Source organism: Chryseobacterium sp. FW101-FHT12H09 (genome assembly GCF_058790395.1).
The window spans coordinates 351596-1008589 of the sequence record NZ_JBYTCP010000003.1 but is presented as its reverse complement, the minus strand read 5'-3'; the positions used below and the strand labels follow the sequence as shown (position 1 = coordinate 1008589).

The window sequence follows — 656994 nt, the reverse complement described above, 5'->3', positions numbered from 1 at the left end:
TGATCCGGTAGTTCAGCTGGTTAGAATGCCGCCCTGTCACGGCGGAGGTCGCGGGTTCGAGTCCCGTCCGGATCGCATATCAAATTTGATTGAAAACTTCAGGACTACTGATCCGGTAGTTCAGCTGGTTAGAATGCCGCCCTGTCACGGCGGAGGTCGCGGGTTCGAGTCCCGTCCGGATCGCAATCAAAATTAAACCTTCAACATTTGTTGAAGGTTTTTTTATTTATAAATTAGCTTAGACATTTGCATACTTTACTTATTGCTCGATCCATTTTTTAAACTCAGCTACCTTATTTTTACTGATAAGGATGGTGTCATTAGTCTCGGGTTTCATTACTAATTTCAATTGATTTTTTCCATATACAAGAATACTGTCGATCGCTTTGATGTTGACGATAAACTGCCGGTTAGCCCGGTAAAACATCTTATTATCCACAGCTTTAATAAGATCATCGAGGCTTGAATTGATCGAATATTGGCTTCCCATAAAAGTATGCAGGTAAACAATATTATTTTCCAGAAAGAAATAAGCTATTTCCGATGTTTCTAAAGAAATTAATTCATCCTTATGGTAAGTGATTAGCCTTTTCCTGGAGTTTTCGAAAGTATCCTCATTAGAACGGAAATTGGTGGTCTCATGAAATTTTTCCTGTAGGGTAGTAAGCTGCTTATTTAAAATGGTAAGATTGTTAACCTCAATATTAAGGGTATTGATCTCTTGATTTTTCTGTGTCTCATACTTTTTATAAATCCATCGTATTAAAGTAAAGCATGTTATTAAAATAACTAAACTTGTAATAATAAATACAAGTAGAAACTTCTGATACAAATCAGTTACCTGTTGTTCTATACTATTGATATTAGCATGAGAGGCTACCATCCAATCACTTCCTGCTACTGGATATACACTTACAATTTCCGAACTGCGGTTACTGTTCTTAGGAAAACTTCGGACTCCTGCATTGATCTGTCCGGAGTTTAGAATAGTTGAAAAGTCTGATTGGTTTTTGGTATCCGAAGTAAATTGAGAGTTGCTTTTATCGATTTTATGACCAATTAGCGCTGGATTTGGATGACAAAGCTCAATTCCATTTTTATTATACATACAGATGAATCCACTTTGGGTATCTGTGTTTACAATACTACTTTGTAAATTTTGAATAACTATATCTTTGGAAAGGCCTTGCTTTAATTGTAATTCCAATAATTTGCCAATCTCCCGAGATTCTCTTTTTCCCGCTTCGATCCTATTATTGAAAATATCATTCTTGGATGATGAATATAAATAACGGAAAGAAAAAAAACTGATCAGTAAGATAACAATACTTACTGCAAAAAAAGTAATGGTATAGAGATTGATCTTTTTCATTCGCTAAATGAGATATTCTTTCTCAAAAGTACTCATTATTCAGAAGAATATATTCGCTTTCAGCGGCCTATTTTTCCCTTTTATTCATAAATCGAACCCACAAGGTGTTGTTTGATAGTATCTTTGATCTGTAATTTTTTAACTATAAAGAGATATGCAATGAAAAGAAATACTAAAATACTTGTGGTTCTATTAATCGTATTTGTTTTGATTCAGTTTTTCCGTCCTGAAAAAATAAATTACGGAAAACCTGCTCAAGACCTGTCTAATGTACCTGAAGAGGTAAATGCTATTATAAGAAATTCCTGTTTCGATTGTCATTCATCTGAAGCGCGTTTAAATTGGTATGACAATATAACGCCGGCTAATTTTTTTGTGACTTCTCATATTAAAGATGGGCGTAAAGCTTTGGATTTTTCGAAATGGAATACCTGGCCTAAGGCTCAGCAAAATTCTACACTATTTTTTGCCATAAATAAAGTGCTGTCTGGAGAGATGCCATTGCCAAGTTATGCAGCTGTACATTCTTCAACAAAGCTCAATGATAAACAGGTTGATATTTTAAAAAATTATGCTTTATCACTTACCTCAAGAAAAGTGACAGATACTGCTCAAGTGAATAAAGTTGAAAAACAATACAACGCATGGATGAATGAAGGCAGGAAAAATACTACTGTCAAACCTTCACCTAACGGATTACAATATATTCCTGACTATAGGGATTGGAAGGCAATCAGTACTACAGATCGTTTTGATAATGGTTCAATACGTATTATTTTCGGAAATGAAATTGCTGTAAAAGCGATTCAAGAGCATCATACAAATCCTTGGCCTGATGGAACGGTTTTCGCAAAAACAGCTTGGAAACAGGAAGTTCATGCGGATGGGAGTATATCGACAGGAGAGTTTATCCAAGTGGAATTTATGGTAAAAGATAGTAAGAAATACACTAAAACAAAAGGTTGGGGATGGGGAAGATGGAAAGGGAATGATCTGAAACCTTACGGTGATCGTCCTGACTTTGATAAAGAATGTGTTGAGTGTCACCAACCGATGAAAAGCAGAGATTATGTTTTCACCTCTCCTTTATATCTTATTTCACAACTTAAAAAAGTAGAATAAAAATGAAAAAGAATGTTATTTATTTAGTCTTGAGTTTTCTATTCATCTTATCATGTCATTCGGAAGAAAAAGAAAATCTTAATAGAAATGCTTCTGTTAAACAGAGTGATGAATTGCTAGAAAACCCACTGTTAATGACTCCAATTACATCATCTGTTCAGCCAAAAGATAGTACAATGTCTACATTGTATGGAAATAAAGCAGCTGCTGCTTATGCAAAAATGAATTCTGATTCCAAATATCCTGAAGGTGCTGTACTTTACGAAGTAACATGGAAGCAAAAGCCAGATGAATTATGGTTTGGAGCCAATATACCTAAAGAAATTTTTTCTGTTGAAAAGGTTATTTTCCAAAATAGAGATTTACATAAATATGAGATTTATATGGGAAAACCACTTAAAAAGAAAAGTCTTTTCAAAGACGAGGAACTTTCCAGAATATCGTTTATTACATCACAGAAAATGGCAGTTTCTCCATAAGTGATTTTTAATTTTTTTTTGGTCCTCCGTATTTTTACGATATTTTTCTTTGGTACTATGATTATTCGGTTTTTAGGTCTGATATTTGTATTGACTAGAAAAACTAAGCGACCTGTCAAATTTTATGAATAACATAATTGTGAAAAAATCTCTTTTATATAGTCTTGTACTGGCATTATTTTTAGTTTCATGTAAAAAAGAAATTGAAAAAATAAATGATACTTTAGGCAACGATACAGCCAATACCGAATCTCCAATGGCGAAAACAGATTCTATAATGAAAGACTCTGTAGTAAAAAAAGAATCTGTTCCCCCTGCAATGCAGGAAACCGGTTTCTATAATGCTTTTATACTTCCGAAAGATAAAAAAATGAGAGACTCCATATATTCTGTATTTAGTAAAAAATATACAGAAAAGGAGCGGTATGCTATTTTAGCATTAAACAGATTAGACTCTAAAAATAAATGGAACTCAGATACCCTGGTTGTTCCGGCTAAAATAGACACTACATTGATGGCCTATTCGCCATTTCCAATGCAATTGGATGTATTGAGTAATGTGAAAAAATTTGTTGTTTTCTCATATCCTATTCAAGCGTATGGTGTGTATTCCAATGGGAGCCTTGTAAAATGGGGTCCTACAAGTATGGGAAAAAAAGCAGCACAGACAACAAGGGGATTAACTTTTGCAAACTGGAAAAAGAAATTATCAATTTCAACAGTAAGTAGCGAATGGAAATTACCTTATAACTTCAATATCTTTAATTCAGGTGGAATAGGATGGCACCAATATGATTTACCCGGATATCCTGCATCGCATTCATGCTTAAGATTATTGAGGAAAGATGCTCAATGGCTATACTCTTATGCCGATACATGGATCTTAAACCCTGGAGGAGCGACCACAAAGGCCAAAGGAACAGCAGTAATGGTTTTTGGGGATTATAAATGGGGGCACAGAAAACCATGGCGGAATCTCTTGGAGGATCCTAATGCCAATAATATTTCTGTAGAAGAAATGAATAAGCTTATTGAACCTAATGTTGAAAGGATTTTAAGAGAACAGGAGAATAGAGAAAAGGTGGCAGATTCCATAAGAGCGGCGAAGGCTGTTGAAATTCAGGAACCTGCACAAAAACCAGAAGTTCTTGCACCTTAAGCTTTCTTTTCAAATTGTAAAGTAGATTCTTCTGCAAATTTTCTGAGCTTTAACATTTCTTCTTTGGCTTTACTCTGTCCAAACCTTGCTGCTCCATAGGTTGCAGCAATACAAATTAACATTGCAAATGAAGCATTTAAAGCCCAAGGGAATTCGTAACTTTTAATTTGTCTTTCAACATAATACATGGTGAAAAAAGTCATCCATAATATTGAAAACGAAAAATAGAGAAACATAAAGAATGTCCATACTGCTGAACTGGGACCAAATACACCTCGTATAACGATGTCGTCATCTTCTTCTTCAGTACGTAGGGATAATCTTGGTTTCCAGTAGTTATCATATTCTGTTTCTACCCAAATAGTAGCGACTTCCTTATTTACATTACCAGAAAATTCATCTTTATGTTCTTTAAGATATGTACTCAGATTTTTAGCGTACTCTTCTTTTGTAAGGTGAGTAAACATTTTAAATCTCGGTCGTGTTCTTATTTTATCCAAAGTGGTTTCTTCCGTTTTCATATTATTCTTGATAGGGGATTGGGTCTTCCAGTGTAAAGCTTAAGGTAAGTTCCTGGCCTTTTCTTTTTATCAGCATTGTAATCGTTTTTCCTTCATCAGACTTCATTAACTCTATGATATGTTCTAAAGTCATATCCAACGTTTTTCTACCATTAATTGTAATGATCTTATCATCTTTTTTTAAACCAGCTTTGTCCGCCGGAGAATCTTTTCGAACTCCGGCAATAGAGAATAAAGGCTTTAAAACAAATTTATATTGTAGATTATTGTTGATTACTTCTACACCACTGCTGGCATTATTTGCATTTTTGGTCTCAAGAGAAAATGAATCTTTTTCCCATTGCAGTCCATCCTGCTGGAAATCCAGGCCACTCATATTGAAATGAAAAGGATCATCATAATTTTTGTTTTTTCGCAGATACAACTTTTGATTGGGATAATCAAAAACTACAGTAAAACGGCGCATAATCTCTCCTCCAATAGAGCCTCTTCTATTTTCGACGAGGTTTACATGCTGAATAGAATACTCATCTGGCATGGCAGTAAGTGGTTTCTCAAATTTAAAATTGCCAAGATAAAAATTATGAATACGGCTTCTTTTCCCATATACATCACCATTAAAACCCCGACCCAAAAAGTCATCAATATTAGGACGGTTGTAAACAAAGTTCTTAATAAGGGTAGGGAAAAGCCATATAGGATCGCTGTTTCCTAAATCTATAAGCAACTTTGAGCTTTTCTTTTCGGTAGTCATCTCTACATCTGCCTCCATATAGGGTTTACTCTTTTCAATGGATATGGAGAACTCATCAAATTTCTTTACTTTTTTTCTGAATAAATCCATATCATTATAAATAGTGATCTTTTTAGAAATATAATCTATTGATATAGGATGGTCTTTAAAAAAATGATAGCCGATAATTCCATTAACAGGAATTCCGACATGAGAAGAAATATTGAAGTCCTGATTAACAATGATAAACAAACTTAAAGAATTGTTGATGTAATTTTTTCCTATTTTACCAATGTTATTGTCAGAGCGGAATCCATCTATACTTGCGTTTCCTCCTAATCCTGAAAACTTAATTTTCTCCAAGCTTGTAAGCTTTACCTCTTTATTTTCAAGGCTGAAAATTGAAGTTTCAGCAACACCCGTATCCAATAAAAAGGTGAGCTCGGCCCCATTAATATTAACCGGAATAAAAATCAGGTTATTAATTAATTTAAAAGGAATAACGACTTTTTTAGCATCTTTAATTTCAAACGAGTTTTGAGCATTTACGAAAATGCTTATAAATAAAATCCATATAAAATGCCTAAATTTCATTTACTGAATATAGTCAATTTATTGGGAGTTGAAATAAAAAACATTCTCAAATTTGAGAATGTTTATGTATTTTACAATGAATTAATGTAATTGTTTAGTTTTTCGTAAATTATTTAGAAAAGAAATCCATAAGATCCATATAATTTTTTTGATTTACCCCGTGGCCACTCATATACTCTCTAAAGGTAAAATAACATCCTAAATCGTATAATAGATCTGCGGCTTTTCGTCCCCATTCTAATGGGATAACAGCATCATCTGTTCCATGGGATACAAAAAATCTGAGTTTTTCCAGTTTCTTTTTATCTTTAACGATATCACCTAATATCTTTTCCTCCGGATAACTGCTTAAACAGGCTACATAATTGAAAAGATCTGGATGTTTTAATGCCAAAGCATAACATAAAATCCCCCCTTGACTAAATCCACATAAATGCGCTTTACTTTCCGTTAATCCGTAATGATTGATTATTTTTAAAATATTTTCTAAAACATTGTTCAATGATTCTTTTGCCTGATCCGTATCTATAAAATTCTCGGGATTATTAAAATCAATATCATACCATGAATAGCCTTCAAACTGAGTATCCTTTGGAGCCCTGAAGCTTACAAGAAGCCAATCATTGGGAAGTGTTTCTCTAAAACTGAAAAGGTCTTGTTCATTACTTCCATAACCATGAAGCATAAAAAGTATGGGAGTACTGGATGTAATATTTTCGGGTTCTCTTACTAAATAATCTAAATTCATAGTGCAAAGATAATTAATAAATCAATTTCCTAAATCTTTAGGTATCGAATATTTACAGCTTTAGTAATAACTGTAATATGGCGACAACAGATGAAATTTGGAAGTAATTATCCTTTTGTCGATTTGATATTGTTTGGAAATCTTTATTGGAAATTTTTCATAAAAGTTATTTTTATATTGATAAAAAACCTATATTTGAAACATTAAAAAATCTATTTGGAGAAATGAAGCAATTTTACAAATCAAAAAGTTTATTTAAACTTTCTTTCTTATTTATCGTATTATTTTCGGCAATTTCAGTTCTTAACTCTTGTAAGAAAGATGATGACGATGAAGAATTTAAGGACCATATTGTACAGTTTGAGGTAAAAGGTAGTACAGGTGTCATTTCAAAAACTATAGTTACACAGGTGGGAACTACTTCTACCACAATGTATAATACAGTGTTAACTCCTATTACTTTACCTTGGACGAGTGGAGAGTTTTTTGTTAACTCTAGTCAGGCTCAGTTAAATCTTTCGGCCAATGCAACAATGCCAAATGACGATTCTACACTGACTGTTACAATCTGGATCGATGGAGAGGTTACAGAAACTAAAACCGTTACTGGTAAAGGAGATTTAGATGTAGCTGTATTTCACAGTTTCTTAGAATTATAAAAAATCAGATTTTACAGATAAAGAAGACCGCTTTTATAAGCGGTTTTCTTGTTTCATTCAATCATATTTTGTTGCAAAGCAAGACTGATAAGTTCCGTTGAGTTTTTAGCATGAAATTTTTGAAGTAGATTTTTCCGATGGGTATCAACAGTTAGAGGACTTAAAAACAATTCATCAGCGATCATACCACTGGTTTTCCCCTGGGCTACTAATTTTAAAATTTGTTTTTCACGTTTTGTCAATCTGGGAACTGTCAATTCACTTTGGGATGGTTTGCTAATGATTTGTTTGATCTCATTACAGAAAACAATTTCCCCTGAAAGTGCTCCTTTAATACAAGTTACTAATTCATCAATAGAAGTGTTTTTTAATAAATAACCGCTGGCTCCGTTTTGAACACATTGCATAACAATACTTCTTTCAGATCGGTTACTGAACATAATTACAGAGACATCTGATGATAATTTTTTGATCTCTTTACAAAGATTGATACCATTGGCATCCGGCAAAGCAATATCCAAAAGAATAATATCAATATCATTGGTTTTAATAAAATCTATTGCTTCATTTCCTGATGTAAAACTCTTGGAAATAGATAGCAGAGGCTCATTTTTTAGCATCATTTTTAATCCTTCAATAACAATAGGATGGTCGTCCACAATGACGATATTTATGGTATCAGATTTCATAGGTGTTGAGTTCTATATTAATGGTTGTTCCCTCCGTATCTGAGTTGATTTCCATTTTTCCTTGCAGATAATCTACCCTGTTTTTAAGATTTAAAATTCCCATACTTTTGGAAGGGTCTGTAGTATCTTTTTTAAATCCTCTTCCATTGTCTTCAATAGTAATGAAGAAGTGATCTTGCGAGTGAGAGCATTGTAATAGTATATTAGTAGCGCCGGAATGCTTAACTGCATTGGCCAGCAATTCCTGTACAATCCTATAAATAGTGAGCTGTGTTGATAGTAACAGATCTTTATGAATATTGATAGGTTGGAAATCTATTTCCAGATCTTTTCTTATATAAAACTGGCACAGGTCATGAAGTGCTGTTTCCAAACCAAAATTTAATAATGATTCGGGCATTAAATTCCGGGCTATATGTCTCAGTTCACTGACCGACCTATCCAGCTGACTCAAAATTTTGAAAAATTCTTCATGTTTCTCATTATTTAAATGTTCGGAAGCCCACGTCGAAAAATTAATTTTTACACCTGCTAACATTCCTCCAAGCCCGTCATGGAGATCTCTTGCAATACGTTCCCTTTCTCTTTCCTCACCTTCAAGGATGGCTTTGGTAAGAATCAACTCCTCCTTTTGCTTAATATCATTTAATTTTTGCTGCAGATTGATCTCCTTTTGTTCAGATAACTTTCTGTTATTTCCATAGAGTATAAACAAGAAAATGGCAAGACTTATAAACAGGATCAAAACCAGGCTTAGTGCCCATAAATAAGAATTTTTTTTACTTACCTCCAGTTCTTTTTGTTTTTTTTCAGCATTAAGATTGGCAATACTTCTTTCTTTTTCAGCTGTATTATATTTTGTTTCTAACTTATTTATTTCCAGTTTTATATTTGCTGAATTTAAGCTGTCACTCAACTTTGAATGATTTCTCTGCCAAATCAAAGCTTCTTTGGTATTTCCCATTTCTTCATTGATACTAGATAATTGGAGATAGATCATTTTTCTATTATTGGCATCTATAACAAGAGTTCTTTCTGTTAGAATACTTTTTAATAAATCTCTGGCTTCAGTATATTTTTTTTGTCTTTTCAAAATGTCATACTTATTAAGATAAAACATCTGAGTAAGCAAATTCTGTTTAAATTTTTTAGTATAATAAAGTCCTTTTTCAATTGCAGATAGGGTTTCTTCATGTTTTTGTTTCGTAATAAAGTATAAAGCTTTATCATAAAAGTAAAATGAATTTGACGAAGATTCAGGATAAGGTTGAATGAGCTTTTCAGCCTTATCCAGAAAAGACTTACCAATGTCTCCTTTTGCCTGGTAAAAAAAATTGGTGGCAGTATTTAGATAAGCAAAAAATAATTCTGAGGAGTTTGGGGCTGCCTTTTCAAGAATTTCAAGGGCTTTGCTGTTATAATTTTCAGCTTTTTTAAATTCAGCATTATAGGTAAGCATCAGAGCTAGCTGAGTATATTCAAATCCTAAATTTTTACTATTCCCATTCTTTTCTATAAGCGGAATACTCTTTTCAAGCATTATCTTAATTAGAAATGGATATCCTTCTTTGTTTTTCTGAGCTATTCCATAACCGAACCAACACCAGGATTGTAAAAGATCGGATTCCTTGGATTTAAATTTAGATAATAGTTTAATGGCTTTTAAATAAGATACAGCTGCTTTTTCTTTATTACGGTCTGCATAATACTGACCCTCATAATAAAAATATTGGGCAGACGTAAAAGGATCAGATTTAGCCAATATTCGTCCTGTCTCAAGTTGTTTTTTGCTGAGAAGACTGTCTGCATTTCGATAATAATTGGATAGCATGAAAGAAGCAACTGCCTTTGATGGATAGCCACTGCTATTTTTCATAACACCTTGCAAACTGTCTAAGTAAGACTTTTCGTTAAGAGGGGGAATCTGTTGGGATTGGGCCCTAAAAGAAAGTAAAATACCTAATATAAGCGCTAATCTTTTCAACTTTATGAATTTTTGATATAAATCAGTATTTTTTATTATAAGACCTACAATTTAGCTAAAATTTCTAGCACTAAAAATACCTAAGATTAAGTAGAAATAATTACTGTTTTTCAAGGATTGGTAATCTCTTTATACTAGAATAGTTTTGTAGTAATCAAATCAACTCATCATAGAATTAAAAATAATAGTAGAAAATTTAAACAAGAGAACTTATGAAAAAAATGAAATTAAACCAAGTATTAAAAGGAAGCTTTGTTATGCTGATAATGGCTTTGCTTTTAGGATTTGTTACATCTTGCAATAATGATGATGACGATGACAATAACGGAGGAGGTGGCTCTGGAACCAGTCATAAAGTGGTTTTTAAAGCACAAGCGTCTCCAGGAAGTAGTATAGCTAATGCAGCGTACGGATATGATGCTAATAATACACAAGTAACCGGACTTAGTGGAACCAGCTGGACCAGTCCTGAATTTACTGCTCCTGCAGGAGCAGTTATTGTAAACGGTGGAGTAGTGGGTACTGGTGCTAACGCAAATTCTACTTTAAAAGTACAGGTCTATATAGATGGTGAATTGAAAAAAGAAGCAACAGGAAGTGGAACCACTCTTTCCGCAACGGCTAGTTACAGTTTCTAATCATAAATTATATAATAAAAAAAGCAACTGTTTTATAACAGTTGCTTTTTTTATTAAATTACTTTTACAATAAAGTAGCTTTTCTTTCCTTTTTGTAATAAAAGAAACTTACCATCAATAAGATCACTTTCATTAGCTGTAAAAGTATCATTTACTTTTTCCTTATTGATTGAAATCGCATTGCCTTTGATTTCTCTCTGAGCTTCACTTTTAGATTTTAAAAATCCTGATTTTTCAGAAAGCAGATCAACAATATTTATTCCTAAGACATCATCTTTTGCCACTTCTTTTTGTGGAACTCCATCGAAAACCTCAAGAAATATTTCTTCGTCAAGGCTTATCAAATCTTCGGCAGTAGAACGTCCAAAAAGAATTTCAGAAGCTTTTACAGATTTTTCATATTCTTCTCTTCCATGTACCCAAACCGTAACCTCTTCGGCTAATTTCTTTTGCAGTTTTCTCTCATGTGGAGCTGTTTTGTGTTCTTCAATTAAACCATCGATTTCCTCTTTGCTTAGGAATGTGTAAAATTTAATAAACCTTTCAGCATCTGCATCTGTAGCATTCAGCCAAAACTGGTAGAATTTATATGGTGATGTTTTCTTTTTATCTAACCAGTAATTTTCACCACTTTCAGATTTTCCAAATTTGGAACCGTCCGCTTTTGTGATCAAAGGAACTGTTAGGGCAAAAGCCTCACCCTGAGCTTTTCTGCGGATCAATTCTGTTCCTGTAGTGATATTTCCCCACTGGTCAGAACCTCCCATTTGTAGCTTTACATTGTTATTTTGGTATAAATGAAGGAAATCGTATCCTTGAATAAGCTGGTAAGTGAATTCTGTGAAACTCATTCCGTCAGCTCCTGCTTCTCCAGAAAATCTTTTCTTTACAGAATCCTTTGCCATCATATAATTAACGGTAATATTCTTACCAACGTTCTTAGCAAAATCTAAAAACGAGATGTTTTTCATCCAATCATAATTGTTGACCAATTCTGCTTTATTAGCTCCGTCTCCGTCAAAATCTAAAAACTTTGAAAGCTGATTTTTTAAACAATCAACATAGTGAAGAAGGGTTTCTTCATCCAAAAGATTTCTTTCAGATGATTTTCCTGATGGATCACCGATCATGCCTGTAGCACCACCAACCAGAGCAATTGGCTTATGGCCGTGCTGCTGAAAATGAGCCAGAATTTTGATCTGAATAAGACTTCCAATATGTAAAGAATCAGCCGTTGGATCAAAACCAATATATGCCGTAGTTACCTCTTTATTCAGTTGTTCATCGGTTCCTGGCATCATATCAGCAAAAAGACCACGCCATTTTAATTCTTCAATAAAGGAATTCATATTATAATTTTCTTTAAAATTTAACCGTGCAAAGATAAGGAATTCAAGGTTAAGAAATGTTAATTTGTAAAGGGGTAAAATAGTAAAAGTGTGAAAAAGAAATTCAAACTTACGATTTCACAATGATCAGATTTTGGTTTTTTGTAATTTAACAATCACGCTATTTAGTGTTTTTGCGATTTTACTTAAAATAAATTATATTTGTTAATAATGAACGACGAACAGTTATTTTTACTTATTCAAAAGGCAAAAGAAAAAGATCAGAAAGCCCAGACAAAACTCATTAATGTTTTTTGGGTTGATGTTTTTTCTTTTGTAATGAAAAAAGTACGGGATGAAAATGACACGGATGAGATCACAGTAAATGTTTTCTCTAAAGTATTGTCAAAATTGGATATGTACGATCCTCATTTTCAATTTAAAACCTGGATATTAACAATTGCTCAGAATACGGTTATTGATTTCTGGAGAAAAAGAAGTCGCGAAAATCAGGATCCTACTGAAAATCTTGACGAGGTAAAAAATCAATTTGCAAAATCACCCGAAGAATTAATGATTTCCAAAGAAGAACAAAAGAAAATCATTAAAACAATAGAATCTTTAGACGCCAATTATCAGGATATTATAAAATTAAGATTCTTTGAAGAAAAAAGCATCAAAGAAATTGCAGAAGAATTAGGTATTTCTATTGCGAATACCAAAGTAAGAGTAATGCGTGCTAAAAAAGTATTAGCTGAGCTTCTGAAAAATAATGAGTTTGATGAGGATTAATTACAAATGAAACTCAGCTTTTGTTTTTGGAAATATAAAGCTTCTTTCTTTCGTTTCTCTATTTGTGTTTCTATTTTGTAAATTAATCTTCCAATCCTTTTTAATAACGGTTTCTTTTTCGGACTTTCCATTATCAGGATTGGTCGTATCTTCTACTTCTTTAGAATACATAAGTTTTCCCGTAGAAAGATTATAATCCATATCAGCCCAATAATTTCCCGGTCTTCCATAGCTTAGCGAATGACCTATCAATTCAAAATGGCCATTCTGAAACCTGTATTTATCCGTATATCCCCATTTCCAGCTGCTTCCGCCAGCTTGAGTAATTTCTAAAATACCATTTTTTATGATGGTACCCTGATAAGGATCACCTTCCATTCCGCCATGTTTACTTTCCAGTAAGGCGTTTTTTGACTTTTCCAGGACAGCCCACTTTCCATTAGTCTTTTTCAAGATTTGAATTTCACGTACATTACCCATATCCGTCGTGTCCTTTGTATTATATACAATTACTTTTTCAGGAATTTTATCTCCATCAAGATCTCCATCTACTGTTTCAATCATTTCAGAATCTTTCGGTTGAAATTCTTTTTGTGCAAAAGAGATCGTGCTGAAAAGCAGTGATAATAGGCAAAATATCGTTTTCATACAGGGGATTTTGTGGGTTCAATTTACAATTATATTTTTAATTATATGTTCCATCAATTTCTCTGTTAGATGGTTTCCATTAAAAATTCCTTAACTTTGAACTTCAATTTTAGAAATGGAAAATTTAGTTCAAGACACTACCGTTCAAAAACCAAAGTGGATTCGTGTAAAACTTCCTACCGGAAAGAATTACAGAGAACTTAGAAGCTTGGTTGATAAATATAAATTAAATACAATTTGCCAAAGTGGAAGCTGCCCGAATATGGGTGAATGTTGGGGTGAAGGAACTGCAACTTTCATGATATTAGGAAACATCTGTACAAGAAGCTGTGGATTTTGTGGAGTTAAAACCGGAAAACCCATGGATGTAAACTGGGATGAACCTGAAAAAGTAGCACGTTCTATCAAATTAATGAAGATCAAACATGCTGTACTTACTTCTGTAGATCGTGATGATCTGAAAGATATGGGTTCTATTCTTTGGGGTGAAACTGTAAATGCTGTAAGAAGAATTTCTCCAGGTACTACAATGGAAACTCTTATACCGGACTTTCAAGGTCTGACAAAACACCTTGACAGAATGGTAGATGTAGCTCCTGAAGTGATCTCCCATAACATGGAAACGGTAAAACGTTTAACAAGAGAAGTGAGAATTCAGGCTAAATATGAAAGAAGTCTTGAAGTATTAAGATATCTGAAAGAAGCAGGTCAAAGAAGAACAAAAACAGGTCTTATGCTAGGGCTGGGAGAGGAAAAAGACGAAGTTTTTCAAACAATCGAAGACATCAGGAATGCAAATGTTGATATCATCACCATGGGACAATATTTACAGCCTACTAAAAAACATTTGCCTGTGAAAAAATTCATTACACCTGAAGAGTTTGATGAATTTGGAGACTTTGCAAGAAGTTTAGGTTTCAGACATGTTGAAAGTTCACCTCTTGTAAGAAGTTCTTACCACGCTGAAAAACATATTCATTAAAAAATATAATCGCTCCAAAACTGGAGCGATTTTTTTATTTGAAAGTTTAATTAAATCAGTAACAACATGGAAGTGAAAGATTACACTTGATACTTCGTAGCTCAACTTTCAACCTTATCCAAATGCCTTTTCCTGAACTCTGATGGTGTTTCTCCAACGTGCTGTTTGAATAATTTATTAAAATAGGAAAGACTCTCAAAACCTACCTGAAAACAAACTTCTGTTATGGATGAATCTTTCAGTAAAAATATTTTGGCCTGATTAATCCTGTAGTTATTTACGAAATCAGTAAAGGTCATATTCGTTTGCTTTTTAAAATATCGGCAAAAAGCAGGAGTACTTAGACTTACGATCTCAGCAATCTGATTAACGTTCGTTTTTTTGTCGTAGTTCTCGTGAATGTAATCGTAGATCGTTCCCATTCTTATTTTATCATTCAGGAACCATTTGATCCGGGTGTCATCCCTGTTTAATTCTTTTACTTCTTTTGAATTAGCCAGGATCTGTAGAATCTCTATTAAACCTATTAAAGAATCAAAAGAGCCGGAGTCTTTGATGATGTGCATTTTTTCTACTACCTGTCTTTTAGCTTCTCCAGAAAAAGAAAGCCCTAAATAAGAACGCTCCAGGAGATGTTTTATATTTTCAAATTCCGGAACTGGAATGATAATATCCTGAAGGAAATTTTCTCTCATCTGAAGAACCAATTGTTTGCATTCCGTTTGAATTCTATAGTCAAAATTAAGATGTGGAACATTAGAGCCGATTAAAAGCAAATCACTGTCTGTAAAATCAGAAATATCTTTTCCTACATGACGAATACCATTAATAGCCTCAACATAAACCAGTTCGATTTCAGGGTGATAATGCCAGAAAAAACAATTTTTTAAGGAAGGGGCAAAAAGTTTAAATGATTTTCCTTTTTCAAATTCAATAATTTCCTTTTGGATTTTCATTGGTTCTATCTTGATTATTTCTTAATTCAAAATTAAGTAAAAAGGTTAATATAGAGCAAATTTTTATCATTTGAGTAGAAGTGGAAATAAATATTTCTGCCGATTTTTGCACTTTCAAAAACAAAGGGTTGTAGACGGTGTTTAGAAAAGCAGCAATCCAAAGATTTTTTTTAATGATATGGGAATGATAGATAAGAGGATAATACCACTTGCAATTGGTGGTTTGGGGATTGGAACTACAGAGTTTACCATTATGGGTTTATTACCTGATATTGCCAAGACACTTCATGTAAGTATTCCGGAAGCCGGACATTTAATTTCGGCTTATGCACTAGGAGTGGTTATTGGTGCTCCGATATTGATCGGTTATTCAGTGAAATTTCCACCTAAGAAAGTACTGATCGTCTTAATGATGATTTTTACATTGTTTAATGGTTTATCAGCGATAGCCCCAGATTATTCATCAATGTTGATCATCAGGTTTTTGTCTGGTTTACCGCACGGAGCCTTCTTCGGAGTAGGAACAGTAGTGGCTTCGCGATTAGCCGGGAAAGGCAGGGAAGCATTTTATATTTCATTAATGTTCACGGGACTTACTGTAGCAAATCTTGCAATGGTTCCCTTGGTAACTTATATCGGACATGCTTTCCATTGGAAATGGTATTTTGTTATTGTTGCTGTAATCGGATTGTTTGCCTTATTGTTTTTAAAATTCTGGCTGCCTGCTATGGAAACCAAACAAGATACCCACTTTCTGGAAGAATTAAAATTTCTTAAACATAAACAATCCTGGTTGGTACTTTTGATTACAGCAATCGGATTTGGTGGACTTTTTACATGGTTCAGTTATATAACTCCACTAATGACGATCATTGCTGGAATTAAAAGCAGTCAAATGGCTTATGTAATGGTTCTTGCTGGAGCAGGAATGGTAGTGGGAAATTTGGCTGGAGGCTTTTTATCAGATAAATTAGGTCCTGAAAAGACGTGTTCACTTTTATTATTTCTTATGATGACCTCTTTAGCTGGGGTATTTTTCTTTTCTGAAAACAGAACAATCGCTTTAGTATTGACATTCATATGTGGAGCATTATCGATGTCTGTGGCTGCACCAATTAATATAATGATGATGAAAGCGGCTCCGAGAAGCGAAATGATGGCTGCTGCTTTTATGCAGGCTGCATTTAATATAGCTAATGCAATGGGAGCATTCTTAGGCGGAATTCCTTTAGAACATGGTTTTTCATTTAAATATCCTTCTCTCGTTGGAGTAGGAATGACATTTATAGGGCTATTAATTAGTATTAGATATATGTATTTATACAGAGCTTCAAAACTTCTGAAAGAGGAGGCTTTAGTTTAATCTATTTCATATTATCAATAAAAAAGAGGCTAACTGCCTCTTTTTTTATCCCTTTTATGCCTCAACTTCATTACCGTTCTTACACCAGTAAAGGGCATTGTATAAATTTTCTTTAGGGAATGACTTGAATTCACCGGGCAATAGAACACTGAAAATGTCTGTAAAATTTTGAACTCCCGCATTATCAGTGACAATAGCAGTTCGATTCCAGTTGGCCAGATTTTTTAATCCTAACAGAGCATCTTGTAGCCATGCGCCCATAGTGAAATTATCCAGATCGGTATCTAAATACAATAAATAATTGAGCTCATCAAATTGATCTACTTTCTTTTTTACATGAGGAATAACAAGGTTTTCAAAATCTTCTCTCGTTACTTCTCCTGTTGCATTAAATGCTGCAACATTTTCCGGTGCTTCTGGAATGATAGTTATCATAATATTAATATTTAGTGTGGTTTGATTCTATCTCAACCAACAATAATTACACCATTAATACAGGGGAAAGCGTTAAAAACTCATAAAAATCATTACATTTATTGTAAAATATTAATATGGATCTAAAGTCTAATGAACCATTTTGGTTGGTAAAAAACGGGTTGATAGCTTCTTATCCGTCATTAAAATCAGATGAAGAATGTGATGTACTGGTAATAGGAGGTGGAATAACAGGGAGTTTAATTGCTCATCAAATGCGACAAGATGGATATCAGACAATTCTTATAGATAAGCGGGAAATCTGTAATGGAAGTACCTCAGCAACCACATCCATGTTGCAATACGAAATTGATGTTCCACTTTATGAACTTATAAATCTGATAGGAGAAAAAGGTGCTGTTGAAAGTTACAAGGCTTGTTCAGGTTCAATTGACACTATAGAAAAACTAACTAAAGAAATAAAAACAGAAGCTGGGTTTAAGAGAAAAAGGTCTCTGTATTTTGCTTCGAAAAAGAAAGATGTATCCTGGTTAAAAAAAGAATTTGAAGCCAGAAAAAAATATGGATTTGAAGTAAAATGGTTGGAAGCTGAAGAAATTCAGAAGGAATTTGGGTTTCAAAATACCTATGGCGGGATTGTATCCAAACAGGGAGCCAGTATCGATGCTTTTAAATTTGCTCACGAATTATTGGAATTCAATAGAAAAAAGGGGCTTGCTATATTTGATAAAACAGAAATGAAATCTGTAAAATATTATAAAGGATATAATTTAGTCACAACAACTAACGGTCCTCAAATTAAAGCTAAAAAGATCATCTATTGCATAGGGTATGAGAGTAAAAATTTACTTAAAGAGAATTTTGTAGATCTAAAAAGTACCTATGCTATCGTTTCTGAAATTGATCATGACAAATTTAAGAATATAACAAATACACTTGTTTGGAATACCGATGAACCATATATGTACATGAGAACTACAGATGATGGCCGATTATTGATCGGAGGTGGAGATGAGGATTTCTATGATGCCGGAAAGCGTGATGCTTTGCTCAATAAAAAAGAAAAGGAAATTATAAAGACCTTAAAAAAAATTAAACCCGATTATCATTTTTATACCGACTTTGTCTGGGCTGGTACTTTTGGTGAAACAAAAGATGGATTACCTTATATCGGGGAGCATAAAAACTTTAAAAACTCTTATTTTGTACTTGGTTTTGGTGGAAATGGGATTGCTTTTTCTGTGACGGGAATGGAAATGAGCTCTAAGTTTATGAAAAATAAAAAACATCCCTTATCGAGATATTTTAAATTTGGACGATAAAAAAAACGGTGGCTGTGGGAACCTCAGCCACCAGTTTTAAAACTATGAAAAGGAGGTGAAAATTTTTATGTTATGAACTATATCCATTTTTCTTAGCCAATTCTAAAATAGATTTTTCAATCGCTTTTCCAAGATCATCAGAATCTGCATTGCCACGTTTTTTCATTTCTTTATCAATATAATCTTGTCTTTTTTTAGATAGCTCTTCAATCTCTCGTTGAATTTTTCCTCTTTCTGCTGACTTTTGACCCACTACTTTTTTTACCTCTTCTTTACTTTTACCCTTTAATTCAGTGGGAAGCTCACTCTCTTTAACCGTTGTGATAAAGTTTACATCTTTTTCAGCTTTATCCACAAGATCCCAATGGTCATTTTTATAAGCATTCTTCTTACTTTTAGCAACAGTTCTTTCTACAGCATTGGAAACTGATTGAACCTCGGCATTTTTATCCTGCATCATTTGTTTACTTTTATATTCAGATCCATGACTTCCATAATAGATATAAGTATCATTAAGTTTTGTATTGCATTCCGAAATTCTTATATCATAAGGTGTTTCAATATAAATTACTTTTAGGTCGCTATCGATATTGAAATATTTTCCATCGCCAGAAACAGCTCCATTCTGCCAAAAGGATTGGATTCCCTCATTTCTATCCCCACAGAAAATAGTGTTGGTATATATTTTTTTAGCTTTCGCAGAGGAGATAACTTCCTTATAATTAATTCTTCCCTGATCAAAAGGTTCATTACCCGCGATATAGATTAGTTTCATGCTTTTGTCATTTTTATCCCAGTTCAGATTCAATGTTGCATCGCGGATAACAGCACCACAATATTCATTTCCACCATTGGTTCTTAAAGCAAATAATTTTTCTGAAACCAAATCCAGATCTTGTGTTAATGGAGTTACCTGTCTGATGAAATTTTCATCTGAGATTCCATCATTTCCATATTCATAAAGAGCGATCTCTATCTGGGGAGCTTTTCCATCGTATTTCAATGTCGTTAATGTATTAACAATATTCCACAACCTGGATTTTGCCTGATCGATCAGTCCATCCATACTGTTTGAAGTGTCCAATAAAAGAGCGACCTGAATCTTATTTTCTTTGCCTGCATGATTTACCGGAGTTAAAGAAGCATTTCGTGTCGGTATATTCTCATTTGTTTCAGTATTTTTTTTACTTGCACAACGAATATCAGTCAGGCTGTTTGAGCTTAAAAAAGCAGCGCCTATTGCTAATGTTAAAATTTTAAAAGTTGTCATTATTTATATTTTTAATAAGGTTATCTGCTGTAATATTGAATTTGCATGTCTTTAGGATATTTCACTTCAAAAGAAAAGTTGATGGTGTCTGAGCCACCGCTGGTGATCTTTCTGTTCCAAAGGATGGTTCCCGTTTTCCCGTCAAAATCTCCATTGCCTATTTCTAAAGCTTTTACTGATACTTTGGAGTTTTCACTTATAGGAAGCTGGTCAAGAATCTCCAGGTCAATGTTTTCTTTCGTATTGTTTCTGATATGTATTTGATAAGACTCTGTTTCCCATTTATTTGAACTCAGGGTTTTTTGAGAAGTTTTATCTTCCTGTTTTACTCTTTTTACAGTAATTCTTTCATCAACACCAAGAGATATTGGAAACTCATCTTTGATATAGTTACTGGCAATATTGGTTTTTCCGATATAGTTATCTTCAAAGTAGATATTGGCTTCACCAGATATCAGGTTGAGGTTTTGCCAGTTTTTCACAAATGCCATCAGGAATACCTGATTATTAAGCTTTGGTACGGTGTGGTACTTGTAAGTAGCATTGACCTCTTTTTTATCCAGAATTACATACTGTTCCTTTTCCTGACTTACAATGGTCTGATTGAATTTTAATTCATACATCACATTCATCTGATTATCAGAAACGGTTGCTACTGGGATTTGGCTGGGTGCTGCAATCTCTTCTGCACGCATTTGATAGGCATTCGTCAATTCAGCTTTAGCTTTTATCGAATAGGCTGCAAGTTCTTTTTGAGAATCATAAGGAGTGTACTCGGTTACGTAGAGTGGTGATAAAATAGGGCGGTTTTGGTTATAAGAGGGCCTGTAGGTTGAAACAAATAATTTTACATTATTCCAGTTCTGACCTGTTTTCTGATAGATTTTTCCTTTATAAACGATCTCAAGAGGTTTTTTTGTAGATTCAGCACGTAGATCATAAGATGGAATCCAGCCAGCATTAGAAACAATATAGCTGACACCAAGATTTACATTCATTTCATGATCAGCAAGAATTTCAAGGAGAAGTTCTTTTTTGTTTTTATTCTTGTGAGTCTGCTCTTCGGTAAATTGTTTATTGATCTTGGCTATACTTTCATCAAATCCACTTTTCTGTTCATTCAGTAAAAATACCTGGTTATCAATTTCAAGCATTCTTTTTCTATAAAACTCTGTTAATTTTATCAACTGATCCTGTGGAGTAGATTTATCATTCGTAGAAACTTTAAGATTATCATTAATGATATTCTGCTCACCCGTAAGGTTTTTAATTTGAATATTCAATAAACTTACCTGTCGTTGAAGTTTTTTTCTTTCATTCTCCAGTTTTTTCTCGCCTTCAGACATTTCGTCATTTTGTAAATAATTATTTTGTGGCGTGATAGATAGGAGCGTGGTATTTTTTTCAAGGTTAATTTTATAGGTATTTTCGTCGATATCATTTGGAAGATTGATAATTCGTACGGTATTTTTTCCTTTCTGCAAAGAGACATTTGTGCTGCCAAAAACTTTTGCGCCTTGCAAGAATAGGGTAGCTTGCTTTACATCTATTTCTTTTTTCAGTTCTTGAGATTTGAATAAAGAAACTGAAAGAGTGAATAGTATTAATAAGTATTTCATAGTATATTATTTAAAATTCTAAAGTAAAATTATCTGAATCTCAGGCTGAAAATCTGAAGACTTGGTGAGTAGGAGATTTGACTTGGTGAATAGTTATTTTAGAAAAAAAGCAGCTCTTATGAACTGCCTTTATATCGTTTTAAAGTATTTCATATCTTGTTTTGATACTGTACTTCAATTTGATGTTTTCGATATTGTCGAAAGAATAATCTACACCTGCATCTGCTTCCATTTGTACAGTGTTGGATTTTCTTGCATAAGCTCCAATTGGAAGAACGGTATCACTTGTGTAGTCTTCTATTTCTACAATTTCTAAAGGAGCACCCGTTTTTTTACCCATACTTTCCAATAGATAATCAGCTTTTTCTTTAGCTGCTTTTAGAGCATTTATTTTTACTGTTTTTCTGAATTCAGCAATCTTAGTGTTTTTTACCTCCGAAATATTAAGGTTGCTTACCCACTTTTGATTAAGTCCCTCAAATACTTTACTTAGGTTAGTTTTTGCATTTACTTTAAACTGAAAGCTTTTGGTAAACTTGGCTGTTTTTGAATATATATTCTGATACATGGATTTGAAGGTGATATCTTCATTTTTTACTCCATTGCTTTTTAATGTTTCGAATAATTTCTTTTCATTATCCGCCAGTTCATTTTTATTGTCAGCTTTTATTCCGATGTTAAAAATAATTTCATCCGGTTCTACTTCCATTTCAGCAACACCTGTTACTTCAATTGCGTTTTTCTTTACTTCCTGTGCGCTGATTAAACTTCCTGCTGTAAGGAATCCGATTAATAAAAAATGTCTCAATTTCATAATTTTTTGTTTTAAATTCTGAAGTAAAATTAGTCCGATTCAAAACCGGAAATGGAGAGACTTGGTGAAATAGAGTTTTCACTTGGTGAAGTATAAAAAAAAGACAGCCCGAAGGAACTGTCTTTTATTTGTAAGTATTTGAAGCTATATTAAGGTAAGAAATAGACCTTTGAAATTTTATTATCTTTTATCTCATAAATAGCAGTCGCTTCCACTTTTCCATTTTTTCGCATTCCTGAAACACTTTCTTTATCCACAATGAAATTACCATTAATGATTCTGCTTTTGATTTCACAATGCAGATCAGGCATTTTCTCAAACATGGCACTGTAGCTTTTCTTCATAGCTTCCTTCCCTTTGCTTATTAATTTACCAGGGAAAACATAAAGTTCAACATCTTCAGAATATGGATCCATAAAAGCATCGATATTTCTTGCATTGTAGCCATTTAATTGTTGCTGTACAAGAATTTCAGGAGTTACTTTTATGATCTTACTCGGTAACATGGATTGTCCGTTTTTAAACACCATTTCTATTTGAGTAAGATGATCTAAACTTTCAGTCGGATCTGAATTGAGAAGTACCATATCTGCAATTTTACCTTTTGTTATACTTCCGGAAACATTTTCTTTGTTAAATATTTTGGCAGGACTAATAGTTGCCGACTCAAGGACCTGCCAGTTGTTCATTCCACTTTCTTTCATTGCTTTGAGTTCCATAATAAAAGAGGACGCGTGTTGGGTGGCTATATTTCCTGCATCAGTACCTGCAGCAATTGTTACACCGCCGTCTGAAAGCTTCTTTAAATTTACCATCCTGATAGAGTCTTTTTTTCCTGCAGAGATATCTATTTGTGGAAGATTGAAACGCTTTTTTACTGCACTGACTAATATTGAGTCTGAAGAACCAGATAAATGTTTAAGATCATAGATAGATCCTATTGTTTGTGGGTTTGCATTTTCCAATTCATAAGTACTGTAATTCTTTTTCTGTGCGAAAGTCTTATAGTAATTATCCATCACAGTAAGAGTGGGGCTTAAAACAACTTTTTTAGATTTTAAGAGTTTTACAAAATCATCAGGAACAATTTCATCTTCTATATCGTGTACCAAAAAGTCTGCACCATTCTGTACCGCAATTTGAGCAGTTATTCTTTCAGTAGCATGAACCGCAACTTTTAAATTATTTTTATGAGCCTCGTCAATAATAGTTTTTATAATAGGTTCATACTTTTTTGCAGCAGCTTCCATCTCTTTTGGATTGGCCATTACGATATACCATATTTTAATGAAATCCGGCTTATAGGGAAGTTGCTCCAGAACCATTTTTTTTGCTTCTTCAGCTGAAGCTACCAATTTGAAGGGTTCATTTTTATCAAGGTTTTTAAATACCTCAGGTTCATATGTTGTAATAAGTGGACCTGTCATATAAACAGAAGGTAAAGTTGTGTTTTTTGAGAATGAATCCCGAAGTCCCAGAAAATTGTAAGAAGCTCCAGCATCTATTACAGAAGTGATCCCATTTTTAAGATATCTTAATAGAAAGTCTTCCATATTATGATGTACCCAGTCAATTTCTTTTTCATAAGAAACCTGCTTTCTGAGATCTAAAGCATCCGGTCTTGTATATAAACCTCCGCTTTGAAAAAAATGAACGTGGGCATCAGTCATTCCGGGCATCAGAAACTTTCCTTTTCCATCTATAACATTTGCACCCTGAGGAACTTTTATTTTATTGATAGGTTTTATTTCAGAAATGAGGTTTTTAGTAATGACAACGGTTTGATTAGGAACCAGTTTTTTATTGACAACATCCACAACAGTTACATTCTGGATATACGTCTGTGCATGAATCTTACTGGTCAGAAAACAGAGTATACATAATAGATAAAAATACGTTTTCATGAATTTCGTTTATATGTTTTTATAATTCACAAATATATGAAAACGGCTGTATCGATTGCTATTTCTTTGAAACTTGGTGAAATATGGTTTTGACTTGGTGAAGGATAAGATAGTATAAGTAAAGTTTTAGTTACTTTGCAATATAGATTGGAAACAAGTGAAGTTACTTTTTAAAATAATATTAATCATCACATTAGCGATAGGAAATTTTTCTTTCGCCCAGGATTCTACAAGGATTTCCAAAGCTCTAAAATCAGCATCAAAATTAAAAAAAGCAGTCGACAATAACGATAATAAAACAGTCGCTGAAACTTATGTTGGAATGGCCAACGATTATTATAGTCAAGGAAATTATGCCAAAAGCGAAGAGTATCTGATAAAGGCCAGAAATGTATATCAGAACCTGAACGATAAAAAGAATCTGGAATCTGTAACCCGAAAACTAGCGCAATCCCAGGAGAAGCAAAATAAAATAAGTCCTGCCATAAGCAATTATAGCCGGGCTGCAGAAATAAGTTACTCAAAAGAAAACAGGAGTGTTAACTCAAATGATGTTACTCGACTTTCTTCGCCTTCCCAGGAGGCAAAAGCTGAAGCAATTCAGAGTAATATTGATCTCAGTAGAAAAGAAAATGAAAAAGGAGATTTGGCAGCAAGTTACAGTCAGTTGGCTGATGTAAATATTCAGCAAAATGATATTCCTAAAGCTGAAGAAAATCTGAAAAGTGCTTATAAGCTTTCTAAAAAGCAACAGGAACCACAACAGGCTTTAGAAATTAATCAAAAACTGACGAATTTTTATGTTGATAATAAAGATTTTGATAAAGCGATTGAAGCCAAGAAAAAAGTTCTTAAAGAAGATTTTGTAAAAGACGATTCTCAGAAAAAAGTTGAACAGATCCAGGAACTAGCTGATATCTATATTAAGAAAAACGATACGAAAAGTGCTATTGAAACATTAAAAAACGCTTATGGAATTGCCTTGGAGAAAGGACATACCTTAGAAGCTCAAAAAAGTGTAAAGAGATTAGACAGTCTATACAGTGTTTCTGAAAATACAGACGCTTCGGTAAAATTATACAGGGATTTTCTGGGAAAGCTTCCTGATCTTGTTTCAAAAGACAGAAGCCTTGTGGATAACAAAATCCTGGAGGATACGGAGCAAAGAATCTCACAATTAGAAAAGGAAAGAGAACTGAAAGATGAATTGATCAGAAAGAAAAATGTCTTCAACTACGGTTTGATCGGAGCGTTGATCTTATTATTGGGATTGGTTGGTTTTATTTTCTGGACCCTAAAAAAGGTTCAGATTAAAAATAAAAAAATTGCTTTGCAGTCTCTTCGCCGTGAGATGAATCCTCATTTTATTTTTAACAGTTTAAATAGCGTTAATCAATTCATCGCAACAAATAACGAATTGGAAGCCAATCAATATTTAACCAAATTTTCAAAGCTGATGCGGGGAGTCATGGAAAATTCGACTGAAGATTTTATTCCCTTCCAGCAGGAGCTTGATCTGTTACAGAATTATCTTGCATTGGAAAAAACACGCTTTGCAGATAAGTTTGACTATGAAATTATTGTTGACGAGAATTTAAATTTACAGACCCTACAGATTCCCGGAATGCTCGTTCAGCCATTTTTAGAAAATGCAATCTGGCACGGGTTACGATATCGGAAAGAAAAGGGATTTTTAAAATTGAACTTTGAAAAAAGTAATGAGCATTTAAAAATCATTATTGAAGACAATGGAATTGGAATTGAAGAAAGTAAAAAACTGAAAACCCAACATCAAAAAGCGAGAGAAGGACGAGGTATGAAAAATACCATTGAAAGGATTGGACTGCTTAATGATTTATATAAAAAGGAGATCCATTGTAAAGTAACAGATAAAAAGAATGAACAAGGGGTTCTAGTGGAAATACAGTATAAGCTATAAAGAACCATTGACAAACATTTTCTATTATCGTGTAACTATTTGTGAAATATTATTGTCTTTAAGTTGTAAACCTAAAGGTTCAAAAAAACTAAACTCAATAATTTATTGCTATGAAAACCAATGACCCTCAAAAACTGGAAGATATCCCGGTAAATATTAAAATAAAACTGGCTGGACTTTGGACTTCGGTAACATTATGCTATCTATATGGTGATTATTTTGAACTGTATATTCCCGGCAAAGCACAAGGTCTTGTTGATGGAACGAATTTGCTGGATACTCCCATTAAATTGTTTTTAGCATCACTGTTATTATCAATTCCGGCAGTAATGGTCTTCCTTTCTTTAATATTAAAAGCCACCATCAATAGAATTTTCAATATTATCTTCGGAATATTTTTTACTGGAATCATGCTATTGATAGCAGTAACTTCATTTTCAGCCTGGCAAACGTTTTATGTTTTTTTGGCTATTTTAGAAAGTATCATCACTTTATTGATCGTATGGTATGCCTGGAAATGGAAGAGGGTTCAGTAAATAATGACGCAGAGCCATTAAGTTGTATAAAAAGCGAAATATTCATATTTTTACAATAAAACGGAAATACATCCGGATTGTTTAAATGAAAATAAAAGCTGTTATAATAGACGATGAGGTCATTGCGAGAGAGGTTCTCAGGAATTATCTCACAAAATACTGTCCTCAGGTAGAGATCCTGGGAGAAGCCGAAAATATCAAAGATGCCGTTCCCCTTATTGCAGAGAAGCAACCTCAACTTGTTTTTCTGGATGTAGAAATGCCCTATGGGAACGCTTTCGATGTTCTGGAGGCTACAAAAGACTACATCTATGAAACGATCTTTATCACTGCTTTTTCCCAATATTCATTACAGGCACTTAATAAATCAGCGAGTTACTATATTTTAAAACCTATTGATATTCAGGAGCTCATTCTTGCTGTGAATAAAGTAGCAGAAAGTCTTGAGAAAAAAGAAGAACTGAACCGGAATAAAATACTACTTGAAAACTTAAAATTAAAACCCGAAAAGCAACAGCTTATTCTACCAACTTTGCAGGGATTTGATGTCGTAAAAACAGAAGATATTGTCAGACTTCAAGCGGATGGTAATTTTACTCAGGTTTATCTTATGGACGGATCCAAAAAAATGGTCTGCAGATTTTTGAAACATTTCGACGATCTGTTGGAAGCACCATTTGTTAGGGTTCATCGTTCTCATATCATCAATACTGGTTTTGTAAAATCCTATCATAAAAGTGGAACTGTAACATTACTGGATGAAGCTGAAATTGAAGTTTCAGGTACTTTTAAAGATGCTTTTCTAAAAGTTTTCTCTTAGAATTATTGTTTATTAACAGCCCAAAGGCATTATTTTTGGACTTTTTCATACTCACCACATAACTGTATTATTATGAAAAATATTCAGAAAATTGGAATTCCCGTCACGGTTGGCATCTTGGGGTTGTTAATTTTTAATCACTATTCGGTAAGACTTCCGAAAGGTGCTGTTGCAGTGACTCATTTTGATGCCGAAAAATATTTGGGGAAATGGTATGAAATCGCAAGATTCGATTATAAGTTTGAGAAAGGAATGGATAATGTAACAGCAACTTATTCTCAGAATTCTGATGGAAGCATTCGTGTCAATAATAAAGGGTATAATTATCTAAAAAAAGTATGGGAAGAATCTATAGGTGAAGCAAAGTTTGTAAAAGATAAAACAGAGGGTCGTTTAAAAGTTTCTTTTTTTAAACCAATCTGGGCAGGTTATAATGTGATTGATATCGATGAAAATTATCAGTATGCCCTAGTTGCCGGAAACAGCTTAAAGTATCTTTGGATATTGTCCCGTACCACTGAAATCCCTGAAAGTATAAGACTGCGTTTTTTAGAAAAAGCAAAAAGAATAGGATATAATACAGAAGAACTGATCTGGGTGAGACATAATGATTAAGATTAAATTATTTAAATTTCCTTTTAGATTACTTTATCTTACTAATCAACCTTGTCATTTCGCAGGAATCTAAACTTTGTGCTAATCACAGCAGTAGAGAAATCACACCATAATGCCAAAAGGCATCATCATATTTTGCCATTATTTTTTATTATAGTTATAAACAGTTCAAATCAAAGATAGAAAAAATGATTTTATATTGCCTCAACCGCAGATTTTTCCGTCATTTGTACTAGATTTTTTTCAAAAATTACAATATGGAAAACGCTGTTCTGATTACTATTGGAGACGAAATCCTTTCCGGGAATACAATAGATACCAATTCTAACTTTATTGCTACTGAACTTAAAAATATAGGTATAAAAGTTTCGCAGATCTTTACAATCTCTGATGAAATTGAAACCATCAAAAAGACCTTGCAAACTGCCTTTGAGATGGGTGATTTGGTTATTACAACGGGTGGATTAGGGCCAACAAGAGACGATAAAACTAAGAAAGCCCTTGCTGAGTTTTTTAATGACGAGATTGCTCTAAATGAAGCTACTTTTGAACATTTAAGAAACTATATGGAAAAAAGGGGGCGATCTGAAATACTGGAAAGAAATAGAGAACAGGCCTTTGTTCCTACAAAATCCATAGTTTTTCAAAATCAATACGGAACTGCTCCTTGCATGATGATGAGGTATAATGATAAACTAAGTTTTAGTCTTCCTGGTGTTCCTTATGAAGTAAAACCATTGATCAAAGATCAGATTGTTCCTTATTTAAAAGATACATTCAGTTTACATTATATTACAACCAGAATTGTTTCCGTAGTTGGAATTGCCGAAAGTATCCTGGCAGATATCATTGAGGACTGGGAACTTTCATTGCCTGAAAATTTAGCACTGTCTTATTTGCCTGTTGGAACCCGGGTGAAATTGAGGCTGACGGCATCTGGAGATGATGAAAGTATTTTAAACCAGCAATTGGAAGAAGAAATACAAAAGTTATTTCCTCTGATTGGCGACAGCATTATAGCAACAACAGAAGATAAAATTGAGAAAATTTTAGGTGAGCTTTTGAATGAAAAGAAATTGACACTTTCTACTGCAGAAAGCTGTACAGGTGGTGAGCTTGCAAAAATGATTACCTCAAACTCTGGAAGTTCAAACTATTTTATAGGGGGAATCGTTCCTTATGCGACAGAAAAAAAAGTTAAGATTTTACAAGTTGCCCAAGAGACAGTGAATGAGTTTACCGTAGTAAGTGAGCAGGTAGCTCAGGAAATGGCTAGAGGATGTCAGCAATTATTTGGTACTCATATTTCAATTTCTACAACAGGAGTTGCGGGACCTGGCAAAGGGGAAGATGGAAAAGAAGTAGGGACTGTTTATTATTCGATCAGGATCAATGACAGAGAGGAGAGTTTCAAATTATATATGCCACATCTGGATAGACTGGATTTTATGAACTTTGTTTCTCAGAAAATTATTCAGGACTTAGTAGGATTACTTATAAATGATTAATCATATTTCCTATTTTTTAATTTTATTTTAATTAAAATTGATATGGTTTTTCACGCTTTTTGAGACGTATTCAGAAAAATAACAAAACGTGGAAAATTCAAAACAGGTTTTTCAAACAACTAATAAAAAACGATGGAGAAATGTCCAATGGGGATCCCGTGTTTTTATCTTCATTGGGATATTACTTTTTTTAGCATTGGCATTAATGATGAAGCTGGACAAAAGTCCAAAAATTCCCTTCCATGAAGACTATAAAACAATAATTACTGCCGGAAAACCTTACCTTCAAGAAAATAGAATTTCGAAAGAATATAAAGGATTCAGAAGTTTTATCTCAGAAAAAACAATCCATACCAGTCTTTCTAAAATTGAAAAAGCAAAAGCTGAAAGACTCAAAAATCAAAATAAGAACTGGTCTCAGTTTCCCGGAGGAATTCGCTCGGCTTTCTATGTAGCCTGGGATCCTCAATCTCTAATGTCCCTGAAAAGAAATATTAAACACATCAATTTAGTTTTCCCCGAATGGTTCTTCCTTGATCCTAAAACAGGAGATCTGAAAACAAATATTGATCCTGAAGGTTATAAAGTTATTAAAAGAACCGGTATTGCTGCAATGCCTATTTTAAGTAACAATTCAGATAGAGAGTTCCGTGCTGAGGGTTTAACTAAAGTGTTGAATGATCCTTTAAAAAGAACAAAGCTTATTCGAAAACTAACTGAAGAATGTGTGAAATTTCATTTTAAAGGAATTAACATTGACTTTGAGGATATGAATCTGGATTCCGATGAGAATCTTATTGCTTTTATGAAAGAGCTTTCAGATACTTTTAAGCAAAATAAGCTATTGGTAACCATGGATATTATGACTGATAATGATGATTATAATATCCAAAGCCTAAACCCTTATGTAGATTATTTTGTGCTGATGGCTTATGATGAATATTCTGCTTCAGGAGATGCGGGTCCAATTTCGTCTCAAAAATGGATCGAGGCCCAGACAGGAAAAATTTTAAAGAAAACAACAGCTAATAAAATTATTTTAGGTCTTGGAGCTTATGGATATGACTGGAGCTCGAATCCCGATGATAATGTCTCAGTTTCCTATATGCAGGCAATTACCAAAGCCAGTGCCAGTAAATCGGTTATGAATTTTGATGACAATACTTTTAATCTTAATTATTCATACACAGATTTTAAAAATAATACACATACTGTATTTTTCAATGATGCTGCTTCTATTTTCAATACGATGCGTTTTTCATCAGAATATCCATTAGCAGGAACAGCACTTTGGAGATTAGGAAGCGAAGACAGCAGAGTATGGAATTTTTATGATAAAGATCTCACTTTTGCAGGTTTGTCAAAACTTGATCTAAAGAAATTTGAGAATGTGAAAGGTCAGACGATGGTAGACTATATCGGAGATGGTGAAGTTTTGGATGTTTTAAATACTCCACATGATGGAAAAATTGCAGTGGAGATAGATCCGAAAGAAAAAATAATTACGGATGAAAATTATGTAACCTATCCGAGTTCTTATGAAGTGAAAAAATATGGCTCAGCACCACAGAAAGAGCTGGTTCTAACATTTGATGATGGGCCGGATGAAACATACACACCACAGGTTCTCGATGTATTGTCAAAATATCATGTTCCTGCAGCATTCTTTTTAATAGGTTTAAATGCTGAGAGAAACTTACCACTTGTAAAAAGAATCTATAGGGAAGGTCACGAAATAGGAAATCATACATTCACCCATGAAAATGTGGCGAAAGTAAGTCCGGAAAGAGCATTGCTGGAACTAAAGCTGACAAGGTTGTTATTTGAATGTATAACAGGTCACAGTACGATCTTATTCAGAGCACCTTATAATGCGGACTCGGAACCTACGACTTCTGAAGAGATCATTCCGGTGGCCTTGGCAAGACAGCAAAATTATCTGGATATTGGTGAAAGTATAGACCCTGAAGACTGGCAGCCTGGTGTAAAATCGGATGAAATTGTAAAGCGCGTATTACAAGGAATAAAACAAGAAAGAGGAAATATTATCCTCCTTCACGATGCGGGCGGAGATACAAGAGAAGAGACTGTTAAGGCTCTTAAAATATTAATTCCTACATTACAAAAACAGGGGTATCATTTTACCACTTTAGCAAGTATTTTACATAAAAGCAAAAATGAGCTAATGCCCGAAGTTCCAAAGACAAAATCCTATTATATTATGCAGTTGAATCTGGTATTGGCAACTGTGATTTATGGGATTAGTCATTTCCTGGTAGCTCTTTTTACAATCTTTATTATATTAGGATTGATACGATTACTGTTGATGGCTTATTGGGCAATCAAAGAGAGAAAAAAAGAAAAAGTACTTTCACAGTTTCCTGTATTGGAAAGCTACCCTAAAGTATCTATTATCGTTCCCGCCTATAATGAAGAAGTAAATATTATATCTTCTCTAACCAATTTGCTGAATCAGTCTTATCCAAATTTTGATGTCATTATGGTAGATGATGGAAGTAAAGATCTAACCTATGAAAGAGCAAGAGAAGCATTTTCTGAACATCCAAAGTTGAAAATCTTCACAAAATCAAATGGTGGAAAAGCAACAGCCTTGAATTTTGGAATCTCTCAAACCGATGCAGAATATGTAGTTTGTATTGATGCAGATACTAAGCTTCAGCAAGATGCTGTAAAATATTTGATAGCCAGGTTTTTAAATGCAAGTCCTGAAGAAAAAATTGCTGCAGTAGCGGGTAATGTAAAAGTGGGAAATCAAGTCAACTGGCTTACGAGATGGCAGGCTATAGAATATACTACGAGCCAGAACTTTGATAGATTAGCGTATGCAAATATCAATGCGATTACAGTAATCCCGGGAGCAATAGGAGCATTTAAAAAATCAGTAATCGATGAGGTTGGCGGATATTCTTCAGATACGCTGGCGGAAGATTGTGATATTACTGTGAAAATCTTAAAAGAAGGATATACAGTAGCCAATGAAAACAGAGCCATTGCAGTAACTGAAGCACCAGAAACGGTGAGACAGTTTTTAAAACAACGTTTCCGATGGACATATGGTATCATGCAGATGTTCTGGAAACAGAAACAGACTTTCTTAAATCCGAAATATAAAGGTTTAGGACTTTGGGCGATGCCTAATATTTTATTATTTCAATATATTATTCCATTTTTCTCGCCTTTTGCAGATGTAATTATGTTTTTTGGAATATTATTTGGAAACGGAGAAAAGATATTCACATACTATTTACTGTTTCTTCTGGTAGATGCTTCACTGGCGATTGTCGCTTTTTTGATGCAGAGAGAGAAACTGGTCAATTTATTGTATGTAATCCCGCAAAGATTCGGGTATAGATGGCTCATGTACATTGTCTTATTCAGAAGCTTAAGAAAGGCATTAAAAGGAGAAATACAAGCCTGGGGATTTCTAAAAAGAACAGGGAATGTAAAAGAGGTAACAACTTCTTAATATTTGTTTAAATTTGTTTTCATTAAACGTAACGAATGTTAAAATAAACATACATATTATATAAATTGTTATCATAATGAAAAAACTAACGCTTTCTTTGTTTTTATTAGCGGGAATTTGCTCACAAAATACAGTGAGTGCTCAGGCTAAAACAACTAAAACAGTAATGAGTACAACAGATAAAGGTTTAGACCTTAGCTTGATGGACAAATCTGTACGTCCACAGGATGATTTTTATAACTACGTGAGTGGAACGTGGATGAAAACAGCCAAAATTCCTTCTGATAAACCAACTTGGGGAAGTTTTAATAAATTGGCAGATGATACTGACAATAATTCAATGACGATTTTGAACTCTCTTCTGAAAGATAAATTTGCTGACGGAAGTGAGGGGAAAAAGATTCAGGATCTGTATGCTACCTATATGAACATGCAGAAGAGAAATGCTGACGGGATTAAACCTATTCAAGGCAATCTGACTAAAATCGATGCGATCAAGAACCTTACAGATTTACAGAATTATTTGACTGCTGTAACTAAAGAAGGAGAAAATACTTTCTACGGATGGGGTGTAGACGCTGATCTTAAGGACTCGAAGATGAATGCTATTTATCTTGGAGATGCATCTTTAGGTTTAGGAAGAGATTATTATCAGAAAGTTAATGATAAAAATACAGAAGCACTTGCTGAATATCAGAAATATGTAGCTTCTATGCTAAAAGAATTAGGCTACAAAAATGCTGATGAAGCTGCAAAAGGAATTGTTGAATATGAAAAAAGCATTGCTAAAACTTATTTGACAAACGAGCAGATCCGTGATTCAAACCTTCAGTATAACCCTAAGACTATGGCAGAACTTTCTGCTTTGGTAAAAAATGTAGACCTTCCTGCTTACCTGAAAAAAGTAGGTGTAAATTCAGATAAGGTGATCATCGGAGAAATAGGATATTATAAAAACTTCGACCAATTAGTGAATGCTCAGAATCTTTCTGTTATTAAAGATTACCTTAAATTCCATTTGATTAATGGAAGCGCTTCTTATTTGAGCGAAAACCTGGGAAATATGAGATTTGCTTTCTATGGTAAATACCTTAGAGGTCAGCAGGAACAAAGAGCACTTAACAAAAGAGGATATGAGTTGATCAATGGTTCTTTAGGAGAAGCTTTCGGTAAATTATATGTTGAAAAATATTTCCCTGCTGAAGCGAAAGCTCAGATGGTTGAATTAATCGATTATTTAAAGAAAAGCTTTGTTGTTCATATCAATAACCTTTCTTGGATGTCTTCTACAACGAAAGAAAAAGCATTGAACAAGCTTAATAAATTTACGGTAAAAGTTGCTTATCCAGACAAATGGAAAGATTATTCTAAATTAATGATCACTCCAGAATCTAAAGGAGGTACTTTATATCAGAATCTTCAGAATGTTTCAGAATGGCAGTATAACAAAGATTTAGCTAAAATCGGAAAACCTGTTGATAAAACAGAATGGGGAATGACTCCACAAACTGTAAATGCTTATTATAACCCGGTAAATAACGAGATCGTATTCCCAGCTGCTATTCTTCAGCCACCATTCTTTAATCCTAAAGCGGATGCTGCTGTAAATTTCGGTGGAATTGGAGCTGTTATCGGTCACGAAATGAGCCACGGATTTGATGATTCAGGAGCTCAGTTTGATGCAGATGGTAACTTGGTAGACTGGTGGACTCCGGAAGATAAAACGAATTTCGAGAAAGCAACAAAAGCTCTTGCTGCTCAATATGATAAGTATGAGCCTGTAAAAGGAACTTTCGTAAACGGAACTTTCACAAACGGGGAAAATATTGCTGATTTAGGAGGGGTAAATATCGCTTACGATGCATTACAGATGTATTTAAAAGATAAAGGAAATCCTGGAGTGATCAGTGGATTTACACAAGACCAGAGATTCTTCTTAAGCTGGGCTACAGTTTGGAGAACATTGTCTAGTGAAAAATATATGACCAATCAGGTGAAAACAGATCCACATTCTCCTGGATACTTCAGAAGTTTCGGTCCGTTAACGAACGTTGATGCATTCTATAAAGCATTTGATGTAAAACAAGGAGATAAATTATATAAAGCTCCTCAGGACAGAATCAAAATCTGGTAATATACATAATATATAGGCCGCTCAGAAATGAGCGGTTTTTTTGTAGGTAGCAGGTAAATGGATAAGAGTTGTTGGGTTTGATTGAAATTATTATAAATAAATTATTTCTCTAACTACCAAATCCTTCTGCATCAGATACCTCAAATTCCACAACCCATAACTTGTAACATCTTCTCAAATTACCTATTTCCACATTACGAAAATTCGTATATTTGGTAAGTTTGTGTAAAATAAAAAACGATTTTTAATGAAAAAGCTAAATATTGGTATACTTGCCTTTTCGGGTATGGTATTTTTAAACTCATGTGGTACAGCTAAGACCGCAGAAAAAACAACTAAGACAGAGACTGCGGTTGCCACTACACAACCAGTAAAAGAAGAAATGAAAGAAGAGGGAATTAATTTATCATACATGGATAAAAGTGTTCGTCCACAAGATGATTTTTTCAACTATGTAAATGGAAATTGGGTAAAAACAACTCAGATTCCTTCTGATAAAGCAAGCTGGGGATCTTTCAATGCTTTGAGAGAGAATGTAGATGATGCTTCTTTGGATATTTTAAATAAAATATTATCTGAAAAATATTCTGATGGATCTGAAGGACAAAAAATTCAGAATCTATATGCGTCTTTCATGGATACCAGTAAAAGAAATACAGATGGTATTGCTCCTATAAAAGGAGATCTTGCTAAAATTGATGCAATCAAAAACCTTAACGATTTACAGAAGTATCTTTTAGATGCTACTAAACTGGGTGATAATTCTTTTTATGGCTGGAGAGTAGGTGCAGATATGAAGAACTCTAAAATGAATGCGGTATATCTTGGTGGGCCGGATCTTGGTTTGGGAAGAGATTACTATCAGAAAGTAAATGAAGCCAATACAAAAACGTTAGGTGAGTATACAAACTACGTAGGTAAACTATTCGGAGTATTAGGATATAAAAATTCGACTCAATCTGCTGAAAATGTAGTTGCTTTTGAGAAACAATTAGCCAACTATCTTTTAACTCTGGAGCAGAATAGAGATGCTAATTTAAGATATAATCCAAAAAATGTATCTGAGTTATCAGGATTAGTTAAAAATATTAACCTTGCTAAGTATTTAACCGATGCAGGTGTAAATACAGATAAAGTAATTGTTGGTGAATTGAAGTATTACCAGAATATGGATCAATTCCTGACTCAAAAGAACCTTCCTCTATTAAAAGATTATCTGAAATATCATGTAATAAATGGTAATGCAAGTAATCTTGATGAGAGCCTTGAGCAGATCCGTTTTGATTTCTACTCAAAATATCTTCAGGGACAAAAGGAACAACGCCCAATGAATAAAAGAGGGTTGGGTCTTGTAAATGGTGTTCTTGGTGAAGCTTTTGGGAAATTATATGTTGAAAAGTATTTTACTCCTGAAGCAAAACAGCAGATGGAAACCTATATCGACTATATTTTAAAGTCGTTTAAAACCCATATTAATGATATGGACTGGATGTCTCCGGAAACGAAAGTAAAAGCTCAGGAGAAATTATCTAAATTCACAGTAAAAATTGCTTATCCTGACAAATGGAAAGATTATACTGAACTAAAAGTAGGTTCTCCGAATCAGGGCTCAACGTTATATTCAAACTTACAAAATGTAGCTGCTTGGCAATATCAGAGAAGTTTGGAAAAAGTTGGAAAGCCAGTTGATAAAACAGAGTGGGGAATGACACCACAAACTGTGAATGCTTACTACAGTGGTTCAAATAATGAGATCGTTTTCCCAGCGGCAATCCTTCAGCCACCTTTCTATAATCCTAAAGCGGATGCAGCAGTAAACTTCGGTGGGATTGGTGCAGTAATCGGTCACGAAATTTCTCATGGTTTTGATGATAGTGGTTCCCGTTTCGATGGTGATGGAAACCTTAATAATTGGTGGACAGATACAGATCGTAAGAACTTTGATGCTAAAGTAGCCCAGTTAGCAGCACAATATAACGGCTACGAACCGGTGAAAGGAAGCTTTGTAAACGGGAAATTTACAAGTGGTGAAAATATTGGTGATCTGGGAGGCGTAGCTGTAGCGTATGATGCATTACAGATGTATCTTAAAGACCACGGAAATCCAGGATCTATCAGCGGATTTAATCAGGATCAAAGATTCTTTATGAGTTGGGCAACGGTTTGGAGAACAAAGTCTACAGACCAATATATGGTGAATCAGGTAAAAACAGATCCACATTCTCCTGGATATTTCAGAGCATTTGGACCATTAGTAAATCAGGATGCTTTTATCAAAGCATTTGATATAAAGCCTGGAGATAAGCTGTATAAAGCTCCTCAGGACAGAATAAAAATTTGGTAACATTGCCAAAAATTGTTAGAAATAAAAAACACATCATCTTTGATGTGTTTTTTTATTTATTTTTCATAGTTTAGTGAAGTGAAAATGACATATTTATGTCTGATAAAATAGGTATAATTAAATAATTCAAGAAAAATCTTAACAAAATTTTGTATGTTAGAGTTTTTTTTTAAATTTAAGCATTGGATTGGGGACTTATTCGACTCGTCGGATAAAAACAATTCTAACCAAAATCAAAAATCTCAAAATAATAATAATATGGCAATGTTTAATTATGGTGTTGGCGGAAACGAGATAAAAGTAGACGCTAATGAAGCTATTCAAGAAATACAGGAAAATAAGTCATTAATTGTAAGCCAGCTTACTACTGATGAATCTTATAACCCTGAAATCGTAACAGGATTAAAGACTGTGGAAGACGTCTTCAAGCATTTTCAACCTTCTATAAGTGTACAACATGAAACAGAAGATGGTAGTGTGGTAGACGAAGAATTCCGTTTTCAAAATCTTGGGGACTTCACTCCTAAGAGTCTTACACAGAAATCAAATTATTTGCAGCAACTTAGCATGGAGCAGGAACAATATAACAAAATTGTACGTCAGCTAAAAACAAATAAAATTCTGCGTAACATGCTGGAAAACGAACAGACAAGATCTGCTTTTGTGGAAGTATTAAAAGAAGTGGCACAAGAACTTGAAAAATAATCTAAAGACTTTACATTAAATCATGGATAGTAAATTACAGGCATCAGAAAGTCAGCAACAAGGTCAACAGCAACATTCGGGACAACCGAAAGGTAATCCTCTTGCCGAGCTCAACAAAATTGGTGGGTTTGGTTTTGTAGAATCTGTTGTAGATGGCATCGCCAACATGAATCCGACTAGAAAAGCAAGGAAAGAAATATTCCTTACTGATAATAATAAAGGAGACGAAAGAAAAGAATTACTTCAAAAGATCAACCTTTGGGTAAGTCTTTTGGAGGGTAATGAATCTGCAGATAAAATGGCAGAGACCTGCAAAAATAAAGCGCAGCAGGCAGAACAAAATTTAAAAACAAACTTAAAAAATACTTTAGATACTGTTCGCCAGTTGGAAACTTCATACAGAACAGTAGCTCAATTCTATAAAAATACAGAACTTGATAAAGTTGATAATGTAAGTATTGTAAATGCAAGCTTAGATCAGCTTTCAGATTTAGATAATCCACTTTTTATCGATGCTATTGCTGAGGAGTTCAAAAGCTATTATGATCGTTTAGATCTAAGAGATAATTATTCTCTTTTAGCAATTCCTGGATATTTAGGATCTAATAAAGTGATTGAAAAATGGGCGAAGATCTGTAACGAGAATAAAGTAATGATGGTTACGGATTTTGCTAATCTCGATAAACCGGATGATGTGGTGGATTTATTCCATTCTGCAAACCTTACAGGAGGAGAGCTTCATAGAAGTAATGTAATCATGACTTGTAACTGGCTTGTAGGTCGTGGAAGAGCAGAAGAAGTGGGTGAAGAAGAAAACGTGGAATTACCACCATCTACTTCATTGGCAGGAAAAATTCATAAGACACTAATGTCTCAGGTAGCAGCGGGTAAAAAACATGGTAATATCAACGAGGTTGATGCCGTAAAATTCGAATTGAAGAAAAGTGAAATTTCTCAGTTGGAAAAAATGGGGCTAGTACCGATGGTTAATGAATATGGAAAAATCATGGCTTTCTCTGCTAAAACATTATTTACAGGAGATAATATTGGACTTCAGACTTATTCAGTGGTTCGTGTATTTGATTATGTAACTAAAGTTTTATTGGATTTCTTAAACAGAAGAGCATTTGAAAACTGGACTGCAAAAAATGAAGATGATTTAAGAAGACAGATCGTAACCTTCCTAGATGGAATCAAAGGAGCTGATAAGCTTATTGAAAAGTTCAAAATTGTTCGTTTTGAGCAAGATAAAGTAAATAAAGACAGAGTATGGCTGGATATCCGTTTAACGCCTTATTTCCCAACAAAAAGTTTCGTTATTAAATTGGACGGACACAAAGGAGATGATGGTAACGAATGGGAGTCACAATATACTCAGGACTAATATATCCTATTTTAATAATAAAAACCGATGCAATTTTACATCGGTTTTTTTCTACCAATTCACATAAAAATTAATATGCTTAAATTCAGATTTATTTACTGCATACCAATCCTTCTTATATTTTTTGTTATAAGTTGCGAAAAGAAATTTCAAAGCCCTACTCATTATAAACGAGATCTTTTTGCAGATGAAAGGCAGGAAGGTAAAGCTTATATCATGAATGTTGACGAGTGTTTTGATGCTAGTGATATGGTTCTTGCTACTTCTGATATAAAGCTTGTAGATAGCTCTTCGGGTCGCGGAAAATCAATATTTATTTACAGACTCAAATCAGGTGTAATAGAAAAGACAACAAGAGATTCTGTGATCAACTATCCATTTCAGTTCCTTTCCAACCAAAGGCTAAAACTGAAAAAAGACTCGGTGTACATTTTTCTTAAAAAGCTTAATGGATATCGCTTTATAGCAGATGATAAGAAGCTAAAATATCAATGGCTTAAATCCGCTCCGATATACTCTGTAGGTACAGAAAGTAAATAGTTCTATCTTTGCAGATACTTTGATCTGGTTTTAGAATAATAGATCTAAAACTAATAATTGATCAGAGCAATTGAACTACTTAACAGACTTATTTTTTGGAAAAGAATTTTAGAGATTCAGGTTTTCTTCACTTAGGAAGTAAATTACTGAATTGGTATAAAGAAAATGCCAGAGATTTACCTTTTAGAAAAACAAAAGATCCTTATAAAATATGGATTTGCGAAATTGTTTTTCAGCAAACAAGAATCAGTCAGGGACTCAATCATTACAATAACTTTATCAAAAGATTTCCCGATGTAGAAACTTTAGCTGAAGCTGAAGAGGATGAGGTTTTGCTCCATTGGAAGGGTTTGGGATATTATTCCAGAGCAATTAACATTCATAAAGCTTCAAAACAGATCATAGCTGATCATAATGGTTTTTTTCCATCTCGCTATGAGGATATTCTACTGTTGAAAGGAGTAGGGAAATACACAGCGGCGGCAGTTTCCAGTATTTGTTTTGGTGGTAAAATACCGGCTGTAGATGGAAATTTTTATAGGGTATTGAGTAGGGTTTTTGCAGATGATTTTGATATTTCCAATTCGCGGGCATTTACTTATTTTTCTGAATTGGCAACATTGATCATGCCGGAAAATGTAGGCGATTTTAATCAGGCGATGATGGATCTTGGTTCAGAAATTTGCAAGCCTAAGAATCCACTTTGTGATGAATGTCCTTTGGAAGATGACTGTTTAGCATATTCTTTAAATAAAGTTTCTGATTTCCCTGTTAAAACAAAAAAAACAAAAACAGAGGATCTTCATTTAAAATATTATTTTGTTCACATTAAAGGGCAATTTGTAGTTCAGCAGCGAAAAGATGACTTTATCTGGAAAAAACTTTTTGAATTTCCAACTTCCATTACAGGAGAGCTGGAACCATTTATAAAAGGTCTTAAAACGCTCCATCATAAACTCACTCATAAGAATCTGACCATTGATATTTATGATGTTGACGTAAGTTCGAAAGTGGTTTGGAACAATTTCATTGAACAAAATGAATACATCATTACAGACTTTAAAGGATCACAAAAGAAATCTTTTCCCAAACCTTTGGAAAACTATATTCAAAACTCATTGAAAGACTGAAATTTGTCTTCTTAAATCTGAAATCTAATTTGTACTTTTGCAAAATGATTAAAAAAGTCATTTTTATATTTGCTTCATTGCTTTTAATTTCATGTGGAAAAGATCCAATTCCAAAACCTTACGGAGAATTACGTTTGGAGTATCCCACACCAAAATATCAAAAATTTGAATCTAACTGTGCTTACAGCTTTGAGTATTCAGATTTTGCGACAATGACAGATGCTAAAAAGCCTTGCTGGTATTATTTGAATTATCCTAAAATGAAGGCTAAGATCTTCGTTACCTATTATCCGATTCAAAATGATTTTGCAGATCATATTAAAGAAGCTGAAAAAATGGTATATGAACATACCATTAAAGCAAGTGCTATTGATACGAAGTCTTTCGAATATCCTGAAAAAAAGGTATATGGAAACTTTTACGAATTAAAAGGACAGAGTGCTTCTAACCTTCAATTTTACATTACGGACAGTACAAAACATTTTGTGACTGCCTATCTATACTTTAATACAAGACCGAAACCGGATTCATTAGCTCCTGCTGTGGATTATATCAAAAAAGATATGAAACACCTGCTAGATACTTTTGAATGGAAAAAATAAATCAGTTTAAAATACATTGAAAAATATATGAAACTTTTAGTTGTTGGGAGTGTTGCATTTGATGCAATTGAAACACCATTTGGTAAGACAGATAAAATTTTAGGCGGAGCCGCCACTTATATTGCAATCACTTCATCTATATTAGGAGTGAAATCAGGAATTGTTTCTGTTGTAGGAGGAGATTTCCCACAAGAACACCTAGACATGTTTACAGACAGAAATGTAAATATTGAAGGACTTGAAATTGTAAAAGAAGGAAAAACTTTTTTCTGGTCAGGTAAATATCATAATGATTTAAATACTAGAGATACTTTAGCTACGGAGGTGAATGTTTTGGAAAATTTTGATCCTAAAATTCCAGACTCTATGCAGGATTCTGAGATTTTATTATTAGGAAATCTACATCCTGGAGTTCAGTTATCAGTTCTTGAAAAAATGAACAAACGTCCTAAACTTGTTGTTCTTGATACAATGAATTTCTGGATGGATACAGCTTTAGATATTTTAATGAATATGATCGCTAAAACTGATGTGATCACTATTAATGACGAAGAAGCAAGACAGTTGTCAGGAGAGTATTCTCTTGTAAAAGCAGCAAAAAAGATCCTTACAATGGGGCCTAAATATGTTATCATTAAAAAAGGTGAGCATGGAGCATTACTTTTCCACGATAATAAGGTTTTTGCTGTTCCGGCACTTCCATTAGAAGATGTCTTTGATCCAACAGGAGCTGGAGATACTTTTGCAGGTGGTTTTGCAGCTTATTTAGCTAAAAAAGGGAAGATCGATTTCGAAACAATGAAATCTGCTTTGATCGTTGGTTCTGCTATGGCATCCTTTACTGTTGAAAAATTTGGAACGGAAAGAATTGAGGAAGTAAGCGAGTCTGATATGTTCAGCAGACTGAGACAATTCAAAGAATTAACAACATTTGATGTTGAACTACAATAAATAGGTGTTTTTAAGAAATATTTATAATAAAAAATTTAGTGTAATTCATTAAGAATTCTAAATTTGCAACTTGTTTAAAATACTAAAATGATAAATAAACTAAAGATCACTTTTCTTTTTGGAGTTTTTGTGATGCTATTTGCTACCAACATGAAAGCTCAGATAAAACAAGGAGACCTAGTGGATGGTATTGCTGCTGTAATTGGAGATGAAATTGTATTGGAGTCTGATGTAAATGAACAGATGAATTATGCAAAACAGCAGGGAGCTTCCAATACGGATAAGTGTGAGTTTTTGGAGAATCTGATCAACAACAAACTTCTTGTATACGAAGCTAAGAAAGATACATTAATTGAAAACAGATCTGCAGCTATAAAAAGCCAGGCAAATGCTAAGTACTCTCAATTACTTTCTCAGTTCCCAGACGAAAAAGCAATGTTGGCAGCTTATAAGTTCAGAAATGGGTATGAAATGAAAAATGCTATTGAAAAAATAGATACTGATACATATTATGGACAGGCAAAATACCAAAGAGTTACTGATAAAGCAGATGTTACTCCTAATGAAGTAACCGATTTTTATAACCTTTATAAAGCTCAGTTGCCTGAGATCAAGGATGAAGTTTCTTTAGCCCAGGTCATGATGTACCCTAAGCTTACGGAAGCGCACAAAGACGAACTGATCAATAAATTAAAAAAGATCAAACAGGATATTGCAGGTGGAGAATCATTTGAAAGCCAGGCTAGAATTTATTCTGAAGATCCAGGTTCCGCATCTACAGGTGGCTTGATGAAAAATATCTCTAAAGGTCAGATGGTAAAGCCATTTGAAGCTGCCGCACTTAATTTACAGGAAGGAGAAATTTCAGATCCTATAGAATCAGAATTTGGTTACCATATTATTCAACTGGTGAAAAAATCTGGAAAGATCTATGATGCAAGACATATTCTTTTAATGGCTACACCTACAGATGATGAGATTAAAACAGCAAAAAAGAAATTAGATAGTATCAAAACTTTAATTGTTGAAGGAAAGATCACATTTAAAGATGCTGCTTTTAAATATTCTGACGATAAGAAAACTAAGTTCAATGGTGGGGTAATTGCCGGAGCTGATGGTTCTAATAAAATTGAAAGAGAAAGTATTCCAGGAACAATTAGCTACGAATTGGCAGGTCTTAACAAAGATGATCTAACAAATGCTTTTGATGATGAAGATGAAAGAAAAAGAAAAGTGGTTAAGATTGTAAAGATCGAAGAGGTAATTCCTGCTCACCAGATCACTTTAGAGACTGACTATGACAGAATAAAGCAGATGGCTCTTAATAAGAAAAGAAATGAAATGGTTGAAAAATTTGTGAATTCAAAATTACCAACGACTTTCATATCAATAGATAGCCGTTACGATTCTTGTAAGTTCAAAGGAAACTGGAAGAAAGAGGCATTAAAGAAATAAATTAAAAGCCTTCAGTTAGTCTGAAGGTTTTTTTTGTAAACAATAGGCTAAAAGTAATTACTTTTAGCCTATTGTTTTTAATACCATAAATATTTTATTTTAAAACAAATAGAAATGGATTATAATTTTTACCAAAATAAATTTCAATCGGCAATTTCAACAATTTTAAAAAAAGAATTGGATGATTTGAAATTGAAAGTGTCTATAGGTAGTGTTATGGAATCTTTAGCATTGAAAGTGTATAAATCTGAGTGGTCTAGCAATCCACAATCACCATTAATTGCCAATGGAAGAATTTTTTTTTCTGTCTGGGTTAATGATAAAGCGATTCAGGAAAACAAAATATACTATAATATTCACGCTTTGAAGTTAAGGGAATTAAAAGGATATAAAATTTTGAGCCGAAATTTTGCAGAACGATTTAGAGAGCAGTTTATCAATAACAGCGATAATTGGCCTAATGTGAGTGTACAATATGGTCCGTTAACATTAATGGAAGGATGGATTGAGTTGAAACCTGACAGTATTGAAAAGGATACTTCTCAACTGGTTCAAAAATTTTTAGATATCAGTTTTATAATTGATGAAACCCTGGATCATTACAAAATTTGATAAGAATCAGAGTGAATATTCTTAAAAACGGAATGCCTGAAATCTTTGTTTTTAGTATTTTTACAGCATGAGCAATTTTATAGATTTTACGACAGCCAAAAAGCTTCGTGATATGGAATCGGAACAAAATAGGGTTACAAAACTTTTTAATATAAAATATCCAATTATCCAGGCTGGGATGATCTGGCATTCAGGATGGAGACTTGCCTCAGCAGTTTCCAATTGTGGCGGGTTAGGCTTGATCGGCGCAGGAAGTATGTATCCTGATATATTAAGAGAGAATATTCAAAAGTGTAAAGCGGCTACAGATAAGCCTTTTGGAGTTAATGTTCCTATGCTTTACCCAAATATTGAAGAAATTATCCAGATTATTTTAGAGGAAGGAGTGAAGATTGTTTTCACTTCTGCCGGAAATCCAAAAACTTACACGGAAACGTTGCAAAAGGAAGGAATAAAAGTAGCACATGTTGTTTCTTCTACAAAATTTGCTGTAAAATGTGAAGAAGCAGGGGTAGATGCTATTGTAGCTGAAGGCTTTGAAGCAGGAGGCCATAATGGGAGAGATGAAACAACAACTTTCTGTTTGATTCCCAATGTAAGACAGCACATTTCTAAACCTTTAATAGCTGCAGGTGGAATTGCTTTAGGTTCTCAAATGAAAGCAGCAATGATTCTGGGTGCAGATGGGGTACAAATTGGCTCCCGTTTTGCGGCTACTAACGAAGCTAGTGCTCATGAAAATTGGAAAAAGAAGATTACAGAACTTAAGGAAGGAGATACCCATCTTACTCTAAAAGAATTAGCACCCGTAAGAATGGTTAAAAATAAGTTCTTTAATGAATTGGAAAATATTTATCAGTTAGGACGAGATGCAGAAGCTTTAGCCGCATCTTTAGGAAGAGCCAGGGCAAAAAAGGGAATGTTCGAAGGTGATATGGAAGATGGAGAATTAGAAATAGGACAGGTTTCTGCTTTAATTAATGATATACTGCCAGCTGAAACAGTCTTTAAAAATTTACTGAAAGAGTTTGAAGAGGTGAAAATGCCTAAGTTTTAATGACGTTGTGAATTTTATGCCAACTAATTTAATAGAAGTAAAAGAAAAAAAACTCTATATAGAATATAATCATTCACTTGAAGAGAGGCCTACCTTGATTTTTCTCCATGACTCTCTTGGATGTACTCAATTATGGCGGGATTTTCCTATGAAACTTTCAGAAGGTTCCCAATGTAATGTTCTGGTTTATGACCGGCTTGGTTATGGTAAGTCTGATCCAATGCTGACAGATGAAAGACCGAATAACTATATGGAAATCGAAGCGGATTTACTAAAAGATCTTTTAACAGAACTGAATATCACAGATGCCATTTTGTTTGGACATAGTGATGGCGGAACAATCGCTTTGATAACCGCTAGCAAATACCCTAAAAACGTAAAGGCAGTTATTTGTGAAGCTGGGCATATATTTGTTGAAGAAGTTACTCTAAAAGGTGTATATGATGCCTGGGAAGCTTATAAGACCACCAACCTTCCTGAACGTTTACAAAAATACCACGGAGATAAAGTTGAAAGGCTTTTTAAAGTATGGACGGAAACCTGGACCAGAGAAAGTTATAGAAATTGGAATATTGAATACTTATTAAAAGATATTACTTGTCCCTTACTATTTATTCAGGGAGATGCAGATGAGTATGGAACTTTAGATCAGGTGGAGAAAACAATAGAACAGGTAAGTGGGATTTCAGATAAATACATCATTCCAAATGTCGGACACACACCTCATAAGGAGGTGCCGGATTTGGTGTTAAAAAAAGCAACAGAGTTTATTCAAAACCTTTGAAATTTTAGCCGGAACTTATAAGTTATCAAGCTCGTGTTCAATATTTATCCGCGCCTGTTTTTCATATCGATCCTTAAAATAATCGGTTTTAAAAATGTTTTCTAATTCCAGGAAATGTTTCAGTACTTTTTTCCTGCCAGGTTTATACAAAAGATCAGGATAAATAGAATATTCTTTTCTGATTTTTTTAGTATAATCAAGATAGGTTTCGATGTCTTTTTCCCAAAATTGATAAATCAGCATCTAAAAGATAATTAGTGTCACTGTCATTAGATCGTTGATGAGCCTTGGTTGCTAAAATCTGCTCAGAAATCTGTTCGATAGACTTTTGATCAACATTGAACCTTTGAAGTCTGAATGTAGCTAGCTCTGCACTTTTTTCCTCATTAGCTTTAGAAGAGGCATCGTAAATGACATCATGATAAAACACTGAAAAGCTAATATTAGAGAAATGTGAAATATTAATTTTTACCATTTCAAGCTCTGAAAACATAGTATTCAGATGTTCCAGATTATGATAATGTCTTCCTTTTTGCGAATATTGAGTTTCAATTTCCTTCCATAGGATATCAAGTGTATTTTGATCCTGAGTGTAGGAGAATAGGTTTTGTTTAAATCTTTCTTGCAAATTCATATCATTAAACCATATAAAAAAAGGAACTTAAAAAGTTCCTTGATTTGCTTCGATTGTTGCTTTCAGGTCTGCCCAGCCTCCGCCGTTATAACCGTCTTTTAAGCCTTGAGAATTAAGATATTCCAATGCCTTTCCACTTCTGTTTCCACTTCTGCAGAATATAACAACTGGTTTTTCAATAGATAGAATTTCTTCTTTTCTATCTTCTACTTCACCCAGTGGAATATTTTGAGCACCTTCTATATTACCGTCCATTTCCAGTTCCATTGGTTCACGAACGTCTATTAATTGATAATTTCCTGATTTTAATACTTCTGTTAAAGGCATAGCTGTTGGGTTTTAATCATTAAAATAATAACGAAAATACGTATTTTTTTTCTTAAAAAACTTTCTTGTTGAAACTTAATTCTTAGAAAAGTGTATATCCAAAAATTAATGACATATTATTATAATTGGAGTCCCACATAACATAATTTCTTAGGAGGTTTCTTGTGGTATGTACCCTAAGCTCAACACTGAATTTGTCATTATATTTATATCCAGCACCGAATGCAATATTGTTGGCAGATTTTATTTTCATTTCAGTATTTCCTTCTTTGAAAGAAGAATTAAGACCAATACCGATGATGAATGCAGCATTAATAAATATCTTGGACTTATCATTCAGGAACATATAATGTCTTGCCCCAATAGGTACATCTAATGCTTTATAGTCTATATTTTGGGTGATTTTTCTTTCAAAATAAGTTCCAACATTAACTACTGTTTCAGAATCTGTTTTGTAATATTGATAAGTAGGCTCTATAAAAACTGACCATTTATTTTTGTTATAAGGTAAAATAAACTCGAGCTCAGCTCCAATCCTAAAGGAAAATTTCCTGTCAAAATCTGTTTTTCCAGCTGGATCATAAGAATTAAATGTAGTCTGAAGTTTTGAGCTGCTAATTCCTGGTCGGATATTTAAATTAATAAAGTCTCTTTTTTCTTTATTTTGAGTATAATTAACAGAACCGCCATTTGAACAATTATTATATTTTACGAAAATTCTTGTCAAAGCATTCGTTTTATAATCTGCTCTTTCAATTTCTTTATTTTCGATATCACATGTAAGATTTTCTGCGATCTGCTTTTTATATTCATTATTATAGCGGATCAAACTTTCATTAACGTAATATGGCTTATAAATAAGCTGCTTTATATCAGATTGATCAATATTGTAGAAAAATCTTTTGGTGTCATTATTTTGATAATAATATAAATTTGCCTTTCCTTCAACAACATATTTTAGAAACAGTGTTTCTTCTTTGAAATCTGGTGTTTTATTCTTTGAAATATAGGCAATAATATCAGAAGAGTGATCTATCATTACTGTCTTCCGTACATATTTTTCAGAATTATCAATAGCAAATTCAGCAATATTTTTTACACTTTCTTTTATTGGCGCAGAAGAATCATTAAGTTTATATTCAAAATCGGTGGGATTGTTTTTCCAATCTACATCTTTGATCAATACTTCGGTTCTTTCGCCTGAATTATTAATGATATATCCTTTTTCAAATTTGATTTGTGCATAGTTCATGCTCAAAGTAAAAAGTCCAATTAACAGACCTATTTTCTTCATGGTTTAGATTTTTCGGGTTTAGGTTTTTATACGTATTTAGTAAAAAAGTATAAAGGCGGCAAATTTATAAAATAATCTTAGTTTTGCAATAAGAAATCATGAATTCAACTGCCGAAAAATATTCTGAACTGATAAAGTCCAAAGCTCAACGTTTTGGATTTCAGAATTGTGGTATTTCCAAAGCAGATTTTCTTGAGGAAGATGCTCGGAATCTAGAACTGTGGCTTAAGAATAACTTCCATGGAGAAATGAAATATATGGAAAATCATTTTGATAAAAGACTGGATCCGAGGTTATTGGTAGAAGGTTCTAGATCTGTGATTTCATTATCTTACAATTATTTTCCTGAAGAAAAGATTTCGACCCTCGAAAACTATAAGATTTCAAAATATGCCTATGCCGAAGATTATCATGAAGTAATCAAAGAGATCCTTCGAGAAATGGTAATGGAGCTGCAAGAAGAGATCGGCGAGTTTGGATTCAGGGTCTTTGTAGATTCTGCACCCATACTTGAGAGAAGCTGGGCAAGAAAATCAGGAATTGGTTGGGTGGGTAAAAATGCTAACCTTATTACAAAGCAAAACGGTTCTTTTTATTTTTTAGCAGAAATTATCTGCGACCTGGAACTTATTGCCGACCATGAAACAACTAATCATTGTGGAACATGCAGAAAGTGTATAGATGCATGTCCAACAGATGCTATTGTTTCAGATAAGCTTATTGATGGAAGTAAATGTATTTCTTATGCAACAATAGAATTGAAAACTGAGATTCCTGACTATTTTAAAGATAAGATGCAGGATTGGATGTTTGGTTGTGATATTTGCCAGGATGTCTGCCCATGGAATAGGTTTTCAGCACCAAACCTTCAAAGCAGGTTCAGACCTAATGAAATGCTTAAAAATTTCAAAAAAGGTGAATGGAAGGAACTTACACAAGAATTATTCTCTGATATTTTTAGAAAATCTCCTGTTAAAAGAACAAAATTTGCGGGCTTAAAAAGAAATATTGAATTCTTAGAATCATCTTCAGACAAACTTTAAGTCAGATATTTGGTGATAAATCCTCTTTTGAAAATTTTACATTCCAAATTTAAAGAGGGTTGTTGATCATGCCTTGTCCTTTAAGGGATAAGGAGATGAAGATTTTTAGTGATAAGAATTCGTTAAAAAGCCTTTCCTAAAAAAGAAAAATTGACTTTCAAAAAGATAAAATCTCTTAGAAAATCAACGTTTTTTTTGTATTCTTTTTGGAGCTATTTTTACTCTTACTTTAAATCTTTTTTGGGATTTAGTGTTTTTACGCATATTTGTAACTATTTCATACCTAAATATACTTATTTTTCCGATTAAAACAAATAGTTTTGTGATAAATTAAAAATTAAGTTTTATTAATCTTTACAAAAACATACTTGTGAAAAAAATATTGATCATATTCTTAAAAGCTTTGGGGATCATTCTTGGGATTGTTGCTTTATATGTCGTACTGGGCCTTCTAATTCCTTTTATTGAAGTTTCAGCAAAAGATGATGGTGAGACAAAAGAGGTTCCAATTTATATTTATACCAATGGAGTACATACGGATATTGTAATGCCTGTAAAAAATGATTTGCAGGACTGGAGTGTAAAAGTCCCTTTTTCCAATATTGCTTCAAAAAGAACCGACTATCAATATATAGGAATCGGTTGGGGTGATAAAGGCTTTTATCTGGATACTCCAACCTGGTCCGATTTAAAATTTTCAACAGCTTTTAAAGCGGCTTTCTGGTTAAGTGAATCTGCAATGCACTGTACCTACTATAATACAATGAAGGAAGGCGATGATTGTAAGATGATCATGATCAGCAGATCACAATACAAAAAATTGGTACAATTTGTAGAAGATAAATTTGACAAGGATAAAAATGGAAATTTCATTCTGATTCCTACCAATGCTGTGTATAGTGATAATGATGCGTTTTATGATGCCAATGGAAGTTATAATTTCTTATACACATGCAATACATGGACAAACAATGCATTAAAAGCAGCCGGACAAAAAGCAGCTTTGTGGACACCTACAGATTTTGGTATATTTCGGCATTATAAATAATTAGACACCTTTTTTCAAATGTAAATTAATTAATAATTTTAATTTACACTAATAGATTTAAAAAGATATACTCTGGCAAAGTCAAGAGATAACAAGATTCTTAAATACAGCTTCGGATTTTAACTCTGTTTCTCCCCATTCCTTTTTAGGGTTACTTTGTGCTGTAATTCCGCCACCAACAAATAAATGCACTGCGTCTTTATAGAGTTTTGCACATCGCAGATTCACAAAATACTGAACAGTTTCTTCTGTCTCAATTTTGATATATCCAGCATAGAATTCACGTGGGAATTTTTCAATCCATTGAATTTTTTCCTTACAGAAATCCTTAGGTATTCCGCAAACAGCGGGAGTAGGGTGCAGCTCTGTAATAATTTTGTCAATATCTTCAGGTTTTATATTTGCTTTAAAGTCCGTTCTTAGATGTTTGATATTTCCTGAAATATGATCATACGTTGGAGATTTCTCAATATGACCTGAGGTAGCGTATTTTTCAAAAACATTTTCAATATAAGTAGATACTGGTTTTTGCTCTTCAATTTCTTTCTGTGACCAATCTTCAGAGACCGGTAGGGTGCCTGCCAGGCTCATCGTTTCAAATGTGTGAGTAACCTTATCGAATTTTCCTAAAACCTCTGAAAAGGCACCCATCCAGCAGTTTTCATCATTAATAAAAATGTACCTGAAAGCATTAGGATAAGAATTACATAGACGTTTGAAACTCTCCTTTAAATCAATTGTATTGAAATTTCTGATTATTTTTCTTCGTGATAAAACGAGCTTAGGAAGATTATTTTCTTTGATGATTTCAATTACACCATTGAGTTTACGGATATATTCATCCTCCGTTTCAGCGATAAAATGATTATTCTCTTTGGGCAAAGATTGACTTGTTATCTCTTTTTTTTCGAAATCTCCAGATTGTATTTCTATAATATTTCCTTTGAAATATAATTGTTCAGAATTATCAAATGAATGAAAAGTAACTGATATTTTAGAAGAATCTTCTCCGGTGGTATACAGTTTTTCGTTAAAGGGAAGTTTAAAGTAAATCATTAGGCCAATGCTTTTAGAAAAAATTACTTAGAAATAATATAAGATAAGCCTAAGTTGATCTTTCTTTCTGCAAAGGTATTATTACTGTCAAAAATGTCAAAATCAAATGAAGAGTTTTTTAATGATATATTCTTCATTTTGTATCGTTGATAATCTATAGATAGCAAAAATCTCCGCATAAAACGATATTCTATCCCCAGGGTGAAACCATAATTATTTTGAGTGTTTTTAAAATCATCCAATTTGTCCAGAACATTGTTTTCAGGAACTAAAAATTGCATTTTATAGATATTCCTATTGGCTAAAAACCCCACAAATGGTCGGATATTGTTCCATTCGTAAAATATTTTTAATTGAAGTGCATATTCAAAATGTTTATTATTAAATCTTTGGAAAAGCAGGGGTTGTTGATCATTGGAAAAATAGAATCCATTTAAGTAGGTGTCTTCTTTATTAGCATCCAGATCAAATGTTGAATTCCAATAATAAACACTTGCCGAAAGCATCAGTGATAATCTTGGAGTAATAATATTTTTTGATACCCAGACTCCGATACTCTCCCCAAACTGTTGTTTTTTATTTGAAAGCTCCTTTGCCCAATTGCTGTTTTTTAGCCCAACTCCAGCAGTAATACCATATTGGAAGTTTGTTGGTAATGAATCTTGTTTTCGTGAATTGGTTTCATTTTCTACAATATTTTCTCGAATGATATCTTTAATTTCCGTTTTATTTATATTTAATTGAGGAACAGAGATGCTGTTCAATTTTGCTTTTATAGGTTTTTCTAAATAAATGGTATCATATACAATTACTTTTTCATAAACATAAACCGTATCATTTTTCTTTTTTTGAGCTTTTGAAAAGTGAAACAATATAATTGGAAATAAGAGAAGCAGTCTTCTGAGAAACATAGTTTTGGATTATTAGTTTTTATCTTTCTATAAATATTGTATCCCTTTGGATAATTTTCTTTACCACAATAATTTTTTTTGGAGCATTCTGAATGGAATCTTTCAAAATGACTTTCTTTGATTTTTCTTTGCTGTCTATACTTTTTTCTTCAGATGTAGATTGAGATTCTACAATTGGAATTTGAGAATTGTCCCCATTTAAAGCTTTTTCCGAAGGTTGATCAACTGAAATTGAACTTTTTTTAAGATTTTGAGAAGTTATTTCTACTGTTTTATGTTCGTTGTCTGGGGTTTTATCAGATGTAATTATTGAGGTTTCTTTTGAATGAAGATTTTTATTTGATTTTATTATAAAGATAGAGACTACAATAATTAATAAAGTCATAGAACTTATGATCACTTTCTTTTTCCATACCAGCGATGAGATTATCGGAGGGGAAGTTACCTTAATAGAAATGTTTTCAGAAATATCAAATACTTTAGAAGGCGCAATACTATAATCCAAAAATTTACTTCTGAAAGTTTGTGCCCATAATAAACCGCCAAATCCAAAGAGGACAAGCAATTGCGTAATTTTCTTTTTATTTTTTGGTGTATGATGATCCACATTGCCAAGCAAATAGTTTTGAATAGACTTTTTTGCTCTTAATAAATGAGATTTTGAGGTATTAACAGTTATTCCTAACATACCTGAAATTTCCATGTGTGAGTGATTTTCAATAAAAAATAAATTGAAAACAGATTTGTGATGCTCTGGTAAATTATCTATTGAAGACAGAAGTTGATCTCTTGTGAAGTCATATTTAAAAAATATTTTTTCGTCTAAAGAAGGGTGATTCATCTCTGAAAGTATATCTGGGATTTCTGAAAGCTCCGTTGTAATGAAACTTTCTTTACTGCTCTTTCTTATATATTGCAGGGCATTATTCACTACAATTGTTTTTAACCATGCAAAGAGTAATTTTTCATCTCTGAGCTGGTTCTTATTTTGTATGGCTGTTATAAAACTATCTTGCACAATATCTTCAGCGGCATAAATATCCTGTATATATCTACGGCAAATCCCCAAGAGTTTTGGGGAGTAGTTGATGTATATAGTTTGCCAATCGTATGTCTGCATTAATATTAATCGATAAAAATTGATAAAATTCCACCAACATTAGGATCTGAAACACCTATTATAGGTTGGCTTTGAACTTCAGTGTCATTGATGAAAACTTTTGCAAAAGGTGATGGATTTGAACCATCTTTATACCTTATTGTATAGATTTGATTATTTTTAATGTTAAACCTAGCAATCTTATTATATCCATTTGGATCATTTAATTGAATTAAAGTACTGTTTTTGTAATAAAAATTGTCCCCAATATAATATTTGTCATTATTGTCCCATACAACGAGTGTAATTTCTCCTGGAGGATTTGAAGGAAGTGATAAGATAGCATTGGTTTGTATATTTTTGAAATACTTTTCACCTGTCAAAATGTTTCTTATGTAAGCATATATTCCAGTACTATCCTTGTAAAAATCCAAAATATGTGAGTCATTTGTTAGAGGAAAATAAGTGGAGTTTTTGTAGAATCCGGTTTCCCATGTAATTGGATTGTACTGCTGGTTCTTCCTTATACTTAAGTAAATGTCATTATTAATTAATGCGTAAGTTCCGGAAATTAAACCTTCATTACTATCTGAAATCATTGTTTTTATACCGTTTTTCCATGAATAAAAAGTGTTCGGCCCTTGATTGGGTAAAGGATTAGGGTTTCTAAGAGAACCACAGAAGTAAATGTTTCCATTCTCAACAACCATCTTTGAAGAAATATCAAAATAATTATTTGGATCCGGATCTGGTACATCTTGTAAATATTCATCCAAATTATATCTCGTTCCGTTTTTCCATAAGTACAAATGTTTTGATGGAGGGATATTTGCAAATTCAGAAGTCATTCCTCCGTACACATATACATTGTTATTTTCAACGATAATCTGCATAGCATATAGTCCCGTTCCATTAGGAAGAATTATCTTTTGACCGTTTTTCCAATAACAAGCTTGGTTATTTTCAACTCCTGCTACATATAAATCAACAGATGTTGTATTCTTTTCTAAAAGCTCATCATTATCTTGTTTGCAGGAAACTATGGATATTAATAAAAATAAGAAAGGTAAAATGAAAGTTTTCATGGATGCTTAATTTTCTTATAAGATGATAAAAAATAAAAAGGTTGCAGCAAGTATATAAAAAAAGACTCAAAAAATTTGAGTCTTATATTTATTATTAATCATCGAGTTACTTGTTAATGATATTATTGGTCATTGTTGTATGGTTGATCAGCTGGCCTTTTTCATCACGGATTTCGATTTCAGAAACATGCATCGTTCTTCCTTTTCTTATAAATCGTGCAGTTCCCGTTATGATTCCATCTTTTTTGCTTCTCAGGTGGTTGGAGTTAATATTAGTTCCTACACCATAATATTTTTCACCATCTATGAATATATTAGATAGGCTAGAGCCTAAAGTTTCGGCTAAAACACAGCTTGCACCACCATGTAATATGCCGAATGGCTGATGAACCCTTGGTAAAACCGGCATTGTAGCAGTAAGTGTTTCGTTGGTCTGATCGATATCAATGAATCTTATTTCAAGTGCTTTGGCCATTGTTTCTTCACCCCAGTTGTTAAGGAAGTTTAATAGCTCATCTTTGGTCATGTCTTTCATATAGTATCAGTATGGTTTTATTAAAAAGTAATGTAATAAATAATGAGGAGTTACTCATCATTATCTATTAATTCACTGTTTATGATTGCTGTTCGTTCTCTGTTCCCATGATATTCGGATTCCAATTAGCAGGAACTTTTGGTGTAATATCGTTTTTAATGTAGTAATTTTTAATTTCGTCCATGATCTCTGAAAAAGGAACGGAAGCTATTCTTTCATAGGGAATAGTATATCCTAGATAAACGATTTTTTTCTTAAAATCTCCGGCAGCCAGTACGATGGGCACTTTTGCTGCCAATGCCATATGGTAAAAACCTTTTCTCCATTTTGGCACCCAGCTTCTTGTTCCTTCGGGCGTGATCACCAAGCTGAAATCTTCTTTAGCGAATTCTTTGGCAACGAAATTTACCAGATCATTTTTCTGACTTCTGTCGATTCCGATTCCGCCAAGATTTTTTACGATCCCGCCATACCATCCTTTGGTATGAGCATCTTTGATAATTATTTTTAATGGTTTTTGTAACGACCAATAGGCGAAATTCCCCAATATGTATTCCATATTATGAGTATGTGGTGCTACTACAAGAATACACCTGTTCAGGCTGTTGACATCGCCCTGAAGAACGACCTTCCAACCCATGAGTTTCAACATTAATTTGCCGATTAGTTTTTTCATATATTTTCTATTAAAAACAAAAAAAGTATAACCAAATAAGTTATACTTTACAAATATATTGAAATATTATCGCTCTTAAAATAAACCGCTGATTAAATCTACGATTTTCATTACAATTTCTAGTGCTACTTGTACCATGGTTTAGGTGTGTTTTTAATGATTTGGTTATTATTAATATAACTGTACGAAGGTAAGATAATTTTTTAATATAAAGAACTAATTAATAATGTTTTTTGTTGCTAATGAGAGAAGAAGAGTGTGAATTTCAAACTGTTGCCTTCCATTCACACCTTCCGCCACTCTCTGCAGTTTATTATTTGGTTTTTATAGAAATTTCGTCTTTTCCATCCTTTATCTGGATGTCTACTTTGCCTTTCATCTTTTTAATGTCAGACTTTACTGAATCCATTATTTTTTCTGCTTTTGAATTTGGAACTTTCTTTCCGTTGATAATGATACTGTCTTTATCATCAGAGTTGTATTCGATTGTAGAACCATTTACAGAAATTTTATTTTTTTCAATTCTGATATTTCCATGATCGTCATCATTATTTTCATCATCGTCATCTACTCCGTCACCATTCAAATCCCCATCAAAATCAATTCCGTCTTTCTTTACAGGGATTACGATTGCGTTCTGTGGAATTACCAATTCATAATCTACATTGTAGTCTCTGAAACGGTGATCATATGGATATTTAACATAATTAGGAAGGATCACTTTGTTATTTAATACTTCTACGGGAACACTTACATTAAGGGGGATGTTATAACCTTTTGCTTCTTTTTTAATAATTAAATAAGGTGTTTTTATGTCAGCTTTTCTTGTTACCTGAACATGAATCCAATCTCTTTTAAAAACAGATACTTTGTCAGAATAAAGATCATCATCATATCCCATAAAGTTTTGAGGAATAACGATTTGTTTTAAGTCAACATAGATACTGTCCGATGTTGTATTGATAGAAACTTCTTCTGTATCTTCTTTGTGGCCTTTTAAGAACATATCTTTTCTCGCCATGCTAACTCCGAAATAAGTGGATACTGCAATTAAACCAAGAACCAAAGCTCCTAAAACCCATCCTGTATTTCTTAATTTTGTTTTAGGGGAAATTAATTTAATACTTAATAATGCGAACAACATTGCAGGAATCAAACTTCCTAATATGATCATCGCCATTAGTACATACCTCATTCCATCGTTGTCAAAGTAGAAATTCATTTCGTTGATTGGAGGAAAATCATTGCTTCCCATAAATCCAAAAACTACGAATACTCCAATCAAACATCCAAATGCCATCAATCCGAAGATTCCTCCTAAAACATATCTTACAACGTTCCAAATTCCACTTCCTGCATTGTTGATATAAGGTTTGTTTTCGATATATATTTCTCCGACTCTCTGTGTAGATTCATTGGCAAACTGTACCAGTTTATTAGATTCGCTTTTAAGATTGTCGAAGTTCATAGGCTTTCCCTTCATTTTCAAAAAATCGGCTGCCGTCTCTGCTTTTGGAAGTACGATCCAAAGAATGATATAAAGCAATGCTATTAATGAAGAAGAAATAGCTGCTGTAAATATTCCTAAGATAAATACACCTAACCAGATCGCTCTCATGGCAGTGATATCCATTCCTACATAATGAGCTAAACCTGCGCAAACACCTGCGATTTTTTGTCTTTCAGGGTCACGGAATAATTGCTTTTTATCAGAATATTCAGCACCTGAATGGCCAGTTCTTTTAGAATTCTTTTCAGAATAATAAGCTTCTTCCTGTTCTTCGATCTTTTCAGGGGTTCCGATTTGTGCAATAACTCCTTCTACATCTGTATCGTTGATTACTTCTCGTTTTCCTAATGAATCTCTGAAGATTTCAACCATTCTTATTTCTATGTCATGCATTACCTCGTCTACTTCTGAAGCGTCCAATGTACTTCTTAGAGCATTAAGGTAATCGCTAAGCTTTATATATGCGTGTTCCTCTATTGTAAAAGAAAAACCTGCGAGTCCTATGGAGAGTGTCTTGTTCATAGCTTTGTTTTTTAATTTTTTTGAGTGATTTGGTTTACTGAATTGGTTAATTCGTTCCAGGTGTTTAAAAGTTCACTTAAAAACAGTTTACCTTTTTCTGTAATCTGGTAGTACTTTCTCGGAGGTCCTCCGGTTGATTCTTCCCATCTGTATGAAAGAAACTCTCCATTTTTTAATCTTGTTAAAAGAGGGTAGAGTGTGCCTTCTACAACATCCAGTTTTCCTTTTTTTAGTTCATCTATAAGGTCGGAAACATACATTTCACGATGATTGATAAGACTTAAAATACAGAATTCCAGAATCCCTTTTCGCATCTGCGCTTTGGTATTTTCAGTATTCATCTTAATAAGGTTTTTAATTAGTTATATTTAGAATTCAGTTCCTAGCTAGTTGAACCTATTCTTATTTTACATTACAAAGATATGTAATTAAAATGGTATTATGCAATACAAAGTAGTGAAATTTTTATTATTTATTATTTAAAATACTGATAATCAGTTTAATAAATTTTATCAAGTCTTTAAAATAAAATTATATTTAATTAAATTAGAGGATAAATGATCCAGATTTTGACAGCTATTCATACTTTTGTTATGAAATTTCAGTCGTATTTGTACTGAATAAAATCTATATATTGAATAAGTATAATACATTGACCAGTTTTATCTTTTTGGGATTTCTATGTTCCGGACAGCATCATTTTGAACTTAAAACGGGATCAAATCACTATGATGCAGTGATTACGGTGAATGATTGTGACGCAGAAAAATGTAGTGGAAGTGGGATAGTAGAACTAAAAGATAAAAAAACATTACGTACTATTCAGACTTTAACCTCTGATGATCTTTACTTTTATTTGAATAAAGACCAGCAACCAAGTGTCAATGTTATTCAATTATATGATGAGCAAAGTCCATTGATTTTTGAAGATTTTAATTTTGATGGTTCAGAAGATATTGCAATACGAAATGGGAATGAAAGCAGTTATGGTGGTCCATCCTATGATGTATATGTCTACAATTCTACAAAAAAACAATTCGTTATCAGTGATGAATTAACTACTCTTGCTTTTGAAAATCTGGGAATGTTTCAAACAGATCCTAAAAGAAAGAGATTAATTACATTTTCTAAATCCGGGTGTTGCTGGCATTTAACAACAGAGTATCAGGTAATTCCGAAAAAAGGACTAGATAAAGTTTACGAGCTGGAAGAAGATGCAATGGGTGGTGAAGAATTCGTAAAAGTAACAAAGCGACAAAAGATCAATAACAAGTGGATCGTAAAATCAAAAAAATATCCGATCAAACAGTACTATAAAGAAGATTAAAATGAAAATACAAAAAGAGATCGATTTTATTTTAGCAGTAGATGCTTTAAAAAATGTGCAGAGAAGAAATTATAATGCAGATGATTCAAGACGGGAAAATACTGCTGAACACTCTTGGCAGATAATAATACTGGCACAGGTACTTTTTCCATATGCTAAAAACAGGACAGATATCGATTTGTTAAGAGTTATAAGGATGCTTTCTATCCATGATCTGGTAGAAATTGAAGCTGGTGATACATTCTTATTTGATGAGAAAGCAATGGTTGGCAAATTTGAAAGAGAGAAATTATCAGCTCAGAATATTTTTGGAATTTTAGATGAACCTTTACGTTCAGAGTTTTTCAATCTATGGTTGGAGTTTGAAGAAGAGCAGACTGCGGATGCTATTTTTGCCTGTGCAATAGACCGTATTATGCCATTTATTCTTAACTCACATACTTCGGGGAAAAGCTGGACCGAAGCAAAAGTAACCGAGAGTCAAATCAGAAATATGCTGGAAAATGCAATAAGCAGAGCTTCTGATGAAATGGGTGAAGCTTTCCAGCTTCTGCTTAATAGAAGTTTAGAGACCGAAAAAGTTTTAAAATAAAGAAAACGCAAGTCAATTTGACTTGCGTTTCTCATCTAATTATAGTATTTGAACAGGCTTTTTAAATTCATCGATAGCCACAAAAGTAAAGTCTCCCACAATAGCTCTTTCTCTTTCATAAGAATACATTTGTTCCGTGTAGATCTCTACATTTACTTTCATACTTGTTGTTCCAACATGAGAAACCGTTCCTATCAGCTCGACAATAGTTCCGGCAGGAATAGGTTTCTTAAAGTCAATTTTGTCGCTGCTTACAGTTACCACTCTTTTTCTTGCAAAACGTGTAGCAGTAATAAATGCCACTTCATCCATCAATTGCATCGCTGTACCTCCAAAAAGAGTATCATAATGATTGGTTGTGTTAGGGAAAACCGCTTTAAAGATTCTGGTTTCGGATGCTTGAATTCTTTCTTCTGTAGTCATATTTCATTATTAAATTAAAGCGAAATGAAATATATTGAAGCAAACAGAATAATAACAGGAAAGGTGAAATTCCTGAAACAATCCATCAGATCAATAAACTTCAAGCCGCGAAAGTTTCTTGTTTATAGAAAGTGGCAGGTCTCCTGACTTGTAACATCCTTATCCCTTCCCATGCTTTTGCACAGTGGTTTATTATAAAGACTTTAGTTACTTACAGTTGCGCGACAGTTCGTGATTTTCACACGATTCCCTATTAATCTGTGATTAAACAGAACCAATTCCTGTGATGAATAAGCGTTAAAACTTTTTCAATGACAAAAATAAGGATAATACAGAGAAGTATAATGAATTATTCAGGATTTTTAAAAATAATCTGGTGAGCAACCTTTCCCTGTCTGATCGTCCAGAGCGTGGTATATCTGTTTTCCCCGGAACCGTTGATCATATAAAGAAAAATGTTATCATTGTCAATAGCAGCAACACTAATGTTATTGAAATCCATAGTCGGCTGGAACATATTTTTAATAGCTTCTCTTACAAAAACGGAACCTCTTCCAACCTGTTGTACACGGATAGACTTGATTTCTGTCATCCCTTCAGGAAGTTCTTTACTGATACCCCAAGGTTTTACTTTATCAATAGTAAGGATTGTTCCATCCGCATCTTTTTCCTGTTTCCTATAACTGGCATTGGAAGGATAGACATCAATGATAACCTTATTTCTTTGGGCAGTAGGTATTTTAGGATTGTTATTGTCAGTGAAAATAAGGGATCTTCCGTTTTTGGATTTGGACGGTGTGTATTGAGGAAGCTGATCAATAAAAGCTACACGTTCTTTATTCACCATACCTTCTTTGTCAAGATTCTCATATCTCACAAAAGGTTTTTCAGTGTCTTGCTTTTCGGGATATTTGATCCATAACCATTCCGTTTCTCCCGGAGCCGGTTTTACATAAAGAAAGACGTCCCCTTTACGCATTCTGATCTTATCAACAATTTTTCTATAATTATCCTTGGCAACCCTAACATTCGCGTAACCCTCTTCAGCCTTTACCACTCCAAAAGGAATTTTTTGCTGGCCTTTTACAAAAGCTAATGAGAATAAACTGATGGCTGATAAATAGACTGCTTTATTTACGGAAATCATTATGAAAAATTTTTGATGCATCAAATATATAAATTAAATACTTTTCGGAAGATAATTATATAACTCTAAATCCTTAATATTAGTTATTGGTTTTAGATGACCTGTAAAAAGGTTGAACTTTGTTTGAAATATTTAAAAAGACGGTTCAATATGCAGGACATTATCTTCTAATCCTATTAAAATCCAAAGTATAAAAATCGTTCAATAAAATTTTATCCAGCACGAACCCAGGATCTTTATAAATGTTCTTTTTATCAGCTTCTTCTATCAGAAAATTATTGGTTTCAATGATATTTTCGGTCTGTTCCTTCGCTTTTTTGTTTGCAACTATAAAGAATATAGATTTGAATCCCTTACCTGCAGGAAACATAGGGCCATCGCTGCTGATTCCTTTGTTTTCGGAAATTTTAGCATTTTCAAAAAGGGTTTTTCTGCCTTGTCCTTTTGAATCATCCATCAATAATAAGTCTTGATGTTTACTCACAAAGTCCCGTGGAAAAAGAAAGCTTAAAAATGGACTGGAGATTAGTTTACTAAAGAAAATACTTCCAAAAAATCTGGGTTCTGTTTCGGGATAAAACATGAAAACTTTCACATAAGTTAAATCTGCCCAGTTGTATGCTTTTAAGCCCAATAAACCGGCACAACCATTCGTAACAATACGAACTTCTTCAAGGTGTTGGCCTTCATTCTTTAAAATCTCTTTAGGCATGACAGAAGTTACATAGTCTAAATCTTCCCCAAACTCTTTTTGATCTTCACTTTCAGATTTTATAAAATGAGATTTCCCAAAACCAATCCTATCCACTGCGATGATATGAAATATTTTATTGATTTCTTTATTCTTAAAATAGTCTAAAAAATATCCGGAATTCTTTCCACTGTCATGTATCAAGAAGAGGTAGGGCTTTTTCTTTCGCGTTTCCTGATTAGTGATTACATCATCATTGGCTTTATTAGTGAGATAATGAATACTGTATCCGCGTATGTTTATAGAGTCATAAACGGGAGCTTTCAGATTTTCTTTTTTAAAAATAGTATTGATATCTTCCTGTGAATAAGATGGATAGAAAAAATAGTATTTTCCCCATATAAACAGGATCCATACTAACAGAAAAGCAATTATTCCAAAGATGATTTTCTTAAACATTTTCTTTTAAAGATATAAAAAGTTGAATGAATATTGCTTTTGTTTTTCTTTATTGCAAAAATAAAGGGAATTTTAATTTTATAAAATTTCCTTGATATCCTATAATGATGATTCAATATATTAGTATAATTTTCATTAAAATATTAAAAACTAATAAAATGTGCCAACCAATGTTCAGGTCTCAAGTATTACAGCAACTTCAGCCTAAAGGAGTGTATTTTATTGAATTCAAAGGAAAAGAAAATAATAATATCAGGTTAAAATTTATTAAGAAGTGAGAGAAAAGAGAAAAGAGAGTGCTTGAAGTACTCTCTTTTGTTTTTTATTAAATTTAATTTGTTGCTAAATAAGCTTTAAATTCTCTCTAATTCATCGGCATTAATTGTGGTCTTAAAGGTTCCATAATTAACGATCACTTTATTTCTGGAAATTTTTTCAATAGTACCGACGCTTGTACTTCCCGGAATACGGACCCGTTGTCCTATTTTCATCCATACGGCGCGGTCTACTTTACGTTTCTCCTCTATCTTTTCATTCGTTTCAGCGATCTTTTCAATAACATCTTCTTTTTTGAGCTGCTGGGTAATTTTTCTTTTTACCACTTGAAGACGTTTTGTTTCATCTTTATCAGCACCCACTTTTCGAAACTTTTCCTGCTCCAGGATCTTTACGAAATCTTTCACAACATCCTTTCGGGATTTACCTTTTACGTAACTATCAACAAAGGCCTCAATTTTATTTCCGAATTGAAGTTTGCGGTGTTCATCTTCATATAATTTTTGGAAATTGAAAAGCTTTTGCTGGAGCTGTTCGTTTAGTTTTTGCAGATTGTCACGCTTATCTTCAACTGATTCTTTTCTTTCCGCAAGGTCTGTTTTAAGTTTTTCAACCTCAAATTTTTCCTGCTGCAGTTTTACAATCGTCTTATCAAGATTTACAATATCATGTTCTACTTTTTTCTTTGCAGAATGAATGATAAATCTAGGGATCTTATTTTTTTCAGCAACCTCAAAAGTGAATGAGCTTCCCGCTTGTCCGACTTCTAATTTATACATTGGTTCCAGCGTTTCCTCATTAAACAACATCGCTGCATTTTCAGCATTGGGAAGCTGCTCTATAACCAATTTGATATTGGTATAGTGTGTTGTTATAATGGCAAAACTCTTTTTATCATAGAAAAACTCAAGGAAACTTTCTGCTAAAGCACCACCTAATTCCGGGTCAGAACCGGTTCCGAACTCATCGATCAATAAAAGAGTATTGGCATCAGACTCACGAATGATACCACCCATTTTCTTTAATCGGGATGAATACGTAGAAAGGTGATTTTCAATCGACTGATTATCTCCAATATCCGTCATGATCTTATCAAAGAAAAACATTTCAGATTTCGGATGAACAGGAACTAAAATTCCACTCTGAATCATTAATTGGAGTAATCCGACCGTTTTCAGCGTAATCGACTTTCCTCCCGCATTCGGTCCTGAAATACATATGATTCTGTTGTGTTCCGTTAAACTTAATGTCTGCGAGTGGATTGTTTTGTTTTCTGCCTTATTTCTCAACCATAGCAAAGGATGGAAGGCCTCTCTTAATCTGAGTGTTTTATGGCGGTTGATCTTAGGTAAAACACCATTAATCATTTCTGAAAACTTAGCCTTCGCCCTCGTTAAGTCGAGATCAAAGATATATTTCTGATATCGCCAAAGCTGAGGTTGGAATTCTGCTAATTCAGCAGTCAGCTTTCTAAGGATCTTATCAATTTCTTTCTTCTCTTCCTCCTCATTTTCTTTAAGCTTAAAATAATGGGTTACCACACTATCCGGTTGAATATATGTGATAGAACCGGTTTTTGAAAGTCCTAAAACTCTTCCGGGAACTCTTTTTTTGTATGCTGATTTTACAGCTAAAACCCTTTGGTCTTCAATAATACTTTCTCGGATATCATCTAAAAAATCACTTTGGCCATAATTGAACAATACACGATTGAAATTTTCCTGAATTGCTTTTTTAGCTTGCTGAATTTCTGTTCGTAACGTTTTTAAAATAGGTGAAGCTTCACTTTTCACTTCCCCAAAACGATTGAAAACTTTATCAACCTTATCAATGATCTCTTTTTTAAATTCCAGAACAGAAGCATCTTCCATAAGATTAGGGAAGGTATCAGGCATGGTTGGAAAGAATTTTTGTAGCTTTCCTATTTGTTCCGTTAAAGTTTTTATTTTGATGAAAGCGCTGTTTTCCAGACGGTAATTTTCGATCAGCATTAATTTAAGCTCTGCTTCAATATCTTCATATTCATCGAACGGAATAGCATTTGAACTTTCAAAACTAGAAAGATATTCTGAAGTTTTTTTCAAAGAAAGTTCTGCTTCGTCAATTTCCATCGGACGAAGGTGAAGGATTTTTTCTCTTGTTTTCGGAGAATACGCAAAAGGAGAAATTTCCGCGAGCAATTGCGGAAACTCTAATTCGTTTAAATCTTCTTTATTTATATACACACTGCAAATTTAGTGAGAAATTTGATTATTATGTATATTTGATTATTAAAGAGACCATTAATAATTTAAATACAAGACAGTGACAAAACTAATTATTAACCGTTCATCTGAATTTTCGAATGCTTTAAGATCTATAGGAATCTTTTTGGGAGATAAGAAAATAGGTGAGATTAAAGACGGAGAATCTAAAGAATTTGAAGTAATGCCAGGTATATATCAATTAAGAGCGCAAATCGATTGGTGCAGATCTAATGTAATCAACTTAGAAATCAATCAGGATGAGGTACTTCGATATAATTTAAGTGGTCGTAATCCTTTCTTATCTCTATTTTATGTTACGTTAGGGAAAGATCATTATTTAAAATTGAAGTCTATAAATTAAGCTGAGATGACCCTAGAAACCCAACGATTAATTTTAAAGGAGATTGATGAAACCTATGCTGAAGATATTCTAAAGATCAGAAGTAACGAGGTGATCAATAAATATGTTTTGAGAAATTCGCCCAAAACGAATTATGATGCATTGAATTTTATTTTAACGATTAAAAAAAATACTGAAAATAAGCAAACCCTTTATTTAGGTATTTCTTATAAAGATAAATCCAATCTTATCGGAACAATTTGCCTGTGGAATTTTTCTGAAGACCGAAAAGTAGCGGAAGTGGGTTATGAATTATTACCCGACTATCACAGAAAAGGAATAATGTCCGAAGCATTAGAAGCGGTTTTAGATTACGGTTTTAATGAATTAAATTTGCAGGAAATTTTAGCTATTACAAATAAGGATAATGAAAATTCAATTGGACTTCTTCTAAAACATCACTTTATTTTGGAGAGAGATAAGAAGGATGAAGGTTTTCCGGATAATATTATTTTTAACTTAAAGAAATAGTTAATCTATCATTTAGTATATACACCAGATGAAAATTGATTGTCAAATTAGTCCCTTTTCAAATTATTAAATCCAAACCATGACCTGGACAGAAATTTTAGCACCTATAAAAAGCACAGAATATTTTACTAATCTTTGGGGAAAAGTAAAGCAGGAGTATGCAACTACCAAAGTATTTCCACCTAAAAATCAAATTTTCAGGGCATTAGAAATCACACCTTTTGATGACATCGAAGTGGTGATTATCGGGCAGGATCCTTACCATAATGATCATCAGGCAAATGGTTTATGTTTTTCTGTTTCAGAACAGGTTACAGCTCCACCATCTCTTAAGAATATCTTTATCGAACTGAAGGATGATCTGGGAATAGTAAGAACTTCAAAAGAATTAGATGATTGGGGGAAACAGGGCGTTTTGTTATTGAATGCAACATTAACCGTTCGCGCTCATACTCCCAATTCCCATAAAGATCTGGGTTGGGAGACCTTTACCAATTATATCATTAAAGAAATTTCTGATAAAAAAGAAAATGTGGTTTTTGTTTTGTGGGGAGCCTTTGCACAAAAAAAAGCCGAACTCATAGATCCGGCTAAGCATTTTATTTTGAAATCGGCACATCCATCGCCATTTTCTGTATACAGAGGATTTTTCGGAAGCAAACCTTTTTCAAAAATTAATGAATATCTTGTTTCGAAAGGTAAGAAGCCTATCTCATGGTAGGTTTTTCACCAGTCTTTTTAATCGTAATTCCTATTTTATATTTTCCCGGAAGTGCTTTTGCTCCACTTTGTGAAGTAGGATAAGGGGCAACATCATTTAATGAAATCGTATATCCGTTAAACTCCGCAGATTTAAAATAATTTCTTCCCGGATTTTCTGTTGTAGCTAAAGTCAAAGTAACCGGTCTTGTTGTAGTTCCCATTACCGTAATATTGGCGACTGCCACACCCGCCCAGATACAATTGACACCCTCTGGACAACGACTGTCTTCAGAAATATTAGTAAAAGTAACATTCATTTGGTATTCTTTAAGAAATCTGTTCTCTCCCTCATTGAAATAAATAATGTCTCCTTCTTTGTTCATCGTTTTTTCTTTTGTGCTGGTTGTACCAGACGATTTTGTAGGTGATTTAGTCTCTTTTTGAGCATTACAGTTCGTAAGAGCCAACATACCTAAACTGAATAAAATGGTTTTATATAACATGGTAATCTATTTTAAATGTAATCGAGCATATCTAATACTACTACCAAAAACATTGCCACACCTACAACAAAACTAAATCCCGTACCATATATAAATCCAATGAAAGCTCCTTTTGTGGATTTAAGGGCTTTATCCATATCTTTGCTGTCGTGAAGTAATTCCCCTATAAATACTCCGGCAAACATCCCTATTAAAAATCCCAATGGAATAGGAATAAACATCCCTACAATGGTACCAACTACTGAACCTATACTTCCCCATTTTGTTCCACCATATTTTTTATTGGTTTTAGCGGGAATTACATAGTTTAAAACCGCGGAGGCAGCAGTAAGGATTCCAAAAACCCAAATATAAAGCATTGGTAAATCGGCATCCGTTCCAAACTTATAAATCAACAAACCGCAAAGGCTTAATAAAAGGCCTGGTAAAATAGGGAGGAAAGTTCCCAGCATTCCTAATATTAATAAAACAAGACAGAGAATATTAATTAACGTTGTATCCATTCTTTAAAATTATATATGCAAGATAAAAAAAGGTGGCCTTAAAAAAGCCACCTTTTAATATAAGTTTAAGATTTTCTATAAGTTTAAGATTACATATTGTAGAATTACGCCGGCGTTTCCAATGTTACCTGAAGCATGATTATGGAAAGTTGTGTAATAAATATACCCACTTGTTGAAGATCCTGAGCATGGTCCTATTGTAGCACCTAATGCAACCAAATAAGGAACTAATACCTGAGGAACTGAAATACTGATCTGGATGTTTCCAGGAAGAGTAATACAAACCGTTACAAATGTTGAATTCGGAGCATTTCCTATCGGAGTAGTTGGTATTCCTGTTGCTGTAAAATGATTGGTTCTGATCATTAAAGCGTCATTTGATGAAGTTTCTTTAACTAAAACTTCCCAATAAGCAGGATCATAATTAGTTATTTTTTGCCACGCACCTAAGTCATAATCGATATTAAGTGTATTGAACCCCAAAGCTGTTGTAAGTCCCGTATTAGTTACCGTAGCGCCTAGTGTACCTGAACTTCCGATATTTTTAGAGCATAATTTTGTATCAGGAACAAATCCTCCAGGAAGAGAACAGTTATTGGTATTGGTTGTTCCACCCACTAAGTAGGCAACGTCCCAATCTGAAGCGTAGATACTTCCTCCGTTAGCAACAAAAGTTGCTAAATTAGTATCAATTACAGAATAAAGTCCCGGATTTGAAGAGTAACTATTCCTTGAACCACAGTTAAGAAATATAATATCATACTGTGCAATAGTAGTTAGGTTAGCAAGATCGGTATTGGTAATTTCGGTGGCGGTATAGCCTAAAGTCTGAATAATATCCTCGATTTTATCATACGTTCCTTTTACGTAAGCGATTTTTGCAACCTGATTCAGTTTGGTTTGACTGGCGTCGAGATTTAAAGTTTCATTATCTTTTACAGTTGTGTTAATTTCCGTACGGAAATTACTACCATTACCTGTTTGGATATGAATGGTGTGATTTCCAACCGGAGCTTCCAAGGTAAAGTTACCATCTGCATCTGAAGTAGTGTAATAGATTTTATACTTGTCATCAAAAGTAAAAACTGAAGCACCTCCAATAGGTTTTGTCCCATTTTGTGACATCACCTTTCCGGTAAGTTTTCCGGTTTTTACAGCTGTAGGGCCAACATTTTGGGGAGTCATCACAGGATCGTCTCCTCCTGCACAATTTGTTAAAAGTGTGAATACACACAATAAAATAAATAAGTAGTGTTTTCTCATATCTAATTGATTTTGATTGGGTTAGTTTTGATCAAATTTAATAAATAATTAAATATAAAATTATAAAATATGATAAATTTTCAGTATTATTTATTTTTAATTAAGTTTTTTGGTGAATTTTTTATTTATTAATCAAAGTTTAAGAGGATTTAATAATATTAAAAAAAATGATTTAAAATTTTTATTAAATATTAAAAAAGGAAATTATTTGGGATGAAAATTGATGGAAAGGTTTTAATTAAAATCAGCCTTAAATTTCATAAATTTGCTATAATGAAAGACGAGTTACAAGACACCAAAGATTTTTTACAGGATATTAGTGATCAGATCCACTATTTTGTAAGTGCTAATGTGCCCAATGACTTGGTGCTTACCTGCCAGATAATCCTTAAATTTTTATTTTTGGCCGGACTTGTTTATGTATTGGATTTTATTTTTAAAATTCTTGTTAATACTATATTTAAATATTTTTTTGACAAAGAGAAATATCCGGTTCTAAAATCAATTTATCAATCCCGAATTACCAATTCAATTGTTCACTTAGGAGCATTGAGTTTTGCAGAATATGCTTTGAAATCTGTTTTTTGGAGACATCCTAAAAGTTTTGAACTATTGGGATTGATCGTAAGTGTTTCTATTATTTTTGTCATTGCGGGAATGTTATTCAGAGCATTAACTGCCTTAAGGAATTATTTTGTGATCAAACAGGACTTTTATAAGATAATGGCTTTGAATGCTATTTCAGAGTCTGTAAAAATATTTGGTATTTTTATCCTTACTGTGGTAGGTATTTGTGTGATTTTTGGAATTAAAGGTGGGACAATATTAGGAAGTTTAGGAGCTATAACTGCTGTTTTGGTTCTCGTTTTCAGAGATACCATTTTAGGATTTGTTACAGGACTTCACGTGGCAACTTCTAAAAATATGAAAGTAGGAGATTGGATTGGTATCCCTAAATACAACATAGAAGGAAATATTGCAGATATCAGTCTCTTAACCACAAAAATCACCAATTTCGATAAGACAGTCTCTACAATTCCAACCTATGATCTGTTAACTACTGAGATAAAGAATCTTCAGATTATGTCTGAATCCAATACCCGAAGAATTAAAAAATCGATCTATTTCAATATCAATTCTTTTAAATTTTTAAGCGATGAGGAGATTGAACGGTTAAAGGATATTAATTTGATTTCTGAATATCTGGAAGGTAAAAGCGTAGAAATCAGAAAAGAAAAAGAGAAGCTTGCACATAAAGACAAAATTGTAAACGGAAGGCAATTAACCAATATTGGGGTTTTCAGATATTATGCACAAAAGTATATCGAAAATGATCCTGATATAGACAAAAAAGGAGTTATGATGGTTCGTCAGCTGGATATTACTCCGCATGGGCTTCCTCTGGAGGTTTATTGCTTCGCAAATGATTCCAAATGGGAACGTTTTGAACAGATTCAGGCAGATATCTTTGATCACCTTTTAGTCGCTTCAAAAGAATTTGATCTGCAGGTAATGCAGGTAACCGTAAAAGTTTAATTTAATAAGAGGTTAGACTTTAGATATTAGAAGCAACCTTATCTAACATCTAGGATCTGACATCTAACATCTACTTATAAAAAATGACAAAACTAAGCGTAAACATTAATAAAATTGCAACTTTAAGAAATGCAAGGGGAGGCGAAACACCAAGCGTTACAGAAGCAGCAATAAAAATTCAGGAGTTTGGAGGACAGGGAATTACCATTCATCCAAGACCAGATGAGAGACATATTACAAGAAAAGATGTTTATGATCTGAAGCCTTTAGTAACCACAGAATTTAATATTGAAGGAAATCCACACCGTTCTTTTATCGATATGGTGCTGGAGGTGAAACCTGAACAGGTTACTCTTGTTCCGGATGCGGATGATGCTATAACTTCCAATGCGGGTTGGGACACCAAAAAGCATTTAGATTTTCTAAAAGAAATAATTGCTGAGTTTAAAAATGCAGGAGTTCGTTCTTCAATTTTTCTAGATCCAAAACCTGAACTGGTGGAGTATGCTGCAAAAACAGGTGCTGACAGAATAGAGCTGTATACTGAAGCGTATGCAAAAGATTATCTTACAAATAAAGAACAAGCTATAAAGCCCTATCTTGAAACAGCAATTGCTGCTGGTGAATTCGGATTGGGTGTAAACGCAGGACACGATCTGAGTCTTGAAAATTTAAAATATTTTGCTGATACGATCCCTAATCTATTAGAAGTTTCTATCGGGCATGCTTTAGTTTCTGAAGCCCTGTATATGGGAATGGAGAATACGGTTCAGGCCTATCTGAAGAGATTAGCAAAGTGGTAAATTTAGATGTTGGATACCGGGTGTCAGATAGTAGACTTTAAATATAAAGTATACTGATCCTCTGGAATCTGTGGTCTGAAATTTAAAATCTTAAAAAAGAATTATGGAAATTTTACATTCAAAAATATTTGGCGAAGAAAAATCGTCTACACCTTTATTAGTATTCCATGGTTTGTTTGGAATGCTCGACAATTGGGGAAGTTTTGGAAAGGATCTGGGAGAATATCTTCCGGTTCATCTTTTGGATCTAAGAAATCATGGACGAAGTTTCCACTCAGAAAGTATGTCACATGATGACCTGGCAGATGATATTGCCAATTATATGGATCATTATGGAATAAAAAAAGCCCACGTTTTAGGACATTCTTTAGGTGGTAAAGCGGTAATGCAGTTTGCCATAAAATATCCGGAAAAAGTTGAAAAGTTAATTGTTGTTGATATTTCTCCAAAAGCATACCCTCCACATCATCAGGGAATTATTAAAGCTTTGGAAACTGTTGATTTCAATACAGTGGGATCAAGAAATGAAGTAGAAGCTGTATTAACTCAGTATATCCCAGAAAAATCGACCATTCAGTTTCTGGCTAAGAATCTGTATTGGGATGATAATAAAAAATTGAATTGGAGATTTAATCTTAAAACACTATCTGAAAAATATAATGAGTTTGTTTCCAATGCGATAAAATTTGGAGTTTTTGAAGGAGAGACATTGTTTATTGCCGGAGAAAAATCCAATTACATTCTTCCACAAGATGAATATGCAATTAAACAACAGTTTCCAAAGGCGAAAATTGTGACGGTTAAAAATGCAGCTCATTGGGTTCAGGCTGATAATCCTGTGGATTTTAGTGTTGTTGTTAAAAAATTTTTAGGGTTGGATTAATTTGATACTCTGTCTTTTATGTTGTTAAAATTTTCTTAAAAGAGTGATTTATTTTTTTTGAATGTGAAAATTTTGTACTTTAGATTTATCAAAAAAGTTAAAAATATTTACTTATGAAACCAAAAAAACTAAAAAAACCATTTTTTGCTTCTTTTCTAGAGAAACAAATTCAAGAGCCTGAGAAAGTAACCGGAGGCGGGGTTATTACTTCCATTAACGGAGATGTAATTACTATTCCTTCAAAAGATGACATTACTTCTGTTTTAGCAGATAATGTAACAACAGTAAGAAATGATAATGTTACATTGAAGTATCCTTCTGATAATGATGAAGGCGGACCTCTTCATCCTATAGATCCATCTTTACCGATCGATCATTTTTAATCAAATTTCAACAAAATATTAAGTCAAACCAAATTAAAACATTATGAAAAACAAGAGTTCAAAGAAAAAACCATTTTTCGCATCGTTTCTTGAGAAACAATTAAAAGATCCTCAATCTGTAACAGGCGGTGGACCAGACATTACAATTCCAGAAAGAGATGTTGTTACAAAGCCAACTTTAGATATGGCTCATACAATGAAATATCCATCTGATGGGGATGATGATGCTCCAACAGTATAATGAATTGTTTATATAATAGATAACAATATTTACAAATCATAATTAAAGGAAACTTACACTCTAAGTTTCCTTTTTTAATAAAAAGCAATAAATGATTCTTTGTATCACTCACTCCAATGATTTTTATAACATTGATATTTTCTTCGAATATCTTTCCTCTAAAAATATTCCATATTTCAGATTGAATTCAGATCATGTGAACCATCTTCAGGAAGTCAGTATTAACGAAAATTCATTTGAATTGACAGATGAGTATGGAAATACAGTCAGTTCCAATGATATTAAAGCGGTTTGGCACAGAAAAGGCTGGCGCATCAGTATTCCGGAAGAGTTGGATAATGATTATGTGAAAATTTTTGTAAATGAATATGGAAGTTTGCGATATAATCTTTACACAGCTTTAGAGCATGTCCCATGGATCAATCCCTTTGAAGAAGAAAAAAAAGTGGATGGAAATAAATTGTATCAACTGAAAATAGCAAAAAAGAATAATTTAACGGTTCCAAAAACATTGTTTTCGAATGATGAAGAAAAAATAACTGCTTTTTTCCATGAGCATTGTAATGGAAAAGCAGTCGCAAAACTTCATGGGGTCATTTCAAAATCGATGGGCGGAGAAGATTTACTTTCTACGACAATAATTGATGAAGATAATTTAGAATCAATTTCTGATATCGCTTACTGTCCTATGATTTTTCAGCCTTATATTGAAAAAGAATATGAATTAAGAATCATGTATGTGGATGGTGATTTTTTTACAGGAAAGATCAATAATAGTGAACATGCTGACTGGCGTGTCAATCAAGGAAATTATTTTTGGTCACCTTATGAATTGCCTGAAGATATTAAAGCTCATCTTTCCGGAATGATGAAAGAAATGGGACTTTATATGGGCGCCATTGATATGATAAAAGGGAGAGATGGAAATTATTATTTCCTTGAAGTAAACCCACAAGGAGAGTGGGGAATGTTACAAAAAGAATTAGATTTTCCTATTGCGGAAAGCATTGCCGATAACCTTATAAAAAGAATGAAAACCAATGAACAATAAAATTTTAATAATAACCCATACTGGAGATAATTTTTCAATTCTAAAAGTAACAGAATATATTGAAAAAAATGGCTTTGAGGTTATTCGTTTTGATGTAGATTTATATCCTCTACAAAATAAATTATCAACCACTTTCCAGGATGGAAAATGGATCAGCATTCTCGAAACTCCTACTGCTAAACATCGTTTAGATGATATTGCTGCTGTATGGTATAGAAGAGCCTATAATATGGGGGAGGGCCTGAAAGAAGAGATTGATGCTAAATTTTATGGTGCAGCAATGGGTGAAATTCGCACAACACTTTTTGGATTTTTAGAATCTATTGATGCGTACGCTTTGGGAAAACCAAGTGTCTACAGAAGATTAGACAGTAAGGAAGAACAGTTGAAAATTGCTGATAAAATCGGATTGAAAATTCCTGAAACCTGTATTACCAATAACCCTGATGAGGCAAGAAGCTTTATCCTTAAACACAAGAATGTGATAGGGAAGATGCAGGCTGGTTTTGCAATCTATGAAGATGGTGTAGAGAACGTGGTCTTTACGAATGTTATTGGAGAAGAGAAACTGGAAGAATTGGATACTTTACTCTATTGTCCGATGCAGTTTCAGACGAAAATCGAAAAGAAAAGAGAATTAAGAGTGACTGTTGTAGGCAGAGATGTATACGCTTTTGAGATCGATTCGCAACAATTTGAAGATGCAAAAGTAGACTGGAGAAAAGATGGTGTGAATCTTATCGATAAATGGGTGAGAACAGATCTTCCTAAAGATATTGAAACTAAAGTTCTCGAACTTCTGGATGTTTATAATGTTGATTACGGTGCATTGGATATTATTGTATCTCCTGATGATGAATATTATTTCATTGAAATTAATGGTGCTGGTGAGTTTTTCTGGTTGGATAATCTAACGGAAGAGAATCTTATTTCTAAAAGTATTGCTGATGTTTTGTGTGACAAGGCACCGAGAAGAAATAATATGGTTTTAGCTTAAAAAGTAAATTTTTATAAAGCCGGTTTTCCGTTACAATAACTATTCTAAGAATATATTTAAACTGATAATATTGATGAAATTAAGCTGAATTGTGCTTTAAAAATCGCAAATTTGCAAAAGTATTTTTTCACATTTTTAGGATGCAGCTGAGAATTGCTGAATCAAAAATATTATCATAATTTAGTCAACAATCAAGTAGGAATATAATTGATGGTTTTTGTAACGGGAGCAACCGGAATTTTGGGCCGCGTAATTATTTTAGAACTTCTTAAGAGAGGTAAAAATGTACGAGGCGCCAAAAGACCCACAAGTAATTTAAACGAAGTAAGACATTCGTATCAGTTTTATACTGAAAATCCAGATGATTTTTTTAACAAGATCGAATGGATAGATGTTGATTTTGACGATATCAATTCACTGGAAAATGCTTTGAAAGGAGTAGATGAAGTGTATCACTGCGCCGCAAAAGTAAGTTTTCATCCACAAGATGGAAAGGAGATGTACCATACAAATATCAAAGGTACTGAACGTCTTTTATTTGCCTGTGAAGGTTCTCAGGTAACAAAATTTCTACATGTAAGCTCTGTGGCTGTTTTAGACGGCTTCAATGAAAAAGGAGAGCTTGACGAAGATTCTGATTTTAATCCAAAAATTGATCATCCTGCATACGCCATTTCTAAGCATTTATCAGAAATGGAAGTATGGAGAGCTTCAGCGGAAGGTTTAAATACGATCATCATCAATCCGGCTATTATCATAGGCAGTGGAAACTGGACTCAAAGCAGTGGTGAGCTTTTTTCAACTTTTGAGAAAAATAATTTTACATTTTCTGGTGGTTCATCATACGTTGATGTTCGGGACGTTGCCAGGATCTCTATAGAACTTATGGAGAATAACATTTTTGGTGAACGTTTTATCTTGGTCTCTGAAAATAAAAGATATGCAGAAGTAGGTAATTATATCCGTAAAAAACTAGGATTAAAAGACGCCCGGATTTTATCCCAAGCAGAGCTTAATGCCGGAAGAACAGCCAATATACTCTTTGGTTGGTTGATTCCTAAATTAAAGATGGTTACAAAATCTAATATTGAATCTATCACTTCATTCAACACCATTTCCAGTCAAAGAATTAAAGAAAAGTTGAATTATCAATTCATTCCCGTAAAAGATAGTATTGATTTTCATCTCAATAATTACATTAACGACAAAAAGCTGAATAAATAAATGAATCTTGCAGAGGCTATTATCAGTAAAAATATAGAAAAGCATCCTTTAAAGTCAGCAATTGGTTTTAAAAGTAAAGAGGTTTGGAAAGAACTTAGCTGGAAAAAATTCAGCGAAATGATTTTTAAAACTGCCAATGCGCTTAAAAATGCAGGAATCCAGGAAAATGATAAAGTGGCTATTTATTCAGACAATTCTGCTGAATGGATGATGTTTGATCTGGCTTCATTGTCTATCGGAGCCATTACGGTACCAATTTATTCTACCAACAATGCAGAACAGGCGGAATATATTATCAGGGATTCTCAGGCTAAAGCTGTTTTAGTAGGAGATCAGGCTCAGTATGATGCTTGTTTTGAACTGTTAAGTAAAGAGGATAATGATCTTCAGACCATTGTTGTCACTAAAAAAGCAGTCTGGATAAAAAAAGAAAATGCATCTTATTTGGAAGACTTTATTGCAAAGGCGTCTCCAGAATTGGAAATCTCTAAAAAGGAATATGAAGATGTAGCTACATTGATTTATACTTCCGGAACCACTGGAACTCCTAAAGGTGTAATGCTTACACACGGTAATTTTGTAAAGGCTTTTGATGCCCACTTTGAGTTTTTTAAGTTTAAAAATTTCGAAGAAGAACTTTCACTGGCATTTTTACCATTAAGCCACGTTTTTGAAAGAAGCTGGAGCTTACTTTCATTGTATGGAGGGGCAAGGGTTTATTTTTTAGAAGATCCTAAAAATATTGCTAAAGCCCTGGTGGAAATAAAGCCAACAATGATGTGTGCGGTTCCAAGATTTTTCCAGAAGATTTATGCTGGAGTAAATGATATGGCAGCAGAAAGCTCACCATTTAAGAAAAAGATCTTTAATTGGGCTTTAGAAGTTGGTAAACAAACAGCCGAATTAAGAAGAAATGATCATCCTGCTCCATTTGGATTGAAAATTAAAGAATCCATTGCCAATATGTTGGTCTTTAGTAAGATCAAAGAGAAAATGGGTGGACGATTATGGTTTTTACCTTGTGGCGGAGCTTCTTTATCTCCTGAAGTGACCCGATTCTTTGAATCTGTAGGAATCCATGTGACAGTAGGATATGGTCTTACTGAAACTACAGCTACGTTAACTCTTTTTCCCTTAACTCATTTTGAACATGCTACCAGTGGGAAACCCTTACCCGGAGTTGAGGTTCGAATTAGCGATAATGATGAAATTCAGGCCAGAGGAAATGGGATTATGAAAGGCTACTATAATAAACCTGAAGAAACGAAAGCGGTATTTACGGAAGATGGGTGGTTTAAAACCGGGGATGCTGGAAAATTTGATGATAACGGAAATCTGATCATTACAGATAGGATCAAGGATCTCATGAAAACTTCCAATGGGAAATATATTGCCCCACAACAGATTGAGAATTTGCTGACCAATAATAATTATATCCAGCAGATTGTATTGATTGCTGAAGGAAGACAGTTTGTTTCAGCCTTAATAGTTCCTAATTTTGAATTTTTAGAAGACTATATCAAGAAAAATAATATTCCATTTACCAGTTGGGAAGAAATTGTTAAAAAAGAAGAAATTATCGATCTTTATAAAAATAAAATAAAAGAACTACAGGAGCATCTGGCAGATTTCGAGAAGGTGAAAAAATTCACCCTTATGCCTGCAGAATTTGATATTAACACGGGGGAAATCACTCCTACTTTGAAGATCAAGAGAAATGTAGTTCTGAAGAGATATGAAGATATTATTGAGAAGATGTATTAGTAGGTAGCCACCATTCGATGATTTTTATTGAAATGATATGGCACATTTAAATTAAATTATGACAACACAAGAATTTCTAGGAAAAGAAAATTATACAATTCATTCGCAGATGGTTTCAGAAAGCTGTCCATCAAATATTGCACTGATTAAATATTGGGGGAAATATGCAAATCAGATTCCTGCAAACCCAAGTATCAGCTATACTCTTAATCATTGTAAAACAAATACGACCATAGAATTTCTGGCTGATGAAGCTTTCTCTGTACAAACTTTTTTGTCGGGAATTGAAGAAGTAAAGTTTGCTGAAAAAATAGAAAAATACTTTAAAAATATAGAACAATATTTACCTTGGATTTTAAAAGGAAAATATAGTATTAAAACAGAAAATACATTTCCACACAGCTCTGGTATTGCAAGTTCAGCTTCTGGGTTTGGAGCTATTGCAAAATGTCTGATGAAGCTGGAGGAAACTTTTTCAGGAAATATTTCTCAGGAAGACTCCCTACGAAAAGCATCATTTTTGGCAAGGTTGGGAAGTGGAAGTGCATGCAGAAGTCTGTACAATGGATTAGTGGTTTGGGGAGATTCTGATGAGGTTTCAGGAAGTTCAGATTTATTTGCTGTGCAATATCCAAATACTGAAGTTCACGAGATTTTTAAGGATTTCAATGACTGGGTTTTATTGATCCATGAAGGTCAGAAAAGTGTATCCTCAACAGTAGGGCATGGTTTGATGACTACAAATCCTTATGCCGAAAGAAGATTTCAAGAGGCCAGAGAAAACTTTATTCCGATGAAGGCAATACTTAAAAGTGGTAATCTTGAAAGCTTTATTAAATTAGTAGAACATGAAGCATTAACTCTTCATGCAATGATGATGATGAGTGATCCTGCATTTATTTTGATGAAGGCAGGAACTATGGAAGTAATTAACAAGATCTGGGATTTTAGAAAAGACACGAAACTACCATTATTCTTTACTTTGGATGCAGGGGCAAATGTCCACCTTCTATTTCCAAATGATGGTTCTGAAGAAAAAATAAAAAGTTTTATTGAAGCAGAGTTATTACAGCACACTCAAAAAAATGGGGTAGTGAAAGATATAATGAAATTTTAATGACATAAAAAATAATACAAACGGGCTTTAGCCCGTTTTTTTGTGAAGTTAAAGTGTTTTTTGGTTCGAATATCTTGGTTTCCAACCATAAAAAAAGGGATAAATTCTGTTTTTTTATGGATCCTTTTTTGACACCAAAAAGTTCCGAAAATTCTTATCGTGTTTCGAATAGGTAATAATAAAATGTACGATCAATAGGAGCTGTTCACTGAAAAAGCAAATTAATCTTCTGTAACCACAGCATCACGCTCGCCATCTTCTTTTTTTCCTTCCTGAATCATTTCTTCTGCTTCCGCTTTTTCTTCTAAAGTCGCATCTTCAATTCTTTCCTCCTGCCCGTCATTATGATGATCTATAAAAAACTCACAATAGACTGGTAAATGATCTGAACCAAAATTTTCCAGGGTTTTAAGATCTTTAATAAAAATGTCTTCACTGTGAAACATTAAGTCGATCGGAAATCTTAATAAACGATATTTTGCATGAAAGGTAGAAACAAAGGCACGTCCGATTCTTGGATCGATAAGGTGACTGGTTTTTCTGAATAATATAGATGATTTTGACCAGGCAACATTATTGAAATCACCAACAACAATAACTGGAATTTTGATGTCTTTTACTCGTTTTGCAATACTTAAAAGATCACCATCTCTTTCTTTTGATGTTTCTTCTTCCGTAGGACTTGGCGGTGGTGGATGAACTCCAAAAAAGACAAAAGAAAAGCCATCTTCGGTTTCCAAGGATATTTCAATGCTTGGAATATCATCAGCAACGAAATAATGTGTTACAGCATTTTTGATTTTGATTTTAGAATAAAAATGCATCCCATAAGTGTTTTCTAAAGTCACTTTATGAGTGTAAGGATAATCTTTTTCGAGAATTCTTAATGCTTTCTCCCAACCACCATTGCTTTCCATAGTCATGAATATCTCCGGTTTGCTTTTTTCAATAAGTTCAACGAATCTATTGTAATCAGTGTTGAACTGATAAACATTGGCAGAAACAAAATGTATTTTTTGGGACGAATGATTATGTTGACGATGTTTTTTAACCTTATAGAGCGGAGTGTATTTTACAAGAATAGAACCATGATGAACAAATAGAATTAATAGGGCACTCTGAAAATACCAAAATTTTTCAGAAGACTCCAAGAAAAAGCCTAAAATGAAGGTAATAACAATAAAATATGTGATTTGAATTTTCCCAAATTCAGGAACCCGAAATATCCAATGCTGATTTTGAATTTTGGGTAATAATGTTAACAGGATCAGTAAACCAATTAAAATCAGGTAAGCACTCCACATATCTCTTAAAATAGGTTGATAAAAGTAGCTTATTTTTACAAGAATTCAAATTAAATTGGCTTTTTTTTAGTTTAAATCAGGTTTGTTTAAAAGGTATTTTTCTTATTTTTAATCAATTAAACTATGAGAAAATATGATCAATAGAATACTTGTTATTGCTTTGTTTTTTAGTTCTTTCTGTTTTGGGCAGGGATCTGAAAATAAGGAAATTGAAAAACCTATCCGGGATCTTTTTTCAGCGATGAAAAATGCGGATCCGGATTTACTAAAATCAACTTTTGCTGAAACCGCAGTTCTACAGACTATCACAAAGGGTGGGGTTGTAAAAACAGATAGTATTAATGATTTTATATCTACGATCTCTAAAGCTTCAAAAGGTGACCTTGATGAGAGGATAATTGTAAAATCTATTAATGTTGATGGAGAACTGGCGAGTGTATTCACTCCATATCAGTTTTATTATAAAGGGAAATTTTCACATTGTGGAGCCAATAGTTTTCAATTGGTAAAACAGAATGATAAGTGGAAAATTCAGTATATTATTGATACAAGAAGGAAGGAGAATTGTGAAAATATCAAATAATTTAAAAATGAAAATTCACCATATAGCTATTATCGGCTCGAATTACGATGTTTCAAAGAAATTTTATACAGAGATTTTAGGATTGAATATGATACGCGAAGTATACCGTGAAGAAAGGCAGTCTTATAAATTGGATCTTGCTATTGGAGATCATTATATCATAGAGCTTTTCTCATTTCCTGATCCGCCAAAAAGGCCATCACGCCCTGAATCATGTGGATTAAGGCATCTTGCGTTTTCTGTAGAGAACGTTAATAAGAAACGTCAGGAGCTCATTGAAAAAGGTCTCAATTGTGAGGAAATTCGTATTGATGAATTTACAGGGAAAGAATTTTTCTTTACCCAGGATCCGGACCAACTTCCTCTGGAATTTTATGAAATGTAAAATTTAGTGAGCATAACCTGTAAAGAAACTGATTGCCATAATGGCTAAAACAATAGATGAGATTACGACATAAACGTAATCTTTTTCTTTTAGATAACCTATCAATGCAAAAACAATTCTCATTAAAGGAGTGAAGATTAGCACAAGAATCCCAAGCTGGATAATAGCCATGCCTTCGCCTTTGCATAAAGAATCCCAAAGCTGACTCCATACTTTTTCTGAAGAAGATCCTGTTTCTAAAGAGGAATAGTTTTTAGGCATTTTAAAGCCTTCAAGGAATAATTTTATAAATCCTATAAGAGATATAATTACGGATAGAATAACCCCAAGTCTTAAAAGGTTTCCTACCGAACGGTTCAAATCAACATCTGTGAAATTCTTTCTCATCGGAAACTTTGATTTATACCGTTATACATCATATAAAGTGAAAGGATAGTAATTACAATAGCAAAAAATACTTTTAATTTTTTTGTTTTAGAAACCATTAATGTTTTAGATCCTATAAAACTTCCTACTACAACACCTACTAACACAGGAGCTACAATAACAGGGATAATTTCACCTCTCTGAAAATAAATTAAAGAACTGGCTACAGCAGTTACCCCAATCATAAAGTTACTGGTCGTAGTTGAAACTTTGAAAGGCAGTTTCATCATATTATCCATTGCCAATACTTTCAATGCACCTGAACCAATTCCTAAAAGCCCAGACATTGCACCGGCAAACATCATCATAAAAAATCCAGGAATAGTATTTCTCGCTGAATAATTTTTAATTACCCCTTTATCGGGGAAAGTTCCATACAACTTAAGTTTATCTTCTAAGCTTCCTTTTATCAAAGGTTCCTGATGATCAGGTTTTCCTTTAATATTAAGAATTACAGTAAGCAGAAGGATACTGGCGAAAATAATTCCGATGGTATTGGGATTAAGAATTCCTGAAACAAGAGCTCCAACGATGGCTCCGGCCGTAGTGGCAATTTCAAGGAACATTCCAATTCTCATATTGGTAAAACCTTCTTTAACGAAAGCTACAGCAGCTCCAGAGGAAGTACCGACTACAGATATTAAAGAAGCTCCGATTGCGTAATGCATAGGAACACCGAAACCCAGTGTCAACAAAGGGATAATGATAACTCCTCCTCCTAAACCGGTAAGCGAGCCTAACAGGCCGGCCGAAATTGCTCCAAGAAAGAGAATAATGATTTCTGACATGAATACAAATATAAAACTATTGCCGTTTTCTGCCAAACTTTCAAAAAGATAAATTTGACGTATTTTTGTGTGAATAAAAAAATGGAAATGAAATTATTCTATGTTATCCTTGGTGCTACACCTCCAGGAAGGAATATTGAACAGCACGATGTATTCTTTGGTATAGCAGAAAGTTTAAAAGACCTCGTTCCGGATATGAAGGATTTCTGGAAAGAGGCTGATGGTAAAATACATATTGACTGTCATCAGGAAGTGAAGTTTGCAGACGGATATGAAGTGAAAATTGTTGAAAAAAGAGACTCTGTTTCTGAAAATCAATTATACTTTATAAACCTGGGTGGATATAAAAAAGGCTTTTTCGAAGAGTTTCATGAGCAGCACCTGATGGTAGGACGATCAATGGGGGAGATTGTGAAAAGAGTAAAAGATACAGAGTTTTATAAGACAATGGGGTTTGAAGGTGCAGTAAGCCATGTTGATGATAAGCACGGAGTAGATATTGATGATATTTTTAATGTCAATGATATTCTTCCACAAAAAATGAAAGAAAAATATTCTATTGTTTTAGAGAAATCAGATACGGAAGATCAGAAAAATCCAATGGGACTGGGATATCTGAAAATAGATAAAGTATAACCTAATAAGAGGGCCGGCTTTTCAAGCCGGCCCTCTTATTTTAAAGTATATTTGAATAAAGTGAAAATTTAGGTAGTAGGATATAAAATTTTTATCTTTGCAAAGTCTTAAACAGACGAATATGTATCGTACTATTATCATTATAAATGGTGAACGATTATTAATACTTAATTGAATATATCTAATTAAAATAGAATGAAAATAGGAATTTTAGGAGGTGGACAACTCGGAAGAATGTTGATACAGAGTGCACTGAATTATGACGATGACTTTTATACTCTGGATCCTGCTTCTGATGCACCTTGTCACAATATTTCGAATTTTACACAGGGAGATTTCAATGATTATGAAACAGTCCTGAATTTTGGTAAGGATAAAGACGTTGTCACAATAGAAATTGAACATGTAAATGCTGAGGCATTGGCAGAGCTTGAAAACCAAGGGGTAAAAGTCGTTCCGAATTCTAAAATCATTAAAACCATTCAACAGAAAATTCTTCAGAAGGAATTTTATAAAGCTCACGATATTCCAAGTCCCGAATTTCAGGTGGTATGGAATAGTGATGAAAAAATTATGATGTCATTACCTTTTGTTCAGAAAATGAATACGGGTGGTTATGATGGAAAAGGTGTTCAGGTCATTAAAACAGAAGCAGATTATCAACATTTATGGAAAGAGGCATCTGTAATAGAAAGTCTTGTTGATATTGATAAAGAACTTTCTGTGATTGTTGCCAGAAATGAAAAAGGAGAGACCAAGACTTTTCCGGTTACAGAGATGGTTGCTGATCCGAAATTAAATCTGTTAGATTTTAATATTTGCCCGGTTTTTCTTAACGAGGATATTGAAAGGCAGATTAATCTGATCACTGAGAAATTTTTAAATGCTGTTAATTCTCCAGGACTTTTTGCTATAGAATTGTTCTTAGATAAGGATGGCAAAGTATGGGTAAATGAAACAGCACCAAGATTACATAATTCCGGACATCAAAGTCAGGAGGGAAATGCAAATTCACAATTTGAACAAATGTACCGGGTGGTTAAAAATTTACCTTTAGCAGATACGGATGCTTTTGGATATAGTGGGATGCTCAATCTGGTAGGAGCTGAAGGCTATGCTGGAAAAGTGATCTATGAAGGAATGGATGAGGTTTTAAAGCTTCCAAAAACCTATGTTCATCTTTATGGAAAAACAGAGACCAAATCAGGAAGGAAAATGGGACACATTAATGTGCTGGCTGACTCGAAAGAAGAACTGATGGAAAAGTTGATAATGATAAAAGGAATGGTAAAAGTGATTGCTTAACGATAAAGATAAAAGACTGCCGAAAAGCAGTCTTTTTTTATTTTAAGCTTCTTTATTTCATTCTGTCATTGATTTCATTTTGAAGCGATTCTATTTTTTCCTTCAATTCACTGCTGAGTTTGCTGGGGTAGTCTTTTATTTTCTTCAAATTGAATGCTAGGATTACGGAAGCAATTCCTACAAAAATGAAAGATAAACCAGTTAAAACAACTAGTGAGATACCAGAGAATATAGGGTTAGCCAAAAGCATAAAAGATAATATAATACCTAAAATACTAAAAATAGCCAGGTTTCCCCATTTAAGTACATGGGCATCTTTTAGGTCAAACGAAATTCCTAATAACTGAAAAGAACGGAACATAACGGTAAATCCTACTATAAAAGGAAGAACGCTCATTGAAATATGAGGATAGGAAACTAGATAGATTCCCATAATGAGGGAGAGTAGCCCTGTGACCAGATATAAGCCCCATCCATTTAAAAATTTGGCGTTATTAAGAGAGAAAAATATATCCGAAATTCCTGAGACGATAAACGATACACTGAAAAGAACGGATAATGCTAAATAAGTTTCAACGGGAGATGAAAATACATAAATTCCACAGACAATAAAGAGAATCCCTAAAATAAGTGGGATATACCAGTGTTTTACTGAGTTTCTAAATGATTTTAATAAATTGGGCATAATCTAAGTGTGTTTTTGTTGCCTACTTTGAAATACGGTGTTCGGCTGGTCCGTTTTTTAATTAGTTTAATTATTGATTCGTTGGTATAAAATGAAAGGCCAAAATTCATGATTTTCACCTGATCTAATTTAATGAAAATAAACTAAAAATAATAGCGTCAGCTGGTTGAAATTATATTATCAATATAGGTTAATTGATTGAAAATCTTCTCAATAATACATGAGAGAATAGGAATCGATAGATAGTCCCGAAAGAAAGATATCCCTTGAAAAGAACTGTAAATAAAAATCTAATTCAAGATATACTTTTCTTGTCAACTAAAATAAAGACGTCTCGACTTGGGGGAATATTCTTTAGGAATCCTGAATTTTTTGTCTTTTAAACATTTCGGGTTTATAATTGATGATAAAGACACCGAAAATAATTAAAACAGCAGCAATGATGAATTTAAAAGAAATACTCTCATTAAGAATGAGCCAGCCTAAAAATATTGCGATGATCGTATTAAAATAAGCCAGAATAGAAACCTGAACAGGTGAAACCCTGGTAAGGGCAAAATGAAAAGCAAAAAATGCGGCTACTGAACCGAAAACAGATAAATAAAGCATGGCTGAAATACTTTTGATACTCCAATTTCCAAAATTATAATCTTGTGAAAATAAAAAAGCAAAAATAATCTGAATAATTCCGGCAAAGGCAAACTGATAAAAGAGATTCAGTGAAATATTTCCACTTTGGATATTTAGTTTCTTGGTAAAAATAGTACCTGAGGCCCATCCGGAAATAGCACAGAACAGGAAGAGGATTCCCATTCTGTAATCTGGATTAGCAAGATCTTTAAGACCATCCCAAAAGATAAAAAGAATTCCGCCGAAACACATTAATACACCCAGAAAAGCTTTAAAGCTAAACTTTTGTAAGCCAATAGCGACACTGCCTAAAAAAACAAGAATAGGAGAGGAGGCACTTATTAATGAAGCAAGACTGCTAGATACCGTTTCTTCAGCTACAGTGGTCATCCCGTTAGCAATCACAAGCATTAATGTAGAGAAAATAATCTGATATTTTAGATTTTTCCATCCTATCCATTTAAATTCTTTTCTGTAAAGAAGGATCGAAAGCATGATAAGGGATGCCAAAAACTGACGTATTCCTGCTACGAACCAGGCAGGTATTGTTTGTACGGCGACCCGGATTGCCAAAAATGTTGTTCCCCAAACAATAGCAACTGTAACGATAGCAAAAAAGAGTTTATAATCTTTCAAAATATAGATGTGAAATGGAACACAAAGATATTTATTTTGAATTGAATTTCGTGCTAATCTTTTTTATTGAAATCCCTATTTAATGAATTTCAATAACCAATTTTCCTGTGTTTTTTTTATTTTCTAAATCGGTATATGCTTCATTTGCGTTTTCTAATGTATAAGCGATCGGATGAAGTATTATTTTTAGTTTTTCTTGTTCAAAAAGCTCAACAGCTTCATTTAATATTTTTCCGAAGTGTTTTCTGCTTTTACCGGATAACAATGGGTATAAAGAGAATACTCCTGAATAGGTTCCATTACGGAAAGAAAGTGGCGCGAGGTTCTGACTGCCCCAACCTAAAATACTTGCAACGTGCCCTGAATATCTTTTTACAGCTTTAAAAGAACTTTCAAGAACATTGCCCCCAACGGTGTCAAGAATAGCATCAAATCCAACTCCATTGGTATATGTTTCTACATAATCTTCTATGGATAAACTTTGGTAATCAATGGATTCAGCACCATATTTTTTTATTGATTCAACCTGATAGGGTGCAACAGTGGTATATACTTTTGCTCCTTTTGCTTTTGCAATTTGTATGGCTACATGGCCTACACCACCACTACCGCCATGAATTAAAACAGTTTGGTTCTGTTGAATATTCATCTGATCTACCAATGCTTCCCAGGCTGTGATAAATACCAAAGGTGTTGCCGCAGCTTCGTAGAATGAAATATTTTTTGGTTTTAATGCCAGCAAGTCAGCATCTGCTGCAATATATTCAGCTAAAGTTCCCTGAAGATCCGAGACCCCTCCTACCAAACCAAATACCTCATCACCTACTTTAAAATTGTGAACATCTTTTCCTACTTCCTCTACAACACCGGCCATATCCAAGCTTAATATCATAGGTAGGACAGCTTCAGCATGAGCAGCCTGTCCATTTTTTATTTTAACATCTAAGGGGTTAAGCCCACTCGCTTTTATTTTAACTAAAACTTCATGGTCTTTTGGTTCCGGTTTGTTTATTTCTTTTAATACCAAAGGTTTTCCAAATTGTTCTAATACTTGTGCTTTCATTTTTTAATGTTGATTTTTTGTTCGTTATTATCATTTAATTATAATACAAAGTTGAAAAATTCATATGGTTAAAATGTTGTATTTTTACATCATTAAAGAGTATATTGTTGCTGTGAAGAAAGATTATCTGAATGAACCTTTTGAACTTGATTTAAAAGAACCAATGGATGCTTGCCCCAGAGGAGAGCACGGGGTTAGTTTCTTTGAACTGGTTTATATTGTGTCAGGAACCGGAACTCAGAACATTAATGGAAATAAGTTTTCTTATAAGGAAGGAGATCTTTTTTTGTTAATGCCGGATGATGTCCACTATTTTAGATTTAAAGCAAAAACACAATTGTTTTTTATCAGGTTTAATCGTATTTTTTTTAGTACGAATCAGTTGGCTTCTTCTTTTTTACAGCAAATTGAACAGCGTTTTTTTAATGCAAATGGTTTTCAGGGTTGTATTATTGACCATAAAGGAGATAACCTTATGATAGAACATATTATGCAAAGTCTGTTGCTCGAAAAAGATGGGATGAGAATTTATGAACGTGAAGTAACCCATTTATTGGTACATTCCGTTTTGGTTATTGTTTCCCGTAATCTTTTGCAGAAAACAAATCTTAAGGTTGGTGAAAAAACAGATGACAAAGCTGCTCATATTATTCAATATGTCCATGAAAATATTTATCATCCTGAAAAGCTATCTGCTGATAATATCAGTAAAGTTTTTGGAATATCCGTTACTTATGTTGGACGTTACTTTAAAAATCAGACTGGAAAAGCATTCACTGAATATATTGCTCAATATAGAATGAAACTCATTGAAAATCGGTTGAAATACAGTGATATGAGGATTAATGAGATAGCAGATGAATTTGGTTTTACAGATAAGAGTCATCTTAATAGATTCTTTAAAAAATCAAATGGGATGTCACCCTCTTTATTTCGCCAGAATAACAATTAGGAAGCAGTTTGGATTTCATGGTAGCAGTAATTTTAAAAAACAGATTTTAATTTTTATCTTTGAAAATCTAATAAAATTGAAGATGGTAGGAATTATTATGGGAAGTCAAAGCGACTTGCCGATCATGGAACAAGCGGCAAATTTTCTGAAAAGCCTCAATATTCCTTATGAGCTTACAGTGGTTTCGGCTCACAGAACACCGGAAAGAATGTTCGATTATGCTAAAACAGCAAAAGAAAGAGGACTAAAAGTAATAATAGCCGGAGCTGGAGGAGCTGCTCATCTTCCCGGAATGGTTGCGAGCTGCACTACGCTTCCTGTAATCGGAGTTCCTATTCTTTCCAGCAATTCAATTGACGGATGGGATTCCGTATTGTCAATTCTTCAAATGCCAGGTGGAATTCCTGTCGCTACTGTAGCACTAAACGGTGCTTTAAATGCAGGGATTCTAGCTGCTAAAATTTTAGGTAGTGGTGATGAACAGGTTGCCCAAAGGCTACAACAATATCAAGATTCTTTAAAAGATAAAGTTTTAGGAACAGTAGATGATATTAAAGCTCAGCATCCTAATCAATACGATAAGTAAAAATTATTTAAATAAAAAGGCCTCACTTAATTAGTGAGGCTTTATGTTATTTTTTAATAAACTTAAACGATTCCGTTTTATTTTTCGTAGTAATCTGTAGTATATAATTTCCTTTTGTTAAGGAACTCACGTTGATCATATCTGTATTAAGAACATTCTGTTGTATCAGTCTGCCATTTGTATCTATTATTTTATAGCTTTTGGTGTCATGTACATGTCTGATATGCAGATTGTCTTCCGCAGGATTAGGATATATGGATGAATTCTGAACATCTGTGTGAACATCAGAGACTGATAATAAACAGTTGCCTGCTGTATCTCCCGACATGCTCCAACCCTTACCGATCAGAATATTTCTTTTACCAACGGCATTGGAGGCATACTGTAGTGGAGCTACTGAAGAGAGAGGTATATTATTTGGAGTAGTAGGATTGTCTGCCCAACCGGAAAGAGTCTTACTGTAATTGTCACAACTGAGTCCCGTATTAGTGAGCATTCCTGAAGCTTCAGATAGGGAGCTGAGATTCCAGTTTCCCAAAGATTGATTAAACAGAGTAGAGCCATTAAACATAAAATCAGTTTTGGTAACCAGTGAAGTATTCCAGTTAAGAGGCTGATTGAAGACAAGGCATCCGTGAAACATATGGGTCATAGTAGTTACAGCTGAGGTATTCCATCCGCCTATATCCTGATTAAAAACCGGAATAAAATGAAACATAAAGGACATGTCTTTTACTTTCGAAGTGTTCCAGCTATCTAATCGTTGATTGAAGTTCAGACATGCAGCAAACATCCAGCCCATATCTTCCACTTTAGAGGTATCCCAATTATTTAGAGATTGATTAAATGCATTTCTTCCCGAAAACATATTGTTCAGGTTTTTAGCTGAAGACATATTCCAGGAATTTAAATAAGGAGAATTAAAGAGGTCTATTGCCTGGGGGTAGTCATTCATTCTTGCAAACATGAATTTAAAATTTTCAATACCTGAAGTATCCCAATTTTGCATAGAACTTGCCCCTAAGAAATTATGGGCATCATAGAACATGAATGAGACATCCGTTACATTATTAAGGTTTGGACTATCGGGAGCGGTAAGCTGCAGTAATCTGCAATGTACAAATGCACTATTCATAGAAGTCCATGAAATATTTCCCCATTTTTCTATTTCTGTAATTTTATCTGAGCTGCCAAACATATTCCATATAAGAACGTAAGAATCTGTCACATTTATAATTTGACATTCACCAAATCTGATTTGCTTAAAAGTACCATTTCCATCACTTACTTTTACGCGATAAGTGGCGCTGGCGATATCAGAATTTAATGAATTTCCAAAGTCAATGAGTACCTGTTTTACAGAGGTTACATTGTTCATGACACCATTGTGCTGTGGATATCCTACTTCTTCCCAGCTTATGGTATAATTTTCACCGATCCCTGGAAACCAAATCTGATTTTGACCTGCAGGATAAGGAGCATCGATATTAATAAGTGGTGTTGTATTTGGCATGTTAGGTTGCCATATGGTGGTAAATTCGTCCTGTGCCTTTATGATGTGACCCAGAAAGAAGAATAAGCTTAAAACTAAAATCTTTTTATACATATTGATGGATTGGATTATTATTTCTTAATAAATTTAAAAGACTGTATTTTATCTTTTGAAATGATGTGTAGTATGTAATTTCCTTTAATTAAAGAAGCGATATTTATTTTCTCCTCACGTAGCAGATTTTGAAGCACAATTCTTCCACTTTTATCAAAGATTTTGTAAGTATCAAAACCTTTCATGTTTTTGATATAAATAAAGTCTGTTGCCGGATTCGGATAGATAGAGGGGTTGTTGAGATTATTTGCTGAAACACCCAATACTCTGCATTCCGATCCGGGAGTATCACCGTTGAAAACCCAGCCTTTATTAATGAGCATGTTTCTGTAAGGAATTACATCTGGTGAATAGATTAAAGGTGCTGTAGAGGCTAAATTAATATTGTTCGGGGTGCTAGGATTATTTGCCCAGCCTATAAGCGTATTGCTGTAATTTTCGCATTTTAATCCTGAATTTGCTAATATCTGCATTCCCAGAGTTAAAGAGCTTAGATCCCACGTCTGTAAAGATTGATCAAAATTTGTAGCACCATCAAACATGGCAAGCATCGTTCCTACTAAGCTGGTTTTCCAGGTATCTAAGGGCTGATTAAATGTGGAAGCACCTGAAAATAACATATCCATTGAGGTTCCTTTACTCGTATTCCAGTTATTAAGGGGTTGGTTGAAAGCGGTACAATGATGAAATATGTGGCTAAAATTGGTAACACTTGAAGTATCCCAATTGCCAATTGGCTGATTAAATTCTGGAATAAAATGAAATAGATAAGCCATATCGGTAACCTTTGAAGTATTCCAATTATCAAGAGGTTGATTGAAAGTGAAACAATTTTCAAATGTATGAGCCATTGTTGTGACATTTGAGGTATTCCAGCTGTTTAAATTTTGATTAAATGATCTTCTGTGGAAAAACATATAACTGATATCTTCTGCAGAAGACATATCCCATGAGCCAACTGGAAGGTTAAAGGTATCAACTGCTGCGGTAGCGGGAATAAAAGAAATGTGGCCAAATATATAGGTGAATTTTTGAACACCAGATGTATCCCATGTAGTCATTGAAGGATGGCCCTTAAAATCTGAATTTCCATAGAACATAAATGATACATCGTTTACGTTGGATAGATCCGGAACATCGGTTGCTGTAACCTGAAGCCTTCTGCAATTACTAAAAGCATTATTCATTGAAACCCAATTAATGTTTCCCCACTGAGCAATTTCTGTGATTTTATCGATACTTCCTACACTATGCCAGGAAATACTAAGATATGCCGACGGAAAGTTTAAGATTTCAGGGTCACTAAATCTGATTTGTTTAAAAATACCATTTCCATTACTTGCTTTTACTTTATAGGTAGCATCTGCAAGATTGGGATTTAAGGCTGTTCCGAAATCAATGAAAACCTGATTTGTGGAGGTCACATTAGAAATGGTTCCATTGTGTTGCGGGTAACCCACTTCCTCCCAGCTGATGGTGTAGTTTTCTCCAATTCCCGGAAACCATATTTGATTGTTGCCTGCAGGATGGGGGGCAATAAAGTCTATATCGGGAACAATGGCGGGAGCATTAGGCTTCCAGATTGTAATAAATTCATTTTGAGCATTTGTAATTTGAAAATAAAAAAGGATAAGGAGTAAAAATCTTTTATACATATCAATATTTTGTGAAATAAAGATAATAAAAATAGAAAACTCTCCAAATTTTTGAAGAGTTTATTGTTGTAATTGATTTATTTTATTCTTTTTTGCCTTTTATAGCCTGAATGGTAAAATATCCGGATTTTGAAATGTGATGAGTTCGTTATTCCTGAAGCATATTATCTCTTGTATTTTTCTGAACGGTAATAGCTCCGAAAAGGGCAAGTAAGAATGCAAAAGCATAAAATCCTTTTTCACTCGGAAGGATGGTTGCGTTCCAGAGGCCTATAGCTAATAATACAATAGAAGATAAAGTTGCAAACCAACAGATTCCATAATAGATATCCGTTACAGGGATATTTTCTAATTTATCACGAACGGCTTTCTGCAAAGAAACTACTGCGAATAGACCATATAAAAGGATCGTAAAATAATATCCTTTTTCATTAAGCAACATTTCGGCTCTTGCAAGACCTACGATAAAGCCTACCATTCCTGCTCCTAATGCTATCCATGACGCTGCAACGAATGCATTTGATACTCTTTGTTTTTTCATTAATTATAATGTTTTGTTTAGGGAGCCAAATATATACTTTTTTTAATTACCCTTAAACATTCCTTTTTATGGTTGAAAAGTAATAATTATTAGCCCCGATAGAAGCGGTTACCCCACAGCAGGAATGGATTAAGCATTAGAGCGAGAAGTATGAGCAGATAGCGGGAAATAGCTTCTAAAAAGAAAAACTCTCCAAAAATGGAGAGTTTCTATTATTTTGAAATCCTTTGTGAAATTCAGGATCACATTTTAGTATCTGTAATATTCCGGTTTGAACGGCCCTTTTACGTCAACACCGATGTATTCGGCCTGTTCTGGAGAAAGAGTTTCTAATTCTACACTTAGTTTTTTAAGGTGTAAAGCAGCTACTTTTTCATCTAAATGTTTTGGTAACATATATACTTCATTTCCATATGCTGCAGAGTTAGTCCAAAGTTCGATTTGAGCTAAAGTCTGGTTAGAGAAAGAATTTGACATTACAAAACTTGGGTGTCCTGTAGCACATCCTAAGTTTACCAATCTACCTTCCGCAAGGATGATAATTTCTTTACCACCTTCTAAAGTATAGATGTCAACCTGTGGCTTAACTTCTGATTTAGTATGACCATAGTTTTTGTTTAACCAAGCCATATCGATTTCATTATCGAAGTGACCGATGTTACAAACTACAGCTTTATCCTTCATTTTAAGGAAATGCTCTCCTCTTACAATGTTAAAGTTACCAGTCGTTGTGATGATGATATCTGCATTATCTACAACAGTATCTAATCTTTTAACTTCGTAACCGTCCATTGCAGCCTGTAAAGCACAGATTGGATCGATCTCTGTAACAGTAACGATAGAACCAGCGCCTCTGAAAGATGCAGCAGTACCTTTACCTACGTCTCCATAGCCACAAACTACAACTCTTTTTCCAGCCAACATAAGGTCTGTAGCTCTTCTTACAGCATCTACTGCAGATTCTTTACATCCGTATTTGTTGTCGAATTTAGATTTAGTAACGGAATCGTTTACATTGATTGCAGGCATTACTAAAGTTCCCGCTTTCATTCTTTCGTATAATCTGTGTACTCCTGTTGTTGTTTCTTCAGAAAGTCCTTTGATATCTTTTGTGAATTCAGGGTATTTATCAAAAACCATGTTTGTTAAATCTCCACCATCATCAAGAATCATATTTAACGGCTTTCTATCTTCACCAAAGAATAAAGTCTGCTCAATACACCAGTCGAATTCTTCTTCGTTTAAACCTTTCCAAGCATAAACGGGAATTCCTGCAGCAGCAATAGCAGCAGCAGCATGATCTTGTGTAGAGAAAATATTACATGAAGACCAAGTAACTTCAGCACCTAAAGCTACAAGAGTTTCGATAAGCACAGCGGTCTGGATTGTCATATGAAGACATCCTGCAATTCTTGCTCCTTTTAAAGGTTGAGATGGTCCGTATTCTTCACGAATAGACATCAAACCAGGCATTTCTGCCTCAGCAAGAGTAATTTCTTTTCTTCCCCATTCTGCTAGAGAAATATCCTTAACTTTATAAGGAATGTATTGTGTTGTAGTACTCATATGTTAATGAATAAGTTTAAATTCAATTGATAACGAACTGCAAAATTACAATTAATAATTAAGATATAAAAACAACTGATCAAGTTCGATTGATGAGATTATACATAGTTTTAAATTATCTTTATTTATTCTAAATAACCTATTTTTGCTTAAATAAATTTATACAATGAATCATACAAATACGCAGGATGAAGCTCAGAAAAAAGCAAAACCTCTGACTCCGAAAGTGAAAGAATTGATAGCAAATACTAAAAGTGTAATTTTAGCGACTGTAGATGCGGAGGGAAATCCTAATTCCAGCTATGCCCCTTTTATACAGGTGGAAAATACATTCTATATTCTTGTATCTTTTATGGCGAGACATACTAAAAATCTTGCTGAAGGAAGAAAAACATCAATGATGTTTATTGAAGATGAATCTGCAACAAAACAAATTTATGCCCGTGAACGTTTAACACTTGAAGCAACAACTTCTCAAATAGAAAGAGATTCTGATACGTGGAATAGTGTTGTTGCCAAATTAAAAGAAAATCATGGAAAAGTGGTTGATGTTATTTCCGAAATGAAAGATTTTATTCTTATCGCTTTACATCCTGTTAAAGGTTCTTATGTTAATGGATTTGGAAGTGCTTATTTTGTTGATGAGAATTTAGAAATTCTTGAGCATCGAAATGATGTTAACCACCAGTCAAAATAAAAAAAAGGCTTAATCTGAAGATTGAGCCTTTTTTATGTTGTAAAAAGTTGAACTCTAATATTTTGATTTCCGATGATTTCGAGATTCTAGAATCGTTATCTTTGCATTACTTTTACGAAATAAAAAACAATGCCCCTTTACCGAGATTTTTCAGATGATACCGCTACAATTCTTGTATGGAAATATGATGAGAGTGAAGAATTATGCATTAATGAACTTTTAGAGCCTGAAAATGCTGAGAAAGTAAAGGATTATCACCCTAAGAAACTCCTGGAGGTTTTAATGGTCCGTAAACTTTTAAAGGGATTGAAGCCCAGTTCAAAGATTTTATACAACGAAAGAGAACCTTTTCTCTCTCCTAAAGATGCAGAAATTTCTATTACCCATTCATTTCCTTTTGCTGCGATTGCAATTTCAAAAAATAAAATTGGAATTGATATTGAGAAATTTAATCCTAAAATAATGAGGGTCATTGATAAGTTTACCTATGAAAATGAAAGAGGTTTCATACCGGAAGATATAGCGGATACTTATTATACGATTATCTGGAGTGTGAAAGAAAGTATGTACAAAATACACCATTCAAAATACTGGTCTCTGAAAAAGAATTATGAAGTAAAACCTTTTGAATTAAAAAATCTTCACAAAATAAGCTGTAGGGTATATGATGATCAGTTTTCAGATGAATTCAAAGCCAAAGTAGAGTTTTTTGATGATTATTGTTTTACGATTGTGGAGGAGTAGTTTTAGATTCGTTTTTATATTTTTCTATAACTTTTCTCTGTTCTTTAGCAACATCATAAATAAGTTCCAGAACATCATGAATATTTTTCAGTTCTGTAAGATGAGATATTTTATTCGGATCATTCAAGTTTGATGGTTCATTTTCTTCAAGCTCACTTTTTCTTTTTAACATCAGATCGTCAATAGAAGAATCTTCTGGCTCAAGACGACTGTCCATTTTCAGTACTTCGTTAATTTCTTCTCCATTAAGAAGTGCAGAAGTCTGATGCATTTCTGATTCTATTTTCCGGCTCCAGCTTTCGGCATCTATTTCAGGATATTTCTCCTCATTCTTAGAATACTGAGATAGGGAAGCCGTATAAGCAGTAATAAGATGTGAAGTTGCCACAAACTGATGGACAACCTCCAGTTTCTTCTGCTGGTTTTTTGGTTCAGAGATCATCCTTTGGAAATTATCAGAAAGATTGGCCAGTGAAATGATTGCATTTTTACGTTTTACTTTATAATCTTCAAGATCAAAATCTTCCTGTAAAAATTTGGAAATGACACTTTGAAAATAGATAAGGTTGCTTTCAGCAGATTTCTTCATCAGATCAAGGTTCTGAGTGTGTTCCCAAACAGGAAGAACAACATAAGAAACCAGAAATGCTATGATACCTGCAATCATAGTATCTACAATTCTGTCTTTAAAAATGACATCTACTTTCCCGGGACTTAAAAAGTTGAAACTCATAAAAACGTAGATCGTCATAAATAGGACAGCCCAGAAATATCTCCCTTTTAATAAGCTGAAACAAAGGATCATACTCACCAAAAGTGTAGCAAATAATATGGCATTAATATGAACGAAGTGCAATATCACATAAGCAATGGTAGCACCAACGATCGTTCCATACAAACGAAGTCCGTTCCGCTGTTTTGTGATAGAGTAGGCGGGCTTTAATATTGCGGTAATTGTGATTAATATCCAATAGGTATGTCCAATCCCTAAAAATTGGAATAATGAAAAAAGATAACCAATTAATAAAGCTGTTGTAATCCGTATAGCATGCCTGAACTGAGACGATGAAAGAGAAATATTATTTCTTAATACCTTGAAATTAAGTTTCTCTTCATTAGGCATAAATTTCTTTAAATCTAGTCCGGTTGAAAGACTCTTTGCTAATTTTACATCTTGCGAAAAGACTTTATAGATCTCATTTATTTCTTTTGTAATCTCACTGATACGCATTAGAATTTGACGCAAGATCATAAAGTTTTCAAGATTCCCTGGTGTGATCTGCTTATTTCTAAGCTCAAAATATAAGGTATTCAGTTTTTTTAATTCGATATCGAGATCAAAGATGGGCTTTGCTCTTGTACCAAGCTGAAGAGAGATTCCGATATTGGTGATTTCTTCAGAAAGGAGATTGAGATAATCATGGATATTAACCAGGATCATGCTGTCTTCAAAACTTTGCTGAAGCTTTTGATAGTCACTTTCAGAAGTCATTAATTTTTCATGAAGGTCCATTGAGTTCAGGAACATCAGCATTAGCAATCGACTAGTGGTCGTAGATTCATTAACGATAGTCCTGGTTTTAAAAACGGTTTCTCTGGTTTCTTCCTGAAGATTTTTAATTCCGATCTGTTTAGCAATGACCTGTGTTGTAAGTTTATCAAAATCGGGATTCTTCTGATAATAATTAGCCTTAATTTTTAAGAACTCAGCCAGTTGAAGATAGTTTTCACCAATCATCTGGCTGGCAAGTTTATAGGGTTGTATGGTAGTAACAATAAGGAATATCAGTAAGAACCAGATACATCCCGAAGCAAAAATAAGAAGGCTTTTAAAAATATTACTTCCCGTGAGATGTCCATCAATAAAGATAGCTAACACCACCAAAGATAATGAACCAACGGCAGCCAGCCTCTGTCCATAAACTCCTATTAATGAGAAAAACATTGCAAATACAATGATCTCCAGGATAACGAGAACTTTTATATGCATCACTAAACTTGCAATAAGGGATACGAGTACAAAACAGAAAATAGCAAATGTTAATGCATTTCTTCTTCTTATAAAAGGTCCGGGTTGATCAGTAAGGGCTACGAAGCTGGTTCCAAGAGGAAAAAGGAAATATTCCTTTAAAATTCCGAAGTGGGCAAGAACTAAACAAGGCAATACAGTGGCTAATGTAATTCTGATGGCAGAATATACATATTGACTGGTTACAAATTTTTTTAGCTCCGCTGAATAGTTCATTTTACAAAAATAATTATTGGAAAACAAAAAAGCCTCATAAATATGAGACTTTTGTAAACTTATGTATTATATTTTTTTAATAATCAACATTAGAAGTTTCATCTCCGATATTCCAGGTTAAACCGAAACGAAGTGTATTATCTAAAGCTGTATTAATTTTAGACATATTGATTAAGTAAGAGATGTCAAGTCCAAAAGAACGGTATTTCAAACCAACACCTGCAGTTGCAAATTGTCTGGCTCCCTGTTCTTCGCTTTCACGGAAATATCCGGTTCTTACTGCAAAAGCATTATCATATGAATATTCTAAAGCACCACTATACATAATGCTGTTTTTATTTTTGAAAGATTTTCCGATACCTGCAATTGGACCTACGTTTGGTACAGCATACATCGGCTGTCTTGTATTTGGATCCATTCCTACAAATTCAGAACCTGGAACCAAGATCTTAGAACCTTCTACGCTTAATCCTATTTTATTGGCATCATCTAAATACATATCATATCCAACCCCTAATCTTGCCATAGTAGGAAGATAAGATCTGGATTCTTCATTTCCTGTATAGTCCAGTTTAGGACCTAGGTTCTGAATTGTGAAACCTGCATTCAATTTACCATCATAACCTCCGAAACTTGAAAATCTTGGAGAAGTATAGTATCCTGAAACGTCTACTGCAAAAGAGTTTGCAGGCTTAAGAGTAGTATCTGTATTGAAACCTCCGGCTAAATCTGAACGAATAAATCTACCAGTTACAGCCATGGAATAAGAATCTGAAAGTTTTAGTGCGTAGGCAACATCAATAGAGAATTCATTAGGTTTTGATGTTCCCATAGAAGCTACCTCAGTACCTACTAATTGAGTTAAATCCACCTGACCCATATTGAAGTAATAAATACTTGCCGAGATCGTAGATCTTTCATCCTGACCTAAAAATTTATGGAATGCTCCATATAATAAGAATACATCATTAGTCAGTTTTCCCATGTATGGGGTGTAGTTAAGGCCTACGGAAGAACTAGTTCTGCTAAAAGGGTATTTCGCTGCATTCCAGAATTGAGAAAATGCATCCGGAGAGGTAACGACACCTTGATCACCCATACCTCCAGATCTCGCATCTGGCGCAATTCTTAGAAATGGAGCTCCGGTTAATACAGGTCCTACCTTACTCAGATCTTGCGAATAGCCTAAAAAACCAGCAGTAAAACCAATTCCTAAAAGCAGTTTAGTAGTTAAATTCATATGTTGTCTTTTATATATTATCAGTTTTTTATTAATATTGTTATTTATACTTCTTTTATTTTACTTCAAAAGTACCATTTTTTCTACAGCTGTAGCACTTCCTTTGCATTTTTCTTGATTTTGACTTTTTGCAAATATCTTAAAAATATACGTTCCCTTCCCAACAGTTGAACCAAAATCATCTCTTCCGTCCCATTCAATTGCTTGTCTTGGCGTTCTAAAGCCCTGTAAGAAGGGTTCTGCAACTACTGCTTGAGATAATGTTCTTACTAATTTTCCTGTTATTGTATAGATTTGAACATTTACATTTAATATATCATCGCAATTATGTTCAAATTGAACATAGGTTTTGTTGGTAAATGGATTTGGCCAGTTAAGCGGTCTGTTAATTACCAGATGCTGATCGGCCTCATCCTTAACTTCAAAGTTTAACGTTGCAGACGTAGAATTATTGTTTATATCCCAAACTTTAAATGATAATTGATGTTGACCTACTGCTAAATTCCTGAAAGGGTAGGTTACATTTCCTTTTTGGTAATCTGCAAGACTCGGGCTCAGACATCCGTTTCCTTCTCCCGAAGCGTAAAAATCATTTAATACGATAGTGTTAATAATTTGTCCGTCCAAATATACAGTAATATCATGACCGATACCAGCACCTGTAGAATTTATTCCTGTATCATCAGTTACACAAGCTAGCAACATCGGATTTTGATCTGTAATTCCTCCGTCTGCAAAATTGGTGTTGTTCATATACAATTTTACTTTTGGCGGTTCACTATCATTAATTCCGTTTGGATTAACATCTCCAACCTGTACAGACTGGTTGTTGAAGACATCAGTAGATTTATTATCGGCATATCCTAATATCCTTCCTTCACCTACTGCATAATTGATATCTTTTGGAACATAAAACTCGACATTGAAAACTCCGTTGACAGCCATTCCTGATGCTTTTACAATAGCACTTCCTTCTTCTGTATAGTTTAATATCGGATCTAAGGCTCCACTGTTATTTAAAGTTTTTTTATTTAATCTTTTATCAAAAATGTTAATTACAACTCTTCCGTTGAATGTAGTGTTAACTGTTCCATTTGCATTATTGATATGTCCTTTCACTTTTACAAAATCTAATCCTCTGATCAGCCCTGGTACAGGGGTGTCAATATTATCAATAACTAATAATCTTTTGGGCCTGCTTAATTTCATAGCGGGATCACCAAGAAGATTTACTTTTAAATGATCAGTTTGTGGACCTTTTTGTTTTTTAGCATTTAAATGTGCCAGTCCTAATGTTTCAAAATCATCATTTACTAATTTGAAAATATCCTGAGTATATAGGTTTGTAAAATCACGGCCATAATCTACACCGATAGCACGGCTTGATGTGATCATAGCTGCAGGGCCTCCTTGTTTCATTTTAAGGAAACGTTCTCCGGCAGAAAATGTTTCCGGTTCATCCCATAATGTAAATTCACACGTTATTGTGGATACAAATGGAAATCTACTGTATACATTCGAAAAGTTATTGGCATTGTTGATTTCATCCAGAGTTAAAACTCTTTCCTGGGCCCAGCCACTGATCCCTCCATGTCCGAAATAAAAGAGATACATGGTATTTCCAATATCGTTGGAGATTGCCTGGTTTACTTGTGGATATCTACGCCCCCCCGCTGTACTTTGAGCCTGAAAGGCATCTAAATACAGTTTTCTTACATTATATTCTTTAAGATTATTTGATCCAGCCTGTTCAAAAATAGTTTCTAAGGTACTGTTCATTACATTATGAAACGGACTCCCATTATCAGTATCATCATCAACAACAAAATCAAGTTTCATACGCCATTCTCCAAATGGACTGGATTGGCCTGGTAATGAATTGTAATAAGCAAGGGTTTTATCTATCATAACTGTTGCTTCCGTAATGTTAGCCGCTGGAATTCTTCCTACTGGAAGATCCGGAAGGTTACTTGGAATAGATGCCGACGTCTGAGGTTTTGTCATGACAATATAATCATCAGTTACATAAGAGGTAATGAATTCTGAAGACTGCTCACTTTGATAACTTGACACGACATTAGAATTATTAGGAACCCTGTTTTTATAATCATATGAAGTATCTCCTAAAATAAAAACATATTTTAAAGCTCCTGATGGAGTATTTAATTTAGTTACAAAATCACGGATGGCCGTAAGATCTCTGCTTCCGCTACCAAATTCATTATAGATTTTATTAGCATCTACGATTTGAACATTAAAATTATTCTTGGTTTGATGATAGCTGGCTAACCTTTGAGCCTGTGACATCATTTCCGGAACCGTAATTATCAAATAATCTACATTTTGTAATCCGGAGAGATTTTGATTTCCAATCCTCTCTACAAATTGAGGTGAGTATGCAGCATCTGCTTTGAAGGCTACAAACTCGTTGTTGAAATTTACATCAGCAGTAACATATCCAAAGTTAAAATTCGCGCTACCCGCTGCTTTGTTTACCCTTCTGTTTGCATTGGTAATATCCGTAACATCCCAAATTTGCTCCAATCCTGAAACATTGTTTACGCTAAAGCCGTAATTGGTATTAGTTCCTGTGGTAAGAGAGAAATCTCTAAAGTTCATTTGGGAACCATTATATTTTAGGTCTTCTTTATATTGTACTTCTACATAATCAAAGTAAAATAATCCATTAGGATTGGTCGTAATGCTGGGTTTGTAATTAAAGGAGATCTGATTGCCACTTAAATTAGTGATGTCCCCAGTATAAACAAATGGTATATAATCCAGATCTGTTGGAATGGTTGAGTAGGTTTGCGCATTTTGATTGTTGATATCAAAAGAAATACTGTTACCCTGAGTTTTATACCCTATTATCTTTGTTCGGTATTTTATATTATCTGCACCCTGAATAGGTGAGGCGAGGTTGAACGTAACGGTCTTGTCAGTAGTGAAAGGTGCTTCTTCAGTCCATACTCTTCCTACTTTCATGATATTTTTTTGGTCATTATTAATAACCTGATAATTATCAAATCGCGTAATTAAAGCTGCCGGAAGATTAGCATCTATAGGCTGAACTCTTTTTCCTTCTCCTTTATCAAAGTTGATAAAATAATAAGAAAAATCATCATAAATATTTTTTGTATTCTCACTTCTGTCATTTCGTTCATCAGCTCTTTTTATACCATTACCGTTTGATTTATTGTAAAGGTTATATCCGTTTGGACCTTGAGCATAGAACAATGCATAATCTTCATCATTCCAAGTGCCATCACTTTCTCCTACTACCTGTATTGCATTTTCCTGTAAAGCGCTATATTTTACATCCTGATTAAATTCTGGAAGCATAATTCCTCCATTGCCATAGATTCTGAAATTTCTTGGATTTATAGATGAAGGATTAATGCCATTATCCCTTAAAAACTGTGTCGTGATTTTAAAAATACCTGATTTGTCAACTTTAATTTTATAAAAAGTACCACTCGACAAAGGGTTGTTATTTGTACCAACCTTAGCAGCACTCATAATTTGGTTCGAAGCACTGCCTTCTGAAATTTCAAATGATGAAAGCCTCTGGATTCTCCCTTTTACATTTTTAAATAAACCGACATTCACACCGGCATATTGTTCCCCTTCAAAATAGTAGTAAGAAACATTTGTAATGTCATAATCTGGGATTCCGTTTTTACCCAATTCAAACAAATCTCTATTTGAAACGGTTTCCCAAACTAAATTAGAAATCTTTAACTGCTTTTCTCCTATTTTTTGTTTGGTTGTTATAAAAATGTTATTTTGGCCATACGAAAAACCTGTATTTTTAAAATTAGGGAGATTGATTTTTGTATCGCCAAAATCTTGAATTTTTGATCCATCCCATTCGATGTTGATTTTTTGAGCATAAAGCGTTGATACAAAAGTCAATAAGAGTAAAAACGTAGTTAATTGTTTCATGTTTGTTTTTGAAATTTCTAAATTACAAAATAAATGAAAATTTTATAATTAAATTGCGATACAATAAAATTAATTTGTTAACGTTTTTCAAAAAAATCAAATGTTTACTTGATTTATTGAATAATTTATTTTTTCTTTGTACTTTGAAAATATTTATATCGACTATGAAAAAACTAAAGTTGTTTTCATTAATAGCATTAAGTTCTACACTTGCATTAACCAGTTGTGGTGGATCAGGTACCAACAAAGGTGGAGGTACTAAAAAATTTATCAGTAAGACGGGTTGGAAGCCAAACGAAAAACAAGGTTGGTTTTTTGCAGGAAAGCAACAAAAACAGAAAGGTTGGCCGGGGATGGTATATGTAGAAGGTGGAACTTTTACAATGGGATTAGTGAAAGATGATGTAATGCACGATTGGAATAACTCACCTCGCAGAATGCAGGTAAGTTCGTTCTTTATCGGTGAAACAGAGATTACTAACTATGAATACCGCGAATACCTGACATGGTTGAAGTATGTATTCCCACCTAGTGATCCAAGTTTTAAGGAAATCTATAATGGTGCTTTACCAGATACCTTATTATGGGATAACAAACTATCTAGAAATGATTACAACGAGACGTATTTCCGTTCTCCTGAATTTGATTACTATCCGGTAGTAGGTGTTTCTTGGACTCAAGCAAATAGATATTGTGAGTGGTTAACTGACAGAGCTAATGAAAAAGCATTAATGTCTGCAGGAATCATTGCTAAAGATTTGTATATCAATGAATCCAATAATCAAGGTGGAACTGCATTTAACATGGATAAATTCAAAGCGAATGATCCTGAAATGCAAGGGTATATCAATGAACAGAGAATGCAGCAAAAATCAGGTTTAAAAACAACAAACCAAAGATTGCTTTCTGCTAATAGAGCTCCAAACTCTGCAATGGTTCAGAAATTCAGACTTCCTACAGAAGTTGAATGGGAATATGCAGCACTTGGTATGGCTAAAAATAGAGAATATAACCAATACCTAGGTAAAAAACCGGAAATCGAAAGATTGAGAGGTACTAAAGGAAGAGACAGAGGGATGTTCCTTGAGAACTTCAAAATGGGTAGAGGTGATTATTCAGGTATTGCAGGCTGGAAAAATGATGGTTCAGCAAGAACTTCAGATGTTAGACAATATCCATCTAATGACCTTGGGGTATATGGGATGTATGGAAACGTATCTGAATGGGTTGCCGATGTTTACAGACCAGTTATTGACGAAGATTTCAGTGACTTCAACTACTACAGAGGAAATATGCCTCAGGCTGTTGTAAAGAACGGAGACGGGACTTACAAAATGGTAGATGAAGGTTCAATAAAATATGATACTTTAGCTGATGGTAGATTAGTATATAAAAGTTTACCAGGACAGTTTGAAAAACAAACTATCGCTGATTACAGAAACTACAGAGATGGTGACAGACAATCTTCTTTAGATTATTATAAAGCGGGAGACTCTGCAACAGCTTATGATATGTATAATTCTCCAAAACAGAGATTTATTGTAGACGGATCAGGAAAAGTAATTATGCAGAAGGATACTAAAGACAGAACATCTGCAATGTCTAATGATATCAGAGTAATTAAAGGAGGTTCTTGGCAAGATACAGCTTATTGGCTGGATCCGGGACAAAGAAGATATAAAGATCAAAATAGAGCTTTTGGATGGATTGGATTCCGTGTTGCTCAAGATGCTAGAGCAGCTGACAAGAGTAGAACTAGAAGATAATATTTATCAAAAAAATAATATAAAAAACCTTCCTAAATACTGGAAGGTTTTTTTATTTTTGAACTATGAATACAGAACAGTTTTATCCTTTATTTTTGAAGGCCAATAAAGTTACGATTGATAGTAGGAAAGTAGAAAATAATGATATTTTCTTTGCTTTTTCGGGAGAGAACTTCAACGCAGCGACGTTAGCGGAAAAAGCTATTTCGATGGGAGCGCTGGCTGCTATTGTTGAGCTTAAGGATTTCGAAGATATTGGTAAAAATATTTTCTATGTTCCTTCAACATTAGAATTTTTACAGGCTTTAGCTATACATCATAGAGATCAGTTAAATATACCTATTATAGGGCTTACCGGAAGTAACGGTAAGACGACTACAAAAGAGTTGATCCATGCTGTTCTGTCTGAAAAGTATAATGTTCAGTATACCTATGGTAACCTGAATAATCATATCGGAGTTCCCTTGACGATTTTATCAATTAAGCCAGATCATGAGATGGCTGTTATAGAAATGGGTGCTAATCACAAAAAGGAAATTGAACTTCTGTGTTCTATATCAAAACCTGATTATGGTTATATCACAAATTTCGGAAAGGCTCATTTAGAAGGTTTCGGAGGTTTCGAAGGTGTTATTATAGGAAAGTCTGAATTATATGATTACTTAAAAGAATCTAATAAGACGATCATCATTAATGAGAATGATGACATTCAGGTGAGTAAAAGTGAAAGCTATGAACCGAAAATAACTTTTGGAAAACCAACTTCAGATTATTATTTTGAAGCTTATTCTGAAGATCATTGTGTTGGGCTGTCTTATCAAAATACAAAAGCTCTCTCTAAACTTACTGGAAATTATAATTTTACGAACCTTTGTGCAGCAGTAAGTTTTGGACTTCATTTTGGAATTGATATCGAAATAATAAAACATGCTATTGAAAATTATACGCCTACTAATATGCGTTCTCAGATTGTAAAGAAGGAGGGGCGAACATTGGTTTTGGATACTTATAATGCCAATCCGAGTTCAATGACAGCTTCCTTACATAACTTTGTAACTTTTGAAGGAAGTAAAACCATTATTATTGGAGATATGCTTGAATTAGGAGTGGAGAGTGAAGCCGAACATCAGAATATTTTAAAACAAGCATTGGAACTAGGCTTTGATGAAATTATTACAGTAGGTGGAAACTTTAAGAAAGTAAATAGTGTAACATTATCTTTTAATAATACCCAAGAGCTAATAGAATATTTAAAACTAAATGGAATTCAATCAAAAAATATTCTATTAAAAGCATCAAGAGGCATTTCTCTGGAAAAGGCAGCAGACTTTATTTAGTCTTGCTATTCCGAAATTCTTTAACAATCAGCTGAATGTTTTTGAAGGTGTTTGGAAAAACTTCATTTTCTATCTGAGAAGCGTTTTTCCAGGCTACTTCAGTGATGCCTTCTTCGATCTGCGGCTTTGAGGTATCTTCTCCATCAAAGCTCATTTCAAACCAATGGGTACACTTCAGGATCTTATCACCATTTCTTTCTACATAGATATGGTAGGTTGTATTAATGAACTCCAGTAATTCAACATCCTTTAGTCCCGTTTCCTCTTCAATTTCCCTTACAGCAGATTCCTCTCTGGATTCTCCTTTTTCCATTTTACCTTTGGGAAGATCCCATTTTCCGAGTCTTTTGATAAAAAGAATCTCTCCCTTGCTATTATTTACCAATCCGCCAGCCGCTTCTATAATCCTGAAAAGGTTTTTAAATTCTTCCCAAATTGTATCGATATCATCTCCAAATACATTTAATTCTTTTACAGATGTATTTTCCAGAAGATCCAATGCGATTTCAAAAGTTGTGAAGTTTTCATACCTAACATTTTTTTCCAGGTTTTCAGACTGTTTAGACAGCAATAATTTTTTTTCGTTCACAAAAACTTTATACATTTGTAGGAATTTAAATACAAAAATAAAAAATGAATTTAGAAGGACGAAAAATTATTGTCAATAAATCATCTAAAGAGTTGGCGGAACTGCTAAAAACACCTGACAACTATAAAGAATTTATGCCGGACGGACTTCAAAAGTTTGAAAGCAGAGAAGATGGATTTAAATTCGGATTGCAGGGAATGCCGGAAATAGCTTTAAAGATAGATGAAGTTACAGATGAAAAAGCTGTTTTAAAATCGGCAAGTTCAAGTCTGGATTTTTCATTAACAGCCACTTTAAATCCTCTCAATGAAAACCAGACAGAAGTACAAATGCTTTTTGAAGGTAAATTCAATCCATTTATAAAAATGATGGTAGAGAAGCCTCTACAGAATTTCATTAATGCATTAACGGATAAAATAGAAGCTTATAAATAATAACTAAACCTTCAGAAATGAAGGTTTTTTTATGCGATAATCCCAGAACTGTGGTCTCTATAGCTTCCAGTAGCTGAGGAAAGTACATTAATATCATTAGTGAGCTTTAAAGCACCCATTAAGGCAAAGATTAATGCTTCTTTGTAATCAATGATCTGTTTTTCGGGGATAATAATCTCAGCGCTGGTTTTCGTTCTTATTTTTTCAATAAGAAAAGTGTTGTAAGTTCCACCGCCAGTAAAAAGAATGTTCTTCAGGGCATTATCATTAATTACATTTGAGATCTGTTGGGCAATATGTTCTGTAAAGGTTGCTAAAAGATCAATCGCCTTTATATTTTCAAAACTGTTGAAAATATGGTCATTACACCATTCAATTCCCAAAGATTTTGGGTGACCCTGTCTGTAAAAATGAAGCGAACCAAGTCGGTCAAGTAACTTTTCGTTAATTGTTCCTGTTCTTGCAAGATCACCATTTTCATCATAGTCTTTACCAAATTCCTGAACTAATTTATTGAGTACAATATTTACGGGTACAACATCAAATGCTATTCGTCTATTATTGTATTTAAATGAGATATTTGAAAACCCACCCAAATTAAGACAGGCATCATAGTGAGAAAAGAGTAGTTCATCTCCAATAGGGACGAGTGGGGCACCATTTCCACCCATTAAGACATCCTGGGTTCTGAAATCATAGATGACAGGGAGGCCTGTCTCAAGTTTTATAGCCCTTCCATCTCCAATTTGCAGCGTAATTTTTTTTTGAGGCTGATGAAAAACAGTATGACCATGAGAGGAGATGACATCAATATTTTTTAGTTGATAAGCATCAATGAAGCGACGAACTGATTTTCCCAGATAAAAACCATATTCGGCATTTAGTTCCAGTAATTCTTCAGCTGAGAGATAAATGGAATTTCTAAGTTTATCCGCCCAGTTTTTAGGATAAGGAATGGTTTCAGCTTTCAAGATCTGAAAGCTCCATTGATCCTGTTTTTCGAATTGTACAAAACAAATGTCTAATCCGTCTAAACTGGTGCCTGACATTAGACCTAACGCTCGTAGAATCATTAAAGATTTATTTTTTAGATTCTGATAGTTGTTTGGAACTGAAATCTCCGGAATTGTTGAAGAAAGTATATTCAGAGAAATCGTCTTTAGCGGTCATTCCATTGGCTCCTACAAGTGTAGAGCCATCTGCCATCGTTACAAATACTGTATCTTTGGTGTAAATGCGGTTTTTTCTTTGATCCCAATAAATGCTTTGCATGGCAAATCTCTGCCCCTCATTGGTCGTAATTCTTACATCACCTTTCGCTTCATAGAATTTTTTATATTCAAAAATTCTGGCATATTTGGCGGTGATCTTTCCAGGGACTTTTGGCTTTTTCTTATCAAAAAATTCAATGTTGATCCCTTTTCTGGCAACAACATAAGGACTGTCTATAAGCTCATATTTTTCAATAATGGGAGCTAGTGCTTTTAAAGTAACAAATCCTGAATCTCTCTGTATGATATTGGCATTATTAATGATCTGTGATGGAAAATTCTTACTTTGACTGCCATTTCGTTTTGTAAGGTCTTCTTCACAGGATATCAATATAAAAAATATAGCACAACTAAAAAGGCATGCTATATTTTTTTTATATGATAAGTTTTTAAACAGTTTCATTCTAGTTGTATAAACTCTTTCTGAACCACTTGTCAGCAAAATTGAACCCTACCCTTAGGTTGATGAAATTCTGATTAATCAGGTTGTTATCTAAAGTTCCACGTTTACCAACTTCTACACCTAATTCAAGTCCACTCATTCTTGTGATACTACTTGTTTTGAATGGAAGCATTACCCCTGCAGAAATTCCAAACTTGTTGATGTTATTACTGCCTATTTTTAAACCCCCTCTTTCATAGAAAGCTCCATATCGGTATACCACTCTGGAGAAATAGTTTCTGAAGTTATTATAGTTAGGTAAATACCATCCTCCGGCAGATATTCTGTATGTATCATCGAAATCTACTGTTTTCCCAAAATAGGAAATACTTTCACCTTTTTTATAGTCTAACTGACCAGATACGAACCATTGGTTTTCACTTCCATATCCTACCCCAAATGATGCTTGTATCGGTAAGAGATTTTTAGAACTTGTGCTTTTCTGCTCAATGATTGTTTCATAAGCCTTAGTATCCACAGCTGAATAGAAGTAAGTACTGTTTTTATAATCAGTGGTCATATTACTAGTGTTACCAAAAGTAGTAGTTGCACCAATTGTCAGTTTTTTATCAGTACGGGTATTTAGGTGTTGATAGCTCCCCCCTAATGTAAAGTTGAAATTTTTAATGCTGTTTTTGGTTTCATAAGCATTAATCAACTCAGAATAAGGAGCATTTGGGTTAGATACCTGATATGGATTTGAAAATTCATTGGTATCATAAAGGTTTCCAAAATAATAGTTAGCTCTTAAACCTAGGGCAAACTCATTGTTTACTTTATATGATACGGCAACCTGAGCAGTATTTAAAGTTCCGGTTCCTTTAAAATTATTCTGATAAATGCCACCATCAGGTCGTTTCTCTATATTTTGAATATCATAGCTCTTTGAACTGTAAGGCTGATAGGATAATCCCATTTTAACCCTCGAAGAGATAGGAAATGCTAATGAAATATTAGATAAATACGTAGAATGTTTGGTAGACTTCGTATTGTTATAATTCGTTTTGAAATAGTTGTTTTCGTTGGTTGCTTCAAGCTTAATACTCGTAAGTTCGAAATTCGTATTATTTGCTGGATTGGCAAAGTTGAAATTACTAGTGAAATCACTTATAAAAGCCGTTGAAATGCCACCCATAGAAGCTGTTTCAATCGTATTATCATATTTTACATCTCCGATTCCGTAAGTTGCATATGGTGAATTGCTTAAACTCTGCGCATTAAGGAAATACCCAACAGAAATGAATGATAGTACAAAGATTTTTTTCATTCTTTATTTTTAAAATAATGCGCAAATATCTTAAATATTAATGAATTGTAAAAATTTCATGAGGTTAAAGTTTGTTAAGGGAGATTATCTTTAAACTTAAACAGAATTTTTTATTACAAAATTAAATATATAAGGAGTGCTGCTTATTTTTGTAATTATAAAATATACTCATTAAATTGAAAGGTACATCTTTCACTAGCATAATGATTTAGACGGTTAGCTGGGGTTTTATTATAAGTTTTCTTTTTCATTAAAAGATAAAAAAAGAGACCGCTTTCATCATTGAAAACTGTCTCTTTAAATCTTATTTTATTTATAGAAATAAAGGATTTTTTATTTAACCTGCAGTACAGATCTGCTATGGCTGAAGGCATAAAAGCTAAATTTCCCATGATATTTTCCCATTCCGGAGGTTCCAACACCACCAAAAGGTAGAAAATGTGAACCAACATGAATAATAGCACTATTGATTTCAGCATCACCACTTGTTGTTCTGTTCAAAACATCATCTGCAAATTCCTGACTTTCCGAAAAGACATACAGCGCTAAAGGTTTTGGACGGCTATTGATCTCTTCCAAAACAACATTAATATCCGTATATGTCATAATGGGTAATATCGGGCCAAAGATTTCCTGTTGCATCACCTGATCATCCCAGGTTACATTATCCATTAGTGTAGCTTCAAAATGACGGTTATCAAGATTATATCTGCCACCATAAATTACTTTGTCAGGAGCTGCTTCCAAATAGCTGGCTAAATGTTTGATTTGTCCTGGATTTACAATCTTTCCTATTTTTCCCAGAGATCCATCAGGATAGGTAGCCTTTAGATAGGCTGTAAACTTGCTGATAAATGTATCTTTTACGGATTCATGGATATAAATATAATCCGGTGCTACACAGGTTTGACCACAATTGATCCATTTTCCATAAGAAATCTTAGCCACGGCTTTATCCAGATCAGCGTCCTTATGAACAATAGTTGGTGATTTGCCCCCCAATTCCAGAGTTAGTGGGATCAGTTGTTCTGCTGCTGCTTTCATTACAATCTTACCGACGTTTGGACTTCCGGTAAAGAATATGTAATCAAAAGGAAGACTTAATAATAAAGTATTTTCTTCTATTGCTCCCTGGATCACTTTTACATATGATTCATCAAAAGCTTCGTTTACAATATCTTCAATTACTTTAGCCACGTGAGGTGTATTTTCAGAGGGTTTGATAATTGCCGTATTTCCGGCGATCAATGCTCCGATCAAAGGGCTGAAAGTAAGCTGAACAGGATAATTGAAAGGACCGATAATATAATTAACACCGTAAGGTTCATACATTATTTTGCTCACGATCTCACCACCTGATGGGTGTGGTTTTGATTCTACAAAAGTAGGTTTTGCCCATTCATCAATGTTCTCTAACAGATAATCCAGTTCGCTTGATACAATTTGAATTTCTACATATTCTGCCTCTTTTCTGCTCTTACCCAAGTCAATATCTAGAGCTTCACATAAAGCATCTGTGTGACTTAGAAATACGTCACGGAATTTGCTTAATTGCGCTTTTCTAAATTCAATATCTTTAGTTTGGTTCGTCTTGAAAAATGCCTTTTGTTTTTCAAATACATTCCTGATGTGTTGGTCTAGTTCTGGTGTCATTTTTTTTCTTGTTAATATTATTGGATCCTATTTATTGTTGCTGAAAGTTTTATCTAAATTATTGATTTTTAATTAATATTTAGATTATTGCTTTATGATTAATTTTAGGATTCGGTATTTGTAACACTTAATTTTACTTCGATATTTCCCCTTGTTGCATTGGAATAAGGGCAAACCTGATGTGCTTTTTCAATCAGGGATTGTGCTTCTTCCAAAGATACTTCAGGAATGTTGGCATGTAGATCTACGGCAAGACCAAAACCACCATTTTCCAATTGACCAAGACTTACTTTGGCTGTAACCTTTGTTTCGCCTGTTTTTATTTTGCTTTGTTTAATGACCAAATTCAAAGCACTGTCAAAACACGCAGAATACCCTGCTGCAAATAACATTTCTGGATTTGTAAAATCCTCGTTAGCACCACCCAGGCCTTTTGGCATCCTTACTTCAAGATCTAAAACTCCGTTTTCACTTTTTACATGTCCATTTCTTCCTCCCGTTGCTGTAGCCGCTGTACTGTATAATACTTTCATAATGTTGAATTTATTTTTTGTTTAATTGTTAAACAAATGTATTGTTAAAAATTAAATTGTATACAATTTAATTAAATGAATTTTTTTAAATTGATTATTGATGCTGACTATAATTACATCCTTTGTTTTAAAAAATCGTATCCGGAGATTATTTTTTTAACAAATACGGTGTATTAAATTTCCGGAAATTGAAAGAAGATTTTTTATCTTTGGAGCATGAATTGGGAGAACATTGCCGGTCAAGAGAGCCTGAAAAAACTTCTTAAAGACAGTATTAAAGAAAACAGAGTAAGCCACGCCCAACTTTTTGTCGGAAAAGAGGGATATGGGACATTCCCACTTGTATTGGCTTATGCAAAAGAGATCTTACAAAGGGAAAATGAACATGCTGCTTCAAAAGTTGAACATTTAAATCACCTGGATCTCCACTTTAGTTTCCCTGTTTATACGGATAATAAAAATTCATTAAGTAAAAATAAGTTTGAGGATTTCAGAGAAATGATCCTTGCATCACCCTATGCAAGCTATGATGACTGGACGGCATTTTTAGATTCAGAGAATAAGCAGCTTTTTATTTCTGCAGATGAAGTAGATGACCAAAACCAGAAATTCTCTCTTAAGAGTTTCGAAGGTGGAACTAAAATTCTAATTGTCTGGAGGGCAGACAAAATGAACATTGCAGCGTCCAATAAGTTTTTGAAATTTTTAGAAGAACCACCTGCAAAAACCATTATCCTCCTTACGGCAGAAAGTTCTAATGATATCTTACCTACCATACTTTCCAGAACGCAGATCGTGGAAGTTCCCCGGATTAATGATGCGGATATTGAAGCATATTTAAAGAACAGTTTTTCCGTTTCAGATGATCAATCCAGAGAAATAGTCCATGAAGCCCAAGGAAATCTTAATGATGCAATAAAGCTTTTAAAGTCAGAGAATAAAAATGAAGAATTTGAAAGGCTTTTCATTCAGTGGGTGAGAGATGCTTTTCAGGTAAAAAAGAAACCTGAATTTCTTAAAAATATTATTCTTTGGGCAAGGGAAATTGCAGGATGGAATAGGGAGAAACAAAAAAACTTTTTAGACTATTGTTCTGAAATATTCAGGCTGGCTCTATTGCAAAATTACCAATCGGAAAGTCTGGTTTATAAAAAAATTAATGCAAATGGTTTCAATTGGACAGGTTTTTCCAAATTTATCAGTGGAGCAAATATTGAAAGTATCTTGGAAGAAATAAGCACTGCTGATCTGCATCTCACCCGAAACGGAAATCCTAAAATTATATGGACCGACCTTGGGATCAAGCTTTCAAGGTATATTCATAAAACAACATAGAAGTTTCACAGTGGTTAAAGGTATATAATATCAAAAACAATTTACATAATAAAGAGTCCGGTATCTTACCGGACTTTTTTATTTTTAAACGAGTCAGAATCATACACTTATTATAAAATAGTGACACTTACTAAGAATATTGCTACACTTACTTTTTTTAAGGATGTGAAAAGTTTTACATGATAGTATCTTTATTGACAAATGGATAAATCCAATCACTAAAAATTAATACTATGAAAAAAATCACAACTTCTTTATGCCTTTTATTTGTATTAGGCGCAACTTTTTCTGTTTCTGCACAGAACGTGTGGACAGGTACAGCTATACCAACTACAACTGGTGGTGCAGTAGGAATAGGTAACACAGCTCCTACGGCGAGACTGGATATTAATTCAGGAAGTACTATTTCTGCATTAAAGATCAATCATGGATACAGAGTGTTTAACGGAACTAATGTTCCTAATATCATAGAAGTCTACAACCAGGTTACGAATATAATACCTCCGGTAAATCCAGTATTAATCAACTGGCTGAGCTATGGTGGCGTTTTTGGGCTTCAGTCTTTATCGAATACCGTAAATGAAAGCAGGATGATGTACAATGATAATTTGGGTAATGTAAGGTCTTCAGGGATTGCCATGTACTCTAGTCCGAGTTTTGGTAACGGAACGATCATCAACTCAATTAGGGGAGTGGCTTATTTAAATTTCCTGAATGGGGGTAATGGTTCTCCAACCGGAGGGGTTACTGTTTTGGGAAATGGAAATAACGAACTTTATGTAGATGGACGTTTACAGGTTTCATTTGAGGCAAGAGCTCAGTCTTTTATTTCAACTTCCGACAGAAGATTAAAGGATAATATTAAACCTCTTAAAGACATTCCGGGTAATCTATTCAATCTTAATACATACTCTTATACTTTTAAACCTAAAAAAGAAGGTGAAGGTAAAGCTGATACTAAACTGCATTTTGGTCTTATTGCTCAAGAAGTTGAAAAGGAATTTCCAAACTTAGTTACTATAGATGAAAAAGGAAATTATGCACTTAATTATATTGAAATAATTCCACTATTAATCAATGAATTAAAAGATCAGAAAAATGAAATTAAAGATCTGAAGGCTAAGATGGATGCAATAGAAGCAAAGCTGAATGCTATGGGTGATAATAAAAATACTTCTCCATCTATGGTGAATACATCCACATCTTACTCTCTGGAACAAAATGCTCCTAATCCGTTTAATCAGGAAACGGTGATCAGATTTAATGCAGGTGACACAAATGCCGCGATAGGAATATATGATCTGAGTGGGAGACAAATGCAACTTATTCCTATTAAAAAAGGTGAAAAACAAATCAGTGTTACTGCACGTACGTTGACAGCAGGAACCTATATTTATAATCTTGTTGCCAATGGTAAGATCATAGATTCAAAAAAGATGATCGTAACCAATTGATCTTAAACTGATACCATTAATTATATTCAACTCCGGCTATTTGCCGGAGTTTATTATTTAATTCCTTCCCAAGTATATTTTTCTTTCTAATGAATTTTTATAATTTTCATCTTATTTAATCTTTTAGCGGAATAATTTTTTTCTTCCGACACAAGCGGACCTGCTGATTTTAGTTTAAATATTTTAAATTTAATTCACGTATTTGTAAATTAAATTTAAACCTTTTATGGAAATTTAGTATTTTTAATTAGCCAAAGTGTATTAATTTTCAGTTAGTTATATTAACTGAAATTAAAAACATATTAAAAAATCAATCAATCGTTTGATTTTGTGAAAAACTTATGTAAATTTGCGGCTTCAAAAATGAATAGTGACATGATTTCAAAAGAAGAAAATATATTATTTGCCGCAGAAAAACTTTTCGCAGAAAAGGGTTTTGAAGGAACTTCTACTAGAGAAATTTCTAAGGCAGCGAATGTAAATATTTCCATGATTTCCTATTATTTTGGTTCAAAAGAAAAACTGTACGAGAAATTGGTTGAATACAGAATGAATGAAGGCCAGTTTTTTTCGAAAGATATTCTGGAAAGAACTGACATCAATGAATGGGAGAAAATAGAGAAGATAGTAGATAAGTTTTCAGCGAAAATAAAAGATCAAAAATGTTTTTACAGAATTATGCAGCGGGAGCAATTACATGCTGAAAATCCACAGATTGTAGAATTCCTTAAACAAACAAAAATGGTCTTTATCTCTACGTATTCACAAATACTGGAAAGCGGATTGAGAAAAGGAATTTTTACAAAAAATCCACCTATTTATTTATTACATGCAACGGTAAGTGGAACATTGTTCTATGCATTTAATGGGAAGGAAATGTATAAGGAATTCTTAAATGACACGGAAGATGAAGAAGTTTTTGATAAAAAATATTACGCAGAACTTAATAAACATATTAAACATATACTAAAAGACCTTTTAGGTTATGAAGAAAATAAATAATTCCATTATTGCACTTTCTCTATTTATAGGAATTGCAAACACAAATGCTCAGGAGAAAAAACAACTCAGCCTCGATGAAGCTGTTCAGTTGGGAATCCAAAACAGCAAGAATCTTAAGATCGATGCGGCTAAGATTGAAGAGGCTACAGCAGATCTTTTGGAAGCAAAAAACAAACAACTGCCTGATTTTAAACTTTCGGGGCAGTATATGCGTTTGACAAATGCAAAAGTAGATTTGAAATTTTTAAATGAATCTGGATCTGGAGGTGGAGGTATGGCATCTCCGAAGTCTGTATTTTTAGGTCAAGCCAATTTATCAATGCCTTTGTATTCAGGAGGAAGAATAAAGTATGGAATTGAATCTGCGAAATACCTTGTAGAAGCATCAAAATTAAGCACTGAAAACGATAAAATAGCAATTGCTTATAATGTTGCACAGGCTTATAATAACCTGTTTAAAGCAAACCAATCTATTAAAGTTTTAGAGGAAAACCTTACTGCCTCAAACCAAAGGGACGAAACGTTCCTAAAAATGGAAAATAATGGTTTGATCGCAAGAAATGACCGTTTAAAGGCAAATCTTCAGACTTCAAATATTGAATTACAGTTGTTGGAGGCTAAAAATAATTACAATATTGCCAACATCAATATGGATTTACTATTGGGAATTCCGGAAGCGACAATCATTGAAGTTGATCCTAATTATATAGATGAAGCTCAGGATGCTAAACCTGTAGATTATTATTTAACTGAAGCTCAGCAAAACCGTAAAGATTTACAGGCTCTAAGTCAACAAAGAAGAGCGGCACAGCTTGGAAGCAAAGCGGCAAAAGCAGAGAACTTACCTACAATTGCATTGACAGGTGGTTATATTGCAGCAGATGCGCCTGATTTTTTAACAGTTTATAATGCGGTAAATGTTGGAGTGGGAATTCAGTATAATCTGGCTAATATCTGGAAGAAGAATTCATCATTGAGACAGTCTCAAGCCAGAGAAAAACAATTGGAAGCAAGCAATGAACTTTTAAATGATAATATTAAGCTTGATGTAAACAGAGAGTATCAAAATACAGACTATTCAAAACAAAGAATTGCTGTTTTCGAAAAATCAGCTGTTCAGGCGAATGAAAACTATAGAATTACTAAAAATAAGTTTGATAACGGTTTAGCAACAATGACAGAGCTTCTGGATGCAGATGCCGCACAGATTTCAGCAAATGTTGGGGTGATTAATGCAAAAGCAGATGCCGCATTAGCCTACAGAAAACTATTACAAACTACAGGAACTTTAACTATTAAATAAAAGAATAATACCACAATGGAAAATAATAAAACAGAACAAATCGAGAACTTAGAACCAAAAAAGAAGAAAAGTTTAGTTTTTCCTATCATTTTAGCGGTTGTATTAATTGGAGGTGGAATTTACGGATACAGAACTTATTCTTACGGGCAGATTCACGAAGAAACGGACGATGCACAAATTGCTTCCAATATGAGTCCTGTTATTTCTAAAGTTTCAGGATATGTAACAGAGGTTAAAGTAAAAGATAACCAGTTTGTAAAGAAAGGAGATACTTTGGTTATTTTAGATAGCAGAGATCAGAAAATGGCATTAGAACAAGCTGAAGCAGCATTATCTACCGCAAAAAGTAATATTTCTACTGCACAGGCTTCAACTACTGCAACTTCTAAAAATATTGGCAGTTCAGAAGCAGCTGTTGCAACAGCGAATGCTCAGATCGAAGCAGCAAAAGTAAATGTGTGGAAAACTTCTTTAGATTTAAAAAGATACGCTAATCTGGTAAAAGACCATTCTATTACGGAACAGCAATACGAGCAGGCTTTGGCTGCAAAACAATCTGCTGACAAGCAATTACAGGTTTTAGTAGAGCAAAGAAATCAGATCGCTCAGCAGACAGGGATTGCTTCTTCTCAAACAGAAGCGAGCTCTCAGCAAATAAGCGTTGCAGGTTCAGTCGCTAAACAAAGACAGGTAGACGTAGAAAATGCAAGATTAAACTTATCATACACTATAATCCTAGCTTCAGAAGATGGATATGTTGGAAAAGTTCCTATTCAGGTTGGACAATATTTACAGGCAGGAGCGCAATTATTCAGTGTCGTGAAAAATGACCAAAAGTGGGTGGTAGCGAACTTTAAAGAAACTCAGGTTGATAAAATGGTGGAAGGACAAAAAGTGAAAATTGAAATTGATGCTTTCCCTGACCAGGAGTTTGAAGGTGTAGTAAGCTCTTTTTCACCAGCAACAGGAGCTACATTCTCTATCCTGCCTCCAGATAATGCAAGTGGTAACTTCGTAAAAGTAGTACAAAGACTTCCTATAAAAATTGACTTTGTAAAACTAGATCCGAATATCGCTAAAAAACTAAGAACAGGAATGAATGTGAAAGCTGAAGTTTCGTTAAAATAAAATATGTATTAGTGTATTCATGTAAAATGTATTTATGATTTAAATGATGGCTAAAGCCATTGATTAATTGACTTTATTTTAATAATAAATCTCAATCTTTAAATCAGTCTTATTAGATTTTACATGAATACAATTGTACATCATACAAAATTACTATGCAAGATTCATTAGTAGAATATGGAGCCCGGAGAGTAATCATTACGATTACGGCTATTCTTTGTGCTCTGCTTGAAATTGTGGATTCCACGATTGTGAACGTTGCCTTGAATGAAATGAAGGGTAACCTGGGATCGACACTTTCAGAGGTAGGTTGGGTAATTACGGCTTATGCAATAGGTAACGTAATTATCGTACCAATGACCAGCTGGCTTTCACAACAGTTCGGACGTAGAAATTATTTTGCTGCTTCTATTGTTATTTTCACCATATTTTCATTTTTATGTGGAAATGCTGACAATATCTGGGAACTGGTCTTTTTTAGATTATGCCAGGGTATTGGAGGAGGAGCATTATTGGTAACCTCACAAACAATTATTACAGAATCATACCCAATTGAAAAAAGAAGTATGGCTCAGGCGATATATGGATTAGGAGTTATCATTGGTCCGACTTTGGGTCCGCCATTGGGAGGATATATTGTTGATAATTTTAGCTGGCCATATATTTTCTATATCAATATTCCAATTGGTATTGCTGCAACTTTGATGACTTTACAATTTGTAAAAAGTCCCAAATTTGCTGAGAAACGAAAAGCGTCTGATGTCGACTGGCTGGGAATTGCCCTGTTAGCTGTTACGGTAGGATCATTACAGTTTATTTTGGAAAGAGGACACGAAGAAGATTGGTTTGCAAGTGGAATGATCGTAGCCTTTACTGTATCTGCAGTATTAGGATTTATACTATTCCTTTGGCGGGAACTTACCTGTAAATATCCTATTGTAGAATTACGGGTTTTAAAGAACAGTAACCTGAGGATCGGAACCGCTATGTCCTTTGTATTAGGATTTGGTTTATATGGTTCTACGTTTATTGTACCGTTGTATACCCAGAGTATTTTAGGATGGACGGCTTTACAGTCGGGTGCGTTAATGATTCCGGCCGCTTTAACAACTGCTTTTATGATGCCTATTATTGGTAAATTGCTTTCAAAAGGAGCCAAACAGCAGATTCTGGTATCATTGGGACTATTTATATTCTTTGTTTACAGTTTCTGGGGGTATAAGATCCTTACACCGGATACCAGTAAAGAAGCATTCTTCTGGATGTTGATCGTGAGGGGAGCTGGATTAGGACTTTTATTCATACCCATTACGTCCTTGTCCTTAAGTACATTAAAAGGTCAGGAAATTGGACAGGGAGCTGCATTTACAGGGATGATGAGACAGTTAGGAGGATCTTTTGGGATTGCTGCTATTACTACCTTCATCGCTAACGCGAGTCAGAAATACAGGGTAAACCTTATTACCCATCTCGATAGTGACAGTTTTGAGGTACAGCAAAGATTAGCTGCCCTGAAAGCCAGTTTTATATCTAAAGGGATGACTCCTGATAATGCATTAAATGCTGCCTATAAAATGCTTGATCTCTCAGTAACCAAACAGGCAACGGTACTATCTTATATGGATGTTTTCCTTTATTTAGGAATCGCTTTCTTAATTTGTATACCGTTTATCTTATTTGTAAAAGAAAGAAAGAGTAAAGAAAAAATAGATTTGAGTGAAGCCATGCACTAAATTTAATCAAAAACCTCCGAAGATCTTCGGAGGTTTTTTTATTAGTAATTAAAGTTTAGATACCCATTCGATACCACTGATATCAATCAGTTTTATACTGTAGATCTTATCTTTTTGATGGAGAATATCTTCAATGCTAACGCGTAAGTCAGCTTTGGCTCCCAATGGAATGATCAAACTGTGTTTGCCTGGTTTTACTTTGGCAACATAGTGATTTTTGATGTTTTCTGATTTCAATTTCGAAAGCTCATGATGATCCAATGCTTTTAAGACAGTTCCGTTCTTATCCATAATATGAATTCCGATAAGAAATGAACCATAAACATCAGCACCCTCAGTTCGATAAATTTCAAAATTTATATCAGAGTGGATTAAATTGAGATTGGAGATTTCAATCTTTGGCTTCACTGATTTATTGTGCAAAGTTCCCCAGACCCCACCATGAAAATATTGATTGGTATAAAGAGTCATTCCAAAAATAAACAGGGAAGTAACCAATACTAAGATTTTTGGGTTTTTAATAGGAAAATTACCGGAACCAATCCATCGGAACCATTTCTTATTGGTAAAGCCAACCTTGTTCTTTAAAAAATAATGATCCACTGAGTATGGTCCACTACCAGTAAGAAACAATGTGAATCCACCGGCAATTCCCAATACACCAATCTGCCATTCATCAAGGCAGGTCGTTCCAAGCCAGCCGGAGCCCAATAAAATTCCAAAAGCCAGACCGAAGATTCCAATGCTCATTAATCTTGTGAATGATCCTAAAATAATAAATAGTCCGACAATAGCTTCAAGGATTGTAAAGGTTACCATGGAAGTATGTAAAGCATTGGGATGAGTAATCAGATATTCTATGACCGGTTTGATTCCTAAGGCATTTGGAAGAAAGTGATTGAATTTTTCTCCAATATATCCTCCTTCATCAGGATCGAGCTTATTTTCAAGAATCAGACGTCGCCAAAAGGCTGAAAAGTAAGTCCATCCGATAACCATACGGATAGATAATGTATATAAACCAGCCATATCAGCAGGCTGATTGGTATTGTTTTTCATTGAATGTATATTTTACTTAATAATTGAATTAAAAAATGATCTTTGAACTTAGTCTAAACCACGTTTAACTTCAATTGTTTAAATAGAATATATTTTGGAGGGCTACTTCCGGAAGTTGCTCCGGAATATGGGTTGCAGAATGTTTTATCCTCTTTAGAAAAGTTTAAAACAGAATTAAACTGAAAAGTAAAATCTTTTCCAGATCTGGAATTTACTTTTAAAAGTACAATTCTTTTTGATGAGGTTTCCGTTGCGCTGTCACAGCTGAAACTCTGACTCGCAGTAACTTTAACTTTATTAAAAGAGCTGATATGTTCGATGTCAAAAATACCAAGCAAATCTCTTTTAACAGAGCATGGAGATAATGAAAACATCAAAACAAGCATCATTATGATTGCTTTGGAAATCTTCTTATGTATTATTAGATCCGACATCTTTTACAAAACTAGTCTATTAAAATGCAATGAGAGAATTTTAATGCCTATGATGAACAATAAATTTCAAAAATTCATCCTGTTGATCAACAAACAGGTAGTGAGAGCAGTTATCTACGAGTTTAAAATTTTCTTTTCCTGTAATATGTATAAGATCGTTAATTTGTTTCTCGGAGAATATCCCGTCATCTTTTCCATAGATTGCAAAAATGGGAACCCCTTTCTTTTTTATGTTTTTCAACATATCTTTATTGTCTAGATTATTTTGAGCTTCATTTTTATAAAACTTTAGTGGTGAACTGGGATTGCGGAAATTATTTTTATAAAAATCGCTGGCGTTATAGTCATTCCTTAACTGCTGACTTTTTGGAGTTTGATTGGGCATCGTGAAAAAATTAAGTTCACTGGCTATATCATAACAGCTTTTTCTGTATTCGGCAGAGTTTTTATTTAAACTATCAATATCATTAATCTGCTTCAGTTTTGAAGGATCGTTTTTAAATTTTTCCTTAGCCTGATGTAGAATATGATCATAGGTTTCCTGTTGGGAAAATAAAGCACCGACAAGCATCAGTGAGCTGACTTTCTGAGGATATTGATCGGTAAATAAAGTCGCTATGATCCCCCCGAAACTATGTCCGAGGATGTTGGCTTTTTTGAGGTTATAGGTTTTATAAATCTGCAATAAGTCATCGAAACTTTCTTTAAAAGTCATGGTTGCATTGTCATCTTTAGAACGTCCTTCACCACGTCTGTCATAAACAATCACATAAAATCCTTTATTAGCCAAAGCTTCAGCGGTAGTAGCTTCAAATAATGTGGCATTGCCACTGGGGCCACCATGGATAAAGATAATAGGTGGGTTGTCTTTGTTTCCGTAATCTTTAGAATAGATATTTTGAGCTTGAACAGAGCTAAAAGGTAGAGTAAAAAGAAGGAGCAAGATCCATTTCATAAGTGGCTGATTATTTTTGCTAAACTAGTCATTTCTGATATTTCGTCAAAATAGCTACAACGATACTCAATATGGCTACTTTTAATTTTCAATTTCTGAAGACCTTTGTAGTATAAAATTATAACAATGCAAAAAACAATTTTTATCACCGGAGCATCGTCAGGTTTGGGAAAAGCTACCGCCAAGCTATTTCAAAGTCACGGATGGAATGTTATTGCCACGATGAGAGATCCTGAAAGCGAGACTGAACTTACAGCTTTGGAAAATGTGTCTGTTATCAAGTTGGATGTTACTAATAAAGAAGAGTTAGAAGAAACTATCGCACGGGTTCTTACCGAAACTCAAATCCATGTCGTTGTTAACAATGCAGGTTATGGATTAGTTGGTCCACTAGAAGCTTTTACAGACGAACAGATCAAAAAACAGATCGACACCAACCTGATGGGGGTGATTCGTATTACGAAAACTTTCACTCCTTATTTCAGAGAAAGAAAAGAGGGTGTGTTGATCAATATTACTTCCAGTTTTGGACTGATGGGATTTCCAACATGTTCTATCTATAGTGCCACCAAATTTGCTGTGGATGGTTTTTCGGAAAGCATGGGCTATGAACTGGCTCAGTTTGGGGTTCAGGTAAAAGTGGTCGCTCCAGGAGGAATTCAGACTGATTTTGCTGGCCGTTCATTAGATGCCGCTCAACATAAAGCATATCAACAATTGGCTGAAAAAGTACAGGAAGGTTACAGCCCGGAACAAATTGCCAATTATTCGAAATCAGAAGATATTGCCAGTGTTATTTATGAGGCCGCTACAGATGGTAAAGATCAGCTGAGATATGTTGCGGGTAAGGATGCTATTGCTTTATATAATGACCGGAATACAATTGGAGTCGAAAATCATGTCCAGAAAATAAAATCCGGTTTTGTATTTGATAAATTAGAGGCTAGAAATTAGAAGATGAAACATGAAAGATGAAAAGTAAATAATTCTAAGGTAATTACTCTCAATTTTCAATTCTCCACTTTCCATTTATTAAAAATTTCCTACTGACTAACAGTTGTCACAACCCAATCTTATCTTTGTATCATGAAAACGAATCATTCACCTGTTCATTTCCGTTCATTATCAGCTTTGCATGAGGCAATGGGATTATCTGCACCCCTGCATCCTCTCATTACTATTATTGATTATGATAAAGTAAGCTTTGATCCAAAAGCTTTCCAGCAGGGGACAAAATCGGATTTTTATAAAATATCTTTTAAAACAAAGTTTAACGGTAAAATTCGTTATGGACAAGGGTACTATGACTTTGAAGAGGGTGGGATGTCTTTTGTGTCACCAGGTCAGATCCTTATAATGGATCAGGAAGAAAATAGCTACAGTGGCTTGTCATTACATATTCATCCGGATTTTATAAGACCATATTCTTTAATGAAAAAAATTAAAAACTACGGTTTCTTTTCCTATGCCACCTCAGAAGCACTCTACCTTTCCGAGAAAGAGAAGAAAGCTATTCTGGATGTTTTTGAAAATATTCAGAATGAATTAAATGAAAGAATAGACCAGTTCAGTCAGGATGTTATTATTTCACAAATAGAATTGTTACTTACCTATAGCAATCGCTTTTATAACCGCCAGTTTATTACCAGAAAAGCGACGAATAATGATCTTTTATCCAAAATGGAAAATTTACTGGATGATTATTTTGATAAAGAGAAAGGAATTAAAGGTTTACCGACAGTGGAATATATAGCCTCACAACTCAATCTTACACCAAGGTATCTGAGTGATATGCTTCGACATCATACAGGGCAAAATGCACAACAGCATATCCATGAGAAGTTAATTGAAAAAGCGAAAGAGTATTTATCAGAAGCACAACTTTCAGTTTCTGAAACGGCTTATCAGCTTGGATTTGAACATCCCCAATCATTCAGTAAACTCTTTAAAAATAAAACGAGACAGACTCCTAACCAATACAGGCAATCCCTCAAAAATTAAAATAATGGACCAGAATAATTTAGATGAAATCATAAAGCGTTCTTTGAATATCAGAGAAAAGTACCACGAGTTGGAAACGAAGCAAAATGGCAGTGAATGGACGTTGGAGCAAGATACATTAGGCTACCTTACCGATGCTGGACTTATTGGAAGAGATATCATGTCATATGAAAAAACGTGGCTGAAAAAAGATTCAGCGTCAGAATTGGAACATAAATTAGGAGAAAATATCTGGTGGTTGATTATCTTAGCAGATAGAACAGGCATTGATATTAAAGATGCTTTAGAAAAATTTTTAACTAAAACAGAAAATTTATTTAAATGAGTTATTGTTCAGCCATAGAAGGGATGCAGCCGGAAAGCAGAAAAATATTGCATAAGAATTATCATGATAATCATTACGGATTTCCTATTCATGATGATAATGAATTGTTTGGAAGATTGATTATGGAAATCAATCAGGCTGGACTGAGCTGGGAAACGATCTTAAAAAAAGAAGAAAGTTTTAGAAATGCATACGATAATTTCAATATTCAAAAAGTATCAGCATACACGGAAAAGGATCGCGAGAGACTATTGAGCGATCCTGGAATTATTAGAAATAAATTAAAAGTAAATGCCGCGATTGAAAATGCAAAGACCATTATTCAGTTACAGGAAGAATTTGGTTCTTTTGAAAAATGGCTGGAACATAACCATCCCAAAACTTTAGAAGAATGGATGAAGCTATTTAAAAAAACATTCAAATTTACTGGCGGTGAAATTGTAAACGAATTTTTAATGAGTATTGGTTACCTGAAAGGAGCTCATACAGAAAATTGTTCTGTTTACAGTATCATAATAAAACATAAGCCCATGTGGCAAAAAGGATAAAGTAAAAGCCTCCCAGTTAGGGAGGCTTTTTTATGTTCTATTTTATTGAGCAGGAATGATTAATAACCATCATCTTAGCGTTTAAACAATGAAATGTTACTTCAGACTTCTTACAGAAACCTCTGGTTTTTCTCCCTGAGGAACAATGAAAATAGCATTGTCACTTATCGCATCTCCGGCATCAAAATAATAGCTGCCTATTACAGGAATCACACCATTAGTCAGCTTTCCGGATCTGTCATAAGCGGTGTAGGTCACATTGATCATCTGAGCTTTCATTTTAAGCTGGATTTTTTTTGAAGTAAGCTTTGATCCTGTTGCATTGATGCAGTCTAATTCTACAATGCCGATGTTGGTTGTAACCTGAGGATAAGAGGATAATCTGATATTGTATGATTTATCGGAAGTATTTTTAACAGTAGCTGAAACTTTGTAACGGTCAAATGGCTTTCCGCCCACTTCAATACTTTCTTTATTTAAAATATTAAAAGTTACACTCATTCCATTAAGATCAACAGATTGCCCATCAGTTATTTTTTGAGCATTAATAGAGGTACTGAGACTTATTACTGCAAACAGTAATAATAAAAGAAATTTATTTTTCATGGTATAATGGTTTTCAGATATAAGTGTCCTATGATTAAAAGTACAAAAAATGTTCATAAAAATGATACTATGTACTTTAATTATTGGCCTTGCGAACAATTTCTTTATGTTCTTCTCCCCATTGTTCCAGTCCTTTAATAATAGGCTTCAGCTTATAACCGATTGATGTAAGTTCATATTCAACGCGGGGCGGAACTTCAGCAAAAACTGTTCGCGTAATGATCTTGCTTTCCTCCAGTCTTCGAAGCTGCAGTGTAAGCATGCGTTCTGTGATATTAGGAAGGAGCTTTCTTAATTCTCCAAATCTTAATTTTCCATTCATTAGCCAGCTGCATATTGCCAGTGACCATTGTCCACCAATGACATTTGAAGCATATACTTCCGAACACTCATCTGAAAGTACTTTTTTATTGGCGAAATTTGTTGATGTTTCTTTTATTTTACCCATTACTTACCTTTTTTACAGTACCATACATTTAGTTGCTAATGTACAAAATGTAAGTTACATGAATTATTTTTGCAATAGAAATTTAATTAAAAATGAAAACATTAGTTATCGTAACCCATCCAAATATGGATGATTCTCTGATCAATAAAAGATGGATGGAAGCACTGGCTCAGTATCCGGAAAAATATACGATCCATGATTTATATAAAATATATCCTGATGAAAAAATTGATGTGATTAAGGAACAGGAATTAATAGAATCTTATGATAAAATTATTTTTCAGTTTCCTTTTTATTGGTTCAGCAGTCCGCCACTTTTGAAAAAATGGCTTGATGAGGTCCTTACGTACGGTTGGGCATATGGAAGCAAAAGTGGATATAAAGTAGGAGGGAAGAAAATAGCGTTGGCAGTCAGTGCTGGAGTAAACGAAGAAGACTATTCAGCAACAGGCGAATATAAATATACGATGGAAGAATTGACAAGGCCTTATGAGTTGAGTTTTGAATATATTAAAGCCGATTATAAAGGAATATTTACCTATTTTGGAATGGAGGTCAATACCACTCAGGAATGGGTTGAAAAAAGTGTTTCCATGTATCTGGATTTTATTGATAGCTTGTAATCTTTTTATATGATAGTACTTTCAACTCTGTTCAGTATGTACTGTGTATTCTTTTTTACCGTCTGATAAAAACAGCTAGTATTAGAAATGTCATCCTGAGTGGAGTCGAAGGGAGCTACTGTAAAGATTTATATGTTTGTAAACCTTTTTCCTTAATATTCATCAAACCTTTTTTTAATTGAATCAAATTTTTCTTCACTAATAATACCCATGATTTCTCTGATATTCCCGTTTTTATCTACAATAAAAGTCATTGGATATCGCTGAACTACAAATAGCTCCTTTAATTGTTGACCGGCATTGGTTACTTGCTGAAAATCAAAATCATGTTTTAATAAAAACTGGGTTACTTTTTCTTCAGTGTCTGGAGTGATTCCCATGAAATTTATTTTATTCCCTACAGATTTTTTTAGTTTAACCAGATCCGGTATTTCTTTTAGACATGGTTCACAGGTGGTGAACCAAAAATTGAGTAATGTTATTTTGCCTTTTAAATAATCTGCACTGTAATTTTTACCGTTCTGATCTTTAAATTTTTCGATTGGAAAGTGAGTATCCAATCTATTTTCAAGATCAGGAAATGTTCGTAAAGATTTATTCTGTGCAATTGAATATAAACTAATAATTAGAAGAAATAGGGTCGCTGTTTTTTTCATATTTGTTTATAGTATTTCTAATTGGTTTTTTCAAGTATAATATTTTGCCAATCTAAAGCTTCTAAAATACTCAAAATCTCTTACCCCACAGTCTTCGTATCTTCTTCTTTCAATATTTTTTTCTCTTTCATGGAGATCAGCATCCGTTCTGCTTTATATTTTTTCCAATCAAATTGATTAAGAAAATCTAGGGCGGCGAGAAAACCTGCGTTAAAGAGCTGTTCCTTTTCTTCTCTTTTCATGAAGAAATTAAGCCAGCTGCTGGTTCCACAATCTACAGTCTGGATACTGTAAAGTCTATAGAATGTATGTTTAGTCAGGAACGATTTATCATTAAATCCTTTCAAGGTATTAATCATATTTCCGGCATATGAAAAAGGGGTTTTCATGATCTCAGCACTTGTTTTTCCTTTTTCGGTATCGGTTTCAGATTTACTGGTCAGCTGTACTCCGAATAAAGGCATTCTGGGATAAAAAACATCATTCATGTGAAAAAGATCAATCGGAAAGTTCGAAATACTTCCACCATCAATGAAAACTCCCACAGGGTAGATATTTTCTGGTTTTGTGTTCATCCAGAATCTCCAGGCATATTTCACGGAATCATCATCCTTATCGATCCTTTTCTGTAGAGGTTCGAAAAAGAAAGGAACCGACATAGAAGCACGCACAAATTCGGCAGGGCTGCTGTGTTTCAATTCTTCTTCAGACCAATATAAATTAGCCATTGTAGGAAGTTCAACTTTTATCTTAGCATTGATATCGGTTGCTATCACCACATATTCTGATTTTAGCTGATAGAAAGGGTTGTCCTTATAATGGTTATTGTTAACAGCACTTTCATAAAATATTTTATATTGGGTTTCATCAATATGTTCCCGCATATTGGTCTTGATCTCTTCAATACTTTCGAGTGCAATTGTATAATATTCCTGATTATTTCCATAACGGTAATTCAGGTTGAGGTCACGCTCTTTTGGAGCAAATTTCAGATTAAGTTCGGTCACCGTTTTTACTCCAAAACCATCAAGAACATCTTTCATTGCATTGAGAAAAGTATTTCCTGGATTCAGTCCGCTATTTTGTTTTCGGAAATCATTGTAAAACTTTTTAATACAGAAAAAAAGTATGATTAAAGGAATAACGGGTACAAGGAAAAGAAGCTTTGCTTGCGTTATCGTTCCGGAGGGAACAGCAAAAGGAGTGATGATTAAAAGAATTAAAATAATAGCTGCAATAATGGTATTTATTTTAAGAAAGTTCTTGTTATTGAGCATCGCATGAATGGTGGTTCGTACATAAGGTTTACCATCCATAAAGTCTGCAAAATTCCAGTTGAACAAAATTTCTTTGATGGCTTCGCTTTTTGCTTCCTCTTTGGTTTTGTATGCAGCGATTAGCATGGTATTAATTGCTCCCGCACTTGTTCCTGCAACTTTCAGGAAACGAATACCAAATATTTCAAGACCATACAGATACCCAACCAGAGCACTGCCCCAGACTCCACCTCCTTCCTGTACAAATTCAACATACTGATTACCATGAGCATCCAGTAGATCAGAAAATTCTTTAGACGAAATATTCTCATGCAAAGCAATGAGCTTATCTTTAGATTCCTTTGAAAGAACATTCTCATCCAGAATTTTATTAAGAAGATCGGTTTTCATGGTGGTTTGGTGTTTGCTTAAATTGTTAAACATCTCAACTGTCATTGCGAACCATTGTTGCAAGAGATTGCTTCGTCACTTCGCTTCTCGCAATGACAATGTTCCTTGCGATTAACTGATGTTTTTAATTATGATGATATAAAAATAATAATAATTACGATCTAAAACAGAGGTGTTTTCCCCCTAATTCATCCGTGAAATTACCATTGTTTTCTTCTTGCATAAATAAAGGTTACGATGACAATTAAAGCCATTAATCCAAGAGTGAAAAAGTATCCATGCTTATGATGCAACTCAGGCATATTGTCAAAGTTCATTCCGTAAACTCCGGCGATAAAAGTGATAGGTAAGAAATAAACTGAATAGATGGCCAGTACTTTCATTACCTGATTTGCCTTTTGATCGGAAAGTGCCAGGAACATTGAAATAAGGTTGGTGATCTGGATATTCAGATGGTCAAAATCAGCAACTACATCCTTATGTTTATCTTTCAGGTCTACAAATTCAGAATCCTGCAGGTTTAAAAGCTTAAACTTATCCACAGCATCTGTAGAAATGATCAATACTCTGGAATTTAATCCCGATTTTCTTTTTAATTTATAAAGTCTGCGGATCTGTGTCGTATGATTGGTATTTTTCAGGAAGATCTCATTTTCGATATTATCCATGGTTTCCAGTAAACTGATCGATTCGTCATCAAAACTTTTCATGATCAGTAAAGCGATCATTAATGCTATTTTTACGCATGATGTGTTTTCCTGATTTTGAGATAATTGTTTTTTCGTTTCAGAGATACTTCTTGTTTTCATCCTGTGAACAGTGATAATGGTATTCTCTAAAATAAAGATTCCAATTTTGGTGCTGATATCACTTATTGTATTCAGGTTTTTTCTTTCCAATTCAGTACTTTCCCTTAATAAAAAGAATTTTACATTTCCATCCTCTTCATATTTAGGTAAGTGATTAGGATCCAGAGTATCTTCCAAAAGAAGGTTATTGATCTCATATCGTTCATGAAGAAATTGCAGATCTTCTGCAGTAGGAGCTTCTACGTCTACCCATTCGCAGTGGGAATCTCTGTATATAGTGTCAATTGGCATAAAGTAAAAATACTAATATTTTGAAATACTATGGATTAAATAAGTTTATCTTTGCCAAAATTAAAAAAACTATATGATTAAAAGTACAATAAAAGGAATAGGATTTTATGTCCCGGATAATGTTGTAACGAATGATGATCTAGCGAAATTAATGACCACTAATGATGAATGGATCACAGAAAGGACAGGCATCAAAGAAAGAAGACATAGAAAAAACAGAAACGATTCTCAGGAAACTACCGCTTATTTAGCTTTCAAAGCTTCTGAAAAAGCGCTTGAAAAAGCTGGTTTAACGGCTAAGGATATAGACTATATTGTTTTTGCTACTCTTTCTCCGGATTACTATTTTCCAGGCTGTGGGGTACTGCTTCAGGATATGTTGGGTTGTGATACCATTGGTGCCCTTGATGTAAGGAATCAATGTTCAGGGTTTGTATATGCAATGAGCGTTGCGAATGCTTTTATTAAAACAGGAGTTTATAAAAATATTTTAGTAGTAGGTGCTGAAGTTCATTCTTTTGGACTGGATTTTTCTGATGAAGGAAGAGGCGTTTCTGTGATCTTCGGAGATGGAGCAGGAGCTATTATACTTTCTGCTACTGAAGATGAGAATGCTGGAGATATTTTAGCTTTCAATATGCATTCTGAAGGGAAATATGCTGATGAATTGTGTACACAGTTTCCAGGTTCAAAATACGGATGGAGTGACAGGATGAGAAAAGAACCGGAAAATGTCACCAACAAGGAAGTGTATCCAATTATGAATGGAAATTTTGTATTTAAACATGCGGTAACAAGATTTCCTGAAACGATGCAGGAAGCATTAAACAAAGCAGGAAAGACAATTGAAGATCTTGATATGTTTATTCCACATCAGGCGAATTTAAGAATTGCACAGTTTGTACAGCAGAAATTTGGACTGCCGGATGAGAAAATTCATAACAATATCCAGAAATATGGAAATACAACCGCAGCATCTATTCCAATTGCTTTAAATGAAGCGATTGAGCTGGGTAAGATCAAAAGAGGAGATTTGGTTCTTCTTTCTGCTTTTGGAAGTGGATTTACCTGGGGAAGTGTGCTGTTCCAATATTAATTATTAAAAATAAAAAAACCGTAGAGCAATGCTACGGTTTTTTGTTTTATTAAAAGTTTAATTAAAGACTTTTTAGTAATTTTTCAGTGTCTGAAGCATCCTCACCTGAAGCTTTAGCAAGTGCTATTGCTTTTTCAGCCCAAAGTTTCGCATTTTTCTTATCACCAACTTTGTTATAAAGATTGGCTAGAGTGTCAGTATTGGCAGAATTTTCACTTTTCTTTACAGATTCCTGAGCCCAAAGAACAGCTTTTTCAAGAGATGATTTTGTGGTTACATTTTCAAAGAAATCCCATGCAATAGAGTTTAACTCCTCAGAAGATGCAGTAGAATAATCTTTGTATAATTCTAAAGTTAACGTCTCATAAGTTGGGATGTCTTTATTTTTTAAAGCCCTGCTCGCTTTTACTTTTTTAAATACTTTATCAGCTTCATCCTTACTCATGAATTTTTGAGTTTCAGTTGAAAAGTATTTCTCATCCCAGGTTTTAGTATCTGCATTATAAGATTTTTTCAGAATACTGTTTAGCTTGATGTTTTTATCAATCTTATCATACTTATCTACAGGGAGGATAGCAATGATAGAAGCTTTTTTATCCTTAAAGATTTTATATAAAGGGCTATCCGTACTTTGAATTCCAGAAAGTAACAATTGAATATCTTCCTGGTCCAAAGTTGGTTTTGCCTGGAAATAACGGTCTAAGACTTTACCAGCAAATTCGCTGTCATTATAAATGGTAAGTCCTGCAAGATTCTTTAAAAATTCAGGATCTTTTTCTCCCCCTTCAAATTTTTGCTTTAAAGCAGTCAATCTCTTGTTAGGATCTTCAGCATCTTTAGCAAATTGAATAAAATCTTTCTCTTCTACATATCCTAAAGTTCTGTGTACTTCTTCACCATTTCCATTGATAAATAAATACGTTGGAAAAGCTTTTACATTATATTTCTTAGCCAGATCGATCCCTTCACCCTTTTCCATATCAATTTTTGCATTGATGAAATGAGCATTATAGTAATCTCCAACATCTTTTAATGGGAAGATATTTTTTACCATTAGTTTACATGGTCCACACCAAGAAGCATAGGCATCGATAAAAATAAGTTTGTTTTCTTTTTTCGCTTTGGCAACAACGCTTGCGAAGCTGGTATCTTCAAATTTTATCCCTTGTCCAAATGCGACAATTCCGATAAAAATGGAAGAGAGTATAGCTAACTTTTTCATAAATACTTTTTTATTGATTGCAAATGTAATAATTATGTTAATGTGTAAGTCGCATTTAAGTGAAAATAGTTGCGATGTTTTTTTATTTTTAAAAATTATTTCTAATGATTGAGCTATTTGACTAATGATTTGATTTTTTAACCACGTCACTGAAAGCGAAAATCCGCAGAATTTCTGCGGATCTTTTATTATTTTGTTTTTGTAGAATCTGATTTCATTTTTACGGTATCTGATTTTGTGGCTGGAGCTTGATCTGAATTGGCTACCGCAGAATCTCCCATCGTATTTCGCATTGCATTTTTATCATGCTCATCTTTAAATTCTTCACGTTTTTCCTTGTTCTGAGCACAGCTACCTAAAAAAAGTAAACCTAAAACCGCTCCTATCCATAATTTTTTCATAGTATATTCTTTTAATGTTTGTATCAATCAAATATAGAAAAATATTAATATTGAATTTATCTAAAGTAAAAGAAATGATGATATGGCATTTTTCAAATAGAGATTCATTCTTTCAAAAAAAGCTGCGTTAGACAGGATATAGAAAAACTGTAATTAAATATGATAATGAGAAAATAGGCTATTTTAAGTTTGTTTAGTCAAATACAGAAAAAATTAATCCATCACATTTTTCGTATGATGGATTAGACTATATACACAAATTATTTGATGTTACTTAATTAGAGATTTTATAAATGTAAAAAGAAGAGGCGCTGGAGCCTAATAGCCCAAGATCTAAAAGAGAAGAGCCTGTAAGTCCAAAAGAGATCTTATCACCAGCTTGTAGAGGATATACTGAATTAATATTACTTTCGGATATTGTTAAGCTAAGGAGAAGTAGATTGATCCCACTAAAAACCCGTGTGTCTAAAAGAGTGACTGTTGTACCTGTCGTTTTCAATATGCCAATACCAGGCGAATTAGCTAATACAGATGCCTGCAATCCAGTGCCATAGCGAAAGGTGTAGCCTATAGCGTAAATTCCGGTTGATGGTACTGTATATGTATAGTCAGTATTAGAAAATAAAGCGATATTTCCAACTGTTCTTTCAGTTGTTGCAAAATTAACCGCTCTAAACCCAGCAGGAAATAATCCCAGACTAAGAAGACTGATACCTGAAGTTTTTTTTGCTGCATAAGCAGTGGTATTTGTATTGACAAGCGTATTGATTATCGATGGGTCCATCTTTGAGACCTCATTAGTGCTTTGATTGATTGCTAAAAGTTGATAGCCAGATATAGAGGGAACCTGTGGAACCGTTCGGATTTTTGTGTTTCCATTAATGTCTAAAGAAGCTGTTGGAGTTGGTGTATTAATCCCTATTTGGGAAAATAATGAAGTTGAGAAAGCAGCTAAAATCAGAGTGCAAGTTTTAATTTTCATCATTTTGATTTTTTTAATTGTTTTGTTATTTTTAAATTTAAAAAGCATGTTTTTTTTCAAGAAATATTTGTGATAATAATTCAAATGTAGTTGAATTATTATAATGAGTAATAGATTCAAAATTTATAAATAATGGTTATTAGAAGGTATTTGTAACTGCTTTTTTATTTATAATTTATAATTGATTGATATTGTAAATTATAAATCAATAAGTGGTGATTTTTTTTAATTTTAAAAAAATATCCCAATTTTCTTAGTAGGATAGGTAAATTATTTTTTTATCTGATTTTAGAAATCGTTGAGCTTTTTTGTATCAAAGAGGGTTAAATTCGCTGAAAATATTATTAATGCGAAGGATCATTTGTATTTTGGGCTTTCCTTTAGATAATATGGAGCCATTTTATTGAACTTCAATGTATCACCCCATCGCTTTTTACTGTATTCTAATCAGGAAACTTTAGATAAGTTAATTAAATGGGCATTAATTATAAAAAAAGAAAATAGCATGTAATTTTTAAACTATTTTTGAGACTCATTGTATATCACATTATTATATTGAAAAAAAATGGAACTGAAATTAATGAGGCCGAAGGACAAAACGCTGGCTAAGTACATGGAAGGATATTATTTCCTTAATAAAGACCGCAGTTCTAAGGATATAGAATATCTTACTTTTCCCAATAATTATAGTATATTATCTGTATCACAAAATATAGAATTGAAATTCGGTGAAAATGAGATAAAAGCAATAGGAATTAATAATGGTAGATTTTCATCCGATTTAATATGTCACTACAAAAAACCTATAAAAGTCTCTATACAAGGTCACTTCAATGAGATCACTTTTTATTTTAAGCCGTTAGGGCTTAATGCTTTTTTAATAAAACCACTTAAAGAATATACCAAAGATTTTTCCCAAGTTTTTTTACCTTATGATGATTATAAGGAATCCATGATTTCTATTTTGAATGAGAAAAATAATGAAAAGCAAATCGACATGATCGAAGAATTCTGGATGTCTAAATACGTTGGTTTTAATCATTCTTTTTTTACTGATTTGGTAGATGATGTAATGAAAGATCTGGATAAATCGCTGGAAAGCCATGCCACTCAGTATAAAACCAGTAGGCAAACGATCAATAAACTTTTTGATATTCATTTAGGTAAAAGCCCTTCAGATTTCAGAAAAATCCAACGCTTTCGTGAAACACTTATACAGAGTGTAGATAAAAAAACACTCACAGAACTAAGTTATGATCATTTGTTTTACGATCAATCTCATCTGATAAAAGATTTTAAATCATTAACCGGTTTAACGCCCAAGAATTTTTTTGCTAAAGTCTATAGTGAAGGAAAAGTGAAATGGTTATTTCTTTAGCTTACTTTACAATTTTACAATTTTTTTGTTTTCCTGATCTTTATTTTTGATACATATTTAATGACCATGAAAACTAAAATTAATATGTTATTAATGAAATAAAAAAGATCAGCCCCTTTATAAAGCCTTCATATATCAAAAAAATCCGCGGCGTTTCAACTGCGGATTTTCCATATTTAGTTTAAAAATGATTATCGAGTAGCTGGAGCTTTAACCGTATCAGTTTTCATCTTGATACTATCAGGAGTCGCCATCTTTGTTTTCATTGTATCAGTAGTAGATGGTGTTGTCGTTTTTACGGACTGATCTACTGCTGTAGAATCTTTATTTCCTGATGACATCTGTGGCTCCTTCGTTCCGCAACTCACTGCAAATATCCCTAAACCTAGGGTTAATAACACTAACTTTTTCATATTATCCTATTTTGGTGTACTAGTAAAAGTTCAATAATTGTTCCTAACTGGGTTTATAAATTATTAAAAAAATAATAAAATGATTAAAATTTTGTTAATAATGGACGGAAAGTTGGTATATGGAGGAATAGAGGACTGCTGATTGTGTCGGAAACTTACGAGCAACAATAAAAGCTGCATAACAAGAAATAGTTAGAGATTTCTTTTGGCTTGCAATGATAGGTTTCGTTCTTATCTATAGCATGTTTTTATAAATTATGTCGAACTTTGTCATTCTGTAAGAATCAAAATATACATAATACCATTTAAATTTCTATCAATGATTATCATTCTTGCAGATTATGGAGATTTCTCAGATAGAATAAACACATCAGCTTAATTCGCAAAATCTACGAAAGCATAAAAGAATATTCTTCAAAAGGACAAGCACAAAAAAGCCCCGAAAGTAAAATTCCGGGGCTTATGTTAATGATCAATGATCACTTATTATTTTATCCCAAATATGGATATTTGTAATCTTTAGGAGAAACAAAAGTTTCCTTGATACTTCTTACAGACGTCCATCTTAGAAGATTCATTTTAGAACCTGCCTTATCGTTCGTTCCTGATGCTCTACCACCACCGAAAGGTTGTTGTCCTACTACAGCACCTGTTGGCTTATCATTGATGTAGAAATTTCCTGAAGCATTTTCCAATGCTTTGAAAGCCTCGTTTACAGCATAACGATCTTGTGCAAAAACAGAACCTGTTAATGAATAAGGAGATGAAGAATCTACTAATTGTAAAGTTTCTTTCCAGTCTTTGTCTTCATATACATAAATACTTAAGATAGGACCGAAGATTTCTTCAATCATGCTCTCATACTGAGGATTTGTAGTTTCAATAACGGTAGGGCTTACAAACCAACCTTTAGAATCGTCACATTTCCCACCAATTGCTATTTTAGCTTCACTAGAGTTTTGAGCTCTGTCGATATATCCTTTGCATTTTTCAAAAGAATTTTTATCGATTACTGCATTTATAAAGTTAGAAGGATCTTCAGGGGAACCGATTTTTATAGTACTCATCTGAGCTTCCATTACTTTTTTCACATCTTCCCAAAGAGATTTAGGAACATATGCTCTCGAAGCAGCTGAACATTTCTGACCTTGATATTCGAAAGCTCCTCTTACTAAAGCTGTAGCTACAGCTTCAACATTAGCAGAAGGGTGAGCAATAACAAAGTCCTTACCACCAGTTTCTCCAACTATTCTTGGATAGGTTCTGTAGTTATGGATATTATCTCCGATCATTTTCCACATTCCCTGGAATACTTTTGTAGAACCTGTAAAATGAAGTCCTGCAAAATCACGGTGTGCCAATACTTTTTCAGCTGTATCTTTTCCATCAGTGAAGATCATATTGATAACCCCTGCAGGAAGACCCGCTTCAGTTAATACATCCATAATCACTTTAGCAGAATAAACCTGTTTATCAGAAGGCTTCCAAACCACTACGTTTCCAAGCATTGCCATACAAGTTGGCAGGTTTCCTGAAATCGCTGTAAAATTAAATGGAGTTACTGCAAAACAGAACCCTTCCAATGGTCTGTATTCTACGCGGTTCCAAATTCCATTATCAGAAATTGGCTGCTCAGAATACATTTCTGTCATAAATTCAACATTGAATCGTAGGAAATCGATAAACTCACAAGCTGCATCAATTTCAGCCTGGTGCACGTTTTTAGATTGTCCGATCATTGTTGCAGCATTGATCACGTCTCTGTATGGTCCTGCTAATAGATCAGCAGCTTTTAAGAAGATGGCAGCACGCTGTTCCCATCCAAGCTCATTCCACTCTTTTTTAGCAGCTAATGCAGCATTGATCGCATCATCCACATGTTGCATTGTTCCTTTGTAGTAAAATCCGAAATCATGAGCATGATCCTGAGGAGATTGAAGCTGAACTTTTTCGTCAGTTTTTACTTCCTTTCCGTTAATGACCATTGGGATTTCTATTTTTTCAGCCCACATTTTTTTGTATGTGGCAATAAGGCTTTTTACTTCAGCTGAACCTGGTACATAAGAGTTTACGGGCTCATTCACTGCAAGTGGAACTTGCGAAATTGCTTTTGACATATATTTAAATTGTTTTTAATTAAGTCTGTACCACAAATTTACGATAATTCGTGCAAAGAAAAAATAAACCATAGTTTTTAAAAAATATCATTTACATTAATATACTCTATAATAATTGCATTAATTCATGAATGAAAATAAATTGTTTAGGTTGTTTTTATTTCGATTTTATAATTAAATGAGAGAATGTATCTAATGTGAATAGTAATTAATATCATCTCATATAAGTTGTCCTATTTTTATAATAAAGGATAACCCTATCTATAAAAGACTTATAAGATATTTAAAAATAAACATCACTTCCATTTGTCACGATTTTGAACATTTTAAATGATCTTTTTGATAGGGCAGGAGATTTCATTAGCCTAATTTTACGTCATCAATAATGGATATGAATAAAAAGATTGTACTATTCTCTATCGTGGTTTTCTTCACGGCTTTGTGCACCTGTTTTTATGGGTACAGAGGAGAGATTCAATCGTCTTCTAATACCATTTCAAAAAATAAAATTTCACAGAAATCTGATCATCAAACTCCAGACGAAGGGTATGCATTATTAGATAATCAGGATGAGCCTGATCTCAATGATCTGGAAAAAGTGAAATTTGATTATTCAGCAATCGTACAACAGTGCATCAATCTTTTCTTTGGTACTTATTCTTATGAAACAAAGTCTCTGGTTGTTCATGAACCTGTGTACATTACAACACCAAGATATATTCTATATCATTCTTTACAGATAGACATCTGCTAATTTTTCTTTTTATTAATCGATACTTATACGATCTGTATTTCTATACAGATTCATAAGATCCGTTTTCAATTTTTTAATACTAAAAGCATTTCGATTTGCCTTTTCTAAAAGGCAGACAGGATATCGCATGTTCAATTTTAAATAACATACAATGCATTTAACACCCAGAGAAACAGAGAAACTCATGCTATACATGGCAGGTGAGCTGGCTCTAAAAAGAAAAGCCAGAGGGCTTAAGCTTAACTACCCGGAATCTATTGCTATCATCAGCCATTTCCTGTTGGAAGGAGCCAGGGATGGGAAAAAAGTAGCTCAACTGATGCAGGAAGGTGCACAAATTCTTACCAAAGATGATGTGATGCCTGGAGTATCGGAAATGATCCACGATGTTCAGATAGAAGCGACATTTCCCGATGGAACAAAACTCGTAACCGTACATAATCCAATCCGCTAATTCATACGTATGATACCAGGAGAAATTTTTGTAAAAGAAGGTACAATTATCTGCAATGAAGGCAGAGAAACTGTAAAACTAAAGGTTGTAAATACCGGAGACCGTCCTATTCAGGTGGGTTCTCACTTTCATTTTTTTGAAGTGAATAAAGCGATGAGTTTTAATAGAGAAAAAGCTTTCGGTAAGCGACTGAACATTGTAGCAAGCACAGCGGTTCGTTTTGAGCCGGGGGAAGAAAAAGAGGTAGAGCTTGTAGAAATAGGAGGAAGCAAAAAAGCAATGGGCTTCAATAATCTTGTGGATGGATCCGTAGATTCAGAACAACAGAAAGCGGAAAGCCTTACAAAAGCGATTCAGTTAAATTTTAAAAATCTGTAAGATGAGTTTACACGTAGATAGAAAACAATATGCCAATATATTAGGTCCTACCGCCGGAGATAGAATCCGCTTGGGAGATACTGAGATGATCATTGAAATTGAAAAGGACTTTACCCATTATGGAGATGAAGCCGTTTTCGGAGGCGGAAAAACCGTTCGTGATGGAATGGGACAAAATGTAACCCGTAAAAGAGATGAAGGAGTTCTGGATCTTTGTATCACGGGAGCTGTGATCATCGACCACTGGGGAATTGTAAAAGCTGATATTGGAATTAAAGACGGTAAAATTGTAGGCATTGGAAAGGCAGGAAATCCTGACACGATGGATGGAGTCGCTCCCAATATGATCATCGGAGCTTCTACGGAGGTACATGGTGGAAAAGGATATATTGTAACAGCAGGAGGAATTGACACTCACATTCATTACATCTGCCCACAACAGATTGAAACTTCTTTATATAGTGGGATTACAACTATGATTGGTGGTGGAACAGGTCCTAATGACGGAACCAACGCGACAACGGTTACACCAGGAAGATTCAATATCCAGAGAATGCTGGAGGCTGCTGAAGAATATCCTATGAACCTTGGATTCTTTGGAAAAGGAAACTGTTCGGCTGAAGAACCGATTGAAGAGCAGGTTGAAGCCGGAGCCTTGGGTGTTAAAATTCATGAGGACTGGGGTGCAACACCAGCAACGATTGATGCTGCATTAAAAGTGGCAGACAAATATGATGTTCAGGTGGCTATCCATACTGATACTTTGAATGAGGGAGGTTTTCTTGAAGATACGATGCGTGCTATTAATGGAAGAGTAATCCACACCTTCCATACTGAAGGAGCGGGAGGTGGACATGCACCGGATATCATTAAAGCCGCGATGTATCCCAATGTCCTGCCTGCATCTACTAACCCTACACGTCCTTATACCATTAATACCATCGATGAGCATTTGGATATGCTGATGGTCTGTCATCATTTAAGTAAAAATATTCCTGAAGATGTTGCATTTGCAGATTCCCGTATCCGTCCCGAAACGATTGCCGCTGAAGATATTCTTCACGATATGGGGGTGTTCAGTATTATGAGCTCGGATTCTCAGGCTATGGGAAGACCAGGAGAAGTCATTACCAGAACATGGCAGACTGCCAGTAAAATGAAAGAACAACGGGGTCAGCTTGATGAGGATAAAGGTTCCGGACATGATAACTACCGTGCTAAACGATATGTAGCAAAATATACGATCAACCCGGCTATTGCCCACGGAATTTCGGAATATGTAGGTTCTATTGAAGAAGGGAAATTGGCAGATTTAGTGATCTGGAGACCTGCATTATTTGGTGTAAAACCAGAAATGATCTACAAAGGGGGTATGGTAATCGCCAGCAAAATGGGTGATCCGAACGCTTCTATTCCAACACCGCAGCCTGTTATTTACAGAAATATGTTTGGTGCGCATGGAAGAGCAAAATACGGAACCTGTGCTACTTTTGTTTCTCAGGTTTCTATAGACAATGGTTCTATAGCAGAATTTAAGCTGGAAAAGATGATCCTACCGGTAAAAAACTGTAGAAACATCTCTAAAGCAGACCTCATCCACAACGATAAAACTCCTTTAATTGAAGTGAATCCTGAAAATTATAAAGTGACTGTTGATGGTGAATACATCACTTGTGAGCCTGCTGAAAAACTTCCTTTAACTCAGTTGTATTATCTGTTCTAAGAAAGACATTTATATAGCCCGGTGAAAATCCGGGCCTTTCAAAGAATATCAATTAAATCTAAAGATCAGATGAAATACTTTAATAAAAAAGCACTGTCAATAGCTATAGCTGGAACTTCTTTTATGTCTGTTCAGATGCATGCACAGTTTCTGGGCGGGAAAAGATTAAAAAGTGATGAAGAAGGACCCAAAGGGCAATTTATGGTGTATGGCTCTTTTGATTATTCAAAAACCAATGCGCCCTCAGGCAGTAACAGTTCTGTAGGAACAAGTGCTAATGCGGGTGTTCCTATTGGCATAGGATATTTTTTCAACAATAACGATGTAATCGGAGTTAATTATGCTTATGCCCAGAATGTTTCAGATCACCGTACAATATACAAGCAGAATGAAGCCGGGATCTGGTACAGCCCATCTGTCAGTTTGGGGAAATACTTTGCTTTGATTGGTCAGGTCGACGCTCATTATGTCTGGGGTCAGCAATTATCAGAAACTTCGGATGCTATGAATAACTTTAATGGGTACCGTCTTCGTGCTTATCCTTTATTTGCCATTTTCTTAGGTGGTGGATGGGCTCTGAAATTCAAGTTTGCAGAACTCTCAATGCTGCAGACGAAAACAAAACAGGAAGGCTGGACAAAAACGTATGTAGCAGGAATAAGTGCTTCCACTTTTGGAGTAGGAATTTCTAAGAATATCGATTTCAGAAAAAAAAATAAGAACAATGATTATTAATGAAACCTTAGGTAATATTTCTGAATATCCTTCGATGGAAAAAGAAATAGATTATCTGGATCTGGAATGGTTTGAAACCACCAAAAGAATTCAGCGTAAGAAAACCCGTGGAGGGAAGGATATTGCGATCAAATTTCTTAGAGAAGGGCAAAGACTGCGTGAAGGAGATATTCTCTATCAGGATGAAGGGAAATTGATTATCGTAAATGTTCTGGAAACCGAAGCCATTGTCATGAAGCCTGCATCAATGCTGGAGATGGGAACGGTATGTTATGAGATCGGGAATAAACATATTCCATTATTTATTCAGAATGATCAGGTATTGTTGCCCTTTGAAATGCCGATGTACAGATGGCTGGAGGTAAGTGGGTTTGCTCCTGAATTACAGAATGTAAAGCTCCTGAACCTTCTTAAATCGAATGTGGAACCTCACGGACATGGAAGTTTAGGATCTACTTTATTTACTAAAATACTTAAAATGGCAGCGCCAAAGGATGAATAATATGAACTTAAATTTTCTGGCAGGTTTGCTGCATATCGCCGATCCCACATTGCCAATAGGTGGGTATAGCCATTCTAACGGACTGGAAACGTATGTGCAGAAAAGAATTGTCAATAATCTGAAAACGGCAAAAGAGTTTGTAGAAAATATGCTGATCTATAATTTGAAATATAACGATGGAGCTTTGATGAGGTTCGCCTATGAAGCGGCTAAAAAGGAAGATTTAGAAACAATCAAAAAACTTGATCAGGAATGTAATGCATTAAAATGTCCCAAAGAAATACGTCAGGCCAGTCAGAAATTAGGACTGCGTTTGATTAAGATCTTCAAAAGAAGGGAGCATTTTTCTTTTATGGAATCATATGAAGAGGTCATCCGAAAAGGAGAAGTCAATTCTCACTACTGCATTGTATTTGGCATTTACACGGCTTTGATGAATATTCCTTTGTATGAAGCTTTGTTAGGGTTTTATTATACATCAGTAGCTGGAATGATTACCAATGCCGTAAAATTAGTACCTCTTGGACAGCTTGATGGACAGGATATTCTATTTGAGCTTTATAGTGTGATGGAACAGACTGCACAGGAGACGATGGGAATAGACAGGGAACTGGTGGGAATCTGTAATACGTCTTTTGATATTCACTGTATGCAGCATGAAAGGCTGTACTCTAGGTTGTATATGTCTTAAATGCTAAATAACAAATTTATATTTAATTAAAATTAAAAAAATGGAAAATAGAAAATATATAAAAGTAGGTGTGGCGGGTCCTGTAGGATCAGGAAAGACCGCATTACTGGAACGTTTGAGCAGAAAAATGTTTGGAACCTACGATCTTGGAGTGATCACTAATGATATTTATACCAAAGAAGATGCAGAATTTATGGCTAAAAACAGCCTTTTGCCTCACGAAAGAATTATCGGGGTAGAAACAGGAGGTTGCCCTCATACCGCTATCAGAGAAGATGCCAGTATGAATCTTGAAGCAGTAGATGAATTAACTGCCCGTTTTCCGGATATCGAATTGGTTCTAATAGAAAGTGGGGGGGATAATTTATCAGCAACCTTTAGTCCGGACCTTGCTGATGTTACTATTTTCATCATCGATGTAGCGGAAGGAGAAAAAATCCCAAGAAAAGGAGGACCTGGTATTACCCGCTCGGATCTTTTAATTATTAATAAAATTGATCTGGCACCACATGTTGGAGCAAGTCTGGAAGTAATGGAAAGGGATGCAAGAAGAATGAGAAACGGAAGTCCTTTTGTTTTTACCAATCTTAAAACCGATGAAGGATTGGATAAAGTGATTGGCTGGATCAAAAAATATGCATTGCTGGAAGAATGTGAAGAACCGAATCTTGTACGATAGATGAATAGCCGTTTAGAATTGGCTGCCGGATATAAGGAGGGGAAATCTTATGTGAAAGATCTTTATGTCTCCCTTCCGTTCAGAGTGGTATCTGTAGGGCAGCGTAAGAATGACAACAAACTCTATCAGATGATCATGAGTTCTTCGCCAGGAATTCTGGATGGAGACCGTTATCATTTGGAAATCACACTGGAAAAAGGAGCCTCATTGCAATTGCAATCACAGTCATACCAAAGATTATTCAATATGGAAGATAAGGCTGTCCAGCTTTTAAATGTTTCCATGGAGGATCATACTTCCTTCGCATATGTTCCGCATCCGATCGTTCCTCATGAAAGTTCAAATTTTAAAAGTGAAGCACAGATTCACATCGGAAAGAACAGTCAGATCATTATCAGCGAGATCATTACCTGCGGAAGAAAACATTATGGGGAAGTATTCAAGCTAAAGCGTTTTCAGAATCTGATGGAAATTTATCATGAAAACAAACTGATGATTAAAGATAATGTGCTTATTCAGCCTGATCTTATTCCAATCAATGGTATTGGTAATCTAGAACAGTTTACCCATCAGGGAACTTTGATCTTTTACAGTACAAAAGATAATGTGGATAAAGAAGCTTTAATAGAATCTATTTTAAATGCGGATGAAGCAAATCATGGCGATATGGAAATTGGGATTTCGGCAATGGAAAATAATGGGTTTATCATCAGAGCCCTTGGAAATGGAGGGGAATTGATGTATAACTTTTTTCTTTATGTACAGGAAAAGCTTTGGAGCTTACCATAAAAATTAATTAATGGATACAACGATTTGGGCACTTTTAATCAGTGCAATTTCTATAAGTTTTATACATACGGCATCCGGGCCGGATCATTACCTCCCGTTTATCGTACTTTCGAAATCAAAGGGATGGAGTGGAATGAGAACAGCTGTTTTGACAATAGTTTGTGGATTTGGGCATGTAATGAGCTCTTTAGTATTGGGTTTTATTGGCGTTTTCTTAGGCTGGCAGCTGAATAAAATTTCATGGTTTCAGGATATAAGAGGTAATTTTTCAGGCTGGGCATTGCTTATTGTAGGTGGGATTTATCTGATCTATGGGCTAATTCAGGCTGTTCGAAATAAGCCTCACAAGCATTTTGATGTGATGGGAGACGATGTCTATGTGTATGAACACAATCACACTGAAATGGTAATGCCTCAAACAAGGATTAAAGTAACTCCACTGGTCTTGTTTATGATTTTTGTAATGGGACCCAGCGAGCCTTTAATTCCACTTTTATTTTATTCAGGGGTAAAGCATTCGACTTATGAAATTTTCGCACTCGTTACCTCTTTTACCATAACAACGGTATTAACAATGCTGGGAATGGTATTACTGGGACGTTATGGATATTCCACATTATTCAATACCGAAAAATTGGAACGGTATATGGGAGCAGTAAGTGGAGCTGTGGTTACGGTTTGTGGAATTGGAATGGTATTTCTGGGATGGTAGTGGTACGAGTTGTGGGGGCAGGATCCTGGAAATATAATTCTTAGTTATGTAACCCGTAACTCTAACCTCGAACCATCAGATCTAACATCTGACATCTAATATCTAATTAAAAAACTATGAACAAATTTTTTGAGAAATTTCCTTTTATTGATCATGTATTAAAAGGAATCGGGCAGATCATGCTTCAGGAAAACAGATGGACAGGTTTGTTATTTCTGGTTGGAATTTTTATGGGAAGCTGGCAAGGCGGTGTAGCCGTTTTATTATCAACAGCTGCTGGTACATTTACAGCCATGAAGTTACGGTATCCCCAATCGGAAATTAATGCAGGATTGTATGGGTTTAGTGCAGCTTTAGTGGGTGTTGCCCTGTCTTTTGTGTTTCAGACCACCTTATTGATATGGTTTCTTATTGCTGTAGGAGGTGCATTGGCTACTGTCATTCAGCACTTTTTTATCCAAAAGAAGGTTCCTGTATTTACATTTCCTTTTATCATCGTGACATGGATCAGTATTTGTCTGCTTCATCATTTCACACAGATTCCACCATCTGAGATGATGACTGCTAAAATAGAACCTGTTGATTATGATGATTTTTTAACCTGTACCAATGGATTTGGTGAGGTAATTTTTCAGGGAGGAATACTTTCGGGAATTATTTTCTTCATCGCTGTTTTCATCAATTCTCCTGCCGCAGCATTGTATGGTTTGGCCGGTTCGGTACTTGGTGCTTATATCTCTCATATCAATGGAGAACCGATTGATAAAATTCACATGGGGTTGTTTGGCTTTAATGCTGTTCTTTCTGCCATTGCTTTTTCAGGTTTTAAAAAAGTTGATGGTATCTGGGTGCTTATTGCGGTGGTTCTTACGGTGGTTATAGATGATTTATTGATCGACTATAATGTGCTCAATGAAGTTGGGGGAGTTCTTACATTTCCATTTGTTGTGGGCACATGGATGACCTTAGTGATTCAGAAAATTTTTATAAAAAAGGCAAAAAAATAATTAAAAAAAATATCAATTTTAATCAATGAAAGTAACAAAAGTAATGATCGTCCTTTTAGGCGTGTTGGTGAATGTAGAAGTAGCAGCACAAGAGGCAGGATCACAAAAACAATTGTTAATTAAAGATTTTGATGATCATTTTCCTATTTCAGAAGCTTTAATAGCATTTGACCATGGAAACAATCATACGCATTCAGGAACCGATGGATCGGTAAGATTAAATATAGCTTCCTTTCCTGATACCCTTGTGATCAGTCATAAGGGATATGATGACGTAAAGTGGGTGATCAACAACGATGACGAAAAGAATAAAGTTGTTTTTATGCAGCATAAACCTTTTCAGATTTCAGAAGTGGCGATTAATCACAGCTCATTTTTGTCTGCGATTACCAAAGTAGATCTTAATAAATTTCCGGTTAATTCCGCACAGGATCTACTTCGTAAAGTACCTGGGCTCTTTATCGCTCAGCATGCAGGAGGTGGAAAGGCAGAACAGCTTTTCCTTAGAGGGTTCGATTCAGATCATGGGACAGATGTAAGCGTAAATGTTGACGGAATGCCAGTGAATATGGTGTCTCATGCCCATGGACAGGGTTATTCTGATTTGCATTTTGTGATTCCTGAAACGGTAAATAACATCGATTTTGGAAAAGGAGCTTATTATATGGATCGTGGAGATTTTAATACTTCAGGGTATGTAGATTTTAAAACCTACGACCGTTTAGCCAACAGTATGATCAAATTAGAGGGTGGATCTTTTAACAGTAAAAGGATTTTAGGAATGTTTAATATTCTTAATGATGCTGCCGGAAGAAAGAGTGCTTATTTAGCCGCAGAATATAATTATACAGATGGTCCTTTCGATGTAAAACAAAACTTCAACAGGGTCAATATTTTTGGTAAATACAATCAATGGTTAACAGATAAGGATTATTTTAATATTCAGTTTTCTACGTTTAATTCTTCATGGAATGCATCAGGACAAATTCCTGAGCGTACGGTAAATGAGGGGATCATCGGCAGATGGGGAAGTATTGATCCTACAGAAGGCGGAAGTACTTCCAGAACCAACCTTCAGATGAATTACAAGCATATCATCTCACCGTCTGAACAGATTGATGCAATGGCCTGGTATTCTAAATATGATTTTAACCTCTATTCAGATTTTACTTTTTATTTAAAAGATAAGGATCATGGAGATGAAATTCAGCAGACAGACGGAAGAAATATCTACGGTTCAGAAATAAAGTATACCAAGAATTTTTCATTACCAAATGGAACTTTAGATTGGATATCAGGAGTGGGATTCAGAAATGATGATATCAATACCCTTCAGCTGAATCATGTCTATCACAGGGATTTGCTTTTAGACCGATTATCTAACGTTAATGGAACGGAAACCAATCTTCACGCCTATACTGGATTGGTTTGGAAAACGGGAAAATGGACGATTAATCCTGGATTAAGGATAGATCATTTTATCTTTAATATGCATAACCTGTTGGATCCGGAACAATTGCCTTCCGGCCAGTCTTCAGAAGGAACACGGTTAAGTCCGAAACTTAATTTTTCTTATGCAGCCAGTGATAATGTGATGTGGTTTTTAAAAACCGGAATGGGATTTCATTCTAATGATATGAGGGTTGTAATCGAGCAACAGGGACAGAAGACGCTTCCTTATTCGGTCGGTGGAGATTTCGGATTACGTTTGCATCCTTTTAAATCATTGATCATTACCCCTACAGTATGGTATTTATTCTTACAGCAGGAATTTGTATATGTGGGAGATGATGCGGTAGTAGAACCTTCGGGTAAATCTCAGCGTCTTGGAGCCGATTTGGGAATTCGTTTTCAGCCATTGGAAAATTTCTATCTGAATGCGGATGTCAATTATGCACACGCGAGATTTACTGAAGAAGAAAAGGGGAAGGATTATGTGCCTTTAGCTCCGGTTATTACCAGTACAGGTTCTGTGAATTGGGACTTTTTACACGGTTTCTCATTAGGGATTCAGTACCGTTATCTGGGAGCAAGACCTGCCGTTGAAGATAACAGTATACGAACAAAAGCATATTTTGTTAATGATCTGATGCTTTCGTATAATCAGGCAAAATGGGGTGCTAATATTCAGGTAAACAATCTTTTCAATGTAAAATGGAACGAAGCACAGTTTGCAACTGAGACCCAATTGAAAAACGAAACGGAATCGACTACTGATCTTACGTACACCCCTGGAAGTCCTTTTGGGCTGAAAGTAGGGGTTTATTATAAGTTTTAAAAAGTGGAAAATTGAGAGTTGAAAGTGTTAGTGTGTATGAATTTTGGACTGTGATTGTATTGCAGTATAGTCTATAAAAGACTACTGTTTCATTATTATCACACAGTTTCATTATGACATTGTTACATTGGTACACTGTTATATTGTTACACTATGCATTATATTATTTTGTTTAATTTTAATAACCTATAATCAAGGATATGGAGGTACTATCCAATTTTCAGTATAAAAAACTTTTTCTCCCTAATATTACCGAGAAAATATTAGCTAACAATGCGGATATACAGCTTTACCGGCTTGAGAATTATCTTAAAGGGATTCTGATGCCGGTAATCCCATACCGGACGACCTTTAATTTCATTATATTCATTACCAATGGTCATATCAAACAATATCTTGAAAATAAAGAATATCAGGCTGAAAAAGGAGGTGTTATTTTTATTAAGCAGGGAACAATTACGGCAACCATAGAATTGTCAGATGATGCAGAAGGTTTTTTCCTTGCGTATGAAAACAGTATTTTATCCGAACAGGAGCTTCCCAAACATAAAACCAGTATTTTTTTCATGACGCCTTTTCTGAAATTAGATACGCTGACTTACGGAACTATTACCCAGCTTCTCCCTATCATGGAACAGGAATTATGGCTGAATAATTTCAATGTGAATGAAGTCGTCATCACGATGTTACACCTTATTCTCGTTAAAATGCTGAGTACGGATTTGGAGAGTCATCACAAACTTGCCACCCGCTCTATGGAAATTTCATTGCAGTTCCGGGATCTTTTGTTTAAATATCATGTAGGGGAAAAGAGAGTGGCTTTTTATGCCGATAAACTGTCGGTGACAGAAAACTATCTTAATAAGTGTGTGAAAAATGTAACTCAGAAATCTCCAAAAACATGGATCAATGAGATTGATATCAATTACAGCAAAGCACTGTTGCATTCCAGTAAAGATATTGCAGAAATAGCCTATGAGCTTAATTTTCATACCGCTTCGCATTTCACCCAATTATTTAAAAAAATAACAGGAATTACCCCAAAAGAATACCGGGTTCAGTTTTTACACAAAGAAAAATTGTGACCAATGTTGTAATTTATTCGTTCTAAGAATAATTATATTTAACTCATTTTCAAATTAATATCAATCAGGAAAACTGTAAAAGTATCATTAAAGGAACCTATCAGATTATGAAAGGGGCTGCAGCCACTTTTGGTAAACGTCCCTTTAAAGTTACCTACGCAACAAATCAAAAATGCATGGATAGATTAACTTTTTTCTTAGAAAGAAATCTTGATGTTTTCTTTGACAAAGAAGAATCTGTTATTGAAATTAAAGAGTATGAATTTCTACCAGCTATTTTTATGTCTAAATAGCAAATTACATTTTTTCGTTCTCGAGAATTTTTAAAACCAGTTTTTCCTCCTGAGTGAGATCAGCTTTGCCATCATTCACTTCTATATCTTCCAATTCGTCAAGGTATTTTTTAATCGTATTATTTTCGTAAAGATTAATGACCAGAGGATGAACATAATATTTTCTACATACTGTACTGGTATTGCCAAGATGTGAGGCTACGATATCAAGAGCTTCTTTTACTTTCTTTTTATATTCTGTATTACTTTCAGCATATCCTATTTCCTTAAAGGCAATTAAAGCACTCACAGTACCTGACCAGGTTCTGAAATCTTTAGCGGTAAAATCTTCACCACTGATCTCTTTGATATAATCATTTACCATTCCGGAGTCGATAGAATGTCTGTTTCCTTCATCATCATAAAACTGGAAAAGTTCCTTTCCCGGAATATCTTTACATTTCTGAACGAGTCTGGACAGTCTTTTACTTTTAAGATCCACATTGTGCATAACCCCTTTCTTTCCTTTAAAGGAAAAGGTCATTTTTTGTCCGTTTATCTTTACATGTTTATCTTTTAAAGTAGTCAGTCCAAAAGATCCATACAGTTTTTCATAAGCATTATTTCCGATACGGATATTGGTACGTTGCATGAGGCTGACGATCAGCGCAAGGATTTTTCTTTTTTCGAAATTCCTTAAAGCAAGATCCTTTTCCACCTGCAGGCGAATTTCAGGTAGAGCATACCCAAATTGAAGCATTCTGTAAAATTTGGTGTGATTTCTTAAGGCGCTCCAAAGAGAATGGTATTTATACTGTTTTCTTTTTTTTATGTCAAATCCAGTTGCCTGAAGGTGACCATTGTCCAAGGCACAGATCCATACATTTTCCCACGCCGGAGGAATGACCAGTTTATTGATCCTGGTAATTTCATCCTGATCTTTAACCTTTTCACCATCTTTAAAATATGAATATTTCTTACCCTTTCTTTTACGAATAATTCCGGCAGTTTCTGTATCAGAAGTGTAAATAAGATTCACTGCTTTTGCAGAAGCTACCGGATCTTTCATAATCTTTACAATCTTAGAAGGCCTAAGATGGGAGATCAATTCAAAATCGTCATTATCCATAATGAAAAATGGTTAAGAGTTTTTACCCTTCGAAAAAATTAATAATAGAATAACGACAACTGCCACCACCAAAAGGATTCCCCACCACATTCCAGCCTTAAAGATGGTTTCAATGGCTTCACAACTTGTTAGTAACAATAAACTGAATATGGCAATACTGTATAAGGTTAACTTTTTCATATTGATTTATTTTTGGTGTTTAGTTCTAAATTCTGTGTTGATCAGGCTTCCAGTTTTTAATAGATCTTTTAATCTGATCTCCGGAAATGTTTTCGTTTAATGCTTTATATAAAAGCTCTTTAAACTCATCATCATAAGCAAATCTCAATGCAGCCATTTGATCAAAACTTAATTTCTCACAAACTTCATCAGATCTTTTATTAAAGATCTCAAAGTATCGCTGCCTGAATTCCAGTCTCACAATGCGGTTTTGATTGCCCAATGCATAATGCTGTCTCAGCATGATCGCTAAATAGAGAATAAGAAAAATAATAATTGAAAATAATATCCAGATCAATTTATTATCAGGATCATTCCAGATGTTATAAATTCCAATACCTTCTAAAACCAATAACAATGGAAGGTAAATAAAATGATGTGGTGGATAGAATTTCCTATGATTTTTATAATTCTGCTTTCCCATGGAAAACAATATAGCAAGAATCTTTCCAAAGCTTTATATTTTTAATAATAATTGTGATTTTTGAGTTTTATAATATTTAATTTAAAGTTAAATGGTTGATTCTTTGTTCAATCATTAAAGAAGTGTGGTATCTGTTACTTAGACAAACCGGGAATATAAAAGTAGATATCGTCATTGCGAGCCGAAGGCGAAGCAATCCCTTAGCATAACGACTTCAATTTATAAGAGATTGCTTCGTCGCTTCGCTCCTCGCAATAACGCTAATCATTTTTATCTACGATAAAATCCTTGCGCCTTAAAAGCATAATGAAACTCTTGTTTTTAATTTATTTTAAAAAAGAAAAAATACCATCAATTCCTGAAAAATCAGTTAATAATTTGAATTCGAAACCTCAAATTTTTTGTAACTTTCCGTTCTTAAAAATTTAAAAAATGACTTCAAAGGAAAAAGTAGCTGCGCTTCGTGAAGAAATGCAGAAAAATAATGTTGATGCATTTATAGTATATTCTGCAGATCCGCATATGAGCGAGTATTTACCGAAAGAATGGCAGGAAAGAGCTTGGCTTTCCGGATTTTTAGGATCAGCAGGTTTTGTGGTTGTCACAAAAGATAAAGCCGGACTTTGGACTGACGGAAGATATTTTACCCAGGCTGCCATAGAGCTGGAAGGCTCTGGGATTGATCTTTTTAAAGATGGAGTTGAAGGAACTCCCAACTATATCGATTGGATTATTTCCGAAATTCCTGCAAGCGGGAAAGTAGCCGTTAATGCAGTAGCAACATCCAATGCCAACTGGGAATTACTTTCTCAAAAACTAAGCAACAAAAATATAAGTTTGGTAGATGCTCCTTTGCTGAAAGAAGTTTGGAAGGAAAGAGGAACGCCATCAAAAAATCCAATATATATCCAGCCCGTAGAAAGAGCGGGGAAATCTGTAACTGATAAACTTTCTGCTATCCGTCAGAAAATGGAAGAACAGGAAGTAACAGTTCATATCATTTCAAGTCTTGATGATGTAGCATGGACCCTTAACTTAAGAGGGAGTGATGTAGAAAGTAATCCTGTATTTTTAGGATATATCATTATCACAAAGAATGATGCGATTTTGTTTACAGATCTTGAAAAATTAGAGGTGGTTTCAAGAAGACAACTTGATGATTCTTTTGTAAAAATGATGCCTTATGAGGAGTTTTATAATCATTTAAAAATGGTTAAAAATGAAAAAGTCCTAGTTTCTCCAAACAGCAATCAGTCTATTTTTGAGACCTTAAAAGCAGATAATCAGTTTTTAAAAGCTCCGGTTCCCGGGAACTTAATGAAAGCTCAGAAAAATGAAACTGAATTGGAGGGTTTCAGAAAGGTGATGGTGAGAGATGGAGTAGCTATGGTAAAATTCCTTTACTGGCTTACTCATAATGCTGGAAAAGAAGCCATGACAGAATATTCTATTGGTGAGAAACTATTAGGATTCCGTGCAGCAGGAGAAAATTTTGTGGGTGAAAGTTTCGGAAGTATTGTTGGATACAAAGACAATGGTGCTATTATGCACTATTCAGCAAAAAGTGAAGGCAGTAAAGAAGTAACCAATGACGCGAGCATCCTGGTAGATTCAGGAGGCCAGTATTTAGAAGGAACGACAGATATCACAAGAACTTTTGCATTGGGAACAGTTTCTGAGGATTTTAAAAGAAACTCTACTTTGGTATTGCAGGGAATGATCCGTTTATCAATGGTAAAATTTCCAAAGGGAACGAAGGGAGTTCATCTGGATGCTATTGCAAGACTTCCGTTATGGATGGAAGGGAAAGACTTTAACCATGGAACAGGTCATGGAGTAGGAAGCTTTATGAATGTGCATGAAGGGCCTCATAGTATCAGAAAAGATCTGAATCCACAGGATCTTCTTCCCGGAATGGTTTGTTCTAACGAACCTGGATACTATCTGGAAGGAGATTACGGAATTCGTCATGAAAACCTTATCGCTGTAAAAGAATCAGAAAAAACAGGTTCAGGAACTTTCTATGAATTTGAAACACTTACATTCTGTCCTTTCTTTAAAGATACGATTGTAAAAGAAATTCTTTCTGATAAAGAAATAACGTGGTTAAATCAATATCACCAAACTTGTCAACAAAAATTGTCTCCATATTTAGAAGGTGACGTTAAAGAATGGTTCTTACAACTGGTAAGTCCACTGTAAAAATTTGTTAGATACATTTAAAAGCCCTGTGAGAATTTCTTACGGGGCTTTTTTTAATTTATTTGCAGAAAAATCTTTGATTTTTAAAAGAGCTTATGTGTTCTTCTTATGCAGCATGTATTAAACTTAAAAAACTTAAGTGTTTAAAAACTTTTGTGGTATAATTTTTTATCTCGCAGATTAAGCAGGTTATAAAATTCAAAGATTTCTAAAATGTATGAATTCTTAAAGTACCATATGCAATAAATCTTAAGTACTGTCATTGAGAGCCGTAGGTGAACTAATTCTTTACCATAACGACTTCAATCTGTAAGAGATTACTTCGTCGCTTCGCACCTCGCAATGACGTCAATCAGCATGATGAATTAAAAAAAATGGGTATCCGGGTTTTCCCGGATGTATTTCTAGGGATTACCCTGATGGTTCAGCTCGGGTTATATTCTACTTTTGTATCAATCAAAACAGACACCACTTCATTTTATTTATATTTTTAAAAACACAGACAGTAGAAATCGCCTCAGCAATGAGGCGATTTTTTTAATAAAAAATAATATACTTTTATCAAAATCCTAAGGTTTTAAAGGGTATCAATAATTTATTATTTTAGTGTTGATACTTAAAAAAATATTCTATACAATATTTTTTTTAATTACACTACCGTATTTTCCCGGATATATTTTTAGTGATTTCCCTGAAACATTATAAAATGATGGAAACTATCTTTGAATTAATAATAAGCACATCATTTTCATATCTTCATATTACATTTAATAAATTAAAACGGGAAATCATCGCAGCAATGGGATGATTTTTTTTGTCTATTGTTAAAAGCTTAGTTTTATTTAATTTTGAAGGAATTTTAAAGACCATAAATCGGCTCAAGATGATAAAGGACTACTTCCAAAGTTTTAATATATTTTCTGAAAAAGAAATTGAAAGCTTTTTGCAACTTTTTGAAGCAAGAACATTAAATAAGAATGATTATTTTGTACAGGAAGGAGATCAATGTAAAGAGATAGCCTTTATAGAATCCGGTATTTTCAGATCCTATTATACTTCAAGTGAGGGAAAAGATAACACCTATTGTTTTAGATTTCCCAATGGATTTATTGCCTCTTATTCTTCATTTATTTCTGGAAATCCCGGTGTTGAAACCATGCAGGCGATTTCAGAAGCTCATTTGCAGGTCTTAAGAAAGGAGAAAATTGAAAAATTAGTGAATGGAAATCCTAAGTGGATCCTATTTTTAAAAATGATTGCAGAGCAGGAATACCTCGAACTTGAAAAGCGGTTTTTTCAATTACAGAGGGATAATGCTACTCAAAGATATCTTTCCCTATTACAGAATCAGCCCAATTATATCCAGGATATTCCCTTGCAATATCTGGCTTCTTATTTAGGAATTACCCAAAGACATTTAAGCCGTATCCGAAAGGAAATTACTTTTTAGACATTTGTCCTGTTAATTGATCGCGCTGCGCTATAGTTTTGTCAAAAAATTAGAGATGCAGTCAAACATTTTAATTATCGGTGGAAATGGGATGGTCGGTAAAACTATTGCCCGAATTTTTAAATCAAGAAACCCTCAACACCCTATTTTTATTGGGGGTCGTAAGCCAGGAAAAACAGATCATGACTTAGTTATTGATGTGACAAAACCAGATACCTTTCAAACTATTCTGGATAAAAAGATTCACCTGATTATTCTGTCCGTAAATGATAAAGAAGATTATATTCTTCGTTTTGCCATTGAAAACAATATCGATTATCTGGATATCACTAAGCCTACGCCAGATTTAATGCGTGCTTATGATTTCGCTAGAACACAACCGGTGAAAAGCAGAATTGTTTTCAGCTCCGGTTGGATGGGAGGTATTGTTGGTGGATTGGTCAATACATTTTCAAATGCAGTTGATGCAGTACAGCTTTTTGTCTATTATTCCGTAAAAGATCTGGCAGGGGAAAGTTCAGCGCATTTTATGGCGGAAAATGTTTCTAAACCCTTTTCGATGTACAAGAATAACAAACCTGTTTCCGTAAAACATTTTTTAAATTCTGAACCATTTACTTATTCCTTTGGAATAGGAAAAAGAACAGCTTACAATTTTGATGTACCGGATTTATATATTTTAAATAAAATTGAAAAAATTCCTGACGTAAGTGTAAAAATGACCTATAATTCAAAATTCATAACCTGGTTGTTAGGTGCTTTTCAGCAAATAAGAATTTTTAATATTCTGTCTTTAAAAGAGAGAAGAATGATTTTTGGATCCAGTGGCAAAGGAGATCAGTCTGTTTTTGATATTGTGATCACAAGTAAAAACGGCAGTAAGACAATCAGTCTGAAAAGTGCGAAAGGACAGGCTGAACTGACGGCTTTATCTGCAGTTTTACATACTGAAGAATTACTAAACAGCCGCCATGAGAATAAAGTTTATTTTAGTCATCAGCTGCACAAACCTGAAGTATTATTAGACTCATTAAATTCTTACGAAAGCATCAATATACAGATAAGAGAATGAAAAAAATAGCAATCATCAACGGACATCCCAATAAAGATTCCTTCGGTTTCGCTCTTGCTGAAGCCTATAAAAAAGGAGCTGATAAATCAGAAGCTGAAGTTAGGGAAATTGTTATATCAGATCTACAATTCAATCCCAATCTGAAATTCGGGTATCAGAAAAGAATAGAACTTGAAGCTGATTTACTTAAAGCCTGGGAAACAATACAATGGGCGGATCACCTGGTTTGGGTTCATCCTGTTTGGTGGGGTGGTCTTCCAGCTATTACTAAAGGTTTTATAGATCGGCTTTTTCTACCAGGTATGGCTTTTAAATACCGTGAGAATTCTGTTTGGTGGGATAAACTTTTAAAAGGGAAAACTGCACATATTATAACGACTTTAGATCAGCCGGGATGGTATTACCGGTTGTTCTATGGCCGGCCCAGCGTTAATCAGCTTAAGAAATCAACTTTGGAATTTTGCGGAGTAAAGCCAGTGAAAGTTACTTATGTTGGAATCATTAAAACTTCTGATGAAAAACAACGTCTTGAATGGCTCAATAAAATACAGATGTTAGGACAGAAAAGGAAATAAATACCTAAATGGGGAAGCTTCTATAAATCATTAATAATAGTTAAAAGTGTGCTAATATTTTTTCTGAATCCTTTTTTTTATATTATTTTTACCTGATAAAACTGAAAATAATACCTTTTATTAAAGAAACTATAGCGAACAGATGGTTGAAAATAATGTTGTCATATAATACATGGGTCTAAGGAAACTTTTAATCGGCTTAATCGTACTATTATCCGGTTCATGCATTCGTGCTCAGCAAATAGATACCCTGTATATTCAGCCCTATTCTCAGAAATACAGAATATCAGGATACCTTTCTACCAGTTCCTTAGAAGTGGACGATACAGATCGGCATTATACACCAAATTATCCGTTAAATACCGGTATAGGTTTCGCGATCAAAAATACCATTGTAGGCGTACAGTTGGGTTATGGTTTTATTCCCTTAACCGATAAAAAGAAATACGGAAAAACGAAAACCCGGGATTTTCAGATCCATCACTATGGCAGAAAAATGATATTTGATATATTTTTTCAGGACTATAGGGGTTTTTATGTTGAAGAAGATAAAGATCAAAATCCGCAAATGTTCCGGAATATGTCCGTCAAACAGATTGGTATGGAAGCTACTTATCTGTTCAATGGAAAACGTTTTTCATCTAAAGCAGCTTTTGATCTTGATGAAATACAATTGCACTCAGCGGGAAGCTGGCTTGTAGGATCTGGGGGATATTATTATCAACTAAAAGGAATGGAAAGAAGTAATTCTGATGGAACATACGAATTAGAAAATTTCCAGTTGGGGGTAAATGGAGGATATGCTTATTCCTGGGTGGTGAGTGATCGTTGGATGATGACAGGAACCATTCAGGCTGGTGCTAATTTTGGAAATGCTCCGAAATTATTGAAAAAAGGAAAAGTTGAAGTTTATCCGACAGCTTTTGCCCGGATTGCCGGAAATTATCATAAAAATAACTGGGGGATTTCGTTGGCAATCATCATCAACAATAAGATGGTATATCCTGTAAAGAGAGAAGAACTTAGTCTGACTGCGATTACCATGCAGCTTTCTTACGTCAAACATCTGGATGATCTTTTTAAGTCTAAAAGAAAATAGGAGATTTACCTCTGATCTCAATCGGTGCTATAGACAATCCGTATAACCATTTACTATAAAAATTTCCATTAAAAAACGTAAATTTGCAGCATGAATAATGATACCATTTGTGCACTGGCTACGGCCAATGGAGTAGGAGCTTTAGGCATTATCAGAGTTTCGGGTAACGATGCTTTATCCGTGGTTCAGAAATCTTTTCCAGGAAAAAATCTTGAGAAGCAAAAATCCCATACCATTCATTATGGGTATTTTATGGATGGTAATGAGGCTATTGATGAGGTGATGCTATCTATTTTCTTAGCTCCTAAAAGTTTTACGACTGAAAACTCTGTGGAAATTGCTTTCCATGGATCTCCGCATATTGGAAAACGTATTCTTGAAACCCTGACTAAAAACGGAGCGAGAATGGCAAAAGCAGGAGAATTTACCCTTCGTGCTTTTATCAATGGAAGAATAGATCTTTCACAGGCTGAAGCAATTGCCGATGTAATAGCTTCTGAAAATGAAGCTTCCCGAAAAGTCGCCATCAATCAGCTGAAAGGTGGAATTACGAATGAAATATCAATTCTGAGAACTGATCTGTTAAACTTCGTTTCATTGATCGAACTTGAACTGGATTTTGCTGAAGAAGATGTAGAATTTGCAGACCGGTCAGCTTTGAATCAGTTATTGAACAAAATAGAATTAAAATTAAATTCTCTCATCGAAAGTTTCCAATATGGAAATGCCATTAAAAATGGAACTGCTGTGGCGATCATCGGCAAACCGAACGCTGGAAAATCAACTTTGCTGAATGCTTTACTAAAAGAAGAAAGAGCAATTGTAAGCAGTATAGCTGGAACGACGAGAGATACGATCGAAGAAGTTTTACATATAAAAGGTCACGCATTTCGTTTAATAGATACCGCAGGACTTCGCGAAACGATAGATGAAATTGAAGCAATTGGTGTCAAAAAAGCAAAAGAGAAAGTAGAAAACGCTAATATCCTGGTATATTTAGCAGATGCTGCCACAGAAGACTTTTCAGAAGATATTGAAATGATCCGGTCTTTAGTGAGGGATGATTTAAAACTCATCATTTGTGCAACCAAAATTGATGAGGTGATTCCAACAAAATATGAAAACGTTGAGAATATTTTCAGAAATGAAATCACCCACGAATTTGATTTTATCACCATCTCTGCAGTTGAAAATCAAAATATCCAGGATCTTAAAAATGAATTGTCTTCTTATGTAGAACAGTTACAGTCTCAGGAAAGCAATGTGGTTATCACCAATCAACGTCACTTTGAATCATTACACAAATCCTTAAGTGCTGTACACAAAGTAAACGAAGCGATCACTTTCCGGATCTCTACGGAATTATTGGCCTATGAACTTCGTAATGCGCTGGAACATCTTGGGGAGATCTCCGGAGAAGTTACGAATGATGAGGTGCTAGGGAATATTTTCTCTAAGTTTTGTATCGGAAAGTAGAAATTATGTAAATTTAATTCTAATAGGATTCAAAGTCTTTTATAAAAGTAGAGGCGAGCTATTAGCTCGCCTCTACAATATTCATATTAGCTTAAATTTCGATGCTAAAAATAAAGCAATGGGTGTGCTATATATCCGGAGTTATTCTGAAAGTTTAAAAACAAACTCATTTCTCGGGTCTTTTTTATAGGCATTTTTTTGAGTAACCGGTGAAATACCAAAAAGAGGGGAGTAGGTTTTTACTTTTACCGTTTTATTATCAGGATAGAACTCAATAATTCTGAGCCAGCCATCACCTCCATTACCATCACGATGACCACCGCCTTCACTTTGCATATCAAAAAGCATTTGATTCACGTTTTTCCCGTAACTATTGGGATCTACACGGAAGCCCTCACCGGAGATATGACCACTTAGCACGAGCTCGAGGTTTTGAGACGGCTGTATGAGCTTTTGCCATATCTGTTCGCCGTTATTGGACTCTGGAAGAATGATGGTTTTGGATTTTTGAGGGACATTGTTTATTAAAAAAGGCTCATACATGAACCATGAATTATCTTTATCCGTTCTCTTGTCTTTCTCATTAAGAAAGGCGTGGGTTATTAAAATCGATTTATGATTTTTGTATTGAGGCATATCCAACACTTTTTTAGCCCATTCCAACGTTTTGTTTCTCGGCGCAAATTCAAGGCTAAGAAATAAATAATCGATACCATTTAATCCTTTAAGTTCCAAAACAGAGTTTTCCATGCTTGGAGCACCGGCATCATTAAAAAAGTTCTGTGCTAAATATTTCTGATTTAAACGATTAAAATTAGAAGGAAAAAACTCATTATAGCGGGAAAACCTTCTGCCTTCATCATTAATACTAAAATCATGGTTTCCTGTTGCAGCTACGTAGGGTACTTTTCCATTGAGCCTTCCCAGGATTGACTGCACGGATTTCCATTGGTCATCTGCACTTTGGTCTCCGTCATATCCCTGATTAAGAATATTATTATGTTCCACCAAATCCCCAACCTGGCAAACCATTTTAATATTAAGTGGAGAGATATTGTCCTCAATCCATCTTACCATCAGATCTAAAATAGGCTGATTTTTATTCCATTTCACATAGTTTTGCGTATCTGGGATCAGAACGATACTCCATGATTTTTCATTGTCTAATTTTGGAGCTTGAAATTTTTCTTGCGCAAAAAGCACTGCAGATAGCAGTAACAGAAATAGCGATATATTCTTTTTCATATATTCTCTTTTATATAATTAATATCCAGGATTTTGTTTTAGAGAAGGATTTGCATCCATTTCCGATTGTGGTATTGGCCAGTACTCATCTTTATTTATTCTGTAAACTACTTCCTGTGTTGAAAAATATACTGAAGCTTGTGAATGATTATAAATAGGATTTGCACTTTCATCAAAGCCTGTTACTACTGATTTAGTCCAATTGTTTGCATTACGGTTTAGGTATAAATAGCCGTTCATCACATTATTGGCGATATTCCAACGTCTGATGTCATACCATCTTAATCCGTCATTTGCTAATTCTACTTTTCTTTCATATCGGAGTGCTTTTCTCAATTGAGCTTGTGACATTCCGGTATTTAAAGCGGGCATTTTTGCGCGGGCTCTAATTTGGTTAATCACGTCATAAACGGAATTATCCAACTCATTCGACTCAATTTTTGCTTCTGCATAAATCAACATTAATTCCGGTAATCTGAAAATTCCAACATTTAAATCTGAATTTCCACTTACAGAGGTCGAATTAAAGTCAGCAATATCAACCACTTTTCTCCATAGATAGCCACTGAAAGATCGATACGCATTCGTAGCGTCGGCATTGGTAACCTGTGTTGGTGCGCCAACTGACCAGTAGTTGTTTACTTTTGCGAAAGAGGTATTCGGTTCAAATTGGTATCCGAGATATCTTGAGTGTGGTCGTGCGGTATACATATCAAGACGCGGATCCCTGTTTTTAAACGGGTTCGCTTCATCATACAGCGGAGACTCAATTATTGAGAGACCATCTGTCATTTCATAAGAATCTATAAGGTTTTGAGTAGGTCCCCAGTAACAAACCCCTTTACCCAAACGGGACGCTGCATAATATTGCTGATTATGCAGGTATCCTGGTACATTCATATTGTATTCTGCCACCCAAATCCATTCTTTACTATTAGCAAAGCCACTATGCCCAAATATATTGCTGGGATCTGGCTCTCCTACGGTATGATCTTTACCGGCATAATTCACAGAAGAATTGAATGGTGTTAAACTATAAACACCTGCTCCTAGGTCTAAAGCCTGTTTTGAAGTGATCGCCGCTGCCGCGTATTGTTTAGAATAAAGTTCAACCCTGGCTTTTAACATTAAGGCGGCTATACGGGATGCGCGCACATTTCCGAACTGCGATTGTGATATCGGAAGTTGGGGTGCAACCGCTCCAAGTTCGTTAATAATAAATTGTTGAATTTCAGCAACAGGTGTTCTGGGAACATTAGCATTTTCAAGCGTAACAGCTGCTTTTATTAATGGAACATCTCCGTAAAGCTCAATAAGCTGAGAATAGCAATAAGCACGAATAAATCTCAATTCCGAACCAAGCTCCGCCTTTTGCCCTTCGGTAAGTCCTGAAATTCCATCCAATTTATCGAGTACAGCATGACATCTTGCAATGGTCTGATAATGAACTTCCCATGGTTTTATAGCCAATGCGTTGGTTGTAGTAAGAGAACTTGTGATAGGCGATGTATAATTGGTTCCAGGTCTTGCATACCCAATGTCTGTAATATTATCCATTACGTGCCACATCGGAGTACTGGCAGCATCCAAAGTACTTAAGTTTCTATAAGCTGCAAAAAGACCCATTTTTCCTTCTTCATAAGATGCGGGAAAAGTCCCGGATGTTGGTCCGTTAAGCGGTTCTAAATCCATATCAGCGCTTGTGCACGAGGTGATTATGGCTAATAAAAATATTTTTAAAAAGTTTTTCATTTTTTTTAAATTAAAATTTAACATCGATACCGAATGAGAATGTTTTTACCTGTGGATAATAGTTTCCACCTCCCAAAGCAACACCGTCAGAACTACCCAGATTGTAATTGATTTCCGGGTCATACCCCTCATAGAATTTTGTGAAAGTGAAGAGGTTTTGTCCATTGAGGTAGATATAAACACTCTGCAGGAATGTTTTGTCTATAAAAGATTTAGGTAATTCATAGCCTATCTGTACATTTTTAAGACGCATATAAGCGGCGCTTTTCATCCACTTTGTCGAGTTTTGTGTATTGTTTGTTGAGGTTAGGGAAACACGGGGAAATTGAGCATCGGTATTTTCCGGGGTCCAATAATCGAGTTGCCAAGGTTTCACAGCACTTGAGTTTACGGCAGGAATTACGTAGTGTGAATCTAAATACCCGTCAACTTTTCCAACACCCTGTATTAGTGCTGATAACCTGAAGCCTTTATAAGAAAGATCCATATTAAAACCGTATGTATATCGGGGAATTGTATTTCCGATAATGGTTCTGTCAGCATCAGTAATTTTTCCGTCACCGATTGGGTTACCATTAGCATCAAAAGCTCCGGCAATATCCTTGTATCGTATATCTCCCGGTTTTAAAGTTCCAAATTGTGTTGGACCGGCATCAATTTCTGCCTGACTTTGGTATAAGCCATCAGCGATAAAGCCGTAAATGGAGTTCACGGAAGAACCAACCTGCTGGCGAAGAAGTGTTCCGGAAGACTGACCTTTCATATCAACAATTTTATTATTGACGTCAGAAAGATTAAAGCCGATATTCATTTTAAAATCACCCCATTTTTCATTATACTGTGCACCTATTTCCCAACCTTTGTTGCTTACTGTTGCCGCGTTTTGAACGGGTGCCTGTAAACCCGTAAGCTGAGATGTGTTTAATCTTAAAAGGATACCATCGGTTTTTTTATCATAAATATCAAAAGAAAGGTCTAATTTTTTCCATAAGGATAAATCAACACCAACACCTGACATGGTGGTTTCTTCCCACTTCAAATTGGGATTGGACATAATTAATTGCTGTATGGTCTGATATACTTGTCCGTTCATAGAAGTACTTCCCAATGATAATGGTTCTGAAAACGGATAATAAGAAGAACTGATATTCTGATTTCCTAATTTACCCCAGGATCCTCTCAGTTTTAATTGGCTGATTGTTCCTCTTAAGCTTTCGAAAAAGCTTTCTCTCGAAACCACCCAACCGGCAGAAAATGATGGAAAGACTGCCCAACGGTTTTTACCAATAAACCTTGAAGTGCCATCGTATCTTACGTTAGCTTCAAATAAATATTTTTGATCGTAATTATAATTTAATCTACCAAAAGCAGAAACCAATAGCCATTCGTATTCCGAACCTCCATTATCCTTGGTTTCATTATCTGCACCGGCATCCAGCTGTTCGTAATTATCATATAGAAAGTCCCTTCTGTATCCGGATAATATTTTTTCATTATAAGTTTCTCTTGAAGTTCCGGCAAGAAGCTCAAAACTATGCTTACCAAATTCTTTTTTTGCATCGGCCTGGAATTGATATGTTCCATAAAACTGACGTCTTGCAGATTCTGTAAGCTCTGTAAAAGTGTTGGCAGAACCCGCTTCAGTTCCGTCTTCATAATAGGTGGGTACACTTTTTCTGAAAAGATGGATATTGGTAGTATGATATCGTGGAGCAACAAGACCTTTTAAGGTCAGCCAATCTGTAGGTTTGTAAGAAATATTCATATTTCCTATAAACTCTAAGTCGTTTTGGGTGCGATTTCCACCATTTTCGATAAAACCAACCGGATTGATTTTTACCCATCCGTCAGAATAGTTATTGCCATAATAAATTGGAATATTTGTAGGCATTCTTCCAAGATAATTCCAGATGGTGCCTTCATCAGCAATCTGTTTTCTGTCTTTGTTTACCACTGACATATCCAGTCTGATATTCCATTGGTCGTTAGGGGTAATATCCATATTATTACGGAAAGTAAATCTCGTAAAGTCGGTATTTTTAATAATACCTTCCTGTTTTGAATACCCGAACGATGGTGATACACTGATAATTCCGGATTTTGCGGATAACGAAAAATAATGGTCCTGCAAGAATCCACTTCCCTGAAGGATCGCTTTTTGCCAGTCATAGTTGCTGGGGTTTTTGTTGTATGCTTCTGTAAAAGCACTTATAGCCTCATCACTGTAAATCTTTGTGCCATTGTCATTCATACTGGCATCATTAAATACTTTCATGTAGGTAAGACCATCAGTAACTTTTGGTATTGCCGTTGCCATTTGCCAGCCTGTATACACTCTATATTGGGCAGATAATTTATTCCCCTTAGCTCGTTTTGTGGTTACAAGAATAACCCCACCAGCTGCTCTGGAACCATATATTGCAGCAGAAGCAGCATCTTTAAGGACGGAAATAGACTCAATCATGTTGACATCAACATCATTGATGTTTCCTGCAACACCGTCAATAATAACAAGTGGATTGCTGTCGGAGCCTCCAAAACTGTTGATCCCTCTGATTCTGATATTCCCGGCATCACCGCCAGGTGCCCCAGTTTGTGTGGTCACCGTAACACCGGGTGCAAGACCCTGTAAAGCATTTCCAGCCGAAAGTATTGGTTGTCCGTTTGCTGATGAACCTTTCACAACAGATACGGATCCTGTTATAATGGATTTCTTTTGTGTACCATATCCAACCACAACTACTTCTTCTATTTTTTTCTCCTGTTGGTTTATAGTATCGTTTTTGGGTTTTATTTCATTTTCAGTAAAAGAATTATTAGAAATTAATTTTCTAAGGATGACCGTGTTGTTCTGAATTTGATAATCCAAAGGAACATTCTTTTTCAGGTATCCTAAACTTTGCTGTAATGATGAATAGTTGATTTTGCTTTCATCTACCCAAATATTTTTAAAATCTGAGGCAGAATAAAAGAACTTAGTATGGGTAGATTTCTCTAATTTTTTAAGTATTTTGACTAATAGTACCTGTTTTTGATTGTTGGTGACAGGCATGTTAGCTTGGGTTTGTGCATAATTTAGCACAGGCAGTCCCATAGCTACGAGTAAAGCAATAGAAATTGCAGTTTTTTTCATAAATTTGAAGAGTTAATTTATTATTCTTTTGCGAGTTTTGAGTTAATTACAAGCACTGATAACGCCACATTATTGGTGCTGTTTTATTTTAATACAGAGTTATTTCATTTTCATTTTTAAAAACAGTTTTTAGGTTAAAGGGATAATTTATAATGGAAAGAATTTCTTTCAAATTTCCTGAGAATGAACCTGATACTTGGTTTTTAGCAATGTTTTTTGGATACGTAATGTTGACTCCATACGTATTTTCTATTTCAGTTATGGCATCCTCGAAAGTTGTGTTTTCAAAAGTGAAAGGCCTTACCATACTCATTGCATAATAATGAAAATCTATTTTTGTTGAAGAAGTACTCCAGTTTTCATTAGGTAAAAGATATATTAGTTTGCCATTGTGTTTTATTTTTACTTTCCCCTCAATCAGTTTTACCTTTTTTTCTTCCGACTTCTGATCAACTGAAAATTTTGTTCCCAAAACTTCAACACTGAAGCCACCTGCATCTACTATGAAAGGTCTTGATTTATCTTTTTCAATCGAGAAAAAACCTTTCCCCTGAAATTTTACATTTCTATATTTTTTGCCAAAATCTTTATTTATAGATAATTTACTGTAAGGCTCTAAGGTTATAACACTATGATCTGATAGTCTGAAAGTTTTAGAAAATTCATTGGTTTGTAATACGATTGCTGACAAATCATTTTTTGTTTCTTTTGGTGCAAAATCTTTATAAAAAAGCAGTATTCCGAATAAAGGAACCAAAATAGCTGCCGCAGCCGGCCAATAATATTTTCGCTTATTATTTTGCTTAATTCTCCTGTCTATTCCTTTCCAGATTCTGGAATCGGTTGTAGAATCCATTTCCTGTTTTTCTTCGGAGACTGTTTTCCAAATTTTTTCAAAATGTTTTTGAGAATCTTTCATACAATTATAATTACGCGGTTAAATAAAAATATCCACCCCGGAGAGATGGATTTAATAATTTGTTTATATTGGTTAATATTTAGTTAAAATAGATTTAAGTTCGCCTTTATGTATCGGACGACTTTATTGACTTGTTTTTCTACAGCCGTTTTGGAGAGATTATTTTCTTTTGCGATCTGAGAATAACTTATTTTTTCTAATTTGTTTTTATAAAAAAAAGTTTTGCTTCTTTCAGGAAGTTCTTCGAGAAGGTTTTGTATTTTTCGTAATTGTTCTTCTTTAAATTCAGTATCCGTTTTTTCAGAATCGGCTTCATCTATTATAAAACTTTCATCGGAAAAAGAGAAAAGCATTTTATTTTTTCTATAAAAATTAGAAACTTCCTGTTGGGCTGTTTTGAAGATAATGGATTCTAAAGTCTGTGGATTTTTAAGAGATGAAGAATGTTTCCAGAGATGTACAAAAATCTCCTGCACAACGTCTTCCACATCTTCAATATTTGAAATAAACTTTTTGACAAAAAAGTATACCTGATGTTTGTAATCTAAATATATTTTTTTAAAATACTCCATTATAAAGCACCAAACGGTTTCAATGCATGGCAAAAGTAATCAATTCGTGTCGGGCTAATATAAAGTATATATTAAATTTAACGTAGATTATTTAATCTGCATTTACTTTAACCAATAATATTTAAACTTCTTGCTTGAGTTTATGATAAAAAATTAAGATGGAATTATTTTTCCAGTGTTACCACCTCTGTCTCGATCTCAGATTTGCCTTTTTTTAGTTTACGTTCTGTTTTTGTTAAAATCAAGCGCTTACCATTGGTTGTTATTATATAAGGCTCTTTGTTTTTTTCAGGCTTACCTATGAACAACTTATTAGCTTGAACCCGAAGTGGCAATTTCTCAGTGTGTTTACCAAAACCCTGAGTAATTCTAACATTTGTTGAAGTAAATGTGTAGGTTTTTTCTCCGGCTTTGTAAATTTCTTTATCCTCCTCCGTTACGATGCCCTGTTTTGTTTCTGTCTCAATTTTTGAAACAGCTTTCCATGTTCCGTTCAGGGAAGGGATAACCTTTTGGGAAAAAGCTGTTGAGGAAAGTATGAGTGCAATGCAGAATAGTAGATTTTTCATATCTGTCTGATTTGTATTATAAATATACTCATTTTGAAGGTTCTAAATTCTGTATTGGGAAGTAATTACCTATAATACTACAAACAAAAATATATGGTTTATTGAAAATTAGACATTTATAAACGCAAAATGCCTTATAATGCTATCCAGTTTTTCTTATTGATTTTATTGTTGTAGTTCATGTATTTCTACAATATTAATTTATTTGGCAAGGTTCTTAGCCTACTTACTTTCAATTAAGTATTTCTACCTAGAGCTATAATTGGTCAATTGTACGCTACCACAGATTCTAACATCTTTGTTACTTTGAGATAGAAATCAAAGCTTCAGAGCAGATCCTAAAATGATGTATTCTGAAAAGCTATCGTGAACAGAAACTAATCAACCAAAAATACATTCAATATGGAAACAGCAAATGTAAACGTAAACTCTTCCGGCCAACTTCAATTGGGTGGTGGAGCTCAATTCTGGGTTTATCTTTCACCTCAGAACAATACAGCCAAAATGATTTCAACATGGCGTGTCACATTCTCGCAAGGCAGCTGGAGCGACTCTATTTCCAGTGAAGACCCAACGAAACAAATTCAGACACCTAATCTATCAGGTATCTTTGAAATTAAAGTAGAATTGCTAAGCGGATCAACGGGTACATGGCGACAGATTCCACCTCAACATGGAAGTTATAATGAAATAGGCTGTAATTCCAACTGTGCCTCAATGGTAGGCATTGTTGCAGACAGTACGAATCCTCCTCCAGGTGCTATTAATGCGCACTTTTGGACAACATGGGATGCCATGTGTAAAAGATAACGGAGTATAAAAAAATTTTAAGTAGGGCGAGCCCATACTATTCAATTGCCGGTTTTATTTTTTACAAGTTTAATTACATGATTTTAAAGTTCGTGTATTGACGTCCAGTGAAAAAATAAAACCGGTAATTGCTTTATAATTATATGGGAAAAATAAACATTTACGATTTTGCTTCCAAAATAATCCAGCCGACAGATGCACCATCATCCGTTGGGGTTATTTGTATCCAAACATTTTTATCTGCATTACGTATGAGGTAGGTATATGTAGTTGCATAACCAATGAATCCATATCCGCTCACATATTTTACCTTGTTTGCTTCATCAGTCGCTGAAATATCTGATGTCACCTTAGATTCGTTTATCTTTTTCCCACCCAGAGAAATAATTTTCTCCTGTATTCCCTTTAATAATTCGGTTTCAGAATAGGTCTTTCCATCCTTGGCCTTTATCCTGCTGAAAAAGATTTTACCAACAGGTTGTTCAAAATGATCTCCAACCCAAAAATAAGCTTTATCGCTATCAGATATTGGATTATCGCTTACATTATCATATCCTTCAGGAAGAGAAATGTATGGAAAATCACCCAATTTCTTGTCAGAAACGGGTATGCTGTTTATGTCGAATCCTACATTTTTTAAAGGTTTAGTGCCCGTTGTGGTTTCTTTTTTCTGTGGTTTAGATTCTTGTGAATTTTTCTTGCTCTGACTGCAGGCGGTGATCGCTAAGACGGTCATTGCTGAAATAAGGATTTTTGCTTTCATGATTTGATTACTATTTTTATTTGGATTAATAATCTATACGTTTTTACCCATAAAAATATAAAAATATTTGGTTCAAAGATGAGTCATGAAAATAAATTATTTGATAAGAAATGCTTTCGGCATAAAACTGATTATCAGACGTTATGGAATCTTCTAACTACTTTATGTTACCCTGATTTTTTGTCTTTTTTAGCAAAAATATAAACAGGTGGCATCAGTGAAGTAACCCAACGAATTTGCAAATCTTGTGTCAATAAAAAAATAAGTAAACTTATTTGCTAAAATCTGTACTTCTAAAAAAAATTTATACACATTAAAAAATATCCATCATTATATTTTGGAAATAAAACATAATGATGGAAATTGTTTTTTTCTATCATCAGGAAAAAGCCTTTGATCTCCTTAATTTGTAATTTTGCCCTTCTCAAAAAGAAATAATGAAGCGGGTTTTTATTTTATTCCAATTTTTACTTTTCAATTTTATTTTTTCCCAAAAAGCTGATAGTTTGGTCATTACTAACCAGTCAATAACAGATACTTTAATCATTTCTAAGAAAAATAGTATTGGTAGGCAGCTGGTAGTTGACGGTAAACAGATATTCAATAATATGGCACACAGCTATTTGAGTCCATTTTCATGGAAAAAAGATAATTGGATTGATGTGGGCGGAGTTGCATTGGGAACAGTATTATTGTATTCTGTAGACAATAATACCAGTCAGTATTTTATAGATCAAAGTGGAAAAGTGCCCAGTGTTATCAAAAAATTCGGATACTATTTTGGGAGTCCACAGAATAATTATGGCATTACAAGTGTAGTTTATCTGACAGGACTTTTTACAAAAAATGATAAAATCAGAGATACAGGAGTTCTTATGATTTCTTCTGCAACAACAGCCGGATTGATCCAGACATTATCTAAAACATTAGTGGGAAGGGCGAGACCGGGAACAGGTGAAGGAAAATCTTACTTTAAACCCTTTAGTGGACAAGCTGAATATCGATCATTCCCATCAGGACATACCGTGTTGGTTTCCACTACTATGTTTGCATTGGCCAAACAGTTTTCAAATCCATGGGTGAAAGCCGGGATCTATAGCGTAGGTTTTATAACGCCTTTATCAAGAATGTGGGAAGGTGCCCATTTTTTTTCAGATATATTTCTGAGCACTGCGATTAGCTATTTCATTGTAGATGGCACCTATCGTTATATGCAGAAGAATGAGTACCGTAAGGAAAAAAAGATTTCATGGAAGGTAAATGTGTCACCTAATATGCTTGGTTTAAATGGGACCTTTTAATAATTATTCAGCAAATGATATGCTGAGTTTTTCAGATCGATGGAATTGAGCCAGATTTTGAATACGGAAATGGTGAAAAAAATAAACCCCCAGTTTAAATTAGCTGGGGGTTTGGTACATATTTTTAATGATTTATTTTTTTGGTTTCAAAGAAAAATTATCCACATATACTGCCTGATGTATTCCATTCAGCAAAACTTTCAGGCCTAAATTTGAATCTTTTTTTAAAGAAATAGTAAAGACTTTTTTATCTCCCGTTATTTTTGAAGATTTAGCTATTGAGACATAAGATTTGGCATCAGCTGTATTGTTTATTGAGAACAGTTCCAAAGTAGTTTCTCCACCGTTGTCAGAAATATCAAGGCTAAGGGTATATGTTCCTGCTTTAATTTTTGGAGTAATCAAATACATATTTTCTCCGGGATTGGTCATCGAATAAAATACGATTCTTTTTTCATTATTGTAAAGCATTGCTTTTCCTGACTGAGCAGTCCAACATTTGTTAATATCTTTCCAGGTATCAAAATTTTCTACAAGTGTGGATACAGTTTTGCACTGTGCATTTGCTGTTAGAAATCCTCCTAAAGCCACTATTCCTGTAAATACGATTTTTCTCATGTATGATTTATATATTATCAGATAAAATTAGTTAAAAAAGGTTGTACCAGAAAGCCATTGTTTAATAATCTAAGTTAATTTATTGGTTGGTTGTTTCCTTATTTGTATTAAATAAATTAAATTTATTAGACCAACTAAAAAAGTGTATTAACTCATTTTTGTTTAGTTGCTCAAAATGAAAAATTTTATGAGGGAATGGAATAGCATTCGAATACACTCCGTTATTTGAAAAGACAAAAATTGTTTTTTTGTTCTGGCAATTTTCTAATTCAAAAAATCTAATAAACCCTTTTAGGTCTCTTTCAGAGTGAAGTTCTGAAGAAGAATTTTGAATCAGCAAAACAATATAGTTGCAATATTTTATAATGTTTTGAAAATCAATCGCTGTATTATTTCTGATAAATACCTCATTTCCTCTATTCCATAAGAAATCTGCGATGTCATCATGTAATTCATCATCATGCTGTTCTTTATTTTCTATAATTATATATTTCATTATCAAAAATGCTTAGTTTGTGTTTTAGTCTTGTTGTTAAAGACTATAACTCTAATTATAAAATCGTGTTCAAAAATAGAATTTCATCTAAATTGAGAGAAATTATTTACTCTTCATGAAGAACTTTAATAAAGATATACAGAAAGAGGAAACAGCTGATAAAACAGCTAATAAGTATCAATCCTATGATCACGATGATTAAAGTAGGTAAATCATTATTTTATGTTTTCCACCGTTTATGTGTCCATAGCCAACCGTATGGTTCTTCGTTGATATTTTCTGTCAATAAATCAACATACCTTTGCGTTATTTCTCTCTTATTTAGGATTTCCGCCTGAGAGCATATGGGGACGCAGGTTATTTTGTAATTTCCTTTTGATACTTGAACAATATGCAGGTAAACAACTGCTGATCCAGTAGTAAGCGCCAATTTTTCCATCCCTGAAAATACATAGGTATCTTGATTTAGTAGTTTGAATCTGTATCCGTTTTCTTTTATCCGGGGATATTGGTCAGCTAGAAAAAGATAAATGGCTGGAGATTGCTTTTTGGTTAAAATGTGTCGTACGGCTGATTGGTCGGGTATCAGCTTCATACCAAAACGTGACCTGAGCTTAATCATTAGCATGTTTATTATTGCCGACTTTAATGGTTTATAAACCGCATACATATCGTGTTGAATTTTATATGGCATAAAATTCAACACTTCCCAATTGCCGCAATGCCCCATACAAGAAATAACATTTCGGCCTGAGTTTACATATTGGTCTATTAATTCTAAATTTTCAAATATGATTTTCTTGTCCATTATTTCTGTCCGAACAGATACGCTTTTTATGATTTCAGCAAAATAAGCCGCAAAACAAGTATAAAACTTTTTTGCAATACGATGGAGTTCTCCATATTGCCTGTCAGGAAAAGAGCGTGCAATATTTTGAAATACAACCTCTTTTCTATAACCAATAATGTAATAAGAAAGGAAAAAAGCAAAAGAAGCCATTGCATATAGAAATGTCATAGGTAGTAAACTTAAAGTATAGACAATCATATAAAGACTCCTATATGCAAGAATTTGTACGGCTTGGTTTATTTTCATAAATTAAAATTTCATTTTTAAACCAACCGATACATATGGTGAAACGGAAAAATAATAATCATTATCCGATGCAAACACTCCTTTTAAAGTTCTGTCACTGTAGGAAGCCGGTCGATACAAATTAAGCCCAGCCATACCAGTCACAGAGAATCCGGTTGTGCCAAACTTTAGTTCAGGACGAAACCCCGTAACTATATATTGATGAGAGAAGATCACATTTTTACCGTCCTTTTCTAACAAAGCCACTTGTCCGTTCATTTCTATCGCATAGGATAGTTTGAATTTCTCATTAAAATCATAACCAGCTGATATTTCCAGACCTTCAACAAGTTCAACGTTGATATCAAATTTCCCGTCGAGTTTCCATTTAACGTAAACAGCAGGAAATACCATTGGATAGCCTAAAGAACTATTTATAGCGATACCTCCGCCGAGGTCAAGATTGGGATTAAGGTGTCGGATAAAAACAATACCTCCACTTCCGAGAATATTTTTAAAGTTGATCTTAGAAAAATCGGTAGAGGGAGTAAATATTCCTATCCCAACGCTTGCCCTCAGAGACCATTTGTCATTCAATGGACGAAGATGATAAATACCCAATTGCAAATTCATGATTTCAGATACCATGTTTTCTTTGAAGTTTTTGTTATTCAACGCAACATATGCCCCGCCAAAACCAATACCCCAGGCAGTAGGACGATTGTTTTTATTTGATTTCATAGATAATGGGATGTTGACCGCTCCCTGGTAGACCATTGCAGACCCTTTGCCATCACCAATTTTTTCCTTGGGTTTCTCGCTTGGGGGTAGATAGTAGTAACCTGAATTTCCGATGTACTCTGTTTTGAAGGATACTTCCTGCGCCTTTCCTTTTAAACATAGCAGCGTTGCTGATGCCGTTACGAATAATGCTGTTAACTTCATGTGATTTTAAATTTGTATTTGTAATATTTTGTACAAAATAACAATCAATGAAGTGGAGTAGAAAGTGGTAAGTTGCAGGCTTCAGAATCTACAGAATGAAATTTAGAATGAGTGGAATAAAATGAATTCTTTTATTTTAAAACTAAAGAAATAGAAATGAGATGATAGACAAACTATAAGCTAGACATTAGAATTTTGTATTGGATAAAGAACAGAGAATAAAGAGTGGAATATGGAATGTATGGTAGCTCATGTTATTCAATTATACCGTCCATCCATTTCAGGAAATCCGATACACGTACCCGGCTCACCAGAACTTCATGTGGGCATTCAGGTGAAAAGGAAAGTTTCAGACGGCTGTTAAAATACTTAATAACATTTTCAATAGCTTTTACATTACCAATGCAATTACGCGACACACGGAAGAATAAGCGGTTATCCAACTGTTGCTCCAATTGGTCTAATGTATAATTAATAATATGTCTTTTACCCTGAAACGTGTGCAGGAATACCACTCCTTCTTCACTATAGAAATGGGCAATATCTGTTGTTTCTATGTAATGATAGTTTTCTCCTTTCGATATGAGGAATCGGTTTTTGGTTTTTAGAGAGCTTGTTTGTTCTAAATTTTTGAGATCGGTTTTAAATGGGGAGCTATGGAAAATATTTTCAAATTTGATTAATGCAGTTTCTAATTCCTCTTCATCGAATGGTTTTAAAAGATAGTCGATGCTGTTAAGCTTAAATGCCTTGATGGCATGCTCATCATAAGCCGTAGTAAATATAACAGGAGTGGAAACCTCCACATGATTGAATATCTCAAAACAGTTACCATCAGCAAGTCGTATATCCATAAGAATCAAATCAACTTTGGATACTTTCAGAAATCCAATGGTTTCTATGGCTGTTTTAGTATGTTTTTCCAAAGAGTAACCAGGACGTAATTTCGTCATCATACGTTTCAGCTCTTCGTATGCAAACCTTTCATCTTCTACGATCAGGAATTTCATAATTGAATATATGGGATTTTAACAATAAATGTTTGCTTAGTATGTTCAACGATAACTTCTTTCTCATACAATAAATATTGCTTTGTAAGATATTTCAGTCCGATTCCACCTTTTTCTATATCAGTTGATGGCTGAATATTATTTGCTACGATGATGTAGTCAGTATTCATTGTGATTTTTATATTTAATGGCATTTCTTCTGTTGCAGTATTGTGCTTAAATACATTTTCTATAAGTAATTGTAAGGTAAGAGGAATAATGCTATTTTTTTCAAGATCAGATCTTTTATCTACAGTACAAGCAAAAGAGTTTTCAAATCTCATTTTCATTAGAAAGATATATGAGTCCAATACGTCCAGTTCTTCTGCAACAGAAATTAAAGGATGGTGATTAAGGGAAAGTACATATCGGTAAGTTTTGGAAAGAGCCTTTGTGAATTTATTGGCATTGTCGGGATTGATATATATTAATGAAGACAGAACATTTAAAGAATTAAACAAAAAATGTGGGTTTATCTGTGCTCTCAGTGTTTCGTGCTGAAATAAAAGGGCTTTACGTTTGGCTTTTTCAGAATCAGCAATCGCTTTTTGTTCAGATTGAAAATAATAGATCAGTTCAAATACCAATAGGATCGGAATATTTGCTGCCATTCCGAATGCGAACTTTATTAGGAAAGAAGGCATACCATTTTTAGAAACATGAAATACATCGTATATCAGATAATTAAATATCCCTAACAACATCATACATATTACAGTAAGTCCAGTAAGTCCAGCCAGTATACGGAGTAATATACTCTTTGAGTAGGGTAGATATTTGTTCAATAAAAGTAATAAACCATAATCAGCGATACACATGGTAAAGATTACAATATAATGGGCTGATAACTGGATGTGAAAATTATTCCATAGATCTTCCTTCATTAAAATAATGCTAAAAAGCATCTGACATAATGCATAGATCAATGTGGAAGCAAAAAAAATGAATAACCTTTTTATATCTATTTTTTTTAGTTGAATCATCCTTCAAAAATAAAATTTCCACAGGAAATTAAGTATAAATCTAGTACTTTTCTGATGAACTTCATTTTTTGAAGGATGAATTTCAAGATAGGAATATCTTAGATCTAAAAATAAAAAGACAGGTTATAATGTTGAATAATTATTCCAAAAGGATAACATTTGATAATACCTTCATAGTCTTTGATAAATCTTAGAATACCAACAATATACTCTAAAATTTTTGATGGGCTAATTAGTTATATCATAAATTAAAAAGCTTAAAGAAGTATCAATTATACCAGCAGACTCCCTCCATCAACGACTATGATCTGGCCGGTGCTGAAGGTGGCCCGCATCAGATACAGATAAGCTTCGGCAATTTCATTCGCATTACCTACCCTTCCTGTCAATAATTTATTTCCAATCTGACTATAGAAAACCTCTCTATCTGCTTCAGGTACGTTTGTCAAGAGATTGGTTCTTACTGTTCCTACGCAAACTGCATTAACTCTTATAGGGGCAAGCTCAAAAGCAAGTGCACGGGTAAGTCCTTCAATAGCGCTTGCCATTCCTGAAATTATTGCTGTCCCTTTCCTTGGCTTTCTTCCGAGTGCACCCGTTGTCAAAGTGATCGATCCTCCTTTTTTTATCAACGGAGTAGCATGCTTTACAGCCATTATTGCTCCCCAAAAGCGAAGATTAATAGACTGTTTTGCCTCTTGAATGTTCAGGTCAGTTAATTCGTTAAACTTTAGGGTGTCGCCTGCTGTAAAAATAAGGTGGTCAAATTCACCTATTTTTTTAAAAAGTAACTCGATCTGTTTTTCGTTTCCAAGATCAGCAACAAAACCTGTACTTTCCTTCGGTAATAAATGTAATGCTTCGTCTACCTTTTGTTGTGTACTTGAAACAACAATTACTATTGCACCATCCGCAGCTGTAGCCAGTGATGAAGCTAAACCGATACCGGATGTTCCGCCTAATACAACAACTTTTTTACCAGCCAGACTGTTTTCACTTTTATTTTCCATAATCTTTAGTAAATTTTATGTTTATAATAGCAAAACTATCAATCATTCATAATAATTTTACTATTCATTACCTTTAGGATAGTTACTATAATTATGGGAAAAACAAAATGTAACTCAGAACCCGACATTAACAGAAAATTAGCGCTGAATGACGCTTTGGAATTATTAAGTGGTAAATGGAAAATAGTTCTTTTGAGAAGTTTATATCTTTATGGAATTATGCGCTTTAAAGATTTACAGGAAACCATAGAGGGCATATCACCAAAAATATTGTCAAAGGAACTACAACAGTTAGAAGAAAATTTACTGATCACCCGGACAGTAAACAATACAAAACCGATAACGGTGTCTTATGAACTTACCGATCATGCTAAAGAGACTCTTCCTGTTATCAATTCTTTAATTGAATTTGGCCTGAAACATCGTGAGAAAATCAAGAATAAGTGATGATTTCATCATATCTACTACAAATGCTAATTAGGCTATAACTATATTAACTCTATTGTTTACTTTGATTAAAACTCTGGGAGCACTTTTCACAGTTGAAAAGTGCTCCCAGAGCAATTCCAGAGAATATGTATATATTTTAGAAAATTAACTTAATGAAAAAGCTGTGATTTCACCAGAAATAGGGACCTATCTATTATATTCAGATCATATACGGATTTCAAATAATTTTCTATTACAAAAAACATTTTTACAATGAAAGTACAATTTTACCTAATAAAGGCCGATCCCGTTTTGTATCCTCTATTCTTTGATGGGCTTTTTTCACCTCTTCAATGGGGTATATACTATCTATAATTGGTTTTACATGTCCAGATTCAATTAGTTGCGTAATATGATGAAGCTCATCTCTGTTTTGTCGCGTAAAAACAAAATGATAGGTAGCATTTTTTTCCCATGCGTTGATCAGGTTTTGTGGCTGGGGAATATCAACAAGCGTTACAATTTTACCATAGTTCGCTAAGGCTAGGGGACTGTCCGAAAGTGTGCTTCCTCCTACAGTATCAATAATTACATCTACACCTTTTCCCTCAGTATAGGCCAGTATTTCTTCAATATAGTTTTTTTGATGATGGTCAATGACTATATCTGCTCCAAGATTCTGAAGTTTTTCATGTAAAATACTTTGTCCTGTTGTATAAACAAAAGCACCCAATGATTTAGCGACCTGAATTGCCAATGTTCCAACACCACCTGCTCCTCCAAGGATGAGAATGGTATCTCCTTTTTTTAGTTGAGCCCGTACCACAAGCATTTCCCAAACCGTTCCTCCAATAAGCGGAACAGCAGCAGCTTCCTCGTAGCTAAGATTATCAGGCATCCTGGATAATGAGGCTTCATCTGTCAGGTGATATTCAGCATAACTGCCGGAGCCACCAAAACGCGGTGAATAATAAACTTTATCACCAGGCCGCCAATTTTTTACTGCTTCTCCTACTGCTACAACATCACCTGAGATATCGTGACCAGTTACAATTGGTAAATCAAACACTGATGTATAATCTCCCCGCCTTACCTGATAATCAAGGGGATTTACTGAGGTAGCTCTTACCTTCACTAATACCTGAGAAGGATCTGTTATGGAAGGTGTCGTCACTTCCGCTAACTGGAGAACTTCCGGTCCTCCATAATTTTTAATTACAATTGCTTTCATAATTAGATATTTCGCTTATTTTCGAAATGTTTAGTTAAAAAAATTCACAATGATTTTTGAATTAATTTGTTAAGCGTCTCAATCGCGCCTTCATTACGTTTGTAGTAGGTCCACTGACCCATCCTTGTAGCTTCGATAAGCCCACATTTTTGTAGTAAACTCAGATAGTCTGAGGTGGTAGATGGAGATAAACCAGCTTTTTTTGTAATGTCACTTACACAAACACCAAGATTGGAATCATAGTCCTTTAATTCATCAGCAGGAAAGTGGAGGTGAGGCTGCTTAAGCCAGACAAGTATGTTGATTCTAGTTTGGTTACTGAGCGCTTTAAAAACTGTAATTAATTCCATAGAACAAAGATATCGATATTTTCCGAAATACCGAAATTAAAATTTGAAGATTATATTGCCGTATTAGCACCTGTGCATTTAAAGGGATTTACCTTGCACAAACCTATTTATGCTTGGACAACACAAAAAGAATTTCCTTCAGGATCAAGCAAAACTACATAATCAGCATCCTGTTCATAATCCCAATTTTGCATTTTTACAGCGCCTATACTAAGTAACCGTTTTACTTCTTCTTTTTGGTTCTCAGTGATCAGGTCAATATGGTGTCTTCTTGGCTCCTCGGAGCTGGTGAGTTTCAACGATAACTGCATTCCCTGACCATTTTGGGGAATCAAAATGGCAAAATCCAGATCTGGATTCCGTTTTAATTTATAATTCAATGCCTTACACCAAAAGGTTATTGCTCTGTCAAGATCCTGTACTCCCCATACAATTGAAAGTATTTTTAAGTCCATATAATGTAGTTAGGATTATTAATGATAAATTTAGCAATTGTTCGATACGTTTACCCGTTCTAATGCTCAAATGTATTTTTAAAAAGCGGATCTTTCTTCTTCATTTTGACAATCTCATTAAACGTTTCTTTAGAAATTACAGAAAGTCCATGATGGCCAATAATTTTTGTAAAAGTTATTTTTTTCTGACGTAAAAAATCGCTGAATTCTTTTGTTACAGCTATTGCGGGGGTGGTGTATGAATCCGCAGGCAATGATAACAGATCTCCCTGATAGATCATTTTCTCCTGAGGCAGATATAAAAATGACATTCCTTTTGCATGACTATTAGGTATTTCAATAAATTCCAGCTTTTTATGATCATTTTCTAATACCTTTTTATTATTAAATACTTCAAAATTTACTTTTCCATTTTTATAAAGACTGCTATCGCTGTTTTGCAGCATGCTCATAACCGGCTGCTTCATGTTTTCTGCACAAATAATAGTAGCCCCTTCTTTCACAACTTCAGCAATACCGGCTATATGATCGTTATGGAAGTGAGAAAGATGAACATATTTGATAGGAATATCAGGGAGTGTGGTATGAATAACATCCAGTATAGATTTGGTCGTTGCTGATGATATGGGTGCTTCTGTAAGTACAATATAATTTCCCATATTAATAAACATGATATTGCGGTCTCCATCTACATTTTCAATCAGGTAAACATCTTTAGCGATCATTTTTGCAGAAAGTACGGGAGTGCTTTCACTAGTTGATTTATATCCTGGAGGAAAATCAAAAACGAGACTGGCGAAATTCTGATTGTATTTAAATAAGCTTAATGAATCTGAATAAATAATATTTCCATTGCGCTCCAGGCTGCTTTTCTTCGCAATCATTAATCCATCAGTCGGTATGTAATCTTCGAAACGCTGTACTATGGTGTCTTGTCCCTGTATTCTGGTGATTTTCTTCAAAAGAAAAGTGATTGTATCAAATCTGTATTCTTCAGTTCCATTTGGATTCTTTTTTAAAACAATCAAATCCTTTCCCTCTGTAAGCACGGGCTCGTTTTTAATTTCCTGAAGTAATTGTTTAAGTATAAAATAAGGGAAATTGTTCAACAGGCTATTCTTCCTTTTATCGAAAGAGGCTGAACCCAGATTCAGTAGGTCTTTTCCCGTTCTACTGCCAATACCATCATATACATAATAGGTTGAGTCCCGTCCCAATCTGTAGGTGTCAAACACATAGCCTCCAGGATAATGATTCTGCGTATGGTGTAAAAAACGGCTGCCTTTTAAGTCAACAAAAAGATGGAATGAATCTTTTTCCGGTAGAGCATGGTCGAAATCATATCCTTGCCATTTATCTATATTTATCCTGTTAGTCGCATATTCAAAATCATTCACTGTTTCCCAGTTTCCCAATGCTGATATACTTTTTTGAAGTACATTGGTAGTTGTTTGTGCAGAAATAGTAAAACTCAGGCACCATCCAATGATGAATAAAAATTTTCTTTCCATAGATCAATTTGTTTGATTTTTTTCACATGTATGTGATGAAACAAATGTAATCAATTTACATGGTAAATAATTCTATGATAAAGTATTAACAAATAACATTGCAAAGTTAGTGTGGATTATTCGTAGTAATAACAAACATGATTAAAGGTTCGTCTCCAGTGTTTTCTATAGAATGATAGCCTATGGAGCTGATGGCCGTAATGTCTCCTTTTTGAAGCGTTTTTTTACGTTCTGGTCCCTGCGTTCCGGTTCTTTCACGATATTCTCCGGTTCCATGCACTACAACATACAATTCTTCCTCGTTTCTTTCATTATGGGTGTGAAATCCCGATTCATCGCCTCTATTTAATAAGACCATATAAGCTCCCAGACGATTATTGGTTAATTCATTCTGGTCGAACATTTGTAACATGTATACTGTTCCTTTTCCACCATACATTTTTTCACGTTTATCGATTCGTGTAATGGTTCGTTCATTCTTTTCAAAGGCCATTACATACAGGTGGATATATTTTGAAACCTCTTGTATAACATGATCAAATTCTGCTCCTTCAGATAATATAACGGTATCAGCCATGTGAGTTAAATATTAATTGATAATAATAAAGATCAATGTACCAAAAATTACATTGTAACACAAGCAAAATTGCCTTCATTGAAGAGTTCTTTTTATTGTGAACAAATAGCAGCCTGGAATACCAAATAGACTCCTTAACAAATCAGAAGCAGTCGGTATTCACTATCGTTTTCAATAGGAGCTCTATGAACACAGGGTAAAACTTGTTGTTCTGGATGATCTACCGCCAGTCGCCAAAGATGTCCAGCTTTTAAACTGACAGGTTCAGCATTTGGTTTGGGCTGATAATGCAGATCGAAGAAATAGTCTTTCAGGAAGTCTTCAAATTCCTCTTCCGGACCATTGTGTAATTTTTTAAGCTTATCCCGGATTTCAGGGATCAGAATTTTTTGTTCAACCTGATCATTGGGTAAGATTTCACTTGCAGTACCATGATAGGTACACAAAAAAGTATCCGTTAAAATCGGTGATCGATCGACATGATACGAATATACATCTGTTGAAATGAAATCGAACTCCTCATCCCGTTCGTAACTTTTGAGCAGATTGAGAGAAGGTAATGCTCCAAAATCGGTTAATAACTGTATATCACTTAAGATGATTTCCCTTGCCTCATTACCTTTTTCTGATAGTTGTAGAGCTAAAAGGTCTTCAATGGAAACTTCTGTGACGTTCTCTTTTAAATGAAGCTTAGATACGATCTCGTTAAAATCTCCAACTAAATTTCTGTGCCAGCAAATAGCATTCATAGCTCCCTGAAAATGGGTGTCTACAAGTTCAGAAAAAGTTGAAACTATTCCAATTTGTTCATTGTCAGAAAATGTATTGTCCATATTTTAGGATAGATAATTTAGTTGCTTAATTCTTTACAAAAATAAGGAATAGGTTAGAAGAACATGCTAACATTGATTTTGTTTTTGTAAGTCATAACTGATTTATTGTAAAAAGTAAAAGCGAGTTATTAAACTCGCTTTTTATATGGTATATTTTAATTTTACAACGACTTAATCTTCCAAAGTAGGGGCATTCTCAATAAGCGTTTTTATGGCCTCGGGAAGAAATGGCCTTCCACCTGTAGATGGCACACATGTACCTGTAAAAGTAGCTTTTGTCGTTACCTTACCATTCAGAATAATGGATTGCTTAAAATGTATTTTAGGAGCATCACTTTTGTCGCGAAATAATTCACAGGTTACAGTGAAGGTATCTCCTTGTTTTAAAGATCTGAGAAAACTGATCGTGTACCCGGATAAAACCATATTAACGCCATTTTTTGCTTCGTTTTCCAGATTGAAGCCCAAAATTTCATCAATATACTGATGTCTGCATTCTTCCATGTAAAAAGGATAGTATAAACCATCCATAATTCCCTGTACGTCAATGTGCTCATCTTGAGTCACATATTCTTTTGAATATTTCATAATGACCATTCTATATTTAGTAGATAAATCTAATTATAAATTTTTCTAAATCAAAATTGAATCGATCTATCTTGAGTGGGGTATTATATATAAAATGTAGTCCATTTGATATCATGAAATAACAAAAACCACTGCGATTGCGGTGGTTTTTAATTATTCAATATTCAATTCAATTTTTGCTTTTATGTGATAATTATTATAAATGTTCTTTACTTACAATACTTATTTTTTAATCGTATTAAAGGTTTGTTTAGATCCGTCTTTCATATAAACAACCACTACATAGGTGCCCGACTTTAATTCTTTTAGCTGAAGAACTGAAGATGGTTTATCAATCGTTTTCAACAATCTCCCTGAAATATCCACTATAGAAACAGATTTTACATTCTTAATATCAGAAATATTTAATAGATCTATAAAAGGATTGGGATAAATATCGATGGTATTTTTGGCTTGTAAAGCTTCAGAAATACCAAGAGAAGGACCTTTGGTAATGTTGATGGTAAATATTCCGGGTGGAGCAGTACTCGACTGAACCCCACCTACGTTTATATAATAAACAGTACCAGCATTAGTCTGTATTGTGAGTATTTCAGTTTGACCTCCAGATCCGTTATTCACAGTACCTAAACATGTAAAATTTGAACAGACGCCACCATAAACACCAATTGCAGGGTCAAAAGTACTTCCAGATGGTGTTGTAACAGTAATGTTGTACAAACTACCATCGGCTATAAACCTAAACCAGGTACCATCCCTTATAAAAACAGGAGTTGCTGATGAAGAGCAGAAAGGATTACTTGTTGTTGCCTCACTTACTGCCGGACCATCCACCTGAGTATAAGAATAGGGAAAAGAGGAAGCGATCAAGGCTCCCTGACAATCATCATTAACAGGCAGGTTACGTACGCAGATATTGAAATTTACATTGTATCCGGGAATAGAAGAAGATTCATATACCCTAACATAATAAGTTTGTCCAACGATTAAACCTGATAGAATACCCTTCATTGGACAGATAGGTGGTCCGGGATCTGGGCCAGTACCAACACAAATCCCAGATACATGACAGAACAGACTTGTCATACTGCTGCCACAACTTCCGGAGAATACTTGGAAATTCATAGGCGTTGCTATCGGAACAGTATTCGATACTTCAACGAGATGTGTAGTTGCTGTTGCAACAAATTTAAACCAAACATCGTCAGTGGCTAATCCATTTCCGCCGCAGGTTGCGGGCATAGACTGAGTGGCTCCAACAGTACTTCCAAGCGTAACAGAAGTGCAGGATAGCGGAGGATTTATCGGTAGCAATACCGCACCTGAACATTCATCATTGGCAGGTGGTGGAACAATCCCAGCAGAATGAACATTCGCTGATTGGCCAATCGTTGGTGCTGTCGGGAACCGAATAGTTTCTAAATCTAAAAAGGTTCGGCTATTTGCCAGAGTGACTATTAATATAAATAGACACGTAAGTAGATTTTTTCTCATATTATTTTTTAAATAAAAGATAAATTACCCTGAACTGCTTTAGTTCACATACAATAATCTATCATAACAATAACCTATATAAATGGGTGTATTCATTACTTTAATTTCATGTAAAACGACCCCAAAAAATTAATAGCTCTAACTAAGAAAAATAATACTTCTGAAAAATAATCCGCATCGAAAACGATATCGGAAATAACTGCTGAATTACCGAAATGTAGTAAGACAGAAATAAAAGATCTTGCCAGATTGGAAAATATGAAGATCCAAAAAAGATTGGAATTGTTCCAAACTTAAACCTCAGATTCTTCCTGAATTTTAAACTTACACCCTATAATAAACGGTAACTATACTATAAATGATCAAATGTTTTCCATTTTATGGGATATATTTTTCATTTTCCAATACACTCAAAGATAGTTAATTTATAATATATTATGCATTAAATAATATAATATCATTTTAAATTTTAATCTTATTTGGATTTTTTATTTACTTCATAATAACTTATTAAAATATAAATTAATATTTTACATTCTCAATGTTTTGTCTTTTTGCAATATTAATAAAAATATATCCCTATTTATTGAAATATAATACTTTTATTCATACATTTGCTGTTTATTACTAGATGATTATAAGAATTTATAAGTCATTCTATTCAGATTTGTACCCGCTTGTTTCGAAGAATATATGATAAATTATTGCGGTAATTTGCACTATACTTTAACCTACATTGTAAGCAAAGTGAAAAAGTGAAATAGAGCTCGATAATTAAGATAGTAGTAACCAGTAAAACAGACCATTTTTAAAATAAAATAAAAAACATGAAAAAAGTAATTTTTATCATTTTGGCTTTGGGTACAATAGCTTGTGCTCCTGAAAATTCCGAAGATTCACTGTCTAAATCAGCTTACAGCTCCAAAAGTTCTGAACTGGCTATTGCTTCTAAAAGTTCGCGACCTCAAAACTGGGCTCAGAAAGTTACAGGATCACCTTTTGATAATCTGTACAAAGTCAATAATGATGTTTATAGAAGTGAACAGCCCGATAGTGATGGCTATAACTACCTTGAACAAAAGAATGTAGCCTCAATTCTTAATCTGAGGTCAGGTCACATAGACAACGTTTCAGGAACCAACTATACAGGCACTTTATACAATGTTCCTATGGTGGCTTCAGATGTTTCGGATGTAGAAATTATCCAGGCTTTAAAAATTATAAGAACAGCTCCCAAACCAATAGACATACATTGTGCACATGGGAGTGACAGGACTGGAGTTACTATGGCAATGTACCGTATTGTTTTCCAGAATTGGAGCAAGCAAGATGCTACGAAAGAGATGAAGGAGGGAGGTTATAATTTCCATTCACAATATACCAATCTGGTTAATTATATTAGGGATGTGGATGTTAATTATATTAAGACACAAGTATTTAATTAACTTGATTTTAAGGAATATGCAAAAGTCCAATATCAGAGATGTTGGGCTTTTTATTTTAATCGTAAACCAATAATGGAATAGAAACTCTCAGTTAAAATTCCGATTTGGAATCTGAATGTTCAGAATGGTGAAGAACATAAGTAAGCATCCCTTCAATATTTTCGTGGGTATGTTGGAAGGTATCATGCACCATTTTAAAATTTAGTTTTTCTAATATATTAACTGATGACGGGTTATGAGCAGAAGGAAAGGCTGTAATTGTTTCAGCGCCCATATTTTCGAATCCAAAATTGATGATTGCTCTTAAGCCTTCTCCCATGATCCCCATTTTTTGAAATTCAGGAAGCAGTTCATATCCTATTTCGACAGACTTGTTGCTCAAGTCAAAATTCCAAAAACATAAGGCACCTATTAAAGCAGATTGATCTTTATAGGAAATTGCCCAAAATATACACGAATTCTCATTGAACAGATTTTCAATTTTTTGGATATAAGCTGTTGCATCACTGATGCTATTGGCAGGTTCCCTCCCTGTTAATTTGGCTACTTCATGATCTGATCGTAGTTCATAAATTGCCTGAGCATCTTCAAGGGACAATCTTCTTAAGTTAAGACGCTCAGTTTCTAATGCTGGAAATATTGAAAAATTAACGTTCATCAGTTATCTAAAATATAATTGTTTATTTCAATGCTAATCATGCTGATGAGAACACTCAAAAAAAATTAACAAGTTGATCAGGAATTATTTTTAACCACATTGATCATATGATCAATATCAAATGGTTTTTCGATATAGTCATCAGCTTTGCAATCTTTTGCTTTTTGTGGTAAATCATGTGATGTAGAAGTGAGGACAGCAGAAACTTCTTCTGTTTGAGGATCATTCTTTAATTCTTCAATCACTTTTGCTCCTTTCTTATCTCCTTTGATGTTATCGTCTACAATGACGACATCGGGGTCAATCTCGTCAATTTTTTCAATTGGTTCGGTTGTTAATGATGAAGTGACATCAAATCCTTCATCCTGTAATACCTCATCCATGATCTCCAGGATTTCTTCATTATCCTGAATAAGGACAACCTTCTTTTTCATATATTCTTAATAAGTTATATAAATATAAGAAAACTTTATGAAGGACTAACAGTTTAGTAAAACAAAAATAGTGTCATCAGAGAACTTGTGAAAATGAGGTTTGATACCAGGTTTTTTCATAAAAAAAACAGACAGCTCCATTCTAATTTCTATATTTGCACGGGTCAGCCTTAAATAACTAATTTCCTAAAAAGCAATAAACAAAAAGAATATAGAATGGATAAAATGAATTTATTAATTATTGTAACAGTAATCTCCTTATTCATTTCATTGTTTCTTGCATTCTTTCTACTCACCGTTAAAACAAAACACAAGACCAGCAATATTCTTTTTGCGGTTTTTCTTATAATCACGGCAATTGATACAAGTGATCCAATATTAGGCCTGTTAACTGACCGTCCTTCGAATCTGGGAATGCTGAAAACGACTCTGGCTTTTCTACAAATTCCTGTTTTTTACCTCTATATACTGTCGGTTTGTTATTCAGATTTTAAGTTTAAGCCCAAATATCTCATACATCTGCTTCCATTTTTAATAGCGAATATAATTTTGTTACCTCGTTTTTACACAGTAGATATCGCTTCTAAAATTGATTTTATTATCAATCGTCAAACCAGGATAGAACTGCAGTTAACCCATATTCTATTCCATATTCAGGTACTTATCTATTTTGTAGCTATTTTTATACTGTTGAGAAAAGCAAAAAAACTATATCTTGAAAACAACGCTGGTACAAGCATTAATTCTTATAACTGGCTGTTTCAGTTTACACTTGTACTCACTATTTTATATGTGATCGTCATTTTCAAAAACATTTTCAAATTTTCAGATTATCCCTACATTTCTGAATGGATAAAAATCGGAATCCTGGTACTTCAGCTGTTTATAGTGTGTTGGTATTTGTTTAAGGCGCTCAACAATCCCGGATTATTCAGAAATATTGATTCAAAATTAAAACTCGTTTCGGATATTATTTTAGAAGAAAAGAAGAACGAGCCGGAAACGGTAAATGAAAAAGAATACAACGAAGAATTAGTGAAATTAAAGAAATACATGGTAGAAGAAAAACCATTTCTTAATCCTTCTTTAACCATTCAGGATATTTCAAATGAGATTAAAATTCCTGTTCGTGATCTGTCCCTTTTAATTAATCATCAGCTGGGTCAACATTTCTTTGACTTTATCAATACCTATCGTATAGAAAATGCAAAGACCATTTTAAAAGATCCGACAAAAAATAAAGTAACGGTTCTTGAGATCCTGTATGAAGTGGGTTTTAATTCAAAATCATCTTTTAATACGGCTTTTAAAAAACATACAGGTTTTACACCTACTGTATATCGTAAACAGTTGTAATATAGTTGTTTGTAAAAAGTCGCACTTCTGTAATACATAAATCATACGTATTTTTTTGATGAAATAGGGCCGACTTTTTTTAGTCGGTCGCACAAGGCTGATCGTTATCCCAAATTTGTATCGAAATAATTTTTTAACCCAAAAAACGATACAATGAAAAGTTCTGTTTATTTATTAATTTTAATGATCATAATGTCTAGTTGTCATACGAGCAACAAAGCATTGACCCAAAGAAAAGACTATACCATTCTTACCGACAGTTTACATATTGAGCAACAATTAGAAAAATACAAACTTGCCGGATTTAGTATGGTGGTTTTTGAAAACTATGAGATCGTTTATTCAAAACAATTTGGTGTAAAATCCATAAACTCAGGACAGAAAATAGATCAAAACACAGCTTTTTCTACAGCATCTATTTCAAAACCGATTACTGCACTTCTTTGTCATATCCTTGAGGAGAAAGGACTGATTAATTTAGATGATCCTATAGACAATTATCTAAAACGCTGGCATTTGCCAAAAAGTAAGTTTACGGAAAACAACAGTCCAAACTGGAGACAATTTCTTAATCATACGGCGGGCACAAGTCAGAGTGGATTTGAAGACTATTATCAAGGTGAAACAATTCCAAGCATACAACAAAGTCTTTTAGGTCAAATTCCAAGATATGATAAAGAAATTGAATTCTTATTTACGCCTGGAACTGACTGGCAGTACAGCGGTGGCGGTTACGTAATTGTACAAATGGCATTAGAAGATACTTTAAATAAATCTATTGCAGAGCTTGCCAACGAGTATATTTTTTCACCTCTTGGTATGAAAAATACGACAATGATTCAGCCTGATGAAAATGGATTTCCGACCAATGTTGCTCTTGTCCACGATAAAGATAAAAAAGTAATTAAAACAGGTTTACCAATTACTCCGCAGGTTGGAGCATCAGGCATGTGGTCGACACCAAGTGATCTGGCTAAGCTCTCTATTGAGATACAAAATGCCCTGCGTAACAAAAATAACAAAGTGATTTCTCATCGTATTGCAAAAAAAGTAACAGCAGTCTCTGCTTTAAAAAATGCAGTTGGTGGATGGGGTTATGGATGGCAGAAGTCTTTTGGCTATAATAACTACAGTTGGTTTTCATGTAATGGCTCTAACACTGGAGTGGGTGGGAGTACTTTCGCAACAATGACAGATGGTAATGGCTTTGTTTTTCTTGCTAATGGTGAAAAGCCAAACCGTATTCCTGTGATAACTCAGGCTCAAAGAAAGATTTTGCAACTGATGAACTGGAACAAAAAAGGAACTGATGAAGATATTCAGGAAATGCCTTTAGCCTTAAAAGAGAAACTGATCGGAACATATGACGATTTCCTTTATTCGCAAGGAGTGGAAACTAAAATAGTAGAAAAGAACAATCGCCTGTATGTTGAGTCTCCATTGTTGGAATTTTTTAAAGGAAAAAATGACAATGAGTTGGTGTATCTGAAAAATGGATTATTTAAAATAATTGATTATCCTAATGTATTAAAATTCGATTTCAGCAATGGAAAACCAAGTTCTGTAACCTTAATAAGAGATCATCTGAATACTAAAATCCAGCTCACTAACAAAAAATAAATAATGATTATAATGGGATTAAGTATACTGTAATACAGTTGTTTGTAAAAAGTCGTACTTCCGTTTGTAATCTATCAAACCTATTCTTCTAAATAAATGCGTTCGACTTTTTTCAGTCGGTCGCGGGAAGATCATTTCTTTCACACATTTGCATCAATATAAATTTAACCTAAATAAAAAACTATGAAAAACGCATTAAAAATGGTAGCCGTATTATTAATAAGCAACTTTACTTTTGGGCAGGACTATTCTAAAAAGATCGATTCCATTATTCAAAGTAACTATAAAAATAATCCGGATGTAGGGATCAGTGTTGGTTACATCAATAATAATAAAGAACATTATATCGCATATGGTAAACTGAGTAAGGGAAATCAAATGGATATTGATAAAAACTCCCTGTTTGAAATTGCTTCAATTACTAAAATTTTAACTTCAAATTTAATTGCACAGGCAGCTATTGAAAATAAAATAAAATTAGATGATTATATAGACAACTACCTTCCTAAAGAATATGTATTACAGAAGGATCTTAAAAATAAAATAAGAATATCGGATTTAGCTTCCCATCAATCTGGCTTGCCTGATGTCGATTTTGCAAAACTTGTAGAGCTGGATTCGCAACAACCTATCAATAATGTAACTGAAAAAACATTAACTGATATTGTCAATAATTGCACTGAATTAACTGATTATGGAAAATACCGTTATTCAACCCTTGGTTACACTTTATTGGGGCAAATCTTAGAAAAGGTATATGAAAATACTTATGATGAGATCATTCGTGAGAAAATACTCAAGTCATTAAAAATGAATCATACCCTAACAAAAGATTTTAATGTAAAAAATAAAACAACAGGCTACAATCCTAATGGTGGTGTTCAGGAATTTCTTAAATGGAATGTTACGGCACCTGCAGGATTAATAAAGTCCAATACTTCTGATATGATCACCTATTTGAAAGCGGTTTTGACTAAAGGAAATAAAATATCTCAGGCAGCAATGCTGACCGAAAAGATCTTCTATAAAGATAATAATAGAGAATTGGGACTGGGGACAAACATTATAGCGGATGATAAAAATACCGTATATGTAAAAACAGGTGATTCTATGGGACAATCTTCGATCATATTTTATAACAGGGTTAAAAATTGGGGCGTTATCGTACTTCTAAGTCAAAGAAACTCAAAGATGAGACAGAACTTATTTAATGAAATTTCTCAAAAAATATTGAAATAAATCTGTTCTTTAAGTAAAGTATTAACTGATCCAGGAAAATAGAATTCCTGGATTTTTTATCTTCATTAAATATCTCCTATTATTTTTCCAACAAAAGTGTATTATTGTTGGCAAATCTATTAAATTTGGTTCGCCCGCTTATCTGATTCCTTCAAGGGAATCTGTTTGTATAAGTGTTATCAATTTTAATACACAGGCCATTCATGAAAAGAAGAGACTTTTTGAAACATTGTTCAGTTGCAGCATCCGGTTTAGTTTTAGTGAATGTATTGCCGTCATATGCACATGCAATGCTGAAAGAAGGAAATTTACCCCTTAATAAGTCACTATTTGAAATATTCAGTAACCCGGAAAATCATTACCGGCCATTTGTCCGTTGGTGGTGGAACGGCGATAAAATAGAAAAATCAGAACTTGCCCGTGAACTCAGGATTTTAAAAGATGCAGGAATAGGGGGTGTAGAGATCAATCCCATATCATTTCCCTCACGAACTGATGATATGGGTAAACCCAGTGTAGACTGGCTGAGTGATGAGTGGATTGAATTATTGAAATTCACCCTTGAAGAAGCTAAATCATTAGGGATGACCTGCGATTTGCTTGTCGGTACCGGATTCCCTATGGGTGGTGATTTCCTGAAAAAGGAAGAATGTTCACAGATCGTGGTGATCGCTGTAAAAAAATTGAAAGGTCCCCTTACCACAGAGTTCTCTCTTTTTGATCTTTACAAAGAGGCTGATCCGGCCATTACAAGTCCATATAGCGGAAGAACAATGGAAATGATGGAAGTAAAGCTTGTTCCCGATCCTTTAAACAGTATGGATGAAGTAATGAACCTGTCGGATCAGATTAAAAATGGGATGATCAAAGTTTCTATACCTAAAGGTGATTATGCCATTTACGGATTGGTAAAAATACAGCGCTTTATGAGTGTGATCCAGGGTGCTCCGGGTGGTATGGGACCTGTACTGAATCATTACGATACTGAGGCAGTAAAGAAATACCTCAACAGGATGAGTGACGGCATTCAGCAAAAAATAGGACCGCTTGCTCCAAATGTCAGATCTTTCTTCGTCGACAGTCTGGAGACGGAAGGAACGAACTGGAGCAATGATATGATGAGCGAGTTTAAACGGAGAAGGGGATATGACCTGTATCCTTATCTGCCTTTTGTTTTATTTAAAATTGGTGGAATGGGAAATACGACCGGTCAGAATATCCTTTATCCCGTAAAATCAGGTCCGGAATTTAAAAAGATGATCGACCGGATGCGGTACGATTTTGAACTGACAAAAGCTGAAATATTTGAGGAAAGATTTGTACATACCTTTGTACAGTGGTGTAAAGACAATAAGATAAAATCAAGAGCACAAGCTTATGGACGCGGTTATTTTCCACTGGAAGGAAGTTTTGATATCGATATCCCTGAATGTGAGACCTGGCTGAAATATGGAATAGGAGAAGATATCAGTGAGGAAAAATTCACGCAATATCCCTGGCATCTGGGTAGGGGAAATACGATGATCAATAAATTGGTTTCCTCCGCAGCACATTTAAAGGATAAAAAGCTGATCAGCTCAGAAGAGCTTACCAATACGGATATGGTCTTTAATGAATCGCTGGAAATTTTTAAAATAGCCGGAGATCAGAGTACGATATCCGGAGTTACCCATCCTATTTTTCATGGATTTAATTATTCGCCACCAGAAGCAGCTTTTCCCGGCTGGATAACCTATGGTGGATATTTCAATGAGAAGAATACGATGTGGCCGTATTTTAAACATTATACAGATTACCGGGCAAGATTATCAGCCGTATTACAGCAGGCAAGTATGTTTGCTGATATTGCACTTTTGGCACCTTTTACAGATCAGTGGTCGGAATATGGGGCGCAGATGGAACCTTTCCCTGTTATGGTATCGCCAGCTTATCAGGCATTGATCTGGGAATCTATTCATCAGAATGGTAATGCCTGTGATTATGTCTCTGAACGCGTCATCAACGACTCGGAAGTCAAGAAAGGTTTCCTTACTTATGGAAAGAGAAAATACCATACTTTATTTTTGATCGAAGTACATAGTTTAGATACAGCTACCGCCAGTAAACTCCATGATTTTGTTAGCAGTGGTGGAAGAATCTTTTGTATTGAAGCCACACCAGACCGGTCTACAGGCTGGAATAATTATGAGAAAAGAGATCGGGAAGTAAGAGACTGGGTCACGAAAATGCAGGCTTATCCTGACCATTTTATTTTCTTAAAAAAGCCAGCGTCTGATTTCCTGGGTTGGTATAAAACTGTTCAGGAAAAGTATAATATTAAGCCTTATGTGAAGATTCGGTCCCCAAAGACGTTTGTCACCCAGGTGCGTTATCAGACAGATAAAGCGGACCTTTTCCTGTTTAATAATTCCAGCAGTAAACACAATGCGCCGTTGGATATTACATTTGAAAAAGAGGTGATCAGACACAAACGGGCCTGGTTATGGGATGCTGCAACAGGTAAACGTTTCAGACTGGAGCTGCCGGAAGGACGCCTTCATATCGATTTAGGCCCTGCCGATTCCAAGCTGATTGTTTTTGATCATGATAGAAAAGGAACAGTCTGGAAAGACAGTCCTTTAACTGGAAATAACTCAACAGAGCTTAACAGTACCTGGGATGTTGAATTCAGACACTATGATGGAACCATTAAAAAAGAAGAACTGAATAAACTGGCTGATCTTAAAGAACTGCCTGCATATGCAAATTTTGCCGGAACGGTAGTATACCGGAATAGGTTTCAATCAGGAGATAAGTCAACAATAAATTATCTGAATCTGGGAATTGTATATGGGATCTGTGAGGTTCGTATCAATGGAGTAGAAGCGGGAACACAGTGGTTTGGTAGAAGAATTTATCCTTTGGAAGGTTTAATCAGGGAAGGAATGAATGATATCGAAATTAAGGTGGTTACCGTCATGGTGAACTATATGAAAACCCTTAAAGATAATGTTGTTGCACAATACTGGACGAATCAAAAAAAGAAGGACCAGCCACTTCAATCCATGGGTTTAGCAGGTCCGGTCACTATTTATTAGAAGAATTTAAAAATAAAACAACAGCTTCAGAGAAATCTGAAGCTGTTGTTTGCATATACTTTCTGTTGTTTGTATAGTTTAGTTTCGGAAAAACTGACCTACATCTGCTGAATCAAAAGTGAAAGCAGTCTGGTTTTCAGATTTATCCAGTTTTTTACTAATGGTTAAAGCCCATAAAACCAGTTCTTTGCAAAAATTCTGATCTTCAGGGCTGAGTCCTGAAGTATTTTCTTCAACCACTGCTACCAGAGGGGTTATGCTGTTTAGTTTAGCATAGAATTCCTCATCTGAATCTGCATAATTGAGTTCAAGGTGGTTTTTGTTAAACCATTTGATCAAGTCAGTATATGGTGTTTTAATACTCTCTTTTTCCAGCTTGGATATACGTGGGAACAGCATTTCAAACTGTACCATAACCGCTTTGTCGATTAATATTTTCGCTACATAATCTGCACCTTCCTGCTCGCCTTCATACACAAGTTCTATTTTTCCTGTAATAGATGGAATGATCGACATAAAATCGAGCAAACGAATTGTCGTTTTTTCGGCACCAGACTCGATCAGACGTAATTTTGCAGCCGCCATTAAATTTTCCATAGCACTGATGGTAAGTCGCGCACTTACACCACTTTTTGCATCCACATATTCACTGTCACGTGCTGCAAAAGCAACTTCTTCCAGAAGATCTTTTGCCAGACCTGGAATTTGTATTTTTGATCGGTCTTCGGTTGAAACCCTGGCTTCCTGTTCTGTAATCTGTCTGGCAAGCGCAATCGTCTGAGGATAATGGGTAAAAATTTGCGATCCGATTCTATCTTTTAAAGGAGTTACAATACTTCCACGGTTGGTATAATCTTCAGGGTTTGCTGTAAAGATAAACTGGATATCAAGTGGCATTCTCAACTGAAATCCACGAATCTGAATATCACCTTCCTGCAAAATATTAAATAAAGAAACCTGAATCCGTGCCTGTAGATCCGGAAGTTCATTTAATACAAATATCGAACGGTTGGCACGAGGAATCATTCCATAGTGTAAAACACGCTCATCGGAATAGGGGAGTTTTAAAGTAGCCGCTTTAATAGGATCTATATCCCCAATTAAGTCAGCAACATTCACATCCGGTGTTGCCAGTTTCTCAAAGAAACGGTTGGAGCGGTGTACCCATGAAATAGGGGTTTCATCACCATGTTCAGCAATAAGATCCCGGGCAAATTTTGAGATAGGCTGAAACGGACTGTCATTGATCTCGGATCCTTTTACAATAGGCATGTATTCATCAAGAAGATTGACCATACTTCTTGCAATCCTCGTTTTTGCCTGGCCACGTAAACCCAATAAATTAATATGATGACCGGCAAGAATAGCTTTTTTCAATTGCGGAACTACCGTATCTTCATAACCTAAAAGACCTTCAAATACAGGTTCTTTAGCTTTAATTCTTGCAATTAAGTTTGCCTGAATTTCTTCATTGATCGTTTTATCAGTATAACCGGATTTTTTTAATTCTTTAAATGTAATATCGTTTTTCATTTTCTTGTAAGTAATAACAATTATTTAATGATACTTTTATCTTAATTATAGGTCTAACATCTGACATCTTATATCTAAATTCTTTTAATTCTGTTTTTTTCATAATCTTCAAAAATCATTTGCCCTAAACCTGAAAGACCCGTTAAAAAGGCTTTCCCTTTATTTTGTGCTGTAAAGGCTTCCACAAACTGACGCAGATAAGGATCCTGAGCAATCATAAAAGTAGTGATTGGAATTTTCAGTTTTCTGGCTTGTGCTGCTCTGTTGAGGCATTGGGAAACAATCATTTCGTCTAGGCCATTGCTGTTCATATAAAACTCACCTGTAGGCAGTTGAATACAACTTGGTTTTCCATCAGTGATCATAAAGATCTGCTTATTGGTATTTCTTTTTCTGCGAAGAATATCCATTGCTAACTCTAAACCGGCGACTGTATTGGTATGATAAGGGCCGACCTTTAAGTAAGGCAGATCCTTAACTTTAATAGGCCAGGCTTCATTTCCAAAAACAATAATATCAATGGAATCCTTTGGATATTTTCGGTTAATTAATTCTACCAGCGCCATGGCCACTTTTTTAGCAGGCGTGATACGGTCTTCACCATATAAGATCATGGAGTGGCTGATGTCAATCATCAATACGGTACTCATCTGCGCTTTATGTTTGGTTTCCTCTACGATGAGGTCGTCTTCCGTGAGGCGCAGGTCAGAAATTCCGTTATTGATCTGTGCGTTTTTTAGACTTTCAGTCATATTCACCAACGACAGATCATCTCCATATTGATAGGTGCGATTTTCACCATCTCTTTCATCACCAACACCCGTTTTCGATGTACGATGGTTTCCGACGCCGCTTTTTTTCAGCTTTCCAAAAATCTGATCCAAAGCATATTCCCGTAAAGCAGCCTCCAGTTTGGCAGTCAGTATATTTTTACCTTTTCCTGATCCGGAATTCCCATCTTCAGGATCATCTTCTTTTTTGATGTATCCGCGTTTTCTTAAATCCTCTTCAAAATCCTCAATGGTATATCCATCGTCGAAAATGTCATATTCTTTATTCAGCATATCGAGCCATTCAAAGGCTTCTTCGATATCTCCGGAAGTATGGGTAAGCAAATCTTTGAAAACATCAAAAACCCGGTCAAAATTTGATACTTCTTCCGGAATATGTTTGCTGAATGTAAATCCTTTGTGAAAATTAAAATCTTTATTAGTCATGAGACGTTGCTGTTTTTCTACTAATTGCTTTTAAATATTTGTTGTATTTGTCTGTAATTAAATGGATTAAAGATTATTATTGTCTTTAAATTTAAGCAAATTTATTTGTAGATTTTTTGTATTTCTTCCTTAAGTTAAAACAGACAAGTTATGAAAATATACAATCGGGAAAAATAGAAAATACTAATGACAGTGATAAGAAATGAAAATATAATATACATGACAAGAGGTAGTAAATGATTGTTTAATTCGCTTATATGTAAAGTTTATAAAACTAAAATGATTTTAGTTAATAATCCGTGATGTGTTAATTTTAGTACATTTTTCCTTTAGTAGAACAATATTTAGTAAAAATTTTATATTTATATAATAGTTTGTTGAATGGGATTTTCCTTGATAGAATTAGCAATTGTATGTATATAATAACGGAGCAGTTAAAGGATAGTGGATTTAGTATCAATCGATTAGATCTTATTATAAAAAGAAATAACAATAATAGAGAATTTAGCACGCTGGATTACTTTTGTATCTATATCATTTTAGAAGATATCAAACTAACCGTTGAGAATGTATCTTATGACATTCAGGCAGGTAATATTGCATTCGTAGGCCCTCAAAAGAAAGTGCTTTTTGGTAAAGTGATAAGATATGAAATTTTTGTTATTGCCTTTTCAGCAAGTTTCTATGAACGATCAACAAAAGACAGTTTGTTCATCAATTCCCAGCTTTTCTTCAATTATGATTCAGATGTATTTATTGCGCCCTTCACTAATATTGAACAAATGAAAGTAGTTTTTATGGAGCGGATGGAGAGTTTTCAGCGTAAAGATAAGAGCCTGTATATTTCTGCAGCTCACAATGCAATAGAAAGGCTTATCCTGGATGCATTTTTACATATACCTACCGAAGAGATAAAGAAAGATTTTAAATTCGACTATATGTACTATGTCAATAGGTTTAAAGTCATTTTACAAAGAGATTATAAAAGGGCAAAGAAGGTCTCCTATTATGCTAATGAACTGAATATTTCTGCCAGAAAATTAACAGAAATGACTGAATATGTTCTGGGAAAAACTGCCAAGCATATTATTATTGAAAAGTTGGTGAATGAATGTAAAAAAGCACTTGTTTTTTCTAACTGTACAATCTCTGAAGTCTCTTATGAACTGGGTTTCAGTAATGAAGGGAATTTTACGAACTTCATTAAAAAGCACACCGGAAAAAATCCCTCAGAATTGAGATAATTCTAGAACTTATTGTATGAAGTTATAGAATTTATTGTATATTTACCTAAGTAACCGATTGGTGAAAAATCAAGGTTTTTATTAATTGTTTTATTTTTTGCAAGTGCAAAATATTTTGCTCAGATGTCTGATGCTTTGAGGCTAAATGTCCGATTATATCCGGTGCAAGTCCTTTCAATTAATTCTGATGTATCTGATAAAAAAAGATCCCGGTCACCTGAATTCCAATCTGTGACGGTATCGAGTCCCTCAGGTTTTGAGGTTAAAGCGCACCAGGAAACTAATAACAATATAAAAGAAAACCTTGAAAACAGTTGTTATAAAGAATATAATCTGATAGATCACCAGAAAGGAGTTATTCAGAAAGTGTATAAAATAAATGAGAATATAGAAAAAGTGATAAAAAAATTAGGTTGCGAAGTTGATTTTCAATCTGATCATTTAGTGCTAACACTAATTTCTCAATAAAAAATATACAAAGCTTTATGGAAATTATCATGTATAGATTAAAATTTTCCATAATGTCTTTTTTACCGATAAACGTATAAAAGTGAATTATTTAATAATAATATAATATATCTTTTAATTTTTAACGGTATTTTTTTGTTGATATTCGATGCTTTTTATGATTTTTTCATAAAAGGCTCTTTCCGTGTGTAAATAATTCACTACATAAAATCACAAATTTTAAGTATTTTTTCACAAAAGCATAAGCTATCTTTCTATCTACATTTGCGGCAAATTCTAAAAATTAATAATTATTAATACAAGAAAACCGTTTTAAATTATGAAGAAATGTATCTTAGCTTCTTTTGCTCTATTAGGATTTGCAGCATTACAAGCTCAACAAAATGTAACACTCAATGTGAGATTGAAACCTATTCAAACTCTTGTAGTGAACAATGCTCAGAAAATCGTTAACCTTGACTATGTGACCAAGGATGACTATGTAAATGGAGTTTCTTCTGTGAATGCAGACCATTTAAGTATCTACAGTACCGGAGGATTTCAGGTAAAAGTAAAAAGTGCCAATGCAGCTTTACAAAATGGAGCTAAAAATATTCAGGCCAATACCGTACAGATCAAAGCAAGTGCAGGATCTGAAGCTGTAAATGGAGCGCAATATGCACAGAATATACAATTATCTGCCACTGAAACTACCTTGGTTACTTCTCCCAACGGAGGTGTAGATAAAAAAATCAGTATTGAGTATAAAGGTGCTGGAGCTAATGCTTACCTGGATAATTATATTGCTGGTCAGGCTCCTACAGTGTATACTACTGAATTAACGTATACTATTATTTCCCAATAAAATATTAAAATACTGTTAAAAAGATAAGGTGTTACAGGCTTTTGTTGCACTTTATCTTTTTCTGTCATATGAAGTATTTGTAATGAAAAAACTGTTTTTTCTCTCTTTATCCCTAACCTGTTGTTTACTTTCCCAAGGATATGCACAGACAGGAATTTCTGTTTCTCCACCCAGGCTGTATTTTGAATCAGATTTAGGCAATAGTAATACTCAAAAAATAACGGTTACCAATGTAAGTGCAAAAAATGCTCTGGATCTTGCTATAAGTTTAGGTGACTGGGAGTACGATGATAAAGGGGAAAATATGATGTACGGGGCAAACACACGTCCAATATCCTGTGCCGGCTGGGCATCTGTAAAAAAAGAAGATACTTACTTTACACTGGCTCCCGGAGAGAAAAAAGATATTGATGTTACCCTTACGGCTCCAACTACCCTGGCGGACAAATTATCTGCTCACTCATCTGTTTTGTTTGTAAGTCAAATGAATCCCGTGGAGGATGTAGACAATAAAGGAGCTAATATAAAAGTGAGTATACGCTCAGGAATCAAGCTTTTTCACAAATTACCTTTAGCAAAAAGTAAGAAAATTGAAATTCAGAATCTGGTGTATGAAAAATCTAAAAATATACTCAGTCTGTTTTTTGAAAATCAGGGAGATATTTGGGTAGATGGAAAGGTATATACAGATCTTGTCAATGTACAAAACGGAAAAAAAATCTCTGTTGATCCGATTGTCTTTTATACAATGCCCGGAAATAAAAGAGAAATGACTATTCAACTTCCGTCAGCACTTGAAAAAGGGAAGTATACTGCTTCTGTAATGATAGATTATGGAGATACTAACAATCTTGAATTAGGAGAATTAAGCTTCACCTATGAATAATAAAAAATTCCATTATCTGTTATTATTGATTTCCCTGAATTGTTTTTCGCAGGTTACGTACAGTTCCTGGGTCAATAGTTATTTACAGATCAATTCTTACAGTGGCAATACCAATCCTGATGCTTATACTTTTACTCTGGCAGGTAATGGTAAAATCAATATTCCCCATTGGAGATTATCTATGAGGTTGAAGCAGCCTATCACTTCCAATGATGGTAAGTATATGATGCCCGCTAACAAAATTTCTTTTCAGCCGGTCAACTCTTCGGGACAAGCTTATCCTGATCCGGTACCTACAATTCCTCAGATAGGAATGCCCCTTAATGTATTTCTTCAGGAAGGGCAAGAAGTCTTTTTGATTCCACAGTCGAATGCCTCATTAAACAATCAGCCTGCCCAGCCTAACGGTTATTATAACCTTCAGATAAAATACAGCCTGAATGTTATGGGGGGAGCTTATTTAGGTAACTATCCTTCATGGATCACTTTTATTGCACCTGTTCAATTTACGGCATACGATCAGTATAACAATATCATTGGCAAAATGGATCATAATTTCCAGTTTCAGATCGGTACCCTTTCCGGGAGTCCCACTGAAGTTCCGGAACTTTCTTTAAAGTTTTCCGCCAATGCAGTAAATGGTTCACTGGAATTTAAAAGTATAGAAGACTATATAAAAGGGGTTAGTGTTACGTATTCTAATGCCTTAATTGTAAGCAGTAATACCAATTATCAGATTAAACTAAAATCTCTTCAGGGTCAGTTTAATTCTCCAAAAGGAAATAGCATTCCTTTGGAAACCGTAAAAATGAGCTTGTCTCCGGTATCAGATAATAAAGGAAATGTGTATCCTGTTTTATTAAGTGCTTCTCCACAACTTATTGCTACCGGAAGCTCTACTGAAGGCTCCAATGTTTATTACGATATCAAATATTCCACAAATGCGGGTGATGAAAGGTTTATTAATGCCAGAACGGAAGAATATTCGACTACACTTCAATACGAGATAATTCCTCAATAACCTATGCTGTACGATCTCTTCAAAAAAGTACTTTTTATTTTTTTGATATCTGCTTTTGTTTTTATCCCCGCGCAAAACAGCGCAGGGATCAGTTTGGATATCCGCAACGAATCCAGAGCAGATAAAGGAAATATTGTAGATCTTACTTTAGTTTTAAAAAATGAAGGGAACCATTCTTTTAAGGGAAAAATTGAAATTAATACACCATCCGGTTTCAGAAGTATTTCAGGAAACAAAATTGAAGTGGCTATGAATTCCGGTGACAATCTGTTTTTACCTGTAAAAATATTGGTGAATAACAATGCCGGTGCTGGAGAATCTCAAATTATTTTTAAGCTTACGGACTCACAAAATACGATCGTTGTAAAAAAACAGATAGCTTATACGATCGCTGAAAACAATGCGATGCGGATATCCGCAGAAGTTCCTGTGGTTTACATGAACAACACTAACGATTCTATTGAAGTAAGAGCGAGAGTTTCCAATCTGGGGAATAAAAAACAGAATGTTAGTGTCGTTTTTAAAATTCCGGAAACTTCTCAGGGAAGTGTTTTCATAGAAAAAACGGGAAATATAGGGGTTCAAAAAGACTCTGTGTTTGTATTTCGCTTTTTGCCTTCTAAAATATTGATGCGGAGTTCCCAGTTTACAGTTAATATTGCAGGCTTCAGGGAACCGGATAAAGAAATATTCGGAAATACATCGGTTTCAGTTCAGAATATATCTTCGACCCAGCGTTACCAGAATATACAATCTGATATGTTTTCAAATTTCACTACGAACAGCATCACCGCAAGTTACAGACATGTCGGTGAAAATCTTGATATGTACCAGTTAATGGGATCAGGGGGATTTAACCTTCCATCAGGATACATTTTTATCAGAGGGAATATCTACACGATGAATAACCAAAGTGATCCTATTATCAATAATACCTACATTTCTTATCACCAGGAAAATAATGAATTTACCTTAGGAAATATAAGTAAATTACTGGAACTTTCCCTATTTGGAAGGGGAGCAGAATATGCTTTTACGTCCTCAGATAAAAACAAGAAAATTGAAGTTGGTTTTATTGACCAAAGTTTTAGCCTGATAGAAAAAAATTCATTTTTAAAAAATGGGTATGGCTTTTATGCTAAAGGAATCCTTGGTGCACAGAACGCATCCCATAGTATTTCGGGAACCTATATTTTTAGGAATGATCCTTATGATAAAGGGAAGCATAATTTGTTGGGAACCGATATACAGTATGCCTTTGGTAAGGACTGGAAAATGAATTCCAAAATATACAGTGGGCTCAGCGTTTACGAAGGGATCAATGTGACAAAACCTTCATTAGCTTTGGAATCTCAATATTCAGGAATGATAAAAAAAGTAAATCTGAATGGGAATTATTTTTACAGTACAGATTATTATCCTGGAAACCGGAGGGGTATGCTCCAGATTCAACAAAACTTTTCCACGAATATTTTTAAAGATCACTATGTTTATGCTAATATAACCATAGCCAACTTTTCCCCTAAATTCTATTTTTACAATAATACTTTGAAGTCTGATAACATAAGATTGGATACCGGGATTAACTTTCCTAAAAAAGGTGATTTTGGGTTAGGTATCGGATATCAATATCAGGAAGAAAGTTCCAATACCTATAACAATTTTTTTAATGTACCCGGAAACCAAGAGTCAAAACAACTGAAAGCACAAAGGCTTACAGAGTATATCACATGGTCTAGTCCCAATAAAAAGCATTCTTCTGTCATAGGAATAGAAACAGGGCTTGTTAATTACCCTAATATTATTCATCCTGAATATCAGATGAAAATCAGTGGGAATTATAATTATAAATGGCTGAATTTAAGTTGCATTTATCAGTATGGAAGTTATTTTCTTTCTGAATACGCTTTTTCAAAAATGGTAAATACAAATAATTCTTATGAAAAACTTTCCCTTTCTGCTTTCGTCAATAAGAGTTTTTTTAGTGAAAAAGTAAATTTAACTTCAGGAATCTCGTATACCAACGATGTCTTATACGGAAAATCACCTTCCGGTTTTATAAACCTTAAATATTCGAAAGAACGTTACGGCATCTATCTTAATTCTTCATGGTTTAATTATTCTTCAAACAGTTTCAATAATAATCTTCTGACAGTTGAAGTTGGTGTTAGTGTAAATTTTCAGACTACTGCACTTGATCCGGGTAAAAAAGGGGAGATAAAAGCTTTTGTATATTATGACCATAACAATAACAACCTCTATGATGAAGGAGATAAAGAGGCAAAAGATTATTTGATTATGCTTAATAATACTTCCTTCAGGACGAATAAGGAAGGAAATATTGTTTACAAATCGATTCCATTTGGAAAATATACCTTAAAACAGATTATCCAACAAGGCTGGTATTATGATGAAGCAGAATTTGAAGTCAGTAAACACCATCACTTTTTAGAAATTCCGCTTCATCAAAACGGAACTTCCAGAGGAAAAGTAATCTACGAGTTTGACACAAAAACAGCAATGGAATTCACTCCTAAAATTGGAGGGATCATTTTTAATATTTACCGTAATGATCAGTTCTTACAGCGTGTTATTACCGATGACAATGGGGAATTTGTATCCTTTTTAGAATCGGGTAATTACAAAATGGAGCTTAATGTGAATTCATTACCTGTGAATACTTACTGTGAGCGTATAAGCTCGGATTTTAAAGTGGAAGTAGGAAAAATAATCAATCTTGAACCGTTTATTATTAAAGTAAAAGAGAAAAACATTCGCGTTAAGAAGTTTGGTAACTAAATGTCTGTCAGAAAAGTGATTATTGCTCGAGAAAGTAATTGAGCTACAATATCAGCAGAAATTTTAAAATAGTCTTTTACAAAATATTATCTTTGTCCATAGTAAACAGTTAAAATGATGAAAAAAATAATATTTCTGGTTTCTGCGGTTCTTATATTAAACTCTTGCGTGGTATCTACTGCGGCCAAAGTAGTAAAAGGAGCTGTAAATGTAAGCTATAAAGCAGTAAAGGGAACTGTAAATGGAATTAGCTGGGCAGTAAGCAAAGCAAAAGGGAAAATTGATGAAGACCGTATAGATGGTACCTGGAAGGTGGTAGGAGCTTACCGTGGTTCTTTTGAAGATTTTACAAAAGATCAGAATCCTGAAAGTTCATTTACTTCAGACTGTGTCGACAGTTTCGATCAGATTATTTTTAAAGCTAAAAGATCAAAATTTAAACCGGTACATTGCAGTTCTGATAAGGATGAGGATTGGGTAAAATATTCAATGGAGTTTGGAAAAAACCCTATAACAAAAGAAAAGGAAAACTATATAGAATATAATTCCAATAATTATCTTTCGGTTATTGATGTTAATAATAAAACAATGGTTCTGGAGGGAAATCTGATGCCTAAACTGGCATTTTCAGGGGCTAAATTATATCTTTTAGAAAAAGTAAAATAGAGCTCTGTCCGATATGAAAAATAGTGGTTTGTTATCTGCAAAAGGAATTTTTATTGCAGCTTTTCTTTCTTTAAATACAGTATTTTACGCTCAGAAAACAGAAGATATTTCAACGATTTCCGAAAAAACATTAACCAGTATTCTTGATAAAAACAGGGCGTACTATTCTCAGGGTAAAGTAGCTGATTATATTCCTGAACTGGGAAAAATGGATGCCAAAGCAATTGCGTTCTCAGTGGTTGATAAAAATGGTAAAGTACTTAATAGTGGTGATGTACGCAAGAAATTTACCATGCAGAGTATTTCAAAGATCATTGCCTTAATGATTGCTGTGAATGAAAGAGGAGAAGCGAATGTTTTTGATAAAATAGGATACTTCGGATCTGAACAACCTTTTAATCATTTTTCAAACCTTGAAACAATAGGTAAACCACTTAATCCAATGATGAATGCGGGAGCCATTCTGACGACTTCTTTAATTTCAGGAGAAGGCGAAAAGCCATTTCTTAAAGTGTTGGATTTGGTAAGGTATATAACCAAAAATCAGGCAATTGATTACAGCAGATCTGTTTTTGAATCCGAAAAGTCTACTGGAAATCGTAACCGAGGTATGTTTTATCTGATGAAAAATAACGGATTGATTTCTGGAAATGAAGATCAGCTGGATAATTACTTCAAGCAGTGTTCCATTGAACTGACAGCTGAAGATCTTGCTAAAATAGGCTATTTCTTTGCTAATGAATGTACCAGGTTTGATGGAGATTCTAAATATAAAAATAAAGAAATCGCAAGATTGATAGAATCACAAATGCTTACTGCCGGAATGTATGAATTCAGCGGTGAATATTCCCGAACTGTGGGTCTCCCGAGTAAGTCTGGTGTTGGAGGTGGCATTACAGTAAGTGTTCCCGGTAAAATGGGGATTGGTGTCTTTAGTCCGGCTTTAGATCAACACGGAAATTCATTAGCGGGCTATCACATGATCCTAGACTTTGTGAAAGCATATGATTTAAGTATATTTTAAAAATATTTTAGCCAATAGGTGCTAGTTATGGGTTGTACAGATTTTATTTTTAATGCAAAGAAGGAGTTTGGTAACGCTTATTTAAGATCGCAAAGATTTTAAACACTAAGCTATTTTAAGCACCAGAATGCCGCATAAAAGATCACATCAGTTTATAAAAAATCTTTGAATTTTTATATCTACAAGCTTAATAAGCGAAGCCATCTTTGCTAGCTTAAATAAAACAGTAGAATCACAAAAACTTTGTGTTTAAAAAAGTCCTTTCTTTTAAAATATTGTTTTTCATTAGCTCGGGATTTTGATGTAAATCCAATTTACCTGTTTTCTATTTCAAGAATCTTTTTTCCGTCTTCTCCCAAGTAATGAATAATTAGTTTCTCATATATTTTTTGTCCTTCATCTACATTAGTAAATATGAGAATTCCCTTTCCGGAATTGGGCAGTAAAAAAGCAATGCATCGTGTACCGGGATCAGATCCGCTGTGCGATAAGGCATAGTTACCATTTCCTAAATCATACATTGCAAAGCCTAATCCGAAATAAAGATCGTCCTTTACTTTTACCTGTTTTTTGACCATTTCCTGAAAAATTTCAGGTTTCAGGCTTTTACCTTTCATCACACTAATCAGGAAATTTCCATAGTCTTCTACAGTAGTATGAAGGTCATCTGCAGCATTAGCTGTTTCCCTTTTTTCTGTTGGATAAGGCTGTCCTTCTTTATTATAGCCAATGGCGAATCTTGACTCATTGATATTTTGATCCCAAATGTAATTAGTGTCATTCATTTTGAGAGGTTGGAAAATCAATTCCTGAGCGAGTTGATCCAAAGATTTTTGAAATTTTTTTTCAAGTGCTTTTCTTAGGTATTCAAAGCCTTCTCCCGAATATTGACATTTTGTACCGGGATCAAACTGAAAATTCAGTTTTTTATCAGTGTTCATCCATCTCCAGTTTGGGAAACCTGTCTGATGGCTCAGGATTATTCTTGTTGTTAGTTTTTTATGTCTTGGATCATTTATAAGATCTGGATCTACCCAATACTGATCAAGGGGTTCGTCCAGTTTCCATTTTCCCAGGCTTATCAGACGTAATGCAACCATTGCTGTTACTGGTTTGGTGAGTGAAGCTACATTAAAATAGGTGTTATTGGGTGCTGAAATACCTTTTTTTATCTCACCAAAGACCTTTACCTCTTTTAGTTTGCCGTCCTCAATAATACCTAATCCCAGAGTTGGAATTTTATTTTCTTTTAGCCAATTTTCGATGGACTGGTCATTACTAAAGATCATTTCATCATTATTTGTAGCTTTTTTCTCTGATTGTGCATAGATGTTATTGATGGAAACAACTAATAATAAAAAGATGTATTGGATATACTTTGTCATTGTTAAGATTTTTGACAAAGATTATATTTTTATATATTTTCGCTTTAAAAATGAGCCCGACAAAAACCCGACAAAGTCCTGACAGGAATTATATCATATTGAATTTCAGTTTATAGTAAAGTTTTTTATATCTGTCAATTTCTGCTGCATTTCTAAGAATAATAAATACATTGGAAAGAACTATTGCGATCATAATGATCAATGTAAACTGTCTCCCCAATTTTAAAAAGATTCCCAACATAAATACAATCGGAGCGAATACGGTCCATAGAATCTGAACAGAAATGATTTGTTTGGCAATACTGTTTCTTTGCTTCATGGTGAACATGAGTATCAGTGGAACCAATACATTAATTGGTGGTACTACAATAAACAGAAGTGATGAAAGGTTGATTATTTTTATCAGGGAATAATTGATGTCAGGTTGTTCTTCTTTTAATTCTGTATTTACATCATCTTTTTCAATGATGACCTCTGTATCCTGTAATAAATCTTCCCGTATATCTAATGCTTTTGCCAGTGCTCTTAGTGTGTGTCCTTTTGGTTCAATTCCGGACTCTATTCGCTGAATAGTACGTACAGAAATTCTTGATTTTTCTGATAACTCTTCCTGTGTCAGATTTTTATTTTCTCTAAGGGCCTTTAATTTAGACATAGCGCTCGTTATTCTACTGAGGTATTTTTTAGTTGATTTTCGAGGGCTAATTTACATTTTTTTCAATAGTAAAAACAGAATCAGCAGCACGGGAAAAATATAAATATAAAAATTGATTAACATGAATAAAATAAATGTAATTTTATTCAAATGATTCATATCAAACTTTTATTAATTATTTAATTATCATTTTTTTATGAATCTACACCAATCAATATTTTTATGGAAAATACTTCAATCTCTAAACCCGAGACCAGAAAGAATGTTGCTCTTTATCTGGGACTAACTTTACTTTTTTGTCTGCCTGTTTATTATATGTGCATCCGTACCGGAAAACTCGGCGGTGGAGCCGTATCTTACGCTACAATAGTTATGTGGTGTCCTGCTATAGCAGCATTGCTTACCTGTCGTTTAAGAGGAATTCCTATTTCCTCATTGGGTTGGAAGTGGGGACTTACGAAATATCAGCTCTTAGCTTATTGTATTCCCCTTTTATATGCTCTTGTTCCTTACCTGGTTATCTGGATCAGTGGAGCCGGTGGTTTTTATAATCATGAATTTGTAGCAGAAATAGGTAAAGGAATGGGATGGGATCTACCGGATGGGATGGTCATTGTCCTTTATGTTTTACTGATGAGCAGTTTTGGGATGGTTCGCTCCGTAGGTTCAGCTTTAGGTGAGGAAATTGGATGGCGTGGTTTTCTGACACCACAATTGGCTAAGATCAATTCATATACCGGGACCTCATTGTGGATGGGAGTGGTATGGTCTCTTTACCATTATCCACTTCTTCTTTTTTCAAACTACAATACAGGTGGTCCTAAATGGTTGGCCCTTACCAGTTTTACAGTAATGATCTTTGCCTGTTGTTTCATCTTTACATGGTTCCGGTTAAAGTCCGGAAGCCTCTGGACTGCAGCGATCCTTCATGCCAGTCATAATCTCTTTATACAGTCAATATTTACACCACTTACGGTAGATAAAGGGCATACGAATTATTATATGGATGAATTTGGTATAGCGGTACCTATTGCAACGGTCATCGTTGCCTATTATTTCTGGCGAAGAAGAAAAGAGTTGCCGGAACAAAGGAATGAAACCCCTGTATCACAAACCACCATAACGACTTAAGACCATCAAGGATTTTATCGGATTTTTCCTTAATCCATAATAAAAATAAACAGCGCTCCATCACAGAGCGCTGTTTCTCATAGAAAGGTAAAAAGCATTATCTTCCTAGCAATCTATATATTGGTCCTCCTATTTTTCTTGCAAAATAAGTGAGTGATCCTCTTGTGCGTGTTGCTCCCATAATAGCATTTTGAAGGGCTAATTCAAACTCTTCATCCGTTATGGAATCTCTTCCAGCAGCTATGATTGCTATATTTTTTGCAATAAGTTCATCAATGTCCGAATGTCCCTCCCTTAAAAATTGTGAATAGAATAATCCAAAAGGAGAAAGATGGGCCCGGGCATCATCTTGTCTCTGATTCCTTAGACCATTAATTTGTCTGAATGTGTCAAGATGCTGTTCGATATTGTTGCCTGCATTATTGTCCATACCGTGAATTCCACCTCCTGTCAAAAAAGCAGCACTGTTATCTGCAAGAAGAACATAACGCTTATACCGTTGGTAAAAATCATAAATGGTAGAGGGAATGATAGTTGCCGCTGCAGTACCACCAATGGTGGCAATCCATCCCCATAAGGATGTTGGCAAATAAGCAGTGGCTGTTTCTAAAAGTTGTTTGTAATTTGGCATATGGTTATATTTTTTAATAATGATCTGTAGTATAGGATCTAACTTTTTAAATGATAGACTTGTATCACAAATTTCAAATTAAAATTTTTGGTATTACACAGGGTAAACATCCATTTTTGGAAATTGGGGGTTTACCCTTATTTTAAAAATGAAAAAGAATATGAATCATTTTTTTGAAAGAAATTTAAACAAAAAAAGTGAGCCTATTGGCTCACCTTCAAAGTATAAATGATATAATTGAAAAGGATTTTTAATTCTAAAAGCTAAGACCTGGCCACTTGCTGAGAATAGCATCGGAAGGAGAGACAAAGGCCTGATCTCCGGAAACTGTTGACCCACCAAGTATGCCTACCAATAGAGAACCATTTGTTGTAAAGACAGCTGATCCGGAATCTCCTGAATTGGAAAAACGTCCTGATCTCCCTCTTACCATGGTCAGATTGGTGGCAATTACCTCTGTTCCATCAAAATTGTCAAGTCTTAGTGACGTTGTGATGCTTGTAATATCTCCTGTGGTAACTTCTGTAGTAATCCCACTTTTATAAACTTCTTCACCGATGATAGATGCGTTGATTACTGCAAACCCTCCAATCACATTTCCTATGCCATACACTTTTCCTATAGTAGCATTTCTAAACCATCCTTTTCTTGCAATGGCACAGTCTAGCCATGCGCTGATGGTTGATGAGCCTCTTTGAAAAGAAACATTTTCGTGATAATAGCTCTTTAAAGCAGCACAATCATGGCAGTAGTCTAAAGTGGTTTCCCATTTTGACTGTTGACATACATCGGCATCCAATTTTGTGGTAGTACCTACCAGTACATGGGCACAGGTCATCATATAAGGATTGTCATCATTCTTTTTATTGACCATTACCCCTAAAGTTCCATTACCTCTTATTTCTCTTCCACCATGCATGAGTGCACCATTGGCTGAAATGCTGATTCCTCCGATCAATGGATCGGTCTTCTCATTACGGGTAGCTTCGATGACGGGATTAGGTTCAGCTAAAGTATTAGGTTGAACATCAAGCTCAATAACATCTGTCGGATATCCTGAAATGGTGGCCGGAATCGGGTTCGATACTTTTGTTAGCGGAAGTTTCTTTTTTACACCAAAAGTATAGCTCAATTGATGGGTAAGTTCATCATTAACGGTTTTCAGGGAAACGCCAACAGAAGTTATTTCAGGTCTTTTGAAGTATTCCTCAATAAGGTCAGGTAGTTTTGCAGCCATTACATCATGTAATGCCAGCTCTTCGTTACTTAGTTTCATGATTTTGGTTTTTAATTGGGTTGGTTGATGGGATGATATGACCAGTATCAAAATTCGGAACAGCTTTTTTGATGCTGTCCCGAATTTTAATGATCTTCACTAAAAGTGAGTGTTAGTTCAGTTTGATCGTTCCTGATGAAGGAGCCCCACCACCTGATGGAGGCGGACCACCGGCTGAAGCCTGATCAGCTAACATACGGTATTGTGATGTTCCTTTTTCAGTGCTGATAGATCCTGAAACGGTATATAAATAAAGGTCTCCAGAAACAGAATAGTCATTCGCAGAATTATTAACATAGAAGTCAATTTTTACTGATGACATGTTTTTTGCCTTTTCAAGGAATGCATTCATTAAAGTAGTGATCTGCGCTTCAGTAAGGCCTTTAGATTTCATTGAATCCTTTGTTTTTTCATAAGAAGCAGAAGCACCACCACCGCCAAAGAACCAGGTCCAAACGGATAGGTTGGCACTGGCCGATGTTTTCTCATATTCTTTAACTTCTTCTTGGTAAGATGCTTCCAGCATACCCAGTGCCAGGTTATTAAGATCTTTTACATCCTGACTTGATAAAGCAGATATCTGAAGCGTTGCTGTGATTCTTCCTTCAGTGTGTGCAGGAATGGTATAGGAAAGTCCTGTAAGCTGTCCCTGTCCTGATACTTCGATTGAATACGATTCTTTTGCTTCTCCTTTTAGATCTGAAACAATAGGTTCAAAAGGGTCGCTGAAACCCACTCCGGTTTTGATAATTTCAATAGTGTCCATGGTTTTGTTTTTTTGGTTAATTGTTATTCTTTTATGAAAAGGCTTTTTTGACTTGGCCTGTGTTTTACTCTGATTGAACAATTCAAAGTAACAAACAAAAAGAAGTGAATTTTAGAGTAGAAATAACCAAATAAGATGGTCCGTAGAAATACTTATGAATTATAATTATCTGAATATTAATTATTTGAATTTAATATTATGCTGCCGGGAATTTCCTTTTTGAATTCCAGTTCTGCTGCATACTGAAGGGTGATTTTTATAGACAGCATACCTCTGGAGACTATTTTTCTATAGTTATACTATACTTGTAGTATAGGCATTTTTCAGAATTATATGATAAAAGGAAAGACGTAAAGTTGTAAAATTAATTTAAGGATTAATTTTTGTGGGTAAGGTCATTGATGAGCTTCTGAACTCCGAAGCATTGGTTCCGGAATACATTTTAAAAAACCGACTAAAATGAGCCGAGCTTTCAAATCCAAGTTCATAGGCAATTTCTTTTACCGATTTATCCGAATAATGGAGATAACGTTTCGCCTCTAAAATAATTCTGCTTTGTATTACTTTTGATGGAGCAGGTTGTTTTAAAATAGCAAAAATATTACTCAGTGTTTTTGGAGATTTATTGAGTGCAGCTGCATAGAAATTAACACCATGTTCATTCTTGAAGTTTCCCTCAAGAACCAACATGAATTTTCTTACAATATCCATTTTTTCATCAGGAAACTGCTGATAGCTCTCACATTGCTGTTTCGCAATACGTGTTGTTTTAATGATAAGCTGTTTAAGTAGTGTTCGCAGCATTTCTCCCTGAAAATTATCACTTGACTTCCATTCATCATGAAATAATTTTTCAAGCTGGATCATTGCCTTTTTCTCTACTGTACCCAGTTTAATAAACATTGGGTGCTGTATTCCATAAAATAGAAAACCAACGCATCCAACTTCCGTATCATGGTCTACAATGCAATAAAATTCGCGATTAAACTGCCATGCGATAAGTTGATCCGGATGTTCAAAAACAAAATGAAGACTGGCAACTAATGGTAATATAGAAGCTTCGGGCATGGTATACTCGATTTCATCTATGGTTACCGTTTGCGCTTCACCTTTATTGTACACAAAAGTATTTATCGGAACCGGTATGCCATTCCGTAATCCAATCCCTTTTAGATCCTCATTGTTTATATGCATGATAAAACGGGCGAGGGTTGATTTTTCTTCGTATTTCCGGATCATTTTTTCCTTTGATAAATTATTTAAACTGTCATACCGATGACTTAAAATTAACTATTTTTTTGCGATCGCCTGTTGTCCCAGTTCAATCAGATTTTTACCGTCTACATATCCTATCTGCTTTAATGCCATCTTACCATCTGGTTTAAAGAAAATCAAGGAAGGGTAGGAGTTGATCATCCATTCTTTAGCAAGCGGAATACCTTCTCCTTTTTCCATATCTACGGTATAATTAATGAAGTTCTTATTAAAATATGCTGCAGCGGTTTTATCTTTAAAGGTTGTTGACTTTAATAATTTACAGGGACCACACCAACTCGTGTAGGCATCGACAAAGATATATTTGCCACTTTTCATTGCCTCAGCAGTTACTTCCTTCCAGCTGCTGTTTTTGAAACTGATTTCCTCTTTTTGTATCATGTTTTTAGCTGCTTTTTGTTGTGCCTGAACATGCAATGAAGTGAGCATCAGAAAGAATAATGAAGCAACTATGCCGGTTGTTTTTATTTGTCGTATTGGATTTTTCATCTGAATTAAATTTTTACAATTTATTAGGAGAAAATTGGACACTTTTTGAATGTCCAATTGTTAGGTATCTTTTATTAATAATCAGTTTCGTTTACTGAAGATTTACCTTTATTATATTTGAAATAGCAGGCAATGTGGTAAATGCATTTGGGTTTGGAACCTCTTGTATAGGTTTACTTTCCGTTAATGGCGTACCTGCTAAATTAAATTGAGTGATTCCGGCACCGGGAAACTGATTAAGTGCTGTTCCGTTATCGTATAGAGCGATTGAAGATGAAATATCTCCTTTCTGAGTTGCATCTATACCACTTCCTTTTGTTGCAAAAAACCAGTCATTGGAGAAACCATACATGGTGGCAATGGCAATTTTATCACCAGGTGTTACATTAAGCTGTTGGGAAACTTTACCTCCGGACTGGCCTGCAATTTTTGGTAGTAATACCGTAGAACCTGCTGCCGGAAGAACATAAACCTGTTTAACTCCCTGAACTTTCTTTAAATATTCCGCTAATATACTGGCATCTCCTTTTTGAGCCAGTTCTTTTAATCCCTGTCCTTTGTCATTTTCTCCGGTTTTATAAATCGGGTTATCGATTCCATTGTAAACGACCACCAGTATTGGAGAAAGTGGAGTGAAAATTCCTGTTTGTCCTTTGATATAATTTCCCAGATCCATAGGGTCACCGGCTTCAGCAATTTTGGTCAAACCGTTAACAGAAGGGCTTCCTTTTTTATAAAGAGGCGCTGGATTAAGAAGATTCCCACCTGCAATATATGAAATAGCCCATACTCCCGGACTGAAGGGGGTTGGATTGGAGGTATTACCCGATGTATTGGTAATGGTTAAGGTAAACATTGAATTGCCTTCGTAATGCAGATTTACTTTCATTAATGATGAGGCAGCTGCATAGGTATGACCTTGCGCATCAGTTCCCGATACTTCAGTGATATTCTGAGCCGTTGTTTCTGCTGTTCCAGGATGCATTACTGTAGATCCCGGAGTCTGGTTAATTCTTGTTCCGTTGTCCCATAATTTGATCTGAGAAGAAACATCACCTTCAATAGGGGTGCCATTATCCTGGTATAATTTTATTCCCGGATTTTCAGGAGCGAAGAAAAGGTCATTTGACCAGCCGTACATGGTTGCAAAGCTTATCGCCTGTCCTTTTGCTGCAGAAAACTGAAAAGAAGTAGATTCTCCAGGCATAATAACAGGAGAAGCTCCGTTGTGTTGAAAAACGCCCGATTCCACTAAAGGCTTAGAGTCGAGTACATTTTCTATGGTAATCGTTGACGGCATTCCGGTTTCCATAGGATTATCATCATTGTCGTCGCACGATAATAAAAAAAACGGTATGGCAGCCAGTACCAACCAGCTCGATTTTAATTTATTCATTTTCATCTGTTTAGATATTTATATTGTAGAGCAAAGGTATCGTTGTGCCCTATTATTATAAGTACCTGCATTTCCCGTTGTGTTGACGATATTTCCCGAATGTAAATGAACTCTTATAAAAGCCTGATCATAAAAAGGTGATCTGTTACAATAGAATGTAAAAATGAAAGTTGAAAGTTGAAATTGAGTGATGAAGTATTATAACTTTTTCATCATTTTTTTTAAAGCCGGTTCAATGGCTAAGATATGACCGTGCCCGAATGCTACCATCACCTTACCGTGTGTTTTCAATTCAGAAGAGATTTTTTCCAGTAATATAGAATCGCGGAGTATTTTAGAGTTTCTGCCTATTGTACAATAGGTACAGTTTGGATTTACATAGTCAAAAAGTTCAATATCAGGATTCATACTCAATTGAAAAGGATGACCCATTTTAGATTGATACAATTTTTTATATCCTTCAAAGTTTTGTAATTCCTTATCAACGGGAAAACCTTCCTGGATAAACCACTTTTGGATTGCTTTTGTATACAGCTCTTCAATTGTCTTATTGCCATAAGCACCATTTAGATGTGGGATTACGAGGCGTTCCATGATATAGTAAAGTAGGAGATCTTCCTTTGAATATTTTTTTAACATCAGTTTAAATTCAAGTGAGTCCTCAATATCTCCATTTATTAATGGTTTATGATCTATGTCACTTAAATATTTCAGCAAGCCTACTTCTCCATTTTGCTCTACAGCTTCTTTTTCAGAATCAAATTTCTTTGTGATCTGCCCACCTTCATTGATTGTAATATCTGGCTTGAATTGAAGATAAGTCTGTTTTATTTCGGATATCTGAGGATCATTATCATTGTAAGTATGGGAAACACCCATCGCGATAAGGTGCTTGTCACCTTGTTCTAAATCAGTAATATAGGGTAGATGAACCGAATCCATGATCTTTCCAACCTCAACATAACTTCTCGAATATCTGACAAAGTTACCCGAGGTGCTGCAACCCATAAACAGAATTATGGGTAAGGAAATTAATACACGTGGAAATATTACTTTATATTTCACTCTTTATGCATATTCAATAATCACTGAAATGGAAGTGCTCTTATGGAGGCTAACTTACGAAAAAAGGGTGTAAAATTAAATAACCACTTCTATTTAAATAAATATCAGTGGTTTAAAATAAATAATATTAAGTAAAGGAATTGATCATACGCATATAGTCTTTATCAGTGATGTTTGAAGCTTTAAGCTTTACTCTGAGTGGATTTTCTTTTTGCTGGGTGTTCACCTCGACAACGATATTCTTTGCCATAAGAGACTTTTCGATCTTAAAAGCCCGTAATCGATTAACAGGATAATCTACCGATGGAAATATAATCCCTCTTTTTACAGGATGGTAGGACTTAATTGAAAATACAGCTCCCGTATTTTCAAAATGAAATACCCTTAAACGGATGATACGGCTTATGATCAGTAACAGAAATACAAGTGAGGCACCCAATAAAGGTAATTGTAAATCTTCATGGATCAATGACCTTAAGACATATCCTGCTATCATTAAGAAGATATTCAGTATCAAAAGTGTCAAAAGAAGCCTCATCTTAAAGACAATTTTTTGTTTATTTGTTACAATCATGAAATTAGTATTAATTTATCCAAATTTTTTGTTTATTCAACAAAAATAATAAGATTATTTTATATTTAATATGTTAAATTTTATTTTTTTAATAAATAAAAAAATAAATGTGGTATCTGCTTGGTTAATACGATGTTTATGAGAAAAAAATTTTTTATTTGGAGGATGAAAATCTTATTTTGAAGGGCATATTTTTTAAAATAAAATCTGTATTTTGAATGTATAAAAACATTATTAAACTGTTTTACAGTATGTTATGCTCGTTATTTTGTAAATAAAAGAATAAAAAGACCGTCAATTTAGGGATTGATGGTCTTTTTTTATGAGGTGCTTTTTTCAGCAAAAGCCCACCCAGAGGGAGATCCAAGTTTATGAGCAACCCTTTATTTTATCATTCATTTCACCTTTAGGAGAATTCCCTAGTTTTTGAAAATCAGTTTTTTCCCCGAGTGTTGACTTGTTTTAGTTTAAGACATTTGTAACAGACAAAAGAGAGAAAGTAACGATGCACTTGCGATTACAATCACAATATAAAATAAAAGATTGAATTGAGATGAGAGAAATCTTAGAGAATGTCAGAAAAAACTAAAACTAAAATAACCATTTAAACAAAAAATATGGCAGATACAGTAAACAATCAGACTACAGATGCAGTTACGCAGACTAATGTTACCGTGCTTGGTGAGTCTCCGGCACAGGCCATGAGTATGCTTTATCAGATGGCCACCCATGCAAGTGGGATTTCCATTCAGAATTCGGTGACGAATCAGCAAAACTTGAATCAGCTTAACCCTGCGATTGTTGCAGATGCCATTAAGATTTTAAAAGGATAATCTAAAACCTTACAACGATGGATGAGAACAACATTGAGAAACAGGAAGCCAATCCTACCACTCCGGCAGAGAAAGCGGTAGTGTTTGTGAACACCGAGGTACTATCGCCGCCAAAGGCCGATCCCATGACCGGAGCTGCGAAAATTATGATTGATCAGTCTACCGGAATGATGGTTCAGGATTTACAGTCCTTTTTAAAAGGATTTGAACAGGTGGGTTTAGTCGCATTAAGCAAATTAGCTCATAATTTCTTAACCTATGGAAATTATTTTCCACCAACGGGAGGTGTCGGAGCGAAGGCTGAAGGGGCTTCTGCCCAGGATCCAATGGGAGGAAACGGAAATGAAATCATGAAGGACTTATTTAAGATAGTAAGTGATTATGCTGAAGCAAAAACGAAAATTTCCGGTGCGATCTTTAATGGCAGTGCTTCACCGATGCCCGGCATGATCCAGAGTCCGCCCCCTTTTACAGATGTTTCCGCTGAAGAGGAGGATATGGAAAAAAAAAACGATTGACCCTACCGGTTACGGAAGAAACCTCATCACAGAAAGATAGTATGAGAAAAAATGTAACCGCGGCTGACCATGGGGATGGAATTGTGCTTAAATCTGTAAAATTAACCCAACCCCTTGTAAAACCTGAGATTAAAGAAGCGGTGGTTCCTGTAGAACAACATATAAGTGAACATACCAAGAAAACGATAACAACAAAACTAATCGATAAACTTAAAAAAATAAGAGATGAATTATTCAAGCGAAATTAAACCTGCCAAAATTTTAAACTTACGTTCCCTAAAAGAATTGAACGAAAGTATTTATCTGACAAGAACCAATGACAATGCCTATTTCAGTGTTAAGAAACTGGAAAATAACAATGACCGTGCGGTATTCAGTCTGGGAACATCAAGTATCAATATACAACCTATTTTAAGACAGGTGATCTGTACCAAAGGGAGAAGGTCTAATAGTTATCAGTCATTTGTGATAGAGCCGAAAGACAAATCTACGGGAATAGCTGTGATCATGATCAAGCTCGAAGAGCATCACACTTTTCTATGCAACGTAAGAATTCTTCCACTGAGTACCCTCTCAGATATTGCAGAGCCCGAAACGGAATCAAAGCTGCTTACTGTAAATCTGGAAAAATCGAAATGTGTACTCAAAACAGATATTACCATTACTGCATCCAATACAGGTGAAGCCTTATATGCGGTTCACGATGTTGATGTAAGTGCGATTTCCGACCTGGTGACTCCGGATGAGATTATAGAATTGAAAAGAGAATTAGAGTTTCAGGGATCTAAATTAATTGCCCATTATTTTCAGGAAATTCTGGATATTGTAATCAATGAAAATCCAGCAAATCCTGGCAGATCACCTTTAATCCCGGATGAGTATATCTTAACGCTTCCTCCGGAACAGTTGAAGCAAATGATGTCGGCGAATGCGATTGCAGGAAGTATTGCTTTAGAAATTATCGGAAGCAATGTTATTCAGAATCTCAACAGGGACTGGACTGCTGCAGGAGCTTTCATAGGCTATCTGCTCTAGAAGTGCATTCTGCGGAGAACCACCTTTATCAACAATCACTAAAAATTAAAACCTATGCGAAGACGAATCAATCATAGGGCTCGCCCCTCTGTCCCTGCACCACCTATTGTTGTAGAGGTGATAGAACCTGAAGTGGTGGAAGATGTAATGCCTTTTGTTCTCAGTCATGAAGATGAAATCATTAATTATATCAAAGATAAAGCGACCAAAGAGACATTAAAATCATTGGCTCCCTTACTGGAAAAACTGGAAGAAGCTGTTAAGCAGCAGCAAGCCTATCAGGCATCTGCAACCACCAATCTGCCAACGATGAATTACGAAGAGCAATTGAAAAAGCTTCAGGAAACGTCGAAGGAAAAAATAAAAGAGAAAGAATTCAAGGTGGCGGAAAGAATGAACAAGCTGCAAATGCGACTCGCTAATATGCGGAAATAATACATCTAATCACAAAAATAACAATTATTATGAGCGATATCAATACGATAGTTTTAGGAATGTCCACCTCGGTAACGAGTGCTATTTCTTCGCAGGTCAGTGCACAATCAACAGGATTAATGCATATGAATTCTGCAGTACATCAACAGCAAAACGGCATATTGGGAATAAGCAATACGGTCATGGGAATTAAAAAGATGCATTCCGGAAAATTGCTCAAGGAATTAGCCATGCTAAAAAAGGGTCTTTAACCTTCAGTAAGAAATAATTACGGATGCGGTTTTCTTCTCTGTAGAATAGAAGCCGGTGCCCCTCAACATATATTAGGTCAAAATTTTCATCCTGCACCGGTTTTTTTAATGCTGTAGATTCCCAAAACGGGCAATCATGTGGAAATGCAATCTCAGCTCAAAGTGTATATTATGTACAGCAGTCTACCGTAGAAGAAAAGAAGGAACCGCATCCTTTTCTTTAGCCTCAGCTATGATCGCTGAAGTTCATCAAATACATATTTTAAACTCTCGCAGATTTTACGGATCGTGATTTCAACCATTGTACAGAAGTCATCCATATATCTAATCCTCAGTTAGTAGTTTTTATCAATGCTTTGAAATCTGTTGCATTCGAATTATCTGCGATGAGGTTAAATACCATATAAAACTAGTTTAAATCAAATAATTTCTTAATCGAGAGTCAATCTCAAAAAAACAATTAATCATTATGGCAACAGTTAACGAACAAATTACAGACGCAGTAACGCAGTCCAACGTAAAAGTGGTAGCAGAATCTCCTGCAATGGCATTGAGTAACGTGTATCAGACAGCAGCACATTCAACAGGGATCATGTTTGAAAATGCGGTAAATAACCAAAACCAACAAAACATCCTGGGTCAGGCAGCGACTACACAGGGGATCACTCAGATCTACAGTATGGACACAGTAGCAGATGCTGTTTCTATTGCTAAAATACTGAAACCTTAAGACCTTCCTGTTAACAGCAGAAAATAATCCGAGCAACCGGAGAATCCGGTTGTTTTTTAACCCCAATAAACAATAATCATTATGGCAACAGTTAACGAACAGATTACAGACGCAGTAACGCAGTCGAACGTAAAGGTGGTAGCAGAATCTCCTGCAATGGCTTTAAGTAACGTGTATCAGACAGCAGCACATTCTACAGGCATTATGTTTGAAAATGCGGTAAATAATCAAAACCAACAAAACATCCTTACTCAGGCGGCGACTACACAAGGTATTACGCAGATCTACAGCAAAGATACCATTGCGGATGGAATTGCTATGGCTAAAATATTGAAACCTTAAAAACCGTTCTGCTAAGCGGAAAAACAATTCTTACAGCTGGAAAAACCAGTTGTTTCTAAACCCAATAAACAATAATCATTATGGCAAAAGTTAACGAACAAATTACAGACGCAGTAACGCAGTCGAACGTAAAAGTAGTAGGTGAATCTCCTGCAATGGCGATCAGCAACGTGTATCAGTCAGCAGCGCATTCAACAGGTATTATGTTTGAAAATGCGGTGAACACTCAAAATCAGCAAAATATTGTAACTCAGGCAGCGACGACTCAAGGGATTTCGCAGATCTATAGTCTGGATACAATAGCAGACGCTGTTTCAATGGCAAAAATTTTAAAACCATAAAAATCTTTTTTGCGAAGCGCAGAAAAATAACCCGGCAACCGGAGCATCTGGTTGTTTTTAATCTAAATAACTAATAATCATTATGGCAACAGTTAATGAACAAATCACAGACGCAGTTACCCAGTCGAACGTAAAAGTGGTAGCAGAATCTCCAGCAATGGCTTTAAGCAATGTATATCAGACAGCAGCACATTCTACAGGAATTATGTTTGAAAATGCAGTAAACACTCAAAATCAGCAGAACATTGTAACTCAGGCAGCAACTACACAGGGTGTTACGCAGATCTATAGCCTGGATACAGTAGCAGATGCTGTTTCTATTGCTAAAATACTGAATCCTTAAAAACGGGCAACAGTAAAAAAATAATCTTTGCAGCCGGAGCATCCGGTTGCTTTTTAACCCAAATAAACAATAATCATTATGGCAACAGTTAACGAACAAATCACAGACGCAGTTACCCAGACCAACGTAAAAGTGGTAGCAGAATCTCCAGCAATGGCATTAAGCAACGTGTATCAGACAGCAGCACATTCAACAGGAATTATGTTTGAAAATGCAGTGAATACACAAAACCAACAAAATATTTTAGGTCAGGCAGCCACTACACAAGGAGTGATCCAGATCTATAGCCTGGATACAGTAGCAGATGCTGTTTCTATCGCTAAAATATTAAATCCTTAGTTAAAAGCGTGTTTTTTAGGTTTCATGTCAGGGGGGACGTTATGGTTCTCCCTGATTTTTTTTAATCATTACAAAATCTTAATAACTTAAAATAAAATTGATATGAGAAATATAATGTATCCTTTATTGTTGCGGTCATCTCAATATGTCCGGGCCAACTGGAATAGTGATGAGCCTAATTATAAATACTTCTTAAAACTGGAACAATTTGCTCCCCAACTTCGTTTTGTGGATGAGATAGTGTCTCCGGAAGGAAGGGTAGGATCCCTGGGAATGGAACCTCTCCGCATTTTTGGAAGATGGTTGGGTTGGAAGTTCTGCTATAATGAACACGATTTTGAGTTTAATGTACTGGTAGGTTCCGTTAGCGATAACCTTACTGCACGTTCGGTATATGATTTTTCAAAGAATTCTATTGGACGAACGGTGCCCGGTGCCTTGAGAGGCGGAGATGGACAGCTGATGGGAAGAAGAACTCATGAAGGGGTGACGACAGCAATAATCGGTGGACAGGTAAGAACGACCCATAATGATGAAGATTTGACCATGCGAAATCTTGCAGAGCCAGGGCATTTTTTCAGTGGTGGCTACTTAGACCTCGAATTTTTTGAGAAAGATGGTAATGTATACATTAAGCTCAAAGGGGGTGGATTTAATAATTTTGCCTCTTTTAATCAGGTTTTTGGAAGCAGGTTGTTTCCTGACATGGCAAGAGCCAATGCAGCAGCATACAGAGCATCTCAAAATCTACCTCGTATAAGGCATACAGTAGAGGATCTTACTAAAAAGACCAGTTTTTTTGACTATACAGAGTAATGAGTTATTATTTCATGGCATCCACCATAGTAAATTGCTCTTTAAATTAATTTCATGGTTTTGAAATCATAGGTATGACATCCATAAAAGGCCTGAAGCTAAACTCCTCAAAAAGATAAATACTGAGAAAGAATACAAATTTGTAATTCCATAATAAAGAGGTTTATGTTTTAGTAATCTTTTTTACGGGTTTATTAAAATTTGTATTCTATTCAGTATCGATGATCAATGATCACTGATCAATTATTTTACAGCTGTTACTTATCAAACAGCACAATTTCATTAGCGTCCACAATATTATTCTGAACGGCATAGATCACCAGTCCGGCCATGTTTTTCACACAGGTTTTGATCATCAGATTGGTTTTATGCGTTTCTACCGTTTTGGGTGAGATAAATAAAGCGTCGGCAATCTCTTTCGTACTTAATTGCTGGCAAACGAGTTTGAGAACATCAACCTCCCTGTCCGTGAGGTCATCCTTGGAGTAAGCATGAAATTCAGGGAGTTTATTGGAAAGCTGACCCCGCATCACATCGATCTGCTCATCGGAAAAATAATGTCCTTTATGATATACCGAATGGATAACATTTAAAAGTTCTTCCAGCTCAATTTCTTTAGACAGGAAAGCATGCGCTCCCATTTTCAGCATTTGTCCCATAAAAGAGCGACGGTAAAAACTGGAAAGGACAATGATCTTGGTGTCAGCTTCTTTTTGGGATAATGCAGACATCACTTCAAGTCCGTCACCATTAGCCATTCTCAGGTCTAATATCAAAACGTCCAAAGCATTATTGTCTGTTTCATTCAGAAAATGCTGACCACTTGTTGAGGTCAGTACCACCTCAAAACGTTCATCATTATTGATGTAATTTTTTAAAAGTTGTACAAAAAGAAGGTCATCATCTACGATGCCGATTTTAATTTTTAAATTTTCCATTTAATTTTTAAGTTTAATTTTTTATTTTCAATATTAATTTTTCAATTCTCAATCCCTCACTCCAACGCCATGGCCGCAATAAACTTCGTCCCCTTTTCCGGCCTTGATTTAAGCTTATAAACTGCCTGGATCTTCTGAGCTCTGGATTGGATATTTCTTAAACCAATTCCATTGTAATGGGTTTCTGGTTTAAAACCATTGCCATTGTCCTCTATCGTGAGCATCAGATAATCAGGAGAGACCCGCAGCGAAACATCAATCCTGGTTGCATTGGCGTGTTTTAAAACGTTGGTGATCAATTCCTGTACGATCCTGAAGATGTTTAATTTAACGGGGCTGCTGAGGGCTGCTTCTGAAACCATATGATGGTAGGCGATCTCGATATTCTTGCTGATCTGATCGAGGTAATCGGCGATGAGATCCGTTAATTCAATTTCACTCAGATCCGGAGGGGTCAGATTATGCGACAATTCCCGGATCAGCTGCATGGAGGTTTTCAGATCCAGATTCAGTTCTTCCGTATTCTTGTTATTGATATTCAAACGAATGACGTTAAGGCGTGAGATGATATTGTCATGAAGTTCTTCTGCCAGACGTTCCCGGTCCCTTTCCTGTAAATGCAGTGTATTTTCCCAGCATTCCGTCTGTGTATTCCGGACCAGCCGCATTACTTTTTGCTTGTTTTTCCTGATGCTTTTCAGATAGTTGACGATCAATATCGTGATCAATAACGTCGTTAAAAAAAATAGCCCTATACCAATCCATATCCATCCAACTACCAAGCCCGGATTTTCCCACTGCGACATCCCAGGTTAATAAAAGCAAGATAAAGACACCACAGCAAAACCCCTCTGAAAAGCCAGATCGGGGCTACCCATTCCAGGTGGTTGGTGACTAAGAAATTAAAAGTGGTAGAGATCAGGCATTCAACAGAAAAAAAAAGAAAGACGAATATATTAACGATAAACAGGCTTTTTTCAACCTTTCCTTTTTTTAGCATTTTCATAAAATAAGCGGCTGCGAAACTACAGATGATGATACTGCTGATGATGTTGGAATAAAAAGTAGGGCACGTTCCCTTTTGTGTATCCATCAGATTGACGATCAGGAAAACCGACGCATAAAGATAAACGATCCACTTGATGAAGACCGGGAGCTTAATAAAATACCTGCTGTAAATTTCTGTGAGGATCACCAGGCTGAAAAACTGGCTCAATGCATAATTGTAGGTGTTCAACGTGTTCAGTTTCAGCAGGCGGTCTATCAGGTCTGTCAGCTCCAGGGTGAATTCTGCGACGAGAAATACCGTGATCACCGCCATTATTTTTATCCCTTTTTTTACAAGCAAGATCAAACCTGTAAGCAAAGTCAGGTTGATAAGTATTTGTAAATAGAGGGATAGGTTGTTATAAGAAAGCACCGCTTTTGAGCAAGAGTTGATAGTTGTCAACGGGATCAGCAACGGTAAAAGGAGGTCGCGGCGTGGAATAGTTTTCCGCGGTCCTGCTCATTTCATTGATCGTTAAATCTTTAACCGTAATGATCTCAATATGATACGCGAAATCAGTGTCTCCTTTTTCTGCTTCATCCGTTAACCCAAAGAAACACGTACAGGATTCGCTATCCCCGAGGCCTAATCGTTCATAATCCTCAAACGGAATAGTGATCACCTGAACAAAAGGTTCCGTCTTCTGGGCTTTTAACCACGCTGTAGCATACATATTCCATCGGAAATTGCGGTTAATTGCCGATTCTGAAGTGATGGGTGGCAAAATTTCCAGATTGGTGGTGTTCTGAGCCTGATCCTCCGGAGACTGGCGGGTAAATTCCTTGATAAAGATATTGTTGAAATCGGCCTCCCGGTCACTCTTGGAATCGATCAAAAAGAATTTAAGCCTATTTTCATCAATGCCCAGATAAGCATGAACTCTTTTAGAATCCGCATTTTCAAGCTTCGTCTTCCATAATGCGACCTCATTTCCGGAAACAGAAAAGTGAGTTCCCTGGTTTAAATAGCCCAGAATCTCCTTTTCATTCGCGTCATTTCCGCTCTTATAGGAATCAATTAAAGTTTTCCATTTTTTAATGGATAGGTAAATGTTCTCAGTTGTCATTGGTATTAGGTATTAGTGAATAATATTAAATTATTGTTGAAATTTACAAAAAAAATGGTTTTTAAATCACGTGGCTTAGAAATAGGACGGATTGCATTGGCAGACTGTTCATTACTACAGTGATCACTGAGTTTTCGAAAAACCATATGATGAACTAAGGTTCTGGAATGTAATTCTTTACGGTCTTCTGTGATCACCCATTCTGATATGGATTACTGTCACCATTTTTAACCATTGACATCTTGAGAATAGCATTCTTTTTTTGAAAATCAGTTTTTCTACTGATTCGTGATCTTATTTTGTTTAATAGATTTGTGAGGAATAACTTGGAGTGAAAAACCAGAAGATGAAAGTCACCTATACATCAACCGGAATTTTCATCTGAAAGACGACCACAAAAACTAATGAATACCTAACACCATAAGACATGAATCACACCAACGAACCTCAACCCGTTAAAATGGACAACCTGCGTTCCTTACAGGAATTAAGTAAAGGTTTCTCTTTTCAGAAAGAGCAGGACCCGGCTTATTTTAGCAAGAATAATCCTGACCATAACAGCAGTCGTTTTGTATTTAATGCACAGACCACTGAAATTGAAGCAATGCCAACCATAAGATTTGTTCATTGCATAAATAGCAATAGCATATCCGACGGTTATCAGTCATTTGTCATAGAACCAAAACGTCAGTCCACAGGAATTTCGGTGGTAAGGATGAAACGGGATGATTCGAAGAACCTGCATTGTCACATCGACATTCTTCCATTCAATAATCTTGGGGATATTGCTGAACCGGAGAATGATTCGAAAATACTTTCTATCAATACTGATACATCCAAAGTTGTTTTAAAAATGGATATTGAGATCAGTCAGTCTAATACTGATGAAGCAATGTATACGGTTCATGATGTCGATGTCAATAGTCTGGAGGATTTTGTAAGTGCAGATGAGATTAGTGAATTGAAAAGAATGTTGGAATTTCAGGCTGCGAAGTTAATCGTACATTATATTCTGGAGGTGTATCATATCGTACATAACGATTATCAAAACAATACCGTTTCTTTGGTTTCTGAAAATGATCTTCCACAGATTCCTACCGATCAAATGAACGAATTGCTTTCTGCTAATATTGCTGCGGGAAGTATTGCTTTAGTGAGTGTATATCAATCTTTGGCACATTCTACAGGAATCCTGTTTGAAAACGCAGTGAATAACCAAAATCAACAAAATTCGCTGACACAGGCCGCCGCTAATCAGGGGGTGATGCAGATTTATAATATAGATACTATGGCGGATGCGGTGGGTATTGCGAGGATGTTGGGGGTGGGGTGATTATGTGTTCTTTGGTGTTGCACTATTTTTTTTGACCAATATAATTCCTCAAAGGATTATAAGCTGGATACTAAGGCAATGTCTGTGGTGTTTGTGTATTTGCCAATGTGGAGATTGAGAAGATGCGTATGTATGAGAATTAAAGCTGTCATAGTGGATGAACATTAAATTTAACAGTCATTCATTTATACTACAATACGTTGCAATTAGGACATCAACATTATATAAACTTTTCAGTTCTATTCTTTCTTTTTAATCTAAAATAAAATATCTTTAAAGTTTTTAATTAAGGATAATATGTCAGAAGAACAGAAACGTCAGTTACAACAGCAACTTTGGAATATAGCGAATACATTACGTGGTAAAATGGATGCGGATGAATTCCGTGATTACATTTTAGGATTTATTTTTTATAAATATCTTTCAGAGAAAATCCATTTTACAGCTAATAAAATTTTATTAGACTCGGGAGAAGAGGTTGATTACAACGACGTTGACGAAAATTCTGAAGATGGAAAAGAAATCGTTGAATCTATTTATGAAGAGGTAGTTGAAGATTTGGGATATTTTCTAAAACCTTCTGAACTTTTCAGTAATATTGCTAAAAAAGGACATCAGAAACAGGAAGGAAAGTCTAATTTCATCTTAGCTGAACTTACAAAAATTCTTAATAATATTGAGCAATCAACATTAGGGACCAATAGTGAAGATGATTTCGAAGGTCTTTTTGATGATTTAGATCTTACCTCTTCCAAATTAGGAAGAACAGAAGACGAAAAGAATACGTTGATTTCAAAAGTTCTTTATCATCTGGATGATATTGATTTCAATTTATCAGATACCAATGCGGATGTTTTAGGCGATGCTTATGAATATCTGATTGCACAGTTTGCAAGTGGAGCTGGTAAAAAAGCAGGAGAATTTTATACTCCGCAACAAGTTTCTACTATTTTGGCGAGAATTGTGACTAGTAGAAAATCACAATTGAAATCTGTATATGATCCGACTTGCGGAAGTGGTTCGTTACTTTTGCGTGTTGCCCGTGAAGCAAAAGTAAGCGATTTCTACGGTCAGGAAATGAACCGTACTACTTACAACTTAGCGAGAATGAATATGATTCTTCACGGTGTCAATTACAGCAACTTTGATATCCGTCAGGAAGATACTCTTGAAAAACCTCAACATCTTGATAAAACTTTTGATGCGATTGTAGCCAATCCCCCTTTTTCAGCAAAATGGAGTTCTAATGAATTGCTTTTGTTGGATGAAAGATTTTCACAATATGGAAAATTAGCACCTTGTTCAAAAGCAGACTTTGCTTTTATCCAGCATATGATTCATCATTTGGATGAAAACGGAATTATGGCAGTAGTAATGCCTCACGGTGTTCTGTTCCGTGGTGCAGCCGAATTGGTTATCCGAAAATATCTGATTAAAGAGAAGAATTATTTGGATGCAGTAATTGGTTTGCCTGCCAATATTTTCTTTGGAACAAGTATTCCTACCTGTATTTTAGTTTTTAAGAAATGCCGCGAAGCAGATGAAGATATTTTATTTGTAGATGCAAGCAAAGAGTTTGAAAAACAGAAGAATCAAAATGTCTTGCTTAATGCTCATATCAATAAAATTGTTGATACTTATCAAAACCGGACAGTAACTGAAAAATTTAGTCATAAAGCGACATTGCAGGAAGTTGCTGGTAATGATTACAATCTAAATATTCCTCGTTATGTGGATACTTTTGAGGAAGAAGAGGAAATTGATATTCAAGCGGTAATGGCTGAAATTAAAGAACTTGAAGCAAAGCGTACTCAACTGGATTCTGAAATTGAAGTTTATTTGAAAGAATTAGGATTAGTAGGCTAATTTATTTTTGGCTTAATAAAATCCTCAAGGCTTAGAATTTTAACAAATAAATAATCAAGATGACAGAAGAAAATAAAAGTGTAAAGAATTTTCCTAATTTATTACCAAAGCTTAGATTTAAAGGGTTTGAGGAGAACTGGGAGAATAAAACATTAGGAGAATTACTTGAGTTTAAAAACGGAATTAATGCTTCTAAAGAACAATATGGTTCAGGGATTAAGTTCATTAACGTATTAGATATTTTATCAAATGACTTTATCACATACGACAATATAGTTGGTAAAGTTAATGTCGATGAGATAATAATTGAAAAGTTTTCGGTTAGTTATGGGGATATCCTTTTTCAGCGAAGTTCAGAAACTAGAGAAGAAGTTGGGACAGCTAATGTCTATTTAGATAAAAATAAAAATGCCACATTTGGAGGTTTTGTAATAAGAGGGAAAAAAATTGGAGATTACAATCCTATTTTTTTTAATAAACTTCTCAAAACCAATTCAGCGAGGGAAAATATAACTTCTAAATCTGGAGGAAGCACAAGATTTAATGTTGGACAAGAGATACTAAGTTCAGTAAATTTATATTTTCCTAATCTTCCCGAACAAGATAAAATTGCTTCATTTTTATTGCTTGTTGATGAAAGAATCCAAACCCAAAAGAAAATAATTGAACAATTAAAAACCTTAATTAAAGCTAGTCGTGAAAAGGTATTTTCTCAGAAGTTAAGATTTAAAGATGAACAAGGGAATTATTTTCCTGATTGGGATTACTTTCAATTAGGAGAGATTTTAACTGTTCAAGGAGGTTTTGCATTTAAGAGCGAATTATTTAATAAAGGAATTACAAAAGTATTGAGAATTGGGGATATTGTTAAGACAATTCAATTAGATGATTTTAAAGGTGTTTACTCTTCAGAAATTCCAGATAATAAATATTTGGTGAGAAAAGGAGATTTTGTGATGGCACTATCTGGAGCCACTTTTGGTAAGGTTGGTAAAATAAGCTGTAATGGAAAAGCCTATATTAATCAACGAGTTGCTACTTTTAGAACAAATTATTGTTTAGAATTTTTCTATCAATTAGTTCAAAGCAAAGATTTTGTAAGTTATATTTATTCAATTCCAACTGCAAGCGCTCAACCAAATATTTCAAATAGTGATATTTCGAAGTATGAAACTGCAATTCCATCAATAAAAGAGCAAACTAAAATTGCCAATTTTCTTTCTTCAATGCAGGAAAATATAAAAACAGAAAAACAAATTTTAGAAAAACTAGAACTTCAAAAGAAATTTCTTTTGGCTAATTTGTTTGTTTGATAAAAAAAGCCTTGTCAAGGTTTGAAACCTTAACAAGGCTTACAGAAAACCAAAGTTCTTTAAATAAAAAGATTTTGTAATAAATACTTTTTCTGATTTTCGTATTGAGCAAGTAATTCGTTTTCTAAGTTTATTTTTTCATCAAGCTTTGATAAAAAACTAGCAACCTTATTTTGTATAGCTAAACTTGGAATTGTAATTTTTAGATTCAATAATGTGTATTCGTGAATTCGTTTACTTCCAGAACCACTAGCTATATCTTCTAACTTTTTATAAAATGATTCTCTAGAAAAAAAATAAAATAAGTATTTATCATTAACTATATCTTTATTAATATCCAAGGCAGGAACGTCTGCGGATGATAAAAAACCGTCATATTTGTCAGGAATTATTCCAAAAGCACCGTTAAATAAGTTTTGTTTACCATAGATGAATTGTCCTTTTTTTCTGATAAAATAGTTTGTTGCGCCTAATGATAATGAATCTGAATTTTCATTTTTATGTATACCTTTTAAATGTAACTTTACGGTTAACAATTTTTCTTTGTCAATAAAATCAGGTTTTATTTTGTTAGGGATTTTTAAGAAATCACTCAAAAATACTGTATTTAAACCAGATAGATTTTGACAAAATAATTTCTTAATTATAAAACTCTTTTGTGTTATTAAACCCTCAATTATTTTCATTGAACATAATATCCTCTTATCTAAAAGAGATAGAAATTCAGAAATCTTTTGTTGTTCTGACATTGAGGGAAAGGATAAGTGAATTTTAGAAATCCTACCCACATTAATGCTTAATACCTTAGAACCCTGTGCTTCTCTTTTTATCTGATTTCTTACAAAATCAGATTTTAATAAATATCCAAGAAAACCTTTAGAAAAATTATTTTTTTGTGGTCTTGCTAAAAGAGTATGCAAACCAGAAAGTAATTTTTCTCCGTTAAGATTTGTAATTTCAATACTTTTCCCAACATCGTTTAAATCTTCAGAAGCATCTGCAAAAATTACATCTCCTTCTTGACAATAAAAATCTTCTGAAATTCTATTTAGAAAAATATCTTCATTTATATAAGGAACATTTTCTTTGTCTAAATCAAAAAGAGTTTGAAATTTAGTGTGAATATCTCCATAGTGAATATTTTTTACAGTTCCTGATTCGTAATTAAGATTATCTCTTGAATAAGAATTAGTTACTTTAAAAATCATCAATTCTCCAAGCTTCTTATTTTTCCACTTATCATTGAATTCTGAAAATCTCAATTTGGGTACACTTCCACAATTAGGAAAATTCTTTACAGTCTAAGGATTAATAATCCTCAATGTTAATTTCATAACTTTTAAGATTAGTTAGAAAATCATTTAAAAATCAAAAAAATTATGACAAGAAAGAAAACATTGGTAGAAATCGCTGAACTATGGAAGAATGACAAAAAGCTGTATGTAAAAAAATCAACTTTTTCGGCTTATGTGCTGTTGCTGGAAAATCATTTATTGCCTGTATTCAAAGACTACTCTGAGATTGAGGATGAAGATGTACAAAAGTTTGTATTTCAAAAGCTGGAACAAGGATTAAGTCAGAAAAGTATTAAAGATATTCTGATTGTTTTGAAAATGGTATTGAAGTTCGGGGCAAAGAATAAATGGATTGATTTCATCAATTTTGATGTACAATATCCTACAGTTAGAGAAACGCATACGATTGAAGTATTAAGCAGAACGCATCAGAAAAAAGTGATGAGCTATATTCAGGAGCATTTTACTTTTAGAAATCTGGGCGTATATATTTGTCTTTCATCAGGAATGCGAATTGGTGAAATTTGTGCATTGACTTGGGAAGATATTGATACAGAAAACGGAATTATCAACATCCGAAAAACAATCCAAAGAATTTATGTCATTGAAGATGGCGAAAGAAAAACAGAATTGTTGATTGATACGCCCAAAACCAAAAACTCCATCCGTGAAATCCCGATGAGCAGGGATTTATTGAGAATGCTGAAACCTTTCAAGAAAATTGTAAATCCTGCGTTCTATGTTTTAACCAACGATTCTAAACCTACAGAACCAAGAACCTACCGAAGTTACTACAAAAACTTAATGCGTTTTCTGGAAATTCCAGATATAAAATTTCACGGTCTGAGACACAGTTTTGCAACCCGATGTATCGAAAGCAAATGCGACTATAAAACAGTGAGTGTTTTGCTCGGTCATTCCAATATCAGTACAACTTTGAACTTATACGTTCATCCCAATCTGGAACAAAAGAAAAAAGCAATTGATCAGATGTTTAAAGCGCTAAAATAGTTGTAGTTATCATTGATTATTTCTTACATTTGGGAAAACTATCAATCACTTTGTCAGAACTCATACTTCTGACAAAGTTTTTAACCAAAACTAAAAACCGAATGTCAAGTCAGCCTGAATATATTTTAGAGCAAAAATTAGTAGAACAATTACAGCAGTTAGGTCACAAAAAAGTTACGATATATAATGAGGCAGACCTTATTAAAAATCTAAAAACTCAGCTCGAAATTCACAATAAAAAAACATTCTCAGATTCTGAGTTTGAAAAAATCCTCAATCATCTTTCCAAAGGAAATGTTTTTGAAAAAGCTAAAACATTACGTGACCGTTTTCATTTTTTTAAAGATGACGGTACTTCCGAATGGATTGAATTTATCAGTCAAGACCATTGGTGTCAGAACCAGTTTCAGGTCACCAATCAAATTGCTCAGGAAGGAAACTTTAAAAACAGATATGATGTAACCATTCTAATCAACGGATTACCTTTGGTACAGATTGAGCTAAAACGTCGCGGTCTTGAAATTAAAGAGGCTTTCAATCAAATGAACCGCTATCATCATCAGTCTTTCAATTCCGGAAGTGGATTGTTTAATTATGTTCAGTTGTTTATCATCAGTAACGGAGTTAATACAAAATATTACTCCAACAACGCAAAGCAGACATTTAAGCAGACTTTCTTTTGGTCTGATGAGCATAACAATAACATCACTCAACTTGAGCATTTTGCTCCTGCATTTTTAGAGCCTTGTCACATTGCTAAAATGATTACCAAGTATATCGTTTTGAATGAAACGAATAAGATACTGATGGTTTTAAGACCTTATCAATATTATGCTGTTGAGAAAATTGTTGACAGAGTAAGAAATACCGATAAGAATGGATTTATCTGGCATACAACGGGTTCGGGGAAAACTTTGACTTCATTTAAAGCGAGTCAAATCTTGAAAGAAATTCCTAAAGTAGAGAAAGTTGTTTTTGTAGTTGATAGAAAAGATTTGGATTACCAGACTCAAAAAGAATTTGATGCCTTTGAAAAAGGAAGTGTTGATGCCACTGAAAATACGGCACATTTGGTTAAGCAACTTTCAGACAATACAAAATTGATTGTAACTACTTTACAGAAGTTAAATACTGCCATTACAAAAGAAAAGCACGGTAATAAAATTGACAAACTGAAAGACAAGAAAGTGGTTTTTATTTTTGATGAATGTCATAGAAGTCAGTTTGGAGATACGCATCAGAATATCAAAAAATATTTTAAAAACGCCCAAATGATTGGCTTTACAGGAACTCCGATTTCTGAAGTTAATTCAATTGGGAAAATAGACGGAGCACCTGCGACTACCAACAGACTCTTTGAAGATTGTCTGCACAAATATGTGATTACAGATGCCATTCGTGATGATAATGTTTTGAAGTTTTCTGTAGAATATGTGGGGCGATACAAAGAAAAAGAAGGAAGCAATACTTACATTGATACAGATGTCGAGGCAATAGATACTCAAGAACTTTTGGAAAGCCCGAAACGTCTTGAAAAAATTGCAGATTATCTCATCGCAGAATACGGAAGAAAGACGCATAATAGTACTTTTAATGCAATGTTTTGTGTAAGCAGTATTGATGTTTTGCAGAAATATTATGACCTTTTTCAGAAGAAAAAAGAGGAAGGTAAGAATCAATTAAAGATTGCTACTATTTTCAGCTATGGAACTAATGAAGAGTCTAAGGATGCCAATGGGATCTATGAAGAACCCGAATTTGGAATGGTTGCAGAACCACAGGCGCAATACGGAGATTCTCATAGCAGAAATGTATTAGAAAGATATATTGGTCATTACAATGAAATGTTTGGAACAAACTTTACGACCAAAGACAGCCAAAGTTTTTACAATTATTACAATGATATTGCTAAAAGAGTCCGCAATAAAGAAGTTGATTTAATTATTGTAGTAAATATGTTTCTTACTGGATTTGACAGTCCGCAATTGAACACTTTATTTGTCGATAAAAATCTGAAATATCACGGATTGATTCAGGCATTTTCACGTACCAACAGATTGTTAGGCGAAAAAAAATCTCAAGGCAACATTGTTTGTTTTAGAAATCTGAAATCTGCAACTGATGATGCCGTGACTTTGTTTTCTAATAAAGAAGCAATTCAGGAGATTATTATTTATCCAATTGAAGATTATATTGAACTTTTCAACTCTGCTTTAGACACATTAAAGATTGTTGCCCCAGAAATTGACAGTGTCAACAGTTATCAAACTGAGCAGGAAAAGTTTGAATTCATTACTGCTTTCCGTGAAGTAATGCGTGTTCTGAATGTATTAAAATCATTTGCCGATTTTGATTTTGATAAATTGGAAATGACTGAATTTGAATTTGATGGTTATAAAAGCAAATACTTAGACATCTGGACTGAAATTAAAGGTGGAGATAAAGGAGGCGAAGGAAAAGCCAGCATTTTGGATGACGTTGACTTTGAGCTTGAGTTAATTCATCGTGATGAAATTAATGTAAGTTATATTTTATCACTTCTAGCCAACCTTACCAACTCAAATCTAAAAGGTGATAAATTAGAAAAAAAGAAAAAAGAAATCAGAGATATTCTTTCCGGCGATGCCAAGCTTCGAAGCAAAAAAGAACTGATAGAAAAATTCATAGAGGAAAATCTCCCTCATATTTCTGACGGAGACAACGTCAATGAAGAGTTTGAAAAATACTGGACTAAAGAAAAAAACTCTGCTTTTGATAAAATTGCCACCGAAGAATCCTTGAATAAAGACAGATTCCGAGATGCCATTGACGATTTTCTATTTACTTCTAAGACTCCAAAAATAAGTGATACACTGAAACTCCTAGAAATAAAGCCAAAACTTACTGAACGTAATAATATCGGAAGAAGAATTATTCAAAAGGTTCAAGACTTTGTAGATGTTTTCATTGATGGAGTTAACGCCTGATAAAAAAAGTATTTCGTCTCAATAAGTTTTTAGGCATTTTATCATTAAAACATATCTTTTCATTTTATATAATAAATTTTTCTTTAGAATATTTATTATATAAAACAGTGCTCTAACACCTAAAATGATAGAAATTTTAATTGGTTTAGGAATCTAAACTAAATAGAGGAGAAAAATATTATTGAAAATATGATGACATTTAAGAAATCATTGGTATTAACTAAAAGACAGTCTTAAAAACCAAATTTTCTCTATATTTGTACAAAGCACAACACAACCACTATGGAAAAGCTAAGAAGTCTCAGAAAGAAAAGAGGATACACTCAGGAATACATGTCTAACATCTTATCAACGGATGTTTCTAATTATTGCAGAAAAGAAAATGGAGATGTCAAAATATTTGATGATGAGTGGGAAAAACTGGCTAAAGCTTTAGATGTTGCAGTGGAAGAAATTAAAGAAGAAAGACAAGCTACTATAGCATAATGACAATTCAACTTTTAATGATACTTCTGTTGGTATAAACTATAATACAAATTATTATAACGTTCCTAACCAGATCATGGATAATCTACAGGATTATATTAAAATACTGAAAGAACAAGTTGAGGCTTTGAAACAAGAAGTTGAGCAATTAAAATCAGAAAAATAATCTGATTCTATTTTCTAAAATAGATTATAAAAAATACTACTTCATTTGAAGTAGTATTTTTTTTGACAGAAGATATTTCGAGTATAATTTCCAAATAGTCCTTAATTATCCTAATTCTCTTTATAAAATTTCGTTTTCACATAAAGCGTAAATGAAAGATTTTTCATATAATTGTTAAACACTAATAAAAACTAAATAACCACTACAAACGAAAATGCCTGCGAACGCAACAAAAAATTATTTCAAAAATCTTATTACTTCTGATCAATTTTATTTTCAAAAAGGGAAAGATGCTTTGCAAGAGTGGATGGATATCATTCTATCTAATGAAGGCCAAATAGAATTGAGAGATCTTTTGGATGATTATAGCTCTTTTACCGAACTTCGGAAGGACCATAAGTTTTTTTCTGTAAAGGAAATACTTTTTAGAATTGTATCATACTGTGATATTCATGCTAGGAAGAAAGCTTTTTATAATCAGTATGAAGATAAGCGAGTATTAGCCAAAGCAGGTGTGAGGATGAAGCCCTGGATCATCAATATTTTTAATTATAAGTATAAAAAAGGCGAAATTAATATTACCGTCAAGAATGCTTTAAACATGCTTATTAATCCACAAGATAATATAAATTCTATTGCGTTAAGCCATCGAGAGCTTATTTCCCGATATTATCTTGGGCATACTTATGAAACAAATACATTTGTTAGTGAGTTGAAAGACAAATTCTCTCATTTAGATAGAACTAAAAATTCTGCAAATCAAACTCTTTTAATTGCAGCTCATATTTATGATGAGAAAAAAGAATGGGACAAGAAGCAGATGGATTTTAAAACTTTTGTAAATAATCTAAAGGATTACGTTCTAAAAAATCAATTGGATTATAGCTTTGGTAAGTTTAGAGGTAGACAGCAGCATGTATGGATTTTTGATAAAGAAGAAAATTTTAATCATGTAAGAGCACACTATGAAATCATAATGCAAGAAGGAATTATTTCTGTTGATCTACATTTTGAGGATGGAAAGGAAAATTCTGAATTAATGAATGATCTTTTAGGAGATCTCCCTGAATTTTTAGAATTAAAACAATGGCATGCTGGAAATTCAGTTTCTCATAAAAATAAATACAAAATTGTTGATGAAGACTTGGTAGAGAATGTTATGAACGATCTAGATGAGTTATTTGAATTTACATCTGAAAAATTAATTAAGAAAATAAAAGAAATGAATTCTGAAGGAAAAAATAAGAATGAAAAAGATAAGATCAGCTATCCTCTCAATCAGATCTTGTATGGACCTCCAGGAACAGGAAAAACATATCACACAGTAAACAGGGCACTGGAAATTATAGAAAATAAATATCCAGATGAAATAAAAAAAGAAGATCGCGAAGACTTAAAGAAAAGATTTGATGATTACTTGAAATCTGGACAGATTGTTTTTACCACTTTTCATCAAAGTATGAGTTATGAAGATTTCATAGAGGGAATAAAGCCCCAAATTGTAGAAGATGAAGAAGATGGTAAAAGAGTAATATATGAAATCAAGAATGGGATTTTTAAGAATACTGTAAAAAAAGCAAAAGATTATAAAATAGAAGAAGTAGCTATAAAACCATATTCATTTGATGATGCTTGGAGTGATTTAATAATTGATGCAAATAATCATTTAGAGAAAAAAGATCCTCTTTTTTTGTCTATTCAAACTCCTAAATTAGGACTGAAAATTGTCGATATCTCTGATCAAGGAAATCTTAAGCTCAAACCTATTTATTCGGAGGATTCAAAAGTATATACTGTTTCTTATTCTAGATCGGAAAAATTACAAAAATCTTTTCCGCATCTGTCTGCTATTAAAAATATAGACAAAGAATTTAGAGAAATTATTGGTGGATCAAATTCTACCGCATATTGGTCCGTTTTAAACTATATCAATGCTAAGATAAATGAAAAAGCAAAAATAGTTGGATATAATGAAAAACAAGAAGTCAAGCCGTATATCATCATTATTGATGAAATAAATAGAGGAAATATTTCACAGATCTTTGGTGAGCTAATTACGCTTATTGAAGAAGATAAGCGCTTAGGAGCTAAAGAAGCTTTAGAGATAACATTGCCATATAGTAAAGAGAAATTTGGAGTTCCTTCTAATCTTTATATAATAGGAACAATGAATACGGCAGATCGTAGCGTTGAAGCTTTAGATACTGCTTTAAGAAGACGTTTTGTATTTGAAGAAATGGCTCCTAAATATGAAGAATTGGAAAAACTACGTTATGACTTGTATGGTTTTCAAGCTTATGAAATTTTAAAAACGATTAATAGAAGGATTGAGAAACTAATAGATAAGGATCACGCTATTGGTCATGCCTATTTTTTAAATAAAAATAATGAAATGATCATTGATTCATTTTATAAAAATATTATCCCATTGTTGCAAGAATACTTTTTTGGAGATTATGGTAAAATAGGTTTAGTATTGGGAAGAGGTTTTGTAAAATTGAAAGATAATAAATCATCTGTCTTTGCAAAATTTGACTACGAAGGAGAGGAATATAATGACAGAGAAATATTTGAAATAATTGATTACAGAAATTCAATGCCTGATTATATAATCGAAGGTCATAAAATGGATTTTAATAATGCTATACAATTGTTAATGAATTAAGCTGATCAATGAGTTTATCAGAAAATATAGTGGTTTTTGAACACGAAAAAAGGATTTTTGATCTTACAATTGAGAGAGAGCAGAAGCTTCATAGCGCATTAGAAAAATATCACGGAGAATACTCGCCATTTTTTAAATTAATAAGAAATGGTGTACAGTTTAATCATCATGTGGGAGTTATAAAAGTTGGTGATAGGGTAATAGAAATATTACCAAAAGCGGATCAACAAGGAGAGGGTGTTTGGAGGCCGTTACTGATTGATATGATCAGGTCGATCTGGGGATTTAAGGTGAAAACGTCCGGCACCTCAGGCTTAAAACTTAAAAGTAATTCCATTCTAGATTTATACTTTGAACTTTATGTTAAAGAAATCGAGTTTTTACTTCACCGTGGATTAATTAAAAAATATAATAAAAAAGAGGGTAATTTGTATGCGCTTAAAGGGTCCTTGCATTTTTCGAAACACATTTCACAGAATCTTATTCATCAAGAAAGATTTTATGTAAAATATTCAAACTACGATGTTCAACATAAAATTCACTGTGTGCTCTATAAAGCATTACGTGTGATTTCTCAGATTAATAATAAAGTGGATCTTAAAAGCAGAATTGGATCTTTACTATTGAATTTTCCTGAAGTAAAGGATATTATAGTTTCGAAATCCACCTTTGATAAAATAGTATATGACCGCAAAAATAAACACTATGAAAATGCACTGCAAATTGCTAGATTAATTTTGCTTAATTATCACCCTGACGTATCTAAGGGTAAGGATAATGTATTAGCACTAATGTTTGATATGAATTTGTTGTGGGAACAATTTGTGTATACTGTCTTAAAAAGGAATTTGAAGTATTCGGAAGTAAATGTACGATCACAATTTTCCAAAAAATTTTGGATATCCGAAACAGGAAGCAAAAGTGGAATGAAAGCAGATATTATTTTAGAGTTCAACGATGTTAAAGTAGTATTAGATACAAAATGGAAAAATTTAAATGGTAATGGTCCTTCTCCTGAAGATCTTAGACAAATGTATGTTTATCATAAATATTATAATGCGAAGAAAACAGCTTTGGTTTATCCAGGCGAACAAAGTAGACTGATTAAAGGAAATTATTTTCATTGCGAAGATAATAGTACTTTATCAGAAGAAATATGCAGTATAGTCTATATTCCGACTGGGGCTAATATAAAGGATTGGCAGGATCAAATTTTTCAATTTATCAAAGCTAATTTTATTGAAAAGAACGATAATGAATAAAAAAGAAATATTTACCAAGGATTTAGAAGAAAAAATTTCTACAGCCATTTCAAAAATAGGAGACGTTCCTTCTTATTTAATTCCTAAAATAAACGAATCTAATGATGATGCTTCTCCTTATGTAGACATTGGTGATGATGGTATCATTTATATCGTGATTCGGGAAAGAGGAGTTGAATACGAAAGAAATTTTTGTAGAGATACTGATGATGCTCTTTTAAAACTTTTTAGATACAATTCATCAGAGATCGCTAGAGCAAAAGAAAAAAATAATCATGATTATTCATTGGAGAAGTTAAAGGATATGCAATTGAAAATTTTAAAAACGATTAACCCTAACTGGAATCTTGAATAATGAACGAAAATGTTTTCACAGCACGTAAAGAAAAGTTGAAATCTTTTTTAGAAAAAGAATTGAACTTATCGAAAAATGAATCAATATCTAAGTCATTAGAAATACTGAATTTGTATACTTTTGATAACAGATTAAATCAAAAAGGAACTTTATCTCGATACATCATTTATAGTGCTGAAATGGATTATTCAATAGGAGATAAGATTGTAGAATTTGATGTAAATATAACGTAAGAAACAACATGAATTTATCAGAACTAATCAATTACTTCCGAAGTGGAGGCTCTTTCAAAGACTTTTGCAATGATCACTCATTAGATCTTGCTTCTGAAGCGATTGAAATCTATATGGAACAACCTTTAGAGTTAAACAATAACTTAGCATTTTTTGAAATTGAAACTACAGAAGGAAGCCTTGAGTTTGTTAAAGATGGGATAAGATATTATAGCTTATTTGGTTTTCCTTATTTTATCAATGTCCTTGAGCAAATCAAAAATTCGGATCATCAAGATCTGACGGATAAAGATATTGCTGAGCTTTTGTTTGATCATGTGATCAGTAAAGAAGAATAGATTGTGTAAAAAAAGAGTTTAAATTTTCCGTATAAATAATAAGACCATGTATAAACTGATAGAGCCAGAAGTTGCGGGTGGATTGGGTGAGAAAACGGAAATAGACAGTTCTGTATTTCCTCCGATAGTTCATAGGTTGCATTATGAATTTGAAGGTTGGTTGGGAAATGATATTCTTGAATCTTTTCCATGCTACATCGTAACGGAATCATTAAAAAAAGGAATAGAAGCAGAGTTTCTTACTGGCATTAGTTTCAGCGAAGTTTTAATCTCAAAATCTGAAACTTTTTTAGAGATTTATCCAGATAGAGAACTTCCTGTTTTCTTTTGGGCAAAAATTAATGGAGAGCCTTTTAAAGACGATTTTTTTATGACTAAAAATTCTTTGGCAATCTCTCCCAAAGCTTATGATTTGCTGAAGAAGTATAATATAGAAGAAGCTGATGTGGAGGATTTGTTATCCGATAACATGAACATCTAAGACGAAACTAATAAAGATTAGTTTAAATTATCAAAAGAAATTGTATGAGTGCTGAATTTGAATATCCTGCCGATTACCTAGATTATTTAAATAGTTTAGAAGATCATGAAATACATTCTGATTCTGGGTTTGTTGAATTATTTCCATTGAATGATTTAGATAAGCTTAATGAAGAATATGAAGTAAATTTACATATTCCAGACTTTATAGCTATTGGAACCAATGGAGGCGGTGTAGGGATATTTATCAATAAAAAGACTAAACAATTTTATTCTATTCCTTTTGTGGGGATGGAACCGATTGATGCTATTTTACTGGCCAATTCATTTACTGAATTTATGTATAAGTTTGAGAATGATGATCTGGAAATAGTATAGAAGTATTCTACTTTTTTTAACTTCAAAACCATTATAATGAATAGACCTTATATTATTTCAGTGTTAGTTGTATTTCTAGTTTCTTCATGTAAAAAGAAGGCGAATGATTATGGGGTTATAAAAAGCCGTTTGGAAAAAGTTTTAATAGAAGATCAAAAATATAGAAATCCAATATACGACCCCATAAAACAGAATCCAATTGATGCAAAAAATCTGACCATCGTTACCCATATCATTGATAGCCTGGGTTGGTTAGGAAAAGATAAAATTGGGAATGATGCCAATCTGGCTTTGTTTGCGGTGATTCAACATGCCAATACATTGGCTGTGATGGAGAAGTATCTTCCTGTAATGAAAGAAGCCGCTAAAAAAGGAGATGCTGACAAAAGACAATTGGCTTATCTGATTGACAGAGTTGAATTAGCCAATAACAGAAAGCAAATTTATGGAACTCAATATGCAGTTGATGAAAAAGGGAAGGTTTATTTTAATGATCTGCTGGATTCAACCAACGTCAATTCAAGAAGAAAATCGATGAATTTATATCCTATTGAAGACTATATTCATAAAATTGACTCATCAGCGGGTGATAGAAAATAGAGGTCTTTTACCGGCAAGATGAAAAGGATATCGATTTTATGGTGAGAATTAATTATTATTTGGAAATGATAAAAATACAGCTTTGATAAAAAATATCTTGATCAACAGGTGAGCCATGATATCAAAAATTTCGAGGTCTTTAAATAGAAATATGCACTTACGACGGGGGCTTTTTAAGGTGGTGAGATCTGTGATGTAAAGTGAAGAATTTTTTGTTTTATCCTATATTTGCGTGATTATGATGAAATAATAAATAATGGGAATTTTTGAGTATATTTTTCAACAAATAATAATGAATAGTATTGGTAGTGGTATTTATTATTTACTTCGTAAAATAACAGGAGATAAGAGAAGCTACAAAGAGATACAAGAACAAACACAAGGATATATAAAGTTTTTCACAGGTGTTGTCTCTATTTTTATTGTTATAGTATTAATGAAAAAATTTATAAAATAAATTTTCAAAACGAATTCTAATATTTTATTCATGTCTTTGGTTGACATCATATTAACAGATAATGGAATACATTTTTCAACTCATCTTTGCTAGCATTATCGGAAATAATATCTATTATCTAATACGAAAATTAATCGGTGATAAAAGAAGTTACAAAGAGATAATTAATAATAAAAAAGAGAGTACATATAGGTATTTGACGGGTATGTGTGTATTATTCGTACTTGTTATTTTTCTTGTTAAATGTACATCGTAAGATTCTTACAGATTATTCTCATCTTTATGTACCAACCAAATTCTTTAAAAAATACTCAAACAAATCAGGTTGCCATTGCTGTATTTCATTTAGAGTCTGCGGGTTTTTTCCCTCTACAAAAAAAAATAATATTAATTTTTTAGTGATAAAGGTTTGGAAATCAATTTTATTTATATATTTGATATATCAATTATATGTATATCAATTAAATTTAAAATCATGGCCAGACCGGAACAAACCATTTTCTATAGCATCGAAGAATCTATTAAATCTTACCGTCAGTTTGCCCAGAAGCGGATTAATGATAAAGGGTTTGATATTACGATTGATCAGGGACTGATTTTAAGTATCATTCATGATAATCCCGGAATATCCCAAAAGGAAATTGCTGCCAGGGCTTTTAAAGATCATGCCTCAGTGACACGTATTATCGAACTTTTAGTGAAAAGGAATTTTTTGAAAAGAGATTCTTTTGAAGAGGATAGACGGAGATTTAACCTCAACGTTACGGAAGAGGGGAAAACTATTTTAACCGAGGTTCAGCCAATCGTTGATGTCAACAGAAAAACGGCTGTTGAAGGGATTTCTGAAGAAGAGATTGAGCTGCTGAGAAAACTGGTCAATAAGATTACCGCTAACTGCAGAAGCTGAACGTGATTTCAATTATTTTTTATTCAAAATTTGTAGACCTAATAACCAATATCATGAAAATTTGTTGTAAATATTTCATTTTGAAAATTAACCTGATGCTGCTTTTTCTGACCTCTTTTGCAGATGCACAGATCAGCGATACCATAACCAGTCGTGGACGATACGAAAGCTATCTGAATTTTCGGAGTCTTATTCGGGATATGTATGTCAATCCCCATTGGTATGCCGATGGAAACCGTTTTTGGTTTGCAGCAGGAGCTCCAGAAAACACCATAATCTATGAGGTAGACCCAAAGCAAAAAACAAAACGTGTATTTTTTGATAGAGATCGTTTAATGAAAGTGTTAAGGCCGTTGCTTGAGAAAGAGCCGGAGACTAAGGGCATTCCATTCAGTGATTTTACTTTTTTAGAAGATAAAAATGCTGCAGACTTTTTTGTTGAGAATAAAAAGTTCCGGTTAAGTTTAAAAGATTATAAGATCGTTCAGATAGAAGGAAAGGAGGAAGTTAAATTACCACCTTCAAGTATTCTTTCTCCGGATAAACAGTGGTTCGTTACCATAAAAGATAACAATATAGAGTTGGTTGATCGTCTTACCCAACAAACCAGGCAACTTACTTTTGATGGGAAAGATGATTATCCCTGGACGATCACAGATGGATGTTGGTCGAAGGATGGAAAAAAGATTTTTGTAAAAAGACCTGATGGCAGGAAAGTTCATCATCTGCCTGTGGTAGATTATTCAAAACCTGAAGAGAAAGTAAAGTATTCAGTCTACGCTAAAGCCGGAGGTGTTATTGAGACTCCTGAGTTGTATGTATTGGATGTGACTTCCGGGAAAGCAGTCAAAATAGAGGTAGGTTCCAACGCACAACAATATGCATTCCCGATAGGATGGAGACAGGATAATTCAGAAGTGCTTTTTATGCGTGTAGACCGACTTGGGAGAAAACTTGAACTGCTGGCTGCCAATCCCGATACCGGAACGAGCCGGGTGATCCTTATGGAAGAAAACAAAACCTTTGTTGCCGGATTGGATTTTTTGACAGAAACCTGGAACCGACAGGTTACCCTATTAAAGAATAACAATTTCTTTATCTGGCTTTCTGAAAGAGACGGATGGCGACACCTGTATCTTTACGATATGAATGGAAAGCTGATCCGGAGGCTGACTTCCGGAGATTTTCCTGTGACGGGAGTTATTCGGGTAGATGAGACTAAAGACTGGGTTTATTTCACGGCCAACGCAGAAAAAAATCTCTATTCAACAAATATATACCGGGTCGATCTGAAAGGAAAGAACTTTAAAAAATTGACCTCAGCGGAAGGAACGCATACCTACTCCCGGTTTTCACCATCCGGTCAATATTTTTTAGATTTCTATTCCAGTATGAAGCAGCCTCAATCGGTTGAGTTGCGAACCACTGATGGAAAATTTGTACAGCACCTGAAAACCGCAGATATCAGCCGATTGCAAAAAATTGGATTTCATGCTCCTGAAAGTTTTATTGCCAAAGCTGATGACGGAACGACTGACCTGTACGGAATTATGTATAAGCCTTATGATTTTGATCCGGCGAAAAAATATCCGGTGATCGAATGTATATATGCCGGACCATTTGTTAATGTGGTGCCTTATCGATTTGGGCCGACTACAGGACTTTCCAACCGGGCACAGGCATTGGCACAGTTAGGCTATATTACGATCGTAATAGATACAAGGGGAACCGTTGAAAGGAGTAAAGCTTTCCAGGATGCCATTTATGGAAATATCGGCAAATATGAAATCGCGGATCGTGTGGCTGTATTTAGGCAGCTTGGAGAAAAATACCCGTTTATGGATATGAAGCGGGTCGGTATTTATGGACATTCCTGGGGTGGTTATTTCGCGATTCGTGCGATGCTGGCAGCTCCTGATCTATACAAAGTAGGAATTGCATCAGCGCCCGGAGAATTAACGGAAGGAGCCGAAATTATGGAACCGTATATGGACTTACCTGAAAACAATAAGGAAGGTTATGAATTTGGAACCAATACCAATCAGGCAGATCGTCTGAAAGGGAAACTACTTTTTATTCATGGGATAAGTGATATCAATGCACCGCTTTCAACAACCATACGGATGATCGATGCACTGACTAAAGCAGGAAAAAGATATGACCTCATCTTACTTCCGGGAGAAGATCATTTTATAGAAGGTGAGCGCTATGTAAACGATGCGGTAAGAAGATATTTTGAGGAGAATCTAAAGAATTTACAAAACTAAAAAAAACGACTGACGAATAATCCGTCAGTCGCTTTTTTGAAAAATAATATATCAAGAATTTAATCCTGCATGATCAATTTTTTAGCATCGGTCACTTTTCCATCTGCAGTCATTTTATATACATAAGTGCCGGACTGAAGGTCAGAACCTGAAAGCCTGATCGTGCCATTTCCCTTTTCACGAAGTGGAACTGATTTCACCAACTGACCCGAGATGCTATAAATTTCAAGCGATGCCGTTTTTACATCTTTTGGAAGATAATAACGAATGCTTGTTTCATTCTTTGTCGGATTCGGAACATTCTGCCCCAAGGTCGGAACATCAGACAAAGAAATATCGGTTATTGAATTTTTATTCAGTAGAAGTTGCTTGAGCTCTTCTACGGTATTTTCAAGAATTGTAATGCGGTCTTCTAATTTCTGGATAGTTTCATCCGAAGTACCCATTTTGTTTAATGCGGTATTGGATACCATAACATTTCCATTAGGATCTACCACTAAAGCACGTCCACTCCCAACAGGAAGATCCTGGTGACGAACTGTTCCAACGGTATGAAAATTAGCGGTAGGCGCATTTGTACGAACACCAACACTCTGGTCTTTGATCAGCATGGTTGAGTTGGCTGACATTCCCAGCATAATGGAGAATGGAACGTTGTTCGTTAATTTAGCTCCGCCAGTCCCTGCTCCGATTACAAAAGATCGGTTTCCGGTCGCTATCAGATCAATTCCAAATCCTCCGGAATATACTTCTGTAAGATCAATTCCAACACCCAGTGCAAACTGATTGGCATTTCTAATGGTATTTTTCCATCCTAATGCAACTGATTTTCCAGCGTTGTTGGTTACTACATTTTCCTGGCCTCCTATAACATTAGCTCCACCTGCATTACTAAGATTATTTGCCCATCCGCTAACGAATGAACTGGCAGCCTGTGCTCCCAATACATTAGAGATTCCTACAACAATACTTCCTTTTGCTTTCGAAACATTAGTGTTGTTGGTTGTTTCCACGATAAAAGAACCTGCTTCGTTCAGGAGCGCCTGGTTAGGGTCAGAGGATGCTCCATTGGTCCTTAGATAAAGAGCTCTTCCGTCTACGGTACCAACATAATTAGCAGGTGTAATCCCCGGATTTCCGGTGGTTTGCCAAACTTGAGCATTGGCAATTCCCGTTAAAAATAACATAGCTGCTGCTACGCCACTTTTCATGCTTAATAGTGATGTTTTCATAAATTTGAAATTTTGATGGTTGATTAGTTTTCACTAAGTTAGGAAATATTATGTTCGGAATTGTATTTAATCACAATATTGGGATATGGTATTACTTGTTGATAATCAGAAGTATAATGGATAAAGGAAATAAAGAATTATAATAAATATCTATATGGTTTATTTATGAAATCTAATTATTTGTGGTAACCTATGGACAAAGGATTGGCGGTTAATTTTTTTAATTAAATACGATACGCTGAAGTTATTAAATTGACTTTTAAGCTTTTGATAAACCAGATCTTGTGAAGGATTCAATAAATTGCTAAATTCCAGCCATCTAATTCAACACCATGAATCACTTCAAAATTTTCTTGCTGACCATCTGCATGACGGGGACATTTATAAATGGTCAAAAAGCTCAGCCCAATCTAAAAGGTTTAGATCAGGAAATTAATAATATCATAGCAGATTATAAGGGAGTCGGTTTGTCTGTGGCAATTGTAAAGGATGATAAAGTGATTTATTCCCAGGGATTTGGTTTCAGGGATTTAGATAAAAAGCTTCCTGTGACTGTTAATACAGTGTTTCCGATCGGCAGTATTACAAAGTCTTTTACTTCGATACTCATAGGATCTCTTCAGGATGAAAATAAACTTTCAGTAGATTCCAAACCTGCATTGTACATTCCTAATCTTCAGTTTTATAATGACAGAATGAATGCTATGATGACGGTAGGGGATTTATTAAGTCATAAAAGCGGAATTGGAAGAGCCGATGGATCTTACATTCTTTTTCCTGAAAACAAAAGAATAGATTTGATGAAACGCTTACCTTATCTAAAGCCGGGTGGGGAAGTTAAAGACAGCTGGATCTACAGTAATCTGGGTTATATCATTTTGGGAACGATTGCCGAGCAGGTGAGTGGTGAAACCTGGGAGAATCTGATTAAAAATAGGGTCTTTAAACCGTTACAAATGGATCATTCTTCTACTACCATAGAGGAGATGGTGAAGTCTGATGATTATTCATTGCCTTACGGAGTATATAAAGGCAGTACGGAAAAGATACTCTATCAAAGACCTCACAATGATCAGCCAGGAGCAGCGGTAAACAGTACGGCTAATGATATGGCCAACTGGATGAGAATGTGGCTGAATAACGGAACTTTTCAACAACAGAAGATCCTTTCTGAGAATTATGTAAAGGAGGCGATGAGCATTAAAGCAATATTTAATGGCCGTCCACCAGCTACTGCAGAACAAAACAGTTATTTATTCGGATATGGATACGGCTGGAATGTCAATATGTACAGAGGGCATTATAAAGTACATCATGGTGGCGCGGTATCGGGATTTTCTTCTAATGCCGTATTATTTCCAGTAGAGAAAATTGGAATTATTGTATTGAGCAATCAACAGAATTCTGATCTCCCATACACCCTTACCAGTATGATATCAAACAGGATGTTGGGCTTGGATGGGCAAAAACCTTATGCATATACAAAGGAAATTTATGACATTAAAAAACCGGAAAAAACAATCAAACCAATCGATCAGAGTAAAAAGCCAACGTTTAATTTGAGTGATTATACCGGAAAATTTACGAATCTGGGATATGGAACTTTTGAAGTCGTAAAAGAGGATGATCAGTTGTTTGCGGTTTTCCCGGCATTTAAATTCAGGTTGGAACCTATGCAATACAATGCTTTTGTCTGCAAATTAATAAATGAAATTCCCCAGCAAATGAACCCCGAATTTGAGTTGAACTTCACAATAGACAATGAAGGGAAAATATCCGATGTCGTTATGGATCTGCAAAAAGAGGGAGTGCATTTTAAAAAGGTAGATCAGAAATAGAAGAAAATAGATGATAACCGTATTTTTAATTTCTGATAATATCAAATGATACTGTCATTTGTAAAATATTAATGGATAACCAAAAAAATATCCTTCATAACACGTGAAGGATATCATCTTAGAGAATTATTAAAAAATGGTTGCTTTTCTATTAGATTATTTCAATTGTTCAGCTTTGATATAGGTCTTTCCCTGATCATCTTTCCATGAAGGACCCTGAACAGTAACGGTATCTCCTACTTCATAACGTTTGAATGTACTTCCGCTTTTTTGAAGATTAACGATGCTGATGGTAGCTACATATTCTTTACCATTCGTATCCTGAATGGTCGCCATATACCCATCTTTTCCGTTTTCGATCTTGGTAACCTTTCCGGTCGCGGTTATCGAATCATTCTTTTCCATATCTGTTGAAGAAGTTGCCTGTTTTGCTGTACAGCTGGTAACACTGTATATTCCTAATGTTAAAACTGCTATTGCTAATATTTTTTTCATTATATCGTAATTGTTTGTTGTTGGTATCGGTTTTTAGCCCTGTATTATTGTAATATTTTCTTTTGTTCAAAGCCCGTACCAAAACAAGTTTAAGCTCATTATTCTATATAATAAATCCTATAAAACAGAAATCTTGCATCAAATTTTTATTATTTTACTATTTTCTGCATAGATTTTTACAGCTGATAAGACCTTTCAATCTATATACGAGAAATTTCTTGGTTTGGATTTACCATTATATTTTCATTTTAAAACCTTCATGAGAAGCTGTAAATCCTAGATTTTCATAAAACCTCAATGCTTCGACCCTTTTTTTATCAGAAGCCAATTGAAGGATCGTTGCCCCTTTTTCCTTAGCACGCTCAATTGCCAGCTGAAACATTTTTTGTCCCAGTCCCTTTCCTCGCTGAGAAGAATGAATCCGCACGGATTCTATCAATGCCCGCTTGCTGCCTTTATGATTCAGATATTGAAGATAAGTAAGCTGTAAAGTTCCTAAGACCTCATCGTGGTCATTCACTAGCACGACCAAGTCCTGATTGGGATCCTGATCAATGGCTTTAAAAGCAGAAACGTACCGCTCATCCAGGGGAACAGAAACTTCTTCCCGGCTCTGACCCAATATATCATCCGCAAGCATTTCTATAATGGTCATTAAGTCCGTTAAAGTGGCCTTTCTTAGATGAAGACCTTTATTTTTTTCTTCCATACATTAAAATTCTCTTAAATGCATAAATAGCAGGAAGTCTAGGAAAACCTATAGCAATACGTTTTTTAAACTCAGAGGTAAATTCCTTTTGCTGATCTTCATTAAGCCTTTCCAAATAAGGAATTAAAGCGGAACCCGAAATGAATTTAAATAAAGTCTCATGATCTTCAGCGATAATAGGATAGACCTTTTGGAAAAGATTTAGCTCTTCAATACCATTTTCAAATAAAATCTGTGCATATTCATCAATAGTTAGCACGGCAGAAGGGCGGTTCCAATGAGTTAATTGGGTTTTAAACGGCTCTTCATCAGCGAGTTCAAATAAAATTTTATTTAATGTATTTCCTGGCTGATAGGGCATTTGAACAGCGAACTGACCATCCTTTTTCAGTTTGGAAATCAATTGAGGAAACAGAGTCTTATGATCATCAGACCATTGTAAAGCAGCATTGCTGAAAATGAGATCCCAATTTTCATTACTAGCAAGCATTTCTTCTGTAGTGGATAATCTAAAATGAAGACGATCATTTTCGAGTGTTTTAGATTTTTCCAACATTTCAGGGGAAGAATCAATGCCTGTAAATTCAGCCTGTGGGAATTTTTCTGTAAGAATAGCGGTTTGCTCTCCCGTTCCACAACCCAAATCAACAGCTTTCATAGGTGAGTCTCCGGTGATCAGATCAGCAAGATCATAAAAAGGTTTAAAACGGATATCTTTAAATTGATTGTAAACATCGGGATTCCAAGGCATAATATTCTGTTTTAATTGACAACCTGAATTTAGTAATTCCTAACTGAACATCAGAATAATTAAGATTAAAAGTTTCTTAAAATGTAAAATGGCAGTGATTAATTTCCCCATAACCCGAAGATTTAATGGAATTTTTATTGATGATACAATGGACTGTTCTTACAATTGCAGTTTTCAACACCATGTCATTACGATGAAGGAGGAATCTCTTTTTTGTGTTTGTTTTATTTCCCACAGATTACTCAGATTTTTTAAATCTCATCGCAGATAAGATCCTTGCGCCTTAAAAATAAAATGATTTTAAAAGAAAATTTGCGTCTTTGCATTTAACCATTTGTAACCCTTATTAGTGCTTTATTGGATCAGAAATTAATTAAAAAAGTAGCAAGGTTATAAAGCGCATGAAAAAGAATCGTTGTTGATAAACCGGTCCGATCTCTTTTCTGAAAGTTGATATAAGTATAAGCCAGAAGAATGCCACCAGGTATCGTTGCTAACGCATAATAGAAGCTATGTTCATAATGTGCTGCTGAGAATAAACCCGTAGAGATTGAAATAGAAAGTAGCGTGACTGTTTTTACGTTAAAGAGACTTGCTTTCTTAGCTAACCATTTTGTAATTTGTATTGGAAGATATTGGAAGGCCAAAGTTTCAATAACCGGTGCAGCTAATACGGTTAAAAGGAATAATTCAATATTACTTAATTTTTTAAACTTCTGAAATCCTAATTCATTTTCTGGAACTTTGAGTAGGTCCAATACATAAAAGAAAAGTACATTAAACAACAGGACAAAAATAAGGGCAACAAGCAAGTAGTATGGTTTTTCAAGATTTTTCCATTTTTCTATCGCTGTTGTTAAGAAAGAGAGATTCATGTAATATTCAGAAGTGAGAGGTTGTAATTTTAATTGGGTTTAAAGTTAATGTTAATTTCGTTCCCAAAAAAAGAAGATCTGGCATCTTCATACATCTGAATAAAAACATAAAGGGGGTAAGTAATGCCATCTAATCAAACGTATTTTAGGTCTGTTGATTAGCTTTAATCAGTGTTGAGGAGCCAGATATTCTGTAAAATTGACTTATGAAATTTTTTGATAGCACTAAAGTAAGACGTGCTGTTGAATTACCATCTGGTTTTTATACGAAACCCTATTTTTTCTATACTTACATTGAAATATAATGCTTAAAGTTTTGTCATTGCGAACCGTAGGTGAAGCAATCTCCTGCTATAAAGACCTCAATTGGCAAGAGATTGTTTCGCTCCTCGCAATGAAAGTATCATTTTTATCGCAGATGAAAACCTTACGCCTTAAAAATATCATACATGAAGAAACTTTGCGTCTTTGCGTTTAACCATTATAAAATCTGGGAACTTTCCTTAATACTATTCATCACAAAAATACTTTTCGTCTGCCCAATCCCTTCAATCTCTGAAAGCTTATTCACAAAGAAATCGTGAAACTCATCCATATTGGGAGCCAGAATTTTAAGCATAAAATCGAAATCGCCGCTGATGTTGTAGAATTCAACGACTTCTTTTAGCTTGCTTACTTCTTCAATAAATAAGGTCGCTTCTTTTTTATTGTGAGCTTTTAAAGCGATCATACATACCACCATCATTCCTTTATTGACCTTTTTGCGGTCTAAGACAGCGGTGTATTCTTTGATCACTCCGGATTTCTCCATACGCTTAATTCGCTCATGGGTGGGAGTAGGACTTAAATTAATCCTGGTCGAAATATCACGAACACTTAGCTTAGCATCTTTCTGTAATAAACGCAGAATAGAAAGGTCTTTCTCGTCCAGTGTGTAATTTTCCGGTTGCATTTGTTCTGTTTTTTTATTTTAAAATTAACTTAAAAGTACATTTGTTCTTTTATTTGTTTTAAAAATTAATTTATGTTCCAAATTTAAGGTTAAATTTTTACATGCGTTCTAAATATTTTAATTTTGCAGGAAATTTGAATACTATGGGAACAAGGAGGAATTTAATATTAATATTGGCATCAATCGGAACTTTCGTTGAAGCGCTGGATATTGCCATTATTAACCTAACCATCCCATCTATTCAGGAGCAATTCCATATTGGAGCTGAAACCGTTCAATGGTTACAGACACTATATGTTTTATTTTTTGGTGGTTTCCTGATTATTGGCGGGAAACTTTCAGATCAGATCGGAAGAAAAAAAATGTTCATTTTAGGAGGATTAATCTTTATGCTGACTTCTTTAGGAGCAGGTCTTTCCACCAATTTTGAAATGTTGGCTGTATTCAGAGCCTTACAAGGATTGGGAGCGGCATTTATTATGCCTTCAGCGCTATCTATTGTGACGAATACATTTACCGAAAATCACGATCGCAATAAAGCATTGGGTGTTTTCAGTTCTTTTGCTGCAATTGGATCGGGGAGTGGATTGTCAATAGGAGGAATTATCAGTACCTACTTAAGCTGGCACTGGGTTTTCCTCATTAATGTACCTATTCTTTTGTTAACCCTTATTTTTGCATATCGATATTTACCGGCAGATGAAAAATCGGAAAGTGTTCAGAAAACAGATGCGATTTCAGGGATACTATTAGTTCTCGGCTTACTAAGCTTGACGTATGGAGCTCATGAACTGATACAGATTAAAGAACAGCCATTTTTAGTAATTGGATCAATTGTAGTAGCCATTGTACTTTTAAGTGCTGTATTCTACCGCTTAAAAACAGTAGCTCAGCCTTTAATTGATCTTCAGTTATTCAGGCACAGATCATTAATGTCTGCTAACCTTGCCTTTTTTGCATTAGGAGCCTTTTTCATAGGATTTTTATTTCTGATCTCGTTAATGCTTCAGAAAGATATGAATCACAGTGCTGCTTCGGCGGGATTGATGTTGGTTCCTTTCAGTGTAATGTCTGCATTAGTGGCTAAATTTATTTTACCATCAGTTTCAAAAAAACTGAATCCGGCAAAAATGGGAATTTTAGGATGGTCCTTTATGCTGGATGGTGCTTTAGCGTTGCTGATATCTATTTACTTTGGTCACCCATTAACGATCGTTTTATTAGGTGCTGCGTGTATTTCAGGAGTAGGCATGACATTTTGTTTCACGAGTTTATCAATTTTGGGGATTCGTGATGTTGAGGCATCACATTATGGAGTCGCATCAAGTTTAACGAGTACCAACTACTTTTTGGGTGCCGGGATTGGTTTATCGTTTATGACTTTAATGAGTCAGATCTATCCATCAGAACAGGCTGTAGGGAGTTTAAGTATTATTATACTGGCGGGTTATGCAGTGTCTGCGATCGGAATATTAGTATATTTGATCTTCAAAGAATTGAAAGTAAAAAGAACTCAGGTTGCTGTTTCGTAAAATGCGGCTATCAGAAATATTCAAATAAAAATGATAAAGAGATTAACTGTATTTTGTGGATCAAGTTTTGGAACTGATTCTATCTATGAAGAGCAGGCTTACCTATTAGGAAAGCGATTGGCTGATGAACAAATAGGTTTGGTATATGGTGGATCAAAGACAGGCCTGATGGGAACTATTGCCAATGGAGTAATGGAAAATGGGGGTGAAGCGATCGGTATACTTCCTCATTTTTTACAAGGAAAAGAAATTGCACATAAAGGCTTAACTGATCTGATCCTTGTAGAAACCATGCATGAGCGCAAGACCAAAATGAATGAATTATCAGATGGAGTTATTGCATTACCTGGTGGATATGGAACTTTGGAAGAGCTTTTTGAAATGATGACCTGGGCACAATTGGGACTACACCAAAAACCAATTGCTTTACTCAATATCAATGGGTTTTATGATGATCTTTTAAAAATGAGTCAAACCATGGTGGAGAAAGGTTTCCTTAAAGAAGCTAATCAGAAAATGTTGATCGTAGATGATCAGATCGATTCTCTTTTAAACAATATGAAAAATTATCAGGCACCAAAAGTAGAAAAATGGATCTCTAAAGACGAAGTCTGATCAAAGGGTTTTTGAAAAATCACTGGGTCTGTATTGCATAACCGATTGAAAACTATTGGTAAAGGCCTGTAGGCTTTTGTAACCTACCTGATAAGCAATTTCTGAAATCGTCCATTCTTTGGAACTCAGGAGTTCCAGGCTTTTGATGATGCGAAGCATTTGCTGATATTTGATTAGGGTGAGTCCGGTTTCCTTTTTAAAAATCCGTTCCAAAGACCGGAGGGATAGGGAAGCCATGTCACTTAATTCTTCCATTTTAAGATCTTCTGTGTAATGGGCATTCAGGTAATCAATAGCCTGTGTTAACCGCTTATCTTTTGGAAGACTGATATGCAGTTGGATAGAATCGGCCACGAAATTAGGCAATTCATTATACAGGGCTTGTAAAAATATATTTTCGTCCGCATTCTCCTCTGTATTGATGGACCACTTTTCAGCATATTTTATCATTTCCTTAAGGACGGGAGGAACAGAAAATACATTAACCTGATGATAAAATGAATCTTCTTTATCAGCATCAAAAAACATGATCATCAATCGTATTCTTTCAGAATGGGAATTGGTTTTATGCAAAGCATTAGGAGGAATCCAGGCAGCATGGTTTTGAGGCAAAAGATAAATCTTTCCCTCTACAGTTAAATACTGGAATCCACTTTCTACATACACCAGCTGTCCTCTTTTCGGATGAAGATGAAGAACGTCATCATGCCTCCAATTATCTTCAAACCAAACAAAGTAAGGTTTTGTGACCTCATCAACATTCAAGATGGTTTTAGAAGAATTCATGTCGTTTTAGATTAATATTATGGCAAATGTATACAAAATAACATAAGTACATTTGTGGTATCAATTTTTTACAATATCATGAAAAACGAGACAAGAAAAGAAGCTTCATATATACTATTGTTTATCAATGTTTTGGTTGTTATTCTGGTTTCAAGTAACCTTCGTTCACCGATTACTTCTGTGGGACCGGTACTGAGTCAGATCAGCCAATCTTTGCATTTAGATAATTTTCAAAGCAGTATGCTGACTTCTATTCCGTTGCTGATGTTTGCGAGTTGTTCTGTTTTAGTAAGCCGGTTTTCCCATCGTTTAAGTATCAATAGGTTTTTGTTATATGCTTTGGTTATTTTGAGTTTCGGTTTGTTTTTACGGGTGTTCGGATCGGTCTGGACCTTGTTTACTGGATCCGTGTTTATAGGATTGGGTATTTGCGTTGGAAATGTAATTACACCAGGATACATCAAAAATAATTTTCCAAAACAGATCGGTGTGATGACGGGTATTTTTGCGGTTTCCATGAATCTTACCGCTGCTTTAGCTTCAGGATATAGTGTAAGCCTTGGAGAATGGACGGGTTATGGATGGCGTGGTTCTTTGGGGATCTGGTTGGTGATTGCTCTTTTGTCTTTATTAGTGGTGGTTTTAGAACTCTTGCTGAATAGAAATAAAACGAATCAAAGCAATAGTTCATTAGCTAAATCAGATTTTAATATGTTTAAATCTGCACAGGCATGGAACATCAGTATTTTTATGGGATTGCAGTCTTTGGTGTACTATTCTCTAATTTCCTGGTTACCTGCAGTTCTTGGTGATTATGGAATGAACGGGAATGCTCCGGGATGGGTATTGTTTGTCATCCAGATTTCCATGATTCCCATTACTTTCGTTGGTCCAATCATTGCCAATAAAATGAAAGATCAAAGGGTGATGATCGTTTTTCTATGCATTCTGATGTTGGCAAGTATTGTCATGTTTGCTTTATTAAAATCACAATGGATCTATGCAACCGCAATTTTATTAGGATTATCCAATGGTCTGTCATTCAGTTTATCCATCTTATTTTTCTCTTTACGAACCCAATCAAGTGCCAATGCAATTAAGATTTCAGGAATGGCACAATCTGTAGGATACCTGATCGCAGCTTTTGGACCCGCTATCTTTGGGAAATTACATGATTGGGATCCTTCATGGAAATACTCATTTGCATTCCTGGGAATTTCAGTGATCCTGATGTTCTTCTTCGGAATGAAGGCGGCGCAGAAGAGATTTGTTGAAAATTGAAAGTGAAAAGTTGAAAGTTACCGGACGCATATTCCTAATAACTGGCGACTGGAACCTCGTACCTCGTAACTCGAACCAAATCATCACTTCTTCTGAATCCATTCTATAGTCGGAGTAAGCCATATATCCAATGCTTTAAAAAGAAAGCCATGGTTCATTCCGGTATTGACCTCAATTTCTTTGAATGCTTTTAATTGTGAGCTTTGAGATCTTTTCTGAGTAGATAGTGCTACATGGCCATCATCTGATTTTTCGGTAATGGATAATATCTTACCATACAATTTGAAATCGGGATCTTCATTTAAGGAGTCATCTTTGAAGCTTGCTCCGATAATGATAAATTTAAGATCTGGATTTTTAGCATAATACGAAACATATTGGGCAATATAACCTCCCTGAGAAGTTCCAACAATACTTATGTTTTTTGAAGGAACGCCTTTGGTTTTTAAACTGTCAATCTGAGCTACTATCTTTCGGGCATAGATTTCAGGATCGGTATGGTCAGCTCTTTTCTCAGATATAACAACTGTATTTTTATCTTTCAATTTGAAGAGAATGGGTTTATATTCTGCGACTCCATATTTTGGATGCTTCTCTGTTAAAGAATTTCCTTCCAAAAATTTATTATGTAAAAAGAAAATATATTGCTGCTGTTGAGCGGTTAAAAAATTTGAAAGAAGGAAAAGGAAAGAAAAAAGAAATGTTGCCGATGTTTTCATGAGATCCTTTGAATTGAAGGATAAATGTAGATATAGTTTTTAATATTATACTACTTTTGTAATCTTAATTTTTTTTCACCAGTACATACATGAAAATACAAATCATCAGCGATCTACATCAGGAGTTTGGCTCGACTGAATTATCTTTTGATAATGCAGATGTCGTTGTATTGGCGGGTGATGTTAATTTAGGAACAAAGGGAATTGAGTGGATTAAAAGCGAAATTCCTGATAAACCAGTGATCTATGTGTTGGGAAATCATGAATACTATAAAGGATCCTACCCAAAAACATTGAACAAAATAAAAGAGGCAGCCAAGGATTCCAATATTTATGTGCTAGAAGATTCTTATGTAGATATCGAAGATATCAGGTTTCATGGAACAACTTTATGGACAGATTTCTCCATATTTGGGAATCCTGTTCAATATGGAATGCTTTGTCAGTCTAAAATGAACGATTATAAAAAGATCAAAAGAGATCCTTCCTATTCGAAAATGCGAACGATAGATATATTTAAAATTCATCAGTTTTCAAGAATGGCTTTAAAAGAGAACCTTGAAAATTCTAAAGGATTAAAAAATATAGTAGTCACACACCATGCACCAAGTATTCAATCGGTTCCCGAACTATATAAAAATGATCCCGTGACCTCAGCATATGCTTCCAATCTTGAAGATTTCATTGTAGAATACCAGCCTTTGTATTGGATTCATGGACATATTCATACCCCTTGCAGGTATAAAATAGGAAATACCGAAATCATTTGTAATCCACATGGATATATTGATGAGAAATACAATGGATATGAAAAGGAATTGATTGTGGAGATTAGAGTTTAGATGTTAGAATTTAGAGATTAGAGGGAAGAACTCGAAATCCGAAACCCGCAACAAAAAACTAAAAATTATTCCTTAATTTCGTGTAAATATTTCGTCAAAATGTCCCGAAAGAGCAATACTGAAACTGCTGAATTTGTTTCCACTTTTACTTTTGAAAAACTTCTTAAAGACGTAGAGTTTGATCTTAGAGTTAAAGAGTTCGTGGTCATGACAATTGATGGAAGCAACTATAATATTGAGTTGAATGTTCCGAACCGTGCAGATTATTTCTGCTTGATTTTAGTGACTAACGGATATGAACGATTCAGGATTGATGATCAGCGGTATACCACTTCAAAAGGAGATATTATATTTTGTCCAATGTCTGAAACATTTTGGATAGAAGAAATCTCTGATGATTATGTTGGAAAGTACATTTTCTTTTCTTTGGATTTTATTTCCGATGCCGGATTTAATTATCGGTCAAATGATATCTTGAGGAGCCTTTCAAAAGATACCAACTTGATCAAGAATGAGCCTGACCTTTTCCGCAGGCTTGAATTTCATTTAGATGAGCTTAAGGTTTTAAACAATGCTGAAAAAAATGATCATTACTTTAATGAAATGATTTGGCATCACTTTTCATTGGTCATTTATGAGGTAGATAATCACTTTAAGAAAACGGAAAAAATAAATCCTGTCACATACCGTGAAGATGAAATTACCACCAGTTTTTTTATTTTGGTACGTGAGCATTTTAAAGAAGAGCACAATGTACAGTTTTATGCAGATAAACTTTGTATCAGTCGTAAATACCTAACCAAGGTGATTAATAAAACGATGTTTAAATCACCACGTGAAATCATCCATAAGGTATTGGAAGTGGAGGCCAGGCTATTATTAAAAAACTCCAATTCTAATGTAAATGAGGTAGCATCACAGCTTAGATTTTCTGACCAGGCGTCTTTCAGTAAGTTTTTTAAAAAACATGTTGGAAAATCTCCTCTCGAGTATAAAAAGGATGACTTGTATTAAATGATGTAATTCTCAACCTCTCAAATATAAATTAAGTTTCGATGCATATATTCTTTGATTTCTAAGAAAAAAAGGATGATATATCTCATGTATATTAAAAATTAGATGTCTTTTTGACAAATTAAGAAGTTTTTTAAATATTTCCCTTGAATTTTTTTAGAGCGAATTTTGCTCGGTGAAATTTAAAGGAAATAGTACTATGCAGAGATTTTTTATTCAGAAATCAACTATACTCTTCTTATCCCTTGTTGTTTTGACAGGATGTAAGAAAAATCAAAATCAATCTTATCAGCAACAAGCCCCGGAACTTCCGGTAGAAACGGTAAAACAAGGTGACGCTTCTGTCTCCAGAGAATATGCAGCTTCTGTGGAAGGTGTCTCGAATGTTGAAATAAGACCTCAGGTAACAGGATATCTAACCAAAATATTTGTAGATGAAGGAGATTACGTAAGAGCGGGTCAGCCTTTGTTTAAAATTGAAGACCAGATCTTCCGTGAACAATTGAAAAGTGCTCAGGCAGCATTAATTACGGCACAAGCCAATCTTGCGACCACTAAAATAGATGTAGACCGTAAGAAAGAATTATTCAGAAATAAAATGGTTTCTGATATCCAGGTGAAAGAAGCAGAAGCTTCCTATAATGCAGCCAGAGGAGCCGTAAGCCAATCCCTCTCTTCGATAGAATCGGCAAAGATCAATCTTAATTTTTCTACGATTAAAGCGCCTGTAAGCGGGTACATCGGAAGATTTAATTACCGTTTGGGAAGTTTGCTGACGCCTACCAACCAGGATCCGATGACCTTATTGTCGGATATTCATCAGGTGTACACCTATTTTAGTTTAAGTGAAAACGATTTTAATCAGTTTCAAAAACAAAATGTAGGGAGTAGTATTGATGAGATCATTAAAAATACCCCAGCCGTCTCTTTACTTCTTTCAGGAGGGGAGAAATATGCTGAAACAGGGAGAATTGATGCAGTGGAAGGTCAGTTTAATAAAACAACAGGGTCTATTACATTAAGAGCGAAATTCAACAATCCTAATAATTTACTGAGAAGCGGAAATACCGGAAAGGTGGTGTTGGATCAGTTTTATGCTAATGTTGTTTTGCTTCCTATCGCTTCCACAAGATCGATTCAGGACAAAATTTTTGTATTTACCATTAAAGATGGAAAAGCAGTTCAGCTTCCTATTGAAGTGAGTGGGAAGGCCGGAACTAATTTTATCGTATCCAAGGGGCTGAAAGCCGGAGATCAGTACATCGTTACCGGCTTCGACAGATTACAGCCGGGAACTCCCGTTGTAGCTCAAAAACAAAACGCTCAACCGAAAAAATCGTAAGAAAAAATCATGTTAAAAAAGATTATAAAAAGGCCCGTATTGGCAACAGTTATTTCAGTGCTGTTGGTTATACTGGGTATCGTCGGTATGATCAATCTGCCGATTACAAAATTTCCAGATATCGCACCACCTACCGTAATGGTATCTGCGGTTTATCCTGGTGCCAACGCTGAAACGATCGCTAGATCTGTGGCTCCGCCATTAGAAAATGCCATCAATGGAGTAGAAAATATGGATTATATTACCTCTACGGCGAGTAATGACGGTACGTTAAGCATCACGGTTATTTTCAAACTGGGTACCGATCCGGATCAGGCAGCGATCAATGTTCAGAACAGGGTAGCACAGGTAACCAATCAGCTTCCTGCGGAAGTTATACAGGCAGGTATTACGACTCTCAAAAGACAGAACAGTATGATTGCGATGGTTTCTTTAACCAGTAAAGATGGTAAGATGGATGATCTTTTCCTTGAGAACTATGCCAAGATCAATATTGTACCGGATTTAAAAAGGGTAAAAGGAGTAGGAGATGCAATGGTGTATGGAAATAAAGATTATTCGATGCGGGTGTGGCTGGATCCGAATAAACTGACCTCCTATAACCTTACACCGTCTGATGTTTCGAGGGCTATTCAGTCTCAAAACTTAGAAGCAGCGCCGGGAAGATTCGGTGAAAGAAGTAAGGAAGCGATGGAATATGTCCTTCGGTATAAAGGAAAATTTACGGAGCCTGAGCAATATGAAAATATTACGATCAAAGCGCTGAGTGACGGTTCTGTTTTAAAATTAAAAGATGTGGCAAAAGTGGAATTTGGAGCCTACAGTTATAATGTATCTTCTAATTTCAATAAAAAACCTTCCGTTACGATGGCGATCTTTCAGATGGCAGGATCTAATGCGAATGAAGTACAGATCGCCCTTCAGGAGAGAATGAAAGAGCTCGAAAAATCATTTCCTGAAGGAATGGATTATGAAATGCCCTATGCTACAAAAGAAGCTTTGGATCAGTCGATCGAGCAGGTAATTCATACCCTGATTGAAGCCTTTATCCTGGTATTTATTGTGGTGTATATTTTCTTACAGGATTTCCGTTCAACCTTGATTCCGGCGATTGCCGTTCCGGTTTCTATCGTAGGAACGTTCTTCTTTATGAATGTATTCGGATTCTCGATTAATATTCTGACCCTGTTTGCGTTGGTACTGGCGATTGGAATTGTAGTGGATGATGCAATTGTCGTCGTGGAAGCGGTGCATGCTAAAATGGAACATAAAAAGCTGAATCCAAGAGCCGCTACAATGTCGGCGATGAGTGAGATTACAGGAGCGATTATTTCAATTACCCTGATCATGTCAGCGGTATTTGTTCCGGTAGCCTTTATGAGTGGTTCTACTGGATTATTTTATCAGCAGTTTGCATTAACGTTAGCCATTGCTATTGTTATCTCAGCAGTCAATGCATTGACATTAAGTCCGGCCTTATGTGCTATATTTTTAAAGCAGCACCATCCGGAAACGCATGAAAAAATGAACTTCAAAGAACGTTTCTTTGCAGGGTTTAATGCGAGTTTTAACAAACTTACTTTCCGATATGGAAAAGCAATTCTGTTCCTTTTAAAAAGAAAATGGATTGCCTTATTGATCATTGTGGCTTTCGGAGGATTATTCACCTGGATGTCGATGACTACACCAAAAGGATTTATTCCTGATGAGGATCAGAGTTTCATTATTGTAACGGCCAATCTGGCCCCGGGAGCTTCTAAGGACAGAACGTCAAAAATTATTTCAGATACGGAAGATCTGTTGCTGAAAAATCCAGCTGTAGACAAAGTAATATCAGTAGATGGTCTGAATCTATTCAGTGGTTCGATGTCATCTTCTGCAGGATCTATTTTCGTTAAACTGAAAAAAGGCGGTGAAAGAGGGAAGGTGAATAATATCAATGATATCATCGGTCAGGTCCAGGGAACATTGTCTCAGGATAAAAGAGCCAATTTCTTAGTGATCAATACGCCTACGGTAGATGGATTTGGTAATACCAGTGGAATGGAACTGGTGCTTCAGGACCGTACAAATGGTGAACTTCAGAATTTAGGGAATATCTCTTACGGAATGATGGGTGCTTTGATGCAGAGACCAGAAGTAGCTTTGGCATATACGACGTTTGATGTATCCTATCCACAATATGAAGTATTGGTGGACGAGGTGAAAGCAGCACAACTTGGAGTGACCGTTTCTGATGTATTAGGAGTAATGCAGGGTTATTACGGAAGCATTCAGTCTTCAGATTTCAACCGGTTTGGAAAATATTACAGGGTATTGGTGCAGGCAACTCCTGAAACAAGACAGGATAAAGAATCCCTGAATGGAATTTTTGTTAAGAATAACCTGAATCAAATGGTTCCTGTGAATACTTTAGTGAGTCTGAAACAGGTAACAGGAGCGGAAGTAGTAGACCGTTTCAATTTGTTTAATTCTTCTAATTTAACCGTAATGGCGGCTCCGGGATACAGTTCCGGACAGGCAATGGCGGCAGTTGAAGAAGTAAGCAAGCAAGTACTTCCTCCTGGATATACCTATGACTATAAAGGAATGAGTAGAGAAGAAGCGACATCAAGTTCTCAATCGGTAATGATCTTCGGATTGTGTATCATATTTGTTTTCTTCCTTTTATCAGCACAATATGAAAGTTATATTTTACCTTTTGCTGTACTGATCGCTATTCCGGTAGGTTTATCAGGTGTATTTGTAGGAATTACTCTGGCAGATCTGTCCAATAATATTTATGTTCAGATCGCTTTAGTGATGCTGATTGGGTTGTTGGCGAAAAATGGAATCCTTATCGTAGAATTTGCTATTCAGCGCCGTAGAGCAGGGAAGAGTCTGATCGCTTCTGCAGTAGAAGGTGCTAAAGCACGTTTACGCCCGATCTTAATGACCTCTTTAGCATTTATTACGGGATTGATTCCATTGATTTTTGTAGTAGGACCTTCTGCATTAGGAAACCATTCTATTGGTTATGCGGCTATTTCGGGGATGGTTTTCGGAACTATCTTAGGGATTTTCGTTGTTCCGGTTCTTTTTGTGGTATTCCAGGCTTTGCATGAGAGAATCAGTGGAAAAGTGATTACAGAAGCAGATTGGGAATATTAATTCAAATGATATTTAAAAATGAATTTAATTAAAAATATAGCATATATAGCATTGGTTTCAGGGGCTGCCGTTTCCTGTAAAGTTCAGAAATATGAACGCCCAGAGATCAAAACGCCTGAAGCTTTTAGAAATGATACAATTATAGCTGGTGATCAGAACGAAAATATCGCGAAGATCAGCTACAAAGATTTTTTCAAAGATCCTGTTTTGATAGGCCTTATTGATAAAGCGATTGCACAGAATAATGACCTTCAGGTCGCTTTGAAACAGATCGAATTTGCTTCTTTGGCGTATAATCAAAGTAAATGGGCTAATGTGCCAACAGTAAGTGCAGCCATTGCCAATGCGAGCATCAGCCGTCCATCAGATAACAGTATGAACGGGATGATGGCAGGGCAGTTTATGGGAAGAAGATATACAGAAGATTATACGAGTTCTGTTAATATTTCCTGGGAAGCGGATATCTGGGGAAAGATTAAAGGAAGAAAGGAACAGGCTTTAACCGAATATCTTAAAACCCAGGAAGCGGCAAAAGCCGTGAGAACAGGACTGGTGGCTGCAGTTGTTCAGGGATATTATAATTTACTGATGTTGGACACCCAATTGGAAATTACAAAATCCAACTTGACCTATTCCGATACCACGCTGAAGTTTTTAACCAAACAACAGGAGGTAGGATTAACCACTGCTTTAGCTGTACAACAACAGGAAATTGTAAAGGACCAGATCTTAAAAACCATTCCAGCTATTGAAAGTTCTATTGCAACACAGGAAAATGCTTTGAGTCTTTTGACAGGTTCGATGCCTGATAAAATTGCGAGAAAGGAAAGCCTGAATACGGTTCAGTCACCGGATCAAATAGTGGCGGGAATTCCTTCTGAGCTTCTAAGCTACAGACCGGATATTAAAACCGCTGAGTTGGAGGTTAGAAAAAGCGTTGCTGCTATTCATGTGGCTAAAATGAGCATGTATCCTTCTCTGAATATCACTGCTCAAGGTGGAATTAATGCTTTTCAGGCAAGCAAATGGTTCAGTATTCCGGGATCGCTTTTCGGAATGGCTGCTGGAGCGATAGCACAACCCATTTTAAATGGCAAACAATTAAAAACACAATATGAGCAGTCTAAAGTATTATCTGAACAAGCAGAAATCAATTTTAAGCAATCTGTTCTAAAAGCGGTCGGGGAGGTTTCGGATGCCTTGGTACAGATTCAGAAATTGGAAGAACAGCAAAAGATTGCTGAAGGATTGGTATTGAAATCGAATGAAGCGGTAAAGAAAGCGGATATTTTATTTAAATACAATTCAGCGACTTATGTGGAAGTGATTTTAGCACAAACCAATAAACTTCAGGCAGAACTGGATCTGGCTTCCCTGAAAGCACAACGTCTGAACGCTATTACTTCTCTTTACCGATCAGTAGGGGGAGGACGGCAATAAAGTAAAATAAAACCTGTTGCGTCTTTAGATATAACAGGTTTTTAAACTAAACATCATGGATGCAAATATACAAGAGGGTATAATACTGATTCCGGATTTCAATGGATTTACCGAATTTGTATTTAATACAAAACTATACACAGGAGAGTATATTGTAAGACAATTATTATCTATCCTGATCGATGTGAATAATCAGTATTTTGAGATTTCTGAGATTGAAGGGGATGCGATTTTATTTTTTAGATATGATAAAAATCCATCTTTTAAGAAGGTTTCCAATATGCTGAGAAAAATGCAGAATGCTTTTACCAGAAAAGTAGCAGAGCTTAATGAAGCTTTAAGTATTTCTATTGATCTGTCTTTAAAGTTTATTGTCCACTATGGAAAATTTTCACAATATAAAATTGGGAATTTTAGAAAGCTATATGGTGTACCGGTTGTAGAAGCACATCAGTTGTTAAAAAATGATTTTGCAAAACAACCCTCGTATGCATTGTTTAGTAATTCTTTTCTTGAAAATACAGAGACTATAAACAGCTTTTATAATGATGAAAAACAGGATTTACCTGATGTAGGAGTGATCCATTATTTTGAAGAAGTAAAACAATATATTTAATTTTTTCCTTGTAATTTGCCTTTGTAATGTCCGGAGTAATCCGGGCATTTTTTTGTTTAATAGTAGAGAAGAATAATTATTTTTGCAGGAATTTAAGTGAGGAAATTAATGAAGAAACATAGCAAGTAAAAAAAGAAAATTAATCTCACAGGATTATCAAAGTAATGAATGAAATATCAATAATAAGTGTAAAAGAATTACAATTTTTAAATAATAAAAATGAATATATTTTTATACACTTTGGCTATCCTTCTGCGGCAAAAATTGGTGTTTTATATAATAAAATAAAGAAGAAAGAAAGGAATTATTTAATCAATATTTTTTTTGAATTAACCGGAATTGATATTAGGGTGGAGGATATGTTAGGTAAGCTACACGTTGTCTTACTGAAAATATTAGTAGATGGAACAATGAATAATATTGTTATTAGTAATATTGCTTTTCTTCCAAGTTCATTTGCATTTTTAATGGATAATCTGAAGAAGATATTTGATAATCTGAAAAACTTAGAAAATAAGAAAGTTATTATAGTAGATTGTGATTTAAACGATCCGGAAAGTGTTAAGTATTTGGATGAATATTTTGAAAAGTAATCAAATATAGAAGATGAATGCAACGACTAAATTTAAATGTGATTCAGATAAGATTTAGACCAATATTACCAGTAATAGGCAAAAAAAGTCATTAGATTATTTAAATGATAGTAGTAGAACATTTAGAAAAACATCTAGGTACAATATCTAGAGGAGCAGATATTATTGATAAAAAGTATAATATAACAATTTCAATATATGATAGTATTCCATTTGAAGATATTAGAACATACTCAACATTGGGAATGAGTCGATATTTTGTAGATTATTACTATGAATTTATTTTTGTCTGTATGGCAAAATATGATGGAAATGAAATAGCTTCTTTTTTGACGAGTTTTGCAGAGTATCTGATTGATAATAAAAAAGGAGTATTCCGTGGTGATGTTCTGTCATTTGATTTTGCCATGACTTCAGAGACAAAAATGAATTCATTATATTTTACTTTACCTTTTTATTTTGATGATAACTTATCGCAATTGCAAGTAGAAGATAAAGCTGTAATTTTTCCTCTTATCATACCAATTTATCAGGAAGAAACAGAATTAATAAGAAAAAAAGGATGGAGTGCTTTTGAAAATTTTTTAGAGGAAAATGAAATTAATGATTTATGGGATCTAAAGAGAGATAAATATTCTTGGTAAGTGATGACAATAATAAAGAAATAAGAGGTAAGGTAACCATATGGAAATTACTTAAGCACCTATAGAAATTTTATAAAAAATGAAATTAATAACATTGTTTATTCTTCTATTTACGATTAGCTGTAGTTCTCAAAGGACCAATAATTATGATGTTATGAAAACTTATGTTAAAAAAATAGATTCTACATCCTGGAATTATATTCTTCATTTAGAAAACAAAAAAAATAAAATTGTTGTTCCTGTATTCAAAGAATGTAATAGTAGGAAAGATTATTTAGGCAAAATAGAAGTTGGCAAAAAATATAATTTCGTTTTAGTTAAAGAAATTGTTTACGGCAAAACTGAAAGAGAATTTATGAGTCAGCATATTGATGGAAAAGAAATATGGAATTCCGATATGAAAGGAGTACTTTATTATGTTGATTGCGTAAATATGTGTGGTTTGTATATAAATAGAAAATAAAAATGATATTTTAAAAAGTATGATATTCAAGAACTTCAGTCATATAATACTGCTTGGCTTAATACTTACAACAATTTGTTGTAAGTCAAATAGACAAATCTATTCTATTCCAACTGATAGAATTACTGGGAAAGTGGTAAACATTGATTCTACACAATCATGGTATATAATTAGTTTTGAGTATAATAATAAGAAAGGAGTCTTTGTTTCTCATAAAAGTAAATGCAAATATCCAAAAAGTAGAACATTGATCAAGATCAATAAGACTTATGATCTTGAATTAGCTAAAATGATTCAAAATAATTATAATGAAAAGAAGTTAGTGTTTGAAGTTGAAGGTAAAGAAACATGGAATAGCTCTTCTGGAGTGGATTACTTTGAATATGCTAATAATATTTGCGGTCTTTATACTTGGAATTAGTATGATGTAATAATATATTTTAAGCCAACTCATGAAGTTGGCTTTTGCACTTTTTTAAACAGGTATATGAATTAATGAGGATATATAAAAAAGAAAACCTCCCTTTCGGGAGGTCAAAAAACACAAATGATGAAAAAATTATTTATTTTAAAGTGAATTTCACTTTTGTTTTAATGGCATCTGAAGAATTTCCGATTAATGCTTCAAAGTCTCCAGGTTCAGCTACCCAATCATGTTTGTTAACATCAAAATAGCTTAAAGCTGTTTTATCAATGGTAATGCTTACTTCTTTCTGTTCTCCAGGATTTAAAAATACTTTTTCAAAACCTTTCAATTCTTTTGTTGGACGTGGAACAGAAGATTTCAGATCACTGATATACAATTGAGCAACCTCAGCACCTGCTTTCTTTCCAGTATTTTTTACGGTTACTGTAAACGTGATTTTGTCATCCTGAGACATCGTTGTTTTATCTGCTTTGGCTTTTCCAAACTCGAAAGTCGTATAACTTAATCCGTGTCCGAAGCTGAATAAAGGTTTGATATTTTTGGTATCATGCCAACGGTATCCTACAAAGATCCCTTCATTATATGTTATATTGATCGGGTTTTTCTGATCTTTTCCTTTTCCTGCAGCGAATTCATCCTTTTGTCCGGGATATTCTCCTAACTGATGGGCTGAATTGTCTTCTAGTTTAACCGGGAATGTAAATGGTAATTTTCCTGAAGGGTTCGCATCACCTGCTAAAATAGAGGCAATAGAATTTCCTGCTTCGGAACCCAGATACCAGGATTGAACGATCGTTGGTACTTCTTTGATCCACGGCATTGCCACAGCATTTCCTGAAACTAAAACTACAGCAAGATTTTTATTCGCCTTTGCCAATGCAGAAATTACATGATCCTGATTGTATGGAAGCCCATAGCTCTTACGGTCGTTTCCTTCGCTATCCTGAAAGTCACTTTTGTTTAATCCACCTACGAAAATGACAACATCAGATTTCTTAGCCAGTTCTACAGCTTCATTGATTAATTCAGCCTCAGAGCGGGTGTCTTTCAAATCCTGTCCTGATTTTACCCCGTTGTATTCGCCGCCGATATCTCCTACATAACCTCTTGCATATTGTACATCAGCCTGTTTCCCAAACCTTTTCTTGATTCCGTCTAATGGTAATGTTTCGTATTTCACTTTTAATGAAGATGAGCCACCACCAACAGTCATGATCTTGATTGCATTTTCTCCAATAACAGCGATCTTTTTAGTTTTAGTGAGGTCGATTGGTAATACATTACCTTGATTTTTTAATAAAACAATTCCTTCTTCACCAATTTCTTTTGCTACAGCCTGATGCTCATCAGACGCGATATTCCCGAAAGGTTTATTTCGGTTCATTGTTGTTTTATAGGCTAGATTTAAAAGTCTTGTTACTTTATCATCCAATTCCTTAGTTCCTACTTTTCCGGATTTAATTAAATCCAGATAAGGTTTTGCTAAATAATAATTGTCATACGCATTCTTTGTTCCTGCTGATAACCCATTGGTCCAGCTTCCGAATTCAAGATCCAATCCATTATGAATAGCCTGTTCTGTATTATTTACAGCTCCCCAGTCAGAAACAACCACTCCTTTGTATTTCCATTCACCTTTTAAAATATCGTTTAAAAGATATTGGTTCTGGCTTGCATATTGGTTTTTATACATGTCATAAGCACCCATGATCGTCCATGAATCACCTTCTGTAACAGCTGCTTTAAAAGCAGGTAGGTAGATTTCATAAAGTGTTCTGTCATCTACGGTCACATTACTGGTATGACGGAACATCTCCTGATTGTTTAAAGCAAAGTGTTTTACACTTGTTGCCACTCCATTAGATTGCACTCCCTTGATGTAGGGAACAACCATTTTTGAAGTCAGATAAGGGTCTTCACCCATATATTCGAAGTTTCTTCCATTCAGTGGAGTTCTGTAAATATTAACTCCAGGTCCCAGAAGAATGTCTTTTTTTCTGTATCGTGCTTCTTCTCCTAAAGCTTTACCATAGTTCCATGACATTTTTTTGTTCCACGTCGCTGACAATGCTGTTAAGGCAGGGTAAGCAATTATAGAGTCATTGGTCCAGCCAGCCTGATTCCATTCGTCCCACATTACCTCCGGACGCACCCCATGAGGTCCGTCAGTTGTCCAGAATTCAGGAATCCCCAATCTTGGAACACCCGGCGAGCTGAATTTTGACTGTGCGTGAAGCATTGCTACCTTTTCCTCCAGCGTCATTCTGGAAAGTGCATCCTGAACACGCTGTTCAACAGGTTTAGTTTCGTCTAAATAGACCGGAAGAGTAGTATTTTGAGCCATCGAAGAAATTGAAATAAGAGTGAATAAACTTACTATGGCAGTTTTCTTTAACATAAAAACCTTTTTATTGATTCGTAACAAAAATAGTAAATTTATTTATTATCTCAAATTGGGATAATAAATTTTATTAATAAATGGTCATATTTAACCAATTCTTTTTTTATCCTATCGAAGTGAAATAATCTGTGCCAAAAGGTTTCTAAAGTAAAATTTGAATATTATTACTTTTTTAAAAAAAATGCGTTAAAAAAATAAAGTGTAACAAAATCAATTGGTATTAACCATTTGATCATTGTTACACTGTTACATTTTTAAATTCTTACCTTATAACAAGTTTCGGCATTTCGAGTAGCGTAATGAAATGAAGTGGATCGAGAAGTTTGTGGATATGGTACAAAAAGCTTCTCGATACAAAATCCTTTTCCACTTTGTTCCAAAATATTTCACTCGAAATAACGCAATAGAGTTTTTAGTGCAATTTACAATTGAAGCATTATAACCATTGTTACACTGTTATACTGCTACATTGGTACACTAAATCAAATTGCTACCATCCTTTCACCGCACCACCTTTAAAAACTTCTTCGGCTTTCCTCACCACCTCATCAGATTGATAAGCTTTTAAAAAATTTTTCACTTTTTCAGCATCTTTATTGTCGTGTCTTGCTACCACAACATTCACATATGGAGAATCTTTATCTTCTTTAAAAATTCCAAATTTCGTCTCATCCAATCCGGCCTGTGCTGCAAAATTATTATTGATGATGGCAATAACCACTTCTTTATCATCTAAAACTCTTGGTAACTGCGGGGCTTCGATTTCTACAATTTTCAATTGTTTTGGATTACTAACAATATCAGTGACCTTAGGCAGTAAACCGATACCATCCTTTAATTTTAATAAACCATTTTTCTGCAATAGGAGAAGGGAACGACCGCCATTAGTTGGATCATTGGGAATAACAACAGTACTTCCATTCTGAAGCTGACTGATGTTTTTGATTTTTTTTGAATACGCCACAATAGGATACACAAACGTATTTCCTACCACTGCTAATTTATAACCTCTCTGTTTCGATTGTTCGTTTAGATAAGGAACATGTTGAAAAGCATTCGCATCAATATCACCATTGTTCAGTGCTTCATTGGGAACGACGTAATCATTGAAAGCAACCAGCTCAACTTCAAGATTGTATTTTTCTTTAGCAACTTTTTTAGCCGTTTCAGCAATCTGCTGTTCAGGGCCTGCCGTAATACCCACTTTTATATAATTGGGATCATCTTTTTTCGATGAGTTACATGCATTAAATACCAGCAAACCTGCTGCTAAAAGTCCTAAAATTTTTACTTTTTTCATTATATATATATTATTTTTTTTATTTAAAGGCAGAATCACAAAATCGCGAAACTGCAAAATCGCTTTATTGAGTAGGTTATAGTTATGTTGGTTGAAATTAACTTGTTTATCCTCAAACCCTCCAACCCATTCAACTTATCGGTGATCAAACTTCTTTGCCAGCCGGTCGCCAGAAAACTGAATGATAAAAACCAGAGCGACTAAAAGTCCCAATACCAGATTCATGATCACAGCGTCATAACCGATATATCCGTACTGATAACCGATTTGCCCCAATCCACCAGCGCCAACAGCACCACCCATTGCAGAATAACCGACAAGTGTGATCAAAGTAATTGTTGCATTGTTGACCAGTGAAGGAAGTGCTTCAGGAAGCAAAACTTTTATGATGATCTGAAGTGGAGTAGCACCTAAAGCTCTTGCCGTTTCAATCAATCCGTTTGGAATTTCCAGAAGACTGTTTTCAACCAGTCTTGCAATAAATGGGGCTGCACCAATACTCAACGGAACCAAAGCAGCGTTAACACCGATTGAAGTTCCAACCAAAGCCCTGGTGAAAGGAATCATCCATACAATTAAAATGATGAATGGAATAGAACGGAAGATATTAACCAAAATAGATAAAATCCTGTTATAAATTATATTCTCCAGAAGCTGCCCTTTTCTTGTTAGAAATAAGAGAATACCTACAGGAAGGCCTAAAACGAAACCAAAAAAACCGGAAACAAATGTCATATAAACTGTTTCCCAAATTCCCTTTGATAAAAGAGAAATTACCGTATCACTAAGCATAACCTTTTACTGTATTTTGAATTTTATTTTGATTTAAATAATAGATCGCCTTTTGGTTTTCTTCTGATTCTCCCTGTAATTGCAATAGCAATTTTCCAAAGTTGGAATCCCCTAAATATTCTACATCGGCTTTCAGCAGTTTGTAAGGGATTTTATATTCATCATATATTTTTGAAAGCAGCTTTTCAACCGTAATGTGCTCATTGAGTTCTATTTCCACAAGCGGAAACAGACCGTCTTTTGGCTCTTTTTGTAGCTTTTTATTAAGCTCTTGAGGTATTGTCATGATGCCTGGGTTTATAAATTGTTTAATAATTGGATGTTCTTTATCCGAAATAATTTCCTGTAAGGTTCCTTTGGTAAGGAGCTTTCCTTTATCAATAACAGCGACATGATTACAGATCGCCTTGATCACATCCATTTCGTGCGTGATCAATAAAATGGTAATCCCTAAGCGCTGATTGATGTCACGTAATAATTGTAAGATCGATTGTGTGGTAGCAGGATCCAATGCACTCGTTGCTTCATCACAAAGCAGGAGGTAAGGATCATTGGCTAATGCTCTTGCAATCGCTACTCTTTGCTTTTGCCCTCCTGAAAGGCTTTTTGGGTAGTCATTGGCTTTATCTTCCAGTCCTACAATTTTCAAAAGTTCATTGACTTTTCTTTGGATTTCTGATCTGTTGATGTGATCCAGTTCCAATGGCAGTGCTACATTTTCAAAAACTGTTCTTGAAGAAAGCAGGTTAAAATGCTGAAAGATCATCCCGATTTTTTTACGCTCATGAGCCAGTTGTTTAGGCTTTAGCTGGGTAAAATCTTTACCGTTGATGATGATCTTTCCCTGATCAGGTCTTTCCAACAAATTCACGGTTCGTATTAAAGTACTTTTTCCAGCTCCTGAGAATCCAATGATCCCGACAATATCGCCTGGTTCAATGTTCAGGCTGACATCATCCAGAGCCTTAAAAGACTGTTTCTTTTGATGAAAGGTTTTTGAAATGTTTTTGATTTCTATCATTATAGTTTAATTACTTAAAATTTATATGGGTTGGTAGGGTCTGTTGTTTTTCTTAACAAATCTCACTGCCCTTCTGATCTTTACTTTTGATCGTTTTGAGAGTTTAAAATATTTGGTAATATTGGTAAGAAGAACACCCGTTAATATAATGGATAAACCAAATAACTGATTCCCGTTGATCGTTTGATTAGCAATGATCCAGCCCGCAAATACAGTCACAATAGGATTGATGTAGGTATGGGTACTTACCAACGCTGCCGGTTTTACAGATAATAGCCAGATATAGGAAAGGTAAGCGATAATAGATCCGAAGAAAATAAGGAATAATACCCCTAGCCATGCAGGTAATGGAACCGACGTTATAGAAAAGTTATTCCATTCATTTCTAAAATAGGCAATAATGAAAGAAGCAATCCCTGCAATGATCAGCTGCTGAGCAATATTCATCAATGTAGAATGGCTGGAAGGATTTTTCTTTGAATATAAAGAACCTAAAACCCAGGCCACTGAACTTAATGCCAACACAATAAATGCAGTAATGCGAACGGAACCATTTATAGCAAGATGGGTATTGGAGTTGACACTTCCTTTCAAGAATAAAATCAGTCCTATAAAACCTATGATCAATCCAATAGGAATGAATTTATCTGAGAAATAGTATTTCCAGTTTTTTTTATCAATGGCAATAAACCAAAATGGTCCGGTAGCGATGGTAATGGCAGCTTCAGAAGCGGTGATATACTGTTCACCCCAGGCAACAAGACCTGTTCCTCCGGTTAGAATAAGAATTCCTGTAATACCGTTTTTACGCCAGTTAATTAATGAATTGGCTTTTTCTCCTTTAATCAGCAGATAACCCAACATCAGGATTCCAGCGACTAAAAATCTAAAACCTGATAAGATAAAAGGTGGAAATCCTTTTAATCCAAAAGAAATAGCTAAAAAAGTAATCCCCCAGATTACATAAATATTGGTAAACGCTATTGGGATTAACCAATTATTTTTAGAGCTAGTCGTACTCATTGTATATTTTTTTTATGTTGTTCATGTAAATAAAAAAGGCCTTACAACGTGGTAAGGCCTTATAAAATATGTCATAATAATAGTAAGGTTAACCACAGTAATATCGGAATATAGGCATACAGCATTGCATCATCATATTATTGATCATCTGTTTATTCGCTGAGTCTGTATGTTTAAATTCCGGTTTCATTTTTTTATTTCCTGAATACGAGTGCAAATATAAAACATATATTTCTATTAGTCCATTAAAAAAGTAGACTTTTTATGAAATTAATTTTTTTTGATGATTATTTGATTGATTATTAGTGTGTTATTTACTCTGTTGCACTTGCTATTCTTCCAATTCTTCTAAAACTCCCTGAGAATACTTTCAAATACTTAAATAAAATTTTAATACGTCGAGTTTTGTCGCTTTGCAGGGATAGTTTTGCTTTAGAATTAAGGGAATAAAAACAGAGAAGAAGGGTAGTAGCGCTACTATAAATTCATCGAGTTCATCAGATAATTAAATTTTATGATTTTGAAAATAACACGTCAGGTTTTGTCGTTGAGCAGGGATACTTTTGTTCCAGATAACGAAATAAGTGATATAAAGAGGTAAGTCTGTTTTTAAAATGCAATGAAATTCAATTATCATTTAATGGATTAATAATAAATCCTTTTTCTCTTTGTTTTTATTCACTTTTCTATGAAGTAAATTAATATATTTAACAATCAGAACACTAAATCAATTATGAATCAATTTAATAACCAATCAATTCTTATAGAATATAATGTAGTTTACACTTCTTACAAGAATTTAAAATACTAATCGAAATATGTTAATACGAAAACAAAGATTGATAAATTTCATGATTAGAAATTTATTGATTTTAAGCTATTTTTTAATTTTTAAAGTTTATAACAATGTCAATAAATGCAAAATCACCTGATTCTTATTTTTTTACTAGTTCATCTTTTATAAATAATAAAGCATTTGGATCAATAAACCAAAATGAGTTCCAGATAACAACAGGTGTTGCTGGAAATTTACCAGCTTATGCAGTAGCCGATGGTTTTTTATTTTTTGCTAAATATGGAGAAACCATTGATAAAGTAAATATCATATTAAAACCTAAAAAGGACATAGGTGTGGGACTCAAAATTAAATATTTTGTTTATAGGGGCATTAACGCAAGTGATCTTTTCAAAGATGTTAATGGAAGTAGGCAGCTAAATGATCCAACTATTCTAAGCTTCTTAACTAATGTTTGGGATTCTTACACTGAATTTAATGGAACAAATGAAAACTTAACTGTTGATAAAATAGGATATCTAAATGTTTCAACAGATCCAGCTTCTGAAATTATAAAAAAATTCTTTATTAAAGACGGGTATAATTTATTAGAAGTAAAAGGAGGAACACATATTGGAAATTTTATTAATGGTTTTGGTGGATTTGAAATAGTTCTTGATGAAGGAGAGTTCTCCCAAACAAAATCGGATACAGGATTAGATTTTAATTTAGATTTCGCAACAGCTACTTCGTGTATTTTAAAAGCTGACCAGGATCACCCTTCTAATCCAAATAATCCAGAGATTAAAATTTTTGGAGGAAAAAAAAATAATAATATTAATTCTAAAATATTTAAAGAAAATATTTATAAGTTCATTGATCCTGCATCATTTTATGGTTTACACATAACCAATGAAAAAGATGGAATTGTAAACTTAAAAAATGGAAATATAAGTACTCCTTATAAAATTCCATCTGATATATATAACAATTTTGTTTCAAAGTTTATTAATAAGAATAAAATATATATTTATATAAAAAGTGATAGAAATAGGTCATATAAATTTTATAAACCCGACACAGAAAAGAATATCTATAGATCAAATAACATTAATAATTCTACTAGTTGGGGAAATGAGCTTTTCAAAAATGAACATAACTGGCCTCTAATAGTAAAAACAAGTGATGTTGGAATTTATGGATTATATTTTTCAGGAGGATTACCTTCGCATATCTCTAGCAACATCTTATTACAAGAGATAAAACCTAATACCCTTCTTCAATATGAACCAAGATCAGGTTATTTGTTACAAAGTCCACAATATTTTAAATTCTTATTTAACGATTATGTAATAGATAATAACGTATCCCAACTTATTTATATAGATTTTTTTGAAAAATCAGGCAATGTTCTCAACGATTTTTTTGGTCCTATAAACCTTGAAACGATTTTTGAAGATGCTGACTTTACTCCAAGTAATAAAATAAGCTGGATTAGCCATTTAAGACCTATTATTATTGAAAAAGGAATTGACTTAGGTGTTTATAATATGAAAGGAATAATTGATAAAACAGATCCTTCAAATTTAAAACAGTTAAGAACCTATATGTTACTTCCAAAGGCGTCCAACATACCAGCTGATTCTTTTTATGAATTAAAATATCCACCATATCTAAGTGCCGGTTATTATAATACTGCAATTGAAAAGAAAACTTCAAAAGACTTTTGTAAGAATGTAATGGGAGTTGAGGATGGAGAAATTTGGAGAGGCGAATTTAATGATGGTAGTGAAAAAATTAAGTCATTAGTGTTTCGTAGTGATGCTAATATTTTTACATTAGATTATTTTATTTTAGGTATTACTCAAAAAAATTATGCTGATTTAATATCTAGAGTTTTTCCAACAGGCTCAAATCTCTATAATACAAATTTGTTTATTGATTTTGGGGCTAATGAGTCAGTGGATCCCAAAAGTTTTGGAAAATATGAGATACAAATAAAATATGATGATGAACAAGGAAATGTTGTCCTAACTACGACTCCTTCACCTGATAAGAAAATTTATTTGTATACAATCGATGAAATGTTCTTTTTTACTAAAGACTATACTGATAGTTTTGAATATTATGATGAATTTGCTAATACTACGGTAGATTTTAGGCCTGAAAATAATTGGATGAGATTATATACTTATACAGGCTCAAATGCTTTAGATACAAGATATTCAGATAAAAATGTTTTATACGGGTTCGATTGGCTAAGGAAGGGTGATAGTCAAATCACGCCAGATCCAGATCCAATATATGAAATTTATGATAAGAGTTTATTTTCATTGATAGGAGAAGGTGACTCTAGTGATCCTAATAGTTCTTCTGGTTTTTTATTAAAACCACATTTATATATAAAAGCAAAAGGATTATATAAAATTATTCCAACAAATTGGAAATTGGCTGCGATAACAGCTGCAGATTATGATAAAGATTATGCACCAAGTTGGCTAAGCATTCCTAATATAACTGGTGTAAATGTAATTACTAAATTTAAAATTAATTTAAAAGTAAGTTGTTTTAAGAAACCAACTGCTTTAAGATTATATTTTGATATAGGATATTTTAAAATGTTAAAAATTGATAATGGATCAGTTGTACCAATAGTAAAAAGCGATGAAAAAGGGCGAAAATATATTTCGATCAATTCTGCTAATGTTAATAGCTTTAAATGGCTTACTCTTGAAATTGAAAATATTAAACCATTAGAAAAAACTTCAATTATTACGGCTGAAGCAGATGGTTTATTAGCTGGTAAATTGTATATATTGCCAAACGATTCTAAGCTAACACAAAAACAAAAAACTGTTTTTATAAATGTTAAAACAGATGCAGGAATACGCAATCTTCACCCTTTTGATGATGAGAATTTAGGAATATTTAGTAGTCATGCAAATATAAAGATTGAAAAATATACTGATTCTTTAAATGTTTCAATAACGGACTATCTTTATTCGGATAAAACCGTAAATACGGAAGATAAGATAAATGGAAAAACTATTTTTGAATATCTGAGTGATTTTAAAACACAATATCATGGATATGTTAAAATATTTTTAATGATTGATCCATGTAGGGGGGATACAGTTCTATCAAGAATTGGAGGTTCTACTATTGAAGAAAAGAAAATAGCATTAATTTTCGATCCAATACTAGATAATACTAGAACAGCGATTGCACATGAATTTTTTCATGCAATTGGTGTGGAACACACATTTACTGGTTATGAAATTGATAAAAAAGCTTTAATATCTTTAAAACAAACTCTTACTAATAATTTAATGGATTATCATAATGATGAATTTATGTTAAACCAATTTATACAAGGTACATTTTTTTGGCAGTGGATTATTGCCAGACGTAACACATTAAAAAATTAAAAATATATGAAGTCTTATGTAATAGTATGTTCTTTTTTGTCGCAAATATTTTTTTGTCAGACATCCAATAATGAAAGCTGTAATGAAAAAATAGAGAGTTATTATAGTTCTTACGATAAAAAAATTGGTCTTTCAATTGAACCTAACAAAATTAATATAAAAGATACAGTTGCTTTTTTTAATAATAAATATAATGGTTTAGTAGGACAATTTGATGAAAAAAATAAATTATTTATTGTACATGAAAATGCTCGTGTGTTTCCTAAAGATAATTCTTGTGTAAAGATCATATTTCCAACATGGACGATTGAGAATTCTTTTGATAAAAAGGGGAATCTTAGAAAAAAACAATTAGTTTATAAATATTCAACTTATAATATAGACCAGCTAATTTTTCCTCTTCAAAGAAATAAAAAGCCATTAAAAATTGAAAACATAGGAGATAACTTATTCAAATTAAAGTTTGAAGATTTTATTAATATTCTTGATAAGAATAATATTAATAAAAATACAATTAAAAACTTTATAGAGAAAGCGGTTTCTATATATAAATATGTAACTCCTTACGGTAATTATTGGGAGTTTTATATAAAAGAAAAAGATCACCACTTGTTAGTTTTGGTTTCTGATGAAACAGGTGAAATTGTTTCTAAATCATTTGACTCTGATCCTAATTTTCCTTCTAAGTGGGGAGAATATTTGGATAAACGAAAGGAAATTTTTCAAATTGATAGTACGTACAATCTTCAAGAAAAAGATATCCAAAATATAATAAAGAATTATTTAAAAATTGAAGATTCTACAAATCTTATTTTTATAAAAAGTGATGGATTAAATTCTGGAGAAAGTTATCAACAATATGTAGGAAAAACATGGCTAATAAGATCTCATTATAATAACAATAGGATAAAGCCAATATTAATGCTTTTGGACGATCATACAGGAAAAATACTAATAGATATTAATAACTATCCTCGAAGTATAGATGGTGAAGAACAGTTTATAAAAGACTTCAATGAATTAATACTAAGGAGACTAAAGACTAATTAAAAAAATAATTATGCCAATACCAACATCACAACCATATTATCCTCAATTATCCAGCCTAATTACTCTAGACAGTATACCAAGTGAATTAGGCTTTGTGAAAAATCTTTCACAAAATATTTTTAAAAGTGTATACTATAAAGATTATCAAACAAGTTCTAGCTTACTAGGAGATAGTGCATTTCATAGTTTAAATATAGTTTCAAAAGAAAGAATTCAGTTTGATTTGATATATGGCCTTAAATTTATACTTAATAGAGATTTTCAGAATAATAACATTTCTTCTTTTCCGGTAACAGTACAATATAACTGGCCTATTTTAGCTTATATTTCGCAATTTAATTTGGATAACTTTTCGTTTTCACCTAAGGAAATTTTTAAAGTAGCCATGAAAAGTCTTAACCTTACAGATGAAAAGGTTATTAACGAGGCAATTAATATTTTTATTAATTCAAATGGCAACTCAATTCAGCAGTTTGTAAACGATATTAATTCTTCATTAGGGTTATCAATACCATCTCCAACATTGTCTTATAATATGCTTAAAGATCTTGCGGACTCTTTAAACTCTTTATATGAAGAGGGGGCGATGATTGCTGTGTTTAGTACATACATATTGGAAAATGGAAACTTATCTCAAACAAAATCTAATTTACAAAGATTTTTTAAAAATATTCTTCCAGGAGATATAGAAGAATATATTTTAAATCTTATAAAGCCGAAGGCACTAATTACACTTGAAACATCTGCCTCAATTGAATTTCCAAGGAATATTTTAAAACCTTGGATAACCAATTCAAATGGTGAGTTAATGCCAGATCCCAACCAAAATGCAAAAACATATTTCGATTTTGCTAAAGCGGTATTGTATGCAGACACTATTTCTGGAGTAGGATATGATTTAGATATTGCAGGAACATTAAGTAATCCTTATTCTGAAATTGGGAATACAGGTTTATTAGTTCAGCTTGAGAGCTTAAAATTGGATCTAAGTAAAACAAAAAATATCCCTGAAGCTGACGCATATGGATATTCTCCAGATTTTACAGGAGTTTACGCAAGGGCTATTTCAATAACATTACCACCAAAGTGGTTCTATGATGAAAGTAACCCCCCAACTACTTCAACCACAACACTAAGGTTGGGAGGATATGATTTACTAGTAGGAACAGGTGGAGTTTCAGGAACGATTATGTTAGAATCTGTTCCGGTGGCTAGTCAGGGAACAAGCTTTGAGTACTATAATGATAAGTTTGTATTTAATTATCCAATCCTTGTATATGATAAGAATACACAAGGAGAAATTGTTAAAGTTGTCATCGATGATTACCAAAAGCTTAAGGATGTTTTAGGAGATATGAATGCTTCTTCAGATGCACCATTCCCTTTCCACTTTCCATTATCTTTAACGCCACTAGGACAAACTGATCCTTTATTTTTTGATAAGGCAGAGAACTACCAAAATTACCTGTCTACTTTGAGAGGAAACAGTGATATGCTTTGGAAAAGACTTGGAGGGGAAAACGGATTCCAAGTAGGTTTCAAATCATTTGATGTTACATTAAACCAGAACTCAATTGTGTCTTCCAATATAAAGGGTGGTTTAAGAATTCCTAAATTCAAATACCCTGATGATGTACCTGTTTTCGGAGGTCAGGAAGTACAAATTGAAGTTGACGGACATATTGAAGCAGACGGAGATTTTCGTCTATCAGCCTCTACTGTACCTCCTTTTCCTATACAGCTAGGGAATGTATTTAAGTTGCATTTAAGCTCAGTTGAACTGGGGAAAGAGGATGGCAAGTTTTTTATTGGAGCATCCGCAGATGTAGAGTTTTTAGGAACATTCGGAGAGTTGCTAAAAGGTCAGACTTTAAGTATTTCTACCTTACGAATTTATAGCGATGGTAGTATTGATTTCAGAGTGAATGGAGGGAATATGACGCTTCCAAAACCGATTAAAATTCCAATTGGTCCTGTAGAGGTTTCCGTAACAGCAATTCACTTTGGCTCTCATGAAAGAGTGAAAAATGGAGTAACCCGTAAATACAACTACTTCGGTTTCGATGGTGGAGTAAGTATTGGAGTTGCAGGAATTGATGCCCGTGGAGACGGAATTAAGTACTACTATACAATTGATGATGATGTGACTCAAAATAAACTGCATGATTCATATCTTCATATCCAAACGATCCACGTGGATATGGTGATTCCGGCTAATTCTAGTGATCCGACGGTTTCAATCAAAGGTTGGTTGTCTATTCCTGAGCCTGGGGAATTCCAGGAATATCAGGGGGGAGTGAGCCTTAAGGTGAAAAACCCCCGAATTACAGGTGGAGTAGATATGCGTTTAGCGCCGAAATATCCTGCATTTCTGATCGATGCCAATATTGAGCTTCCGAACCCGATTGCGTTAGGACCTGTATCCATCTATGGTTTCCGTGGTTTGCTTGGTTACCGTTATGTTGCAGAAAAGAAAGCAATCAATATGACTTCTGAGAATACCTGGTATGAATATTACACGGCTCCAGCTAGGGGAGTTGGGGTTAAAAAATTCAGTCGCCCGGATCAGACAGAACAATATAGCTTTCCATTCTCTTTAGGAGTAGGAGCATTGCTTGGAGATACGATGGCTAATGGAAATATTATTTCTGCTAACGCCATGTTATTATTATCACTTCCATCCATGGTTATGGTGGATGCGAGAATGAAACTTCTTTCCAGTAGGGTGACTTACCAGGACGATCCACCATTCTTTGCTTTCTTTATTTTTGGAGACAATTCATTGGAGTTCGGATTCGGAGCGGATTATAAATTCCCTGAAGAATCAGGTGATATCATCAAATTGTACGCAGAAATTCAGGCTGGTTTCTTCTTTAATAATCCTTCAGCCTGGTACATTAATTTCGGAACAAAACAAAATCCGATTCAGGCGAAACTATTGAAAGATCTATTTACTCTGAAGGCATTCTTAATGATTTCCGGAAAAGGAATTGAAGCGGGAGCTAGAGGAGAATTCAGATTCGACAGAAAATTCGGTCCGGTTAAGATCTTTGTACTTGCTTACCTTGAACTTGGAGGAAAGATCAGTTTCCAAAAACCTCAGATGGGTGCTTATTTCGAAGCAGGATTAGCGATTGATATTGATGTGAAGATCATCCGTATTTATGCAGCGGTTACAATCCTTCTCGCCGTAGAATCACCGAAGCCATTCTTAATTTATGGTGCATTTAGTGTTGCATTTAAATTAAAGATCCTGTTCTTTAAAATCAGTTTCAGTGTTAAAGTTGAGCTTAAATGGGAATTCAATAAAACAGTGGAAAGAGATCCTGTGAATCCATTTACAGAAATTCAGGATCAGACGGATAGTCTTGTAAAAGGAGTGAGTATGTTGACGAATGAGACATTTGATCTACAACAGGTAAGTCCGGATACAATACCAGCCTTTAATTCGATTAAAAATGTAGTGCCTTTGGATACCTATATTGATATCAAAACAACAAAAGGATTACGTCCAAACACTGTTACAAACAGTATTATCGGGGGCTATACCAGTGCTGCAGGTAATTCAGTAGATCTTATTCCACCTGATAAAGTAATGAAAGGTCTGGAACTAAGACAGGTAAAGCATCAGTATTCATTGGAGAAAATTGAAATCTTAGGTAACGATGGAACTTCAGGCTGGGTACCTTATGATCCTTTTAAAGCGATGGAACCAAATAATCCAGAGTTAAATAACCTGAAAGTAGGACAGTGGCAGAAAAAAGATAATCAATATAATGCAATCAGATTATTGGGAATGACTCCATTCTCTTATACTGAACAGGGAAATCCCGGATGGTTTATTCCGGAACAATATGGAGTTTTGGCTTCTACATTATTCTGTGAAGGACAACATATTGAAAGCTCAGTTTCTGATTTCTTAGAAAAGCCGTTGAATACGCTTTATTATGCTTCAACGTCTAATTTCTTCCAAAGTGAAGGAGCTTCTTATCAAATATCGGGTGATGTTCAATATACAGTAGATTCAAATGGAAATCCTGTAATGCAGGGAGATCATGCTCAGGTTTCTGATGAAATAAACCTATATGGTTTTAACCAATCATTACTGTTTAAGAACCATTCTTCGCTTACGATTATGTTGCCAAATCCGTCGAAAGAGGTTTCATTGAAATTAAGTACCTACAGTACAGGGGTAACGGTAGCTTATTACAGTCCGCTTGTTGATCTTACGAATACACAGTCCGTAGTACAATATGATGTACAGGATAAATATTATTCTAAGGATGAACTTCAAAATCCGATTTCTCCTGATAACATACCTACGAATGGTATTACAAAAATTGTTATTACTCCTGATGTGACAGACAATGCACAGATTGATCTTGTTTTGCAACAGATGGCGGTATTAATGGATCAGGGATATCAGATTGCCTTGGATAATGGTGGAATAGTAGATCCAGTGCTACCAAGTGATCCTGCATTATATGCTGAACTTGAATATCAACTGGCTCAATTACAATCACAAGGATGTGAAGGAACAAGAAAAGAGAAGTACGAAATTGTTTGTAAGATATATCCTGAACTGGTAAAATATTACAACAATAATTTCATCTTGCCTTTTGATAGGAAAAACCCTTCTCCTGGAGTTAAAGAGTATAACTATGTTCGAATGATCAATGAAAATATAGAATCAGGAACATATGATTATATTTTAGATATTTTGCAATCATCTGGTATTCCATCAGATCTACTGATCATAAACGTAGAACAATACAATAAGTACTTATTGGATTTAAAAGAATATATCAATGGTAATCCGGATAATAATCCTGAGATCATAGCTCGTTTTGAAATTTTAAAGACCAAATTAAAACAGATCAATAATCTGTTACAAAGGATGAATCTTTGTGTAGATCAGAAGTTATGCAATTTAGCTACTAATCTTTCTGCTCAGGAATTTGGTGAATTTAGCGCTGATCCTGTAGTGAGCAATTCTCCATTGTTGAATGCGTACTATATATTTATCAAAGAAAATCCGGGATACGAGTATCTTAATGAGATTTTAAGAAGACAGATCGTAACGATTGAGACTATTATTAAAGGGGGTTGGAATGATTACTCTTTCTTTAAAACATTATTTGATAATGCTTGTAGAGAGATTATTTCAATTTTAAAAGATCTAGGAAATTGTGTTGATCAGAAGAAATGCTTTACCTTGTTTCATGAGATTAAATGGATGTCTGTAGAAGATTATGCTTATAATGTAGATATTCCTACTCAGGACGCTATTACTCTGGATGCTCAGGCTGCAGTTACTGCCCTTACAAAATCAGTTCAGCCGATCTGGAGACCTGATACGTCTTACTATGTAAGGTTTAAGCTAAAAGATACTGTTGATAATGGATTGAATGCTAAAGAATACAGTTATGCTTATACATTCCGTACGGGTGGACCTCTGGGATTCTTCCATTTAGATAAAGATGCTACTTATGGTGAAATTAAACTTAAAGATCAGAATGGTGCTGATGTTATTTTAGAAGATACTACCGGGGAAATCCGTGATACCAATGGAACTGTTATAGATCATCAGACTCCGCATCCTGATCAATATCCTCACACCTCATTAAGAGCTTATATTGACTATCAACGTTCTTATCCAAATGCAGACGGAAATATAGTTAGCGCAAAACCGCTGTTCTATGATGATGAAACGACAAAAATATCCTTATACTTTACATCAAGTTATGTTTCTAAACTATTAGACGGATGGGAGAAATATGGGGATATGGAAAAGTTAGGTGGTGCTATGAAAATCATTATCAAAGATCCTGTAGAAGGAATTTCGATCATAAATCCGCCGATTTTAGATGCTACTTATCAGGATATTGTCACTTCACCGGTTGATATTCCTCAAACGTTTGAAGAATGGGCAAATGATGATAACCCAGCAATTCCTCCTGTGATGAATCAGTATTTTAATTTGCTAAACAGTGGAGTTAACTGTACAGGAATTATAACAATGGTTAAGCCAAAATCTACCTACCGAATTGCAACTCCTAAGAAATTAAAGCCTCAAAAACTTTATACAGCTCAGGTTCTGAATTTCTATTGGGGAACCGACACAATTGATCTTGCTAATATAACAGAACAAATTAAGCAGGATTATGCTAAAGAAGTTCACAAGTTTGTTTTCCAGACTTCTCGATATAAGGATTTTGAAGCGCAGGTAAGCAGTTATCTTATTGATTATAAGGATGAAAATGGGCTTGATAAAAAGAAACCAGCTGTTTACAGTATTGAAAAATCTTTGACTGCAGATAAGATTAATGCTGCCTGGGATATCATTAATACCGATCCGAAAAATGTATGTACGAATCCTTTAAGTCAGGCAATTGCAATGCAATATCAACATCCGTTTGACAGGATTGTTCAGGGATTGTTTGGGGTTACTCCACAGGAAGATGCTCCTACTACTGAATTTAATAAAATTATTGATCCGGCAACAGGAAAAGTTATTGCCATTCTTGTGAGAAATCCAGAGCCGTTCAATCATCCTAAGATTCCAATTGAAAATATTAATAGGGTAAAAGGATCAACAGTAGATCTTAATGATCCGAAAAACCAAGGAATGATTGAAGTCGTAAAACCGAATAGTTCAGGAAAACTTCTTCCAGATAGTAATTACAGTATGATCTATTCAAAAGATTACGCCCAGGCTCTTATCATGAATACAGGGAAATCTATTGTAGAAAATGAAATGAATTTCCAATTCATTTATAAAGTTTGGAACGGGGATAAATATGACATTTCCAAAACAATTGTTGCTAAAAATATTAAAATAAACGAATAAACATGTCTTTCAATATAAATAATAATACAAATAGGGCTGCAGGATCACTTCCTACTACTAATGTTCTTTTACAATCGAATTGTCTATATGTGCAAGCTGCCGGATCCAAGGGAGAAGACAGTACTCCGGGAATTCATTTAAGATGGACACTGAAAGGTCCAGCTGCAGAACACCTGCCAAAAGGAGGTAACTATTCAGGTGTGCCAAAAGGTTTTAATAAAGAGGATGATTTCGTAAGAATATTCAGAACGTCTTACAATCCTCAAGTCAGAAGTCTTTACCTTACAGACTCTCCCACAACAGTCGTTGACTCAGAAGGTCTATGGTTGTATGGGGGTCGTGAAGTGGGAATGTTTTATGTGTATTTCCGAAATATCAGTAAATATCACGAAGTAAGAAATACAGTCGATCCATTTTCAAATCCACAAGAGTTTTTGGAACAGTATGGAAGTAATATCATTGAAGTTGAATGTAGAGAAAAATTATTTTTCTCTACGCAACTTACTCCACAATCAGATGGGAAAGCAAAAACAGAAATTCTCTCTGTAGAAACTGACCTATTGGGATTACCAAAGAATGTTACATTCAGAAAGAATATTGTCGATTTTTCGGAAAAAATATTTGCTGAAAATGGAAGAAGTGTTCGATTTTTACCTACCAATACAATTATTACAAAAGTTGATTTTGAATTTTATGAAGATGTGGTCTTTAAGAGTAATTGGGAAGAAATTGGAAAGTTTGGACTTTCCTTGGATGATGATGAAGTACTAAAATACAGACTGGATCCGGATCCGGATCATCATCCTATACATGCTGTCTGGCCAAGATATAATGATAATGAATTTGTAAATATCAAAAATTATCAGAGAAGATGGAATGAATTGGATGATCCTGAAAATACGATTAAACATTCTGTTAAGAGATATCTGGAACTAAGTAATAATGCTGCTAACCCTTTAGCTCTTGATTATTACTACCTGAATGATGATCAGAGTGATCCTAACCCTTTGGAGTTTTCTCACTTTAATAATCTTCAAATGGCGGGGCTTGATTATCATACTGCAAGAATGTTAGGCTTGGGATACCTGGATATGAGCGATCAGATTTATAATAACGATCAATATATCTATGCCGCTTATTATGTTACGCTTGCAGATTTAGGCAACGGGCAGGGCGCTAATGAGCTTAATCATATTTCGATTACATTACCTACATCATTGGATGATCAACGTTTGTGTTTACCGGTTATTTTAAAAGAACCGGTTCCAGGAATGGTATCAGCCGATCCTACTGCAGGAACTACAATGAGCGGTCTTACTGATTCTGATGGATATACCCATGATGGTACGGGAAGATATTTAAGCTTAATGACGGAAGAAATGACTCCGGATGAACCTGCTGACAGTCCATTTTATTATACCAATCAGGAATTTGATATGTCTAAGTTTACCTATCCTGTTCATGTGGGTATCGAATATAGATCAAGTGATGAAACAGAATGGAGGCTTCCTGAATTACCAAACGATCCTAATTTTAGAAATGTATTTTCAGATGGTAACGAATCATATAATGAAACTGTAGCTATTGGGCTTCCGGATTTTGGAAATCCAGCTTATGTACATAAAGAAACAAGATCAGGAAAACATGTATATGGTTCCTACGGGGTCAATTGGTTCTCAAGATCAAAATTATCAGAGAAAGTATGGCAAGTGGAGTCAAAGATAAGACCTGCAAATACTTTATTGCCGCCTTCCAGTGTTAATGCTTTTTTAATTCAGGAAGAGCTGCCATTATTGCTTACTTCTCAGAATGAGCAAGATATGTATGCACAGAATCTGGCCAATGATAAAACTTTGGTGAGACTTACCATGGAATATGATGCATCACAAGATATGATTTCTTATCAAAAAGCTATAAATGGTGTAGATCTGTCTACCTTTAATCCGCTACCTGATAATGAAGAATTATTTGCTGATCAGATAGAAGTATTTTATCGCCCTGAAATCCCTAACCAGGTGTTTGGAGTAGTAGATACGATAACGGATCTTTCTGGAAATCCATTGGTTTCTGTAGTTAAAACAAAAGGGTTACAATTAAGCAGTACAGCTACGGCTACAAGTCCTGCACAGGTTTTAAACCCTACGATTCCTGTCGGAGAGTTTCAAAATTATATTGGTGGTATTTTTAAAGTAGGAGCTGACGATTATATTATTGATAATATCGTTTCAGGTAGCGATCCCGACTTTCCGATCTTTCATATTTATAAAAAACAGGTTGGAAATGCTTTTGGACAAAATACACCAGTGGTTTTTGATCCTGCTAATTTTGTAGTACCCAATGTAGATGAATCCTTTATGGTTGTGGAAAATATGCAAAATACGACAACCTGGGGAACATCAAATCCACACCCTCTGAAAATTAAAATTGGAGACAATTGGCCTATTTATACTGAAGAAATTACAGTAGAATCAGGAGTAGCTCCAGATATAACCTATAACACCTATTTCAGAAAATTCAGAGGAATAAAAAAACATGCCAATATCAAAAGAGCAGAGACTAATGGTGCCCCTTTTTCAGGATTATATGAACTTAATTTCCCGGGATATACATTGAGTCACCATCCTCAACATTCAATGATTGCCAATGCGGACAGTGTACAATGGTATAGAGGAAGTGTACGTGTTTCCGTCGCCGGTCAGCAGGGAAAGGAACTGAGAACACTTAAAGTAATTCGTATTGATAATATAGGAACCGGAGATTTAAGATTATTTGCTTTGGATGAATCTTTTGCAACTGATCCTTTACAGCCGGATAATTTTTCAAGAACAGAAGAGGTAAATTTCTATCCAGGATACAGAGCATACCTTTATTATAATGCACCATGCCGACTGACGAAAGATTTTGTAATTCCTCAGGATCCTGATGTATTGGAAAAGTACAGTATTTTCGGGGCTCGGAGCATTGATCTCACCTACAATGATTATAAATCGAGAATTTCCATTCCTACCATGATGTTTGGAAGAAGAATTGAAGCTCCTAAAACTCCAGAGCAACCATTGGGTGCAAAATATGCTACAAGACCAGATTATTTTGGACGTTCATCATATGCGTTTACAACTAGTTTTGGACACAGGCCATTTAGTGTAATGTATCTTCGCAGCAATGATGATATTCTATTAAGTTCATTATATGAATATACAGAAGGGTATAATGCTACTCCAACAGCGGACTCTATAGAAGATATACGCACCCATAATAATGATGAATTTTTCAATGCCAGATTATTGGAACTGGCGAATGCAACACTTGATCCTTCAACAAGCAAGTTCAGAGAGTATAATGGATATGGTTTTCCTATTCCGAATAATAAAGCATTGTTTAGAAGTATCAACGAATTCATTGTTCAGCATAATGGCTACTATAACGATAGTATTAGCCCCTTGGAGTATCATCATATTCAAGATATGCTGCATGAAATTATTCATCCGGATGCAAATGGAAGATTTGGGAAATTAACATTCTATGATTTTGTAAGGGAAACGATTCAGAATTCATTTGTTCCTCTTACAGAGATTCCAATTCTGTATCAGCATATTAAAGGAGGAACTTATCAACCCATTCCAAAAGCTCAGTCAATTAGAGATAAAAATGGAACTTTCCTGAATCCCACCAGTCCAGAGTTCGATATGGCTCCAATGATGAAAGTTTTGGGAACCAATAAAACACTATTTGTCGATTTCACATTAGATGGTGCCTCTACAAGTGTTTATTTCTATGCTGTAAAGGAAACCAACGCTCAATTGGTTCAGGGAGAATTAAGTCCTGCTGTTGGCCCGGTAAGAATGGTTAATTCATTCCCATTGCGAACTCCTGAAATTAAAAGTGTGATCCCTGTTCTGGAAAATAAAGAACAGAATGTTTTACCAAAAATGGAAGTGACAATCAATTCGTACAACAAAATCTACAATATTAAGAAAGCAAAACTATACCGTGCTCTTAATATGCAGGATGCTGTCTCTGTAAGAACAATGGAGCTGGTTAAAGAACTTGACCTTGAAGCGGCAGGAATGTTGGATCATGAGACATGGGTTTTAGAAGATGGTTTTTCAGATTTACCTCAAGTTCCATTCAGTGATCCGTTGTACTATCGTGTAACGGTAGAAGCTGAAGTAGAATATGCAGAAGCAAATTATAGTGGAAACAATCAATCCGATGTAATTGTAACAGAATATGCACCTTCTGAAGCCTCAAAATTGATGATTACAACTATTACAGAAAATGTTTTACCAGAATCACCGGAATTGAAATTTGAATCTAATCCGATTACCGGAAATGTGGTTACTTCAGGTCTACTGAGCTGGAATGAACAATGCTATAAAGGTAGATATCACCTTTATCAAATGAGTAATCAAGGGAATTGGAAAGAAGTGGCAAGAATGAATATTGTTCCAAATGATACTTCAAAGGTGCAGTTATTTCTTTTTGAAAACGATCCCCAGACAAATACTGATGCCTGGATTCCTAAAGAAATATTTGATGTTAATGATCATACGATTTTCTTGCGATTAGAAAAAATAGGATTGGATCCGCTTACAGTAAAAGATGCAGACGGGAATCCTATTTACTACCATTTTAAAGTTGTTGCGGAAAATACCTCAGGTATGTTTAGTAAGGATGACAGAATTATCACCCTGTACAGTCCGGATTCTTCAACAAACATTGGTGGAATTTCTTCCGATGGAACTGATGGAATGATCATCGAGCAAACATTTATCGTTAGCCCTAACTAACCCTTAATTATAATTAATAAAAATGAGTCAGTTCCTCCCAACCATGTGGGAGGAGGGACTGATCATGAAAAAACAAAATTATGGCAAAAAAAACAATAGCAGCCTTAAAAGAATATTTTAAAGTAGGAAAGAGACCAACAGAAAGCCAGTTTGGGGATTTGATCGATAGCTATGTGCATTTGGATGATGAGAGCATTCGAAATTTAAAAATATCTGAGTATAATGTTAAGCTTGAATTCCCTGAGAACTATCAAATTGGAGATTATATAGAATTTGTCGGATTTGAATCTGTAGCTGCTAATGCATCAGGGTTTTATGAAATATCTATTGCATATACCAGAGGAAATATTGCTTCAGCGGCTACTCATATTGCAGCAACTTCACATTATAATCAAAATATTTGGAGAGAGTGTGGGGCTGTAAATAAGAATAATTATGTTGATAGAAGTACAAATGTATGCTTTACCGTAGATGTTAATGGAGGGCTATCAAAATTTCGAATCAGAGCCCTGAAGACACTAGGTGTTTCAGAACAAAAAATGCAGTTAGTTGTTAAAGTCAGATCTATTAATAAAAATCAGGCATGGAATGTTTTAGACAACCGAGGAAATACTACTGAGAATGTAGACCGCCAACCCATGACAAATGAATGGGATTTATGGGTTGGAAATCTTTTTTCATCTGAAAGTGCTAAAATAGGATTGAAGGTTAACACAGATGGAAATGTAGGAATTGGAACAGGTAATCCAAGATCTAAACTAGATGTCTGGGGAAATATTTTGGCGGGCAATACTGATGGCACAACAGGAGTCAATGCGTTTTCTATCCGTTATGAAGATGGTTCCGTCAATAATTGGGGATCATTAAGAAGTAATGCGGAAACCTATATGAGTTATGGTGCAAAAGCAGATAATACAACAGCTTTTGGCTGGCTGTCAAGTAGTGGATCTTATCTTAGCTATAAGACCGCTGTAACTGCTGGTAACGATGGTATTCGATTTTTGTCTTCCAGTTATCAAAAGGTTGCCCAGGATTCTCCTGTTGCGATGTCAGAACTTATGAGAATAATCCCGAATGGAAATGTCGGAATCGGTACTGATAATCCACAGCAGAAACTAGATGTGCAGGGAGTTATAGCATCACAAGTTAGTAGTAATGAAGGAGGTGCTCTTCTCTTACAAAATCCAACCAAAACAGCATTTGGTACGGCTAATAAATGGGCAATCTACAATATGACAGGAGGTTATGGTAATGGATTGCAGTTCTGGAATTATTCTACAGATGGATCATCTGGACCAAGATTGTTTTTATCAGATGCAGGTAATATGGCTCTATATGGTAAAATTGAAGCAAAGGATGTAGTGATTACTGCGACACCTACTGCGGATCATGTCTTTGCATCCGATTATAATCTAAGGGAGATTGGTGATCTTGAAAAATTCATCTCCGAAAAAAGTCACCTCCCAGAAATTCCTTCTGCAAAAGAGATGATGGATAATGGACTTTCAGTAGGAGACTTCCAAATCAAACTACTGCAGAAAATAGAAGAATTAACATTATACATGATCTCAATTAAAAAGGAGATTGATGTTTTAAAAACAGATTAATCATGGCAAAAAAGACAATAACAGAATTAAAAGAATATTTTAAATCAGGGAAGAGACCTACAGAAGCACAATTTGGTGACGTAATGGATAGCTTTGCCAATTTGGAAGATTCACAACTGTTTCCTAAGAATTACATAAAAAAAAGACTAGATGTTGACTTTCCTAACGATGTATTTGATCAGGCTGTGGATATTCTTTTGGGAAACAGAGGAATGTCAGGGTCTCTTGAAATAGAAATTGTGGGAACATGGATGTACACGAATACGGTCGGAAATATCAAAAAACTGTTTCAGGTGGGATCTAATCCGGATAATGCAGTGTGGTATACGCCTACCTCAAGAATAGTGGAGGCGGGAGGTCCTATTATTAATCATATTTATATTGGAGATATAGTCTGGGATGCTAATATTAATCAATATAAAATAACTATTTATCACACTCATCATTCAGGGAATATATATGATATCAGAATTACTTATCATTGCCCTTTCGATACGCAGGATTTTAGTGAGGTGAAACTTTCTAATATCTACACTAATACTCTTATAGGGCAGAGAACACATTATATCCATTATAATGATAATTTGGGAATAGGAACATCATTGCCTGAAACAAAGCTCCATGTGAAAGCTCCAGTTGGGCAGGGCGACAATAATTACATTTCAGGTTTATTTGATAGAAATGAAGCTGCAGGTGGAAGTAATAAGTTAACCATCAAATATCATTCAAGTGCTGATTTGGAAGTCAATTCTGGATATACCGGTTCAGGGTTCAGATATGGTACCTATAGTGATTTTAATATTGTAAATAATGGGTTGAGTGATACTTTTGGAGCAATTAATTTTGTTACCAATGCTGCTGTAAGACTATGTGTACATCCTAAGGGGAATATAGGAATAGGAACAATGAATCCTTATGGAAAAATGAATGTTGTTTCAGAATTGAGTGATCCGGATCAGGAAGGAACTTTAATACTAGGAGATGTATCTCAGGTAAATTTGAGATTCGGATGTAGTGGACAATATACTTGGATACAGAGTCATGCATCAACCCCACTTCATATTAATCCACTTGGAAATAATGTCATCCTAAATAGAGATGCTGGAAATGTAGGAATAGGAACAATGAATCCTGATCAGAAACTTACTGTAAAAGGAAAAATTCATGCTGAAGATGTTATTGTTGATATGAATGTTCCAGCAGATTATGTTTTTCAGAAGTATTATGATAATTATTCTCCAATCAGAACTGATTACCACATGCCTGATTTACAAGAATTGGAATCTTATATTAAAGAAAATAAACATCTGCCGGAAATTCCATCCGGTGAAACAATGATCAAAGATGGTGTTAAAATTGGGGACTTTCAGATGAAGCTACTTCAAAAAATTGAAGAACTTACGCTTTACATGATTTCTCAAAATAAAGAAATAGAACAATTAAAAACTCTAATCAATTAGTCATCATGGCAAAAAAAATAATTACACGATTAAAAGAATATTTTCAGGCAGGTAGAAGGCCTACAGAAGAGCAGTTTGGAGATCTTCTTGACAGCTATGTACATCTCGATAATCCTGAATTTGTAAGATCAGAAGATGTAGGAAGTACAAGAGAAGGAATTCTTAAGTTTTTTACTACCGAGTACAATACCGATAAGATTTTCCATGTGAAAATGCCTTATAGAACAAATACGGATAGTAAGATGTTTCACATCCGGGCATCCGGGTATAATTATCAGAATGGTGACATTATTGATGTAACCTGGGTAGGATATTGTTACCAGCCCTCCGGAGCATTGATGAACAATAAGACTTATGTGGCTGCAAGCACAGCTATTATAGCTGGTCAATATGTTGGTACAGATTCTCATATTTATCTTTGGTTTAAATTACCAAATATCTATTATTCAAGTTTCAAAGTAGACTCAATGCGAGTAGGTAACGGAACACTTTTAAAAGAAGGAGATTTGGAACTTATCGTAATCAATACTCCACAATTGTAATCTTGATTCTAATATAATGTATTAGAAATTCAAAAGATAATCCCTTTTAAACTTTAAGTTTAAAAGGGATTTGTTATTGTATAAGATTGATAAGGCTTTGAAAAACTGGTAAAAAGCAGGAGGTAGAAATTATCATAGGATATTTATTGTTGTTGTTAAACATGATATCTTTATTTTATTAAAAATTAGTTTAAAAAAAATAAAAATGGAAAGAACAGAAGTTGTTATCAATACGCACAATAGAGGAGAAGTTCAGTTATTTTCTGATGATCAAAAAGTGGGGAAAATGGATATTTCGGTGATTGGACAAAAATTAACTGTTTATCATACAGAAGTAAATCCTGAGCACGAAGGAAAAGGTTTTGCGAAAATACTACTGGAAAGACTTGTTTCTTATGCACGAGAAAATGATCTTAAAATAGTTCCTTTATGTCCTTATGTTTTTGCTCAGTTCAAACGTCATCCTGAGGAATATAATGATGTATGGTTGAAAGATTAAAAAGGAGAATGACCTGCAAAAAAAAATAAAAATAGTACATTTTTATTTTTTTTTGTATCAATTATTAAGGTGATTGTAAGTATATTAGATGTATAAAAAAAAGTGACTTTCATCTAAAAAAAAAACTTCCAATGTTCATACTCTATAGCTTCGCAGAAAAAAATGTTTGATTTTAATAAAACTTTTGGAGACCATGGACAGGAAGTTATTTGGCAATGGACCGTTCCTGTCTTTATTGTAGTTATTTTTATTGAAATGGGTTATAGCCATTTCAATAAAGAAAAGCTTTACGAAACCAAAGACGTCGCTACTAATGTCTTTTTTGCTCTGTTAAACTATGGGTTAGATATCATAATGAAAGGCTTTTCAATGTTTGTTATGCTATTCTTTTATGAGCATCGGATTTTCGATTGGGAATTTGGAATATGGTACTGGATTGCAGTGTTTCTTGCCCAGGATTTTGCGTATTATGTCCATCATTATGTAGACCATCATTCCCGTGTCTTTTGGGCGGTACATATAACACATCATAACTCGGATTATTTTAATATTACTACAGGTTTTAGAAGTCCGGTATTTCAGCCTTTGTACAGGTATATGTTTTTTTCTCCCTTAGCATTTTTAGGATTCAATCCATGGCATGTGATGCTGGCTTATTCTTTAATCCAGATCTATGGTACGTTTATTCATACCCAGACGATTAAGAGTATGGGGTTTTTAGAATATATTTTGGTTACACCTTCTCATCATCGCGTTCACCATGCGTGTAATATCAAATATCTGGATCGTAATATGGGAATGGGGTTGATCATCTGGGATAAGATTTTTGGAACATTTGAAAAAGAAGATCCTGAAGTACCTGTTAAGTATGGAATATATCCGAAAATAAAATCTAAAGATCCCCGAACCGTCCTTTTTTATGAATGGAGAAGAATAGGAAAAGATATTACTCAGCCTGGAATTTCTTTTAAGAATCGGGTAAAATATCTCTTTTATCCACCGGGATGGAGACACGATGGTACAGGAAAAACGGTGAAACAATATCAAAAAGAATATCGGGAAAAACAAAAAGAATATATCATATTCTGATCACTTATGAATTGAGCTGTAAAAATCAGGATTTTCCCTTATAAAATTCCATAAAATATTTTCTATAGCTTATTCCAAGAGGTAATTCTATATCGTTAATAAATACAGCATGGTTGGCTACTGCTGTAATATGTGAAACATTAACGATATAGGATTTACTGATCCGCACAAATAAATTTTCTGGAATTTTAGAAAGTGCTGTCTTAAGATTCATCGCGGTGATCAGTTTTCCTGAACCAAGATTTATAATTACATAGTCTTTCATCCCTTCGATATAAAGAATATCACCAAAAAGAATTTTGTAATCCCGTCGGTCTGCCCGTATCAGGATACTATTTTCTCCGGAAGCTTTGTATTGCCCCTTTTCATAAGAGTCTGATAAAAAATAATTATACTCCAAAGCTTTATTTACAGCTTTAAAAAAACGTTCTTCACGGATTGGCTTTACCAGATAATCAATAGCATCTACTTCATAACTATCTAAAGCATACTTAATATGTGCTGTGGTAAAGATCACCAGAGTGTTTTTAGAAAGTGTTTTGGCAAATTCGACTCCATTAATACCGGGCATTTGTATATCTAAGAAAATGAGATTAACATCGTGAGCATCCAAAAATGATTTAGCTTCATCAGTATTTTTAAAGATACCTTTAAGGATGAGCTCAGGGACTTTATTAATGAATTTTGACATTCCCTGCCTTGCAATAGGTTCATCGTCGATAATTATACAGTTCATAGTTCTAAAATTAAATCTACAAAAAATGATGAAGGTTTATTGTCAATAATAAGTTGATGCTTACCAGGATAAAGTAGATCAAGTCTTTTTTTGATATTAGTAAGTCCTATTCCTCCTTTATATACAGTTGATTCATCAGATCTTTTAGAGTTCACACAGGTAAAATGCAAAATATTGTTTTCTAAATGAAAATGAACTTTTATAAATGCCTTTTGATAACTGTTGTTGTGTTTTACAGCATTTTCTATAAAGGGAATAAAAAGTAATGGGGGAATTAAAATATCATGTTTTTCTCCGGTTACCAAAATTTCATACTCAAAGTCATCTCTTCGCGAAGATTCTATAAAAAGGAAGTTTTCAAAAAAGTGGATATCCGAACTTAGAATAATAGATTCTTCGGAACAGTCATAAATCTGATACCGAAGTAACTCAGAAAGATTTAAAATTAATGATGAGGCCAGCTTTGGATCATCTTCAATTAAGATATTGGCGTTATTTAGGGTATTAAATAAGAAGTGGGGAGAAATCTGATTCTTTAGAAGAGCCAGTTCATTTTGAAAATTAATTTCCCGCATTTTATAAAAATTCTCCCGGGTCCTCAGCCAATTTTGAAAGAGTTTTATGGCTGTAGTAGAGGCAAGTATAATATTAAAAGAAAGAGTAAAATGAAGAAGACTCACAAAAGAGAAGGTTGTTTTCCCATTCTTTGTAATCCTATATTCATAAAATACCTGATCAAAAATCATCACTAAAGTGAAAGTAAAAACAGCCAGTGCAATGAGACTGAGAATGTATAGGAATATTTTACTTTTGGTTAATAGTTTTGGGATCAGAACATAGACATTCAGGTAAATTAAAATTAAAAGATAAAGAACAAAGGCTATATTTAAATAGATATCCAAGGATCCAATATATTCTTTCTCTTTTGAAGTAAGGAATAGAAGTCCAAAAAGAAGAAGCAAAGCTATGCGCCTATGCCAGCGATATTTTAAGGAGACAATGAAGTCATACCAAAATGCCTGTTTACCAATCTCACTGTGAGTGAAGCTGTCATTTTTATCTTGTAAAAGATCCATAAAAAACTTCTTAACCAAAACTACAAAATTTAATTGACAATATTTAGATACAAATTGATCAGGTACATTATCCTTATGATAAAATGATTATGAATCTTTATTTGTCAAGGCTTACTTTCTTTTCAATAAACTCCGCTCATAACTTTTTCCGGAAAATCCAAAAAAAATCCCGAATTTTGCAGCCCTTTCAATAATCCCGAATATTCATGAAGCTTTGTATTGCCGAGAAACCCAGTGTTGCCAGAGATATTGCCAAAGTATTAGGTGCTACCACACCTAAACAAGGCTATATGGAAGGAAACGGCTATTGTGTAACATGGACATTCGGACATCTTTGTACCCTTAAGGAGCCCCACGATTATGGACCACAATTCAAATCCTGGAATCTGTTTTTATTACCCATTATCCCTAGTCAATTTGGGATAAAACTAATCCCCAATAGAGGGGTTGAAAATCAGTTTAAAGTAATAGAAAGGCTGGTTGAAGAATGTGATGAGGTGATTAACTGCGGTGATGCCGGGCAGGAAGGAGAATTAATCCAGCGTTGGGTATTACAGAAGGCTAAATGCAATAAGCCCATTCAACGTTTATGGATTTCGTCGCTTACCGAAGAAGCTATTAAAGAAGGTTTTGAAAAATTAAAACCTGCTGATGACTATAAGAATCTTTATTTAGCAGGAAATGCAAGAGCAATAGGGGATTGGTTATTGGGAATCAATGCAACCCGACTTTTTACCAAGAAATTTGGCAACAATAAAGTTGTTCTTTCCATAGGAAGAGTGCAGACACCAACTTTGGCAATGTTGGTTCAGCGTCAGAAAGAAATCGACAGTTTTAACACCGAAGAATACTGGGAACTAAAAACCAAATACCGTGATGTTATTTTCAATGCGGCGATCGATAGATTAAAAACGTTAGACCGTGCTGAAAAAGGTCTGGAGTATCTTAAAGTTAATCCTTTTGAGATCGTTTCTTTTGAGATTAAAGAAGGAAAAGAGAAGAATCCACGACTTTTCGATTTGACAGGACTTCAAGTGGAAGCCAATAAAAAATATGGGTATTCTGCAGATAGCACCCTAAAATATATTCAAAGTCTTTACGAGAAAAAACATGTGACGTATCCTCGTGTGGATACTACCTACTTATCGGAAAGCCTTTATCCGAAAATAGAAGGTATTCTTAAGAAAATGTATTTTTATCAGGAGCTTATTTCTCCATTATTAGAGCAGCCGATTCCAAAATCTAAAGCAGTTTTTGATGATGCAAAAGTGACCGATCACCATGCGATCATTCCAACTGAAGTTCCACCTTCACAAAATTTAAGCAGAGAGGAAAAATTAGTTTATGATCTTATTGCTAAACGCTTTATTTCTGTTTTTTATCCTGAATGTAAAATTTCAAACACTTTGGTAGAGGGAAAAGTGGGAACAATTCCTTTTAAAACAAGTGGAAGGCAGATTCTTGAACCTGGCTGGAGAGCCGTGTATGCTAAAGATGCAAAAGAAGAACCTACTGATAAAGAAAAAGATAAAGAGGAAGAGCAGACCATTCCTGAATTCACTGTTGGAGAAACAGGCCCCCACGATCCTATGATCCATCAGGGAAAGACTTCGCCGCCAAAACCTTATACGGAAGCAACGCTTCTAAGAGCTATGGAAACTGCCGGAAAACAAGTCGAAGATGAAGAACTTCGCGAATTGTTGAAAAATAATGGTATCGGAAGACCTTCAACACGAGCGAATATTATAGAAACTCTTTTCAAAAGAAAATATATTGAAAAGAAAAGAAAAAATCTGTATGCTACCCAAACGGGAATTCAATTGATTGATACTATCGAGGATGAGCTTCTTAAAAGCCCGGAGTTAACGGGAGAATGGGAATTAAAACTTCGTAAAATTGAAAGCGGGGAATATGAAGCCAATCAGTTTAAAGAAGAGTTGATTCAGATGGTTTCCGAATTGACAAAAAAAGTGGTCGACGGAAAAGGAAAGGTGATCACCTTACAGGAAGAAGAGGTAGTCGTGGAAAAAAAGAAAAGAGAGCCTGCTGTAAAAAAAGAACTTCAATCCTGGGAGGAAACAAAATGCCCGAAATGTAAAGAACATAATCTGTTTAAAGGAAATACAGCTGTGGGATGTTCTAATTTTAAGAACTGTGGGTTTAAAATACCATTTGAAATTTTTGGAAAAAAACTGTCTGAAAAACAACTTCTCGATCTTATTTTAAAAGGAAAAACTTCAAAATTAAAAGGTTTCAGCAGTCATCCTAATATCATAACAGAAGGCGTTCTTTCATTATCTGATGACTTCACGGTACAATTAAATTAACACACTACTACGATGCCTAGTCATTGCGAACCAAAGGTGAAGAAACCTCAAAATAAAATTTTTCGTTAAACGCCAGGACACAATTTTTTTATTGTGCGTATGTTTTTTAGGGCGCAAGGATTTTTATCTTTGATAAAAATGGATTGGACATTAACAAAAAATCTTTGATTTTTACAACTTGAGTGTATTTCTTATACAGCATATTAAATTTAAAATAACTTAGGTGTTTATAAGCTTTTATGCCTTTTGTGGTTGAAAATACAATTAAAAGTTCAATCCTTTCCTTACCTTTGTCAGAATCATATTTCAATCCATGACACCAGAAAAAAGGCAACTTATAACAGATAGTTTCAACCGTTCCGAAACATTAAAATTCTATAAAGCAGAACTTCTTGAAGTGGAAACTGATTTTGTGTCCATTAAAATTCCGAAGATGGAAATGATGACCAGGAAAGCGGGAATGTTCAATGGAGCAATGATTGCTTCTTTAGTAGATGTCTCTTCTGGCTATGCTGCAGTGAGTAATTATAAAGAAGATTGCTACGTGGTAACAATAGAGCTTAAAGTTAATTATTTACGACCGGCGATGGGTGATGCATTGGTTTCAAAATCTTATGTAGTAAAAGGTGGAGGTAAGATAAGTGTTATAAGAACAGAAATCTATGCAATTGATGAGAGTGAGAATTCTGAAAGTCATGTAGCCACTTCATTGGTTACTATGATGAGACTTAAATAATCTGGAATCCTAGAAAGAATAAGCCTGAACAGAGAACCACAGGTAAGCATTATTTCCAACAGGATTAAACATGCCCCATATCCCATTCGTCCTCGAGGTTTTCTTTTTTGTAAACCGCATACTCTGTAGATATGAAAAAGGAATATTTATTTTGTGTGCTAAATTATAACACTCCTAATCATCCCCGGAACAAACGATTGTAATGAATACTGAACTGATCTATAGAGCCTTTATACTTTCTGGAAAATAAACTTTTGCTAATATAAGCGTGTAGGTGTTGATTTAAACAAATTGCCTAAGTATTCCTTAGGCAATTTCATCATTTTAAAAATTGATTAATCATAATGTTCATTAATATAATCGATACATTCCTGATAAGTTTCAATCTGTCTTTGAGACCGAATATAAGGACCATTAATTCCAGCGTTTTCAGCTAGCTTTTCCATTATTTTTATAAGAGTCCTGCCACGTAAATTAACTCTTGTTTCCTGAATAGAGCCATATTTTATATGTTCTTCGTGAATATGCCAAAGACTGGCTTCGCCTGCACTCACTCGTGTGCCTTTGGCAAGATTGGTTGGTTCTGGAGCTTCCATGATGTGAAATTTTAAATGATTGGGTTAATAATTTTTGTTGGTTCAGTGTTTTTAGTATTTCATTGAAGTAAAGTTCCAGATTTCAATCCTATAAAATAAAAGGGGAAATACCCATTTTTAAAAAATAGATGTTTTCCCTATATCATTGAAAACAGAAATATTAGAGCATATATTTTTTAATTTTAATTACAAAAGCTTTTATCAATAGTCCTGAGAGAACTATATGGAATGAGTTTTGATAAGTATTTAGGAACTATTAAAAATAATCATATGAACTTAATTATCCGATTACTGGTAACTGCAATCGTTGCGTTCCTTTTAACAAAAATTTTACCGGGAGTACATTTTGAAGGTTTTTCAACTGCGATTATTTTCGCCATTGTTTTAGGTCTTTTAAACCTGATCGTAAAACCAGTTTTAAGTCTTTTGGGACTTCCATTAACAATCATTACGTTAGGATTGTTTGCTTTGGTAATTAATGCATTAATCATCCTGCTTGCTGATTATTTCATAGACAGTATGGTAGTAGACGGTTTCTGGTGGGCACTTATTTTCAGTATTGCCCTTTCTCTTATTACCTCTCTGGCAAACTCTATGTTCTCAGATGGTGATTAAGCCATAGAATATAGCCATATCAGAATAAAATCCGTTAGTTTTTAACTGACGGATTTTTATTTTATTTTTTGATGAATTTTAAGAAAATGACATTTCCTTGCTGATCTTTTAATTTTATAAAATAATTTCCTGAGGTTAAATGACTGATAGAGATTTCGTTGGTAGAAATCTGATGTTTAGATATCACTTTTCCACTGGTATCTATAATTTCATAGTCTTTAAAATCTTTAATGCTGTTGATTTTTAAAACATCAAAAACCGGATTTGGGTAAACTTTTACCAGCGTAATATTCTTTTCTTTGGTTTCATCGGTATTTAAAAAGAGACACGAAGGAGGATTGCTAATTTCACCATTGGTAAAATCGTAATATATCGTACTTCCCACTGGAATTACATTGGTGCTGATACTGGTAGGGATATTTGAAAATGGAGTGCAATTATTGAAACTTACATTGGCATTTTCGAAATTTCTTATGAGCTTATACCAGCCTTCGCATCCTGTGTTGATCATTGGAAATCCAGGCCAGATATTATCAATAACAAAACCGTTAACTGAATTAGGATTTACCATATCGATCATTGCGCAACTTCCGTTTGTCCAACTTGAAGGAACTTTAAAATAAATATTTGCTGTCGGGATCACTCCAGTGTAATATTTTCTGGTGAATATAGCTGAAGTACTTCCTTGTCCGTTCACTAAAAATGCTTTAATTTCTTTATTCTGATCGATTGTAATCGACAAACTATTAACCCCGGAATTGGAGCTCAATGTAGGAGTAGTACCATCTGTAGTGTAGTAAATTGTTCCATTTCCATAAACTGTTACCTGATAGGTGTCGTTATAATGGGTACCTCCAGGAATCATATTTATTTGTGAGAAAAGAAAAAAAGATGAAAAGAATAACGTAATAAGTAAAATTTTTTTCATGATAATTAGTTTTTAATAGTTAAACGTAAAATTAATTAAATACAAATTATAACTACTTCTTTAATTTGAATTTTAAACACATTTACATACCTTTGGCAATCTTTGATTTAAACAGGAATTTATGAAACTTAAGTACAGTCTGCTGGCTTTAGCAGCCCCACTTTTAATGAATGCACAACAGTTAATGACACCTGAAATTCTTTGGACTTTGAAAAAAGTGGGAGTACAGGCCGTTTCACCGGATCAGTCTTCTCTTATTTACAAAGTAGGACAGGTAGATCTAAAAACAGAAAAAACGAAAAATGAGAACTATTTTCTTAATGTTCTTAATAATCAGTCTTCAAAAATAGACCTTGGTAAAAAATCACTTATTCAGTGGGATAAGAATGGGATCTACGCACAGGAAGGAGATAAAATCTTTCTTTCTAAAGACAATGGGAAAACCTGGACAGAATTTTATACGATCGGAGAAGCTGATAATATTGTAATTTCTCCAGATGGAAAGAGAATAGCTTTCAGCAAACAGGTTTTGGTTGAGAAAGTAATGGGGAAAGATAAATATAGTGATACCCCAAAAACCACGGCACAGGTTTATACAGATTTGAACCACAGACACTGGGACTACTACAATGAAGGGAAATATAACCATGTTTTTGTAGTCAATACTTCAGATAAAGTGGAATCATCAAAAGACTTATTGGAAGGAAAGACCTGGGATTCTCCGCAGAGACCTTTCGGGGGGACTGAAGATTTTATCTGGAGCCCTGATTCCTTACAGCTATTGTATGTTACTAAGCCAAAAAGTGGAAAAGAATATTCAACAAGTACCAATACAGATATCTTTGCCTATGATGTAGCTTCTGGTTCTACAAAGAACCTAACAGAGACAAATAAAGGTTATGATGTTAATCCAAAATTCAGTCCTGACGGGAAATCATTGGTTTGGCAAAGTATGGAAAGAGATGGATATGAAGCCGATAAAAATGATGTGAAGATTATGGACTGGAAGTCCGGGAAAATAGAAAACCTTACAAAAGGTTGGGATGAAAGTGTTTCTGGAGATGTTTTCTGGGGTGGAGATTCCAAAACGATTTATTTTACTGCAGCATTCAGAGGAACGAAACAGTTATTTTCTATAGATCCTAAAAATGCAAAAGTGCAACAGATCACAAAAGGTGATTTTGATGTTAATGAAATTTTTGCAGATACTAAAAATACACTTTTAGTAGGAAGAACTGATGTAAACCATGCTACAGATATATTCTCTGTAAACGTTAAAAACGGAGAAATGAAGCAGATCACAGAAGCTAATAAAGATGCCTATGCAAAATTAGCTCAGGGAAAATCTGAATTGAAAATGGTAAAGACGACAGATGGAAAAGAAATGGGTGTATGGTTCCATTATCCACCAAACTTCGATCCTAATAAAAAATACCCAACACTAGTATATTGCCAGGGAGGACCTCAATCTGCATTGACACAATTTTTCAGTGTAAGATGGAACTTTGCCCTAATGACAGCAAATGGATATATTGTGGTTGCACCAAACAGGAGAGGAATGCCAGGATGGGGAACGAAATGGAATGAGGAGATTTCTAAAGATTGGGGTGGACAGCCAATGAGAGATTATTTGGCAGCTACAGATTATGCTAAATCTTTACCCTATGTAGATGGAGAAAGAGTTGCAGCTGTAGGAGCAAGTTATGGCGGATACAGTGTATTTATGCTGGCTGGAATTCATGATAACAGATTCAAAACATTTATTGCTCATGATGGATTGTTTGATATGAAATCTTGGTATCTAACAACAGAAGAGCTTTGGTTCGCTAATTGGGATCTGGGTTCTCCATGGGAAAAACCTATGCCAAAAGCATATACCGAATTCAACCCTAGTAACTTTGTTGAAAAATGGAATAAACCAATTATGATCTTCCAGGGTGGGATAGATTACCGTGTTCCCTATGAACAAGGACAGGAAGCTTTCCAGGCTGCAAAATTGAGAGGTCTTAAAACTAAATTAGTATATTTCCCTAACGAAAACCACTGGGTACTTCATCCACAAAACGGATTGGTATGGCAAAGAGAATTCTTTGATTGGTTGAAAGAGACTTTATAAAAAATAAAATATCAATAGAAACGGGCTTTAGCCCGTTTTTTTATTGTAAAGTATTCAACGGCTTTAGCCAAATTTTATATATTTGAACCATGCAAAACCGTATTTCCTCATTTCCTCCGCTTATTGATATTCAATCTGAAATTCTAATTTTAGGTTCTATTCCCGGTGTGAAGTCTTTAGAAATGCAACAGTATTATGCCCACCCGCAAAATAAATTCTGGAAGATCATTTTTGAACTATTCGGTGAGGATTTTACAGAAGATTATACAAAAAGAATGGAGACGCTAAAGAAATATCACATTGCACTTTGGGATGTTATCGATTCCTGCGAAAGAAAAGGCAGTCTTGACTCCGAAATCAGAAATGAAGAAGCTAATCAGATTGCAGAACTTCTGGAAGAATATCCTAATGTAAAAGCGATTTTTTGTAATGGCGGAAAATCGTATAAAAACCTGCAAAAAGCTTTAGGAAAAGATTATAAACTTCCCATTATCTTACTTCCTTCAACAAGTCCTCTGCATACCGTTTCATATGAGAAGAAACTGGAAGACTGGGTACGGATCCTGGAGTTTTTAGAGTAGATTATTAGCTTCTCGCGAATCTAGCAGATAACGCTGATTTTGATTGTATTTTATCTTTCTCAAAGTATGCGCAATATAGAAATCAAGTTTTTCATTCGCAAGGTAATTAGTATTTAAAAACTTCTCGATACGTTTTTTTCAAAATCTACACGAAGTGACGTTGTCTATTCAACTTTTATGTACCTGCAATTTTATGTACCTGAAAATATTGATTTACCGTCAGTTCGAGTATTTTTCGTAATGAAATGGAGAAAAGTGTATGGAGAACCTTTCAAAAAAGAACAAAAATTTTAAAACAATTTAGTTTCTTGCAAATTAGTCAGATTATTGTGTAAATTAATCAAACTTCAAATAAGTTCTTAATCCCTTCAACAGCTCCAACTGATTTTTCGTTCTGTCAAGATTATGCTCAGGATATTTTATGGAGTAATAGGTACTCCCGTTTAAATAATCCGTAAGGAAACGGAGTCCCTGGATATATATGGCAACCTGGGCTGCATAATCGAGATTTTCAAACTCTTCATAAGTCAGTTGATCCTTTAAATGAAATAAAAAGCCCTCCTTCACAGACTTAAAAATATTGGGATTAAAATTATCTTTTGCTGTTCCGTCATCTTCATTAGTAGTATTGGTATACGACTGAATCATAGTTCCAAAATCATACAGAATAGTAGAAATCATTATAGTATCTAAATCAATTACAGCCATTGGATCATGGTTCTGATCAAAAAGAATATTACTGATCTTCGCATCTGCATGAATGATCCTTTTGGGCAGTTGACCATTATTTTGCATTTTGATCCATTGATGAGGTAACTCCAATAATTGATTCATCAATGCTATTTCAGTTTTTGCACTTTCTTTTAAAGCAGAAGTTCCATCTTCTAATGAGATTTTATAATCTAAAATTCTCTTTTCAAAATTGAGGAAATCAGGTAAAGGATCCTCAATAACAGGAAGAGTTGTGGTATTATTGATCATACTAAGAAAATAACCCACAGCCTGGGCTGCTTTAAAGGCTGTTTCTGCAGAAGGGACAGTAAGAAAAGTAATGCTGTTGTCTATAAATCCAGTCATTCGCCACTGATGGCCATTTTCATCCGTTATTAAGAACTCTTTTGAAGAGGAGGAAACAGGTTCTGCAATGTAAAGTTGATAATCATTTTCCTGAAGGATTTTATTTATTTTAAGATGATTATTAATGATCCGTTCAGGATCTTTAAAAACTTCAGTGTTGATTTTCTGCAGAATGTATTTTTCCTGAGTCTGATTGTTTTCTACAAGATAGGTCGTATTGATCAATCCATTACTAATCGGACTGACCGTACAATCTTCAGCGTCAATAAATTTTAAGATAATGCGATTAAGTTCCATAAATCTTGTGGATATTGATGGTTTTGAATTTCTGTTTCAAGATAATCTTTTAAAATACTTTTATCACCGGAATAAGTCATCCCTATCCATTGAGAAGGTGAAGTCTTGACCAATATTTTGATTCCTTTTTCATCCTTCATTTTCTGTACAGCAGCGGGTATATAAAATTCTTGGTTGGGCTGTGGATCAGACTTTATAAAATTATTAAAATAAACTTCCAGTAAATCAAAGATGATTGGATGAAAAACGAAATAATTCATAGACACCAAAGTCTCCGGATCTACTTCAATATTTTTCCCGTTGTCCGTGTAGATAATGGTTTCATTCTCTTTTCGGATAGAAGTTTGTTCTTCCACTTTTATCAGGAAACTTTCAGTATCCATTGTACATATCCCACGGGCTACTGTACCGTTATCACTTAATGTTGTAGAAATGGGGTAGGCAATAAGTTCAAACTGTGAACTTGAAATCTTTTGATGATCAATCTCATTTGAAGCCAGCTGATAAATTTCCTTTCCGTAAAAATCATCTGCGTTGATCATAACGAAAGGTTCATGGATATATTCTTTAGCACAGAGAACAGCGTGTCCTGTTCCCCAGGGTTTCTCTCTGGATGAATGATCAAAGCTACCAGGTACATACTGGTTGATATCCTGATATACCCAATGCAATTCAAAATTGTTATTAGCAGAAATATTTTCCAGCCTTTCTATATAGCTTTCAGGAATAAAACGATTGATAACAATAACTATCTTATTAAAGCCAGCCGCTAATGCATCGTAAATAGAATATTCAAGAATAGGAGAGCCATTATCCAATATTCCATCGATTTGTTTAAGTCCTTTATACCGGCTGCCTAAGCCACCGGCTAATATGAGAAGTGTTTTTTTAGAATTCATCTGTCATTAACCTTTTGTAAAATCAAGGTATCAACAATCTATTCTCCTGTTTATAGAGATTGTTGAGGTTTTAAAAATATTAAAATCCCAACAGAAATGGGTAGTTTCTTTAACTTAAGAATTTATTTTAACAGATTATTGTCCATAATAGGCGGTAATTATCCTTTCTCTCATTTTGTTGAGGTATTTAATATCTTTGGTATTTGATAATATAATTAGGGTTAGATTTTTCTCTGGTAAATGGACCCAATTTGAACTGTGCCCATAACCTTCACCCTGGCGTTCTACAAATAAAGTATTGATATTACCAAATTTTTTAGGATAAACCCAAAAGCTAAAAGCAGTTTCACCAAGCTCTTTATAAGGAGTGAGCATAGTATCTACAGTAGCTTTTTTTAATAAAGTATGATTGAAGATGGCCTGATCAAAGATCAAAAGATCTTTTGGTGTAGAATACATGCCTCCTGCAGCATACAAATTATCTATATAGGTATTGGTAGGTGTATGGAGTGCAAATGCGTCAGAATCTGCACCTGTATAACCATCATCAATATTCTGAATGATATCATTATGATGCAGCAGACCAGTGTTGTTCATTTTTAAAGGAACTAATACCTGTTCTTTTAAAACTTCTTCATAGGATTTACCATAGATATTTTCAATAATTTTTCCAAGAAGGATATAATCTCCATTATTGTAGTTAAACTTTGTACCGGGTTTGTCAATAAGCTTTTCAGACAAAAAGGTAGTAATAAAGTCATCCAGATTCCAGATCGTATTATCATAAGCCTGATGGATCAATTCCGGGGAGCTTAGATCTTTATTGAATCTACCACTACTGTAAGTTAACAAATTTTTTATTGTTGCCTTCTTTGCCGCCTCACCTTTGTAGTCCGGTAAGTAAGTAGCAATAGGAACATCCAGATTGATTTTTCCTCTTTCATAAAGCTGCATGATCATTACTGCAGTAAATGATTTAGTTAAAGAAAAAATATGGAATTTAGTATCATCTGAGAAATTGATGTTATAGTGTCTGTTTGATAAGCCTTTATAAGTAAGCAACTCAGTTTTGCCATTTTGAGCTACTAAAACAGCTCCGTTAAAGTTATCATCTTTCACACTGGAATCAATCACTTTCTCAACATTTGAGATTTGTGAATGAGTGATATTTATTGCTAATAAAAGCAGGCTTGTTAGTATATTTCTCATAATACACAGGTTTTATTAAGGATAGTTGTTAAGAGTAAGTTATGGTTGTTTTTCTATAAGGATGTATAACAGAGAAGTGATGTCATCAATCTTTGTATAGATATTGAAAACCTATTGATCGATCCATGCTTTCCTCAAGGCAATCTGTTTTGAATCAGGGTTTACTAAAGTACCTATCTTTCCAGTGGTTTCATCATAGGTGAAACCCACTTTTGCAAGATATTCTTTCAAAGGAATAGGTTTTGTACCTTCTATAAAATCCTTGAAAAATGTACGTATTTCGGGGTAAGTCATTTTTGTGATTTCATCGAATAAATAATTGTCATTAAAATATTTATCTTCGCCATATTTTTTCATGAGCCGCTGCATAAGATCCTGAGTACCCATTTTTCCGCCAGAAAGTTCGCGTAGTTTTATATCTAAACATAATCCGAGTAGTGGTCCTTTTTGATAGAAATTCATATATTGATCTTGTCTTTCCATTGCATTTTTACTCAGTTCCGTAAAAGATAATGTATTATCAAACTCCTTCATACCCTGTATCTTTTCTTCCAGTTTTTTTTCAAAATCTGCCAGACTGATCATCTTTTGTTTGATAGGCATATGTATGGTTGCATATTCTGTCATACCTTCATAAAGCCATAAATGCTCTGACATGGTAGGATTTAAAAAATCATAGTGCTGGATTTCTCCCGAATGAATGTGGAGTGGTGTGATAATATGAAAAAACTCATGGGCAGCAACTCTATTTAAAGCATCCGGTAAAAAGTTCATATTTCCGGAACGATATAGGCAGACTGTAGACCTCGAGTGTTCAAGACCGTCGGCAATAGATCCCCTTTCTTTTGAAGTTTCAAAATAGATCAAAAAGGCATATTTGTCAACAGGTAGTTTTCCTCCTAAGTAAGCTTTTTGATTTTCTAAAATAGTCTTTATATGATCTGCTATTTTTTGGGAATAATGCCGCTCTTTATTGTTATAAAATGATACGAGCACCTCAGTAGTTCCTATTTTTAACCACGTGGTATCAGGAACGCAATAGAGCACAGGTGAGTCTACTAATTTCCGGTAATCCTTTGCCCAAACAATATCAGTACTATCATTTTTCTTTTTATAATCCAATGCGGAGGAAGCATAAAAATCTTTATTTTTGTTAATACTGATTTCATAAGGAGCATCTTTCATTTCTTCAAAGTAGCCTACTAAAGAATTATAGTTGATGACAAAAACACTATCCTTTTTAAAAGTACTGCCCGCAGATTTTGCTCCGTCAGTATTTTGTTGTAAAGAATCCCAACCATCTGTAACCAGGTATGATATTTTTTTCACATGTTTCAGGTCATTCACCATCCAGCTGTTTTTATCTAAACGTTCCGTTCGTATTTTCTTTCCATTTTTGTCAGTCGCAATAACATCGGAAACATATTGCCCAAAATTCATAGCCTGATAAAATCCGGGAACAAGTTTGGGTATAATAAATTTCCCTTTTTCCAGATTGTTTTTAGGTGGAGTAAAAGAAACCATAACTTCATCATTTTTCATATGAAGCAGATCTATATTATATTCATAGTTTTTCTTTGATGATTGGGCAATAATAACGATAGGAAAAAGAATCAACAAAAAAAATATTTTTAGAAGATTACCCATTTTGTTTTTGTTTTAATGTTTAACAAAAATAAGGAGTTTAACTACACGAAATGTTTATATTAAATGTATTATTTTTCTACAGTATATACTTCTTCATAAGGTTGAATAAGAACCCAGCCATTTCCAGAGAATTTCATTTGAAACTCCTCACCGCTACCTCTTCCCATCAGGCTTTTAAATGAAACATTGGTTTTCAGTTCAGGAGTTAGATTTCCAGACCACGCAACAGTTGCGTTAGGATCTGTAAAAACAGGGCTGTCTGGAGTTACCATAAGTGTTAACGGTTCACCATGAGTGGTAATAGCGATATGTCCCGTTCCCGATAATTTAACCTGGAATAATCCACCTGCCATCATTCCTGCGATACTCTTTAGCATGGTAATATCACTTTTTATACTTTGATCATGTGCTAAAACATCATTGCCATTTACACATAAAGATTCATTGTTTAAATGAAGGATGCGAACTTTTTTCCCTGAATCTGCCACATAAAGCTTTCCAGTACCCTCCGCTTTCATTAATTTGGTTCCTTCACCACTGATTGCTTTTTTTAAGAGATTTCCTAATCCTCCAGACATCATACCTTGTCTTTCAAAATTAATATTTCCTATATATCCAACCATGCTTCCTCTTTTGGTCCAAACCGATTGGTTATTAAGATTGATCTCTAAAAGCTGAGGTTTTTCAAGTTCAAAATAATCCCTTTCCTGTGGGTTTTCCTTAGTTTCATTAACGAATGCTTCTAATGAATATTTGCTCATAATTAATAATTTTAGATGGCCAAATTACAGTTTTTTTGCATTGAAACGTATAGTGAATATTAACCATTTAACAGCTTTATTAAATAAAGCTTGACAAAGGGGTATTCAATGTCGTATATTTGCACACCGAAAATTACACTTGTAATTTCAATAATTTTTAAACCGTAATTTAAAAAAATGAAAACATCCGATTTTAATTTTGACCTTCCTGAGGAATTATTGGCAGAACATCCATCAGAGCACAGAGATGATGCCAGACTAATGGTTCTTGACAGAAAAACAGAAACGATAGAGCACAAGTTGTTTAAAGATGTAGTGGATTATTTCGATGAGAAGGATTTATTTATTTTCAATAATACTAAAGTTTTCCCAGCACGTCTTTATGGAAATAAAGAAAAAACAGGTGCTAAAATCGAAGTATTCCTTTTAAGAGAACTTGATAAGGAAACTCGCGTTTGGGATGTATTGGTTGATCCAGCCAGAAAAATAAGAATCGGTAATAAACTGTTTTTTACTGAAGATGAGTCTTTAGTTGCTGAAGTTATCGATAATACAACTTCCAGAGGAAGAACACTAAGATTTTTGTTTGACGGTTCTTATGAAGAATTCAGAACAAAATTAAAAGAATTAGGAGAAACACCGCTTCCAAAGTATATCAAAAGAGCAGTAGAGCCTGAAGATGCTGAAAGATATCAGACGATCTATGCAAAAATTGAAGGAGCTGTTGCAGCACCTACTGCGGGTTTACATTTCTCCAGACATTTAATGAAGAGATTGGAAATCAAAGGAATTGATTTTGCAGAAGTTACCCTTCACGTTGGTTTAGGAACCTTCAATCCAATTGAGGTGGAAGATCTTTCTAAGCATAAAATGGAGTCTGAAGAGATCATCATCGATGAGAAAAATGCTGATATCATTAATAAAGCAGTAGATGCACACAGAAGAGTTTGTGCTGTGGGTACTACAACAATGAGAGCATTAGAAACTTCAGTTTCTTCAAACAAGAAGATCTCTGCATTTAACGGTTGGACAAATAAGTTCATTTATCCGCCTCACGATTTTGGAGTTGCCAATTCAATGATCACCAACTTCCATACCCCAAAGTCTACATTATTGATGATGATTGCTGCATTTGCAGGAAGAGATTTTATAATGCATGCTTATCAGGAAGCCGTAAAAGAAAAGTATAAATTCTATTCTTACGGTGATGCAATGTTAATTTTATAAAAGATACTAGGTAATAGGTTGCAGGTATTAGTTATCTGCAACCTTCAACCTAAGATCACCACCTTACAATGAAAGATATCCGAACTTTATCACTAGATCAGCTTAAAGACTATTTTTTGACTTTAGGAGAAAAACCGTTTCGAGCGAAACAGGTTTATGACTGGTTGTGGAGTAAAAACCTCCATTCTATAGATGAAATGACGAATCTTTCGAAACAGCTTCGTGATAGAATTTCCGAAGAATATACCATTAATCCAGTATCCGTTGACCAACTTCAGAAAAGTAAAGACGGAACTATTAAAAATGGGGTGAAGCTTCACGATGGCTTAATGGTGGAATCCGTTTTAATTCCTACAGAAACGAGAACGACAGCTTGTGTTTCTTCACAGGTAGGATGCTCATTAAATTGCGAATTCTGTGCTACCGCAAGGTTGAAGAGAATGAGAAATCTTGAAGTTGCTGAAATTGTAGATCAGGTCGCTCTAATCGACAGTCAAAGTAAAATGTATTTTGACAGGCCTCTTACCAATATTGTTTTTATGGGAATGGGGGAGCCAATGATGAATTACAAAAATGTAGTTGAAGCGATTCGAAAAATTACTCAACCTGAAGGCCTGGGAATGTCTCCAAGAAGAATTACTGTTTCAACTTCAGGAATTCCTAAGATGATCAAAATGCTGGCGGATGATGACCTACGGGTAAAGCTGGCTTTATCACTTCACTCGGCAATAGAAGCCAAACGTAATGAAATCATGCCGTTTTCAGATAAGTTTCCATTAACTGATATTATGGAATCACTTCAATACTGGTACAAAAAAACAGGGAATACAATTACTTTTGAATATTGTGTATGGAAAGGGATCAATGATGGTGATGAAGATATTAAAGCTTTAATTAAATACTGTAAACAAGTTCCTTCTAAAGTTAACCTTATCCAGTATAACCCGATCGGTGATGGTAAATATGACCAATGCAATAAACAGGCAGAAGAAAATTATGTTCGTCAACTTGAAAATGCCGGCATTACTGTAATGATCAGAAAAAGCCGTGGCGGAGATATTGATGCTGCATGTGGACAATTAGCCAATAAGGTTACCGATTAAAATTTCATTAAAAATAATTCAATCCGATTTCTGACTTTTATAATATCCTACCTTTGTACAAAAATTAGTAACAATGAATTACTTTTTGGGTGAAGATGGATTAGAAAATGTCTATGCCTGGGCAATTCCATTTCATGCTACTGTAATTTTAGCTGAAATGATTTATAGCCATGTTTCCGAGGCTAAACTATATGATAAAAAAGATGTAGCAACAAGCGTTTATTTGGCATTGATGAACTTCGGTTTGGATTTGATAATGAAGGTTTTTGCAATGGGAGTGATGTTTTTCTTTTACAATCACCGACTTTTTTCCTGGGATTTTACAGTTTGGTACTGGCTTATCTGTTTTGTGATCACTGATTTTGCGTATTATGTGCTTCATTATGTTGATCATCATTCCAGAGCTTTTTGGGCTGTTCATATTACCCATCATAATTCAGAATATTTTAATCTGACCACGGGATTCAGAAGTCCTGTTTTACAACCCCTTTATAGATATTTATACTTTTCACCGTTGGCTTTTTTAGGTTTTAATCCATGGCATATCATGGTGGTATATGCTATTGGACAGGTATATGGAACGTGGGTTCATACCCAGACTGTAAAAAAGATGGGATTTTTAGAATATATTTTAGTCACTCCATCGCACCATCGTGTACACCATGCCTGCAACATTAAATATCTGGACAGGAATATGGGAATGTGCCTCATCATCTGGGATAAAATGTTCGGAACTTTTGAAAAAGAAGATCCGGATACACCTGTAAAATATGGAATTTATCCTAAGATGCCCGATAACAGACCTGATACGGTATTATTATATGAATGGAGAAGAATCTGGAAAGATATCAAACAGCCTGGATTAAAATTTTCGGACAGGATTAATTATATTTTCAACTCTCCGGGTTGGAGACACGATGGAACGGGGAAAACAGTAAGACAGTATCAAAAAGATTATTTTGAGAAGAAAGCACGTAAGCAACAGAAGTCGGCATGAATTTTTATTAGATTGTGATATAGTCTGTCTAAATTGGCTTTAGCTAAAACTTATTTTTCATAGATTTAATTTAAACTGCGGATCAATCTATTGCAGTGAAAACCGTATTTTTATTCAATGAAAAAGTTTATCCTCATTTTTACAGTCTTTGTTTTTCAAGCTGCTTTTTCTCAGCAGGCCGATTTTCTTAAAATAAAAAAATACAGAATCAATTTTCTTGAAGATCAGGTTCAGGAAACTTCAGGGTTGAATTTATTCAATGGAAAACTTTATACTTTCAATGACAGCGGTAATAAACCGGAAATTTTTGAAATAGATAAAAATGATGGGAAAATTATTCAGACTTTCAAAACTAATTTAATTAATAAAGATTGGGAAGCACTAACCAATGATGGTGAAAACTTTTATATCGGAGATTTTGGAAACAATACAGGAACCAGAAAAGATCTTACGATTTACAAAGTTCCTTACGAAAATCTTGTTATGATTAATACCTCTAAAGTTCCAGATTCTGAAAGAACTTTAGATGGCATTAAGATCTCTTTTTACTATCCTGAACAGAAAGAATTTATTTCAAAAAATACCAGTAACGACTTCGATGCGGAAGCGATGATCTATTTGAATGGTAAATTGCATATTTTTACTAAAGAATGGGCTGCAAAAGCAACATCACATTATATTGTTGATCCAGGAACTTCAGAACAGCAAAAAGCTGAGAAAATTGAAACATATAAAACTGATTTTGTAGTAACGGATGCTTCCTATTTTGATAAAAAACTTTACTTAGTGGGTTATACAAAAAAAACAGAAGTTTTTCTGGATATCTTTAAGGAAACAGAACCTGGAGTCTTTTTTAAAGAAAAACCCAGACACTACTATTTAGGAAGTGCTACCTCTGTTGGGCAAATCGAAGGAATAGCAGTAGATGATCGAGGACTGTATATTTCAGGTGAAAAATTCAGATATCCATTAGGAACCGTAAAGCAGAGTCTGTATTTTATTCCAAAAGAACAACTCAAAGATTGAATTTTCTACTAAAATTACCCGAAAAAAATTATCTTTGTGAATATTAATAATTATTTATTCATCACTCACCGATTTTGGCAAATATTGTAGAAGAAATCAAACAACCGATCAATGAAGAAATGAAACTTTTCGAGCAGAAGTTTTATGAATCAATGCAGAGTAAAGTCCCTTTATTAGATAAAGTAACTCGGTTTATTGTTACTACTAAAGGAAAGCAAATGCGTCCGATGTTTGTATTTCTCTGTGCGAAACTGATAGGTGATGTTAATGAAAAGACTTATCGCGGAGCTTCCATGATAGAATTGATCCATACCGCGACACTGGTTCATGATGATGTTGTGGATGAAAGTTTTAAAAGACGTAATTTTTTCTCTATTAATGCACTATGGAAAAATAAAATTGCAGTTTTGGTAGGTGATTATTTATTGTCAAAATCAGTGTTATTATCAACGGATCATAAAGACTATGATTTACTGGCTGTTATCTCCAGAACAATCAGAGAAATGTCTGAAGGTGAACTTCTTCAGCTGGAAAAAGCAAGAAAGCTCGATATTACAGAAGATGTTTATTATGAAATTATCCGTCAGAAAACAGCAACATTGATCGCGGCATGTTGTGAAATAGGAGTCTTATCGAATAATGCAGAAGAAAAGCTTGCTAAAAGAATGCAGGATTTTGGAACTTATACGGGAATGGCATTTCAGATTAAAGATGACTTATTCGATTATCTAAGTTCAAACGTTATTGGAAAGCCTGTTGGTATCGATATTAAAGAACAGAAAATGACTCTCCCTTTAATTCATACTTTGAAAATTGCGAGTGACAAAGACAGAAAATATTATCTAAATACTATAAAACGCTATAATAACGACCAAAAACGTGTAAAAGAATTAATCGCTTTTGTAAAGAGTTCAGGTGGTTTGGATTATGCAATTCGTGTAATGAAAGATTTTCAACAAAAGGCAAAGGATCTTCTTAATGAATTTCCCGATTCTGAAGCCAAAAGATCATTGCACAGTATGTTAGATTATGTAATTGAAAGAAAGTTTTAATAAAAAGCAGTGAATGATCAGACATTCATTCTGAAAATAATTAAGGTTTCCAAGTATATCCGATTGATATAATTCTCTGTCATAATCAATTATTGGTAAAATACTTAAATGTCGTAATCTTCAATTTATCCTAAAATAAAGCGAATCTGATTATAAAGCGGTCAGTGGATTTGTAAATTGTTTTATTTGATCATTATTTCTAAACTATCTATAAATGTTTAAATTATTCTTAGTGTAACAATTATAACAGCTAGGACTATGCATAATAATGCGATTAAAAATAAATAATCCGCAATGTTTTCAAACTTGGTTTCTCTTTTTTCACTTTTAGATCTTATTGCTAAAAATGAAAAGAAACAACTGCATGCAAAAAGAATACAGGCAATTCCCGCAAACTCATCTAAATAAGTATGAACACTGATTTTAGTGATTTTCAATGAGGTAATTATGATCAAAGAAAACCCTAAAAGATTACTCGATGCATTTAATATATGCGGTGATTTTTTTTCCATTTATACAAATTTATTTAAAATAAAACACAATTTCCTCTATTATCAAATTTTTAAAAAAGATTATTAAAAATTAAAATTAATTTAAAAAGTGTATATTAGCAAAATACTTCGAGAACTAAAAATTTTTATATTTGGCTATGCAAACAACCTATATTGAAACACAGAAGATTTCCTTTCAAGATTTTAAAAATCAAATACTTGAAGACTATAAGTTGGGAAGAATTTCTCGTGAAATGTCTTACCTGGGTAGAAGAGAGGTTCTTACTGGGAAAGCTAAGTTTGGGATCTTCGGTGATGGTAAAGAGTTACCACAGTTGGCAATGGCGAAAGTTTTCAGAAATGGGGACTTCCGTTCAGGATATTATAGAGATCAGACTTTTGCATTGGCTGTAGATGCCTTAACGGTTGAAAGCTTTTTTGCACAGTTATATGCTGATACAAGCGTTGAGAGAGAGCCTGCTTCAGCAGGGAGACAAATGAATGGTCACTTCGCAACAAGAAGTTTAAATGAAGATGGAAGCTGGAAGAATTTGATGTCTCAGAAAAATATTTCTTCAGATATTTCTCCAACAGCAGGTCAGATGCCTAGATTGTTAGGATTGGCTCAGGCCTCAAAAATATATAAATCAGTAAAATTTGACGGTTCTGAGAAGTTCTCAATGGACGGAAACGAAATTGCTTTCGGAACTATTGGAGATGCTTCTACAGCAGAAGGCCATTTCTGGGAAACATTGAACGCAGCATGTGCGCTTCAGGTTCCTATGATCGTTTCAATCTGGGATGATGGTTATGGGATTTCAGTACCTACTAAGAATCAGAGAGCGAAAGCTGACATTTCTGAAATGTTAAGCGGATTCCAAAGAAAAGAAGGTGAAAATCAGGGTTGTGAAATTATTCAGGTAAAAGCTTGGGATTATCCAGCTTTATTGGACGCATATGCTAGAGCAGAACATTTTGCAAGAACAGAAAGTGTTCCTGTAGTGGTTCACGTAATTGAAGTTACGCAGCCTCAAGGTCACTCTACTTCGGGTTCTCACGAAAGATATAAGAATGAAGAGCGTCTTTCATGGGAAGCTGATTTTGATGGATTAGTAAAATTCAGAGAATGGATTTTGAATTACTCAATTGAAATTGAAGGAAAAGAAGAGGTTATTGCTGCAACTGAAGAATTGGATGCCATAGATGAGGAAGCTAAAAAAATGGTAAAGGCAGGCCAGAAAATAGCTTGGGAAAATTACCAGAAAACAATTTCTGATCTATCGAAATCTATTTTACCTTTGGTTGAAAATCTTAAAGGACAAAATGCAGAGATTGAAAATTACATTGCGCAGTTTAATAAATTAGTTTCTAAAGCTAAGAAAGATATCTTCCATTTAGTAAGGATATCATTATTGGCTACAAGAGGTACAAGCACTTCCGAAAGAAACCAATTGATGCAGAAATACAATGAGATTTTGGAAGTGGAAAAAGACAACTATTCATCTCATTTATATTCTCAGTCTCAATGGAAAGCAGAAAATATTAAAGAGGTTAAGCCTGTTTATTCTGACAACTCAGAAGATGTAGATGGAAGAGTAGTGGTAAGAAATAACTTTGATAAAATATTCGAAAAATATCCTGAAACACTTGTCTTTGGTGAAGATGCCGGAAATATCGGTGATGTAAACCAAGGTTTAGAAGGAATGCAGGAAAAATATGGTGAAGTTCGTGTTGCAGATACAGGCATCCGTGAAGCGACTATTTTAGGTCAGGGTATCGGTATGGCAATGAGAGGGCTAAGACCTATTGCTGAAATCCAGTATTTAGATTACATCTTATATTGTATTCAGGGAATGAGCGATGATTTAGCTACTGTTCAATACAGAACTAAAGGCGGGCAGAAAGCTCCTGTGATCATCAGAACAAGAGGACATAGATTAGAAGGTGTCTGGCATTCAGGTTCGCCAATGGCGGGAATCCTTAACCTTTCAAAAGGAATTCTGGTACTTGTTCCAAGAAACCTTACAAAAGCAGCCGGATTCTATAATACAATGCTTCAAAGTGATGATCCTGCAGTTATTGTTGAATGTCTGAACGGATATCGACTAAAAGAAAAACAACCTGATAACTTAGGTGAATTTACAGTTCCTGTAGGAAAAATTGAAGTAACTAAAGAAGGTAAAGATGTAACTTTGGTAACGTACGGTTCTACATGGAGAGTCGTTATGGAAGCAGCTGAAGAATTGGAAAAATTAGGTATTTCTTCAGAAGTAATTGATGTTCAATCTTTAATTCCTTTCGATTTAACAAATGAAATCGCTGAAAGTGTAAAGAAAACAAACAGATTAGTCGTTATCGACGAAGATGTAGAAGGTGGAACTTCAGCATTTATTCTTCAACAGATCTTAGAGAAGCAAAAAGCTTTTAGATATTTAGATTCTGATCCATTAACGATTGCTGCAAATGATCACCGACCTGCTTATGCTAGTGATGGAGATTATTTCAGTAAACCATCATCAGATGATATGGTGGAAAAGATCTACGCGATGTTTAATGAAACAAACCCACAAAAATATCCAGCGATATTTTAATTGGAATAAATAATAGAATAAACCCGCTTTCAGAAATACTGAAAGCGGGTTTTTAATAGGTTCTAACTTTTGCACCCAACACTACTTAATTCACAAGTCCAATAGCTGGGAATGCCATTCTGAGGCCGATGATAACATGCTATTGATCCAACTGGACATTCAGGAGCATTTCCGCCATTAATTCCTTTTAATTCTGACTTTGTTAATTTTTTTGAATTTTTCATATTTTTTGATTTGTTGATTGATCACAAATATAATATTTTTGGTTTCACTTCAAATCATTGTTAGTGTTTTAATTCTTATAACAGGGAGTTAATTTTATGTATTTTGATGTTTTCTGTTTAAATTAATGATACGTCTTTAGAATACAAACATCTTATTGGAATCAGTGTATTAGCATTTCGTAAAAAACAAAACTGCTCTAAAAATTCTTAGAGCAGCTTTTTAACAGATTTAAATATCTAAAATTGTCATATCAAATGACAATAGTGACTCTTATAAACCAATATTTTTGGTAGGCTTTAATTGCTTTAAGATACTTTTTGGAATTGCATTTTTATGTACCAAAATAGCAGTTGATTTATATTCAACATAAGGTCTTGTTACATAAATATATCCTTCAAAATCATTGGTTACACCCCAAGAGTTCTTAACCATATAATATTCTTTTCCACTCTGATCTTTTGCCAATCCCACAATGTGCATACCATGATCATCCGTAGTAGAAAGATTATTAAGCGCATTTTGACGCATGTCTTCTGTGATCGTTTTGTCTTTTTTAGGCTCAGTGAATAATTCTTTTTTTACTTCAGGAGTAATTTGATCCAAATTAACATCCGGAACATAAGCCACTCCGTTTTTGTATGAGAAATAAGGCTCGGAAACATCAGTTGCCCAACCAATAGAATATCCTTTAGATATTGCATTATCAACAATAGCTGTGATATCTGTCATTGGAACGTTCCAGTCAGAATCATGGCTCCAGTTATCAGGAATTGGATTTACGAATTTCTGAAAATATGGATAATCTTTGTATGATGATAATTCTACATAATCTTCAGCATTGATTCCTACTACTTCATTAGCGAATGTTTTTGGAGTATATGATTTCCCATTATACGTAAAGTTTGTTGGAACTTTTCCTAAGTATTCATCGAGTATAGCATCTACCGAAGACATCCAGTTATCAGAAAGTTTGCCTTTTGTAGCTGCCTGAACCAAACTGTCTAATACAGGTTTTATTTTATCCTGCATTTCTTTAAAATTATTGGTAGTCTGCCCAGGTCTTAATCCTGTATAAACATCCTGAGGAACAGCTCCATACTTTTTGTACATGTTGATTACATCATGTAATTCTCCACCATCACCCCAACTGATTGCTCCGCTATTTAGTACATATAATTTTGCTTTGTCGTGATAAGAATTTCTCGCCGTAAAAATCTCTGCAAGGTCAACAGGTTTTTTACCCATACGCTGCATTTCAGATTCCAGGAAAGAATTTCCTGAATAGCTCCAACATGTTCCTGAAGAACCCTGATTTTTTACCGAAGTAGCACCAACATCTTTTAGAGTGGTAAATTTAAAATTGGCATTTTGAGATTGATTGTTTTTTAACTTGTTGATCAAGTCATCTTGTGCGAACATCATACTTCCTGCAGACAAAACAAAAAGTAATGATGCAATTTTGTTATATTTCATTACTATAAAGATTATTATTTAATAGTCGTTGTTATAAGAGATTTGTTACAGCGTGAAAAGTTAAATTTGAAATGGGAATATTATTAGGAAAATATATATTAAAAAATAAAAAATTTAACTTTCAATAATTATTGAAAGTTCGAAAATTATTATTACATTTGTAATAGAAATTCAAAAGAAAACAAAATGAAACTTTCAGAAGCTAAAGAAAAATACATTCAGACATGGGGAACGTTTGCTACCAATTGGGGGATCAACCGTACTATGGCACAGGTTCATGCTTTGCTTCTGGCAAGTGGGAAACCGTTATCTACAGATGAGGTAATGGAGCAGCTTGAAATTTCAAGAGGAAATGCTAATATGAATTTACGGGCTTTAATGGATTGGGGGATTGTAAAGAAAGAATTAGTGAAAGGAGACAGAAAGGAATATTTCATCGCAGAAAAGGATGTTTGGTTTTTATTTAAGCAAATTACTAAGGAGCGCAGAAAGAGAGAAATTGCACCTGTCATTTCTTTTTTAGAAGAGTTGAAAAACATTGAAGATAATGATTCAGACGAAGCTAAGGAGTTTATTAAATTAATGCAGGACTTTAGCTCAGTGACTGGAAAGATCAATAACATTATGGATCTGGCGATTAAGAGTGATGATCACTGGTTGGTAGGAAAGATTACGAACTTATTGAAGTAGCAAAGAGAATGAAAAAGTTTATTCTATTATTTTTATTAGCGAGTATGATGAGCTGTCAAAAAAAGGTGTATGCGAGTTTTGATATAAACATAGAGAGTGTAGACAAATCAGATAAAAGGTTTTATGATCTCTTTGAAATTACTATTCTGAGAAATAATAAGGTTTTTAGGAGTTTAAAGCCGGATGAATATACTCCGAGCCTAGATCAGAGAATTGAAATTGATAGTATTGATAAAGGAAAATATACATTTGTGTACACCAATCTTTTTGGAGATAAAATAAATGAAGAACAGGTTGTTGCTGAGTCGAAAAATTATAGAATAAGTATTAATCCTGATAAGTCAATTAAAAAGATTGCAAATTTAGCATTTGAAAGCTTGAAAGATAGTAATGTAAAACTAATTTATCAATCTAAGGGCTGTTTTCATCATAATGCGGATTCTGTGGTCCTTGAAAATAAAGGGAATGATTATTTTGTTTGGAGAGGTCAAAGGTCAAAGAAAATAGATAAAAAAGAACTCGCCTACTTCATCGATATTGAAAACAGGATACGTCAGATACCCCAAAATGGTGGATGTACAACTACAGGGATTTATATTTTTGAATACAAAGGGAAATATGATACAATTATTGATGGAACTTGTCATTTCCATCTATATGATAAAATATCAGGCTATCTAAAAAAGAATAATTTATAGCACGGAAAGGATTCAAAATCCTTTTTTATTTCAAATTAACTTTCAAAAATTATTGAAAATATAATAATTATGAAAAATTTAATCATTCATTTATTTCTGATCTTTTATTTCGGAAGAAGAAAAAGAATAACTTTTAAAAACTGATTGACATGGAAAAATGGATAACCTATGACTACTATATTCAATTATCTTGTTTAATAATGGGAATCACAGCGGCTTTTATAGGTGTATTTTTAGGAGTAGGATTTATTTTATTCTATTTCATAGTGGGAATCCCACAGTTAATAAGCTTTTTCATAAAAGCTCTTCAGCAAAAGAAAAAATCAATAGTCTATATTGTTTACGGAATAGGCATAATTCCTGTTTGGCTCTCTGTTGCTGTAGTAGGATTAAATCCAAATGATAATGATGTTACAAATTTTTTTGGATTCATTCTGATAGCTGCTCTTATATACAGTCCGGTGTTAGCATTTTTATACACTTATGAGACTTACAAAATATACCAATCTTTAAAACATACAAAATGAAAACGCTAAAAAACCACACCCTCATCTACGACAATGAATGTCCTATGTGCAATATCTATTCAAAAGGGTTTACAAAATGTGGAATGCTTGATGAAAATGGAAGAGAAGCATTTAGTGAAATGACTTTTAAAAACAAATCAATTGTAGATTTTAACCGTGCAAAAAATGAAATCGCTTTAGTTGATCACAATAAGAATGAAGTTGTTTATGGTTTGGACAGTTTACTTTTAATCATTGGAAATTCATTTCCGGTATTGGAGAAAATAGCGAGAATAAAATCTTTGTATTGGTTTTTTAAAAAATTATATTCTTTTGTTTCTTACAATAGAAAGCAGATTATTCCATCAAAAAAAGACTATTCAGATCAATCTTGTATTCCGGATTTTAATTTAAAATACAGGTTGACATACATGGTTTTTGTTGTATTTTTCTCAGCATATATTTTGAGTCTGTACACAGGTAAGTTTAATTTGAATTTAGGTCATAATTTTCTTAGGGAATTTATAGTTTGTTTAGGACAAATTGCATGGCAAACCCTATTTTTAAAAAAGTATTTGAAAGATAAGATCTGGGATTACCTGGGGAATATGATGACCGTGTCATTGATTGGAACGCTACTTTTAATACCTGTTTTATTTACCAATTTCAATTCTGTTTTCTATATTATTTATTTTGGAATGATCGTTTCTATCATGCTTTTTGAGCATGTAAGAAGATGCAAAATTTTAAGATTAAATTTTCTTCCAACAATAAGCTGGATTATCTACAGAACAATAGTTTTAATTACTTTAATTTACTGGTATGTGTAGAATTTGTTTAGAAACGATTATTAAAGCTGATATTGATGTAGTTTTTGATCTGGCGAGAGATATTGATTTACACCAGAAGTCAACATTCAAAACTAAGGAAAAAGCTATTGCAGGACGTACAAGTGGATTAATAGAATTGAATGAAACGGTAACCTGGAGAGCAAAACATTTAGGATTCTATCAAACGCATACCTCAAAGATAAGCAGCATGGAAAAACCTTATGAGTTTACAGATATTATGTTGAAAGGAACCTTTAAATCTTTAAAACACCAGCATTTGTTTAAACAAGAAGGTAAAAATACAATAATGACAGATATTTTCGAGTTTGAATCTCCATTTAACATTGTCGGAAAATTGTTTAATACATTTTTCCTTAAAAATTATCTTAAAGGCTTTTTGCTGGAAAGAAATGCAACCATTAAAAAAGCAGCTGAATCATGAACTTTCTAAAAGCCGAATGGCGCAAATTAGCCATCATCAATTATGAAGTAAGTCCGGAAATTCTGGAAAAATACCTTCCACAAGGTACCGAACTCGATTTTTATAATGGAAAATGTTATGTAAGTGTAGTGGGCTTTATGTTTTTAAATACAAAATTACTGGGAATGTCAATCCCTTTTTACCGGGATTTTGAAGAAGTAAATCTTCGTTTTTATGTAAAGAAAAAAGAAAAGAACACCTGGAAAAGAGGAGTTGTTTTCATTAAAGAGATTGTTCCGAAATGGGCATTAAGTTTTATAGCCAATTCTTTTTACAAAGAGAATTACAAAACAATGCCGATGAAAAACTTGATTCATCAAGAAGATAGTGAACTGAAAGTTCAATATTCATGGAAAGATAAAGGCTGGCATTCTATCGAGGTGATAGCAGATAGTGAAGCATTACCAATGGAAAGTAACTCAGAGTTTGAATTCATTACCGAACATTATTATGGCTTTACCAAAAGAGATAGTAAAACATCTGAATATGAGGTTTGCCATCCAAAATGGGAGTATTATCCTGTAAAAAGCTATCAACTGGACATTGAGTTTCGTAGTATCTATGGAAAGGATTTTGAGTTTTTAAATGATCAGGAACCCATATCCGTAATGCTTGCCGAAGGCTCTGAAATTGAAGTCAAAGTAAAAAAATATATCATTTAATTAGGTTTAAGTTTCCTAAGAAAGTATTTTACTTAAACCTTAAACCTTAAACCTTAAACCTTAAACCTTAAACCCAATAATCATGAAAATAATTATAGCTGCTGGAACCGGCTTTCTTGGAAGAAACCTAGAAAGATATTTTATAGAAAAAGGAAATCAGGTTTATATTTTAACCAGAAATCCGAAACGCAAAAACGAAGTATATTGGGATGCCCAAACATTAGATAAATGGAAAGATTTCCTTGAAGATTCTGATGTTTTAATCAATCTTACAGGGAAATCCGTTGACTGCAGGTATACTGATGAAAATAAAAAAGAAATTTATACGTCAAGAATTGAAAGTACAAAAGTGCTTCAGCAAGCCATTGATAACTGTATTAACAAGCCTAAAGTTTGGCTCAATGCAAGTTCAGCTACCATTTATGTGCATTCAGAAAAGCATTTGAATACAGAAGAAAATGGAATTATTGGCGATGATTTTTCAATGAATATCTGTAAAAGCTGGGAAAAAGAATTTTTCAAAGTTGGACATGATGAGGTAAGAAAAGTGGCTTTACGAACTTCTATTGTATTAGGGAAAAATGGAGGTGCTTTTCCAAAACTTCGTCAGATCACGAAATTGGGCTTAGGAGGTAAACAGGGAAATGGAAATCAAAATGTCAGTTGGATTCATGTAGATGATTTCTGTCGTGCAGTAGAATGGATCATTGAAAATGAAAATATTTCAGGTCCAATTAATGTAACAGCACCGAATCCTCTATCCAATGAAGAATTGATGAAGAAGTTAAGAGCTCGATTAAGAATGCCTTTTGGAATGAATGCTCCGATCTGGCAATTAGAAATTGCATCTATATTTTTGAGAACAGAAACAGAACTTTTACTAAAAAGCAGAAATGTATATCCAGAAATATTGGTGAAAAATAATTTCCGGTTTTCTTTTCCGGATATTGATGTTACATTACAAAATTTAATTTAAACCACAAAAGACACAAAAGTTTTTAGACACTTTAGTTATTTTAGGTTTGATACATACCGTATAAGAAGATCACATAAGTTCTTGAAAAATCAAAGATTTTTATATTTTCCCCAGAAGCTTCTTAAGCGAAGCTATTCTTTGCTAACTTAAATTAAACAGCATCATTATAAAACTTTGCATTAAAGCAGCTGAAGAATAGTTAAACGCAAAGGCGCTAAGTTTTTTTAAGTATTGAGTTTTTAAAGCTCAAGGTTTTTATCTCCGATAAAAATGAAAAGATCTGTGAAGTCTGTGGGAACTAAAAACGATCACAGATCTGTAGATAAATCTGAATGATCTGTTGTTAAGTAATCAGCAATTTGAGTAAAAAACTATTTTTTGCGAATTCATAACAGGATTATTACTTTAGCGAAAAGTATTTCTCTATGCTCATCCAACAAAAAACTAAAACCTTTTTTCTTGCATCATTTTTTCTTTCTGCAACCTTTTTTTCACAGGCACATAATGTTTCAAAAGGTTATGAAAAGCCTACTGATCCTTTAGTTGTGAAAAACCTGGAAGACTGGCAGGATTTAAAATTCGGACTTTTTATGCATTGGGGAACCTACAGCCAATGGGGAGTGGTTGAAAGCTGGAGTTTATGTCCTGAAGATGAATCATGGACTCAACGTAAGTCCGAGCATGGGAAAACATACAATGAATACGTAAAGAATTATGAAAACCTGCAGACTACTTTTAATCCGACTCAATTTAATCCCCAAAAATGGGCTGATGCTACGAAAAAGGCGGGAATGAAATATGTTGTTTTTACAACGAAGCATCACGATGGTTTTGCCATGTTTGATACCAGGGAATCAGATTATAAAATTACTTCTCCAAAGACACCTTTTTCTAGGAATCCCAAAGCAGATATTGCAAAAGAGATTTTTAATACGTTTCGAAAAGATGGTTTTAAGATTGGTGCCTATTTCTCAAAACCCGACTGGCACTCTAATGATTATTGGTGGTCTTATTTTCCACCTAAAGACAGAAATGTAAACTACGATCCGAAAAAATATCCTGAAAGATGGGAGAACTTTAAGACATTCACATTTAATCAGCTTAATGAACTCACTTCAAACTATGGGAAAATAGATATTATTTGGCTGGATGGAGGCTGGGTTCGACCTTTTAATACGATTGATCCTCATGTAGAATGGCAGAGAACCATTAAGGTAGAACAGGATATTGATATGGATAAGATTGGGAATATGGCCCGGAAAAATCAGCCGGGAATTATCATCGTAGATAGAACTGTTCCTGGAAGATGGGAAAACTATATTACTCCAGAGCAGGCAGTTCCTGAGCAACCACTGTCAATTCCGTGGGAAAGCTGCATCACAATGGGAGATTCCTTTTCGTATGTTCCTAACGATCATTATAAATCGTCTCAAAAGATTATTGAAACTTTAATTAAAATTATTTCAAGAGGTGGAAACTATCTGATGAATATTGCTCCAGGTCCAAATGGTGATTATGATGCAGTTGTGTATGAAAGACTAAAGGAAATTTCCGGATGGATGGAGAAAAATCAGTCTGCGGTGTTTGCAACAAGAAGTGTCGCGCCTTATCATGAAGGAGATTTTTATTACACTAAAAGTAAAGACGGAAAAATGCTGAATATTTTCCATATTCAGGAAAAATCCGATTATTCCTCACCTTCAGATTTGAACTTTACAATTCCTGAAAACTTTAAACCGAAATCAATAAAGATTTTAGGAATTTCATCTAAAATTAAATGGAAACAACAGGGGAATAGAATTGATGTTCAAGTTCCTGATGAAAGAAAACAGTTGAAGTATGCAACAGTAATTCAAATAATTCAGTAATGAAGTCGTATCGTAATCAGTTGATTGGAGTGGCCTTGTTTCTGAATATGACTGTCGTTTCTGCACAAAAACCTTTATATAAAGATTCTAAACAACCAGTTGAGCTAAGAGTACTGGATTTATTAAAAAGAATGACTCCTGAAGAGAAGTTCTGGCAATGTTTCATGATTCCCGGAGATCTTGATGGTATTCCAAAAAAACAATATCAGCACGGAATCTTTGGACTACAGGTGAGTGCTGGAAATCAAGGTGATGGAGTAGCCGGGCAAATGCTAAAATATAATGCAAACGAAGATGGAGAGAGGCTGGCAAAGAAAATCAATAGGATCCAGAAATATTTTATTGAAGAATCAAGATTGGGAATTCCCATTATTCCTTTTGATGAAGCCCTGCATGGTTTAATGCGTGAAGGCGCAACAGCTTTTCCACAGGCAATTGCCCTCTCTGCATCATTTAACCCTTCATTAATGAAAGATGTTTCAACAGCTATTGCTAAAGAATCAAAATTACGGGGAATCCGTCAGATTTTAACCCCGGTAGTCAATATTGCCAGTGACGTGCGATGGGGAAGAACGGAAGAAACCTATGGTGAAGATCCTTTTTTAATTTCTGTGATGGGAGTGAATTTTGTCAGTTCATTCGAAAATCTTGGAATCATTACCACACCAAAACATTTCCTCGCCAACGTAGGTGAAGGTGGGAGAGATTCTTATCCGATTCATTGGAGTAAGCGGTATTTGGAAGAAACTCACTTAATTCCTTTTCATAAAGTATTTATAGAAGGAAAAAGCAGATCTGTAATGACCTCTTATAATTTACTTGATGGAAGACCATCCACAGCCAACCATTGGTTACTAACTGAAAAATTGAAAAAAGACTGGAATTTCAAAGGCTTCGTGATTAGTGATGCAAGTGCTGTAGGTGGAGCGAATGTCTTGCATTTTACAGCAAAAGATTATGATGATGCTTCTGCGCAGGCAATTAATTCCGGTTTAGATGTTATTTTTCAAACAGATTACAAACACTATAAACTGTTTATTCCACCATTTTTAGACGGCAGGATTTCAGGAGAAAGAATTGATGACGCCGTTTCAAGGGTTTTAAGAGCGAAGTTTGAATTGGGATTATTTGACAATCCATATGTGTCAGATAAGGATATTGAAGATTTGAAGAAAATTGACCATTCAAAGTTAGCGGAAAGAGCGGCAATTGAATCGTTTGTTCTCCTTCAAAACAGAGAAAATACCCTTCCTGTATCTGAGCATATGAAAAAGATCCTTATTGTTGGAGCGGATGCTGCTGATGCAAGATTAGGTGGATATTCCGGGCCAGGAAAAAGCAAAGTGAGTATATTGGAAGGAATCAAAAAATTTTGTAAAAATAAAAATGTTGATATTGTTTATTCAAAAGGGATTGACTGGAATTTAAAAAAATTAAAGACAGTTCCTGGTGAATTTTTGTTGTTTGACAATAAGCAAGGATTAAAAGGGAGCTATTTTTCAAATAGTGATCTGAAAGGAAAACCTGCTTTTGAAAGACAGGATGAACAATTGAGTTTTAAATGGACCTTATATTCGCCGGATCAGGAAAAGCTACAGCCGGATAATTACAGTGTGCAGTGGATCGGGAAATTAAAAGCTCCGGAGTCAGGGAAGTACCAATTGGGCTTGCAGGGAAATGATGGATTCAGATTGTTTTTGGATGGAAAAATGATTGTTGATCGTTGGGAAAAACTTAGCTATTCAACTCAAACTGCTGAGGTTAATTTTACTAAAAATAAAGAGTATGATTTAAAGATAGAATTTAGGGAAAACAGAGGCGAAGCTCATATAGAGCTGATATGGAACTATGGAATACCTGATGGCCAAAAGGATTTTGATGAAGCTTTAAAGCTTGCTGAAGAGGTAGATCATATTATTATTACAGCCGGAATTCATGAAGGTGAATTTCAAGACCGTTCTTCTTTAAGTCTTCCCGGAAATCAAGAAGAGTTTATTCATAGAGTTTCAAAATTAAATAAACCTACGACAGTAGTTTTAATAGGTGGTTCCGCTATAAAAACAACCAGTTGGAAAGATGAGGTAGGAGCGATTTTAGATGTTTGGTATCCAGGAGAGCAAGGTGGAAATGCAATTGCAAAAGTGCTCTTCGGAATAGAAAGCCCATCTGGAAAATTACCCATTACTTTTCCTGTTGAAGAAGGTCAGCTTCCGTTAAGTTATAATCACCATCCAACCGGAAGAGGAAATGATTACTATGACCTAAGTGGTGAACCTTTATATCCTTTTGGATTTGGATTAAGCTATACAACTTTTGAAATTTCGGATTTAAAATTGGATAAAATAAAGTACACTGAAAATGAAACCGTGATTGCTAAAGTTAATGTTAAAAATACGGGATCAACAAATGGAAGTGAGGTGGTTCAACTCTACGTAAAAGATGTATTAGCCTCAGTCTCTAGACCAGTGATCGAGTTGAAGGGTTTTCAGAAAGTATATCTAAAACCGGGAGAATCAAAGCAGGTGACCATAGAACTTCCTATTAAAGAGTTGAAATTTTTAGATGAAAAAATGAATTGGACTGTGGAACGGGGAACATACCGAATTATGGTCGGAAATTCTTCCAAAAACCTGCCTTTAAAGCAGAATATTGAAGTTCAATAAATTGCTGCAAAAATGCTGGTACGATATATGTAAGATTGACTGTAAACCTGAATGAATTTAATTAATCGTAATCATTTTGTTAAAGCCATTCATAAAAGTAAATATCATGAATAAGTTATTTATATCAACACTATTATTAGTAGGCCTATCGATGAATGTTTCAGCACAAAGACATCCAACACCTCCGCCGCATCCTTCGAAAAGTGAACTGGTTAATATGAAATCACGTGAGCTGGATAAACGATACAATCGAGAAAAGAAACTTATTTTGAATCATCCACTAGCGACCAAAAAGATGAAACGAGACCAATTAAAGGCTTTAAATTGGAAATATCGAAACGAAAAAAAATTACTGAAAAAAATGTAATCATTTAGATTACTTGAAAATATTAATAGCATTGAAATGTAAAAAGAGCAGGTATTTCCTGCTCTTTTTATAGATAGTTATATTGTGGTAATTTTTAGAATACTCTTCTTGCTAACAATAAATTAAGCATAAAAGTCCCCGTCCAGTTACTATTATTTGAACCATTGGCACCGGTAAAATCAATACGGGCAACAGATACTGTAATTCTGGTTCTTCCGGCAGTCCCGTTATTCGCAAGACTTACAAACGATGCAGTGAATACGTCTGGAAAACTGGAATTATTACCAGCCGTTAAGATAGGAAACATATTGGTAATATTGAAAGGAGTTCCCTGATATTCATAAACAAGGGTCATTCTGCTGGTGTTAGCAAAATTCGCCGTATGGGCATAAGCAAAAGAAGTTTTGCTGATTACCCACCATCTGTCTGTACCTGAACCTGTATCGAATGTTGCATTCGTATGGTTGGTCCAGTCAGCAACAGGGGCAGTACCTGCACCATGAGGAGGAATAGATAAAGAGGTACCATAAACTTCAACGTTTCCTGGCTTTGGTAAAGCAGAAAAAGATAAATCCCATGTTCCACCCGTCGTATTAATATTATTAACAATTTCAGCATAAGCTCCTGGTGGAACTGTAAAAGTTGGAACTGGTGTGTTATCTGCTCTTAGTGTATTTCCACTGGAGGCTTGAATAGTAATATTAAATGAAGATACATTTTTTATCTTGTAAATTCTTCCGGTATAGCTTGTAGTACCTGTTCCTATTACAGGAAGTGTAAACGTAGTAAGAGCTGTTCCATTGTAAGTCAGATAATGATCCGTAGATGTTATAGCATAAGTAGCTGCTGTAATCTCCTTGTAATCCGCTTCTAAAGAGCCATTGACTGTTAATGTACTGTTGGGATTTGTTGTACCAATACCGACTTGTGCATTTGCGAATACGCTGCATAATAAAATAACCAAATAATAATTTTTCATTGTTTTTTTTTATAAAAATAAAAAAAATATACTAGTTGTTGAAAAAAATGATGATTATTTTTTATTAATAAGGGGATGTGGAGGAAATGTTATCTAAAAACACCCTTCTTTTTTAGCTGATTATGTATTATTTATGCGGTAATAAGTATATAAATAGTCTATATCTTCTACAAAATATGAAGTTTCATAAATACGTTACATCCAATATTTTTTCCTTAAATTCGCATAAAAATTTTAAGCTAATGAATTACGATATTATTGTCATCGGAAGTGGTCCTGGTGGATATGTTACAGCGATTAGAGCGGCACAATTGGGTTTCAAAACTGCAATTATCGAAAAAGAAAACTTAGGAGGAATTTGTCTTAACTGGGGATGTATACCAACTAAAGCTTTATTGAAATCTGCTCAGGTTTTTCATTATATCAATCATGCAGAAGATTATGGTTTGAACAAAGTGGAAGCAAGTTTTGAGTTTCCAAATGTAATTCAAAGAAGCCGTGGTGTTGCTAACAAAATGAGCAAAGGAATTGAGTTCCTGATGAAAAAGAATAAAATTGATGTTATTCTTGGTACGGCTAAAGTTTTAAAAGATAAAAAAGTTTCTGTTACAGATAAAGATGGTAAAGTAACTGAATATGCTGGAAACAATATCATTATTGCAACAGGTGCACGTTCAAGAGAATTACCAAACTTACCTCAGGATGGTAAAAAAGTAATCGGATACAGACAGGCATTGGCACTTCCTGAGCAGCCAAAATCTATGATCGTTGTGGGTTCTGGAGCTATTGGAGTAGAATTTGCTGACTTCTATAATACAATGGGAACAAAAGTAACTGTTGTTGAATTTATGCCAAATATCGTTCCGGTTGAAGATGAAGAAATTTCTAAACACTTAGAAAAATCTCTGAAAAAATCAGGAATTGAAATTATGACGAATGCTTCTGTAGAAAGTGTAGATACTAGCGGAGAAGGTGTTAAAGCAAACGTAAAAACAGCTAATGGAAACATTACTCTTGAAGCGGATATTTTACTTTCAGCGGTAGGTATTGCTGCTAACATTGAAAATATCGGTTTAGAAGAAGTAGGAATCCAGACTGATAAAGGGAGAGTTTTAGTAAACGAATGGTACGAAACATCTGTTCCTGGATATTACGCAATTGGAGATCTTATCCCAACTCAGGCTTTAGCTCACGTTGCTTCAGCTGAAGGAATCACTTGTGTTGAGAAGATCAAAGGAATGCACGTAGAGAAAATTGACTACGGTAATATCCCTGGATGTACCTATTGCCACCCTGAAGTTGCTTCTGTAGGTCTTACGGAAAAGCAGGCTAAAGAAAAAGGATATGAGATCAAAGTTGGTAAATTCCCTCTTTCTGCAAGTGGTAAAGCAACCGCAAACGGAAATACTGATGGATTTATCAAAGTTATTTTTGATGCTAAATATGGAGAATGGTTAGGATGTCATATGATCGGTGAAGGAGTAACAGATATGGTTGCTGAAGCTGTTGTCGCTAGAAAACTAGAGACTACAGGTCATGAGATCATCAAATCTATCCACCCACACCCAACAGTTTCTGAAGCTATCATGGAAGCTGCTGCTGCTGCTTATGGTGAAGTAATTCACATTTAATTTATAAAATAGAATATTACCAGATAATATAATAAAGCTCAGATTTTGTCTGGGCTTTTTTTTAATTTTTTAATTATGAAAAATACATTAATTTTATTTTTTTCTTTGTTTTCGCTGATTATATTTTCTCAGGAGAAGGAAAATAAAGGTTTTTTCCCGGTGGAATATATTTTAAAAAACTCTAATGATACGATCAAAGCTACCATCAGAAATGTAGGTAGATTCACAAATAAGAAATATTATTTTGCTACGATTTTATTTAAAATGAAAATGAAAGATGATAAAGGAAATGAGACCTGGGTAGAGCCGACTGATGTAAAGTACATTAAAATTACGGATGAAAATAATGTAAAACATGAGTATTTCGAATCCGCAGAAAGGTTGCCGAAAGAAAAAGGTTTAATTGAAATTATGTATGAAGGTAGAAATATAAATTGGTATAAAGATTATCGTAATCCGGCACTTCGTGTTCAGCTTGAAATCAAAGGATATATTATTGATAAGGATAAGAATGTATTGTATTCAGGATTTTTTAATGATTTTAAAGGGGCATTTAGAAAAATGCTTAAGGCTTATCCGGATTTGGAAGAAAAATTGAAAGGAGCGAAAACTGAGGCAGATTATGTTGAGCTTTTTCGATTGTATGATTCTAAAATTGATAAATCTTAATTCTAATTTAAGAAAGTATATAGCCACAGATTTTATCTGTGGTTTTTTGTTGAAAATTATTTAATTTCAGTAAAAAATTAAATATGAAGAATAAATATATCATGATTGCTCTTTCTATGGCTGGGATGGTTCTTTCAGCACAAGAAAAAAATGAGCTGGTAAGCCCTAATGAAAACCTTATTGCAGAAAATATTTTACCTATTCCAAAAGCTTTAGCCCAGGCAATTAAAAAATATTCTGAAACCAGAAATGCTGGATTAGCCGATGTTCATCCAAATGGCAAAGAATTGATCGCAACAACCCGTTTTGCATCAACTAATCAGCTTCATAAAATTTCCAGCCCCATGGGAGATAGGAAACAGATTACTTTTTTTGATGAACCAGTGAATATTGCAAGTTATGAACCGGTAAAAGGAGAATATCTGATCTACATAAGGGATGCCGGAGGGAATGAATTTGGACAGCTGTATAAGCTGGATCTAAAAACATACGAATCTAAATTACTTACCGATGGCGGAAGAAGCCAGAACAGTGGTATTAATTGGAAAAAAGATGGATCAGGATTCTTTTTTACATCAACAAAGAGAAATGGTGGGGATAGAGATATTTATTATATGGATCCTTTGCATCCGGAAAATACACAACTAATCCTAGAGGTAAAAGGTGGTGGCTGGGGAATTAATGATGTTTCAGATGATGGAAAAAAAATACTCCTTGATGAACATATTTCAGCTAATGATTCTTATCTGTACATCTATGATCTGGAAACTAAAAATCTTGAATCTATTACAGATAGAAAAGAAAAAGGAGTGGTACAGACCGGAGCTTCTTTTGGAAAAACTCCAGATGAAATATGGTATACAACAGACAGAGACAATGAATTTAATAGATTGGCTTTTTTAAATTTAAAAACAAAAAAGATCAACTATTTAACGAGTTCAATTCCTTGGAATGTTGAAAGTTATGAAGTATCAAAAGATAAATCTAAATTGATTTTTGTAACCAATGAAAATGGAATTAATAAAATGTATCTTTTGGATACAAATACCAACCAGTATACTCCAATCAATAAGATTCCTATGGGTCTGATCGGAGGAACAAAATTCACAGGTGATAGTAAGTCACTTTATTTTTCACAGTCAGCAGCCAATAGCGGAACAGATATTTATAAACTCGATCTGGCTTCACGAAATATTGAAAGGTGGACAGAAAGTGAGCAGGGAGAGATGCAGCCTGCAGATATGTCCGTTCCAAAATTAATAGAATGGAAGAGTTTTGATCATACCCGGATTACTGGATTTTATTATCCTGCTTCATCAAAGTTTACAGGTAAAAGGCCTGTTATTATTTCCATACACGGTGGTCCTGAAAGCCAATCTATGGCGTCATCATTAGGTTCAGGTAATTATTTCACCAATGAAATGGGTATCGCAATGATCCTTCCAAATGTAAGAGGTTCTTCAGGATATGGAAAAACATTTATAGCTGCTGATAACTGGGATTTAAGAATGAACTCTGTTAAAGATATTGGTGCCTTATTAGACTGGATTGCAAAACAACCCGAACTGGATAAAGACAGGATAATGATTATGGGAGGCAGTTATGGTGGATTTATGACATTGGCTACTGCTTATGAATATGCAGATAAAATCCGATGTTCTGTAGATGTTGTAGGGATTTCCGATTTTAATACTTTCTTGAAAAATACAGAAGAATATAGAAGGGATCTACGGAGAGTAGAGTATGGGGACGAAAGAATTCCCAAAATGGCTGAATTCTTTACAAAAATTGCCCCTCTGAACAATATTGACAAAATCAAAAAGCCGATGTTTATTATTCAGGGTACCAATGATCCGAGAGTCCCCGTTTCAGAGGCCAAACAGATGAGAGATAAACTGAAAGCTCAGGGGAAAACAGTGTGGTATCTGGAAGCTAAAAACGAAGGTCACGGCTTTCGGAAAAAGGAAAATATAGATTTCCAACGTCTTGCGACCATAAGATTTATGCAGGAGTTTTTATTAAAATAATTTTAAAATTGGCATATTTATAAAAAATAATCTGTTTTTCTCGCCCTGTTTTCTTAATTTTATTCTATGAATCTTGAGAAAGTAGGGCTTGTTTTATCAGGAGGTGGTACCAAGGGTATTGCACATGCCGGAGTTTTAAAATTCTTAATTGAAAAGAATATTGATATTGATGTACTGTCTTGTTGCAGTGCCGGTTCTATTGTAGGATGTTTATATGCTGTAGGTAAAACACCGGAAGAAATTCTGGAATTCTTCAACTCAGTTTATTTCTTCAACTGGAAGCATTTTGCCTTCAATCAACCTGGATTAGTTTCTTCTATTATTTTTACAAATTATCTGAAACCGATCTTTCATGATATGAAATTAGGAGATTTGGATAAAGAAGTAAAAATCGTTGCCACAGAATTGGTATCGGGGACAGAGAAGATATTTGATGACAACTTTATGGTGACAGACGCTATCATTGCTTCATGTTCAATTCCAGGGATTACAACCCCTTATATCATTGGTGAAGAAATGTTCTGTGATGGGGGGGTGTTAAATAATTTTCCGGCAGATATCATCAGAGAGGAGTGTGATAAATTAATTGGAGTTTTTGTATCTCCGCCTCATGAGATCGATATTAAAGATTTAAAATCGATCAAAGCCATTGTTTCCCGTTCTTATGATCTTCTTTCTTATAGAATTGAAAAAGGAAAATTTGGTTACTGTGACTGGTTTATTTCATCACAGGAACTCTCTAGCTATGGAACTTTTGAAAGAAAAAAAGATCGCTTAGAAGAGATCTTTAATATAGGCTATAATGCAGCAAAAGATAGTTTTGCAGATAGTAATTTCTATACACAGCTTAAACAGCTGGGAGCATAAAATAAAACTCTCACCTTGATAGTGAGAGTTTTTATTTTATTTTTTAACGACTTGTCCATCTTGTTCTACCACAGTATTACCGTTTTCATCACTTACAACAAGTGTGTAAGGTGCTTTTTTCGCTGAATCGGTAAGATAATTTCTCCAAATCTGGTAATGATACCCTTTATTTGTAAAGTCATAGTAATAGTTTCCTCCGGAACCATCTGGAACTAATTCACCATCGCTGATGATCATATTCGGTTTCGAGGTTATTTTTGAATTGGCACCCCAAGCCTGATAAAGGTATTTTCCATTCGGCTGTAAATCAATTCGTACTTTAAACTTCTTAGTTTTAATAATAACTGTTTTAGGAACCTGCTGAAAATAGGCTGAACTGCTTTTGGATTGTATAATCGGATTTTCGCTAAGGCTATTAGCATTAACGGTAGAAAATAGGGCTATAAAAAACGTGCCCATTAAAATTTTTTTGATCATGGCAAATAGGTTTTAAAATTAGATTACCTGAACCTAATCAAATATAAAGCCATTTAAGATAGCGGTAAAGTCGATGTATAGCTGGCAAAAGCCTCTTCCAGACTGGCAAATTTCCCCTTAAATTCATCGATCGGGCAATCCTGAAGAATGTTTCCTTTATGGATAAGAATGACACGTGAACATAAGGCTTCAACTTCCTGCATAATGTGCGTAGAGAGAAGAACAGTCTTTTCTTTGCCAATTTCTTTTACTACATTTCTGATTTCGATGATCTGATTAGGATCCAGACCATTGGTAGGTTCATCTAAAATTAGCAGATCTGGCTGATGGATAATAGCTTGTGCTAAACCGACTCTCTGTTTATACCCCTTTGAAAGCTGACTTATTTTTTTAGACTTTTCAGGTGTAATTCCTACAAGCTCTATCACTTCATTAACCCGGCTTTCAGATATTTTATGAATATTAGCGACAAACTGCAGGTATTCTTTCACATACATTTCCAGATAAAGAGGATTGTTTTCAGGAAGAAATCCAATGTTTTTCTTGCTTTCTATTTCGTGTTCTGAAATGTTTTTATCATTAAAAATTATCTGCCCTTCATCAATCTTTAGTGCCCCTACAATAGATTTCATTAAAGTTGATTTTCCTGCACCGTTTGGTCCCAGAAGACCTATGATCTCATTTTTATCAATGGTGATATTAATATCGTTAAGAGCAGTTTGCTCACCAAATTTTTTGGTTAAATTGATTATTTGAAGCGACATATGATGTAATGATCTTTTTGCAAAAATAAAAATAAAAAAACTCATTCCTGTGAATGAGTTCAGTTATATTGTAAAAATAATAATTATTTTCTGGATTTTTTATTTTTATTGCCTGAATTATTAGTTGAGGCTGAATTTTCCTGTTTGTTGATATGGGTATTATTCATGCCAGCTGATTTATCATACAGAGCTGATTTTCCACTTGTTTTTCCAAAGATCTTATCTACCTGCTTTTTATTTAAAAATTGAGATTTTCCAACATACTTTCTGTTCTTATTGATATACTGGATAAACTGAACAGTAGGCTGGCCATAATTTTTTTCATAATGAAGCTCTATAATATCGTTAGGAAGTTCTAAAGTAATATTGCTCTCAGGAAGAGATATGAACCCATCTGTAATCAGCTTATAAAGATCTGTTACATCTCCATTCATATTTTGGAAAGAGAAAGACCTGAAGGTATTGAGATTACTGGTGTTAAGATCCTGATAATTAACCGTAAATTTATCTTCCTTTTTATATAAGCCAACAGAATTATCTTTACCTATTTCCACTAAACTTTCATTTTTCAACACTTTAATTTGTGCGAAGCTTGAAATACCGAACAGACAAGTAAATAGTAAAATTATTTTCCTCATTGGATTGATTTTTAACATTTTATAATATGGTGTCCTCACAATTCAGGGATGAAATAATCTGGAAAACTTCGTCCCTAAAGCAAAAGTAACACTTTTTTTTGATATTTATTTTTGAAATACAGGCTATATGATGTACAACATTCAACTCTGTAGCAACAGAGTTCATGCCAAATTACTTAGATCGCTTTATATTAAAAAAGGTGAAAACTTAGTATGGTTTTGAAAAAGAGGCGGTTGATACAAAGGAATAGCCTCAGAGAGACCTGTCCCAAGGGATTGATAAAATAAATTTTTCATATTTTCTGATGTGTTAGAAAGACAAATTTATAATATTAAATTTAATTTAATTAAAAAGTTCGGAAAATATTTCCCTGTAAGGTGCTAACAATTATTAGCCTCTAAAAATTATATTCTGACGAAATCAGTAATTACTTAATAATATAAAAAAAGCCGCAAAATGACTCAGTGAATAGACTCATTGGTTGAGATCGGTTTATAAAAGTATTTTCTTAAGTGTCTAACCGGCAGATAAACAGACAATACAGACAGTAAACCAGCGAGTACACCAACAAGAATGGCCATTGCAGTAGCATCTAATTTATAATACTCTGATAAGTTATATTGTGCTAAAAACAACATGAATAGCACCAATAAACCACTAACAACACCGTGTAAAATGCTCAATTTGGTCATTAATCTTTTTGTATTGAGATTATCATCGATCATAAACTCAATAGATCCTTCTTCGGCAGCAACAGTCACTCTTTTGATAATATCAATGGTGAGAATGACGGGTAAAAATATGGCCATTGGCAAAGTAAGCCTCGCCAGATTTTGTGTTCCTGCAAAGAAATGAGTATAACCCAGCTCCCTGAAGCTTGCATAAGCAACAATAAAATTAAAAATCATATTGGGAAGGACATAATAAAGGGTTCGCTTTATTAAAAAGCGTTTAAGGGTAGTTTTCTTTTTTATTTCTTTAGATGGATCAGGTTTCATGATTAATTCTGCAAAGATACAGTTAGTAATTCAAGAGCTTTATCTTTAATTTCGGTGGCTTTCTGCTGGGAAAGAAAATCTTCATTCGACATCATGGTAAAGTCCATTTGTTGGTTGTAGGTAGTTGTAACCAGGGTATTCGAATTCAACCAGGGAAAAGCAACTGTGGGACTTATAATTGTTTCCAGCCTAAAATTCCGGTATTTATCCGGGATATCAATTTTACCCATATTGGACAAGGTAATATCATGTCCGCCATTGCTTGATTTTAGCACTTTGATCATACGCTCAACGATAGGATGCATCTGTTCACCCATCCATAAAAGTTCCCGCGCCTCTATTTTCTGTATTTTCTCAAGGAGCTCTTTTTTAATTTGTGCGGCGTGATCAAACAAGCCGTGATTGCCTTTTTTTAAAGAAAGCTCTACTGTCGGGGCAAAAGCAAATACATGATCCTGCTTAATTTCCGGAATAAAATGACGGACATCCACAGGGCTGATCACTTTTCGTTTAGCCTGAGATCCCTGTATTTCCTGAAATGCCTGCATGAATGAAGCACATAATAGAGAGTGTACAGAAACACCATGAGATTTACAGGTATTGGTAATCTGCGTGGTTATTTCTGGATTCAATTTCCAATGGATGACATAGTTTTTCCCAAGATTTCTTTTTTTACTTTTCCGCTGCATCAGAAAAAAGAGTCTGGCCATCAGCAAAAAGAACCTTGCTTTGCGCACCTTTTTTTTTGTATTAAACCCGGCAGGAAGAAAATCATTGACGGAGCTAAATGCCTGATAAGAATCCAATTCCAGAGAGGGATTATCCAACAGACAGAGAAGTTCCCGCATCAGGGTTACAAGTGATGTTCCATCGCAAATACAGTGAGGTAATACCCAAAGAATTTCAGAGACAGCCTCCCCTCTAACCCATACCAGCTGAGCCAGTGGTTTCTTATGATCTTCAAACATGCGGAACCACTCTTTTTCGGATTCCAGCAACCAATCTTCATCAGTTTGCCGCTGCACTGTACGAATAGGAATGGCGGTCATCTCTTTCTCTTCTATAAAAAAAGGATACTGTTCACTATCGATATCAATCCTGGATCTAAGTAAAGAATGCTTCCGCTGAATTTTTTCTAAAGCTGTTATAAAGTCTGCTTCTCGAAGTACTCCATTTATTTTTGCGGTAAATACACAGTTTAAAGGTGTCTTGGAATCAACATACATGATTCTTTCTACCATCATTAATTTTCGTTTGATCATGATACTGCTATATATTCCATTTGTTGTTTAATGGATTCTATGATTTCCTCACGAATCGCTAATGCCTCCGAATATTTTAAATATCCCTCACTTCCAATGAAAGTAAAATCCATTTCTCCATTGAATGTTGAAACTACAAATCCTGTGGTTTGACCCAAAGGACCAAGAGCGGAAGGGCTGAAAACGGTATCCAGAGTAAATTTCCTATAATCATTAGGAACCTGAATAAGCCCCAGATTGGAGAGCATACAGTCATTGGTTGACTTACCATTCCTTAATATTTTTGTGAAATCATCCAAAGCATAGTGCCAGGACTCTATCACCATCATCTTATTGTAAGGATCAAGTTTGGCAGTCTTACGTTTTACGGTCTTTTGCATCTGACGTACGTTATCTATAAAATCCATTTTCTCATTGATAGAAACTTCAACCATCAACCCAAAAGCAAAAATATGGTCATGTTTAATTTGAGGTGTAAGACGTCTTATATCTACAGGACAACAAATTTTATTTAATGCCGTTTTTCCTCTTATTTTTTTAAATGCCCTAAGGACTATTGCACATAAAAAAGTATTAACTGTAAAACCATTCGATTTGCAGTAAGAGATCAGTTGTTGTGTGAATTCACGATCAGATTTCCAATGGATCATATAGTCCTTTTGCCTTTCAATTGGTTTTTTGCCCAAAGGAGCGTATTTGATTATAGTAGATGCCACCCGGCCTATAAATTTTACTTTCAGCTTTTGTCTGCGACTGTTTAAAATAGCTGCCGGAACGATATCCTGAATTCCAAGGATAGGTTTCTCAATACCAATATCAGCAGATGGATTATCTAATACCTGTAAAAATTCATACAAAAGGGTCATTGCCGAACCACCATCACATAAACAATGGTGAAACGAGAAAAACATATCTGAAAGTTCTTCTCCTTTAATCCATACAAATCTTATCAGAGGTAATTTTTTATGATCAAAAGGCATATACCATTCTTTCATAGATTCTTCCTGCCAATCGTCTTCTCCTGTTCGGGGAACTTCCCTTATAGGAATGGGTACAACCTTTTCAGGGACTTCAAACCAGGGAATATTTTCTTCATCGTGGATGACGTGTGCTCTAAGCCATGGATGTTTATTTTGAAGCTGAACCAAAGCCTGTTGGATCTCTTCCAATGTGAAAGTACCTTTTAGTCTGAACGGAATGATGCCATTAAAAGCCTCGGTTCCATCTCCTAGTATCATACGCTCACCAAATAATAATTTTCTTCTCATGGTTATATTGAAATTAATGTTGATTCTTCTTATTAAATTAATTATTATACGGCTACATATTCCAGCTGTGCTTCAATCGATTTTATCATTTCATCGCGAATGGCTATAGCCTCCGAATAGGGTAAATACCCCTCACTTCCCATAAAACAGAAGTCCATTTTCCCTCTGAATGTTGAAGTCACCATGGTAGTAGTATTACCCAAAGGACCAATTACTGAAGGACTAAAAATAGTGTCTACTGCAAATTTCTTATAATCATGAGGGATCTGGATACGTCCAAGGTTCGAGAACATACAATCATTGGATGATTTGCCTTTCTTTAATAGTTTTGTGAAATTTTCTAAAGCATCATGTCCGGATTCCATTACCATCATAGTAAGATATGGATTGAGCTTCGAAGTTTCACGCTCTACAGCTTCCTGCATCAATGGTAAATTATCTGAAAAACTCATTTTCTCATTGGATGAAATGGTAATCATCAGTCCGAAAGCGAAAATATGATCTTCTTTTATCTGTGTTGCAAAACGCCTGATATCTACAGGACATGAAACTTTATTAAAGGCTACTGTTCCTCTTACTTGTTTAAATGTCTGAAGTAAGGTGGCACTTAAAAAAGTATTAACAGTAATCTCTATTGATTTGCAGTAAGCGATCAATTGTTTACTGGTCGTCTGATCAAATTTCCAATGGATAAGATAATCGTTTTGCCGGTCAATAGCTTTTTTTCTCATAGGAAAACATTTGATAGCTGTTGCTGCCAGTCGGCCTATAAATTTTGCTTTCAGCTTCTGTCTGCGATTCGTTAAAATTGCAGATGGAACAACATCTTCAATTCCTAATATGGGATTTTCAATACCAATATCGGTAGTGGGATCGTTCAATACCTTTAGAAATTCATATAAAAATGTCATCGCGGAACCTCCATCAGATAAACAGTGATGAAACACAAAAAGCATATCTGATACTCCTTCTCCTTTAATCCATACAAAGCGGATTAAGGGAAGTTTTTTATAATCAAAGACCATATTCCATTCCTTCTTGGATTCTTCCTGCCAATCATCTTCTCCTTCACGGATCACTAGCCTTATAGGAATAGGTATGGTGAGTTTAGGCACTTCAAACCAAGGCACATTTTTTTCATCGTGAGTGATGAGTGCTCTTAACCATGGGTGTTTGGCCTGAATCAGATTCAGGGCATGCTGGATTTCTTCTTCTTTGAAGTCACCCCTCAGTCTGAAAGGAATAACCGCATTGAAAGGTTCTGTTCCATCGCCTAACAACATGCGCTCACCAAATAACAATCTTCTTTTCATAGGATTAAACAGAAACTAATACGGATTGTTCTTCTTGTACAAAATTTTCTAACAATTCTACAGCTTTATCATTGCCGCCTGCAGTAAGAAAGGTAGCCTGAACCTCTTTGGCTGCATTTCGGTATGTTGGATCCTCAAGCAATTCAAACACTGTTTCACGAAGCGATTCAATACGCAATCGTTTGTATCGGATACTCTTTCCACAACCTGCCTGCTCAATTAATTTTGCAATATGAAAATGATCATAAGCAATTGGTGTAATCAACATTGGAAGTCCATTACGGAATGTGTCATTAACGGTATTAAAACCTCCATGACAAATAACCATATCCATGTGTGGCATTAACGCTGATTGTGGTACAAAACTATTTACAATAAAATTAGATGGCCATTCTTCAAAAATATCAGGTGGAGTAGCTGCTACAATAGTAACCGGCTGATCTGCAAATGCAGCGATGATCTTTTCGAAAAAAGCTTTTCTGATGTCCACCAACAGAGTACCTAAAGACACAAATATTTTAGGTGTGGTAGATGCATTTAAACGATCCCAATCAAAAGGAGCATCATTTGGTCGCCCTTTTACCGGACCTACAAACTTCATATGAGAAGGTACGGTTTCAAAACCTGCAAAAGCCTGTGAGGTAAACACGAGGTTCAATTTATGAGAATGGATAAAAATACCATCATCATCAATTCCCACTTCTTTTTGAAGATCTTTGATCAGATTTTGTTGCCATTCAAATATTTTAGGTGCACTTTTTTCTGTATCTCCCATTACATCCGGAGGAACAGGAGTGGTCGTTACACAAGGAATATTATGTTTATGAGCAAACAATGCTCCACCAAAAGAAATACAGTCATTAACGATGACATCAGGTTTCCAGCTTTCCGTAAGGCGGCTTAATCCCGGCATCATCATTTTGGCAAATGGAACATAGGTTTCTTCTAATGCGAGTTTCATTACTTCAGGTCCGGAACAGGCAGGTCCATCATCCTGTCTTTTCAGGATACGTTTGATTTCATCCTGATATGGAATAAGATCTTCTTCAGGATAGAAATAAGATCCTCCTTCCGGAATATGTTCATTGGAAAGCGGGGTAATTCCAAACCATTTCACTTCATGTCCTCTTTCAATCAAGCTTACACCGACACTTAATGTAGGACTGATATGTCCAAAGAACGGTGGAATAACAAATAAGAATTTAGAGCGGGGTTTTATTTGTTCCGAAGAAGAAATAATAGCCTTTTCAAGTAAATTGGCTGCAGTTGCTGAACCTCCGGCATCAATGAAAGACTGACGGATAATTTCGGCCGCCTCACGATACTCAGGGTTGTTTAAGATCTGCTGTACAGCTTCCTTTAAATGATTTGATTTAAATCTATTAAAATTAAGACGTTCACCAGCCCCTGTACGTACGACACGTCCAGCTACATGGGATTGATCATATGCAATTGGAATAACCACTAAAGGCAGGCCATTTGAAAGTGCTTCAGAAACCGTATTATGTCCTCCATGACAAACGACTCCATCCAGATGGGGTAATAGATCCAATTGAGGAACCTGTTGATAGACCATAAAATTTTCCGGCCAGCTATCAAAAAGCTGTGGATCTGAAACCACTACAACGGTTAAGTCTTCATTCTGAAATGCATCAACTACCTTTTGGAAAAAAGCTTTCTTATGATCATGATCGAATGTGGTACCAATGCTTACTAAAATCTTCTTCTGAGTGCTGCTATTTAATCTGTCCCAGTCAAATTCACACGAAATACGGCGTTCTGTAAGAACTGGGCCCGTAAACTGATAATTGGATGGTAACTCCATTTCACCAAAGAAATACCTGGACGTTAAAACCATGGTTAAAAGATCTGAAGAAGCCAATGAACGGTTTTCTGTTATTCCCAGTTCCTTTTGCAGTTCGATGATCTGATTCACTTCCCATTCGTGTACCTTAGGCAATTCGTCCATAATTTTAATGGCAGCGGGAGCAGTAACAGATGTGCTGTAAGGAAGACCTAGCTTTTTCGCAGCAATAGATGCGACGAATAGCTGATGATCCCCAATAACCAGATCCGGTTGATATGATTTTAGCAAAGTAACAATACCATTATAGCAATGTCTGTTTAAAGGAATGAGTACATCTTCATAAAGAAATTTGATGCTGTCGATGCCGTACACTACTTTTTTTGAAATTATATCGAGATATTGTTCACTTTCTTTTTTTGATTCATCTGTCTGATCGTATTCAATAACTAATAATTCTCCTCCAACAGGAAGTTTGGTGCTTAAATTTTTATCAAGACTGATCCAAGCCACCTGATGCCCTCTTTCCAATAGAGTCGCTCCAATACTTAGAGTTGGATTGACATGGCCTGTCAATGGAGGGACAACAAATACAAATTTAGCCATAGTTTTGTGTTTAAAATTTAGATAAAAAATGATTGATGGTTTCTGCTATCTGAGCCGGTTCCTGTATAGGGATATTATGATCACCAGGAATCAATTCCAGTTCAGCTTTGCCAATTTGCGTTTTTAATAATTCACCTGTAGGCTTACAATTGGATTGGGATCCATAGAGCAATAATGTAGAAGAAGCCAATTCGGATAAATCAGTCTCATTGAGAAAATCCTTTTCTTTGATCATATCTGCTTTGATGCTCGTTTGTTCAAATAAGAACTCATACATACGGTGGTTTTTTTCCATTTGCCGTTTACCCATTTGTACTTTTGTAGTATCAGTAAAATTAGCAACATAATGTTCAAGAAACTCCTTACTGTATTCGTCAATGATACCACGCGTTTTATCGTCTCTGGGATCCGGAGCTTCCATAACCGCAAGTTTATCAACACGGTCTGGATATTTTAATGCTGTTTTCAGTGCAATAAGACCTCCGAAGCTGTAGCCGACAAGATGTGCTTTTTTGAGTTGTAAAAAGTCCATCAGATTGAGCAGGTCGGATGACATACTCTCAAGGTCGTATCCATCTTGAAAACGCTCACTCATGCCATGGCTTTTTAAATCATACATCACCACATGATAATGTTTTGCCAGAATAGGAGCTATATTAAAATAATAAATTGATAAGTTGCTGAACATCCCGTGGATAAGCACCACAGTTTGTTTAGCGTCCTTATTGAGTTCCTGTATATGGACTTTCCTATTGTCAACAGTAATTATTGGCATTCGTAGATATAATTGATGATCATACGGAGGTCAAGATTGATCAATTGATCTAAGTCCATAGAAGAAAGCCAGCCGGTGAAATCAATTTGTTCACCAAAATGGGCTTTGATTTTCTCAGAAAAAGAAACGATTTCTATACTGTCCATTTCCAGGTCTTTCGTGAACGAGCTTTCTGGAGTAATGTCCATTTCTTCTACAAATTCTTCACCAATTACTTCGGTGATAAAGCCTTTTAAAAGAGTGAATAGTTCCTCGTGATTCATTTTTAATGTGTGGTTTAGAGTGTCCATCCGATAATATAATTTAGGTGTTTAATAGTTTTTATTTCAATTTTATTGATCCATAAATGATCATCTGTTATAAGTTCAACTTCGTATGCTTTTGGATTTCCTTTCAGACCGGTGCCCAAAAACTTTCCGTAGGCTTCTTTGGCTACCCAGAACCGGGTGGTCCATTCAGCCTGATCCCGGCCTTTTAATAATGCTAATTCAGCATCAGTAAATACCAGATCATAAAATCCTGAGCTGCGTTCTTCAATAAGTTCCATATCAATTCCTACGGGGCTTCCATGACGGGCAATAGCTACTGCTTCTTTTCCTTTATGAGCTAATGATACATGGATATCTTCTGTAGAATCACCAATAAGATAAGGTTTGCCAACCTCATCCGAACGTACTTCAAATGCAATAGGAAAACAAGCATGATCTTTTTGTTGGCGTAACAGGTTTCTTACAGCATCTTTCACGGCTACACGACTCACCATCCAGTTTTTTCGCTTGTTAGGTAAGAGCTCATTATGATATTTCTTTTCAGTTTGATTGAAATAGCGTTTCATAATAAAATCCCATGAAACAACTCTGGAGTAAGCTTGATGAAAATAAAATACCTGAGGAGCTATTTCTTCTGAAAGTCGGTTATGTAAAGGAGACATGGAAACGTTCCATAATGCCTCATCAATTTCAAGTCTCCTGTTCTGCCATCCTGTAATAGCACACCAGACTTTTCCGTTTCTTTTCAGTATGATGTTAGCGGTTGCAAATTCCTCATTTAAATCAGTAAGTATACAGAAGCATTCAAATAAGCCTTCCTGATCATCCATATTACCGAAAAATTCGATATCCCTGATTTTCACAGGAAAAGCAATACGGTCTTTTGTTAGAGTCAGTTGTAGCCACAGTCCAAATAATTGCCCGGCGTTATCTAATAAGGAACCTTTTCCTCCATTTCCTTTAATTTTCCCTGCGATACCTTTGGTTCCAACCGATGAAATCTCCGTAATACCCTGGTAAGCTTCTCCATGAAACATATGTCTTTCATAGATCTCTTCAGGGGTTCTATTGATTGGTAAAAGATCTCCGATTGAAAGATCAAAGGCCGGAACAACAGGAGCTGATGAGGTTAGTAACACTTCTGCATTAGCGAAGTTTTCAATATCCAGATAGGCGTGGTTTGATGATCGCCATTCTCCCTTTACTGTTTTCTCAAAAGGTTTGGCAACGTTCATCCATTGAAACACATTTACATTCATGATTTTATGTACCTGTGTTCCTTCTATTTCTGCCTGGGCTATTTCAGCTAATACTTCAAAAATCATGGTCATGGGAATAACCGGTTCCATATCTGCAATATCGGTCCATCCTTTGGGTTGTCTCAACAGACTATGATCGATGAGGTAAGGATGACTATCCAGGTTAACATGCAGAGATTTGGAGAAATTCGCATGAGTGGGTACTTTCGTCAATATAGGATTTGTAACTCTATTTTCCAGGCGATTCTGAAAGAGGGTCAGTACTTCTTCCTGCATACGCATTATATCAGTCATGTTCTCCTGAAATGCCTGCACAAGAGGATGTCCCGTCTTAGCTACCGTTGCTGAAACACTTTTTTGTTTTGTGTCAAAAGATTGTGCTAAAGATTTTATTTCTTTAAAATCACGGATAATGGGTGATCCCAATTGCAGTTTGATTCCTTTACCTGATGGTTTTTTTGAATTATTATGGATGTCCAAAAAGTCAAGTGCTACAGTTTTACCTTCCACAAATAATGCAGCGACCACACGCTCCAGCTGAGTAAGTGCAGATCGGGTTGGCAAGCTGGAAGCGACAGTACTGAAGGCCTTTCCTTTTAATGTATCATCAATAAAACCTAATAACCCGCCGGCACCCACCTGGATGAAAAATCGGGCACCCTCTTCATAAAGCTTTTCAGTAAGCTCGCGGAAGCGAACCGGCTGAACAAGATGTTCAGCGCTCAGTTTTCTGATCGCTTCCTGATCTTCAGGATATGGGGTGAGGGTGGTCGCAGACCATAAAGGGATCTTTGTTTTTTGAAACTGTACCTGTTCCATTCCCTCTAGAATTAAATCAAGCTTGTCAGCAACAAACGGAGAATGAAAACCAGATTGGAATGGCAGAATCTGATGAAATATCTGTTTAGATTTTAATAATGGAACTAATTCATCAAGAGCGGTATTGCTGCCACAAAGGATAACCTGATTGGGACAGTTATCATTAGAAACATATACATTTGGAATTTCTGCAATAAGGGGTGTAATGCTATCAATACCTGCTCCTATCGCAATAAATCTGGAATCCTTTAATTCAAAAGTTTCCGGATTAAGTACATCGATCAATGATTTCACAGAGTTTACCTCTGCCAGCTCAGCGGAATAGCCAGCCAGCCATTCTCCTAAGCTATGTCCTGCATTCATATCTGGTGAAATACCCAAATTTTTCAACGCGGTATCCAGTATGCTGCATGAATTAAAAATGTTTAATGCATCAGTTAACAGACCATCACCTTCAGTTTGTATAGGTTCAGTTAATCCAAAATAACGACTGACACTGTCTACTTCACCTTTTGCAAGGCCATCTAAGCCAGGAAAAACAAAGGCTATTTTACCACCATCGCGTAATAAAGGAATAGAGGTATACCAAATATCCTGTCTGTTGCGCCAAGGGTTTTTCTTAGAGACAATCTTAATCGCTTTTTCTATTCTTTCAGGTGTTGGATCAAAGAGGGCAATCCTGTAATCTCCTTCGCCCGGTATAGTTTCGTTATTCCGTAAAGCGGAAAGTAATTCTTCGTTTGTTGCTCTTGCTAAAAGTAATACACGGTCTTTTTTCGGCTTATCATATCCTTCAAGAACAACGTGTGCATTGATACCTCCAAATCCAAAAGCATTCACTGCTGCCACTTTTGGCAAACCTGATTTTGACCAGTTTTTTGGTTCCTGTACAGGTGCAAATCGAGTCTGCTCCATATCGGCAACCGGATTTTCACAATATAATGTAGGTGGTAAAGTATCATGATGTAATGCTAAACAGGTCTTTATCAAACCTGCTATACCTGCTGCAGGCATTGCATGTCCTATATTTGATTTTACAGATCCGATACCTGCGATGGGAGCGGCTTCTTCTTTACCAAAGAACTGAGCCAGGGTCTGAAGTTCTGTTTTGTCTCCAAGTGGCGTTCCTGTACCGTGAGCTTCTAAATAACCAATCTGTTTTTCATCCATATCAGCATTAGTCCAGGCTTGTTTTAAAGCTTTTAACTGGCCTTTAACGGACGGACTCATAACACTGGTTCCATTACCATCACTGCTTACACCCACACCTTTAATAACAGCATAGATCTTATCCTGATCACGGACAGCATCTTCCAATCGCTTCAGAACAACGAAACCACAGCCTTCTCCAATTAATAATCCGTCGGCATCCATGCTGAACGGCTTAATTTGCTGTTGGCGGGACATCGCTCCAAGCTGAGCAAAAATACTCCAGAAAGCAGCATTCTGTCCTGTATGCACACCACCTGCAATAACCATGTCGCAACGTCCACGGTTAAGCTCTTGTACAGCGTGATCCACAGCAAGTAAAGCACTCGCACAGGCTGCATCCACTGTAAAAGCGGCTCCTCCTAAATTGAATCGGTTAGCAACTAAAGAGGCGACAAGATTAGGGATAAGTCCCATAGCAGTATCAGCAGCAAAACGTCCTTTACGCTCCTGAAAGGCATGCTTAACCTTTTCGATATCTGCTGAAGATACCTGAGGTAATAATTCCTGTAATAATGAGGAGATCTGTTCACCAGTCCGCACAATTTCGATGGCACGGGTAGCACCGGGTCCTGCGTAGTTTCCTTTACCAATGATGATTCCCGTTTTTTCTAACGATACCTGCTTCTGAAATACTCCTGCATCCTCCAAAGCCTTTTGCACAAGATCAAGTGTTAATAAATGATCCGGTTCCGTACCTTCAACGGCTAGTGGTAAAATGCCAAATGCTGTGGGATCAAATTCGTAGTCAGAAATAAATCCACCACGTTTGCAATAAAAACGATCGACTGAATTTGTACTATCACTAAAGTGCACAGGATCGATCCTGTCGGCAGGAGCCAGTTGGGTAGAGTCGACTTTATTGACAATATTTTGCCAAAAAGTGTTGGCATCTTGTGCCCCAGGAAAGACACAAGATAAACCAATTACAGCAACATCTGTTTTTTTCATAATTATCTTATACAGAGGATTACCAATTGCTTCCAGACATGATTAGTACCTGGCTTTCATTTCCGTATTTTATCTCATTAAGAAAAGTCTCTTTCCCCTGATCCAAAGGAATTAAAGAAATCCCCCGACGTTCATATTCTGTTTCTAAGGTTGGTGAAACCATACCTGCTCCCTTCCAAGGTCCCCAGTTTATGGAGATCACTTTTCCTTTTAGCCTTTTGTCAAGAGCTCTGGCATAATCATCCAATACACTATTTGCTGCGGCATAATCGGTCTGACCTTTATTGCCATATACTGATGCAATACTTGAGAACAGAACAACAAACTGGCAATCTTCACGAAGCTGTTCAGCCAGTACTCGAAGTGGTTTTACTTTAGTGTCAAAGACCCGCCCGAAAGAACTGCTTGTTTTATGCTTAAATAATTTATCTTCCAAAAGACCTGCCCCATGAATAACTCCGTCCAGGTGACCGTATTTTTCATAAATATTGCTGAGAAGGGCACTTAACCCATCTTCATCACAAAGGTCTAAAGATTGATAAACCACAGTGCTTCCAAGTCGTTCCATATCTCGGATCGTATGGAGGATCTGGTTATTTTTGAAAACTCGTACCGTTTCTTTTTCTATTTGAGGAGGTGACGTGAATTTCCCGGTTTTTATAAGATAACTTCTTATTTCTTCCTTGGTTTTCATCACTTCCAATTCTTTATGATCTGGTGCTTCATCTCTTGGATCTGCTGATCTGCCTACAAGAATATAGGTACATGGATAAGCTTCTGACATATGTTTAGCCAGTTCAGAAGTGATCCCCTGTGCACCTCCAAGTACTAAGACAACTGATTCCTGATCTAGCTGGATGTGTGCATCTTCCAGACTTGTTGATAAAGGTGAAGGTATAATATCCACTTTATGCCTTTGATCATTTTTGTAAATAACTTCAACCGGTTTATCGGCTGCTAATATCTCTTTTAAAGCAATTTCAGCAATCTGATCCATCTTCTGAGTAGTGCTTAAACTGATTAGTCTGCAGGTGGTTTGTTCAAACTCACGCGCCAGGCTTTTAAATAAACCTGAATAACCTTGATAATGGCGCAGTACACGAGTATCGGTTAATTCTTCAAGATGTGCAGGAATATCTGATATCAGGTAAATCCATTTTGCTTTATCGAGATTTAATTTTTTTATCAAATCAACATGATCAATGATATTATGCTTAACAGGAGATGAGAACATATCCAGAATGATCAGTCCGTCAAAATCTGAAAGATCCTTCTCCATGTCCACTAATTCTGCAATAGCGCCATATTGTTCAAGTCTGTTTTTAATTTCCTGCGTTTGGTTACCATTGTCTTGGGTAATTGCAAAACGTTTTCCTTGTAATATTTCAGTGTTTTGTATTAAGGAAATATCACTTGGAGTAAGATCAAAACGAAGACGGGATAATACCGTTGGAGTAGCTTCAACATCAACATTTACATCAATGTGATTGTTAGTTGTACTATTATTATCAGCGCCGGTATTGTTGATCTCACTAATCCAATTTGCCAACCCCTTAAGTGTTTTAATAGCAGCCATTTTTTCCATAAGATCATCAGCCTGCTCTAAATTCTGACCGAATCCTATCTTAGTTTTAAGGTCAGCGATAATTTCCATACGCTTAATAGAATCAATACTTAAATCAGCTTCTAAGTCCAGATCCAAACCTAGCATCTCTTTCGGATAACCAGTTTTTTCACTTACAATATCCAAAATTGCTTTCTGAAGGTCTTCGATAGAAAATGAAGATTGATCCTGAGGTTTTGAACCATTGACTTCTTCTGAGCCATTTTTTTCTGCAGTAACTGCTACTCCTGTATACTCTGTAAGCCATGCAACGAGACCACTTAAGGTTTTTATCGCCGCTAATTGCTCCATAACGGTATCTTCATTGGCATGATCGATCGTAAGGATATTCAGTTCACTTCGCAGGGTTCCTATAATCTCAACCCTTTTAATAGAGTCAATACTCAGGTCAGCCTCAAGATCCATTTCCATACCCAGCATTTCATGAGGATATCCCGTTTTATCACTAACAACCTGTAGTAATAAGGATTTAATATCTTTTGATGGAGCCTGTTTTGTTTGAATGATAACAGGTTTCTCCGTATTGACCGGGGAAGCTGGAATAGAAACCAAACGATCATTGATGAGGTTGGGTACAGGTGAAGCATAGACAGGAGTAGGATTGATCTGTGGATTCTGTCCTAAGAAGGAAAGCATCACATCCCGTTGAGCCTGTATAAGTAATTTCATACTATTTAAATATTCCTGCAACATGCGTTCAGCAGCAAGCTGATTATCAACTGCAGGTACTTGTTGATTGGTAAAGTTGTTCATTTGAAGTGGTGTTATTATAGGTAATGCACCATTCACTGGCAGTGTGCCTGTGGTTGGTTGTGCAGCCTGACCGTTTACACGCCAGATAGCTGGGTTTTTCTTATAAAGTTCAGGCTGGTCTATTTGAATAAATCTAGCGTTACGGCCATCAAAAAGCTTTTCAATATTGAAGGTACGGCCAGTGCCAAGGTACTGAGCAAACATACAAAGCAGGTGAGTCAGTTTATTGCGGTTGCTATCCTCGACATAGAATGTCAATTGATCTTTTTCCAGGCAAGACTGAGTCAGTCCGGTGAGTATTTTTCCTGGTCCTACCTCAATGAATATTCTTGCTCCATCGTCATACATTGCCTGGATTTCTTCCACAAATCTTACCGGTTGTACAAGGTGTTCGGTAAGTCTTTCCTTTATTTCGGATGCATCTGTTGGGTATACTGCTGCCGTAGTATTGGACCAGACAGGAATTTGCATTTCCTGAAAAGGAACATCTTTCAATACAGCATCATATAAGTCTTTGGATTTGGCAAGTAACGGACTGTGGAATGCGCAGGCAACCTCTAATTTTTTTGCAGAAATACGCTCCTTCCTAAGAAGTTCCATTAATTTATCTATTGCCGGTGTACTTCCTGCCACCACACATTGAGATGGAGTATTGAAATTTACGGGATAACAGCCTTGTATTTGTTCAAGAATTGGTTGTAAATCTTCCTGTTTAGCGCTTACTGCCAACATAGTGCCCGGATCTCCGCCTTCTACAGAATCTAAGATCGAGTGGGCCCGCTGGATACTTAAATCAACTAATTTTTCTTCTCCAAATACTCCTGCAAAGCACAAAGCAGGTAATTCACCATAACTGTGTCCTGCCACCATATCTGGAACAATACCCATGGATTCTAGGAGTCTGGCTAATGCGAGATCAACAATCCCCAAAATTGGCTGTGCTAAACGGGTATCTTTAATGGTCTCCTTTTGTTCCTTTAAAGCATCGGCATCAAAAGTAGTAGAAGGGAAAACGACTTTCTCAAGCTCCGGATAGCCTTCTATAAGATTTCGGATAGCTGGAAAAACCACAAACAGATCGCGGGCCATATTGATTCGCTGACTACCCTGGCCAGGAAATAAAAAGGCCACTTTACCTGCTCTTTTATTTACAATAAAGGTGTCTTTGGTTTCAATACCGAATAAAACCAATTCGATTTTCATCATCAGGTCTTCGGCTGTATCAGCAACAATACTTAACTGTATTGGTTTTTCTGAGCCTACGGTTAAGCTGTATGCAATATCTTTTAAAGAGATGTCATCATTTATTTCTAATAAAGATTTGATCTGTCCCAATTGGTTTTTGGCCTCTTCATAAGTATCTCCGCGGAACACAAATAGCTCAGAAGGCCATGACTGTAATGCTACAGAATTATCTTGTTTAGGGTGATTTGCAATAACGGTATGGAAATTAGTTCCTCCGAATCCAAAAGCACTGATTCCGGCATAACGGTTCTTCTCGCTCCAAAGTCCACTTTCGGCATAAAACGCAAAAGGACTGGTTTGAGCATTATAGTAAGCGTTAGGCTGTTGAAGATGAAGGGTAGGAGGTTTTATACCATGGTATACTGCTAAAGAAGCTTTGATCAATCCTGCTAATCCTGCTGCACATTTGGTATGCCCGATCTGCGTTTTTACAGAACCTAAATGAGTCTGACCGGGTAAAGCCCCTGAACGACTAAATAAATTGGTAAGTGCGCTAAGTTCTGTTTTGTCTCCAACTACAGTTCCTGTACCATGAGCCTCAACAAGTCCAACTGATGCAGGACTGATACCTGCTTGGGCATATGCACGTTCCAAAGCTCTTACCTGGCCTATTTTTCTAGGCGCAGTAAGACCTAAAGCCTTTCCATCACTTGATCCGCCTACACCTTTGATAACAGAATAAATACGGTCACCATCATGTACAGCATCTTCATATCTTTTTAATACTAGTATGGCTATCCCTTCTCCCAGAGCAATACCATCGGCATCACTGTCAAATGTTGCACATCTTCCTTTTCGGGAAAGAGCATGTGTACTTGAAAACATAAGGTAATCATTGATCCCGTTATGTAGATCAGCTCCACCGGCAAGTACCATATCGGATTTGCCTAATATAAGTTCCTGACATGCCAAATCAATAGCTGCCAAAGACGAAGCACACGCAGCATCTACGGTAAAATTCCTGCCTCCAAGATCCAGTCTGTTCGTAATCCGACCTGCGATGACATTAGCTAAAATACCAGGGAAAGAATCCTCTGTAGTGTGTGGAAATGCCTCTTTTACTTCATCATGAAGTTCTCCGAAAACCTGCTTATAATATCCTCTGAAACTATAACTATTTGCCAGGTCATTACCGCCTTCAGCTCCGATGATCACAGAGATGTTTTCTCTGTTGACGTGTTTTTCTCCATATCCGGCATCTTCCATGGCACGTTTAGCAACCAGTAAGGTTAATAATTGTGTAGGTTCAATGGCTGCAAGAGATTGTGGTGGAATTCCAAATGCGAGGGGATCAAAATCTATTTTCGGAATAAAGCCACCCCATTTAGAATGGGATACATCGGGTCCGTCAGAGTCCGGGTGATAATAAATATCTTTATTCCATCGCTCATCCGGTACTTCTGTTACGCTGTCTTTTCCTAGAATGATATTACGCCAGTATTCCTGTAAATTTTTTGCACCTGGGAAAATACATTCCATCCCTACAATAGCGATATCCAGTGATTTTTCATTGGACGCAGGCTCTTCTGGTAATGTTGCTTGCTGAATGTATTTGTGATTATCAATACCAACATCCTTATGAAGCTCTGCAAGAGAGATCACATGGTCATGCATGGTTGCAATTTGTCCGATCATATACATTCCCAGGTCTAGCTGTTCATTTTTAGGTATGTTGACCAGTTGGTCACCCTGACGATCTATCCCTTTGGCAGCAATTCGCAGACGACCAACATTTAGTTTTTCAAGTTGTTCCCAGACTTCTTTTTTATCCATTCCCGCAGCCAGAAGTTTAGTCTTCTCGCTATTGAAATGTTGTGAAAATGCTGTGTTTAAGCAACGTGTTTCATGTCCAGGAGCTGTTTCCAACAGGACGGTGTCTTTTGCCTGCATAGCCTGCAATTGAAATTCCTCCTGGATGGCTCCGGTGATTACCGCTTCTTCAGTATAGAGATAAGCAGTTCCCATGAGTACACCCACTTTTACACCTCTGGCTGCTAACGGAGCCGCCATGATAGAAACAAATGCTGTTGAGAATGCGTTATGGATTCCTCCTGCAAAAAATACACTGATATTTTCAGGATGATCTTCTTTTAAAATTCTTTCAATCTGTTTTTCCCAAAGGACCATGCTTGAAAGTGGACCTACATGGCCACCACATTCACGTCCTTCAAATATGAATTTCTTAGCTCCTTCTTTCAGGAAAATATCCAATAATGCAGGGGAAGGAACATGCAGGAAAGTACTTATTCCTGCTTTTTCAAATATCTTAGCCTGAGCAGGTCTTCCGCCTGCGATAAGAACTACGGGAGGTCTGGCTTCAAGGATATAGGAGGTCTGTTCATCTCTCAGTGCCTGAGGTGCAAATCCTAAAATACCAACACCCCATGTTTTTTCACCGGCAAGTTTTTTAGTTTCAATTACCAATGCTTTTGCCTGTTCACCTTTAAGTAAAGACAGGGCCACAAAAGGCAAACCTCCTGCTTCGGCTACAGCATTGGCAAATGAAGGGACATCACTGACACGGGTCATTGGCCCTTGTGCAATGGGATATCTTAAACCAAGTTCTCTGGCCAGCATATTATCCTCATTAATGACCTGGAGTGCTTTTGCCTGTTTCAGATGCCCGTACATGGCTTCTTTAAATCCAAAGATCATCTTTTTGAGACTTTTGAAATCTTCATACAGATCTATGGCTAAAGAAATATCCTGTCCCATGGGAATATAGCTCTTACTGATATCAAGGTCAGTAAAGTATTGCTTAAGATCCGTGGCACCGATATCTTCCGGTAAAGCGGGTGAATTTGGCCTCACCAACACCCGATGATTAGCTATAATTTTTGTTTCGGTTCCATTTAGTTTTGAGCATAGGTCTTTTACATCCTGAGGAACGGAACTTTCTGGAAAAAGAGCAAGCTGACTATCCAATATGACACCGGTTGCTCCTAATGCTTTTACTGCCGCAGAAGTGTGGAGGCCTATTCCTCCCTGTGCCCATACTGGTATAGTATTGATTTCTTTGATAACACGCTGAAATAATACAAATGTTGATTCATAACCAACAAGTCCACCAGCTTCATTCCCTTTTACGATGATACCTTTTGCTCCTGATTGTTCAGCCTGTCTGGCTTCTTCCAAACTGTTTACCTGGTAAATAACCGGTAAATCCAATGCGTAATTAATTGATAGGCTGAAAGGAAGTATCACAAAGCTTACTTTCTCTGGAATTTGAAGCGACATAAATTTGTCATCAGTGGCGGAGATACCATAAGAAGATACATCTGTATGGTCGAGTTGATTTAATGCTTGCTGAGCAATCGTTAACTCATGTCCTAAGCTTAGGATAGGAAATGCACCCGCCTGATGTAGTTTCAGGATAAGATTCACATCCGGTTTTTCAAAAGGCGTTATCCCAATAATAGTAAAGTTTTTCATGGCATTTATGGTTTGAAATGATAGAATATTCCATAACAAAACGCTAAACATTTAGTTATAAAGTGCGATTGTTTGTTATGAAGGAATAAAAGTAGTAAATTTATGTTATATATTTAACAATAAACGTTATTTAATAATTATTCTTTAATTTCGAATCGGTTAATTGTGTGGATTCCAGTAACCCTTAGGTTATTAGATTTAAGGTCGATATCCGGCTTTTCAAAAGGCTTTGCGCCAATAATGGTTAAGTTTTTCATAGTGTTTATGGTGTTGAAATGATAGCTGAAAAATTCCATAGCAAAACGCTAGACCATAAGGCATAATGAGCGATTGCTTATTTTGGAGGAATAAAAATAAATAAATTATGTGATATTTTTAACGATAAAGGTGATTTAGTAATAATTTATTAATAAGAGAACTTTAAATCGACCTAATACTGTTAATAATCTGTAGTTTATATTTTTATTCTTCGAAATAAACCGGTACAATCTGTATGAAAATAATTATAAATTTTTATAATTATTTAGTAATGTTACGCAAATATATGAATAAAAATAAGATATTTCAATGCCTGGAGAAATGTTTTTTAATATTACAAAAAGATAATATTACAACAGGAGTACAGAGGTTGGTGTAGTTATTCTTTTAACACTTTTAATATTAGGTAATTGCTGTCTTTACTTTTATGCATTTAATCAATTTTAAGACTGCTTACCGTTTAAAAATGAACAAGAATTAACTTCACTAAAAACATCATTATAATATACCGGATTTTAAATAGTATCTATCGTTTAGCATGGCGGAATTTGATAAATTAGTGGCTTGAAATTGTTTAAAATTCAAATAACTAATAATAGCAGTATGAAGAATTCCGAAACTAAGATTAAAAAGAATATTGGAAGATTATTAAAAATAAACTCATTTTGGATGATTGGAATAATAGGTAAGACCATGTTGGCTGCCATGTTGTTCATATCTATTATTAGTTTTTGCCAGACCCCTGTTTCAAAGTTTGATATCTTATATAAAAAGATAGATCAAAAGAATTTTTTTATAGTTCATGAACTTTTTGAAAAAAACAAGAAAGATCTGCCTGTAGAATACCAGTATTTTACCGAAGCAGTGCTTTATAATGCTTTTAACAAACCTGAAGAATCTAATCAGAAGATTTTAAAACTTGAATCTTCAAAAACCAGACTTCCTGATTCACTTATGCTTAAGATCTGGCGTATTAAAGAGGATAACTGCATGAAACAATATGATTATAAAGGAGCCAAAAAAGCTATTGAGGTAGCCATTAACCAATATAATGATCTCCTTACAGAAGATGAAAAGAGTGACTTTAAAAACAACCTGAAAATATGGACTGCTCTTGAAAATGAACCCAGACAACAGGTTACTTTTAATGGAGGTACCCGCATAAAGATGGAAAAGGATGTTGCGAACTTAAAGAATCTTAAAATAAGTACCGGTGAAGATACCATGAATTTTATTTTTGATACAGGAGCTAATATTTCCACAATTTCAGCATCCGCTGCCAGGCGTTTAAAAATGAAAATTATTCCCGCTGATATTGATGTAGATGCGATTACCGGCATTTCTGTTAAAGCAGATCTTGCCGTATGTAAAAAACTGGTTCTTGGAAATATCACGATAGAAAATGCCATATTTTTAGTTTTTGCAGACACGGCGCTCAGCTTTCCGCAAATAAACTATCAGATCAATGGTATCCTTGGGTTTCCCGTTATTGAAGCTTTAAATGAAGTGCAGCTGACGCAAGATGATTATTTTATTGTACCGGAAAAAGAAACAAAAATAAATACACCGGCGAATATGGCAATTGACGGTCTGACTCCACTTATTTTTATTGATGGCAGACATTTTACTTTTGATACCGGTGCTGATCAGACGATGTTATATGCACCTTTTTATGAAGAGAATAAAAAAAATATAGATAAGGAATACAAAGGCGTTAAGATCAGTATGGGCGGTGCAGGCGGAAAAGCTGAATACGATGGATTTAAAGTAAACCATACCTTTCATATATTAGGAAAACAGATCCCGCTTAAAAATATAAATTTATTAAAAAACAAGATTAATAAAGAGACGGTCTACGGAAATATTGGTCAGGATGTGATCCGACAATTCAACAAAATGACCTTGAATTTTGATCAGATGTTTATTAAATTTGATTAAAAATTATTATTTTCCTTTTAGAATATATTCAATTAAAATAATAATCATCGATGTAAAATAACGCCATTTTCATTTAAATGGTGTAAAGCTTTTAGCCCATGCAAAAGGTATTGTAGTAATTTTTTCTGTTATATGGTTAGGTTCAATTTTGTTTTACTCAAAAAATTAATTATATTTTTGGAGATCATTTTATTTAAACCTTTATTTTTTTCAAAAGATTCTTATGCATAATCAAGTGTGCAAAGCAAACCTCAATATTATGAAGAGAAGGTATCTTACTTATATTTTACTTTTTGGATTTCCATTGTTTGGATGCCAAAATAAAGTGGCTGAAAAATCCACTTATCAACAGAACTGGATGTTATTGGAACAGGAAAATCAAGCATTGGCTTTTGATGCTGATATAAAACTGTCTGATGCTGAGATCGCATTGGACAAAAAATTATTTCAGTTACGAAAGGAATTTCTTACGGAAACAGACAAACAGAAAATACCTTTATTTAATAGTTCTTTTAATGAAATAAAACCATTGATAGAGGGCAGTAAATTATTTGAGATCATTCAATCTATGCCGAAAGGAGGGTTGCTGCATACCCATAGTGGCGGAATAACCGATGTGAAATGGGTGATTGCTGCGGCAAGAAAGTATAAAGAATCGTATGTTTATGATCAGGCAGATAATGACCAGTTTATTTTCGGACAGCTGGCATTTTTTGAAGAAGGGAAAGTTCCGAAAGGATTTATTGGTCTTGATAAAAAACTGACTTCAGATCCTGATTTTGAAAAAAAACTGGCAGACCTTCTCATCCTGAAGCGGGAATCACTGTGTACTTATACCGATTACTGGATTGAGTTTGAGAAACGTTTTAAACGTATTAGCCTGTTGTTGCCTTATCGTCCTTTTTTTAGGGAATATTATAAAAAAGGGTTTCTGGATTTAGTGGCAAATAATGTGCAACACCTGGAAATCAGGTTTATCTTTGATGAGCTTTATGATTTTAAACATGGAAAGTATCCATTGAAAACGTCGGTTACCGATCTGCAGGAGGTTGTTAAAGAAATACAGAAATCATACCCGCAGTTCAGTTTGAAATTAATTTATTCCAGTTTTAAATTTTTAGATCCGAAAAGTATTGAAAAACAACTTGAAACAGCCTTTGAACTTAAAAAGGAGTTTCCGAATGTTATTTCAGGCTTTGATCTTGTTGCAGATGAGGCGGCAGGAAATAGCATCTATTCTTTCCGGGAAGATTGGATGAAACTAAATGAACTCAGCAAAAGGTATGGAGTGAAGATGCCTCTTTTTCTTCATGCAGGAGAAAGTACCTCTGTCTTTAATAAAAATATACTGGATATTTCATCATTGGACAATCCAAGGATTGGGCATGGCCTCAATCTGATCTATTTTCCAAAAACAATGGAGTTGATCAGAAAACAAAATAAACTGGTTGAGGTAAGTCCGATCAGTAATCAGATTTTAGGATATGTCAGTGACCTGCGGAATCATCCTGCAAGGGTTTTGTTAAGCAATGGAGTACAGTGTTCTATAAATAGTGATGATCCGAGTGTTTACGGATATGAAGGTCTTAATTATGATTTCTGGGTCGCTTTTGTTTCCTGGGAGCTTGATGTAAAAGCATTGAAGAAACTGGTTTTTAATTCGATTAATTATTCGTCTCTGGATGAAAATGAGAAAAAGGAATCATTGGTGTACCTGAATAAGCAATGGGATGGTTTTATTCAAAAAATGAACGTGAAACTAAACTGATAAATTGCCTCATGAAATTTTATGAGATGGCAGCTAAAATACCAAAAAGGGCTTTTACAAATATCAGTCCGTCAATAACAACCAGGTAATACATAAGAGGCCGCCTTTTTTTTAATGACAGCGTTACCGCCACCAGAAGTAAAAAAGGAATGAGGATAAATGTCATTTTCGGAATGCTGAATTTACTCATTAAGGCATAGGATATGAAGGTAAGGATACCTAAAATGATCAATGGAATTATGATGTTTAAAAGTGTATTTCTTAAACCATATTTTACAACAAAAGTGTTTAACTGATTTGTGGTATCATCCGCATAATCTTTTACATCAAACATAATTGCCAGCAATGAAATAAACATGAAATTCTTCAGAAACAGGATAAGCAGAAGTAAGGTGAAATTCTGTTCGAATGAATGAATGACATTAGAATATAATAACGGATATATGGTCGTTAAGCCAGCCCAGACAAAGCCAATGATGAAAGGCTTTACCAATCCCGCTCTTCGAAGGTTGTAGGCACGCGTGGCAATATTTTTTCCGTAATACATGGCCGCTACGATAGGGAAGATCAATAACAGGATCCACTGTATACCTGTCATTGCTTTTATTTCATTAAAGTAAACGATCGCCATCCACACCATTATCCCTAATAGACAGATATTAAGACCAATCTGGATTTTTGAGATCATTTTATGATGAGCAGAATACCACCGCGTACGCGGATTTTTGGAGGTAGGTGAATGACTTCTGGCGTATGGATAATTATAGAAAATAATGGTACTGATAAACGTTAGTATGTATAGCATTATCCCTTGAAAAGGGATTTTCATAAGGAAAGTGGTTTCAAGGGTAGCGGCGGCTGTACAAATGCCATAAAAAAAATTACTGTAGAATATAAATTCCAGTAAGTGCCTGAACCCTGTTTTTTGCTGATGTTCCCTGAGCATATCTAATTCTTATAGTGATCGTTCCGTTGGTTGTTGAAACAGATTATTCGCTATGTTTGCCTCGTTTATTTTAATTATTAATTTTATTTTATTCTTTGTGTGATTTAAAGTACTAATTAACAGGGTGTTGTGTTGTTAATTGTCCCCTGTTATCTGAGGATTGAAATTAATTATTTTTATTGGCTGGTGCAAGCATAATAATGGGTGGGGCAGGCAGTTTTAAAGCATGCTTGATAACTCCGGTCAAAGATGGTGTAAAATTGACAGACAAAATAAGTATTGGCAACCATTCTTACCTATTTTTATAGTGGAGGTTTTACTCTGTTGGCTACTTATTTTTATAAATTTAATATCAAAACATAGAAAAAACCATAGACTAACTGTATTTTTAAAGCATAAAAAAGATATGAGCTACGACATCCATTTATTCAGAAAAGAGACCAAAGAAAGAGAGCAGAAACTCAACGACGAAAGTTTTTTCGATGATGAGAAGAATCTTGAGCCGTTTACGGCACCTCAGATTGAAGAATTAAAAGCACGTCTTGCAAAGTATAACTATGTCTTACACGAAAAAAGCAAATATGGATTTCATTTCGAACATCCTGAATATGGGCAAGCGCTGCTAACCGATGAAGCACTGTATTTTTCAACAGATTTTAATGAAGAAAATATTTTTGAAGTGGGGATGACCGCCTCAGAATTTACAGATACGGGTGAATATCAGAAATATGATCCTCAAAATGGGGAGTGGGAAGAGTATTAAAGTGACTATAATATAACTTAAAGATTTTCAGGTAATGGCTGCCAGAAAGGAATTTGTAGAGGAAATAGCGCATCGGTTCTTTATTTTTTTGTAGTTTTAATTCCATTAAAAATCCATCACATTTTTTTACTTTATGAAAAGGCACTTGATCAATCAAAATGAGCTATCAGATAAATTTTGGAATATAGATTACCAGGGAACTACTCAAAAAATAATATTTGGCAAAACCGGAACAAAAGGCAGGGAAACAATCAAAGAATTTGCTGATGAAAAAGAATGTACTCACGAGTCTGAAAAGCTGATCAATCAAAAGATAAAGAAAGGATATATTGAAATTCTGGAACATGACGAAGTTCCACAGAAAAAAGAACTTTCAGAGAATGAAAGAGCTGATATTTATTTCTGGGAAGCCATTGAAAAATCCAATAAACAGAGAAAAGCCCATTGGAGCGAATATGATGTGGATGAACATTTGGAAAATTTAACCGCCTACCTTTCTAAATTTGGAAAAGAAAGACTTATTCTTTTTGAAAAAACACTTCGGGAGAAACTGAGTAACCTTTATACGGCAGAAATTGCTGAACTTTCTATTATTCTTGAATGTGGATTTAAGCTGGAGAATGGGGTTTATGTGTTTAACGATTCCCTTTCTGATGATGGGTTTATTTACTTCCGATGCTGGCTGTTGTTGAAAGGAAAAGAATTTTTTGAAGATATTGAAAAAGATATTCAGTCATTGGTCAATGGAAAATACAGCTTTAACATTGCCGACTGCTGGGCAGAAGGACTTCTGTATGTCTCTGATGATGCCTATTCAGAAAATCATGATAATGAAGATGAATCAGAGATAAGAGATACTGTTGACGAACTGTATCCGGAGAATCATTATGATAGCCCGGAGCGGCAGATGAACCGTGAACCAAAAGGTGGAGCTGATCTACAGTCTATGTACCCGAAATTAGTAAAAGAAATTGCTGAACTGCGAAGTGTTTAGGGAGAATATCATTATTCGGTAACACTGCATTTTAATACTGATTCTTAAAATCTTAATCAATACCAATTGCTTTTTTAAGCAGGAATACATTTTTAAATTCAGAATTTTTAAAAGAAAATACTGAATTTTCCGTTTATTTCTTAAATTTGGCTAATGCGAAAGAATCTTTATCTCATCATTATATTATTTTCTCTTGTAAGTTGCTATACTTACCAGGTTAAAAAACCAGCCGATCCAGCAATGGATAAGAAGGGCAATAAGAAAGAATCTAATGAGCGTGCAGCTCCTGCTGACACCAATTCTCCGCACACCAAAAATACAGCCACTAAATCTCAAGGCGCGGATTTACAGCAAACGCCTATCCCGGTTGATATTCAGGGGAAACTGACTCCGGGTAAAAATGTTAAAATTGATGTTGATGGCAGGTCTTATAAAGTCATCGTTGACAAGTGGGAAAGCGACAGCCTGGTGGCGCATCCGGTTCGTAATTCTAAAAAAGTTCTGAAATTCCATAAGAACCAGATCAATGGCGAGAGAATTGCTGAAAAACGCTTTTCGCAGCCTATTGCTGATATTATTACCGTTGCTGCCTATGCCGGTATTGGAGTATTAATATATTCTCTTGTGAAATAAATTTTTAAACTTTTCGAATGAGCAGGGAGATTGAAGCTTGCTTAAACTACGCTTAATAGAAATTTTTTCAATTAATAATATTCAAATTTTCTTTCTGTTTTTTGTTGTAGAATTCCATGATCATCCACTAATTCTTCATACACAGAATTGGCATTTGGATCAAGCTTTACATTTTTATAAATATGCTTAGACTTTTTGTGATTGGTTAAATTCTCAAAAAGGATTTCATTTTTTAGGGTATTGGTATAGGTATATAAAATGATGCTGTTAATTGGGGTTTCATAAAAATTCCCGGTTTCTTCTGTTTTTATGAGGTGGTTATTTCTGTCAAAATAAAATAGTTTGTGAAGTGATATATTGTGATCAGTAGCATTTGAAACTCTCTTATATAATGAATCCGATATTTTTTCAAAATAACCGTTAGTTACTATTTTCTTAGTTTCAGGATTAATGACTTCAAAATAGCGTTTTGCTTTGTCTTTTGAATTGTAGGTAGTAATTTCATTGATCAATCGATCATGAGAAGATCCACTTTTGATCACATTATAGTATTCAACTTTTGTAAGGAAACCCTCTTTGTCAAAATAAGAGATATTCTCATTTATATTTTGGTTTGAAAAAGTAATGACCTCTGTAATTTTTTTGGGATGTCCTGAATAGTTAGAGAATTTCAGATCATTGATGATCGATTTTCCCTGACAACTTACGAGGGTGTATAGTAAAATAAATAGATAGCTAAGTTTTATTTTCATAGGGTTCGGGTGTTGGGAGTAAACAATTGCTTCCAGTTTGTCTCATAAAAATGCCCACAAATTAATCTCCTATTTTGCGGGCAATGCATTTCTCCTTTGAGCCGTATTTTATTTAAATTGGATCAGGGTAGAGTGGAGGACAGCTGCTAACACGGTCACATCGGGTATAAAAAATCTCGCATTGTCTTGGTGTACACATCGGAAGAGATAATTCAGGACCATCGCCGCCAAAAATTTTCTTCAATTCTCCTTTGGTGAGCTTTTGGGATAGGTTTTTTAAGTTTTTCATAAAATAAGGTATTTAGTTTTAAAATGTTTTTTTGTAAAAACGTATAGACAAGATACGGAAATAAATGATATCGAAATGTAGTATGGAGGGATGAGGTAAGTATGGGTTGCTTTTTGTTTTTTTAGCTTTGATGATCCGTAATAAAAATATATTTTTGTAATCAACAGCATCAAGTTCTTATAACAGATTATGTTGTTTGCTCTAAAAAACTAAAACTAACCCGAAAACTAATTACATCATGAAAATGAACAAAACTACGTTGTACCTATTCATCCGAATGCGTCGAAACTTATTGTTTCTAACCATTTAAAACAATACTAAGTTATCACAATTTCTTTAACGCTATAAGTTATATAGAACACATAGGTTTATTTGATTATTCCTGTAAATCAGATATAAAGAATATATAGTATTAGGGTATTCCGATACTTCGCTTTCGATCTGGGGGTGAGAAATTCTTGTATTGAAGTTTGGAAAGTTTCATGTTGTGTCAGTAATGATGCTATTTAATCTACGGAGGACTTTCAAAATCAAAACCTATTTGAGGATTTAAAAATCATGTCTTCGTAAGAATTCATTTGTTTCCTAAAATTTTTGTGTTCAGTTGACCTATGGGATGAAATTCAGAAGCGATTAAAACAAAGCGGAACCGAAAAGCTATACGAGTAGGAAAAAATACTATAAAATTAAAATATGAGAAAAATACTTTTATTATTTGTATTCATCAGTTTACATTCTTTTGCTCAATGCTGGCAAAGTCTGAGTGCAGGAACTGAGCATTCGGTAGGAATAAAGACAGACGGATCATTGTGGGGTTGGGGAGCTAATTTCTCCGGACAACTGGCTGACCTAAATGTGAATGGCAGAAATACCCCAACCCGAATAGGAACGGTAACCGATTGGAAAATTATCAGTGCCGGCGGTAACCAGACTTTTGCCATTAAAACAGATGGAACATTGTGGGCCTGGGGACGCAACGAATATGGACAACTGGGAGATGGAACTACCATTTCAAAAAGAATTCCAATACAAATCGGAACAACTGCGAATTGGAAAAGTGTAAGTGTAGGAGATGATTTTACGGTAGGAATCAAAACGGATGGAACATTATGGGCGTGGGGGCGTAACGATTACGGACAGCTTGGAGATGGAACTGTCATTTCAAAAAAGATTCCAATACAAATCGGCGCAGCTACCGATTGGCAAAGCATTAATGCCGGAAATAGATATGCCTTAGGAATTAGAACAGATGGGACGCTATGGGCATGGGGATACAATTTTAACGGACAATTAGGAGATGGAACTACCATTTCAAAAAAAGCTCCGATACAAATCGGATCAGACACGAACTGGAAAAGTATTGATGCCTCATATGGGTATTCTGTGGGAATAAGAGCAGATGGGACACTATGGACATGGGGTTCGAATACGTATGGACAACTGGGTGATGGAACGACTATTAAAAAAACGGCTCCTATTCAAATTGGAACAGAAACCAATTGGCTAAATGTAGCTGCTGAAAATGGTTTTACATTTGCAACGAGAGCAGACGGAACACTTTGGTCATGGGGCTATAATTATTATGGGCAGTTGGGTAATGGTACAGATGGATCAGTAAATACAACATCTCCTACACAAGTTGGTATATCTTCAGACAACCTGGAGGTTTATGCCGGACAAAATCATGTTCTTGTAAAAGGCATTGACGGTTCTTTAAAAGTTTGTGGAAGAAATAATTCCGGTCAGCTGGGTGATGGAACTTCTAATACTAATACTGTGAATAATGACAAAAATATATTTATTCCTATTGCCTGTCCTGAAGTTTGTATTCCTCCAACACAATTTTCAACAAGCAATATTACTTCTTCAACAGCCACTATTGGCTGGACAGCAGCCACTCAGGCTCCTGATCAAGGGTATGTATATCTTTACAGCACAAATCCTGTTATGGGCGGGAATAATGGAGCCACTCCTTCTACTACGGTCAATTTGACGAATTTATTACCTAACCAAACTTATTATTGGTGGGTAGCGTCTGATTGTGGTTTCAGTCAGGTGGTCTGGATGCCGGGAGGTTCTTTTACCACACTTCCTACAACCGGAACAGGCTGTTGGCAAAGTGCAAGTCTAGGTCTTTATCATTCAATGGGACTAAAAAAGGACGGCACATTATGGAGTTGGGGAGACAACTCTGATGGAGCGCTGGGAGATGGAACTACAACCAACAGAAATACACCAACACAAGTAGGAACAGCCGCAGACTGGGTGAAAATAGTGGCTGGAGTATCTTATTCGGCAGGAATTAAAGCAGATGGAACGCTATGGACATGGGGGTGGAATTATGACGGACAACTAGGTGATGGAACTAAAATCAACAGAAATACGCCGACACAGGTAGGAACAGCAACAGACTGGGTACATATGGCCACCGGAGCCAGTCATATGGTAGCCCTGAAATCTGATGGGACACTTTGGGCCTGGGGTAATAATAAATATGGACAATTAGGGGATGGTACCACCGTCAATAAAACCTTACCAATACAAATAGGAACAGCAACAGACTGGTTAAGTGTAACGTCCGGAGGAAATCATACGCTCGCCATCAAAACAGATGGGACGCTTTGGACCTGGGGAGATAATTCCAAAGGGCAACTCGGTAATGGAACGTTAACAGGAAGTACTTCTCCTATTCAAATAGGAATAGCTACGGATTGGGCAGCTATTGATGGAGGAAGAATCCATTCGATAGGGCTCAAAACAGATGGAACACTTTGGACGTGGGGAGATAATGGATACGGGCAATTGGGTGATGGGACCACAATTTCAAAAAATACGCCGACACAAGTAGGAGCCACAGCAGATTGGCGAAGTGTTCGTACAGGCATTAATGGTTCTACTATCGCCATCAAAACAGATGGAACGCTTTGGACATGGGGATACAATGTTTTGGGACAATTAGGTGATGGAGCAGCGACGAATAGATCTACACCAATGCGTATCGGAACTTCTACCGATTGGCAAAGTATTGCAGCAGGAGCTCACAACACCCTCGCTATTGACAATGTTGGAATTTTAGCAATCTCTGGCTATAATAGTATGGGGCAGATAGGAGATGGGACAGATATTCAAAGTAAAATTTTCACGTCAGTCGCCTGTCCTGTAAGCAATGTAACTGTTACCCGTCTTACAAATAGCTTTGCTGTTGAGGAAGCTTCCACAAAAGCAAATGAGCTGAAAGCCTATCCAAATCCTGTACAGGATATCCTGACGATCTCGTTCGATCAAAAGATTCTTTCGGTAACGGTTTACAATTCGGCAGGGAAACCGGTACTTACGAAAGCAATAAATGATACGCAGGGAACTCTTGACTTTTCTGCTTTGTTATCGGGTGTTTATCAGGTTAAAGTGAATTTAGCTGATAACCTCGTAAAAACCATAAAAATAATCAAACGATAAATAGTAAAGCTTTAAGGATAAAAGCTAATTTTTTTAAGTTTACAATCTTTCAAAATAGCGCTACTTACTTTTAAGTAGCGCTATTCTTTACAGACTGGATACTATAAGATATAGTTTATTTACCCTGCTGTTTCTTAGGTGGTTTTAAAGAAGGTGTATTTCCTGGTGTCTCCTTATTATCACGTTGACGTTGATCTGGTTTTCCAGTTGATGTTGCTGTTCTTTTTGGCCCTGGTTTAAGTCCCATAATATTATATTTTATCATTAACTAAGTCAAACTTACAAATGATAATTTATATTATTTTACGACTTTCCGTAAACAACAAAAATAAAAAGCATCTTAAAATTTTGAATTGGTAATTTTACATAATTTCTTAAAGGTCTCAAATAAATATATTCTTGGGAGTTTTGACAATTTCATCAAAAAAAATCCCAACTTTCGTCAGGATTTTCTCTTATTTTGATTTTTAAACTCTTTTTGTAAATAATCAATTTCAGTTTCGATATTCTTTAATTCTTTGTCTGATATTTTCGTAAATAAAACTAACATATCAATTTCAAAAAAATTGCAGAATTTAACAAGACTTTCTATTGTTGGATTAGTTTCAGCTCTCTCAATTCTGCCAACGTGATTACTTGATAGATTGAGTTCATTTCCAAGTTGGAACTGTGAAAGTCCTCGCTTTAGCCTATGTAATTGAATAAGCTTTCCAATTTGAAATTTTAATTCTTCTACTTCCCATTTATACATCTAGTAAATTTTGGGCTTTCTAAAGTTTTTCATCAACACATATATGTTGTTTTGTTGTTTTTTTATTACATTTATAAAAATAAAAAATACAAACACATGAAAAAGAATATAACAGACTTCGAAACCCGGTTTTGGGCAGAGCATAAAAAGCGCTCCGGATTACAGCTAATGGAAACCTATTTTAAGTTCAATGAACTGGCTGTATCCAAAGAGAGGTTAAACAGCATTATGAATTACGCGGTAAAGAGGGATCGTTGGATCAAAGAAGATTCTTCCGTTATCTTTCATTTTTACCAGTCAATGCGGTCATTTGTGCGTGCTGGCTATCTCATCATGCTCAAAGAAAAGAAATGGAAAGTGAATACCCAATTAGAAAATATCTCTCCATTGCTTCTCGGTTTGCTTTCGGAGAAGGAATACCAAAACCCTCTATTGGTATTTAAAAAAGCATTCAAAGAATACAGCATCACGGAATTTGATTATTTTATGTCCGGGATGGTTTATTTCTCATTGGGAACTTATGATCATGTCCCGGAAAGAAATATGGTCAGCCCCTACATCCATCTGACTAAAATGCTGGATGCGGCACACCTCATTCTTGAAAGGAGCGGGAAGAAAGTAGATACAGCGAACTAAAAAATTACGGAAAGAAACGGAACAAGGAGGGTGATAATTATGAAACAATGATTCCACCAATTTGAAAAGACTTGTAATACGACGTATTCTGTCGCTATGCTATCCTAATTTTGTACTGTATAAAACGTAACCGTTTGAAAATGAATATAAAAATATGATGAAATTCATATTAATTTTTTTTAAAGTAAAATTAATAAGTATTAAAAAGTGTTAAATTTGCAGGCTTTGAAAAATCAATTAACTAAAAACATAAATAGATGAAAAAACTCTACATTGGTGCTTTTACTATGTGCACAATTCTGAGCTCAGCTCAGGAAATAGTCTGGGAGAAAAACATTAAATCCAGTACACAGGATTTTCTTAGTCAGGTTACGACAACCATAGATCAGCAATATCTGATTACGGGAAGTGCTATTCAGGGAGGTAGCCTTCGAGGACCTCAGGCTACATCGAAGCAGAATAATGGATACGATTTTCACTTGGTGAAACTGAACCAGCAGGGAGATCAGGTTTGGGAGAAATATTTTGCAGGAAATAATCATGATTATCTTTCTTCAACTGTAACAACGCAGGATGGAGGATCGCTTTTGGGAGGCACCTCGTACTCAGGAAAAGGTCTGGATAAAAAAGAAGATTCCAAAGGTGGATCAGACATTTGGCTGATCAGAATCAATGAATTAGGTGATGAATTATGGCAGAAAACTTTAGGAACTTCTTCTGATGAAGAAGCCAGAGCTGTTATTCAGACTACAGATCTTGGATTTTTTGTAGCAGGTAATGTTCAAAACAATTCTAAAGGTTACGGATCAAAAGATATCTTAATCATCAAACTTGATAAAAACGGAAAAGAGATTTCACAACTTGTTTTAGGTGGGAAAGGGCTTGATGAGGTAGAAAAAATGATACCAACGAAAGATGGTGGAGCATTACTGGGTATTTATTCAAGAAGTGGTATCAGCGGATCAAAACAGACTGAGAACTTTGGAGAAGGTGATTATTATATTATTAAAATAAACAAAGAGGGCAGAGTAGAATGGGAAAAGAATTTTGGCGGAAAAGGTGATGATCATTTAAGAACACTTGCTTTAACTTCAAACGGATATATTATTGGAGGTGAAAGTCGTTCTGAGCGCTCAGGAAATAAAACAGTTGGGATTGAAGAAGGAACTGATGTATGGTTAATCTCTTTAAATGAAAGGGGTGATGAGCAGTGGCAGAAATCTTACAATTTTAAGAACAGAGATGTTTTAATGGGAATGAGCGCAATTCATTCCGCAGATGATAAAACGAAAGGAGTTTTACTTGGTGGTTATACTCAGGCCGAAGGAAGAATAGAAGCTGATGATGAGAAATTCTGGATGCTATATCTGGATCAAAATGGAAATGAACAGTGGAGGAAACATGTGGAAGGGGAATCCAGAAAGAGAGAAGAAAGGTTATCTGATATTAAGCTCAACAGAGATGGTTCAATCATTCTAGCAGGAACCAGTGCAGAGGAATTAGGAAAAGAGAACTGGAAGATTATCAAACTAGGTGACAAACAATTGGATCAGTTAATAGTGAAACAAGATATTAAAATTTATCCAAATCCGGTTTCTGATTATGCTTATGTAGAAATAGGTTTTGATTTTAAAGATGCTGATATTACTCTGTATGACATGGGAGGAAGACAATTACAGAATTTGAAAACTAAGAATAAAGTGACTAAAATAAATACTCAACCTTTAATACAGGGAGCATATTTGGTAGTCATCAAAACGGATACTAATAAAACGGCTAACGCTAAACTCATAAAGAAATAAATTAATAATGAGAAAAAAGAATATTTATAAAATTTTATCCATAGTTGGGGTACTATTTTTTGGAAGTTTGAAAAGCCAAAATGAACCAATAGAACTTCAAAAGAATGATTACCTTACTAATTCTGAAACTAATTTTCATAGTGGTATTCCTAACATAAATTTACCTCTTACTAATTTCCCGTTAGCATCTAGTATTAATGTTGGAGTGTCATTATCCTATTCAACAGAAGGAGCATCTGCATATAAACTTATAAGTGATGTAGGAAGAGGATGGAGTCTTCAATATGGCGGAAATATTTTTAAAAGTAAGGTAAAAGATGAAAAAGACTATGAAGATAGAAATAATTCTACAGAGGCTATTTCAGAGGTTTACTACTATAACTTTTTGGGAAATAGCGGAAGATTTTATATAGATAAAGATCAGACCACAAATAAATTAATTGCTGTACAGATACAGCCTTCAAAAAATAAAATAACAGTTGCTAAAGATGATACTAAACCAAATAAAATCTTATCGTTCTCTATTACTGATGAAAATGGAAATAGCTATTTATTTGATAAAGTAAATATTAGTAAAATTCGTGTTGGACTTGATTCATCAATTCCAGAAGCACCATTAAATACTAAACTTGTTAATACTGCATTTTTATTATCTACAATAAAGGATAATAAAAATCAACAAGTAGCATCGTTTGAATATGAGATCACTACAGAATTAATTACTCAAGCAATTGGAACTTTGCAGGAGTACAAAATAAAAAAGATTAATATCAGTAACCAGGGGAGTATTGAATTTAAATATGTATCTAACCCTACCGCTCATTCGTTGAAAAATAAAGGAAATACTGATTGGTATCAAATGGATAAATTGATAGTAAAGGACAAAAACAATGTAATTGTCAGCCAATACGCCTTTTTACATACCGTTTCTGATAGAAATTTTTTGGATGAACTTGCCAGCTTGGATAAAGATAATAACGTTATCCAAAAGCATTCTTTTGAGTATAATAAATTAATTGGATTGGATCCAGATATAGTGAATAGCGTAGATGGCTATGGGTATACCAATCTATACAATCCTTGTAGTCTAGATAACGGAGCTTTAATGAGACCCAATTCTACCAATCCCAAAACAGTAAGTATAAATACATTAAAAAGCATAAGTCTACCAACAGGAGGAAGAATTGAGTATGAGTTTGAAAGTAATTCTATAGATATAACAGGTCGTGCTTTTGAGGACTACTGCGTATATAATAGCTGTTATGAATATTACGATGTGGATAAAATTTACACACTGGATTTTGATAGCTATCAAAATTCCCCTAATAATAATCCTAGCCTTCCTAATGGTTATACCCGTTTTTTTACAATTTTTAATTATTCATTGTACCCTTATCCTCCACATAAACCAGATGTTTCGGATGAAATAAATTATGATCTGATTAATAGTAATAATTCCATAATCCCTTCCGAGCCATATTTAAATTCGGCAAGTGGCTATGCATGTACTGATATAAAGTCTTACAGTAACTTGACTGGGATGGCAAAAATATCATTTACTGGGGCAAGAAGGGGTCAGGGAAAGTTAGAGTTCTATGGGGTTAAAGCAGTACGAAAACATAAAAATATATTCGGTTACGGATTAAGAATCAAAAGTGTAAAAAATTATGATGCTGGTTCAACAACACCATCTAAGTGGATGAAGTACGAATATAATAGATTTTCAGATCCTTTAACTTCTAGTGGAGAAACGATTGAAGAAGACTTAATGGGAGATCCAACACTTTTAGATCAAAACGTAAAACCTGATAAAACAATAGGATACGCTAATGTCAAAGCTATTAATATGTTAGATAATAGTTATACTAAATATACTTTTTATGATGCAGAAGAATTATTCAATTTAGCAGGGCTAAACTATACATATATAGACTTTGGAAGCTATTTAAGAAGAATGGGGCTGTTAAAACAGAAAGAGGTGTATGGGATAAATAACAATCTTTTACAAGAAACTGGATTTTCATACCAAGCCGAAACTTTACCTATCAGTAATATTAAGCATGATGGAGTAGCCGTGCAAAAAACTTTTATTAAAAAAGAAACTAAAACAGCTAAAGACTATATTAATGGTAGTACCCAAACAGTAATAAATACAGTTGAAAATAATTATGAAAACCAATATAATAATCTGATATATAGTAAAGAAACATTGTATGATGGATCAATAGTTGAGAAAACTTTCAAATATGCAAAAGAGAAGAATATTCAAAAACTGATCAATGCCAATATGGTAGGAATAGTTTTGGAGACTGAAGTAAAAAATGATGGGAAAGTGATCAGTAGAATAGAAACTAAATTAGATGATGCTTCTACACTCTATCCAACTTCAACATTAATGTATAATGTTCCAAACCAGAGTGTTTTTAAGAAAATTGCTTTTAATAATTATGATGATAAGGGAAACTTAAGAGAACTTTTAGCGGAAAATAAAATTCCAACCGCTACTATATGGGGTTATTATCAAACACAGCCAATTGCCGAAATTGTTGGCGCTACATATGCATCGGTTTCCAATCTTACTTCAGTTAAAGCCGCTATCACTGCATCAAATGCAGATGCTGATAATCCTGCCAACGAGAATGCGCTACTTCTAGCATTGGACAATGTGAGGAAAGATATTGCTTTAAAAAGCTATCAAATCACTACTTATACCTATGATCCCTTGATTGGAATTACTTCTAAAACGAGTTCATCTGGAGCACGAGAAGCTTATGTTTATGATTCATCTCATAGGTTATCAAAAATTCTGGATAAAGAAGGAAAAACTTTGAATACTTACGACTATCATTATTCTCCGCCACTTTTTGCCAATGATGAAATGGCTCAGGAATACAGGAGAAATAATTGTGTTGCCGGATTTTTCCCTCAAAAATATATGTACACTGTTCCAGCGAATAAGTATTTCTCATACACCAGTAAGGTTGATGCCAATCAGATGGCTTACAATGACGTTCTTACAAATGGACAAAGTGTAACTAATCAAAATGCAGGATGTGTACCAATGGCTTGTACGGTTGTCAAAGGATATGATATTGCAACATTAAACAGCGCATCACTTACAATGCCTAATACATCCAACTTCAGACTTCAAATGAGCTTTCCTTTTAATAGTAGTCTTTCATGGGGTGTTGGACAGTCTGTAGGGAAAATAAACGGAAATTGCATAACAAGTAGTGATAGTACTTTCAAGGGAAGGGTTGTGAATTATGGTGCGTGGAAAATTACGATTTATCAAAATGGGAATATTGTAGCTCAGCTTACAACAGGTTCCTCATCTATTCCAAATGGAACAATTGTCAATTTCGATGTTACACTACCGATAGATCCTTTTTAGATTATTAATTACTAAGAAAAATCATGAAGAAAATAATATTTATCGGAGGATTACTACTAGTTTCAGTCCAATTGACTGCACAAAGTATAGCGCCCTCTACTACAAAAAATTATATATATACTAAAGACTGCTTAGATGCAGACTGCACCAAAAAAGCAGAAAGCGTTCAGTATTTTGATGGAATGGGAAGATCTAAACAAATTGTTGCTATTAAGGCTTCTCCTTCCCAGAAAGATGTGGTTACACATATAGATTATGATCAGTATGGAAGACCTACAAAGTCTTATTTACCAGTTCCTCAAACGGGAACACAAAATGGGGCCATCTATGACAATCCTCTTAATAATGCAGTAAATCCTGATATTTATGGGGCAGAGAAAATTTATTCTGAGCAGATTATTGAAAATGCTCCACTAGATAGGGTTAAGCAAAGCTTTGGTACTGGAAATGCATGGTCAAATAAACCTGTAAACTACAGTTATAATACCAATACTTTAACCAATGAAGTGAAAAAGTACACTATTTTCACAACATGGGTGGAAAACAGGACGGAGTCTCGTTTGGATTTTTCGGGCTATTATTCAGTGAATAACCTTATAAAAACTTCTGTGAGCGATGAAGATGAAAATACTACCATAGAATATAAAAACGGAAAGGGACAAACTGTACTTATAAGAAAAAATGATGGAACAAAAGATGTAGATACATATTATGTTTATAATGAGTACAATCAACTAGCCTATGTAATCCCACCATTAGCGTCAGTCTCTACGACCATCTCACCATCTGCTTTAAACAATCTTTGCTATCAGTACCGTTATGACGATTTGGGAAGGCTGGTTGAAAAGAAAATACCGGGTAAAGGTTGGGAGTATATGGTTTATGATAAGCAGGATAGATTGGTTTTAACACAGGATGTCATATTAGGAACTGTCAATAACAGCTTTAATAAAAAAGGTTGGATGTTTATCAAATATGATAAATTCGGAAGGGTGGTTTATACAGGATTCTTTGGTAGTACATCAACAAGATCAACCCTCCAAACACAAATCAATACTTTGTCTACCAATTTGGTAAATAATGAAGACAGAAGTACGACTCCGTTTACATTAAGCGGAATGGATGTATATTACACCAAAAGTGCTTTTCCTACAACTGGTATGACCCTATTAAGCGTTAGTTATTATGATACCTATCCTCTTGGCACACCAGCTATTTCCTCCCCAATTTTGGGTCAGGATGTATTATCACAGGATGCACAAAATTCTTCAATTAGTACAAAATCACTACCAACAGCTTCTTATATAAAGAATATTGAGGATGACAACTGGACGAAGAGTTTTGTTTGGTATGATACAAAAGCAAGACCCATTGGAAGTCATTCTATCAATCATTTAGGGGGCTATACTAAAACAGAAACTCTATTGGATTTTGCGGGAGTTCCACAAAAAACCAATACTTACCATTTAAGAAAAACAGGCGAATCTGGAGTAACGGTAAAAGAACGTTTTGTATATGACCCTCAAAATAGATTAATTCAGCATTTTCATCAGGTAGATGACAAGGCAGAGGAGCTCTTAACTGAGAATACATACAATGAACTTTCCCAGGTAAAAAATAAAAAAGTGGGAAACAATCTTCAAAGTATAGATTATGCCTACAATATCAGAGGTTGGCTGACTGATATTAATAAAGACCAAATGGGAGTTGCCAATTTGGGAGGAAAATTGTTTTCGTACAAAATCAAATACAACCAGAAACAAGGTATTGAAAATCCTGATACGGTACTATTTCCAAATAAGAACGTAAAGGCAAACTACAATGGGAATATTGCAGAAGTAGATTGGAGAACGGTAGAAACTATCGGAGTAAATCCATCCATGACACCAAAAAGATATGGGTATGCTTATGATAAACTGAACAGGCTTTCAGCAGGTTATTATCAAAATCCAAATAACGCCTACAGTAAGGAAAATACAGAATCATTGGATTATGATTTAAATGGCAACATCTCAAAATTGTACCGGACATCTGTCATTCAAAGCGGAAACCCTGCAACAGTAATAGATAAATTAGAATATATCTACTCGGGAGGAGATAATAAAGTAACCAATATCAAAGATTTATCCAATAATCCAACCGGATATCAGGGTGGTGGAAATATCATTAGTTATGATCTCAATGGTAATATGATCGATATGCCAGATAAAGGTATAGATGTGATTAAGTACAATTATCTTAATCTCTCTAATTCTGTCCATTTAAATAGAAATGGCATTGAGGACATTAGTATTAATACAAAATACAGTGCGGATGGAACAAAGCTGAGAAAAGAAAATATCACGACTATTACAAATTTTACAGGTTTTACAACCGTAAAAACCACTATTGATTATCTGGATGGTTTTCAATATTCAAAGGTTGAAAGTCCTAATACAGGCGGAGGCGGAGATCCGGAAATGCTTTCTTCGTTGATGATGTCAAAAAGAGCTATGCAACCGGAGGCCTTTTCAATAGATGAAGAGAAAACATCGAGCGCGGCAAGTTTAAAAACAGATGATCTGCTATTTTTCCCAACATCTGAGGGATTTTATGATTATATAAAAGATCAGTATATTTACCAGTATTTTGATCATCTCGGAAATGTGAGGTTAAGTTTCGCAAGAAACAGCGCAGGAGGTCTTGAAATTACGGATTCCAACGACTACTATCCATTTGGGATGAACCATTTAAAGACCGGAAATTCTTTTTTCTCTCCTAGTGCCTATAAAAGTTACAAATTTGGAAGCAAAGAACTACAGGAATTTGGGGCTTATGATTTTGGAGCAAGAATATATATGGCAGATATTGGAAGATGGACTGCCTCTGATCCAATGGCTGAACAAAATCCCAGCCTTACACCATACCGTTATGGCTTTAATAACCCCATCATGTTTACAGATCCAAATGGAATGCTGGAGCAGGCTTTAATAGATAGAATGTGGAGTCTAGGTGCAACTACATGGTACAATACAGGAGATGGTTTGGAAAGTGAAAGCAATATCAAACTAGGGTATGATGGAAGTTATCTAAGTCTCAATACTTCCCTTGATCCTCAGGGCGGTGGCGGTGGCGGAACCAATAGTTCTGGTGAAGCATATATCAATATACCCGCAATAAATCTTATAGGAGAGCATTTTAAGTGGGGCCAAGCTTTTCAAGATACTTTTAACGCTTATATGAGTAAGTGGAATGGGGATGATGGTGCTTATGGTGCAATACAAAATTTTACTTCTTATATTGCAAATTCTTTAGGAGGTCTTATTGGAACTACTAACGAAAAATTTTTTAGTTTTTCAGGAGGAACGAATGATCCTGATAAAGAGACTCTTAATAAGCTAAGACCAAGAGATGAAATTGAAGCTAATAATATGTTTGAATATATATTGAACGGATATGGAAGAGCATTTAAATTAGTAAATGTTAGACCTGATCGTTTTCAATTAGGAATTGATATGGCATCCCTGAGTTCACTTTCATATGGTTTAAACTATAATCAAAATTCAATGGATGTTAAGGTGACGTCTTTAGATTCTATAAAATATACGGGGTTTACGCGTCAAAAAGATACAACCATATTCTATGGGGATAATTACGGTGATCTTGATAGGGCTTATAAACCAGTATTAGATAGTTCTTACAATAGAGATATTAGAAATTTTAATAGTAGAGTGCCCAGTAAGTACAGAATAAATAAAAGAAGATGAGAAATAAAATAATTACTTTAATTATACTAGCTATTTTAATAGTAGAATGTAAAGATCATAAAAAGCCTTTAGGTATAAAAGATGATATAAAAAGTTTATTTAGTTTAAACAATTATAACATAAGTAAAAAACAAAAAATTAATGATTCGATTGTCCAATATGAAGGCGAAAATGAAAGATTTTTGATAAAAGGAAAATATAATTATTTGAAAAAATATAAGACAGGTTGGTGGAATGTATATGATAAGAGATCAAAAGAAAAATATTTAGATATTGAATTTTATAGAGATTATTATAAAGCTACAGAATTAAATAATCAAATTATTTTTTATAAAAAAAATAAAATAGATATATCCAATAGTAAATTTTATACAGTTCAATATACTGAGAAAACTTTATTATATAATTTTTATTGTCCCCAAAGTGCTGATCAAAGCTATTCTGCAAAAATTAATGTTGGTATAATTTCTAATGAAAAGCCGTTACTTTACCCAACAGGTTTTGAATGCAAGAAAATCTTAAATGGTAATTATCAATATTCTTTAGACCTGTCAAAATATCAAAATAATAAGAGCCTCAATATGATAGGTTCCTTTTCAGAGTACTCAATAAATAAAGGTAAAAATGAATTAGGAATTAATGAAATTATTTTAGACGATGTCATAGCAATTAAGTAGATTTCTAGGTTTGTACAAATACTTTTATGAGATATTTTTTTATTTATAACAACATTGACAATTTTTTCTTGTAAAAATAAACAAGAGAAAATCAAGTTATCAGATATTACTAATGAAAATAATTATAAAATAACTACCCCATGCTGGCGCGAGCGTCACGCTCGTGTCCGAATAAAGATTAACAATCTATAAATAAATCCGAGAAGGTATGCTTTCTCGGATTTTTATTTATGATATTTAAAAGTTAAGTGAGTATGAAAGTGGTTTTGTAACAGAACCTAATGGATGGAAATATAGTAGTGCAAGAAATTACTATAATGGTGATCAGGAGATTTTGGAAATAGATTTAAATTTGCAATATGAGAATGGGCAACGAGCGTGACGCTCGCGCCAGCGTGGGGATTAAGTCGATATTTCTGTGGACCTTTAGGTAGATTAACCAACGGATTAATAAAAATCTGTTTTACAGAAGGAACATTAGTAGCAATAGAAAATGGCACAAAAAAAATAGAGGATATAAAAGAAGGTGATCGGGTATGGAGTTACAACGAGGAAACAGGAAAGAAAGAACTTAAAAAAGTTGTAGAATTATCCCATAATACTTCTTCTTCATTAGTGAAGGTTTTAGTTAATGGTACCGAAATTACCTGTACTCCAGAACATCCATTTTATGTAAATGGAATTTGGATAGAAGCCAAAAATCTTATGGAAGGAATGCTTTTGACCAATCTAGATGGAAGGACTTCTCCGGTAGAATCTATTAAGTTTTTGGACAGTAAAGTAAAAGTCTATAACTTTGAAGTAGAAGACAACCATAATTATTATGTTTCTGAGAAAGGGATTTTGGTGCATAATACATGTTGGACAGAAAGACTTGCAAGGTTTATGGAATATGCTGCAAATATTGAAACTAAATCTCTTACCTCGCAAGAAGCAACTATTAATCACTTAGAAAATGTATTTAAAATGTTAGATAAAACTAGTACAGATAATGTTGTCCTTAAGTTAGTAGGAGAAAACGGGAAGAATATTGAGCGAGGTCTTAATGGATCTAAAATTATTTGGCAAGATGGAAAATCGGGTGTTAGAAATTATACCGAAGTATTTCTTGATGGCGGTTTTCAAATAATTAGAAATGGTAAAGTTGTATTAAGTAAAGTTAAATAAATGATAGAAAAGCTTAAATATGCATTGTTTAGTATACCTAATTATATTAAATATATTAAGTATTTTCAAACTGATGACAGTATAACAGTATATTATTATAATGTAATTGTTGTTGCGACAAATAATGAAATTTCAGTATTTTATGATCCTGAAGAACATTTTGTGACTAAAGGTTTAAAATACTTGGATAAAAATAGTACATTAAAATTTTTCACCGATATTCCTTCTGCTATTGATTATATGAATTATCTATCATTAGTTACATCAGATATCAGATATACATTGTATCATTATTTTTTATTTAAATCAAATGAATCAGGGATAGATTATAAATCTCTTTCATTTGTACTTACAGGAAGCTATCCAAATTATTCAGAAGAAAATTTAAGTATTCGTTGTGATTTAGGAGACTTAGTTGTAAAAGAAAAAAAAGTAAAATACAACTGTTTAATTATTTTTAATAATGATGGGTCTTGTCGATTTTCTTTTTATCCAGAAGAACCAGCATGGAACGAAGAAAAAATATGTCCCCAAAGGGATATTGATAAAATTATAGAATATATTCTTAATCTCAAAGTTGATAATTACGATGATATCCCATTAATAGAATCATAAATGAAAAAAAAGAGTAGTCGAAAGCTACTCTTTTCTTATTATCTTACAAAGATATATTACAAGAAGTTTGCTCTACGTATTGGTAAAGGTGAAGAAACTATTGGAACTTCTGCACAAGGAGCCAAAGAAGTAATATTAGATTTCGGAAGAGCAATTAATCAATCGGGAACAACAAATCAAGTAAGAATTTGGATGAATGAGTCAGGCACCGCTATTAGGAGCTTACATCCATATTTAGGTCGATAATAAATTATAACATGAAAATAAATAAAAACAAAGAACTTTTTGGCTTTCAGCCCTATGAATTCACAAGCTTTTTAGAAGGAAACTCTATAATAAGAGGATATAAATACAAGGAAAAATTTGTATGTGATCTATTAATATATGAGGAAAAAGGACATTGTTATAATTATGAAAATGAAAATATTAATTTTTACAGTCCAACAGAAATTAATGAACATGGAATGTTTTTCTTTAAACTGAAAAATAAGTTTTTATTTACAGAAAATGATAATTTTCAATTCTTTACAAATTTTCAAATTGATAAAGTGGATTTAGATATTATAATGATTGAAGCTATTGCAAAAGAGAGTAATAATAAATATTACTGGACATATTCAACAATGGATTTTCTAATTGAAACTACAAATAAAAGATCCCAAGATATATATTTTGATTATTATCCTAGCGAGATTGCTTTTGTTTTAAATAGGTTTTTATTATTAAAGAATATTACAAAAAGTGATATAATAGATAAGCTCCAATCTATAAAAACAGAAGAAAATATAATTTCTGGACTTTATAAATAATTAAGAGAGAGTTATTTCATTTTGAATAACTCTCTTATTTAAAATTGAAATAGAAGACAATCATAACTATTATGTTTCTAAGAAAGGGATTTGGTGCATAATGATTGTAAACTAACTAATGAACTTTTAAGCTATGTTGGAAAATATGCACAAGTTTTTGATGGTAGTGTAAACATGGGTTGGTTAGCTGGTGATATAATGGAAGTACAAGTTAATGGTATTGTAAGAGCTAATAATGCTCCTAAAAATGCAGTATTTAAAGCATTAACAGAAGGAGCTGAAACTATGGCGAAAAAATATGGAATGAGTGAGGTTAGAATACAATTCAATATGGTAATGAATCAAAACCTCAAGCATAATCCTTTGTGGGCTAGAGAGTATGGCTATTTCTTTAGCAGAGAAGGGGATACTGTTTTTTGGGAAAAAGTTTTACATTAATATTTATGAATACAAAAGAATTTAAAGATAAAGCACTTGAGATCAGTCTTAAATGTGTAGATAAAGAACCAAACGATTGGCTTACTTTTAATGACAATATAAATACTAAATTATTGGATGACGACTATGAATCCAAATTTGTATTATTAGATAAAAATGAATTACCTATTCTAGATTGTAATTTAAATAACTCATATTTATTAGTAACAACTGAAAGAGTTGTTTCAATAATAAATAACAATTATGATGAGGTTTACTCTAAAGATTTTGAAGGATTGTGCAATGATTATGAAAAATTTAATTACAAAGGAGAAAATAATCAAAATCCTAAAACAAATTTTATTTGTATAAAGAAAGCTAATAAAACAAAATTATTAGCAGTGTTAGATTCTTATTATCCAGCATTTTTTTCTAAGATGTTAATTTGCAATGTATTATTATATAAAAAAGAAGGAAGATGGTTTTTAAATCCAAGCAAAAAAAACTATGAATAAAAATATTTTGATAAATTAAATAATACCGTAAAAGAGATTGATTTTAGTCAATCTTTTTTTATTTAAAGGATAATGAACGAAGCCCCGTTGCCGCACGAATCCTTTCGTGTGGCATTTTATTCTAATCAATTTAAATAAACTATTTCATTTTATATCTTTACCTAAAACATATATTGATGAGTAGAAATTATAAATTCCATAATCCGGAAGGATTATATTTTATAAGCTTTGCTGTGGTGGGCAGGTTAGATGTATTTATTCGGAATGAGTATAAAGAGCTTCTGCTAGAAAGTTTAAGATCTTGTCAAAAAAGAAAAGGTTTAGAAATTCCCCCCATGCTGGCGCGAGCGTCACGCTCGTGTCCGAATAAAGATTAACAATCTATAAATAAATCCGAGAAGGTATGCTTTCTCGGATTTTTATTAATGATATTTAAAAGTTAAGTGAGTATGAAAGTGGTTTTGTAACAGAGCTTTATGAATGGAAATATAGTAGTGCAAGAAATTACTATAATGATGATCAGGAGATTTTGGAAATAGATTTAAATTTGTAATATGAGAGTGGGCAACGAGCGTGACGCTCGCGCCAGCGTGGGGAGATAAAACAGATGCATATCAATCTTTCTTACCTAATAGTAAAAATCCATCCTTAATAAAAAGATATAATTATTATGAAAATACACAAAAGCCAAATTTGTTACGTTTATTTTTGCTTTATCGTTCTACTTACAAATAGTTGCGGTGTAAAAACTTATGCCCAAAGCAAAAAAAATATAGATGGTTTTTTTGAAAAGGAGAAATTAGACTCTTATACTTATTGCTTAAAAAGTTTGGAAGAGGATGAAGAGTACAAGTATTTAAAAAATAAAAATGATACAATGATGATTAATCTATATAATAGAAATTGTCTGTCTGCTGTGGAAAGATATGATTTTTTCAAAAAGAACAGTTTGAAATTAGTTGATTCTGTCGCTGAAGATAATAAATCAGATTTTGTTATTATTAATATAATTTTAAAAAGCCTATCACGTCCCAATCCTGTCTTAACAGTGATAAAGCTCAAAAATGAAAGTAGATATTCTATAATTCACAATGATTATGCATATGATGAAAATAAACAAATGTCTTATAGAGTATCTGATTCATCATTAGCAGGATATAAACCTGAGAATAATTTTAAAGAACTTGAAGCTTATTTTTATAATAATGTACCAAGTGATAAAATATTTGAAACCTTTAAAGAGGCTGAAAAAAAATATAATGATTTCAATACATATTATATAGTTGCGAGAGTTTCAGGAAAAATTATTACTAAAAAATTGTTCTTTGCAGATCATAATTAATTGTGAAATATTTTCCATGCTGGCGCATTCTATGACAAAAAGCAAGTAAAATATCAACACGTATAAATTGATCCGAGAAAATACATTTTCTCGGATCTTTATTTATGATATTTAAAAGTTAAGTGAGTCTGAAAGTAGTTTTGTAACAGAGCCTTATGAATGGAAATATAGTAGTGCAAGAAATTACTATAATGATGATCAGGAGATTTTGGAAATAGATTTAAATTTGCAATATATGAAATAGGCAACGAGCGTTACACTGGCACCAGAGTGGGGGGTATGCTTTAAGGATTTTAGCAGCCGAAAAAGGAGCTTTAAGTAATGCTGGTCCTTTGAAAAATATTAGTGGTAGTTTGAATGAAGCCGCCTCTTTAGCAAAAAATCAGCAATATGGATCAAATAAAAATATTTTTAGAAGAGTGGCTAGAAGTGAGCAAGATGTTCAAGCTCTAAATGAAGCACAACAAGGAATGGGTAGAAATCTTAATTTAAAATTAGGAGACCCAAGATATCAGGGCTGGGAAAAGTGGCATCATAGTGTTGGTAAAAAAGGAGGGAAGTCTGTCGTTCACTATTTACGAGATCCAAAAACTGGAATGTTAACTGATTTTAAATTTAAATAAAAATGAAAGTAAAATGTATTAGTGCCACCATTTCGATTGAAAATAGCTCAAATGCTATAATTGAATGGGCAAATAATTCAGAAATGGAAATAACTATAGGGAAAGCCTATGCTGTACTTGCTATTTCAAAATACTTTGATACCATTTTCTATTATATAATAGGAGACGAATCGGACAGTTATCCACTTGCTTTTCCAAGTAATTTATTTCAGATAATTGATCATAATATTTCTAAATATTGGACTACCTCATTGAATGAAGTGAGAGATCCTCAAGACTTAGAAATGGGAAATGGTGAAATTATTAGCTTTAAAGAATGGACTACAAAAGGAGATGAATTTTATGAAAAGTTATTAGATGAAGAAGAAAAAGAAGTTAAATTGTTTGATATGTATCGAGATAGGATCTTAACGGAAATATAAATCCACTTTCATTAAGGAAAGTAATTACAAATGAAATATTAAGAAATATTCCAGTAAATACTCTACTTGTAATTTTACACTTTACGTTATTTATAATCAGGAGGGAGCATTTTCCTTCCTGTTTTTTTAATTACTTGAAATAATTTATAAGAATCAACAACAATATCAGATAGTCATTTTTTATAATTGAATGTTTTGTTTTTTAGTTTCTCTTTTAAACACAGAAATATGAAGAACATAATGAGAGTTTTGAGACATCTATACCCCACACTGGCTCATTTTCATTTACCACAACAAGTGTTTTGTCATTGAGATCAAATTTCTCCAAGAAACAATAGTATAGAACACGAGGAAGTACTATGGAACTTCTACGTACCCGTTCATGTAACAAAAAGCGTAAATAACAAGCATCTTTTACCTTCGTTAAATTGATGTTCAGGATCTGGTAGTACAGCTGTGAAAATTGGATGGGCAAACTTTGGAGCTAATATGTAATAATATTTATGCATCTTTTGAAGGTGGAAGAGGAATAGAAGGAGTATACAATGATAGATATACTAATGGAGCTAAGATTCTTATCCTAAGCTGGATGGGTGTTTTTATTGATGTAGAAAATAATAGGTTTATTGCGCCACAAATTTACTATAGTGATGGAGAGTGGATTTGGCCATCATATTTAATATATTATTTAGAAAAAGATTTTTCGTTTAATTTAGGAAAAGATTTTATTGATAATTTACAAGAAAAAGGCTTTTTAATGAAAATTATATCAAAAGAAAGGCTGAGTGAAATTGAAAATACTTTTTGTGAAAAGTTAGAAAAACATTTATAAAGATTTCAATAATTGTAAGATAATAGATACTATAAACATTACCTTGTTGTCGCGAGCTCAATGCTATTAACTTAATGGGATAACATTTTGATTTACATTTATTTACCCATGCTATTGCATTCTATGATAAAAGCAAATAGAATATCAACATTTATAAATTGATCCGAGAAAATACATTTTCTTGGATCTTTTTTTATGATCTTTAAAAGTTAAGTGAGTCTGAAGAGGTTTTATAACAGAATCTTATGAATGGAATATAGTAGTGTAAGAAATTACTATAATGATGATCAGGAGATTTTGGAAATAGATTTAAATTTGTAATATGAGAGTGGGCAACGAGCGTGACGCTCGCGCCAGCGTGGGGATAAGTTCAATTCAAAACGAAGCTATTGGCAAACAGATCTCTAAGGCTCATCCTAATCTTATAGTTATCGCTTTTAATGGTTTTGTAACATATGATTTAAATGTACAAGGAATCAAAAATATTAATGCTGGCCAAAATAGAGGAGATGGTAAGGGAATTATTGTTTTTTATCAAAATGGGAAATATCTAGTGGGTTATCAATATAAGCAGTTTCTTCAAAAATATCCAGACTTTAAATAATTAAGTAATAAAATAATATTTTAAATTAAATAACATGAAAAATTTATTATTCATTCCTATAATGTTTCTACTGTTTAACTGTGTCAAAACAGAAAGTAATAAGGAAGCCAAGGATAACAAGAAAACACTTCCAATTTCAAATATTAAGAAATTTGATATTAATGATCAGAGTTTAAAAACGAATTTAGAAAACGCAATATTGAAGGGAGATACTATAGTATATAAAAAATATTACAAAGAATATTTGATAAATGGAAATTCGAAAGAGTTTTTATATTATGCAGTACTTATGGCTGAAAAAAACAATTATAAAAGAGCATATTTAGATATCGCAACAATTTTAGATTTCTCTTTAAATGATTCTTTAGCCTATCATAGTAAGTATGCCACTTATAGTCTACTAAAAGCCTACGAAATGGGTGATAAAGGAGCAAAAGGATCTGTAAATTATATTTATGTGGACAAAAGCAAGCCCATTCCCAGATCCTCTTCTATATATAAGTAGAGTAATTAATCCCCTGCTGACGCGTGAGCGTCACGCTCGTGTCTGAATAAAGAATAATTTAGAATTAGATCCGAGAAAATATATTTTCTCGGATCTTTATTTATGATCTTTAAAAGTTAAGTGAGCCTGAAGAAGTCTTGTAACAGAATCTTACTAATGGAATATAGTAGTGTAAGAAATTAGTATAATGATGATCAGGAAATTTTGGAAATAGATTTAAATTTGTAGTATATGAAATGGGCAACGAGCGTGATGCTAGTGCCAGTATGGGGAAATGATGTGAATGTAGACGATAAAGTTAATAAATATAGAATTATGTGGGGGCTTCCACCTAAATCAACTGAATTTATAAACAATAACAAAAAACTATTTTCAAACTTATTTTCAAATCCTTAATTATGACAAAATTTATTTATATAATATTTTTTTATTCATCATTTTTTCTTGCACAGATTAGCTTGAATATAAAAGTTAGTACTAAAAATACAAATAATAATTCACCACAACTTTTAGAAATTATAATAAAAAATAACTCTGACAATTACTATGCATTACCCCTTGATACTTTAGATTTCAAGCCCTTTTATAATGGTGAACCTTGCGTTAATTTTTCTGATGCTGAAAGCTATAAAGATTTAATGTTAAAATCTTGTATTGTGGATGTAAATGATAATTCACCCATTATGCCAGTTCCAGAATTTAAGTTGATGGGAAGAATTGATGAAAATGATAAAAAAGTTGTTGCAGAAATGAACAAAAGAGATTCTCTTTTACAAATTCAGAATCAAGAAATAGAATCTTGGAGACAAAAAAATAGAATAAGCCAAAATTCTAATTGGGCAATTAAAAATAAGCTTTTATATTCAAATATTATTTTGTTAGAGCCAAAACAAGAAATAGTATATTATAAATATTTCACTCCTGACAAGTTAAATTCAGATAAAATATCCGGAACTTATGATCATTATGATTTAAAAGCTGATCATCATTATAAGTTTTCTTTAAAATACTGCATCGATAAGTTTTTATATACTTATCTGACAAAAGGACAAAAACAAAAATTAAAAAAGTATAAATTATTTACGGGTAAAATAGAAAGTAATAAAATTGTTTATAAATAAGTCCATTACTTTCTTTCCTCATTGGTAAATTTTATGATAAAAAGCAAATAAAATATCAACATTTATAAATAAATCCGAGAAGGTATGCTTTCTCGGATTTTTATTTATGATATTTAAAAGTTAAGTGAGTATGAAAGTGGTTTCTTTATGAATGGAAATATAGTAGTGCAAGAAATTACTATAATGATGATATGATCAGGAGATTTTGGAAATAGATTTAAATTTGTAATATGAGAGTGGGCAACGAGCGTGACGCTCGCGCGAGCGTGGGGGCAATGGACCACGGAATAATAAACTATTTAGTACTAATTCAAAATTACATTTTAAATAATATTATACGACAATAAAAATGAAAAAGACAATCTTATTAATAATAACATGTATTAACTGTGCTTTTTGTTCATCCCAAATGAAATTAAATAAAAGCAAAGAAGTGGATATTCTTTTAAAATTACCTACAACGCTCACGACAGAAGTCCCAACAATATATTCTTTAAAAAATAATACTAACAATATTTACATTATTGATCCCTATGGCTTTATCGGTGATTCTTATTGGGTCTTAAATAATGAAAAATTAAATCCTATAGCTTTTTCAAAAGGCTATTATTCACGTGATAATGATGATTGTAAAACTGATTTGATTATATTAAAACCTAAACAGAAAATGGATACAATTCTAATTTTAAATTATACGGAAAGAGGTATATATGACTTTTCTAAATCTGGAAATTACATTTGGAATGTCAAATCAAGACACATTAAGCAGAATGGTATGACATCAAGCTGTAAACAATACATTAGTGATTTAGAAGGTAAGGGTTATATTCTACTAGATGACAGTATTGAAGCTAAAATCCCTTTTGTAAAATGATAAAGAACATATTATTTTTATTTCCTGCTTCTTCCCCATGTTGGCGCATTCTATCACAAAAAGCGATAGAGATAGTAGCAATTTAGAATTAGATCCGAGAAAATACATTTTCTCGGATTTTTATTTATGGTATTTAAAAATTAAGTGAGCCTGAAGAGGTTTTATAACAGAGCTTTATGGATGGAAATATAGTAGTGCAAGAAATTACTATAATGATGATCAGGAAATTTTGGAAATAGATTTAAATTTGTAATATGAGAATGGGCAACGAGCATAACGCTCGCGCCAGCGTGGGGTTACCTACATATTAAAAAATGGTAATGCTGCAAGTTGGAGTTCTGATGGAATATTTATAGGTTTTAGAGGATTAAAATAAGAAATTATATGGAAAATAATATTAGAATTGAAGAAGTAGGAGATATTAATTCAGATTATCCTTATTTAGAAGTTTTTTATAAGGGAGATATAGCTCCATTTTTAGAAGTTGCTATTTATAATAGGGAACTATCATTTAAAATTTATTCTATTGAAAAGGAAGTTTTATTAAATAAGGATGAATGGGAATATATTCACAAAACAGCTAATGAGTTTTTACCAATTGCTTTAAAAAATGAAGATGATTATCTTAAGTGGCAATAGTGTAATTAGTCCCCTCACTCCCGCACGATTGTATCGTGTGGCAGATTATAAAAAAACCTCGCAAATAGACTACCTCAAATTATTATACAAAATTAAACAATATAATTAGATGAAAGAGTTCGGTACTGTACCGGGCTCTTTCCTTTTAAATTTAACCTTATTCTGTCGTTATTGTAATAATTGATATATTCTTTTATTTCTTTTTTAAGCTTATCGATTGTTTTAAATTTTGCTTATTGTCTCTTAGGAAATGGTGAAAGACATCATTTTGTATTGAACCACGAAAATATTCTGTTAATTAAAAAGTTATTGATTTAGCTGTCGTTGTTTGTGATAGTGTTAGCTTAATATTTATTGCAGCTTGTTTATCAAAATTATGGAAAACCCCATGCTGACGCGAGCATCACGCTAGTGTCCGAATAAAGTAAATCAGCCATCTATAAATAAATCCGAGAAATTAATACTTTCTCGGATCTTTATTTATGATCTTTAAAAGTTAAGTGAGCCTGAAGAAGTCTTGTAACAGAATCTTACTAATGGAAATATAGTAGTACAAGAAATTACTATAATGATGATCAGGAGATTTTGGAAATAGATTTAAATTTGCAATATGAGAATGGGCAACGAGCGTGACGCTCGCGCCAGCGTGGGGGAAATTAATCATGGTGAGACAAGATATGATGGGTTAAATGATATACAAGCAACAAGAAAGTACTATAACCAAATAGATGTAAGGGCGATGGATAAAATTCAACCTTATTTAAAGATGCTACAACGAGAGTGGCAAAAAATTTATAATTCAAAATGATACTATAATGATAAAAAGAATTCTTATTGTTTTAAATATTTTTGTGTTTTATCAATTTAATGCACAAATAAAAATTGATTTTAATATTGACCACTTAAATAAAAAAGCCCAAGTTGTCTTAGTAAACGAAACTAATAATGATTTAGTAATTCCCTTAGATACTTTAGTATTGTCTCCATACTTTGATAATGTTTGTCTGGAAATTAGTAATTATATACATGGATCTCCATACTTAGGATTAAATATTAAAGTAAATGAAAATAATAAAGTTGTAGAATCTTTGGCAGGAGCTATAAAAATCAATGATTTAAGTGAAGTAAAAAGAATTAATTTAGAGAAGAAAAAATATGAAAAAAAGATAAAATTATGGCAGAAAGAAAATGATATTAAGTCGTTTGATGAAGCAAAAATCAATTATTATATTTTTAATAATCTTATTTATTTAAAACCGGGAGAAAAGATTGAAAAAATATTTTATTTTGATTTACATAATGTCACTAATAGCAATTATTTATATTATTACTATCTTATAGAAGATAATAAACAATATACTATATCCCTTTCTTTAAACATAGATAACTGCTTGTATAAATATCTTACTACGTCTCAAAAACAAAAGCTGCGCAATTATAAATTATTCATTGGAAAAATTGAAAGTAATAAAATTGAAGTGAAATATTAATATGGTTAAATAGACCTATTATCCCCATGCTGGCGTATTCTATGACAAAAAGCGAGTAAAACATCAACACGTATAAATTGATCCGAGAAAATACATTTTCTCGGATCTTTATTTATGATCTTTAAAACTTAAGTTAGCCTGAAGAGGTTTTGTAACAGAATCTTACTAATGGAATATAGTAGTAAGAAATTACTATAATGATGATCAGGAGATTTTGGAAATAGATTTAAATTTGCAATCTATGAAATAGGCAACGAGCGTTACGCTGGCACCAGAGTAGGGGGGTATGCCCCTTATTTATCAGGATATGGAATAGCTTTATCTAATTCAATGGGATTGTAATATTGTCGAATATCGTTTTGAGTTGATTTTGTTAACTCGTTGAATTCTTCTTTTGCTTTGATTTTCCTACCATTAATTTGGACATTCCAACTTGGCTGAAATTCCGTTCTCATCCTGGCGTAAGGGTCATTATAAAATTCCAGGTTTAATTTAATCCAATTTTTTTGATTAAGTTTTATTGGATTCATTCCATAGTGGGTTTCTAAAAATTCTTTAGTATCATATGTTTTGGGGAAATTTTTGTTTCGAACAAAACTGAACAAATAATTTTGTTTGGAATCTTCTAAAAACAGAATAAGTCCTGGAAGGTTTCTGAATTTGTAAGGGCCTTCTGAAATTGGAAGTTCAATTGCAAACCACGCAGTCCAATGTCGTCCTCCAAAATTGGTCGTTGCTTTTTGCAGTTTATATTTGTCAATAATTTTTGTGTCTTTTTGTATGTCCCATTTCATCTCATCAATTGTTTCAAATGAGTAATAAAAAGGCATCATCCTGATTTGAGCGTAATTAATATTTTTATTAGAATCTTTTTTTCTTGAAATTGTTAGTCCTGTTTGACTCGTGTGTTGGGCGTATTGGTGTTCTGGTAATTTCATCAGAGAATCGTTCTCGATAAAACCATATTCATAAAATTTTACGTCTGTCGGGTTAATATCCAAGACCATTTCCTCTGTAGAATAAATATTTTCTAAAGAATCACTTTTATATTTGAGTTCATAGATAAAACGATGAGTTTGCGAAAATGACAAATTGAATGACAAAATGTAAATAATTAATATAAATTTTCTCATAACTTCGTATTTGAATAGCGGCTATTATATTTTTTCAAATTTACATAATAGTAAAGTTTAATCAATTTATATTTTTTATATATCTATTATATTACTGGATCAAAAAAACCTGATATGTTGGTCAAAAATGGATAGAAAGAAACTTTGTGTGGAAGAGTTGAAAAAGCCAAAGAGAAAGCCATTAAAATTATTTTTACTGAAAAAAGAAAAAGAACTTTTTAATACCATATGAAAAGTTAGATAATTTTTTCAGCTATCACTTCAAAGACATCAATGCTTCCAGAAATCATAATTTTGAAGAGTATAGGGAAGGAAAAATCCTCAAACCTTTCATTAATATTTTCGTTTAAATTGTTGGCATACAATACAGAAGCACCATTAAAAAGGTTATTTATTAAGACAAAAAAAAGCAGATAAAATTAATTATCTGCTTTATATTTCGATTGAAGTATTTTAATCTTCAGAAATTAAACCAATTTAACATTGATTGCGTTAACGCCTTTCGCACCGTTTTGTACATCGAATGTTACAACATCGTTTTCACGAATGTTATCTACTAATCCTGAAGTGTGTACGAAAACGTCTTGACCACCATTTGATGGAGTAATAAAACCAAATCCTTTGGCATCGTTAAAGAATTTTACTGTTCCTTGTTGCATTGTATTGTATTAAAAAATTATTGTATTCTATTTATTTTGGCTACCGCCACTATTGAATTGATTATATCAAAACAGTAGTTAATCGATTTGTAAGCAAGAAATGATGTTGGTATTTTTTTAATCTTGAAAGTATTCAAGTTGGAAAAGGTACTGCACCGGTTATATTGATGACAAAAATTAGCGGCTGAAAATGCGAAGACTGATGGATAAGAATAAATTCAAAAATCAGAAGAAGCACTGGCAGAAGCCTGATTATTTTACAAATATACACATAATTTATTGAAAATGAGCTTTTTTTAATTTTTATTTATTTAATAGGACTAATCAGTTGTAAAATTAACATATAATTTTGATGATTTTATTTGAAGACAAAGCAGTCATTATAGCTACTTCTATATCCATTTACAAAAACAAATCCCAACTCTCGTCAGGATTTTGTTCTTTCTTCAGTTTTGTGTTTTATCTACTACAGGTAAAATTCCTGTTATGCTTTAGTTTTAGATCTATTTATATTAAAACCGATAACCAATACTCAATCCAAACTTTGCAACCACGCCATGCTCTGTTTTATCTCCATTGAACAAAAGTTTTCCGTAGCCTGCATTGGCTTCAAAAACCAATCCTTTTTTTGTGACCAACTTCCAGCCAAGGCCAGCACCCAGTGCCACATCATAAACATCTTTGTTTTCAGTGAATGTAAGGTGGTCTGCTGAGTATATTTTTTTTCCATCAATGGACGTGAACATTCCAAATCCTTCAACAAAAAAGCCGGAAGCATATTTTTTTCCAAAATAGTATCTGTAATACGGGGAGATGAAGTAATTCGTATCCTTTTCTTTTTTATGATCATAAACAAAAAATCCAGAGATCCCCAGTGATGAGTTTTTATTTAAATGCCGTTCATAACCCGCTTCCACAGCACCAGACAAGGGCGCGATTAAATTTAATTTGATTTCATTGTTTTTCTGATAAGGGTTTGCATCAGTTTCATTTTGAGCATTCACACAATTAAAAGCAAACAAAATGATGAGTAGTAAAAAGGTTTTTTTCATAAAAAGTTAATTTGAATTATTTGAATGCAAAACTCAAATAATAAAAATTAGAACGGGTTTCAAAACCTTAAAACTGGATAAAATGGTACTTATTTGCTGGTATTTTTATATTCATTGGGGGTCTGACCCGTAACTTTTTTAAAGGCTTTATAAAAAGTCGTTTTTGAAGTAAACCCGGATTCCAATCCCATCGTCAGCAAAGTATAGTTGTCATATTCTGAATTTGACATCATTTCCTTCACTGCTTCCACTCGATATTGATTGATATAATGGGCAAAGTTGTCTCCTGTTATCGTGTTTACAATTTGTGAAACATATCCCGCGCTTATGCCTAGTTTTTCAGCGACTTTTTCTCTGTTTAAGGTACTGTCGGTATAAATGTGCTGATCCTTGCAAAGAAGTTCCAGTTTTTGAAAATAAAGATTATCCGCTGTGATAGATTCCTTATATTCTTGTGGTGTATTATTTTCTACGATTTGCAGATTGGGATACAAAATAGCCGGATCATTGTTTAGAAAATTGGAGATGGCCTCTTTATTTTTGGCAAGTTTATATTTGTAAATGCCTATATAAGAGGTCCAATGAATGATGAATGTTGCACATAAAGCCAGGACACTCATCGTAGAAGAAATATCATAGTCAAGAAGTAAGCCGGCTAGAGCGGTAATAAGCCAGGCAAATAGCACGAAAGAAACCATTGTTAATAAGGTAAGTATCCATTTTTTTTCCTGTGAATCTTTTAAACGTCTTATCATAAAATAAGAATAAACCGGAAGGAATGGGATGAATGTAACGGCTAAAAAAAGATGAATCAATCCAAGTATTCCGATGATACGGTTACCTGACTCAGAAAACGTATAAACCCCTGCAACATGATCAAGATCGTTTATAATATTAAGGACAGCGGAATAGGCAAACGGAATAAAATACAAATAATTTTTTTGTTTCCATTTTCCGGTATGATCAGTTCTGCTTTTAATAAACAGGAATAGGAAAGCAGGCATTAGGAATACCCACTCGATGTTATCTATAATATGGAGAAGAGGATAGGAGGTGAATATCTGTTGAATCTCAAAAACATGATTCAGTAATTTAATTGAAAGTGTAAATAGTAAGCAGGCTAAATATTTATTTGACTTGCTATTGAATAAAGAAGACTTTAAAATAACCAAGCCTAAGACTATTCCCTGAAAAATAGCAATATTTAAAAGTGTTGTATAAATCAATTTTTATAGGAGTTGTTTTAAAGATTTGTGGTGGCTAAATGTAGTTCTTTCATACGAATTGATAAAAACAATTAACTTTTTTAAGGAAAAAGGGCTTTCCGCAAAGTTGAAAGAATTAAAAATTGATTTGTCTCTTATTTAAAAATAAGAGAATTTGAAGATATTGTCCCTATAAATAAATCAGGATATTTCTTTTTATCCTGTATAGTTAAAAATTGATACAAATTTTTATTAAGTATCAATCTAAAAGTGACATTGTATGGAATTTTAGAATCTAATTGATCATAATAAAGTCTATCACTATATTCAGACATTTTCTTTAAGAATGGATTAAAATACAATTTATATGTGATTTTATCATGGGGTAAGATGGTTACCATATGCGTCATCATATACCAATTATAGGTGGCAAATAATTCATCAGTAATTTTTTTTGCCTCTTTCCATTCGTTGATCTTCTGAAGTCTGGTATTTTCAATTTCTTGTATTTCAACCAACTGTTCCTCTTCATAAAAAGGATCATTTCCTGCATCAAAATCCTTAAATATTCCTTTTTGATATATAAAAGCATATGCTCCCAGAACATTATAACGATCACCCTTAGAAATTATATTGGGCTTACTATTATAATATAGCTCGATATTATCGGTAAAAGGCATTGCATAGCTAGCTGTATCAATCGGAAAAGATACACTTTTATCCGATGTATTTGATATTGTTATTTCTATAAGGTGTCCAGGATATTGATATTCGTAATTTGTTGCCTCATCATTATCCGGTACATAATATTTATATTTGTCTGAAGGTAATTCCTTTACCAACATTGAAATCTGGGAATTTAAAAAAGACCAAAAAAATAATAAAATAATTGAAAAAGATATTCTCATCTCCATGGATTTAAGATTTTAAAATTACTAAGTTTTTGCTTTAAAACCCAATGGCCTTTAACGGTTGTTTTATACTTCTCATATTCGCGGACCTGTTGACCCTCTAACTTCGTACCCATTCTCATATTCCAATCATATGCTATTACTAAAAGATTAGATTGAGTCCATTAAAATATATTGTTGCCTATTTTTTAGTTTACCTTGATGTCATCATACAACTTATCAACTACTTTTTCTAAAATTTCTCCAGTTTCATTAAAGCTGGTGTTGGTCAATATGGATATTCCTATATTTTGTTTAGGATAAATCACAAACCAATTCTGCATTCCGTATATACCACCGTGATGTCTGTAAATGAATTCATTGTCATTTTCTATGATATACCAATGATATCCTTCCCAAAAATCAGAACCTTCTTTGTGTAATTTTTTATGAGATTCGTTGACAATAAGGTTTGACTGGTCAAGCTGCAGTTTCATATATTTCACTAAATCTGTTGTTGTAGAGTGCAATCCTGAGATTCCACCCCATAAAGTTCTGTTGAAGTTAGGCATTAACTCGTTTTTATCGTTATAACCTTTTACCAATCTTGTTCTGTCATTTTCAGTGAGTGTAAATTTTGTTTGGTTCATGGTATTGGGCTTCAAAATACATTCAGTGACCAATCCCTCAAAAGATTTTTGATACACTTTTTCAAGGATATAGGCGGTCAGCTCCGGAGCCGTGTTTGAATAAGAATAGACTTCTCCCGGCTTCGTTTCAATTTTGATGAGTTTCAATCCTTCAAAAAAAGCCTTCTTATTTTCGCTTTTTATAGGGAAATTAGGAAATCCACTGGTATGGGTGATGAGGTGTTTGATTCTTATAGGCTCACCTTTGAACTCTAAATTGGGGTATGGTTCGTTAAGATAGATTCTGATATCATCCTCTAAATGTATTTTTTGATCAAGTACGGCTTTAGCGGCTACATAACCTGTAAAAGTTTTAGTGACAGAAGCTAATTCATAAAGGGTAGAATCGTTGGGTTTGTTTCCCTTTCCAATCGTTAATTCTCCAAAATGTTTGATGGTAGATTTTCCATCTTTAAGCACGGCAATGGAAACAGAATGAAATCTTCTGTCCTCTAATAACTGAAGAGCATTTTTTGTAATGGCATTTTCAATATTTTGTTGATGGGTTGGGTGAACACTATTACACCCAACTAAGGCAAAAAATAAAATAAGGGTTACATATTTCATGGTCAGAATTTTAATTTGATATTCATAATCTGACGCAAATATGCTGTAGAGAATCCTGAAAAAAGTCCATATAAAAAAGTCGGACTCATTTTAATGAATACAATGAGTCCGATTATCTGCAATTCAAAGTTCGATTATTTACAATGAATTAATTATCAACTATTTCTGAATGCTGTTGGCGTTTGGTTCGTGTATTTTTTAAATGATGTATGAAAAGAAGATTTTGAATTAAAACCCACTTCATATAAAATTTCTAACACCGTATATTGTTTTTTCGTGGGATCTTTCAGAAGGGTCATTGCTTTTTTAACGCGGTATTCATTTACAAAATCAAAAAAGTGCTGATTAAGGTGATGGTTAATCAATACGGACAACTCACGAACAGGAATGTTCACCTGGTCCGCTAATTCCTGAATCGTTAATGAAGGTTCCAGGAAAGGTTCTTTTTCAACCATAAATATTTTAAGCTGTTCGATCTGAATGCTTTTTGTTTCATCGGTTTTATTTTCAGTTTCTAATGTTTCTGCAAAATCTTCTGTCGGTTGTAACGTAGAATCAATTCTTCGAAAAAGCTCTGGATAATTTAATGCCTTTAATATAAACCAGCAGGCAGCCAGTAAAAAGGAAGTTCCCGCTACAATATGGATCCAGATAAATAGATCGTTGTATGCCGTATATCGTATGATATTTTTAAAAATAATACATACATGGATGAATAGGAAAATGGTGGTAAGCTGAAACAGCCATTGGTATAACAAGGTGTTGGGATTCGTGTAGTTTTCAAGATAAATCTTCTTATATTTTTTAAGCACAATGAATACGGCAACGATATAAAAGAAAAACTGCAGTTCCCCGATGAGCTGATATACAAACATTTCAGGAGATTGCCACATCGTGGTAAAGAAAGCTTCTTTAGCAGCACCTTCTGCCAGATAAAGTCTTGGAACCAACATTAAGTTGGCAACAGTAAAAGGAATAAGATGCAATAAATGCTTTCTTTTTAAGGTGAAATCAGAATAACAAACAGCATTCACGTACAGATAAAAAAGAGGCATTACCAATAAGTAAGCAGATATTTTGAAAGCTTTCAGATTATAGCTGTCCACAAAAAGGTGCATGAAAATTCCGCTGATATCAATGGCATTCATGATAAGGAACGCTGCAAATAATCTGTTTTCCAGTTTTCTTTCTGTTTTTACCGTTAATAAAAAAACAGAAAGCAGCAGCGATATAAAAACGGCCATCGCAGCAATAACTTCCAGAAAACTTAATTTGTCCATTAGTTTTTTTACAAAAATAGGATATAAGTCATAAAGAGAAATGATGGTCAAGGATCATTTTTAAAATATTGTGCTCTGCTGTGGAAAGTCTTGCGACTTTGAGCGGGTAAAATAAGATTATTTCAACCCGAAAATGGGGGGCAATGTTATTGAGTTTTGCAGTTAGGGAAATGATTTTAAATTCTGAATGAAAATTATAATTTGCCGGCGATGGGATTAGAAGATGGCTTTACTTCAAAAACAACTTTTCATAAAAACCTTCAAAAAAATTGTCGAGACACCAAACGAGTATAAAAATACCAGCAAATAGGTACCATTTTATGCACTTTTAAGCTTTTGAAACCTCTTCTCAATTTTCTTACGTGAATTTTGTATTTAAATAATTCAAATTACATGTTATGAAAAAGTTTTTATTACTAGCTGTTGTTATTTTCATCACCTCATGTAGAAGTGACGATTCAAATCCCTCACCTGATCGAAAAGCGCTGGCCCAGCAAAAACTTAATACAGCTTTGTCCAACTTCCCCGGCTTAAGCCTTAGTGTACAAACAGTTTCAGAGAATTATACCCTGGTTGCAGGAGACGCAGTAATTAATGAAAAGCCGATGGCTGCTTCTGCCCTTCACTATATGCAGAGTATTTCAAAAACCTTTACCGCAGTGGCTGTTCTAAAGCTAAAAGAGGAGGGCAAAATTAATCTCGATGCCAAAGTAAACATCTATCTTCCTAACATTTGTAATCATCTGCCAAACGGAAATATCATTACGGTAAGGCAACTGCTTAATATGACATCAGGTCTTCCTGATTATTTAGATAACGATCAGTTTTTAAACGATGTTGTTGCAGGGCCACTGCCTATGACGAGCGAACAGGTATTGAGCTATATATACGATCAACCTGCAAAATTTGCACCCGGCACCTCATTTGGCTATTGCAATATAAATTATCACTTGCTGGCTCTTATTATTGATAGCGTTACTCAAAACGGGCATCGAAAGTATATTACGGACAAAATAATTAACGCCATTGGACTTTCCAACACCTATTATATAGCGGGCTCGGCAAGCACTACGGCTCCCAAAGGGACGACGGCTAACTATCTGGAAATAGACGGCACTTTTACCGATATGAGCGAGTTGCAGTTGGGTACAGTACTTACCCTCATTGGGGATGATGGTATTGTTGCTTCCGTTCAGGATATAGCTGGATTTTATTACAGGCTGCTCCATGACAAAACGGTACTGTCATCCGCATCGCTGGAAGAAATGAAGGTTGCAGTTAGTTATCAGGGTACTCCGATATATGGCTTAGGGCTATATTTTTATAAAACCAATAGCGGCCTGCATGCAATTGGCCACGAGGGTAGTGGTGTCGGAGCCGGAGCCTATGCTTTTTATTTTCCTTCCAAAAATACCAGCGTCGTCCTTTGTACAAACACGGGAACGCTTATCGATGCTATAAAAGAGGAACAGTTACGGGCATTATATGATGAAATTACAGATATATTGCTTGAGTAAAAACTAATTTAAACAGCCACATCGTGTTCCTTACTTACGAAGATATCAGCTAATGATGACCCATCAGTTAGCAGTAATGGAAAGAGAAGTGAAGAAATTACCACTTGTCTCTTCAACATCGATACTGTCAGCAGTCTGCTGTGCAAAGTCTCCCTTTTTGGACAAGTCAATAAGATTATTTTCTTTACACTTGCTCCAAAGTCAGGAGACTTGGGAGAGCTAAAGGTTAGTTTCAAATGATGAATTTACTAATTTTTGATCTATTTCTTATTGTAATTATTAACTATTAGATGAGTCTAAGACAATTTGTTGAATGTTTTTAATATCAGTATTCATGTTAAACTTATCGAATTTATATTTTATATATCTTGATGTAAAGTCATCATGTGTTGATAGTAGAATTTGGTAGTCTATAAAATCATTTCTTACTAGTTCAATGAAAGTGTGAATATTTAAATCATCCATTGTTTGAACCGGATCGTCAATAGATAAAAATTTAAAATTATCATTAGTATTGTACACTTTATTTAGTGATAAACAAAATGCTAATGATACTACCGCCATTTGGCCAGAGCTGAGATGATATACTATGTCATGATCTGAAGAATTTCCTGTCTTAAATCTAACATTGTTACTTTGATCTGTTGAGTGTATCTCGACAAATATGCCCAGTCCCTGTTGGTAGCTTTGAAGAATTTTTCCAGAATAAATATAGAAGGGAACTTTTATTCTTTCAATCATCTCAGCTTTATGATCTTGGATGGTTTTATGTATTTTATTATAAATACGATGAATTTTTTCTAACAATCCTGATAGTTTGTCCAGCCTTGTTTGTAGGAAAGTGAGTCTTGTATTTGCCATTAAAGCATAGGATCCCGATATATATACTGCTTTTTCAAGAATCATTTCATTTGTTATAATTGAGAATTTTTCTTTATCTGCATCAAAATATTGGATATATAAATGCTTATTTTCTATTAATGATTCATTAAACACTAATTCTGCTAAAAGAGTTTGCTCTAAAAAGTTTTTAAGTAAAGCTTGTTTTTCGACAATTTCAGCTAAAGTAGTTGGTGGCTGATAGAAGTTTATTTCATTCAGTAATTCACTATTTAAGATAGGATAGCTTTCAAAAATTTGATCCGTTAAATCCCTTAGGTTAGTAAATTCTCTAAAAAGAGCAATAACAGCTTGCTCGGTAACTTTATTGGTAGATATAAATAATTTCGCTGAATTTGCTATTTTAGCATGTACCGCTTTCAAACCTTCTTCCAATTCTGTTTTTTGTTGTAGTTTTTGAGAATTATATAATTCTAATGAAACAGTTTTAGATTGTATTGCAGATTCTAAAGATTCAAACGAATCAAAACTTGAATCACATAAAGGACAGTTTGTTTCAATAATGTGATCCGTATGTTTTATTTTATTAAACTCTTCAAGAATTTTATTTCGATCAGAATTTATTTCTGAAATAATTCTACCGATATCTCCCAAATCTCTGTTTATGCCTTTTATACTATCTTCAAAAACAAGATAATCAGAATATTCTTGATTGTCAGGTAAAAACAAATCAAAATACTTTTTTTCGATAAATGTACTATTACTAGTTTCTAAAAATTCTCTAGCATTTGTTAATTTTGAATTGATTATTTCTACGGTTTCCACCAATTCAGTACTATAGATGGACTTTATTAATATTGCTTTTAATACTTGATCATTAGCAAGTACTTCGTTATTCAGTTTATGATATCTTAATGACTTTTCGTACTCGTCAGTAGAAAAATTATTTCGAAGAAGTGATAATTTAGAAAGTAGATCCTGGTAAAAATTAAGTTGTTCCTTAGCTGAGTCTAAATTTCTAAACGGTAATTCCAAATCAAAATCAAAATCTTTTTCCTGAAGTAATTTTTTATACTCTCTTGTTTCCGAATCTGGTAAGGAATCTCGTAGTTGATTTAATTGTTCATTAATTCCTGTTTGTTGTCTCGTCAAGACATCTTTCAATTCCTGCAGTTTTTGTTTTTCACCTTCTTCCTTTTCGATGTTAAAAAGAAAACCTAATGAAGCTCCTTTATCATCTTCATTTTTACGCAGAAAATAAATACTATCTTCCTGTTGAATATAATTAAACAGATAGTATACTGATGATAAATCAACTTTCGAATCTACACCGTAAATAATAGCATTAATTTGAATTTGCTGGACAGGTGAAAGTTCTGAAAAATCATCTTCAGAAAAATGAGTTGGGTTGTTAGAGAGAAATGTGGTAAAAATATTTCCTGCATCTCCAGGGATAAAATCTCTTCCAAAAACTTTTCTTGTGGGTGATTCATCATCGTCATAAAATTTTATAATAATATATTCGGTATTCGATGTCGAATCATGAAGCCATAACTTAAGAATAACATCTTCGTTATCTGTATTTTGGAAAAATGGTTTATTCTTATTGTTATTTTTCTTTTGGACATTGTCAAACAGATTTATTCTTTTAAATTCACCTGTAAGACAGATTTCGATGACATCAAAAATAGTTGTTTTTCCAAACCCATTTGGACCTGAAAGAATGTTTACCTGTGCTGTTGAATCATTGAAATCAAAAATTGTTTTGGACTTAATTCCTCTGAAATTCTGAAGGGATATTTTTTTTAATTTAATCATTGGAAAAAAAACTTAAAAGTTCATTTATTTCAGCTTCATCCTCAGGCCTACTAAAATCAAGCTGTTTTATTTCATTTGTCTTACTAAGTAAAGTTGTATAACGAGGCATATCATTATCAAGGGTATATGTGATTTTCTCACTGAGTGCTGTAAATCCTTCTCTATCTTCAGCAAGACTTAAAAATGGAAGTTTTATAAATAACTCCATGATAACAACGTATTCCGAAATATCAGTTTTGTATCCAGTTGAGGCAAAAGTGTTAAAAAGATCAATATTGCCAACTTTTTCTCTTAATATAGGTATTAAAGGATTGTCAATAAGTTGCATAATTGATTCGCTAGTATATATTATTACATATTTTTTAAAAAAATATTCATCCTCTTCAAAGAGTAAGATCTGTTGCTTTAGCTCTTCAATAGATTCTATATTACTACATTTTACAAGTACAATCAAAGAAGAATTTTTTTCAATTGTTATTTGTTCACCATTATTTACAATCGCGGTAAAACCATCTAAAACTCTTTTATATTGTTCATTTTCCTTAATCAGTTCTTTACTCTTTAAATTTGCAAAGTCCACTTCGGAGATATTTACAGTGAAAAAAAATGACTTTTCTTCTCTTGTATAATACTGAAGTGTTGCATTTTCTATTGTAGTATAGCCAGATTCATTTAAAATTTTGTTAATTACTTCATTCATCATTTAGTTTTTTTAGTGCGTTTTCTCTATTAATAAGTTTACTGTTGGTAAATGACATGAATTTTTTATTATCCTCAAATTCTTGTTCCAGATTTGGAATATTATTAATATTTGGATTTCTTGAAATAAGATCAACTTCAATATTTCTATTAATTAAAGAATGATTTTCCCAAAGCAGATTTTGTGAATCTAAATTGCTGAGAATATTTTCAATCACTCTAAGCTGTTTGTCTTTTTCATCGATAATAGCTGTTAAAATATATCTGCTAGGTTCATTATTTATTTGGTATTTAACTACATTTTCCATTAATATCGGGTGTATATGTACAATGTTTATTATCATTTTAAAAAATACCTGCTCAAGTCCAGGAACATTGTAATAGACCTGGGTTTGCTTTAACCTTTCTGGGGTTTCATGTAAATTTAAACGTTGAAGAAAAGACAAGTAGTTATCATCATTTAGAGCATTTATATGTCTTATTATATTTTCTTCAAGAAATTCAATATGAGCTTGTTCTAAATCCTCAGTCTTTAATATTTCTGCATAAGTATCGTAAAATAATTTCCTGCAATCAAAGATTTCTTTTTTTGTAAATACATCCCTATTTCTAATTAGATCATTAACTTCAGACAAACAAAATTTGATATCAAATAGGTGTCTATGTTTTTTTTGATGTTCGTGCCTAATACGATGATCTAGTTCAAATGTTAACCTGTAATAAGCTTCAGAAATTACGGCATCATTTTCATTGAGAATATTATTTAATTCTGTTTTTATAAAATTTTCAATTTCAGTAGTTCCACAGTGGAATTGTGTTGTTGTATATTCGTATCTTCGAACATTATTAGTATTTCTTGTGGAGGAGGTGTCCCAATCTCTTATTGCTGCTGTTGTATGCAGAAACTTTTCATTTCCATCTTCAAAAGTCTCATTTAATACAGCATTATATTTACTTTTATTTTGGTTTCCATCAGAATAGTATGCTTTAACCTGATGGACTGTTTTATAAAGGCGAGTATTCGTAGGAATATCTTCATAAATTGCGACATCTTCATGTGTTTCAAATTGGACAAAATGTGTATTTAAATTGATTCCCGGCTCTTGCATGGTCCGTAGAGCAATTAATAGTCCTACCTGACCTTGATGTGAATAGCCACTCCAACTAGCTGTAGCATTTCTATCACACATTGCTTTTTATTTTAATGATTTTCATGATTATAAAAAAGTCTTTTAAATTCTATATTGTCTATATAAAATGGTATAAACAATATTCTGATCATTATCAAATCTACTCATCTATTTCTGGTGTACATTACGGTTTCCCATAAACAATAAAAATAAGAAGCACTTCCAAATTTTAATTCAGTATTTCTACGGAATTTTCCCAAAACTTTCTCACAAAAAAAATCCCAACTTTCGTCAGGATTTATTCATTTATAAGTTTAAAGAAATCAGATAAACTAATTTTTCTTGCTTCACATATTTTAAAAAGTGTTTCGACTGGTACTCTGTAAGTTCCTTCACTTTTAATTTTTCTAATGGTACTTTCTTCTACGCCATGATTTTTGGCAAAAGAATTTTGTGACTTGCCTTCTTTAAGCCAAGGTATCAACCATTTTTTTGTAATGTATAAACAAATTTTTTCGTTTATATCTGTCATAGAACAAATGAAATAATTAAATAATAAAAAATTACGGTCGATCGACCGTAATTAAATTTCTTTTCTTACATTTATAAAAAAATACAAACAATGAAAAAGATAAAAACAGATTTCGATCCCCGGTTTTGGGCAGGTAAGAAGTGCTCCGGATTGCAGCTGATGGAAACTTTCTTTCAGTTCAATGAGCTGGATGTTTCCAAAGAATTGCTCAGTAATATTATGAATTATGCGGTAAAGAGGAATAGTTGGATCAATGAAGATCCGGCAGTCATCTTTCAGTTTCATCAGTCGATGAGGTCGTTGATCCGGGCAGGGTATCTCATTATGCTGAAGGAAAGGCAATGGGCTATCGATACCCGGCCGGAAAAGATTTCCCCGTTGGTTCTTGGTTTGCTTTCGGAGAAGGAATACCGGAATCCGCTGCTGGTTTTCAAAACAGCATTCAGAGAATACAGCATCAAGGAATTTGATTATTTTATGTCCGGAATCGTCTATTTCTCAATGGGCGTTTATGAAAACCTACCGGAAAGAAATATGGTTATGCCCTACATCCATACGGTTAAAATGCTGGATGCGGCACACCTCATTTTTCAAAGAAGGAGAGAAAAGAAGATGGCTGACGCCACTTCAGGATAAGAAGGTTGAGCAGCTAAATAAATGGTTGGGAGTATTTGATACAGATGAAGCGTTTTTCTGACGCAAAGTTTTCATTTTTGAAACTGTTGATGGTAAGAAAGCAAAGAATAGAATCAACGAAGTTGATTCATCGAAGCGTATGTATATGCAACCGCTTCATCAGCGACAAAGTCGCATCACTTTGCTCCTTAAAATAAAGCGGAATTATTAATGAACTTTGCGTTTATCTTTTTAATCAAAAAATAATCAATCTGGTTTATTGGTATAAGAAGTAGAATTAACATTTTTATAAAATACAATCGGGCACATCCAGGTATATAATACCATAATTTTTTCTATATTTAGAAGAAGTATAGTAGTATAATGTTTACGAATGTTTAGAAAAAATGGCTTGTGTTTGTATTTTGCACTCTAAAGCATGCCTGGAAATATAATATAAAAAAAGACAATGCCGATAAACCCAATACCTCCGGACGGAGGCATGTTATATAAAGAAACAGATATGGCTCAGTTTTTCCCTGAACCGTTAAATGCAATAACTGCTCTATTATTTTTAGCCATAGCCATTTTTTGGACCCTTAAAATGAAGGGTAATTTTAAAGAATATCCTTTTTTAACCTACTGCTTAGTTTTATTATATGTTGGTGCCATAGGGGGAACTGTTTACCATTCATTCAGACAATGGCCGGTATTTATCATGATGGATTGGATGCCCATTATGTTGCTCTGTTTATCTGCCGGATTTTATTTTGTAGCTCAGAGCATCAGATGGTACTATGCTGTTTTAATGGTTCTTGTATATCTGTTACTTATGTTTGCTTTGAGAAATTGGATTTTGATAGATAACCCTTCTCTCTTTATCAACGTAAATTATGCAATCATGGCTTCATTTGTGCTTTTTTCGGTATTAAGTTATTTAATCTATACCAGGTGGAAAGCAGGTAAATGGGTAGGCTTTGCTTTATTGTCGTTTACTCTCGCACTCACTTTCCGCATCGTTGATAAATGGGAATTGTTGAGTTTCGGAACACACTTTTTATGGCATACTTTTGGGGCGGTAGCCACATTTTGCATGTTCAATTATATCTATCTTACGCGGAATACAATTAAAAAAACATAAGTAGTTTTTATTTTCTTTGAAACTCTAATTTATGCATAGATAATTTGCAGGCAATGTTTATTTAATTTTGTGAAATTCAGAGTCTGATTCTTTAAGGTTGAAAGAAAAACGATTACTTATATTTAACATGAAAAGCAAATTTAAATATTCAAAAAAGTAAGCACTGTGTTTACCTGATCCTGTTATCACCCTTGAAAAAACGCTTTCCGCAAACTTGAAAGAATTAAGAAATAAAAAACGGCAAATATCTAAGATATTTGCCGTTTTAGTGACCTCGACAGGATTCAAACCTGTAACCTTCTGAGCCGTAATCAGATGCGCTATTCAGTTGCGCCACGAGGCCTTTCTTAAAGGTTTGCAAATATAACACTTTTTTCTTTTCTTTGAAATATGAAACTAAGAATTTTACTATTATTTGTATTTTGTACTCTAATTTCCTGTAAAAGAGAACAAAAAATATCGTCTAATGATTGGAATGTGATCTCAAAAAGGCTTCAATACAAGGATGAAGCTAATGGATTGCACATAAAATCGGGAAATTACACCTATGATTTTAAGACCAATCAGGTTCCTTTTAAGAAAGTGATCCTGTTAAATGCAAGTTTGATGGGGTATGTTTCAGCGCTAAACGCAGAAAATTTAGTGATCGGAGTTTCAAGTCCTGAGTATATTTATTCAGAAAAAATTCAAAGTTTAATTAAAGAAGGAAAGATCCAGAATGTAGGAAGTGACCAGAAATATGATGTTGAAAAAATAATCTCTTTAAAACCTGATGCGATTTTTACAAACTATATTGCCAGTTTTGAAAATACCTATCAATTATTGAAAAATAACGGAATACAGGTTGTCTTTTTTGATGAATATCTAGAGCAGAAACCACTTGAGAAAACCGCTTACTTAAAAGTTTTTGGAAAGTTTTTTGGAAAAGATAAAGAAGCTCAGGCTCAATATCAGGAAATCGAAAAAAATTACAATGAACTCAAACAGCTTGCATTAAAGGCTAAGGAAAAGCCACTTGTTCTAACCAATGAAATGTATGGTGATGTTTGGTATTTGTCAGGAGGTAAAACATTTGTTGCGAATTATCTTTCAGATGCCAATGCAGAATATATTTTGAAAGATAACAAAGAAGAGAAAGCTGTTTCTATGACTTTTGAAGAGGTTTTCGCAAAGTCAGATAAAGTTCAGTATTGGGTAAATGCCGGAAATCATACTTCTAAAAAAGAAATGCTGAACATGAATCCTTTCTATGGGAAATTAGGAGTATTCACAAAAGGAAAGATCTATAGTATTTCCGGAAGAGAAAAACAAAAGGCCAACGATTTCTTTGAAAGTGGTGTAGTACGTGCAGATTGGGTTCTTAAAGATTATATTAAGATTTTCCATCCTGAACTTCTGCCAAATTATCAGTTGGTATACATGAAAGAATTGCAATAACTCGGAGTATTTGTTTATTTTTGTAGTGCTTTTTTAGAAGGTATGTGGAAAAAAATAAAACAACTGCTGTTTATCATTCTGATTTTGAATGTAGTGTTCATTGTATGGGGGAGATTTTTCAATCCACCCATAACCATTACTCAGATTGGAGGACTTTTTGAGTATGGAAAACTGCAAAGAGATTACATTTCTTATGATGAAATGGGCAATAATGTAAAGAAAGCAGTTATTGCTTCTGAAGACCAGAAGTTCTTTACTCATAATGGTTTTGATTATGTTGCTATTGAAAAAGCAATGAAAAACAATGAAAAAGGAAAAAAAGTAAGGGGTGGAAGTACCATTTCTCAGCAGACCGCAAAGAATATTTTTCTTTGGCAGGGAAGGAGCTGGATAAGAAAGGGATTGGAAGCTGTATATACTTTTATCATAGAGAAAGTATGGGGGAAGGATATTATTTTAGAAAGGTATCTTAACTCCATCGAAATGGGGCGTGGCGTGTTTGGAATAGAGGCTGCATCTGAATACTATTTCGGAAAGTCTTCCAAAGATCTTACGAGCTCCGAAGCGGCCTGGATAGCTGCTGTTTTACCTAATCCTAAAGAATATGATCCTAAGAATCCGTCCTCTTATCTGACAAAGAAACACAACTGGATTTTGCGACAAATGAGAAATGTTAGTTTGAAATAGTATCTTTGTACTAATGAAATTTTTCAATTCCAGCACAAATTTTGAATCTGTTCTTAAAAAATATTTTTCTTTTAAGAACGAAACCCTTTCCTTAGAGCCATTTGCGGAGTTTTTAGAAAGTATAAAAAGGTCTGATTTTACGGATGTTCTAAATTTCTTTAGAAATAATCCTGATTTTACTGAAAACTTTAAGCATTATATTCATAATATTTTTGAAGGAAGACCCTTTAATTTGTCTCTTACAGAAGCCAATATTCTTTCTGAAAACGCTTTCTTTCCTGAGCTTAAAAAGAGGATTCTTAACAAAGTCCTGCCACCTGTAGAAAAGGAAAAAACAGTTTGGTATCTGATAGATAATATAAGCCTGCGACCAAAGAAAGACCTGGAATATCTTCATAATTTACCCGAAAATGAAGTCAATGAATTTCTTACGATTTTAGGGGTTTCAGATTTTATAACCAACAATAACGTCAAAAAGGAACTCGTTTTTTCTATGAACATTCTTTCATGGCGGGTAACAGGAATGGCTATGGAAGTGGAAGTTGTAAGAATGGCTCCTGAATATAGAAATTTCGACAATCCTTTTCTTGCCTTACAAAATGAACTGGAAGGACTTGCTGCAGAGCTTGAAACGAATCCGGATCTCCAGTTACATTCTAAAGACAGTCGCTATAAGCAGATTAAAATATACACGCAGCAGTGTCAGGAGTTTGTAAATATTGCTTTTAAAAACTCTTCTAAATATGGGATTTCAGGAAAGATCAATCAGTCTCTTTTGAAGATCCGTCAACAGACGGAAAGGATCTATGAAATAGTAAAACTACTGGTTATCAATAATGATGATGATGTTATTATTAAATCCAAACAGCTGGTTTTTAATATCCTCAGTTATAAATCCCATAAGAATAACATTTCAGAACTTATTAATGACAGTACAAGGTTGATCTCTCACCTTATCACTAATCATACAGCCGAAACAGGATCCCATTATATTACATCCACTAAGAAAGAATACATGAAAATGTTCTACAAAGCCAGTGGTGGTGGGATTATTGTAGGAGCGCTTTGTGTTTTGAAAATGCTTTACGGATATATTCCCGGAAGTGATTTTTCTCACGCATTTCTGTATTCTATGAATTATGCAATGGGTTTTGTCATGATTTACCTGATGAGCTTTACACTGGCAACTAAACAGCCCGCAATGACGGCTGCTACTATGACCAAGGTATTGTCGGAAGAAGGAAACAGTAAAAGGAATAATACGGAATTTGCCCATCTGGTATCCAAATTATTCAGAAGTCAGTTTATTGCTTTTGTGGGAAATGTAGCACTTTCATTTCCAATTGCTTTGGCAATAATTTATGGATTGGATGTATTTTTCTCTCAAAACCTTGCGGCAGAAAGATCGGATAAATTACTTAAAGATTTAGACCCTTTTCAGTCGAAAGCTATTTTACATGCTAGTATTGCTGGTTTTTACCTGTTTATTTCTGGAATTATCTCGGGGAATATCGGTAATAACTCGGTATTTTATCAGATCCCTGAAAGGATAGCAAAAAACATTTCCATTAGAAAGTTGTTAGGAGCAAAATTTGCTAAAAGTCTTTCTAAATATTATGCTAAAAACTGGCCCGGAATTGTTTCCAATTTTTGGTTTGGGGTTTTCCTTGGAGCTACAGCTCCGGTAGGATTGTTCTTTGGGCTGGATCTGGATATTCGACATATTACTTTTGCAGCAGGAAATTTTGCTATTGGATTATATGGGAAAGATTTTTCTGTAGATTCTTATACCTTTTGGATCTCTTTTTTCACCGTATTCTTAATTGGATTCTTTAACTTCTTGGTAAGTTTTGGTTTGTCCATGTTTTTGGCATTCCGATCAAGAAAATTGAACTTTGGACAGGTAAGTGAAATTTATAAAGAAATATTCAAATACTTTTTCAGTCATCCTTTCAAGTTTTTCTTTCCACTGAGCTCGGGATTAGATAAAAAAGCAGACGATCTGATGAGTAATACCATGTCTACAAAATCTGAAGATCATTAAATTTATCATCCCCGAATTTGTCCTGAAACTTTTTAAGATAGAAGCTTCTGCGCATTTTGAAATCATTTTTCAATAATGGAGAATCTATTTTTATAATGATGCACTTATCCTGAATGCCAACACTTCTGATTTCATTGAAAAGACTTTCGTCAAGATAGTCTTCAAGAAAATCTTTAATTTCAAATGCTATTAGTTTGTCCTCAAAGCCATGTATTCTGGCGAAGGATTTTACTAATTCTGATGACTGATATTCTCGTTTTTTCTTTCTCATTGTTATTAGGTGTGGGGTTCGAGGTTCGAAATGCAGGTTCAAGGTCCAAGGTATATGTTTCGAGGTTCTTGAGGAATGTTTATTGTGTTTAAAAATATGCTATGGTTTGCTTTCGTTCCGGTTTTCTTTTACCTATTTTTTATAGTTATTAATTTTTCCGCCTAATGTATTATATTCTGTCTTTAATGTTTCAAATTCTAACACGAATTCGGGATATAGTACTGTAATTTTTTCTAAATGATATATTGTTTCATCATTACTTGCATGGCTGAATACTAAAAAGCGGATGTAATCATTTTTGTAACAGGAAAAATTAATTCTACATCCCACACCGAGCACCGCATCATATCTCAAAAATTATACTTTCTTCATTGATCTTTTTTACCACACTTTCTGTGCGTTCCCTATGCGTATCCGTAATGAAAATTTGTCCAAAATTCTCCTGATTCACGAGTTCAATAAGTTGAGCAACACGGTGGTCATCCAGTTTGTCAAAAATATCATCTAAAAGAAGAATGGGAGTCTTTCCTGTTAATTCTTTTACAAGGCTCATTTGAGCAAGTTTCAATGAAATAAGAAAGGATTTTTGCTGACCTTGAGATCCTATTTTTTTAATTAAAACAGCATCCATTTCAAAAAGGAGGTCATCTTTATGAATCCCTTTTGAAGTGTAAGTTAACATTCGGTCTCTTTCCAGGCTTTCTTTTAATAAATTTTCAAAAGAGTTTTCCAGTAAATGAGATTCGTAGATCACGGAAACCATTTCTTTTCCCCCGGAAATAATATGGTAAAAGTTCTGTATGATGGGATTTAGCTGAGAAACGAATTCCTGTCTTTTTTCAAATATTTTAGTCCCGAATTTAGTGATCGGATCATCATAAATTTCTAAAGCGTCTTTATCAAAAACCCTGTTTTTAGCAAAATATTTTAATAAAGCATTTCTTTGCTGAACAATTTTTTGATATTGCATAAGATCAAAAAGGTATCCGGAATCGGTTTGACAGATCATAGAATCCAAAAATTTTCTCCGGCTTTCCCCGGAATCGGAAATCAGGTTGGAATCATAAGGAGAGATCATTACACTGGGTAAATATCCAATGTGATCAGACATCCTGTCATAGCTTTTATCATTCTTTTTAATGATCTTTTTAGCTTCCTTCGGTTGAGATATTTTCAGAGTATCTTCACTTTCATCATTTTGAATCTCAGCGTCGATCGTAAAAAAGTCTTCTTCCTTTTTGATGTTATTAAGATCTGTATTTCCTAAAAAACTTTTTCCTACAGACAGGTAATGCAATGCATCTAAAATATTGGTTTTTCCTACACCATTATTCCCTACAAAGCAGTTGATCTGAGGCGAAAATTCAAATTTTTTCTCAGCATGGTTTTTAAAATTGTACAGAGAAAGTTTCTTAATAATCATTTGTCAAAAATACTTCATTATTCCTAAAAATAAAAAAGGAAGTGCAGAGCAAGTTTCCACCCCAAAAGAAAAATAAGCGTCATCTCTCTTGTTTTCAGAAAAATAGATAAGAATATAGGTGGCAATACTTGTTAAAAAAAAAGAAAACGAATAAGGATAGCCCAGATAGAAACTGGAAATGATGGTACTTATAAATACCAGTAGATAGGCGATGTATTTTGTATTCTGAATACCAATTAATTTTGGAAAGGTTTGTACTGTATCACTTTTCATATCTCTGATATCAAAAGGAAGTACTAAAGCTGTGATAAAAAAGAAGCTGATTAGAAAAATGGATAGGCTGAACTCTGGTAAAGTAAGCCAACAGTTAATAAGGGCCCATACCAATCCTACATAAAAAACCTTTAACAAAGGAATTTTTCTAATATAAACCTCCAGAAAAAAGCTGTTATATAATAATCCTAAAACAACAATAATAAACCATTTAAGTAATCTTATTTCGTTATGATTATGAATGATCAGAAAGGCACAAATTACTCCTGCTATACCATTTAATATTAATATTTTAAAGAAATATTTAGTGTATTGATACTTCGTATAAAGATAACCACTGAAATAGGTGATGAAAATTAAAAAAAAGGAAGGGAAACGGAATGTGTTTTGCTCTCTCATGAAAAATACTGCGAAAAGAGTTCCCATTAAGGAGACATAAATTTGACTGTCTATGCCATATTTTTTCAGTACTTTTAAGAAATTCATTTATCAAAAATAACATTTATGAAAAGATTTTCCAAGGTTTTTATGCTTTTGCTTTTAATGCTGAATTGTTCAGCTGTTTTTGCACAGAAATACTACGATGATCAGTGGAAAAAAATTGCCGACAACAGCCAGAAAGGAGCTTATAAATCAAATCTTCCCATTGTTTTAGACATACAAAAACAAGCTATGAAAGAAAATAATACGCTGCAGTTGATCCGTTCCCTCAAAGCAGAGTTCAGTATTGTAAATCAGACAACAGACGATGATCAGAATAATTCTGCTTCAAAATTCTTTAGTAAACTACAGGAAACTCAAAAGCAACTGAAAGGCAATGAGAAAATGGTCTATGATGTACTTCTGAGTGGTTTCTTTTTAGATTATTATAGCCAGCATTCCTGGGAGATCAATGGCAGAACGAATGTGAATTCACAAGATGTTTCCCAAATAGAGACATGGAGCAAGCTTGACTTTAAAAATTATCTCAGTAAAAACTTCAAAGATCTCGACCAGCAGAAGCAGGAAATGAAGAAGATAACACTGGAGAAATATAAGGCTGCTTTTTCCAATACTAATGATATCCTCTATTTTCCGACTTTATGGGATTGGTATTCTTTAAGAAAAATCACTTTCTTATCTGATAATGGCCTTTTCACAAAAAATGAAATTAGTGAAAACAGAGTTCAGATTAATACTATTTATGATGAATTAATTGCGCAGAATACAGGAAATGCAAAGCTTTATTTTATGCATCAGAAACTTTCTGAAAACTGTAATTCAAATCAATGTAAAGATAAATTAACCCAACTTCAGAATCTTTTAAAATCAGGTCCGGAAGGAGATTATAAAGTTTTGATTATGGAGGATATTATGAATGAATATCTTGCGAAAAAACAATCAAAAGAAGCATTAGCTATTGCTGATCAGGCCAAAAGCCAATATCCCAAATCTTTATTTCTGGAAAATATAAAAAACAAAGAAAATCAGATTACCAATCCGAATCTTAATATTAAATATGAACAACAGACTCAGGCTAATCTTCCGATTCATTTAGTCGCGGAATATAAAAATGTTTCTGAGTTTTCATTGAATATCTATGAGGTAAAAGATAATTTCACTTCATTAATGAAATACATTAATAGCTCCTATGGAAATACATTTGGAGAATTGAAAAAAAATCTTGTAAGAAAAGAAACCTATCAGCTTTCTGATCCCAAGGATTATCAGCTTCATAAAACTTCTTTAGAAATCCAGCCACTTCCTTCCGGTGTTTATGTTGCAGAATATTCTGTTGCAGGCTCCGATTCTAAAGATCTTGATGTCAATCAGAATTTTTACTTCTTAGTTTCTAATAATAAAGTGATCTATCAAAATAAAACAGATAGAAACCAACTTTCAAACGAACTAAAACTGGTAAACAGTGAAAATGGCAAACCGGTTACTAATGAAAATCTTACTTTTTATGAGTTTGTAGCCAATAAAACTTTAAATAAAATAGAAGGAAAAACCAGTGATAAAGGTGTTTTTAAATTTCCTTCAACAACGGATAAAGACTATTACAGAACATTTTTAATTCAGCAGCCAAAGACGAAAGATTATCAGATCATGCAGGTGTATGGTAATGACGGCTACTCTGATGACTATAATCCTAATAAACAAAACCGTACTAAGGCTCAGATCTTTACTGACAGAGCGATTTACAGACCGGGACAAACGGTATATTTTAAGGTAATCAATACCAGAATTGATAAAGAAATAGAGGCAATAGCATCTGGATTAAAACAAAAAATAACATTGCAGGATACCAATGGCCAGGAAGTTTCCGTACAGAATTTCACGACCAATGAATTTGGATCTTATCATGGAAGTTTTATTTTACCAAAAGGAAAACTGAATGGTGCATTCTATCTGATTACTGATGGTGATACCCAGGGATATAAAGATATCCGAGTGGAGGAGTATAAGAGACCAAAATTCGAAGTTACTTTTGATCCTGTAAAAGAAGAATATAAATATGGTCAGACCATAGAGCTAAAAGGAAAAGCAGCGATGTTTTCAGGTGTTGCGCTAAGTAACACAACGGTAAGTTACGAAATCAAAAAACATAATATCCGTTGGAGATATTTTTGGTGGTATCCACAAGGTGATGATAATGAAAACTCTATTCTGGGCGAGGCAAAAACCAATGAAAAAGGAGAATTTGTTATTCGTTTAGATCTTAAAAAAGATGAAAAGCTGGAAGGTATACAGATCGATAACTACGAGATCAATGCTTCTGCAACGGATATTAATGGAGAGACACAGACAGCCAATACACAATTAAAAGTAGCTTCAGTTTCTCATTATATTAAAGCAGAAGAGATCAAGAATACTTTTGCTGATGAGAATGTAAAAGTAAAAGTAGAAACAAAAAATTACAACGAACAGAACCTTAAAAAATCATATCAGGTTAAATTATCCAAATTAGAAACACCTGACAGGATTTTCAGAAGTAATTTCGAAAAGGAAGTTCAGAACTTACCTAAATTCAGTAAAGATGAATTCATCAAAAAATTCCCACATGATCTATATGATAAGAATGATGAAGTAAAGAACTGGAAAGTTGGAAAAGTTATTTTCAATAAAATTCAGGAACCTTCTGCTGATAATACGCAATTAATATCCAATCTTGATTTAGGAAAACTGGAAACGGGAGATTATCAATTGGAACTGTATAATATGGAAGGAAAGGACACGATAAAATCTGTACAGAATTTCAGTGTTTGGGATAAAGGTTCTTTAAAACCCAATCAGAAAACATTCCTGAAGGTTCTGGAGCCTAAAGCTGAAGTAGCAAGAGGTGAAAAAGCTAAGATCTATGTGTATTCAGCAATTCCTGGTGCTTTGGTAAATGTTTTTGTACAGAATGGTTCCGGAAAAACTGTTTCAGAAGCCTATCAATTAAAAAACGGAATTTTAGAATATTCAGTAGATGTTCCTAAAGATAAAAATATATCTACCTTAAATATTCAGTTTCAGATCGTGGCATTTAATGATGTACAGACTGAATCTGTTAATTTAAAAATAAAAGATTCTGAACAGCCATTGAAAATTGAAACGGTAACCTTCAGAGATAAACTGGAGCCTAATTCTAAAGAAAAATGGACTGTGAAAGTTTCAGGAAATGAAAAAGAGAAGATCAATGCTGAGGTATTGGCGAATATGTATGATATGTCTCTGGATCAGTTTGCGGTGAATAGCTTTAACTGGGAGAATTTGTATAATTCTTATTCCATTATAACTTCATATGATATCAGAGAGAATCTTTTGCAAAAGTACTATCAGAAGAGGCTGAAATATTTCAATGGAAAGTATGTTGAAGCACCGGCTTTTGATTGGTTTGATAATTCACTTTATTATGGAGGAGGCCTTCAGGAGTTAGAAGGAAAAGCGAGTGGGGTAAGAATTCGTGGTAACGTATCTTATAAAGCAATGCCTGCGCCTGTAGCAGCAGCAAAACAGGAAGTAATGTCAGATGCTGCAATAGATATTGTAAACTCTGGAAGACAATTAACTGAACAAGAAAAAAAGGAGTATACAGACGTAGATGCAAGTAAGGGAAGTAAAGAATCTTTAGAAAAAGTTCCGGTTCGTCAAAACCTTAATGAAACAGCATTTTTCTATCCTGACCTGAAAACGGATGCAGAAGGAAATGTAAACTTTGAATTTACCTCTCCGGAAGCTTTAACAAAATGGAAGCTGATGTTCCTGGCGCATACAAAAGATGCCAGAGCTGCAACCTTAGAGAAAGAAGTGGTTACACAGAAAGAATTCTCAGTAACACCTAACTATCCGAGATTTTTAAGAGAAGGGGATGAGCTGAATCTGCAATCGAAGTTATCTAATTTAACAGCCAAGAAATTAAGCGGTTCAGCAATTTTACAAGTATTGGATGCTTTTACCAACGAAGATATATCTTCAAAATTCGGACTTACGTCCAGTACTCAGAATTTTGACTTAAATGAGAGTGGAAATTCAGTCGTAACCTGGAAGGTGAAAGTTCCTGATAATGTATCATCCATTATTTTAAAAGTGGTGGCAAAAGCAGGTGCTTATTCTGATGGAGAGCAGCAGGCGATTGCTATTTTACCAAATAGAATGCTGGTTACCGATGCAGTTCCTGTTTTTGTAAAAGAGGGCGAAACGAAGACTTTTGTCCTGGATAACCTTAAAGATGCTACATCAACGAGTATTTCCAATGTTTCAAATACGCTGGAATTGACGACGAATCCTATCTGGGAAATAATGTTTGCCCTTCCAAGTTTGAAGAATGATCAGAACAGTTCTGCTGATGTGGTCTTCAACAAATGGTTTGCCGATGTATTGGCTTCTGAGATCTTCAAAGCGAATCCAAAAATGAAAACAATCTTTGAAGAGTACCAAAGCAAAGGATTGTTAAATTCTAATCTTGAAAAAAATCAGGAATTAAAGCAATTGTTATTAGAAGAAACTCCTTGGGTATTGGAAAGTAAAAATGAGCAGGAGCAAATGCAGAAACTGGCATTGTTGTTTGATGCCAATACGATGAAAAATTCAATCAACCAGGATTGGGATGATTTCAAGAAACTGCAAAATCCAGATGGAGGTTTCTCATGGTATTCAGGTTATCCAAGTTCTTATGGCGTTTCATTGTATATCCTTAAAAACTTAGGAAAGATCAATGTTTGGTTAAAAGATAATGTAAAAGATTACCAAAGCTCAACACAAAATGAAATGGTTGCTCAATTGGTACAGTATGTAGATAATGAAATCAATAAATATGCTGATACGAAAGAAAATGTGTGGAATAACTGGACTATTGATTATTTGGATACCAGAAATTATTGGGAAAAACAATATCCTTTAAAAGGAAAAGGAGCAACATTAAAAACATTGGTAAAACAAAAAGCTAAAACAGCAAAAATTACAGACTTCACATTCTTTGGACTTCACCGTGCTGCCTTGCTGTTAAGCGATTACGGAATGAAAGATACTTCAGATAAGTTGATGACGTATTTGAAAGAAACTTCTACAGATACTAAAACACAGGGAGTATATTGGAAACAAAACCTTAATGATTGGGGTTGGTTCAGTTCAAAAGTAGTGAATCAAGCCGGAGCCTTAGAAGCCTTTAATAAATTGAAACCGAACGATCAGAAATTCATTGAAGACATGAAGATCTGGTTGGTGACTCAGAAAGAAGTCAATTCATGGGGTAGTTCCAGAGGAACTTCAGAGGTGATTTTTACCATTCTTAATTCTGGAAAATCATGGACTGGTGCGGAAAGTGATAAAGCAACAATCGTTTGGGGTGGAAAAGAACTTGCACCACAAACACAGGCAACGGGATATGTAAAATCAACGGTGAAAACAGATATTGTAGATAAGAACTTAGGTACAGTTACCATCACAAAACCTGGCCCTGGAATTGTTCAGGGAGGATTGTTCTGGCAGTATTACGAAGATTTAGATAAAATAAAATCATCAGAAAACTATATCTCCATTACCAAAGAGCTTTATAAAAAAGTAAAAACGGTAAATGGTGAAGAATTGCAGAAAATCTCTGCAGAAACTCCATTAAAAGTGGGAGATAAAGTAACAGTAAGAATGATTCTGAATACAGACCGTGCCATGGAATTTATTCATATTAAAGATATGCGTGCTGCAGGATTTGAACCTGTAGATGTATTGTCAGGATACCAATGGAAAAATAGTTTGGGTTATTATCAGGCTACCAAGGATGCTTCTACTAATTTCTATATTCAATATATGCCAAAAGGAAAATATGTATTTGAATATGATTTTGTAGCCAATGCCTCAGGGAAATTCTCCAATGGAATTACAACCATGCAGAATTATTATGCTCCACAGATGAATGCCCATACAAAAGGTAGCAATATTCAGATTTTGGAATGATTTTTGGCTAATAGGGAATAGTAAAATAAAAAAGAAAACAAATGAAATTTTCAAAAGTAGTAATTACTGGATTGGTAATGATGGTAGGAGTAAATACTTTCGCACAGAAGAAAGCAGAAAAATTTGAAAAATTAGAGATCGAAATGTTCCCTAAAGCAAAAGACGGATATAAGCAGGTTTATATTCAGCTTCCTGTTGCAAAAAATGAGCAGGATTTAAAGGTTGAATATTTTGTGGGGACTGAAAAGATGTTGGATTGTAATAACTATTTCTTAATGGGCAGTGTGAAATCTCAGGATCTGCAGGGATGGGGTTACAATTATTATGAAGTAGAATCCAATGGTGAGGCAGCAGGAACTTTAATGGGTTGTATGAATAAAAAAGCGACTAAGAAGTTTATTTATATCCAACCAGAAATTGTAAGATATAACAGTAAATTACCTTTGGTATTCTATGTGCCTAAAGATCTCGAAGTACGTTACAGAGTTTTACGCCCGGATGCTGCAATGAAGAAAGCGGTTCAGAAGTAATTCATTCTATATTATTATAAAAACTCCTCACATTGTAGAGGAGTTTTTTTGTTTGAATATGTTTAAAAATGTGATCAAACCGGACTAATCCTTTTGCGGCGAAAATTATTTTACAACTAAACCATATTTAAACGATTCTCTGTGAAATGCTGATAACCGACCATTTGTATTGAACATTCTTTAAATTCACTAAATCGGGATTGTTATTTGTAAAATCGAAGCTTTTTTGCATTATATTTGTTGTAAACATGAACCATGAAAAACAATTTATTGATTTTTACCCTTGGTTTTTTTATACTTCCAGCTTTTGGTTGGGCACAGTCTGCGCCGGACTTTAAAGAACTTTTAGACAGTGCAATGGTTCGGGATTCCGATCTTAAGATGCAGGTTACCCAAAACAAACTTACCGATCTTGATGAGCATAAATTGAAAGATATCTTTCTTCCGACTTTGGAATTAAGCGGACAGGTAGGTTACGTGAATGCAACGGCACGTCTAACATCTCCAGAAATTAATCTTCAGCCATTTATACAGATTCCGGAAGGAAGGTATAATAACAATCTGAATATTTCAGGTTTCTCAGGTATCGCAAAAGCTGATGCTAAAATGCTTGTTTATTCAGGAGGTAAAGTAAAATATCTTAAAAAGGCAATTGAAGAAAAGAAAGTATCAGAAAATATTCTTCTTGAGAAAACGAGAGATGAGGTGGTGGCAAGTATTTCTAAGGCATATGATCAGCTGGCTTTAATTCATCAGTCTAAAAATGTTTTGGATGAAAGTAAAAAGAGACTTGATATCAATCGGAAAACAGCAGATAAAGCATTAGGATATGGCTTAATTACCCCTTATGATCATAAGAAGATAGAGCTTGCTCAGGCAACATTAGATGCTAAGATCGTAGAGTATGAAGGGAAAAAAGAGTTGTTGCTGACCCAACTTTATATATTAACGGGAATCAATAAAGAGCGTCTTCGTTTGATCGATCCTGTTTTATCACCGGTTGATATGCTTACCCATGAAAAAGGAATTGAGCAGAGAGCAGAGATCCGTGCCCTGGAGCATGGAATTGTAGCTGCTGACTACAAGATCAAAGCAGAAAGAACATGGATGATTCCAAAGGTTCAGTTGATGGCATCAGCTTATTATATCGGCTTATATGGAAGCCGGATTAAAACTTCTGAAAATGTAATTCCCGCAATTCCTGCTATTGGTTATGAAGGCGCAAAATTGGACTGGAGACCTACCAATATCAATATATTGCCATTGTTTACCGCAGGGGTAGGGTTTAAATGGGAGATATTTGACGGTAGAGAAGGGAAGCATGCTGAGGAAACAGCCAAAATTGGAAAAGAAGTTTTACAAAATCAGAAAGAAGATGCTTTAAAGAAGCTGACCTTGAATTTAGCAAATAATCAAACCAATTATGATATTGCAACGGCACAGATCGCATTGAAAAGCAAAGAAAAAGAATTAGCAAAAAACGCTTTGGTACAGGCTGAAAAAGAATTCAGATATGGAATGAGCAAATCATCACAGCTGATAGAAGCTGAAAGTGATCTTGAAGTGGTAGAACTGGAATATCAGAATGCTATTTTTAACCAGCGAAGGGCAGGAATAGAATTGATGCGTTCTACCCAGGAATTGGATATTACCAAGCTTTATTAACCCTCTAAAATTAAAATGATGCAAAAAAATATCTCTATACTATTTAGTTTTCTGGTTTTATTGGGAAGTTGTACTCAAAAAAAAGAAAATCTTAATGATTCTGAAGGGAAGACCAAAAAGGATGTCGTCTCATTTGCTCCAAAGGTAACCGGAAGAATTCTAAAAATATATGTAACGGAAGGTCAGACGGTAAAAAAAGGTGATACCCTTGCTTTATTAGATGTTCCGGAAGTTTCAGCAAAAATTGCCCAGGCACAAGGTGCTGTAAATGCAGCTACAGCACAGGAGCAAATGGCTAAAAACGGAGCTACGGCTGATCAGTTGAGACAGTTGGAAGCAAAATATAAAGGATTAAAAGAGCAATATGATTTTGCTCAAAAATCCTTCAAAAGGGCTTCCAATATGTACAGGGACAGCTTAATGTCACCACAAGCGTATGATGAGGTCTATGCTAAAGTTCAGGGAGCAAAGGCACAATATGATGCTGTAGTCGCTGAATTGGATGATGTAAAAAGAGGAACGCGTTTCGAAAAAGTAGATATGGCAGCAGGACAGGCTTCACAGGCAAAAGGAGCTTTACAGGAAGCTAATGTAGCATATTCTGAACGGTATGTTATTGCCACAAATGATATGGAAATAGAAACCATCAGTCTGAATGCCGGAGAGCTAGCTACAGCAGGTTTTGCATTGTTTAACGGCTATATTCCGGAGAGTACTTATTTCAGGTTTACTATTCCTGAAAGTGAAATATCAAAATACAAAAAAGGACAGACTGTAGGAATGCAGGTCGTTTACAATAAAGAAAATGTAGAAGGAACAATTTTGTATATCAAACAGCTGACGAGGTATGCGGATATTACCACTGCCTATCCGGACTATCAACTGCAGGATGCGATTTATGAAATTAAAGTAAAGCCAAAGGATATGAATAAAGCTAAAAATATCCTGGTTAATGCTAATGTTATCCTGAAATAGAAACAAACTGATGAAAGAATTTTTCCGTCTTTTAAAGCGTGAGTTTAAAATGTTTATTAAAAACTCAACCCTGAGAACCGTATTCTTTCTGGCTCCACTATTCTATGCCACGTTGTTAGGGTTCGTGTATAAAAGCGGAAAGGTAGAACATACACCAGTGATTGTGATTGACAGGGATAATACCCCTTTATCCAATCAGCTGGTGGAAATGCTGCAGGATAATAAAGGCATCAGAGTACTTAAATATATTCAGGAACCGCTAAGTATAAAAGATGAGGTGATCAGATATGAAGCTGCAGCAGTAGTGATCATTCCATCAAAATTCGAAGCCGGAATGCTTCAGAAGAAGTATCCTGAAGTAAATGTCTATATCAATACGGGAAACGTGCTGACGGCTAATTTTGCTACAAAAGCACTTCAGCTTACCATCGGAACTTTCTCAGCAGGAGCTTCTATGAAAGCACTTCAAAAAGCGGGAATGCCTGCAACACGTGCTGCTACCCAATTTGAGCCTTTTAAAACAAATTATATTACGCTCTTTAATACAACCAGTAACTACCTTATTTTCATGTGGCCGGCTATGTTGGCTGTAGTTCTGCAACAGGTAATTCTATTGGCAATGGCTGTAAGTTTTGCTGCAGAATTTCAGGGTGGTTCTTTTGTTAAAGAATATTATGGAATGAGAAAATGGGCATTCCCAACCATGCTGATCAAAGTAATTCCTGTCTGGATCTTTTCCATTCTTATCGTGGGAATGTACTATTTCATGCACATGATCTTCAAAGTCCCCATGCCACAGGGAATTTTTAACTTCATTGTGCTTACAGCTGTTTTTGTTGGATCAGCATCTTTTCTGGGTGTTTTTATCAGTATTTTAATTCCGGATGCCCTGAAAGCAACTCAGATTTTAATGGTTATTGCTTCTCCTGCGTTTATTATCAGTGGGTTTACCTGGCCGTTGAATGCGATGCCTGCATTCGTACAATTCATTGCGAATATTATTCCTTTAACGCCTTTTTTACAGGCTTTCAAAATTTTATTGATACAAAAAGGTTCAGTAGAACTTACTTTTCCATATCTGAGACATTTAGGTATTCTTTTAGTTATTTATGCTTTTATCGGGTGGATTGCTCTTAAGATCAAACTATGGCTGATATTCAGATATGTAAAACCTGAGAATCCGAAGGAAGAAGATCCTTTCGATGAAATAGGATAATTTCGAACAAACAAAGCCCGCATCCCGAAGCTCCTGCCTCAAATCTCTCCCGTGTTTTTACGGTTTTTAAAAAAGGATATAAATTCATCAGAAAAAACTAATATCTTTGTTTTTAGAACAATTAAAGAGATAATGGAAAACGTATTTGAAGCACAAGTTGCTCAGAATTATATCAATAGAATAAATAATCTTATTGAAGATACCCACGGTATTTGGGGGAAAATGATGGTGGATCAGATGTTGGCTCACTGTTGCGTTTCTTATGAAATGGTGTATGAACCTGAAAAGCATAAAAAGCCGGGAACTATCGCAAAATTCATATTGAAAAATTTTGTAAAACCTAAAGTGGTTAGCGAAAAAGCCTATCCCAGAGATTCCCCTACAGCACCACAATTTATGGTTGTAGGAAGAAGAGATTTTGAAGAAGAAAAAAAGAGATTAATAGGATTTATTCAAAAGACACAACAATTGGGAGCAGAAGCTTTCGATGGAAAGGAGTCTTTCTCTTTTGGTAAACTAAAATCCCACGAGTGGAGTAATATGTTTGCAAAACACTTAAACCACCATTTATCTCAATTTGGAGTGTAACTCTAAACAGAAGAACTAATAAAACTATTTCCCAAACTAGTTTAAGTTCAACCTTATCATTGATATTGCCAAGGTAATATTTACATAAACCACAAACAAAATGAAAAAACTTTTATTACTCCTTATTCTCATTTCCAATTTTGTCTTTGCTCAGATGCCTAATATTTCTAATGTTTGGCTTAATAACAGCAAAGCCTATACAGGAACCATTGGAAATGATAAACAAGTTATGAAACTTAAGATCAATATTTCTGAACAGGATAAAAAAAATGATCAGGAATATTTTGTTTCCGGGTATTCTCTCGTGGATAAGACCTACACAAAATATGAAGGTAAACTGAAAATCACTAAATATAAAGATACCAAGAAGAAAGGAAGTGTGTACGGTGAATATGAATTAGCAGAAGAAAACAAAGGAAAGCATTCCGGTCTTTTTAAAGGTAAATTTATCTATACTTTTAAGTGGAATAAAACCAATGAGAAGATCGAAGGACAATATATTGAGTTTATAGGTGACTGGAAAAGTTATGATGGAACCTTAGACTTCAAAACCAGTTTGACAAATCAATAGTATGTATTGAGGCTTTCTTTGTTTAGCATTAAATTATTTTTTAAATAAATAGAATATGAAATTAGGCGTATTTTCAATTAGCTTAAGTGTAAAAGACCTTCAGAAGTCTAAAGATTTTTATGAAAAATTAGGTTTCAGCTCTATGGGTGGAAATATGGAACAGAATTACCTGATCATGAAAAACGGAAGTACTTTGATTGGGCTATTTCAGGCCATGTTTGATGGAAATATGCTTACTTTCAATCCCGGATGGGATGAGAATGCCCAGAATCTTGAGTCTTTTGATGATGTACGGGATATTCAGAAGCATTTGAAAGCAAACAATATTCAATTGGATAAAGATGCTGATGAAACAACTTCAGGTCCGGAACATATCTTTCTTAAAGACCCGGATGGTAATATGATTTTAATTGATCAGCATAGATAGAAAAGGATATGAAAATTTTAAAATGGATCATGCTTGTATTGGCTGCAATACTTATTTTGTGGTTGATTGCGGCAGCTTTAATTTCAGGTGATTTTAAATATGAAAAATCAATTACCATAAATGCACCGGTTGAAAAAGTATGGCAGAATACCAATACTCTGAAAGCAATGGATCAATGGAGTCCATGGAACAGACTGGATCAGGGAATGAAAAAAGACTGGACGGGAATAATGGGGAAACCTGGTGAAAAAATGTGTTGGAGCAGCAAAAACAAAAAAGCAGGTGAAGGTTGTCAGGAAATAAAAAAAATAGATGTTGCTAATAAAAGAATAGATACTTCAATTAAGTTTATGACGCCTTATGAAAGTGAAGCCGATACTTATGTTAAAGTAATTGCTGAGGGAAAGGGTAGCAAAGTAACCTGGGGATTCACTTCTCAGATTCCATTTCCTTTTACCATCATGAAATTATTTATGAATGTAGATGGTTCCATAGGAAAAGATTATGAGAAAGGGCTTTCGATGTTAAAAGAAATTTCAGAAAAACCTTAAACGTAAACAATTAAACTAACTAAACTTTAAAAAATATTTATGGCAACAGTAAACGTTTATTTAACATTCAATGGAAACTGTAGGGAAGCATTTGATTTTTACAAATCTGTTTTTGGTGGAGAATATCCTTATATCGGAACTTTTGGGGAAATGCCTCCAATGGAAGGAAAGGAAACTCCTGAGGAAGACAGAGATAAAATTATGCACGTTTCTCTTCCGATTTCTAAAGAAACAATATTAATGGGAAGTGATACAGGTAAAGACTGGGCTTCTCAATTGATCCCTGGAAATAATATTTCAATTTCTATTAATACGGAATCAAAAGAGGAAGCAACAAAATTGTTCAACGGACTTTCTGATGGTGGGCAGGTAACAATGGCGCTGGCAGATACTTTCTGGGGAGCCTATTTTGGAATGTTTACAGATAAATTCGGGATCAACTGGATGGTGAACTATGATGATCCTGCAAAGGCACAGGCTCATCCTTAATATTCATATTTTAGATACGAAATATAGTTAAAAATAACCGGCGGGATATCCCGCCGGTTTTCATTTTATTATACATTTGCATTCCGTTTTTTTTTAAATTTGAAAAAGAGGGTTCAGTTTTGAAAATTCAATTAATCTGGAATTCTTATTTTAAACAACACAATTAAACAAATGATGAAATTTACAATCGATGAAATCAAAGCCGAGTACCGGAAAGTAAAAAATGAGCTTAATAAGAAAGAAATTCTGACAGGGCAGATAACTTTCCATAGATTTTATTAACTTACAAAAAACACATACAAAATGATTTTAAAAATACTAACCATTGCATTGATTCTTATTGCAGTGTACATGGGTTTTAAACAAGGTTTAGCAATGGTTTCAGGAAAGCCGGAAATGTTGCAAATGCTTGGAAAATTAGGAATGAATAATACTGCAATTATGATTTTAGGGGCAATTACCCTAATGAGTGCAGTAATGATACTAATTCCACAGACCTTTGTTTGGGGGAATTTTTTGATGGCCGGAACAATATTATTAATCATGTGTCTAGAATTATTTCATGGAGATATCAAGGGCGCATTAATAGAACTTCCCTTCATTGCTTTGAATCTTGTTATTATTTACTTAAATTATCCATTTAAATTTTCATGAAAAAGATCCCTTATCTGCTGATCATATTTTCAATGTGTTCAGCGTGTGCTCAGAAAAATGATGATAAAAAATTAATTCAAACCCAACAAAACGTAAAAAGTAATATGGATACAACAAAACTAAATGAAACGGTAAAGAAAGCTTTTGAAGCATGGCAGAGTGGTGATGCAGAGGCTTTTACTTCTTTCTTCACTACAGATTCAAAATTATATGATGATGGAAACCCAAGAGATTTTAAGAAATTTGTGAAAGATGCCTGTGGTCATGAAAAATTTACATCCATCGATAAGATTGAAAATGATGGTAAAGCTATTTACGGACAGTTTCACACAGAAAGCTGGGGTGATTTTAAAACCTTTTTTAAGTTTAATTTAAATAATGAGGGGAAGTTTGACACCCTGGAAATTGGTCAGGCAAATTAATAAAGAATAAACGCAGAAGATCAGTATGGAGATTGTAAGGTCATTGGCTTTGGTTATTTTTATTTTAGCAACCACATTTTCGTTTGCTCAGAAAAATAACCTGGGAGCTTGGTATATGTATTTTGGAAACAATAAAATTAATAAGAAATGGAATTGGCATAATGAAATTCAGTATCGTAATTTCGATGCAGTTGGAGATCTGGAACAGCTGTTAGTCCGTACAGGGATTGGCTATGATCTTTCAGAAAACAATAATAATGTTTTACTGGGATATGGCTTTATTTTAAGTCAGCCTTATGTAAATGGAGAGAAGAAAGAAAATATTGAACACCGGATTTTCCAACAGTTTATCACGAAACAGCAGTTTGGAAGGATCTATCTTCAACATCGTTATCGTTTGGAAGAACGTTTTCTGGAAGATGATTTCAGAATGAGATTCCGGTATTTTCTGGGCCTTAATATTCCGATCAATAACAAAGAAATGCTGCCAAAGACCTTTTATGCTTCCGTTTATAATGAAGTTTTCCTACACTTCAACAGTCCGGTATTTGATCGGAATAGGGTATATGGAGCTTTAGGATATGTGATTAATAAAAATTTGAGAATTGAAGCCGGTTATATGAATCAGCTCCAGGAAAATAAAAACAGAGGCCAGATTCAGATTGGATTTTATAACAATATTCCATTTAACAAAAAATAAAACAATAAAAAACACTTATGCATTCAGGAAAAAGATTTGGAGCACTCGAATTTGCAATATGGACAAGAAGGAGTATTTATGTTCTGGCCATTTTAGCAGCTATTCCTACAACGTTATATTATTGCGGTTGGAAATTTGTTTCATTCCCATGGCAGCCCATTGCAATTATGGGAACTGCAGTGGCGTTTATAGTAGGTTTTAAAAATAATGCCAGTTATAGCAGGCTTTGGGAAGCAAGACAGATCTATGGTTCAATCATTAACAATAGCCGAAGTTTTGGATATATTTTAAGAGATTCTCTTTCAGAAAAAGATCCCGCTAAAGTAAAAGAAATGTTCTTACGTCATTATGCATGGTTAACGGCACTTCGCTTTCAGCTTAGAGAACCCAGAGCATGGGAGAATATGAATACGGTACAATTTGATGAGTATTCAAAAAAGTATGATATTCCTGAAAGACTTTCCAAACTTGATGATGAATTGAGAAATTATCTTTCTGATGATGAACTTCAGTATATCCTGAGCAAAAAAAACAGAGCGACACAATTAACAGCGATGCAAAGCAGAGAGTTAACGGAAGCCTATGCCAATGGAAAAATTAATGATTTCCAATGGACGCAGATCAATCAGCAATTGATAAAGTTTACAGATGATCAGGGAAAAGCGGAAAGAATTAAAAATTTCCCTTATCCACGGAATTTTTCTTCTATCACTACCTATCTTTTATTATTGTTCATTGTTTTTGTTCCTTTTGGATTGTTGAAAGAATTCGATAAACTGGGTGAGGGGACTTTATTGGAAGGTTTTACCATATGGTTTAATATTCCATTCTCATTATTGGTGACCTGGTGTTTTCATACCCTAGATAGTGTAGGAGAAGCTTCTGTAAACCCTTTTGAAGGAAGCCCGAATGATGTTCCCATTACACAGATCAGTCGGACAATAGAGATTGATATGAGAGATATGCTGGATGAGTCTGATCTTCCGTCAGCAATTACGCCTAAGAACAATATTGTCCTTTAGAATACACATATGATGCAAAAAATTTATTTAGATTCCAATATAATATTAACATTAATAAATCATAAATAAATGATTCACAATTACGTCATAATATCAATCGCAGTTTTGTTGTCTGTGATGATATTAGTAATGATCGGGCAAAAACTGAAAGTAGCCTATCCAATTTTCCTTGTAATAGCAGGGTTACTGATAAGCTTTATTCCAGGAATGCCTCACATTGAAATAGAACCGGATTTGGTTTTCCTTATTTTTCTGCCACCTATTTTATTTGAAGCAGCCTGGTTTACCTCCTGGCAGGATTTTCATAAATGGCGGAAGCAGATCTTCTCGATGGCTTTTGGACTGGTATTTCTCACCTCAATAGTGGTGGCATATCTTTCATCATCTATTATTCCTGGACTTACTGTAGCAATGGGATTTTTATTAGGGGGTGTGAATTCTCCACCTGATGCAGTTGCTGCAACGTCTGTATTACGGAATATGAAGATCCCTAAGAAGATCACGAGTATTCTGGAAGGAGAAAGTCTCATTAATGATGCATCGAGTTTAATTGTCTTTAAATTTGCTCTAGCGGCTGTGATCTCAGGACAATTTATTTTCAGAGATGCTGTTCAGGATTTCTTTATTATGGCTATTGGTGGGATTGCTATTGGAATTGCAGTAGGTTTTCTGTTTGGAGCCTTACTTCGTATTATACCTTCCAATTCTAATATTGATACCATTATTACGCTTATTGTTCCTTACATTATGTATGTGGGAGCAGAACATTTTCATTTTTCGGGAGTGTTATCAGTAGTTGCAGGTGGATTACTGATGTCATATAATTCACATTGTTATTTAAGCCATACCTCAAGAATTCAGTCGGGAAATGTGTGGAGTGTTTTGATCTTTTTGATGAATACGATCATTTTTATTTTAATAGGCCTTGAACTGCCTATTGTTATTGCTGCCATGAAAGAGTATACTATTTCGGAGGGTATTTTTTATAGTATAGTAATTGGTGGTGCCATTATTCTGACAAGAATTGCATATAGTTATGCCTTAATGTATTTCCCGAGACTTTGTTCAAAAGAACTCAGATTAAAAGTTCCAAAGCCAGACTGGCGGGAGCCTTTTATCATTAGTTTTGCGGCAATGAGAGGAGTGGTATCGTTGGCTGCGGCATTATCTATACCTGCATTTTTACCCAATGGAGATGCCTTTCCACATCGTAATATTATTTTATTCGTAACTTTTGTTATTATTTTAATTACTTTGGTGGGGCAGGGATTATTGTTGTCTCCTATTTTAAAATTATTAAAAATAAGTGATGCCGGAAGTGAAATACCTGAAGAAAAACAGGAAGTCATTTTAATGAGAAAGCTAAAAGAAACAGCTTTGCATAAATTAGATACTGATTTCTCAGAATTAGCAGAAAAAAATAGCCTGGTACGTCATCAAAAACATAAATTGGAAAATGAAATGATGATGATGGCAGATAAAGCCCAGTGTATGGCTTCTACCGGAGACTATGTTTCAGCAATGAACGAGAATAAAGATGTTTTGAGACAGGTGATCCAGGCACAGAGAAATGAGCTTCATCGTATGAAACGGGAGAAGATATTTGATGATCACGTGATGCGGACGATCGAAATGCAGCTTGATTTTGATGAAGCTAAAATTACAGGATTTACCCACGGATAAATTTTAAATAAAATAAAAAAAGTAGAAATGAGTACTCCAATTATTGTTCAATACAAAGTAGAAGCACCCGTTGATGAGGTTTGGGAAGCACTAACTGATAAAGAGAAAATGAAATCGTGGTATTTTGATATATCAGATTTTGAATTGGAAACCGGAAAGCAATTTAATTTCTATGAACCGGGAGAAGCTAAAAAGTACCATCATCAAGGTAATGTTTTAGATTTTACGGCCAATGAAAAATTAAAGCATACCTGGTCTTATCCTGAATTTTCCGATGCAGAGACCATTGTTACATGGGAACTTCAGCCTGACGGAAAAGACACAATAGTTAAGCTCACTCACGATGATATCGATCATTTCAAAGAATTGGGTGAAGGGTTTTCTCGGGAAAGTTTTACAGAAGGATGGAATGCCATTATCGGACAAAGTCTGAAATTGTATCTAGAAGATAAATAATAAAAAACGCAAAGACGCAAATGAGTGTCTTTGCGTTTTACTTATAAATTAAAAGTTATGATAAAATATAATTCTTTACGTCCTATACTCTGGACACAAAACCTGGATGAAACCATCGGTTTTTACATTCACACTTTAAGTTTTACGTTGGTAGGAAGAAATGATGAATGGGAATGGGCAACGATTCGTAAAGATGATGTAGAGCTTATGCTTTCAAAACCTAATGACCATGAGAAGTTTAATGGAATAGGTTTTACAGGTTCATTTTACTTTAATGTAGACCATGTAGATGATCTTTGGGAAGAATTAAAAGATAAAACGGAAGTTTGTTACGAAATTGAAACCTTCGATTGGGATATGCGTGAATTTGCCATTTATGACAACAATGGATATATATTACAATTCGGTCAAGCTGTTGATGAAATTAGTACAACGGAATAAAATTTGCTATTTTTGGTGAAATATTTGGAAATTCAATGAAAAAAAATATAATAGCTGGTTTTGCAGCGATTTTAATGTTGGTGTCTTGTAACAATGATAAGAAGATATTGAATAGTTTAACTGATTATAACAATTCAATGGAAAGCAAAGGATATCATTTTGGTGATAAACTTGAGATTCCTAAAGATGTTGCAGATAATGCTGAAAGTATTACCATTAGTTTTGGAGATAAAGAAACTTCGAATTTAGTGATTGATCCTAAATTTTTCACATTAGGAGATAATGCGGTAACCTTCAATATCAAAACTAAAGGAGGTGAAACTTTGAATCAGGATGCAACGATCAATGTTTTTGCTAAGAATCCTGAGAAAAAGATCTCTTATCAGATTGTTGCAGAATATCCACATAATCCTGCTAATTTCGTTCAGGGGTTTCAGGTAGAAGGCAACACAATTTATGAGAGCGATGGGCAGAACGGGTCTTCACAAATTCTAAAATATACATTGGGAACCACAACTCCTCTTGCATCAACAAAACAGGCACAGGAAGATTTTTCTGAAGGAAGTACTATTGTTGGTGATAAAGTATATCAATTGACCTGGCAGAGCAAAAAAGGATATATCTATGATAAAAGCTCTTTAAAGCTTCTGTCGGAATTTGCATATCCTAATGTATTAGGAGAAGGATGGGGACTGACGTATGATGGAAAAAACCTTATCGCCTCTGATGGAAGTAAATTATTGTATTTCCTTGATCCTAAAGATCCTTCAAAATTAGTAAGATATATTGCTGTGGCAGGGAGTGCTCAGGCTTATGATCAGTTGAATGAATTGGAATATTATAATGGATTTATTTATGCGAATGTTTGGCAAAAGCCAATTGTTTTAAAAATTAATCCTGCCAATGGAGAAGTTGTTGGTACATTTGATTTTACAGATATCGCCAAGCAGAATACCAAAGGAAGTGACGATGTACTGAATGGCATCGCTTTTAAAGGTGAAAATATGTTGGTGACAGGAAAGAACTGGTCGAAGATTTATGAAGTTGTAATTAAATAATCAAAAGTAATTTTGTTTACATAAAATTGAAATAGCGCTCTTTTGGGGCGCTATTTTGATGAGATAGATAGCTATATAAAAGAGTGAAATAAGCTAATGTATATTCTTAAAATTATAGGATGGGTCAATGAAATTAGTTGACCAAGTGATAAATTTTCCTATTTTTGAGAAAATATTAGAAATTCAGTGAAATTAAAGCTAGCTGTAACTTTTGCGTCAATCTTATTGTTAACATCTTGTAATAAAAACAAAAAGATCCTGGATACTTTAAGCGATTATAATAATTCGATGGAGCAAAGGGGCTATCATTTTGGTGATAAGCTGGAGATCCCTAAAGATGTTTCAGATAATGCAGAAAGTATTGCGATAAGTTTTGGAGATCATGAAACTTCAAATTTAACAATTGATCCTAAGTTTTTCACTTTAGGAGATAATAAGGTGAGTTTCATCATTAAAACAAAGGAAGGAGAAACATTAAATCAGGATGCTACGATCAATGTGTTTGCAAAGAATCCTGAGAAGCAAATTTCCTATGAAATCAAAGCAGAATACCCACACGATCCGAATAATTTTATTGAAGGGTTTACTCTGGAAGGGAGTACCGTTTATGAGAGTGCGGGACTTAAAAATACCTCGAAAATTCTAAAATATACATTAGGTGAAATGACACCTATTACTTTAACCAAACAACCCAATGATATTTTTTCTGAAGGTTGCGCCATTGCAGAAGATAAAATATTTCAGCTAACCTATCAAAACAGAAAAGGTTTCGTGTATGATAAAAACACCCTGAAACTTCTTTCTGAATTTCCACTGCCAAGTGTAATTGGTGAGGGTTGGGGATTAACATACGACGGAAAAGATCTTATTGCAACCGACGGCTCAAAAAACCTCTATTTTTTAGATGTAAATGATCCTTCAAAGGTTTTGAAAACGATTCCTGTAGCGGGTAATGCTGAGGTTTATGAGCAGCTTAATGAATTAGAATACCATAATGGATTCATTTATTCAAACATTTGGCATAAGCCTATCATTTTAAAAATTAATCCTTTAAATGGCGAAGTAGTAGGAAAATTTGATTTCACAAAAATTACCACAGAAAATACTCAAAATAACAGTGAGCACGTTTTGAATGGAATTGCCTTTAAAGGAGAAAATATGTTAGTGACTGGAAAAAACTGGAATAAGATTTATGAAATTGCTATTAGATAAATTAAATGACAGGCAATTTTAACTTAAATAGAATAAAGTATGTAAATTGGTAGAGCTTCTCTGAAGCACTATAATTAGTAAAAGAACTTTGAAATTATTACCATTCATATTTGCTTTCATTTTCTGCTCATTTTCTGCGCAGAAAGCCGTGGCATTAGATACTTTAAAATTAAAGGAAGCAAAAGACCTCTTTGCTGACGATTATGGAAACCTCTATATCTATAAAAATAAAGACTTTAGTTTAACAAAATATGATTCTTTAGGAAAACAGATCGGGAAAATGATGCTTACTGTACCCTTTAAAATTCAAGGGGTTCAAAATCCATTAACTGTACCTTTGTTTTCGGAAAATGCACAGGAACTGAAATTTGTAGATCAGAACCTTAATGAAATCCAAAAAGTAGATTTTAAACAAAAATTTACTTTCATAAAAATAGCTTACGCAGAAGATCTTCAGCAGATATGGTTGTTGGATGAAAGTTCAAAACGTCTTATTCAATATAATTTCAGAAACGATACAACAATCAATTCTTATCCTTTTGATGCCAGTTTTGATGATCTGGTAGATCTTTTGGTCTATGAAAATAAGGTTTATATTCTTACAAGAAAGCACTTCCGGGTTTACAGTTTGAAATTTGAAAAGCTGGTTGAAATTCCTCTAGAAAATGGAAAACGCTTTAGAAGAGAAAATGAATATATTTTAATGATGACCAAGACAACAATTCTTAAGTATGTTCCTGAAAAAGGTTTGGTGAAGATTTTTGAAGATCCTGATGCGCAGATTGTGGATAAAAACACGCTTTCTTATTTTGCAATCAAAGCGAACAACCTTTATCTTTACAACCTCGAAAAAATTAAAGAAGCTAAACAGCAGGCCGATCCTGAACCTGAATCCAAAAAGACTGAAGAAGCCATCCAGAAATTGCCGGAGAAACCTGCTGAATCTGAGGATAAATCATTAGAAAAAGTTCAGGATAAGTTTATTAAAGATCAAACTGTAGAAAAAGCTGCAGACGATACTTTGAAGAAGCTTATTGAAGATTCTAAGGAAATTCAGACAGTTGGTATTTAGTTGTTTTTTCATGGTATCAATAAAACATAAGGGAAAATAGAATATGCACATTGCAGTTACAGGAAACATTGGAGCAGGTAAAACTACATTAACGACCATGCTTTCTAAGCATTACGGATGGGATGCACAATTTGAAGATGTAGACCATAATCCATATTTGGAAGATTTTTATGCGGATATGAGCAAATGGAGTTTTGCTTTACAGATCTACTTTTTAGGAAGCAGATTCCGCCAGGTAAAGGAGATAAGAGAAAGTGGAAAGAATATTATTCAGGATCGTACCATTTATGAAGATGCACATATTTTTGCAGAAAACTTAAATGATATGAATTTGCTTTCTGATAGGGATTTTACCAATTATCAGGCTGTTTTTAATCTCATGAAATCTTTTGTTTCAGCTCCGGATCTATTAATCTATCTGAAGTCTGATGTACCCAATCTGGTTAAAAAGATCTACAAAAGAGGACGGGAATATGAAGCTTCGATCAGTATTGAATATCTTTCAAAATTAAATCAGAAGTATGAAAAATGGATTTCCAATTATACGGAAGGGAAACTGTTGGTTATTGAAGTTGATGATTTAGATTTCGTGGAAAAACCTGAAGACTTTGGTTTTATTCTGGAAAAAATTGAAGCGGAACTGAATGGATTGTTTTAATTAACAATTATTTATTATCCGTTAAGATTTTTGTAACTTGATTTCTTACTAAATTTGTTATAGTACAAGTTTAATTTTTTAATATAATTAAATATGTTAGTTAAGGTTTTACATAATGGAAGTTGTTCAAAGTCAAATGCTGTTTTAGAGTATTTGGATGAGAATGGAGTGCCGTTTGAGATCATCAATATGGTGGAAGACCCGCTAAGTATTTTAGAATTAAAAACGGTTTTGAAGAAATTGAATCAAAGTGTGTTCCATTTGATCAGAAAGACCGAAAAATTGTATCAGGAAAAATTTGCGAGTAAAAATTATTCGGAAGACGAATGGTTAGAAATTTTATCTCAAAATCCTTCTTTAATACAAAGGCCTATTTTAATAAAAGGTTCAGTAGCCATGCTAGGAAGACCGATTGAAAATGTGAAATTCTTTATAGAAAAATAATCAAAATACAATATACAATAAAAGTCAGCTTTATGCTGACTTTTTATTTTTACAATAGAATTACTCCTTCTATCCTTCCAACTTCTTTATAAATTTTTACGACCTGATCAGCATCCAATACAAAAGCATTGATATTGCAAGCTGTATATTTTCCATTTTTACTTTCTCTATTACCAAGTGTAAATTTGATGCCATCAAAAACTCTATATATTTCTGTAAGCTTTGCCTGATCTGTAGGAATTATAAATTTAAATAAATAATCTTCTGGAAAGTCATGATGACCCTCTAATTTTTCCTTTAAAGAATTATAAAATTCTTCAGGATTTGCGTGTTGATTTCCTTGAAGTATGTCCATCTATCAATTTTAATTATATATAAATTTAACGAAATTTTTTCTATTTTCCAAGAGGTCCCAATAGAGCTTTGGAGTTCTGTACTTCGTAATCTTCAATGATATTAAATAAACCGTTAACCAGTTGTTCAGAGGCTAATTTACTCAGTCCGCCCGCATTTACAGTGTTGTTATTTCCACCTAAGAGATTCCCTAAAAAATTACTTCCTGCCAAAGCGGTATTAATGGTCTTAACGATACCATATTGATTTAATTTTTCATCCACTTTTGGAGCAATAGCTGCTACCAGTTGTTGAGAAGTCTTTTCTTTTAAAATCAAAGTTGCCGTACCCTTTTCACCTTGAATAATTCTGGTTACATCTTGGGCATTCAAACTATTGACTGCATTTTGCAGGATGGGTTTTGAAATATTCACCGTATAAGAAGCTGCCTCAGCAACATATTCTCTTTCTTTTGCAACCAATGAAGGAGCTACTTTCTCCAGCATAGTATTGATATCTCTCAATTCTTTAGGTAACGCTTTATCAACCATATTATTTTGTAGGAAAGCATCTTTATTACCATAAACGTTCATTCCTTTATCGATTCCGTTCAATAATAACCTTTTGATGATAGATAAGCCCAAGTCAGTTGTTGCAAGACTATTGCAAGACTGTAAAGAGGTCGTAATGACAGTTGCAGTTCCTGCTATTAAAGCTATTGCTAAAATGTATTTTTTCATTGATTTTTATTAATGGTTGTAATTTTCAAATATTGAGCCAAAGGTAAACAGGAAAATCTGTTTAACAAAATATTAAATTTATGATAGCGATTTGGGGAGTTATTTTGATAAAACCCTGTATTTATCATTGTAAATTTAATTGAAAACCAATTTGATTTTTAAAAATAATTCGTTAAAAAATGAAGTTTTCACATATGCTGTATGGTGTATCACACTAATTATAGAATTTTTATGATATGTTAACAATGTTTCATATATTTTTCTAATTTTGGTTAATGTCTTTTTTTGAGAAATACAATATTTATTTAATTAAAGACAGGTTGAAGGTTTAAAAACCGGTCTCGAAATTTGATTGTACGAAATAAAATTGAACTATATGAAACAAAGTGATTTAAAGTATTCATCACTCATTGCTGTGTTATACTTCGGTATGAACGTCAATGCGCAGGTGACGCCTAAGGATACTGTTACTAAAGAACAGAAGATCGAAGAGGTGGTTATGATTGGATATGGATCCCAGAAGAAAGAAAATATTACGGGAAGTATAGGGCTTGTGACGGCAAAAGATCTTGCCGATAAACCGAATGCTAACCCTATAAGTTCTATTCAGGGGAAATTATCCGGAGTTCAGATTTTGAATTCTGGAGCGCCAGGAGGATCTCCTAGAGTAGATATCAGAGGGATTAGTTCTTTAACAGGTAAAACTGTTTTTATTGTTGATGGAATGATTACAGATGATATCTCATTTTTGAGTCCCCAGGATATTGAATCAATGAGTGTGTTAAAAGATCCATCAAGTTTAGCGATCTACGGAGCAAGAGCATCAAATGGTGCGGTTATTATTAAAACTAAAAGTGGTAGAGGTAAGAAACCTGTCTTTAATTTTAATTCTTATTTAGGAATTAAGACGGTAACCAATATTCCTAAAATGGTTAACGCTGATCAGTATATCGAATTGTACAATGAAAAATTGATCAATGAAAATGTGAAAGATCCGGTATTCTTAAACAGATCTAATTATCCTGCGGATACTGATTGGTTTAAAGAAATTTTCAGAACCAGTATTATTAATTCTAACGATATTTCTGCATCCGGAAATTTAGGAAAATTGAATTACTACTTGAGTACAGGTTACTTGCAGGATGAAGGTAATTTAAATGCTGGACAGGGAATCAATTCAGGAAGTGGTTTTAACAGATTTAACTCGAAAGTTAATCTTACTTATAAAGTTACGGATAACATTACTATTGGAAATAACTTTACTTTTTCAAAAATGCGTACTGATCAGGCTCAGAATACGTTGCTAGATGCTTATTCTTCGCCACCTGTCTATGCTCCAATTAATCCTAGTACAGGAGACTATCAGTATTTTACCCTGGCTAAAATTCCAAATTCAAGAGCAAAATTAGATTTATACAGATCTCAAACTAGAGAAGAAAGATTACTGAATAATATCTGGGGAGAATATAAATTTTTAAAAGACTTTACTTTTAGAATTAGTTATAGTTCTGATAATATTAATTCGAATAAGTACGAATATACTCCTACATTTAATTATGTTCCTACAGCGGATCAAAAGCCACCAAAACTAATAACAAGAGATTCTAGAACGAGAAATTATATCTGGGATAATACATTAAGTTGGAAAAGAAGTTTTGGAAAGCATAATGTAGAAGTACTCGCAGGTTTTTCCAGGACCAGAAGCTCTTATGCTCAGGCATATGCTGATGCACTTAATGTTAGATATAATGGAAATAACAATTCTTTGAATATTGCGGATGGAACTGATATTGTAATGACAACTTACGATAAAGGTGACCGTAATGTAATCCCATATCAAGATAGAATAGAGTCCTTTTTTGGAAGGTTAAACTATGATTATGGTGGTAAATATTTATTGAATGCTTCTATTCGTAGAGATGGAACCTCCAAATATTCCAGCAACGACAGATACCGTGTATTTCCAGCTGTTAGCGCAGGATGGGTTATTTCCAAAGAAAGCTTTATGAGTGAGCAGAATGTTTTTAATCTTTTAAAACTAAGAGCGAGCTGGGGTAAATTAGGAAATCCAGATGTGCAAAGAGCTTACACACTTAATACATCAATTATTAATGGAGGGGCATATTATGGAAATAATGGTTCACCAGCACAAACCATAGATCAAATTATAGATCCGAATATTGGTTGGGAAACCACAACGGGTAGAGATCTAGGATTAGAAATGGCACTATTTAATAATAAGTTGAAAATTGATGCTACCTATTTTGATAAAGATACCAAAGACGTTGTTTATGGTATTGTTCAGGGAACAGTTTCAGGAGCTGCTAACTGGAATAACTATATTACGAATGCTTATTCTTTTAATAACAGAGGTTTCGAGGCTTCTGTAAACTATGATACTAAGATCAATGATAATATAAAAATTGGTGTCTATGGTAACATTACCACCTTAAAGAATGAGATTACTTCTGTTTTCAATGGATCTTACTTACAAACAGGAGCTAGTTTATATGGAAATTCTATTATCAGACTACAAGAAGGACAGGCCGTTGGTTCTTATTATGGTTACCAGGTAGAGGGTATTTTCCAAAGTCAGGCAGAAGCAGATGCATGGGCTACGCAAAATGGAGCAAAAGCAGGTGGATTTAAGTTTGCTGACATCGATGGAAACGGAGTTATTGATGCAAGGGACAAAACTTTCCTCGGAAGCCCTATTCCTAAAGGAACTTATGGATTTGGTGTTAATATGAATGTTTATGATTTTGATTTTGCCATTGATTTCCAAGGTGTATTTGGAAATAAAATATACAATTTCAATAGAGAACAACGATATGGAAATGAAAGTTGGGATCTAGATTTTTATAATAACAGATGGCATGGTGCCGGAACATCCAATGATTATCCTATGGCCACCAATGATCAGTCTATTATATTACCCAATAGTTTTTACGTAGAAGATGGAAGCTATATCAGAATTAGAAATATTCAGGTGGGATATAATTTACCAAAAACATTTACAAATTCGATGTCTATTACTAAGCTAAGATTGTATGTAAGCGCTCAAAACCCTTGGACAAGTTTCAAATATCATGGTTTTTCACCGGAAATCTTAAATACCGATAGGGTACAAATGGGTATTGATAATAATATCTATCCAATTTCGGCAATCTATACCATTGGTATGAACCTAACATTTTAATAAGAAACATTATGAAAAAGATATTTTTATCAATCGCTTTATTTTCACTTGTTATAAGTTGTAAAGACGATTATCTAGACATAAAACAGGAAGGTGTAAATGATGCGTCATCATTTTTTAAGACTCAAGATGATGCTTTACAAGCAACCAGTGCTATTTACAGTTTTCTAAGAAGCTGGGAAAATTCTGCTTTTCCTTATCAGTTTGTTTTCGGAGTTCCGGCAGATGATGTATTAAAAGGTTCTAATCCTGGAGATTCATCTTTCATTAATGTATATGATAATTTTACCTATACAGTGAGTGATGAAGGTGTAAGAGGATATTGGATCGGACAATGGCAGGCAGTGAACAGAACAAATCAGGTAATCACGAATGTCCCTGCAATACAAATGGACACTACTTTAAAAAATAGATTGATTGCTGAAGCTAAAATGTTAAGAGCATATTTCTATTTTAATTTAGTTAGAATTTATGGGGGTGTACCAATATATGATAAAGTGGAGACTGTATATGAGAAACCAAGAAATTCGGTAGAAGAAGTTTATAATTTTATTATTTCTGATCTTACTGCGGCGGCAGAAGTTCTTCCTCAAACGTATCCTGCTTCAGATCTTGGAAGAGTAACTAAAGGAGCTGCATTAGGATTGCTTTCTAAGGTCTATCTTTATAAAAAAGACTGGCAAAAAGCATATGAAACTTCTAACCAGGTAATTGCTATGGGTTATGACCTGGACCCGGATTTTAACCATTTATTCAGGCCTGCAGGTGAATTTGGTAAAGAATCTGTTTTTGAAGTAAATTGTGGTTGTTCATCTCAGTACGGCGGAAGTCAATATGCAGAAGTTCAAGGGGTTAGAGATCAATTTGGATGGGGCTTTTTTACACCTTCCAATGCACTTGAAAATGCCTTTGAAGCAGGTGATATTAGAAAAGAACTGACGATACTTAGAAATGGTGAAACGACACCGGAAGGAGACTTAATTGCTATGGGAGATCCATTATCAGTTACAACCTACAATCAAAAAGTATATGTTCCTAAAGCTTTAAACAATAATGCTTGTGGGTACGGATCTATTCAGAATATCAGAATATTAAGATTTGCTGAAATACTATTGATCAACGCAGAAGCAGCGAATGAGTTGGGTAATACCGCTACTGCAACTACAAATCTTAATAAGGTAAGAACAAGAGCTTCTTTACCAGGAACTACTGCATCAGGTCAGGTTGCATTAAGAACGGCGATCTGGCATGAAAGAAGAGTAGAGCTGGCATTAGAAGGAGACCGATTTGTTGACTTAGTGAGAACAGGACAGGCTGCTACAGTTTTAGCACCTTATGGATTTAAAGCAGGGAAAAATGAAGTATTTCCTATCCCTTTAGATGCAATGGATCAAAGCCATGGAGCCTTTACTCAAAATCCAGGTTATTAATCTATTATTATATAAAATAGCCAAAGGTGACTTTGGCTATTTTTTTAATTAATCCTATGAAAATGTATATTTTATGAAATTAGGAATTATTTCTATTCTTGCAGTTGCATCATTTTTTTCCTGTAATGCTCAGGTTCAGAATAAAGAACTTGTTAAAAAAGAAGCAGTAAAAAGTAATATTACGGATGAGCAGCTGATGGATAAAGTTCAGAAAGATGCTTTAAAGTATTTTTGGGAGTATGCAGAACCACATTCTATGTTGGGAAGGGAGCGCTACCATGAAGACGATATCTACCCGGATCATGATAAACATGTAGTGACTACAGGTGGATCAGGATTTGGCTTAGCTACTATATTAGTCGGAGTGGAAAGGGGTTTTGTTCCACGAAAAGAAGCGGTAAAAAGACTCTCCAATATGATGGATTTTTTAGCAAAAGCTGATCGTTATAAAGGAGCTTGGGCGCATTGGATCAATGGAGAAACTGGAAAGACAGTTCCTTTCGGTAAAAAGGATAATGGTGGAGATTTAGTAGAAACAGCGTTTTTAACTTCAGGAATTTTAATGGTTCGTGAATACTTTAAAAACGGAAATGCCGAAGAAAAAGCACTGGCTAAGAAATGCGATGAGTTATGGAAAGGAATTCAATGGAACTGGTATACTAAAGGTGGTGAAAAAGTATTGTACTGGCACTGGTCACCGGAGTATCAATGGGAAATGAATTTTCCACTGGAAGGCTATAACGAGTGTATGATCACTTATATCTTAGCTGCTTCATCACCCACTTATTCTATTGATGCTGAAACCTATTATAAAGGATGGACAAGAAATGGAACTTTCCTTTCGGACAAAACGAAGTATGGGCTTCCAATGTACGTAAAGCACAATTATGCGGAAGAATATGGTGGACCTTTGTTCTGGGCACATTATTCATATATCGGATTAGATCCGAGAGGTTTGTCTGATAAATTGATTAAAAACTATTTTGATCTAAATAAAAACCAGGTTCTTATCGACTATAAATACTGTGTTGAAAATCCAAAACAATGGAAAGGATATGGTCCAGATTATTGGGGGCTTACAGCGAGCTATTCCAGAAATGAAGATGGAAGTACAGGGTATAATGCTCATTTTCCTCAGAATGATCATGGAATAATTTCTCCAACAGCCGCATTGAGTAGTTTTCCTTATTCACCGAAAGAATCAATGGATTTCTTGAAATTCATCTATACGCGAAAACCTGAATTTGTAGGATCAGCAGGGCCTTATGATGCAACATCGATCAATTATAACAATTGGTTTACACCAAGATATTTAGCAATAGATCAGGGAACAATTGCTCCAATGATAGAAAACTACAGAACTGGATTTTTATGGAAATTATTTATGAATGCTCCGGAAATTCAACAAGGACTTAAAAAATTAAGCTTCCAATCTACAAAATATGGGATTAAATAAATGTTATTTTCATCATGGAAATTTTTATTAAAAAAATGAATTAATACATTTGACTTTAATCAAAATAGGAAATATTATATGAAATTTAAACTACACCAACTGCTTTTTTTACTTTTACCCTTTTCACTGAATTTGAGTGCCCAGGAAATAAAGGCTGAGCTCAATAAAGAATTTAAAAGAGCTGAAAAGGTATCTTATATTTTAGACTATCCTCAAAAAGTAAAAGGCAATATTCCTTTGATCGTCTTTCTTCACGGATCCGGAGAAAGAGGAACAGATCTGGAAATGGTAAAAGCGCACAGTCCCTTTACGTATAAAAATCTGATAAAGGAACCTGTGGCTATTTTAGCGCCTCAATGTCCGGCAGACAGTTGGTGGGATACAGTAACTATTTACAACCTGATTAAAGAGATTCAAAGGAAATATAAAATTGATGCTTCCAGAATTTACCTTACAGGTCTTTCATTGGGAGGCTGGGGAACTCTGAAACTGGCTATGGAACATTCTGAAATGTTTGCTGCGGTAGTTCCTGTCTGTGCGCCAACAGACCAAATAATGACAGCAAATATCAATCAGTATAAAGATCTTAATATGAAAATTTTTCATGGTGGAATGGATGATATCGTTTTACCGGAAAATGCTTTTAGGTTTTATCAAAAACTACATCCGGTAAATCCAACTGCTGAATTGATTATTTTCCCTAATGACAATCATAACTCCTGGGATTCTACCTATTCAGATCCTAAGTTATATGAATGGATGTTATCCAAGAAGAGAAATTAAAAGCTTTAGTAAAAGAGTACTCTCATCTTAAAAGCGTAAAGATTGTTAGAAAAATACGTCTCTGCCTTTAACTGTAAAATAATAAAATTAGAACGATAATTTAAGAAGATAGATTGATGAAATCTAGAATTCACGAATACAATAAAAAATGAAGATAAAATGAGTAAAAAGTTAATTGTAATAGCGATTTTAGCACTTTCACCGGTGTTTTCGGCTCAGGAAATGGTAACAAAGCCTGTTCAATCCTATCAAACGGCTCAATATCAGACGAAGAAAAAAGCTTTTGTCGATCAGCTTTTGTCAAAAATGACTTTAGATGAAAAAATAGGACAGCTTAATTTACCAAGCTCAGGAGACTTTACCACGGGGCTGGCGCAAAGTTCTGATATAGGTAAAAAAGTAGAACAAGGTTTAGTCGGCGGACTATTCAATATAAAAGGAGCTGATAAAATTCGGGCAGTTCAGAAAGTGGCTGTAGAAAAAAGCCGTTTGAAAATTCCATTGATCTTCGGGATGGATGTTATCCACGGTTATGAAACTACTTTTCCCATTCCTTTAGGATTGGCTGCTTCATGGGATATGAATTTAGTTCAGCAATCTGCAAGAGTAGCAGCGAGAGAAGCATCTTCTGATGGGATCAACTGGACTTTTTCGCCAATGGTGGATATCTCCAGGGAACCAAGATGGGGAAGAGTTTCTGAAGGTTCAGGAGAAGATCCTTATTTAGGAAGTGAGATCGCAAAAAATATGGTCTATGGATATCAGGGCAAGGATCTTTCTGTTGGAAATACTATTTTAGCTTGTGTAAAACATTTTGCATTATACGGAGCAGGAGAATCAGGGAGAGATTATAACACGGTGGATATGAGCCATGTGAGAATGTTCAATGAATATTTTCCACCTTATAAAGCTGCTGTTGATGCCGGGGTAGCTTCGGTAATGGCTTCTTTCAATGAAGTTGATGGAGTTCCTGCAACCGGAAATAAATGGCTTCAGACCGATGTTTTAAGAAAAACCTGGAACTTCAAAGGTTTTGTAGTAACCGATTATACAGGAATCAATGAAATGGTAGATCACGGAATGGGAGATCTGCAGCAAGTTTCTGCTTTAGCATTAAAAGCTGGAGTGGATATGGATATGGTAGGTGAAGGTTTTTTAACGACTTTAAAAAAATCTTTATCAGAAGGAAAGATTACTCAGGCTGAGATAGATATGGCTGCCAAAAGAATTCTTGAAGCTAAATATGATCTGGGACTGTTTGATGATCCTTATCGTTATGGTGATGCAAAATTAGCAGCAAAAGAGGTTTATAATCTTGAAAACCGCACCATTGCCAGAAATGCAGCAGCTCAGTCGATGGTGTTGATGAAAAACGACAATCAGGTTCTTCCTTTGAAAAAATCAGGAACTGTAGCTGTAATAGGACCATTGGTAAATAACTCATTGAATATGGCAGGAACATGGAGTGTTGCTGCAAAACATGATCAGTCAGTTGCATTAATGAAAGGCCTTCAGGATAATTTTGGAAAAGAAGTGAAATTTATTTCTGCTAAAGGAGCAAATATCGATTATAATGCTAAATTAGAAGATATCTATGCAGCGCATGGAAAGAAAACCGATAGAGATGCGCGTTCAAAAGAAGTTCTTTTAAAGGAAGCGGTAGATGTTGCTAATAAAGCTGATGTTATTGTTTTAGCCATTGGAGAATCTGCTGAAATGAGTGGAGAATCTTCTTCAAGAACTGAAATTACGATCCCTCAATCTCAGGTTGACTTACTAAATGAATTAAAGAAAACTGGAAAGCCAATAGCAATGGTTCTTTTCACGGGACGTCCTTTGGCACTAACGAATGTGAAAGATACTCCCGACGCTATTTTGAATGTTTGGTTTTCAGGTTCAGAAGCAGGAAATGCAATTTCAGATGTTCTGTTCGGAAAAGTAAACCCTTCAGGGAAATTACCAATGACCTTCCCAAGAAGTCTCGGTCAGGTTCCAATTTATTATAACGCTAAAAATACAGGTCGCCCGTTAAGTCAGGATCTTGTAGATAAATGTGAATATCAAAGATTCCGTTCCAATTATATGGACGAGTGTAATACCCCTCTATATCCGTTTGGTTATGGTTTGAGTTATACAAAATTCAATTATTCTGATCTTAGTGTTTCTAATTCCAATCCAAAAGGAAACCAGACTGTTCAGGCTTCTGTCACGGTAACAAACGCTGGAAATTATGATGGAGCAGAAGTTGTACAGTTGTATATCAGGGATATGGTAGGAAGCATTACCAGACCGGTAAAAGAATTGAAAGGATTTCAGAAGGTTTTCCTGAAAAAAGGAGAGTCTAAGAAAGTTACTTTCGATATTACACCTGAAAATCTGAAATTCTACAATGGAGATCTGAAGTATGATTGGGAACCGGGAGAGTTTGATTTGATGATCGGAACCAATTCAGAGGATGTAAAACATTCAAAAATTAATTGGAGTAAATAATATTATTATAAGCCATTCATTTTGAATGGCTTTTTTTGTATCTTACAATTAAATTAACTAATACCATATTTTTGGCACACTTTTTAGCAAATGAAAAACATTAATAATTAAAATATGAAAAAAACAATTTTATTCAGCGCGATGTTCCTAGGTTCTTTAGTTTTTGCACAACAAAAAAAGCCCGTTTTGGGAGGTGACAGAGATGTGCATGGCTGTATCGGTTCTGCAGGTTATACCTATTCACAAATCAAGAATGATTGTGTAAGAGTTTTCGAACAGAAAATCAAATTAAATGAAGTAAGCTCAGATAAAAGTTACTCCACAATGACAGCTGTTATTTTTAGTAAAGATATGAAACGAGCTGAGATTTTCATTCCAAATGGAAATGCGAAAAGTATCATCCTTACAAAAGAAGGAAAAGGTAAAATCTGGAAAAGCGGAAACTATATTAAAGAAAGTTATGTTTTAGTTCCCTACAAGAAAAAAGGCTATCAAATTAAAAAAGATGATGTCGTAATCTACCAATAGATAAAGAAGCCATTCTTATGAATGGCTTCTTTTTTTATAAAAAGATGTAATGATTTGAATTTCTCACTTGTTTTCATAAACAGAGATCTAACTTAATAACCTCCAAATAAAATTTAAATGTTAAAATATCTGCTCTTTCTTTTCTTATGTATATCTGGATTATTTTATAGTCAGCAAACAAAAGAAACCCGTATAAAAGATAAAGAAAGTCTTTATGATATTCAGGATAGTGTGATGATAAAAACACGGGATGGAGCGGAAATTTCCGCAATGATAGTAAAGAAAAAAGAAGTTTCGCAGCCCCTTCCGGTTATTTTTCAATTTACAATATATGTCCGTGATAAGGGAGGAGATCTTCAAAGCTTAAAAGATGCTGCAGATAGGGGATACATTGGTGTCATTGCTTACACTCGTGGGAAAAGATTCAGTCCAAGTGAGATTTACCCCTATGAGTTTGATGCCAACGATACGTATGATGTAATCGATTGGATAAGTAAACAAAAATGGAGTAATGGAAGTATAGGAATGTATGGCGGAAGTTATAATGGCTTTAGCCAATGGGCTGCTTGTAAAACACAACATCCCGCATTAAAAACGATTGTTCCTTATGTTGCAAACAGACCAGGAATGGGGCTTCCCATGGAAAATAATATTTTTGTAAATCCGAATTATGAGTGGTCTTTTTATGTTGGAAATAATAAATATCTGGATAATGAAACGGGTGATGACAGGCAGCGTTTTAGAAAAATGATGTTTAAATGGTGGGAATCGGGTAAGGCTTACAACAAAATGGACAGTATTGATGGACAGGCAAACCGATTATTTCAACGGTGGATCTCACATCCCAACTTTGATACCTATTGGCAAAAAATGGCTCCCTATAAAGAAGATTTTAAGAAGATCAATATTCCTGTTCTCGCTTTTGACGGCTATTATAATGATTCACAAAATTCAAGTCTTTATTATCTGAAGGAATTGGATAAATATAATCCGAAAAACTCATCTTATTTAATAATTGGGCCTTACAGTCATTTTGGAACACAAGTTGGAGGAGAAAAAACAGTAAATGGGTATAACGTAGACGATGTCTCGCTTATTGATATAAAAAAGATTACCTACGAATGGTTTGATTTTATTTTGAAAAATGGAAAGAAACCTCAGGCGCTCAAAAATAAGATCAATTACGAAGTGATGGGAACAAACGAATGGCGGAGTTCACCTTCTTTTGAAAGTATGCATAATGAGGAGTTGCAATTTTACCTTTCCGGACACAAACGGAATGATTATTATTTTCTTGATCCGAAATCGTCCGATAAAAATACATACTTGTCTCAGACCGTAGACTATGCAGACCGTGAAAATAATACCAATGATGAATACTATCCGGATCCTATAGAAAAAGATGAAATTAATAAAAGTAATGGATTTGTCTTTATGAGTGATCCCCTAAAAAAGTCAATGATCATCAATGGTTCTTTTTTAGGAGCTTTAAATATTGCTATTAATAAAAAAGATGTGGATTTGGGAATAACGTTATATGAATTAACCCCTGAAGGTAAATATTTTCATCTGTCGTATTATATAGGTAGGGCCAGTTATGCAAAAGATATTACAAAAAGGAATTTAATTAAGCCCGAGGAAAAAACGTCAATACAATTTAGCAATACACATTTTATTAGCAAACAGATTCAAAAAGGCAGCAGAATTGTTGTGACCATCAACGTAAATAAAAATCCATTTTCTCAACTTAATTATGGAACTGGAAAAGAAGTAAGTACTGAAACGATAAAGGATGCTTCAATACCTTTGGTCATTAAATGGTATAATGATAGTTATGTGAAAATTCCGGTTTTAAATGAATAAGTAATTTAACAGATAATTCATTGGGTTTTTCAATTGATAGGAAAAGACTTTCCCTTATTTAATAATAACATATAAACCTTTGACTTTAATCAATGCTTAAAACCATGGTTACAATTTTTCTCTCTCAACGAAAATCCGTATTTTTGTACATCTAAAAAGTAATAAGAAAGAATGAATTCCTACAAAAATCCATTGGAAGAGCGCTACTCCAGCGAAGAAATGTTATTTAATTTCTCACATAATAATAAATTCCGTACTTGGAGACAACTTTGGATCGCTCTTGCTGAAATCGAAAAAGATCTTGGCCTTGAAATTTCTGATGAGCAAATCGCAGAGTTGAAAGCTAATGCTGAAAATATCGATTATGAAAAAGCAGCCGAGTATGAGAAAAAATTCCGTCATGATGTAATGGCTCACGTTCACACATATGGTGATGTGGCACCTTCAGCAAAAGGAATTATACATTTAGGAGCTACTTCAGCTTTTGTAGGTGATAATACAGACTTAATTCAAATCCGTGACGGGCTTTTGATCTTAAAGAAAAAGCTTGTTAACGTAATGAAAAATCTTGCTGATTTTTCAATTCAATATAAAGATCTTCCTACTTTAGGATTCACTCACTTCCAGCCGGCTCAGCTAACAACGGTAGGAAAAAGAGCAACACTTTGGTTACAGAGTTTGGTTCTTGATATAGAAGAACTTGATTTCTTCCTGGAAACATTGCGTTTCAGAGGAGTAAAAGGAACTACAGGAACTGCAGCAAGTTTCCTGGAGCTTTTCAACGGAGATTATTCTAAGGTAAAACATTTAGATAAAGAACTTTCAAAAAGATTCGGTTTCGATAAAGTTTTTGGAGTTTCAGGACAGACTTACGATAGAAAGATTGATGCAAAAGTGGTGGCGTTATTGTCAAACATTGCCCAGTCAGCACATAAATTCAGTAACGATTTACGTTTACTTCAAAACCTTAAGGAAGTTGAAGAGCCATTTGAAAAAAATCAAATCGGTTCATCTGCAATGGCTTACAAACGTAACCCAATGAGAAGTGAAAGAATCGGAGCATTGGCAAAATATGTGATGTCTTTAACGACAAGTTCTGCAATGGTAGCTTCTACACAATGGTTTGAAAGAACCTTGGATGACTCTGCAAACAAAAGATTAACGATTCCTCAGGCTTTCTTAGCCGTTGACGCCATCCTATTGATCTGGAACAACATCATGAATGGAATTGTAGTATATCCAAACAGAATCAACAAGCATATCGAAGAAGAACTACCTTTCATGGCAACTGAATATATCATCATGGAAGAAGTAAAAGCAGGTGGAGACCGTCAGGAGATCCACGAGGTAATTAGAGTTCATTCTATGGAAGCTTCTAAAAAAGTAAAAGAAGAAGGAAAAGAAAATGACCTTATTGAAAGAATCTTAAATGATGATTCTTTAAAACTTGATAAATCGAAATTAAAAGAAGTTTTAGATCCTAAAAATTTCATTGGCTTTGCACCGATTCAAACGGAAGAGTTCATTAATAATGAAGTTCAACCAATTCTCGATCAAAACAAAGACCTGATAGGACTGGAAGCTGATCTAAAAGTATAACACCATATGCAGTCTTTTCGGCTGCATTTTTTATTTCATCCAAAGAATGAGTAAAATGCCTTTTTTACTTTTATTATTACCTATAATTTCCTTTTCGCAAAAAAAGGATGTCTTAACGTATTTTAAATCGAAAGATTCTTTAGTTGGAGTAAAAGATCAGAACGGGAAAATTATAATTCCTGCGCAATTTAAGGTGTTTTCTATTCTTGAAGATGGTGAACAGGTAAAAGAGGAAACCATTTATTTTGATGGTCCTAAAGAAGGTGAAGCTAGAGAGAAGAATGCATGGGGATATGTCTATGATAAAAAAGGAAACTTTCTATACAGACCTTTCTTTTATGATAACGGAGCTGATTATTTCGCTGAAGGTGTAAGAAGGTTTGTAAAAAATGGGAAAGTTGGTTTTGCAGATAGAAATGGTAAAGCCATTATTGAAGCAAAGCATGATTTCGTTTCTCCTTTTAATTATGGATATGCTGCATTTTGTGACGGCTGTGACTGGGAGAAAACTGAAGATGAGCATAAAGCAATTGTTGGCGGAACATGGGGAGTGATGAACTTTAAAGGAGAAATTGTTCAATCCAGAACTAAATTATCTGAAAATGATGTGGAAGTGAATGGAGTATTTTATCCCTATCCTTTTGAATACAATGAAAAGGAGAGGAATATTCTTCAATTTTTCAAAAAACAAAATAAGATGCTCTCTAGTATCTATTATGTGAACCTTTATAATAAATTATCCAATGATGAGAAGAAGTTATTCTTTGAGATCACGGAGAGGCCAAAAGAAAATTTTCCGTTCTTTAAAGTTGAAAGTTATGATTACCGAAAAATGGAAACCGATTTCCGGTTTAAATTTATCATTTCAGAAGATGGTAAACAGTTTTATGCACTTGACTATGATGTGGAAAAACTCCCTTTTGATAAATGGTTAAAGAAAGAAATGAAAGAGGCAGAAGAATATCAAAAGGAACATCCGGATAATCCGAATAAATTTATAAATAACAATAACCCATGAAAGGACTTTCGGTTTTTTTATTGATTCTTCTGTCTGTGAAAAGTTTTTCACAAAACCAGAAAGAAGTGTATTCTATTATAGATGCCAATGCAAAAAAGTTAAAGGAAAAATCGGGAGCTTACTCAGTATCTTTTGGAATAGTGAAAGATGGTAAAGTTTATACAAAACATTTTGGAGAAATAGATAAAGGAAAAGGAAACAAAGCAGATGATAATACCTATTTTGAAATAGCTTCTGTTACTAAGCTTTTTACGGGACAGTTGCTGGCACAGGCAGTTTTGGAAAACAAAATTAATCTTGATGATGATATTCGTAAATATCTGAAAGCACCTTACCCGAATTTAGAATATAATGGAAGAGCTATTACAATTAAAGATCTTATTTCCTACAAAACAGCGTTGCCTCGTAATTTGCCTGATGATACTGAACTAAGGAAGAATATGACAGATGAAACTCCTTTTTTATATAATAAACTGGGCGAAAGCTATTCAAAAGATCAGTTTAAGCAGGATCTAGGAAAAGTAAAGCTGGACACTCTTCCTGGAAGTCGTTATAAGTATAGTAATTTGAGTCTCGAACTTACAGGATTGATATTAGAAAACATCTACGGAAAAAACTATGAGACATTGCTTAAAGAAAATATTTTTTCAAAATCAGGAATGGATCACACCAAGCTTGAACTAGGGAAAAATGAGGTTTTAGCGAATGGTTATCATAGCAGTGGTCGATTGATGCCGGAATCTAAAAGTCTTTTATGGGGCTCTGGCGGTTCCAAAACCAAATCTACAATGGGAGATATGGTGAAGTTTTTAAAGTATGAACTTGATTCAGGAAACAAAATTGCTCAGGAATCTCAAAGAAATATCAGTGACAGTAAAGAAAACTGGTTTGGATATTTTTGGGATGATTTTGGGGTAACAGATAAAGGGAAAAATGGGCGTAAACATGGTGGTTCTTTTGGATATCAGACTTGGTTTGCTATATACCCTGAACTTAATTTAGGAATCTGTATGATCGTAAATGTCAGTGGTATGGAGACTTTTCCAGAACTTCAGAATGCAGCTTATAGTTTAGTAGAAGATCTAACCATTCCATCAGGTAAAAAAGAAATTTATGGCTATGAAATAAAAGGAGATCATATAGTTTTTACTTATATCCATCCAAAAAATTTAGATATAAAACTGGTTAATACAGTTTCTGTAGTAGGATCTTTCAACGATTGGAAACCTGAAAGTAAAAATTATCAGCTACTGAAAAGAGAAAATAACCGTTTTGAACTAGAAATTCCCAAATTAAATTTTGAAAAAGGGAAACCTTATTCTTTTAAATTTGTAATCAATAATAACGGGTGGCTTGCAACCCCAAAAAACGCTTCCAATACAGACGGATCAAAATACAATAATCTGCTATTGAAGCTGTAAAATATAAAGAATCATGCATTTGGTTCTAAAAGATAAAAAGAAAGTAATAAATCTAATATTTAAAATCTGACATCTAATGTCTAATAACAAAAGAATTTTCGTAGAAAAAAGAGGAATTTTCGATGTTGAAAGTCCAAAAATTTTTGATGAAGTAAAAGCGGTTGTTCCGTCAGTCAAAAACGTAAAAGTATACAATGTATATGATATTTTTAATTTGAATGATGGTGAGTTCGAAAAAGTGGTTAACAGCACTTTCGTAGACCCTGTTACTGATATTTTACACACGGAGAATCCCGCAGAGATGATCTATTTTGCCATGGAGTTTTTACCTGGCCAGTATGATCAACGTGCTGATTCTGCACAACAGTGTATTGCTTTGCTGACTGAAAATGAAAAGTCTAAAGTGAGAAGTGGAAAATTGATCGAATTTGAAGGTATTTCAGAAGCTGATCTTTCAAAAATAAAAGATTTGCTTATCAATAAGGTAGAGTCTCAGGTAAAAGACTTAGCGGTTTTAGACATTCCTGCAGATGAAGTTCCAACGAAAGTTTTAATTCACGAAAATTTCATCAACTTCAATGACGCTGAGTTAGAGGATTTCTATAATCAACACGGATTTGCATTAGGATTGGATGATTTGAAATTTATTCAGGAATATTTTAAAACTGAAGAAAGGGATCCAACGGAAACTGAGCTTAAAGTTTTAGATACCTATTGGAGTGATCATTGTCGTCATACAACATTTGAAACAGAATTGTCAGACATTCAGTTTGAAGGACAATTTAAACATACATTGGAAACTATTTTCAATGACTATATTGAAAAAAGAAAATTCTTGGGTCGTGAATTAAAGCCGATCTCTTTAATGGATCTGGCAACAGTTTGTGGTAGATATTTCCATAAAACAGGTAATCTGGACAACTTAGTTGTTTCTGATGAGATCAATGCTTGTACTATTCAGATTGAAGCCGAATACGATGGTAAAAAAGAACCTTGGTATTTATTATTTAAAAACGAAACTCATAATCACCCGACAGAAATTGAACCTTTTGGTGGGGCTTCGACTTGTTTAGGTGGAGCGATCAGAGATCCGTTATCTGGAAGATCTTTTGTTTTTCAGGCAATGAGATTAACGGGTGCTGCTGATGTTTTAGAATCAGTGGATCAGACTCTACCTGGAAAATTACCTCAGAAAACGATTACAAAACAAGCTGCAAACGGATATTCATCTTATGGAAACCAGATTGGTTTAGCAACTACCATGGTCTCTGAAATTTATGATGAAGGGTATAAAGCAAAGAGAATGGAAGTTGGTTTCGTTACCGGAGCTGTTCCCGTAGATTGGGTAAGACGTGAAAAGCCGGCTGATGGGGATTCTGTGATCATCTTAGGAGGAGCAACAGGAAGAGATGGAGTAGGAGGAGCGAGTGGAAGTTCAAAAGTACAGGATGAAAACAGTATTCATACCATGTCCACTGAAGTTCAAAAAGGAAATGCTGTTGAAGAACGTAAAATTCAGAGATTGTTCAGAAATCCTGAAGTTACCAGATTGATTAAAAAATCAAATGACTTTGGTGCTGGAGGTGTTTCTGTAGCGATTGGAGAAATTGCAGACTCTTTAGAGGTAAACTTAGATGTATTACCATTAAAATATGAAGGACTTAACGGAACGGAGCTTGCTATTTCTGAATCTCAGGAAAGAATGGCGGTGGTTGTGGATCCAAGAGATAAAGAACAATTCATCAAATACTGTGAGGCTGAAAATATCGTAGCTGTAGAAGTAGCGAAAGTTACAGATTCAGGAAGAATGCAGATGTTCTGGAAAGGAGATAAGATCGTTGATCTTTCAAGAGCATTTTTAGATACCAATGGATGTGCTAAAAGTCAGGAGGTAAAAATTACTCATCTTGAAGAGGTAAAGCTTGATGACAAAGCTTTCTCAGAAGAAGCCTTTTTAAAGATCTTAAGTGATAAAAATGTAGCTTCTCAAAAAGGATTGTTAGAGATGTTTGATGGTTCCATTGGTGCAACAACAGTTGCTATGCCGGTTGGAGGTAAATATCAGCAGACCCTGATGGAAGGAAGTGCTCAGACACTGCCTATCCTGGGAGCAAAAAATATAGAAACTGTTTCTTTGGCAAGTTGGGGATTTGATGCTGAAATTTCAAAACAAAATTCATTACTTGGAGCATCGTATGCCGTAGTAGAAAGTGTAGCTAAGATCGTTGCCATGGGTGGTGATTATAAGAATATAAGATTAAGTTTCCAGGAATACTTTGAAAAATTAGGACAAAACCCTGAAAAATGGGGTAAACCTTTGGCATCTCTTTTAGGAGCTTATGATGCTCAAATTAATCTTGGATTAGCTGCAATCGGAGGTAAAGATTCTATGAGTGGAACATATCAGGATCTGAATGTTCCGCCAACACTGATCTCTTTTGCTTGTGCTGATGGACAAAAGAAAAATGTCATTTCTCCGGAATTTAAAGCAGCCGGAAATAAACTGTATTTCTATAACCATATTGCTCAGGAAAATGGCCTTCCGGATTATAACAGTTTAAAAGCAGTTTATGATTTCATTTTTGAAAATATTAAAGCTGGAAAAATTGTTTCCGTAAAGACTGTTAAAGATGGTGGGGTCGCTGTAGCAATAGCAAAAATGAGTTTTGGAAACAGACTTGGGGCTGAGATCAATGTTGAAGATAATACTTTATTAGCTAAAAATATAGGCAGCCTGATCATTGAAGCAAAAGAAGAATTAAGTTCAACGGGTCTTCAGTTGATTGGAGAAGTAAAAGATTCTGGTACTTTGAAAATAAATAATCTTGAATCTAAAATCTCGGAACTCGAATCTGCACATACCAAAACTTTCGAAAATCTTTTTCCAACGGTTGAAAAAGAAAAGATCACGGTTGAACTGGATGAGAAATTAAATTCAACAACTCCAAGAAATATTATCATTAAAAAACATGGAATTGCTCAACCTAGAGTTTTTGCTCCTTTGTTCCCGGGAACGAATTGTGAGTATGAAACACTAAATGCATTCCACAAAGAAGGTGCTGTTGTCAACAGTTTACCATTAATAAATATCAATCACCAATTGCTTGATGAAAGTATCGATGCATGGGTGGAAGAAATTAAACAATCTCAGATCTTAGCATTCTCAGGTGGATTCTCAGCAGGAGATGAACCGGATGGATCTGCTAAATTTATCGTGAATGTTCTGAAGAATGAAAAGATGAAAAATGCTGTTCACGATCTATTAGATAGGGACGGGATGATCGTTGGAATCTGTAATGGTTTCCAGGCATTGATCAAATCAGGACTGTTGCCTTACGGACAAATTAAAGATCTCGATGAAAATTCTCCAACACTCGCCCATAACGCAATAAGAAGACATATTTCTCAAATGGTTACTGTAAAAGTGATAAATGATGAAAGTCCGTGGTTGAAAGGAATGAAAGATCAGACTTTTACAATTCCGATTTCTCATGGTGAAGGCCGTTTTATGGCTTCTGAAGCAGAGATTGAAAAGCTATATAAGAATGGTCAGATTGCAACTCAATATATAGATTTTGAAGGGAATATTGCCCATGGAATGCCATTCAATCCAAATAATTCGCTATTCGGAATTGAAGGAATTACCAGTCCATGTGGAAAAATATTTGGTAGAATGGGACACCCTGAGCGTTTTGCAGAAGGGCTAATGAAAAATATTCCAACTGCGAATTACCATAATATCTTTAAAAATGGAGTCGAATACTTCAAATAAAACTCATAAGAAAATGATCGCCATTAATGGCGATCATTTTTCTAATCTATCAGAATTCTATGAAGAAGCTTCCAGGGTTTTAATGAAAAATGTAGATTGGAAAGTGGGCACACTGGATGGTTTTGATGATATCCTTTATGGAGGTTTCGGAATTTTTGAAAACAATGATGAGGTTGAATTAACTTGGATGAAATCTGAAAAGTCAAAAAATGATTTAGGATTAAAAGCTACCCGTGAATTTTATGAAAGAAAAATCAAACAAGGAAAACCTTTTAATGTTGAAATGATTCAACAACAATTACATGAATTGATTTCAGGAAAAGGGCAAACGTTGTTTGATATTCTACTAGAAATTATTGAATCACATAAAAATATTGAACTCATTTTAGATGAGGTAAAACAATAATGAAGAAAATGATATATGGACTGTTCTTCGGAGACAGTATCACTTACGGAGAATATGATGGTGTATTTGGAGGCTGGGTGGATATTCTGAAAAGGTATGCATTACAGAAATTTCATGAAGGAAGTAATGAAGTTATTATTTATAATTTAGGAATTGGTGGCGAAACAACGGAAGGATTGATAAAAAGGATTCCACATGAATTAAAAGCCAGGAATTCTTCAGAAGGAAATATTGTCTTTCTGGCTTACGGAGCCAATGATCTGGCCATAAAAGAAGGAAAACAAATGGTACGTCCTGAGCAGTTTAAAGTTAATATTGAAAAGGCTATCCAGCATGCAAAACAATTTACAAATGATATCTATCTGGTAAGTATCTTACCATTTTCTAAAAATGTAGATGGAGTTGTAGTAGCTTCAGGAAAGCTTAGAACCAATGCTGAGGTATTGATATACAATACAATCCTTCAGGATATTGCTATTGAAAACACGTTTATCTATATCGATTTTTATACCGCATTTTTGGAAGATAAAGAGATTTTGCTTTCTCAGGATGGAGTTCATCCCAACGAAAAAGGCTATGGAATAATGGCCGAAATTGCTATACCAATCATCGAAAAATATTTGTAATGCCCTACTTATTCTCTTATGGAACCTTACAGAAAGAACAGGTTCAGATCGAAACATTCGGAAGATTACTGAAAGGTGAAAAAGATATTCTGACAAATTATACGCTTAAAATGCTGGAAATTACTGATCCGGAAGTGTTAAGAAAAAGCAATGAGAAGTACCATCCGATTTTAAAATTTTCAGGGATCCCTGAAGATGAAGTGGAAGGAGTACTTTTCGAAGTGACAGAGGAAGAAATTCTTAAGGCTGATGAATATGAGGTGGATGATTATAAAAGAATAGAAACCACTTTCAAATCAGGAAAGAGGGGATTTATTTACGTGGGAAAATAGTTATTGTTAGAATATATTATAAAAAAGCCTGTTAAATTTAACAGGCTTTTTTTAGATTTATTGAACATTGATCCATAAATCGGTCCCAACTGTAAAAGCTTCAGCAAAAAATGAATAAGTAACACCATTTAGTGTTCCTGAATCACTTATGTGTGGCTGTGCTCCTGTACAGTTTTGATAATATCCAACAGATCCGCTTAAAAGTGGAATGTTACCAGGATTCTGTGGATCTCTCAGCTGAAACTTCATATAAGCCCATCGTTCATTATATGCCATAGCTGGCGTAATGGAAGCGGCAGGTATTATGTTTCCATTAAACCAATTATCTATTGGATAGGGGTGTGCTGCAGCTGTAGTTGATGATTCAAAAGTTTTGTAATCTGTTAAACCTCCGGGAGGTAAAATGATACTTGGACCCTGCGCTTGAAAACCACCACCACATGTAGTTGGATTGACTGTGAATAATGTATAATGTAATTCTAATGTATGATTTGCTTTGTCATTAAATATATGTATATTTTCAGTACCATCAATTGGATTGTTTTGAGCAAAGATGGCTAGGCCTGAACTCAATCCGAGAATAATAGATATCTTTTTCATGTTTATTAGTTTTTAGAATTTTGTTTGATTTTGCTTAATTTTTCATTGTAGATCTTTACAGCCCAGGTTAAAATTTTGTCCCGATCTCCTTTTGTTGTGTTGGCGATTTCTTTTTCGCTCGCACCAGTAGATTTTATTAACTCCAAGGCTGATGGAATAAGAATATTCTTGCGTCTGTCATTAAGTTCAAGTGATTTTTTATTTCTTATTTCTTCTGGAGTCTCACGGTTTTCGGGGTTCGAAAGACTCTTGATAGATTTTTCAAAATCTAAAATTTCTTTACTTTTTGTGATTTCAATTGGATTAGGTACCGAGGTTTCTGTAGCACAAGAAACCAATGATGCTATGATGATAGCATAAAACAGTTTGATTTTCATATTAATGATATAATTAGTTTGAAACAAATATATTAATTTATATCATTATCTAGTGATAAAAAGTCAGTGTGCTGAGTGTTGTGTTGTGTATTTCATAAGTATAAAATCAATAGATAACGATAAAGGAATAGAAGATATTCTTATGAAAACGATCAAATATTTGTCACTCTATTGTACTAGGTTCTTAATGACAGGTGCGTTTTATTAAGGTGCAAAAATCTGCCTGATCTGCATAATCTGCAAGAAATCAAAATGAAAACCTTAGCTGAAAATATATTTCCAGTAAACCAAAATCCCAACAATAACCGAAACAATACTCATCAGGATAACAGCTCCCGCAGAAATATCCTTAATAAAACCTATTCTCTTGTCAAATTCAGGTTGGATGATGTCACAGATTCTTTCGATGGCTGTATTGAAAATTTCAGCAGTTAAAACCCCGAAAGAAACAATAAGAATTAGAGTCGCATCAATGCCGGAAAGCTGAAAATAAAAGATAAGAATGAGGTTAACCAGAAGAGCAACACACTCGATTTGGAAATTTCTTTCTGTTTTTATCATCAAAAAAACACCTCGAAAAGCATTCTGGAAACTTTTATGAATAGGTGGTTTACGCATGATAAATAAGATTATGTACAAATATAATTAATTGCTTAAAGAAAATGCCTATCTTTAGTCCTTTATGATAGTTTTGCTATCAAAAAAATGTACCGGAAGTAGTTTTAAAAATCTTTTACTCGTTGTTAATAACTCTCAGAATTATATTTTTTAATCTATTTTCTATTTATTATATTTGTAAAAATTTATTTTTAAATCTATGAAATTTATTATTTCAAGTGGGGAACTGCAGAAGGCTTTGCAAACTGTAAGTGGCGTAATATCAAGCTCTCAATCGAGACCGATTTTAGAAAACTATCTTATCGAGTTAAACGAAACTCAAGTTACCATTACAGCATCTGATGGCGAAACAACTCTTGTAACTTCTTTGGAAGTGAAGTCTGATGATTCGGGTAAATTTGCTGTTCCTGCTAAAATTTTTCAAGATTTTATCAAAACGTATGGTGAACAACCTCTAACATTGTCTGTAAAAGATAATGCGGAAGGAACAGGCAGCCAACTGGAGATTTTGGATGAGAAAGATAATTTTGCGGTAGCATTGGATAATGCAGATGACTATCCTGAATTACCGGAATTTGATGCTTCTCAAAGTGTGACAATGTCTGCAGGAGTTTTATCTGAAGCACTTACCAATACGCTTTTTGCAACTAGTAACGATTCTCTTCGTCCTGTAATGACAGGAGTTCTTTTCCAGTTTGGAGAAAATGAAACAAATTTTGTTTCTACAGATTCTCACAGATTGGTTGTTTACAAAAGAATGGATCTGATGAATGCTGAACCAATGGAATTCATCATGCCTAAAAAACCTTTAAATATTTTCAAAAATATTTTAGCAAGTTCGAATGAAGATGTTACCATCGATTTCAATGAGAACATGGCTAAATTTACTTTTGGCAAACATATCTGGATCTGTAGATTGATCGATGGAAAATATCCTAACTATACAGCGGTAATTCCAAAAGAAAACCCGAATGTATTAACGATCAACAGAAACCTTTTATTAGGTGCGATCAAAAGAGCATCAATTATGTCCAATAAATCAACTAATCAGGTTAGATTTAAATTGTCTGCAAACATTCTTCACCTTCACGCAGAAGATACAGAATATGCAAACAAGGCTGATATGCAGATTCCTTGTGATTACAATGGTGAAGATATCAACATCGGATTTAGCTCGAAGTTCTTAACTGAAATGTTGACGATTCTTGGTTCTGATGATATCACCATGAAAATGTCTCAACCAAACAGACCCGGAATTATTGAACCTCTGGATGGTCTTGAAGAAAACGAAAATATCTTAATGTTATCAATGCCAGTAATTGGGTTGTAAAATTAAGTTAAATGAAATAACAGAGGTTTTGAATTTTCAAGACCTCTTTTTTTGTTTTTACATTGAGTTGAGAAGTTAAAAATTTCGTTATTTCTTAAAAAAACACGACCTTTGTAAACGCAAAATTTGAAGTAAAGTTTTTCAAAATAATACAGATGAAACCGCTTAATGGTTGAGTCTGACTGATAAAAAATAGATTTAAGCAGATGAAAATATCAAATAACTGGCTGAGAGATTACATAAAAACGGAATTGAAAACTGAAAGAATCGGTGAATTCCTTACTGATATAGGTCTTGAGGTTGAAGGTATAGATAAATTTGAAAGTGTAAAAGGCAGTTTAGAGGGAATTGTTGTAGGTAAAGTTTTAACCTGTGAAAAACATCCAAATGCTGATAAACTAAAGAAAACAACTGTAGATATAGGAAACGGAAAAGTACTTAACATTGTTTGTGGTGCTCCCAATGTTGAAGCAGGACAAACAGTTCCTGTAGCAGTTGTTGGAACAAAAATCTATGATAAAACCGGAAACTTTTTTGAAATCAAAGAAGCAAAGATCAGAGGTGAAGTTTCTCAGGGGATGATTTGTGCTGAGGACGAATTAGGTCTTAGTGAGGACCATGGTGGAATAATGGTTTTAGATGAAACTCAATATGAAGTTGGGAAGAATTTTGCAGATTATTTTGAATTGACAAATGATGAGGTTATCGAAATTGGTTTAACACCAAACAGAACTGATGCAATGTCACATTATGGTGTTGCTAGAGATCTATACGCTTTTCTTTCAACCAATCAGCAAAAAGCACAGTTTGAAAAAGTAGCTTCTGAAGCATTAAATAATGAGGGATCTCACAGTTTTACTTTAGAAGTAGAAGATACTGAATTATGCCCAAGGTATATCGGAGCAGTTATTGAAGACGTAAAAGTAGCAGAGTCTCCGGCTTGGTTAAAAAACAGATTGAAAGCAATTGGTTTAAGTCCTATCAACAACATTGTAGATATTACAAACTATATTCTTCACGGATTCGGACAGCCACTCCATGCTTTTGATGCAGATAAAATAGCAGATAAAAAAGTAAAGGTTGGAACGGTAAAAAAAGGAACGAAGTTTACTACTTTAGATGGTGTTGAAAGAACTTTAAATGGTTCTGAAGTCATGATCAAAGATGGAAAAGATAAACCAATGTGTATTGCCGGAGTTTTCGGGGGTGCCAATTCTGGAGTTTCTAACGAAACAAAAACTATTTTCCTGGAAAGTGCTTATTTCAATCCGGTAGCAGTGAGAAAAGGAGCTAAGCTTCATGGTTTGAATACAGATGCATCTTTCAGATTCGAAAGAGGTGTAGATCCCAATATCACAAGAACAGCGATCACCCATGCGATCAAAATGATCCAGGAAATTGCTGAAGGAAAACTGGTAGGTGAACTATTGGAAGAATATCCGAAGAAAATTGAAGACAGTTACGTGATTATAAGATTTTCTAAAATTGAACAGATTTTAGGAACTAAAATCCATAGAGAGAAAGTAAAAGAGATTTTAAAAGCTCTTGAAATAAAGGTTTTAAATGAAATTCAGAATGGACTGGAGATCTCTGTTCCTGCTTACAGAGCGGATGTAACAAGAGAAATAGATGTTATTGAAGAGATCTTAAGAATCTACGGATACAACAAAATTGATGCTCCACAAAAGATCTCATTTACACCTGTTAAATTAAGTGCAAATGATCAGGATGAGTTGGAAAACAATTGGGCAAGAACTTTACAAAGTGTAGGTTTCAATGAAGTAATGAACAACTCATTAACTTCTGTAAAGGATGAAACTGATGCTGTGAAGTTATTGAATCCTTTAAGTGGTGATTTAGCATTTATGAGAAAATCTTTATTGGAAGGACTTCTTCAAAATGCCATCTATAACATCAACAGAAAAAATCAGAATATAAAGTTCTTTGAATTTGGAAAAATTTACCACAAAAGAGCTCAGTATGAAGAAAGAAAGCAAATGGCTATTCTGGTTTCCGGAAGAGATGTAGCAGAAAACTGGTTACAGCCGAAATCGGCAACAGATTTTTATAATTTGAAAGCATACGTAAAGGTATTATTAGAGAAATTGGCAATCGATTATAAAGAAGTTGCTTTATCTGATGAAAGATTCTCTGATGCATTAGCTTATGAAGCAGATGGGAAAATTTTAGTAAGAATCGGGAAGGTTTCTACAAATCTATTGAAAGATTTTGATATTGATCAGGATTGCTTCTATGCTGAAATAGAATTGGAATTGGCTCAGCAACTACGTTCTACAAACGAATTAAAGTTCAAAGATATTCCTAAATTCAATAAAATAAGAAGAGACTTAGCTTTGTTGATTGATAAAAATATTACTTATCAGGAATTATATCAAACAGCAAAAAAGAATAAATCTCCATTTATCAAGGATATTAATTTATTCGATGTATATGAAGGGAAAAACCTTCCTGAAGGAAAAAAATCGTATGCTATGAGCTTCGAATTGCTGAATGAAGGAAAAACTTTGGAAGAAAAAGAAATCTCAGAAGTAATGGATTCTTTAATTAAATCTTTCCAAAAAGAATTTAATGCGGAATTGAGATCATAAAAGAATATTATAAAAATAATATAGTAAAAAGACGGGTTAGCCCGTCTTTTTTGTTGCTAATTGCCATAGCTTTATACTAAATAATTTCACTAATATAAAGTTCTGCAGTATAATAAAATTCTTTGAAAAGCGTTTAAATAATATAATTTCCGTAAATTTGGTTAAATCAAAAAAGAAAAAAATGAAAAATCTTTTTTTAAGTATAAGTGCAGCCGTGATTTTGGCGTCGTGCGGAACTATGTCAAGCGCATCTGCTTCAAAAGTAGGGAAATCTCAACCGTCATTAGTGAATACGAAATGGACATTAGCAGATAATGTAAAAGGAAAAATTCCTACATTGAATATCGAAGGAGAAAAGATAAATGGAAATGCAGGATGCAACAATTATTTTGGAACAGTGAAGTTGGATACTTCTACAGGTAATTTTGCTGCGGGCCAAATGGGTTCTACAAAAATGGCTTGTGATAATATGAATGTAGAGCAGAACTTTATGGATATGATGGGGAAAGCTAACAAATATGTAATTTCCGGAACTACATTAGAACTATACAAAGACAATCTTTTATTATTGAAATTTAATAAATCAGAATAAAAAATAAAAGGAACTCAATTGAGTTCCTTTTTTATGCTTTAATGTTTTTTCTTATTCTTCCTCTTCTTCATCGTACTTAGCCAATTCTTCGTCACACCATTTGAATGCTGCTTCTACCACTTTAGTAGCTTCATCTGCCATGGTCTCTTCATCGTCGCCTTCCAAATCATCTAGCCACTCAACTTCTTCTTCCTCAACGTTTAAGATAAATCTTGGGTATTCAGTATGAACCACGAATAAATCCTCAGGAAATTCCGAATTATCTGCTAATAAAAACTTTGGTAATTTCATTTTTTTAATATTTTAACTTTCTCAAAGATAATAAAATTATTGATACTTGTTCTTGTCGATTCTAATTTTTTGTAAAACTTTATATCGCGTTAATGTGGTTTTTTGTAAGGTGTCTTTTGGCTTAAAAGTTAGACTTACATTAGGATTTACCGTGCTTATTAACTCCGCAATTTGTATTTTTTCCAGATCTTCTTCAGTTTCAATATAGAATTTAATAGGGATATTCTTTAAATTTTCGGATTGTAAAAACTGTTCTATATTCTTTCTGTTTTCAAGATAGTTTCCTTTCGAAAGCCAGGTGAAAAAGACACCAGATAGTAAACTCAATGCTCCAATTACATATACTTTAATATCAAAAAGGTTAAATAATTTTTTGAAATATACCAACCAGATCGGAAAGCTGAATGGCGCTATTAATCTATAATCTAATGGATTTACAGAGTAAAAATATTGGATAAAATAAGAACATATAATACCTGAAATACCAATACCAATAAAGAAAAATTCCGTCTCTGAAAGTTTGCTTCTTACAAAGAGAAATACCATCAACAATATATTGAGAAGGCCAATTCCATAAATTGCATAATTTATCAATCCGCCACCCGGATCTGCCATATGAATAAACGGGTTGAAGGAGGTCGTAAGCCCTTGAAATAATTCTTTTAACAGTTGTGAAGTAGGATGTAATCCCATTTCCAGAAATTGATTGATATAGCTTTCATTAAAATAATCTAAAAATAGAAACTTATAGACAACGATGAAAATACATCCTATCATTGCTGAGACTATAAATATTTTAGCATATTTTTTTTTCCAAACCATTAATCCAAAAAGTCCGGTTCCACCAATAATGAATAATGAACTGTAACGGATATTATATAGTGCTATTAAAGATAAAGAAAGGTAGAATATGGCTTTCCATTTCTTTAATTTTCCAATGATAATTAAATGAGCGGTGTATAAGAATAGAAATACGAAAGGAAGGATCAATGCTTCACTCATCGTATATGCATATATCGAAACAAAGCTGAACAAAGCACTGATAACAATGGATTCCTTAGGATAAAAATTCTTTTTCCAAGAAAAAATAACGATGAATAGGAAGGCCAGAATTCCAACAAGTTTACTGCTCCAGAATTCATCAAAACCAAAATAAGTAAAAAACTTAATACTTAAAGGATATCCCAATGGAGTGGTTGTATTATCAATTGTTGGAAACACATGTGCAAATCTCATGTAACGGATCGAGTCCGGATTTACCCTGCCTTTTTCGTTGAGTAAAAAACGTAAAATGGTCATCACTATAGTAATGATGACCAATGATATCTGAATATTTTTTTCTTTAATTTTCATTAAGCTGCAGGTCGTTGATTAACGATTATAAGTATTTTTAGCCATATCGCGATATAACGTACAACTTATGTATTTAAAACTATTTCAAAAACATTTTTGAAACCTTCTCTGCTTTTTTGCTTTCAGAATAATCATAGAACCCTTCACCGGATTTTACACCTAGTTTTCCTGCCATCACCATATTTACCAATAATGGATTTGGAGCATATTTAGGATTTTTAAAACCGTCATACATTACATTAAGAATTGCAAGACATACATCAAGACCAATAAAGTCTGCTAATTGGAGAGGACCCATTGGATGAGCCATTCCCAACTTCATTACGGTATCAATTTCTTCAACACCGGCAACACCATTATAAAGAGTTTCAATAGACTCATTGATCATTGGCATTAGAATTCTGTTGGCAACGAAACCAGGATAATCATTAACTTCCACAGGAACTTTTCCTAATGTTTTACTCATATCATAGATGATATCAAAAGTCTCTTTAGAAGTAGAATAGCCTTTGATAATTTCTACCAATTTCATAATAGGAACCGGATTCATAAAATGCATACCAATCACTTTATCAGCCCTTTTTGTTGCAGCTGCTATTTTTGTAATAGAAATAGAAGAAGTATTAGTTGCCAGAATACAGTTTTCAGGAGCAAATTCATCCATTTGTCCAAAGATCTTTAATTTCAGATCCTGATTCTCAGTAGCCGCTTCTACAATTAAATCTGCTGATCCAACAGCATTTTTAAGTTCAGTAAAAGTGGTTATATTTCCTAGAGTTTCTGCTTTTTGTTCTTCTGTAAGGTTGCCCTTTGCAATTATTCTGTCGAGGTTGGTAGTAATGGTTTTTAATCCTCTATCTAAAGAATCTTGAGATACATCTACCAGGTTTACCTTAAATCCGCTTTGCGCAAAAGTATGTGCAATACCATTTCCCATGGTTCCAGCTCCGATAACTACAACGTTTTTGATCATTTTTCCTTAAATTAAATTATTTTTTATAGATAGTTAAATTTCTTGAATTTGCTAAATCAGCTTTTGTAAGAATTTGTGTTTCATCAAAATTCACATTTCCTTCACTGCTTTTATTTTTTTTCATGTTTTGTAATGAAACAGCTGTTTTCAGACCTGATATAAAATTGCTTTTTTTAGTTTTTGATAAGGCATCAATTCCTATATATAGATTAAACTCGCCTTCTCTTCCTAAGCCACTTTGTCTGTATATTTCAAAGGGTTTGGTCTTGTTTTTTTTCTGAAATTGAGATATGTAATTGATAACAGGTTGTTCGGAAGGAGTTCCGCAACAAATACTTGCGTAACCTACTTGTAAATAGTTTTGATTCTTTTGTGAAAAAAAGAATGTAAAACAAAAAATGCTTAGAAGTATGGCCGTTTTTTTCATTTTAATACATTGAGTTAAGTTTAAGCAAAGTTTTCTACCAATTACCTGTAGTCTTTTTCTTTGTCCTAAAATTAAGCTTTAAAATTTACTTATTAAAATCATCCCAAACGGCCTTGGAAATATCCGAAACAATTTTGCAGTTTACAACATCTGTTTCAGTTGAGTTGCTTACAAATACAGCAATTGCATAATGCTTCCCATTAGATAATGTGATAATTCCCATATCATTTTCAGCACCAGTCAGTCCATTCTTATTTTTCCCCGAAGAACCCGTTTTATGAGCAATAGGGGTGTTTTTTGGAAGCTGTTCAATTAATTTATTCGTTCCCGTTTTTGTTCCAAGCATTACCTGCATCAGATAATCAGTAGATTTTTTAGAGAGTAGTTTTCCCTGATAGAACTTTTTTAAAACTTCTGCAACTGAATTGGTTGTACTATAATTTTCATATTGTGCATCCCAGCTTTTGTGCATTTCTTCCTCATTGAATTTGATCTGGAAATTTTTAACTCCTTTGGAATTCATAAATTTCTGAACAGTAGCGGTTCCGCCAATTAAGCGCAAAAGGATATCACAGCCATTATTATCACTCTGAGCGACTGTAAAGTCGATAATTTCACTTAGTGGAAGTTCGATATTACCATTAGGATATTTCTCTCGTAATGGGGACCATGTATCATCAAGAAGGTCAGACTTTTTCACTAAGATTTTCTTGTCTAATGATAACTTTCCTTTATCTACAAAGTCCAAAACGGCACTTGCAATATGAAATTTGAAAACACTCTGCATCGGAAGTTTTTTCTCTCCGTTCTTATTGTAGTTGAAGGGATCTTCAATTCCCAGGACAGAAACTCCTACTGTAGCATTTTTGTTATTAACAATCGAATTTATAGTTTGCTCCAGAGCTGTTGTTTGTGCAAAGGAAAATGCCGAAATAAAAAGAAATAATAAACCTGCTTTTTTCATAGCAGTAAATTTAAAAAATAAATCCCTTTTAGAACTTAAAAAGGGATTTGTAATTTAATATAATTATTATTTCACTTCAAAATAGTTGAGATTTACACCATCATTTTCAAAAACGATCCTGATTTTGTTTTCACCTTTTTTCAGGTTGATACCTTTAGCTGAAATTGTTTTCCATTTATCTTTACCTTCTGTGGACGACAATGAAACACTTGCTAATTCGTTTCCAGATGCATCTGAGATTTTTATTTTAGATTCACTACCACTTGCATATCTGATGTCGAAAGTATAGCTTTTATCTGTTTTGCTATTGATGGTATATTGGATCCATTCTCCCTTTTCTGTCTTTCCTACATAGTATTGATTAGTGATTTTATCGTTACATGGATAAATATCAACCCCATCATTTCTCATTTGATGACCAGCATTCCATTCAGACCTTTTAGCAGGATCACTTACCCAGAGATTAACGAAATCATTGTCCATATACGCGGAACCCATCCTTCCTAAGTCATAATCTGTAGCAAAAACCCTTCCTGGTGCATTGTGATTTTTAAATGGTTTCGTAGAGTCATCCGTTGTCTGTCTGAACATAGCATCTACAACATCATTTTTAATTTCAGTATTATTGAATTTATAATTATCAGCAATCTTCATTAAAGCTTTTGTTGCCATTTCTTTTGATGGCTTTTCACCACCGTTTTTCCAATAATCCAGCAATTTCTGATATTCCGGAGTGATCTTTACATTGGCAATACCCGCTGTGTTGTCAATCTTTTTCATTGGCCAGAAAGCGTAGCCAATATTGTGTTTGTTCATCAACTGTATCAACTCTGTAAACCACACATTAGAGTTTTCCCCTGTTTCACCTAACCAGATCGGTATATTGTGTTTTTCTCTTAGCTCGAGAATACCTTTTATTGTGGCATCATCATTATTGTTCCAATATTTATGGAAGCTGAAAACCATATTGTTATCCCAAAGTGGTATCAATCCGTTGTAATTATTTCCCCAGCCATTTCCTTCAAGGATAATAATGTGCTTTTTGTCAACCTCCCGGATAGCGGTGGTAATATCCTTTTGTAATTTCCAGAGAGGAGCATTTGACATTTCATCCGTTCCATTTGGGTTTTCCCCCGTGAAGTTGATGTTTGGCTCGTTGATGAGATCATAACCTCCAATCCATGGCTCATCCTTATATCGTTCAGCAAGTTTTTTCCATAAGGCCATTGTTTTTTTCTGATTTTCTTCACTGTCCCAAAGTGAAGGTTTTGATTTGTCATTATCAGAAATATTCACATCGTTTCCTTGTCCTCCAGGTGCTGCATGAAGATCGAGGATAAGGTATATCTTATTATCTGCACACCATTTTAATAAATCATCTGTCATTTTAAAACCTTCTTCTAACCATGTATTCTGGCCTTTTACTGACTCTTTTTCAATAGGTAAAGTATACAGATTGTAATGCATTGGAAGTCTGATAGAATTGAATCCTGATTTAGCAAGAAAATCAATATCTTCTTTTGTAATTCCATTCTTCAGATAAGCTTTGTAGAATTCATTCATTCCATCCTCTCCAATAAGCTCAGAAATCTTCTGTTTGATTTTATATTGTGGACCTGCAAAATCTGCTGTTTTAAGCATATAGCCTTCCTGCAACATCCATCCTCCTAAACCTAAGCCTTTAAGCTGGATATTCTCACCTTTGTCATTAACGATTTTTTGACCATTTGTTTTTAATAATTGCGATGTCCCAAATTGAGACAATAAAAGTGCGGATAGTAGGATGGTTCTTTTCATAGTTTGATTTTATAAGATTATGGGATTACTTTTAGAATTAAATGTTTAGTAATCACAAATATATTTAAAAATTATTGAATTAAAATTAAAATTCCTCTCTAAATAGGTGAACTATTTAAAGAGGAATAAATTTTATGCTGAATATTATTTGTAGATGATAATTATCATATTCAGAAATGAAGTATTAGGATCTTCTGAAAACTACAATCTATATAATCTAGCTGATCAGTTTCATAATTTCCAAAGCGATTTTCAAAGCTTCAGTTCCATCTTCCAATGATACTTCTACATTTTTATCTTGTGTAATAGAATCTGCAAACGAATTTAATTCATCAAGGATAGCATTATTGGGCTGGATGTTTGGATACTCAAATAAAATCTGATTTTTTTCTCCATCAGCATTTTCAATGATCATATCAAATGGAGTAGGTACTTCAGGAGCATCTTTCATGCGGATCACCTCTGCTTTTTTCTCAAGGAAGTCAACAGAGATATAAGCATCTTTCTGGAAGAAACGACTTTTTCTCATCGCCTTCATAGAGATTCTCGAAGTCGTAAGATTGGCAACACATCCATTTTCAAATTCTATTCGTGCATTTGCAATATCCGGAGTTTTACTTACCACACAAACGCCACTGGCATGAATGACCTTTACTTTAGATTTAACCATGCTCAATAAAATATCCAGATCATGGATCATTAGATCCAATACAACAGAAACATCCGTTCCACGAGGATTAAACTCTGCTAATCGGTGGATTTCAATAAACATTGGGTTTTTGATGTATTCTTTAGTTGCCATAAAAGCAGGATTGTATCTCTCAACATGTCCTACCTGAGCTTTAATCCCATTTTCACGACATTTATAAAGGATTTCTTCTGCTTGCTGAAGCGTTTGGGTAACAGGTTTTTCAATGAAAAAATGCAGTCGCTTTTCGATCGCTTTCAGAGCGTAATCATAATGATAAACCGTTGGTGTTACAATATCCAGCATATCAATCTGGTCCAATAGATCATCAAAATTTTCGAAATATTTGTAACCGAATTCGGCTTCTAATTTTTTTCCGTTTTCTACATCTTTGTCGTGGAAACCTACAAAATCATACCTATCTGATTGATTGAGAAGTTTTAAGTGTATTTTTCCCAAATGTCCGGCACCTACCAAACCTGCTTTCAACATAGCTTTTTTAATTTTTGTAAAGATATAAATTAGGTACGAGATTTTAGATATAAACACTTTTGACTTTAATCAGCAAAAATTCCTGCTGTTTCCTGAAATCTAAAATCTAATCCTTATTTTTGTGATAAACTAGTACCTGCAACCTAATAACTACTATCTAATGACGCAAGATTCGTTTGTACATAAAGGAAAAAGAAAAATCTTAGTTGAATACCTTCAGCAAAGAATTGGGATTACGGATAAGAATGTACTTTCGGCAATGAATGAAGTTCCGAGACATCTTTTTATAGAAAGTATTTTTGAAGATTTTGCCTATGAAGACCGTGCTTTTCCAATTCTCGCACATCAAACTATTTCTCATCCTTCAACAGTTGCTGAGCAATCAGAACTTTTACAGGTGACACCGGGAGAAAAAATACTTGAAATCGGAACAGGGTGTGGATATCAAACTGCTGTTTTATTGGCTATGAAAGGTTTGGTATACACTGTTGAAAGACAAAAGGATTTATTTGATTTTTCGAAGAAAAAATTTAGAGAGCTTCATCTTTTTCCAAAATTTCAAAGCTTTGGTGACGGTTTTGCCGGACTACCAACGTTTGCCCCTTTTGATAAGATCATTGTTACTTGTGGAGCATCCGTCTTACCAACAGAATTGTTGAAACAGTTAAAAGTAGGTGGGAAAATGGTTATTCCTTTGGGTCCAACCGATGAACAGGTTTTATATAGGTTCACAAAAATTTCTCCGACTGAAATTGAAAAAGAGGAATTCGGAGCATATAAATTTGTTCCAATGCTTAATAATACCAATACATAAATATGATACATCCTGATATTACAGATTATAATAATACACAGTCGAAGTCAGATCAGGAAATCTGTATACAGCTATCTCTTATTATTGATGCTGAATTACAGGATGCAGAAAATAAAATCTGGCATAGGCATCCTGTATGGTTTCTGGATGGAAATCCTATTGTGGGATATAGTAAATTAAAAGATTCTGTGCGTCTGCTATTTTGGAGTGGACAGTCCTTTGGTGAGGAAGGTCTAAAAATAGAAGGAACTTTTAAGGCAGCAGAGAAAAGATATACTTCCAAACAGGAAATCAGTGAAGATGATTTGAAAAGATGGCTTGAAAAATCTCGACAAATCCAATGGGATTATAAAAATATTGTTAAAAGAAAAGGAGAATTGATTCGGTTAAAATAAACTGTAATTTTGATTTAAAATTTCAATAATTCTATAATCCTTTTCTTAGAGGAGATCACCAAAATTGTTCATTAAAAATAATATTACGAAGGTGTTTTTCGGAATAGAAATTGAAGTATTCTTATGACGAAATCACTTAAATCTTATTATTATGGACACAAACAGGTTTAAATCATCACACGATTTTAGTAATATCCAGAAAAATATCTCCAATAATCCAGGATATAGTCTTGATGGATATGCTCAGCAGGCAAAGGATTATGTAAATGATATGAAAAGCAAAAACCAGGAAACTACAAAGAGTTTTATGAACCACACGCAAAAATCAGCTAAGGATGTTTGGAATGAGATTCAGGAAATGACTTCCGGGGACTGGGATAAGAATAAAGAACAATCAGAAGATAAGTAATAATTTTTAAATAATAAAGTTATGGCCTCACTTATATAAGGAGTGAGGTTTTTTATTTAAAAAATGTATAAATATTAAACTATGAAAGTATTCATTAATAAAAGAATTCCGGAAATTGGAATAAAAATGCTTGAAGATGCAGGATTAGAAATAACTATACCTGAAAATGATAACTTATCTCATGAAGAGTGGCTTAGCTATTGTAAAGATACAGATGCTATTTTAAATGTAGGAAATCATTCATTTGATAAAGATTTTTTTGAACAATGTCCAAATGTAAAAGCAATTGCTCTATATTCTGTAGGTTTTGATCATATAAATATAAAGGAAGCTAATCATAGAAATATACCTATTGGAAATACACCAGATGTATTAAGTAAGGCGACTTCCGATGTTGCTTTTTTATTGATGCAATCGGTAGCAAGAAGAGCCAGCTATAATTTTCAGAAAGTAAAAGAAGGAAATTGGGGTGATTTTGATCCTTTGCATGCTTTAGGTCAGGAATTGTACGGGAAAACTTTAGGTATTTTCGGATTGGGACGAATAGGTTTTGAAATGGCAAAGAAGTCTCTGAAAGCTTTCGATATGAATATCATTTATCATAATAGAAGTCATAATGAAGAAGCTGAGAAAGAATTGAATGCAAAATACGTTTCTTTTGATGAGCTGGTTGAACAAGCCGATGTTTTAAGCATTCATGCTAATTTTGTACCTGAGCAGAAAGATCTTTTTAATAACCTGGTTTTTGAGAGGATGAAACCTAACGCTATCTTCATTAATACAGCCAGAGGTGGTTTTCATAATCAAACAGATTTATATGAAGCATTAGTTTCAAGGAAAATCTGGGGGGCTGGTTTAGATGTTACCAATCCGGAACCAATTCTAAAAGATGACCCTATATTAGGATTATCTAATGTTTGTATACTTCCACACATTGGTTCAGCAACAATTGAGGCCAGAAACGGAATGGCAAAAGTTGCCGCGGAAAATATCATTGCATTTTCAAAAGGGGAGAAGATGATTCATTGTGTGAATCCTGAAGTTTACCATAATTAAATGAAACTTGGAATTATTTTTGTTCTATAACATATAACTTTAAATACTAATAGTATGATACCAGAAGACAACATCAACGAGCAAAATAGAAAGTTAAGAGAAATGGATTATAATCCTAATGAAGACTTTTTTAATAAAGAAAAACATATTCCGTTGGATGGGGATGGAAATCCAATAATCGATGAAAATGCGGAAGATTATGATATGGATCTTGATGTTCCCGGTGCAGATGAAGATGATGATATGGAGGAAATCGGCTCAGAAGATGAAGAGAATAATTATTGGAGTACCAGTGATAATGATGATGATCATGAAGAAGAAAATGATGATGTACTTACATAAAACCAACCTTACTCAATTGAGTAAGGTTTTTTATTTGCTCAATCCTGGGTTTTTAATTCTTAACTTAGAAGATGGAAAATTCTTGTCTTTTGAAATACCTGTCAAGTGAACGAGAAGCTGTGACATCCATATAAAAACATAACATGAATCAAATTCTTACACATATCAATGAAATCCCTATTCAGATAAATTTCGTTGATAATTTACCCTATAATCCAAAACTGAAAGTTCTCCTAAAAAATAAGCGCAAAACAGGGATGTTAAGTGAAGTGCTTTTCTGGATGCTGGTTCGTGCCAGATCATTTCATAAAATTGACTTTGATAAACAAAAAATCATTGGAAATTATATTGTAGATTTTTATGTGAATAATTTAGGCCTGGTTGTAGAAATTGAAGATTCAAAACAAGGTTATGATAGTATAAGACAAGAATTTTTAGAATCATTAGGATTAAAAGTTTTTAGAATTACGGACTTAGCCATCAAAAATAACCTTACTGTTGTAATGGGAGAATTAGAAAGTTTTATTATTCTGCATTTTGGATCTGTACCAGTCTCTGAAATCTAATTAATTTTGAGATCCATACCAGTAAAAGAGGGGAATTTTTTATGTTTTCTTTGCATTATATTTTCTAATTTGAATATCTTTAAAACTTTGAATTTTAAACGAAGAACTTTAATATAAATATGACTTTCCAAGAACAAATACAACAAGGTATTCCTAACCAGTTGCCGCAACCCAAACCATACGAAACTAATATTAATCATGCACCAAAACGTAAAGAAATTCTAGGTGAAGAAGAGAAAAAACTTGCCTTGAAGAATGCTTTACGTTATTTCGAACCGAAGTTTCATGCAGAGTTAATACCAGAATTTAAAGAAGAGCTTGAAAAATACGGTAGAATCTATATGTATCGTTTTCGCCCGGATTATGAAATGAAAGCTCGCTCAATATCAGAGTATCCTGGAAGATCTGAGCAGGCAAAATCTATTATGCTCATGATTCAAAATAATCTGGATTATGCCGTGGCGCAGCATCCTCATGAATTAATTACATATGGTGGAAATGGAGCTGTTTTCCAAAACTGGGCACAGTATCTTTTGACGATGAAATATTTGTCTGAGATGACAGATGAGCAGACTTTGACCATGTACTCAGGGCATCCAATGGGATTATTTCCTTCTCACAAAGATGCACCAAGGGTCGTGGTAACCAATGGAATGGTTATTCCTAATTATTCAAAACCTGACGATTGGGAAAAGTTCAATGCATTGGGGGTTTCTCAATATGGACAAATGACTGCCGGAAGCTATATGTATATCGGACCACAAGGTATTGTTCATGGAACAACGATTACGGTACTGAATGCTTTCAGAAAAATTAAAAAAGAAACTCAGGGTGGTTTATTCGTGACTTCTGGATTGGGAGGAATGAGTGGAGCGCAACCAAAAGCAGGGAATATTGCCGGTTGCATTACCGTATGTGCTGAGGTTAATCCTAAGATCACGAAAATCCGTCACGATCAAAAATGGGTGAACGAAATTCATGAAAATCTTGATGAATTGGTAGCCAGAGTAAGAAAAGCTCAGGAAGATAAGGAAACTGTTTCTTTAGCTTATTTAGGAAATATCGTTGAAGTCTGGGAGAAATTTGATCAGGAAAATTTAAGAATCGATATCGGTTCAGACCAGACTTCACTTCACAATCCTTGGGCCGGAGGTTATTACCCTGTCGGACAAAGTTTCGAAGAATCTAATACTATGATGGCTGAGAATCCTGAATTATTCAAAGAAAAAGTTCAGGAAACTTTAAGGAGACATACTGCAGCTATTAATAAACATACTGAAAAAGGAACTTATTTCTTCGATTATGGAAATGCCTTTTTATTAGAAGCTTCCAGAGCGGGGGCAGATGTAATGGCGGAAAATCCTACTTTGGGGAGGGAGTTTAAATTCCCAAGTTATGTCCAGGATATTATGGGGCCTATGTGTTTTGATTATGGTTTTGGACCATTCCGTTGGGTATGTACAAGTGGAAAGCCTGAAGATTTACATAAGACAGATACTATTGCCTGCCAGATTCTGGAAGAGATACAGCAAGGTTCTCCGGAAGAAATTCAGCAGCAGATGAAAGATAATATTCAATGGATCAAAGGAGCTCAGGAAAATAAACTGGTTGTTGGCTCTCAGGCTAGAATTCTTTACGCCGATGTAGAGGGAAGAATGAAAATTGCAGAAGCATTCAACAAAGCTATTAAAAGTGGTGAAATCGGACCTGTAGTATTGGGAAGAGATCATCATGATGTATCGGGAACAGATTCTCCTTACAGAGAAACCTCGAATATTTATGACGGATCAAGATTTACAGCTGATATGGCAATTCATAATGTAATTGGTGACAGTTTCCGTGGTGCAACCTGGGTTTCTATTCACAATGGTGGTGGAGTTGGTTGGGGAGAAGTGATCAATGGTGGTTTCGGAATGTTGTTGGATGGGAGTGATGAGGCTGACAGAAGATTGAAATCTATGCTCTTCTGGGATGTTAATAATGGTATTTCAAGAAGAAGCTGGGCAAGAAATGAAGGAGCAATCTTCGCTATAAAGAGAGCTATGGAAGTAGAGCCAAACTTAAAAGTAACGCTTCCTAATATGGTTGATGATAATTTATTATAATTTTGTAAAAAATATTCAATAAAAAGCTTTGCTTGTTGCAAAGTTTTTTTATTTTTATACAAAACAATAGAATAATGAAAATTTCGGCACCGAAACCTAGCTGTCAATGGCGGAGTGATGTAACTCGTAATCAGAAAGGCCAATTGAGCCTTGTCTATCATGGAGATTTTAGCTTTATAAACTTTTCACAAAAGACCGTTTAATTTTAAAATAAGCCTTTGAAAAGATATATTGCAAAATTCGAAAAGAGACAATTAACCCTGTTTTCAGAAAGTAATTCAGAAATAGGAAAAATTGTGGAGGTGAATAAAATTATCCCCTGGAAGAAATACATTATGTGTGACTCCAAACGATATGATATCAAAAATGTAGGTTTTCTATGGAATGACATAGAACTTTCAGACGGTAGAAAAGTGATCTACTACACAGATTTTGGTAAAGACAGGATTGTGAAAACAGGCGATAATACGAAGGTTTGTCACTTTAAATTTGGTAAAGGAATGCAACTGTTCGAACATAAAAAATTGCTGATAGATATCCAAACGCATAAAAAATGGTTTAAAAATCCTTTTTTTAGTATTGAAATGGATGATTCTGTAGATGATGCTTTAGCCTTATTATTCCTGCATTATTCCAGCAAAGAATTTAATGGAATAGGATGTGATGGAGATTAGATATGAATAAAAAGCTCCAGCGATTGAAAATCGCTGGAGCTTTTTTTAAACTATTCTAAGAATAGAAGCTTAATTTTTTATGGCTTTAATCGCTGCTTCATAATTAGGTTCATGTGAAATGTCTGCAACCTGCTCTTCATAAACAATTTTTCCCGAAGGGTCGATCACAACAACAGCTCTGCTCAAAAGACCTTTCATCATGGAATCTGTAATTTCTACACCATAGGTTTTCCCAAAGTCAGAACGGAAGTCTGAAAGCATCACTACATTTTTTATGCCTTCAGCACCACAAAATCTTTTCTGTGCGAAAGGTAAATCTTTAGAAATACAAAGAACCACTGTGTTTGGAAGATTGGCCGCATCTTCATTGAAATGACGGACAGAAGCTGAGCAGACACCTGTATCTACACTTGGAAAAATATTAAGAATTAAGAATTTTCCTTTGTAAGAATCTAGTGTTTGATCTTTCATAGCAACATCTGCAAGCGTAAATTTCGGAGCCGCTTTATCTACGGCCGGTAATTTCGAGTAAGTATGTACTGGTTTTCCTCCCATCATAATCGTATTTTCCGCTTTAGTATTTTGAGCGAAATGAGATACAGAGAAAAATAATAATGCGCTGAAAATTAATTTTGAAAACATTGAATTTTATTTTTAACAAAATTATTCTTTTTTTAGATTCAAATATTAATTTTAATTCAAACAGTCTTTAAATAGACCGAATCTATTAATCACCTATTTTTATAATCAATTGTAACGTCTACCTTTATTCTATCAAAAGTCGACACTTAATTATTAAAAAGATAAAAAATATGGATTCAGTACATAACTCATCCCTTCACGAGATTTTTAAAAGCGAAAACGAAATACCTGAAGAATTTAAAATTCAGGAAATTCACCAGCGGACCTATCTTCTTAATGGTGAATTGGTAGAATGGAAAGGGGAGGTCATGAATATCTACTCACCGGTATGTATACGTACAGAAAACGGGCTTGAAAGAAAGCTGTTGGGAAGTATTCCAAACATCAGTCCGGCAGATGCAATGGAAGTTCTTGAAGCCTCGGTAAAAGCGTATGATAACGGACTGGGTGAGTGGCCGACAATGTCGGTGGAAGGGCGTATAAAATGTATGCAAAAATTTGTGTACTTAATGATCCAGCAACGTGACCTGGTCATTAAACTGCTAATGTGGGAAATTGGAAAAACATTGGCGGATTCCACAAAAGAATTTGATCGTACGGTAGATTATATCAACCAGACCATTGATGCACTAAAAGATCTGGATCGTGAATCTTCACGTTTTCAACAGGCCGAAGGAACGATTGCTCAGATTCGCAGAGCTCCACTGGGAGTTGTTTTAAGCATGGGGCCATTTAATTATCCATTAAACGAGATATTTACGACGTTGATCCCGGCTTTAATTATGGGAAATACAATTTTATTTAAACTTCCTAAACATGGTGTTTTGGCTCATTATCCTTTACTAAACGCTTTTAAAGAAGCTTTTCCAAAAGGAACTGTAAATACACTTTATGGTAAAGGTTCGGAAATTATTACACCGATCATGGAAAGTGGAAAAGTAAATGTACTGGCCTTTATCGGATCCAGTAAGGTAGCTAATGGATTGAAAAAGCTGCATCCAAAAGTAAACAGGTTACGGGCTATTTTAAGTTTAGATGCAAAAAATGCAGCGATCATCACTAAGAATGCAGATCTTGATGTAGCAGTAAGCGAATGTATTTTAGGAGCACTTTCCTTTAATGGACAACGATGTACAGCACTAAAACTGTTATTTGTACAAAGAGAAGTAGCAGCTGAATTTACTGAGAAGCTGAACAAAGCAGTATCTGCCTTAAAACCAGGATTACCTTGGGAAAAAGACGTGAAAATAACACCTCTTCCAGAAGTTAATAAACCGCCTTATCTGAAAGAATGTATTGATGATGCAATTGCTCATGGTGCTAAAGTTTTAAATGAGAATGGTGGCTATAATGAAGCTTCTTTTGTTTTTCCAGCAGTTGTGTATCCTGTTACCAGTGAAATGAAACTGTATCATGAGGAGCAGTTTGGTCCTGTAATTCCAGTTGTTCCCTTTGACAGTATCGACGAGCCTATCGACTATCAAGTGAATGCATCTCATGGAATGCAGGTAAGTATTTTCAGTCAGGATCCACATGAAGTATCAAAACTCATCGATCCTTTTGTTAATCTTGTAAGCCGTGTCAATATCAATTGTCAGGCACAGCGTGGTCCGGATGTTTTCCCATTTACAGGAAGAAAGGATAGTGCTGAAGGAACGCTTTCCGTATTTGATGCCCTTCGTTCTTTTTCCATAAGATCTTTAGTAGCAGCCAAACTTACGGAATCCAATAAAGAATTGTTGAACACAATCGTAAGAGACCATGACTCCAATTTCTTAAGTACAGATTATATCTTCTAAAGATTAGTAATAAATTCAAAATAAAAACCGTACTAAATCTAAACTTAGTACGGTTTTTCTATAATTTACTCTCAAATTTCAGAACTTGAATTTCGCAATCGGAGCGCCAGTTCAAACTAAAACCCCACCACCATCTGCAACAATCGTATTTCCTGTTCCAAAACTTTGCTCCATCAGATAAATATAAGCAAGAGCAATGTCCTCAGGAATTGCGACTTTTTTCACCAATAAACTGTCTGCATATTGTTGATACATCTCCTCACGGGCTTCTTTCGGAATAGCTCCCCATAAGTCTGTTTTTACAATACCCGGAGATACAACATTAACCCTTATTGGAGCTAGTTCAACTGCCATAGCTCTGGTAAAACCTTCCATAGCTGAGGTAATGCTGGCTGCAATTCCCCAACCCTTTCCAGGGCGGTTACCCGCAATTCCGCTTGTTAAAACGATTGAACCTCCGGCATTTATTTTTGATGAGCCATATTTTACAGCTGCCAAAGCACACCAATACCGAATTGTAAAGAATTTTTGTGCTTCTGAAAGTGAGGTTTCTTCAATATTCGTTAATTGAAGATTCTCACCTGCAGTATATACAAGATGATCAAAGGAAGTTTGATTCGTGAAGAAATTCTGGATATTTTCTTCTTTACTCAAGTCAACGGATTGACCTGTTGCATTTTGAGGTAACTGGGCTAATGCTGAATCAATACGATGTTGATTAGAAGCGACAATAGTAATTATAGCTCCTTTTTCGGCCGCTGCTTTTGCTGTTGCAAGACCTATTCCTGCACTGCCACCCATTAGTATTACATGTTTTCCATCTAAAGAATTTGTTGTTGGTATCATTACTACTTATTTTTATGGGTACAAATTTCTTGTAACTGTAAACCATTCTATTTACCAAATGGTAAAAACGAAATTTATATTGAACTTTTTTAAATGCGTGGATGTATTTTTATTATTTTCATAAATACTTGTAACATTTTTACTAAAGTGTCACTAACTCTATAGAGCTAAAAACCATGAGTGCATTAGAACAAGAATTTTTAGAAAAAATTGAAAAACATAAGGGAATCATTTTCAAGATTTCTAAAATGTACATGGATAATAAGGATGACCGCGATGATCTTTTTCAGGAGATTACCTATCAGGTTTGGAGAGCATATCCAAGTTTCAAAGGACAAAGTGAGTTTTCTACATGGTTATACAGAATAGCTTTGAATACGGCGATCGTATTTTTAAAATCTGAAAAGAAAAGAAGTTTTATCGCTAATGAGGATTTTTCAAATTACAAGATCGTACAAGATGAGTATGATGATGAAAAAGAAGAGAAATTATCTGCAATGTATCAGGCTATTCATCAGTTAAACCCAATAGATAAAGCTTTTATATTCTATTATCTGGAAGACTTCCCCGGACGTGAAATTGCTGAGCAAATGGGAATCTCTGAAGGAAATGTGAGAGTAAAAATGAATCGCGCTAAAAATAAGTTGAAAGATATCTTAAACTCAAATAAATACTAATTTTTTAAATCAATAACAATGAATATAGATGAACTAAAAAATACGTGGAATGATGATGTTTTTGAGAAAACACCGGAAATCACAATTGAAAATAAAAATAAAATTAATCTTCCTCTGGAAAGGATGCGTAAAAATATGAGGCATGAGTTTCTCTCCACAATTGGAATTTTTGTTTTTGGTTTTGTGATAGTTTGGCTATGCGGAGCACCATTTAAATTTAAATTTTATCTTACTATACTATTGGCTTCCATGGCTCTGGTTACCTTTGTTTTTTTTAATAAATTCTTTAAGTTATATAAGGAAATGGGCGATCCTGTGATGAAGACTTATGATGGTTTAAAAGATTTACTTCATCAGTTCAATCTGAATAAACAATATTACCTCTCATTTTATCTGAGTTTCGTTCCTTTTCTTGTTTGTGAGATCATTATTGTATTAGAATTTATCCCTCGGCCTCAACCCTTAAGTGATCTTAAAATAGCGAGCATTCTGATAGGTTCTGTCGTATTTGGATTATTCTTTTTATATCTCCTTGGAAAATGGTGGTTTCAGAAATTCTATGGTAAATATATTATGAAAATAGAAGAGCTTTTATTAGAGTTTCAGAAGTGAAATTTTCGGCGGGCAGAATGCCCGCCGAAAATCTTATATAGTCAATTTACTAGACTGCTTTAAGAGACTTTTTGCCGAATCTGATGCTATCACTAAACCAGCTGCAAACATAATAATATCTTTTATAACCAGTCTGCCTGCTCCTGAGAGATAAGGGAAACCATGATCTGGACCACCCAAATCAGGAACCCAGACTTCTGGTGTTGTGATAAGAAAAGAAAGAGTAATAATAGACATTCCAGCAGTTAAAATTCCTGATAATAATCCGATCTTAGGAAAGAATACTCCCAATACAACTAAAATTCCAATACCAAGAATAAGACTTCCTAATACATAAGAAAAAGTATAAGTGCCATTTACTTCATGCCATTTTATATGATCAGGAATGACCTCTCCTTCTTTGCTTTTATGAAGCTTATAATTATCAGTGTCCGAAACTTTCTTATTAAGAAAGAAACTCATAAAAGGAGAGTTGGCAACAAATGGGATTATTCCTTCAGCTTCATAATGAAAAGCTTTTAATCCTCCAATCCACGCCATGACGATGAACACACTTATTCTTAAAATATGAATAAAGTTTTTCTGTGAGTGGGCTAAGAATTCAACCATACTATTTTTTTTGACAAAATTAGAACGAATGGATACTCAAGGGAATGGAAGATTATGGACTTTATTTGTACAAATCTGCAACAATCGAAATACCTGCTTCTTTGCGGAAATGAGTAGGTGAAACACCTGTATGTTTTTTAAAATATTTACTGAAATAAAATTCGTCGCTGAAATTAAGTTCTAACGCAATTTCTTTAAATGATTTACGGGTTAGGTGAATCTGCTTTTTAGATTCCAGAATAACTCTTTCCTGGATAATTTGTGAAGGTGTTTTATTAAAGCGTGATTTAATCTTTTTACTTAAGGTATTAGGTGTGATATTCAGTAGATCTGCATAGAATGATAAGGTTTTCTCAGCAATAAAATGCTTTTCCACCAAATTCTGAAAAGATTTTAACTCTTTGAAATCATCATTAACTAAATCCTTGTCGGAAAGCATCTTATTTTTCTCCTTACTGCAGATGGCAAGAATGAGCTGAAGATAGGATTGTAAAATGGATTCTGAGAAATCTTCATGAAGATCAATTTTTTTAATTTTTAAAAAGTATTCTGAAATCTCATCAAAAACCTCTTTGTTTAACCCAATATAAGGAAAGAGATAAATGTTATTAAATAATAAACCGTTGCACGCAACTTCTTTTTTATGAAATTCTATACAATAAAAATCACTATGAAAACTAAGGGTTTCAACACCAATAGAATGATCACTTAAGATCTGAATATTTTGAAAAGGTGAAGAGAAAAGAACAATCTTCCCATTAAAATCATATTCTGTGAAATCTATCACAATCTTTCCAATGCCCTCAAATAAGAAGATATGATAACAAGAATCGCTAAAAATATTTTTATAATATTCTGAATCTGATTTTTGGACTGAAAAAAATGTACTTTTCATTGTCAACTTACTTTACGCGGTTTTCCCTTTCTTTTACTATCTCATCCTTTATCCAGTTTAACTGAACATCATTTTTATTAATAATATCCTGTAAGGTTTCACTAATTGGTATATCTGGTATTACTCCTCTTAGAGAGTTGGTAAGTGTGATATTTGGGTTCACCAACAATAAACCGATAGGTAGGGTCAGTTTAGAATTTGGAAGTATTTGATAAGAGTAAAATCCTGCAACAGTTCCGTCATTTGCACCACCGGTTTCTTCACCAACAAGTGTGGCCTTTTTATCAAACTTTAATTTAGAACTGATAATAGAAGAAGCCGAATAACTTCCACCATTAATCAATACATAGATTTTCCCATTAAAGGCATTTTTATTCGGTTGGGTAACTTTATCAGCTTTTATTTTATAATAAAATTTACCATCTTTTCCTTTATATGTATGAAGGGTTTTAAGAAAAAAATAGGTTGGGTAGGTTATTCCTTTCAATGCATACTCCAGAGGTGTGCTCTTTTTGAAATAATTGGTTTTTAGTGGGGTAAAGCCAGAATTTAATCTTGAAGGTTTTATCAGCGTAAAAGGTTCAGAAACCAAATAGGAGTAAAGATTGTTGATCTCCTGTAAGGAACCGCCATAATTATTTCTGATATCCAGTATAAGATAAGATGACTTTGCTTCTTTAATTCTTTCAAAAGTTTCTTTATAGAATTTATCGGAATTATTATCTGAAAATTTCTTTATGCTTATATAAGCAATAGAATTATCATGATCTAAAAATTGAAAATTTCTGTTTGTGGAACAATGGAGGCCTCCTTTATTATCGGTAGTCTGACTTCTGGATTTTTCTCGCTCCACCTCATTTTGCTTTTCTCTTTCCAGAATATAGGTTTGTTTCTTATTACTATATAAAGTTTCAAGTTTTACCTGATCCAAAAAGCCATTTTCCATACTGAAAAAGTAAAAAAAAGTATCTTTTAGATAATAGGGTGTAAAAGTAGTATTTTGCCCATCGCTGCTAATCAGTTTTTTATATCTGTTGATATAGGATGTTATGGGAACATCATTAATACTTAATATTTCAGTGCCAGGTTTAATGTGATGAATAGAATCCTTATTTTCCACTATATACATGTGGTCTCCCTTGATATAGTATTTAAAATAATTAAATAATTTCTTCCCATGGAAATCCTTTTTTAATTTATCAAAAGGAATCGTTAGTGAAAGATGTCCTTCTCTTATTGTTGTAATTACAGGTTGTAGTTTAAAATAAAACTGAACAGGTGTTAGAGGGGTGTCAATGGTTTGTTTAAGGCTGTCAATTCTTCGGTCAAGATCTTTTCTTGTGGTATACCGATAAAGTTGAGGATGCATTTCCTTTAATTTGCCATAAGCATAATCAATATCTTTTTTTAGCTGATCAGGAGGAATGACAAGTCGTTCCTGTTGCTCACTATTTGTGACAGAAGAGCAGGACCACAGGAAAATGAGTCCGAGTAGAATTAATGAAATTTTCAAAGCCTTTGTGTTTAAAACCAACAAATTTAAGTGTTTATAATTATTCAAATATTAAAATAATGATAATTTTTTAAGTATGACCTATAATGTTACGTTAAATAAATAGGTTATTTGCTTGTTAGCTATATCATTTAATCACAAAAGTTAATACATTTGATGCTTATTTTTTTATCAAATGATGTATTTAATTATTGCGATAGCCATTTTATTAGTGATGGCATATTTTTTAATAATCAATCAGGACGTTTTTGGCGCTGAACCTAAAGGGAAAAGACTGGAAAGAATGAGGAAATCTGAGCATTACAGAGATGAGCAGTTTCAGAACCTTAGCCATACACCATCAATTGCAGAAGGGTATAGCATGCCTGGTGTTCTTTATGATTTTTTTCTGGCAAAAAAAGACCCACTTTTAAAACCTTTAAAGAATATACCTGCTATACATACCGATTTAAAAACAATTCCAAAAGATCAGAATGTTTTTGTTTGGTTGGGACATTCATCATATTTTATCCAAACAGATGGTGTTTCATTTTTAATTGATCCGGTTTTAAGCACATACGGATCGCCATTTAAGTTTTTTAATAAAGCTTTTGCCGGGTCTGATATCTTTAAACCCGAAGATGTTCCCAATCTTGATTACCTTGTTATTACTCATGATCATTTTGATCATTTGGATTATCCTACGGTTAAAAAGATAAGAGATAGAGTTGCAAAGGTTATCTTGCCATTAGGTGTTGGAGCACATTTTGAAAAGTGGGGCTACAAAGAAGAACAGCTGATTGAAGAAGAATGGGGTGGTATTTCTAATCTAAAAAATAATATTAAAATAACTTTTACACCGGCAAGACATTTTTCAGGAAGAAAAATAAAAAGAAATGGAACCTTGTGGACTTCTTATGTATTGGAAACACCAACAAAAAAGATGTTCTTAGGGGGTGATAGTGGTTATGATACCCACTTTAAGATGATCGGTGAAAAATATGGTCCTTTTGATTATGCTATTATGGAGAACGGACAATACAATGCAGCCTGGAGATATATCCATACGCTTCCTGAAGATACGATACAGGCGAGTATAGATATTAATGCTAAATATATTATTCCTGTTCATTCTTCAAAATTTGCTTTGGCGCTTCATCCATGGAATGAACCGCTAAAAAAAATAGCAAACTCCGGTAAAGAGAAAAATTTACATATCCTTACTCCTATGATTGGAGAGAGAGTAGACTTAAATCGATCCGATAACCAATTCAAAGCATGGTGGGAAGATTAACTTCAGGCGTGCCAGATATCTTTATACCTTTTCGGATGATTTTCAAATTGCTGTCTTACAAAATCACATTCAGGATCTATTAACAAGTCTTTTTCCTCAGCATATCGTACGAGTTCATCTAGAAGCATTTTGGCATATCCCTGCCCCTCAAGATCTTCGTTAAGTTTGGTGTAGTATACAATTAATTGTCTGCCATCAATCGCTATGGACATATAGCCAGCCTTCTTCTCATCAATTAATATCTGCAATTCATCTTGATATGGAGATATTTCAAATTTTACATTTTCCATAAGTATTGAGATTAGGTTGAATTAAAAATGATTTTGAGAACTTAAGATCAGATCTCTTCTTTAAAATTACAAATTAAAATAATACAACAGGCTAATTTTTAATAAGCTAAGTCTAATTTATATTCTTTTAAATTAAGCTAAATAGGTTTTAGAGCAGTGAGTTTGAAGGTAGTAATTATCTAACTATAATGTCATAACCTCGAACTCTGCACGTCACAACTTCAAATCCTACCCAAATTTATTTCCTACGTTTTCAATTGCTTACATGCCTTTAACAAAGATAAATAAAGGATTTCCCCGCTTTGGCATTTTAATTGAAATGACATGAACACCATAATGAATCACATTTCACTATATATTCAAATTTTTCTTGATGGCTGTTCGTAAGATCAGTCATTTTTTATTCCCCAGACTGTATAAAATAAAATATTTTGATTTTGTTTGAATTTTATAACTTTGCTTTATGGAATCATCAGAATCATTACAAGAATTTTACCATCGTACGCAGGTAAGAGTTTTCCCTTCCTGTCTTTCGAATACGGGTTTAGGACATTTTAATGTTTTCTCCCGCGATAACTGTGCATTGGTTACCCCATACAGCAGAAGAGATTTTTATAAAGTTTCGCTGATTATTGGAAAGGGTAAACTTCATTATGCAGATAAGTGGATCCGTGTAGATAAACCAGCATTGCTGTTTTCTAACCCTGTTATTCCATATTCATGGGAAGCGGATGACGATAATCAGAAAGGATGGTTCTGTCTGTTCACAGATCAGTTCATGCAAAATGGAACCCGTTTGGGAAATCTTCAGGACTCACCGCTTTTCAAAATAGGAGGAACACCGGTTTTCTTTGTTAATGAAGAGCAGCAAAAAAAAGTTTCTGATATATTTGATAAAATGATGACTGAAATTGAGTCCGATTATATCCATAAATATGATATGCTCCGTAATTACCTTCATCTTTTAATTCATGAAACCATGAAGATGAATCCTGCTGAGAATTTTGAGCACCATCAGAATGCTTCACAAAGAGTAGCCTCGTTGTTCATGGAATTGTTGGAGCGGCAGTTTCCTATCGACAGCCCTGAATCCTATTTAAAACTGAAATCACCGAATGATTACGCCGAAAGCCTTTCAGTTCATGTAAATTCTCTAAACCGTTCTGTGAAAGAGATGACCGGAAAGACGACAACCCAGCAGATCACAGCAAGAATTATTCAGGAAGCCAATGCTCTTTTAAAACATACAGATTGGAATATTTCTGAAATTGCTTATGGACTTGGCTTTGAAGAACCTGCTTATTTTACCAATTATTTTAAAAAACAAACCGGAAGTACACCCAATGCCTTAAGAACTGACCTTGTTTGAATTTTATAATTCTTAGTTTGAATTCTATATGAAAAATTAATCTACGTTGTTATAATTTTGTTCCTGTAATTTAAAATCACAAGCAATCATGAAATTTAGAAAATTAGGAAACACAGACGAACAACTATCAGCAATTGGTTTAGGATGTATGGGAATGAGCTTTGCATATGGCCCGGCAGATGAACAGGAAAGTATCAATACATTGCATAAAGCCCTGGATCTGGGGGTGAACTTTTGGGATACTGCAGATATGTATGCCAATGGAGAAAATGAAAAGCTAATTTCCAAAGTTTTAGTTCCGAACCGGGATAAAATCTTTATCGCTACAAAATTCGGATTTAGATTTAAAGATGGTAAGGCGAGTCATAGTGGAGCTCCAGGAACCTATTTTGATGGTTCTCCAGAATGGATCAGACAAGCAGTAGATTTAAGTCTGCAACGTTTGAAAATTGATACTATAGATCTGTATTATGCGCATAGAGTTGATCCAAATATTCCAGTTGAAGAAACCGTAGGAGCAATGGCTGATCTTGTAAAAGCGGGAAAAGTAAAATATATTGGTTTATCAGAAGCTTCTGCAGAATCCATTAAAAAAGCAAATAATATTCATCCCATTACAGCTTTGCAGTCAGAATATTCTATTCTTACCAAAGATGTTGAAAAAGAGATTTTACCCACGATCAGAGAGCTTGGAATTTCTTTAGTTCCCTATTCTCCCTTAGCAAGAGGACTTTTTGCAAACATTAATGAAGTTGAGAATTTTGGTGACGACGATTTCAGAAAATCATTACCTCGCTATCAGGAAGAAAGTCTTGAAAATAACAGAAAGCTGGTTAAGGAATTTAATGATCTGGCTGCTTCAAAAGGAATAAAAGGAACTCAGCTTGCTTTGGCTTGGGTCCTTAATCAAGGCGATGATATTATTCCTATTCCAGGAACTAAACGAATTAAATATCTCGAAGAAAATATCGCAGCAATTAATGTTGAACTTTCTACATCCGACTTGGATACTATCGATATGATCTTAAAGAAATATCCTAATGTAGGAGAAAGATATAGTGAAGGCTCAATGAAGTTGGTTAACAACTAAAACATAGGTAAATATGGATTCCTGATTATTTGGGAATCCATGTTTTTTTATTACCAAATCACAAATTTAATTATGAATAGAAGAGAACTTTTAAAAAATGGAATTTTAGCCGGGGCTTTCAGTGTCATTCCTTTTTCAAGCTCTTTAGCAGGTGAAAGGAAAACGGTATTCACAGAGGATGACCTTTCGGGTGTTAAAAAAATAAAGTTGGGTGATTTCGATCTGTACATTCTTTCGGACGGATTTATTCACGAAGAGAATCTTAATTCTTTTGCTCCCCGCGGAAATGTATCAGAAATGAAAATGATTCTTAAAGATAATTTTCGTTCTGATAATTCTATCGATATGGCAATGAATGTCTTACTGGTTAAAACAAAGAATAAGCTGATCCTAATGGATACCGGAATGGGGATTTTTGCTGATGCCAGAACCGGATTTTTATTGAAAAGTCTTAAAAAAGCGGGCTTTTCAGCTTCAGATATTACAGATATATTTCTTTCTCATGCTCATCCCGATCATATCGGTGGAGTAGTAGATAAACAAAACAAATTGGTTTTCCCAAATGCTCAAATGTTTATTTCAAAAATTGAACACGATTTTTGGATGCAGGCGACACTCAAAGATTTTAATAACAGTGCATTAAAGAATCAGCCTGATTTTCTTAATCAGGTTATTCCCGGTATTCAGAATATTCTGAGAACAATAAAGCCAAAATTGAAATTTTATGAACTTGACAAAACATTATATGAGAATTTTAACTTTCAACTAGCTCCAGGACATACGCCAGGACTTACTTTGGTGACTATAACCTCAGGAAATGAGAAGCTATTGTATATAGCAGATCTTATGCACTCTGATGTTATTCTGTTTCCACATCCTGACTGGGGATATTTTGGAGATACTGATCTGGATATTGCTATAGCATCACGTAAAAAAGTCCTTGAATACTTAGCTGAAACCAGATCCAGAGCTTTTGCCTATCATTTACCTTGGCCAGGTCTAGGTTTTACTAAAAAGAAGGATCATGTATTTGAATGGATCCCGGAATCATTTATAAGCTAAGACAAAAGAAACGATTTAAACCACAAAAGTCACAAAAGTTTTTAAACACTTAAGTTTTTTAAGGTTAATTCATGCTGTATAAAAAAAGGGCACATCAGTTCTTTAAAAAAAATCGAAGATTTTTCCGTTACGACCTAGAAAGTTGAGGCGTCAAAAAAAATAAATTTTGTGAACGTTAAGAAAATTCTATTGTTTGAGTACGGGACATAAATTTGATAATAAATACACTTTATATCCGTACGAGTTTAGAATTTTCAGAGAACAAAGTTTATTTTAGTCGAAAATTCCAGTCTTGAACTTTTGTTTCTTTTGTTTCAAGACAAAAGAAAAGATAAAATTTCCTACAATATAGTTTCAACAATAAATCCTCTCAATACTGAGAGGATTTATTTTAATAAGAATCTTTCATATTTAATTAAATTTAACCTCATTAAGAACCAGTTCAGAACTGTAAATTTTTCTAAACATAAAATACGTTATAGACAGAAGGGTAAACGCTATAATAGCATCGATGGTAGATGGAAATCCAATAACTGCAATTTTAGAAAAGAAAGCGAAGGTAATATCGAAAAACATTCCGGCGAATACCCATTCTTTTAATCTTAATAGCTTATTGGGAACTAAAAGTACGATAACTCCTAAAACTTTGAAGACTCCCAGTATATAAATAAAATGCGGGGGATAGCCAAGTTGTAAAGTAATATCCCATACAAACGGACTTTTAATGAGTTCAAATATACCACTTGTTCCAAACCATAATGACATAAAAATTGCTCCTGACCAATAGATGATTTTTGTTGTTTTTGTTTTCATTTTTTTATTGTTTTAAATTATTATTGTTTATTGTCTAGTCCTTTCCTGAAGATTTATTGAAATATAGCTTTTGAAGCTCCCGAAATCTGTCCTGTTCTTGCATTTTGAATAAATCCTATGATCTCCCAATTGTTGATATTAAAATCCTTAGGTAACGGGAAGCTGGAACTGCCTTCAGAACTGCTTTTTAAAGAAATTTGATTTTGTTGATGAACGATCTGCCAGTGTTCTAAATGTCGGCCTTCATTTTCTCCTCTTGCTACGTTAGTAGAAGATTTCTTCTCTACCAATGTGATCAGTAGTTTGTTTTGAGTATTGCTTTCTGAGACTTTATAGGCAACACTGATTGCTTTAGAATCAGATTGAGCTTTCAGATCTATTATACTGCCACCAGTACTACTTAAGGCTTTAACAATAGAGTTTTCAACGGCTGCTCTATCTGATCCTACAAACTGCTGTCTGCCATTGATAACAAGTTGTGGAGTATAAACCTGAGAACCTAGTAGCCTGCTGTATTGTTGCTGACGTTCAGAGTTTTCTGGAGTACTGAACCGATCCTTCCAACCAAGACGGTTCCAATAATCAACATGATAGGCCAAGATGTACACAGGCTGATCTTTGCTGCTTTCCTTAATCTGTCCCATTAAAGCATCTGCAGGAGGGCAGCTTGAGCATCCTTCAGAAGTAAATAATTCTAAGACTGCAAAACCACCATTATTTCCAATCGGAATGTTTTTAAAGTTTTCGTTAGTCTTATCTTTTTGCACAAATGCAGAAATTGTAAATAGTAAAGCGACAAATACACCTACTATCAATAGTTTTTTAGATATCATTTCTTTTAATTTTATTCAAAAGTAGATACCTGAGTGATGTTAAAAAATGAAAAAAGGGCTCAACCAGACAAATAGAAAGGTGAACCCTGAAAAAAATAAGTTTAAGATTTGAGCAATTACCGGTCTTCTAGCCAGGAGAAAAAGCTATGTGTTTTTTCTTTATTGATAAGAAGCTTTTCAGGAGTGTCAATGACTAATTTAACATAGATCTTACGCTGGAAATAATGTTCCATTTCTTTAATGGCTGTGAAATTAACGATATACTGTCTGTTTACTCTAAAAAACTGTTTAGGAGAAACAAGTTCTGCCACCTGACCCAATGATTGGGTGAGTGAAAACTGCTGTTTATCAAAAGTAACCAGATGGGTCATTTCATTATGAATATAGAAATAGGCAATATTTTCTGTGAGTATCGTAGTGTATTTTTGATTTTTAAAAACAAGGAAACTACTTTTAGTAGAAGCTTGTGGCTGAGTTATTTTTTGTAAAATAGCTTCCAGTTCAGGAATTTCTGTCTTTTGGAAAAATTTTTTCAACTCGTCAACTTTTCTTAAAGCTTCAGCAATGTCATCCCGTGAAAATGGCTTTAAAACATAATCAACCCCTTTGCTTTTAAAAGCATCCAGCATATATTGATCAAATGCGGTACAAAAGACCACCGGGCAGGTGATGTCAACCTGTTTGAAAATTTCAAAAGAAAGCCCGTCCGACAGATGGATATCCATAAAGATAAGATCGGGTTTGTTACCTTGGGATAAAGCTTCTACACTGGATTCTATACTGTCATAAACTCCGGTAATTGTAGATTCAGGTTTTAATTCTTTGATTAAATTCTGCAGTGATTTTGCCGCTCTGAATTCGTCTTCAATGATGATGATATTCATGGATAAAAGGTAGTTTTATTTGAAAAATTTGATTGTTGTCTGTAATGTCAATTTCCTGATCTAATAAGTGTTTGTAACGCATATTAACATTGTTTAAGCCAACACCTAAAGAATCTTCAGGAATCATTTTACGCTGAATAGGGTTTTCAATAATAATCTTATCGTTTGCGTCATATATCTTAATATGTAAAGGTTTACTTTGTGAAACAATATTATGCTTGATACAGTTTTCTACTAATAGCTGCAAAGTGAAAGGCGGAATAAGTGTCTTTAAAGTGTCTTTATCCAATGTATCGGTAAAAGTAAAACCATCACCAAATCGGGCTTTTTGAAGAAAGAGATAAGAGTTTAATATTTTCATTTCTTCCTCTACTGTGATTAGATCAAGCTTTCTGCTTTCCAGAGTAAAACGATAGAAATCGGAAAGTTTAATTATAAAATCCACGGTTTCTTCATCATGAGTTTCCACCATAGACTTCAGTGTATTTAAACTATTGAAAAGAAAGTGAGGGTTCACCTGTTGTTTAAGTAATTCATATTGAGCACCCAGGTTATCACTTTTTACTTTTTCTAATTCCAAATGAACTTGCTGGCCGGTATAATTATGCTGAACAAGATTTAAAAACATATAAAAAACAAGGTTGATCAGAATTCCTCTTACCTCTACCATAAGCATGACAGGCCCAAAGTTGATGTGGGATAAAATTAATTGTTGTACCCATGCCAATGCAAACATGACCACCATACCCAATGCCAGTACCACTAATAGCCTGGAGTAAGAAATTCCCTGGCGTCTTTTTTTGTTGCGGTTGAGCAGGAAGATGTTGAGGTACCACATGACTACCGCAAAAGCTGAGGTAATGGCTGCGTTCACTACAGCTTCCATGAGATTGAAGTCGTGAGAAGCAAGCTGGGGAACTGACGATAGGACCCCTAAAAAAATGGAGCTTATCCAGATGACAGCCTGCGATATTTTTATTTTTTCCTGATGCATTAAGAAGGTAGGTTTTAAAAATGTTAAATTAATATTTTTTAATCATAATACTTTAATAAATATAATCTGGGACTGATATTTCAATCCCAGATTACCTGATAATTTTTATTTTCAATTAGGGCATAACGACGGGTTGATAACCCAGCATATATTGTATTCTTTGTTCTTTGTCAATGGATTGGGTATTTCCTTTAGTAGAACTGTTATCCTTATGATATGATGTCTCTCCCTTGGCATTCGTTTCAACAGTTTCTATACTCAGCAATTCACCTGTGATGGTTCCGCCGGTGTACTGTGGATTTTTATGATACTTCCAGGTGACAAGTTTCATTTTAGTTCCTGCTTCCGGTTGAGTTTTCTTCTTTGATAGCGATAGCAGTGCCTGGTTGTTTCCATACAAAGCAGACATGGTTTCTTTCTTTTTGTTTAATGAAGAACCGATAAATTTAAGATGACCTGCATCAAACACCAGACGTACATGATCTTTATTGGGATCTTCATTTTTACATGCCGTTAAAAGGAAGAAAATTGCTAAAAAAGCGATGTTTATATTTTTCATTTTTTCTGTAATTTTTCGATTAGATTTTTTGTGTTTACTTTCATGGGAACATCGAATAGGTATCCTGTAGGTTCTGCCAATTGGCGATGACAGGCAATACATGACTCCTTTGCAAATGATGCTGTTTTTCCTGTCGGATGAAGATCTTTTCCGGAAAATTTAGCAAATCCCCAGCCTTCCGTATCGGTATATTTTTTTGCATCTTTTACCATAAACTGAGCGTTAATAAATTCACCAGGTCTTATTTCTCCGTCAGCGGATTCGGTTTGTTTAAATACTGCTTTTACCACAATACTGCCATCTGGCCATGGATGAAAGTTATCAGTTTCTACAGCTTTAACAGCAATATTGTTTCCATAGATCACACGAATGGAATTGTCGAACAACGTACTCATGCTGATGACTTTCCATTTTTTAAATTCAGGTGTATAACGAACTCCGTTGGGTGACACAGGAAAACCCGGATAACCTGCGGAAGCCTGTTTTATATCCTGATGTGGATCATTAATTTTTTTATTTATTGGAGTGGGATTTTTTCCGGAAAGAGATAAAGTATATTTTCTGATCACTTCAATATCTTTACTGGAAATCTTTGCTGATGAGTGTAGCAAAGTATATTCATGAAGAGGCATCTTTCCAGCCTGCATCATGTTTAGGATGGAATACATTCTTCCTTTGTGTTCTCCTGGAGAAAGCTGCGACCATTCTGAAAAATTCATTACTTCTCTTGCCCTTTCCACATCTTTTTTTACGGCCCATGATAGAGGAGCAATTTTATCATACCAACTGAGTTTTTGCTCATTAGAATGACAATTGAAGCAAGATCTTTCTAAGATAGAGATCACTTCACGAGGCGCTTCAATGGTACCGGTTACAGGTTTACCTTCGAGTGGTGGATTGAAAAGCTGCAGTCCTGCAAAGGTTCCCAGGATCGCTATGAATAGTATAGCTATAGGTTTTATTGTTCTCTTTTTCTTTACTGAATCCATAATCGTTTTATTTTATGGTTCAAAAGTAGATACTGGTTCAGAATGATGAAATGTAAAGAATGGTGAACCGGACAATTTAAAGGGTGAAACTAGAATTTTTATCCCTCAGTTATAACTATAAAATACCGGAAGTACTTCCGGTATTTTATAGTTGAAAGAATTTTATTATAAAACCATTCCGCCATCAACGATGATTTCAGTACCTGTAATAAAACTTGATATGCTGTCATCAGATAAGTAGCTTACAAGTTTGGCAACATCTTCAGCAGTTCCCATTTTTTTTAATGGAATTTCATTGATCAGGCGCTCCTGAATATTTTGTAAGGTAACATCATCAAGTCCTGCTTTATTCATTATTTCTGTTTTTGTAGGCCCGGGACTTACCATATTTACTCTGATCTTTCTTGGTGCTAATTCTGCAGCTGCTGTTTTTGCAATGGAGTTTAGTGCCGCTTTACTGGCTTGATAGATCGAACTGTTTGGATTATGTGTAGCCGCTACAATTGATGATAAAAACACGACAGACGCTCCATCATTTAATGTAGGAATAAACTGACTCAGCGTAAAGTAAGCACCTCTGAAGTTAATATCCATTACACTGTCAAAATTTTCAACATTCATGTTTTCAATAGAGGTTAATGTTCCTGTAATTCCAGCGTTGATAAATAGAATATCCACTTTTCCATATTGATCCTCAACTTCTTTTTTCAATAAAGAGATATCTTCTAATTTTCCCTGATCAGAAACAAATCCGACTGCTCCTAACTCTGCTGCTGCTTTGTCTATGGCTTCCTTTCTTCTTCCGGTAATAATTACTTTTGCTCCTTCCGCAATTAATTCTTTTGCTGTTGCATATCCGATTCCACTATTTCCACCGGTTACGATAGCCAGTTTGTTGTTAAATTTATTCATTTCTTAAAATTTTTGACAAAGTTATAGTGAAAATGGTATACTTTTGTAATCAGTATCACAGAGTATATCAACTTAATTTTTACAAAATGGAAAGAGATCAGACAGAAGAATTAAGAGCACTGCAGGATACCCTATATTTTATAGGGGGTAAATGGCGGATTCCGGTAATCAATGCGATTTGTAATGGTAACCGACGCTTCCGTGAAATTGAGCGCAGTATTCCCGGTATCACGACAAGAATGCTTTCAAAGGAACTGAAAGATATGGAACTCAATAAACTGGTGACGAGAAATGTGTATCCGGATACTCCGGTTCTAATTGAATATATACCTACAGATTATTGCAGAACCTTTGGGAAAATTATAATGGAAATGATCAATTGGGGTAGAGAGCATCGGAAGGTGATTGTAGAAGACAAGATCTGATGTTTTAGAATTTCAATTCAATTTATATCAAAAAACCTCTCCAGAAGGAGAGGTTTTTATTATTTATTAAATATTTCTACGATAACATTTTCAGGAGGATCAGAATAACCTGAACCTATATTTAAAGCATTTATTGAGCTTAAGGAAACTACTTTATTCCCATAATTAAATACTTTAAACGGATATCTTTCAGTACTTATTGAGTTTACCTTTGCATAACCTGTTAAGTTATAAAATTCAATACTTTTTTTATCAGTTCCTGCAATGATATTATTAGCATCAAAATCATAACTTGAAAGTCCTGAATTACCACGTGGTAACTGCCCTATATAAACTAAATTAGAATTATAAATAACTCCTTCCATAGCTGTTAAGAAGCCATTTCCGGTTGGCAAAGATTCAAATATTCTAGGGTTTAAAGGGTAATCACCATGATAAGTGTCCTCAAATCTATTAACAAATGATCCATCGGCATTATAATTAAAACGTATAAGGTTGGTAGGGCTTACGTTTGTAGTGATAAAAAAGAAACTCGAACTTGTGTTAGCTACTTTTTTTATTCTACCAAACTGATAACTTCCATTCTCAGATATTAATTGTTTAGAAGCTCTGTCAAAACATTTTAAAGAAACATTCGAAATAGCTCCTGTAGTTCCATATAATTTATTATCTGTTAAAACAACACTTTTTACTTCGCTTCCGAAATTTATTTGATCTTTTAAAGATAAATCATTAGGATTATAAATATAAACCCAACCATCATTTCTAGGAACATATAATTCCTTTTGACCATTATATGTACCTAAGAACGAGTAGCCCAATGTAGCGCCGGTAGATATTTCTTTTGTAACGGTACCTGTTGTTACATCATACCTCATTATATTACCGGTAGAGCTAAATATAAACATACTTCCATTATCAGCATCGAATAATGCATCTATTGGTTTGATATTAAGTAGCGGTTTAATACTGGGTCTCTTATAAGAAACAATATTACTTTTTATCGGCTCACCGTTAGTAGTATACCCAATTACTTGGTAATCTACATATGAAGAATAAGGAACATTAGCATCTACTTTTATAAATGTACTTCCGCTTTCCTGGTTCAGATATTCTGGAGTTGCATTTTCAGAGTTACTTCTCAAAAATTGAAAATTCTGATATACATTTTTACCTGTTGTTGTCCATTCTAATCTGATTGTAGTATCGTTAACGACTATTACATCTTTTAGAATTATTTTTTCTTCAATAGGTTGGGGAGGGGCAACTACTTCATCTGAATCGCCAGAACATGAAACTGTAAATAATAATGCAAAAATTAGAAACCAAAGATTTTTTATAGATTTAAATTCCATCAATAATTTCATTTAAAATAGTACTTGGTCTCATCGCTGCATATGTTTTGTATGTATCGGTTTTATAGTAACCATCAATATTCTGAGGCTTACCTTGAGCGGATATTAATTCCTGATTAATGACAGCCTCGTTCTCTAGCATAGCAGCAGCTATTGATTTGAATTTTTGAGCAATCTCAGCATCAACTGTTTGATTACCTAAAGCTTCAGCCCAGTACATTGCTAAATAGAAGTGAGAACCTCTGTTATCGATCTGGCCAACTTTTCTTGCTGGAGATTTGTCAGTAGCTAAGAATTTAGCGTTCGCCTCATCTAAAGCATCTGCTAACACCTGAGATTTTGTATTTCCTTGAGTTTGAGCTAAATGCTCTAAAGAAGCCTGAAGCGCTAAGAATTCACCTAAAGAATCCCATCTTAGGTATCCTTCTTCAAGGAATTGTTCAATGTGTTTAGGAGCAGAACCTCCGGCACCAGTTTCAAATAAACCACCACCATTCATTAACGGAACAATAGAAAGCATTTTTGCAGAAGTTCCTAACTCAAGAATTGGGAAAAGATCTGTTAAATAATCTCTCAATACATTTCCTGAAACTGAGATGGTATCTTTACCTTCTCTTGCTCTTTTAAGTGTTTCAGTCATTGCATCTTTAACATCAAGAATTCTAATGTCCAGTCCTGCAGTATCGTGATCCTGTAAGTATTTTTCTACTTTTTTGATGATCTCTCTATCGTGAGCTCTTCCTTTATCTAGCCAGAAGATCGCAGGAGTATCAGAAAGTCTTGATCTGTTTACAGCCAGCTTTACCCAGTCCTGAATAGGTGCATCTTTAGTCTGACACATTCTGAAGATATCACTTTTTTCTACTTTTTGAGAAAGAAGTATATTTCCAGTTTCATCCTGAACTTCAATTGTTCCGTCAGTATCAGCCTGGAAAGTTTTGTCATGAGAACCATATTCTTCAGCTTTTTGAGCCATTAACCCTACGTTTGGAACTGAACCCATTGTAGTAGGATCTAATTTACCGTGAGCTCTCATATCATCGATCACAGCCTGATAGAAACCTGCATAAGAACGGTCTGGAATGATTGCTATTGTATCCTCTTCTTTACCTTCTTTATTCCACATTTTACCGCCTCCTCTTACTAAAGCAGCCATAGATGCATCAACGATAATGTCTGAAGGAACATGGAAATTGGTAATTCCTTTATCAGAATTTACCATAGCTACTCTTGGTCCGTTAGCTAAAGCAGTTTCAATAGCCGCTTTAATTTCACCTTCCTGAGCGTTTCCTTTTATTTTTTCAAAAAGATCTGCAAGACCATTATTTGGATTGACATCTAAAGATTTAAAAGTATCAGCGTATTTTGTAAATACATCTTTAAAGAACGTTTCTACGATAGCACCAAAAATAATAGGGTCGGAGATTTTCATCATCGTAGCCTTTAAGTGAGCAGAAAGTAATACATTTTTATTTTTAGCCTCTTCAATTGCTTCTTTTACAAAAGCTTTCAAAGCATTTAAGTTCATTACGGAAGAATCAATAATTTCTCCAGCCTGAAGACCTGCGAAATCTTTCAATAATTTTTCAGAACCATCATTTCCCTTGAATACAATTTTATATTTTGTAGCATTTTCAAGAGTTGTAGAGTTTTCAGTGCCATAGAAGTCTCCATTGGCCATGGTAGCAACGTCAGTTTTACTGTCTGAAGCCCAATCACCCATTCTGTGTGGGTTAGCTTTTGCATAGTTTTTAACAGCTTTTGGAGCACGTCTGTCTGAATTTCCTTCTCTCAATACAGGGTTTACAGCACTTCCTAATACTTTTGCATATTTAGCTTTGATTGCTTTCTCTTCCTCATTCTTGGGTTCAGCAGGATAATTTGGAACAGCAAATCCTTTAGATTGTAGTTCCGCAATAGCTTCATCTAATTGAGGTGCAGAAGCTGAAATATTTGGTAATTTAATAATATTGGCATCTGGTGTTGTAGCCAGTTGGCCTAGTTCAGCCAAGGCATCACCAATTCTTTGGTCTTCTCTTAAGAATTCCGGGAAGTTAGCTAGAATTCTTCCTGCTAAAGAAATATCCGGAACTGCAATTTCAATATTTGCTGATTTTGTAAATGCCTTTACAATAGGTAAAAACGAGTGTGTAGCAAGCATTGGAGCTTCATCCGTTAATGTGTAATAGATTTTTGATTTTTCTGACATTATACTGTTATTTATTATTTGATTTTTTAACTCCCACAAATTTAGTTAAAATTTAAATTTTTTAGATTAAACCTAAATAAGTTTTTGCACTTTAAGAATTATTTAACCTTTATTTCAACGAGAAAAATGCCTTATTTAAGTAAATTTGAAAAACCTTAAAAAATAAATTATGTCAAATATCACATTAAAAGGAAACGAAGTACATACATTAGGTAATTTACCATCCGTAGGAAGCAGCATCAGAGATTTTGCATTGGTAGATTCTGGATTAGCTGTAAAAACGCTTTCTGACTTTGAAGGAAAGAAAAAAGTATTCAATATTTTTCCTAGTATCGATACCGGAACTTGTGCAGCTTCAGCAAGAAAATTTAATGAAGAAGCTTCCAGTTTAGATAATACTGTTGTGATCAATGTTTCTAAAGATCTGCCATTTGCATTAGGAAGATTTTGTGCTGCTGAAGGCTTGAATAACGTAGAAACACTTTCTGATTTCAGAAGTAGCTTTGGAGATGATTATGAAGTTACCATTACAGATTCTCCTTTGAAAGGCCTTTTAAGCCGTGCGGTAATCGTTACGGACGAAAATAATAAAGTAGTTTATACAGAACAGGTTTCCGAAATTGTAAACGAACCAAATTATAGTGCTGCTTTAGAAGCATTAAAATAAAATTGAAGTAAAACTCTTTTAAAAAGAAAGCCTTGTAAGATTTTATTTTTGCAGGGCTTTTTTGATGGTAATAATTTCATAATTTTAAATAAAAATGGTAAAAAGAATTGTTACAAACATCAAAACTGAAGATTTGTCCCGTGCAGATTATTTTTATCATCATATTTTAGGTCTTGAAATATTGATGGATCATGGGTGGATCAAAACATTTGGAAATGATGTAGAATCGAAAGTTCAGATAAGTTTTGCAGCACAAGGCGGGAATAATACTCCTGTTCCGGATCTGTCAATTGAAGTTGATGAGGTTGATGAAGTGTATAACATGATGAAGGATTCAGGGTTTGAAGTAACTTATGATATTACTGATGAAGACTGGGGAGTCCGTAGATTTTTTGTCAAAGATCCGTTTGATAAATTAATTAATATTCTTTCACATCAATAATTAAATATACAATGAAAGCAGAACACATTATTCCCATTCTAAGAATTTTTGATTATCAGAAAACAATAGAGTTTTACGTTGATTGGTTAGGTTTTGAAATTACTTTAGAACATCGTTTCGAAGAAAATACACCTGTTTATATGGAAGTGAAAAAAGACAATATCATTCTTCATTTAAGTGAGCATCATGGAGATTCAACACCCGGAAGCAGTGTTTTTATCTGGGGAGAAGGGGTAGCAGAATACCATAAAGAGCTGATTGATAAAAAATATAAATACAACAGGCCCGGACTGGAAAAAACATTTTACGACGCTGTGTCTTTTACAGTTAATGATCCTTTTGGAAACAAAATTGTTTTTAATGAAAAATTTGATGAAGCGAAACATAAGGGGTTGGAGTTTTATTCATTCGAGTGATTTTGTCATTCAGAACGCAATGTAAATGAAGTGAAGAACCTCAGCAATTTTAAATTCAATAAAAAAGGGCTTTTCAGCGGAAATTTATATCATATATTAATATCATTTGTGATTAAAAAGCACCTGGATTAATGATTCAAATCATCAAAATCTTATTTAATATCCACTAACTTTACATTTTAAACTACATGAAACGTTCAGGAACAGCAGATTTACCTTTACACTATGGCAAAGTACCGCCGTGGTTGTATGAACGTATGTCTATACTTGGACTTTCTATAGTTGAAGCAATCTTAATGGATTATGGTAAGGATGAGGTGCTTCGTAGACTGGCAGACCCATTTTGGTTCCAGAGTTTTGGTGCTGTAATGGGAATGGATTGGCATTCATCGGGAATAACTACTTCTGTAATGGGTGCTTTAAAACGTTCCGTAAATCCGAATTCTCAATCACTGGGTATCTATATCTGTGGCGGAAAAGGAAAGCTTTCAAGAAATACACCTCAGGAATTAATTCAGATTGCTGATAAAACAGGACTTAATGGAACTGAGCTTGTAAAGGCTAGTAAACTATCTGCAAAAGTTGATAATACAGCGATTCAGGATGGTTATCAATTATATCTACATAACTTTATTCTGGCCGATAATGGAAGCTGGAGTGTGGTTCAACAGGGAATGCATGAATCCGATGGAACGGCGAGACGTTATCATTGGCACTCGGAAAATATAAAATCTTTTGTCGAAGAGCCACATACTGGTATCAATGGAGTTTATAGAGGCAAGATCCTCAATCTTACTGATGCTAATGCTTCACAAAGCAGAAAAGGAATTCTGGATATTTCTCACACAGATTCTGCTGAGATCATGAGTGATTTTTCCAGATTGATTCTTCCTGGTCATCATGATGTTCGGGCTTCTGATGTTGATTTAAAACGTTTAGGTGCACTTTTGTATGTAACCCGCGAACAGCAACCACAAAATTTCGAAGATCTACTGATGTTGGAGGGCGTTGGTCCCAGAACAATGCAGTCTTTAGCTCTGGTAAGTGAAGTGATTCATGGGGCACCATCAAGATTTTCCGATCCTGCGAGATTTTCTTTTGCTCATGGTGGGAAGGACGGACATCCGTTTCCTGTTCCTACGAAAGTGTATGATGAAAGCATAGATATTCTTAGAAAGGGAATTGAAAAGTCAAAATTGGGAAATTCCGATAAACTGAAGACATTAAATAAGCTACATCAGATTGTAGCTGCAACAGAAAAGGATTTCACTCCGGATTTCGATATCCAGCAGGTCATAGAAGAAGAAAGGCAGAACTCCTGGAGGTTTGGCGGGAAAACCGTTTTTGGAGATGTTGAAAAACCAACAAAACCAAATTCTATTCAACTTTCATTGTTTTAAAGTAATAATAATTGTTTTGGCTGAAGCCATTTGTAATCTAAGTGAAGCTGATTATGTATCGGAAATATTGATGAAAAATTTCTGAATATACCTTTCTCAGAAGGTCCACTCAACGGATAAACTGAGGTTAGTAAAGCATTCCTAATTTTACATTTATAAAACTTTTTTATATCAATTCCAATAAAAATTCTAATTTTAAAACTCTAAAAAATATTCATCTCATGGCAAATAAAGCTTTAGAAATTTCATATGATTTTCCTTTCTTCATGCATGATGAGCTGGATGAGATCTTCAAAGCTCATGAAAAGATAAGTTTTCAAAAAGGGGATTTTATTCTTGAAGAAGGAAAAACAGCTAATGAATATTATGTTTTGGATAAAGGTTTAGCAAGATCATTCGTGAATGATTTTAATGGTAATGAAGTAACGACTCACTTTTTTGCAGAGAATGAAATCATTATAGAAGTTCTCTCTCTTTTTCAAAGGATTCCATCACAGGAAAATATCATGTGTATCACAGACTGCGAATGTTGGAAGCTAGATTATGATACCTTTCAGGATCTGTTTCATAAAATTCCTAATCTTAGAGAATGGGGAAGATCATGGATGTCCCAGCAATTATTTGCCTACAAACAGCGTTCCGTAGAGATGTTTACTCTTTCAGCAACAAAACGCTATCTTAATTTGCTTGAACAAAAATGTCAGGTTATTCAATTCGCTCCTTTAAAACAAATCGCTTCCTACCTGGGTGTTACAGATACTTCTCTGAGCAGAATTCGTAAAGAAATAGTTTCACATCCAAAGAAAAATTAAATCTTGTCATAGGGCAAGATGATTCTGATATTGACTTGGTAATTTTGGTTTAAAGTTTAACACTAAAATTACAACAATGAAAGTCAATCAAATTTATGTAAACCTACCCGTAAAAAACGTTGAAAGTACAAGAGCGTTTTGGACCAAGCTTGGTTTCTCGATCAATGAACAGTTTTCTGATGAAAATGCAGTATGTGTGGTTTTGAACGAACAAAACATATTCGCCATGTTTCTAAAAGAAGAATTTTTCAAAACATTTACCAATAGACCTATTGCGCAGGGTGAGACGACACAGGTGCTTCTAGCCATCGGCGTTAGCAGTCGCGAAGAAGTTGACAATATGGTAAAAACAGCTTTAGAGAATGGTGGTTCAAAATATAGTGAACCTCAGGATCACGGATGGATGTATCAAAACGCTTTTGCTGATCTTAATGGACATCAGTGGGAAGTTATGTTCGCGGATATGTCTCAACTTCCAACAGAATAGCTTAATTCTAAAACCTATTCATTATGGAATCGAAATCAAACGATATAGAAATCATAAAATACCTTGTCTTTAGCAATTACAAAGTGATTTCAATGAATATCGAAGGTATCTCCAATGAAGAAGCAATGGTTTTTCCTAATGGTGAAGCAAATTGCATGAATTGGATCTTAGGACATTTAATTTATATAAGAAATGCTTTTTTAAATGTTTTAGGTGAAGAATCAGTTTGGGATAATGAAAAATATTCATGTTATAACAGAGGGGAAACGCCTTTAAACAGGAAGGATGAGTTTATAAGTTTTGAAGAGTTAAAATCATATTTAAAAGAAACTCAGAATAAACTTGAATCAAATCTTAATAATCTCGAAAGTATTGATCCAGCAATAATTAATGATGTTTCGGGACTTTCTCTGCACGAAATTTACCACAGCGGACAATTTGGTTACCTCAGAAGAATTCTCGGAAAATCGGGAGCTATAAAGTAGAATCACAAAGAATTAAAACTTTAATACTAAAAACCATTTATAATGGACACACCAAAATCAAAAAAATTAGATATCGTTATTCCGGCGTACAGGATGCATTCCCAAAGCTTTTTAAATGTTTTGGATGGTATTTCGGAAGAAGATGGAATGAAAAGAATTGACGGTAAAACCAACCATATTGTTTGGATGGCAGGAAATTTTCTCAATATGCGTTATGGCTTAGGCTGGGTTTTAGGACTTCAGGAAGAGGATCCATACACAGAACTTTTCTTTCAGGGAAAGGCTTTAGATGAGAGTTTTAATTATCCAAGTCTGGAAGAATTGAAGAAGAACTTTCATGCAATTTCACCAAAAGTATATCAAAAATTACTCGAAGCAACGGATGAGCAGCTTGAGGAAATATTTGAAATCGGAATGAATGTACCTTATGTTCCAGAGACAAAACTCAATTTTACGGGAATGTCTATCAGTCGTGAAGACTATTTATGTGGACAAATAGGTTTGATGCGAAAAATTCTGGGATATCCTGGAATGAAGTATGATACTGATGATAATTTAAAATACTAAATAATGAATCCTACTGAAAAGGGCTTTAAAACAGTCAATGGAATTCAAATGTACTATGAGATCTACGGTTCAGGAAAGCCTTTGGTTCTCGTTCATGGTGGTGGATCTTCAATTTTATTTGACTTTAAAGAAGTCATCTCAAGATTGGAATCTCAATTTCAACTCATCGGAATAGATTTACAAAACCATGGAAAGACCGAACATAGAGATATTCCCGAAACTTTCGAACAGGATGCTCATGATGTGGCAGCCCTTTTAAAGGAATTGAAAATTGAAAAAGCCTCATTCTGGGGATTCAGTAATGGTGGAAATACGGTCATGCAAATTGGTCATCTTTATCCGGAAATAATAGAAAAACTGATTGTTGCTTCTTCATTTTTCAAAAGAAATGGAATGATAGACGGCTTTTTTGAGTCTATGTCTGAAGCGACTTTAGAATCAATGCCCGAACCTTTGAAGATTAATTTTCTTGAATTAAACCCTGACTTTTCAAAACTTGAAAATCTATTTGATAAAGACAGCAAAAGAATGCAGAATTTTGAAGATTGGGACGAAAAGATATTAACCTCCATAGACTCACCTACACTTTTCATTTCTGGAGATAAGGATGTTATGAAGCCAGAACATGTTGTTGAAATGTGGCGCCTGATTCCCGATTCTCAATTATTGATCCTTCCGGCAACTCATGGTTCTTATATGATGGCAGATTTTGAAGGAAATACAGATGAAAATCTGATTAGCTTAACTACTAATGAAGTAGTGAAATTCTTAAATCATTAATTCTCAATCGACTTTAAGAATAAAAACACGGCATAGATAAATGATAAATAATCAAATAGTGTTATTTGTGAATCATTCTTACTATCTGTTTTTAAAAATTATAAAATAAACAATAACTTTTAAAATTAATATCATGGCAAAATTAAATTCGTACCTCAATTTTGATGGTACAGCTGAAGAAGCATTCAACTTTTACAAATCTGTTTTCGGAGGTGAATTTCGCGGTGAAGTTCATAAAATGGGGAATGCCCCAGGAACTGAAAACCTATCTGACGAAGAAAAAAACAGGGTTATGCACATTGCTCTACCTATTGGCGATGACTTACTGATGGCTTCTGATATCGTTCCCGGATTCGGACAAACTTTAACGGTTGGGAACAATAATTATGTTTCTATATTTCCGGAATCAAGGGAAGAAGCAGACCGTCTTTTTAAAGGTCTTTCTGATGGCGGCAATATTGAAATGCCTATTGAAGACCAGTTTTGGGGAGATTATTTCGGTAGTTTTCAGGACAAATATGGTGTTCATTGGATGGTGAACTATAATGAAGAATCTGCAAAATAATCTTATATTTAACTAAATTATTAGAGGGCAACTTTTTAATGGTTGCCCTTATTTAACTAAATCATTAAAAATAGAATTATGGATCCTATTAAAATAGATATTACAATTTTAGCTCCTGTTGAAAAGGTTTGGGATTATTTTAATAAGCCTGATCATATTATAAAATGGAATTTTGCTCACGAAAGCTGGCAATGTCCAAGCTCTGAAAACGACCTTAGAGTAGGTGGCAAATTCAAAAGCAGAATGGAAGCTAAAGACGGAAGTTTCGGATTTGATTTTGCGGGTGTTTATGATGAGGTTATTCCTAATCAAAGGATAAAATATCACCTTGAAGATGGGAGAAATGTAGATGTAATCTTTGAAAAAATAGATCCTGATACGACAAAAGTTACTGAAGTTTTTGATCCTGAAAAACAAAACTCCGTGGAAATGCAGAGAGATGGATGGTATGCTATTTTGGATAATTTCCACAAATACGTTGAAAAACATTAAAATATTTTTACAATCATGATCAATCTATTAATAATGGCAAAATGTTTAAGTTCCATTTGTGCTGTTAATCATGTTGTTCAGGGAACTTTTTTGCAGGGCGTAGTTGCTATGCCTGCAAGACGTGCTTTAGAAAAAGAGAAGATTGATTCTTTAGAAAAATTATCAGATTATTCTGAAGATGAAATCATGCAGCTTCATGGTTTTGGAAAAAATACAATGGAGAAGCTTAAAGTCTATATGCAAGAGCATCAAATTTCTTTTAAAAATTAACCAATACCCATTGGTGTCATTCTTTTTACGACACCTAAGATTTATGAACTTAAATTCAATACATCGAATAGCTTGTATTGACAACATAAATTACATCAACTCACCACAAAAAATAAAAATTATGAATAATGATATTTTTCCATGCCTTTGGTGCGACGGAAATGCAAAACAATCAGCAGAATTTTACTGCAAAGTATTTAATGGAAGAATTACTGCAGATACTCCTGTAGTAATGAATATTGACCTTTTTGGTCAAAAATTAATGCTCCTGGATGGTGGTCCTCATTTTGAAAAAAATCCATCAGTATCTTTTATGGTTATATGTGAAACTGAAGATGAAGTTCAAAGATATTGGGATCAGCTATTGGTAGGAGGTAAGGAATTGATGGCACTTGACTCTTATCCCTGGAGTAAAAAATTCGGATGGCTTGATGATCAGTATGGAGTTAGTTGGCAATTATTTTTCGGAGAGAAAACAAGTGACCAAAAAATTGTTCCGACATTAATGTTCATGCATCAGAATAATGGTAAGGCGATGGAAGCAATGGAGTTTTATACCCAAACTTTCCCTAACTCAAAAATTGGAAATATTCTGAAATATAAAGATGGTGGTGAACCTAATGAAAATCCTGAAAATATTCAGCATGCCAACTTTATGATTGATGGTTATGATATTTACTGTATGGATTCTTCATATGATCATAAATTCGATTTTAATGAAGGGGTATCAATGGTGATCATGACTGATGACCAGAAACAGACAGACTTTCTTTGGAATACGCTGATATCGGGTGGGGGTAGAGAAAGTATGTGTGGCTGGCTGAAAGATAAATACGGATTTAGCTGGCAGATCGTTCCAAAGAGACTTATTCAGCTTATGAACGATTCGAACCAGGAAAAGGCTCAAAAAGTAGTACAGGTGATGATGAAAATGCAGAAAATTATTATCCAAGAGTTGGAAGAAGCTTATAATTCTTAAATCTATTTCGGCTTATCATTTGATGGTATTTTAGAAAAAGATTTGCTTATGAACACACAGAACAAGTCAAGATCCAAATCTAAAGTGCCTAAAGAAGGATTATTTCCCGAGATTATCCGTAAAAATTATATAGGAAGTAAAAAACTTCTTAATAAGAAAGCCGTTATCTCAGGAGGTGACAGTGGAATAGGGCAGGCCGTTGCAGTTCATTATGCCAGAGAGGGAGCTGATATTGCTATTATTTATAAAGAAAGTGATAAAGATGCTAAAGAAACGTTGACGCTCGTAGAAAAAGAAGGTCAGAAATGCCTCTTATTTAAGGGAGATGTTTCCAAAAAAGCATTTAGAAACAAATGTATTGAGAAAATTAAGAAGGAATGGAAGAGCCTGGATATTCTGGTCAACAATGCAGGAGTGCAATTTCCTAAAAATGATATTGAAAAGATCTCAGATGATCAGATAACGGAGACTTTTAACATAAATATCATTTCAATGATTTCTTTAACACGGGATTTTTTGCCGTTAATGGATAAAGGATCAAGAATTATTTGTACAACTTCTGTTACGGCCTATCGGGGAAGTAACCATCTTATCGATTATTCGGCAACAAAAGGAGCGATTGCTACCTTTGTCCGTTCCTTAGCTACTAATCTTGCTGATAAGAAAATATTAGTGAATGGAGTTGCACCGGGGCCTATCTGGACACCACTGGTGAAAGAAACATTTGATGATCTTTCAACATTTGGAAAGGATAATCCTTTAAAGAGAGCGGGACAGCCTTCTGAAGTCGCTCCGGCTTATGTTTTTCTGGCTTCTGAGGATTCCAGTTTTATTACAGGTGAGATCATTCACATTAATGGGGGTGATTTTGTCGGCGGTTAGAAGGTTACCCATGAATAATAGATTTATAAACACTAATTAAAAATAATATATGGAAAGATTAACTTATGAAATACGAATCAATGCTACCCCTGAAAAGATATGGACGGTACTTTGGAGTGAAATGACCTATAGGCAATGGACAGCTGCCTTCACAGAAGGTTCTTTTTATCAGGGAAATCTTGAAGAAGGAAGTATTGTGAAGTTTTTAGATCCCAATAATAATGGAATGTACAGCCGTGTTGAAAAAAATATACCCAATAAAGAAATAAAATTTTTACATCTGGGAGAAATTTATGAGGGTGTAGAAGCCCCTCAGGATTGGGGGGAAGCAACGGAATCTTATGTTTTAGAGGAAACTGAAAATGGTACAATTTTAAAAAGTGAAATCCAGACCCCTGCTGAGTTTAAAGATTTTTTTGAAGAGAAATTTCCTAATGCCTTGGAAATCGTGAAAAACCTTTCGCAAAATCAGCTTTAATTTTACGGACTAAAGACTTAGTTACTTAACTTAATAATCACAAAATTAGAAATATGGAAACATTATCTTATGAAACAGTAATCGATGCGCCTCAACAGAAAGTATGGGACATCCTTTGGGGACCTGAAACATATAATGAATGGACAAAGTTCTTTAATTCATCGGGTTCATACATGAAATCGGATTGGAGGGTAGGAGGAAAAACCTATTTTGTAGATTCAAATAATGAAGGAATGGTTTCTACCATTGACAGTTTGGATGAGCCTAATCAAATTGTGTTTAAACACCTTGGAATGATTAAGGATGGTGTAGAAGACACCGAAAGTATGGAGATTAAGCAATGGAGTGGTGCGTTTGAAAAATACTTTCTTATTGATTTTGATGGAAAGACAAAACTTCATGCAGAGGTACAAACCGAAAAAGACTGGGAAGAGCATATGAATACAGGCTTTACTAAAGGTCTTGAAATTGTAAAAACTCTTGCTGAAGGAAATTAGCTGTGAGCTAAATAATATTATTGAGCAGATTTTATAGTTGACGCACAATTTTGTTATAATTTTAGCATTGAACTAATTGCAATCATTTGCGAAATTTGTATCATCTTCGAGAGATAAAAATAACACATGAAATTATTAACAATCCTTTTTGCCACATTCATTCTGGCTTTGCTAGGTACAAAACTGTTTCAGGGAAGCTGGAATTTTTTATTTTCTGGAAATTTGGGAATGGCAGTATTTATTCTGTTTACAGGTTTTGCCCATTTTAAATTTCAAAAAGGAATGGCCATGATGATCCCCGATTTTATTCCTGCCAAAATGTTTTGGGTATACATTACGGGAATTATTGAAATTGCGGCTGGAATTGGATTGATGATTCCATCAATACGTGAGACCACAGCTGTTTTGTTGATTGTTTTTTTTGTTATGGTTTTTATTGCCAACATCAATTCATCAAAGAAGAAAGTCAATATTTTTAAGGGAGATTATACAGGCCCAGGAATGGCTTATTTATATAAAGAAAGGCTCCCAATGCAGGTTATACTTATTTTATGGACCTGGTATTTTGGAATTTATTTACATTAAAAGAATATTTTTTCATATAAAAAGCACGGAATTTACTTTTCGTGCTTTTTTTTCACATTGAAGAGAGAAAAATGTAACATTTAAGGGTGATTAAACGTCTAATATAGAAAGCATTTTTTTTGCTACGTTTTAATTCACTCCAAATCACAAGTCATGAACATAAAAACTAAAATTATAGTAACCGCTCAGGTTGCTCTCTCAACGATTATGATGAATGCACAAAACACGACCACTAAGTTACCCGGTGATGCTACCCTACCATCTACCAAAGCCAGTCTTGAGAAACTTATTTCTTATGACACAGGAAATTTTAAATACAAAGTTGAAGACTATTTTGCCAGGCCAAAAGCTTCACAATTTAAAATCTCACCAGACGGAAATTTTCTTTCTTATAAAGAAAAAGATAAAGACAGTAAGAATCATGTCTATGTAAAAGATTTAAAAACCGGAAAAGTTACCCAAGCGATAGAAGAGAAGGAAGATCTTGTAAAAAGCTATGGATGGTTGAATAAAAAGCGTTTGTTTTTCACTCAGGATAAAGGGGGAAATGAGAATCTTCATTTGTATGCGGCGGATGTTGATGGAAGTAATCTCAAGGACCTTACTCCATTTGATGGAGTAACACTGGGTTCCGTAAAATTGATAAAGGATACCGATTTTGTCGTTGTCACAATGAATAAAAATAACAAACAGATCTTCGAACCGTACAAAATAAACTTCGTTACAGGTGAAATGATTCAGCTGTATGAAAATAAAGATGTTAATAGTCCTATTGATGATTATATCTTTGATAAAGATGGGGATTTAAGAGGATATATTGTTCTTGAAAATGGATTGACTACAAAGACTTATTATAAAGATCTGCAGACAGGGAAATTCAATCTCATTAAATCAACGGACTGGTCTGATACATTTAGTATTATAGATTTCAATGATCATTCTAAGAATAAAGATGAGGCTTATGTTGTGACAAATCTGGACAGTGATAAAGCAAAAATTGTTTTATATGACTTAAAGAAAAATGAAGCGATTAAAGATGTATATTCTAATCCTGTTTATGATGTAAGTTCAATACGTACTGCCGGTAAAAACAGAAATTATGAACTGGATTATATCAGTTATAACGGAGTGAAAAGTGAAACTGTTCCGGTAAGTAAATTCTACACAGAAATTGATGCTCAACTAAAATCTCAGTTTGGAGATAAAGAATTTGGTGTTGTTTCATCAGATGATAATAATGATAAACTTTTGGTCGTAGTTGGAAGTGATAAGCTATATGGAACCTATTACGAGTATGATTCCAAAACCAAGCAGACAAAGCTTCTTTATAATCTGATGCCTCAATTGAAGGAAGAGGATATGGCAGAAATGAGGCCCATTGAATTCAAAAGCAGAGATGGGTTGACTATCTATGGATATATCACATTGCCAAAAGCTGCTTTGGAAGGGAAAAAAGTTCCTTTAGTAGTAAATCCTCATGGAGGGCCACAAGGTATTAGAGATGATTGGGGCTTTAATCCTGAAACACAATTGTTTGCCAGTAGAGGATATGCGACCTTACAGGTGAATTTTAGAATTTCAGGGGGGTATGGAAAGGAGTTCCAGAAAGCAGGTTATAAGCAAATCGGGAGAAAAGCAATGGATGATGTGGAAGATGGAGTAAAATATGCAATCCAGCAAGGATGGGTGGATAAGGATAAAATTGCCATCTATGGAGGAAGCCACGGTGGCTATGCTACATTAATGGGGCTGATTAAAACTCCAGATTTATATACCTGTGGTGTAGATTATGTTGGAGTTTCCAATATCTTTACATTCTTTGATTCATTCCCTGAATACTGGAAGCCATATAAAGAAATGACGAAACAGATATGGTATGATCTGGATAATCCTGAAGAGGCAAAAATTGCCAAAGAGGTTTCTCCGGTATTTCAGATCGATAAGATCAAAAAACCTCTTTTTGTTGTACAAGGAGCTAATGATCCACGAGTGAACATCAATGAATCCGATCAGATTGTAAAAGCAATGCGTGCCAAAGGTTTTGAAACACCCTATATGGTAAAATACGACGAAGGTCATGGCTTTGGAAAGGAGCCGAACAGACTTGAACTCTACAAATATATGTTAGGATTTTTTGCTGAGAATTTTAATAAAAGTAAATAAGACTGATACAATTTTTATAAAAGAACGGAAAGCATTTTGCTTTCCGTTCTTTCTGTTTGTTACTGAAAGCTGAATTTTTCATTCCGAGCACAGGCTGAAGGTCTGCGAACGTAGTTCACAAGTGTACTTTAGAATCTCGTCTTACAGCAGATCTGTTAATAAAAGATTGCTTCGCTTTACTCGTAATGATGGATCAATAGCCCCGATAGTAGCGGTTACCCCACAGCAAGAGTCAGGCAAAGGATGGAGCGAGGAGTATGAGCGGATAGCGGGATTAAGCTCCTTATAAATATTATTTTTTTCAGACTGTCAAAATACGATTAACAAAAGAAAAGTGAATATTTGATAAAAAATATTTTAAATTTATTAAAGTAAAACAAAATGTACAATCGTCATGTTAGTATGGAGGTTGTCGAAAAAATAACAATGCCACAGAAAGAGAAAGAAAACATCATCTCGCAAACCGTTTCAAGCTACGGAGGAAAACTGATGTCTTTCATTCGTCCGAAAGTGAAAAACACGGAAGATGCGGAAGATATTCTGCAGGAGGTCTGGTATCAGTTTAGTAACATTACCAATCTTTCTGAGATTGTAAATGTTGGGGGTTGGTTGTACAGGGTTACTGCCAATAAAATTACCGACCGTTATCGCAAAAAGAAAACAGAAAATCTTGAAGATTTTGTATATGAAGATGAGGATGGTGATTTTTCTATCAAAGATATTTTATTGATGGATGACAGTGCGGGACCTGAAGTTAAAATGTTTCAGGATGAAATCTGGAAGAAGTTATTTGAAGCTTTAGAAGAACTTCCTGAAAAGCAAAAACTGGTTTACATGGAAAATGAGCTGAACGATAAGACCCTTCAGGAAATAGCTGATGAACAAGGTGAAAATATAAAGACCATTATCAGCAGAAAAAATTATGCGGTGAAACATCTGAGAAACAGATTGAGAGCATTATACGAAGATTTAAACAGTTAGAAATAGAAAGAAGATATTATGAATCATAAACACAAAAAAGGTTGGATTTTTTTAATTCTATGTCCACCATTGATTTTATTAGCCGTTACATGGATTGTCATGTCGCTATGGAATTGCCTTCTTCCTGAAATTTTAGGCGTAAAATCAATTACCTATTGGCAGGCAATGGGAGTATTGATCTTAAGCAAAATTCTTTTCGGAGGTTTCCACTTTGGAAAAGGAATGAGAGATTTTAAGGAAAGAAAGATGAGGGAAAGAATGCAACACTTATCTCCCGAAGAAAGAGAAAAGTTCAAAGAGGTGTGGAGAAGTAAATGCGAAAGCGGATTCTTCAACAGACACAACAGAAATAACGAATAATTTGAAGTTTTTAAAGAAGTAGTAAAGTAAAATTAGAATTCATTCGTCTATATAAAAAACAAGAAGTAGTAAAATTTAAAATTTTGAAAAAATGAAAAATTCAGTATTAAAAGGTGCACTAGGAGCACTAGCCGTTGTAGGCGTAGCATTAGCTGTTAAAAAAATGGCAGAAAGAAAAAGATTTATCAGAGGTATTTTTGATGAATATGGAATTAAAGAAAGATCACCTTTTGGTCTTGCAGATAAAATCAGAGAAATGAATGAAGAACAATATGAAGAATTGAAAGGTAAATTCAAAAAAGAATTCAAATCAAGATGTCATAGAAGAAGTGAGGCTGCAGAAGCTTAATCACTATAACTAAATTGAAATTGTTTAATTACGGCGCGGGAAGCATAGCTTCCCGCGCCGTAATTTTTTATGTAGATGATCTGAGAATATTTGAAGCTGGTAGACTGAAATGCTTCTCTCTCTTGCAAATTAAAATCATAAAAGAAGATCCTATAGATCGTATTTTATTCTCAATCAGCCGTCAAAGAAGCGAAATCTGCGAGACCTAAAAAAGAATTATGAGGGGTTTCGGTTATATATGAGAGATGATCACTCAATTTGCAATGACAAAAATCGTATATTCTTTAAGTGCATTTAGAGAAATAAATTCTTATTTTTGTATCATTCTACATGAAAGATTACTATTATTTTCTCGGTATTTCTCAGGATGCTTCAGAAGAAGACATCAAAAAAGCCTATAGAAAATTGTCTTTAAAGTATCACCCTGATAAAAATGAGAACGACGATTTTTTTGCAGATCGTTTTCGTGAAATTCAGGAAGCTTATGAAACATTAAGTGATTCAGCCAGGAGAGGAACTTATGATCAGAATTTAGAAAATCATCAAAAAAGTTTCAGATATAATATTCCACCGGCTATCAAAACTTTTACATCGAATAAGATTCATGCGAAAAAAGGGGAAGAGATCATTATAAACTGGCAGACAGCCAATGCTGATGTTGTAAAAGTGCTTCCTTTTGGATTAGAGAAAGCTTATGGTGAGAGGGTTTTTAAAATCACAGAATTTAAAGACGGTAAATTTCAGCTTTTGCTTCATGCAACGAATTCATTATTACATAAAACGGTTGTTCAGGGAATAACAATTACAGAAGTATTTGAAAATAATACGGAGAAGTTCAGAAGTGGAGCGGAAGACTTATTTAAAGCCCAACCACGAACAGTAACAAATCCAAAAGGGCAGCCAAAAATCATACAAATTTTAGCGGCAATAATACTTTTGGCAGTTGCTCTTTATTTCTTAATAAAAAGTTTCAACTAGATTAAGCCATTTTTTTCCTTCCCGGACATTTTTTACATCTTTTTCCTTTCTTAAATTTCTTGCAGCAAGATTTTTTTTCGCAATACATATCTTCATTATTGAAGGCATAAACAGGAGTTAGAGGCGGTACTTTAAAAGGGGTAATCATATTCATGCTGCAAATATATTAATTTAGAATAAATATAATTAATAAAATTTCATAAAAATATCACCCCTGAAAATCAGCATGTTGTTCTTATTGTTTAACCATGGGATTTATACCTTTTTCATAAAGTGTGTTGAAGCTTTAAAATAAATATGACAAATTAAAATTTTCAACTATTATCATTTTCTGAATTGATTTTATTAAACACTCGTTTATTAATCAATAGTAATTATCAATATCCATCACTTATTTTTGACTGTTGTGAAATCCCCTAAAAAAATGTAATTTTACCCATCTTTTTTACAAACAAAATCTAATAAAAAAAATGAATACAGAACAGTTTGTGAGCCGTCACATTTCTATTAATGAAGCCGATAAACAGGCGATGTTAGAAAGAGTCGGCGTTTCAAGTATCGAAGAGTTAATTTCTCAAACCATTCCTTCTTCTATCCGTTTAGAAAAAGACCTTGATATCTCAGAACCGCTTTCAGAATATAAGATGCTCATTCATTCAAAAGAATTGGCTTCTAAAAATACTGATTATACAAGCTATATTGGTTTTGGATACCATAATACGCTTTTACCATCGGCGATTCAGAGAAATATTTTTGAAAATCCAAGTTGGTACACTGCTTATACACCTTACCAGGCAGAGATTGCTCAAGGGAGATTGGAAGCATTATTGAACTATCAGACTGTAGTATGTGATCTTACAGGATTTGCATTAGCCAACGCTTCGTTATTGGATGAATCTACGGCAGCAGCAGAAGCAATGCATATGTTCTTCAATAACAGAACGAAAGATCAGAAAAAAGTAAATGCAAATAAATTTTTCGTATCTGATCTTGTTTTACCTCAGACTGTTTCGGTACTAAAGACAAAGGCGGAAGGTTTAGAAATAGAAATCGTAGAAGGAGATCATAAAACCCATCAGTTTGATGAATCTTACTATGGAGTTTTATTACAATACCCTGGAAAGAATGGAATTGTTCTTGACTATACTGAAGATATCGTAGAATATAAAAAATTCGATCTTCAGGTTGCTTTAGCTTGTGATCCTATGGCTTTAGTAAAATTAAAATCTCCTGCTTCAATGGGAGCAGATTGTGCGGTTGGAACTTCACAGAGATTTGGTATTCCGTTGGGTTATGGAGGACCTCATGCAGCTTTCTTCTCTTGCAAAGAGGATTATAAGAGAGATATTCCAGGAAGAATCATTGGAGTTTCTCAGGATATGTACGGAAGACGTGCATTAAGAATGGCTTTACAAACAAGAGAGCAGCATATTAAGAGAGAAAGAGCAACTTCAAATATTTGTACAGCTCAGGTACTTTTAGCAGTAATGGCTGGAATGTATGCCGTTTATCATGGTCCAAAAGGATTGAATTATATTGCCGATCAGATTCACTTTAAAGCAAATGCTTTGAAAGGTGGTCTTAAAGCTTTAGGATATCAGACTGTTGAAGAACCGATCTTTGATACTGTAAAGATTGCGATGAGCGAAGATGAAAAAGGAAGATTATCAAGAATGATGCTTGATCATAAACTTAATCTGAACTATTTTACAGAAGGGGTTGTAAGTATCGCGATCAATGAAAGTACAACATTAGAAAAGTTGAATATACTAATGGCTTCTTTCGCTCAGTTTAAAGATAAGCAGACTTTTAAATTAGAAATAAAAGAAGGCTACAGTATTCCTGAAGAGAATTTAAGAAAAGATGAAATTCTTACGGAAGAAGTATTCAATAAATACCATACGGAAACAGAATTGATGCGTTACATCAAACGTCTGGAAAGAAAAGATTTATCATTAACACATTCAATGATCTCTTTGGGTTCTTGTACAATGAAACTGAATGCTGCCACTCAAATGTTGCCACTTTCTTGGGATAATTGGGGAAGTGTTCACCCATTTGTACCGGTTGACCAAGCTGGGGGATATCAGGAAATGATCCGTGAGCTGGAAAAAGATTTAGCTGAGATTACTGGTTTTGCCGGAACTTCTCTTCAGCCAAACTCTGGTGCTCAAGGGGAATATGCAGGTTTAATGGTAATCAGAGAATATCATATTTCAAGAGGTGAAGGTCATAGAAATGTAGTGCTGATTCCTCAATCTGCACATGGAACAAATCCTGCTTCTGCAGCAATGGCTGGAATGAAGATCGTTGTTGTTAAAAACCTTGAAAGCGGGGAGATTGATTTCGAAGATCTAAAGGCTAAAACTGAAGCTAATTCAGCGAATTTATCCGCAGTGATGATTACCTATCCTTCTACTTACGGATTCTTTGATGCTAATATTAAAGAAATTACCAAACTGATCCACGAACATGGTGGACAGGTATATATGGATGGTGCCAACATGAATGCTCAGGTAGGATATACAAGTCCTGGAAACATTGGAGCTGACGTTTGTCACTTAAATCTTCATAAAACTTTTGCAATTCCTCACGGAGGTGGAGGACCTGGAGTTGGACCAATATGTGTTGCTAAACATTTAGTGCCTTTCTTGCCTACTAATGCTAACATTAAAATAGGATCTAAAGAAGCTATTGATGGAATTTCTGCAGCTCCTTACGGTTCAGGACTGATCTTGAATATTTCTTATGCATACATTAAAATGCTTGGAACTTCAGGATTGAAAAAAGCGACAGAACATGCGATCTTAAATGCTAACTATTTAAAAGAAATTTTAGCGGAACACTTCCCGATTTTATATTCAAACGAAAACGGAAAAGTAGCTCACGAATGTATCGTAGATTTCCGTCAGTTCAAATCATTAGGAATTGAAGTGGCTGATGTGGCGAAGAGATTAATGGACTACGGTTTCCATGCCCCTACTGTTTCTTTCCCTGTTGCAGGAACATTGATGATTGAGCCTACAGAGTCTGAAAGCAAATCAGAGATCGATCGTTTTGCGGAAGCGTTAATTGCGATCAAAAAAGAAATTGATGAGATTGCTAACGGCGAAGTAGATCAGGCAAATAATGTACTGAAAAATGCTCCACACACAGAGCAGTTGGTCATCTCAGATTCCTGGGATAAGCCATACAGCAGAGAAAAAGCAGCTTATCCATTGGATTGGGTAAGAGATCACAAATTCTTTGCTTCTGTTTCCAGAGTAGACGAAGCTTACGGAGATAGAAACTTAGTATGTACATGTGAGCCTATTGAAGCTTATATGTAATAGATTATTTCTAGATAAACATAAATAACCCACTCAAAATCTGAGTGGGTTATTATTTTTAATAATCTTACGTTTTATTCTACGGTCTTCTTTTCGACATGTATTTTGACGTATATGCTATGAGAAGTATTACTGCCACTACAACAAACGTAATGATAGATGTAGTTTTAATTGCAGATTGACTTTCATTAACTTGTAAATTACTATTGCTTTTTTCGCAAGAATACAAGAATAGTGTTGCCATAAATAGGCAAATAGGGAGTAGTTTTTTTATCATATTTACATATGTTTGGTTATTAGTGAATTATCAGCAATAAATATGCCGAATACGAGTGAATTATTTTAGAGTTATATGCCTCGAATAGCACATCGTTTTAAACTATAGCTGTACAGCTATTTTTTGAAATTAAAAAATTAATACCTCTCAAATTTTTGAGAGGTATTAATTTTTATTTTGTCATCTTGGTCACTTAAAAAAGCTGTGTAAACCATTGAAGGTTATCTTATATTTTTGCGGATTGAGTTTCAGTTTCCAGCTTTTTAATTAAATTCCCTTTAACAACGGTAAACGTATGATCTTTAGCCTCAGCAAAAGAAATATTGTATTGTCGATCAATATGCTTTAAATCCTCTGGAAATTTAGATAATAGATTGTCATAAAAATGATCCAGGAATTCTTTTGAAGGCATTTTATAATTAATTTTTAATTGAAAACGTCTTAATAGAGCAGTGTCAATAATTTCCGGATGATTGGTGGCGCAAAGCAATAGAGCATTCTCGGGATAATAATCGATCAGCTGGATCAAAGTATTAACGAGCCTCCTCATTTCGCCAACATCTTTATCATCACTACCTCTTGCCTTACCTATCTGATCCAATTCATCCAGAAAGAGAACGGATCTTTCCCGGCTTGCTTTATCAAAGATCATTTTGATATTCTGAGAAGTTTCTCCGATACGGGATGAAACAATATTGCTGAGGTTTAAGATAATGATGCTTTTACCGAGAGCATTGGCAATAGCTTTTGCAGTCATTGTTTTTCCACATCCTGAACTTCCCTGCAGAAAAACTTTATTGTTAACAGGAAGCCCATATTCCTGAAGCTCCTTGAGATATGTATGTTCTTTGATCAGTTGTACAAGTTGTTCTTTATTGGTTTCTTCCAGAAATACATCATTAAGGGTAACTTCTTCTTTGTCTTGGATGATAAGATTGTACAGGTTCATGCTTTTTAAATGATTTTAAGATGTTTCTTATAGAACATGTTAGAATATACAAAGATAAAAATTTAGAGTATTTTGAGGTGCTTGCTATAGGTTTAGGTTTAAAATCTCTTCAAATTTTTCCAGATATGTACTTTTTGAAAAATCTATAAAGAAACTTTCTTGCCACTTCTTTGTTTTTTCAGCCTGTTTATTTTGTGGAATATCCCAGTCAGGATAAACTCTGAATCCTCGTTTTCCTTCTTTTGAAGGCGTGGTTAAAATAGATTGTTGAGAAAGTACAGTGTTCGGGAAAAAGAAAAAACCGGACTTGTTGTCAAGTTCAGCGTAAATGATATAAAAATCGGATTGGTCAGAAATGGTAAAAGGTTCTGTTTGTTGTGTGTCTGGATTTCTTTTCCATAACGTAACAAATTGTCCGATTTTCTTCGGAGTTATTTTAGCTTTTCTGAATTTGATATGGTATTGATTCAGCCGGAAGTTATACCCCAAGTATTCTTCGCATTCTAAATCGGGATGTAAATTGGAAATTGTCTGATTCAGCTTTGTAAAAACTGATTTTTGAATATGAGTAAGTTGGTGGATCATTTAATTTATGTTTTGGGCCCTTTTACTCCAGTGGAGTAAAAGAGCGGCGATCTGATTTTTCAGATTGCAAACATAAACAATACAAACTAATATAAATAGTCGAAGCTGAATGCAGCTAAGCGTTTTTAATTAATTTCTTTCTCTTCTAACTGTTGTAAAATAAGAAGCGAATACTACTATACATGTTGCGATAAAAGCGTAAGTTACCATTTTTGTTTTTTTTAAATTTTAATTATACTTTCTTTACTAATTTTCTAATTGCAATATTACAACTCTCAAACGACATGCCAAATAGAATAAGTGTGATGTTTATCAGGTATTTAGGTGCTTTATGTGTGTGCTTTTCGTGATTAATTGTTTACATTAATTTAATGTATTATTGAAAAAATATGTGTATTATTATTATCTTATTCGTAAAAATTATTAATTTGATAAAAGATTTCCGTTCTGTATTTACAGATTGATAAATGGAATGCTATGCATATTATTATAAAATGCATTATCATATAAAACACTTAAAAGTGAAAAATGGGAGATTAAATATTAAGAAAAATTTATTTTTAAAGCGCTTATAAATAATTCATTACGGATATTTAATAATAGACAGAATTTGAGCAAAAAAATAACAGTCACTTTTACTACTTTTGTAAATAAAGATTTTTTCTATGGGCCGCAGTTATATCTATCTTATTTTGGCAATTGTTTTTGAAATCATTGCTACAACATTTCTGAAGAAATCTGAAGAGTTTTCAAAGCTTATACCATCTCTTGTAACCATTGCCGGATATTCTGCTGCTTTTTATTTCCTAAGCCTTACACTTCGTCATATTCCTATTGGAGTTACTTATGCGATATGGTCAGGTGTCGGCATTATATGTATAACAATTATAGGAGTAGTAGCTTTTAAACAGGTTCCAGATCTACCTGCGATCATAGGTATTGCATTAATTGTGATTGGCGTGATCATTATCAACCTTTTTTCAAAAATGGGAACCCATTAATGAGAGACCCTGAAATATCTTAACGTTAAAAATAAGTGAGTTATGAAAATCATAGATTTTCATCCTTTGCGAACTTTTGTCAGATTTTTTTTAAATTGAGAAGAAAAGCTTTTGCAACTTTTTGGGTTTAAATTTTTATATGGTAGCGTATATCTATCTATTTAATCTGTTCAATAAGTTCCAATCTTTTAACGATACTTTCTTTTGGTAATAAAGTTCCGGGAGACAGAACAGCATTAGCACCAATCCTGGAATCATCACCAACTAAAGATCCAAATTTCTCTGTATTTGTTTTTATAATTTCATTATTCAATAGAACAGATATCTCTTTATCTTTTCTCTCATTGTAATGATTAGCACAAATAGATCCTGCTTCAAAATTGATTCTGTTTCCGATAATGCTATTTCCTATATAATTAAAATGAGCCACAGCAGTCTCATTAAAAATTATACTTTGCTTGATCTCACTTCCGGGACCAATTTTAACATCTTTTCCTATATAAATAGGGCCTCGTAAATAAGCGTTGGCACCAATAAAAGAATTTTCGCCAATAATGATTCTACCTTTGAAAATAACATTCTGCTCTACGGTTGCCGTTTTATGAACGGCAACATCACCGGAAATTTCATACTCATCATTTAAATTATCAAACTTCTCTTTCAGAAGATCATCAAGGTTACTGATGATTTCCCAGGGAAGAGTGTAAATATTAGAATTGAAATCAAAAAAATTATCAATGAAATCGTTGATATTAATCATGAGCAGAGATGTTGTTTAAAAGTGAATACCCGAAAACAAATTTAAACATTAATCTGATCTTAATTTGATATATTCTAAGATGAATATTTTATGATTATAAGGATACTTTATATAAAGAACTCTATAGTGTTATTCGATTTTGTGTAATAATATCCTGGGATATTTGTTTCTGTTTCCAATGTTCAGCCCTTTTTTCGTATAAAAAGAACTTCCCTAATTTATATTTGAATTGTAGATACCCACGAAATTCAACCCCTTTAAATAAACTGTATGGTATATTTGAGTTCTCTTCTAAACTTTGATTGATTGCATTACTAAATACTGATGGGCCCGTAGTAGCATGGATATTATTAGGATACCGATGCGTCTTTATATTGTCAAGCATCAGATCTAATGTCTTTTTCAAAAAAGGATGATTTTTATTGAAAATAAGTGCCCATTGCACATATAATCCTTCATGCCTTTCCTTGCTGATTACAGCTTCATCATCATCATTTATCAGATTTTTGAACGGTCTTGTAACCGCACTGTCTACATCTAAATAGATTCCGCCTTTCTTATATAAGATAGCATATCTGAAAAAATCGGCCTTTGCAGCACCAATAGTTAGCTTGTTGTAATTTTCGATGTACTCAGGTGGAAATTCATTTGTTATGAAATTTTCGATATCAGCATCATCGTAAAAGTGGTATTGATATTCTGGGTTTTTTCTTTTCATCCTCCAGATATACCATTGGGTTAGCCAGGGAAGTTTTTTAGACTTAAAAGTCTGGAATATTTGTTTTGGAATGGACATATTTTAATTAATTAACAGGTTTAGATAATACACAATAGTAGAACCAGCCACTATAATTTTAGTGGCGAATTAATGTGAAAACTAAATGCTGTGTTGGAGGTTTGATAGTGATTTAACCTTGAGGTTAAATATGAAACCGGAAAATTTTAATTATTTCGCCTTCGGTCTTGCAAAGGGATTATAAGAAATACCCAGATTGAAATATAAAGAAGGCTTTGCCGTGGTTTCTAACGTATAATCTTTGAAAGATTCTTCTTTATCAAATAGCCTAGCCCTTGGCATTACTCTAACTCCGGTTTTTAGCGTGGCGATAAGGTTTGAACCGAGATTATGTTCATAAATTGCTCCAGAGTTAATTTCAAGTTGCCTGAATTCGTATCTTTTATCTGATCGATAAATATAAAGAGATGTATTATCCATTTCAGTTCCAAAAGAAATTCTACCATTTGAAAACATATCTTTCCTTATCAATATCTTTTTAGGAAGAACAACATCTGCGACCCAACCGTTGTTAAACCTATGTTCATAAGTGAAAATAGGAAGTGCCGGAACCTGTGTGCTTGGATCCAGAAATAAAGCAACTCCCAATGTCATTTTAGTTTTGGCATTAGCTTTTAATATTAAAGAACCCGTCAGCATTCCACGAACTCTTTCAAAGTGTTGTTCACTTCCATCCACTGAGGCTGTTGCAGAATAGATGGCCATTTTATTGAATAATTTAGAAATATGGGTAATACTCAAAGCTTCAGAATGATAATGGAAATCTCCTTTATTGTTTTCTTCAGGTAAAAAGAAGGCGTTGTTCTCAGCATTAATAGAGGTATAACGATAATTTAATGCTGCATTCAAAATCCATTTTTCATGTTTAAAAAAATAAATATTTGCATTGGCTTTCAGTTGTTGAAAGTTTTTGATTTTATTATCCGGTTGATTGGCTCCATATAAGGAAGAAGAATATTTATAAGGAGTGAGTTGAGTATACTCAAGATTGAAATCCCTCGTTTGCGGAAATTTATCAGTTACAAAAGCAATGACTTTTTGCGGTATGCTATCTTTTTTTTGGGCAGAAATAATACTCTTAAAAGGGAGGATAGCGAATGGCAAGAGGACTTTTCGGAAGTTTCTCATAAATTATTTTAATTTGTTAATTATTGATTGGAAGAAATTGAACAGAAATATTCTGTCATAAAATGTTTCAAGACTATTTTCTATGATAAAGTCAATATGTCGATTAGAATGATTATGTATATCTTCTTCTACGAATACAAACCACATTTCCTGTAATTGATGTAGTCTCTTAAATGCTTCACAATCAGATATGTCAATTAGACTGGAATGCTTATGGTCGTAAAATAAAATTCCCTTCCTAATGCCATTCTCTTCAATAATATTGATAGGATTGTGAACAGCTTTGTGGATTTTTATTCCAGGATCATAACATTCAATAAAATGATGAAGGTCAATTAGCTGAATTACTTTTTCTTCTTGTTGAGAATCGGTCATAAAAAAACATTCCAATGTTATTTGTTCTGTTAGTTCTTGGAAAACGGTAATATCCATAAATGGTAAATTAAACAGGGCAAAGAAAAATAGAATAGGGAGGGATTAGAATTTTTTTATACCAAATCCTTTAGATATTATACCAAATCCTGATTGGTAAATTGGTATAATAAACTTCGGATTTGGTATAATTTTCGGCTTTTTGTTTTTAATAATACTAATTTTGTTGCTCGTTGTAATGATATGAAATACAGTTCACGGGAGTTGAAAAATATTTTAGTTATCGATTTTCTTGTAGAAGACCGATATCGGTTTTTAAGGCATTTAGTGTTTTTGATAATCTTTTTTGCATTGTTATATAGTGCAAGTTTCTGGCGTTGGTTTGCTGAAGATTATCAATATTATATTTTATGTTATGTATACGTTTGCTTAGTAAGTATGGTGTATATTAATATTTATATTCTGGTGCCATTATTTTTCTTTAAAACGTATTATATTTCGTATTTAATTCTGTTGATATTACTCGGAGTTATTGGGCTGAATCTTATTGCATATAGTTTTAATCATTTCTTTTTGGATTACAGGCTTACTGAAATACCTAAAAATAGTAACAAAGGTGGCCTTTATGAAGGAGTGATGACATGTGTTCCTATTATATTGGCTACAACTACAGTGAAATTACTCCAGAAATGGACACGGGATAATAAAAGAATTATAGAGTTGAGTAATCTTACATTGAAAATGGAATTAAATGAGCTCCGGAACCAGATGAACCCTCATTTTTTGTTCAATATGCTGAATAATGTAAAAGCATTAATAAGAACTGATCCTGAAAAGGCATCTACGATGATCGTGAAGTTATCAGAGTTCTTAAGATATCAGCTGTATGAGAATGGTGAGGAAAAAACATTGCTGGTTTCTGAGATTGAGTTTTTATCAAACTTTCTCAATCTGGAAAATATAAGAAGGGAAAATTTTTCGTTCGATATCCATAGTGATACAGACAAAAGACTCTTGAATAGCACATTTATTCCACCTAATCTGTTTACCTCTTTTGTGGAAAACGCCGTAAAGCATAGTGTAGATATTAGCGGTGAGAAGTCGTGGGTTAGAATAGTTGTGGAAATAGAAAATCAAAAGCTTCATTTTATATGCCGCAATTCTCAAAATCCGGATTTTCCTATTTCTAATGTTAGTAATAGTGGATTAGGGCTTGCCAATATTAAAAGAAGATTGGAGCTTTTGTATGGTGATACACATTATTTGAATATAACCTCCGAAGAAAAAGAATTTACCATTGATTTAACCATTCCCTTATGAATTGTATTATCATAGATGACGAGCCTTTGGCAAGAGCAGAAATGCATTCTTTAATTAATGAAGTTTCTAAAATTGAGATTCTTGGTGAATTTTCTAATGCACATTCCGCTTTGGATTTTCTTAAGAATAACTTAGTTGATTTGATATTTCTGGATATAGAAATGCCTTTGATGACTGGATTGGAATTTGTAGAAATGCTTCCAAAGCGTACTTTAATCATCTTTACAACCGCTTATTCACAATATGCTTTGAAAAGTTATGAACTGGAAGCGGTGGATTATTTATTGAAACCTATTGATAAGCAAAGGTTAAAAAAAGCAATAGATAAAGCCATTCTGTATACTGAACTTTTATCTGCAGACACCATAAAAAGTACCGTGGAGTCTAATACATCCGATTTTTTATTTATTAAAGCGGAACGAAGATTTTATAAAATCAATTTTGTAGATATTAAGTATATTGAAGGTTTAAAGGACTATGTTGTTATTCATACTCAAAATCAGAAACTGATTACAGCAATGAACCTGAAAACGATTCATCAGAAAATTACCTCGGATTCTTTTATAAGGGTTAGTAAATCATATGTAATTAACATTGATTATATTGACTCTTTTGATAATCACAATATTTATATCAATGATTCAGAAATTCCCATAGGAGAGGTATATAAATTAGATTTTTTCACAAAATATACAGGTGGTTTTTTAAATTCTGACGTTTAGATTTAGAAACAATTTCAGGCTTTAGCTGTATTTTTGTCCAATAAACCTTATAACTTGTTATTAGTTTTTTTGTTATTGTTTTAATGATATATATTATAGAAACTAATAAAATTTTTGATCCTTTTCACAATAAAAACTCCGCCTTTTCCCAATGCCGGTTTGCTTTTTAATGAGTTTCTGACCACATTTGGGGCAAGTACTTTTGGTATGAACAAGCCAGTGTTTTTTCAAAACAAATTCTCTCTTCCATTTTAAAAAGTCGAAGCTATAATTTCTGGCCTCTTTAATAAGTTCCTTTAATTTTTTAGGGGGAAGATTTCCAATCTTACTCTCAGGCTGTACTCCGATTCTGAATAGGACTTCATTTTTGATGATGTTTCCCACACCGGAAAAAATATCCTGATTCATTAAAGCATCACAAACCATCATTTCTGGTTTTGCTTTTAGTTTCTTTTCAGCTTTCTTAGGATTCCAATCCTCACTCATGATATCAGCTTCCCAATCGATGGTTGTTAAGAACTCAGCTTCGACGAGCTTTACAGAACATGTATAAAAATACATACATCCGGATTTGAACTTTAATGATAATCGTAGGCTCTTGTCAGGCTTTGTCTGTTCATTAATGCTATAAGAACCAAACATCAGTAAATGAATTCGGACACTCACAGCATCAAAAACGAGGTAGGTTTGTTTTCCAAAAGTTCTGATCTCAAGAAGGGTTTTCCCTACTAATGCTTCCTTTTCAAATTTAGCATTTCCTGAAGCTTCAGTCACTTTCCTACCTACAAATTCCTGCAGACTTTCTTTCATTAATAATATAGACGGTCCTTCTGGCATAGCTTTAATTTTCTATAAAAATTCAAATAGTATTCCGTAAAAGTAAAATTTGAAGTAATTTTGAAAAATGATGAATTTAAATCAGATTTTTACCAATCAGCGTACCGGAAATAACCCACATACTATAGCATCCAGAACAGATTTTCAGAGAGATTTTGACAGGATTATCTTCTCGGCTGCTTTTAGAAGATTGCAAAATAAAACACAGGTCTTTCCACTTCCTGGAAGTGTTTTTGTACATAACCGTCTTACACATTCTTTAGAAGTTTCATCAGTTGGAAGAAGTTTGGGAAGTATTATTGGAGAGTTTATTTCTGAAAATTATGTGAATGAACTTACAGAAGATTCTAAAAATTTTTATCTGCATAATTTGGGCAATGTGATAGCGGCAGCATGTTTATGTCATGATGTAGGTAATCCCGCATTCGGACACTCAGGAGAAGATGCTATTGCAAGCTATTTTGAAAGAAATGAAAAGGATTTGAAACCTAAGTTTTTAGAGAAAGAATGGGCAGATTTGGTTAATTTTGAAGGGAATGCCAATGCGATAAGGGTTTTAGCTCATCAACAGCAAGGAAAGGATGAAGGCGGAATTCAGCTTACTTTAACGACACTGGCAAGTATTGCAAAATATCCTTGTGAAGCAATCGCCAGACAAAAAGGAATTATACACCGAAAAAAATTCGGGTTCTTTCAAAATGAAAAAGAAACATTCTTAGAGATCGCTGAAAAAACAAATCTGATATGTGAAAGTAATGAACCTCATATCTTTAAAAGGCATCCATTTGTGTGGCTTGTGGAAGCTGCGGATGACATCTGTTACAATATCATTGATATGGAAGATGCCCACCGATTGGGAATTGTTTCTACAGCAGATTGTGAGAATTTATTTTTAGAATTGATAAAATCTGAAAACCAAGATACAAAAAGAGTAGAGCAGAAGTTAACGTCTATTTCTAATGATAATGAAAGGATTTCCTATTTAAGGGCTAAAGTGATTAATGCACTGATCAACAAATCAATTGAAACCTATAAAGAGAATTTTGAAACAATTCTTCATGGTAATTTAGATAGGGCGTTACTTGATATTTATAAATCGAATAATAAAACACTACAGGATATTGAAAGTTTCTCTATTGAGAAGATCTACAATCATAAAGCTGTCGTTGAAATTGAAAATGCAGGATATAATGTAATGTATGAGTTGCTAGATCATTTTATTCCTTCTGTTTTAAAATCGAAAGACGAAAGAAAATCCTACGATAAAATGGCGTTAAAACTTTTACCTAATCAATTTCTATATGAGGGTGGAACAGATTATCAGAAAGTATTGGGGGTTATTGATTTTGTGTCGGGAATGACGGATAATTATGCTACTGATCTCTACAGAAAAATAAAGGGTATCGATATAGGGATGACCATGTAATTTTAATAGAATTAAAAATAACAAATGCGTAACTTATACGACTAATCGATTAAAAATTATACTATGGCATATTTAGGCATTATTATTTTCATTGGACTTGTTACCTTATTTGCGTCCTTTTTTACTGTAAAACAGGAAACAGCAGCTATTGTAGAGCGTTTGGGAAAATTTCATTCTGTTCGTCATGCAGGTTTGCAATTGAAAATACCTTATTTAGATAAGATCTCTAAAAGAATGAATCTTAGAATTCAGCAATTAGATGTTATGATCGATACAAAAACACTGGATAATGTTTTCGTGAAAATGAAGATTTCAGTTCAGTTCCAGGTGATCAGATCACAGGTAGCGGATGCTTTTTATCGTTTAGAAAGTCCACATGATCAAATTACTTCTTACGTTTTTGATGTGGTAAGAGCAGAAGTTCCAAAACTGAAGCTGGATGATGTTTTCCTGAAAAAAGATGATATTGCTGTTGCCGTGAAGGCGGAGCTTCAGGAAGCAATGCAGAGTTATGGCTATGATATTATTAAAGCTTTGGTAACAGATATCGATCCTGATGAACAGGTAAAACATGCGATGAACAGAATCAATGCTGCAGAAAGGGAAAAAACTGCTGCTGAATATGAATCAGAAGCACAAAGAATAAGAATCGTAGCCGTTGCAAAAGCAGAGGCAGAATCTAAAAAATTACAAGGACAGGGAATTGCAGATCAAAGAAGGGAAATTGCTAAAGGTCTTGAGGAATCTGTAAGAATGCTGAATAATGTAGATATCAATTCTCATGAAGCATCAGCACTGATTGTTGTTACGCAGCATTATGATACTTTACATTCAATAGGTGCGACAAATAGGAGCAGTTTGGTTTTGCTTCCTAATTCACCTACAGCAGCAAGTGGAATGCTTAACGATCTGGTGGTTGCCATGACTACAGCAAATGCAGTAGGTGAAACAACCAAAGGAAAGTATACACCACCTCCAAAAGATCATGAACACTAACATATCAAATGTATAATAAAAGTAAAGCCTCCCAATATTAGGAGGCTTTTACTATTTTTTTGTTTTAGAAACCTGATTTATCAAAGTATATTTGATAGAAGATCCATCGGCAGGCGGATTTGCTATTTTTTCAGTTTTTACTTTTAATACATATTCATATCCTGGTTCGTAGGTAAATCCTTCAATGTTACTGTAGAAATTAGTCCAGTTTTCTGAAGCCTTTTCTTTAACCTGAAGACACTTCATTGGTGCTACTCCTGTGCAGTCAGCGGTTTGAGGTCCTACAATAAAAGTCTTTTCACTTCCGTCAGAAACTTTTGCAGAAGTTGTACATTGTGTTAATACAGCAATAGCCAATACTGGAAAAGCGCCTTTTAAAACGGTCATCATATTTTTCATAAATCTAATTTTAAAAAAAACGCGACAATTACTGTGCCGAATGCAAATTAAGAATCGTCGCTGTTCTACTCTTGTTTTTTAATTTTTAATTATTTAATTTCATCCCCCTTAATTATTTCAATCAAAACACATTAAATAGCAAATAATAATATGGATAATCAAATTCAAATTGAAAATTACAAAATTCAAAAGCCTGAATCGTGGGCGGGAAGCGTAGATGATCAGCAGCTTATTGAAAAAATAAAAGAATCGGATTTCTCCAATATGCAAATTAATGAAGGAAGGGATTACTGCTATTTTCTTGATAAGATCTACTATACAAGCAATGCAGAAAGCAATGAATATGTATGTATGGCTTATACGCTGAATGAACCATCCAACCTTGAAAGGGCATCCGTAATGGATATCGTGGTTGAAGAAAATGAAGTTTACAATCTTCATAGGATCAGTGTATTGAGAGAAGGCGTTTTAATTGATAAAATTCCTGATATGAAGATCAAAGTTTTAGATAGTGAAAATCAAAGTAGTGGTGGGATTTTAAGCAGTAACAAAAAGATTAATATCACTATAAAGGATTTGAGATTATACGATATTCTAATACTCGAAGACTCAAGGGTGAAAGCTTTTACTGAACGTGATTTTTTAAGAAAAGAATTTTCTAAATATGTATGGGTGAGCCCGGATAATTATTGGGCATATGGAAGTTATCAATTCACATTCGTTAATGACAGGGAAGAACCTGTAGCCTATAAAAAAGTATTCTTTAGAGATGAACAAGGGAATGTTTTAGAACCGGAAGTCTATCACCTAAAGAAAGGAGAAAGGTTTGCAATTCAGGAAGAAAATTATATCAATCCAGTAGATGCAAGTCGTGAGATTTTTCCCTTCATTGATTTCGCAACAGAAAGTAACTGGAAAGATCTTTCCAACTATATTGCTCCTATCTATGCAGAGATTTATAATAAATCATCTATAAAAGATTTTGCTCCGAAATTAATTGAAAAATTGGATGCTATCGCCGATCAGGATGAGAAACTCCAGTTTGCGATTGAGTATGTTCAGAATAATATCTATTATATTTTCAATGCAGATGAAATGAACGGGCATAAACCTCAGGAACCTTCTGTGACCTATGAAAATAAACAAGGTGACTGTAAGGCCAAATGTGTTTTATTGAAGGTTATTTTAGATTATATAGGAATTGATTCTTCTGTAGTTCTGGTAAATTATCACACGGATTATTATATTAAATATTATCTGCCTTCTTTGCTTTCATTTAATCATGTTGTAGTAAGGATCAACTATAAAGGGGAAGAATACTTTATCGATGCTACCATTCGTGATGAATTTGGATTAATAGAAAACAGGGGATTTTTATACTTTATGCATTATCTGGAAGTAAAACCTGATCAGGAGCTACAGCAAAGGAAAGCGTACCGCTATCCTTATTATTGTATCGATGAAAAAGTTGAATTTAATGCTCAGAATACTTCTGGAGAATTAAAATTAACCACCACTTACAAAGGAAATCGCGCTAATGCTATGAGAAGGTATTTTAAAAATACAAATAAAAGAGAGGTAGTAGACAGCTGGAATAATTTTCTGTTCTATAGTTTAAATTATTCTAATGACAGAAATGGAACGGATGTAAGAAACATCTTTAAAGATGCTTCAATAGATATTGTAAGCGATGATAAAAAGCTGAATGAATTTAAAATTGAATATCATGCAACCGTTGACAAACCTTATTATGTAGATCCACAGAACAATCGATTCTTAATGTATTTTGATCGTAATGTGATCAAAGCCAGTGCAAGGGATTTCTTACATAAAGACTTACCTTTCTGGCATAATTTCGATACAGAGAAATATGAGATCAATTTGTATACGGATCAGAAGATAGATACAGAAGAAAAATATACGGTTCAGGAAAGTACAATTAAAAATCCATATTTTGATTATACAAGCCGTAAAAAGATAACAAAAAATGGGGCTACAGTTTTTATTGATTATAAACCTTTAGTGAATCTGGAGATTCCTCAGGAAGAATTTGAAGCTTTTAGAACAGCACATCATACGGTTGCAGACAGTAACTTCGGATTAGGAATTGATATCATTGAACCGGGATTAATGAACAGATTGAAATTCAGCTTTAAAAAGCGATTTAAATAAGTTGAAAATTTTAATTATAATTAGTTCAGGTTTTGCAAAGCAAAACCTGAACTAATTTTTTATGGTGTAAAATATGGTTTTTGAATAAGTAGGAAGTATAAAAAATCCCCAGTTTTCATGGGGATTTTTAAATTTTGATCTATTTATTATTTCTTAATGAATTTAATGCTTTCAGAGATTTTATCATTATTTATTGTGATGGTATAGGTTCCTTTGGTTAAATCAGATACACGAATCTGGCTATTATTAACGTCCCCTTTTTTAACAATCTGTCCTATCGCATTATGAATTTCAAATTGGGTTTTTCCAGAGATGTTAACGATGTTGAGGATATCATTTACAGGATTAGGGTATATACCAAACTTATTGTTTTTAGTAGTTTCGTGGGTTCCCAGATTGTTCTGAGTCGTAAATGCTTTAGTTCCGTAGAATCCAAAATCGTCAGTTGCATGATATATAACCTGGCCAGTACTTGTAGATAGATTTACATACCCTCCGTCACTTAATCCATCGCCAAAATCATCAGAGATTGTGAATACATAACAATCCAATGGCAGTGTCCATGTTTGAGTGATTAAAGAGGGGCTTGGTTGTCCAGCTGGAGTGTTAGAGTAAGCTCCGGATTTGATAACTTGCCCAGCGCTATTTTTTAAATTCCATCTCGTTTCTCTGCCATATCTGTCTCTTAGTAATTTGAACGTTACAGTAGTTGTTGCAAAATATTCAGGCGCTACAGGTTTTACATAATTACCTGTTGAAACATTATTCGTACTTCTTTGATCAGCACTTCCATTAGCTGATACTATAGAAACAGAAACAGGTGAAGATGCAATAGTGTTATCTACAGGAATAAGGATCACACTTGATTTGTCTTGAGCTAGATTACCAGTCCAGTTATAATTTTGAGCCGTTCCTCCATTAAGTGAGTAGGAAACAACTGCAGAGGTCAAATTACTTGTTCCTCTGTTATATATAACAAGGCGTAATACACCAGCTCCACAATTAGTAACACCTATTGAGCAACCTCCGTCATATTTTATTTCGGCATCGTTTGCAAACAATGGAATTGCCTGATCAGTGTTAGATGTCTTCAATTCCTTTCTTCTTGGAGAATTGTCCATCACTGCCCTGATTCTTGTCTTCTGATCATTAGTATAAATATTCATACAAGTATCATTGGTGTAATCCATATAATTTTGAACCATTTCAAATACTGCTGGATTATCACAGCTTGGAATACTGGCATTACAACTGTAATTGGCACCGTGTGCAGTAGGGGTATCTGCACAGTAATCGTTTCCACATGTTGCATCTCCCCAGATGTGTCTCAATCCTACAAAATGTCCAACTTCATGGGTCATTGTTCTTCCTCTGTCATAACCAGGTTGCATAATAAATGTTCCGTCGTTATAATCTATACTTCCAAAAGTATTATAACCGGCAACCACACCATCTGTATTAGCTAATCCTCCATTTGCATCTAATCCTGCAAGACCAGAGTTGGAAGGAAATTGTGCATATCCTAAAAGTCCATTTCTTGCGAAATCAATGCTCCACATATTCATATATTTAGTAGGATCCCAAATAGTTTGAGGCTTTACAATGCTATCAATATGATCTTTGCTCCAGTAATCCTGACAAAGATTTTTTCTGTCAATGCCATTGGTAGGGTTTCCGTTAGGATCTACTTTAGCAAGTACGAATTGTATTTCAGTATCAGCTCCTACTAGGCTGGAGTTGAAACCTGGAGTATTGGCTAATTTTCTAAAATCATTAGTCATAACGGTAATCTGAGACATTACCTGGGCATCTGGAATATTGGGAGCTACTCCAATATTTTGTCCACTATGAATTACGTGTACTACTACAGGTATGGTAATAACATTTCCGTTTTGGGATTTATTCAGCTTAGCCTTTTCTATTAAAGGAGCTAACCAGGATTCAAATTGTTCCGTTGTTAATCTTCCCGGAAATTTCGCTTTTAAAGCATCTTCATATTCATTGGTTGCACATCTTTCAATACCTCGGGGATCTGTATTTCCTTCTGTTGATTGTTTTTGAAACTTTATCTCTTTTTTATTTTGAGCGTTCACCATTCCGGTAACAATAAAAATGGAAAGAGTTAAAGAAATTTTCGAAATAATAGATTTTGTCATTATTATAATAATTTTGTATTTTAGCAAATATATAATAATTTATTAAAAAACAGACTTAATAATCATAAAATATCATAATAAAATAAAAAATACACAATGAAAAAGCTATTTTTGACAATTAATATTATTTTTATAATTTTTAATACAGGTTGTTTTCATCAGAGTAAAAATGAAAACAACGAAAATAAATCAACTACTTCGATGAAAGTACAGAATATTGAAAATATTCAATTAATAGAACAAACAAGAGGTATTAATGAAAGTACTGTATTTACCCCTACCTTTATAGTATCAAGTTTAAATGGAGAAGCTGTAAAATCTTCTATTCCCCCTTCTTATTGGAAGAGTATATCCACACAAGCGGAAATAATTGATTTATCGAAAATATCACAACTTCAATCACCCACTACAGGAAGGTATTCCGATCAGGCTTTGTCTGCAACAATCGTGATTGTGTCCAATGGATCTACATTCACTTCCGCTAGTTTCGATGAAGGGAAGCCACCTAAAGAACTAGAGGCATTATATACAGAGATTAAAAAAAGCTCTGGAAAGTCAAAGAACAAGCCTTAATTATGATAAAATAGTGTGAAAAAAGAAGAATTGTTAATATGATATATGATTTACTTTGTTACAAATTTCTGCTTTCCTGTTAGCAATTCAAAAAACAATCTGAAATCTGAAATTAATGACCATAAAGGATATTTAAAAGTAGCTGGTTTATTTTTTTCAATTACCGCATGACTGAACCAGGCGAATCCATATCCAAAAATAGGAATATACCATAAGAACCTTTCTTTACCGGAGCTGATCACATAAGCAATGACTCCGAATATAAGGAGTGTTCCCAGAAAGTGAAAAATTCTTGTTCCCAGTTTACTGTGTTCAGTAAGGTAGAACTGATAAAATTCTCTGTACGTTTTTATTCTGTCGGACATGGTATATTGGTTTTAAGTTCTTATAAATAAAAGCAATAAGTTGGCCAATTTTTAATAAAAAAAAGGCAAAACTGCGAAGCCGCAAATTTGCCTTTTTTTATCTTATTATTCAGCGATTTGATTTTTCAAGTCTTTCGCTTTATACTATTTAATTTTTTAAACTATGCTCTTTCCCCAGTTTACTGTTTCTATATCCGTAGCAGAAATAAATTACCAGACCTATAGCGAACCATATTCCAAACCAGAACCAGTTTTCATGGCTCATTCCCGTAAGAAGATATAAACAAGAGCTTAAACCAATTAATGGAATTAGAGAAAAGTTTTTAATAAAGGTAAAGACACACAGAGCTAAATTAATCAGGAAGAAAACGAAAATAGAAGCTCTAAATTCACCTTCTTTAGGATCATTCCAATCCATTAGGTTATGGAAAAATTCAGGCTGCCAGATATAGAAACCGATTAATCCACCAATAAAAATAACAGGGAAGATGATTTTACCATTAATATAAGGAAGGTGAAATGTACCTTTAACTTTTTCTTTTGCAGGAAGCATTAAAACTCCGGCACAAACAAGCACGAAAGCGAAGATGGTTCCAATACTTGTAAAATCAAGAATGAACGTTTTATCAGTAAATAAAATAGGAACTCCCACTGCAATACCAGTAACAATAGTTGCGAATGAAGGGGTTTTATATTTTGGGTGTACCGTTTTGAATTTTTCAGGCATCAATCCGTCACGACTCATCGCATACCAGATTCTTGGCTGCCCCATTTGGAACACCAATAATACTGTGGTGATTGCAACAATGGCAACGAAAGAAACAACGAGTTCCATCCAGGCAACATTAGCATTAGATTTCTCAAATATGAATGAAAGCGGATCTCCAATACCATCAAATTTTCTGTAATCCACCATTCCCGTTAGAACTAAGGTCAAGGCAATATAGATCACTGTACAAAGTACAAGAGAGATGATCATCCCTTTAGGTAATGTTCTTTGTGGATCTTTAGTTTCTTCTGAAAGTACACTTAAAGCATCGAACCCAATATAAGCGAAGAAAACTCCGGAAACGGCACTCATTACACCGGCAAAACCATTAGGCATGAAAGAAGCTACATGTGTCTCGGGATTTACCGGAGTCCAGTTTTCAGTATTAATATAAGAGAATCCTACTAAAATTACGAGAACAATAACCGCTAGTTTTAAGATAACCAGTGAGTTGTTGAAATTTTTACTTTCTTTTACCCCGACATAACAAAGCCATGTGATCAATCCGTTGATTACCAATGCTGGAATATCAACAATAAATTTTAAACTTCCGATTAAAGGGGCAGATTTCCATGCATTAAGCAATTCCTTATTTTCAGAGCCACTCATAAAAGCCTTTTTGGCTTCTGTGTAACTGCAAGTCAGATAATCTGGGATATGCATTCCCAACCTTTCTAAAAAGCTGGTAAAATAATCTGACCACGAAAAGGCAACATAGATATTTCCAAAAGAATACTCCATGATCAATGCCCAACCGATAATCCATGCGATTAATTCTCCAAAACTTGCATAAGCATAGGTATAAGCAGAACCTGCTGTAGGAATTCTACTTGCAAACTCTGCATAGCAAAGTGCTGTAAAGCCGCAGGCAAAGCCACAAATCAAATATAATAGAATAACTCCGGGACCACCTCTAAAAACTGCTTCACCTAAACTGCTGAAACTTCCTGCTCCTATAATGGCTGCAATACCAAAAAAAACGATATCCCAAACACCTAAAACCCTTAAAAGGCTAGTCGATGTGTCTGTTGCTGAATAGTTTTTCCTTCTGAAAAGTTGATTCATTCAATGTCTATATTTGAGTTTGAAAAAAAGCAAATGTAATGATTTTTTGGTTGGTTGTCAGCGAAGACCACAATATTTAGGTAAAATGGTGTGGTTTAAATAAATAAAAACCTTTATTCTTTGTAGATAGGTATTTCCACATAGCTGTCATTATACCATTTTATTTCCAATGGTTCATTTGCGTCCTTTATCGTTTCATCACTTACATCTTTTCCTGTTCCGTAATTGATCTGCCATGCAGAATTCTTATTAACGCCAACCAATAATACCAGTTTGCTTCCTTTTTCTATTTTCTTACTGATAAATATTGAATTTTTAATAGGGATTTGTTCAACTTTACCTGGTTCAAGAAGTTGACGAACCGCATTGTTTTTTGCATAACTGGCTCTTACGATATGTGTTGATAGTAAAAAAGATTTACCATCCGGTTGTATTTGGTATAAATAAGTATCAGTGTCAAAATCTTTCTTGTTAATAGAGACATTAAAAAATCCGGATAGATTTCCACTTATAATAAGATCTTTGTCTAAGACTTCACTTTCAAAATAAACTGAATTGGTCGCTTTTACACTGTCTTTTTTACTTACCAGACGATAAGAATCTTTTTGATCCCTATTTTTAAAATCAACGGTTTGTTTAGTGAAACTTTTATTTGGAGGCTGAGTAAAAACGGATGGAATATCTTTATGATCCTGAAGATAAAACTTGATGGTTGAGGTGTGCATTTTTTCTAAGGTAGGAACGTGTTTCCATGTGTTGGTATTCATCACCTGGAAATTGATTTTATCTTTTAAAAGATCCGGTTTCTTACCATTTTTAAGAATGTAATCAAACCATGAAAAAGCAAGGTCATCAATACTTATTCTCGCAACCGGATCGATACGATTTCCACTGACATAGGTATATCCAAAACTTTGTGCACCTCCATGGTCATAAGGGCCTATTACAAGATAATGATTAGCATTCTTATTGTATTGATGGTGAGCTTTAAAATATGATAATGCTCCTATCTGATCATCATCATAATAACCAGTTGTCGTTAATATAGGAATATCTATGTTAGCAAAATCTTCTTTATAAGGAACCATTTTCTGCCAGTATTCATCATAACCCGGATGATCCAGCCATCTTTGAAAAATCTTGTTGGGCTGACCACTTATAGTGTCTAAAGCTCTGAATGATTTTCCGCTTTTGTACCATGCTGTGTTGATAGAATCCCATTTTGGGAAATTATTAAAGTCAGCTTCATCTGTAAATTTATTGTTAGTAACATACTTGATCCACTGTAGCATATAGCTCATGAATATATTATTTTGAGCTGGGTAATCTATTCCTATTCCTACAGCTACCTGAGGAACAATCGTTTTTAATGCTGGGTGTAATTTTTTTACAGCTGCCCACTGACTAAAACCAAGGTAACTTCCACCAATCATTCCAACCTTACCATCACTCCAGGGTTGTTTACTTACCCAATCTATAACTTCATAAAGATCTTGTGATTCATTTTCAAAAGGATTATTTTCATCATTACTGTTTCTTTTACCACGGGTATTGATAACTGCACCTACATAATTATAAATGGCAGCTCTTTTTCCAAAAAGTACATCAACTGGTCCTGCGTAGATGTTATTGCTAAGAATAACAGGGAGTGGAGCTTTGTTTTCTTTTTTTCTGACAATGGTAATCGTTAAGGTATTTCCACTTTTTAATTTAATATCCTTAGTTTCAATAATGAATTTTTCCTGATCTTTTGCAGCCAGCAATTGCATTATCTGAGGCTTAATGCTGGCATATATTTTATAACTTAAATAACTTTTACATAACGCCAAAGCTGACGGGTAATCTATACTGTCTTTATCTTTTTGTTTATCAATCGCCTTTTTAAAAAGCTTTCGGAAATTGTTGACATCTCCGTCAAAATAGGTGCCTAATCTAACGAGCAATTTATCGGAGAGGCTTTTGTATTTCTTATCAAATGCTTTTTGAAGTGCATTGTGGAAGGTTATATTGTCCCTCTTTTCAATTAATTTAGCTAAACTATAGACTTCGTGAGCGATGAATTTATTTCCAACCATATCATGATCAGCGAATTCATTACGATAATCTGATAAAGTAGCTATAGATTTTTTATAATCTTTTGAAAGCATCTCCAAACGGAAGAGGTTATCCAAAAAGTTAACTTTACTTTGTTGTTTAAGTTTAAGCAAAGGCTTTTGGGTCATAAGTTCCGATGCAAGAACAGGGAGTTGTTTTTCGAGTATTGAAGAGTCTGTCACGGCAGTTTTTGGAAAGTAAAACTTTTGGGCGTGCAGCAGATTTACAAATATTAATGCTAAAAGTATTTTAAATTTCATGTAATGGTATGTTTTTAGATGCTGTAAAATGGATGTCAGATTAAAAAATTTAATTTGATATTTTTATATTGAAATAATTAATCTTTTATGACACTAAATTAATCAATTTTTGTCATGAAATAGTGAAATGTATTCAATTGATATTTTTGATTATTAAACCTTTTAAAACTTGCTTAAACAATAAGTTTTTAATATTTTCGTTAACTTATATAGACTAATTTTTTTATTCAAATAAAGAATGAAATCAAAAAAAATACTTTTAGCGGCTGCTGTGATCTATTTCGGAATTTCCGATGCTCAACAGTCCCAATACTTTACCCAGAAAGAAAATTATAGATTCAATCTAGCCGAAAATCTTTACCAGACCAAAATATACAACGCTTCTCAATACGAATATGCCAGACAGTATTTTTATAATCAAAATCTGTCCAGGTCTAAGAAAGAAGCTGCACAGTTTTTTGATAATGTGATCGGAGTGATCCTTCAGAAGAATCATGCTGAAGAAGGTTTAACTGCTTTTATTAAAGAATATCCGAATTCTGCTTATTTTGCTCAGGCTAATCTACCACTAGCGGATTATTATTTGGCTAAAAAAGATTTTGATAAGGCGTTAGAGACCTTAAAAAATGTGAATCAGTATCAGCTTTCAAAGGAGGAAAATACACAATATATTCTGAAACTAGGGTACGCAAAATTCATGACCGGAGACTCTAAAGGAGCGACTGATGCCCTGGAGGAAGCTTACAAATCTGCGGATGAATCTCAAAAAGGAGATATTGCTTACATGCTTGGGCACTTATATTATTCTAATAAACAGAATGATAAAGCATTTCAGTATTTTGATTCTGTAAAAGATCAGCCAAAATATGCTAAACTTGTTCGCCCGTATTATGTTCAGATGTATTACAATGATAAGGACTATGATAAAGCGATCTCTGAAGGAAATCTGTTATTGAACGAAAATATTTCCGATTCTTATAAAGCGGAAGTTCATAAGATCATTGGAGAAAGTTATTTCATGAAGAATGATTATACTTCAGCGTATCCGCACTTAAAAGATTATCTGAGTGTTCAGCAGAGTCCTTCTGAAAATGACTTGTATGAAATGGGATTTGTAGCTGCACAATTGAAAAAATATGATGAAGCCGTTTCTTATTACAATCAGCTCTTAAACAGCAATTCTGCATTGGCTCAAAATGCTTATTACCAATTAGGAAATGCTTATCTGGCAGTTGATAAAAAACAGGAAGCTCTTTCAGCATTCCGTTCTTCTTATCAGATGGATTATGATGCGAAGGTGAAAAAGCTCGCTCATGAACAATATGCAAAATTAAGCTACGATATCGGAAACCCTTTTGAAAGTGCATCAGGGGTTATTCAAAGCTATATCAATGAAAATCAGAATGCAGACAATGCTTCAGAGATGAGGTCTCTCTTGGTGAAATCTTATTTGTACTCAGGAAATTATAAAGAAACACTCAATGCGATCGACAGATTGCAAAGCTCCACTCCTGAAATTGACAAAGTAGATCAGGAAGTTTCTTATTTACTGGGAACTGAAGAGTTCAACAAAGGAAATTATGATGAAGCTGAGAAGTATTTTTTAAGAAGTTTAGCTTTCAACATCAATAAAGAATTTAATAGCAGAGCTTTATACTGGCTGGCTCAGACGTATTACCAGAAAGGAAATTATCCTTCTGCAATTGCCCGTTATGAGAAACTTCTTACAGCAACTTTCCCTGAAAAGCAACAGTTGCCTTACGATCTTGGCTATGCTTATTTTAAATCTAAAAAGTTTGATCAGGCACAAACTTATTTCAAACAATATTTAACTAATCCTAAACCGGAATTTAAAAACGATGCAGAACTTCGTTTAGCAGATATTCATTATGCCAATAATGAGCTGAATGATGCAATTGCGATCTATGATAAAAATGAAGATGCTACAGACTATACTTTATATCAAAAAGGAATGGCTTTAGGATTTAAAGGTGATACTCAGGCAAAAATAACCAGTTTAAAATCACTTTTATCTAAGTATCCGACATCTGAGTATTATGATGATTCTCAATATGAAATAGGAACGGCATATGCAGCACAGGATGATTTTGCGAATTCAAATGATTATTTCGCTAAAGTAATTAAAACATCTTCAGATAAAGATTTAATTGCCAATGCATCTATTTACAGAGCTCAGAATTACATTGATCAGAATCAAAATGATAAGGCGATTGCTGAATTAAAAACTCTTGGGGACCAGTATAAGAATACAGCGTATGCTCAGAAAATTGTTCAGGCAGCGAAACCAATTTTCACTAAAAGTGGTGATGTTGCAGGGTACGAAAGCTTTGCTAAAAATATTGGGGTTAATGTAGATGCTTCAGAGATCGATGAGATCAATCTTTCTACGGGAAAACAATATTTCACGAAGAAAGATTACAAGAATGCTATTTCTTATTACGAAAAATATTTAACCCAAAACCCAACAGGAGACGGCCTTTATCAGGCTAAATATGAATTGGGAGAAAGTTATTATCAAACGAATAATTCTACAAAAGCATTATTAGTGTTGCAGGAGGTTGCCAACGTTCAGAATGATTATCAGGATGATGCTCAGACCCGTTTAGCGCAGATTTATGTAGCACAAGGTAATACTGCCGAAGCCAAAAAATATTTAGAGAACATTAAAAACTCTTCTGATATTAATATTAAGAACTATGCTAACGTAGAATTGATGAAGATGTATGCTGAAGAAAAAGATTTCTCACAGGCTGAAAAACTGGCTAATGATGTCATTGCTAATACAAAAAACTCTGCAGCAGTAATTGAAACGGCAAAAGTGATCAAAGCAAGAAGCTTAATGAACTCTTCCAAAGATAAAGATGCTCAGACCGCATATGCTTCTCTTGAAAAGTCTTCCAATACAGAAGTGGCGGCAGAAGCATTATATGCAAAAGCATTCTACCAGAATAAAGGAAAAGCTTTCAAATCTTCCAACGAAACCATCTTCAAATTGGCGAACAATTATTCTTCCGAAGAATATTGGGGAGCTAAAGCTCTGGTAATAATGGCTAAAAATTATATTGGCTTAAAAGATAATTATCAGGCAAGTTATACTTGTGATCAGATCATTGCCAACTACAAGGATTTCCCGGAAATCGTAGCAGAAGCTAAAGAAGTGAAAAAACAGATCAAAAAATAAAAATGTACTTCGTATTCATGGGTATTATTCATTAATACATTTTACGTGAATACATAAATACAATACGTAATGAACAGAAGAATTCAAATATTATCCATATTATTTTTAGGGGTTTCGCAGATTGCGTTTTCCCAGATCAAAGAAGAGAAACTGATTCTTAATAAAAAAAGAGAACCGGAAGTTAAAAAGATCGAAAAGAAAAAAACTTCTATTGAAACGATTAAGAATTACCCGCCTGAAGAGAAATCTCAGAATCCTGTACAATATAAAATTACGGATGTTCCAGCGGTTTCAGACTTTAAAACTTCGACTATCCAGGGACAGGATGTGACTCCAAAATTTGAGGGAACAGCTCAAAACAACTATCTCCAATTTGGAATGGGGAATTTTGGAAAAATTCTTGGTGATGCCAATATTTCTAAAACACTTAATAATAAACTGGAAGTAGGAGCAGACGTTCATTTTCTCTCGACTTTAGGTTTGAAAAAAGAATATGCCTGGGATTCTAAACAGAGCTCGGCATCTATTGGAGCTTTTTTAAATTCTTATGGTGAAAAAGGGAAATTCAATTTGAATGCTCAATATGGATTGGATAATAATAAATATTATGGGATCTACGCATTAGAACCTGCTGCGGATATTGATTTGGACCAAAGGGTGAATCAGTTTAAAGTGAATGGATACTATGATTTTTATTCTAATGAGATCTTAAACGATGTACGGGTGAAATCATCATTTTTAAAAGACCATTTTGATGCGCAGGAAAATCAGGCATCCGTTTTGGTTAATTTATCAAAACATGCAGTAGAACTGTCTAAAAATGGGATTCTGATGAATGCTGATTTAGGAGTAGGATTAGAAACCGTAAAAACAGATTTTGACATCAGAGATAAAAACTCATCCAACTTTTTCAATGCTACTTTAGATCCGAAAGTTACATTTGCTAAAGGAGAATCTTATTTGATGGTAGGTTCTTCATTTGCATTTTTGAATGCTAAAAATTCAAATACTATGATGGAGCAGGTGAAAAATAATAAAAGCTATTGGTTTCCAAAAGCTGAATTTCAGGTTGCTGCTGCTAAAGAATTTAAATTCTACGGTGGGGTAGATGGAGGTTTAAAGCTGAATACTTATAGTGATCTTTTACAGCAGAATCCTTTTATCCTTTCTGATCAGATGCTGAAGCCAACGGAAACAAAATATCATTTCTATGCAGGTTTAAGAGGAGATATTGATGAAACAATTAAATATGATTTCTCTGCTGGTTTCGGGAAAATGAGAGATATTCTTTTCTTTAAAGCAAATGATTTATTCAACAACGATTATACATTGAACCGTTCTGCTTATAATTTCGCAAATACATTTTCTGCAATTTATGATGATGGTAATGTAAGTGATATCAAAGGAAGTATTCAGTATTTTCCTTTAGCTAATCTTGTTTTAGACGGTGAATTTCATTTCACAAAATATAATTTGAAGAACTTCGATAACATTTATAACGTTCCATTATTCAATGCGAGTATCGGAGCTAAGTATAGCATGTTGGATAAAAAATTATTGTTAGGATTCAAAGGAATCTTTGCAAGTGACAGAACAACAAACTCTTACTCAATTGAAGGAGTAGCCAATCCGGCAATGGTATACCAGTCTACGGAGAATACCAATGATAAAGTTGGTGGTTATGCTGATTTAAATCTTTCCGCAGAGTATAAATTTCACAAAAATTTCAGTATTTTCGCAACCGGAAATAATCTTCTGAACTCAAACTATCAAACCTATAAAGGATATAAAGTGTTGGGAGCTCAAATTTTGGGTGGTGTGAAGATTACCTTCTAGTAGTAAAATTGGAGGATACAAGTAAAAAATTACCTAAGTCCTAGAATTCACTACCTGAACTGGCTGCATAGTTTAATGGATAGAACTTCGGATTTCGGCTCCGACAGTGAGGGTTCGAGTCCTTCTGCGGTCACAAATAACCCCTATTTATAGGGGTTATTCTTTTTATATACACTTTAGGTTTTCTTTACTAATAAATAAATTAGTTAATATAATTTTTCGCAGTTCTATACCACAATTTTGGTAAAGGTTTTTAATTAGACCTAATACAAAAACCTCCCACAAAAAGAGAGACTTAAAAAACACAAATGATGAAAAAAATTACCTTTTCATTTCAAATATAATATTTTCTTTTTGAAGGGTATTGTATTACCACAAGTAGACAAAATAAATTTGATCTAAAACTCTTTAATTAAATTATGAAAATCATAACTCCTATTGCAGGTGTGATTATTGGAACGTTGTTAAATACTTCAGTATTAAATTTTACAGAACAGTAAAAAGAAGAAGACTTAAAAATTATATAAAATCACAATCTGCTCTTGATAACTTAGATGAAGATTTTCAAAATAATTTTATAAAACCAAATCTTAAAGAAATATACTTTTATTTACAAACAGGCATTTCAATTAATGAAAAAAGTATTGTAAATTTAAAAAACACAGCACCTTTGTTGAATTTAAATAAAGCTGAAAGCATTACATCAAACTTTACTTGGGCGAAATTAAATTAAAAATGGTATAATGGACTTGGTACAGGTTGTACAAAAAAATGGGTAGCCTCAACCAATGGTGTGATTAATGCTTTTTTTTATATCTTTAGTTCTTAATTAAAAAACACAAAGATTATGAAAGATTTAACTTCAACAAGTTATCCAACTGCAACGAGCACTGGAGCCCGCCGTTTTGTTGGCAAGGTTGCAATTGTGGTGGGGGCATCAGCTAATGTTGGTAGAGCACTGACCGAATTATTGGCACAAGAAGGGGCTAAGATTGTTGTTCATTATAATAGTGATTCAAAGCGAGAACAAGCCGAGGAGGTCGCATCTGTTGTACGTGGATACGGCGGTGAAGCTATTGTATTTCAGGCTGATTTAACACGGCCGGAACAAGCCACACAACTTTTTGATGCAGCGCTTGCCGAATTTGGACAGGTTGATATTCTTATCAATACAGCTGGAAAAATAATACGTAAGCCGTTAGCTGAATTTACAGAGACTGAGTTCGATGATCTCTTCAATGTTAATGCAAAAGCAGCATTTTTTCTATTGAAAGAAGCCTCACAAAAGATGGCTAATCATGGACGAGTTTTAAGTTTCGTAACAACAATGGTAGCTGCTTTCGCGCCTACGTATGCTGGATATGCAGGAAGTAAAGCTCCATTAGAGCATTTTTCGAAATCGCTTGCCAAAGAAATAGGGAATCGTGGGATAACAGTCAATTGTATTGCGCCAGGGCCACTTGATACTTCGTTTTTTTATCCTGCAGAATCAGATGAAAACATTGCATGGCTTAAATCTATGTCTATTGACGGGGGCATTGGCAATGTCCAAGATGTTACAGGTTTGGCACTCTATCTTGTATCTCCTGAAGCGCGCTGGATTACAGGTACAACAAATTACATCAATGGAGGAATTGTTTCCACTATCAATTAAATGCAAATAGATTACAAAAAAAAGGACTAAACCTAATTTTATATTGCTTTTAAAAATAATATAAAATTAGAAAGGTATATTTTCCAATGGAATGATTTCATATTTATTTTCTCAATTTATTTAATTTAAAAAAACACAAAAGTATGTCAAGAAATGATTTAAAAGACAAAGTAGCCATAGTAGGTGGTGGTGCGAAAAACCTAGGGAGATTAATTTCTTTAGATTTTGCAGGTAAAGGAGCTAAAGTAGTAGTGCACTTCAATAGTGATGCAACTAAACCAGATGCAGACAAAACAGTAGCTGATATTATAGCAGCAGGTGGAGAAGCTTTTGCAATACAAGGAGATCTAACAGTAGTAGAAAACAATACAAAATTGTTTGATGCTGCGATCGAAAAATATGGAAAAGTAGATATAGCCGTAAATACTACAGGTATGGTTATTAAGAAACCAATTGTGAACGTAACAGAAGAAGACTACGACAAAATTTTTGCTGTAAATTCAAAAGCTGCTTTCTTCTTTTTACAAGAGGCAGGAAAAAAAATTGCTGATAATGGTAAGATTTGTACAATTGTTAGTTCATTGTTAGCAGCCTATACCAATGATTATGCTATCTACCCAGGAAGTAAGGCTCCTATTGAGCATTACACCCGTGCAGCTTCTAAAGAGTTTGGATCAAGAGGGATTTCGGTAACAGCTGTAGGACCGGGTCCTATGGAAACTCCATTCTTTTATGGTCAGGAAACCGATGGTTCGGCAGCTTATAACAAATCTGCAGCAGCATTAAGTAGCTTTAGTAAAACAGGACTAACAGATCCTGAAGATATCGTTCCATTAATTACATTCTTAGTAACTGATGGATGGTGGATTACTGGGCAAACTATTTTCTCAAATGGTGGTTATACAACCAGATAAGTTAGAAATATTTTAAAAATCAGCAGCCTGGAAACTGCTGATTTTTTAAGGTTTATCTTCTAATAATAAAAAACACAAATGAAATATCAATTAAACGTAGACCCTGAACTGGCCTTAATACTAAGAAAATATGCTGGTCAGCCTGCTCTACCCAATGGAACACCTCTCCACGAGGTATTTCGTGGTGCATTAAAACAAATGGCTCTGCAAGTAGGTGTCAATAGCACCTCTGAATTAAAAGTAGAGAACAAATTTTTCACGAACAGCGACGGGATTGAAATACAGTTAAGAGTTTTTACGCCACGAACAGCGACCAATCCAAAACCACTTCTTTATTGGATGCATGGAGGGGGAACGATCAGCGGATTACCAGAACAGGAAGACAGCACCTTATATAAACTGGCATTGGAATTAGATAGTGTTATCATTTCCGTAAACTATCGCTTGGCACCAGAAAATCCTTATCCTAAACCTTTGAACGATTGTTACGAAGGCTTGGTATATGTATCGGATAATGCAGCTGAATTTGGAATTGATACAGATAAGATCGTTGTTGGAGGGGGGAGTGCCGGAGGATTACTATCTACCTCAGTAAGCCTTAGGGCCCGAAATGAAAAAGGCCCTAAAATATGTTTACAAGTACTAGCATATCCTATGCTCGACATTAGAGTTACTTCTGAAAGTAACAAAGAAATATGTAGTATAGGAGTTTGGGATAGTTGGATGAATCATTATGGTTTTCAAAGTTATCTTACCGGTGTTCCTGAAAGCGAATATAAAAAGGCAGTACCCAATTTGGTAGAAGATTTGAGTAATCTGCCCAAAGCATATATAGCTGTGGGAACAATGGATTGCTTAAGGGATGAAGGTATTGAATATGCCCAGAAATTAGCCGCCTCAGGTGTACAGGTAGAGTTGCATATTTATCCAGGTATGACACATGTATTTGATACATTGGTGCCAGATGCAAAAGTCTCTAAAGATTTTTGGGAAACAAGAATAGCAGCTATTAAAAGGGCAATTTCTTAAATAAATAAAAATAAAAAAAATAAAAGTTATGAACCAACAAAAGAATATTATTAGAAAACAGCCCAAGCATACTTTCCCTAAGAAAAAGGTTTTGTGTTTGGTTTCCAATGCAGCACAACTCCACGGAATGGAAGTTGGATTTTTTGCCGAAGAAATGACACGACCATTTTTTGATTTTATCAATGCAGGTTATGATGTAGATGTGGCTTCTCCCAATGGTGGTAAAGTAGTGTTTGATGGACACAGCAATCCCGAAAACCCTAAAGGTGCTTATCCAAACGATTTGATAAGTATTGGTTTTGTACATCACTCAACATTTGGTCAATGGATGGAAAATACCCTTCCTATTGCAGATATCAATATAGCCGATTATGATGCCGTTTGTGTATCGGGTGGTGGAGCGCCATTAATTAATTTCAAAGATGATCTTAAGCTGCATCAACTGATTGCCGATTTTTATGAAGCTGGAAAAATTACCTGTTTAATTTGCCACGGAACATCTTTGCTTTTATGGACAAAATTAAGTAATGGAAAACTTCTAGCAGATGGAAAAACCTGGACTGGGTTTGCAGATAGTGAAGAAAATATGATCAACGAAATGTTTGGAATGACGGTAAATGATTACACCATTGAAACAGAAGCTAGAAAAAACCCAAACACCAACTTGCCGGAGCATTGGAACCATTTGCCATTAGAGATGGTAGGTTGATTACTGCCCAACAACAACACAGTAGCTTTCTGGCATCTCAATTAGTTATTGAGGCTTTATCAGAATAAATAAGGTCGGGTGTTTATCAGACTAAAATTAGAAATAATTTATCAGGAAAATTAACCAAAAACACAAAATTATGAATACTTACCAATCATTATTTGACAAACAAAAAGAATTTTTTTATACCGATGTTACCAAAACCTATGAGTGGCGAATAGATCAACTCAACAGGTTAGAAAAATTCTTAACCGAAAATCAAGAAACCTTTTGTCAGGCTTTGAAAACTGATTTCAATAAGCCGCCATTCGAGCAATTGTTTGAGATAACCGTTCCCTTGGGAGTAATTAAATACTTTAAAGAAAATCTGAAAGCTCTGATGGCTCCTGAACCAGTGGAGATACCAATAGGATTAGAAGAAACAGGTAACAGAGGTTTAATCTATAAAGAACCATTTGGTACAACATTAATTATAGGTCCGTTTAATGCTCCTGTTTTATTGTTATTAGACCCAGCTATTGCTGCCATTGCTGCTGGAAATCCTGTAATTTTAAAACCCGCGAATACGACCCCTACAGTTGCTAAATTATTTGCTGAGTTAATTCCCAAATATTTTGAACCAGAATCCGTATCTGTAGTAACAGGAGGGAGAGAAGAAATCACAGAACTACTTAAACTTCCTTTCGATTTTATCTTCTTTACTGGTAGCTCAGCTGTTGGAAAAGTCGTGATGCGTGCAGCTGCCGAAAATTTAACGCCTATTATCTTAGAGCTTGGGGGACAAAATCCAACGATCGTAGATGAAACGGCAAATCTAGATATTGCTGTTGACCGTGTTCTATGGGGACATATGGCTATATCTGGTCAGTGGTGTATTGCGCCAGGTTATGTATATATACACGAAAGTATTGCTGATGAATTTGTTGATAAGCTAAAAAAGGCAACAGTCAAAATGTATGGAGAAGATCCAAGTCAAAGTCCAGATTTTGCCCGAATGATAAGTGAACACGATACTGAAAGAGTTGCATCATACATCCTTCCTGAAAAAGTGGTTTTAGGAGGTCGTTTTAATGTTAAAGATAGGTATGTTGAGCCTACTATTTTATACCCGAGTACTTGGGAAGACCCCGCAATGCAGCAGGAAATTTTCGGTCCTGTATTTCCAATTCTAATATACAGTGATCTAAAAGAAACTATAGAAATCATTAAACGCAAGCCCAAATCTTTAGCTGCTTATATTTTTAGTAAAAACCAGGAGAATATTGATTATTTCCTAAATGCCGTTTCTTTTGGTGGAGGGTGTGTCAATCAGACTAACGTACACTGCTTTATAGACAGTCTCCCGTTTGGCGGCGTAGGTTATGCAGGAATGGGTAAATATTATGGAAAAGCAGGTTTCGAAGCACTAAGCAATAGAAAATCTATACTAGTAGGAAACCCTGATCTAGAACTAGATGTATTTCCTCCATATGCAGGTAAAGATATTGCTAAAAATCTAAGTATATTTGGATAAGAAAATGACACAACAAGAAGTCATTTATCGTATTAAAAAGTAACCCACAATCTTATGTATCCCAATGTTGGGCGGATTTAGGTTATGGTTAAGGAACCTTAACAAATACTTTGGTAAATAAGTTACATTTATGCAATCGATAAAAACCAGACAATAGTTATCAAATGTAATGGGCAAGCTTGCTTCTTCCTCATAAATAAATCGCTCGATATATTTTAAATGTACTGAATTTATTTTGACAAAAAGAATATCCTCAAACCACGAGGACATTTTAAAATATTAAAAAAGCCTTTCAATTATTTTGAAAGGCTTTTTAATGTAGAGAAATATATTATTTTAAAATTTCTTTATCGTAAAGTAGATTGTCGTCTTCGTCAAAGCTTATGATAAGTACTTTGTATTGTTTTGCACTGTCGTTATTATAAAATTTAATCATCGGCGGAACATAATCACTATCAAATAAATTTGGATTCCAATAGAGTGTTTCCCGGGTGTCATTTTCAATTTTCGCTGGAGAATCATCATCTAACATTTCAATAGGGAATTCTGAAGGTTTATCATAACCTTTTAGTATAGATGAGTTGTTATTTTGAGTTTCTTTTACATTATTTTTAGATTTCATATTTCCTTTCATGGTATAGATTGCAACGGCATTACCTATTAACCCTGATTCTTTAATGATTTTTACCATCGCAATATTGCTTATAGGAAGGCTTGTAATGATACTGGGATCAGTAGGTACTTCGTCCAAATATAACTTAGCCTTCTGACCACGAATGTAGGGGACATTCACACCTGAGTTATCTCTTTGAAATGTTAATCCAGCAGCTCTTCCCTGCAGCCAATCTAGTATATTGTTTGATCCTGCGGCCTGTTGGTCTTCATTTACAAAGTCAAAAATTGTAGAATTGATAGAACTAAACATTCCGGTAGAAAGTTGTTTGTCTAAGTCTTCTTTTGGATCTTTCTTTTTTCCTACTAATTTTACTTCTTCAATTTGTACATCAATATTCTCTGTTTTTTTTATGTTTTTCTGAGTGTTGATGGCTCTGGAAATTGCTGGAGAAACTTTTTTATTTTCAGCGGCTTTCACCAATTTGTATTTTGTACTTGGGAAACTGCCTTTAAATTGTGTAGGAGTTACCAGTGGTTCTATGGTAACGAATAAATTATCTGTTCCCGATTCTTTATTACTTTCTGAATTTACAAATAATGAAACATCCAGAGGCTCATTGAAGCTAAGGTTGTCTAAATAGATATATCCATTTTGATCGGTTTTGAATTGATTAATGACAGGCTCATTTTCACCTAATTTTAATACTAAATTTACATTAGTATCTTTCAGCAAAGCATTGTTTTTAAGTGGCTTTATCCTGTAAGAAAGAAATTTTTGAGAATTGGTTTTAATGACCGGTAAAGATCCGCTAAGTAAAGAGTTCCAGTCAAATCTCTTCCAGTTTTCAGAAATAAGCAGAGCATCCAAAGCTTCGCTATTGGCAGTTTTAGAAAAATATTGTGCTGGCGTGTCTATTTTTGTAGTAAAATCTCCTGTTAACCAAAGGCTACTCAGTATATTTTCTTCGTCCTGATTGTGGCTACCGTCATCCTCACTTACCAAAACAGTATAATTTTTAAAAACAGACTCTGGTGAAAGATCAATGCTGTTGAATGATCTTGGCGTTTGTTTTAAATTCTGACCGATAATCTCTGCTTTTTCAATTTTTAAATTATTGGGCTTTATAAAACAAAGTCTTTGTGCGACCAGATTGTCTTGGCCGTCAAAAATGGCTAATTGTAAAACACCGTTGTTTCCATTGTTAATTTTTGTAGGAATAAGACTTGAAGCTTCATTGGTTAACTGAGTGATATTAGCTTTATAAGCAAGATGATTATTGATGGTTCCAACGATTTTATAATTTTGGAGCTGTTGTGTTAGATTAACTCCTTTTAAGCTGTATTTAATACCTTCCTTAGAGCTGGAAACTTCCAGATTAACACCACTGCCTGCAACTTGTGGGAGATCTATGGTCTGACTTTTCCCTGTATTATCCTGAATGATGACCTGGTATTTTTTTCCTAAAACCGGAGTAATTTTAAAAGATGCAACATTTTTATCAAAAGATGTAAAGGTCGTTATAGGCACATTTGGATTTTGTATGTCTATTATTTTTCCGGTCCAGCTTTCCGGTAAAGAAGCATCGCCTGATAATCTTACGGCAAATTTTGTTGGCATACCATTAATGAAATTTCCACCCTCCGGAAAAGCTTTAGCGGACCAATCAGAATTTTTAGAAATTTCCAACGCTTCAGTTGAATTGGGATTGTAAATAGGAATAGTTTTAACAATCTGAAAATCTTCACTAAAATTATTCATATAAGGCGTATAAGCCCTTACGAAATAAACTTGCTCAGGAAGGTCCTCTTTCAGTTTAAAATCTCCGCTGCCTTCACCATTCGTTAGAAGTATGGTTTTCCAGTCTATTAATTTTTTATCGGAATTGTACAATTCAACGAATAGAGTGGTAGACAATGCAGAACGATTATAGCCATCAAATACAAAGCTTTTAAACCATATCTTATCACCTGCTACATATTGTGATTTGTCGGTAAGTAGGTATACTTTTTCTTGTTCGTAGTTATTTTCAAGATTTGTAATTGCTTTTTCTAATTTAGTTTGTGACAATACAGGTTGTGCAATTGAAAGAAGCAATAAAAAGAATATATTTTTCATAAATATCTTAGCGCATTTTTAATCCAATGCTAAATTACTCATTTAAAGATTTCGAAAATGGATATTTGCCTTATAATTGAAAAAATTAAGAAGATTTTAATTCTTTAACACTAAATGATAATAATTGCCATATTTTCAAAATCCAGTATATCCGCAATGGTTTATGGTAAGGTTCTTATCTACTAAGCTATGTTTCTGCTGCCTTCGAAAATTCAAAATAACAACGACTTCTAATCTTTACATGAATATTTCGAGATATTAGTATGTTTTTAATCTTTATTGGCTTATAAATTGATATTAGAAATCTTATTGAATTTTTGATGACTAATGACTAGATCGATTGTAATTTTAATTATGCTTATAAGTGGTTTTTCCTTTTTAAATGCACAGGAAAAAAAAGATTCTCTTTATTATAAAATAGAAGAATTTTCAGATCAAAGAAAAGTTACCAAATTCATTCATCGTTTGATATTTCGTAGGGAAGCGGATTCAGCTTCTGTTAAATCCAGGACCGAAAAGATGCTTCAGGAGACTTACAATAAAAAATATATCAGAAAAATCCGGGTAGAGACCATCGATCCTTTTGGATATGGCTCTAAAGATAATAAAGAAAAACTCAAATGGTACGATTGGCTGACTGATCATCTTCATTCTAACACAAAAACTTCTACAGTTAATAATTATTTGCTTTTTAAGGAAGGTGAAGAATATAATGCTCAGAAACTCTACGAATCTGAACGTTTGCTGAGAACAATGCCTTTTATAAACAGAGTTAATATCAGTGTTTCTGATAGTACCTCCAGCAAAGATTCTATTGATGTTGTTGTAAAGGTTCTCGATTCCTGGAGCCTAAAACCGAGAGTCAGCTATTCAGGAAGTAAAATAGGTTTGGGAGTTACCGAAGAAAATGTATTGGGATTAGGCCATACCCTGGATTTTCTTTATAGAAATGATTCCAAGGAAAAACAAAACTATCTTTTGGGAAGCTATACAGCATATAATCTTTTTGGTTCTTATATCAATGCCCAGGTTCTGGGGGAACGTGATTTTTTTAGAAATGAGAGGATCAATTTCAATGTCAGAAGGGATTTTTTCTCACCTCTGACAAGATGGGCAGGTGGTTTTACTTTTGAATATTTTATGCGAAATGTTCTGCTTCCTATAGAAACTGATACGACTTATCCGGAAGTTCAGATCAAAGTGTTCAGCCAGGACTTATGGGGTGGTTATCAAATCCCTATTTCATCTGACCCAAGTGAAAAAGTCTCCAGCAATATTTCAGTGGTTGGGAGATTTCAAAATTATCAATACAAAGACAGTCCTGAAAGTGATCAGTATAAGTATTTTAGCTCATACAACAGTTTTCTCATGTCTATCGGATTTATTCACAGGAATTTTTCGGTTCAGAAGAATATTTTTCAATATGATCTGCCGGAGGATATTGCTTATGGTAATTCGGTAAATTTTACTGCAGGAGGTTTATCAAGAAGTAATGATGTTAAACCCTATGTGGGAATTTCAGGATCTTATGGTCAATTTACAAAGTTGGGTTATTTCAATTTGAAAGCTGAGTTTGGAAGATTTTTTAATGAAGATGACCAAAATCGTGAATCTTTCCGATTGGATGGAACTTATTTTACCCATCTTATGGATTGGAAATTTGCTAAAGTAAGACATTTCTTTTCTCCGACTCTGGCATTGGGAAATCCACAACATAATTATACTTATAAAGACAGAATTAATCTTTCTTCTGCAGATGAATTTCCTGTTTATAATTCAGATTATATAGGAACAAAAAAATTGGTTTTAAGATATCAACTTCAACTGTTTATTAATAAAACGTGGAAGAACTTTCATTTCAGTCCGTATTTAACTGCAGCAGTCGGTTGGTTAGGGATGCCTGATGATAAACTCCTGAAAACAAATGCAAACACAAAAATAGGAATTGGTGTCTTAATTAATAATCCATTTCTCGTTTTCAATAGGATCCAGATTTCTTTTACCTATTATCCCCGTGTTCCTTTCGATAATAATTCGGTTTTTGATTTTAATAGTAATAGAAACAACCTTCTGCCAATCAACAATTTTGGAACAGACATTCCTCATTTTGTGAATTTTGGAAATTGATAAGAATGTTTTGACTTATCTAAGATCTATATCAAAGAAGCCTGCATGAGGTTTTATTGATTGGATAGATAATCTGTAAATTGCTGATTCAGGAGTTCACATTCATGTTGCAATATTCCTGATTCAATTATAGGTTTTTTACCCCATTTTGGAATGATTTCAGTCTCCAGGATTTTAAACTCCGAAGATTGTCCGCCAACTGAAGGAACAGAAACGCCAAAGACAATTTTTGCAATTTTATGATGTCTGATAAGATAGGAGCACATAATGCAGGGTTCATGTGTAGAGATAAGAATAGATTGATTTAATGTATCCCGATAACCTTTTTCCAATGCATCTTTTACCGCTAAAATTTCTGCATGCTGTGTAATATCTCCTGTAGATTTTCCGGACTCGATTCCTCTGCCAATAATTTTATCGTTAAAAACCAGCAAAGATCCGACTGGTGGATTTCCTTTTTCCAAAGCCTGTTTGGCGAGTTCAATACATTCAAGCATGTATTTATTATAGTTGCTCATTGCTAATACGGTATTTAATTTTCCTTTAAAAAGTATAAAATTTTAAATTGATATTAATTATAAATTACCTTTGTTAAATCCAATGGTATTCCTATAAATTTGAGGTGAAATATCTGTTTTATTTTTAAAGAGCCTGCTGAAGTAGTATTCATCCTCGTATCCAAGCTCATACGCTATTTCTTTGATCGTTTTATCCGTAAGATATAATTCTCTTTTTGCTTCAATGATAATACGTTCGATGATCAGATCAGAAAGTGTCTTGTTAAAATGATTTTTTGTGATCCGTGCCAGAGATGAAGGGGTCTGATTAAGAAGATCGGCATAATCACTGACGGAATGCTTTATCCGAAAATTCTCTTCTATTGCATTTTTGAGATTTTGGATCAAAAATTGTTGTTTTCCATTCGGATATTCTGCGTCCTGAATGGATTGCTGTTCAAGTTTTATCCTTGTAGCCATTACCAGCAAAATTTTAAGATAGGAAACAAGAACTTCATCTTTCCTGAAGGCTTCATCTTTTAGTTCATTAGCGATTCCCTGGATGAGATTTAATATGGTGCTTTTACAGTTTTCATTAAGATAAATAAAGGGCTGTTGATAGATGTTGTTGAATAGAATACCGTTAGCTGCAATTTCCTGCTGGTGGCGATAAATGCAAAAGAAATCATGATGAAATTGTATAGAAATACCCATTAATGCCCTTTTTGAGCACAACATAAATGACTGGTAAGGGTAAAAGGCAAACAATGCATTCTCTTTAAACGAATAATCACAAAAGTCAACTTTGGCAATCCCTTCACCTGATGTAATTAATATAAGAGTGAAATAATTATTACGCTGAACATGATCGAAATAACTATTGTTATCAAACTCAAATAGTTTGAAAGCCAAATTTCCATTCTGTTGATTAACGAGCGTATATACAGACTGTGATAACATGATATGTGCAATTTAATTAATATTTTTCAAACTCATTATGAAGTTTACATATAATCGATATGTATGATCTAAGATTAAAAATTGCCCTCTGATTTACCAGGAGGGCAATTGTAAAGCTGATTAAAAAATTAAAATATGGTAATCGTCGTTTCTGAGATTAAGTAAACTTGGCAGACCAGGAGTTCCCGGAACTTCATTTTCATTCAATAAATCATAACCTGAAACTTCTGTACCAAATACCGCAACACACCCTTTAGAAAGGCCATGAACATAATCCTTTACTTCCTTATAAAGTCCATTTATCGGATGCTCAGGCTTTTCAAGCTGCTCAGGCCATCTTATACCCGTACCCTGAAAAATGATCTTTACATCTTCACCTGCAGTTTTAAATTCATATGCAGATGCTAATGCATTGAACACTCTTCCCATTGCTTCTTCTGAACCAGCCTTTGGATCAGAAAGAATAATAATTGCTGTTTTTTTCATAAAAAATTTATTAACACTGCAAAGATGTAGTAATAACAGGTTTTAAGGAATGGATGATTTTTACTTTATAATGGAGATTTTTTGCATTATTTAATTTGTTATTAATTCAGCACAGATACACTAAAAAAATAAAGCGAACCCTAAAAGGTTCACTTTATTGATTTAAGAATTAAGTAAATGGATGTATTTATTTAGAACCTGGAGATACAAAGGTCTGCCATCCTCGCATGGTATCGATAAACCGCTCACTTAGGCCTCCTTGACGAAGGTATTCTGCTGGTACAGGAAGCTTTGGGCTGTCGTAGACAGGGTTGGCCTGTACCTGAAGAGGGAAATCCCGTTGGAGAATACCTGCCCTTGCTATCAATACGAAATCACAGCCTTCATCAAGTAATTCTCCGGCTCGCTGAGCACTCATTATCTTGCCGGCTGCTCCTAAACGAACGTTTTTTCGAGAAAGTTCTGTGAAAACACTGAGTATCGTTTTTCCTTGATAGGTTCCATCCCGAACAATCTGAGTCGAATCCCATAATGCAAGGTCAAGATAATCAATCGACTCACGATTAAAGATCTCTGCAGTAATTTCACGCAATTCCTCCAGACGAAGACCATATCGTTCAATCGATAATCTCCAGCCTATCTGAAAATCAGGGCCACAAGCTTTGCGAATACCTTCTATGACTTCCATGGTGAAGCGGGCTCTGTTTTCTACGCTACCTCCATATCGATCCTTGCGGTCATTCAGATTGGGAGATAAAAATTCAGAAAGAATCCATCCGAAAGCACCATGAACTGATATCCCATCAAACCCAGCAAGCTGTGCCCGCTTTGCGGCTGCAATGAAACTGTCCCGGATTCGTTCAACCTCTTCAGTGGTGATAGCTGCGACACCCGGTAATGTTTTATCTGAAGCAGGAGCCGGTATTCCTCCTAATTCTGGTTTAGCACGATGTCCGGCATGGTGGAGTTGTACTGCAGATAATGTACCTCCTTCTCGAATAGCTGTAGCCATTTGGATCAATCCAGGCAGATGTTTGTCACTGTGAATACCCAACTGACGCTCAAATGCAATGGCTCCCGCCTCCACAGTAGCGGCACTGGTTTGTATCAATCCATAACCACCTTTTGAAAGCTGTTCCATCCACAATTGGTCATATTTTGATGCGGTACCATCATGATCACTTTGCTGGCTGGTTAATGGAGCCAGCATGAAACGGTTTCTCATTGCCGGACCATGCAGCAGAGTGAGTGGTTTAAATAGATCAGAAACAGACATTTTGTTTGAATTTTTAAGGTTTTAAATATGTAAATTTTGTCTGTTGCAAAGATGATTTGTTAATCATTCGTAAGAAATGGATGATTTTTATTTTATAATGGATATTTTTTAATCTAACCATCTTTATTGAAATTTGCCAGAAATCAGTTAACGGAAAGTACTCAGCTTGATGAGCGAGTTAGGTTAGTTAAATACTTAACAATAGTGTTCGGGTCAATACGTTTGAAATACTTTTTAATAAGAAGAAACTTCTTTTAGTGATTGGCGTAACGTTTTTTGATAATGTGCAGGGGACATTCCTGTCCATCGTTTGAATGCACGTATAAATGCACTTAATTCATTATAACCTAGCATAATGGATATTTCAGTTACTTGAAAAGAATCATTTTTAAGATACATTAAAGCCAGGTTTTTACGCGCTTCATCAGCAAGCTGCTGAAAATTAATTTCTTCAATTTTTAATTTACGCTGAAGAGTTCGTGTACTGAGGTTGAAGTTACCTGCGAGATCTTCCAGGGTAATCATTTTCAGATAAGAGTTTGCACGTATATAATTGTACACACGGTCTTTAAATAATGGTTCGGTAATAACATTATTTTGCCAAATACCTGATTGGCTGAGCAGAAGTTTTTGATGTTCGTGATTGGCGGTTATAATTCTTTCATCCCAATAAGACAGATCAAATGAAATCTGGTTGATTTTTGCATTGTCCTGAGGTTTGCAACGTAGAACACGCTCATATTCGTCAGGATTCTCCAATGGTCTGGCAAAGCTGACGGAGCTGGGATAAAGCTTTTTAAATAATAATCCATTAAGTTCATGTATCACCAAAACCATTAAAAGATCGACTATTTGTATGTCGACAATGTTCTTATGCCAAGAAGGGTTGAGAGGGATAAAAGCTATAGAGAAATGATGATCATCCTTGAAAATACTAAGTTCGACTGACGTTGTGATCAAGCGGGTGAGTGGAGTAGCATTCATCAGTGCTTCACCTACAGTTTTGCTTGTTTTGATAATTTCTCCTACTATTCCAAGAGCCTGCAACTGTAAGGATTCTCCAAGATGAAGGCCAAACATATTATCCTTGGTCATGGTAACTGCATTAATCCATAGATCATCAATTTGTTTGGGGCTAAGTGGCTTTTTTGAATTGGTCAGTTCCTTTAGAGTGATGTTTGAAGAAAGGAGTAGCTGATCAGCAGAAATATCTCGCTGAACTGTGTAGCTGATTAATTTTGAGCAGAAATTTTTAGATTGGTCTTCCATGGTAGATCACTATAGTATGCTAAAATATTAATATTCTGGCAGGTGAGCGTAAAGTTTGGCGGGAAATGATCATTAAATGTCGTTTTGGGGTACGTCAGATTTCAGGTAAAGCGGCGAACTTTGACCCAGACAAAAAATAAAAAATTGTATGGAAAATCAACAAAAACAATTAGTGACAGAATTTTTGACAGCCGTTAAACTGCTTGATCTTGAAAAGATTGGTTCTTTATTAGACCCTGAAGTAAAATGGTCCCAGCCTGGAAATAATGATGTTTCAGGATTGAAGAATTCTCAGCAGGAAGTCTTTGAAATGGTAGGAAAGATGTTTGCCATTACAGGTAATACACTAAAATTAAATGCTTTTAATTCCATTAGCATAAATGATAACCGGGTTGCATGCCAGCTACATTGGACAGCAGAAAAAGTTTCCGGAGAAAAACTTGATGTCTACAATACGGATATTTATACGGTTGAGCATGATAAAATCTCAAGAGTAGATATTTTTTCCGCAGATATGACACAGGAGGATAACTTCTGGAAGAGCTAAAATAAAACTTAAAACCTGCCAGATCAAGTGAATTGAATCTGGCAGGCAAATAATAATTTAAAAGTAAATAAATGGAATTAATTGAAAGCCAAGCCCCAATCGATGTCGTTTCAAGATATTATTTAGCATTGGGAGCACGTAATATTGAAATGATAATGAAACTGTTCCCTGAAAAGCTAGACTGGTATGTTCCAGGTAACGAAACAATTGCACCTTGGTTGGGACACAGAAAAACCAGTAGTCAGGTAAGAGCGTTTTTTGAGCTTTTATGGCAAAATACAAAACCCGTTTCTGCAAAAATTGATCATATAGTAACCGATGGAAATGTAGTACTTAGTTCAGGAAGTTTTGAAACAATTATGATTAAAACTGGTCAGAATTTCAGATCACTATTTTTCACTGAAATAATGATTATTGATGGGCTGATTGTAAAATATACCTTGCTGGAAGACACTTTTGGATTAGTAAAAGCTTTAGATCAATAAAATTATGCTCTCTTATTATGGATGAAATAGTTTAATCCATTAAAAATTTATTTAAGTATATTTATCTTAAACTAAATACAATTATGATTAAATGTAGCTTTAAGCTACGAAATGGAATAAATTTAACGAAGTATGCTGTTTAAGGAAGTACATCTGCAAGGTATCAAATCTGGAAAAATTACATTGGCTTTTCGCAACTGGCAAAAGGCTTCTGTAAAGACTGGAAGCCTTTTACATACTTCTATCGGCTTAGTTAAAATCCATAACATTGAAACCGTGAATGAAAATGATATAACGGATGAAGATGCTTTAAATGCAGGTTTTATTGATAAAAAGGATTTGCAAAAATCGTTTAAGAACAACAGCACAGGAATACTTTTTAAAATAAAAGTAAGTTATCATTCCACAGATCCACGTATTAAGTTAAGAGAACAATCGGAATTGTCAGAACAGCAATTTACAGATCTGACAAAAAAGCTGGAGCGCATGGATCAATTCAGTAAACATGGATTCTGGACAAAATCTGTTTTATGTACTATAAGAGAAAATCCTAAGCTTCACGCAATTGGAATTGCAAATTTGACGGGATTTGAAAAAGAATGGCTTAAACTTAATATCCGAAAACTAAAGAATCTGGGTCTAACGATAAGTCATCTGGTAGGTTATGAACTTTCACCATTAGGAAATGAATATCTTAAAAAGATTGAGTGCTATGGAAAATAGATCAAAATATTGCATGGGTATTTTAAGCATAATGATGTTTATTTCAGTACCTGTAAAAAGCCAAAAAATTATCTTCAAAGATCATTCTGAATTATTTATGCCTTCTTTGGTATCAACACCTAATGCTGACGTAAAGATGTCCTTTAGCCCCGATAATAAAAAAATGCTTTGGGGAGGAATTGGCTGGATTAAAGGAAAAGAGGATATGGATATTTGGCAGTCAAGTTATGTAGACGGACACTGGACAACTCCCAAACCAGCAACATTCAACAGTGATTTTAATGATTTTGATCCTTTCTTCTCGCCAGATGGAAAGGGAGTATATTTTTTTTCAAATCGCCCAGAGGGTTTTGGTGGCGATGATATTTATTTTGCAAGTTACAATGCAACTACAGATGCTTTTGATCCACCAGTAAATATGGGGGATAAAATTAATACCTCCGGCAATGAATGGGCTCCTGTAACAGATGCTAAAGCTAAGAATCTCTTTTTTTCTTCTAATGGACACAGCGGTTTTGGTGGTCAGGATCTTTTCACGGTTGAATTGCCATTAAGAAATTCTTCAAAAGTGGTCAATCTGGGATCTAAAGTTAATGGCCCGGAAGATGATTTTGATGCCGTTCTATTACCAGACAATCATACTTTGATTTTTACTTCACTTGTTGGCAAAAATAAAAAAGCAGCTCTTTTTGTGTCCTATAAAAATAAGAACAGCTTTGGTGTCCCAACACCATTACCTTCTCAAATCAATGCTGAAGAATTCTGGACCTTTGGACCTTCGGTTAATTTTAATGAGGCTGGGTACCTGTATTTCAGTTCTCATCTTCCAGAAAGCCCCGGACGAACTGATATTTACCGGATAGGTTACAAATTTGATCAAAAAAAGTAAAACTAATTGAGATTATAATTAGAAATTACCAAACCCAGAATAAAATGAACATAATCCTGCTCGCTGTCTTTTCTATTGATCAGTTTGTTTTTATATTCGTATGAATTCAGTTTTTGAGTTAATTTCAGATAGGCTTCGAAATCGCTACCTGTGATTTTTACCCTTGTATTACCATCTCTTTTTTCAATCAGATTATCATCTAAAGTTCTGACCTTAAATATAACTTCGCATAATTTTGGATGAGAACTCATTGATCCAGCATACCTCTCAATTATATTAATCTTGAATGAATCAAATATAATTGTATTAAAAACAATGTTAGAGTTAGGCTCCTGCGTATTAAGCGCAAGTTTGTAGTTCATGAATTTAAATTTTGGCAAATATATAGTTAATTGTACTAAATAGCAGTCATTTTTTGATAGATTATTTTCATAATTATAACGCCCCATTCAGTTATTAGATACAGAATACTAAAGAATTGTGCTTTTATTCACCGTTTAAAGAAATATATACGCTCTAATTAATAGAACAGATGGCGTTTATATAAAATTCTGACAAGAGTCGGATTTTTTTTATTCTTAAGTATGATTATAAAAGTGAGCATCATACTATCAGCTTATCAATTAGCTATATGTAAAAAGTTAGGGAACTTTTCCGCTCTTTTATTTTTTTCCTCATAGGCATTTGCGTAAATTTATTCTTTGTTTAACAGGAATAACAGAATTCATATTAATATAAATAAAATGGAGAGATATAATTACGGGATGGTTGGTCTCGGAGTAATGGGGAGAAATCTTCTTTATAATATTGCTGATAATGGGTTTTCAATCGCAGGATTTGACCTTGATAAAGAGAAGGTAAAAGAACTTGAAGAAGGTGCAACTTCAGAAATGAAAGTAAAAGGTACAGGAACACTAGAAGATTTTGTATCTGCGTTAGAAACCCCAAGAAAAATCATTCTTATGGTTCCTGCAGGGAAACCAGTTGATGCAGTCCTGGAAAGCATTACACCACTTTTAAACAGTGGGGATATCGTTATTGATGCTGGTAATTCTTATTTCGAAGATACCAACAGGCGTATTGCTGATTTAGCATCAAAAAATCTGCACTTTATGGGAATGGGAGTTTCAGGAGGTGAAAAAGGTGCAAGAACAGGACCTAGTATTATGCCGGGTGGAGATGTGGAAGCTTTCCATCTTCTTAAGCCAATGCTTGAAGCCATTTCTGCAAAAGTTGATCAGGAAGCTTGTACAGCTTATATGGGAAAAGGTTCTGCCGGAAACTATGTGAAAATGGTACACAATGGAATTGAATATGCCATTATGCAGCTTATCAGTGAGGCTTATGATTTACTGAAGAGAGGAGCTAAATTAAATAATGAGCAGTTATACGAAGTTTTTAGAGACTGGAACAATGGTGATATGAACTCATTTCTGATCGAGATCACGCGAGATATTTTTCAACAGAAGGATTCATTAACGGATAATTATCTTGTAGATCAGATTTTAGATAAAGCGGGAGCAAAAGGAACTGGAAAATGGACTTCAGAACAAGCTATGGAAATTGGTGTTTCTATCCCAACAATAGATATTGCTGTTACATCGAGAATTTTATCAGCATATAAAGATGAAAGAATTCAGGCTTCTGGGTTATATTCAGAAAAAGAAATTACAAGTCCGGAGGATATCAATATATTTATCAAGGAAGTGGGAGATGCCCTTTATTTGGCTACTTTAATCAGCTATGCACAAGGTTTATCTTTATTGGTAAAAGCGTCTGATGAATATCATTTTGAGATTCCATTAAAGGACGTTGTGAAAATTTGGAGAGGAGGCTGTATTATTCGTTCAGTTCTGTTAGAAAAGTTTTATTCGGCATATATCAGGAATCCTAATCTTTCCAATATTTTATTGGATAAAGAGATCTCAATCATTGTTAAAGAAAAAGTTAATTCATTGCGAAAAACAGCTGCGTTTGCTGCCTCAAATGGAATTTCAAGTTTAGGAATTCAGACTGCTTTAGGTTATTTTGATGCCTATACCACGGAATCGTTGCCAGTAAATCTAATCCAGGCTCAACGTGATTATTTTGGAGCACATACCTATCAGCGGATTGATAGAGAAGGTGTTTTTCATACTTCTTGGGAAAGTACAAATAACTAAAATTCGGAAAAATGAACGAAAATAAAATCCTAAAACCAACGACGATAATCATTTTTGGTGCTACTGGAGATTTGGCAAAAAGAAAACTTTTCCCGGCATTTTATAATTTATATATAGATGGCAGGATGCCCAAAGGCTTTAATATCCTGGCACTGGGAAGGGCGGATAATACCAACGAATATTTTAAAAATTACATTAAAGAAAATCTTGAAAATTTTTCACGGAAAAAAATAACTTCAGAAGATTGGGCAGGTTTCCAAGCTCATATTACCTATTTTCAACATCAGTTGGATGAGGAGAGTTCCTATAAGAACCTGTATCAGAAATTAGAGGATTTTGATATGGTCTATGGAACAAGAGGGAACAGGTTGTTTTATTTATCGATCGGACCTGATTTTGTTTCCACTATTTCCAATCACATTAAAAATGCCTCATTAGCTTCTGATTCTAAAAAAGATCGTATCATTATTGAGAAACCTTTTGGTCATGATAAACAATCGGCGATAGAACTCAATAGTCTTTTGGCACAAACATTTGAAGAAGAACAAATTTACCGTATTGATCATTACTTGGGAAAAGAGACGGTACAAAATATATTGGCTTTTAGATTTGGAAATTCTATTTTTGAACCATTATGGGATCATAAATATATAGAATCGGTACAGATTACAGTTGCCGAAGAAGTGGGCGTTGAAACTAGGGGAGCTTTCTACGAGCAGACCGGAGCATTACGGGATATGGTTCAAAATCATTTATTACAGATTCTGTGTATGGTTGCTATGGAGCCTCCTGCTTCAGTAGAATCGGGCGAGATCCGAGATCGCAAAGTGGATGTCCTTAGGTCGATTCGCAGGATTTCATCTGATCAGGTTGATCATTATGCAGTAAGAGGTCAATATGGAAAAGGGGTTATAAACGGAGTTGAGGCTAAAGGTTATCATCAGGAAGATGGGATTGCCGGGGATTCTAATACAGAGACTTTTGTAGCTGTAAAATTCTATCTGGATAATGAAAGATGGCAGGATGTTCCTTTCTACGTTCGTACCGGAAAAAAAATGAAAGAGAAGCATTCTTATATTACCATTCAGTTTAAGCCACTCCCACATTCCACATTTTCAGAGAGTTCTCAACACTTATCAGCTAACAGACTTATTATCAATATTCAGCCACTGATGGATATTAGACTGCAGTTTATGGCAAAAAAACCGGGACTTTCATTGGTTTTAAAGCCGGTTGAAATGATTTTTGATAATTTGGCCTGTCAGGAAGATACTCCTGAAGCCTATGAAACATTATTGCTGGATGCACTTATAGGTGATCTTACTTTATTTATGCGTTCTGATCAGGTAGAAGAAGCCTGGGATGTTGTAAAAACCATACAGGAAGCCTGGGAAAATAATAAAGAGTCATCTTTTCCAAACTATGAAGCAGGAAGTTGGGGACCAAAAGAAAGTATTGCATTGGTTGAAAGACAAGGTCACAGCTGGGTGTAACAATATAAATTAAATAGACTAAAAATGAATATTACCATATTTGAAGATCTGGAAAAATTATATAGAAAGGCAGCTGATACATTTGTTGATCTTTCAAAAAAATCTATTCAGAAAAACAATCGTTTTGTTGTAGCATTAAGTGGAGGTTCTTCTCCTAAAGCAATTTTTAATTTGTTGACAACGCAAGAATATGCAGAAAAAATTGAATGGAATAAGGTGTACTTCTTTTGGGTAGATGAGCGATGGGTTCCTCTGGATGATGATAAAAGCAATGCACGGATGACTTTCGAAACCCTTCTTGATAAAGTTCCGGTGAATAGAGATCAGATTTTTCCAATGTATCAGGACGGAATACTTCCTGAGGATTATGCTAAAGTATATGAGCAACAGATCAGAAGTGTTCTTGGAGATAAAGGTATTTTTGATTTTATCCTTCTAGGAATGGGAGATGACGGGCATACTGCCTCTTTATTTCCAGGTGAAAGTGTTTTGGATGAAAATGAAAAATGGGTCTCTGCGTATTATCTGAAACCTCAGGAAATGTTCAGGATCACTTTAACTGCACCATTGATCAATAAAGCTGAAAATATACTGGTCGTTGCATTTGGTGAGTCAAAAAAACAGGCATTGAATGAGGTGTTAAATGGAGAATACAATCCTAAATTGTATCCACTACAGCTTATTGAGAAAAAGGAAGGATTTCTGTTTTTTACAGATGAAAAAGCAAAAGGCTGAAAAATATTAGTTTAAAGAAATATGATTAGTTGTTGGATTTAAAAACCAATAATCATTTTCAAGAAAAAACAGCACTATTAGATTTCTAATAGTGCTGTTTTTTAGCCTGAAATTAATGTGATAAAAATTATAGTAGGGAGAAAATAGTATTGAAAGTAATTTTATTATATGTGTAAGTTGATATTAAATGCGTAAATGGTATTTAATTCAATAAATTGTGATAAAATATAATGCTTTATAAGAAAAAAAATCACACTATGTGGAAAAATGGTTAAATTTGCTTTCAACCATTAAACTAATAACATTTTATTTATGAATGCTTTAATTATTATCGACGTACAGTATGATTTTTTACCGGGAGGCGCACTAGCTGTTAACCATGGTGATGAAATTGTACAAACAATTAACGAGTTACAGTCAAAATATGATCTCGTAGTAGCCACGCAAGATTGGCACCCAATAGGGCATAAAAGTTTTTTTACCTCCCATCCGGATAAAAAACCTTTTGAAGAAATATCATTAAACGGATTAAATCAGGTGCTTTGGCCAGAGCACTGTATCCAAGGAACAAAAGGAGCTGAATTGGTTCCAGAACTTTCAACGAATGCTATTGAAGCTATTTTTAGAAAGGGGATGGATAAAGAAATTGATAGCTACAGTGGCTTTTTTGATAATGGTAGGAAAAAATCTACAGGCATGGCCGATTATCTTAAAGGTAGAGGAGTTACAGAGGTGGCAGTTTGTGGTGTGGCAGCTGATTTTTGTGTGTATTATACAGCTAATGATGCCTTAGATTTAGGCTTTAAATCAAGCATTATAGAGAACGCCTCTAAGCCGATAGATTTAGAAAGATATGAGCGTGTTAAGAAAGATTTTCAATCGAAAGGAGGAACTGTGATTTAATTGTTTGATGTTTTATTTACATATATTTTCTCCTTAGACTAAAATAAATTAAAAATTTTTGCAGCGGTTTAGAATCTATTTTTGATAATTCTTCATACTCTGCTAAAAATAAAGCCTTCAAATATTAATTTGAAGGTTTTTTGCTTTATAGATATCCACCAATTTAATAAGCAGATTGTTTTCTTTTTATCTTAATGCAACTTAATCGCTTTATTTGGGTTTTTCTCTTTACTTTTGCAATTCCCAAAAAGTAAAATACTAATTAAAACAGGCAAATATTCTATGCGTAAATCTGATCTGAAAATGTTTTAATACTTCTAAAATAGCACAAATAAATCCAAATGATTTCATTAAAAAAAATCGTACTTCTACTACAATTTTTTAAATTTATATACTAAAAGAGGATGAAAAGGTAAAATATTTCTATATTTCATGAAATAACACCAATGAAAAGAAGTATTTCCAACTCAGAAAGAATTTCAGAGAATAACATCGCAGGTATAAACCGTGTGATCAAGTTGGATATCGTTATAGATGGCCATATAATCAAGCATTTTAAACATTTCAGACTAGAACAGAGTGCCAAAAAACACCATGATTTTGAGTTAATTTTAGCGCATGATTCTTTAGGTAAAGCACAAAATCATAACCTTTTGGATAGTCAAAAGTTCTTAGGACAGCGTTTGACCGTAACATTTAGGTATAAGGATGCCGAAAATGAGAGCCCAGAAAGAAGTTTTGTGGGGCTTATTACAAAAGTAGCCTTCAGCCAGGATAAGATGAGTCTGGGCAATGTTATTTTAAGAGGAAAAAGCCCTACTATCCTAATGGATTCTGCCCCTCATACACAAAGTTTCGGAGGGGATCAATCTGTAAACACAGGGATTATTGCCGAAAACGTTATCAAAGAAACATTAGGTTCAGCTTCAGGGAAATTTGATTTTAATGTAGACAGCCGGAATAAGAGTTATATCAATTACAGTGCTCAATACAATGAAACCCACTATAATTACCTGGCAAGGATTGCAGAGGCTTATGGAGAGCAGTTTTATTATGATGGGTATGTTCTGCGCTTTGGAAATCTTCCTCCTTCAGAGAAACCGGTAAAGCTTGTTTATGGAAGCAATGTAACTGATGTGCAAGTTGAGATGAATGCGGTACATACCAAACCCCAATTTTTTGGATATGACAGTATCGGCAACACAAAAATGTTAAGTACATCTACAAACATTCAGCACCTTGGCGAGTTAGCTTCAAATGCTTACCAGTTGAATGATAATATTTTTACAAGTCAGTCATTAACTCCGGCTCCTATTAATGCTAATATTTCATTAGATGTAGATCAATCTCAAAAAAGCGCTGCAGGAAGTGCAGCTGTTCAGGTTTTTACGGTTTCTGGAAATACCACAGTCCCATTTTTATATCCGGGATGTACTGCAGATATTGAAATGAGAAAGCCGGACACAAACCAAACCTCGCATTTTACGAAATTAATGATCACAGAAGCCATTCACGAAGTAGATGCAAGAGGATATTATACAGGATCGTTTGAAGCGATAGCCGATGGAACCGGTTTTATGCCAAAACCTCAGTTTGAAACACCCAATGCAGTGCCTCAAATTGCAACAGTCATTTCTAATACCGATCCTCTCAATCAAGGCCGCATCAAGGTACGTTTCGATTGGCAGCAAAATAATACGACCCATTTTATCCGGATGATGAGCCCCGATGCAGGAGGTACTGATCAGATTACTCAGAATAGAGGATTTGTAGCAGTTCCAGAAGTTGGAGATCAGGTTATGATAGGCTTCGAATATAATCATCCCGATTTTCCTTTCGCAATGGGTGGAATGTTTCATGGTCAGGTAGCTCTGGGTGGAGGAATTGAAAATCATATTAAATCCATTCAGACAAGAAGTGGTAATAAAGTAATCTTTAATGATACTGAAGGAAGTATCTTTATTGAAGATCCTAGTGGCAATTCCTATTTTATGGATGGCAAAGGGAATATTACAGTAAGTGCTCCCAAAAATATGACCTTTATAGCAGGAGAAAATCTCATGATTAATGTAGGGCAAAATATGAGCACTACTGTAGGTGCCGATCAAAGTAATATAGTGGGGATGAATAAAACCGAATCTGTTACAATGAATGACACACAAAGTGTTGGTGCGATGAAAATTACTTCTGTTGTTGGTGATGCAAGTATGATGATTACAGGAAAACTTACGGAAATTATAGATGGAGATGTACACAGTGAGACAAAGAAAGAGAGAAATGAAGTAAGTGAAGGTAAGATCATAACACAAAGTACGGGTACTAACGAACAGCATTCTGATAAAACGGTAAAGAATAACAGCTCAGAGAAGGGTAATAATTTTTAAATCATTACAGCCATGAGCAGAACAAGAATTGTTAAAGGGAATATCACCAAAGTTATCGGTGGGGACTATAAAAGGTACTCTAAAGATGACATTGAAAATATTGGAAGTAAAGTTATCCAGATAGGAAAAGAGAATGGAGTAGTTTACGGAGAGCCGGAAAAATTTGTTCCACCTCCGATAGATGTGCAGGAAAGTGAATATAAACTTGAAAGTACCTATGCTCACGAGCAGCTGATGAGTCTTGCAAAAGAGCTTGGAGAGATTACCTTCATGTTATTTATGACCCAGATTTTCGGTTATGAGATCGATGCTGAGGCATTAAGCAGGCTTTACAGAGATCTGAGCGATAACAAGATCAAAGCTCCTGAAATTATTGTTTCTAAAGGTTTGGTAGGAAGGAGAGGTGGTCCCGCCGGATACAGTAATAAAAGGAAAAAAATAATTGTTAATGAAAAGTTTGTAGAAGAAGCTTCGAAAGACAATGATAAAAGAGCTGAATTAATGGCAGCGCTGGTTGAAGAATATGGTCACCATATAGATAATCTTCTGCGTACAGAACTAACTTCCAACGGAATTCCTGATACAGATGTGATAGACGAAGGGGCAAAGTTTGCTTATTATTTGTTTAGGTTTGACATCTTTAATGAATCTCAGCTGAATTTTGCCAAGGCAGAACTTCCTACTTTTAAGGGTGATCTTATCATAGACTTTTCTACCTTACATTCCAAAGTCACGGCGTATGTGGAAGAAGACAGGCAATATGATGAAGATCCTACTGACGATATTTCCAATTACGGTGCCGGAAGAAACAGGAAACACAATAAAAATGCCGCTTTTGCTCATGGAGATATAGAATTTGAAGCTTTAGTTTCAAAGGAGCTGTATACAGAAGAACAGGTTCGTAAAATTTATTTTGGAAACTGGTTAAGGGATTTTTCCCAGGTAATTGTAAAAATTACAGTAAGAGGAACTAATGCTGCTATTAAAGCCCAGAAAAATAAGGTGATCAAAGAAGTAAGCCCAATGCAGCTTTCACATGAAGGCTGGGTGCAGTTGATCAAAATTCTGGCTATTAGAGAATTTGTTTTTGATCCATTGAAAGATGCGGGAAAAAATCCTGCTGACGATTATAAAACACTGGAAGAAAAATTTAATAAAGAATATGGAGGCCTTACAAAAGATATTCTTGGAATTTACCGTCCGGAAGAGCATATTGATAATCCTTTTGGACTGGCAGATGAATCTGATGCTAAAGATGATAAAGGAAAGGTTATTTCTTTTATGTATGATGGAACGGGTACAGAAAAAAAACTTTATGCCGGAGATAATGGTCAGTCCTGGAAAATAGATGCAACCAGAAATATGTCATCTTTCTTTTGGAAAGACTTTCCTGAACGTCCGTCTTCTGTTACCTATGTAAAAGAACAACTTAAACTTGCGGTTTCTAAAAGAGGAACACCGGAAGGCTTCAGACATTTGGGAGGGGCACTTCACGTTTTGGAAGATTATTTCTCACATACCAATTTTGTTGAAATCTCTTTGAGAAGACTGGGAGTTGATGCTTATCCATGGGTGTCTTATTATAAAGGAAAAGAGTATACTGGAATTCCAGTAGTCAGCGGTCGTTTTTTGACTGATGATACAATGGCCAGTGTCGGTCCGAAAATGGGAGACCTTTTGTTTGATCCTAAAATCAAAGAATACAAAAGACGGGTACCGGGACAAAGATCTCTGGCTGAGAAATTTATTATTAGTGTCCTGGAAGATCTTTCTAAAGGACAGAAATCTGATAAAGCGGAGAAAAGTTCCAGCTATCTTGGTGTAGAATTCGCTACATGGCTATCTTGGTTCAATCAATTTCTTAAATTTCAGGATTTTCTTGCAAAGGAATATCAGAATGCAGACAAGAAAGAGTGGATGTCGAGGGATTTCTTTGAAAAATTAGGAGCTCGTAGTGCCGAAAACCTTCAGAAAGGAATGGGGTATACCGGACAGATCATGGCCTTTTTCCCGAAACTTGTTTTCAATTTGGTGCTGGGTTCTTTTGATGAGGTTATTCCAGAAGCACAGTCCCATCTGAATACCAATTATGGTGTTAATCCTTCTCACTCCCAGATTGCAAAAGACAGCTATTCTCATCCGCTGAATAAGATCAGTGCAGAACTGGCAAAGATGGCAATAAAAGAAGTGACCACAAGGTTTAAAAATGGAATGGACGGTTCTGCCTTAGCTGATTATACCACCAAAACATATTTTGTACATCCATCATCTCCCAATGCAAGATGGTGTGATAAATATCTGAATGATTGGGTAGCAAGAAACCCTGCTATAACAAAAGATCTAAAATATGGTACTATTTATGATCATGCAGAGCACGAACTACAAGAAATGAACACGGAGGCGGTAAAGAAGATAAAAGAAATCATGGGATATTTTGAAAAAATGACCAAATGAGAAAAGCGTCTTTTATAAGATCTATTGGAGGATTGCTTCTTCTTATATTTCTTTTTAGTTGTAATTATTCTATACCGGAAAAAGATAAGCATCCTGATCAGGATTCTTTTCCTAAGCTTTCAGATTCTAAGTTTAAAATGGATTCTATTAATGACAGTATTATAAATTTAAAACATGATTCAGAATATTATTATGCAACCAGTGATAAATCTCTTTTTGTTTACAATGGAGATTTTAAAAAGATATGGCAAGTAAAAAATGATTTTTATAATATTGAGGTAGACGAGAATAAAAATATTTATGTGTACAATAATGATGGGGTTTATAAATATTCATTTCCTTGGTCCAAAATAAAAAAGATTGAAATCATAAATGGATATAAAATTGGAGATTCTATTCGTACAAGCTTAGAAAATTCACAAGTGGATTTTAAGAACAACGATAGTATTAAACAAAAAAGAGTTGATAGTATAAAATTAAAGATTCTGGGGAGAAAAATAAGTTCAAATTATATATCTTGTTATAGTTTTGAAGATTCGGGTTATATTTTGTATACCTATAAAGATAAAGAGTATTGTCTGTATGATTATGAATTAAAAAAACAATATGAGGGTAAAAAAAAGATGTTTAGTTTATTTTCAGGAAAAAAGATGATCCAGACTGAAACTAATTTAAAGTTATATGAAACATCTGTATTAGGAAATAGCAGTTCTGGAAACCACTTTTTCTTCTCATTCTACCCTTATGGATATGCCTATTACCGCCTGAAAATTGGTAAGAATAGTATGGATTTTAAATATTATAACAACAATCTGGATCAGATAAATTTAATGCAGTGGAAAAATCCATTTAATGATAAAGTAATAGTACGTCGATATTATGACAATAGTCGTTCAACAATATACCTTGTAAGTAATAAATAAAATGAGAAATAAAATAAAGATCATCTTTTCAGTACTGTTATTTGCAATATTAAATTTTCAATGTCAAAATATGAAAAAAGAAACTATAGATGTGTCCCAAGCCACTATTAAAATAGAATCCTGTGGATTAACCTACAAAGGGAAAAAGTTAGAGTTGGGAACACCGATTGAAGATTGGATAAAAGTATTGGGAAAACCAAGCCGGGATACAGATCTTGCCTATGTCTGGGATGATTTGGGTATTGCGATAGATGATTGGCAGAACAATAATAAAGAAGTTGCCGGAGTGTATATTTTCTTTCTCAATCTGGATAGCCCGGAAGGTAAGTCTCAGCAGTTAAATCACGCAAGAGATTTTGAATCTGGAGAAAATATAGCAGCTCGAAATATGGAGGGTGGAAAATCATTAATAAGTGATGATCAGGTAAAAAAGTTTAATGCTGAAAATGAATTAAAGAAGAAAAATTACATCTATCCCTTTAAAGTATATAAAGAAGCTGTTAATCTTAATGGTTTTCCGGTAAAAGCGGGTATGAAAGTTGAGGAGATTAATTCTTATCGTTCAGATCTTCCTTATTCAGGTAAATTCGGATATGTAGATGATGATATTGATGGTGTAAATGATTCAGGAACTACGACTGAGACTTTTGGTGGTGATTACCGTGCTCCGGGAGCGGAATGTAAAGACGGAAGGTTACAGTATTATGAATTAACTTATACTGCGACCAAGAAATTGGAATATCTTAAAATAGGATTTGAGTCGAAATCAGATCATGACAGCCGAAAGGTAACAGAGGCTTCATTTGAAGAAAGAAAGAAAAAGAAATAGCTGATACGCAGCACCAGCAACAAAATAATTGTTAGTCAAAGGGTATTAAAGAATTATGAAAGATTCTGTCGTAAAAGAATATATCAAAGTAAAAACAGAGGGAATCCTTAATTTGGAAATTCTCTCTAATGAATATGATATGACAGCTGAAGAACTTGTGGGCTTTCATAATAGACACTGTGGTCTTTTAGAATTACTGACTGTTTCATTACCTAAATATGTTGAATACATCTATATTCCTTCAGAAAAATATAAGGTAAGGGACGTTAGGTTGCTGAAAAGTTCGACAATAGAACTTCCAGAGAAACCGAGTGATAAAGTGTATGGGGTAATTATAAAGTTTAAGCCTAAAAATTTACAGATTCATTATACAATCAGAGTAAAAAGAACAGAAGCGTATATTGAATTGATAAAGGAAAAGACATATATAAATAACCAGGAAATCGACAAAATTATTGAGCAGCTGTTTGAGAAAGCTGAACAGGTTTTGTACCCTTTACAAGTTTCTACCAACAAGAATGGAGAACTTAAAAGTATACTGAATAATGAAGACATTGCTAAACGTTGGCAAACAGAATGTTTTCCAAAACTGAAAGAATATTACCAGTCAGAAGTTACAGACGAAATAATAGAACAGCTAAACCAGGCATATGCTGACATCGATTCAAAAAAAGATTTATTTAGCAGGAATACATTTTATAAACTGTTCTTTATGCCTGTTTATCAAAGTTATCCGTATTTTTTAAAGAAGGATTCTTTGGATATCTACTTTTCAGGTCTTTCACGTAATGTCGGATATGAAGTTGAATATATTTTAAGTCATGAATATACGGGAGGGAATAGAATAGCATTAAAGATCACCGGAACCGAAGAAGAAGATATGTTCAATAAAAACAGAAAAAAAGGGAAAGTTGAGCTTTTGTATAAATTTAATCAGGAAACCAACGAAATATTTTCAATCAATGGATATCTATCAACTTTTGAAAAAGAGGTAGAATATATAATTGATTTTCAGTTTTATGACCAGAATAGATCATAGTAAATAAATGCCAAAAAATACAAGATGAGTGAAAAACATTTAGTCTGCCAAGGTGCTACCTGCAAGTGTAATTTTGGTACTACGCCGGATAAACTTAAGGTGAAGACACAGAGTAAACGCTATATCAATGATAAGGATGGCGGTGATAAACTGATAGCCACACATATGGATATTGGCAAAACGTTTGAGAAAAACACTTTTGGAAGTTGTGCAAAATTAAATAATAATCCTTGTCAGGTTATAGTTACCCAATGGAGTGGTTTCTACGAAAAGATAACACTTCAGGATAATAGTGGAAAAGTTTTACTGGAAGACAGTAAGGCAACATGCCCTATTGGTGGCCCTGATTGTATAATGATCATTAATCATGGACAAACAGCTGAAGCCACCAAGAAGAATGCGAAGAATGCAGATAAGGAAGTTTTAACTGAGATGTTACCCTTTTTTGTTGATAATCAAAGTTATGTCCAGTTAAATGTATTGTCATGAATAGTCCTAAAATAAAAATATATCCTGAAAGTAAAGATCAGTATAACGAAACGAATAAGTATGTCCTTCTGGAACCAAAGGAAGGAAAAGCATATTTAAGAGCAGAAGTTGAAAACTGGGATAAACTGGCAGTTGACGAACAAAATAATTTAGTATGGATCTGGAGTGTATGTAAACATAAACCTGATTTCCAGGAAGGTTCTTATAATACCACTGTAGGTATTGGTAAGGTTAAAGGCCACTCCATGAATTTTATTAGTCTGTATTGGGGTGGGATCGCATGGTTGGAACCTTACATTCTCGGAAAGGGTAAACCAGGGAACAGCACAAAAAATGGAGTATTTGTAAAAGTAAAAACTAAACCAAAAGTTTTTGGTTATGAATGGAGAGAATATGACATTAATAACGATGGTAAAAAAATAACCAGAGATGTAAAATATGGAGAAACTATTCAGTTACATATTTATACAGATGGATTATATGGGGAAGACATAGAAATACAATTATTTGACAATAATTATAAGGCAGAGGATTTACCTATGCACGAAAAAGTGGATGGAAAATGGAAGAAAGATGGTGAAAAAGTAGAATTGGATAAAATTAATAAGGAAAAATTACCCAATTCATTTCCTAAAATTACGAGAGAAGTAGGAGTATATCTCTCTAAGAATAAACCATCTTTTAACACCACTAAAAGTGAATTAAAAGACGGTGTAAATTACCAGAAATGTATAACAAATATTTACGTTGATCCTGTTTGGAGTTTTTATGCAAATGATGAAAATAATAAATTTGATCAAAATTCAATTCAATTAAAAGCCTCTGTCTTTTTTTCAGGAAAGGAATTGGAATGCGATAAGAATAGTATTAATATAGTAAAATTACATACTGGGGTTTCTTTGCTTGAACCTACAGGAAATCAAGTGATATTGGTTGGAGATGTTGAAACGAACTATGCTAATTTTCTACCTTGTGGTTATTCAGAAATTCATGGGAAGTATAAAAAGGATGAAGAGGAAGTAGATATACAGGTTTTTCCACTGAAAGACAATCCAAATCCTACACAGTTAATATTTCCTGTTGTTGCTGGAGTAGATAAAATGAGAAAAGAACTGACCATTGAATTAAAAGACGTCAACTCAAAAGATTGTCTGTATGAAGGTAAGCTAAGGCATACAGGAAAAGTAATAGATATCTCAAAAATAGAAGAGCTTCTGAAGATCGATAGTACCACAAAAAAAAGGAAATGGAGATTAGCGGAAAGCAAAGAACTATTTAGTGGAGGTGAAGCACAGACAAAAAAAGCAGAAAATAAAAGTACCCTGACCCAGGCGATTACTTTGGTTGCGGGCGGTAAAAAAGTGAAAGGACAATCAGGCTTTAAAATATTAGAAGATTCTTATCCGTTTGAATATCAGCCTCCGACTGATGAATTGCTTAAGTTAAAGATAGGCTATGATTACAGTTGGGGCAATACAATGAGTCCTTTGATTGGTCTGGTAAACACCATTTGGCCCAATAGTAGCTGGGCTGCTCAAAAATACCCCGTAAATCTCAATACGTGTGCATTTCGCACCCCATTAAATATTATTGTCTATCCAGATACAAAATGGACTCTTCAGATAGCTTATAATTATGATGGTGAAAAATTCAATGATTTAAGGGAAGAATATCATGAAACATGGAAACTTAAAGAGCTGGAAGCCGATGAACGTATCAAGCAGCTAAATGCCCAGCAGGAAGGAAATATTCCAAAAGATAAAAAGAAAAAAAACAAACGAAAAATTCAACAGGCTTCGCAGGAAAGAAACAGGGCGCGTAAAAGTAATTCTGTAAGAAGTCAGGCTACGAATCTTATTAAAAAAGCACATGGTACACTTGATGCAGAATTCAATCTGATTTGTGAATTTGACAGGCCGTATGCAGCACTCGATTTTAGTTCTGAATTTGGTAAAGCTAAAGAGTTTCTTCAAAAGATTGTAAATTTAAAGGAACTTATTGAAAAAATTGTTAAAGGAAATAATAGCGAAACTACCAGAAATTCCCCTTCTGGTAATGCCACAATCAGTAACCGTAAAGCAAAACTAGAGGAGCTTATTAAAAAAAGGGGAGGTGAAAGTAAAAGCAATTGGAGTTTCGAACTTACGCCTCCGAAAGTGGGACTTTCTGTAAGCTGGTGTGCTGAAGCACCTTCAGATTTGAAAACTCCAGTAATGGGTACTTTAATAGAAGGGGCAATTAATTTAGATCCTTTATTTGGAATTGAAGCAAAATATGATCTCTATCAGCTGCTATACAAAATTAAACATCCTGTAGTTCTTGCAGTTGTTGCTATACTTGATGTCCTTGATGAAGCATTAGGTGATAATTTTGATATTAATTTAGATCTAATTATCAGCAGTGAAATTTTTGGGTCTTTAAAGGGAAGTATTAACACTGCTTCCGGCAGTGATTTTACGACCAGACTTATGAAAGATGATGATGGAAGTCCTTGTAAATTTGGTGGAAAGGTTTCAGTTGCTATTAAAGGATATTTACAGGCTAATGGAAGTATGAAAGTTTTTGTTTTTTGGAAATCAAAAGCATACATTGAAGCCAGTGTTGAAGTAAAGACAGGAGTAGCTTTGGAGTTTGTTACAAAAGCTGACACCCACAGTATTTATGTAGAGCCTGAAGTAAAATTTGAAGGATTGTTACTGGAAGCTAATATCAGTCTTGGATTTGTTGCTGATGATGGAGGAGCAGGTGATATAAAAGCATTAAAAGAAAAAGACGGAATACATTATACCGCAGATGGAAAAATAGTAGTACTAGACGCTTATACATGGAAAACAGGTTGGAAATTACCTATAATATAATGAGATAATGACAAAATTTATATTAACATTATTATTGACAGCAAGTCTTATTAGCTGTGCACAAGAATCAAAAAATAAAACAATGACGGCAGAACAGAGAATAGAATATATTTCTAAAAAAGTTCAGAAATTTGACAATGAACCGCTTTATCAATTAGATATCCAATCTATATTTAACTTCAAGGTAATGGTAAATGGAGTTCCTGTTTATTCAAACTTTGATAAAATTCCTGGAATGGCAAGAGTAAATATTAATTCCTCTATTCTGAAAAGCGGGAAACAAAGCATTGAGGTTGAGCTTTATCCGGGATATGATAATAATGGAACTCAAAAGAATTTTCTTGAGAATGGTGAGAACTTTATCCTGAAAGTAGAAAAAACGGCATGGAATAAGGATGGATCAATAAAAACTCCGGAAGAGGTATTAGAGTTTAAGAATAGTGATCAGAACATTGATTATTCAAAGTTAACAGAATATAAAACCAGCGTGAATTTCGAAGCTTCTGTACCTTATACTATAAAAGGATGGGAGGATGGACAAGACCTGTCAAAATTAAATCAAAAAGACTTAGAATTAAAAGTTGTAAGCTTCTATAAAAATATGGTTTCAGCCTTTAAAGAAAAGGATTATGACTATTTGAATACAATTTTTTTAAATGCAGACTCAGAATGGTATCAGGCAGAGTATTTTCCTAAAGATATGATAACAAAATTTCAGTCAACAAAAGGTAGAAAGGGAAAATCTGTATCTACAACACGTGCTAATTCAGATAAATATTCGCAAAATGTTTATCCTATAGAAAATTATGTGATGAAATTTTATGCCAATAATAAAATAGTTAGATTAGAACCAAAAGAAGGGTTAAATCGTGGTGAGTCTCTATTAGGCTATGATGATATTGACAAAAATGGGATGAATAGAAAAACTTTTATAGACATGTTACTGTATATTCCAAAGGGGACGGACAGCCTGCAAATCATTAGATAAGGAATGTTTAGCAAAAACAAGAAATTGCAACAAGAACTTGAAAAAGTTCAACAACAATACCGGGAGAATAAAAAGAAAACCAGCCCATTGACCCGATCTGCATTTGTGCAAATAGGAATCAACCTGATATGGGCTGGCTTTAATTTGTATATGTTTTTAGAAAACAAAAATGTAGAAAAATCCTCTTTCTTTAATTTTTGGGTGTTGTTTTTTCTATTACTGATGAATATTCCATTGTTTATTTATAAGGAAGGTGAAAAAGAGGATAAAAATAGATTTGTAGCTATTTATTTTTTTTGTGCATTGTTGGCATTAACATTGTTCCCTTTTTTCATATCCTTTAATCTGTCTATGCTACTTACAGTGGCTTCCTGGTTGCCTAATTATATTTATTCATATTCATTAAAAGATAAAAAATCCATAGATAACTTAAAAGGAAACACGGTAAGCTTTATTCTTTTTTGGTTAGCATTGCTAGTTATTGCTGTAATAATTAATATTTCAGGATATTCTATAGATTCTGGACTTTCGGCGGAAAAATATAATTATGGATATTTTATTAATGTTTTATATAATATATTTTTTATAATATCAATCTACTACTCAAATCGATACAGAAATATAGACGTTTGATGAATGTATAAACCTTTTTTACATAACTTAGTGATATAAAGTGGTATAAATTGCTTGAATGTAACAGATCAAGCGCCATAATTGTTTTCATGAAGAGGCTTACATTTTTACAATTTAGCAAATATCATTTGAGGTATATTTGTTTGATCATTTTAAGTGTTTAAAATTGCCGTCCATAGACTATGAAAAAACTTGCTTTAAGTTTAATGTGCCTTGTTACTACCATTGCATCTGCTCAAAAACTGAAAAATAAAACTGCTAATCCAAAACAGACAAAAGAGCACTTAGTTCACGAGTCTATTGAGCTTGAAACAGATCGCATCTTTAAAAAACTGGTAGCCATCAGGAGAGACTTTCATGAAAATCCGGAATTGGCAGGTCACGAAGTTCGTTCTCAAAAGATCATAAAACAATATTTACTTGATCTGGGGCTTGAAGTGGAAACAGATGTATATGGTCATGGTGTTGTGGGAATTTTAAAAGGAGGTAAAAAAGGAAAAAAAATTGCGTGGAGATCTGATATGGATGCATTGCCAAACGATTTTCCTGATGCAGTGGCTTTTAAATCTAAAATAAAAGGTATTCAGCACGGTTGCGGCCATGATGTACATATGGCAATTGCATTGGGAATAGCTGATGTCCTTTCAAAAAATAAAGAATCTATAAAGGGAACAGTGTATTTTATATTTCAACCGGAAGAAGAAACCTTTGTGGGTGCCAAGTCGATGGTTGATAGTGGATTGCTGTCCAAAATAAATCCTGATGAGATCTACGGATTGCATGTGTCAGCTCTACCGGTAGGACAAATAATGGTTAAACCCAATGAGATGTTTGCCTATCAGAAAAGAATACGAATCCAGTTAAAAAATGAACTATCAAAAGACGATGCAAAAGGATTAATGGAAAAGATCAGTAGTTCCTTATTTCGTGCAACTACTGGGAGTAAGCCATGGGAAATACAAAATATGGTTGATCCAAAAATTGGATTGATGAACCCCAATACTATTTTTAAGAACTATCTGTTTGTTGATGAACATTTTTCTACCCGTTCTAAGAACAATCAATTCTTCCTGGAAGCTTATTTATATGAAACAGATCAATCTCATCTGACGGAGATCATTCCTCGTGTTAAGAAAATAATAGAAGACAACGGTTATAAAGACCAACTGCTTTCTTTGTCATTTATACAGGAAAATCCCACAGTGATCAATGACGAAAAATTAACAGGAGTTGCTATAAAAACGCTTGATAATATATATGGAAAAAATGCAGTCACTCCCGATTACGGACAGGTTCCATTTTTTAATGATGACTTTGCTTATTTCCAACAGAAAACACCCGGCGTTTATTTCTTACTTGGTGGTTCCAATTTTGAAAAAGGAATTATTGCGATGAATCACGCACCTAATTTTCAGGTGGACGAAGAAAGTATCAGAACAGGAGTTAAATGTTTTTCATCATTAATTATGGAGCGTCTCAATAAAAACTAAAACTCCTTAAGAATGAATTCTGTTTACTACATTTGTATATAACTGAATCCTCATCTAAGACATCAGATGGACTATGGAAACGATCAAACAACAGGTGAACAGAGAACCAGACAGAGATATTCTTAGCACATACAGCTACATTTCTAAGGAACAGGCTCAAAGAAATAAAATACTCCTTCAGGAGAATTTTATTAATTTTTTAGAAAAAGGTGAAAAAGTGTTGCATTATGCAAATAAAGCAACTACAATTACGAACGCTCAATTTGCCATTCTTTCTTCAAATAATTGTTTAATGACAGAAAAGCTTTCTGTTGATAATGAATACCGCAGCACTTTATTTTTTTTTAATGATCTGGCACTCTCGCATTTTTTTATTAAATATGATCATATTATTAAAAGTATTTCTGCCTATGCAGAAAAAGTTGAAGAGCCCTTTCTCGTATTTGAAAAGGATGAATTCATTAACCATTATATTTTATCACTTAAATTAATTCAGCAAAAATCATCTTTTGTCTCAACACAAATGCTGCAACTGAAGTTTGAAGAATTAATGCTATATCTCCTTGAAAAATACCCCAGTGCTATCTTGTCATTTCAAACAAGAAAAATGGAAGAATATTCAGATATTGAAATAAAGAAAGCAGTTGAAAAAAATCTCATCAATAATCTTACATTAGATGAATTAGCCTTTTTGTGCCATACAAGCATTTCTACTTTCAAAAGAAAATTTCTAAGACTTTACAATGTGGCACCCAGTAAATATTTCCTGCAAAAGAAAATGGAAATAGCAACATCACTATTACTACAAAACAAAAACCCGAGCGAAGTATTTTACGAAGTTGGATATGAAAATCATTCAAGTTTTTCTCAATCATTTAAACGGATTTATGGAATAAGTCCAAAACAATTTCAGCAACAAAATGTGAACGTTTATAAACAGCTTTTGAACGATTAACTACAGCTTTATAGCTTTCCCTGAACTTACTTTTGCATTGAACTTAAAATAAAAAGTAAAATGACAAAAAAGTTTTTTTTAGAATTAGTTAATTACAACAATTGGGCAGACCAAATTACGATTGAATGGCTTGGTCAAATTAATGATGAGCAATGGGAGCGCCCTGTTGTTAGTAGTTTCACGAGTATTAAACAGACTGTTGTACATATGGTCAGTGCCAAAAAGATTTGGATTGACTTCTGGACAAATACTCCTGATCCAATTTATTTATCAACTGAGTTTAAAGGGACGAAAAGTGAGTTGATAGAAATTTGGAAAAAGGCATCCGTTGACATAAAAAGCTTTATAGAAAGCTATCCTGAAGATCACTATCAACAGCCAATCACGATTAGATATCCAAGAGGTGGAGAAGAACAAATGCTGTTTTGGCAAACACTTCCTCATTATGTTAATCACGCTACGTATCATAGGGGACAATTGGTGACATTGTTGCGCCAAGCGAATTTTACCAGATTTTCCAATACAGATTTGGCAACTTACTTTATACATCAAAATAATAAAGATGTATCTGATGCAATGAATGGGTACAATGATTAAATTTGTGGAGTATTACTCTATTACCAGAACTTCCAATAAACTTTAAAGAAATTGAAAAAATTAATAGCCTTAACCGTTGCCGTTTTTGCATCAATACATCTGTACTCACAAAATAACTATGTCTTTTTCGGATCTTTTAACCGGGATAAAACTACAGAAGGTATTTACGTATACCAACTGGATACCATTAGTGGAAAACTATCTAAAATAACATCTTTTAAAGGTGTTTTAAATCCGTCCTATTTAACTTTATCTCCCAATGGGAAATACATTTTTGCATGTACCGAAAGTAAAACGCAAAATGCAGGAAGTGTAAGCAGTTTTGAATTTAATTCCGAAAAGAAAACGCTCCGTTTTATCAACAGTCAAAAGAGTGGTGGTGAGAATCCGGTGTATGTAACTGTTCACAAGAATGGAAAATGGCTGGTCAATGGAAATTATACAGAAGGAAGTATTTCTGTATATCCGATTTTAGAAAATGGAACCATACAGCCGGGTGTTCAGAATTTTCAGTTTTCAGAAGGGAGTATCAATCCTTATAGACAAGACCGCTCCCATGTTCATTCAACTGTTTTTTCACCAGACTTTAATTACCTTTTTGCCCCTGATCTGGGTGCGGACAAAATTAGATCCTATCGATTTGAAGGTGATAGAACCGAACCATTACAAACTGCTGAACAGCCTTTTATAACGACCAATGCGGGAACTGGACCAAGACATTTTACTTTTCATCCCGATGGTAAATTTGCCTATTGCATTGAAGAATTGGGTGGAGCAGTCGATGCTTATTCATATGATAATGGGAAACTAGAGAATATCCAAAGGATCAATACCCATTCAGATGAGGTTAAAGAAAATTTTGAAAGCTCTGACATTCACATTTCTCCAGACGGTAAGTTTTTATATGCTTCTAATCGGGGTGATGAAAATAATATTGCCATTTTTTCAATTCTTAATGATGGAACATTAAAAAATGTTGGTTATCAATCTACTTATGGAAAACAGGCACGGGTGTTTGGTATGGATGAAACAGGGAAGTTTTTAATTGTAGCCAATGCAGGAAGCGGAAATGTTTTTGTATTCCGGCGTGATGAGAAAACAGGTTTACTAAAAAAAATAGGGAAGAAGCTGAAAATAAATGGTGTTTCCTGTGTGAAAATTAGGAAATATTAATACAGAAATGGAAAAGGAAGGTTCTGATTGAAAATCCTTTTCACTGAGTAAGAATCAAAATAAGACTGAACGTGGAAAAAGAGACTGTAGACTATATCAAAAACTATTTTAGCAATTTGATGACTAATGATGAAATGTTAGCATTGCAGTATCATATGTATATTCAGAGTACTCCTGAAGAATTTGAACTAGAAGTAGCTAAGCGGATTATGGCTGAAACTCCAGAAAAGGTATTTTTCAACAACTGTCCGAAGTGTTATAAACTTGCCCGTACACCAAAGGCAAAGCAATGCAGGTATTGTGGACATAGTTGGCGAGATCGAGTTGTTGCTCAGTTTAAACTTGATTATGTTTTCCAAATTACAGGACGACAGTTTTTCCTGTTTGGACGAATTATGAAGGGTGAAATTAAAGAAGGTCAATTGATGGATCTGACTGTTTTAGGATTAAATAAAAAACCAACAATTAAAAGTATTGAATTTGCCCATAGAAGAGAGGACGGAAAGGAGTGGGAAGACATTGGGCTGGGAACAGATGAATTAACAGAAGAAGACAAGCAATATTTAAAAGATAGAAGTTCTTTTGAAAACCCATTTGATGTCATTGTCGACAATAGGAAAATGTAGAAAGTGGATTTGTATCCAATAAAAAACACTCCATTTGGAGTGTTTTTCAATTATGAATTCAAGTCTGTCAGTACTTATTTTTTGATAAACTTCTCAGTAGTTTTACCTTCCTTAGTTTCAATATTGATGATATAACTTCCCGAATTTAAAGCTCTCACATCAACTTTGTCATTATTTAAAGTAGCATTTACTTTTCTTCCGCTGATATCGAAAACTTCTATATTATTAATCTTTTCTTTAGATTTAACAGTAAGAATGTCGGATACCGGATTTGGATATACAGAGATATTAGAAGAAGCTTTAGACGTTTCAGAAGTACCTAAGGTTCCTGTTGTTGTAACTTTAAAGTCATCAACAAACAAGGCAAACTGATCATCTGAAACACACTGTATAGCAATATATACACTTTGTCCGGCGTAAGCATCTAAATTAAAAGTATGCTGGTTATATTCTACGACAGCTGGAGTCACAATCACACTAGGATTAAGCTTAGTAAAACTAGTGGTAGTGGTATTTGTAGTAGATACCCATACATTAAATTTTTCTTCACCGTATAATTCATTGATTGATTTTACCCAGAAGCTAACATTATTTCCAGTAGATCCTAAAGTAATCTTAGGACTGATCAGCCAGTCATTATTGACAAGTGGAGCTGGAGTACTCACATTAAAACAGGCCATTGCCTTATTACCAGTTCTGGCACCTGTCTGGTCAGATATCGTAGCCGGAACTATTCCTGCTTTATTAAAGACAATAAAGGCTTTTGGAATCGACTGATTAGGAAAACTAGAACCGTTTAAAATATACGAGTTTTTACCATCAAGGTCTGTTAAAGTCCAACTGCCAACAGTTCCTGTCGTGTAAGCAAAGTCTACATAGCTTTCAAAGCTGTCTTCAAAAATGGTCGTTTGTGCATTCAAAGAATATATCCCTAAATAAGCACCAATAATAAAAATTTTTCTCATTGTATTTATGTGTTAATTAATCAAATGTATAGATATAAATATTATTTACTTGTGTTTTTTTAATATTTTTTTTTATGTTAAATAATTTGTGTACAGTTGTTTATACGATCCCTTATTTGTGAATTGTTTTAGAACGTATTTTAAAATAATTCAGCTATAAAAAATAATAAGATATTCAAAATGTAAGAAGACACAATGAAATACTAGTGAAAGATTTCTTATTAAGAATTGAAACGGTTGGTGAGATTGTGTAAAAAATTATCACTTCTATAATTCATTTTAAAATAATTTAATAAAAAGAATGTTTAAATTCTTTATCATTTAAAATTTGTTAATATTGATTGTTTTATTACACTAATAAGTGATATAATTTTTGTAAGAAATGTAATGTTAATAGTATTTATATGGTATTTATTAATCACTAATTAAAGAATTTTTGTATATTTGTCAAAACTTTAACGTTAAATAATTAAACAGTTTTATGAGAAATTTTTTCAGAATGTCAGCGTTGACATTAACGGTATTTTTAACTTTCACAAGCTGCTCATCTGATACAGATATGCAAAATGATGAAAACATGAATGTAGTGGCAGCAAAAGCAAGAACACAGAATGGAGAGGCTAAGTTTGAAATGCCTAACATAATTCAAGCTTACTACAGTGACTCTAGAATGCAACATTATTATACCATTCAGGATCACCCGTTTCCTGCATCCTATTTTAAAGAGAGAGTTTTAGGAGCTGTAGGTCCTGTAGTAACCAGTAACCCTTATATTACAATTTGGCATAATACAAACACCGGGGATTCTTATATTAGTGGAATTGTTGATGAATTGCAAGAAGCAAACGGTTGGAGGAAAATTAAAATGTTAGGTGCACCTATCAATTTAAATGGAACTAACATTCCGGTATACGAATATTTCAATACTAAAAGAGGATCACATTTCTATACAACCAGTTTTAATGAATTGGGATATGGAAATGACACGTGGAAATATCATGGGCCAAGATTCTATGTAACCCCTTAATCATCTTTGATAAAATTTTTTTAGGTATAAAGAGGCTGCTCACTGTGAACAGCCTCTTTTTTAAATTATATTACAGACCTGAGTTTGAAAATTGTATATTATTCCTCCCAGGGAGATTGCCAGATGGCATCACAAAAATTGGGGCTTTTAAAACCTGGGATCATACAGGTACAGATATCAGCATTCATGTTGCCGTAGGTCGTGTGTGGTTTATGTCTGAACCCTTCAAAAAAAGTGGGTATAATTGTTTTCTTAAAATTGGTGCGTGGGAAATAACTTGTAATTTCCTTTCGAATAGTATCCGATAGTTGATCATATCCTTTTCCTACCACATCCAGTGCAACCCCGGAGTTTAGTAATACCGCTTCAGCCTCTTTATATTCTACAATTCCTGGTGTAGTATGCAGTGCAATGGCATCCCAAACCAATTGTAAGGTCTGATCTGATAAGCCATGTCCCCTCAGAAAATTACGTGCTGCATCGGCTCCGTCCACTTCAAAACGTTTATTAGGACTGCTGTAATGTGGCGTAAGTCCCAGGTCATGAAAAACAGAACAGATATATAAAAGCTCCGGATCATAAACCAGCTTTCTTTGGTCGCCATTCAATGAGGCAAAAATAAACGTCCTCAGTGAATGATTATAAAGGAATTCTGAACCGTGTTCAATTAAAAGTTCAGTAGCCTGTTTGGCTAAACTGCTATCAGGGATAGATATACCCGCGACGAGTTTTGGAGTATGTAATGCCATTGTATTAATTTCTTGAAACAAATTTATATACTTAGATTTTATACCTTCTTAAACTGGTTTAAGAAACTTATGAGGCCTCTTATTTACGCATCATATTATGCTTTTTAAATACATCGGTTAAAGAAAGTTTATCCTTACTGTAAATATGAAGGGTTCTTTGAAACCCATTTTTTTCGTCTTCTGTTTCCCAAAATACACTGTTTCTTAAATCTGGAATATTAGCCTCCGGTAGACATTGCTTAATCATTGGAAGCAATTTTTCTACAGAAGTATCATAATAAGACCTCTTGATCTCCTTAGGGTTGTTATTGCGATTGAAGATTGCGCAAATCAATTTATTAATAAAGCCTTTCCTTGGTTCATATTTTACAGGTTGTGTAAAGAACATGTACAACTTGTATTTCCGGGTCGGAAATTCATGGGAAATGATGATGTCATCAAAAGAGGTTATATCAATCTTTTCCAACATGAAAGAGTTTTCAATAATTAAGTATTGATCTTTAAAATAAATGTTATTAAAATCCATAATAAATAACGAGTCAAATAAAGCCATCTCTATTAGATGAGCTCACTTCGTATTCCTTAAAGTTAAGAGAAAAACTGAATTTTGATTTTGTAAAAGGATTTAGAAATATTTGTAATCTTGTATTAGATTTTAACTCTACTATTCTTTAAATTTTCATTATTAATTTTCAAAAAAAAATACCGCTTCTAAAGTGGTATTTATATTTTTAAAAAAAAGGTACTGTTACCCTTATTAACCTTTCAATTTCTTATTTTCCTCCTTCAAAGCTTCATTTTGCTCCATCAATACTTTAATAAAACTTTGTAAGTTCTCTATGATAGAATTAGGAATAGTATAGTATTGGTTAAAGTTACCTGCGTTATCATTGAAAGTAGTACTGTCATTATTATTGACAATATTTGCAACAGCTTCTTCTTTAATATCTTCAACAGGAACCTCTAAGAACTTTGCTAATTTTTCCCATTCATCATCGTATATTCTTACCTCACCTCTTTCTTTGCGTGAATAATTGGAAGGATCAGTGGCAATTGCATTAGCCATTTTTTCCTGTGATATTCCTCTTTGTTTTCTTAAACTTCTTAGCTTTTCCATAACCAAAATATATATGTGTTTTTACAAATATATGACAAATATGAGTCAAATTTAAAAAAAGGATTTTAAAAAAGGAGACTGTCGAAATCTTTTATTTAAAGGTTTTTGGGCTAGTCGTTTTTATAAACAAAGTCTTCTGGTAGAAAGGGATTATTATATTTATAGCTCACAAAAAAATCCCCAACCGAAGTTGAGGATTAAAAACTAATAACCATGAAAACTCAAAATATGAGCTTACGTGTATAGTAAACGGAGTAAATATAACATTATTATGTCTGAACATAATAAAAATTAAAAACCCTTTATTAATAGGAGTTTAGAGCTGTTATTTATTTAGATATAGCAAAAGATATAACGAAAACTAAGTCGTAATTTGCTGTTTATTATGCTTTATAAGTTTAAATACCTATTCATTGGGTTCCTGAAGTTCGCAGACAATTTCTATAAGTATATTCTGATGCAGATAATAAAAACCAAAGACTTTTCTGATCCTTTGTGGTTCGTGTTCCAGAATAAAACCAGCGCTTGTTAACTGTTCAAATTTCGCCAGAACTTCCGCTTCATTTTTAAGATAAAACCCAATATGAAAGCTATCCGGGTAAGCGTTGTTTCCATTACGATTCATCTGTTGGCTCATCAGTACCAAGATAAAGCCATCTTCACCGGTTAATACGGAAAGGCTATCGTTTAACTTGCTGTCGGTACAGGTAAAATCCAGATAAGTTTCAAAAAAAGAACGCGCTGATGCTATATCTGGAACACTTAAATTAAGGTGATTAAGTTTCATTTTTTAATGATTGGTGGAAAATTATTTATACGTATTATTTTCAAAAACAAATATAAATCAATATTAATCAATGTATTGTATGAAATTTATATTGTGTTTTGTATGCAGATGATTTATATATTTTATGTTTAATTTAGATACTTATTTTAACTAATGATCTTAATTGATTTTACATATCTGACGTTAGAAATACCATGATAAAAAACAAAGACATCAATTTTAAAGAATAAATATGAATAAAAAAATATATGAACCATGGAAATAAAATACAGTACAGATAAAATACCAACCGCTGATCAGGTTATTGAACTTTATGATAATGCGGGGCTGCCTCGCCCAACGAATGATAAAGAAAGGATTCAAAAGATGCTCAACAATTCAGATCTCATTGTTACAGCTTGGCATAATGATCTGTTGGTAGGGGTTTCGCGATCTATTACAGATTGGGTTTGGTGCTGCTATCTTTCCGATCTTGCCATTAGAGGTGAATATCAAAAAGAAGGTGTTGGAAGAAAACTGATCAATTTAACGAAAGAAAAAGTGGGTGAGCAATCGATGGTATTGCTTTTATCAGTGCCAACCGCGATGGAGTATTATCCAAAAGTAGGATTCGTAAAACAGGAAAGCAGTTTTATAATGCACAGGGCAGAATGGAAGTAATATAAATTGATATTAAAAAAAGACAGGATAGCAGAAAAAATAGATCATTAGTTTTTTAAAGAAAATGTATCTATTCAGGTCTTATGAAGAGCAAATTCATCGAAATAACTCAATAGACCACTCACAGTGGTGGATTACAACTAAAAGTAGCGTAAATACAACTATAAGTTTCTGTATTTTTTTGATTCTGGAAATAGGCCCCAATACCTTTGTAGTGTCGAAAAAATAAATAAATACGATCATGTTAAATACTAAAATCATTGGCAATAAAATTGTCGAGGCACGAAAGAAAATTAATATCTCACAAGCTCAGCTTGCCCAGCGTTTATTCATAAGCTCACAGGCTGTTGGAAAATGGGAGCGTGGTGAATCAATGCCCGATATCACTACTTTTATCCGTCTTGCGGAAATTCTGGGTGTTGATCTTAATTATTTTTCAGATAATTTTCAGTCAGCAATCCCGGAGGAAACCCCGACTGAACCTTTAGCTGAAAAAAATGAAGAACCTTTATCCGGAAAAGATGAGAAAAAGCCCAGTTGGAATATGTCAAACGGAAGTTGGATAGATGCAGATTTTTCGGGGTTAAATAATCTTCATGACAAATTCAGTTCGTCCGATATACAGAAATGTAAGTTTATTGGGTCGGATATATCAGGTCTTATCCTAAAAGGGAATAATGTTGATCAATGTGATTTTTCAGATTCCAACATTAGCGGAAGCAAGATTCAGAACTCCAACTTAGTCAATAATATATTTAAAGGCTGCTCCCTGAAAGAAACTGAATTTTCAAAAAGCTACATCAAAAGCTGTGACTTCTTTGGCGCCAATCTTACTGGAATTAATTTTCTTAAAAGAAATCATGTTGACCGGTGCGACTTTTCAACATCTGATATGAGCAGCAGTCATATTCTGGGCTCCAGCCTTGCTAATAATCAGTTTATTGAGTGTTCACTGAAAGATGCTGAATTTTTAGAAAGCCATACCAAAGGTTGTGATTTTTCCGAAGCTGATTTCTCAGGCGTGAAATTTAAATCCGGGGCTTTCATCAATAATACCGTTGAAGGTGCAGTATGGAATAGGACCTCTTTTATTGGGATACAGATTGAAGATATTGTTTTCGATGGTAGACTGGAGGATTGTTATTTTGAAAATTCTGATTTTAAAAGGGTTACATTTCAGAATTCAACACTTATAAATACCTTTTTTAAAAATAATAATCTGAAAAAGATACAGTTTATTGACTGTCACGCAGATCGAATGACCTATGAATTCCTGAAAAATGGAAAAGCTGATATGGCCGGTATCACTTTGTTAACATCATAATTAGGAAAATATGTTACAGAATGAAATTGCCATTTCGGTACAAGGGCTGAAAAAATCCTATAAGGATATCTCTGTATTAACAGGAGTAGATTTTGAAGTCAAAGCAGGCAGTATTTTCGCCTTACTTGGCTCCAATGGTGCAGGCAAGACAACAATTGTCAAAATACTGAGTACGCTGATAAAACAAGACAGCGGAAACGTGACTGTAAACGGATTCGATGTTTTATTAAAACCCAATAATGTACGACAATCAATTAGTCTGACAGGACAGTTTGCAGCTGTAGATGAGGTTTTAACAGGACGGGAAAATGTAGTTATGATTGCAAGGCTGCGACATCTTAATGATCCACACCAGGTTGCTGATGATCTGCTTAAACGCATTGGTTTATCTGATGCTGCCAACCGGAGGGCATCAACCTACTCAGGAGGGATGCGTCGTAGACTTGATATCGCTATGAGCCTTGTTGGAAAATCGCAGCTTGTCTTCCTTGATGAACCTACTTCCGGATTAGATCCTGAGGCTCGTATTGAAGTATGGAAGATTGTTAAAGAGCTTGCTGATGGTGGGACAACAATTTTTCTTACCACACAGTATTTGGATGAGGCTGAGCAGCTTGCAGATAGAATTGCCATTCTTCACGGAGGCAAAATCATTGTAAGTGGTACGCTAACGGAGCTTAAAAAACAGTTTCCGCCAGCAAGAGTAGAATATATTGAAAAACAGCCGACTCTGGAGGAAATATTTCTTGCAATCATCGGTAAAAAAAATGAAAACTAAATGGAAACAATAAAGAGTTATTTCTTCACTGACATGGTTATTATGTTCTGGCGTTCTATCCGTCATGTTTCCCGAAGCATGGATACCATTGTCACCGTTACCATCATGCCGATCGCACTTATGCTATTGTTCGTATATGTGCTAGGTGGTGCCATTCAAACAGGTACGGATAACTATGTAAATTATCTTTTACCCGGTATACTTCTGATTGCTGTTGCAAACAGTATAGGCTATGTATCTTTCCGTCTGTTTACCGATGTACAACGGGGAATATTCGAGCGATTTCACTCTATGCCAATTGCACGATCTGCTGCATTATGGGGTCATGTTCTGACTTCATTGGTATCCAATGTGATCTCAGTTGTTGTAGTGGTTCTAGTGGCCCTTATTATTGGTTTTCGTTCACCTGCAGGAATATTATCATGGCTCGCTGTGGCAGGGATACTTACTCTGTTTACATTGGCCTTAACTTGGGTAGCCGCCATTGCCGGACTGTCTGCAAAATCTGTAGATGGAGCCATTGCAATTGCTTATCCAATTCATTTTCTGCCATTGATAAGCTCTGCATTTGTACCGACAGAATCAATGCCATCTGTAGTTCGTGTCTTTGCAGAAAATCAACCTGTAACTTCAATAGTTGAAGCTATCCGCGCATTACTTTCAAACCAACCTGTGGGTAATGAGATATGGGTTGCTCTTGCATGGTGTATGGGAATTATGATCGTGGCTTATATTTTTGCAATGAGGGTTTATAAAAAAAGAGCATAACAGATTGATTATAAAATAAAACCATCACAAAAGCCTCATAGCAGTTAGCTGTGAGGCTTAATCTTTTTTTGAAGAAAAAAATATTACATCTTTGATAATTAGATTGTAAAATTTAACTTATTTTGCATTAAAACATCATATGACCGGACAGAATAGCTCAGATTTTCATAAGAAAATTACTCTTGCAGGATCATTAATAGCTATAGGTATTGTATTTGGAGACATTGGTACCTCACCATTATACACGCTAAATGCAGTTTTTCATCATAAAATTATTACTGAAGCCATTGCGCTTGGCAGCTTAAGCTGTATTTTTTGGACACTCGTTTTTCAAACTACAATAAAATATGTACTCATTACCCTGCAGGCTGATAATAAAGGCGAGGGCGGAATTTTCTCATTATATGCTTTGGTAAGAAGATATAGTGGCAAGTGGCTCGTTTTTATTGCAATGGCGGGAGGTGCTTTTTTAATGGCTGATGGGATTATTACCCCACCAATTTCAGTAGCTTCTGCAGTAGAGGGCGTTCAGGCTGTTATTCCGGGATTTAACACGGTTCCTGTGATCATAGGGATTTTAATTGTTTTATTTATTTTTCAACAATTTGGAACGGATAAAATAGGTAAAGTATTTGGTCCGGCAATGGTAATCTGGTTTGGATTTATCGGAGTTTTAGGGGCAATGGCATTAAGTGATAACTGGGGTGTTTTAAAGGCGTTAAATCCTTACTATGCCTATCAGATGCTGGTAAATGAACCGAAAGGGTTCTGGCTTTTGGGTAGTATCTTTCTATGTACTACAGGTGCTGAAGCATTATATAGCGACATGGGACATTGCGGAAGAAATAATATAAGAATAAGCTGGGTCTTTATAAAAATTGCTTTAATACTAAGTTATGCCGGACAAACAACGTGGTTACTCAATCATGTAGGTGAGGAAGTAGGAAACTTAAGTCCTTTTTATCATATTGTTCCACAATCTATTTTCTGGCTTGCTTTAGGAATTGCAACTTTAGCGACAATTATTGCTTCACAAGCCTTAATTAGTGGTTGCTTTACTTTGATCAACGAGGCAATCAGGTTAAATATCTGGCCTAAACATTTGGTGTTGTTTCCAAGTAATGTAAAAGGACAGTTATACATCCCTGCTATCAACTGGTTTCTGATGTGCGGATGTGTCGGTATGGTTTTACATTTCAAGGAAAGTACCAAAATGGAAGCCGCTTTTGGACTAAGTGTTACCCTTACAATGCTGATGAGTACTTTGCTGATCAATTCTTATTTAAGAATAAAAAGAGTTCCTTTAATTTTAAACATAATCATTACTGGGATCTTTTTAACAGTAGAAATGAGTTTCCTGATCGCCAATCTGCAAAAAGTAAAAGATGGTGGATGGATCACTTTAATAATAGGATTTTCATTATTTGCCATTATGTATGTTTGGTGGCGGGGAAAACAAATAAAATCGGATATTCAGTCTTTTGAAAAATTAGCGGACTATATTCCAACGCTTAACAAATTGAGTGTGGATGAAAATATACCGAAATATGCAACAAATCTCGTTTATCTTACTACCTCAAATTCTGAAAAGAAGATTGAAAAAACAATCATAGATTCAATATTAAAATTCGGACTGCCAAAACGAGCTGATATTTATTGGTTTGTGCATGTAAATATCCTGGACGAACCTTATGCACAGAAATATTCTGTTGATACTATTATAAAAAATGATGTCTATTATGTACAGTTTGATTTAGGATTCCGTGAAGAACCAAGGGTTGGTTACTATTTTAAACAGGTCGTGAATGATATGATAGAAAAAGAGGAAATAGATATTATTGATTCCCTGGAGCAGGCTTATCAGCAAAATAAAATAGGTGATTTTAAATTTATTCTGATGGATAGTTTCCTTTCTTATGATAACAGGATACCGTTTTGGAAGAATTTCATTATGAAAGCTTATTACAATTTGCGTTATCTGTCTGTAAAAGATCATATTAATTTTGGATTGGATAAAAGTCATTTGGAAGTGGAGCAGTACCCTTTAGTTGTGGTTCCTTTTATTCAAAATAAATTAGAAAGAAAAGAAGTTTGATAAAACTAAAATCACCACTAATCCTATAGTACACTGAAAGTAATAAATTTCTATTGCTTCACTTGGGCTTTCCAAAAAATAGGCGGAAAGTATTTTGCTGAATTTCTAAAAATGGTGTTAAAATTGATTTTTATAATACCTCATAACGATATGGTGGTTACTTTCCTTACTTTTGTGAGCCTCAATGACTTCGTTAAATCCGAATTTCTTATATAGCTGATAGGCTTTTACATTGTTATGAGTTACTTCCAAAATAATTTCAATGGCATCAAATCGGATTTCAGCTTCATTCACTACTTCCTGAATCAATCTTAATCCAATATTTCTCCCCTGAAAATTTTCTTTAATATACATCTGATAGAGATGACCGGTATGATCTTTCTCTTTTACAAAAACACAAATTCCGACCAACTCCTGATCAGCAAAAGCTCCAACGACAAATCTTTCTGATAGTTGGTTTTCAATATCACTTTCCATTCGGAATTTCTCAGTTTGTAAGGCCTCTTCATATTTAGCTCCAAAGGCTTCCGGAAATTTTTCCAGACTTTCTAATCGAATGGTTCTGTATATTTTGCTTTCATAAGGTAAAAGGGTTCGATATTCAATGTTCATGGGAATCTTCAATTAAGAAACGGATTGCAAATGTACAAGATTATTTAATGGCCATAGCTTATGACTCTTGAGATTTTCCAACCATCAGAGGTATTTTTCCAAACATGAACAAATTTGAACGTTCCACAATTGATAAGTATTCCATTCTCCAAACGGCAGAATTTATGTACTCCCGTCTGAACTGCTCCATAATCTTTGATTGGATAAACTTCTATAGAACCTGGTTCGAGAACTCTTCTGGTATAACCATAGTTTTCAGCAACTCTTTTGAAATTATCAATAGTTTCTTTATATCCTGCCAAGCCTCCTACATCGTGAAAAAATTCGAGATCTTCTGTAAAGAAAGTTTTTAGCTTTTCAATGTTTCCGGAATTAGCTGCACTAAAAAGTAGACTGTCTTTCTTCAAAATGGTCTGATATAGCTCTTTAGAAACTGGTATATATGTTTTTGATTGTGAGAAAGCTGTCGACCACATTAAGCAACTAAGGATCGTTAATAACTGAATCGTTAATGTTCTCATGGTAGTTCTTATTTGATGAAAGATAATCTTTTTTAAGATATTACTAAATATCATATTTAATACATACTAAATTTTGAAAGAATTTAAACGAAAGATCGGTATATCAGTTTATTATAATTTTAAAAACGATTATCTTAGTTTACAGAAATCTAGACTGATAAAGAAAACAAATGAACCAAGAATTTCAACCTGATGCAATTATCATCGGCTCCGGATTAGCAGGGCTTACCGCTGCTATGGAAATTACCAATGCCGGAAAAAAAGTATTGCTGATCGACCAGGAGACAGAACAGAACATCGGGGGTCAGGCATTCTGGTCTTTTGGTGGACTCTTCCTCATCAATTCACCCCAACAACGCAGGGTGGGAATTAAAGACTCTTATGAACTCGCAAGACAGGATTGGATGGGGACGGCAGGTTTTGACCGCGAGGAAGATTACTGGCCGAAGCAATGGGCGGAAGCTTATCTGAAGTTTGCGGCCACTGAAAAGTATGATTATATTTCTAAAATGGGAATTAAGCTGATGTTTATGGTGGGATGGGCAGAAAGAGGGGATGGATCGGCGGATGGTCATGGAAATTCAGTGCCACGTTTTCACGTTAGCTGGGGTACAGGTACTGGTGTCATAAAACCTTTTGTTGAAAAAGCTTATGAAGCAAAGGGAAAAGAACTGCTAGAGATGAAATTCAGGCACCGGGTTACTAATCTTATTATGGAAAATGGTAAGATAACAGGTGTTGAAGGTGATGTGTTGGAAAATGATAATAAAGAGAGAGGGCAAGCAACCAGTAGAACGGTTGTTTCACAATTTAAATATAATGCACCTCATGTTGTTATTGCCTCCGGAGGAATAGGGGCGAATCATGAGCTTGTGCGTAAAAACTGGCCGGAAAGATTAGGAAAAGCTCCTGAAAATATGGTATGTGGAGTACCTGCATATGTGGACGGAAAAATGATAGGGATTGCTGAAAATGCAGGATCTAATATCATCAACCGCGACAGGATGTGGCATTATACAGAAGGAATTCAAAACTGGAATCCTATTTGGCCGGATCATGGGATCAGGATTCTTCCCGGGCCATCATCCCTTTGGTTTGATGCAAAAGGAAACAGACTTCCGGCGCCTTTTTTGCCAGGATTCGATACTTTAGGAACTTTGAAATATATACAGGATACGGGCTTTTCCTACTCTTGGTTTATCCTGACACAGAAAATTATCAAAAAAGAATTTGCCCTTTCAGGATCAGAACAAAACCCGGATATTACCAATAAAGATTATATGCTCTTTTTAAAAAGGATTTTCGGTAAGAAAGCTCCCGGACCTGTGGAAGCTTTTAAAGAACACGGGAAAGATTTTATTGTTTCCGATAACCTGAAGGATCTTGTACAAAGGATGAATGAACTTTCAGGTGATCATCTTTTAGAATATGAAAAGATAAAATTGCAGATCGAAGCCAGAGACCGGGAACTGGATAATAAGTTTTCAAAAGACACACAGGTTAATTATATCCGGAGTACAAGAAAATATATCGGCGATAAGCTAGGAAGAGTTGCCACTCCACATAAAATATTAGATCCAGAGAATGGACCCCTGATTGCAGTAAGGCTAAATATCCTAACGCGAAAAACACTGGGTGGAATTCAGACAAATCTTAACGGGCAGGTTTTAAAAGAGGATGGAACGGTGCTTGAAGGATTATATGCTGCCGGAGAAGTAGCAGGATTTGGAGGTGGTGGCATGCATGGCTATCGTGCCCTGGAAGGGACATTTCTTGGTGGATGTCTGTTTTCTGGAATGACAGCCGGAAAATATATTGGTGGACGGAAATAAAAACTTAAAAATATAAGATCGGTATGGGTAATTATTTTGATGATAAAACAATCTGGATCACAGGAGCTTCATCTGGAATAGGAGAGGCACTCGTAACTGAATTGGCAAAAACGGCAGCAAGGATCATTCTTTCATCAAGAAAAGAGGAGCAGCTGGAGTTAATTGCACAAAAGATAGGATTGGCACAAAATCGTTATGTGATATTACCATTAGATCTTTATGATTATAAAAATATGCCTGCTATTGCCGCAAAAGCAATTGAAAAATTCGGAACCATTGATATCCTAATCAATAATGCAGGCTTATCACAACGTTCTTTAGCCATGGAAACTGATATTGAAGTGGACAAACATTTAATAGAGGTTGATTATATCGGAACAGTGGCACTTACTAAGGCGACGCTGCCCTATATGATCAAAAACGGTGGTGGACAAATTGTTGTAGTATCCAGTCTGATGGGAGTATTCGGAGCCCCAATGCGAAGTGGTTATTGTGGGGCAAAACATGCACTGCATGGTTTTTTTGATTCCCTGCGTGCTGAGCTGTATAAAGATAAAGTTCTTATCACGATTATCTGCCCTGGCTTTATACAAACCAATATTTCAATTAATGCGGTTACAGGAGACGGATCAGTACAGGGAACAATGGATGATGCCACTAAGAAAGGAATGCCTGTTGATGTTTTTGCAAGAAAGATGCTTAGTGCTATAGAAAAGAAAAAATATCAGTCAGCTATCGGAGGCAGGGAAGTTATGGGAGTTTTTCTTAAAAGATTTTTCCCCTCTTGGCTGGCGAAAATTACCCGTAAAGCAAAAGTGGTTTAGCTTTCTTTCAATTTAAATTAAATATCATTGAGATTAAACTGCTTTTTTTCTCTAATTATTAATTAAAATTAATATTTTAATGATGATTATTGCAATTATCTTTAAAAATTAATAAATATGGCTCGGTATTTGTACGGCAGTTAGTACCATTTTTACTAAGATATTCATCGCTTAACCTTAAAAAAGTTTTTATATGATAATCAGTGAAGATCAACTATTAGCTTACGGTGCAGACTACGAAGATTATGATATCAATCAAAGTATTTTTCATGAAGGAGGTCTGCCTAAATTCTATTTTCAGATTGTAGATGGTATTGTCGAATTAAACAATTACCATGAGGATGGAAAAGAATTTACACAAAATATTCTTTCCGCCGGTCAAAGTTTTGGTGAATCTTTATTGTTTAATGAAAAGCCTTATCCAATGAGTGCTGTTGCTAAAACCAAATGTAAAATATTGAAATTGTCAAAAGTTGATTTTTTCAATTTATTAAACCAAAACCAGGAACTGTCTTTAAATATGTTCAGATGCCTTGCCGACAGACTTTATTATAAATATATAATGCTCTTCAATATTTCGGCTACAGATCCTTCTTTTAAAATTAAAACCATAATAGAATATTTAAAAGGAGATACCTCTGACAATGGACCTTATTCTTTTCAGGTTCCACTTACCCGGAAACAAATTGCTAATCTGACTGGCCTACGGGTAGAAACCGTTATACGAACGGTTAAAAAAATGGAAAATGAAAAAACGTTAAAGATCGAACACGGTAAAATATACTATTAGTGCTAAAGAATTGAAACCATCAAAACCATGAATTCTATTACAATGTGAGAGCTTACTAGCTAGTATGAGAACAGCCTTAAACAACTTTACGGAAGTTTAAGGCTTTTTATTTTCTGTGTTTTAACTTTTTCTGTACTCTGAAGGACTTAATCCTCTGTATTTTTTAAATGTTTTAGACAGATGACTTTCATCATTGAAACTAAATTCAGCAGCAATTTCTTTTAATCTCATCGTACTGAATTTTAAGCGGGTGTCGACCAGTTTCAAACGATATTCAAGTAGATATGACTGATAGGCAACACCCACATTTTTTTTAAAAAATTCACCGAAATAAGTTTTAGAAAGGTCGAATTGTTGAGCGATAACAGTGACTTTTGTTTTCTCAGGATCTTTAATATGCTGTTGAACATAGCTAATGATTTTCATAACCAGGAATTCAGTGCTGTTTTCGTTTACTTCTTTAGTGTCGCTCAATATGAGATTCCGGGCTACAAGATTAAGAAGAATGGAAATGGATTGCCGGATAATGAGGTAATCTTTGTTGGATAGAGATCTGTATTCTCTCAGTATATTATAGATTAAAAGTGTAGCAAACTGGAGATCTTCATTATTGCGGAAAATGCAGCCGGCCTTGCTGTGATAATTATTAGAAATGTAATTCAGTTTATTCAGATTTTCACAGGTTTCAATACGGTCTGCCTCAGTTCTGATCTGGTCAATAAAATGAAGCGGACATTGAATGACAATTAAACTGGCCTTTTGAGCATAAAAATGATAAATCAACGAGGTATTCAATAGGAAAAATTTACCGGTTTTAAAGTAATAATGGTGTTCATCTACGTTTACAGATCCTTTTCCCGCTTTAACAAAAACTATGGTAAAGGACTGCCTGGAATTTACTGAAAATGTCTGATCATTAAGCTCTTTTTCCTGTACTGAAAATATATCGATTCCTTCTCTGCTCATGGTATTTAATCTTACATAATAAACCTTTAATTGTACAAATATACGTGTATTTATTATGGTTTCTTTGCTGTAAGAATTTTAGAATGGAATATAGTAAAGAAAGATGGCGGGCATTAGGTTTCCTTACGATGGGAGCTTTCCTTTCACCTCTTGATTATTTTATTGTCAACATTGCACTGCCTGCGATCCGAAATGATTTTAATGCAAGTAATGCTTCTTTACAAATGGTAATTGCTGCTTATGGATTAACGTATGCTGCATTAGTAGTTTGTGGCGGACGATTTGGTGATATTTTTGGAAGGAAAAAGATGTTTATTATAGGTCTCTATGTCTTTATGATTGCTTCAGCGGGATGTGCTTTTTCACCGACAATCTATTTTTTAATAGGGTTCAGGATTTTACAGGGAGTAGGTGCTGCAATGCTGGCTCCACAAGCATTGGCAAATATAAGAGTGATATTTCCCTCCACAGAACAGATTAAAGCAATCGGAATATTTGGTTCTGTTTTTGGTTTTGCTGCGATTATGGGACAGTTGCTTGGTGGGATACTCCTTAAACTTCAGCTTTTTGGATTTACGTGGCAGTCTGTATTCTTAATTAATATTCCTGTGGCTGTGATCTGTATTATTGGAGTGTCAAAGGTCCTTCAGGAAACCAGATCCGAGAAAAAAACAAATATAGATTTTATAGGAATTCTTCTTATTATTGGCGCCTTGTTATGTGTTATATATCCTCTGATAGAAGGAAATAATTCAGACTGGCCGATCTGGATTTTTATGATGATAATTTTAGGATTGCTGTTTTTTTATATTTTCATTAAATATGAATCCCGTTTGGAGCGATCAGGAAAAACGCCGTTAATCTATACAGGTCTTCTGAAGAACAAAACATTTAGTCTGGGTCTTTGTATTATTTTAATCTACAATTTTACGGCAGGACTTTTTATTTGTTATCCGTTCTATCTTCAAAAGTATTTATTGTGGTCTTCGCTAGATACAGCATTGGCGATTTTACCTTATGGAATAGGTTTTTTTGTGGCTCCATTAATCAGTACTAAAATAAATGCAAGCAGTATTAGCCTCACTAAAGCAGGTTTACTTTTGTTGATTATCGGGATATTCTTATCGGCTTTTATGTTCTATTGGGATGCCGAACCGGGACTTTGTGTTTATCTGGCATTATTGATAGCAGGATCAGGGCATGGAACAGTTATGCCTGCAATGCTCAAGAATGTGATGTCGGATATTGCTGCTAATGAAGCCGGACAGGCTTCAGGAGTTGTAAGCACTGCTATTCAGATAGGGAGTGTTCTTGGAGGTGCAGTTATTGGTTCACTTTTTTTCTCAATTGCAGAAACAACTCAGATGTCTGATGCGATTGTTATTGCTCTTTCTGCTATTGGAGGTTTTCAGATCCTGGGTTTGATCATCGCATTTAATTATTCGAAACAACATAAAAAGAAATGGATAAAAAAGATTTAGTAAAGAAAGAAATTTTGGATTTTCATGAGAAAATTGAAAATTGGTTCAAAGGAAATACACCGGATAAAGAAGCATTGCTGTCAGCTATGTTGAAGGATTTTCATCCTTATTTCCGAATGAAAGGGAGTAGGGGAAATGAACTGGATTATGAAGGTTTGGTAAATTGGTTACCTGATGCTTTTGGAAGGTTTTCAGAAATGGAGATTAAGGTTTCTGAGATTAATATTCAACTTTCAGGACAACATGCTTTGGCAGAATATGTAGAAAAACAAAATGCTGATGGAGAAATAAATACCAGAAAGGCATCTGCTGTATTTTTATTACATTCTGATAACAGCATCAGTTGGTATCATTTGCTGGAAGAATGGATATAAAATTAAGAAACGGGTTATTTAATAAGCAAAAATAAGAGTTGATAAAAAACCTCTCAGTTCTGAGAGGTCTCAACTTTTCCAGTTGTAAAACTAACAAGAAATCTTTTTTTAAATAAAACCTCCCGCGTGAACGAGAGGTTAATAAACTGTTGAGATTGTAATAACACAGGTTATTAGACTATAAAAGTACAAAATTTTAATTTTAAATTTTAGGATTACAATTACTAATAATATATTTATTAATTATTATCCCTTTTTAGATGAATTATTTATTTCTCAGCTTCAGTTTTTAAGTCTTTCAGCCATACTTGTAATGACTGTTCAAGATGGCTCTGGAACTTTTTGTGCATCATAGAAACCAGCCATCCTTCCATACTTTCATCCACAATTACTGTTGTATAATCACCATTGGGAACCAACATCCAGTTGTGGATTGCAAAAGCGCCGAAAGCGGGTCCGGACCATCCTATTTTTCGGTACGGAATTGTGGTATGTAAAGTTGATCGAATGGTAAGGCCACCACTTTTCCAGTCGAAGCTGTTGCCTTTTTGGAAAGGAACATTCATTACCGGATCCTGAATATCTTTATTCCAACTGGACCAGTGATTGACATCACTCATAATTTTATATATTTTTTCCGCAGAAGCATGAATGACGATCTGCTGTTGGGTTTTTACGGGTGCATTCCGGTTAATATCTTCCGTAACTTTATAATTACTGGTAAGCTCAAGGATACCAATTATGAGAACTAATGCAGCTACTAAAGCAAGAATACTTAAAAGAATCTTTTTCATGATGATATTTTTTTAGAATATTTTGATAAACAAATCTACCGATTTAGAGAGGATGTAAATTGTAAGAAAACGAAGTTATTCCTCGATTTTTTATAATATTTTTTGAATTAAAAGAAGCTCGTTTCTTAGTTGAAAAAATCCGAAGCCACTTTTGACTCCGGATAAAAACAATCTGAATTGTTCATAATAAACACGACTATTTCAATAATAAGATAGATTGATTTTTTAATAATTACAGGTTGTATTGGATATAATCAGCAGGCTTAACAGACTTCTGATATTTTCAAATCTATTTTTCGGGGATTGATATTTGATTATGACACATAGCTTTCCAATAGCTATATGACAAGCTATTAAAATGATGTTGAAATGATTGAAAAACAGATGAAATTTGCAGTTAACAGTAGAATATGATCTGCGACAGAAGTCAGAAAAGCTGCCTTAAATAAGTTTTAAAGATCCTATTTATATTTGATAAAAGTGGCCTGTATTTTTTTTACTTTCATATTGGTGGTGACAGATCCGCCACCATATGTATCGTTTTTGCTGCCTTTTTTTACATTTCCAAAATCGCTCTTAGAGCTTCCCGTAACTTCTTCTGTCAGTTTCATAATAACACCGTCAGCACCTCTGGCTTTTCCAAGCTCAATGGCTTTCTGCTGCATCTTATCCATAGAACTGAATCCCTGGTCTATTTCTGTTGTCCCCATAGTTTCGTGCTCTCTTTTTACATCTCCCGCAGCGAAATAAACATCTACGTTTTGAGTAGGAGCGTAGGTTTTTCCAAAGTAAGAGGGTGCACATGATGTTGCCACTGAAAGGGCTAAAATTCCAACGGATTGGATAAATAATGATTTTCGCATTTTTTTTGTTTATAATTTAATTGTTTGGTTTTTAAATATGTTTTGAAATAGATATTAATTATTAGGCTCTTGTTCACCTTCGTCTTTTTTATTGGTGATTACTTTGTTGAGCATTTGTCCCATAAAATTATCACGGTAGGTCTGGCCAATGGGAATCTGGTTTTTGGTAAACTCTAATTGTACCAGATTTCCATGGATCATCATGATAAAAGGAATGGCAATAATAAAGGATTTATGGATACGTAAAAAACGGTCACCGGGTAGTTTATTTTCTAGCCCGCCAATATTAAGAAGAGCCATTACCTGTTCTCCATCCTTAGTATGAAAGCAAACGTATTTTCCTTTTCCTTCGATATAAATAATATCCTGGATCTTGATCTTTAGCAATTTCCCTTTATATTCTGTTTTCACCATGATGAAATCATCTTCCATTTCTTTTTTAGGGGAAGAAATACCTTCTTGCACGCGCTGTACAGCCCTTAGAAATCTTGGAAAGAAAATGGGCTTCAGGAGATAATCTACAACGTTGTGATCAAATCCGTCAAGGGCATATTCTCTGAAAGCTGTCGTTAGTATAACCTTATACCTATCGTTCAGTAAGGGTAGAAATTCAACACCGGACATTCCCGGCATCTGGATATCCAGAAAAATAAGATCTACATCGGTTGTATTCAAAAGCTGTAGCGCTTCTGCCGGATTCATTGCGGAACCTACCAGCTTTAAAAAGGGGGTTTGTTCAATATGAAGGGTCAGTAATTCTATAGCGTGGGCTTCGTCATCTACAACAATACAATTGATCATGATCTAAAGATTTATGGTTATTTCATTTAAATAATAGTTCTCATCTTCTTTGATGGTAAACGAATGTTTGATACCATACATCAGTTCCAGTCGCTGTCGGACGTTACTTAATCCTATTCCTTTTGAAGGTTCTTTTGGTCCATTTTTCTTTTTATTGCTAACCAGGAAGTAGATTTTACTTTTGGTAGCTTCCAGCTCTATAGTTACCTTGTTTTTTTCATCATTTAGTTCCCCATGTTTAAAAGCATTTTCTACCAATGTAACGAAAGCTAAAGTGGGAACATAAGATACATAGGCATCATCTGTTTCAATATTTTCATGATATTTCACTTTCAGCATATGATTGAACCGGATCTGATTCATTTCTATTACTTTTTTCATATGGTCAATTTCCAATGCCAGAGGTACAGTTCCAAGTTCATCCCAATCGTCCAGGGCATAGCTCATAATTTCTGAAAGCAGGTGTACGGCATGAGCTGCTTCCGGGCTTGTTTTAATTGTTTTTGTATAAATAAAACTTAATGAATTAAAGAGAAAATGAGGATTGATCTGGTATTTTATAGCAGCCAGTTCAGCTTTCAATTTTTCCTTTTCAAGTTCTTCTTTATGTTTACGCATCTCATTGGAAGTTATTAAAGTGGCAAAGAAAACAGATATCATTATAATAACTACATCAAGCAATGCGGCAGTGAGAAAAAATACATTCGGTGTCACGTAGCCGGCGTCGGTGGGTTTTGAACCCTGGATATTAAAATTCCATACATATTCATAAGCAGTTAATGCGATGAAAAACAGGATCACCTGTAAAAGTATTTTTTTCCATTTCCTGGTTTTTATTAAAGGAATGGCCAGATGATAAATAAGGATATAATATACAATAGTGCCTTTAACAATAGTGTGGATAAAATTGATGTAAAGCATTTTGCCTGTTCCAAATTGTTTAAGGGTCGTCTCCAATCCCTGCAATCTGATCAGAAATAAAAATGCCGCCAGACTCCATAGCGTGTAAACCATCAGAATGATCAGTATCTGCTTCCATTGTTTTCTGACGAACGTTATCATTTTTATACTTTATTTTTAGTTTTTTATAATTTAATGGGAATAGGTAAAAAGAAAAATAAATTTCTGCTATACCTATTAAAATTACAATAATTTGCAATATTAGTTTATATGCTGTTTACAATAAGAATATTATTCATCAACGAATCTATTACCGGTGTCAACAATAGAATTAGGGTAATAAGAAATAGAAAAGCTGCCAGACTCCATACTGCAAAAATGACTAGAGTAACTAATATCTGCTTCCATTGTTTTCTGACGAATGCTATTATTTTTGACACCTTGTTTTAAACTTTTTATCATTTTTATTTTAATTAAAATAGAAAAATAAATTTCCCGTATTCGCCATAAAAATCATAGTAATCCTATATTGACAGTGCAATATTAGTTCAGATATAGCTTATAATGAAAGTATTATCCACCAACAATTGGATTGCAGGCACCAACAATTGGATTGTAGTAATTTGTAAAATTACATCTTAAATAAAGGAGGTATAAAATAAAAAAGCAGAGATCAATTCTCTGCTTTTTCTTTTTTTAAGGTGTGATTCATGGTAAGTATAATACCAAAAAGGATCAGAGCAATAATTAAATACCGCCAGGAGAGATCTTTTTGTAAGGAAACAGTTCCGCTTACTGAGATAATAAAACTTGTAACAGAGGTGATGATGTAAACCAGTCCACCCATTAGTCCGCCCGCTGTACCTGCATTCTTGGGGAAGTATAACATACTTGTCGTAAAAAAGGAGGTAAATAAGATTCCCGAACAAATATGAATGAAAAAGGCGAATGGAATCATGATATATAAGCTTTCTGTAAAGTAGCTTACCGTGATTAATCCTGTAATAAGCATTAACTGTAAAATAATAGGCTGTAGTATTCTTGATTTAAAGCCTAATGAAACCCGTTTCTTTCCGATAAAACCACCAATCATCCATGAGAACCCTAAGATTAGTGTACAATATCCAATGACAACAGGAGTAAAGTGAAAAGTATTTTCAATAATAAAAGGGCCTGTAATATTGAATAACATGACAATAGAATAACTTAGCCCCAGAATAATAATTCCCAGCATAAAAATGCGGTTTTTCAACATCATCTTATAAAGGTTGATATTTTCTGAAAGATTCAGTTTCTTTTTCTCAGGCAGACTTTCCTCACTGAAAAACCATTCAAATAAGAATATAGCCCCAGCATAAAAAGCAAGGAAATAAAAGTTCGCATGCCAGTTAAATAATTTTTCAAGATAACCACCAAGGAAAGGTGCTAAAATAGGCCCAAGTGACCATACGATAGTAAAATAACTCAGATAATGTTTTACTTTTTCTGCATCGTAAATATCTACGAAAATAGCACGGGTGGCAACAACCATTACAGAAACAGCTATTCCCTGAAGAACACGAAGCAGGCATATCAGTAAAATACTATTGGTCATGGTGATTAAAAAGCTCGTTACTACCAATAGAAGTAGTGCTGCCAGTTTTGGACGGTAGCGTCCAATACTATCCAGAATTCCACCTACAAATAATTGAGAAATTCCATAGCTAAGCAAATAGGAGGTAAGGGTAATCTGGATGTCTTTTTCCGAAACTTGCATTCCCTTGGCCATTGATGGAAAAGACGGTAAATAGATATCTGTAACAAACCCTGATAATGGGATTGATATGAAGGCCATAATAGTGATTAATCTGATGCGTTGTTCAGATGCTTCTCTCAACATAGTTCATTCTTTTTTTAACGATACAAAAATACGTCAAGAATCTTTGATATCTATTTTAAAAGACAAAGTAAAAATTACAAAATTCAAAGATTTAGAAAGCATGCTTAAATTTAAGCGGTGATGTGTTTGAGTGCTTTTTAAAGAAATTATTGAAATGAGAAGGTTGGTCGAATCCTAATGTATAACCGATTTCAGCAATATCCCAGTTGGTGTATTTTAAAAGGTTTTTAGATTCTTCGAACATTCTCTCCTTAATGATATGCGTTGTTGTAAGATTGGTTACCGATTTTACGGAAGAGTTTAAATGATTGACATGTACGTTGAGGTGATCGGCAAAATCCGAAGCTGTTTTTAAAGCAAGCGGGTAAGCAGGAGAGTCTAACGGGAACTGTTTATTAAGCAATTCATCAAACATACGGTATAAACGGACGTTAGCAGGAAGCTCGTCCGGATCAACATCTTCAACGCGATTTTCTAATGCCAGGTGTAGAACGGATGCCAGATGACTTTTTATACTGCCACAACGAAATGGATAGGTGGAGTTATTGAGCTTATACATTTGTTCAAAATAAACAGTGACCAATTGGGTTTGCTCTTCTGTTAAAAAGACAATAGGCATGCTCCATTCTTTAAATAAGGAAGTCTTTTTAAATAATTTAAATTCAGAATTTCCATTAAAAAATTCCTGATTGAAAAGACAGAAATAGCCTTCCTGTAGATCTCCGTCACATTCCCATGAATAAGGGATGTTGGGAGAAGGAAAGAATAAAGCAGGACGGTCTATGTATAATTTTTGTTGCCCATACTGAAAAGTACCTTTACCTATGATAAAACTTATTTTATAATAATCCCGGCGATTATAAGGGCTCTTGAAGCTGCAATACTTCCGCATAGAAATGTTAAAATGTGATTTTCCCAACTCAAAATCATGGGAATCAAACATTCTTAACTGGTTTTCCCTGATGTTTCTGTAATAATCTTCTATCGTTTCTAAATGATCACTCATGATTTAAAAATTATAAAAATCAAAGATACGGAAACTTGCTGATTTTTGGTTAAATCAATAAGGAATCGCATAAGCTAACTGTAAAGAAGGTTTTATTTCCGGATCAGTCCAATATCTCTAGCAGATCAGCTCTACCTAAACCAAGTATTTTGGATTCTTCTGTTTTTATAAGTCCTTGTGTCAGTTTGCTTTTTTTCTTCTGGAGGTTCAGTATTTTTTCCTCAATCGTATTCGAACAAACCATTCGTATTGCTACGACATGTTTGGTCTGTCCTATCCTGTAGCTTCTGTCGATTGCCTGGTTTTCTGCGGCAGGATTCCACCATGGATCTACGAGATAAACATAATCGGCTTCAGTAAGGTTAAGACCAACACCTCCGGCTTTTAAGCTAATAAGAAATACCCGGATATTTTCATCCGTTTGAAATCGGTGGACTTTGGAGCCACGATCCTTACTCTGCCCTGTAAGATATTCAAAAGGAATATTTTTATCTTCAAGTTCTTTTTTGATCAGATCCAGCATTCCTACAAATTGTGAAAACACAAGAATCTTGTGTTCCTTTGATTTGTTTTCGATCTGCTCAGTTAACAGCTGAATCTTTACAGAATGTTCTCCGGAATGGCCCTCCTTCAACAGAACTGGAGAATTACAGATTTGTCGGAGCTTGGTTAAGCCCGTTAACACATGCATGCTGTTTTTCAAAGTCTCATCATCAGTGGAAGCAGATATAAAATCACGCAACTCCCTTTCATAAAGGTCGTAGATTTTACGCTGCTCTGCGTTCATTTCACAATAGATGACCATTTCAGTTTTCTCAGGAAGCTCCTTTGCGACTTGCTTTTTCGTTCTTCGTAAAATAAAAGGATTGATCTTTTGTTGAAGTTCGATGGTGCGTTTACCATATTCAAATTTATCAATTGGAATGGCGTAAACGTCTTTAAAATATTGCTTACTTCCCAATAATCCCGGACATGCAAACGAAAGCTGTCCGTAAAGATCAAAGGTATTGTTTTCAACAGGTGTTCCTGTCAGTACGACTCTGTTCCTGGACTGTAACAGACGGGCAGCTTTATATTTTTCCGAATTGGGATTTTTGATCGCCTGTGATTCATCGAGAAAAACATAATTAAAGCGAAATGATTTAAGGAAACGGATGTCTGAAAGCAGCATCCCATAACTGGTCAATATGATTTCATATTCATGATAATGATCGATATTCTTTAGCCTGTCTGGCCCGTAATGCAGCAATACTTTAAGAGAAGGGGCAAATTTTTCCAGCTCTTCCTGCCAATTAAAAAGAAGAGAAGTTGGTACAATGATAAGATTTGTATTTGCTCCATATTTTTCTCTTTGGTGTAAAATAAAAGCAATGATCTGCACTGTTTTTCCTAATCCCATATCATCGGCCAGACATCCACCGAAATTGAAACTGTCGAGAAGGCCTAACCAATTCAATCCTTCCCGTTGGTAATCTCTCAGATTGGTTTTTAATTCAGTTGGAACAGGGATTTCCGGAGCTTTTCTTAACATGGAAAATTGGTTTGAGTAAGAAAGGACTTCTGCTTGTACCTCTTCGCTTAAAATCTCTTTTTCAAACAAACTTGAAATTTCAGTAAAACTGATTTTAGGGATTTTCAATAATTCTTCATCGATATCACCCGCCTGAAAGTATTTGGTGATTTTACTGATCCATTCATCGGGCAGTATACCTTGCGTGCCATCATCGAGCTGTACAAACTTTGTTTTATTACGGAGAGCACGGTGCACCTGCTTTAGGGTTGCTTCTTTTTTTCCGAAACGGACACTCAGTTTAGCATTGAACCAATCTATGCCACTCGTAACCTGAATGTTGATTTTAGCACGATTCGGGTTCAGTTTATTGTTCTTTAGTTCACTAAAACCAAGAATGATTATCTTTTCATTTCTCCAGGCTTCGAAGGCTTTTAGAAACCAATCTGCATCCAGAAATTTATTTTTATGTAAGTAAAAATATTCATCTGCCTCCAGTTGTTCTTCAAATTCCGGATGCTGCATCATAATAATAGAAGTAAGAGAGGTTTCAGCCTCATAATTTCGTTCTATTTTAAACTGATTTCCATTCTGGTCTGTGTCATACAGCTGTTTTCTTGAATAAACAGCTACTTCTACAGTTCCATATTTCATTACCGGAGTAATCGACACGTAATTGCCTTCCTGATGCAAATAAATAATCTTTTCTGTTCCGAAATTCTTTTCTTGCAGCTGTACGGGAGTCGCAGAATGGATATAACTGTAATTAATGTGAATATACTGTTCTAATGATGCTAAAACGGTCTGCAGAAAGTTCTCGTACTTTGAAGCGTGGATGAGAAGAATTTCATTGTTAGATTTAAAAAACTTAATGACCCGAAGCATGTCAGGATTTTCAATTAAGCTTAAAGTATTTTGGTAATGAATAAAATAATCATTTCGGATAATGATATTTTTAAATGGCAGTGAAATATCATTAAAGAGGAGCTCTCCTGTGATTTCATAGAACGGATCTTTTTTGAGTACGGTCAGCTGTATCTCAGCTTTAAGAAGCTTAAGCGCCACAGGAATCAGAGATTTAGAAGAAACAAATTCAGCCAGATGAGGATCATGGTAGTATACATCGAGCTCCAAAGGATTTTGAACGATCAATTTCAAAGCTTCCAACTCTGTTGGGCTTTGTTCTTCATTAAATTTATTTTGAAAAGCAATAATGGCTGTGTAAAACTTAATTTCTGATGGCTGCTCAGATTTCCAGATCAATTGCATTGCATCAATAGAGGTAACAGGGTTTTTAATTTTACCATTTCGGGTAACCTCAGCTTCCATTAATGAAAAGTTCAAAAAATTATAATAACGGTGTTTACCAATAACCATTATTTGTCTTTTATCAGTATCCTGTATAGCCAGTTCTTTGAGAACTGATTTTCGCAGTGGCAGTAAGTTCTGTTTAATAGCATGCTCATCAATTTGAAACAGCTCTTTAATTTTAGGCTGAATGTCGAGCTTTCCATCCTGATAGTTCAGATGAAAAAAGGTATCAAGATGAGGCTCGTTTTCTAAACCAAAACCTTTAGCAAAGGCAACCAGTGTTCTTTGTCGTAGATTAGTATCAAAGAAAATCCGATAGTTTTTTTGTTCCAGAATGCAATAAATAATTTCTGCCTGGTGTTCACAAAGTTTATCGGTTGGGTTTTCGCACGAACATGTCGTCACCAATGCAGATCCTACCTGACTTACCGAAACATTTGGGAAACTGATTACTGAAGTTGTTCTGGTGAAAACCCCGGAGTTAATTTCAAGGGCAATAGGTTCAATATCCCGGAAGTCCTTTTCTTCTATGAATCTTGCCGTTTGGGTGTGCTTTAAAAGTTCATATATCGAAAGTGTACTGATATAAGTATCCGGTAAAATATATTCTTTTGGCAACTCCATACTGACGACAAGCGAATGATTATTAAAAAAACGAAGGTACATAAAACCGATAAAAGGAAAAGACTGGATATTTAAAATCTTCCATTGTTTTTCAGCTTATGAACTTTTAAAAACATTTTCCCTTTTTTTATAGAACTTCTTTTATAGAATTTTTTTTATAATGATTTCTATTATAAAGATAAATATAGAGGTCAATTTTGCTTTAAATTAAAAATTTTATTTGCTTTATATTATTTAAATGATTATCGCTTATTCCCAAGGAGTATTTTTTTTAAATATTTCTAATTTTTTTTCATCACAGTTAGGCTGGAATCACCATAAAACCTATATTTGCACCCTAAATTTTAAAATAAATGAAAGAACTAATCGAAAAAATCAACGCGGAATTTGAAGCATTTACAACTGAAGCAAACCAACAAGCTGAAAAAGGAAACAAAGCAGCTGGAACAAGAGCTCGTAAATCAGCTTTAGAACTAAGTAAATTGTTCAAAGATTTCAGAAAAGTTTCTGTTGAAGAATCAAAAAAATAAAAATAAGCCAGCTATTTTAGCTGGCCTATTTTTTTAGGGGACAATAGAACAATCTTGTTTATTATTATTTAAAATCTTTTTCTGAGATTTTTTTATTGTAATAAAGATCTGTTAATGTTATTATTTGCTCTCCATCCTCAGTAGGAAATGTAGTTTTAGAACAATAAATTAGAGCTCCAAATTTCTTATATTCATTATAAATTACAGTTGAAAAGGCATTCTTGTCTGGATTTTCTTTAGTTTCTTTTTTTAATAAATAACTTTTAGCATCATAAAATAGATGAAGCACTTTTCCATCTGTAGAAGTCGCCTTTATTTCGTTGTATGTTTTATCAGGATTATTTTCAACAAGTTCAAGTTTGTATAAAGAAGGATCTAAATAAGCCAGCTCATTCATAATATACTTTCGATTAAGTTTTTCTTTGAACTCTTCTGGATCTGCTAATTTTTTTTCTCCATTTACCGTTTCATATCCGATTTTCCCATCAAACCACGAGCGATAAACAATCCGACCTTGGTATTCAATCTCGAAACTACCTTTATTAGGAGCCATTTCTTTTGTAATCCAATTTACTTTTCTTCCGTCCATTGTAGTTTCGGAAATAGAGTAGAGTGTTTTTATACTATTTAAAAGTTCTTTGCCTCCAGTCGCTTGAATAGCCTTTTCAATGATTTCTTTTGCTTTATCTTCATTTATATTTTGTGAAAATAGAAGATTGTTTCCACCAGCTATTAAGCAAATTGTAAAAATTGTAGTTGTTAATTTCATTTTTTTATAGGTAGTTACCGTATTTGTCGTGCTAAAATAATTAAAAATAAAACGATATTCTTATCTAAAGATTGTGATTCATTTCACTGATTTATGTATAAGTGGTGTTGAATCAATTTTTTCTCATTCCTTTTTTTAATTTCCCCGAATTCTTTTATCTTTAGTCCAATCAATAATACTATGAAGATAAACACCTTTTTTGCAATGCCCGCAGTCGTTCTGGCAGCGCAGTTTTCATTAGCACAAGTCCCGGCAAAATCTCAGGAAAAACTCAATCCTGTTGTAGAAAGTTTTGTTAATGAAGTGAATACTAATTCTCAACTCGAAAATATGGCTTACGAGCTGCTTGATGGTATTGGACCCCGTTTGGTAGGAACTCCTGAAATGCTGGCAGCTAATGAATGGACTGCAAAGACTTTACGCTCTTGGGGAGTGGATGCAAATCTTCAGCAATTTGGAACATGGAAAGGCTGGCAGAGAGGAATTACGCATGTAGATATGGTTTATCCGCGTATAAAATCATTATCTGCTACACAACTGGCTTGGAGCCCGGCGACAAAAAAAGCTGTTGAAGCAGAAGTGATCGTACTTCCTAAGGTATCTTCTAAAGCCGAATTCGACACATGGTTACCTTCTGTAAAAGGTAAAATTGTATTGATGGCGCAATATCAAAAGATTGGCCGCTCTGATGAACAGATCAAAGAATTTGGTACTCCGGAACTCTATGAGAAACTGAAAGCTGAAAAAGAACAGGCTTCTAAAGATTTTCGTGATTATGTAAAGAATATAGGATATGATAATACTACACTTCCAGAGGCTTTAGAAAAGGCTGGTGCAGCAGGAATTGCAATATCCAACTGGACTGGAGTTATGGGAGCCAATAGGATTTTTGGTGCTAAAACCACAAAAATCCCAATGTTCGACATCGATGTAGAAGATTATGGAATGCTGTATAGGATGGCTGAAAAAGGTCAAAAGCCAAAAATTAAAGTAGAAGCCCAGTCAAAAATACTTCCTGATGCAAAAAGCTTTAACACGATAGGAATGATTAAAGGAAAAGAAAAGCCTGATGAATATGTCATTCTTTCTGCGCATTTGGATTCATGGGACGGAGCTCAAGGGGCTACAGATAATGGAACTGGTACGCTCACCATGCTTGAGACGATGAGGATTCTGAAAAAGTACTATCCCAACAATAAAAGAACCATTGTAATAGGACTGTGGGGAAGTGAGGAACAGGGATTGAATGGTTCCAGAGGATTTGTAGCAGACAATCCTGAAATTATGAAAGGAACTCAGGCGGTTTTTAATCAGGACAACGGAACTGGTCGCGTGGTGAATATCAGTGGTCAGGGATTCGTAAAGTCCTATGACTATATAGGAAAATGGCTGAATGCTGCTCCTAAAAGCGTAAGAGATAATATCAAAACAGACTTCCCAGGAATGCCTGGAGGTGGAGGTTCTGATCATGCTTCATTTGTTGCAGCAGGTGTACCTGGATTTTCTTTAAGCTCACTGAATTGGGGGTATTTCGGATATACCTGGCACACAACTAAAGATACCTATGATAAGATTGTTTTTGATGAGCTTAAAAATAATGTGATCCTGACAGCTGCGTTAGCATATATGGCATCAGAAGATCCTGAATTTACGAGCAGGGAGAGAAGGGTAATGCCACAGGATGAAAAAGGAGAGACCATAAAATGGCCTGAAGCAAAAGAGCCAAGAAGAGATTCTAAAGAATTTAAATAATATAATGAAACCGTCTCAGTACTGAGACGGTTTTTTATTTCGAAACATGATCAAGTAAATCTTGTTTTCCCTGGTATTTGAGAAGTTCCTTGATTTCCGGTATTTTACTTTCTTTTACAATATAAGTTGTACAAATTGAATTATTCATATGCATACTGAAATTCATTCGCGTACCTGTTCTTCTTCCCATCGCAACGGTTCTGGAAGTGTATTCTGAAAAAACAGGAGAGAAATTAGCCAGGCATAAAAGATTTCTCTTTAGCGATTTTAAAAAGTTTGGATAATTCCCATAGTCATCGAGGACTTTAATTTTGAATATTTTCTTACCCAAAGTTGTTCCCCAATAAAACTCTGTTATTGTTCCCAAAATCAGAACACATGGAACAGAAAATAAAATGCTTATAAAAACCACTTTGTGGAATATAAAGTAAAAAATGAGACAGAAAGGAAGCATATCAATCCACTTGGCAAAAAGTCTTTCTGTTTCATTTCCTTTATAACTGGGATTATAAGGAAGGTGATATTCATAAGCATGGTAGATACGATAACCCAACTCATCAAAATATGGAGTAGGTCTGTTAATGATTTTTCTTTCCTTGATTTCTGATATTTTCATATCATTTTTATAAGATCATACTTAGTTGAATTCTTTTTCTTACTTCATCCACTTCTGTAACCTTTACCTGAACATGCTGATGTAATTTTACCACTTCATTCACATCGGAAACAAAACCTTCTTTTAGCTGAGAAATATGAACCAATCCGCTTTCTTTGATTCCCAGATCAACGAAACATCCAAAAGCGGTAATGTTATTGACGATACCGGGAAGGATCATTCCTATTCTCAGATCTTTTACACTTTTTACTTTAGGGTCAAATTCGAATACCTTAGCTGCCTTTCTGGGATCCAGTCCCGGTTTTTCAAGTTCCTTTAGAATATCTTTAATACCCAAAATACCAATATCATCGGTAATATATTTTTCTGGTTGAATTAAAGCGATTTTCTCTTTGTTGGCAATTAATTCATTGGATTTAATTCCAAGATCTTTTGCCATTTTTTCTACAATACCATAAGCTTCAGGGTGTACAGCTGAATTATCTAAAGAATTTTTCCCATTGGTTATTCTAATAAATGCTGCAGCCTGTTGAAAAGCTTTTTCTCCCAATCGAGGAACCTTTTTTAATTGCTTTCTGTCTTCAAAAGCGCCATTTTCAGCTCTGTAATTAACGATATTTTCAGCCATTTTCTCACCAATTCCGGAGACATAACTTAACAATGATTTGCTCGCAGTATTAAGGTTGATCCCTACGGAATTCACACATTTCATAACCGTAGAATCCAGTTCATTTTTCAATTGGGTCTGATCTACATCGTGTTGATATTGCCCGACACCAATAGATTTGGCATCAATTTTAACGAGTTCAGCTAATGGATCTGCCAGTCTTCTTCCTATAGAAACCGCTCCACGAACGGTTACATCATAACTTGGAAACTCCTCTCTGGCAATTTTACTCGCGGAATAAACAGATGCTCCGGCTTCAGAAACCACAAATACCTGTAATGGCTTGTCAAAGGCAATTTTCTTGATGAAAAACTCTGTTTCACGGCTCGCCGTTCCGTTTCCTATAGAAATGGCTTCAATATTATATGCATTAACCATAGAGCGGATTTTTTTCATAGCCATTCCTGATTCATTTTGCGGAGCATGAGGGTAGATGGTTTCGTTATGAAGAAGATCTCCCTTTTCATCTAAACAGACAATTTTACAACCACTTTTATAACCAGGATCAATCGCTAAAATTCTTTTTTCACCTAAAGGAGGTGCCAATAATAACTGGCTGAGGTTTTCAGAGAAAATTTCAATTGCTTTTTTATCTGCTTTTTCTTTAGCCTCCTGTAATGTTTCATTAGAAATAGCGGGCTCCAATAGTCTTTTGTAGCTGTCTTTTATAGCCAGGGCAATCTGTTCAGCGCTTTCATTATTGGATTTGATAATGGCATTCTCTATGAAATCAATAGCCCCTTCTTTATCAATGTCCACATTTACCTTTACAAAACCTTCAGTTTCTGCTCTTAACATGGCTAAAAGTCGGTGAGATGGAGTTCTGTTTAAGCTTTCATCCCATTCAAAATACTGCGCGAATTTTTGAGCTCCCTCTTCTTCTTTTTTAGCCTTAACTACTTTAGAGGAGATGATAGCTTTACGCTGAAATAAACGACGAAGGTTTTTACGGACATACATATTTTCATTGATCCACTCTGCCATAATATCTCGGGCTCCCTGAAGAGCTTCTTCTTCAGAGATGACTTTATCATTTAAATATTTTGACACTGAAGATTGAAGATCATTACTTTTCTGACTCATTATGATCTTTGCCAAAGGCTCTAATCCTTTTTCCTTTGCAGTATCTGCTTTTGTCTTTTTACGTTTCTTAAAAGGAAGGTATAAATCTTCAAGCTCCTGAATATCGAAGCTTTCTTCTATTCTTTGCCTGAATTCTGATGTTAGTGCATTTTGTTCTTCAACAGATTTTAAAATGGTTTCTTTCCTTTTTAAAATTTCTTCGAACTGCTTATTGATTTTTGAAATCTGTTCAATCTGTACTTCATCCAGATTTCCGGTTCTGTCTTTTCTATAGCGGGATATAAAAGGAATGGTACAGTCTTCTGCCAATAGCTCAAGCGTAGCACGGATACTTTTTTCGGAAATATTTACAATCTTCTGGATGAATTCAATATGTGTCATTATGTAAAATTAGACCGCTAAAATACTGACTTTTCCAGGATGATGAAGTAAGGTTTATTTAATACTTTAAATTGGATGCTTTTTTTTGGACTAATTTTTATACGTTATAGAATTCTACCGGGTGGCTGAGGCTCTCGAAGCCACCTTTAACTAAATTTTCTATCTTTATATAAAACATAAAGAAAGCAATGAAAGGATGGTTGTACATATTGCTATGCTCCGATGGTAGCTATTATACCGGTAGTACAAATGATCTGAGAAGGCGGATTTTACAACATCAAAAGGGTGAAGGTGCCAATCATACCCGTAAAAGACTTCCTGTATATCTTATTTATTTTGAAGAGTATGAACAGGTGTATTTTTCCTTCTATCGGGAAAAGAAGGTGCGGGGATGGAGCAGAAAGAAAAAAGAAGCACTGATCAATGGTATGCCGGAACTTTTACCAAAATTGGCAATTGCTTATAGAGATGTAAGAAATGAATCTGATACCGAGATTACCTGATGTGATCCGGGGTCCTCGAGGGCAGAGGTGGCTTCGAGAGCCTCAGCCACCTATTACTATCAATCGTTGGATGCAGAGAAATTCCGAATTACCAATTTTATTACATTTGCAAACTTATGATTTACATTCTTTTGATTATTAATCTATTTTCTTTTGCTGTATTTGGGTTCGATAAAAGGCGTGCTATAAAGCATCAAAGAAGAATTCCGGAAAACACCCTGTTAATTTCAGTATTTCTGGGCGGAACAATTGGTGCGATATTGGGAATGTTGATTTTCAGGCACAAAATTTCTAAAAAATCTTTCTTACTTAAATTTGGACTGATCCTTCTTATTCAAATAGCATTGATTTATTTTTTCAGAAAATATACCTGAGATTATATATCAAGTATGATCTTATAATCGGACTATTAAGCACTTAGAGTTTATATGATAACTTATAGTGTAAGGCCTTAACTCCACTATTTATTTTAACTTTCTCATTATGAATTTGTTAAATAATACATAATCATACTAATTAATTAATTAAAAAACACTATTTTTGCACCCGTAAAAATCATTCATGCAAAACATTAGAAATATTGCGATTATCGCACACGTTGACCACGGGAAGACGACCTTGGTTGACAAGATTATTCATGCTACAAACATTTTCAGAGAAAATCAGGAAAGTGGAGAATTAATAATGGATAATAACGATCTTGAAAGAGAAAGAGGAATTACCATTCTATCTAAAAATATTTCTGTTACTTATAAAGACGTTAAAATTAACGTAATTGATACTCCTGGTCACGCCGATTTTGGTGGTGAAGTTGAGAGAGTTTTAAAAATGGCGGACGGAGTAATTTTGTTGGTAGATGCTTTTGAAGGGCCGATGCCACAAACAAGATTCGTACTTCAAAAAGCTTTGGAATTAGGATTAAGACCATTGGTTGTTATCAATAAAGTTGATAAACCAAACTGTCGTCCGGATGAAGTTCACGATCAGGTATTTGATTTGTTCTTCAACTTAGAAGCTACAGAAGAACAATTGGATTTCCCTACGTTCTATGGTTCTTCTAAACAAGGTTGGTTCAACACTTCATTAGAGCAAACTGAAGATATCTTCCCATTATTAGATGGTATTTTACAATATGTTCCTGAACCTAAAGTTGAGGAAGGAAATTTACAGATGCAAATCGTTTCTTTAGATTATTCTTCTTTCTTAGGGAGAATTGCTATCGGAAAAGTAATCAGAGGTGATATCAAAGAATCTCAATGGATTGGTCTGGCACAGGCTGACGGTAAGGTTTTGAAAGGAAAAGTAAAAGAATTATACGTTTTCGAAGGTCTTGGAAAGAAAAAGGTAAGTGAAGTAAAAGCCGGAGATATCTGTGCTGTAGTAGGTTTCGATGCATTCCAGATTGGTGATTCTTTTGTAGATCTTGAAAATCCTGAACCATTACCAAGAACTTCAATTGATGAGCCTACATTGAACATGACGTTCTCTATCAACAATTCACCTTTCTTTGGTAAAGATGGTAAATATGTAACTTCTAACCATCTAAAGGAAAGATTAACTAAAGAATTAGAGAAGAACTTAGCATTAAGAGTTGAGCAGACTGGTGATGCAAACACTTTCCTGGTTTTTGGTAGAGGTATTCTTCACTTGTCAGTTTTAATTGAAACAATGAGAAGAGAAGGGTATGAAATGACTATCGGACAGCCACAAGTTATCTTAAGAGAAATCGACGGAGAAAAATGTGAGCCTTATGAATCTTTAGTTGTTGACGTTCCTGAAGAATTTGCTTCTAAAGTAATCGATTTAGCGACACAGAGAAAAGGTGACCTTCACATTATGGAAACCAAGGGTGAGATGCAACACATGGAATTCGAAATTCCTTCAAGAGGTTTGATCGGATTGCGTTCTCAAATGTTAACAGCTACTGCGGGTGAAGCTATTATGGCACACCGTTTTACAGAATACAAGCCTTTCAAAGGTGCTATTCCTGGAAGAAGCAACGGGGTGTTAATCAGCAAAACTCAAGGTCCTGCTACAGAATATTCTATCGCTAAATTACAGGATAGAGGTAAGTTCTATGTTGATCCGGGTGAGGAAATCTACGCAGGTATGATCATTGGGGAGCAAAACAAGCCAGGTGACTTAGTTGTAAACATCGTAGAAGCAAAACAGTTAAATAACATGAGAGCTTCTGGAAAAGATAAAGATACAGGTGTTGCCCCGAAAATCTTATTCTCACTTGAAGAATGTATGGAATACATCCAAGGTGACGAAGCGATTGAGGTAACTCCAAACTTCATCAGAATGAGAAAGAAAGTTCTTTCTGAAGAAGAAAGAAAAAGAATGGAAAGATCAGGAAAAGCTTAATAAAAATTCCTTATTATAATAAAAGCCTCGAGAATTCGAGGCTTTTTTATGTTTAAAAAGATACATAATCCATTTTATTATAATATTTTTAAAATTCTAAAAAAAATAATTTAATGTAGTTTTGCAAACTATGAAAATGAGAAATTTAAAACTGGTATTGTTTCTGGGTGTCTTAGCCTCTTGTGGAAGTACCCATACTGTTCAGAATAACACGGTAAAGCCTACCAGAAATCCAAACACAACAAATCCCGTTAAAAATATTCCTAAAGATCCGGTGGTAGTGAATAAACCCAATCCCGTAAAACCTGTTGATGAAGATTTGAAAGTCATTCTTCCAGCTGTGAACAGAGAATTTCGTGGAGCCTGGATCGCAAGTGTTGCCAATATCAACTGGCCGTCAAGAAATGATTTGTCTATTGATCAACAGAAAGCTGAGGCAATCAGTATGCTCGATATGCTGAAAGATAATAATTTCAATGCGGTTATTTTCCAGGTACGTCCATCAGCAGATGCATTATATACAAGTTCTTTGGAGCCATGGTCTTATTTTTTGACAGGTGAAACAGGAAGATCACCATATCCCAATTATGATCCTTTACAATTCTGGATTGAAGAGTCACATAAAAGAGGGTTGGAGCTTCATGTCTGGCTAAACCCATACAGAGCACATCATACGAATGGAGGTTCTGTAAACAGTCTGTCAATGGCCAATAAGCTTTCTGATATTGTTGTGAGATTAAAGAATGGAATGTATTGGTTTGACCCGGCAAATCCTAAAACCCAGGGACACGTTTCCAATGTAGTAAAAGATATCGTGACAAGATATGATATAGATGCTGTTCATTTCGATGATTACTTCTATCCTTATGCCACCTATAACAAAGGCGCTGATTTTCCGGATAATGCTACCTGGAGTACTTATGTAAATAGTGGTGGGACATTATCCAGAGCTGACTGGCGAAGAGATAATGTAAATAAGTTTGTAGAGCGGATCTATAAAGAAATTCATGCTGAAAAAAGTTATGTAAAGTTTGGGATCAGCCCTTTTGGAATTTGGAAGCCCGGATACCCCGCAGGAATTACAGGTTCTTCTCAATATGACGAATTGTATGCTGATGCAAAGTTATGGCTAAATAAGGGCTGGGTAGACTATTTTTCACCACAATTATACTGGCCGATTGATTCTAAGGGACAAGGTTTTGAAGCTTTATTAAATTGGTGGAAATCTGAAAACACAATGAATCGTCATTTATGGCCGGGATTGAACACGGTCGAAATTCGAACGCCAGATCGTCCTAATGAAATTAAAAACCAAATTGAACTTTCCAGACAGATCTTAAAAAGTGATGCCGGAGAGGTTCATTGGAGTATTGCGGGATTAACAAAAAATCCACTGATGCTAAGTACATTGAAGAACGGGCCCTATAAAGAAAAAGCTTTGGTTCCTAAGAGCCCTTGGATTAAAGCTTTACCGATGTTGACTCCAACACTATTCATTACGGAGAATGGAAGCTTTGCGCAGGCAAACTGGAGTAGTAAAAATTTGAAAGACGTTTTTCAATGGGTACTGTTTAAGCAGTACAATGGTGTTTGGGAAACAGAAATTTTAACACTGGATACACTTTCAAAAGATATTCCAAAATATAAAGATGGAAAAACACTAAATGCTGTGGCTATAAAAGCAGTAGATAGATTAGGAAATGAGAGTGATTATATGGCAAAGAAAGTAAAATAGTCATTCCATATAAAACATGAGCTATAACAGCTTACAACCCGAAAAAAATAGAAACCAGTTCTAATAAGAATTGGTTTTTATTTTAGAATAACTATAAATTAATAATTTAAATTATTGATTATCAGTTTATTTATAGGACGTTTTTCTTGTTTTAATTAAAATTAAAAACTTTATCGGAACCATTTTTGCATCATTTTATTCATAATCACTAAAAATAAATATTATGAATACCAACAGACTTTCACCTGCCATTGAAAAAGCTTTAAGTGATCAGATGAACAAAGAAATTCATGCATCACATACATTTCTGTCTTATGGAATTTGGGCCGACGATAAAGGATATCAGGGGATTGCTAATTTCTTATACAGACACGCGCAGGAAGAGAGAAATCATTCGATTAAATTTATGGAGTACGTTTTAAACAGAGGAGGAAAGCCTAAAGTAGATGCTATTCCTGTGCCTCCTGCTGATCCCGAATCCTTAACTGCTTGTTTTGATGGGATCTTTAAACATGAAGTAGATAATACAACTGCAATCTATAAGATTGTTGATCTTTCTTTACAGGAAAAAGACTGGGCAACATGGAATTTTATGCAGTGGTTCGTACAAGAGCAAATAGAAGAAGAAACCTTGGCTCAGAACTTAATTGACAAGTTGAAAATTGCCGGTGGTGATCGTGCAACAGATGAATCTTTATTTACTTTAGATAAAACGTTACAGAATACACCAGATGATGCCCCATTGGCTCAAAATGCTACAGGCTCAAATCCTTAACAGTAAAATAGAAATCATAGAAATCTGCCAAACTTTTGGCAGATTTTTTTATTATGAAACTCGTCTTAAAATCACTATCTTTGCAAACTTATAATTCAAGGTGCTTGATTTAAAATTTTAATGATTGAAGATATATAAACCTTGAAGTCAGAATAGAACATTAAACTTTGAATAGAACAATATGAAATGTGGAATCGTAGGCTTACCGAATGTTGGTAAATCAACTCTTTTTAACTGTTTGAGCAATGCAAAAGCCCAGTCAGCCAATTATCCTTTCTGTACTATAGAACCGAACTTAGGAACGGTATCTGTGCCAGATCAAAGATTATTTGAGTTGGAAAAATTAGTAAACCCAGAGAGAGTTTTACCGGCTGTTGTGGAAATTGTAGATATTGCAGGTTTGGTAAAAGGAGCGAGTAAAGGAGAAGGTTTAGGAAACCAGTTCTTAGCAAACATTCGCGAGTGTGAAGCGATTATACATGTTTTAAGATGTTTTGAAAATGGAAACATTATTCACGTAGAAGGTTCTGTAGACCCTATGAGAGATAAGGAAATTATCGACATCGAACTTCAGCTTAAAGATCTTGAGACTGTTGGAAAAGCGGTTGAAAAGGCTAAAAAGTTTATTAAATCTGGAAAAAAAGAAGATATTCTTACCTATGAGACTCTTCAGAATTTACAGAAGTTTTTAGAAGATGGTAAAAATGCAAGAGAATTTCCTTTAACTGATCAGACAAAGGCTATTATTGAAGATGTTCAGTTGTTGACAAATAAGCCGGTTCTTTACGTTTGTAATGTTGATGAAAACTCAATTAAAAATGGAAATGAATGGATTGCTAAAATCGATGAGATGGCCCAAAAAGAGGGTTCTGAGATTGTTGTTTTAGCTGCTCAGATTGAAGCTGATATCAATGAATTGGAAACTTTTGAAGAAAGAGAGATTTTCTTGGAAGAATTAGGTTTGGAGGAACCAGGTGTTAATCGTTTGATCAGAAAAGCATATGACCTGTTGAAACTTCAGACTTATTTTACGGCTGGAGTTAAAGAAGTAAGAGCATGGACAATAGGACAAGGATGGACAGCTCCTCAGGCTGCTGGAGTGATCCATACTGATTTTGAAAAAGGATTTATCCGTGCAGAAGTTATTAAATATAACGACTATTTAAGCTATGGCTCTGAAGCTAAAGTAAAAGAAGCAGGAAAATTATCTGTAGAAGGAAAAGAATACATCGTACAGGACGGTGATATTATGCACTTCAGATTCAACGTATAAAGAATATTAAAGTTATAGTAATTAAAAAAACGCTTTCATGAATTTGGGAGCGTTTTTTGTATGCAATGATCATACAAAATATTCAAAGAAGGGTAATAGATGGAGAATAGAATATTAAAAAAAATACCATTCTAATTAAAGAATGGCATTTTTTTAATAGTATTTTTATTAAGGCTCTATTGTTGGTCTGCATTGTAATTGAGCGCAACTTATTGATATTCTTTTACAGCCTCCTGTAGCAGGATCGATGCAGTCAAGTAATCCACCTGTAATGCTTCTCAATTCTCTTTTACTCAGTTTTTTTCCATTTTGATTTTTCATAGTAAGGATTTTTAGTTAAAAATTAAGTGGAATAAAGTTTATTTTAAATAACACTTTATATAGGATTGTTTTTATAGTTTTTTATAAATAAATTTTTAAAAGGATTGTTCGGTAACAGTCTTTTATACTGGATCAATTCCTGGGCGACATTCTTTTTGTGCACAACCTACAGCAATAGTAGTACAACCATTTGGATAATCTGGAAGTGGAGGATCACAAGGGTAAGTAGGGCATGCAATAGGTTGCTTGCAATCCAGCATCCCGCCAACAATTGTTTTTAATTCTTTTTTTGTTAGTTTTTTCCCCTTTTGTAGGTTTTGATTTTTCATGTTAATGATTTTTAGTAGGTTAGATAAAACTAAGGTAGGAAAAATAATTAGTTTTATGTCACTTTTGAAGGATTAATTTAGTTGTAAATAATAAAAAAGGATTTTGTTTTAATGAAACAATGGGTAATTAATTAAATAATAAAAAATGCCACTCAATAGTGGAGTGGCATTTTGTTATAATCTTTTTTATCTTATGGAATCAATCCCGGACGACAGTCAATCTCAGCGCAGCCATTTGAAAATACTCTGCAGCCATTTGTTTTTGGATCGCGGCATTGCATTAATCCACCTGTAATTACTCTCAGTTCTTTTTTGTTCAGTTTTTTTCCTTTTTCAAGGTTTAGATTTTTCATAATATTGATTTTATAAGTTAGTTAAAATGATCGTAAATAATTAAAGGATTTAATTTAATGGTTCAATAGGATCAGGCCTGCATTCTGGTTCCGCGCAAAATGCCCCGACTCTTTTACAGCTTCCTGTAAACGGATCAATACATATCATTCGTCCACCAGTAATTACTCTCAATTCTTTTTTGTTCAGTTTTTTTCCTTTTCCAAGGTTTAGATTTTTCATATTATAAATTAATAAATTTGTTGATAACGAATGTATTAAAAATAATTCAATGTATCTCACGTTTTTATGAATAATATTTATTTTTTATACGTTTTTCCGTCCGTATATGTAAGTGTGTTAGGGTTTTATAAGATTTATGAATAAAAAAAACCACTCATTACGAGTGGTTGTATAAAAAAAATATCAATTTTAAGGAATATATCTACATTGAAATTCCGCACACTGGCGTCCATAAGCAATACATTGATTAGTGTCAGGATCTATACACATTTGCAGACCACCGGTAATTGTTCTTAGCTCTCTTTTGTTTAATTTTTTTCCTTTTTGTAAATTTTGATTTTTCATGATAATGAGTTTAATAGATTAGTTTAAATCTAAGTTATAAAAAAATACTTATTATATCACATTATTATGAAAAATATTTATTTATCGCAATAAAGTAATCAAATTCAATATTTACGTAACTTTATATATTTGAATTTTACAAATTCTTGATTATGGAAAAAATTGTTCATGCTTCATTAGAAGATTTCTATAAAGAAATGACGGCTAAGCTTGGGAAAGATCTGGAAAGTATTTTTCCAAAAGGTTTACATAAAGATATAGGCCATTTTAATGTATTTGATATAGCACAAACGATCGAAAAAGCAAGAACAACTTCTGAAATGCCTTATAATAGAAGGAAATATTATAAAATAAGTCTGATCCGCGGACGCAATAGAGCTGAATATGCTGATAAAGTAATCGCCATAAAAAATAACGCGTTATTATTTGCTACACCAAAAGTTCCTTATCACTGGGTTCCCGAGGATCCCAATCAGTCAGGTAGTTTTTGTGTATTTACGGAGGATTTTTTTATTAAAGATAAATCGCACAATTCCCTTGAAGATCTCCCAATATTTCAGCCGGGAGGATTTCCTTTATTTGAAATTGATGATGAGCTTGCCAATGAAATAGAGATGCTTTTTAAGAAAATAAAAAATGAAATAGAATCTGACTATATTTTTAAATATGATCTCATCAGAAACTATGTATTGGAACTTATTCATTACGGGCAGAAATTACAACCGGCAACTAAATTATCAACATCTAATGATGCTTCATTAAGGGTGGTTTCATTATTTATAGAACTATTGGAACGGCAGTTTCCAATCGAATCCTACGATCAGAGGTTGCAGCTAAAAACAGCAAAAGACTATGCCGACAGGCTTGCCGTGCATGTTAACTATCTAAATAAAAAACTTAAGGAAAATACAGGTAAAACAACAACAGAATTTATTGCTGACCGGCTTATTCAGGAAGCTAAGATATTACTGAGACAAACTACATGGAATGTTTCCGAAATATCATATGCTCTCGGTTTTGAGGAGATCGCTCATTTTTCAAACTTTTTTAAGAGAAAAACATCTTTCAATCCATTGCAGTTTCGCTCTTGATTTGAATTTTGCAAATATAAGATTGATTGAAGCAAACATCGGCACTCTTAAATATCTGAACTTTGTCCCATTAAAAATAACAAAAAATGAATCCAAAAACAAAAATCGCATTAGTAACCGGCGGAAGTCGTGGAATAGGAAGGAACTCAGCGCTTAGAATTGCTGAAAAAGGGCTTGATGTTATTATAACTTATAAAACCAGTAAAGAGGAAGCTGATACAGTCGTTAGTGAGATCAAAGCATTAGGAAGAAAAGCTGTTGCTTATCAGCTGGATACGAAAGATATAAAAAGTTTTGATGCTTTTGTACAAAATGTGACTAATCATTTACAGGAGAATATGGGAAGTACAAACATTGATTATCTTATCAATAATGCAGGCACAGCTTTGTATTCACCCATTTCAGAAACTACAGAAGAACAGTTGGACGATATTGTTGACATCCATTTTAAAGGTGTGTTTTTCCTTAGTCAGAAGTTTTTACCTTTTATAAATGAAGGTGGAGGAATTATCAATATTTCTTCAGGACTTGCCAGAGTGGCTTTACCAGGATCTTCAGTATATGGATCAATGAAAGCTGGGGTAGAAATGCTTACAAAGTATATGGCAAAAGAATTAGGTCCTAAAAAGATCAAAGCGAACGTTGTTGCTCCTGGAGCTATAGAAACGGATTTTGGTGGTGGCAGAACCAGAGATAATAAAGAAGTTAACACATTGGTTTCAAATATTACCGCTCTGGGCAGAGCAGGACTTCCTGAAGATGTTGGTGGAGTGGTAGCCTTCTTATGTACCGATGATGCAGGTTGGATAACCGGACAGAGAATTGAAGTTTCCGGAGGAATGGCATTGTAATAAGAAATATAATAAGAACATTCAGTAAGAACTTTTAGAAATAGAATAGAATAAAAAAAGCAGTGGATTTTTCTACTGCTTTTAAATATTTTTCAATAATACATTTACGATACTTGTTATATAGTTCCAGCTTTTCTGAGGCTCCTTCAAAAATATAAATATAGCAGTAGGTATTGCTGAAGAGAACTCAAGAAAAAGAGCAAAAAGAGGAAGAAGAAGATATAATGAGAAATGATGCTTGAATTTAAACTTAATTCCTGATGTTAAGGATTTAAAAGCATTTATTACTTTCTCTCTGTAGTGATAGAAAATAAGCAGATCTAAAAGGATATAAAAAGAAAGACGAAAAGCAAAAGCATTTGCCATTTGCTTTGGCATAATTGTTAGGTCTATTATTAAAATATTAGCAGCAATAGGAAGAAACAATAATGCACCTATTAGAACTGTTCTGTTAAACAATAAGAAAATGGCACATAATATTTGAGATACACCTATAAAGTAAGAAAAAGGTTGGAAACTGAATAGGTACCAACCCACTTTCATTAGGTTTAGATCTTTTATAGGCTGTAAAAGCTCATTTTCATTTAAACCAAACTGTCCATCTGTTAATTTAGAATACCCATAACGAATAAAGGTATAAGCCAATAAGAATCTTATGACTAGTATAAAATAATCAAATATTTTAGCTTTGTTTAAATTGAGGGCTTTCATGTGGTGGTTATTTGTTTGGATTAAATTTTCATGAGATGTTCGATTGCTTTTTCTAAAGTTTCCTCTTTTTTAGCGAAGCATAATCTGATCACATTTTCGTTCAGTTTATTTTTGTAGAAAGAAGAGAAAGGAACACTAGCCACTTTATGGGTAATCGTTAATTCACTTGCAAATTCAAAATCATTTTTATCAGATATTTTATCATATTTCAATGCTTGAAAATAGGTTCCTTCACAATCAAGCAATTCAAATGAAGTATTGGCCAGTCCTTGTCTTAGGAAATCTCTTTTTTCCTGAAAAAATTCGTTCAGATAATTGTAATGATCATCATTTTTCATGTATTCTGCTAACGCAAGCTGAATAGGTGTGTTTACACAAAAAACATTGAACTGATGTACTTTTCTGAATTCATCCGTTAATGCCTTCGGGGCAGCACAATATCCTACTTTCCAGCCCGTAACATGGAAAAGTTTTCCAAATGAAGCGACCAGGAGACTTCTTTCTTTCAGTTCAGGATACTTGCAGATACTTAAATGCTGCTTTCCATCAAATACAATATTTTCATATACTTCATCACTCAAAATAAGTATTGATGTATTTTTTACAATACTGATGAGTTCCTGAATATCTTTTTCTTTTAATATCTTTCCTGAAGGGTTATTAGGATTATTTAGGATGATCATTTTTGTTTTTTCACTGATCAGCTGCCTCATCACATTCCAATCAATTTCATAATCGGGAGCGTTCATTTCAAAACGTTTTACAACTCCTCCAAAAAGTTCTACAGTGGGTTCGTAGCAGTCATAGGCGGGTTCAAAAATAATTACTTCATCATCTCTTTTAATAAAGGTAGCAATGGTGGTAAAAATAGCCTGCGTTCCGCCAGCGGTAATTGTAATTTCAGAATCAGGATGATAAATAGCCTGGTGACTGTTTTCAATTTTTCGGACAATTTCCTCTTTTAGTCCCATAATACCTCCTAAAGGAGCGTATTGGTTAAATCCTTTTTTTATAAATTCATCTACATAGTTCAGAAGTTCATTGTCAGGCATAAAATCAGGAAATCCTTGAGATAGATTGATTGCCTGGTTTTCATTAGCCAATTGAGTCATCTGGCTGAAAATTGTAGTTCCGATATCAGAAAGCTTGGAAAAAGGAAGTTGTATCATTGATGGTATTTTATGTACACCGAATTTAATTTATTTTTTTCAATAGTAAAATAAGAAGTTATAAAAAGCTACCCCAAAAGGGTAGCTCTGTTTTTGGATTTCAAAAGGATTTATTTTGAAATAAGTAATTTCTGAGAGTTCGTTTTATTGTCGGTTTTAATTTCAACAATATAACTTCCCTGAATAAGATTTTGAGTATTTAGTTTTATATTTTGACGGCCGCTTTCTAAAGTTTCGGATTTTTCCAAAACTGTTTTTCCGGACATATCAATTATTCTCACAGAAACAGAGCCTCTCGCTGATAGATTTGTTTGAACATCTACATAGGCTTTTGCTGGGTTAGGAACTAATTTGTAGTCATTATTTGTGGCAAGTTCTGCTTTGCCAATTGCTTTAATGTCGATTTGAGGGGGTGTATTCGCTGTATTAATTTCTTTTGAGGGTACGCTGGCTTTCGAATAACAGAAAGTAAAGCATCGTGTACATAGTGTTAATTTTCCTTGTTTTTCGGTTACGCATATGGTGTAAGTACCAGAATTGGCATACGTATGTGTTAACGCTGATAAAGTATACGCCGATGATGTTCCATCACCCCAGGTTACTGTATAGGTGCTTCCAGGGCTGGATGGTGTAGATACTAAAATTGGATTATTAAGCGTTAACTTTACAGATGCTGTATTGGTGTTGCTACCAAATATAGTCTCTAATTTAAAATCAGCAGAACATCCATCGCATGATTTAATACAGATATTATCGTACCATACCCTCTCACCAATATTGGAAGTATAGTCAGGAGTGATCATTGCAGCGGTAGAATTATTCATAACATTATTGAATTCTGTCCATACTCCCCCTGCTATGCTCCATGTTCCTTCTGCATTACTTGGAAAGGCTGAGGCTGTAGCATTAGCTATTGGAGCACGTACGCGAACCCAGCCGCTATTTGGAGTTACCGTAATATTGGCAGTAAATGTTATGATCTTATCACCTGCCATAATATGAATAGCAGGGTGGATAGGAGCTCCAAAGTTCCCGTCTTTTTCGAGATAAAAATCAAAATACAAGCATTGACCCAAAAAGCGTTGACCTAAATTTTTAAAATCAGTGGTATTGATAAAAAATGAACCCCCCGACTGATCTTCTAAGGCGAGATATTGGGAATTGTCAAATGTATTAGGGCTGCCGCTTGAAGCAAGAACATTTCCGTTGGGATATGGAGCAGTATTCCAATTTCCCTGGGGATTGGTGGTGCTGTTGAAATCGGAACAGGGACTTTGTGCTTTAAATAAAAGAGATCCGAGTAATAGATAGATTAAAAAAAAATATATTCTTGTCATTATATAATATTGATTTTATAAATCAAAAACCAAGAAAAACTTTAGTATTAATAATTTGTGTATTGAGCTCCTGATAAAAGTATAACGATATTAATTATCATAATATATTGATTTAATAAGTGTTCTTATTTCATTAGTAAGTGTAATGTAACTTCCCTTAATTGTGACTAATTGAGTGCTTTTTGAACGAAATTGAGTATTTTTAGATATATAAATCTCCCCACTAAATTATTTAATGGGGAGATCTGTATTCTAAAAGAACTATTTAACCTAAAGTAAAAAGAGTATGGCTAGTAAGCAGGAATAGATGAGTATACTATTTATAAAAAATCTGACATCCCTTATATTTATTCCATATGTTCAATTTTATTTAGAAAATCATTTTTCTTACGTACAGAGACATCCAAAACAGAATTATCCGTCATAATAACCTGACCACCTTTTCCTTTTATATATTCTTTTAAATGACTGAGATTAATAAGGTGTTTATGATGTATTCTGAAAAAATTATAATCCGCTAGAAATTCTTCAAATTCATGCAGCGTTTTAGATACTATAATCTTCGTCTTATCACTCATATAAAAAGTTGTATAGCTGGAATCGGCTTCGCAACGTACAATATCAGTAATATTAGTTAATTTAAAACCCTGCAAAGTAGGAAGGCTGATTTTATTTTGATTAATTGCTGTTGTGGAGCTTTTATTTTTTTTATTGATTTCTAAAGCCTTATTAACAGCCATAATAAAATCCATCTTTTTTATCGGTTTCAGGAGATAATCTGTGGCACCGTTTTTTATAGCCTGAATTGCAAAATGCTCAAAAGCAGTTATAAAAATGATCTGAGAATTGATTTCTCTAAACTTTGAGAGCAGGTCGAATGCCGTCCCATCTTTTAACTGAATATCTAAAAACAGTATGTCCGGAGCATTCTTTACAAGATTAATATATGCTTCTTCTACGCTTGAAGCCTGAAATGAAATCTGAATATCCGGAAATTCATTCTTAAGCAAAAGAGAAATATAATCTCTTCCGTCTTGTTCGTCATCAATGATGCAGACTTGTACTTTCGTTTTCATAAGGAGTCATGTATAGTTTTATTTGTGTACCTGATTTTTGCTCTTTTTCAAAAAGATCATTGAGTTCTAAAGTTATATTAGTCTCAAAAAGCTGCCTGAATGTTTCAATTCTTTTTTGAGATAATTTTACACCAAAAGAATTGGCCTTTGCAGTAGATTCTGGTTTGCTTCCTATTCCGATACCATTGTCTTCGATTGTAATGCAAAGTAATGAATCAACATAGTCAAATAGGATATGAATAAATCCTTTTCTGTCTTTTAAACTGGAGATTCCATGCTTTATAGCATTCTCAACAAAAGGCTGAATCAAAAGGGAAGGAATGATCCAATTTTCATTTACGGTATTGGAAACTATTATCTTATAATCAAACTGCTCTTTTAGCCGGAGTTTTTCCATATGTAAATAAAGTGAAAGATACTCGGTTTCTTCTTTAATCGGCATAAAAGTTTTTTCTGAATAATGCAGTGTTTTTCTGATCATTTGAGAGAAAATATCTAAATAATTTTCTGTCTCAACATAATCTTTTTTATATAATAAAAACTGAATGGAATTAAGACAGTTGTAAATGAAATGGGGATTTATTTGTGCCTTAATAGCCTGTAGCTCAAGCTCGGCAATTTTCTTTTCATAATACAGTGTTTCCAGTTTTTTGTTTCGTTTCCTTTGAAAGTATAATGTGATTAATGAAAAAATTGAGGAACCGATAATGATGATCACTAAAAGTTTAAACCACCAGGTCTGCCAGAATTTGGGATTAATTTCAAAACTAAGATCGGTAGAAGAGTAAGACTGCTTTCCATTATAACCCAGTCCGAAAACTTTAAAAGTATATTTTCCCGGTGGAAGGGCATTGAATGTAATTTTAGATGAATTACTGATTTGCCACTCATCATTCAGACCCTCAACTTTATATTTGTAGCTTACCTTTCCCTGAGAAGTATAATCGAGAAAACTTACGTCAAAAGTCACCGTATTTTCTGGGGTCTGACCTATAATTTTACGATTGAGATTAAATATTTCCCGATCTCCAATCGTAACAGAATTAACGATTACTTTCTTATTGATAAATTTTGGTTGTGCCAGCAGGTTGTTAATAGGGAGAATGGCTAAACCTTTTGATGTTCCTGCAAAAATAGTGTCGTCTCTTATTACGCATCCAGCGACTACATTAGATGGGAGTCCGTCTGTCTGGGTGAAATTGTTGATCTTAATATGGGCTCCTTTTATTTCAACCCTGCTTAATCCTGAATTGGTACTGGCCCAGAAAATATTTTCGTTTTCAACTTCGATCTTTTTTATCTGATCAGTAGATAAGCCGTTTTTTTCAGTTATTCTTCGTATAATTTTTTTATTGTTGAAAAACACAATGCCATTAAGGTTGGTAGATCCTACATATATGTTGGATTTGAGCTTTTTAATGTCTGTGAAATAATACCCTTCCAGAAATAAGATCTTCTTTTTTGTTTTAACATTCAGCTTATATAAATCTTTAAAGTCACCTACAAAAATACTGTCTTTGTCGTAGGATAAGGCGTTGTAAGTCCTTTCATTAAGCAACTTAAATTTACGATGAGTAGTAAAATTATAAACTGTAAGGCTTTCAGAAGAACAAATAAGTACAGAATCATCAGTGTAAGGCAAAATACTCTTTAAACTGTAATCTCCCAGATGATTTATTTTGTGGGTAAGCGTATTGTATTGAATAACACTTAGATTAAATCCGAAAATAATCATATTTCCTTTTGAAAATATACTTTTAGTTTCGGTTTTTCTGTTTTTTTCAAGGACAAGATCCTTTATAGTATTGGATTTTAAAATACCACTTTTTGCTTCATTATATCCTAAAACAATATTTTTGCCATTTTTTCCTATAGCCGTTATGAAAGATGAGTTATTTTTTACAGGCAAATGAATGTAATTATTGAAAAACTTTTCTGTAATAAAATAAATGCCGTTATTTTTTGTTGAAAACCAAACGTTATTATCCCGGTCTATCATAATATGATTCATGACAAAGTCATCCATAAGCTTTAAAGGATGGGAAAGATTCCCCTCCTGCAACGTCTGTTTATAATAAATGACACCCCCTTTATCCAGACAAAGCCAAAGTCTGTAATTCTTGTCTATAACAAGTTGATGAATCTTTTCACGAATAGAAAAAGACTGAATTTTTTTTAAATAATATTTATTACTTCTCTTATAAATTTCCACCTTATTATTAAGGTTTGCAACAAAATAATCCCCCCTTCTATAGATAGTCATTTTAGGCATTGAAACACTACAAAGTGTTTTCTTTTTGGTGAGAATGTTATAAGCGACTATCTTATCACGATCGTTAGTTACATAAAGTAAGTGATTGGCAGTGTCGTAAGAGAATGCAAAATATTTGTCCATTAATGGCAGACCCTTATCTATAAATAGTGGAATCGCTTTTACCTTTCCATGTCTGTATAGAAAAATTTCTTTGGGATTGTTATAATTGTATGTGAAAAGTGAATCTCCACTGCTATAACTTGATGATATATGAGTAAGCTTTTTAAGCTCTTTATTGTAATCTGAGTTGATAACTTTTCCATCTTTTAGATAAGCGAAATCAGTTAAATAAGGCATAATGAAATTTTCTCCGTTAGACAGAGGGTTACACCCCAAAACATCAATGTTCTTAAGTCCGTTTTTTTTACTGAACTGCTTGAATTCCCTTCCGTCAAATCTGAACAGTCCATTGTCACTACCAATCCAGATAAAGCCCTTGTTATCCTGATTGATCGTATAGGTAGTGGAACTATTCAGTCCATCCTCTTCACTATAATTTACCAATCCCGGGATCTGGCTAAAAGAGATAAAAGGAAAGAATAGTATTAATAAAAATATAGAGAAATCACATAGGTTTTTCACTTAATATTGAATAATGGCGTAAATATAAAATTTGCTTGACAATAATGCAATACATATTAGATAATATTATTAAAAAATGAATTAGAAAAATTCGGATAATTTTGATCATTTTCGTACTTTTGTATGTTTGCTGAAATAACTTATGTCACAAGAAATAAATCCAATCTATTCTGAAGATAATATCAGAACCCTCGATTGGCAGGAACATATTCGTTTGCGCCCCGGTATGTATATCGGAAAGCTCGGAGATGGTTCTTCTGCTGATGATGGTATTTACATTTTGCTTAAAGAAATTCTCGACAACTCTATTGATGAGTTCAGAATGAAATCAGGTAAGAGAATTGAAATAAAAGTAGATGACGGTAAGGTAACTGTCCGTGATTTTGGACGTGGGATTCCATTAGGAAAAGTAGTAGATGCAGTGTCCAAAATGAATACCGGAGGTAAATACGATAGCAAAGCTTTCAAAAAATCTGTTGGTTTAAATGGTGTTGGTACCAAAGCAGTAAATGCACTTTCTGAATATTTTAAAGTAAGGTCTTTTCGTGAAGGAAAGATGAAGATAGCAGAATTTTCACGAGGAATTATTTCGGAAAATCATGATGAAAAGGATACTTCAGATCGAAATGGTACTGAAATTTCGTTTGTTCCAGATGGAGAGATATTTCTTCATTTCAAATACAGAAAAGAGTATATCGAAAGAATGCTCAGAAACTATGCGTATCTGAATCCGGGACTTAAAATTATCTTTAACGGGGAAACCTATTATTCAGAAAATGGTCTTAAAGATTTATTGGAAGAAGAATTGGAAGGCGAAATTCTTTATCCGATCGTTCATTTAATGGAGGAGGATATTGAACTCGCTATTACCCATTCGGACAGATCACAGACTGAAACTTATTTTTCATTCGTAAACGGTCAGAATACGACTCAGGGTGGTACCCATCTTAATGCTTTCCGTGAGGCATATGTAAAAACAATACGTGAGTTTTTTAATAAAAATTTCGATGCATCAGATATTAGAAAGTCTATTATTGCAGCAATTTCCATTAATGTAGAAGAACCTGTTTTTGAATCTCAGACAAAAACTAAATTAGGTTCCAATGATATGGGACCGAATGGTCCGACAGTAAGAACGTTTATTATTGATTTTTTAAAAAGTAAACTTGATAACTTCCTGCATAGAAACCCTGAGATTGCAGAGGCAATTCAACGGAAAATTTTAATTTCAGAAAGAGAAAGAAAAGAACTTTCAGGAATTCAGAAACTGGCCAGAGAAAGAGCCAAAAAAGTATCGCTTCACAATAAAAAGCTTCGTGATTGCAGACAACACTATAATGATCAAAAAGCAGAAAGAAAAGGAGATACACAGATCTTCATTACTGAGGGAGATTCAGCATCCGGATCAATTACTAAATCAAGAGATGTTGAAACCCAAGCCGTTTTTTCATTAAAAGGGAAACCATTGAACTGTTATGGCTTAACAAAAAAAGTAGTGTATGAAAATGAAGAATTTAATTTATTACAAGCTGCTTTAAATATTGAAGAGAGTCTTGAAGACTTAAGATATAATCATGTTATCATTGCAACCGATGCCGATGTTGATGGGATGCATATCCGTCTTTTAATGATTACATTCTTTTTACAGTTTTTCCCCGACTTGATTAAGAATGGACATCTTTATATTCTTCAAACCCCATTATTCAGGGTCAGAAATAAAAAAGAGACAAGATATTGCTACAGTGAAATGGAGCGGGTAAAAGCCTTAAATGAATTAGGAAAGAACCCGGAAATTACCCGATTTAAAGGATTGGGAGAGATTTCACCTGATGAATTTAAACACTTTATAGGCAAAGATATTCGTCTTGAACCTGTAGTCGTTGGAAAAGATCAGACCATTGAACAGCTTTTAGAATTTTATATGGGTAAAAATACACCGGACAGACAGGTTTTTATTCTTGAAAATCTAGTGGTAGAAGATGGCGATATTGATAGCAGAGAAATTATAAACGAAGTAGAAAGTTAAAATGATCCCTCCAAAAACTTTCTAACCAAAATTAAGATAACCTAAAAAGAAACAGACTTTAACGAAAACACAAATACTAATGAGATTAAGTAACCGCAATAAGGCGCCGGGTTATAACTTTATTAATACGCTATTAATAATGATGTTAATGGGCGGAATTGTAGCCTTCTTTTTAGAAGAATATAGATTTGAAATTTTAGGATCAGAAAGCTATTTATTAATCATTATCCCATTGATGATGCTATGTGCTTTCTACCTTACAGGAAGACAGATCTTTGAATACGATAGCGATGGAGAAGCTCTCAATTTCAAGAACCGGAATATCCTTCCATTTTTGAGTAAACCGTTGAGTGATGAGTTTCCAAAGTATAAATTAATAAAATATGAAATAGTAAATCTACTTTTTATAAAAAGACTATATGTCACCATTTCAAGTAAGAATACAGGTTCAACAATGTTGAAGTATGAAATTTCTTATTTAACGACAAAAGAAGTAAACGATTTAAAATTTTCTTTAAATAAAGTAGTAAAAGCTAATAACGAGAAAAAACGTTAAAACAAATAATGACAGAAGAAAATTCGCATGAAGGTGAGAGCTTAAAGAAAGTTTCCGGACTTTATAAAGACTGGTTTCTGGACTATGCTTCTTACGTGATTTTAGATAGAGCAATTCCATCAGTTTATGATGGATTAAAGCCGGTTCAAAGAAGGATTATGCATTCCATGCGGGAGCTGGAAGACGGACGTTATAATAAGGTAGCTAATATTGTAGGGAATACCATGAAATATCACCCACATGGTGATGCATCAATTACAGATGCAATGGTACAGATCGGGCAGAAAGAACTTCTGATAGATACCCAGGGAAACTGGGGTAACGTTTTTACTGGAGATTCTGCAGCTGCTGCCAGATATATTGAAGCAAGATTAACCCCTTTTGCTCTTGAAGTTGTTTTCAATCCTAAAACCACAGAATGGTCTAAATCATATGATGGCAGAAATAATGAACCCATTGATTTGCCGGTAAAATTTCCTTTGCTTTTGACACAAGGGGTAGAAGGTATCGGGGTAGGACTGTCGACCAAAATACTTCCACATAACTTTAATGAACTGATCAATGCTTCTGTTGCTCATCTTAAAGGTAAAAAGTTCGAGTTGTTTCCAGATTTCCTGACAGCAGGATATTTGGATGTTTCGGAATATAATGATGGACATAGAGGTGGAAAAGTAAGAACAAGAGCCAGAATAATACAGACAGATAAACATACGTTAGTTATTTCTGAACTTCCTTTTTCTAAAACGACAAGCGACCTGATAGATTCTATCTTAAAAGCCAATGAAAAAGGAAAGATCAAGATCAAAAAAATTGAAGATAATACTTCAGATACAGTAGAAATTCTGATCCATTTGCATAATGATGTATCGCCAGATAAAACAATTGATGCTTTATATGCTTTTACAGACTGTCAGGTTACAATTTCTCCCAATGCATGTGTAATTGTAGGAGATAAACCAATGTTCCTGAATGTTTCCGAAATTTTAAGAATGAATACGGAACATACGGTTTCGTTATTAAAAAAGGAACTGGAGATCGAGCTTCATGAATTGCAGGAAAGCTGGCATTTTTCTTCACTGGAAAGGATCTTTATTGAAAATAGGATCTATCACGATATTGAAGAAGTAGAAACCTGGGAAGATGTTATAAAAACGATTGATATAGGTTTAAAACCTCATACAAAACATCTTTTAAGAGCGGTAACTGAAGAAGATATTTTAAAATTAACTGAGATCAGGATCAAGAGAATTTCAAGATTTGATTTAGATAAATTTAAAGAAAACATTGCAGCTCTTGAGGGTAAGATAGAGTTGGTAAAGCATAATTTAGCCAATCTTATTGCTTATGCAATTGAATATTATTTAAATATTCAGAAAAAATACGGTAAAGACAGACAGAGAAGAACAGAACTTAGGATTTTTGATACTATTGATGCGACTAAAGTGGCTGTGGCTAATGAAAAATTCTATGTCAACCGTGAAGAAGGGTTTATTGGAACATCATTAAGAAAGGATGAATATTTGTTCGACTGTTCGGATATTGATGATATCATTACCTTCAGAAAAGACGGAAGCATGAAGATCGTTAAAGTAGAGGCTAAAACATTTATAGGGAAAGACCTTTTACACGTTGCGATCTGGAAGAAAAATGATAAAAGGACGGTTTATAATATGATCTATCGTGAAGGTAAAGAAGGGCCATATTATATGAAACGTTTCTCTGTAACAGGAGTAACGAGAAATACCGATTATCCATTGGCTTCAGATAAAAAAGGTTCGGAGATGCTTTACTTTTCTGCAAATCCAAATGGAGAGGCAGAAACAGTTACAGTCCTTTTGAAACCGAATCCAAGAATCAGAAAAAATAAAATGGATATCGATTTCTCTGAATTAGCGATTAAAGGACGTGATTCTAAAGGAAATCTGGTAACCAAATATTCAGTTAAAAAGGTAGATCTTAAGGAAGAGGGTATTTCTACGCTGGCTCCAAGAAGGATCTGGTTTGATGACACGGTAAGAAGATTGAATGCTGATGGAAGAGGAACTTTATTAGGAAGCTTTAAAGGGGATGATAAAATCTTAACGATCAATTCTAATGGTGAAGCGAAATTAGTAAGTTTTGACCTTGGAAACCGCTTTGATGATGAGTATCTGATTTTAGAGAAGTGGCGACCACAACAACCTGTAACCTGTATTTATTACGATGGTGAAAAGGATATGTATTTCATTAAGAGATTTTTATTGGAAAATAATACCAATCCACAGAATTTCATGCCATCGGAACATAGCAAGTCATTTGTTGAAAATGTGATTGTGGCAAATGGATCTACGGCGGAAATTGTTTTTGCTAAGGAAAAAGGAAAAGAACGTGATCCTGAAACAGTGAATATCGACGAATTTATAATGGTGAAGGGTATAAAAGCGATAGGAAATCAATTCACCAAGTTTAAGGTAAAAGCGATCAATGTTGCTATACCGGAAATTGAAGAAGAGGAGCCGGAAGTATATGAAGAACCGGAACCTACAGAAGGGATTGATGAAGATGGAGGTATCATCGGAGACCTGTTTGAGAGTGATGATAGTGAAAATTAAACATTAAATTAATTATGAACATCTTAATATTAGTTATTATAGCTACCAGTGTCATCAGCTTTATTGCTTTTAATAACACTAGTATTTTCGAAAAATACAAGTTCAATGTAGGAGCGATTCAAAATAAAAAGGAATATATTCGTTTACTATCTGCAGGATTTCTTCATGCAGACATTATGCACTTATTATTTAATATGATGACGCTGTATTTCTTTGGACCTATCGTAATGGAGGGTTTTGGAAATATTGGTTTTATACTAGTGTATTTTGGATCTATTCTGCTAGGGAATATGTTTTCATTGTTTATCTATCAAAAACAACCTTGGTATTCAGCAATTGGAGCCAGCGGTGGAGTTTCTGGAATATTGTTTGCGGGAATTGCACTTATTCCTGATCTTAAAATATATATATTTTTTATTCCTATTGGTATCCCGGGGTATATTTTCGGACTTATTTATTTCAGTTATTCGGTTTACATGATGTTGAATCCCCGACAGCATGATAATATAGGACATGCAGCCCATCTGGGAGGGGCTTTTTTTGGTCTGGTATATGCGGTTATTAATCAACCGGCAAGAGCAATGGAAAATGTTTTATACATAGGTATTATGGCAGTTCCTTTACTTTATCTGAGTTATGAAATTTTTATAAGGAAAAGAATAGGATAAAAAAGTTATCTTTATATAAAATATCAAAACCAATGAACACAATTGAGTTAAATCGTTTTATCGTTATACTTATATATGGTTCATTGGTTTTGCTTTCTCTATTAAAACTAACCAATCCACTTAAAGTTAACACTAAAGCCAACCGTTGGTTTGGGATATTTCTTTTTTTGTGGTCAACTTTTTGGCTGGATGAAATTTGCTCATTAGTTAAAGGATCTGAGGTAGAATTTCATTCAATTCTCATTGTTCAGTTTATCCAGTTTCTGACACCCATTATGTTTTATTTCAGTGTCTTATTTTTTTCTAATCCCTCCTTTAAATTTAAGATTTCGGATGTAAAATATGCCATCCTCCCCATTATCTTCCTTGCTAATTTATTGTTACAGCGGTTTGGAAGTTTTGAGGACCAAAGATTGTTTGGATATGTATTTATAGGGCTGATCTTATTTCAGGCACTGTTCTATACAGGTCTTTCCTATGTTACCATCAGAAAACATCAAAAACGGATTCAGCAGTTTTCCTCAAATACAGAAGGGATTAATCTCAATTGGCTGGAGTATATCATTCTCATTATTTTTATCATCAATATTATATATGTTATTTATAACCTTTCCTACAATTCAACATCGCTGAATGCTTTCATTAATATAGCGTTCTTACTGGTTGTTTATTTTGTAGCCTTTTATTCTTTAAAACAAAAGGAAATTTATCCGGTTGAAGAGAAACAGCGTGAAGAGCTTATATCAATTAATACTGAAGATGAAAACGAAGAGGTAAAACGGAAGTTAATTTCTGATGATGAATTATTAAGAATCAAAACAGAGCTTGAAAAGATAATGGAAAAAGAAAAGCTTTATCTCGATAGTGAACTTAATCTAATTAAACTGTCCGAGCAGCTTTCTGTTTCTACGCATCATTTATCTTATGTGATCAATACAGGATTTCAAAAGAACTTTTTCCAGTTTGTCAATGAATACAGAATTGACCACGCTAAAAAGCTTTTAAAAAATAACAGCGCAAACAAGCTTTCCATTTTGGGAATTGCGTACGAGTCAGGATTCAATTCCAAGACATCTTTTAACACTACTTTCAAAAAATTCACAGATAAGACCCCTTCAGAGTTCAAAAAATAAGTTCAGGTTTATAAATTTTAACTTCCATTGTTTTTAATTGATTGATTTTTAATTGTTTATATATTTGTTCAAAATGTGTTCATGCATATAATCTGGAACAGAAAAAGTGCTTGATGAAGATACATTTGTACCATAATTTTTTGTTATGGATACCAAAGAATCATTCGCTGTAGTAACAGGAGCAAGCCTGGGATTAGGTAAAGCCTTCGTCGAACATCTTGCTATGAAGAAGATTAATGTCATTCTTATTAGCCTACCCAATCAGAACGTAAAGGAGCTTAGTGAAAGAATTGCTGACAGCTATGAAGTAAAAACACATTACTATGAGATTGATCTTTCTTCGAATGAAAATGTATTGAATCTTACAGAAGAGCTAAACAAATCTTTTAATATTCATATTCTGATCAATAACGCAGGATTAGGAGGAACACAAAAATTTGTGGATGCTACACCCGATTACATCAATACCATTCTACAGGTTAATGTTATGGCTACATCGATGATGACCCATCAACTGTTACCTAATTTATTGAAACAGCCTAAGGCTTATATTTTAAATGTTTCCAGTATGGCCGCATTTTCACCTATTGGTTTTAAAACGGTGTATCCTGCTTCCAAAACATTTATTCATTCATTTTCAAGAGGTTTGCATGAGGAGCTGAAAGACACCAACGTTTTTGTAAGTGTTGTAAACCCGGGAGCGATGAAAACAAATATAGATGTTTGCAAGAGAATTGAAAAACAGGGTTTTTTAGGGAAATTAACTTTATTAGATCCCAATAAAGTAGCTGCACGTTGTGTTAATCAATTATTCAAAAGGGATTCTGTGATCATGGTAAATCCAATAAGCTGGCTTGTTATGAAAATTTTGCCTATCTGGATCAAATTACCGTTGATGACAAATGCAATTAAAAAAGAAATAGAAGCATGAAAAAAGTTTTTGTGACCGGAATTACAGGACTTCTAGGAACTAATGTTGTTATAAAATTATTAAAAGATGGTTATTTTGTTATTGCTTTGGTGCGCAAGAAAAGCAGCTATTTGGGTGAAAAGAACGAGAACCTGAAGCTTGTTGAAGGGGATTTATTTTCTGATATTTCTTCATTTCTTCCGGAAATAGACAGCTTTATCCATATTGCCGCAGAAACCCGTCAGAATCTTATTCATTACAAAGATTATAAGAGGGTGAATTATGATGGAGTAGTAAATTTGTTTACACAGGCACAAGCTTGTGGTGTAAAAAGATTTGTCTTTATTAGTTCAGCTAATACTCTGGGGTATGGAAGCGAGAAAACCCCTGGAGATGAAAAGAACCCTCAACGTTATCCTTTTACAAAATCGATGTATGCTCAAAGCAAGCTGGAGGCAGAGGATTATTTGTTGCAACATACTGAAAGTACAAATGTCATTATTCTTAATCCTACTTTTATGATAGGGGCATATGATCATAAGCCCAGTTCTGGAAAAATCATCTTTTGGGCCTGGAAGAAGAAAGTAATTTTTTACCCTAAAGGCGGAAAAAATTTTGTTCATGCAAAAGATGTAGCCTATGGAGTTGTAAAAGCTATGGAACGAGGAAAAAGCGGTGAAAAATACCTTTTAGCCAATGAAAACCTAAAATATAAAGATTTTTTTAAAAAAGTAAACCATATTACCAATCAGAAAACAGTTATGATCCCAATTCCTGATACAATTCTGAGTATTCTAGGCTATATAGGAGATGGATTGAGAAAAATGAATATAAAAACGAACCTCTGTACTTCCAATATGAAAGCTCTGCAGGTTCATAATTACTATTCCAATCGGAAATCAATAGAAGAATTGAGGATTCATTATCAGCTTGTAGGCAAAGCGCTACAAGATGCTATCGAATATTTTAGGCTAATGAAAATAGATTGATTTTTAGGGTTGAGCTAAAGTCAATCTGAATTGATACAATTGCTCTTTAATAAAAATCATCCTAAAGAATCGGCTTTAGGATGATGTGTTTCTTGTTAATTCTTACTCGGTTTTTATTTTTTGAGTTACATTTTTATTCGAAATAACGCAGGATTTACTGCAGTTGTTAGAATTTGAGATGTTGACTTGTATCAATCCAGGCATTGATCTGTAGTCTTCCTGATTATAAGGAATCTCAGTTCCGTCTCTGCCTCCACCTTTAATATCATATCTTATCTGAGCAACTCCGGTAAACCCGTCAGCTGGTTTGAAAGAAAGTTTTCCCGTAGAGGGATAATAGGTCCAGGTGCCTTCATTGTTAGTGTAAACTCCACCCACAATATTTGGAATGACATTACCATTAATGTCCAAAAACCGGAACGAGTTGAAATCAATGTTATCATAAGAAGCCGTGGGAGGATTTTGTTCATTTTTTTTAGAATAAGCGGCGTCATTTAATAATGGCGAGTATATCGATTTTATTTTAGGACATCCTTCAAATAAATCATCTGTTACTTCAGCTGCATGAGGTTTACTTACGCCCAAATTTTTTAATAAATGTATATTTTTAGCAGCACCTGTTGAGGCTGCAAATCCAATTCTGAAAGTAGCAGGAGGAGAAGTATCCAATGTTCTTACCTGATTATTTTGCATGGCATTCTCCGTATATTTTAAAGACGTTGGATAATAATAATTGTCAACGATTTTCTCTTTAACATTACCATGTTGAATTTCTAAGGTAATATTATAACCACCTGAAGGATTAGGGACTAACGTTACATATGCTTTACGGAATCTTACGTCCGTATCACTTTGTGGAATTGAGTTTCCACCACTTTCTATATTGAACTGGCTAAAGTTTGGATTTTTAATACCTACATGCTTGCCGGTTTGAACATCCAGATAGACTGACCGGTTATTACTTGAAGCAGCCACATTGGTCGCCGTACTGTAGAGTAACGGATACCCATTGTATCCGGCAGGTTCAGAAGATGATAAATATTGATTTCCTCGTTTACCTCTCAAAGTTATATTACTGCGCCATCCGGCTATTGATACATCGGTAAGCCCATTCCTTGTTCTGTCACCCTGAAGAAATCTGCTTTTAAAATTTCCAAATTCATCCAGACCAATTCCCAAATAAGCCCCTCTCAGCCCTTCTAAATTTCCTCCCCATCTCGAAGTTCTCATAACATGACTATACCCTAATCCACCTCCGTAAGACCCAATATTGAGCTGTTCTTTAGGAATTGATCCATCGATTAAAAATATAGAGATACCATCTCCTCCATTGGAGCCTCCACCATAGATTACATATTCAAATTCAAATTTTATTCCTTGATCACTTTTAAATATTCTGTCGGCCAATATAACTCCACCAGAGATATTATTCACGCTTCTGGTCAGGCGTAAGCCATCGGTAGTAAAAGTTGCATCATTTTGAACACCACTTGTCGTTACTTTATAAGCTTCCTGAGGTTGTAATCCTTGGGTAAAGCTCACGAAATACGGATAACCTGTTCCTTGTTCGTTTTGAGCTCTGATATTTTGAGAAAAAATGAACAATAGAGAAATAAATAAAAGCTTATTGTATACTGAAATTGAGATATTTTTCATCATAACTCAATTATTTTACTACAAAAACAATATTAATAAAAGAGCAATCTGTTGCTGCTGCTCTTACATCATACGTCATGACACCTGTGTCCGAGATGGAGATGTTACTAAATACATTGGAATCGGCATCAGTTACATAATAGTAAAGGTCTTTATTAGACGGGAAAAAGGGAATAGATGCTGGTGCACTAGTACTTTTTGCTTTCGGAGACCCAAATTGATTCTTGTATAATGTATATAAATCCTTTGTTTGAGCATTGGCATTTTTGGAAGTATCAAAGGAAACACTTGGCATGTAAAACATTTTAACAGCATTACCACTGATACATAACCAATCCGGACTTGTAGGGGTACCGATATTCTGGCTTAAACATTTTTTGTCAGTATCATAAATTAGCAGTGAATTGGCCGGACTTGCAATGGCATTTCTTTGAGCAGTCGTGAGTCTGGGAATTAACACTCCTCGATTTTGACTGTAAATATCCAGAGCAGCACTGTTATCAGGATTAGGTGTGTTAATCCCAACCTGGGCTTGGTAAAATAAAGCAATAAATAAAAAAGCGAAGGATAAGAAATGATTTTTCATCATAGTGTAATTTATTTTTTGTTAAGGTTTGTGATCTATGAAATAATTTGTGTTTTATATATCAGTTTCTTTTAATAAAATAGCTTTGAATGGCAGAAAAAATCTACAACAGTTAGTTTTACTGCATAATATGATTTAATCTACGCCATACAAAAGTTGCTGTAGGAATTATAAGAACTTCTAAGAAGAGATTCTGTAAAATTCCGTTAAAAAAGAGTGAAAAAAATGTGAGTTAAAAGCCTTAATATGATGATATCAATATTGTCCGGCTGGTAAATAACTAAAATTCATACTTCTTGTGTTTGTTGCAAATATAGGAATAAATTACTTTAATCCCCTGTCTTTCAGATGTGAATTTTTATTTGGTTTAAATTTTAAATTAAAATAATTTTATGATTTAAATTATTATTTATATTACCTATTTAATAGATTATTTTTAATATCTGGAGTAGTAACGTTCTGAAATACTTTCATTTAGTGAAAAATAAAAATAAAAAACCCATAAAATTATTTTATGGGAATATTTGAATAAATTAATCTTTATTGATCCTTTAAACTAAAGAAAAATTATTTATTTTGAAAAATTTTCTAATGCTTCTTCAAGCACAGCTACAAAATTAATATGTCTTGTTTTGTTACTTTCAAAAATAAAATCTTTAATACTTTTACTTTCATATTTTTTAAAATCTCCAATAATGGCTAACGGCATTCTGTAATTAGAAAATTTTTGGAGTATATCACCTGCAATTTTTGTTTTAAGATCAAAAAAATCCGGTGTCATATTTTTTTCATAAATGATTAATCTGTCGAACCCCTGATAGTAAATATTTCCTAAGAGATCCAGACTGTCTTGAGCCGATTGTATAATAAGTTCATCAGTAACGATTTCTGCTATTTTTGTGTTATTAATGATATGAGTTTTAATTTCCATAGTGACTTAATTGTTTGATATCGATAACTTCATATTATCTAAAAATGCTGTAAAGGAAATGCATTTCCTTGGTTGCTAAAGGCAATGATTAAGAACGAAAGTTACTAATAAATTGTAGTATTAATTAACGAAATATTTGATGGATCTATTAATTCAAACGATAAATATGAAACAGAAAATGTACTATTTATTATTGAAATGTCTGTCACCATTAGTATTTTCAGGATCAATCAGTGATTTATTATAGTATGTTGCTGCTTCAAACTCTGTGATATTCATTGATAAGATGGGAATTTCAGGAAACATCTGATTAAATCGCTTAATGATCTGTTTTGATAGATTAGCTTTCTGCTCAATACTTCTTCCCTCCATAATATTTCCGAAAATATGAATGAAATTATTCTTTTCATCACCAAGTTTATAATATTTGAAAGGTGTAATTCTAACTTTAATATCATTTTTGGCAAAAAGCCCCGACGCTTCGGCTACTTCGTATACGGCATCCATTATTTCATGGGGAGATTTTATATTTAAAACCTCTTCTGAACAATCTATAATAAAGTGTGGCATAACGTTCGGAATTTTAATTAAAGATACGGAACTAAAAAATTCTGATTGTATTATTTTCTTCCAATAATAAACCGGTCATTCGCAGACAGATCCTTAACCAGTTGAGCTTCTGAAAAAAAGGAATAAAGTTCCAATGTCTCAGGACCAAGCTTTTGATTGATTTCTAAAAATAACATTCCATTTTCATTCAAGTGTTTTTTTGAGTCTTCTGCGATCTTCCGATAGAAGATCAAAGCATCGGAAGTAGGAGAGAAGAGCGCCATTTTAGGCTCAAACTCTTTCACAGAATCTACAATTTCAATTTCCTCTTCCATTCCAATATAAGGTGGATTTGAAATTATAATATCATAATTTTCAGTAAGTTCAAAATTCAAATAATCACCGTGGATAAAATTAATATCAAGTTGATGAAAAGCAGAATTCTTTTTTGCTGTTTCTAAAGCTTTTTCAGAAAAATCAATGGATGAAACGTTAGCTTCAGGAAAATACTTCTTTAAAACTAAAGGAATAACTCCACTTCCTGTTCCAATATCGAGAATTTTTAAATCCTGAGTATTATGTATTAAACGTTGAATTTTATCAATAGCTATTTCCAGTAATTCTTCAGTTTCAGGACGTGGTATTAAAACATTTTCATCTACAAAAAATCTCATTCCGTAAAATTCAGTTTCTCCTAAAATATGCTGATAGGGCTTATTGGTTTTTAATTCTAAAATAATTCGCTGAAGTCTTTTTTCATCATCAACCAATAACTCCTGATGTGAAAACCTTCTTTGCTGAAATGAGTCAAAACCTATAATTTTTTCAACGAAAATAGAATACAGAAATGTGCTTTCCGACTCTGTATACAGATCCTGAAGTTCGGTCTTAAAATATATCTTGAATTCTGATATTGTCATTTATCTTGTAAAAACCAATTTTGTATCAGTTGACTTATCTTCATCTATTCTGTAGCCGTCATAATTGAAAGCTTTTACATCATTAAGTGTTTTTGCATTAGTTTCGGCACAGAATCTCACAACCAGACCTCTTGCATGTTTAGTATAGACAACAATGGTTTTTAATTTTCCTTCTTTTAACTCATAGAAATCGAAATCAATTACCTTATGATTCAGTTTCTTTCTGTCAATTACCTTTCCATATTCGTTACTGGCTAGGTGAAGTAAAATTTCATTCTTTTTCATCTCCGAATTTAATTGCTCAGTAATTTTTTCACGCCAAAACTCATAGAGATTTTTATAGTGATCAAATTCAAAATGACGACCCATTTCCAGTCTGTACAGCATTACTTTATCCGAAGGTTTTAGTAAACCATATAATCCGGAAAGCATTCTGTAGTGTTTTTGCAGATAATCTATAGCTTTTTTATCCAAAGTTTTTGCATCAAGACCTCTATAGACCTCACCTGTAAAAGCAAACATTGCAGGAGCAGACTCTTTTGGTTTTGGATTTGATTTCCATTTTTGATTTCTTTCCCAGTTTTCATCCGCCAGTTTAGGAGAGATCTCCATTAATTCGGAAAGGTATTTGGGGGATTTATGCTTTAAAAAAGATTGTATAAATTCTGCATCTTCAATGAACTTGGGAGTAGTAGATCTCAGCAAATCAGTTGAGTTTTCTACATTCATTAATTTGGCAGGTGATGTAATAATTTTCATAATGTTAAAAAGAAGATAAGTGTTTAATATCAATAAAATTCATGATCATCAAAGAGATAAAATCATACATAAAATGACAGATAATAAGGATTTTAATATTCGAATATAATTTGTAAAATATAGCAAAAACTACTCCAATAAAAAATGGAATTACAACTTGGCCTATCGTTCCATACGTGCTATGGAGAATGCCAAATAAAACAGCTGACGCCAAGACTCCTAAAATCGGGCTATGGTATATTTTCTCTACTCTAGGTTGAATGTAGCCTCTCATTAGCAATTCTTCTACAACACCTGCTGTTAGGCAAATGGAAATGATGAGAAAATAATTACCCTTAAACAAAGATTGCAATTGAATAAGCTTATTACTGATTTGTTCCCGGTGTAAAGTCATAATGACAGCATTAATAAATGCTCCTCCGACCGCACAGATAAAATAAAGACAGACAACTGCTCCAATATAAAAGAATAAAGAATATCTTTTCTCTCTCCAAAGAAAGAAGGGCTCTTTTTCTATTACGGCATTATAACAAAAAATTAATGACATAATCATCCAAAGAACAATCCTACTGTAGAAAAAAACATGGGTATTAATGCTTTTAGAATCTGTGATCACATTTATCAAAGGGATTGAATAAAGCATTGCCAATGCAAGAAGCGTAAAAGCAAGGATTATTCCTAAAGAATATTTTCCATTAAGACTCATTTTAGTAAGCAATATCACCAATTAGATCATTCCTTTTCCTTGTCTTATCACTTCAGGCTCTCCGGAAGTAAGGTCAACGATCGTAGATGCTACATTATCACCATAACCGGAATCGATGACAATGTCTACTAAATGGTCGTATTTTTCAGCAATTAATTCAGGATCTGTAGAGTATTCAATTACTTCATCTTCATCTCTGATAGAGGTGGAAGCAATTGGGTGGCCTAACTTTTCAACAATAAGTTGTGGAATAGGATGGTCAGGAACACGAATACCGATGGTTTTATGTCCCTTATAGGCCAGAGGTACACTTTTATTGGCATCTAAAATAAATGTAAAAGGTCCCGGGAGATGACTTTTTAAAAATCTGAAAACAGAAGTGTCAATAGGTCTTGTAAAATCAGAAAGATGACTCAGATCATTACAAATGATCGAAAATTGTGCTTTATCAAGCTTCATTTTCTTTAATTGAGCCAGTTTTTCCATGGCTTTGATATCAAAAATATTACAGCCTAATGCATAAATAGTATCTGAAGGATAAATAATTAATCCACCGTTATTTAAGGTTTTAATGACCTCATTAATAAGATTTTCCTGAGGATTATCAGGATAAATTTTTAATATTTTTGCCATAAAACAAAGATACAAATAAATGAATAGTTTTCATAAAACTCCTTTATTTAAAAGAAAAATTAGGAATTTAAAAAAATAGTCGTACATTTGCAATCCAATATCGCGGGATGGAGCAGTAGGTAGCTCGTCGGGCTCATAACCCGAAGGTCATCGGTTCGAGTCCGGTTCCCGCTACTAA

608 protein-coding genes, 5 tRNA genes and 1 riboswitch are annotated in these 656994 nt (G+C 34.2%); of the genes, 364 read left to right on the top strand and 249 right to left on the bottom strand.

What is annotated here, in order from left to right; genetic code table 11:
- Position 1 precedes the first annotated feature (1 nt).
- Together AC3WRL_RS15375 and AC3WRL_RS15370 are read left to right on the top strand one after the other, a co-directional pair.
- Positions 2-75 (top strand) — tRNA-Asp (locus tag AC3WRL_RS15375).
- Between the two features lie 34 nt (positions 76-109).
- Positions 110-183 (top strand) — tRNA-Asp (locus AC3WRL_RS15370).
- A 76-nt stretch (positions 184-259) separates the two neighbouring features.
- Here the strand turns inward: AC3WRL_RS15370 and AC3WRL_RS15365 are convergent.
- Positions 260-1372 (bottom strand): LytR/AlgR family response regulator transcription factor, encoded by a 1113-nt coding sequence (locus AC3WRL_RS15365; RefSeq protein ID WP_492330679.1) that lies wholly within the window; start codon positions 1370-1372, stop codon positions 260-262.
- Positions 1373-1531: 159 nt separating this feature from the next.
- Here AC3WRL_RS15365 and AC3WRL_RS15360 point away from each other — a divergent pair, with 159 nt between their 5' ends.
- From AC3WRL_RS15360 to AC3WRL_RS15350, 3 genes are all read left to right on the top strand, one after another.
- A complete protein-coding gene (locus tag AC3WRL_RS15360; protein ID WP_492330678.1) occupies positions 1532-2494 on the top strand; it encodes a cytochrome P460 family protein in 963 nt (320 codons plus the stop codon).
- A gap of 2 nt (positions 2495-2496) precedes the next feature.
- A complete protein-coding gene (locus AC3WRL_RS15355; protein WP_492330677.1) occupies positions 2497-2973 on the top strand; it encodes a hypothetical protein in 477 nt (158 codons plus the stop codon).
- Between the two features lie 124 nt (positions 2974-3097).
- The gene (locus AC3WRL_RS15350; RefSeq protein WP_492330676.1) at positions 3098-4132 is read left to right on the top strand and encodes a L,D-transpeptidase; all 1035 of its coding nucleotides are present in this window, start codon (positions 3098-3100) and stop codon (positions 4130-4132) included.
- Here the strand turns inward: AC3WRL_RS15350 and AC3WRL_RS15345 are convergent.
- The 3 genes from AC3WRL_RS15345 to AC3WRL_RS15335 form a co-directional block, all read right to left on the bottom strand.
- Positions 4129-4653, bottom strand: coding sequence for a hypothetical protein (locus tag AC3WRL_RS15345; RefSeq protein WP_214827115.1), 525 nt, complete (start codon positions 4651-4653; stop codon positions 4129-4131). The two genes, AC3WRL_RS15350 and AC3WRL_RS15345, sit on opposite strands and share 4 nt — an antisense overlap.
- Before the next feature lies 1 nt (position 4654).
- Entirely contained in the window at positions 4655-5980 is a 1326-nt protein-coding gene (locus AC3WRL_RS15340) for a PDZ domain-containing protein (RefSeq protein ID WP_492330675.1), read from the bottom strand.
- A gap of 109 nt (positions 5981-6089) precedes the next feature.
- Positions 6090-6728, bottom strand: coding sequence for an alpha/beta hydrolase (locus AC3WRL_RS15335; protein WP_492330674.1), 639 nt, complete (start codon positions 6726-6728; stop codon positions 6090-6092).
- A 224-nt stretch (positions 6729-6952) separates the two neighbouring features.
- On the opposite strand from AC3WRL_RS15335, the gene AC3WRL_RS15330 reads away from it, so the two are divergent.
- The gene (locus AC3WRL_RS15330; RefSeq protein WP_214827107.1) at positions 6953-7387 is read left to right on the top strand and encodes a hypothetical protein; all 435 of its coding nucleotides are present in this window, start codon (positions 6953-6955) and stop codon (positions 7385-7387) included.
- A gap of 53 nt (positions 7388-7440) precedes the next feature.
- Here AC3WRL_RS15330 and AC3WRL_RS15325 read toward each other — a convergent pair whose 3' ends face one another.
- Positions 7441-8076, bottom strand: coding sequence for a response regulator (locus tag AC3WRL_RS15325; protein WP_492330673.1), 636 nt, complete (start codon positions 8074-8076; stop codon positions 7441-7443).
- Entirely contained in the window at positions 8066-10060 is a 1995-nt protein-coding gene (locus tag AC3WRL_RS15320; protein WP_214827103.1) for an ATP-binding protein, read from the bottom strand. The genes AC3WRL_RS15325 and AC3WRL_RS15320 overlap by 11 nt, the downstream gene beginning before the upstream one ends.
- Positions 10061-10281: 221 nt before the next feature.
- Between AC3WRL_RS15320 and AC3WRL_RS15315 the strand changes: the two genes are divergently transcribed.
- Positions 10282-10698: a hypothetical protein gene (locus AC3WRL_RS15315; RefSeq protein WP_251040513.1), complete on the top strand. Its 417-nt coding sequence runs from the start codon at positions 10282-10284 to the stop codon at positions 10696-10698.
- A gap of 53 nt (positions 10699-10751) precedes the next feature.
- On the opposite strand, the gene tyrS is transcribed toward AC3WRL_RS15315, so the two are convergent.
- Positions 10752-12047, bottom strand: coding sequence for a tyrosine--tRNA ligase (tyrS, locus tag AC3WRL_RS15310; RefSeq protein ID WP_214827098.1), 1296 nt, complete (start codon positions 12045-12047; stop codon positions 10752-10754).
- Positions 12048-12257: 210 nt separating this feature from the next.
- On the opposite strand from tyrS, the gene AC3WRL_RS15305 reads away from it, so the two are divergent.
- The gene (locus AC3WRL_RS15305; RefSeq protein ID WP_214827094.1) at positions 12258-12818 is read left to right on the top strand and encodes an RNA polymerase sigma factor; all 561 of its coding nucleotides are present in this window, start codon (positions 12258-12260) and stop codon (positions 12816-12818) included.
- Here the strand turns inward: AC3WRL_RS15305 and AC3WRL_RS15300 are convergent, their stop codons facing one another.
- Positions 12819-13466, bottom strand: a complete 648-nt coding sequence (locus AC3WRL_RS15300; protein WP_492330672.1) for a hypothetical protein — start codon at positions 13464-13466, stop codon at positions 12819-12821.
- Positions 13467-13581: 115 nt separating this feature from the next.
- On the opposite strand from AC3WRL_RS15300, the gene lipA reads away from it, so the two are divergent.
- The gene (gene lipA / locus AC3WRL_RS15295) at positions 13582-14448 is read left to right on the top strand and encodes a lipoyl synthase (RefSeq protein ID WP_214827088.1); all 867 of its coding nucleotides are present in this window, start codon (positions 13582-13584) and stop codon (positions 14446-14448) included.
- Positions 14449-14549: 101 nt separating this feature from the next.
- Here the strand turns inward: lipA and AC3WRL_RS15290 are convergent, their stop codons facing one another.
- Entirely contained in the window at positions 14550-15404 is an 855-nt protein-coding gene (locus AC3WRL_RS15290; protein WP_492330671.1) for an AraC family transcriptional regulator, read from the bottom strand.
- A 184-nt stretch (positions 15405-15588) separates the two neighbouring features.
- Between AC3WRL_RS15290 and AC3WRL_RS15285 the strand changes: the two genes are divergently transcribed.
- Positions 15589-16767: an MFS transporter gene (locus AC3WRL_RS15285; protein ID WP_492330670.1), complete on the top strand. Its 1179-nt coding sequence runs from the start codon at positions 15589-15591 to the stop codon at positions 16765-16767.
- Between the two features lie 54 nt (positions 16768-16821).
- Here AC3WRL_RS15285 and AC3WRL_RS15280 read toward each other — a convergent pair whose 3' ends face one another.
- Positions 16822-17202, bottom strand: a complete 381-nt coding sequence (locus AC3WRL_RS15280) for a SpoIIAA family protein (protein WP_214827078.1) — start codon at positions 17200-17202, stop codon at positions 16822-16824.
- A gap of 116 nt (positions 17203-17318) precedes the next feature.
- Between AC3WRL_RS15280 and AC3WRL_RS15275 the strand changes: the two genes are divergently transcribed.
- The gene (locus AC3WRL_RS15275) at positions 17319-18524 is read left to right on the top strand and encodes an NAD(P)/FAD-dependent oxidoreductase (RefSeq protein ID WP_492330669.1); all 1206 of its coding nucleotides are present in this window, start codon (positions 17319-17321) and stop codon (positions 18522-18524) included.
- 70 nt (positions 18525-18594) lie between these two features.
- Here the strand turns inward: AC3WRL_RS15275 and AC3WRL_RS15270 are convergent, their stop codons facing one another.
- The 4 genes from AC3WRL_RS15270 to AC3WRL_RS15255 form a co-directional block, all read right to left on the bottom strand.
- A complete protein-coding gene (locus tag AC3WRL_RS15270; protein WP_214827073.1) occupies positions 18595-19794 on the bottom strand; it encodes a vWA domain-containing protein in 1200 nt (399 codons plus the stop codon).
- Positions 19795-19814: 20 nt separating this feature from the next.
- A complete protein-coding gene (locus AC3WRL_RS15265) occupies positions 19815-21413 on the bottom strand; it encodes a DUF4139 domain-containing protein (RefSeq protein WP_261512898.1) in 1599 nt (532 codons plus the stop codon).
- Between the two features lie 139 nt (positions 21414-21552).
- Positions 21553-22227: an SIMPL domain-containing protein gene (locus AC3WRL_RS15260; RefSeq protein ID WP_214827065.1), complete on the bottom strand. Its 675-nt coding sequence runs from the start codon at positions 22225-22227 to the stop codon at positions 21553-21555.
- Between the two features lie 149 nt (positions 22228-22376).
- The gene (locus AC3WRL_RS15255; RefSeq protein ID WP_214827062.1) at positions 22377-24131 is read right to left on the bottom strand and encodes an amidohydrolase family protein; all 1755 of its coding nucleotides are present in this window, start codon (positions 24129-24131) and stop codon (positions 22377-22379) included.
- Between the two features lie 157 nt (positions 24132-24288).
- Between AC3WRL_RS15255 and AC3WRL_RS15250 the strand changes: the two genes are divergently transcribed.
- The 18 genes from AC3WRL_RS15250 to AC3WRL_RS15165 all read left to right on the top strand — a co-directional run bounded on the left by AC3WRL_RS15250 (position 24289) and on the right by AC3WRL_RS15165 (position 46734).
- Positions 24289-26070: a tetratricopeptide repeat-containing sensor histidine kinase gene (locus AC3WRL_RS15250; protein ID WP_492330668.1), complete on the top strand. Its 1782-nt coding sequence runs from the start codon at positions 24289-24291 to the stop codon at positions 26068-26070.
- 110 nt (positions 26071-26180) lie between these two features.
- A complete protein-coding gene (locus tag AC3WRL_RS15245) occupies positions 26181-26606 on the top strand; it encodes a DUF6326 family protein (protein WP_214827060.1) in 426 nt (141 codons plus the stop codon).
- A gap of 85 nt (positions 26607-26691) precedes the next feature.
- Positions 26692-27426 carry a LytR/AlgR family response regulator transcription factor gene (locus AC3WRL_RS15240; RefSeq protein ID WP_214827058.1) on the top strand — a complete coding sequence of 245 codons (735 nt, stop codon included), beginning with the start codon at positions 26692-26694 and terminating at the stop codon, positions 27424-27426.
- Positions 27427-27498: 72 nt separating this feature from the next.
- Positions 27499-28041: a lipocalin family protein gene (locus AC3WRL_RS15235; protein ID WP_214827056.1), complete on the top strand. Its 543-nt coding sequence runs from the start codon at positions 27499-27501 to the stop codon at positions 28039-28041.
- A 257-nt stretch (positions 28042-28298) separates the two neighbouring features.
- Positions 28299-29549: a CinA family nicotinamide mononucleotide deamidase-related protein gene (locus AC3WRL_RS15230; RefSeq protein WP_492330667.1), complete on the top strand. Its 1251-nt coding sequence runs from the start codon at positions 28299-28301 to the stop codon at positions 29547-29549.
- Between the two features lie 88 nt (positions 29550-29637).
- Entirely contained in the window at positions 29638-33036 is a 3399-nt protein-coding gene (locus AC3WRL_RS15225; RefSeq protein WP_492330666.1) for a trifunctional glycoside hydrolase family 18/polysaccharide deacetylase/glycosyltransferase family 2 protein, read from the top strand.
- Between the two features lie 76 nt (positions 33037-33112).
- Entirely contained in the window at positions 33113-35170 is a 2058-nt protein-coding gene (locus AC3WRL_RS15220) for a M13 family metallopeptidase (RefSeq protein WP_214827047.1), read from the top strand.
- A gap of 247 nt (positions 35171-35417) precedes the next feature.
- Positions 35418-37514 carry a M13 family metallopeptidase gene (locus tag AC3WRL_RS15215; protein WP_261512891.1) on the top strand — a complete coding sequence of 699 codons (2097 nt, stop codon included), beginning with the start codon at positions 35418-35420 and terminating at the stop codon, positions 37512-37514.
- 153 nt (positions 37515-37667) lie between these two features.
- Entirely contained in the window at positions 37668-38219 is a 552-nt protein-coding gene (locus tag AC3WRL_RS15210; RefSeq protein ID WP_214827032.1) for a type VI secretion system contractile sheath small subunit, read from the top strand.
- Between the two features lie 22 nt (positions 38220-38241).
- On the top strand, positions 38242-39603 hold the full coding sequence (locus AC3WRL_RS15205) for a DUF5458 family protein (RefSeq protein WP_214827029.1): 1362 nt from the start codon (positions 38242-38244) through the stop codon (positions 39601-39603).
- Between the two features lie 75 nt (positions 39604-39678).
- Positions 39679-40143, top strand: a complete 465-nt coding sequence (locus AC3WRL_RS15200; RefSeq protein WP_261512890.1) for a hypothetical protein — start codon at positions 39679-39681, stop codon at positions 40141-40143.
- Positions 40144-40238: 95 nt separating this feature from the next.
- A complete protein-coding gene (gene mutY / locus AC3WRL_RS15195) occupies positions 40239-41273 on the top strand; it encodes an A/G-specific adenine glycosylase (RefSeq protein WP_261512889.1) in 1035 nt (344 codons plus the stop codon).
- A gap of 44 nt (positions 41274-41317) precedes the next feature.
- The gene (gene gldD, locus AC3WRL_RS15190) at positions 41318-41875 is read left to right on the top strand and encodes a gliding motility lipoprotein GldD (RefSeq protein WP_214827018.1); all 558 of its coding nucleotides are present in this window, start codon (positions 41318-41320) and stop codon (positions 41873-41875) included.
- A gap of 27 nt (positions 41876-41902) precedes the next feature.
- Positions 41903-42826 (top strand): PfkB family carbohydrate kinase, encoded by a 924-nt coding sequence (locus AC3WRL_RS15185; protein WP_492330665.1) that lies wholly within the window; start codon positions 41903-41905, stop codon positions 42824-42826.
- 87 nt (positions 42827-42913) lie between these two features.
- Complete coding sequence (locus tag AC3WRL_RS15180; protein ID WP_214827012.1) at positions 42914-44281, top strand: peptidylprolyl isomerase; 1368 nt, start codon at positions 42914-42916, stop codon at positions 44279-44281.
- Between the two features lie 114 nt (positions 44282-44395).
- The gene (locus AC3WRL_RS15175; RefSeq protein ID WP_261512886.1) at positions 44396-44893 is read left to right on the top strand and encodes a hypothetical protein; all 498 of its coding nucleotides are present in this window, start codon (positions 44396-44398) and stop codon (positions 44891-44893) included.
- Between the two features lie 67 nt (positions 44894-44960).
- Positions 44961-45950 (top strand): NAD(P)H-dependent flavin oxidoreductase, encoded by a 990-nt coding sequence (locus AC3WRL_RS15170; protein ID WP_251040511.1) that lies wholly within the window; start codon positions 44961-44963, stop codon positions 45948-45950.
- 16 nt (positions 45951-45966) lie between these two features.
- Positions 45967-46734 carry an alpha/beta fold hydrolase gene (locus tag AC3WRL_RS15165; protein ID WP_492330664.1) on the top strand — a complete coding sequence of 256 codons (768 nt, stop codon included), beginning with the start codon at positions 45967-45969 and terminating at the stop codon, positions 46732-46734.
- Between the two features lie 196 nt (positions 46735-46930).
- On the opposite strand, the gene AC3WRL_RS15160 is transcribed toward AC3WRL_RS15165, so the two are convergent.
- The 3 genes from AC3WRL_RS15160 to AC3WRL_RS15150 form a co-directional block, all read right to left on the bottom strand.
- On the bottom strand, positions 46931-47368 hold the full coding sequence (locus AC3WRL_RS15160) for an HD domain-containing protein (RefSeq protein ID WP_492330663.1): 438 nt from the start codon (positions 47366-47368) through the stop codon (positions 46931-46933).
- A gap of 27 nt (positions 47369-47395) precedes the next feature.
- A complete protein-coding gene (locus AC3WRL_RS15155; RefSeq protein WP_214827003.1) occupies positions 47396-47695 on the bottom strand; it encodes a rhodanese-like domain-containing protein in 300 nt (99 codons plus the stop codon).
- A gap of 82 nt (positions 47696-47777) precedes the next feature.
- Positions 47778-48989 carry a porin family protein gene (locus tag AC3WRL_RS15150; RefSeq protein WP_492330662.1) on the bottom strand — a complete coding sequence of 404 codons (1212 nt, stop codon included), beginning with the start codon at positions 48987-48989 and terminating at the stop codon, positions 47778-47780.
- 98 nt (positions 48990-49087) lie between these two features.
- Here AC3WRL_RS15150 and queG point away from each other — a divergent pair, with 98 nt between their 5' ends.
- Positions 49088-50032 (top strand): tRNA epoxyqueuosine(34) reductase QueG, encoded by a 945-nt coding sequence (gene queG, locus AC3WRL_RS15145; RefSeq protein ID WP_214826997.1) that lies wholly within the window; start codon positions 49088-49090, stop codon positions 50030-50032.
- A gap of 370 nt (positions 50033-50402) precedes the next feature.
- Positions 50403-51080 (top strand): TIGR02117 family protein, encoded by a 678-nt coding sequence (locus tag AC3WRL_RS15140; RefSeq protein WP_261512879.1) that lies wholly within the window; start codon positions 50403-50405, stop codon positions 51078-51080.
- 81 nt (positions 51081-51161) lie between these two features.
- On the opposite strand, the gene AC3WRL_RS15135 is transcribed toward AC3WRL_RS15140, so the two are convergent.
- From AC3WRL_RS15135 to AC3WRL_RS15100, 8 genes are all read right to left on the bottom strand, one after another.
- Positions 51162-52136 carry a chorismate-binding protein gene (locus tag AC3WRL_RS15135; protein WP_492330661.1) on the bottom strand — a complete coding sequence of 325 codons (975 nt, stop codon included), beginning with the start codon at positions 52134-52136 and terminating at the stop codon, positions 51162-51164.
- A gap of 23 nt (positions 52137-52159) precedes the next feature.
- Positions 52160-53047, bottom strand: coding sequence for an outer membrane beta-barrel protein (locus AC3WRL_RS15130; RefSeq protein WP_492330660.1), 888 nt, complete (start codon positions 53045-53047; stop codon positions 52160-52162).
- 19 nt (positions 53048-53066) lie between these two features.
- Entirely contained in the window at positions 53067-54167 is a 1101-nt protein-coding gene (locus AC3WRL_RS15125; RefSeq protein ID WP_492330659.1) for an RNA polymerase sigma factor, read from the bottom strand.
- A gap of 5 nt (positions 54168-54172) precedes the next feature.
- Complete coding sequence (locus AC3WRL_RS15120) at positions 54173-55231, bottom strand: hypothetical protein (protein ID WP_492330658.1); 1059 nt, start codon at positions 55229-55231, stop codon at positions 54173-54175.
- A 106-nt stretch (positions 55232-55337) separates the two neighbouring features.
- Positions 55338-55766, bottom strand: a complete 429-nt coding sequence (locus tag AC3WRL_RS15115; protein ID WP_214826985.1) for a PaaI family thioesterase — start codon at positions 55764-55766, stop codon at positions 55338-55340.
- A 79-nt stretch (positions 55767-55845) separates the two neighbouring features.
- Positions 55846-56442 carry a 1-acyl-sn-glycerol-3-phosphate acyltransferase gene (locus AC3WRL_RS15110; protein WP_214826983.1) on the bottom strand — a complete coding sequence of 199 codons (597 nt, stop codon included), beginning with the start codon at positions 56440-56442 and terminating at the stop codon, positions 55846-55848.
- Positions 56443-56755: 313 nt separating this feature from the next.
- The gene (locus AC3WRL_RS15105) at positions 56756-58474 is read right to left on the bottom strand and encodes a PspC domain-containing protein (protein ID WP_214826981.1); all 1719 of its coding nucleotides are present in this window, start codon (positions 58472-58474) and stop codon (positions 56756-56758) included.
- An 11-nt stretch (positions 58475-58485) separates the two neighbouring features.
- Positions 58486-58815 (bottom strand): PadR family transcriptional regulator, encoded by a 330-nt coding sequence (locus AC3WRL_RS15100; protein ID WP_214826979.1) that lies wholly within the window; start codon positions 58813-58815, stop codon positions 58486-58488.
- Between the two features lie 293 nt (positions 58816-59108).
- Here AC3WRL_RS15100 and AC3WRL_RS15095 point away from each other — a divergent pair, with 293 nt between their 5' ends.
- A complete protein-coding gene (locus tag AC3WRL_RS15095) occupies positions 59109-59801 on the top strand; it encodes an XAC2610-related protein (RefSeq protein WP_492330657.1) in 693 nt (230 codons plus the stop codon).
- Position 59802: 1 nt separating this feature from the next.
- Positions 59803-60393, top strand: coding sequence for an HD domain-containing protein (locus AC3WRL_RS15090; protein ID WP_261512871.1), 591 nt, complete (start codon positions 59803-59805; stop codon positions 60391-60393).
- A gap of 39 nt (positions 60394-60432) precedes the next feature.
- Here the strand turns inward: AC3WRL_RS15090 and AC3WRL_RS15085 are convergent, their stop codons facing one another.
- The 4 genes from AC3WRL_RS15085 to AC3WRL_RS15070 form a co-directional block, all read right to left on the bottom strand.
- On the bottom strand, positions 60433-60816 hold the full coding sequence (locus AC3WRL_RS15085; RefSeq protein WP_089027276.1) for an acyl-CoA thioesterase: 384 nt from the start codon (positions 60814-60816) through the stop codon (positions 60433-60435).
- A gap of 116 nt (positions 60817-60932) precedes the next feature.
- Positions 60933-61110: riboswitch (cobalamin riboswitch) on the bottom strand.
- Between the two features lie 55 nt (positions 61111-61165).
- Positions 61166-61963 carry a hypothetical protein gene (locus tag AC3WRL_RS15080; protein ID WP_251040509.1) on the bottom strand — a complete coding sequence of 266 codons (798 nt, stop codon included), beginning with the start codon at positions 61961-61963 and terminating at the stop codon, positions 61166-61168.
- Between the two features lie 160 nt (positions 61964-62123).
- A complete protein-coding gene (locus tag AC3WRL_RS15075; RefSeq protein WP_214826966.1) occupies positions 62124-63113 on the bottom strand; it encodes a hypothetical protein in 990 nt (329 codons plus the stop codon).
- A 353-nt stretch (positions 63114-63466) separates the two neighbouring features.
- Complete coding sequence (locus AC3WRL_RS15070; RefSeq protein ID WP_214826962.1) at positions 63467-65614, bottom strand: endonuclease MutS2; 2148 nt, start codon at positions 65612-65614, stop codon at positions 63467-63469.
- A 79-nt stretch (positions 65615-65693) separates the two neighbouring features.
- Here AC3WRL_RS15070 and AC3WRL_RS15065 point away from each other — a divergent pair, with 79 nt between their 5' ends.
- The 3 genes from AC3WRL_RS15065 (at position 65694) to AC3WRL_RS15055 (ending at position 67227) form a co-directional block, all read left to right on the top strand.
- Positions 65694-65996, top strand: coding sequence for a hypothetical protein (locus AC3WRL_RS15065; RefSeq protein ID WP_214826959.1), 303 nt, complete (start codon positions 65694-65696; stop codon positions 65994-65996).
- Between the two features lie 6 nt (positions 65997-66002).
- Positions 66003-66506, top strand: a complete 504-nt coding sequence (locus tag AC3WRL_RS15060) for a GNAT family N-acetyltransferase (protein WP_214826957.1) — start codon at positions 66003-66005, stop codon at positions 66504-66506.
- Positions 66507-66585: 79 nt separating this feature from the next.
- Positions 66586-67227 carry a uracil-DNA glycosylase gene (locus AC3WRL_RS15055; protein WP_214826954.1) on the top strand — a complete coding sequence of 214 codons (642 nt, stop codon included), beginning with the start codon at positions 66586-66588 and terminating at the stop codon, positions 67225-67227.
- On the opposite strand, the gene AC3WRL_RS15050 is transcribed toward AC3WRL_RS15055, so the two are convergent.
- The 3 genes from AC3WRL_RS15050 to AC3WRL_RS15040 all read right to left on the bottom strand — a co-directional run bounded on the left by AC3WRL_RS15050 (position 67214) and on the right by AC3WRL_RS15040 (position 69477).
- Positions 67214-67711: a hypothetical protein gene (locus AC3WRL_RS15050; RefSeq protein ID WP_492330656.1), complete on the bottom strand. Its 498-nt coding sequence runs from the start codon at positions 67709-67711 to the stop codon at positions 67214-67216. The two genes, AC3WRL_RS15055 and AC3WRL_RS15050, sit on opposite strands and share 14 nt — an antisense overlap.
- A gap of 11 nt (positions 67712-67722) precedes the next feature.
- A complete protein-coding gene (locus AC3WRL_RS15045) occupies positions 67723-68214 on the bottom strand; it encodes a DUF456 domain-containing protein (protein ID WP_214826949.1) in 492 nt (163 codons plus the stop codon).
- Positions 68215-68289: 75 nt separating this feature from the next.
- A complete protein-coding gene (locus AC3WRL_RS15040) occupies positions 68290-69477 on the bottom strand; it encodes a carboxypeptidase-like regulatory domain-containing protein (protein ID WP_492330655.1) in 1188 nt (395 codons plus the stop codon).
- 273 nt (positions 69478-69750) lie between these two features.
- Between AC3WRL_RS15040 and AC3WRL_RS15035 the strand changes: the two genes are divergently transcribed.
- The 10 genes from AC3WRL_RS15035 to AC3WRL_RS14990 all read left to right on the top strand — a co-directional run bounded on the left by AC3WRL_RS15035 (position 69751) and on the right by AC3WRL_RS14990 (position 79476).
- Positions 69751-71013, top strand: a complete 1263-nt coding sequence (locus AC3WRL_RS15035; protein WP_261512863.1) for a mechanosensitive ion channel family protein — start codon at positions 69751-69753, stop codon at positions 71011-71013.
- Between the two features lie 83 nt (positions 71014-71096).
- A complete protein-coding gene (locus AC3WRL_RS15030; protein ID WP_492330654.1) occupies positions 71097-71816 on the top strand; it encodes a pyridoxine 5'-phosphate synthase in 720 nt (239 codons plus the stop codon).
- Between the two features lie 103 nt (positions 71817-71919).
- Positions 71920-72699 (top strand): alpha/beta fold hydrolase, encoded by a 780-nt coding sequence (locus AC3WRL_RS15025; RefSeq protein ID WP_492330653.1) that lies wholly within the window; start codon positions 71920-71922, stop codon positions 72697-72699.
- A gap of 113 nt (positions 72700-72812) precedes the next feature.
- The gene (locus AC3WRL_RS15020) at positions 72813-73082 is read left to right on the top strand and encodes a microviridin/marinostatin family tricyclic proteinase inhibitor (protein ID WP_214826944.1); all 270 of its coding nucleotides are present in this window, start codon (positions 72813-72815) and stop codon (positions 73080-73082) included.
- A gap of 43 nt (positions 73083-73125) precedes the next feature.
- Positions 73126-73323 carry a microviridin/marinostatin family tricyclic proteinase inhibitor gene (locus AC3WRL_RS15015; RefSeq protein ID WP_214826943.1) on the top strand — a complete coding sequence of 66 codons (198 nt, stop codon included), beginning with the start codon at positions 73126-73128 and terminating at the stop codon, positions 73321-73323.
- A 91-nt stretch (positions 73324-73414) separates the two neighbouring features.
- Positions 73415-74374 carry an MvdC/MvdD family ATP grasp protein gene (locus AC3WRL_RS15010; protein ID WP_214826939.1) on the top strand — a complete coding sequence of 320 codons (960 nt, stop codon included), beginning with the start codon at positions 73415-73417 and terminating at the stop codon, positions 74372-74374.
- On the top strand, positions 74364-75371 hold the full coding sequence (locus AC3WRL_RS15005; protein ID WP_214826936.1) for an MvdC/MvdD family ATP grasp protein: 1008 nt from the start codon (positions 74364-74366) through the stop codon (positions 75369-75371). Before AC3WRL_RS15010 ends, AC3WRL_RS15005 begins: the two co-directional genes overlap by 11 nt.
- A gap of 210 nt (positions 75372-75581) precedes the next feature.
- Positions 75582-76595 carry an NAD-dependent epimerase/dehydratase family protein gene (locus AC3WRL_RS15000; protein WP_214826934.1) on the top strand — a complete coding sequence of 338 codons (1014 nt, stop codon included), beginning with the start codon at positions 75582-75584 and terminating at the stop codon, positions 76593-76595.
- Positions 76596-78359, top strand: coding sequence for an AMP-dependent synthetase/ligase (locus tag AC3WRL_RS14995; protein WP_492330652.1), 1764 nt, complete (start codon positions 76596-76598; stop codon positions 78357-78359).
- 58 nt (positions 78360-78417) lie between these two features.
- Positions 78418-79476, top strand: coding sequence for a diphosphomevalonate decarboxylase (locus AC3WRL_RS14990; protein WP_492330651.1), 1059 nt, complete (start codon positions 78418-78420; stop codon positions 79474-79476).
- Positions 79477-79697: 221 nt separating this feature from the next.
- Here AC3WRL_RS14990 and AC3WRL_RS14985 read toward each other — a convergent pair whose 3' ends face one another.
- Positions 79698-80780, bottom strand: coding sequence for an endonuclease/exonuclease/phosphatase family protein (locus AC3WRL_RS14985; protein WP_261512856.1), 1083 nt, complete (start codon positions 80778-80780; stop codon positions 79698-79700).
- A 133-nt stretch (positions 80781-80913) separates the two neighbouring features.
- On the opposite strand from AC3WRL_RS14985, the gene AC3WRL_RS14980 reads away from it, so the two are divergent.
- On the top strand, positions 80914-81363 hold the full coding sequence (locus AC3WRL_RS14980; RefSeq protein ID WP_492330650.1) for a nuclear transport factor 2 family protein: 450 nt from the start codon (positions 80914-80916) through the stop codon (positions 81361-81363).
- Positions 81364-81370: 7 nt separating this feature from the next.
- Positions 81371-81748, top strand: coding sequence for an SMU1112c/YaeR family gloxylase I-like metalloprotein (gloA2, locus tag AC3WRL_RS14975; RefSeq protein WP_492330649.1), 378 nt, complete (start codon positions 81371-81373; stop codon positions 81746-81748).
- 3 nt (positions 81749-81751) lie between these two features.
- Here the strand turns inward: gloA2 and AC3WRL_RS14970 are convergent, their stop codons facing one another.
- Together AC3WRL_RS14970 and AC3WRL_RS14965 are read right to left on the bottom strand one after the other, a co-directional pair.
- Positions 81752-82135: a DUF1634 domain-containing protein gene (locus tag AC3WRL_RS14970; protein WP_214826927.1), complete on the bottom strand. Its 384-nt coding sequence runs from the start codon at positions 82133-82135 to the stop codon at positions 81752-81754.
- The gene (locus AC3WRL_RS14965) at positions 82132-82962 is read right to left on the bottom strand and encodes a sulfite exporter TauE/SafE family protein (RefSeq protein WP_214826926.1); all 831 of its coding nucleotides are present in this window, start codon (positions 82960-82962) and stop codon (positions 82132-82134) included. Before AC3WRL_RS14965 ends, AC3WRL_RS14970 begins: the two co-directional genes overlap by 4 nt.
- 87 nt (positions 82963-83049) lie before the next feature.
- Here AC3WRL_RS14965 and AC3WRL_RS14960 point away from each other — a divergent pair, with 87 nt between their 5' ends.
- The gene (locus AC3WRL_RS14960) at positions 83050-83598 is read left to right on the top strand and encodes a DUF1543 domain-containing protein (protein ID WP_261512853.1); all 549 of its coding nucleotides are present in this window, start codon (positions 83050-83052) and stop codon (positions 83596-83598) included.
- Between the two features lie 195 nt (positions 83599-83793).
- Complete coding sequence (locus AC3WRL_RS14955) at positions 83794-84903, top strand: 5-(carboxyamino)imidazole ribonucleotide synthase (protein ID WP_214826920.1); 1110 nt, start codon at positions 83794-83796, stop codon at positions 84901-84903.
- A 52-nt stretch (positions 84904-84955) separates the two neighbouring features.
- Here AC3WRL_RS14955 and AC3WRL_RS14950 read toward each other — a convergent pair whose 3' ends face one another.
- The 3 genes from AC3WRL_RS14950 to AC3WRL_RS14940 all read right to left on the bottom strand — a co-directional run bounded on the left by AC3WRL_RS14950 (position 84956) and on the right by AC3WRL_RS14940 (position 87917).
- A complete protein-coding gene (locus AC3WRL_RS14950) occupies positions 84956-85588 on the bottom strand; it encodes an HdeD family acid-resistance protein (protein ID WP_214826916.1) in 633 nt (210 codons plus the stop codon).
- Positions 85589-85942: 354 nt separating this feature from the next.
- Complete coding sequence (locus AC3WRL_RS14945) at positions 85943-86854, bottom strand: DMT family transporter (protein ID WP_214826912.1); 912 nt, start codon at positions 86852-86854, stop codon at positions 85943-85945.
- 79 nt (positions 86855-86933) lie between these two features.
- Complete coding sequence (locus tag AC3WRL_RS14940) at positions 86934-87917, bottom strand: zinc-dependent alcohol dehydrogenase family protein (RefSeq protein ID WP_492330648.1); 984 nt, start codon at positions 87915-87917, stop codon at positions 86934-86936.
- 73 nt (positions 87918-87990) lie between these two features.
- Here AC3WRL_RS14940 and AC3WRL_RS14935 point away from each other — a divergent pair, with 73 nt between their 5' ends.
- Positions 87991-88869, top strand: coding sequence for a helix-turn-helix domain-containing protein (locus tag AC3WRL_RS14935; RefSeq protein WP_492330647.1), 879 nt, complete (start codon positions 87991-87993; stop codon positions 88867-88869).
- Between the two features lie 82 nt (positions 88870-88951).
- Positions 88952-89455: a 5-(carboxyamino)imidazole ribonucleotide mutase gene (gene purE, locus AC3WRL_RS14930; RefSeq protein WP_214826905.1), complete on the top strand. Its 504-nt coding sequence runs from the start codon at positions 88952-88954 to the stop codon at positions 89453-89455.
- Between the two features lie 46 nt (positions 89456-89501).
- Here the strand turns inward: purE and AC3WRL_RS14925 are convergent, their stop codons facing one another.
- From AC3WRL_RS14925 to ahcY, 4 genes are all read right to left on the bottom strand, one after another.
- Positions 89502-91061, bottom strand: coding sequence for a BspA family leucine-rich repeat surface protein (locus AC3WRL_RS14925; protein WP_492330646.1), 1560 nt, complete (start codon positions 91059-91061; stop codon positions 89502-89504).
- Positions 91062-91078: 17 nt separating this feature from the next.
- Positions 91079-92716 (bottom strand): BspA family leucine-rich repeat surface protein, encoded by a 1638-nt coding sequence (locus AC3WRL_RS14920; RefSeq protein WP_214826901.1) that lies wholly within the window; start codon positions 92714-92716, stop codon positions 91079-91081.
- A gap of 148 nt (positions 92717-92864) precedes the next feature.
- The gene (yiaA, locus tag AC3WRL_RS14915; protein ID WP_261512845.1) at positions 92865-93257 is read right to left on the bottom strand and encodes an inner membrane protein YiaA; all 393 of its coding nucleotides are present in this window, start codon (positions 93255-93257) and stop codon (positions 92865-92867) included.
- Positions 93258-93506: 249 nt separating this feature from the next.
- Positions 93507-94823 carry an adenosylhomocysteinase gene (gene ahcY, locus AC3WRL_RS14910; RefSeq protein WP_214826897.1) on the bottom strand — a complete coding sequence of 439 codons (1317 nt, stop codon included), beginning with the start codon at positions 94821-94823 and terminating at the stop codon, positions 93507-93509.
- Between the two features lie 166 nt (positions 94824-94989).
- Between ahcY and AC3WRL_RS14905 the strand changes: the two genes are divergently transcribed.
- Complete coding sequence (locus AC3WRL_RS14905) at positions 94990-95520, top strand: pyridoxamine 5'-phosphate oxidase family protein (RefSeq protein WP_492330645.1); 531 nt, start codon at positions 94990-94992, stop codon at positions 95518-95520.
- Positions 95521-95649: 129 nt separating this feature from the next.
- Positions 95650-96264, top strand: coding sequence for a 4'-phosphopantetheinyl transferase family protein (locus AC3WRL_RS14900; RefSeq protein WP_214826892.1), 615 nt, complete (start codon positions 95650-95652; stop codon positions 96262-96264).
- Here AC3WRL_RS14900 and AC3WRL_RS14895 read toward each other — a convergent pair.
- From AC3WRL_RS14895 to porU, 3 genes are all read right to left on the bottom strand, one after another.
- Complete coding sequence (locus AC3WRL_RS14895; RefSeq protein WP_214826889.1) at positions 96245-98509, bottom strand: FUSC family protein; 2265 nt, start codon at positions 98507-98509, stop codon at positions 96245-96247. The genes AC3WRL_RS14900 and AC3WRL_RS14895 overlap by 20 nt on opposite strands.
- 76 nt (positions 98510-98585) lie before the next feature.
- Positions 98586-99749 (bottom strand): type IX secretion system outer membrane channel protein PorV, encoded by a 1164-nt coding sequence (porV, locus tag AC3WRL_RS14890; protein ID WP_214826886.1) that lies wholly within the window; start codon positions 99747-99749, stop codon positions 98586-98588.
- A 60-nt stretch (positions 99750-99809) separates the two neighbouring features.
- Complete coding sequence (gene porU, locus AC3WRL_RS14885; protein ID WP_214826883.1) at positions 99810-103694, bottom strand: type IX secretion system sortase PorU; 3885 nt, start codon at positions 103692-103694, stop codon at positions 99810-99812.
- A 164-nt stretch (positions 103695-103858) separates the two neighbouring features.
- Here porU and gldJ point away from each other — a divergent pair, with 164 nt between their 5' ends.
- Both gldJ and AC3WRL_RS14875 read left to right on the top strand, forming a co-directional pair.
- Positions 103859-105460 (top strand): gliding motility lipoprotein GldJ, encoded by a 1602-nt coding sequence (gene gldJ / locus AC3WRL_RS14880; RefSeq protein ID WP_214826880.1) that lies wholly within the window; start codon positions 103859-103861, stop codon positions 105458-105460.
- Positions 105461-105525: 65 nt separating this feature from the next.
- Positions 105526-106797 (top strand): UDP-N-acetylmuramoyl-tripeptide--D-alanyl-D-alanine ligase, encoded by a 1272-nt coding sequence (locus tag AC3WRL_RS14875; protein WP_261512843.1) that lies wholly within the window; start codon positions 105526-105528, stop codon positions 106795-106797.
- Here the strand turns inward: AC3WRL_RS14875 and AC3WRL_RS14870 are convergent.
- Positions 106790-107401, bottom strand: coding sequence for an NUDIX hydrolase (locus AC3WRL_RS14870; RefSeq protein ID WP_214826874.1), 612 nt, complete (start codon positions 107399-107401; stop codon positions 106790-106792). The two genes, AC3WRL_RS14875 and AC3WRL_RS14870, sit on opposite strands and share 8 nt — an antisense overlap.
- Before the next feature lie 29 nt (positions 107402-107430).
- Between AC3WRL_RS14870 and AC3WRL_RS14865 the strand changes: the two genes are divergently transcribed.
- The gene (locus AC3WRL_RS14865; RefSeq protein WP_214826871.1) at positions 107431-107820 is read left to right on the top strand and encodes an SRPBCC family protein; all 390 of its coding nucleotides are present in this window, start codon (positions 107431-107433) and stop codon (positions 107818-107820) included.
- Between the two features lie 29 nt (positions 107821-107849).
- Here AC3WRL_RS14865 and AC3WRL_RS14860 read toward each other — a convergent pair whose 3' ends face one another.
- The 5 genes from AC3WRL_RS14860 to AC3WRL_RS14840 form a co-directional block, all read right to left on the bottom strand.
- Complete coding sequence (locus AC3WRL_RS14860; protein WP_492330644.1) at positions 107850-108893, bottom strand: anhydro-N-acetylmuramic acid kinase; 1044 nt, start codon at positions 108891-108893, stop codon at positions 107850-107852.
- Positions 108894-108900: 7 nt separating this feature from the next.
- Positions 108901-109494, bottom strand: coding sequence for an LPS export ABC transporter periplasmic protein LptC (gene lptC, locus AC3WRL_RS14855; RefSeq protein WP_214826865.1), 594 nt, complete (start codon positions 109492-109494; stop codon positions 108901-108903).
- A 1-nt stretch (position 109495) separates the two neighbouring features.
- The gene (gene bamG, locus AC3WRL_RS14850; RefSeq protein WP_214826862.1) at positions 109496-110800 is read right to left on the bottom strand and encodes a BamG family beta-barrel-assembly machinery protein; all 1305 of its coding nucleotides are present in this window, start codon (positions 110798-110800) and stop codon (positions 109496-109498) included.
- A gap of 333 nt (positions 110801-111133) precedes the next feature.
- Positions 111134-112453, bottom strand: coding sequence for an NAD(P)-dependent benzaldehyde dehydrogenase MdlD (gene mdlD / locus AC3WRL_RS14845; protein ID WP_492330643.1), 1320 nt, complete (start codon positions 112451-112453; stop codon positions 111134-111136).
- Between the two features lie 104 nt (positions 112454-112557).
- The gene (locus AC3WRL_RS14840) at positions 112558-112986 is read right to left on the bottom strand and encodes an organic hydroperoxide resistance protein (RefSeq protein ID WP_492330642.1); all 429 of its coding nucleotides are present in this window, start codon (positions 112984-112986) and stop codon (positions 112558-112560) included.
- A gap of 216 nt (positions 112987-113202) precedes the next feature.
- Between AC3WRL_RS14840 and AC3WRL_RS14835 the strand changes: the two genes are divergently transcribed.
- The 6 genes from AC3WRL_RS14835 to AC3WRL_RS14810 all read left to right on the top strand — a co-directional run bounded on the left by AC3WRL_RS14835 (position 113203) and on the right by AC3WRL_RS14810 (position 120941).
- Entirely contained in the window at positions 113203-114321 is a 1119-nt protein-coding gene (locus AC3WRL_RS14835) for a DNA polymerase III subunit (protein WP_492330641.1), read from the top strand.
- Between the two features lie 233 nt (positions 114322-114554).
- Positions 114555-115775, top strand: a complete 1221-nt coding sequence (locus tag AC3WRL_RS14830) for a tail fiber domain-containing protein (protein ID WP_492330640.1) — start codon at positions 114555-114557, stop codon at positions 115773-115775.
- A gap of 375 nt (positions 115776-116150) precedes the next feature.
- A complete protein-coding gene (locus AC3WRL_RS14825) occupies positions 116151-116777 on the top strand; it encodes a TetR/AcrR family transcriptional regulator (RefSeq protein WP_214826846.1) in 627 nt (208 codons plus the stop codon).
- Positions 116761-118080, top strand: a complete 1320-nt coding sequence (locus AC3WRL_RS14820; protein ID WP_214826844.1) for a TolC family protein — start codon at positions 116761-116763, stop codon at positions 118078-118080. Before AC3WRL_RS14825 ends, AC3WRL_RS14820 begins: the two co-directional genes overlap by 17 nt.
- 15 nt (positions 118081-118095) lie before the next feature.
- Complete coding sequence (locus tag AC3WRL_RS14815; protein WP_214826842.1) at positions 118096-119208, top strand: HlyD family secretion protein; 1113 nt, start codon at positions 118096-118098, stop codon at positions 119206-119208.
- Positions 119209-119363: 155 nt separating this feature from the next.
- Positions 119364-120941, top strand: coding sequence for a DHA2 family efflux MFS transporter permease subunit (locus AC3WRL_RS14810; protein WP_214826840.1), 1578 nt, complete (start codon positions 119364-119366; stop codon positions 120939-120941).
- Between the two features lie 48 nt (positions 120942-120989).
- Here AC3WRL_RS14810 and AC3WRL_RS14805 read toward each other — a convergent pair whose 3' ends face one another.
- Genes AC3WRL_RS14805 through AC3WRL_RS14795 form a run of 3 tightly spaced genes read right to left on the bottom strand, consistent with a single transcriptional unit; the run spans position 120990 to position 123389 of the window.
- Positions 120990-122000 carry a TQO small subunit DoxD gene (locus AC3WRL_RS14805; protein ID WP_492330639.1) on the bottom strand — a complete coding sequence of 337 codons (1011 nt, stop codon included), beginning with the start codon at positions 121998-122000 and terminating at the stop codon, positions 120990-120992.
- A 53-nt stretch (positions 122001-122053) separates the two neighbouring features.
- The gene (locus tag AC3WRL_RS14800) at positions 122054-122434 is read right to left on the bottom strand and encodes a hypothetical protein (protein ID WP_492330638.1); all 381 of its coding nucleotides are present in this window, start codon (positions 122432-122434) and stop codon (positions 122054-122056) included.
- Positions 122435-122474: 40 nt separating this feature from the next.
- Complete coding sequence (locus AC3WRL_RS14795) at positions 122475-123389, bottom strand: alpha/beta hydrolase (protein ID WP_492330637.1); 915 nt, start codon at positions 123387-123389, stop codon at positions 122475-122477.
- A 126-nt stretch (positions 123390-123515) separates the two neighbouring features.
- Between AC3WRL_RS14795 and AC3WRL_RS14790 the strand changes: the two genes are divergently transcribed.
- The 4 genes from AC3WRL_RS14790 (at position 123516) to AC3WRL_RS14775 (ending at position 126263) form a co-directional block, all read left to right on the top strand.
- Positions 123516-124343 carry an SDR family oxidoreductase gene (locus AC3WRL_RS14790; protein WP_214826830.1) on the top strand — a complete coding sequence of 276 codons (828 nt, stop codon included), beginning with the start codon at positions 123516-123518 and terminating at the stop codon, positions 124341-124343.
- A 132-nt stretch (positions 124344-124475) separates the two neighbouring features.
- Complete coding sequence (locus AC3WRL_RS14785; protein ID WP_214826827.1) at positions 124476-125390, top strand: helix-turn-helix domain-containing protein; 915 nt, start codon at positions 124476-124478, stop codon at positions 125388-125390.
- A gap of 4 nt (positions 125391-125394) precedes the next feature.
- Positions 125395-125715 carry a nucleoside triphosphate pyrophosphohydrolase family protein gene (locus tag AC3WRL_RS14780; RefSeq protein WP_214826824.1) on the top strand — a complete coding sequence of 107 codons (321 nt, stop codon included), beginning with the start codon at positions 125395-125397 and terminating at the stop codon, positions 125713-125715.
- Positions 125712-126263, top strand: coding sequence for a DNA-3-methyladenine glycosylase I (locus AC3WRL_RS14775; RefSeq protein ID WP_492330636.1), 552 nt, complete (start codon positions 125712-125714; stop codon positions 126261-126263). The genes AC3WRL_RS14780 and AC3WRL_RS14775 overlap by 4 nt, the downstream gene beginning before the upstream one ends.
- A 96-nt stretch (positions 126264-126359) precedes the next feature.
- On the opposite strand, the gene AC3WRL_RS14770 is transcribed toward AC3WRL_RS14775, so the two are convergent.
- Complete coding sequence (locus AC3WRL_RS14770) at positions 126360-126869, bottom strand: LptA/OstA family protein (protein WP_214826818.1); 510 nt, start codon at positions 126867-126869, stop codon at positions 126360-126362.
- Positions 126870-126945: 76 nt separating this feature from the next.
- Entirely contained in the window at positions 126946-127317 is a 372-nt protein-coding gene (locus tag AC3WRL_RS14765; RefSeq protein WP_214826814.1) for a winged helix-turn-helix transcriptional regulator, read from the bottom strand.
- Positions 127318-127409: 92 nt separating this feature from the next.
- Here AC3WRL_RS14765 and AC3WRL_RS14760 point away from each other — a divergent pair, with 92 nt between their 5' ends.
- Complete coding sequence (locus AC3WRL_RS14760) at positions 127410-127940, top strand: NAD(P)H-dependent oxidoreductase (protein WP_261512825.1); 531 nt, start codon at positions 127410-127412, stop codon at positions 127938-127940.
- Positions 127941-128092: 152 nt separating this feature from the next.
- On the opposite strand, the gene AC3WRL_RS14755 is transcribed toward AC3WRL_RS14760, so the two are convergent.
- From AC3WRL_RS14755 to AC3WRL_RS14745, 3 genes are all read right to left on the bottom strand, one after another.
- Positions 128093-128596 carry a TlpA family protein disulfide reductase gene (locus AC3WRL_RS14755; RefSeq protein ID WP_492330635.1) on the bottom strand — a complete coding sequence of 168 codons (504 nt, stop codon included), beginning with the start codon at positions 128594-128596 and terminating at the stop codon, positions 128093-128095.
- An 80-nt stretch (positions 128597-128676) separates the two neighbouring features.
- The gene (locus AC3WRL_RS14750) at positions 128677-130263 is read right to left on the bottom strand and encodes a patatin-like phospholipase family protein (protein WP_261512820.1); all 1587 of its coding nucleotides are present in this window, start codon (positions 130261-130263) and stop codon (positions 128677-128679) included.
- A 200-nt stretch (positions 130264-130463) separates the two neighbouring features.
- Positions 130464-131363, bottom strand: coding sequence for a magnesium transporter CorA family protein (locus tag AC3WRL_RS14745; RefSeq protein ID WP_214826795.1), 900 nt, complete (start codon positions 131361-131363; stop codon positions 130464-130466).
- A gap of 73 nt (positions 131364-131436) precedes the next feature.
- On the opposite strand from AC3WRL_RS14745, the gene AC3WRL_RS14740 reads away from it, so the two are divergent.
- Entirely contained in the window at positions 131437-132459 is a 1023-nt protein-coding gene (locus AC3WRL_RS14740; protein WP_492330634.1) for a 3-oxoacyl-ACP synthase III family protein, read from the top strand.
- 61 nt (positions 132460-132520) lie between these two features.
- Here the strand turns inward: AC3WRL_RS14740 and AC3WRL_RS14735 are convergent, their stop codons facing one another.
- From AC3WRL_RS14735 to AC3WRL_RS14725, 3 genes are all read right to left on the bottom strand, one after another.
- On the bottom strand, positions 132521-133681 hold the full coding sequence (locus AC3WRL_RS14735; RefSeq protein ID WP_492330633.1) for a thioredoxin family protein: 1161 nt from the start codon (positions 133679-133681) through the stop codon (positions 132521-132523).
- 188 nt (positions 133682-133869) lie between these two features.
- Positions 133870-134082, bottom strand: coding sequence for a hypothetical protein (locus AC3WRL_RS14730; protein WP_214826789.1), 213 nt, complete (start codon positions 134080-134082; stop codon positions 133870-133872).
- 274 nt (positions 134083-134356) lie between these two features.
- Complete coding sequence (locus tag AC3WRL_RS14725; RefSeq protein WP_492330632.1) at positions 134357-135067, bottom strand: hypothetical protein; 711 nt, start codon at positions 135065-135067, stop codon at positions 134357-134359.
- A gap of 562 nt (positions 135068-135629) precedes the next feature.
- Between AC3WRL_RS14725 and AC3WRL_RS14720 the strand changes: the two genes are divergently transcribed.
- A complete protein-coding gene (locus AC3WRL_RS14720; protein ID WP_214826787.1) occupies positions 135630-136442 on the top strand; it encodes a helix-turn-helix domain-containing protein in 813 nt (270 codons plus the stop codon).
- 191 nt (positions 136443-136633) lie between these two features.
- Here AC3WRL_RS14720 and AC3WRL_RS14715 read toward each other — a convergent pair whose 3' ends face one another.
- Positions 136634-136855, bottom strand: a complete 222-nt coding sequence (locus AC3WRL_RS14715; protein ID WP_214826785.1) for a cytochrome C551 — start codon at positions 136853-136855, stop codon at positions 136634-136636.
- Between the two features lie 491 nt (positions 136856-137346).
- Positions 137347-138972 carry an L-glutamate gamma-semialdehyde dehydrogenase gene (gene pruA, locus AC3WRL_RS14710; RefSeq protein ID WP_261512814.1) on the bottom strand — a complete coding sequence of 542 codons (1626 nt, stop codon included), beginning with the start codon at positions 138970-138972 and terminating at the stop codon, positions 137347-137349.
- Positions 138973-139363: 391 nt separating this feature from the next.
- Between pruA and AC3WRL_RS14705 the strand changes: the two genes are divergently transcribed.
- The 14 genes from AC3WRL_RS14705 to AC3WRL_RS14640 all read left to right on the top strand — a co-directional run bounded on the left by AC3WRL_RS14705 (position 139364) and on the right by AC3WRL_RS14640 (position 151052).
- Positions 139364-139726 (top strand): hypothetical protein, encoded by a 363-nt coding sequence (locus tag AC3WRL_RS14705; protein ID WP_261512813.1) that lies wholly within the window; start codon positions 139364-139366, stop codon positions 139724-139726.
- A gap of 151 nt (positions 139727-139877) precedes the next feature.
- Positions 139878-140180, top strand: a complete 303-nt coding sequence (gene ureA / locus AC3WRL_RS14700) for an urease subunit gamma (RefSeq protein ID WP_492330631.1) — start codon at positions 139878-139880, stop codon at positions 140178-140180.
- A 9-nt stretch (positions 140181-140189) separates the two neighbouring features.
- On the top strand, positions 140190-140558 hold the full coding sequence (ureB, locus tag AC3WRL_RS14695) for an urease subunit beta (RefSeq protein ID WP_492330630.1): 369 nt from the start codon (positions 140190-140192) through the stop codon (positions 140556-140558).
- A 1-nt stretch (position 140559) separates the two neighbouring features.
- Complete coding sequence (gene ureC / locus AC3WRL_RS14690; RefSeq protein ID WP_214826778.1) at positions 140560-142281, top strand: urease subunit alpha; 1722 nt, start codon at positions 140560-140562, stop codon at positions 142279-142281.
- A gap of 69 nt (positions 142282-142350) precedes the next feature.
- Positions 142351-143016 carry a hypothetical protein gene (locus AC3WRL_RS14685; protein ID WP_214826774.1) on the top strand — a complete coding sequence of 222 codons (666 nt, stop codon included), beginning with the start codon at positions 142351-142353 and terminating at the stop codon, positions 143014-143016.
- A complete protein-coding gene (gene ureE / locus AC3WRL_RS14680) occupies positions 143006-143518 on the top strand; it encodes an urease accessory protein UreE (protein ID WP_492330629.1) in 513 nt (170 codons plus the stop codon). The genes AC3WRL_RS14685 and ureE overlap by 11 nt, the downstream gene beginning before the upstream one ends.
- 1 nt (position 143519) lies before the next feature.
- Positions 143520-144209, top strand: coding sequence for an urease accessory protein UreF (locus tag AC3WRL_RS14675; RefSeq protein WP_492330628.1), 690 nt, complete (start codon positions 143520-143522; stop codon positions 144207-144209).
- 40 nt (positions 144210-144249) lie between these two features.
- Positions 144250-144888 (top strand): urease accessory protein UreG, encoded by a 639-nt coding sequence (ureG, locus tag AC3WRL_RS14670; RefSeq protein ID WP_261512807.1) that lies wholly within the window; start codon positions 144250-144252, stop codon positions 144886-144888.
- Entirely contained in the window at positions 144889-145677 is a 789-nt protein-coding gene (locus AC3WRL_RS14665; protein ID WP_492330627.1) for an urease accessory protein UreD, read from the top strand. It abuts the gene before it with no gap.
- Between the two features lie 10 nt (positions 145678-145687).
- The gene (locus AC3WRL_RS14660; protein ID WP_214826759.1) at positions 145688-146389 is read left to right on the top strand and encodes a hypothetical protein; all 702 of its coding nucleotides are present in this window, start codon (positions 145688-145690) and stop codon (positions 146387-146389) included.
- 116 nt (positions 146390-146505) lie between these two features.
- Positions 146506-147396: an urea transporter gene (locus AC3WRL_RS14655; RefSeq protein ID WP_492330626.1), complete on the top strand. Its 891-nt coding sequence runs from the start codon at positions 146506-146508 to the stop codon at positions 147394-147396.
- A 25-nt stretch (positions 147397-147421) separates the two neighbouring features.
- Positions 147422-149674, top strand: a complete 2253-nt coding sequence (locus AC3WRL_RS14650; RefSeq protein ID WP_492330625.1) for a TonB-dependent receptor — start codon at positions 147422-147424, stop codon at positions 149672-149674.
- Positions 149675-149874: 200 nt separating this feature from the next.
- Positions 149875-150759: a helix-turn-helix domain-containing protein gene (locus AC3WRL_RS14645; RefSeq protein WP_214826751.1), complete on the top strand. Its 885-nt coding sequence runs from the start codon at positions 149875-149877 to the stop codon at positions 150757-150759.
- Positions 150760-150866: 107 nt separating this feature from the next.
- The gene (locus AC3WRL_RS14640) at positions 150867-151052 is read left to right on the top strand and encodes a hypothetical protein (protein ID WP_492330624.1); all 186 of its coding nucleotides are present in this window, start codon (positions 150867-150869) and stop codon (positions 151050-151052) included.
- A 4-nt stretch (positions 151053-151056) separates the two neighbouring features.
- Here AC3WRL_RS14640 and AC3WRL_RS14635 read toward each other — a convergent pair whose 3' ends face one another.
- The 3 genes from AC3WRL_RS14635 to AC3WRL_RS14625 are packed head-to-tail and all read right to left on the bottom strand — an operon-like array spanning position 151057 to position 152803.
- On the bottom strand, positions 151057-152160 hold the full coding sequence (locus AC3WRL_RS14635; RefSeq protein WP_214826747.1) for a DNA topoisomerase IB: 1104 nt from the start codon (positions 152158-152160) through the stop codon (positions 151057-151059).
- Positions 152161-152172: 12 nt separating this feature from the next.
- Positions 152173-152340 carry a phosphatidate cytidylyltransferase gene (locus AC3WRL_RS14630; RefSeq protein ID WP_214826745.1) on the bottom strand — a complete coding sequence of 56 codons (168 nt, stop codon included), beginning with the start codon at positions 152338-152340 and terminating at the stop codon, positions 152173-152175.
- A gap of 25 nt (positions 152341-152365) precedes the next feature.
- Positions 152366-152803, bottom strand: coding sequence for a DUF6526 family protein (locus AC3WRL_RS14625; protein WP_214826743.1), 438 nt, complete (start codon positions 152801-152803; stop codon positions 152366-152368).
- 432 nt (positions 152804-153235) lie between these two features.
- Here AC3WRL_RS14625 and AC3WRL_RS14620 point away from each other — a divergent pair, with 432 nt between their 5' ends.
- The 6 genes from AC3WRL_RS14620 (at position 153236) to mnmE (ending at position 160677) form a co-directional block, all read left to right on the top strand.
- Complete coding sequence (locus AC3WRL_RS14620; RefSeq protein ID WP_214826742.1) at positions 153236-155005, top strand: aminopeptidase P family protein; 1770 nt, start codon at positions 153236-153238, stop codon at positions 155003-155005.
- A gap of 883 nt (positions 155006-155888) precedes the next feature.
- Positions 155889-156455, top strand: a complete 567-nt coding sequence (locus AC3WRL_RS14615) for a Crp/Fnr family transcriptional regulator (protein ID WP_492330623.1) — start codon at positions 155889-155891, stop codon at positions 156453-156455.
- 55 nt (positions 156456-156510) lie between these two features.
- On the top strand, positions 156511-157527 hold the full coding sequence (locus AC3WRL_RS14610; protein WP_492330622.1) for a saccharopine dehydrogenase family protein: 1017 nt from the start codon (positions 156511-156513) through the stop codon (positions 157525-157527).
- Complete coding sequence (locus AC3WRL_RS14605) at positions 157524-158102, top strand: NAD(P)H-dependent oxidoreductase (protein WP_261512796.1); 579 nt, start codon at positions 157524-157526, stop codon at positions 158100-158102. Before AC3WRL_RS14610 ends, AC3WRL_RS14605 begins: the two co-directional genes overlap by 4 nt.
- A 172-nt stretch (positions 158103-158274) precedes the next feature.
- Positions 158275-159201, top strand: coding sequence for a DUF4421 family protein (locus AC3WRL_RS14600; protein ID WP_214826734.1), 927 nt, complete (start codon positions 158275-158277; stop codon positions 159199-159201).
- Positions 159202-159291: 90 nt separating this feature from the next.
- Positions 159292-160677, top strand: a complete 1386-nt coding sequence (mnmE, locus tag AC3WRL_RS14595; RefSeq protein ID WP_261512795.1) for a tRNA uridine-5-carboxymethylaminomethyl(34) synthesis GTPase MnmE — start codon at positions 159292-159294, stop codon at positions 160675-160677.
- Positions 160678-160818: 141 nt separating this feature from the next.
- Here mnmE and AC3WRL_RS14590 read toward each other — a convergent pair whose 3' ends face one another.
- The 6 genes from AC3WRL_RS14590 to AC3WRL_RS14565 all read right to left on the bottom strand — a co-directional run bounded on the left by AC3WRL_RS14590 (position 160819) and on the right by AC3WRL_RS14565 (position 168867).
- A complete protein-coding gene (locus tag AC3WRL_RS14590) occupies positions 160819-161922 on the bottom strand; it encodes a metallophosphoesterase (protein ID WP_492330621.1) in 1104 nt (367 codons plus the stop codon).
- An 18-nt stretch (positions 161923-161940) separates the two neighbouring features.
- Positions 161941-163674, bottom strand: a complete 1734-nt coding sequence (locus AC3WRL_RS14585) for a RagB/SusD family nutrient uptake outer membrane protein (protein WP_492330620.1) — start codon at positions 163672-163674, stop codon at positions 161941-161943.
- Positions 163675-163684: 10 nt separating this feature from the next.
- Complete coding sequence (locus AC3WRL_RS14580) at positions 163685-166807, bottom strand: SusC/RagA family TonB-linked outer membrane protein (RefSeq protein ID WP_492330619.1); 3123 nt, start codon at positions 166805-166807, stop codon at positions 163685-163687.
- A gap of 88 nt (positions 166808-166895) precedes the next feature.
- Positions 166896-167726 (bottom strand): FecR family protein, encoded by an 831-nt coding sequence (locus AC3WRL_RS14575; protein WP_492330618.1) that lies wholly within the window; start codon positions 167724-167726, stop codon positions 166896-166898.
- A gap of 83 nt (positions 167727-167809) precedes the next feature.
- Positions 167810-168298, bottom strand: a complete 489-nt coding sequence (locus tag AC3WRL_RS14570; protein ID WP_214833983.1) for an RNA polymerase sigma factor — start codon at positions 168296-168298, stop codon at positions 167810-167812.
- A gap of 164 nt (positions 168299-168462) precedes the next feature.
- Positions 168463-168867, bottom strand: coding sequence for a hypothetical protein (locus AC3WRL_RS14565; RefSeq protein WP_214833981.1), 405 nt, complete (start codon positions 168865-168867; stop codon positions 168463-168465).
- Positions 168868-169269: 402 nt separating this feature from the next.
- Here AC3WRL_RS14565 and AC3WRL_RS14560 point away from each other — a divergent pair, with 402 nt between their 5' ends.
- Positions 169270-169677, top strand: coding sequence for a hypothetical protein (locus AC3WRL_RS14560; RefSeq protein ID WP_214833978.1), 408 nt, complete (start codon positions 169270-169272; stop codon positions 169675-169677).
- 160 nt (positions 169678-169837) lie between these two features.
- Here AC3WRL_RS14560 and AC3WRL_RS14555 read toward each other — a convergent pair whose 3' ends face one another.
- Positions 169838-170440: a hypothetical protein gene (locus tag AC3WRL_RS14555; RefSeq protein ID WP_214833973.1), complete on the bottom strand. Its 603-nt coding sequence runs from the start codon at positions 170438-170440 to the stop codon at positions 169838-169840.
- Positions 170441-170877: 437 nt separating this feature from the next.
- Here AC3WRL_RS14555 and AC3WRL_RS14550 point away from each other — a divergent pair, with 437 nt between their 5' ends.
- Positions 170878-171741: a phosphatase PAP2 family protein gene (locus tag AC3WRL_RS14550; RefSeq protein ID WP_492330617.1), complete on the top strand. Its 864-nt coding sequence runs from the start codon at positions 170878-170880 to the stop codon at positions 171739-171741.
- A 132-nt stretch (positions 171742-171873) separates the two neighbouring features.
- Here the strand turns inward: AC3WRL_RS14550 and AC3WRL_RS14545 are convergent, their stop codons facing one another.
- The 7 genes from AC3WRL_RS14545 to AC3WRL_RS14515 all read right to left on the bottom strand — a co-directional run bounded on the left by AC3WRL_RS14545 (position 171874) and on the right by AC3WRL_RS14515 (position 177917).
- Positions 171874-172359 (bottom strand): hypothetical protein, encoded by a 486-nt coding sequence (locus AC3WRL_RS14545; RefSeq protein WP_492330616.1) that lies wholly within the window; start codon positions 172357-172359, stop codon positions 171874-171876.
- 79 nt (positions 172360-172438) lie between these two features.
- On the bottom strand, positions 172439-172855 hold the full coding sequence (locus tag AC3WRL_RS14540; protein ID WP_214833965.1) for a hypothetical protein: 417 nt from the start codon (positions 172853-172855) through the stop codon (positions 172439-172441).
- Positions 172856-173075: 220 nt separating this feature from the next.
- Positions 173076-173951: a lysophospholipid acyltransferase family protein gene (locus AC3WRL_RS14535; protein WP_214833962.1), complete on the bottom strand. Its 876-nt coding sequence runs from the start codon at positions 173949-173951 to the stop codon at positions 173076-173078.
- 3 nt (positions 173952-173954) lie between these two features.
- Positions 173955-174875, bottom strand: coding sequence for a DUF6268 family outer membrane beta-barrel protein (locus tag AC3WRL_RS14530; protein ID WP_492330615.1), 921 nt, complete (start codon positions 174873-174875; stop codon positions 173955-173957).
- A 254-nt stretch (positions 174876-175129) separates the two neighbouring features.
- The gene (locus tag AC3WRL_RS14525) at positions 175130-175885 is read right to left on the bottom strand and encodes a LytR/AlgR family response regulator transcription factor (protein WP_214833957.1); all 756 of its coding nucleotides are present in this window, start codon (positions 175883-175885) and stop codon (positions 175130-175132) included.
- A complete protein-coding gene (locus tag AC3WRL_RS14520) occupies positions 175882-176808 on the bottom strand; it encodes a sensor histidine kinase (RefSeq protein WP_251040658.1) in 927 nt (308 codons plus the stop codon). The genes AC3WRL_RS14525 and AC3WRL_RS14520 overlap by 4 nt, the downstream gene beginning before the upstream one ends.
- A gap of 371 nt (positions 176809-177179) precedes the next feature.
- On the bottom strand, positions 177180-177917 hold the full coding sequence (locus AC3WRL_RS14515) for an SDR family oxidoreductase (protein WP_492330614.1): 738 nt from the start codon (positions 177915-177917) through the stop codon (positions 177180-177182).
- A 93-nt stretch (positions 177918-178010) separates the two neighbouring features.
- On the opposite strand from AC3WRL_RS14515, the gene AC3WRL_RS14510 reads away from it, so the two are divergent.
- Positions 178011-178364: a winged helix-turn-helix transcriptional regulator gene (locus AC3WRL_RS14510; protein ID WP_492330613.1), complete on the top strand. Its 354-nt coding sequence runs from the start codon at positions 178011-178013 to the stop codon at positions 178362-178364.
- A gap of 250 nt (positions 178365-178614) precedes the next feature.
- Here AC3WRL_RS14510 and AC3WRL_RS14505 read toward each other — a convergent pair whose 3' ends face one another.
- From AC3WRL_RS14505 to AC3WRL_RS14470, 8 genes are all read right to left on the bottom strand, one after another.
- Positions 178615-179577, bottom strand: coding sequence for a zinc-binding dehydrogenase (locus AC3WRL_RS14505; RefSeq protein ID WP_492330612.1), 963 nt, complete (start codon positions 179575-179577; stop codon positions 178615-178617).
- 44 nt (positions 179578-179621) lie between these two features.
- Positions 179622-179927, bottom strand: coding sequence for an ArsR/SmtB family transcription factor (locus AC3WRL_RS14500; protein ID WP_214833942.1), 306 nt, complete (start codon positions 179925-179927; stop codon positions 179622-179624).
- A gap of 107 nt (positions 179928-180034) precedes the next feature.
- Positions 180035-180382, bottom strand: a complete 348-nt coding sequence (locus tag AC3WRL_RS14495) for a VOC family protein (protein WP_261512778.1) — start codon at positions 180380-180382, stop codon at positions 180035-180037.
- Between the two features lie 59 nt (positions 180383-180441).
- Positions 180442-181893 carry an MBL fold metallo-hydrolase gene (locus AC3WRL_RS14490; RefSeq protein ID WP_492330611.1) on the bottom strand — a complete coding sequence of 484 codons (1452 nt, stop codon included), beginning with the start codon at positions 181891-181893 and terminating at the stop codon, positions 180442-180444.
- Positions 181894-181999: 106 nt separating this feature from the next.
- Positions 182000-182470 (bottom strand): cupin domain-containing protein, encoded by a 471-nt coding sequence (locus tag AC3WRL_RS14485; protein WP_214833934.1) that lies wholly within the window; start codon positions 182468-182470, stop codon positions 182000-182002.
- A gap of 134 nt (positions 182471-182604) precedes the next feature.
- Entirely contained in the window at positions 182605-183303 is a 699-nt protein-coding gene (locus AC3WRL_RS14480; protein WP_492330610.1) for a DUF1826 domain-containing protein, read from the bottom strand.
- A 171-nt stretch (positions 183304-183474) separates the two neighbouring features.
- The gene (locus AC3WRL_RS14475; RefSeq protein WP_214833929.1) at positions 183475-183891 is read right to left on the bottom strand and encodes an acyl-CoA thioesterase; all 417 of its coding nucleotides are present in this window, start codon (positions 183889-183891) and stop codon (positions 183475-183477) included.
- A gap of 222 nt (positions 183892-184113) precedes the next feature.
- A complete protein-coding gene (locus AC3WRL_RS14470) occupies positions 184114-185385 on the bottom strand; it encodes a T9SS type A sorting domain-containing protein (protein WP_261512771.1) in 1272 nt (423 codons plus the stop codon).
- A gap of 827 nt (positions 185386-186212) precedes the next feature.
- Between AC3WRL_RS14470 and AC3WRL_RS14465 the strand changes: the two genes are divergently transcribed.
- On the top strand, positions 186213-186830 hold the full coding sequence (locus tag AC3WRL_RS14465; RefSeq protein WP_214833924.1) for a phosphatase domain-containing putative toxin: 618 nt from the start codon (positions 186213-186215) through the stop codon (positions 186828-186830).
- 91 nt (positions 186831-186921) lie between these two features.
- On the opposite strand, the gene AC3WRL_RS14460 is transcribed toward AC3WRL_RS14465, so the two are convergent.
- Complete coding sequence (locus AC3WRL_RS14460) at positions 186922-187488, bottom strand: GNAT family N-acetyltransferase (RefSeq protein ID WP_214833921.1); 567 nt, start codon at positions 187486-187488, stop codon at positions 186922-186924.
- 77 nt (positions 187489-187565) lie between these two features.
- Positions 187566-187922 (bottom strand): response regulator, encoded by a 357-nt coding sequence (locus AC3WRL_RS14455; RefSeq protein WP_214833918.1) that lies wholly within the window; start codon positions 187920-187922, stop codon positions 187566-187568.
- A 216-nt stretch (positions 187923-188138) separates the two neighbouring features.
- Between AC3WRL_RS14455 and AC3WRL_RS14450 the strand changes: the two genes are divergently transcribed.
- The 4 genes from AC3WRL_RS14450 (at position 188139) to AC3WRL_RS14435 (ending at position 195214) form a co-directional block, all read left to right on the top strand.
- Positions 188139-189278, top strand: a complete 1140-nt coding sequence (locus AC3WRL_RS14450) for a helix-turn-helix domain-containing protein (RefSeq protein ID WP_492330609.1) — start codon at positions 188139-188141, stop codon at positions 189276-189278.
- 153 nt (positions 189279-189431) lie between these two features.
- Complete coding sequence (locus AC3WRL_RS14445) at positions 189432-190898, top strand: serine hydrolase domain-containing protein (protein ID WP_261512769.1); 1467 nt, start codon at positions 189432-189434, stop codon at positions 190896-190898.
- A gap of 183 nt (positions 190899-191081) precedes the next feature.
- Entirely contained in the window at positions 191082-192137 is a 1056-nt protein-coding gene (locus AC3WRL_RS14440; RefSeq protein ID WP_261512768.1) for a serine hydrolase domain-containing protein, read from the top strand.
- A 203-nt stretch (positions 192138-192340) separates the two neighbouring features.
- Complete coding sequence (locus AC3WRL_RS14435) at positions 192341-195214, top strand: glycosyl hydrolase (RefSeq protein ID WP_492330608.1); 2874 nt, start codon at positions 192341-192343, stop codon at positions 195212-195214.
- Between the two features lie 78 nt (positions 195215-195292).
- On the opposite strand, the gene AC3WRL_RS14430 is transcribed toward AC3WRL_RS14435, so the two are convergent.
- Both AC3WRL_RS14430 and AC3WRL_RS14425 read right to left on the bottom strand, forming a co-directional pair.
- A complete protein-coding gene (locus tag AC3WRL_RS14430) occupies positions 195293-196747 on the bottom strand; it encodes a sigma 54-interacting transcriptional regulator (RefSeq protein ID WP_492330607.1) in 1455 nt (484 codons plus the stop codon).
- 74 nt (positions 196748-196821) lie between these two features.
- Positions 196822-197964 (bottom strand): vWA domain-containing protein, encoded by a 1143-nt coding sequence (locus AC3WRL_RS14425; protein WP_214833900.1) that lies wholly within the window; start codon positions 197962-197964, stop codon positions 196822-196824.
- A 413-nt stretch (positions 197965-198377) separates the two neighbouring features.
- Between AC3WRL_RS14425 and AC3WRL_RS14420 the strand changes: the two genes are divergently transcribed.
- The 8 genes from AC3WRL_RS14420 (at position 198378) to glsA (ending at position 206916) form a co-directional block, all read left to right on the top strand.
- The gene (locus AC3WRL_RS14420) at positions 198378-199208 is read left to right on the top strand and encodes a helix-turn-helix domain-containing protein (protein ID WP_261512765.1); all 831 of its coding nucleotides are present in this window, start codon (positions 198378-198380) and stop codon (positions 199206-199208) included.
- A 123-nt stretch (positions 199209-199331) separates the two neighbouring features.
- Positions 199332-199676, top strand: a complete 345-nt coding sequence (locus AC3WRL_RS14415; protein WP_492330606.1) for a hypothetical protein — start codon at positions 199332-199334, stop codon at positions 199674-199676.
- Between the two features lie 319 nt (positions 199677-199995).
- Positions 199996-200520 carry a hypothetical protein gene (locus tag AC3WRL_RS14410; protein ID WP_214833891.1) on the top strand — a complete coding sequence of 175 codons (525 nt, stop codon included), beginning with the start codon at positions 199996-199998 and terminating at the stop codon, positions 200518-200520.
- Between the two features lie 82 nt (positions 200521-200602).
- Positions 200603-201406, top strand: a complete 804-nt coding sequence (locus AC3WRL_RS14405) for a fimbrial biogenesis chaperone (RefSeq protein ID WP_492330605.1) — start codon at positions 200603-200605, stop codon at positions 201404-201406.
- Positions 201399-202427: a hypothetical protein gene (locus tag AC3WRL_RS14400; protein ID WP_492330604.1), complete on the top strand. Its 1029-nt coding sequence runs from the start codon at positions 201399-201401 to the stop codon at positions 202425-202427. Before AC3WRL_RS14405 ends, AC3WRL_RS14400 begins: the two co-directional genes overlap by 8 nt.
- A gap of 3 nt (positions 202428-202430) precedes the next feature.
- Positions 202431-205226 carry a COG1470 family protein gene (locus AC3WRL_RS14395; protein ID WP_492330603.1) on the top strand — a complete coding sequence of 932 codons (2796 nt, stop codon included), beginning with the start codon at positions 202431-202433 and terminating at the stop codon, positions 205224-205226.
- A gap of 117 nt (positions 205227-205343) precedes the next feature.
- The gene (locus AC3WRL_RS14390; protein ID WP_214834038.1) at positions 205344-205892 is read left to right on the top strand and encodes a hypothetical protein; all 549 of its coding nucleotides are present in this window, start codon (positions 205344-205346) and stop codon (positions 205890-205892) included.
- A gap of 13 nt (positions 205893-205905) precedes the next feature.
- A complete protein-coding gene (gene glsA / locus AC3WRL_RS14385) occupies positions 205906-206916 on the top strand; it encodes a glutaminase A (protein WP_492330602.1) in 1011 nt (336 codons plus the stop codon).
- Positions 206917-207230: 314 nt separating this feature from the next.
- On the opposite strand, the gene AC3WRL_RS14380 is transcribed toward glsA, so the two are convergent.
- Complete coding sequence (locus AC3WRL_RS14380; RefSeq protein WP_492330601.1) at positions 207231-208301, bottom strand: serine hydrolase domain-containing protein; 1071 nt, start codon at positions 208299-208301, stop codon at positions 207231-207233.
- Positions 208302-208389: 88 nt separating this feature from the next.
- On the bottom strand, positions 208390-208956 hold the full coding sequence (locus AC3WRL_RS14375; RefSeq protein WP_492330600.1) for a helix-turn-helix domain-containing protein: 567 nt from the start codon (positions 208954-208956) through the stop codon (positions 208390-208392).
- 222 nt (positions 208957-209178) lie between these two features.
- On the opposite strand from AC3WRL_RS14375, the gene AC3WRL_RS14370 reads away from it, so the two are divergent.
- Positions 209179-210087: a CPBP family intramembrane glutamic endopeptidase gene (locus AC3WRL_RS14370; RefSeq protein ID WP_492330599.1), complete on the top strand. Its 909-nt coding sequence runs from the start codon at positions 209179-209181 to the stop codon at positions 210085-210087.
- Positions 210088-210184: 97 nt separating this feature from the next.
- On the opposite strand, the gene AC3WRL_RS14365 is transcribed toward AC3WRL_RS14370, so the two are convergent.
- The 8 genes from AC3WRL_RS14365 to AC3WRL_RS14330 form a co-directional block, all read right to left on the bottom strand.
- The gene (locus AC3WRL_RS14365) at positions 210185-210718 is read right to left on the bottom strand and encodes a hypothetical protein (RefSeq protein ID WP_492330598.1); all 534 of its coding nucleotides are present in this window, start codon (positions 210716-210718) and stop codon (positions 210185-210187) included.
- A gap of 256 nt (positions 210719-210974) precedes the next feature.
- The gene (locus AC3WRL_RS14360) at positions 210975-211994 is read right to left on the bottom strand and encodes a S1 family peptidase (RefSeq protein ID WP_214833866.1); all 1020 of its coding nucleotides are present in this window, start codon (positions 211992-211994) and stop codon (positions 210975-210977) included.
- Positions 211995-212106: 112 nt separating this feature from the next.
- A complete protein-coding gene (locus AC3WRL_RS14355) occupies positions 212107-212760 on the bottom strand; it encodes a hypothetical protein (protein ID WP_214833863.1) in 654 nt (217 codons plus the stop codon).
- A 369-nt stretch (positions 212761-213129) separates the two neighbouring features.
- Entirely contained in the window at positions 213130-213999 is an 870-nt protein-coding gene (locus tag AC3WRL_RS14350) for a helix-turn-helix transcriptional regulator (RefSeq protein WP_261512755.1), read from the bottom strand.
- A 51-nt stretch (positions 214000-214050) separates the two neighbouring features.
- Positions 214051-214524, bottom strand: coding sequence for a thioredoxin family protein (locus tag AC3WRL_RS14345; protein WP_214833857.1), 474 nt, complete (start codon positions 214522-214524; stop codon positions 214051-214053).
- 91 nt (positions 214525-214615) lie between these two features.
- Positions 214616-215920, bottom strand: coding sequence for a spondin domain-containing protein (locus AC3WRL_RS14340; RefSeq protein WP_261512753.1), 1305 nt, complete (start codon positions 215918-215920; stop codon positions 214616-214618).
- 198 nt (positions 215921-216118) lie between these two features.
- Positions 216119-216928: a hypothetical protein gene (locus AC3WRL_RS14335; RefSeq protein ID WP_492330597.1), complete on the bottom strand. Its 810-nt coding sequence runs from the start codon at positions 216926-216928 to the stop codon at positions 216119-216121.
- 184 nt (positions 216929-217112) lie between these two features.
- Entirely contained in the window at positions 217113-217559 is a 447-nt protein-coding gene (locus AC3WRL_RS14330) for a hypothetical protein (RefSeq protein WP_261512751.1), read from the bottom strand.
- Between the two features lie 617 nt (positions 217560-218176).
- Here AC3WRL_RS14330 and AC3WRL_RS14325 point away from each other — a divergent pair.
- The 12 genes from AC3WRL_RS14325 to AC3WRL_RS14270 all read left to right on the top strand — a co-directional run bounded on the left by AC3WRL_RS14325 (position 218177) and on the right by AC3WRL_RS14270 (position 223542).
- Positions 218177-218392 carry a RebB family R body protein gene (locus tag AC3WRL_RS14325; RefSeq protein ID WP_047400697.1) on the top strand — a complete coding sequence of 72 codons (216 nt, stop codon included), beginning with the start codon at positions 218177-218179 and terminating at the stop codon, positions 218390-218392.
- A 17-nt stretch (positions 218393-218409) separates the two neighbouring features.
- Positions 218410-218910, top strand: a complete 501-nt coding sequence (locus tag AC3WRL_RS14320; protein ID WP_214826240.1) for a hypothetical protein — start codon at positions 218410-218412, stop codon at positions 218908-218910.
- Entirely contained in the window at positions 218907-219158 is a 252-nt protein-coding gene (locus AC3WRL_RS14315) for a hypothetical protein (protein ID WP_214826238.1), read from the top strand. The genes AC3WRL_RS14320 and AC3WRL_RS14315 overlap by 4 nt, the downstream gene beginning before the upstream one ends.
- The gene (locus AC3WRL_RS14310; protein WP_214826236.1) at positions 219136-219945 is read left to right on the top strand and encodes a hypothetical protein; all 810 of its coding nucleotides are present in this window, start codon (positions 219136-219138) and stop codon (positions 219943-219945) included. The genes AC3WRL_RS14315 and AC3WRL_RS14310 overlap by 23 nt, the downstream gene beginning before the upstream one ends.
- A gap of 54 nt (positions 219946-219999) precedes the next feature.
- Positions 220000-220380 (top strand): hypothetical protein, encoded by a 381-nt coding sequence (locus AC3WRL_RS14305; protein ID WP_492330596.1) that lies wholly within the window; start codon positions 220000-220002, stop codon positions 220378-220380.
- A gap of 29 nt (positions 220381-220409) precedes the next feature.
- Entirely contained in the window at positions 220410-220631 is a 222-nt protein-coding gene (locus AC3WRL_RS14300) for a RebB family R body protein (protein WP_214826233.1), read from the top strand.
- Positions 220632-221100: 469 nt separating this feature from the next.
- Positions 221101-221361 (top strand): RebB family R body protein, encoded by a 261-nt coding sequence (locus AC3WRL_RS14295; RefSeq protein WP_251040493.1) that lies wholly within the window; start codon positions 221101-221103, stop codon positions 221359-221361.
- An 81-nt stretch (positions 221362-221442) separates the two neighbouring features.
- Positions 221443-221703 (top strand): RebB family R body protein, encoded by a 261-nt coding sequence (locus AC3WRL_RS14290; RefSeq protein ID WP_251040492.1) that lies wholly within the window; start codon positions 221443-221445, stop codon positions 221701-221703.
- A gap of 80 nt (positions 221704-221783) precedes the next feature.
- Positions 221784-222044, top strand: coding sequence for a RebB family R body protein (locus AC3WRL_RS14285; protein ID WP_214826232.1), 261 nt, complete (start codon positions 221784-221786; stop codon positions 222042-222044).
- Between the two features lie 82 nt (positions 222045-222126).
- A complete protein-coding gene (locus AC3WRL_RS14280; RefSeq protein WP_251040491.1) occupies positions 222127-222387 on the top strand; it encodes a RebB family R body protein in 261 nt (86 codons plus the stop codon).
- A 78-nt stretch (positions 222388-222465) separates the two neighbouring features.
- Entirely contained in the window at positions 222466-222726 is a 261-nt protein-coding gene (locus AC3WRL_RS14275; protein WP_251040490.1) for a RebB family R body protein, read from the top strand.
- 102 nt (positions 222727-222828) lie between these two features.
- Positions 222829-223542 (top strand): hypothetical protein, encoded by a 714-nt coding sequence (locus tag AC3WRL_RS14270; protein ID WP_214826231.1) that lies wholly within the window; start codon positions 222829-222831, stop codon positions 223540-223542.
- Between the two features lie 257 nt (positions 223543-223799).
- Here the strand turns inward: AC3WRL_RS14270 and AC3WRL_RS14265 are convergent, their stop codons facing one another.
- From AC3WRL_RS14265 to AC3WRL_RS14250, 4 genes are all read right to left on the bottom strand, one after another.
- Positions 223800-224480: a response regulator transcription factor gene (locus AC3WRL_RS14265; RefSeq protein WP_214826230.1), complete on the bottom strand. Its 681-nt coding sequence runs from the start codon at positions 224478-224480 to the stop codon at positions 223800-223802.
- 56 nt (positions 224481-224536) lie between these two features.
- Positions 224537-225286 carry a sensor histidine kinase gene (locus tag AC3WRL_RS14260; RefSeq protein ID WP_492330595.1) on the bottom strand — a complete coding sequence of 250 codons (750 nt, stop codon included), beginning with the start codon at positions 225284-225286 and terminating at the stop codon, positions 224537-224539.
- A complete protein-coding gene (locus tag AC3WRL_RS14255; protein WP_492330594.1) occupies positions 225256-225801 on the bottom strand; it encodes a hypothetical protein in 546 nt (181 codons plus the stop codon). The genes AC3WRL_RS14260 and AC3WRL_RS14255 overlap by 31 nt, the downstream gene beginning before the upstream one ends.
- 85 nt (positions 225802-225886) lie before the next feature.
- Complete coding sequence (locus AC3WRL_RS14250; RefSeq protein WP_492330593.1) at positions 225887-226594, bottom strand: hypothetical protein; 708 nt, start codon at positions 226592-226594, stop codon at positions 225887-225889.
- 427 nt (positions 226595-227021) lie between these two features.
- On the opposite strand from AC3WRL_RS14250, the gene AC3WRL_RS14245 reads away from it, so the two are divergent.
- From AC3WRL_RS14245 to AC3WRL_RS14235, 3 genes are all read left to right on the top strand, one after another.
- Positions 227022-227927, top strand: coding sequence for a RebB family R body protein (locus AC3WRL_RS14245; RefSeq protein ID WP_492330592.1), 906 nt, complete (start codon positions 227022-227024; stop codon positions 227925-227927).
- Between the two features lie 297 nt (positions 227928-228224).
- The gene (locus AC3WRL_RS14240; protein WP_492330591.1) at positions 228225-229793 is read left to right on the top strand and encodes a type I restriction-modification system subunit M; all 1569 of its coding nucleotides are present in this window, start codon (positions 228225-228227) and stop codon (positions 229791-229793) included.
- Between the two features lie 59 nt (positions 229794-229852).
- Positions 229853-231106 carry a restriction endonuclease subunit S gene (locus tag AC3WRL_RS14235; protein ID WP_492330590.1) on the top strand — a complete coding sequence of 418 codons (1254 nt, stop codon included), beginning with the start codon at positions 229853-229855 and terminating at the stop codon, positions 231104-231106.
- 59 nt (positions 231107-231165) lie between these two features.
- On the opposite strand, the gene AC3WRL_RS14230 is transcribed toward AC3WRL_RS14235, so the two are convergent.
- A complete protein-coding gene (locus tag AC3WRL_RS14230) occupies positions 231166-232368 on the bottom strand; it encodes a restriction endonuclease subunit S (protein WP_492330589.1) in 1203 nt (400 codons plus the stop codon).
- 117 nt (positions 232369-232485) lie between these two features.
- Here AC3WRL_RS14230 and AC3WRL_RS14225 point away from each other — a divergent pair, with 117 nt between their 5' ends.
- The 14 genes from AC3WRL_RS14225 (at position 232486) to AC3WRL_RS14160 (ending at position 246972) form a co-directional block, all read left to right on the top strand.
- Entirely contained in the window at positions 232486-233412 is a 927-nt protein-coding gene (locus AC3WRL_RS14225; RefSeq protein ID WP_492330588.1) for a tyrosine-type recombinase/integrase, read from the top strand.
- A 101-nt stretch (positions 233413-233513) separates the two neighbouring features.
- Entirely contained in the window at positions 233514-236378 is a 2865-nt protein-coding gene (locus AC3WRL_RS14220; RefSeq protein ID WP_492330587.1) for a type I restriction endonuclease subunit R, read from the top strand.
- A 282-nt stretch (positions 236379-236660) separates the two neighbouring features.
- Positions 236661-236864 (top strand): helix-turn-helix domain-containing protein, encoded by a 204-nt coding sequence (locus tag AC3WRL_RS14215; RefSeq protein ID WP_492330586.1) that lies wholly within the window; start codon positions 236661-236663, stop codon positions 236862-236864.
- A gap of 380 nt (positions 236865-237244) precedes the next feature.
- On the top strand, positions 237245-239695 hold the full coding sequence (locus tag AC3WRL_RS14210; protein WP_492330585.1) for an McrB family protein: 2451 nt from the start codon (positions 237245-237247) through the stop codon (positions 239693-239695).
- An 8-nt stretch (positions 239696-239703) separates the two neighbouring features.
- Positions 239704-240957, top strand: coding sequence for an McrC family protein (locus AC3WRL_RS14205; protein WP_492330584.1), 1254 nt, complete (start codon positions 239704-239706; stop codon positions 240955-240957).
- On the top strand, positions 240950-241312 hold the full coding sequence (locus AC3WRL_RS14200) for an Imm63 family immunity protein (protein ID WP_492330583.1): 363 nt from the start codon (positions 240950-240952) through the stop codon (positions 241310-241312). Before AC3WRL_RS14205 ends, AC3WRL_RS14200 begins: the two co-directional genes overlap by 8 nt.
- A complete protein-coding gene (locus AC3WRL_RS14195) occupies positions 241312-241545 on the top strand; it encodes a hypothetical protein (protein ID WP_492330582.1) in 234 nt (77 codons plus the stop codon). The genes AC3WRL_RS14200 and AC3WRL_RS14195 overlap by 1 nt, the downstream gene beginning before the upstream one ends.
- Before the next feature lie 8 nt (positions 241546-241553).
- Positions 241554-241883 carry a hypothetical protein gene (locus AC3WRL_RS14190; RefSeq protein ID WP_492330581.1) on the top strand — a complete coding sequence of 110 codons (330 nt, stop codon included), beginning with the start codon at positions 241554-241556 and terminating at the stop codon, positions 241881-241883.
- Positions 241884-241929: 46 nt separating this feature from the next.
- Entirely contained in the window at positions 241930-242364 is a 435-nt protein-coding gene (locus AC3WRL_RS14185) for a hypothetical protein (RefSeq protein ID WP_492330580.1), read from the top strand.
- Between the two features lie 44 nt (positions 242365-242408).
- On the top strand, positions 242409-242741 hold the full coding sequence (locus tag AC3WRL_RS14180; RefSeq protein WP_492330579.1) for an SMI1/KNR4 family protein: 333 nt from the start codon (positions 242409-242411) through the stop codon (positions 242739-242741).
- 36 nt (positions 242742-242777) lie between these two features.
- Positions 242778-243341 carry a DUF6624 domain-containing protein gene (locus tag AC3WRL_RS14175; protein WP_492330578.1) on the top strand — a complete coding sequence of 188 codons (564 nt, stop codon included), beginning with the start codon at positions 242778-242780 and terminating at the stop codon, positions 243339-243341.
- A gap of 256 nt (positions 243342-243597) precedes the next feature.
- The gene (locus AC3WRL_RS14170; protein ID WP_492330577.1) at positions 243598-243798 is read left to right on the top strand and encodes a hypothetical protein; all 201 of its coding nucleotides are present in this window, start codon (positions 243598-243600) and stop codon (positions 243796-243798) included.
- 475 nt (positions 243799-244273) lie between these two features.
- Complete coding sequence (locus tag AC3WRL_RS14165; protein WP_492330576.1) at positions 244274-244705, top strand: MarR family winged helix-turn-helix transcriptional regulator; 432 nt, start codon at positions 244274-244276, stop codon at positions 244703-244705.
- A 95-nt stretch (positions 244706-244800) separates the two neighbouring features.
- The gene (locus AC3WRL_RS14160; protein ID WP_492330575.1) at positions 244801-246972 is read left to right on the top strand and encodes a S9 family peptidase; all 2172 of its coding nucleotides are present in this window, start codon (positions 244801-244803) and stop codon (positions 246970-246972) included.
- Between the two features lie 59 nt (positions 246973-247031).
- Here AC3WRL_RS14160 and AC3WRL_RS14155 read toward each other — a convergent pair whose 3' ends face one another.
- Positions 247032-248204 carry a T9SS type A sorting domain-containing protein gene (locus tag AC3WRL_RS14155; RefSeq protein ID WP_492330574.1) on the bottom strand — a complete coding sequence of 391 codons (1173 nt, stop codon included), beginning with the start codon at positions 248202-248204 and terminating at the stop codon, positions 247032-247034.
- A gap of 332 nt (positions 248205-248536) precedes the next feature.
- Here AC3WRL_RS14155 and AC3WRL_RS14150 point away from each other — a divergent pair, with 332 nt between their 5' ends.
- A complete protein-coding gene (locus AC3WRL_RS14150; protein WP_492330573.1) occupies positions 248537-250042 on the top strand; it encodes a serine hydrolase in 1506 nt (501 codons plus the stop codon).
- Between the two features lie 156 nt (positions 250043-250198).
- Here the strand turns inward: AC3WRL_RS14150 and AC3WRL_RS14145 are convergent, their stop codons facing one another.
- The 5 genes from AC3WRL_RS14145 to AC3WRL_RS14125 form a co-directional block, all read right to left on the bottom strand.
- On the bottom strand, positions 250199-250537 hold the full coding sequence (locus tag AC3WRL_RS14145) for a hypothetical protein (RefSeq protein WP_261512725.1): 339 nt from the start codon (positions 250535-250537) through the stop codon (positions 250199-250201).
- 235 nt (positions 250538-250772) lie between these two features.
- Positions 250773-251246, bottom strand: a complete 474-nt coding sequence (locus AC3WRL_RS14140) for a GNAT family N-acetyltransferase (RefSeq protein ID WP_492330572.1) — start codon at positions 251244-251246, stop codon at positions 250773-250775.
- Positions 251230-251997, bottom strand: coding sequence for a methyltransferase domain-containing protein (locus tag AC3WRL_RS14135; protein WP_492330571.1), 768 nt, complete (start codon positions 251995-251997; stop codon positions 251230-251232). The genes AC3WRL_RS14140 and AC3WRL_RS14135 overlap by 17 nt, the downstream gene beginning before the upstream one ends.
- 362 nt (positions 251998-252359) lie before the next feature.
- A complete protein-coding gene (locus tag AC3WRL_RS14130; RefSeq protein WP_492330570.1) occupies positions 252360-252872 on the bottom strand; it encodes a CPBP family intramembrane glutamic endopeptidase in 513 nt (170 codons plus the stop codon).
- Positions 252873-253353: 481 nt separating this feature from the next.
- Complete coding sequence (locus AC3WRL_RS14125; protein WP_214831682.1) at positions 253354-253824, bottom strand: Lrp/AsnC family transcriptional regulator; 471 nt, start codon at positions 253822-253824, stop codon at positions 253354-253356.
- 101 nt (positions 253825-253925) lie between these two features.
- Between AC3WRL_RS14125 and AC3WRL_RS14120 the strand changes: the two genes are divergently transcribed.
- Both AC3WRL_RS14120 and AC3WRL_RS14115 read left to right on the top strand, forming a co-directional pair.
- Positions 253926-255356 (top strand): MFS transporter, encoded by a 1431-nt coding sequence (locus tag AC3WRL_RS14120; RefSeq protein WP_492330569.1) that lies wholly within the window; start codon positions 253926-253928, stop codon positions 255354-255356.
- A 30-nt stretch (positions 255357-255386) separates the two neighbouring features.
- Positions 255387-255971 carry an LOG family protein gene (locus AC3WRL_RS14115; RefSeq protein WP_492330568.1) on the top strand — a complete coding sequence of 195 codons (585 nt, stop codon included), beginning with the start codon at positions 255387-255389 and terminating at the stop codon, positions 255969-255971.
- On the opposite strand, the gene AC3WRL_RS14110 is transcribed toward AC3WRL_RS14115, so the two are convergent.
- Positions 255972-256757: a helix-turn-helix domain-containing protein gene (locus AC3WRL_RS14110; RefSeq protein ID WP_492330567.1), complete on the bottom strand. Its 786-nt coding sequence runs from the start codon at positions 256755-256757 to the stop codon at positions 255972-255974.
- A gap of 78 nt (positions 256758-256835) precedes the next feature.
- Between AC3WRL_RS14110 and AC3WRL_RS14105 the strand changes: the two genes are divergently transcribed.
- Positions 256836-258038, top strand: coding sequence for a CynX/NimT family MFS transporter (locus AC3WRL_RS14105; protein WP_492330566.1), 1203 nt, complete (start codon positions 256836-256838; stop codon positions 258036-258038).
- 83 nt (positions 258039-258121) lie between these two features.
- On the opposite strand, the gene AC3WRL_RS14100 is transcribed toward AC3WRL_RS14105, so the two are convergent.
- On the bottom strand, positions 258122-258757 hold the full coding sequence (locus tag AC3WRL_RS14100; protein WP_492330565.1) for an alpha/beta hydrolase: 636 nt from the start codon (positions 258755-258757) through the stop codon (positions 258122-258124).
- 89 nt (positions 258758-258846) lie between these two features.
- On the opposite strand from AC3WRL_RS14100, the gene AC3WRL_RS14095 reads away from it, so the two are divergent.
- From AC3WRL_RS14095 to AC3WRL_RS14050, 10 genes are all read left to right on the top strand, one after another.
- Complete coding sequence (locus AC3WRL_RS14095) at positions 258847-259599, top strand: metallophosphoesterase (protein ID WP_261512714.1); 753 nt, start codon at positions 258847-258849, stop codon at positions 259597-259599.
- Positions 259600-259698: 99 nt separating this feature from the next.
- Positions 259699-260613, top strand: coding sequence for an AraC family transcriptional regulator (locus AC3WRL_RS14090; protein WP_214831676.1), 915 nt, complete (start codon positions 259699-259701; stop codon positions 260611-260613).
- A gap of 199 nt (positions 260614-260812) precedes the next feature.
- The gene (locus tag AC3WRL_RS14085; RefSeq protein ID WP_492330564.1) at positions 260813-261955 is read left to right on the top strand and encodes an efflux RND transporter periplasmic adaptor subunit; all 1143 of its coding nucleotides are present in this window, start codon (positions 260813-260815) and stop codon (positions 261953-261955) included.
- A gap of 9 nt (positions 261956-261964) precedes the next feature.
- Complete coding sequence (locus AC3WRL_RS14080) at positions 261965-265105, top strand: efflux RND transporter permease subunit (protein WP_261512713.1); 3141 nt, start codon at positions 261965-261967, stop codon at positions 265103-265105.
- Between the two features lie 18 nt (positions 265106-265123).
- On the top strand, positions 265124-266545 hold the full coding sequence (locus AC3WRL_RS14075; RefSeq protein ID WP_492330563.1) for an efflux transporter outer membrane subunit: 1422 nt from the start codon (positions 265124-265126) through the stop codon (positions 266543-266545).
- Between the two features lie 55 nt (positions 266546-266600).
- Entirely contained in the window at positions 266601-267161 is a 561-nt protein-coding gene (locus AC3WRL_RS14070; RefSeq protein WP_214831672.1) for a DUF2652 domain-containing protein, read from the top strand.
- Between the two features lie 164 nt (positions 267162-267325).
- Entirely contained in the window at positions 267326-267754 is a 429-nt protein-coding gene (locus AC3WRL_RS14065) for a hypothetical protein (protein WP_214831671.1), read from the top strand.
- Between the two features lie 104 nt (positions 267755-267858).
- A complete protein-coding gene (locus AC3WRL_RS14060; RefSeq protein ID WP_214831670.1) occupies positions 267859-268398 on the top strand; it encodes a suppressor of fused domain protein in 540 nt (179 codons plus the stop codon).
- A gap of 154 nt (positions 268399-268552) precedes the next feature.
- Positions 268553-268861, top strand: coding sequence for a hypothetical protein (locus tag AC3WRL_RS14055; RefSeq protein WP_492330562.1), 309 nt, complete (start codon positions 268553-268555; stop codon positions 268859-268861).
- A 247-nt stretch (positions 268862-269108) separates the two neighbouring features.
- Positions 269109-269282, top strand: coding sequence for a hypothetical protein (locus tag AC3WRL_RS14050; protein ID WP_492330561.1), 174 nt, complete (start codon positions 269109-269111; stop codon positions 269280-269282).
- A 142-nt stretch (positions 269283-269424) separates the two neighbouring features.
- Here AC3WRL_RS14050 and AC3WRL_RS14045 read toward each other — a convergent pair whose 3' ends face one another.
- From AC3WRL_RS14045 to AC3WRL_RS14025, 5 genes are all read right to left on the bottom strand, one after another.
- Positions 269425-271686 carry a glycoside hydrolase family 3 C-terminal domain-containing protein gene (locus AC3WRL_RS14045; protein ID WP_214831667.1) on the bottom strand — a complete coding sequence of 754 codons (2262 nt, stop codon included), beginning with the start codon at positions 271684-271686 and terminating at the stop codon, positions 269425-269427.
- A 493-nt stretch (positions 271687-272179) separates the two neighbouring features.
- Positions 272180-272989, bottom strand: coding sequence for a methionine ABC transporter substrate-binding lipoprotein MetQ (metQ, locus tag AC3WRL_RS14040; RefSeq protein WP_492330560.1), 810 nt, complete (start codon positions 272987-272989; stop codon positions 272180-272182).
- Between the two features lie 135 nt (positions 272990-273124).
- Positions 273125-273781 carry a methionine ABC transporter permease MetI gene (metI, locus tag AC3WRL_RS14035; protein WP_214831665.1) on the bottom strand — a complete coding sequence of 219 codons (657 nt, stop codon included), beginning with the start codon at positions 273779-273781 and terminating at the stop codon, positions 273125-273127.
- Positions 273774-274802, bottom strand: coding sequence for a methionine ABC transporter ATP-binding protein (locus tag AC3WRL_RS14030; protein WP_492330559.1), 1029 nt, complete (start codon positions 274800-274802; stop codon positions 273774-273776). The genes metI and AC3WRL_RS14030 overlap by 8 nt, the downstream gene beginning before the upstream one ends.
- 21 nt (positions 274803-274823) lie before the next feature.
- Positions 274824-275825, bottom strand: a complete 1002-nt coding sequence (locus AC3WRL_RS14025) for an EamA family transporter (protein ID WP_492330558.1) — start codon at positions 275823-275825, stop codon at positions 274824-274826.
- Positions 275826-276731: 906 nt separating this feature from the next.
- Between AC3WRL_RS14025 and AC3WRL_RS14020 the strand changes: the two genes are divergently transcribed.
- From AC3WRL_RS14020 to AC3WRL_RS13980, 9 genes are all read left to right on the top strand, one after another.
- Positions 276732-280028: a hypothetical protein gene (locus AC3WRL_RS14020; protein WP_214831662.1), complete on the top strand. Its 3297-nt coding sequence runs from the start codon at positions 276732-276734 to the stop codon at positions 280026-280028.
- A 6-nt stretch (positions 280029-280034) separates the two neighbouring features.
- Positions 280035-281078 (top strand): hypothetical protein, encoded by a 1044-nt coding sequence (locus AC3WRL_RS14015; protein WP_492330557.1) that lies wholly within the window; start codon positions 280035-280037, stop codon positions 281076-281078.
- Positions 281079-281088: 10 nt separating this feature from the next.
- A complete protein-coding gene (locus tag AC3WRL_RS14010; protein ID WP_492330556.1) occupies positions 281089-287928 on the top strand; it encodes a hypothetical protein in 6840 nt (2279 codons plus the stop codon).
- Positions 287929-287930: 2 nt separating this feature from the next.
- On the top strand, positions 287931-292718 hold the full coding sequence (locus AC3WRL_RS14005; protein WP_492330555.1) for a hypothetical protein: 4788 nt from the start codon (positions 287931-287933) through the stop codon (positions 292716-292718).
- Between the two features lie 80 nt (positions 292719-292798).
- Positions 292799-294325: a hypothetical protein gene (locus AC3WRL_RS14000; protein WP_492330554.1), complete on the top strand. Its 1527-nt coding sequence runs from the start codon at positions 292799-292801 to the stop codon at positions 294323-294325.
- Between the two features lie 2 nt (positions 294326-294327).
- Positions 294328-295785 carry a hypothetical protein gene (locus AC3WRL_RS13995; RefSeq protein ID WP_261512700.1) on the top strand — a complete coding sequence of 486 codons (1458 nt, stop codon included), beginning with the start codon at positions 294328-294330 and terminating at the stop codon, positions 295783-295785.
- A 5-nt stretch (positions 295786-295790) separates the two neighbouring features.
- Entirely contained in the window at positions 295791-296327 is a 537-nt protein-coding gene (locus tag AC3WRL_RS13990) for a hypothetical protein (RefSeq protein ID WP_214831656.1), read from the top strand.
- 205 nt (positions 296328-296532) lie between these two features.
- Positions 296533-296826 (top strand): GNAT family N-acetyltransferase, encoded by a 294-nt coding sequence (locus AC3WRL_RS13985; protein ID WP_261512699.1) that lies wholly within the window; start codon positions 296533-296535, stop codon positions 296824-296826.
- Positions 296827-296988: 162 nt separating this feature from the next.
- Positions 296989-297915, top strand: coding sequence for a sterol desaturase family protein (locus AC3WRL_RS13980; RefSeq protein ID WP_214831654.1), 927 nt, complete (start codon positions 296989-296991; stop codon positions 297913-297915).
- 25 nt (positions 297916-297940) lie between these two features.
- Here AC3WRL_RS13980 and AC3WRL_RS13975 read toward each other — a convergent pair whose 3' ends face one another.
- Entirely contained in the window at positions 297941-298651 is a 711-nt protein-coding gene (locus AC3WRL_RS13975) for a LytR/AlgR family response regulator transcription factor (protein WP_261512698.1), read from the bottom strand.
- Positions 298648-299727: a sensor histidine kinase gene (locus AC3WRL_RS13970; RefSeq protein WP_214831652.1), complete on the bottom strand. Its 1080-nt coding sequence runs from the start codon at positions 299725-299727 to the stop codon at positions 298648-298650. The genes AC3WRL_RS13975 and AC3WRL_RS13970 overlap by 4 nt, the downstream gene beginning before the upstream one ends.
- A 206-nt stretch (positions 299728-299933) precedes the next feature.
- On the opposite strand from AC3WRL_RS13970, the gene AC3WRL_RS13965 reads away from it, so the two are divergent.
- Positions 299934-302054, top strand: coding sequence for a type IA DNA topoisomerase (locus AC3WRL_RS13965; RefSeq protein WP_492330553.1), 2121 nt, complete (start codon positions 299934-299936; stop codon positions 302052-302054).
- Between the two features lie 313 nt (positions 302055-302367).
- Positions 302368-302790 (top strand): PaaI family thioesterase, encoded by a 423-nt coding sequence (locus tag AC3WRL_RS13960; RefSeq protein ID WP_214831650.1) that lies wholly within the window; start codon positions 302368-302370, stop codon positions 302788-302790.
- Positions 302791-303125: 335 nt separating this feature from the next.
- On the opposite strand, the gene AC3WRL_RS13955 is transcribed toward AC3WRL_RS13960, so the two are convergent.
- The gene (locus tag AC3WRL_RS13955; RefSeq protein ID WP_214831649.1) at positions 303126-303386 is read right to left on the bottom strand and encodes a hypothetical protein; all 261 of its coding nucleotides are present in this window, start codon (positions 303384-303386) and stop codon (positions 303126-303128) included.
- 270 nt (positions 303387-303656) lie between these two features.
- Here AC3WRL_RS13955 and AC3WRL_RS13950 point away from each other — a divergent pair, with 270 nt between their 5' ends.
- The gene (locus tag AC3WRL_RS13950) at positions 303657-304001 is read left to right on the top strand and encodes a phage holin family protein (protein WP_214831648.1); all 345 of its coding nucleotides are present in this window, start codon (positions 303657-303659) and stop codon (positions 303999-304001) included.
- Positions 304002-304062: 61 nt separating this feature from the next.
- Here AC3WRL_RS13950 and AC3WRL_RS13945 read toward each other — a convergent pair whose 3' ends face one another.
- Positions 304063-304929, bottom strand: coding sequence for a T9SS type A sorting domain-containing protein (locus tag AC3WRL_RS13945; protein WP_214831647.1), 867 nt, complete (start codon positions 304927-304929; stop codon positions 304063-304065).
- 121 nt (positions 304930-305050) lie between these two features.
- On the opposite strand from AC3WRL_RS13945, the gene AC3WRL_RS13940 reads away from it, so the two are divergent.
- Positions 305051-307045: a S9 family peptidase gene (locus tag AC3WRL_RS13940; protein ID WP_492330552.1), complete on the top strand. Its 1995-nt coding sequence runs from the start codon at positions 305051-305053 to the stop codon at positions 307043-307045.
- A gap of 89 nt (positions 307046-307134) precedes the next feature.
- The gene (locus tag AC3WRL_RS13935) at positions 307135-307626 is read left to right on the top strand and encodes a DNA-deoxyinosine glycosylase (protein ID WP_492330551.1); all 492 of its coding nucleotides are present in this window, start codon (positions 307135-307137) and stop codon (positions 307624-307626) included.
- 336 nt (positions 307627-307962) lie between these two features.
- Here AC3WRL_RS13935 and AC3WRL_RS13930 read toward each other — a convergent pair whose 3' ends face one another.
- The 5 genes from AC3WRL_RS13930 to AC3WRL_RS13910 all read right to left on the bottom strand — a co-directional run bounded on the left by AC3WRL_RS13930 (position 307963) and on the right by AC3WRL_RS13910 (position 313516).
- Complete coding sequence (locus AC3WRL_RS13930; RefSeq protein WP_492330550.1) at positions 307963-309000, bottom strand: phosphotransferase enzyme family protein; 1038 nt, start codon at positions 308998-309000, stop codon at positions 307963-307965.
- Positions 308976-309899 carry a nucleotidyltransferase family protein gene (locus AC3WRL_RS13925; protein WP_492330549.1) on the bottom strand — a complete coding sequence of 308 codons (924 nt, stop codon included), beginning with the start codon at positions 309897-309899 and terminating at the stop codon, positions 308976-308978. Before AC3WRL_RS13925 ends, AC3WRL_RS13930 begins: the two co-directional genes overlap by 25 nt.
- A gap of 135 nt (positions 309900-310034) precedes the next feature.
- The gene (locus AC3WRL_RS13920; RefSeq protein WP_492330548.1) at positions 310035-311108 is read right to left on the bottom strand and encodes a serine hydrolase domain-containing protein; all 1074 of its coding nucleotides are present in this window, start codon (positions 311106-311108) and stop codon (positions 310035-310037) included.
- A 111-nt stretch (positions 311109-311219) separates the two neighbouring features.
- Positions 311220-312755: a M61 family metallopeptidase gene (locus AC3WRL_RS13915; RefSeq protein ID WP_492330547.1), complete on the bottom strand. Its 1536-nt coding sequence runs from the start codon at positions 312753-312755 to the stop codon at positions 311220-311222.
- A gap of 68 nt (positions 312756-312823) precedes the next feature.
- Positions 312824-313516: an AIM24 family protein gene (locus AC3WRL_RS13910; protein WP_214831640.1), complete on the bottom strand. Its 693-nt coding sequence runs from the start codon at positions 313514-313516 to the stop codon at positions 312824-312826.
- A 177-nt stretch (positions 313517-313693) separates the two neighbouring features.
- On the opposite strand from AC3WRL_RS13910, the gene queA reads away from it, so the two are divergent.
- The 5 genes from queA to AC3WRL_RS13885 all read left to right on the top strand — a co-directional run bounded on the left by queA (position 313694) and on the right by AC3WRL_RS13885 (position 318921).
- Positions 313694-314743, top strand: a complete 1050-nt coding sequence (queA, locus tag AC3WRL_RS13905) for a tRNA preQ1(34) S-adenosylmethionine ribosyltransferase-isomerase QueA (protein WP_214831639.1) — start codon at positions 313694-313696, stop codon at positions 314741-314743.
- 68 nt (positions 314744-314811) lie between these two features.
- Positions 314812-315846: a dual-specificity RNA methyltransferase RlmN gene (rlmN, locus tag AC3WRL_RS13900; protein ID WP_214831638.1), complete on the top strand. Its 1035-nt coding sequence runs from the start codon at positions 314812-314814 to the stop codon at positions 315844-315846.
- Between the two features lie 73 nt (positions 315847-315919).
- Entirely contained in the window at positions 315920-316843 is a 924-nt protein-coding gene (locus tag AC3WRL_RS13895) for a sterol desaturase family protein (RefSeq protein WP_214831637.1), read from the top strand.
- 117 nt (positions 316844-316960) lie between these two features.
- On the top strand, positions 316961-317869 hold the full coding sequence (locus tag AC3WRL_RS13890; protein WP_492330546.1) for a hypothetical protein: 909 nt from the start codon (positions 316961-316963) through the stop codon (positions 317867-317869).
- A 74-nt stretch (positions 317870-317943) separates the two neighbouring features.
- Complete coding sequence (locus AC3WRL_RS13885) at positions 317944-318921, top strand: polyprenyl synthetase family protein (protein WP_261512687.1); 978 nt, start codon at positions 317944-317946, stop codon at positions 318919-318921.
- A 218-nt stretch (positions 318922-319139) separates the two neighbouring features.
- Here the strand turns inward: AC3WRL_RS13885 and AC3WRL_RS13880 are convergent, their stop codons facing one another.
- The gene (locus tag AC3WRL_RS13880; RefSeq protein ID WP_214831634.1) at positions 319140-319433 is read right to left on the bottom strand and encodes a hypothetical protein; all 294 of its coding nucleotides are present in this window, start codon (positions 319431-319433) and stop codon (positions 319140-319142) included.
- A 137-nt stretch (positions 319434-319570) separates the two neighbouring features.
- Here AC3WRL_RS13880 and AC3WRL_RS13875 point away from each other — a divergent pair, with 137 nt between their 5' ends.
- The gene (locus AC3WRL_RS13875) at positions 319571-322003 is read left to right on the top strand and encodes an alpha-ketoacid dehydrogenase subunit alpha/beta (RefSeq protein WP_492330545.1); all 2433 of its coding nucleotides are present in this window, start codon (positions 319571-319573) and stop codon (positions 322001-322003) included.
- Positions 322004-322065: 62 nt separating this feature from the next.
- Here the strand turns inward: AC3WRL_RS13875 and AC3WRL_RS13870 are convergent, their stop codons facing one another.
- Together AC3WRL_RS13870 and AC3WRL_RS13865 are read right to left on the bottom strand one after the other, a co-directional pair.
- On the bottom strand, positions 322066-322227 hold the full coding sequence (locus AC3WRL_RS13870; RefSeq protein WP_449243641.1) for a bacteriocin-like protein: 162 nt from the start codon (positions 322225-322227) through the stop codon (positions 322066-322068).
- Between the two features lie 271 nt (positions 322228-322498).
- Complete coding sequence (locus AC3WRL_RS13865; RefSeq protein WP_214831632.1) at positions 322499-323701, bottom strand: C1 family peptidase; 1203 nt, start codon at positions 323699-323701, stop codon at positions 322499-322501.
- Positions 323702-323887: 186 nt separating this feature from the next.
- Between AC3WRL_RS13865 and AC3WRL_RS13860 the strand changes: the two genes are divergently transcribed.
- The 10 genes from AC3WRL_RS13860 (at position 323888) to AC3WRL_RS13815 (ending at position 333442) form a co-directional block, all read left to right on the top strand.
- Positions 323888-324391: a GbsR/MarR family transcriptional regulator gene (locus AC3WRL_RS13860; RefSeq protein WP_492330544.1), complete on the top strand. Its 504-nt coding sequence runs from the start codon at positions 323888-323890 to the stop codon at positions 324389-324391.
- 8 nt (positions 324392-324399) lie between these two features.
- A complete protein-coding gene (locus AC3WRL_RS13855; protein WP_214831630.1) occupies positions 324400-325089 on the top strand; it encodes a hypothetical protein in 690 nt (229 codons plus the stop codon).
- Positions 325090-325238: 149 nt separating this feature from the next.
- Entirely contained in the window at positions 325239-325616 is a 378-nt protein-coding gene (locus AC3WRL_RS13850) for a hypothetical protein (protein ID WP_214831629.1), read from the top strand.
- Positions 325613-326425: a hypothetical protein gene (locus tag AC3WRL_RS13845; protein WP_261512684.1), complete on the top strand. Its 813-nt coding sequence runs from the start codon at positions 325613-325615 to the stop codon at positions 326423-326425. Before AC3WRL_RS13850 ends, AC3WRL_RS13845 begins: the two co-directional genes overlap by 4 nt.
- The gene (locus tag AC3WRL_RS13840; protein WP_492330543.1) at positions 326418-326867 is read left to right on the top strand and encodes an SRPBCC family protein; all 450 of its coding nucleotides are present in this window, start codon (positions 326418-326420) and stop codon (positions 326865-326867) included. The genes AC3WRL_RS13845 and AC3WRL_RS13840 overlap by 8 nt, the downstream gene beginning before the upstream one ends.
- Complete coding sequence (locus tag AC3WRL_RS13835; protein WP_261512682.1) at positions 326864-327568, top strand: YqjF family protein; 705 nt, start codon at positions 326864-326866, stop codon at positions 327566-327568. The genes AC3WRL_RS13840 and AC3WRL_RS13835 overlap by 4 nt, the downstream gene beginning before the upstream one ends.
- A gap of 82 nt (positions 327569-327650) precedes the next feature.
- Entirely contained in the window at positions 327651-328544 is an 894-nt protein-coding gene (locus AC3WRL_RS13830) for a TIGR01777 family oxidoreductase (RefSeq protein ID WP_315941769.1), read from the top strand.
- 425 nt (positions 328545-328969) lie between these two features.
- Positions 328970-330412, top strand: a complete 1443-nt coding sequence (locus AC3WRL_RS13825; RefSeq protein WP_492330542.1) for an alpha-L-fucosidase — start codon at positions 328970-328972, stop codon at positions 330410-330412.
- The gene (locus AC3WRL_RS13820; RefSeq protein WP_492330541.1) at positions 330412-333075 is read left to right on the top strand and encodes a beta-glucosidase; all 2664 of its coding nucleotides are present in this window, start codon (positions 330412-330414) and stop codon (positions 333073-333075) included. The genes AC3WRL_RS13825 and AC3WRL_RS13820 overlap by 1 nt, the downstream gene beginning before the upstream one ends.
- A gap of 106 nt (positions 333076-333181) precedes the next feature.
- A complete protein-coding gene (locus tag AC3WRL_RS13815) occupies positions 333182-333442 on the top strand; it encodes a hypothetical protein (RefSeq protein WP_214831623.1) in 261 nt (86 codons plus the stop codon).
- A 94-nt stretch (positions 333443-333536) separates the two neighbouring features.
- Here AC3WRL_RS13815 and AC3WRL_RS13810 read toward each other — a convergent pair whose 3' ends face one another.
- Positions 333537-334421 carry a hypothetical protein gene (locus AC3WRL_RS13810; RefSeq protein ID WP_492330540.1) on the bottom strand — a complete coding sequence of 295 codons (885 nt, stop codon included), beginning with the start codon at positions 334419-334421 and terminating at the stop codon, positions 333537-333539.
- 242 nt (positions 334422-334663) lie between these two features.
- Between AC3WRL_RS13810 and lpdA the strand changes: the two genes are divergently transcribed.
- The 4 genes from lpdA to AC3WRL_RS13790 all read left to right on the top strand — a co-directional run bounded on the left by lpdA (position 334664) and on the right by AC3WRL_RS13790 (position 339615).
- On the top strand, positions 334664-336052 hold the full coding sequence (gene lpdA, locus AC3WRL_RS13805; RefSeq protein ID WP_214831621.1) for a dihydrolipoyl dehydrogenase: 1389 nt from the start codon (positions 334664-334666) through the stop codon (positions 336050-336052).
- A gap of 75 nt (positions 336053-336127) precedes the next feature.
- Positions 336128-336721, top strand: coding sequence for a hypothetical protein (locus AC3WRL_RS13800; protein ID WP_492330539.1), 594 nt, complete (start codon positions 336128-336130; stop codon positions 336719-336721).
- 83 nt (positions 336722-336804) lie between these two features.
- Entirely contained in the window at positions 336805-338748 is a 1944-nt protein-coding gene (locus tag AC3WRL_RS13795; RefSeq protein WP_261512678.1) for a S9 family peptidase, read from the top strand.
- Between the two features lie 66 nt (positions 338749-338814).
- Complete coding sequence (locus AC3WRL_RS13790) at positions 338815-339615, top strand: patatin-like phospholipase family protein (protein WP_214831618.1); 801 nt, start codon at positions 338815-338817, stop codon at positions 339613-339615.
- 36 nt (positions 339616-339651) lie between these two features.
- Here AC3WRL_RS13790 and AC3WRL_RS13785 read toward each other — a convergent pair whose 3' ends face one another.
- The 12 genes from AC3WRL_RS13785 to AC3WRL_RS13730 all read right to left on the bottom strand — a co-directional run bounded on the left by AC3WRL_RS13785 (position 339652) and on the right by AC3WRL_RS13730 (position 361082).
- A complete protein-coding gene (locus AC3WRL_RS13785) occupies positions 339652-340092 on the bottom strand; it encodes a hypothetical protein (RefSeq protein ID WP_261512677.1) in 441 nt (146 codons plus the stop codon).
- 53 nt (positions 340093-340145) lie between these two features.
- A complete protein-coding gene (locus AC3WRL_RS13780) occupies positions 340146-340856 on the bottom strand; it encodes an ABC transporter ATP-binding protein (protein WP_261512676.1) in 711 nt (236 codons plus the stop codon).
- A gap of 83 nt (positions 340857-340939) precedes the next feature.
- Entirely contained in the window at positions 340940-341494 is a 555-nt protein-coding gene (locus AC3WRL_RS13775) for a hypothetical protein (RefSeq protein WP_214831615.1), read from the bottom strand.
- Between the two features lie 462 nt (positions 341495-341956).
- Positions 341957-342493 carry a hypothetical protein gene (locus tag AC3WRL_RS13770; RefSeq protein WP_492330538.1) on the bottom strand — a complete coding sequence of 179 codons (537 nt, stop codon included), beginning with the start codon at positions 342491-342493 and terminating at the stop codon, positions 341957-341959.
- 2 nt (positions 342494-342495) lie between these two features.
- Positions 342496-343755, bottom strand: a complete 1260-nt coding sequence (locus AC3WRL_RS13765; protein ID WP_492330537.1) for a condensation domain-containing protein — start codon at positions 343753-343755, stop codon at positions 342496-342498.
- On the bottom strand, positions 343752-345023 hold the full coding sequence (locus tag AC3WRL_RS13760) for a condensation domain-containing protein (protein WP_492330536.1): 1272 nt from the start codon (positions 345021-345023) through the stop codon (positions 343752-343754). The genes AC3WRL_RS13765 and AC3WRL_RS13760 overlap by 4 nt, the downstream gene beginning before the upstream one ends.
- A gap of 44 nt (positions 345024-345067) precedes the next feature.
- The gene (locus AC3WRL_RS13755) at positions 345068-346336 is read right to left on the bottom strand and encodes a condensation domain-containing protein (protein WP_492330535.1); all 1269 of its coding nucleotides are present in this window, start codon (positions 346334-346336) and stop codon (positions 345068-345070) included.
- Positions 346337-346340: 4 nt separating this feature from the next.
- Complete coding sequence (locus AC3WRL_RS13750) at positions 346341-348746, bottom strand: glycosyltransferase (RefSeq protein WP_492330534.1); 2406 nt, start codon at positions 348744-348746, stop codon at positions 346341-346343.
- 10 nt (positions 348747-348756) lie between these two features.
- Positions 348757-349521, bottom strand: a complete 765-nt coding sequence (locus tag AC3WRL_RS13745; RefSeq protein ID WP_214831609.1) for an alpha/beta fold hydrolase — start codon at positions 349519-349521, stop codon at positions 348757-348759.
- Positions 349512-349784: an acyl carrier protein gene (locus AC3WRL_RS13740; RefSeq protein ID WP_251040612.1), complete on the bottom strand. Its 273-nt coding sequence runs from the start codon at positions 349782-349784 to the stop codon at positions 349512-349514. Before AC3WRL_RS13740 ends, AC3WRL_RS13745 begins: the two co-directional genes overlap by 10 nt.
- Positions 349785-349798: 14 nt before the next feature.
- Entirely contained in the window at positions 349799-354028 is a 4230-nt protein-coding gene (locus AC3WRL_RS13735) for a type I polyketide synthase (protein WP_492330533.1), read from the bottom strand.
- Between the two features lie 19 nt (positions 354029-354047).
- Complete coding sequence (locus AC3WRL_RS13730) at positions 354048-361082, bottom strand: SDR family NAD(P)-dependent oxidoreductase (RefSeq protein ID WP_492330532.1); 7035 nt, start codon at positions 361080-361082, stop codon at positions 354048-354050.
- An 861-nt stretch (positions 361083-361943) separates the two neighbouring features.
- On the opposite strand from AC3WRL_RS13730, the gene AC3WRL_RS13725 reads away from it, so the two are divergent.
- Together AC3WRL_RS13725 and AC3WRL_RS13720 are read left to right on the top strand one after the other, a co-directional pair.
- Positions 361944-363278 carry a retropepsin-like aspartic protease gene (locus AC3WRL_RS13725; RefSeq protein ID WP_492330531.1) on the top strand — a complete coding sequence of 445 codons (1335 nt, stop codon included), beginning with the start codon at positions 361944-361946 and terminating at the stop codon, positions 363276-363278.
- 259 nt (positions 363279-363537) lie between these two features.
- Positions 363538-365046: an amidohydrolase family protein gene (locus tag AC3WRL_RS13720; RefSeq protein WP_492330530.1), complete on the top strand. Its 1509-nt coding sequence runs from the start codon at positions 363538-363540 to the stop codon at positions 365044-365046.
- 19 nt (positions 365047-365065) lie between these two features.
- Here the strand turns inward: AC3WRL_RS13720 and AC3WRL_RS13715 are convergent, their stop codons facing one another.
- The gene (locus tag AC3WRL_RS13715) at positions 365066-365875 is read right to left on the bottom strand and encodes a hypothetical protein (protein ID WP_492330529.1); all 810 of its coding nucleotides are present in this window, start codon (positions 365873-365875) and stop codon (positions 365066-365068) included.
- Positions 365876-366398: 523 nt separating this feature from the next.
- On the opposite strand from AC3WRL_RS13715, the gene AC3WRL_RS13710 reads away from it, so the two are divergent.
- The 3 genes from AC3WRL_RS13710 to AC3WRL_RS13700 all read left to right on the top strand — a co-directional run bounded on the left by AC3WRL_RS13710 (position 366399) and on the right by AC3WRL_RS13700 (position 368382).
- Complete coding sequence (locus AC3WRL_RS13710; protein ID WP_214831602.1) at positions 366399-366755, top strand: hypothetical protein; 357 nt, start codon at positions 366399-366401, stop codon at positions 366753-366755.
- A 133-nt stretch (positions 366756-366888) separates the two neighbouring features.
- Positions 366889-367749 (top strand): DUF4240 domain-containing protein, encoded by an 861-nt coding sequence (locus tag AC3WRL_RS13705; RefSeq protein WP_214831601.1) that lies wholly within the window; start codon positions 366889-366891, stop codon positions 367747-367749.
- 153 nt (positions 367750-367902) lie between these two features.
- Positions 367903-368382: a hypothetical protein gene (locus tag AC3WRL_RS13700; RefSeq protein WP_492330528.1), complete on the top strand. Its 480-nt coding sequence runs from the start codon at positions 367903-367905 to the stop codon at positions 368380-368382.
- Positions 368383-368453: 71 nt separating this feature from the next.
- Here AC3WRL_RS13700 and AC3WRL_RS13695 read toward each other — a convergent pair whose 3' ends face one another.
- Positions 368454-369134 carry a hypothetical protein gene (locus AC3WRL_RS13695; RefSeq protein WP_492330527.1) on the bottom strand — a complete coding sequence of 227 codons (681 nt, stop codon included), beginning with the start codon at positions 369132-369134 and terminating at the stop codon, positions 368454-368456.
- Between the two features lie 982 nt (positions 369135-370116).
- On the opposite strand from AC3WRL_RS13695, the gene AC3WRL_RS13690 reads away from it, so the two are divergent.
- A complete protein-coding gene (locus AC3WRL_RS13690; RefSeq protein WP_492330526.1) occupies positions 370117-372879 on the top strand; it encodes an RCC1 domain-containing protein in 2763 nt (920 codons plus the stop codon).
- Positions 372880-372994: 115 nt separating this feature from the next.
- On the opposite strand, the gene AC3WRL_RS13685 is transcribed toward AC3WRL_RS13690, so the two are convergent.
- Positions 372995-373126 (bottom strand): hypothetical protein, encoded by a 132-nt coding sequence (locus AC3WRL_RS13685; RefSeq protein ID WP_261512659.1) that lies wholly within the window; start codon positions 373124-373126, stop codon positions 372995-372997.
- A 195-nt stretch (positions 373127-373321) separates the two neighbouring features.
- Positions 373322-373630 carry a helix-turn-helix domain-containing protein gene (locus AC3WRL_RS13680; RefSeq protein WP_214831596.1) on the bottom strand — a complete coding sequence of 103 codons (309 nt, stop codon included), beginning with the start codon at positions 373628-373630 and terminating at the stop codon, positions 373322-373324.
- A gap of 96 nt (positions 373631-373726) precedes the next feature.
- On the opposite strand from AC3WRL_RS13680, the gene AC3WRL_RS13675 reads away from it, so the two are divergent.
- The 21 genes from AC3WRL_RS13675 to AC3WRL_RS13575 all read left to right on the top strand — a co-directional run bounded on the left by AC3WRL_RS13675 (position 373727) and on the right by AC3WRL_RS13575 (position 394370).
- Positions 373727-374266 carry a hypothetical protein gene (locus AC3WRL_RS13675; RefSeq protein WP_492330525.1) on the top strand — a complete coding sequence of 180 codons (540 nt, stop codon included), beginning with the start codon at positions 373727-373729 and terminating at the stop codon, positions 374264-374266.
- 257 nt (positions 374267-374523) lie between these two features.
- Positions 374524-376068 carry a T9SS type A sorting domain-containing protein gene (locus AC3WRL_RS13670; RefSeq protein ID WP_492330524.1) on the top strand — a complete coding sequence of 515 codons (1545 nt, stop codon included), beginning with the start codon at positions 374524-374526 and terminating at the stop codon, positions 376066-376068.
- Between the two features lie 7 nt (positions 376069-376075).
- Complete coding sequence (locus AC3WRL_RS13665) at positions 376076-379462, top strand: DUF5977 domain-containing protein (protein ID WP_492330523.1); 3387 nt, start codon at positions 376076-376078, stop codon at positions 379460-379462.
- A gap of 23 nt (positions 379463-379485) precedes the next feature.
- Entirely contained in the window at positions 379486-383208 is a 3723-nt protein-coding gene (locus AC3WRL_RS13660; protein WP_492330522.1) for a DUF6443 domain-containing protein, read from the top strand.
- Positions 383205-383885: a hypothetical protein gene (locus tag AC3WRL_RS13655; RefSeq protein ID WP_492330521.1), complete on the top strand. Its 681-nt coding sequence runs from the start codon at positions 383205-383207 to the stop codon at positions 383883-383885. The genes AC3WRL_RS13660 and AC3WRL_RS13655 overlap by 4 nt, the downstream gene beginning before the upstream one ends.
- 378 nt (positions 383886-384263) lie before the next feature.
- The gene (locus AC3WRL_RS13650; RefSeq protein WP_492330520.1) at positions 384264-385052 is read left to right on the top strand and encodes a Hint domain-containing protein; all 789 of its coding nucleotides are present in this window, start codon (positions 384264-384266) and stop codon (positions 385050-385052) included.
- Positions 385053-385667, top strand: a complete 615-nt coding sequence (locus AC3WRL_RS13645) for a hypothetical protein (protein ID WP_492330519.1) — start codon at positions 385053-385055, stop codon at positions 385665-385667. It abuts the gene before it with no gap.
- On the top strand, positions 385668-385913 hold the full coding sequence (locus AC3WRL_RS13640; protein ID WP_492330518.1) for a hypothetical protein: 246 nt from the start codon (positions 385668-385670) through the stop codon (positions 385911-385913).
- 11 nt (positions 385914-385924) lie between these two features.
- A complete protein-coding gene (locus AC3WRL_RS13635) occupies positions 385925-386476 on the top strand; it encodes a hypothetical protein (RefSeq protein ID WP_492330517.1) in 552 nt (183 codons plus the stop codon).
- Between the two features lie 93 nt (positions 386477-386569).
- Complete coding sequence (locus AC3WRL_RS13630; protein WP_492330516.1) at positions 386570-386914, top strand: hypothetical protein; 345 nt, start codon at positions 386570-386572, stop codon at positions 386912-386914.
- Positions 386915-386919: 5 nt separating this feature from the next.
- Positions 386920-387408, top strand: a complete 489-nt coding sequence (locus AC3WRL_RS13625; RefSeq protein ID WP_492330515.1) for a hypothetical protein — start codon at positions 386920-386922, stop codon at positions 387406-387408.
- A gap of 670 nt (positions 387409-388078) precedes the next feature.
- The gene (locus AC3WRL_RS13620; protein WP_492330514.1) at positions 388079-388750 is read left to right on the top strand and encodes a hypothetical protein; all 672 of its coding nucleotides are present in this window, start codon (positions 388079-388081) and stop codon (positions 388748-388750) included.
- A gap of 332 nt (positions 388751-389082) precedes the next feature.
- Positions 389083-389373: a hypothetical protein gene (locus tag AC3WRL_RS13615; protein ID WP_492330513.1), complete on the top strand. Its 291-nt coding sequence runs from the start codon at positions 389083-389085 to the stop codon at positions 389371-389373.
- Positions 389374-389375: 2 nt separating this feature from the next.
- Complete coding sequence (locus AC3WRL_RS13610; RefSeq protein WP_214831589.1) at positions 389376-389795, top strand: hypothetical protein; 420 nt, start codon at positions 389376-389378, stop codon at positions 389793-389795.
- A 463-nt stretch (positions 389796-390258) separates the two neighbouring features.
- Complete coding sequence (locus tag AC3WRL_RS13605; protein WP_492330512.1) at positions 390259-390627, top strand: hypothetical protein; 369 nt, start codon at positions 390259-390261, stop codon at positions 390625-390627.
- A gap of 322 nt (positions 390628-390949) precedes the next feature.
- Positions 390950-391231 (top strand): hypothetical protein, encoded by a 282-nt coding sequence (locus tag AC3WRL_RS13600; RefSeq protein WP_492330511.1) that lies wholly within the window; start codon positions 390950-390952, stop codon positions 391229-391231.
- A gap of 34 nt (positions 391232-391265) precedes the next feature.
- On the top strand, positions 391266-391736 hold the full coding sequence (locus tag AC3WRL_RS13595; RefSeq protein ID WP_492330510.1) for a hypothetical protein: 471 nt from the start codon (positions 391266-391268) through the stop codon (positions 391734-391736).
- Between the two features lie 231 nt (positions 391737-391967).
- Complete coding sequence (locus AC3WRL_RS13590) at positions 391968-392132, top strand: hypothetical protein (protein WP_492330509.1); 165 nt, start codon at positions 391968-391970, stop codon at positions 392130-392132.
- Positions 392133-392134: 2 nt separating this feature from the next.
- Positions 392135-392857 (top strand): hypothetical protein, encoded by a 723-nt coding sequence (locus tag AC3WRL_RS13585; protein WP_492330508.1) that lies wholly within the window; start codon positions 392135-392137, stop codon positions 392855-392857.
- A 349-nt stretch (positions 392858-393206) separates the two neighbouring features.
- Positions 393207-393731: a hypothetical protein gene (locus tag AC3WRL_RS13580; RefSeq protein WP_492330507.1), complete on the top strand. Its 525-nt coding sequence runs from the start codon at positions 393207-393209 to the stop codon at positions 393729-393731.
- Between the two features lie 384 nt (positions 393732-394115).
- On the top strand, positions 394116-394370 hold the full coding sequence (locus tag AC3WRL_RS13575) for a hypothetical protein (RefSeq protein WP_492330506.1): 255 nt from the start codon (positions 394116-394118) through the stop codon (positions 394368-394370).
- A 92-nt stretch (positions 394371-394462) separates the two neighbouring features.
- On the opposite strand, the gene AC3WRL_RS13570 is transcribed toward AC3WRL_RS13575, so the two are convergent.
- Positions 394463-394588, bottom strand: coding sequence for an IS3 family transposase (locus AC3WRL_RS13570; RefSeq protein ID WP_492330693.1), 126 nt, complete (start codon positions 394586-394588; stop codon positions 394463-394465).
- A 392-nt stretch (positions 394589-394980) separates the two neighbouring features.
- On the opposite strand from AC3WRL_RS13570, the gene AC3WRL_RS13565 reads away from it, so the two are divergent.
- Positions 394981-395178 (top strand): hypothetical protein, encoded by a 198-nt coding sequence (locus AC3WRL_RS13565; protein ID WP_492330505.1) that lies wholly within the window; start codon positions 394981-394983, stop codon positions 395176-395178.
- A 7-nt stretch (positions 395179-395185) separates the two neighbouring features.
- Complete coding sequence (locus AC3WRL_RS13560; RefSeq protein ID WP_492330504.1) at positions 395186-395860, top strand: hypothetical protein; 675 nt, start codon at positions 395186-395188, stop codon at positions 395858-395860.
- Between the two features lie 293 nt (positions 395861-396153).
- Here AC3WRL_RS13560 and AC3WRL_RS13555 read toward each other — a convergent pair whose 3' ends face one another.
- The 7 genes from AC3WRL_RS13555 to AC3WRL_RS13525 all read right to left on the bottom strand — a co-directional run bounded on the left by AC3WRL_RS13555 (position 396154) and on the right by AC3WRL_RS13525 (position 403335).
- Entirely contained in the window at positions 396154-396993 is an 840-nt protein-coding gene (locus AC3WRL_RS13555) for a GLPGLI family protein (RefSeq protein ID WP_492330503.1), read from the bottom strand.
- 467 nt (positions 396994-397460) lie between these two features.
- Complete coding sequence (locus AC3WRL_RS13550; protein WP_214831582.1) at positions 397461-397652, bottom strand: cold-shock protein; 192 nt, start codon at positions 397650-397652, stop codon at positions 397461-397463.
- Positions 397653-398164: 512 nt separating this feature from the next.
- Entirely contained in the window at positions 398165-398704 is a 540-nt protein-coding gene (locus AC3WRL_RS13545; protein ID WP_492330502.1) for a DUF3575 domain-containing protein, read from the bottom strand.
- Positions 398705-398793: 89 nt separating this feature from the next.
- Positions 398794-399930, bottom strand: coding sequence for a helix-turn-helix domain-containing protein (locus AC3WRL_RS13540; RefSeq protein WP_492330501.1), 1137 nt, complete (start codon positions 399928-399930; stop codon positions 398794-398796).
- Between the two features lie 134 nt (positions 399931-400064).
- Positions 400065-400754: a hypothetical protein gene (locus AC3WRL_RS13535; protein WP_492330500.1), complete on the bottom strand. Its 690-nt coding sequence runs from the start codon at positions 400752-400754 to the stop codon at positions 400065-400067.
- Between the two features lie 254 nt (positions 400755-401008).
- Positions 401009-402055, bottom strand: a complete 1047-nt coding sequence (locus tag AC3WRL_RS13530; protein ID WP_492330499.1) for a serine hydrolase domain-containing protein — start codon at positions 402053-402055, stop codon at positions 401009-401011.
- A gap of 155 nt (positions 402056-402210) precedes the next feature.
- Positions 402211-403335: a helix-turn-helix domain-containing protein gene (locus AC3WRL_RS13525; RefSeq protein ID WP_214831577.1), complete on the bottom strand. Its 1125-nt coding sequence runs from the start codon at positions 403333-403335 to the stop codon at positions 402211-402213.
- Between the two features lie 398 nt (positions 403336-403733).
- Between AC3WRL_RS13525 and AC3WRL_RS13520 the strand changes: the two genes are divergently transcribed.
- Positions 403734-404852 (top strand): serine hydrolase domain-containing protein, encoded by a 1119-nt coding sequence (locus AC3WRL_RS13520; protein WP_492330498.1) that lies wholly within the window; start codon positions 403734-403736, stop codon positions 404850-404852.
- A 279-nt stretch (positions 404853-405131) separates the two neighbouring features.
- On the opposite strand, the gene AC3WRL_RS13515 is transcribed toward AC3WRL_RS13520, so the two are convergent.
- From AC3WRL_RS13515 to AC3WRL_RS13500, 4 genes are all read right to left on the bottom strand, one after another.
- Positions 405132-407510, bottom strand: coding sequence for an AAA family ATPase (locus AC3WRL_RS13515; protein WP_492330497.1), 2379 nt, complete (start codon positions 407508-407510; stop codon positions 405132-405134).
- Complete coding sequence (locus AC3WRL_RS13510) at positions 407503-408213, bottom strand: ABC-three component system middle component 1 (RefSeq protein WP_492330496.1); 711 nt, start codon at positions 408211-408213, stop codon at positions 407503-407505. The genes AC3WRL_RS13515 and AC3WRL_RS13510 overlap by 8 nt, the downstream gene beginning before the upstream one ends.
- Positions 408203-409399, bottom strand: coding sequence for an ABC-three component system protein (locus AC3WRL_RS13505; protein WP_492330495.1), 1197 nt, complete (start codon positions 409397-409399; stop codon positions 408203-408205). The genes AC3WRL_RS13510 and AC3WRL_RS13505 overlap by 11 nt, the downstream gene beginning before the upstream one ends.
- A 238-nt stretch (positions 409400-409637) precedes the next feature.
- The gene (locus AC3WRL_RS13500; RefSeq protein WP_492330494.1) at positions 409638-409871 is read right to left on the bottom strand and encodes a helix-turn-helix domain-containing protein; all 234 of its coding nucleotides are present in this window, start codon (positions 409869-409871) and stop codon (positions 409638-409640) included.
- Between the two features lie 90 nt (positions 409872-409961).
- Between AC3WRL_RS13500 and AC3WRL_RS13495 the strand changes: the two genes are divergently transcribed.
- Both AC3WRL_RS13495 and AC3WRL_RS13490 read left to right on the top strand, forming a co-directional pair.
- Positions 409962-410507, top strand: coding sequence for a hypothetical protein (locus tag AC3WRL_RS13495; RefSeq protein ID WP_492330493.1), 546 nt, complete (start codon positions 409962-409964; stop codon positions 410505-410507).
- Positions 410508-410955: 448 nt separating this feature from the next.
- Positions 410956-411627: a hypothetical protein gene (locus AC3WRL_RS13490; protein ID WP_492330492.1), complete on the top strand. Its 672-nt coding sequence runs from the start codon at positions 410956-410958 to the stop codon at positions 411625-411627.
- A gap of 269 nt (positions 411628-411896) precedes the next feature.
- On the opposite strand, the gene AC3WRL_RS13485 is transcribed toward AC3WRL_RS13490, so the two are convergent.
- A tRNA-Arg gene (locus tag AC3WRL_RS13485) sits at positions 411897-411970 on the bottom strand.
- Positions 411971-412017: 47 nt separating this feature from the next.
- Between AC3WRL_RS13485 and AC3WRL_RS13480 the strand changes: the two genes are divergently transcribed.
- The 3 genes from AC3WRL_RS13480 to AC3WRL_RS13470 are packed head-to-tail and all read left to right on the top strand — an operon-like array spanning position 412018 to position 415795.
- Positions 412018-413064: an ABC transporter substrate-binding protein gene (locus tag AC3WRL_RS13480; RefSeq protein WP_492330491.1), complete on the top strand. Its 1047-nt coding sequence runs from the start codon at positions 412018-412020 to the stop codon at positions 413062-413064.
- Between the two features lie 42 nt (positions 413065-413106).
- Positions 413107-413751, top strand: a complete 645-nt coding sequence (gene mtgA, locus AC3WRL_RS13475) for a monofunctional biosynthetic peptidoglycan transglycosylase (RefSeq protein ID WP_214831569.1) — start codon at positions 413107-413109, stop codon at positions 413749-413751.
- 13 nt (positions 413752-413764) lie between these two features.
- Entirely contained in the window at positions 413765-415795 is a 2031-nt protein-coding gene (locus AC3WRL_RS13470) for a recombinase (RefSeq protein WP_492330490.1), read from the top strand.
- On the opposite strand, the gene AC3WRL_RS13465 is transcribed toward AC3WRL_RS13470, so the two are convergent.
- From AC3WRL_RS13465 to AC3WRL_RS13450, 4 genes are all read right to left on the bottom strand, one after another.
- A complete protein-coding gene (locus AC3WRL_RS13465; protein WP_214831567.1) occupies positions 415773-416066 on the bottom strand; it encodes a hypothetical protein in 294 nt (97 codons plus the stop codon). The genes AC3WRL_RS13470 and AC3WRL_RS13465 overlap by 23 nt on opposite strands.
- A 132-nt stretch (positions 416067-416198) precedes the next feature.
- Entirely contained in the window at positions 416199-416396 is a 198-nt protein-coding gene (locus AC3WRL_RS13460; protein ID WP_492330692.1) for a four helix bundle protein, read from the bottom strand.
- Positions 416397-416409: 13 nt separating this feature from the next.
- The gene (gene recF / locus AC3WRL_RS13455) at positions 416410-417489 is read right to left on the bottom strand and encodes a DNA replication/repair protein RecF (protein ID WP_214831566.1); all 1080 of its coding nucleotides are present in this window, start codon (positions 417487-417489) and stop codon (positions 416410-416412) included.
- Positions 417490-417492: 3 nt separating this feature from the next.
- Positions 417493-418248 (bottom strand): UbiA prenyltransferase family protein, encoded by a 756-nt coding sequence (locus AC3WRL_RS13450; RefSeq protein ID WP_492330489.1) that lies wholly within the window; start codon positions 418246-418248, stop codon positions 417493-417495.
- A gap of 18 nt (positions 418249-418266) precedes the next feature.
- Between AC3WRL_RS13450 and AC3WRL_RS13445 the strand changes: the two genes are divergently transcribed.
- The 22 genes from AC3WRL_RS13445 to AC3WRL_RS13340 all read left to right on the top strand — a co-directional run bounded on the left by AC3WRL_RS13445 (position 418267) and on the right by AC3WRL_RS13340 (position 441013).
- Positions 418267-424179, top strand: coding sequence for an alpha-2-macroglobulin family protein (locus AC3WRL_RS13445; RefSeq protein ID WP_492330488.1), 5913 nt, complete (start codon positions 418267-418269; stop codon positions 424177-424179).
- A 41-nt stretch (positions 424180-424220) separates the two neighbouring features.
- Positions 424221-424709, top strand: a complete 489-nt coding sequence (locus AC3WRL_RS13440; RefSeq protein ID WP_492330487.1) for an ecotin family protein — start codon at positions 424221-424223, stop codon at positions 424707-424709.
- Positions 424710-424964: 255 nt separating this feature from the next.
- Positions 424965-426374, top strand: a complete 1410-nt coding sequence (locus AC3WRL_RS13435) for a TolC family protein (RefSeq protein WP_214831562.1) — start codon at positions 424965-424967, stop codon at positions 426372-426374.
- Between the two features lie 18 nt (positions 426375-426392).
- A complete protein-coding gene (locus AC3WRL_RS13430) occupies positions 426393-427349 on the top strand; it encodes an HlyD family secretion protein (RefSeq protein WP_214831561.1) in 957 nt (318 codons plus the stop codon).
- Between the two features lie 10 nt (positions 427350-427359).
- Positions 427360-428565: an ABC transporter permease gene (locus AC3WRL_RS13425; RefSeq protein ID WP_214831560.1), complete on the top strand. Its 1206-nt coding sequence runs from the start codon at positions 427360-427362 to the stop codon at positions 428563-428565.
- A gap of 132 nt (positions 428566-428697) precedes the next feature.
- A complete protein-coding gene (locus tag AC3WRL_RS13420) occupies positions 428698-429153 on the top strand; it encodes a DUF1569 domain-containing protein (RefSeq protein ID WP_214831559.1) in 456 nt (151 codons plus the stop codon).
- 100 nt (positions 429154-429253) lie between these two features.
- Entirely contained in the window at positions 429254-429724 is a 471-nt protein-coding gene (locus AC3WRL_RS13415) for a hypothetical protein (protein ID WP_214831558.1), read from the top strand.
- A 55-nt stretch (positions 429725-429779) separates the two neighbouring features.
- Positions 429780-430151, top strand: coding sequence for a VOC family protein (locus AC3WRL_RS13410; protein ID WP_214831557.1), 372 nt, complete (start codon positions 429780-429782; stop codon positions 430149-430151).
- 8 nt (positions 430152-430159) lie between these two features.
- Positions 430160-430702 (top strand): SRPBCC family protein, encoded by a 543-nt coding sequence (locus AC3WRL_RS13405; RefSeq protein WP_492330486.1) that lies wholly within the window; start codon positions 430160-430162, stop codon positions 430700-430702.
- A 39-nt stretch (positions 430703-430741) separates the two neighbouring features.
- Complete coding sequence (locus tag AC3WRL_RS13400) at positions 430742-431191, top strand: VOC family protein (protein WP_492330485.1); 450 nt, start codon at positions 430742-430744, stop codon at positions 431189-431191.
- A gap of 303 nt (positions 431192-431494) precedes the next feature.
- Positions 431495-431845: a DoxX family protein gene (locus AC3WRL_RS13395; RefSeq protein WP_214831554.1), complete on the top strand. Its 351-nt coding sequence runs from the start codon at positions 431495-431497 to the stop codon at positions 431843-431845.
- Entirely contained in the window at positions 431842-432267 is a 426-nt protein-coding gene (locus AC3WRL_RS13390) for a nuclear transport factor 2-like protein (RefSeq protein ID WP_214831553.1), read from the top strand. The genes AC3WRL_RS13395 and AC3WRL_RS13390 overlap by 4 nt, the downstream gene beginning before the upstream one ends.
- A gap of 25 nt (positions 432268-432292) precedes the next feature.
- Positions 432293-432967 carry a DUF2490 domain-containing protein gene (locus tag AC3WRL_RS13385; protein ID WP_214831552.1) on the top strand — a complete coding sequence of 225 codons (675 nt, stop codon included), beginning with the start codon at positions 432293-432295 and terminating at the stop codon, positions 432965-432967.
- A 17-nt stretch (positions 432968-432984) separates the two neighbouring features.
- The gene (locus AC3WRL_RS13380) at positions 432985-433989 is read left to right on the top strand and encodes a bestrophin family protein (RefSeq protein WP_214831551.1); all 1005 of its coding nucleotides are present in this window, start codon (positions 432985-432987) and stop codon (positions 433987-433989) included.
- Between the two features lie 69 nt (positions 433990-434058).
- On the top strand, positions 434059-435672 hold the full coding sequence (locus AC3WRL_RS13375) for a Na+/H+ antiporter (RefSeq protein ID WP_214831550.1): 1614 nt from the start codon (positions 434059-434061) through the stop codon (positions 435670-435672).
- Positions 435673-435699: 27 nt separating this feature from the next.
- Positions 435700-436128 carry an SRPBCC family protein gene (locus AC3WRL_RS13370; protein ID WP_214831549.1) on the top strand — a complete coding sequence of 143 codons (429 nt, stop codon included), beginning with the start codon at positions 435700-435702 and terminating at the stop codon, positions 436126-436128.
- 57 nt (positions 436129-436185) lie between these two features.
- Positions 436186-436569 (top strand): VOC family protein, encoded by a 384-nt coding sequence (locus tag AC3WRL_RS13365; protein WP_214831548.1) that lies wholly within the window; start codon positions 436186-436188, stop codon positions 436567-436569.
- Between the two features lie 35 nt (positions 436570-436604).
- The gene (locus AC3WRL_RS13360) at positions 436605-437627 is read left to right on the top strand and encodes a glutaminyl-peptide cyclotransferase (RefSeq protein WP_492330484.1); all 1023 of its coding nucleotides are present in this window, start codon (positions 436605-436607) and stop codon (positions 437625-437627) included.
- Between the two features lie 186 nt (positions 437628-437813).
- On the top strand, positions 437814-438839 hold the full coding sequence (locus AC3WRL_RS13355) for a glutaminyl-peptide cyclotransferase (RefSeq protein WP_492330483.1): 1026 nt from the start codon (positions 437814-437816) through the stop codon (positions 438837-438839).
- An 88-nt stretch (positions 438840-438927) separates the two neighbouring features.
- Positions 438928-439911, top strand: coding sequence for a hypothetical protein (locus AC3WRL_RS13350; protein ID WP_214831546.1), 984 nt, complete (start codon positions 438928-438930; stop codon positions 439909-439911).
- Positions 439912-439954: 43 nt separating this feature from the next.
- On the top strand, positions 439955-440569 hold the full coding sequence (locus AC3WRL_RS13345; RefSeq protein WP_214831545.1) for a deoxynucleoside kinase: 615 nt from the start codon (positions 439955-439957) through the stop codon (positions 440567-440569).
- Between the two features lie 93 nt (positions 440570-440662).
- Positions 440663-441013 carry an ArsC/Spx/MgsR family protein gene (locus AC3WRL_RS13340; protein ID WP_214831544.1) on the top strand — a complete coding sequence of 117 codons (351 nt, stop codon included), beginning with the start codon at positions 440663-440665 and terminating at the stop codon, positions 441011-441013.
- 49 nt (positions 441014-441062) lie between these two features.
- Here AC3WRL_RS13340 and AC3WRL_RS13335 read toward each other — a convergent pair whose 3' ends face one another.
- Together AC3WRL_RS13335 and AC3WRL_RS13330 are read right to left on the bottom strand one after the other, a co-directional pair.
- The gene (locus tag AC3WRL_RS13335) at positions 441063-441368 is read right to left on the bottom strand and encodes a DUF493 family protein (RefSeq protein WP_214831543.1); all 306 of its coding nucleotides are present in this window, start codon (positions 441366-441368) and stop codon (positions 441063-441065) included.
- 40 nt (positions 441369-441408) lie between these two features.
- Positions 441409-442086 carry a DUF4197 family protein gene (locus tag AC3WRL_RS13330; protein ID WP_214831542.1) on the bottom strand — a complete coding sequence of 226 codons (678 nt, stop codon included), beginning with the start codon at positions 442084-442086 and terminating at the stop codon, positions 441409-441411.
- A gap of 376 nt (positions 442087-442462) precedes the next feature.
- Here AC3WRL_RS13330 and AC3WRL_RS13325 point away from each other — a divergent pair, with 376 nt between their 5' ends.
- The 14 genes from AC3WRL_RS13325 to AC3WRL_RS13260 all read left to right on the top strand — a co-directional run bounded on the left by AC3WRL_RS13325 (position 442463) and on the right by AC3WRL_RS13260 (position 463009).
- Positions 442463-445285: a SusC/RagA family TonB-linked outer membrane protein gene (locus tag AC3WRL_RS13325; protein WP_214831541.1), complete on the top strand. Its 2823-nt coding sequence runs from the start codon at positions 442463-442465 to the stop codon at positions 445283-445285.
- Positions 445286-445296: 11 nt separating this feature from the next.
- A complete protein-coding gene (locus AC3WRL_RS13320) occupies positions 445297-446715 on the top strand; it encodes a RagB/SusD family nutrient uptake outer membrane protein (RefSeq protein ID WP_261512619.1) in 1419 nt (472 codons plus the stop codon).
- Positions 446716-446788: 73 nt separating this feature from the next.
- Positions 446789-448171, top strand: a complete 1383-nt coding sequence (locus AC3WRL_RS13315; protein ID WP_214831539.1) for a glucoamylase family protein — start codon at positions 446789-446791, stop codon at positions 448169-448171.
- Positions 448172-448249: 78 nt separating this feature from the next.
- On the top strand, positions 448250-448954 hold the full coding sequence (locus AC3WRL_RS13310; protein ID WP_492330482.1) for a carboxylesterase family protein: 705 nt from the start codon (positions 448250-448252) through the stop codon (positions 448952-448954).
- A 159-nt stretch (positions 448955-449113) separates the two neighbouring features.
- Positions 449114-451444, top strand: coding sequence for a beta-glucosidase BglX (gene bglX / locus AC3WRL_RS13305; protein ID WP_214831537.1), 2331 nt, complete (start codon positions 449114-449116; stop codon positions 451442-451444).
- Between the two features lie 114 nt (positions 451445-451558).
- Positions 451559-451972, top strand: coding sequence for a hypothetical protein (locus AC3WRL_RS13300; protein WP_492330481.1), 414 nt, complete (start codon positions 451559-451561; stop codon positions 451970-451972).
- Between the two features lie 117 nt (positions 451973-452089).
- Positions 452090-453835, top strand: a complete 1746-nt coding sequence (locus AC3WRL_RS13295) for a CocE/NonD family hydrolase (RefSeq protein WP_492330480.1) — start codon at positions 452090-452092, stop codon at positions 453833-453835.
- Positions 453836-454006: 171 nt separating this feature from the next.
- A complete protein-coding gene (gene purB / locus AC3WRL_RS13290) occupies positions 454007-455434 on the top strand; it encodes an adenylosuccinate lyase (protein ID WP_179472973.1) in 1428 nt (475 codons plus the stop codon).
- A gap of 55 nt (positions 455435-455489) precedes the next feature.
- Positions 455490-456452: a WG repeat-containing protein gene (locus AC3WRL_RS13285; RefSeq protein ID WP_251040611.1), complete on the top strand. Its 963-nt coding sequence runs from the start codon at positions 455490-455492 to the stop codon at positions 456450-456452.
- Entirely contained in the window at positions 456449-457873 is a 1425-nt protein-coding gene (locus tag AC3WRL_RS13280) for a serine hydrolase (RefSeq protein WP_492330479.1), read from the top strand. Before AC3WRL_RS13285 ends, AC3WRL_RS13280 begins: the two co-directional genes overlap by 4 nt.
- A gap of 76 nt (positions 457874-457949) precedes the next feature.
- Positions 457950-461645 carry a phosphoribosylformylglycinamidine synthase gene (locus AC3WRL_RS13275; RefSeq protein ID WP_492330478.1) on the top strand — a complete coding sequence of 1232 codons (3696 nt, stop codon included), beginning with the start codon at positions 457950-457952 and terminating at the stop codon, positions 461643-461645.
- Entirely contained in the window at positions 461623-462051 is a 429-nt protein-coding gene (locus AC3WRL_RS13270) for a barstar family protein (protein WP_492330477.1), read from the top strand. The genes AC3WRL_RS13275 and AC3WRL_RS13270 overlap by 23 nt, the downstream gene beginning before the upstream one ends.
- Positions 462051-462677 (top strand): SGNH/GDSL hydrolase family protein, encoded by a 627-nt coding sequence (locus tag AC3WRL_RS13265; protein ID WP_214831530.1) that lies wholly within the window; start codon positions 462051-462053, stop codon positions 462675-462677. Before AC3WRL_RS13270 ends, AC3WRL_RS13265 begins: the two co-directional genes overlap by 1 nt.
- A complete protein-coding gene (locus AC3WRL_RS13260; RefSeq protein ID WP_214831529.1) occupies positions 462677-463009 on the top strand; it encodes a gamma-glutamylcyclotransferase family protein in 333 nt (110 codons plus the stop codon). The genes AC3WRL_RS13265 and AC3WRL_RS13260 overlap by 1 nt, the downstream gene beginning before the upstream one ends.
- Before the next feature lie 57 nt (positions 463010-463066).
- On the opposite strand, the gene AC3WRL_RS13255 is transcribed toward AC3WRL_RS13260, so the two are convergent.
- The 3 genes from AC3WRL_RS13255 to AC3WRL_RS13245 all read right to left on the bottom strand — a co-directional run bounded on the left by AC3WRL_RS13255 (position 463067) and on the right by AC3WRL_RS13245 (position 464604).
- Positions 463067-463609, bottom strand: coding sequence for a hypothetical protein (locus tag AC3WRL_RS13255; RefSeq protein WP_214831528.1), 543 nt, complete (start codon positions 463607-463609; stop codon positions 463067-463069).
- 5 nt (positions 463610-463614) lie between these two features.
- Positions 463615-463986 (bottom strand): hypothetical protein, encoded by a 372-nt coding sequence (locus AC3WRL_RS13250; protein ID WP_492330476.1) that lies wholly within the window; start codon positions 463984-463986, stop codon positions 463615-463617.
- 261 nt (positions 463987-464247) lie between these two features.
- Positions 464248-464604 carry a diacylglycerol kinase family protein gene (locus AC3WRL_RS13245; RefSeq protein WP_492330475.1) on the bottom strand — a complete coding sequence of 119 codons (357 nt, stop codon included), beginning with the start codon at positions 464602-464604 and terminating at the stop codon, positions 464248-464250.
- 199 nt (positions 464605-464803) lie between these two features.
- On the opposite strand from AC3WRL_RS13245, the gene dnaN reads away from it, so the two are divergent.
- The 3 genes from dnaN (at position 464804) to AC3WRL_RS13230 (ending at position 469135) form a co-directional block, all read left to right on the top strand.
- Positions 464804-465934, top strand: a complete 1131-nt coding sequence (dnaN, locus tag AC3WRL_RS13240; protein ID WP_089026989.1) for a DNA polymerase III subunit beta — start codon at positions 464804-464806, stop codon at positions 465932-465934.
- A 206-nt stretch (positions 465935-466140) separates the two neighbouring features.
- Entirely contained in the window at positions 466141-468543 is a 2403-nt protein-coding gene (pheT, locus tag AC3WRL_RS13235; RefSeq protein ID WP_492330474.1) for a phenylalanine--tRNA ligase subunit beta, read from the top strand.
- 181 nt (positions 468544-468724) lie between these two features.
- Positions 468725-469135 (top strand): META domain-containing protein, encoded by a 411-nt coding sequence (locus AC3WRL_RS13230; RefSeq protein WP_214831524.1) that lies wholly within the window; start codon positions 468725-468727, stop codon positions 469133-469135.
- Positions 469136-469186: 51 nt separating this feature from the next.
- On the opposite strand, the gene AC3WRL_RS13225 is transcribed toward AC3WRL_RS13230, so the two are convergent.
- The 7 genes from AC3WRL_RS13225 to AC3WRL_RS13195 form a co-directional block, all read right to left on the bottom strand.
- Positions 469187-469426, bottom strand: a complete 240-nt coding sequence (locus tag AC3WRL_RS13225; RefSeq protein WP_007845674.1) for a DUF8828 family protein — start codon at positions 469424-469426, stop codon at positions 469187-469189.
- 36 nt (positions 469427-469462) lie between these two features.
- Positions 469463-470779 carry a hypothetical protein gene (locus tag AC3WRL_RS13220; protein WP_492330473.1) on the bottom strand — a complete coding sequence of 439 codons (1317 nt, stop codon included), beginning with the start codon at positions 470777-470779 and terminating at the stop codon, positions 469463-469465.
- 79 nt (positions 470780-470858) lie between these two features.
- Positions 470859-471749 carry a 3-hydroxybutyryl-CoA dehydrogenase gene (locus tag AC3WRL_RS13215; protein WP_492330691.1) on the bottom strand — a complete coding sequence of 297 codons (891 nt, stop codon included), beginning with the start codon at positions 471747-471749 and terminating at the stop codon, positions 470859-470861.
- Positions 471750-471768: 19 nt separating this feature from the next.
- Positions 471769-472179: a hypothetical protein gene (locus AC3WRL_RS13210; RefSeq protein WP_214831522.1), complete on the bottom strand. Its 411-nt coding sequence runs from the start codon at positions 472177-472179 to the stop codon at positions 471769-471771.
- 85 nt (positions 472180-472264) lie between these two features.
- Positions 472265-473143, bottom strand: a complete 879-nt coding sequence (gene bla-A, locus AC3WRL_RS13205; RefSeq protein ID WP_492330472.1) for a CGA/CIA family class A beta-lactamase — start codon at positions 473141-473143, stop codon at positions 472265-472267.
- Positions 473144-473209: 66 nt separating this feature from the next.
- Complete coding sequence (locus tag AC3WRL_RS13200) at positions 473210-474940, bottom strand: cellulase family glycosylhydrolase (RefSeq protein WP_492330471.1); 1731 nt, start codon at positions 474938-474940, stop codon at positions 473210-473212.
- A 217-nt stretch (positions 474941-475157) separates the two neighbouring features.
- On the bottom strand, positions 475158-476120 hold the full coding sequence (locus AC3WRL_RS13195) for a Gfo/Idh/MocA family protein (RefSeq protein ID WP_492330470.1): 963 nt from the start codon (positions 476118-476120) through the stop codon (positions 475158-475160).
- Positions 476121-476280: 160 nt separating this feature from the next.
- Here AC3WRL_RS13195 and AC3WRL_RS13190 point away from each other — a divergent pair, with 160 nt between their 5' ends.
- The 8 genes from AC3WRL_RS13190 (at position 476281) to AC3WRL_RS13155 (ending at position 482481) form a co-directional block, all read left to right on the top strand.
- Positions 476281-476934, top strand: a complete 654-nt coding sequence (locus AC3WRL_RS13190) for a protein-L-isoaspartate(D-aspartate) O-methyltransferase (RefSeq protein ID WP_214831518.1) — start codon at positions 476281-476283, stop codon at positions 476932-476934.
- Positions 476935-476936: 2 nt separating this feature from the next.
- Positions 476937-477329, top strand: a complete 393-nt coding sequence (locus AC3WRL_RS13185) for a DUF1801 domain-containing protein (protein ID WP_261512601.1) — start codon at positions 476937-476939, stop codon at positions 477327-477329.
- Between the two features lie 151 nt (positions 477330-477480).
- Positions 477481-477738 (top strand): prevent-host-death protein, encoded by a 258-nt coding sequence (locus AC3WRL_RS13180; RefSeq protein ID WP_261512600.1) that lies wholly within the window; start codon positions 477481-477483, stop codon positions 477736-477738.
- Positions 477739-477819: 81 nt separating this feature from the next.
- Entirely contained in the window at positions 477820-478794 is a 975-nt protein-coding gene (locus AC3WRL_RS13175) for a 2-hydroxyacid dehydrogenase (RefSeq protein ID WP_492330469.1), read from the top strand.
- Positions 478795-478848: 54 nt separating this feature from the next.
- Positions 478849-479136 (top strand): hypothetical protein, encoded by a 288-nt coding sequence (locus AC3WRL_RS13170; protein WP_214831514.1) that lies wholly within the window; start codon positions 478849-478851, stop codon positions 479134-479136.
- Between the two features lie 143 nt (positions 479137-479279).
- Entirely contained in the window at positions 479280-479702 is a 423-nt protein-coding gene (locus AC3WRL_RS13165; protein ID WP_492330468.1) for an endonuclease domain-containing protein, read from the top strand.
- Positions 479703-479821: 119 nt separating this feature from the next.
- A complete protein-coding gene (hutU, locus tag AC3WRL_RS13160) occupies positions 479822-481807 on the top strand; it encodes a urocanate hydratase (RefSeq protein ID WP_492330467.1) in 1986 nt (661 codons plus the stop codon).
- Positions 481808-482025: 218 nt separating this feature from the next.
- Entirely contained in the window at positions 482026-482481 is a 456-nt protein-coding gene (locus AC3WRL_RS13155) for a hypothetical protein (protein WP_214831511.1), read from the top strand.
- A 69-nt stretch (positions 482482-482550) separates the two neighbouring features.
- Here the strand turns inward: AC3WRL_RS13155 and tpx (AC3WRL_RS13150) are convergent, their stop codons facing one another.
- Positions 482551-483123 (bottom strand): thiol peroxidase, encoded by a 573-nt coding sequence (gene tpx / locus AC3WRL_RS13150; RefSeq protein ID WP_214831510.1) that lies wholly within the window; start codon positions 483121-483123, stop codon positions 482551-482553.
- 170 nt (positions 483124-483293) lie between these two features.
- Here tpx (AC3WRL_RS13150) and AC3WRL_RS13145 point away from each other — a divergent pair, with 170 nt between their 5' ends.
- Positions 483294-484922, top strand: a complete 1629-nt coding sequence (locus AC3WRL_RS13145) for an NADP-dependent glyceraldehyde-3-phosphate dehydrogenase (protein ID WP_261512596.1) — start codon at positions 483294-483296, stop codon at positions 484920-484922.
- 111 nt (positions 484923-485033) lie between these two features.
- Here the strand turns inward: AC3WRL_RS13145 and AC3WRL_RS13140 are convergent, their stop codons facing one another.
- Positions 485034-485768, bottom strand: a complete 735-nt coding sequence (locus AC3WRL_RS13140; RefSeq protein ID WP_492330466.1) for an SDR family oxidoreductase — start codon at positions 485766-485768, stop codon at positions 485034-485036.
- A 176-nt stretch (positions 485769-485944) separates the two neighbouring features.
- On the opposite strand from AC3WRL_RS13140, the gene AC3WRL_RS13135 reads away from it, so the two are divergent.
- Entirely contained in the window at positions 485945-486445 is a 501-nt protein-coding gene (locus AC3WRL_RS13135) for an RNA polymerase sigma factor (protein ID WP_214831507.1), read from the top strand.
- Positions 486446-486463: 18 nt separating this feature from the next.
- Positions 486464-487057, top strand: a complete 594-nt coding sequence (locus AC3WRL_RS13130) for a hypothetical protein (RefSeq protein WP_492330465.1) — start codon at positions 486464-486466, stop codon at positions 487055-487057.
- A 33-nt stretch (positions 487058-487090) separates the two neighbouring features.
- Here the strand turns inward: AC3WRL_RS13130 and AC3WRL_RS13125 are convergent, their stop codons facing one another.
- The 3 genes from AC3WRL_RS13125 to AC3WRL_RS13115 all read right to left on the bottom strand — a co-directional run bounded on the left by AC3WRL_RS13125 (position 487091) and on the right by AC3WRL_RS13115 (position 490074).
- The gene (locus AC3WRL_RS13125) at positions 487091-487666 is read right to left on the bottom strand and encodes a DUF417 family protein (protein WP_492330464.1); all 576 of its coding nucleotides are present in this window, start codon (positions 487664-487666) and stop codon (positions 487091-487093) included.
- A gap of 61 nt (positions 487667-487727) precedes the next feature.
- Positions 487728-488561 (bottom strand): helix-turn-helix domain-containing protein, encoded by an 834-nt coding sequence (locus AC3WRL_RS13120; RefSeq protein ID WP_214831504.1) that lies wholly within the window; start codon positions 488559-488561, stop codon positions 487728-487730.
- Between the two features lie 7 nt (positions 488562-488568).
- Positions 488569-490074, bottom strand: a complete 1506-nt coding sequence (locus AC3WRL_RS13115) for a S41 family peptidase (RefSeq protein WP_214831503.1) — start codon at positions 490072-490074, stop codon at positions 488569-488571.
- A gap of 175 nt (positions 490075-490249) precedes the next feature.
- On the opposite strand from AC3WRL_RS13115, the gene AC3WRL_RS13110 reads away from it, so the two are divergent.
- Complete coding sequence (locus AC3WRL_RS13110) at positions 490250-491347, top strand: MBL fold metallo-hydrolase (RefSeq protein ID WP_214831502.1); 1098 nt, start codon at positions 490250-490252, stop codon at positions 491345-491347.
- 2 nt (positions 491348-491349) lie between these two features.
- Here AC3WRL_RS13110 and AC3WRL_RS13105 read toward each other — a convergent pair whose 3' ends face one another.
- Entirely contained in the window at positions 491350-491595 is a 246-nt protein-coding gene (locus AC3WRL_RS13105; RefSeq protein WP_492330463.1) for a GNAT family N-acetyltransferase, read from the bottom strand.
- A 505-nt stretch (positions 491596-492100) separates the two neighbouring features.
- Here AC3WRL_RS13105 and AC3WRL_RS13100 point away from each other — a divergent pair.
- The 3 genes from AC3WRL_RS13100 to AC3WRL_RS13090 all read left to right on the top strand — a co-directional run bounded on the left by AC3WRL_RS13100 (position 492101) and on the right by AC3WRL_RS13090 (position 495158).
- Complete coding sequence (locus AC3WRL_RS13100; protein WP_214831500.1) at positions 492101-493006, top strand: helix-turn-helix domain-containing protein; 906 nt, start codon at positions 492101-492103, stop codon at positions 493004-493006.
- Between the two features lie 88 nt (positions 493007-493094).
- A complete protein-coding gene (locus tag AC3WRL_RS13095) occupies positions 493095-494096 on the top strand; it encodes an aldo/keto reductase (RefSeq protein WP_214831499.1) in 1002 nt (333 codons plus the stop codon).
- Positions 494097-494168: 72 nt separating this feature from the next.
- Complete coding sequence (locus AC3WRL_RS13090; RefSeq protein WP_492330462.1) at positions 494169-495158, top strand: MBL fold metallo-hydrolase; 990 nt, start codon at positions 494169-494171, stop codon at positions 495156-495158.
- 411 nt (positions 495159-495569) lie between these two features.
- Here the strand turns inward: AC3WRL_RS13090 and AC3WRL_RS13085 are convergent, their stop codons facing one another.
- The 7 genes from AC3WRL_RS13085 to AC3WRL_RS13055 all read right to left on the bottom strand — a co-directional run bounded on the left by AC3WRL_RS13085 (position 495570) and on the right by AC3WRL_RS13055 (position 501142).
- Positions 495570-495971, bottom strand: coding sequence for a DoxX family protein (locus tag AC3WRL_RS13085; protein ID WP_492330461.1), 402 nt, complete (start codon positions 495969-495971; stop codon positions 495570-495572).
- 53 nt (positions 495972-496024) lie between these two features.
- Positions 496025-496804: a DUF1223 domain-containing protein gene (locus AC3WRL_RS13080; protein ID WP_261512589.1), complete on the bottom strand. Its 780-nt coding sequence runs from the start codon at positions 496802-496804 to the stop codon at positions 496025-496027.
- 116 nt (positions 496805-496920) lie between these two features.
- The gene (locus AC3WRL_RS13075; RefSeq protein WP_214831495.1) at positions 496921-497688 is read right to left on the bottom strand and encodes a LytR/AlgR family response regulator transcription factor; all 768 of its coding nucleotides are present in this window, start codon (positions 497686-497688) and stop codon (positions 496921-496923) included.
- The gene (locus AC3WRL_RS13070; protein WP_492330460.1) at positions 497669-498682 is read right to left on the bottom strand and encodes a sensor histidine kinase; all 1014 of its coding nucleotides are present in this window, start codon (positions 498680-498682) and stop codon (positions 497669-497671) included. Before AC3WRL_RS13070 ends, AC3WRL_RS13075 begins: the two co-directional genes overlap by 20 nt.
- 115 nt (positions 498683-498797) lie before the next feature.
- Positions 498798-499241 (bottom strand): hypothetical protein, encoded by a 444-nt coding sequence (locus AC3WRL_RS13065; RefSeq protein ID WP_492330459.1) that lies wholly within the window; start codon positions 499239-499241, stop codon positions 498798-498800.
- Positions 499238-500230 carry a heme-binding domain-containing protein gene (locus tag AC3WRL_RS13060; protein ID WP_261512586.1) on the bottom strand — a complete coding sequence of 331 codons (993 nt, stop codon included), beginning with the start codon at positions 500228-500230 and terminating at the stop codon, positions 499238-499240. Before AC3WRL_RS13060 ends, AC3WRL_RS13065 begins: the two co-directional genes overlap by 4 nt.
- Positions 500231-500395: 165 nt before the next feature.
- Positions 500396-501142: an SDR family oxidoreductase gene (locus AC3WRL_RS13055; protein WP_261512585.1), complete on the bottom strand. Its 747-nt coding sequence runs from the start codon at positions 501140-501142 to the stop codon at positions 500396-500398.
- Between the two features lie 86 nt (positions 501143-501228).
- On the opposite strand from AC3WRL_RS13055, the gene AC3WRL_RS13050 reads away from it, so the two are divergent.
- Positions 501229-501567 carry a winged helix-turn-helix transcriptional regulator gene (locus AC3WRL_RS13050; protein ID WP_214831490.1) on the top strand — a complete coding sequence of 113 codons (339 nt, stop codon included), beginning with the start codon at positions 501229-501231 and terminating at the stop codon, positions 501565-501567.
- Between the two features lie 59 nt (positions 501568-501626).
- Here AC3WRL_RS13050 and AC3WRL_RS13045 read toward each other — a convergent pair whose 3' ends face one another.
- Positions 501627-502922 carry a hypothetical protein gene (locus AC3WRL_RS13045; RefSeq protein WP_214831489.1) on the bottom strand — a complete coding sequence of 432 codons (1296 nt, stop codon included), beginning with the start codon at positions 502920-502922 and terminating at the stop codon, positions 501627-501629.
- Complete coding sequence (locus tag AC3WRL_RS13040; protein ID WP_492330458.1) at positions 502912-505131, bottom strand: NADP-dependent isocitrate dehydrogenase; 2220 nt, start codon at positions 505129-505131, stop codon at positions 502912-502914. Before AC3WRL_RS13040 ends, AC3WRL_RS13045 begins: the two co-directional genes overlap by 11 nt.
- A 169-nt stretch (positions 505132-505300) precedes the next feature.
- Here AC3WRL_RS13040 and tpx (AC3WRL_RS13035) point away from each other — a divergent pair, with 169 nt between their 5' ends.
- The 23 genes from tpx (AC3WRL_RS13035) (at position 505301) to gcvP (ending at position 524095) form a co-directional block, all read left to right on the top strand.
- Complete coding sequence (gene tpx, locus AC3WRL_RS13035; protein WP_214831487.1) at positions 505301-505798, top strand: thiol peroxidase; 498 nt, start codon at positions 505301-505303, stop codon at positions 505796-505798.
- A gap of 94 nt (positions 505799-505892) precedes the next feature.
- Complete coding sequence (locus AC3WRL_RS13030) at positions 505893-506240, top strand: VOC family protein (RefSeq protein ID WP_492330457.1); 348 nt, start codon at positions 505893-505895, stop codon at positions 506238-506240.
- A gap of 11 nt (positions 506241-506251) precedes the next feature.
- Positions 506252-506656, top strand: coding sequence for a glyoxalase superfamily protein (locus AC3WRL_RS13025; RefSeq protein WP_214831485.1), 405 nt, complete (start codon positions 506252-506254; stop codon positions 506654-506656).
- A gap of 188 nt (positions 506657-506844) precedes the next feature.
- Positions 506845-508056 carry a DUF763 domain-containing protein gene (locus tag AC3WRL_RS13020; protein WP_492330456.1) on the top strand — a complete coding sequence of 404 codons (1212 nt, stop codon included), beginning with the start codon at positions 506845-506847 and terminating at the stop codon, positions 508054-508056.
- Positions 508057-508277: 221 nt separating this feature from the next.
- Positions 508278-508868 carry a Crp/Fnr family transcriptional regulator gene (locus AC3WRL_RS13015; protein ID WP_214831483.1) on the top strand — a complete coding sequence of 197 codons (591 nt, stop codon included), beginning with the start codon at positions 508278-508280 and terminating at the stop codon, positions 508866-508868.
- A 76-nt stretch (positions 508869-508944) separates the two neighbouring features.
- On the top strand, positions 508945-509355 hold the full coding sequence (locus AC3WRL_RS13010) for a VOC family protein (protein ID WP_214831482.1): 411 nt from the start codon (positions 508945-508947) through the stop codon (positions 509353-509355).
- Between the two features lie 23 nt (positions 509356-509378).
- The gene (locus AC3WRL_RS13005; RefSeq protein WP_214831481.1) at positions 509379-509840 is read left to right on the top strand and encodes a hypothetical protein; all 462 of its coding nucleotides are present in this window, start codon (positions 509379-509381) and stop codon (positions 509838-509840) included.
- A gap of 42 nt (positions 509841-509882) precedes the next feature.
- Positions 509883-510407 carry a DinB family protein gene (locus AC3WRL_RS13000; protein ID WP_214831480.1) on the top strand — a complete coding sequence of 175 codons (525 nt, stop codon included), beginning with the start codon at positions 509883-509885 and terminating at the stop codon, positions 510405-510407.
- Positions 510408-510410: 3 nt separating this feature from the next.
- Positions 510411-511187 (top strand): alpha/beta fold hydrolase, encoded by a 777-nt coding sequence (locus tag AC3WRL_RS12995; RefSeq protein WP_261512582.1) that lies wholly within the window; start codon positions 510411-510413, stop codon positions 511185-511187.
- A gap of 133 nt (positions 511188-511320) precedes the next feature.
- Positions 511321-511752, top strand: a complete 432-nt coding sequence (locus AC3WRL_RS12990) for a VOC family protein (RefSeq protein WP_214831478.1) — start codon at positions 511321-511323, stop codon at positions 511750-511752.
- Positions 511753-511830: 78 nt separating this feature from the next.
- Positions 511831-512244 carry an SRPBCC family protein gene (locus AC3WRL_RS12985; protein WP_214831477.1) on the top strand — a complete coding sequence of 138 codons (414 nt, stop codon included), beginning with the start codon at positions 511831-511833 and terminating at the stop codon, positions 512242-512244.
- A gap of 33 nt (positions 512245-512277) precedes the next feature.
- Positions 512278-512514, top strand: a complete 237-nt coding sequence (locus AC3WRL_RS12980; protein ID WP_251040609.1) for a helix-hairpin-helix domain-containing protein — start codon at positions 512278-512280, stop codon at positions 512512-512514.
- A gap of 121 nt (positions 512515-512635) precedes the next feature.
- On the top strand, positions 512636-513493 hold the full coding sequence (locus AC3WRL_RS12975) for a VOC family protein (protein ID WP_261512581.1): 858 nt from the start codon (positions 512636-512638) through the stop codon (positions 513491-513493).
- 48 nt (positions 513494-513541) lie between these two features.
- A complete protein-coding gene (locus AC3WRL_RS12970; protein WP_492330455.1) occupies positions 513542-514375 on the top strand; it encodes an SDR family oxidoreductase in 834 nt (277 codons plus the stop codon).
- Between the two features lie 49 nt (positions 514376-514424).
- Complete coding sequence (locus AC3WRL_RS12965) at positions 514425-514853, top strand: SRPBCC family protein (protein ID WP_214831473.1); 429 nt, start codon at positions 514425-514427, stop codon at positions 514851-514853.
- A 53-nt stretch (positions 514854-514906) separates the two neighbouring features.
- A complete protein-coding gene (locus tag AC3WRL_RS12960; RefSeq protein ID WP_214831472.1) occupies positions 514907-515350 on the top strand; it encodes an SRPBCC family protein in 444 nt (147 codons plus the stop codon).
- 126 nt (positions 515351-515476) lie between these two features.
- Entirely contained in the window at positions 515477-515935 is a 459-nt protein-coding gene (locus AC3WRL_RS12955) for a DoxX family protein (protein WP_214831471.1), read from the top strand.
- 153 nt (positions 515936-516088) lie between these two features.
- Positions 516089-518098, top strand: a complete 2010-nt coding sequence (locus AC3WRL_RS12950; protein WP_492330454.1) for a S9 family peptidase — start codon at positions 516089-516091, stop codon at positions 518096-518098.
- A 381-nt stretch (positions 518099-518479) separates the two neighbouring features.
- Positions 518480-519079: an RNA polymerase sigma factor gene (locus tag AC3WRL_RS12945; protein ID WP_492330453.1), complete on the top strand. Its 600-nt coding sequence runs from the start codon at positions 518480-518482 to the stop codon at positions 519077-519079.
- A gap of 18 nt (positions 519080-519097) precedes the next feature.
- Positions 519098-519439, top strand: coding sequence for a hypothetical protein (locus tag AC3WRL_RS12940; protein WP_214831469.1), 342 nt, complete (start codon positions 519098-519100; stop codon positions 519437-519439).
- Between the two features lie 91 nt (positions 519440-519530).
- Positions 519531-519788, top strand: coding sequence for a hypothetical protein (locus AC3WRL_RS12935; protein WP_214831468.1), 258 nt, complete (start codon positions 519531-519533; stop codon positions 519786-519788).
- 330 nt (positions 519789-520118) lie between these two features.
- Entirely contained in the window at positions 520119-520766 is a 648-nt protein-coding gene (locus AC3WRL_RS12930) for a J domain-containing protein (RefSeq protein ID WP_214831467.1), read from the top strand.
- Positions 520767-521236: 470 nt separating this feature from the next.
- Positions 521237-524095, top strand: coding sequence for an aminomethyl-transferring glycine dehydrogenase (gcvP, locus tag AC3WRL_RS12925; RefSeq protein WP_492330452.1), 2859 nt, complete (start codon positions 521237-521239; stop codon positions 524093-524095).
- A gap of 503 nt (positions 524096-524598) precedes the next feature.
- Here gcvP and AC3WRL_RS12920 read toward each other — a convergent pair.
- Both AC3WRL_RS12920 and AC3WRL_RS12915 read right to left on the bottom strand, forming a co-directional pair.
- On the bottom strand, positions 524599-525321 hold the full coding sequence (locus AC3WRL_RS12920; RefSeq protein WP_214831465.1) for an AAA family ATPase: 723 nt from the start codon (positions 525319-525321) through the stop codon (positions 524599-524601).
- Positions 525322-525405: 84 nt separating this feature from the next.
- Positions 525406-525906 (bottom strand): MepB family protein, encoded by a 501-nt coding sequence (locus tag AC3WRL_RS12915; protein WP_492330451.1) that lies wholly within the window; start codon positions 525904-525906, stop codon positions 525406-525408.
- A gap of 665 nt (positions 525907-526571) precedes the next feature.
- Between AC3WRL_RS12915 and AC3WRL_RS12910 the strand changes: the two genes are divergently transcribed.
- Complete coding sequence (locus AC3WRL_RS12910; protein WP_214831463.1) at positions 526572-526907, top strand: DMT family transporter; 336 nt, start codon at positions 526572-526574, stop codon at positions 526905-526907.
- 157 nt (positions 526908-527064) lie between these two features.
- Here the strand turns inward: AC3WRL_RS12910 and AC3WRL_RS12905 are convergent, their stop codons facing one another.
- From AC3WRL_RS12905 to AC3WRL_RS12890, 4 genes are all read right to left on the bottom strand, one after another.
- Entirely contained in the window at positions 527065-527667 is a 603-nt protein-coding gene (locus AC3WRL_RS12905; protein ID WP_214831462.1) for a DapH/DapD/GlmU-related protein, read from the bottom strand.
- A gap of 121 nt (positions 527668-527788) precedes the next feature.
- Positions 527789-528463, bottom strand: a complete 675-nt coding sequence (locus AC3WRL_RS12900) for a glycosyltransferase family 32 protein (RefSeq protein WP_261512572.1) — start codon at positions 528461-528463, stop codon at positions 527789-527791.
- Between the two features lie 150 nt (positions 528464-528613).
- A complete protein-coding gene (locus tag AC3WRL_RS12895) occupies positions 528614-529591 on the bottom strand; it encodes a DUF6268 family outer membrane beta-barrel protein (protein ID WP_492330450.1) in 978 nt (325 codons plus the stop codon).
- Positions 529592-529594: 3 nt separating this feature from the next.
- Entirely contained in the window at positions 529595-529966 is a 372-nt protein-coding gene (locus AC3WRL_RS12890; protein ID WP_492330449.1) for a hypothetical protein, read from the bottom strand.
- A 240-nt stretch (positions 529967-530206) separates the two neighbouring features.
- Between AC3WRL_RS12890 and AC3WRL_RS12885 the strand changes: the two genes are divergently transcribed.
- The gene (locus tag AC3WRL_RS12885) at positions 530207-531283 is read left to right on the top strand and encodes a sensor histidine kinase (protein WP_492330448.1); all 1077 of its coding nucleotides are present in this window, start codon (positions 530207-530209) and stop codon (positions 531281-531283) included.
- Positions 531280-532005: a LytR/AlgR family response regulator transcription factor gene (locus AC3WRL_RS12880; RefSeq protein WP_492330447.1), complete on the top strand. Its 726-nt coding sequence runs from the start codon at positions 531280-531282 to the stop codon at positions 532003-532005. The genes AC3WRL_RS12885 and AC3WRL_RS12880 overlap by 4 nt, the downstream gene beginning before the upstream one ends.
- Before the next feature lie 102 nt (positions 532006-532107).
- Here the strand turns inward: AC3WRL_RS12880 and AC3WRL_RS12875 are convergent, their stop codons facing one another.
- Entirely contained in the window at positions 532108-532842 is a 735-nt protein-coding gene (locus AC3WRL_RS12875) for a DNA-formamidopyrimidine glycosylase family protein (protein ID WP_492330446.1), read from the bottom strand.
- A gap of 70 nt (positions 532843-532912) precedes the next feature.
- On the opposite strand from AC3WRL_RS12875, the gene AC3WRL_RS12870 reads away from it, so the two are divergent.
- Positions 532913-534268 carry a deoxyguanosinetriphosphate triphosphohydrolase gene (locus AC3WRL_RS12870; RefSeq protein ID WP_261513097.1) on the top strand — a complete coding sequence of 452 codons (1356 nt, stop codon included), beginning with the start codon at positions 532913-532915 and terminating at the stop codon, positions 534266-534268.
- Positions 534269-534331: 63 nt separating this feature from the next.
- On the top strand, positions 534332-535264 hold the full coding sequence (locus tag AC3WRL_RS12865) for an SPFH domain-containing protein (RefSeq protein ID WP_214831455.1): 933 nt from the start codon (positions 534332-534334) through the stop codon (positions 535262-535264).
- A 51-nt stretch (positions 535265-535315) separates the two neighbouring features.
- Here AC3WRL_RS12865 and AC3WRL_RS12860 read toward each other — a convergent pair whose 3' ends face one another.
- On the bottom strand, positions 535316-535663 hold the full coding sequence (locus AC3WRL_RS12860; RefSeq protein ID WP_214831454.1) for a DUF4377 domain-containing protein: 348 nt from the start codon (positions 535661-535663) through the stop codon (positions 535316-535318).
- A 150-nt stretch (positions 535664-535813) separates the two neighbouring features.
- Between AC3WRL_RS12860 and AC3WRL_RS12855 the strand changes: the two genes are divergently transcribed.
- Positions 535814-537835: a hypothetical protein gene (locus tag AC3WRL_RS12855; RefSeq protein WP_492330445.1), complete on the top strand. Its 2022-nt coding sequence runs from the start codon at positions 535814-535816 to the stop codon at positions 537833-537835.
- A gap of 146 nt (positions 537836-537981) precedes the next feature.
- On the opposite strand, the gene AC3WRL_RS12850 is transcribed toward AC3WRL_RS12855, so the two are convergent.
- Complete coding sequence (locus AC3WRL_RS12850) at positions 537982-539991, bottom strand: M43 family zinc metalloprotease (RefSeq protein WP_492330444.1); 2010 nt, start codon at positions 539989-539991, stop codon at positions 537982-537984.
- Positions 539992-540087: 96 nt separating this feature from the next.
- On the opposite strand from AC3WRL_RS12850, the gene AC3WRL_RS12845 reads away from it, so the two are divergent.
- Positions 540088-540564, top strand: a complete 477-nt coding sequence (locus AC3WRL_RS12845) for a hypothetical protein (RefSeq protein ID WP_492330443.1) — start codon at positions 540088-540090, stop codon at positions 540562-540564.
- A gap of 50 nt (positions 540565-540614) precedes the next feature.
- Here the strand turns inward: AC3WRL_RS12845 and AC3WRL_RS12840 are convergent, their stop codons facing one another.
- The 3 genes from AC3WRL_RS12840 to AC3WRL_RS12830 form a co-directional block, all read right to left on the bottom strand.
- Positions 540615-540929 (bottom strand): Mpo1-like protein, encoded by a 315-nt coding sequence (locus tag AC3WRL_RS12840; RefSeq protein WP_261512563.1) that lies wholly within the window; start codon positions 540927-540929, stop codon positions 540615-540617.
- A 148-nt stretch (positions 540930-541077) separates the two neighbouring features.
- Entirely contained in the window at positions 541078-542763 is a 1686-nt protein-coding gene (locus tag AC3WRL_RS12835; protein ID WP_214831449.1) for an APC family permease, read from the bottom strand.
- A gap of 113 nt (positions 542764-542876) precedes the next feature.
- Positions 542877-545117: a CocE/NonD family hydrolase gene (locus AC3WRL_RS12830; protein ID WP_492330442.1), complete on the bottom strand. Its 2241-nt coding sequence runs from the start codon at positions 545115-545117 to the stop codon at positions 542877-542879.
- A 238-nt stretch (positions 545118-545355) separates the two neighbouring features.
- Between AC3WRL_RS12830 and AC3WRL_RS12825 the strand changes: the two genes are divergently transcribed.
- From AC3WRL_RS12825 to AC3WRL_RS12790, 8 genes are all read left to right on the top strand, one after another.
- The gene (locus tag AC3WRL_RS12825) at positions 545356-548319 is read left to right on the top strand and encodes a tetratricopeptide repeat protein (protein WP_214831447.1); all 2964 of its coding nucleotides are present in this window, start codon (positions 545356-545358) and stop codon (positions 548317-548319) included.
- 69 nt (positions 548320-548388) lie between these two features.
- The gene (locus AC3WRL_RS12820) at positions 548389-550155 is read left to right on the top strand and encodes a TonB-dependent receptor (RefSeq protein WP_261512560.1); all 1767 of its coding nucleotides are present in this window, start codon (positions 548389-548391) and stop codon (positions 550153-550155) included.
- A gap of 61 nt (positions 550156-550216) precedes the next feature.
- Positions 550217-550288: transfer RNA gene (locus AC3WRL_RS12815), tRNA-Arg, on the top strand.
- A gap of 714 nt (positions 550289-551002) precedes the next feature.
- Positions 551003-551809: an SDR family oxidoreductase gene (locus tag AC3WRL_RS12810; RefSeq protein ID WP_214831445.1), complete on the top strand. Its 807-nt coding sequence runs from the start codon at positions 551003-551005 to the stop codon at positions 551807-551809.
- 143 nt (positions 551810-551952) lie between these two features.
- Positions 551953-552723, top strand: a complete 771-nt coding sequence (locus AC3WRL_RS12805; RefSeq protein WP_214831444.1) for an SDR family oxidoreductase — start codon at positions 551953-551955, stop codon at positions 552721-552723.
- A gap of 78 nt (positions 552724-552801) precedes the next feature.
- Positions 552802-553752: an alpha/beta hydrolase gene (locus AC3WRL_RS12800; protein ID WP_492330441.1), complete on the top strand. Its 951-nt coding sequence runs from the start codon at positions 552802-552804 to the stop codon at positions 553750-553752.
- A gap of 28 nt (positions 553753-553780) precedes the next feature.
- Positions 553781-554461 carry a type 1 glutamine amidotransferase domain-containing protein gene (locus AC3WRL_RS12795; RefSeq protein ID WP_492330440.1) on the top strand — a complete coding sequence of 227 codons (681 nt, stop codon included), beginning with the start codon at positions 553781-553783 and terminating at the stop codon, positions 554459-554461.
- A 139-nt stretch (positions 554462-554600) separates the two neighbouring features.
- Positions 554601-555974: an aldehyde dehydrogenase family protein gene (locus tag AC3WRL_RS12790; protein ID WP_261512556.1), complete on the top strand. Its 1374-nt coding sequence runs from the start codon at positions 554601-554603 to the stop codon at positions 555972-555974.
- A gap of 331 nt (positions 555975-556305) precedes the next feature.
- On the opposite strand, the gene AC3WRL_RS12785 is transcribed toward AC3WRL_RS12790, so the two are convergent.
- Positions 556306-558705, bottom strand: a complete 2400-nt coding sequence (locus AC3WRL_RS12785) for a hypothetical protein (protein ID WP_492330439.1) — start codon at positions 558703-558705, stop codon at positions 556306-556308.
- Between the two features lie 327 nt (positions 558706-559032).
- On the opposite strand from AC3WRL_RS12785, the gene AC3WRL_RS12780 reads away from it, so the two are divergent.
- Complete coding sequence (locus tag AC3WRL_RS12780; RefSeq protein WP_492330438.1) at positions 559033-560832, top strand: POTRA domain-containing protein; 1800 nt, start codon at positions 559033-559035, stop codon at positions 560830-560832.
- 53 nt (positions 560833-560885) lie between these two features.
- Here the strand turns inward: AC3WRL_RS12780 and AC3WRL_RS12775 are convergent, their stop codons facing one another.
- From AC3WRL_RS12775 to AC3WRL_RS12755, 5 genes are all read right to left on the bottom strand, one after another.
- Positions 560886-561350: a nucleoside deaminase gene (locus AC3WRL_RS12775; protein ID WP_492330437.1), complete on the bottom strand. Its 465-nt coding sequence runs from the start codon at positions 561348-561350 to the stop codon at positions 560886-560888.
- A 57-nt stretch (positions 561351-561407) separates the two neighbouring features.
- Positions 561408-562289, bottom strand: coding sequence for a helix-turn-helix domain-containing protein (locus tag AC3WRL_RS12770; RefSeq protein WP_492330436.1), 882 nt, complete (start codon positions 562287-562289; stop codon positions 561408-561410).
- A 120-nt stretch (positions 562290-562409) separates the two neighbouring features.
- The gene (locus AC3WRL_RS12765) at positions 562410-562775 is read right to left on the bottom strand and encodes a DsrE family protein (protein WP_492330435.1); all 366 of its coding nucleotides are present in this window, start codon (positions 562773-562775) and stop codon (positions 562410-562412) included.
- A gap of 187 nt (positions 562776-562962) precedes the next feature.
- Positions 562963-564051 carry an NADH:flavin oxidoreductase gene (locus AC3WRL_RS12760; protein WP_492330434.1) on the bottom strand — a complete coding sequence of 363 codons (1089 nt, stop codon included), beginning with the start codon at positions 564049-564051 and terminating at the stop codon, positions 562963-562965.
- A 234-nt stretch (positions 564052-564285) separates the two neighbouring features.
- Positions 564286-565320, bottom strand: a complete 1035-nt coding sequence (locus AC3WRL_RS12755) for an AraC family transcriptional regulator (RefSeq protein WP_492330433.1) — start codon at positions 565318-565320, stop codon at positions 564286-564288.
- Positions 565321-565468: 148 nt separating this feature from the next.
- Here AC3WRL_RS12755 and AC3WRL_RS12750 point away from each other — a divergent pair, with 148 nt between their 5' ends.
- From AC3WRL_RS12750 to AC3WRL_RS12735, 4 genes are all read left to right on the top strand, one after another.
- Positions 565469-565867 (top strand): nuclear transport factor 2 family protein, encoded by a 399-nt coding sequence (locus tag AC3WRL_RS12750; RefSeq protein WP_261512550.1) that lies wholly within the window; start codon positions 565469-565471, stop codon positions 565865-565867.
- Between the two features lie 71 nt (positions 565868-565938).
- A complete protein-coding gene (locus tag AC3WRL_RS12745) occupies positions 565939-566352 on the top strand; it encodes a nuclear transport factor 2 family protein (protein WP_214831432.1) in 414 nt (137 codons plus the stop codon).
- 132 nt (positions 566353-566484) lie between these two features.
- Positions 566485-567075 carry an ASCH domain-containing protein gene (locus AC3WRL_RS12740; protein ID WP_492330432.1) on the top strand — a complete coding sequence of 197 codons (591 nt, stop codon included), beginning with the start codon at positions 566485-566487 and terminating at the stop codon, positions 567073-567075.
- Positions 567065-567964: a TolB family protein gene (locus tag AC3WRL_RS12735; protein ID WP_492330431.1), complete on the top strand. Its 900-nt coding sequence runs from the start codon at positions 567065-567067 to the stop codon at positions 567962-567964. Before AC3WRL_RS12740 ends, AC3WRL_RS12735 begins: the two co-directional genes overlap by 11 nt.
- A gap of 2 nt (positions 567965-567966) precedes the next feature.
- Here the strand turns inward: AC3WRL_RS12735 and AC3WRL_RS12730 are convergent, their stop codons facing one another.
- Positions 567967-568326, bottom strand: a complete 360-nt coding sequence (locus AC3WRL_RS12730; RefSeq protein ID WP_214831429.1) for a prevent-host-death protein — start codon at positions 568324-568326, stop codon at positions 567967-567969.
- 381 nt (positions 568327-568707) lie between these two features.
- Here AC3WRL_RS12730 and gnd point away from each other — a divergent pair, with 381 nt between their 5' ends.
- From gnd to AC3WRL_RS12640, 18 genes are all read left to right on the top strand, one after another.
- Positions 568708-570126, top strand: coding sequence for an NADP-dependent phosphogluconate dehydrogenase (gene gnd, locus AC3WRL_RS12725; RefSeq protein WP_492330430.1), 1419 nt, complete (start codon positions 568708-568710; stop codon positions 570124-570126).
- An 11-nt stretch (positions 570127-570137) separates the two neighbouring features.
- Positions 570138-571619: a glucose-6-phosphate dehydrogenase gene (gene zwf, locus AC3WRL_RS12720; RefSeq protein WP_261512546.1), complete on the top strand. Its 1482-nt coding sequence runs from the start codon at positions 570138-570140 to the stop codon at positions 571617-571619.
- 24 nt (positions 571620-571643) lie between these two features.
- Positions 571644-572354 carry a 6-phosphogluconolactonase gene (gene pgl, locus AC3WRL_RS12715; protein WP_214831426.1) on the top strand — a complete coding sequence of 237 codons (711 nt, stop codon included), beginning with the start codon at positions 571644-571646 and terminating at the stop codon, positions 572352-572354.
- 312 nt (positions 572355-572666) lie between these two features.
- Positions 572667-573257: a bifunctional nicotinamidase/pyrazinamidase gene (gene pncA / locus AC3WRL_RS12710; RefSeq protein WP_214831425.1), complete on the top strand. Its 591-nt coding sequence runs from the start codon at positions 572667-572669 to the stop codon at positions 573255-573257.
- Between the two features lie 446 nt (positions 573258-573703).
- On the top strand, positions 573704-575641 hold the full coding sequence (locus AC3WRL_RS12705) for a type VI secretion system Vgr family protein (protein ID WP_214831424.1): 1938 nt from the start codon (positions 573704-573706) through the stop codon (positions 575639-575641).
- Positions 575642-575653: 12 nt separating this feature from the next.
- A complete protein-coding gene (locus tag AC3WRL_RS12700) occupies positions 575654-578095 on the top strand; it encodes a Het-C domain-containing protein (RefSeq protein ID WP_261512542.1) in 2442 nt (813 codons plus the stop codon).
- Positions 578092-579018 (top strand): hypothetical protein, encoded by a 927-nt coding sequence (locus tag AC3WRL_RS12695; protein WP_214831422.1) that lies wholly within the window; start codon positions 578092-578094, stop codon positions 579016-579018. Before AC3WRL_RS12700 ends, AC3WRL_RS12695 begins: the two co-directional genes overlap by 4 nt.
- 70 nt (positions 579019-579088) lie before the next feature.
- Complete coding sequence (locus AC3WRL_RS12690; protein ID WP_261512540.1) at positions 579089-579847, top strand: DUF7738 domain-containing protein; 759 nt, start codon at positions 579089-579091, stop codon at positions 579845-579847.
- Positions 579848-579902: 55 nt separating this feature from the next.
- On the top strand, positions 579903-580886 hold the full coding sequence (locus AC3WRL_RS12685) for a hypothetical protein (protein WP_214831420.1): 984 nt from the start codon (positions 579903-579905) through the stop codon (positions 580884-580886).
- A gap of 24 nt (positions 580887-580910) precedes the next feature.
- Positions 580911-581375, top strand: coding sequence for a DUF4280 domain-containing protein (locus AC3WRL_RS12680; protein ID WP_214831419.1), 465 nt, complete (start codon positions 580911-580913; stop codon positions 581373-581375).
- A complete protein-coding gene (locus AC3WRL_RS12675) occupies positions 581372-584233 on the top strand; it encodes a hypothetical protein (protein WP_214831418.1) in 2862 nt (953 codons plus the stop codon). The genes AC3WRL_RS12680 and AC3WRL_RS12675 overlap by 4 nt, the downstream gene beginning before the upstream one ends.
- Positions 584234-584240: 7 nt before the next feature.
- Positions 584241-585221 (top strand): hypothetical protein, encoded by a 981-nt coding sequence (locus AC3WRL_RS12670; RefSeq protein WP_492330429.1) that lies wholly within the window; start codon positions 584241-584243, stop codon positions 585219-585221.
- 24 nt (positions 585222-585245) lie between these two features.
- The gene (locus tag AC3WRL_RS12665; protein WP_492330428.1) at positions 585246-585854 is read left to right on the top strand and encodes a hypothetical protein; all 609 of its coding nucleotides are present in this window, start codon (positions 585246-585248) and stop codon (positions 585852-585854) included.
- A 182-nt stretch (positions 585855-586036) separates the two neighbouring features.
- Positions 586037-587344 carry a M20 metallopeptidase family protein gene (locus tag AC3WRL_RS12660; RefSeq protein ID WP_492330427.1) on the top strand — a complete coding sequence of 436 codons (1308 nt, stop codon included), beginning with the start codon at positions 586037-586039 and terminating at the stop codon, positions 587342-587344.
- 73 nt (positions 587345-587417) lie between these two features.
- Positions 587418-588299, top strand: coding sequence for a helix-turn-helix domain-containing protein (locus tag AC3WRL_RS12655; protein ID WP_492330426.1), 882 nt, complete (start codon positions 587418-587420; stop codon positions 588297-588299).
- Positions 588300-588359: 60 nt separating this feature from the next.
- The gene (locus AC3WRL_RS12650; RefSeq protein WP_492330425.1) at positions 588360-588896 is read left to right on the top strand and encodes a DinB family protein; all 537 of its coding nucleotides are present in this window, start codon (positions 588360-588362) and stop codon (positions 588894-588896) included.
- Between the two features lie 51 nt (positions 588897-588947).
- A complete protein-coding gene (locus AC3WRL_RS12645; RefSeq protein ID WP_492330424.1) occupies positions 588948-590069 on the top strand; it encodes a lactonase family protein in 1122 nt (373 codons plus the stop codon).
- A 134-nt stretch (positions 590070-590203) separates the two neighbouring features.
- Positions 590204-590695, top strand: a complete 492-nt coding sequence (locus AC3WRL_RS12640) for a hypothetical protein (protein WP_492330423.1) — start codon at positions 590204-590206, stop codon at positions 590693-590695.
- Positions 590696-590769: 74 nt separating this feature from the next.
- On the opposite strand, the gene AC3WRL_RS12635 is transcribed toward AC3WRL_RS12640, so the two are convergent.
- A complete protein-coding gene (locus AC3WRL_RS12635; protein WP_492330422.1) occupies positions 590770-591660 on the bottom strand; it encodes a choice-of-anchor J domain-containing protein in 891 nt (296 codons plus the stop codon).
- A gap of 481 nt (positions 591661-592141) precedes the next feature.
- Here AC3WRL_RS12635 and AC3WRL_RS12630 point away from each other — a divergent pair, with 481 nt between their 5' ends.
- On the top strand, positions 592142-592687 hold the full coding sequence (locus tag AC3WRL_RS12630; protein WP_261512529.1) for a hypothetical protein: 546 nt from the start codon (positions 592142-592144) through the stop codon (positions 592685-592687).
- Positions 592688-592785: 98 nt separating this feature from the next.
- Here AC3WRL_RS12630 and AC3WRL_RS12625 read toward each other — a convergent pair whose 3' ends face one another.
- The 4 genes from AC3WRL_RS12625 to AC3WRL_RS12610 all read right to left on the bottom strand — a co-directional run bounded on the left by AC3WRL_RS12625 (position 592786) and on the right by AC3WRL_RS12610 (position 595340).
- Entirely contained in the window at positions 592786-593436 is a 651-nt protein-coding gene (locus tag AC3WRL_RS12625; protein WP_214831408.1) for an HD domain-containing protein, read from the bottom strand.
- Between the two features lie 79 nt (positions 593437-593515).
- Entirely contained in the window at positions 593516-593905 is a 390-nt protein-coding gene (locus AC3WRL_RS12620; RefSeq protein ID WP_492330421.1) for a hypothetical protein, read from the bottom strand.
- A 288-nt stretch (positions 593906-594193) separates the two neighbouring features.
- Positions 594194-594553 carry a helix-turn-helix domain-containing protein gene (locus AC3WRL_RS12615; RefSeq protein WP_492330420.1) on the bottom strand — a complete coding sequence of 120 codons (360 nt, stop codon included), beginning with the start codon at positions 594551-594553 and terminating at the stop codon, positions 594194-594196.
- Positions 594554-594959: 406 nt separating this feature from the next.
- Positions 594960-595340: a VOC family protein gene (locus AC3WRL_RS12610; protein WP_492330419.1), complete on the bottom strand. Its 381-nt coding sequence runs from the start codon at positions 595338-595340 to the stop codon at positions 594960-594962.
- 255 nt (positions 595341-595595) lie between these two features.
- Here AC3WRL_RS12610 and AC3WRL_RS12605 point away from each other — a divergent pair, with 255 nt between their 5' ends.
- The 5 genes from AC3WRL_RS12605 to AC3WRL_RS12585 all read left to right on the top strand — a co-directional run bounded on the left by AC3WRL_RS12605 (position 595596) and on the right by AC3WRL_RS12585 (position 600965).
- A complete protein-coding gene (locus tag AC3WRL_RS12605; RefSeq protein WP_214831404.1) occupies positions 595596-596000 on the top strand; it encodes a GNAT family N-acetyltransferase in 405 nt (134 codons plus the stop codon).
- 241 nt (positions 596001-596241) lie between these two features.
- A complete protein-coding gene (locus AC3WRL_RS12600; protein ID WP_492330418.1) occupies positions 596242-597324 on the top strand; it encodes a pentapeptide repeat-containing protein in 1083 nt (360 codons plus the stop codon).
- Positions 597325-597334: 10 nt separating this feature from the next.
- Positions 597335-598102: an ABC transporter ATP-binding protein gene (locus AC3WRL_RS12595; protein ID WP_214831402.1), complete on the top strand. Its 768-nt coding sequence runs from the start codon at positions 597335-597337 to the stop codon at positions 598100-598102.
- Between the two features lie 42 nt (positions 598103-598144).
- A complete protein-coding gene (locus tag AC3WRL_RS12590) occupies positions 598145-598870 on the top strand; it encodes an ABC transporter permease (RefSeq protein WP_492330417.1) in 726 nt (241 codons plus the stop codon).
- Between the two features lie 139 nt (positions 598871-599009).
- A complete protein-coding gene (locus AC3WRL_RS12585; protein WP_214831401.1) occupies positions 599010-600965 on the top strand; it encodes a KUP/HAK/KT family potassium transporter in 1956 nt (651 codons plus the stop codon).
- A gap of 117 nt (positions 600966-601082) precedes the next feature.
- On the opposite strand, the gene AC3WRL_RS12580 is transcribed toward AC3WRL_RS12585, so the two are convergent.
- Positions 601083-601577, bottom strand: a complete 495-nt coding sequence (locus tag AC3WRL_RS12580; protein WP_492330416.1) for a GNAT family N-acetyltransferase — start codon at positions 601575-601577, stop codon at positions 601083-601085.
- Between the two features lie 44 nt (positions 601578-601621).
- Positions 601622-602098: a nuclear transport factor 2 family protein gene (locus tag AC3WRL_RS12575; RefSeq protein ID WP_492330415.1), complete on the bottom strand. Its 477-nt coding sequence runs from the start codon at positions 602096-602098 to the stop codon at positions 601622-601624.
- Positions 602099-602268: 170 nt separating this feature from the next.
- On the opposite strand from AC3WRL_RS12575, the gene AC3WRL_RS12570 reads away from it, so the two are divergent.
- From AC3WRL_RS12570 to AC3WRL_RS12560, 3 genes are all read left to right on the top strand, one after another.
- A complete protein-coding gene (locus AC3WRL_RS12570) occupies positions 602269-603930 on the top strand; it encodes an FAD-binding dehydrogenase (protein ID WP_214831398.1) in 1662 nt (553 codons plus the stop codon).
- Positions 603931-603953: 23 nt separating this feature from the next.
- Positions 603954-604754 carry an SDR family oxidoreductase gene (locus tag AC3WRL_RS12565; protein WP_492330414.1) on the top strand — a complete coding sequence of 267 codons (801 nt, stop codon included), beginning with the start codon at positions 603954-603956 and terminating at the stop codon, positions 604752-604754.
- Positions 604755-604947: 193 nt separating this feature from the next.
- A complete protein-coding gene (locus AC3WRL_RS12560; RefSeq protein ID WP_214831396.1) occupies positions 604948-605544 on the top strand; it encodes a Crp/Fnr family transcriptional regulator in 597 nt (198 codons plus the stop codon).
- Between the two features lie 120 nt (positions 605545-605664).
- Here the strand turns inward: AC3WRL_RS12560 and AC3WRL_RS12555 are convergent, their stop codons facing one another.
- Positions 605665-606510 carry a helix-turn-helix domain-containing protein gene (locus AC3WRL_RS12555; protein ID WP_492330413.1) on the bottom strand — a complete coding sequence of 282 codons (846 nt, stop codon included), beginning with the start codon at positions 606508-606510 and terminating at the stop codon, positions 605665-605667.
- Positions 606511-606593: 83 nt separating this feature from the next.
- Here AC3WRL_RS12555 and AC3WRL_RS12550 point away from each other — a divergent pair, with 83 nt between their 5' ends.
- Positions 606594-607991, top strand: a complete 1398-nt coding sequence (locus tag AC3WRL_RS12550; RefSeq protein WP_492330412.1) for an MFS transporter — start codon at positions 606594-606596, stop codon at positions 607989-607991.
- Complete coding sequence (locus AC3WRL_RS12545; RefSeq protein ID WP_214831393.1) at positions 607973-608365, top strand: hypothetical protein; 393 nt, start codon at positions 607973-607975, stop codon at positions 608363-608365. The genes AC3WRL_RS12550 and AC3WRL_RS12545 overlap by 19 nt, the downstream gene beginning before the upstream one ends.
- 269 nt (positions 608366-608634) lie before the next feature.
- Here the strand turns inward: AC3WRL_RS12545 and AC3WRL_RS12540 are convergent, their stop codons facing one another.
- The 7 genes from AC3WRL_RS12540 to AC3WRL_RS12510 all read right to left on the bottom strand — a co-directional run bounded on the left by AC3WRL_RS12540 (position 608635) and on the right by AC3WRL_RS12510 (position 618095).
- Positions 608635-609159: an SRPBCC family protein gene (locus tag AC3WRL_RS12540; RefSeq protein ID WP_214831392.1), complete on the bottom strand. Its 525-nt coding sequence runs from the start codon at positions 609157-609159 to the stop codon at positions 608635-608637.
- 461 nt (positions 609160-609620) lie between these two features.
- Positions 609621-610022: a hypothetical protein gene (locus AC3WRL_RS12535; protein WP_492330411.1), complete on the bottom strand. Its 402-nt coding sequence runs from the start codon at positions 610020-610022 to the stop codon at positions 609621-609623.
- A 54-nt stretch (positions 610023-610076) separates the two neighbouring features.
- Complete coding sequence (locus AC3WRL_RS12530; RefSeq protein WP_492330410.1) at positions 610077-610823, bottom strand: LytR/AlgR family response regulator transcription factor; 747 nt, start codon at positions 610821-610823, stop codon at positions 610077-610079.
- Positions 610824-610826: 3 nt separating this feature from the next.
- Positions 610827-611885 (bottom strand): sensor histidine kinase, encoded by a 1059-nt coding sequence (locus tag AC3WRL_RS12525; protein ID WP_261512507.1) that lies wholly within the window; start codon positions 611883-611885, stop codon positions 610827-610829.
- Between the two features lie 511 nt (positions 611886-612396).
- Positions 612397-613602, bottom strand: coding sequence for an MFS transporter (locus AC3WRL_RS12520; protein ID WP_492330409.1), 1206 nt, complete (start codon positions 613600-613602; stop codon positions 612397-612399).
- Positions 613603-613693: 91 nt separating this feature from the next.
- Positions 613694-614608 (bottom strand): helix-turn-helix domain-containing protein, encoded by a 915-nt coding sequence (locus AC3WRL_RS12515; protein WP_214831386.1) that lies wholly within the window; start codon positions 614606-614608, stop codon positions 613694-613696.
- Between the two features lie 103 nt (positions 614609-614711).
- Positions 614712-618095, bottom strand: a complete 3384-nt coding sequence (locus AC3WRL_RS12510; RefSeq protein ID WP_492330408.1) for a DEAD/DEAH box helicase — start codon at positions 618093-618095, stop codon at positions 614712-614714.
- Positions 618096-618406: 311 nt separating this feature from the next.
- Here AC3WRL_RS12510 and AC3WRL_RS12505 point away from each other — a divergent pair, with 311 nt between their 5' ends.
- Positions 618407-618583, top strand: a complete 177-nt coding sequence (locus AC3WRL_RS12505; protein ID WP_034684091.1) for an Hc1-related histone H1-like protein — start codon at positions 618407-618409, stop codon at positions 618581-618583.
- Between the two features lie 64 nt (positions 618584-618647).
- On the opposite strand, the gene AC3WRL_RS12500 is transcribed toward AC3WRL_RS12505, so the two are convergent.
- The gene (locus AC3WRL_RS12500; RefSeq protein WP_214831384.1) at positions 618648-619352 is read right to left on the bottom strand and encodes a hypothetical protein; all 705 of its coding nucleotides are present in this window, start codon (positions 619350-619352) and stop codon (positions 618648-618650) included.
- 180 nt (positions 619353-619532) lie between these two features.
- Between AC3WRL_RS12500 and AC3WRL_RS12495 the strand changes: the two genes are divergently transcribed.
- Positions 619533-621104, top strand: a complete 1572-nt coding sequence (locus AC3WRL_RS12495; protein WP_492330407.1) for a M20/M25/M40 family metallo-hydrolase — start codon at positions 619533-619535, stop codon at positions 621102-621104.
- A 34-nt stretch (positions 621105-621138) separates the two neighbouring features.
- On the opposite strand, the gene AC3WRL_RS12490 is transcribed toward AC3WRL_RS12495, so the two are convergent.
- Positions 621139-621720, bottom strand: a complete 582-nt coding sequence (locus AC3WRL_RS12490; protein WP_214831382.1) for an RDD family protein — start codon at positions 621718-621720, stop codon at positions 621139-621141.
- Between the two features lie 7 nt (positions 621721-621727).
- Entirely contained in the window at positions 621728-623851 is a 2124-nt protein-coding gene (locus AC3WRL_RS12485) for a Tex family protein (RefSeq protein ID WP_492330406.1), read from the bottom strand.
- 188 nt (positions 623852-624039) lie between these two features.
- Between AC3WRL_RS12485 and AC3WRL_RS12480 the strand changes: the two genes are divergently transcribed.
- The 6 genes from AC3WRL_RS12480 (at position 624040) to ychF (ending at position 630504) form a co-directional block, all read left to right on the top strand.
- A complete protein-coding gene (locus tag AC3WRL_RS12480) occupies positions 624040-624354 on the top strand; it encodes a GIY-YIG nuclease family protein (protein WP_214831380.1) in 315 nt (104 codons plus the stop codon).
- A gap of 116 nt (positions 624355-624470) precedes the next feature.
- A complete protein-coding gene (locus AC3WRL_RS12475; RefSeq protein WP_214831379.1) occupies positions 624471-624728 on the top strand; it encodes a DUF1294 domain-containing protein in 258 nt (85 codons plus the stop codon).
- Between the two features lie 187 nt (positions 624729-624915).
- Positions 624916-626721 (top strand): translational GTPase TypA, encoded by a 1806-nt coding sequence (gene typA / locus AC3WRL_RS12470; protein WP_214831378.1) that lies wholly within the window; start codon positions 624916-624918, stop codon positions 626719-626721.
- Positions 626722-626851: 130 nt separating this feature from the next.
- The gene (locus AC3WRL_RS12465; RefSeq protein ID WP_492330405.1) at positions 626852-628456 is read left to right on the top strand and encodes a glycoside hydrolase family 10-like protein; all 1605 of its coding nucleotides are present in this window, start codon (positions 626852-626854) and stop codon (positions 628454-628456) included.
- Positions 628457-628679: 223 nt separating this feature from the next.
- The gene (locus AC3WRL_RS12460; RefSeq protein ID WP_214831374.1) at positions 628680-629231 is read left to right on the top strand and encodes a ferritin; all 552 of its coding nucleotides are present in this window, start codon (positions 628680-628682) and stop codon (positions 629229-629231) included.
- Positions 629232-629412: 181 nt separating this feature from the next.
- Positions 629413-630504, top strand: coding sequence for a redox-regulated ATPase YchF (ychF, locus tag AC3WRL_RS12455; protein WP_214831373.1), 1092 nt, complete (start codon positions 629413-629415; stop codon positions 630502-630504).
- A gap of 168 nt (positions 630505-630672) precedes the next feature.
- Here the strand turns inward: ychF and AC3WRL_RS12450 are convergent, their stop codons facing one another.
- The 5 genes from AC3WRL_RS12450 to AC3WRL_RS12430 all read right to left on the bottom strand — a co-directional run bounded on the left by AC3WRL_RS12450 (position 630673) and on the right by AC3WRL_RS12430 (position 632072).
- Entirely contained in the window at positions 630673-630825 is a 153-nt protein-coding gene (locus AC3WRL_RS12450) for a hypothetical protein (RefSeq protein ID WP_214831370.1), read from the bottom strand.
- Between the two features lie 122 nt (positions 630826-630947).
- Positions 630948-631154, bottom strand: a complete 207-nt coding sequence (locus AC3WRL_RS12445) for a bacteriocin (RefSeq protein WP_214831369.1) — start codon at positions 631152-631154, stop codon at positions 630948-630950.
- Positions 631155-631345: 191 nt separating this feature from the next.
- Complete coding sequence (locus AC3WRL_RS12440) at positions 631346-631507, bottom strand: hypothetical protein (protein WP_214831368.1); 162 nt, start codon at positions 631505-631507, stop codon at positions 631346-631348.
- 49 nt (positions 631508-631556) lie between these two features.
- Complete coding sequence (locus AC3WRL_RS12435) at positions 631557-631727, bottom strand: hypothetical protein (RefSeq protein WP_214831367.1); 171 nt, start codon at positions 631725-631727, stop codon at positions 631557-631559.
- Between the two features lie 189 nt (positions 631728-631916).
- Positions 631917-632072: a hypothetical protein gene (locus AC3WRL_RS12430; protein WP_214831365.1), complete on the bottom strand. Its 156-nt coding sequence runs from the start codon at positions 632070-632072 to the stop codon at positions 631917-631919.
- Positions 632073-632224: 152 nt separating this feature from the next.
- Between AC3WRL_RS12430 and AC3WRL_RS12425 the strand changes: the two genes are divergently transcribed.
- Together AC3WRL_RS12425 and AC3WRL_RS12420 are read left to right on the top strand one after the other, a co-directional pair.
- Entirely contained in the window at positions 632225-633163 is a 939-nt protein-coding gene (locus AC3WRL_RS12425) for a helix-turn-helix domain-containing protein (RefSeq protein ID WP_214831364.1), read from the top strand.
- An 86-nt stretch (positions 633164-633249) separates the two neighbouring features.
- Positions 633250-634014, top strand: a complete 765-nt coding sequence (locus AC3WRL_RS12420) for an SDR family NAD(P)-dependent oxidoreductase (protein WP_492330404.1) — start codon at positions 633250-633252, stop codon at positions 634012-634014.
- Between the two features lie 81 nt (positions 634015-634095).
- Here the strand turns inward: AC3WRL_RS12420 and AC3WRL_RS12415 are convergent, their stop codons facing one another.
- The 5 genes from AC3WRL_RS12415 to AC3WRL_RS12395 all read right to left on the bottom strand — a co-directional run bounded on the left by AC3WRL_RS12415 (position 634096) and on the right by AC3WRL_RS12395 (position 641203).
- A complete protein-coding gene (locus AC3WRL_RS12415; RefSeq protein WP_492330403.1) occupies positions 634096-634725 on the bottom strand; it encodes a DoxX family membrane protein in 630 nt (209 codons plus the stop codon).
- 20 nt (positions 634726-634745) lie between these two features.
- Positions 634746-635894 (bottom strand): methionine aminotransferase, encoded by a 1149-nt coding sequence (locus tag AC3WRL_RS12410; protein WP_492330402.1) that lies wholly within the window; start codon positions 635892-635894, stop codon positions 634746-634748.
- 110 nt (positions 635895-636004) lie between these two features.
- Positions 636005-637231 (bottom strand): T9SS type A sorting domain-containing protein, encoded by a 1227-nt coding sequence (locus AC3WRL_RS12405; protein ID WP_214831354.1) that lies wholly within the window; start codon positions 637229-637231, stop codon positions 636005-636007.
- Between the two features lie 347 nt (positions 637232-637578).
- Positions 637579-638307, bottom strand: a complete 729-nt coding sequence (locus AC3WRL_RS12400; protein WP_214831350.1) for a LytR/AlgR family response regulator transcription factor — start codon at positions 638305-638307, stop codon at positions 637579-637581.
- Positions 638276-641203, bottom strand: coding sequence for a sensor histidine kinase (locus AC3WRL_RS12395; protein ID WP_492330401.1), 2928 nt, complete (start codon positions 641201-641203; stop codon positions 638276-638278). The genes AC3WRL_RS12400 and AC3WRL_RS12395 overlap by 32 nt, the downstream gene beginning before the upstream one ends.
- A gap of 142 nt (positions 641204-641345) precedes the next feature.
- On the opposite strand from AC3WRL_RS12395, the gene AC3WRL_RS12390 reads away from it, so the two are divergent.
- The 7 genes from AC3WRL_RS12390 to AC3WRL_RS12360 all read left to right on the top strand — a co-directional run bounded on the left by AC3WRL_RS12390 (position 641346) and on the right by AC3WRL_RS12360 (position 650076).
- Positions 641346-643229, top strand: coding sequence for a DNA topoisomerase IV subunit B (locus AC3WRL_RS12390; protein ID WP_214831348.1), 1884 nt, complete (start codon positions 641346-641348; stop codon positions 643227-643229).
- A 79-nt stretch (positions 643230-643308) separates the two neighbouring features.
- Positions 643309-643785, top strand: coding sequence for a hypothetical protein (locus AC3WRL_RS12385; RefSeq protein ID WP_214831346.1), 477 nt, complete (start codon positions 643309-643311; stop codon positions 643783-643785).
- A gap of 8 nt (positions 643786-643793) precedes the next feature.
- A complete protein-coding gene (locus AC3WRL_RS12380; RefSeq protein ID WP_492330400.1) occupies positions 643794-646376 on the top strand; it encodes a DNA gyrase/topoisomerase IV subunit A in 2583 nt (860 codons plus the stop codon).
- 14 nt (positions 646377-646390) lie between these two features.
- Positions 646391-647044: a rhomboid family intramembrane serine protease gene (locus AC3WRL_RS12375; RefSeq protein WP_492330399.1), complete on the top strand. Its 654-nt coding sequence runs from the start codon at positions 646391-646393 to the stop codon at positions 647042-647044.
- A 32-nt stretch (positions 647045-647076) separates the two neighbouring features.
- Positions 647077-648177 (top strand): helix-turn-helix domain-containing protein, encoded by a 1101-nt coding sequence (locus tag AC3WRL_RS12370; protein WP_492330398.1) that lies wholly within the window; start codon positions 647077-647079, stop codon positions 648175-648177.
- Positions 648178-648322: 145 nt separating this feature from the next.
- Positions 648323-649108 (top strand): SDR family NAD(P)-dependent oxidoreductase, encoded by a 786-nt coding sequence (locus AC3WRL_RS12365; RefSeq protein ID WP_492330397.1) that lies wholly within the window; start codon positions 648323-648325, stop codon positions 649106-649108.
- A complete protein-coding gene (locus tag AC3WRL_RS12360; RefSeq protein ID WP_261512487.1) occupies positions 649105-650076 on the top strand; it encodes an NAD-dependent epimerase/dehydratase family protein in 972 nt (323 codons plus the stop codon). The genes AC3WRL_RS12365 and AC3WRL_RS12360 overlap by 4 nt, the downstream gene beginning before the upstream one ends.
- A 102-nt stretch (positions 650077-650178) precedes the next feature.
- On the opposite strand, the gene AC3WRL_RS12355 is transcribed toward AC3WRL_RS12360, so the two are convergent.
- The 8 genes from AC3WRL_RS12355 to AC3WRL_RS12320 all read right to left on the bottom strand — a co-directional run bounded on the left by AC3WRL_RS12355 (position 650179) and on the right by AC3WRL_RS12320 (position 656816).
- Positions 650179-651735, bottom strand: coding sequence for a hypothetical protein (locus AC3WRL_RS12355; protein ID WP_492330396.1), 1557 nt, complete (start codon positions 651733-651735; stop codon positions 650179-650181).
- 7 nt (positions 651736-651742) lie between these two features.
- Complete coding sequence (locus AC3WRL_RS12350; RefSeq protein WP_492330395.1) at positions 651743-652321, bottom strand: phage tail-like protein; 579 nt, start codon at positions 652319-652321, stop codon at positions 651743-651745.
- Positions 652322-652889: 568 nt separating this feature from the next.
- Positions 652890-653249, bottom strand: a complete 360-nt coding sequence (locus tag AC3WRL_RS12345) for a DUF4180 domain-containing protein (RefSeq protein WP_261512483.1) — start codon at positions 653247-653249, stop codon at positions 652890-652892.
- 183 nt (positions 653250-653432) lie between these two features.
- On the bottom strand, positions 653433-653819 hold the full coding sequence (locus AC3WRL_RS12340; protein WP_492330394.1) for a 5-carboxymethyl-2-hydroxymuconate Delta-isomerase: 387 nt from the start codon (positions 653817-653819) through the stop codon (positions 653433-653435).
- A 50-nt stretch (positions 653820-653869) separates the two neighbouring features.
- Positions 653870-654718 carry a peptide chain release factor N(5)-glutamine methyltransferase gene (gene prmC, locus AC3WRL_RS12335; RefSeq protein WP_492330393.1) on the bottom strand — a complete coding sequence of 283 codons (849 nt, stop codon included), beginning with the start codon at positions 654716-654718 and terminating at the stop codon, positions 653870-653872.
- Complete coding sequence (yaaA, locus tag AC3WRL_RS12330) at positions 654719-655477, bottom strand: peroxide stress protein YaaA (RefSeq protein WP_214831332.1); 759 nt, start codon at positions 655475-655477, stop codon at positions 654719-654721. It abuts the gene before it with no gap.
- 4 nt (positions 655478-655481) lie between these two features.
- Positions 655482-656183 (bottom strand): CPBP family intramembrane glutamic endopeptidase, encoded by a 702-nt coding sequence (locus AC3WRL_RS12325; RefSeq protein WP_492330392.1) that lies wholly within the window; start codon positions 656181-656183, stop codon positions 655482-655484.
- A gap of 21 nt (positions 656184-656204) precedes the next feature.
- Complete coding sequence (locus AC3WRL_RS12320; protein ID WP_214831330.1) at positions 656205-656816, bottom strand: L-threonylcarbamoyladenylate synthase; 612 nt, start codon at positions 656814-656816, stop codon at positions 656205-656207.
- 101 nt (positions 656817-656917) lie between these two features.
- Between AC3WRL_RS12320 and AC3WRL_RS12315 the strand changes: the two genes are divergently transcribed.
- Positions 656918-656990: transfer RNA gene (locus AC3WRL_RS12315), tRNA-Met, on the top strand.
- Positions 656991-656994: the final 4 nt, after the last annotated feature.

Excerpts from the sequence above, each read along its gene's own strand:
- AC3WRL_RS12400 (WP_214831350.1), bottom strand. The coding sequence starts at position 638,307 with ATGAAAACGAAAGTACAAGTCTGCATCATTGATGACGAACAAGACGGA.
- AC3WRL_RS15275 (WP_492330669.1), top strand. The coding sequence starts at position 17,319 with ATGGATCTAAAGTCTAATGAACCATTTTGGTTGGTAAAAAACGGGTTG.
- AC3WRL_RS12670 (WP_492330429.1), top strand. The coding sequence starts at position 584,241 with ATGACAAAATTTATATTAACATTATTATTGACAGCAAGTCTTATTAGC.
- AC3WRL_RS13365 (WP_214831548.1), top strand. The coding sequence starts at position 436,186 with ATGATAAAATATAATTCTTTACGTCCTATACTCTGGACACAAAACCTG.
- AC3WRL_RS12685 (WP_214831420.1), top strand. The coding sequence starts at position 579,903 with ATGAAAGATTCTGTCGTAAAAGAATATATCAAAGTAAAAACAGAGGGA.
- AC3WRL_RS13940 (WP_492330552.1), top strand. The coding sequence starts at position 305,051 with ATGAAACTTAAGTACAGTCTGCTGGCTTTAGCAGCCCCACTTTTAATG.
- AC3WRL_RS13960 (WP_214831650.1), top strand. The coding sequence starts at position 302,368 with ATGACACCAGAAAAAAGGCAACTTATAACAGATAGTTTCAACCGTTCC.
- AC3WRL_RS15335 (WP_492330674.1), bottom strand. The coding sequence starts at position 6,728 with ATGAATTTAGATTATTTAGTAAGAGAACCCGAAAATATTACATCCAGT.
- AC3WRL_RS15165 (WP_492330664.1), top strand. The coding sequence starts at position 45,967 with ATGCCAACTAATTTAATAGAAGTAAAAGAAAAAAAACTCTATATAGAA.
- AC3WRL_RS12880 (WP_492330447.1), top strand. The coding sequence starts at position 531,280 with ATGAATTGTATTATCATAGATGACGAGCCTTTGGCAAGAGCAGAAATG.
- AC3WRL_RS14100 (WP_492330565.1), bottom strand. The coding sequence starts at position 258,757 with ATGAAAACATCGGCAACATTTCTTTTTTCTTTCCTTTTCCTTCTTTCA.
- AC3WRL_RS13705 (WP_214831601.1), top strand. The coding sequence starts at position 366,889 with ATGAAAAGGCACTTGATCAATCAAAATGAGCTATCAGATAAATTTTGG.
- AC3WRL_RS14675 (WP_492330628.1), top strand. The coding sequence starts at position 143,520 with ATGAACTTAAATTTTCTGGCAGGTTTGCTGCATATCGCCGATCCCACA.
- AC3WRL_RS14105 (WP_492330566.1), top strand. The coding sequence starts at position 256,836 with ATGAAAAACGAGACAAGAAAAGAAGCTTCATATATACTATTGTTTATC.
- AC3WRL_RS14210 (WP_492330585.1), top strand. The coding sequence starts at position 237,245 with ATGCCTGCGAACGCAACAAAAAATTATTTCAAAAATCTTATTACTTCT.
- AC3WRL_RS12620 (WP_492330421.1), bottom strand. The coding sequence starts at position 593,905 with ATGTTGGAAAAGATTGATATAACCTCTTTTGATGACATCATCATTTCC.
- tyrS (WP_214827098.1), bottom strand. The coding sequence starts at position 12,047 with ATGAATTCCTTTATTGAAGAATTAAAATGGCGTGGTCTTTTTGCTGAT.
- AC3WRL_RS14780 (WP_214826824.1), top strand. The coding sequence starts at position 125,395 with ATGGACCAGAATAATTTAGATGAAATCATAAAGCGTTCTTTGAATATC.
- AC3WRL_RS14095 (WP_261512714.1), top strand. The coding sequence starts at position 258,847 with ATGAAAATACAAATCATCAGCGATCTACATCAGGAGTTTGGCTCGACT.
- AC3WRL_RS14685 (WP_214826774.1), top strand. The coding sequence starts at position 142,351 with ATGAAATACTTTAATAAAAAAGCACTGTCAATAGCTATAGCTGGAACT.
- AC3WRL_RS12820 (WP_261512560.1), top strand. The coding sequence starts at position 548,389 with ATGAACAGAAGAATTCAAATATTATCCATATTATTTTTAGGGGTTTCG.
- AC3WRL_RS14490 (WP_492330611.1), bottom strand. The coding sequence starts at position 181,893 with ATGGAAAGAAAATTTTTATTCATCATTGGATGGTGCCTGAGTTTTACT.
- AC3WRL_RS14545 (WP_492330616.1), bottom strand. The coding sequence starts at position 172,359 with ATGAGAAAAATCGTATTTACAGGAATAGTGGCTTTAGGAGGATTTCTA.
- AC3WRL_RS14010 (WP_492330556.1), top strand. The coding sequence starts at position 281,089 with ATGCCAATACCAACATCACAACCATATTATCCTCAATTATCCAGCCTA.
- AC3WRL_RS13560 (WP_492330504.1), top strand. The coding sequence starts at position 395,186 with ATGATAAAAAGAATTCTTATTGTTTTAAATATTTTTGTGTTTTATCAA.
- AC3WRL_RS14775 (WP_492330636.1), top strand. The coding sequence starts at position 125,712 with ATGAGTTATTGTTCAGCCATAGAAGGGATGCAGCCGGAAAGCAGAAAA.
- AC3WRL_RS12995 (WP_261512582.1), top strand. The coding sequence starts at position 510,411 with ATGAATCCTACTGAAAAGGGCTTTAAAACAGTCAATGGAATTCAAATG.
- AC3WRL_RS15170 (WP_251040511.1), top strand. The coding sequence starts at position 44,961 with ATGAGCAATTTTATAGATTTTACGACAGCCAAAAAGCTTCGTGATATG.
- AC3WRL_RS14760 (WP_261512825.1), top strand. The coding sequence starts at position 127,410 with ATGAAAACATTAGTTATCGTAACCCATCCAAATATGGATGATTCTCTG.
- AC3WRL_RS13635 (WP_492330517.1), top strand. The coding sequence starts at position 385,925 with ATGAAAATAAATAAAAACAAAGAACTTTTTGGCTTTCAGCCCTATGAA.
- AC3WRL_RS15030 (WP_492330654.1), top strand. The coding sequence starts at position 71,097 with ATGACAAAACTAAGCGTAAACATTAATAAAATTGCAACTTTAAGAAAT.
- ureB (WP_492330630.1), top strand. The coding sequence starts at position 140,190 with ATGATACCAGGAGAAATTTTTGTAAAAGAAGGTACAATTATCTGCAAT.
- AC3WRL_RS14640 (WP_492330624.1), top strand. The coding sequence starts at position 150,867 with ATGAAAGGGGCTGCAGCCACTTTTGGTAAACGTCCCTTTAAAGTTACC.
- AC3WRL_RS14990 (WP_492330651.1), top strand. The coding sequence starts at position 78,418 with ATGACAACACAAGAATTTCTAGGAAAAGAAAATTATACAATTCATTCG.
- AC3WRL_RS14770 (WP_214826818.1), bottom strand. The coding sequence starts at position 126,869 with ATGAAAAATAAATTTCTTTTATTATTACTGTTTGCAGTAATAAGTCTC.
- AC3WRL_RS13855 (WP_214831630.1), top strand. The coding sequence starts at position 324,400 with ATGAAAAAGTTTATTCTATTATTTTTATTAGCGAGTATGATGAGCTGT.
- AC3WRL_RS13500 (WP_492330494.1), bottom strand. The coding sequence starts at position 409,871 with ATGACAGATATAAACGAAAAAATTTGTTTATACATTACAAAAAAATGG.
- AC3WRL_RS14475 (WP_214833929.1), bottom strand. The coding sequence starts at position 183,891 with ATGAAATATTCAAAAGAATATGTGACTCAAGATGAGCACATTGACGTA.
- AC3WRL_RS14055 (WP_492330562.1), top strand. The coding sequence starts at position 268,553 with ATGAAAACTTATGTTAAAAAAATAGATTCTACATCCTGGAATTATATT.
- AC3WRL_RS14425 (WP_214833900.1), bottom strand. The coding sequence starts at position 197,964 with ATGACTAATAAAGATTTTAATTTTCACAAAGGATTTACATTCAGCAAA.
- AC3WRL_RS12365 (WP_492330397.1), top strand. The coding sequence starts at position 648,323 with ATGGATACCAAAGAATCATTCGCTGTAGTAACAGGAGCAAGCCTGGGA.
- AC3WRL_RS14810 (WP_214826840.1), top strand. The coding sequence starts at position 119,364 with ATGCAAGATTCATTAGTAGAATATGGAGCCCGGAGAGTAATCATTACG.
- AC3WRL_RS12825 (WP_214831447.1), top strand. The coding sequence starts at position 545,356 with ATGAAATCAAAAAAAATACTTTTAGCGGCTGCTGTGATCTATTTCGGA.
- AC3WRL_RS14540 (WP_214833965.1), bottom strand. The coding sequence starts at position 172,855 with ATGAAATATATAATTATAGAAAATAAAGAACAGCATGATGATGAATTA.
- AC3WRL_RS15205 (WP_214827029.1), top strand. The coding sequence starts at position 38,242 with ATGGATAGTAAATTACAGGCATCAGAAAGTCAGCAACAAGGTCAACAG.
- AC3WRL_RS12560 (WP_214831396.1), top strand. The coding sequence starts at position 604,948 with ATGATAATCAGTGAAGATCAACTATTAGCTTACGGTGCAGACTACGAA.
- AC3WRL_RS13080 (WP_261512589.1), bottom strand. The coding sequence starts at position 496,804 with ATGATATCTAAAAAACTATTGATAGTAGGTGTATTTGTCGCTTTACTA.
- ureC (WP_214826778.1), top strand. The coding sequence starts at position 140,560 with ATGAGTTTACACGTAGATAGAAAACAATATGCCAATATATTAGGTCCT.
- AC3WRL_RS12445 (WP_214831369.1), bottom strand. The coding sequence starts at position 631,154 with ATGAAAAATCAAAACCTACAAAAGGGGAAAAAACTAACAAAAAAAGAA.
- AC3WRL_RS12575 (WP_492330415.1), bottom strand. The coding sequence starts at position 602,098 with ATGAGAACATTAACGATTCAGTTATTAACGATCCTTAGTTGCTTAATG.
- AC3WRL_RS13670 (WP_492330524.1), top strand. The coding sequence starts at position 374,524 with ATGAAAAAACTCTACATTGGTGCTTTTACTATGTGCACAATTCTGAGC.
- AC3WRL_RS14635 (WP_214826747.1), bottom strand. The coding sequence starts at position 152,160 with ATGGATAATGACGATTTTGAATTGATCTCCCATCTTAGGCCTTCTAAG.
- AC3WRL_RS12955 (WP_214831471.1), top strand. The coding sequence starts at position 515,477 with ATGAAATTATTAACAATCCTTTTTGCCACATTCATTCTGGCTTTGCTA.
- AC3WRL_RS14185 (WP_492330580.1), top strand. The coding sequence starts at position 241,930 with ATGTATAAACTGATAGAGCCAGAAGTTGCGGGTGGATTGGGTGAGAAA.
- AC3WRL_RS13040 (WP_492330458.1), bottom strand. The coding sequence starts at position 505,131 with ATGTCAGAAAAATCAAAAATCTATTACACATTAACGGATGAAGCTCCA.
- AC3WRL_RS14745 (WP_214826795.1), bottom strand. The coding sequence starts at position 131,363 with ATGCCAATTGACACTATATACAGAGATTCCCACTGCGAATGGGTAGAC.
- AC3WRL_RS13295 (WP_492330480.1), top strand. The coding sequence starts at position 452,090 with ATGTTAAAATATCTGCTCTTTCTTTTCTTATGTATATCTGGATTATTT.
- AC3WRL_RS13300 (WP_492330481.1), top strand. The coding sequence starts at position 451,559 with ATGAAAAAAACAATTTTATTCAGCGCGATGTTCCTAGGTTCTTTAGTT.
- AC3WRL_RS12885 (WP_492330448.1), top strand. The coding sequence starts at position 530,207 with ATGAAATACAGTTCACGGGAGTTGAAAAATATTTTAGTTATCGATTTT.
- AC3WRL_RS15350 (WP_492330676.1), top strand. The coding sequence starts at position 3,098 with ATGAATAACATAATTGTGAAAAAATCTCTTTTATATAGTCTTGTACTG.
- AC3WRL_RS13700 (WP_492330528.1), top strand. The coding sequence starts at position 367,903 with ATGCGAAAGAATCTTTATCTCATCATTATATTATTTTCTCTTGTAAGT.
- AC3WRL_RS13170 (WP_214831514.1), top strand. The coding sequence starts at position 478,849 with ATGATACCAGAAGACAACATCAACGAGCAAAATAGAAAGTTAAGAGAA.
- AC3WRL_RS14380 (WP_492330601.1), bottom strand. The coding sequence starts at position 208,301 with ATGACAAAGTATATCCAATACATCTTTTTATTATTAGTTGTTTCCATC.
- AC3WRL_RS13005 (WP_214831481.1), top strand. The coding sequence starts at position 509,379 with ATGGAATCGAAATCAAACGATATAGAAATCATAAAATACCTTGTCTTT.
- AC3WRL_RS12490 (WP_214831382.1), bottom strand. The coding sequence starts at position 621,720 with ATGAAAATATCAGAAATCAAGGAAAGAAAAATCATTAACAGACCTACT.
- AC3WRL_RS14435 (WP_492330608.1), top strand. The coding sequence starts at position 192,341 with ATGAAAAGAAGAGACTTTTTGAAACATTGTTCAGTTGCAGCATCCGGT.
- AC3WRL_RS14485 (WP_214833934.1), bottom strand. The coding sequence starts at position 182,470 with ATGGCTGATACCGTTATATTATCTGAAGGAGCAGAATTTGATCATGTT.
- AC3WRL_RS14310 (WP_214826236.1), top strand. The coding sequence starts at position 219,136 with ATGAATTATTCAAGCGAAATTAAACCTGCCAAAATTTTAAACTTACGT.
- AC3WRL_RS15290 (WP_492330671.1), bottom strand. The coding sequence starts at position 15,404 with ATGAAAATCCAAAAGGAAATTATTGAATTTGAAAAAGGAAAATCATTT.
- AC3WRL_RS14870 (WP_214826874.1), bottom strand. The coding sequence starts at position 107,401 with ATGTATAAAGTTTTTGTGAACGAAAAAAAATTATTGCTGTCTAAACAG.
- mnmE (WP_261512795.1), top strand. The coding sequence starts at position 159,292 with ATGAATAATGATACCATTTGTGCACTGGCTACGGCCAATGGAGTAGGA.
- AC3WRL_RS14155 (WP_492330574.1), bottom strand. The coding sequence starts at position 248,204 with ATGAAAACATCACTATTAAGCATGAAAAGTGGCGTAGCAGCAGCTATG.
- AC3WRL_RS14270 (WP_214826231.1), top strand. The coding sequence starts at position 222,829 with ATGAGAAATATAATGTATCCTTTATTGTTGCGGTCATCTCAATATGTC.
- AC3WRL_RS13840 (WP_492330543.1), top strand. The coding sequence starts at position 326,418 with ATGTGTAGAATTTGTTTAGAAACGATTATTAAAGCTGATATTGATGTA.
- AC3WRL_RS13890 (WP_492330546.1), top strand. The coding sequence starts at position 316,961 with ATGAAAAAGTTTATCCTCATTTTTACAGTCTTTGTTTTTCAAGCTGCT.
- AC3WRL_RS15155 (WP_214827003.1), bottom strand. The coding sequence starts at position 47,695 with ATGCCTTTAACAGAAGTATTAAAATCAGGAAATTATCAATTAATAGAC.
- glsA (WP_492330602.1), top strand. The coding sequence starts at position 205,906 with ATGAAAAATAGTGGTTTGTTATCTGCAAAAGGAATTTTTATTGCAGCT.
- AC3WRL_RS13980 (WP_214831654.1), top strand. The coding sequence starts at position 296,989 with ATGTTTGATTTTAATAAAACTTTTGGAGACCATGGACAGGAAGTTATT.
- AC3WRL_RS14530 (WP_492330615.1), bottom strand. The coding sequence starts at position 174,875 with ATGAAGTTAACAGCATTATTCGTAACGGCATCAGCAACGCTGCTATGT.
- AC3WRL_RS14305 (WP_492330596.1), top strand. The coding sequence starts at position 220,000 with ATGCGAAGACGAATCAATCATAGGGCTCGCCCCTCTGTCCCTGCACCA.
- AC3WRL_RS12660 (WP_492330427.1), top strand. The coding sequence starts at position 586,037 with ATGAAAAAACTTGCTTTAAGTTTAATGTGCCTTGTTACTACCATTGCA.
- AC3WRL_RS13320 (WP_261512619.1), top strand. The coding sequence starts at position 445,297 with ATGAAAAAGATATTTTTATCAATCGCTTTATTTTCACTTGTTATAAGT.
- AC3WRL_RS13270 (WP_492330477.1), top strand. The coding sequence starts at position 461,623 with ATGGAGTCGAATACTTCAAATAAAACTCATAAGAAAATGATCGCCATT.
- AC3WRL_RS13545 (WP_492330502.1), bottom strand. The coding sequence starts at position 398,704 with ATGAAAAAAACCTTTTTACTACTCATCATTTTGTTTGCTTTTAATTGT.
- AC3WRL_RS14925 (WP_492330646.1), bottom strand. The coding sequence starts at position 91,061 with ATGTATAAAAAGATTTTAGTTTTAAGCTTATTCTTCTTTCTGGGTCAC.
- AC3WRL_RS13095 (WP_214831499.1), top strand. The coding sequence starts at position 493,095 with ATGAAATTTAGAAAATTAGGAAACACAGACGAACAACTATCAGCAATT.
- AC3WRL_RS13265 (WP_214831530.1), top strand. The coding sequence starts at position 462,051 with ATGAAGAAAATGATATATGGACTGTTCTTCGGAGACAGTATCACTTAC.
- AC3WRL_RS13070 (WP_492330460.1), bottom strand. The coding sequence starts at position 498,682 with ATGCATCAGGAAAAAATAAAAATATCGCAGGCTGTCATCTGGATAAGC.
- AC3WRL_RS13640 (WP_492330518.1), top strand. The coding sequence starts at position 385,668 with ATGAAAAAAAAGAGTAGTCGAAAGCTACTCTTTTCTTATTATCTTACA.
- AC3WRL_RS14995 (WP_492330652.1), top strand. The coding sequence starts at position 76,596 with ATGAATCTTGCAGAGGCTATTATCAGTAAAAATATAGAAAAGCATCCT.
- AC3WRL_RS15315 (WP_251040513.1), top strand. The coding sequence starts at position 10,282 with ATGAAATTAAACCAAGTATTAAAAGGAAGCTTTGTTATGCTGATAATG.
- AC3WRL_RS14820 (WP_214826844.1), top strand. The coding sequence starts at position 116,761 with ATGAAGAAAATAAATAATTCCATTATTGCACTTTCTCTATTTATAGGA.
- AC3WRL_RS14590 (WP_492330621.1), bottom strand. The coding sequence starts at position 161,922 with ATGAAAAAGAATATATCGCTATTTCTGTTACTGCTATCTGCAGTGCTT.
- AC3WRL_RS13025 (WP_214831485.1), top strand. The coding sequence starts at position 506,252 with ATGAAAGCAGAACACATTATTCCCATTCTAAGAATTTTTGATTATCAG.
- AC3WRL_RS13995 (WP_261512700.1), top strand. The coding sequence starts at position 294,328 with ATGGCAAAAAAGACAATAACAGAATTAAAAGAATATTTTAAATCAGGG.
- AC3WRL_RS14390 (WP_214834038.1), top strand. The coding sequence starts at position 205,344 with ATGAAAAAAATAATATTTCTGGTTTCTGCGGTTCTTATATTAAACTCT.
- AC3WRL_RS13135 (WP_214831507.1), top strand. The coding sequence starts at position 485,945 with ATGAGTGCATTAGAACAAGAATTTTTAGAAAAAATTGAAAAACATAAG.
- pheT (WP_492330474.1), top strand. The coding sequence starts at position 466,141 with ATGAAAATATCAAATAACTGGCTGAGAGATTACATAAAAACGGAATTG.
- AC3WRL_RS14510 (WP_492330613.1), top strand. The coding sequence starts at position 178,011 with ATGGGAAAAACAAAATGTAACTCAGAACCCGACATTAACAGAAAATTA.
- AC3WRL_RS13580 (WP_492330507.1), top strand. The coding sequence starts at position 393,207 with ATGAAAAAGACAATCTTATTAATAATAACATGTATTAACTGTGCTTTT.
- AC3WRL_RS13260 (WP_214831529.1), top strand. The coding sequence starts at position 462,677 with ATGCCCTACTTATTCTCTTATGGAACCTTACAGAAAGAACAGGTTCAG.
- AC3WRL_RS15220 (WP_214827047.1), top strand. The coding sequence starts at position 33,113 with ATGAAAAAACTAACGCTTTCTTTGTTTTTATTAGCGGGAATTTGCTCA.
- AC3WRL_RS13895 (WP_214831637.1), top strand. The coding sequence starts at position 315,920 with ATGAATTACTTTTTGGGTGAAGATGGATTAGAAAATGTCTATGCCTGG.
- AC3WRL_RS14520 (WP_251040658.1), bottom strand. The coding sequence starts at position 176,808 with ATGAAGGAAGATCTATGGAATAATTTTCACATCCAGTTATCAGCCCAT.
- queA (WP_214831639.1), top strand. The coding sequence starts at position 313,694 with ATGAAAACATCCGATTTTAATTTTGACCTTCCTGAGGAATTATTGGCA.
- AC3WRL_RS13565 (WP_492330505.1), top strand. The coding sequence starts at position 394,981 with ATGAGAATGGGCAACGAGCGTGACGCTCGCGCCAGCGTGGGGGAAATT.
- AC3WRL_RS12765 (WP_492330435.1), bottom strand. The coding sequence starts at position 562,775 with ATGAAAAAAACAGCAATTATTATTCTTTCTGATCCAAAGGCTGGTTCA.
- AC3WRL_RS12350 (WP_492330395.1), bottom strand. The coding sequence starts at position 652,321 with ATGATGAAAAATCATTTCTTATCCTTCGCTTTTTTATTTATTGCTTTA.
- AC3WRL_RS12320 (WP_214831330.1), bottom strand. The coding sequence starts at position 656,816 with ATGGCAAAAATATTAAAAATTTATCCTGATAATCCTCAGGAAAATCTT.
- AC3WRL_RS15125 (WP_492330659.1), bottom strand. The coding sequence starts at position 54,167 with ATGCAGACATACGATTGGCAAACTATATACATCAACTACTCCCCAAAA.
- AC3WRL_RS13550 (WP_214831582.1), bottom strand. The coding sequence starts at position 397,652 with ATGCAACAAGGAACAGTAAAATTCTTTAACGATGCCAAAGGATTTGGT.
- AC3WRL_RS14190 (WP_492330581.1), top strand. The coding sequence starts at position 241,554 with ATGAATTTATCAGAACTAATCAATTACTTCCGAAGTGGAGGCTCTTTC.
- AC3WRL_RS12865 (WP_214831455.1), top strand. The coding sequence starts at position 534,332 with ATGGCATATTTAGGCATTATTATTTTCATTGGACTTGTTACCTTATTT.
- AC3WRL_RS13820 (WP_492330541.1), top strand. The coding sequence starts at position 330,412 with ATGAAGTCGTATCGTAATCAGTTGATTGGAGTGGCCTTGTTTCTGAAT.
- AC3WRL_RS12920 (WP_214831465.1), bottom strand. The coding sequence starts at position 525,321 with ATGAACCTGTACAATCTTATCATCCAAGACAAAGAAGAAGTTACCCTT.
- AC3WRL_RS12915 (WP_492330451.1), bottom strand. The coding sequence starts at position 525,906 with ATGATCCACCAACTTACTCATATTCAAAAATCAGTTTTTACAAAGCTG.
- AC3WRL_RS14335 (WP_492330597.1), bottom strand. The coding sequence starts at position 216,928 with ATGGGTTGCAGCACCTCGGGTAACTTTGTCAGATATTCGAGAAGTTAT.
- AC3WRL_RS14615 (WP_492330623.1), top strand. The coding sequence starts at position 155,889 with ATGATAAAGGACTACTTCCAAAGTTTTAATATATTTTCTGAAAAAGAA.
- AC3WRL_RS12525 (WP_261512507.1), bottom strand. The coding sequence starts at position 611,885 with ATGATAACGTTCGTCAGAAAACAATGGAAGCAGATACTGATCATTCTG.
- AC3WRL_RS14065 (WP_214831671.1), top strand. The coding sequence starts at position 267,326 with ATGAATGAAATATCAATAATAAGTGTAAAAGAATTACAATTTTTAAAT.
- AC3WRL_RS13495 (WP_492330493.1), top strand. The coding sequence starts at position 409,962 with ATGAAAAAGATAAAAACAGATTTCGATCCCCGGTTTTGGGCAGGTAAG.
- AC3WRL_RS14950 (WP_214826916.1), bottom strand. The coding sequence starts at position 85,588 with ATGCCCAATTTATTAAAATCATTTAGAAACTCAGTAAAACACTGGTAT.
- AC3WRL_RS12700 (WP_261512542.1), top strand. The coding sequence starts at position 575,654 with ATGAGCAGAACAAGAATTGTTAAAGGGAATATCACCAAAGTTATCGGT.
- AC3WRL_RS14705 (WP_261512813.1), top strand. The coding sequence starts at position 139,364 with ATGAATAAAAAGATTGTACTATTCTCTATCGTGGTTTTCTTCACGGCT.
- AC3WRL_RS14460 (WP_214833921.1), bottom strand. The coding sequence starts at position 187,488 with ATGAACGTTAATTTTTCAATATTTCCAGCATTAGAAACTGAGCGTCTT.
- AC3WRL_RS12600 (WP_492330418.1), top strand. The coding sequence starts at position 596,242 with ATGTTAAATACTAAAATCATTGGCAATAAAATTGTCGAGGCACGAAAG.
- AC3WRL_RS12705 (WP_214831424.1), top strand. The coding sequence starts at position 573,704 with ATGAAAAGAAGTATTTCCAACTCAGAAAGAATTTCAGAGAATAACATC.
- AC3WRL_RS14655 (WP_492330626.1), top strand. The coding sequence starts at position 146,506 with ATGAACAAATTTTTTGAGAAATTTCCTTTTATTGATCATGTATTAAAA.
- AC3WRL_RS13430 (WP_214831561.1), top strand. The coding sequence starts at position 426,393 with ATGCAAAAAAATATCTCTATACTATTTAGTTTTCTGGTTTTATTGGGA.
- AC3WRL_RS13525 (WP_214831577.1), bottom strand. The coding sequence starts at position 403,335 with ATGGACAAATTAAGTTTTCTGGAAGTTATTGCTGCGATGGCCGTTTTT.
- AC3WRL_RS15085 (WP_089027276.1), bottom strand. The coding sequence starts at position 60,816 with ATGACTACAGAAGAAAGAATTCAAGCATCCGAAACCAGAATCTTTAAA.
- AC3WRL_RS12730 (WP_214831429.1), bottom strand. The coding sequence starts at position 568,326 with ATGAACTACAAACTTGCGCTTAATACGCAGGAGCCTAACTCTAACATT.
- AC3WRL_RS15045 (WP_214826949.1), bottom strand. The coding sequence starts at position 68,214 with ATGGATACAACGTTAATTAATATTCTCTGTCTTGTTTTATTAATATTA.
- AC3WRL_RS13575 (WP_492330506.1), top strand. The coding sequence starts at position 394,116 with ATGGAAAATAATATTAGAATTGAAGAAGTAGGAGATATTAATTCAGAT.
- AC3WRL_RS14175 (WP_492330578.1), top strand. The coding sequence starts at position 242,778 with ATGAATAGACCTTATATTATTTCAGTGTTAGTTGTATTTCTAGTTTCT.
- AC3WRL_RS12875 (WP_492330446.1), bottom strand. The coding sequence starts at position 532,842 with ATGCCAGAAGGACCGTCTATATTATTAATGAAAGAAAGTCTGCAGGAA.
- AC3WRL_RS15080 (WP_251040509.1), bottom strand. The coding sequence starts at position 61,963 with ATGATTTCCGTAAATAAAGCAGTCTATTTATCAGCCATCAGTTTATTC.
- AC3WRL_RS12740 (WP_492330432.1), top strand. The coding sequence starts at position 566,485 with ATGCTGTTTAAGGAAGTACATCTGCAAGGTATCAAATCTGGAAAAATT.
- bamG (WP_214826862.1), bottom strand. The coding sequence starts at position 110,800 with ATGAAAAAAATCTTTGTACTATCATTCATTTCTGTTGGGTATTTCCTT.
- AC3WRL_RS13735 (WP_492330533.1), bottom strand. The coding sequence starts at position 354,028 with ATGAAAAAAACAGATGTTGCTGTAATTGGTTTATCTTGTGTCTTTCCT.
- AC3WRL_RS13800 (WP_492330539.1), top strand. The coding sequence starts at position 336,128 with ATGAAAAATACATTAATTTTATTTTTTTCTTTGTTTTCGCTGATTATA.
- AC3WRL_RS14015 (WP_492330557.1), top strand. The coding sequence starts at position 280,035 with ATGAAGTCTTATGTAATAGTATGTTCTTTTTTGTCGCAAATATTTTTT.
- AC3WRL_RS14395 (WP_492330603.1), top strand. The coding sequence starts at position 202,431 with ATGCTGTACGATCTCTTCAAAAAAGTACTTTTTATTTTTTTGATATCT.
- AC3WRL_RS12435 (WP_214831367.1), bottom strand. The coding sequence starts at position 631,727 with ATGAAAAATCTAAACCTTGGAAAAGGAAAAAAACTGAACAAAAAAGAA.
- AC3WRL_RS15365 (WP_492330679.1), bottom strand. The coding sequence starts at position 1,372 with ATGAAAAAGATCAATCTCTATACCATTACTTTTTTTGCAGTAAGTATT.
- AC3WRL_RS13465 (WP_214831567.1), bottom strand. The coding sequence starts at position 416,066 with ATGAGAAAGAAAAAACGAGAATATCAGTCATCAGAATTAGTAAAATCC.
- AC3WRL_RS13245 (WP_492330475.1), bottom strand. The coding sequence starts at position 464,604 with ATGCGTAAACCACCTATTCATAAAAGTTTCCAGAATGCTTTTCGAGGT.
- AC3WRL_RS13835 (WP_261512682.1), top strand. The coding sequence starts at position 326,864 with ATGAACTTTCTAAAAGCCGAATGGCGCAAATTAGCCATCATCAATTAT.
- AC3WRL_RS13990 (WP_214831656.1), top strand. The coding sequence starts at position 295,791 with ATGGCAAAAAAAATAATTACACGATTAAAAGAATATTTTCAGGCAGGT.
- recF (WP_214831566.1), bottom strand. The coding sequence starts at position 417,489 with ATGATTATTAAGAAACTTTCTCTGTACAATTTTAAAAACCATGCTGAG.
- AC3WRL_RS13610 (WP_214831589.1), top strand. The coding sequence starts at position 389,376 with ATGAAAGTAAAATGTATTAGTGCCACCATTTCGATTGAAAATAGCTCA.
- zwf (WP_261512546.1), top strand. The coding sequence starts at position 570,138 with ATGAACGAAAATAAAATCCTAAAACCAACGACGATAATCATTTTTGGT.
- AC3WRL_RS14140 (WP_492330572.1), bottom strand. The coding sequence starts at position 251,246 with ATGGAAGAAAAAAATAAAGGTCTTCATCTAAGAAAGGCCACTTTAACG.
- AC3WRL_RS14090 (WP_214831676.1), top strand. The coding sequence starts at position 259,699 with ATGTCCCGAAAGAGCAATACTGAAACTGCTGAATTTGTTTCCACTTTT.
- AC3WRL_RS13755 (WP_492330535.1), bottom strand. The coding sequence starts at position 346,336 with ATGAAAAGAAGATTGTTATTTGGTGAGCGCATGTTGTTAGGCGATGGA.
- AC3WRL_RS13780 (WP_261512676.1), bottom strand. The coding sequence starts at position 340,856 with ATGTCGCTTCAAATAATCAATTTAACCAAAAAATTTGGTGAGCAAACT.
- AC3WRL_RS12760 (WP_492330434.1), bottom strand. The coding sequence starts at position 564,051 with ATGTCTGTTTCTGATCTATTTAAACCACTCACTCTGCTGCATGGTCCG.
- AC3WRL_RS15120 (WP_492330658.1), bottom strand. The coding sequence starts at position 55,231 with ATGAAAACTTTCATTTTACCTTTCTTATTTTTATTAATATCCATAGTT.
- AC3WRL_RS15105 (WP_214826981.1), bottom strand. The coding sequence starts at position 58,474 with ATGAACAAGACACTCTCCATAGGACTCGCAGGTTTTTCTTTTACAATA.
- AC3WRL_RS13010 (WP_214831482.1), top strand. The coding sequence starts at position 508,945 with ATGAAAGTCAATCAAATTTATGTAAACCTACCCGTAAAAAACGTTGAA.
- AC3WRL_RS15245 (WP_214827060.1), top strand. The coding sequence starts at position 26,181 with ATGAAAACCAATGACCCTCAAAAACTGGAAGATATCCCGGTAAATATT.
- AC3WRL_RS15355 (WP_492330677.1), top strand. The coding sequence starts at position 2,497 with ATGAAAAAGAATGTTATTTATTTAGTCTTGAGTTTTCTATTCATCTTA.
- AC3WRL_RS15055 (WP_214826954.1), top strand. The coding sequence starts at position 66,586 with ATGACCTGGACAGAAATTTTAGCACCTATAAAAAGCACAGAATATTTT.
- gnd (WP_492330430.1), top strand. The coding sequence starts at position 568,708 with ATGGAGAGATATAATTACGGGATGGTTGGTCTCGGAGTAATGGGGAGA.
- AC3WRL_RS12530 (WP_492330410.1), bottom strand. The coding sequence starts at position 610,823 with ATGATCAATTGTATTGTTGTAGATGACGAAGCCCACGCTATAGAATTA.
- AC3WRL_RS14180 (WP_492330579.1), top strand. The coding sequence starts at position 242,409 with ATGAGTGCTGAATTTGAATATCCTGCCGATTACCTAGATTATTTAAAT.
- AC3WRL_RS15330 (WP_214827107.1), top strand. The coding sequence starts at position 6,953 with ATGAAGCAATTTTACAAATCAAAAAGTTTATTTAAACTTTCTTTCTTA.
- AC3WRL_RS13985 (WP_261512699.1), top strand. The coding sequence starts at position 296,533 with ATGGAAAGAACAGAAGTTGTTATCAATACGCACAATAGAGGAGAAGTT.
- AC3WRL_RS12465 (WP_492330405.1), top strand. The coding sequence starts at position 626,852 with ATGAAAATGAGAAATTTAAAACTGGTATTGTTTCTGGGTGTCTTAGCC.
- AC3WRL_RS12805 (WP_214831444.1), top strand. The coding sequence starts at position 551,953 with ATGTCAAGAAATGATTTAAAAGACAAAGTAGCCATAGTAGGTGGTGGT.
- AC3WRL_RS13760 (WP_492330536.1), bottom strand. The coding sequence starts at position 345,023 with ATGAGAAGAAAATTATTATTTGGTGAGCGTATGATACTAGGAGATGGA.
- prmC (WP_492330393.1), bottom strand. The coding sequence starts at position 654,718 with ATGACAATATCAGAATTCAAGATATATTTTAAGACCGAACTTCAGGAT.
- AC3WRL_RS12425 (WP_214831364.1), top strand. The coding sequence starts at position 632,225 with ATGGAAAAAATTGTTCATGCTTCATTAGAAGATTTCTATAAAGAAATG.
- AC3WRL_RS14725 (WP_492330632.1), bottom strand. The coding sequence starts at position 135,067 with ATGATGAAAATTAAAACTTGCACTCTGATTTTAGCTGCTTTCTCAACT.
- AC3WRL_RS12675 (WP_214831418.1), top strand. The coding sequence starts at position 581,372 with ATGAATAGTCCTAAAATAAAAATATATCCTGAAAGTAAAGATCAGTAT.
- gcvP (WP_492330452.1), top strand. The coding sequence starts at position 521,237 with ATGAATACAGAACAGTTTGTGAGCCGTCACATTTCTATTAATGAAGCC.
- AC3WRL_RS14790 (WP_214826830.1), top strand. The coding sequence starts at position 123,516 with ATGCAAAAAACAATTTTTATCACCGGAGCATCGTCAGGTTTGGGAAAA.
- AC3WRL_RS15115 (WP_214826985.1), bottom strand. The coding sequence starts at position 55,766 with ATGAAAGACATGACCAAAGATGAGCTATTAAACTTCCTTAACAACTGG.
- AC3WRL_RS12390 (WP_214831348.1), top strand. The coding sequence starts at position 641,346 with ATGTCACAAGAAATAAATCCAATCTATTCTGAAGATAATATCAGAACC.
- AC3WRL_RS14575 (WP_492330618.1), bottom strand. The coding sequence starts at position 167,726 with ATGAAAGATTCTCAAAAACATTTTGAAAAAATTTGGAAAACAGTCTCC.
- AC3WRL_RS13075 (WP_214831495.1), bottom strand. The coding sequence starts at position 497,688 with ATGAATATCATCATCATTGAAGACGAATTCAGAGCGGCAAAATCACTG.
- AC3WRL_RS14525 (WP_214833957.1), bottom strand. The coding sequence starts at position 175,885 with ATGAAATTCCTGATCGTAGAAGATGAAAGGTTTGCATACGAAGAGCTG.
- AC3WRL_RS12775 (WP_492330437.1), bottom strand. The coding sequence starts at position 561,350 with ATGAGCAACTATAATAAATACATGCTTGAATGTATTGAACTCGCCAAA.
- AC3WRL_RS14455 (WP_214833918.1), bottom strand. The coding sequence starts at position 187,922 with ATGAAAAAGAAGGTTGTCCTTATTCAGGATAATGAAGAAATCCTGGAG.
- AC3WRL_RS13140 (WP_492330466.1), bottom strand. The coding sequence starts at position 485,768 with ATGATACCAACAACAAATTCTTTAGATGGAAAACATGTAATACTAATG.
- AC3WRL_RS13445 (WP_492330488.1), top strand. The coding sequence starts at position 418,267 with ATGAAAAGATTTTCCAAGGTTTTTATGCTTTTGCTTTTAATGCTGAAT.
- AC3WRL_RS14480 (WP_492330610.1), bottom strand. The coding sequence starts at position 183,303 with ATGGACAATACATTTTCTGACAATGAACAAATTGGAATAGTTTCAACT.
- AC3WRL_RS13875 (WP_492330545.1), top strand. The coding sequence starts at position 319,571 with ATGCAAACAACCTATATTGAAACACAGAAGATTTCCTTTCAAGATTTT.
- AC3WRL_RS12505 (WP_034684091.1), top strand. The coding sequence starts at position 618,407 with ATGAAAGAACTAATCGAAAAAATCAACGCGGAATTTGAAGCATTTACA.
- AC3WRL_RS12690 (WP_261512540.1), top strand. The coding sequence starts at position 579,089 with ATGAAAAAAGAAACTATAGATGTGTCCCAAGCCACTATTAAAATAGAA.
- AC3WRL_RS13165 (WP_492330468.1), top strand. The coding sequence starts at position 479,280 with ATGAATCAAATTCTTACACATATCAATGAAATCCCTATTCAGATAAAT.
- AC3WRL_RS12405 (WP_214831354.1), bottom strand. The coding sequence starts at position 637,231 with ATGACAAGAATATATTTTTTTTTAATCTATCTATTACTCGGATCTCTT.
- tpx (WP_214831487.1), top strand. The coding sequence starts at position 505,301 with ATGTCAAATATCACATTAAAAGGAAACGAAGTACATACATTAGGTAAT.
- AC3WRL_RS14905 (WP_492330645.1), top strand. The coding sequence starts at position 94,990 with ATGAATCATACAAATACGCAGGATGAAGCTCAGAAAAAAGCAAAACCT.
- AC3WRL_RS14330 (WP_261512751.1), bottom strand. The coding sequence starts at position 217,559 with ATGATTGTAACAAATAAACAAAAAATTGTCTTTAAGATGAGGCTTCTT.
- AC3WRL_RS14280 (WP_251040491.1), top strand. The coding sequence starts at position 222,127 with ATGGCAACAGTTAATGAACAAATCACAGACGCAGTTACCCAGTCGAAC.
- AC3WRL_RS15235 (WP_214827056.1), top strand. The coding sequence starts at position 27,499 with ATGAAAAATATTCAGAAAATTGGAATTCCCGTCACGGTTGGCATCTTG.
- AC3WRL_RS13870 (WP_449243641.1), bottom strand. The coding sequence starts at position 322,227 with ATGAAAAATTCAAAAAAATTAACAAAGTCAGAATTAAAAGGAATTAAT.
- AC3WRL_RS14255 (WP_492330594.1), bottom strand. The coding sequence starts at position 225,801 with ATGGCGGTGATCACGGTATTTCTCGTCGCAGAATTCACCCTGGAGCTG.
- AC3WRL_RS14325 (WP_047400697.1), top strand. The coding sequence starts at position 218,177 with ATGGCAGATACAGTAAACAATCAGACTACAGATGCAGTTACGCAGACT.
- AC3WRL_RS13935 (WP_492330551.1), top strand. The coding sequence starts at position 307,135 with ATGCAAAACCGTATTTCCTCATTTCCTCCGCTTATTGATATTCAATCT.
- ureA (WP_492330631.1), top strand. The coding sequence starts at position 139,878 with ATGCATTTAACACCCAGAGAAACAGAGAAACTCATGCTATACATGGCA.
- AC3WRL_RS12550 (WP_492330412.1), top strand. The coding sequence starts at position 606,594 with ATGGAATATAGTAAAGAAAGATGGCGGGCATTAGGTTTCCTTACGATG.
- AC3WRL_RS12375 (WP_492330399.1), top strand. The coding sequence starts at position 646,391 with ATGAACATCTTAATATTAGTTATTATAGCTACCAGTGTCATCAGCTTT.
- bla-A (WP_492330472.1), bottom strand. The coding sequence starts at position 473,143 with ATGAAAAAAGCAGGTTTATTATTTCTTTTTATTTCGGCATTTTCCTTT.
- AC3WRL_RS14970 (WP_214826927.1), bottom strand. The coding sequence starts at position 82,135 with ATGAGAAAGAATTTCACAGATGTTGATTTGAACCGTTCGGTAGGAAAC.
- AC3WRL_RS12850 (WP_492330444.1), bottom strand. The coding sequence starts at position 539,991 with ATGACAAAATCTATTATTTCGAAAATTTCTTTAACTCTTTCCATTTTT.
- AC3WRL_RS14965 (WP_214826926.1), bottom strand. The coding sequence starts at position 82,962 with ATGTCAGAAATCATTATTCTCTTTCTTGGAGCAATTTCGGCCGGCCTG.
- AC3WRL_RS13190 (WP_214831518.1), top strand. The coding sequence starts at position 476,281 with ATGACGCAAGATTCGTTTGTACATAAAGGAAAAAGAAAAATCTTAGTT.
- AC3WRL_RS12480 (WP_214831380.1), top strand. The coding sequence starts at position 624,040 with ATGAAAGGATGGTTGTACATATTGCTATGCTCCGATGGTAGCTATTAT.
- AC3WRL_RS15110 (WP_214826983.1), bottom strand. The coding sequence starts at position 56,442 with ATGAAAAAACTAATCGGCAAATTAATGTTGAAACTCATGGGTTGGAAG.
- mdlD (WP_492330643.1), bottom strand. The coding sequence starts at position 112,453 with ATGACACCAGAACTAGACCAACACATCAGGAATGTATTTGAAAAACAA.
- AC3WRL_RS12515 (WP_214831386.1), bottom strand. The coding sequence starts at position 614,608 with ATGAGTGATCATTTAGAAACGATAGAAGATTATTACAGAAACATCAGG.
- AC3WRL_RS14650 (WP_492330625.1), top strand. The coding sequence starts at position 147,422 with ATGAAAGTAACAAAAGTAATGATCGTCCTTTTAGGCGTGTTGGTGAAT.
- AC3WRL_RS14585 (WP_492330620.1), bottom strand. The coding sequence starts at position 163,674 with ATGAAAAACTTTTTAAAAATATTTTTATTAGCCATAATCACCTCGTGC.
- purE (WP_214826905.1), top strand. The coding sequence starts at position 88,952 with ATGGTAGGAATTATTATGGGAAGTCAAAGCGACTTGCCGATCATGGAA.
- AC3WRL_RS15040 (WP_492330655.1), bottom strand. The coding sequence starts at position 69,477 with ATGAGAAAACACTACTTATTTATTTTATTGTGTGTATTCACACTTTTA.
- AC3WRL_RS14565 (WP_214833981.1), bottom strand. The coding sequence starts at position 168,867 with ATGAAAAATCTACTATTCTGCATTGCACTCATACTTTCCTCAACAGCT.
- AC3WRL_RS14275 (WP_251040490.1), top strand. The coding sequence starts at position 222,466 with ATGGCAACAGTTAACGAACAAATCACAGACGCAGTTACCCAGACCAAC.
- AC3WRL_RS14290 (WP_251040492.1), top strand. The coding sequence starts at position 221,443 with ATGGCAACAGTTAACGAACAGATTACAGACGCAGTAACGCAGTCGAAC.
- AC3WRL_RS15020 (WP_214826944.1), top strand. The coding sequence starts at position 72,813 with ATGAAACCAAAAAAACTAAAAAAACCATTTTTTGCTTCTTTTCTAGAG.
- AC3WRL_RS14080 (WP_261512713.1), top strand. The coding sequence starts at position 261,965 with ATGTTAAAAAAGATTATAAAAAGGCCCGTATTGGCAACAGTTATTTCA.
- AC3WRL_RS12970 (WP_492330455.1), top strand. The coding sequence starts at position 513,542 with ATGAACACACAGAACAAGTCAAGATCCAAATCTAAAGTGCCTAAAGAA.
- AC3WRL_RS13815 (WP_214831623.1), top strand. The coding sequence starts at position 333,182 with ATGAATAAGTTATTTATATCAACACTATTATTAGTAGGCCTATCGATG.
- AC3WRL_RS14360 (WP_214833866.1), bottom strand. The coding sequence starts at position 211,994 with ATGAAACTAAGTAACGAAGAGCTGGCATTACATGATGTAATGGCTGCA.
- gloA2 (WP_492330649.1), top strand. The coding sequence starts at position 81,371 with ATGAAAATTCACCATATAGCTATTATCGGCTCGAATTACGATGTTTCA.
- AC3WRL_RS12420 (WP_492330404.1), top strand. The coding sequence starts at position 633,250 with ATGAATCCAAAAACAAAAATCGCATTAGTAACCGGCGGAAGTCGTGGA.
- AC3WRL_RS13750 (WP_492330534.1), bottom strand. The coding sequence starts at position 348,746 with ATGGCTAAATTTGTATTTGTTGTCCCTCCATTGACAGGCCATGTCAAT.
- AC3WRL_RS14570 (WP_214833983.1), bottom strand. The coding sequence starts at position 168,298 with ATGGAGTATTTTAAAAAAATATATTTAGATTACAAACATCAGGTATAC.
- AC3WRL_RS14240 (WP_492330591.1), top strand. The coding sequence starts at position 228,225 with ATGTCAGAAGAACAGAAACGTCAGTTACAACAGCAACTTTGGAATATA.
- AC3WRL_RS13250 (WP_492330476.1), bottom strand. The coding sequence starts at position 463,986 with ATGAAAATCAAACTGTTTTATGCTATCATCATAGCATCATTGGTTTCT.
- AC3WRL_RS15010 (WP_214826939.1), top strand. The coding sequence starts at position 73,415 with ATGATTCTTTGTATCACTCACTCCAATGATTTTTATAACATTGATATT.
- AC3WRL_RS12910 (WP_214831463.1), top strand. The coding sequence starts at position 526,572 with ATGGGCCGCAGTTATATCTATCTTATTTTGGCAATTGTTTTTGAAATC.
- AC3WRL_RS12905 (WP_214831462.1), bottom strand. The coding sequence starts at position 527,667 with ATGATTAATATCAACGATTTCATTGATAATTTTTTTGATTTCAATTCT.
- AC3WRL_RS14355 (WP_214833863.1), bottom strand. The coding sequence starts at position 212,760 with ATGGACACTATTGAAATTATCAAAACCGGAGTGGGTTTCAGCGACCCT.
- AC3WRL_RS14785 (WP_214826827.1), top strand. The coding sequence starts at position 124,476 with ATGAAAACGAATCATTCACCTGTTCATTTCCGTTCATTATCAGCTTTG.
- AC3WRL_RS13085 (WP_492330461.1), bottom strand. The coding sequence starts at position 495,971 with ATGAAAACAAAAACAACAAAAATCATCTATTGGTCAGGAGCAATTTTT.
- AC3WRL_RS15305 (WP_214827094.1), top strand. The coding sequence starts at position 12,258 with ATGAACGACGAACAGTTATTTTTACTTATTCAAAAGGCAAAAGAAAAA.
- ahcY (WP_214826897.1), bottom strand. The coding sequence starts at position 94,823 with ATGAGTACTACAACACAATACATTCCTTATAAAGTTAAGGATATTTCT.
- AC3WRL_RS12535 (WP_492330411.1), bottom strand. The coding sequence starts at position 610,022 with ATGCGAAAATCATTATTTATCCAATCCGTTGGAATTTTAGCCCTTTCA.
- AC3WRL_RS13065 (WP_492330459.1), bottom strand. The coding sequence starts at position 499,241 with ATGAAAAATATAAACATCGCTTTTTTAGCAATTTTCTTCCTTTTAACG.
- AC3WRL_RS13660 (WP_492330522.1), top strand. The coding sequence starts at position 379,486 with ATGAAGAAAATAATATTTATCGGAGGATTACTACTAGTTTCAGTCCAA.
- AC3WRL_RS13385 (WP_214831552.1), top strand. The coding sequence starts at position 432,293 with ATGGAGATTGTAAGGTCATTGGCTTTGGTTATTTTTATTTTAGCAACC.
- rlmN (WP_214831638.1), top strand. The coding sequence starts at position 314,812 with ATGAAAGATATCCGAACTTTATCACTAGATCAGCTTAAAGACTATTTT.
- AC3WRL_RS15280 (WP_214827078.1), bottom strand. The coding sequence starts at position 17,202 with ATGATAACTATCATTCCAGAAGCACCGGAAAATGTTGCAGCATTTAAT.
- AC3WRL_RS13965 (WP_492330553.1), top strand. The coding sequence starts at position 299,934 with ATGAAGCTTTGTATTGCCGAGAAACCCAGTGTTGCCAGAGATATTGCC.
- metQ (WP_492330560.1), bottom strand. The coding sequence starts at position 272,989 with ATGAAAAAAGTAAAAATTTTAGGACTTTTAGCAGCAGGTTTGCTGGTA.
- AC3WRL_RS14205 (WP_492330584.1), top strand. The coding sequence starts at position 239,704 with ATGAGTTTATCAGAAAATATAGTGGTTTTTGAACACGAAAAAAGGATT.
- AC3WRL_RS14825 (WP_214826846.1), top strand. The coding sequence starts at position 116,151 with ATGATTTCAAAAGAAGAAAATATATTATTTGCCGCAGAAAAACTTTTC.
- AC3WRL_RS14620 (WP_214826742.1), top strand. The coding sequence starts at position 153,236 with ATGACTTCAAAGGAAAAAGTAGCTGCGCTTCGTGAAGAAATGCAGAAA.
- AC3WRL_RS12965 (WP_214831473.1), top strand. The coding sequence starts at position 514,425 with ATGGAAAGATTAACTTATGAAATACGAATCAATGCTACCCCTGAAAAG.
- AC3WRL_RS14285 (WP_214826232.1), top strand. The coding sequence starts at position 221,784 with ATGGCAAAAGTTAACGAACAAATTACAGACGCAGTAACGCAGTCGAAC.
- AC3WRL_RS14750 (WP_261512820.1), bottom strand. The coding sequence starts at position 130,263 with ATGAAAACCGATCTTCTTAATAAAATTCTGGATGAGAATGTTCTTTCA.
- AC3WRL_RS15255 (WP_214827062.1), bottom strand. The coding sequence starts at position 24,131 with ATGAAAACGTATTTTTATCTATTATGTATACTCTGTTTTCTGACCAGT.
- AC3WRL_RS14630 (WP_214826745.1), bottom strand. The coding sequence starts at position 152,340 with ATGAAAAAGTTAACCTTATACAGTATTGCCATATTCAGTTTATTGTTA.
- AC3WRL_RS12640 (WP_492330423.1), top strand. The coding sequence starts at position 590,204 with ATGTTAGCATTGCAGTATCATATGTATATTCAGAGTACTCCTGAAGAA.
- AC3WRL_RS14805 (WP_492330639.1), bottom strand. The coding sequence starts at position 122,000 with ATGAAAAACAATACCAATCAGCCTGCTGATATGGCTGGTTTATATACA.
- AC3WRL_RS13380 (WP_214831551.1), top strand. The coding sequence starts at position 432,985 with ATGCATTCAGGAAAAAGATTTGGAGCACTCGAATTTGCAATATGGACA.
- AC3WRL_RS13505 (WP_492330495.1), bottom strand. The coding sequence starts at position 409,399 with ATGTGTGATAGAAATGCTACAGCTAGTTGGAGTGGCTATTCACATCAA.
- AC3WRL_RS14110 (WP_492330567.1), bottom strand. The coding sequence starts at position 256,757 with ATGAATTCTTCTAAAACCATCTTGAATGTTGATGAGGTCACAAAACCT.
- AC3WRL_RS12570 (WP_214831398.1), top strand. The coding sequence starts at position 602,269 with ATGAACCAAGAATTTCAACCTGATGCAATTATCATCGGCTCCGGATTA.
- AC3WRL_RS13680 (WP_214831596.1), bottom strand. The coding sequence starts at position 373,630 with ATGTATAAATGGGAAGTAGAAGAATTAAAATTTCAAATTGGAAAGCTT.
- AC3WRL_RS13720 (WP_492330530.1), top strand. The coding sequence starts at position 363,538 with ATGAAGAGAAGGTATCTTACTTATATTTTACTTTTTGGATTTCCATTG.
- AC3WRL_RS13530 (WP_492330499.1), bottom strand. The coding sequence starts at position 402,055 with ATGAAATATGTAACCCTTATTTTATTTTTTGCCTTAGTTGGGTGTAAT.
- AC3WRL_RS14550 (WP_492330617.1), top strand. The coding sequence starts at position 170,878 with ATGAAGCGGGTTTTTATTTTATTCCAATTTTTACTTTTCAATTTTATT.
- AC3WRL_RS12680 (WP_214831419.1), top strand. The coding sequence starts at position 580,911 with ATGAGTGAAAAACATTTAGTCTGCCAAGGTGCTACCTGCAAGTGTAAT.
- AC3WRL_RS14920 (WP_214826901.1), bottom strand. The coding sequence starts at position 92,716 with ATGTATAAAAGATTTTTACTCCTTATCCTTTTTTATTTTCAAATTACA.
- AC3WRL_RS12500 (WP_214831384.1), bottom strand. The coding sequence starts at position 619,352 with ATGAAATTAACAACTACAATTTTTACAATTTGCTTAATAGCTGGTGGA.
- AC3WRL_RS14605 (WP_261512796.1), top strand. The coding sequence starts at position 157,524 with ATGAAAAAAATAGCAATCATCAACGGACATCCCAATAAAGATTCCTTC.
- AC3WRL_RS13400 (WP_492330485.1), top strand. The coding sequence starts at position 430,742 with ATGGCAACAGTAAACGTTTATTTAACATTCAATGGAAACTGTAGGGAA.
- AC3WRL_RS13360 (WP_492330484.1), top strand. The coding sequence starts at position 436,605 with ATGAAAAAAAATATAATAGCTGGTTTTGCAGCGATTTTAATGTTGGTG.
- AC3WRL_RS14145 (WP_261512725.1), bottom strand. The coding sequence starts at position 250,537 with ATGAAAAAAATATTAGCAATAGCAGTTTTAACATTAGGAATATACAGT.
- AC3WRL_RS13230 (WP_214831524.1), top strand. The coding sequence starts at position 468,725 with ATGAAAAATCTTTTTTTAAGTATAAGTGCAGCCGTGATTTTGGCGTCG.
- AC3WRL_RS13180 (WP_261512600.1), top strand. The coding sequence starts at position 477,481 with ATGGACACAAACAGGTTTAAATCATCACACGATTTTAGTAATATCCAG.
- AC3WRL_RS12630 (WP_261512529.1), top strand. The coding sequence starts at position 592,142 with ATGAGAAATTTTTTCAGAATGTCAGCGTTGACATTAACGGTATTTTTA.
- AC3WRL_RS13425 (WP_214831560.1), top strand. The coding sequence starts at position 427,360 with ATGAAAGAATTTTTCCGTCTTTTAAAGCGTGAGTTTAAAATGTTTATT.
- gldJ (WP_214826880.1), top strand. The coding sequence starts at position 103,859 with ATGAAAAAACTAAAGTTGTTTTCATTAATAGCATTAAGTTCTACACTT.
- AC3WRL_RS13285 (WP_251040611.1), top strand. The coding sequence starts at position 455,490 with ATGCCTTTTTTACTTTTATTATTACCTATAATTTCCTTTTCGCAAAAA.
- AC3WRL_RS12325 (WP_492330392.1), bottom strand. The coding sequence starts at position 656,183 with ATGAGTCTTAATGGAAAATATTCTTTAGGAATAATCCTTGCTTTTACG.
- AC3WRL_RS12580 (WP_492330416.1), bottom strand. The coding sequence starts at position 601,577 with ATGAACATTGAATATCGAACCCTTTTACCTTATGAAAGCAAAATATAC.
- AC3WRL_RS13765 (WP_492330537.1), bottom strand. The coding sequence starts at position 343,755 with ATGATCAAACGAAAATTAATGATGGTAGAAAGAATCATGTATGTTGAT.
- AC3WRL_RS12370 (WP_492330398.1), top strand. The coding sequence starts at position 647,077 with ATGAACACAATTGAGTTAAATCGTTTTATCGTTATACTTATATATGGT.
- AC3WRL_RS13775 (WP_214831615.1), bottom strand. The coding sequence starts at position 341,494 with ATGAGGAAAATAATTTTACTATTTACTTGTCTGTTCGGTATTTCAAGC.
- AC3WRL_RS13945 (WP_214831647.1), bottom strand. The coding sequence starts at position 304,929 with ATGAAAAAAATTTTACTTATTACGTTATTCTTTTCATCTTTTTTTCTT.
- AC3WRL_RS13785 (WP_261512677.1), bottom strand. The coding sequence starts at position 340,092 with ATGATCAAAAAAATTTTAATGGGCACGTTTTTTATAGCCCTATTTTCT.
- AC3WRL_RS12545 (WP_214831393.1), top strand. The coding sequence starts at position 607,973 with ATGGATAAAAAAGATTTAGTAAAGAAAGAAATTTTGGATTTTCATGAG.
- AC3WRL_RS14505 (WP_492330612.1), bottom strand. The coding sequence starts at position 179,577 with ATGAAAGCAATTGTAATTAAAAATTATGGAGGACCGGAAGTTCTCCAG.
- AC3WRL_RS13625 (WP_492330515.1), top strand. The coding sequence starts at position 386,920 with ATGAATACAAAAGAATTTAAAGATAAAGCACTTGAGATCAGTCTTAAA.
- AC3WRL_RS14235 (WP_492330590.1), top strand. The coding sequence starts at position 229,853 with ATGACAGAAGAAAATAAAAGTGTAAAGAATTTTCCTAATTTATTACCA.
- AC3WRL_RS13520 (WP_492330498.1), top strand. The coding sequence starts at position 403,734 with ATGAAAAAGTTTTTATTACTAGCTGTTGTTATTTTCATCACCTCATGT.
- AC3WRL_RS14935 (WP_492330647.1), top strand. The coding sequence starts at position 87,991 with ATGTTGTATTTTTACATCATTAAAGAGTATATTGTTGCTGTGAAGAAA.
- AC3WRL_RS13210 (WP_214831522.1), bottom strand. The coding sequence starts at position 472,179 with ATGAAAAAAACGGCCATACTTCTAAGCATTTTTTGTTTTACATTCTTT.
- AC3WRL_RS14350 (WP_261512755.1), bottom strand. The coding sequence starts at position 213,999 with ATGATCCGGAAATACGAAGAAAAATCAACCCTCGCCCGTTTTATCATG.
- AC3WRL_RS14610 (WP_492330622.1), top strand. The coding sequence starts at position 156,511 with ATGCAGTCAAACATTTTAATTATCGGTGGAAATGGGATGGTCGGTAAA.
- AC3WRL_RS14895 (WP_214826889.1), bottom strand. The coding sequence starts at position 98,509 with ATGAACTATTCAGCGGAGCTAAAAAAATTTGTAACCAGTCAATATGTA.
- AC3WRL_RS15325 (WP_492330673.1), bottom strand. The coding sequence starts at position 8,076 with ATGAAATCTGATACCATAAATATCGTCATTGTGGACGACCATCCTATT.
- AC3WRL_RS14130 (WP_492330570.1), bottom strand. The coding sequence starts at position 252,872 with ATGAATCTCTCTTTCTTAACAACAGCGATAGAAAAATGGAAAAATCTT.
- AC3WRL_RS12790 (WP_261512556.1), top strand. The coding sequence starts at position 554,601 with ATGAATACTTACCAATCATTATTTGACAAACAAAAAGAATTTTTTTAT.
- AC3WRL_RS12750 (WP_261512550.1), top strand. The coding sequence starts at position 565,469 with ATGGAAAATCAACAAAAACAATTAGTGACAGAATTTTTGACAGCCGTT.
- AC3WRL_RS15340 (WP_492330675.1), bottom strand. The coding sequence starts at position 5,980 with ATGAAATTTAGGCATTTTATATGGATTTTATTTATAAGCATTTTCGTA.
- AC3WRL_RS13390 (WP_214831553.1), top strand. The coding sequence starts at position 431,842 with ATGAAAAAGATCCCTTATCTGCTGATCATATTTTCAATGTGTTCAGCG.
- AC3WRL_RS14450 (WP_492330609.1), top strand. The coding sequence starts at position 188,139 with ATGGATAAAATGAATTTATTAATTATTGTAACAGTAATCTCCTTATTC.
- mtgA (WP_214831569.1), top strand. The coding sequence starts at position 413,107 with ATGTGGAAAAAAATAAAACAACTGCTGTTTATCATTCTGATTTTGAAT.
- AC3WRL_RS14470 (WP_261512771.1), bottom strand. The coding sequence starts at position 185,385 with ATGAGAAAAAATCTACTTACGTGTCTATTTATATTAATAGTCACTCTG.
- AC3WRL_RS13950 (WP_214831648.1), top strand. The coding sequence starts at position 303,657 with ATGAACTTAATTATCCGATTACTGGTAACTGCAATCGTTGCGTTCCTT.
- AC3WRL_RS12785 (WP_492330439.1), bottom strand. The coding sequence starts at position 558,705 with ATGAAAAATATATTCTTTTTATTGCTTCTTTCAATTGCACAACCTGTA.
- AC3WRL_RS13045 (WP_214831489.1), bottom strand. The coding sequence starts at position 502,922 with ATGGAATTTAAATCTATAAAAAATCTTTGGTTTCTAATTTTTGCATTA.
- AC3WRL_RS14600 (WP_214826734.1), top strand. The coding sequence starts at position 158,275 with ATGGGTCTAAGGAAACTTTTAATCGGCTTAATCGTACTATTATCCGGT.
- AC3WRL_RS13585 (WP_492330508.1), top strand. The coding sequence starts at position 392,135 with ATGACAAAATTTATTTATATAATATTTTTTTATTCATCATTTTTTCTT.
- AC3WRL_RS12415 (WP_492330403.1), bottom strand. The coding sequence starts at position 634,725 with ATGAAAGCCCTCAATTTAAACAAAGCTAAAATATTTGATTATTTTATA.
- AC3WRL_RS15210 (WP_214827032.1), top strand. The coding sequence starts at position 37,668 with ATGTTAGAGTTTTTTTTTAAATTTAAGCATTGGATTGGGGACTTATTC.
- AC3WRL_RS12650 (WP_492330425.1), top strand. The coding sequence starts at position 588,360 with ATGACAAAAAAGTTTTTTTTAGAATTAGTTAATTACAACAATTGGGCA.
- AC3WRL_RS14135 (WP_492330571.1), bottom strand. The coding sequence starts at position 251,997 with ATGCCTTGGAATCCCGATGTTTACAATCAATTTAAAGATATCCGTTTT.
- AC3WRL_RS12520 (WP_492330409.1), bottom strand. The coding sequence starts at position 613,602 with ATGTTGAGAGAAGCATCTGAACAACGCATCAGATTAATCACTATTATG.
- AC3WRL_RS13090 (WP_492330462.1), top strand. The coding sequence starts at position 494,169 with ATGAATAGAAGAGAACTTTTAAAAAATGGAATTTTAGCCGGGGCTTTC.
- AC3WRL_RS13395 (WP_214831554.1), top strand. The coding sequence starts at position 431,495 with ATGATTTTAAAAATACTAACCATTGCATTGATTCTTATTGCAGTGTAC.
- AC3WRL_RS14170 (WP_492330577.1), top strand. The coding sequence starts at position 243,598 with ATGGGAATTTTTGAGTATATTTTTCAACAAATAATAATGAATAGTATT.
- AC3WRL_RS15005 (WP_214826936.1), top strand. The coding sequence starts at position 74,364 with ATGAACAATAAAATTTTAATAATAACCCATACTGGAGATAATTTTTCA.
- AC3WRL_RS13335 (WP_214831543.1), bottom strand. The coding sequence starts at position 441,368 with ATGGACATACTTCAAGGAAATCAACACGCAAATCCTGAAGAATTTTAT.
- AC3WRL_RS14295 (WP_251040493.1), top strand. The coding sequence starts at position 221,101 with ATGGCAACAGTTAACGAACAAATTACAGACGCAGTAACGCAGTCCAAC.
- AC3WRL_RS14765 (WP_214826814.1), bottom strand. The coding sequence starts at position 127,317 with ATGGGTAAAATAAAAGAAACATCAACAAATTTCGCCAATAAAAAAGTA.
- AC3WRL_RS14370 (WP_492330599.1), top strand. The coding sequence starts at position 209,179 with ATGGAAAATACTTCAATCTCTAAACCCGAGACCAGAAAGAATGTTGCT.
- AC3WRL_RS13255 (WP_214831528.1), bottom strand. The coding sequence starts at position 463,609 with ATGAAAAAGATATCTATTATTCTCGGATTGAGTTCAGGCCTAGCCATC.
- AC3WRL_RS13110 (WP_214831502.1), top strand. The coding sequence starts at position 490,250 with ATGATGTATTTAATTATTGCGATAGCCATTTTATTAGTGATGGCATAT.
- AC3WRL_RS15060 (WP_214826957.1), top strand. The coding sequence starts at position 66,003 with ATGACCCTAGAAACCCAACGATTAATTTTAAAGGAGATTGATGAAACC.
- AC3WRL_RS15150 (WP_492330662.1), bottom strand. The coding sequence starts at position 48,989 with ATGAAGAAAATAGGTCTGTTAATTGGACTTTTTACTTTGAGCATGAAC.
- AC3WRL_RS15000 (WP_214826934.1), top strand. The coding sequence starts at position 75,582 with ATGGTTTTTGTAACGGGAGCAACCGGAATTTTGGGCCGCGTAATTATT.
- AC3WRL_RS12355 (WP_492330396.1), bottom strand. The coding sequence starts at position 651,735 with ATGATGAAAAATATCTCAATTTCAGTATACAATAAGCTTTTATTTATT.
- AC3WRL_RS14410 (WP_214833891.1), top strand. The coding sequence starts at position 199,996 with ATGAAGAAATGTATCTTAGCTTCTTTTGCTCTATTAGGATTTGCAGCA.
- AC3WRL_RS14245 (WP_492330592.1), top strand. The coding sequence starts at position 227,022 with ATGAATCACACCAACGAACCTCAACCCGTTAAAATGGACAACCTGCGT.
- ureE (WP_492330629.1), top strand. The coding sequence starts at position 143,006 with ATGATTATTAATGAAACCTTAGGTAATATTTCTGAATATCCTTCGATG.
- AC3WRL_RS15240 (WP_214827058.1), top strand. The coding sequence starts at position 26,692 with ATGAAAATAAAAGCTGTTATAATAGACGATGAGGTCATTGCGAGAGAG.
- AC3WRL_RS14400 (WP_492330604.1), top strand. The coding sequence starts at position 201,399 with ATGAATAATAAAAAATTCCATTATCTGTTATTATTGATTTCCCTGAAT.
- AC3WRL_RS12860 (WP_214831454.1), bottom strand. The coding sequence starts at position 535,663 with ATGAAAAATATGATGACCGTTTTAAAAGGCGCTTTTCCAGTATTGGCT.
- AC3WRL_RS12990 (WP_214831478.1), top strand. The coding sequence starts at position 511,321 with ATGGCAAAATTAAATTCGTACCTCAATTTTGATGGTACAGCTGAAGAA.
- AC3WRL_RS12975 (WP_261512581.1), top strand. The coding sequence starts at position 512,636 with ATGAATAATGATATTTTTCCATGCCTTTGGTGCGACGGAAATGCAAAA.
- AC3WRL_RS12985 (WP_214831477.1), top strand. The coding sequence starts at position 511,831 with ATGGATCCTATTAAAATAGATATTACAATTTTAGCTCCTGTTGAAAAG.
- AC3WRL_RS14075 (WP_492330563.1), top strand. The coding sequence starts at position 265,124 with ATGAATTTAATTAAAAATATAGCATATATAGCATTGGTTTCAGGGGCT.
- AC3WRL_RS13745 (WP_214831609.1), bottom strand. The coding sequence starts at position 349,521 with ATGCCAATAATTACTGTTGACAATAGGAAAGTCCATATACAGGAACTC.
- AC3WRL_RS14985 (WP_261512856.1), bottom strand. The coding sequence starts at position 80,780 with ATGTGGAGTGCTTACCTGATTTTAATTGGTTTACTGATCCTGTTAACA.
- AC3WRL_RS13920 (WP_492330548.1), bottom strand. The coding sequence starts at position 311,108 with ATGAGAAATATACTAACAAGCCTGCTTTTATTAGCAATAAATATCACT.
- AC3WRL_RS12695 (WP_214831422.1), top strand. The coding sequence starts at position 578,092 with ATGAGAAAAGCGTCTTTTATAAGATCTATTGGAGGATTGCTTCTTCTT.
- AC3WRL_RS15230 (WP_492330667.1), top strand. The coding sequence starts at position 28,299 with ATGGAAAACGCTGTTCTGATTACTATTGGAGACGAAATCCTTTCCGGG.
- AC3WRL_RS14150 (WP_492330573.1), top strand. The coding sequence starts at position 248,537 with ATGAATCACTTCAAAATTTTCTTGCTGACCATCTGCATGACGGGGACA.
- metI (WP_214831665.1), bottom strand. The coding sequence starts at position 273,781 with ATGCTTAGTGATACGGTAATTTCTCTTTTATCAAAGGGAATTTGGGAA.
- AC3WRL_RS14720 (WP_214826787.1), top strand. The coding sequence starts at position 135,630 with ATGGAACTGAAATTAATGAGGCCGAAGGACAAAACGCTGGCTAAGTAC.
- AC3WRL_RS12755 (WP_492330433.1), bottom strand. The coding sequence starts at position 565,320 with ATGGAAGACCAATCTAAAAATTTCTGCTCAAAATTAATCAGCTACACA.
- AC3WRL_RS12870 (WP_261513097.1), top strand. The coding sequence starts at position 532,913 with ATGAATTTAAATCAGATTTTTACCAATCAGCGTACCGGAAATAACCCA.
- AC3WRL_RS14220 (WP_492330587.1), top strand. The coding sequence starts at position 233,514 with ATGTCAAGTCAGCCTGAATATATTTTAGAGCAAAAATTAGTAGAACAA.
- AC3WRL_RS14815 (WP_214826842.1), top strand. The coding sequence starts at position 118,096 with ATGGAAAATAATAAAACAGAACAAATCGAGAACTTAGAACCAAAAAAG.
- AC3WRL_RS14440 (WP_261512768.1), top strand. The coding sequence starts at position 191,082 with ATGAAAAACGCATTAAAAATGGTAGCCGTATTATTAATAAGCAACTTT.
- AC3WRL_RS14320 (WP_214826240.1), top strand. The coding sequence starts at position 218,410 with ATGGATGAGAACAACATTGAGAAACAGGAAGCCAATCCTACCACTCCG.
- AC3WRL_RS13830 (WP_315941769.1), top strand. The coding sequence starts at position 327,651 with ATGAAAATAATTATAGCTGCTGGAACCGGCTTTCTTGGAAGAAACCTA.
- AC3WRL_RS13405 (WP_492330486.1), top strand. The coding sequence starts at position 430,160 with ATGAAAATTTTAAAATGGATCATGCTTGTATTGGCTGCAATACTTATT.
- AC3WRL_RS15100 (WP_214826979.1), bottom strand. The coding sequence starts at position 58,815 with ATGAATACTGAAAATACCAAAGCGCAGATGCGAAAAGGGATTCTGGAA.
- AC3WRL_RS14215 (WP_492330586.1), top strand. The coding sequence starts at position 236,661 with ATGGAAAAGCTAAGAAGTCTCAGAAAGAAAAGAGGATACACTCAGGAA.
- AC3WRL_RS12795 (WP_492330440.1), top strand. The coding sequence starts at position 553,781 with ATGAACCAACAAAAGAATATTATTAGAAAACAGCCCAAGCATACTTTC.
- AC3WRL_RS15160 (WP_492330663.1), bottom strand. The coding sequence starts at position 47,368 with ATGAATTTGCAAGAAAGATTTAAACAAAACCTATTCTCCTACACTCAG.
- AC3WRL_RS14445 (WP_261512769.1), top strand. The coding sequence starts at position 189,432 with ATGAAAAGTTCTGTTTATTTATTAATTTTAATGATCATAATGTCTAGT.
- AC3WRL_RS12855 (WP_492330445.1), top strand. The coding sequence starts at position 535,814 with ATGGATAATCAAATTCAAATTGAAAATTACAAAATTCAAAAGCCTGAA.
- AC3WRL_RS15300 (WP_492330672.1), bottom strand. The coding sequence starts at position 13,466 with ATGAAAACGATATTTTGCCTATTATCACTGCTTTTCAGCACGATCTCT.
- AC3WRL_RS12735 (WP_492330431.1), top strand. The coding sequence starts at position 567,065 with ATGGAAAATAGATCAAAATATTGCATGGGTATTTTAAGCATAATGATG.
- AC3WRL_RS14795 (WP_492330637.1), bottom strand. The coding sequence starts at position 123,389 with ATGAAATGGATCTTGCTCCTTCTTTTTACTCTACCTTTTAGCTCTGTT.
- AC3WRL_RS12945 (WP_492330453.1), top strand. The coding sequence starts at position 518,480 with ATGTACAATCGTCATGTTAGTATGGAGGTTGTCGAAAAAATAACAATG.
- AC3WRL_RS15200 (WP_261512890.1), top strand. The coding sequence starts at position 39,679 with ATGCTTAAATTCAGATTTATTTACTGCATACCAATCCTTCTTATATTT.
- AC3WRL_RS15050 (WP_492330656.1), bottom strand. The coding sequence starts at position 67,711 with ATGTTATATAAAACCATTTTATTCAGTTTAGGTATGTTGGCTCTTACG.
- AC3WRL_RS12510 (WP_492330408.1), bottom strand. The coding sequence starts at position 618,095 with ATGTACCTTCGTTTTTTTAATAATCATTCGCTTGTCGTCAGTATGGAG.
- AC3WRL_RS12830 (WP_492330442.1), bottom strand. The coding sequence starts at position 545,117 with ATGAAATTTAAAATACTTTTAGCATTAATATTTGTAAATCTGCTGCAC.
- AC3WRL_RS14430 (WP_492330607.1), bottom strand. The coding sequence starts at position 196,747 with ATGAAAAACGATATTACATTTAAAGAATTAAAAAAATCCGGTTATACT.
- AC3WRL_RS13420 (WP_214831559.1), top strand. The coding sequence starts at position 428,698 with ATGGAAAACGTATTTGAAGCACAAGTTGCTCAGAATTATATCAATAGA.
- AC3WRL_RS13220 (WP_492330473.1), bottom strand. The coding sequence starts at position 470,779 with ATGAAAATTAAAGAAAAAAATATTCAGATATCATTGGTCATCATTACT.
- AC3WRL_RS13600 (WP_492330511.1), top strand. The coding sequence starts at position 390,950 with ATGAGAGTGGGCAACGAGCGTGACGCTCGCGCCAGCGTGGGGATAAGT.
- AC3WRL_RS13130 (WP_492330465.1), top strand. The coding sequence starts at position 486,464 with ATGAATATAGATGAACTAAAAAATACGTGGAATGATGATGTTTTTGAG.
- AC3WRL_RS13825 (WP_492330542.1), top strand. The coding sequence starts at position 328,970 with ATGCTCATCCAACAAAAAACTAAAACCTTTTTTCTTGCATCATTTTTT.
- AC3WRL_RS15215 (WP_261512891.1), top strand. The coding sequence starts at position 35,418 with ATGAAAAAGCTAAATATTGGTATACTTGCCTTTTCGGGTATGGTATTT.
- AC3WRL_RS13915 (WP_492330547.1), bottom strand. The coding sequence starts at position 312,755 with ATGGGTAATCTTCTAAAAATATTTTTTTTGTTGATTCTTTTTCCTATC.
- AC3WRL_RS13590 (WP_492330509.1), top strand. The coding sequence starts at position 391,968 with ATGAAATGGGCAACGAGCGTGATGCTAGTGCCAGTATGGGGAAATGAT.
- AC3WRL_RS13795 (WP_261512678.1), top strand. The coding sequence starts at position 336,805 with ATGAAGAATAAATATATCATGATTGCTCTTTCTATGGCTGGGATGGTT.
- AC3WRL_RS13975 (WP_261512698.1), bottom strand. The coding sequence starts at position 298,651 with ATGAACTGTATAATTATCGACGATGAACCTATTGCAAGGCAGGGAATG.
- AC3WRL_RS13695 (WP_492330527.1), bottom strand. The coding sequence starts at position 369,134 with ATGAAAATAAAACTTAGCTATCTATTTATTTTACTATACACCCTCGTA.
- AC3WRL_RS14070 (WP_214831672.1), top strand. The coding sequence starts at position 266,601 with ATGGATGCAAATATACAAGAGGGTATAATACTGATTCCGGATTTCAAT.
- AC3WRL_RS13325 (WP_214831541.1), top strand. The coding sequence starts at position 442,463 with ATGAAACAAAGTGATTTAAAGTATTCATCACTCATTGCTGTGTTATAC.
- AC3WRL_RS13515 (WP_492330497.1), bottom strand. The coding sequence starts at position 407,510 with ATGATTAAATTAAAAAAAATATCCCTTCAGAATTTCAGAGGAATTAAG.
- AC3WRL_RS15015 (WP_214826943.1), top strand. The coding sequence starts at position 73,126 with ATGAAAAACAAGAGTTCAAAGAAAAAACCATTTTTCGCATCGTTTCTT.
- AC3WRL_RS14645 (WP_214826751.1), top strand. The coding sequence starts at position 149,875 with ATGGAGGTACTATCCAATTTTCAGTATAAAAAACTTTTTCTCCCTAAT.
- AC3WRL_RS13655 (WP_492330521.1), top strand. The coding sequence starts at position 383,205 with ATGAGAAATAAAATAATTACTTTAATTATACTAGCTATTTTAATAGTA.
- AC3WRL_RS12410 (WP_492330402.1), bottom strand. The coding sequence starts at position 635,894 with ATGATACAACTTCCTTTTTCCAAGCTTTCTGATATCGGAACTACAATT.
- AC3WRL_RS12610 (WP_492330419.1), bottom strand. The coding sequence starts at position 595,340 with ATGAAACTTAATCACCTTAATTTAAGTGTTCCAGATATAGCATCAGCG.
- AC3WRL_RS13375 (WP_214831550.1), top strand. The coding sequence starts at position 434,059 with ATGATTCACAATTACGTCATAATATCAATCGCAGTTTTGTTGTCTGTG.
- AC3WRL_RS14735 (WP_492330633.1), bottom strand. The coding sequence starts at position 133,681 with ATGAAAAAGTTAGCTATACTCTCTTCCATTTTTATCGGAATTGTCGCA.
- ychF (WP_214831373.1), top strand. The coding sequence starts at position 629,413 with ATGAAATGTGGAATCGTAGGCTTACCGAATGTTGGTAAATCAACTCTT.
- AC3WRL_RS14125 (WP_214831682.1), bottom strand. The coding sequence starts at position 253,824 with ATGCAACCGGAAAATTACACACTGGACGAGAAAGACCTTTCTATTCTG.
- AC3WRL_RS13340 (WP_214831544.1), top strand. The coding sequence starts at position 440,663 with ATGTTAGTTAAGGTTTTACATAATGGAAGTTGTTCAAAGTCAAATGCT.
- AC3WRL_RS15360 (WP_492330678.1), top strand. The coding sequence starts at position 1,532 with ATGAAAAGAAATACTAAAATACTTGTGGTTCTATTAATCGTATTTGTT.
- AC3WRL_RS13715 (WP_492330529.1), bottom strand. The coding sequence starts at position 365,875 with ATGAAAATCCCTTTTCAAGGGATAATGCTATACATACTAACGTTTATC.
- AC3WRL_RS12940 (WP_214831469.1), top strand. The coding sequence starts at position 519,098 with ATGAATCATAAACACAAAAAAGGTTGGATTTTTTTAATTCTATGTCCA.
- AC3WRL_RS12565 (WP_492330414.1), top strand. The coding sequence starts at position 603,954 with ATGGGTAATTATTTTGATGATAAAACAATCTGGATCACAGGAGCTTCA.
- AC3WRL_RS13280 (WP_492330479.1), top strand. The coding sequence starts at position 456,449 with ATGAAAGGACTTTCGGTTTTTTTATTGATTCTTCTGTCTGTGAAAAGT.
- AC3WRL_RS13535 (WP_492330500.1), bottom strand. The coding sequence starts at position 400,754 with ATGTTGGTAAAGGAATTACCTTCAGACAAATATAAATATTATGTACCG.
- AC3WRL_RS13770 (WP_492330538.1), bottom strand. The coding sequence starts at position 342,493 with ATGAAACCTGATCCATCTAAAGAAATAAAAAAGAAAACTACCCTTAAA.
- AC3WRL_RS14120 (WP_492330569.1), top strand. The coding sequence starts at position 253,926 with ATGCGTTCTAAATATTTTAATTTTGCAGGAAATTTGAATACTATGGGA.
- AC3WRL_RS12475 (WP_214831379.1), top strand. The coding sequence starts at position 624,471 with ATGATTTACATTCTTTTGATTATTAATCTATTTTCTTTTGCTGTATTT.
- AC3WRL_RS12345 (WP_261512483.1), bottom strand. The coding sequence starts at position 653,249 with ATGGAAATTAAAACTCATATCATTAATAACACAAAAATAGCAGAAATC.
- AC3WRL_RS12595 (WP_214831402.1), top strand. The coding sequence starts at position 597,335 with ATGTTACAGAATGAAATTGCCATTTCGGTACAAGGGCTGAAAAAATCC.
- lipA (WP_214827088.1), top strand. The coding sequence starts at position 13,582 with ATGGAAAATTTAGTTCAAGACACTACCGTTCAAAAACCAAAGTGGATT.
- AC3WRL_RS13665 (WP_492330523.1), top strand. The coding sequence starts at position 376,076 with ATGAGAAAAAAGAATATTTATAAAATTTTATCCATAGTTGGGGTACTA.
- ureG (WP_261512807.1), top strand. The coding sequence starts at position 144,250 with ATGGAAAATAGAAAATATATAAAAGTAGGTGTGGCGGGTCCTGTAGGA.
- AC3WRL_RS13645 (WP_492330519.1), top strand. The coding sequence starts at position 385,053 with ATGATAGAAAAGCTTAAATATGCATTGTTTAGTATACCTAATTATATT.
- AC3WRL_RS12615 (WP_492330420.1), bottom strand. The coding sequence starts at position 594,553 with ATGGAAAAGCTAAGAAGTTTAAGAAAACAAAGAGGAATATCACAGGAA.
- AC3WRL_RS13000 (WP_214831480.1), top strand. The coding sequence starts at position 509,883 with ATGGACACACCAAAATCAAAAAAATTAGATATCGTTATTCCGGCGTAC.
- AC3WRL_RS13850 (WP_214831629.1), top strand. The coding sequence starts at position 325,239 with ATGGAAAAATGGATAACCTATGACTACTATATTCAATTATCTTGTTTA.
- AC3WRL_RS13810 (WP_492330540.1), bottom strand. The coding sequence starts at position 334,421 with ATGAAAAATTATTATTTGGTTATTTTATTATGCAGCGTATTCGCAAAT.
- AC3WRL_RS14515 (WP_492330614.1), bottom strand. The coding sequence starts at position 177,917 with ATGGAAAATAAAAGTGAAAACAGTCTGGCTGGTAAAAAAGTTGTTGTA.
- porU (WP_214826883.1), bottom strand. The coding sequence starts at position 103,694 with ATGAAACAATTAACTACGTTTTTACTCTTATTGACTTTTGTATCAACG.
- AC3WRL_RS15180 (WP_214827012.1), top strand. The coding sequence starts at position 42,914 with ATGATAAATAAACTAAAGATCACTTTTCTTTTTGGAGTTTTTGTGATG.
- AC3WRL_RS12585 (WP_214831401.1), top strand. The coding sequence starts at position 599,010 with ATGACCGGACAGAATAGCTCAGATTTTCATAAGAAAATTACTCTTGCA.
- AC3WRL_RS15075 (WP_214826966.1), bottom strand. The coding sequence starts at position 63,113 with ATGTTTAAGAAAATCATCTTTGGAATAATTGCTTTTCTGTTAGTATGG.
- AC3WRL_RS13120 (WP_214831504.1), bottom strand. The coding sequence starts at position 488,561 with ATGAAAAGTACATTTTTTTCAGTCCAAAAATCAGATTCAGAATATTAT.
- AC3WRL_RS15175 (WP_261512886.1), top strand. The coding sequence starts at position 44,396 with ATGGATTATAATTTTTACCAAAATAAATTTCAATCGGCAATTTCAACA.
- AC3WRL_RS14300 (WP_214826233.1), top strand. The coding sequence starts at position 220,410 with ATGAGCGATATCAATACGATAGTTTTAGGAATGTCCACCTCGGTAACG.
- AC3WRL_RS15130 (WP_492330660.1), bottom strand. The coding sequence starts at position 53,047 with ATGTTTCTCAGAAGACTGCTTCTCTTATTTCCAATTATATTGTTTCAC.
- AC3WRL_RS14980 (WP_492330650.1), top strand. The coding sequence starts at position 80,914 with ATGATCAATAGAATACTTGTTATTGCTTTGTTTTTTAGTTCTTTCTGT.
- AC3WRL_RS13370 (WP_214831549.1), top strand. The coding sequence starts at position 435,700 with ATGAGTACTCCAATTATTGTTCAATACAAAGTAGAAGCACCCGTTGAT.
- AC3WRL_RS14500 (WP_214833942.1), bottom strand. The coding sequence starts at position 179,927 with ATGGAATTAATTACAGTTTTTAAAGCGCTCAGTAACCAAACTAGAATC.
- AC3WRL_RS14560 (WP_214833978.1), top strand. The coding sequence starts at position 169,270 with ATGGAAACAGCAAATGTAAACGTAAACTCTTCCGGCCAACTTCAATTG.
- AC3WRL_RS12380 (WP_492330400.1), top strand. The coding sequence starts at position 643,794 with ATGACAGAAGAAAATTCGCATGAAGGTGAGAGCTTAAAGAAAGTTTCC.
- AC3WRL_RS12430 (WP_214831365.1), bottom strand. The coding sequence starts at position 632,072 with ATGAAAAATCAAAATTTACAAAAAGGAAAAAAATTAAACAAAAGAGAG.
- AC3WRL_RS15285 (WP_492330670.1), top strand. The coding sequence starts at position 15,589 with ATGATAGATAAGAGGATAATACCACTTGCAATTGGTGGTTTGGGGATT.
- AC3WRL_RS15185 (WP_492330665.1), top strand. The coding sequence starts at position 41,903 with ATGAAACTTTTAGTTGTTGGGAGTGTTGCATTTGATGCAATTGAAACA.
- AC3WRL_RS13880 (WP_214831634.1), bottom strand. The coding sequence starts at position 319,433 with ATGGAAAAAAAATCACCGCATATATTAAATGCATCGAGTAATCTTTTA.
- AC3WRL_RS14420 (WP_261512765.1), top strand. The coding sequence starts at position 198,378 with ATGTATATAATAACGGAGCAGTTAAAGGATAGTGGATTTAGTATCAAT.
- AC3WRL_RS15345 (WP_214827115.1), bottom strand. The coding sequence starts at position 4,653 with ATGAAAACGGAAGAAACCACTTTGGATAAAATAAGAACACGACCGAGA.
- AC3WRL_RS15265 (WP_261512898.1), bottom strand. The coding sequence starts at position 21,413 with ATGAAATACTTATTAATACTATTCACTCTTTCAGTTTCTTTATTCAAA.
- AC3WRL_RS14365 (WP_492330598.1), bottom strand. The coding sequence starts at position 210,718 with ATGCCAAATTACAAACAACTTTTAGAAACAGCCACTGCTTATTTGCCA.
- AC3WRL_RS12385 (WP_214831346.1), top strand. The coding sequence starts at position 643,309 with ATGAGATTAAGTAACCGCAATAAGGCGCCGGGTTATAACTTTATTAAT.
- AC3WRL_RS13310 (WP_492330482.1), top strand. The coding sequence starts at position 448,250 with ATGAAATTTAAACTACACCAACTGCTTTTTTTACTTTTACCCTTTTCA.
- yaaA (WP_214831332.1), bottom strand. The coding sequence starts at position 655,477 with ATGAAAATTATTACATCACCTGCCAAATTAATGAATGTAGAAAACTCA.
- gldD (WP_214827018.1), top strand. The coding sequence starts at position 41,318 with ATGATTAAAAAAGTCATTTTTATATTTGCTTCATTGCTTTTAATTTCA.
- pgl (WP_214831426.1), top strand. The coding sequence starts at position 571,644 with ATGAATATTACCATATTTGAAGATCTGGAAAAATTATATAGAAAGGCA.
- AC3WRL_RS13685 (WP_261512659.1), bottom strand. The coding sequence starts at position 373,126 with ATGGGACTTAAACCAGGGCCAAAAAGAACAGCAACATCAACTGGAAAA.
- AC3WRL_RS14940 (WP_492330648.1), bottom strand. The coding sequence starts at position 87,917 with ATGAAAGCACAAGTATTAGAACAATTTGGAAAACCTTTGGTATTAAAA.
- AC3WRL_RS13410 (WP_214831557.1), top strand. The coding sequence starts at position 429,780 with ATGAAATTAGGCGTATTTTCAATTAGCTTAAGTGTAAAAGACCTTCAG.
- AC3WRL_RS14195 (WP_492330582.1), top strand. The coding sequence starts at position 241,312 with ATGAACGAAAATGTTTTCACAGCACGTAAAGAAAAGTTGAAATCTTTT.
- AC3WRL_RS14625 (WP_214826743.1), bottom strand. The coding sequence starts at position 152,803 with ATGGGAAAGCAGAATTATAAAAATCATAGGAAATTCTATCCACCACAT.
- AC3WRL_RS12800 (WP_492330441.1), top strand. The coding sequence starts at position 552,802 with ATGAAATATCAATTAAACGTAGACCCTGAACTGGCCTTAATACTAAGA.
- AC3WRL_RS14495 (WP_261512778.1), bottom strand. The coding sequence starts at position 180,382 with ATGGACTTAAAAATACTTTCAATTGTATGGGGAGTACAGGATCTTGAC.
- AC3WRL_RS13435 (WP_214831562.1), top strand. The coding sequence starts at position 424,965 with ATGAAAAACAATTTATTGATTTTTACCCTTGGTTTTTTTATACTTCCA.
- AC3WRL_RS12840 (WP_261512563.1), bottom strand. The coding sequence starts at position 540,929 with ATGTCCGACAGAATAAAAACGTACAGAGAATTTTATCAGTTCTACCTT.
- AC3WRL_RS12890 (WP_492330449.1), bottom strand. The coding sequence starts at position 529,966 with ATGACCGATTCTCAACAAGAAGAAAAAGTAATTCAGCTAATTGACCTT.
- AC3WRL_RS14960 (WP_261512853.1), top strand. The coding sequence starts at position 83,050 with ATGAAATTATTCTATGTTATCCTTGGTGCTACACCTCCAGGAAGGAAT.
- AC3WRL_RS14265 (WP_214826230.1), bottom strand. The coding sequence starts at position 224,480 with ATGGAAAATTTAAAAATTAAAATCGGCATCGTAGATGATGACCTTCTT.
- AC3WRL_RS13345 (WP_214831545.1), top strand. The coding sequence starts at position 439,955 with ATGCACATTGCAGTTACAGGAAACATTGGAGCAGGTAAAACTACATTA.
- AC3WRL_RS14415 (WP_492330606.1), top strand. The coding sequence starts at position 199,332 with ATGTCTGATGCTTTGAGGCTAAATGTCCGATTATATCCGGTGCAAGTC.
- AC3WRL_RS13060 (WP_261512586.1), bottom strand. The coding sequence starts at position 500,230 with ATGGATTCAGTAAAGAAAAAGAGAACAATAAAACCTATAGCTATACTA.
- AC3WRL_RS12835 (WP_214831449.1), bottom strand. The coding sequence starts at position 542,763 with ATGAATCAACTTTTCAGAAGGAAAAACTATTCAGCAACAGACACATCG.
- AC3WRL_RS13620 (WP_492330514.1), top strand. The coding sequence starts at position 388,079 with ATGAAAATACACAAAAGCCAAATTTGTTACGTTTATTTTTGCTTTATC.
- AC3WRL_RS13925 (WP_492330549.1), bottom strand. The coding sequence starts at position 309,899 with ATGAATTCTAAAAAAACACTTCTCATATTAGCCGGTGGCTTAGGCAGC.
- AC3WRL_RS14535 (WP_214833962.1), bottom strand. The coding sequence starts at position 173,951 with ATGAAAATAAACCAAGCCGTACAAATTCTTGCATATAGGAGTCTTTAT.
- AC3WRL_RS12555 (WP_492330413.1), bottom strand. The coding sequence starts at position 606,510 with ATGAGCAGAGAAGGAATCGATATATTTTCAGTACAGGAAAAAGAGCTT.
- AC3WRL_RS13510 (WP_492330496.1), bottom strand. The coding sequence starts at position 408,213 with ATGATGAATGAAGTAATTAACAAAATTTTAAATGAATCTGGCTATACT.
- AC3WRL_RS12770 (WP_492330436.1), bottom strand. The coding sequence starts at position 562,289 with ATGTTATCACAGTCTGTATATACGCTCGTTAATCAACAGAATGGAAAT.
- AC3WRL_RS14030 (WP_492330559.1), bottom strand. The coding sequence starts at position 274,802 with ATGATAGAAATCAAAAACATTTCAAAAACCTTTCATCAAAAGAAACAG.
- AC3WRL_RS12810 (WP_214831445.1), top strand. The coding sequence starts at position 551,003 with ATGAAAGATTTAACTTCAACAAGTTATCCAACTGCAACGAGCACTGGA.
- AC3WRL_RS12845 (WP_492330443.1), top strand. The coding sequence starts at position 540,088 with ATGAAAAAGCTATTTTTGACAATTAATATTATTTTTATAATTTTTAAT.
- AC3WRL_RS12540 (WP_214831392.1), bottom strand. The coding sequence starts at position 609,159 with ATGAAAAAGATTCTTTTAAGTATTCTTGCTTTAGTAGCTGCATTAGTT.
- AC3WRL_RS13555 (WP_492330503.1), bottom strand. The coding sequence starts at position 396,993 with ATGAGAAAATTTATATTAATTATTTACATTTTGTCATTCAATTTGTCA.
- AC3WRL_RS15260 (WP_214827065.1), bottom strand. The coding sequence starts at position 22,227 with ATGAAATTGAGACATTTTTTATTAATCGGATTCCTTACAGCAGGAAGT.
- AC3WRL_RS13145 (WP_261512596.1), top strand. The coding sequence starts at position 483,294 with ATGGATTCAGTACATAACTCATCCCTTCACGAGATTTTTAAAAGCGAA.
- AC3WRL_RS14340 (WP_261512753.1), bottom strand. The coding sequence starts at position 215,920 with ATGAATAAATTAAAATCGAGCTGGTTGGTACTGGCTGCCATACCGTTT.
- AC3WRL_RS12930 (WP_214831467.1), top strand. The coding sequence starts at position 520,119 with ATGAAAGATTACTATTATTTTCTCGGTATTTCTCAGGATGCTTCAGAA.
- AC3WRL_RS13440 (WP_492330487.1), top strand. The coding sequence starts at position 424,221 with ATGAAATTTTCAAAAGTAGTAATTACTGGATTGGTAATGATGGTAGGA.
- AC3WRL_RS13020 (WP_492330456.1), top strand. The coding sequence starts at position 506,845 with ATGAAACGTTCAGGAACAGCAGATTTACCTTTACACTATGGCAAAGTA.
- AC3WRL_RS13690 (WP_492330526.1), top strand. The coding sequence starts at position 370,117 with ATGAGAAAAATACTTTTATTATTTGTATTCATCAGTTTACATTCTTTT.
- AC3WRL_RS14665 (WP_492330627.1), top strand. The coding sequence starts at position 144,889 with ATGAATAGCCGTTTAGAATTGGCTGCCGGATATAAGGAGGGGAAATCT.
- AC3WRL_RS14160 (WP_492330575.1), top strand. The coding sequence starts at position 244,801 with ATGCTGCTTTTTCTGACCTCTTTTGCAGATGCACAGATCAGCGATACC.
- AC3WRL_RS12450 (WP_214831370.1), bottom strand. The coding sequence starts at position 630,825 with ATGAAAAATCAAAATGGAAAAAAACTGAGTAAAAGAGAATTGAGAAGC.
- AC3WRL_RS12895 (WP_492330450.1), bottom strand. The coding sequence starts at position 529,591 with ATGAGAAACTTCCGAAAAGTCCTCTTGCCATTCGCTATCCTCCCTTTT.
- AC3WRL_RS12745 (WP_214831432.1), top strand. The coding sequence starts at position 565,939 with ATGGAATTAATTGAAAGCCAAGCCCCAATCGATGTCGTTTCAAGATAT.
- hutU (WP_492330467.1), top strand. The coding sequence starts at position 479,822 with ATGACTTTCCAAGAACAAATACAACAAGGTATTCCTAACCAGTTGCCG.
- AC3WRL_RS13050 (WP_214831490.1), top strand. The coding sequence starts at position 501,229 with ATGGAAAGAGATCAGACAGAAGAATTAAGAGCACTGCAGGATACCCTA.
- AC3WRL_RS13185 (WP_261512601.1), top strand. The coding sequence starts at position 476,937 with ATGATACATCCTGATATTACAGATTATAATAATACACAGTCGAAGTCA.
- AC3WRL_RS13470 (WP_492330490.1), top strand. The coding sequence starts at position 413,765 with ATGAAATTTTTCAATTCCAGCACAAATTTTGAATCTGTTCTTAAAAAA.
- AC3WRL_RS12950 (WP_492330454.1), top strand. The coding sequence starts at position 516,089 with ATGAACATAAAAACTAAAATTATAGTAACCGCTCAGGTTGCTCTCTCA.
- AC3WRL_RS14115 (WP_492330568.1), top strand. The coding sequence starts at position 255,387 with ATGATAAAGAGATTAACTGTATTTTGTGGATCAAGTTTTGGAACTGAT.
- AC3WRL_RS13030 (WP_492330457.1), top strand. The coding sequence starts at position 505,893 with ATGGTAAAAAGAATTGTTACAAACATCAAAACTGAAGATTTGTCCCGT.
- AC3WRL_RS13595 (WP_492330510.1), top strand. The coding sequence starts at position 391,266 with ATGAAAAATTTATTATTCATTCCTATAATGTTTCTACTGTTTAACTGT.
- AC3WRL_RS14020 (WP_214831662.1), top strand. The coding sequence starts at position 276,732 with ATGTCAATAAATGCAAAATCACCTGATTCTTATTTTTTTACTAGTTCA.
- AC3WRL_RS13910 (WP_214831640.1), bottom strand. The coding sequence starts at position 313,516 with ATGAGCAAATATTCATTAGAAGCATTCGTTAATGAAACTAAGGAAAAC.
- AC3WRL_RS13450 (WP_492330489.1), bottom strand. The coding sequence starts at position 418,248 with ATGAATTTCTTAAAAGTACTGAAAAAATATGGCATAGACAGTCAAATT.
- AC3WRL_RS12960 (WP_214831472.1), top strand. The coding sequence starts at position 514,907 with ATGGAAACATTATCTTATGAAACAGTAATCGATGCGCCTCAACAGAAA.
- AC3WRL_RS12655 (WP_492330426.1), top strand. The coding sequence starts at position 587,418 with ATGGAAACGATCAAACAACAGGTGAACAGAGAACCAGACAGAGATATT.
- AC3WRL_RS13970 (WP_214831652.1), bottom strand. The coding sequence starts at position 299,727 with ATGGATCTTTTACAAGATAAAAATGACAGCTTCACTCACAGTGAGATT.
- AC3WRL_RS14200 (WP_492330583.1), top strand. The coding sequence starts at position 240,950 with ATGAATAAAAAAGAAATATTTACCAAGGATTTAGAAGAAAAAATTTCT.
- AC3WRL_RS13845 (WP_261512684.1), top strand. The coding sequence starts at position 325,613 with ATGAAAACGCTAAAAAACCACACCCTCATCTACGACAATGAATGTCCT.
- AC3WRL_RS14955 (WP_214826920.1), top strand. The coding sequence starts at position 83,794 with ATGAAAATAGGAATTTTAGGAGGTGGACAACTCGGAAGAATGTTGATA.
- AC3WRL_RS13710 (WP_214831602.1), top strand. The coding sequence starts at position 366,399 with ATGAGCTACGACATCCATTTATTCAGAAAAGAGACCAAAGAAAGAGAG.
- AC3WRL_RS14860 (WP_492330644.1), bottom strand. The coding sequence starts at position 108,893 with ATGATTCTACGAGCGTTAGGTCTAATGTCAGGCACCAGTTTAGACGGA.
- AC3WRL_RS15025 (WP_492330653.1), top strand. The coding sequence starts at position 71,920 with ATGGAAATTTTACATTCAAAAATATTTGGCGAAGAAAAATCGTCTACA.
- AC3WRL_RS14900 (WP_214826892.1), top strand. The coding sequence starts at position 95,650 with ATGCCCCTTTACCGAGATTTTTCAGATGATACCGCTACAATTCTTGTA.
- AC3WRL_RS13955 (WP_214831649.1), bottom strand. The coding sequence starts at position 303,386 with ATGGAAGCTCCAGAACCAACCAATCTTGCCAAAGGCACACGAGTGAGT.
- AC3WRL_RS13860 (WP_492330544.1), top strand. The coding sequence starts at position 323,888 with ATGAAACTTTCAGAAGCTAAAGAAAAATACATTCAGACATGGGGAACG.
- AC3WRL_RS14005 (WP_492330555.1), top strand. The coding sequence starts at position 287,931 with ATGTCTTTCAATATAAATAATAATACAAATAGGGCTGCAGGATCACTT.
- AC3WRL_RS13200 (WP_492330471.1), bottom strand. The coding sequence starts at position 474,940 with ATGAAAAGAACCATCCTACTATCCGCACTTTTATTGTCTCAATTTGGG.
- AC3WRL_RS14250 (WP_492330593.1), bottom strand. The coding sequence starts at position 226,594 with ATGACAACTGAGAACATTTACCTATCCATTAAAAAATGGAAAACTTTA.
- AC3WRL_RS13790 (WP_214831618.1), top strand. The coding sequence starts at position 338,815 with ATGAATCTTGAGAAAGTAGGGCTTGTTTTATCAGGAGGTGGTACCAAG.
- AC3WRL_RS14045 (WP_214831667.1), bottom strand. The coding sequence starts at position 271,686 with ATGTTAAAGAAAACTGCCATAGTAAGTTTATTCACTCTTATTTCAATT.
- AC3WRL_RS14260 (WP_492330595.1), bottom strand. The coding sequence starts at position 225,286 with ATGTCGCAGTGGGAAAATCCGGGCTTGGTAGTTGGATGGATATGGATT.
- AC3WRL_RS12635 (WP_492330422.1), bottom strand. The coding sequence starts at position 591,660 with ATGAGAAAAATTTTTATTATTGGTGCTTATTTAGGGATATATTCTTTG.
- AC3WRL_RS12340 (WP_492330394.1), bottom strand. The coding sequence starts at position 653,819 with ATGCCACACTTTATTATAGATTGTTCAGAAGAGGTTTTAAATATAAAA.
- AC3WRL_RS12495 (WP_492330407.1), top strand. The coding sequence starts at position 619,533 with ATGAAGATAAACACCTTTTTTGCAATGCCCGCAGTCGTTCTGGCAGCG.
- AC3WRL_RS14755 (WP_492330635.1), bottom strand. The coding sequence starts at position 128,596 with ATGAAAAAAACAGCGACCCTATTTCTTCTAATTATTAGTTTATATTCA.
- AC3WRL_RS12900 (WP_261512572.1), bottom strand. The coding sequence starts at position 528,463 with ATGTCCATTCCAAAACAAATATTCCAGACTTTTAAGTCTAAAAAACTT.
- AC3WRL_RS13675 (WP_492330525.1), top strand. The coding sequence starts at position 373,727 with ATGAAAAAGAATATAACAGACTTCGAAACCCGGTTTTGGGCAGAGCAT.
- AC3WRL_RS14865 (WP_214826871.1), top strand. The coding sequence starts at position 107,431 with ATGAATTTAGAAGGACGAAAAATTATTGTCAATAAATCATCTAAAGAG.
- AC3WRL_RS13865 (WP_214831632.1), bottom strand. The coding sequence starts at position 323,701 with ATGAAATATAACAAAATTGCATCATTACTTTTTGTTTTGTCTGCAGGA.
- AC3WRL_RS12935 (WP_214831468.1), top strand. The coding sequence starts at position 519,531 with ATGAAAAATTCAGTATTAAAAGGTGCACTAGGAGCACTAGCCGTTGTA.
- pncA (WP_214831425.1), top strand. The coding sequence starts at position 572,667 with ATGAATGCTTTAATTATTATCGACGTACAGTATGATTTTTTACCGGGA.
- AC3WRL_RS12460 (WP_214831374.1), top strand. The coding sequence starts at position 628,680 with ATGAATACCAACAGACTTTCACCTGCCATTGAAAAAGCTTTAAGTGAT.
- AC3WRL_RS13055 (WP_261512585.1), bottom strand. The coding sequence starts at position 501,142 with ATGAATAAATTTAACAACAAACTGGCTATCGTAACCGGTGGAAATAGT.
- AC3WRL_RS12780 (WP_492330438.1), top strand. The coding sequence starts at position 559,033 with ATGACTAGATCGATTGTAATTTTAATTATGCTTATAAGTGGTTTTTCC.
- dnaN (WP_089026989.1), top strand. The coding sequence starts at position 464,804 with ATGAAATTTATTATTTCAAGTGGGGAACTGCAGAAGGCTTTGCAAACT.
- AC3WRL_RS15090 (WP_261512871.1), top strand. The coding sequence starts at position 59,803 with ATGAAAATACAAAAAGAGATCGATTTTATTTTAGCAGTAGATGCTTTA.
- AC3WRL_RS12605 (WP_214831404.1), top strand. The coding sequence starts at position 595,596 with ATGGAAATAAAATACAGTACAGATAAAATACCAACCGCTGATCAGGTT.
- lpdA (WP_214831621.1), top strand. The coding sequence starts at position 334,664 with ATGAATTACGATATTATTGTCATCGGAAGTGGTCCTGGTGGATATGTT.
- AC3WRL_RS14740 (WP_492330634.1), top strand. The coding sequence starts at position 131,437 with ATGATTAAAAGTACAATAAAAGGAATAGGATTTTATGTCCCGGATAAT.
- AC3WRL_RS14000 (WP_492330554.1), top strand. The coding sequence starts at position 292,799 with ATGGCAAAAAAAACAATAGCAGCCTTAAAAGAATATTTTAAAGTAGGA.
- AC3WRL_RS14730 (WP_214826789.1), bottom strand. The coding sequence starts at position 134,082 with ATGAAAAAATTATGGATAGGAGCGGTTTTAGGTTTACTTTTTTTAGGT.
- AC3WRL_RS13490 (WP_492330492.1), top strand. The coding sequence starts at position 410,956 with ATGCCGATAAACCCAATACCTCCGGACGGAGGCATGTTATATAAAGAA.
- pruA (WP_261512814.1), bottom strand. The coding sequence starts at position 138,972 with ATGTCAAAAGCAATTTCGCAAGTTCCACTTGCAGTGAATGAGCCCGTA.
- AC3WRL_RS13015 (WP_214831483.1), top strand. The coding sequence starts at position 508,278 with ATGGCAAATAAAGCTTTAGAAATTTCATATGATTTTCCTTTCTTCATG.
- AC3WRL_RS13175 (WP_492330469.1), top strand. The coding sequence starts at position 477,820 with ATGAAAGTATTCATTAATAAAAGAATTCCGGAAATTGGAATAAAAATG.
- AC3WRL_RS13330 (WP_214831542.1), bottom strand. The coding sequence starts at position 442,086 with ATGAAAAAATACATTTTAGCAATAGCTTTAATAGCAGGAACTGCAACT.
- AC3WRL_RS14555 (WP_214833973.1), bottom strand. The coding sequence starts at position 170,440 with ATGAAAGCAAAAATCCTTATTTCAGCAATGACCGTCTTAGCGATCACC.
- bglX (WP_214831537.1), top strand. The coding sequence starts at position 449,114 with ATGAGTAAAAAGTTAATTGTAATAGCGATTTTAGCACTTTCACCGGTG.
- typA (WP_214831378.1), top strand. The coding sequence starts at position 624,916 with ATGCAAAACATTAGAAATATTGCGATTATCGCACACGTTGACCACGGG.
- AC3WRL_RS13740 (WP_251040612.1), bottom strand. The coding sequence starts at position 349,784 with ATGAATCACGAGGAACTATTCACTCTTTTAAAAGGCTTTATCACCGAA.
- AC3WRL_RS13195 (WP_492330470.1), bottom strand. The coding sequence starts at position 476,120 with ATGTTGAAAGCAGGTTTGGTAGGTGCCGGACATTTGGGAAAAATACAC.
- AC3WRL_RS14405 (WP_492330605.1), top strand. The coding sequence starts at position 200,603 with ATGAAAAAACTGTTTTTTCTCTCTTTATCCCTAACCTGTTGTTTACTT.
- AC3WRL_RS13315 (WP_214831539.1), top strand. The coding sequence starts at position 446,789 with ATGAAATTAGGAATTATTTCTATTCTTGCAGTTGCATCATTTTTTTCC.
- AC3WRL_RS13225 (WP_007845674.1), bottom strand. The coding sequence starts at position 469,426 with ATGAAATTACCAAAGTTTTTATTAGCAGATAATTCGGAATTTCCTGAG.
- AC3WRL_RS12485 (WP_492330406.1), bottom strand. The coding sequence starts at position 623,851 with ATGACACATATTGAATTCATCCAGAAGATTGTAAATATTTCCGAAAAA.
- AC3WRL_RS15135 (WP_492330661.1), bottom strand. The coding sequence starts at position 52,136 with ATGATTTACTTTAAACTTCCCTTTAACGAAAAACTGTATACCACCGGA.
- AC3WRL_RS14830 (WP_492330640.1), top strand. The coding sequence starts at position 114,555 with ATGAAAAAAATCACAACTTCTTTATGCCTTTTATTTGTATTAGGCGCA.
- AC3WRL_RS14465 (WP_214833924.1), top strand. The coding sequence starts at position 186,213 with ATGAAAAAAGTAATTTTTATCATTTTGGCTTTGGGTACAATAGCTTGT.
- AC3WRL_RS14025 (WP_492330558.1), bottom strand. The coding sequence starts at position 275,825 with ATGAGTACGACTAGCTCTAAAAATAATTGGTTAATCCCAATAGCGTTT.
- AC3WRL_RS12590 (WP_492330417.1), top strand. The coding sequence starts at position 598,145 with ATGTTCTGGCGTTCTATCCGTCATGTTTCCCGAAGCATGGATACCATT.
- AC3WRL_RS15270 (WP_214827073.1), bottom strand. The coding sequence starts at position 19,794 with ATGACAACTTTTAAAATTTTAACATTAGCAATAGGCGCTGCTTTTTTA.
- AC3WRL_RS14375 (WP_492330600.1), bottom strand. The coding sequence starts at position 208,956 with ATGTCTAAATTAAAGGCCCTTAGAGAAAATAAAAATCTGACACAGGAA.
- AC3WRL_RS14715 (WP_214826785.1), bottom strand. The coding sequence starts at position 136,855 with ATGAAAAAGTTAGTGTTATTAACCCTAGGTTTAGGGATATTTGCAGTG.
- AC3WRL_RS13415 (WP_214831558.1), top strand. The coding sequence starts at position 429,254 with ATGAAAAAACTTTTATTACTCCTTATTCTCATTTCCAATTTTGTCTTT.
- AC3WRL_RS12980 (WP_251040609.1), top strand. The coding sequence starts at position 512,278 with ATGGCAAAATGTTTAAGTTCCATTTGTGCTGTTAATCATGTTGTTCAG.
- lptC (WP_214826865.1), bottom strand. The coding sequence starts at position 109,494 with ATGAAACTGTTTAAAAACTTATCATATAAAAAAAATATAGCATGCCTT.
- AC3WRL_RS13930 (WP_492330550.1), bottom strand. The coding sequence starts at position 309,000 with ATGGAACTTAATCGCATTATCTTAAAATTTATTGACGCTGAAGATTGT.
- AC3WRL_RS14345 (WP_214833857.1), bottom strand. The coding sequence starts at position 214,524 with ATGAAAAATCCAATACGACAAATAAAAACAACCGGCATAGTTGCTTCA.
- AC3WRL_RS12625 (WP_214831408.1), bottom strand. The coding sequence starts at position 593,436 with ATGGCATTACATACTCCAAAACTCGTCGCGGGTATATCTATCCCTGAT.
- AC3WRL_RS13730 (WP_492330532.1), bottom strand. The coding sequence starts at position 361,082 with ATGAAAAACTTTACTATTATTGGGATAACGCCTTTTGAAAAACCGGAT.
- queG (WP_214826997.1), top strand. The coding sequence starts at position 49,088 with ATGAATTCAACTGCCGAAAAATATTCTGAACTGATAAAGTCCAAAGCT.
- AC3WRL_RS14835 (WP_492330641.1), top strand. The coding sequence starts at position 113,203 with ATGAATTGGGAGAACATTGCCGGTCAAGAGAGCCTGAAAAAACTTCTT.
- AC3WRL_RS14800 (WP_492330638.1), bottom strand. The coding sequence starts at position 122,434 with ATGTCGGATCTAATAATACATAAGAAGATTTCCAAAGCAATCATAATG.
- AC3WRL_RS14165 (WP_492330576.1), top strand. The coding sequence starts at position 244,274 with ATGGCCAGACCGGAACAAACCATTTTCTATAGCATCGAAGAATCTATT.
- tpx (WP_214831510.1), bottom strand. The coding sequence starts at position 483,123 with ATGTTTTCAAAATTAATTTTCAGCGCATTATTATTTTTCTCTGTATCT.
- AC3WRL_RS14840 (WP_492330642.1), bottom strand. The coding sequence starts at position 112,986 with ATGAAAGTATTATACAGTACAGCGGCTACAGCAACGGGAGGAAGAAAT.
- purB (WP_179472973.1), top strand. The coding sequence starts at position 454,007 with ATGAATTCCTACAAAAATCCATTGGAAGAGCGCTACTCCAGCGAAGAA.
- AC3WRL_RS13725 (WP_492330531.1), top strand. The coding sequence starts at position 361,944 with ATGAAGAATTCCGAAACTAAGATTAAAAAGAATATTGGAAGATTATTA.
- AC3WRL_RS15035 (WP_261512863.1), top strand. The coding sequence starts at position 69,751 with ATGAAAGACGAGTTACAAGACACCAAAGATTTTTTACAGGATATTAGT.
- AC3WRL_RS12360 (WP_261512487.1), top strand. The coding sequence starts at position 649,105 with ATGAAAAAAGTTTTTGTGACCGGAATTACAGGACTTCTAGGAACTAAT.
- AC3WRL_RS14660 (WP_214826759.1), top strand. The coding sequence starts at position 145,688 with ATGGATACAACGATTTGGGCACTTTTAATCAGTGCAATTTCTATAAGT.
- AC3WRL_RS14225 (WP_492330588.1), top strand. The coding sequence starts at position 232,486 with ATGACAAGAAAGAAAACATTGGTAGAAATCGCTGAACTATGGAAGAAT.
- AC3WRL_RS13125 (WP_492330464.1), bottom strand. The coding sequence starts at position 487,666 with ATGGTTGAATTCTTAGCCCACTCACAGAAAAACTTTATTCATATTTTA.
- AC3WRL_RS14580 (WP_492330619.1), bottom strand. The coding sequence starts at position 166,807 with ATGAAAAAAACTGCAATTTCTATTGCTTTACTCGTAGCTATGGGACTG.
- yiaA (WP_261512845.1), bottom strand. The coding sequence starts at position 93,257 with ATGAAAAAACAAAGAGTATCAAATGCATTCGTTGCAGCGTCATGGATA.
- AC3WRL_RS14085 (WP_492330564.1), top strand. The coding sequence starts at position 260,813 with ATGCAGAGATTTTTTATTCAGAAATCAACTATACTCTTCTTATCCCTT.
- AC3WRL_RS13480 (WP_492330491.1), top strand. The coding sequence starts at position 412,018 with ATGAAACTAAGAATTTTACTATTATTTGTATTTTGTACTCTAATTTCC.
- AC3WRL_RS14875 (WP_261512843.1), top strand. The coding sequence starts at position 105,526 with ATGAATACAGAACAGTTTTATCCTTTATTTTTGAAGGCCAATAAAGTT.
- AC3WRL_RS13100 (WP_214831500.1), top strand. The coding sequence starts at position 492,101 with ATGGAATCATCAGAATCATTACAAGAATTTTACCATCGTACGCAGGTA.
- AC3WRL_RS12440 (WP_214831368.1), bottom strand. The coding sequence starts at position 631,507 with ATGAAAAATCTAAACCTTGAAAAAGGAAAAAAACTGAACAAAAAAGAA.
- AC3WRL_RS13275 (WP_492330478.1), top strand. The coding sequence starts at position 457,950 with ATGTCTAATAACAAAAGAATTTTCGTAGAAAAAAGAGGAATTTTCGAT.
- porV (WP_214826886.1), bottom strand. The coding sequence starts at position 99,749 with ATGAATTTAACTACTAAACTGCTTTTAGGAATTGGTTTTACTGCTGGT.
- AC3WRL_RS14060 (WP_214831670.1), top strand. The coding sequence starts at position 267,859 with ATGATAGTAGTAGAACATTTAGAAAAACATCTAGGTACAATATCTAGA.